821 protein-coding genes, 3 tRNA genes, 1 other RNA gene, 19 pseudogenes, 1 CRISPR repeat array and 1 riboswitch (2 of these 846 running past the window's edge) are annotated in these 915,335 nt (G+C 62.5%); of the genes and pseudogenes, 387 read left to right on the top strand and 457 right to left on the bottom strand.

All coding sequences use genetic code 11. The features are described 5' to 3' along the window. The 4 genes in view from G5V57_RS23095 to G5V57_RS23080 are tightly spaced (at most 60 nt apart) and all read left to right on the top strand, a layout consistent with a single transcriptional unit that may run on beyond the window. On the top strand, positions 1-642 hold the 3' portion of the coding sequence (locus G5V57_RS23095; RefSeq protein WP_165169881.1) for a transporter substrate-binding domain-containing protein. Its footprint begins 210 nt before the window's first position; only the last 642 of its 852 coding nucleotides appear in the window; the start codon falls outside the window, past its left edge; it ends in the stop codon at positions 640-642. 60 nt (positions 643-702) lie between these two features. After that, complete coding sequence (locus G5V57_RS23090) at positions 703-1,362, top strand: amino acid ABC transporter permease (RefSeq protein ID WP_165169880.1); 660 nt, start codon at positions 703-705, stop codon at positions 1,360-1,362. Then, positions 1,359-2,057 carry an amino acid ABC transporter permease gene (locus G5V57_RS23085; protein WP_165169879.1) on the top strand — a complete coding sequence of 233 codons (699 nt, stop codon included), beginning with the start codon at positions 1,359-1,361 and terminating at the stop codon, positions 2,055-2,057. Before G5V57_RS23090 ends, G5V57_RS23085 begins: the two co-directional genes overlap by 4 nt. 12 nt (positions 2,058-2,069) lie before the next feature. After that, the gene (locus G5V57_RS23080; RefSeq protein WP_165169878.1) at positions 2,070-3,017 is read left to right on the top strand and encodes an agmatinase; all 948 of its coding nucleotides are present in this window, start codon (positions 2,070-2,072) and stop codon (positions 3,015-3,017) included. 85 nt (positions 3,018-3,102) lie between these two features. Here G5V57_RS23080 and G5V57_RS23075 read toward each other — a convergent pair whose 3' ends face one another. Further along, complete coding sequence (locus tag G5V57_RS23075) at positions 3,103-3,771, bottom strand: glutathione S-transferase family protein (protein ID WP_165169877.1); 669 nt, start codon at positions 3,769-3,771, stop codon at positions 3,103-3,105. A gap of 199 nt (positions 3,772-3,970) precedes the next feature. Then, a complete protein-coding gene (gene gstA, locus G5V57_RS23070; RefSeq protein WP_165169876.1) occupies positions 3,971-4,585 on the bottom strand; it encodes a glutathione transferase GstA in 615 nt (204 codons plus the stop codon). Positions 4,586-4,691: 106 nt separating this feature from the next. Here gstA and G5V57_RS23065 point away from each other — a divergent pair, with 106 nt between their 5' ends. From G5V57_RS23065 to G5V57_RS23055, 3 genes are all read left to right on the top strand, one after another. Continuing rightward, on the top strand, positions 4,692-5,159 hold the full coding sequence (locus G5V57_RS23065; protein ID WP_165169875.1) for a MarR family winged helix-turn-helix transcriptional regulator: 468 nt from the start codon (positions 4,692-4,694) through the stop codon (positions 5,157-5,159). Between the two features lie 478 nt (positions 5,160-5,637). After that, complete coding sequence (locus G5V57_RS23060) at positions 5,638-6,771, top strand: type III PLP-dependent enzyme (RefSeq protein ID WP_165169874.1); 1,134 nt, start codon at positions 5,638-5,640, stop codon at positions 6,769-6,771. A 79-nt stretch (positions 6,772-6,850) separates the two neighbouring features. Then, positions 6,851-7,393 (top strand): GNAT family N-acetyltransferase, encoded by a 543-nt coding sequence (locus tag G5V57_RS23055; RefSeq protein WP_165169873.1) that lies wholly within the window; start codon positions 6,851-6,853, stop codon positions 7,391-7,393. A gap of 62 nt (positions 7,394-7,455) precedes the next feature. On the opposite strand, the gene G5V57_RS23050 is transcribed toward G5V57_RS23055, so the two are convergent. After that, positions 7,456-12,909, bottom strand: coding sequence for an autotransporter domain-containing protein (locus tag G5V57_RS23050; protein ID WP_165169872.1), 5,454 nt, complete (start codon positions 12,907-12,909; stop codon positions 7,456-7,458). 530 nt (positions 12,910-13,439) lie between these two features. On the opposite strand from G5V57_RS23050, the gene G5V57_RS23045 reads away from it, so the two are divergent. Continuing rightward, positions 13,440-13,586 (top strand): hypothetical protein, encoded by a 147-nt coding sequence (locus G5V57_RS23045; RefSeq protein ID WP_165169871.1) that lies wholly within the window; start codon positions 13,440-13,442, stop codon positions 13,584-13,586. A gap of 123 nt (positions 13,587-13,709) precedes the next feature. On the opposite strand, the gene G5V57_RS23040 is transcribed toward G5V57_RS23045, so the two are convergent. Next, positions 13,710-14,183, bottom strand: coding sequence for a GNAT family N-acetyltransferase (locus G5V57_RS23040; protein ID WP_165169870.1), 474 nt, complete (start codon positions 14,181-14,183; stop codon positions 13,710-13,712). Then, positions 14,180-15,211 carry a histone deacetylase family protein gene (locus tag G5V57_RS23035; protein WP_165169869.1) on the bottom strand — a complete coding sequence of 344 codons (1,032 nt, stop codon included), beginning with the start codon at positions 15,209-15,211 and terminating at the stop codon, positions 14,180-14,182. Before G5V57_RS23035 ends, G5V57_RS23040 begins: the two co-directional genes overlap by 4 nt. Before the next feature lie 69 nt (positions 15,212-15,280). Here G5V57_RS23035 and G5V57_RS23030 point away from each other — a divergent pair, with 69 nt between their 5' ends. Then, positions 15,281-16,621, top strand: a complete 1,341-nt coding sequence (locus G5V57_RS23030) for an aspartate aminotransferase family protein (RefSeq protein ID WP_165169868.1) — start codon at positions 15,281-15,283, stop codon at positions 16,619-16,621. A 67-nt stretch (positions 16,622-16,688) separates the two neighbouring features. Here the strand turns inward: G5V57_RS23030 and G5V57_RS23025 are convergent, their stop codons facing one another. Further along, positions 16,689-17,504: a DUF2066 domain-containing protein gene (locus tag G5V57_RS23025; protein ID WP_165169867.1), complete on the bottom strand. Its 816-nt coding sequence runs from the start codon at positions 17,502-17,504 to the stop codon at positions 16,689-16,691. 10 nt (positions 17,505-17,514) lie between these two features. Next, on the bottom strand, positions 17,515-18,489 hold the full coding sequence (gene epmA, locus G5V57_RS23020) for an EF-P lysine aminoacylase EpmA (protein ID WP_165169866.1): 975 nt from the start codon (positions 18,487-18,489) through the stop codon (positions 17,515-17,517). 156 nt (positions 18,490-18,645) lie between these two features. Between epmA and efp the strand changes: the two genes are divergently transcribed. Next, complete coding sequence (efp, locus tag G5V57_RS23015; RefSeq protein ID WP_246737333.1) at positions 18,646-19,218, top strand: elongation factor P; 573 nt, start codon at positions 18,646-18,648, stop codon at positions 19,216-19,218. An 83-nt stretch (positions 19,219-19,301) separates the two neighbouring features. Here efp and G5V57_RS23010 read toward each other — a convergent pair whose 3' ends face one another. Beyond that, the gene (locus G5V57_RS23010; RefSeq protein ID WP_206530350.1) at positions 19,302-20,501 is read right to left on the bottom strand and encodes a class I SAM-dependent RNA methyltransferase; all 1,200 of its coding nucleotides are present in this window, start codon (positions 20,499-20,501) and stop codon (positions 19,302-19,304) included. Beyond that, positions 20,498-21,133 carry a thiamine diphosphokinase gene (locus tag G5V57_RS23005; protein ID WP_165169864.1) on the bottom strand — a complete coding sequence of 212 codons (636 nt, stop codon included), beginning with the start codon at positions 21,131-21,133 and terminating at the stop codon, positions 20,498-20,500. Before G5V57_RS23005 ends, G5V57_RS23010 begins: the two co-directional genes overlap by 4 nt. Before the next feature lie 57 nt (positions 21,134-21,190). Next, a riboswitch (TPP riboswitch) is annotated at positions 21,191-21,298 on the top strand. Positions 21,299-21,339: 41 nt separating this feature from the next. Between G5V57_RS23005 and thiB the strand changes: the two genes are divergently transcribed. From thiB to thiQ, 4 genes are read left to right on the top strand one after another with little or no spacing between them, the layout of a single operon-like run. Further along, positions 21,340-22,341, top strand: coding sequence for a thiamine ABC transporter substrate binding subunit (gene thiB / locus G5V57_RS23000; protein WP_165169863.1), 1,002 nt, complete (start codon positions 21,340-21,342; stop codon positions 22,339-22,341). Further along, positions 22,338-23,603 (top strand): hypothetical protein, encoded by a 1,266-nt coding sequence (locus G5V57_RS22995; protein WP_246737332.1) that lies wholly within the window; start codon positions 22,338-22,340, stop codon positions 23,601-23,603. The genes thiB and G5V57_RS22995 overlap by 4 nt, the downstream gene beginning before the upstream one ends. Beyond that, positions 23,539-23,895 (top strand): hypothetical protein, encoded by a 357-nt coding sequence (locus tag G5V57_RS34515; RefSeq protein ID WP_246737331.1) that lies wholly within the window; start codon positions 23,539-23,541, stop codon positions 23,893-23,895. The genes G5V57_RS22995 and G5V57_RS34515 overlap by 65 nt, the downstream gene beginning before the upstream one ends. Then, positions 23,877-24,587 carry a thiamine ABC transporter ATP-binding protein gene (thiQ, locus tag G5V57_RS22990; RefSeq protein ID WP_371744595.1) on the top strand — a complete coding sequence of 237 codons (711 nt, stop codon included), beginning with the start codon at positions 23,877-23,879 and terminating at the stop codon, positions 24,585-24,587. The genes G5V57_RS34515 and thiQ overlap by 19 nt, the downstream gene beginning before the upstream one ends. A gap of 88 nt (positions 24,588-24,675) precedes the next feature. Here thiQ and G5V57_RS22985 read toward each other — a convergent pair whose 3' ends face one another. From G5V57_RS22985 to G5V57_RS22965, 5 genes are all read right to left on the bottom strand, one after another. Beyond that, positions 24,676-25,182: a hypothetical protein gene (locus G5V57_RS22985; protein WP_165169861.1), complete on the bottom strand. Its 507-nt coding sequence runs from the start codon at positions 25,180-25,182 to the stop codon at positions 24,676-24,678. Positions 25,183-25,345: 163 nt separating this feature from the next. Continuing rightward, positions 25,346-27,238 carry a DUF2207 domain-containing protein gene (locus G5V57_RS22980; RefSeq protein ID WP_165169860.1) on the bottom strand — a complete coding sequence of 631 codons (1,893 nt, stop codon included), beginning with the start codon at positions 27,236-27,238 and terminating at the stop codon, positions 25,346-25,348. Between the two features lie 223 nt (positions 27,239-27,461). After that, on the bottom strand, positions 27,462-28,025 hold the full coding sequence (locus tag G5V57_RS22975; RefSeq protein WP_165169859.1) for a LemA family protein: 564 nt from the start codon (positions 28,023-28,025) through the stop codon (positions 27,462-27,464). A gap of 114 nt (positions 28,026-28,139) precedes the next feature. Further along, positions 28,140-29,954, bottom strand: coding sequence for an APC family permease (locus G5V57_RS22970; RefSeq protein WP_165169858.1), 1,815 nt, complete (start codon positions 29,952-29,954; stop codon positions 28,140-28,142). Between the two features lie 251 nt (positions 29,955-30,205). Then, complete coding sequence (locus G5V57_RS22965) at positions 30,206-30,691, bottom strand: flavin reductase family protein (RefSeq protein WP_165169857.1); 486 nt, start codon at positions 30,689-30,691, stop codon at positions 30,206-30,208. A gap of 154 nt (positions 30,692-30,845) precedes the next feature. Between G5V57_RS22965 and G5V57_RS22960 the strand changes: the two genes are divergently transcribed. Then, positions 30,846-33,230 carry a DUF1989 domain-containing protein gene (locus tag G5V57_RS22960; RefSeq protein WP_165169856.1) on the top strand — a complete coding sequence of 795 codons (2,385 nt, stop codon included), beginning with the start codon at positions 30,846-30,848 and terminating at the stop codon, positions 33,228-33,230. A gap of 176 nt (positions 33,231-33,406) precedes the next feature. After that, positions 33,407-33,619: a GIY-YIG nuclease family protein gene (locus G5V57_RS22955; RefSeq protein WP_371744592.1), complete on the top strand. Its 213-nt coding sequence runs from the start codon at positions 33,407-33,409 to the stop codon at positions 33,617-33,619. A 259-nt stretch (positions 33,620-33,878) separates the two neighbouring features. Here the strand turns inward: G5V57_RS22955 and G5V57_RS22950 are convergent, their stop codons facing one another. Continuing rightward, on the bottom strand, positions 33,879-34,988 hold the full coding sequence (locus G5V57_RS22950; protein ID WP_165169855.1) for a DUF2332 domain-containing protein: 1,110 nt from the start codon (positions 34,986-34,988) through the stop codon (positions 33,879-33,881). Then, positions 34,951-36,321 carry an NAD(P)-binding domain-containing protein gene (locus G5V57_RS22945; RefSeq protein WP_165169854.1) on the bottom strand — a complete coding sequence of 457 codons (1,371 nt, stop codon included), beginning with the start codon at positions 36,319-36,321 and terminating at the stop codon, positions 34,951-34,953. The genes G5V57_RS22950 and G5V57_RS22945 overlap by 38 nt, the downstream gene beginning before the upstream one ends. Positions 36,322-36,483: 162 nt before the next feature. On the opposite strand from G5V57_RS22945, the gene G5V57_RS22940 reads away from it, so the two are divergent. Continuing rightward, the gene (locus G5V57_RS22940; protein ID WP_165169853.1) at positions 36,484-37,050 is read left to right on the top strand and encodes a hypothetical protein; all 567 of its coding nucleotides are present in this window, start codon (positions 36,484-36,486) and stop codon (positions 37,048-37,050) included. 9 nt (positions 37,051-37,059) lie between these two features. Here G5V57_RS22940 and G5V57_RS22935 read toward each other — a convergent pair whose 3' ends face one another. Genes G5V57_RS22935 through G5V57_RS22925 form a run of 3 tightly spaced genes read right to left on the bottom strand, consistent with a single transcriptional unit; the run spans position 37,060 to position 38,691 of the window. Then, positions 37,060-37,479 (bottom strand): VOC family protein, encoded by a 420-nt coding sequence (locus G5V57_RS22935; protein WP_165169852.1) that lies wholly within the window; start codon positions 37,477-37,479, stop codon positions 37,060-37,062. A 28-nt stretch (positions 37,480-37,507) separates the two neighbouring features. Next, positions 37,508-38,146 carry an NrsF family protein gene (locus G5V57_RS22930; RefSeq protein WP_165169851.1) on the bottom strand — a complete coding sequence of 213 codons (639 nt, stop codon included), beginning with the start codon at positions 38,144-38,146 and terminating at the stop codon, positions 37,508-37,510. Beyond that, positions 38,143-38,691: a sigma-70 family RNA polymerase sigma factor gene (locus tag G5V57_RS22925; RefSeq protein ID WP_165169850.1), complete on the bottom strand. Its 549-nt coding sequence runs from the start codon at positions 38,689-38,691 to the stop codon at positions 38,143-38,145. Before G5V57_RS22925 ends, G5V57_RS22930 begins: the two co-directional genes overlap by 4 nt. Positions 38,692-38,851: 160 nt before the next feature. On the opposite strand from G5V57_RS22925, the gene G5V57_RS22920 reads away from it, so the two are divergent. Genes G5V57_RS22920 through G5V57_RS22900 form a run of 5 tightly spaced genes read left to right on the top strand, consistent with a single transcriptional unit; the run spans position 38,852 to position 41,546 of the window. Further along, positions 38,852-39,121, top strand: a complete 270-nt coding sequence (locus G5V57_RS22920; protein ID WP_165169849.1) for a DUF2282 domain-containing protein — start codon at positions 38,852-38,854, stop codon at positions 39,119-39,121. Continuing rightward, positions 39,121-39,405 carry a DUF2282 domain-containing protein gene (locus G5V57_RS22915; protein WP_165169848.1) on the top strand — a complete coding sequence of 95 codons (285 nt, stop codon included), beginning with the start codon at positions 39,121-39,123 and terminating at the stop codon, positions 39,403-39,405. Before G5V57_RS22920 ends, G5V57_RS22915 begins: the two co-directional genes overlap by 1 nt. Positions 39,406-39,459: 54 nt before the next feature. Further along, the gene (locus tag G5V57_RS22910; protein WP_165169847.1) at positions 39,460-40,314 is read left to right on the top strand and encodes a DUF692 family multinuclear iron-containing protein; all 855 of its coding nucleotides are present in this window, start codon (positions 39,460-39,462) and stop codon (positions 40,312-40,314) included. A gap of 8 nt (positions 40,315-40,322) precedes the next feature. Then, positions 40,323-41,099 (top strand): DNA-binding domain-containing protein, encoded by a 777-nt coding sequence (locus G5V57_RS22905; RefSeq protein ID WP_165169846.1) that lies wholly within the window; start codon positions 40,323-40,325, stop codon positions 41,097-41,099. Continuing rightward, a complete protein-coding gene (locus tag G5V57_RS22900) occupies positions 41,100-41,546 on the top strand; it encodes a DoxX family protein (RefSeq protein ID WP_165169845.1) in 447 nt (148 codons plus the stop codon). A gap of 16 nt (positions 41,547-41,562) precedes the next feature. Here the strand turns inward: G5V57_RS22900 and G5V57_RS22895 are convergent, their stop codons facing one another. Together G5V57_RS22895 and G5V57_RS22890 are read right to left on the bottom strand one after the other, a co-directional pair. Then, positions 41,563-42,390 (bottom strand): SDR family oxidoreductase, encoded by an 828-nt coding sequence (locus G5V57_RS22895; RefSeq protein WP_165169844.1) that lies wholly within the window; start codon positions 42,388-42,390, stop codon positions 41,563-41,565. A 184-nt stretch (positions 42,391-42,574) separates the two neighbouring features. Beyond that, positions 42,575-43,537 (bottom strand): Lpg1974 family pore-forming outer membrane protein, encoded by a 963-nt coding sequence (locus tag G5V57_RS22890; RefSeq protein WP_165169843.1) that lies wholly within the window; start codon positions 43,535-43,537, stop codon positions 42,575-42,577. A 175-nt stretch (positions 43,538-43,712) separates the two neighbouring features. Between G5V57_RS22890 and G5V57_RS22885 the strand changes: the two genes are divergently transcribed. Both G5V57_RS22885 and G5V57_RS22880 read left to right on the top strand, forming a co-directional pair. Then, complete coding sequence (locus tag G5V57_RS22885) at positions 43,713-44,579, top strand: sulfotransferase domain-containing protein (RefSeq protein ID WP_165169842.1); 867 nt, start codon at positions 43,713-43,715, stop codon at positions 44,577-44,579. A 36-nt stretch (positions 44,580-44,615) separates the two neighbouring features. Then, positions 44,616-45,503, top strand: coding sequence for an arginase family protein (locus G5V57_RS22880; protein WP_165169841.1), 888 nt, complete (start codon positions 44,616-44,618; stop codon positions 45,501-45,503). A 184-nt stretch (positions 45,504-45,687) separates the two neighbouring features. Here the strand turns inward: G5V57_RS22880 and G5V57_RS22875 are convergent, their stop codons facing one another. The 8 genes from G5V57_RS22875 to G5V57_RS22840 all read right to left on the bottom strand — a co-directional run bounded on the left by G5V57_RS22875 (position 45,688) and on the right by G5V57_RS22840 (position 53,414). After that, positions 45,688-46,095 carry a GFA family protein gene (locus G5V57_RS22875; protein WP_165169840.1) on the bottom strand — a complete coding sequence of 136 codons (408 nt, stop codon included), beginning with the start codon at positions 46,093-46,095 and terminating at the stop codon, positions 45,688-45,690. Next, a complete protein-coding gene (locus G5V57_RS35355) occupies positions 46,092-46,502 on the bottom strand; it encodes a GFA family protein (protein ID WP_165169839.1) in 411 nt (136 codons plus the stop codon). The genes G5V57_RS22875 and G5V57_RS35355 overlap by 4 nt, the downstream gene beginning before the upstream one ends. Positions 46,503-46,553: 51 nt before the next feature. Beyond that, entirely contained in the window at positions 46,554-46,970 is a 417-nt protein-coding gene (locus G5V57_RS22865; protein WP_165169838.1) for a hypothetical protein, read from the bottom strand. A gap of 75 nt (positions 46,971-47,045) precedes the next feature. Then, positions 47,046-48,332, bottom strand: coding sequence for an FMN-binding glutamate synthase family protein (locus tag G5V57_RS22860; RefSeq protein WP_206530329.1), 1,287 nt, complete (start codon positions 48,330-48,332; stop codon positions 47,046-47,048). 325 nt (positions 48,333-48,657) lie between these two features. Beyond that, the gene (locus G5V57_RS22855; RefSeq protein WP_165169836.1) at positions 48,658-49,515 is read right to left on the bottom strand and encodes a GXGXG motif-containing protein; all 858 of its coding nucleotides are present in this window, start codon (positions 49,513-49,515) and stop codon (positions 48,658-48,660) included. Beyond that, the gene (locus G5V57_RS22850; protein ID WP_165169835.1) at positions 49,503-50,438 is read right to left on the bottom strand and encodes a glutamine amidotransferase; all 936 of its coding nucleotides are present in this window, start codon (positions 50,436-50,438) and stop codon (positions 49,503-49,505) included. Before G5V57_RS22850 ends, G5V57_RS22855 begins: the two co-directional genes overlap by 13 nt. A gap of 59 nt (positions 50,439-50,497) precedes the next feature. After that, positions 50,498-51,970, bottom strand: a complete 1,473-nt coding sequence (locus tag G5V57_RS22845) for a glutamine synthetase family protein (protein ID WP_165169834.1) — start codon at positions 51,968-51,970, stop codon at positions 50,498-50,500. Positions 51,971-52,067: 97 nt separating this feature from the next. Further along, the gene (locus G5V57_RS22840) at positions 52,068-53,414 is read right to left on the bottom strand and encodes an FAD-binding oxidoreductase (RefSeq protein WP_165169833.1); all 1,347 of its coding nucleotides are present in this window, start codon (positions 53,412-53,414) and stop codon (positions 52,068-52,070) included. Between the two features lie 158 nt (positions 53,415-53,572). On the opposite strand from G5V57_RS22840, the gene G5V57_RS22835 reads away from it, so the two are divergent. The 5 genes from G5V57_RS22835 to G5V57_RS22815 all read left to right on the top strand — a co-directional run bounded on the left by G5V57_RS22835 (position 53,573) and on the right by G5V57_RS22815 (position 57,592). After that, on the top strand, positions 53,573-54,328 hold the full coding sequence (locus tag G5V57_RS22835) for a FadR/GntR family transcriptional regulator (RefSeq protein WP_165169832.1): 756 nt from the start codon (positions 53,573-53,575) through the stop codon (positions 54,326-54,328). Positions 54,329-54,363: 35 nt separating this feature from the next. Next, positions 54,364-55,227, top strand: a complete 864-nt coding sequence (locus tag G5V57_RS22830; protein ID WP_165169831.1) for a DMT family transporter — start codon at positions 54,364-54,366, stop codon at positions 55,225-55,227. A gap of 7 nt (positions 55,228-55,234) precedes the next feature. After that, positions 55,235-56,101: a phytanoyl-CoA dioxygenase family protein gene (locus G5V57_RS22825; protein ID WP_165169830.1), complete on the top strand. Its 867-nt coding sequence runs from the start codon at positions 55,235-55,237 to the stop codon at positions 56,099-56,101. A gap of 93 nt (positions 56,102-56,194) precedes the next feature. Then, positions 56,195-56,662: a J domain-containing protein gene (locus G5V57_RS22820; protein ID WP_165169829.1), complete on the top strand. Its 468-nt coding sequence runs from the start codon at positions 56,195-56,197 to the stop codon at positions 56,660-56,662. Positions 56,663-56,686: 24 nt separating this feature from the next. Beyond that, entirely contained in the window at positions 56,687-57,592 is a 906-nt protein-coding gene (locus tag G5V57_RS22815) for an MBL fold metallo-hydrolase (protein WP_165169828.1), read from the top strand. 48 nt (positions 57,593-57,640) lie between these two features. Here G5V57_RS22815 and G5V57_RS22810 read toward each other — a convergent pair whose 3' ends face one another. Continuing rightward, positions 57,641-58,492 (bottom strand): carbon-nitrogen hydrolase family protein, encoded by an 852-nt coding sequence (locus G5V57_RS22810; protein WP_165169827.1) that lies wholly within the window; start codon positions 58,490-58,492, stop codon positions 57,641-57,643. A gap of 395 nt (positions 58,493-58,887) precedes the next feature. Further along, positions 58,888-59,754 (bottom strand): LysR substrate-binding domain-containing protein, encoded by an 867-nt coding sequence (locus G5V57_RS22805; protein ID WP_165169826.1) that lies wholly within the window; start codon positions 59,752-59,754, stop codon positions 58,888-58,890. A 114-nt stretch (positions 59,755-59,868) separates the two neighbouring features. Here G5V57_RS22805 and G5V57_RS22800 point away from each other — a divergent pair, with 114 nt between their 5' ends. From G5V57_RS22800 to G5V57_RS22780, 5 genes are all read left to right on the top strand, one after another. Further along, a complete protein-coding gene (locus G5V57_RS22800) occupies positions 59,869-61,053 on the top strand; it encodes a 2-aminoethylphosphonate--pyruvate transaminase (RefSeq protein WP_246737330.1) in 1,185 nt (394 codons plus the stop codon). 30 nt (positions 61,054-61,083) lie between these two features. Then, positions 61,084-62,349 carry a phosphonoacetate hydrolase gene (gene phnA, locus G5V57_RS22795; protein ID WP_165169825.1) on the top strand — a complete coding sequence of 422 codons (1,266 nt, stop codon included), beginning with the start codon at positions 61,084-61,086 and terminating at the stop codon, positions 62,347-62,349. A 71-nt stretch (positions 62,350-62,420) separates the two neighbouring features. Then, positions 62,421-63,881 carry a phosphonoacetaldehyde dehydrogenase gene (gene phnY, locus G5V57_RS22790; protein ID WP_165169824.1) on the top strand — a complete coding sequence of 487 codons (1,461 nt, stop codon included), beginning with the start codon at positions 62,421-62,423 and terminating at the stop codon, positions 63,879-63,881. Between the two features lie 220 nt (positions 63,882-64,101). Next, positions 64,102-65,778 (top strand): Na/Pi cotransporter family protein, encoded by a 1,677-nt coding sequence (locus G5V57_RS22785; protein WP_165169823.1) that lies wholly within the window; start codon positions 64,102-64,104, stop codon positions 65,776-65,778. 61 nt (positions 65,779-65,839) lie between these two features. After that, positions 65,840-66,592 carry a phosphodiesterase gene (locus G5V57_RS22780; RefSeq protein ID WP_165174228.1) on the top strand — a complete coding sequence of 251 codons (753 nt, stop codon included), beginning with the start codon at positions 65,840-65,842 and terminating at the stop codon, positions 66,590-66,592. Here G5V57_RS22780 and G5V57_RS22775 read toward each other — a convergent pair. Together G5V57_RS22775 and G5V57_RS22770 are read right to left on the bottom strand one after the other, a co-directional pair. Continuing rightward, positions 66,589-67,887, bottom strand: a complete 1,299-nt coding sequence (locus G5V57_RS22775; protein ID WP_165169822.1) for an ATP-binding protein — start codon at positions 67,885-67,887, stop codon at positions 66,589-66,591. The two genes, G5V57_RS22780 and G5V57_RS22775, sit on opposite strands and share 4 nt — an antisense overlap. Beyond that, positions 67,884-68,555, bottom strand: coding sequence for a response regulator transcription factor (locus G5V57_RS22770; protein WP_165169821.1), 672 nt, complete (start codon positions 68,553-68,555; stop codon positions 67,884-67,886). Before G5V57_RS22770 ends, G5V57_RS22775 begins: the two co-directional genes overlap by 4 nt. 160 nt (positions 68,556-68,715) lie before the next feature. On the opposite strand from G5V57_RS22770, the gene G5V57_RS22765 reads away from it, so the two are divergent. Together G5V57_RS22765 and G5V57_RS22760 are read left to right on the top strand one after the other, a co-directional pair. Next, a complete protein-coding gene (locus tag G5V57_RS22765) occupies positions 68,716-68,991 on the top strand; it encodes a PepSY domain-containing protein (protein WP_165169820.1) in 276 nt (91 codons plus the stop codon). A 1-nt stretch (position 68,992) separates the two neighbouring features. Continuing rightward, complete coding sequence (locus G5V57_RS22760; RefSeq protein WP_165169819.1) at positions 68,993-69,535, top strand: cytochrome b/b6 domain-containing protein; 543 nt, start codon at positions 68,993-68,995, stop codon at positions 69,533-69,535. Positions 69,536-69,542: 7 nt separating this feature from the next. Here the strand turns inward: G5V57_RS22760 and G5V57_RS22755 are convergent, their stop codons facing one another. The 6 genes from G5V57_RS22755 to G5V57_RS22730 form a co-directional block, all read right to left on the bottom strand. After that, the gene (locus G5V57_RS22755) at positions 69,543-70,436 is read right to left on the bottom strand and encodes an ABC transporter permease (RefSeq protein ID WP_165169818.1); all 894 of its coding nucleotides are present in this window, start codon (positions 70,434-70,436) and stop codon (positions 69,543-69,545) included. Further along, a complete protein-coding gene (locus G5V57_RS22750; RefSeq protein WP_246737329.1) occupies positions 70,433-71,434 on the bottom strand; it encodes an ABC transporter permease in 1,002 nt (333 codons plus the stop codon). Before G5V57_RS22750 ends, G5V57_RS22755 begins: the two co-directional genes overlap by 4 nt. After that, complete coding sequence (locus G5V57_RS22745) at positions 71,427-72,512, bottom strand: ABC transporter ATP-binding protein (RefSeq protein WP_165169817.1); 1,086 nt, start codon at positions 72,510-72,512, stop codon at positions 71,427-71,429. The genes G5V57_RS22750 and G5V57_RS22745 overlap by 8 nt, the downstream gene beginning before the upstream one ends. A gap of 674 nt (positions 72,513-73,186) precedes the next feature. Continuing rightward, positions 73,187-74,302 (bottom strand): substrate-binding domain-containing protein, encoded by a 1,116-nt coding sequence (locus G5V57_RS22740; protein WP_246737328.1) that lies wholly within the window; start codon positions 74,300-74,302, stop codon positions 73,187-73,189. A gap of 225 nt (positions 74,303-74,527) precedes the next feature. Continuing rightward, positions 74,528-75,295 carry a CDP-diacylglycerol--serine O-phosphatidyltransferase gene (gene pssA / locus G5V57_RS22735; RefSeq protein WP_165169815.1) on the bottom strand — a complete coding sequence of 256 codons (768 nt, stop codon included), beginning with the start codon at positions 75,293-75,295 and terminating at the stop codon, positions 74,528-74,530. Then, entirely contained in the window at positions 75,292-76,995 is a 1,704-nt protein-coding gene (locus G5V57_RS22730; protein ID WP_165169814.1) for a sulfatase-like hydrolase/transferase, read from the bottom strand. The genes pssA and G5V57_RS22730 overlap by 4 nt, the downstream gene beginning before the upstream one ends. A gap of 110 nt (positions 76,996-77,105) precedes the next feature. On the opposite strand from G5V57_RS22730, the gene G5V57_RS22725 reads away from it, so the two are divergent. From G5V57_RS22725 to G5V57_RS22690, 8 genes are all read left to right on the top strand, one after another. After that, on the top strand, positions 77,106-77,594 hold the full coding sequence (locus G5V57_RS22725; protein WP_165169813.1) for a hypothetical protein: 489 nt from the start codon (positions 77,106-77,108) through the stop codon (positions 77,592-77,594). Between the two features lie 123 nt (positions 77,595-77,717). Beyond that, positions 77,718-77,954 (top strand): hypothetical protein, encoded by a 237-nt coding sequence (locus G5V57_RS22720; protein WP_165169812.1) that lies wholly within the window; start codon positions 77,718-77,720, stop codon positions 77,952-77,954. A 59-nt stretch (positions 77,955-78,013) separates the two neighbouring features. Further along, the gene (locus G5V57_RS22715) at positions 78,014-79,237 is read left to right on the top strand and encodes a CaiB/BaiF CoA-transferase family protein (protein WP_165169811.1); all 1,224 of its coding nucleotides are present in this window, start codon (positions 78,014-78,016) and stop codon (positions 79,235-79,237) included. A 51-nt stretch (positions 79,238-79,288) separates the two neighbouring features. Continuing rightward, positions 79,289-79,591 (top strand): virulence factor, encoded by a 303-nt coding sequence (locus G5V57_RS22710; RefSeq protein WP_165169810.1) that lies wholly within the window; start codon positions 79,289-79,291, stop codon positions 79,589-79,591. 23 nt (positions 79,592-79,614) lie between these two features. Then, positions 79,615-80,583 carry a methyltetrahydrofolate cobalamin methyltransferase gene (locus tag G5V57_RS22705; protein WP_165169809.1) on the top strand — a complete coding sequence of 323 codons (969 nt, stop codon included), beginning with the start codon at positions 79,615-79,617 and terminating at the stop codon, positions 80,581-80,583. A gap of 5 nt (positions 80,584-80,588) precedes the next feature. Then, positions 80,589-82,625, top strand: coding sequence for an ASKHA domain-containing protein (locus G5V57_RS22700; RefSeq protein ID WP_165169808.1), 2,037 nt, complete (start codon positions 80,589-80,591; stop codon positions 82,623-82,625). A 417-nt stretch (positions 82,626-83,042) separates the two neighbouring features. After that, positions 83,043-83,321: a hypothetical protein gene (locus G5V57_RS22695; RefSeq protein ID WP_165169807.1), complete on the top strand. Its 279-nt coding sequence runs from the start codon at positions 83,043-83,045 to the stop codon at positions 83,319-83,321. Positions 83,322-83,666: 345 nt separating this feature from the next. Further along, a complete protein-coding gene (locus G5V57_RS22690) occupies positions 83,667-84,857 on the top strand; it encodes a calcium-binding protein (RefSeq protein ID WP_165169806.1) in 1,191 nt (396 codons plus the stop codon). 95 nt (positions 84,858-84,952) lie between these two features. On the opposite strand, the gene G5V57_RS22685 is transcribed toward G5V57_RS22690, so the two are convergent. Continuing rightward, positions 84,953-85,798, bottom strand: coding sequence for an AraC family transcriptional regulator (locus G5V57_RS22685; protein WP_246737327.1), 846 nt, complete (start codon positions 85,796-85,798; stop codon positions 84,953-84,955). 196 nt (positions 85,799-85,994) lie between these two features. On the opposite strand from G5V57_RS22685, the gene G5V57_RS22680 reads away from it, so the two are divergent. From G5V57_RS22680 to G5V57_RS22645, 8 genes are all read left to right on the top strand, one after another. Beyond that, positions 85,995-86,759, top strand: a complete 765-nt coding sequence (locus G5V57_RS22680; RefSeq protein WP_165169804.1) for a phytanoyl-CoA dioxygenase family protein — start codon at positions 85,995-85,997, stop codon at positions 86,757-86,759. Between the two features lie 66 nt (positions 86,760-86,825). Further along, positions 86,826-87,848, top strand: a complete 1,023-nt coding sequence (locus G5V57_RS22675) for an ABC transporter permease (RefSeq protein ID WP_165169803.1) — start codon at positions 86,826-86,828, stop codon at positions 87,846-87,848. 38 nt (positions 87,849-87,886) lie between these two features. Continuing rightward, entirely contained in the window at positions 87,887-88,858 is a 972-nt protein-coding gene (locus G5V57_RS22670; RefSeq protein WP_165169802.1) for a substrate-binding domain-containing protein, read from the top strand. Between the two features lie 73 nt (positions 88,859-88,931). Continuing rightward, the gene (locus tag G5V57_RS22665) at positions 88,932-90,398 is read left to right on the top strand and encodes a sugar ABC transporter ATP-binding protein (protein WP_246737326.1); all 1,467 of its coding nucleotides are present in this window, start codon (positions 88,932-88,934) and stop codon (positions 90,396-90,398) included. 47 nt (positions 90,399-90,445) lie between these two features. Then, positions 90,446-91,402 carry a ribokinase gene (locus G5V57_RS22660; protein ID WP_165169800.1) on the top strand — a complete coding sequence of 319 codons (957 nt, stop codon included), beginning with the start codon at positions 90,446-90,448 and terminating at the stop codon, positions 91,400-91,402. Further along, complete coding sequence (gene rbsD, locus G5V57_RS22655) at positions 91,399-91,860, top strand: D-ribose pyranase (protein ID WP_165169799.1); 462 nt, start codon at positions 91,399-91,401, stop codon at positions 91,858-91,860. Before G5V57_RS22660 ends, rbsD begins: the two co-directional genes overlap by 4 nt. Position 91,861: 1 nt before the next feature. Continuing rightward, complete coding sequence (locus G5V57_RS22650) at positions 91,862-92,626, top strand: 3-methyl-2-oxobutanoate hydroxymethyltransferase (protein WP_246737325.1); 765 nt, start codon at positions 91,862-91,864, stop codon at positions 92,624-92,626. 78 nt (positions 92,627-92,704) lie between these two features. Continuing rightward, complete coding sequence (locus tag G5V57_RS22645) at positions 92,705-94,759, top strand: CHAT domain-containing protein (RefSeq protein WP_165169798.1); 2,055 nt, start codon at positions 92,705-92,707, stop codon at positions 94,757-94,759. Here the strand turns inward: G5V57_RS22645 and G5V57_RS22640 are convergent. Next, on the bottom strand, positions 94,723-95,667 hold the full coding sequence (locus G5V57_RS22640) for a LysR family transcriptional regulator (RefSeq protein WP_165169797.1): 945 nt from the start codon (positions 95,665-95,667) through the stop codon (positions 94,723-94,725). The two genes, G5V57_RS22645 and G5V57_RS22640, sit on opposite strands and share 37 nt — an antisense overlap. 69 nt (positions 95,668-95,736) lie before the next feature. Between G5V57_RS22640 and G5V57_RS22635 the strand changes: the two genes are divergently transcribed. The 4 genes from G5V57_RS22635 to G5V57_RS22620 all read left to right on the top strand — a co-directional run bounded on the left by G5V57_RS22635 (position 95,737) and on the right by G5V57_RS22620 (position 98,730). After that, on the top strand, positions 95,737-96,537 hold the full coding sequence (locus G5V57_RS22635; RefSeq protein ID WP_165169796.1) for a phytanoyl-CoA dioxygenase family protein: 801 nt from the start codon (positions 95,737-95,739) through the stop codon (positions 96,535-96,537). 152 nt (positions 96,538-96,689) lie between these two features. Further along, positions 96,690-97,517, top strand: a complete 828-nt coding sequence (locus G5V57_RS22630; RefSeq protein ID WP_165169795.1) for a helix-turn-helix domain-containing protein — start codon at positions 96,690-96,692, stop codon at positions 97,515-97,517. Between the two features lie 7 nt (positions 97,518-97,524). Then, a complete protein-coding gene (locus G5V57_RS22625) occupies positions 97,525-98,253 on the top strand; it encodes an alpha/beta hydrolase (RefSeq protein WP_165169794.1) in 729 nt (242 codons plus the stop codon). A 192-nt stretch (positions 98,254-98,445) separates the two neighbouring features. After that, entirely contained in the window at positions 98,446-98,730 is a 285-nt protein-coding gene (locus tag G5V57_RS22620; protein ID WP_165169793.1) for an adenylate cyclase, read from the top strand. 74 nt (positions 98,731-98,804) lie between these two features. Here G5V57_RS22620 and G5V57_RS22615 read toward each other — a convergent pair whose 3' ends face one another. After that, complete coding sequence (locus G5V57_RS22615) at positions 98,805-100,205, bottom strand: aspartate aminotransferase family protein (RefSeq protein WP_165169792.1); 1,401 nt, start codon at positions 100,203-100,205, stop codon at positions 98,805-98,807. 219 nt (positions 100,206-100,424) lie between these two features. Here G5V57_RS22615 and G5V57_RS22610 point away from each other — a divergent pair, with 219 nt between their 5' ends. After that, positions 100,425-100,892, top strand: a complete 468-nt coding sequence (locus tag G5V57_RS22610; protein WP_165169791.1) for an Lrp/AsnC family transcriptional regulator — start codon at positions 100,425-100,427, stop codon at positions 100,890-100,892. 76 nt (positions 100,893-100,968) lie between these two features. Here the strand turns inward: G5V57_RS22610 and G5V57_RS22605 are convergent, their stop codons facing one another. The 3 genes from G5V57_RS22605 to G5V57_RS22595 are packed head-to-tail and all read right to left on the bottom strand — an operon-like array spanning position 100,969 to position 103,816. Beyond that, positions 100,969-102,519: a trimethylamine methyltransferase family protein gene (locus G5V57_RS22605; RefSeq protein WP_165169790.1), complete on the bottom strand. Its 1,551-nt coding sequence runs from the start codon at positions 102,517-102,519 to the stop codon at positions 100,969-100,971. Beyond that, positions 102,516-103,433, bottom strand: coding sequence for a pseudouridine-5'-phosphate glycosidase (locus G5V57_RS22600; protein ID WP_165169789.1), 918 nt, complete (start codon positions 103,431-103,433; stop codon positions 102,516-102,518). Before G5V57_RS22600 ends, G5V57_RS22605 begins: the two co-directional genes overlap by 4 nt. Further along, a complete protein-coding gene (locus tag G5V57_RS22595; RefSeq protein ID WP_165169788.1) occupies positions 103,430-103,816 on the bottom strand; it encodes a helix-turn-helix domain-containing protein in 387 nt (128 codons plus the stop codon). The genes G5V57_RS22600 and G5V57_RS22595 overlap by 4 nt, the downstream gene beginning before the upstream one ends. A 107-nt stretch (positions 103,817-103,923) precedes the next feature. On the opposite strand from G5V57_RS22595, the gene G5V57_RS22590 reads away from it, so the two are divergent. Continuing rightward, positions 103,924-104,511 (top strand): NADPH-dependent FMN reductase, encoded by a 588-nt coding sequence (locus G5V57_RS22590; RefSeq protein ID WP_165169787.1) that lies wholly within the window; start codon positions 103,924-103,926, stop codon positions 104,509-104,511. A 2-nt stretch (positions 104,512-104,513) separates the two neighbouring features. On the opposite strand, the gene G5V57_RS22585 is transcribed toward G5V57_RS22590, so the two are convergent. Together G5V57_RS22585 and gcvA are read right to left on the bottom strand one after the other, a co-directional pair. After that, a complete protein-coding gene (locus G5V57_RS22585) occupies positions 104,514-106,079 on the bottom strand; it encodes a trimethylamine methyltransferase family protein (RefSeq protein ID WP_206530090.1) in 1,566 nt (521 codons plus the stop codon). Between the two features lie 19 nt (positions 106,080-106,098). After that, on the bottom strand, positions 106,099-107,013 hold the full coding sequence (gene gcvA, locus G5V57_RS22580; RefSeq protein WP_165169785.1) for a transcriptional regulator GcvA: 915 nt from the start codon (positions 107,011-107,013) through the stop codon (positions 106,099-106,101). 185 nt (positions 107,014-107,198) lie between these two features. Here gcvA and G5V57_RS22575 point away from each other — a divergent pair. The 4 genes and pseudogenes from G5V57_RS22575 to G5V57_RS22560 all read left to right on the top strand — a co-directional run bounded on the left by G5V57_RS22575 (position 107,199) and on the right by G5V57_RS22560 (position 110,958). Beyond that, positions 107,199-108,780 (top strand): annotated as a pseudogene (locus tag G5V57_RS22575) (trimethylamine methyltransferase family protein). Between the two features lie 179 nt (positions 108,781-108,959). Beyond that, positions 108,960-109,625: a hypothetical protein gene (locus G5V57_RS22570; RefSeq protein ID WP_165169784.1), complete on the top strand. Its 666-nt coding sequence runs from the start codon at positions 108,960-108,962 to the stop codon at positions 109,623-109,625. Further along, a complete protein-coding gene (locus G5V57_RS22565; RefSeq protein WP_165169783.1) occupies positions 109,622-110,539 on the top strand; it encodes a homocysteine S-methyltransferase family protein in 918 nt (305 codons plus the stop codon). Before G5V57_RS22570 ends, G5V57_RS22565 begins: the two co-directional genes overlap by 4 nt. After that, positions 110,536-110,958, top strand: coding sequence for a GFA family protein (locus tag G5V57_RS22560; protein ID WP_165169782.1), 423 nt, complete (start codon positions 110,536-110,538; stop codon positions 110,956-110,958). The genes G5V57_RS22565 and G5V57_RS22560 overlap by 4 nt, the downstream gene beginning before the upstream one ends. On the opposite strand, the gene G5V57_RS22555 is transcribed toward G5V57_RS22560, so the two are convergent. Then, a complete protein-coding gene (locus tag G5V57_RS22555) occupies positions 110,959-111,864 on the bottom strand; it encodes a LysR family transcriptional regulator (RefSeq protein ID WP_165169781.1) in 906 nt (301 codons plus the stop codon). Positions 111,865-111,985: 121 nt separating this feature from the next. Here G5V57_RS22555 and G5V57_RS22550 point away from each other — a divergent pair, with 121 nt between their 5' ends. The 6 genes and pseudogenes from G5V57_RS22550 (at position 111,986) to G5V57_RS22525 (ending at position 118,220) form a co-directional block, all read left to right on the top strand. Continuing rightward, positions 111,986-113,017 (top strand): agmatine/peptidylarginine deiminase, encoded by a 1,032-nt coding sequence (locus G5V57_RS22550; protein ID WP_165169780.1) that lies wholly within the window; start codon positions 111,986-111,988, stop codon positions 113,015-113,017. Positions 113,018-113,038: 21 nt separating this feature from the next. Further along, a complete protein-coding gene (locus G5V57_RS22545; protein ID WP_165169779.1) occupies positions 113,039-114,124 on the top strand; it encodes an extracellular solute-binding protein in 1,086 nt (361 codons plus the stop codon). Between the two features lie 12 nt (positions 114,125-114,136). Continuing rightward, positions 114,137-115,006 (top strand): annotated as a pseudogene (locus G5V57_RS22540) (ABC transporter permease subunit); the annotation flags it as partial. A 36-nt stretch (positions 115,007-115,042) separates the two neighbouring features. Beyond that, positions 115,043-115,871 (top strand): annotated as a pseudogene (locus G5V57_RS35350) (ABC transporter permease). Between the two features lie 9 nt (positions 115,872-115,880). Then, positions 115,881-116,888, top strand: a complete 1,008-nt coding sequence (locus G5V57_RS22530; protein WP_165169778.1) for a dimethylarginine dimethylaminohydrolase family protein — start codon at positions 115,881-115,883, stop codon at positions 116,886-116,888. A gap of 417 nt (positions 116,889-117,305) precedes the next feature. After that, positions 117,306-118,220 (top strand): sugar phosphate isomerase/epimerase, encoded by a 915-nt coding sequence (locus G5V57_RS22525; protein ID WP_165169777.1) that lies wholly within the window; start codon positions 117,306-117,308, stop codon positions 118,218-118,220. A 2-nt stretch (positions 118,221-118,222) separates the two neighbouring features. On the opposite strand, the gene G5V57_RS22520 is transcribed toward G5V57_RS22525, so the two are convergent. Beyond that, on the bottom strand, positions 118,223-118,897 hold the full coding sequence (locus G5V57_RS22520; protein ID WP_165169776.1) for a FadR/GntR family transcriptional regulator: 675 nt from the start codon (positions 118,895-118,897) through the stop codon (positions 118,223-118,225). A gap of 100 nt (positions 118,898-118,997) precedes the next feature. Between G5V57_RS22520 and G5V57_RS22515 the strand changes: the two genes are divergently transcribed. From G5V57_RS22515 to fhmpcd1, 9 genes are all read left to right on the top strand, one after another. Then, complete coding sequence (locus G5V57_RS22515) at positions 118,998-120,575, top strand: GMC family oxidoreductase (protein ID WP_165169775.1); 1,578 nt, start codon at positions 118,998-119,000, stop codon at positions 120,573-120,575. Positions 120,576-120,651: 76 nt separating this feature from the next. Next, the gene (locus G5V57_RS22510) at positions 120,652-121,800 is read left to right on the top strand and encodes a cupin domain-containing protein (RefSeq protein ID WP_165169774.1); all 1,149 of its coding nucleotides are present in this window, start codon (positions 120,652-120,654) and stop codon (positions 121,798-121,800) included. A gap of 96 nt (positions 121,801-121,896) precedes the next feature. Further along, positions 121,897-123,024, top strand: a complete 1,128-nt coding sequence (locus tag G5V57_RS22505) for an LVIVD repeat-containing protein (protein ID WP_165169773.1) — start codon at positions 121,897-121,899, stop codon at positions 123,022-123,024. Positions 123,025-123,034: 10 nt separating this feature from the next. Then, positions 123,035-123,433: a RidA family protein gene (locus tag G5V57_RS22500; RefSeq protein ID WP_165169772.1), complete on the top strand. Its 399-nt coding sequence runs from the start codon at positions 123,035-123,037 to the stop codon at positions 123,431-123,433. A gap of 1 nt (position 123,434) precedes the next feature. Next, positions 123,435-124,286, top strand: coding sequence for an ABC transporter ATP-binding protein (locus G5V57_RS22495; RefSeq protein ID WP_165169771.1), 852 nt, complete (start codon positions 123,435-123,437; stop codon positions 124,284-124,286). A 1-nt stretch (position 124,287) separates the two neighbouring features. Beyond that, positions 124,288-125,091: an ABC transporter permease gene (locus G5V57_RS22490; protein WP_165169770.1), complete on the top strand. Its 804-nt coding sequence runs from the start codon at positions 124,288-124,290 to the stop codon at positions 125,089-125,091. Positions 125,092-125,105: 14 nt separating this feature from the next. Next, a complete protein-coding gene (locus tag G5V57_RS22485) occupies positions 125,106-126,119 on the top strand; it encodes an ABC transporter substrate-binding protein (RefSeq protein WP_165169769.1) in 1,014 nt (337 codons plus the stop codon). A 39-nt stretch (positions 126,120-126,158) separates the two neighbouring features. Continuing rightward, on the top strand, positions 126,159-126,779 hold the full coding sequence (locus G5V57_RS22480; RefSeq protein ID WP_165169768.1) for a glutathione S-transferase family protein: 621 nt from the start codon (positions 126,159-126,161) through the stop codon (positions 126,777-126,779). Next, complete coding sequence (fhmpcd1, locus tag G5V57_RS22475) at positions 126,779-127,705, top strand: 5-formyl-3-hydroxy-2-methylpyridine 4-carboxylate 5-dehydrogenase (RefSeq protein WP_246737324.1); 927 nt, start codon at positions 126,779-126,781, stop codon at positions 127,703-127,705. The genes G5V57_RS22480 and fhmpcd1 overlap by 1 nt, the downstream gene beginning before the upstream one ends. Before the next feature lie 4 nt (positions 127,706-127,709). Here the strand turns inward: fhmpcd1 and G5V57_RS22470 are convergent, their stop codons facing one another. Then, complete coding sequence (locus tag G5V57_RS22470; RefSeq protein WP_165169767.1) at positions 127,710-128,117, bottom strand: hypothetical protein; 408 nt, start codon at positions 128,115-128,117, stop codon at positions 127,710-127,712. Between the two features lie 96 nt (positions 128,118-128,213). Between G5V57_RS22470 and G5V57_RS22465 the strand changes: the two genes are divergently transcribed. From G5V57_RS22465 to G5V57_RS22435, 7 genes are all read left to right on the top strand, one after another. Next, positions 128,214-129,239 carry a BMP family protein gene (locus tag G5V57_RS22465; RefSeq protein ID WP_165169766.1) on the top strand — a complete coding sequence of 342 codons (1,026 nt, stop codon included), beginning with the start codon at positions 128,214-128,216 and terminating at the stop codon, positions 129,237-129,239. A gap of 46 nt (positions 129,240-129,285) precedes the next feature. Then, complete coding sequence (locus G5V57_RS22460; RefSeq protein ID WP_246737323.1) at positions 129,286-130,875, top strand: ABC transporter ATP-binding protein; 1,590 nt, start codon at positions 129,286-129,288, stop codon at positions 130,873-130,875. After that, on the top strand, positions 130,872-131,960 hold the full coding sequence (locus G5V57_RS22455) for an ABC transporter permease (protein WP_165169765.1): 1,089 nt from the start codon (positions 130,872-130,874) through the stop codon (positions 131,958-131,960). The genes G5V57_RS22460 and G5V57_RS22455 overlap by 4 nt, the downstream gene beginning before the upstream one ends. Then, the gene (locus tag G5V57_RS22450) at positions 131,960-132,895 is read left to right on the top strand and encodes an ABC transporter permease (RefSeq protein WP_165169764.1); all 936 of its coding nucleotides are present in this window, start codon (positions 131,960-131,962) and stop codon (positions 132,893-132,895) included. The genes G5V57_RS22455 and G5V57_RS22450 overlap by 1 nt, the downstream gene beginning before the upstream one ends. Positions 132,896-133,010: 115 nt before the next feature. Next, positions 133,011-133,817: an N-acyl homoserine lactonase family protein gene (locus tag G5V57_RS22445; protein ID WP_165169763.1), complete on the top strand. Its 807-nt coding sequence runs from the start codon at positions 133,011-133,013 to the stop codon at positions 133,815-133,817. A 207-nt stretch (positions 133,818-134,024) separates the two neighbouring features. Then, the gene (gene ppaT / locus G5V57_RS22440; protein ID WP_165169762.1) at positions 134,025-135,200 is read left to right on the top strand and encodes a pyridoxamine--pyruvate transaminase; all 1,176 of its coding nucleotides are present in this window, start codon (positions 134,025-134,027) and stop codon (positions 135,198-135,200) included. An 11-nt stretch (positions 135,201-135,211) separates the two neighbouring features. Beyond that, the gene (locus tag G5V57_RS22435) at positions 135,212-135,958 is read left to right on the top strand and encodes an SDR family NAD(P)-dependent oxidoreductase (protein WP_165169761.1); all 747 of its coding nucleotides are present in this window, start codon (positions 135,212-135,214) and stop codon (positions 135,956-135,958) included. 94 nt (positions 135,959-136,052) lie between these two features. Here G5V57_RS22435 and G5V57_RS22430 read toward each other — a convergent pair whose 3' ends face one another. Together G5V57_RS22430 and G5V57_RS22425 are read right to left on the bottom strand one after the other, a co-directional pair. After that, a complete protein-coding gene (locus G5V57_RS22430; RefSeq protein ID WP_165169760.1) occupies positions 136,053-136,688 on the bottom strand; it encodes a DUF1638 domain-containing protein in 636 nt (211 codons plus the stop codon). A 151-nt stretch (positions 136,689-136,839) separates the two neighbouring features. Continuing rightward, complete coding sequence (locus G5V57_RS22425; RefSeq protein WP_165169759.1) at positions 136,840-137,544, bottom strand: B12-binding domain-containing protein; 705 nt, start codon at positions 137,542-137,544, stop codon at positions 136,840-136,842. A gap of 232 nt (positions 137,545-137,776) precedes the next feature. On the opposite strand from G5V57_RS22425, the gene G5V57_RS22420 reads away from it, so the two are divergent. Then, positions 137,777-139,051 (top strand): cysteine desulfurase-like protein, encoded by a 1,275-nt coding sequence (locus G5V57_RS22420; RefSeq protein ID WP_165169758.1) that lies wholly within the window; start codon positions 137,777-137,779, stop codon positions 139,049-139,051. 19 nt (positions 139,052-139,070) lie between these two features. Here the strand turns inward: G5V57_RS22420 and G5V57_RS22415 are convergent, their stop codons facing one another. The 6 genes from G5V57_RS22415 to G5V57_RS22390 all read right to left on the bottom strand — a co-directional run bounded on the left by G5V57_RS22415 (position 139,071) and on the right by G5V57_RS22390 (position 145,869). After that, the gene (locus G5V57_RS22415) at positions 139,071-140,201 is read right to left on the bottom strand and encodes a PQQ-dependent sugar dehydrogenase (RefSeq protein WP_165169757.1); all 1,131 of its coding nucleotides are present in this window, start codon (positions 140,199-140,201) and stop codon (positions 139,071-139,073) included. Between the two features lie 77 nt (positions 140,202-140,278). Then, positions 140,279-141,661 (bottom strand): aminotransferase, encoded by a 1,383-nt coding sequence (locus G5V57_RS22410; protein ID WP_165169756.1) that lies wholly within the window; start codon positions 141,659-141,661, stop codon positions 140,279-140,281. Positions 141,662-141,683: 22 nt separating this feature from the next. Continuing rightward, complete coding sequence (locus G5V57_RS22405) at positions 141,684-142,742, bottom strand: ABC transporter ATP-binding protein (protein WP_165169755.1); 1,059 nt, start codon at positions 142,740-142,742, stop codon at positions 141,684-141,686. 7 nt (positions 142,743-142,749) lie between these two features. After that, positions 142,750-143,598 carry a carbohydrate ABC transporter permease gene (locus G5V57_RS22400; protein WP_165169754.1) on the bottom strand — a complete coding sequence of 283 codons (849 nt, stop codon included), beginning with the start codon at positions 143,596-143,598 and terminating at the stop codon, positions 142,750-142,752. Beyond that, on the bottom strand, positions 143,595-144,497 hold the full coding sequence (locus tag G5V57_RS22395) for a carbohydrate ABC transporter permease (RefSeq protein WP_165169753.1): 903 nt from the start codon (positions 144,495-144,497) through the stop codon (positions 143,595-143,597). The genes G5V57_RS22400 and G5V57_RS22395 overlap by 4 nt, the downstream gene beginning before the upstream one ends. 85 nt (positions 144,498-144,582) lie before the next feature. Continuing rightward, entirely contained in the window at positions 144,583-145,869 is a 1,287-nt protein-coding gene (locus G5V57_RS22390) for a sugar ABC transporter substrate-binding protein (RefSeq protein ID WP_165169752.1), read from the bottom strand. A gap of 133 nt (positions 145,870-146,002) precedes the next feature. On the opposite strand from G5V57_RS22390, the gene G5V57_RS22385 reads away from it, so the two are divergent. Together G5V57_RS22385 and G5V57_RS22380 are read left to right on the top strand one after the other, a co-directional pair. After that, entirely contained in the window at positions 146,003-147,184 is a 1,182-nt protein-coding gene (locus G5V57_RS22385) for an ROK family transcriptional regulator (RefSeq protein WP_165169751.1), read from the top strand. Between the two features lie 394 nt (positions 147,185-147,578). Then, entirely contained in the window at positions 147,579-148,952 is a 1,374-nt protein-coding gene (locus tag G5V57_RS22380; protein ID WP_165169750.1) for a sugar-transfer associated ATP-grasp domain-containing protein, read from the top strand. On the opposite strand, the gene G5V57_RS22375 is transcribed toward G5V57_RS22380, so the two are convergent. The 6 genes from G5V57_RS22375 to G5V57_RS22350 all read right to left on the bottom strand — a co-directional run bounded on the left by G5V57_RS22375 (position 148,891) and on the right by G5V57_RS22350 (position 156,325). Continuing rightward, positions 148,891-149,817 carry a glycosyltransferase gene (locus tag G5V57_RS22375; protein WP_165169749.1) on the bottom strand — a complete coding sequence of 309 codons (927 nt, stop codon included), beginning with the start codon at positions 149,815-149,817 and terminating at the stop codon, positions 148,891-148,893. The two genes, G5V57_RS22380 and G5V57_RS22375, sit on opposite strands and share 62 nt — an antisense overlap. Positions 149,818-149,878: 61 nt before the next feature. Continuing rightward, positions 149,879-150,898 (bottom strand): betaine--homocysteine S-methyltransferase, encoded by a 1,020-nt coding sequence (bmt, locus tag G5V57_RS22370; RefSeq protein WP_165169748.1) that lies wholly within the window; start codon positions 150,896-150,898, stop codon positions 149,879-149,881. 68 nt (positions 150,899-150,966) lie between these two features. Further along, positions 150,967-151,794, bottom strand: a complete 828-nt coding sequence (locus tag G5V57_RS22365) for an MBL fold metallo-hydrolase (RefSeq protein ID WP_165169747.1) — start codon at positions 151,792-151,794, stop codon at positions 150,967-150,969. Continuing rightward, the gene (locus G5V57_RS22360) at positions 151,791-152,741 is read right to left on the bottom strand and encodes a DmsC/YnfH family molybdoenzyme membrane anchor subunit (RefSeq protein WP_246737322.1); all 951 of its coding nucleotides are present in this window, start codon (positions 152,739-152,741) and stop codon (positions 151,791-151,793) included. Before G5V57_RS22360 ends, G5V57_RS22365 begins: the two co-directional genes overlap by 4 nt. Positions 152,742-152,744: 3 nt before the next feature. Beyond that, complete coding sequence (locus G5V57_RS22355; RefSeq protein ID WP_165169746.1) at positions 152,745-153,503, bottom strand: 4Fe-4S dicluster domain-containing protein; 759 nt, start codon at positions 153,501-153,503, stop codon at positions 152,745-152,747. After that, positions 153,500-156,325, bottom strand: coding sequence for a molybdopterin oxidoreductase family protein (locus tag G5V57_RS22350; RefSeq protein WP_246737321.1), 2,826 nt, complete (start codon positions 156,323-156,325; stop codon positions 153,500-153,502). The genes G5V57_RS22355 and G5V57_RS22350 overlap by 4 nt, the downstream gene beginning before the upstream one ends. Before the next feature lie 163 nt (positions 156,326-156,488). Between G5V57_RS22350 and G5V57_RS22345 the strand changes: the two genes are divergently transcribed. Beyond that, entirely contained in the window at positions 156,489-157,973 is a 1,485-nt protein-coding gene (locus tag G5V57_RS22345) for a PLP-dependent aminotransferase family protein (protein ID WP_165169744.1), read from the top strand. A 32-nt stretch (positions 157,974-158,005) separates the two neighbouring features. Here G5V57_RS22345 and G5V57_RS22340 read toward each other — a convergent pair whose 3' ends face one another. Then, positions 158,006-158,827, bottom strand: a complete 822-nt coding sequence (locus G5V57_RS22340; RefSeq protein WP_165169743.1) for an alpha/beta fold hydrolase — start codon at positions 158,825-158,827, stop codon at positions 158,006-158,008. A gap of 193 nt (positions 158,828-159,020) precedes the next feature. Between G5V57_RS22340 and G5V57_RS22335 the strand changes: the two genes are divergently transcribed. Further along, a complete protein-coding gene (locus G5V57_RS22335; RefSeq protein WP_165169742.1) occupies positions 159,021-160,016 on the top strand; it encodes an AraC family transcriptional regulator in 996 nt (331 codons plus the stop codon). 12 nt (positions 160,017-160,028) lie between these two features. Here the strand turns inward: G5V57_RS22335 and G5V57_RS22330 are convergent, their stop codons facing one another. From G5V57_RS22330 to G5V57_RS22320, 3 genes are all read right to left on the bottom strand, one after another. Next, positions 160,029-160,655, bottom strand: a complete 627-nt coding sequence (locus G5V57_RS22330; protein ID WP_165169741.1) for a hypothetical protein — start codon at positions 160,653-160,655, stop codon at positions 160,029-160,031. Between the two features lie 159 nt (positions 160,656-160,814). After that, on the bottom strand, positions 160,815-162,209 hold the full coding sequence (locus G5V57_RS22325; RefSeq protein ID WP_246737320.1) for a selenium-binding family protein: 1,395 nt from the start codon (positions 162,207-162,209) through the stop codon (positions 160,815-160,817). A 175-nt stretch (positions 162,210-162,384) separates the two neighbouring features. Then, positions 162,385-163,263 (bottom strand): extensin family protein, encoded by an 879-nt coding sequence (locus G5V57_RS22320; protein WP_165169740.1) that lies wholly within the window; start codon positions 163,261-163,263, stop codon positions 162,385-162,387. A 63-nt stretch (positions 163,264-163,326) separates the two neighbouring features. Between G5V57_RS22320 and G5V57_RS22315 the strand changes: the two genes are divergently transcribed. Then, complete coding sequence (locus G5V57_RS22315) at positions 163,327-164,286, top strand: DMT family transporter (RefSeq protein WP_165169739.1); 960 nt, start codon at positions 163,327-163,329, stop codon at positions 164,284-164,286. Between the two features lie 459 nt (positions 164,287-164,745). After that, the gene (gene ald, locus G5V57_RS22310) at positions 164,746-165,864 is read left to right on the top strand and encodes an alanine dehydrogenase (RefSeq protein WP_165169738.1); all 1,119 of its coding nucleotides are present in this window, start codon (positions 164,746-164,748) and stop codon (positions 165,862-165,864) included. Between the two features lie 68 nt (positions 165,865-165,932). Here ald and G5V57_RS22305 read toward each other — a convergent pair whose 3' ends face one another. Together G5V57_RS22305 and G5V57_RS22300 are read right to left on the bottom strand one after the other, a co-directional pair. After that, positions 165,933-167,366 carry an autotransporter outer membrane beta-barrel domain-containing protein gene (locus G5V57_RS22305; RefSeq protein ID WP_165169737.1) on the bottom strand — a complete coding sequence of 478 codons (1,434 nt, stop codon included), beginning with the start codon at positions 167,364-167,366 and terminating at the stop codon, positions 165,933-165,935. After that, positions 167,342-174,109 (bottom strand): Calx-beta domain-containing protein, encoded by a 6,768-nt coding sequence (locus G5V57_RS22300; protein WP_165169736.1) that lies wholly within the window; start codon positions 174,107-174,109, stop codon positions 167,342-167,344. The genes G5V57_RS22305 and G5V57_RS22300 overlap by 25 nt, the downstream gene beginning before the upstream one ends. Positions 174,110-174,531: 422 nt before the next feature. Between G5V57_RS22300 and G5V57_RS22295 the strand changes: the two genes are divergently transcribed. The 10 genes from G5V57_RS22295 (at position 174,532) to G5V57_RS22250 (ending at position 185,098) form a co-directional block, all read left to right on the top strand. Next, positions 174,532-175,611, top strand: coding sequence for a flavodoxin family protein (locus G5V57_RS22295; protein ID WP_165169735.1), 1,080 nt, complete (start codon positions 174,532-174,534; stop codon positions 175,609-175,611). A 90-nt stretch (positions 175,612-175,701) separates the two neighbouring features. Next, positions 175,702-176,085, top strand: a complete 384-nt coding sequence (locus G5V57_RS22290; RefSeq protein WP_165169734.1) for a CidA/LrgA family protein — start codon at positions 175,702-175,704, stop codon at positions 176,083-176,085. Further along, entirely contained in the window at positions 176,082-176,801 is a 720-nt protein-coding gene (locus G5V57_RS22285) for an LrgB family protein (protein ID WP_165169733.1), read from the top strand. The genes G5V57_RS22290 and G5V57_RS22285 overlap by 4 nt, the downstream gene beginning before the upstream one ends. Before the next feature lie 14 nt (positions 176,802-176,815). Beyond that, positions 176,816-177,097, top strand: coding sequence for a cupin domain-containing protein (locus G5V57_RS22280; RefSeq protein ID WP_137858669.1), 282 nt, complete (start codon positions 176,816-176,818; stop codon positions 177,095-177,097). A gap of 1 nt (position 177,098) precedes the next feature. Further along, entirely contained in the window at positions 177,099-177,863 is a 765-nt protein-coding gene (locus G5V57_RS22275) for a Stf0 family sulfotransferase (RefSeq protein ID WP_165169732.1), read from the top strand. A gap of 263 nt (positions 177,864-178,126) precedes the next feature. Beyond that, a complete protein-coding gene (gene xsc, locus G5V57_RS22270) occupies positions 178,127-179,887 on the top strand; it encodes a sulfoacetaldehyde acetyltransferase (protein WP_165169731.1) in 1,761 nt (586 codons plus the stop codon). Between the two features lie 23 nt (positions 179,888-179,910). Beyond that, positions 179,911-181,395, top strand: coding sequence for an MDR family MFS transporter (locus tag G5V57_RS22265; protein ID WP_165169730.1), 1,485 nt, complete (start codon positions 179,911-179,913; stop codon positions 181,393-181,395). After that, positions 181,392-182,423: an acetate/propionate family kinase gene (locus tag G5V57_RS22260; protein WP_165169729.1), complete on the top strand. Its 1,032-nt coding sequence runs from the start codon at positions 181,392-181,394 to the stop codon at positions 182,421-182,423. The genes G5V57_RS22265 and G5V57_RS22260 overlap by 4 nt, the downstream gene beginning before the upstream one ends. 130 nt (positions 182,424-182,553) lie before the next feature. After that, positions 182,554-183,657, top strand: a complete 1,104-nt coding sequence (locus G5V57_RS22255; protein ID WP_165169728.1) for a TAXI family TRAP transporter solute-binding subunit — start codon at positions 182,554-182,556, stop codon at positions 183,655-183,657. A gap of 4 nt (positions 183,658-183,661) precedes the next feature. Next, positions 183,662-185,098 (top strand): hypothetical protein, encoded by a 1,437-nt coding sequence (locus G5V57_RS22250; protein ID WP_165169727.1) that lies wholly within the window; start codon positions 183,662-183,664, stop codon positions 185,096-185,098. A gap of 201 nt (positions 185,099-185,299) precedes the next feature. Here G5V57_RS22250 and G5V57_RS22245 read toward each other — a convergent pair whose 3' ends face one another. After that, positions 185,300-186,931: a murein L,D-transpeptidase gene (locus tag G5V57_RS22245; protein WP_165169726.1), complete on the bottom strand. Its 1,632-nt coding sequence runs from the start codon at positions 186,929-186,931 to the stop codon at positions 185,300-185,302. Between the two features lie 287 nt (positions 186,932-187,218). Further along, positions 187,219-188,568, bottom strand: a complete 1,350-nt coding sequence (locus G5V57_RS22240; protein WP_165169725.1) for a glutamine synthetase family protein — start codon at positions 188,566-188,568, stop codon at positions 187,219-187,221. A gap of 82 nt (positions 188,569-188,650) precedes the next feature. On the opposite strand from G5V57_RS22240, the gene G5V57_RS22235 reads away from it, so the two are divergent. Continuing rightward, a complete protein-coding gene (locus G5V57_RS22235) occupies positions 188,651-189,928 on the top strand; it encodes an FAD-binding oxidoreductase (RefSeq protein ID WP_165169724.1) in 1,278 nt (425 codons plus the stop codon). Here G5V57_RS22235 and G5V57_RS22230 read toward each other — a convergent pair. The 7 genes from G5V57_RS22230 to G5V57_RS22200 are packed head-to-tail and all read right to left on the bottom strand — an operon-like array spanning position 189,901 to position 197,496. Beyond that, positions 189,901-190,674 carry an aspartate/glutamate racemase family protein gene (locus G5V57_RS22230; protein ID WP_165169723.1) on the bottom strand — a complete coding sequence of 258 codons (774 nt, stop codon included), beginning with the start codon at positions 190,672-190,674 and terminating at the stop codon, positions 189,901-189,903. The genes G5V57_RS22235 and G5V57_RS22230 overlap by 28 nt on opposite strands. A gap of 22 nt (positions 190,675-190,696) precedes the next feature. Then, entirely contained in the window at positions 190,697-191,677 is a 981-nt protein-coding gene (locus G5V57_RS22225; RefSeq protein ID WP_165169722.1) for an ABC transporter ATP-binding protein, read from the bottom strand. Continuing rightward, positions 191,667-192,692: an ABC transporter ATP-binding protein gene (locus G5V57_RS22220; RefSeq protein WP_371744586.1), complete on the bottom strand. Its 1,026-nt coding sequence runs from the start codon at positions 192,690-192,692 to the stop codon at positions 191,667-191,669. The genes G5V57_RS22225 and G5V57_RS22220 overlap by 11 nt, the downstream gene beginning before the upstream one ends. Positions 192,693-192,695: 3 nt before the next feature. Then, positions 192,696-193,892 carry an amidohydrolase family protein gene (locus G5V57_RS22215; protein ID WP_165169721.1) on the bottom strand — a complete coding sequence of 399 codons (1,197 nt, stop codon included), beginning with the start codon at positions 193,890-193,892 and terminating at the stop codon, positions 192,696-192,698. A gap of 21 nt (positions 193,893-193,913) precedes the next feature. Continuing rightward, on the bottom strand, positions 193,914-194,870 hold the full coding sequence (locus G5V57_RS22210; protein WP_165169720.1) for an ABC transporter permease: 957 nt from the start codon (positions 194,868-194,870) through the stop codon (positions 193,914-193,916). Next, a complete protein-coding gene (locus tag G5V57_RS22205) occupies positions 194,860-195,852 on the bottom strand; it encodes an ABC transporter permease (RefSeq protein WP_165169719.1) in 993 nt (330 codons plus the stop codon). The genes G5V57_RS22210 and G5V57_RS22205 overlap by 11 nt, the downstream gene beginning before the upstream one ends. Before the next feature lie 60 nt (positions 195,853-195,912). Beyond that, a complete protein-coding gene (locus G5V57_RS22200) occupies positions 195,913-197,496 on the bottom strand; it encodes an ABC transporter substrate-binding protein (RefSeq protein WP_165169718.1) in 1,584 nt (527 codons plus the stop codon). 226 nt (positions 197,497-197,722) lie between these two features. On the opposite strand from G5V57_RS22200, the gene G5V57_RS22195 reads away from it, so the two are divergent. From G5V57_RS22195 to G5V57_RS22185, 3 genes are all read left to right on the top strand, one after another. Then, complete coding sequence (locus G5V57_RS22195; protein WP_165169717.1) at positions 197,723-198,481, top strand: GntR family transcriptional regulator; 759 nt, start codon at positions 197,723-197,725, stop codon at positions 198,479-198,481. 67 nt (positions 198,482-198,548) lie between these two features. Beyond that, a complete protein-coding gene (locus tag G5V57_RS22190) occupies positions 198,549-199,220 on the top strand; it encodes a flavin reductase family protein (RefSeq protein ID WP_165169716.1) in 672 nt (223 codons plus the stop codon). 43 nt (positions 199,221-199,263) lie between these two features. Further along, positions 199,264-200,721: an amidohydrolase family protein gene (locus G5V57_RS22185; RefSeq protein ID WP_246737319.1), complete on the top strand. Its 1,458-nt coding sequence runs from the start codon at positions 199,264-199,266 to the stop codon at positions 200,719-200,721. Between the two features lie 2 nt (positions 200,722-200,723). Here the strand turns inward: G5V57_RS22185 and G5V57_RS22180 are convergent, their stop codons facing one another. The 7 genes from G5V57_RS22180 to G5V57_RS22150 form a co-directional block, all read right to left on the bottom strand. Then, a complete protein-coding gene (locus tag G5V57_RS22180; RefSeq protein WP_165169714.1) occupies positions 200,724-200,909 on the bottom strand; it encodes a DUF3008 family protein in 186 nt (61 codons plus the stop codon). 60 nt (positions 200,910-200,969) lie between these two features. Beyond that, entirely contained in the window at positions 200,970-201,965 is a 996-nt protein-coding gene (speB, locus tag G5V57_RS22175; protein ID WP_246737318.1) for an agmatinase, read from the bottom strand. Between the two features lie 4 nt (positions 201,966-201,969). After that, positions 201,970-203,004, bottom strand: coding sequence for an ABC transporter ATP-binding protein (locus tag G5V57_RS22170; RefSeq protein WP_246737317.1), 1,035 nt, complete (start codon positions 203,002-203,004; stop codon positions 201,970-201,972). Positions 203,005-203,061: 57 nt separating this feature from the next. Further along, complete coding sequence (locus G5V57_RS22165) at positions 203,062-203,910, bottom strand: ABC transporter permease (RefSeq protein WP_165169713.1); 849 nt, start codon at positions 203,908-203,910, stop codon at positions 203,062-203,064. Continuing rightward, entirely contained in the window at positions 203,910-204,764 is an 855-nt protein-coding gene (locus tag G5V57_RS22160) for an ABC transporter permease (RefSeq protein ID WP_165169712.1), read from the bottom strand. The genes G5V57_RS22165 and G5V57_RS22160 overlap by 1 nt, the downstream gene beginning before the upstream one ends. Positions 204,765-204,914: 150 nt before the next feature. Continuing rightward, a complete protein-coding gene (locus G5V57_RS22155) occupies positions 204,915-205,994 on the bottom strand; it encodes a PotD/PotF family extracellular solute-binding protein (protein WP_165169711.1) in 1,080 nt (359 codons plus the stop codon). Between the two features lie 119 nt (positions 205,995-206,113). Continuing rightward, on the bottom strand, positions 206,114-207,499 hold the full coding sequence (locus G5V57_RS22150) for an aspartate aminotransferase family protein (RefSeq protein ID WP_165169710.1): 1,386 nt from the start codon (positions 207,497-207,499) through the stop codon (positions 206,114-206,116). A gap of 294 nt (positions 207,500-207,793) precedes the next feature. On the opposite strand from G5V57_RS22150, the gene G5V57_RS22145 reads away from it, so the two are divergent. The 4 genes from G5V57_RS22145 to G5V57_RS22130 are packed head-to-tail and all read left to right on the top strand — an operon-like array spanning position 207,794 to position 211,716. Beyond that, complete coding sequence (locus G5V57_RS22145) at positions 207,794-209,209, top strand: circularly permuted type 2 ATP-grasp protein (RefSeq protein WP_246737316.1); 1,416 nt, start codon at positions 207,794-207,796, stop codon at positions 209,207-209,209. Continuing rightward, complete coding sequence (locus G5V57_RS22140; RefSeq protein ID WP_165169709.1) at positions 209,209-210,156, top strand: alpha-E domain-containing protein; 948 nt, start codon at positions 209,209-209,211, stop codon at positions 210,154-210,156. The genes G5V57_RS22145 and G5V57_RS22140 overlap by 1 nt, the downstream gene beginning before the upstream one ends. Beyond that, complete coding sequence (locus G5V57_RS22135) at positions 210,153-210,962, top strand: transglutaminase family protein (RefSeq protein ID WP_165169708.1); 810 nt, start codon at positions 210,153-210,155, stop codon at positions 210,960-210,962. Before G5V57_RS22140 ends, G5V57_RS22135 begins: the two co-directional genes overlap by 4 nt. 16 nt (positions 210,963-210,978) lie before the next feature. Further along, positions 210,979-211,716, top strand: coding sequence for a peptidase (locus G5V57_RS22130; protein WP_165169707.1), 738 nt, complete (start codon positions 210,979-210,981; stop codon positions 211,714-211,716). Positions 211,717-211,719: 3 nt separating this feature from the next. On the opposite strand, the gene G5V57_RS22125 is transcribed toward G5V57_RS22130, so the two are convergent. Next, positions 211,720-212,967: a M20/M25/M40 family metallo-hydrolase gene (locus G5V57_RS22125; protein ID WP_165169706.1), complete on the bottom strand. Its 1,248-nt coding sequence runs from the start codon at positions 212,965-212,967 to the stop codon at positions 211,720-211,722. Between the two features lie 11 nt (positions 212,968-212,978). Continuing rightward, complete coding sequence (locus G5V57_RS22120; protein WP_165169705.1) at positions 212,979-213,767, bottom strand: transporter substrate-binding domain-containing protein; 789 nt, start codon at positions 213,765-213,767, stop codon at positions 212,979-212,981. A gap of 318 nt (positions 213,768-214,085) precedes the next feature. Between G5V57_RS22120 and G5V57_RS22115 the strand changes: the two genes are divergently transcribed. Further along, positions 214,086-214,706 (top strand): TetR/AcrR family transcriptional regulator, encoded by a 621-nt coding sequence (locus G5V57_RS22115; RefSeq protein ID WP_165169704.1) that lies wholly within the window; start codon positions 214,086-214,088, stop codon positions 214,704-214,706. Between the two features lie 18 nt (positions 214,707-214,724). On the opposite strand, the gene G5V57_RS22110 is transcribed toward G5V57_RS22115, so the two are convergent. From G5V57_RS22110 to G5V57_RS22095, 4 genes are all read right to left on the bottom strand, one after another. After that, positions 214,725-216,341, bottom strand: a complete 1,617-nt coding sequence (locus G5V57_RS22110; RefSeq protein ID WP_165169703.1) for an ABC transporter ATP-binding protein — start codon at positions 216,339-216,341, stop codon at positions 214,725-214,727. 4 nt (positions 216,342-216,345) lie between these two features. Then, on the bottom strand, positions 216,346-217,467 hold the full coding sequence (locus G5V57_RS22105) for an ABC transporter permease (RefSeq protein ID WP_165169702.1): 1,122 nt from the start codon (positions 217,465-217,467) through the stop codon (positions 216,346-216,348). After that, entirely contained in the window at positions 217,460-218,383 is a 924-nt protein-coding gene (locus tag G5V57_RS22100; RefSeq protein WP_165169701.1) for an ABC transporter permease subunit, read from the bottom strand. The genes G5V57_RS22105 and G5V57_RS22100 overlap by 8 nt, the downstream gene beginning before the upstream one ends. A 69-nt stretch (positions 218,384-218,452) precedes the next feature. Next, entirely contained in the window at positions 218,453-220,033 is a 1,581-nt protein-coding gene (locus G5V57_RS22095) for a peptide ABC transporter substrate-binding protein (protein WP_165169700.1), read from the bottom strand. A gap of 187 nt (positions 220,034-220,220) precedes the next feature. Here G5V57_RS22095 and dxs point away from each other — a divergent pair, with 187 nt between their 5' ends. Together dxs and G5V57_RS22085 are read left to right on the top strand one after the other, a co-directional pair. After that, positions 220,221-222,149: a 1-deoxy-D-xylulose-5-phosphate synthase gene (dxs, locus tag G5V57_RS22090; protein ID WP_165169699.1), complete on the top strand. Its 1,929-nt coding sequence runs from the start codon at positions 220,221-220,223 to the stop codon at positions 222,147-222,149. A gap of 156 nt (positions 222,150-222,305) precedes the next feature. Next, positions 222,306-222,884, top strand: a complete 579-nt coding sequence (locus G5V57_RS22085; protein ID WP_371744585.1) for a tyrosine phosphatase family protein — start codon at positions 222,306-222,308, stop codon at positions 222,882-222,884. On the opposite strand, the gene G5V57_RS22080 is transcribed toward G5V57_RS22085, so the two are convergent. Continuing rightward, a complete protein-coding gene (locus tag G5V57_RS22080) occupies positions 222,885-225,563 on the bottom strand; it encodes a hypothetical protein (RefSeq protein ID WP_165169697.1) in 2,679 nt (892 codons plus the stop codon). 102 nt (positions 225,564-225,665) lie between these two features. On the opposite strand from G5V57_RS22080, the gene G5V57_RS22075 reads away from it, so the two are divergent. The 7 genes from G5V57_RS22075 (at position 225,666) to G5V57_RS22045 (ending at position 233,949) form a co-directional block, all read left to right on the top strand. Continuing rightward, positions 225,666-226,871 (top strand): PLP-dependent aspartate aminotransferase family protein, encoded by a 1,206-nt coding sequence (locus G5V57_RS22075; protein ID WP_165169696.1) that lies wholly within the window; start codon positions 225,666-225,668, stop codon positions 226,869-226,871. 132 nt (positions 226,872-227,003) lie between these two features. Further along, the gene (locus G5V57_RS22070) at positions 227,004-227,951 is read left to right on the top strand and encodes a pyridoxal-phosphate dependent enzyme (protein WP_165169695.1); all 948 of its coding nucleotides are present in this window, start codon (positions 227,004-227,006) and stop codon (positions 227,949-227,951) included. A 17-nt stretch (positions 227,952-227,968) separates the two neighbouring features. Further along, positions 227,969-229,546, top strand: a complete 1,578-nt coding sequence (locus tag G5V57_RS22065; protein WP_165169694.1) for a D-aminopeptidase — start codon at positions 227,969-227,971, stop codon at positions 229,544-229,546. A 101-nt stretch (positions 229,547-229,647) separates the two neighbouring features. Further along, a complete protein-coding gene (locus G5V57_RS22060) occupies positions 229,648-229,992 on the top strand; it encodes a hypothetical protein (protein ID WP_165169693.1) in 345 nt (114 codons plus the stop codon). Positions 229,993-230,398: 406 nt separating this feature from the next. Beyond that, on the top strand, positions 230,399-231,913 hold the full coding sequence (locus tag G5V57_RS22055) for a sugar ABC transporter ATP-binding protein (RefSeq protein WP_165169692.1): 1,515 nt from the start codon (positions 230,399-230,401) through the stop codon (positions 231,911-231,913). Positions 231,914-231,922: 9 nt separating this feature from the next. Continuing rightward, positions 231,923-232,876, top strand: coding sequence for an ABC transporter permease (locus tag G5V57_RS22050; protein WP_165169691.1), 954 nt, complete (start codon positions 231,923-231,925; stop codon positions 232,874-232,876). A gap of 119 nt (positions 232,877-232,995) precedes the next feature. After that, complete coding sequence (locus G5V57_RS22045) at positions 232,996-233,949, top strand: substrate-binding domain-containing protein (protein WP_165169690.1); 954 nt, start codon at positions 232,996-232,998, stop codon at positions 233,947-233,949. Between the two features lie 63 nt (positions 233,950-234,012). Here the strand turns inward: G5V57_RS22045 and G5V57_RS22040 are convergent, their stop codons facing one another. Genes G5V57_RS22040 through G5V57_RS22025 form a run of 4 tightly spaced genes read right to left on the bottom strand, consistent with a single transcriptional unit; the run spans position 234,013 to position 239,228 of the window. Continuing rightward, positions 234,013-234,849, bottom strand: a complete 837-nt coding sequence (locus G5V57_RS22040; protein WP_165169689.1) for a phosphatidylcholine/phosphatidylserine synthase — start codon at positions 234,847-234,849, stop codon at positions 234,013-234,015. Between the two features lie 10 nt (positions 234,850-234,859). After that, the gene (locus tag G5V57_RS22035) at positions 234,860-235,564 is read right to left on the bottom strand and encodes a phosphatidylserine decarboxylase (RefSeq protein WP_165169688.1); all 705 of its coding nucleotides are present in this window, start codon (positions 235,562-235,564) and stop codon (positions 234,860-234,862) included. Positions 235,565-235,611: 47 nt separating this feature from the next. After that, positions 235,612-237,525 carry an ABC transporter ATP-binding protein/permease gene (locus G5V57_RS22030; protein ID WP_165169687.1) on the bottom strand — a complete coding sequence of 638 codons (1,914 nt, stop codon included), beginning with the start codon at positions 237,523-237,525 and terminating at the stop codon, positions 235,612-235,614. Then, positions 237,522-239,228 carry a LysM peptidoglycan-binding domain-containing protein gene (locus tag G5V57_RS22025; protein WP_165169686.1) on the bottom strand — a complete coding sequence of 569 codons (1,707 nt, stop codon included), beginning with the start codon at positions 239,226-239,228 and terminating at the stop codon, positions 237,522-237,524. Before G5V57_RS22025 ends, G5V57_RS22030 begins: the two co-directional genes overlap by 4 nt. Before the next feature lie 229 nt (positions 239,229-239,457). Between G5V57_RS22025 and G5V57_RS22020 the strand changes: the two genes are divergently transcribed. Continuing rightward, on the top strand, positions 239,458-240,048 hold the full coding sequence (locus G5V57_RS22020) for a TIGR00730 family Rossman fold protein (protein WP_165169685.1): 591 nt from the start codon (positions 239,458-239,460) through the stop codon (positions 240,046-240,048). A 43-nt stretch (positions 240,049-240,091) separates the two neighbouring features. On the opposite strand, the gene G5V57_RS22015 is transcribed toward G5V57_RS22020, so the two are convergent. Next, positions 240,092-241,033: a homocysteine S-methyltransferase family protein gene (locus G5V57_RS22015; protein WP_165169684.1), complete on the bottom strand. Its 942-nt coding sequence runs from the start codon at positions 241,031-241,033 to the stop codon at positions 240,092-240,094. A 112-nt stretch (positions 241,034-241,145) separates the two neighbouring features. Here G5V57_RS22015 and G5V57_RS22010 point away from each other — a divergent pair, with 112 nt between their 5' ends. The 7 genes from G5V57_RS22010 to G5V57_RS21980 all read left to right on the top strand — a co-directional run bounded on the left by G5V57_RS22010 (position 241,146) and on the right by G5V57_RS21980 (position 249,212). Continuing rightward, positions 241,146-242,174: a GlxA family transcriptional regulator gene (locus G5V57_RS22010; protein ID WP_165169683.1), complete on the top strand. Its 1,029-nt coding sequence runs from the start codon at positions 241,146-241,148 to the stop codon at positions 242,172-242,174. Between the two features lie 449 nt (positions 242,175-242,623). Then, positions 242,624-244,024, top strand: coding sequence for an aspartate aminotransferase family protein (locus tag G5V57_RS22005; protein ID WP_371744834.1), 1,401 nt, complete (start codon positions 242,624-242,626; stop codon positions 244,022-244,024). Further along, on the top strand, positions 244,021-245,616 hold the full coding sequence (locus G5V57_RS22000; protein ID WP_165169681.1) for a glycosyltransferase family 39 protein: 1,596 nt from the start codon (positions 244,021-244,023) through the stop codon (positions 245,614-245,616). Before G5V57_RS22005 ends, G5V57_RS22000 begins: the two co-directional genes overlap by 4 nt. Continuing rightward, a complete protein-coding gene (locus tag G5V57_RS21995) occupies positions 245,573-246,655 on the top strand; it encodes a UbiA family prenyltransferase (RefSeq protein ID WP_371744583.1) in 1,083 nt (360 codons plus the stop codon). Before G5V57_RS22000 ends, G5V57_RS21995 begins: the two co-directional genes overlap by 44 nt. Beyond that, entirely contained in the window at positions 246,652-247,374 is a 723-nt protein-coding gene (locus G5V57_RS21990) for an HAD family hydrolase (RefSeq protein WP_165169680.1), read from the top strand. The genes G5V57_RS21995 and G5V57_RS21990 overlap by 4 nt, the downstream gene beginning before the upstream one ends. Next, positions 247,364-247,768, top strand: a complete 405-nt coding sequence (locus tag G5V57_RS21985; protein WP_165169679.1) for a hypothetical protein — start codon at positions 247,364-247,366, stop codon at positions 247,766-247,768. The genes G5V57_RS21990 and G5V57_RS21985 overlap by 11 nt, the downstream gene beginning before the upstream one ends. Before the next feature lie 16 nt (positions 247,769-247,784). Beyond that, positions 247,785-249,212, top strand: a complete 1,428-nt coding sequence (locus tag G5V57_RS21980; protein WP_165169678.1) for a GMC family oxidoreductase — start codon at positions 247,785-247,787, stop codon at positions 249,210-249,212. 5 nt (positions 249,213-249,217) lie between these two features. Here G5V57_RS21980 and G5V57_RS21975 read toward each other — a convergent pair whose 3' ends face one another. Then, positions 249,218-250,225: a lysylphosphatidylglycerol synthase transmembrane domain-containing protein gene (locus G5V57_RS21975; protein WP_165169677.1), complete on the bottom strand. Its 1,008-nt coding sequence runs from the start codon at positions 250,223-250,225 to the stop codon at positions 249,218-249,220. 236 nt (positions 250,226-250,461) lie between these two features. After that, a complete protein-coding gene (gene rarD / locus G5V57_RS21970) occupies positions 250,462-251,400 on the bottom strand; it encodes an EamA family transporter RarD (RefSeq protein ID WP_165169676.1) in 939 nt (312 codons plus the stop codon). Positions 251,401-251,753: 353 nt separating this feature from the next. Between rarD and G5V57_RS21965 the strand changes: the two genes are divergently transcribed. Both G5V57_RS21965 and G5V57_RS21960 read left to right on the top strand, forming a co-directional pair. Then, on the top strand, positions 251,754-253,622 hold the full coding sequence (locus G5V57_RS21965; protein WP_165169675.1) for a tetratricopeptide repeat protein: 1,869 nt from the start codon (positions 251,754-251,756) through the stop codon (positions 253,620-253,622). A 219-nt stretch (positions 253,623-253,841) separates the two neighbouring features. After that, complete coding sequence (locus tag G5V57_RS21960; RefSeq protein ID WP_165169674.1) at positions 253,842-255,623, top strand: adenylate/guanylate cyclase domain-containing protein; 1,782 nt, start codon at positions 253,842-253,844, stop codon at positions 255,621-255,623. A 31-nt stretch (positions 255,624-255,654) separates the two neighbouring features. On the opposite strand, the gene cimA is transcribed toward G5V57_RS21960, so the two are convergent. Next, complete coding sequence (gene cimA, locus G5V57_RS21955; protein WP_165169673.1) at positions 255,655-257,253, bottom strand: citramalate synthase; 1,599 nt, start codon at positions 257,251-257,253, stop codon at positions 255,655-255,657. Further along, positions 257,250-258,578: a cysteine--tRNA ligase gene (cysS, locus tag G5V57_RS21950; RefSeq protein WP_165169672.1), complete on the bottom strand. Its 1,329-nt coding sequence runs from the start codon at positions 258,576-258,578 to the stop codon at positions 257,250-257,252. The genes cimA and cysS overlap by 4 nt, the downstream gene beginning before the upstream one ends. A gap of 287 nt (positions 258,579-258,865) precedes the next feature. On the opposite strand from cysS, the gene G5V57_RS21945 reads away from it, so the two are divergent. Then, complete coding sequence (locus G5V57_RS21945) at positions 258,866-260,659, top strand: hypothetical protein (protein ID WP_165169671.1); 1,794 nt, start codon at positions 258,866-258,868, stop codon at positions 260,657-260,659. A gap of 14 nt (positions 260,660-260,673) precedes the next feature. On the opposite strand, the gene G5V57_RS21940 is transcribed toward G5V57_RS21945, so the two are convergent. Then, positions 260,674-261,492, bottom strand: a complete 819-nt coding sequence (locus G5V57_RS21940) for an ABC transporter permease (protein WP_165169670.1) — start codon at positions 261,490-261,492, stop codon at positions 260,674-260,676. After that, the gene (locus G5V57_RS21935) at positions 261,489-262,502 is read right to left on the bottom strand and encodes an ATP-binding cassette domain-containing protein (protein ID WP_165169669.1); all 1,014 of its coding nucleotides are present in this window, start codon (positions 262,500-262,502) and stop codon (positions 261,489-261,491) included. Before G5V57_RS21935 ends, G5V57_RS21940 begins: the two co-directional genes overlap by 4 nt. 283 nt (positions 262,503-262,785) lie before the next feature. Between G5V57_RS21935 and G5V57_RS21930 the strand changes: the two genes are divergently transcribed. From G5V57_RS21930 to G5V57_RS21920, 3 genes are all read left to right on the top strand, one after another. Next, positions 262,786-263,643 carry a DMT family transporter gene (locus tag G5V57_RS21930; protein WP_246737313.1) on the top strand — a complete coding sequence of 286 codons (858 nt, stop codon included), beginning with the start codon at positions 262,786-262,788 and terminating at the stop codon, positions 263,641-263,643. Then, a complete protein-coding gene (locus G5V57_RS21925; protein ID WP_165169668.1) occupies positions 263,640-264,527 on the top strand; it encodes a DMT family transporter in 888 nt (295 codons plus the stop codon). Before G5V57_RS21930 ends, G5V57_RS21925 begins: the two co-directional genes overlap by 4 nt. A 63-nt stretch (positions 264,528-264,590) precedes the next feature. Continuing rightward, positions 264,591-265,469, top strand: a complete 879-nt coding sequence (locus G5V57_RS21920; protein WP_165169667.1) for a DMT family transporter — start codon at positions 264,591-264,593, stop codon at positions 265,467-265,469. A gap of 152 nt (positions 265,470-265,621) precedes the next feature. Then, a CRISPR array of direct repeats spans positions 265,622-268,501; the repeat unit is 29 nt; unit sequence CGGTTCATCCCCGCGTGTGCGGGGAACGC. Positions 268,502-268,595: 94 nt separating this feature from the next. Here G5V57_RS21920 and cas6e read toward each other — a convergent pair. From cas6e to cas3, 6 genes are all read right to left on the bottom strand, one after another. Continuing rightward, complete coding sequence (gene cas6e / locus G5V57_RS21915; protein ID WP_165169666.1) at positions 268,596-269,321, bottom strand: type I-E CRISPR-associated protein Cas6/Cse3/CasE; 726 nt, start codon at positions 269,319-269,321, stop codon at positions 268,596-268,598. Beyond that, the gene (cas5e, locus tag G5V57_RS21910; RefSeq protein ID WP_165169665.1) at positions 269,318-270,061 is read right to left on the bottom strand and encodes a type I-E CRISPR-associated protein Cas5/CasD; all 744 of its coding nucleotides are present in this window, start codon (positions 270,059-270,061) and stop codon (positions 269,318-269,320) included. The genes cas6e and cas5e overlap by 4 nt, the downstream gene beginning before the upstream one ends. Continuing rightward, on the bottom strand, positions 270,061-271,119 hold the full coding sequence (cas7e, locus tag G5V57_RS21905; RefSeq protein WP_165169664.1) for a type I-E CRISPR-associated protein Cas7/Cse4/CasC: 1,059 nt from the start codon (positions 271,117-271,119) through the stop codon (positions 270,061-270,063). Before cas7e ends, cas5e begins: the two co-directional genes overlap by 1 nt. Positions 271,120-271,144: 25 nt before the next feature. Further along, positions 271,145-271,699 (bottom strand): type I-E CRISPR-associated protein Cse2/CasB, encoded by a 555-nt coding sequence (gene casB / locus G5V57_RS21900; RefSeq protein WP_165169663.1) that lies wholly within the window; start codon positions 271,697-271,699, stop codon positions 271,145-271,147. After that, on the bottom strand, positions 271,696-273,348 hold the full coding sequence (gene casA / locus G5V57_RS21895) for a type I-E CRISPR-associated protein Cse1/CasA (RefSeq protein WP_165169662.1): 1,653 nt from the start codon (positions 273,346-273,348) through the stop codon (positions 271,696-271,698). The genes casB and casA overlap by 4 nt, the downstream gene beginning before the upstream one ends. A gap of 234 nt (positions 273,349-273,582) precedes the next feature. Beyond that, complete coding sequence (cas3, locus tag G5V57_RS21890; protein WP_165169661.1) at positions 273,583-276,237, bottom strand: CRISPR-associated helicase Cas3'; 2,655 nt, start codon at positions 276,235-276,237, stop codon at positions 273,583-273,585. A 436-nt stretch (positions 276,238-276,673) separates the two neighbouring features. Here cas3 and G5V57_RS21885 point away from each other — a divergent pair, with 436 nt between their 5' ends. Then, positions 276,674-276,979 carry an alkylphosphonate utilization protein gene (locus G5V57_RS21885; RefSeq protein ID WP_206530089.1) on the top strand — a complete coding sequence of 102 codons (306 nt, stop codon included), beginning with the start codon at positions 276,674-276,676 and terminating at the stop codon, positions 276,977-276,979. A gap of 79 nt (positions 276,980-277,058) precedes the next feature. Here G5V57_RS21885 and G5V57_RS21880 read toward each other — a convergent pair whose 3' ends face one another. Then, the gene (locus G5V57_RS21880) at positions 277,059-278,456 is read right to left on the bottom strand and encodes a class II 3-deoxy-7-phosphoheptulonate synthase (RefSeq protein WP_165169660.1); all 1,398 of its coding nucleotides are present in this window, start codon (positions 278,454-278,456) and stop codon (positions 277,059-277,061) included. Between the two features lie 211 nt (positions 278,457-278,667). On the opposite strand from G5V57_RS21880, the gene G5V57_RS21875 reads away from it, so the two are divergent. Then, positions 278,668-278,931 carry a hypothetical protein gene (locus G5V57_RS21875; protein ID WP_165169659.1) on the top strand — a complete coding sequence of 88 codons (264 nt, stop codon included), beginning with the start codon at positions 278,668-278,670 and terminating at the stop codon, positions 278,929-278,931. On the opposite strand, the gene G5V57_RS21870 is transcribed toward G5V57_RS21875, so the two are convergent. The 3 genes from G5V57_RS21870 to G5V57_RS21860 form a co-directional block, all read right to left on the bottom strand. Beyond that, positions 278,924-279,145 carry a DUF2093 domain-containing protein gene (locus tag G5V57_RS21870; protein WP_165169658.1) on the bottom strand — a complete coding sequence of 74 codons (222 nt, stop codon included), beginning with the start codon at positions 279,143-279,145 and terminating at the stop codon, positions 278,924-278,926. The genes G5V57_RS21875 and G5V57_RS21870 overlap by 8 nt on opposite strands. A gap of 27 nt (positions 279,146-279,172) precedes the next feature. Then, positions 279,173-280,600 carry an exodeoxyribonuclease VII large subunit gene (gene xseA, locus G5V57_RS21865; protein ID WP_165169657.1) on the bottom strand — a complete coding sequence of 476 codons (1,428 nt, stop codon included), beginning with the start codon at positions 280,598-280,600 and terminating at the stop codon, positions 279,173-279,175. Between the two features lie 69 nt (positions 280,601-280,669). Beyond that, positions 280,670-281,119, bottom strand: a complete 450-nt coding sequence (locus G5V57_RS21860) for a BA14K family protein (RefSeq protein ID WP_165169656.1) — start codon at positions 281,117-281,119, stop codon at positions 280,670-280,672. Between the two features lie 124 nt (positions 281,120-281,243). On the opposite strand from G5V57_RS21860, the gene purD reads away from it, so the two are divergent. From purD to G5V57_RS21835, 5 genes are all read left to right on the top strand, one after another. After that, entirely contained in the window at positions 281,244-282,518 is a 1,275-nt protein-coding gene (gene purD / locus G5V57_RS21855) for a phosphoribosylamine--glycine ligase (protein WP_165169655.1), read from the top strand. Continuing rightward, positions 282,515-283,684, top strand: coding sequence for an adenylate/guanylate cyclase domain-containing protein (locus G5V57_RS21850; protein WP_165169654.1), 1,170 nt, complete (start codon positions 282,515-282,517; stop codon positions 283,682-283,684). Before purD ends, G5V57_RS21850 begins: the two co-directional genes overlap by 4 nt. A 70-nt stretch (positions 283,685-283,754) precedes the next feature. After that, positions 283,755-284,660, top strand: a complete 906-nt coding sequence (locus G5V57_RS21845) for an alpha/beta fold hydrolase (protein ID WP_165169653.1) — start codon at positions 283,755-283,757, stop codon at positions 284,658-284,660. Continuing rightward, a complete protein-coding gene (locus G5V57_RS21840; RefSeq protein WP_165169652.1) occupies positions 284,660-285,736 on the top strand; it encodes a phosphotransferase family protein in 1,077 nt (358 codons plus the stop codon). Before G5V57_RS21845 ends, G5V57_RS21840 begins: the two co-directional genes overlap by 1 nt. 3 nt (positions 285,737-285,739) lie before the next feature. Continuing rightward, the gene (locus tag G5V57_RS21835; protein ID WP_165169651.1) at positions 285,740-286,576 is read left to right on the top strand and encodes a patatin-like phospholipase family protein; all 837 of its coding nucleotides are present in this window, start codon (positions 285,740-285,742) and stop codon (positions 286,574-286,576) included. 23 nt (positions 286,577-286,599) lie between these two features. Here the strand turns inward: G5V57_RS21835 and G5V57_RS21830 are convergent, their stop codons facing one another. Together G5V57_RS21830 and G5V57_RS21825 are read right to left on the bottom strand one after the other, a co-directional pair. Then, on the bottom strand, positions 286,600-287,982 hold the full coding sequence (locus G5V57_RS21830) for an FAD-binding oxidoreductase (protein WP_165169650.1): 1,383 nt from the start codon (positions 287,980-287,982) through the stop codon (positions 286,600-286,602). 28 nt (positions 287,983-288,010) lie between these two features. Next, a pseudogene (locus G5V57_RS21825) lies at positions 288,011-288,410 on the bottom strand (cytochrome c). On the opposite strand from G5V57_RS21825, the gene G5V57_RS34505 reads away from it, so the two are divergent. Both G5V57_RS34505 and G5V57_RS21820 read left to right on the top strand, forming a co-directional pair. Beyond that, positions 288,294-288,599 (top strand): hypothetical protein, encoded by a 306-nt coding sequence (locus G5V57_RS34505; RefSeq protein ID WP_246737773.1) that lies wholly within the window; start codon positions 288,294-288,296, stop codon positions 288,597-288,599. The pseudogene G5V57_RS21825 and the gene G5V57_RS34505 overlap by 117 nt on opposite strands. A 128-nt stretch (positions 288,600-288,727) precedes the next feature. Continuing rightward, a complete protein-coding gene (locus G5V57_RS21820) occupies positions 288,728-289,642 on the top strand; it encodes a LysR family transcriptional regulator (RefSeq protein ID WP_165169649.1) in 915 nt (304 codons plus the stop codon). 52 nt (positions 289,643-289,694) lie between these two features. On the opposite strand, the gene G5V57_RS21815 is transcribed toward G5V57_RS21820, so the two are convergent. After that, complete coding sequence (locus tag G5V57_RS21815; RefSeq protein ID WP_165169648.1) at positions 289,695-290,168, bottom strand: nucleoside deaminase; 474 nt, start codon at positions 290,166-290,168, stop codon at positions 289,695-289,697. Between the two features lie 30 nt (positions 290,169-290,198). On the opposite strand from G5V57_RS21815, the gene G5V57_RS21810 reads away from it, so the two are divergent. The 3 genes from G5V57_RS21810 to rsmD all read left to right on the top strand — a co-directional run bounded on the left by G5V57_RS21810 (position 290,199) and on the right by rsmD (position 292,471). Continuing rightward, positions 290,199-291,029: a pseudouridine synthase gene (locus tag G5V57_RS21810; protein WP_165169647.1), complete on the top strand. Its 831-nt coding sequence runs from the start codon at positions 290,199-290,201 to the stop codon at positions 291,027-291,029. A gap of 216 nt (positions 291,030-291,245) precedes the next feature. Next, a complete protein-coding gene (locus tag G5V57_RS21805; RefSeq protein ID WP_165169646.1) occupies positions 291,246-291,878 on the top strand; it encodes a LysE family translocator in 633 nt (210 codons plus the stop codon). A 35-nt stretch (positions 291,879-291,913) separates the two neighbouring features. Further along, the gene (gene rsmD / locus G5V57_RS21800) at positions 291,914-292,471 is read left to right on the top strand and encodes a 16S rRNA (guanine(966)-N(2))-methyltransferase RsmD (RefSeq protein WP_165169645.1); all 558 of its coding nucleotides are present in this window, start codon (positions 291,914-291,916) and stop codon (positions 292,469-292,471) included. Here rsmD and mutL read toward each other — a convergent pair whose 3' ends face one another. Genes mutL through G5V57_RS21785 form a run of 3 tightly spaced genes read right to left on the bottom strand, consistent with a single transcriptional unit; the run spans position 292,472 to position 297,088 of the window. Beyond that, entirely contained in the window at positions 292,472-294,259 is a 1,788-nt protein-coding gene (gene mutL, locus G5V57_RS21795; RefSeq protein WP_165169644.1) for a DNA mismatch repair endonuclease MutL, read from the bottom strand. Positions 294,260-294,302: 43 nt separating this feature from the next. Continuing rightward, positions 294,303-295,415, bottom strand: a complete 1,113-nt coding sequence (locus G5V57_RS21790) for a pyridoxal phosphate-dependent aminotransferase family protein (protein WP_246737312.1) — start codon at positions 295,413-295,415, stop codon at positions 294,303-294,305. Next, positions 295,412-297,088, bottom strand: coding sequence for a serine hydrolase (locus G5V57_RS21785; RefSeq protein ID WP_165169643.1), 1,677 nt, complete (start codon positions 297,086-297,088; stop codon positions 295,412-295,414). The genes G5V57_RS21790 and G5V57_RS21785 overlap by 4 nt, the downstream gene beginning before the upstream one ends. A gap of 270 nt (positions 297,089-297,358) precedes the next feature. Here G5V57_RS21785 and G5V57_RS21780 point away from each other — a divergent pair, with 270 nt between their 5' ends. Continuing rightward, positions 297,359-297,841, top strand: coding sequence for a GNAT family N-acetyltransferase (locus G5V57_RS21780; protein ID WP_165169642.1), 483 nt, complete (start codon positions 297,359-297,361; stop codon positions 297,839-297,841). Between the two features lie 76 nt (positions 297,842-297,917). Here the strand turns inward: G5V57_RS21780 and G5V57_RS21775 are convergent, their stop codons facing one another. Then, positions 297,918-298,805, bottom strand: a complete 888-nt coding sequence (locus tag G5V57_RS21775; protein WP_165169641.1) for a LysR family transcriptional regulator — start codon at positions 298,803-298,805, stop codon at positions 297,918-297,920. 77 nt (positions 298,806-298,882) lie between these two features. Between G5V57_RS21775 and G5V57_RS21770 the strand changes: the two genes are divergently transcribed. Together G5V57_RS21770 and G5V57_RS21765 are read left to right on the top strand one after the other, a co-directional pair. Further along, positions 298,883-299,494 carry a pyridoxamine 5'-phosphate oxidase family protein gene (locus tag G5V57_RS21770; RefSeq protein WP_165169640.1) on the top strand — a complete coding sequence of 204 codons (612 nt, stop codon included), beginning with the start codon at positions 298,883-298,885 and terminating at the stop codon, positions 299,492-299,494. 80 nt (positions 299,495-299,574) lie between these two features. Beyond that, positions 299,575-300,090 carry a hypothetical protein gene (locus G5V57_RS21765; RefSeq protein ID WP_165169639.1) on the top strand — a complete coding sequence of 172 codons (516 nt, stop codon included), beginning with the start codon at positions 299,575-299,577 and terminating at the stop codon, positions 300,088-300,090. 273 nt (positions 300,091-300,363) lie between these two features. Here the strand turns inward: G5V57_RS21765 and G5V57_RS21760 are convergent, their stop codons facing one another. From G5V57_RS21760 to G5V57_RS21710, 11 genes are all read right to left on the bottom strand, one after another. Continuing rightward, positions 300,364-301,689, bottom strand: a complete 1,326-nt coding sequence (locus tag G5V57_RS21760; protein WP_165169638.1) for a pitrilysin family protein — start codon at positions 301,687-301,689, stop codon at positions 300,364-300,366. A 15-nt stretch (positions 301,690-301,704) separates the two neighbouring features. Then, a complete protein-coding gene (locus G5V57_RS21755) occupies positions 301,705-303,117 on the bottom strand; it encodes a pitrilysin family protein (RefSeq protein WP_165169637.1) in 1,413 nt (470 codons plus the stop codon). 51 nt (positions 303,118-303,168) lie between these two features. Beyond that, the gene (locus tag G5V57_RS21750) at positions 303,169-303,678 is read right to left on the bottom strand and encodes a hypothetical protein (protein ID WP_165169636.1); all 510 of its coding nucleotides are present in this window, start codon (positions 303,676-303,678) and stop codon (positions 303,169-303,171) included. 87 nt (positions 303,679-303,765) lie between these two features. Continuing rightward, positions 303,766-304,245 (bottom strand): signal peptidase II, encoded by a 480-nt coding sequence (gene lspA, locus G5V57_RS21745; RefSeq protein ID WP_246737311.1) that lies wholly within the window; start codon positions 304,243-304,245, stop codon positions 303,766-303,768. Further along, a complete protein-coding gene (ileS, locus tag G5V57_RS21740) occupies positions 304,242-307,175 on the bottom strand; it encodes an isoleucine--tRNA ligase (protein WP_165169634.1) in 2,934 nt (977 codons plus the stop codon). Before ileS ends, lspA begins: the two co-directional genes overlap by 4 nt. A gap of 357 nt (positions 307,176-307,532) precedes the next feature. Then, positions 307,533-308,291, bottom strand: coding sequence for an anti-sigma factor (locus tag G5V57_RS21735; protein WP_165169633.1), 759 nt, complete (start codon positions 308,289-308,291; stop codon positions 307,533-307,535). Further along, a complete protein-coding gene (locus tag G5V57_RS21730; protein ID WP_165169632.1) occupies positions 308,288-308,797 on the bottom strand; it encodes a sigma-70 family RNA polymerase sigma factor in 510 nt (169 codons plus the stop codon). Before G5V57_RS21730 ends, G5V57_RS21735 begins: the two co-directional genes overlap by 4 nt. Before the next feature lie 39 nt (positions 308,798-308,836). Then, complete coding sequence (locus tag G5V57_RS21725; protein WP_165169631.1) at positions 308,837-310,123, bottom strand: DUF3422 family protein; 1,287 nt, start codon at positions 310,121-310,123, stop codon at positions 308,837-308,839. A gap of 323 nt (positions 310,124-310,446) precedes the next feature. Continuing rightward, positions 310,447-311,808 (bottom strand): glutathione-disulfide reductase, encoded by a 1,362-nt coding sequence (gor, locus tag G5V57_RS21720; protein WP_165169630.1) that lies wholly within the window; start codon positions 311,806-311,808, stop codon positions 310,447-310,449. After that, positions 311,805-312,497, bottom strand: a complete 693-nt coding sequence (gene rpiA, locus G5V57_RS21715; RefSeq protein WP_165169629.1) for a ribose-5-phosphate isomerase RpiA — start codon at positions 312,495-312,497, stop codon at positions 311,805-311,807. The genes gor and rpiA overlap by 4 nt, the downstream gene beginning before the upstream one ends. Before the next feature lie 192 nt (positions 312,498-312,689). Next, positions 312,690-314,165 (bottom strand): NAD-dependent succinate-semialdehyde dehydrogenase, encoded by a 1,476-nt coding sequence (locus tag G5V57_RS21710; protein ID WP_165169628.1) that lies wholly within the window; start codon positions 314,163-314,165, stop codon positions 312,690-312,692. Positions 314,166-314,372: 207 nt separating this feature from the next. On the opposite strand from G5V57_RS21710, the gene gph reads away from it, so the two are divergent. The 3 genes from gph to G5V57_RS21695 all read left to right on the top strand — a co-directional run bounded on the left by gph (position 314,373) and on the right by G5V57_RS21695 (position 315,992). Further along, positions 314,373-315,044 carry a phosphoglycolate phosphatase gene (gene gph, locus G5V57_RS21705; RefSeq protein WP_165169627.1) on the top strand — a complete coding sequence of 224 codons (672 nt, stop codon included), beginning with the start codon at positions 314,373-314,375 and terminating at the stop codon, positions 315,042-315,044. Positions 315,045-315,116: 72 nt separating this feature from the next. Beyond that, a tRNA-Val gene (locus G5V57_RS21700) sits at positions 315,117-315,192 on the top strand. A 251-nt stretch (positions 315,193-315,443) separates the two neighbouring features. Beyond that, positions 315,444-315,992 carry a recombinase family protein gene (locus G5V57_RS21695; RefSeq protein WP_165169626.1) on the top strand — a complete coding sequence of 183 codons (549 nt, stop codon included), beginning with the start codon at positions 315,444-315,446 and terminating at the stop codon, positions 315,990-315,992. Between the two features lie 60 nt (positions 315,993-316,052). Here G5V57_RS21695 and G5V57_RS21690 read toward each other — a convergent pair whose 3' ends face one another. Then, positions 316,053-316,298 (bottom strand): hypothetical protein, encoded by a 246-nt coding sequence (locus G5V57_RS21690; protein ID WP_165169625.1) that lies wholly within the window; start codon positions 316,296-316,298, stop codon positions 316,053-316,055. 233 nt (positions 316,299-316,531) lie between these two features. Between G5V57_RS21690 and G5V57_RS21685 the strand changes: the two genes are divergently transcribed. Then, positions 316,532-316,789 carry a hypothetical protein gene (locus G5V57_RS21685; RefSeq protein ID WP_165169624.1) on the top strand — a complete coding sequence of 86 codons (258 nt, stop codon included), beginning with the start codon at positions 316,532-316,534 and terminating at the stop codon, positions 316,787-316,789. 545 nt (positions 316,790-317,334) lie between these two features. Here G5V57_RS21685 and G5V57_RS21680 read toward each other — a convergent pair. Genes G5V57_RS21680 through G5V57_RS21670 form a run of 3 tightly spaced genes read right to left on the bottom strand, consistent with a single transcriptional unit; the run spans position 317,335 to position 318,963 of the window. Beyond that, a complete protein-coding gene (locus tag G5V57_RS21680) occupies positions 317,335-318,135 on the bottom strand; it encodes a serine protease (RefSeq protein ID WP_165169623.1) in 801 nt (266 codons plus the stop codon). A gap of 28 nt (positions 318,136-318,163) precedes the next feature. Further along, on the bottom strand, positions 318,164-318,412 hold the full coding sequence (locus G5V57_RS21675) for a hypothetical protein (protein WP_165169622.1): 249 nt from the start codon (positions 318,410-318,412) through the stop codon (positions 318,164-318,166). A 14-nt stretch (positions 318,413-318,426) separates the two neighbouring features. After that, entirely contained in the window at positions 318,427-318,963 is a 537-nt protein-coding gene (locus G5V57_RS21670) for a hypothetical protein (protein WP_165169621.1), read from the bottom strand. Positions 318,964-319,636: 673 nt separating this feature from the next. Here G5V57_RS21670 and G5V57_RS21665 point away from each other — a divergent pair. The 9 genes from G5V57_RS21665 to G5V57_RS21625 all read left to right on the top strand — a co-directional run bounded on the left by G5V57_RS21665 (position 319,637) and on the right by G5V57_RS21625 (position 325,731). Further along, a tRNA-Val gene (locus G5V57_RS21665) sits at positions 319,637-319,712 on the top strand. A 9-nt stretch (positions 319,713-319,721) separates the two neighbouring features. Further along, a complete protein-coding gene (locus G5V57_RS21660) occupies positions 319,722-319,865 on the top strand; it encodes a hypothetical protein (RefSeq protein WP_165169620.1) in 144 nt (47 codons plus the stop codon). Between the two features lie 573 nt (positions 319,866-320,438). Then, positions 320,439-320,747: a hypothetical protein gene (locus G5V57_RS21655; protein ID WP_165169619.1), complete on the top strand. Its 309-nt coding sequence runs from the start codon at positions 320,439-320,441 to the stop codon at positions 320,745-320,747. A 3-nt stretch (positions 320,748-320,750) separates the two neighbouring features. Beyond that, a complete protein-coding gene (locus G5V57_RS21650; protein WP_165169618.1) occupies positions 320,751-321,158 on the top strand; it encodes a hypothetical protein in 408 nt (135 codons plus the stop codon). A 446-nt stretch (positions 321,159-321,604) separates the two neighbouring features. Continuing rightward, positions 321,605-322,390: a DUF2092 domain-containing protein gene (locus tag G5V57_RS21645; RefSeq protein ID WP_246737715.1), complete on the top strand. Its 786-nt coding sequence runs from the start codon at positions 321,605-321,607 to the stop codon at positions 322,388-322,390. 13 nt (positions 322,391-322,403) lie between these two features. Beyond that, on the top strand, positions 322,404-322,604 hold the full coding sequence (locus G5V57_RS21640) for a hypothetical protein (protein ID WP_165169617.1): 201 nt from the start codon (positions 322,404-322,406) through the stop codon (positions 322,602-322,604). Positions 322,605-322,689: 85 nt separating this feature from the next. Beyond that, positions 322,690-323,040, top strand: a complete 351-nt coding sequence (locus G5V57_RS21635) for a hypothetical protein (RefSeq protein ID WP_165169616.1) — start codon at positions 322,690-322,692, stop codon at positions 323,038-323,040. A 185-nt stretch (positions 323,041-323,225) separates the two neighbouring features. Then, complete coding sequence (locus G5V57_RS21630; protein WP_165169615.1) at positions 323,226-324,053, top strand: bifunctional allantoicase/(S)-ureidoglycine aminohydrolase; 828 nt, start codon at positions 323,226-323,228, stop codon at positions 324,051-324,053. A gap of 319 nt (positions 324,054-324,372) precedes the next feature. Further along, positions 324,373-325,731 (top strand): porin, encoded by a 1,359-nt coding sequence (locus tag G5V57_RS21625; protein ID WP_165169614.1) that lies wholly within the window; start codon positions 324,373-324,375, stop codon positions 325,729-325,731. Between the two features lie 58 nt (positions 325,732-325,789). Here G5V57_RS21625 and G5V57_RS21620 read toward each other — a convergent pair whose 3' ends face one another. The 4 genes from G5V57_RS21620 to G5V57_RS21605 all read right to left on the bottom strand — a co-directional run bounded on the left by G5V57_RS21620 (position 325,790) and on the right by G5V57_RS21605 (position 328,940). Next, complete coding sequence (locus tag G5V57_RS21620) at positions 325,790-326,131, bottom strand: hypothetical protein (protein ID WP_165169613.1); 342 nt, start codon at positions 326,129-326,131, stop codon at positions 325,790-325,792. A 34-nt stretch (positions 326,132-326,165) separates the two neighbouring features. Further along, on the bottom strand, positions 326,166-327,719 hold the full coding sequence (locus tag G5V57_RS21615) for a sulfotransferase (RefSeq protein ID WP_165169612.1): 1,554 nt from the start codon (positions 327,717-327,719) through the stop codon (positions 326,166-326,168). Between the two features lie 166 nt (positions 327,720-327,885). Then, positions 327,886-328,311 carry a hypothetical protein gene (locus G5V57_RS21610; RefSeq protein WP_165169611.1) on the bottom strand — a complete coding sequence of 142 codons (426 nt, stop codon included), beginning with the start codon at positions 328,309-328,311 and terminating at the stop codon, positions 327,886-327,888. Then, the gene (locus G5V57_RS21605) at positions 328,311-328,940 is read right to left on the bottom strand and encodes a L,D-transpeptidase (protein ID WP_246737310.1); all 630 of its coding nucleotides are present in this window, start codon (positions 328,938-328,940) and stop codon (positions 328,311-328,313) included. The genes G5V57_RS21610 and G5V57_RS21605 overlap by 1 nt, the downstream gene beginning before the upstream one ends. A 586-nt stretch (positions 328,941-329,526) precedes the next feature. On the opposite strand from G5V57_RS21605, the gene G5V57_RS21600 reads away from it, so the two are divergent. Together G5V57_RS21600 and G5V57_RS21595 are read left to right on the top strand one after the other, a co-directional pair. Then, the gene (locus G5V57_RS21600; RefSeq protein ID WP_165169610.1) at positions 329,527-330,963 is read left to right on the top strand and encodes an undecaprenyl-phosphate glucose phosphotransferase; all 1,437 of its coding nucleotides are present in this window, start codon (positions 329,527-329,529) and stop codon (positions 330,961-330,963) included. Between the two features lie 115 nt (positions 330,964-331,078). Continuing rightward, positions 331,079-331,357: a hypothetical protein gene (locus G5V57_RS21595; protein ID WP_165169609.1), complete on the top strand. Its 279-nt coding sequence runs from the start codon at positions 331,079-331,081 to the stop codon at positions 331,355-331,357. 77 nt (positions 331,358-331,434) lie between these two features. Here the strand turns inward: G5V57_RS21595 and G5V57_RS21590 are convergent, their stop codons facing one another. Both G5V57_RS21590 and G5V57_RS21585 read right to left on the bottom strand, forming a co-directional pair. Further along, positions 331,435-332,415: a neutral zinc metallopeptidase gene (locus tag G5V57_RS21590; RefSeq protein ID WP_165169608.1), complete on the bottom strand. Its 981-nt coding sequence runs from the start codon at positions 332,413-332,415 to the stop codon at positions 331,435-331,437. A 38-nt stretch (positions 332,416-332,453) separates the two neighbouring features. Further along, positions 332,454-333,425: a 2-dehydropantoate 2-reductase gene (locus G5V57_RS21585; protein ID WP_165169607.1), complete on the bottom strand. Its 972-nt coding sequence runs from the start codon at positions 333,423-333,425 to the stop codon at positions 332,454-332,456. Between the two features lie 77 nt (positions 333,426-333,502). On the opposite strand from G5V57_RS21585, the gene G5V57_RS21580 reads away from it, so the two are divergent. The 3 genes from G5V57_RS21580 (at position 333,503) to G5V57_RS21570 (ending at position 337,181) form a co-directional block, all read left to right on the top strand. Then, entirely contained in the window at positions 333,503-335,161 is a 1,659-nt protein-coding gene (locus tag G5V57_RS21580) for an NAD+ synthase (protein ID WP_165169606.1), read from the top strand. A gap of 1 nt (position 335,162) precedes the next feature. After that, a complete protein-coding gene (gltX, locus tag G5V57_RS21575; protein WP_165169605.1) occupies positions 335,163-336,485 on the top strand; it encodes a glutamate--tRNA ligase in 1,323 nt (440 codons plus the stop codon). A gap of 66 nt (positions 336,486-336,551) precedes the next feature. Then, positions 336,552-337,181, top strand: coding sequence for a glutathione S-transferase family protein (locus G5V57_RS21570; RefSeq protein WP_165169604.1), 630 nt, complete (start codon positions 336,552-336,554; stop codon positions 337,179-337,181). 11 nt (positions 337,182-337,192) lie between these two features. Here G5V57_RS21570 and G5V57_RS21565 read toward each other — a convergent pair whose 3' ends face one another. The 8 genes from G5V57_RS21565 to G5V57_RS21530 all read right to left on the bottom strand — a co-directional run bounded on the left by G5V57_RS21565 (position 337,193) and on the right by G5V57_RS21530 (position 343,784). After that, positions 337,193-337,921 (bottom strand): cytochrome c3 family protein, encoded by a 729-nt coding sequence (locus tag G5V57_RS21565; RefSeq protein ID WP_165169603.1) that lies wholly within the window; start codon positions 337,919-337,921, stop codon positions 337,193-337,195. Between the two features lie 8 nt (positions 337,922-337,929). Then, positions 337,930-338,433 carry a nitrate reductase cytochrome c-type subunit gene (locus G5V57_RS21560; protein WP_371744580.1) on the bottom strand — a complete coding sequence of 168 codons (504 nt, stop codon included), beginning with the start codon at positions 338,431-338,433 and terminating at the stop codon, positions 337,930-337,932. Beyond that, positions 338,406-340,901 (bottom strand): periplasmic nitrate reductase subunit alpha, encoded by a 2,496-nt coding sequence (napA, locus tag G5V57_RS21555; RefSeq protein ID WP_165169601.1) that lies wholly within the window; start codon positions 340,899-340,901, stop codon positions 338,406-338,408. Before napA ends, G5V57_RS21560 begins: the two co-directional genes overlap by 28 nt. Before the next feature lie 4 nt (positions 340,902-340,905). Beyond that, positions 340,906-341,214, bottom strand: coding sequence for a chaperone NapD (locus G5V57_RS21550; protein ID WP_165169600.1), 309 nt, complete (start codon positions 341,212-341,214; stop codon positions 340,906-340,908). Between the two features lie 8 nt (positions 341,215-341,222). Beyond that, entirely contained in the window at positions 341,223-341,408 is a 186-nt protein-coding gene (napE, locus tag G5V57_RS21545; RefSeq protein ID WP_165169599.1) for a periplasmic nitrate reductase, NapE protein, read from the bottom strand. Positions 341,409-341,545: 137 nt separating this feature from the next. Further along, a complete protein-coding gene (locus tag G5V57_RS21540) occupies positions 341,546-342,175 on the bottom strand; it encodes a glutathione S-transferase family protein (RefSeq protein WP_165169598.1) in 630 nt (209 codons plus the stop codon). Then, positions 342,172-342,942, bottom strand: a complete 771-nt coding sequence (locus tag G5V57_RS21535) for a phosphate/phosphite/phosphonate ABC transporter substrate-binding protein (RefSeq protein ID WP_165169597.1) — start codon at positions 342,940-342,942, stop codon at positions 342,172-342,174. Before G5V57_RS21535 ends, G5V57_RS21540 begins: the two co-directional genes overlap by 4 nt. Next, positions 342,939-343,784 (bottom strand): helix-turn-helix domain-containing protein, encoded by an 846-nt coding sequence (locus tag G5V57_RS21530; RefSeq protein WP_165169596.1) that lies wholly within the window; start codon positions 343,782-343,784, stop codon positions 342,939-342,941. The genes G5V57_RS21535 and G5V57_RS21530 overlap by 4 nt, the downstream gene beginning before the upstream one ends. A 103-nt stretch (positions 343,785-343,887) precedes the next feature. On the opposite strand from G5V57_RS21530, the gene G5V57_RS21525 reads away from it, so the two are divergent. The 8 genes and pseudogenes from G5V57_RS21525 (at position 343,888) to G5V57_RS21490 (ending at position 354,241) form a co-directional block, all read left to right on the top strand. Next, complete coding sequence (locus G5V57_RS21525) at positions 343,888-344,805, top strand: fatty acid desaturase (protein ID WP_165169595.1); 918 nt, start codon at positions 343,888-343,890, stop codon at positions 344,803-344,805. Positions 344,806-344,835: 30 nt separating this feature from the next. Then, positions 344,836-346,185 (top strand): FAD-binding oxidoreductase, encoded by a 1,350-nt coding sequence (locus G5V57_RS21520; protein WP_165169594.1) that lies wholly within the window; start codon positions 344,836-344,838, stop codon positions 346,183-346,185. Positions 346,186-346,460: 275 nt separating this feature from the next. After that, positions 346,461-346,760: an HU family DNA-binding protein gene (locus tag G5V57_RS21515; RefSeq protein WP_137855750.1), complete on the top strand. Its 300-nt coding sequence runs from the start codon at positions 346,461-346,463 to the stop codon at positions 346,758-346,760. 193 nt (positions 346,761-346,953) lie between these two features. Further along, entirely contained in the window at positions 346,954-347,841 is an 888-nt protein-coding gene (locus tag G5V57_RS21510; protein WP_206530088.1) for an ABC transporter permease, read from the top strand. 11 nt (positions 347,842-347,852) lie between these two features. Next, positions 347,853-348,809, top strand: coding sequence for an ABC transporter permease (locus G5V57_RS21505; RefSeq protein WP_165169592.1), 957 nt, complete (start codon positions 347,853-347,855; stop codon positions 348,807-348,809). 13 nt (positions 348,810-348,822) lie between these two features. After that, positions 348,823-350,932, top strand: a pseudogene (locus tag G5V57_RS21500) (dipeptide ABC transporter ATP-binding protein). An 8-nt stretch (positions 350,933-350,940) separates the two neighbouring features. Then, positions 350,941-352,398, top strand: a complete 1,458-nt coding sequence (locus tag G5V57_RS21495) for an amidase (RefSeq protein ID WP_165169591.1) — start codon at positions 350,941-350,943, stop codon at positions 352,396-352,398. Between the two features lie 169 nt (positions 352,399-352,567). After that, a complete protein-coding gene (locus G5V57_RS21490) occupies positions 352,568-354,241 on the top strand; it encodes an ABC transporter substrate-binding protein (RefSeq protein ID WP_165169590.1) in 1,674 nt (557 codons plus the stop codon). Positions 354,242-354,401: 160 nt separating this feature from the next. Here the strand turns inward: G5V57_RS21490 and G5V57_RS21485 are convergent, their stop codons facing one another. From G5V57_RS21485 to G5V57_RS21450, 8 genes are all read right to left on the bottom strand, one after another. Continuing rightward, positions 354,402-355,220: an alpha/beta hydrolase gene (locus G5V57_RS21485; protein ID WP_165169589.1), complete on the bottom strand. Its 819-nt coding sequence runs from the start codon at positions 355,218-355,220 to the stop codon at positions 354,402-354,404. 2 nt (positions 355,221-355,222) lie between these two features. After that, positions 355,223-355,840 carry a dimethylsulfonioproprionate lyase family protein gene (locus G5V57_RS21480; RefSeq protein ID WP_165169588.1) on the bottom strand — a complete coding sequence of 206 codons (618 nt, stop codon included), beginning with the start codon at positions 355,838-355,840 and terminating at the stop codon, positions 355,223-355,225. Then, positions 355,837-356,478, bottom strand: coding sequence for a dimethylsulfonioproprionate lyase family protein (locus tag G5V57_RS21475; protein ID WP_165169587.1), 642 nt, complete (start codon positions 356,476-356,478; stop codon positions 355,837-355,839). The genes G5V57_RS21480 and G5V57_RS21475 overlap by 4 nt, the downstream gene beginning before the upstream one ends. 13 nt (positions 356,479-356,491) lie before the next feature. After that, entirely contained in the window at positions 356,492-357,637 is a 1,146-nt protein-coding gene (locus G5V57_RS21470) for an iron-containing alcohol dehydrogenase (RefSeq protein WP_165169586.1), read from the bottom strand. Between the two features lie 68 nt (positions 357,638-357,705). Next, positions 357,706-359,691: an FAD-dependent oxidoreductase gene (locus G5V57_RS21465; RefSeq protein ID WP_165169585.1), complete on the bottom strand. Its 1,986-nt coding sequence runs from the start codon at positions 359,689-359,691 to the stop codon at positions 357,706-357,708. Positions 359,692-359,744: 53 nt separating this feature from the next. Further along, positions 359,745-361,007 (bottom strand): Xaa-Pro peptidase family protein, encoded by a 1,263-nt coding sequence (locus G5V57_RS21460; protein WP_165169584.1) that lies wholly within the window; start codon positions 361,005-361,007, stop codon positions 359,745-359,747. A 9-nt stretch (positions 361,008-361,016) separates the two neighbouring features. After that, positions 361,017-361,934: a Gfo/Idh/MocA family oxidoreductase gene (locus G5V57_RS21455; protein ID WP_165169583.1), complete on the bottom strand. Its 918-nt coding sequence runs from the start codon at positions 361,932-361,934 to the stop codon at positions 361,017-361,019. Further along, on the bottom strand, positions 361,934-362,641 hold the full coding sequence (locus G5V57_RS21450) for a DUF1194 domain-containing protein (protein ID WP_165169582.1): 708 nt from the start codon (positions 362,639-362,641) through the stop codon (positions 361,934-361,936). The genes G5V57_RS21455 and G5V57_RS21450 overlap by 1 nt, the downstream gene beginning before the upstream one ends. A gap of 256 nt (positions 362,642-362,897) precedes the next feature. Here G5V57_RS21450 and moaA point away from each other — a divergent pair, with 256 nt between their 5' ends. Further along, positions 362,898-363,929: a GTP 3',8-cyclase MoaA gene (gene moaA / locus G5V57_RS21445; protein ID WP_165169581.1), complete on the top strand. Its 1,032-nt coding sequence runs from the start codon at positions 362,898-362,900 to the stop codon at positions 363,927-363,929. Positions 363,930-363,958: 29 nt separating this feature from the next. On the opposite strand, the gene G5V57_RS21440 is transcribed toward moaA, so the two are convergent. Beyond that, on the bottom strand, positions 363,959-364,720 hold the full coding sequence (locus tag G5V57_RS21440) for a hypothetical protein (RefSeq protein ID WP_165169580.1): 762 nt from the start codon (positions 364,718-364,720) through the stop codon (positions 363,959-363,961). An 819-nt stretch (positions 364,721-365,539) separates the two neighbouring features. Between G5V57_RS21440 and G5V57_RS21435 the strand changes: the two genes are divergently transcribed. Further along, complete coding sequence (locus G5V57_RS21435) at positions 365,540-367,855, top strand: penicillin acylase family protein (RefSeq protein WP_246737308.1); 2,316 nt, start codon at positions 365,540-365,542, stop codon at positions 367,853-367,855. Next, positions 367,852-368,742, top strand: coding sequence for a DMT family transporter (locus G5V57_RS21430; protein WP_165169579.1), 891 nt, complete (start codon positions 367,852-367,854; stop codon positions 368,740-368,742). The genes G5V57_RS21435 and G5V57_RS21430 overlap by 4 nt, the downstream gene beginning before the upstream one ends. Here G5V57_RS21430 and G5V57_RS21425 read toward each other — a convergent pair. Further along, the gene (locus G5V57_RS21425) at positions 368,705-369,466 is read right to left on the bottom strand and encodes a sulfite exporter TauE/SafE family protein (RefSeq protein WP_165169578.1); all 762 of its coding nucleotides are present in this window, start codon (positions 369,464-369,466) and stop codon (positions 368,705-368,707) included. The two genes, G5V57_RS21430 and G5V57_RS21425, sit on opposite strands and share 38 nt — an antisense overlap. 161 nt (positions 369,467-369,627) lie before the next feature. On the opposite strand from G5V57_RS21425, the gene G5V57_RS21420 reads away from it, so the two are divergent. The 3 genes from G5V57_RS21420 to G5V57_RS21410 all read left to right on the top strand — a co-directional run bounded on the left by G5V57_RS21420 (position 369,628) and on the right by G5V57_RS21410 (position 371,738). After that, on the top strand, positions 369,628-370,668 hold the full coding sequence (locus G5V57_RS21420) for a type III polyketide synthase (protein WP_165169577.1): 1,041 nt from the start codon (positions 369,628-369,630) through the stop codon (positions 370,666-370,668). Between the two features lie 4 nt (positions 370,669-370,672). After that, a complete protein-coding gene (locus G5V57_RS21415) occupies positions 370,673-371,179 on the top strand; it encodes an isoprenylcysteine carboxyl methyltransferase family protein (RefSeq protein WP_206530087.1) in 507 nt (168 codons plus the stop codon). A gap of 61 nt (positions 371,180-371,240) precedes the next feature. Next, positions 371,241-371,738 carry a cyclic nucleotide-binding domain-containing protein gene (locus tag G5V57_RS21410; RefSeq protein WP_165169576.1) on the top strand — a complete coding sequence of 166 codons (498 nt, stop codon included), beginning with the start codon at positions 371,241-371,243 and terminating at the stop codon, positions 371,736-371,738. A 132-nt stretch (positions 371,739-371,870) separates the two neighbouring features. On the opposite strand, the gene recR is transcribed toward G5V57_RS21410, so the two are convergent. From recR to ffs, 4 genes are all read right to left on the bottom strand, one after another. Next, positions 371,871-372,473: a recombination mediator RecR gene (gene recR, locus G5V57_RS21405; RefSeq protein ID WP_165169575.1), complete on the bottom strand. Its 603-nt coding sequence runs from the start codon at positions 372,471-372,473 to the stop codon at positions 371,871-371,873. Between the two features lie 7 nt (positions 372,474-372,480). Continuing rightward, on the bottom strand, positions 372,481-372,804 hold the full coding sequence (locus G5V57_RS21400; RefSeq protein WP_165169574.1) for a YbaB/EbfC family nucleoid-associated protein: 324 nt from the start codon (positions 372,802-372,804) through the stop codon (positions 372,481-372,483). Beyond that, a complete protein-coding gene (locus tag G5V57_RS21395) occupies positions 372,801-374,513 on the bottom strand; it encodes a DNA polymerase III subunit gamma/tau (protein WP_165169573.1) in 1,713 nt (570 codons plus the stop codon). The genes G5V57_RS21400 and G5V57_RS21395 overlap by 4 nt, the downstream gene beginning before the upstream one ends. 63 nt (positions 374,514-374,576) lie before the next feature. Further along, an RNA gene (ffs, locus tag G5V57_RS21390) (signal recognition particle sRNA small type) lies at positions 374,577-374,673 on the bottom strand. A gap of 130 nt (positions 374,674-374,803) precedes the next feature. Between ffs and G5V57_RS21385 the strand changes: the two genes are divergently transcribed. The 3 genes from G5V57_RS21385 (at position 374,804) to fmt (ending at position 376,658) form a co-directional block, all read left to right on the top strand. Further along, a complete protein-coding gene (locus tag G5V57_RS21385; protein WP_165169572.1) occupies positions 374,804-375,097 on the top strand; it encodes a hypothetical protein in 294 nt (97 codons plus the stop codon). A 108-nt stretch (positions 375,098-375,205) separates the two neighbouring features. Beyond that, on the top strand, positions 375,206-375,727 hold the full coding sequence (gene def / locus G5V57_RS21380) for a peptide deformylase (RefSeq protein WP_165169571.1): 522 nt from the start codon (positions 375,206-375,208) through the stop codon (positions 375,725-375,727). 19 nt (positions 375,728-375,746) lie between these two features. Further along, complete coding sequence (gene fmt, locus G5V57_RS21375; RefSeq protein WP_165174212.1) at positions 375,747-376,658, top strand: methionyl-tRNA formyltransferase; 912 nt, start codon at positions 375,747-375,749, stop codon at positions 376,656-376,658. A gap of 95 nt (positions 376,659-376,753) precedes the next feature. Here fmt and G5V57_RS21370 read toward each other — a convergent pair whose 3' ends face one another. From G5V57_RS21370 to G5V57_RS21360, 3 genes are all read right to left on the bottom strand, one after another. Then, complete coding sequence (locus G5V57_RS21370) at positions 376,754-377,221, bottom strand: copper chaperone PCu(A)C (protein WP_165169570.1); 468 nt, start codon at positions 377,219-377,221, stop codon at positions 376,754-376,756. A gap of 101 nt (positions 377,222-377,322) precedes the next feature. After that, positions 377,323-378,918: an amidohydrolase gene (locus G5V57_RS21365; protein ID WP_165169569.1), complete on the bottom strand. Its 1,596-nt coding sequence runs from the start codon at positions 378,916-378,918 to the stop codon at positions 377,323-377,325. 14 nt (positions 378,919-378,932) lie between these two features. After that, positions 378,933-380,375 (bottom strand): PLP-dependent aminotransferase family protein, encoded by a 1,443-nt coding sequence (locus G5V57_RS21360; RefSeq protein ID WP_165169568.1) that lies wholly within the window; start codon positions 380,373-380,375, stop codon positions 378,933-378,935. A gap of 59 nt (positions 380,376-380,434) precedes the next feature. On the opposite strand from G5V57_RS21360, the gene G5V57_RS21355 reads away from it, so the two are divergent. Together G5V57_RS21355 and G5V57_RS21350 are read left to right on the top strand one after the other, a co-directional pair. Then, a complete protein-coding gene (locus tag G5V57_RS21355) occupies positions 380,435-380,881 on the top strand; it encodes a pyridoxamine 5'-phosphate oxidase family protein (RefSeq protein ID WP_165169567.1) in 447 nt (148 codons plus the stop codon). Positions 380,882-380,947: 66 nt separating this feature from the next. After that, the gene (locus G5V57_RS21350; RefSeq protein WP_165169566.1) at positions 380,948-381,934 is read left to right on the top strand and encodes a glycerophosphodiester phosphodiesterase family protein; all 987 of its coding nucleotides are present in this window, start codon (positions 380,948-380,950) and stop codon (positions 381,932-381,934) included. A gap of 22 nt (positions 381,935-381,956) precedes the next feature. Here the strand turns inward: G5V57_RS21350 and G5V57_RS21345 are convergent, their stop codons facing one another. From G5V57_RS21345 to G5V57_RS21335, 3 genes are read right to left on the bottom strand one after another with little or no spacing between them, the layout of a single operon-like run. Further along, complete coding sequence (locus G5V57_RS21345) at positions 381,957-382,685, bottom strand: type 1 glutamine amidotransferase (protein ID WP_165169565.1); 729 nt, start codon at positions 382,683-382,685, stop codon at positions 381,957-381,959. 32 nt (positions 382,686-382,717) lie between these two features. Further along, positions 382,718-383,518 carry a class GN sortase gene (locus G5V57_RS21340; RefSeq protein ID WP_371744578.1) on the bottom strand — a complete coding sequence of 267 codons (801 nt, stop codon included), beginning with the start codon at positions 383,516-383,518 and terminating at the stop codon, positions 382,718-382,720. Beyond that, a complete protein-coding gene (locus G5V57_RS21335; protein ID WP_165169564.1) occupies positions 383,515-385,656 on the bottom strand; it encodes a marine proteobacterial sortase target protein in 2,142 nt (713 codons plus the stop codon). Before G5V57_RS21335 ends, G5V57_RS21340 begins: the two co-directional genes overlap by 4 nt. 213 nt (positions 385,657-385,869) lie before the next feature. Between G5V57_RS21335 and G5V57_RS21330 the strand changes: the two genes are divergently transcribed. Then, the gene (locus G5V57_RS21330; protein WP_165169563.1) at positions 385,870-386,631 is read left to right on the top strand and encodes a helix-turn-helix transcriptional regulator; all 762 of its coding nucleotides are present in this window, start codon (positions 385,870-385,872) and stop codon (positions 386,629-386,631) included. 34 nt (positions 386,632-386,665) lie between these two features. On the opposite strand, the gene G5V57_RS21325 is transcribed toward G5V57_RS21330, so the two are convergent. From G5V57_RS21325 to G5V57_RS21295, 7 genes are all read right to left on the bottom strand, one after another. Next, positions 386,666-387,784: an inorganic phosphate transporter gene (locus G5V57_RS21325; protein WP_165169562.1), complete on the bottom strand. Its 1,119-nt coding sequence runs from the start codon at positions 387,782-387,784 to the stop codon at positions 386,666-386,668. A 161-nt stretch (positions 387,785-387,945) separates the two neighbouring features. Then, complete coding sequence (locus G5V57_RS21320; protein ID WP_165169561.1) at positions 387,946-388,572, bottom strand: DUF47 domain-containing protein; 627 nt, start codon at positions 388,570-388,572, stop codon at positions 387,946-387,948. Between the two features lie 45 nt (positions 388,573-388,617). Next, positions 388,618-389,562 (bottom strand): esterase-like activity of phytase family protein, encoded by a 945-nt coding sequence (locus G5V57_RS21315; RefSeq protein ID WP_165169560.1) that lies wholly within the window; start codon positions 389,560-389,562, stop codon positions 388,618-388,620. Next, positions 389,559-390,386 (bottom strand): polyphosphate polymerase domain-containing protein, encoded by an 828-nt coding sequence (locus tag G5V57_RS21310; RefSeq protein WP_165169559.1) that lies wholly within the window; start codon positions 390,384-390,386, stop codon positions 389,559-389,561. Before G5V57_RS21310 ends, G5V57_RS21315 begins: the two co-directional genes overlap by 4 nt. After that, positions 390,364-390,960 carry a DUF4956 domain-containing protein gene (locus G5V57_RS21305; protein WP_206530086.1) on the bottom strand — a complete coding sequence of 199 codons (597 nt, stop codon included), beginning with the start codon at positions 390,958-390,960 and terminating at the stop codon, positions 390,364-390,366. Before G5V57_RS21305 ends, G5V57_RS21310 begins: the two co-directional genes overlap by 23 nt. A 258-nt stretch (positions 390,961-391,218) precedes the next feature. Further along, complete coding sequence (locus G5V57_RS21300; protein WP_165169558.1) at positions 391,219-392,616, bottom strand: dipeptidase; 1,398 nt, start codon at positions 392,614-392,616, stop codon at positions 391,219-391,221. Next, positions 392,613-394,031, bottom strand: coding sequence for a M20/M25/M40 family metallo-hydrolase (locus tag G5V57_RS21295; protein ID WP_165169557.1), 1,419 nt, complete (start codon positions 394,029-394,031; stop codon positions 392,613-392,615). Before G5V57_RS21295 ends, G5V57_RS21300 begins: the two co-directional genes overlap by 4 nt. A gap of 83 nt (positions 394,032-394,114) precedes the next feature. On the opposite strand from G5V57_RS21295, the gene G5V57_RS21290 reads away from it, so the two are divergent. Genes G5V57_RS21290 through G5V57_RS21280 form a run of 3 tightly spaced genes read left to right on the top strand, consistent with a single transcriptional unit; the run spans position 394,115 to position 397,333 of the window. Next, complete coding sequence (locus G5V57_RS21290) at positions 394,115-395,665, top strand: DASS family sodium-coupled anion symporter (RefSeq protein ID WP_165169556.1); 1,551 nt, start codon at positions 394,115-394,117, stop codon at positions 395,663-395,665. Between the two features lie 23 nt (positions 395,666-395,688). Next, positions 395,689-396,696 (top strand): universal stress protein, encoded by a 1,008-nt coding sequence (locus tag G5V57_RS21285; protein WP_165169555.1) that lies wholly within the window; start codon positions 395,689-395,691, stop codon positions 396,694-396,696. A gap of 7 nt (positions 396,697-396,703) precedes the next feature. After that, positions 396,704-397,333 carry a glutathione S-transferase family protein gene (locus tag G5V57_RS21280; protein WP_165169554.1) on the top strand — a complete coding sequence of 210 codons (630 nt, stop codon included), beginning with the start codon at positions 396,704-396,706 and terminating at the stop codon, positions 397,331-397,333. A 19-nt stretch (positions 397,334-397,352) separates the two neighbouring features. Here the strand turns inward: G5V57_RS21280 and G5V57_RS21275 are convergent, their stop codons facing one another. The 3 genes from G5V57_RS21275 to G5V57_RS21265 all read right to left on the bottom strand — a co-directional run bounded on the left by G5V57_RS21275 (position 397,353) and on the right by G5V57_RS21265 (position 399,908). Then, a complete protein-coding gene (locus G5V57_RS21275; RefSeq protein ID WP_165169553.1) occupies positions 397,353-398,078 on the bottom strand; it encodes a hypothetical protein in 726 nt (241 codons plus the stop codon). A 103-nt stretch (positions 398,079-398,181) separates the two neighbouring features. Continuing rightward, positions 398,182-399,273 (bottom strand): Mrp/NBP35 family ATP-binding protein, encoded by a 1,092-nt coding sequence (locus tag G5V57_RS21270; protein WP_165169552.1) that lies wholly within the window; start codon positions 399,271-399,273, stop codon positions 398,182-398,184. A gap of 41 nt (positions 399,274-399,314) precedes the next feature. Continuing rightward, positions 399,315-399,908: a uracil-DNA glycosylase family protein gene (locus G5V57_RS21265; protein WP_371744577.1), complete on the bottom strand. Its 594-nt coding sequence runs from the start codon at positions 399,906-399,908 to the stop codon at positions 399,315-399,317. 189 nt (positions 399,909-400,097) lie between these two features. On the opposite strand from G5V57_RS21265, the gene G5V57_RS21260 reads away from it, so the two are divergent. Further along, positions 400,098-401,588 carry a sensor histidine kinase KdpD gene (locus tag G5V57_RS21260; RefSeq protein WP_165169550.1) on the top strand — a complete coding sequence of 497 codons (1,491 nt, stop codon included), beginning with the start codon at positions 400,098-400,100 and terminating at the stop codon, positions 401,586-401,588. 78 nt (positions 401,589-401,666) lie between these two features. Here G5V57_RS21260 and cobT read toward each other — a convergent pair whose 3' ends face one another. Next, positions 401,667-402,692, bottom strand: coding sequence for a nicotinate-nucleotide--dimethylbenzimidazole phosphoribosyltransferase (gene cobT / locus G5V57_RS21255; protein WP_165169549.1), 1,026 nt, complete (start codon positions 402,690-402,692; stop codon positions 401,667-401,669). A 58-nt stretch (positions 402,693-402,750) separates the two neighbouring features. Between cobT and cobS the strand changes: the two genes are divergently transcribed. The 4 genes from cobS to G5V57_RS21235 all read left to right on the top strand — a co-directional run bounded on the left by cobS (position 402,751) and on the right by G5V57_RS21235 (position 404,810). Further along, on the top strand, positions 402,751-403,548 hold the full coding sequence (cobS, locus tag G5V57_RS21250; protein ID WP_165169548.1) for an adenosylcobinamide-GDP ribazoletransferase: 798 nt from the start codon (positions 402,751-402,753) through the stop codon (positions 403,546-403,548). A 92-nt stretch (positions 403,549-403,640) separates the two neighbouring features. Beyond that, a complete protein-coding gene (locus tag G5V57_RS21245) occupies positions 403,641-404,192 on the top strand; it encodes a TIGR02281 family clan AA aspartic protease (RefSeq protein ID WP_165169547.1) in 552 nt (183 codons plus the stop codon). 93 nt (positions 404,193-404,285) lie between these two features. Further along, positions 404,286-404,522 (top strand): DUF1289 domain-containing protein, encoded by a 237-nt coding sequence (locus tag G5V57_RS21240; RefSeq protein ID WP_165169546.1) that lies wholly within the window; start codon positions 404,286-404,288, stop codon positions 404,520-404,522. 78 nt (positions 404,523-404,600) lie between these two features. Continuing rightward, the gene (locus G5V57_RS21235; protein WP_119273608.1) at positions 404,601-404,810 is read left to right on the top strand and encodes a cold-shock protein; all 210 of its coding nucleotides are present in this window, start codon (positions 404,601-404,603) and stop codon (positions 404,808-404,810) included. An 88-nt stretch (positions 404,811-404,898) separates the two neighbouring features. On the opposite strand, the gene G5V57_RS21230 is transcribed toward G5V57_RS21235, so the two are convergent. From G5V57_RS21230 to G5V57_RS21220, 3 genes are all read right to left on the bottom strand, one after another. Beyond that, the gene (locus tag G5V57_RS21230; RefSeq protein WP_165169545.1) at positions 404,899-405,963 is read right to left on the bottom strand and encodes a hypothetical protein; all 1,065 of its coding nucleotides are present in this window, start codon (positions 405,961-405,963) and stop codon (positions 404,899-404,901) included. Between the two features lie 188 nt (positions 405,964-406,151). Beyond that, positions 406,152-406,367, bottom strand: coding sequence for a bacterioferritin-associated ferredoxin (locus tag G5V57_RS21225; protein ID WP_165169544.1), 216 nt, complete (start codon positions 406,365-406,367; stop codon positions 406,152-406,154). A 17-nt stretch (positions 406,368-406,384) separates the two neighbouring features. After that, positions 406,385-407,335: an MBL fold metallo-hydrolase gene (locus G5V57_RS21220; RefSeq protein WP_165169543.1), complete on the bottom strand. Its 951-nt coding sequence runs from the start codon at positions 407,333-407,335 to the stop codon at positions 406,385-406,387. A gap of 435 nt (positions 407,336-407,770) precedes the next feature. Between G5V57_RS21220 and G5V57_RS21215 the strand changes: the two genes are divergently transcribed. The 4 genes from G5V57_RS21215 to G5V57_RS21200 are packed head-to-tail and all read left to right on the top strand — an operon-like array spanning position 407,771 to position 412,287. Further along, complete coding sequence (locus tag G5V57_RS21215; protein ID WP_165169542.1) at positions 407,771-410,572, top strand: MASE1 domain-containing protein; 2,802 nt, start codon at positions 407,771-407,773, stop codon at positions 410,570-410,572. Next, complete coding sequence (locus G5V57_RS21210) at positions 410,569-411,216, top strand: response regulator transcription factor (protein WP_165169541.1); 648 nt, start codon at positions 410,569-410,571, stop codon at positions 411,214-411,216. Before G5V57_RS21215 ends, G5V57_RS21210 begins: the two co-directional genes overlap by 4 nt. Beyond that, positions 411,213-411,602, top strand: coding sequence for a response regulator (locus tag G5V57_RS21205; RefSeq protein ID WP_165169540.1), 390 nt, complete (start codon positions 411,213-411,215; stop codon positions 411,600-411,602). Before G5V57_RS21210 ends, G5V57_RS21205 begins: the two co-directional genes overlap by 4 nt. Beyond that, positions 411,592-412,287: a response regulator transcription factor gene (locus tag G5V57_RS21200; RefSeq protein ID WP_165169539.1), complete on the top strand. Its 696-nt coding sequence runs from the start codon at positions 411,592-411,594 to the stop codon at positions 412,285-412,287. Before G5V57_RS21205 ends, G5V57_RS21200 begins: the two co-directional genes overlap by 11 nt. Before the next feature lie 107 nt (positions 412,288-412,394). Here the strand turns inward: G5V57_RS21200 and G5V57_RS21195 are convergent, their stop codons facing one another. Then, positions 412,395-413,423, bottom strand: coding sequence for an alpha/beta hydrolase (locus G5V57_RS21195; protein WP_165169538.1), 1,029 nt, complete (start codon positions 413,421-413,423; stop codon positions 412,395-412,397). Positions 413,424-413,815: 392 nt separating this feature from the next. Between G5V57_RS21195 and G5V57_RS21190 the strand changes: the two genes are divergently transcribed. The 4 genes from G5V57_RS21190 (at position 413,816) to G5V57_RS21175 (ending at position 416,112) form a co-directional block, all read left to right on the top strand. Further along, positions 413,816-414,571, top strand: coding sequence for an SDR family oxidoreductase (locus tag G5V57_RS21190; protein WP_165169537.1), 756 nt, complete (start codon positions 413,816-413,818; stop codon positions 414,569-414,571). A 57-nt stretch (positions 414,572-414,628) separates the two neighbouring features. Beyond that, complete coding sequence (locus G5V57_RS21185) at positions 414,629-415,030, top strand: cupin domain-containing protein (RefSeq protein WP_165169536.1); 402 nt, start codon at positions 414,629-414,631, stop codon at positions 415,028-415,030. A 34-nt stretch (positions 415,031-415,064) separates the two neighbouring features. Continuing rightward, positions 415,065-415,586 carry a carboxymuconolactone decarboxylase family protein gene (locus tag G5V57_RS21180; RefSeq protein WP_165169535.1) on the top strand — a complete coding sequence of 174 codons (522 nt, stop codon included), beginning with the start codon at positions 415,065-415,067 and terminating at the stop codon, positions 415,584-415,586. A gap of 88 nt (positions 415,587-415,674) precedes the next feature. Continuing rightward, entirely contained in the window at positions 415,675-416,112 is a 438-nt protein-coding gene (locus G5V57_RS21175; protein ID WP_165169534.1) for a CBS domain-containing protein, read from the top strand. 19 nt (positions 416,113-416,131) lie between these two features. Here the strand turns inward: G5V57_RS21175 and dusA are convergent. The 3 pseudogenes from dusA to G5V57_RS21160 all read right to left on the bottom strand — a co-directional run. Then, positions 416,132-417,095 (bottom strand): annotated as a pseudogene (dusA, locus tag G5V57_RS21170) (tRNA dihydrouridine(20/20a) synthase DusA). Between the two features lie 592 nt (positions 417,096-417,687). Continuing rightward, positions 417,688-417,891: pseudogene (locus G5V57_RS21165) on the bottom strand (FAD-dependent monooxygenase); the annotation flags it as partial. Positions 417,892-417,910: 19 nt separating this feature from the next. After that, positions 417,911-418,132: pseudogene (locus G5V57_RS21160) on the bottom strand (tRNA-dihydrouridine synthase); the annotation flags it as partial. 196 nt (positions 418,133-418,328) lie between these two features. Here G5V57_RS21160 and G5V57_RS21155 point away from each other — a divergent pair. From G5V57_RS21155 to G5V57_RS21145, 3 genes are read left to right on the top strand one after another with little or no spacing between them, the layout of a single operon-like run. Next, entirely contained in the window at positions 418,329-419,684 is a 1,356-nt protein-coding gene (locus G5V57_RS21155; RefSeq protein WP_165169533.1) for a selenium-binding family protein, read from the top strand. Next, on the top strand, positions 419,681-420,052 hold the full coding sequence (locus G5V57_RS21150; protein WP_246737307.1) for a 2Fe-2S iron-sulfur cluster-binding protein: 372 nt from the start codon (positions 419,681-419,683) through the stop codon (positions 420,050-420,052). Before G5V57_RS21155 ends, G5V57_RS21150 begins: the two co-directional genes overlap by 4 nt. A gap of 5 nt (positions 420,053-420,057) precedes the next feature. Then, complete coding sequence (locus tag G5V57_RS21145) at positions 420,058-420,507, top strand: CoA-binding protein (RefSeq protein WP_206530324.1); 450 nt, start codon at positions 420,058-420,060, stop codon at positions 420,505-420,507. A gap of 64 nt (positions 420,508-420,571) precedes the next feature. Here the strand turns inward: G5V57_RS21145 and G5V57_RS21140 are convergent, their stop codons facing one another. Next, a complete protein-coding gene (locus G5V57_RS21140; RefSeq protein WP_256378594.1) occupies positions 420,572-421,822 on the bottom strand; it encodes an NAD(P)-binding domain-containing protein in 1,251 nt (416 codons plus the stop codon). Positions 421,823-421,847: 25 nt separating this feature from the next. Continuing rightward, on the bottom strand, positions 421,848-422,405 hold the full coding sequence (locus G5V57_RS21135; protein WP_165169530.1) for an OsmC family protein: 558 nt from the start codon (positions 422,403-422,405) through the stop codon (positions 421,848-421,850). 342 nt (positions 422,406-422,747) lie between these two features. On the opposite strand from G5V57_RS21135, the gene G5V57_RS21130 reads away from it, so the two are divergent. Further along, positions 422,748-422,954 (top strand): hypothetical protein, encoded by a 207-nt coding sequence (locus G5V57_RS21130; RefSeq protein WP_165165509.1) that lies wholly within the window; start codon positions 422,748-422,750, stop codon positions 422,952-422,954. Between the two features lie 541 nt (positions 422,955-423,495). Here G5V57_RS21130 and G5V57_RS21125 read toward each other — a convergent pair. The 6 genes from G5V57_RS21125 to G5V57_RS21100 all read right to left on the bottom strand — a co-directional run bounded on the left by G5V57_RS21125 (position 423,496) and on the right by G5V57_RS21100 (position 429,523). Beyond that, on the bottom strand, positions 423,496-424,011 hold the full coding sequence (locus G5V57_RS21125) for a L,D-transpeptidase (protein ID WP_165169529.1): 516 nt from the start codon (positions 424,009-424,011) through the stop codon (positions 423,496-423,498). A gap of 14 nt (positions 424,012-424,025) precedes the next feature. Further along, positions 424,026-424,997, bottom strand: coding sequence for an ABC transporter ATP-binding protein (locus G5V57_RS21120; RefSeq protein ID WP_165169528.1), 972 nt, complete (start codon positions 424,995-424,997; stop codon positions 424,026-424,028). Continuing rightward, positions 424,994-426,010 (bottom strand): ABC transporter ATP-binding protein, encoded by a 1,017-nt coding sequence (locus G5V57_RS21115; RefSeq protein ID WP_165169527.1) that lies wholly within the window; start codon positions 426,008-426,010, stop codon positions 424,994-424,996. The genes G5V57_RS21120 and G5V57_RS21115 overlap by 4 nt, the downstream gene beginning before the upstream one ends. 3 nt (positions 426,011-426,013) lie before the next feature. Beyond that, positions 426,014-426,904 (bottom strand): ABC transporter permease, encoded by an 891-nt coding sequence (locus G5V57_RS21110; RefSeq protein ID WP_246737306.1) that lies wholly within the window; start codon positions 426,902-426,904, stop codon positions 426,014-426,016. Then, positions 426,901-427,839: an ABC transporter permease gene (locus tag G5V57_RS21105; protein ID WP_165169526.1), complete on the bottom strand. Its 939-nt coding sequence runs from the start codon at positions 427,837-427,839 to the stop codon at positions 426,901-426,903. The genes G5V57_RS21110 and G5V57_RS21105 overlap by 4 nt, the downstream gene beginning before the upstream one ends. A gap of 100 nt (positions 427,840-427,939) precedes the next feature. Next, positions 427,940-429,523 (bottom strand): ABC transporter substrate-binding protein, encoded by a 1,584-nt coding sequence (locus G5V57_RS21100; RefSeq protein ID WP_165169525.1) that lies wholly within the window; start codon positions 429,521-429,523, stop codon positions 427,940-427,942. 301 nt (positions 429,524-429,824) lie between these two features. Here G5V57_RS21100 and G5V57_RS21095 point away from each other — a divergent pair, with 301 nt between their 5' ends. From G5V57_RS21095 to G5V57_RS21085, 3 genes are all read left to right on the top strand, one after another. Next, entirely contained in the window at positions 429,825-430,760 is a 936-nt protein-coding gene (locus G5V57_RS21095; protein ID WP_165169524.1) for a LysR family transcriptional regulator, read from the top strand. A 447-nt stretch (positions 430,761-431,207) separates the two neighbouring features. Next, on the top strand, positions 431,208-431,957 hold the full coding sequence (locus tag G5V57_RS21090; RefSeq protein WP_165169523.1) for an SDR family NAD(P)-dependent oxidoreductase: 750 nt from the start codon (positions 431,208-431,210) through the stop codon (positions 431,955-431,957). 21 nt (positions 431,958-431,978) lie between these two features. Then, a complete protein-coding gene (locus G5V57_RS21085) occupies positions 431,979-432,527 on the top strand; it encodes a hypothetical protein (RefSeq protein WP_165169522.1) in 549 nt (182 codons plus the stop codon). Here G5V57_RS21085 and G5V57_RS21080 read toward each other — a convergent pair. The 8 genes from G5V57_RS21080 to G5V57_RS21045 all read right to left on the bottom strand — a co-directional run bounded on the left by G5V57_RS21080 (position 432,522) and on the right by G5V57_RS21045 (position 440,740). After that, positions 432,522-433,286, bottom strand: coding sequence for an SDR family NAD(P)-dependent oxidoreductase (locus G5V57_RS21080; RefSeq protein WP_165169521.1), 765 nt, complete (start codon positions 433,284-433,286; stop codon positions 432,522-432,524). The genes G5V57_RS21085 and G5V57_RS21080 overlap by 6 nt on opposite strands. Before the next feature lie 21 nt (positions 433,287-433,307). Further along, positions 433,308-434,267 carry a cyclase family protein gene (locus G5V57_RS21075; protein WP_206530085.1) on the bottom strand — a complete coding sequence of 320 codons (960 nt, stop codon included), beginning with the start codon at positions 434,265-434,267 and terminating at the stop codon, positions 433,308-433,310. Between the two features lie 81 nt (positions 434,268-434,348). Then, positions 434,349-434,522: a hypothetical protein gene (locus G5V57_RS21070; RefSeq protein ID WP_165169520.1), complete on the bottom strand. Its 174-nt coding sequence runs from the start codon at positions 434,520-434,522 to the stop codon at positions 434,349-434,351. Continuing rightward, positions 434,479-436,335, bottom strand: a complete 1,857-nt coding sequence (locus tag G5V57_RS21065; protein ID WP_165169519.1) for a substrate-binding domain-containing protein — start codon at positions 436,333-436,335, stop codon at positions 434,479-434,481. Before G5V57_RS21065 ends, G5V57_RS21070 begins: the two co-directional genes overlap by 44 nt. 87 nt (positions 436,336-436,422) lie before the next feature. Continuing rightward, positions 436,423-437,325, bottom strand: coding sequence for an ABC transporter permease (locus G5V57_RS21060; protein WP_165169518.1), 903 nt, complete (start codon positions 437,323-437,325; stop codon positions 436,423-436,425). A gap of 89 nt (positions 437,326-437,414) precedes the next feature. Beyond that, positions 437,415-438,920 carry a sugar ABC transporter ATP-binding protein gene (locus tag G5V57_RS21055; protein WP_246737305.1) on the bottom strand — a complete coding sequence of 502 codons (1,506 nt, stop codon included), beginning with the start codon at positions 438,918-438,920 and terminating at the stop codon, positions 437,415-437,417. Positions 438,921-439,214: 294 nt separating this feature from the next. Beyond that, the gene (locus G5V57_RS21050) at positions 439,215-439,634 is read right to left on the bottom strand and encodes a RidA family protein (protein ID WP_165169516.1); all 420 of its coding nucleotides are present in this window, start codon (positions 439,632-439,634) and stop codon (positions 439,215-439,217) included. A gap of 11 nt (positions 439,635-439,645) precedes the next feature. Further along, positions 439,646-440,740, bottom strand: a complete 1,095-nt coding sequence (locus G5V57_RS21045) for a DSD1 family PLP-dependent enzyme (RefSeq protein WP_165169515.1) — start codon at positions 440,738-440,740, stop codon at positions 439,646-439,648. Positions 440,741-440,896: 156 nt separating this feature from the next. Here G5V57_RS21045 and G5V57_RS21040 point away from each other — a divergent pair, with 156 nt between their 5' ends. The 12 genes from G5V57_RS21040 to G5V57_RS20985 all read left to right on the top strand — a co-directional run bounded on the left by G5V57_RS21040 (position 440,897) and on the right by G5V57_RS20985 (position 451,458). Beyond that, on the top strand, positions 440,897-441,745 hold the full coding sequence (locus G5V57_RS21040; protein ID WP_165169514.1) for an FCD domain-containing protein: 849 nt from the start codon (positions 440,897-440,899) through the stop codon (positions 441,743-441,745). Next, entirely contained in the window at positions 441,742-443,013 is a 1,272-nt protein-coding gene (locus tag G5V57_RS21035; RefSeq protein WP_165169513.1) for a D-amino acid dehydrogenase, read from the top strand. Before G5V57_RS21040 ends, G5V57_RS21035 begins: the two co-directional genes overlap by 4 nt. 36 nt (positions 443,014-443,049) lie before the next feature. Further along, positions 443,050-444,474: a sugar ABC transporter substrate-binding protein gene (locus tag G5V57_RS21030; protein WP_165169512.1), complete on the top strand. Its 1,425-nt coding sequence runs from the start codon at positions 443,050-443,052 to the stop codon at positions 444,472-444,474. Then, positions 444,471-445,382: a carbohydrate ABC transporter permease gene (locus G5V57_RS21025; protein ID WP_165169511.1), complete on the top strand. Its 912-nt coding sequence runs from the start codon at positions 444,471-444,473 to the stop codon at positions 445,380-445,382. Before G5V57_RS21030 ends, G5V57_RS21025 begins: the two co-directional genes overlap by 4 nt. After that, positions 445,379-446,203, top strand: a complete 825-nt coding sequence (locus tag G5V57_RS21020; protein WP_165169510.1) for a carbohydrate ABC transporter permease — start codon at positions 445,379-445,381, stop codon at positions 446,201-446,203. Before G5V57_RS21025 ends, G5V57_RS21020 begins: the two co-directional genes overlap by 4 nt. A 4-nt stretch (positions 446,204-446,207) precedes the next feature. Continuing rightward, positions 446,208-447,314: an ABC transporter ATP-binding protein gene (locus G5V57_RS21015; protein WP_165169509.1), complete on the top strand. Its 1,107-nt coding sequence runs from the start codon at positions 446,208-446,210 to the stop codon at positions 447,312-447,314. Between the two features lie 167 nt (positions 447,315-447,481). Then, the gene (gene pobA, locus G5V57_RS21010; protein WP_165169508.1) at positions 447,482-448,660 is read left to right on the top strand and encodes a 4-hydroxybenzoate 3-monooxygenase; all 1,179 of its coding nucleotides are present in this window, start codon (positions 447,482-447,484) and stop codon (positions 448,658-448,660) included. A 90-nt stretch (positions 448,661-448,750) separates the two neighbouring features. Continuing rightward, a complete protein-coding gene (pcaD, locus tag G5V57_RS21005; RefSeq protein WP_165169507.1) occupies positions 448,751-449,545 on the top strand; it encodes a 3-oxoadipate enol-lactonase in 795 nt (264 codons plus the stop codon). Next, entirely contained in the window at positions 449,538-449,939 is a 402-nt protein-coding gene (gene pcaC / locus G5V57_RS21000) for a 4-carboxymuconolactone decarboxylase (RefSeq protein WP_206530084.1), read from the top strand. Before pcaD ends, pcaC begins: the two co-directional genes overlap by 8 nt. Continuing rightward, entirely contained in the window at positions 449,936-450,661 is a 726-nt protein-coding gene (gene pcaH / locus G5V57_RS20995) for a protocatechuate 3,4-dioxygenase subunit beta (protein ID WP_165169506.1), read from the top strand. Before pcaC ends, pcaH begins: the two co-directional genes overlap by 4 nt. A 1-nt stretch (position 450,662) precedes the next feature. Beyond that, positions 450,663-451,292, top strand: coding sequence for a protocatechuate 3,4-dioxygenase subunit alpha (pcaG, locus tag G5V57_RS20990; protein ID WP_165169505.1), 630 nt, complete (start codon positions 450,663-450,665; stop codon positions 451,290-451,292). Continuing rightward, a complete protein-coding gene (locus G5V57_RS20985; protein ID WP_371744575.1) occupies positions 451,207-451,458 on the top strand; it encodes a hypothetical protein in 252 nt (83 codons plus the stop codon). Before pcaG ends, G5V57_RS20985 begins: the two co-directional genes overlap by 86 nt. 15 nt (positions 451,459-451,473) lie before the next feature. Here the strand turns inward: G5V57_RS20985 and G5V57_RS34500 are convergent. Then, positions 451,474-451,681, bottom strand: a pseudogene (locus G5V57_RS34500) (alpha/beta hydrolase); the annotation flags it as partial. A 586-nt stretch (positions 451,682-452,267) separates the two neighbouring features. On the opposite strand from G5V57_RS34500, the gene G5V57_RS20975 reads away from it, so the two are divergent. Both G5V57_RS20975 and G5V57_RS20970 read left to right on the top strand, forming a co-directional pair. After that, the gene (locus G5V57_RS20975) at positions 452,268-454,361 is read left to right on the top strand and encodes a DUF294 nucleotidyltransferase-like domain-containing protein (protein ID WP_165169503.1); all 2,094 of its coding nucleotides are present in this window, start codon (positions 452,268-452,270) and stop codon (positions 454,359-454,361) included. 151 nt (positions 454,362-454,512) lie between these two features. Beyond that, on the top strand, positions 454,513-455,382 hold the full coding sequence (locus tag G5V57_RS20970; protein ID WP_165169502.1) for a DUF4118 domain-containing protein: 870 nt from the start codon (positions 454,513-454,515) through the stop codon (positions 455,380-455,382). 83 nt (positions 455,383-455,465) lie between these two features. Here the strand turns inward: G5V57_RS20970 and mepA are convergent, their stop codons facing one another. Continuing rightward, positions 455,466-456,407 carry a penicillin-insensitive murein endopeptidase gene (gene mepA / locus G5V57_RS20965; protein ID WP_371744574.1) on the bottom strand — a complete coding sequence of 314 codons (942 nt, stop codon included), beginning with the start codon at positions 456,405-456,407 and terminating at the stop codon, positions 455,466-455,468. A gap of 260 nt (positions 456,408-456,667) precedes the next feature. Beyond that, a complete protein-coding gene (locus tag G5V57_RS20960; protein WP_165169501.1) occupies positions 456,668-457,123 on the bottom strand; it encodes a hypothetical protein in 456 nt (151 codons plus the stop codon). 349 nt (positions 457,124-457,472) lie between these two features. Between G5V57_RS20960 and G5V57_RS20955 the strand changes: the two genes are divergently transcribed. Then, entirely contained in the window at positions 457,473-457,838 is a 366-nt protein-coding gene (locus G5V57_RS20955; protein ID WP_165169500.1) for a putative quinol monooxygenase, read from the top strand. A gap of 889 nt (positions 457,839-458,727) precedes the next feature. On the opposite strand, the gene G5V57_RS20950 is transcribed toward G5V57_RS20955, so the two are convergent. From G5V57_RS20950 to G5V57_RS20930, 5 genes are all read right to left on the bottom strand, one after another. Further along, positions 458,728-460,176 carry a mannose-1-phosphate guanylyltransferase/mannose-6-phosphate isomerase gene (locus G5V57_RS20950; RefSeq protein ID WP_165169499.1) on the bottom strand — a complete coding sequence of 483 codons (1,449 nt, stop codon included), beginning with the start codon at positions 460,174-460,176 and terminating at the stop codon, positions 458,728-458,730. A gap of 55 nt (positions 460,177-460,231) precedes the next feature. Then, positions 460,232-461,767 carry a phosphomannomutase/phosphoglucomutase gene (locus G5V57_RS20945; protein WP_165169498.1) on the bottom strand — a complete coding sequence of 512 codons (1,536 nt, stop codon included), beginning with the start codon at positions 461,765-461,767 and terminating at the stop codon, positions 460,232-460,234. A 5-nt stretch (positions 461,768-461,772) separates the two neighbouring features. Then, entirely contained in the window at positions 461,773-463,059 is a 1,287-nt protein-coding gene (locus G5V57_RS20940; RefSeq protein WP_165169497.1) for a glycoside hydrolase family 130 protein, read from the bottom strand. A gap of 49 nt (positions 463,060-463,108) precedes the next feature. Then, complete coding sequence (locus tag G5V57_RS20935; protein WP_165169496.1) at positions 463,109-465,415, bottom strand: glycosyltransferase family 4 protein; 2,307 nt, start codon at positions 465,413-465,415, stop codon at positions 463,109-463,111. 131 nt (positions 465,416-465,546) lie between these two features. Next, positions 465,547-465,762 (bottom strand): hypothetical protein, encoded by a 216-nt coding sequence (locus G5V57_RS20930; protein WP_165169495.1) that lies wholly within the window; start codon positions 465,760-465,762, stop codon positions 465,547-465,549. Positions 465,763-466,802: 1,040 nt separating this feature from the next. Here G5V57_RS20930 and G5V57_RS20925 point away from each other — a divergent pair. From G5V57_RS20925 to G5V57_RS20910, 4 genes are all read left to right on the top strand, one after another. Continuing rightward, the gene (locus G5V57_RS20925; protein ID WP_165169494.1) at positions 466,803-467,114 is read left to right on the top strand and encodes a co-chaperone GroES; all 312 of its coding nucleotides are present in this window, start codon (positions 466,803-466,805) and stop codon (positions 467,112-467,114) included. 29 nt (positions 467,115-467,143) lie between these two features. Beyond that, positions 467,144-468,778: a chaperonin GroEL gene (groL, locus tag G5V57_RS20920; protein WP_165169493.1), complete on the top strand. Its 1,635-nt coding sequence runs from the start codon at positions 467,144-467,146 to the stop codon at positions 468,776-468,778. Positions 468,779-468,819: 41 nt separating this feature from the next. Beyond that, on the top strand, positions 468,820-469,044 hold the full coding sequence (locus tag G5V57_RS20915; protein ID WP_165169492.1) for a hypothetical protein: 225 nt from the start codon (positions 468,820-468,822) through the stop codon (positions 469,042-469,044). Positions 469,045-469,413: 369 nt separating this feature from the next. After that, a complete protein-coding gene (locus tag G5V57_RS20910; RefSeq protein ID WP_165169491.1) occupies positions 469,414-469,842 on the top strand; it encodes an RNA polymerase sigma factor region1.1 domain-containing protein in 429 nt (142 codons plus the stop codon). 16 nt (positions 469,843-469,858) lie between these two features. Here G5V57_RS20910 and G5V57_RS20905 read toward each other — a convergent pair whose 3' ends face one another. Next, complete coding sequence (locus G5V57_RS20905; RefSeq protein ID WP_165169490.1) at positions 469,859-470,224, bottom strand: hypothetical protein; 366 nt, start codon at positions 470,222-470,224, stop codon at positions 469,859-469,861. Positions 470,225-470,953: 729 nt separating this feature from the next. Here G5V57_RS20905 and G5V57_RS20900 point away from each other — a divergent pair. Then, positions 470,954-471,565, top strand: a complete 612-nt coding sequence (locus tag G5V57_RS20900) for a hypothetical protein (RefSeq protein WP_165169489.1) — start codon at positions 470,954-470,956, stop codon at positions 471,563-471,565. Between the two features lie 121 nt (positions 471,566-471,686). Here the strand turns inward: G5V57_RS20900 and G5V57_RS20895 are convergent. The 8 genes and pseudogenes from G5V57_RS20895 to fdnG all read right to left on the bottom strand — a co-directional run bounded on the left by G5V57_RS20895 (position 471,687) and on the right by fdnG (position 481,892). Beyond that, a tRNA-Sec gene (locus tag G5V57_RS20895) sits at positions 471,687-471,782 on the bottom strand. 123 nt (positions 471,783-471,905) lie between these two features. Further along, positions 471,906-473,738 (bottom strand): annotated as a pseudogene (gene selB, locus G5V57_RS20890) (selenocysteine-specific translation elongation factor); the annotation flags it as partial. Next, entirely contained in the window at positions 473,735-474,523 is a 789-nt protein-coding gene (locus tag G5V57_RS20885) for a tetratricopeptide repeat protein (protein ID WP_165169488.1), read from the bottom strand. The pseudogene selB and the gene G5V57_RS20885, both read right to left, overlap by 4 nt. Continuing rightward, positions 474,510-475,928 carry an L-seryl-tRNA(Sec) selenium transferase gene (gene selA / locus G5V57_RS20880; protein ID WP_165169487.1) on the bottom strand — a complete coding sequence of 473 codons (1,419 nt, stop codon included), beginning with the start codon at positions 475,926-475,928 and terminating at the stop codon, positions 474,510-474,512. Before selA ends, G5V57_RS20885 begins: the two co-directional genes overlap by 14 nt. A 7-nt stretch (positions 475,929-475,935) precedes the next feature. Next, positions 475,936-476,853, bottom strand: a complete 918-nt coding sequence (gene fdhE, locus G5V57_RS20875; protein ID WP_165169486.1) for a formate dehydrogenase accessory protein FdhE — start codon at positions 476,851-476,853, stop codon at positions 475,936-475,938. Positions 476,854-477,148: 295 nt separating this feature from the next. Beyond that, positions 477,149-477,859, bottom strand: coding sequence for a formate dehydrogenase subunit gamma (locus tag G5V57_RS20870; protein WP_165169485.1), 711 nt, complete (start codon positions 477,857-477,859; stop codon positions 477,149-477,151). After that, entirely contained in the window at positions 477,846-478,796 is a 951-nt protein-coding gene (gene fdxH, locus G5V57_RS20865) for a formate dehydrogenase subunit beta (RefSeq protein WP_165169484.1), read from the bottom strand. The genes G5V57_RS20870 and fdxH overlap by 14 nt, the downstream gene beginning before the upstream one ends. 10 nt (positions 478,797-478,806) lie before the next feature. Further along, positions 478,807-481,892, bottom strand: a pseudogene (fdnG, locus tag G5V57_RS20860) (formate dehydrogenase-N subunit alpha). 291 nt (positions 481,893-482,183) lie between these two features. Here fdnG and selD point away from each other — a divergent pair. Beyond that, the gene (selD, locus tag G5V57_RS20855) at positions 482,184-483,257 is read left to right on the top strand and encodes a selenide, water dikinase SelD (protein ID WP_165169483.1); all 1,074 of its coding nucleotides are present in this window, start codon (positions 482,184-482,186) and stop codon (positions 483,255-483,257) included. A gap of 11 nt (positions 483,258-483,268) precedes the next feature. Here selD and G5V57_RS20850 read toward each other — a convergent pair whose 3' ends face one another. The 7 genes from G5V57_RS20850 to G5V57_RS20820 form a co-directional block, all read right to left on the bottom strand. Then, positions 483,269-484,693: a hypothetical protein gene (locus G5V57_RS20850; protein WP_165169482.1), complete on the bottom strand. Its 1,425-nt coding sequence runs from the start codon at positions 484,691-484,693 to the stop codon at positions 483,269-483,271. 247 nt (positions 484,694-484,940) lie between these two features. Beyond that, positions 484,941-485,273: a DHCW motif cupin fold protein gene (locus G5V57_RS20845; RefSeq protein WP_165174204.1), complete on the bottom strand. Its 333-nt coding sequence runs from the start codon at positions 485,271-485,273 to the stop codon at positions 484,941-484,943. A 76-nt stretch (positions 485,274-485,349) separates the two neighbouring features. Then, complete coding sequence (locus tag G5V57_RS20840; RefSeq protein WP_165169481.1) at positions 485,350-487,221, bottom strand: hypothetical protein; 1,872 nt, start codon at positions 487,219-487,221, stop codon at positions 485,350-485,352. Then, complete coding sequence (locus G5V57_RS20835; RefSeq protein WP_165169480.1) at positions 487,214-492,742, bottom strand: hypothetical protein; 5,529 nt, start codon at positions 492,740-492,742, stop codon at positions 487,214-487,216. The genes G5V57_RS20840 and G5V57_RS20835 overlap by 8 nt, the downstream gene beginning before the upstream one ends. 7 nt (positions 492,743-492,749) lie before the next feature. Next, positions 492,750-496,076, bottom strand: coding sequence for a hypothetical protein (locus G5V57_RS20830; RefSeq protein WP_165169479.1), 3,327 nt, complete (start codon positions 496,074-496,076; stop codon positions 492,750-492,752). Further along, positions 496,073-499,558 carry a DUF6603 domain-containing protein gene (locus G5V57_RS20825; RefSeq protein ID WP_165169478.1) on the bottom strand — a complete coding sequence of 1,162 codons (3,486 nt, stop codon included), beginning with the start codon at positions 499,556-499,558 and terminating at the stop codon, positions 496,073-496,075. The genes G5V57_RS20830 and G5V57_RS20825 overlap by 4 nt, the downstream gene beginning before the upstream one ends. A 13-nt stretch (positions 499,559-499,571) precedes the next feature. Next, complete coding sequence (locus G5V57_RS20820; RefSeq protein WP_165169477.1) at positions 499,572-501,254, bottom strand: hypothetical protein; 1,683 nt, start codon at positions 501,252-501,254, stop codon at positions 499,572-499,574. Between the two features lie 266 nt (positions 501,255-501,520). Here G5V57_RS20820 and G5V57_RS20815 point away from each other — a divergent pair, with 266 nt between their 5' ends. Both G5V57_RS20815 and G5V57_RS20810 read left to right on the top strand, forming a co-directional pair. Next, positions 501,521-501,862: a nuclear transport factor 2 family protein gene (locus tag G5V57_RS20815; protein ID WP_165169476.1), complete on the top strand. Its 342-nt coding sequence runs from the start codon at positions 501,521-501,523 to the stop codon at positions 501,860-501,862. Positions 501,863-502,023: 161 nt separating this feature from the next. Beyond that, positions 502,024-503,955 (top strand): CHASE2 domain-containing protein, encoded by a 1,932-nt coding sequence (locus G5V57_RS20810; RefSeq protein ID WP_371744573.1) that lies wholly within the window; start codon positions 502,024-502,026, stop codon positions 503,953-503,955. Between the two features lie 75 nt (positions 503,956-504,030). Here G5V57_RS20810 and G5V57_RS20805 read toward each other — a convergent pair whose 3' ends face one another. Continuing rightward, complete coding sequence (locus G5V57_RS20805) at positions 504,031-504,657, bottom strand: FecR domain-containing protein (protein ID WP_165169474.1); 627 nt, start codon at positions 504,655-504,657, stop codon at positions 504,031-504,033. A gap of 330 nt (positions 504,658-504,987) precedes the next feature. After that, entirely contained in the window at positions 504,988-505,410 is a 423-nt protein-coding gene (locus G5V57_RS20800) for a hypothetical protein (protein WP_165169473.1), read from the bottom strand. An 867-nt stretch (positions 505,411-506,277) separates the two neighbouring features. On the opposite strand from G5V57_RS20800, the gene G5V57_RS20795 reads away from it, so the two are divergent. The 4 genes from G5V57_RS20795 (at position 506,278) to G5V57_RS20780 (ending at position 511,215) form a co-directional block, all read left to right on the top strand. Next, a complete protein-coding gene (locus G5V57_RS20795; protein ID WP_246737303.1) occupies positions 506,278-508,269 on the top strand; it encodes a nucleoside-diphosphate sugar epimerase/dehydratase in 1,992 nt (663 codons plus the stop codon). A 246-nt stretch (positions 508,270-508,515) separates the two neighbouring features. Then, positions 508,516-509,505, top strand: a complete 990-nt coding sequence (locus tag G5V57_RS20790) for an ATP-grasp domain-containing protein (protein WP_165174203.1) — start codon at positions 508,516-508,518, stop codon at positions 509,503-509,505. Between the two features lie 26 nt (positions 509,506-509,531). Next, positions 509,532-510,422: an NAD(P)-dependent oxidoreductase gene (locus G5V57_RS20785; RefSeq protein WP_165169471.1), complete on the top strand. Its 891-nt coding sequence runs from the start codon at positions 509,532-509,534 to the stop codon at positions 510,420-510,422. A gap of 4 nt (positions 510,423-510,426) precedes the next feature. Continuing rightward, positions 510,427-511,215, top strand: a complete 789-nt coding sequence (locus G5V57_RS20780; protein WP_165169470.1) for a metallophosphoesterase — start codon at positions 510,427-510,429, stop codon at positions 511,213-511,215. Positions 511,216-511,337: 122 nt separating this feature from the next. On the opposite strand, the gene G5V57_RS20775 is transcribed toward G5V57_RS20780, so the two are convergent. From G5V57_RS20775 to G5V57_RS20765, 3 genes are read right to left on the bottom strand one after another with little or no spacing between them, the layout of a single operon-like run. Beyond that, positions 511,338-512,525 (bottom strand): DegT/DnrJ/EryC1/StrS family aminotransferase, encoded by a 1,188-nt coding sequence (locus G5V57_RS20775; protein ID WP_165169468.1) that lies wholly within the window; start codon positions 512,523-512,525, stop codon positions 511,338-511,340. Positions 512,526-512,571: 46 nt separating this feature from the next. Beyond that, a complete protein-coding gene (locus G5V57_RS20770; RefSeq protein ID WP_165169466.1) occupies positions 512,572-513,261 on the bottom strand; it encodes a sugar transferase in 690 nt (229 codons plus the stop codon). A gap of 7 nt (positions 513,262-513,268) precedes the next feature. Then, positions 513,269-514,588 (bottom strand): polysaccharide biosynthesis/export family protein, encoded by a 1,320-nt coding sequence (locus G5V57_RS20765; RefSeq protein ID WP_165169464.1) that lies wholly within the window; start codon positions 514,586-514,588, stop codon positions 513,269-513,271. Between the two features lie 304 nt (positions 514,589-514,892). Here G5V57_RS20765 and G5V57_RS20760 point away from each other — a divergent pair, with 304 nt between their 5' ends. The 3 genes from G5V57_RS20760 to G5V57_RS20750 all read left to right on the top strand — a co-directional run bounded on the left by G5V57_RS20760 (position 514,893) and on the right by G5V57_RS20750 (position 518,074). Beyond that, positions 514,893-515,975 carry a glycosyltransferase gene (locus tag G5V57_RS20760; RefSeq protein WP_165169462.1) on the top strand — a complete coding sequence of 361 codons (1,083 nt, stop codon included), beginning with the start codon at positions 514,893-514,895 and terminating at the stop codon, positions 515,973-515,975. 86 nt (positions 515,976-516,061) lie between these two features. Next, positions 516,062-516,925: an ATP-binding protein gene (locus G5V57_RS34495; protein ID WP_165169460.1), complete on the top strand. Its 864-nt coding sequence runs from the start codon at positions 516,062-516,064 to the stop codon at positions 516,923-516,925. A 24-nt stretch (positions 516,926-516,949) separates the two neighbouring features. Continuing rightward, positions 516,950-518,074: a glycosyltransferase family 4 protein gene (locus G5V57_RS20750; RefSeq protein WP_165169458.1), complete on the top strand. Its 1,125-nt coding sequence runs from the start codon at positions 516,950-516,952 to the stop codon at positions 518,072-518,074. Between the two features lie 6 nt (positions 518,075-518,080). Here the strand turns inward: G5V57_RS20750 and G5V57_RS20745 are convergent, their stop codons facing one another. Beyond that, on the bottom strand, positions 518,081-519,916 hold the full coding sequence (locus G5V57_RS20745) for a tyrosine-protein kinase domain-containing protein (RefSeq protein ID WP_165169456.1): 1,836 nt from the start codon (positions 519,914-519,916) through the stop codon (positions 518,081-518,083). A 518-nt stretch (positions 519,917-520,434) separates the two neighbouring features. Between G5V57_RS20745 and G5V57_RS20740 the strand changes: the two genes are divergently transcribed. Beyond that, the gene (locus G5V57_RS20740) at positions 520,435-521,136 is read left to right on the top strand and encodes a formyltransferase family protein (RefSeq protein WP_165169454.1); all 702 of its coding nucleotides are present in this window, start codon (positions 520,435-520,437) and stop codon (positions 521,134-521,136) included. Positions 521,137-521,232: 96 nt separating this feature from the next. On the opposite strand, the gene G5V57_RS20735 is transcribed toward G5V57_RS20740, so the two are convergent. Then, positions 521,233-522,081, bottom strand: coding sequence for a sulfotransferase (locus G5V57_RS20735; protein WP_165169452.1), 849 nt, complete (start codon positions 522,079-522,081; stop codon positions 521,233-521,235). A gap of 158 nt (positions 522,082-522,239) precedes the next feature. On the opposite strand from G5V57_RS20735, the gene G5V57_RS20730 reads away from it, so the two are divergent. Beyond that, the gene (locus tag G5V57_RS20730) at positions 522,240-523,406 is read left to right on the top strand and encodes a glycosyltransferase family 4 protein (RefSeq protein WP_165169450.1); all 1,167 of its coding nucleotides are present in this window, start codon (positions 522,240-522,242) and stop codon (positions 523,404-523,406) included. Between the two features lie 70 nt (positions 523,407-523,476). Then, positions 523,477-524,820, top strand: coding sequence for an O-antigen ligase (locus tag G5V57_RS20725; RefSeq protein ID WP_165169448.1), 1,344 nt, complete (start codon positions 523,477-523,479; stop codon positions 524,818-524,820). On the opposite strand, the gene G5V57_RS20720 is transcribed toward G5V57_RS20725, so the two are convergent. From G5V57_RS20720 to G5V57_RS20710, 3 genes are read right to left on the bottom strand one after another with little or no spacing between them, the layout of a single operon-like run. Further along, positions 524,774-525,718, bottom strand: coding sequence for a sulfotransferase (locus G5V57_RS20720; RefSeq protein WP_165169447.1), 945 nt, complete (start codon positions 525,716-525,718; stop codon positions 524,774-524,776). The two genes, G5V57_RS20725 and G5V57_RS20720, sit on opposite strands and share 47 nt — an antisense overlap. A gap of 53 nt (positions 525,719-525,771) precedes the next feature. Beyond that, positions 525,772-527,169 carry a pectate lyase gene (locus G5V57_RS20715; RefSeq protein ID WP_246737302.1) on the bottom strand — a complete coding sequence of 466 codons (1,398 nt, stop codon included), beginning with the start codon at positions 527,167-527,169 and terminating at the stop codon, positions 525,772-525,774. A gap of 48 nt (positions 527,170-527,217) precedes the next feature. Then, the gene (locus G5V57_RS20710) at positions 527,218-528,597 is read right to left on the bottom strand and encodes an oligosaccharide flippase family protein (protein ID WP_165169445.1); all 1,380 of its coding nucleotides are present in this window, start codon (positions 528,595-528,597) and stop codon (positions 527,218-527,220) included. A gap of 340 nt (positions 528,598-528,937) precedes the next feature. Between G5V57_RS20710 and G5V57_RS20705 the strand changes: the two genes are divergently transcribed. Further along, the gene (locus G5V57_RS20705; RefSeq protein ID WP_165169443.1) at positions 528,938-530,071 is read left to right on the top strand and encodes a glycosyltransferase family 4 protein; all 1,134 of its coding nucleotides are present in this window, start codon (positions 528,938-528,940) and stop codon (positions 530,069-530,071) included. Further along, on the top strand, positions 530,068-530,913 hold the full coding sequence (locus G5V57_RS20700; protein WP_165169442.1) for a sulfotransferase domain-containing protein: 846 nt from the start codon (positions 530,068-530,070) through the stop codon (positions 530,911-530,913). The genes G5V57_RS20705 and G5V57_RS20700 overlap by 4 nt, the downstream gene beginning before the upstream one ends. 223 nt (positions 530,914-531,136) lie before the next feature. Here the strand turns inward: G5V57_RS20700 and cysN are convergent, their stop codons facing one another. The 6 genes from cysN to G5V57_RS20670 form a co-directional block, all read right to left on the bottom strand. Continuing rightward, entirely contained in the window at positions 531,137-533,071 is a 1,935-nt protein-coding gene (gene cysN, locus G5V57_RS20695; protein ID WP_165169441.1) for a sulfate adenylyltransferase subunit CysN, read from the bottom strand. Continuing rightward, positions 533,071-533,403, bottom strand: coding sequence for a hypothetical protein (locus tag G5V57_RS20690; RefSeq protein WP_165166853.1), 333 nt, complete (start codon positions 533,401-533,403; stop codon positions 533,071-533,073). The genes cysN and G5V57_RS20690 overlap by 1 nt, the downstream gene beginning before the upstream one ends. After that, positions 533,403-534,323: a sulfate adenylyltransferase subunit CysD gene (gene cysD / locus G5V57_RS20685; protein ID WP_206530323.1), complete on the bottom strand. Its 921-nt coding sequence runs from the start codon at positions 534,321-534,323 to the stop codon at positions 533,403-533,405. Before cysD ends, G5V57_RS20690 begins: the two co-directional genes overlap by 1 nt. A 160-nt stretch (positions 534,324-534,483) precedes the next feature. Beyond that, on the bottom strand, positions 534,484-535,818 hold the full coding sequence (locus tag G5V57_RS20680) for a UDP-glucose/GDP-mannose dehydrogenase family protein (RefSeq protein WP_165169440.1): 1,335 nt from the start codon (positions 535,816-535,818) through the stop codon (positions 534,484-534,486). Between the two features lie 451 nt (positions 535,819-536,269). Next, on the bottom strand, positions 536,270-536,467 hold the full coding sequence (locus tag G5V57_RS20675) for a hypothetical protein (protein ID WP_165169439.1): 198 nt from the start codon (positions 536,465-536,467) through the stop codon (positions 536,270-536,272). 303 nt (positions 536,468-536,770) lie between these two features. Then, the gene (locus G5V57_RS20670; protein ID WP_165169438.1) at positions 536,771-537,067 is read right to left on the bottom strand and encodes a hypothetical protein; all 297 of its coding nucleotides are present in this window, start codon (positions 537,065-537,067) and stop codon (positions 536,771-536,773) included. A gap of 451 nt (positions 537,068-537,518) precedes the next feature. Between G5V57_RS20670 and G5V57_RS20665 the strand changes: the two genes are divergently transcribed. The 3 genes from G5V57_RS20665 (at position 537,519) to G5V57_RS20655 (ending at position 541,770) form a co-directional block, all read left to right on the top strand. Next, positions 537,519-539,267, top strand: a complete 1,749-nt coding sequence (locus tag G5V57_RS20665) for a type I secretion system permease/ATPase (RefSeq protein WP_165169437.1) — start codon at positions 537,519-537,521, stop codon at positions 539,265-539,267. After that, the gene (locus G5V57_RS20660) at positions 539,267-540,592 is read left to right on the top strand and encodes an HlyD family type I secretion periplasmic adaptor subunit (RefSeq protein ID WP_371744570.1); all 1,326 of its coding nucleotides are present in this window, start codon (positions 539,267-539,269) and stop codon (positions 540,590-540,592) included. The genes G5V57_RS20665 and G5V57_RS20660 overlap by 1 nt, the downstream gene beginning before the upstream one ends. Before the next feature lie 227 nt (positions 540,593-540,819). Continuing rightward, complete coding sequence (locus tag G5V57_RS20655) at positions 540,820-541,770, top strand: class I SAM-dependent methyltransferase (protein WP_165169435.1); 951 nt, start codon at positions 540,820-540,822, stop codon at positions 541,768-541,770. Between the two features lie 18 nt (positions 541,771-541,788). On the opposite strand, the gene G5V57_RS20650 is transcribed toward G5V57_RS20655, so the two are convergent. The 5 genes from G5V57_RS20650 to G5V57_RS20630 form a co-directional block, all read right to left on the bottom strand. After that, positions 541,789-542,979, bottom strand: coding sequence for a calcium-binding protein (locus G5V57_RS20650; RefSeq protein ID WP_165169434.1), 1,191 nt, complete (start codon positions 542,977-542,979; stop codon positions 541,789-541,791). 156 nt (positions 542,980-543,135) lie between these two features. Further along, on the bottom strand, positions 543,136-546,930 hold the full coding sequence (locus G5V57_RS20645; RefSeq protein WP_165169433.1) for a cadherin domain-containing protein: 3,795 nt from the start codon (positions 546,928-546,930) through the stop codon (positions 543,136-543,138). Positions 546,931-547,010: 80 nt separating this feature from the next. Further along, on the bottom strand, positions 547,011-547,994 hold the full coding sequence (locus G5V57_RS34905; protein WP_256378692.1) for a carbamoyltransferase C-terminal domain-containing protein: 984 nt from the start codon (positions 547,992-547,994) through the stop codon (positions 547,011-547,013). Further along, positions 547,975-548,742, bottom strand: a complete 768-nt coding sequence (locus tag G5V57_RS20635; RefSeq protein WP_165169432.1) for a carbamoyltransferase N-terminal domain-containing protein — start codon at positions 548,740-548,742, stop codon at positions 547,975-547,977. Before G5V57_RS20635 ends, G5V57_RS34905 begins: the two co-directional genes overlap by 20 nt. Positions 548,743-548,827: 85 nt before the next feature. Then, the gene (locus G5V57_RS20630) at positions 548,828-549,514 is read right to left on the bottom strand and encodes a PIG-L deacetylase family protein (protein ID WP_165169431.1); all 687 of its coding nucleotides are present in this window, start codon (positions 549,512-549,514) and stop codon (positions 548,828-548,830) included. 383 nt (positions 549,515-549,897) lie between these two features. Between G5V57_RS20630 and G5V57_RS20625 the strand changes: the two genes are divergently transcribed. Together G5V57_RS20625 and G5V57_RS20620 are read left to right on the top strand one after the other, a co-directional pair. Continuing rightward, a complete protein-coding gene (locus G5V57_RS20625) occupies positions 549,898-551,607 on the top strand; it encodes a sensor histidine kinase (protein ID WP_165169430.1) in 1,710 nt (569 codons plus the stop codon). Between the two features lie 26 nt (positions 551,608-551,633). Continuing rightward, positions 551,634-552,257, top strand: coding sequence for a response regulator transcription factor (locus G5V57_RS20620; protein WP_246737301.1), 624 nt, complete (start codon positions 551,634-551,636; stop codon positions 552,255-552,257). 470 nt (positions 552,258-552,727) lie between these two features. Here G5V57_RS20620 and G5V57_RS20615 read toward each other — a convergent pair whose 3' ends face one another. Next, the gene (locus tag G5V57_RS20615; RefSeq protein ID WP_165169429.1) at positions 552,728-553,033 is read right to left on the bottom strand and encodes a hypothetical protein; all 306 of its coding nucleotides are present in this window, start codon (positions 553,031-553,033) and stop codon (positions 552,728-552,730) included. 27 nt (positions 553,034-553,060) lie between these two features. On the opposite strand from G5V57_RS20615, the gene G5V57_RS20610 reads away from it, so the two are divergent. From G5V57_RS20610 to G5V57_RS20600, 3 genes are all read left to right on the top strand, one after another. Continuing rightward, entirely contained in the window at positions 553,061-554,287 is a 1,227-nt protein-coding gene (locus G5V57_RS20610) for a multidrug effflux MFS transporter (RefSeq protein WP_256378593.1), read from the top strand. Positions 554,288-554,468: 181 nt separating this feature from the next. Continuing rightward, positions 554,469-555,752, top strand: coding sequence for a nucleotide sugar dehydrogenase (locus G5V57_RS20605; RefSeq protein WP_165169427.1), 1,284 nt, complete (start codon positions 554,469-554,471; stop codon positions 555,750-555,752). A 2-nt stretch (positions 555,753-555,754) separates the two neighbouring features. Continuing rightward, positions 555,755-556,774 (top strand): NAD-dependent epimerase, encoded by a 1,020-nt coding sequence (locus tag G5V57_RS20600; protein ID WP_165169426.1) that lies wholly within the window; start codon positions 555,755-555,757, stop codon positions 556,772-556,774. A gap of 32 nt (positions 556,775-556,806) precedes the next feature. Here the strand turns inward: G5V57_RS20600 and G5V57_RS20595 are convergent, their stop codons facing one another. The 38 genes and pseudogenes from G5V57_RS20595 to motA form a co-directional block, all read right to left on the bottom strand. After that, positions 556,807-557,304 (bottom strand): hypothetical protein, encoded by a 498-nt coding sequence (locus G5V57_RS20595; RefSeq protein WP_165169425.1) that lies wholly within the window; start codon positions 557,302-557,304, stop codon positions 556,807-556,809. Continuing rightward, positions 557,298-557,672 carry a flagellar protein FlgN gene (locus G5V57_RS20590; protein ID WP_165169424.1) on the bottom strand — a complete coding sequence of 125 codons (375 nt, stop codon included), beginning with the start codon at positions 557,670-557,672 and terminating at the stop codon, positions 557,298-557,300. Before G5V57_RS20590 ends, G5V57_RS20595 begins: the two co-directional genes overlap by 7 nt. An 8-nt stretch (positions 557,673-557,680) precedes the next feature. Then, entirely contained in the window at positions 557,681-558,277 is a 597-nt protein-coding gene (locus G5V57_RS20585) for a rod-binding protein (RefSeq protein ID WP_165169423.1), read from the bottom strand. Between the two features lie 44 nt (positions 558,278-558,321). Further along, positions 558,322-558,720, bottom strand: coding sequence for a hypothetical protein (locus G5V57_RS20580; protein ID WP_165169422.1), 399 nt, complete (start codon positions 558,718-558,720; stop codon positions 558,322-558,324). A gap of 4 nt (positions 558,721-558,724) precedes the next feature. Then, positions 558,725-559,404, bottom strand: a pseudogene (locus tag G5V57_RS20575) (flagellar biosynthetic protein FliR). 71 nt (positions 559,405-559,475) lie between these two features. Beyond that, entirely contained in the window at positions 559,476-561,566 is a 2,091-nt protein-coding gene (flhA, locus tag G5V57_RS20570) for a flagellar biosynthesis protein FlhA (protein WP_165169421.1), read from the bottom strand. Between the two features lie 186 nt (positions 561,567-561,752). Beyond that, entirely contained in the window at positions 561,753-562,019 is a 267-nt protein-coding gene (fliQ, locus tag G5V57_RS20565; RefSeq protein WP_165169420.1) for a flagellar biosynthesis protein FliQ, read from the bottom strand. Next, positions 562,016-562,423: a flagellar hook assembly protein FlgD gene (gene flgD, locus G5V57_RS20560; RefSeq protein ID WP_165169419.1), complete on the bottom strand. Its 408-nt coding sequence runs from the start codon at positions 562,421-562,423 to the stop codon at positions 562,016-562,018. The genes fliQ and flgD overlap by 4 nt, the downstream gene beginning before the upstream one ends. Further along, the gene (gene flbT / locus G5V57_RS20555) at positions 562,414-562,863 is read right to left on the bottom strand and encodes a flagellar biosynthesis repressor FlbT (RefSeq protein ID WP_165169418.1); all 450 of its coding nucleotides are present in this window, start codon (positions 562,861-562,863) and stop codon (positions 562,414-562,416) included. The genes flgD and flbT overlap by 10 nt, the downstream gene beginning before the upstream one ends. Further along, a complete protein-coding gene (gene flaF, locus G5V57_RS20550; protein ID WP_165169417.1) occupies positions 562,860-563,207 on the bottom strand; it encodes a flagellar biosynthesis regulator FlaF in 348 nt (115 codons plus the stop codon). Before flaF ends, flbT begins: the two co-directional genes overlap by 4 nt. A gap of 22 nt (positions 563,208-563,229) precedes the next feature. After that, positions 563,230-564,279 carry a flagellar hook-associated family protein gene (locus G5V57_RS20545; protein WP_165169416.1) on the bottom strand — a complete coding sequence of 350 codons (1,050 nt, stop codon included), beginning with the start codon at positions 564,277-564,279 and terminating at the stop codon, positions 563,230-563,232. 4 nt (positions 564,280-564,283) lie between these two features. Beyond that, positions 564,284-565,759: a flagellar hook-associated protein FlgK gene (flgK, locus tag G5V57_RS20540; protein WP_165169415.1), complete on the bottom strand. Its 1,476-nt coding sequence runs from the start codon at positions 565,757-565,759 to the stop codon at positions 564,284-564,286. 39 nt (positions 565,760-565,798) lie between these two features. Beyond that, positions 565,799-567,055, bottom strand: a complete 1,257-nt coding sequence (locus tag G5V57_RS20535) for a flagellar hook protein FlgE (protein ID WP_165169414.1) — start codon at positions 567,053-567,055, stop codon at positions 565,799-565,801. Positions 567,056-567,268: 213 nt separating this feature from the next. Next, positions 567,269-567,922, bottom strand: a pseudogene (locus tag G5V57_RS20530) (response regulator transcription factor); the annotation flags it as partial. A 123-nt stretch (positions 567,923-568,045) separates the two neighbouring features. Continuing rightward, complete coding sequence (locus G5V57_RS20525; protein WP_165169412.1) at positions 568,046-568,573, bottom strand: transglycosylase SLT domain-containing protein; 528 nt, start codon at positions 568,571-568,573, stop codon at positions 568,046-568,048. After that, the gene (locus tag G5V57_RS20520; RefSeq protein WP_165169411.1) at positions 568,557-569,831 is read right to left on the bottom strand and encodes a flagellar hook-length control protein FliK; all 1,275 of its coding nucleotides are present in this window, start codon (positions 569,829-569,831) and stop codon (positions 568,557-568,559) included. The genes G5V57_RS20525 and G5V57_RS20520 overlap by 17 nt, the downstream gene beginning before the upstream one ends. Beyond that, positions 569,828-571,012 (bottom strand): chemotaxis protein, encoded by a 1,185-nt coding sequence (locus G5V57_RS20515; RefSeq protein WP_165169410.1) that lies wholly within the window; start codon positions 571,010-571,012, stop codon positions 569,828-569,830. The genes G5V57_RS20520 and G5V57_RS20515 overlap by 4 nt, the downstream gene beginning before the upstream one ends. Then, positions 571,009-572,316, bottom strand: coding sequence for a MotB family protein (locus G5V57_RS20510; RefSeq protein ID WP_165169409.1), 1,308 nt, complete (start codon positions 572,314-572,316; stop codon positions 571,009-571,011). Before G5V57_RS20510 ends, G5V57_RS20515 begins: the two co-directional genes overlap by 4 nt. Further along, the gene (locus G5V57_RS20505; protein WP_165169408.1) at positions 572,313-572,909 is read right to left on the bottom strand and encodes a hypothetical protein; all 597 of its coding nucleotides are present in this window, start codon (positions 572,907-572,909) and stop codon (positions 572,313-572,315) included. The genes G5V57_RS20510 and G5V57_RS20505 overlap by 4 nt, the downstream gene beginning before the upstream one ends. Continuing rightward, positions 572,906-574,534 carry a flagellar basal-body MS-ring/collar protein FliF gene (gene fliF, locus G5V57_RS20500; protein ID WP_165169407.1) on the bottom strand — a complete coding sequence of 543 codons (1,629 nt, stop codon included), beginning with the start codon at positions 574,532-574,534 and terminating at the stop codon, positions 572,906-572,908. Before fliF ends, G5V57_RS20505 begins: the two co-directional genes overlap by 4 nt. A 244-nt stretch (positions 574,535-574,778) precedes the next feature. Then, positions 574,779-575,705, bottom strand: a complete 927-nt coding sequence (locus tag G5V57_RS20495) for a flagellin (protein ID WP_165169406.1) — start codon at positions 575,703-575,705, stop codon at positions 574,779-574,781. Positions 575,706-575,858: 153 nt separating this feature from the next. Continuing rightward, positions 575,859-576,596, bottom strand: a complete 738-nt coding sequence (gene fliP / locus G5V57_RS20490) for a flagellar type III secretion system pore protein FliP (RefSeq protein ID WP_165169405.1) — start codon at positions 576,594-576,596, stop codon at positions 575,859-575,861. After that, complete coding sequence (locus G5V57_RS20485) at positions 576,593-577,105, bottom strand: flagellar basal body-associated FliL family protein (protein ID WP_165169404.1); 513 nt, start codon at positions 577,103-577,105, stop codon at positions 576,593-576,595. Before G5V57_RS20485 ends, fliP begins: the two co-directional genes overlap by 4 nt. A gap of 6 nt (positions 577,106-577,111) precedes the next feature. Continuing rightward, positions 577,112-577,816 carry a flagellar basal body L-ring protein FlgH gene (locus G5V57_RS20480; RefSeq protein WP_165169403.1) on the bottom strand — a complete coding sequence of 235 codons (705 nt, stop codon included), beginning with the start codon at positions 577,814-577,816 and terminating at the stop codon, positions 577,112-577,114. Continuing rightward, on the bottom strand, positions 577,813-578,355 hold the full coding sequence (locus G5V57_RS20475; protein WP_165169402.1) for a MotE family protein: 543 nt from the start codon (positions 578,353-578,355) through the stop codon (positions 577,813-577,815). Before G5V57_RS20475 ends, G5V57_RS20480 begins: the two co-directional genes overlap by 4 nt. Further along, positions 578,352-579,419, bottom strand: a complete 1,068-nt coding sequence (gene flgI / locus G5V57_RS20470; RefSeq protein ID WP_246737300.1) for a flagellar basal body P-ring protein FlgI — start codon at positions 579,417-579,419, stop codon at positions 578,352-578,354. The genes G5V57_RS20475 and flgI overlap by 4 nt, the downstream gene beginning before the upstream one ends. Before the next feature lie 116 nt (positions 579,420-579,535). Then, a complete protein-coding gene (gene flgA, locus G5V57_RS20465; RefSeq protein WP_165169400.1) occupies positions 579,536-579,997 on the bottom strand; it encodes a flagellar basal body P-ring formation chaperone FlgA in 462 nt (153 codons plus the stop codon). Positions 579,998-580,011: 14 nt separating this feature from the next. Continuing rightward, entirely contained in the window at positions 580,012-580,800 is a 789-nt protein-coding gene (gene flgG / locus G5V57_RS20460) for a flagellar basal-body rod protein FlgG (RefSeq protein WP_165169399.1), read from the bottom strand. Positions 580,801-580,809: 9 nt separating this feature from the next. Next, entirely contained in the window at positions 580,810-581,121 is a 312-nt protein-coding gene (locus tag G5V57_RS20455) for a flagellar hook-basal body complex protein FliE (protein ID WP_165169398.1), read from the bottom strand. Next, positions 581,121-581,540, bottom strand: a complete 420-nt coding sequence (gene flgC, locus G5V57_RS20450) for a flagellar basal body rod protein FlgC (protein WP_165169397.1) — start codon at positions 581,538-581,540, stop codon at positions 581,121-581,123. Before flgC ends, G5V57_RS20455 begins: the two co-directional genes overlap by 1 nt. A 3-nt stretch (positions 581,541-581,543) precedes the next feature. Further along, positions 581,544-581,921: a flagellar basal body rod protein FlgB gene (gene flgB / locus G5V57_RS20445; protein WP_165169396.1), complete on the bottom strand. Its 378-nt coding sequence runs from the start codon at positions 581,919-581,921 to the stop codon at positions 581,544-581,546. Positions 581,922-581,976: 55 nt separating this feature from the next. Next, entirely contained in the window at positions 581,977-582,354 is a 378-nt protein-coding gene (locus tag G5V57_RS20440) for a hypothetical protein (RefSeq protein ID WP_246737299.1), read from the bottom strand. A gap of 68 nt (positions 582,355-582,422) precedes the next feature. After that, positions 582,423-583,505 (bottom strand): flagellar biosynthesis protein FlhB, encoded by a 1,083-nt coding sequence (gene flhB / locus G5V57_RS20435; protein ID WP_165169394.1) that lies wholly within the window; start codon positions 583,503-583,505, stop codon positions 582,423-582,425. 9 nt (positions 583,506-583,514) lie between these two features. After that, positions 583,515-584,534 carry a FliG C-terminal domain-containing protein gene (locus G5V57_RS20430; protein WP_165169393.1) on the bottom strand — a complete coding sequence of 340 codons (1,020 nt, stop codon included), beginning with the start codon at positions 584,532-584,534 and terminating at the stop codon, positions 583,515-583,517. A gap of 8 nt (positions 584,535-584,542) precedes the next feature. Further along, positions 584,543-584,923, bottom strand: coding sequence for a flagellar motor switch protein FliN (gene fliN, locus G5V57_RS20425; RefSeq protein WP_165169392.1), 381 nt, complete (start codon positions 584,921-584,923; stop codon positions 584,543-584,545). A 34-nt stretch (positions 584,924-584,957) separates the two neighbouring features. After that, a complete protein-coding gene (locus G5V57_RS20420; RefSeq protein ID WP_165169391.1) occupies positions 584,958-585,494 on the bottom strand; it encodes a hypothetical protein in 537 nt (178 codons plus the stop codon). Between the two features lie 32 nt (positions 585,495-585,526). After that, a complete protein-coding gene (locus G5V57_RS20415; RefSeq protein ID WP_165169390.1) occupies positions 585,527-586,414 on the bottom strand; it encodes a FliM/FliN family flagellar motor switch protein in 888 nt (295 codons plus the stop codon). A gap of 4 nt (positions 586,415-586,418) precedes the next feature. Beyond that, positions 586,419-587,312 carry a flagellar motor stator protein MotA gene (motA, locus tag G5V57_RS20410; protein WP_165169389.1) on the bottom strand — a complete coding sequence of 298 codons (894 nt, stop codon included), beginning with the start codon at positions 587,310-587,312 and terminating at the stop codon, positions 586,419-586,421. A 338-nt stretch (positions 587,313-587,650) separates the two neighbouring features. Here motA and G5V57_RS20405 point away from each other — a divergent pair, with 338 nt between their 5' ends. The 3 genes from G5V57_RS20405 to fliI are packed head-to-tail and all read left to right on the top strand — an operon-like array spanning position 587,651 to position 590,511. Beyond that, positions 587,651-588,433 (top strand): DUF1217 domain-containing protein, encoded by a 783-nt coding sequence (locus G5V57_RS20405; protein WP_165169388.1) that lies wholly within the window; start codon positions 587,651-587,653, stop codon positions 588,431-588,433. Between the two features lie 3 nt (positions 588,434-588,436). Next, positions 588,437-589,162 carry a flagellar basal-body rod protein FlgF gene (gene flgF / locus G5V57_RS20400; protein ID WP_165169387.1) on the top strand — a complete coding sequence of 242 codons (726 nt, stop codon included), beginning with the start codon at positions 588,437-588,439 and terminating at the stop codon, positions 589,160-589,162. After that, on the top strand, positions 589,159-590,511 hold the full coding sequence (fliI, locus tag G5V57_RS20395) for a flagellar protein export ATPase FliI (protein ID WP_371744566.1): 1,353 nt from the start codon (positions 589,159-589,161) through the stop codon (positions 590,509-590,511). The genes flgF and fliI overlap by 4 nt, the downstream gene beginning before the upstream one ends. Positions 590,512-590,790: 279 nt before the next feature. On the opposite strand, the gene G5V57_RS20390 is transcribed toward fliI, so the two are convergent. Beyond that, entirely contained in the window at positions 590,791-591,051 is a 261-nt protein-coding gene (locus G5V57_RS20390; protein ID WP_165169386.1) for a hypothetical protein, read from the bottom strand. On the opposite strand from G5V57_RS20390, the gene G5V57_RS20385 reads away from it, so the two are divergent. Continuing rightward, the gene (locus G5V57_RS20385; protein WP_165169385.1) at positions 591,046-592,170 is read left to right on the top strand and encodes an ATP-binding protein; all 1,125 of its coding nucleotides are present in this window, start codon (positions 591,046-591,048) and stop codon (positions 592,168-592,170) included. The genes G5V57_RS20390 and G5V57_RS20385 overlap by 6 nt on opposite strands. After that, positions 592,160-592,792 (top strand): response regulator FixJ, encoded by a 633-nt coding sequence (fixJ, locus tag G5V57_RS20380; RefSeq protein WP_165169384.1) that lies wholly within the window; start codon positions 592,160-592,162, stop codon positions 592,790-592,792. The genes G5V57_RS20385 and fixJ overlap by 11 nt, the downstream gene beginning before the upstream one ends. A gap of 1 nt (position 592,793) precedes the next feature. Here the strand turns inward: fixJ and G5V57_RS20375 are convergent, their stop codons facing one another. Next, complete coding sequence (locus tag G5V57_RS20375) at positions 592,794-593,690, bottom strand: dihydrodipicolinate synthase family protein (protein ID WP_165169383.1); 897 nt, start codon at positions 593,688-593,690, stop codon at positions 592,794-592,796. Positions 593,691-593,838: 148 nt separating this feature from the next. On the opposite strand from G5V57_RS20375, the gene G5V57_RS20370 reads away from it, so the two are divergent. Both G5V57_RS20370 and G5V57_RS20365 read left to right on the top strand, forming a co-directional pair. Beyond that, positions 593,839-594,477: a GntR family transcriptional regulator gene (locus tag G5V57_RS20370; RefSeq protein WP_165169382.1), complete on the top strand. Its 639-nt coding sequence runs from the start codon at positions 593,839-593,841 to the stop codon at positions 594,475-594,477. Positions 594,478-594,724: 247 nt separating this feature from the next. Continuing rightward, positions 594,725-595,681 (top strand): arginase family protein, encoded by a 957-nt coding sequence (locus G5V57_RS20365; RefSeq protein WP_165169381.1) that lies wholly within the window; start codon positions 594,725-594,727, stop codon positions 595,679-595,681. An 18-nt stretch (positions 595,682-595,699) separates the two neighbouring features. Here the strand turns inward: G5V57_RS20365 and ctlX are convergent, their stop codons facing one another. Further along, positions 595,700-596,623 carry a citrulline utilization hydrolase CtlX gene (ctlX, locus tag G5V57_RS20360; RefSeq protein WP_165169380.1) on the bottom strand — a complete coding sequence of 308 codons (924 nt, stop codon included), beginning with the start codon at positions 596,621-596,623 and terminating at the stop codon, positions 595,700-595,702. Positions 596,624-596,627: 4 nt separating this feature from the next. Then, a complete protein-coding gene (locus G5V57_RS20355) occupies positions 596,628-597,686 on the bottom strand; it encodes an ornithine cyclodeaminase (RefSeq protein WP_165169379.1) in 1,059 nt (352 codons plus the stop codon). 126 nt (positions 597,687-597,812) lie between these two features. On the opposite strand from G5V57_RS20355, the gene G5V57_RS20350 reads away from it, so the two are divergent. Beyond that, positions 597,813-598,271: an Lrp/AsnC family transcriptional regulator gene (locus G5V57_RS20350; protein WP_165169378.1), complete on the top strand. Its 459-nt coding sequence runs from the start codon at positions 597,813-597,815 to the stop codon at positions 598,269-598,271. 15 nt (positions 598,272-598,286) lie between these two features. Here the strand turns inward: G5V57_RS20350 and xylB are convergent, their stop codons facing one another. The 3 genes from xylB to G5V57_RS20335 are packed head-to-tail and all read right to left on the bottom strand — an operon-like array spanning position 598,287 to position 602,860. Continuing rightward, a complete protein-coding gene (gene xylB, locus G5V57_RS20345; protein ID WP_165169377.1) occupies positions 598,287-599,759 on the bottom strand; it encodes a xylulokinase in 1,473 nt (490 codons plus the stop codon). A gap of 18 nt (positions 599,760-599,777) precedes the next feature. Continuing rightward, entirely contained in the window at positions 599,778-601,769 is a 1,992-nt protein-coding gene (tkt, locus tag G5V57_RS20340) for a transketolase (RefSeq protein ID WP_165169376.1), read from the bottom strand. A gap of 26 nt (positions 601,770-601,795) precedes the next feature. Beyond that, positions 601,796-602,860 (bottom strand): ABC transporter ATP-binding protein, encoded by a 1,065-nt coding sequence (locus G5V57_RS20335; protein ID WP_165169375.1) that lies wholly within the window; start codon positions 602,858-602,860, stop codon positions 601,796-601,798. Positions 602,861-603,130: 270 nt separating this feature from the next. Here G5V57_RS20335 and G5V57_RS20330 point away from each other — a divergent pair, with 270 nt between their 5' ends. The 4 genes from G5V57_RS20330 (at position 603,131) to G5V57_RS20315 (ending at position 608,184) form a co-directional block, all read left to right on the top strand. Next, a complete protein-coding gene (locus G5V57_RS20330) occupies positions 603,131-604,780 on the top strand; it encodes an extracellular solute-binding protein (protein ID WP_165169374.1) in 1,650 nt (549 codons plus the stop codon). A gap of 63 nt (positions 604,781-604,843) precedes the next feature. Next, positions 604,844-605,791 carry a carbohydrate ABC transporter permease gene (locus G5V57_RS20325; RefSeq protein WP_206530082.1) on the top strand — a complete coding sequence of 316 codons (948 nt, stop codon included), beginning with the start codon at positions 604,844-604,846 and terminating at the stop codon, positions 605,789-605,791. Beyond that, on the top strand, positions 605,784-606,644 hold the full coding sequence (locus tag G5V57_RS20320; protein WP_165169373.1) for a carbohydrate ABC transporter permease: 861 nt from the start codon (positions 605,784-605,786) through the stop codon (positions 606,642-606,644). Before G5V57_RS20325 ends, G5V57_RS20320 begins: the two co-directional genes overlap by 8 nt. Before the next feature lie 4 nt (positions 606,645-606,648). Then, entirely contained in the window at positions 606,649-608,184 is a 1,536-nt protein-coding gene (locus G5V57_RS20315; RefSeq protein WP_165169372.1) for an L-fuculokinase, read from the top strand. Positions 608,185-608,243: 59 nt separating this feature from the next. Here the strand turns inward: G5V57_RS20315 and G5V57_RS20310 are convergent, their stop codons facing one another. Continuing rightward, positions 608,244-609,287 carry a hypothetical protein gene (locus G5V57_RS20310; protein WP_165169371.1) on the bottom strand — a complete coding sequence of 348 codons (1,044 nt, stop codon included), beginning with the start codon at positions 609,285-609,287 and terminating at the stop codon, positions 608,244-608,246. A 205-nt stretch (positions 609,288-609,492) separates the two neighbouring features. On the opposite strand from G5V57_RS20310, the gene G5V57_RS20305 reads away from it, so the two are divergent. Continuing rightward, entirely contained in the window at positions 609,493-610,755 is a 1,263-nt protein-coding gene (locus tag G5V57_RS20305) for an ADP-dependent glucokinase/phosphofructokinase (protein WP_165169370.1), read from the top strand. After that, entirely contained in the window at positions 610,730-611,530 is an 801-nt protein-coding gene (locus tag G5V57_RS20300) for a DeoR/GlpR family DNA-binding transcription regulator (RefSeq protein WP_165169369.1), read from the top strand. The genes G5V57_RS20305 and G5V57_RS20300 overlap by 26 nt, the downstream gene beginning before the upstream one ends. Before the next feature lie 622 nt (positions 611,531-612,152). Here G5V57_RS20300 and G5V57_RS20295 read toward each other — a convergent pair. From G5V57_RS20295 to G5V57_RS20195, 21 genes are all read right to left on the bottom strand, one after another. Continuing rightward, complete coding sequence (locus G5V57_RS20295) at positions 612,153-613,001, bottom strand: neuromedin U (RefSeq protein ID WP_165169368.1); 849 nt, start codon at positions 612,999-613,001, stop codon at positions 612,153-612,155. Positions 613,002-613,230: 229 nt separating this feature from the next. After that, a complete protein-coding gene (locus G5V57_RS20290; RefSeq protein WP_165169367.1) occupies positions 613,231-613,560 on the bottom strand; it encodes a hypothetical protein in 330 nt (109 codons plus the stop codon). Positions 613,561-613,576: 16 nt separating this feature from the next. Beyond that, complete coding sequence (locus tag G5V57_RS20285; RefSeq protein WP_165169366.1) at positions 613,577-616,828, bottom strand: DUF6519 domain-containing protein; 3,252 nt, start codon at positions 616,826-616,828, stop codon at positions 613,577-613,579. Positions 616,829-616,971: 143 nt separating this feature from the next. Further along, entirely contained in the window at positions 616,972-619,227 is a 2,256-nt protein-coding gene (locus G5V57_RS20280; protein WP_165169365.1) for a hypothetical protein, read from the bottom strand. Beyond that, positions 619,227-622,703 carry a hypothetical protein gene (locus G5V57_RS20275; protein WP_165169364.1) on the bottom strand — a complete coding sequence of 1,159 codons (3,477 nt, stop codon included), beginning with the start codon at positions 622,701-622,703 and terminating at the stop codon, positions 619,227-619,229. Before G5V57_RS20275 ends, G5V57_RS20280 begins: the two co-directional genes overlap by 1 nt. Before the next feature lie 2 nt (positions 622,704-622,705). Next, positions 622,706-625,186, bottom strand: a complete 2,481-nt coding sequence (locus G5V57_RS20270) for a putative baseplate assembly protein (RefSeq protein WP_165169363.1) — start codon at positions 625,184-625,186, stop codon at positions 622,706-622,708. A 9-nt stretch (positions 625,187-625,195) separates the two neighbouring features. Then, positions 625,196-625,573, bottom strand: a complete 378-nt coding sequence (locus G5V57_RS20265) for a GPW/gp25 family protein (RefSeq protein ID WP_165169362.1) — start codon at positions 625,571-625,573, stop codon at positions 625,196-625,198. Next, entirely contained in the window at positions 625,573-625,848 is a 276-nt protein-coding gene (locus G5V57_RS20260; protein ID WP_165169361.1) for a hypothetical protein, read from the bottom strand. The genes G5V57_RS20265 and G5V57_RS20260 overlap by 1 nt, the downstream gene beginning before the upstream one ends. 10 nt (positions 625,849-625,858) lie before the next feature. Next, entirely contained in the window at positions 625,859-626,566 is a 708-nt protein-coding gene (locus G5V57_RS20255) for a phage baseplate assembly protein V (protein WP_165169360.1), read from the bottom strand. Between the two features lie 13 nt (positions 626,567-626,579). Continuing rightward, complete coding sequence (locus G5V57_RS20250) at positions 626,580-627,713, bottom strand: hypothetical protein (protein ID WP_165169359.1); 1,134 nt, start codon at positions 627,711-627,713, stop codon at positions 626,580-626,582. Position 627,714: 1 nt separating this feature from the next. Continuing rightward, positions 627,715-628,008 carry a hypothetical protein gene (locus G5V57_RS20245; protein ID WP_165169358.1) on the bottom strand — a complete coding sequence of 98 codons (294 nt, stop codon included), beginning with the start codon at positions 628,006-628,008 and terminating at the stop codon, positions 627,715-627,717. A gap of 9 nt (positions 628,009-628,017) precedes the next feature. Then, a complete protein-coding gene (locus tag G5V57_RS20240; RefSeq protein WP_165169357.1) occupies positions 628,018-628,674 on the bottom strand; it encodes a hypothetical protein in 657 nt (218 codons plus the stop codon). A gap of 33 nt (positions 628,675-628,707) precedes the next feature. Then, on the bottom strand, positions 628,708-630,258 hold the full coding sequence (locus tag G5V57_RS20235; protein WP_206530081.1) for a DUF4157 domain-containing protein: 1,551 nt from the start codon (positions 630,256-630,258) through the stop codon (positions 628,708-628,710). 155 nt (positions 630,259-630,413) lie between these two features. Continuing rightward, entirely contained in the window at positions 630,414-633,779 is a 3,366-nt protein-coding gene (locus tag G5V57_RS20230) for a DUF4157 domain-containing protein (RefSeq protein WP_165169355.1), read from the bottom strand. Continuing rightward, on the bottom strand, positions 633,776-633,994 hold the full coding sequence (locus tag G5V57_RS20225) for a hypothetical protein (protein ID WP_165169354.1): 219 nt from the start codon (positions 633,992-633,994) through the stop codon (positions 633,776-633,778). Before G5V57_RS20225 ends, G5V57_RS20230 begins: the two co-directional genes overlap by 4 nt. Then, positions 633,991-635,898 carry an ATP-binding protein gene (locus tag G5V57_RS20220; protein ID WP_165169353.1) on the bottom strand — a complete coding sequence of 636 codons (1,908 nt, stop codon included), beginning with the start codon at positions 635,896-635,898 and terminating at the stop codon, positions 633,991-633,993. The genes G5V57_RS20225 and G5V57_RS20220 overlap by 4 nt, the downstream gene beginning before the upstream one ends. A 1-nt stretch (position 635,899) precedes the next feature. Then, on the bottom strand, positions 635,900-637,222 hold the full coding sequence (locus G5V57_RS20215; protein ID WP_165169352.1) for a DUF4255 domain-containing protein: 1,323 nt from the start codon (positions 637,220-637,222) through the stop codon (positions 635,900-635,902). An 8-nt stretch (positions 637,223-637,230) separates the two neighbouring features. After that, positions 637,231-637,872 (bottom strand): hypothetical protein, encoded by a 642-nt coding sequence (locus G5V57_RS20210; RefSeq protein WP_165169351.1) that lies wholly within the window; start codon positions 637,870-637,872, stop codon positions 637,231-637,233. Further along, positions 637,869-638,699, bottom strand: a complete 831-nt coding sequence (locus tag G5V57_RS20205; protein WP_165169350.1) for a hypothetical protein — start codon at positions 638,697-638,699, stop codon at positions 637,869-637,871. The genes G5V57_RS20210 and G5V57_RS20205 overlap by 4 nt, the downstream gene beginning before the upstream one ends. Positions 638,700-638,741: 42 nt before the next feature. Next, entirely contained in the window at positions 638,742-639,266 is a 525-nt protein-coding gene (locus G5V57_RS20200) for a phage tail protein (RefSeq protein ID WP_165169349.1), read from the bottom strand. 10 nt (positions 639,267-639,276) lie between these two features. Then, positions 639,277-641,229 carry a phage tail sheath C-terminal domain-containing protein gene (locus G5V57_RS20195; RefSeq protein WP_246737297.1) on the bottom strand — a complete coding sequence of 651 codons (1,953 nt, stop codon included), beginning with the start codon at positions 641,227-641,229 and terminating at the stop codon, positions 639,277-639,279. A 463-nt stretch (positions 641,230-641,692) separates the two neighbouring features. Between G5V57_RS20195 and G5V57_RS20190 the strand changes: the two genes are divergently transcribed. The 12 genes and pseudogenes from G5V57_RS20190 to G5V57_RS20140 all read left to right on the top strand — a co-directional run bounded on the left by G5V57_RS20190 (position 641,693) and on the right by G5V57_RS20140 (position 653,224). Beyond that, entirely contained in the window at positions 641,693-642,217 is a 525-nt protein-coding gene (locus tag G5V57_RS20190) for a Dps family protein (RefSeq protein ID WP_165169347.1), read from the top strand. Between the two features lie 133 nt (positions 642,218-642,350). Further along, positions 642,351-643,088, top strand: a pseudogene (locus tag G5V57_RS34485) (SulP family inorganic anion transporter); the annotation flags it as partial. Beyond that, complete coding sequence (locus G5V57_RS34900; protein WP_256378592.1) at positions 643,069-643,905, top strand: STAS domain-containing protein; 837 nt, start codon at positions 643,069-643,071, stop codon at positions 643,903-643,905. The pseudogene G5V57_RS34485 and the gene G5V57_RS34900, both read left to right, overlap by 20 nt. Positions 643,906-643,910: 5 nt before the next feature. Beyond that, a complete protein-coding gene (locus G5V57_RS20180; RefSeq protein ID WP_165169346.1) occupies positions 643,911-644,537 on the top strand; it encodes a ParB-like protein in 627 nt (208 codons plus the stop codon). Positions 644,538-644,689: 152 nt separating this feature from the next. Next, complete coding sequence (locus tag G5V57_RS20175; protein WP_165169345.1) at positions 644,690-645,421, top strand: GntR family transcriptional regulator; 732 nt, start codon at positions 644,690-644,692, stop codon at positions 645,419-645,421. A gap of 45 nt (positions 645,422-645,466) precedes the next feature. Further along, on the top strand, positions 645,467-646,603 hold the full coding sequence (locus G5V57_RS20170) for a mandelate racemase/muconate lactonizing enzyme family protein (protein ID WP_165169344.1): 1,137 nt from the start codon (positions 645,467-645,469) through the stop codon (positions 646,601-646,603). 88 nt (positions 646,604-646,691) lie between these two features. Then, complete coding sequence (locus G5V57_RS20165; RefSeq protein WP_165169343.1) at positions 646,692-647,735, top strand: succinylglutamate desuccinylase/aspartoacylase family protein; 1,044 nt, start codon at positions 646,692-646,694, stop codon at positions 647,733-647,735. Between the two features lie 21 nt (positions 647,736-647,756). Continuing rightward, positions 647,757-648,779, top strand: coding sequence for an ABC transporter ATP-binding protein (locus tag G5V57_RS20160; RefSeq protein ID WP_165169342.1), 1,023 nt, complete (start codon positions 647,757-647,759; stop codon positions 648,777-648,779). After that, positions 648,776-649,780, top strand: a complete 1,005-nt coding sequence (locus G5V57_RS20155; protein ID WP_165169341.1) for an ABC transporter ATP-binding protein — start codon at positions 648,776-648,778, stop codon at positions 649,778-649,780. Before G5V57_RS20160 ends, G5V57_RS20155 begins: the two co-directional genes overlap by 4 nt. A 2-nt stretch (positions 649,781-649,782) precedes the next feature. Then, positions 649,783-651,345, top strand: a complete 1,563-nt coding sequence (locus G5V57_RS20150; protein WP_165169340.1) for an ABC transporter substrate-binding protein — start codon at positions 649,783-649,785, stop codon at positions 651,343-651,345. 62 nt (positions 651,346-651,407) lie between these two features. Then, a complete protein-coding gene (locus G5V57_RS20145; RefSeq protein ID WP_165169339.1) occupies positions 651,408-652,352 on the top strand; it encodes an ABC transporter permease in 945 nt (314 codons plus the stop codon). Next, positions 652,349-653,224: an ABC transporter permease gene (locus tag G5V57_RS20140; RefSeq protein WP_165169338.1), complete on the top strand. Its 876-nt coding sequence runs from the start codon at positions 652,349-652,351 to the stop codon at positions 653,222-653,224. Before G5V57_RS20145 ends, G5V57_RS20140 begins: the two co-directional genes overlap by 4 nt. 6 nt (positions 653,225-653,230) lie before the next feature. Here the strand turns inward: G5V57_RS20140 and G5V57_RS20135 are convergent, their stop codons facing one another. The 5 genes from G5V57_RS20135 to G5V57_RS20115 form a co-directional block, all read right to left on the bottom strand. Continuing rightward, positions 653,231-654,304, bottom strand: a complete 1,074-nt coding sequence (locus G5V57_RS20135; RefSeq protein ID WP_165169337.1) for a C45 family peptidase — start codon at positions 654,302-654,304, stop codon at positions 653,231-653,233. A gap of 228 nt (positions 654,305-654,532) precedes the next feature. Beyond that, positions 654,533-655,375, bottom strand: a complete 843-nt coding sequence (locus tag G5V57_RS20130; protein WP_165169336.1) for an ABC transporter permease — start codon at positions 655,373-655,375, stop codon at positions 654,533-654,535. After that, positions 655,368-656,231 (bottom strand): ABC transporter permease, encoded by an 864-nt coding sequence (locus tag G5V57_RS20125; RefSeq protein ID WP_165169335.1) that lies wholly within the window; start codon positions 656,229-656,231, stop codon positions 655,368-655,370. The genes G5V57_RS20130 and G5V57_RS20125 overlap by 8 nt, the downstream gene beginning before the upstream one ends. A gap of 211 nt (positions 656,232-656,442) precedes the next feature. Then, positions 656,443-657,492 carry an ABC transporter ATP-binding protein gene (locus G5V57_RS20120; protein WP_165169334.1) on the bottom strand — a complete coding sequence of 350 codons (1,050 nt, stop codon included), beginning with the start codon at positions 657,490-657,492 and terminating at the stop codon, positions 656,443-656,445. Between the two features lie 95 nt (positions 657,493-657,587). After that, positions 657,588-660,041 (bottom strand): FAD-dependent oxidoreductase, encoded by a 2,454-nt coding sequence (locus tag G5V57_RS20115; protein WP_165169333.1) that lies wholly within the window; start codon positions 660,039-660,041, stop codon positions 657,588-657,590. A 134-nt stretch (positions 660,042-660,175) separates the two neighbouring features. Here G5V57_RS20115 and G5V57_RS20110 point away from each other — a divergent pair, with 134 nt between their 5' ends. Beyond that, positions 660,176-660,784 carry a helix-turn-helix domain-containing protein gene (locus G5V57_RS20110; protein WP_246737296.1) on the top strand — a complete coding sequence of 203 codons (609 nt, stop codon included), beginning with the start codon at positions 660,176-660,178 and terminating at the stop codon, positions 660,782-660,784. 3 nt (positions 660,785-660,787) lie between these two features. On the opposite strand, the gene G5V57_RS20105 is transcribed toward G5V57_RS20110, so the two are convergent. After that, complete coding sequence (locus G5V57_RS20105) at positions 660,788-664,402, bottom strand: hydantoinase B/oxoprolinase family protein (RefSeq protein ID WP_165169332.1); 3,615 nt, start codon at positions 664,400-664,402, stop codon at positions 660,788-660,790. 102 nt (positions 664,403-664,504) lie between these two features. On the opposite strand from G5V57_RS20105, the gene G5V57_RS20100 reads away from it, so the two are divergent. The 8 genes from G5V57_RS20100 to G5V57_RS20065 all read left to right on the top strand — a co-directional run bounded on the left by G5V57_RS20100 (position 664,505) and on the right by G5V57_RS20065 (position 672,860). Beyond that, a complete protein-coding gene (locus G5V57_RS20100) occupies positions 664,505-665,029 on the top strand; it encodes a winged helix DNA-binding protein (protein ID WP_165169331.1) in 525 nt (174 codons plus the stop codon). A gap of 207 nt (positions 665,030-665,236) precedes the next feature. After that, a complete protein-coding gene (locus tag G5V57_RS20095) occupies positions 665,237-666,820 on the top strand; it encodes an ABC transporter substrate-binding protein (protein ID WP_165169330.1) in 1,584 nt (527 codons plus the stop codon). A gap of 45 nt (positions 666,821-666,865) precedes the next feature. Further along, positions 666,866-667,816 (top strand): ABC transporter permease, encoded by a 951-nt coding sequence (locus G5V57_RS20090; protein ID WP_165169329.1) that lies wholly within the window; start codon positions 666,866-666,868, stop codon positions 667,814-667,816. Between the two features lie 5 nt (positions 667,817-667,821). Then, positions 667,822-668,718, top strand: coding sequence for an ABC transporter permease (locus G5V57_RS20085; protein WP_165169328.1), 897 nt, complete (start codon positions 667,822-667,824; stop codon positions 668,716-668,718). Next, entirely contained in the window at positions 668,715-669,707 is a 993-nt protein-coding gene (locus G5V57_RS20080; protein ID WP_165169327.1) for an ABC transporter ATP-binding protein, read from the top strand. Before G5V57_RS20085 ends, G5V57_RS20080 begins: the two co-directional genes overlap by 4 nt. Continuing rightward, positions 669,700-670,686 carry an ABC transporter ATP-binding protein gene (locus G5V57_RS20075; RefSeq protein ID WP_165169326.1) on the top strand — a complete coding sequence of 329 codons (987 nt, stop codon included), beginning with the start codon at positions 669,700-669,702 and terminating at the stop codon, positions 670,684-670,686. The genes G5V57_RS20080 and G5V57_RS20075 overlap by 8 nt, the downstream gene beginning before the upstream one ends. Beyond that, positions 670,683-671,342, top strand: coding sequence for a pyroglutamyl-peptidase I (locus G5V57_RS20070; protein ID WP_165169325.1), 660 nt, complete (start codon positions 670,683-670,685; stop codon positions 671,340-671,342). The genes G5V57_RS20075 and G5V57_RS20070 overlap by 4 nt, the downstream gene beginning before the upstream one ends. 30 nt (positions 671,343-671,372) lie before the next feature. Further along, complete coding sequence (locus G5V57_RS20065; protein ID WP_165169324.1) at positions 671,373-672,860, top strand: M81 family metallopeptidase; 1,488 nt, start codon at positions 671,373-671,375, stop codon at positions 672,858-672,860. Positions 672,861-672,864: 4 nt separating this feature from the next. Here G5V57_RS20065 and G5V57_RS34475 read toward each other — a convergent pair whose 3' ends face one another. Both G5V57_RS34475 and G5V57_RS20055 read right to left on the bottom strand, forming a co-directional pair. Next, positions 672,865-672,966, bottom strand: a complete 102-nt coding sequence (locus G5V57_RS34475; protein WP_371744560.1) for a hypothetical protein — start codon at positions 672,964-672,966, stop codon at positions 672,865-672,867. Positions 672,967-673,015: 49 nt separating this feature from the next. Continuing rightward, a complete protein-coding gene (locus G5V57_RS20055; RefSeq protein ID WP_165169323.1) occupies positions 673,016-673,609 on the bottom strand; it encodes a TetR/AcrR family transcriptional regulator in 594 nt (197 codons plus the stop codon). A gap of 102 nt (positions 673,610-673,711) precedes the next feature. Here G5V57_RS20055 and G5V57_RS20050 point away from each other — a divergent pair, with 102 nt between their 5' ends. The 10 genes from G5V57_RS20050 (at position 673,712) to G5V57_RS20005 (ending at position 682,966) form a co-directional block, all read left to right on the top strand. After that, positions 673,712-674,152, top strand: a complete 441-nt coding sequence (locus G5V57_RS20050) for an abscisic acid-deficient protein Aba4 family protein (protein ID WP_165169322.1) — start codon at positions 673,712-673,714, stop codon at positions 674,150-674,152. Between the two features lie 11 nt (positions 674,153-674,163). Beyond that, the gene (locus G5V57_RS20045) at positions 674,164-674,991 is read left to right on the top strand and encodes a hypothetical protein (RefSeq protein ID WP_165169321.1); all 828 of its coding nucleotides are present in this window, start codon (positions 674,164-674,166) and stop codon (positions 674,989-674,991) included. A gap of 156 nt (positions 674,992-675,147) precedes the next feature. Then, positions 675,148-676,182, top strand: coding sequence for a LacI family DNA-binding transcriptional regulator (locus tag G5V57_RS20040; RefSeq protein WP_165169320.1), 1,035 nt, complete (start codon positions 675,148-675,150; stop codon positions 676,180-676,182). A 63-nt stretch (positions 676,183-676,245) separates the two neighbouring features. Further along, entirely contained in the window at positions 676,246-677,190 is a 945-nt protein-coding gene (locus G5V57_RS20035; RefSeq protein WP_246737294.1) for a substrate-binding domain-containing protein, read from the top strand. Then, the gene (locus G5V57_RS20030; protein ID WP_165169319.1) at positions 677,187-677,972 is read left to right on the top strand and encodes an ATP-binding cassette domain-containing protein; all 786 of its coding nucleotides are present in this window, start codon (positions 677,187-677,189) and stop codon (positions 677,970-677,972) included. Before G5V57_RS20035 ends, G5V57_RS20030 begins: the two co-directional genes overlap by 4 nt. Next, positions 677,969-678,973, top strand: coding sequence for an ABC transporter permease (locus G5V57_RS20025; RefSeq protein WP_165169318.1), 1,005 nt, complete (start codon positions 677,969-677,971; stop codon positions 678,971-678,973). Before G5V57_RS20030 ends, G5V57_RS20025 begins: the two co-directional genes overlap by 4 nt. Positions 678,974-678,983: 10 nt before the next feature. Then, positions 678,984-680,045, top strand: a complete 1,062-nt coding sequence (locus G5V57_RS20020) for a phosphotriesterase (protein WP_165169317.1) — start codon at positions 678,984-678,986, stop codon at positions 680,043-680,045. A gap of 12 nt (positions 680,046-680,057) precedes the next feature. Then, positions 680,058-680,822, top strand: a complete 765-nt coding sequence (locus G5V57_RS20015) for a glutamine amidotransferase (RefSeq protein WP_165169316.1) — start codon at positions 680,058-680,060, stop codon at positions 680,820-680,822. Between the two features lie 11 nt (positions 680,823-680,833). Then, the gene (locus G5V57_RS20010) at positions 680,834-681,727 is read left to right on the top strand and encodes a PfkB family carbohydrate kinase (RefSeq protein ID WP_165169315.1); all 894 of its coding nucleotides are present in this window, start codon (positions 680,834-680,836) and stop codon (positions 681,725-681,727) included. Positions 681,728-681,739: 12 nt separating this feature from the next. Next, complete coding sequence (locus tag G5V57_RS20005; RefSeq protein ID WP_165169314.1) at positions 681,740-682,966, top strand: DUF1688 family protein; 1,227 nt, start codon at positions 681,740-681,742, stop codon at positions 682,964-682,966. Positions 682,967-682,975: 9 nt separating this feature from the next. Here G5V57_RS20005 and G5V57_RS20000 read toward each other — a convergent pair whose 3' ends face one another. The 4 genes from G5V57_RS20000 to G5V57_RS19985 form a co-directional block, all read right to left on the bottom strand. Then, positions 682,976-683,581 carry an urea carboxylase-associated family protein gene (locus G5V57_RS20000; RefSeq protein ID WP_165169313.1) on the bottom strand — a complete coding sequence of 202 codons (606 nt, stop codon included), beginning with the start codon at positions 683,579-683,581 and terminating at the stop codon, positions 682,976-682,978. A 31-nt stretch (positions 683,582-683,612) separates the two neighbouring features. Further along, positions 683,613-683,975: a nitrilase-related carbon-nitrogen hydrolase gene (locus G5V57_RS19995; RefSeq protein WP_165169312.1), complete on the bottom strand. Its 363-nt coding sequence runs from the start codon at positions 683,973-683,975 to the stop codon at positions 683,613-683,615. A gap of 65 nt (positions 683,976-684,040) precedes the next feature. Next, on the bottom strand, positions 684,041-685,348 hold the full coding sequence (locus G5V57_RS19990) for an AAA-associated domain-containing protein (protein WP_165169311.1): 1,308 nt from the start codon (positions 685,346-685,348) through the stop codon (positions 684,041-684,043). 42 nt (positions 685,349-685,390) lie between these two features. After that, the gene (locus tag G5V57_RS19985; RefSeq protein WP_165169310.1) at positions 685,391-687,151 is read right to left on the bottom strand and encodes an ABC transporter permease subunit; all 1,761 of its coding nucleotides are present in this window, start codon (positions 687,149-687,151) and stop codon (positions 685,391-685,393) included. A gap of 191 nt (positions 687,152-687,342) precedes the next feature. Here G5V57_RS19985 and G5V57_RS19980 point away from each other — a divergent pair, with 191 nt between their 5' ends. Then, positions 687,343-688,335 carry a succinylglutamate desuccinylase/aspartoacylase family protein gene (locus tag G5V57_RS19980; protein WP_165169309.1) on the top strand — a complete coding sequence of 331 codons (993 nt, stop codon included), beginning with the start codon at positions 687,343-687,345 and terminating at the stop codon, positions 688,333-688,335. Here G5V57_RS19980 and G5V57_RS19975 read toward each other — a convergent pair. The 6 genes from G5V57_RS19975 to G5V57_RS19950 form a co-directional block, all read right to left on the bottom strand. Next, on the bottom strand, positions 688,316-689,020 hold the full coding sequence (locus G5V57_RS19975) for an HpcH/HpaI aldolase/citrate lyase family protein (protein WP_165169308.1): 705 nt from the start codon (positions 689,018-689,020) through the stop codon (positions 688,316-688,318). The two genes, G5V57_RS19980 and G5V57_RS19975, sit on opposite strands and share 20 nt — an antisense overlap. After that, positions 689,017-689,391, bottom strand: coding sequence for a RidA family protein (locus tag G5V57_RS19970; protein ID WP_165169307.1), 375 nt, complete (start codon positions 689,389-689,391; stop codon positions 689,017-689,019). The genes G5V57_RS19975 and G5V57_RS19970 overlap by 4 nt, the downstream gene beginning before the upstream one ends. Positions 689,392-689,393: 2 nt before the next feature. After that, positions 689,394-690,104, bottom strand: coding sequence for an ABC transporter permease (locus G5V57_RS19965; protein ID WP_165169306.1), 711 nt, complete (start codon positions 690,102-690,104; stop codon positions 689,394-689,396). Further along, positions 690,101-690,817, bottom strand: a complete 717-nt coding sequence (locus tag G5V57_RS19960) for an ABC transporter permease (protein WP_165169305.1) — start codon at positions 690,815-690,817, stop codon at positions 690,101-690,103. Before G5V57_RS19960 ends, G5V57_RS19965 begins: the two co-directional genes overlap by 4 nt. A gap of 31 nt (positions 690,818-690,848) precedes the next feature. Then, positions 690,849-691,631: a transporter substrate-binding domain-containing protein gene (locus tag G5V57_RS19955; RefSeq protein WP_165169304.1), complete on the bottom strand. Its 783-nt coding sequence runs from the start codon at positions 691,629-691,631 to the stop codon at positions 690,849-690,851. A 129-nt stretch (positions 691,632-691,760) separates the two neighbouring features. Beyond that, complete coding sequence (locus tag G5V57_RS19950) at positions 691,761-692,678, bottom strand: LysR family transcriptional regulator (protein ID WP_165169303.1); 918 nt, start codon at positions 692,676-692,678, stop codon at positions 691,761-691,763. A gap of 104 nt (positions 692,679-692,782) precedes the next feature. Here G5V57_RS19950 and G5V57_RS19945 point away from each other — a divergent pair, with 104 nt between their 5' ends. Next, positions 692,783-693,940 carry an aminotransferase class V-fold PLP-dependent enzyme gene (locus tag G5V57_RS19945; RefSeq protein WP_165169302.1) on the top strand — a complete coding sequence of 386 codons (1,158 nt, stop codon included), beginning with the start codon at positions 692,783-692,785 and terminating at the stop codon, positions 693,938-693,940. Between the two features lie 182 nt (positions 693,941-694,122). Here G5V57_RS19945 and G5V57_RS19940 read toward each other — a convergent pair whose 3' ends face one another. From G5V57_RS19940 to G5V57_RS19925, 4 genes are all read right to left on the bottom strand, one after another. After that, a complete protein-coding gene (locus G5V57_RS19940; protein WP_165169301.1) occupies positions 694,123-695,313 on the bottom strand; it encodes a M20 family metallopeptidase in 1,191 nt (396 codons plus the stop codon). A gap of 84 nt (positions 695,314-695,397) precedes the next feature. Further along, positions 695,398-696,177 carry an SDR family NAD(P)-dependent oxidoreductase gene (locus tag G5V57_RS19935; protein WP_165169300.1) on the bottom strand — a complete coding sequence of 260 codons (780 nt, stop codon included), beginning with the start codon at positions 696,175-696,177 and terminating at the stop codon, positions 695,398-695,400. A gap of 13 nt (positions 696,178-696,190) precedes the next feature. Next, positions 696,191-697,918 carry an IlvD/Edd family dehydratase gene (locus G5V57_RS19930; protein WP_165169299.1) on the bottom strand — a complete coding sequence of 576 codons (1,728 nt, stop codon included), beginning with the start codon at positions 697,916-697,918 and terminating at the stop codon, positions 696,191-696,193. A 4-nt stretch (positions 697,919-697,922) separates the two neighbouring features. Beyond that, positions 697,923-698,735 (bottom strand): FadR/GntR family transcriptional regulator, encoded by an 813-nt coding sequence (locus tag G5V57_RS19925; RefSeq protein WP_206530080.1) that lies wholly within the window; start codon positions 698,733-698,735, stop codon positions 697,923-697,925. Between the two features lie 111 nt (positions 698,736-698,846). Between G5V57_RS19925 and G5V57_RS19920 the strand changes: the two genes are divergently transcribed. From G5V57_RS19920 to G5V57_RS19905, 4 genes are all read left to right on the top strand, one after another. Continuing rightward, complete coding sequence (locus G5V57_RS19920; RefSeq protein WP_246737293.1) at positions 698,847-699,881, top strand: ABC transporter substrate-binding protein; 1,035 nt, start codon at positions 698,847-698,849, stop codon at positions 699,879-699,881. A 180-nt stretch (positions 699,882-700,061) separates the two neighbouring features. Next, positions 700,062-700,916, top strand: coding sequence for an ABC transporter permease (locus G5V57_RS19915; RefSeq protein ID WP_165169298.1), 855 nt, complete (start codon positions 700,062-700,064; stop codon positions 700,914-700,916). Continuing rightward, positions 700,913-701,710: an ABC transporter permease gene (locus tag G5V57_RS19910; protein ID WP_165169297.1), complete on the top strand. Its 798-nt coding sequence runs from the start codon at positions 700,913-700,915 to the stop codon at positions 701,708-701,710. The genes G5V57_RS19915 and G5V57_RS19910 overlap by 4 nt, the downstream gene beginning before the upstream one ends. A 1-nt stretch (position 701,711) precedes the next feature. Next, positions 701,712-701,885 carry a hypothetical protein gene (locus G5V57_RS19905; RefSeq protein ID WP_165169296.1) on the top strand — a complete coding sequence of 58 codons (174 nt, stop codon included), beginning with the start codon at positions 701,712-701,714 and terminating at the stop codon, positions 701,883-701,885. A gap of 442 nt (positions 701,886-702,327) precedes the next feature. Here the strand turns inward: G5V57_RS19905 and G5V57_RS19900 are convergent, their stop codons facing one another. From G5V57_RS19900 to G5V57_RS19885, 4 genes are all read right to left on the bottom strand, one after another. Then, positions 702,328-703,302, bottom strand: coding sequence for an ABC transporter permease (locus tag G5V57_RS19900; RefSeq protein ID WP_165169295.1), 975 nt, complete (start codon positions 703,300-703,302; stop codon positions 702,328-702,330). Next, positions 703,299-704,261 carry an ABC transporter permease gene (locus tag G5V57_RS19895; RefSeq protein ID WP_246737709.1) on the bottom strand — a complete coding sequence of 321 codons (963 nt, stop codon included), beginning with the start codon at positions 704,259-704,261 and terminating at the stop codon, positions 703,299-703,301. The genes G5V57_RS19900 and G5V57_RS19895 overlap by 4 nt, the downstream gene beginning before the upstream one ends. Positions 704,262-704,266: 5 nt before the next feature. Continuing rightward, a complete protein-coding gene (locus G5V57_RS19890; protein WP_165169293.1) occupies positions 704,267-705,772 on the bottom strand; it encodes a sugar ABC transporter ATP-binding protein in 1,506 nt (501 codons plus the stop codon). A gap of 167 nt (positions 705,773-705,939) precedes the next feature. Then, positions 705,940-706,977, bottom strand: coding sequence for an ABC transporter substrate-binding protein (locus G5V57_RS19885; RefSeq protein ID WP_371744831.1), 1,038 nt, complete (start codon positions 706,975-706,977; stop codon positions 705,940-705,942). A 139-nt stretch (positions 706,978-707,116) separates the two neighbouring features. Between G5V57_RS19885 and G5V57_RS19880 the strand changes: the two genes are divergently transcribed. Further along, positions 707,117-707,923 (top strand): IclR family transcriptional regulator, encoded by an 807-nt coding sequence (locus tag G5V57_RS19880; RefSeq protein WP_165174191.1) that lies wholly within the window; start codon positions 707,117-707,119, stop codon positions 707,921-707,923. Positions 707,924-707,937: 14 nt separating this feature from the next. Here the strand turns inward: G5V57_RS19880 and G5V57_RS19875 are convergent, their stop codons facing one another. The 5 genes from G5V57_RS19875 to G5V57_RS19855 form a co-directional block, all read right to left on the bottom strand. Then, positions 707,938-708,873, bottom strand: coding sequence for a transposase (locus G5V57_RS19875; RefSeq protein WP_165169104.1), 936 nt, complete (start codon positions 708,871-708,873; stop codon positions 707,938-707,940). A gap of 300 nt (positions 708,874-709,173) precedes the next feature. Next, the gene (locus G5V57_RS19870) at positions 709,174-709,998 is read right to left on the bottom strand and encodes an FTR1 family protein (RefSeq protein WP_165169291.1); all 825 of its coding nucleotides are present in this window, start codon (positions 709,996-709,998) and stop codon (positions 709,174-709,176) included. Between the two features lie 9 nt (positions 709,999-710,007). Further along, the gene (locus G5V57_RS19865) at positions 710,008-710,364 is read right to left on the bottom strand and encodes a cupredoxin domain-containing protein (protein WP_165169290.1); all 357 of its coding nucleotides are present in this window, start codon (positions 710,362-710,364) and stop codon (positions 710,008-710,010) included. Positions 710,365-710,524: 160 nt separating this feature from the next. Further along, on the bottom strand, positions 710,525-711,748 hold the full coding sequence (locus G5V57_RS19860; RefSeq protein ID WP_165169289.1) for a M20 family metallo-hydrolase: 1,224 nt from the start codon (positions 711,746-711,748) through the stop codon (positions 710,525-710,527). A 23-nt stretch (positions 711,749-711,771) separates the two neighbouring features. Continuing rightward, a complete protein-coding gene (locus tag G5V57_RS19855) occupies positions 711,772-712,146 on the bottom strand; it encodes a RidA family protein (protein ID WP_165169288.1) in 375 nt (124 codons plus the stop codon). A 148-nt stretch (positions 712,147-712,294) separates the two neighbouring features. Here G5V57_RS19855 and G5V57_RS19850 point away from each other — a divergent pair, with 148 nt between their 5' ends. Genes G5V57_RS19850 through G5V57_RS19825 form a run of 7 tightly spaced genes read left to right on the top strand, consistent with a single transcriptional unit; the run spans position 712,295 to position 717,545 of the window. Beyond that, complete coding sequence (locus G5V57_RS19850) at positions 712,295-713,104, top strand: ABC transporter ATP-binding protein (RefSeq protein WP_165169287.1); 810 nt, start codon at positions 712,295-712,297, stop codon at positions 713,102-713,104. A gap of 29 nt (positions 713,105-713,133) precedes the next feature. Further along, on the top strand, positions 713,134-713,748 hold the full coding sequence (locus G5V57_RS19845) for a transporter substrate-binding domain-containing protein (protein ID WP_246737292.1): 615 nt from the start codon (positions 713,134-713,136) through the stop codon (positions 713,746-713,748). Next, the gene (locus G5V57_RS34470) at positions 713,720-713,905 is read left to right on the top strand and encodes a transporter substrate-binding domain-containing protein (protein ID WP_371744558.1); all 186 of its coding nucleotides are present in this window, start codon (positions 713,720-713,722) and stop codon (positions 713,903-713,905) included. The genes G5V57_RS19845 and G5V57_RS34470 overlap by 29 nt, the downstream gene beginning before the upstream one ends. A 21-nt stretch (positions 713,906-713,926) precedes the next feature. After that, positions 713,927-714,625, top strand: coding sequence for an ABC transporter permease (locus tag G5V57_RS19840; protein WP_165169286.1), 699 nt, complete (start codon positions 713,927-713,929; stop codon positions 714,623-714,625). Continuing rightward, positions 714,622-715,374: an ABC transporter permease gene (locus G5V57_RS19835; RefSeq protein WP_206530079.1), complete on the top strand. Its 753-nt coding sequence runs from the start codon at positions 714,622-714,624 to the stop codon at positions 715,372-715,374. Before G5V57_RS19840 ends, G5V57_RS19835 begins: the two co-directional genes overlap by 4 nt. Before the next feature lie 27 nt (positions 715,375-715,401). Next, positions 715,402-716,538 carry an aminotransferase class V-fold PLP-dependent enzyme gene (locus tag G5V57_RS19830; protein ID WP_165169285.1) on the top strand — a complete coding sequence of 379 codons (1,137 nt, stop codon included), beginning with the start codon at positions 715,402-715,404 and terminating at the stop codon, positions 716,536-716,538. Positions 716,539-716,543: 5 nt separating this feature from the next. Next, a complete protein-coding gene (locus G5V57_RS19825) occupies positions 716,544-717,545 on the top strand; it encodes a succinylglutamate desuccinylase/aspartoacylase family protein (protein ID WP_165169284.1) in 1,002 nt (333 codons plus the stop codon). Here G5V57_RS19825 and G5V57_RS19820 read toward each other — a convergent pair. Beyond that, positions 717,517-718,470: a LysR family transcriptional regulator gene (locus G5V57_RS19820; RefSeq protein ID WP_165169283.1), complete on the bottom strand. Its 954-nt coding sequence runs from the start codon at positions 718,468-718,470 to the stop codon at positions 717,517-717,519. The two genes, G5V57_RS19825 and G5V57_RS19820, sit on opposite strands and share 29 nt — an antisense overlap. A 173-nt stretch (positions 718,471-718,643) precedes the next feature. Between G5V57_RS19820 and G5V57_RS34895 the strand changes: the two genes are divergently transcribed. After that, positions 718,644-718,772 (top strand): hypothetical protein, encoded by a 129-nt coding sequence (locus G5V57_RS34895; RefSeq protein ID WP_256378591.1) that lies wholly within the window; start codon positions 718,644-718,646, stop codon positions 718,770-718,772. Between the two features lie 84 nt (positions 718,773-718,856). Here G5V57_RS34895 and G5V57_RS19815 read toward each other — a convergent pair whose 3' ends face one another. Next, complete coding sequence (locus G5V57_RS19815; protein WP_165169282.1) at positions 718,857-719,912, bottom strand: LacI family DNA-binding transcriptional regulator; 1,056 nt, start codon at positions 719,910-719,912, stop codon at positions 718,857-718,859. Positions 719,913-720,111: 199 nt separating this feature from the next. Between G5V57_RS19815 and G5V57_RS19810 the strand changes: the two genes are divergently transcribed. From G5V57_RS19810 to G5V57_RS19730, 17 genes and pseudogenes are all read left to right on the top strand, one after another. Continuing rightward, a complete protein-coding gene (locus tag G5V57_RS19810) occupies positions 720,112-721,248 on the top strand; it encodes a sugar ABC transporter substrate-binding protein (protein ID WP_165169281.1) in 1,137 nt (378 codons plus the stop codon). A gap of 63 nt (positions 721,249-721,311) precedes the next feature. Then, positions 721,312-722,865: a sugar ABC transporter ATP-binding protein gene (locus G5V57_RS19805; protein WP_165169280.1), complete on the top strand. Its 1,554-nt coding sequence runs from the start codon at positions 721,312-721,314 to the stop codon at positions 722,863-722,865. Then, positions 722,862-723,842 carry an ABC transporter permease gene (locus tag G5V57_RS19800; protein WP_165169279.1) on the top strand — a complete coding sequence of 327 codons (981 nt, stop codon included), beginning with the start codon at positions 722,862-722,864 and terminating at the stop codon, positions 723,840-723,842. Before G5V57_RS19805 ends, G5V57_RS19800 begins: the two co-directional genes overlap by 4 nt. Further along, positions 723,839-724,827, top strand: a pseudogene (locus G5V57_RS19795) (ABC transporter permease). The gene G5V57_RS19800 and the pseudogene G5V57_RS19795 overlap by 4 nt, the downstream one beginning before the upstream one ends. 102 nt (positions 724,828-724,929) lie before the next feature. Next, entirely contained in the window at positions 724,930-725,658 is a 729-nt protein-coding gene (locus G5V57_RS19790) for a FadR/GntR family transcriptional regulator (RefSeq protein ID WP_165169278.1), read from the top strand. A 31-nt stretch (positions 725,659-725,689) separates the two neighbouring features. Continuing rightward, entirely contained in the window at positions 725,690-726,844 is a 1,155-nt protein-coding gene (locus G5V57_RS19785; RefSeq protein ID WP_256378691.1) for a PLP-dependent transferase, read from the top strand. Positions 726,845-726,869: 25 nt separating this feature from the next. Then, positions 726,870-728,147 (top strand): sugar ABC transporter substrate-binding protein, encoded by a 1,278-nt coding sequence (locus G5V57_RS19780; protein ID WP_165169277.1) that lies wholly within the window; start codon positions 726,870-726,872, stop codon positions 728,145-728,147. A 242-nt stretch (positions 728,148-728,389) separates the two neighbouring features. Then, the gene (locus G5V57_RS19775; RefSeq protein ID WP_165169276.1) at positions 728,390-729,304 is read left to right on the top strand and encodes a carbohydrate ABC transporter permease; all 915 of its coding nucleotides are present in this window, start codon (positions 728,390-728,392) and stop codon (positions 729,302-729,304) included. Between the two features lies 1 nt (position 729,305). Beyond that, positions 729,306-730,151, top strand: a complete 846-nt coding sequence (locus G5V57_RS19770) for a carbohydrate ABC transporter permease (protein WP_165169275.1) — start codon at positions 729,306-729,308, stop codon at positions 730,149-730,151. Positions 730,152-730,154: 3 nt separating this feature from the next. Continuing rightward, positions 730,155-731,210 (top strand): ABC transporter ATP-binding protein, encoded by a 1,056-nt coding sequence (locus tag G5V57_RS19765; protein ID WP_165169274.1) that lies wholly within the window; start codon positions 730,155-730,157, stop codon positions 731,208-731,210. A gap of 223 nt (positions 731,211-731,433) precedes the next feature. Beyond that, positions 731,434-732,387, top strand: a complete 954-nt coding sequence (locus tag G5V57_RS19760) for a sugar-binding transcriptional regulator (protein WP_165169273.1) — start codon at positions 731,434-731,436, stop codon at positions 732,385-732,387. Between the two features lie 169 nt (positions 732,388-732,556). Next, positions 732,557-733,873 (top strand): sugar ABC transporter substrate-binding protein, encoded by a 1,317-nt coding sequence (locus G5V57_RS19755; RefSeq protein ID WP_165169272.1) that lies wholly within the window; start codon positions 732,557-732,559, stop codon positions 733,871-733,873. Between the two features lie 329 nt (positions 733,874-734,202). Next, positions 734,203-735,066 (top strand): carbohydrate ABC transporter permease, encoded by an 864-nt coding sequence (locus G5V57_RS19750; protein WP_165169271.1) that lies wholly within the window; start codon positions 734,203-734,205, stop codon positions 735,064-735,066. Between the two features lie 3 nt (positions 735,067-735,069). Then, the gene (locus tag G5V57_RS19745) at positions 735,070-735,900 is read left to right on the top strand and encodes a carbohydrate ABC transporter permease (protein WP_165169270.1); all 831 of its coding nucleotides are present in this window, start codon (positions 735,070-735,072) and stop codon (positions 735,898-735,900) included. Then, positions 735,900-736,910: an ABC transporter ATP-binding protein gene (locus G5V57_RS19740; protein ID WP_165169269.1), complete on the top strand. Its 1,011-nt coding sequence runs from the start codon at positions 735,900-735,902 to the stop codon at positions 736,908-736,910. The genes G5V57_RS19745 and G5V57_RS19740 overlap by 1 nt, the downstream gene beginning before the upstream one ends. Next, positions 736,900-737,670 carry an L-iditol 2-dehydrogenase gene (locus G5V57_RS19735; RefSeq protein WP_165169268.1) on the top strand — a complete coding sequence of 257 codons (771 nt, stop codon included), beginning with the start codon at positions 736,900-736,902 and terminating at the stop codon, positions 737,668-737,670. Before G5V57_RS19740 ends, G5V57_RS19735 begins: the two co-directional genes overlap by 11 nt. Positions 737,671-737,683: 13 nt before the next feature. Then, positions 737,684-738,460 (top strand): SDR family NAD(P)-dependent oxidoreductase, encoded by a 777-nt coding sequence (locus tag G5V57_RS19730; RefSeq protein ID WP_165169267.1) that lies wholly within the window; start codon positions 737,684-737,686, stop codon positions 738,458-738,460. A gap of 4 nt (positions 738,461-738,464) precedes the next feature. On the opposite strand, the gene G5V57_RS19725 is transcribed toward G5V57_RS19730, so the two are convergent. The 19 genes and pseudogenes from G5V57_RS19725 to G5V57_RS19635 all read right to left on the bottom strand — a co-directional run bounded on the left by G5V57_RS19725 (position 738,465) and on the right by G5V57_RS19635 (position 756,891). Next, positions 738,465-739,376, bottom strand: coding sequence for a TonB family protein (locus tag G5V57_RS19725; RefSeq protein WP_165169266.1), 912 nt, complete (start codon positions 739,374-739,376; stop codon positions 738,465-738,467). After that, on the bottom strand, positions 739,373-739,834 hold the full coding sequence (locus G5V57_RS19720) for a biopolymer transporter ExbD (protein WP_165169265.1): 462 nt from the start codon (positions 739,832-739,834) through the stop codon (positions 739,373-739,375). Before G5V57_RS19720 ends, G5V57_RS19725 begins: the two co-directional genes overlap by 4 nt. Then, a complete protein-coding gene (locus tag G5V57_RS19715) occupies positions 739,831-740,481 on the bottom strand; it encodes a MotA/TolQ/ExbB proton channel family protein (RefSeq protein ID WP_165169264.1) in 651 nt (216 codons plus the stop codon). Before G5V57_RS19715 ends, G5V57_RS19720 begins: the two co-directional genes overlap by 4 nt. A gap of 9 nt (positions 740,482-740,490) precedes the next feature. Further along, positions 740,491-740,880, bottom strand: coding sequence for a Tat pathway signal sequence domain protein (locus G5V57_RS19710; protein ID WP_165169263.1), 390 nt, complete (start codon positions 740,878-740,880; stop codon positions 740,491-740,493). 168 nt (positions 740,881-741,048) lie between these two features. Then, positions 741,049-741,807: a precorrin-6A synthase (deacetylating) gene (gene cobF, locus G5V57_RS19705; protein WP_165169262.1), complete on the bottom strand. Its 759-nt coding sequence runs from the start codon at positions 741,805-741,807 to the stop codon at positions 741,049-741,051. A gap of 67 nt (positions 741,808-741,874) precedes the next feature. Further along, on the bottom strand, positions 741,875-744,139 hold the full coding sequence (locus G5V57_RS19700) for a polysaccharide biosynthesis tyrosine autokinase (protein ID WP_165169261.1): 2,265 nt from the start codon (positions 744,137-744,139) through the stop codon (positions 741,875-741,877). Positions 744,140-744,148: 9 nt separating this feature from the next. Beyond that, positions 744,149-745,240, bottom strand: a complete 1,092-nt coding sequence (locus G5V57_RS19695; RefSeq protein WP_165169260.1) for an endo-1,4-beta-xylanase — start codon at positions 745,238-745,240, stop codon at positions 744,149-744,151. Continuing rightward, positions 745,240-746,085, bottom strand: coding sequence for a beta-1,6-N-acetylglucosaminyltransferase (locus tag G5V57_RS19690; RefSeq protein ID WP_165169259.1), 846 nt, complete (start codon positions 746,083-746,085; stop codon positions 745,240-745,242). Before G5V57_RS19690 ends, G5V57_RS19695 begins: the two co-directional genes overlap by 1 nt. Next, positions 746,082-747,551: an oligosaccharide flippase family protein gene (locus G5V57_RS19685; protein ID WP_165169258.1), complete on the bottom strand. Its 1,470-nt coding sequence runs from the start codon at positions 747,549-747,551 to the stop codon at positions 746,082-746,084. Before G5V57_RS19685 ends, G5V57_RS19690 begins: the two co-directional genes overlap by 4 nt. Further along, positions 747,548-748,789, bottom strand: coding sequence for an O-antigen ligase (locus G5V57_RS19680; protein ID WP_165169257.1), 1,242 nt, complete (start codon positions 748,787-748,789; stop codon positions 747,548-747,550). The genes G5V57_RS19685 and G5V57_RS19680 overlap by 4 nt, the downstream gene beginning before the upstream one ends. A gap of 38 nt (positions 748,790-748,827) precedes the next feature. After that, complete coding sequence (locus tag G5V57_RS19675) at positions 748,828-749,700, bottom strand: glycosyltransferase family A protein (RefSeq protein WP_165169256.1); 873 nt, start codon at positions 749,698-749,700, stop codon at positions 748,828-748,830. A 5-nt stretch (positions 749,701-749,705) separates the two neighbouring features. Continuing rightward, positions 749,706-750,356 carry an SGNH/GDSL hydrolase family protein gene (locus tag G5V57_RS19670; RefSeq protein ID WP_165169255.1) on the bottom strand — a complete coding sequence of 217 codons (651 nt, stop codon included), beginning with the start codon at positions 750,354-750,356 and terminating at the stop codon, positions 749,706-749,708. After that, positions 750,353-750,856: a DapH/DapD/GlmU-related protein gene (locus tag G5V57_RS19665; RefSeq protein WP_165169254.1), complete on the bottom strand. Its 504-nt coding sequence runs from the start codon at positions 750,854-750,856 to the stop codon at positions 750,353-750,355. The genes G5V57_RS19670 and G5V57_RS19665 overlap by 4 nt, the downstream gene beginning before the upstream one ends. Further along, positions 750,856-751,731: a glycosyltransferase family 2 protein gene (locus tag G5V57_RS19660; RefSeq protein WP_165169253.1), complete on the bottom strand. Its 876-nt coding sequence runs from the start codon at positions 751,729-751,731 to the stop codon at positions 750,856-750,858. The genes G5V57_RS19665 and G5V57_RS19660 overlap by 1 nt, the downstream gene beginning before the upstream one ends. Then, entirely contained in the window at positions 751,721-752,800 is a 1,080-nt protein-coding gene (locus tag G5V57_RS19655) for a polysaccharide pyruvyl transferase family protein (RefSeq protein ID WP_165169252.1), read from the bottom strand. The genes G5V57_RS19660 and G5V57_RS19655 overlap by 11 nt, the downstream gene beginning before the upstream one ends. Positions 752,801-752,805: 5 nt before the next feature. Beyond that, positions 752,806-753,552, bottom strand: a complete 747-nt coding sequence (locus G5V57_RS19650; protein WP_165169251.1) for a polysaccharide deacetylase family protein — start codon at positions 753,550-753,552, stop codon at positions 752,806-752,808. Further along, a complete protein-coding gene (locus G5V57_RS19645) occupies positions 753,549-754,781 on the bottom strand; it encodes a glycosyltransferase family 4 protein (RefSeq protein WP_165169250.1) in 1,233 nt (410 codons plus the stop codon). The genes G5V57_RS19650 and G5V57_RS19645 overlap by 4 nt, the downstream gene beginning before the upstream one ends. A gap of 19 nt (positions 754,782-754,800) precedes the next feature. Further along, positions 754,801-756,145, bottom strand: a pseudogene (locus G5V57_RS19640) (UDP-glucose/GDP-mannose dehydrogenase family protein). An 89-nt stretch (positions 756,146-756,234) separates the two neighbouring features. Next, entirely contained in the window at positions 756,235-756,891 is a 657-nt protein-coding gene (locus tag G5V57_RS19635) for a sugar transferase (protein WP_246737291.1), read from the bottom strand. 394 nt (positions 756,892-757,285) lie between these two features. Between G5V57_RS19635 and G5V57_RS19630 the strand changes: the two genes are divergently transcribed. Continuing rightward, complete coding sequence (locus G5V57_RS19630; protein WP_165169249.1) at positions 757,286-757,447, top strand: hypothetical protein; 162 nt, start codon at positions 757,286-757,288, stop codon at positions 757,445-757,447. Between the two features lie 25 nt (positions 757,448-757,472). Here the strand turns inward: G5V57_RS19630 and G5V57_RS19625 are convergent, their stop codons facing one another. The 4 genes from G5V57_RS19625 to G5V57_RS19610 all read right to left on the bottom strand — a co-directional run bounded on the left by G5V57_RS19625 (position 757,473) and on the right by G5V57_RS19610 (position 761,748). Next, positions 757,473-758,582 carry an ABC transporter ATP-binding protein gene (locus G5V57_RS19625; protein ID WP_165169248.1) on the bottom strand — a complete coding sequence of 370 codons (1,110 nt, stop codon included), beginning with the start codon at positions 758,580-758,582 and terminating at the stop codon, positions 757,473-757,475. A 12-nt stretch (positions 758,583-758,594) separates the two neighbouring features. Continuing rightward, positions 758,595-759,518, bottom strand: coding sequence for a carbohydrate ABC transporter permease (locus G5V57_RS19620; RefSeq protein ID WP_206530078.1), 924 nt, complete (start codon positions 759,516-759,518; stop codon positions 758,595-758,597). 99 nt (positions 759,519-759,617) lie between these two features. Continuing rightward, positions 759,618-760,895, bottom strand: coding sequence for a sugar ABC transporter substrate-binding protein (locus G5V57_RS19615; protein ID WP_206530077.1), 1,278 nt, complete (start codon positions 760,893-760,895; stop codon positions 759,618-759,620). A 40-nt stretch (positions 760,896-760,935) separates the two neighbouring features. Beyond that, the gene (locus G5V57_RS19610) at positions 760,936-761,748 is read right to left on the bottom strand and encodes a carbohydrate ABC transporter permease (protein WP_165169247.1); all 813 of its coding nucleotides are present in this window, start codon (positions 761,746-761,748) and stop codon (positions 760,936-760,938) included. Between the two features lie 153 nt (positions 761,749-761,901). On the opposite strand from G5V57_RS19610, the gene G5V57_RS19605 reads away from it, so the two are divergent. Beyond that, a complete protein-coding gene (locus G5V57_RS19605) occupies positions 761,902-762,699 on the top strand; it encodes a DeoR/GlpR family DNA-binding transcription regulator (protein ID WP_165169246.1) in 798 nt (265 codons plus the stop codon). 6 nt (positions 762,700-762,705) lie between these two features. Here G5V57_RS19605 and G5V57_RS19600 read toward each other — a convergent pair whose 3' ends face one another. Continuing rightward, positions 762,706-763,710, bottom strand: a complete 1,005-nt coding sequence (locus G5V57_RS19600; RefSeq protein WP_165169245.1) for a serine hydrolase — start codon at positions 763,708-763,710, stop codon at positions 762,706-762,708. Positions 763,711-763,837: 127 nt separating this feature from the next. Between G5V57_RS19600 and G5V57_RS19595 the strand changes: the two genes are divergently transcribed. The 3 genes and pseudogenes from G5V57_RS19595 to G5V57_RS34890 all read left to right on the top strand — a co-directional run bounded on the left by G5V57_RS19595 (position 763,838) and on the right by G5V57_RS34890 (position 765,616). Further along, positions 763,838-765,121 (top strand): cystathionine gamma-synthase family protein, encoded by a 1,284-nt coding sequence (locus G5V57_RS19595; RefSeq protein ID WP_165169244.1) that lies wholly within the window; start codon positions 763,838-763,840, stop codon positions 765,119-765,121. Beyond that, positions 765,118-765,276 (top strand): annotated as a pseudogene (locus G5V57_RS35345) (SRPBCC domain-containing protein); the annotation flags it as partial. The gene G5V57_RS19595 and the pseudogene G5V57_RS35345, both read left to right, overlap by 4 nt. A 67-nt stretch (positions 765,277-765,343) precedes the next feature. Then, positions 765,344-765,616, top strand: a complete 273-nt coding sequence (locus G5V57_RS34890; protein WP_256378590.1) for an SRPBCC domain-containing protein — start codon at positions 765,344-765,346, stop codon at positions 765,614-765,616. A 65-nt stretch (positions 765,617-765,681) separates the two neighbouring features. On the opposite strand, the gene G5V57_RS19585 is transcribed toward G5V57_RS34890, so the two are convergent. After that, the gene (locus G5V57_RS19585) at positions 765,682-766,119 is read right to left on the bottom strand and encodes a YidB family protein (RefSeq protein WP_165169243.1); all 438 of its coding nucleotides are present in this window, start codon (positions 766,117-766,119) and stop codon (positions 765,682-765,684) included. Between the two features lie 90 nt (positions 766,120-766,209). Between G5V57_RS19585 and G5V57_RS19580 the strand changes: the two genes are divergently transcribed. From G5V57_RS19580 to G5V57_RS19565, 4 genes and pseudogenes are all read left to right on the top strand, one after another. Continuing rightward, positions 766,210-766,467 (top strand): GlsB/YeaQ/YmgE family stress response membrane protein, encoded by a 258-nt coding sequence (locus G5V57_RS19580; protein WP_165169242.1) that lies wholly within the window; start codon positions 766,210-766,212, stop codon positions 766,465-766,467. A 303-nt stretch (positions 766,468-766,770) separates the two neighbouring features. Beyond that, positions 766,771-767,961, top strand: coding sequence for a PLP-dependent cysteine synthase family protein (locus tag G5V57_RS19575; RefSeq protein ID WP_165169241.1), 1,191 nt, complete (start codon positions 766,771-766,773; stop codon positions 767,959-767,961). Further along, positions 767,961-768,125, top strand: a pseudogene (locus tag G5V57_RS19570) (transposase); the annotation flags it as partial. The gene G5V57_RS19575 and the pseudogene G5V57_RS19570, both read left to right, overlap by 1 nt. 134 nt (positions 768,126-768,259) lie before the next feature. Then, positions 768,260-769,225: a sulfotransferase domain-containing protein gene (locus G5V57_RS19565; protein ID WP_165169239.1), complete on the top strand. Its 966-nt coding sequence runs from the start codon at positions 768,260-768,262 to the stop codon at positions 769,223-769,225. 112 nt (positions 769,226-769,337) lie between these two features. Here the strand turns inward: G5V57_RS19565 and G5V57_RS19560 are convergent, their stop codons facing one another. Beyond that, on the bottom strand, positions 769,338-769,967 hold the full coding sequence (locus tag G5V57_RS19560; protein ID WP_165169238.1) for a TetR family transcriptional regulator: 630 nt from the start codon (positions 769,965-769,967) through the stop codon (positions 769,338-769,340). A gap of 146 nt (positions 769,968-770,113) precedes the next feature. Between G5V57_RS19560 and hlyD the strand changes: the two genes are divergently transcribed. The 4 genes from hlyD (at position 770,114) to G5V57_RS19540 (ending at position 775,287) form a co-directional block, all read left to right on the top strand. Continuing rightward, positions 770,114-771,118 (top strand): secretion protein HlyD, encoded by a 1,005-nt coding sequence (gene hlyD / locus G5V57_RS19555; protein ID WP_165169237.1) that lies wholly within the window; start codon positions 770,114-770,116, stop codon positions 771,116-771,118. A gap of 6 nt (positions 771,119-771,124) precedes the next feature. Further along, entirely contained in the window at positions 771,125-772,840 is a 1,716-nt protein-coding gene (locus G5V57_RS19550) for an ATP-binding cassette domain-containing protein (protein WP_165169236.1), read from the top strand. 196 nt (positions 772,841-773,036) lie between these two features. Next, a complete protein-coding gene (locus tag G5V57_RS19545) occupies positions 773,037-774,179 on the top strand; it encodes an ABC transporter permease (protein ID WP_165169235.1) in 1,143 nt (380 codons plus the stop codon). Between the two features lies 1 nt (position 774,180). Further along, positions 774,181-775,287, top strand: coding sequence for an ABC transporter permease (locus tag G5V57_RS19540; protein WP_165169234.1), 1,107 nt, complete (start codon positions 774,181-774,183; stop codon positions 775,285-775,287). 132 nt (positions 775,288-775,419) lie between these two features. On the opposite strand, the gene G5V57_RS19535 is transcribed toward G5V57_RS19540, so the two are convergent. Genes G5V57_RS19535 through G5V57_RS19525 form a run of 3 tightly spaced genes read right to left on the bottom strand, consistent with a single transcriptional unit; the run spans position 775,420 to position 779,167 of the window. After that, complete coding sequence (locus G5V57_RS19535) at positions 775,420-776,124, bottom strand: glutathione binding-like protein (protein ID WP_165169233.1); 705 nt, start codon at positions 776,122-776,124, stop codon at positions 775,420-775,422. Positions 776,125-776,136: 12 nt separating this feature from the next. Continuing rightward, complete coding sequence (gene glpD / locus G5V57_RS19530; protein WP_246737290.1) at positions 776,137-777,669, bottom strand: glycerol-3-phosphate dehydrogenase; 1,533 nt, start codon at positions 777,667-777,669, stop codon at positions 776,137-776,139. Position 777,670: 1 nt separating this feature from the next. After that, positions 777,671-779,167, bottom strand: coding sequence for a glycerol kinase (locus G5V57_RS19525; RefSeq protein ID WP_165169231.1), 1,497 nt, complete (start codon positions 779,165-779,167; stop codon positions 777,671-777,673). 175 nt (positions 779,168-779,342) lie between these two features. Between G5V57_RS19525 and G5V57_RS19520 the strand changes: the two genes are divergently transcribed. Continuing rightward, on the top strand, positions 779,343-780,341 hold the full coding sequence (locus G5V57_RS19520; RefSeq protein WP_165169230.1) for an LLM class flavin-dependent oxidoreductase: 999 nt from the start codon (positions 779,343-779,345) through the stop codon (positions 780,339-780,341). Between the two features lie 7 nt (positions 780,342-780,348). On the opposite strand, the gene G5V57_RS19515 is transcribed toward G5V57_RS19520, so the two are convergent. Then, a complete protein-coding gene (locus tag G5V57_RS19515; RefSeq protein WP_165169229.1) occupies positions 780,349-780,813 on the bottom strand; it encodes a hypothetical protein in 465 nt (154 codons plus the stop codon). Next, entirely contained in the window at positions 780,810-782,420 is a 1,611-nt protein-coding gene (locus G5V57_RS19510) for a GMC family oxidoreductase (protein WP_165169228.1), read from the bottom strand. Before G5V57_RS19510 ends, G5V57_RS19515 begins: the two co-directional genes overlap by 4 nt. 497 nt (positions 782,421-782,917) lie before the next feature. On the opposite strand from G5V57_RS19510, the gene G5V57_RS19505 reads away from it, so the two are divergent. Beyond that, positions 782,918-783,661, top strand: a complete 744-nt coding sequence (locus tag G5V57_RS19505) for an SDR family NAD(P)-dependent oxidoreductase (RefSeq protein ID WP_165169227.1) — start codon at positions 782,918-782,920, stop codon at positions 783,659-783,661. Between the two features lie 92 nt (positions 783,662-783,753). Here the strand turns inward: G5V57_RS19505 and G5V57_RS19500 are convergent, their stop codons facing one another. The 5 genes from G5V57_RS19500 to G5V57_RS19480 form a co-directional block, all read right to left on the bottom strand. Then, positions 783,754-785,055, bottom strand: coding sequence for an aspartate aminotransferase family protein (locus G5V57_RS19500; RefSeq protein WP_206530319.1), 1,302 nt, complete (start codon positions 785,053-785,055; stop codon positions 783,754-783,756). Positions 785,056-785,057: 2 nt separating this feature from the next. Beyond that, on the bottom strand, positions 785,058-785,945 hold the full coding sequence (locus G5V57_RS19495; protein WP_165169225.1) for a branched-chain amino acid ABC transporter permease: 888 nt from the start codon (positions 785,943-785,945) through the stop codon (positions 785,058-785,060). Between the two features lie 185 nt (positions 785,946-786,130). Then, on the bottom strand, positions 786,131-786,832 hold the full coding sequence (locus tag G5V57_RS19490; RefSeq protein WP_165169224.1) for an ABC transporter ATP-binding protein: 702 nt from the start codon (positions 786,830-786,832) through the stop codon (positions 786,131-786,133). A gap of 10 nt (positions 786,833-786,842) precedes the next feature. Then, complete coding sequence (locus G5V57_RS19485; protein ID WP_165169223.1) at positions 786,843-787,994, bottom strand: ABC transporter substrate-binding protein; 1,152 nt, start codon at positions 787,992-787,994, stop codon at positions 786,843-786,845. Beyond that, positions 787,969-789,780: an ATP-binding cassette domain-containing protein gene (locus G5V57_RS19480; protein ID WP_165169222.1), complete on the bottom strand. Its 1,812-nt coding sequence runs from the start codon at positions 789,778-789,780 to the stop codon at positions 787,969-787,971. Before G5V57_RS19480 ends, G5V57_RS19485 begins: the two co-directional genes overlap by 26 nt. A 171-nt stretch (positions 789,781-789,951) precedes the next feature. Here G5V57_RS19480 and G5V57_RS19475 point away from each other — a divergent pair, with 171 nt between their 5' ends. The 4 genes from G5V57_RS19475 (at position 789,952) to G5V57_RS19460 (ending at position 793,721) form a co-directional block, all read left to right on the top strand. Continuing rightward, positions 789,952-790,854: a MurR/RpiR family transcriptional regulator gene (locus G5V57_RS19475; protein WP_165169221.1), complete on the top strand. Its 903-nt coding sequence runs from the start codon at positions 789,952-789,954 to the stop codon at positions 790,852-790,854. Continuing rightward, positions 790,851-791,489 carry a cysteine hydrolase family protein gene (locus tag G5V57_RS19470; RefSeq protein WP_165169220.1) on the top strand — a complete coding sequence of 213 codons (639 nt, stop codon included), beginning with the start codon at positions 790,851-790,853 and terminating at the stop codon, positions 791,487-791,489. Before G5V57_RS19475 ends, G5V57_RS19470 begins: the two co-directional genes overlap by 4 nt. 133 nt (positions 791,490-791,622) lie before the next feature. Beyond that, a complete protein-coding gene (locus tag G5V57_RS19465) occupies positions 791,623-792,963 on the top strand; it encodes a glutamine synthetase family protein (RefSeq protein ID WP_165169219.1) in 1,341 nt (446 codons plus the stop codon). Further along, positions 792,963-793,721, top strand: a complete 759-nt coding sequence (locus G5V57_RS19460; protein ID WP_165169218.1) for an N-formylglutamate amidohydrolase — start codon at positions 792,963-792,965, stop codon at positions 793,719-793,721. Before G5V57_RS19465 ends, G5V57_RS19460 begins: the two co-directional genes overlap by 1 nt. Here the strand turns inward: G5V57_RS19460 and G5V57_RS19455 are convergent. Then, positions 793,688-796,735, bottom strand: a complete 3,048-nt coding sequence (locus G5V57_RS19455; protein ID WP_165169217.1) for an aminotransferase class III-fold pyridoxal phosphate-dependent enzyme — start codon at positions 796,733-796,735, stop codon at positions 793,688-793,690. The two genes, G5V57_RS19460 and G5V57_RS19455, sit on opposite strands and share 34 nt — an antisense overlap. Before the next feature lie 113 nt (positions 796,736-796,848). On the opposite strand from G5V57_RS19455, the gene G5V57_RS19450 reads away from it, so the two are divergent. Beyond that, on the top strand, positions 796,849-797,268 hold the full coding sequence (locus tag G5V57_RS19450) for an Lrp/AsnC family transcriptional regulator (protein WP_165169216.1): 420 nt from the start codon (positions 796,849-796,851) through the stop codon (positions 797,266-797,268). A gap of 677 nt (positions 797,269-797,945) precedes the next feature. Here G5V57_RS19450 and G5V57_RS19445 read toward each other — a convergent pair. The 5 genes from G5V57_RS19445 to G5V57_RS19425 form a co-directional block, all read right to left on the bottom strand. After that, positions 797,946-798,884, bottom strand: coding sequence for an ABC transporter permease (locus tag G5V57_RS19445; protein WP_165169215.1), 939 nt, complete (start codon positions 798,882-798,884; stop codon positions 797,946-797,948). Further along, on the bottom strand, positions 798,881-799,957 hold the full coding sequence (locus tag G5V57_RS19440) for an ABC transporter permease (RefSeq protein ID WP_165169214.1): 1,077 nt from the start codon (positions 799,955-799,957) through the stop codon (positions 798,881-798,883). Before G5V57_RS19440 ends, G5V57_RS19445 begins: the two co-directional genes overlap by 4 nt. Next, positions 799,954-801,474, bottom strand: coding sequence for an ABC transporter ATP-binding protein (locus G5V57_RS19435; RefSeq protein WP_165169213.1), 1,521 nt, complete (start codon positions 801,472-801,474; stop codon positions 799,954-799,956). Before G5V57_RS19435 ends, G5V57_RS19440 begins: the two co-directional genes overlap by 4 nt. A 181-nt stretch (positions 801,475-801,655) precedes the next feature. Continuing rightward, complete coding sequence (locus tag G5V57_RS19430) at positions 801,656-802,669, bottom strand: BMP family ABC transporter substrate-binding protein (protein WP_165169212.1); 1,014 nt, start codon at positions 802,667-802,669, stop codon at positions 801,656-801,658. Between the two features lie 212 nt (positions 802,670-802,881). Further along, entirely contained in the window at positions 802,882-804,651 is a 1,770-nt protein-coding gene (locus G5V57_RS19425) for an adenine deaminase (RefSeq protein ID WP_165169211.1), read from the bottom strand. A gap of 112 nt (positions 804,652-804,763) precedes the next feature. On the opposite strand from G5V57_RS19425, the gene G5V57_RS19420 reads away from it, so the two are divergent. Both G5V57_RS19420 and ade read left to right on the top strand, forming a co-directional pair. Further along, positions 804,764-805,732: a LysR family transcriptional regulator gene (locus tag G5V57_RS19420; protein ID WP_165169210.1), complete on the top strand. Its 969-nt coding sequence runs from the start codon at positions 804,764-804,766 to the stop codon at positions 805,730-805,732. 13 nt (positions 805,733-805,745) lie between these two features. Further along, on the top strand, positions 805,746-807,533 hold the full coding sequence (gene ade / locus G5V57_RS19415; protein WP_165169209.1) for an adenine deaminase: 1,788 nt from the start codon (positions 805,746-805,748) through the stop codon (positions 807,531-807,533). A gap of 214 nt (positions 807,534-807,747) precedes the next feature. Here the strand turns inward: ade and G5V57_RS19410 are convergent, their stop codons facing one another. The 6 genes from G5V57_RS19410 to G5V57_RS19385 all read right to left on the bottom strand — a co-directional run bounded on the left by G5V57_RS19410 (position 807,748) and on the right by G5V57_RS19385 (position 816,133). Then, positions 807,748-809,664, bottom strand: a complete 1,917-nt coding sequence (locus G5V57_RS19410) for an autotransporter outer membrane beta-barrel domain-containing protein (RefSeq protein WP_246737706.1) — start codon at positions 809,662-809,664, stop codon at positions 807,748-807,750. 16 nt (positions 809,665-809,680) lie between these two features. Continuing rightward, on the bottom strand, positions 809,681-811,015 hold the full coding sequence (locus G5V57_RS19405) for a hypothetical protein (protein ID WP_165169207.1): 1,335 nt from the start codon (positions 811,013-811,015) through the stop codon (positions 809,681-809,683). Between the two features lie 115 nt (positions 811,016-811,130). Then, positions 811,131-811,763 carry a GNAT family N-acetyltransferase gene (locus G5V57_RS19400; protein WP_165169206.1) on the bottom strand — a complete coding sequence of 211 codons (633 nt, stop codon included), beginning with the start codon at positions 811,761-811,763 and terminating at the stop codon, positions 811,131-811,133. A 37-nt stretch (positions 811,764-811,800) separates the two neighbouring features. Next, positions 811,801-812,877: an ABC transporter ATP-binding protein gene (locus G5V57_RS19395; protein WP_165169205.1), complete on the bottom strand. Its 1,077-nt coding sequence runs from the start codon at positions 812,875-812,877 to the stop codon at positions 811,801-811,803. After that, positions 812,874-815,048: an iron ABC transporter permease gene (locus G5V57_RS19390; RefSeq protein ID WP_165169204.1), complete on the bottom strand. Its 2,175-nt coding sequence runs from the start codon at positions 815,046-815,048 to the stop codon at positions 812,874-812,876. The genes G5V57_RS19395 and G5V57_RS19390 overlap by 4 nt, the downstream gene beginning before the upstream one ends. Before the next feature lie 53 nt (positions 815,049-815,101). Continuing rightward, entirely contained in the window at positions 815,102-816,133 is a 1,032-nt protein-coding gene (locus tag G5V57_RS19385; protein WP_165169203.1) for an ABC transporter substrate-binding protein, read from the bottom strand. A gap of 236 nt (positions 816,134-816,369) precedes the next feature. Here G5V57_RS19385 and G5V57_RS19380 point away from each other — a divergent pair, with 236 nt between their 5' ends. Then, complete coding sequence (locus G5V57_RS19380; protein WP_165169202.1) at positions 816,370-817,161, top strand: inositol monophosphatase family protein; 792 nt, start codon at positions 816,370-816,372, stop codon at positions 817,159-817,161. Here the strand turns inward: G5V57_RS19380 and G5V57_RS19375 are convergent, their stop codons facing one another. Further along, positions 817,162-818,310, bottom strand: coding sequence for a polysaccharide biosynthesis/export family protein (locus G5V57_RS19375; RefSeq protein ID WP_165169201.1), 1,149 nt, complete (start codon positions 818,308-818,310; stop codon positions 817,162-817,164). Positions 818,311-818,664: 354 nt separating this feature from the next. Between G5V57_RS19375 and G5V57_RS19370 the strand changes: the two genes are divergently transcribed. Further along, positions 818,665-819,159, top strand: a complete 495-nt coding sequence (locus tag G5V57_RS19370; RefSeq protein ID WP_206530075.1) for an ureidoglycolate lyase — start codon at positions 818,665-818,667, stop codon at positions 819,157-819,159. A gap of 6 nt (positions 819,160-819,165) precedes the next feature. Here G5V57_RS19370 and G5V57_RS19365 read toward each other — a convergent pair whose 3' ends face one another. The 14 genes from G5V57_RS19365 to uraH form a co-directional block, all read right to left on the bottom strand. Further along, complete coding sequence (locus G5V57_RS19365; protein WP_165169200.1) at positions 819,166-819,738, bottom strand: transposase; 573 nt, start codon at positions 819,736-819,738, stop codon at positions 819,166-819,168. A 13-nt stretch (positions 819,739-819,751) separates the two neighbouring features. Continuing rightward, the gene (puuE, locus tag G5V57_RS19360) at positions 819,752-820,666 is read right to left on the bottom strand and encodes an allantoinase PuuE (protein WP_165169199.1); all 915 of its coding nucleotides are present in this window, start codon (positions 820,664-820,666) and stop codon (positions 819,752-819,754) included. Beyond that, positions 820,663-821,955, bottom strand: coding sequence for a guanine deaminase (gene guaD / locus G5V57_RS19355; RefSeq protein WP_165169198.1), 1,293 nt, complete (start codon positions 821,953-821,955; stop codon positions 820,663-820,665). Before guaD ends, puuE begins: the two co-directional genes overlap by 4 nt. Continuing rightward, positions 821,952-822,449, bottom strand: a complete 498-nt coding sequence (gene uraD / locus G5V57_RS19350; protein ID WP_165169197.1) for a 2-oxo-4-hydroxy-4-carboxy-5-ureidoimidazoline decarboxylase — start codon at positions 822,447-822,449, stop codon at positions 821,952-821,954. Before uraD ends, guaD begins: the two co-directional genes overlap by 4 nt. Then, complete coding sequence (locus G5V57_RS19345; RefSeq protein WP_165169196.1) at positions 822,446-823,627, bottom strand: urate hydroxylase PuuD; 1,182 nt, start codon at positions 823,625-823,627, stop codon at positions 822,446-822,448. Before G5V57_RS19345 ends, uraD begins: the two co-directional genes overlap by 4 nt. Positions 823,628-823,852: 225 nt before the next feature. Then, positions 823,853-824,923, bottom strand: coding sequence for a BMP family ABC transporter substrate-binding protein (locus G5V57_RS19340; RefSeq protein ID WP_165169195.1), 1,071 nt, complete (start codon positions 824,921-824,923; stop codon positions 823,853-823,855). A gap of 33 nt (positions 824,924-824,956) precedes the next feature. Next, positions 824,957-825,832 carry an ABC transporter permease gene (locus tag G5V57_RS19335; RefSeq protein WP_165169194.1) on the bottom strand — a complete coding sequence of 292 codons (876 nt, stop codon included), beginning with the start codon at positions 825,830-825,832 and terminating at the stop codon, positions 824,957-824,959. Between the two features lie 5 nt (positions 825,833-825,837). Then, positions 825,838-826,923 carry an ABC transporter permease gene (locus tag G5V57_RS19330; RefSeq protein ID WP_165169193.1) on the bottom strand — a complete coding sequence of 362 codons (1,086 nt, stop codon included), beginning with the start codon at positions 826,921-826,923 and terminating at the stop codon, positions 825,838-825,840. Continuing rightward, the gene (locus tag G5V57_RS19325; protein ID WP_165169192.1) at positions 826,907-828,460 is read right to left on the bottom strand and encodes an ABC transporter ATP-binding protein; all 1,554 of its coding nucleotides are present in this window, start codon (positions 828,458-828,460) and stop codon (positions 826,907-826,909) included. The genes G5V57_RS19330 and G5V57_RS19325 overlap by 17 nt, the downstream gene beginning before the upstream one ends. Further along, positions 828,457-829,434: a xanthine dehydrogenase accessory protein XdhC gene (gene xdhC / locus G5V57_RS19320; RefSeq protein ID WP_165169191.1), complete on the bottom strand. Its 978-nt coding sequence runs from the start codon at positions 829,432-829,434 to the stop codon at positions 828,457-828,459. Before xdhC ends, G5V57_RS19325 begins: the two co-directional genes overlap by 4 nt. Next, complete coding sequence (gene xdhB, locus G5V57_RS19315) at positions 829,431-831,743, bottom strand: xanthine dehydrogenase molybdopterin binding subunit (protein ID WP_165169190.1); 2,313 nt, start codon at positions 831,741-831,743, stop codon at positions 829,431-829,433. The genes xdhC and xdhB overlap by 4 nt, the downstream gene beginning before the upstream one ends. Then, positions 831,733-833,211 carry a xanthine dehydrogenase small subunit gene (gene xdhA, locus G5V57_RS19310; protein ID WP_165169189.1) on the bottom strand — a complete coding sequence of 493 codons (1,479 nt, stop codon included), beginning with the start codon at positions 833,209-833,211 and terminating at the stop codon, positions 831,733-831,735. Before xdhA ends, xdhB begins: the two co-directional genes overlap by 11 nt. Positions 833,212-833,341: 130 nt before the next feature. Next, complete coding sequence (locus G5V57_RS19305) at positions 833,342-834,265, bottom strand: LysR family transcriptional regulator (protein WP_165169188.1); 924 nt, start codon at positions 834,263-834,265, stop codon at positions 833,342-833,344. A gap of 12 nt (positions 834,266-834,277) precedes the next feature. Further along, positions 834,278-834,628 carry a hydroxyisourate hydrolase gene (gene uraH / locus G5V57_RS19300; RefSeq protein WP_165169187.1) on the bottom strand — a complete coding sequence of 117 codons (351 nt, stop codon included), beginning with the start codon at positions 834,626-834,628 and terminating at the stop codon, positions 834,278-834,280. 207 nt (positions 834,629-834,835) lie between these two features. Here uraH and G5V57_RS19295 point away from each other — a divergent pair, with 207 nt between their 5' ends. Continuing rightward, on the top strand, positions 834,836-836,086 hold the full coding sequence (locus G5V57_RS19295) for an FAD-binding oxidoreductase (protein ID WP_165169186.1): 1,251 nt from the start codon (positions 834,836-834,838) through the stop codon (positions 836,084-836,086). Positions 836,087-836,114: 28 nt separating this feature from the next. On the opposite strand, the gene G5V57_RS19290 is transcribed toward G5V57_RS19295, so the two are convergent. Together G5V57_RS19290 and G5V57_RS19285 are read right to left on the bottom strand one after the other, a co-directional pair. Next, entirely contained in the window at positions 836,115-837,830 is a 1,716-nt protein-coding gene (locus G5V57_RS19290; protein WP_165169185.1) for a bifunctional 2-polyprenyl-6-hydroxyphenol methylase/3-demethylubiquinol 3-O-methyltransferase UbiG, read from the bottom strand. Positions 837,831-837,946: 116 nt separating this feature from the next. Then, complete coding sequence (locus G5V57_RS19285; protein ID WP_165169184.1) at positions 837,947-838,426, bottom strand: GreA/GreB family elongation factor; 480 nt, start codon at positions 838,424-838,426, stop codon at positions 837,947-837,949. Between the two features lie 41 nt (positions 838,427-838,467). On the opposite strand from G5V57_RS19285, the gene pepN reads away from it, so the two are divergent. The 3 genes from pepN (at position 838,468) to G5V57_RS19270 (ending at position 844,482) form a co-directional block, all read left to right on the top strand. Further along, positions 838,468-841,224, top strand: a complete 2,757-nt coding sequence (gene pepN / locus G5V57_RS19280; RefSeq protein ID WP_165169183.1) for an aminopeptidase N — start codon at positions 838,468-838,470, stop codon at positions 841,222-841,224. Between the two features lie 348 nt (positions 841,225-841,572). Continuing rightward, positions 841,573-843,885, top strand: a complete 2,313-nt coding sequence (locus G5V57_RS19275) for a PAS domain-containing sensor histidine kinase (RefSeq protein WP_165169182.1) — start codon at positions 841,573-841,575, stop codon at positions 843,883-843,885. 33 nt (positions 843,886-843,918) lie between these two features. Beyond that, a complete protein-coding gene (locus G5V57_RS19270) occupies positions 843,919-844,482 on the top strand; it encodes a nucleotidyltransferase family protein (RefSeq protein ID WP_165169181.1) in 564 nt (187 codons plus the stop codon). Between the two features lie 152 nt (positions 844,483-844,634). Here G5V57_RS19270 and G5V57_RS19265 read toward each other — a convergent pair whose 3' ends face one another. The 15 genes and pseudogenes from G5V57_RS19265 to ccmI form a co-directional block, all read right to left on the bottom strand. Next, positions 844,635-845,219 carry a DUF1062 domain-containing protein gene (locus G5V57_RS19265; RefSeq protein ID WP_165169180.1) on the bottom strand — a complete coding sequence of 195 codons (585 nt, stop codon included), beginning with the start codon at positions 845,217-845,219 and terminating at the stop codon, positions 844,635-844,637. Positions 845,220-845,590: 371 nt separating this feature from the next. Continuing rightward, positions 845,591-845,938, bottom strand: coding sequence for a transcriptional regulator (locus G5V57_RS19260; protein WP_165169179.1), 348 nt, complete (start codon positions 845,936-845,938; stop codon positions 845,591-845,593). 266 nt (positions 845,939-846,204) lie between these two features. Continuing rightward, the gene (locus G5V57_RS19255) at positions 846,205-846,774 is read right to left on the bottom strand and encodes a periplasmic heavy metal sensor (protein WP_165169178.1); all 570 of its coding nucleotides are present in this window, start codon (positions 846,772-846,774) and stop codon (positions 846,205-846,207) included. Continuing rightward, positions 846,774-847,229: a hypothetical protein gene (locus G5V57_RS19250; RefSeq protein ID WP_165169177.1), complete on the bottom strand. Its 456-nt coding sequence runs from the start codon at positions 847,227-847,229 to the stop codon at positions 846,774-846,776. The genes G5V57_RS19255 and G5V57_RS19250 overlap by 1 nt, the downstream gene beginning before the upstream one ends. Before the next feature lie 10 nt (positions 847,230-847,239). Then, complete coding sequence (locus G5V57_RS19245) at positions 847,240-847,839, bottom strand: sigma-70 family RNA polymerase sigma factor (protein WP_165169176.1); 600 nt, start codon at positions 847,837-847,839, stop codon at positions 847,240-847,242. 58 nt (positions 847,840-847,897) lie between these two features. Beyond that, positions 847,898-848,347 (bottom strand): hypothetical protein, encoded by a 450-nt coding sequence (locus G5V57_RS19240; RefSeq protein WP_165169175.1) that lies wholly within the window; start codon positions 848,345-848,347, stop codon positions 847,898-847,900. A gap of 88 nt (positions 848,348-848,435) precedes the next feature. Then, complete coding sequence (locus tag G5V57_RS19235) at positions 848,436-851,312, bottom strand: bifunctional [glutamine synthetase] adenylyltransferase/[glutamine synthetase]-adenylyl-L-tyrosine phosphorylase (RefSeq protein ID WP_165169174.1); 2,877 nt, start codon at positions 851,310-851,312, stop codon at positions 848,436-848,438. A 64-nt stretch (positions 851,313-851,376) separates the two neighbouring features. Beyond that, positions 851,377-852,170 (bottom strand): annotated as a pseudogene (locus G5V57_RS19230) (class I SAM-dependent methyltransferase). A gap of 310 nt (positions 852,171-852,480) precedes the next feature. Continuing rightward, entirely contained in the window at positions 852,481-853,899 is a 1,419-nt protein-coding gene (locus G5V57_RS19225) for a HAMP domain-containing sensor histidine kinase (protein ID WP_165169173.1), read from the bottom strand. A gap of 33 nt (positions 853,900-853,932) precedes the next feature. Next, the gene (locus G5V57_RS19220) at positions 853,933-854,607 is read right to left on the bottom strand and encodes a response regulator transcription factor (protein WP_165174184.1); all 675 of its coding nucleotides are present in this window, start codon (positions 854,605-854,607) and stop codon (positions 853,933-853,935) included. A 212-nt stretch (positions 854,608-854,819) separates the two neighbouring features. Beyond that, positions 854,820-856,307, bottom strand: a complete 1,488-nt coding sequence (locus G5V57_RS19215) for a Do family serine endopeptidase (protein WP_165169172.1) — start codon at positions 856,305-856,307, stop codon at positions 854,820-854,822. Between the two features lie 249 nt (positions 856,308-856,556). Then, on the bottom strand, positions 856,557-857,015 hold the full coding sequence (locus G5V57_RS19210) for a cytochrome c-type biogenesis protein (RefSeq protein WP_165169171.1): 459 nt from the start codon (positions 857,013-857,015) through the stop codon (positions 856,557-856,559). Positions 857,016-857,019: 4 nt separating this feature from the next. Further along, positions 857,020-858,999, bottom strand: a complete 1,980-nt coding sequence (locus G5V57_RS19205) for a heme lyase CcmF/NrfE family subunit (RefSeq protein WP_165169170.1) — start codon at positions 858,997-858,999, stop codon at positions 857,020-857,022. Further along, positions 858,996-859,457 (bottom strand): cytochrome c maturation protein CcmE, encoded by a 462-nt coding sequence (gene ccmE / locus G5V57_RS19200; RefSeq protein ID WP_165169169.1) that lies wholly within the window; start codon positions 859,455-859,457, stop codon positions 858,996-858,998. Before ccmE ends, G5V57_RS19205 begins: the two co-directional genes overlap by 4 nt. A gap of 14 nt (positions 859,458-859,471) precedes the next feature. After that, on the bottom strand, positions 859,472-860,566 hold the full coding sequence (gene ccmI, locus G5V57_RS19195) for a c-type cytochrome biogenesis protein CcmI (RefSeq protein ID WP_165169168.1): 1,095 nt from the start codon (positions 860,564-860,566) through the stop codon (positions 859,472-859,474). 164 nt (positions 860,567-860,730) lie between these two features. Here ccmI and G5V57_RS19190 point away from each other — a divergent pair, with 164 nt between their 5' ends. From G5V57_RS19190 to G5V57_RS19160, 7 genes are all read left to right on the top strand, one after another. Beyond that, positions 860,731-861,984: a sarcosine oxidase subunit beta family protein gene (locus tag G5V57_RS19190; protein ID WP_165169167.1), complete on the top strand. Its 1,254-nt coding sequence runs from the start codon at positions 860,731-860,733 to the stop codon at positions 861,982-861,984. Positions 861,985-862,025: 41 nt separating this feature from the next. Further along, entirely contained in the window at positions 862,026-862,379 is a 354-nt protein-coding gene (locus tag G5V57_RS19185) for a sarcosine oxidase subunit delta (RefSeq protein WP_165169166.1), read from the top strand. After that, entirely contained in the window at positions 862,376-865,390 is a 3,015-nt protein-coding gene (locus tag G5V57_RS19180; protein WP_165169165.1) for a sarcosine oxidase subunit alpha family protein, read from the top strand. Before G5V57_RS19185 ends, G5V57_RS19180 begins: the two co-directional genes overlap by 4 nt. Further along, a complete protein-coding gene (locus G5V57_RS19175) occupies positions 865,383-865,994 on the top strand; it encodes a sarcosine oxidase subunit gamma (RefSeq protein WP_165169164.1) in 612 nt (203 codons plus the stop codon). The genes G5V57_RS19180 and G5V57_RS19175 overlap by 8 nt, the downstream gene beginning before the upstream one ends. A gap of 301 nt (positions 865,995-866,295) precedes the next feature. Continuing rightward, on the top strand, positions 866,296-867,612 hold the full coding sequence (locus tag G5V57_RS19170) for an ABC transporter substrate-binding protein (protein WP_165169163.1): 1,317 nt from the start codon (positions 866,296-866,298) through the stop codon (positions 867,610-867,612). Beyond that, on the top strand, positions 867,609-868,322 hold the full coding sequence (locus tag G5V57_RS19165; protein ID WP_165169162.1) for a hypothetical protein: 714 nt from the start codon (positions 867,609-867,611) through the stop codon (positions 868,320-868,322). The genes G5V57_RS19170 and G5V57_RS19165 overlap by 4 nt, the downstream gene beginning before the upstream one ends. A 2-nt stretch (positions 868,323-868,324) precedes the next feature. Next, positions 868,325-869,695, top strand: coding sequence for an OFA family MFS transporter (locus G5V57_RS19160; RefSeq protein WP_165169161.1), 1,371 nt, complete (start codon positions 868,325-868,327; stop codon positions 869,693-869,695). A gap of 159 nt (positions 869,696-869,854) precedes the next feature. Here the strand turns inward: G5V57_RS19160 and G5V57_RS19155 are convergent, their stop codons facing one another. After that, on the bottom strand, positions 869,855-870,748 hold the full coding sequence (locus G5V57_RS19155; RefSeq protein ID WP_165169160.1) for a methylenetetrahydrofolate reductase: 894 nt from the start codon (positions 870,746-870,748) through the stop codon (positions 869,855-869,857). 202 nt (positions 870,749-870,950) lie between these two features. Between G5V57_RS19155 and G5V57_RS19150 the strand changes: the two genes are divergently transcribed. Then, entirely contained in the window at positions 870,951-871,940 is a 990-nt protein-coding gene (locus G5V57_RS19150) for a GlxA family transcriptional regulator (RefSeq protein ID WP_165169159.1), read from the top strand. A gap of 34 nt (positions 871,941-871,974) precedes the next feature. On the opposite strand, the gene argE is transcribed toward G5V57_RS19150, so the two are convergent. The 7 genes from argE to G5V57_RS19115 all read right to left on the bottom strand — a co-directional run bounded on the left by argE (position 871,975) and on the right by G5V57_RS19115 (position 879,003). Then, a complete protein-coding gene (argE, locus tag G5V57_RS19145) occupies positions 871,975-873,132 on the bottom strand; it encodes an acetylornithine deacetylase (protein WP_165169158.1) in 1,158 nt (385 codons plus the stop codon). A gap of 2 nt (positions 873,133-873,134) precedes the next feature. After that, positions 873,135-873,872: a DUF1028 domain-containing protein gene (locus G5V57_RS19140; RefSeq protein WP_165169157.1), complete on the bottom strand. Its 738-nt coding sequence runs from the start codon at positions 873,870-873,872 to the stop codon at positions 873,135-873,137. 18 nt (positions 873,873-873,890) lie between these two features. Continuing rightward, positions 873,891-874,691 carry an ATP-binding cassette domain-containing protein gene (locus G5V57_RS19135; RefSeq protein ID WP_165169156.1) on the bottom strand — a complete coding sequence of 267 codons (801 nt, stop codon included), beginning with the start codon at positions 874,689-874,691 and terminating at the stop codon, positions 873,891-873,893. Continuing rightward, positions 874,688-875,527, bottom strand: coding sequence for an ABC transporter ATP-binding protein (locus G5V57_RS19130; protein WP_165169155.1), 840 nt, complete (start codon positions 875,525-875,527; stop codon positions 874,688-874,690). The genes G5V57_RS19135 and G5V57_RS19130 overlap by 4 nt, the downstream gene beginning before the upstream one ends. Next, positions 875,524-876,366 (bottom strand): ABC transporter permease, encoded by an 843-nt coding sequence (locus G5V57_RS19125; protein ID WP_165169154.1) that lies wholly within the window; start codon positions 876,364-876,366, stop codon positions 875,524-875,526. Before G5V57_RS19125 ends, G5V57_RS19130 begins: the two co-directional genes overlap by 4 nt. After that, positions 876,363-877,313, bottom strand: a complete 951-nt coding sequence (locus tag G5V57_RS19120; RefSeq protein WP_165169153.1) for an ABC transporter permease — start codon at positions 877,311-877,313, stop codon at positions 876,363-876,365. The genes G5V57_RS19125 and G5V57_RS19120 overlap by 4 nt, the downstream gene beginning before the upstream one ends. A gap of 121 nt (positions 877,314-877,434) precedes the next feature. Then, on the bottom strand, positions 877,435-879,003 hold the full coding sequence (locus G5V57_RS19115; RefSeq protein ID WP_165169152.1) for an ABC transporter substrate-binding protein: 1,569 nt from the start codon (positions 879,001-879,003) through the stop codon (positions 877,435-877,437). 139 nt (positions 879,004-879,142) lie between these two features. Here G5V57_RS19115 and G5V57_RS19110 point away from each other — a divergent pair, with 139 nt between their 5' ends. After that, on the top strand, positions 879,143-879,745 hold the full coding sequence (locus tag G5V57_RS19110; protein ID WP_165169151.1) for a helix-turn-helix domain-containing protein: 603 nt from the start codon (positions 879,143-879,145) through the stop codon (positions 879,743-879,745). A gap of 365 nt (positions 879,746-880,110) precedes the next feature. Here the strand turns inward: G5V57_RS19110 and G5V57_RS19105 are convergent, their stop codons facing one another. From G5V57_RS19105 to G5V57_RS19095, 3 genes are read right to left on the bottom strand one after another with little or no spacing between them, the layout of a single operon-like run. Then, positions 880,111-881,490 (bottom strand): sensor histidine kinase, encoded by a 1,380-nt coding sequence (locus G5V57_RS19105; RefSeq protein ID WP_165169150.1) that lies wholly within the window; start codon positions 881,488-881,490, stop codon positions 880,111-880,113. Beyond that, positions 881,477-882,148 (bottom strand): response regulator transcription factor, encoded by a 672-nt coding sequence (locus G5V57_RS19100; protein WP_165169149.1) that lies wholly within the window; start codon positions 882,146-882,148, stop codon positions 881,477-881,479. The genes G5V57_RS19105 and G5V57_RS19100 overlap by 14 nt, the downstream gene beginning before the upstream one ends. Positions 882,149-882,180: 32 nt before the next feature. Continuing rightward, on the bottom strand, positions 882,181-882,483 hold the full coding sequence (locus tag G5V57_RS19095) for a hypothetical protein (protein WP_165169148.1): 303 nt from the start codon (positions 882,481-882,483) through the stop codon (positions 882,181-882,183). A 97-nt stretch (positions 882,484-882,580) separates the two neighbouring features. On the opposite strand from G5V57_RS19095, the gene G5V57_RS19090 reads away from it, so the two are divergent. Continuing rightward, positions 882,581-883,093 carry a GNAT family N-acetyltransferase gene (locus G5V57_RS19090; protein ID WP_165169147.1) on the top strand — a complete coding sequence of 171 codons (513 nt, stop codon included), beginning with the start codon at positions 882,581-882,583 and terminating at the stop codon, positions 883,091-883,093. A 128-nt stretch (positions 883,094-883,221) separates the two neighbouring features. On the opposite strand, the gene G5V57_RS19085 is transcribed toward G5V57_RS19090, so the two are convergent. From G5V57_RS19085 to G5V57_RS19070, 4 genes are read right to left on the bottom strand one after another with little or no spacing between them, the layout of a single operon-like run. Further along, positions 883,222-884,163 (bottom strand): hypothetical protein, encoded by a 942-nt coding sequence (locus G5V57_RS19085; protein ID WP_165169146.1) that lies wholly within the window; start codon positions 884,161-884,163, stop codon positions 883,222-883,224. A gap of 12 nt (positions 884,164-884,175) precedes the next feature. Then, complete coding sequence (locus G5V57_RS19080) at positions 884,176-884,982, bottom strand: MerR family transcriptional regulator (RefSeq protein ID WP_165169145.1); 807 nt, start codon at positions 884,980-884,982, stop codon at positions 884,176-884,178. 35 nt (positions 884,983-885,017) lie between these two features. Continuing rightward, entirely contained in the window at positions 885,018-885,479 is a 462-nt protein-coding gene (locus G5V57_RS19075) for a YcgN family cysteine cluster protein (RefSeq protein WP_165169144.1), read from the bottom strand. Next, complete coding sequence (locus G5V57_RS19070) at positions 885,479-886,612, bottom strand: gluconeogenesis factor YvcK family protein (RefSeq protein ID WP_165169143.1); 1,134 nt, start codon at positions 886,610-886,612, stop codon at positions 885,479-885,481. The genes G5V57_RS19075 and G5V57_RS19070 overlap by 1 nt, the downstream gene beginning before the upstream one ends. A 170-nt stretch (positions 886,613-886,782) precedes the next feature. Here G5V57_RS19070 and G5V57_RS19065 point away from each other — a divergent pair, with 170 nt between their 5' ends. The 4 genes from G5V57_RS19065 (at position 886,783) to G5V57_RS19050 (ending at position 891,213) form a co-directional block, all read left to right on the top strand. Then, entirely contained in the window at positions 886,783-889,134 is a 2,352-nt protein-coding gene (locus G5V57_RS19065; RefSeq protein WP_165169142.1) for a transglycosylase domain-containing protein, read from the top strand. 36 nt (positions 889,135-889,170) lie between these two features. Beyond that, positions 889,171-889,737, top strand: coding sequence for a DUF1214 domain-containing protein (locus G5V57_RS19060; protein ID WP_165169141.1), 567 nt, complete (start codon positions 889,171-889,173; stop codon positions 889,735-889,737). Continuing rightward, positions 889,734-890,294, top strand: a complete 561-nt coding sequence (locus tag G5V57_RS19055) for a hypothetical protein (protein WP_165169140.1) — start codon at positions 889,734-889,736, stop codon at positions 890,292-890,294. Before G5V57_RS19060 ends, G5V57_RS19055 begins: the two co-directional genes overlap by 4 nt. 196 nt (positions 890,295-890,490) lie before the next feature. Beyond that, a complete protein-coding gene (locus G5V57_RS19050) occupies positions 890,491-891,213 on the top strand; it encodes an SDR family oxidoreductase (protein WP_165169139.1) in 723 nt (240 codons plus the stop codon). A 74-nt stretch (positions 891,214-891,287) separates the two neighbouring features. On the opposite strand, the gene G5V57_RS19045 is transcribed toward G5V57_RS19050, so the two are convergent. From G5V57_RS19045 to G5V57_RS19035, 3 genes are all read right to left on the bottom strand, one after another. Next, complete coding sequence (locus G5V57_RS19045) at positions 891,288-891,566, bottom strand: hypothetical protein (protein ID WP_165169138.1); 279 nt, start codon at positions 891,564-891,566, stop codon at positions 891,288-891,290. A gap of 68 nt (positions 891,567-891,634) precedes the next feature. Continuing rightward, a complete protein-coding gene (locus G5V57_RS19040; RefSeq protein ID WP_165169137.1) occupies positions 891,635-891,976 on the bottom strand; it encodes a DUF1491 family protein in 342 nt (113 codons plus the stop codon). Positions 891,977-891,992: 16 nt separating this feature from the next. Next, entirely contained in the window at positions 891,993-892,676 is a 684-nt protein-coding gene (locus G5V57_RS19035; RefSeq protein WP_165169136.1) for a peptidoglycan-binding protein, read from the bottom strand. 245 nt (positions 892,677-892,921) lie between these two features. Between G5V57_RS19035 and G5V57_RS19030 the strand changes: the two genes are divergently transcribed. The 3 genes from G5V57_RS19030 to G5V57_RS19020 all read left to right on the top strand — a co-directional run bounded on the left by G5V57_RS19030 (position 892,922) and on the right by G5V57_RS19020 (position 894,584). After that, a complete protein-coding gene (locus G5V57_RS19030; protein WP_165169135.1) occupies positions 892,922-893,329 on the top strand; it encodes a DUF5330 domain-containing protein in 408 nt (135 codons plus the stop codon). A 42-nt stretch (positions 893,330-893,371) separates the two neighbouring features. After that, the gene (locus G5V57_RS19025; protein WP_165169134.1) at positions 893,372-893,998 is read left to right on the top strand and encodes a DUF488 family protein; all 627 of its coding nucleotides are present in this window, start codon (positions 893,372-893,374) and stop codon (positions 893,996-893,998) included. 121 nt (positions 893,999-894,119) lie between these two features. Next, positions 894,120-894,584 (top strand): SufE family protein, encoded by a 465-nt coding sequence (locus G5V57_RS19020; RefSeq protein WP_165169133.1) that lies wholly within the window; start codon positions 894,120-894,122, stop codon positions 894,582-894,584. A gap of 67 nt (positions 894,585-894,651) precedes the next feature. Here the strand turns inward: G5V57_RS19020 and G5V57_RS19015 are convergent, their stop codons facing one another. From G5V57_RS19015 to G5V57_RS19000, 4 genes are all read right to left on the bottom strand, one after another. Beyond that, positions 894,652-895,131 carry a BA14K family protein gene (locus tag G5V57_RS19015; RefSeq protein ID WP_165169132.1) on the bottom strand — a complete coding sequence of 160 codons (480 nt, stop codon included), beginning with the start codon at positions 895,129-895,131 and terminating at the stop codon, positions 894,652-894,654. Positions 895,132-895,141: 10 nt separating this feature from the next. Then, positions 895,142-895,654, bottom strand: coding sequence for a PAS domain-containing protein (locus G5V57_RS19010; protein WP_165169131.1), 513 nt, complete (start codon positions 895,652-895,654; stop codon positions 895,142-895,144). A gap of 140 nt (positions 895,655-895,794) precedes the next feature. After that, positions 895,795-896,211, bottom strand: a complete 417-nt coding sequence (locus G5V57_RS19005; protein ID WP_165169130.1) for a MucR family transcriptional regulator — start codon at positions 896,209-896,211, stop codon at positions 895,795-895,797. A gap of 165 nt (positions 896,212-896,376) precedes the next feature. Next, positions 896,377-897,861 (bottom strand): DUF2336 domain-containing protein, encoded by a 1,485-nt coding sequence (locus G5V57_RS19000; RefSeq protein ID WP_165169129.1) that lies wholly within the window; start codon positions 897,859-897,861, stop codon positions 896,377-896,379. A gap of 487 nt (positions 897,862-898,348) precedes the next feature. Here G5V57_RS19000 and G5V57_RS18995 point away from each other — a divergent pair, with 487 nt between their 5' ends. After that, on the top strand, positions 898,349-900,442 hold the full coding sequence (locus G5V57_RS18995; RefSeq protein ID WP_165169128.1) for a S9 family peptidase: 2,094 nt from the start codon (positions 898,349-898,351) through the stop codon (positions 900,440-900,442). A 182-nt stretch (positions 900,443-900,624) separates the two neighbouring features. On the opposite strand, the gene G5V57_RS18990 is transcribed toward G5V57_RS18995, so the two are convergent. The 3 genes from G5V57_RS18990 to otsB are packed head-to-tail and all read right to left on the bottom strand — an operon-like array spanning position 900,625 to position 904,525. Further along, positions 900,625-901,989, bottom strand: a complete 1,365-nt coding sequence (locus G5V57_RS18990) for a trehalose-6-phosphate synthase (protein WP_165169127.1) — start codon at positions 901,987-901,989, stop codon at positions 900,625-900,627. After that, on the bottom strand, positions 901,974-903,764 hold the full coding sequence (locus tag G5V57_RS18985) for a glycoside hydrolase family 15 protein (protein WP_165169126.1): 1,791 nt from the start codon (positions 903,762-903,764) through the stop codon (positions 901,974-901,976). Before G5V57_RS18985 ends, G5V57_RS18990 begins: the two co-directional genes overlap by 16 nt. Then, on the bottom strand, positions 903,761-904,525 hold the full coding sequence (gene otsB, locus G5V57_RS18980) for a trehalose-phosphatase (RefSeq protein ID WP_165169125.1): 765 nt from the start codon (positions 904,523-904,525) through the stop codon (positions 903,761-903,763). Before otsB ends, G5V57_RS18985 begins: the two co-directional genes overlap by 4 nt. 80 nt (positions 904,526-904,605) lie before the next feature. On the opposite strand from otsB, the gene G5V57_RS18975 reads away from it, so the two are divergent. From G5V57_RS18975 to G5V57_RS18940, 8 genes are all read left to right on the top strand, one after another. After that, complete coding sequence (locus G5V57_RS18975) at positions 904,606-905,820, top strand: acyl-CoA dehydrogenase (RefSeq protein ID WP_165169124.1); 1,215 nt, start codon at positions 904,606-904,608, stop codon at positions 905,818-905,820. Then, on the top strand, positions 905,817-906,281 hold the full coding sequence (locus tag G5V57_RS18970) for a GNAT family N-acetyltransferase (protein WP_165169123.1): 465 nt from the start codon (positions 905,817-905,819) through the stop codon (positions 906,279-906,281). The genes G5V57_RS18975 and G5V57_RS18970 overlap by 4 nt, the downstream gene beginning before the upstream one ends. After that, a complete protein-coding gene (locus G5V57_RS18965) occupies positions 906,278-907,378 on the top strand; it encodes an FAD-dependent oxidoreductase (RefSeq protein WP_165169122.1) in 1,101 nt (366 codons plus the stop codon). Before G5V57_RS18970 ends, G5V57_RS18965 begins: the two co-directional genes overlap by 4 nt. Before the next feature lie 198 nt (positions 907,379-907,576). Further along, a complete protein-coding gene (locus tag G5V57_RS18960; protein WP_165169121.1) occupies positions 907,577-908,176 on the top strand; it encodes a superoxide dismutase in 600 nt (199 codons plus the stop codon). 71 nt (positions 908,177-908,247) lie between these two features. Continuing rightward, positions 908,248-908,967, top strand: coding sequence for a class I SAM-dependent methyltransferase (locus tag G5V57_RS18955; RefSeq protein WP_165169120.1), 720 nt, complete (start codon positions 908,248-908,250; stop codon positions 908,965-908,967). Positions 908,968-909,105: 138 nt separating this feature from the next. After that, the gene (ribB, locus tag G5V57_RS18950) at positions 909,106-910,416 is read left to right on the top strand and encodes a 3,4-dihydroxy-2-butanone-4-phosphate synthase (protein WP_165169119.1); all 1,311 of its coding nucleotides are present in this window, start codon (positions 909,106-909,108) and stop codon (positions 910,414-910,416) included. A 4-nt stretch (positions 910,417-910,420) separates the two neighbouring features. Further along, entirely contained in the window at positions 910,421-910,792 is a 372-nt protein-coding gene (locus tag G5V57_RS18945) for a VOC family protein (protein ID WP_165169118.1), read from the top strand. 13 nt (positions 910,793-910,805) lie between these two features. Continuing rightward, the gene (locus G5V57_RS18940; protein ID WP_165169117.1) at positions 910,806-911,291 is read left to right on the top strand and encodes an L-2-amino-thiazoline-4-carboxylic acid hydrolase; all 486 of its coding nucleotides are present in this window, start codon (positions 910,806-910,808) and stop codon (positions 911,289-911,291) included. Here the strand turns inward: G5V57_RS18940 and G5V57_RS18935 are convergent. Further along, positions 911,280-911,756, bottom strand: coding sequence for a VOC family protein (locus G5V57_RS18935; RefSeq protein ID WP_165169116.1), 477 nt, complete (start codon positions 911,754-911,756; stop codon positions 911,280-911,282). The genes G5V57_RS18940 and G5V57_RS18935 overlap by 12 nt on opposite strands. Before the next feature lie 106 nt (positions 911,757-911,862). Between G5V57_RS18935 and G5V57_RS18930 the strand changes: the two genes are divergently transcribed. Genes G5V57_RS18930 through G5V57_RS18920 form a run of 3 tightly spaced genes read left to right on the top strand, consistent with a single transcriptional unit; the run spans position 911,863 to position 914,281 of the window. Continuing rightward, positions 911,863-912,342, top strand: a complete 480-nt coding sequence (locus G5V57_RS18930; protein ID WP_165169115.1) for a RimK/LysX family protein — start codon at positions 911,863-911,865, stop codon at positions 912,340-912,342. Then, entirely contained in the window at positions 912,339-913,244 is a 906-nt protein-coding gene (gene rimK, locus G5V57_RS18925) for a 30S ribosomal protein S6--L-glutamate ligase (protein ID WP_165169114.1), read from the top strand. The genes G5V57_RS18930 and rimK overlap by 4 nt, the downstream gene beginning before the upstream one ends. Further along, positions 913,241-914,281 carry a succinylglutamate desuccinylase/aspartoacylase family protein gene (locus G5V57_RS18920; RefSeq protein WP_165169113.1) on the top strand — a complete coding sequence of 347 codons (1,041 nt, stop codon included), beginning with the start codon at positions 913,241-913,243 and terminating at the stop codon, positions 914,279-914,281. Before rimK ends, G5V57_RS18920 begins: the two co-directional genes overlap by 4 nt. Here G5V57_RS18920 and G5V57_RS18915 read toward each other — a convergent pair. After that, positions 914,274-915,170 (bottom strand): LysR substrate-binding domain-containing protein, encoded by an 897-nt coding sequence (locus G5V57_RS18915; protein ID WP_206530073.1) that lies wholly within the window; start codon positions 915,168-915,170, stop codon positions 914,274-914,276. The genes G5V57_RS18920 and G5V57_RS18915 overlap by 8 nt on opposite strands. A gap of 96 nt (positions 915,171-915,266) precedes the next feature. On the opposite strand from G5V57_RS18915, the gene G5V57_RS18910 reads away from it, so the two are divergent. Next, positions 915,267-915,335 carry the 5' end (the start) of a glutathione S-transferase family protein gene (locus tag G5V57_RS18910; RefSeq protein WP_165169112.1) on the top strand. It continues 630 nt past the right edge of the window, so 69 of the gene's 699 nt are visible here — the first part of the coding sequence; its start codon is at positions 915,267-915,269; the stop codon falls past the right edge of the window.

The following is a 915,335-nucleotide window of genomic DNA, read 5'->3' as shown; positions in this document are numbered from 1 at the left end:
TATGTCGTCGAAGGCCTCGGTGTGCCGATGGAGCAGCTCAACCTGCCCTATCAAGGCATCCTTCCGGGTCTTCTCGCCAAGAAGTTCGATTTCGTCGCCACCTCCAACGGCATCAACGAGGAGCGCATCAAGAAATACGCCTATACGCGCCCGACCGGCTCCTATCAGACGGTTATCGTGGTGCGCCATGACGACGACCGGGTGAAGACCCTCGACGACCTCAACGGCCTCGTGGTAGCGAGCCAGCTCGCCTCCTCGGTGCAGCCGATCCTCGAAGCGCATAATGCCGAGCTCAAGGCCAAGGGTGGCGCCGGCTATGCCGAGATCAAACTCTTCACCGCCTTCCCCGAGGTTCATATGGCGCTCGCCTCGGGCCAGGTCGATGCGATCGCCATCGCCTCGCCGTCGGCCGCCGTGCTCATGAAGAACGTGCCCGACACCTACAAGGTCGCGACCCAGATCGGCCAATCCGACTATCTGTGCTGGCTGACGCGCCCCGAGGATATCGATCTGCGCGACTTCATCAATGCCAAGATTGACGAGCTCAATGACAGCGGCAAGCTCAAGGAACTGCAGATGAAGTGGTTCGGCTTCGAGATGAAGACGCCGAAGGATGGCTATCTGCCGGCCGGCGCTTTCTAAACAACTTCAACTGTCCTTCAGAGTCCGGGCCGCGAGGTCCGGACTCATCCTGCCCTGACCATGCTCAATTTCAGCAAAACCCTGGCGCAATTCGACCAGTTCCTGTGGGGAGCCGGCGTGACGCTGTTCGTGTCGCTGTTGGGCGCGCTGTTCGGCCTGGCGGTGGGGCTTGCCCTGTTCTTCATGCGCGACGCCAAATGGCGGCCGCTGCGCTTCCTGGCGCATCTCTATATCAGCTTCGTGCGCGGCACGCCGCTGCTCGTCCAGATATTCCTCGTCTATTACGCGCTGCCGGGCCTCACCGGCATCGACCTCGCCCCCTTCACCGCGGGCGTCCTGGCCCTCAGCCTCAACAGTGGCGCCTTCGCCTCGGAAATCTTCCGTGCCGGCCTGTCGCAGATCCCGCATGGCCAATATGAGGCGGCCGATGCGCTGGGCCTGCCACGCTTCGTCACCTGGCCCAAGATCATCCTACCGCAGGTCTTCCGTATCGTCCTGCCGCCGCTCGTCAACGAATTCACGCTCCTGGTGAAGGCCTCGACGCTGCTTTCGGTGATCACCGTCGTCGACCTGACGCGCACGGCGCAGAACATCATGAACGTCACCTACCGGCCGGTCGAAGCCTTCCTGATGGCGGCCGCGTTCTATTTCGTCATTCTCTTCGCGCTGAGCTCGCTGACCCGTGTTCTCGAGAAGCGCATGCAGGTGCAGCGGCGATGAGCTTCGACATCAATGTCATCTTCGATAACTGGCAGTATTTCGCGATCGGACTCGGCAAGACCATCCTGATCTGCTTCATCTCGCTGCCGATCGGCTTTGCACTGGGGGCACTTCTGGCGCTCATCCGGCTCAGAGGCGGGCGCGTCCTCAACGGCGTGGCGCTGGCCTATATCGAGCTCATCCGCAATATCCCCTTCCTGGTGCAGGTCTTCCTGCTCTTCTTCGCGCTGCCCTTCGCCGGCATCAGGCTGTCACCGATGACCGCCGGCGTCATCGCTCTCTCCTCTTACGCGGCCGCCTATTTCTCCGAGATCGTGCGCGGCGGCATCGTCTCGATCCCGCCCGGTCAGGCGGAGGCCGCGCGGGCCCTTGGCCTCACCTATGCGCAGACTTTCTGGAAAGTGCTGTTCCCGCAGATCGTCGGCTATGTGATGCCGGCCAGCACCAATCTCACCATCACGCTGATCAAGGAATCGGCGGCACTGTCGATCATCACGGTCGGCGAGCTCACCTACATGGCGCAGGATGTGATCGGGCGCACCTATGCGCCGGCCGAGGTCTTCGCCATCCTCGCCCTTCTGTATTGGGGCCTCACCGCCGCGCTCGCCGCGCTCGCCGGCCAGCTCGAGAAATATCTGCAGCCCTATCGCGGGCTCACGAGGACACCCGACCCGCAACTCGCCCGTCAACAATAACAGGAGAAAACCATGTCACGACCGACCGTTCCGCCGCGGGGCGTCTACACGACCTTCATGAACTTCCCGTATGCCGCGGATCTCGACAAGCTCGACGCGCATTTCGCCATCATCGGCATGCCCTATGGCGATCCCTATGCGATGGACGAGACGATCAACGACCAGACCAATGCGCCGACCGCGGTGCGCCGTGCCTCGTCCCGCATCAGCCTCGGTCTCGAGCGCTGGGACTTCGACATCGGCGGGCCCGTCTTCGACGGCAAGGACATCAAGGTGGTGGATGTGGGTGACGTGCCGGGCGACCCGCGCGATCTCGGCAAGCACTACAAGCTCGCCGAGGAAGCCATCCGCAAGATCCTGAAGGCGGGCGCCATGCCGATCTCGATCGGCGGCGACCACGGCATTCCGATCCCGATTTTCCGGGCGCTTGACGGCGAAGGCCCGATCACCCTCGTCCATCTCGACGCCCATCTTGACTGGCGCGACGAGGTGAATGGCGCGCGTGAAGGTTATTCCAGCACGATCCGGCGCGCTTCCGAGATGAAGCATGTCGACAAGATCTTCCAGATCGGCATCCGCGGCCAGGGCAGTGCCCGCACGGAGGAAGTCGAGGCGGCGCGCAAATATGGCGCCAATATCATCACCGTCTACGAGCTGCACAAGCGCGGCATGGACGCCATTCTCGCGCAGATTCCGGATGGCGGACGTTATTATCTCTCGATCGACGCCGACGGGCTCGATCCCTCGGTCATGCCGGCGGTGAACGGCCCGCAGCCGGGCGGCGTCACCTATGCCGAGACGATCGACCTCATCAAGGGTCTGACCCGCAAGGGCCGCCTGGTCGGCATGGACCTGGTCGAGATCACGCCCTCGCGCGACGTGAACGAGATCACCTCGATCACTGCCGGACACATCATTCTCAATGTGATCGGCGCGGCGGTGCGAGCTTATATCAAGTAAGCTCAACACCTGGATGGCCGCCTCAAGGGCGGCCATGACGAATTGGGGAACGGCCGCCATTTGCATGGCGGCCGTTTTGTTTGGATCAGGCGGTCTGAAGCAGAAGGCCCGCCATATGCGACTTGCGGGCGACGATGAAATCACGCAGCTTCCTGCCATAGTCCGGGGCCACGGCGGTGGCGACCGAAGGCCGATCGGCCAGGGCCTTGCGCCAGCGCGCGACCTTGGGCTTGTCGGCGAGGATGCCGAAATCGGCAACCGTGTCGAAGACCTCGAAATAGCGCAGAGCGGGCGCGAAGGCGGCGTCGGCCAGCGAGAAGCGCTCGCCGTCGAACCACGGCCCGTCGCCGAGCCGCGCCTCGATGCGCTCAAAACGCTGGACGAGATCGCGGCGCTTGCGCTCAAAGGCCTCTTCCGTCGTCGCCGTGTAGAACTCCCAGATATCAGCCAGGGTGGCGGACGCCACCTCGATCCAGGCGCGGTGCTCGGCGCGGCGTACCGGATCGGCCGGATGCAAAGCCGGCTCAATGGTGTCCTCCAGGAACTCGGCGATCACCGCGGATTCGAAGATCACGTCGTCACCGACCTTCAGCACCGGCACCTTGCCGAGCGGAGAGATCGCAAGAAACCAGTCCGGCTTCCTTGCGAGATCGATATCGATACGCTCGAAATCGACACCCTTCTCCTTCAGCGCGATCACCGCCCGCTGCACATAGGGGCAGAGCACATGGCTGATGAGGGTTAGCTTCTTCATTGCAACCTCACTTTAAATTCCGTGAAATGCTTCTTTCCCTCCCCTTTGCGGGGAGGGATGGCCCGAAGGGCCAGGGTGGGGGTCGGGTGGTGAATCGACAAATCAATAATTGCATTCACTACCCGACCCCCATCCGACTCACCCGGCCGAAGCCGGGTGAGCCACCTTCCCCGCAAGGGGGAAGGATGAAGAGCTCGGCTTACGCCGCGAGGAGGCCTTCGGACTTGAGCGTCTCCTGCACCTTCGGGCGCGCCGCGACACGGTCCATATAGGCCTGGAGGCTCGGGAAGCTCTTCAAATTCATGCCGAGGAAATTCACCCAGTTGATGATGGTGAAGGCATAAGCGTCGGCGGCGGAGAAATTCTTGCCGAGCAGATAATCGTTGCTCTTGAGATGGGCGTCGAGTTCGGCGAAGCGCTTTTCGAGCTTCGCCTTGACGGCGGCCTTCGTCTCGTCGGAGGTGTCCTTCTGCCAGAGCCAGGAGAAATTCTTGTGCAGCTCCGTCGCGATGAAGGCCAGCCACTGCTGGGCGCGGTAGCGCTCAGGCGTGCCCGCCTTCGGCATCAAGCCCGATTCCGGCTTCTGGTCGGCGATAAACTGCACCACCACATTGGCTTCCGTCAGCACCGGCTCTCCGTCCTTGATCCGGACGGCCGGCACATAGCCGCGCGGATTGACATCATAATAATTGGAGCCGTCGGCGAGCGTGTGGGTCGAAAGATCGACCTTCTCGAGCTCGAGCGGGACGCCCGCTTCGGATGCGACGATGTGGGGAGCGAGCGAGCAAGCGCCGGGTGAGTAATAGAGCTTCATGGGAGCCTCCTTCACGACTTAGTTTCATGCAAGTACATTGACTTTAATGCAGGTGCATCTATATTGTCAAGCTTGATGCAACTGCATGAATCATGAATATTTGGTCATGGCCGACGAAAAGCGAATCGACAAGGTTCTCCATGTCTGGGTGCGGCTCATCCGCGCCCAGGACAGTGTCGTGCGCAAAGTCGAGGCCGCGGTGAAGGCCAAGGGCCTGCCCCCTATCGCCTGGTATGATGTGCTGCTCGAGCTTTCGCGCGAGGGCGGGCGCAAGCTCAGGCCGGTGGAACTCGAGAAGGAACTTCTCGTCGCCCAGTATAATCTGTCCCGCCTCCTCGACCGGATGGAAGCGGCCGGCCTCATCGAGCGCGTCGCCTGCCCGGGCGACGGGCGCGGCCAGATGATCCAGGCAACGTCAGAGGGTCGCGCCATGCAGAAGCGGATCTGGCCGGCCTATCGCGACGCGATCGCCGAGCATGTGGCGCCCGATCTGTCGGAGAAGGATCTCGAGCAGTTGGCAAAGCACCTCGGCGCCATCGGCGGCTATTTGCGCCCCGGCGGCTGCGGAAATTAAGATTCCATAAAGAAGCCCTTGAAGGCCCACGCAATTTTCTGGGGTGCGGTGCAATATTTTTCTTGAATGCGACGGGAGAATCCATCATATCCCGAGTTGCCCAAAGTCGCACGTGCCTGTGGGCGTCCCCCGGATCCTCAAGAAGGTCTCCGGGATGGTACATACGGACATGATCCGTATGCGGTCGAAGACCGCGGACGCCTTGAAGCAACGACGGTGCGGGCTTTTTTGGTCTCGTGTCTGGCTGGTCCAACAGTCGGCGTTACTGAAGAGGCACCACTTTCCTTGCCAAAAGTGCGGATGGGGACTCCCTCCAATCCAAGGCAGACAAACCGCGGTGAATGCGAGGCGCTTTTGCGCCCGGACAATCATCGCACTCGACGGCCCGAAAGGTGGCCGGCCCGTCCCGTCTCCATCGCGGGGCGCGCGCCTTGCCATCTCGACGGCCATCCACTGCGCCCTGACGGGAGTTACGCCTATGGCTACGCAACGCATGATCGACTTCCTCACCGACCGACGACCGGAAGGCCCCTGCCTCGTCGTCGATCTCGAGGTCATCCAGGACAATTATCTCCGCTTCGCGCGCGCGATGCCGGCCACCCGCATCTTCTATGCGGTGAAGGCCAATCCGGCGCCGGAAGTGCTCTCGCTCCTGGCGAGCCTCGGCTCGTGCTTCGACACGGCGTCGGTCCCTGAGATCGAGATGGCGCTCGCCGCCGGCGCCACGCCCGACCGCATCTCCTTCGGCAACACCATCAAGAAGGAGCGCGATGTCGCGCGCGCCCATCAGCTCGGCGTGTCGCTCTATGCCGTCGATTCCGTCGAGGAAGTCGAGAAGGTGGCGCGCGCCGCCCCCGGCGCGCGCGTCTTCTGCCGCATCCTGACCGATGGCGACGGCGCCGACTGGCCCTTGTCGCGCAAATTCGGCTGCGACGCCGAGATGGCGATCGACGTGCTCGATCGCGCGCACAAGCTCGGTCTCCATGCCTATGGCGTCTCCTTCCATGTCGGCTCGCAGCAGACGAAGACCGACGGCTGGGATTCGGCCTTGGCGCAGTCGGCCGAAATCTTCCGCGCGCTCGCCGATCGCGGCATCACGCTGTCGATGGTCAATCTCGGCGGCGGCTTCCCGACCCGCTACCTCAAGCAGGTTCCGGGCGTGCCTGCCTATGCCCAGGGCATCGAGCAGTCGCTCGCCAAGCATTTCGGCAATGCCATCCCGGAAACGATCATCGAGCCGGGCCGCGGCATGGTCGGCAATGCCGGCGTGATCAAAGCCGAAGTCGTGCTGGTGTCGAAGAAGCATGCCGATGACAAGGCCCGCTGGGTCTATCTCGACATCGGCAAGTTCGGCGGCCTCGCCGAGACGATGGAGGAAGCGATCCGCTATCCGATCCTCTCGGCGCGCGACGATGACCTGACGGGTCCGTGCGTCATCGCCGGGCCGACCTGCGACAGCGCCGACGTGCTCTATGAGAAGACGCCCTATGATCTGCCGCTTTCGCTCACGGTCGGTGACGAGGTGCTGATCGACAATACGGGCGCCTATACGACGACCTATTCGACGGTCGCCTTCAACGGCTTCCCGCCGTTGCAGACCTACATCATCTAACCCATTCCCCTTATTTGACCCGAGGTGCCCGCCTTGAGCTTTGAGCTCAGGGCGGCCCGGAGGCGCAATGGAGGCCACAATGGTCACCATCACGCCCGAAGTCGCGGCCGATTTTTCGGTCCGCGAAGCCCTGCTCGACCGCGCCTTCGGCAAAGCGGCGCGCCGGCGCAAGACATCTGAACGGCTGCGCGAGAACCGCCTGCCATCGGAAGGACTCGCCTTTGCGGCACGCAACCGTCGGGGCCGCCTCGTCGGCACACTGCGCCTGTGGGATATCACCGCTGGTTCGGCCGGCCCGGCGCTGCTGCTCGGCCCGCTCGCCGTCGACTGCGCCTATCAGAAGCGCGGCATTGGCAGCCAGTTGATGCGCCATGCTCTGGCGCAAGCAAGAAAACTCGGCCACAGAGCGGTGCTGCTCGTCGGCGATGCGCCCTACTACAGCCGCTTCGGTTTCACGCGCGACGGTGTCGAGGAACTGAGCCTGCCGGGCCCGGTGGACCTCGACCGCTTCCTCGGCCTCGAGCTCGAAGCGGGTGCGCTTCAGGACGCACAGGGTGTCATCGTGGCCAGCGGGCGGATGATTCCTGTGCCTGCGGAAGAAGCAGCCCGGCAGACGGCGTGAGCAACAACCCTCGCCCCCCGTCGAACCGCGCATCCCGTACCTTGCCGTCAAACTCGCGGAGCTCAGAAGTCCCGCGAGATTTCCAGCCGCAGCCCCATTGACCGGCTGTTACCCGACAGGTCGCCGGTGACATCGCCTCCCATCTGCCAGCCCATCGGGAGCGCGGCACCGATGCCGACCTCCACCGTCACCTCGCTGCGCGACCAGCCGTCGGCATCGATCAGGTAAGACGGCCCGGTCAGCCAGTCGCTGAACCGCACGCGCTGCCCCTCGGCCTGTTCGAAAGCATAGCGATATTCGAACCGGCCGCGCGGGGTCAGGACGGTGTGGCCCGACAGGAAGCTGTATTCGAAGCGTCCGCCCAGGAGGCCGTTGATCGAATCCATCTCCCGCTCGTCATAGGTGAGGGAGTAGCTCTCTGGCCCGTCCTCGACATAGGAGTCGAAGTTGGTACGCGACGCCTCGATCCCGCCGAACAGCGACCAGCGCAGGGGCCCGTCATTGCGGTCGATGCCGGCGCGGACCGATCCGAACAGCAGGTCGGTATCGCGCTGCGCCGTGGCGAAGCCGCCGGTGTCGGTCACGTAGCGCGTGAGATCGAAGTCGATCCCGCCGACGCCGGCCAAGACGTCGATGAACGCGTCCTCGACGGGCCGGAAGCTGCCATAGGCGCCGACGGCCCAGGAGCTTGCCTGGACCTCCGACCCATTGTCGCCGACATCGGTCTGGTCACGGCCGACGCCGACGCCGACGCCGAAGGTGACGCCGGGGGCCAGGACGATGTCCGCGCCAGCGGTAAGGCCGGAGGTCGAGAAGTCGAACCGATCCACACCGCTGGTCGCATCGCGGCTGCCGATCGTCACGGTGCCGTTGGTCCACAGCTCGATATTGCCCGGATCGCGCAGGTCACAGTTGACGGCCGGGTCCTGACTGTCCGCGCCGGCCATTGCGGGCGTGCTGTCGCTCGCCGTTCCGCCGGCGGAGCCGATACGCTCAGGCTGGGTCGGGTCGTCATCGACCTGCTGCTGCGGCGCCGCGTTGTCCGACATCGGGACGCCAAGGCTGAGGCTCGCGCCCATGCCCTGCGTACAGCGACCGTCGTGCAACTGCTCCATGCGGCGGCCGAAATTGCGGATCTGCGTCTCGGCCGCACGGCGGGCAGCGCCCGTCTCGGCAGCCTCGAGCCCGCGCACTTCGGGGTCGTCCGACGGATCGGTCCGCGCGCCGACCTGGAAGGTCAAAGTGAGCGGCGCCGACGTGCGGCCGGCATTGCTCAGGGTGTAGAGCACGGTCACCGCCTGCTCCGTTTTGGTGCGGGAGGTGAATTGCAGGCTGTAGGTGCGGTTCGCCGCCGTCCCGCCCTCGATGAGTTGCACGTCGGCGGTATCGGCCGGGGTGATCGACACGATCGCGCCGCCGGTGAACGGTCCTCCGGCCGCGCCGCCCGTGAGATCGACGGTGACCATGCGACCGGACAGCGCGTTGATCGTGAGCGGCTCCGCAGTCGGAACCGCAACGCTCACCTGGATCGAGACGGTGCCGGGGTTGGACGTGCCTCCGGCACCGGTCGCCGTATAGGTGAAGCTGTCAGGCCCGGCATAGCCGGTGGCCGGGGTGTAGGTCACGACATCGCCGGCGATCGACGTCGTGCCGTGGGCCGCAGCCGTGCCGATCGCGATGCTGCTGTGCGGGCCACCGGAGATGGAGCCCGACAGGTCGATCGCCGTGCCGGGGCTGTTGAAGGCGACGACCACGCCGGGCCTGTCCGCCGCGACCGGCTTGTCGATGAAAGTGAAGGTCGCGGAGCCGGTGCTGGTCTGGCCGTTGGCGGTGACCGTAACGGTCGCCGGACCCGATCCGGTGGCAGGCGCGGTGACGGTGAGCGAGGTCGCGCTCGCCGCGGTCACGTTGCCGGCCACGGTGCCGAACATCACGATATTGTTGCCCGGCGTCGTGCTGAAGCCGGTGCCGGAGACCGTCACCACCTGGCTGACGGGTCCCGAAGGCGGCGACACGCCGGTCACCGTCGGCACCACCGCGAAGGCGTTGCCGGCGGTCGCGGATGTGGTCGGGTAGCCACCCGGGGTGAAGGCGCCGAGGGTGAAGCCCGAGGTCGAGCCGGCGGTGGCGCCGGTATAACTGAGCGTGATGGTGCAGCTGCCCGGCGCCACGACGATGTCGCCGAACTGGACGGTCGTCGCGGTCGGGACCGAGGCCGAGCCGAGCGAGCAGGTGCCACCCGGGTCGCCGGCCACCCGCTCGGTGAGCGACGGAGAGGTGAGCAGCGCGTTGAAAGCCGGGCTGTTGGACGCATTGGTGTTGGTGAAGGTGATCGTGACCACCCCGGTCTCGCCAGCGCCCATAGTGGCCGGCGCAAAGGTGACCGACGCGGTGATTGCCGCGGCCGGCCCGACCGTGAAGCTCTGCTGGACCTGCGGCGCCGCGTTCCAGTTCGTATCGCCCGGCTGGTTGCCGTTGATCTGGCAGGTGCCGGTGCTGGTGAAGGTGACCGAGTTGCCCGACAATGCGCAGCCGGTGCTGGCGCCGTCGAGCGAGAAGACCACCCCAAGCCCGGACGTCGCCGTCGCGGTCACGGTGTAGGCGGCACCGCCCACGGCCGCGCCGCTGGGCGCGGTCGACGTGAAGCTGGCCGTCTGGTCGCCCTTGGCGATCGTCGTCGTGGTGATCGAGCCGATGGCGGTGACGGGCGTGCCTTGGCTGTCGGTCACCCTGACAAGGTAGCTGAAGGTGCCGGCAATGATCGGCGTGCCCGACACCAGGCCGGTGTCCTGATCGAGGCTGGTGCCCGGCACGAAAGCCCCGGCGTCAAGCGCATATGCATAAGGCGCGATGCCGCCCGAGGCCGTGTTGGACTGGCTGTAACTGGCGCCCACCTGGTTGCCCGACACGCCGCCCGTGCTGAGCACCAGATTGGCCGGGGTCACGGTGAAGCTCTGCACGACGTCGCTCGCCGCATTCCAGTCAGTGTCGCCCGCCTGGCTGGCGGTGATCGAGCAGGTGCCTGTCTGGAGCAGGGTGAGCGTGACGCCCGAGACCGTGCAGATGCTCGTGGTCGTCGAGGAGAAGCCGACCGCCAGGCCCGACGACGCCGTTGCCGACAAGGTCAGTGGCGAGGCCGAAAGCGAGGCATTGGGCAGCGCGCCGAAGCTGATCGTCTGGCCGCCCTGGACCATGGTGATGCTGTAGGACTGCACCCTGGTGTACGGCCCGCCGCTGCCCGCGCTCGAACTGTCGGTTGCCGTGATATCGAAATTGAAGGTACCGGTTGCGGTCGGCGTTCCCGACAGCGTGCCGCCGGTCAGGGTGAGGCCCGTTGGCAAGTCCCCCAACGTCTGCGCATAGTTGTAGGAGGAGGTGCCGCCCCCCGCCGTGAAGCTCTGCGAATAGGCGGTGCCGACCGAGCCACCGGGCAGCGCGCCTGCAGCCGGCGACAGCGTGATCGTCGGCGCGGAGATGGTCAGCACAAGCGGACCAGTTGCCTGGGTGAAGGGGCCGGTGCCGAGCGAGCTGTCGGTCACACTGGCGGTGAAGGTAAAGGTGCCGCTTGCCGCCGGCGTGCCGGTGATCGTGCAATCACTGTTGAGCTGCGTGCCGGCAGGCAGAGCGCCCGTGTTCAGCGTGGTCGCGCAGCTGTGCGGCGACCTGCCGCCGGTGGTGTTGATCTGCACGCCCGAAAGCGCAATGCCGCGCTGGCCGCCGCCGACAGGGAAGACGGACACCAGCACCGGGTTGCTGATCGGCACGGTGACCGTCGCCGGGCTGGAGGTGCCGCCCAGATTGGTCGCGGTGAAAGTGAAGCTGTCATTGCCACGGAAGCCGACCGGCGCGCTGTAGGTGACGAGGCCGGCCGCATCGACCGATACCAAACCGCCCTGGGCTGTGGTCGCCGAGCCCACCGCATAGCTGGTCGGGCTGTTCGTCGCATGGGCAGCGATGCTGAAGTTCGTGCCGCTGACATCATAAGCGAGCGCCGAAGCGGTGAACGAACTGGCGACCGGTGCCGCGACATAGGTGAACTGGTCGGCGGCGCTCGTTGTGCTGGTGCCGCCCGGCGCGGTGACAGTGACATCGACCACGCCTGCGCCACCAGCCGGCGCAACTGCCGTGATCTGCGTATCGCCGTCGACCGTGTAGCTCGTCGCATTGGTTCCGCCGAAGCGCACGCCGCCCGGACCCGTCGTGCCGGTAAAATCGGTGCCCCTGACGATGACGGTTGTCCCGCCGGCGGTTGGGCCGGATGTCGGCGCCACGGACGTCACCGTTGGCGCGGGCGCTGTGACGGTGAGCGGGGTCGGCGTCGTTGCTGTGCTACCCGACACGGGGGCTGGGCCGGAGGCCGAGACCGTGCCGCTCGTATAGCTGTAATTGCCCGGCGTGGCGGACGAGGCGGTGATCGACACCGTGCACGAAGTGCTCGCATTCAGCGTCGCGCCGGACAGGCTCAGCGTGTCGCCGGCCAGTGTGACGGCGCCGCTGGTGCAGGTCGTCATCGGGTTCGATCCGGTGAGGCCGGCGGGCAGCGCCGATGCCGACACCGCTACGCCGGTCAGCTGCATCCCGGCATTCGGATTGCTGATCGTCACGGTCAGGGTCGAGGACCCGCCTCTGACGATGGAGGTCGGGCTGAAGGCTGCAACGATCGTCGGCGCTGACGCATTGACCGCAAGCTGGAAAGTCTGGGACGCGGAACCCGTTCCCTGGTGCGTCACGGTGACGGTGAAGGTGGTGGCGGCGAGCGCAGCGGTCGGCGTGCCGGTGATGGCCCCGGTGCCGGTGTTGAACGAAAGGCCGGCGGGCAGCGTGCCGCCGCTCAGCGCATAGCTGTACGTTCCGCGGCCGAAAGAGGCTGTGACCGGCGTGAAGCTCATAGCCGCGCCCACCGTGCCCGTGGTCGAAGCGATGACCTGGGCCGCGCGGACGCCACAATAGATCGTCCAGGTCACCGTGCCGGAGCCGCTGACCGGCACATAGCCCGAAGCCGCCATGGAACGCGTGTCCACCGGCAAGGTAATGGAGCCGCTGCTGCTGGTGCTCGTATCGACGAAGACGGTGGCGACGCCAGCAAGAGGCGCGCGGTTCAGCCTGGCATTCACTGCAGAATTGGAAACCGTATATTCGTAATAGACTACGGTTCCCGCCGCGAAGTTGACGATGCCGGTCTGCGGTCCGAACGGCGCCTGATTGATGATGGTGGCTGGGCCGGTGCTGCTGACGTTGTAGTTTGCGTTGTCGTAGAAGGCGGGATTGTTCCTGAAATAGTTGCAGCCGTCGCCATCGGCGGCCCTGGCAGCGATCGGCGAGAGAAGGATCAGGATCGCCGGCAGCGCGAGCACCAGGGCGGGCGCCTTGCGCCGGACGTTGTTGGACAGCGAAGCGAGATCGGGAAGCCGCTCCGCTAGCGCGGCGAGGAGAGACCGCTTCGAGGATCGCGGCTCTGCGCGCCCGCCGATCCGGTTGCGGTTGTTCGACCTGCTTACCGCCGACGGTAGAGACAAGGCACCGAGGATTACGAACAGGCGCTCGAGCCCCCGCCAGACCCCTGTATTTCTACGGCAACAAGCTTGAAACAGCGCGCAGATGTTCCACGCAGCCTTGAGCCCCCGGACCATATTCAGACTATTCCCCGCCCCTGTAAGAACCGCACTCCATCGGCAAGCGCCGCAGGCCCGGTGCAACTCCATGTTGCAACTCTGCTGACGCCTTGCTGAATCAGCCTAGTCTCGAATCCCCCTCTTCAATCTTAGAGAAGAATTGATTTCACTCAAGCGAGTAATCCTACGTAACTAAGAAAAATAGCTTCTTTGAAACGAACTGGTGCCCATCCGCAACAGGTCGGTGAAGGTCGCGCTGCTCCCAACCCTCACCCATTCAGATCTCCTGGCCTCATTCGACGCCCGACCCGCGTCTTTTGCTTTCAAGATGTTGGCAGGGGGAAGGTCGTTGCAACGCAACAAGAGTTTTCGGACGCTTCGTACGGTTATCTCGATCGGCGGCACCAAGGGCCGATCCGGCTTATGCGCAGTGCGTGACGTCCAAGGCCGCCTCAACCAGAACCATCACCTTCGGCCCGACAGTCGCGACCGAGATCGTCAACACCAACGATGACAATTCATCGACGTCGGCCTATCTGCAGCGCTTCGCCAACACCATCGAACTGACTATTAATGCGTGATGGCTTTAGGACGAGTCGCCATCACGCTTTATCTTCTTGTTTGCGCATGATCTTTTCGGAAAACCGCTTCGCACTTTTCAGGGTTCGAACAGTGCCCTTGCCCTTGACTGGCGGGGCGAGGAATTATTCCCGCTCCTCCAGAAACGCCGTCACCTGCTCGTCCTCAAGAACGAACAGACGATCCTCGTCATGGCGCGCGAAGCCGAGCCGCTCATAGAAGCGGGCGGCGCCATCATTGGTGGTAAGGACTTCCAGCTTGATGAAGCGGGCGCCCCTGGCACGGCCGCGGCGCGCTGCCTCGCGCAGAAGCTTCAGGCCGATGCCGCGGTTGCGCGCTTTGCCATCGATGAACAGATCGACGACATAGAGGCCCTTGAGGCCGCGCCAGGTCGAGAAGGTCAGCAGCGTCAGGCAGGCGCCGAGAATGCCGCTTGCATCCTCGGCGACGGTGACCTGGATGAGATCGTCATTGTCCACGAGACTCTCAGCCGTCAGCTTCGGCGTGACGTCCGGCGCCGTGTCGCGCGCCAGGCCATGGACCATCGCTACGACGCCCGGCGCATCCTCGGCGCGCATTGGCCGGATCATCAAGGTCATGCCCGCAAGCCCTCCAGCAATGAAGCGAGATTGGCGCCGAGGCTTGGCGAGGGATAGCCGCCCTCCTGCACCACCAAGAGCGGCAGCTTCAGATCGGCGATATCGCGGCCGATGACAGCGAAGTCCTTGGTCTCGATGGCGAAGCCCTGGAAGGGATCATCGATGGAGATATCGAGTCCCGCCGCCACGACCAGAATCTCCGGGCCGAACTCACCAACGCGCCGCAGGGCCTGGGCAAGTGCGGTGCGATAGGCATCGATCCGTGTGCCGCGCGGCAGCGGCAGGTTGAGGTTGAAGCCCTCCCCCTCGCCTCTCCCGGTCTCTTCCGCATAGCCCCAGAAGAAAGGATAGAAGCGCCTCGGATCGGCATGGATCGATACGGTGAGGACATCGGCGCGGTCGTAGAAGATCGCCTCGGTGCCATTGCCATGATGGACGTCAATGTCGAGGATGGCAACACGCCGGCCGGCCCGGTTCAGGACTTCGGCGGCGAGCGCCGAATTGTTGATATAGCAGAAGCCTGCCGCGACATCGGACGCCGCATGATGGCCGGGCGGCCGACACAGCGCATAGACGAAACGCTCGCCGTCGCGGATCAGGCGCGCCGCATGGACGGCGCTTGCCGCACTCGCCTTCGCCGCGTCCCAAGTCTTGTCCATGAAGGGACATGAGCCATCGCCCAGATGGTAGCCGCATTGCCCGACGACCGAGTCCGGATAGCCGACGGGCGCCAGGCTGGGCCGGCCGAGCGCATGGATATTGGGGGCGGGATATTCCGCCGCATTCGGCTGGCGATGCCAGCGCTGCCACAGGCCGTCCATGAAAGCGAGATAGCGTGTATCATGGACGAGCGACAACGTCTCATTGCCGACGGATTTCGGCGCAACGACCACGCCGCCTGAGCTTTTCACCCCTTCGAGCAGTATGTCGATGCGCTCGGGCCTCTCTGGGATGGGCTGAGCTTTTCCGGCCACGATGAAGCTCGGCGGATTGTGCAGACGTTGTATGTCGTCGAAGACGGTGATCATGATTTGCCTGTCCGTTACGGCATCTGCTACTAGCTGAGCTTCGCTTGTCCCGCCAGATCAGGAATCCGCATGACCAAGCAGCCTCTCCCTCAGAGCATCACCACGGCCGGGGCCAACTTGCCCAAGGCTAAATGGGCCAAGGGCTCCTATATCCATGCCGCCGACGGCCGGACTTACATAGATGGATCGAGCGGGCCGGCGGTCTATTGCATCGGCCATGGCAATGAAGAGGTGAATGCGGCCATCGCCGACCAGCTGTCGCGCATCGCCCATGGCTATCGCTACAACTTCACCACCGACGCGCTCGAGGAACTGACCGAGATCGTCGCGCAGAAATGCGGCGGCAGCCTCAAGCACATGGTGTTCGTGACCGGCGGCTCGGAAGCGGTCGAGAGCTGCCTCAAGCTCGCTCTGCAATATCACGCGGCCAGGGGCGAAATGAGCCGGCGGCGTTTCATCGCGCGTGAGCGCTCCTGGCACGGCAATACGATCGGCGCGCTGTCGGTCTCGGGCTTCCTCGAGCGGCGCGCCGCCTTCGAAGGGGCGCTCGTGCCCGCCTCGCTGCTCTCCCCCGCCAATGTCTATCGTCCGCCCTTGGGCGCCACAGCCGAAACCACGGCGGAGGCCTGCGCCAAGGAGCTCGAGGACGAGATCCTGCGTGTCGGACCTGAGAATGTCGCGGCCTTCATCTTCGAGCCGGTGGTCGGCGCGGCCGGCGGATGCGTGCCGGCACCTCCGGGCTATGCCAAAAGGGTGCGCGAGATCTGCGACCGGCATGGCATCCTGCTCATCGCGGATGAGGTCATGTCGGGGGCCGGGCGCTGCGGCCCGTGGCGGGCGCTCGCCCATGACGGGGTCGAGCCCGACATTATGTCGGTCGCCAAGGGCCTCGCCGCCGGCTATCTGCCGCTCGGCGCCGCCGTCTATTCGACCAAACTTGCGGACGCCTTCGCGCCCGTCCATGGCGGGCCGCAGACCGGTCACACCTTCACCGGCCACACCGCCTGCTGCGCCGCCGGCGTCGCCGTCCAGAAGATCGTCACCCGCGAGAAGCTTGTCGAGCGGGTCATGGAATGGGGGCCGAAGCTCGCCACTATGATGCGCGACGCGACCTCCGACATAGAGGCGGTGGGCGACATCCGCGGCCGCGGATTCTTCCAGGCGCTCGAGCTGGTGAGGGACCGCAAGACCAAGGCGCCGTTCCCGGCCGAGCTCAAGCTCTACTTGCGCATTCGCCAGCAAGCCCTTGAAAACGGACTCATTTGCTACCCCGTCGGCGGCAATGTCGACGGCGTCGCCGGCGACTGCGTTATCGTGGCACCGCCCTATAATGCGAGCCCGGACGAACTCGGCGAGATCGTCGACAAGATGGCAAAATCGATCCGCCAGGTGCTGACCGGGGTGCGGTAATAAGCCAGAGTCTTTTCTCACTTCGTCGCCCCGGCTTTTCGCCGGGATGACGGAGTGATGGAGCAAGTCACTGCGGCCTGCCGCCGCCGGACAAAATCAACGCCGAGCCCCGCAGCGCGTCGCGAAAGGCGTCGTCGAAATTGACGTCCTTGATCTCCCAGATCTGAACGCCCCGGTCATCGAAGAGCCGCCATCTGGCCTCCCAGCCGAGCCTTCCCTTGCTCCAGATAAGGCTGCCCTCGAGCGCCAGATCGGCGCCCATGCCCCGTGCCACGGCTTCGAGCCTCGCTGGCGGCGCGGTGGGAAGGCTGCGGATGGTCAAGCCGTTGCGGGACAATTCATCCTCGCTCGGCAGGAGCACCGGCAAGCCGATCTGCCAGGAAGCGCCGCTGAGCGACTCCCGCTGGTCGCGGCCGTGGACTCCGTCGCGCGCCAGCATATAGACGGTGGATCCGTTGGTAACCGCCAGGAAGAGACCGAGGCGTGGCCGCTCGGTGAGCCAGGGCTTGCGGTCCAGTGTGAGCAAAGCGGCATCGACCTTGGCCGGATCGAAGGTCACGGTGAGATCGTAGGGCCGGTCGCGCGAGCCCTGCTCGTCATGGATCGGAATGCCTTCGAGGCGGTCCTTGTAGGTGAAGGCCGTGACCATATCGGCGGCCTTGTCGGCGATCTCAAGGGCAAGCGGATCGCTCAGCAGTCGCGCATCGCCCGAAAGCTTGGCCAGGACATCGAGCAGGCAGGTGGCGAAGCCGGGGATGCGGGTCTCCTCGCGCATGCCGGTCACCAGTGTCCGGCCACGATAGAGATCCTCCTCGGTGCCCCCGGCCCATGCGGCGCCATTCACGGAGAGAATGAGAAGCAGCACATAGCCGATGAGGCGCATCGCAAATCTCCTAGCTGAAAGGCGTCCAGATTACCTGATCGATACGGGTGGCGCCGGTCGCCAGCAAAACCAGCCGGTCGAGGCCCAGCGCCACGCCGGAAGCTTCCGGCATATGCCGCAAGGCTTCAAGGAAACTTTCGTCGATCGGATAACGCTCGCCATAGAGCTTCTGCTTCAGCGCCATGTCGGCCTCGAAGCGGCGGCGCTGCTCGACCGGATCGGTCAGTTCACCGAAACCATTGGCGAGTTCCACGCCCGCCGCATAAAGTTCGAAGCGCTCGGCGATGCGCGGATCGCGCGGGCTGACCCGCGCCAGGGCCGCCTCGACGGCCGGATATTCGAAAAGCACGGTCGGGCGCCCCTGCCCCAGATGTGGCTCGACGCGCTCGACCAGAATGCGGCTGAAGATGTCGGACCAGGAATCGGCGGCGGCGAAGCTGACGCCCTGCGAACGCGCCTGGGCGCCAAGTGCTGCGGCATCGGCTCCCCCGGCACTGAGAGTGGCAAGCAGGTCGATGCCGGCATAACGCGCGAAAGCATCCGCCACGCTTAGATATTCGGCCTCCTGCAAGGCGTCCGCAGCCTTGCCGCGCCAGGTGAGCTGATTGCCCGTCTCCAATGCCGCTAGTCTCAGCATCTCGACCGTGTCGGCGATGATGCGCTCATAGGGCTCGCCCGCCCGGTACCATTCGAGCATGGTGAATTCGGGCGCATGGAGCGGCGTGCGCTCGCGGTTCCGGAAGCAATGGACCATGCTGAAGATGCGCTTTTCGCCGGCGGCGAGGAGCTTCTTGCAGGCAAATTCGGGCGAGGTATGGAGGTAGCGGACCTCGCTCGAGCCGTCCGGATTGATGAGCGAGGCCGTGAAGGCGTGCAGATGGGCCTCATTGCCAGGCGAGACCTGCAGCGCCCCGCAATCGACCTCGATAAAGCCCTGCTCGGCGAACCAGGCGCGTATCCGGCCCAGGATCCGGCCCCGAACCATCAGGAAAGGCCGACGGTCGGCATGGATATCGGCGCGCCACCAGGGCGGGTTGGGGGGTCAAAAGGGGGAACTCCGGCAGGGCTTGGCTTCTGGCATGGCGGCTGCTAATACCCGCCCGACAAAATCCATCAATAGCTTTATTTATAGAGAGATTTCGTGGCCAAGATCATCGCAAGCGCCGTGCGTAAAGGCAATGTCATCGAGCATGAGGACGGGAAGCTCTATGTCGTCCTGAAAGCCGAGAGCTTCCACCCTGGCAAGGGCACTCCCACCACCTCGATCGATATGCGCCGCATCTCGGACGGCGTCAAAACCGTGGTGCGCTACAAGACCACAGACCAGATGGAGCGGGCCTTCGTCGAGACCCTGCCGTTCAACTATCTCTATCAGGACGGCGACCAATATGTGTTCATGAATCCGGAGAGCTTCGAGCAGATCCACCTGCCGGCCGACCTCATCGGCGACGGTGCGGCGTATCTCCAGGAAAACATGGAATGCATGATCGCGCTGTTCAACGGCGTGCCGATCACGATCGAGCTGCCGCAGCGTGTCACGCTCGAGATCGTCGAGACCGAGCCCGTCATCAAGAACCAGACGGCGGCCTCCTCCTTCAAGCCGGCGGTCCTGTCGAACGGCGTACGCACCGCAGTGCCGCCCCATATCGCCACCGGCACCCGCGTTGTGATCGCGACCGAGGACGGCTCCTATGTGGAGCGTGCGAAGGACTGAGCTTGGCTCAACTTTGAGTTTCGGAAGGCCGTCTCATGGGCGGCCTTTTCATTTGGCACCCCAACATGAGGGGTTTCTGAAAATCAGCGCCGGAAGAGCGCTACCGTCTCGACATGCGCCGTGAAGGCGAATTGATCGACTGGCGTCACGCGCGTCAGACGATAGCCGCCTTCGATCAGGATGCGCGCATCGCGGGCGAAGCTCGCCGGATCGCAGGAGACGGCGACGACGGTCTTCACCGTCGACTTTGCCAGCTGCCGCGCCTGCGCCTCGGCGCCGGCGCGCGGCGGGTCAAAGATTACCGCGTCGAAAGCTTTGAGCTCGTGTGAAACCAGAGGTTCGCGGAAGAGATCGCGCGCTTTCGCCTCGACCGGCTTGAGGCCAGACGCCTTACGAGTGGCCTCGTCCAAAGCGGCGATGGCGCCGCGGTCGCTGTCAGCGGCGAATATCCTGGCCTTGCCGGCCAGGCGCAAAGCGAAGACGCCGACGCCGCAGAAGAGATCAGCGACGGCCTTCGCCTTGCCGATGTTCTCGATGACCAGCATCGCCAAGGCCGCCTCGCCGGCGCGCGTCGCCTGCAGGAACGTGCCTGCCGGCAGACGTATCCGCGCAGTGCCGGCGGTGATCTCGGGCGCGATGCGCGTCACCAAAGGCTCGCGGTTGCGCGAAAGCCTCGCCAGTTTCGCAGCCTCGACGAGCGCCGCCAAGGACGGCGTCGCCTTCTTCTTCGTGGTCACATCGACATCGATGCCGGTCTCGCTCGCGGTGAAGGCGACATCGCAGTCGCCGAGGAGCGCGCCGATATGCCGCGCGATCTCGGGCGCCGAAGCCAGCGCCGGCACGAGAATGGGGCAAAAATCGATCGGATGGATGTCATGGCTGCGCGCGGCATTGAAGCCGGCGATCACGCCCGCCGCGGTTTTATTCACATGCAAGGTGGCGCGCCGCCGTCCCTCGCCTTGCGCGTCGATCAGCGGCTCGACTTCGACCGCGATGCCCTGATGCTTGAGCGCGGTGACGATAAGGCCGCGCTTCCACAGGCGATAGGCGTCGGATTGCCAATGCTGGATCTGGCAACCGCCGCATTGCGTGAAATGCGGGCAGAAGGCGGCGATGCGCTCGGGACTGGGGACGACTATCTCGCGCAATTGCGCGTGGGTCCCTGCGATCTCTGCCTCCACGACTTCGCCCGGCAGCGCATAGGGCACATAGACCGGACGGCCTTCCTTTTCGCCGATGGCCTCGCCATGGCGGCCAATTTCGGTCAGTGTCAGTCTGGTCACGCAGCACTCTCGGGATAAGCGAGGGCCACCGCGTAGCCCTGGTTCAGCCGCACGGTCACCGGCCCCAGCGCGACATTCGACACGGTGAGGCTCGAGCCCAAAGGCACGGAGCGGTTGGTCAGCGGCCATTTCACCCCTTCGAGATCGAGGCCGGCCAGATCGGTGAAGGGAACGACGCTGAAGCGGCTGCCGGGCGGCAGGTCGAAATGATGGGTGCCGTTGAGGACGGGATAGGCCTCCTCCGCGCCGCTGGTGAGGAAGGCATGGACTCGCCTGCGTCCCAGTTTCAGGATCAGACCCAGATGCGAGGCCGCGTGGTCGGCCTGGCCGCCGAGGCCGCCCACCATGACGATCTCGCGGGCGCCCAGCTTGAGCGCCTCGTCCACCGCGATCTCGCCGTCGGACTTGTCTTTGTCGGCGGGAAATTCATGGCGCGCGACGTCCTTATGGAGTTCGGCCAGACTTTCGGAAGTCGAATCGAAGTCGCCGACCCATAATTCGGGTGTCAGGCCGAGCGTGTCGGCATGCGCCATGCCGCCATCGGCCGCGATGATACGCGCATTTTGAATCTGGGACCTCAGACGCCTGGTTGCCGTCAGGTCTCCGCTGAGAAGCACAACGAAACGGGTCATCGCCCAGGAATAACAGAAGCCGCTTGCCAGCGCACCCCTCAATGCCTATGTTCCCCCTCGCTCTCAACGGGGTGCTCGTGTTTCAGAGCTGAGAGGCCCTCAAAAGGCTAACCCGCTGAACCTGATCCGGCTCATACCGGCGGAGGGATTGCGAGCGGGCTGCCACGAGCCCCTTCCTCCTTCACCCGGTGAATAGGAGGACCTAGATGAAAAAACTTCTCTTCACCCTGATGGCGTTCTGCGCATTGCCCGGCATGGCAAACGCGGCGGAAACGCTAACCGTCTACACCTATGAAAGCTTCACCGCCGAATGGGGTCCCGGCCCCAAGGTCAAACAGGCCTTCGAGAAGGAATGCGGCTGCACGCTGAATTTCGTCTCGGTCACCGACGGTGTCGCGATGCTGAACCGCCTGAAGCTCGAAGGCTCGGGCACCCAGGCCGATGTCGTGCTGGGGCTCGACACCAATCTGACGGCGGAAGCCAAGGCGACCGGCCTGTTCGGGCCGCATGGCCAGGACGCGTCCAAGCTGACGCTACCCATTACCTGGACCGACGACACGTTCCTTCCCTATGACTATGCGCATTTCGCGGTGATCTACGACACCGAGAAGATCAAGCCGGCGGATGCCTATACGAGTCTCAAGGATCTCGTCGAGGGAAGCCCCGAACAGAAGATCATCCTGCAGGACCCGCGCAGCTCGACGCCGGGCTTAGGCTTCCTTCTGTGGGTCAAGTCCGTCTATGGCGACAAGGCGGCGGAGGCCTGGACCAAGCTCAAGCCCCGCATCCTCACCACGACGCCCGGCTGGTCGGAGGCCTATGGCCTCTTCACCAAGGGCGAGGCGCCGATGGTGCTCTCCTACACGACCTCACCGGCCTATCATATCATCGCCGAGAAGACGGAGCGCTATCAGGCGATGAAATTCTCCGAAGGCCATTATCTGCAGGTCGAGGTCGCGGGACTGATCGCCAACTCGCCCGAGAGGAAGCTCGCCGAGCGTTTCCTCGCCTTCATGGAGAGCCCGGGCTTCCAGGACGCAATCCCTGAAAACAACTGGATGTTCCCGGCGGGCAAGACATCGGCGCCGCTCAACGCCACCTTCGACAGCCTCGTGAAGCCGGACAAGACTTTCCTGTTCGAGCCTGAGGAAGTGGCCGATCATCGCCGTGCCTGGATCGACGAGTGGCTCAATGCGATGAGTAAATGACGACCTCCTCCAAGGGAGCGCTTCTGGCCGCGAGCCCCGCGCTCGCGGCCATTCTCGTCGCGATCGCCGTAGGTCTCTTGCCGGTCGCCACAATCGGCATCGGCGAGGGCCTCCTCACCGGCCATATCGTCGATGCCTATGTACTGCGCATATTGTGGTTCACGCTGCTGCAGGCCGGCCTCTCGACACTTCTTTCGATCGCTTTCGCCCTGCCCGTGGCGCTCGCTCTGGCGCGGCTCGATTTCCCCGGCCGCAATTTTCTGCTCCGCCTTTTCGCCTTGCCGTTGGCATTGCCCGCCATCGTCGTCATCCTCGGCATCGTCGCCGTCTATGGCCGCACCGGCTGGATCGCGACGCTCACCGGCAGTCCGATCAATATCTACGGGCTGGCCGGCATCCTGCTGGCGCATGTGTTCTTCAACCTGCCGCTTGCCACTCGCCTCCTCCTGCAGCAACTGGAGGGTATCGCGCCAGAAAGCTGGCGTCTGGCGGCCCAGCTCGACTTCACAGAAGGCGCCCGCTTCCGCCTGATCGAATGGCCGCAGCTGCGCGCCAGCCTGCCGGGCATTGCGAGCCTCATCTTCCTGCTCTGCGCAGCGAGCTTCGCCGTCGTGCTGACCCTTGGCGGCGGACCGTCCGCCACCACCCTCGAAGTCGGTATCTATCAGGCGCTGCGCTTCGACTACGATCCGGCCCGCGCCACCGTGCTGTCGCTGGTGCAGCTCGTGCTCTGCGGACTGTTCGTGCTGCTCGCCGGCCAGTATGCGCAAGCGGTGCAGAACTGGCCGTCGCTCAGAGGCATCAGCGCGCGTTACGAAACACGCTCGCCGGCAAGCGCCTTCGCGCTGGCCCTCATCATCGCGGCGGCGGCTCTGTTCGTCGGCATCCCGATCCTGGCGATCGTGATCTCAGGCCTCGCGGCCGATTTCAACTGGCCGGCGCTGTCGCGCGCGATCCTGACCAGTCTCCTCATCGCCTTGCCCGCGGCGCTGCTCCAGTCTCCTCCTCGCCTGGCCCCTGGCGCGGGCCAGCGCCAAGGCGACGAGCGCGACGGGCCGTTCGCTCCTCAATCTCTCGGCACTGCTCACTTTGATCGTGCCGCCGGCGGTGCTGGCGACGGGATGGTTCATCGCGGCGAGCCGGGCCGGGCTCGCTCTGTCAGCCGCCCCCTATCTCGTCATCGCCATGAATGCGCTGATGGCGCTGCCTTTCGCGCTTGGTTCGCTGGCACCCGCCATGCAGCAGTCGATGGCCCAGCATGACCGGCTCTGCGCCAGCCTCGGCATCAAGGGCGTGAGACGCCTCCTCCTCATCGACCTGCCGGTGCTGCGCCGTCCCCTTGGACTTGCCGCCGCCATGGCTTTCGTGCTCTCGCTCGGCGATCTCACCGCCATCACCTTGTTCGGCTCGCAGGATCTCATGACGCTTCCCGCCCTCATCTATGCGCAAATGGGCAGCTATCGCATCGATGCGGCAGCAGGCTCGGCGCTCGTCCTCGCCCTGTTCTCGATGGCCGTCATCACCCTCCTCGACAAATGGAGTGCTGCGGCATGATCAGGCTCGAGGACATCCGGTTCCGCTATGAGGACTTCACCGCCGAGTTCGATTTCGAGATCGCGCGTGGTGAGTTCGTCGCCGTCATCGGGCCAAGCGGCGGCGGCAAGTCGACGCTTCTGTCCCTCATCGCCGGATTCGACCGGGCGCAATCGGGCAAGATCGTGCTCGACGGCCGCGACATGACCCATGCGCTTCCCTCCGCGCGCCCGGTGACCATGGTGTTCCAGGACCACAATACATTCGCGCATCTCGATCTGTGGACGAATGTGGCGCTCGGCCTGTCGCCGGCGCTGAAGCTCAGCGAGGCCGAGAAGCGTTCCGTCGATGACGCCCTGGCGCGCACCGGCCTCAAGGCGCTCGCCCGGCGCAAGCCTGGCGAGGTGTCGGGCGGCGAACGCCAGCGCGTCGCCATCGCCCGCGCGCTGCTACGCGACGAGCCCATCCTGCTCCTCGACGAGCCCTTCGCGGCCTTGGGACCGGCGCTCCGGCGCGAGATGATCGATCTCGTCAAGGCGCTGCAGCAGGAGAAGCACTACACGGTCATGCTGGTCTCGCATCACCCGGAAGATGCGCGTTATGCGGCGAGCCGCACCGCCTTTCTGAGCGACGGCCGCATCCTCGCCTTCGAGCCGACCGAGCGTCTCTTCACGCGGCGCGATCTGCCGGAGCTCGCCGACTACATCGGATAGACCGCTCGGCGTTCGGTCAGATGGTTCAGCTCTTTGTCTTTTCGCATCGGCTTACCCGAAAACCGCACGCACTTTTCGGGCCGATGCTCTACCCGTGCGCCTTCAGGCGCGTATTGCAGGCGCTCCAGAAATCCGGCCATTTCTCGCCAGCGGGCAATGTGCCCTTGGCCTTGTCCTGCTGCCATTCGTTGCCGCATTCCTTGATCCGCTGACGGAAAGCGATTTCTCCGGCGCTCAAGGGCTTGCCCTTAGCATCGGTCGTGGCGACCGCCGTCTGATCGGTGGCTGTCGGCTCTTTCGGCACGAAGCTGCGCGTGTCCTTCTTGGCCGACGTCACGGCGGCAGCCTTCTTCTTCATGGTCGTCGTGGCGGCAGACGCGCCCTTCTTCATGCCGGCGGCGCAGTCGCTGTAGTATTTCGACCAGGTTTCACCTTGCGGGACCTTGCCCGCCTTCTTGTCCGCCTGCCACTGCTGCGAACACGCGGTCATGGTGGCATTGCTGGCGGCACCCGCCGGCCCGGCGGCGCCGAGAAACGCCGTGCCCGCCAGGAGAAACAGGGCAAGCGCGGCGGGCGTGACGATGCGAAAAGTCATGTTTGGTCTCCTCGATGATGCTATGACCTCGATCATGAGGACCGGCAAGACACGCGCTTCGTCATGAGAGCTCGCCTGCAGTGCCGGCACTCACATGACATCTTTGTCGTCCTGGAAACCTTACCGCGCCGTGGCCGCGCAATTAAGGCTCGGTAAGGGAGCTCTACCAGCCCGATCCGCCACCACCGCCACCGCCGCCGCCTGATGATCCGCCGCCGAAGGAACCGGAGTTGCTGCCGGGGGCCACCGACGACGACGAGGTAGCGCTCGACAGGCTCTTCCCGAGGCTGCCGGTGAAGTCATCCATGCGGGTGGGATTCCAGTTGTCGCCGGAATACCAGATGGGCGATGCCGCGGCGCCGGCAGCGGCCGCAGCGGCCAGGACTGCGGCGAATTTCGCATTCCACTCATTCTCGCAATCGAGCGCCAGCGCGAAAGGCAGATAGCGCTCGAACAATTCCGGCGTCTTCTCCGGCGGATGCAGCACCTTGAGGCGCTCCTCCTCCGCGGTCTTCAGATACATGCGGAAGCCCTCGACCTGGTCGAGGCGCTTGCGGCCCATGATTGTCGGCGCGCGCAGCAACCAATGAAAGACGAAGCCCATGGCCACGAGCGCCACAGCGCCGGCAGCGAAGCCATAGAGGGCTGGCGATTGCGCGGAGAAGAAGACGGCTGCCGGCACGCCGCCGCCCGCCAGGAAGAAAGGCACGAGAAAGCCCAGCGCAAAAAAGGACTTGATCTTGGCGAAGACGCCTCGCGTCTCGAAGATGCCCTTGACCAACGACCAGCTGATCACCAGCAGGATGCCCCACCAGAAAGTCGACCAGGCCGAGATGAAGAGGCCGACAAACGCATCATCGCCCGGCAGCAAGGCGGCTCCCGCCAGGAGGGCTATGACCGAGATGGCGATCCCGCCCCAGAACCATTTCAGATTGCGCACGAAGGTGACGCCCTCATGCTCCTTCTCGAGCGTGTCCTCGATGGCGCTCTTCATGGCGCGCACCGCCGAATGGTTACTCTGCTCGAGCTCGGTGGTGCCGCGCGGGATCGCCCGGTAGAGCGCCGCTTCAGCTTGCATCAGAGGCTGGCTCTGGTCGTCCTTGCGCTGGATCGAGAAGCCGCCGTCCTTCTCGATGATCTTGAGACGCCCCTTGACCGCGAGGCCGACCAGCGACGCGGCGAAAGACTTGTCGTCGAACCCTTGCTTCCAGACATAACGCATTCCGGCCGGGCCCAGCCCCGCAGGCGGCGTGAAGAGCGGAATGATGACGCCTTTCGGCGGATCGCGCCCGACGCGGAACCAGGCAAAGAGATAATAGACGAAAGCGAGGAGCACACCTGCCGCCACCGCGAAGAAACCGAGATTGTCCCTGATCGCGTCCTTGGCCTTGTCGATCTCGGTCGGCGCGGTGACGAAGCCCTTTGGCCATCCGACCGCGACGGTGAAGCCCTCGTCGGGCGCCAGCGTGCGCGTGGTGCGCGCCCGATAGCGGTCGCCGGTCGATTGCAGCACTTCCGCATTGCTGCCCCGTTCGCCTTGCCGGCCGGTATATTCCGCATGCTGGCGAATGGTAGCGCCCGGCGGCAGGCGGATGATCGTCTCGGCTCTTTCTATCGGGAAGGTCCAGGAATTGCCGGTGACGTTCCAATATAGCTCGTCGTAATCGCCGAAATAACCGAGCTGGCGTGTCGTCCGGTAAGTGATCTCATAGATATGCTGGCCGTTGTTCAGGAACACATCGGCGCTGCCGATGCGGATGCGTTCGCCATTCGCGATCGACATCAGCGTGTAGGGCTCATCCCGGCCGTCGCGCTTGACGCCCAGGACCTCGAAGCCCACCACATAGGAGAGGCCCTTGCTGTCCCTGTAGCGGGTCGGGAAATCGCGGTTGATGCCGCGCTTGATCTCATCGCCCTCAGAAACGATGGCGATCGTCTCGGTCACGGTGAGCGCCGAATCTGCACCGATCGTCACGTCGCTGAGGAAGGAGGTTATGCGCTCGGCCGCGACGGCTTGTCCGGCGACAGCGAAAAAGAGGGCAAGGGAAATGAGCATCGCCCTGATCGGCTTCCCCTTCTCCCGATTGCGGGAGAAGGTGCCCGAAGGGCGGATGAGGGTGTCCTTTCGATGCTGGCAATCCCGCGCTGTCGAAGGCTGAAATATCATCATCACTCTGTCGCCAAGTGGTATGTGAGATTGACTGCCCGACACCCTCATCCGGCCTTCGGGCACCTTCTCCCGCAAGCGGGAGAAGCGGCAGGTTTGAAAGCCCGGTGATCTAGGACGCCTTGTTGAATTCCACCTTGGGCACCTGGCGGGCTGCCTGATCGCCGATCTCGAAGAACTCGGCCTTGATGAAACGGAAGAAGCCCGCGATCAGATTGGAGGGGAAGGATTCGATCATGGTATTGAAGTTGCGCACGGCGCCATTGTAGTAGCGCCGCGACAGTTGAATCTCGTCCTCGACGCCGGCGAGCTTTTCCTGAAGATCGCGAAAATTCGCATCCGCCTTGAGCTCAGGATAGGCCTCGGCGACGGCAAAGAGCCGGCCCAGCATGCCGGTGATGGCCTGGCTCACTTGCGATTGCTCGGTGACGGTACCGCCCGAAATGCTCTTGGCACGCAGGTCGGCGATGTCGCGGAACAACTTGTCCTCATGCGCCGCATAGCCCTTCACGGTCTCGACGAGATTGGGGATGAGGTCGGCCCTCCGACGCAGCTGCACATCGATGCCGCTCCAGCCTTCCGCGACAAGATTCTTATTCTTGACCAGCGCGTTATAGGCATAGACCAGATAGAAGCCGGCGATGACCAGGATCGCCAGAAGAATGTAGCCCAGCATCGAATCCTCCCCAGTTGAGCTGCGGGAGTATCGGCGGGGCGCGATGAGCGATCAAGGCAAATAAGAGGGCGGCCGTTTCCAGCCGCCCCCGCTCGATCATCGTGATCTTCGTGCTTATCCCGGCAGGACGAAGACCCAGTTCGCGACCAGCACGACAACCAGACCGGCCGCCAGCGTGATGTAGGGCCACATTCCGGCCTTGCGTTCACCGAGATCACCTTCCTTGAGTCCGAGATCCGACAAAGCCTCGGGCGGGAACCGGCCGCCATCCTGCACGTAATGGCGATAGGCGAAGACCGGTATGATCAAGGCGGCCAGCACGAAGCCGACCCACAGCGCCGTCGAATAGCCCCAGACCTTGGCGCCGGCGCCGAGGAACAACGCATTCACGAAGGCGAGCACGGTGTTGAGCCCGATCAACCACGTTGGCGCCTTCCATGGCCGCGCGATGTGGCCCGAGTCGACGCGATGAATCCAACCGGCATTCAGGTTGAGGAAGTTGAAGATCATGTAGCCGACATTGGAGAGCGCCAGCACCCAGAAATAGCCGACGAGGTCGGAGGCGATGGCGAGCAGGAACAGGTTCAGACCGAAATCCGTCCACATCGCCCTGGTCGGCGCGCCATGCTCGTTCACATGGCTGAGGTAACGCGGCAGCCAGCCATCCTTCGAACCCTGATAGAGGGTGCGCGAGGATCCGGCCATCGCTGTCATGATGGCGAGGAAGAGCGCCAGGATCATCAGGATGACGAGGATCTGAGTTACCACCTTGCCGCCATGCACCATTCCCGCCAGCGCCTCGCCGATGCCGGTGCCATCGACAATGCCGGGCGCCAGCATGCCGGCATGGCCCAGCACACCCTGGAAGGTAAAGGGGATGACGAAGTAGAAGAACATGCACAACAGGCCGGAATAGAAGATCGCCCGGAAAGTGTCGGTCTTCGGATTGCGCAGCTCGCGTGTGTAGCAGATCGACGTCTCGAAGGCGTAAGTGGACCAGGCAGCGATGAAGAGGCCGCCGAGGAACAAGGTCCAGCCGCCGTTATTCCAGGTCCCGTCGACACCCGAATAAGCCGCGGTCGGCGGCACGAGCGCCGTCACATTGGCCGAGTCGATATTGCCCATGAAGATCGGCAGCAGACCGATGATGGCGAGCGGGACCAGCACAATGATCGCCAGCCATTTCTGGGCGCTCGCGGTCGAGGCAATGCCGCGATGCTGGATCGCGAAGATGATCAGCATCAGGATGGCGCCGATGAAGAAGGTGGCGTTGAGATTGGCCTGCGCCAGCCCCGGTATCGGGAAGGAAAGCAAGGCCCAGCTGCGAATTCCGGGCGTTAGCGCTGCGACCGCATCCTGGGTGAGCAGCGCCGTCATTGCATCCTGCGCCGTCTTGCCGGCATTGGCGGCGAGCCATTCCAGCACGCGGGGCGAATCCGCCGCGAGCGAAGCCGCATTGGCGCTCACCCAATCGAGGACCGCTTGCGAGTCGGCAGCCGGAACGGGCCAGAGCGCGTTCAATATATAGCCTGCCGCGATGGCGCAGCCGAGCGAGAGCACCGGGGTCCAGGCGAGCCAGTTGCACCACACCGACAGTGGAGCGATGAATTTCGAATAGCGCAGCCACGCGGTCGCGCCATATACCGAGGCGCCGCCCGACTTGTTACCGAACATGCCGGCGATCTCGGCATAGGTGAAGGACTGGATGAAGCCCATCACCATCGAGATCATCCACACCAGAAAAGCGAGCTTGCCGGTCGTTCCCGCAATGCCGCCGATCGAGAAGAGCACAAGCGGCGGAACGCCCGCCGCCACCCAGAAAGCACCACGCCAGTCGATGGCCCTATGCAGCTCGCCGGCTTGGGTCGTGACCAAACCAGGCGAAACCGTCGTGCTGGCTGCCCCGCCAGAGCCCTGTTTCGTCGTCATGAGCGACTTCTCCCAAAGTTGAAGCGACCACGGCCGTCAGGCGCCAAGGCGCCCCGGTGGAACGGCTGTGATCAATGCAAAAGATGAGAGGTCCAAGAAGCGTATGAGCGCTTCCCCTCCTGTGCGAACACGCTCCGCCGGATCTGTGCCCGGTTGTCAGCATGACCGATTCCCCACCAGATGAACCGCCGCAGCGGCTCAGGTGGATGCTAAAATGGTATGGTTTTGGTTACAAGCGGTTTTAATTGGCCCTATTTGGTCACGGCGTGGTAGCCGCCGTGCCAGAAGACCAGAGGCTTGCCGTTGCGGTCATGGTCGAAATTGAGGACCTCACCGACAAAGATGACATGATCGCCGCCCTGGTAAGTATAAGCGGTCTTGCATTCGAAAACGGCCAGCGCGTTGGGCAGGATCGGACAGCCGGTGTCCCAGGTCTCGTAGTCGAGGCCGGTCCATTTATCGTCGAGCGAGCGGGAAAAACGGCGCGACAATTCTTCCTGGCCCTCGCGGAGTACATTCACCGCGAAATGGTCGGCCGAAAGATATGTCTTGAAACTATAGGCGCGCTTGCCGAGGCTCCACAGAACGAGCGGCGGATCGAGGGACACGGCGTTGAAGGAGTTGACGGTGTTTCCGATCGGCTCGCCAGTGGGACCGCGCGTGGTGACGATGGTCACGCCGGTGGCGAAAGCCCCCAAGGCGGTACGAAAGGCGCGGCTGTCAATAGGCACGTTCATTCCGGTCTCCAAGAAAGATGGGCTGTATCTGGCATGCGAGGCTTCCGGACCGCAACTCCTCCGACTGGACCAACCACCCCCTACCAGACAAGACCAATCACGCCCAATTTCATACCATTGTGCTCTCCCCCTAATTGAGCTAGCCTTACGTGCCATGAACAGGTTCGAGAAGAGCTTCCAGAACCGCGTGGTTGCCGGGCACGCGCCACGTCCGAGCCTCATCTACACGCCGGGCCTGCCGGCGCTGCCGCGCGGCACCGAACTCTACAAGATCGCGGGCGGCGGCACGCTGATCCTCGATATCAGGGCCGGCGACCGGCTCACCGTCACCGATCTCGAAGGCGGTCAGGCGGGCGAGATCGTCGCGGCCGGCGGCGACGGCCGATGCGATCCCGCGCTGCTGGGCGTAACCGAAGCCGGCGATGCCAAGGGCATCAGGGCCTCGCTTGCCAGCGACGACGTAACGGCGGCGCGCAGCCGCATGGCGCTCGCCCGGCGCAAGATCGATCTCGGCGGCGCCAAGGCCATCCGGCTTTTCGGCGCCCTGTCTCCCGCCGGCAGCAAACAGGACTTCAGGGCGCGGCGCGATGGCGTCGTGATCATCGGCGCGCCCGGCGGCAAGATGGATCTCGAGGCGCAGGACACGGCGACGCCCTTACAAGTGAAGGTCGAGCGCGCCACGCCGCCCCGCGAGAACGAACCTGTCCCCCTGCCCGATCCCCTCGCCGATCCCATCCAGGACATCCGCGTCGATCGGGCGACCGCCCGCGCCTATACGGTGCGCGCCGGCGAATTCATCCAGATCATTGATGTCGCCGGCCGGCAGATGACCGACTTCCAGTGCTTCTCCCGGCGCAAGCTCGACAAGGGGATCGAAAACGCGCTCGACGGCACGATCACGCGCACCATGACCGGGCGCGCTTATCCGACACCCGGGCTGCTGTCGAAGATGTTCGGCTTGGACTTCGAGCCGCTGGTCGAGATCGTCCAGGACACGGTCGGCCGGCACGATTTCTTCGCCACCGCCTGCAGCAGCCGCTACTACGACGATGTCGGCTATCCAGGACATGTGAACTGCACGGAGAACTTCAACCGCGCGCTCAAGCCCTATGGCGTGACGGAGCGTCCGGGCTGGGAGGCGATCAATTATTTCTACAATACCCGCGTCGACGACCAGAACCAGATCTACTACGACGAGGCGTGGTCGCGTCCCGGCGACTATGTGCTGATGCGCGCACTCACCGATCTCGTCTGCGTTTCGTCGGCCTGTCCCGATGACATCAATGTCGGCAATGGCTGGAACCCGACCGACATCCATGTCCGCACCTATTCCGGCAAAGAAAAATTCTCGAGAGCGGTGGCCTATCGCATGACTCCTGACGCCGACCCCCAGATGACGCGCGAAACCGCGTTCCATGCGCGCTTTTCGGCGCTGACCCGCAATTATACCGAATATCGCGGCTACTGGCTGCCGCAGCGCTTTAACAATGACGGACCGGTCGAGGAATATTGGGCCTGCCGCGAACGCGTGGCGGTGATGGACCTCTCGCCCTTGCGCAAATTCGAGGTGACCGGTCCCGATGCCGAGGCGCTCATGCAATATTGCGTGACGCGCGACATGCGCAAGCTGTCACCGGGCCAAGTCGTCTACACCGCGATGTGCTACGAGCATGGCGGCATGATCGACGACGGCACGGTATTCCGCCTGGCCCAAAACAATTTCCGCTGGATCGGCGGCGACGACTATAGCGGCATCTGGCTGCGCGAGCAGGCCGAGAAGATGGGCTTCAAGGCCTGGGTGCGCTCATCGACCGATCAGCTCCACAATATCGCGGTGCAGGGCCCGAAATCGCGCGACCTCCTCAAGGAGATCGTATGGACGCCGCCGGCACAGCCCCAGATCGGCGAGCTCGAATGGTTCCGCTTCACGGTCGGCCGCATCGGCGGCTTCGAGGGCGTGCCGCTCGTCGTGTCGCGCACCGGCTATACGGGCGAGCTCGGCTACGAGATCTTCTGCCATCCCAAGGACGCGCTCGCCGTCTTCGACGCCGTCTGGGAGGCGGGCCGGAAATACGGGCTCGCTCCGCTCGGTCTCGAGGCGCTCGATATGCTGCGCATCGAGGCTGGACTCATCTTCGCGCATTACGAATTCTCCGATCAGACCGATCCCTTCGAGGCCGGCATCGGCTTCACCGTGCCGCTCAAGACCAAGACCGACGACTTCATCGGCAAGGCGGCGCTGCTCGAGCGCAAGGAACATCCGCGCCACAAGCTGGTCGGACTCGATATCGATTCCAATGTCGCGGTCGGCCATGGCGACTGCGTCCATATCGGGCGCGCCCAGATCGGCGTCGTCACCAGCGGCACGCGCTCGCCGGTGCTGAAGAAAAACATCGCGCTCGCAAGGGTCGACGTCACTCATTCGGTGATCGGCACCGAAGTCGAGATCGGCAAGCTCGACGGCCACCAGAAGCGGCTCCCGGCCCGCATCGTGCGCTTCGCGCATTACGATCCGGACAAGACGAAGCCGCGGTCGTAGAGCGACTTTTCCCTCAATCCCTCACCCTGAGGAGCAACGCCGAAGGCGTTGCCTCGAAGGGTCCTTCAGGCGAGACAAGAATGGCTTGGGTTTACATCCTGCATTGCGCGGACGGCAGCTACTATACCGGCCTGACGCGTGCTGAAGAGCCCGATTAACGTCTGTCTGAACATCTCATGAAGCTCTCGCCAGGTGCCTATACCGCGTCACGACTTCCCGTCCGGCTCGTTTATGCGGAGTACTTCGATCTTGTCGTCGATGCAATTGCCGCAGAGCGCAAGATCAAAGGATGGTCTCGGTCCAAGAAGGAAGCGCTAATCAGCGGAGACTGGAAGCTGATTCAGTCTCTGGCGAAACGGCGCGGCGGCAAGCCTCTCGCCTCATCCTGATGGACCCTTCGAGGCAACGCCTTCGGCGTTGCACCTCAGGGTGAGGATTTGAGAGAGAATTTCAGCTCAAGGCCGGGGTCGCACCTCAGGCTGAGGGTTGGAGAGAGAAATAAACCCAGGCCATTCTGGTCTTTCCTGATGGACCCTTCGAGGCAACGCCTTCGGCGTTGCACCTCAGGGTGAGGATTTGAGAGAGAATTTCAGCTCAAGGCCGGGGTCGCACCTCAGGGTGAGGATTGGAGAAACAACACTCCCCGCATCACCCCGCCATCCACTTCACCCAGCGGCCATGCGCGTCGCCCAAGGCGAGGAGATGATCCTCTCCCGGCCAGACGCGCACCCGCAGGGAGAAGGCCTTGTCGAGCTCGGGATCAGCCTCGAAGCGCATCCACGCGAGGGGCGCATCGCGCGTGGCCGAGGCGCCGGTCTTCTCCATGTGCACGGCTATGCGCTCCTGACTCGCTGTGGGGAAATACTGGAAAGCGATCGAATGGAACAGGATCTGCATCTCGCCCCAGGCGGGTGTCGCACCGATGTGGCTTTCGACCCAGGCCGCCGCATCGCGGCGCTCGACATGCACGGGATGATGCTGGGCGATGGCGAAAGCGGCGTTCAGACGCTTCACGCGCGGGGCCTGATCGGGCCACACATAGGCCAGCAGCCGCTCGCGGTCGCGCGGCAACGCGGCATCGAGCGGCGCCACATCGCAGCCCGACCGCGCGATCACTCGCGGCGTCATATTGGGCGGCGCCTCACCCTCCCATTCGGGGGTGAGGAAAAGCGCAGAGCCGGCGGCGCCGAATGTGTCCTCGCCGAAGCGATAGGCGTAGCGATCGAGATTGAGATTGAGGCCGGCGCTGGCGCCGACTTCATAGAGGCGCATCGGCAAGGGATAATGGGCCCAGAGCCAGCACAGACCGGCATAGAGGATGGAGGAGCGGCCGACCTCGTTCGTCTGCGGCGCCAGATCGAGCCAGGGCTCGATCTCGGGTCCGGCGGTAGTGAGCGCCCCGGCGACCGCGGCCCACAAGGCCTCGCCGTCCGGCAGCAGATTGGGCGGATAGAAACGCGCCAGCTCCGGCAGGCGGCCCTTGCGCACCAGACCGTTGAGCGCGCCGACGAAACGCAAAGGCACAGAATCCGCCTTCGCATCGGGATCGCCTTCCCAGGACAGGATCGTCTCGCCGACCAATGTCGACCGGTCGAGGTTTTCGGCCGCGAGCGCGCAAAGAAGCGACGTGAAGGGAGAGCCCAGATTGCGGCACCATTCCGCCTGAAGGCGGAAGGCGTCGCGGACTCTCGCTTCGTTGTCGGCCGGCGATGCGGTCGCTTTACTCGGCCGCTTCCCGTCGTGATCCTGTTTTGCCATTGCCCAGATATGACTCCATGGAATCATCCATGGCGTCAACCCACGGGGTGTGATGGGCGGGAGACATGGTGCCGGTCATCAGAGAACGATAGGCCTTGTTGCGGAACCCCATAATGTCGTCCACCTTGTGGTGCTCCCACTCCATGAAAGTATGGTTGGTCGCCTCGATGTCGAACTTCGGGTAATCGGTGGCCTCCAAGAGCTCCTTCACATAGTCGCCCTGGAACCAGATCATCTGCTCGGCATTCTCGAGCTTCTCCTCGCGCTTGCGCCAGGCCTTGCTGTGCTTGGCCATCTTGTCCTTGGAGGGAAGCTTGATGCGGCCCATCATGACGTCGCGGGCATACCAAGCCTGGGCGTCGAACATGTTGAACGTATAGAACTGGTCCTGCATGCCGATGTAGAAGAGCCGCGGATTGTCCTCCCACGCGATACCCTTATAGAGGCCCAGCGGCCACAAACGGTTCGTCGTCTTGAGCCGCAGATCGTCGGTGAGGAAGGGAAAGTGATGCAGATAACCGGTGCACAGGATGATCGCGTCGACTTCCTTGGATGAGCCGTCCTTGAAGTGAGCGGTCTTGTTCACGAGTTTCTGGAGCAGCGGACGCTCGGTGAAATTGTCCGGCCAGTTGAAGCCCATCGGCTTCGAGCGGTAGCTCGCGGTGACCGATTTCGCCCCGTATTTCCAGCATTGCGAGCCGATATCCTCGGCCGAGTAGCTGCGGCCGACGATGAGGACATCCTTGCCCTTGAATTCGAGCGCGTCGCGGAAATCATGAGCGTGCATCACACGGCCGTTGAAAGCCGCGAGGCCGTCGAAATAGGGAACATGCGGCGTCGAGAAATGGCCGGTGGCCACCACGACATAGTCGAACTCCTCCGCATACATCCTGTCCTTCTTGCGGTCATGCGCGGTGACGGTGAATTTCTTCGTCTTCTTGCTGTAGGTCACCATGCGTACGGGTGTGCAGAAGCGCACCCATTTGCGCACGCCGGCCTTCTGCACGCGGCCCTTGATATAGTCCCACAGCACGGCGCGCGGCGGATAGGACGCAATCGGCTTGCCGAAATGCTCCTCGAAGGTGTAGTCGGCGAATTCCAGGCACTCCTTGGGGCCATTGGACCACAGATAACGATACATGCTGCCATGCACCGGCTCGCCGTGCTCGTCGAGGCCGGTGCGCCAAGTGTAGTTCCACAGGCCACCCCAATCCTCCTGCTTCTCGAAGCAGACCACTTCGGGGATCTTGGCCCCCTTCTTCCGGGCCGACTGGAAGGCCCGCAATTGCGCCAATCCGGATGGTCCCGCGCCAATCACCGCAACTCTCGTCATTTCCCAGGCTCTCCTCTTTCGCCGGCCCTGCCCCATGGCGGGCGGACGTTATATTTTTGACTTGCCGACCAATTCCAACCACTATTAGGCCAATTCTGAACCAATATTGCAATCGGAAAGAGTATATTGCAGTGCGGCATTGGTCAGGCTCAGAGTGAATTAATGAAACGACTCTCCAACAGCGAACTCAAGAGCAATTTTATTGCCTGGCAGTGCCGGCTCCGACAGATGGCTATGCGCGATCATGGCGGGACACCCATGCCGGGCTTCCGACCCCAGGTCGCGAGCCTCATGGGCGAGATCATCATTCCAGAAATGACAATTCTGCTGGTGCCGAACAATCCCGAGGAGAGTACCGCCTTCTTCAAGTTCCAGCTTCAGAAGACGAATGACCACCGTCAGGCTTTCGAGGCAGGCCTTAAATATCTGGCGGCGGATTTCTACCAGTTGCCTGAGCTCTTCTCCGACGAGATCACCGCCGTCTTCGCCAAGGGCTCGGCCACCGCCGCGCGCCTGGTCAAGTTCAAGACGGTGCTGCTCGATTTCGAGCAATATGCGCAGCGCTACCGGTTGTCCTGCGCCGTCAAGCGGCTGGCGCCGCGCGATATCTCGCGCGAGGCGAGCCTGTGGCACAACAGGCTGTTCAATCCCAATCTCGGCAATGACGCCGAGGTCCTGAGCTTCAGGCCGAATTGGAAGAATGCCATGGCCGAACCCTGGCCTGGCTGAGTCCCAACTCTAGAACGTGATCTTCACCGAAGGGGCGCTGCGTGTGGCCTCGCCGTGATAGACGGCCTCGATATTGTTGCCATCCGGATCGAGCAGGAAGGCCGCATAGTAGCCTGGATGATAGGAACGCTCGCCTGGCCCGCCGTTGTCTCTCCCACCCTCGGCAAGCCCGGCTTTGTGAAAGGCATCGACCATCGCGCGGTCCTTAGCCTGGAAGGCCAGATGATGGCGTCCGGTCAACCGCCCTTGCGCCGCCGCGCTTGCGGCGGTTGAGACGAACAGCTCGTCAGCCCAGAAATAGCTGTCTTCGGAACTGCCAATCGGAATCTGCAGCGCGCCCAGAACCGCTTCGTAGAAGCGGCGGCTGGCGTCGAGATCCTTGACGACAAGCTGTATGTGATCGATCAGGCGACCGCGATGAAGTTCCATGGCATTCCCCGTCTTTCGCGACGCGCGCCTACCAGGCAAGCCAGCGCCGGCCGGCAAGATAGCCGAGCAAGGTCACGAGACCAATGGCGATCGAATACCAGGTCATGACGAAAAGCGGACTGTCATCGATGCAGTGGCTGGCATAGAGGGTCGCGCCAATGGCGCCGGCGGAGAGACCCGCCAGCGCGCCTGCAAGACCCGGACTGGCCGGCGCGGCCCGTTTCAAGGCGGCGACGAACGCCACCAGGGGAACGATCGAGAGCACTGGGATCACTGTCAGGCAGAACCACCAATTGGTGCCGATAAGGCGTGGCAGCCAGTTCGCGGACGGGATGACGAGAAGCTCCGCGATCACCGCCAGGATCAGCAGGACGGGTGCGGAGGCGAGCGCCAGCAGCCGGAGGCCCGGCACGGCCTCCGGCCGGATGATCGTAAAAACCAGCCAGATCGCTGTCGCGGCGAGGGTCAAGGTGAAAACGAACTTGAACAGGAATCGATAGGTCTCCGCCGCCGCGGCGATATCGGGGCGATAGCCGATCACGCTCATGAACAGGACAGCGGCGATGAGCGCCCCGCCCAGTATGGCGCAGCCCAGCACGACACGCGGCTTGGGCGCCGCATGAGGGCGATCCTTGGCGAGCGCCTCGATGAGATCGTCGGTTCTCATGTGCCGCGCTCCCGATAGATCGCGGCGAGCGCCTTCACCGCGCGATGCAAGGTCACCCGGATGGCGCCTTCGGTCATCTTCAGACGCTCGGCCGTCTGACGCACCGAGGCTCCCTCGACGGCCAGAGAGCGCACCACATCACGCTGCTTCTCATTCAGGTTCTCCAGCATGCGTCCGACATCGTAGCCGTCGAGCGCCGGCTGCTCTTCGGCCGCCAGACTCTCCGCCACCGTCTCGATCGGCACCTGGGTGCGGTGGCCGCGCCGGCGCATCTGGTCAATGAACTTGTTACGGGCGATAGCGGAGATCCACGGCCCGATGGGACGTTCGCTGTCCCAGGTCTGGCGCTTCAGATGAATAGCGAGCAGCGTATCCTGCACCACATCCTCGGCGTCGCCAGCCGAGAGTCCGTAACGCGCCAGGTTGCGGCGAGCGGCGGCGCGGATAGCCGGCGTCACCGCTTTCAGGAACTTCCTGTAAGCGGCCTCATCGCCAGCCATCGCGGCGCGCATCAACACAGCCCATTGCTCCTCGTCAGCGCTCATATGCCCGCTTGATCCTTCTTCGCCGGCCATGGTCACTTCGTTACAGGCTCTCATCCGACGCTTGCGCCGGAAAATTCCCGTACCGAGTGTAATGCCTCCGAGCCTCCTTGCGAATACGTCGATATGGGCCTGCGAGGCTCATGTTGACAAGGAGGAGATTATGAATCGCCGTTCCCTCAATCTCGCATTGGCGGGCTCGCTCGCTTCCGCCATGGCTCTGCTCGCCCTTCCGGCCCAGGCCCAGGAGACAGAGCAATGCTATGGCGTAGCCATGAAAGGCCAGAATGACTGCAAGGCCGGCATGCATGACTGCAAGGGCATGTCGACGACCGACTATGATGGTGAATCCTTCAAGCTGGTCCCGAAAGGCACCTGCACGTCCATGGTGACGCCCAAGGGCAAAGGCTCGCTGGAGCCGATGAAGTCATAATGACTACGATCCTCTCAAAGGCCGTGCTCGCCGCCTCGCTCGCCACCGCCGTGACTCTCCTCAGCATCCCGCAGGCATCCGCCGACGGCGAGAAAGAGAAATGCTACGGCGTGGCGCTGAAAGGCCAGAATGACTGCGCCGCCGGACCCGGCACCACCTGCGCCGGAACGTCCAAGGTGGATTATCAGGGCAATTCCTGGAAGCTCGTTCCCAAGGGCACCTGTGCCACGATCAGCACGCCCTTCGGTCCAGGCTCCCTCGCGCCCCTCACGCGGCCATCCTGACAAAAAGCGCGCGGCGGGGTGTCCCGCCGCGCTCTCCAGAAACGGAGATCCAACATGGAACACACCAAGCTGCCGCGCACCGCCGGCGTCGGATTCAAGCCCGAACATTTTGGCGAAATCGTATCAGGCCATCAGCCGATCGGCTTCTTCGAGGTTCATGCCGAGAACTATATGGGCGACGGCGGTCCGCCGCATGCGCAGCTTACTTACATCAGAGAGAACTACGCGCTGTCGCTGCATGGCGTCGGCCTGTCGATCGGCTCGATGCAGGATCTCGATCGCGCGCATCTCGCGAGACTGAAGAGACTCTGCGAGCGCTATCAGCCCGAGAGCTTCTCCGAGCATCTCGCCTGGTCGAGTCATGACACAGTATTCCTCAACGATCTGCTGCCGCTTCCCTATACAAACGAAACTCTGCGGCGCATCAGCGCCCATGTCGATCAGGTCCAGGATACGCTGGGCCGGCGGATGCTGCTCGAGAATCCCGCGACTTATCTGCTCTTCGCCGAGAGCACCATTCCCGAAACCGACTTCCTCGCGGAGATCTCGCGCCGCACCGGCTGCGGGCTGCTGCTCGACATCAATAATGTCTTCGTATCGGCGACCAATCACGGAACGGAGGCCGCCGCTTATCTCGCCGCTTTCCCGCTCACGGCCGTCGGCGAGATTCATCTGAGCGGCCATGCCGCGACCGAGGACGAGGCCGGCGCCCCCCTTCTCATCGACACGCATGACTGCGCAGTCGCCGATCCGGTCTGGGCCCTCTATGAAAGAGTCATTGCCCAAACGGGTCCGATCGCCAGCCTTATCGAATGGGACGACAAGATTCCCGCCTGGCCGACATTGCGCGGGGAAGCGCTGGCGGCGCAGGCGATCCTCGACCGGGCCCGGCGCGCGGCCGCGGCGTGAGGTGTACCATGCCCCATGATACGCAGACACGATTTGCCGACGCCCTGTTGGACCGGACCCGTCCTCTGCCGGCCGGTCTCGCTTCCTGGACCGGGGCCGCGCCCGTCAAGCGTTATGGCGTCTATCGAAACAACGTGGCGACGGGCCTGGCGCGCGCCCTCGCGGCGCGCTTCCCGGTCACCGAGAAGATCGTCGGTGAGGAGTTCTTCACCGCCATGGCGCGCGACTATGTCACCGCTCATCCGCCCGCCTCTCCGGTGCTGCTCGGCTATGGCCATGACTTCGCCGAGTTCGTTGCGGGCTTCGCACCGGTGGCAGGCCTCCCCTATCTCGCCGACATCGTGCGGCTCGAGGACGCGCAAGTACGTGCCTATCACGCCCGCGACATGGTGCCGATCGCGCCGCAGATCCTGGCCCGCATGGCGCCCGAACGGATGAGCGGCTTGACCTTTCGCTTCCACCCCGCCGCGCGTGTCGTCCGCTCGGCCTTTCCGATCGTTACCATCTGGTCGATGAATGTAGGACTTTCACCGCTCGAGCCGGTCACATGCTGGCAGGCGGAGGACGCGCTCGTTACCCGGCCGCAATTGTCTGTCATCACGCGCCAGATCGGGGCCGGCAGCGCCGTGTTCCTGCTCGCCTTGATCGCTGGCGCCGCGCTCGGCGAGACATATGAGGAAGCGGTCGTAACCGATCCGGATTTCGATCTCGGACAGAATCTCGCCGACCTCATGCGCTCCGGCGCCGTTGCCGACATCGTTGCCGTACCATCGCTGGAGGCGTGAATGATACGCGCCGAAAAAGTCAGCGCCCTCTTCGAGCGTATCCCATATGCGCTGATCGCGCTCGTCGCCCGGGTGGCACCTGCCGCCGTCTTCTGGCAATCGGGACAGACCAAGCTCGACGGCTGGCGCGTCTCCGAAAACGCCATCTATCTGTTCCGCGAGGAATACCGCCTGCCGCTGATCGATCCCGTGATCGCGGCGCATCTCGCCGCCTTCGCCGAGCATTTCTTTCCGATCATCCTGGTGCTGGGGCTCGGCACACGCTTCGCCGCACTGGCGCTCCTCGCCATGACGCTCGTCATCGAGGTCTTCGTCTATCCCGATGCCTGGCCGACGCACGGCACCTGGGCCGCCTGCTTCCTGCTCCTGATGGCGCAAGGCGGCGGCGCCTGGTCGCTCGATCACTTGGTCAAAAAGAACCGCGCCACTTATTCAGCCTCGCTTTGAGGCGCGACCGGATATTCTACAAGGGCGGCGGCTGCGGTGCTGCGTCGGCGCAGCCCGCCACCTGCTGGTCGAAATCGATGATCGAGCCGGTCATCATGCCGGACTCCTCGCTCGCCAGATACGCGATGGCGCGCGCCACCTCGTCCGTCTTGAGCAGGCGGCCGAAGGGCAATTTCTTCTCCGCCTCCGCGAGCCAGCCGTCTTCCGCATTATGATAGGACTTCATGATGCGGTCCTCGCCCGGCGTGTCCATCCAGCCGATGCACAGGCCGTTGACCCTGATGCGATGACGCATGAGGCTGAAGGCGACATTTTTGGTGAGGGTGATGAGCGCGCCCTTGGAGGCGCAATAGGCGGTGATGAAGGTCTGGCCGCCATGGCCCGACATCGAGATGATATTGACCATGGTGCCGCCCGACTTCTCTCGCCGCATCAGTTTGGCGGCGTCCTGCATGAGGAAGAAGGGCGCCCTGACATTGACGGCGAACATCTGGTCAAAGAGCTCCGGGCTCGTATCCCAGATGCTGCCGCGATCGGTGATGCCGGCGACATTGACGAGGATGTCGGCGCGGCCGAAGGCTTTGTCGGCCGCGGCGACGACCGCGCGGCTGTCCTCGACCCGGCCAAGATCCGCCTTCACGAAGACCGTCTTGGCGCCCTTCTTCTCGAGCGCCGCCTTGACCTTCTCGCCATTCTTCTCATTGCGGCCGCAGATCACCAAACCCTTGGCGCCGCGATCGGCGAAGAGATGAGCGGTCGCTTCGCCCAGGCCCTGCGTGCCGCCCGTCACGATGGCGACTTTTCCGTCGAGTGAAGCAAGCTGGTAGGCGCCGGCACTGGTCATGATGCGGGATCCTCGCTTTGAGACTGGAGAACGTCTTTCTAGCGGATTTCACCTACCCTTCGCCATTGCCTCCATTCCAGCAGCCGACGGCCGGGCCGGTGCGGCTCAGAACCACAAAACGCCGAGCGCCCTTGTTCAACGAGCGCCCGGCATTCGCTCTGTGAGCGAGAAAACGTGATTCCGGTCAGCCACCATCACCGATAGAGACTTTAACAAACGGGCCGTGAATGATCCGGTCGCCCTTGTCGCGCTCATCGAATGGCGCGGCCGTATCGTAGAGGCCGAAATAGGAATCGACCCTGTAGCCCAAAGAGAACTTGGCATTCTCGGTAACGAGCCAGGACAGGGCCGCACTTGCCTCCAGATTGGGCACGACGACTGATTTGGACCTGCTTATATCTGGCTCGAAGGCTGTTCCGCTTGATGTCACCGAACCCGACAGTTTATGCTTCTGCTTACCGAACAGCAAAGCGCCCGCCGCGGCAACATCGAGCGCAAACTGATCTGCCAAGTGCATCATCGCGCCGAAACCGATGCGCGGACCGATTCCGCTGAATGTCCGCTTGTAGTCGAGATCACCGGTTTCATAGCCGCTGTAGTAACCTGACGAAGAGAAGTTCGACGACACGGCCCCCTTGCCTTTAAACTGAGCATAGCGCAGGCCAGCAAAAAGCCGGATGTTGGAGCCATCGCCAAGCGTTCCCAACCCCACATCGCGTCCGATCTCCAGATCGGCCATGTAATGCCGCTCGCGATGATCGACGCTGGCCTGTCCACCCGCTATGAATGGAGGCTCATCGCTCTCCATATAGAAGCTGCTTTCGCCGTCCTCCTTGTTGCTTTCGCCATAGCGCAAGCGGGCCAGGAACGACCACGGGCTGCCGGCCGGCTGGAATCCGACCTCACCACCGACGCCCCAGCCCTCTTTGGGTTCCAGCGAGATGCCAATCGGATCATTCTCGAAAAGTCCGTAGAGCGCCGAATCGCCGTCAAAGAATAGATACTGGCCTTCCACCGCGGCCCACCAGCGGTCCTGTCCCGGCGCGACCACATCGGCGGCGAGCGCACCCCGCTCTACCGTGACGAACAGCGCGGTGGCGGAAACAGTAGCGAGTACTGTCGATCTAAATGTCCTCAATCTCAGCATGGCCCCCTCAAATCATCTCATGTGCATGGCGCCACCTAGAATTTTCGAGCCCTGATTTGTCAATGAACCTAACGTTTACTCACCCCACGATCCCAATCGGAGGTCATATTGAAAGACCACCGGTGGGCCGGTACGCCTGAACGCAGATGTGCAGCTTCGCCGAAAGGAATCGATCTTGACCGCAGACCCAGCAGCAAACGACGTCCGCAAGGGCATCGTCTGGATCGCGTCTTACCCAAAGTCAGGCAACACCTGGACGCGCGCCTTCCTGCACAACCTCATCAAGATCGTCACTGGCGACGGCGACGGCGCGCAGAAGATCAACGAGATGAACGAGTATTCGACCTGGGACATCTCGGCCGAGATCTACCAGGAGTTCCTCGACAAGGACCCGCGCGAGGCGGACCGCGCCGAGATCGCCCAAGTTCAGGAGAAGATCGCCGAGCAAACCGACGGACTGAGCTTCGTCAAGACGCACAACGCCCTGACGATGGACCGCGGCTTCCCGACGATCAACTCGGCGGTCACGTCGGGCGCCATCTATATCGTGCGCAACCCGCTCGATGTCGCGATCTCCTATGCCCATCACATGGGCCGCTCCATCGATCACGCCATCGAATTCATGGCGAAGCCGAGCCTCGAGACGAGCGTGACCGAGAAATCGGTCTATGAGGTCTATGGATCATGGAGCGAACATGTCCTGAGCTGGACGCGCAAACCCAACCGCGCCGTCCATGTCATGCGCTATGAAGACATGATCGCCGATCCCTCGGCGACCTTCGGCAAGCTCGCCCGTCATCTGCTGATGGTGCCCACGGCGGCGCAATTGGCGGAGGCCACCGATCGCTCCTCATTCGACCGCCTGCAGAAGCAGGAAGCCGAGGAAGGTTTCACCGAACGACCCAAGGTCTCCAAGCAGTTCTTCCGGGAAGGCAAGACCGGCCAATGGAAGACCGCGCTGACTCCCCGCCAGGTCCGCCGCATCGTCACCGCGCATGAGGCGCAGATGGCGCGCTTCGGGTATCTGCCCGAACAAGCCTGACCTCCGGGGCGCCGGCATGCTAGGTTCGCGTCCAGGATGCCACGCTACCAGATCATCGAAGCCCCCTCCGTGCTCGGCCTGTGGCCGTCCGGCGTGCAGGATGCGCCCCGCGTTCTCCTGGAAATGGGCCTCGGCACGGGATTGGGCATCGAGAAGACCACGCGGCTCGAGGCGCCGCCCTACGATCCGCGGCGCGATCCGGCGACGAGGATGCTCAACCCGGCCGGCCTCCTCTCCTATACGCAGCTTCTCGCGCGCGAAGTGTGGAACATGCTGGAGGATGGCGACGTCCCCATCGTGCTCGGTGGCGATTGCAGTATCCTGCTCGGCCCGGCCCTGGCATTGCGCGAGCGCGGTCGCCATGGCCTGCTCTTCGTCGACGGCCATATGGATTACTGGGACGCGGCGGTCGAGCCCTATGGCGAGGCGGCCTCCATGGACCTCGCGCTGGTGACGGGGCACGGACCGGCCCTCCTCGCCAATATCGACGGGCTCGGCCCCTATTTCCGGCCCGAGGACTGCGTCGCCTATGGCACACGCGACCATTTCTACAGCTCGGACTACATCGAGACACCCTGTCCGGCCGAGATCATGCGCCTCGATGTCAAGGAGGCGCATGCGCTGGCTGAGGCCGGTGTCGACCAGGCCCTGGCGCGTTTGACCGATGGCCGGCTCGAGGGATTCTGGATCCATTTCGATGTCGATGTGCTCGACGACGAAACCATGCCGGCGGTCGACTACCGGATGCGGGACGGGCTGTCCTTCACGGAGCTGAAGCGCCTGCTCGGCGCCGCCTTCGACACCGGCAAGGTCAAGGGCATGACGCTCACCATCTACAATCCCAATCTCGACCCGCAGCGCACGATCGCCCGCAATCTGGTCGCGGCGCTGCTCGAGATCCTGAACCGTGATGAGATCATATAAGTTCTCGCAACGAAAAAGCTCCGATGCTATCCGCCTCCGGCGACTGTCAGCTTGATGAACGGGCCGTGGATGATCCGATCGCCCTCATCGCGATTGTCGAATGGGCCGCTCATGTATGCGAGGACTGAACTTTCTCGAATTCAGTTTAACGAATGAGGATGAACTGTCCCCAAGCGACTGTCACTCAAACGGGCTCTTGTGGAAACTGAACCACACCTTCCGGAATAGTCATCCCGGGCAGCTTGCGCGATGTCCAGATGTGGATGGCCCGCGCCATGTCGACCGGCTCATCGAGCGATCCGGCTTTGATGGTCACAGCTTCCGAGACGCCTTCGCGCTCATGCCAAAGGCGCGATCCGCAATTCGGGCAAAAGAAGCAGTGCACGTGCCGGCCGCTGTCGGCGCGGCGTGTCCACACTGTGGTCTTGCCTTTCGTGAGGCGGAAGCCAGCGCGCGGAACGACGAACGACATGCCGAAGGCCGAGGCCGACTGCCTGCGGCATTCGATGCAGTGACAGGCATAAAGCGCCAGCGGCTCGCCGGCGAATTCATAACGCACCGCACCGCATTGGCATCCGCCGGTCCACGTCATCCTGTCGGTTCCTTGGCAAACTGCCTCGCGTCCCCCGGTATGATCACTCCCGGGAGCCTGCTCGCCGTCCAGATATGAATGGCCCTCGCGATGTCGGGTGGGTTGTCGAGCGATCCACCCTTGATGACGACGATATCGGGTGCGTCCTGCGGCTCGTCCCACAGCCTGCTTCCGCAGCCGGGACAAAAGGCGCAGCGAATTTCAATGCCACTGCCACTCCGTCGCGACCAGAAATTTGGCGCGCCTTGGGTCAGGCGGAAACCGGTGCAGGGGAGAGGTAGCGAAATGCCGAAAGCCGACGCCGACTGCTTGCGGCATTCGGTGCAATGACAGACAAACAGCGCAAGGGGCTCGCCTGCGATTTCATAGCGCACAGCGCCGCACTGGCATCCGCCGGCTCGTGTCATGCCCCACTTTATGGCAGGGATTGCGGGTGATCAATGTTCACCCGCCAAAGATCACCCGACTTTGCGATAGGCCTTGTTCAGCTGCACCATCGGGTGATTGGGCGACATCTGGAACTTGATCAGCAATTCGCGCGCCATCATGTCGCGATCCTGCTGATTGTCCGGCAGTTTCACCTTCTTCGGGATGCGCACCCAGCCATTGCAGTTGCGATCGAAGATGGCAGGCTCGCCCTCCTCGTAGCCCATGTGAACATCCTCGAGCCAGTTGAGGTCGTCCCAGCCCATGAATTCCATATAGCCTTTGAGGAAAGGCGTGATGCGCTTGTAGTCGGGGATCAGGTTCACGTCATAGCGGTAGCCGATATGCTGGCCGATCTCCTTTTCGCGCGACGAGGAAAGGCCGGCCTTGTCCTTGATGAACTGGTCGACCGACTTGATTTCCGAGCCCTTGTAGCTTGTGCCTGCCATTGTTTTCTCCTTCGGAGACGCCCCCCACCCCTGCCCCCTCCCCGCAAGGGGGAGGGGAACAGGGCGAGAAGTCGGTCAATATTTGTGATAGTTCCCGCCTTCCATGCCGACCGTGTAGTTGGTGCCGGCGAGCGGCACCTTGCACATGGCGGAGGCCTCCATGGTGAGGGCGGCCAGATCCTCGGGCTCGAGCGAGTGGATGTTCGTCTTGCCGCAGGCACGCGCCAGCAATTGCGCTTCCATGGTGAGCGTATGGAGGAAATTGTAGACGCGCTCGGCCGCCTTGTCGGGATCGAGGCGCTGGCGCAGCACCGGATCCTGGGTGGCGACGCCGACCGGGCAGCGGCCGGTATGGCAGTGATAGCAGAAGCCGGCATCGACGCCGATCTCGGCCGGATAGTCGGTCACGCCGTCTATGTGCTTATTGCAGTTGAGCGCCATCAGCACCGAATGGCCGATCGCGATCGCATCGGCGCCGAGCGCCAGGGCCTTGGCGACATCGCCGCCATTGCGGATGCCGCCGGCATAAACGAGCGAGATCTCGCCCTTCTTGCCGAGCTCGTCGATGGCGCGGCGCGCCTCGCGGATCGCGGCGATGCCGGGAACGCCCGTATCCTCGGTCGCGATATGCGGGCCGGCACCGGTGCCGCCCTCCATCGCGTCGATATAAATCGAGTCCGGATCGCATTTCACCGCCATGCGCACGTCGTCATAGACGCGCGCCGCGCCGAGCTTGAGCTGGATGGGGATCTCCCAGTTGGTCGCCTCGCGGATCTCCTGGATCTTGAGTGCCAGATCGTCAGGGCCCAGCCAGTCGGGATGGCGCGCCGGCGAGCGCTGGTCGATGCCGGCCGGCAGCGAGCGCATCTCGGCGACCTGGTCGGTCACCTTCTGACCCATCAGATGGCCGCCGAGGCCGACCTTGCAGCCCTGGCCGATGAAGAACTCGCAGGCATCCGCCAGCCTCAGATGATGCGGGTTGAAGCCGTAGCGCGACTGGATACACTGATAGAACCACTTCATCGAATAGCGCCGCTCGTCGGGGATCATGCCGCCCTCGCCCGAGCAGGTGGCCGAGCCCGCCATGGTCGAGCCGCGGGCGAGCGCGATCTTGGCCTCATAGGACAAGGCGCCGAAGGACATGCCGGTCACATAGACGGGGATGTCGAGCACCATCGGGCGCTTGGCGCGCGGGCCGATGATCGTCTTGGTGTCACATTTCTCGCGATAGCCTTCGATCACGAAGCGCGTCAGCGTGCCGGGCAGGAAGGTGAGGTCGTCCCAATGCGGGATCTTCTTGAACAGCGAGAAGCCGCGCATGCGGTAGCGGCCGAGTTCCGACTTGATGTGGATGTCGTTCATGACCTCCGGGGTGAAGATCTTGGACGAGCCCAAGAGATATTTCTTGCTCTCGGCGGGCGCGCGCGACAGCGCGGCAAGGCCGGTGGCGGTACGCTTGACGGCGCTCTTGCCGTTGGTCTTGGCGAGCGCCCTGGCGGCGGGCTTCGCCTTCGCCTTTTCCTGTTTCTTGTTGGCTACTTTCTTCACTGGTTTTTTGGCCATGGCAGATCCTCACCTGATTTCGTCATCCCGGCGAAAGCCGGGATCCATTAAATTCTCACCACGCGAACAGCGCTTCCCGGATTGTCCCTGTTCAGTAGATCCCGGCTTTCACCGGGTTGACAGCCTAGAGCACCAGCTTCTTCTCGCCGGGCTCGAGATTGTCGTAGTTCCACAACTGCTTGCCGGCGACGATCTTCTTGAAATGGCCGATGCCCTTGGCGGGATACATGCCGTACATCTTAAGCTTGCGGGTCAGCCATTCGCGGTCGAGCGCGGTCATCTCGCCCGGCACCGCGTCGACGCCGAGGCTCCTCGCCTCGCCGCCCAGATAGATGGTGCCGTCATACATGGAGTCGCCCAGGTTCTTGCCGGCATTGCCGCAGATCACCATGCGGCCGCGCTGCATCATGAAACCCGAGAACGAGCCCGTGTCGCCGCCGACGATGATATTGCCGCCCTTCTGGTCGATGCCGGTGCGCGCACCAACCGAGCCTTTGCAGACTATGTCACCGCCGCGCAGCGCCGCGCCGAACTGCGAGCCGGCGTTCTTCTCGATGAGAATGGTGCCGGACAGCATGTTCTCGCCGCAGGCCCAGCCGACACGCCCCTTGATCTTCACATTCGGCCCGTCGAGCAGGCCGCAGGCGAAGTAGCCGCAAGAGCCCTCGATATAGAGATTGAGCCGGTTGAGGATGCCGACGGCGAGGGAATGCTTGGAGCCCGGGTTCTGCAGCACGATCGTGCCATAACCGCGCTTCATCAGGTCGCGCAGCTGCGCATTGATCTGCTTGGTGTCGAGCTTCTCGCAGTCGAGTTCGGCGCGCTTGTTGAAATCGACATCGAGAGCATCCGGATAGCCGTAGCCGCCACCCTCCTCCGTCACATCGAAGAAACGCTGCTGCGTCTTGCCGCGCAAGGCCTCGGTGTGCATGCCCATGTCATGCGAGACATGGGCCTGTTTCGTGGTGGTCAAGCCCGCCATACGCGAACCTCCTCATCATAGGGATCCCAGGTGTCGATCTCGTGCGGAATGACGGCGCGGATGGCGACCTCCTCGGAGGCGAGCGCAACGAGGTCGTCGCTTTCGTAGAGAACCATGGGCTTGGCCGCCATGGTGTCCTTGGCCATGCCGAGCGCGTCCTTGGTCGAGACGAGATAGGTGAAGACGCCGTCGATGTCCTGGATCGACTGGCGCAGCGACTCCTCGAGTGTCGCGCCATGCTCGAGATTGTAGGCGGTGTAGACCGCGAGCAGCTCGGAGTCGCAATTCGACATGAAACGATGGCCGCGCCGCTCGAATTCGCGCCGCATCATCCAATAGTTGGTGAGCTGGCCATTATGAACGACGGCGATGTCGTTATAGGGATAGGCCCAGTACGGATGGGCGGAGCGGATGTCGACATCGGACTCGGTCGCCATGCGCGTGTGGCCGATGCCGTGCGTGCCCTTGAACTTGCGCAAATCATACTGCTCGGCGACGCGCGCCGCATCGCCCAGATCCTTGATGAGCTCGAGCGCATTGCCCATCGACAGGATCTCGGTGCCGTCGACATCCTCGACATAGTCGGCGAGCTTCTTCATGTCGCCGTCATACTGGATGCGATAGCGATAGGCGTAATCGGTGGCCTCGTCCTTGTCGATGATCTGCACGCCAAGCGCCGCCAGGCGCTCCTCGACCTTGGCGCGGCGGCGCTTGACTTCGTCATGAATGTCGAAGCCCTTCGCCATGTCCTCCTGCTCGGCCACCTTGAAGCGCATGACATATTCGTTGCGCCCGGGCGTGCCGTAGATGGCGTAGCCCGTCGAGTCGGGCCCGCGATGCTTGAGCGACTGGAGCATCTGGGTCATTTCCTGACCGATGTTCCCCGATCCCTTGCGGTGGATGAGCCCTGCTATACCGCACATGATTTGACTCCTTCCGTTTCAGTTCCCGCGCCCCTCGCGGGAGCGCGGGACGATCTCATTCATGGCAAGCAATTGAGATAGGTATCGAGATCCCATTGGGTCGACGTATGGAGGAAACGCTCCCATTCATCGCGCTTGTATTCATCGTAGAGGCGGTGCATCTCGCCGGGCATCGCCGACTTGATGACGTCGTCCTTCTTCAAGGCTTCGAGCGCGTCGCCGAGCGTCATCGGCAGCTTGCGCACCTGCTTGCCGGCTTCCATGGCGGCATAGATGTTGCGCTCTTCCGGCTTGCCGGGGTCGATCTTGTTGCGGATGCCGTCATCGGCGGCGCGCAGGATAGCGCCCGCCATCAGATAGGGATTCACCATCGAGTCGACGGCTCGGTATTCGAAGCGCCCCGGTGCGGAGATGCGCAGGCCCGTGGTGCGGTTCTGGAATCCCCAGTCGGCGAAGACCGGCGCCCAGAAGCCCGTATCCCACAGCCGGCGATAGGAGTTGACCGTCGAGCAGCCGATGGCGGTGAGCGCGCTCAGATGCTTGACGATGCCGCCGATCGTATAGAGGCCGAGCTTGCCCGGCATCTGCCTGTCCTTCGTGTCGGGCAAAAAGGTGTTCTCGCCGCCGCGGCGATACATGTAATTGTGCTCGAAGCCCGGCAGGGCCTTGGGATCGTTGCCGAGCGCCTTGAACTCGTCCTTGCCACCCTTCCACAGCGAAACATTGTGGTGGCAGCCATTGGCCGACACGCCCATGAAGGGCTTGCACATGAAGCAGGCGATGATGTTGAACTCGCGCGCGACCTGGGCGCAGATCTGGCGATAGGTGGTGAGGCGGTCGGCAGTGCGCAGCGCGTCGTCATAGTTGAAGTTGAGCTCGAGCTGGCCGGGCGCGTCCTCGTGGTCGCCCTGGATCATGTCGAGGCCCATCTTCCGGCCATATTCGATCACCCGCATATAGACGGGGCGCAGGCTCTCGAACTGGTCGATATGATAGCAGTAGGGATTGGAATAGCCGCCATTCGGGTTGCCGTTGTCGTCCTTCCTGAGCCACATCATCTCGGGCTCGGTGCCGTGGCGCATGCGCAGGCCATGATCCTTCTCGAACTGGTCATGGATGCGGCGCAGATTGCCGCGGCAGTCGGAGGTCAGATAGGCGCCCGGATTCTCCTTCTCCTCGCGATTGCGGAAGAGCGTGCAGAACATGCGCGCGACGCGCTTGTCCCAGGGCAGCTGCATGAAGGTCTCGGGCTCGGGCACTCCGACGAGCTCGGCCGCTTCCGGCCCATAACCCAGATACTCGCCGCGCCGGTTCATGAACAGATTGACGGTCGCGCCATAGACGAGCTGGAAGCCGCCATTGGCGATGTTCTCCCAGTGATCGGCCGGGATGCCTTTGCCCATGATGCGGCCGGTCACGGAGACGAATTGCAGGTAGAGATATTCAATGCCAAGCTGATCGATCTTTTTTCGCACCTGCTTGATCAGCTCGGCGCGACCATCGCTTTTGATGAATTTCTCATAATCAGTCATGTGGCGTTTCCTCTTGTTTGTCCGGTTCTTGATGGCGCGGCTAGCGAAGCCCTTTGCGGCAGAACCGGTTGGGTCGGGTTAAGGCACTGTCAGTCGATCAACTCCACGGGAAGGGGCTGTTGGAGACGGGATGGAGTTTGCCCTCGGCGTAGCGAGAGAAGCGGAACGGCTCGAGCAGGCGCGATTTCTCGCCGCAGATCTCCTGCGCGGCGAGCTTGCCGACGCCGATCATCTTGTAGCCGTGGTTCGAATCCGCGATGACGAAGACATTGTCGCGGAACACGTCGAAGACCGGGAAATTGTCGGGCGTGAAGCAGCCGAGACCACCCGATTTCTCGTCCTTCTTGTAGATGGAGATCTTCCCCTCGAAGCGCTTCTGGCAGTGGGCCAGCATCGAGCACCATGTCTCAATGAAATCGTCGCCGACGATGAAATCGGGCGAATCCGGTCCATAGGGGTCGATGGCGATCTTGTCGGGCTCGCCCTCGACCTTGTAGGGCGAGGCGCCGCCCTGCACGCCGCCGAAGTTGAAATCTGGCTTGTAATAGAGGCCCCACAGCTTGTCGGTGAGAAGCCTTCCGTCGACATCGGAATGAAGCGGCGCGTCGGTGTCGACATGGATGACGGGCGGCATCCTGCCGTCATTGGTCTTGTGCATGTTGGGGTCGACGCCGAGGGTGCCCTCTTCCAGGCACCAGTATTTCCACATGCGCACATTGTCGTGCATCTTGCCGTCGCGGCCCTTGATCGAAATGCTGCGCGGCAGGTCCAGCATGTTCCAGACCTGGTTGACCCACGGCCCCACGCCGACCACGACATAGTCGCAGGCGATGCGGCCCTTGCTGGTGTTGACGGCGGTCACGGCCTGCGAATTGCTGCCGAACTCGAAGCCGTTGACCGTGACGCCGGTCATGATGCGCACGCCCTCGGCCTCGGCCTTGGAGGCAAGCCCGTAGATCGAGGCGGTATTGTTGGCGTAGCCGCCCTTCTTCTCGTGCAGGACGGAAGTGATGCCCTTGGCCTGCCAGTCGTCGAACAGACCCTTCATATAGGTCATCGAATCCTTCTCGCCTTCGATGAAAGTCGAGGTATAGCCGATGGCCTTCTGCTGCTCGTAGATGGTGCCGACCTGCTGGTGCATGAGCTCCGGCGAGATCTGCATATAGCCGACGGCGTGATAGGAATAGGCCTTGGGATCGCTCTCCCAGACCGACACCGAATGCGCCATGAGCTCGCGCATGGCCGGCTGATAGTAATTGTTGCGCACCACCCCGCAGGCGATGCCGGATGCACCGGCGGCGATCGACGTCTTGTCGAGGACGAGGACGTCCTTGCCCGAGCCCTTGCCGGTCTCTTTCAGTTTCAATGCCAGATGATAGGCGGTGGAGAGACCGTGAATGCCGGCCCCGATGATCACATATTTCACACCGGACGGAACTGCCATGACGCGCGCTCTTTCCTCCTGCGAAACCCAGTCCGGGCGGATTGGGCTGAACCGGTTTGATTGCTTTTCTCGGGACAAAACCCGCGGTTCTGGCATAATGATCCACAAATTCAGACCGATTGCAAACCAATTTTTGCCAATTACAACCAATTGAGACCATGATCCCTGACCAGCAAGACGAGCTCCTTAAGACCCGCACCCCCCTCGAAACGGAGGGGGAAGATCCGCAGCTTGTCGCCACCAGGGGTGCCAATTCGATCACGTCGCGGCTCAAACGGGCGATTGAGAGCGGCGTTTACAGCGACGGCGACCAGTTGCCGCCCGAGCGCCAGCTCGCCGTCGCCTTCGGCACGGCCCGCTCCACTATCCGCAAGGCGCTGGACCAGCTCGAGCTGAAGGGCCTGGTGGTCCGGCGCGTCGGCTCCGGCACCTTCGTGAGCTATCAGGGCCCGGTGCAGGATACGATGTCGGACGTCACCGATCTCATCTCGCCTCTGCAACTCATCGAGGCGCGAATCGCCATCGAGCCGTCGATGGCGCGGCTCGCCGCGCTGCACGCCTCGGCGCGCGATCTCGACGCGATCGAGAGCATCCTGCTGCGCATCGAGGCGACCAATGGCGATCAGGACCTTTTCACCAAGCTCGATTCCGAGCTGCATCTGGCGATCGCCCGGTGCTCGCGCAATCCCCTGCTCTATCGCCTCTATCAGCACATCAACACGGTCAGGAACCATGCGCAGTGGGAACAGATGAAGCAGATCATCCTGGTGAAGGAGAAGATCGACATCTACAACCAGCAGCATCGCGCCATCTTCGAGGCACTGAAGATGCGCGATCACGCCACGGCCGCCGATCTCATCGCGCGGCATCTGGAGACGGCACGCCAGGATCTGGTCGGCGCCGACAGCATTTAGGACGAGCATAAGCCGATGGTCGGCGGGGGCGTGACATGAATCCGGTGCTCCTCGGCACGCTGGCGGCCTTGTGCTGGGGAATGCTCGATTTCATGGCGAGCAAGATCGGCCGGCGCATCGGGCCGCTGCCGGTCGCCGCGGCAGTCACGCTGTTCGGCCTCATCCTCATCACTGTCTGGCTTCTGGCCTTTCACGAGCTTCCCGTCCTCAGCCGGAGCGACATAGGCTGGCCCATCGGCGCCGGCGTCGCCGTGGCGCTTGCCACCTGGTGGCTCTTCACGGCTATCGCGTCAGGCCCGGTCTCGCTCGCCGTGCCGGTGACCATGTCCTATCCGGCAACCAGCGTCCTGCTCGGCGCCCTTCTCGGCAGCGTCCCCAGCCAGACCCAGCTCGCTTTCGTCGCCCTCATCCTGTTCGGTGCGTTCCTCGTCGCCTGGGGCGAAGCCGAAAGCGAGGCGCGACAGGATGAAAGCCCGCGCCGATGGCGGCGCACCGTCATCTTCGCGATCCTCGCCCATCTCGCCTTCGTCTTCGGCGTTTTCGCGGGACAGAAATCAGCGCTCCTCTTCGACGAGATCCAGACAGTCTGGATCTCGCGCCTTGCCGGGTCGGCGATCATGCTGCCGCTGCTCCTCGCGAGGCCCGCCTCGGCCGGATCGCGACTATCCAGCCTCCCGGCACTCGTCGCCATGGGCCTTCTCGATGTCGTGGGCATCACCTTGCTTTTCGCTGCCGGCAAGACCGATCAGCCCGAGCTCGCGACCGTATGCGCCACGGCATCGGGCGCCATCACGATCGTACTCGCCAGGATATTCCTGAAGGAGAAGATCGCCTATCTTCGCTGGCTTGGAATTGTCGCCACCTTCTCCGGAATCGCCGCCCTCTCCGCAATGAAGTGAGGTTCGAATGATCGCCATCACGCAGAAGCATCTCGACGATTTCGCCCGTGACGGCTTCGTCGCCGTCGAAGGCGCGCTCACCCCGGAGGAAATCGCCCGGGCGCAAGCGCGCTTCGAGCCGCTGTTCTCCGGCACGTTCGAGACCGGGCTTTATCCCGATGAATGGAACTGGCGGCTGGGCCGCGACCGCGAGGACCTGACAAGGCAGATCTGCAACGGCTGGAAGTCGGATCTCACCATCGCCTCCATCGTGCTGCGCGCCGATGTCGGCGAGGCCTGCGCCAGATTGCGCGGCTGGCCGGGGGCGCGCATCGGGCAGGACAATGTCATCTGGAAGCCACCGGGCGGCAAGCCGCTCGGCTTTCATCAGGACGATTCCTACAATCGCTGGATCCAGCCCAGCGAAATGATGACCTGCTGGATAACGCTCGACGATACGAAGGCCTTCCAGGGCACGATCGAGCATGTGCGCGGCTCGCATCTGTGGCCGGTGTCACCGCCGATCAAGCAGTTCCACGCGCCCGACGACGCGCTCGCCGATCTCAAGCCGGCTGCGGAAGCGGCGGGCGCCAAAGACTACGAGATCGTGCCGGTCGAGGTGCCGGCAGGCACGGCGGTGTTCCACCACGGACGCACCTGGCACGGCTCGCGCGACAACAAGGGCAGCAATCCGCGCCGCTCGGTCATCGCCCATTGCATCTCCTCCACAGCGAAATTTCATCCGCGCGAAGTGAGCTATATTTACTCGCGCTACAAGAAGGCCCACTCGACCGAGATGGACGAAAGCTATTTTCCCGTGCTCTGGCAAGGCGATGGCTATCGCACTCAATGGCTCGACGACTATATGAGGCGGGGGCGCGCCGCTGCGGCGTAAACCAAACCGATTAAATTTTAACGACAATTATAATAGTTCGATAGGCGCTGATCGGGCAATCTCCCGGAATAGAAAGTATCCGGGGAATCGCCGATGTTTGGATCAAGCGAAGCAGAACGCCAGCGCGTCGCGGTAACGTTGACGCTCGCTACGGGCGAGGTGCTCAACGGCCATGTCTTCCTGGCAACAGCGCAGAAGCTGCGCGACCTTCTCAACAATCCCGATCAGTTCATTGATTTCGAGAAGCGCGACAACACCGTGGCGATGATCGGCAAGCGCTCCATTGCGATGATCGCGGCTCTCGACATGCCGCGCACCGATCATCTCTATCGCCGCACCGTCAGCCCCGCCGCATTCGACCCCTATCACACGCTGGGCATCGACCGCGGCGCCAATGCCGGCGAAGTGCGCGCCGCCTATCTCGCCAAGGCACGGCTCTATCATCCCGACAAGCTCGCCAGCAAGGATGTGCCGAAGGAAGTCGGCGACTACATGAACGCCATGTTCATCCGCATCCAAAAGGCCTATGACGAACTGGAAACGACCAAGACCCTCGCCTGATAATTCCAGAGCTCGCAAGGCCACATGATCGCAGAGAACACGATCGCGCACCTGCGCGTATTGAAGCCACTCCCCTTCGTCTACGCATTCTATGACGGACGCGTCCCCGATGTCCGGCTCCATTCGGAAGCGGAGAACTGGCTCGACGACGGCGGTTTCGCGCTCGGCATCGCCAGCTACGCGCTTGTCGATGAGGACGATGCGCTCGTCTACGACACGCATCTGTCGCCCGCTCATGCGCGCAAGATCAGGACGTTCCTCGATCGCATGGGCACGAAGCGCATCCGCGTCGTGCTAAGCCACCATCATCTTGATCATGTGGCCGGCAACGAAGCCTTCGCCGATTGCGAGATCATCGCGCACGCGCTCACCTTGCAGCATCTCGAGCGCAACCGCGCCGCGATCGAGGCCGGCGTCTGTGACGGGCCGCCGGCTATCGCGCCCCTTTTTCTGCCCCAGACCGTCTATGAGGACCATCTGCGACTCGAGGTGGGGCGACTGGACGTGAATCTGCGCCACGCCAATATCCACAGCGACGATGCCACGCTTCTCCATATCGAGGAACTGGGCCTGCTGTTCGCCGGCGACACGCTCGAAGACACCGTAACCTATGTGTCGGAGCCGCGCGCCCTCGATGCGCACCTGGCCGAGCTCGATCGTTTGTGGAGCTGGAACATCGCGCGCATCCTGCCCAATCACGGCGACCCGCTCGTCATCTCGGCGGGCGGCTACGAGAAGCCTCTCATCCGCGCGACCCAACAATATATCCGCATGCTCAAGCGCTGCGTCGGAGAGCCGGAGCTGCGCGCGGCCGATCTCGCGACGCTCATCGCCGGCCCCTTGCAGGCGAAATGGGTGAACTACTTCGCGCCCTATGAGGCAGTGCACCGCAACAATGTCACGGCGGTGGTGGCCGCTCACAGCAATTGATTACCGGTTCATTCAAATGAAGGGCCGCGTCGCCTCAGGCCGACGCTCCTACTCCGCAGCCACCGCCGGCACGACCATCTCGATCGTGAAGGGCCGGTCATGGGCAAGCGAGGGGATGCGGCCGCGCGTCTTGGCTACTTCGGCGAGATCGATCTCGGCGGTGATCACCCCTTCGCTCTCGCCCCCATCAGCCAGCACCCGGCCCCAGGGGTCGATGATCAAGGAGTGACCGTAGCATTCGGAGCCGCCGGCGAGCGTTCCATACTGGCACGGCGAGATCACATATGCACCGTTCTCGATGGCGCGCGCACGGTTGAGGATATGCCAATGGGCATTCCCGGTGATGCGGGTGAACGCCGCCGGCACCGCCAGCATCTGGGCACCTGCCTTCGCCAGCGTGCGATAGAGCGACGCGAAGCGCAGATCATAGCAGATCGACAGGCCGATCGGCCCGCCGATGCAGGGCGAGAGCACCGCTTCCGTGCCGGGCACGATGGTGGCGGACTCCCGGTAGCTATGGCCGTCACCGAGATCGACATCGAACATATGGATCTTGTCATAGCGCGCCGCGATCACGCCGTCGGGCGCCAGCATATAGCCGCGATTGTAGATCCGGCCGTCGGCAGCCTTTACGCCGATCGAGCCGACAAGAATCCAGGCCTTATAGGCTCTGGCGAGCTGGGCCATGGCCGGCAGCACCGGATGATCGCTCTCCGGCACGGCGAAGGGGTGCAGCGTGCCGTCCCTGGCATCGAGGCCCGCGCAATATTCGGGAAGGGCGATCAGGGACGCCCCTTGAGCGCCTGCTTTATCGACCAGCTTCGCCAGAATGGCGATGTCGGCCTCGACATCCGGCGTTGCGCAGTTCTGAACGCAAGCGGCGATGAATTTCTGAGCCATGGCGTTCACTCTATACCAATTCTGCTCGAAGTCACTTCTCAACTTGGTGAGAATTGACGGTTAGGCAGGCATCACCTCGACACGTGTCAGACATGCCCGGGATGCGTATGCGCAACCAATGAGACAGCGCTCGCCGTCGGGCGAGATCGCGCGCTCAGTTCGCTGACTTCGTAACTTAAACGACTCAATTTTGACGCGATCTGCGATAGCGCGAGACGCGTCATTCGCATGAATCCTGCGGCTAGCGCGCCGGACGCTCTCGTAGAATCGGCTCGGCGCTCTAACTCTTTGATTTGCGCATCGGATTATCCGAAAACCGCTTCGCATGGTCAGGTCAAGCCCGACCACAAGCCTATCCGATCACGTTTATGAGTTTTGATTGCCTCAATCCAAACTCACCGTGATCTGCGCCGCAGAAGCCCCAGTACAGCGCGGATGATCTGAAGATCGGCACGCGCGGCAAGACAGACGAGCCATTCGCTCATGGTCGCCTGCCAGTCGCTGAAGCGCAGCATGTGGAGCCGGGCATCCGGCACGATCTCGGCACTCGAAATGATGCCGACCCCCATGCCGCCCGCCACCGCCTCGCGCGCCGCCTCGCGGCTTTCGATCTCCATGACATTGGCAAGCGCAAGCGAGCGCCGTGCGATTTCGGTGAGGAGCAGGCCGCGGGTGGCTGAGCCTACCTCGCGCAGGACGACCGGCTGTTGGGCGAACTCGGCGAGCGAAATCTCGGCTCGCCTGGCGAAAGGATGGGTCGCCGCGGTGAAGGCTTTGATCTCGTCGTCGCGCAGCAGCTCCGTGTGATAGGTCGGCTGCGGCGGCATCTCGGCGATGACGGCGAAGTCGATCTCGAAACGGTGGAGCCGCTCGAGGAGCTGGGCCGAATTGCCGGCCACGAGCCGAACCTGGATCTTTGGATAGCGCTCCAGGAATCGGCGGACGAGCGGCAGCACATGCGTGGCCGCGTCGGCGCCAATGCTCAGGGTCCCCTCTTCAATCCCCTTGGCGCGCGACAAAAGCTCCAGCGCCTCGGCTTCCGCCTCGAACATACGCTCGGTCACCGCGAAAAGCTTGCGCGCGAAAGCGGTGAGCTCGACGCCGCCCCGACGGCGCAGGAAAAGTTCCGCCCCATAGGCTTCCTCAAGCTTACGGATGTGATCGGAGATAGCCGGCTGGGTGAGCGCCAGCCTCCCGGCGGCTTTGGAGAAACCGCCGTTCACTGCAACCGCGTGAAAGGCCTTCAGCTGGGCATAGCGCATGTCCGCAAACTTACATAAGTCAGACTTATATTCAATATATGTTCTTACGATTTGACTTATGTATAGCGCCGGCGCGAGATGACCGCACAGGCAATTACCCGAGGCTCTCCCCGCATGACCCCCGCCACCGCTCTTTCCGCGTCGTTCATTCCCACCTTCAACGGCCCCGAGGGCCAGGAGGACATGCCCTATCTCCTGACGCCCGGGCCGCTGACCACCTCGCGCGGGGTGAAGATCGCGATGCTCGCCGATTACGGATCGCGCGACGTCGAATTCCGCGAGATCGTCAAGGGGATACGCGTCTCCCTGCTCGATCTCGCGCATTGCGGACCGAACTATGAGTGCGTGATCATGCAAGGCTCCGGCACCTTCGCCATCGAGGCGGCGCTCGGCAGCTTCTGCCCGACCAAGCGCTACAAGACGCTGGTCGTGTGCAACGGCGCCTATGGCGAGCGAGCCGCCAAGATCCTCAACCGCCTCGGCCGGCCCGTGGTGACACTTGACAAGGGCGACAGCGAGGCGCCTACCCCTGAGGACGTCGTCGCCGCTCTGAATGCCGACCGCACCATCAGCCATCTCTGGCTCGTCCATTGCGAGACGACGTCCGGCATCATCAATCCCATCGAGGCGATCTGCAAAGCCGTCCAGGGCCGGGCGCTGACCATCATGGTCGATGCCATGTCCTCCTTCGGCGCCATTCCCATCGACATGACCGGCTGGAACATCGACGTGATGGTCTCGTCCTCCAACAAATGCATCGAGGGCGTGCCGGGCTTCGCCTATGTGCTGGTCAAGCGCACGGTCCTGGAGGAGAGTGAAGGCCACTGCCATTCGACGGTGCTCGATCTCTATGAGCAGTGGACGGTGCTTCAGCGCACCGGCCAGTTCCGCTTCACGCCGCCTACCCATGCGCTCGTCGCCTTCCAGAAGGCCCTGCAGGAATACGCCCATGCCGGCGGTCTCCCGGCCCGGTCCGCCCGCTACAAGCACAATGCCGAGCTGCTGGTGAAGGGCATGCGCGACATGGGGATCGAGACGCTGCTCAGCGACGACGAGGCCGGCCCGATCATCCAGACCTTCCTCACCCCGCGCGATCCCAATTTCCATTTCGAGACGTTCTACGAGGCTCTGCGCCAGCGCGGCTATGCGATCTATCCAGGCAAGCTCACCAAGCGGCCGAGCTTCCGCATCGGCACGATCGGACAGATCGACGAGGCGGTGATCCGCGGCGCGCTGGCCGCCATCCGCGACGTCCTGGCCGAGATGAAGGTCGCCGACATGCATCCGTTAGAATCTTAAGAGATAGAGTCCGGAAAACGAGCCAACCTCATGATCCAGAATCGAAAATCCGTAACGGTCAACGGCCGGACCTATGCCTGGCCGGAAACCCCGCTGGTGGTTGTCTGCTGCGACGGCAGCGAAGCGGCCTATATGGAGCGCGCGCGCCGGCAAGGCCTCATGCCGCATCTCGATGCGATGACGGCCAAGGGCGAGAGCCGCCTCGGCCTTTCCGCCATGCCGAGCTTCACCAATCCCAACAACCTGTCGATCGTCACCGGGCGCCCGCCCGCCGTTCACGGCATTTGCGGCAACTACCTCATCGATCCAGAAACGGGACGCGAGGTGATGATGAACGACCCCAGATGGCTCAGGGCGCCGACGATCTTCGCGGCTTTCCAGAAGGCCGGCGCCAAGGTCGCGGTGGTCACGGCCAAGGACAAGCTGCGTCTCCTGCTCGGCAAGGGTCTCGTTTTCGACGGCAGCGCCGTCTGCTTCTCTTCCGAGAAGGCCGACAAGGCGACGCTCGCCGACAATGGCATCGAGGACGCGCGCCGGCTCACCGGGCTGCCGGTGCCGGATGTCTATTCGGCCGAACTCTCCGAATTCGTGTTCGCGGCGGGCGTCGAGCTGCTGAAGTCGATGAAGCCCGATCTCATGTATCTGTCGACCACCGACTATATCCAGCACAAGCACGCGCCGGGCACGCCCAGGGCCAACGACTTCTACGCCATGATGGACCGCTATCTGGGCGCGCTCGACGCGCTCGGCGCCATCGTGGTGATCGTCGCCGACCATGGCATGAAGGACAAGCATCTGGCCAATGGCGAGCCCGATGTGATCTTCCTCCAGGACGTGCTGGACACTCGGTTCGGAGCCGGCAAGACCAAGGTGATCCTGCCGATCACCGATCCTTACGTCGTTCACCACGGGGCGCTCGGCTCCTTCGCCACCGTCTATCTCTATGGCCCCGAAGCCAGCGACGTCCTCGCCTTCATCGCCAGCCAGCCCGGCATCGACGTGGTGCTCGGCCGCCAGGAGGGCTCAGCCCGCTTCGAGCTGCCGGAAGACCGTATGGGCGATCTCATCGTCGTCTCGGGCGGCAAGACCCACAGCAAGGTGATCGGCACCAGCCGCGACAAGCATGATCTGTCGGGCCTCACCGAGCCGCTGCGCTCGCATGGCGGGCTCAGCGAGCAGGAAATCCCGATCATCGTCAACCGCAAGACCCAGGGCCTCGCCGGCACGCTGCGCAATTTCGACGCCTTCGCCATCGGCTGCAATCACATCGCCGCCGGTCGAGAGAAAGCGGCCTGACGGCGCCGACCGCCCCCCACCCCCAACCCCTCCCCGCAAGGGGGAGGGGAAATGCAGTGAGACCAACACCCATGAACAAGATCACGCCCACGCGCAAAGTCATCACGGAATCCATGCGGATCGGCGGCAAGCGGATCGAGACGGAAGACGTGGTTCCGGTTCACTATCCCTATACCGGCGAGATCATCGGCACGGTGCCGGCGGGACGGCCGGAGCACGCCGCCTGCGCCTTCTCCATCGCCCGGAACTTCACCCCGAAGCTCACCCGCTATGAGCGCCAGCAGATCCTGTTCCGCACCGCCGAGCTCATCCGCGACCGGCGCGACCAGCTCTCCGACCTCATCACCCTCGAGCTTGGGCTGTCGAAGAAGGATTCGCTCTATGAATGCGGCCGGGCCTATGACGTCTATTCGCTCGCCGGCCAGCTCGCCATTCTCGATGACGGGCAGATCTTCTCCTGCGACCTCACCCCGCAAGGCAAGGCGCGCAAGATCTTCACCAAGCGCGAGCCCATAGGCGTGATCTCGGCGATCACGCCCTTCAACCATCCGCTCAACATGGTGTCCCACAAGGTGGCGCCGGCCATCGCCACCAACAACTGCGTCGTGTGCAAGCCGACCGAGCTGACCCCTCTCACGGCCATCGCGTTGGCCGACATCCTCTATGAAGCGGGATTGCCGCCCGAAATGTTCCAGGTCGTCACCGGCTGGCCGCAGGACATCGGCGAAGAGATGGTGACCAATGGCGACATCGATATCATCACCTTCACCGGCGGCGTCAGGGTCGGCAAGATCATCGCCGAAAAGGCCGGCTACCGGCGCGCTGCGCTCGAGCTCGGCGGCAATGATCCGCTGATCGTGCTCGACGACCTCTCGGACAGCGACCTCGACAAGGCCGCCGAGCTGGCCGTTCAGGGCGCCACACGCAATTCCGGCCAGCGCTGCACCGCGGTGAAGCGCATATTGGTGCAGGAGCGTATCGCCGACAGGTTCGTGCCCCTGGTGCTGGAGAAGGCGAAGAAGATCAAATTTGGCGACCCCATGGCGCCCGAGACCGATCTCGGCACCGTCGTGCATGAAGAGGCGGCGGCTCTGTTCGAGAAGCGCGTCCACCTCGCCGCCGAACAGGGCGCCAAGGTACTCTATCATCCCGGCCGCCAGGGAGCGCTGCTGCCCCCGATCACGGTCGACCATGTGCCGCATGAATCCGAGCTCGTCTTCGAGGAGACCTTCGGCCCGATCATCCCGATCGTGCGCGTGCCCAATGACGACGAGGCGGTGATGCGGATCTCCAATTCGACACCCTTCGGGCTTTCCTCCGGCGTGTGCACCAACCGGCTTGACCGCATCACCCGATTCATTGAAGGACTAAGGGTCGGCACCGTGAATATCTGGGAAGTGCCTGGCTACCGGATCGAGATGTCTCCCTTCGGGGGTATCAAGGACTCCGGAAACGGCGTCAAAGAAGGCGTCCTGGAGGCGATGAAATTCTACACGAATGTGAAAACCTGGTCGCTGCCCTGGCCGAATTGAGGGTCATTTCCCGTTCCTCCCTCCGCCGCCGAAGGCGGGGAGGGTGGCGCGCGGAACGCGCGACGGGTGGGGTGTCCGCGCAAGGGAAATCTCTCAAGCATGACTCCTGCACGCTGATCAAAACAATGGTTGAACGCCTGACGGTGGAGACACCCCACCCGTCCGCCCTGCGGGCGTCCACCCTCCCCGCGCTTCGCGCGGCGGAGGGAGATTGAACCAGATGACAGCCGGGACGACAGTCATCATTGAGCTTCTCGGCGGCGTTGCTATTCTGCTGTGGGGGGTGCGCATGGTGCGCACCGGCATCATGCGCGGCTGGGGCGACCGGCTCAAGCACTTCATCCAGCAGCGGCTCGGCAATGGCGCGTCGGCCTTCCTGGCCGGCGGCATGGCAACGGCGGCCCTGGGCAGCGCCACCGCGATGGCCCTCATCGTCGCCGGCCTCGCCGCCTCGGGCGCCATCGGTACCTCGATCGGCCTCGCCGTGCTGCTCGGCGCCGATGTCGGATCGGCGCTCGTCTCCGCCGTCTTCGCCTCCAGCAGCTCTTATGCCTTGTGGGTGTCGCCGCTGCTTCTCTTCGCCGGCTATGTCACCTTCACCGCCTCCAACGAGTTCCGCCCCCATAATCTCGGCCGCATCCTCATCGGCTTCGGCCTCATGTTCCTGTCGCTCAAGCTCATCGTCGGGGCCACCGCGCCTCTACGCGAGGCGACGCTCTTCCATGAGGCGCTCACCGCCATCGGCCGCGAGCCGCTCCTCGCGTTCCTGGTGGGCGCCCTCCTCGCCTGGCTCTGCCATTCGACGCTCGCCGTCATCCTGCTCATCGCCTCCTTCCTCGCCAATGGCAGCCTCGACATCACCGGCGCCTTGAGTTTCATCCTGGGCGTCAATTTCGGCGGCGGCCTGCCGGCCGTCACCGCCACCCTCCAGATGCCGCCGGAAGGCCGGCGCTTGCCGCTCGCCAATCTCTTCTGCCGCGGCACCGTCTCGGTGGTCCTGCTCGCCTTTGTCGGCCGCATCGCCCCCTATGTGATGGAGCTGCCGTTCGGCGTCATCGAGAAGGCGGTCGCCTTCCATGCCGGCTTCAACCTCCTCGCCGCCCTGATCTATCTGCCTTTCACGCGGCAGGTCTCGCGCCTCATGGCCAGGATCGTGCCCGACCAGAAGCAGGCTCCCGACAATCTGAGCCAGCCGCGCTATCTCGACCAGATGGCGCTCTCGACGCCTAGCGTCGCCCTCTCCAATGCGGCGATCGAGACCGTGCGCATGAGCGAATTGCTCGACCGCATGTTCGACACGGCCATCGTCGCGCTCCGCAGCAGCAGTCTGGAGAAGCTTAAAGAGCTCAAGGCTCTCGACGAGCGGCTCAACCGCTATCAGAGCTCAGTGCATGGCTACCTGTCCGACCTGACCCAGGCGGAGCTCGAAAAGGCCGACACGAAGCGGGCGCTCGAGATCATGCTCTATGCGAGCAATCTCGAGCATGCGGGCGATGTCATCCATCTCAACCTGGCGGACCGGATCAAGGCGAAGGCCAAGCTCGCGATCACCTTCACCGTCAAGCAGCATGCCTCGCTCGACGACCTCTGCCTCATCATCAGCCAATCGCTGCGGCTTGCCACCGGCGTGCTCACCTCGAGCGACGTCGAAGGCGCCAAGCGGCTGATCGAGCAGAAGGACACTTTCCGCTCCCTCGAGAACAAAATCATCGACGAGCATTTCCGCGAAAGCGGCAAGGCCAAGGGCGCCTCACTGCGCAAGAGCGCGCTCTTCGTCGACATCATCCGCGATCTGCACCGCATCAATTCGCATATCGTCTCGGCCGCTTATCCGATCATCGAGGCGGCCGGACTCCTTCGCGATTCCCGTATAAAGCCGGAGAAGAAAGCCAAGTGACAGCCCCTGTGAAATTCATCCATGTGAGTGACCTGCATCTCGTGCCAAAGGGCGACAAGCTCTGGGGCTCGATCCCTTTGCCCGTTTCGAGGCCTGCCTCGACGACATCGTCCGGTTCCACCGCGACGCGGCCTTCGTGGTGATCAGCGGCGACCTTGCCGAGCGCGGCGAGTTGTTGGCCTATCGCCAGCTGAAGGCGCGCCTCGCCGATTTCCCGATCGCGACGCATCTGCTGCTCGGCAATCACGACGATCGCAGCCAATTCCTCTCGGTCTTCCCGGAAGGTCCGCGCGATGAGGCAGGCTTCGTGCAGAGCGCCTTCGCGCATGACGACGCCGTGTTCCTGATGCTCGACACGCTGAAGGGGCCGCCCTCCTCCGCCGGGCTCTATTGCGATCAGCGCAAGGCCTGGCTCAAGACGGAGCTGGCGCGGGCCGGCAATCGACCGGTCTATGTCTTCATGCATCATCCGCCCTTCTCCATCGCCCATGATCTCATGGATCTGATCATGCTCGACGACGCGGAGGACTTTCTCGCTCTCCTGCCCTCAGGCCAGGTGCGGCACATCTTCTTCGGCCATGCCCATCGCCCGATCAGCGGCCAGTTCCACGGCATGAGTTTTTCGGCGCCGCCGAGCCTCGTACATCAGCTGCCGCTGGTCGGCGGCTCGGTGCCGACGATCTACAGCGACGAGCCGCCGATGTATGCTGTGGTGCATGCCGGCCCCGATAAGGTGCTCGTGCATATGGACGCATTCCTCAACCGCCGTCCCGCCGACATGGCGCCCGAGGCCGAACGCGGGACCTGGCACTAGAGATTCTTACCAACGATGAGCCGGGCCTCGAATCCATCGCGGCGTCCGCTGGCGGGCGACAGCAGCTCGAGGCGCCAGCCCATCTGCCGAACGAGCATCTCGGCGATCGCGAGGCCAAGGCCGCTTCCATCGCCGGTAGTCTCGCCACGCTTGAAGCGTTGCCTCAAGCCCTGAAGCTTGTGCGCGGGGACGATCTTGCCGCCATTGACGACTGAAATCGTGCCGGGCGGCGCAAACGATATGCGCACTTCACCGCCATCGCCGTGAAGCAGAGCATTTTCGATGAGATTCCGCAGCGCCATGGCGAAGGCATCGACATCGACCCGGCAGATGAGTTCGGCGCCGCCGGAATCAGCCAGATGAAGGCGCCCCGACGACGGTTGCGACCGTTGAAAGTCGCTGACGACGAGCCTGACGACGGGCAGGAGATCGACCTCGTCCGCGGATGAGCCGATGCCGGCCTCGGCGCGCGCCAATTGGAGGAGTTTCTCGGCAAGCCGCCCGAGCGCGCTGAGGGAGGCTTCGATCTGAAACGCCCGTTTACGGGCGGAACCCTCAGGGAGCTCCGCCAGCAGGCGCTGCGTCTGGGCCAGCGCCCCGGCGATGGGGGTTCTCAGTTCGTGAGCACTGTTGGCGGCAAACTCGCGTTCGGCGGCGAGCGCGGCCCGCAGCCGCTCCAGCAGACGGTCGACGGATGCGACAATCCCTTTGAGCTCCGGCGGTATCTTGCCGGGCGCCAAGGCTGCGAGATTCGTACCGTCGCGCCGTCCGATCTCGTCGCGCAACACCGCGATCGGCGCCAAGGCACGCCATACGATGAACCAGATCGCGATGATGCTGAGCGGCGCCAGCAGGAGCATCGGGAGGATCAGCGTGAAAGATCCTTCCGCCGCCGCCTCGCGGCGATGATCGAGCGGATCCGCCACTTGCAGGAATAGCCCCTGCGCGGTGTCGGCTTCGGTGTAGATGCGGTAATTCGGCGTGTCGTGGAAACCGGGCTCCAACGGGGCGGTGAAGGCTGCCGCCGGCGCGTCGTGGGAGCGCAGCAGCACCCGGCCGTCGCCGGTACGGAGCTGGTAAGTGAGATATTCCTCGCGATGGGGCAGGTTCAACGAGTCGTCGCGTTCGACATTCGCCGTGTTCAGGAGTGGCAGCAGACGCTGCGCGGTCTCCTGAAGTGTGGTGTCGAAGACCTCGTCGAACTCACCGCGCATCACATGAACGCCGAATCCCGCTGCGGCGAGCCAATAGAGAATGGTCGCCGCTGTGAGCCAAAGGATCAGCCGCCGAGTCATGGAGTCCCGTCCTGAGGCGCCAGCCGATAACCGACACCGCGGGCGGTGACGATGAGGCCATGCCCGATCTTCTTGCGCAACCGGCTCACATAGACCTCGACCGTGTTGCTTTCGACTTCGGCGCCAAAGGCGTACAGCGCCTCCTCGATCTGCACCTTGGACACGATCGCCTTCGGACGCAGCAGAAGCCGGTCGAGAACCGCCCATTCGCGGGCCGTCAGTTCGACGGCCTTCCCATCCCGGACGATCCGGCGCTCGGCCGGGGTGATCACGACGCCATCCCAGGTGAAGACGGGCGCGGTCGCCTGCCCATAGCGACGGGCCACGGCATGGATCCTGGCCGAAAGCTCGCCGAGGTCGAACGGCTTGACGAGATAGTCGTCGGCTCCCTTGTTCAATCCGGCGATGCGATCGGATATCTGGTCGCGCGCCGTGAGGATGATGACCGGCGTCAGGTCCTTTCGCGCCCGCAATGCCTCCAGGAAGGCTCTGCCACTGCCGTCGGGCAGGCTGAGGTCGAGCAGCACAAGCCCGAAGTCGGCGACGTCCTTGCAGGCCCAGGCTTCGGCGAGGCTTGTCGCCCAATCCACGGCGTGGCCGTCTGCTACGGCGTGATCGCGTATCCCGCCGCCGATCGCCTTGTCATCCTCGATGAGCAGGATTCTCACGGACTTCCCCGATTGGCCGAGAGCGAAACCTGCCGATCGAAGCTGACAGCAAGCTGAACCGGACCCGGCCGATTGCCGGACAAAAATACCGATCTTTCAGGTCGCTGTCAGGTTGGCGCGTCAGAAGGACGCTGTTCGCAATAACCATCGGAGACTTATCGTGAGACTCAAGATCCTTACCGCTCTCATCGGCACATTGACTCTCGCCGGCATCGCCCATGCCGGGGAGAAATGCGATGTGCCCGACGCTGAATGGCAGCCGCGCGAAGCGCTCGCCGGCAAGCTCAAGGCCATGGGCTGGGACGTCAGATCGCTCAAGACGGAGGACGGCTGCTACGAAGTCTATGCGGTTGATGCCAAGGGCTCGAAGATCGAGGCCCATTTCAACCCGAAGACTCTCGAGCCGGTCGGTTCCGACAAGGAAGACGAGGGCTGAGATGACAAACGCCACCGTCAAAGTCTGGGATCCGCTGCTTCGCCTTTTTCACTGGAGCCTCGTCACCAGCTTCGCGGTGGCGTGGCTCACCGGCGACGACGTGAAGGATCTTCACGAATGGGCGGGCTATGCGGCCGCCGCACTCGTCGCTTTCCGCGTATTCTATGGACTGGTCGGGCCGCGCTACGCCCGCTTCGGCCAGTTCCTTCGCGGCCCGCTCGCAACGGCCGCCTATGCGCGAGATGCCATCTCCGGTCGCGAGAGACGCTATCTCGGCCACAATCCCATGGGCGCCGTCATGGTGATCGCGCTACTTGCCATGATGGCGGCGCTGGCCCTGACGGGTTGGCTCATGACCACAGACACTTACTGGGGAGTCGAATGGCTGAAAGAATTGCATGAGACGCTCGCCAATGTACTGCTGGGACTGGTGGGCCTGCATGTTGCAGGCGTCGTGCTGGCGAGTTTCCGGCATCGGGAGAATCTCGTCCGGGCCATGATCACCGGATACAAGCGCAGCCCGCTTCCAGACGACATTGCTTGAATAGGCCTTACGCCGGCGCCGGCGCGGCATCTCCGGGCGCCAGCTCGCCGCGCTCGGCGAGCTTGGCCCGTTCGGCGATCCGGGCGCTCTGGCGCTCCTCCCGCCGCTTCATCACTTCATAGGCGATGGCGCCCAACAGCGAAATCGTGATGATGATGACGGCCAGCGCCGACAGAGCCGGCGTCGTACCCTGCCGCACCTCGCCCGCCAGCACCGTCACCAGCGTCTTGTCGGCGAGGATGGCGAAGGTCGTCGTGTTGTAGTTCTCGAAGGACGACAGGAAGGCGATGACGGCGGCCGAGATCAGCGCCGGCCGCAGGAACGGCAGCAATATATGCCAGAAGACCTGCGGATAGCTGGCGCCGAGATCGAGAGCGGCCTCCTCCTGGGCGCGGTCGAAACGCTGGAGCCTGGCCATGATGATCAGCAGGCAATAGGCGGCGATGAAACTCGCCTGGCCGAATATCGACAGCACGATGCCCTTGTAGAGCAGCGGGCGCGTGCCGGTCAGTTCCGAGAAGTCGCGCCAGAAGATCACCGTCGAGATGCCGATGATGACGCCCGGGGTGAGCACGGGCGACACCGTCACCAGATAATAGAGCGAGCGCGCACGGTAGTAGATCTGGTTCATCACAATCGCCGCGGCGAGCCCGACCGGCACCGACACGCAGATGACGCCGATGCCAATGATGACCGAATTCACCAGGCCCTCCATCATGGCCCGGTGGTTCCACAGTTTGACGAACCAGTCGAGCGTGAAGCCCTCGAAGGGATAGGCGCTCGGATAAGAAGGCGTGTTAAAGGCGGTGATGCTCATGACCAGGAGCGGCCCGAACAGATAGGCGAAGAACAGGACGACGTAGAACCCGATCATCACCTTGATGATGGCGCGCGAACTCATCTTATCGTCTCCCCGAGGCTGACCTTGAAGAGACGCAGCATCAGCATCACCAGCGCGATACAGCCGGCGAGCAGCAGGAAGGCGTAGGCGGCGCCGCGCGGCCAGTTGAAAGCCTGGAAGAAGAAGTCATAGACGATCGAGGTGAACCACAAGGTCTTCGGTCCGCCGAGGAACTGGGGTGCGGCCAGCGATCCCGCCGAGAGCATGAAGACCATGGTGCAGCCGGAGGCGATGCCGGGCTTGGCATAGGGGATGACCACATCCTTGTGGATGCGCCACCAGGGGGCACCCAGGTCGCGCGCCGCCTCGATCTGGTTCTTGTCGAGACTCTCCACCGCGTTATAGAGCGGGAACATCATCACCAGCAGATAAGCATAGGACAGGCCGACATAGAGGCCGACATTGCTGCCGAGAAAATCGACGGGCGCATCGGTGATGCCGAGCCCCATCAGCGCCTGGTTGATCAGACCCTTGCTGGCGAGCAGCAGGCGCAGCGAGAAGGCGCGCAGGATCTCGTTCACCCAATAGGGCACAATCAGCGCCAGCATCAGGAGGCGGACCTTCTGAACGCTGCCGGCCTGCGCCATGTAATAGGCGAGCGGATAACAGATGGCGAAGTTCAGGACCGTCACGGCGGCGGAGACCGCGAGCGAGAAGAAGAACGCCCAGAGATGGGTAGTGTTGACCTCCCCGTCGGTCGGCTGGATGAAGAAGGAGCGATATTGCTCGAGCGTCAGCATGTCCTTGGGACCGCCACGCTCGGCGGCAACGAGCTTGGGATGGAAGCTCTCCTGCACCATGTAGAGATAGGGCAGCACGACCAGGAAGAGCATCCAGAAGGCGACCAGCGCGATGAAGACGATACCGAGCACGGTGCCGTTGCGCTCGAAGAACCCCCGATGCGTGGGGTCGTGCGCGAGGCGCTTCTCGAAATGCGCCATCAGCATGAAGACGACGATGACGAGCAGCGGGATCAGATAGACCAGCAGCCTACTCACGGGCCAATTTCCCTTCCGGAAGCACCAGCCCCAGATCAGGATCATAGGTGACCGATGCTTCGACGCCCTGCTCGGGTATCTCGACCCGCTCGAGACGCCCGACGGTCAAGGTGATGTCCTTCTTGTCCGCCCCCTTCAGGAAAATGTGGGTCGCATTGCCTTCGAAGGCGACATTGCGCACTGTCGAGGTGATGGTCGCATCCCTGGCGCCCTGGCCAAGCCGCAGCGCTTCGGGCCTGACAAAGAGAATGGCCTTGTCGCCCTCCCTGACGCCGGCGGGATTGCGGCCGCGCAGCGGGCCGAAAGGCGTCTCGACGACGGCGCCAGTTTTATCGGCCTTGGTCACGCGCCCGGCGAAGGGATTGTTCTCTCCCACGAAGGAGGCGACGAAAGATGTTCCGGGCGAGTCATATACGGCCTTGCCGTCACCCACCTGCTCGATCACGCCGTTGTTCATGACCGCGATGCGGTCCGACATGGTCAGCGCCTCACCCTGGTCATGGGTGATGTAGATGAAAGTGATGCCGACACGCTGCTGGATGGCGCGCAACTCGTTGCGCATATGCTGGCGCAGCTTGAGGTCGAGCGCCGACAGGGGCTCGTCGAGCAGCAGCACCTTGGGCTCGACCGCCAGTGCGCGCGCAATGGCGACGCGCTGCTTCTGGCCGCCCGACAACTCGCTCACCAGCTTGTCGCCCTGTCCTGACAAAGCGATGAGATTGAGCAGCTCATCGGCGCGACGGCGGCGGTCGGGCTTGTTCATGCCGCGCACGCGCAGGCCATAGGTGATGTTCTCGGCGACCGTCATCAGGGGGAAGAGCGCGAGGTTCTGGAAGATCAGCGCGGTCGGGCGCTTGTTCGCGCCGATCCCGCTCATATCCTGTCCGGCAATGCGGACCGCGCCCTCGGAAGGATCGAGGAAGCCGGAAACGGTTCTCAGGATCGTCGTCTTGCCGCAGCCCGAGGGCCCGAGAAAGGAGAAGAACTCGCCGCCCGCAATCTTGAGCGACGCCTCCTTGACGGCGGTAAACTGACCAAATCTGACGGTAACGCGATCGAGTTCGACGTCGGCGCTCATCCCCTGCCCTATCCTGCAAGCCCTACCCAAACGCTTCTTTTCGAAGTCTGTTCTGGCGCCAGTAAAAACCGTTCCGGCGTAACGGTCCAGAACAATTCGTCATCTGGACCATGGGATCATAGTCTATGGCACCTACTCGTCATGGCCGGGCCCCGACCCGGCCATCCAGCCTCGACACCAAGCAACTGCTACGTGGTTGGGCTGGATGGCCGCCTTGAGGGCGGCCATGACGAATGCGGTAAACAGCTCCGGCCCCGACATGATTTGAATCAGGTCAGATGGGCTCACGTCTATCGGGAGGCGCGAGCTACACTCCCCCATTTCGTCATGGCCGGGCCCCGACCCGGCCATCCAGCCTCGACACCACGCAGCTGACGCGTGGATGGGCTGGATGGCCGCCTTGAGGGCGGCCATGACGAATGCGGTAAACAGCTCCGGCCCCGACATGATTTGAATCAGGTCAGATGGGCTCACGTCTATCGGGAGGCGCGAGCGACACTCCCCCATTTCGTCATGGCCGGGCCCCGACCCGGCCATCCAGCCTCGACACCAAGCAACTGCTACGTGGATGGGCTGGATGGCCGCCTCGAGGGCGGCCATGACGAATGGAGTAAACAGCTCCGGCCCCGACATGTATCGACGGGGCCGGCATTCGGTTGCTTGTATCAGACCGTTCAGGCGGCCTTGAACTTGTCCGCATACTGGCTGCGGATTTCGGCATACCAGGTCGGCTCAACCGGCCAGGGCCAGAGATTCTTGAGCGCATCGCCCGGGAAGGCTTCCTGGAAGATCTTCTTGGCCGCATCCGACAGCTTGGCATCGGCGCCGGTGATGACCGGGTTGTATCCCGACCCTTCCGCCAGCTTGGCCGAATAATCCGGGGTCTGCAGGAAGTTGATGAACTCATAGGCCTGATCGACATTCTTGGCCGACTTCATCAATGACAGGCCGTCGACCCACGCGATGGCGCCTTCCTTGGGCGCCGTGTAGTTGACCGGCTTGCCTTCCTTCTTCAGCGAAATCGGCGGGCCGTCCCAGGTGAGGCCGATCCACACATCGTTTTCCATCAGACCCGACTTGGTGTTGTCGGCCGAATCCCAGAACTGCTTGACGAAGGCCTTGTTCTCGATGGCGAAGGCCAGGATGGGATCCCACAGCTTCTTGAAGCTGTCGACATCCTTGTAGCCGTCGCGCATGCGATTGGACGGCATCTTGCCGTTCCCGTCCCACCACAGGCCGATGCTGAGCAGATAGGAATGCGGACGGCCCTGCACATGGCCCTTGACGCCTTCATCCCACAGCGAGCCGTAGGAGATCTGCGCCGGGTCGCCTTTCCAGAGATCGGTGCGATAGGAGATCGCTTCCGAACCCCATACATGCGGCAGCCAGTAGAGACCGCCTTCCCATTCCCACAGCTCCTTGGCACTGCCGAGCATCGAGGGAATGACATTGCCGACGTTCTTCAGCTTGTTGGCGTCATAAGGCGCCAGCACCGCGAGGTCCTTGTATTGCGGGGCGCGGTTCATCGTCGGCTGACAGAGGTCGAAGCCTTCGCCGCCGGTCGCCTGCAGCTTGTTGATCTGCTCCTCGTTCTGAGAGAACGGCGTCGACGAAACCTTGATGCCGGTCGCCTTCTCAAACTCCGGGATCACCGGATCGGGGAATTCGTCGGGCCAGTTGAGGATCGACAGTTCACCCGATGAGGACCATGCATGCTTGAGATAAAGGGGGCTGGTCAGTCCGACCGCGCCGACAGCGAGGCTTGCCTTGAGCAAGCTACGGCGGCTCATCTGTGCGGCTCGCACCAGATCCAAAGTCGCCTTTTTAGGATCGTATATCGTCATCTGCTTCCTCCGAGGAGCCGCGGGACCATTCCCACGGCCCGTTTAAACGCCCATCATTATTGGCCGGCAGTTCCGGCTTCTTCCTTGATTTCAGCGTAGTATGACGGGCTGATGACTATCGGGCAATGGGGTTCGCGGGGCTGGCTCCATGCCAGCCCGGAGGCTGGACCTTCAAGTCAACGCGCGCGCCCGGAGCACGCCATGGCGCCACTTCGACAGCGGCAGCGTCGCGGCATAGAGAACGGCGATCGCCAGCATCGTTGCCCAGGGCCAGTAAAGCAGGCCCGCGACCGCGAGGCCGGCCAGAGCCACCGGTGGCAAGAGCATGAGACGCGACACCTTGCGGCCAAGCGACTTGCCCGAGAAGGTCGGCCAGGTGCTGATCATCAGGAAGGCCACGGCCGAGGTGACGAAGAGTGCCAGCAGCGATGCCTCGGCATTGCCGAGGAAACCGGCGAATTCGGCCAGCATGGGGCTCAAGGCCAGGAGGGCGCCACCAGGTGCCGGAACGCCGGTGAAGTAATTCGCCATCCAGGCCGGCGCCGAGGCGTCCTGCGCGGCCACATTGAAGCGGGCGAGACGCAAGGCGCAGCAGGTTGCAAGCGCCAGAGAGGGCAGCCATCCTGCCATGCCGAACTGTCCGAGCCCCCAGGAATAGAGAATGAAGGCGGGGGCGGCGCCGAAACTCACCACATCGGCAAGTGAATCGAGCTCGGCGCCGAAACGCGACGTGGTGCCGGTGAGGCGCGCGACGCGGCCATCGCAGGCATCGAGGAGTGCGGCGAGGATGACGGACAGGACAGCCAGTTCCGGCAGCCCTTCGGCGGCAAGAACGAGTGCGGTCATGCCGGCGCACAGGGCGGCGGCGGTGAACAGATTGGGCAGGATGAAGCGCAGCTCGAGTTCCACCTTGCCGGGCTTGCGGGAAATGACTTTCATTGGCTGACACTCATGGATGCGGCGGAGGAACGGGGACGCAAAGCCAGGGATTCGGGCTCGCGATAATCACGGGTGAGATCGATCGGGTGCCAGAGCACCTGTTTCGAGAACATGCCGAAGATATCGCCGCTGGTGAAAGCGGGATCGCCCTTGGGCGCGGTGAGCATCGACTCACTGTAATATTGCGCGACATCGCTGCCGCGATAGCCCATCATTTCGAGAACGGCCGGAACGATGGTGAAATGGCTGGCGCGCTGATATCCGGCCCTGGCTCCAACTTCCAGCCTCTCGCGCAAATCGGGATCGCTCGCAAATGCGAGCAGCGGCACCAGCCCCTGGCGCGGGTCGGGATTCTCGATGGCGCAATGGGTGAGCGCTCCCTTCTCCAGCGCCTGGCCGTGATCGGCCGTATAGACCAGCGCCAGATTGCTGAGATCGAGATCCTTGAAGAAGCTGACGAAGAACTGATCCACCGACCAGGCGATGGAATTGCGATAGGATGCCATCCGGTGGATCGTGTCCTCGCTTCCGCTTTCGGTCATGGTCGGACCGAACTTCGCCTGGTCCTTCGGATAGCTGGCGTCATAGGGAAAATGCGCGCCGTTCTTGTTGGCATAGATGAAGACCGGCTGATCGCCTTTGGTCTCCTCGGCGATGAGCTTGAGCAGCTCGAAATCGGCCTGCTCAGGATCCCCATAGTTCAGCGACACGTAGCGATCGATATCGCGCGTCTCGGCGACGGTCATGAAATTGGTGAGGCGGCCTGGATTCTTGACGATGGCGCCCTGGGCGTCGACGAAGATGGTGCGGTATCCGGCCTTCTTCGCATAGGTCCAGATATACGGGCTCTCATTAACGCTGACGGTGAGGTCGTCGCGCCTTGCGCCGCTGCGAAGGATGACGTTGGAATAGTGGCTGCAATTGCCGCCAGACGCCGCCGGACCGAAATCGACGAAATTCGTCTTGAGCTTCGCCAGATTCGGCGTGAAGGGGTTGCCGGCGGTGAAGTCGAGATAGTCGGCGCGGATGCTCTCATCGACCAGGAAGAGAATGTTCTTCACCCGCTTCTGCGGATCGGGCGTCCAGGCGACCTGGTTGCGGACATAGTTTTCCTGGGTGGCGATCCGGCTCGCCGCCACAGCCGCGACAGAGAGCGGCGTGAACTGTTTCGGCAGGGCCTGCTGACCGCCGCCGGCCTTCATGGCGACGATGACGGCGATGGCCAGGAAAGGCAGAACGGGCAGAAGCGCCAGGCGGTTCAGCCAGCGCCGGGCGCCGGCCGAGCGCAATGGTGCGGGGAAACCGATCGCCAGCAGGCCGGCGACGAAGACCAGCCCGGCCGAAAGGAACAGCTGGTGTCCGTAGAAATCCGCCGCCCGTCCAGCTTCATGGCGGGCGTTCCATAATGAGACAAAGTCGAATACCGTGAAATCCGATCCGCTGATGGCAAAGTAGCCCACACCACCGGCGGTCGTCGCCGCGAGGATCAGAGCCCAGCCCATCCGCCAGAACCAGCGGGGCTGGAAGGCCGCGACCAGGATTGCCGCCAAGGCCAGCACCCAGACCAGGAGAAAGCCGGCGATCGTGCCGAGGCGACCCTGCGCGACGAGCAATGCGATGCGGTCGATGAAACCGTAATTGGTAAACAGGACAAAGGCTGAAACCAGCACTATCTTGAGCCAGTTCCGATAGTTGTACATCGCGTTCTCCCGCATGCGTGCCTCGTCGCCAGGTAGCAGGTTTTGAGACAATATGCCTGTCCTAACTGCAAAGTTGAGGCCAAGCCGGAATTTCATGCTAGAGCCCCGTTATGACCATTAAGATTTCCTTCGACGATGTTGCGGCCTCGGCGGCCCGCGTCCTCCGCCACAATGGCGAAGCGGACATCGCGGACGAGATGGGCTGGGCGTGCGCCTGGCTGGAAGCCTGCTCCTATCCGGGGCTCACCCTCCTGTTCGAGGCGCTCGACACGACGCCTGCCGAAGCGCGCCATCCCGTCCTCGAGCCCGATGTGCTCGGTCTCGATCTCCGCGACATCTCCTGCGTATTCCTGGCACCGCGGATCGCGCGACTGGTCGAAGAACGCGGCCGGCTGTTCCTGCGGAATGTCCGCCACGGGCTCTATCTCGTGCCCTTCTCGATAAAGGCGAATATCGGGATCGGCTGCCCGGTCGACCCGTCCTTTGCGCTGGGCGGCGAGCGCACGAAGAATCCATATGAGGAGAAGCTCGCACTGGCGCGCACGGACGGCATCGCTATCGCCGAGCCGCTGTGGGCCCGGGCGACGGCCCAACATTAAATCCCTGGAAACCCATCTCCCGGTCGATTGAAAGGGGATTGTCCGAGCGCCATATCGCGTTAGCATATGTCAGGAGTCGGCGACGGACGGCCGGCCGGCTCGAGAGTCCGCATGGAGCGTCTCATGCCCGATAAATCCGTCGACCGGTTCTCACCCGCCTTCGACCGCCATCGCCGTGTCGCCCTCGGTATAACCGAGGGGCAACTCGCCAGCGAGGCCGGCATCAGTGTCGAAGAATTGCGCGCCTATGAAGGCCGCCCACCCGACAGCTACGACACCGCCCTTCATCTCAGGGTCAGTGAGGTTCTCGACCGGTTCGAGCGCCGGCAGAAGGGCCAGGCGAGCTACGGGCTCATCTAGTTTGCAAGGGCTTGAGCCAGAGGCTAGAAGCGGGCTCCTTTCTTCTTTGGAGTCGCTAAATGGCCGGGCCTTTACAGAATATCCGCGTTCTCGATCTCACCCGGGTACTGGCCGGCCCCTGGGCCACCCAGATTCTCGCCGATTTCGGCGCCGAGGTGATCAAAGTCGAGAAACCCGGCGAAGGCGACGACACCCGTGGCTGGGGCCCGCCCTTCCTCACCAAACCTGACGGATCGCATGGCGACGCCGCTTATTACCTTTCCGCCAATCGCGGCAAGCAGTCGGTCGCCATCGACATGGCGAAGCCCGAGGGTCAGAAGCTCCTGCAGGAGCTTGCGCGCAACTCCGACATCGTCATGGAGAATTTCAAGGTCGGCGGCCTCAAGAAATACGGGCTCGACTATGAGAGCCTGAAGGCGATCAACCCCAGGCTCATCTATTGCTCGATCACCGGCTTCGGCCAGACCGGGCCCTATGCCCAACGCGCCGGCTATGACTTCATGATCCAGGGCATGGGCGGCATCATGTCGATCACCGGCCAGCCCGACGGCACGCCCGGTGCCGAACCGGTCAAGACCGGCGTCGCCTTCGCCGACGTGTTCACCGGCCTTTACGCGACGATCGGCGTGCTGGCTGCCCTCCATCACCGCGACAAGACCGGCGAGGGCCAGTATCTCGACCTCGCTTTGCTCGACACGCAAGTGGCGGTGCTCGCCAATCAGGCGCTCAACTTCCTCGTCGGCGGCACGGCGCCTAAGCGCCTCGGCAATGCGCATCCCAATATCGTGCCCTATCAGACCTTCGCGACCGCGGATGGCTTCATCATTATCGCCGTCGGCAATGACCGGCAGTTCCGCGAATATACGAAAATCGCCCGCGTGCCGGAGGTTGCCGACGATCCCCGCTTCCTCACCAATCGCGACCGGGTCGGCAACCGCGAAGCCCTGATCGCCTTGCTGGTCGAGCCGATGAAGCGGCGCAAGACGGCGGAATGGATCCAGGCCCTCGAGGCCGCCGCGGTGCCCTGCGGCCCGATCAACACTATCGACCAGGTCTTCGCCGATCCCCAGGTCCAGGCGCGCGGCCTCAATGTCACGCTTAGCCGAGATGACGGCACGAAGACGCCGGGTGTGGCCAATCCGGTGCGCTTCTCAGGCACCCCGGTCGAATATTCGCGGGCCGCGCCGACGCTGGGCCAGGGCACCGACGATGTCTTACGCCGCGTTCTGGGGCTTGCTCCCGACGCCATCGCCAAGCTTCGGGATTCGGCCTCCATCGGGTAAATGTCGTTTTCGGACGGACTCCCACTTTAAGGACAGCGCATAGACCACCCCATGGCGAATCTCATCATTACCTATTGGCGCGATATCCCCTCCGCCGTCTCGGTCAAGGCCGGGCGCAAGGAGGAGAAGCGCATGCTGACCGACCGCTTCCAGGAAGCCATCGACATGGCCGCCATGCGCGGCGGCGCCTCCGATACCGACTCCTATCTGGCCGACTGGCGGCGCGCCGAACCGGTACCCGTGGGCGATGATCTCGCCGCCGAGGCCGACAAAGCCAAGGCCGATATCGAGCACAGCTATGACAAAGAACGGCTCAAGGCCCTGATCGCCAATGGCGGCGCGGCGAAATCCTGATTTTTTGCTCTACGAGGACCTCAATGACACAGACCCTCATCGCTTCTGAAAAAAAGCAATTCCTGATCGGCTTCGACCGGCCCTTCTGCGTCATCGGCGAGCGCATCAATCCCACCGGGCGCAAGAAGCTCGCGGCCGAGATGCAGGCCGGCAATTTCGAGACGGTCATCAGGGACGCCTTGGCGCAGGTGGAAGCCGGCGCCAATGTGCTCGACGTCAATGCCGGCGTCACCGCCGTCAATCCCAATGAAACCGAGCCGCCGCTGCTCAAGCAAACGATCGAGATCGTCCAGTCGGTCACCGACGTGCCGCTCTGCATCGACTCATCGGTGACGGCGGCGCTCAAAGTGGCTCTCGAGACCGCCAAGGGCCGCCCGCTCGTCAATTCGGTGACCGGCGAGGAAGAGAAGCTCGAAGCCATCCTCCCCCTCGTCGCCAAATACAACGTGCCGGTGGTCGCCATCTCCAATGACGAGAGCGGCATTTCGGAAGATCCCGATGTGCGCTTCGAGGTGGCGAAGAAGATCGTGCAGCGCGCCGCCGATCACGGCATCAAGCCGGAAGACGTCGTCGTCGATCCGCTCGTCATGCCGATCGGCGCCATGGGTACCGCCGGCCAGCAGGTGTTCCGCCTGGTCAGGCGCCTGCGCGAGGAGCTCAAGGTCAACACAACCTGCGGCGCTTCCAACATCGCTTTCGGCATGCCGAACCGGCGCGTGCTCACCGGCTATTTCCTCGCCATGGCGGCGTCGCATGGAATGACCTCGGCGATCATGAATCCCCTGCATGACGAAGACATGCATGCGATCCTCGCTGCCAATGTGCTCAACGGCACCGACCGGAACTGCAGGGTGTGGACGAACAAGTTCCGCGAGATGTCGACGCCGTCGGCGGTTTCGCAGTCCGCCGGCGACGGCTCGACCGGCGCCTCCGGTGAAGATGTCGAGGCCCGCCGCCGCGCCCGCGAGGAGCGCCGGCGCCGGCGCGGATAAGCGACATGGCAGATACGACGCCCGACGATGCATTGATCGTCTTCACGCCGTCCGGCAAGCGCGGACGCTTTCCGCTGGGCACGCCGGTGCTGCAGGCAGCGCGCTCACTCGGCGTCGATATCGATTCTGTCTGCGGGGGGCGCGCCATTTGCGGGCGCTGCCAGATCACCATCGGCGAAGGCGAATTCGCCAAGCATGGGATCAGGTCGAGTGCTGCGCATCTCTCCGAATTCTCGGCCGTCGAGAAGCGCTATGACGACAAGCGCGGGCTCATCGCCGGGCGCAGGCTTTCCTGCCAGACCAAACTATTGGGCGATGCCGTCATCGACGTGCCGCCCGAGAGCCAGGTGCACAAGCAGGTGGTGCGCAAACGGGCCGAGACGCGCGCCATCGACATGAATCCGGCGACCCGCCTCTATTTTATCGAGGTCGAAGAGCCCGACATGCACAAGCCCTCCTCCGATCTCGAGCGCGTCTATCGCGCTCTGGAGGAGCAATGGAACGTGACCGGCGTGTCGTGCAACCTCGCCATCATGCAGAACCTGCAGAAGGTGCTGCGCCAGGGCGAGTGGAAGATCACCGTCGCGGTGTTCTCGCGCCCCGCCAGCGGCGGCAACATGCTGACCGCGATCTGGCCGGGCTTCCACGACAAGGCCTTCGGGCTCGCCGTCGATGTCGGCTCCACGACCATCGCGGCACATCTGTGCAGTCTGTCGACCGGTGAGGTCGTCGCCTCCTCGGGCCTGATGAATCCGCAGATTCGCTTCGGCGAGGACCTGATGAGCCGCGTCTCCTATGTGATGATGAATCCGGGCGGCGAGAAGGAAATGACTCACGCCGTGCGCGAGGCGCTGAACACGCTCGCGGGCCAGGTCGCGAGCGATGCCCAGATCGACAAGACCGACATTCTCGAAGCGGTGCTGGTCGGCAATCCGGTCATGCATCATCTCTTCCTCGGCATCGATCCGACCGAGCTCGGCGGCGCGCCTTTCGCGCTCGCCACCGGACTTGCGGTGACGCGGCCCGCCAAGGAGCTCGACCTCCAGCTCAATCCGGGCGCTTATGTCTATGTGCTGCCCTGCATCGCCGGCCATGTCGGCGCCGACACGGCGGGCGTGGTGCTGTCGGAATCGCCGCAGTACTCAGAAGACAACATGCTCATCGTCGATGTCGGCACCAATGCCGAGATCGTGCTGGGGTCGAAACACCGGCTGCTTGCCTGCTCGTCGCCGACGGGGCCTGCTTTCGAAGGCGCCCAGATCACTTGCGGGCAGCGCGCCGCGCCCGGCGCGATAGAGCGTATCCGCATCGATCCGGTCACGCTCGAGCCGCGCTATCGCGTAATCGGCTCCGATCTGTGGTCGGACGAGCCGGGCTTCGAGGAAGCCGTCGCCTCGACCGGCGTTACCGGCATCTGCGGCTCCGGCATCATAGAGGTGATCGCCGAAATGTATCTCGCCGGCATCATCAATCAGGATGGTCTGGTCGATGGCGGCATGGCGGAGAAATCTCCCCGCATCCGCCCGCATAAGCGCACCTTCACCTATGTGGTGCGCGAGGGCGAGCCTTTCATCTCCATCACCCAGAACGACGTGCGCGCCATCCAGCTCGCCAAGGCGGCGCTTTATGCCGGCACGCGGCTGCTCATGGATAAGCTCGGCATCGACCATGTCGACCGCATCCGTCTCGCCGGCGCCTTCGGCAGCCATATCGATGTCAAATTCGCGATGATCCTCGGCCTCATCCCCGATTGCCCCCTCGACAAGGTGCAGTCGGCCGGCAATGCGGCGGGCACGGGGGCGCGCATAGCCCTCCTCAATTCGAAGGCGCGCGAGGAGATCGAGCAGGTGGTGCGCCGCATCGAGAAGATTGAGACGGCGGTCGAGCCCCTGTTCCAGCAGCACTTCGTCGAAGCGATGGCCATCCCGCACAAGACGGCTTATTTCGCCAATCTCGCCCAGGAAGTGAAATTCCCGGAGCCGAAGACCATCATCCCGCTTGAAACGGATGGCAGCGAAAGGCGCAAGCGCCGGCGGGGTTAGGGTCCGTCATCCGGGCGTGGCGAAAATCCAGGGTAGATACAGGGTAGAAGGCGAAAAACGCCTTCCCGCACCTCGGTCTTCATGAAGATTTGCTCGAGCTTGAAGGACTTGTGTGGCGCAAACCCGGTTTCTTGAGCAGGGAAGATAGAATTCCCCAGGCAGGGAAGCGGGAGTAAACCAGACGACGCCTGCGGATGTGGGTGCCGGCGGGGGCGACGTTTGATGCGGATCATTCACCCTCGGCAAGACGCGCAAGCAGTGCGTCCATTTAGTCGCACCTCGCACCGACTCGCGCGCCTCCGCTTCAAGGCAGCAACTTCATGTGAACCGGGGACGGCTCTCAAGGAGGGTGTTGCCTAGAACCCATCCGACTGCCTATGCTCTCCAAAGGCGTCCCCTGAGGGACGCTTTTGTTATTTGACGCGATTAGCCTCCGCCGCCTCCGCTGCCTCCGCCATCACCGCCGCTGCTGCCGGAATCCTGGCCGCCACCGCTGCCGTCTGGGGCCCCGCCGTTGTTGCCGTTGCCGCCGCCATCGCCGCCGCCGCCGCTGCCTCCGCCGTCACCGAGTGGTGTTGGTGTCGGCCCACCGCCGTCACCGCCGCCACTGCCGCTGTCACCGCCAGGCCCACGACCATCGGGATCGCCGCCATTGTTGATGCCACTGTCACCACCAGGCCCACGGCCATCAGCTAGAACGACTTGACTCGCTGCCAACAATGCCAATAGGGCCGCACCGGCGAGAATCGTCTTTTTCATGAGCCTCTCCTCTGTCAGTTGATTTTCTGACTAAGCGAGCCGTCCACAACCACAAGTGTGCCCAACAATCGAGCGCAATTACAAGTTAAAACCAGTCGTTGAGATTCACAGAAAATACAACGCAAATATCAAACAACAATCACCCCTTTTCTTGCCGTTAGGTACGAATGGCCAATGTGATAAGGTGTATAAGTCGCTCACAGGCGACGCTCACGAAGGATGGCGCCCGTTGCGTGTTTTCCACATTGTGATTGCAGACCATATCCATTCCTGGAGGCAACGATGAATATAAACGGGACGGCCCTGGCGGACCGGCTCTTTGGAACCGACACCGCGGATAATATCTATGGATTTGACGGCGACGACTTGATCTGGGGCTATGCCGGCAATGACTATATCGAAGGCGGGCTCGGCAATGACACGCTGCTTGGCGGAGCGGGAGACGATTTCCTCAAGGGCGGCGATGGCAACGACTACATGGAGGGGGGAGACGGCAACGATAGCCTGGATGGCGGTGCGGGCGACGACACCATGCATGGCAATCTCGGGAATGACATTTTCGACGGCAAGGAAGGCGATGACACGATCTATGGCGGCGAAGGTCATGACAGCATCATCGGCGGACTCGGCAATGACGTGATCTATGGCGGCGCCGGGGAGGAATATATCGACGCCGGTGCGGGCGATGATGTGATCTATGCCGGCGCGGGCAACGATGGGTTCGTCAACCGGATCAATCCGGCGACAGGCAAGCTGACGCAGCAGGCGGTGGGCGGCGGCGCCGGCAACGATACGATCTATGGTGAGGTTGGCGACGACGCGCTCAAAGGCCAGGCCGGCGATGATCGCGTCTATGGCGGAAACGGCAATGACTTGGTCGATGGCGGAGATGGCAACAACTATCTCGACGGCGGCGATGGAAACGATGTCATAGATTCCGAAGGTGGCAATGATGAAGCGCATGGCGGCAATGGCGACGACAATATGGAGCTCGGCGGTGGCAGCGATCTGGCTTTTGGCGACGCGGGCGCCGACATAATCAGCGGAGAGGCGGGTGCCGATCAGCTCAGCGGTGGCGACGACAACGATGTGCTCTATGGCGGAGATGGCAATGACGTGCTCCGCGGTGACGCTGGCGCGGATACGCTTTTCGGTGATGGGGGTGCTGATATCCTGTGGGGCGGCGCCGGCGCCGACAAATTTGTCTTCAAGGGGGCCGTCGCTACGTCCGGGCAAGATGTGATCATGGACTTCGAGGATCGAACTGATCGCATCGTCCTCGAGAAGCTCGGTATAAAGAGCTACAACAGCTCAGGCGCACCGGGATCTATCTACGCCTACAATACGCCGGATGGGGACGTCCTCATCAAAGGCTTCGACTCGGCCGGGCACGCGATCTCGATCCTCATCGACGATCCGACGCAGAGCCTCTCGGCTTCGAATTTCACAAGCGCCGATTTCGTTTTCGCGTGACCGATCCCATGAAATCTATCAATTCGAGCGGCGTTTCACATTTTGCACGATTTAATGGGTCCCAGCTTTCGCCCGGATGACAATTTGGGAAGTTCTTACAAAGTTTGCGTACCGAGTTCGCTCCTGCGCCACGAGGACGGCGCCACACCGGTCGAGCGCTTGAATTCGCGGCTGAAGTGGTAGACGTCGCAGAAGCCACACATCTCCGCCACCTGTGCAAGGCTCCGGCCTGAGACGAGCAGTGACTGCGCCTGCATCAACCGCTCACGAATGAGCCACTGCCTGGGGCTGGTGCGCAGATGCTTGCGGAACAAACGCCGGATCTGCGACGGGCCCAGGCCTGAGACGGCGCTCAGATCGTCCGCTTCCCAGGCAAGCCCTAGATTGCCGCGCATCGCGTTCACCGCCGCCGTCAGAGAGGGCGGCAATTCGCGCTCACCGCTGCCGGCAAGGCCGCGATCGATCATGGCCAGGAAATCGGCGACCAGCTGATTGAGTCTGAGATCGAGTCCCGGCTCGCGTCGCCGCATAGTGGTGAACAGGCGGTCGAACCACGGGACGAGATTGACATTCCCGGCGAGCGTCGCGCGTGGAAATCTGTCGCCAAAGAGCTTGCGGCGCAGCGCCGGGAGATTGGGCCCGTCAAGCCTGAACCACAGCAAGGTCCAAGGGACTTTCCGGTCGGCGAAGTGGCCGTGGCGTAACTCATTGGCGATCCAGACGAGCTGACCGGGGCGGATGTGGGCGCGCTCGCCCAGCGTTTCCACGACGCCGCCACCGGACAGACAATAAAGAATGTCCTGCCCGGGATGCGCGGCCCGGACGATCCGATAGTCGGGCGCCGCCATCACCTTCCCGGCACGCAGAACGCTTGCCGCAGCGAGCGTCCAACCAGGCTCGGGCACATAATGCAGGTTTTCCAGAAAGGCCGTTTCGGACATGCGCGTTTTATACAAAGAATGGACTCCTTTGTCCATTTTCAGCCGGCAAAAGCGTGCATAGGATCGCGCTCAACAGCTCACAGAGTCACAGTTAATCGCGACCGAAACTTGGCTTTTGGCGGCGGCCTTCGCCCTCATCGAAGGCAAGGCCCGCGCCCCGATACAAGCCTGTTTCGTCCATGCAGGGAGACAAAGAATGTTGGGATTGACCGCGCAAGAGACCAAGGACTACGCGCGCGACGGCTATATCATCCGCAAGGGCCTGCTGAGCCAGGAGGAAGTCGCCGACTTCCGCGACCATGCGCGCAAGCAGCTCGAGGCCGAGCAGGCTTCTGGCGCCATCATGGCCAAGGGCGACAAGGAAGGCAAAACCACCCTCCTCAAGATGTGGACCAAGGCCGAGGACGACAAATACGGACTTCTGGCGCGCGATGAACGCATGGTCGGCCTCGCCGAGGGCGCCGTCGGCAAACCGATCTATCTCTACAGCCACAAGATGACGATGAAGCAGCCGCATGAAGGCGGCGCCTGGGAATGGCACCAGGATTTCGGCTACTGGTACAATTACGGCTGTCTCGCCCCCGATATGATGAGCATCTATATCGCGCTCGACAAGGCGACGCGCGAGAATGGCTGCCTGCAGGTGCTCAAGGCCACGCACAAGCTCGGCCGCCTCAATCACATCCGCGAGAACGACCAGACTAATGTCGAGCAGGAGCATCTCGAGGCGGCGCTCAAGCGCTTCGAGCATGTCTATGTCGAGATGGAAGCGGGTGACGCTTTGGTGTTCGACGGCAACCTGTTGCATCGCTCGGACGCCAACCGCTCCGACACCTATCGCTGGGGCTATATCTGCTCCTACAACGCCGTCGAGAACGCACCGTTCAAGAAGGTGCGCGAATATGGCAACTACGACGAAATGAAGAAGGTGCCGGCGGGTTCGTTCCGCAAGGCATCTTGACGATCTGAGCCGGGCCCCAAGGCCCGGCTTTTTGACTAGGCCCGACGGGGCCAATGGGAGGACAGAATGACCGATACGGTCGGGACCGGTGCGCGCGCACCTGCCATGGACCGCTTTTCATTGCCGGGACTCTTGCGCGCACGCGAAACAGGCGTGTTTCTTGCGCTTGTCGTCCTATGCCTGTTCCTCACCTTCGCCACTGACGGCTTTCTGACCTCAGTCAATCTGCTCAATGTCGGCCGCCAGGTCTCGCTCCTCGGCATCATGGCCATCGGCATGACCTTCGTGCTGATCTCCGGCGAAGTCGACCTTTCGGTCGGATCGAACTACGCATTGTCCGGCCTCGCCACCGGAATGCTGATCATTGCCGGCTGGGGCCTCTTGCCGGCGCTCGCCGTCGGTATCCTCACCGGCATGACGATCGGCCTCATCAATGGCGTGCTCTCGACCTATGGCCGCCTCCCCTCGCTGATCGCGACGCTCGGCATGCTGTCTGTGGTGCGCGGCTCCGCCCTCATCCTCACCAACGGCCAGCCCGTCACCGTCAATGTCCGCAATGGCGCCGATCCAAGCGTGCTCGAGATCTTCAGCTTCATCGGCCAGGGCTATCTCTTCGGCACCGTGCCGATGCAACTCGTCTTCTTCATCCTGATCGCGGCGATCGCCTGGGTGGTGCTTTCCTGCACCAATTTCGGTTTCCGCGTCTTCGCCGTCGGCGGCAGCGCCAAGGCGGCACGCGTCTCCGGGATATCGATCAACAGCGTGAAGATCTCGGCCTTCGTGCTGATGGGGGCACTTGCCGCCTTTGCCGGCATATTGAGTCTCGCCTTCCTGCCCAGCGGCCAGGCGGGGCGCACCGGCCTCGGCCTCGAGCTCGACGTCATCGCCGCCACCATCGTCGGCGGCTCGTCGCTGTCGGGCGGCGAAGGAACCATTCTCGGCACCATCCTCGGTGTGCTCATCATCGGCGTCATGCGCAACGGCCTCGTGCTGATGGGGGTCTCCCCCTTTGTGCAGGAGCTGATGATCGGTCTCGTCATCATCATTGCCGTCGGTATCGACAAGTGGTCGACCCGCCGGCGCGCCTGAGACTCCAGAACTGAAAATCCAACGGGAGGACTATCCAGATGAAACTCAAACACATCCTTCTCGCCACGGCGCTCTGCCTGGTGCCCGTGCAGCAGGCGGCGGCCGAATCGAAGCTCGCCGACTTCCCGCTGGCCGAACGCATCAAGGCCAAGGTCGACGCCGGCCAGCCGCTCGACATCTATGTCTCCTATCACGACGTCTCCAATGAATTCGCGCCGTTCATGAAGGCGGGCGTCGCGCGCGCCGCCACCGAGGGCAAGGTCAATGCCAATTTCATCGGCCCCGTGGGCGCCGACGCAGACGGCCAGATCAGCGAGATCGAGACGCTGATGGGCAAGATGGACGGTCTCGCCATATCCTCGGTGTCGACCGACGCGCTGGCGCCGCTGATCGACCGCGTGCTCGCCGCCGGCATTCCGGTCGTGACCTTCAATACCGATAATCCGGACAGCAAGCGCCTCGCTTTCGCTGGCCAGGATCTCGTCCAGTCCGGCCGCGAGGCCGGCGCGCTCATGGCGAAGGTCCTAAACGGCAAGGGCAAGGTCATCATCACCACCATCGACGCCGCCGCGCAGTGGTCGGTCGACCGTGAAAAGGGCGCGCGCGAGGCATTGCAGAAGGAAAGCGGCATCGAGGTCGTGCAGACCCTCAACACCGGCACCGATCCGCAGAAGATCTATTCGGCAATCGAGAATGCCATGCTCGCCAAACCCGACATCGACGGCATCCTCTCCCTCGAATGCTGCTCGACGCCGGCGGCCGGCACCCGGGTCGAGCGCAACAAGGCCGCCGACAAGGTCAAGGTGGTCGGCTTCGATCTCCTCGACCAGACAGTGCAGCTCGTCGAGAGCGGCAATATCCAGGCGACGATCGACCAGGCGCCCGAGCGTCAGGGCTTCGAAGCAGTCAATCTCATCGTCAAATTCGTGAAGGGCGAGACGATCGACAATCTCGACACCGGCGTCGGCGTCTACACGAAGGAGAATATTGGCGAGGTGACGAAGAAGTAACGCGGCTCGCGCTGCCTCAGCCTTCCGCATGAGCGAGAACAGTCAACGAGAACCGATCGTCAGGATCGCCGGGGTGACCAAGAGGTTCCCCGGCGTCCTGGCGCTCGACCGCATCGAGATCGCCTTCCAGCCCGGCGAAGTGCATGCCGTGATCGGCGAGAACGGTGCCGGCAAATCGACGCTGATGAATATCCTGGCCGGCGATCTGCAGCCCAATGACGGCCAGATCTTCATCGACGGCAAGCCGCAGATCATCTCTACGCCGCTGGTGAGCCGGGCGCAGGGAATCACCGTCGTCTATCAGGAGCTGGCGCTCTGCCCGACGCTCAGCATCGCCGAAAACATCATGATGCCGGACATGGCGGCGCGCTCCGTCGCCACGATCGTGCCGCGCGACCTGATGCGGCGTGAGGCGCGCTCCGCCCTCGCCCGGCTCGGCATGGCCGATCTCGACCCCGACACCAAGGTCGGCCGCTTGAGCGTCGCCGAGGCGCAACTCGTCGAAATCGCCCGCGCCATCCGCCAGAAGGCACGCCTCCTGGTGCTGGATGAGCCCAACTCGGCCCTTTCCACCCGCGAAAGCGAAAGGCTGTTCGAAATCGTGCGGCAGTTGCGCGCCGAGGGCGTCGGGGTCATCTATGTCTCGCATCACCTCGACGAGGTGCTCGATCTCGCCGACCGTATCACCGTGATGCGCGACGGACGCACCATCGAGACGATGGCCAATGACAATGTCTCACAAGCCCGGCTGATCCGCGCCATGGTCGGGCGCGATCTGGGCGCGGCCCAGCCCTGGGCCCTGCAACACTCTTCCGGCGCGGCTCCCGTCGTGCTGTCGGTCGCCGATCTGTCGGCGCCCGGCCTCGACCGCATCAGCTTCACGGTGCGCGCCGGCGAGATCCTCGGCATCGGCGGCCTGCCCGATTCCGGCAAGGACCGTCTCGGAGACGTTCTCTTCGGCCTCATTCCCCGCAACGGCAAGGTCGCGATCGACGGCAAAGACCTGCCGGCGGCCGATCCATCAGCCTCGATCCGCCGAGGTATGGCCTATGTGCCAGCCGATCGACGCGGCTCGGGCGCCCTTCTCAGCATGAGTGTCGCCGAGAATGTCGTCTCCGCCTCGCTCAAGAAGTTCTCGCTCTCGGGTTTCCTGCGCCGGGCAAAGATCAAGCGCGAGGCGCGCGCCGAGGTGGCGCGGCTCGATGCCCGCATCTCCCATCTCGGCCAGAAGCTCGCCACACTCTCCGGCGGCAATCAGCAGAAGATCATCCTCGGCCGCAGCCTTGTCACCCATCCGCGCCTGCTCGTGCTGCATGAGCCGACACGCGGCATCGATGTCGGGGCCAAGACCGAGATCTATTCGATCCTGCGCCAGATCGCCGGCGAAGGCGTCGCCATCATCATGATCTCGTCGGAAATGCCGGAGCTGGTCATGAATGCCGAGCGCGTGCTGGTGCTGCGGGGAGGCCGGCTCAGCGAGGAATTACGGGGAACCGACGTCAATGAAGAAGCCATCCTGGCGCGTGCGATGGCGCCGTGAGGACGGAATAGAACCAAGATGACGATATCGGGAGTACGGACACCAGGATGACCAAACAGAAACCCAAGATCACGATCGTCGGCAGCTTCGCGGTGGGCCTCACCATGCGCGCGCCGAAGCTGCCGATCTTCGGCGAGACCATGCTCGGAACCGATTTCGACATGGGGCCCGGCGGCAAGGGCTCGAACCAGGCGGTCGCCACCGCGAGGCTCGGTGCCCGCTCCAGCCTGCGCGCCATTCTCGGCACCGACAAGCTCGCCGGCATCGCCACCGATCTCTATGTCGCCGAAGGCGTCGACACGGAACTCGTGACCTCACAGAGCGAGCGCGCCACCGGCGTCGGCTTCATCATCCTCAACGACAAGGGCGAGAATTTCATCATCCTCGACATGGGCGCCAATGAGCTCATGGATGCGACGTCGGTCGATCTGGCGGAAGCCAGGATCGCCGAAAGCGATGTCGTGATGACGGTCCTCGAAGTGCCGACGGAAGCGGCGCGGCGCGCCATGGAGCTCGGCCGCAAACATGGCACCCGCACCATCCTCAATCCGGCCCCGGCGCGCGCTCTGCCGCCCGAGATCTTCGCCTCGGTCGATTATCTGACGCCCAATGAAAGCGAGTTGCGCATCCTGCTGGGCTTGCCGGCGAATGACCCGCGCTCGTCGCGCGAGCTCGCCTTGGAATTGCGCCGGAAGGGCGTCCGCAATGTCGTGGTGACACTCGGCCGCCAGGGCGCCCTCATCCTCACCGATGAGCTCGATGTCATGGTGCCTGCCATTCCGGTCGATGTCGTCGACACTACGGGTGCCGGCGATGCCTTCAATTCCGGTTTCGCGGTGGCCCTCGCCGAAGGCCGCGACATCGTGGACGCGGTGCGCTTCGGCGTCGTTTGCGGGGCGCTCGCCTGCACCAAGCTCGGCGTCATCCCGAGCCTTGCCAGCCGCGCCGAGGCCGACGCCATGCATGAAAAAGCCCGTAACAGCCTATGGAAGGACAGCCTGTGAACCGCAACCGACTGCTCAATGCCGAACTCAGCCACGCCATTGCGATGATGGGACATGGCGATCTGATGATCGTCTGCGATGCGGGCTTCCCGATCCCCTCCTCGGCCTGGCGCATCGATCTCGCGATAGCGCCGGATCTGCCCGATCTCGAAACCGTACTGACGCCGATCGCCGCCAATCTCATCTGCGAGCGCGTGGGTTACGCCGATACTCTGGCGAAGCACAATCCGCGCCTGCTTGAAAAGGTGCGGCGCATCTTCAAAGGCGCCGACTTCGAGACCGCCAAGCATGAGACGATCCTCACCGAGATGGCGGCCAAGGCGAAGGTCATCGTGCGCACCGGCGCCTTTGATCCCTGGGGCAATATCCTGCTCTATTCCGGCGTCGATGTGCCGGCCTGGTTCTCCAAGGACGGCACCGTGCCGCCCGACTACTACGCCAAGAAGATGAAGGGCTGAGATGCCGCGCATTTTCGATTTCGGCGGCCGTGAGGTGGAACGCAGTCTGACGGTCGCCGGTCTGCGCCAGCTCAAAGGCAGCGGCAGGCATGTCGCGCAAGTGACCGCCGAGACAGCGGAAGAAGCCGCCGCGGCCGAGGCCGCCGGGATCGAGATGGTGGTCTGCCGGGGCAGCAATGTCGTGCGCGTGCGCGAAGGCTCGCGACGAGTCTTTGTGACCGCCGCGATCGGCTTCGCCGAGGCGATCACCGGCGATGAGATCTTGCGCGCGGGCTTCGCCGCGGTCACTGCCGGCGCCGATGCGGTGATCACCGGTCGCAGCCCGGACATGGTGCGCCTTCTCGCCAAAGAGCAGGTTCCCGTGATGGGCCATCTGGGTCTCGTGCCGCGCAAATCGACCTGGGTCGGCGGCATGCGCGCGGTCGGCAAGACCGCCGAGGAAGCGATGGAGCTGTGGGACCGTTTCCGGCAGCTCGAAGACGCCGGCGCCTTCGCGGTCGAATGCGAGGTCATCGCCGCCCCGGTGATGGCCGAGATCAATCGGCGCACCTCGCTCGTCACGGTGTCGCTGGGCTCAGTCTCCGACGCGGATGTGATCTTCCTCTTCACGTCCGATATTTGCGGCGAGAGCGCCAGGCTTCCCCCGTCATGCGCGGGCCTGGGGCGATCTCAGACACCTGCAGGCTCAGATCCGGCAGGAACGGATCGGCGCTCTGGGGCAGTTCCGCCAGGCTGTCGCGACGGGCGGTTTTCCGGCGCAACATGAAACCGCCTCGATTCCGGACGACGAATTGGCTAGATTCAGCGATAAGCTAGATATCCACATAAAGGCACGCCTGCGGTCATGAGCTTAAGCTGCACTCGCCTGATCGCGGTCATCACAATCGCTTTCATGCTGGTGCAGCCCTGCGACGCGCAAGAGACCCCGGCCGTTCTCATCCAGCCGCAAGGCAGCGTGCTCATCCGCAACGATCCAGAAGTCCGGGCCCTCCTCGATAAGGCGCTCGACGCCGCCGAACAGGGCGACAGCGCGGAAATCAAGACGCTCATCGGCAAGGCCGAGGCAATCATCAACCGGACAATAGGGCCATCGGGGCGCCACATGACCGCCCTTCACCAGGAAGCGGCGGCGGATTTCGTGATATCCGGCGAGCCCCAGGAGGCGCTGGCCCATGGCCTCAAAGCGGTGGCGCTCGGGCGCAAACTGGCCGCGAGCTATATATTCTACCGCGGCATGAGCCTCGGCATGCCGGTGTTCGAGCAGACCGAGCCTTTCCGTGATTTCCTGTCAACGGCCTATGTGATGATGGACGGCGCCGACGCGGACCTGTCCCGGCGCCTGACCGCCGAGGCCTTCAAGGTCGCGCAGCTGGCGCAGATGACGAAGGCCGGCCTTGCGGTGCTGCGCCATCAGGCGACCCAGGCGGCGCTGGCCGGACGACGCAGCGATGAAGTGAAGCTCGTCCAGATGGTGGCCGACACGATCGGCCCCACTCTGCAGACGGGGCGCGAGATCGCGGCCGGTCTCCACGGCGAGGCCGGCAGCCCCGGGCGCACCGAAATGGAGGCGCTGAATGCCGGCCAGCAGGAGAACCTGCAAGAGGCGATCGCGCTCATCGCCAAGGAGAAGATCGACATTGCCGACATTCTCCTGCCACGCCCGCTGGAGGTAGACGCCGTGGCCCGGCTCCTCGAACCCGACGAGGCACTGGTCTTCTTCGTCGAGGGCAATATGGCGGAGCTGCACGGCTTCGTCGTCACCCGCGAGTCCGTCCGCTGGCGCGAGATCGCGCTGAAGCTGCCGGATATCGAGGCGCTCGTCGCCCGCTTCCGGGCCGGGATCGGCGCGCCCCTGGGACGCAGCGCCACAGTCATTACGGAGGAGCCGGCGCCTGATGAGGATGACACTCTGGCGCCGGCCTGGCAGCTCTATCAGGCGTTGCTCGGTCCGTTCGAGGCCCAACTGCAAGGCAAGACGCATCTTCTGGTCGCGGTCGATGGCGCGCTGGCGAAGCTACCCTTCGAATCGCTCCTTACCGCGCCGCCGCCAGCCGCCTCGACCGACGCGCGCGTCTTGCCGTGGCTGGTGCACGATCATGCCGTCACCGTACTTCCAGTGTTATCGGCCATTGCCGGGCGGGACCGGCAAGCCGCGGTGCGCGATGGTGCAAGCGAGGCCGTGCTGGGCATCGGCAATCCCCACTATGCCGCGCTCGCCGGCAAGCCCGGCCTCATCGGCGCCGTTCAGTCACTCGAAAAACTCACGCCCCTGCCCGAATCCGACGGCGAGGTCCGGCGCATCGCCGAAATGCTCGGATCGTCGGGGCAGGACCTGCTCACCGGGAGGGACGCATCGGAGGAAAAACTCTATGCGCTGTCCGGCACGGGAATGCTGGCACAGTACCGCATGCTGATCTTCGCCACGCATGGATTGCTGCCTGGCGAAATCGACGGCCTTTATGAAGGCGCTCTGGCCTTGACGCCGTCCGAGAAGGAGGCGCGCCAGTTGATCGCGCCCTCGGCCATGGGGCTCATCACCAGCGCCGACGGGCTGTTGACGACCTCGGAAATCCCGCAGCTCAAGCTCAAGGCCGACATCGTCGTGCTCTCCGCCTGCAATACCGGGGCCGACAGCAACATCGATCTCGAAGCCTATTCAGGCCTCGCCGCGGCCTTTCTCCAGGCCGGCGCACGGTCCGTCATGGTCTCGCATTGGCCGGTGAATTCGGATGCCGCGGTCGCGATCACGACGGGTACGATCAGGCACTGGCAATCGCGCAAGCCCGGCCGCGACTTCGTTTTCGCCTTCCGGCAAGCGTTGCTCGAAGTGATCGAGACGAGCCCGGAAACCGGCAAGCCCTCTTATTGGGCGCCTTTCTCGCTCTTCGGTGAGCCCTGATCCGCAAAGCGTGACCTGATGAAGTCGCGCAAGGCGCTGGCGGCGGGCGTCAGCGCCGGCGACTTTGCCCAGGCGAGCAGGATACGCTGCGCTGGCAGCTTGTCCGCGATCGGCCGTGCCGCGAGCTTCCTGCCGTCATAGCTCTGATCCGCCTTGGGACGCGTATAGGCAACCGCAACGCCCAGCCCGTTCGCCACCATGCTCCTCTGCAGTTCGAAGGAGGAGGCGCGCGCCGCCACTTCGACCTCGATCCCCTCGGCGTTGAAGAGCGCCACGATATGTTGCCAGCTCAAGGCCTGGTCGGTGAGGATCAGCGGAAATTTCGCCAGATCGGCGAGCGCCACGGCGGATCGGCGCGCCAGCGTATGATGCGCCGGCAGCATCGCATAGGGGTGGAGCTCAACCAGCGTCTCGCGCGCGATATCGGGGCCGAGGCCCAGATCATAGGTGAGCGCCAGATCGATCGAGCCCTTGCTCAGCCGGCTCGCCAGCTCGTCGAAGCCGGCATCGCGGAAATCGACGCGCACCGAAGGCATGGCCTTGCGGAACTGACCCAGCAGGCGCGGCACGTAATAGGGGGCGAGATCGGTGAAGCAGCCGAGCATGGCCTCGCCCGAGATCATCTCCTCGGCGTTGCCGAGGCGGCTCAAGGTCGCAGCCTGGTCGAGCACCAGGTGCGCCTGGCGGATGAAGCTCATGCCGAAGGAGGTCGGTTCGACACCCTCGCCCTTGCGCCTGACGAAAAGCCTGCGGCCCAAATGCGCCTCGATCTGTGCGATGGCGACCGAGACCGAGGGCTGCGAGACGTGGAGCGCGTCAGCCGCCGCCGTGACATTGCGGGCATCGGCGGCCGCCACCGCATAGCGCAGCTGCTTGAGCGTCAAAGATAGTTTTTCTTTATGTTCCATATTATCAATCATTATTTTACTTGATGTTCGCCGCCGTGCAACAGTCTTCCTGAGGATCAGGAGGAACCGATGAGCAAATATGTGAGCGCCGGAGACATCGCCGATTACCAGCGCGACGGCGTCGTCTGCATCAAGGGGCTGTTCAAGGACTGGGTGCCGGTCATCAGTGAAGGCATCGAGCGCAATATGCGCGAGCCCAGCCAATATGCCGCCGAAAACCTGAAACCCGGCGAAGGCGGCCGCTTCTTCGACGATTACTGCAACTGGGAGCGCATCCCGGAATTCACCGAGGTGATCCGCAAGTCGCCCGCCGCCCAGGCCGCCGCCGAGCTGATGCAGTCGAATTCGGCGCAGATCTTTCACGACCATGTTCTGGTCAAGGAGCCCGGCACCTCGAAGCCAACGCCCTGGCATCAGGACGCACCCTATTATTTCGTCGACGGCGAGCAGACGGTGAGCTTCTGGGTGCCGGTGGAGCCGGTCAAGGAAGCGGCCCTGCGCTGCATCGCGGGCTCGCATAAATGGCCCAAGATGGTGCTGCCGGTGCGCTGGCTCTCGGAGCAGAATTTCTATGCCGGAGAGCACGACTATATCCCGGTGCCCGATCCCGATGCCGAGCCCGGCAAATACAAGGTGGTGGAATGGCAGATGGAACCGGGCGATGCCGTCGCCTTCCACTACAAGACCGTGCATGGCGCGCGCGGCAACAATTCAGACCGCCGCCGGCGCGCTTTCTCGATGCGCTGGGTGGGCGATGACGCTCACTATGTCAGCCGGCCGGGGCGCACCTCGCCGCCCTATCCGGGCCACGACATGAAAGACGGCCAGCGCCTGCGCGCGGACTGGTTCCCGGTCATCTGGCAGCAATAGCTTCTATTTGGCGCATCAGCTTGTCCGAAAAGTCTGCAATGGCCGGGTCAAGCCCAGCCACAAGCTTTTCGGGCTGATGCGGCTGAATCGCAATTTCGGTCACACCCCTCCCCCCGTTCCATGGCATAATTGGAGCGGGGAGGAGCGGTCCGTTGCGTGCAGCCACTTTCACCGACCATCGCCGGCGCATCGGGCGCGCCGTCCGGCATGTCGACTGGCATCTCGACGAGGATATCGACATCAGGCGGCTTGCCGACACGGCCTGTTTCTCGCCCTATCATTTCCTGCGCGTCTTCCAGGAGCTGACCCGCGAGACGCCGCTGTCGATGGTGCGGCGCCTGCGCCTCGAACGCGCCCGCCAGCGGCTCGCCGCCGGAATATCCGTCACCGAAGCCGCCCAGGAAGCCTGTTTCGAAAGCTCGCAGGCCTTCGCCCGCGCCTTCCGCGCACTGTTCAACCGCACGCCGAGCAGCATCGAGCCGGACGAGATCAGGCTCGATCCGGACTGTCCGCCGCCGGAGATCGTGACGCTGCGGGAGCGGCGCGCCATCGCCCTCGATTTCCAGGGCACGCATATCGAACTCACCGACGCCTTCGGCCATCTGCTCGGCCTCGCCAGGCCGTTGATCAAGCGCCACGGCGCCACTGTCGCCTCGCTCAGCGAGGAATATCCCTTTCCCGATGCCGAGAGGCCCTATAGCTGCCAGATGCTGGTGCTGATGCCGGAGGCAGGCTTGCGCGAGACCAAACTGCCGGTGATCCCGCTCGCGGGCGGGCTTTACGCACTGTGGCGGCTCTCCGGCTCCCTGCTCGATTGGCGCGCCGACTATGCGCGGCTTCTCGACCTTACCTTGCCGGCGCTCGGCTATCGCAAGACCGAGGGACCAATCATCCGCCTCTTCTATAATGACCCGGCCTTGGTGCCGCGCGGCAACCGCAAATGGTCGCTGCTCATCCCGATCGTCTCTTTCGGCGCCTGAGGTTTCGATGAAACTTCTTTCCTTCGCGGTTTTCAGCTTGCTTCTCCTCGGCGCGACCACGTCGAGGGCGCAGGAACCGGTCGCGTTCAAGACCGCCGACGGCATCACCGTCTATGGTGACTACTATGCCGGGGCGGATCCGACGCGGCCGGTCATCCTCGCTTTCCATCAGGCCGACTTCAACCGGCTCGAATATCGCGAAATCGCGCCGCGCCTTGTGAAGGAAGGCTTTTCCGTCCTCGCGATCGATCAGCGTTCCGGCGGCGACTATGGCGGGGTCGAGAACCAGACGGCGAAGGAAGCGAAAGGCTTCTGGGTCTATACCGACGCCCTGCCCGATCTCGAAGCCGCCGCGAAATGGGCGCGCGAAAAACATCCGAACTCCAAACTCATCGCCTGGGGTTCGAGCTATTCGGCCTCGCTCGCCATCATCCTCGCCGCCAAGGACAAGGACATTGCCGGCGTCCTCGCTTTCTCGCCCGGCGAATATTTCGACGGCAAGCCGTCGGTCCGCGAAGCCGCGAAAAGCGTCACCGTGCCGGTCTTCATCACGTCCCGCGGCGACAAGGAAAAAGTCATCGCCAAGCTCATCCTCGAAGCCGTCGCTTCAAAGGACAAGACGCAGTTCATACCCGCAGGCACGGGCGTCCATGGCTCGAGCGCATTGCTCCAGCCGCAAGGCAAGGCGGAGGAATACTGGAAGGCGGTCGACGCCTTTCTCGCCAAGTTCAAGTAATCGGTCGCCTATGCAGGGATTTGACAAGGGCCCGGATGCGGCCAGCAGCTACCCCACAGTTCATTACTGAGAGTTCATGGAATACCGCGGAGAACGTGACCATAGCAGACTCCAGCTATCATATTCATTCCGGCATGCCGTGAGGGCGAGCCGAGGCAACACGCATCCATGGCCATGCCCAAGGAGGCGCTCATGTTGAAATATGTTCTTCCTGTCGCTACCGCTGCGATCCTGTTTTCAATACCGGCCTTTGCCACAAATCCACATTCCGGTGGCACAAAGGGCCAGCCGAATTGCAGCTGTCAATCGACTCCCTCGACTCCCGGTAATGCCGCCCAGGCGCCCGGGTCGGCCTTCAACCCAAACGGCAATGCCGGGACACATTACGCCGGCACACAGCCGCAGAACTCGAAAAATCCAAAGAGTGTCGCGCAATACGACGTGGCCTGCTTCCAGCAGTCGCAGCATATCAAATGACGGCGAGCTGAGGCCGTTCTAACCGGCTGACGGCGCTCCATCCCCGGCCATGGAAGCAGACCTGGATGATGCGCTCAGACAGCCTTTTCGCGCGCCAGCTCATCCATAACCTGGCGCACCGCGGCTTCAGCGATACCGACGATCTCGTCGACTTCGGCCTTCGTCGTGACGAGCGGCGGGGCGAAGCCCAATATGTCGCCATGCGGCATGGCGCGGGCGATGAGGCCCCGGTCGCGTGCCGCCTTGGAGATGCGAGCACCCACTTTCAGGCCGGCATCGAAGCGCGTCTTCTTCTCGCGGTCGGCGACGAATTCGACTGCGCCGAGCATACCTTCACCGCGCACCTCGCCGACGATCGGCAATTGCGCGAAGGCCGCCTTCAGGCGCTGCTGGAAGTGGCCGCCGACCTCCTTCGCCTTGCCGGGAAGATCCTCCTTCTCGACAATGTCGAGCACCGCATTGGCGGCAGCCGCGCCGATCGGATGGCCGGAATAAGTGAAGCCATGCGAGAAGCTGCCGATGCGGTCGGCCGCCTCCTCGATCACCTGATAGACCTTCTCGCCGACAATGGCGCCCGAGAGCGGGAAATAGGCGGAGGTGAGTCCCTTGGCGACGGTGATGAGATCGGGCTCGATGTCGTAATGATGCGAGCCGAACATTGATCCCAGACGACCGAAGCCGGTGATGACCTCATCGGCGATCAGCAGCACATCGTGCTTCTTGAGCACCGCCTGGATCGCCGCCCAATAGCCCTCGGGCGGTGGCGTGATGCCGCCGGTGCCGAGAACCGGCTCGCCGATGAAGGCGCCAACCGTGTCGGGCCCCTCGCGCTGGATCAGCTCATCGAGCTCACGCGCCCGGCGGGCGGAGAAATCGCGCTCGGTCTCGCCGGGCTCGGCGCCCCAATAATGATGCGGCACGCCGGTATGGAGGATGCCGGGCAGCGGCAGGTCCATGTGGTCGTGATAGAAGGACATGCCGGTCATCGATCCCGCGACGACGCTGCAGCCGTGATAGCCGCGCTGGCGCGAGATGATCTTCTTCTTCTTCGGCAGCCCGCGCAGATTGTTGTAGTACCAGACCAGCTTGGCCTGCGTCTCATTCGCATCCGAGCCCGACATGCCGTAGAAGACCTTGCTCATCCTTCCGGGCGCCATCTTGACGAGGCGCGCCGAGAGGGTCGCCAGCTCGTCGGTCGTGTGGGCGGCATAGGAATGGTAATAAGCGAGACGATAGGCTTGGCGCGAAATCGCTTCCGCCACCTCGGTGCGGCCATAGCCGATATTCACGCAATAGAGCCCGGCGAAGCCGTCGATATATTCGCGCCCCGTCGCGTCCTTGATGCGGATGCCCTTGCCGGTCTCAACGATCGTCGGATCGCCCGCTTTGCCGGTGGCGAAATCCTTGAGCTGAGTGAAGGGATGGAGAACGCTGGCACGATCGAGCGCGCTGATGTCCTTGATATTGATCGTCATAATCTTCTCCCCGTCAGACAGCCACTTGGCGGCAACTAGAGCGCCGGGCGTTCTCCCTCGGCGTTCTAACTCTTTGATTTGCGCATCGGATTCTCCGAAAACCGCTTCGCGCTTTTCGGTCCGATGCTATAGCTGCGGCATCCCGGTGATTGACTGCGTTTATGAGTTCACTAGTCTCGAAAAAATGCAAAACGTGAGCCTTCTGCGCAGGAAATATGCATGACCGAGCTCGATCGCATCGATATGGCCATTCTGGAGGCGGTGCAGGCCAATAACCGGATCACCTCCGAGGAGCTGGGCGAGCGCGTGGGCCTGTCGCCCACCGCGTGCCAGCGCCGGCTCAAGCGCCTGCGTGCCGACGGCGTCATCGAAGCCGATATTTCGGTCGTCTCGCCCAAAGCGGTCGGGCGGCCGATCTCGATGCTGGTGCTGGTTTCGCTCGAGCGCGAGCGCGTCGATATCGTCGACCGGTTCAAGGCCTCGATCCGCGCCACGGCGGAAGTAATGGTCGGCTTCTATGTCACAGGGGATGCGGATTTCGTCCTCCTCATCACGGCGAAAAGTATGGAGGACTACGAGCAGTTCACCCGCCGCTTCTTCTACGAGAATCACGACATCAAGGGCTTCAAGACGCTGGTGGTGATGGACCGCGTGAAAGCGAGCTTCGCGCTGCCCATCGAGCTATAGCGCGCCTACATTCATATCCGTCACCACCTCAGCGTGAAGTCGTTGGGATGTGGATCATCCGAAATGCATCAAGCGCTCAGAAATCCGTCTTCTCGCCACCTTCCTTTTCGCGCCTCGCCACGAAGGCGTCGATCTCTTCGGCGATAGCGGGGTCGAGCGGCGGCTCGACATATTCGGCGAGCGCGCGCTTCCACACTTCGTTCGCCTTCTGCCAGGCCTGCGGACTGCCGGAAGCCTGCCACTGGCTGTAATTGCGCCAGTCGGAGATGATCGGCGCATAGAAGGCCGACAGATAGCGCCGCTGCGTATGCTCGGCGCCGAAGAAATGCCCGCCGGGGCCCACTTCGCGCATCGCGTCGAGCCCCAGCGCGTCTTCCGAGAAATCGAGGGGTTTGAGGAACTCCATCACCATCTGCAGGAGATCGGCATCGAGGGCGAATTTCTCATATGAGGCGACGAGGCCGCCTTCCAGCCAGCCGGCGGCATGCTGGATCAGATTGCCGCCGCCCATAATGGCACCCCAGAGCGAGAAGACGCTCTCATAGGCCGCCTGCGCGTCGACCATATTGGCGGCATTGGTGTTGGAGGTGCGATAGGGAAGCCTGTAGCGGCGCGCCAGTTGCCCGCCGATGATGCAGGCCTTCATATATTCGGGCGTGCCGAAAGCCGGCGCCCCCGACTTCATGTCGACATTCGACGTGAAGCCGCCATAGACGAAGGGCGCGCCCGGATTGGCGAGCTGCGACAGAGCGAGCCCCGCCAGCGCCTCGGCATTCTGCTCGACAATGGCGCCGGCGATCGTCACCGGCGCCATGGCGCCCGCCAGCGTGAAAGGCGTGCAGACGACGACCTGGTTGTGGCGCGCCATCTCGATGATGCCCATGCCCATCGGATCGTCGAGCTTGAGCGGCGAATTGGTGTTGATGACGGTGTAGCAGGACGGTTCCTTCAGGAACTGTTCCGGCGTAAGTCCCCGCGCTATGCGGGCGATCTCCATGCCGTCGAAGAGCCGGGCGCGTCCGGTCGAGATCGTATAGAGGATCTTGTCGGAGAGCCTGACCTTGTTGCGCATGATATGGAGATGGCGCACCGAGGCATGCACATCGAGCGCGTCGACCGAGCCGCCGCCTGCCGTGTGGATGCAATTGAAGAACTGCGACAGGCGGATGAAATTGGCATTGTCCTCGAGCGTGCCGGGACGCCGGCCCCGGTCCATGTCGGAGCAGTTGGGCGGGCCGCCGACGGGCGCAAAGGCGATCCACTTGCCGCCGATCCGGATGTTGTGCGCCGGATTGCGTGCATGGAAGGTGAATTCGGCAGGCGGGGTCTTCAGCGCTTCCTCGACGATGTCGCGGCCGATGCGGACACGCTCGCCTTCGACCTTCGCTCCGGCCTTGGCGTAGATCGAGATCGCCTCCTTGTTGAGGACATCCATGCCAATCTCCTCCAGCACGTCCAAGGAGCGGTGATGGATGGTCTCGAGCTGGTCGTCGGAAAGGATGCGCGAGGGCTCGAGCGTCAATTGTGGCTGCGCGAAGGGCAGCTGCGGTATCTTCTGGTTCTTGGCATCGGGCCTGCGGCCGCGGCCGCGCGAATGGTGCCGGGCTTCGTTGTCGATAAGCGTCATGGCAATCCCCAATAGACTTTGGCAATCCGGGCGGCGACAGTGGCGTTGTTCTTGACGAGCTCGATATTGGCGGCGAGCGAACGGCCGGCCGTGGCGCGGGCAAGCCTCGACAGCAGGAACGGCGTCACGGCCCGGCCTTCGATATTCTCCTCGCGGGCCTCGGCGACCGCTTTCTCGATGAGTGGCGTGATCTCGGCCGCGGGAATCTCAAATTCGGCCGGAATGGGGTTGGCGATCACGACGCCTCCGGCAAGCCCCAACTCCCATTTGGCCTTCATCAGCTTCGCCATGTCCTCAGGCCCGTCGATGCGCAGCGGGCATTTGAGACCGCTCTGGCGCGAATAGAAGGCAGGAAAATCATCAGTGCCGTAGCCGACCACGGGAACACCCAGGGTCTCGAGCTTCTCGATGGTCAAAGCGAGATCGAGGATGGCCTTGGCGCCGGCGGTGACGACGGCGACATTGCTGTGGGCCATCTCACCCAGATCGGCCGAAATGTCGAAGGTCTCAGGGGCGCCGCGGTGGACGCCGCCAATGCCGCCTGTTGCAAAGACGCGGATGCCGGCAAGCGCGGCGATGCGCATGGTCGAGGCGACCGTCGTCGCCCCGTCGCGGCCGAGCGCCACGGCATGCGGCAGGTCCCTGGTCGAAAGCTTGGCGATGGATGGGCCGTTGCGCGCCAGCGTCTCGATCTCGGTGGCGGACAGTCCGACTTTCAGCTTGCCGGCCCTCACCGCGATGGTGGCCGGGACAGCCCCTTCGTCGCGGATGATCTTCTCCACCGCATGCGCCGTCTCGGCATTCTGCGGGAAAGCCATGCCATGCGCGATGATGGTCGATTCGAGCGCTACCACGGGACGCTTTTCCTCAATCGCCGCAACAACTTCGGGGGCGACATTGAGAAATTGATTCATCTGGCAGTGACCTTCCTGCGTGGCGCCGGACGCAGTGCAGTCTGGCGCTTCATATGCTGATGGCCCCAGCCGGCGAGCGTGCGGATGACGCTCTTCAAGCTCTCGCCATGCTCGGTCAAGGCATATTCAACCCGGGGCGGCACCTCGGGAAAAACCGTCCGCGTGATGATCCCGTGGCGCTCCAGATCGCGCAGTTGCGTGGTGAGCATATGCTGGCTGACACCTTTGATCGCCCGGCGCAGTTCGTTGAAGCGGCATTCCCTCCGCATCAGCTGCCAGAGAATGAGGATCTTCCATTTGCCGGCGAGGACCGCGAGCGTCGCCTCGATCTCGGGCGGCGGCTCGGTCAACTTCTCATGGACCTTGCAAAGTTCCTCAGTCATTTTTTCCATACTATACAAGAAAATCCTTCCTACTTGAAAGATAGCTCCTGGGGCTCGATTGTCCATCCTCCATGAAACTGCTGCCCCTGCGATGGAGAAACTACACTATGTCCAAGCCTAAGATCGCCGTCATCATCGGCTCGACGCGCGATACCCGCTTCGCCCTCAAGCCGGCCGACTGGATATTCAATCTCGCGAGGCAGCATCCGGAACTCGATGTCGAACTGGTCGATCTCAAGGATTTCGACCTGCCCTTCTTCAATGAACCAGCCTCCAATCTGTGGATGCCGAGCAAGGACCCCAAAACCGTCGCTTGGCAGGAGAAGATCGGCACTTTCGACGGCTATATCTTCGTCGTTGCCGAATATAACCGGTCGATCACCGGCGCCCTCAAGAACGCGCTCGACCAGGCCTACAAGGAATGGGGCCGCAAGCCCGCGGCCTATGTCGGCTATGGCAGCGTCGGCGCGGCGCGCGCGGTCGAGCATCTGCGTCTCATCAATGTCGAGCTGCAGATGGTGCCGACACGTTCCGGTGTCCATATTGGCGGCTCCGACTTCTACAAAATTCACCCCATGGCGGGCAATCAACCCATAGCGGCCATCGAGGAAACCATTGCTCCGTCCGCCAAGTCGATGCTCGATGAGCTCGCTTGGTGGGCGAAGGCCACGAAGACGGCGCGCGCCGCCGCCTAAAGCTAGAAATCCGTCGGAGCGCCGCCTTCGCGCTTGCGGCGCTCCACGAAATCATCGAGCTCGGCACGGATGGCGGCATCCATGCCGGGCTCCTTGTATTCGGCGAGCGCCTGCTTGTAGAGCCGGTTCGCCTTCTGCCAGGCCTCGGGCTTGCCGGCGGCGAGCCATTGCTGATTGTTGCGCCAGTCCGAGATCATCGGCGCGTAGAAGGCCGTCTCATAACGCGCCAGCGTGTGGGCGGCGCCGAAGAAATGTCCGCCCGGCCCCACTTCGCGCATCGCCTCGATGCCGAGCGCGTCGCTGTCCGTCGCCAGGGGCTCGAGGAATTCCATCACCATCTGGATCAGATCGCAATCGAGCACGAATTTCTCGAAGCTCGCGACGAGGCCGCCTTCCAGCCAGCCGGCGCCATGCATGACGAGATTGCCGCCGCCCATGGTGACGCCCCAGAGCGAGAAGACGCTTTCATAGGCGGCCTGGGCGTCGACCGCATTGGCGGCACAGGTGTTGGAGGTGCGGTACGGCACCTTGTAGCGACGCGCCATCTGGCCACCGACGATGCAGGCCTTCATATATTCGGGCGTCCCGAAAGCCGGCGCTCCCGACTTCATGTCGACATTCGAGGTGAAGCCGCCATAGATGAAGGGCGAACCCTTGCGCACCAATTGCGTGAAGGCCATTCCCGCGAGCGCCTCGGCATTCTGCTCGACAATGGCGCCCGCCACCGTGACCGGCGCCATGGCACCGGCCAGCGTGAAAGGCGTGACGCAGACGATCTGGTTCTGCGCCGACATTTCCATGATGCCGCGCAGCATCGGCGCGTCGAGCTTCAAGGGCGAGTTGGTGTTGATGATGGTGAAAAGCGAAGGCTCGCGCTCGAGCTGCTCGGCCGAAATGCCGCGCGCGATGCGGGCGATCTCGATGCCGTCACGGATGCGCTCCTGGCCCAGCGAATAAGCATGAAAGGGCTTGTCGGTCAGCACCGCCATGTCGCGCAGCGCCTCCAGATGGCGGATCGAGGCATGCAGGTCGATCGGCTCGACCGGATAGCCGGAGACGAAGCCGATGCAGTTGAAATACTGCGCGAGCTTCAGGAAGTTCCGGTAGTCGGCGTGATTGCCGGCGCGCCGGCCATTGTCGATATCGGCACTGTTGGGGGGGCTTCCCACCGTTCCGAAGGACATCGCGGTCCCGCCGATCTTGAAGCTGTTTTCAGGATTGCGGGCATGGAAGGTGAAGTCCTGCGGCGCCGTGCCGATCAGTTCCTCGACCATGCCGGGATCGAAACGCACCCGTTCGCCCTCGATCTTCGCGCCGGCCTTTTGAAGAAGGTCGCGCGCTTCCGGCAGCATAAAATCCATGCCGATCTCGGCGAGCACGGTGAGGGACGCCTTGTGGATCGCCTCGACCTCGTCGGCGGAGATGATCTCCATCGCTGTGAAGCGGCGCTTCACCTTGCGGCGGGGCAATTGCGCGATGCCTCTCGCCTGCGCGGCGGCATCGCCGGCCCTGCGGCCCTCGCGGCGGCGACGATGATGTCCTGTGGTTTCGATCGACGTTTCGTTCATTGGGTGTTCCGCCATGGGCCTACCGGTAGGCGGCCAGATTGGGATCGGCAGCGACCTGCTTCACCAGCCAGTCCTCGAACCGCTTGATCTTGGGTTTAAGCTTGTCCTCGGGCTTGCAGGCGAACTGCCAGCGATGGCGATGTGGCACCAAGAGCGGGAAAGGCTGGACGAGCCTGCCCATGCGGATCTCGTCGGTGGCGAAGGGACCGATGGTCATGGCGAGGCCGCGCCCGTCGATCGCGGCTTCCTGCGCCAATATATAGCTGTCGAAAGCCAGCCGGTCGGAGAGCTCGATATTCTTCACCCCCGCCCCTTCCAGCCACAGCCGCCAGTCCTCCTCGGCGGTATAGACATAAAGAAGCTTGTGCTTCTTGAGGTCGGCCGGACTCTTCAGCGCATTGGGCCCTTTCAGGAGATCGGGCGAGCAGACGGGGGTCAGCATCGAGCGGAAAAGCGGGCGGTAATTGTGGCTGGGCGATTTGTTGCGCGCCAACACGATGCCGCAATCGACATTGGTCTCGTCGAATTCCCAGTCGAAATAGGCGGTCGACAACCTGACCTTCATGTCGGGATAGCGGCGCTCGAAATCATGCAGCCTGGGGATCAGCCATTTGAGCGCCACCGTCACATAGACCTGAATGGTCAGCTCATTGTCGGCGACGGCGGGGCGGAGATTGCGGGTCTGCGCCTCGATCTGATCAAAGGCGTCGCGCACCGGAGGGAAATAGGCATGTCCAGCCGCGGTTAGCTCAGCCCGCCGCGCATCGCGCTTGAAGAGCTGGAGGCCCAGTTGCTGCTCCAGCGCCTTCACCTGGTGGCTGACGGCGGAACGGGTGATTCCCAGCTCGCCGGCTGCCAGCCGGAAGGAGCCCAGGCGGGCGGCAGCCTCGAAAGCGGTCAAGGCGCGCAAGGGAGGTAGATCGCGGCGGGGCAAGTCAGTTCACCAGAGAATTGTCGCCCGCCTCTATAACACCTTGAAAATATAGGTGTTAAGTGGGGTCAAACGGAAACAACGTCACTTTCATGGTGAATTTTTTTCACGCGCCTGCCAACAATATTGAGGCTTTCGGTTTTTCCGCGCCCGGCGCACATTCCGGCCGATCTTAGCAGGAGATATCGATGAGTGTCGTCGAGGATATTTCACGCCGGCGCGGCGGACGCGAGGCTCGCAAGGCGCTCAGGGCCCGGCCCATCCCGCGCGAGGAAGCCGCCGTCCGTCCCGGCATGGAAGGCGGCCAGTACCGACCCTTGAGCCAGCGCGACATGGAGCGCATTCACGAAACAGCGCTCAAGCTCCTCGAAACCGTCGGCCTCGGCCAGGCGATCCCCCTCCTGCATCGAGGCGCTCACCGCCAAGGGCGCCTTCATGAACGAGCATGGAAGGCTCTGCCTGCCCAAGGCGCTGATCGAGGACACGCTCGCCAATTGCGCCCGCGACTTCGTGCTCTATGGCCGCGACCCCAAGCATGACATGGAGCCGTGGGGCAACAAGGTCTATTTCGGCACCGCCGGTGCCGCCGTCCATATCGTCGATGTCGCGACGCGCACCTATCGCGATTCCGTCCTGGTCGATCTCTATGACTGCGCACGCATCGTCGACCAATGCGAGCATATCCATTTCTACCAGCGCCCGATCACGGCGCGCGACATGCTGACCGGCCACGATCTCGATATAAACACCATGTATGCGTGCATGGCGGGCACCTCGAAACATGTCGGCACCAGCATGGTGGCGCCCGAGCATGTCGCCGAATGCCTGGAGATTCTTCATTATGTCGCGGGCGGCGAGGAGAAATGGCGCGCCCGGCCCTTCATCTCGCAATCGAACTGTTTCGTCGTGCCGCCGATGAAATTCGCCGAGGATGCCTGCCGCTGCCTCGAAGTCGCGGTCCGGGGCGGCATGCCGGTGCTGCTGCTCTCGGCCGGCCAGGCCGGCGCCACGGCGCCCGCGGCGTTGGCCGGGACGGTGGCGCAAGCGGTCGCAGAATGCCTTGCGGGCCTCGCCTATGTGAATGCGATCCAGCAGGGCGCCGTCGCCATCTGGGGACCCTGGCCCTTCGTCTCCGATCTCAGGACCGGCGCCATGTCGGGCGGCTCGGGCGAGCAGGCGCTCATCACTTCGGCCTGCGCGCAAATGGGCCATTTCTACCGTCTCACCGTGGGCTCGGCCGCCGGCATGTGCGACTCGAAGCTCCCCGATGTGCAGGCGGGTTATGAGAAGGGCGTCACCGCCTCGCTCTCGGCCATGACCGGCATCAATCTTCTTTATGAAAGCGCCGGCATGCATGCCTCGCTCCTGGGCTTCTGCCTCGAGAGCCTGCTGATCGACAATGACATGCTGGGTTCGATCAACCGCAATGTGCGCGGCATCGAGGTGAATGACGAGAGCTTGTCATTCGACGTCATCGCCAATGTCTGCATCGAGGGCCCTGGCCATTATCTCGGCCACGACCAGACGCTCACCCTCATGCAGAAGGAATATATCTATCCGGCGCTCGGCAACCGCATGAGCCCCAAGGAATGGAACGAGGCGGGGCGGCCCGACATCGTCGAGCGGGCCAGCGCGCGCAAGATGGAAATCCTCACCAGCTACTATCCAGAATACATACCGAAAGCGATCGACGACCTCATCCGCGCCAGGCACGACATCAAGCTGCCGCGCGAGGTCATGCTGCCGGGCGATCCGAGGTGGTTCACGTAAGGCGGATGTCGCTTGCGGCCGCGGGCCCGCCGCTCGCATCCGTTGGCGAACCAGTTCGCAAGGTTTAGAGCGCCGGACGCTCTCGTAGAATCGGTCCGGCGCTCTAACTCTTTGATTTGCGCATCGGATTATCCGAAAACCGCTTCGCACTTTTCGGTCCGATGCTCTAGTCTGAGCGGATGGATCATCCCATCCTGCAAGCGATCGCGCGAGAGAGCTTCACGCCGCTCGGCTGGTTTTCACCGGTCGCGGAAGACCGCGTGCCGCACGGCACGCGCTTCGTCATCCTCATCGGCAATGCCGGGCCGCAGATGTTTCGCCGTTTCGCGCGCGAACGCGATCCCGTCCACGATCCCATGGACGATTGGTGCCGCGAGGTGATCGGCCGGCTCGCCCGCGATCTCGACGCCCGCGCCGTCTATCCTTTCGACAAGCCGCCGCTACCCTTCCTGAGCTGGGCCAGGCGCGCCAAGGCCGGCCATGTCTCGCCGCTCGGTCTCAATATCCATTCCACCTACGGGCTCTGGCACGCCTTCCGGGCCGCCCTGCTCTTTCCGGTCGAATTCGACCTGCCGTCTTTGTCACCGGGCGCGCACCCTTGCGAAAGCTGCCAAGGCAAGCCCTGTCTCAGCGCCTGTCCGGTCGCGGCCTTCACCGGCACGAACTATGACGTGCCGCGCTGCATCGACCATATCGCCTCACCCGCCGGAGAGGACTGCATGGCGAATGGCTGCCTGGCGCGCCGCGCTTGTCCGGTCGGGCGCGCTTTCGCCTATGGTCCCCCGCAGGCGCAGTTCCATATGCGCGCCTTTCTCAAAGCCCATCAGAGCGGACATCCGACATGAGCTATTCCCGCATCGCCCGCAAGCTGGCGCAAGGCCAGACCATCATTCTCGATGGCGGCACCGGCACCGACATCCAGGCGCGCGGTGTGCCGATGGCCGGCGAGACGTGGTGCGCCGAGGCCAACCTCAGCCATCCGCATGTCGTGCGCTCGGTGCATGAGGACTATATCGCGGCCGGCGCCGAGATCATCACCGCCAATACCTATCCGACGAGCCCTCTCCTCTTCAACGCGCTGGGGCGTGACGACGACATGGTCCGCATCGACAGGGAAGCGGTCCGGATCGCGCGCGAGGCCTCCGATGGGCGCGTGCCGGTGGCCGGTTCCTTCTCGGTCATGCGGCCGATGGAGCAAGGCGTCGACCGAGTGAAGACCTATCGCGAATGGCCGGAAAGGCAAGCGCGCGCGCTGATGCGGCGCAAGGCCGAGAGCATGGCGGACGCCGGCTGCGACCTCATCATGATGGAGATGATGCGCGACGCCGACTATTCGCTGTGGGCCACAGAGGCGGCGGTCGAGACCGGCCTGCCGGTGTGGATCGGAATCTCGACCGAGCCCGGCGAGGACGGCACGCTCACCGGCTTTGCCCGTCCCGATCAGCCGCTGGCGGAGATCGTGCCGGCGCTCGCCGGAACCGGCGGCGATGTCATCTCGATCATGCACACATTGCCCAACCACACGGGGGATGCGCTGAAAATCGTGCGCCAGGCCTGGCAGGGCCCGCTCGGCGCCTATCCCGAAAGCGGCTTCTTCAAGATGCCCGACTGGCAGTTCGTCGACATCATCGAGCCAGAAGCTCTCGTCACCTATGCACGCCAATGGAAAGCTTCTGGCGCTTCCATCTTCGGCGGCTGCTGCGGCACCAACCCTCAACACATCAAGGCATTGGCTCACGCCTTTGGGAGAGCACCATGAGCGATCACAGAACCGGGTCCTGTCTGTGCGGGGCGGTGAAATTCGCCGTGACGGGACCCTTGCGCCCGGTCATCGCCTGCCACTGCCAGCAATGCCGCAAGCAGACCGGCAACTACATGTCGGCGACCGGCACCAAGGACGAGTATCTGCACCTGACCGAAACGCGCGGCCTCAAATGGTACCGCTCGAGCGAGAAAGCCCGGCGCGGCTTCTGCAGCGAATGCGGCTCGACCCTGTTCTGGAAAGGCGATGGGCGCGACTATACCGCGATCGCCGCCGGCGCCTTTGACGGACCGACCGGTCTCAAGCTCGCGGGCCATATCTTCTGCGACGATGCCGGCGACTATTACGAGATCAGCGGCGGCGACTACAGGGAGGGTCAATGGGCAGCCAATCCCGAGGCGCCGAGGAAGGACTGATCAAGTGACGGCGGTTGCCACGGCAGAGGACGTCTGAGCGATCAGCCAGTTCCAGACCTCCTTGGTCACGGGATCGGCCAGCTCGATAGCATTTGTCATGGCGAACCAGGCATGCTCCGTCTTCAACGCTCCTTGCAGAGGACGGACGAGCCTACCCTGCTCGATTGCCGGTGCGGCCAGCGGCAGACTTGCCAAAGCGACGCCGTGCCCTAGCTCTGCCGCCGTCAGCGCGAAATCGCTGTCGCTGAAATCGAAGCCAGCCGAGATATTGCCCGGCTTCACTTTCGCATAGGCGAACCAGTCGGCCCAGTTCTCCGCCCGCTCGTCATGCAGAAGCGTGTGCTTCAGAAGATCCTGCGACGAAGCCATGGGCGCTGCCGCGAGCTCCGGCGCCATCACGGGTGCCAGAACATCTCCCATCAGCCTGTGACTCAGAGTAGCCGGATCGGGCTCGCGCAGGCGTTGAATGGCAATGCTGATCTCCATGGTCCTGAAGTCGACCGCGACGCCCGACGTGTCGAGCCAGGGATCGCATTTCGGCACCGCCCGGCGCAAATGATGCAAGCGCGGCATTAGCCAACGCGCCGCGAAGTCACGTGGCGCATAGATGACGACACTGCCGGGCTTCCTGAACGAGTCCAGCCTGCGATAGCCCTCCTCCAGCTGCTTGAGTGACCTAGCGACGGTGCGCTGATAATCGCGCCCGGCATCGGTCAAGCGCACGCTGCGGCCGTGGCGCAGGAACAGCGGCTGGCCGAGGCGCTCTTCCAGCAGACGCATCTGATGGCTGATCGCCGACTGGGTGAGGCCGAGTTCCTCGGCGGCGCGGCCGAAACTGCCGAGGCGCGCGGCGGCTTCGAAGCCCAGGAGATACTGCAAGGGCGGTATGCTGCGGAACTGTCTCATATGAATTCTGCTCAACAATAGAGAGAACGCTTCTCAATTGTTGTCAAGCCATCCTGCCCATAAACTCCATTAAACAGGCCAAAATTGAAAGATTTCAGGGGGCCTTGCTTCAGGGAAATAAATGAACTTTGCTCATGTTAATTCGACTTATCGCAAGCCCGCCGAATTCGAGCCGCATGCCCGCAGCTGGATGATCTGGCCTCATCGGCCTGATCTCTATGGCGGCCGGCTTGCGGCCATGCAGCACGAATTCATCGCCGTCGTCCGCGCCATTGCCCAGTTCGAGCCGGTGACCGTAGTCGCCCATCCCAACTACTCGGACATCGCACGCCAGGCGCTGAGAGGGATCGTCACCATCACATCGCTGCCGGTCGATGATTTCTGGATGCGTGATTGCGGCCCCAGTTTCTTGTCAGGCAGCGACGGCGGTCTCGCCGGCGTTTCCTGGCGCTTCAACGCCTGGGGCGAAAAACATGCGCCTTGGGATCAGGATGACGCGTTGGCGCGGCAGGTCATCGAAATGGAAGGCGGCAAGGTTCGCGAATCCTGGCTCTGCTGCGAAGGTGGCTCATTCGCGCTCGATGGCGAGGGCACGCTGATCGTCACCGAGACGAGCATTCTCAATCCCAATCGCAATCCCGGTGTCAACAAGGCGCTCGCCGAGAGCGAGCTCAAGGCCATGCTCGGCGTCGAGAAGGTGATCTGGCTTCCGGGTGATCCGATGGACATCGAGACCGATGGCCATATCGACGGCCTGTGCGCCTTCGTGAAGCCCGGTGCTGTGCTCTTCGGCGCCAACCCCGATCCCTCCGATCCGCATACCCGCATCCTCAATGAGAACATCGCCTGCCTGCGCAAGCAGACGGATGCACGCGGGCGGAGCTTCGAGATCCTGCCGCTGGACGAAGCTGTCGATGTCGAGGCCGACAGCGAGATCTTCTGCAGCTCCTACATCAATTTCTATCTCGTCAATGGCGGCGTCATCGTGCCGGGCTACGGGACGCGAGCCGATGAGGCCGCCGCGCGGACCATCGCCGCCGCCTTCCCCGAGCGCAAGACGGTTCAGGTGCAGGTGAGAGCCATCGCGGCCGGCGGCGGCGCGATCCACTGCATCACTCAGGAACAGCCTACAACGATATCGCAACAAGCATAACAAGCAAGACAGGAGGAAACGATGAAACGTCTCGCGACCATGACAGCATGCTGGCTCGTATTGGCGATAGGCAGCGCCACGGCGGGAGAAATGCGGCTCTACTCTTGGGAAGCCTATTTCTCAGCCGATACGATCAAGACATTCGAGACCGAAAGCGGCAACAAGGTCACCTATGATGTGTTCGATTCGAATGACGTGGTGGAGACGAAGATCCTCGCCGGCGATTCCGGCTATGACGTGGTAACGCCCAATCTCTCCCCGCATTTCGCCCGGCAGCTGCCGCTTGGGGTCTGGAGCGAACTCGACAAGGCCCAGCTCGGCAATATCGGCAACATGGACCCGGGACTGATGGCGAAGCTTGCCGAAGTCGACCCGGACAACCGCCACGCGGTACCCTGGATGTGGGGAACGACGGGCCTCGGGCACAATGTCGATATGATCAAGAAGATCATGCCGGACGCACCGGTCGATTCCTGGCGACTGGTCTTCGATCCCAAGATCGCCGCCAAGTTCAAGGACTGCGGCATCGCCCTTCTCGATGACGCCGAACAGGGGCTGGGCAGCGCCCTCATCTATCTGGGGCTCGATCCCGATACGGAGAACGCGGAAGAGCTCGAAAACGCAGTGGGAGTGATCGCCAGGATCAGGCCCTTTGTGCGCCAATTCCACGGGTCCAGCTATGTTGCCGGCCTCGCCGCCGGCGATCTCTGCATCGCCATGGGATATTCCGGCGACATGGTGGTGGCGACCAACCGCTCCAAGGAAGCCGGCAAGACCTTCACCATCGAATATCGCCTGCCCAAGGAAGGCAATCTGGTCTGGTTCGACACCCTGGCCATCCCGACCGATGCCCCGAACAAGGCAGCGGCGCTTGCCTTCATCAATTTCCTGATGCGGCCCGAGATCGCCGCGGCAGCCGCCAATGAGCTGGGCTTCTCCACGGCAAACAAAGCGGCACTACCCCTGGTGACCGAAGCCCTCCGCGCCAATGTGAATTTCTATCCGACCGAGGCGGAGCAAAAGAAATTCCACCTGCCGAGGGTCAAGAGCGAGAAGCAGGACAAGGTCTGGCAGCGCGCCTGGAACCGGGCCAAGGGTCTCGAATAGCCGCTCTTCCAGATGCAGATGACCCGCAGCGCCGAAGGCAGCCGGTGGAGAGTCGCGATCGTTGCCATTCCGTATCTATGGCTCATCGCCTTTCTCCTGGTTCCCTTCGGCCTGATCCTCAAGATCAGCCTTTCGGATCAGGCCCGTGCCAGACCACCTTATCTGCCGCAATTCGACTGGAACGATGGCTTCGCCGGTCTGGGGACTTTCCTGCGCGGGCTCGATCTCGAGAATTTCATCACGCTGGGGAGCGACCTCCTCTACGGCCGGTCCTATCTGCAATCCGTCCAGATCGCCGCGATCGGCACGGTTCTGGTCCTCCTCGTGGCTTATCCGCTGGCCTATGGCCTCACCCGCGCGCCGATACGATGGCGCGGCTTTCTGTTCACGCTCGTCATCCTGCCCTTCTGGACGAGCTTCCTGGTGCGCATCTATGCCTGGATGACCATTCTCAAGCCGAATGGCTTCCTCGACATGGGCGGGCAACTCGTCGGCCTGTCGCCCGGCACACTGGCGCTGCTCAATACCAATTGGGCCGTCCTCATCGGGATCGTCTACTCCTATCTGCCCTTCATGGTTCTGCCGCTCTACACCACGCTGGACAAGATCGACGACAGTTTCTCCGAAGCCGCGCGCGATCTCGGCGCATCGACGGCGAAGTGCTTCACCTCGATCACCATCCCCTTGTCGCTCCCGGGCGTGATGGCCGGCTCGCTTCTTGTCTTCATTCCCATGGTCGGAGAATTCGTGATCCCCGAGCTTCTTGGCGGCACGGGTTCGGCGATGATCGGCAAGACCCTGTGGACGGAATTCTTCAACAATCAGGACTGGCCGCTCTCCGCGGCCATCGCCATCGGCATGCTGGTGATCCTGTTCATCCCGATCGTTCTGCTGCGGCGCGTCCAGGTTGCGGCGGCGATGAGCGAAGCCGGCAGCGGCGGTGCCGGACAACGGCATTTCTCCTGGGTCAGCAGGATTTCCGTCAGCCTCGGACTGCTGTTCATTTATGTGCCCATCCTGCTGGTGATCGCCTTCAGCTTCAACAACAGCCGGCTCGTCACCTTGTGGGGAGGCTTCTCCTTCAAATGGTACGGAACGCTGTTCCAGAACGTCCAGCTCCTCGACAGCGCCTGGCTCTCCTTCAAGCTTGCCTGCCTGTCCGCCACCATTGCGACCGTCCTCGGCGTGCTCGCCGCTCTGGCCCTCGTCCGCATCAGAATGTTCTTCGGCAAGGACCTGTTCCACTTCCTCGTCATGGTCCCCATCATCATGCCGGGCATGATCATCGGCCTCGCCTTTCTCCTCTTCTTCGTGGCGATCGGCGTGCCGCGCGGCTTCTATACGCTCCTGCTTTCGCACGCGACCTTCGGCATGTGCTTCGTGGCGGTGATCGTGCAGGCAAGGCTCGTCAGTTTCGACCGTTCGCTCGAGGAAGCGGCCTGCGATCTCGGCAGCAGCAGCCTGCAGACTTTCCGTTTTGTGACCTTGCCCTTGATCTTTCCTTCTGTACTCTCCGGCTGGGCACTGGCTTTCGTGCTGTCGCTCGACGATCTCATCATCTCGAGGTCTGACGACCGGACCTAATGCAACGACCTTGCCGATGCGCATCTTCAGTCAGGTGCGCCTCGGCGTCACCCCGGAGATCAATGCCGCGAGCACACTTATGATTCTGACAGTCGTCATCTGCCTGGGTCTCGGCATGCTGGCACAGTCGCGCCGACGGTCGGCTTCCCCTTCATCATCCTGAGGAGACACCATGAGCAGCAGCACACCGCCCGGCTGGGTCTATAATGAAACCGTGAAGATGTTCGCGACGCCCGGCCATCCGCCGGTCGAGGATACGGGCGAGCTCGAGCGCTATTGGGGCCAGGCCTGGTGCGTCACCAACGATATCGGCACGATCAGAGCCATTCTCATGCACCGGCCCGGCGACGAGATGAGCGTGATCGATCCCAAAAAGCGGATCGAAAGCATCGGCTCCTTCGGCGACATCGAAACCGGCTGGTACTTCCAGAGCGACCGGTTGCCCGAGATCGCCGAGATGCAGGCCCAGCACGACGCCTTGACGGCGATGCTGGAGGCGAAAGGCATCGAGATCCACCATGTCGACGGCGTGGCGGACGGACGGCTCAAATCCTGCTATACGCGCGACCCGCTGATCATGTGCAAGGGCGGCGCCATCGTCTGCCGCATGGGCACGCGCATCCGCCGTGGCGAGGAACTCGCCATCACCCGCACGCTGGCGCGTCTCGGCATTCCCATCCTGCGCACATTGTCGGGTGGCGCCCTGATGGAGGGCGGCAGCTTCGCCTGGATCAATGAGCGCACCGCCGTCATCGGCTGCGGCATCAGGGTCAATCGCGAGGGAGCCCATCAGATCGGCGAGGTACTGAAGCGGCAAGGCGTCGATCTCATAGTCATCGATCTTGTAGGCTACGACATCCATATCGACGGATCGTTCCTGATGGTCGACAGGGACCTGGCCCTGGTCGATCCCTCGGGCCTGCCCTATTCCTTCCTGGAACAGCTCAAGGAGCTGAAGGTCCGTACTGTCGAGATCTCGCCGGATGACGACAAATGGATCGTGAACTCGCTGGCCATCGCGCCGGGCGAGTTGATCATGCCTCGGGGCGCGTCCAACCGGACGCTCGACAGGCTCGCCGGTCATGGCGTCCGCTGGACCATTCTCCCCTATGACAAGATGCAACTGAATGGCGGCGGCATCCATTGCTCGACCACACCCTTGATCCGCGACGCGGTGTAGCGCCCAGTCACCACCATCCTGGTTTCATCAGGCCGGTGCAACCTGGATGAATCGCAAACGCGGAAAAATTCTGATGGGTGCTGTCTGGCGGGAAGGATGTGCCCTTACCCTCGCCCCGCTTTAGCGGGGAGAGGGAGGGGCCCATTGCGTAGCAATGGGAGGGTGAGGGGCCTTTGCGAGATTGAGTTCGGCCCCAGACAACCGAACGCTCTCGCAACAAGCATGCCCTCACTGCGTCGGTGGCCGTGCCCCTCACCCTTCCCGCCGCTGCGCGTCGGGCCCCTTCCCTCTCCCCGCTGCGCTTCGCTTGCAGGGCGAGGGTAAAGCAGCAGACCGATCATCAGATGTGTGAATCCGATAGAGACTTGCGCCAAGATGGCGACTGGGGGAGTGTGCGGAAAAAGCGAGGGAGAATCCATGAAGCTCGGTCTGTTGACGGCGCCTTTTCCGGACACACCGCTCGAAGAGGTCGCCCAATGGGCCGCCGCCTCGGGCTTTGCCGCGCTCGAGATCGCCTGCTGGCCGAAGGCGTCAGGCCCGACGCGGCGCTATGCCGGCACGTGCCATATCGATGTCGCCGGCATATCGGCCGGCGAGGCCCGGGAGATCGCCACCCGGCTCGCCGAGACGGGACTCGCGATCTCGGCGCTCGGCTATTATCCGAACCCGCTTCATCCGGACCCCGAACATCGCCACGCCGTCATCGATCATCTGAAGAAGGTCATCGTCGCGGCCGGCCGGATGGGCGTGTCGCTGGTCAATACATTCTGCGGCGGCGATGCCGCGCGACATGTCGATGACAACTGGCACGAGGCGCTCAAGGTCTGGCCGGATGTCATCGCATTTGCGCAGGACAATGGCGTCAGGCTCACCTTCGAGAACTGTCCGATGATCTTCAGCTATGACGAGTGGCCGGGCGGGCACAATATCGCCTATTCGCCGCGCATCTGGCGGCGCATCCTCGAAACATGGGAGGGTGCTGTGGGCATGAACTTCGATCCCTCGCATCTGGTGCTGCAGATGATCGACCAGGCGCGGTTTGTGCGCGAGTTCGCTCCCCATATGCTGCATGTCCATGCCAAGGACCTGATGATCGACCAGGACGGGCTCTATGAGCGCGGCATTCTCTCGGCCGGCATGGGCTGGCAGGTTCCGCGCATGCCGGGTCTCGGCGACGTCGACTGGCGCGCCATATTCTCGGGTCTCCACCGCGCTGGCTATGGCGGGCCGGTGATCATCGAACATGAGGACCGGGCCTTCGAAGGGAGCGACGAGCTCGTCAAGCGCGGCTTCCTGCTGGCGCGCGACGTGCTCAGGCCCTTCGTGAAATAGGATTAGACCTTAAGGCGGTCCATGACCTGCGCCTGCACATTGGCGAGATGGCGGCGCATCTCGCGCTCGGCCGTCTCGGGATCGCGCGCGGCGATGGCATTGGCGATGGCGCGGTGCTCGGCATCGCGCTCGGCCCGCCGCTTCGGGCACACATCCGACGGCAGGCCGAGCCGCAAGCGCGAATCAGTGCCGACGGCACGCAGAAGGCGATAGAACTCACTGGCCAACCCATTGCGCGCGCCATCGGCGACCGCCTTATGGAAGCGCAGATCGGCGCCGCCATAGTCGCTCTCATCGGCGTCCTCGACGGCGGCGATGATCTGGTCGACCTGCAAGGGCGAGGCACGCAGCGCGGCCAGCCGGGCCAGAGCCGGCTCGAGAACGGAGCGCAGCTCGATGACCTCAAGGGGATTGGTGGCATGGGCGAGCTCGTGCCAGGGCGCGGTCTCGGCCCTGCCGGCATGCGGCTCGATCTCCCCCGTCTCCCGCATCACTTTCAGCGCCTTGCGCAACTGATGGCGCTTGACGCCGAGGCCGGCGGCGAGATCGCGCTCGGGCGGCACGGCGCCGGCAGCTCTGATCGCGCCCCGCACCGACTCGATGAGGGAAGAAAGCTCAGCCTCCGTCTTGCGCGGAACACGCCGCGCCGCAGGCGCACTGATAGAGGTGTCAGTCATGCGCCCGGTCTAGCAGAAGCTTCAACCAACCTCAACCACAACTTTGAAATCACCAGTCGCTTGACGAGATGGTTGAGTAATGGTTGACTTCCCGGGAACCATGACAGAGTTCGATTATATCATCATCGGCGCCGGTTCGGCAGGCTGCGTGCTCGCCAACCGGCTGAGCGCCGATCCCGATGTTTCCGTCCTCCTCATCGAGGCCGGCGGCTGGGACCGCGATCCGTGGATCCACATCCCGCTTGGCTGGGGCAAGATCCTGCAGCAGCGCCGGCATGACTGGATGTATTTCTGCGAGCCCGAAGCCAATGTGAACAACCGCAAGGTCGAATGCGCGCGCGGCAAGGTGATCGGCGGCTCGTCCTCGACCAACGCCATGGCCTATGTGCGCGGCAACCGCGCCGATTACGACGCCTGGGCCGAGATGAGCGGGCAACCGGGCTGGTCCTATGCCAAGCTCCTTCCCTATTTCAAACGCCAGGAAAGCTGGGAGGGCGGTGACAGCGCCTATCGCGGCGGCGAAGGCCCGGTCAGCACGCAATTCTGCAAATTCGCCGATCCTCTCGTCGATGCGTTCGGCGAGGCCGGCAAGAGCGCCGGCTTCGGCTGGACCGATGACTACAATAGCGAAAGGCAGGAAGGCTTCGGCCGCCTGCAGATGACGATCGGCAAAGGCCGGCGCAGTTCCTCCGCTACCGCCTATCTGCGCCCCGCCCTCAAGCGGCCCAATCTCACAGTAATGACCCAGACGCTCGTCACCCGGCTCCTCATCGACAAGGGCCGCGCCTCGGGCGTCGAGGTCGCCGACGCGCATGGGCGGCGCGAGGTCCGGGCGACGCGCGAAACCCTGCTGGCCGGCGGCGTCGTCAATTCACCGCAACTCCTCATGCTGTCGGGCATCGGCGATCCCGAGCAACTCGGCCAACATGGCATCAAGACGCAGGTGGCCCTCCCCGATGTCGGGCGGCACATGCAGGACCACGTCTCGGTGATCCTGATGTACAAGCGCAAGACGCCGGGTCCCTTCCACCGAATGATGCGTTATGACCGCATCGGCCTGGCGCTGGCGCAGGCGCATCTCTTCGGCACCGGCTTCGCCGCCGACGTGCCGGGCGGCATCACCGCCTTCCTCAACAGCGGGCAGAGCGCGGTGCCCGACGTGCAGTTCCTGTTCACCGCCGCGACGCTGGCCGCGTGGCCCTATTTTCCCCCCTTCAAGCAGCCCTTTCAGGACGGCTTCGCGACCCGCATCGTTCTGGTCAGGCCGGAAAGCCGCGGCGAGATTCGCCTCGCTTCCGGCGACGCGACGGCGGCGCCACGCATCCATCAGAATTTCCTCGCCACCGACAAAGACTGGAAAGGGCTCAAGGCGGGCGTCGAGATGGCACGTCAGGTGGCGTCCCAGCCAATGATGCAAGGCTTCATCGCCGCCGAGCTGACCAAAACCGATATCGAGGAGCATATCCGCGCCACCTCGATTACCGTTCATCATCCGATGGGCACCTGCCGGATGGGTTCGGTTGTCGACAGTGAACTCAGGGTGAAAGGCATCGACGCGCTGCGTGTCATCGACGCCAGCGTGTTTCCTGGCGGTATCTCCGGCAATATCAACGCTGCCGTCCTGGCTGTCGCCGAACGCGGCGCAGATCTTGTGCTTGGTCGCAACCAACAAGCTTGACGGTCGAACCTGGTTGGAATACGGTTTCAACCAGGCGATACCCAATCAGAAGAATTCGCAAACCAAGGAGGAATGAATGTCAGGCGCAAAATCAGCTGCACTTCCCAATCGCGACGCGGCCTTGCGCGGCCTCTATGACGACGTTGCCCGCGGCAACATGTTTCCCTTCTGGGCAACGTCGAGCGATGTCGAGAATGACGAGATCAAACAGCTCATGGGCACCAAGAAGGCGGTGCCCCATATGTGGCGCTACAGCGAGGACATCGAGCCGCTGCTCCACCGCGCCGCCGAACTCATCAAGATGGACGATTCCGAGCGCCGCTCGCTGATCCTGATCAATCCGGGCCTGGCGCCCAAGCGCGCCACGGTTTCGACCATGTACACGGCCTATCGCCTCAACGACCCCGACGAGATCATGCCGCCGCACAAGCACTCGCCGAGCGCCATCCGCTTCGGCCTCACCGGCAAGGGCAATTTCACCGGCGTCGAGGGCGAGAACATCACTTTCGGCCCGGGCGACATGGTGCTCACCCCCAATGACACCTGGCATAATCACGGCACGGTTGGCGGCGAGCCCGCGGTAAATCTCTCAGTGCTCGATCTTCCGCTCGTCGAAACGCTCAACGCCATCCATTTCGACCACAACTATGCCGAGCTCGAAGACGGCAAGATGGTGAAGAAGAAGGAGCAGACGGCGCGTTATTCCCCCGACTATTCCCAGCGCATCTATGGCGAAGGCGGGATACTGCCGCGCTTCGCCGACCACAAGCGCGGCTCCGGCCTCTCCTCCCCCATGTATGTCTATCGCTGGGAGCGTATGGAGGAACTGCTCGACCGCCACAAGGACTGGGACGGCGATCCCTATGAGGCGCTGCTGGCCGAATATGTCGATCCGACGACCGGCCAGCCGGTGTTCCGGACCATCACCTTCTTCGCCCAGATGCTCAGGCCCGGCGAGAAAACCCTGCCGTTGCGCCAGACGGCGAGTCTCCTCGTCGCGCCCTTCCGCGGCAAGGGATATTCCATCGTCGACGGCCAGCGCTTCGACTGGAAGGAGTTCGACACGCTCGCAGTTCCGGGTGGCGCCTGGTGCGAACATGTGAACACCTCGGACAAGGATCCCGTCTTTCTGTTTGTCGCCAGCGACGAACCGACGCTCAAGGCCCTCGCTCTCTACAAAAAATGGGGACGGGACAAGGCCGGCGACATGGTGCGACTCGTCTGACGCGGCCGTCGAGGTGAGACGGAGCAGCCGGATTTAGAACGCTGTGCCCGTCTCGCCGACCGGTTTCCTACAGAAATCTCCAGCAGGGATCCCTCCGTGCAGAGTTCACACAAAACCACGCAGATAGCACATATCGAGTGTCCTGGCGGCGGCCAGGTCTGGGTCGACGGCACGACGCTTTACATCGGCCATATGCGGGCACCCAGCGGCACGACCATCGTCGACATCGCCGATCCGCGCAATCCCAAGGTGCTCGCCGTCGTCGAGGTGCCATCGGGCTGGCATTCGCACAAGGTGCGCGCGCAGAACGGCATCATGATCGTCAATCACGAAAAGCTCGGGCAGGACGGGGCCTGGGAATTCGGCGGCGGGCTCGGCATCTATGACGTGTCGAAGCCGGCCAATCCGAAGCAGATCGGCAAATGGGTCACCGGTGGGCGCGGCGTACATCGCTACGATTTCGACGGTCGCTACGCCTATATCTCGCCGACCGTCGAGGGCTATGTCGGCAATATTGCCATGATCCTCGACCTCATCGATCCCACCAAGCCGGTCGAGGTGGGCCGGTGGTGGATCCCCGGGCAATGGCAGGCCGGCGGCGAGGAATATCCCTGGGCCAACTGGACCCAGCCGCGCTGTCATCATCCGCTGCGCATGGGGAACCGGCTCTATGTGAGCTATTGGCATCATGGACTCTTCATTCTCGATATCTCCGACCTGTCGAAGCCGGTCGCCATCGCGCATATGAATACGAGCCCTGCCTTCCCGCATCCGACCCATACCTGCCTGCCGATGCCGATGCCGCTCAAAGGGCGCAACATCATGGTGGTGGCCGACGAGGATGTCGCCAAGCTGCGCCCTTCGGCGCCCGCTTTCACCTGGATCTACGACATCACCGAGGAACGCTGCCCGGTCCCGATCGCGACATTCCAGGTGCCGGGCCTCGACAAGGATGGCGCGCCGCAGCCACCGATGATGGGCTGCCACCAGCCTTCCGAGCGCTTCAAGGGTACCGTCATCCCATTCGCCTGGTTCGCGCAAGGCCTGCGCCTCGTCGATATCGCCGATCCTTTCGCGCCGAAGGAAGTGGGCCATTACATGCCCGACATACCTAAGGGCGCGGAGATGGCGTCCTCCAACGATGTCACCATCGACGACCGCGGCCTCGTCTATCTGATCGACCGCATTCGCGGTGTCGACATCATCGAAACCAGCGTCATGTGACGGAGAAACGATGAGCAAGAGCACAGCCAAGCGCTACCCGATCGGCACCAAGAATCCCAATTTGCCCTTCCATCCGGGCGTGAGGGTGGGCGATCTCATCTTCGTGTCGGGTCAAGTGGCGAAAGATGCCGACGGCAATATGATCCACGGGACCATCGAAGAGGAAACCCGCGCGACCATCCTCGCCATCGAACGGGTCCTCAAGGCCGACGGCGCCAGCCTCGACGATGTCGTGCGGGTCTGCACCTATCTCGAGGACACGAGAGATTTCGGGCGCTACAACAAAGTGTTTGGCGAGTACTTCAAAAATCCGGCGGGCCTCGCCCGCACGACGGTCGAAGCGCGCGCCGTCATCAGCACCAAGATCGAGATGGACGCCATCGCCTATTGTCCGAAAGAAGACAAATAGCATGGCACACGCCCGCCCCGTCCTCAGAGCCGCCCCGGTTTCGTCGCCCGCCGCGACGCGCCAGCAGGCACCGGCCCATCTGATCGCGGAAGGTGTGGCGGTCGACTTCGATCTGGGCGGGCGCAGCCAGCGCGTCCTCAACGACATCCATCTCGGGATCGGCAAGGGCCAGCTCGTTTCGCTGGTCGGACCTTCCGGTTGCGGCAAGAGCACCCTGCTCAGACTGTTTGCCGGGCTGATGAAACCGAGCCTTGGCAAGATGGAAGTCGCAGGCATGGCCCCCGCGCAAGCGGCACGCCGCAAGCTCATCGGTGTCGCCTTTCAGGATGCGACGCTGCTGCCGTGGAAAACCGCGCTCGACAATGCTGCCTTCCTGCTCGAGACCGCCGATCCGTCACTGCCGCGCGCCGAAGTGCGTCAGCGTGCTCGGCACAATCTTCATCTCGTCGGCCTCGCCGGGGCTGAGGCCAAACGTCCCTCGCAGCTGTCGGGAGGCATGCGCCAGCGCGTCGCCATCGCCCGCGCACTGACCCTCGATCCCGAAGTGCTCCTGCTCGATGAGCCTTTCGGCGCCCTCGACGCCATTACGAGAGAAGAGATGGGCGCTCTCCTTCTCGACATCTGGCAGCGCACCCAGAAGACTGTCCTACTCGTCACTCACGCCTTTGACGAGGCCGTTTTCCTGTCAAGCGAGATCCATGTGATGGGAACCGGCCCCGCCCGCATCATCGAGACGATCGTCAACGACCTTCCCTATCCGCGCGATGCCCAGATCTATCGCGATCCGCGCTTTGCCGCCCTCGAGGCGCGACTGCGCGAGTTGCTGGTCAAGAGCCATAAGGGGAGCACCTGACATGATCACGCAAGCTCTTCCCGCTCCGCGACTCTCGCGTGCCGTCATCGACATAACGCCGGCGTTGCTGCTCGGGTTGGCCTGCCTAGTTGTGTGGGAAGCCGCCATCTGGCTGTTCAAGGTCGAGCCCTATGTGCTTCCCGCCCCCTCGGCGATCGCCGCGGTAATGGTCGAGCAGTTTCCGGCGCTTGCCGTGGCGGCCCTCGTCACCGCCGAGGAAATCCTGATCGGCTTTGTACTCTCGGCCATCACCGGCGTCGCCGTCGCCATCGTCATCGTCCGCTTCGAGACTTTCGGCCGGGCGCTTTATCCGCTGATCGTACTGTTCCAGAACGTGCCGAAAGTGGCGCTCGCCCCGATCTTCATCCTGTGGTTCGGGTATGATCTCGCGCCCAAGGTGTTGCTCATCGTCGTCATCGCCTTCTTTCCGGTGGCGATCGGCATGCTGTCGGGACTGCAATCGGTCGACCCTTCGCTCGTCTCCCTCATGCGTTCGGTCGGGGCCAGGCCCGGCACTATCTTGAAACGCGTGCGCCTGCCGCATGCTTTGCCGCAGCTGATGGCCGGCCTCAAGGTCGCGGTAACGCTGTCCGTCATCGGCGCGATTGTCGGTGAGTTCGCGGGCGCCTCGGCCGGACTCGGCTATCTCATCCAATTCGCTTCGACCCAGCTCGAGACGGCGCTCGTTTTTGCGGCGATCCTGGTGGTCTCGGTCCTGGGTCTCGTCTTCTATTATGTGGTGGAGGTGGCAGAACGTATCCTGATCCCGTGGGCGCCGAAATTCGCCGACGTGGACAACAGGTAGATCGGGGGTAGATTATGAAAACGAGACTGAGACTGGCCGCCGCAACGCTCCTCCTCCTCGCCGCGACGGCGGCGGCGAAAGCCGCCGATGAGGTGAGCGTGCAGCTAGACTGGGTGGTTCGCGGCAATCACGCGATGTTCTTCGTCGCGCGCGACAAGGGCTACTTCAAGGACAATGACATCGAGGTGACAGCCATCCGCAAGGGTACCGGCTCGGTCGATGCGCTACGCCTCGTCGGTGCCGGCAATGCCGAATTCGGTTTCGGTGATCTGCCGACGCTGGCTGTCGCCCGCTCGCAGGCGGTGCCGGTCGTGGCGCTCGCGGCGGTCAATCAACGCAGCCCCATGGGCATGATCGCGCTCGCCAAGACCAAGACACTCTCGAAGCCCGAGGATCTCAAGGGCCTCAATGTCGGCGTGCATACCGCAGGCTCGACCTATGTGTTCCTGCGCGCCTTTCTCGCCGCCAATGGCATGAGCGAGGCGGACATCACGAAGAATACCGTCTCGCCCCCTTACGAGAACTACCTGCTTCTCGGCCGCGTCGCGGCGGTGCCCGGCTATATCGACGCCGAAGTGCCGGAGTTGGAGGCCAAGGCCGGCGGGCCAGGCTCGCTCTCGATCATCATGGGCGCCGACTGGGGTTACAATGTCTATGGCTCGGGCCTCTTCACCTCAGAAGCGGTGATCAAGGAGAAACCCGAACTGGTCGGGCGCTTCACTGCCGCCTATCTCAAGGCCTTCGCCGACGTCATCGCCAACCCGGGCGAAGCTGCCGACATCATCATCAAGGCCAATCCCGAATATGCAGGCAAGCGCAACATCCTGATCAAGCAGCTCGAGGCCGATATCAAGTCGACCTTCTTCAGCGCCGAGACGGCGAAGGACGGGATCGGTGCGATGACGCTCGACGCCTGGAAAACAACCGCCCAGACGCTGCGCGAGCAAGGTGTCATGAAAAAGGATATCGATCTCGAGGCCGTCTTCACCAACCGTTTCGTCCTCGCCGCCGACCCCTTGAAAAAATGACGGCGGACACCGCAACGCAACCAACGAATGAGGCATCACATGATCAAACTTCTCGGCCGCCAGACATCGGGTAATGTGCAGAAGGTCATCTTCATGCTCGAAGAGATCGGCAAGCCCTATGAGCGCGAGGATTACGGTCGTCAGTTCAACAATACCCAGACGCCCGAATACAAGGCGCTCAACCCGACGAGCAAAGTGCCTACCCTGGTCGACGGCAAGACGGTGATCTGGGAATCGAACTCGATCCTGCGTTATCTCGCCGCCGCCTATGCCCCGGCTCTGACAGGTGCCACGCCGGCGGAGCGCACCGAAGTGGAACGCTGGATGGACTGGCTTCTCGCCGCCGTCAATCCGGCCTATCTCACCGCCTTCAAGGACTCGAAGAAGCCGGCCAATGAGCGCGCGCCCGATTACGACTCGCAGATCAAGGAGTTGCTCGCCCAAATGGCGATCCTCGATGCGCATCTCAAAGGCAAGTCATTCGCGGCGCTGGAGAAACTCACCATCGCCGATATCGCGCTGGCCCCGATCATGAAGCGCTGCCTCGACTTCCCGCTTGAACGTCCGGCCTTCGCCGAGCTCGACCGCTGGATCAAGGCCATCGGCGAGCGCGCCGCCTTCCAGATCGCGATCGGCGCCAAAGAGAAGAAGGCCGCCTGATGAAGCGCGTCGCCGTCATCGGCCTGGGAACCATGGGACCGGGCATCGCCCAGCGCCTGGCGCGGGGCGGGCTCGTGGTTACCGCCTTCGACACGCAAGACGACCAGATCGAGAAGGCGAAGGCGATGCTTCCCTTGATCGCCGGCGCGCTCGACCGGCTCGGTATCACGCCGCAGCCCGGCGGCGAGGTGCGTTTCACTGCCTCGCTCGCCGATGCCGTCAAGGACGCCGACCTCGTCATCGAAAACGTGCCGGAGAAGATCGAGATCAAGGCGGAAGTCTATCGCGCCTTGGATGGGCTTATCGGCCCGAACACACTGGTCGTCTCCGATACGTCGGGCATCCCTATCAGCACGCTACAGGAGCATATCTCGCATCCCGAGCGCTTCTGCGGCATGCATTGGTCGAACCCGCCCCATATCATCCCGATGATCGAGGTCATATCGGGGGCGAAGACCGCGCCCGAAACGGCGGAAGCCATCGTGGCGCTGATCGAAGAGCTGGGCCTGCTGCCGGTCGTCATCAACAAGGACGTGCCGGGCTTCGTCGAGAACCGCATCCTCTACGCCCTGCTGCGCGAGGCGATCGATCTCGTCGAGGAAGGCGTCATCGCGCCGGAAGCGCTCGACACCTGCGTCTCCTGGGGCATCGGCTACAAGCTCAGCGTCATCGGGCCGATGGCGTTGCTCGATGTGGCGGGTCTCGACATCTATCATTCGGTGGCGAGCTTCCTCAATCGGGAGCTGTCCGCCCGCGCCGATATCGCCCCCTTCATCACCAAACGGGTCGACGAGAAGCGCCTTGGACTCAAGACCGGCGGCGGTGTCTATGCCTATACGCCCGAGCGCGCCAAGGAACTCATCGCTGAACGGGCGCGCAAACTCGTCGCGGTGCGCCGGGCGCTGGAGGAGAGGGACCCGTCATGACGCATCAGCGGCAGACGAGCCGGTCCGTTGCGCTCACGCAAGTGAGATCGGCCGCCTTGCCTTGCGCCAGGGTCACGACGCTGCGGCTCTCCCAGCTATTCCCGGCGAAGCCGCACCAGGTCATCTGCACGGCCATGCGGTCGCCAGCTTCGTTGAGGAGATACAACGCGCCACTCGCAGGGTCGCGCCAGAAGCTCACGGCGATCCTGGCGCCGGGCGCCGCCCTGCCGAGCTCGGCGGAATACCAATGGGCGAGCGACACCGAGCAGCTGATCTCGCGCGTGGCGGTGTTGCGCGCGACGAACGGCGTCTCGATGAGGCCTGCCGAGCCACGCTCGACGGCGCCGGCATCGGGGACCGTGAGAGTGAAAGCGAGAATGAGAGCGAGGAGAAGTTTGGATTTTGCAGTCATGGCGAGCTTCGCTAGAAATGCGACACTCTAACATGGCTGCCGCCTGGAAGTGAATGGACGACAAGTAAAACCGATAAGACAAATGGAGGAAACATCATGCGTGCATATTGGAGGAAGTCGTTCGGCGCCTTGACGATGCTGGCTCTGCTCGGCACGGCGAGCCTCGCCGCCGAGGTGAAGACCATCGCCATCCTCACCCCCGAACAGGGCAATGACTATGGCTGGAACCAGCAAGGCATCGACGCCGCCAAGGCGGCGGGCGAGAAGGCCGGCGTCAAGGTGCTGGTCGCCGAGGGGCTGGGCTACGGTGATGTGCGCCCCAGCCTGCGCGAGCTCGCGGGTGAAGGCGCCAATCTGCTGATCGCCCATGCGAGCGGCTATAACACCGCCGCTCCCGAGATCGGCACCGAGCTCAATGTGCCGGTGGCGATCGTCGACATGCCCGATGCGATGAAAGCGGGCAAGGTTGCCGACTACACGTTGAGCGGCCATGAAGGCGCCTATCTCGCCGGCCGTCTCGCCGCCAAGATGAGCCGCAGCGGCACCCTCGGCATCGTCGTCTCGGGCGAGCCGCCGGCCTGGAACGCGCAAACGGCAGCTTTCGCACAAGGGGCGAAGGCCGAGAAGGAGGGCATCAAGATCCTCTATGCGGTGATCGGACCTGCCGCCTATGGCGATGCCGCCGGCGGCAAACGGGTGACCGAAACCGTGATCGCGGCCGGCGCCGACATCATCTTCGGCCAGGGCAACGGCTCGAGCTTCGGCATGCTGCAGGCGGTCGAAACTACGAAGGCCGGCGATGGCGGCAAGGTCTATTTCATCGACGTGATCGGCGACAAGACACCGATCAACAAGGGCTTCCTCCTGTCGTCGGTGCTGTGGAATCTCGAGCCTGTCTATGAGGCGATGATCGCCGATCTCAAGGCCGACAAATTCGGCACGAAGAACTATTCGATCGGGCTCGCCGACAATTCGGTGAAGCTGCTCAGGACTCCTGATATCTCCGACCAGGTGTGGGGCGAGATCGAAGCGGTGCGCGGCGACATCGTGGCCGGCAAGATCAAGGTCGAGCCGGTCTGGGATGCGACGAAGCTCCGCGAACTCGTGACCGCCGTTCAGTAAGCCATGCGCGCCGGCCTGCACTCACAGGCCGGCGCCCTTCATCATCGTGACGGTAAACACCATATCGACGTCCCTTCCCGCGGCCAAAGATCCCGCGGCGGAGAAGCCCGTCGTCGAACTCGTCGGAATTTCGAAGCGTTTTCCCGGCGTCGTCGCCAATGACAATGTCAATCTGGCGCTGTGGCCAGGTGAGGTGCATGTGCTCCTGGGCGAGAACGGCGCCGGCAAATCGACGCTCATCGCCATCCTGTCGGGCCTGCAGCAGCCGGATGACGGCCATATCCTGATCGCCGGCGAGCGCCGCCAGATCACCTCGCCGCGCGCCGCCCTCGGCCTCGGTATCGGCACGGTGTTCCAGCACAATATGCTGGTGCCGAGCCTCACGGTCGGTGAAAACCTGCTGCTCGGCGGCGCCTGGTGGAAGAAACCCGGGCTGGCGGGTCTTGCCCGGCAGCTCGCCGATCTCAAGGCGGATTTCGGCCTCGACGTGGCGCTCGATGCGCGCGCCGGCGACCTTTCGCTGGGCGAGCAGCAGCAGGTCGAGATCGCCCGCGCCCTCCTGCACAAGAGCCGGGTCCTCATCCTCGACGAAGCGACCTCGATGATGACACCCGACGGCATCGAACTTCTCGGCGCCTTGATGCGCAAGCTCGTCGCCTCGGGACTGGCGATCGTCTTCATCACCCACAAGCTGGACGAGGCGCTGCGCTTCGGCGACCGCATCTCGATCCTGCGGCGCGGCCGCAAGATCGCCAGTCTCGCGCCAGAGCGACTCGCGGTCCTCGACCGGGCACAGGCACGGCAAGAGATCATTGCGGCCATGTTCGCCAACCAGGGCGAGAAGACCGACAGACCGGCCCCGGCACCGCGCGCCGCGGTCGGCGCCGAGACCCTGCTCGAGGTGCAAGGCCTGGCCATCGATCCCGAAGCGGGCCTGCCGGGCCTCCACGACATCGATCTCGCCATCCGTGCGGGCGAGATCCTGGGCATCGCCGGCATCGACGGCAATGGCCAGAAGCAACTGGCAGAAGCGATCGCCGGCCAGCGCCCGATCGCTGGCGGCTCCATCCGGCTCGCGGGCGACCCCGTCGGTCATCTGCCGGCAGGCGCGCGCCATCGCCTGGGTTTGCGTTACCTCACCGACGACCGACTGTCGGAAGCGACCGTCGCGTCCTTCCCGCTGAGCCTCAATCTGCTGCTCAAGACCATCGGCCAGGAGCCCTTCTGGCGACGCGGCGTCGAGCAGCCCGACACGATCGCCGCCTATGCCGAAGAACAAGTGGAACGCTACGACATCCGCACCCCCAGCATCCAGACGCCGATCGGCAAATTGTCGGGCGGCAACATCCAGAAAGCGCTGCTGGCGCGCGAGCTCGCCGGCGAGGCGCGGGTCATGATCTTCAACAAGCCGACCTACGGCCTCGATTTCCAGAACATCGCGCTGTCGCGCGCGCGCATCCGCGAGACCGCGGCCAAGGGGCTTGCCGTGCTTCTGATCTCGACCGAACTCGACGAGTTGCTCGAACTCTGTGACCGCATCGCCGTGATGACGCAGGGGCGGATCGCCGGCATCGTCACGAATGGCCCGGAGGCGCGCTGGGAGATCGGCAATCTCATGGTGGGCAAGGCGGTATGACCGACGACATGCAGGCACTGCGCACCACACGACTTGCGAAACCGCGCTTCGGCCTCGACGCCTGGACCAGCCTTGCGGTGGTCACGCTCGGCCCGATCCTCGCCGCCTTCCTCCTCTGCGCTCTGGCCCTCCTCATCGCCGGCCACGATCCCCTGGCCTATTATCTCTATGTCGCCGAGCGCGGTGTGTTCTCCGCCCAGGGCCTGCAGCAGACGCTCACGCGCATGGCGCCGCTCCTGCTCCATGCCGCGAGCCTCATCATCGCCTTCAGGGCCGGCATCTGGAATCTGGGCGGCGACGGGCAATTCCTGCTCGGCGCCGTGATGGCCGCGGCGCTGGCGCCGGCGCTCATCACCGTAATGCCCGACTGGGTCACGCTCATCGCCTGCATGGTGCTCGCCATGCTGGTGGGCGCCTTGTGGGCGCTCGTCCCGGCCCTGCTGCGCGCCTATCAGGGCGTCAACGAGATCATCACGACCTTGATGATGACTTTCCTCGGCACCTCGCTCGCCAATGTCCTGGTCAAGCTCGCTTTCCTCGATCCCGCCACCACTGTGCCGCAGACGCGCACCTTGCCCGTCGAAGACCGCCTGCCCTGGATCTCTGGCACCACGATCACGAGCGGCCTTCTCATCGGCCTTGCGGCGGTGATCGCAGTTCATGTCGTCATGACGCGCACCGCTTTTGGCCTCAGGCTGCGCGTGGTGGGTGCCAATCCCAAGGCGGCACTGCATGCCGGCCTGCCGGTGCCGCTGCTGACCGTCGCCGTGTTCTGCCTCTCGGGGGCGCTGGCCGGGCTCGGCGGCGCGGTCGACATTGTCGGCGTCTTCGGCAATGTGCGCGCCGACTGGAATCCAGCCTATGCGCTGGCCGTCGTGCCGCTCGTGTTCCTCGCCCGCTTCAACGGCTACGCGGCCATCGCCTTTGTGTTCTTCTACGCCGTGCTCGAGATCGGCGGCGAGAGCGCGGCACGGCGCATCGGCGTGCCGCAGCATTTCACGCTGATCCTCGTCGCCACGATGTTCATCCTGCTGGCGCTCGCCGAATGGCTCGACCAGCGGCGGCGCGCCCGGGAGAAAAGCTGATGGACGCCCTCCTCACCACTGCCTTCCTCACCGCGCTCATCAGCGGGGCGGTCACCGCCGGCATCCCCCTGCTCCTCGCCGGGCTCGGCGAGCAGATGTCGGAAAAGGCCGGCGTCCTCAATGTCGGCATCGAAGGCATGATGCTCACCGGCGCCTTTACCGGCTTCTTCGTGGCCTATGCAAGCGAGTCGATCGCCTGGGGTTTCGTCGCGGGCGCACTCGGCGGCCTCGGCGTCGCGCTGCTTATGGCGCTTCTTTGCGTGCGGCTTGGCCTCAATCAGATCGTCATCGGCATCGGCCTGACCCTCGGCTTCGAGGGCATCACGGCGCTTCTCCACTACAATCTCTTCGGCCGCACATATCCGCGCCTGCCGGCAGTCGAGACATTGCGCATTCCGGGCCTTGCTGACATTCCTGTCATCGGTCCCGCCTTCTTCGACCGGCCGGTCATCGTCTATCTGGCCGTTCTGCTGGTGCTGGTGATGAGCTTCGCCTATCGCCGCACCAATCTCGGGCTCTATCTGCAAGCGGCCGGCGACAAGCCCGCGGCGCTCGACGTCACCGGCGTCGACGTCACGCGCATTCGCACCGCCGCGGTCCTGACGGCGGGCGCGCTGGCGGGGCTCGGCGGCGCCTTCCTCGCCCAGGTGGGCGCCGGTCTGTTCGTGCCTTTCATGACCAATGGCGCCGGCTTCATCAGCATCGTGCTCGCCATGCTGGCGCGCGGGCGGCCCTTCTGGGTGCTCGGCGGAGCGGCGATCTTCGGCGCCTGTCTGTCGCTCACCACCGCACTTCAGGTCGCGGGCGTCAATGTGCCGACCGATGTCATCCAGATGATCCCCTTCGCAGCGGTGATGGCGGTGCTCATCATCTTCGGCCGCAACGCCCATCTGCCGGCGGCGCTCGGCATTCCCTATGTGCGGGGCGCGCGGTGAGCATCGGACCGAAAAGTGCGAAGCGGTTTTCGGATGATCCGATGCGGAGAAATGAGACTTGGAGGGCCGGCGAAGCCGCCGGCACTCAACACAAAATAAAAGTGGAGGAAACACAATGACCGATACCAAAGTCTATCTGCTGGATGGCGGCTCGCTCGTTCTGGACGGCTTTCATGTCTACTGGAACAAGGGGCCGGGCGGCGAGATCCGCTTCCCCGTCTATTCGATCCTCGTCGAGCACAAGGATGGCCGCTTCCTGATCGACACCGGCTATGACTACGACCATGTTCAGAAGGTCCTGCCTTTCGAGAAGCCCATCCAGTCGAAGGACCAGACGATCCCCGGCGCCTTGAAGCTCATCGGCCTCGAACCCAAGGATATCGGCGTCGTGGTCAATTCGCATTTCCATTTCGATCATGTCGGCGGCAACAAATACTTCCCGCATGCCAAGAAGATCTGCCACAAGGCGGAAATCCAGCAGGCGATGACGCCCGAACCCTTCGAGGTGCTGGGCTATTCGGATCTGAGCTTCTCGGCCGCCGCCGCCGAGGCGCGCAAGACCACGGCTCAGCTGCTTGCCGGCACGACCGTCGCCAATTCGACCTTCGAAGGCGTGGAGGGCGATGTCGAGCTCGCCAAGGGCGTAAAGCTCATCTTCACGCCCGGCCATGCGATCGGCCACTACAGCCTGCTGGTCGAATTCGGCAGCCGTAAGCCGATCCTGTTCACCATCGACGCCTCCTACACGAAGAAGAGCCTCGAAATTCTTTGCCAGGCGTCCTTCCATATCGATCCGAAGGCCGGCGTCGCCTCGATGCGCCGACTGAAGCAGCTCGCCGCCGATCGCGAGGCCGAGCTCATGTATTCGCACGATATGGGCGAGTTCCAGACCTATCAGACCGGCACGAAGTTCTACGGCTAGATGGCAATGAAGCACTTCTCCCAACATCCTCATGCTGAGGTGCCCGGCGCAGCCGGGCCTCGAAGCATCAATGAGGAAAGAGCGACGAGGTTGAAGCACACCCTTCGAGGCTCCCCCGGCTCAAGGCCGGGGTCGCACCTCAGGGTGAGAGTTTGGGATCAAGTTGCCCCCCGTTGCGCACTAGCGCTCAGCTCAGAGGAAACAACCATGGCAGAGAAACTGAACTGGCCCGTCTTCACCCTGACCTCGGGGCCGGTCGATGCTTACCCCGCGGTGCTGCGCGGCCTGGCGCGCACCGTGTCCTATGATTTCGATCCGGCGTTCCAGCAATTCTATGAAAACGTGGCGCAAAAGGCGAAGAAGGCGATGGGGCTCAAGAATGCTCCAGTGATCCTGCATGGCGAGCCGGTGCTCGGGCTCGAAGCCGCCGCCGCCTCGCTCATCGCCAAGGACGACGTGGTGCTCAATCTCGCTTCCGGCGTCTATGGCAAGGGCTTCGGCTACTGGGCCAAACGTTATTGCGCCGACCTTCACGAAGTGGAAGTCCCCTATAACGAGGCGATCGATCCTGCCGATGTCGCAAAGGCGCTGAAGAAGCGGCCCGAGACGCGCATCGTCAGCCTCTGCCATCACGACACGCCTTCCGGCACCATCAATCCGGCGGAAGAGATCGGCGCCATCGTCGCCAAGCATGGCGCCTATCTCATCACCGACGCCGTGTCGTCTTTCGGCGGCATGAAGATCGATCCGATCTCGTCGCACTCCGATATCTTCGTTACCGGCCCCAATAAGTGCCTGGGCGGCGTTCCGGGCCTGACACTTTTGGGTGTGAGCGAGCGCGCCTGGACCAAGATGAAGAAGAACGCGCAAGCACCCCGTGCCTCGATGCTCTCGATCCTCGATTGGGAGGACGCGCACCGCCATGACCGTCCCTTCCCCTTCACGCCGTCGGTCTCGGAGATCAACGGGCTCGACGCGGCGCTCGATGTCTATCTGGAAGAGGGTCCGAAGACGGTGTGGAAACGCCATGCCTTGACCGCCAAGGCCTGTCGCGCCGGCGTCAAGGCCATGGGGCTCGAGCTGTGGGCGGCGCGGGAGGAGATCGCCTCCCCCACGACGACGGCGGTGAAGACGCCGCAAGGTGTCGATGAGGCGAAACTGCGCGCCGCGGCGAGGAGCCTTTATGGCGTCACCTTCTCGTCGGGGCGCGGCGAGACCTTAGGCAAGCTCACCCGCATCGGCCATATGGGCCCCACGGCCCATCCCATCTATTCGGTCGTCGCCATCTCCGCCTTGGGCGGCGCCCTCAATGCGCTCGGCCACAAGACCAATACGGGTGCTGGCGTCGAGGCGGTGCTCGCCACCATCGGCAAGAAAATTTAGGGAGAACACGCATGAGCAAGATTCATTCGGGCAAGACCGCGATCGTCACCGGCGCGGCGCAGGGCATCGGCGAAGCGATCGCGCGACGCCTCGCCGAGGACGGCGCCCGCGTCGTGGTGAGTGACGTCAATGCGGCAGGCGCCGAGAAGGTCGCCAAGTCGCTGCCCCATGACGCCTTCGCCGTCACCTGCGACGTCTCCGATCCCGACCAGGTCACAAGATTGCATGCCGAGGTCGAGAAAAAAGCCAAGGGCGTCGACATTCTCGTCAACAACGCCGCCATCGTGCCCTTCATCGCCTGGGACGATGTCGATCTCGCCCATTGGCGCAAGCTCATCGACGTCAATCTGACCGGCGTGTTCCTGATGTGCCGGGCGGCCTCCGACCAGATGCGCAAGCTCGGCCGCAAAGGCAGGATCATCAATATCGCCTCCAACACCTTCTTCGCCGGCACGCCGAATATGGCGGCCTATGTGGCGGCGAAAGGCGGCGTCATCGGATTCACCCGGGCGCTCGCCACCGAGCTCGGCAAGCACGGCATCAATGTCAACGCCATCTCGCCCGGCCTCATGGAATCGGACGGGGTCAAAGCGAGCCCGCACAACAATGCCTTCGAGTTCGTCGGGATGCTGCAGGCCTTGCCGGGCAAGGGCCAGCCGGTCGAAATCGCCGGCGTCGCCTCCTTCCTCGCCTCCGACGACGCAAAATGGATCACCGGCCAGACGATCAATGTCGATGCCGGCATGGTGAGGTGGTGAGGGAGCTCATACGAATTTTCCCCTTCTCCCGCTTGCGGGAGAAGGAGGCTTCGCTCACAGTCTTGCACTTCGCTTGAACGGTTAGGGATATGACCTACGCCCGCTGCTTCATCTCATCGGCCAGTTCGCCATAGCCGACATAGCGATATTCGTAGTCGAGACCGAGGCGCTTGGCGGCCGCCATGGCGCGGCGCGCCAGGTCCTCGTCGCGCGTCTGGGCGATATAGACGATCTTCTTGTAGTTGCCGAAATACATGGGCAGCAGTTCTGGATGCCGGTCGAGGCCCATGCCGCTCCAGATCAGCTTGTCGAAATGGCGCGCCAGATAATCAGTGAGGAAGAAGGAGGTGATGTCCTCATCCTCTTTCGCCTTGAAGGCTTCGTTGCCGGAAAAGAAGGCATAGCAATGCGGTCCCGGAATGCGTTCGACGCCCTCCTCCGCCAGCATCTTGTCGAGCATGCCGCCGGTGCCGCAGTCGCCATAGAGGACGAAAATGGACTTGTAGTGCTCCTTGCTCGCCTGGATCTTCTCCCGGACGCCCGGCACGATGAATTGCGGTGTATTGTGCCACTTGGCCGGCAGGCAGGCGACGTCGAAGGCCTTCCAGCGATTGACCTCGATCAGGTCGACGATCTCGCGCGCCAAAGCCCCGCAGGCGATCAGAAGCACATGGCCCTGACCGTTCAGGAACTCGAACTCCTCGGAAGGTTTGACATTGACGAGTGTCATGGACAGATCCTTGCCCCGGCCTCCCCGGAGCATCCAGCGCGGGATGCGAAAAAGTGGGCACCGGTTTTTCGCAAGAATCCCGCGCTAACTATAGAGCGGTCACGTTTATGAGTTTGGATTGTTACAATTCAAACTCATCGTGATCTAGCGATCACGCCGACGCCGCTACCACATTGTGCTTGCGCTTCATGAATTCCTTCGCCGTCTCCACCGCCACCGCTGCGTCGCGGCAATAGGCATCGGCGCCGACGGCCTTGGCGAACTCCTCGTTCAGGGGCGCCCCCCCGACAAGCACGATATAGTCGTCGCGCATGCCTTTTTCCTTCAGCGTGTCGATGACCACCTTCATATAGGGCATGGTGGTGGTGAGCAGCGCCGACATGCCGAGGATATCGGGCTGATGCTCGGCGATCGCATCGAGATATTTCTCGACCGGGTTGTTGATGCCGATATTGATCACCTCGAAACCCGCGCCTTCCATCATCATGGCGACGAGGTTCTTGCCGATGTCGTGGATGTCGCCCTTGACGGTGCCGATCACCATCTTGCCGAGCCGCGGTGCGCCGGTCTCGGCGAGCAGCGGGCGCAGGATGAACATGCCAGCCTTCATCGAATTGGCGGCGAGAAGCACTTCCGGAACGAACAGAATTCCGTCGCGGAAATCGATGCCGACAATGCGCATGCCCTCGACCAGGGCCTCGGTCAGGACCTTGTACGGGGTCCAGCCGCGCTCCAGCAGGATATTCACGCCCTCTTCGACCTCTTCCTTAAGGCCGTCATAGAGGTCGTCATGGATCTGTTGGGTCAGTTCCTCGTCATTCAAGGATCTGAGGTCAAGTTCGCCTTCGTCGCTCATTCTCAATCTCCCGGCAAGGACGTACCTGAAGCGCTTGCCTGCCGCCAAAGTCGAGCAACTTTGACCGGAAGCGCTCCAGCCGCTCTTCTGACGGCTAAATTAGCGCGGCGCAAGGGTTATTCCCCGTCAGGTGCGACGGGAGGAGGACGGAAACCGACCACTCTCCGTGATCTATGGAACAAGCCGCCGGGCGGTGCTATGCGAGGGGCCCCTCCCAGCCCAGGCCCTCACCATGACCACACCTGCCTTCTCCCTCGACACGCTGCGCGCGCAGTTTCCTTCCCTGTCGCTCACGGATGGCGACAAGCCACGCGTCTATTTCGACAATCCCGCCGGCACCCAGGTGCCGCAGCAGGTGATCGACCGCACGCTCGAGGCGATGGTGAACAAAAACGCCAATCTCGGCGGCTATTTCACCACCACGGTCGCTGCCGACGAATTGGTGAACGAGGCTCATCAGGCCATGGCCGATTTTTACCACGCCAATTCGGCGCGCGAGATCGTCTTCGGCCAGAATATGACGACATTGACGCTGCATATGTCGCGCTGCCTGGGCAAGCGTTTCAGCACCGGTGACGAAATCGTCCTGTCACGCATGGACCACGACGCCAATGTGGCGCCATGGCTGCTGCTGGCCGAGGACCGCGGCCTCACCGTGCGCTGGATGGATTTCGATCCCGAAACCTACGAATTCGCCGACGACGCCCTCACCAAGGTGCTGAGTCCAAAAACAAAACTCGTCGCCATGGGGTTCGCGTCGAACTGCACCGGCACGATCAACGATGTGAAGCACTTCGCCAAGCAGGCGCGCGAGGCGGGCGCCCTTTTCTATGTCGATGCGGTGCAGCTGGCCCCCCATTGCGGCATCGACGTGCGCGATCTCGGCTGCGACTTCCTGGTCTCCTCGGCCTACAAATTCTTCGGCCCGCATCAGGGCATCCTGTGGGGCCGCGAGGCACTGCTGGATGAGACCTTCAGCTACAAGGTCCGCCCGGCCGGCAACGACCTGCCGCATAAATTCGAGACCGGCACGCTCAGCCATGAAGGCATGGCCGGCACGTTCGGCTCCATCGAATATCTCGCGAGCCATGGCGGCAGCCCCGGTGCCTCAGGCAAGACCTATGCCCATATGTCGGAGCGGGGTGCCGCCATCCACCGCGCCTTCGACGTCTTCACCGACTGGGAGCATCAATTGTGCAACCGGCTCATCGCCGGAATTTCACGGGTCAAAGGCCTCGAGATCCGCGGCATCACCTCTCCCAATGCCGTGCATCGCCGCGTGCCGACGGTCTCCTTCACCCTCGAAGGCCATACGCCGCAGTCGCTCGCCAAGGCTTTCGCCGCCCGCAATATCTTTGTCTGGTCGGGTCACAATTACGCCGTCGAGCCCGTCACCCGCATGGGCCTCATGGACAAGGGCGGCGTGCTGCGTGTCGGACTCGCCCATTACAACACGGTGGCGGAAGTGGACGGCTTCATCGCCGCGCTCGATCAAATCAAGGGCTGAAAGTCGGGCGTGCCGATGATCAAGGTTCCGCAGGAGAAAGCCTGAGGATCTGGCCGTCGTTCTCGTCGGTCACGACATAAAGCGCGCCGTCGGGCCCTTGCGCCACATCGCGGATGCGCAACCCCACCTCGCGCAGAAGCCGCTCCTCATGCGTGACCTTGGCACCATCGAGCTCGAGCCTGACCAGGGCCCGCGCCCTGAGGCCCCCGACGAACAGATTGCCTTTCCAGGCGGGAAAGAGGTCGCCCGTGTAGAAGGTCATGCCCGAGGGCGCGATGACCGGCGTCCATTGATAGATGGGGTTCTCCATGCCGGGCATCTCGCGCTTGCCGCCGCCGACCGGCTTGCCGGAATAATTCACGCCATAGGAGACGATCGGCCAGCCGTAGTTCCTGGCCGGCTCGGGCACGTTGATCTCATCGCCGCCACGGGGTCCATGCTCGATCTCCCACAAAGCACCGGTCGCCGGATTGATGGCGGCGGCCTGCGCATTGCGATGGCCATAGGACCAGATCTCGGGCAGTGCCCCTTCCTTGCCGACGAAGGGATTGTCCTTCGGCACCGAGCCGTCTTCCATCAGGCGGACGATCTTGCCCACATGCGAGCCCAGATCCTGCGCCTGGCCGCGGAATTTCTCGGCCGACCGATCGCCCAGCGTCACGAAAAGATGGCCCTTGCCGTCGAAGACGAGACGGCTGCCGAAATGAAGATTGCTGCGCACTTTCGGCTGCTGCGAGAAGATCACCTTCACGCCATCGAGCGCCGTCCCGTCCGCGTTCAATCTGCCGCGCGCCACGGCGGTCGAATTGCCACTCTTGCCGGCTTCAGAGAAGCTCCAATAGATGAGCCTGTTCCGCGCGAAGTCCGGATGCACTGCGACATCGAGCAGGCCCCCCTGCCCGCCGACATCGACGCCGGGAACGCCCTTGATCGCGCCGCTCTTTTTGCCATCGGCCGTGACGAGCCGCATGCGGCCGCCACGCTCGGTAATGATCATCCGCCCGTCGGGCAGGAAGTCGATGGCCCAGGGCCGAACCAGCCTGTCGGCAATGACATCGACGGCAATATCGCCCTTCTCTGTGCCGAATGTCGCCGCGACGGCAGGTCCGGCACTCAGCAAGCCCAATATTAACGCAACGACAAGACGCATTCCCATCTCTCCGCAAGATTCGCTTTTCGAAAAGATATGAGACGCGGCAGAAGTTCCCAACTCACCGAACTGTGAGTCTATTTCCGCGTGAGCCTGCCTTCGAGCACCTTGAGACTCGTCTCGCAGCGCTCGGCGATCTGATCGACATCCTTCTCGGTGACGATCAAAGGCGGCGAGAAGCCGAGCGTGTCGCCCATGCAGCGGCCGATCAGTCCATGCTCATAGGCGATCTGGTCGAAGGTGAGGCCCACCTGCAGCGCGGGATCGAATGGTGTGCGCGTCGCACGATCGGCGACGAGCTCGATGCCGAGCATGAGGCCAGAGCCGCGGACATCGCCGATCATCGCGTAGCGCTGCGCCATCGCTTCGAAATGGCCTTTCAGTCGCGCGCCCATCTTGCGCACATGCTCGACGACATTCATCTCCTCATAGATCTTGATCGTCTCGAGCGCCACGGCGACGCCGACCGGATGGCCAGAATTGGTGAAGCCATGGCCGAAGGAGCCGCCCTGTTTGTTGAAGCTGTTGACCGCATCATAGATCTCGGGCGCGAGCACGACGGCCGAGATCGGGAAATAGGAGGACGACAGCCCCTTGGCGAGCGCCATCATGTGCGGACGCATGCCGACCGTCTCCTTGCCGAACCAGTTACCGGTGCGGCCGAAGCCGCAGACGATCTCGTCGTCGAGGCAGAGGACGCCGTATTTGTCGAGCACCGCCTGGACCTTGGCGAAATAGGATGAAGGCGGCACGATGATGCCGCCACCGGCATTGATCGGCTCGGCGATGAAGGCGGCGACCGTGTCGGGGCCTTCGCGCAAGATCAGTCTCTCGAGCTCGAGCGCCAGCCGGTCGGCGAACTGCTCCTCGTTCTCGCCCGCCAGCATGCCACGATAGGGATCGGGACAGAGCGTATGCAGAAAGCCCGGAATAGGCAGCCCGAACTCGCGATGCATGAAAGTGAGCCCGCACATCGAGGCCGCCGCGATGGTAGAGCCATGGAAGGCGCGATCACGGGCGATCACCTTGCGTTTGGTCGGCTTGCCGCGCACCGTGTGATAGACCCAGGCGAGCTTCACCATGGTCTCATTGGCCTCCGAGCCCGAGGTCGCGAAATAGGCCTTGCCGCCCTTCATGCCGGTGAGAGCGACCAGCGTCTCGGCGAGATTGGTCGCCGGCTCGTGGGTGCGGTTGAAGAAGGTGTGATAGAAGCCGAGCTCGGCATATTGCCGGTTGGCCGCCGCCGCGAGGCGCGCATTGTTGAAGCCGAGAGAGGCGCACCACAGGCCCGCCATGGCGTCGATATAGGACTTGCCGGCATCGTCGAAGACATGAATGCCCTCGCCGCGCGTCACGATCAGCGGACCCTGCTCCTCGAAGCGCTTGGGGTTGGTCTGCGAATGAAGATGGGTGGCGACATCGCGCCCGGCGACGGAGTTGGGCTTGAAATGCTGGGTCATGGCTTTTGCCTTTCCTTGAAATCTACTGCGAGAGACGCTCGCCGCTCTGGCGGTCGAAAACGAGAAGATGGCGGCTGTCGATCAGGGCCTTGACCGGCATGCCGGGACTGAGCCGCACGAATCCCGGAAGGCTCGCGAGCAGCGTTCCCCCTTCCCAGTCGAGCGTCACATGGGTAGTGGGACCAACCGGCTGCACCAGCCGCACGGTGGCGGGAATGCCCTCCTCGCCCAGCCTCACATGTTCGGGCCGCACGCCGAAGTCGACGGGTAAGCCCGGCCCCAGCTTGCCTCCCGCCGCGAGCGGAATGGCGGCCGATCCGACCCTGATGGTGCCGTCCGCACCGGTCTCTCCCGCCGCCAGTTCGAGGCGGGGACTGCCGATGAATGTCGCCACATAACGCGTCGCGGGGCGCGCATAGATCTCCTCCGGCGTGCCAAGCTGCTCGATGCGCCCGCCATTCATCACCGCGATACGGTCCGAGATCGACATCGCCTCCTCCTGGTCGTGGGTGACGAAGATCGAGGTCACGCCGAGGCGCTGATGCAGCTCCTTCACCTCGGCGCGCATCTTCAGGCGCAAATTGGCGTCGAGATTGGAGAATGGCTCATCGAACAGGAAGTATCTGGGCTCGCGCACCAGCGCCCGGCCGATGGCGACACGCTGCTGCTGGCCGCCCGACAATTGCGCCGGCAGGCGGTCGAGCATGGTGGACAGCTCGAGTGCCGAGGCGACTTTCTCCACGCGCGCCTTTATCTCGGCCGGCGGAAGTCCGCGCATCTTCAAGGTGAAGCCGATATTGCGGGCGACCGTCATATGCGGATAGAGCGCGTAGTTCTGGAACACCATGGCGACGTCACGCTCGACCGGCGATAGATCATTGACACGCCGGCCGTTCATCAGGATGTCGCCCGAGCTCGCATCATCGAGCCCCGCAACCATGTTCAGCGTCGTCGTCTTGCCGCAACCCGAAGCACCGAGCAGTGTCACGAATTCGCCCTCCCTGATGGAGAGGTTGACATCCCGGCAGGCGGTGTAGGCGCCGAAGACCTTAGAGACATTCCGCAGTTCAATGGCGGCCATTCGGATCTCACCCTTTCATCATGCCGTCCGCGAAGCCGCGGATGATCTGGTTGCGGAACAGGATGGCCAGCAGGATGACCGGCGCCACGCTGATGACGGCGGCGGCCATCATCTGCCCGAAGACGGTCTGATACTGTCCGGCGAATTGCGCGATCACCAGAGGCACAGTCTGGGCCTGCTGGCGCGTCAGGATCAGCGCGAAGAAGAATTCGTTCCAGGCCTCGACAAAGGCGAAGACAGCGGCAGCACTCAAGGGCGGCAGCGAGATCGGCAGCACGACGTACCAGAAAGTAGCGAAGGTGCCGGCGCCGTCGATCGCCGCCGCCTTCTCGATACCGGCAGGGATGCCGAGGAAGAAGCCGCGCAGGATCCAGATCACGATCGGCAGGTTGAAGGAGAGATAGACGATACCGAGCGACAGGACATTGTCGATGAGGCCCAATTTGCTGATCACGATAAAAAGCGGGATGGCGATGGCGATGCCGGGCAGCATCTGGGTGGCGAGGATGAGAAAGGCTAATCCGTTGGCGCGTGGCACCGGCAATCGTGCCAGCGCATAGGCGGCCGGCGCGCCGAGGATCAGGGCCAAAGCGGTCGAGAAGAGCGAGACGATCAGCGAATTGAGGATGCCGCGCCCGAGAGAGGCCGCCGCGGCGAGAACGGTCGAAAAATTCTCGAAGGTGAAACTCCCGGGCGACAGATCGGGCGGCTGGGCTATCAGCGCCTTCTGCTCGAGCAGGCTCGACAGGATCAACCACAGGATCGGACCCACCGACCACGTGGTGAAGAGAAGCAGTCCGAGCACGACGATCGCCTGCCGCGCCGGGCCACCCGCCTGATGCCTGGCGAAACTCATCTGGCACCTTTGGGTTCGCGCGGCCACAAAAGCCATACATAGGCGGCGGCGAGCAGGAAGGTCAGCGCGAAGATCACATTGGCGATGGCCGCGCCATAGCCCAGATCGAGGAAATTGAAAGTGACGCGATAGGCGAGGAAGTTGAGCAGCACAGTCGCGTCCGCCGGCCCGCCGCGTGTCAGCACGAAGACGAGATCGAAGACGCGCAAGGACCAGATGGTCTGTAATACGATGGCAATGGCGATGACGCCGCGCATGGTCGGCAGCGTCACATGCAGGAAGCTGCTCCACGGGCCGGCGCCATCCACATAGGCGGCGCGGTAGAGCGATTGTGGCACGCGCTGGAGGCCCGCCAGCATCAGGAGCGCCACAAAGGGTACCGATTTCCAGACATCGACGATGAGCAGGAAATTCATCGCCGAGAATGGGGTCCCGAGCCAGACTTGGTTGCTGTCGATCACGCCCAGCACCTTGAGGATGCCGTTCAGCACGCCGTAATTGGCATGGAGGATCCATTTCCACAGGACCGCATTGGCGACGGGCGCGATCGCCCAGGGCACGATCAGAAGAATGCGGAAGAAGCCCGATCGCCCCTTAGGATGGTTGAGTAGCAATGCCACGCCGAGGCTGATGAATGTCACCAGCACGACTTCCATGACGGAGAAATAGGCGGTGTTGCGGGCCGCTTTCCAGAAGACGGGATCGGCGAATAGGCGCTCGAAATTGCTCAAGCCGATCCATTCCTGCGTCACCGCGCCGCCCGCCAATTGCACGCGCTGCAACGCCAGCAGGATCGAATCGACGATCGGATAGAGGAGGATCGCGGCCAGCACGACCAGCGCCGGAGCGACGAAGAACAGACCTGTCCTTCGCCGCCTCTGCTCGAAAGTGCTCACCATCGCGTGCCCCGTCGCGCTGTGTTTATTGATCCGCGCATCGGATTGATCCGAAAACCGCTACGCACTTTTCGGTCCGATGCTCTTCTCAGCCGCGCCGCTTGACGATGGCGGTCACCGCGTCTTGGGCGTCGGAGATCGCCTGTGCGGCGGTCTTGGTTCCCTGCAAGGCCTGCTGCACCTCGGTGCCGACGGCGACCGTCACCTGGTTGTAGTCGGCGGTGACGAAGCTGTCATAGGGATGCTTCGCCTGCTCCAGTACCACGGCGGCATTGGGGGCCTTGGCCTGGACTTCCGGATCGGCGAGCACCGACAAGCGGATCGGCAGCCAGCCGGTGTCGAGAACCTGGCGCTTCTGCACCTCGGCATCGAGATAGAATTCGATGAGCTTCTGCGCCTTTTCCTGGTTCTTGCTCGACTTGACGATGGTCCAGGCATCGGTGCCGTCAATGGACGCGCTGCCCTTGGGTCCGGCCGGCAGCACCGCGCTCGTCATCTTGCCAACAATCTGCGACTGCTTGGGATCGTTGCCGGCGTTCCACATGAAGGGCCAGTTCATCATCATGCCGGCGCGGCCGGCGAGCAGCACATTGGTCGCGTCGTTGATGCCGGCATAGGAAATGGAGCCCGGATCGGTCGAGGGCATGAGGTCGACCATCATCTGAAGGGCGGCAACACCTTCATCGGTCTTGAAGGCGGGCATGCCGTCCTCGCCATAGACCTTGCCGCCGGCCTGCTGGAGGAACACCATCCAATAGCTTGCCGTGCCACCGATGCCGGCGGGATCGCCGTAATTCAGGACGAAGCCGAAGCGCCCGTCGCGGGTCATTTCCTTGGCGCAGGCTTTCATCTCGTCCCAGGTCTTGGGCGCTTCCTTGAAGCCTGCCTGCTCCATGAGCTCCTTGTTGTAGAACAGAGTGAGGAGCGCCAAGGTGAAGACGGTGCCATAGCGCTTGCCTCCGACGGTGGTGGTGGCGAAGCTCGTGGCCGGCAGGTCATCGACCAGCGCCTTCGGCAGGTTGTCGGCATAGGGCGTCAGGAAGGATTCGAATTCCGGCACCCAGCCGCAATTATAGGTGATGTCCCACGGGGCGGCGCCGGAGGCGAAAGCGGTCGCCATGCGGTCATGGAGCTGCGGCCAGGCCAGCATCTCATAGGCGACCTTGGCACCATTATCGGCCTGCCATTTGGCGAAGGCGTCTTCGGAGAATTTGGCGGCACCCGGGGGAGCCGGATCCGGTGGCAACGGAGAAAACACACTGAGCGCCGCCTCTTGCGCCCCGGCAGTCCGGCTCAGGAAGTCCGGTAGCGCGGTGACGGCGCCGGCAGCGGCGCCGGTTTTAAGGAAATTGCGGCGGCTAAAACTGTGGAACATGTTTCAATCCTCCCTCTTCTTTTTTCGCTCTTTGGGAGCGTGCGGTAGAGATTGATGCTAGACAGAATGGCTGTCAATAATTATTCAGTCATTCTGACTTATTAATACCAAATGATTGTTCAGGAAAGATTTTATGCTTCTCAGCGCCACCAATGCCGTGAAGGCCAAGCTCATCAATCTCTGGGTGGTGTTCGACGCGATCCGCATGAATGGGGGCATCTCGCGGTCCGGCATCGCAGATGAGACGGGGCTTTCCAAACAGGCAAGCTCGGATCTCGTCGATGAGCTCATCGCCATGCAGTTCGTCCGTGAAACAAAGCCGTCGGGGCGGCGCGTCGGCAAGCCCCCGACCCCACTCGCCATCGATCCCGACGGTGCCTTCTCGCTCGGCTTCCATGTCGATGTCGGGCAGATGTCGGCCATCGCCGTCAATCTCGCGGGCGATGTTCTCCATCGCGAGGATCACGCGCTCAACGATCTCGAGCCGCATCACGCCGTCATTCAGCTCGAGCTGGCGGCCAGGCGGCTGCTCGCTTCGGCACGGATCCCCGATGAGCGCTTCCTCGGCATCGGCCTGGCGACGCCCGGCCCCTTCGCTGTCAAGGGCCTGAGCCCGCCACGCCTGCCCGGCTGGGACGGCATCGCTCTGCGTGATCTGTTGCGCGAGGCCACCGGCTACAATGTGTCGCTTGCCAATGACGGCCAGTGCGCCATCATCGCCGAATGGCGCTTCGGGGCTTCGGCTCGACGGCTCACCAATTTCGTCTATGTCTATTTCGGCATCGGCGTCGGCAGCGGCGTCATGGTGCACAGCGCGGCCTTCGGCGGTGCCAGCGGCAATGCCGGTGAACTTGGCCATCTCACCGTCGTGCCGGGCGGGCATGACTGCATCTGCGGCAAGAGCGGCTGCCTCGAAACCTATGTGTCGGTCGACAGCGCCATGCGGCATCTCTCTACCCGGGGCATCGAGGTCCAGACGATGGCGGAATTCGCCGAACACGTCGGCCCGGCCGATCCCGTCATCGCGGACTGGATCACGCAAGGCGTCGAGCCTTTGCGCAACGGCCTCAACGCGGTCGAGAATCTCTTCGATCCGCAATCGATCATGATCGGCGGCAATGCACCGGACTGGCTGATCGACACCTTCATGGAGCGGGTCGAACCGTTGCTGCCATCGGTCGGGCGCGTCGAGCGCACGTTACCGCGTCTCATGAAGAGCGAGCTTGGCGCCGATGCGGTGGCGCGTGGCGCGGCGGTTCTGCCGCTTCTCGCCACGCTCAATCCGCTCTACCGCGAGCTCAATCCGTATGTGTGAGGGGGATCAGAGCAACTCGGCAATCTTTATCCGAAAGCATGCCCGGACCCCGCCGTTCTCGATCTCCGGCATCGTCGATTGCGAATGCGCCAGCCGGTCGAGCCAATGGCGCCGATCGAACAAGGTAGACGACTCGATCTTAGCAAGCTCATGATCGCTGACCGGCCCGACAGCCTGTCGTCGCCAGGAAAGACCAGCAATCGAGGAAATCCGGTAGTGAGTATTCCTGTTACGAGGTGTCAGAAAACTTGCCGATGCGCCGTGGCACGGAAGCCGGAAGGTGCGGTGAGCGCTGCTCATTTGCTACGACGGATTTACAAATCCGTATATCCAGCGCCACCGCGGCGCCGCCCGACCACCGCATCATCCCGCTCCTGTCACATGGAGGAGCTCGATGGTGGCCAGATCGCTGCCGACAAATCAGACCCACCGATCAAAGCGCGGCACCGTTCTGAGCGTAATGGAAGCGCAGGCACTGACCGCGCTACACGCATTTCCGTTGCTCTATTGCCGATCTGGCTGTGCGCCTGCCGGGAGCACGTCGGCCCTGCTGCACGATATCTATCGCGAGGAGATCCTCGCCCGCCTCAAGGACATGTCTTTCTTCAAGCGCAAGCTCGTCGTTTTCGTCTGGCCGCCGGCCATGGTGCTATGGGGGCTGGGCCTTACCCTTGCCAATGGCGCCTATGTCGCACGCCGCTTCGGGCGCGGCATGATCGGGCAATTCGCCGATCAGATGCGGCTTGCCTTCACGCAAGGCATCCCAGTCAATTTCTTCTACACCTACGAACTGCACGACCGGCAGAACTGGTCGCGCGCGCAGGAATATGTCCTGCGGGGTCACATCAAAGGCGGCTGCCAGCTCTATAAGCGCCTCTATCGTGACGACCCGGTGCGGCGCGAAAGCGCCAGGATCCTCAACGACAAGCTTTCCTTCCATCAGTTCTGCGCCGCCCGCGATCTGCCGACGGCGCATCTTTTCGCCGTCATATCGAACGGCGCCTTCGCCTGGACGGATCCGGGGCAGACCACGCTGCCCAAGATCGATCTCTTCCTCAAACCGCGCAAGGAGAATGGCGGCAGCGGCGCCGAACGATGGGCGCATGCTGACGGACGCTATCACCGGCACGGCCACAGCAGCGTGCTCGATGCGAAGCAGCTGACGGAGAGACTAGCCAAGCTCTCACAGAAGCAGGCCTATCTCGTCTATGAGTGCCTCGCCAATCATCCGGAAATAGGCGACCTGTCGGCCGGCGCCCTGTGCACCTTCCGACTGCATACGATGCTGAACGAGGCGGGCAAAGTCGAGCATCTGTTCACGATGTTCCGCATGTCGCAATTTCGCCGGCGCGTCGTCGAAACGCAGGACGGCATCGCCGCCGCGGTCGATCCGGTTACCGGTGTGCTCGGCCCCGCGTCGAATTCATCGCCTATCGCGCGCTGGCTCGATCATCATCCCGTGACCGGCGCCCGGATCACCGACCGCAAGGTCCCCTTCTGGCCCGAGGCCTTGGCGCTGGCGCTCTCCACGCATGCGCAATTGGGCTCGCCCATAAACGTCGGCTGGGACATCGCGGTCACCGCGCGCGGGCCCATCATTCTCGAGGCCAACAAATCACCCGATGTGGAGATCGAGCAACGGCTCAATGGTCCCTGGGGCAATGGCCGCTTCGGTAAGCTTCTGGCGCATCACTTGATGCGCGAGATCACGCAGACCAACCATCCGCGAATGTCTGCGTCCGCAGAAATGCAAGCAGCCGCTCTCTGAAATCGTGATTGACCGGCGTGTGATGATCCGCAGGCCGGACATCGGGGAAATCCGGCCAGGGCGATGCCGCGAACCATTCCTTGTACGCGCGCGCGAAGCGAGGATTCCCGGTCCAGCCACCCTGCCAGGGCTTCGGCCGGTTGACGAAGTGATAGACATTGGGCCGGATCTCGCTTTCGAGATCGAGGCGCAGAAAATCGCCCATGAAATTAAAGCGCGGCGACAGCCTGGCAACATCGCCCTTCAACAGCGCATTGAGCGCGCTCTGCTCGAAGCGCAGACACAGAAGCGGATTGTCGGAAATGAAACGCAAGGTGCGCTCGCCGAGCTCGGCGTCCCGCCAGGCGGCGCGGTCGATCACGGTGAGGCCGTTGTTGAAATAGAGCGTGTCAGCCGCCATGCCGAGGCCTGAGCGATAGGCCTTGAACTCATCGACCAGATGGCCGCCCCAATCCATGTAGGAGATCATATCGGTGGCTGCCGCCATGACCTTACCGCCGAGATCGAGGCCGATGAGCGGCGCCAGCCCCTCATTGACGACCATTATGTCGGAATCGACCGGAATGATGCGGTCATAACGCTCAGGCAATACGCGATCGAGAAACAGCCGCCTGGTGATCGCATGCTCGCCATTGCTGTTGGTCGGCAGGTCGCGCGTCACGTCGTGAAAGGAGGTCACCAGAAGCTGCAGCCGGCTCTTCAGCGGCTCATCGATCATGTCGACGCGCGGCCACACATCGCCCTCCTCGCAGACAAGAAAGATATCCGCATCCGGCGGCAGCCCGCAGGCGATGATCTGCGCGGCGACACAGAGTGCCGGTCCGAAAAAACGCCGGTCGGGCGTGAGGCAGATGGCGGTGGGCACGGGCCTCTCTTTATTGCGTCGCCTTATTCGATATCCGCGCGCATCTTTACAGGCCGATGCTTTAGTCGCGGCCGCGGCGGCGTTCGCGCCGCGCCGCTCCCGCGGCGGCAGTGTCGAAGCCTTTGGCGAGCTCGGATACGGGGCCGAGGCGTTGCTCAACCGTCTCGATCGAGGGACGCGCGCCTTTGGTATAGCTCTCCAGCGACTTGCGCATCGACGCCAGATGATCCGGACTGGTGCCACAGCAGCCGCCGATGATGCGGGCACCGGAATCGAGAGCGATCCGGGCGTAGTCCGCCATCAATTCAGGGGTGCCGGTATAATGGATATGGCCGTCGACATATTGCGGGATGCCGCAATTGCCCTTGGCGACGACATGCGCGTCGGGCCTCGCCGCAGTGATCCCGAGAACCGTCGCGACCAGCTCGGAGGCGCCGACGCCGCAATTGGCGCCGATCGCCACGGGCTGGGTGCTGAGGCTCGCAGCGAGCGCGCCGAAAGCCTGCGGCGTGATGCCCATCATGGTGCGGCCATTGGTGTCGAAGCTCATGGTGGTGACGATGGGCAGACCGGCTTGCGCCGCGCCTTCGACGGCGGCGCGCAATTCCTCTTCCGACGACATGGTCTCGATCCAGAGCACGTCGACGCCGCCTTCCTTCAGAGCCTTGGCCTGCTCGGCGAAGGCCGCCACACCTTCGGCATGCGACAGCGAGCCGATCGGCTCGAAGATCTCGCCCGTCGGTCCGATCGAGCCAGCGACATAGACAGGCCGCGTGACGGCGTCAGCCTCGGCGCGGGCATTCTTCGCGGCGGCGATATTGATTTCGCGCACCTGGTCTTGCGCATTGTGGAGCTTCAGGCGATGGCGATTACCGCCGAATGTGTTGGTGAGGATGATGTCGGCGCCCGCCTCGATGAAACGGCGGTGCAGCGAGCGGACCCGGTCCGGGAACTCGAAATTCCAGATCTCGGGGGCATCGCCCGACACCAGGCCCATCTGGAAATAATTGGTGCCGGTGGCACCGTCGGCGAGCAGCCAGGGCCTGGAATTCAGAGCTTCAACGAAAGTCGGACGCGTCATCGAATGGGTTCCCAGAAGTATATGATCATATAAACATATCTTTATATGAATTTCAACCGCCCTCGCGGTCAGCGCCACATATCATATGATGCCGGGCCTGCCAGCAGGGCAATACGGTCATTAATGCGATAGCGGTCGGGATTCTGGCTCAAGGGCGGCAATTCTCCGTCGCGAATGGCGTTAAGCCCCGTCATCAGATCCTCAAGATCGCGGCGAGCGAGCCTCGGCGCCACATGGGTGCCGTCCGGAAGCGGCTTGCCGTGGGCGCCCAGAATCAAGGCATCGTCGGGAAGGAGGGAATCGAGGGCCTCGGCCGCAGCTAAGTAGTCGGGCAGGCTGGCGCCCGGTATCTGACCATAGAGATTGCCGAGATAGAGGAAATCGGCGGCCAGAAGGATGCCCTGCTCGCGATCGAACAGGGAGATCGATTCAGGCGAATGACCGGGAGTGGCGACGATCTCAAGCTCCTTTCCGCCGAGATCGACGCGCTGGCCGATCGACCACCATTGGCCGATCGCCATCGGCGTCCAACTCACGCCATCGCGCGCGCCCAGGAACATCTCTTCCGGCGCATGAAACAGGCCATCCCGCATCGAGTCGCGCAGGATCGGCAGATCGGCGAGCGCCGTGTCGGCGAAGCGGTGAAAATTGCCGGTATGGTCGAAATGAAGATGCGACAGGAGCGCCGTGACCGGCCGGTCGGTGAGGCTCTGGACCACGGGTGTGATATCGCGCACGCCCGGCCCCGTATCGAAAACCAGAGCCCGCTCGTCGCCGACGATGAGATAATTCCAGTTGATCTGATAATATTTGGGCTCGCCGATCCCATAGAGGCCGGGAGCGATTTCGTCGACGACATACCAGTCGTCGAACCAACGGATATTCGGTTTGGTCATGAATTAAGCCCGTTCGGCGCCGTAGTAGAGCGAGACGACATGCTGGGCTTCGGCAAAAAGAGCCAGCGCTCAACGGCGGCGGCGGCGGCGGCGAGCAGGAAAGCGACCAGCGACAGCGGGACCACGAGAGCTGATACGAGGACAGTCAAAACAGTCGCCAGCGCTGCGGCGAGGAGGAGGATCATAACGATGCGGCGCAACTTCTCCGCATGCTTGCGCGCCACCACATAGCCCATCTCCTTCATGATGAAATTTTCGGCGGTGTGCGGCACTTCCCACTGCCGCACCTTCTCCCCTGTCCGCGCCAGTCCTGTCGCCGCCTCGATGGTGCGGTCGCGCGGCTCAGCGTCGATCTGGCGCCAATAGAGATATTTGAGCACCAGCGTGAGGAGAAGCGTGACCATGGCGAGGCCCGCCTGGAAGGTCTGATAGCGCCCGAAGACCGAAGCAATCGCCATCAAAAGGACGGCGCCGGTGGAGAGCGCGAAAGCGAGATAGACCGGCACGGTCAGCTTCTGGTGCCATTGCCGGATGGTGGTGAGCGTCGAATAGATCTTGGCGGTGCAGAAGACGGTCACTGCGCACATCGCCGCCGTGACCAGCCCGGCGAGGCCGATCCATTGCGGCCCGTCGATGAAACCCAGCCATAAGGCGCCGAAGAGCAGCGCCGGCGCGAAGGTTATGACCGAGGCGATGCCCTCGCGCGACAGCCACGAGGAGCGCCATTGCGAGAAGGCGCGCCAGGCGCGCTCAGGCCGGCCCAGATGGAATGTCGATGACAGAAGTCCGAGCGAGATGAGGCAAAGGGCGATGACCAGCGCCGCCAGCCCGAACCACAGGCTCGAGGCCGGTCCATGGTTGAAGCCGACGAGCCCGAGCAGTGCCAGAAGCCCATAGCCGGCGCCCGAAGCGGTGGTGAACAGAATGACGGAATAAGCGGGATGCATGAACTATCGGCTCAGGAGGCGGTCGGCCCAGCGGAAGAAATCCTCGATGCGCGATTTGCCGTCGCTCTTCGTCTCTGATGGAGTTGGCGCGACCGTAAACTTCTCGCTGCTGCGTGGGCGCGGCGGCAGATATTTGTTGACCGGCTTATAGCCCATCTCAGGGAGAAGATCATAACCCTGACGCTCGGCGACAAGACGCGAGACCTTGCTTTCGGCGTCGCCCAGATCGCCGAAATGACGCGCGCCCGTCGGGCAGGCCTTCACACAAGCGGGAACGCGGTCTTCCTCGGCGAAGTTCTCATTATAAATGCGGTCGACGCAGAGCGTGCATTTCTTCATCACGCCATGGTCATAGTCATATTCGCGCGCGCCATAGGGACAGGCCCAGGAGCAGAGCTTGCAGCCGATGCAGGTTTCGGGATTGACCAGCACGATGCCGTCCTCGGCGCGCTTGTAGGAAGCGCCGGTGGGGCACACGGTCACGCAGGCCGGTTCCTCGCAATGGAGACAGGAACGCGGGAAATGCACGATGCGCGACTGCTCGTCCTCCGCCCCCTTCACCTCATAGCCATGGATGCGGTTGAGCCATGTGCCTTCAGGCGAAGTACCATAGGCGTCTCTGTCGTTGAGCGGCGCCGAATAGCCTTGCGTGTTCCATTCCTTGCACGACGTGGCGCAGGCCTGGCAGCCGACGCAGATATCGAGATCGATGACGAGGCCGAGCTTCTTCTGGCCGGACACTTGTGCCGGAAGCGAAGTCATGCGCGCCTCCGTCCAGCGATACCCTTGAATCCCTTCAGCACGGGGAATTGCGGCGCGCTCATTTCGGTTTCGTCCTCGGCCTTCTCTATGCGCACTTTCAGGTCATACCAGGCGGCCTGGCCGGTGACCGGATCGGAATTGGAATAGCGATAGCCGCCGTCGCGCTGGGGCAACAACTCGGCGATCAGATGATTGAGCAGGAAGCCCTTCTTCGCTTCCGGCGCATCGGGCGCCAGAGCCCAGGCGCCGGAGCGCTTGCCGATCGCGTTCCAGGTCCACACCGTGTGCGGATTGACGCCATCCATCAGCTTCACTTGCACCTTGATGCGGCTCGTCGCCGAGATCACCTGCACCCAGTCGCCGTCCTCTAGACCCATTTCCTCGCCGCGCGAACGGGCGAGATAAAGCCAGTTGCGGCCGAGGATCTGGCGCAGCCAGGCATTCTGCGAGCCCCAGGAGTGGTACATCGCCATCGGCCGCTGGGTGATGGCATGCAGCGGATATTCGCCTTTGTCGCGCAGGCTCTCCTCGATCGGCTCATACCAGCCAGGCAAGGGATCGAAATACCGCAGGATGCGGCCGCGATGCGCTTCCGGCGGCGTGACCGCGCCGTGACCTAGGGCAGCAAGACGGAATTTCTGCAAGGGCTCAAGATAGAGCTGGAAGACAATCGGATCCGGCTTGCCGATGAAACCGAAAGACGTCGCCCATTCGAGATAGTCGCGATTGGCGTGGCGATAGTACTTCACATGATCCGGCAGCTCGTAGAACCAGTGGCAGCCATTCTCGATATAACGTTCGAGCTGCTTCGGATTGGGCTCGCCGCGCCCGTGGAAGACGCCTTCCTTGCCACGCCAGCCGGCGAGTGGGCCGATGCCGGGACTTCTCTCGTGATTGACCATGTAGTCGGCATAGCCGCCCGGATAACGCGGCGTGCCATCCTCATTGGTCATGCCGGTGAGGCCTAATCTGGCGCCGAGATCGAGCAGCACAGTCTGGAAGGGCCTGACATCGCGGTCGGGCTCGGTGATCGGCTGGCGGATGGCGTCGGCCGGGCCATCGGCTTCCGAGATCGGCCGGTCGAGGAGCGAGATGCAGTCAAAGCGCTCGAGATAAGTCGTGTCCGGCAGGATCAGATCGGCGTAATGCACCATCTCCGACGCATAGGCGTCGGAATAGATGATATGCGGGATGATATAGTCGCCGGTCTTCTCGTCTTTGGCGGTGAGATGTCCGGTCGTCTCGGCGACATTCATCGCCGAGTTCCAGCTCATATTCGCCATATAAAGAAAGAGCACGTCGATTCCGTACGGATCGCGCTTGGCCGCATTGGCGATCACCGTGTGCATGAGGCCATGGGCGGCGAACGGCGCCTCCCAGGAATAGGCCTTGTCGATGCGCTGCGGGGTGCCCTCGTCGTCGATGAGGAGATCCTCAGGGGCGGTGACAAAACCGAGCGGCGGTCCGGGCAAAGCGGTATTGGGCTTCACCTGGCCCGGCTTGCCGGCGGGCTTGATGCCGGGGGGCGCCGGCTTGGGGAAAGGCGGGCGATAGCGGAAGCCGCCCGGCACATCGATCGTGCCAAGAATGATCTGCAGGAGATGCAGCGTGCGGCAGGTCTGGAAACCGTTCGAATGGGCGGAGATGCCGCGCATGGCATACATGGAGACCGGACGGCCGATCATCTTGTCGTGGATGCGCCCGGCCCAGTCGCGCCAGCCGATATTGAGGCAGATCTCCTCATCGAACGCGGTCCGCGCCAGCTCCGCGGCGATGCGACGGATCGTGTCCGCCGAAATGCCACAGGCTTCGGCAACCCTGGCCGGCGAATACTCGTCCGATAGGAAACGCTCGGCCACGAGCATGAAGGACGGAACGGCGCGGCGGCCGTCGACCAGGGTGACCTCGCCGACAAGCTTCGGAGACGTATCGGCGCGATGGGCCGATAGGGTCCGCCCGATCACCGCGTCATAGATCAAGGGCTCGCCATTGGCGTTGCGCGCGAAGGTGCCGTCATCGGCGCCGCCCGGATTGCGGATGACGAGCCAGGCGGCATTCGTGTAACGCGCCAGGTAATCAAGATCGATCTTCTGATTGTGCAGCAATTCGTGGATGAGGGCGCCGGCGAAAAGACCGTCCGTGCCCGGACGAATGCCGATCCACTCGTCGGCGATGGCCGAATAGCCGGTGCGCACCGGATTGATCGAGACGATCTTGACGCCGCGCGCCTTCAGCTTGCCGAGGCCGATCTTGATCGGATTGGAGGCGTGGTCCTCGGCGACGCCGAAGAGCAGGAAATACTTCGTGTGCTTCCAGTCGGGCTCGCCGAACTCCCAGAAGGAGCCGCCGAACGTATAGAGGCCGGCGGCCGCCATATTCACCGAGCAGAAGCCGCCGTGAGCGGCATAATTGGGCGTGCCGAACTGCGTCGCCCACCAGCCGGTCAAGCCCTGCGACTGGTCACGGCCGGTGAAGAAGGCGAGACGCTTCGGATCCTCGGCCCGCACCTTGGATAGCCAGGAGGTGGCGAGGCTCAGCGCCTCCTCCCATTCGATCTCGCGGAACTCACCCGAGCCCCGCTCGCCGACCCTCAGCATCGGCTTCGAGAGCCTCGCCGGCGAGTAATGCTGCATGATGCCGGACGCGCCCTTGCCGCAGATCACTCCCTTGTTCACCGGGTGGTCGCGGTTGCCTTCGATATATTTGACCGTGCCATCCTTGAGATACACCTTGATGCCGCAGCGGCAGGCGCACATGTAGCATGTGGTCGTCTTGATCTCGTCCCAGGTCTTGGGCGAGGTATCGATCTTGGGTTGGGTCATGGAGGGCATGGCATCAAATTGGCCCGCCAACCTACATGATGGGACCAGCCTGGACCATAGGGACAGACACCTGTGACAATAGGAACCAGCCCGCCTGCATCGCCATAAATCATTGACATTGTTGTTGGGATTTTTGGCCCTATGATGGGTCCAGAGGTGCCCGTTGCGCGATTGGCTTGTGCATATCCGCCGCCACAACCACTCGAGTCTGCAGACGCAGATTCGCGAGGCCCTTGTCGCCGCCATTCTTGACGGACAGCTCACGCGCGACGAACCCATCCCCTCCACCCGCAAGATGGCCAAGAGCCTCGGCGTCTCGCGCAACACGGTGGTCCTTGCCTATCAGGGCCTGCTTGATGACAGCTATCTGATCGCGCGCGAGAGGTCTGGCTACTTTGTCGCCGACAAGGCGCTCGAGACCGCGATACGCCCGGCCAAGGCGCCGCCGGGTCCGCCGGCTGAGACTGGCACCGACCCGCAATGGAAGGCGCGCCTTCTCAAGCATCCGGCCGCCCAGGCCAACATCTTCAAGCCGCTCGACTGGCAAAGCTACACCTACCCCTTCATCTATGGGCAGGTTGACCACAATCTCTTTCCGCTCGCCGAATGGCGAGACTGCGCGCGCCAGGCGCTCGGCAAGAAGTGGCTCGGCACCTGGACCAACGACACCTGGGCCTTCGACGACCCCCTCCTCGTCGAACAGATACGCCGCCGCATCCTGCCGCGCCGCGGCATCATGGCGAGCGACGACGAGATCCTCATCACGCTCGGGGCCCAGAACGCGCTCTATCTCATCACCAGCCTGCTCATCGACGAGAAGAGCCGCGTGGCCATGGAGGAGCCCGGCTTTCCCGACATGCGCAACATCTTCCGGCTCAAGACCAGCAAGGTGGCATTGGTGCCGGTCGATGAAGCCGGCCTCGTGCTGAACGAAGATGTGGCCGCCTCAGATCTCGTCTTCGTGACGCCCAGCCATCAGTTCCCGACCACCGCGACCATGCCGCTGACCCGCCGGCTCGATCTCCTCAAACTGGCCTCCAAGCATAATTTCGTGATCATTGAGGACGATTACGAATTCGAGACGAATTACGTGAACGAGCCCTGCCCCGCGCTCAAATCACTCGATGACGAAGGCCGTGTCATCTATGTCGGCTCGCTGTCGAAGACGCTGTTCCCGGGCCTGCGTCTCGGATTCCTGGTCGGGCCCAAGGAATTTGTCGAGGAAGCGCGTGCGTTGCGCCGGCTGATGGTGCGCCATGCGCCCAACAACAACCAGCGCACCGCCGCGCTTTTTCTCTCGCTCGGCCATCACGACACACTGATCCGCCGCCTGCACAAAGCGTATCGCAACCGCTGGGAAATCATGGGCGCGGCGCTGCAGACCTATCTGCCGGATTCGGCTCGCATCCCCTCTTTCGGCGGGACCAGCTTCTGGGTCGAAGGTCCGCGTGGGCTCGACAGCGAGCTGCTGGCGCGCGAGGCAGCGGCGCGCAGCCTCGTCATCGAGCCGGGACGCATTCATTTCGGCGCCGAGAACGCACCCGACAATTTCTTCCGGCTCGCCTTCTCATCCATCGACGAAAAGAAGATCGAGCCAGGCATCAAGCTCCTCGCCGACACCATCGCCGACGCGGCGCGCCAGGCCTGAATGGTTGTGCCAGCTTGATTCATGGACAGTGCTCAGACCGTCTCGCGCAGGGTGTCGCCATGCAGGGCAATAATCTCAGCGGCGATCGGCTTGGGATTCTCCCAATGCGGACCGTGTCCGGCACCTTCGTAAACTGACAGGCGGGCCCGGGGGATACCACGCAGTAGAAGATCCTGGTGTTCCCGGCTGCATATATTGTCCCGGTCACCCCACACGATCAGGGTCGGCGCCACGATGCGGTGCAGTCTGTCGCTGCGATCCTCACTGAGCATCGAGCGCAGAGCGCCCCGCCAGACCCGGGCGGGCACTTTGGCGCTTTCGAACAGGATGCCATCGAAGAAAGTACCCGGTACTGGCTGCGCCAGGGTGCTCTCCTGAAAGCTGCGAACGAACTCGGGATCGACTGGATCCTCCAGTCCGGCGACGGAGTCGCGCCACATTTCTTCAACGCCGGGATGATCCGCGACGGTGGGCAAGCTGCCGATAAGGACGAGACCGGTGACGCGTTCGGGATGATCCATGGCAATACACTGAGCAACGAGGCTGCCCATCGAATGGCCGACGATCACAGCCCGTTCTATTGCGAGCCTGTCCATGGCGCCGACAATGTCGCCGGTAAACTCCGCCATGTCATAGCGGGACTCGGGCTTTGACGAGTCCCCATGACCGCGCAGGGAAATTGCGACGGCTCTGATGGTGGGCGGAAGCTCCTCGATGACCGGCCGGTAGGATCGCCATGAATCGCCATAGCCATGGACGAGAATAAGGGGCGGTCCATCGGGACTGCCGCGCTCCGCGCAGGACAGTCCATTGCCATCGCCAAGATCGACGAAATATTCGCGATATCCGTTCACGCTTGTCATCTCCCTGTACGATGCCGTGGTTCTCGGGCGCTGCAGAAATGCGCGCACTCTCGATAGCGACCGGCATACTTCGCCTTCACTTCATGCTAGCCTGCCCCCCGGCAGGGCCGCGGAACGCGCCACAGCCATGCATATTGACTAGTGCACTCGGACAGATGAGCAAATGATCAGGCCGCCGGATCAGATGACTTTTCGTCCAAATCGGGCTGCGCCCCAAAGGGCGGACCCGCTCGCTGAGATCCTGCGCTCGGTCCGTCTGACCGGTGGCGTATTTCTCGATGCCCGGTTCAGCGCCCCCTGGTGCATCACCTCCAAGGTCACGGCGGAAGACTGCCGGCCGTACCTCCCGACACCCCGCCAGGTCATCGCCTATCACTTCATCATCGCCGGCAGGCTACTCCTCTCGCTCGATGACGAGCCGCCCGTGGAGATCCGCGCCGGTGAGATTGTGCTGCTTCCGCGCAACGACGGTCACATGCTTGCCAGCGGCCCGGGATTGCAGCCCGTCAGCATGGATGATCTGATCCAGCCATCCGCGGAAGGCAAGCTCGCCGGCGTAGTTCATGGTGGGGGTGGAGAGCTGACGCACCTGGTCTGCGGGTTCCTGGGTAGCGAGGAACTCTACAATCCACTGATCGCCAATCTGCCAAAGATGCTTAAGCTTGATATGCGTCAGGGCACTTCACATGACTGGGTGGAGGCTTCCGTGAGGTTTGCGGCAAGCGAGCTTGCCGCTGGGCGGTTCGCGTCATCGGATGTCATGTCGCGCCTCTCGGAGCTTCTGTTCGTCGAGGCGGTCCGGGTTTTCTCATCAGAGTTGCCTGAGCAGGAGAGCGGCTGGCTCAGAGGCCTGAAGGATCCCTATGTCGGCCGCGCCTTGTCCCTTATTCACCACAACAGTGATGCTCCGTGGACGGCCGTATCTCTCGCAAAGGAACTGGCGCTGTCGCGGAGCGCATTTGTCGACCGCTTCTCCGCCCTGGTGGGCATGGGGCCGATCCGGTATCTTACGATCTGGCGACTTCGAACGGCGCGGCAACAGCTTCGCGAGACACGTCGGACCATCGCGCAGATCGCGCATGCGGCCGGCTATGAGTCGGATGAGGCCTTCAGCCGTGCCTTCAAACGCGAGTTCGGCCTGTCGCCGGCAAGATGGCGAGACCAGCAACGTGACGGCTGAAGGCAATAACGCTCATGTCACCAGCAGGACGATGCCGGTGACGAGAAGGGCCACGATCCAGAGCGCATCGATGTTGAACCAGGCGTCGCGCAGGATGGCGAGACCCAGCCAGCCATAGACGACGGTCGCCATGATCGCGGTAACGGTCAGCATCGCCAGGGTATGCAGCGAGACGCCGGCGAGTGCAGCCATGAATGGCTGAAGCACACCTGTGCCGACCTCCCCTGACGGAAAACACAGCGGCCCCAGCGCCGGCCACAGCATGAGGCCGGCGCCATGCGCCGTCGCCATCAGGAACGACCACAGAGCGAGGCCGGCGAAACCCGCCTGCATGCCGATGCGTGCCCGATGACGATGGCCGAAGCGCCAGTGATAGATCGCCCAGCCGATCAGAAGCGCGCTGCAGACGATGCGCACCAGGCGGGGATCGATCAGCACGCCCGCCCCCGCCATCAGGAACGCCACCATCGCGACGGCGAGCGTATGGCCCACCGCGATCGGAATGAGCGAGAGGAGAACGGTGGCGAAACTCCCGCGATGCATCCCTAGCGCCACCGCAAACAGCCAGCCCATAGCCGGGTTCAGTCCATGCAGTGCGCCGAGACCCGCGAGCACCAGCCACGGCCAGGCTTCACTCATCAGAGCACAATGTGTTCGACTACCCTCACCCTGGGGCGCTACCCCGGCCTTGCGCCGGGAGAGCCTCGAAGGGTGTGCTTCGAGGGCCGCTTCGCGGCCACCTCAGCATAAGGGTACATTGACAGACGATTTCTTCCAAAGCCATTGCGGTCCAGAGCATCACGGATAGCAGTAGGAATCCGACGAGCAGTCGCCGCCCTCGAGCCTGACCTGATGCGGCCGATGCGGAGCCGGCCATTGCACGAAGAATTTCGGATCGAAGGCGATGCCGCCCTCAGGCACCGCATCGAGCTTCACCATCCAGCCCTCCATGCCCTCCGGATAGAACTGCGGGTCGATGGCGCCATAGAGCGAGTTGGTAAAATAGACCCGCTTTCCGTCCCGGCTGATCTCGACCATTTGCGGGCCACCGCTCAAGGGGCCGCTATGGGCGGGATGGCCGGCGCGCGCGACAATGCCGCCGATGCGCACCTTGCCGGTGAGCTTGGGCTTGAAGGGATCCGACACGTCATATTGGTGCAGATCACCGGTTCCCCAGCAGGACACATAAAGGAAGCGGTCATCCATCGACAGGTCAATGTCGGTGACCAGCGGCGGCACGGCGCCGAACCCCTTGAGCATCGGCGGCAACTTCTCGGGATCGGCCGGTTCGGCGGGAATGTCGATCACCTTGGTGACCGCCCATTTGTCGCCGTCGCGGTGCCAGACCCAGATCGACGAGGAGAGATCCTTGAGCGAGACGACGCAATTGACGAAGCCATAGGCCTTGGTCGGATCATGCGCCGGGCGCAATTCGAAGACGAGTTGGTACTCCTCGCCGAAATCGATGGTCTGCAGATGCTTGCGCTTGTGCAGATCCCAGAAATGCAAGCGCCGGCCATATTTCGCGCCGAGCAGGATTTCGGGGATCAGGCCGTCCTCGAACATGTCGGGCGTGCCCCACTCGCTGGTGACCATCGTGTCGTGTCCGAGATGCCACCATGCGTCATAGGCCAATTGCTGCGGCCCGCGATCTACTTCCCAGCGTCCTCGTATGGCGAAGGTTTCGTGATCCATGAGGAAGATGCCGCCGGGTGCCTTGCCTTCCTCATTGCCGAGCGCGGCGACATAGATGCCGTCCGGACCGCAATGGATCGTATGGGGACGCGTATAGCCGGCGCGTTCGGCGACCTCCCCAGGCTCGATCACCTTGACGATCTTCGGCTTCTTGCGATTGGGCTTGGTGTCGAGAATATGGATACGCGATGAGCGCAGGCCCGGCACCACGAGATAGCGCCGTTCACTATGGGGATGGGGCGCATTGGGGCAGAGACAGGACGAGCAGGCATTCCAGCCGAAATGATGCAGCTCGTCGCCCACATTCGGCATCGCCACCGACCCGACGATCTTCGAATAGCTTTTGGATTTCGGATCGACATCGACAACCGCCAGCGCATCGGGCACCTTGCGGTTGGGATCGAAGGCGACGACATAGGCCAGGCTCTCGGGTGCTGCCTTCATCGCCATGCGGGGCGACGGATAGAAACTGGGATCCGGCTTCATCAGGCTGGCCATGGGCGTCTCCTTCCGTGATCGGTTGAGCAGTTCCCGGGGGATTCTCTATGTGATCATCCGTAGCGCCGTACAGGAAACGCTACCTGAAATTGTCCCTGCCTTCAATCAGAGCGGCGGGTACGGCTCAGGCCAATTTCCATTTCGCTCAGAGCGAAGTGCAGAACGCGCCCGCGCCCTATTCGCAGATCCGGTAGCTGCCGGTCTTGCCGTGCAGGCCGAGATCGAAATGATAATGCTCGGCATGCGCCTCGTTCGAGCCCGGCCCGAGCACCGTCGTGAAATAGCCACAGGCCGAGATGCGCAAGGCCATCAGCCAGCGACTTTCCGCGCTCCCCGTCTTCGTGACATTGGAGACGGCGAGATTCTTCTTGCCCGGCAGATTGAAGGACGCGATGTCGACCGCATTGCCGAAAGCATGCTCGCTGATCTTGCCCGTCGAATCGCCATTGCGGTTGCGGCATTCGTAGCCGGGCCCGGTCGAGATTGCCGCCAGTGCTCCTCCCGTATGCGCCTGAACGACGGGTGCGGCGATATCGGCGACCCAGGACGTGAACTGCTTGGCGAAAACGCAATTCAGGGTTGGCGCGCCCGGAAAGCTCACTGTGCCGACCGGTGTTGCAATCGCGCTGATCTGCACCGGATTGACGACCTTGCACTGCCCTTCGGCCGCCGGCATGTCGGGCACGGTGAATTTGGCGCCGAGCCTGCCCAGCTCTTCACGGCAGGCCGCCATCTCCGCGCCGGGCTCAGGTTTGGCCGGCTCTTCCGGCTTGGCTTCCGTGGGCGGGGCCTCCGCGGGCTTGGCCCCGGTTTGCGGCTCAAACGGATTCTCCGTCGCGGGTTGTTGGCCCCGAACGGGCTTTTCGCGGGGAAGAACTGGCGCGGAACCAGCCTTTCCTGTAACAGACGGAGCGTCCGGTTGAATCTCTTGCGCGGGAGGTGAGGCGGTCTCACCGGGCTTGGGCTTAGGCAACGGTGGCTTCACCTTCTCGGCGGCCTGCGCCACGGCGAGCGCAAGCGGAATCATCAGGCCAAGCATTGCTATGCGTCTCACGCCGTGCCTCCCCTCCTGCCGCCCGAGTTCCCATCGATCGCGAACTGGGATATGGGCAGGAGCATGACCTCCCCCGCCTCGGCTGACAACAAACTTCTTGCGGTGCTCTATGTCTGCGCCGCCGTCGGTATCTCCTCGGCGGGCGACACCGTCGTCAAATGGCTGAGCGACATTTATGCGGTGCATCAGATCCTCGTCGTGCGCTGCCTGATCGGCATACCCATTCTCGGCCTCATTGTTCACAAGCACGCATCGCTCGCGAGCCTCGTTTCTCCCGGCATGGGATTGAGCCTGTTGCGCGGCCTCATCATGAGTTCCGCCTACCTCGCCTTCATCCTGTCCATCGCCGCGATGCCGATGGCCGACTCCGTCGCCATCTATTTCGCCATGCCGCTGTTCGTCGCCGTCATCGCCGGTCCGATGCTGGGCGAGCATGTGGCGCTGCATCGTTGGATCGCCATCATCGGCGGCCTCGTCGGCGTCATCATCATGATCAATCCGGGCAGCGGCGTCTTCGAGCCGGCCGCCCTCCTCTCGCTCTATTCCGCCTTCGGCTATGCGGTCAGCCAGACGCTGGCGCGCCGCGTCGTGCGCCGGGTCCCCCCAGCCGCGATGGCCTTCCACACCAACGCCGTCTATCTCACGCTCGCGCTCATACTGGCTCTCATCTTCACCCAGCTCGACCTGGGGTCGGTCCACCATAAGAGCCTCGTCTTTCTGGCCCGGCCGTGGCACTGGCCGGCGCCGATCGACTTCGGCGCTATGGTGCTGCTGGGCTCTACTGTGGCGATCGCTATGGTCATGTTCGCCATGGCCTATAAGAATGCGGAGTCGAGCTTCGTGGCGCCCTTCGAATATTCGGCCATGTTCTGGGCGGCCGCCTTCGGCTTCTTTATCTTCGGCGATATACCGGGGGTGCGCACTCTGTGGGGCGGCGCCATCGTCCTGCTGGCCGGTCTCTTCATGCTATGGGCCGACCGCCGTCTCGACCGGGTTACGGCCCAGCGGCGCCAGAACGCCTGATTTCGCCGACAGTGCCGCCATCTACGCAGGAAACCTGCTTTTCTGGCCAGGGAACGGGGGTTGTCGGCCTGTCATCTCCGGGAGTATAAGCGCGCGCGCATAAGGGCCGGCGCAGAACTGGCCCGAAGCGGCCAGGTGAACTGGTTCTGGCGCGCCTCCCGGCGACGTGGAATGACTCCGCCGACCAGGATACGCGCAAGTATGAAAAGATTGAGCACGTCCTTGTTGCCGGGTCTCCGGCCCTGGCGGTTTTGCTCAAGCGCGGGATGCGAAAAGTGGATACCGGTTTTTCGCATAAATCCCGCGCTAACATATGAGAACCGATCACGTTTATGAGTTTGGATTGAATCAATCCAAACTCATCGTGATCTAAGGGGCAACTGGCGAATTGTTTGATTCCGACAACCATTAATCTGGATCGCGGCATCAAGAACCGCATCCCTTGGGAGTTCTTCCATCATGCTGATTGGCGTTCCGAAAGAGATCAAGAATCACGAATACCGGGTAGGCATGACGCCACTCTCGGTTCGTGAGGCCGTACGCCACGGTCACAAGCTGTGGGTCCAGAGCGGTGCTGGCCTCGGCATCGGAGCGTCGGACGAGGACTACAAGGCGGCGGGCGCGCAGATCATCCCGACCGCCGAAGAAATCTTTGCCAAGGCCGAGATGATCGTGAAGGTGAAGGAACCGCAGGCTGGCGAACGCAAGATGCTGCGCGATGGCCAGATTCTCTACACCTATCTGCATCTGGCTCCAGATCCGGAACAGACAAAAGACCTCATCGCCTCGGGCGCCGTGTGCATCGCCTATGAGACGGTCACCAATTCGCGCGGCGGCCTGCCGCTGCTTGCGCCGATGTCGCAAGTGGCCGGTCGCATGTCGATCCAGTCGGGCGCCCATTGCCTGGAAAAGGCGCAGGGCGGCTCGGGCATCCTGCTCGGCGGCGTGCCGGGCGTGGCGCCAGCCAAGGTCGTGATCCTCGGCGGCGGCGTCGTCGGCACCAATGCCGCGGCGATGGCGCTGGGCCTCGGCGCCGATGTCACCGTGCTCGAGAAGAGCACCGACCGCATGGAAGAGCTCGTCGCCCGCTTCGGGACGCAGCTCAAGACGCTCTATTCGACGCAAGGCGCGATCGAGGATGAATGCGCCACCGCCGATCTCATCGTCGGCGGCGTGCTGATCCCGGGGGCGGCGGCGCCGAAGCTCGTCACCCGCAAGATGCTGAAGAACTGGAAGAACGGCTCGGTTCTCGTCGATGTCGCCATCGACCAGGGCGGTTGCGCCGAGACCTCGAAACCGACGACGCATGCCGATCCGACCTATGTCGTCGACGGTGTCATCCATTATTGCGTCGCCAACATGCCGGGCGGCGTCGCGCGCACCTCGACCTATGCGCTCAACAACGTCACCCTGCCCTTCGGCCTCGCCATCGCCAACAAGGGCTACAAGCAGGCGTTGCTCGAAGACCACCATCTGCGCGCCGGCCTCAATGTCTGCAAGGGCAAGGTCACCTACAAAGCCGTCGCCGACGATCTCGGCTATGAATATGTCCCGGCCGAGAAAGCACTCGCAGCCTAATCTATAGCCTACCATTCATCCAAGGCGTCATTGCCCCGGGCAATGGCGCCTTTTTTCATGAGACCGGTTTAGAAGCGATGTCCGATGGCCAGCCGGCCGCCGATCGACTCGTAGTCGTCGGTGAACAGCCCATCATACGTAACTTCGATGTTGATCTGCGTGTCTTGCGTGCCGGCGTCGACGCCGAGCGAGACGGCCGCGCGGACCTCATCCGCAGATACCGTGCCGCCATCGATTTCCAGCGTGCCCGGGTTGTCGAAGTCCCAGAACAGTCGGCCTCGGAGATATGGCCAGATCTCCGTTCCGTCGGCGTCCATCTTCGGCGCCACCTTGAGGCCGGATGAGAGTTGCCCCAGCCTGACGAGTTGCCCGTCCACATCGACCACATCGACGCCGTCCGACACGGAATAGTCCTGCTGCTCGTCCCAGATATAGATGAACTGCAGATCAGGTGTCAGGACCGTGCTTCCGTAGTCGAAACGCCCGGACAGCACAATCTCCATGAGCAGCCGCTCGGTGTCAAAGTCGCCCTTGTATTCGACGTCCATTATGTTCTGGGTCGAGCTATTGATGCTTCGCCCGTACATGCCGCGCAGATCGAGAAACAGGTTCGGCGCGAGTTCGGCCGACAGATACGGCCCGATCATCCATCCATCTCCGTCGGTCCTGCCCGTATCGCTGCCTTCACCAAGCCAATCGAGCTGGCCCATGATGCCAATGACCACGCCGTCATGGACCCTGACGTCGACGCCCGCATAGCCGACGAAATAGTTGCCTTCGGGATTGCCCTCGTCATCGTCGCCGGAATTGTAGTAGGCGAACTGGCCTTCCATCCAGGCATTGACCGGGCCGCTCGCCTCGACCACGTCCGATGTCGGCGTTACGTTCAGGAAGTCGCCCGCGATGATCCGCTGCATGGCGCCGCTGTTGAGCGCGAAATCGCCCACCAGATTTCCGTTCTCGCCATGGATGTTGAAGCCATTGCTGCCCGTCTCGAACGCCCCCTGGGCGCGATTCGCCATTCGGTGCGTGCGCGGGCCGAGGCGCGCGAGGAGCTGCATGCGAGCGGCCATGAAATCGCGAGTTTGGCTTTCGAAGGTCCTGCGGACCACGGCCTCGTCCGGCGCCGTGTCACCGTCATTGTCCGTCACGCTGACCGTCACGTCGGCAACCGCGAGCCCGTCGAAATTGGGGTCGGCCGAGCTCGCGGCGCCGGTGGTGATCGCGCAGCTATGCGCTCCTTCGTCCGCCGTGTCGTCGACCGCCGTCACCGTCACGCTTTGCGGCGTGCTCCAATTGGCGGCGGTGAAGTTGAGACCGCTGGTCGAGAGCGTGCACTGAGCATCAGGACCGAGCAGGATAGCCACAGCCGCCGCCGGCTGCGCCATCAGGACCATCGTGAATGATCCGGTTGCCCCGCCTTCAGCGACGGCCACAGGCGAGCCTTCAACCATCACACCCGCCGTGTCGTCGTCGGTCACCGTGGCAGTGACATCGGCCACCGTGACGCCGGTAAAGCCCTCCCCACCGCGTCCCCGGTGGTGATCGCGCAGCTATGCGTTCCCTCTGCCACCGTGTCATTCACCGCGGTCACGGTGACGCTCTGCGCCGCACTCCAATTGGACGGCGTAAAGGTCAGGCTGCCGGCTGAGAGCGTGCATTGACTGTCCGGGCTCAGCGAGATCGTCACGTCCGCCGTCGGCTGGGCCGTCAACGCGATCGCAAAGCTGCCGCTCGCCCCGCCCTCGGTGACTGCCACGGGCGATCCCGCAACAATCACGCCCGCTGTGTCGTTGTCGGTCACATTGGCGGTCACGTCATCGACCACCACGCCCGTATAGCCATCGCCCGCCGCATCGCCGGTGGTAATCGCGCAGCTATGGGGTCCCTCGGCTATGGTATCATCCACCGCCGTCACGGTGACGCTCTGCGCCGCGCTCCAGTTCGCCGGGGTGAAGGTCAAGCTACTATCCGAGAGCGTGCATTTCGCATCCGCGCTCAGCGATATCGTCACATCCGCCGTCGGCTGCGCCGTCAGCGCGAGCGTGAAGTTGCCACCCGATCCGCCTTCAGTAATTGGGACCGGCGATCCCGCGACCGTCACGGCCGCAATATCATTGTCTGTCACATTGGCGGTCACGTCATCGACCGCCACGCCTGTATAACCATCGCCCGCGGCATCACCGGTGGTGATCGCGCAGCTATGGGCGCCCTCGACGGTCGGATCATCCACTGCCGTCACGGTCACGCTTTGCGTCACGTTCCAGCTGACCGGGGTAAAGGTCACGCTTCCGGCCGAGAGCGTACATTGCGCATCCGGGCTCAGCGAGATCGTCACATCGGCCGTCGGCTGCGCCGTCAGCGTGACCGTGAAGCTGCTGCCCGGCCCGCCTTCGGTGATCGAGACCGGTGATCCCGCGACCGTCACGCCCGCCACGTCATTATCGGCCACATTTGCGGTCACGTCATCGACCGCCACGCCCGTATAACCGTCACCCGTCGCATCGCCGGTGGTGATCGCACAGCTGTGCGCTCCCTCGACCGTCGGATCATCCACTGCCGTCACGGTCACGCTTTGCGTCACGTTCCAGCTGACCGGGGTAAAGGTCACGCTTCCGGCCGAGAGCGTACATTGCACATCCGGGTTCAGCGAGATCGTCACATCGGCCGTTGGCTGTGCGTCGAGGACCATGTTGAAAGAACCCGTGACGCCCCCCTCCGCGATCGCCACTGGCGATCCCGCGATCGTCACGCCCGCCACGTCATTGTCGGCCACATTTGCGGTCACGTCATCGACCGCCACGCCCGTATAGCCGTCACCCGCCGCATCGCCGGTGGTGATCGCGCAGCTATGGGCGCCCTCGACCGTCGGGTCATCCACCGCCGTCACGGTGACGCTCTGCCCCACATTCCAGCTGATCGGGGTAAAGGTCACGCTTCCGGCCGAGAGCGCACATTGCGCATCCGGGCTCAGCGAGATCGTCACATCGGCCGTCGGCTGCGCCGTCAACACCACCGTAAAGCTGCCGCTCGGCCCGCCTTCGGTAATCGAAACTGGCGATCCCGCGATCGTCACACCCGCAATGTCATTGTCGGTCACGCTGGCGGTCACGTCATCGACCGTCACGCCTGTATAGCCGTCGCCCGCCGCATCGCCGGTGGTGATCGCGCAGCTATGCGCTCCCTCGACCGTCGGATCATCCACGGCCGTCACGGTCACGCTCTGCGCTACGTTCCAGCTGACTGGGGTAAAAGTCACGCTTCCGGTCGAGAGCGTGCATTGCGCATCCGCGCTCAGCGAAATCGTCACGTCCGCCGTCGGCTGCGCGTCCAGGACGATGGTGAAGCTGTCGATAATTCCGCCTTCGCCGACGCTTGTCGAACCGCCGCTCTCTGTCACCGTCACTGCGGCATTGTCGTCATCAAGCATATCGAGAGTGGCCGAACCGGCGGCGCCGATGGACGGATTCGACGTCCCGTTTAAGCTGATAGCGACCGTCTCGCTGCCTTCGACAGTCACATCGTCCAGTACCGCGACTTGTATAGAAGCCGTCGTGCTGCCCGCCGGCACGGCCACCGATCCGGGAAGCGACGTGTAATCGCTGCCGGCAGCCGCCGCGCCGCCCGCGGAATAGTCGACCGTCGTGTCGGTCGAGCTCGGCGCCGACAGAAATAGAGTAAACTCGCCGTCATCACCGGGTTCCGCCGCATCCCCATTCGTCGACTTGGCTATGCTCGCCGTCGCCGTGTCGTCATCGGTAATATCAAGCGTGGCCGAGCCCGAGGCCTGGATGGACGGGTTCGAGGTTCCGGTGAGGCTCACTATCACCGTCTCCGTGCCTTCGACGATCACATCGTCGACCACATTGACCGGCACGATAGCCGTCATGCTCCCCGCCGGCACCGTTACCGATCCGGCAAGCGCCGCATAATCGCCGCCGGCACTCGCGGTGCCGCCCACCAAGTAGGTGATCGTCGTATCGGTCGAGCTCGGCGCCGACAGCACCACGGTGATCTCTCCATCGTCGCCAGGCTCGGCGCCATCGTCGCCCGCCGTTCTGGTGAAGCTCGCGGTCGCCGAGTCGTCATCGGCAAGATCGAGTGCGGCCGAGCCCGAGGCCTGGATAACAGGATTTGACGTTCCGGTCAGATCGATAGTCACCGTCTCGGTGCCTTCGACGACCGCATCGTCGATCACTTCCACCGGGATGACAGCCGTCGTGCTGCCCGCCGGAACAGTCATGGATCCGGAGAGCCCCGTATAATCGCTGCCGGCGTTTGCCGTGCCGCTCACCAAGTAGCTGACCGTCGTGTCGCTCGAGCTCGGCGCCGACAGCGTGAGAGTGAACTCGCCATCATCGCCGGGTTCGGCACCGTCACCGCCCGCCGGCTTTGTGATACTCGCCGCCGCCGTGTCATCATCGGCAATATCAAGCGTGGCCGAGCCCGAGGCCTGGATGGACGGATTCGACGTCCCAGTCAGATCGATGGTCACCGTTTCCACGCCTTCGACCACCGCATCGTCGATTACATCCAGCGGTATGACAGCCGTCGTGCTGCCCGCCGGAACCGTCACCGATCCTGCAAGCCCCGTATAGTCACTGCCGGCGTTTGCCGTGCCGCTCACCAAGTAGCTGACCGTCGTGTCGCTCGAGCTCGGCGCCGACAGCGTGAGGGTGAACTCGCCATCATCGCCGGGTTCGGCACCGTCACCGCCCGCCGGCTTGGTGATACTCGCCGCCGCCGTGTCATCATCGGCAATTTCAAGCGTGGCCGAGCCCGATGCCTGGATCGACGGATTGGACGTTCCAGTCAGTTCAAGGGTCACCGTCTCGGTGCCTTCGACCACCGCATCGTCGACCACAGCCACCGGAATGGCGGCTGTCGTGCTGCCAGCCGGAATCGTGACCGATCCGGCGAGCGGCGTGTAATCACTGCCGGCTTGCGCGCTGCCGGTCACAGAATAGCTCGCGACGGTGTCAGTCGCGCTTGGCGCCGAGAGTGTCACGGTGAACTCACCATCATCATCGGGCTCGGCGCCATCGCCATCCGTCGGTTTGGCAATACTCGCCGTCGCCCTGTCATCATCGGCAATATCGAGCGTGGCCGTGCCCAAGGCCTGGATAACGGGATTGGATGTTCCGGTCAGATTAATGGTTACTGTCTTCGTTCCTTCGACCACCGCATCGTCGGCCACCTCTACCGGGATGACAGCCGTCGTGCTGCCAGCCGGAACCGTCACCGAGCCGGCGAGCGTCGTGTAATCGCTGCCGGCACTCGCCGTCCCACCGACCGTGTAGCTGACCGTCGTGTCGGTCGAGCTCGGCGCAGACAGCATCACGGTGAACTCGCCGGCGTCGCCAGGCTCGGCGCCATCGCCGCCCGTCGACTTGGCGATGCTTGCTGTCGCGGAGTCATCGTCGGCGATATTGAGGGAAGCCGAGCCCGAGGCCGAGATCAGCGGATTCGAGGTGCCGGTCAGGCTCACGCTCACCATCTCGGTGCCTTCGACCAGCCCATCGTCGAGCAAAGTCACCGGAATGACAGCCGTCGTGCTGCCGGCCAGAACCGTCACCGATCCGGCGAGTGTCGTGTAGTCGCTGCCGGCCTGCGCACTGCCGCCTACCGAATAACTTACTACGGTGTTCGCCGCGCTCGGCGCCGACAGCGTCACTGTGAACTCGCCCGCGTCGCCAGGCTCGGCGCCGTCGCCGTCCGTCGCCTTGGTGATACTCGCCGTCGCCGTATCATTGTCGGTGATATTGGCGGTCACGTCGGCGACGACGAAACCGGCATAATCACCGCCAGCGGCATCGTCCGTCGTCACGGAGCAGATATGCGCGCCTTCGACCACGTTGTCGTTGACCGCCGTCACCGTCACCGTTTGCACCGAGTTCCAGTTCACCGTTGTGAAGGTCAGGCTGGCAGCCGAAATCGTGCACTGGGCGTCGGACGTGAGCGATATCGTCACATTCGCGGTTGGCTGCGAGGTGAGCACCACCGTGAAGCTGCCGGTGGCGCCGCCTTCCGTTGCCGACACCGTGGTGGGAGACACCGTCACGCCACGTGTATCGTCATCTACCGTGGTGGCGCTTACATTCGTGTTCGCCAGGGCGCTAAAGATCGCATCCGTGCTCGCGGAATCGAGCATGACGGCATAGGAGATATCGCCGTCATCAAGATTATCATTGACGGCCCGCAGCGTGACATTCTGCGCGGTGTTCCAGTTGACGGTGGTGAAGGTCAGGGACGCCGAGCTGGTGATCGTACCCTCGGTCGTATCGCCGGAGGTGACCGCGACCGTCACACTGGCGGTCGGCTGCGACGACAGCCTCACGGTCAAGGTGTCGCTGGTCGTGCCCGCTTCGTTGACGGACAAGGTCGACTTGCTCAGCGTCAGGCCCGCCGTGTCGTCATCGATCGTCGCCGCGCTCACATTCGTGTTCGCCATAGCACTGTAAATGGCGTCCGAGCTCGCGGGATTGAGCACGACAAAATAGGAAATGTCGCCGTCATCCAGGCTGTCATTGACGGCCCGCAGCGTGACATTCTGCGCGGTGCTCCAATTGGCGGCGGTGAAGGTCAAGGACGCCGCGCTGGTGATCGTGCCTTCCGTCGTATCGCCAGACGACACCGCGACCGTCACAGTGGCGGTCGGCTGTGACGACAATCGGACGGTCAAAGTATCGGAGGTCGTGCCGCTCTCATTGACGGACAAGGTCGACTTGCTGAGTGTCAATCCCGCGGTGTCGTCATCGACCGTCGTGGCGCTCACATTTGTGTTCGCGAGCGCATTATAGACCCCGTCCCCACCGGGATTGAGCACGACATTGTAGGCGATGTCGCCGTCATCAAGACCATCATTCACCGCCTGCAGTGTGACATTCTGCGGGGTGCTCCAGTTGGCGATGGTGAAGGTCAGCGGCGTCGCGGTGGTGATCGTGCCTTCCGTGGTGTCGCTGGAGGTAAGCGCCACAGTGATGTTGGCGGTCGGCTGCGACGCCAGCCTCACGGTCAAGGTATCGCTGGTCGCGCCCGCTTCGTTCACCGACAAGAACGTCTTGCTGAGGGTCAGGCCCGCCGTGTCGTCGTCGACCGTCGTGGCGCTCGCGGTCGAATTCGCCAGCGCATTGTAGACCGTGTCCGAGCTCGCGGGATTGAGCACGACATTGTAGGTGATATTGCCGTCATCGATATCGTCATTGACCGCCTGCAGCGTGATATTCTGCGGGGTATTCCAGTTGGCGGTGGTGAAGGTCAGGGTCGTCGGGGTGGTGATCGCGCCTTCCGTGACATCGCTCGCGGAAACCGTCACGGTGACGTCGGCGGTGGGTTGCGACGACAGCCTGACCGTCAAAGTGTCGCTGGTCGTGCCGGTTTCATTCACCGACAAAGTCGTCTTGCTGAGCGTCAGTCCCGCCGTGTCGTCATCGACCGTCGTCGCGCTCGCGGTTGTGTTCGCGATCAAATTGTAGACCGGGTCCGAGCCTCCGGGATCGAGCACGACGTTATAAGCGATATTGCCGTCATCAACGTCGTCATTGACGGCCTGCAGTGTCACATTCTGCGGCGTGTTCCAGTTGACGGTGGTGAAGGTCAGCGATGTCGGGGTGGTGATCGCGCCTTCTGTGGCATCGCTCGCGGAAACCGCCACGGTCACATTCGCGGTCGGCTGCGACGACAGCCGCACCGTCAAGGTATCGCTGGTCGCGTCGGCTTCATTCACCGACAGGGTCGTCTTACTGAGAGTCAGTCCCGCCAGGGAGGGCGCGCAGCTGACACTATATTCCGGAACCGGGCCGCTGACCGCGTTGCTCGTGCCCACCCGGAGCTGCAGGGTGCCGGTGCCGCTCACATATGAAAAGGTCGTGGAGCCGGCCGCATTGTTGCCCAATGCTTGGGTGGCACTGGTCGGGGTGATGGCCGGTCCCGCAATTCTCGTCACGGTGGCGGTGTAGCTGCTGCTGCCGTCATTGTTGCGATAGCCCACCGTCACCGTCGCCCCCGCGGTGAAGCCCGAGAGGAATATGTCGTCGGAAGTCCCTTGAATGCTTTGAAAGGTCCCCGGGGCCGGGAGGGAGCTGCATGCCGCGGGCGAGCCGCTGCTGCCTGTGTTGGCGGCGCTGGCGGGCGATGATAGAAGCGCGGCGGCGAGCGAGGCCAGCATGGTCGCCAAAATAGAAAACGAACCCAGCTGGCGCGCGGCCAGCCAACGGCGGTCCGTTGCACCCGGCTTTTTTGTCATGCCGTCCCATGTCCTGTCGGTCCGGGGCATCTCCGCCTGGAGATGTCTTCCGGGATCACTTAGTCAGGCTCGAAACCACGCGGAGTAAGCCTACAGACCAGTGAACAATACCGACGGGCTCAACAATCTTAAGTTGCTTAAGGGCGAGAAATAAAATTACCCAGGGTATGATTCGCAACTGCAATAATAGGTTGTCTTTTTCTGGAAGCAAAATCTAAGAGCGTTACAAACATTCTTAAATTGAATTTTTACCCACTTCTGCAACCATTTTGATGAATATCCTCCGTCAGCCTGTTGTCAGTCGATCCGACCGAAGACTACCCTTGCGTGCATTGTCTTGGTCAGATCAGCCCCCGCGAGCGAGTATTCCCACCGGGAACAGCTTCCATCGCGGCGCGTTGCCCTGCGAGGGAGGCACGCCCATGAGGAAGGTCAAAGTCCGCAAAGGCATGCCCAATGTGGCTTTGAGCAAGGCGCAATTCGCCGAGCGCTTCAAGGCGCGGTTCTACGATCCGATCTTTGCCGGGAATGAGAAAGAGATCGACGAGCTGCTTTCAACCGCCTGGATCTCCTATGACGACAATCACAAGAGTCCGCGCACACGGAAAGCCGGAAAGGGTTTTGCCGATCCGTCCTACGATCTTTCGGTCGACTGGTATGCGGCACACAAGGCCATAAGAACCGCTGAGCGCGAACACCGCAATCAGCGGAGCCCATCGCGCATCCTGATCATCAACGGCTCGATGCGCAGCGACCAGAGCTGCCCTGGTGAGATGTCGAAGAGCTGGCGGCTGGTGGAACTGGCACGTAAGACTGTCATGGCGAAACGCGGCTTCGAAGTCGACGTGCTCGATCTCAGCCGCCTCGCCTCGGAATATGGCCGCGTCATCCATCCGTGCAAGGCTTGCGTCTCGACCGCAATGCCGCTCTGTCACTGGCCGTGTTCATGCTATCCCAATCACGCGCTCGGCCAGGTAAATGACTGGATGAACGAGATCTATCCGATGTGGGTCAAGGCCCACGGGATCATGATCGTGACGCCGGTGAACTGGTATCAGGCGCCGGCCGGGCTCAAGGCAATGATCGACCGGCTCGTCTGCGCCGATGGCGGAAATCCCGATCCGACCTCGACTCACGGCAAGAATGCGCAAGCCGCGAAAGCGCTAGAGCTCAAGGGCTGGCCCTATCCGCGCCATCTTGCCGGCCGTCTTTTCTCGATCGTCGTGCATGGCGATGCGTCAGGCGCCGAAAATCTCCGGCGCATCCTGACCGACTGGCTCACCGATATGGGGCTAATCCCGGCGGGCCACAAAGCACTCATCGATCGTTATATAGGCTATTATCGCGACTACGCGACAAGCCATGATGATCTCGACGCCGATCGAGACCTTCAAGAGGAAGTGCGCAATGCGGCGCGGGCGCTCGTCAACGCGATAATGCTTCACCGCAAGGGCCGGCTCAAGCAGCCCGACGTCGAACTCAAGGATCCGCGACCGAAGTAAAGTCGCACCTGGAGATTGCAGCCCTCTTATGCGCCTCGAATTGCCCGAAACCCCTTCGCACTTTCAGGTTCAATGCTGTAGCTTGCCCTGATGATCGAGGCCTTTGCTCTGCTTCTTCTCTGCCAGCTTGCCGGTGAGATTCTCTCGCATGGCTTCGGCTTGCCTATGCCCGGACCAGTGGTTGGGCTCCTGCTGCTCTTCGCCGGCCTTCTCATCGCGCAGAGATTCGCTGCCTTCGACGCCCACACGATCAACGACACGGCGCTTGGTCGCGCAACCGGTGGACTATTGCAGCATCTCTCCTTGCTCTTCGTGCCGGCGGGCGTCGGCGTGATCAATCATCTGGGCCTCATCAACTCCTATGGACCCGTCCTCTTCCTGGCGCTGCTCGTCTCGACGGCGCTGTCTTTGGCCGTCACTGCCCTGGTCTTCACCTGGATGAAGCGCTGGCAATCGGCCCGGCCCGCATCATGACGCCGGCCTTCGATCTCTGGGTCTATCTGTCCTCGACGCCACTGTTGTGGCTGACGGTGACGCTGCTCGTCTGGATCGCCGCCGACCGCATCGCGCGCCTCTCGGGCCGGCATCCGGCGGTCAATCCGGTGCTGATCTCTATAATCGCCCTGGGCGCCATCCTCATTATTACCGGCACATCATTCGCCACCTATTTCCAGGGTGCGCAGTTCGTCCATTTCCTGCTCGGGCCCGCCATCGTCGCCATCGCCGTGCCGCTCTATCGCAATCTCGACAAGGTGAAGGCGAATATCCTGCCGATGGCGGCAGCGCTCGTCGCAGGCTCGGTGACGGCGGCGGTTTCGGCGCTCGCCGTCGCGGCACTCTTCGGCGTTCCCGACCCGGTGCTTGTCTCGCTCGCGCCCAAATCGGTTACAGCGGGCGTCGCCATGGGCATATCGGAGCAATTTGGCGGGCAGCCGGCGCTCACCGCCGTGCTCGTCGTCACTACCGGCCTCCTCGGCGCCATCATCGTGACGCCGCTCATGAACGTGCTCGGCCTCAAGGATTATGCGGCGCGCGGCTTCGCCGCCGGACTCGCCGCCCATGGCATCGGCACGGCGCGCGCCTTCGTCGTCGATGAAGTGGCGGGCACATTCGCCGGCATCGCCATGGCGCTCAACTTGGTCATGACCGCGCTCATATTACCCCTCATCCTCTACTGGTTCTTGAAATAGAAAAGGAGACATCCATGTCCGGTACCGCAAAAGCCATCAAGCACATCGAGAACGACAAGGTGATCGTCACCGAATACCGCTTCGCGCCCGGCGCCAATACCGGCTGGCACCGCCACGGCCATGACTATGTCGTGGTGCCCTTGATGGACGGCAAAGTGAAGCTCCTGACCAAGGATGGCGAGAGCTTTGCCGACATGAAGAAGGCCGTGCCCTATTTCCGCAGCGAAGGTGTCGAGCACGATGTGATCAACGCCAATGACACTGAATATGCCTTCATCGAGATCGAGCTCAAATAGAATGTTCGACGCCTACATCATCTGCGGCACGCCGCGCACTGGCAGCACGCTGCTGTGTGATCTTCTCGCCTCGACAAAACGGGCCGGCAATCCCGATTCCTTCTATGGGCGCAAGTTCCTCGCCTGGTGGGCCGGGGAATGGAATCTGCCGAGCCCGGACACGATGAGTGAGCACGACTACAATCTCGTATATCTGAATGCAGCCATCAAAGTCGGCAAGGGCGGCACGGATATCTCCGGCCTTCGCCTGATGTGGGAGAATCTGGGCGAGCTTTCGGCCATCCTGGATCAGATCCATCCCGGCCTGCCGTCAGACCGAGCGCGGCTCGAGAAGGCGTTCGGCAAAATCCTCTATCTGCATCTCTCACGTGAGAACAAGCTCGCCCAGGCTGTTTCGCTGATCAAAGCGGAGCAGACCGGCCTCTGGCATGTCGCACCTGACGGCACGGAGATCGAGAGGCTGTCGCCGCCGAAAGACCCCGAATATGACTTCGAGCGGATCAGGCGGGAGCTCGCCGAGCTCGAAGATTATGATGTGGCCTGGAACAGCTGGTTCGCGGAGCAGGACATCACGCCGCTGCGCATCGGCTATGAAACCCTGTCGGCCGATCCCGCCGCCACACTGACACGCATCTGCGCAGCACTCGGCATTTCGGCGCCCGATGCCGACAAGGTGAAGCCCGGTGTGGCGAAGCTCTCCGACGAGACGAGCCTCGACTGGATGCGCCGCTATCGCATGGATGTTGAGCGTAGCCTCGCGTCGTGAATCCTGCTTGGAGCGCTGGGGCCTTTCCTCCTCTTCAGTCCACAGGATAGGAGAGGTGCTCGAAGGCCGGGTAATCTGGAGCGTGACCTTCTGCAGCGATCCGCGCAGTTCTTCCATGCAAGGCATCGCACGGCGGGTCGAGGATACAGCTTTCTTTGGGTTGCGGGCCCTCTGGACCTGAGCGCAGCCCAGAACTGGCGCTTTCATGGGTCCAGACGCCGGAATAGGGAAAGGCACGATCTTTCCCCGCCCAGGAGCCTCTCATGCCCAAAATGTCCGCTTCCGAAGCCTTCGTCGAAACCCTCGTCGCCTATGGCGTCAAGGACGTATTCGGGATCGTCGGCTCCGCCTATATGGACGCGCTCGACCTGTTCCCGACCGCCGGCATCCGCTTCATCCCGACGGCGCATGAGCAAGGGGCCGGCCACATGGCCGACGGCTATTCGCGCGTCTCCGGCCGCCATGGCGTGTGCATCGCCCAGAACGGCCCCGGCATCACCAACTTCGTGACCTCGACGGCGGCCGCCTACTGGGCCCATTCGCCGGTCGTCGTCGTCACCCCCGAGACCGGCTCCGCCACCATGGGCCTCGGCGGCTTCCAGGAGACCGAGCAGCTGCCGATCTTCTCCAAGATCACCAAATACCAGGCGCATGTCTCAAAGCATCCGCGCATGGCGGAACTGACGGCGCGCTGCTTCGACATGGCGATGTCGGAACGCGGCCCCACCCAGCTCAACATTCCGCGCGATAATTTCTACGGCGAGGCGGACTACGAGATTGCCAAGCCGCGCAAGATCGCGCGCGGGCCCGGTGCCGATGCCGATCTCGACGAAGCGGCCGACCTTCTCGCGAAAGCGAAGTTCCCGGTCATCGTGTCGGGCGGCGGCGTCATCTTCTCGGATGGCGTGAAGGAATGCGTGGCGCTCGCCGAGCAGCTCTCCGCTCCCGTCGTCAATTCCTATCTCCACAATGACAGCTTCCCGGCAAAGCATCCGCTGTGGTGCGGCCCGCTCGGCTATCAGGGCTCGAAGGCCGGCATGAAGCTGATCGCCGAGGCCGATGTGGTGCTGGCGCTCGGCACGCGTCTTGGCCCCTTTGGCACGCTGCCCCAGCACGGGCTCGATTACTGGCCGAAGAATGCCAAGATCATTCAGGTCGACAGCGATCATCGTATGCTCGGCCTCGTCAAGCAGATATCGGTCGGCATCGTCGGCGACGCCAAGGAAGCGGCGAAGGCGCTCGCCTACCGGCTCGCCAACCGCAAGCTCGCGGCCGCCGCTAATGCCGATGAGCGCAAGAAGAAGATCAAGGCCGAGAAGGATGCCTGGGAGAAGGAGCTCGACAGCTGGACGCATGAGAAGGACGGCTGGTCGCTCGATATCGCCAAGGGCTCGCCCTACATGCATCCGCGCCAGATGCTGCGCGAGCTCGAAAAGGCGATGCCGGCCAACGCCATGGTATCGACCGACATCGGCAATATCTGCTCGGTCTCCAACTCATATTTGCGCTTCAACCAGCCCAACTCGATGTTTGCGGCGATGAGCTTCGGCAATTGCGGCTATGCGCTGCCAGCCGTCATCGGCGCCAAGGTGGCGGCCTCCGACCGGCCGGCCATCGCCTATGTCGGCGACGGCGCCTGGGGCATGAGCTTCGCCGAGATCCTCACCTGCGTGCGCGAAGACATCCCGGTGACCGCCGTCGTCTTCCACAACAAGCAGTGGGGTGCCGAGAAGAAGAACCAGGTCGATTTCTATGACACCCGCTTCCTCGGCGTTAACCTGAAAAATCCGAGCTGGGCCGAAGTCGCCCGCTCGCTCGGCGCCGAAGGTGTCACGATCGACAAGCTCGGCGATGTCGGCGAGGCGCTGGACAAGGCTTGCGATGCTCAGAAGAAGGGTAAGACCACCGTCGTCGAGGTAATGGTCACGCAGGAACTCGGCGATCCCTTCCGCCGCGACGCCCTCAAATATCCGAAGCGTGTGCTCGACAAGTACAAGCACACGGATGTAAAGGCTCCTGCCTGAGGTCACAGCAACCGCCAGCAGGAATGCCCCAATCGGAGAGGACCAGCCCGGCACTGACTCCGCATGAGGTGCGCTCGATCATCTTCGGCGTGCTGGTGGCGATGTTTCTGGCCGCGCTCGACCAGACCATCGTCGCCACCGCCATGCCGACGATCGGCCGGCTGCTCGGCGATTTCGAGAACCTGCCCTGGGTCGTCACCACCTATCTCCTGACCTCGACGGCGGTGACGCCGCTCTACGGCAAGATCTCCGACATCATCGGCCGGCGGGTGACGCTGCTGGCAGCGATCGGCATCTTCATGCTGGGCTCGATCCTGTGCGCGCTGGCACCCACCATGCTGGCACTCATCCTGGCGCGGGCGCTCCAGGGTCTTGGCGGCGGCGGGCTGATCTCGCTGGCGCAGACCATCATCGCCGACATCGTGTCGCCCAAGGAACGGCCGCGCTATCAAGGCTATATCGCCAGCGTCTTCGCCACATCGAGCATCGCCGGACCAGCGCTGGGCGGCTTCATGGCCGAGAAGCTGCATTGGTCGGCGATCTTCTGGATCAATCTGCCGCTCGGCCTCCTGGCGTTCTGGATGACGAATGCGCTGCTCAAGAAGCTGCCGCGCCATGAGAAACCGCACCAGTTGGACTTCATCGGCGCCGGACTGATGATCATCTCGACAACTGCCCTTCTCCTGGCGCTGAGCCTCGGCGGTCCTCACTATGCCTGGACGTCGTTGACGATCCTCGGGCTTATCGGCGTCTTTCTCGTCTTCGCCGTCGCCTTCGTGGTCCGGCTCAAAACAGCGCCCGAACCCTTGATCCCTATCGAGATCCTGGCGAATCCGGTGGTGGCGATGGCGATCATCGCCGCCTGCTCCGGCGTCGGCGTCTTCATCGGCCTCACCATCTACACGCCCATCTTCCTCGAAGGCATGTATGGGCTGACCGCCAGCCAATCCGGTTTCACCTTGATCCCGCTGATGTTCGGCACCGTCATCGGCGCCTCATTCACGGGCCAAGTGATGGCGCGCTTCACGCATTACAAGCGCCCGACGCTGATCGGACTCATCGTTGCCGCCATTGGCCTCGCCGTGGTCGCCATCAATCCCCAAAGCCTGCCGCTTGCCGGATTGGTGCTGATCCTCGCCGTGGCATCCATCGGCCTCGGCACGATCTTCCCGCTCACCCTGGTGGCGCTTCAGAACGCCGTGCCGCCGCATCAGATGGGCACCGCCACTGGCACCTTGAACTTCTTCCGCTCGCTTGGCGGCGCGCTGATCGTGGCCGCCTTCGGCGCGATCGTGATCGGGAGCCTGCCGGCCGACCTCGCGGCGCATGTCACCATAGAGACGCTCGCCAGCAGCTTCGCCGCCGCCGGGCGCGATATCGGCTCGGTATACCGCTGGGTTTTTCTCGCCGCGGCCGCCGGCATTCTGGTGTCGTTCGCCAGCCTCTATGTGATGGAGGAGAGGCCGCTGCGCACTCATGTTCGGCCAGAAGCTGGAGCTGCGGAATGACCATTCTCGTCGTCAATGCCGGGTCGTCGACCCTCAAATTTGCGACCTTCGAGCGGGCGGCGGGGGCCCTCAAGCTGCGCTTCAAGGACCAGGTCGAGGGGACCGGCGACGACGCTCTCCAAGCCCTGTTTGTCCGCCTGGCCCAGAAAGGCATAGAAGTCGGGCAGCTTACCGGCGCCGGGCACCGCATCGTCCATGGCGGCACCGAGTTTTCGCAGCCGGTGATCGTCGACGACACGATCGAGGCGAAGCTCAATGCTTTGCGCCCCCTGGCGCCGCTGCATCAGCCCTATGGCCTCGACGCGCTGCGGGCCATGCGCGAGCGAGCCCCCAACGTCCCGCAAGTCGCCTGCTTCGATACCGCCTTCCACGCGACCCAGCCGGAGATCGCGACGCGCTTCCCGCTGCCGCGTTCCTATTTCGAGCGTGGCTACCGGCGCTATGGATTCCATGGTCTCAATTACGAGCATGTGGTGCGGGCACTGCCCCTGGAGACCGGCCAGCCCCTTCCCCGCCGCCTCCTCATCGCCCATCTCGGCAATGGCGCCAGCCTGTGCGCCGTCCTGGACGGCCGCAGCATCGCCACCAGCATGGGCTACTCGACCCTTGACGGGCTGGTGATGGGGACGAGGCCCGGAGCCCTCGATCCCGGTCTCATCCTGGCGATCATGAAGGACGACCGGCTGAGCCCAGAGCAGATGGAGCAGGTTCTTTACAAGGAAAGCGGCCTCCTTGCCCTGAGCGGCCTCACCAGCGATGTGCGCAGCCTGCTCGAAAGCCCCATGCCCGAGGCCCGGGCCGCCATCGAGGCCTACTGCTATTGGGCCGCCCGCCAGGCGGCCTCCCTCATTGCCGCCATGGGCGGAATTGACGCCATGGTCTTCACGGGCGGCGTCGGGGAGAATGCCGAGCCGGTCCGCGCTCGGGTGATTAACCATCTTTCATGGATAAAAGCCTTCTCCATGCATATTGTGCTAGCGAACGAGGAGCTGATCATAGCCCAGCATACGTCAGCATTGCTTACCTAAACAAAAAGTAAATAATAACGCTTATTGCCGGACCGCCGCCACAATCTGGGGCTTGACTGGTGGTCGGACCAGAGGTGGGCACAATCGCCCGGTCCTACTATGGGACGGCATGCAGACGGGGAGACAAGGCATGAGTAGCGCCTTGAGAGTTGTGTGCGCTTTCGCGGCTCTTGTTACGGGCTCCGACGCGCTCCTGGCTGACGACAGCAAAGACATCGCCCGCATGAATGCTGGCGCCATCACGCTTATCACCGACGGCGCCAACAGCCAGTCGTCGCGCTATGCCGCCGATCTCGCCGTGCTGATGGAAGCCGAGCGCGACCTGCGCATCCTGCCGGTCATGGGCCACGGCCCGGTCGAAGCGGTGCGCGACCTCCTCTACCTGCGCGGCATCGACGCCAGCATCATTCCCGCAGATACGGTCGCCTATATGCGCAAGCAGGAGCTGATCGAGGATATCGACAAGAAGGTTACCTATGTGGCGCGGCTGGGCTCGGCCCAGGTCCATGTCATTGCCCGCGCGGACATCGCTTCCCTCGCCGATCTCGCCGGCAAGAACGTCAATATCGGTACCGCCAGCGAGCCGCGTTTCGTGACGTCAAACCTGCTCTTCGATTCGCTTGGCATCACGGTCAATCCGATCGAGGGCTCGGAGGCCGAAGCGGCTAACCTGCTCAAGAGCGGAAAGGCGGATGCGATCGTCATCGTGGCGCCGCAACCCTCGGCAATCGCCGAAGATCTGGCCCGCAGCGGCGGCTACCGGCTTCTCAACGTCACCGGAAATGACGAGCTCAACGAAATCTATTCGCCGGCGATGCTCAACGCCAAGACCTATGAAGGTCTTGCCCGCGAAGGAGGCATGACCGAGACTCTGAGCGTCAGCTATGCGGTCGCGGTGTTCAACTGGAAGAAGGGCACCGACCGCTATTACAAGCTTCGCAAATTCGCCGATGTCCTCTATTCCGGGATCGGTGATCTGCAGACCGGAAAGTGGCATGCCGCGTGGAACGATGTTAATCTCTCCGCCGACCTTCCCGGATGGACACGCTACGTCACGGCCGACGAGTGGCTCGCCGACCACAAGCGCAGCCAGGCCGATGCCGACAGCAAGGAAGAGGCCGCACTCAAGGCCGAATTCCAGTCCTATCTGGAACGCACGACGCTCGGCGTCGCGCCCGCGGGCGTGGCAAGACTGAAATCGAGCGCGCTCGAAGAGCGCGCTGGTGAGGAGTGACGCAATGAAGTCGAATCAGCAGCGCAAGACCGCTGCGCAGAAAGCTGAGCAACAGGATTCCGAGGCCGGACGCCCGATCTGGTTCCTCGGCAAGGAGATAAAGGTTCACCCCGCCAAGGACGGCAAGAAAGAGGTTCCTGCGGCCGAAGCGAAGACGGAAGAAGCTGGCGCCAGGAAACCGGAGAAGACGGCGACAGTGGACGAGCCGGAACAGGAGTCCACCGAGCGCGGCCCGAGCCAGCTCGAAGCCTATATGCGCTATGCCAAGATGCGCCAGCCTGTCTCCGACGAAGAGGAAACACTGGCCCCGGTGCGCACCAGGCGCTTTCCGACGAGCCGCTATGCCGCCAGCAATGAGAATGAGCATGGATGGAACGGCGAGGCGCCGCAGCCCCGCCGGCCGCGCCAGGCCCATCCGGGCTTTCGGATGCGCGATGCCGCCCTTGCCGGCCTCGCCTCCATAGCGATCGGCGCGCTTGCCGGCGCCGTCGTCTATGACCGAGCCAATAATGGTGAGCTGAGCTCCGCGGTGTTCGATTCACTCGGCGGCTTCATGACCGGCTTCGGCGACCGCGACAAGGTCATCGCCGACGCCGGGAAAGCGGGCGTGAGCGTCGTGGAAGAGCAGCATGCCGTGGCAGCCTCCAAGAAGTCGGTGACGACGGCAAGACTGGACGTGTCCGACGCCAAGGGCGACGTGAACTCGCCGATCCCGCTCAATATCAGCGCCGAGCCGGCGCTGCCGAACCAGGACATCGCCTTCCGTCTGAGCGGCCTTCCGGCGGATGCCTATCTCAGCGCCGGCACCAAGCTTGCCGACAACGCCTGGATGCTGAAGCCGGGTGAGGAACATGGCGTGAAGCTCATGGTGCCGAGCGTCCCGGCAGCGCCCCTCCTGATCGCCGTCGAGGCGATCGAGCCTGGCACCGGCGATCTCGCCGCACCCGCGGAGGAAATGAAAGTGGCGCTCGCCACGCCCGCCCCCACCTCTTCCCCGGCCCCAGCCGCGACCCAGTCGCCGCCGCCGGCCGTGCAACCGGCCTCGGCGCCTCCCACCGATGTGAGGCGGAATTTCAATCTGCCCTCGACCACGAAGCACGACACCCCGGCCGCGCAGCCCATACCGGAGCCGCTCGAGAACAACGGCAACACCGCGGGCGGCGACAGCGACTCGCTGATGCGCAATGGCGACAAGCTTCTGGGTCTCGGCGACTTCACCGCGGCGCGGGCGTTCTTCAGCAAGGCGCGCGAGCTCGGCAATCGTGAAGCGTCGTTGCGGCTCGGCCAGACCTATGATCCCCTCGTCTTCCGGGAGAAGAATGTGCAAGGGCTCAAGGCTGATCCCGCCATGGCGCTCAAATACTATCTCGAGGCGCGCACCGCCGGCATCGCCGATGCCGAAACCGCCATCGCCGGACTCGAGACCTGGATGAAGCAGTAGAGCGCGCCCTCATCGCCAGTCGACCGAAGGCCGGGCCATCGCTGCCCCGGCGTGAATTGATTGAAGTCGGCGTTCAAGTATCCTCATGCTGAGGTGCGAGCGAAGCGAGCCTCGAAGCATCCACCAGGATAGAGTGAGAGTGCTGCAAGACACCCTTCGAGGCCCAGCTTCGCCGGGCGCCTCAGGGTGAGGGTGGTAAATTCACGACGTCGGCCTGCCGAACAGCGCGTTGTAAAGCTTGAGGTCGCGGCCATAGACATCGGGCCGGAACTCGACCATGCCGGCATCACCCCTGAAGGCGGTGCCATAGATCAGATGCACCGGTATATGATCGACGATCATCGCGCGCGTCGTCTTGCCGCCGGCCCAGGTGGCGTCCATGCGCTCCTTCGACCAGTCCTTGAGATCGGGCACCAGCGCATAAGCGAGATCGATCGGACGGGATAGTCTGATGCATCCGTGACTGAAGGCGCGCGCCGTCTGCAGGAACTTGTCCTTCGCGGGCGTGTCATGCAGATAGATATTGTGCTTGTTGGGCATCATGAACTTGACCTTGCCCAAGGCATTCTTCGGTCCCGGCTTCTGGCGGAAAGTGAAGGGGAAATTGCCCGGCCCATAGGAATACCAGTTGATGCTTCCCCAAGAGGCAAGCTTGCCGCCGACAAAGACCTCGAAATCGCCCGCATAGGCGTAAGGATTGGCGCGCAGGCGCGGCAGCATCTCCTTGGTGGCGATGCTGTAAGGCACCGTCCAGGTCGGATTGAACTCGATATACTCGAGCTCGTCGGAGAATTCCGGCGTCTGGGTGGCGGGCGCCCCCACCACCGTGTTCATGCGGTCGATGATCGTGTTCGACTGGATACGCTGCAGCTCGAAGGACGCGATATTGACGAGAAAGTGGTATTCGCCCAGATCCTCCGGCATCCAGCGCCAACGCTCCATATTGAGCATGATCTGGCGCACGCGCTCCTCGACCGGCACATTCATGGCGATGATCGTCTGCTTGCCGATCAGCCCCTTGGCCTCGAGGCCGTGGCGTGACTGGAAGCGCTTCACCGCGATGGCGAGCTGCTCGTCATAAAAAGCGGGATCGCCGGCGGGCTGCCATTCATAGTCGCCGGTGGCGGCCAGCAGCTTGCGCACCTCGGGAAGGCGCGGGTCGGTCATGCCGGGCTTCAAGCTGACACCCGGCTCGACGCTGCCCCAGCCGCCATCAGCCGCCAACGCCCGATACTGCAGCAGCATCTTCTTCAGCGCCTGATATTGCGGGTTCTTCGGCTCGAACACGTCGAGATAGCGCGTCGGCTCGCGGTATTTGTTCAAGTCGGTCAAAATACGCAGCACATCGACCGTCTTGCGGTTACGGAAGAGCCGCGGATCGACCTTCTGCGGAATTACGCGCCCGGTCTTGAGGTCGGCCGCATAGGCGACGAAGAAGGCCGAGTAATAGAGCTCGGCCCGCGCCGCGCTCATAGGGTCATTCGCGTCCATCGTGTCGCGCAGGTCGATCAGCGTGTCGATCGGATAGTCATCCGGATTGAGCCCGTCATCGGCGGCATCGAGCAGCCGCTGGATGAACGGCGTCATGCGGCCGGTGCCGATCCAGTAGATGGTGCCGGCATTGTCGACATAATGCGCCTTCAGCGCGGGCCTGATGCGTTCGAGCGGCAATTCGAGCCGGTCCGGACTGTCGAGCAGAATGGCAATCGACGAGGTGACGTCGCCATAGGCCGGTACCGCCGCGCGGTCGCCCTTGCCGGCGAGCGCCGGCGCCGCCCAGACGAACATCAGCACGACGGCCAGAAGGCCGAGATGACGGCGCAGCAAGATCATTAGCGGGCCTCCGGACCTCATCCTCTCGCGTCATCTTCGGCAATCTTGCCGCTTCTAGCGCGCATCCCGGCGAAGTGGGATCACTTCGCCGAAAAGGATTCGCGCCAGATCAATAACTTGGAGCAAATCCTTTTCGCCAAAGTCTTCAACTTTGGCGGGATTTGCTCAAGATCACGATGAGTTTGGATTGAAGTCAATCCAAACTCATAAACGTGATCGATTTTTATATGTCAGCGCGGGATTTTTGCGAAAACCGGTATCCACTTTTCCGCATCCCGCGCTAGTAATCACACATTCAGGAGGAGATATTCCCGCTCCCACGAACTGATGACGCGGCGATAATGCTGCATCTCCTCGTGCTTGACGTCCTGGAATGCCTCGACGAATTTCTCGCCCATCACCTGCTTGAACGACTTGGTGTAATTCAGCTTGTCGAGCGCCTCATCGAGGCTGATCGGCAGCGTGTGGGCATAGCGGTAGGCCGAGCCCTCGACCGGGTCGGACGGCTTGAGCCGCTCGATCATGCCGAGATAACCGCAAGCGAGCGACGCCGCGAAGGCGAGATAGGGATTGGCGTCGGCTCCCGGCACGCGGTTCTCGACCCGGAGATTGGCAGGATCGGAGGACGGGACGCGCAGCGACACGGTGCGGTTGTCGATCGCCCAATGGACATTGGTCGGCGCATCCGATTCAGGCACCAGTCGCCGGTAGGAATTGACATTGGGCGCGGCGAGCGGAAGGGCGGCGGCGAGATAGCGCTGCAGCCCGGCAATATGGCTCAGGAACAGCTTCGACGGCGTGCCGTCCTTGCCGGCGAAGACATTCTTGCCGGTCCTCACATCCATCACCGACTGATGGATATGCATCGACGAGCCCGGCTCGTTCTCATGCGGCTTCGCCATGAAGGTCGCGAACATGTCATGCTTGAGCGCGGCCTGGCGCACCGTGCGCTTGAACAGGAAGACCTGGTCGGCGAGCTCCAGCGGATCGCCATGGTTGAAGTTGATCTCGAGCTGGGCAGGGCCACTTTCATGGCTCAGCGTGTCGACATCGAGCTCTTGCGCTTCGCAGAAATCATAGATGTCCTCGACGATCGGATCGAAATCGTTGGCGGCGTCGATGCCATAGGCCTGGCCGCCAGCCTCCTTGCGGCCGGAGCGGCCGACCGCCGCCTCGAGCGGATAATCGGGATCGATATTGCGCTTGACGAGATAGAATTCGAGCTCAGGCGCAATGACCGGCCGCCAGCCCTTCTCCTTGTAGAGCTGGAGTATGCGCTTCAGCACATGGCGCGGTGAGATATCAACCGGATCGTCATTGAGGTGGAAGGCGTCGCAGATGACCTGGGCGGTCGGCTCCTTATACCAGGGCACCAGGCGGATGGTGTCATAATCCGGCTGCAGATAGATATCTATGGCCGCATCGCTCACCGCCGAGGTTTCCCAGACATAGCGGCCATTGATGGTGAGGGTGAAGACTTCCTCCGGGATGCGCAGCCCGCGTGACTTGTTGCCCTTCAGAAATTTCGACGGGGGGAGAATTTTCCCCCGGGCCGTTCCGGACATATCGGCCACCAGGCATTCCACTTCACTGATCCGGCGTTCGGTAATCCATTCCTCAAATTTCGCTTGCGACATGATACCCTGTTATCGTTATGACGGGCCTACCTTACCCGGCCTCCTTGACGGAGGAAACAGGGCTTGGCATTGGTCAGTGACCATGCCGGCTTCCCTTGACGCGCAATCTTATTACCAGGCTTCCGCCCATCCTTTCCCCCCGAAACCCCGCCTCAACGGTGACGTTACGGCCGATATCTGCGTCGTCGGCGCCGGTTTTACGGGCCTTTCCGCCGCGCTGGAGCTGGCCGAGGCCGGCCTGAAGGTTGTGGTCCTGGAGGCCCGCCAGGTGGGCTATGGGGCATCCGGGCGCAATGGCGGGCAGATCTGCACCGGATTCTCCCCCAGGCAGCAACGCATCGAGGCGCAACTTGGCAAGGCGGACGCCCGCAAGTGCTTCGATATCGCCGAGGAAGCCAAGCGGCTCATCGTGGATCGCATCGCCAGGTACAAGATCGATTGCGACCTGAAATGGGGCTATCTGCATGCCATTCCCAAGCCGTCGCAGTTCGACGGGCTGAAAGAGTGGAAAGAGGAATGGGACACGCTCGGTTACACCGACACCCAGATCCTCGACAAGGCCGAACTCGAGGAGCGGCTCGCCACCAAAATCTATCACGGGGCGCTGCGCGAAGGCGGCGCCGGTCATTTCCATCCGCTCAATTACTGTCTGGGGCTCGCCAAGGCCGCAATCGCCGCCGGGGCGCAGATCTTCGAGAATTCGGCCGTCGTCAATGTCGAGCCGGGGACGACCGCCACCGTGCGCACGGCCAATGGTACGGTCAACGCCAAATTCGTGATCCTCGGCTGCAACGCCTATATCGGCCGCATGATGCCGGAGCTCTATGGCCGCATCATGCCGGTCACCAGCTACATCATCGCCACCGAGCCTCTGGGCGAAAACCGGGCGCGCGCACTCATCCGCGACAATGACGCGGTGGCGAACACGAATTTCATCGTCGACTATTTCCGTCTCACCAAGGACACGCGCCTCCTCTTCGGCGGCCGCGCCAGCTATTCGACATTGGAGCCGCCCAATCTCGGCGCCTATATGCGCCCGCGCATGCTCTCGGTGTTCCCCGAGCTCAAGGATGTGAAGGTCGATCATGCCTGGGGCGGCTATATCGCCATCACCTCGAACCGTATTCCCGACTGCGGCCGCCTCGGTGCCAACATCTATTATGCGCATGGCTATTCCGGCCAGGGCGTGGCGCTTGCCGGCATGTATGGAAAGCTGATGGCGGAAGCCATCAAGGGCCAGGCCGGCCGCTTCGACCTTCTGGCGCGCGTCAAGCACCTGCCCTTCCCCGGCGGCCCGATCCGCACGCCGCTCCTCGTGGCCGCGATGCTGTTCTATCGGATCCGCGACGCGCTGAGCTGAACGGCTCCATCACCTTCACCCTGGGGCGCATAGCCGGCAGTGATGCCGCGATAAATCTTGGGCAGTGGGAAAGCGAGATCACCGCGCTTGCTTGTCTTGAGCCCCAGCCCCACCAATGCCTCCGCGAATTTCACCGCCGCGGCGACACCGTCGATGACCGGAATCTGCAAGCGGTCCTCGATATACTTGGTGAGATCGGCCATTCCGGCGCAGCCCAGAACAATCGCGCCCGACTTGTCTTCGGCGATCGCCGCCTCGCATTCTGTCAGAATGCGCGCCCGCGCCATCGAGGACGGATCATCGAGTGCCAGGACCGGTATATCCACCGCCCGCACGCGGCGGCAATGCTGCGCCATCCCATAGTTGCGTACCAGATGCTCGGCGATGACGCGCGTGCGCTCGAGAGTTGTAACGACAGAGAATCCGGTGGCGACGAAGCTCGCCGCGTGCATCGCGGCTTCCGCGATGCCGAGCACGGGCGCCGCGGTGAATTCGCGCGCCGCCAGTAGGCCCGGATCGCCGAAGCAGGCGATTACATAGGCATCGGCAGCAGGCTCCTCGCGGATCGCCTCAATCAGACCGACGACGCTCATCGCCTCGTCATAATGACCCTCGATCGAGGCGGCGCCCGACTTCGATGTCGCGGCCGATATCTCCGTCCCGGCCGCGGCGACGAGGCGCGCCGCCTCGGCGATCGTGTTGGTCATCGTCTCGGTCGTGTTCGGATTGATCAGATGGATGCGCATGCTGGAGGCTGTTCTATTCGGATCAGGAAAGGTGGGCTTCGGCGGCGCGATGGCAGCGAATCTCGGTCGTGCCGATCAGAGACGGCTGCGGCGCCGTCGTCTTGCACTGGTCGGACGCCCAGGGACAGCGCGGATGATAGGTGCAGCCGGACGGCGGGCTGACCGGGCTCGGCAGATCGACGGCGACGGGGACGCGGTCGCGATTGGGATGCAGAAGATCCGGCACCGATCCCAGCAGAAATTTCGTGTAGGGATGCCGGGGATGGTCGAAGATCTCGTCGGCCGAGGCCTCCTCAACGATGCGGCCGAGATACATGACGGCCACGCGGTCGGACACGTGGCGCACCGCCGACAGATTGTGACTGATGAAGAGATAAGTCAGGCCGAGATCGCTCTGCAGGTCGGCGAGCAGATTGAGGATCTGCGCCTGCACCGATACGTCGAGCGCCGAGGTCGGCTCGTCGCAGACGAGAAATTCCGGCTCGGCCGCAAGGGCGCGCGCGATCGAAATGCGTTGGCGCTGGCCGCCAGAGAATTCATGCGGATAGCGTCCGGCATCGCGGCTACTGAGCCCCACGGTGTCGAGCAGCCCGTGCATGCGGCGCTCGGTGGCCTTGGCGCCGTCGCACAGCCCGAGCTCGCGGATCGGCTCGGCGACGATGTCGCCGACCCGCCAGCGCGGATTGAGGCTGGCAAAGGGATCCTGGAAGATCATCTGCGTGCGCAGACGGCCTTTGCGGCCGCGTCCCGGGGCAAAATCGAAGGTCCCGCGCGTCGCCGGCTGCAGACCCACCACCATGCGCGCGACGGTGGATTTGCCGCATCCGGATTCGCCCACGATGGAGAAGGTGGTGCCGCGCGGAATCTTGAAGGAAATGCCGTCGACGGCCTTCACCATCCGCGCCGGCTTTCCGAGCACGGTGCGGTCGAGCCAGGAATGCGGCAGGTTGAACCAGCAGGCGATGTCGGTGGCCGCGAGTGCCGGCTGCTCACTAGGCGACATGGCTCACCTCCAGGTCGAAATGCCAGCAGGCGGCTTCACTCGCGCCCGCCGTCCGCAAGGGCGGTCTCTCGGCGCGGCATTGCGCGCTCGCATGGCGGCAGCGCGGATTGAAGGCGCAGCCAGCCGGCATCGCATTCAGGCGCGGCATGGCGCCGTCGATCTGGACCAGGCGCTCGCAGCGCGCGGTGAGGCTCGGGATCGAGCCGATGAGGCCCTTGGTGTAGGGATGGCGCGGCGCGCGGATGATGGCGGCGACCGGCCCGATCTCGACGATGCGGCCGGCATACATGACGGCGACGCGATCGGCCGTTTCGGCGATAACGCCCATGTCATGCGTGATCAACATCATGGCGGTGCCGCGCTCGCGGCAGACGCGCTTCAGAAGCGCGGTGATCTGCGCCTGGATCGAGACGTCGAGGGCGGTCGTCGGCTCGTCGGCGATTACAAGCTCAGGCTCGGCGCACAGAGCCAGCGCAATGACCACGCGCTGACGCATGCCGCCTGAGAACTGATGCGGATACTGGCCGATGCGGAGCTCAGGCGAGGGAATACCGACTTCCTGCAGCAGCTTGATCGCACGTTCCGCGGCTTGCGCGCGCGACAGGGGCAGATGCACCCGGATGGTCTCGACGAGCTGATCGCCGACCGTCAGCAGCGGATTGAGGGAGGTGAGCGGGTCCTGGAAGATCGCGCCGATGGTGCGCCCGCGTAGTTTCTGCATCTCGCGCACGGGGAGTTGGTCGATCCGCTGCCCGCCGACATGAATCTCGCCGCCGGCGACCCGGCCTGAGGATTCGAGGAGGCCGATGACCGCAGCACCTGTCAAGGATTTTCCGGCGCCGGATTCACCGACGACGCCCAATATCTCGCCCCGCCCGATGGCGAGATCAATGCCGCGGATCGCGGTGAGCACGCCGCGCCGCGTCGGGAATTCGACGACGAGGTTGCGAATATCGAGGACCGGCGTGGCGGGCTTCGTCACATGCGGCGAGATATGAACGGGCGCGGCGGTCACTTGTCAGGCCACTTCGAAGGGGTGGGCGCCGTCCTCAGAGACGACGCGGCCACGCTTCATCACCAGACGGCGCGGCCGGCAGGAGGCCACCGCCTCGGCCAGCGCCTCGCCGTCGACGAGCATGAGATCGGCGATATTGCCGGCGGCGAGGCCGTAGTCGGCGATGTTCATCACCTTGGCGCCGCCGAGCGTCACCACATCGTAGACGCGTCTGATATCGCGGTCACGGCTGAGATAGTTGCGTTCGCCCAGATACATCACGCGCTCCAGCATGTCGCCGCTGCCCCAGGGATGCCAGCAGTCGCGAATACCGTCCGATCCCGAGCAGACGGTGATGCCGGCATCGAGGGTGCGGATCAGCGGCGGGCACGGCCAGCCCGAGGGCCCGGTCGTCATCACGGCGATATCGTTTCTGGCGAGATCCTCCAGCATGCGCCCGACGACGAGATAGTCGTTATGGCCGAGGCAGAAGGCATGGCTGATGGTGACTTTGCCGTTGAGTCCTTGCGCCTTGGTGCGCTCGACGATCATGCCCATGGTGAAAAGCCCGAGCTCACCCGGCTCGTGCAGATGGATGTCGAGCGGCTTGCCGTGCTTGGCGGCGAGCCCGAATATCGTGTCGAGATGCCCCTTCGGGTCCTTGTCCATCGAGGACGGATCGAGGCCGCCGACGACCTCGGCGCCCATGGCCAACGCCTCATCCATGAGTTCCACCGTGCCCGGCCTGATCATCATGCCGGACTGCGGGAAGGCGACGATCTCGATGTCGATGAAGTCCTTATACTTCTCGCGCGTCGCCATGACGCCTTCAACGCCCTTCAACCCATGCACCGTGTCGATGTCGACATGGCTGCGGATGTGGGTGGTGCCGCGCGCGACCGAGATCGCTACCTGGCGGGCCGACTGGCGCGCCGGATCGAGGCCAAGCTTCGATTTCATCTCGCGCTCATTGGTGATCTTGTCGATGAGCGTGTAGCCCACGTCATTGACGTTCCACTTCATGCCGAACAGCGTCTTGTCGAGATGGGTGTGGGCTTCGATCAGGCCGGGCAGCAGGATGGCGCCGGCGCCGTCGATTACTGCCGCTCCCGCGTGAGGCCCGGCGGCGCCGATCGCGGCAATCCGGTCGCCGCTGATGGTGATGTCGGTCGCAGCCTCGCCCCAGGGACGGACATTCTTGATGATGGTCTTATTCGTCACGGATGCACCTTCTTTGCGAAATCACTGAAGCTTCGGGTTGAGAGCGTCGCGCAGCCAGTCGCCGAGCAGATTGACCGCAAGTATGATGAGGCCGAGCTGGAAGGCCGGGAACAGCACCACCCACCAGCTGCCGGAGAAGAAATACTGATTGCCGATGCGGATCAACGTGCCGAGCGAAGGCTGGGTGACCGGCATGCCGACGCCGAGAAACGAAAGAGTCGCCTCGGCCAGAACGGCGAGACCGAGATTGAGTGTCGCTGTCACCAGGACCGCCGTCATCACATTCGGCAGGATATGGGTCAGGAGAATGCGGGTGGTCCTGACCTCGAGGATCTTGGCGGCCAGCACATACTCCTTGCGCGCCTCGACCATGGCGGAGGCTCTCACGATGCGCGCATACTGCACCCATGACGTGATGGCGATCGAGGTCATCAGGATGAGCGGGGCGAAGGTGTCGCGCAGATTGACCGGCAGCATCTCGCGGAACAGCGCGCTGACCAGGATCGCCACCAGAAGCGTCGGGATCGACAGGACGAAATCGCCGACCCGCATCAGGATATTATCGATGATGCCGCCGGCGAAGCCGCAGATCAGCCCGATGGTGACACCGATCGCCATGGAGGCGAGAACGCTGGCGAAGCCGATCAGCAGCGAGATGCGCGAGCCGTAGAGAATCGCGGACAATACGTCCCTGCCCTGCACATCCGTGCCGAGCAGATAGGGCGCTTCGCCGCCTTCGCTCCAGACCGGCGGCAGCTCTGCCTTGTCGAGGAAGAGCTGGGTCAGGTCATAGGGATTCTGCACCGCGATCAGGGGAGCGAGAAAGGCCGTCAGCGCCACGATCAGGAGGATCAAGGCCGAGATCATCGCCATCGGCGAGCCGCGGAAGCTATAAGCGAGATCACTGTCCCAGGCCTCGCTCAGCCGTTGGCGCCAGTGCGCCAGGCGGCCCGTCTGGCCCGCTTCATCAATGTGCATGGTAACCTCGCGCCACGCCGGCCTGGCGCAATCTCGGATCGACCCACAGATAGATCAGATCGACGATGGTGTTGATGGTGACGAAGATCGCCGACACGATCATCAGATAGGCGGCCATCACCGGCATATCGATGAACATCACCGCCTGCACGAAGAGCTGACCCATGCCCGGCCACTGAAACACCGTCTCGGTGACGAGCGCGAAGGCGATCAGGTCGCCGATCATCATGCCGGTCATGGTGACGACCGGCATCAGGCAGTTCCTAAGCGCGTGCCGGAAATGAACGAGGCGGTTGGGAAGACCGCGGGCGCGCGCGAATTTGACATAGTCGGTGCGCAGCACCTCGAGCATCTCGGCGGTCACCAGACGCATGATGAAGGAGATCTGGAACATGGCGAGCGACAGCGCCGGCATGATGAGCGCGCTGCGGCCGGAGGGCGTCAGGAGACCTGTCGACCAGCTGCCGAAGTGCACAACCTCGCCGCGTCCGAAGGCCGGCAGCCAGTTGAGCTGGACCGCGAAGACCACGATCAGGAGAATGCCGATGACGAAGGACGGGATGGACACGCCGATCATCGAGAAGATGGTGAGCAGACGGGCGACGGGACTGCCCTTGCGGATCGCGGCATAGACGCCGAGCGGGATGCCGACGCTCAAGGCGACTATGGTGGAGACGAGGACCAGCTCCAGCGTCGCCGGGAAACGTTCGGCGATCAGCGACATGACCTCCTGCTGATTGCGGTAGGAGATGCCGAAATCGCCCTGCACGGCGCGCGTGATGAAGGTCACGAACTGCATGACGAAGCTCTGGTCGAGGCCGAGGCGGATCCTGAGCGCGTCACGCTCGGCCTGGCTCGCCTGCTCGTTCAGCATTAGCTGGACCGGATCGCCCAGGAACTGGAAGATCATGAAGGCGACAAAGGCCACGGCGATCATCACCGCCACCGCATTGCCGATCCGCTTGAGTACCATCGAGATCATGGGTTTGATCCTTTTGGGAAGCCGGGAGCCCGCATCAAATCGGCTCCCGGCGATCCGGCGTCACTTATTGAGGACGGTCAGCCAGTGGCGCGACTTGTTGTCAGAGAGCTGCACCACGCTCTTGACCTTGGGACCCAGGGCCCAGGCCATAGGTTGCTGATGAAGCGGCAGGAAGTCCACATTCTGCTTGAGCTTCAGGAGTGCTTTCGATTGCAGCGCCAGTCGCTTCTCGCGGTCGAGCTCCTTGCCGGCAGCATCGATCAGCGCGTCGACCTCAGCGTCCTTCCAGCCGCCCCAGTTGAACACGCCCGACGTGCCGGTCTTGGAGTGGGCCACCTGCACGAGGATCGAGTAGCTGTCGATCATCGGCTCATTGGCCCAGCCGAGAATGCCGACATCGAACTTGCCGCTCTCGAACTTGACCGTCTGGATGCTGGTCGGCGCGGTATCGAGATTGGGCTTGAGGCCGATGCGCGCCCACATGGAGGACACCGCCTGGCAGATCTCCTCTTCGTTCACATAGACATTGTTATCGCAGACGAAGTTGAAACCGAAGCCGTCGGCATAACCCGCTTCGGCGAGCAGCGCCTTGGCCTTCTCGGGATCGTAGGCCTGACGCTCATCGAGCTCCGGCACGTAGCCCGGGATCGCCGGCGCCACCATAGAGCCGGTCGTGCGCGACAGGCCGCGCATCACTTTCTTCTGCAGCACGTCGATGTCGATGGCGCGGTACAGCGCCTCGCGCACTTTGGCGTCGTTGAACGGATTCTTGGCGTCCGACGCCTGGAGCTTGTCGGCTCGGTTGAAGAGGAAGAAGACGGTGCGCAGCTCGTTGCTGGACAGCACCTGGATGCCGGGCGATTGCTTAAGGCGTGGAATGTCCTGTAGCGGCGCCTTCTCCATGTAGTCGATCTGGCCCGACAGCAGGGCCGCGACGGCGGTCGCGGGCGAGGAGATCGGCGTGAAGACCATCCGGTCGATATTGTGGCGCGGCTTGTCCCACCAGTCCTTGTTGGCTTCGAAGACCGTCTCGGCGTCCGGCTTGCGCGAGACGACCTTGAAGGGACCCGTGCCATTGGCATGGGTCGTCGCATAGCCCTCGATGCCGGCGCCGACATCTGTCGGGGCCGTGGCGTTATTGGCGACGAGCCATTCCTTGTCGAAGATGAGGATATTGGTCAGGTCGTTGAGGATGAGCGGGTAATTCTCGGTGACCTTGATATCGACGGTGTAGTCGTCGATTTTCTCCGCTCCCTGATAGGCCGGCAGGTTGCCGCGCAGCGGGGATTTCGGGTCGCTCACCCTTGTGAGCGAGGCAAGGACGTCGTCTGCCGTGAAGGGCGCGCCGTCATGGAACTTCACGCCCTTGCGCAAATGAAAGCGCCGGACCGTCGGCGAGATATCCTCCCACGAGGTCGCGAGCGCTGGCTCGATCTTCAGCTGATCGTCATAGCGAACCAGCCCTTCATAGACATGGTTCAGCGTCGAGATTGTAAAGGTGCTGCCATAGGAATAGGGGTCGAGCGAGTCGATGTCGCGCGACGCGCCCCAGCGCAGCTCCGCCGCGGTGGCCGAAGCCGCCAAGGGCAGTATCAGCGCCGCCGCAAGGCCCAGGCCAGGTAGTAGCTTGGTGAGTGATTTCATGAGCTCCTCCTCTCAGGTCGTTTCCATCCGGCAGCGGCCTGTGACTGGCCGACATCAGCGGCCATGCCTGCCCTGCCCGTCGCGACGTTCTGTGCGCCGCTTGATCCGCCTCCTTTGTGAGGCAGGCGTATCGCATACACTATCTTATCAAAACTGTATACATTATTTTTGAGATAGTGTAGACAATAGCTATGCAGGGGGCGAGGCAGTATCGTGATTGGCAGCCATGATTCGCCGAAAAACGGACCATACGGGCACAGCCGCCAGGCCGGGGCCGAAGGGAAAACGTGCAAGTCGCGCGGGCAATCTCGCCGAGCATGTTTACACGTCGCTGCGCCGCGCCATCATCGAGCAGGCGCTGGCACCAGGCACGAAACTGCCCGAGGATTCGGTCGGCACAAGTTTCGGCGTCAGCCGCACGGTGGTGCGCAGCGCCATCGTCCGACTGGTCGCCGAGGGACTGGTGGTCCAGCAGCCCAATATGCGGGCCACCGTGGCCTCGCCCAGCCTCGAGGAAGCGCGGGCGATCTTCCGCGTCCGACGCGGTCTCGAACGCATGGTCCTGGAAGAGCTCGTCTCCCGGCTGGAGCCGGCGCATTTCACAAAATTGCGCGCCCATGTGGCGAGCGAGGAGGAAGCCAAGCGGCATGCCGAACCCGAATCGATCCGGTTGTCGGGCGAATTCCATCTGCTTCTGGCGCAGTTCACCGGCAACGAGTTGTTGATCCGCTTCGTCAGCGAAGTGGTTTCGCGCGGGTCGCTGATCCTTGCCCTTTATGGCCGGCCGCATTCATCGGAATGCGCGGTGAACGAGCATCTGGCGCTGATCGAAGCACTCGAGGCAGGCGACGTCGAGAAAGCGATCCGCCTGATGGACGAACATCTCGTCGCGGTGGCGACGCGCGGCCTCCTCGATACCGACGTCAAGCGCGAACGCAGCCTGCAGGACATCCTCTCGGCCTATCGCCCGGCCGGCGAAGCGTAGAGCGCTTCTCGCTTCAGTATCCGATCGCCCTCCCCCATCCTTCCACCAGATCAGGGATGCAATACCCATGAGCGGGAATACCAGCTTCGATTTCAGCGCCCTTACGGAAAGACAGAAATACAAGCTCCTGATCGGCGCCGTGGTGCCGCGCCCGATCGCGCTGGTCACAACCGTCGACAGCCAGGGCCGGGTCAATGCGGCGCCCTTCAGCTTCTTCAATTGCCTCTCGGCCGAACCCGCCATCCTGGCCTTGGGCGTCGAGAACCGCCATCAGGACCTCGCCTTCAAGGACACCGCCCGCAACATCCGCATCACCGGCGTCTTTACCGTCAATATCGTCTCCGACAGCATCCTCGCGGCGATGAATGTCTGCGCCGTCCCCTTCGCGCCCGGCATCGACGAATTGCAGGAAGCCGGCCTCACCGCGGCTGCGGGCGACAAGGTGGCCTGCCCGCGCATCGCGGAATCGCCCGTCGCCTTCGAATGCAAGCAGCATGTGACGCTCGAGATCGGTGCCTCGCGCCAGATCGTGCTCGGCGAAGTGCTGGCAGCCCATATCCACTCAGGCCTGGTCAATGACCGGCTTCACATCGATCCCTATGGCCTCGACGCGATCGGGCGCATGGGCGGACATGGCTATGCGCGCACGCGCGACTATTTCGATCTCCCGACCATGACCATCTCCGAATGGGAGGATCTCAAGCGGGGCCCGTCGGCACGGAAGTCGTCTTCAATCTGAATAGTCCAGGAAACACAGCATGCGCGAGAGTGGAAGAACCCTCATGACCGCCGACTGGGTGGTGGGTAATGTCGACGGCCGTCATGTCCTCTATCGACGTGGCGAAGTGGTCTTCGAGGCAGGCGAGATCATCTTCGTGGGCCACGGCTTTCCCGGAGAAATCGCCCGCCGGCGCGATTGCGGCCGCGCCCTAATCGCACCCGGCTTCATCGACCTCGACGCGCTGTCCGATCTCGACACGACGATACTCGCCTTCGACAATCATCCCTCCTGGCGCAAGGGTCGGACCTGGCCCAAGAGCTACATGGAAGCCGGTCCTTATGAGATGTATGCGCCCGAAGAGCTCGTCTTCCAGAAGCGGCATGCCTTTGCCCGCCTCATCCGCAATGGCATCACCACCGCGCTGCCGATCGCGTCCCTCTATTACCGCGAATGGGGCGAGACCACGCACGAATTCGCCGGCGCCGCGCAGGCTGCCGAGGAACTGGGGCTCAGGGTCTATCTCGGTCCCGCTTATCGCACCGGCAATCCCTATGTGGTGAGCCCTGAGCATTTCGAGCTTCATTTCGACGAAGAGCGCGGCCTCAAGGGCCTCGATGAGGCGATCAGTTTCTGCAGGACCTTCGAGGGAAAGGCGCAGGGCCTGATCCGCACCATGCTGGCGCCCGACCGGATCGAGACCTGCACGGCGCGGCTGCTCCAGCGCACGGCCGCGGCCGGCGCCGATCTTGACGTACCAGTCCGGCTCCATTGCGCGCAAGGTGAGTTCGAGCGCGATACGGTCCGCCGCCTTCATGACAAGACATCAATCGAATGGTTGGCGAGCCTGAACTTCATGTCGGAGCACACCTTGCTGCCGCATGGCATTTTCGTCAGTCCGTCGCGCCACATTGCAGGGCCCGGACGCGACCTGGATCTGGTGCGCGAGGCGGGCGCCGCCCTCGTCCATTGCCCGCTGGTCTCGGCGCGGTTCGGCGACGGCCTCGAGAGCTTCACCCGCTATCGGGCGCTCGGTCTCAGAATGGGGCTCGGCACCGACACGTCCCCGCCCGACATGCTGCTCAACCTGCAGGTCGGCCTCATCGTCTGCCGGCTCATGGACCAAAGCGCCACCACCTGCCGTGCCGAACATTATTTCGACGCCGCGACGCTCGGTGGCGCCGAGGCGCTGAACAGGCCCGATCTCGGACGCCTGGCGCTTGGCTGCCGGGCCGATATCGTCGTGTGGGATCTGGCGAGCCCCGATATGGGCCAAGTGATCGACCCGATCCAGACTCTGCTCATCAGCGCCACGGGACGCGATGTGCGCAATGTCGTCATCGACGGACGCTTTGTGATGGAAGATCGCCAGATTCCCGGCATGGACTTTGCCGCCGAGGCGGCGCGCGCGCAGAAGCAGTTCGACGGCCTCATCGCGCGCTATCCCGACCGGACCTACGGCCACCCACCGGTCTCTGAGATTTTCTCCTCAGCCTATCCGGTTATTGCTGCGCTCGAATAAAGCTACTCGTGCTTATGTTCCGGCAGGCCCTTGCGCTTTGTCTCGGCGAATTCCTCCAGCTGCTTCTCGCTCATCGAATCGTACATCTCGCGCGAAGCACCTTTCAGCTCGCTTTTCTTGGCATCGCCGCGCTTGGCGGCAAGGGCGGCGCCCGCCGCTTTCTGCTGGGCTTTCGATTTCGCAGGCATGATGGTTCCTCACAGTTCTAAGGACTGTGAGGAAAACGATCCCGGACGCGAAGGGTTCCGCTATTCCGGCAGTGGCGCGCCCCTGGCACCCTTCTGCCAGGCCCTGAGACAGAGATAATCCAGCACGATCGTGGCGCCCGCCAGGGCGGTGATCTCGGCATGGTCATAGGGCGGCGAGACCTCGACAAGGTCCATGCCGACGAAATTCACCTCGGTGAGCTTGCGGATGATCGACAGCGCCTGGTGTGAGGACAGTCCGCCCGGAACCGGGGTGCCGGTGCCCGGCGCGAAAGCGGGATCGAGGCAGTCGATATCGAAGGTGAGATAGGCTTTCTGCTTGCCCACCGTCTTGGTGATCTCGGCCGCGACTTCCGCCGGGCTCATTTCATGAACCTGGTCGGAATAGAGGATCTTGAAGCCGAAGGTCTGCTCGCCATGGAAGGTGGTGCGGATGCCGATCTGGACCGAGCGCCTGGGATCGATAATGCCTTCCCTAACGGCGTAGTTGAACATCGTGCCGTGATCGATGCGATCGCCGTCATCGGGCTCGACGTCGCGATGGGCATCGAAATGGACGAGCGCGAGCGGCCCATGCACCTTGGCATGCGCCTTGAGCAAGGGATAGGTGACGAAGTGATCGCCGCCCAGGGAGACGAGTTCGCTCCCCGTCTCGATCACCGACAGCGCATGCTGAGTGATCGCGTCTGGGGCCAGGTCCTTGCGGCCCCAGTCGAAGAAACAGTCGCCGTAGTCGACTACCGCCAGCGTGTCGAAGGGGTCGAACATCCACGGCCAATAGGGACCCCAGGCATGCTCCACGGACGCCTTGCGGATCGCCTCCGGCCCGAAGCGCGTGCCGGGCCGGTTGCTGACCGCCTGGTCGAAGGGAATGCCGGTGATCGCGATGTCGACGCCCTGAAGCTCGCGGCTGTATTTGCGCCGCATATAGGAGAGAGCGCCGGCATAGGTCGCCTCGAGCTCGGTGCCTTTGAGGTTCTTGCGGCGAAAGGCGCTGTCCCCCGGTATCGAGGTCAGCTTCGAGATTTCAAGTGTCAAACGTCTACTCCGTCAATACGAGCGTGTCTTCCGGCGCCCAGTGGATCCACACCTGCTGCCCGCGTTCGACGCCCGCGCCTCCGGCGCGTTTGTCGTTCTGCACATTGACGGCGAGCTCGAGGTCGTCCTTGCAGCGTACCACCACATGGCTGGTATCGCCATAATAGGCGACATCGCGCACCTTGCCCTCGGTTTTGATGGCATGCGCCGCATTTGGCTGAGCTTCGGAAATCTTGAGCTTTTCGGGGCGCACTGCAATGGCGATCTCGCCCGCCGCCTTGCCGTCATGCGGCACCTCGATCTGGCCCAGTCCTCTGGCGTCGCAGACGAGTTTCCTGGCGCTCGAGGAGACGACCCTGGCGTTGATGAGGTTCACCTTGCCGATAAAGTCGGCGATGAACCGGCTGCTCGGATGCTCATAAAGCTCGGCCGGCGTCGCGATCTGCTGGACGGCGCCCTTGTCCATGACGGCGATGCGGCTCGCCATGGAGAGGGCCTCGTCCTGGTCGTGAGTGACGATGATGAAGGTGATGCCGACATTCTCCTGGAGCCGGGTCAGCTCGAGGCGCATCTCGTCGCGCAGCTTGGCGTCGAGCGCCGAGAGCGGCTCATCGAGAAGCAGCACCTTGGGCCGCTTCACCAGGGCGCGGGCGAGCGCCACGCGCTGGCGTTGGCCGCCCGACATCTGGTCGGGCTTGCGGGCGGCAAGATGGGTGAGCTTCACCATGTCGAGCGCCTCGCCGACGCGCCGCTTCGTCTCGTCCGCCGGAACGCCGGTGACTTTCAGGCCATAGGCGACATTCTCGGCCACCGTCATATGCGGAAAGACGGCATAGGACTGGAACACCATGTTGGTCGGGCGCTTGTTGGGCGGCGTCAGCGCCATGTCCTCGCCGCCGATGATGATCTGGCCCGCAGTCGGCGTCTCGAGGCCGGAAATCATGCGTAGAAGCGTGGTCTTGCCGCAGCCTGAGGGCCCGAGAAGCGCGAAGAACTCGTTCTGGGCGATGTCGAAGGAGACATCGTCGACAGCCTTCACTCCCCCGGGAACATCTTGGTCACATTGCGAAGCGAAACGATAGCGTCGGCCATGGTCCTAACCCTTGCCCGATTTGTCGGGCGCTTGCAGCTTCATTGCGATGATGGTGGCGATGACCGTGATCACGATGAGGACGGTCGAGGCGGCGTTGATCTCCGGTGACACGCCGCGGCGCACCAGCGAATAGACCTTGACCGGAAAGGTTACGGTCTCGGGCCCGGAGGTGAAATAGGTGATGACGAAGTCGTCGAGCGACAGCGTGAAGGCGAGCAGTGCGCCGGCGACAAGGCCCGGCATCATGAAAGGCACGATGACGTTCCAGAAGGTCTGCCATTCGCTCGCCCCCAGATCCTTCGACGCCTCCTCGAGCTGGCGGTTGAAGCCGACGAGCCTGGAGCGCACCACGATCGCCACGAAGGGAAAGCAGAAGGCGACATGGGCGATGATGATGTTGATCAGGTTGAACGGCCAGATCAGGCTCACCGACCACGACATCATGCCGGCATTGGTGAAGAAGAGCAGCAGCGACACGCCCATGCAGATCTCGGGGATGACGATCGGGAGCGACATCACGCCTTCATAGGCGGCCTTGAAAGGGAAGCGGAAGCGCCAGAGCACCAGCGCCACCATGGAGCCGATGATGGTCGAGATGATGGTCGAGATCAGCGCGATGGTGAGAGAATTGAGCATCGCCTCCTGGAGATCGGCGTTGTTCCAGGCCTTGACGTAATTATCGAGCGTGAAGCCGCGCCAGATGACGCCGCGCTTGTCGGTATTGAAGGAAAAGGCGATCAGCGTGAAGATCGGCGCATAGAGCGCGAAGAAGATCGCCGCGAACAGGACCTTGAGCCACGTGCGGCTGCCGTAGTCGAGCGGGCCCGAGCCGGGCTTGAGCGCTTGCGTCATCAGACGTCGACCCCCTTGCTGCGCGCGGCGAGGAAGGCGCGCAAGGCAAGCGCCCCGAAGGTCACATACATCAGGAGGAAGGACAAGGCCGAGCCGAAGGGCCAGTCATTGGCCGCCTTGAACTGGTCCTCGATGACATTGCCGATCATGATGGCATTGGCGCCGCCCAGCATCGCGGGCGTCAGGAAGGAGCCGAGGCACGGGATGAAGACAAGGATGATGCCGGTGACGATTCCGGGCATGGTCAAGGGCAAGGTTACCTTGAAGAAAGTCTGGAACTGCGAGCCGCCGAGATCGAGGCTCGCCTCGAGATAGGAGCGGTCGAGCCTTTCGATCGTCGCATAGAGCGGCAGCACCATGAAGGGCATATAGACATAGACGAGCCCGACGATCACGGCGCCGTCATTATAGAGCATGTCGAAGGGCCCGAGCCCGACCCAGCCGAGGACGAGATTGAGGTAGCCCTGGCTGCGGAAGACGGCGATCAGCGCATAAGTGCGGATCAGCAGGTTGATCCAGAAGGGCAGGATCACCAGCAGCAGCAGCAGCGGCTTCCATCTGGCCGGCGCGAAGCAGATGCCGAAAGCGATCGGATAGGCGATGAGCAGGCAGAGCGCGGTCGCCACCACGCTGATCCACACCGATTTCCAGATGATCGTCAGATAGACGGCTTCGAAGGCGCGAATGTAGTTGGCGAGCGTTCCGGTGAATTGCGTCTCGGTGATCGAGATCTTGTCGCTGAACGAATCGTGGAAGAGCCAACCGAGCGGGATCAGGAAGAAAAGCAGAAGCCAGAAGGTGCCGGGTGAGAAAAGTGTCCAGAAAACCCGTGGGTTGACCCTCCAACTATCCACGATGTAACGCCTCCCGCCCCTAAACTTGTCCCCGCGATGCTAGAACAAGTCGACCGGAGACGGCAACATGCCATCCCCGGCCGATCACGTATTTTGTCGCGAATCCCTTCCGGCGATCCGATTTCGCATCGCCGGGACGCGCGCCCGGCCTCAAGCGGCCTGGACTCTCGTCCAGATATCGCTGCGCAGCTTGGTCGCGTCCTCGCCCAGATAAAGGGCGGGCTCGCACTTGGCGATCACTTCGGCCGGCGGGAAGATCGCCGGGTTCTCGGTATAGGACTTGTCCATCAGTTTCTTCGCCGCAGCATTGGGCGTGCCGTACTGGACGAAGCCGGCAAGTGCCGCCTCGACCTGCGGATCCATGATGAAATTGAGGAAAGCATGGGCGTTTTCGGGTCGCGGCGCTCCCGTCGGGATAGCCAGGCAGTCCTGCCACATCTCGGCCCCTTCGGTGGGCACCGCAAAGGTGATGTCGTCGTCCTCCTGCATCACCTGGAGGATATCGCCATTGTACTCCATGGTCAGGTCGACGTCGCCCGCCGCCAGCAGGTCCTGGCCGTTGTCATCGGCATAGACCTTGACGTTCTTCTTGCCGGCGATGAGCAGCTCTTCCACCTTCTGGAGGATCGCCGGATCGGTCGTGTTGAGCGAATGGCCGAGATATTTTAAGGCCGAACCGATCACCAGCTTGGCATCGCCCAGGAGCGCTATGCGGCCGGCATATTTCGGCTCCTCGAACAGCACTTTCCAGCTGTCGACGGTGCCTTCGACCTTGCTCTTGCGATAGCCGACGCCGACCGTGCCCCACAGATAGGTGATCGAGTGTTTGCGGCCCGGATCAAAGGCGGCGTCCTGGAAGATCGGGTCCATGTTGGAGAAGTTCGGCAGCTTCGAATGATCGAGCGGGATCACCATGTTCGCCTTGATCATGCGCTCGAGATTGTCGTTGGTCGGGCAGATCACGTCATAACCCGGATTGCCGGCCTTCAGCTTGGCGAAGAGCTCGTCATTGTCGGCGAAGAGATCCATCTTCACCTCGATGCCGGTCGCCTTCTCGAAATCGGCCAGCGTCGTCTCGCCGATATACGTGTCCCAGTTGTAGAAGTTCAGCTTCTTCTCTTCCGCCGACAGGGAATTGCGCGGCAGGAAGGTGAGGCCTAGTCCGAGCGCGCCAAGTCCTTTGAGAACCGAACGGCGACGTGCGGAAAAGCGCGGTCTATGAGCAGTCATGATTACTCCCTTGCGGTTAAGGCAACCAGCCTCTCCATGGTGCCGGTTTGCCAACAAGACTGCCCCGAGCCTATGCCCGAGGCCAGCCCCATTTCAACATTAATTCGCGTTCAGAAGCTTCAGGTCATCTCCGCCCTGACGTCCTGATAAGTCTTGTCCAACGCGACGCGCGCCAGGCGGACCATCTCGTCGATCTCCTTCTTCGAGATCACCAGGGGCGGCGCCAGGACCATGGTGTCCCAGCAGGCCCGCATGATCAGCCCGTTGTTGAAGCAGTGGTCGCGGCAGATGGTGCCGACGCGGCCGGGCTTGTCGAAGCGCGCGCGCGACTTCTTGTCCTTGGCAATCTCGATGGCGCCGATCAGGCCGACGGAGCGGGTCTCGCCGACGATCGGGTGATCGTTGAGGCTCGCTAACCCTTCAGCGAAATAGCCGCCGAGCTCGCGCGCGCGCTCGACCAGTTTCTCCGCTTCGATGATCTCGATGTTCTTCAGCGCAACAGCCGCCGCCACCGGATGGCCGGCATAGGTCATGCCGTGATAAAATTCCTCGCCCTTGTCGAAGAAGTCCTTGATGAGCCTGTCGGAGAAGGCAATGGCGCCGATCGGCTGATAGCCGGAGGACAGGCCCTTGGCCATCGGCACGATGTCGGGCTCGAAGCCCAGCGTCTCGAAACCCCACCAGTTGCCGGTGCGGCCGAAGCCCGAGATGACCTCGTCGGCGATGAGGATAATGCCGTATTTGCGGCAGATCTTCTGCACCTCGGGCCAGTAGGTCTTGGGCGGGATGAGCACGCCGGCAGCACCCTGGATGGGCTCGCCGATGAAGGCCGCGACATTGTCGGGCCCGAGCTCCAGGATCTTCTTCTCGAGATCGGCGGCGGCCTCGAGGCCGAATTGCTCCGGCGTCAGATCGCGACCGAAATCATACCAGTAAGGCTGCTGGACATGATGGAAGCCCGGCAGCGGCAGGCCGCCCTGCCCGTGCATGCCCTCCATGCCGCCCATGCTGGCGGCGATCATGGTCGAGCCATGATAGCCGCGCCGGCGGCCGATGATCTGGGTGCGATAGGGCTTGCCCATCAGCTTCCAGTAATGGCGCACGAAGCGCACGATCGTGTCATTGGCCTCGGAGCCCGAATTCACAAAGAAAATGTGCTTGAAGCGCTCCGGCATATGGGAGGAAATCTTCGCCGCGAGTTCGGTGGTCGGCACCGTCGTCGTCTTGAAGAAGGTGTTGTAGTAGGGAAGATCGAGCATCTGCCGATAGGCGACCTCGGCCAGCTCCTTGCGGCCATAGCCGACATTCACGCACCACAGTCCGGCCATGCCGTCGAGCAGCTTGTTGCCATTGGCGTCCCAGATCCACACGCCGTCGGCCTGGGTGATGACCCGGGCGCCGCCTTCGGCATGGAAGGCCTTATGGTCGGTGAACGGGTGGAAGTGATGCGCGGTGTCGCGCGCAACGAGTTCGGCGATATTCAGGTTCTTGGCATGGATCGACATTGGTCATCTCCAGAATAGCTTGCGGGCGGCACGAGGCCGTTGGTGGAGGCGGGAAATGACGCGTGCTTACGGCTTATACCCGATGCGGGCACAATGCAGCATGACCTCTTCCTTCAGGGTGCGCGACCCCGCCGGGAGACATTCGCCGGTGTCTGTGATGCGGAAACACATAAAAAGACTATGCCACAAAGCCCGCCAGATAAGCAAATGCGGCATGAATCTGTTTGCATGACGCCTGTTTTCACCCCAATATTGCGGTGCAATAACTCTGCGGGAAGCTCTCCAAGGAGCGGCATGGGGAATATCTTCAACGAAATGTTGAACCCGGACGACTCGGTCCGTGGCCCCTATTCACAAATCCATGACTGGGTCGGCTCGCTCAGTAAGGCCAATGTCGAGCGGGCGCTGAAGGAAGCGGAAGGCATCTTCCGGCGCCTCGGCATTACTTTCGCTGTCTACGGATCGACAGAGGCCTCCGAGCGGCTCATCCCCTTCGACATCATCCCGCGCGTCTTCTCGGCCACCGAGTGGCGCCGGCTCAGCATCGGCATCGAGCAGCGGGTCCGGGCGCTCAACGCCTTCCTGCACGACCTCTATCACCGCCAGGAGATTCTGCGCGCCGGGCGAATTCCCAAGGACCTCATCCTGCAGAACTCCGCCTTCGTGCCGCAGATGGTCGGGCTGAACCCGCCGCGCGGTGTTTATGCCCATATCATCGGCGTCGACATCGTCAGGGTGAGAGAGAACGAGTTCTACGTGCTCGAGGATAATTGCCGCACGCCCTCCGGCGTCTCCTACATGCTGGAGAACCGGGAAGCGATGATGTTCCTCTTTCCCGATCTGTTCAAACGCCACCGCGTCGCGCCCGTCGAGAATTATCCGGCGATGCTGCGCCGGACGCTCGACAGCATAGCGCCACCGGGCGCCGGCAATGAGCCGACCGCCGTGCTGCTCACCCCCGGTATCCACAACTCGGCCTTCTTCGAACATGCCTTCCTCGCCGATGAGATGGGTATCGAATTGTGCGAGGGTTCCGATCTCTTTGTCGAAGGCGACTGTCTCTATATGCGCACGACGCAGGCGCCGAAGCGGGTCGATGTCGTCTATCGCCGGATCGACGATGACTATCTCGATCCCCTCACCTTCCGGCCCGACTCGGCGCTCGGCGTGCCCGGCCTCTTCGATCTCTATCGCGCCGGGCGCGTCACGCTCGTCAATGCGCCGGGCACCGGCATCGCCGACGACAAGTCGATCTATACCTATATTCCCGAAGTCATCGAGTTCTATACGGGCGAGAAGCCGCTGCTCAGGAACGTGCCGACCTGGCGCTGCGGCGAGGCGCAGGACCTCGGCTATGTGCTCGATCACCTGGCCGAGCTGGTGGTCAAGGAAGTGCATGGCTCCGGCGGCTACGGCATGCTGGTGGGCCCGACGGCATCACGCCTTGAAATCGAGGAGTTCCGCGCCCGGCTCAAGGCCAATCCGAAGAACTACATCGCCCAGCCTACCCTCGCTCTGTCCGCCTCGCCCACCTTCACAGAGACCGGCGTCGCGCCCCGCCATATCGACCTCAGGCCCTTCGTCCTCACCGGCGACCAGGTCCGCATCACCCCTGGCGGCCTTACCCGCGTGGCGTTGAAGGAGGGATCCCTGGTGGTCAATTCGAGCCAGGGCGGCGGCACGAAGGACACCTGGGTGCTGGAGGACTGATGCTGGGCCGCACCGCCGCTTCGCTGTTCTGGATGTCGCGCTATATCGAGCGCGCCGAGAACATGGCGCGCCTCCTCGAAGTCGGTTACCGCATCTCGCTAATGCCGCGCGCCATCGAGGGTCACCGCGACGAGTGGCGCTCGACCCTCACCAGTGCCGCCTCGGAAGCGAGCTATTTCGCCAAGCACAAGGACATCACCACCGCCGAGGTCATCGATCACCTGCTGTTCGACGAGGACAATCCGTCGAGCGTGCGGACATGTCTCAAGACCGCGCGCAACAATGGGCGCGCCGTGCGCACCGCCTTGACGCGCGATGTGTGGGAAAGTCTCAACGGCACCTGGAACGAGTTCTCCCAGATCCAGCCCGACTCGATCACCACCGACCGGCTGCCCGGCTTCCTCGACTGGATCAAGCAGCGCGCCATGCTGTTCCGCGGCGCGCTGCTCGGCACCATGCTCCGGCATGACACCTACTTCTTCAGCCAGCTCGGCACCTTCGTCGAGCGCGCCGACAACACCGCGCGCATCCTCGACGTCAAATATTACATCCTGCTGCCGAAGCCGAGCGACGTCGGCTCCGACGTCGACATCCAGCAATGGGCGACGGTCCTGCGCTCGGTCTCGGCGCACCGCGCCTATCGCTGGTTCTATCGCGACAGCACCTACCGGCCGTGGCTGGTCGCCGAATTCATGATCCTGCGCGAGGAGATGCCACGCTCGCTCACCTTCTGCTATCAATGGATCACCCGCTCGCTCGACGGGCTGGCCGAGCATTACGGCCAGCGTTACGACATCCATCGCGCCGCGGCTGAGATCTACAACCGCCTGGAAACGGGCAAGATGGACGACATCTTCCAGAGCGGCCTGCATGAGTTCCTGCAGGATTTCGTCAAAGCCAACAACCAGCTCGCCGCCGATATCGCGCACACCTATAACTTCCCATGAAACTCCATATCCGCCATGAGACCCGGTATGATTACGAGACGAGCGTGCGCTCGTCGATCCAGAGGCTTCATCTGACCCCGTCCGCCTTCGCGACCCAGAAGCTCCTGTCGTGGAACATCGAGGCGCCAGGGATCGACAAAGCGCTGATATACCGCGACGGCTTCGGCAACCAGGTGCACGTGATCACTTCGCAAGGCGCCCATGACCATGTGATGGTCGTCGCCCAGGGCGTGGTCGAGGTGGAAGATGCTGCCGGCCTGGTGCGCGGCCTCGTTTGTCCGGCTCCGGACAATGTCTTCTTGCGCCAGACCACAGCCACGGAACCAAGCCCAGCGCTCGTCGAGCTCGCCCGCTCGGCAGCGGCTCGGCAGCAGAAGCCGCTCGACCTCGCTCATGAGCTCATGCGCGAAATCCACGGCCGCATCGTTTATCAGATCGGCGTGACCCATTCCCATACGACGGCGGCGGAAGCGCTGGCCGACGGCAAAGGTGTGTGCCAGGACCACGCCCATGCGATGCTGTCGGCGCTCCGCTTTCTCGGTGTTCCGGGCCGGTACGTCACCGGCTATCTCGTCACCGAAGGCATGCTTCCCGCAACGGCAAGCCATGCCTGGGCCGAGGCGCTCATTCCGCAGCTCGGCTGGGTGGGGTTCGACGCGGCGAACTGCAAATGCCCCACCGCCGATTATGTGCGGGTGGCGACAGGCCTTGACGCACCGGGCGTAGTGCCTGTACGCGGCAGCCGGCGTGGCGGGGAGAGTGAGAACATGACCGTCTCGGTTCTGGTCCAGCCGGCCGAGCAGTAGTATTCAGGAGTTCTGAATGACTTATTGCGTGGGATTGCTGATGAAGGACGGCTTCGTCCTGGCAGCTGACACGCGTACCAATGCGGGTCTCGACAATATCGCGACCTTCCGCAAGTTGCATAGCTGGGCACAGCCCGGCAAGCGAGTCTTCGCGCTCGCGACCTCGGGCAACCTCGCCACCACCCAGGCTGTGGTCAGCCTCCTGACCGAGGGAACTCTGTCGCTGCGCAAGCGCGGCGCGGTCGACAATCTGTTCAACGCCAAGACGATGTTCCAGGCCGCCCAGATCGTCGGGCGCGCGGCGCGTGACGTGCAGCGCAGCGACGAAGGCCAGCTGTTCCAGTCCGAGGACACCTTTTCGGCGAGCTTCCTATTCGCCGGCCAGATCGGCGCGGAGCCGCCGCGGCTCTTCCAGATCTACTCGGCCGGCAATTTCATCGAGGCGGCGGCGGACACGCCGTTCCTGCAGATCGGCGAGCACAAATACGGCAAGCCGATCCTCGACCGGGTCAGCGACCAGACCATGCGGCTTGGCGAAGCGGCCAAGCTCGTCCTGCTCTCTTTTGATTCCACCATTCGCTCCAACCTGAGCGTCGGCCTGCCGATCGACCTGCTCGTCTATGAAAAGGACGCGCTCAAACTCGACCGCATCAGGCGCATCGAGCGTGACGATCCCTATTTCCGGAAGCTCTCTGACGAATGGGGCAAAGCGCTGCGCCACGCTTTCAGCGCGATCGAAGAGTTCGATATCTGACCCTCAGGTCTCACTGAGATAGTCAAAGGCCGCGAGGACATGCGTCTTGAGGATATCGAGATACTCGCTGATCTTCACCGCCTCGTCGGGAGCGCCCATGGTGTCCGGTGAAGGGCCATAGGAATAGCCGGGAATGCCGATCTGCCGCCAGAACCGGGCATCGGAGGCGCCAAGCGACATGACAGGGACGACAGTACGGTTGCTGAAGCGCTCCGCGTTGTGTGACAGATGCCCAACCATGGGATGACGAGCGTCGGACCAGCTCGGCTCCATGATGGTGATCACCTCCATCGACGCGCCTTCATATTTGGCCAGCACGTCCTTCACTGAGGCGAGGATCGTCGCGCTGGTCATTCCCGCCGGCATGCGGATATCGACTTCGAGCACGCAATCGGGCGCCAGCACATTTGCGCTGCTGCCTCCCTTGATCGCGCCGTAATTCACGGTGACGACATCTATGATGTCACCGCCGCCCTTGCCCACCAGCCGGTCGATAACGGCACGACACTCCGTGATGATGGGAGCGAGATCCGCAGGAGTCTCATAACGTACGCCGTGCAGCCTGTTGAGATCGCGCTGGAGCTCTCCCATGAGACGGATCGCATTGGGGCTCTGATGCGTATAGGCGCCATGGCCGCCGGCGGTGCGAATGCTGATGCGCAGATGGACAGCGCCTTTCTCGCCCACTTCGATCGCCCCCACGGAACTCGGCTCGGCATTCACATAGCAATCTCCGACCACGAGCTCGGAATGTTCCTTCAGCAGGAACTCGGCGCCATAACGCCCGCCAGTCTCCTCATCGGAGACTAGCGCCAGAGTAAGGCGGCCGCCGAGGCTATCGCGATGCTCATGCAAATAGGCGAAGGCCAGCACGAGCGCAGCCGTCCCGGCCTTCATGTCCACGGCGCCCCGGCCGTGGACATAGCCGTCCTGCACCAGGCCGCTCCAGGGCGACCGCGACCAGCCCGCCTCGTCGCCAGCTGGAAATACGTCGACATGCCCGTTGAGCACGAGATGCGGTCCAGGACGAGCTCCCCTGAAGTCCGCCACCAGATTCGGCATTTCGTCCTTGGCGAACAAGAGCCGGCTGGGAATGTCGAAGCGGCGAAGCTCCTCCTCGACGACACTCATCGCCTCCCGGGTGTCACCGGGCGGATTGGGGCTTGGAGCGCGAACAAAACGCGCCAGGAAATCGATGATGCGCGCTTCATCACGCGCAATGGCGGATAGTATCAGCTCGTTCGGACTCACCCTTCATCCTCTCAGGGCTTGGGGGTTTTGATGGTACCTTTGAGCTCGGGATGGTTGGCGGTGATCCGATCCAACTCGCCGGACTTGGCAAGCGCCGCGATGGCCGCATCGAGCTTGGCCTTGAGCGCCGTGTCGCCTTTGCGTATGCCGGCGCCCATGCCTTCTCCGACTATCTTGGGATCGTCGACATCCGCTTTATGCTCGCAGCAGGCGCTGCCCTCCGCCGTCACGAGAAGCCTCTGCATTGCCGCTGCGCCCCCGACCGTGTAGTCGATGCGGCCGGAAACCAGATCCGCGCTGGTCTCGTCCTGGGTCGGATAGGTTTTGATCTGGGTGCCGGCCGGCGCGTAAATGACGGTTGCGTATTTTTCCTCAGGCCCGCCACCTGGAACGCCGATGACCTTGCCGGCAAGATGCTCGGGGCTGATGTCGAGATCCCCGTTCTTCGGACCGACAATGAACATCACGCTGCTGTAGTAGGGAACGGAAAAATCTATGACCTCAAGGCGATCGGCCGTGATCGACAAGGAGCTCCAGATGACGTCGATCGTTCGTGAATTAAGGCTGGGGATGAGGCCGTCCCAGGCTATTTCGACATACTCGCACTTCTCATTCATCGCCTTGCAGGCGGCCTCGAGGACGTCAATCTCCCAGCCGACCCATTTGCCCGACGCGTCCTTCGAGGTGAAGGGCGGATAAGGCTCCGCCACCAAGCCGATCTTGATGTCGGCATGGGCAAGTCCCACCTGGAGCACCACAAGACCAGCCGCTAGGACGAGCCTCTCAAACACTTTTCTCACCACTTCCTCCCACAATAGATTTCTGTTCGTCTGCACGCCCATCGGATGAAGGCGACCTGTCGGCGCGCCCCACACAAAACGCTGTCACTCCTGTCAACGAATCCTGGCCTTGATGTCCCTGTTCCACGGGTAGCGGACAATCTCGATGCCGGGCATCTCAGTGAAGGATTGGGGGTAAATCGATCAATGCGCCCCCCTTTGTCCCCTATAAATCCACGTCGATCCTCTTATTGGCCATGCGGCCAACAACGTATCAGCGGATAATGCTACGATCAAGATGGATTCGTACGCGGCTCAACAGCATCGCAACGGGCAAGGATGATGGTCAGGCGCAGAAAGATACCCGAGGAACGCCGCCGCGAAATCGTGACAGCAGCCGCTCGGCTGGCCGGCAAAGCAGGGTTGGGCAGCATCAGCTTGCGCAGTGTCGCCCAGGAAGCCGGTGTCGCGCCCGGCCTGGTCAACCATTATTTTCCCGCTGTCGAACAGCTCGTCGCCGAGGCCTTTGCACAGGTCGGAGCGGAAGATCTAAAGGATCAATTCGCAACCATCCGCAAAGAAAGCGCTCCTGTTCAACAGATGCGCCTGTATTTGAAATCGGCTCTTGCCGATCAGCCAGACTCCATGCGGCTTCTGGCGATCGAAGCCTGCTATCTTGCGCGTTACCAACCCCTGCTCAGCGACGTGCTCACCGTGCTCTTCGATGCATGGGACATGGAGATGTCGCGATTGATCGACGAGGGAACGAGAAGCGGCGCTTTTCAATCGGATGATCCGCTGAAGTCGGCCATCCATATCTTCGCCTTGATTGATGGTTTCGCGCTGCAGGCAGTGGCGCTATCGCGTGCGCGTCTCGGTATTGTCAGGGAAATGACCATTCACGCGACAGAACGGGAACTGGGACTTGCCACAGGCTCGCTGCAGTTCAATTCCGCATGACAATGGGCGAACGAGAACTTACATGCCCGCCACGACGTGATCGGCGAAAGCGGCTTCCATCAGCCGCTTGGTATAGTCCTCATGCGGATGATCGAAGATCTGATCAGGTGACCCCTGCTCCACCATGCGGCCGTCCTTCATGACCATGATGTGGTCGGCCATTGCGCGCACCACCGCCAGATCGTGGCTTATGAACAGATAGGACAGGTTGTTCACCTTCTGCAGGTCACGCAGCAATTCGACGATCTGCTTCTGCACCTGGCGGTCGAGCGCCGAGGTAGGCTCGTCCAGCACCACCACCTTGGGCTTCAGGATGATAGCGCGGGCGATCGCGATGCGCTGGCGCTGGCCGCCGGAGAATTCATGCGGATAGCGGTTGCGGTTGGCAGGCTCGAGCCCCACTTCCGCAAAGGCCTGCGCCGCGCGCCGGTCGCGCTCCTTCCCCGTGATCGAGGGCTCGTGCACGAGCAGGCCCTCGGTCACGATCTGGCCGGCGGTGAGGCGCGGGCTCAGCGAGCCGAAAGGATCCTGGAAGACGATCTGCAGCTGCTTGCGCAAGGGGCGCATCTGCTGCGGATCGAATTTCTCGATATTGCGGCCGTCGAAATGGATGGCGCCTTCGCTCGGCACCATCTTCAGGAGTGCGCGCGCGAGCGTCGACTTGCCCGATCCGGATTCGCCGACGATCCCGATGGTCTGGCCGCGCCTCAGAGTGACCGAGACGCGATCGACCGCCTTGAGATAGACGGGCGGGCCCGCCATGAAGCCGCCGCCGATCTTGAAGGTAACGCGCATGTCGGTGCCATCGAGCACGGTCGGCGCCGACTTCGGCACCGGTTCCTTGTGGCCGGTCGGCTCGGCGGCGAGCAGCGCCTTGGTGTAGGGATGCTTCGGATTGGCGAAGATGGCGCGGGTGTCGCCCTCCTCGACGACTTCGCCAAGCCGCATCACATAGACGCGATCGGCGATGCGCCGCACGATGTTGAGATCATGCGTGATGAAGATCATGCTCATGCCGAGGCGCTTACGCAGATCGGCCATGAGGTTGAGGATCTCGGCCTGGATCGTGACATCGAGCGCGGTGGTCGGCTCGTCGGCGATCAGGAGATCGGGATCATTGGCGATCGCCATGGCGATCATCACGCGCTGGCGCTGGCCGCCGGACATCTCGTAAGGATAGGACTTCATCCGCCGCTCGGGCTCGGGGATGCGCACCAGCTTCAGCATCTTCACCGCTTCCTTGCGCGCCTCCTCGGCACCGATCTTGCGGTGGCGCATGATCGGCTCCATCAGCTGATTGCCGATGGTGTAGAGCGGATCGAGCGAGGTCATCGGCTCCTGGAAGATCATGGTGATCTTGCGGCCGCGCACCTGGTTGAGCTCGGACTTGTTGAGGGTGAGCAGATTGGCGCCGCGATAGGCGATGGTGCCGGCGGCCTCGCCGTTGGAGGAGAGGAGCCGCATCGCCGCCATCATGGTCTGGCTCTTGCCGGAGCCCGACTCGCCCACGACGGCGACCGTCTCGCCGGCCTTGACGTGCATGTTGATGCCTTTGACCGCATCGACCATGCCGTCGAGGGTATGGAAGCGCACTTTCAGGTTTTCGACGGAGAGAATGGTTTCGTTGCTGGCCATGGCGTCACCGATCCTTCGGGTCGAGCGCGTCGCGCAGACCATCGCCGATGAAATTGAGGGCGAAGAGCGTCGAGACCAGGAAGAAGGCCGGGAACAGCAGGAGCCAGTTGGCCGAGCCGATATTCTTGGCCCCTTGCGAGATCAGCACGCCCCAGCTCGTCATCGGCTCCTGGACGCCAAGACCTAAGAAGGACAGGAAGCTCTCGAGGATGATCACCTGCGGCACCAGCAAGGTCATGTAGATGACCACCGGGCCTAGGAGATTGGGCACGATATGGCGCAGCAATATGCCACCGCTCGACACCCCCAGAGCTTCCGCCGCCTGGACATATTCCTGGCGCCTGATCGACAGGCCCTGGCCGCGCACGATGCGCGCCATGTCGAGCCACAGGACGGCGCCGACCGCCAGGAACATCAGCACGAAATTGCGGCCGAAGAACACCACCAGCATAATGACGAAGAAAATGAAGGGCAGTGAATAGAGAATGTCGACGATGCGCATCATCACCTCGTCGGTTTTGCCGCCCATGAAGCCGGCGGTGGCGCCATAGAGCACGCCGATCACCACGGCGACGAAACCGGCGAGGAGCCCGATGGCGAGCGAGACGCGCCCGCCCATCAGCACGCGCGACAGCAGGTCCCGGCCGGTATTGTCGGTGCCGAAATAAAAATACTCCTTCTCGACCGTCGCGCTCATGGTGAGCTTGAGACCGTCGGGTGACTTGCTTTCGATGCGCGTATTGTCGAACGTGTCGGAGCGGTCGAGATAGCGGGTGACCCGCTCGTCAATGGCCTTCGGCGAGGAGACCGTCACGAAAACGCGCTCATCCTGCTCGTGCCACTCCTCGAGATCGACCCGCATACGGCGCACCGCGTCCTGCAGCGCCGTCTCTATCATGTCGGCCTGCGGATAGGCCGAAAGACTGGGCGGCGTGCGGACATAGTCGGGATAGATGGTCGTATAGGGATGCGACACGAAATAGGGCCCGAAGACGCAGGCGATGGCCATCAGCGCCAGATAGAAGAGGCTGAACATCGCCGCCTTGTTGGCCTTGAGACGGGCCAGCGCGTCGGCCCAGAGAGAGCGTCCGACGAAGGGGGCTGGCGCCGAGGTGATGTCAGTCATAGCGCACCCTCGGATCGACCGCGGCATAGAGAATGTCGACGATGAGGTTGAAGATGATGGTGAAGAGGGCGATCACCACGACGGTACCCATCACCAGCGTATAATCACGGTTGAGCGCCGCCTCGACGAAATAGCGCCCTACCCCCGGGATCTGGAAGATCGTCTCGACGATGATCGAGCCGGTCAGCAAGGCCGCCGCGGCCGGTCCCGAATAGGAGACGATCGGGAGCAACGCGCCACGCAAGGCATGCTTGACGATGATGCTCCAGTCGGAGAGGCCCAAGGCTCTCGCGGTGCGGATATGGTGCGAGCGCAACGCCTCGATCATCGAGCCGCGCATCAGGCGCGCCACGATGGCGATCTGCGGCAAGGCCAGGGTGACGATCGGGCCGATCTTGTTGACGAACGCCCCGCCGCCCCAGGTCGCCACCGGCACCAGGGCCAGCGTAGTGGCGAAGATGAGTTGATAGATAGGCGCGATCACGAAGGTCGGGATGGTGCTGCCCGCCGTCGCGGTGGCGATCACGGCGTAGTCGGCGCCTTTGTTCTGCTTGAGCGCCGCGATGATGCCGAGAATGGTGCCGATGACGAGCGCCAGGATCAGCGCCGACGCGCCAACCTGGATCGAGACCGGCAGACCGACCCGGAACAGTTCGCCGACGGTGAAGTCCGGCAGATTGTAGCTCGGGCCGAAATTGCCGTGGAGCAAATTATTGAGATAATGCAGATACTGCATCCATAAAGGCTGATCGAGACCGAACTGGCGCTCGAGATTGCCCTTGATCACGGGGTTGAGCCCGCGTTCCTGGTTGAACGGGCCGCCGGGGGCCACGCGGATCAGGAAAAACGAAATCGTGACGATCACAAAGAGCGTCGGAATGGCGGTCAACAACCGCCGGAAGACATAGCGCAGCATGCGCGCCCCCCTATCTTTGCAAGGCGCAACCGCCGCTCCCCGCGGGAGCGACGGTTGCAGGGACCCCAGTTATTCCTTGCTGATAAAGCGCGTCGGATGCACGTCCATGACGTTGTCCTCGAAGCCCTTGAGCTTCGGCGACACGAGATTGTGGTAGCTGTAGTAGAGCAACGGCATGTTGCCGAGATCATCGACCAGCACGCGCTCGGCCTCAGAGAGGAGCTTCGAACGTTCGGCCGGATCACCGCCGGCGGCGGCCGCCTTGTCCATCAGCTCTTCAAACTTCGGGCTGTTGTAATTCGAGTAGTTGTTGCCGGAGGCCTTGCGCGAGATGCCGAGGAAGGTCTCCGGATCCTTGTAGTCGGCGATCCAGCCAGCGCGGGCATAGTCATAGTCGCCCTTCTGCTCGAGGAAGCCGTAATGGGTCTTGGTGTCGGTGTTGACCATCGTCACCTCGATGCCGAGCGGCTTGAGCTGCTCCTGGATGGCGACCGCCGTGTTCTTGTGATTCTCCGACGTGTTGTAGCGGATCTCGAGCTTGAGCGGCTTGTCGGGGCCGTAGCCGAGCTCGGTGAGAATCTTCTTGGCTTCGTCCTCGCGGTCGATCTGCGACATTTCGGCATAATCCGCGATAGCCGGCTCATAGCCCGCGATGCCCGGAGGCACCATGGAGTAGCCGGGGATCATGCTGTTCTTCCACACCTTCTCGGCGAGGAAGTCGCGGTCGATCGCCATGGAGATGGCGCGGCGCAGCTTCGGATTGGTCCACGGCTCCTTGTCGGTCTTCACGGCATAATAATAGGTGCCGAGATAAGGCCCGATGTGGATCTGGTCGCCGAACTTCTTCTTCATCTCGTCGAGCTGCTCGAGCGGCATGTCGTCGTTCGAATCGAGCTCGCCCGCCTCGAAGCGCTTCAGCGCCGTCGAGCGATCCTCGGTCGGGAAGTAGTTGACTGTGTCGATCTTGACCTGATCGGCTTCATAGAACTTCGGATTCTTGACCAGCTTGATGTGATCGTTCGGTACGAATTCCGCGAGCGTATAGGCGCCGTTGGAAACGAGATTGCCAGGCTTGATCCAGTCGGCGCCGAGCTTATCGATCGAGGCCTTGTGCACCGGATAGTTGGCCTGGTGCGTCAGCATCTCGAGGAAGTACGGCGTCGGCGATTTGAGCGTGACTTCGAAGGTATTGGCGTCGACCGCCTTCACCGCCAGCTCTTCCGGCTTCATCTTGCCTTCATTCACTTCCTGGCCGTTCTTGATGACATACATCATCGAGGCGTATTCGGCCGCGGTGGCCGGATCCTCGAGTCGGCGGAAGGAATAGACGAAATCATCGGCGGTGACGGGGTCGCCGTTCGACCACGTGGCGCCTTTGCGCAAGTTGAACGTGTAGACAGTGCCGTCATCCGAGACCTTCCAGCTTTCGGCGGCGCCCGGAATGACATTGGCCTTCGCGTCCTGCATCACGAGGCCAGAGAAGAGATCGCGCAGAATATGCGCTTCGTAGACGGTCGAGGTCTTATGCGGATCGAGGGTCTCGGGGTCGGCCGAGTTTCCTCTGTTGTAGATGACTTCGGCGAAGGCCGCCGAATAGCCTATTGTTACAAGTGCCGTAGCGAGAAGCAGTGATCGCAGGCTTTTCTTCATTTAGTTCCTCCCATGTTGACGGCTTCGTTAAGGGCAGAATTGCCAAAAGCCGCCGGTCCAAACGGGCGCACTATAGCATCGCCCACAGCTTTGTCCCAAGTCATGTGAAACTGGTCGAAAGTCCAATATCGGCGCGTCAAATAAAGGAATTGCGCGCCCCGCACCCCCCGCTTATGTAGTCCAGGAAATGACCAGGACAGATCATACCCCTTTGCTCGACAGCGTTGGCGATCCGGCGGCGCTGCGTAAACTCGGCCCCCAGGAACTGCGCCAGCTTGCCGAGGAACTAAGAGCCGAGACCATCGACGCGGCCGCCAAGACCGGCGGCCATTTCGGTGCCGGCCTCGGCGTCATCGAGCTCACCGTCGCCTTGCATTATGTCTTCAACACGCCGACCGACCGGCTGATCTGGGACGTCAGCCATCAGTGCTATCCGCATAAAATCTTGACCGGCCGGCGCGACCGTATCCGCCAGATTCGCCAGCGCGACGGGCTCTATGGCTTCACCAAGCGGGCCGAGAGCGAATACGATCCCTTCGGCGCCGCGCACAGCTCGACCTCGATCTCCGCCGGCCTCGGCATGGCGGTGGCGCGCGACCTCAAGCACCAGGACAATCACGTCGTCTGCGTCATCGGCGACGGCGCCATGAGCGCCGGCATGGCCTATGAGGCGATGAACAATGCGGGCGCCCTCGACACCCGCCTCATCGTCGTCCTCAACGACAATGGCATGTCGATCGCGCCGGCAGTGGGGGCGCTGACCAACTACCTCTCATGGCTGGTCTCATCCAGGTCGTTTCTGTCCCTGCGCGATATCGCCAAGCAGCTTGCCATGAAGTTCCCGCGCACCTTGCGGACCGCCGCTCAGCGGGCGGACGAGTATGCGCGCGGCATGCTGACCGGCGGCACGTTGTTCGAGGAGCTTGGCTTCTATTATGTCGGTCCGATCGACGGGCACGACATGGATACGCTGGTGCCCATCCTGCAGAATGTGCGCGACGCCAAGCAGCTGGGGCCGGTCCTGGTCCATGTGGTGACGGAAAAGGGCAAGGGCCATCCCTTCGCCAAGCCCGACCGCGAGAAATACCACGCCATCTCGAAATTCAATCGTGCCACCGGCGAAATAGCGACGAGTTCCTCCAACGCTCCCACTTACACGTCGGTCTTCGCCAAGGCGCTGGTCGCCGAGGGCGAGAAGGACGAGAAGATCGTCGGCATCACCGCCGCCATGCCGTCCGGCACCGGCCTCGACAAGTTTGCCCAGCGCTTCCCCGAGCGCATGTTCGATGTCGGCATCGCCGAGCAGCATGCCGTCACTTTCGCCGCCGGCCTCGCGGTCGAGGGCTTCAAGCCGTTCTGCGCCATCTATTCCACCTTCCTGCAGCGCGCCTATGACCAGATCGTGCATGACGTGGCGCTGCAACGCCTGCCGGTGCGCTTCGCCATCGACCGCGCCGGGCTCGTCGGCCAGGACGGGCCGACGCATGCCGGCAGCTTCGACATCACCTATCTCGCCTGCCTGCCGGATTTCGTGGTCATGGCGGCGGCGGACGAAGCCGATCTCGTCCATATGGTGGCGACCGCCGCCGCGATCGACGACCGGCCCTCGGCCTTCCGCTATCCGCGCGGCGAGGGTATCGGCGTCGACCTGCCCGAGCATGGCGTGCCACTCGAGATCGGGCGCGGCCGCGTGATGCGGGAAGGTGGCAAGATCGCGCTTCTCTCCTTCGGAGCGAGGCTCCAGGAATGCCTCAAGGCGGCCGATGAGCTGGCGAGCCTCGGCCTGCCGACCACGGTGGCCGATGCGCGCTTCGCCAAGCCGCTGGACGAGGATCTCATTCGCCGGCTGGTGCATGGCCACGAAGTTCTGGTGACCATTGAGGAAGGCGCCATCGGCGGCTTCGGCACCCAGGTCCTGCACTATCTGGCGCGCGCCAATCTGTTCAATAGCGGCTGCCATATCAGGACAATGTATCTGCCCGACCGCTTTGTCTCGCATGCGGCGCCCAAGGAGCAGTATGAGGATGCCGGCCTGACCGAAAAAGCGATCGTCGCCGAGGTGCTGGGCGCGCTCGGTGACACGGCACGGACGCTAGATCTCAAGACATTGGCCTGACGCCCCTGAGCCAAGCAGCGCTCTGTAGCATTCCTCGTGCGGCGCTACCGGCCATCTCGGCGGGCGTCGTCCGCCGCGATGCAATCAAAGAGCACATGTGATGAGCCAGGTTGCGCGAATCTCACGTCCGGTTTTCAATGGGCCAAGGTGATGGCGATGAATTTTTCTATCCTGACTGTCTGTGGGATTGACGAGCTTCCCGCGCATAGTGACAGCGCGGTGACGCATGTCCTCTCGATACTTGATCCCGATCACCCCGAGATCGATGCCTTCGGTGCCTTTCCGGCGCATCGCCGGACGACCTTGCGCTTCCACGACATCATCGCGCCGGCGCCGAACAAGATCCTGCCGCAAGCCGAACATGTCGGCGAGATCATTCGCTTTGGAAAGAACCTGCCGGCGCGATCGACGGAAGCGGCGGACGGGCATTTGCTGGCTCATTGCCACAAAGGCGTGTCACGCTCGGCGGCGGCCATGATCACCTTGATGGCGACGGGCAATCCGCGGGAAGATTCGGAAAGCCTGTTCCTGCGGCTGGCCGAGATCCGACCGAAGGCCTGGCCGAGCTCGCTGATGATCCGCCATGCCGATGAGCAACTTGGCCGCGACGGCAGCCTCGTCGCGGCTCTGCGCCGCTATTACGGGCGTCAGATCGCGGCAAGGCCCCATTATGCCGATTGGATGGCCGGCATCGGCCGCCAAGCCGAAGTCGACATGGCGGAACTGGCCGTCTGATTATTCCTCGTCGTCGTCTCGCCGCCGGCGCCGGGGCGCCGTCCAGACCCGCAATTGCGGCAGGAGCACGAACAGCCCGACCAGGCTCAACCCCATCGCGACAAGGAGCAGGATGCCGAACTGCTCCACCGCCGGCAATGGCGAGAGCATCAGCGGTGCGAGGGCGGCGAGCACCAGGAATGCCGACAGCAGAAGTGCCCGCGGGCGCGAGGAGGCCTGCGGCCATTGGCCGTTCGGCTGCGCACCATACCACGCCTCGGCCAGAATGGCGGCGCCGAGCGTAAAGGACATCAGAAGCGCGAAGACGGCGATGCTTTCCGGATTGAGGCTGGCGCCCATCATCGCGGTGGCCCCGAGCGCCAGCAGCGTCGCGGTGGCGACCGGCAGCAGGATGCGCATCGCCTTGCGCAGGTTGAGGAACAGGATGAGGGGCAGGAAGACGATAAGCAACGCCCAGGCGCCCACATAGACAGGCACCGCGGCGCGCATGGTGGCGAGGCGGTCGGCCGCGACTAAAGCGGCGCCGGCAGCCGATGGCGCCACGCTGCGCACAGCGGAAGCGAACGAGGCGATCTCGTCGGGGCGGCGCGGCTGCACCTCGATGCGCCACAGGCCGCTGCGCGAGACGAACTGGCGATGGATCGCCGGGTCGAGCCGGTCTACCGTCAAGGGATCGAGATGGGAGAGTCGGTCGATGCGATCGAGCAGCAGTTGCAGCCTTGTGAAGAAGGTGCGCTCGAGCTGGCGCAGCGCGTCGGGCGGCGCCACGCCGTTGTTCTCGAGGAGCAGCAGGCTGCGGCGCAGCTCATTGGCGGCGCCCGCCAACTCCGGTGTCGCCTTTGGCTCGGCGGCAATGCGCTGCAGCGCGTCCAGCAGTTTCACGAATTCGGCGCGCAGCGGATCATCCGCCACGTCCGGCACCGCCGTCGTATTGCGCGGGAAGACGCCCTGGAGCCGGGCCAGGATGGCCCGCTTCTCGGCCTCCCCGGGCGGTAGGAAGGATTCGACCCAGCGAACCCCCTCCACCTCGGGAAGTATCGCCAGACGGCGTACCAGAAGCCGGGCCGGATCGCCGGGCTCCGCCAGGATCTGGCCGGAGGCGAGCAGCGACGGTTCGCGCGCCGACAATTCGCGGAACAGCCTTTCGGCGGCACTATCGCCGCCCGGCGCCATCGTCACCGGGCTTTCGAAATGCAGCGACGGCACCAGCAGGCCACACAGGACCGCGACCGCGATCAGCGTCGCCGCCAGTCCGCGGCGCAGCGACCACCAGCCATAGGAGGCAGGTCTCGCCATCACCTTGTCGAGCCAATGGAGCTGGTCGTCCTCATCGACATCCGCGAGGAAGTGGGGTCTGAGCAGCGACAGAAAGGCGGGCAGCAGCGTCATGGCCGCGGCACCGATGACGGCGCTCATGATGGCGAGAACGACGGCGAGCTTCTGCAGCCCCAGGAAAGGGCTGCCGATCACGGCGAGGCCCGTGGCCGAGATGCCGGCGAGCCAGACAAGCAGCGGCAATCCCAGGGCCTGCGCCGTCAGCATCGCCGCGGCGAGCCGGCCAAGGCCGCTCTGTTCGGCTTCTTCCGCGCGCAGCAGCCAACAGATCACGGCGACGCCGATCAGCCCCGCAAACAGCACCGGATAGGTGAGGCTCACCCGGTCGAAGGCGCCCAGAGCAACAAGCGCCAGCGCCGTGGTCATGATGAAGGTGATCGCCACCGTCGCGAGCACGATCATCACCGAGCCGAAGCGGGAAAGGCCGAAGGCCAGGATCACGAGGATCACGATGCCCGACAGGAGCGACGGCAGCAGCAAAGCGCGGATGTCGGGGGGCGGCGCCAGTGCGCGCAGCACCGGCCGCCCGGTCAGCTGAATCGCGATGCGGCCGCCGAATTCCGTCTCGGTAAGATCGGCGAGGCGGCGCGCTTCCTCCACCGCGCGGCGCGCCGGATCGCTGCTGCCGTTCGCCAGCGGATAGGCCAGCACATACCAGCGCGGGCTCTCGATGGTGACGCCATGCTCGACGAGCGCCAGCCAGTCGAGGTCGCGCCGCTGGCCGGCGATCTGCGCCTGGACGGATTTGGCCGCGTCGCTGAGGAGCGCCGTCACCACTTCTGGCGAACGGCCTTCCGCGACCACCCTGGCGACTTGGTCGGCGAGCACCGCGATGCCGGTGAGATTGGGCGAAATGGATAGCGCCTGGAACAAGGGGCCGGAGCGCTCGATGCGCGCCACCATATTGGCCACCCCTTCCTCGTTCAGATAGAGCACACCGCTGTCGTCGAAGAAACGGCCGGTGCCGGGCGCGAATATATTGCGGAACACATTGGTCTGCTCGCCCATGCGGGCGGCCATGCGCTCGGCGCCGCTGCGCGCCAGTTTCGGGTCCTTGCTGTCGATGACGGCGACGATGCTCTCGCTGGGCTCGGGGAACTCCGCCTCGAGCCGGCTTTGCTCCTCGGCAATGGCGCTGTCGGCGGCGACGAGGACGGCTTCCCGCAACTGGACCTTCATTGCCGTTACGGTAAAGACGAGAGCCGGGATGGCGAGCGCCACCCAGATGGCGATGACGATCAGGCCATGGCGGAAGCAGAAGCGCGCCAGCCGGGCAAAGACATTCGGCCGCAGAAGCGGCTTCGGTCCCGGAGCCGGCTCACGGTGACGATCCTGCCAGGTCATCGGCCGCGGCGCCTTTCCGGGCGCGATAGGCGAATCCCCATAAACGAGTCACATTTCCCCATCGGGTCCTGTTACAGCTTGTGCAATTCAAGGGCAAATTCCATGGCGAAGACGACCAACCGGCAAAGGGGGGTGCGAACCACCGCCATCCATGCGGGCGAAGGCATTGACCCGACGACGCGGGCCTCCTCGCCCAATCTGGTGATGTCGTCCACTTTCGCGCCGAGCGAGGTCGCGGGCTTCTCGGCCCGTAACCGCGACAATTATGACGGCTATGTCTACGCGCGGGTATCAAATCCGACCGTCAGGCAGCTCGAGGACAAGCTGGCGGCTCTCGAGGGCGCCCAATCCTGCCAATGCTATGCGTCCGGCATGGCGGCCTCCAGCGCGCTCCTGCTGGGGCGGCTCAGCCAGGGCGATCATCTCGTCATCTCCGACACCAACTATGTCGGCACCGCCGAGCTGGTGCGCGACAGCCTGCCCCGCTTCGGCATCGAGGTCACGCCTGTCGACATGTCCGATCTCGACATGGTCGAACGCGCGGTGACGCCGCGTACCCGCATGCTGTGGGTCGAGACGCCGGCCAATCCGATCATGCGGCTCGCCGATATCGCCGCCTTGAGCCGGCTCGCCCGCGCCAAGGGCGTGCGCGACGTGGCGGTCGATTCCACCTTCGCCTCGCCGATCGCCACCCGCCCGCTCGACTTCGGCGCCGATTTCGTCGTGCACTCGCTGACCAAATATATTGGCGGTCATGGCGATGCGATGGGCGGCGCCGTGCTCGGCCGCAAGGACGATCTCGACGCGCTCAATCTCGAGGCGACGGTCCACTATGGCGGCGTGCTGTCGCCCTTCAATGCCTGGCTGATCCTGCGCGGGGCGGCGACCTTGCCGATCCGCATGCGCGCCCATGAGGAGACGGCGCTTGCGGTGGCGAAGTTCCTGGAAGGCCACGGCAAGGTGAAGCGCGTCTTCTATCCGGGGCTGGCGTCGCATCCCCAGCATGAGCTGGCGCGCCGCCAGATGAAGAACTTCTCCGGCATGATGACCTTCCAGGTCGAGGACGGCCCGGCGCTCGCGAGGCGCATGGTCGACCGGCTGGAGATCGTCCATTATGCCGTGTCGCTCGGCCATCACCGGAGCCTCGTCTACTGCATCCCGACGGATGCCCTCATGCGCTCGACGTTCCGGCACCAGGGCGAGCTGCTCGAACGCTATCGCAACTTCGCCGGTGACGGTGTCTTCCGCTTCTCGGTCGGCATCGAGGACGCCGAGGACATCTGCGCCGATCTCGACGAGGTGCTCTAGGTCGAATCTCACCTCCTCACGCGCAGCGTGGGGAGGGCGGCGCGCAGCGCCGGGTGGAGTGTCGCCAACCCTTGACAGCCCCCACCGCGCGCGACAACAAGACCGGGAAATTCGGGATCAGGGGAACAGCCAATGGAAAACATCGTGCTTGAGCAGGCGGCGTTGGCGGTCAAGGCCCGGCGGCGCATTCGCGATTTTGTCTACGAGACCCCGCTCCTGCCGGCGCGCTCGGACACCTCGCTCTTCTTCAAGGCCGAGAACTTCCAGCATACGGGCTCCTTCAAGTTCCGCGGCGCCGCGAGCAAGATGACGGCGATCGAGAAGGGACAGGGCCTCATCACCGCCTCCTCGGGCAATCACGGCATCGCCAGCGCCAAGGCCGCCTCCCTCACCGGCAACAAGCTCACCGTGGTGCTGCCGAAGACGGTGACGCAAGCGAAGCTCGCGCGCATCGAGGCCTATGGCGTTGAGATCCTGCTCGAGGGTGATGAATCGGGCCAGGCCGAAACGCATGCCCAGGCGGCGGCGCGCCGGCGCGGCCTTGTTTATGTCTCGCCCTATAACGATCCTGACATCGTCGCCGGGCAAGGCACCATCGGGCTCGAGCTTCTCGATCAGCATGAGCAAATCGACACGGTCTTCATCGCCATGGGCGGCGGCGGCCTCATCTCAGGCATCGCCGCGGTGCTCAAGAGCTTCTCGCCCGAAACGCGGATCATCGGCGTCGCGGCGGAGAATTCGGCGGCGCTGGCGGCTGCCATTCGCGCCGGACGCGTCGTCGAGGTCGAGCATCATCCCACCCTCGCCGACGGCGTCGCCGGCGGCATGGACGAGGACAGCATGACCCTGCCCTTGGCCATGGCGACAGTCGATGAGATCGTCCAATGCGATGAGGCCGAGATCGCGGCCGCCCTCAAGGACCTCGTACTGAAGGAAAATCTGATCGTCGAAGGTGCGGCGGCGCTGGCCTATGCCGGCTTCCTCAAACGGCGCCCCTCGGCGGAGGAAACCGCCAATGTCGTCGTGCTGTGCGGCGCCAATGTCGATCCTCGCACAATCCTGTCGCTTGCCCGAAACTGAAGAGAAGATACCGTTCCATGACCAAGACCGCTCTGCCGGACATCGACCGCGCCATCGCCGACCTGCCTCAGCAGTTCAAGGGACCGGGCGGCGCCGTCGCCGTCGTCAAGGACGGCGCCGTGATCGCGCGCCATGCCTGGGGCTTCGCCGATCTCGAGCGCCGCGTGCCCTTCTCGCCCGAAACACTGTTTCCGATCTGCTCGATCAGCAAGCAGTTCACCTGCGCGCTGCTGCTCGACCGTTTCGCCGATCCGGACCAGCTCGACGACGCTCTGCGCGCCCGCATGCCCAAATTGCGGGACAAGCCGCCGCGCATCGTCGATCTCTGCCACAATCAATCGGGCCTGCGCGACTACTGGGCGCTCACCGTGCTCTCAGGGGCGAAGCCCGAAGGGCAATTCCGCCCGGCCGATGCCGAGGCGTTGATCGGCCAGACCGAGACGCTGCATTTCCCCGCCGGCAGCCAGTATTCCTATTCGAACGGCAATTTCCGCCTTGTCTCCGATATGATCGAGACCGCGGCGAAGGAGGATTTCGGCAAGCTTCTGCTGGAGAGGATTCTGGGCCCCGCCGGCATGGCGACGGCCCGGCTCCATCCCGAGACCGGCACGCTGCCGGGCGGTGTTGTCGGCTATGAAGGAAACGAAGCCTTCGGCTTCATTCCGGCAGTCAACAACATCCATTGGACCGGCGATGCGGGCATCGTCGCCTCCCTCGACGACATGATCGCCTGGGAGCATTTCATCGACCGCACCCGCGACGACGCCAACGGACTTTATCGGCGTCTGTCGGCGCGGCCCGTTTTCGCCGATGGGCGGCCGGCCTACTACGGCTTCGGCCTCGCGTTTATGTACAGCAACGGCTTGGCGCTCACCGGCCATGGCGGCGCGCTGCGTGGATTCCGCTGCCACCGAGTGCATGCGGCGGCGGAGCGCCTCTCGGTTGTCGTCCTTTTCAATCACCAGTCGAGCGCACGCGAAGCGTCGATGCGTGTGCTGCGCGCAAGCCTCGGCCAGGCCGAGCCCGCCTGCAAAGCCATCGCCTATGACCCGCAATGGACCGGCGCCTATTTCGATCCGGCGACCGGCCTTTTGCTCGATATCAGCGAAGGCGCCAAGGACGGACAGGTCTCGGCCCGCTTCACCACCGACGCCGAAATGCTCGACCTCACAAGCGCCCATCAGGCGGCATCGCCGGCGATGACCCTCAAGCGCGACGGCGACATCATCCAGCTGACGCGGGCGGCCGACAATCTCAATGGCACGCTCAGCCGCCTCGACGGTGAGGCCCAAACCGACATAGCGGGCCGCTTCCACAGTGCCGAGCTCGACGCCGTTTTCGAGATCACCGAGAGGGGCGGCGCCTTCTACGGCGCCTTCGAGGGCCCCCTCGGCAAGGGCGCGATGCAGCCCCTCTATCCGGCCGGCCCCGACATCTGGCGCCTGCTATGCCAGCGCTCCATGGATGCGCCGGCGCCCGGCATCTGGACGCTCACCTTCGAGCGCGATAGCGGCGGGCGGATCACGAGCGTCAGCGTAGGCTGTTGGCTGGCGCGCAAGGTGCGGTTCGAGAGGCGGGATAGGCAGGGCTTCTGAGGCTGAGGGCTTGTCAATACGGGCATCAAGCTATACCGAAAACTCGCCAGCAAGTCTCTTGAGGACGCCGCGGCTCAAGCCCCAAGGGATAGAGAGAGACGATGAACGAGAATGAGCCGAGCGAAGATGATGAGACCGGCTACTGGAATTATCGGGTCATGCGCCGCGTCCATGTGATTTCGAATGTGACCTCTGTTGAATACGGCATAGTCGAAGCCTTCTATCAAACTAATTGTGACAAGCTGCCTTACAACTGGACCGAAGACTTCATGCGGCCCCGCGGCGAGACCATGGAAGAACTGATCAATGACTTGGCGTGGATGACGGAGGCGCTCAGCCTGCCTGTCCTCGATCACAACGGCTTGGAATGCGAGCCGGCCGCCGCGCTCACTGCTGATCTGAAGCAATGGTTTGCCGCTATGCGAGACGTCAGAGGGGGCGCCTGATCACCTCCAGCCCTCTCCCCGAATTATGGTAACAGTGCTGGACTGCGATCCAGCGTCGAGTTTTGACCTGACATCGTCGCCGAAAAATGATGGATGAGCCGAAGGCGACCATCGCGCAACAGCGAGCTCGCCAGAGGCAGCAGCTTGTGGCTGGGCCGGTAGTTCTTCGATCATGGGCAGCGGATGAAATATCCGGCATCGAGCAGTGTCATCAACACTGGCGCCGATGTTCGAGTTGGCTGGCCCGCCATAGAGCAATATCCGTTGACGCTGTTTTGCTGTTGACCTAACGTTTCCTGCCTGAACGCCACCGTCATAGAGTGTCGATCTCCGAGCCCCTCGGGAGGATTTGCGCCATGCCGCCGCAACATGACGTGCCCTGCCTATTTGGCGAGGGGCTCCGCTTATGACGGAGAAACTCAGCGTCCGTGGCGTGAGCAAGAGCTTCGACGGCACACATGCGCTGAGGGATGTTTCGTTTTCGGCTAAACGCGGAGAGGTGCTGGCGGTCTGCGGGGAGAATGGCGCCGGCAAATCGACACTCATGAAGATCCTGTCCGGCGCGATCCTGCCCGACAGCGGCCGAATCGCTCTCGATGGGGCGGAGGTCGAAATCACGTCCCCATCGCAGGCGATGACGCTCGGAATCCGCACCGTCTATCAGGAGCTGAGCCTGCTGCCGCATCTGAGTGTGGCGGAAAACCTGCTTCTGGGGCGGATGCCCCACCGCGGCCCCTCCTGGCGGATCGACTGGCCGGCAACCAAGACGCTTGCCCGGCAAGCCTTGAGCGCGCTTGGTTTCAAGAATATCGATGTCGATGCGCGCACCTCCGATCTCAGCGTCTCCCTCCAACAGATGGTCGAGATCGCCAAGGCTCTGATCGATGAGCCGGGCATTCTCATACTGGATGAGCCGACGGCGGTGCTGTCGGCGCGCGAAGCCGAACTCCTCTTCGAAAAGATCAGGCATCTGACGTCGCTCGGAACGACGGTGCTCTATATCTCTCACCGTATCGAAGAGATCTTCGAGATCTCCGACCACACCCTCGTGCTCAAGGATGGCGCGGCGGTGCTCAGCGCCGAAACCCGAAGCATCACCCGCGATGAGCTCATTCGCGCTTTGGTCGGCCGCTCGCTCGAAGCCATCTACCCGCAACGTGACACTCGGTTGGGCAATACCGTGCTCGAATGCGAAGGACTTTCGCGCGAGGGCATCTTCACGGATGTTTCCTTCCAGATCCGCGCCGGCGAGATCGTCGGCATGTTCGGCCTTGTCGGAAGCGGCCGCACCGATGTCGCCAAGGCGATCTTCGGCGCGAGCCCTGCCACGGCGGGTGAGATCCGTATCGACGGCCACAAGGCGGCGATCACCGATCCCCGCTCGGCAATCGGCCGTGGCATCGTGATGGTTACCGAGGATCGCAAGACTGATGGCCTCGCTCTTGAGCTCAGCGCCATCGAGAATGGCGGACTGGCCTCGATGGAAGCAATTTCGCGTCACGGCGTCCTCAATATTCCCCTGCAATCGAAGAGGGTGGGCGCAAAGCTGGACCAGCTCGCGATCAGGCCGCGCGCGCCGCACAGGCCGGCGCGGCAGTTCAGCGGCGGCAACCAGCAGAAGATCGTGCTGGCCAAATGGCTGCTTGTCGACAAGGTCCGACTTTTCATCTTCGATGAACCGACGCGCGGCGTCGACATCGCCACCAAAGTCGAGATCTACAGAATGATCGCCGACCTGGCGGATCAGGGCCTGGCGATCCTGCTCATCTCGTCGGAGATGCCCGAGATACTGGGGATGAGCGATCGCGTCGTCATCATGCGCAACGGGCGCATCGCGGGCGAACTCGAGCGGAAGGATTTCTCGATGGAAATGGTGTTCTCATTCGCGGCCGGTGTCGAGCACAGCCGCCTCAGCGCGTAAAGGGTTCCGATGCTTGCCCAGGCGACAGAAAAGCTCCGCAGCCGTTATGGCGCAACGGCTCTGACCAACGCGGCCTTCGCGCTCGCCGTACTGGTCCTGATCATTGCCGCAAGCCTTGCCTCGGAGGTCTTTCTCACCGATCGCAATCTCACCAGCATTTCGCGCCAGATCGTCACCAACGGCCTGCTGAGCCTCGGTATGCTGCTGGTCATCCTGACCGGCGGGATCGATCTTTCGGTCGGCTCGGTGCTGGCCTTCGCCGGTCTGCTCGCCACCGGCCTGCAGGCGCATATGCCTTTTCCGCTGGCGATCGCCATAGCACTTGCCATGGGGCTCGCGGTCGGCTTCTTCAACGGTTTTGTGATCGCCCGCTTCAAGCTCCAGCCTTTCATCGTCACCCTGGCGATGATGGGCAGCCTGCGCGGCCTTCTCTATATGTATTCCGATACGCCGCAATATCCGGTCGATCCCCTGTTTCGCAGCCTGCTCGGCGGTGGCTTCATCGGCCCCATGCCGGTGCCGACGCTCATCTTCCTGCTCGCGCTGCCGGTGGTCTGGTTCTATCTCTCGCACACAGTATCCGGGCGGGCTGTCTATGCGATCGGCGTGAACGAAGAGGCGGTTCGGCTCGCCGGCATCAATGTCCGCAAGCATATCATTGCCGCTTATATGGCATCCGGCTTCCTGGCCAGCCTGGCCGGAGTGCTGCTCGCCTCGAGGCTTGGCATCGCGCAGCCAAGCGTCGGTGTCGGCTATGAACTCGACGCGATCGCGGCCGTCGTCATCGGCGGCGGCATTCTCGGCGGTGGCGGCGGACGCGTATCCGGTGTGTTTGGCGGCGTCATTGCTCTCGCTTTGGTCGACAACGTCCTCAATCTCTTCAATGTCGAGTCCTATTACCAGCAGTTCCTGAAAGGCATCATCATCCTGATCGCGGTACTGGCCAGGCGAAAACCGGCCTGAGGAAGCTCGGCCCGAAAAGTCGCAGACTTTTCGGACGAGCCGATGCGCAAATTAGAGCCTTGAAGCCTCGGACCTTCGCCATCGTGGAATGGCGGGGTCCACATCAAAGGGAGTGAAGCATGAAACATCTCGGCAAGCTCTTTTTACTTGGCGCATTCGCACTGATGACAGTAGCGACGGCGCACCTGCCCGCCGCCGCCAAGGACCTCAAGATCGGCGTCGTCAACCTTTCCCTGTGCTGCTCCTATTTCGTCGGCATGGATCAGGCGATCAAGGATGAGGCGAAGGTCTTCCCGAATGTCACGGTGCTGTCCACCGACGCCAAGGGCGACGCCGCCAAGCTCACCTCCAATGTCGAGGATCTGCTGAGCCAGAAGGTCGACGGGCTGATCGTCAGCGCCGCCTGGATCGAGGCGGCACCCGAAGCGCTCGATGCGATCAAGGCGGCGGGCGTCCCGGTCGTGCTGGTCGATCGCATGCTGAAAGGCGGCGACTTCACCAGCTGGATCGGCCCCGACAACTACGCGATCGGCGTCGGCATCGGGCAATATATCGTCAAGCGGCTGAACGGCCAGGGCCTGGTGGTGGTCCTGCGCGGCGGTCCGGCCGACAATTCCATCGGGCTCGCGCGAACCGACGGCATGTTGTCGGAAGTCGAGAAGGCCGGGATCAAGGTCGAGGCAGCGCCCGATTTCGGCGGCTGGAGCGTCGATGGCGGCTTCAAGCTGATGGAGGACATGCTGACCAAGCACCCGCAGATATCGGCCGTCTTCTGCGAGAACGATTCCATGTGCCAGGGCGCTCAGAAGGCGATCAAGGATGCCGGCCGCAGCGGCGACATTTTCCTCGCTTCGGTCGATGGCGAAAAGGGCACATTGAAGGAGATTATGACGGAGGGCACCAACTATGCCGCGACCGGTCTCAATAATTCCGATCAGATCGGGCGCGCCGGCTTCCACCGGCTGATGGCCATCCTGGCGGGTGCGCAAGCGCCGAAGGAGACCGTGCTGCCCTCCCCCATCATCACCAAGGACAATGCGGAGAAATTCTACAATCCCGACAGCGTTTTTTAATTGCGTTCAGCTGGCGGAGGCTGGGCCGTCGCGCACAGCCTCCGCGGACTAAACATTCCGCCCCTACTCCGCAGCCGTCTCCGCCTTGCGCTGTTCATACTCCGCCTTGTGGCGGCGATAGGAGCGCACGCCGACAGGGAGCAGCGCGATATAGAGCAGCGACATCGCAGTCAGCATTTCCCAGGTGAAGGTGATCAGGCTGACGACGACGAGCGCTGCGACGCCGAGCAGCGGCAATACGAGGTCGCGGCTGATGCGCGAGCCCAGGGTCTTGCCCGAATAGGTCGGCACCCGGCTCACCATCAGAAGCGCCACGGCGGCGGTGTAGGGAAGCACCAGCCAGGCCACCTCATGGCCGTCGGGAATGAGGCCGAGGAAGCCCAGATACATCGGCGCCATGGCGAGGCCGGCGCCCGCCGGTGCCGGCGCGCCGGTGAAGAAGTTCATCATCCAGGCGGGCTTGTCCGGATCGTCGATGGCGACATTGAAACGCGCGAGCCTCAGAGCGCAACAGATGGCCAGGCACAAGGCGACCACCCAGCCGAGACTCTTCAGCGAATTGAGCGACCACAGATAGATCAGAATGGCCGGCGCCACGCCGAAATTGACGAAGTCGGCGAGCGAATCGAGTTCGGCGCCGAAACGCGACGTGCCCTTCAGGAACCTGGCGAGGCGCCCGTCGATGGCATCGAGAACGATGGCCAGGATGACGGCGCCGACGGCGAGCTCGTAGCGCCCTTCCATGCCGAGGCGGATGGCAGTGACGCCGCTGCACAGGGCCAGCAGCGTGATGAGATTGGGCACCAGGATGCGGATCGGCACCTGCTTGAAGCGGCGCAGACGCTGCTCGCGCTGGCTCTTGTCGATCGTTTCGTCTTCGGAACCGGGGAGAGTCGTCATCGCCTTCTCCTCAATTGCGCCGGCCGGCACGCTCGGACTCCTGCGAGGTGAAATCGGCGAGGACGGTTTCACCCGCCACCGCGCGCTGCCCGACGACCACCAGGGCGCTGACGCCCTTCGGCAGATATACATCGACGCGGCTGCCGAAGCGAATGAGGCCGAAACGCTCCCCGGCCTTCAGCATGTCGCCGTCCTCGACGAATTTCACGATGCGCCGGGCCACGAGGCCAGCGATCTGCACGACGCCGAGCTTGCGCCCGTCATCCAACTCGAGGGTGAGCGCCTGGCGCTCATTGTCCTCGCTCGCCTTGTCGAGCTCGGCATTGAGGAACTTCCCCGGCACATAGGCGATATGGGCGATGCGCGCATCGACCGGCGAGCGGTTGATATGCACGTCGAAGACATTCATGAAAACCGAGATGCGGGTGAAGGGCTCGCGCGGCAGGTCGAGCTCGGGCGGCGGCACCACACTCTCGATGGCGCTGACCCGCCCGTCGGCCGGCGAGATGACGAGGCCCGCCCGCACCGGCGTCACCCGCTCGGGATCGCGGAAGAAATAGGCGCACCACAAAGTGAGCACCAGCGCCAGGAGCGCCAGCAGATCGAGATCGAGCCAATAGAGGATCAGGGTGACGGCGGCGGCAATGGCGACGAAGCGCCACCCCTCACGGTGGATGGGCACGAAGACCGAGGTGATGGTGTTGGCAAGTGACATGACGGCTGCGGAACCTATCTCAAAATACTAACAAAAGACAGAAAATGTCAGATCGGGGCGCCAGCCGCGACGCCGCTCTCCCCTGAGGCCTCGTCCTCGGCCGCCGCCTCCTCTTCCTCATGTTCGATATCGGCCAAGCGCCGGCGCGCCTCGTCGGCCTCGCGCTGCCTGTTCCACATGGCGGCATAGAGGCCGCGCTTCTTCAGAAGCTCGCCATGGGTGCCGCGCTCGGCAATCGCACCATGCTCCAGCACGATGATCTCGTCGGCCTCGACGACGGTGGTCAGGCGATGCGCGATCACCAGCGTGGTGCGGTTGCGCGACACCTGGCGCAGCGCCGTCTGGATCTCGCGCTCGGTCATCGAATCGAGCGCCGAAGTCGCCTCGTCGAGAATGAGGATGGGCGGCGATTTGAGGATGGTGCGGGCGATCGACACGCGCTGCTTCTCGCCGCCCGACAGCTTCAGGCCACGCTCGCCGACCAGCGACTCGTACCCCTTGGGCAGCGTCATCACGAAGCCGTGAACCTGGGCGAGGCGCGCGGCGTCCTCCACCTCCTCGTCGCTCGCATCAGGACGGCCATAGCGGATATTGTAGCGCACCGTGTCGTTGAACAGCACCGTGTCCTGCGGCACCATGCCGATCGCGGCGCGCAGGGACTTCTGATTCACACCGGCAATGTCCTGGCCGTCGACGAGAATGCGGCCGGAGGCGACGTCGTAGAAGCGGAACAGGAGGCGCGAGATGGTCGACTTGCCGGCGCCCGAGGGACCGACGATCGCCACCGTCTTGCCACTCGGTACGCGAAAGGAGAGATCGCGCAGGATCGGCCTCTCTTTGTCATAGGCGAAATTGACATGGTCGAAGACGATCTCGCCCTTGCCGGGGCGCAAAGGCACGGCGCCGGGACGGTCCTTGATATCGGCCTCGACCTCGAGAAGCGAGAACATCTCCTCGACATCGATGAGGCCCTGCTTGATGTCGCGATAGACCGAGCCGATGAAATTGAGCGGCATATAGAGCTGGATCATCAGCGCGTTGATCATGACGAAATCGCCGAGCGTCATGGTGCCCGCCTGGACCGCATAGCCGCTCATCAGCATCGCGACGGTGAGGCCGACGGCGAAGATCAGCGCCTGGCCGGCGTTGAGGATGGCGAGCGAGATCCAGGTCTTGATCGACGCCTTCTCGTAGCGCTCCATCGCCACGTCGTAGCGGCGCGCCTCATGCTCCTCATTGCCGAAATACTTGACCGTCTCGAAATTGAGCAGGCTGTCGATCGCTTTCGTCGAGGCGTCGGTATCGGCGTCATTGGCGGCGCGGCGGATGTTGATGCGCCACTCGGTGGCGACATAGGTGAAGGCGACATAAGCGGCAACGGTGGCCGCCACCACCAGTGCATAAAGCCAGCCATAGGAATGGGCGAGGATCCCGCAGATGAACAAAAGCTCGAGCGCGGTCGGCAGCGTGTTGAACAGCGAATAGCGCAGTATGGTGTCGATGCCGTTGGTGCCGCGCGAGATGATGCGCGACAGGCCGCCCGTGCGCCGCTCGAGATGGAATTTGAGAGAGAGCGCATGCAGATGGCGGAAGGTGCGCATCGCGAGCTCGCGCACTGCGCGCTGGCCGACCTTGGCGAAGATCGCGTCGCGCAATTGCGCGAAGGCCACCATCAGCACCCGGCCGACGCCATAGACCAGGATCATGAAGGCCGGCACGACGATGAGGGCCGGCACGCCGCCCTTCGCGGTCAAGGCATCGACGGCGTATTTATAGGTGAAGGGGGTCAGGACCGTGACCACCTTGGCGAGGACCAGCGCCACAATGGCGAGAACGACACGGATCTTCAGATCCATGCGACCTTCCGGCCACAAGAGCGGCATGATGTCCTTGAGCGTCAGCCAGTGGCTGCCGTCTCCCCGTCGCAGCGCCGACTGATGCGGCGTCAAGCCGCGTTTCATTGCGCGGCGCCACCCTCGGCGCTGGTCAGCGGGTCGCGGCGCTTGGGGTCGATCTGCTCAGGCGGATTGGCATTGGGAATGGCGAAGATCTGGCCGGGATAGATCAGGTCCGGGTCGCGGATCTGCTCCTTGTTGGCGTCGTAGATCACTGTGAAGTTGACGCCGCGACCATAGATCACGCGCGACAGCTTCCACAGATTGTTGCCGGGCTGGATGACGACCTTGCCGGAGCGCGGCTGGTCGGGCTCGGCCGTGGACGCGGCGGCCGTAGTCTGCTGACCCTCGGTCTCAGTGCCCTGCGGCGTCGTCGGCTCACCGGTCACGGGTGCCGCGGTCGCAGGGGCCGTGGCTTCCGGCTCGGCCTTGGCGACTTCCGTCGTCTGCGGGGCGGGCTGCGCCTCGGGCGAAGTTTCGGTGGCCTGAGGCTGCGGCTCGGGCTCTGCCGGGGCGTTGAGCGCGGCGACGGCCGCCGCATCCTCGCGCTGGAACGGCAGCTCGATACGGGCAACGACTTTGCCGGTGCCCTCGATCTCATCGGCCCGCAGAGAATGAGTGCCCGGCGCTATGATGTCGCTGCCGGCGAAGGACCAGTTGCCCTGGGAATCGACCACGGCGTCGCCGACAGGGCGATTGTCGACATAGAGGCGGATGACGGTGCCGGGCTTGCCGCGCCCGGAAAAGATGATGTCGCCCTTGTCGTTGTAGTCGACGGCGGCGAGCCTGAGCGCGAGATCGGCCGCCTTGGCCGGGCTTTTCTCAGACTTGGGTGCAGCGGTTTCCGCTGGGGCGGTCGCGGCTTCGGACTGCGGCTGCTCGACAGCGACGGTCTCCTGCGATGGCGCTGCGCTTTCGGCGGGGGCCGTTCCCTCGCCTGCCGCCGGCGTCTCGGTCTTCTGAGCCGGCTCGCCGGTTGGCTGGGCTTCCGCCGTCTGCTGGGCTGCCTGGCCCGCGGGCTGTTCGCCTGCCTGCGGTGCTGCGGTCTCGGCCGCCGGCGCAGTGGCTGCCGGGGCTTGTGCGGTCGCCGCGGGAGCCTGTTCCGGTGTCGGCTGGGCAGGCTGGACCTCGGCCGTCTGCTGGGCGGGCTCGGCGGGCTTCTCGGCCTGAGGCTGTGCCGCCGGCTGTTCCGGGGCACCGCCGGCTTGCAGAACCTTGGTGGCGGCCCCTGGCTCGGTCAGGGCGACCATGGCCTGCTCACCGGGCTTCTCGGGCACCGCGACGGCGATGGACTTGTCGGACGTGCTGGTGGTGCCGTCGATGGCCTTCTGCTCGACGGTGATCTCATGCGCCCCCTTGGGCAGCGGATTGTCGGGCACCACGACCCAGGCGCCCTCGGCATTGGCGACCCCTTTGCCCAGGGTTTCGGCGCCGAGCTTCAGAGAGACTTCCGACCCGGGCTGGGCGCGGCCCGCCACGATCGCCTGGCCGTCGGCCTCGACACGTACAGTGTCGAGCTCGGGCTTGGCGGGGCCGGCGGCCGCCGGCGTCTCGGCCTTGGGTGTTTCGGTAGGTTGGATGGCCGCGACTTCCGCCGGCTTTTCAGCAGCCTTTTCCGTTGGGGCACCGCTGCCGGCCGTATCGCCTCCAGCCTGGGTCGCCGTCTGGGCCTCGGGCACGCCCGCCGGCCAATCGGTCATTTTGAGGCCCGCCAGCGCGGCTACGGTGGCAAGGGCTGCCCCGGTAAAGACTACAAGCGGTTTTTTCATTGTCGCGGTTCCATGTTTCCGCCTGTAAATAGTGAGTTACTGGCGAGTCTGCAAAGCTTATGCGGCATTCGGGTCAACGCGCATCCCGGCGAAGCGAATTCGCTTCGCCGAAAGGATTCGCGTAAAGTCAATGTTCTGGCGCAAATCCTGATCGCCAAACCTCTTCGACTTTGGCGGGATTTGCTCTTAACGGACGGCCATCACGCGACCAGGGAAATGTAGGAGAATCATGCGGCATCTTTGTGTTTATTGCGGATCGGGACCCGGTCGGAATCCCGCCTATATCGAGGCGGCCCGGACGCTGGGCGCCGTCATGGCCGATCGGGGCATCGGCCTCGTCTATGGCGGCGGCGGCCTCGGCCTCATGGGCGAAGTCGCCCGCGCGGTCATCGCCGGCGGCGGCCATGTGGTCGGCATCATCCCGGAGTTCCTGGTCAACAAGGAGCGCATGCTGACGGATGTGAACGAGCTCATCGTCACCGCCAGCATGCATGAGCGCAAGATGACCATGTTCGAGCGCTCCGACGGTTTCGTCGCCTTGCCGGGCGGCCTCGGCACCCTCGAGGAACTTGTCGAGATCTCGACCTGGGCGCAGCTCGGCCGTCACGCCAAGCCGATCATTATCTGCGACATCGACAATTACTGGGCCCCGCTCCTCACCCTCATCAACCACATGCGGCAGGAGAAGTTCATCCGCGAGGGCATCGACCTCCGGCTCGAGGTGGTGAAGAAGCCCGCCGATGTCGTCTCCGTCTTTGAGGACCGGCTGCAGCACTCGACTGCCAATGTGCCCGCCGATCCGATCCGCAAGACATTATGAAGGGAACGGGTGCGCGTCTAGCGCACCCATTCCCTTGTTGCATTCACGCAGCAAGACAGGCGTCCGAGATCGCCGCCAGATGGCGATGATCGGTGCCGCAGCAGCCGCCCAGGACCTGGAGATTACGCAGCTTGCCGCGTAATGCACCGTAGCGGGCGCCGAGATTGACCGGATCGCCGATATCGATCTCGGTCGCCGCGTCGAGCTCGGCATGGCTCTTGGTCGATGAGTTCGCCCGTACACCACGGATGCGGCCGAGCCAGGCGCCCTGCTCCAGCACGTCTTCGAAATGCTCCGGATGCGCGCAGTTGATCATGAAATACTGCGGATAGTTTCCGGTCACCCGGTCGACGGTCTCGATCGCCTCGCGCAAGACCTCGCCGGAAGGCAGTCTGCCATCGGTCTCGACCGTGAAGGAGATCGCCACCGGCATATCGCAATCCTGCGCGGCCCGCACGATGCCCACCGCCTCGTCGACATAGTTGAGGGTCACGGCCGAAACCATATCTGCCTCTGACCTCGCGAAGGCACGCATCTGCAAGCCGTGATAGTGGCGGGCCTCGGCGACCGTCATCCGCCCCTCGACACGGTAGCCGTCGCCCCGGGGGCCGATGGCGCCGTTGATCACCATCGGCTCGACCTTGCCGGCATAGGCGTCGCGCAGTTCCACCAGGAATTCGACCGAGAGCCGGTTGGCGGTCTCGATCATGGCGGGCGAGAAGCCGAGCTTCTCGCCCCAGTCGGGGCTGGCGCGCCAGGTCGGCGTATCGAGGATGAAACCCACCCGCTTGCGGCTGGCGAGCTCCAGATAGGGCGTGAAATAGGCGTTCAGCTGCGCGCGACCGGCCTCGCTGGTGATGAGCGGGAAGGCGGCGAAGAAGGGCAATTCCACCCCTTGATGAAAGACCAGAGTAGTTTCCAGGCCACCATCGGTCAGGAAGACGCCCCCGTTCAGCAGGGGCAGCGCTTTGCGGTATTTGGACATGACAGGTCTCCAACTTTGTTGAACCGGCAGGGTCCGGCGAAGGCGCATCGACCTAGCGTAATCTCGACACTCGCATTAAGGTTGTTCCAGCAAGGAAACGGTCATTTCGGCCATGAAGCGGAACAACCGCCCCCTCAATGTCGCCCTCCTGGCGGTGCCCCAGGTCACCGGCTCGACCTTGCACGGCATGTTCGACCTCTTCGCATCCGCCGGACGGGATTGGACTTTTCTCACCCACGGACGGGTCGATACGGGCGCGGCCACCACCTATATCGTGGCCCGTGAGCTTCGTCCGGTTCCCGCCTTCAACGGCATCACCATCACGCCCCACCACACGCTGGCGGACGGGCCGCCGCCCGATATTCTTTGCATCTCGGATTTTTTCATCGCCCCCGGCGAGAGCTGCGCCGGGCTCTTCGAGGCCGAGATCGCCTGGATCCGCCGGCATTATCAGTCGGGTGCCGTGGTCGCGGCCGCCTGCTCGGGCTCGCTCCTCCTCGCCGAGGCCGGCATTCTCGATGGCCACGACGCCACCACGCACTGGGGCTATTGCAAGGCGATGGCGGAAGCCTATCCCAAGGTGCGGGTGCATTGCAGCCGCACCCTCGTGGTCAGCGGCGATGAACAGCGCATCATCATGGGCGGCGGCGGCACGAGCTGGCAGGATCTGACCTTGTTCCTGATCGCGCGCTTCGTCGGCATCGAGGCGGCGATCGAGCTCGCCAAGGTCTATCTCCTCGACTGGCATCATGCGGGGGCGCTGCCCTATGCCTCGCTCGTGACCGCGAAGCAGGCGAAGGACGCCCAGATCACGCACTGCCAGGAATGGCTTGCCGACAACTATAAGCAGGCGACGCCGGTCGCGGCGATGGTCGAGATGAGCGGCCTGCCGGAGCGCTCCTTCAACCGACGTTTCTTCCATGCCACCGGCCTGTCGCCGCTCGACTACGTGCAGTCGCTGCGCCTCGAGGAAGCCAAGCAGATGCTCGAAACGACGACGCTTCCGGTCGAGGCGATCGCCCAGGAGGTCGGCTATGGCGATACGAGCTTCTTCGGCCGGCTGTTCCGGCGCAAGATCGGCGTCACCCCGGCGCAGTACCGCAAGCGTTTCTCGGCCCTGCGCCAGGCGCTCAGCGCGTGATGCGAAAAAGTAAGCACCGGTTTCTCGCAGAACTCACGCGCCAGAATATATGCACGTAAAGGCGACGCGTTAACCCTGCACGGGCTCCAGGGCTTGGCCCATCCTCCAGCCATCACTGGGGGGCGGCATAGTGTAGATTGCGCAGGCGTCAACCAGCCCGTCGTCATCGACTGCACGCGCGACATTGAACAGCGATGACGCGAGGGCAATCACCGCCCTTTCTCACCAATTCAAACCGCCGATCCCGATACTCCCTGTTCAGACTATCTTACATTTAATGAAGCGACGGGAACTATATCCTCCGTTAGATTCCGCCCGACGCGACCGTCTGGTATCAAGCAACCGTCCTTCTATGTTGCGGGATACCATTCGTGTCCGACGCTGTTGAGACTTCTGTAGGTTACAGAGGCAAAGCGCTCCCATTGCTCTCGCTCGATCAGAGCCTCGATATGAATTCCGCCGACGCGAATGCCTTGTATTCGCGGCATCTGAACAAATACATGCTGCAGATATTCGACATTCTCGGCCTCAAGGACATGGACATAAGAGGGGCCGAGGGGCTGGAGATCTGGCTGAACGATGGCCGAACCCTTCTCGACTTCTCGGGCGGCCTTGGGGTCGTGGGACTCGGACACAACCACCCCCGCATCATTGAAGCCGAACGCAAGTGCCACGAGCGCAAGGTCATCGATTCGATCAAGATCGCGCCGCACAAGCTTCAAGGCGCGCTCGCCCACAATCTGTCTCTGTTCCTGCCGCCGCCGCTGACGGTATCGTTTTTTGCCGTCTCCGGCGCGGAGGCGAACGAGGCCGCCATGAAACTCAGCGAGCGGGTACAGACGCCGAAGGGCAAGACCAAGTTTCTGTGCATGCGCGGCGCATTCCACGGCAAAACGCACGGCCCCCTATCATTGACCACTGCGACGGATGTTCAATCCGGATTCCTGCTGGGCGTGCCGAAGGAGAATGTCGTCTACGTCCCGTATGGCGACATCAACGCTATGAGCGCTGCCATCAAGGCTGAAACGGATGCCAGCGGCCGCAACCCGATCATCGCCGCGATTATCGAAACAATCAACGGCACGACCTGCGAAGTTCCAAAGGCAGGCTATCTGAGTCAGTTCGTGGCGCTCTGCAGAAAAAGCGACATCATTTCGATCTTCGATGAGGTGAAGGTCGGAATGGGACGCAGTGGCCGCTTCTGCGCCTTCCAATATGAAGATGTCGTTCCCGATATCGTGACGCTCGCGAAGACGTTGGGAGGCGGCAAGCGGGAAGTCGCGGCCATGGTTACATCGCAAGCGCTCTTCGACCGGGCCTACGGCAATAAAAACGACTGCACCCTGCATAGCTCGACCTTCAGCGGCCTCGGCGCAAGCTGCGCCGTCGCAATTGAGACGCTCAACATTCTTCAAGATGAAGGATTGATCGAGAATGCCGAGCGCATCGGCCAATACCTCTCGACGCGCCTCCACGACCTGAAGGCGAAATATCCCCGGCAGATTGTCGATGTTCGCGGCAGGGGTCTGTTCCAGGCGATCCGCCTGAACTTTCACCAGGACCTGGCGTCCAAACTCATCGATGTTTCAAAGAACCCCTTGTTTCAAACCTACCAGACCGTCCTGATCGGCGCGGTGACCCGACAACTGTTCGAGCGCCACAATATCCTGGTGCATTTCCAGCCCGGTGCGCGGGACCTCCTGCATTTCCTGCCTCCCTTCGTCGCGCAGCAGCGGCACATCGACAAGCTCATTGCGGCTCTGGACGATACTTTGTCGAACGGAATCGCGGACGCGACGCTCCGCTTCGTGACACAGAACATAAAGCGCGTCTTCCGGGATCTGACATGACGGTGGCAGGCATGTCGCGGCCATGCGGTTCGATCATGCCTTGTGATGGTGCCGCCACATCCGACAGCCAGCCGGCGGTTCGAATGGACCGACGGTATTGGACTGTCGGCACCAGCTTGATGCTTCTCTCCCTCGCTGTGTTCCTCGTCAACACCCGGCACGGCATCGGAATTCTCCCCGACACCACCCGCTACATGGGCATCAACGACCTTCCTTACGACGCCCCCGTCTATGCGTGGCTCGTGAGACTGCCGGCGCTCATGGGCATAGACATGGATGCCGGAGCCAAAGCACTCGGACTGATCTTCGCTTGCGCCAATACCTTCCTTGTTTGGCACCTGCTGTTTCGCGCCACAGGCAAATACCGCTATGCCATCGTCGGCACCGCGCTCATTGTATTGGCGCCGCAATACGTAGCCGTGCACGCATCGGCGATGTCGGAACCGCCGTTTCTTTTTTTCCTGCTTCTCACCCTGCTGACCATCCTGCGTTACTTCAAGACTGAGAAAAGAGGCTGGCTCGTCGCCAGCGCGGTGGTTCTGGCGGTGGCCTCCCTCACCCGATTTGCCGGGCCGACACTAGGCGGGGCGATCGCCCTGAGCCTCCTTCTCAATCCGCGGCACGACCGCCGCCGACGCATTGCCGATGCGGTCCTCTTCGGGCTCGTGAGCGCCGGCATATTCGTATTCTGGGTGGCGCTCAGCCAAATCCGGCATGGTCACTCCCTCGGCCGCGAGCTCTGGTTCTATGGCAATATGGGGCCGGAAGAGTGGCGGCGTAGCTTCGGATCGTTGATGGCCTGGCTTCTGCCTGACGACGTGCCGAACTCGCTGCGAGCGATCGTTTTCCTGATCTTCGCCCTGGCCGCGGTCGGCTTGATCACTGCGCATTCGCGCCGAGCCCTCGAGCGCGCTCGGACGACGATCGTCGTCCACGACTTTCTGCCCCTGATCCTCGGCCTGTTTACCGTCTGCTACATGGCTTTCATGGCTCTCGCCGCCACGATCGAGGCGAACCTGCTCCTGAACAGTAGATACGCTTTGCCGCCATATGTCATGACCGTCATGGCGGTGACAATCGCTCTTGCCGGATCGAGTGGCTTGGCAGGCGCTTCGAGAATGATTCACGACAGCTTGGTCGTCCTTGCCATCATTGTTTTGTCCACCCATTCGGCGCGCACAGTCGTCAGGTCCCTGGATGCCTATCATTCCGGAATTGGCTATGCCGGCCTCGAATGGAAACAATCCCCGACGATGCTTGCGATCCGAGACCTGCCCGGTAATGCGCTCGTCTACAGCAACGGGCCAGATGCAATCGCGTATGTCCTGAAGCGTCCGGCGTCCTTCATTCCCGCGCGATTTCAGTTGCGTACGGGGGTCGAGGACCCGTCAAACACATACGAACAGCAATTGTCCCGCCTGCAGCACGCTGCGGAAACTCAGCGCACATTTATTGTCATGCTCGACAAAGTCGACTGGCGTTTCTACCGGGCCAGCGAAGCCGATCTCATGAAACACCTTTCCCTCGTCAACGTCGCCACGAAACCTGATGGCCGTATCTACGAAGTGCTGCCCGCTGTCACCAAGGAGTGAGGCCGTGCCGCGACATCGCGAAGGGTCGGAGAACAACAATATGGATGTCGATACTCTGCCGCTTGTCAACACTCCGAAATCTGGAAGGGCACCGTTCGGCAGCTACGTCGCGCTCGCCAGGTTCGATCATGCCAGCAAACATGTCTTCATCATACCTGGTCTCATTCTCGCCTATGCCCTGCGCGAACCCTCTCTCGATAACGTGGTTGTATCGGTCCTTCTCGGCTTTGTGAGCGCAGTCGCCATCGCTTCGGCGAATTACGTGCTCAACGAATGGCTCGACCGGGATTTCGACGCGCACCATCCCTCCAAACAAGCGCGGCCCGCCGTTCAGTGGTCGCTTTCCCCCTTCATCGTCTACCTCGAATATGCGACCTTTGCCGCGGTCGGTTTGATCCTTGCGTGGCAGATCAATACCCCCTTCTTCTGGACATCCGTCGTTTTTCTGGTCTCCGGTCTCATCTACAATGTGCCGCCGGTCCGGACGAAAGACCTGCCTTATGTCGACGTCATTTCAGAAGCGATGAACAATCCGATCCGACTGACGCTCGGCTGGACGTTGATCGATCCTTCCACGCTACCTCCAAGCAGCATTATCATCGCCTACTGGTCGGCCGGCGCCTTTCTGATGGGCGCGAAGAGACTCTCCGAATATCGGGACATTATCGGCGCCGGCGGCGCAGAGCGCCTTCACCGCTATCGCCGATCCTACCGCTATTACAACGCCGAGAGCCTGACGGTTTCCTGCTTTCTCTACGCGATGATATCGGCGTTCTTCATTTCTGCGTTTCTGGTCAAATACCGGCTGGAATATATCGTGGCTATGCCATTCATCGCCGTCTTGTTTTCTTCCTATCTTTGGCTTGCCCTCCGGAGGGATTCGATCGCACAACGGCCAGAGCGAATGTTTCACTCAAGGCGGTTGGTTGCATCGCTCGGCATCGCGGTAATCGCGCTGCTTATCACTTCCTTTGTCGACATGCCGTTTCTCTACGACCTCTCGAAGGCGAGCTTCATCCCGGTTGACAGGTTGAAATGAAGCATAGCGCTCCGTCGATCTGGGATGGCCGCGATCTTGTGGTATTCGATGTTGACGGCACGCTCTACAATCAGGCTCGACTGAGAAAGCGCATGCTCCTCGGCCTGCTTCTTGACGCGATGCGGTCGTGCAGCTTCAATACCATGAAGATCCTGCGGGACTTTCGCGCCTGCAGAGAGTCTTTGGCCCGCACTTCGCCCGATGATTTCATGGAGCGGCAGTTTGCGGAGACAGCCGCTCTCAACGGGCGCCCGGTCGAAGAGGTAAAGGCGATCGTGAGGGAATGGATCGACCGCACACCGCTCCCTTACCTTCCCGCCTGTCGCTACCCGGGCATCGGAGCGCTGTTCGAAGGCTTGCGTCAGTCGGGTCGGCTCATCGCTATCCTTTCGGACTATCCTGCAGTTGAGAAGCTCGCCGCGCTTGCCCTGGAAGCCGACCTCGTCGTCAGCGCGACCGACGTCGACGTGAAGAGTCTGAAGCCTGACCCGGCCGGTCTGGTCAAAATACTCCGCACGACCGGCATTCCGGCGGAGCGGGCCTTGATGGTGGGTGACCGCTTCGACCGGGACTGGGCCATCGCCGAGAGAGTGGGCATGGACGCCTTGATCCGCTCAGATCACAAAGACCCTCGCTGCATGACATTCCGGTCCTATCACGACGCCGTTTTCGCGCCGCTGCTTCAGTCGAGGACATTGGAACGAGATCATGAAGCCTGACTCGGCCCCCAAGTTCCCCAGCGTGGATAGTTGTGTAAGCGCCCTGACGGACACGCTGGTCAGGATCGACAGGCCGAATTCCAGCGAACAGGTGAATCTGGCGCCGATTGTCGCCTTTCTGCAGGCAACGCTGGCGAGAATGCCGGACTATCTGCGTCTTGTATTCCGAATACTCACGCTGGTCTTCGATGCCTGGCCCCTCATCGTCAGTGGAAGACCGTTTCATCGTCTCGATCTCGCGCGCCGTATCGACCAGGTCGAGCGTTGGCAGCGATCACGCCTGACGTTTCGCCAAGCGTTGATCGCATTCTACCGTTCCTTCGTGATCTTCGCCCTGTATTCCGAACTGAACAAGGAGGAAACCGCCTCTGACTTTTGCACGAAACAGGACTGAGCGCCTCCGGGAGCAGATGACGGCGGACATCGTCGTCATAGGCTCCGGCCCCGGTGGGGCGGTCACGGCAACGCTCTGTGCCGAGGCGGGCAGATCCGTGCTTCTCATCGAAGAGGGGCAGAAACTTCCCGTCCATTGGCCGGCACATTTTTCCCGCGATGAGATTCTCCAGAAATACCGCAATGCCGGGATAAGTGTCGCGCTCGGTTCCACGCCCATCGCCTATGTCGAGGGACGCTGCGTCGGCGGTGGTAGCGAAGTCAATCGCGGCCTGTACCATCGCACGCCCGCCTATGTTCTCGATTGGTGGCGCGCCGATTATGACGTCCAGCATCTCTCGCTCGATGAGTTGACGCCGCATTTCGCGGCCTGTGAAGAAATCGCGCGTGTCGAACATCTGCCGGGCGAGGCATCTCCGATCTCCAAACGCCTGCGGGATGGGGCAAAGGCTCTCGGCTGGAAGGTGATCGAGGCGCCGCGCCTTTACCGTTACGCCGGTCGAGATGCCGGCAAGCAGTCGATGTCGGCGACTTTCGTTTCGCGCTTTCTCGAAGCTGGGGGTCGGCTGATGGCCGATACCGCTGTTCGCCGGCTTTCGCGAAGGGGAGGCAAGTGGCATCTGGACGCGACGCATGCGCCATCGAATGGCACTCGCCAGGCCGTCACTATTTCCGCCGACAGGGTCTTCATCGCATGCGGTGCCGTTCAGACGCCCGCCCTCCTGCGACGTAGCGGCATAAAGTGGAACATTGGAGATTCCCTGCGCTTTCACCCGATGCTGAAGGTTGTCGCGGAGTTCGCGGACGAGGTGAATGTTTCCGGCGATTACGATCCCGTCCATCAAATCAAGGAGTTCGAACCCCTATTCGGCATGGGCTGTTCTGTCAGCAGCCAGCCATTGCTCGCACTGGCCATGGCGAATAGAGCCGGCTTTACGCCGCAACTCCAGGATCGCTGGCGTCGAATGGGCATCTACTATGTGCAGACGACCGGTGGATGCGCAACGGTGCGCAATCTGCCGTTCTTCCGCGATCCGTTGGTACGGGTTCGCCATAGCGACTGGGACCTCAGCCAATATGCCGATGGATTGAGACGATTGGCGCAGGCGCTGCTCGCTGCCGGCGCCGTCGCCGTCTATCCCGCCGCGCCCCAATATCCTGTACTCCGTTCGAGCGCTGATCTTCGGAAACTGCCGGAGAGCCTGCCCAAGGGGTCCGGCAACAATCTGACATCGGTTCACGTCTTCTCGTCATGCCCGATGGGCGAGAACCTGGCGCGTTGCGCGACGGACTCGTTCGGTCGCGTGCGTGAAGCAGACGGTCTCTATATCGCCGATGCATCGCTGCTTTGCGGTCCGACCGTCGTGAACCCGCAAGGGACGGTCATGGCGATCGCGCACCGCAATGCAACTCACGCCATAGACAATAACTTTGCCTTGCGGTGATTGTCTCAGGTCGATCGCGGCGCCTTCTCGGCTGAGGCGAAAAGCAGCCAGCAGACCCCGAAAATTGCCGTCGGCGCCCATAGGATGAGATGAGCAAGGAGCACCACAGCAATAGCGACCGACGCGTCGACCCCGACAAGAGCGAAAGCCTGGACTCCGAAGAACTCGAAGGCGCCAAAGTGTCCTGGAAGACTGGGTACAAGAGTTCCGAGTGTGCTGAAGGCAAATGCCAGGAAGGGCTTCAGCCAATCGCCCGCCGCTCCGCCCAGGCTCAGCCAGGCGCCAACGAGCACCAGACTTTCGAGAATCCACAAGGCCAGGGACATCCCCGTGAACATAGCGATTCTCTGCCAGGATCCGACCTGAAGCACGGCTGCCGATGTGGCCCGCAAGCCTGAGATCAGCATCGCAACGACAGACAGCTCGACGCCCCGCAACAACCTCTCGAACATTCGAGTAAGAAGGGCCGGCGCAAACAGCATGCCGAGTCCTCCAAGAAGAGCCACGGCGAGGGCGACCTGGAAGTGCCATACCAATCCAGGCTGTGCCGAGACATCGACCAGCGCGAGGGCGAGCGCTCCCAGGATGACGATCGTCACCAGATCGAGAATTCGCTCAACGATCATCGTGCCGATCACGGTGCCCGCGGAGATGCCAAACTGCCGGCTGAACCATACCACGCGAAAGGCGTCGCCGACCCGCAGCGGCAGGAAATCGCTCATGCCGAAACTGGCGATGAACGGGCCCACGGTCGGTGCCAAAGGGATGTCGCGACGGCTTGTTTGTCGAAGCATCATCCAGAAGCGCACGGCCCGCAGCAGGAAATCCGTGACAAAGGCAAAAATCGCGATGAGTAGCGGGCTCACCCTGGCGCGCTGAAGCAAGGCGCCGACTTCCGCCAAACGCACATCACGTACGACCAGTATGACGAACGCGACCCCGGCCGCGAGTCCGAGGCCGATACGAAGCGCCGTTGCGATGCGGCTTCGCGGTACCCGGCTGGCGTCACGCATCGCGTGCAGTCCTATACTGCGGATGGCGCGCCGCGAGCGTTGTCCGATCGATCATCTTGAACTTGCAAAGGAGTTTACAGAGATGAATTCGTATCGCTCCCTCGGGGGCGACGGTCCTATGGGGTTGGCCCGACTAGCGGAGTCTCATCCGCTAGGGCCAAAATGTCAACAAAACTCCATCTGCAAACCGTGGAGGCAAGGGACCTGACTTGTCCCGTCCCGATCTTCGAATGGCGTCACCCCTGCGCCGGCTCCAGCGCTTCCTGCATCCTCCGGCCCTCGCGCAACGCGGCATAGGTGTAGATGGCGAGCGCGCCCCACAGAAGCACGAAGGACAGCCAGCGCCAGCCATCCATCGGCTCGCCGAAGACGAAGACGGCGGTGAGGAAGACGAGCGACGGCGAGATATACTGCATGATGCCGGCGGTCGAATAGCGGATGCGCCGGACCGCGACGGAAAAGAACAGCAGCGCCGTCGCGGTGAGGACACCGCAGCCGATCAGCATCCACGTATAGAAAGGCGTCGTCAGGAAGAGCGCCTCGCCCGTCTCGCCCATCCATACCGCAATGGCGAATGCGGGCAGGAAAATGATCAGCACTTCGATGAAGAAGCCCTGCGTCGCGCCGACGGCAACGGTCTTGCGGATCAGGCCATAGAGGCAGAAGCTCGCGCCCAGCATGAGCCCGAGCCAGGGCACGACGCCCGCCGCGATGGTCTGGATCAGCACCGCGATCACCGCCAGCGCGATGGCGGTCAGCTGCAGACGGGTGAAGCGCTCGCCGAGGAAGATGGCGCCCGCCAGAACATTGAGGAGCGGGTTGATGAAATAACCGAGGCTCGCCTCGATGGTGCGGCCATGCTGGATGGCCCAGACATAGAAACCCCAGTTGAAGGCGATGAGCAGGCTGGTGAACAGCAGGGTCAGCACGATACGGGGGCTGGCCAGCGCCCTCCTCACGTCGTCGAACTGGCCCAGCAGCCAAATGACGATGGCGGCGACGGCGAGCGACCAGAGGCCGCGATGGACCGCGATCTCGACCGGCGAGGCGGCATCGAGGAGCTTGAAATAATAGGCCATCACGCCCCAGACGAGATGGGCCGCAATGCCGAAGGCGACACCCTTCTTGGCCTCGGCCAGATGGGCGGCGGAAACAGGAGTATCGATGGCGGACATCGCCGGGGGTTTAGCCGAGCCCTATAGGTTCAGCCACCCGGCCCGCAAGCATAGGTCGCATGCCCGAGGCGCACGCGTGAGGTCCCCGGATGGTTCCTCAATCTCCCCTTCTCCCCCTTGCGGGGCGAGAGGCGGTACTGCGGACCTTTTTAAGCATCGAGCGCCGGAGCGCAAGCGGAGGCCGGGCAAGGTGCTGGCGCAAGCGGTCTTCCGCCAGGTCTGCCTCTGACGGTCGAGTCAGTCACGGAAGACGTTCATTTCGGTCACCTTATGCACTTCAACCATGCTGCCACGTTGGCATTAGATAATCCTCGCTAAGGCGAGTAGAATTTTCGCAGTCAGGAGATCGGGATATGGGCGCGCGGCAGGTTGAGCGTCGGCTTGCGGCCATTCTGGCGGCGGACGTCGTGGGGTACAGCCGCCTCATGGGCGCCAACGAGGTCGGCACGCTGGAGGCATTAAAAGCGCATCGCAGTGAATTGCTCGACAGGAAGATCGCCGATTATCAAGGCCGCATCGCCAAGCTCACCGGCGACGGCATGCTGGTCGAATTCCCAAGCGTGGTGAATGCGGTCGAATGCGCCTTAGAAATCCAGCGCGAGATGCGCATTCGTAACAGCGATGTCCCGCAGGACCGTCGGATCGAATTTCGCATCGGCATTAATCTGAGCGACATCATCATCGAGGACAACGATCTCTATGGCGAAGGGGTCAACATTGCTGCACGCATCGAGGCTATCGCCAGGCCGGGCGGTATCTCGGTGTCAGCCGTGGTTCGCGAAAATGTCGGCAACCGGCTCGAACTTACCTTCGAGGACACCGGTGAGCATGTACTCAAGAATATCGAGCGGCCGGTGCGCGTCTTCGACGTTTATCCCGGTTCACCGCTACCCGGATCCGCGGCCGTGACGCCAGCCTCGGTAAAGCCTGCCGTTACGGATAGGCCATCAATCGCTGTCCTGCCCTTCGCCAATGTGAGCGGCGATCCGGAGCAGGAATATTTCTCCGACGGCATTACCGACGATATCATCACCGACTTGTCCCAGATTTCAGGCTTGTTCGTGGTGAGCCGGAACTCGTCGTTCCTCTACAAGGGCAAGGCGGTGAATATGCAGCAGGCTGCCACTGAGCTCGGCGTGAAGTTCCTGCTCGAAGGCAGTGTATGCAAAGCGGGCCAGCGGGTACGCATCACCAGCCAGCTCATCGACGGCGCCAGCGGCGGCCATCTGTGGGCCGCCCGCTACGACCGCGACCTGACTGACATCTTCGCCGTGCAGGACGAGATCACCCACATGATCGTCGATCAGCTCAAGATCAGACTGCTGGTGGAGGAGAGGACGGCGATCGCCCGGACGCCAACCGCGAATGTTCACGCCTATACCGACTATCTGAGAGGACGTCAGCTCCTCAAAATGAGGACAAGATCGTCCCTGACATTGGGCCGAAGCTTGTTTGCCAGGGCGGCGGAACTCGATCCACTCTATGCGCGCGCTTATGCAGGTATGGCCAATTGCGAGTCCTATCTGAAATCTTCGGAGGGGGTCGCGGTCGCCGTCGAAACAATTCTCGCAACCGCCGGCAAGGCGCTGTCGATCGATCCCGGTCTAGCCGAGGCCCATGCGGCCCGCGGGATGGCGTTGAACATCGCCGGCCGCTCAGCCGAGGCGACTTCAGCCTTCGAGACGGCGCTCTCGCTCGACCCCAACAACTATGAGGCGAATCTCTTTTACGGTGAATTTTGCCTCAACCAAGGCGATTTTGATCTCGCAGCGAGACATTTCGTTCGCGCCCTGGAAGTCGAGCCCGATGATTACCGTTCGCCACTCCTCCTCACTGCTGCCTTGCGTTCCCTTGGACGCTACGATGAAGTGGAAGGCTACGCGAGGCTTGGATGGAAAAGAGCCGAGGAAGCGCATCGGCTGCATCCGGACATTTCCGACCCCATCCAACTGGGCGCGTGCGCGCTAGCCGTGCTCGGCGAACGGGATCGGGCAAAAGAGTGGGTGGCGCGTGCCTTGGCGATCGATCCGGAGGACAGCAACGCACGATACAACGCCGCCGTTGTATATTCGGTGCTCGGCGAGCTGGACCGGGCTATCGATCTACTGGAGATATTGTTTCAAGGCCAAACCGACTCAAAAATCTGGGTCGCGCACGATTCGTATTTCGATCCAATCCGCAGTCATCCGCGCTATAAAAAGCTGATTGGATCCGTCGAATAGCCTCCAATTCTGACATTGAAGAGCACCGATTACCGACTGCCTCCTGGCGGGGGAATCGCGGGAGTCCTCCTGCCGCGAGCGAGTTTATGCTACGCTTGGCGTTAGAGCATCGGACCGAAAAGTGCGCAGCGGTTTTCGGATAATCCGATGCGCAAATCTAAGGGTTAGAGCGCCGGACCGATTCTATGTGAGCGTCCGGCGCTCTAGCGGAGCATCGCGATGGCAGAGCAAAGGAAACTTGCCGCTATCTTGGCGGCGGACGTAGTCGGCTTCAGCCGTCTCACTGGAGCCGATGAGGAAGGCACGCTTGCCCGGCTGCGAGCGCTGCGCAGCGATGTCATCGATCCAACCATCACCGTATACAATGGGCGCGTGGTCAAGCGCACCGGCGATGGTGCGCTCGTCGAGTTCCGCAGTGTCGTCGACGCCGTGCGCTGCGCCATAGAGGTGCAGAACGCCATGCTTGAGCGCAATGCCGGGCTGCCGCCCGAGCGCCGCATCGAGTTCCGCATAGGCATCCATCTGGGAGACGTCGTCGAGGAAAGCGACGGCGATCTCATGGGTGACGGCGTCAATATCGCAGCGCGGCTCGAAGGCGTCGCTCAGCCGGGCGCGATATGCCTCTCCGACGATGCTTACCGGCAGGTGCGATCTCGGCTGGATCTCGTCATCACCGATCTGGGCGAGACGAAGCTGAAGAACATCGCCGAACCGATGCGCATCTACGCACTTCAGGCCGGCAACGCCGCACAAGCGCGGCCGCGGCTAGCCGCGCGCGCAGACCAGTCGGCGCGACTGGCGCTGCCCGACAAGCCTTCGATTGCAGTTCTGCCGTTTACCAACATGTCCGGCGATCCTGATCAGGAGTATTTTGTCGACGGGATCTCCGAGGATTTGATCACCGCGCTGTCGCGAATAAGATGGTTCTTCGTGATCGCCCGCAATTCCTGCTTCGCGTATAAGGGGCAATCGCCTGACGTCCGCGAAGTTGCCCGTGTGCTGGGCGTGGCCTATGTGCTCGAAGGCAGTGTTCGTAAGGTTGGCAATCGCGTTCGTGTCACGGCGCAGCTGATTGATGGCCTGTCCGGAAAACACGTTTGGGCACAACGCTACGACCGCGACCTGGAAGATATTTTCGCCGTTCAGGACGAGATCACGGCGACGCTGGTGGGCGCGATCGAGCCTGAGCTCGGTAAGGCCGAACGCGAGCGGGCGCGGGCGAACCGGCCCGACGATCTGCACGCCTGGGACCTCTACCGGCGAGGCCTTTGGCACACCTACAAGCGGACGCGGGAGGATCTTGCCGAGGCACATCAGTTGTTCCGCCAGGCGATCGCGATCGATCCGCGGATGGCACGTGCCTATGCCGCAACCGAGGAAGCATTTTTCTTCCAGTTTGTGGGCGGTTACGTCGACACCGGGGCTGCCGCGAAGGCCGATGCTCTGAGGTTCGCGGAGAAGGCCGTGGAGCTCGACGGGCAGGACGCATTCAACCACTACGCTCTCGGGCGGGCCCTCACGCTGGTGCGCCGGCATGATTCAGCCGTGTTTGAGCTTCGCAAGGCAGTCGAGCTCAATCCAAGCTTTGCTCAGGCCCACTACGCCCTCGGTATGACGCTTGCCACCGGCGGGCAACCGGAGGCCTCTCTGCCGCACATTGATTTGGCAATGCGTCTCAGCCCGCAGGATCCCTATTTTGGACAATTCCTGGTTCGCAAGGCCGAGGCGTGCCTCTTCTTGGGACGGCTGCAGGAAGCGATAGAGGCGGCCGAGCGGTCGCTGCGCGAACCAAACATCCAGTGGTCCCGCTGGGCGATACTGGCCGCCGCGCACGCGCATCTCGGGCGGATGGAGGACGCGAAGCGCAGCGTCGAGGGGCTGCACGCCTTTCGCCCCGATATCGATCTTGCGTTCATTCGTGACTACTGGCCGATCGCAGACGCTGCCGCGCTCAACTGTCTTGTGGAGGGACTGCGAAAAGCCGGACTATCTGAAGCCTGATGATAGCGACTCCTCCTAGAGGCATCACGCTTTAGGCGGCCGCCACCTCTTCGCGCAGCAGCTTGAAGACGATCGAATCCGACAAGGCCTGGAAGGACGCATCGACGATATTGGGCGACACGCCGACGGTGAACCAGCGATTGCCCTTGCCGTCGCGGCTTTCGACCAGAACGCGGGTAGTGGCTCCCGTTCCGCCATTGAGGATACGGACCTTGTAGTCGGCAAGCTCGAGATCGTCGATGAAGCGCTGGAACTTGCCGAGATCCTTGCGGAGCGCCACGTCGAGCGCGTTCACCGGGCCGTTGCCTTCGCCGGCATTGAGGAAAACTTCGTCGTCGACCTTCACCTTGACCACGGCCTCCGACATGGTGACGAGCTCGCCCGACGCGTTGTGGCGCTGCTCGACAATGACGCGGAAGGACTGGACGTCGAAATATTCGGGCACCGTGCCGAGCATGCGGCGCGCCAGGAGCTCAAAAGAGGCATCCGCTCCGTCATAGGCATAGCCCTGCGACTCCCGCTCCTTCACCTCGCGCAGCAGCGCATCGAGGCGCGTGTCGGTCTTGTCGACACTGAGCCCGATGCGGGCGAGCTCGGACAGCAGGTTGGACTTGCCGGCCTGGTCGGAGACCAGCATGCGGCGGCGGTTGCCGATGCTCTCGGGCGGCACATGCTCGTAGGTCTCGGGCTCCTTGACGATCGCCGAGGCATGGATGCCGGCCTTGGTGGCGAAGGCGCTCCTGCCCACATAGGGCGCCTGTGCATTGGGGCTGCGGTTCAGAAGCTCGTCGAAGGCGCGCGACACATGGGTCAGCGTCGCCAGCTTCTGTTCCGTCACGCCGGTCTCGAACCGCGCGGCGTATTCCGGCTTGAGCACCAAAGTCGGGATGATCGAGACGAGATTGGCGTTGCCGCAGCGCTCGCCGATGCCGTTGAGCGTGCCCTGGATCTGGCGCGCGCCGGCCAGGACCGCGGCCAGCGAATTGGCCACCGCCTGTTCGGTGTCGTTATGGGCATGGATGCCGAGATGGCTGCCCGGCACCGTCTTCGTCACGGCACGGACGATCTCGGAGATCTCTTGCGGCAAGGTTCCGCCATTGGTATCGCACAGCACCACCCAGCGCGCGCCTGCCGCGTAGGCGGTCTTGGCGACCTCGAGCGCATAGGCCGGATTGGCCTTGAAGCCGTCAAAGAAATGCTCGCAATCGAGCAGCACCTCGCGCCCAAGCGCCCTGGCATTTTCGATGGATTCCCGGATAGTTAGGAGATTCTCCTCATTCGTCGTCTGAAGGGCGACGCGAACATGGTAGTCCCAGGATTTGGCAACGAAGCAGATGGCCTTGGCCTCGGCGCGCAGAATATCCTGCAGGCCCGGATCGTTGGACGCGGAGCGCCCTGCCCGCTTCACCATGCCGAAAGCGGTGAAGGTCGCCTTGGTGCCGCGCGGCGCGCCGAAGAGCGCCGTGTCGGTCGGGTTGGCGCCCGGATAGCCGCCCTCGATATAATCGAGGCCGAGCTCATCCAGCATCTCCATGACGACGAGCTTGTCGTCGAGCGAGAAGTCGACGCCCGGCGTCTGCTGGCCGTCGCGCAAAGTGGTGTCGAAGAGATAGAGGCGCTCGCGCGTCATGGCTTCACCTCCCAGCTCGTCGTACCGTCCTTGTTGTCCTTGACCACGACGCCGAGTGCATCAATCTCACCGCGCAGGCGGTCGCTCTCGGCCCAGTTCTTGGCGGCGCGGGCGGCGAGCCTCGCCTTGATCAGCTCATTGACCTTGTGCTCGTCGATCTTCGCCGCCTTCTCCTCGACATGCTTGCCGGTGAAGCCCAGCTCATTGAGGGTGGCGCCGAGCTCGACCTGGAAATTCGGCCGGTCGAGCGCGTGCAGTTCGGCGATGGCGCGCGGCGTGTTGAGGTCGTCGCACAGGGCTTCGAGCACCGGCGCTGCAATGCGCTCCTCCTCGGTCAGGCGCGCGGCGGCCGAATTGTAGAAGCCGTCGAGGATGCGGGTGCTTTCCTCGAGCCCCTTCACCGTCCAGTCGATCGGCTGGCGGTAGTGGGTGCGCAGCATGTTGAAGCGCACGACCTCGCCCGGCCAGTCCTTCAGGACCTCGTTGATGGTGACGAAGTTGCCGAGGCTCTTCGACATCTTCTGGCCGTCGATCTGGAGGAAGCCGTTATGCATCCACACATTCGCCATCACGGGCAAACCGAAGGCGCAGCGCGACTGCGCCACCTCGTTCTCGTGATGCGGGAAGATGAGGTCGATGCCGCCGCCATGGATGTCGAATGTCTCGCCCAGATGTTTCCATGACATGGCCGAGCATTCGATATGCCAGCCCGGCCGGCCCCTGCCCCACGGGCTGTCCCAGCCGGGCAGATCCGGGCTCGACGGCTTCCACAGGACGAAGTCCATCTCGCCCCTCTTATAGGGGGCCACGTCGACGCGGGCGCCGGCGATCATGTCGTCGAGCGGCCGGCGCGACAGCCTGCCGTAGTCCTTCATCGAGGGCACGTCGAAGAGCACATGGCCCTCCGCCGCATAGGCATGGCCCTTGGCGATCAGCATCTCGATGAGGGCGATGATCTCGGGGATGCTGCCGGTGGCGCGCGGCTCAAAGGTGGGCTGCAGCACGTTAAGCGCCTGGATGTCGGCGTGGAACTGGGCCGTCGTGCGGCCGGTGAGGTCGCCGATGGCGACGCCCTCTTCCTTCGCCCTGGCATTGATCTTGTCGTCGATGTCGGTGATGTTGCGCACGTAAACGACGTGCTCAGGCCCATAAAGATGGCGCAGCAGCCGGAAGAGGACGTCGAAGACGATGATCGGCCGGGCATTGCCGATATGGGCATAGTCATAGACCGTCGGGCCGCAGACATAGAGGCGCACCGCCTGGGGATCGATCGGCGCGAAGACGTCCTTGGCTCGGGTCAGGGTATTGTAAAGTCTTAAAGTCATAGGGGTACTCGGGCTTGCCGGCCCGGAGCTCGCTTCGACTTGAATTTAGGTAAAGCGACCGCCTGCCAGCGTTTAAACGCTAGATGCAGATAATAATCATGCCGCACATCGGGACGGCATAATGGGGGGCGGTCGTCATGGGCCGGCAAAATGACGGAACTGCCCCCTCCCGTCAAGTGGTCGGATGGGGACGGGTACTGCCTGGCCAGCCCGGGCTTGCGTCGGGGGTAGACCATATTAAAGTTGCATACTCAGCGGCCGGGACGTTCTTCAAGCGAGGGCGTTCGATGACTGAGCAAATATTCCTAAGCTATAGCCACAAGGATACAGAGAGCAGAAAAGGCCAGCCCGCTCGCGATTGGCCAGAGATCTTCAAGAACCTGCTCGGTGGTTTCTTCAACGCGCAGCTGAGCGTGTGGTCCGACCGGGACATTATTGCCTCGACGAAATGGCAAGAAAGCATCAACCGCGCAATTATCAAGTCAAGCATCGCCCTTCTTCTCGTAGGAAGGAACTTTCTGACTTCGGATTTCATTGCAAAGAAAGAGTTTCCGGCAATTCTCCGGCGACATACAGCCGGAGGCCTCAACATCGTGTGGGTGCCAATTGACAAGATTTCCGCTGACGAGCGAAGGCGAATTCCTGTTCTCAATTCTCTCCAGGCGGCAGGAGGCGCGAAGAAGCCGCTCAGGCAGCTGAGTGACCAAGAGCTTGATGAGGCGCTGGGGGTTATTCGAGAGACTTTAGCCAAGATCATCGACCTGCAACGAGATACGTCCGACAGTTTTCGGGCTGTTCTCAAATCAAGAGTCGCCGAATCGGTCTCGTCACTCGGCATCAGTCTTGGACCCGATTTCGCCGCAGGCGACTACTCGATTTTCTACAAGGCCAATCAGTACGACAGGATCCTCGCCGTAAAGGCCCTGGTTCCCGCACCGGGGCGGGAGTCGATTGCCAAGGATTTTGTGAACCGGGCCAGGGTCGTCGAAAAGATCAATGATCCCTCGGCGATCTCGATCCGGAATATTGTTCCGGAGAACGATCCCGTTGTGCCATGGGTCGTCATGGATTTCATCGAGGACACTACCCTCGCCGAACTCTTGAAATCCGGTCAGAGGCTGCCGGAGAAAATGGTGGCAAAGGTCATCGCGCAACTCGCGGGTGTCGCGGCGCAGCTGCATGCGGACAGCCAGCACATTATGGGTCCTGTGCAACCGAGCAATGTGCATTTCGATGGAGACAGGGCCTGCGTATCATTGCTCTCGATTGCCAACGAAGCGCTTGAATCCTGCCGCGTCTCGCCGACCAAGCTCTTTAGTGTGAACGAACTGCCGTATTTGAGCCCTGAGCGCTATTATGGTGAGCCAATCGATGGACGAGCCGACCAATATCATCTGGGCTTGCTGGCGTTGGAAGTGCTGACCGGCACTCACCCGATTTCGATCAAGGCGTTCAGCGACCTCAAGAACAGCGTGGCCTTCTTCGAATCACCGCGATCCAGTTTTCCGGCAGAGCTCCGTCACAAAGAACCTGCGCTTTCCTTCATCATCGCCAGGATGCTGGCGCGCGATCCGGCGAGACGCTGGGCTTCCATCAACGACTTGATCAAGGCCTTGACCCAGGTTGCGGAAGGCGAAGTGCCGGACGAGATCATAAGATATGTCAGAGACCGATTTCGAGCGAAGCTCAGCAAGGATCCGGCGTTCTTCAGATCATTTTACCAAAAGCTATTCGAGCGAGCCGATATCAAGAAGCTGTTTGAGGATCGCGGAGTGAACGAGGAGAGGCAGGCAGAGAACCTTCGCAAGACCATTTTGAGCATTCTAAATCCCACCGTTGGCATCACTTTCGCGGCACAGATCGAGAAGCACAGTGAGTTTGAAATCAAGGATGAATATTATGGTATGTTCCGCGACGCGTTCCTTGTGGCGCTCCTGGACGCGGACAAAGACCTGGACGAGGAGGCTCGGGAAGAGTCACAGGACGCATGGCGGGCGGTTCTCGACCCGGCGCTGGGCTATATGAGGGAGCAGATTGCGATCATGCGCAGCGCAGCTCCTTCGCCGAACGCATTGACTTGATGATCGAACAATTCTTACCGGTCACGCCGCCGGTAAAGCCAGAGCGTCACGGGAGCGAGCAGCAGAGTGAGCGCCGCCGGGCCCGCCAGCGCCAGGAGGACCTCGTGGAGGCTCGCCTGGCCCGCCATCAGCCCGCGAATGGCTGTGGTCATCAGTGACACCGGATTCACCTCGACGAAGGCCCTGAGCCAGCCCGGCATGGTCGCCGGCTGCACCATGATGTTGGAGGCGAAAACCAGGGGAAAGAGGAAGGTGAAACCCACGGTCATCACCGTCATCGGCGTGCGGACCAGGAGGCCCAGCACGATGAAGATCCAGCCCATGCCGAAACCGACGGCGATCAGCAGCGCGAATGCGGCGATGACGCCCAAGACCCCGCCTTCGGCCCGGTAGCCCAAAATGAGGCCGATGATCAGGATGAGCCCGCCGGCGATCAGGTGGCGCAATATGTCGCCCACCATCAGCCCGGCAAAAGGCGCCAGCGACCAGATCGGCAGCGAGCGGAAGCGGTCGAACAGGCCCTTGCTGAGGTCGGTCGAGAGGCCCATGCCGGAATAGACGGCGTTGAACACGATGGTCTGGACCAGGATGCCGGGCAGGAAGAACTGCAGATAGGCGCCGGTCGACCCCGCCAGCGCGCCCCCGAAGACGAAGGTGAAGAGCAGCGTGAACATGATCGGCGTCATCACCAGATCGAAGAGCTGCTCCGGCACATGCTTGAATTTGAGGATGGCCCGCCAGCCGAAGACGAGCGCGTTGGAAAAGGCCGACGGCGGCCGGGGCGGCGGCCGGTCGAGTCTCAGCGCCGGCAGGGATGAGCTCACATCGGTCATTGGTCGCTACCTTCCGTTTTTCCCAGTCTGCCGCTGCCGTCCGTCAGCGCGAAGAAGACCTCTTCCAGGCTGGGCGAGCCCATCGAAAAATCGGCAAGCTCGATCCTGGCGGCGATGAGGGCGGCGATCGCCTGGCTGGCCGCCTCGGGCGTGCCCGCCATGACGGAAAGCTGGGCGCCTTCGGGATTGCGCTGGACCTGGGTTCCCAGATGCGTCTCGAGAAGCGCGCGGGCGTCATCGAGCCTTGCCGGATCGACCAACGCCACATGGAGGAAGCCTGAGCCGGTAGCGGCTTTCAGCTCGCGGCTCGTGCCTTCGGCGATCTTTTTGCCCTTGTCGATGACGGCGATGCGGGCCGCCAGCTGATCGGCCTCCTCGAGATATTGCGTGGTGAGTAGGATGGTGACGCCCGAGCCCGCAAGCGCGCGGATCATCCGCCACACGCCTTGGCGCGCATTGGGATCGAGCCCCGTCGTCGGCTCGTCGAGGAACAGCACACCCGGCGTCACGATAAGGGAGGCGGCGATATCGAGCTTGCGCCGCATCCCGCCCGAATAGGCCTTCACCTGCTTATGGGCGGCCTCGGCCAGATCGAAGGCGGCGAGCAGCTCATCGGCGCGCTCTTTGGCGTTGCGGCCACGATACCCCCAGAGACGGGCCAGCATCAGGAGATTTTCTCTGCCTGTCAGATCCTCGTCGAGCGAGGCGAACTGGCCGGTCATGGCGATGCTGGCGCGCACCTTCTGGGGTGCCGCGATCAGATCATGGCCCATGACGCTGGCCGTGCCGGTATCTGGCGAGGCGAGCGTCGCCAGCATGCGCATCAGCGTGGTCTTGCCGGCGCCATTGGGGCCCAGAATGGCGAAGATCATGCCGCGCGGGACCTCGAGATCGATGCCGTCCACGGCGCGGACGTCGCCAAAATGCTTGACCAGCCCGCGCACCGCAATGGCTGGCTCAGGGCGGCCTTCGACAGACGACGAATTGTTCATACGCATGGCATCGTTCATGACGCGTCCGTGAAACCTGTGAAATGACCTGGGCAGCGTGCTGCCGCATCGCGCATAATCGAAGGCTGTTCGAGCCCCTCTGGTGAGCCCTCGGTTGCGCCAGGCGAACCTCGCATGACCGGCCGGCCCTTGTCCAGATGACACCGCATAAAGCCCCATCAGACCAAAGACTGTCAGGAGCGCAAGCCCGGCCGCATCCGCAGGGTTGATATGATCATTCTAGCCTAGCTGGCATCCCGCCCTCCTCCTAAGGTTGGCAAACGCTCTGGGGAGAGAATCGCGCTTGCCGCATCAATCGACGACACAGGCGGCCATCTGGATGGCGGGATGGCTTCTCTGCACGCTTGCCCTCACCGTCTCGGGGCGCGAGCTCGGCCATGACGTGCCGGTCTTCGTCATCATGGTCCTGCGCAGCCTGGTCGCCATGGCGGTGCTCACCCCGCTCGTGATCTATGAGGGGAATATCGCCGCCCGCCTCACCCAGCTGCCGCTTCACGTGGTGCGCAACATCATCCATTACGGCGCCCAATATTCGTGGTTCACGGCGCTCACCTTGATCCCGCTCGCCCAGGTCGTGTCGATCGAATTCACCATGCCGATCTGGGGTGCCCTCATCGCCGTCACGTTTCTCGGCGAGAGGCTGACCCGCTACCGGATCACGGCCATCGTACTGGGCTTCCTCGGCATATTGCTGATCGTGCGGCCCGGCACCGCTGAAGTCGATGCGGGCCATGTGGTGGCGCTCGTCGCCGCCTTGGGCTTCGCCGTCTCGGTCGCCCTCACCAAGGTGCTGACGAGGAAGGACTCGGCGCTCACCGTCATCTTCCTGATGTTCGCCATCCAGACGGTGATCGGTGCGGTGCCGGCCTGGCTCACCTGGAAATGGCCGGAGCCCGGGAACTGGATCTGGGTGGCCGTCGTCGGCCTTGCCGGCACTTTCTCGCATTATTGCCTGTCCAAGGCGGTATCGCTCGCCGACATGACGGTCGTGACGCCGATGGACTTCCTGCGCGTGCCCTTGACCGTGCTCGCCGGCTACTGGCTCTATAGCGAGGGCTTCGATCTCGTCTCGATCCTGGGCGCGGTCCTCATCCTCGGCGCCAATTTGCTCAATCTTCTGAAAGCCAAACCAGCACTATGAACGCCGATGCCTCGTCACAGCACCGTCTCGGCCTCCTTCTGGTGGCGACGGCGGCGCTTTTCTGGTCTACCTCCGGCATCTTCGTGCGCCTCATCGGCGCCGACCTGATGACCATGCTGTTCTGGCGCGGCGTCTTTTCGGGCTCCGCGGTGATGCTGGTCTATCTCCTGATGGAAGGCAAAGCCGGCCTCCTGCGCCTGCGCAACCTACCGCTCCCGGTCTTCGCCGTCGCCGCATTGTCGGCCATGGGCATGATCACCGGCATCGGTTCGATGCGCTACACGACAGTGGCCGAGGCTCTCATCATCTATGCGACCGTGCCTTTCGTCACCGCCGGTTTCGCCTGGGCCTTCATCGGCGAGAAGCCCAGTACCCGCACCATGGCGGCGAGCCTCGTTGCGCTCTGCGGCGTCGCCTTCATGCTGAAGGACGCGTCCCTGGACGGGAGCCTTTTCGGGAAGGGCCTTGCCGTGCTGATGACGCTCAGCATGGCCGGCATGACCACCATCATGCGGAGACACCAGGACGTGCCGATGCTGCCGGCCATGGCGCTCTCCGCCTGGCTCTGTTCCTTCGTGACCTTCTGGTTCGCCGCTCCGCTGTCGGTCAGCACTCAGGATTTCCTGCTCATCGCGCTCTTCGGCATCGTGCAGAACGCGTCGGGCCTCGTCCTCTATGCGATCTGGTCGCGGAAGATCCCCGCCGCCGAGGCGACGCTGATCGCCGCCCTCGAAGTGCCCTTCACACCGCTCTGGGTCTGGCTGTTCCTCGGCGAGACGCCGGCGGGTGCGGTGCTCATCGGCGGCGCTATCGTCATGCTGGCGCTGTTCGGCCATATCCTGACCGAGATCCGACCAAGGCGGGCGCTGCCGCCGCCGGTTTAGACTGCTGACAGAAGCTGACAAAACAATCAGCGAGACTGCAGACGGGGAAAAAGGGGAAGCGGCATGAACGGCGGCGACGGTCAGCGTTATCTCGGCTGGATCCTGGTCAGCCTGTCGGCGGTCGCCTGGTCGACGGCCGGCTTCTTCACCCGTCTCATCGGGGAAGATGTCTGGACCATGCTGTTCTGGCGTGGCTTCTTCGGCGGCTGCGCCTTTGCCGTCATGGTGGCGGTGCACCATCGCGGGAAGTCGCTGGAAGCTTATTGGAAGCTGGGCCCGATGGGGCTCCTGCTCGCCGTCATCTGCGGGCTCGGCATGATCACCTTCATCGGCTCCCTGATGCTGACGACGGTCGCCGATGTCTATGTGATCTATGCCACCGTGCCGTTCATCACCGCCGGCGTCGCCTGGCTTATTCTCAAAGAGCGCGCCTCCTGGAGCGTGCTCGCGGCAAGCGCGCTGGCACTTGCCGGCGTCGTGGTGATGCTAACCGGTGCGGTCTATGGCGGCATCCTGTTCGGCCAGTTCGTCGCCCTCCTGATGACTCTTTCCATGGCCCTGATGGCGGTCATCCTGCGCTGGAAGCGCGACATCGCGATCCTGCCGGTGCTCGGGCTGTCCTCCTGGACCGCAGCCTTCGTCGCCTTCTGGTTCTGCGATCCTCTCGACGTCTCCTCTTTCGATCTCATCATGCTGGCGCTGTTCGGCGTGACGCAGAGCGCCCTCGGCCTCTTGCTGTTCAGCCTCGGCTCGCGCATGATCCCGGCCGCTGAGGCGACACTTCTCACCGCGCTCGATGTCCCCCTCGCCCCTTTATGGGTGTGGCTCGCCTTCGGCGAGGTGCCGAGTGTTTACACACTCGCCGGCGGCCTCATCGTGCTCACCGCCGTCGCCGGCCATATCTGGTTCGAGATGCGCAAGCCGCAGGCGATGCCGGCTTAGGCGCATGGGAGCTGCTCCAGTCGCCTCACCTCCCCTTCTACCGCTTGCGGGAGAAGGTGCGCGAAGCGCGGATGAGGGTGTTGGTTCCGTAGGCGACAATCTAGTCAGTGCGGGGAACGCAAAGCTCGGTTGGCAAGGGTTTCATCCTCCGCCGGTTCATCCCCGCGTGTGCGGGGAGCGCTCTTCCTTCTGCTTCACCGTGTCATGGCAGGTCGGTTCATCCCCGCGTGTGCGGGGAACGCATTGCCACGTATTCCTTGTCGTGCACCTTCATCGGTTCATCCCCGCGTGTGCGGGGAATGCCGTACTCGGTAACTCGCAAATACCTGTCTACGCGGTTCATCCCCGCGTGTGCGGGGAACGCTAACGGTCATGCGGCCGCGCGGGGTTGTGCTTCGGTTCATCCCCGCGTGTGCGGGGAACGCCTTCATCGCGAGACTTCAGGCCGGCCGCTGAACGGTTGATCCCCGCGCGCGCGGGAAACGCCAGAAAGCAACAAGCGAAGATATTCCCGATATCGGTTCATCCCCGCGTGTGCGGGGAACGCTCGCCGGTCTTCGCGGTCTGGTAAGCGGTTTCCGGTTCATCTCCGCCTGTACGGAGAACGCTTTATTTCCTGGCCCGTGAAGATGTCGAAAATTGGTTCATCCCCGCGTGTGCGGGGAACGCCTCTTGATCGCGCGGACGAACCGCCGTCCAGCCGGTTCATCCCCGCGTGTGCGGGGAACGCGCAGAGAGGCAGGCGGCGGCGTCCAACCGGTACGGTTCATCCCCGCGTGTGCGGGGAACGCCGAACCCTCGCTTCACTGCTCTTGGTCAAGTACGGTGCATCCCCGCGTGTGCGGAGAACGCAAGTTCGCTCAGGTGCAGCGCATCGCCGACATCGGTTCATCCCTGCGTGTGCGGGGAACACGAAGACCTGGCTGGGCTGCACAAGCGCTTCACCGATTCATCCCCGCGTGTGCCGGGAACGCTGGCGCAGGTATTCGACGAATTGCCGTTGCACCGGTTCATCCCCGCGTGTGCGGGGAACGCTTTTAGGATGCAAGGCGGATGACAGGTAGAACCGGTTCATCCCCGCGTGTGCGGGGAACGCCCAGAGAGCTTTGCGCCGACGCCGATCGAGGTCGGTTCATCTCCGCGTATGCGGGGAACGCATCAACGATGAAAACGAGCTGGGCAAGCTCGGCGGTTCATCCCCGAGAGTGCGGAGAACGCTTACCCAGCCTGTCCAGGCCACTATCCAGCGTCGATTCATCACCGCGTGTGCAGGGAACGCTCAGCGATCCAAAGCTAGCCCTCGCATTGGGTCGGTTCATCCCGCGTGTGCGGGGAACGCATATCACTCCATGAGCGCTTAGGCTGTTCTGCCGGTTCATCCCCGCGTGTGCGGGGAACGCCCCCGATCTGGTGTCAAAGACCATTACCGGCTCGGTTCATCCCCGCGTGTGCGGGGAACGCTGGGAGGAGGATCGGGTCTACGTCTTCCTCGCCGGTTCATCCCCGCGCGTGCGGAGAACGCTCCTGAGCGTAAATATGGTGTCGATCCTACCGCGGTTCATCCCCGCGTGTGCGGGGTACGCGCAGGCAATTGTTCCTGGGCAAGGAGCAAACCTCGGTTCATTCCCGCGTGTACGGGGAACGTAAATTTCAACGTCACTATAGACATGGATTGTCAGGTTCATCCCCGCGTGTGCGGGGAACGCAAGTGTTCCAGGTCCATGGAATCGCCCATGACCGGTTCATCCCCGCATGTGCGGGGAACGCTCGTTCTCGTGGAGGCGAGGAGCGGGGGACATCGGTTCATCCCCGCGTGTGCGGGGAACGCATGGCAAGGCCCACAATCCCAAGGATGCGTTCCGGTTTATCCCCGCGTGCGCGGGAAACGCGCTTAGGCGTAAGACGACGCTTGCCGCTTTTTCGGTTCATCCTCGCGTGTACGGAGAACGCCTCCCTGTGAAGGACTTGATCCTGCGCACCTCCGGTTTATCTCCGCGTGTGCGGAGAACGTGGGATCCCACGTGCGGCGCTGGCCTGTGACGACGGTTCATCCTCGCGCGTGCGGAGAACGCATCATTTTATGAAACGGCCTCGGCCCAACAGGCGGTTCATCCCCGCGCATGCGGAGAAAGCGACGATCGTCAGAGCGGGCCGGTTCATCCCCGCGTGTGTGGGGAACGCCTTGGCACAGAGGATTACATCGCCATGCTTCGCGGGTCATCCCCCTGCATGCGGAGAACACTGATCCTCGAAAACGAAATGACTATGGTGAACCGGTTCATCCCCGCGTGTGCGGAGAACGCCACCAGGCATCGGTGGCGTTGTGCTGTGCGTACGGTTCATCTCCGCGTGTGCGGAGTACGCGCTCGCCTCCATGAAAATGATCTCGGCGATGACGGTTCATCCCCGCATGTGCGGGGAACGCGTCTGAACGCTGTCGATCGGCGCGCGATTGACCGGTTCATCCCGCGTGTGCGGGGAACGCGCCTACGAGCAGCGTATGACGGACCTCGAAGACGGTTCATCCCCGCGTGTGCGGGGAACGCCTTCCAGCCGGGCAGCAAGCCCACCGGACTGTCGGTTCATCCCCGCGTTTGAGGGGAACGCGAGCGTTATTCGATGCAGACCGACATCGAGCACGGTTCATCCCAGCGTGTGCGGGAAACGCACGGACAGCGACAACGACGGTATGAGCGATGCCGGTTCATCCCCGCGTGTGCGGGGAACGCTATTTGCGAGTTACCGAGTACTGCTTCCGGCTCGGTTCATCCCCGCGTGTGCGAGGAACGCGGCGTCAACAGCGTAACGAAGAAGTGGGAGCGCGGTTCATCCCCGCGTGTGCGGAGAACGCGCCAGCTCGCGGACATTGAAGGATTTGAGCATCGGCTCATCCCCGCATGAGCGGGGAACGCATGGTCATGGAGGCTCGGGCCGAGATCAACGACGGTTCATCCCCGCGTGCGTGTAGAAGCGCAAGCGCGGCAGGACCTTCACTTGGAACACCGATTCTTTCCAGCGTGTGTGGAAAGCGCTCTTACTAGAATCAATTGATCTATTTACTAGTCAAAGAGCGTACCGAAAGTTCCGCAGTTCGTTCCGGAAGGGACAATCAAGTGACAGGACGCCTCACGCCCTACGGATCAGCATCAGGCCGCAGCCGAAGGCGCGCGCGCGGCCGAAGCCTTTCGCCAGCCTGTCGAGGAAAGCCGCGGGATCGACCACGCGCAACTGGCCTTCAAAGGACAGTAGTGAAATGCGGATCTGACCTTTGCGGCTCTTGCCCGCAGGGGACGTGATGACCTTCTGGTCATAGCCGTCAATCGTCAACGCGGCCGAATCCAGGACAAAACCCGAGGCGGCCCCCTGGCGTTCCAGCCATCCCCGTCCCGCACTTTCAATGATTGAGCGGCGAGCCTCGGCCCGCGACCCCGGTAGAATTTTCGACAGCTCGGCCATGACGACGTCGTGGCGCCGCCCGCGTGGCTTGCGGCCATCTTCTCGGGGCCGGCTTTGGCTCACGGTAGGGTTCGCCAGCAAGGAGAAGAGCAGTATGTCCCCCTCTGTGAGATGGGGCTCGAAGGGCTTGGTTTCGACATCGAAGAGAACGGAATTCTGCGCCGGCGGACGATGCGACAGGATGTAGAATTTGGGCGATTTGGGCGACTGCGGGTCGCGGCGATAGAGAAAATCCCGTTGCGCGTCAGCATCATCGGCAAACAATGACCACATGAGGCGGTGATCGGCGTCGAGCCGGAGATCCTCGGCGTCGGGCAACAGCAGCCCGCCGAGCGCCGCGATAGACGGATCGGCCTTCAACGTGGCGCGGGAAAGGAACAGGGATGGTGCTGTCATGGCGAGACTCCGGTGCGCGGCAGGGGCGTCTCCAGTTCGTCACGAAGATCAAAACGCCAGGCCGCGCGGCTGGTGACCTGGTCGCGGCGTGATTGCCTTCGCGTGATCTCCGCCTCGCTGACGAGGCCTTGTGTAACGAAGATGGGGTCGAGGATCAGCCTCTCGCCGATGAAGAGCGGCCTCTCCGCGCGCGCGGCGTCATAGGCGGTGAAGCCGTCGGCCAGCGTGCCACAGTCGATGATGCGAGGATCGGGCGGCGCGCCGAGCGGGCAGGACTTGCGGCCGAGATAGAGTGTGAACAGAGGCTGACGCAGATTTTGAGCAATGGCGGCAAGCGAGGATGCCGGCACCGAAACGTCGCGTTCAGTGGCCGCGACGGTGAAGCGGCAGTCACTGCGATAGTCGCGCCGCGACAGGATCGTTTTTCTCTCTCCGGAAAGCTCATCGCGCCGGCTATGCCAGCCCCTGCCCTTGTCCCTGCCGGTGCGGGAGGGAGGTGTCTGCGCGGTGTGGTAGTCGGCAGTGGGGGCTCCTACCTTGTCGGTACGAATGGCAAAAGCCAGATTGGCCGCGAAAGCCTCAATCTCCGGGGCGCTGCGCTCCATGCCGAGCGCCGCGGCGAGAAGACCCGCCAGCGCCGAATGGGCCGGATGGAGGGCCGTCTCGCGCCGCTCGCCCACGGCAATGGCGCCGAAGGAGGCGAACGGAGCCAAGAGCTGGAAGAACAGGACTTCCGCCATCAGAGCCCCGTGACGGCGAAGGCGACGATATCCTTGAGGCTGCCCTCCCCCTTGGCGATATCCATGGTGCGGCAGTCGGTATCCTCGCCATAAGCCTTGGCAAATCTCTCGCGCAGCGTTTCAAGCGCCTTGATCGACCCCGCAATATGGCCCTGGGCGCCGCGGACCGGCGCTTCAAAGGCGGCGGCGAGGGTGCGCGGAGCGACATTACCCGCCTCGGCGATGATGAAGTGGGTGCGCGCGAAGCTTGCAAAGCGGGCCGACATGCCGCGCGGGCCGACGGTAGCGGCGGCTTCCACAAGCGCTTCCACCGCCTTGCGGGCCACATCCTTGTCGCCGCCAAGATTCTTCACAAGCAAAGCGCGGTCGATATTGATGTAGAGGTAGTAAACGCCGGAACCGAAGCCGGTTTCGCCGATGAAGCCGGCGCCGGCATCTTCTTCCTTCTTCTTCAAGTCGTCGCTGGCGGTGTAGTAATCGTCATCGACGGTGACCTGATGAGTTGTGAAGGCATGCGCCACCTGCACGGCGGCTTCACGGTTGAAGTCCGGCGAGTCGGCGAGCATGCGCCCGAACATGGCAATATCGGCAGCGGTGTCGATCTTGCGCAGCAGCAAGTCAGCGAGATCGGAGCTTTCTGCGGCCTTCTCTCCGGCGGCGCGCTTCTCGGCATAGGCAAGCGCGGCGGCGCGCTCCTCGCGTGAAATGAAGGCGAGCTGTTCGGTGTAAGCGGGATTCTTGTCGGTCTCCGCCTTGACCTTGCCGAAGGCGCCGGCGATTTCGCGGGCGATTTCCAGCGCCTTGTCGGCGGCGAGGCCTTTGCCTTTCAGATGATCCACGATCACGGCGCCAAGCCGCTGAGTCCGGTCGCCGCGATGATCCTCGAGCTTGCTCTGGAAAATTTCCGATGTGCGCCACGCCCGCTTCAGCGATTGGCTGGACTGGCGCAGCCGGCTGGCGCCGCCGATGATGGCGCTCTTGGGCTGACCGGTGTCGTCCCGATTGAGGTTGGAGGGCGGATAGAAGGTCAGAAGATGCAGTTGCAGGAAGCGTTTCATGTCGGACTCTCTGTTTTGATGGAGATCATGCGACGGGCGGCGTGGCGGGAGCGGGATCATCCGGCTCGCCGCCTGTTGCGTAGTAGTCGAAGATCAATCGACGCCGGACCTTGTCGGCGCCAAAATTGAGGATGATCGCCGAAAGGTCCGCCACATTGGCCTCGCCACCCAAAAGTCCGACGGCGCGGCGAAATGATGTCGCGATCTCTTCATCCGACGACGCGGCGAGGAGACGCCGAAAACGCAGGGGCTTCAGCTTGGCTGTCGATTCATCGTCGCTGAATTTGGCGCGGCCGATCTGGCGGCCGAACCGATATGGGTTGTCCCGGCGCACATGGGCGAGGATGCAGGCCAGAGCCGCCACGCGCTGAAGCTCGGCAGGATCGCTGCAGCCCAGCCGGCGGAATAGCCGCAAGACCGGCTCCTCGGCCATTGCCGCTATGACGCCCGAACGGCGCAGACGGGCGAGTCCCGCCCGGTCGGAGGGCCTGGATTTGCCGTCGGAATGGTCCTTCGCGCCGGTCATGCTGCGCCACCATTCGCGCGCGCGCAGGTGCCGGCTTTCGCTTTCGACAGTCATTTCTTGTCTCCAGAGGGCTTGCGGGTGGACCTGGCAGGCTTCGGCGATTTTGGTCTGGATTCTGGCGGTGGCAATCCGAGGTATGTGTAGAATGATCCGCCCACTTTGCCGAACCCTGCCAGAGCAGCGGTGAGACCGGCGCGAGCCTTCACGCTACGATCGATGAGTTTGTCCGGCAGATTTTCGAGCGGAACTTTTTCATCGAAGAGGCGAAGGGCCGTGCCGCGCAAGATCCGCAGCCACGCCGCACCGTCGAATGCAGCGCTCTCCTCGATCTGCCTCAGCGTCCCATAAAACTCATTTTCGGTTTCGGCATAGAAGCGTTCACGCAGCCCTTCATAGGGTGTGCTCTTGGCGTCGCCATGATCTCCCTCGAAGGCATGGCGGACTGAAGACGCGGTAAGTCTGGCCACCAGCTCGGCGCTGGCGACGAGGTTAGCGGCGGCTTGATAGAACTGCTGTTGCCACTCCGGTTTGGGAAGGAAGATCGGCATGCGCGCTTCGACAAAACCACGGGCCTTCATGTTGTCCATGTCGTATCCGGTGGCGGCCAGACGGGGATGGCGGCTGCCGAATCCGGGCAGAGACGGCAATCGTCCCGCGACAGCGATCGCAACGCATGAGGCGGGCCGGGCCATAGATGTGCCGAGACTCGCGAGCTTCGGCCAATCGCGATAGGCAATACCGCCCGGCTGCGGATGAACCGGCAGCCAGGAGGTATCATTGGCCTTCGCTTTGTAATAGGGCGACAGCCAATGCTCAAAGGCCGTATACATCACGCCATAAGGCCTGGTTCGATAGCTGGCCACCATACGTGGACTGGGCTTGCCGGTGAGCGGACAAGGCGGGCTCTTGCTGTCTTCCGCGAAGTCCAGGCGAATGCGGCGCGGCATGCCCCAGAAGGATTGCAGCTCATGCGAGTTTTCCGGCGAAACCTGGCGCGGCGGCTTGCCGTCTGAGGTGACGGTAGGCGCAAGCCATGGAAACACCAGCGGCAAAGCCTTTTCGGGCTTTCTCCACTTGCGTTTCGGCACATTGAGCCAGAGCTTCTGCCACAAAGTGGCGGTGGGATCGGCGGGCTCCACCAATGTGGTGAGAGGGCCGCCGCCGCGCAGCGATGTCCGATGGCCTGCCCCGCCCGACGGCGCATAAGTCTGCAAGGTGTAAAGTGCAATGGCGGCCGCCGGCAGCCCCAGATACGGAACCCGGCCGCGCTTCTGGAACAGGTCCTTGTTTTCCTTGAGGGTGTTGGCGCCGGGCGCTTCGATCAGCAAGGCCGATACGGGCGAAGCCTCGGCATCCTCCAGCACATCGAGATCCTGCAGGAAACGGGGGCCGTCGCCATCGAGATTGAAGCCGAACGCGAAGGGGGCGAAGGCGCGGTCGAGCTGGACAGTGTCGGGTGGGCTTTCCCACATCGCGTCGAATACATCGTCACTCTCGGGCGCCAGAGCCGTGGCCAGAAGTCCGATGAGGAATTCGCGTGAAGCGGCATCGAAATCGGGACGTCCCCAGGCAAAATCCGCGACCGGGTCTTCGGGGGCAGCGGTAATCTCGGCGGGCCTGATCCAAACGACGGTCCCGCCGGAGCGCCGACGAACGGGAAGCCACGGCTCGTGAAGGAGATTGTAGGAGGCGGACAACGACATTGTCTGTTCCTGTTTTGCCACACATTCGAACAGCCGATGAGCAAGATTGACAGTGCCAAAGATGGCTTACCCACAGGATTATGTCAGCGCGTCCAGAGGCGCAGGCGGAATCGGCGACGCGAACCTCGGGTTGCATGCGCAAGGCCCCGTTGCCGTTCACACGTCACGCGGGCTGGTGCAAGGCCTGGGAGGCCAAGACATAAGTGGATACTCCCTGCCTGGTAGGTCAGACGCTCAGCCAGGACCTTCCCATGCAAGACCGCATTGCGACGCATAAGAAGCGCCACGCGTCTGATTGCGATCATCGAGGAGGGATAGCCTCGAGTCGATGATCGGCAGGACGACCGCGGCATCGCCCTGTTCGCGCCACAGTCGCTCGATCGCGAGCGCCGCCTGTTCCACGCTTGTCGGGACAGCGCCACGGCCCGTGGCGCGCCTGCGCGCGATACTCATCTCAGACAGTGCCCAAGCCAGCATGGAATTGCCGGATGCTCCCGCTGTTGCATACGGAATGAGGGCACCATCTTGCCAGTGGGCGAGGCGAAACAGCGTCTGCGGTTCCCCCAACCGCGTTGGTATGGCGATATCGCTATTCCATGCTGCATTCCTTGAACCTGCATAGCCGTCCTCCAACGGCAGGACATTCTGCTTCGCCTGAGAAGTCTCCGCGCTTTCCCTGCCTTCGCTGAAGTCGGCGTTGTCGGTCAGCGCGGCAGGAATCTCGACATCGAATGCTCCGTAAACGGACTCGATCAGATCCCGAAGATTATCCGGCGACCTGATCGTGCCAGCCTCGAATAGTACCTTCGCGCTTTTCCACAACACGGCGTGATTCCTGTAGACATAGGCGCCACGAGGAAAGGCCGCCGCTGCCCAGGTCTTATGGATGTCGATCAAGGGCTCCGGCGAGACAACCAAGAGTTCAGGACCAGGAACTGGACGATCGCCACGCGAGTGACGCCACAGCCTGCCAGCCCGCTGGATAAGCAGATCGATGGGAGCGAGATCGCTCGCCATCACATCGAAATCGAGATCCAGCGATTGCTCCACCACCTGGGTGGCGACCAAGATCCTCCCGCGTCGCTGGTCCCGCGTCGAGTGCTTGCCGAATACGCGCAGCACTTCGCGCTCGACGGCCAACCGGTCCGCCATGACGAAGCGGGCATGGAACAAGAGAGGCTCCAACCCCTCGTCCTTCAAACCCTGCCAGGCCTCGATGGCATCATCGACACTATTGCGGATATAGACCGCGCAGGCTCCTGCCCTGGTCGCGGCGGCGATCCGCGACAACGCTTCATCGCGGTTTTCAAGGCGGGTGGCTTTCACACTGCGGCTCGTGCCTACGTGTGGCGCTACAGGATTCGAAACGGGCTCGCGGTTCGCGGAGACGGTCGTGAACAAGGGATAGGATAAAGTATCGAGACTGACCGTGTCGTCATGGCCAAGATTGCGGAAGGCACGGGCATATTTCTCTTTCATGCCGCGTGGCAGGGTGGCCGAAAGAACGATGGCCGAGCCACCGGCGGCGGCATGGAAGGCGAGAAGCGTCTCGACTTCCTTTTGCATATAGGCGTCATAGGCATGCGCCTCGTCGATGATCAGAATCTTGCTCGCGATGCCGGCAAGTCGCAAAGTGGCATATCGGCTGGGAAGAACGGCCAGCAACGCCTGATCGACCGTGCCCACCCCCACTTCGGCAAGAAACACCTTGCGGCGGTCATCGGCGAAGAAGGCCGCGCAGATCACGCCGACGGATTCCTCATCGTGGATCTCCGCGACATCCCCATCGGGCAGGATCGAGTCGCAGAAAAGTGGGTTCAGTCTTCGCCGGCCATGTGCCAGCGCCAGAGACGGCAAGGCGCCAGTCGCGAACAGCCGGCGATACTGCTCCGCCATACGCGAATACATGGCATCCGCCGTGGCTGTGGTGGGGAGCGCGATGAAGATACCGGCGCCTTTGGCCTGCTGCATCATACGGCGGGCAAGCACAAGGGCGGCTTCGGTCTTGCCGGAACCGGTCGTGTCTTCGATCATCACCAGTAACGGGCCGTCAGGTAATGGAAGTCCGACGGCCATATGTTGGGCAGGCGTCGCCTGCCAACCGTCCTCCAGCAGTCCAGTGCTGCCCGGTTCGATACTTGGCTGCGCCGGCTCAAGCCGGAGCCTCGCAATGGCAGCGAGCGCCGTGGGCCGCGCTACGTTCAACCAGTATTCCCGAGGCGAAAGCTCCGGTAGGCGAAACGCGAAGTCCCGGCCAGAGCCGATCCAATCGGCCAGCGAGACCAGACCTGACAAGAGCCAGCTCAGCGTCCTGGCGCTGCGACCGTCGATGCTTGGCAAAGGCGGCGACGGGTCGAAAGCAGCCAGGATAGAGGTTGCAACAAGCGCAGCGTCACCCGCGCGCACAAATTTTGGAACGGACATTGGCGTTCCATTCGCGATCCGGTCCATCGGTTTCCCGTGATGATAGGCGATGGCAAGCAGCAGGCTGTGCACTGCTCTGCGATTCGACGCGCCTTTGATGCCATCGAGGAAAGTGGCGTGGCCATCCTCAACCAGGAGTCTGGCGCTTCCTTCGGCATGGTCGTATCTGTTCTGCCGCCCTGGCCAAGCGCCCAGCAGCGCCGCAGGCCAGGCCTGCTCGACCTTTGCCTGAAATCCCACCGCCACTTTCCCAAGATCATGAAGCGCCACCAGTGCCGTGAGCGCCGGAGCAATCGCGGCAATAGGCGCGCCGAAACTTCTCTCGAAAACGCGCCAGTAACCGAAGCGGTCCGACAACAGCAGTTCGAACATCGCCGCCACATCCAGGCTGTGATAGACCAGCGGATGGCTGCGCACCTCGCCGTCCGGCCGGGTCTTGGACCAGAAATGCAACGATTCTTCCATCGGTGCCGAGCATAAGTGAGCTTTTGCGTTCAGCCAATTGGCTCGTCGCCACCTCCTCCCAAAGGCGGGAGAAGGGAAATATCCGGTGGGGCCTTCAAGTCCATTGCCGGCCCCCTTTCCTTCTCCCGCAAGCAAGCGGGAGAAGGTGCGCGAAGCGCGGATGAGGGGGTTAGCTCCGCTGGCGACAGCCTGCCAAAAAAGGCGGTAGTGGATTGTTGTGCTAACCAAACATGAGACGAAAAGAAGTATCCGGATGGAAAGGGACACCCTCATCCGGCCTTTGGCCACCTTCTCCCGCAAGCGGGAGAAGGGGAAAATCCGGAAGCGCCGATCTTTTCGCTCGACCGCGACATGAAACTGCGAAAGCAGTCTCTTTGCTCTCGCAGCCCCTCATAGGCTATACGCGTCTCATCGTTGAGGATTGAAAGAGCGTAAGATGACCATTGCGGATGACGACTATGTCTATGACGATGAAACCGGCGAGTGGATCACTGCCGCCGAAGCGGCGGCAAAGCGCGCCCCGGACACGGTCGAGGTCCGCGACGCCGTCGGCAATCTGCTCGCCGATGGCGACAGCGTCGTTCTCACCAAAGACCTGAAGGTCAAGGGGGCCGGCCAGACGCTGCGGCGCGGCACGGTCATCAAATCCATCCGCCTGACCGGGGACGCGCAGGAGATCGATTGCCGTCACGAGAGCATCAAGGGCCTCGTGCTACGCGCCGAATTCGTCCGCAAGCGTTAGAGCGGCGGACCGCGACGTGAGGGCAATGGAAAAATCACGGCCACCTCAGCGCATGAGGTGACCGTGATCAATGATGAGATCACTCGGCGGCTTCGGCCGACTCGTCGTCATCGGTGTGCGGACGCAGCGCCTGCTCCTTCTTGAGCTCCTCGGCGACCAGGAAAGACAGTTCCAGCGCCTGCGCCGCATTGAGGCGCGGGTCGCAGAACGTGTGGTAGCGGTCGTTCAGATCCTCGTCGGAAAGTGCGCGCACGCCACCGGTGCATTCGGTGACGTCCTTGCCGGTCATCTCGACATGGATGCCGCCGGCATGGGTGCCTTCCGCCTGATGCACCGCCATGAAACGGCGCAGTTCCGCCAGCACCTGGTCGAAGGGCCGCGTCTTGTAGCCCGAGCGCGACTTGATGGTGTTGCCATGCATCGGGTCGCAGGACCACACGACGATGCGGCCCTCGCGCTTCACCGCGCGGATGAGCTCGGGCAGATGCTTGTCCACCTTGTCGGCGCCGAAGCGGGTGATCAGCGTCATCCGGCCCGGCTCGTTGTCCGGGTTGAGGATGTCGATCAGCCGGATCAGCTCGGCGGGGCTCAGCGAGGGGCCGCATTTGAGGCCGATCGGATTCTTCACGCCGCGGCAGAACTCAACATGGGCATGGTCGGGCTGACGGGTGCGGTCGCCGATCCACATCATGTGGCCGGAGGTCGCGTACCAGTCGCCGCTGGTCGAATCGACGCGGGTCAGCGCCTGCTCATAGCCCAGCAGCAGCGCCTCATGGCTGGTGAAGAATTCGGTCGAGCGCAGCTGCGGCGCCGTGTCGGGATTGACGCCGCAGGCGCGCATGAAGCCCAGGGCCTCGGTGATGCGGTCGGCCAGCGCCTGATAGCGCTCCCAGGCCGGCCCGTCCTTGAGGAAACCCAGCGTCCATTTGTGGACATGCTCCAGATTGGCGTAGCCGCCCTGGGCGAAAGCCCTGAGCAAATTGAGGGTCGCCGCCGACTGCCGGTAGGCCATGATCTGGCGCTCGGGATCGGGGCGGCGCGCCGCCGCCGTGGCGGCATAGTCATTGACGATGTCGCCCCGATAGATCGGCAGTTCCTCGCCATTGACCGTCTCGGTCGGAGACGAGCGCGGCTTGGCGAACTGGCCGGCAATGCGGCCGACCTTCACGACGGGCTGGCTGCCGGCGAAAGTCAGGACCACCGCCATCTGCAGGAAAACGCGGAAGAAATCGCGGATATTGTCGGCCGAATGCTCGGCGAAGCTCTCGGCGCAGTCGCCGCCCTGGAGCAGGAAACCCTTGCCTTCGGAAACCTTGGCGAGCTTGCGCTTGAGCTTGCGGGCCTCGCCTGCAAAAACCAGCGGCGGATACCCTGCCAGCTGCTTCTCGACGTCCGCGAGCTTCGCGGCATCGTCATAAGCAGGCAGCTGCATGACCGGAAGGTTGCGCCATGAGCCGGGTGTCCAGGCCTTCGCCATTGTTCTCACTCCACATTCGTCTATGTGCTTCCATCGCCGCAGGCGGACAACCTCGGCGGGAAGCGTTGATTTACCAAGGTATTCTTCCCAGGGGTCCGGGGCTTATACACAGCTCGGGGAATGAGCGCCAGTTTGGCCTTCCCGGGCTTGCGAATGGATCCTTAAGCCCTGTCGGGCATCATCCCTATACAGGCTCGAACGGGATCCCGCCATGCAAGAAATTTTCGTCCAATCCCAATGGGATACGCTGCTCGCCTTCCTGAAGGAAGGCCGCCCGCCGACCTGGCTTCTCCTGGCGCTGGTCAATGGCGGCATCCTGGCGATCTGGCTCTATTCGCGCTTCAAGGGCAGAAACCGGCTCAACCCGGTGACCGTCAATCTGATGCGGTTCCTGTTCATCGCCCTCAATACGGCGGCGATATTCCGCGAGGAAACGCTCAGGCTGGCGCGGCCGTTCCTGAAGTATTTTATTTGAGATCGGTTTCGAGGAGGCGCCGGAAGGCGGCCTCGGCGGAACTATAGGCTTCCTGGCGCGCGACGCTCCAATAGGTCAATTGCTCGATCTTGATCGGCAGGCCGGTCACCGCGCACAAGACATGATCGCCCTCGCTCAACACCTGGAAATCGGCGTCGAGATAGCGGATCTTTGCCTCGCGACCGCGCGGCAGAAAGGGTTCATGCCTGTTCATGACCCGTCAAATAGCGCCTCTGGCGCGCTAGAACAATGACCCTTGTCCGCCTTCACGCGGTTTTGCGGTCCGCCCGGGCTGCGATGAGTGACCATGAGCCTGCGCCTCGATCTCGCCGTCATGGAACTCGATGCGCAGCTCCTGGCCTGGCTTCACTTGCGCCGCGGCGCTCAGGGGCTCCCGCTCGGCGCTGCGCACCAGCGCATAGCCCCTCTGCAGGACGGATTTGTAGGAGAGCGAGGTCAGAAGCTTGCCGCTCGCCGTCAAGCGCGTGCCGCGCAGCTCGATGACGCGCCGGATATCGCGGCGCAGCGTCGCGCCATGACGGGTGAGCAGCCGTGTCTGCTCGGCGAGATTGCGCCGCAACGACACCGGCGTCAGCCGGGCCGCCGCATTCTCGAAATCGCGGCGATGCAGCAAGGTATTCTTGACCAGCGCCGAGCGCAAGCGGCCCGACACGGAATCGAAACGCTGGCGCGCCAGCGCCAATATGTCGTCGGGGCGCGGCAAAGCGCGCGCGGCGGCGCGGATGCGGGTCCGCCGTTCCGTCATCAGGCGCTTCAGGCCACGCTCATGGCGGGCGGCGAGGGAAGCGACCTGCGCTAGCAGGTCGGCGCGCACCGGCACGGCGCGCTCGGCCGCCGCCGTCGGCGTCGGGGCCCGCTCATCCGCCACATGATCGATGAGGGTCCAGTCGGTCTCGTGGCCGACCGCCGCGATCAGCGGGATCGTGCTCGCCGCCACCGCACGCACAACGATCTCCTCGTTGAAACCCCAGAGATCCTCGAGACTGCCGCCGCCCCTGGCGACGATGAGCAGATCGGGCATTCTCGCCATGGCGTTGAAGCCACGTATAGCGTTGGCCACTTCGGCGGCCGAGGTCTCGCCCTGGACGCGCACCGGCCACACCATCACATGGCGGGGAAAGCGGTCGTTGAGGCGATGCAGGATGTCGCGGATCACCGCCCCTGTCGGTGAGGTCACGACCCCGATGACGCGCGGCAGAAACGGAATGGGCTTCTTGCGCGCCGCATCGAACAGGCCTTCAGCGGCCAGCTTGCGCTTGCGCTCCTCGAGCAGCGCCATGAGGGCGCCCGCCCCCGCCGGCTCCACCGCCTCGATGACGATCTGGTAGGACGACTTGCCGGGATAGGAGGTGAGCTTGCCAGTGGCGACGACCTCGAGGCCTTCCTGCAGCTTGGACTTCAGCCGCGAGAAGGTGCCGCGCCAGACCACCGCGTCGATGCGCGCCGTCTGGTCCTTCAGGCTGAAATAGCAATGGCCGGAGGAATGCGGCCCACGAAAGCCCGAAATCTCGCCGCGCACCCGCACATGTCCGAAAGTGTCCTCGAGCGTGCGCTTGAGCGCGAAGGAAATCTCGGAAACGGTGAACTCCGCGACATTGGGCTTGGCCGCCTCGCGAAGTTCACCGGTCTCTGGGTCATGATCGATCATGCCCGACACTTGCCATGTCGGGACGCCATGTCAATCGTCAGCTTTTATTTAGCGCCTGGCGTGGATGTGCTAGCGGCAGGGCAGGGTTTCACCCGAATAGGTCACATAGGTGCCGGTATCGGGATCGAAGGAGCGGTATTTGGCCGAGCAATAGCTCAACCATTCGTCGCTGCCGACTTCCGCCCGCGCGGACGGCCGCACCGTCACGGTGACGCGCTCGTCGCTTCTCGGCACGACATAGGCCATGCGGTCGGTGCGCATGCAGTCTCGATACGCACGGTCATAGGCGTCGCTATAACGTTCCTCGGCGCCGGCGCCGCCGGTGATGACCGTGTCGAGGGTTCCGATCACCACGCCGTCGATAATGCCGCGGCGCGGCGCTTCGGCAGCCGCGACGTCACGCGCATAAGCGGCACAGGATGCCGGACCAGCGGTCGCGGCGGTAGAAGTGAAACCGACGGCCAGTGCCGCAAGTGCCGCGGCTCCAAGCATAGGTTTGACCAGAGGTCGCATAAACATATCTTCCTCCTATTGCGGATCACCGCCCTCGCACGCTAACGGCTCGCCCCGCACTCCAGTTCCGAAAAAATGGACTTTTCGCCGGCCCTGAATCTCGCCATAGGACGCCCATAAGGATGCCTCAATGACGCCACTCAATGTTCTCCTCATCGGTTCCGGCGGGCGCGAGCACGCCTTGGCCTGGGCGATTTCCGCCAGCCCCCTCCTCGGCAAGCTCTTCTGCGCGCCCGGCAATCCCGGCATCGCGCGGCATGCGAGCTGCGTCGCGATCGACATTGCGGATCATGCGGCCGTCGTCGCCTTCTGCCGCGACAACGCGATCGGCTTTGTCGTCGTCGGTCCCGAGGCGCCGCTCGTGGCGGGTATCGCCGATGATCTGAGAGCCGCCGGCATCAAGGTGTTCGGCCCTTCCAAGGCAGCGGCCCAGCTCGAAGGCTCGAAAGGTTTCACCAAGGATTTCTGTGCCGAGTTCGCCATACCGACCGGCGCCTATGGTCGTTTCACCGACAAGGCCGCGGCGCTTAGCTATGCACGCGCCAAAGGCGCCCCCATCGTGATCAAGGCCGACGGGCTCGCCGCCGGCAAGGGCGTCACCGTCGCCATGACGCTCGACGAAGCGATCGCTGCGATCGACGACATCTTCGCCGGGCAGTTCGGCGCGGCGGAATGCGTGATCGAGGAATTCCTCGACGGGGAGGAGGCGAGCTTCTTCGCTCTATGCGACGGTGAACATGCCGTGGCGCTGACGGCCGCCCAGGACCACAAGCGCGTCGGCGACGGCGACACCGGACCCAATACCGGCGGCATGGGCGCCTATTCGCCGGCGCCGATCGTGACCGACGCCGTCGCGGAGCGCGTGATGGCCGAGATCATCCGCCCCACCGTCGCCGGCATGGCCAAACGCGGAACGCCGTTCAAGGGCGTGCTGTTCGCCGGCCTCATGATTGGCAGGAACGGCCCTAAGCTCATCGAATACAATGTCCGTTTCGGCGATCCCGAATGCCAGGTGATGATGCTGCGCCTCAAGGACGATATCCTTACCTTGCTGCTCGCCTCCGCCGACGGCACGCTCGATCGGGTTTCGGTGCGCTGGCGCAACGACACGGCACTTTCGGTCGTCATGGCGACCAAGGGCTATCCGGGCTCATACGGAAAAGGCAGCGAGATCCGCAATCTCGAGGCGGCCGGCGCAGGCGACGACATCGAGATCTTCCATGCGGGCACGGCGCTCAAGGACGGCAAGCTTGTCGCCAATGGTGGGCGCGTGCTCAATGTCGCGGCGCTGGGCAAGGATGCGGCGCAGGCGCAGCGGCGCGCCTATGAGGCGGTCGACCGCATCGACTGGCCGGACGGCTTCTGCCGCCGTGACATCGGCTGGCGGGCAATCCAGGGCAGATGAACGATCCCCTCACCCTGATGACCGATTTCACCCGCTGGCTGGTCGAGACAGCAGCGGAAACCCGCGACATGCGGGCCGGCGAGTTGCACCGGCTGCTCTGCGATAAGCTGGTCGCGCTCGGGATTCCCCTGTGGCGCTCCTCGCTCGGCCTCGAACTGCTCAATCCCGAGTTCGAGGGCGTCCAGCTGCGCTGGGTCGCCCATGAGGCAAGCATCGACACACTGCCGCGCGGCGGCGACTGGTCGGATTACGAGAACAGTCCGGCGCAGATCGTCGACAATACGGGCAAGCCTTATCGCCGCAAGCTCGATGCGCCGGTCACCGACCTGGCGCTGCTCGAGGATCTGCGGCGCGACGGCGCCACGGATTATCTCATCGTGCCCCTGCCTTTCCTCGACCAGCAGAGGACGGCGCATATCTCCTTCGCCAGCCAGAAGCCCGGCGGCTTCTCGGATCGCGAGATTGCCGCGCTCAGCGATGCCGCCTTGCTGCTCACGCCCTATGCCGAGCGTTTCATGTGGAGGCGCAGCAGCGACACGCTGCTCACCACCTATGTCGGGCGCCGCAGCGCCGCCAAGGTCTTCGGCGGCGCCCTCGACCGCGGCAAGGCGGAAATAATCACCGCCACCATCCTGATCGCCGACATGCGCGGCTTCACGCAATATTCCGACACGCGCCCGATCGGCAATGTGCTGTCGACGCTGAACGACTTCTTCGATGCGCTGGTGGCGGCGATCGAGGCGCAAGGCGGCGAGGTGCTGAAATTCATCGGCGACGCGCTGCTCGCGATCTTTCCGGCGAATGACGGACAGCCGGTGCCGACCGCCCCCGCCATCGCCGCCGCCCTCGACATCAGACACAGGATCGCGGCGCTCAATGTGGAACGGACGACAGCCAGCCGCACCCAAATACGCTTCGGCCTGGCGCTCGACGCCGGCGAGATCGCCTATGGCAATATCGGCAGCCGGACACGGCTCGATTTCACCGCCATCGGCCCGGCGATCAACCGGGCGAGCCGCCTGATCGAGCTCGCCAAGCGGCTCGACCGCGACATCGTCGTCTCCGAAAGCTTCGCCGGCGCGGCGCAAGGTTTCGACTTCCAGAATCTCGGCCATCATCGCGTGCGCGACATCGCCGAAACCCAACCTGTCTTCGCCATCGCCTGACCGCGATCTAGAGGCTTGAGCCCAGGCCCGCATTTGGCGAGAATACCTCGCATCTGTCCGGGAGCGCGCCATGTCGGATCTCTTTCCAAATACGCGGGAATATCGCCACCGAAGCGGGGAGGCGGAGATCTTCGCGCGCATCGGCGGCGAAGGCCCGCCTTTGCTGCTTCTGCACGGCTATCCGCAGACCCATGCAATGTGGCACGCGGTGGCGCCCACCCTCATGGCGCAATTCACCTGCATTATGCCCGATCTGCGCGGCTACGGCCTCTCCTCCTGCCCCGCCAATGCGCCCGGCAACCGCCCCTACTCCAAACGCGTGATGGCGGACGACATGCTGGCGCTGATGCGCGATCTCGGCCATGAACGCTTCGCCGTCGTCGCTCATGACCGCGGCGCCCGTGTCGGCTACCGCCTGGCCCTCGATCATGCCGCGCCCGTCAAAAGCCTCAGCCTTCTCGACATCATGTCGACCTATGACATGTGGCACGGCTTCTCCGTGCCGCTCGCCATGAAGGCCTATCACTGGCTGTTCCTGGCGCAGCCGCATCCGCTCCCTGAGATGCTGATCGAGACGGCGCCCATCGCCTTCCTCGACTACACGCTGGCGCGCTGGACCAAGGCCAAGGATCTATCCGCCTTCGCGCCTGCGGCACTCGCCGAATACCGGCTGCATTTCTCGACGCCCGAGCATATCCATGCCACTTGCAACGACTATCGCGCCGGCCAGAGCATCGATCTGGCCGATGACGAGGCGGACGCGGCAGCGGGCCGCAAGATGTCCTGCCCGCTTCAGGTCCTGTGGGGCGACAGCGGCATTCCGGGCGACATGAACGATCCCTCCGCGTCATGGCGGCGCTGGGCAGACCGGATCGAAACAGGGATCGTCGCTTCAGGCCACTTCCTGCCCGAAGAGAACCCGCAAGCGACGCTCGACCATCTGCTGCCATTCCTCACCCGGACGGCCCGCTTGTGATGGCGCGGGAGCTCGACCGCCAGTCGGCCTTTTCGGGCACGCGCCCGGCGACTGACGAGATCGACGGGGACAGGCTTGCCCGCTATCTGGCCGATCATGTCGCTGGCTTTCGCGGCCCTCTCGGCCTCGCCCGCTTCAAAGGCGGGCAATCCAATCCGACCTATCTGCTGACAGCGGAAAGCGGGCGCTATGTGCTCAGACGCAAGCCGGCGGGCAAACTTCTGCCGTCGGCCCATGCGATCGAGCGCGAATACCGCGTCACCACAGCTCTTGCGACAGAGGATTTCCCGGTAGCGCTTCCACTACATTATTGTGCCGATCCCGGCGTCATCGGCACTGAATTCTATGTCATGGCTCATGTGGCGGGCCGGGTCTTCTGGGAGCCCTGGGCGCCGGGCCTCGCCGGCAGCGAGCGGGCACAGCTGTTCTCGACGCTCAACCGGACGATCGCGCGTCTCCACAGTGTCGACCCCAATTCGCTCGGCCTCGCCGATTTCGGCAAGGGCGAAGGTTATGTGACACGCCAGATCAAGCGCTGGTCGGAACAATATCGGACCTCGCAGAGCGAACCCATCGAAGAGATGGACCGGCTCACCGCCTGGCTTCCCCAGGCCTGTCCGGCGCAGTCCACCACGTCTATCGTCCATGGCGACTTCCGCCTCGACAATTGCATCATCGCTCCCGATGGGCCGCGCATGGCCGCGGTGCTCGACTGGGAGCTGGCGACGCTGGGCGATCCCCTCGCCGACTACACCTACCATCTTATGATGTGGTGGATGCCGCGCTCCGAGCGTGGCGCCGGCGTCGGCTCGCTCTTGGGCCACGAGCAGGAGCCTGGAATTCCGGCGATCGACGCCTATATCCAGGAGTACTGCGCAATGACCGGACGCGACGGTATTCCCCATATCGATGTCTATCTCTCCTATAATTTCTTCCGCATCGCCGCCATCCTGCAGGGCATTGTCGGGCGGGTGCGCGACGGCACCGCGGCGAACCGGAATGCCGCCCTTATGGCGAGCGAAATCCGCCCCTTGGCCCAGACGGCCTGGCGTTTCGCCGAGCAGGCGGGCGCCTGAGCGATGAGCACGCCCCGCATAGGCCTGGCTTTGGGCGGTGGTGCCGCGCGGGGCCTCGCCCATATCCCCATGCTCGAAGTCTTCGACGAAATGGGGCTCAGACCTTCGATCATCGCCGGCTCCAGTTTCGGCGCGCTGATCGGGGCCGCCTATGCCTCAGGCATTCCCGCCAAGGAGATCGGCGATCATGCCCGCCAGATCCTCGTCAACCGGGTGCAGGCGGCCAAATATCTGTTCGGCGTCAGAGGCGCGAGGCTCAGCGATCTGCTCAAGCGCCGCAGCTTCACCTCGCTCCTGATCGACGGCGAGCAATTGGCGAGCTTCATCTTTCCCGATGGCGTGGCCCAGCGGGTCGAGGATACGCAGATTCCGCTGCGCATCGTCACCACCGATTTCAACGAGCGCCGCGAACATGTGATTTCATCAGGCCCGCTCTGTCAGGCGGTCGCGGCGTCGATCGCCATACCGGGCCTCATCTCCGCTCCCCTCATCAATGGGCGACTTTTTGTCGATGGCGGCATCACCAATCCGGTGCCCTTCGACCATGTGCGGGAAGGCAGCGACATCACCGTCGCCATCGACGTCACGGGCAAGATGCGCGAGCCCCGGCGTGGCCATCACACCAACATGGAGCTCGCCATCGGCTCCATGCTCATCATGTTCCACCAGATCGCGACCCTGCGCCGCCAGCAGAACCCGCCCGACATCTACATCACGCCGCCGATCGAGCGCTATGTCGCCAACGACTTCTTCCGCATCACCGAGATGATCAAGGAGGCCTCGAAGGCCAAGGACGAGCTCAAGCGCGCGCTGGAAATGCGAATCGAAAGAATCACTTGAGCCCGATTTGTTGAGACGTTGATTCAGCCGGCCTTCAGAAGTGGTTGAGTTGCAAGGCCGGGGTGATGGAAGAGACAGGCCGGATCGAACTTGCGCCGCAATCCCTTGAGCCGCTCGCAGGCCGCGGGCGAGAAGGAGCCGTGCGCTCTCTCGGGCCGCTCGAGATCCGCTTCGCCGACATAGTGGCCGAGCGACACCGGCGCCAGGCGGTCGCTCGTATTGCGCAGCCAGGCGACGTTCTCCGCATCGGCACCGGGGTCGCGCCAGATCGCATAGGCGCAGCTGAAAGCCGGGCCGACCCGCGAAAACGCGCCGTCGGGCATGATGTCGGGGCTGAACGGCGGCAGTACCACCGCCAGAGCGAAGGATTCCGGCGACGGGGCGATCGCCACCGCCTCGGCCATCCGCTTCATGAGCATGGCCGGATCGTCCGACCAATTGGTGTCGGCGACAAAGCGCGCACCTTCGGGAAAGAACTGCCCGATGATCCGATAGAGCACATCGAAGGGGGTTTCGAGCGCCAGCTTAATGTCGAGCGGATCTTCCGGCGCGCCGGTCTCGATGATCGCCAAAGTCTCGCCGGCCTCCTCCTCCGTTTCAGCGAAGATCGTCGCCACGGCGGTCAGCACCTTTTCCGAGCGGCCGGCCAAGGGCGGCGGTGCTGAGGACATGACGGCGGTGAACTCGACGTTACGCGGCACGCGCCGCATCGTCCGGCTCATCCACTCCTCGACCTCTTCGACCCGATCCGGCCGGTAGGTCCACACGCTGGTGCGGATCGCCTTCGGCAGGCTGTAGAGGCGCAGCCGATATTCCGTCACCACACCGAAGAACGCCGGCCCCGCGCCCCGCGCGGCCCAGAAGATGTCGGCATTCTCTGAAGCACTTGCCGTGATCAGCGAGCCGTTGGCGAGCACCACATCCACGCTCTCGACATTGTGACAGGCGATGCCCCAGGCGCCGGTATTCCAGCCGAAGCCACCACCCAGCAGATAGCCGGATAGCGGCACGCTGGCGCAATGGCCGGCAGGAAAGGCGAGGCCGTACTCGGCCAGCGCCGCGGCCAGCCGGCCATTGGTCACCGTCGGCTGCGCCCGGGCGATCCGGGCCTCGGGGTCGATGCTCAGCGCGTTCATGTCGGCGAGGTCGAGCACGACACCCTCCTGCAGCGCGATGCCGGACCAGTGATGGCCGCCGCCGCGCACAGAAATGCGCTTGCCGTTTGCGGCGGCGAATCTGACGGCCGCCTGTACATCGGCCGCGTCTTTCACCTTTACGACGATCTCGGGAAAGCGATCGGGCTTGCGGCCGTTCCACAGAAGTCCGGCGCGGAGGGTCTCGTAATGGGCATCGTCACGGGTAACGACAGTCCCCCGGATCGCCAGTCGCAAAGCACGGATATCCATCTTCGTGTCCTCCGAAGGTTGTCGGCGGTTATTCAGGCGAGGCGGGCGGCACGATCTTCATCACGAAGGAGGTCGGCTTCTCGCTGGGGCCGAAGGGGCCCGGCACCTTGTTGCTCACCGGCGGCAGGCTCTTTAGGAAAACCGCGATCGCCTGCGCGTCCTCTGGCGTGAGTGTTGCAAATGCGTGCCAGGGCATCACGGGTGCGAGGATGCGGCCATCGGGCCGGCGGCCCGTCGTAATGGCGGTCACGATGTCGTCCGTCGACCATGTGCCGAGGCCGGTCGCCGCGTCGGGGGGTGAGATTGGGGCCATGGAAAACCCCGAGCTCGGGGATTTCGAAGCCCACCTCGGAGCCGCCGAGGAAGCGCGCCATGTCGGGCTTGCCGAAGAAATAGCCGGGTGTGTGGCAGTCGTTGCAGCCGCCCAGCCCGACGAGATATTTGCCGCGCGCGAGCTGCGTTTCCTCGGCCCTGAGGCCGCCGGAAACCGGCATCAGGGAGGCGACGGCCAGCAGCGCGGCGAGGGCGCAGCGACGGGTGGCGGTCGAAGAGGGAGCGAGGCTGGTCTTCATCGGGCAATTCCTCCGGGGCGCCGCGACATCATCGCGGCGGCATAACCTGTTGATTTTATGAGCCGTTTGGTATCCGGGCCGGTATCGTCGGCGGGTCGCGGAATTACATTGCGGCAAGCGCGGACGCAATCAGCACTCTTGCCAAGTCATTCTGCGTTTTCGCAGAATGGCGCATGATCGACTGGGGAGACCTCCGCTTCGTCCTGGCCATCGCCCGCTCGGGCTCGGCGCTGCGCGCCGCCCAGACGCTCGGCGTCAACCAGACCACGGTCACGCGGCGGATGGCCGATCTCGAGGCCCAGGTCGGCGCCGAACTCTTCGAGCGCAAGCAGAGCGGATATCACCTGACGCCGCTCGGCCGGAAGATCGCCGCTGCGGCCGAGCGGATCGAGGAAGAAGTCAACGCGCTCGAAAGCACGATCGGCGCCGATCAGCGCCTGCTGGCCGGAAGTGTACGGGTCACGACGCCTGAAATGCTCGCCAATATCCTGATCACGCCGTGGCTCAGGACATTCCGCAAGGAGAATCCCGGCATTCTGGTCGAGCTGATGGCGCAGGACCGCCGCCTTGACATCGCGCGCGGCGAGGCCGACGTCGCGTTGCGCGCGGCCATCCGGCAGGCCGAGCCGCTGCAGGGTGCGGGCATCGTGGCGCGGAATTTGTCACGAGTCGGATGGAGCGTCTATTGCAGCCGCGCCTATGCCGAGGAGAACGGCAAACCGGGAACGCTTGACGCTCTCGACGGTCATGCCGTCGTCGCCCTCGACGGCAGCATGGATCAGCTGCCCGGGCCGCGACTGCTGACCCGGCTCACCCCCCATTCGCGGATCAGCGCGCGCAGCAACAGCCTTACCAATCTGGTCATGACGCTCAAGGCCGGCCTCGGCATCGCGATGCTGCCCTGCCTTGCCGGCGATGCCGATCCGGACCTGGTGCGCTGCCTGCCGCCGATCCCCGAACTGGAGGGCGACCTGCTTCTCGTGGTGCGCGAGGAGATCAGGTCGTCGCCCCATGTGCGCGCCTTCACCGAGTCGCTCGCGGCCCATATCAAAGGCTATCGCGCGCAGCTCGCGGGCGATTCGCCTTAAGCAGAAAAACGAGTCGAAAGAAACACTTGAAGGGGCGAGCTGAGAAGGAGATTCAACCGCGCCGCTCGCGGAAGAACTGCCGGAGCAGCGCCTGGCCCTTCGCCTCGGCCATGCCGCCATAGACCTCGGGCCGGTGATGGCAGGTCTCCTGGTTGAAGAAGCGGGGGCCGTGCTCGACGCCGCCCATCTTGATATCGTCCGTCGCGAAATAGAGCCGCCGCAATCGCGCGAAGGAGATCGCCGCCGCGCACATGGCGCAGGGCTCGAGCGTCACATAGATGTCGAGGCCCACCAGCCTTTCGCTGCCGAGCCTGGCGGCCGCCTCCCTGATGGCGAGAAGCTCGGCATGCGCCGTCGGGTCTTTGAGCTCCAGCGTGCGGTTGCCGGCCTTTGCCACGACATTGCCCGACTGATCGACGATGACACAGCCTATCGGCACCTCGCCGCGCCCACCGGCCGATTCGGCCTCGGCGAAAGCGAGCGACAGGGGATCTGTTGTTGGCTCCGGCGGCAGGGTGTGCTTCATGCTCGTTCACATGAACGCGAAAGGAACGGGATGGTCAAGGATAGTCCAAAGGAAAGCGCCTTCGAGGGCGAGCGCATCGCCAAGGCGATCGCCCGCGCCGGCCTGTGCTCCCGGCGCGACGCCGAGCGGCTGATCGCCGACGGCCGCGTCAAGCTCAATGGCAAGGTGCTCAGCTCCCCCGCCATCAATGTGAAGCCGTCCGACGATGTGCGCGTCGACGGTCAGCCGCTGCCGCAGAAGGAGGAAAGCCGGCTGTGGCGCTATCACAAGCCGGCCGGGCTCGTCACCAGCCACAAGGACCCGGAAGGCCGGCGCACCGTCTTCGACGCCCTGCGCGAGCAGCTGCCGCGGGTGATCTCGATCGGCAGGCTCGATATCAATACCGAGGGCCTGCTGCTCCTCACCAATGACGGCGAGCTGGCGCGGCTCTTGGAACTCCCCGCCACCGGCTGGGTCCGGCGCTACCGGGTGCGCGCCTATGGCAAGCCCGATCCGGCGGCGCTCGCCAGGCTCGCCGGCGGCGTCACCCTCGAGGGCATCCATTACGGCCCGATCGAGGCGACCCTCGACAAGGCGCAGGGCGACAATGCTTGGCTCAATATCGCCATCCGCGAGGGCAAGAACCGCGAGGTGAAAAAGATCTGCGAGCATCTGGGCCTTACGGTGAACCGCCTCATCCGCATCGCTTTCGGGCCGTTCCAGCTCGGTGATCTCGAGCGTGGCGGCATCTCCGAAGTGCCGGCCAAGGTGCTGGCCGAGCAGCTCGGGCGCAAGGTGACGGTGCCGGAGCGCGGGCCGGCGCATCGCCGGAACAAGCCCGATCAGCGCGGGCAAAAGCCGCAAAGGAAGGCGAGGGCTTGATCGCCCACCCCACCTTGCGCTATCGAGGCGCCCCATGACGCGCAAAACGACCATCACGCAACAAACGACCCGGCAGCAACCGGCGTGCGATCTGTTGCGCGTGATGGCGAGACCTGGCGTCTAAGTCCTCTTCCATCCTGCAGCAGTTCCCGCCCAGCAAACCCGGCGGGGCCCCTCGATTGACGAACTCCCCGCATCTCACGCAAGGAGAGTTCCATGACCAGTCTCACCAGCCTTCTGCCGATCTTCATTACCGCCATGGGCTTCGGCCTCGCGGTGGCCGCCCCCGTCGGACCGATGAGCATCCTCTGCATGCGGCGCAGCCTGGCCGAGGGCTGGCGCCCCGGCCTCGCCACCGGCGTCGGTATCGCCACCGGCGATGGGATCTATGCCGCCGTGGCGGCCTTGGGCCTCACCGGCATCTCCGAATTCATGCTGGCCTATGACCGCCCGCTCCATCTCGCCGCCGGCCTGTTCCTGCTCTATCTGGGGCTCAAGACATTCTGGCGCCGTCCAGTCGAGAACGGCACGCTGCCGGCACCCTCGGTCGTCTCGACATTCCGGGCCTTCTGGGGCTCGCTGCTCCTCACCCTCACCAACCCGCCGACCATCATCATGTTCGCCGCCATTTTCGCGGCCCTAGCCCCCAAGGGTGGCTTCGAGCCGGCGACCGCGCTCGCGACCGTCTCTGGCGTGACGCTCGGATCGCTGCTGTGGTGGATTTTCATTGTCGGCGGCGTCACGGTCTTCCGCCATGCGCTCGGCCAGCGCGTGCGCCTGTGGATCGACCGCCTCGCCGGCAGCTTCCTCGTCTTTTTCGGTGTTTCCGAAATCCGCCGCGGCCTGTAAAGGTCGCGGCGATTGAGGGGGCAGCGGCCAGCAGCATGCGCATCATCGGCGGAAAATTCAAAGGGCACGGCCTCGCAGGGCCCAAGGGACAGGCGACGCGGCCGACCTCGGACCGGGTGCGTGAATCGATCTTTAACATCCTGGCGCATGGGGTGGAGGGCTTCGCGCTCGAGGGTGCGCGCGTCCTCGATCTCTTCGCCGGCACCGGCGCCATGGGGCTCGAGGCCCTGTCGCGCGGCGCCCGCTTCTGCCAGTTCGTCGACGAGTCGGCGGAAGCGCGCGGCGTCATCCGCCGCAATGCCGACGCGCTGGGCCTCATCGGGCAATGCAAGATCTGGCGGCGCGACGCGACGAGGCTCGGCCCTGCCGCGCCGCAGCCGGGCTTCGATCTCGTCTTCGCCGATCCGCCCTACAACAAGGACCTCGGCAGCAAGGCGCTCGCCGCGCTGGTGGCGGGCGGATGGCTCAATCCGCAAGCCGTCGTCGTGGTGGAAGAAGCCGAGAAGGCCACGCTCGCCTGCCCGCCCGAGCTCAGCGAGCTCGACCGGCGCGTCTATGGCGACACGCAGGTCCTCATCGCACGGGCGGCCTGATCAGCTCCTGCCGAACAGCCGCTCGATGTCACTGAGCTTCAACTCGATATAGGTCGGACGGCCGTGATTGCACTGGCCGGAGTTCGGCGTCACTTCCATCTGGCGCAGGAGCGCGTTCATTTCCTCCGGCCGCAGCTGGCGGCCGGAGCGCACCGAATGATGGCAGGCCATGGTGGCGAGCAGATGATTGACGCGCTCCTCGACGGTTGCTGAAGACTCCTCGCCGAGATCATCGGCGACGTCGCGCACCAGTCTCGCGATATTGCCGCCCGACAAAGCGGCCGGCACTTCGCGCACCACGATCGATCCTTCACCGAAGGGCTCGAGCACGAGGCCGAGCTCGGCCAGGAGTTCCTGCGCGGTGGCGAGACGCTCGACCGACACTGCATCGAGATCGACGACATCGGGAATGAGCAGCGGCTGCGTGGCGATGCGCCGGCCCGCCCGCTCGGCCTTCAGCCTTTCATAGACGAGGCGCTCATGGGCGGCATGCTGATCGACGATGACGATGCCTTGCTCGGTCTGCGCCAGGATGTAGTTCTCATGGAACTGGGCGCGCGCGGCACCTAAGGGATGCGCCGGTTCGACAATCGGCTCGACTTCCGCGACCCGGGCCGAGGCGACATTGTCCATCGCGAAAAACGCCTGTTCTTCCGCCATGCCGTCGCGCTGCGGCGCCGGCGCGAAGCCTGCGAAAGCGCGCTCGATCGCGCCGCCGGGGCGTGGCGGCGGCGGCGCCAGAGGACGGAGCGCGCCGAGCGTCGCCGAGGACAGGCCCACCGCCGTCTTGCGGCTCGATTGTCCGAGCGCGTCGCGGATCGCCGACACGATGGCGCCGCGCACCAGGCCTGAATCGCGGAAGCGCACCTCGGCCTTGGCCGGATGGACATTCACGTCGACGAAGGCGCTCGGGCAGTCGATGAAGAGGCAGACGGCGGGAAAGCGTCCGCGCATCAGAAGATCGGCATAGGCACCGCGAATGGCGCCGGCGAGAAGCTTGTCGCGCACCGGCCGGCCATTGACGAAGAAGAACTGCAGGCCTCCCTGCGCGCGGTGATAGGTCGGAAGGCTCGCGAGGCCCCAGATGCGGAACGGCTCCTTGCCGCCCTCGAAATCGACCATGTTGGCGAAGACCTCTTCACCCATCACACGCTGGATGCGCCGGCGCCTGCCCTTCTCGTCGGCCGTCTCGGGCGGAAGATCGATGAGGACACGCTCTTCGGAGGTGAAGCTCCAGCCGACATGGGGCACGGCGAGCGCCAGGCGGCGCACCACATCGGCGGCCTCCGCCGTCTCGGCGCGCGGCGATTTTAGGAATTTGAGCCGCGCCGGCACGGCGAAGAAGAGATCGCGGACCTCGACGACGCTGCCGTCGATGCGCGCCGATGGCATCGGCTCCGCCTTGCGGCCGCCCGCCACGTCGATCTTCCAGGTGTCGCTCATCGAACGCGCGCGCGAGGTGAGCGTCAGGCGGCTCACCGCGCCGATGGAGGGCAGCGCCTCGCCGCGGAAGCCCAGCGTTTTGATCTCGATGAGATCGTCGTCGGCGAGCTTGGAGGTGGCATGGCGCTCGACGGCAAGATCGAGCTCGTCGCGGTCCATGCCCTCGCCGTCGTCGGAGACGCGGATCAGGCTGCGGCCGCCGTCGCGGAAGGCGATATCGATCTGGCGCGCGCCGGCATCGACGGCGTTCTCCGCCAGTTCCTTGACGACGCTCGCCGGGCGCTCGATCACCTCGCCGGCCGCGATGCGGTTGGCGATGCCTTCCGGTAGTCTACGAATCTTCATCCGGCGAGTTTAGTGCCCTGTGGGGCAGGACGCCAATCCGTCCTTAGAGCAGCTCGGCCATGACGGCCAGCAGCCGATTGATCTGCGCCGGGCTGTGCTCGGAGAAGACCGCGATGCGCAGGGTCGCGACATCGGCCGCATCCGAATAGCCCCGCGCCGGCGTCAGCTTCACGATGATATCGCGCTCGGCAAGACGGTCGCGCAACCCCTCCAGATCGACCTCGCCCGCGATGGTCACGATCGGCACCGGCGTATCGGCCACATCGAAGCCCAGCTTTCTCAGACCATCGCGGATATGCTTGACGTTGCTGCGCAGACTGGAGCGCATCTCCGGCCTCGACTGAAGTATGCGCAACGATGTCGCCGCCGCCGCGGCCAGACCCGGCGGCGCCGGCGAGGCGCCGCGCAGGATCATCGCCTTGCGCGCGATCTTCTCGGCCAGCGCCGCATCGGCGGGCACGACGCCGCCCAGCGCGCCAAAGGCCTTGCTCAGCGTGCCGGCAAGATAGTTGCCCGCTCCTTCCAGGCCGGCATGCTGCAGCGAGCCGCGTCCGCTTTCCCCGAGGACGCCGACACCGTGCGAATCATCGATGCATAGCAGCGCCCCTTCATAGGGCGCCATGACTTCGCGATAGTCGGCCAGAGGGGCCAGCCTGCCGGAAGACGGAAAGACACCGTCGGTCACGATCACCGGCCGCTGCCCTGGCCGCAGGTGACGCGCGAGTTCCTCGGCGAGGCTGTCGGGATCGGCATGGCGGAACGGGTGGACCGGCTTGCCGAGTGTCGGCACCGCGTCCAACGCGCTGTAATGGGTGGCGGCGTCGATGAACACCACATCGAAATCGTCCTGCAGGCCCTGCAGCAATGCCATCGGACTGGAGTAGCCCGAAATCATGTAGACGACCTCGTCGGCGGCGAACCACTGCCGCAGGCGCTGCTGCAGATCGGCATAGACCTGCATCCTTGCCAGCGTGCCGGGCCCCATGCCGAAGGTCCTGGTCGCGGCGCAGGCCGCATCGATCACTTCCGGATGGCCGTGCAGGCAGAAATAGCTGGTGCCGCAGTAATAGTCGACCTCGCGCCCGTCAATGAGCATGCGCGCGCCGAGCGGCGATTCCATCGTAATCGGCGTGACCATGGACGGCTGATTGCTCATGCGGCCGATGCCCGGGAGCGGCCGCGTTGCGCCAGGAACATGGGACCGACGCGAATGCCGCGGCGGCCGTTCTCGTCCACGGCATCGAGCTCGAGGAGCTCATCCTCGTAGAGACGGCCATGCATCCGATAGCGGCCGTCCTCGAGCGGCTCGCAGGAATGAGTGAAGAAATACTCGATCAGGCATTTGAGCCCGCTTTGGCTATAGAACAGATAGGTGATGTTGAAGTCGGGTCCATATTCACCGAGATGGGGCTCGATATTCCGGGGCGGCTCCGCATCGGACATTGTCTCGACGCGTGTCCAGGTTGCCCCCTTCCACACCAGCTCGTCCTCTCGCGGAAAGCTCAGATCGAGATGCGGATAATCGGCGCCGCGGCCATAGATACGCCCGTCGATCACGAAATCGTCGCCGGCGACAGGACGGATCTCGAGCGGCACGCCCTCGCCCATGAGATAGAGCTTGCCCGGCTTCGCCTTGACCTCGACCACCTCCCCGCTCGCCTGGTCGCGATAGTGACCCGGCAGCCGCGCGAATTGCTCATCGGTGATCGCCGGCGGCCGCTGCGTCCGTTCAAGCCGCGCGCCCATATTGCGTTCGGCAAGAACGATACGCAGCCCGTCCACCCCCAGCCGCGAGGCGATCTGATTGGCGAAATCGAGCGTCGCGAAGATCAGCACGCCGATACCGGCGGCGGGCAGCAGCAGCATCTGGGACGCATAACCGTAGATCGCTCCGCCATGGCCGACCGACGTCCAGCCGTCGACATCGCCGACGCCGAAACACATGCCATAGTCCGCCAACGCTTTGTCGTGGCCGGCAGGACGCTTGCCGAAAGGCGCCCACATATCACGCAGCGAGGCCGGCGAAATGATCGCCCGCCCGTCGGGCGCGAAGCCGCCGCGCAGGAGGCATTGCGCATAGCGCGCCATATCGCCCGTCGTGGAGAGGATGCTCCCCGCCGGCGAGCCGCCGAGGTTGAACACAGGGGCCGGCATATCGCCCTCCAGCGTCCACATGTCGGCCGGCGCCAGCCTCGCGCCGATATCGGGCGGCACCTCGCAATGAGAATGGCCCATGCGGAGCGGCTTCAGCACATTCGCGGTGAGGTAATCACAATAGCTTTGCCCGGTCACCGTCTCGATCACCCTGCCGACGACGGCAATGCCGGCATTGGAGTAATGCATGACGCCGCTGCTCGGATCCTGCTTGAGGGTCGATCCGGCGAGCTCGGCCACGGTATCCGCCAGCGGCGGGCGCGTCGCGTCGAGATAGTGGCCGCTCTTCGGCTCGCGCACCATCCCCGCCGTGTGGCTCATCAGCTTGCGCAGGCTGACATGCCCGCCATAAGGCCCCGTTTCGGCGCCGGCAAACGGGTTGACCGGGTGAAATCCGGGCAGATATCGGGACACGTCCGCCTCGATGTCGACGAGCCCCCTCTCGGCAAGCTGCATCAGCGCCACGGCAGTGAAGCTCTTGGTGATCGACCCGATGCGGAAGCAGGTATCGGCGCGCATGTCGAAATGGCGATCATGGCGCTGGATGTGCCCTTCGGCGAGGAGCCCGTCACGGTCCACCAGGGCATAGGAGATCGAGGGTATCGCCTTGTCTTCGACTTCGTGGCGGATCAGATCCTCGAACAGCGCGATGGCGGCGGCCGACAATTCAGGCATGTAGTTTCCTTCTCATCAATGGGAGTGACGCGGGTCGAGCACGTCCCGCAGCGCATCGCCGACAAGGTTCCAGGACAGCACGAAGAGGAAGACCGCCGCACCCGGGAAGGCCAGCGTATACCAATATTGAAGCGGATTGCCAGAATGGCGTAGGGAGATCCCTGATCTGTTCGCCCGTAGATCTGGAGCATGCAGTTCATTCACGATTGAGGCTTCTGCAGAAGAATCCCGAACGCGTTCGAGCGTTCTTTCGAGCGGAGAGCACTCGATATGCCGCAGCGGCATGAGATTGTTATTCGGGAATATCAGCGATCCGCCGATCTGGAGCGGATCTTGGAAATCGCCACCGCCCTTCCCGCCTGGTTTACTCGATCGGGGATTCGCTCCATGCAGGCGGATCTTCGTTATCAGTGCGGGTTTGTGGCGGAGGACGGCAATAAGGAGGTGGTCGGCTTCATTTCGTTTTTCGTGAATCAGGGCAAGGCCGAGATTGGCTGGATGGGAATTCGCCCCGACCTTCACCGCCAGGGAGTGGGTCGTAGCCTTCTCCATCGATTGCTCAGGGAGCTTGAGTCTACGCAGGTGGGCGAGCTGTATGTCCACACCCTAGGAGACACCGTGGACTACGAGCCGTACCAAAGAACGCGCAAGTTTTATCGGCAGATGGGATTTCAGGATTTCAAGCGAATCGCGAATCCAGAAAACCCGGAGTGCGAGGAAGAACTAATCCTTCTTTTGAAGCTACCCGTCTAGATACTTCTGAACTGGCAAATATATGAATCGATCACGTATATGAGTTTGGATTGTTTCAATCCAAACTCATCGTGATCTATTCGCTCAGGCGCCAATCCGCCGCCTCGACGATTAGATCGAGAAAAGCGCGCACCTTGCCGGGCAGCAGACGCGCCGTGGGATAGACCGCATGGATGGGCATGGGCTCCGGCGCGAAGCCCTGAAGCACTTCGACGAGCCGGCCGTCTTTGATCGCATCGCGCACCTGATAATAGAACACGCGGGCGATACCGGCGCCGCCCAGCGCCCACGAAATGGCGGCATCGCCGTTGTTGACCATGAGACGCGGCTCGACACGGACTTCGAGGTCTTTTGCGAATGACCAGTGATGCGGCGGGGCCGCGGGCGCGAAGGAAATAATGCTGAACTTCACCAGGTCATCCGGATGGAGCGGGATGCCGGCCCTGGCCAGATAGACGGGACTCGCGACAAGGGCTCGCCGCGTCTCGCCGAGACGGCGGGCGATCAGTTGCGAATCCGGCAGATGGCCGATCCGGACCGCCAGATCGAGCCCCTCCTCGACGAGATTGACGAAACGGTCGGAGAGAGTGAGGTCGATGGTGACCTGTGGGTAGCGCTCGACAAAACCGGCGAGCAGCGGCGCCACATGCAGGCGGCCGAAGATCACCGGCGCCGTCACGGAGAGCCTGCCGCGCGGCCCGGCCTTTTCGTCCTGCGCCGCGGCTTCCGCCTCTTCGAGATCGGAAAGGATGCGCCGGGCGCGGGCGAGAAACCGGCCGCCGGCATCGGTGAGGCTGATCGAGCGGGTGGTGCGGTGGAAGAGCCTGGTGCCGAGACGGGCTTCCAGGGCGGCGATGTGGCGCGACATGACCGAGGGCGAAAGCCCCAGTTTCCTGGCCGCGCCGGTCAGGCTTCCGGCATCGCATACGGACACGAAGGCCGTGATGGTCTCGAAGCGGTCCATGATTATTGCAAAACTAGCAATAATCTTTTGTCATCGCCATTTATTATCATTCCCTGCAGAAGAATTATTTTGGAGGCATGAGCACTCCTTCCAGCGACATCGCCTTCACACCCCGCGTCAAAGCCATCCAGGCCGAGCGCGGCTCGCGGACCGGCTATGAGAAAATGGAGGAGCGCGGTGGTTTCCGAACCGAACTGACGGAGGATCTCGCCCAGTTCCTCGCCGGCATCGACACCGCCTTCCTGGCGACCGTCAATGCGGCCGGACAGCCCTACGCCCAGCATCGGGGCGGCCCCAAGGGTTTCATCAAGATCGTGGGCCCCAAAACGCTGGGTTTCGCCGATTACAAGGGCAACCGGCAATACATCACCACCGGCAACCTCGCCGAGAATGACCGCGCCTTCCTGTTCCTCATGGATTATTCGCATCGCCGGCGGGTGAAGCTCTGGGGGCGCGCCCGCGTGGTGGCCGACGACGACGCGCTCATCCAGCGCCTGATGCCCGAGGACTATGCTGCCAGGCCCGAACAGGCCATCCTGTTCGAGGTCGAGGCCTGGGACATTAACTGCCCGCAGCACATCCCGCAGAAGATCGATGGCGCCGATGTGGCGCGCGTGCTCGAAGAGCTGCAGGCTCGCGTTGCGTCACTCGAGGCCGAGAACGCCGCCTTGCGGGCGAGCCTTCCCTGAACATTCGGGAACTTTTTGCCGGACTGGAACTTATCTCTAAGCGGGGTTTGCCGGCAGCTCGAATTCGTCAGGAGGTCCGAATGAATGGTCGTGCCATATTCGTCTCTTTGTTTCTTCTCTGCGGGGCGGCTCAGGCCTACAGCGCCACCAAGGACGACTCGGTTCTTATCGGACCGTGGAAGATCGAGGCGAGCTTCACCAAGGAGCAGAAATTCGACCGCTGCATGATGAGCCGCATGGTGGACAACGGAGTCGAGGCGAGCTTCGCGCGCGATAGCGCCGGCACATCGCTCACCATGACGTCGGAGCGCTGGAAGCTCGACAGCGGCAAGGCCTATCCGGTCGCATTCGTGGCGGGAAAAACCAGTTGGAAAACGGATGTCACGGCGACCGCCGACACGGTGCGGGTAGCCTTGACCGATGAGCGTTTCAACAAGGCGTTGCGCAACGCCAACCGGCTTGAGGTGCGCGGCGCCGGTTCGACCATCACGATCCCGCTCGACAAGAGCGCCGCCGCGCTGGAGCGGCTCGATCGCTGCTACCAAAACAACCGCAATGCCGGCGAGACCAATCCTTTCGAAGCGCCGAAGCCATAACGTCCTGACGAACGTCGAGTCCATTCAATAAACGCAAGCGGGCGGCGCCTGCTGCATTGACGAAAATTTAATGGATCCCGGCTTTCGCGGGGATGAGGACGGGCGGATGGCTCCCCCGCACCCTCACGCTGAGGTGGCCGCGAAGCGGCACTCAAAGCGTCCATCAGGATAGAACGAAATAGCGAAACACACTTTTCGAGGGCCCTCCGGCATTCGCCGGGGTCGCGCCTCAGGGTGAGGGCAGACTTCTTACCAGACTCATTGCCAGCCCTCTCACGGCGCCGTCGGCGTGATCCCCACCGGCTTGCCGACCACCGTCACGATGAGCTTGTCCGTGTCGGAGATGCTCTTGGCCTGCGCCTTCGCCTCCTCGAGCGTCACCGCATTGACCATCTCGTTGCGTCGGTTGATATAGTCGATGCCGAGATTGTCCTGCTGGATGGCGAGAAGCTGGCTGGCGATCTTCGAGTTGGAATCGAAGCGCAAGTCATAAGATCCAGTGAGATAAGTCTTGGTCTCGGCGAGTTCCTCGGCGGTCGGCCCCTCCTCGGCGAACTTCTTCATCGTCTCCTTGACGACGGTGAGCGCCTCGCCCGCCTTGTCGTTGCGCGTGCCGAGCTGCCCGAAAACGAGGCCGGCACGGTCGAAGGGATAGAGGCTGAGCGAGACGCCATAGGTGAGGCCGCGCTTCTCGCGCACTTCGTCGGTGAGGCGCGAGCCGAAGCCGCCGCCGCCGAGGATGAAGCTCGTGACATAGGCCGGGATGAAATTCGGATCGGCGCGCAGGATGCCGTCATGCCCGAAGGTGATGATGCTCTGCGGGATGTCGCGGTCGATCACCTCGATCGAGGCCTTGTCGGCGGCATGGACCATCGCCGGGGGCTTAGGCGGCTCGCTGTCGGGAAGATCGCCGAAGGTGTCGTCGAGCAGCTTGGCCAGATCCTCCGCTTTGATATCGCCGACGACGGCCACTTTCAGCCCTTTGCGGGAGAAGAGCTGCTTGTGCATGGCGCGCAGGTCGTCCTGGGTGATGGTCGCCAATGACGTGACGGTGCCTTCCGATTCCCGTGCATAGGGATGATCGCCAAAAGCCTTCACCATCCAGGCGCTGGACGAGATGCTCTCCGGCTCCTCGGCGTTCTGGCGCGCGCCGATCAGGAGCTGGTCGCGCACCCGGTCCATCGGGTCCTTGTCGAAGCGAGGCTTCGTCATCGCCAGCTTCAACAGCGCGAGAGACTCGTCGCGCTTGGCGGAGAGCGTCTGGAACGAGCCCTGGAACTGGTCGAAATTCGCATCGAAGGACATCTTCATGGCGAGATCGTCGCGCTTGGCCTGGAAGGCCTCCGAATCGAGGTCACCGGCCCCCTCGTCCATCATCGCGGTGATGAAATGGGCCGTGCCTTCCTTGCCCTTGGGATCGTTCGCGGCTCCGCCCTGGAACGAGAACTGCATGGCGATGAGAGGATTGGTGTGGTCCTCGACCAGCCATGCGGTGATGCCCCCCTTGCTCTTCACCTCCTTGATCTCGACCGCCTCGGCGGGGACGACATAAATCGCGACAACGGCGAATACCGCAAGCAGCGGGCGGAGCGGGCGCATCACGGGCCTCATGGGTTATTGTTCGGGAGAATTCGACATGGACGGCATGGCGGGTTCACCGCCGCCCGCCGGCGCGCCAGGCGCCGGCAGCAGGACGCCGGTCGCCGACCGTCTGATATCGAGGGTCTTGGCGGCCGCCGCCTTTACATCCTCGAGCGTCACGGCCTCGATGCGGGCGGGCCAGTCGAGCACATCCTGAACGGTTGTGCCGGTCGTGAGCGCCGAGCCGAAGCTGCGCGCCAGGCGGCCCTGATTGTCGCGGGCATAGATGGTGTCGGCGATGAGTGTCGCCTTGGTGCGCTTGAGCTCGTCCTCGGTGAGGCCGTTCGCCTTCACCTCCTCGAGAACGGCATCGATCTCGGCCTCGACCGGTTCGACCTTGCCGCCTGGGACCGGCGAGCCATAGACGCCGAAGCTCCCCGAATCCAGGCCGTCGCCCGAATACCAGGCGCCGGCATAGGAGGCGAGGCGCTTCTCGACGACGAGCTTCTTGTAGAGGCGGCTGGTGGCCCCGCCGCCCAGCGCTTCGGCCAGGACATCGAGCGCCTCCGCCTCGCTTTTCGCGGCCGTTGCGTAGGAAACACTGAGATAGGAGCGCTGGATGAGCGGCGACGCGGCGCGGGCATCGGTCAAGGTGACGCGGCGCGGGGCGATCGGATCGGGCTCCTGCGTACGCACCCTGGGCTGCACGTCGAATGTGTTGGCGAGCTTGCCGTAATGCTCCTCGGCGAGCTTCTTCACCTCGTCCTTCGTCACATCGCCAGCGACGACCAGGACCGCATTGGCCGGCGTGTAATGCTGCTTGTAAAAGGCGATCGCATCCTCGCGGGTGAGCTTGTTGACTTCGGACATCCAGCCGATCACCGGCTTGCGATAGGGATGGGCGAGATAGAGAATGGCGTCGAGCTGCTCGCCGAGCAGGCTCGAGGGATCATTGTCGGTGCGCTCGCGGCGCTCTTCCTCGACGACCTTGCGCTCGGGCAGGACATTCTCGTCCTTGAGGACGAGATTCTGCATGCGGTCGGCCTCGAGATCCATGACGAGGCCGAGACGATCCTTGGCGATGCGCTGGAAATAGGCGGTGTAGTCCTTGGAGGTGAAGGCGTTGTCCTCCCCGCCATTCTCGCGGATGATGCGGCTGAAGGCGCCCGGCGGAAATCTGGTGGTGCCCTTGAACATCAGATGCTCGAGGAAATGAGCGATGCCGGATTTGCCCTGCGGCTCGTCGGCGGACCCTACGCGGTACCAGACCATATGGGTGACGACGGGCGCGCGATGATCGGGGATGACCACCACCTGCATGCCGTTGCCGAGCATGAAGGTCTCGGCGTAGGGCTGCTGGGCCGAGGCGGGAAGCGGCGGGGCAGAAACCGCAAGCAGACATAGTCCCGCCAATGCGGCGATAAACCCGCGGCGATTGAAACTCATGAAATCACCCTTGTGATTGGATGGTATGTCGTGAAACGCGCGACTGGCGTGCTATTCGTCCTTGAACACGTTGCCCATGTTCCAGATGGTGCCGTAATTCGGATTGGCCTTGCGCTTCTCGGCCAGCTGCGCCTCATGGAGCTCCTTATAGAGCTGGTTCTCCGATTTCGGCTTGCCGTCCGGTCCGGTTTTCGAGATGCCGTATTTCTCATAGACATCCTGCTTGGGCGGCTCGGCGCCTTGCGCCGTCGGCGGAGTGGCGGCCGCCGTCTTGACGGGTTCGGGTGCGGGCTCAGGCGTGGGCTGCGCCTTGTCCATGGCAGGCTCGGCCGGCGGCGCCGCCGCCACCGTGTTGAGCTGGCCATCCTCGGCGACTTCGCCGGAAGGCGGACGCAGATTGAGGTCCGGCGGCATCGCCAGATTGCGATTGGTGCGCACCTGAGTCTCGTCGGGGACCGCGGATTTCCCGGAACCCAGCAGGTCCTGCATCTTGGTCTCGGAGCAGCCTGCTACGGCAAGTGCCGCCGCAATGCTGAGGACGAGTCCAAAGGCCGTTTTCATAATGTCGAGTATCCCTTCAGACAAAAGCCGTGTCGTGCGGCCTGCGGGCGCGAAATTGCTCCGGCAATCGGGCATTTCCGTGACCGGCTATCTAGCCCGACCCTCGGTAAAGGATTCATAAACCAAGAGCCCTACCCCGGCAACGATAGCCACGTCGGCCAGGTTGAAGATGTACCAGCTGAAACTGCCGATATGGAAGGAGAAAAAGTCGGCCACCGCGCCATAGACGGCGCGGTCCAAGGCATTGCCGAGCGCTCCCCCGATAATGAGGCCGATCGCCGCCGCGGTCATGGGATGCGTTGCCTTGGCGAGCCAAATCCACAGGCCGGCGGCGATGGCGAGCGACATGGCGATCAGCAAGTCCTGCGAGGCGTCGCCCGACAGCCAGCCATAGGAAACGCCCTTGTTCCAGGCCAGCACGAGATCGAAGACCGGCAGCAGTGCCACCGGCTGGCGGGCCTCGATGTCGAAGACATGCAGCATCCACCATTTGAAGGTCTGGTCGATGCCGAAGGCAAGCGCGGCGTAGACCAGCCCCAGGACCGAGAGCCCGCCCCAGAGCTTCACGCGAAAAGCTTCTTCTGATGCCGCTTCTGCCATTCACGCACCGCGTCCGCATCCCGGGGCGTGATGTCGGGGAATTCCTTGTCGCTGCCGACCTCGGGCGTGATCTTCCAGGAACGCGCGCATTTGCGGCCCTGGGCCGGCTTGAAGACGACGGCGACCCCCTTCACGTCGTCGAGACGGAAGGCCTCCGCCGGCCCCTCATCCTCGACCAGCAGGGCATCCGATGTGATCGCCATTTCGGCGATGTCGAGCCCCTTCAACACCTTGAGGGCGTCGGCGTCGGTGACGTGAATCTCGGGCGCCGCCTCGAGCGAGGAGCCGATCGTCTTCTTCACCTGACGCTCGATCTCGAGCGCGCCGGTGATCACACGACGGACGTCGCGGATTTTCTCCCATTTCTCGGCCAGATCGGCATCCACCCATTCCGCCGGCGGGATTGCGAACTGCATCAGATGCACGGAGCTCTTCTCACCGGCAAAACGCGACAGCCACACTTCCTCGGCGGTGAAGCAGAGGATGGGGGCGAGCCACGTCGACAGGCAATGGAAGAGCTGGTCCATCACGGTACGACAGGCGCGCCGGCGCAACGACGACGGCGCATCACAATAAAGTGCGTCCTTGCGGATATCGAGATAGAAGGCCGAAAGGTCGACATTCATGAAGTTGAGCAGCGTGGCGACGACCTGCTTGAAGTCGTAGGCACGGTAGCCCGCCAGCACGCTCGCATGAACATCGGCGAGCTTGTGGAGGACATAGCGCTCGAGCTCGGGCATGTCCTGGCGATGGAGGCGCTCGGCCTCATCCCAGCCGTCGAGCGCACCCAGCAGGTAACGCAGCGTGTTGCGCAGCTTGCGATAGGCTTCGACATTGCTCTTGAGGATCTCGGGACCGATGCGCTGGTCGTCGACATAGTCGGTCGAGGCCACCCACAGACGGAGAATATCGGCGCCCGATTGCTTGATCACGTCCTGCGGAAAGACCTGGTTGCCGAGCGACTTCGACATCTTGCGGCCGTCCTCGGCCATGGTGAAGCCATGGGTGATGACGGTCTTATAGGGCGCCCTGCCCCTTGTGCCGCAGCTCTCGAGCAGCGAGGAATGGAACCAGCCGCGATGCTGGTCCGAGCCCTCCAGATAGACATCGGCCGGCCAGCGCAGATCGGGCCGCTTCTCCAGCACGAAAGCGTGGGTCGAGCCCGAATCGAACCAGACGTCGAGAATATCGTTCACCTTCTCCCATTCATGCGGGTCGGTGACACGGTCTTTCAGGAAGCGCTCATGCGCGCCCTCGGCGAACCAGGCATCCGCGCCTTCGGCCTCGAAGGCGGCGGCGATGCGCTCGTTCACTTCCGGATCATCGAGCACGAGGCCGGTGGCCTTGTTGACGAAGACGCAGATCGGCACGCCCCAGGCGCGCTGGCGCGAGATCACCCAATCGGGGCGCGCCTCGATCATGCCGCGTAGACGGTTCTGGCCGGCGGGCGGCACGAAATGCGTCTCGTCGATCGCCTTCAGAGCCTTGGCCCTGAGGCCGTCCCTCTCGCCATCGCCCATGGAGATGAACCATTGCGGCGTATTGCGGAAGATGATCGGCTTCTTGGAGCGCCAGCTGTGCGGATACTGATGCTTGAGGCGGCCGCGTGCGATGAGCGCCTGGGCGGCGATCAGCGCCTGGATGACGGCCTCGTTGGCGTCGCCCTTCTCGCCCTTGTCGGTCAAGACGCGCTTGCCGGTGAAGCCCGGCGCCTCGCTGGTGAAGGTGCCGTCGCCATCGACGGTGAAGGGGATGTCGGTCTTGATGCCCATCGCCTTGAGCTTGCCGATATGAGCTTCCCACACTTCGAAGTCGTCGGCGCCATGGCTCGGCGCGGTGTGGACGAAGCCCGTGCCGGCATCGTCGGTGACGTGGTCACCGGCGAGCAGCGGCACGCGGAACTCATAGCCGAGGCCTGAGAGCGGGTGTGCGCAGGTGGCAATCGAGGCGATATCGACATCGCCCACGCGCCGGAATTCCTCGACGCGGCTCGCCTTGAAGACATCCTCCGCAAGCTTGTCGGCAAGGATCAGCCGGTCGCCGGTCCTGGCCCAGTTGTCGGCGGCGGCCTTGCTGACCTCGTAGAGGCCATAGGCGATCTTCGGCGAATAGCTGATGGCGCGGTTGCCGGGAATGGTCCAGGGCGTCGTCGTCCAGATCACCACGCTGGCCTTGGCGAGATCACCCTTGGGCGCGGTGCCGTCGGCCATGAAGGTGACCGGGAATTTCACATGGATCGTGTCGCTGGTGTAATCCTGATACTCGACTTCGGCCTCGGCGAGCGCGGTCTTCTCCACCACCGACCACATGACCGGCTTGGAGCCGCGGTACAATTGTCCGCTCGTCGAGAATTTCATGAGCTCGCGGGCGATCTGCGCTTCCGCCGCGAAGCTCATCGTCGTGTAAGGATCCTTCCAGTTGCCGACGACGCCCAGGCGCTGGAACTCCTCCGATTGGATGGCCATCCAGTGCTCGGCGAAAGCGCGGCATTCTTTCCGGAACTCGTTGATCGGCACCGCGTCCTTGTTGCGGCCTTTGGCACGGTACTGCTCCTCGATCTTCCATTCGATGGGAAGGCCGTGACAGTCCCAGCCCGGGACGTAATTGGCGTCCTTGCCCGACATCTGCTGCGAGCGGACCACGAGGTCCTTCAGGATCTTATTGAGCGCGGTACCGATATGGATGTTGCCATTGGCATAGGGCGGGCCGTCATGGAGGATGAACGGTTCCTTGCCCTTGGCCGATTCCCTGAGCCGGTCGAACAGGCCCAGAGCCTGCCAGCGCTTGAGAATCTCCGGCTCCTTCTGCGGCAGGCCGGCCTTCATCGGAAAGGCGGTCTTGGGCAGGAAGAGGGTCTCGCGGTAATCGCGCGCCGGATTTTCGGTCTTGTCGTTCATGTCGGTAAATCAGGATTTTGAGGTGATCGGTCGGGCGCGCTTGTAACAGCGAAAGTCGCTAGGGGAAAGGGCGGCGTTTTCCATCATTGCAAGCCCGCGCCGAAGCATGAGAGGTTGGGAAATTCCAATTTGCGGCTAGTGTCCCGAATCCGAAGTTCGCCACAGCCCGCGGAACCTTCCGAGCCGCCTGATATCAGGAACTTCGCGTTCAGCACACTAGCGTCCGAATTTCACTGCACCAGGCAAGTCCGGCCGCCTAACCCCTTGATTTTTCTGGATTGCCTCCGCGATTCTCGAAAATTCCCTGCAAATCCCTGCAAATCCCTGCTTTTTCCGTTCTGACCCGGGGTGATGACGTCAGCTCTCGAAGGACTGATAGACCATGTGGGCGAGCGCGACGATTTCGTCGCGGCTCGCCTCGCCGGTAATGACGAAGCCCAGCGGGCCGTCGAGCCAGTAGCAGGCCGTCACATTGTCCTTCTCGGTCATCAGGAACGTTGTTTCCTTGTTGGACTGATTGGCGGCGACGAAAACGGTGATGCGGCGCTTGGCCTGATCCTCATACATCAGCTGGGCCGCCGGCTGCGCTCCCGCCGCCAGAAGGCGGCCGCCCAGGAAGGTGTATCCCTTGGCACTCAGATCGGGCACGACGAGTTGCTGGCCGATGCGTTTTGACAGCCAGGCCGTCAGATGATCGCCCTCGCTGGCGGCGACCTCGACCGCATGACGGTTCTCATGAGTGTAGATCTCATGCGCCTCGATGGCGAGATCGGCGAACTGCCTGGCCTGCGGCGCGCTCATCTGGATATTGGCGAACCAGCCCCCGGCACCGCCGAGGATCAAGAGGGCCAGGGCGGCGGCGATGGCGTAGGGCGACAGGGTGAAGCCACGGCGCTGGCGCAGGGCGGCCTTGATCGGGCCCGGCACCGTCTCGTCCAGCACCGGGTCGAACGCTTCCTTGAGCCAGGCCTTCTGGCGCCGCCAGGCCTCCACCTTGGCGCGCGCCGCGGGGTCATTGGCAAGGCGCTCATCCAGCGCCCGGCTTTCCTGTCCGGCGATCTCGCCATCGGCATAGGCATGCAATGACCAGTCTTCGCTATGGTTCGGCTCTGTCATTTCACCCGTCTCAAGGAGGGTTTCGCCCCCTCGCCTATCAGTTCGCGCAAGGCGCTGCGCGCCCGCGACAGACGCGACATCACGGTTCCCACCGGCACCCCGATGATCTCGGCGACATCGCGATAGCTCATGTCCTCCACCGCCACGAGGATCATCACCTCGCGTTGCTGATCGGGCAGCCGGTCGAGCGCGCTCGCCACCTGCAGCAGCAATGTCTCGCCCTCCTGGGTCGGCTTCAGCATGACCTCCGGATCGGAAAGGTCATCCACCGTCTTGACGATCCCCGCCCGCCGCTCGCGCCGCAGCCCGCTGACATGGATATTGCGCAGGACGGCATACAGCCACGCCCGGAGCGGCCGCGTCGGATCGTAGAGATGAGCCTTCACCAGCGCCCGCTCGATGCAATCCTGGACAAGATCGTCCGCCAGCGCCGGATCGCCGGTCAATGCCCGGGCGAAGCGGCGCAGGTAGGGTATCTCGGCTGTCAGATCCGCGCGGAAATTCATCAGCGACCTTTATTCCCGGATACAGTGCACGCCTGCAGTTTATTCCATCCGCCCCGCCGGTACCTGCTCGGAGTGCCGCCGCCTTATACTCAGTACGATTAAGGTGATGACGGCGACGATCGCCACGATCATCGCCGCCTTGACGTATTTGACGCCGACCGGCAGCGCGTCCTCAGGCAGGATCTCGAGCACGTAACCCAGAAGTCCCGCCACATAATAGCTGATGGCGGCGATGGACAGGCCCTCGACCGTCTGCTGCAGGCGCAGCTGCATACGGGCGCTCTCACTCATGCCCTTCAACAGATCGCCATTCAGCTCCTCGACATCGATGTCGACGCGGGTGCGCAGCAGATTGGCGGCATGCATCAGCTTGGCGGAGAGATCGGCCTGGCGGTCCTGCATGCTGAAGCAGGTGCGGATCGCCGGCATCAGGCGGCGATCCATGAAGCCCGCAATGGTCTGATGGTCGCCGATCGGCGTCTCGCGCAGCGAGGCAAGTCTCGCCCGCACGATCTCGGCATAGGCCCGCGTGGCGCCGAAGCGGAACCGCGACTGGCTGGCGCCCGCCTCGAGCTCACCCGCCACCGCCATCAGGCGCTGCAGCAACGCCTTGTTGGCGGTGAGACCTTCGGTCTTCGTCATCTCGGCGGTGATCTCGCCCAGCGACTGCTCGATGCGGCGCACCACCGGCTGCAGCCTCTGCGCCTCCGGCAGACCGAGCAGGCAGAAGGTGCGGTAGGTTTCGAGCTCGAGAAGCTGCTGCACGAAGATGCCGGCGCGCAATGGCGACATGCCGCGATCGAGCACCAGAAGACGCACGAAGCCGTCGCTCGCCGCCAGGAAATCGGTGGCGGCGCGCGCATCGCCCGACTCGGTCTCGAAGGCAACGAGGCTGGTCGGGTCGAACAGCTTCTGCCAGTCGCCGCCATCGGCTTCGGAGAGGAGATGCAGGTCGGCCGCCACGAGCAAAGGTCCAGGCTGTGGCAGCTGCTGCATGAGCTTCTGCAACTCTCCGGTGGGACGGGCGAAGGGGGCGCGGTCGTGATTGGCGAATTCCCAAGTGTAGGTCGTGAACTCGGCATGCTGCTCCCAGCGCAGAGCGGAGTCGGGAAAGGCGATGCGATAATGCCGGGAGGCGGCATCGGGCCCGCGATGGCCGCGCGCGGCGACGAATTCACCGAAAGCCTGACGATCGCGAGCGGCGAGATCGGCATCGGTCATGAAGGCGAAATGCAGGATGCGCAAGGGCGGCGAGATCGCCGCGAAGGGGCGCGCATGCACCTCGCCCAAAACGGCGCCGCGCAACGGATGCGGCTCGAGATTCATCGCCTGACCTCCCAAAAACGGAAGCGGCGAAGCATAGTCGGATCGTTGCGCTACGGCATGTGTCGCCGGGTCGCAGTGTTACCCCTCGCCCCTCGAAGAGGGGAGAGGGAGGGGCCCATTGCGAAGCAATGGGAGGGTGAGGGGCATCGGCGTGTTTGGTCTCGAAATTCCAAGCCGGGCTTGCTGGCAGGGCATGACCATTTTCGACGAGACATGCTGTCGATGCCCCAGCCCCTCACCCTTCCCGCCGCTTTGCGGCGGGCCCTTCCCTCTCCCCGCTGCGCTTCGCTTGCGGGGCGAGGGTAAAAGCGCCGATGCGCCCCTCAACCGGTCCATTTCTGGCGCATGGTCACCAGTTCCTCGGCGGCGGTGGGATGGAGCGCCATGGTGGCGTCGAAATCGGCCTTGGTCGCGCCCATCCTGACGGCGATGGCGAGAAGCTGCGCCATCTCGCCCGCATCCGGCCCGACGATATGACAGCCGAGCACCTTGTCGCTTGTCCCATCGACGACCAGCTTCATCAGCATGCGCTCGTCGCGCCCCGACAGAGTGTGGCGCATCGGGCGGAAGGACGTCTTGTAGATATCGATCTTCGGCGAGAATTCGCGCGCCTGGGCCTCGGTCATGCCGACGGTGCCGATCTCGGGCTGCGAGAAGACGGCGGTCGGCACCTTGCTGTGATCGACCGCGATGTTGCGGCCGCCGAACACGGTGTCGGCGAAGGCGTGACCCTCGCGGATGGCGACGGGTGTCAGATTGAGGCGGTTGGTGACGTCGCCCACCGCATAGATGTTGTCGACGCTGGAGCGCGAATACTCATCGACCTTCACCGCATAATGCGGCGTCAGCTCGACACCGGCCTTGTCGAGCCCGAGCCCCATCACTTTCGGAATACGTCCGGTCGCATACATGATATGGCTGGCGCCGAATACCGCATCGTCGGTGCAGGTGACGCGCACGCCGCCACCCGAACTTTCGACCTTCGCTACGTCGCAACGGGTGCGGAATTCGATACCCTTCTTGTGCATCTCCGCGGTCAGATGATCGCGCAGATCCTCGTCGAAGCCGCGCAGGATTTTCTCGCCGCGATAGATCAGAACCGTCTCGACGCCGAGATTGTTGAAGATGCCGGCGAATTCGACCGCTATATAGCCGCCGCCGACGATGCAGATGCGGCGTGGCAGCTGCTCGAGATGAAAAGCCTCGTTGGAGGTGATGGCGAGCTCGCGCCCAGGCAGATGCGACGGCACGAAAGGCGTGGCGCCGGTTGCGATGAGGATATATCTGGCGGTGACCTTGCGGCCGTCGGACAGCGCCACGGTGTGGCGGTCCTCTAAGGCGGCGCGCGCCATGATGAGCTCGGCGCCGGCGCTTTCGAGATTGCGGATATAGGCCTTGTTGAGCCGGTCGATCTCCTTGTCCTTGTTGGCGACGAGGGTCGCCCAGTCGAACGAGACTTTTTCGGTCGTCCAACCGAAGCCGACCGCATCCTCGAAGGCTTCGGCATACTGGCTCGCATATACGAAGAGCTTCTTCGGCACGCAGCCGCGGATCACGCAGGTGCCGCCGACACGATACTCCTCCGCGACCGCGACCTTGGCGCCGTGCTGGGCTGCGATGCGCGCCGCCCGGACACCGCCCGACCCGGCGCCGATGACGAAGAGATCGTAGTCGTGCTTGGTCATTTTTCGAGAGTTTCGACGCCGTTCTCGGTGGCGATGATGGCAAGGCTCGCCATGCCGATGAAGAGGCCGTGATCGACGACACCTGGAATGGAGGAAAGGGCCGCGGCGAGCTTCTCCGGGCTCTCGATGCGCCCGAGCGCGCAGTCGAGGATGACATTGCCATTGTCGGTGACGAAGGGCTTGCCGTCGCGCACACGCAGCGTGAGCGCGCCCTTGTTGCCCGACCAGGCGAGCGCCTTGTCGATCTTGATGCCGGTCGCCTTGAGGCCGAAAGGCACGACCTCGACCGGCAAGGGGAACTTGCCGAGCGTCGCGACCTTCTTGCTGTCATCGGCGATGACGATCATCTTGCGCGACGACGAGGCGACGATTTTTTCGCGCAGAAGCGCGCCGCCGCCGCCCTTGATGAGGCGCAATTCGCCATCGAGCTCGTCGGCGCCGTCGACGGTCACGTCGAGCACCGGTGTCTCGTCGAGCGTGGTGAGCCGGATCCCGAGGCTTTCGGCCTGCTTGCGCGTCGCTTCCGAGGTCGGCACGCAGAGAAGATCCCAGCCCTGCTTCACCTTCTCGCCCACCGCATCGACGAAATGCTTGGCGGTCGAGCCGGTGCCGAGGCCCAGCTTCATGCCCGAGGATATATGGGCGACAGCGGCCAGCGCCGCCGCCTTCTTGCGATCGTCAGGCGTCATGGAACCTCGGTGTTGGAGTACGCAAATCTATACCCTCGCCCCCATCGGGGGAGAGGAAGGGACCCAATGCAACGCATTGGGAGGGTGAGGGGGAACTGACAGTGATTTTGCTCTTCATCTCAGAGAAACTTCCACGTCGGTTCCCCCTCACCCTAGCCCTCTACCCCCGCGGGGGAAGAGGCGATTTTCGGTTTACGATCCGAGACCGCCCATGAGCATGTACTTGATCTCGGTGAATTCCTCGACGCCGTGGCGCGAGCCTTCGCGGCCGATGCCCGACTCCTTGACACCGCCGAACGGCGCCACCTCGGTCGAGATGATGCCTTCATTGATGCCGACGATGCCGTATTCGAGGCCTTCGGCGACGCGCCAGACGCGGCCGATGTCGCGCGTGTAGAAATAGCAGGCGAGGCCGAATTCGGTGTCGTTGGCCATGCGGATAGCTTCTTCTTCCGTCGAGAAGCGGAAGAGCGGCGCTACCGGACCGAAGGTCTCCTCGCGCGCCACCGCCATCTTCGTGGTGACGTCGCGCAGGATCGTCGGCTCGAAGAAATTGCCGCCGAGCTCATTGCCGCCGACCACGATCTGGGCGCCTTTGCTCACCGCGTCATCGATATGCTCGCGCACCTTCTTGACCGCCGCCACGTTGATCAGCGGGCCGGTGGTGACGCCCTGCTCGACGCCATTGCCGACTTTGAGCTTATTCACCGCCTCGGCGAATTTGGCGGCGAAGGCGTCATAGACCTTGTCCTGGACCAGGATGCGGTTGGCGCAGACGCAGGTCTGGCCGGCATTGCGGTATTTCGACGCCATGGCGCCCTGCACCGCGGCATCGAGATCGGCATCGTCGAAGACGATGAAGGGCGCGTTGCCGCCCAGCTCGAGCCCGACCTTCTTCACCGTCGAGGCGCATTGCTGCATGAGCAGCTTGCCGATCTCGGTGGAGCCGGTGAAGGTGAGAATGCGGACCAGCGGGTTCGAGGTGAGCTCGCCGCCAATGGGCTTCGCCTTGCCGGTGAGGACGTTGAAGACGCCGGCCGGAATGCCGGCGCGCTCGGCGAGCTCGCACAGCGCCAAAGCGGAAAGCGGCGTCTCGCTCGCCGGCTTGCAGACGAAGGTGCAGCCGGCGGCCAGTGCCGGGCCGGCCTTGCGGGTGATCATCGCATTGGGAAAATTCCACGGCGTGATGGCGCCGACGACGCCGATCGGCTGGCGGATGGTGACGATGCGCGCATTGGGCCAGGGCGAGGGAATCGTCTCGCCATAGATGCGCTTGGCCTCCTCGGCGAAGAATTCGACGAAGGCGGCGCCATAGGCGATCTCGCCGCGCGATTCGGCGAGCGGCTTGCCCTGCTCGGCCGTCATGATCTGGGCGAGGTCTTCCTGGTTCTCCATCATCAGGTTGAACCATTTGCGCAGGATCTGGGCGCGCTCCTTCGCAGGCTTGGCGCCCCAGGCCTTCTGGGCCTTGGCCGCCGCCTCGATGGCCGCCTTGGTCTCGGCCTGGCCCAGATCCGGTACCGCGCCGATCACGTCCTCATTCACCGGGTTGGTGACGTCGATCGCCGTCTTGCCCGAGACCCACTTGCCGTCGATGTAGCATTTGTCCTTGAGCAGCGATTTGTCCTTCAGGATGTCGCTGAGCGCCTGGGTCTTGCGGATATCCATGATTCCGTCTCCTTGTCCGATGGGCCGTCGATCCCGCGGGGATGAGGGCCCGATACTGAATATAGGGGGCGCCGGCCAGAGGCCTCACGCCTTCGCGGCGGCGTCTTAGCACAGGGGCAGCTCGAACCGCAAAACCCTTGATCTCATGCCTGCCCAGCGGCCGGCACAGCTTGCAAATCCCGCCCGCTTTGCCGATAAGCCGCCATCATGACCCAAAGAGCCGTTATCTTCGATCTCGACGGGACCCTCGTCGACACCGCTCCCGATCTGTGGCGCGCCACCAATCATGTTCTTTCCCATTGCGGCCGCCGCGAGGTGAGCCTGGATGAGGTACGCGCCTTTGTCGGGCACGGCGCGCGCAAACTCATCCAGCGCGGACTGGCGGCGACCGGCGAGGCCTATGACGCCCCGGCAATCGAGCCCCTCTATGAGAAATTCGTCGCCTTCTACAGCGACAATATCGCCGTCGGCAGCGTACCATTTCCGGGCTGCCTGGCGCTCCTCGACAAGCTCAGGGCGGAAGGCATCAGCATCGGCGTGTGCACCAACAAGCAGGAAGGGCTATCGGTCAAGCTCATCGACACGCTGGGGATGCGCCACTATTTCGGGGCCATCATCGGTGCCGATACGATCGGGGTCGCCAAGCCCGATCCAGCTCCCTATCGCGAGACCCTAAAGCGCATGGACCGGACCGATTCGCCTTCGCTCCTCATCGGCGACAGCGAGACCGACGTGCTGACCGCCCGGGCCGCGGGCGTGCCGATCGTCGGCGTGACCTTCGGCTACACGCCGCGGCCGATCGCGGAATTCTGCCCGGATATCCTGGTCAGCCGCTTCGACGAAGCGTTCGAGCCGATCATGGGGCTGCTTGACGGCTGAATCGGGGAAAGAATGCGGTTCCATTCTTGACTTTCCCCAGCCGGCGACCCTATATCGCGGCACCCTTGGTACGGGCGATTAGCTCAGTTGGTAGAGCACTGTGTTCACATCGCAGGGGTCACTGGTTCGAGTCCAGTATCGCCCACCATGATTTGGCCTTGTAATCAATAAGTTGGCCACCGGGGTTAGCAAGCGAAAAGCCGGTTAGATCAACGCTGTCACACTGGTGTCACAGCGAGGAAAAGACGCATGGCTACGTTCAGGTTCTGGGGTAACCGCTGGCAGGTTCAGGTTCGCCGCAAAGGCCACCCAACCGTCTCCAAATCTTTCCTGATCAAACGCGATGCCGTGACATGGGCAAGGTAGACTGAAGCTGCACTTGAGCGGGGCGAGCTGCCGGTGAAACCTGTTTCGGCTTCCAAACAAACGGCCCTCTCGGAGCTGGTGATCCGCTACCGGGATACCGTCAGCAGCTGCAAGAAAGGGCACCAAGTCGAGCGTATCGTCCTGAACGCCTTCCTTCGCGATCCAATCTGTCGCAAGTGGGCTGACGCAATCACCCCAGCCGACTTCGCCGCCTATCGGGACCAGCGCCTGCTTAAGGTCTGCAGCAATACGCTCCGCAGGGAGTTTTCGACGCTTCACAACCTTTTTCAGGTGGCTCGCCGCGAATGGGGCATCGCGATCTCCAGCAATCCGCTCACCGGCCTGCGTCTGGTCGCTCAATTCGAGCGAGACATTATGCTTGCTCGGCAGCGTGAGGGGATTGCGAAGGCAAAGAAGGAAGGCCGGTACAAGGGTAGAGCACCCACAGCTTGGGCCAAGGCCGATCAGATTTTGGCGCTGGCAAGTGCAGGCATGAAGAAAGTTGAGATCGCCAGGCAATTGGACCTCAGTTTGCGTTCCGTTTTTCGCGTGCTCGGCAGCCCGTCGCTACATAGCGGCTGATTAGGCTCGGATACTCGCCTGGTCATCCGGAGCGTTTGAAATTTGACCAGGTAAGGCGTGCTATGCAGGCAACGGCACAATGATATCTATAATCAAAGCTGGCGGATCAAATTCAATTACCTGGATGCCGCCTCGTCCGGCCAGCATAGCGGCAACGATATGTTCCAATGCCACGTTCTCATCCGGCAAAGCCATTTGAATTTGCGCGGCAGACTCATATACATCCAAGAAGCCGCCATTGACTTCGATGTCGTCCAACACTTTTCGGACAGCGGCTCTCACACAATCTGACAGGGCGATAGTCATGTGATCGGCCTCCTTTGGGGAGACCGTAGGACGGTTCAGTACAATAGCAATCCCCCAGCTACTCTCCTTCCTTAAGCGGAGGAAAAACCCTTAACTGCTTGAAATCAGACAAGTACTCGTTTTCAGAACGATTACAAATATGAGCAAACAACGCCTCTTGCTAAGTACAAGACAGCGGAGCTATAAGCACAAAATCGTGCATATGAGTAAGTTAATCAATCTGGGAGACGGCTATGGCAGCTGATCGGATCGAACGCCTGCAAATCATGCTGGATGCCAAAGAGCTAAAGGCTCTTGATGATTGGCGCTTCAAAAAGCGGATGCCCAGCCGTGCCGCAGCGGTGCGCGAGATAATCCGCAGAGGACTTCAAGCAGAAGGTTTTGACTACGCGGCACCCGGGCAGAGCTCATCTTCTTTTGGGATTATGAACAGTGATGGCGCTGAGGCCAGCCAGGGAAATGGATCAGGCGCGGATCGCACAGAAAAGTAACGCGGCGGACACTGTGGGAGCCTATAAAGCGGCCAAGCCTTAATCTGGACCGATGAAGATGGCGAGGAGGCAATCTTCGTTGCAGTTGATCGATCCCTTGAGGGTGTCGCTGCGAAGAGGTTGGAAGAGACGCCAGCGCTTAAGGCAGCGCGGAACCAATGGATGCAAAACGGGTCCCTTATTCGAGCCTTGCCCGCCCCCATTCGTTTCGGAGGATTTCAAAAAACCGCTAAAGCCTCAAGCTGTTGTTGTTAGCGCAGCGGGAGATTATGCATCAGAGCCTGGCATAGATTTCGCGACGGCCTGTCGACGCACCTACGGATTGCCGCCACGCTGCCGGATGACACCGCTCTCCAATGTCCGTTATGTAGTGAATCGCGGACTCCAGTCGGACATCCCGCCACTTCTGAAAAGGACAAACCAGCGTCGCAGACGCTCGCGGTCGGGTCCGTGCCAAAAGCAAACCATAAACGCACGTGCGGAGAATATGACTCCGACAACTATTGCCTTACCAGATCACCGAGCTGGTTAGGATGAGTTCCAAATCAGGGACATTCCGCACTGAGTGGAATGGCGGGCCATCTATCCAAAGGCACTGCAATCGTGACACTTTTCTCAAGAAAGCCTACTGAGACGGCTGCGAGCTTCTTTGACCCGCTCTCTTCGATTAGGATTGGGCCACCCGAACTTCCCGTTCGCGTATCGCAGTTCGTTGCCACAACGTCGGCATCCTGCCAAATCGCTTTGCAAGTCGTATCGCCAGTCAACTGGTAACGTCGGTCAATTGGATAGGATGCATGGACCAATGACGCGCCAATCTTCAGCATGTCATGGTCAAGTAGTTTTATCACACCAGCCTCAGAGATGTCATCGGCGAGCACAATCAGCGCCAGGTCGAGCTTGAAGGACCCAAAAGCAACAGGCTGGGCGGGCAAAGTTGGAAATAACCTCTGAGGACCAGAGTAATGGAAGCCATCAGGAAACTTCAAGCATCGCGCAACCGAGTGGCCGATGAATTTGTCCCTCGAGACACCAGCAATAAAATGTATATCCTTGGCCGGGAATGGTGCCTTCTTGACCGGGTCGATAACGCAATGAGCCGCCGTTAAAACGACCCTTGGAGCGACCAGAGTTCCCGTACAAAAAGATAGCATACGATAGCCGTGAACATTCACTTGTCCTATCGCGGTCCACGGTGGATTGCTGTTGTCTATCGGCGTTCGGTTGTCTTCGCCGATTATACCGGGCGTGAGATCGGACTGCGCATAGGCACGGTCATGCGACGTCGCTGTAATTACAAGAAGAAGTGCACAAGAAATGATCGGCAACCGATCCAGTTTAGCCATAGCCTGACCTCGATCACTCGATTCCCACTCAGACGAAGGTGCCGAACAAGAAGTCGTCGGCGGTGAGATTGGCGGTCTGGACCCCGATCAGCTGATCTGGTCGGCCGTGCCGTTCAGATGCACGACCGCGTTGCCATTTGCGTCGTCGCTGAAGTACGATCAATCCATAGAAAAAGAGGATAACGACAATCGCGGCAGCAATCAGGGTAATCCGTCTAACCCGATCACCGCCACCAGATTTCACGGTTTCAATCGTGGAATCCTCTGCGTCCTGCATGATCCTCGTCGTCCCTAGGTGGGTCCTGTAGTCGTTGTGCTATCGGTCGCAATTACGACTCTTGCATCGTAGCTGAAGAGCGCCATTACTTTGTTCCAAAATTCACCGCCAAGCGTGAAGAAGCTCACGATGATGCCTACATCACCGACGATACTCCACAAGACTGGGTTGGATTTCCAGTCCACGAAGATACCAGGGAAATATGGAACCAGTAGATCGAATATGATCGATAGCGCGAACAAGGCAATCCCGAATCGGTAGCGGGTTCGGCTCACTCGATCTGGCCAAATACGGCCGAAGGATCTGGCCACATGTTGCTTGACCAGATTGAAACCCGGTTTGCCCATCACCGCTACCGCGGCAATTTTCGAAAGAAACGGCGTGATCGCGAAAAGTCCGGAAAGCGCTGTCTTGATGCCCAAGTGCAAATTGGAATTGGTCACGACTGGAATCAGCGCCAGTGGAACGTAGCCACCAATTATCAGGGCTACGCCAATGCCGAAGGGCCAGCTAAGTTGTGCGGTATCAGTTTCTAATGTCGTGTTGTTCACGAAGCTCATCCCGCTACTTGATCGCGGATGGCAGTGCGCCAGAGTCAAACTGATGACATTGATTGACCTGACGCATAACGCACGTTCATGTTACAAGTGCTTACCACCGGGAATACACCTATACAAGTACACCGGCGTCGTCAGCGACTAGCCCAGAGTGCACCTCAGCTATGGCCAAAGGCGAAAAGTGGTTCGCCACCGTCCGCGCCCGCCAGCGAACCCGACTAAATGAGGGAAATCGACTAAATTAGAAAAGCCAGCACTGAAGATTTCGCTGGCCTTTCCCGTCTCGCTCGAAGGTGAAGTTTGTCGAGCCGGACCCTTCCTGGCGTAATTTGGTTCCGTAACGCGCCTTCTAGCCGGAGGGTCGGTCTGCGCAAGTGAATTAAAGGTAAGACCTGCGAGTTGACGGAAGGCATATCGCGCTTCCACGCGTTGCAGCCTGGCGAATCCGCCAGAATACCGACACTGTCTGCGCAACCGCGTGAATGGCCTTGCACGCGCGTGGAGGGTACAAGTCGAGTTCTCCATGCGCCCTGCGTTCTTGTCACAACTGTGTCACAACGACTTACTTTCAGACCTCAGATTATCGACCTCTCGACAGTTACGCACAGATACGATACTCATCGAAAAGCGTTGATTTGACTGGATTTACTCGCGGCACCCTTGGTACGGGCGATTAGCTCAGTTGGTAGAGCGCTGTGTTCACATCGCAGGTGTCACTGGTTCGAGTCCAGCATCGCCCACCAGACAATTCTATGAAAAAACCGACACAAACCGAAGCGGTCTCGGACTTGCTGACCCGCACCAAGGGCTGGCTCCAGGATCGCGCTGGCGATCTATCCATTCGCCCCTTTCCCGCAGCTCAGGACTTTTTCTTGGGTTTTGATTTTGTGGACTGAACAGGCGTCTGAGACTGTGTGCGGCCTTTGATGCATGACGCTCTATCAGAATAAAACTTGTATGGCTCCCGGCACTCATTGAAGCAGTATGCCTCTACGAGAGAGCACTTCCACTGGCTACCGACATGACAGCCACAAAACTTCGCGCTTGCGGGATTGACTCCCCACAATACCGAAATCGAGAGGACAACGACCAATAGGCCAAGCCCAAACAAGCCCGCACAGGCTTTCATTGTGTCTCTCCCAGGCCGGACAACTCTAGCTTGTTGGGTCTGATGTGTGAAGGCATTCCAATAAGAAGCAATTACGTACCGGCTTGCCAACGAGCTCATCGGCTGCAATTGGCAACTTTACGACCTGACCCAGGCCTGCCACCATCCGCGGCACCCTCGCGATAATTTCTACGTCCTATTTCAGTTGCAGGCCGGATATTTGTAGCGGTCGGCCTCCTTTTCCGCGACAGCAATCCATGAGAAACTTCACCGGTACTGTCGGAAGTCTCACACAGCCCTGAGCTGACTTGAGCAGAGGAGATGATCATGGTTCGTTTGAACTTGACCGTTTCTGCCGGGAATGACCGTTCTGGCCTTAGGACTTTCCGCTCCTGCCGGGGCCGTCGATCAGACCCATGTCGTGAAGTTCAAGGCCGGCGCGACCTCGGCCACTCTCAAGGGCGCGATCAAGGGCCATGATGGCATCAAGTACATCCTCGGCGCATCGCAGGGTCAGGCGATGTCGGTGCAGTTCAGCCCCGACAATCGTAGCTGCTATTTCAACGTGCTGCCGCCCGGTTCCGCCGAAGCCATCTTCATCGGTTCGGTCAGCGGCAATGAATTCACCGGCAACCTCGCAGCTTCCGGCGATCATGCGGTTCAGATCTAACTGATGCGCAACGCGGCGCGGCGAAACGAACTCTGCAACTACAGTCTCACTGTCGAGATCTCGGGATCGGCCGGCGTTCCGGCGGGGAGCGAGAGCGGCGACGCACTGGTGCCCGGAACCGGATTCAACGCGACGGGCGAAATTCCCTGTGCCCGAGTCTCGGGGCAGCCCATGACGAATTGCAAATTCGGTGTGGTGCGCCAAGGCGAAGGCACGGCCCAGGTGACGGTCTTCTGGCCGGACGGCGGCAATCGCGTGGCGTTCTTCGAGAAGGGCGCGCTCGTCAATGCCGATATCAGCCAGGCGGATGGCGATGCGAAGCTCACGAGCGAGCGCCAGGGCGACCTGACCATTGCCCGTATCGGCGATCAACGCTTCGAGATTCCCGATGTGGTGGTGTATGGGGACTAGGCATTATGCCGCCCGGACAATCCGCGATGCTTCCGCCTTCGTGATTGCCGCGAAAAAAGGGAAGTGTAGCTGCCACAAACTGTACCGGAACGGACCGAAGGCTTTCATTGAAGATCGGATTAGCCGAGATGCGGCTCCGAAGGCATGTGGTTTCCGTCCCGGTTTCGTGCGATCATGAACGAACGTCAAGCTCGTTCCATTCCTAGCCAAGGCGCTGAGGACTAGAGATACGGCGCTCCCGCCTGAAGGTGAAAGGAGCCAGATAAATGAGCGAATTTGGCCCAAACGACACGTCACTGTTGATCAATATTGCGAAAAAACTACGCCTTCTCCGGCATTGGCAGTGCGGGAGGACGTCTTCGGTCTGGTCGGCGGCATATCTGGACCCCGACCCAGGCCGAGCAGCGCAATTCGGCGCTCAGGGAGGACACATGACCTACTCGTTCATGAAATGGGCAAGAGGTGTCGGGTTCGTTTTTGCCGCACTCTTGACGGTGGCCACAGGCTCCATGACTCCTGCCAGCGCCGACGAAGCCGATGCCAAGCGACTGCTCAAGGCGATGTCGGATTATCTGGCTGCTCAGAATGCCATCTCATTCGAATACGATACGAGCCTGGAAGTCGTCACCCGAAAGAAACAGAAGCTCGCGCTGGCGAGTTCGGGGACTGTAACCCTCAACCGGCCCGACAAGCTGCGCGTCACGCGTACCGGCGGTTTCGCGAATGTCGAGCTGGTTTTTGACGGCAAGCGCCTGTCGATCCTAGGCAAGGACAGAAATCTCTATGTCCAGGCCGAGGTGCCGGGAACGGTCGATCATCTGGTCGACGTCTTGCGCGACAAGTTCAAAAGGCCGCTGCCAGCGGCCGACCTGTTGATGTCGGATCCGTACAAAGCCCTCATGTCCGCGGTGGTGGATGTCAAGGATCTGGGTAGCGGCGTGATCCGGGGAGTCGAATGCGACTATCTGGCGTTCCGTACGAAGAACGGTGTCGATCTGCAGATCTGGATTGCCCAGGGAGACCGCCCCTATCCATGCCGCTATGTGGTGACCAGTACCGAGGTAAGGGGATGGCCGTCCTATACGATCGATGTGCGATCCTGGAAGACAGGCAGCGAAGTCGCGGCCGATGATTTCGCCTTCAAGATTCCGGAAGGCGCAAAGGAAGTGACGAAGGTCGGCGACATTCCTGATCTAGACGAATTGCCCGACCATTTCCGCCCCTCAAAGTGAAGGGAGAGGATCGATGACACTCAAGAACATCGCAATTTCGATAGGCTTAGCGATCATCGCGGCCTTCTGTCTCGAGATCACAGGAGGTCCGGTAAATCTCGGTGTTGTCTCCAGCGCCGAGGCCAGGGTTGGCCGCCCGCTGACGCCGGTGAGCGTCGCGGGTGTCGGACGACGAACCGCCAGGCGATGTGCCGCGGGCGTCTACAACTGCTAGCGCGAGCTCAAACCGGTGGCGTGGCGGCGTCGTCGGTAGCGCGGAGACTGCCATGCATTCCGCCAAACGGTAAGGGAGTAAGACCATGTACACTCGCAGAATGATACTCGCCGGAGTTGCGGCGGTACTGGCCGGCTCGGTTGTCACGACAGAAGTGTCGGCCGGCGGACTTGTGGAGAACCCTCAGACGATCTTTGCGAAGGGCATGAAATGGAGCGAGAGAAACGGCCAAAACAAGGGTGCGCTCCTACTGAGACCCGGTGGCAGCGCACTCATCAATTGGAACGGCACCACCTACAGCGGAAAATGGGAAAAGGTTGATGAATACCGGGTCAGGACGACATGGGAGAGCGGCGGACCTCCTGGCAACACATGGTCAATTCGCCAAACCGGCAACCCGACGGTTCCCTATATCGCGAGCCGGGGCCAGCCGTAGTACCTCTTTTGCGACGCCGTCATCCCAGGACTAGGCGTCTCATCGCATTCGGAAGGCACGGAGGCCTTCGTGACAGCGCCAGCGTGCCGACCTGGGCAACAGCCCAGGCGGTGCTCAGTGCTCGACTTTGAGTCCCGGCTCACCTAGTTTTTCCTGCGAAAACTCCTGACAGGTGACGCCAGCCCATGACTTCCTCTTATTTCTCCGCCCTCGGCGGCCATCCGCCACAAAGCGATATCCTTACCGGGCGGGCCGTTTTCACCGAAGCCTATGCCGTCATTCCCAAGGGCGTCATGCGCGACATCGTCACCAGCTACCTGCCTTTCTGGGAAAAGACCCGGGTCTGGGTCATCGCCCGCCCGCTCTCGGGTTTTGCCGAGACTTTCTCGCAGTACATCATGGAAGTCGGTCCGGGCGGCGGGAGCACGCAGCCTGAGCCTGACGACAAGGCCGAGGGTGTCCTGTTCATCGTCGAGGGCCGGCTGAAACTCACCGTGGCCGGCAAGAGCCACGACATGGAGCCGGGGGGCTATGCCTTTATTCCGCCGGCGGCGGCCTGGGCGGTGCGCAATGACGGCGCCATGGCCGTCAAGTTCCACTGGATCCGCAAATCATATGAGGCGGTCCAGGGCCTCGAGCCTCCTCCCGCTTTCGTCACCAATGAGAAGGACATAGCCCCTGCCCCGATGCCGGGCACCGAGGGCCGCTGGGCGACCACCCGCTTCGTCGACCTCGCCGACCTGCGCCATGACATGCATGTCACGATTGTAACTCTGGCCCCGGGGGCGGTGATTCCCTTCGCCGAAACACACGTCATGGAGCATGGGCTCTATGTGCTGGAGGGTAAGGCGGTGTACCGGCTGAATCAGGACTGGGTCGAAGTGGAAGCCGGCGACTTCATGTGGCTCCGGGCCTTCTGCCCGCAGGCCTGCTACGCCGGCGGACCAGGGAACTTCCGTTACCTCCTCTACAAGGACGTCAACCGGCACATGCGCCTGCCGAGCTTCAGATAGCGCCAGCCCGGTCGATGCGACGTATTTATCAGGTTAATCAGGGTTTATGGACTTCTCCGCCCCGCACACAACTTAAAGTTGTGGGCGCTTTGAGGCCTTCCGTATCGTCGCTCATGGGCGAAACCTGCCCGACCGTGATTGTGGCATATAGGCAACACTCGTCAGGATTCTGCCACGGTGATGGCCAGGTTACTTGACGCTGGAACCCGCGGGGAAGAAGGTACGCTCATGCGCGATTCAGGTCGTGCAGCCTTCCAGACCGGTTTTGTAGGGGATCGGGGGGGCCACTTTAAAACTCCAAGAAGTGGGAGAGACATAAATGAAAACGATGAAGTGGGCGCTTCTGGGCGGTGCGGCTCTTGCCGTAACGGCCACCGCTGCCCGAGCCGACGATCTCAGCGCTCTCAAGGCGCAGATCGAGGCTCTGCAGACGCGGGTGTCGCAGCTTGAGGCTCAGCCGCAGGCCTCGATGCCTTCAGGCTACAGCCTTCTGACGTTCCGCGACGGCCAGGGCACCTATGAGGGCGTCCTGCCGGAGCGTAACGCAGACCAGGTTCGTGACGATTCGGGCTTCACGCTGTCGGTCCTTCCGACGGCTGACGTAGCTCCGGCCGCCGAAGTGTCGGTGTCGGGTGAAATCCGCACCGCGATAATCTATACGGACATCAATACTCCGGACTTCGACGACAATGCGGACCTCGCCGTCCGTGGCCGTATCTTCATCAAGGGCAAGGCAGACACGGCGGTCGGCGAAGTCGGCGGCTATTTCCGTCTGGAAGCCTCCGGTGGCGGCAACTTCAATGATTATTCCGAAAACACCAAGATGAACAAGGCCTATGGCTGGTGGAAATTCGCTCCGGACTGGGAGCTGATGGCCGGCTATAACGACAACACCGGCGCGTTGCAGGTGGGTTGGGACTGGGTCGCGGCTACCGGCCCGGTGCGGTCCTTCGGCCCGTCGAACCCCAATAACGAGCAGATGCGCCTGACCTATGCCTCCGGCCCGCTGTCCTTCGCGATCTCGGTTGAGGACTCGGACGCTGGCACGACCTTCGACGTTACGACGGCCGCGGTGGTTGTCCCGGGGACCGGCGGGCCGACCACCGCCATTGTTACTAATCTCGTCTCCACACGGCAGGCTGACCGCAGCGACATTCCCGCCGTCGAAGGCTATGTGATGTATTCGTCGGATGCCTTCACCGGCCAGATCGTCGGCATGTATCAGCAGGATGATATGGGTGATAGTGATGACTGGGCGGTCGGTGGCGGCGCTACCATTGGCCTCGGCGAGATGTTCCAGCTGACGGCCGGTGGTGTCGTTGGCCAGGGCACCAATCAGTACGCCAACAACATCTCCCCGCTCACGGTCGACGAAGACTTCTGGGCTGCCTCGCTCGGCTTGCTGGCCAACATCACGGAAGACACCCGCATCGAACTGGGTGTCGGTTATGAAGACTATGACGAAGCCGGCACGGCTCTCGGCGTCGGCGGCGGCATCTACTGGGATCCGGTCAGCCAGGTCACTTTGGGTGTCGGTGCGACCTATGTCGACTTCCAGGACGTAGAGAACGTGGTTGTAGGGACTCGAAACAACGGCCAGGCCGCTGCGGTCTTCGTCGACGAACAAGATGCGGACAGCCTCCAAGTCTTCTTCGGCACCTGGCTCCGCTTCCCGTAATTACACATAGAGTAGCTTGGTGGGGATCGCTCCCGCTTCCTGACACCAAGCCGATTTCCTACAGAGCCCCGTCGCAGCGATGCGGCGGGGTTTCTGATTCATAGATCACGATGAGGTTCGATTGAATCAATCCAAGCTCATAAACGTGCTTCCATTCTTCTATGCTAGCGCGGGATTCTTGCGAAAAACCGGTGCCGCTTTTTTGCGTCCCGCGCCAGAAGCTTATCCGCTCAGAGGAAGTGCCGCGCCTGCATTCGGGGAGAAATGCGACTTCCTCTTCAGTCTGGCTGGTGCGGGAAAGCTCAGAAGGGCAAGTGCAGCGCCAGAGCGCCGGATGCTCACCTAATTCTTTGATTTGCGCATCGGTTTGTCTGAAAACCACTTCGCATGGTCGGGTCAAGCCCGACCACAAGCTTTTCGGTCCGATGCTCTATCTAGTGAACGAGATCCCCCAGGGCCGACACCAAGGGCTGCAATTCGTTCTCGTATCGCCGCCAGCGCTCGACCGAACTCTTATAGACGGGATTCCTGACCTGGCGGCGACTGAACGTCTGAACGGTCGAGCCGCTTTCATGGAAGTTGAGGCACGCCTCGTCCCAGGACAGGCCCAGAAAATCAATCATCTTGCGCGCCTCAGCCTCGAAGTCTGCTGTGAACTTCTCGTAGTTGAGCTCGTAGATCTGGTGCGGCATCAGCTGCTTCCAGTGATCCATGAGACGCGAATATTCGCGATAATACAGGCCGAGAGAGACCAGATCACGACTGTAGGGATGCGCATCGTTGAGCGGGTTCTGGAAGCAGGACCAGCATGTGTCGACCGGGTTGCGTTTGCAGTGGACGATACGGGCACTCGGCCACAGCATCGCGACCACCCCGAGATTGATAAAATTGTGCGGCATCTTGTCGACGACCCGTAGCGCCTTTGGACCATGAAACTCCAGAAGCTTCACGTAATTGTCCGCGAATTCACGCAGCGACGGGGGCGGCATCGTCTCCAAGGTCGCGAATAACCTGTCTACCGGTCGGCCAGATGCGAATTGGAGAGATCTGGCCAACTGATTGATTCGTTGCAATTCACCAGCGCCCGCGGCCTGACCGTGACTTGCGATCACTTGTTCGGTCAGGGTCGTGCCGGAACGGGGCATGCCGACCACAAGCACCGGAATCTCGCTCGGGCTGCCCTTATGCGCGTGGGCGCGCAAGGTTTCTGGCGTAAAGGCGGCGATGACGCTATCCACCCATTTCCGGAAAATTTCTATGCCGGCATCCATTTTCCCCAGGCGATTGGCCTCTTCAAAATGCCTGAACGCCAATGGATATCGCCCGGCCTTTTCATGGATGAACCCCAAGGAAGTATGCAGCATGCTCGCCTCCTTGTCGTCCTGCTCGGCTCCTTCCAGAAGCTTCTGGGCCTCACTCATGACTAGGCCATGAAGTTCCGTGGGTTGGTTCATTGCCAAACGGTAGAGAGACATTGCGAGGTACCGGCGGTCGCCCCGCAACTCTTCATAGAGTCGGTTGGATTCGTCCAGCCTTCCCACGACATCAAAGCTTTCGGCGATCGCCATTTTCACTCTATTGTCGTCCGGGCTCAGCCCGCGGGCGCGCTCGAGATAGGGCAAGGCGAGAGCGGCCTTGCCGACCTGCCGGTAATATTCACCGATTGCCAGCAGCGTCTCCGTCTGCTTCGGATTGATGAGCAAGGCGTTGTGGAGGAAAGGCAGAGCCAGCTCGATCGCCCTGGAATCGAGATAGAATCGGCCGACATTGTTCAGATAAATGGGATTCCGCGGCTCGGCCTTGGCCGCAAATTCAAGATGCTTCAGGGCCGGACCACGCTTGTTCTGCTGCTTGTAGATGATGCCCAGAATGTTATGGACATCCGGCCTGTTCGGATGGTCCTGCAAAAGCTTCAGGGCATCGGCCTCGGCAGTGGCCCACTCCTTCTTATGCACCAAAGTTCCGATTTTCTTGATGGCCTCGAGCACCCGGTCAGGCTGCCTGAAGAGCGGTGCGGCAGGAGCTGCCTTCGGACGGAATTTCTTCATTTACGGATACTAAACCACAGGTTACGAGGCGGCTGCAAGGCTACCCTCCGAGCGCGCCTCATGCGAAGGCATAAGCGTCAGACGGTAGGGTCCAAACCGATCCCGCCTACATCGCCTCGAACATGGCGCTGCCGGCCGCATAAGTGCCCTGTGACGTCTGCTTGAACGGGGAACACTCTGTCCGCGTGCCTCTGGGAAGGAAGCTCGTCGGGTTGAAGGCCTCGCAGAGCGAGCCGTCGCTCGCCTGCCAGATGCCGGTGCCCTCGCCCTTGCCGTTTTCCTGGTAGCTGAAGGTGCCGTCGCTGTTGAAGGTCGTGGTGCCGGTGCGGTTCCCAGCGCGCGTGAAGCGGAAACTGTTGCCCGACAGGATTTTCATGATCTCACCCGCCTTCATCGGGCCGGTCGGAACCGTGGGCGGCGGCGGCACGCTGACGCCCGTATCATCGACGCGTGTCGAACTCGAGCTGCAGGCACCCAGGAGAAGGGCAACAAAAGCGATAACCGTGCAAACCTTGATACGGGAGGCTCGCATCAAATGCCCTCCGCCATGACGACGACCCGCGAACCGACGGGCGTGCGGCGATAGAGTTCGATGACATCTTGATTGATCATGCGGATGCAGCCGGAAGATGCATTCTTGCCGATCGACATCGGCTCGTTGGTGCCGTGGATGCGATAAAGCGTGTCGCCGCCATTTTGGAACAAATAGAGTGCCCGCGCCCCCAGAGGGTTCTGAGGCCCTCCCGGCATCCCGTCCTTCCATTTCGCCTTTTCGGGGCTGCGCTCGATCATGTCCTTGGGCGGCGTCCAGCGCGGCCACATCACCTTGCGGCCCACATCGGCAAGCCCGGCCCAGCGGAAGCCGTCGCGGCCGACGGCGCAGCCGAAACGTATCGCCTGCTGGTTCTCGAGGACCAGAAACAGCTGACGCGAGCCTGTGTTGATGATGATGGTGCCGGGCCAATGGCGCGTCGGATACTCAACCACCGTACGGCGGAAGTCCTTCGGCAGCTTCTTCTCGTCGAAAGGCGGAAGCGCGAACGGATCGTCGGGGTCCTGATCGGCCCAGGCGGGCGTCGTCATAAGGCCAACCGGCAGGGGCGAGGCGCAGGCCAGGGCTCCCGCAATGAAGTTTCGACGCGTCAAAACTGGTCCGGACACTGCACTTCCTCCACAGCCCTTATTGATTAACTACATGCACAGATGGCAAGACTGCGGCATCCATCCGCACCCGGCCGGGAAAATGGGCACTGGTTTCCCCTAACCTGCGCAAAACGCGACTTATCTTGTGTACTCGATGTCTGAGAGACAGTCCTGTGGTCTAGAACCTTTTCCAATCGCCTTCAATTGGCCGGAAGGGCACGCTTCTTTCATTAAAATCGCACGGAATGCCTTAACAAGTCATCAGGCTTAACCGCTGATTAACGTGAATCAGGCGGCCCGAAATGATACGGTGCTCATGACACGAGACGGCTTCGCCCGAATTTGTTCCCGTCTCCTGACAGCACCCGACCCCTTCAAACCCCGCATCTCGTGCGGGGTTTATTTTTGGCGGGACCGCCGGCCAGTCCAGATACTTTACCACTGCTTATACGCCCCCATGTTAAGGGCCTCGCGAATCGGGAGCACGTGCAGTCAAATCGCTCGACTTCGAGGTGCGTAAGCTCCAAATGGATTGATAACGATTTCGACTCCTCGGATTTGAATTGAATTCGAGGCGACGAGGCAGGTGGGCGGGGGACCTGGAATGGTCGAGAGGCGGACTGAGGGGCGCAAGTCCTATATCGATGTGGAAGTATTCCAGCGTCTGCTCAAGGGGCTCGACTTCGTCTTCCTCTGCTTTGGCGGGCTCGTCCTTACGCTCGGCTTCGCGAACCTCCCCGGCACTGGTGACAATAACGCCCTCATCGGCTTTTTCGTCCTCGAGCTGGTGCTGCTTGCCATGGTCGCGATGCGCAGCTTCGGTCTCTACGACATCACCTCGCTGCGTCACGGCTTCCGGTCCATCCTGTTTTCCATCCTGACCTGTCTCGCGGCGGGTGCCTTCAACTTTCTCCTGGCCTGGCTCGGCCTCATTGCTCTTCCCTTGTTGTGGCTCGACAGCTGGGCACTCCTCGTAGCGGCCTATCTGATCGTGACGCGCGGTGCCGTCGCTTTGTGGGTCAGACCTCTCGACCGTGCCGGCCGATTCACCAAGCGCATCGCCATCGTCGGCGGCGGCAAGGCGGCCGAGGAAGCCATCGAGTCGCTCGAATCTTCCCCCGGCCTCGACATCGATATTGTCGGCCTGTTCGACGACCGCTTCGACGACAGGAGCCCGGAAGCGGTCCGCACCCATAAGAAGCTCGGCAAGATCAGCGCGCTTGCCGGTTTCGCGCGTGAGAATCGGGTCGATCTCATCATCGTCGCGATACCGCTATCCGCCGAAGCGCGGCTACTGCAGATCCTGAAGCGGCTTTGGGAACTGCCTGTGGACATCCGAATCAGTGGCCAGGCCTCCAAGCTCAAATTGAGCCCGCGCGCCTATACACATCTTGGCAACCTGCCGCTGCTCGCCGTCTTCGACCGCCCGCTGACCGGCTGGTCGTCCTTCCTCAAGGCGGCGATGGATCGGACTCTGGCGCTCCTGTTCATCGTCCTGCTGTGGCCTGTCCTTGCCGCGACCGCGCTCGCGGTTCGCCTCGACAGCAAGGGACCCATCCTGTTCAAACAGCGCCGCTACGGCTTCAACAACGAGCTCATCGAGATCTACAAATTCCGCTCGATGCATGTCGCTCTGGCCGACGCCGACGCAACACGCCTGGTAAGCAAGGGTGACCCGCGCGTGACTCTCGTCGGGCGTTTCATCCGCAAGACCTCGCTCGATGAATTACCCCAGCTTTTCAATGTGTTGAAAGGTGACCTTTCTCTTGTCGGACCACGCCCGCACGCCACCCAGGCAAAGGCGCAGGAAGCGCTCTACGAACAAGTCGTCGACGGATATTTCGCCCGCCACCGGGTGAGACCGGGGATCACCGGGTGGGCCCAGATCAATGGCTGGCGCGGCGAGACCGACACCAAGGAGAAGATCGAGCAGCGTGTCCTTTACGACCTCGACTACATCGATCGGTGGTCGCTCGGCTTCGATCTCTACATCCTCGCGCGAACTCCCTTGGCGCTGCTCAAAACCCAGAATGCCTATTGACTCTGAACCAGTCTATGCACAGCGCCGATAATCGCTCTTTACGCTGGTCGGTGGAGGTATAGACTCCCAGAAGCTGCAGAAATGCAGCTTTGGGCAACCATAGAGGGGTTAAGTCATGGATTTCATCATTCAGCTAGTCCTCGGCGCGCTGGGCGGCAACGGGGCCGGCGCTGCGGTCAAGAATGCCAGCCTCGGCACAGTCGGCAATTCTATCGTCGGCGCAGTTGGCGGCCTCATCCTCGGCCAGATTCTCCAGCACTACATGGGCATGTCGGCGGCCGACGCCTCCGCCACGTCGAGCAATATCATCCAGAGCGTGATCGGTGGCGCGGGCGGCGGCGCGATCCTCACGGTCATCGCCGGTCTCATCAAGAATGCGATGAGCAAGGGCTGACAGATCCTTACACGAATGCGAACGGGCGCCCCGGCAATCGGAGCGCCCGCTTTTGTTTCAGAACCCCACACTACCGATCAGATCTGATCGGTCGCGAAGGTATCACAGGATTTCATGTCGCCCGTCTCGAGGCCGCGCTTGAACCAGCGCACGCGCTGCTCGGACGTGCCATGGGTGAAGGATTCCGGAACGACATAGCCTTGCGACCGGCGCTGCAGGCGGTCGTCGCCAATAGCCGATGCTGCATTCAGGCCTTCCTCGACATCGCCTTCCTCGAGAATTTTATTCTTGTCATTGGCGGTCTTGGCCCAAATGCCGGCGAAGCAATCGGCCTGCAGCTCCATGCGGACCGACAGGGCATTGGCCTCGGCTTCCGAAGCCTGCATGCGCGCCTCGGTGACCTTGGCGGCGATGCCGAGCTGGTTCTGGACGTGGTGGCCTACCTCGTGCGCGATTACATAGGCCTGGGCGAAATCACCGGGCGCGCCGAGCTTGTTCTTCATGTCCTGATAGAAGGAGAGGTCGATATAGACCTTGTTGTCGCCCGGGCAATAGAACGGCCCCATGGCCGACTGCGCCATGCCGCAAGCCGACTGCACGAAGCCGTTGAACAGGACGAGGGTCGGCTTCTGATATTGACGGCCGATCTCCTGGAACTTCTGGGTCCAGACGCGTTCGGTCGAGCCGAGGACGCGAGCAACGAAATCCTTGCCGGCGTCACCCGTCACGTCGACCTGGGCCTGGCCGGAAGACTGCTGCTGCTGGGTCTGACTGGTGGATTGTCCGCCGGAGGGCTGCTGCGTCTCGCTCTGCTGCTGGCCAGGCGGCTGCACCTGGTCTCCCCCGGTGAACATCTGGAGGAGATCCACGCCGAAGACGAATTTCGCGATCAGATAGACTGCCACCAGCAATATGATGGTCTGGAGGCTGAGGCCGCGTCCGCCGCCGCCCATCGGTATCTGGAAGCCGCCGCCACCGCCACGCGGGAAGCCGAAGCCGCCGCCTTGGCCGCGGCGATCCTCGATATTGTCGCTGGGCCGTTCATTGTCGAGTCTCATGTCGTCACTGCCTCCTGTGCCTCTCCGATGATCCCGCGCTATGCCACCTGGACGCGGAACCGTGCAAGATCATACACCAGTTTCAGTGCTGGAGTCGCAATGCCTGTCATTTGCGCCAATTCGATGACTGCCCCCAGCAGGGCGTCGAGTTCGGTCGGCCGGCCGGCCTCGACATCCTGCAACATGGAGCTGCGATGCGCGCCTACCTTGGCGGCCATGTCGAGGCGCTCCTCGACGCTTACGGAAAATTTGACGCCCAGGGCTTCGCCCACCGTGCGCGCCTCTTCCATCATGGCGGCGAGCACGGCACGTGTGCCGGAGTCGCGCGCCAGCCCCTCAAGAGTGCCACCGGTCAGCACGCTCACCGGATTGAAGCTCAGGTTGCCCCATAGCTTGAGCCATATCTCGCTGCGCAGATTGGGCCTGATCGGACTCTCGACGCCGGCTTGTCCCAGGATCGCGCTCAAGGCCTGCGCCCTGGCGCTGACTTCGCCGGAAGGCTCGCCGATCGCCAAGCGATTGCCGAAGCCGTGGATGACATGGCCAGGACGCCCCAGCACGGCCGCCTGCCAGATCACCGCGCCCAGCGCCCGTTCGGGATCGAGTTTTCTCCACAAAGTCCCGCCCGGATCGACGCTTTCGAGGACGCGGCCGTCGAAGCGACCGCCATGTTTGTAGAAATACCACCAAGGCAGGCCATTCTGGCCGAAGAGCAATACCGTGTCGGTGCCGATGAGCGGCGCAAGAGTGTCGGCGATTACCGGCAGGGCGTGGCTCTTGAGGGTCATGATGATGAAATCCTGCCGCCCCAGACCGCGCGGGTCGTCCGTCACTTTAGGGTGGACCGTATAGGTCTCGCCAGCCTGCGTGACGCTCAAGCCCTTTGCCCGCATCGCCTCCAGATGGGTACCGCGCGCCACCAGGGAGACGTCCGCCACGCCGGCCTTGGCGAGCCTTGCCCCGACATAGCCGCCGATCGCACCGGCGCCGAAAACGCAAATCCTCGTCATATCCGTACTTTAAGCCCAACACTGATGTGCAGCCAGAGCATTTGATGGAAATGCCGGCGTAAGCTAATAGCCTTCGCATGACCGACCATCTCGTCATCGCCCTCGCCCAGCTCAACCCGACCGTCGGCGCGGTCACCGAGAATCTCGCCAAGGCGCGGGACGCCGTTGCCGCCGCCCGCAAGGCGGGGGCCGATCTTATTCTGTTTCCGGAGCTCTATATTTGCGGCTATCCGCCGGAAGATCTGGTCCTGCGCCCCTCTTTCGTCTCGGCTTGCCGCGCCGCTGCAGAGGACTTGGCCCACGACACAGCAGGTGGGCCGGCCGTGCTGATGGGCCTGCCCTGGCGCGATGGCGAGAAACTCCACAATGCCGTGGCGCTCCTGAATAACGGCAAGATCGAAACCTTGCGCTTCAAGCATGATCTGCCGAATTATGGCGTCTTCGACGAGAAGCGGGTCTTCGACGCGGGCCCAGCACCCGGCCCGATCAGCTTCAAGGGCGTGCGCCTCGGCGTGCCGATCTGCGAGGATATCTGGACCGAGGAATCCTGCGAGACCCTGGCCGAGACGGGCGCCGAAATCCTGCTCGTCCCCAATGGCTCGCCCTTCGAGCAGAACAAGGACGACACGCGGCTCAACCTCGTTGTGGCGCGTATCACCGAGACCGGTCTGCCGCTTGCCTATCTCAACCAGGTCGGGGGACAGGACGAGCTCGTCTTCGACGGCGCTTCCTTCGTCCTCAATGCCGATCGCAGCCTCGCACTGCAGATGCCGATGTTCGAGGAAGCCGTCGCCATCACCGAATGGGTGCGCGGCGATGCCGGCTGGCACATGAAGAAAAGCGACATCGCCCGCCTCCCGGAAAAGGAAGAAGAGACCTGGCTCGCCTGCGTCCTCGGTCTCAGGGACTATGTCGAGAAGAACCGCTTTCCCGGCGTGGTGCTGGGACTTTCCGGCGGCATCGATTCAGCCGTGGTCGCCGCGATGGCGGTCGACGCGCTGGGGCCCGAACGCGTCCATTGCGTGATGTTGCCTTACGCCTATACGAGCCGCGACAGTCTCACCGATGCGGAAGCCTGCGCCAAGGCGCTCGGCGTGCGCTACGACGTCGTGCCGATCAAGGAGCCGGTCGAGGGCTTCCTTTCGGCGCTCAAACCGATGTTCAACGGCAAGAACATCGACACGACGGAGGAGAACATCCAGTCGCGCAGCCGCGGGGTGATCCTGATGGCGATCTCCAACAAGTTCGGCGCCATGGTGCTGACCACCGGCAACAAGTCGGAAATGTCGGTCGGCTACGCGACACTCTATGGCGACATGAATGGCGGCTTCAACCCAATCAAGGACGTCTACAAGACCCAGGTCTATCGGCTCGCACGTTGGCGCAACGAGAACCGGCCCAAGGGCCTCAAGGGGCCGGACGGCCTGGTCATTCCCGAACGCATCATCAGCAAGGCGCCGACGGCCGAATTGCGCGAGAACCAGACCGATCAGGACACGCTGCCGCCCTATGACGCGCTCGACGACATACTTTCCGGTCTGGTCGAAGAGGAAATGCCGGTCGCCGATATCGTCAAGCGCGGCCATGCAGAAGCCTTGGTGAAGCGGATCCAGCACATGCTCTATGTGGCGGAATACAAACGCCGGCAGGCGGCACCCGGCGTCAAGATCACCCGGCGCAATTTCGGCCGCGACCGGCGCTATCCAATCGTTAATGGTTTCAGAGACAGAAGCTGACATGGCCCCAATTTTACGCTTCGCGCCTTCGCCCACCGGCCGCATCCATATCGGCAATGCGCGAACGGCTATTCTCAACTGGCTGTTTTCACGCAAATCGGACGGCAGCTTCGTGCTGCGCTATGACGACACCGATCTGGAGCGCTCGACGGCGGAATTCGCGGAAGGCATTGCGCGCGATCTCGACTGGCTAGGCATCGTGCCGGACCGGGTCGAGTATCAGTCGAAGCGCTTCGACCGCTACCGCGCCGCGGCCGAGAAACTCAAAGCGGCAGACCGTCTCTATCCCTGCTACGAGACGCCGGACGAGCTCGAAAGACGGCGCAAGCGCCAACTCGCGCGGCATCAGCCGCCGGTCTATGACCGGGCCGCCTTGAATCTCACTGAGGAGGAGCGCCAGGCGCTCGAGGCGCAAGGCCGCAAGCCGCATTGGCGCTTCAAGCTCGACAATCGCACCGTCGAATGGGTCGACCTTATCCGCGGGCCGCAGCATATCGACACCACCAACCTCTCCGATCCGGTGCTGGTGCGCGAGGACGGTACTTATCTCTATACGCTGCCCTCGGTCGTAGACGACATCGACTTCGGCATCACCCATGTGATCCGCGGCGAGGACCATGTCGTCAATGCCGCTGTGCAGATCGAGATCTTCGAGGCGCTCGGCGGCAAGGTTCCGCACTTCGCCCACCACAGCCTGCTCACGGGCGCCGACGGCCAGGGGCTGTCGAAGCGGCTCGGCTCCCTGTCGATCGCCTCCTTGCGCGAGGAAGGGCTCGAAGCCATGGCGGTGGTGAGCCATGCGGCGTTGCTCGGCACCTCGGACTCGATCCATCCCTGCATCGATTATCGCGAACTCGTCGACGGTTTCGATCTCGCCAAGCTGTCGCGGGCGCCGGCCCGTTTCGACGACAACGAGTTGCGCGGCCTCAATGCCAGGCTTCTGCATATGCTGCCTTACGCGTCCGTGAAGTCGCGGCTCGAACATGGCGATGAGGCCTTCTGGCTCGCGGTGCGCGGCAATCTCACGGTGTTCGCCGATGTGAATCACTGGCGGGCAATTGTCGCCGGCGAGGTCACCCCTCAGATCGCCCCTGAGGACCGCGATTTCATCAAGGTTGCGGCAAGCCTTCTGCCGAGCGCTCCCTGGACCGGCGACACCTGGAAGAATTGGACGGAGACCGTCAAATCCGCTACCGGCCGCAAGGGCAAGGCTTTGTTCATGCCGCTGCGCCTGGCGCTGACTGGCCTCGATCATGGGCCGGAACTTGCTCTCCTTTTGCCACTCATCGGGCGCGACAAAGCCGCCATGCGATTGGCGGGATAGACTGATCGGCATTGATCGCCGATGCAAAAGCCTTAATGTTCCGAGGTTCGAGATTAGGGCACGCCTATGATCCTCGTCGGTCAGTATGATTCCCCGTTCGTGCGCCGCGTCGCGGTGACGCTGCATCATTATCACCTGCGCTTCGAGCGCAACCGATTGTCGGTCTTCCATCCTGGAATGGTCGAGATCAATCCCCTGATGCGTATCCCCTCGCTGATCATCGACGGCGGCGAGACGCTGCATGACAGCGGCGCCATCATCGACTATCTCGACGAGATGGTGGGGCCGAAAAAGGCGCTCACTCCGCCGAGCGGCGAGGAGCGCCGCCGCGTGCTGCAGATCGTGGCGCTCGCCACGGGCGCCATCGAGAAGACGCTCGCGGTCGTCTATGAGCGGCATTTCCACGTCCCGCAAGGCATCGCCCATGAATGGACGGTGCGTTGCATGGCGCAGCTTTCCGGCGCCCTTGTCCATCTCGACGCGCATGCCGGCGAACCCTGGTATTCCGGCAGAAAGTTCACTCAGGCCGATGTGACGTTGGGCTGCCTGATCGGCTATCTGAATTTGCGCCTGCCGGAAGCCTTCCCGACCGGGCGCTATCCGCGCCTTGAAAAACTGGCTGAGCGTTGCGAGGCGCTCGATGCGTTCGACAAGGCGAAGCCGGCGCCCGACGAAGTGATGCCGACGAGGGTCTGATCCGGACGCTATCAGGGGTCAGTCCCGGGGGCGCCGGACGTCGCTTCGACATACATGCGAAGCGCGCGCGCTGCACCGTGCCAGGACATATCCCCGCTGCCCTGCAGTTCCGGCGGCACCTTCCAACCCGGATCGACGCCGGTCATGTCAGGCAGGAGATGCGCGATCCCCTTGTGGCAATCGATGCACGTCCGTTCGCCCGTCACCAGGAAGCGGCTATGGATCTCAGCGGCGCGCCGGGTCTGCCGGGTGAAGTCCATGGCGACCGCTGAATGGCAATTTCGGCATTCGAGCGAGTCATTCGCCTTGAGGCGCGCCCATTCATGCTCGGCCAGCTCACGTCGCATTTCGAGGAATTTCTGCCGGGTCGCGATCGTGCCGAAAATCTTGCCCCAGACCTCCTTCGAGGCCTGCATCTTGCGGGCGATTTTGCGGGTCCACTCATGCGGCACATGACAATCCGGACAGGTCGCACGCACGCCTGAGCGGTTGGAGAAATGCACCGTCTGCGTCAGCTCCTGATAGACATTGTCACGCATCTCATGGCATGAAATGCAGAATTTCTCGGTATTGGTGACTTCGAGCGCCGTATTGAATCCGCCCCAGAAGATCACGCCGCAGATGAAGCCGCCCAGCGTGAGAAAGCCCAGGCTGAAATAGGCGCTCGGACGACTGATGATCCTCCAGTAACGCAGAAGGATATCCCAAATCGGACGAAACACATTGCCAAGCTTCGCCATATCCCGCCCTATTGCTGAGTTGCGCCGATATCCTTCGCATCACGGAACATATTCGGCACCAGGGGGCGAGCGTCAGTCTGCTGCACATGGCAAGCCGTACAGAAATAGCGGCGCGGCGTCACGTCGGAGAGAACCTGACCGTCACGATCCATGAAGTGCGTGATGCTGATCATCGGCGCGCCTGAGCCTTCGGTGAATTCGCGCTTATGACAGGAAAGACAGCGGTTCGTTCCCAGCGTCAGCTGATAGCCGTCGATCGAATGGGGAATGACCGGCGGCTGCTCGGGATAGTTCCGCATTCGCCTGACGTCGTCGGTTACGGGACGATCGAGGGGTGGTGCCTTGATGTCGCCCATCGGGTCGTCGGCGCCGGTCAGGCGCGGGATGATGTCGGGGGCGCCGCCGCCGGCCGAAAACGCGGCCGCCGTGAGGACGAAGAGTCCACACAGAACCAGGCCGGCGACGGCCATCGATCTCCGGCTCATCATATCCGTACGACCTTGACGGCGCATTTCTTGAAATCGGTCTGTTTCGAAATCGGGTCGGTCGCGTCGAGCGTCACCTTGTTGATGAGCTGGCTCGCATCGAACCACGGAACGAACACCACACCGGGCGGCATGCGGTTGCGGCCGCGCATCTCTACCCGGGTCCGGATATCGCCGCGCCGCGAAACGATCCTAACCTCCGCCCCCTGATTGAGGCCGAGCTTTCGCGCATCGTCGGGATTGATGAAGCAGCGCGCGCCCGGAAATGCCCGGTAGAGCTCGGGCACACGCATGGTCATGGAGCCCGAATGCCAGTGTTCGAGCACACGACCGGTCACCAGCCAGAAGTCGTATTCCGCATCGGGCATCTCGGCCGGCGGCTCGTAGGGCGCCGCCACAATATTCGCGCGTCCATCCTTGTTGCCATAGAACTCGACGCCCCTGCCCGGCTTGACATAGGGATCGCGGCCCTCGCGATAGCGCCAGAGCGTCTCCTTGCCATCGACGACCGGCCAGCGCAGGCCGCGCACTTCGTGATAGGTGGCGAAGGGTGCCAGGTCGTGACCATGGCCGCGGCCGAAGGTGGCATATTCCTCGAACAGGCCCTTCTGCACATAGAAGCCAAAGTCCCTGGACTCGTGATTCTCATAGCCGGCGTCGATCTCGGTCGTCGGAAACCGGTCGACATTGCCGTTCTTGAACAACACCTCGAACAGAGTCTTGCCGCGCCGGTCCGGATTGGCGGCGAGAATGTCGGCGGGCCAGACCTCATCGGTGGTAAAGCGCTTCGAGAACTCCATCAGCTGCCACAGGTCGGAGCGCGCCTCACCGGGAGCCGTTACGAGCTCATGCCAGAAATGGGTGCGCCGTTCGGCATTGCCATAGGCGCCTTCCTTCTCCACCCACATCGCGGTGGGCAGGATCAGATCGGCGGCAAGCCCCGTGACCGTCGGATAGGCGTCCGATACGACGATGAAATTCTCAGGATTTCGATAGCCAGGATAGGTCTCGTTCGAGCTGTTGGGCGCGGCCTGCAGATTGTTGTTGACCTGTATCCAGTAGAAATTGAGCTTTCCGTCGCGCAGCATCCGATCCTGCTCGACCGCGTGATAGCCGGGCTTCTCGGGGATCACGCCATGCGGGATCCGCCAGATTTCCTCCGCATGCCGGCGGTGCTCGGGATTGACCACGGTCATGTCCGCCGGCAGACGGTGGGCGAATGTGCCGACCTCGCGCGCCGTGCCGCAGGCCGATGGCTGACCGGTGAGAGAGAACGGGCTGTTGCCCGGTTCAGAGATCTTGCCGGTAAGAAGATGCAGATTGTAGACGAGGTGGTTCGCCCAGACGCCACGGACATGCTGGTTGAAACCCATTGTCCACAACGACACCACCTTGCGACCAGGATCGGCATAAAGCTCGGCGAGTGCCTCGAGAAAACCCGGCTCCACGCCCGAAAGCTCTGACACCATCTTGAGATCATATGACTTGACGAAGGCGGCATAGGCTTCGAAATCCATGGGCTCGGTGCGCGTGACATCCTCGGCCTTCCGCGCCGCCAGCTCGCGCGGGTCGTCGGGTCTGAGCCCATAGCCAATATCGGTCGCGGCGCGGGCGAACTTGGTATGCTTGTCGACAAACTCGCGGTTAACTCTCCCGGTCGTGATGATGTGGTTGGCAATGTAATTGAGGATCGCGAGATCGGTGCCGGGCTTGAAGACGATCGGGATGTCGGCCAGATCGGCGCTGCGATTAGTGAAGGTCGACAGCACGGCGACCTTCACATGGGGGGCACCGAGCCTGCGGTCGGCAACGCGCGTCCAAAGTATCGGATGCATCTCGGCCATATTCGAGCCCCACAGCACGAAGGCGTCGGCGACTTCGAAGTCGTCGTAGCAGCCCATTGGCTCATCCGAGCCGAAAGTGCGTATGAAGGCGTAGGCGGCGGATGCCATGCAATGGCGCGCGTTGGGGTCGAGATTGTTGGAGCGGAAGCCGGCGCGCATCAGCTTCGTCGCGGCATAGCCCTCCCAGATCGTCCATTGGCCCGATCCAAACATGCCGATCGCGGTCGGTCCCTTCGCCGCCAGGACCTGCTTCGCCTTCGCCGCCATTACGTCGAAGGCTTCCTCCCAGCTGACCGGCGTGAAGTCGCCGTCCTTGGCGAAGACACCGTCCTTCTTGCGCAACAAGGGCTGAGTCAGCCTGTCCTCGCCATACATGATCTTCGAGAGAAAATACCCCTTGACGCAGTTGAGGCCGCGATTGACCTCGGCCCTGGTGTCGCCATGGGTCGCGATGACGCGACCTTCCTTCACCCCCACCATGACACCGCAACCGGTGCCGCAAAAGCGGCAGGGCGCCTTCGACCATTTTATCTCCAGCGCCTCTACCCCGCCTTCGACCGGTTGCGCTTCCGCCGGATGGCCCATATTCGCCGCCATCACCGCGAGGCTGGCAGCCTGCGCTTTCAGCATATCGCGGCGGGACAGTTTCATGCCGTCATCCCTCCGCTTCCGTTTCGCAATACTGTTCAAACACGAGATTCGCGGCGAGCACGCCGTCCATCAGAGATATGGCCGTCAATCGCTCGCCGATCTCACCGACATCGGCGCCCTCCAGCACGACCACGATCTTGCCGTTCACGATGCCATGCACTTCGGTGTCGGGCAGACGCGCGATCCGCTCGGCAATGTCGGCGTGCCGATCCGAGAAGGCCAGCACCAGCGCGCTCGAAATGTGGCTTGGCCGACCGGATCTCGCGGCGACCTGACCGGCCAGGAATTGGCGTCTGTCGATCGGTTTGCGCATCTCGCACCTCAATGCGGCGGCCCGGGTGGACCGGCGATCAGCTGATACATCCAGATCAGGAAGCCATAGCCGCCGACAATCCCGACCGCGAGGATCGGCCAGATGAGAACAGCCAGCACAATGAACGCGAAGAGTTCCTCCCGACGCGTCGGTGGAGTCTGTGATCTATCTCTCGCAACAGGGCTCGATGTCACGAGTTCCTCCCTGCCTCAGCCATTGGCGGCGCACAGGATGTTCTTCCAAACGGCTGCGTGAGTCAATCGAACCGGCCCGCACCGTCGCGGCAAAGCGACGCGCGACTACTACCCTGCCATAGAGGATTTAGCAGGTCTCACGGCGATGGGATCTCCGCCGACGCGTCCGGCACTTTGTAGCCTTTGATCACCGCCGGACGGGCGGCAAGACTGCGATACCAGCGCCGCACATTGGGGAAGTCCGTCAGATCGATTTTCTGCCAGCCGAAGCGGGCGATCCAGGGGAAGGTCGCGATATCGACGATCGAGTAATCGCCGCACATGAACTCCTGCCCTTCGAGCAGGCGGTCGAGCACACCATAGAGCCGCTTGGCTTCCGCCGCGAACCAGGCGTCGGCGAAAGGCGCCTTGCCTTCGTTGAAATGCAGGAAGTAGTGGGCGCGGCCGAGAAAGGGACCGACCGCCGACATCTGCCACATCAGCCATTCATGGATGCGGATTCGCGTCTTGGCATCGCTCGGATAGAGCTTGCCGGTCTTGTCACCGAGATACATGAGGATGGCGCCGGATTCAAAAATACTCTGGCCGTTGTCGCGGTCGATGATGGCCGGAATCTTGTTGTTGGGCGATATCTTCAGGAAGGCGGGCGCGAATTGCTCGTCCTTGCCGATATTGATGGGATGGGTCTCGTAGCCAAGTCCCATCTCCTCGAGCGCGATCGAGACCTTGCGCCCATTGGGCGTGCTCCAGGTATAGAGATCAATCATAAGAGCTTCAGTCCTCCAGCCTGTTCCATGTGCCGCTCAAGCGCCAGGATACGGTCATAAGCGCACTCCGCAAGGACGGAATGCCCGTCGAGAAGCAAGGCCTGCCGGGTGGGTGCCAGATCGGGGTCGGCGAAGGCCTTGGCTAGCGCGCGGCGAAAAGCCATGGGATCGCGATCCAGGGCCGTCACATAAGGAAGGCACGGCACCATAGGCGAGCGCGCGACCTCGACCAGGCCGCTCAAATAGTCTGGCCGGTAGCGCTGCGCCAGCGCGACACAGACGGAATCGATGGCGCAGATATCGGCCGCGCCGTCACGCACCGCGATCATCGACTTGATGTGCCCGCCGGTTTCGACGATCGAAGAGAAGAACTCGCCGCTCTTCGCCTCGGGCACGAAGACAAGCTTCAGCGCCAGCATGCCCGACATGGAATCGGGATTGTTCACCGCCGCACGACTGCCCTTGAACGCGGCCAGCGGGCTTTTCTCGCGGGCGAAGATGAAGCTGCAATAGTCAGCCCCCTCGCATCCCGGTGCTGTGTAATGCGGCGTGGCGAGATAGGCGAGCTTGCCGCGAAACTCATGGGTGAAGGGGTAGCCGCAGGTCTGGCTGAAAAACAGATCGCGCCGGCGCCAGCCCGAGAAATAATCGGGATTACGGTCGAGCCGGCAACCCGCGCGTCCCATGTGCCTCAGGACGCCCGCCGCCCAGTCGTCTGTCGCCTGGCACACTTCCGGCCAGTCATACATGGGAAGCGAAATCGTCATTGGAGGTCCTTCATCAGGGAACGAATGTAGTTGCCAGTCTCATTGGGCTGGATGCGGGCATGGCGGATGAGATTGTCGAAATGGCGAGAAAGCTCGCGAATATGCTCCGTCGAGGTGAAGACGAAATACATGTCGCCGACATATATTGCGGCGCGCATGGGGCCGAAGACCGTGTACGGCACCGAGAAGCGCTCACGGTTGTCGAAGAGGAACCAACGATAGGCGGGATAGAGCTCCTCGACGAGCTTTGCCGCCTGGTCGAGTTGCTCCAGGCGCTCGGGCGCTTCGAGACCACGCCAGATGCCTTCGCCCCGGGCGAAGCCCTCGAGCCCCTGAAGCGTCGAGCATACCTCGATCTCATGCTCGGTGCGCTTGGCGTGGATGATCCGGGCGCGCGCGATGCCGGCCCAGGCCTTGGCGGCGGTCGTCTCGAGCCTTCCCGTCTCATGGGCGATGACCGCCTCGGTCTTCACCTGATCGGGCAGTGTCGCCGGGACATAGCGCACCTTGTAGCCGCGGGCTTCCTCATGCCAGCTCAGGAGCCGCTCATCGGCCGGGCTGCCGGCGTCGGGCTCGATTGCCATCTGCGAGACGATGTCGGCCGCGACCTGATCCTGCTGCGAGAGGCCGAGCAGCCAGTCGATCGAGACCGTATGACGGGCGGCTATCCGAGCAATGGTTTCAGTACGCGGCAATCTGACGTTTACGTCAGATAATAGTTGCGAAAGTGTGGATCGGTCCAGCCCTGCTCGGGCGGCGAACTGCGATCGCGAAAGTCCGGAACGTTCGATCAGCGCCAGAAGCCGTTGGCGAAATATATCGGATGTGTCCCGCTTCTGCATTGTTTACAAATATCACCAATTGGCGCGGATGCGTATCAGAATAAACAAATCATGCGCATCGTAGCATCGCGGGTAAAGCCCGTTGCCCCTATACATTTGAGACATGTTGCTTACCCGCGAAATCGAGACCGCCAAGCCGCTCACGATCGAATGGCCGACGGTTGCTCTTATTGCCGCCATGTACAGTCTGCTCGCGCTTGTGATGTGGTTCTTCCATACGCTGCCATGGTGGGGGGTGGCGCCTATCGCCGCCTATCTGGTTGCGCTGCATGGCTCTCTCCAGCACGAGGTGTTGCATGGCCACCCCACCCGCAACCGCCTCGTTAACGAGCTTCTGGTATCGGTCAATCCGAGCCTCTGGTTCCCCTACCGACGCTATCGCAAGCTGCATCTTACCCATCACAATGACGCGCATCTGACGGATCCGCTGCTCGATCCCGAATCCTATTATCTGCTGCCCGATCGCTGGGCGCGCCTTCCGGCCCCCATGAAGCAGCTCTACACCCTCAACAACACGCTCGCTGGCCGCATGATCCTGGGCCCGATCATCGCCGCCATCCGTTTCTGGTCTTGCGACCTCATGGCCATCGTCAAAGGCGATCGCGACGCCCTCAGCGCCTGGCTTCTCCACATCCCGGCCTGCGCCGTTACCCTGTTCTATGCGCTTTGGGTGTGCGGCATCCCCTTCTGGCAGTATGTCCTGCTCTTTGCCTATCCGGGCGTCGCGCTCATGCTGGTGCGTTCCTTCTGCGAGCATCAGGCGGCGGAGGATGAAGGTGAACGCACCATCATCGTCGAGGCGTCGCCCTTCTGGGCGCTGCTTTTCCTCAACAACAACCTGCATGTCGCCCATCACACGCGGCCGCGACTCGCCTGGTATGAATTGCCCGCTTATTACCGCGCCGAGCGCGACGCGCTGGTCGCCAAGAACAACGGCTATCGCATGAACGGCTATGGCGAGATATTCCGGCGCTATTTCCTCAGGCCGAAAGAGCCTGTCGCCCACCCGCTCATCAAGTAACCAGTCAATCAGTCTACGGAGAAAACACGCATGACCACAGCGCATCTACCCAAATCAGCCGCCTATGTCGTCGTCGGCATGGGCATGCACGGCATGTCGACGGCCTGGCATCTGGCCATGGAGCTCGAGCGCTCCGGCAAGGGCAAGGGCTCGGATGTCGTGCTCATCGACAAGACAGGGCCGGGTGCGGGCGCCACCGGCATCGCCTGCGGCTGCGTGCGCAACCTCTACATGACCTCGCCGATCCACAATATCCTGCGCCATTCGGTCGATGTGTGGGAATCGGACCCGGTCAATTTCGGCTTCCAGCAGGTGGGCTATGTGTCGGTCGGCGAAGGCAACCAGCAGGCCGACTACGAGAAGATGCACAAGAGCCAGAACGCCGCCGGTTACAAGTCGGACATGTATGTCGGCAAGGAGGCAAAGAGCTTCCTCAAGAAGATCTGGCCGGACTTCAATGTCGACAAGGCCGATGTCGTTCTGCACGAGATCCCGTCGGGCTATGCCGGCACCCATACCGCGGTCAGGGCGCTCAAGGAGAAGTGCGACCAGTGGGGCGTGCGCTCTTTCACCGGCATCACGGTCGAAGGCTACGACATGCATAATGGCCGCATCACCGGCGTCCTCACCTCGGACGGCACGATCAAAGCCGATGCGGTGGTGATCTGCGCCGGCGCCTGGATCACCAAGCACTGGGACTGGCTGGGCCTGCCCAACAAGCTCGACATGCGCTATCCGGACGGCGGCGTCGTCAAGGATGCCGACATGTGGACCTATTGGCGCCTCCTCGAAGGCGAGGTGCTCCTCAAGGATGGCCACAAATACCGCACCGGCGACGACAAGGACCCGCCGGTTCTCCATGTCGAGCTGATGAACACGCCGGTCATCACCGAGGACGGCCACAAATTCCCGGATCAGCACTTCTATATGTATGTGCGCTATGCGGCCGAGCGCGCCGGGGCTCCGGGCGTACAGGGCGGCACCATCCCGATCAAGATGGGCCCCAAGGCGGTACTCGATCCCTATGGCCACGCCAACGATCTCTATCAGGCCGATGCGTGGTTCAAGGACTACTACATGGCGACGCTCGCCTATCTGTTCGACCAATTCAAGAACTATGGCAGCCAGTTCAAGCAGCGCCGCAATGGCGGCATCGGCGCCTTCACGCCGGACTCGGTGCCGATCTTCGACTGGGTGGCCGACAATGGCTACATGATCGCCGACTCGAACCACGGCTATAAGATGATCGGCGTCGGCAAGCTCGTCGCCCGCCATTTGGTCTCGGGCGAACCGGTGCCGGAGCTTTCTCCCTTCGCCTTCACCCGCTTCGCCCAGGGAAGGACTTTCGGCGACCGCAACTCCAATTGTCCCTGGGTGTAGGCGTCCCTAACCCACCATAAAGTGTTACAGCAGGATGGTGGACCACCTCTATCCTGCTGTTTTTTTGCCTGATTTCCCTGCTTCTTGCACGCCCGGGGTCCAGAACGCGGGGCCGGCAGGCGCCGGTCTCCTCAGGAGGAGGGAGTGGATTCGACCCGCCAAATGGGCGTTTTTCGGCGTGTGCGGCGCAAAAACCCATGAAAATAAGGGTTTTCACGAATCAACGCATGCGCTAGGGCTCGATTCACAGAATTCAGCAAGCAAGGAGCAAATAGATGGCTGATGATAAAGTGAAAGTGGTGACGATTCCCCTGTCGAAAGTGGCAGCGGAACTTGCCGAGAAGCATGAGATGTCGAAGAAGGCCTCCACGGAATTCCTCGGCGCTTTCGTCGACCTCGTCGTCAAGCACCTGAAGAAAGGCAACAAGGTGCGCGTGACCGGCCTTGGCATCCTGCAGGTCCGCAAGCGTCCGGCGCGCATGGGCCGCAACCCCGCCACCGGCGAAGCCATCAAGATCAAGGCCTCGAAGAAGGTTGCCTTCCGCGCCGCCAAGGAACTCAAGGAAGCTATCTGAAGCTTTCGCAGTCCGACGTCATGACGGCCTCGCTCATCGCGGGGCCGTTTCGTTTTAAGGCTGTTGAGCGACGCAAATGCTTGCTTAGCTTGTTTGATTGATCCTATGATCCTCGCCAACAAAAATACAAAAACAGGCAGGGTGAGGGATGCTGTTACTAGCTGGCCGGCGCCTCGCGTCGATGATCTTGATCATGATCGTGATCTCGATTCTGCTTTTCCTGATCTTCGAGGGAGACAAGCTGGCGCTCGCCGCGCGCGTGCTCGGTCCCTACTCGCCGATGGAAGGCCGCCTCCACTGGCTGGAGGAGAATGGTTACAACCGTCCCCTCATCGTGCGCTATTTCAGCTGGCTTTACGGCTTCATCACAGGCGACTGGAAGGTGTCGGCGCAATTCAACCGCCCAGTGCTGGAATTCCTGGCGCCGCGCCTCGCCAATACCGCCATACTCGGCCTATGCGTCTTCCTTATCACCGCGATCATCTCGCTGATCCTCGGCGTGCTGTCCGGCATCAATGAGGGCGGTCCGCGCGATCGCATCATTACCGTCGCCTCGGTGCTCACCACCTCGATTCCCGAATTCGCATCCGCAACTTTCCTGGTCGCCATCTTCGTCTACTGGCTCGACTGGCTGCCCGGCTCCTCTTCCTTCTCCACCGGCTTCAGATGGATTGAGCTTGTATTGCCCGTGATGGTGCTCGTCATTTATAATTTCGGCTACTACACACGTATGACACGGGCCTCGATGGCCGAAGTCATGACATCGCAATATGTGCGCACCGCCGTCCTGAAAGGACTACCTTACCGGCAAGTGGTGGTTAAGCATGCGCTACGCAATGCGCTGATCGCGCCATTCACCGTCATGATCCTGCAACTCAATTATCTGCTTTCCGGCATCATCGTGACTGAAGTGTTCTTTGCCTATGATGGTTTCGGCAAAGCGATCTATGACGCCGCCCTCTTCGGCGACATCTATATCGTGCAGGCCGGCGCAATGGTTGCCGTCTTCGTCGCCGTCCTGTCGCAATTTATTTCCGATGTCGGTTACACCTATCTCAATCCGCGCATCCGCTTCGCATAAGGATCTGGCCCATGACCGCAACGAGTGCACCGGCGAGCGAGATGCCCAAGCGACGTCACCCGCTTGTCCGGTTCGTCAAGTCGCTGGCGCTGTTGCGCGAATCCTATATCGGAATGTTCGGCGCCTTCCTGGTGCTGTTCTGGATCGCCATGGCGCTTGGCGCCGACCTCATGCCGCTGCGCGACCCCCTGGCGCAATCGGCACCCGATCTACTGAAGCCAGCTCTTTCGCCTTCGCCAGATGGCGGCCTCTATTGGCTGGGCACTGATGACAAAGGCCGCGATATTCTTTCGCGCCTCATCTATGGATCGCGCCTCGTGCTGTTCTGGTCGATCCTTGCCACCATCGTCGCCTATTCCGTCGGCATGCTGCTTGGCGTGATGGCCGGCTATCGCGGCGGCTGGTGGGATGAAATCATCTCGTTCTTCGGCAATGTCCTGCTCTCCTTCCCGCAAATGGTGCTTTATCTTGTCATTCTCACGAATTTTGGACCGAATTCTGATGTCGGCAGATACCTCGGAAAATCATTGGGGATGAGTGGCGTCGTCGTCTCGGGCATCATCATCATCTTTGCGATCACCTTCAGCGTCGCACCGCAAGTGGCCCGCATCGTGCGGGGCCTCGTCCTTGACCTCAAAACCCGCGATTACATTGCCGCCGCCGAAGTACGCGGCGAGAGACCACTCTACATCATGCTGGTTGAGCTGCTTCCGAATGCCCGCGGACCGCTCATCGTCGATTCCTGCCTGCGGCTTGGCTATGTGATCATCGCCATTGCTGTTCTCGGCTTCCTGAGCCTCGGCCTGCCGCCACCCGATCCGGACTGGGGCAAGATGATCGCCGAGGTGCGTGGTTTCGGCTCTATCGCGGCCAATGCCATGATATGGCCGGCGCTCGCCATATCCTCTTTGGTGCTTGGCCTCAATCTACTCGCCGACGGCCTGCGCGAAATCTCACTGCGTGACTGAGGGAGCTAGAACGATGAACGCCGCCCAGACACCAGTGCTCGAATGCAAGGACGTCTCGATCTCCTACTACACGCGCGCCGGCGCGGTGCCGGCCGTCTATGACTTCAATCTCTCCGTCATGCCCGGCGAAGCGGTCGGCATCGTGGGCGAGTCGGGTTGCGGCAAGTCCACCGTGGCGCTCGCTATCATGCAGTATATGGGCCGCAACGGCGCCATCACCGGCGGCGAGATCAAGTTCATGGGCCGCGACATGCGCACTATGTCGCAAGAAGAACTGCGCAAGATCCGCGGCTCGCAGATATCGATGGTCTATCAGGAGCCGATGGCGTCGCTCAATCCCTCCCTGCTCGTCCGCACGCAGCTCACTGAAGTGCTGGTGACCCACGAAGGTATCAGCGAATTGGCCGCCTATGAGCGCGCTGCCGAGGTGCTGGACGCGGTCAGGCTGCCCGATCCGCGTCGCATCATGAACTCCTATCCGCATCAGCTTTCGGGCGGGCAGCAGCAACGCGTCGTCATCGCCATGGCGCTCCTGTCCAATCCGAAGCTCTTGCTGCTTGATGAGCCCACCACGGCGCTCGATGTCACGGTCGAGGCGGGTGTCGTCGAATTGATCAAGGACATCTCGACGCGTTTCGGCACGTCGATGATCTATATCTCGCATAATCTCGGACTCATCCTCGAGACCTGCGACCGCATCTGCGTCATGTATTCGGGACAAGCGGTCGAGACGGGTGATGTCAAGCAGGTCTTCGACCACATGCGCCATCCCTATACACGCGGGTTGTTCTCCTCGATCCCGTTGCCGGGTGCTGATCGCTACGCCCATCCGCTGGTGCCCATTCGCGGGCAATTGCCGCTGCCGCGTGACCGGCCATTGGGCTGCACTTTCGGTCCGCGCTGCGATTTCTTCCAGGCTGGGCGCTGCGACAAGCCGATACCGATGCTCGATATCAAGAACGACCCCGGTCATGAGGCGCGCTGCGTGCGCTATGATGAGATCGACTGGAGGAAATACCGGCCCAAGGGGGTCGAGACTGAGCCGATCCAGTCCGGACCACCGGTGCTGCAGATCAGGAACATGAAGAAGTACTATGAGATCCGCGACAACTCGATCGCCGCGCTGATCTCGGGCACCAAATCGCGTTTCGTCAAGGCCAATGAGAAGCTCGACTTCGAAGCACGCGAAGGGGGAAACAGTCGCCATCGTTGGCGAATCCGGCTGCGGCAAGAGCACGCTCGCCAAGGTCCTCATGGGGCTTGAGGAATCGACCGGCGGCGAGGTTCTGGTCAACGGGCTTGAGGTCGGCAATATGCCGGTCCGGCAGAGACCGCCGGGCCTCATATCCAGCTTGCAAATTGTGTTTCAGAATCCATTCGAGACGCTCAATCCCAGCCACTCGGTCGGCTCCCAGATTGCCCGCGTCCTGCGCAAATTCGGTGTCGCGAAAACCCGCGACGAGGCCGAGCGCAAGACCTATGAGCTTCTCGATATGGTCAAGTTGCCGCGCGAGTTCGCCGACCGCAAGCCGCGCCAACTTTCGGGCGGCCAGAAACAGCGCATCGGCATTGCGCGCGCCTTCGGCGGCGAAGCGGCGGTTGTGGTCGCCGATGAACCCGTCTCGGCGCTCGATGTGTCGGTGCAGGCGGCGGTGACCGGTCTTCTGACCGATATCCAGCGCAAGAAGCGCACGACCCTCGTTTTCATCAGCCACGACCTTTCGGTGGTGCGCTATCTCGCCGATCGCATAGTGGTGATGTATCTCGGTTACATCATGGAACAGGGCACGACCGACGAAGTCTTCTCGCCGCCCTATCATCCCTATACGGAAGCGCTCCTGTCTGCTGTACCGATCGCCGATACGTCGGTCACCAAGAAGCATATCGTGCTGAAGGGTGAGTTGCCCTCGCCGATGAATCCACCGTCCGGATGCCCATTCCAGACACGCTGCCATCGCAAAATCGGCGCGATCTGCGAAACACAAATGCCGCCGGTCAAGGACATGGGCAATGGCCATATGATCTTGTGCCACTTGCCGGACGACGTGCTGCGCGCGATGGAACCGGTGATCAAGATCGGGCGTCACGAAACAGAAGAAGATTCCACCATAGCGAAGCATTAGCCCAAATCATGCCCCTGTCCTTACATCTCAGATCAGCCATCGACCAGGCGCGCCTCCTGCGCAGCGGCAAGATCAGCGCGCGCGAGCTTCTCGATCTCGCCTGGACGCAAATCGAAAAACATAATTCGTCGCTCAATGCGGTGATCGTCAGCGACATCGCACGGGCCCGCAAGGCTGCTGTGGCGTCCGACAGGCGTCTGAAGGCGGGCACGCCCAAGGGCATCTTCGACGGTGTGCCGATGACCATCAAGGAGAGCTTCGACTGGACCGGGACGCCAACGACCTGGGGCGACCCGCGCTTTGCCGGAAACATCGCGGGATCGGACGCCGTCGCCCTTACCCGCCTCACCGATGCGGGCGCCATCATACTCGGCAAGACCAATGTGCCCTTGATGCTCTCCGACTGGCAGAGCTTCAATGCCATCTATGGCACGACCAACAATCCATGGGACAAAGCGCGCTCACCCGGCGGATCATCGGGGGGATCTGCGGTGGCGCTCGCCACCGGCATGAGCGCGCTCGAGGTCGGCTCCGACATCGGCGCCTCGATCCGCAATCCTGCGCATTACTGCGGCGTCTACGGCCATAAGCCGACCTATGGCATCGTGCCGATGCGCGGCCAGTTCCTGCCCGGCATCGTCAGTCCCAGCGACATCTCCGTCGCCGGTCCCATGGCGCGCAGCGCCCGGGATCTCACCGCGATGCTGAAGCTTCTGGCCGGGCCTGACGGCGTCGAGGCACGGGCCTTGCGCCTCAATCTGCCGTCCGCCTCGCAGACTTCATTGAAGGACTTCCGCGTCGCGGTGATGCTGAACGATCCGGTGAGTGAAGTCGATCAGCCGGTGCAGGACCTCATCGGCAAGCTCGCCCAGTTTCTGGCGAAGCGGGTGAAGCGCCTCTCCATGACGGCCAGGCCGCAATTCTCGACGCGCGAGGCGATGGACATCTATATCCGGCTCCTGCGCTCAGCGACGAGCCGGCGGCTGAACGACCAGGATTTCGCCGCCAACCGCAAACTGGCGGAAGACTTCGCGGCCGAGGACAACAGCTATTTCGCCCAGATGACCCGGGCCAATGTGCTGCCGCACCGGTCCTGGCTCCTGGCGAATGAGCGGCGCCATCAAATGCGCCTGCTGTGGGATCAGTTCTTCGCCGATTGGGACGTGCTCATCTGTCCGGCGGCGGCCTCAGCCGCCTTCCCGCATGACCAGAAGGGCGAACGCCACGAGCGGACGATCACAGTCAATGGGCGGCAGGTGCCGACGACCGACCAGCTCTTCTGGGCCGGCTATTCCGGCGGCTTCTACTTGCCCTCCACCGTCGCCCCCATGGGGCTGACACCCGAGGGCCTGCCGGCCGGGATCCAGATCATTACAAAGCAGTATGGAGATCTGACGACACTGCGCTTTGCCGAACTTCTGGAACGGGAGTATCATGGTTTCGTGCCGCCGCCCGGCTCTTTCTAGCCGGCGGCTTGTTGGTAAGGCGTAAGTTCCTTTCACCATTTGCCTAATCCGGCGAGGGTGATAGGCTTCGTACGAGCGCGCAATGCGCAAAGAAAAAAGCGTCCGACACAACGGCGCGACATTCATCTCTTGTGGAAGAAGAACCCCAATGGGAGGGAGGATAAGGACTATGTCAGACAAAGAGCATATCTGGATTCCGCGGCTCAAACAGCAGCTCGCGGACAAGAAAATAGACCGGCGCGAATTCGTTCGCTATGCGAGCCTGCTCGGCATGTCGTCGGGCGCGGCCTATATGTGGGCCGGCAAGATCACCGGCGAGCCTCTGGCGCCGCCAGCCATGGCTCAGGACATGCCAAAGGGTGGCACGCTCAAGATCGCCCAGCGCATTCCGAAAGTCGATAATCCGCATACCTTCTCGTGGGTCTATGACTCCAATGTGGTGCGTCAGGTCTGCGGCTATCTCACCCGGACCGGTGTCGACAATGTAACACGCCCGCATCTGTGCGAAAAATGGGAGGCCTCGGAAGACCTCAAGACCTGGACCCTGCACATCAAGAAGGACGCCAAATGGCGCAAGGGCGAGGATTTCACCGCCGACCAGGCGGCCTGGAACATCAAGCACTGCCTCGATCCGAAAGTCGGTTCCTCGGTCGTCGGCCTCATGAAGGGCTATATGCTCAAGGAGATCGATACCGGCACGAAGGACGACAAGGGCAATCCGGTGATGACCACCGAATTGTGGGACGCCAATGCGATCGAGGTCAAGGACCCGAAGACACTCGTCCTCAATCTCGCGCAGCCCCAGGTCGCGGTGCCTGAACATCTCTTCCACTATCCCTTCCTGATGCTCGATCCGGCCGAGAACGGCGTCTTCGCCATCGGCTCGAATGGCACCGAAGCCTTCGACCTCGTCGAACTTGAAGTCGGCCGCAAGGCCGTGTTCAAGCGCCGTCCCGACGCGGCAGGCTATCTCGATGAGCTGCAGTTCATCGATCTCGGCGACAATCCGGCGGCGGTCGCGGCAGCTCTCGCCTCGAAGCAGGTCGAGGGCATCTATCAGGGCAATATCGAGCAGTTCGATCTCTATAAGGGCATGCCGCATGTGAACATCCATCAGGTGGTGACCGCGCAGACCGCGGTCGCGCGCATGCAGATGACCCAGAAGCCGTTCGACGATCCGAAAGTGCGCAAGGCGATCCGTTACGCCACCGATCCGGAGAAGTGCCTGCAGATCGCTCATAAAGGCGTCGGCCAGGCGGCGGAGCATCACCATGTCTGCACGGTGCATCCCGACTACAAGAAAATCGAACCGCTCGGCTACAAGCCCGACGAGGCGAAGAAGCTTCTGGCGGAGGCCGGCTACCCGGATGGCATCGACATAGAAATCAACTGCAAGCCCGACCCGTCCTGGGAGCAGGCGGCGGTCGAGGCGATGGCGGAACAGTGGAAGGCCGGCAATATCCGCGCCAAGATCAACGTCCTGCCCTCGGCGAAGTTCTGGGAAGTGTGGACGGAAGTGCCCTTCGGCTTCACCGAATGGACCCACCGCCCGCTCGGCTTCATGGTGCTGGCGCTCGCCTATCGCACCGGCGTGCCGTGGAACGAGTCGCGCTATTCGAACAAACAGTTCGATGAATTGCTCGGCAAGGCTGAAGGCACTCTCGATGTCGACAAACGGCGCGAGATATTGGGCGAGCTCGAGGCAATCATGCTCGAAGACGGGCCGATCACCCAGCCGCTGTGGCGCTCGGTGTACGCCGCTTATGACAAGCGGGTGCAAGGCTTCGAGATCCACCCGACGCTCTACATCTTTGGCGATCAGCTGGCGATCTCGCCGGCGTGATCGCTAGCGCGTGATGCGAAAAAGTGGATATCGGTTTTTTGCGAAAATCACGCGCTAACATATAAGAATCGATCACGTCTATAAGTTTGGAGCAATACGATCCAAACTCATCGTGATCTACCCGATCGAAACCGAACCCGCGAGCATCGCTCGCGGGTTCTCAAGGTTTCGAATACTGCGCGAAGAACTGCATCTCGCTCATCCAGGTGTCGGGTGAGAAGATCGTGCCATGCGTTCCGCCCGGGACGACAGTCATCTGCTTGGGCTCATTGGCGCTGGCGAAGAGCTTCCGGCCTTCGCCCAGCGGAATGATCTCGTCCTGGTCGCCATGGATGATCAGCAGCGGCGCATGGACCTTGCCGATATGGAGGAATGAATCGAACTTGTCCTTCATCAGCAGGCGCACCGGCAGCCACCAATAGATCGAGGCGGCGATATCGGCGGCCGAATAGAACGGCGCCTCGAGCGCCACGGCGCCCACGGTGCGCTCGGCGGCGAGCTGAACGGCAACCCCGCTGCCCAGCGATTCACCCACCAGCATGATCGCCTCCCGCCTTACCCCCTGGGCGATAAGCCAGTCATAAGCGGCGCGCGCGTCTCTCACCAGCCCGATCTCGCTCGGACTTCCCGTGCTTGCGCCATAGCCCCGGTAGCTCACGAAAAGCACGCCGAAGCCTTGCGCCTGATAGACGGCGAAACGCTCGCCCCGATCGGAGATCTCGCCACCATTACCGTGCAGATAGAGGATGGTCGGCTTTCCCGGCCGCGCCGCGGTGTACCAAACCTGCAGCCTTTCTCCGTCTTCGGTCACGAGCTTCAGGTCCGCAACCCCGGAGAGCCCGACGGCCGCGGCGCCCATACCCCGATGGCTCGGGAAATACTGATAGCTCCGCTGGCTTAGATACATGAAAAGAGCCGCGAGCAGGTAGAAGGAGACAAAGATGATGGCCGCCAGGCGCAGAGCCGAAACGAGCCCCATGCTCACGCCTCCTCCACAAGCCGTGCCGGGACGCCGACATGGCGCGTCCAGGCCCAAATGGCAAGCAGCGGGCTGTCGCCGGTGCGGGTTGCATGGCTCATGCGCGGCGGATGCCAGATCGTTTCCCCGGCGGCGCGGCTCCTGAATTCGCTCTTGTCCTGGCGCCAATCGCTCGGGCCGGTTAGAAGCCAATAGAGCTCAGGCGCCGGATGATAGTGGTCGGGGTATAGTCGGCGGGGGCCCAGGAGCATGAAACCAAGCAGGAAGTCATCGCCCGGGAAGAAACCGTCCGGCCCGATGATCTCGGCATAGGCGTAATTCTCCATATAGCCCTCGCCCATCACTGCGTCGGAGTAATTCGGATTCTGCTTCCAATGCAGAAACTCCTCGATCTCCGCCAGGGCGGCGGCGACATCATGAGCCAGGAACATACAGGCGGCAACGCACTCGGCGAAAAAGCGCGTGGCGGGGAGCCGGCGCGCGCCCGGATCGACGGCCGCGCCCGGCGAGAGATTCTGGACGGCGAGGCGCGCTTTGACGTCTGCGGCGCCTTCGCCTTTTAGCGACGTGCGGATCGCTTCGATGACCCACATCGCGGGCGCGTAGATATTGTCGTTCAAAGGCGTGCCTCTATTTCCGCCCAATCCGGCGCGGCGACGACAGCGGAACCGGCCTTGACATCCTTCGTCCAGGCAAAGAGCGCCAGGAAGGGTATATCACGCACCAGGGTCGCGTGAATCCTCATCGACTCGTTCCAGATCGGCATGTGAGCCGCGTACTCTGACCAGCTTTCATCCGTTCCGAAACGCCATTCATGCGGACCGGTTAACGGGACATAGAGTTCCGGCGCCTTGTGGCGGTGATCGCGATAGAGAGTCCGGGGCGCGATGATGAACAAGCCAAGCTCGAAATCCTCCACCGCGATAAGCCCCGATTCGCCGATCAGGCTCACAAAGGCATGCGCCACCGGGAAGCGATCGCCTATCATCGCGCGCGGATAGACGTCATAGGTCACCCAGGCCAGGTCCGGCAGCGTCGCCGCGATCGCATCGCGCAATTCATCGGCTCCCGCGATGGCCGACATCGCATCCGCGAGATCGCCGTGACGCGGCGGGGTCGGCAGAATCGTCTCCCGCACCGGTCCGGGTGCGAACCGCGCAATGGCGGCACGCACCTCGGCGATGCCGGGTCCCTCCAAGCGCGCAAGATAACGGTCGATCTCGGCGATCAGTCGCCTGACGGCTGGCGGATTGTGCATTTTGATTCCCCCCTCAGGCGAGGCCATAGACGCATTTCGCCAAGCTGAGAAGATCGGCGTCACTTACATCGCGCATCGTGTTCCGACGCATCGGCGCATGGGCGGCAGACGCCATGCGCTCGGCAAGCAGCTCCGGCCGCGCGAGATCCAGCCCGTCGCCGGCGAAGTTCACCTTGATATGCGAGCGCCGCACCAGATCGTCGAAAGCCGCCGCCACATTCCCCTGCCCGCCCATCGCCTCGGCCACCTTGGCGAAGGCGCCAGGATTGCCGTCCTTTACCCAGTCGATGGTGGCCAACATTGCGAGGCCCGTCGCCCGGCCATGCGGAACCGGCGCCAGCTCGGCCATGGCATGGGATATGTTATGCGCCAGCGCCGTGCCGCAATTGTCGATGCCGATGCCGGCATAGCAGCTGCCGAGCAACAGCGCGCCGCGAGCCTCAAGATCGCCCGGGACCGTCACCGCCTGTTCCAGAGCGCCCGAGATGAGCCTGATCGCCTGGTGACAGTAGAGATCATTGGCGTGATGGCGGTTGCGGTTGGTGCACGCCTCGATGGCATGCACGAGCGCATCGAGGCCGGTGGCCGCCGTGACCGCGGCCGGGACGCCTACGGTCAACTCGGGATCGAGCAGCGCCAGGACGGGTTTGAGCTCTGAGCCCCAGGCCCAGACCTTCTGCCCTTCCTTGTTGGTGAAAATGCAGGTGCGCGTCACTTCGGCGCCGGTGCCGGCGGTGGTCGGCACCGCGATGAGCGGCAGAGGATCGGCAGGCAGTGCCGCCTCGCAGAATTGATAGGACTGCGCATCAAGGCCCGAGACCGCGCAGGCAGCCACCATCTTCGCAGTATCGAGCGCCGTGCCGCCGCCGAGACCGATCACCGCCTTTGCCCGGGCATCGCGCGCCAGGCCGGCGGCGCGATCGATGTCGCTGTATTTGGGCTCGCCCCGGAAGCCATCATAAAAGCTGGCCGCATGGCCGGCATCGGCCAAAAGCTTCATGAGGCGCGCCGCCACACCCGATGCAGTCATCGCGGGATCGGCAACGATCATGACGCCGGCACCGGCGCCAGCGAGGCCTGCGATGCGGCCGGGCAGCTCGGCCAAGCGGCCATGGCCAAAGACGATTTCCGGGACGGGTGCGAGGGAAAAGCTCTCCATGCTCATGCCTCTAGATAGGCCGCCAGGCGCGATCAAGCGTCAAGGCGGTTCACCTCCCTTAACCCCGCCTATACCGCCATGCCGGCCTTGCGGCCCTCATAGATCGCCATGACCGCGCTGCGCGCCGCGACCACATCGCCAATGTCGCGATGACCGACCGCCAGATCATCGAGCCCGGAGGGCACCAGGAGGTCCGGTGTGTTGGTGGCGGCAATCACGAGCGAATTCGCGACGATGCGCTCATCGGGGCCGCCGAAAGTCGCGACGGTGGCACCGTCGCCATGCCATTCGCGCAGACCCGCATCGGTGATGAGCCTCGCCCCTAAGTCGCGCAGCCGCTGGCGCAAAGGCATATCGGCGCTGGTCCGCGCCATCTCGAACATCACCGAGGCTGCCGGCGTCACCACAATCACCGCATGACCGGCTTCGGCAAGATGGAGCGCCGTGCCGCCGCCCTTCCAGTTAGCCGTCTCGTCCAGCACGATCACCCGATTGCCGAGGCGCGCCTGGCGGCCCATCACCTCTTCCGCCGACCAGACATTGCCCCGGTCGATGCCGGGCAGCGCATCGCGCTCGGGGAAGAAGCGCTGAAAGCCCCGGGCGTCCGGCTGCGAGCCGGTGGCCACGATCACCTCATCGGCGCCAAGGGCCTGGATGTCCGCGGCCTCCAGCAGCGTGTTGTAGAGCACCTTCACCTGCAGCTTCTGCAACTGCCGCTCATACCAGTCGAGGAAATCGATGATCTGCTGGCGCCGCGGCTGCATTCCGGCGAGCCGGAACTGGCCGCCCAGCCTGTCGGACGCCTCGGCCAGCGTCACCCGGTGGCCGCGCTCGGCGGCAACACGCGCCGCTTCAAGACCGGCGACACCGCCCCCCACCACCAGAACGGTCTTCGGGGATGATGAGGGGGTGAAGCGGTCGCCGCCCCATTGGAATTCGCGCCCTGCGGAAGGGTTGATGAGACAGGAAATCCAATAATCGCGATAGCGCCTGCCCCAGCACATCTGATTGCAGGAAAGGCACGGTCGCACATCCTCGGGGCGCCCCTCTTTCGCCTTGTTGGCAAGATGCGGATCGGCGATCTGGCCGCGCACGATCGACACCATGTCGGCCTGCCCGGAGGCCACGACATAATTGGCGTTCTCAGGCGTGCGCACATGACTTTCGCACTGGACGCGGGCGTTCTTCACCACGGCCTTCAGCGCTTCGGCATAAGGCGCGCCAAGCTTGTCGGCATAGAAGGACGTCGGAATCAGATCATAGAAGGAGAAATAGCTTCCCGTACCGCAAGTGACATAGTCCATCAGATTGCGGTCGTCGTGCCAGGCGATGATCTCCTGCGTCGCCTCGATGGATAGGTTCGGCTTGACATGCGGCTGCATGCTGATCGCCATGCCGATGATGAAATCCTCGCCCGCCATCTTGCGGATGCGGCGCATGATCTCCGAGGAGAAGCGCGTGCGGTTTTCGAGTGACCCATTTCCCCATTTGTCGTCGCGCCGGTTGTTGAAGGGCGTCCAGAACTGATCGATGATGGCGTTGTAGGCGGCGAAAAGCTCGATACCATCGAAGCCCGCCAGCCTGGCGCGGCGCGCCGCCGCCACAAAGCTCTCGATGATCTCCTCGATCTCGGCCTCGTTCATCGCATGGCTGCCGTCCGAATCATGGAAGGACGGCAGGCCGGAGGGCGACCAGTTCGGTTCATAGGAATTGTCGAAATCGCCATGCTGGCCGACATGATAGAGCTGATGACAGATCACCGCTCCATGCGCATGGACGGCGTCAGTCACTTTGCGGAAATGCGGGATGACCTCGTCGCTCGAATGGCGGAAATTGCCACGCGTCAGCACGCCGGTACGATGTACCGGCATCGGTTCGACGACGATCATCGCGGCTCCGCCTCTGGCACGCTCCTCGTAATAGCCGCGATGACGCTCCCCCGGCAGCCCGTCCTCCGCCATGTTGGCGGTATGCGAACCAAAGACGATGCGGTTGCGCAAGGTCTTGTGACGCAACTTGAGCGGCTGGAAGAGCGCGGGAAAGAGCTGGGACATCGGCTGATCCTATTCCACGAGACCCCTCACCCAGGGGAGAGGGGAAAGAGCTGTCACACCCAATCCTCGAAGGGGAAGCTGTCCAACCGCTCGGTGCCGGTCTCGGTGACGACGACCTGGATTTCGAGCTTCACGGTCTCGCCGGCCCGCTTCGAGCCGGTGCAGCTTTCGACGCACAGGCACATTCCGGGCTCGAACACGCCGTCATAGCCCTTGCCCTGGTCCATATCGACATGAGTGGGAACGGAAGGATATTCATCACACAGACCGACACCGTGCAGCGCCACGCCATAGCGGTTGTCCTGATATTCCCCGGGAATGCGCAGCGACTTGTCGTTGAACTCCCTGAAGCTCATACCCGGCTTGATCAGCGACTTGTTGTGCATGATCTGCTCGAGCGCATAGGCATAAAGCTCTTTCTGCGTCGGCTTCGGCTTGACCAGGCCAACAGTCCAGGAGCGGGAAAGATCGGCGCAATAGCCATAGGGTCCGATAAGATCGGTGTCGAAGGAGAGCATATCGCCCTCCTTGCCGCTATGGGCCGAGCATTCCTTGAACCAGGGATAGGTGCGCTCGCCGATCGCCAGCAGCCGGGTCTCGATCCATTCGCCGCCATTGCGGATATTCTCGTAATGGAGCTCGGCCCAGATCTCGTTCTCGGTCTTGCCAGGCAGCGAGTTCTCGCGCATCCGCCACATGCCCGCCTCGCAGACCTTGATCGTCCAGCCCATCAGTTCGAGCTCATCGGGCGACTTGATCATGCGGGCCGTCTCGGTCAGCTCCTGCCCCTCGACCAATGTAAGGCCGCGGCCCCGCAGGAGGTCGACGCCGAGCGGCTCCATCTTGTCGACGGCAAGACGCCTGCTGCCGCCGCCATGCTGACGCATGAGCGCGGTGATCTCGTCCGCCCATCTGCCGGCGCTTTCGGCGAGCCTAGGTCCGCTCGCGAAGTAGAACCAGCTGATGCAGGGGCGGACCTCGTCCACCATCGGCAGTCCCTCCGCCAGATGCAGGGCCTGCGCATATTCGAAGCAGATGGTGGGACCGTCGGCGAAGATCAGCGCATAGCGCGACGGATTATGCATGGTCCAGACCTGCATGTCGGAGCAGTCGGTCGCATAACGGATATTGAGGGGATCATAGACGAGGAGTGCCGCGCAATCATGCTGGACGAGCTTTTCCTTGATGCGGCCATGGCGATAGGCCCTGACGCGAGCCAGGGTCTCAGGCCTGATCGGGTCCTTCAGCGGCCTGCTGCCGGCTTCGAAATTGAGATAGGCCGGTTTGCGCGGATCGCTGAAGACTTTCACATCCATGGGTTCCTCTCAGCTCAGGTTGCGCCAGATGAACAAAGCCGTGAACAGATCGAGATGCGCGCCGCCGCCATTCTTGAACAGCGTGATGTCATCCGGTTGGCGCTTGACGTCATATCCATCGCGGCAAAGCTCGAAGAGATCGGCTTCGATATCATCGCGCGCAATCACGCCGCGACGCAAGGGATCACCCAGGTCACCAGGCTGATCGACGGCGAACCAGTGGCTATCGACGAAGAGGCGGGCGCGGCGCACCGCCTCGTCATCGCATTCGCGCATATCGGGCGTGAAGCCACCGACGAGATCGAGATGGGCGCCGGGCTTCAGCCATTGGCCTTTGATCACCGGCGTCGTCGCCGATGTGGCGCAGCTGATGATGTCGGCCTCGCCTGCCACGTCCTCCAGATCATCCACGACCCGCGCCCCTATCTGCTGCGCCAGCCTTTCGGCCTTGGCACGGTCGCGGTTCCACACATAGACCTTCTCGATCGCCGGACGCACCGCGCGATGTGCCTCGATGAGGTGAGGCGCCAGCCCGCCGGCGCCGACCATGAGCAGGTTTCGCGCCTCAGGAGAGGAAAGAAGCCGCGAGCCCAAGGCGGAATCGGCGGCGGTCTTGCGATAGGTGAGCGCGGTTCCATCCAGCACCGCGAGCGGTGCGCCGGTCGCCCCGTCGAACAAGGGATAGAGCGCCTGCACCGCCGGAAGGTCGCGATTGCCGGGAAACACCGTCACCACCTTGGTCCCCATGGCGACACCCGGCTGCCAGGCCGGCAGGTTGAAATAGGTCTCCCGGTTGCCGTCCCGCATCGCATGGATCTCGGACCGGTCGACTTTCGGCTCGGGGCCTCTATGAGCCTCCACGAGCGCGTCGCAGAGCCTCGTCCAGACGCAGATGCGGTGGACGTCTTCAGAAGAAACAAAAAGCATCAGGAGATTCCGGGACCGGTTATTTCGCGCAGGAGTTTCTTATAGATCGCTTCCGTGTAGGCAGCATAGTCATCCGCCGGAATGACGAAATTACCTTGCCCGCCCACAACATTCTCCTCGAAATATTTGTCGAGCGTCGGCCATTCGTTGAGGATGGTCAGCGCGTTGATGGTGATGCCCATCCTGACCACCTTGTTGCGCGAGAGAGCGACCGGAGGGCCGATATTGTTGCGCCCGTCGGAGGAAATATCGATCACATGGCGCAGGCTGGGCGGCGCCTGTGGGAACAGGTTGGCGGCATATTCGATCGCCATCGAAATCGACGTGCCGCCTTCGGCCAGACGTCGCGGAATCTCGACGAGCGAGGCGCCCAGCCGATCCGCGTCCTTGTCGCTGGCAATGATCATCCAGGGGATGATCACCATCTGATTGGCCTCATCCGACCATTGCATCGCAAGGACGGCAATGCGCCCATTCGGCCCCTTGGTGATCGCCTCCTTGACGTCGGGGCGCATAAAGGCTTCGCCGAGCCCCTGCATCTGCAGGCGGAACTCATTGGCGTCGACACTGAAGGAGCAGTCGATGGCGAGGATGAGCGCCAGATCGACCTCAGGTTGCTGGGCAAAAAGCGGGGTACGGCCGGGACCGGTTACCCAGGTGAGGCCAAGCAGCAGGCAAATGAGCGCCAGCAAGCGACGTGCGGGCATCAGAACCTCGATTCGGCCAATGCCTTCGGACAACCGATCTTATGGCCAGGTTTGCGACCGGGTAAAGGCGCAAAGCGCTCACCCCTTCAGGCTCCTGACAAGGTCTTGTTCGGACGGCGGAAATCTTCCTGTGCGAGAGTTCCATCGACCGATAGCTGGTCTCACCCCCCTCCCCGCCGCGATCACCCTTGGACGAATCGAGGGTGCGGTAGGAGGCGGGCTTGACGACGGCCGGCTAAAGCCCGACATCTTAGGCATGAATACGCCCGTCACACATCCGATCGCGTCCGGGCCGGCTTTGGTTGACCCTTTTGGCCGGCATGTAACCTATCTGCGGGTGTCGGTGACCGACCGTTGCGATTTCCGCTGTGTCTATTGCATGGCGGAGGACATGACCTTCCTGCCCAAGAAGGACCTGCTCACGCTCGAGGAACTGGAGCGGGTTTGCGCCGCCTTCATCGGGCGCGGCGTGCGCAAGATCAGGCTGACCGGGGGCGAGCCCCTGGTGCGACGCAATGTCATGTCGCTCATCGAAAATCTGGGCCGGCACGTGAAATCGGGCGCGCTCGAGGAACTGACGCTGACCACCAATGGCAGCCAGCTCGCCCGCTTTGCCGGGGAACTCGCCGAACATGGCGTCCGGCGCATCAATGTCTCGGTCGACACGCTGGACGAACAGAAGTTTCGCGCCATCACCCGCTGGGGCGATCTCAAGAAGGTGAAAGAAGGCATCGCTGCGGCCCAACGGGCCGGGCTCGCCCTCAAGATCAACGCCGTGGCCCTCAAGGGCGTCAATGACGACGAAATCCCGGAGATGATCCGCTGGGCGCATGGCGAGGGCATGGACCTCACCTTGATCGAAACGATGCCGCTCGGCGAGATCGATGGCGACCGCACCGATCAATATCTGCCCCTGTCGGTGCTGCGTGCTCAGCTGATGGATCAGTTCACCTTCGCGGACATTCCTTACAAGACCGGCGGGCCGGCGCGTTATGTCGAGGTCAAGGAGACCGGCGGCCGGCTGGGATTCATCACGCCCCTCACGCATAATTTCTGCGAGAGCTGCAACCGTGTGCGCCTCACCTGCACCGGCACGCTCTTCATGTGCCTCGGGCAGGAGGATGCTGCCGATCTCAGAGCCGCCTTGCGCGCTTCCGACGACAACAACCTCCTTGATGCCGCGATCGACGAAGCGATCTCGCGCAAGCCCAAGGGCCATGATTTCATCATCGACCGCCGCCACAACAAGCCGGCCTTGTCGCGCCATATGAGCGTGACGGGCGGCTGAATCGCATCAGGGCAGCCGCCCGGTTTCACTCATGTCAACGAAGGCCAGCCGCGCCACAGCTCAGGGTTAGCTTCGACGCGGGGTGCAAGCTGGGAAACGAAATCCTTCGTTGCCTCCAATATCGCGGAATGGCGGTCCGCACTCTTCATCGTCAACGGCCTGCCGATGCTTACCGTGAAACTTGGTGCCGCCGGGGACGGCCACGCATATTCGCGGACATAGCGGTCGCCCGCCTTCCTGTGTACGGGGTTGAGGTATTTCAGACCGACTTGAGTTGATGAAAAGCCGTGCTCCGGGCGGATCATATGCGTGAGAGGATGCCCCAGCACGTGAAACGCCTGGCGGACGACCTCGCTGGCGAATACGAAGTCAGCTATCCATATGACGGCCCCTCGCCCCCCGGCGAGCGCTTCGTCGACATGCTCTCTGCCCTCCACAATAATCTCATAGGGGGACTTGGCGACAAGCTGCTTGATAAAGAAGGCAAGCGAAGTCAGCCTGTGTTCGAGCTGGCGGCGGCGGAGCGCGACGGCCTCTCCAGGTGAGAACCCGCCCAACGCAACAAAGGTCTCCAATCTCGCTTCTTGACGAAAGCCGGCCGGCAGCAGTCTTGCCGCCCGTGCCGCCATGGCACGAAGCTGGCTGGAGGACGAGACAGACGCGACAGGCGTCCCCGCGAGAAGCACGCCCAAGGCCATAATGTCGGCGAGGCCGACCGCTCGGCGATCAGCCGTCGGCATGGCGCGTGTGACGATCCGTGCCGCTTCGGAATCAGGCAGTTTGCCGGTCATGCGCCTTCCCCTGCCGTCCCGGGAACAAGTGGTGCCGCGCCGCCCGGGCAAAGCGGTGCGCGCTCAGTTGCTGTAAAATCTGACATGATAAATCCTCTCAAGACATAGCGATCCCGCGCGCAACGAAACGCCGCGCGCCTCGACGGCTATGCGTTGCGTGGAGGTTCCTCGAGAGGCGTCTGATCGAACGGATTTTGGGGGCGAGGCGGCGGGTCGCGGTAAGAGCCCGTGACCGGCAAGCGGGACAGGACAGCGGCGGTTGGCGTCATACCCGGGCCGGAGCACGTGGCGGAGGGACAGCAGGACGTGTCCATGTCTCCCCTGCCTTCGTCCTCGCCCTCGCTGTCACAGGTCTCGGCGCCTTGCGCAGGGACAAGCGCGGGCTGCGTCTGCGAGGCGACATGATACCCGGCCTGCTGGATCGACAAGCCCGAGGACACTTGCGATCTTGGGAATGCCGAGTGTTCCGTGCTGAAAAGGAAGATCAGAACGATGGCCACGAGAACACCGCCAAGCCAGGACAGGCCCATATGCAGGCCCGCCGGCGTATTACCCGGGCGATGATTATTCGATGTTCCCAACGGCATTCAGTAAACTCTGTCCTCGCGGACACATTCCGATCCAATGTACCAATATGGTCTACTGGCTTCCAGGCACGCACTAAACATGCCGCCGCAATCGCGATCAATCGCTGTCGCCATATGCCACCCGCTATCACCGGTTGCAAATCGAACAAAACGGTCGATTTTCATCGATTGAGAATGTCCTTTACCGGGAACTTCCGGCAGATTGTCGAAAAATCCGCGACGGTGACCGAACGTGACAACGAAGACAATGCGCTTTCAGCTCAAGGGCCTTCAAGAGCCAGCGCGCATCCTCATCGACCGCTGGGGCATTCCCCATATCAAGGCCGGCCGCAAGGCTGATCTATTCTTCGCGCAAGGCTTCAATGTGGCGCGTGACCGGCTGTGGCAGATCGATCTGTGGCGCAAACGCGGGCTCGGCATTCTGGCCGCCGATTTCGGACCGGGATATCTGGCACAGGACCAGGCGGCGCGGCTCTTCGTCTTTCGCGGCGATATGGCGGCCGAATGGCGCTCCTATGCCGAAGATGCGCAGGAGATATGCACCGCCTTCGTGGGCGGCATCAATGCCTTCATCGGCACCATCGAACGCGGTGAATCGCTATTGCCGCCCGAATTCACCCTCATGGGCACCCGCCCTCATCGCTGGGCGCCCGAAGACGTGGCGCGCATCAGAAGCCACGGCATCACCGCGAATGCGCAGTCGGAGGTCGCCCGTGCCGTTCTGCTGTCGGCGGGGCAGGATGCGGCCGACCGTTTGCGCCAGGAGCGCCTGCCCGATCTCGCCCCTGACAATCCGGGCGGGCTCGATCTGGCGCAGATACCCGGCCAGATCATCGATCTCCTTCGGCTTGCCAGCGCGCCGGTCACCTTCGCGCGCGAGCGGCTCGCGGCGCGGCTCGAAGAGGCCTGGCGCTGGTCCTGCTTCGATGATTTCGGAGTCACACGCGACAATCGCCCGGAAGGCTCGAACAGCTGGGCCGTCCACGGCAAACGGACGGCGACTGGCCGGGCGATCCTCGCCAGCGATCCGCATCGCGTCCTGAGCCTTCCTTCGATCCGCTATCTCGCCCATCTGTCCTGCCCCGGCATCGAAGCGATCGGTGCCGGCGAGCCGTGCCTCCCCGGCATCTCGATCGGTCACAATGAACGGATCGCGTTCGGTCTCACCATCTTCGATGCCGACCAGGAAGATCTCTATGTCTGCGAGACTGACGCCCATGATCCGCGGCGCTATCGCGCAGGCGCGGGCTTCGAGCGGATGATGGAACGGGTCGAGCGCTTCGAGGTGAAGAACGCGCCTGCACAAGAGCAGACGCACTACTTCACCCGGCATGGGCCGGTCGTCTTCACCGATGCGATCCGGAACATCGCCATCGCGCTGCGCTCGGTCTGGGCCGAGCCAGGTGCTGCCCCCTATCTCGCCAGCCTCTCCACCATGCGGGCCGGTAATTTCGCCGAGTTCGATCAGGCGCTGGCGCGCTGGAAAACACCTTCGGTCAACAAGACCTATGCTGATGTGGACGGCCATATCGCCTGGACGCCCGCCGGTTATGTGCCGCGCCGAAAGGGCTGGTCGGGCATGCTGCCGGTGCCGGGCGCCGGCGGCTTCGACTGGAACGGCCATCTCGGCCGCGAGGAGATGCCGAGGCTGATCGACCCAGATGAAGGCTTCGTCGCCACCGCAAATGAATTCAACCTGCCGCCGGATTGGGATCATGCCGGCAAGCCCGTCGGCTTCGAATGGACCGAGGGCGCGCGGGCGGAGCGCATTCGCGACGTTCTCGGCCAGACCATCACCCACGGCCTTGCGGACTCGCAGAAGCTGCAGACCGACATCCGCTCCCTGGCGGCCCTGAGACTCCAGCGCGCGCTGGCGCCGCTTCAGCCTCACGAAGAGGAAGCCCGGCAGGCGCGCCTTCTCCTCCTCGACTGGAACGCAGAGATGCAGGCCGACGGCGCCGCCGCCGGTCTGTTCGGCCTGTGGTGGCTCAAGCATCTGAGGCCCGCCGTGATCCAAGCGAGCGCGCCCGGGCTCGGCGGCCACCGCGATCTGGTCGGCAACGGCCACGCCGATGCGATCCTTAGCGTGCTGGAGAGCGCGCCGGACAGGATGACGGCTGTCCTGGAGGCTTCTCTCTTGTCGGCCTGGCGCGAGGCCCTGAGTCTTCTCGGGCCGGAACCGGCGCAATGGCGCTGGGGACGGATCCATCAGATGCTCTTCCGCCATCCCGTCGCCGCCATCGCCGAAGAAGGCTTCTCCGTCGGCCCCTACGAGATGGGCGGCGACGGCTCGACGCCGATGCATACGAGCCCGCGCATCGCCGACTGGCGGGTCACCGCCGGGGCCTCCGTGCGTCTGGTGATGGATGTCGGCGACTGGGACAACAGTCTCTGCATCAACACGCCCGGCCAGTCCGGCGATCCCGCCTCGCCGCATTTCGCCGATCTGGCGACGACCTGGGCCAAGGGCGATTACGTGCCTCTGCTCTTCAGCCCGGCAGCGGTCGAGGCGGCCGCAGAGACGCTGATCGAGCTTGATCCCGAGTGAGCGAACCTGCCTCCAAGGCCGGCCTCTTTATGATCCTGGCCATGGCCAGCTTCACCGCCGGCGATACGATGACCAAGCTCCTGGCGGGCCAGCTGCCGGTGGGCGAGATCATCCTCATCCGCGGCATCGTGGCCACGACGATCATCGTCGCCGTCTGTCTCAAACAGGGCGTCCTCATTCATGCCGCCCAGGCATTCAAGCGCACCATCCTGGCCCGCAGTCTCAGTGACATGGCCGGCACATTGTTCTTCATCACCGCCCTCATGCATATGCCGATCGCCAATCTCACCGCCATCATGCAGGCGGTTCCGCTTCTGGTGATCGCCTTCGCCGCCCTCTTCCTCGGCGAGAAGGCGGGTTTGCGCCGCACGCTCGCCATTCTCGTCGGCCTCACGGGCGTGCTCTTCATCGTGAAGCCGTCTCCGTCGAGCTTCACCTTCTATGATGGCCTCTCGCTCGGCCTCATCGTCGCCGTGGCGCTGCGCGACATCATCACCCGCAAGCTCACCATCGACGTGCCGACGATGATCGTGGCGCTCGGCAATTCGGTCATCGTGATGTTGAGCGGGCTGGCGCTCTATCCTTTCGAGGAGTGGATCGTGCCGACCCCGCACCATCTCCTCATCCTCTTCTGCGGCGGTATTTTCCTGACCATCGGCTATGTTTCGATGGTGCTCACCATCCGCATGGGCGACATCGCGTCGACCGCCATCTACCGCTATTCAGTGGTGCTCTTCGCTCTCATCTCCGGCGTTTTCGTCTTCGGCGAGATGCCCGACCGTTGGGTCTTCCTCGGTATCGCCCTCATCGTCGCCTCCGGCATCTACGCGCTGCTGCGCGAGATGAAAATTAGCCGTAACGCCAGAATGCAATCGCCGTCAGGCTGACACTCCAGGCGAGAATACCCCAGCGCACCCAATGCTGCGGCACGCTGCGCGCGACCTTGATCATGAAATAGCCGCCGAGGAACGCTCCCATCATCATGATAAGCGAGGGCAGCCAGCGGATGACGCCGGCATGGGCGAAGAGCGCGATGCCGATCAGGGTGATGAGGGTGATGGTGGCGTTGCGGATGGAATTCGCCTCATGGATGTCCTCATGACCGAACATCGAATAAAGGGCGAGCAGGACGACGCCCATGCCGAGGCCGAAATAGCCGCCATAAACATAGACGATGAATTCGAGGACGAAGGACAGCCAGATCCAGTTCTTGCCATCGAAGTCATGTCGCCGCTCGAGCCAGCGCTTGATCGTGGGCGCCAGCGCGAAAGACACGGTCGAAAAGGCGAGCAGCCAGGGGATCGCCGTTCGGAAGGACGCCTCGCCCAGTCCCAGAAGGGCCAGCGAGCCCGTGGCGCCGCCGATGCCCGCGAGGGCCAATCTGGGTCTCAGGCGCAGAGTCGGGCGGCGCAACTCATGGCGATAGCCGTAGAGGCTCGCCACATTGGCGGGCAGCAGCGCCACGAAGTTCGAGGCATTGGCTTCGATCTCCGACATGCCGGCCGCAACCAGAAGGGGAAAAGTCATGAAACCCGCCCCGCCGGCGAGCACGTTGATGCAGCCGGCCACCACGCCGCCCGCGAACAATAGCGCTATTTCCTCCCAGCCCATCGGGTTTACCCTGATTTTCCAAATGCTTCCTGTCAAAGTTAAACTTTGACAAATAGCGCAAGAAGCCATGCTCCCCAGGCGTATGAGGAATGTGGCGTCAACAAAACTTTCCGCTAGAGTATGACGGAATCGCTGACCCACCTGTGGAGAGAGAGGCATATATGCGCAGCCAGCTGATGGCCGTTGCGACCGCAAGTCCCCCCTTCGAATTGCGTACCGAGGACGTTATCGAGGAAGCGACGCGAATTTTCGCCGGACGGCACCGGGATTTCGAGCGCATGATGCCCGTCTTCGCCAATACCGGGATCAGGCGACGGCAGTCGGTCAGACCCTATAGCTGGTTCCGCAGCGAACAGGGTTGGCCCGAGCGCACCGACGCCTTCATCGATGGCGCCAGCGAGCTCTTCCGCAAGGCCGCCGGCGAAGCCCTGGCGCAAGCCGGCATGGAACCCGGCGAAATCGATACGATCGTGACGGTGAGCTCCACCGGCATCGCCACGCCCTCGATCGAGGCGCGGGTGATGCATGGCATGGGCTTCCACAAGAATGTCAGTCGCATCCCGGTCTTCGGGCTGGGTTGCGCTGGTGGCACCACCGGGCTCTCGCTCGCCGCCCGCCTCGCCCAGACGCCGGCCTCGAATGTGCTGCTGGTGGTCATCGAGCTCTGCACGCTCGCCTTCCGGCCCGACGAGATGACGAAGTCCAACATCATCGCGACGGCGCTGTTCGGCGACGGGGCGGCGGCCTGCGTGCTCTCGGGCAGGAAGAAGGACGGGCTCGGCGCCATCGAATACTCGGGCGAGCACAGCTGGCCCGACACGCTCGACATCATGGGCTGGCGCATGGATCCGCAAGGCTTCGGCGCCATCTTCTCGCAGCGCATCCCCGATTTCGTCACCCAGGAACTGCGCGCGGCGGCCGACGGCTTCCTCGGGCGCAACGGTTTGAGCGTCGACGACATCGGCCAGTACGTCTTCCATCCGGGCGGCGCCAAGGTGATCGCGGCACTCGAGCAGGTCTTCCATCTCGATCAGGGCACGCTCGAGATCGAGCGCCAGGTGCTCGCCGATCACGGCAATATGTCGGCGCCGACCGTGCTGTTCGTGCTGAAGGAGGCTCTGAAGAAGCCCTTCACCGGCCGCCGGTTCCTGAGCGCGCTCGGACCCGGCTTCACGTCGAGCTTCGCCACGATGGTGAGCTGAACTCGTGATCTGGCTCAATATCGCTATACTGACGCTCGTCACCGTGCAGCGCCTGGTCGAGCTCAATATCGCCCAGCGCAACACCAAGCGGCTCCTGGCGCGCGGCGCCTATGAAGCGGGCAGCGGTCACTACTGGGTGATCGTCGTATTCCATGCCGCCTGGCTCATCGGCCTGTGGGTCCTGGCGCGCGACAACCCCGTCAACTGGGTCTGGCTCTTCATCTTCCTCGCCATCGAGGCGATGCGCGGCTGGGTGGTGGCGGCATTGGGCGAACGGTGGACGACGCGCATCATCGTGCTGCCGGGCGAGCCGCTCGTGGCGCGCGGCCCCTACCGCTATCTGCGCCATCCCAACTATATCGTGGTGGCCCTGGAAATCTTCGTGCTGCCCATGGTGTTCGGCATGCTCTGGTACGCGCTTGCCGGCACTCTCATCAATGCCGCGATACTCTATTGGCGCATACGGGTGGAAGAAGAAACCTTCAGGGAAGCGGCGCCGCCGTCCGGTTGAACCGGGACAACGCGCAGACTGCCTATCAGCGCTTCGGGCGTGATGACGAGAGGACCATAAGATGGCGTTTATTCCGGATCTGGCGGCGTTCAAGAAAAGTCTTGGTTCACTTCCTGTTTCGATCTTTGAACCGGGTGATTCAGTGCTGGCAGCCGGATCCACGACCGGCCAATTGTTCATCCTCAGACAGGGTGCCGTTGAGGTCGTCAGGGATGGCCAGCAGATCGCTACCATTACTGAGCCCGGCGCGATATTCGGCGAGCTCGGTCTCATCCTCGACAAGCCTCACACGGCGGATGTGCGCGCGATCGAGCGTTCCGAATTCCACGTTGCCAAGGCATCCTCACTGCTCAAAGAGGACGCGGCGGCTTTGCTCTATGTCTGCGCGCTGCTTGCGCGCCGACTCGACGCCGCCAATGAGGTCATTGTCGAGATGAAACGCGAGCTCGATCCCGACGAACCGCCGAGCGCGATCACCAGGGCGCTGGAAAAGCTCGAGAATCTCTTGAGCCCCGCCGGCGCCAATTCGGCAGCCTTCACCTATTATCCTATCCTTTGAGTTCTCCAGTATCGGGAGATTTCCCAACTCGTCATGGCCGCCCTTGAGGCGGCCATCCAGTATTTGGATTGAAACAGATGAGAGACATCAAGGCTGGATGGCCGGGTCAAGTCTGGCCAAGACGAAACGGGGTTAGAACGGCCGTCTGGCCCGCATCGCCTGGGTCAGCGTGCCTTCGTCGAGATAATCGAGCTCGCCGCCGACCGGCACGCCATGGGCGAGCCTGGATGTGGCGATGTTCAGATCCTTCAGCCGGTCGATGATGTAATGCGCCGTCGTCTGGCCCTCGACGGTGGCATTGACCGCGAGCACCACTTCCTTGACACCCTCAAGACCCGCCCGCTCGACAAGGCGGGCGATGGAGAGGTCTTCAGGACGAATGCCTTCGACCGCGGACAAGGTGCCGCCCAGAACATGATAGAGACCGCTCCAGGCGCCGGCACGTTCGAGCGCCCATAGGTCTCCCACTTCCTCGACGACGCAGATCACGCTGCGGTCGCGGCGCGGATCGCGGCACAATGTGCAGGGATCGCTGGTGTCGACATTGCCGCAGTCGGAACAGACCGTCACTTTGTCGCGCGCCTCTTCCATCGCCGTGGTCAGCGGCACCAGGAGCTTCTCGCGGTTCTTGATCAGATGCAAAGCGGCGCGCCGGGCCGAGCGCGGTCCCAGCCCCGGCAACTTGGCCAGGACCTGGATAAGGCGTTCGATCTCGGGGCCGGTGGTGCGCCGCATGAACAGATCAGAAGGGAAGCTGGAAACCGGGCGGCAGCGGCAGGCCGCCGGTGATCGACTTCATCTCCTCTGCGACCATCTGCTCGACCCTGTTCTTGGCGTCGGCATGCGCGGCTACGATCAGATCCTCGAGGATTTCCTTTTCTTCGGGCTTGAGCAGGCTCGGATCGATGTCGGCGCCGGTAAGCACGCCCTTGCCGTTGAGCGTCACTTTGACCAGGCCACCGCCCGACTGGCCGGTCACCGCCAGCTGACCGAGCTTGGTCTGCATATCCTGCATGCGGCTCTGCATCTCCTGCACCTGCTTCATCATGGCGCTGAGGTTCTTCATCGGTCGTCCAAGTCCTTTTCCGTTTGCATGTCGTCCACCGGGGTCGCGGCGCTGTCGAAGTCGCGCACATCGACGATTTCGGCGCCGGGGAATCGCTGGAGGATCGCCTGGACATCGGGATGCTCGCGCGTTTCGCGATAGATCGTGTCCTTCTTGTCCCGGCGCTGCTCTGCGAGCGGCTTCTCTCCGCCGTCGCGCGCCACCAGCACCATCCAGCGCTGCCCCGTCCATTCGTTGAGCTTGCGGCCAAGCTCATTGACGAGCCCAGGCGGCGCCGAAGCTTCGAGCGCCACCTCGATCTGGCCCGGGCTCACGCGGATATGCCGCATGAGATTCTCGATCTGGTTCTTGAGCCTGATGTCGCGCTTCTCGCCGACATAGGCCGCGATATCGCTTAGATGCGCGAAGGGCCTCGTCTCGACACTACGCTCCTGCGGGCGCTCATTGGCGGGGTCGGAGGCGACCGCAAGTTGGCCGTTCTCGACCGGCGGCGGCCCATCCTCGCGCTCCTGGCGCGGGCTTGAGCGCTGCTCGCGCGGTGCAGGCGATCCTTCGCGCGCGAGTTTCACCAGGTCCTCGCCGGTGGGCAGGCTCGCGGCATAGGCCAGCCGGATCAACACCATCTCCGCCGCCATCAGCTGGTCGGAGTGAAGCTCGATCTCTTTCAGGCCCTTGAGGAGCATCTGCCAGGCGCGCGTCAGATGCGGCATGGAAATCTTGGCCGCATGCTCCTGGCCGCGCTGGCGCTCGGTCTCGCTGCGCGAGACATCACCTGCCGCCTTCGGTGCGACTTTCAGGCGCGTCACCCAGTGCACATAGTCGGCGAGGTCGCTCAATATCGTGTGGGGGTCCCCACCCGCCTGGTGCTGTGTCTCGATCTCCTTGATCGCGGTGGCCGCATCACCGGCCATGACGGCGTCGAACAGCTCGATGACGCGGGTGCGGTCGATGAGGCCCAGCATGGCACCGACTTCGGCCGCCTTTACGGTCTCGCTGCCATAGGCGATGGCCTGGTCGAGCAGCGACAGGCCATCGCGCGCCGAGCCCTCGGCGGCGCGCGCGATCATGCGCAGGGCATCGTCCTCGATGGTCACGGCTTCCGCCTTGGCCACCTTGCCGAAGAGCTGCATCAGCACCTCGGCATCCATGCGGCGCAAATCGAAGCGCTGGCAGCGCGACAGGATGGTGACCGGGACTTTGCGGATCTCGGTCGTGGCGAAGATGAACTTCACATGCGGCGGCGGTTCCTCCAGCGTCTTCAGCAACGCGTTGAAGGCGTTCTTCGACAGCATGTGGACTTCGTCGATGATATAGACCTTGTAACGCGCCTGGATCGGGGCATAGCGCACGCCCTCGATGATCTCGCGCACGTCGTCAACACCGGTATTGGAGGCGGCGTCCATCTCGATCACGTCGATATGGCGCGATTCGAGAATCGCCTCGCAATCGGGCGTCACCTCCGGCATGTCGACCGAAGGGCCGCCGGGATAGTTGAGGGCACGGGCGATGAGGCGCGCCGTGGTCGTCTTGCCGACGCCGCGCACGCCGGTCAGCATATAGGCCTGGGCGATACGGCCGGTGGCGAAGGCGTTGGAGAGAGTGCGCACGACCGCCTCCTGGCCGATCAGATCGGCGAAGGTCCGCGGTCGGTATTTACGGGCGAGAACGCGATAACCGTGGGCGCTCGCGCCGCTTGCTTCTTCGGTCACTGGCGAGCCTGCCGGTCTGTTCCAAGGGCGTATATGTCTCAAGCGCTACAGAAAGCGCCTGAGGCGGGAGGCTGGACGGGCAACCCGTACCAAACTCGTTAGGGCTGCTTCCTTCCGGACCTGACCCGGTTGGCGAGCGACACGTCCGCCGCCAACCTCCCGCCGCCTATATCGGGCCTGATCGAGCAAAAGGCAAGTCTGTCAGAATCTCCGTTGACTCCAGGTCATATGCCCCTGCTATCCTGGTGTCAGTGCGGCCGCGTAAAGAGCCAATCAACAGGAGAAAAGCCATGAAGCTCTCCCTTCTCGGAATTTTTGCCGCCGGAGCGGCAGCCATCCTGCTGCAGACCGGTGTAATAGCCCAGTCCTCCAAGGCGGTGGCGGCTGAAGGCTGCATCGTCACCGATGTGACGTTGCATGTGAAGCGCTGCCCGGCCGGCGTCACCTTTGCCAGCGGGGCGGCGGCGGCCAAGCCGACCGTCACACCGACGGCGGCCGAGCCCGAGGTCACGCCGACGGCGAGTGCGCCCGCCGGCTGCATCAAGACCGATGTCATGCTGCATGTGAAGCGCTGCCCGGCCTAAAGGTAGACCAGCTATATTTGAGAGCCCTTCCCGGCCCGCCGGGAAGGGTCTCGACGGGTCTGGAACCGGCGCATTGACCCCTCCGCGGCCATCGCCTATCTGAACGGCATGGCCAAGCGCGACCTTATCATTCTGCCCGATCCCCTGCTCCGGACCGTCTCGAAGCCGGTAAAGACCGTCGATACGGCGACGCGTAAGCTCATGGATGACATGCTGGAGACCATGTATGAGGCGCCCGGCATCGGCCTTGCGGCAGTCCAGATCGGCGTGCCCCAGCGCGTGGTGGTGATCGACGTCTCGAAGGAAGGCGAGGAGAGGCAGCCGCTGTTCCTGGTCAATCCCGAGATCAGCTGGTCGAGCGACGAAGAGTCGGACTATGAGGAAGGCTGCCTGTCCATCCCGGAGTTCTACGACATGGTGACGCGGCCCAAGGAGGTCACGGTGCGCTATCTCGACCGCCAGGGCGAGGCCAGGGAAATGCAGTGCGGCGGCGTGCTCGCCACCTGCGTGCAGCATGAGGTCGATCATCTGAACGGCGTTCTGTTCATAGACTACATCTCCAAGCTGAAGCGCGACCGGGTGGTAAGGAAGTTCGCCAAGGCGCAGAAGCTTGCGCGCAGCGGAGCCTGACCCTTTGCGGCTCGTCTTCATGGGCACGCCGGATTTCGCGGTGCCCACGCTCGCCGCCCTCCTCGAAGCCGGCCACGAAATCGTCGCGGTCTATTCGCAGCCGCCCCGCCCGGCCGGCCGCGGCATGACGGACCGCCTGACGCCGGTGCATCATTTCGCCCTCACACACGACCTCGAGGTTCATACCCCCTCAAGCCTGAAAAGCGAGGACGAGCAGAAGCGATTCCGCGCCCACGAGCCCGATGCGGCGATCGTCGTCGCCTACGGTCTGCTGCTGCCCAAGCCCATCCTGGAGGCGCCGCGCCTCGGTTGCTTCAACGTCCATGCCTCGCTCCTGCCGCGCTGGCGCGGCGCGGCACCCATCCAGCGCGCCATCATGGCGGGCGACGCGGAGACGGGCGTCACCATCATGCGCATGGCTGAAGGGCTCGACACCGGGCCCATGTGTCTCGCCGGCCGCGGCCCCATCACAGTCAGCGCGACTGCCGGCAGTCTGCATGACAGCCTCATGCATATGGGAGCCAGCCTGATGGTAAAGACGCTCGAAGAGCTCGAAGCCGGCAGGCTCGACTGCCGGCCGCAGCCTGACGAAGGCGTCACATACGCGAAGAAGATCGACAAGGCGGAAAGCGAGATCGATTTCTCAAAACCGGCCAGCCAGGTGCGCAACCACATCCACGGCCTGTCGCCCTTTCCCGGCGCCTGGTTCCTGCTCGATCAGGAAGGTCGGACCTTCCGCATCAAAGTGCATCTGTGCGAAGTAGTGGACGGTAACGGTCTACCCGGCGAGGTGATCGACGACAAGCTCACCATCGCCTGTGGCGAAGGCGCGATACGTCTTGTGAGTCTTCAGCGCGAAGGCAAGAGCGCCATGGGAATCCAGGAATTCCTGCGTGGCCTTTCGGTGCCCAAGGGCGCGATGGTCGGGTAGACCGGGCGTTCCAACGGCTGCAGCGCTCGATCGCTTAAGTTTGCGCGTCGGGCTATCCGAAAATCGCCTCGCACTTTTCGGTCCGATGCTCTTGGTTATTCCGGTCCGTCGGCGGCCACACCACCCACGGGAACGTCTACAAGGATCGTGCCGGCTTTCTCGAAGGTGAGCGTCAGGGTGAGGCGCTCTCCCTTCTTCAGCGGGGCTTTCAGGCCCGTTAGCATCACATGCGTCTTCCTGGGGCCGAGCGCGACGGTTTCCTTGGGCGCGATGGTGATCGCTTCCAGATGGCGCATGCTCACCACACCATTCTCTTCCACATTCTCATGCAGCATCGCCATCTGCGCAGCGTCGGTCTGAACCGCGGTGAGCTTGTCCGCGACATCGCCGTCATTGCGGATGGTGAAGTAGACCGCTCCGGCCTTGGCGGCCGGCGTAGCGGACGCCCGCGCAAAGGCGCCCGTTACCATCATGCCGTTCGCCTGCGCGGCCGTCACGAAGGAGACGGCGGCGGCGACGGTCAGGCTGATGGCGGCGGCAAGCTCTAAGACTAGTCTGCGCATGGAGCACCTCATGCCCCGAATATGGCCCCCTGATATGGGCACGAATATGGATTGCGCCAGCGGCTAACGGTCGCGGAATTTCTCGGAGGATATGCGCGTCCTCAGCCGCGAGATGTTCGCTCCAGCCTGCGGTCTTCTTCCGTCGCCGGTATCCACCATTCGCGTCCCCGCGGCGTTTCGACATATTCGGGCCAGGGGAAATCGACCGGCGGCGCATAGTCGCACCACGGCTTGACGTCGCCCGCTTGGGCGAGACGGTCGGCATGCTCGGCCTTGGCGCGCTCGAGCGCCGCCTTGTCCATCATCAATTCGAGGATTGTGCCGGCAATGGTTTTCGCCGCCACCTTTACCGTCGGATCGATGGTGGCGGGAATGCCGCCCAACGCATTCATGACCCAGTCGGGATAGGCGAAACCCGGCGGCGCCTTGAGCGTCGCTCGGCCGACATAGAAGCGCACCGCCGGCGCATGCCAGGTCATGTCGGTGTAGTCGTCCGAGGTGTAGTGCGTCTGCCAGGTGGGGATCGTCTGGCGGATCTTGCGCTCAGCCTCCTCGGGCGGGATGAGTTGCTCGATCTCGGCGATGAAAGGCCGCGCCATGGGCTCGAGCTTGAGTTCCCTCTGGATCGCCTGCGCCGTCTCGATCGCGTCTTCGCCAAAATGCGGCGCGCCGGCCAGCTCCATGTTGCGATAGGTGATCTCGGCCATGGCGTGATTGGCGAGGCCGGGGCGCGACTTCGATACCCAGTGCTTGCGCACCGTGCAATGGGTAGCGAGCGCGGCACTCTCCGCATTCCGATCGAGCACCGCGAAGATGTTTTCCAGCATGGCGCGGTCGGGGGTGCGTGCCGCGAACAATATCTGCGCCATCTGGGCGGCGAGATTATCGGCCGTCGCCTGGCCGCTCGCCAGGATCGTCTCATTGAGCGCCCAGGTGCCGGTATGGGGCAGCATGTGGTCGCGCATCATCTTGGAGAGCGTGTACATGGCGACGACGGCGTCGTTGGCGCCGGGGGCGCGGGCCGATGTATGCGCCGCCGGGATCGGCCCCTTCACGGCATCGGCGAGCCATGTCTCCGGCCTTTCGCACAGGAACTCGTAGATTGCCGCATAATATGGCCCGCAATGCGTGTCCCACCGGCAAGTGTTGCAATAAGGCAGCATATAAAATGGATGGAAGGAAATGAGCGCATCGAGCCCGTCATAATAGCCCTTGGCCGCGTGGATGGGCTTCGATCCCCTCACCTTCTCGGCGGGCTCGCCCATGAAGCGGATGGTGCCGGTGACACCATGTTTCTTCATCGCCGCCTTGGCCGCGAGCGCGCCGACGAAGGCCCCCATGCCCAGCGCGGAATGCGGATCAGTATGGCCGCCGGCGAAACGCGACAGGCCCTTGCGCGGCGCGCGATAGGTATCGGCGATCTGACAGTTGCCCGGCACCGCGTCATATTCGGCATAGGCCATGACGGTCGGCCCTTTGCCGTTCGACCAGGTGGCGGAAAAAGCGGTCGGCATGCCGCCCGAGCCCGCTTCGACGCTAAAACCCTCGGCCTTTAGCTTCGCCACATACCATTCGGCCGAGCGGTATTCGCGCCACGCCGTCTCGGCGAGCGACCAGATATGATGGTTCCAGCCCGACCAGTCACGCTGCTGCTCGTCGACAAAGGCAAAAGCGGTGCGGGTTTCGGGGGAGGTCAATCTCTGTCTTCCTTTCAGCGCAGTGCGTCGGCGAGCTTCCTGATCGAGGCGTCGATCACCGCCTCGTCGAACCCCGCATAGCCGAGAACCAATCCGTGCCGGAAGGGCTTGCCGGCGAAATAATCGGAGAGCGCGGGCGCCAGGAGCCCTACCGCGGCGGCACGTCTCGATGCCTCGCGGTCGTCCATGCCGTTCTCGAGTGTGCAGATGAGATGCATGCCGGCGGGCTCGGGTGTTGTGGCGAGCACGCCTTGCGCATAACGCTGTACCGCCTCGCGCAACGCCGTCTGCCGTTTCGTGTAGAGGCGGCGCATGCGCCTGATATGAATGGCGTAGTGGCCGAGGCGCATGAAATCGGCGAGCACCGGTTGCAGGAAAAGCGACACGCGGGCGCCGCGCTCGCGCATCACCGCCGACATGTCGTTGATGAGAGTTGGCGGCACCACGAGATAACCGATGCGCAGGCCGGGCAGCATGGTCTTGGAGAAGGAGCCCAACGAGATCACGACGCCTGAATCATCGACGCCCATCAGGGCCGGCAGCGGCTTGCCGTGATAGCGGTATTCGCTGTCGTAATCATCCTCGATAATCCATGTCTTGTGTTGCCTGGCCCAGTCGAGAAGCGCCAGGCGGCGGGAGAGCGGCATGGTCATGCCGAGCGGATAATGGCGCGCCGGCGTTACTACCGCGGCACGCGCGTCCTTCGGCCCCCTGGCGATGTCGAGACCATCCGCATCGACGGGGATCGGCGCCGTCCGGAAGCCGAGTTCCGTGAAGGTGCGGCGGATCAGGACATAGCCCGGCTCCTCGATGATGATCTTGTCGCCGCGCGCGAGGATGCTCTGCCCGAGGAGCTCGAGCGCCTCGCCGGCGCCGCTGGTGATCACCACCTGCTCGGGCGCGCAGCGCATGCCGCGAAAGGCGCGCAGATGATCCGCAATCGCCAGACGCAAGGGCGCCCAGCCCAAAGGATCGGGCGAGGCCAGAAGCTCGCGGATCGGATTGCGCCAAGTCTTGAGCATGAGCTTGGCCCAGATCTCATGCGGGAAGAGCGCGAGTTCGGGCGCCGCCGGCTGGAAGGGGCGCACATCGTCAGGGCGCGGCAGCGCGGTTTCCCTTACCGGCGCCAGCTGTTGCGCCGCCCGCAGCACATGATCGGGGAGATCGGGCGCCACGAAGACACCCGAGCCATGCCGGCCCTCGGCATAGCCCTCGGCGACCAGCTCGTCGATCGCCGCCACCACAGTCGCGCGCGACACGCCGAGCTCCTCGGCATAGATACGGCTCGACGGCAGGCGGGCACCGGGGGCGATGGTCTGCGCCAGGATCAGGCGTTTGAGCTCGGCGGCGAGTTGCCGGTGCAGCGGCTCGCGATCGGCACGGTCGAGACTGATGCTCGCGAGAGCGGCTTCGCCAAAAGTGGTCTGCCGCTCTCTTCTTGATGTGGCCCTTTTCATCAGTCCACTTCTGCCACAAGCATCAGTCTCTGGATAGGCCTTATCGGCAAGGACGAACAATGCTGACCGAAGAAATGAAAGCCATCATCGCGACCTACCCTTTGGGCTTCGTCGCCAGCGTCAATCGGGACGGCACACCCAATCTCTCGCCCAAAGGCACCTTCGTCATGCTCAATGAGCGGCAGCTGGTTTTCGGCCATATCCGCTCACCCGGCACCATCGGCAATATCGCCGAGCGCCCGGTGATCGAGATCAACTTCATCGACGTCCTGGCGCGCAAGGCGGTCCGCCTGCGCGGCCGCGCCGTGATGTTCTCGCGCAGCGCCCCCGAATTCGCCGAGCTCTTCGCCGCCTTGTCCGGCTGGAAAGGCTATACCGAAATGATGAAGGCGGTCGTGCGTGTCGATATCGACACAGCCAGCCTCATCCTTTCACCGGCCTATGATCTCGGCCACACGGAAGCCCAATTGCGCGAACAGTACAGAGCGAAGTTCACGTCGCTTTAGCGCCTCCGCCCCAAAATTGCTCAACTTCGGCGATCAGAAAGCGCTCAAGACTATGAGGGTCAGGATTTGCGCAAGTTCCTACGCTGGGCGTCGATCGCCGTTTTCGGGCTCGCCCTATTCATATTTCTCAACAACACCAATCTCATGACGCCCGCCGATGACGGCAAGCCGGAACTCCTGGCTCACCGCGGCGTCGCCCAGCGCTATACGCCGGAAGGCATAGACAACGAAACCTGCACAGCAACACGTATCGTCGCCCCCAAGCACGATTATCTGGAGAACACCATCGCCTCGATGAAAGCGGCTTATGAGGCCGGCGCCGACATGGTGGAATTCGACATCCATCCGACGACCGACGGGCAATTCGCCGTTTTCCATGACTGGACTCTCGACTGCCGCACCAATGGCACGGGGGTCACGCGCGAGCACAGCATGGCCGAACTCAAGGCGCTCGATATCGGCTATGGCTACACCGCCGACGGCGGCAAGACCTTTCCCCTCCGCGGCAAAGGAGTTGGCCTCATGCCGACGCTCGAAGAGGTGCTATCGACCTTTTCCGACCGGCAATTGATGATCAATGTGAAGAGCAATGATCCAAAGGAAGGAGAGCTCCTCGCCGATGTGCTGATGAAGCTCTCGCCCGAGCGGCGCAAGGCCCTCATCGTCTATGGCGGCGACCGGCCGATCACCGCTCTGAAACAACGCCTTCCCGACATCGCGGTGTTCTCGAAAGAATCGCTGAAAGCCTGCCTCTATCCCTATATCGCCTATGGCTGGAGCGGCCTCATGCCCAGTGCCTGCAGCGACACGGCTTTGCTGGTGCCGATCAATATCGCGCCCTGGCTGTGGGGCTGGCCCAATCGGTTCCTCGGCCGGATGGAAGATGCCGGCACGCGCGTTTTCGCTCTCGGTCCGATGCGCAAGGGCGATGGCACGGCCGGCATCGATTCGCTCGAAGAGCTCGATCAGCTGCCCAAGGATTATACCGGCGGCATTTGGACCAATGAAATCGGCCTGATTGCCGACAAATTGCGGGCCGAGGGACGGCTCTGAGCCGGGGTGACAGTCATGACGGCTACTTTGCTATCGCAGGGGCTGCCACATCCATGAAGCTGCGATAGAGCGTGCTGGCATTGGCGATGAAGCCGGGCATCAGCGGCTCGGCCTCGCGGGCGAGCGCTTCGAGCGCACCGGATCCGCGCACCTTGGCGAGCGCTGCCTCATAGGCCGGCACCTTGCCCCAGTCGGGAATGGTCGAGGGCTCGAGCTCGACATGATATTGCATCGAATAAGCGTGGCGGCCGATGCGCATCGCCTGGATCGCGCACACATCAGAGCGCGCCAGGACGAGAGCGTCTTCGGGCGCCTGGGCCACCTTCACACTATGCCACTGCAGGGCTTTCATCTTGTGCGGCAGGCCCGAGAAAACGGGATCGCTCTTGCCGGCCTCGGTGAGCTCGATATCGAGAATGCCCACCTCCGGCGGGCGCTGCGGACCACAGGTGCCTCCCAGGGCATCGGCAAGGAGCTGATGGCCGAGGCACACACCGAGGAAGGGCCGCTTCAGGTCGCGCACCCATGTGCGGATGGCGCGCTTCTCGGGGATGAGCCAGGGATGCTCCTCGACGTCCCACACATCCATCGGCCCGCCCATGACCCAGAGCATGTCATAGGCCTCGAGCGGCGGGATGACGCCGCCTTCGTCGAGCTCGACAGCGTCCCAGACGATGCCGTCCTCCTTCAGGAATTCGCGCAGGACGGCGGGGTGTTCGACAGCGAGATGCTGGAAGACGAGGAGTTTCATTGCGCCAATCTAACTTGGAAAAGCCCGCCGGTTCAATAGAGCCCAGCCCGGGCAATGTGCCGGCTACCGCCGAACATGGATGTCGGTTTCAATCTTGCATGCACGACATAACGCAAGGGGCCGGCGAGCGTGCCGTCCAGAGGCCAGCAGGTAGCGAGCGCCAGATTATAGCCCGCGGCACCGGCGTCGATCTCCGACTGGTCCCAGCGCACGATATCGGCGCCCGTCATCTCATAGGTGAAGGTGATGCCGTCATCGCGGGTGATCCTGATCTCGTCACCCACCTTGAGATCGCCGAGGAAGCGGAAATGCGTGTCGCGATGCGCGGCGAACACCGATGTGCCGCGCTCGCCTGGCCTCGGAGTCTGCGCAAGGTGGCCTGGACCGAAAGCCAGCGCCTGGCCGCTGCCGCCGGCGAGCGCAATCGCGGAGGCCTGCAGTCGCGGCACAGAGATGCGCGCCACCGGCCAGGTATCGGCCCAGCTCCAGGGCTTGACCGGCTTGCCGGTGGCGATGCTCGCGGCGAAGGCGCGGTCGAGCAGGATCTGCGCCAGACCCGCCTTGGCCTTGATCCACAGGCCTTCGCCGAGGAGCCCCATACCCAGGGCGGCGCAGAGGAGCGAGGCGATGAAGAACAGCGCCGGACAGGTTTTGCGTCGTTCGGCTCCATTCGACTCGCTACGTTCGCCAGTCGCCGCGCGTGAAGCGTCGGGTGGGACGACAGCAACGTCTCCCATCACACCCATGCGCTCCCGCAGTTCCCGCAGCGCCTTGCGGGCGCGGCGCGAGCGCCGCATCCAGAAGGCCGGCATCTCGTCGATACCGGCACTCATGCGAGCCTCGCGCGGCGGGCGAGGAATGCAAAGACCAGCGCCAGGATCGACAGCAGCGCGCCCAGGAGCATCAGCAGCTCCGCCGGCGTCGCCGTCTGCGGCAGGTCGACGGTCTTCATCGCATTCGCCTGCCGGCTCTCCGGCGACTTGCGCATCGCGATCAGCGTGACGTCGAGCTTCGCATCGCGTTCGAGCACGTCCGGGTTGTCCTCTTTGCCGAAGACCTTGTCATAGTCCCAGCCGACTGGAAGGTTGAGCGGTATGTCGGCGCGGCTGAGCTTCTCGCCGGGCTGGCGCGACGGCGTCTTGTCGACCGCCACGAGGCTCGATACGCTGCTGACCAGATGATGCTCGAGGGCGAGCGCCAGGATGCGCCTGTCCGCCTCTTCGGGCGTGATGGCGCCGACCGTCCGCGCCACTTCGGCATCGTCGATCATGCGCCGGGCCCAGAGCTTGGCAATGCCTGAGCCCGGTTTCGCATCAGCGAGCGGTACACTCACCTGCCAGTCGCGTCCGGCGATCCTGGCGGACAGCGTCACGGCGCCCTTGCGCTCCGGCATCTTCATGAGGAAAAGCGCCGGCTCACCCTGATAGATGTCAGGTAACAGGGACGGCGTCACGTCCGCCGAAGCCTGATCGAAGGTCGCTTTGAGATGTGTGACCGCTGGGTTTTCAAGCTTGGCGAAGAGCTCGCGCATGCGGTCCTCGACCTGGCCACCCTCGCCGATCATCGCATAGCTGCCGCGGCCGAGCTCGGCGGCGCGCGTCATCAGATAGGAGTTCGGCGCCGAGCCGATCCCCACCATGAAGACGCGCGAGCGGCCGCGCATCGCGCTCAGGACGTCGAACATCTCCTGCTCATTGGCGATGGCGCCATCGGTGATGAACACGACCTGGCGGAGCGTGCTTTCATCATCAGGTCTCGCGTCGCGCAGGGCGGCGCGCAGAGGCGCTATCATCTCGGTGCCGCCCGAGGCTTCGAGCCGGCCGACGAATTTCTTCGCCGTCTCGACATTGTCGTGGTTGGCCATCACCGTGTCGGTGAAAAGTATATCCATCGTGTCGTCGAAACGGATGACATTGAAGCGGTCGGCCGGGTCGAGCCGGCCCAGCGCATAGAGGAGGCTCGCTTTCGCCTGCGACATCGACGGGCCGCCCATCGAGCCCGAATTGTCGATGACGAAGACCACGTCGCGCGGGACACGTTTTTCGGGCGCCGACGCGGCGGGCGGCATCACATAGGCCAGCGCATAATCGGCACCGTCCACTTTTTCGCTGAACAGGCCGATCTCGGGGGCAGCCCCTTGTGCCGGTTTCCAGGTGAGCTCGAAGTCGCGATCGGCGAATTCGGCGCGCGCCAGGGTGATCGTCTTGCCGCCCCCGGGCAAGGCTTCGGCGATCACGTCATGGAAGGAGCTCGCGACCTCGCCCAGCGCAAAGCCAGGATTGAGACGGACGGTAAGAGTCAGGGGATTGACCGGCGCGTTCCCGCGCGGATCGAGCACCGGCGGCGTGACGCGGTCGCGGTCCGGAATGCTGTCCTTTACGGTGTAGAACTGCCCGTTTTCTGACACCGTCAGTGTGGGATCGGGCACGTAGCGCGGCGCCACGACGGTCGGGATCCTCAGCGAGAAGAGGCCGCCCGACTGGGCCACCGGTTCCTGATATTCGATCTGGATGACGACGGTCTCGCGAGGCCCGATATTGGCGACCTGGCTGGTGAAGACATTGGCGCGCTCCTGGTCGAGCAGTGCCGCCTTCTGCCCCTTGGCCTTGGCCTCCTCATAGATCTGCTTGGCTTCCTGCCGTTCCTTGATCTCACCGACGACGATGCGATCGCCGATCACCATGCTGAGGCTGTCGACGGCCGCCTTCTCTGATAAGGGAAATACATAAGTGCCTTCGATCCAGCCATCGGTCGGGTTCTTGAACTGCTGCGTGACTCGCGTCCGGGCTATGGGACCGGTCACGGTGATGTCGAGATCAGTGGCGACCCGAGGCGCCTCGACAAATTTCCCGGGCTCGTTGGTGTCGAGCAGCAAAGCGCCCGTGCCCATTTGCGCGGGCGTGACGAGGCCGGCGCCGGCGCTGAGCGTCATGGCGATGACGCCCAGCAGGGTCAGCAATAATCGATACATGATGAGTTCCGCTCCATAACGGCGCGCCCGCAATCGGGGTGCCGTGGCTTCATCATGTGGCGCGTGTCGCAGTTGCGCCGCGAGCGGGCAAACCGCCATTCTTTGGCCGGGCGTTGCCGCTATACAGCAGGACTTGCCTTGTTTTAGACAGGCCATTGTGGAAATGTACGGGTTTGTACGGCTCCCATCCCCCACCGAGGTTTCTTCCTCCCCATGACCGACCAGACCCTCTCGGCTGAAGAGAACGATGCCGTGGCGGACATGGTGCGTGAGGCGCTCGCCCGCCGCCGCATCACCAGGCAATATCTCGCCGATCAGGCAAAGATCAGCCTCTCGACGCTTGAAAAGGCGCTATCCGGCCAACGCCCCTTCACGCTCGCCAGTATAGTACGGCTCGAAGCGGCGCTCGGCCTCACGCTCAGGCGGCCGACGCCCACCAAGCGCGCCGCCGCCTCGCGCCACACCGGCATCGCGCCCGAGGAGCTCGGTTCCTATGCGAGGCCCGCCGTGTCATGGATCGAGGGCGACTATCTGACGATCAGGCCGTCCTTCTCCAATCCCGATGCCGTCTATGCCTATCTGACCTGTATCTCCTGGAACGAGGAAAAGTCGCATCTGACTTTCAGGGAGAGCGAGCGGGTCGACGCCGCCTTCACGCAGGACGGCCATGTGTCGATCCCGCATCAGTCGGGCTATATCTATCTCATCACCAACAAGTCCGGACAATACCGCTTCGTCATCGTCTCGCGTCCGACCATCGCGGGCGAGATGTTCGGCATATTGACGACGCTGCAGTCCGGCCGCGGGATGAATCTGATGCCGGTGTCGACACCCATCATCTTCGTTCCGGCGAAATCCCTGGGCGGCGGCCCGGCCTATGGCCGCATCGAGAAAGGTCATGCGGCCTACACGAAATACAAGGCCTACGTGACACGCGCCTTGGAGGAGCCTTTCGCGTTGCTGATCGCGAAGTGATCCGCCCGACGCGGGGCGCCGGGCGGATCCGCTGTCAGTTCCACCCCACCAGCTCGAGCAGCCAGTGCAGGCCATAGGCCAGGCCGCCGGCGGCGGGGAAGGTCAGTATCCAGGCCCAGACGATGCGCTCGATCACCGTCCATTTGAGGGCGCGCGAGGACTTGGCGAAACCGACACCCATGATCGCCGTCGATATGCTGTGGGTGGTCGAGACCGGCATGCCGAAATGCGCGGCGACCGTGAGGATCGTCGCCGAACTCGTCTCGGCGGCGAAGCCATGGATCGGATGCAGCTTCACCATCTTATGGCCGAGCGTCTTGATGATGCGCCAGCCGCCCGCCGCCGTGCCCGCCGCCATGACGAGCGCGCAAGAGACGATGATCCAGCTGTCGATGCCGTCGCTGCCGGCATCGGGCTCGAGAAAGCGCGCCCATTCCGGCAAGCCCTGGAGCGCGCCGGCGCTCTCCGCGCCCAATAGAGCGAGCGCGATGATGCCCATGGTCTTCTGCGCGTCATTGCGGCCATGCGCGAGCCCCATATAGGCGGCGGAAGCGAGCTGCGCCTTGCCGAAGATGGCATTGACCCAGAGGGGACGGGCGAGACGTGCAAGCGGCCCGCCGGCCTTCGCCAGCCCCGAAATCAGCGCCCACAATGCCACCATCATGATGATGCCCAAGGTGAAGCCCGCCACCGGCGAAGTCACCATCGGCAGCAGCACCTTCCACAGAAGACCCTGATTCTTGGTCCAGTCGCCGACGGACTCCGACCAGATGAGAGCACTCCAGTTGTTGTCGGCAGCGGCAAGCGCGGCGCCGCAAAGACCCCCGATCAAGGCGTGCGAGGATGAGGATGGCAGGCCACGCCACCAGGTGAAGAGATTCCAGATGATGCCACCGAGCAGCGCGCACAGGATCACTTGCAGCGTGACATTGACCACGCCTGTGTCGACCAGCCCCGAGGAGATGGTCTTCGCCACAGCGGTGCCCCAGAAAGCGCCGATCAGATTGGTGACGGCGGCCAGCATGATGGCCTGAGCCGGCGACAAGACCTTGGTGGCGACCACGGTGGCAATGGAGTTCGCCGTGTCGTGGAAGCCGTTGATGAACTCGAAGACGAGCGCCATCAGCACAACGGTCAGGACAAGGATCAGCATGGGTTAATGACCGCCCTCATTAATACGCGCGCTCTCCCACCTCGTCATCCCGGCGAAAGCCGGGATCCATTGAGTAAGTGCAAGTCGGCCAGCGCTCATCGTTCGGAGAGATTTTTGGGGAAATTGGGTTGAGTTGAGACTTCGCATGGAACAGTCACTCGTCAGCTGTTCTTCAGCGCAACTTGATAGACGATGGCGCCCGCGTCGCGGCAGCGGTCGATCGCCTTTTCCAGGATCTCGAAGAACTCCTTGAGCAGAAACATGCGGGCGCCGTCGAGATCGCCGGAATAGAGTTCTCGATAGAGCTCGAGCAACAGGCGGTCGGCCTCCGTCTCGATCGCATGGAGGCGGTCATCGAGCGACTTGATCGTCTCGAGCTTGAGACGCGGGAGTTCGCGCACCATGTCGAGAACGATCTGGGTGGCCTTTTCCAGCATGGCGGCGCGCGGCGCGAAATCGACACCCTCAAGCCGGTGGGCGGCGAATGTATAGCGGTCGGCGAAGCGCTCGACCTGTTTGGATATCTTATAGAGCGCCACACGCAGCTCCTCGATATCCTCGCGCTCGATGGGAGTGATGAAGATATCGACCAGCGCCTGGCTGATCCTGTTCGTCGCCTCTCTCTGGCGCTGCCTGGCGAGCTTGATCTCTTCCAGGCCCTTGTCGTTCGAAGCCGGGTCCAGCATCCTGTGCAGGGCCTTGGCGCTGTCATGGGCCGACACGGCGGCGGCGTCGAGGAGCTCGTAGAACTGCTTGCCCGAGCCGAATATCGTCTGAAGGGAGAACATTTCGGGATCCTTAGCGGGAATGGAAGGTCGCGGTCATCGCCGTCATTACTTCGCGTTGGTCAGCTTGAACAGCACGAAGCTCGTCGGTTCCACGTCTTTCTTTGTCCGGTCGGTGACGATGAGGAAGAGTCTCTCGGACAGGCGGGTCAGGCCTTCGAAATTGTCCACCAGCAGCGGGTCGGGCGTGGCCGAGAGGTCGGGCGCGACACATTGTCCGTCCGCCGGGCAGGACGCGATATCGAGGTGGCGCAGATGCGCCGTCCGGGGGCCGCCCTTCTCCTCGGCCGTGCGCTCGAGCACCAGCAGGCTGCCATCGGCCATCGTCTCGATCGCCTTGAGACGGCCATCGGGCTGCGCGGCATCGAATGCCCAGGTCGCGCCATTTCCGGCATAGACCTTGTGCGCCGTATCCGGTTCGCCGCGCAGGGGCCGTTCCGGGGCCGTCAGAATGCCATGGACCTTGTCGAACGCGACCGCCTCCAGGCGACTGTTCTTCTTGGCATAGCTCGTCGCGTCGGCCAGGGGAGCCGGCAATGCGACATCGGCTATCCATTGGCCCTTCGGCGTGAAGCGGGCGATGCCGGGCCCATCTTCGAAGGCGATCAGGAGCTCGCTGTTGCCGGGCGTGCCGTCATCGCTATTGACGGCGGAAAGTCCTTCGGCGTTGGTTGCCGACACATTGCCGATAGGAGCCGAGATCGGCGCCGCGAAGACATGCTCGATCCCGGCGATCCTGTCGCCGTCCAGCTGAAGGCGGAAATGATGCAGGACGCCGCCATCCGAGACGGCATAGAGAAGCTTCTCATCCGCATCCCACGCCAGGCCGGAAAGCTCGTCGACCCGTACGCCATCCTTGCCGGTGGCGGGGATCTCCGTCTTCCCCAGGGCTTCGAGCTTCGGCTCGGCGGAGGCACCCGGCAGAGCGGCGGTCCCTAGCAGGAGCGCGGCCACGGCCAGCCCGCCGATGAGATTTCCAGTCTTGAGTGTCATTGCAGCGCCTCCATTTCGGGCCGGGCGGCCGGTTTCAGGGATGACAGATCCGGACTTGCGAGCTTGCGCAAGGCCGGCAGGAATCGATTGTGCCTGGTGCCGCGATTGAGAAGCGCGATCGCGGTGCAGTATTTCGAGCAATGCTTGGTCGGGCGCTGATGCAGGGCGCGCAGCAGACGGTCGGCGATGCCATTGCCGCGGGCCGACTTGGTCTCCAGGATGAAGTGATCGTCATCGACGGCATGGTAGGCGGCCATATCGTAGAAGCGCAGAGAGCTGTCGATCGTCATGCGCTCGCCGCCCTCCTTCGCCACCAGCGTCATGCGGACATAGCGCATGTCGATGACCCGCTGCAGCTCATGGGGGAACACGGCGCCATATTGATCGTAATAGGCACGGTGAACGAAAGTGAGCGCTTCATCATCCAGCCTGCCGAATTTCTCTGGCGCATAGCCAAACCGCCTCTTCACCGTCACGCCGCGCTTGTCCTTGAGTTTCACCTCGACGAAGCACAGCGCCGCATCGAGATATTTGCGGATGCGCACCTTGGCGCGCCGGCGCCGACCCTGATGGTGGTCGAAATAGCTGCGCCGGTCCTGGTTGTCGAAGTAACACGTCTCGTAGGTGAAGGCGCGGCGGCCCGAGATCTCGAGCACATCAAAATGGCGGGCAAGTTCGGCGGCGGCCGCCTGCAGAACGGGCCTGCGCACCACGTATTTGTTGTCGAGCCGCTCCAGCATCTCCGCCCGGGCGTTGAGCGTGGCAAGGCCGATCGGATCGAAGCCCTGCTCCAGCCATTGGTCAGCGCGTGCGATAGTAGACATTGAGCCTCGCCATTTCCGTGATGTAATCGAGTTGAAGCACTTGATAGGAGAGAACCGCGACGCCGAGACGGTCCGACAATTCGGCGCGCATGGAAACGGGGTCCGCCAGCAGATCGGTATTGATCTTGTCGAGCGTCACCTTGGCGCCGGAGACCGATTGCAGGATGCGCGGATGGTCGATGACGAAAGCGCCGGCGAGGACGAAGCCCACCGCCATGACGGCGAAAGGAACCGTCGTTCCATGCACCGAGGTGATGACCGCGATGGCGACACTGCCGAAGAAATAGGTCATCTCGGTCTTGCTCAGCGGCTCCGAGCGCAGCGTGAACAGCGCCAGTATGGCGAACAGGCCGAAGCCCGCGGCCACGCTGAAATTCACCGAGGACAGAATGGTCAGGACCGCGAAGATGAATATGTTGAACAGCGCCGCGGCGGTGACCAGTTCCTTGTCGCGGTAGCGGCGGTAATAGAGGCCGAAGACGAGCGCGCTCATCCCGACGAGATTCAAACCTATCCTGACCGCTTGCGAGAGTGTCGGGTCCTCAAGGACCTGTTGAAGCGAGGATATCAACATTCAAACTCCTGTTCTTTTCTCGCGCGTTCAAGCAGCGCGAAGAGAAGAACGGAGCGATCCGGGTTCTATTCCCGGCATTTCTCAAATTATGACGACCGGATGACATTTCTCTAAAAACACATGTCCCGGGAGGACTTGGGTTTTTTCGCATATGGGCAAATTGACCCTGGATCAGCCGCGGCCGAGAAAAAACCAACCCATTGATATCGCATATGTTTCCGGCCGTTTCTCCATTGAAACGGCCGGAGTCGTCCCGTCTCAGCGTCCGACGGCCGCGAGGATGCGCACCCAGCTTCTGATGCCGCGATGGAAGCTGGCGAGATTGTATTTTTCATTCGGGCTGTGCAGTGCGTCGTCATTGAGACCGAAGCCGACCAGCACACTGTCCATGCCGAGGATGTCCTTGAAGCAGCGCACGATCGGGATCGAGCCGCCTGACCCGATGAGCGCCGTCTCGCGGCCCCACTCGTCCTTCAGCGCCTGCGCACTCTTGCGGATCAAATGCGAGGTTTCGGCGATCTCGGTCGCCGGGCTTCCCGCCCCGTAGGAAGCGAAAGTGACCTTGCAGTCCTTCGGCACCTCGGCCTTGGCGAAGGCGCGGAACGCCTTGAGGATCTTTTGCGGATTTTGCTTGCCGACCAGACGGAAGGTCAGCTTGGCGTGGGCCTCGGACGGGATGACGGTCTTGGTGCCGGCCCCCGTATAGCCGCCCCATATGCCGTTCACCTCGGCGGTCGGGCGCGCCCAGACCTGCTCGAGCACGCTCTTTCCCTTCTCGCCCGCCGGCACCGACAGGCCGACCTCCTTCAAAAACTTCTTGTCGGAAAATTTGAGCCTGCTCCATTGCGCCTTCATCTCCTTGGGGAGATCGCTGACGCCGTCATAGAAGCCCGGAATGGTGACCTTGCCATTCTTGTCGTGGAGCTTCGAGAGGAGCTTCGAAAGAATGCGCAGCGGATTGGCGGCGGGCCCGCCATAGGCGCCGGAATGGAGATCGATGCGCGGCCCCGTGATGGTGATCTCATCCTTCACTATGCCGCGCAGCCTGGTGGTGATGGCCGGAGTCTTGGCGTCCCACATATTCGTGTCGCAGACGAAGGCGGCGTCGCAGGCGAGTTCTTCCTTGTTCTCTTTGAGGAAGGGAATGAGGCTCGGCGAACCCGACTCCTCCTCGCCCTCGATCAGCAGCGTGGCCTTGATCGGCAGCGAGCCGGTCTCGGTGATCCAGGCGCGCATCGCCTCGATGAAGGTCTGGAGCTGGCCCTTGTCGTCGGCGGTGCCGCGGCCATAGAGGCGCACGACGCCATCCTTGCCGGTGCGCTTCTGAGGCTCGAAGGGCGGCGTCATCCATTTGTCGAGCGGATCGGGCGGCTGCACGTCATAGTGGCCGTAAAACAGGAAATGCGGGACCTTGCCCTCGGTATCCTTCGGCGCGAAATGGGCGACCACCATCGGATGGCCGGCCGTCTCGCGCAAAGAGGCATCGAAGCCCAGCGCGGCAAGGTCGGCGACGATGCGCTCGCCGGCGCGCCGGCAATCCGCCTTGTAGGCGGGATCGGTCGAGATCGATGGAATGCGGATGAGGTCGAACAGGCGCCCGAGGCTCTGGTCGAGCGCCTTGTCGGCGGCGCCGAGAACGGCGTTGATGTCGGTCATGATTTGCGGCGCTCCTGTTGTTCGGCAATGCCGGCGATGATGCGGGCCCAGCTTCTGGTGCCTTTCCGGAAACTCGTCAGATTGTACTTTTCGTTCGGGCTGTGGGCGCCGTCATCTTCAAGACCGAATCCGACCAGCAGGCTGTCGACCTTGAGCGATGACTTGAAGGTGCCGACCACCGGGATCGAGGCGCCTTCCGCCATCAGCACCGGTTCGCGGCCCCATTCGGCCGTGAGAGCCTCTTGCGCCAGGCGCACCCAGGGGCTCGTCTCGGCCACCGTGGCCGCCATCGAATCGCCTCCTTCAGATTTGTAACGCACCCGGCAATCGGCCGGGAGCCTGGCCTTGACGAAGGCGCGCAGCCCTTTGCGGATCTGCGCCGGCGTCTGGCGCCCGACCAGGCGGAAAGTGAGCTTGGCCATGGCCTCGGCCGGCAACACCGTCTTGGAGCCCGCCCCCGTATAGCCCGAATAGATGCCGTTGATCTCGGCGGTGGGCCTGCTCCAGATCTGTTCATAGACCGGATAGCCCTTTTCGCCCGCCGGCACCGAAAGTCCGACGGCCTTGAGATACTTCTTCTCCGGAAAGTTGAGGGATTTCCATTGCCGGCGGGTCGAGGCCGGCACCGGGTCGACACCATCATAGAAGCCGGGCAGCGTCACCCGGCCATTGCGGTCATGCAACTCGCCCAGGATCTTTGTCAGGACGCGAATGGGGTTGCGGGCAGCACCGCCGTAATAGCCCGAATGCAAATCCTTGGAGGGCCCCGAAATGACGATCTCCTCGGCGATGCAGCCGCGCAGCCGCGTGGTGATGGCGGGCGTCCTGGCGTCCCACATGCCGGTATCGCAGATGAAGACGATATCGGGCTTGAGCCGCGCGCGGTTCTTCGCGACATAACGATCGAGATGAGTAGAATCACCCTCCTCGTCGCCTTCGAGAAGTACGGTGAGGTGGAAAGGCAGGCCGCCTTTGGCCTTGATCCAGGCGCGGCTGGCCTCCAGGAAGGTCATGAGTTGGCCCTTGTCGTCACAGGCACCGCGGGCAAAGATGCGCGCTTCACCATCCGCACCCTTGCGCAGCTGGGGCTCGAAAGGCGGGCTTTCCCACAAGTCCAGCGGGTCGGGTGGCTGAACATCGTAATGGCCGTAGAACAGGATGCGAGGCGCATGGGACGGCACGCCCTTGGGCGCATATTCAGCCACAACGACCGGCTGGCCGGTGGTCTCGTCCATGCGCGTCTGGAATCCCATGCCGCTGAGCAGGCGCACGAGCCATGCCGCTGCGTCACGGCAGGCGCCGTGAAAAGCCGGATCGGTGCCGACCGAGGGAAATCTGAGCAGCTCGAAAAGGCGCGCGATACTTTCGTCCAGGGCGCCATCGATACCCTGCAAAACATCGTCAATATTTTTCATCTACAAGACCTGAAAGACAATTTCCCGAAGCGGGACCTGATGCAGTCTCTCATGCGCCACAATCATTCGGCAAGGGCTGCGGAATGACGCAAGCGGCTGCCAGTTTCTCACTCCCACGCGACAGCCTGCAGGCGCATGAACCGAGCCAGCGGCTGACGCGCTTCCAGCGCCGCGGCTACCAGCGCTATCTGCTGGTGCGTCAGAATATCGACCTGAATTTCTTCTGGACCCGGCGCTGGTTCTTCATCGCCTTGCTGGTCGGCTTCCTCCTGATGATCGCCCCAACGCCTTCGGGCCTCACCGAGGAAGGCCAGATCGTGCTCGCGATGTCGGTCGTTGCGACCATCCTGTTCGTGACGGAAGCGGTGCCGCTGCCCACCGTGCCGCTTCTCATCATCATCGGCCAGGTGGTGCTGCTCAAAGTCGACCCCACCAAGGTGGCGCAGAGCCTGATGACCGATTCGGTGCTGTTCATCATGGGCTCGCTGATGCTGGCGGTCGCGATCGTGAAGCAACGCCTCGACAAGCGCATAGCCTGGGCGATCGTGCAGATGACCGGCACCAACGTCTATTGGATCAGCTTCGGCATCACCGCGGTCTGCGGCGCCATCGCCGCCTTCATCGGCGAGCACACGGTCGCCGCCATGATGCTGCCGGTGGGTGTTACGCTCATCACCCTGACCTCGCAGGACCCCAAGAAGGTGCGCAATCTCGCCGCCGTCATCCTGTTCTCGATCGCCTATGGCTGCTCGATCGCCGGCGTCGCCACGCCCTCGGGCGGCGCCCGCAACGCTATCATCATCTCCTACTGGAAGGACCTGTTCTACGACCCCTTGGACCCCGAGACCCGCCGCTATCTGATGGATTACCTGACCTGGTCGATCTACGCCTTCCCGATGTTCCTGATCCGGCTGCCGATCGTGGCGGCGCTCCTGGTCTACACTTTCAAGCCGGAGACGACCGACATGTCGCGCGCCGTCTCCAGGCTCAGGACCCAGGTCATTATGGACGGTCCTCTCAAACCCTCGGGCTGGCTCACCATCCTGATCTTCTGCCTGACCATCTTCGGCTGGATCTTCCTGTCGGAGCAACTCGGGCTTGGCGTCATCGCTCTGCTCGGCGTGTCCGCCTTCCTGGTCTTGGGCCTGGTGCGCTGGGAAGACATCAATGCGGGCGTCAACTGGGGCGTCGTCCTGCTGTATGCGGCGGCGATTTCGCTCGGCGTCGAGATGACGGATACGGGGGCCGCCGACTGGGTGGCCAAGAGCTTCCTTGACGTTCTGCAGAATGTCGGCGCCGGCAGCGGCCTTGGCTTCAACACCGCCATCTCGCTCCTCACCATTGGCGTGTCGAACACGATGACGGCCGGCGCCGCCGTCGCGGTCCTGGGTCCCATCGTGCTCAATACCGCCCATGTGGCGGGGCAGGATCCGATCATCGTCGGATTCATCACCGCCATCTCCTCGGCCTTCGGTTATCTGACGCCCGCGGCGCAACCCGCCTTCACCATCATCTACGCTTCCGGCTATCTCAAGGGGCGCGACTTCTTCACCATCGGCTCGCGCATGATGATCGTCTCGGTCATTATCCTGCTCGCCCTCGCAAGCCTTTATTGGCCTTTCATCGCGCGTTAGAGTAGGTCCAGCGAGAGGATTCGATGCTGTTCACGCGCACCAAGCTCAGCGACCGGCAGGAACGCGCGGTCCAGAAGACGTTGCACAATCTGCGCCAGCAGCGGCGCAACCGTTTCCGCATCCTCGCCTGCATCGACGGCACCGAGGAATCCTTCATCACCGTCACCTTCGCCGCCCGCCTCGCCGTCAATGACGAATGCGATATCATCGTCCTTTATGTGCGCCCGATCGACCAGGCCTTGTGGTCGGGCGGCCTGCAACTACGAATTGCGCGACAGAACATGATGGAATCGGGCTTCGAGCTCCCGGGGGTGCGCGATCTCAAGCGCTCGCTCGAAATCCTCAAGGAAGAAGGCATCGACGTCGAAAGCTGGCCGCAGGAAGCGAGCCATCAGGACGCCTGGGGCGACCCGGCCGGCGACACCAAAGTGGAATACCGGAGCCCCAAGGGGAGAAGCGTCGTGCTCAAGCTCAAGACGGCGCCCGATGCCGCCCATGGGATCCTCGATCAATATGAGCTCGGGCCTTATAATTTGATGGTCCTCGGCGAACCGTCGCGCTGGCGCAGCGAGTTCAAGGCCTGGTTCGGCACCGGCGTCGTCCAGGAAGTGGTCACGCATGCCTCCTGCTCCGTGCTGGTGGCGCGCCCCAGCCTCGACAAGGAAGGTTTCTTCATCTGCACCGACGGTTCGTCGCGCTCCATGCAGGCGGTGCGCCGCGCCGCCGTGCTCGCCCATATGCAGGGCGCCTCGATCACACTCTTCTCGGTGGCACCCGACGAGGCGTCACGCCCGGCGGCGGAGGAAGCCGTCGCCAATGCCAAGGCCCTGCTCAAAGCGATGAAGATCACCGTCACCGACACGCGCACCGCGGTCGGCGACACGGTGGATGAGATCATCGAGACGGGGTCGAGCTACCGCATCATCGTGGTCACCGATGAGGGGCGCTCGCGGCTTCAGCGCATCTTCAAGGGGTCGAAAGCCAGCGATGTGGTGCGCGGCGCGCGCACCAGCGTGCTCGATGTGAGGTAGGGGGAGAATGGCCGAATACACACTTCACTGCTTCGGGGAGTCGGGCAACGCCTATAAGGCGGCACTCATGCTGGAGCTTTCGCGCAGCGACTGGGCGCCCATCTGGGTCGACTATTTCAATGGCGAGACGCGCCGGGCGGAATTCCGCGCCGGTGCCAATGAAATGGGCGAAGTCCCCATCCTCGGCCACAAGGGGCTCAAGCTCACGCAGTCAGGCGTCATCCTCGATTATCTTGCCGAGCAGACGCGTAAGTTCGGAGCCAAGAGCGAGGACGAGCGGCGCGAGATCTGGCGCTGGATCCTGTTCGATAACCACAAGTTCACGAGCTATCTGGCGACGCTCAGATTCCACATCAGTTTCGCCAAGACCGGCGAAACGCCGGTGACCGAGTTCCTGAGACCGAGAGCGGTCTCGGCGCTCAAGATTCTCGACCAGCATCTGGCGAACCAGCCCTTCATCGTCGGCAAGCGCGCCACCATCGCCGACCTCTCCTTGTGCGGATATCTGTTCTATGGCGAGGAACTGCCGGTGCCGCTCGAAGAGAATATCAACGTCATGAAATGGCTCGACCGCATCAGGGCGCTGCCCGGCTGGAAACCGCCCTATGAGCTGATGCCGCGCGGCACCGCGGTGTAAAAGGCTTTTTGGCCTTGAACTAAGCCTGCCCGGGCGACATGGCGTCGAGATATTCCTCGAGATGCTCGAGATTTTCGAACCGCATCCAGCCGTCGTCGGTTTCCGCCTCGACAGTACCGTCGGAGAGAACGCGCGCCGGGCGGCCCCTGATCAGGCGCTCCTCGACGACGAAGAGCTGCGTATCCTCGGCCTCCTCCGTCGCTTCGACGACCGGGGCCTCAGGTGCGGGGGCAGCTTCCGGTTCAGGTTCGGGCTCGGATACACTGCCGAGCGCCTGCTTCAGCTCGCTGTTCGCCTTGTCGATGGCGGCGATCGTCTCCCGCGTTTCGGCTACAGCGCGATCGGTGCCGAGGCGCGATTCCTGAACCATCGCCTCGAGCTTGCTCACCGACGAGGGCGGCTCGACGACGGGCGTCGGCACCGTGAAGGTCGGTGGCGTTATCGTTTCAACAGCGAGTTCCGACGCGGCGGTGGTCGCTGCGGCAGCCGTCACCACGGCAACCTGTCCGTTGTCCTGGCCGGCCAGCCAGGCGCGCAGATCGCGCGTGGCGACCGTCGTCTTCTCCATGGCGGCAATGACGCCGCCGAGGCCGACGAGGCCCAGGCCGCCGACAAGCAGAATCGCGGCGACATCGAAGGTCAGCCCGCGAACCTGCATCTCGCCCGGCGAAACATAGATCAACGCTCCCAACACCGCGCCCGCTGCGGCGACGATGATGCCCAGGATGATCATCAGTTTCGACATTGTTGGCCCCTTCACGACTACTCGATTCGCCCAATTAAAGCGAACATATGGTAAATCTTGCGTTACCAGCAGCTAAGATCAAGCTTTATCAAGGAAAGTCCGACTAATCCTCGATGACGATACGCGGGGCTTTTCGGCTGGTTCCGGCCTCGATCTGGGACCAGACTTCCTCGGCAATCTTCTTGAAGATCGCCGCATGCGGGCCATCCGGCATGGTCGCCACGATGGGTTCGCCGGCGTCCGAGCGGGCGCGCACCTCCATGTCGAGGGGCACCTCGCCCAGAAACGACACGCCAAGCCTGCGGGCCTCCGCGCGCGCCCCGCCGTGACCGAAAATCTCATGGCGCTCGCCGCATTTCCCGCAGATGAAGTAGCTCATATTCTCGATGATCCCGAGCACCGGCACATTCACCTTACGGAACATGTTGAGCCCCTTGCGGGCATCGAGAAGCGCCAGGTCCTGCGGCGTCGAGACGATCACGGCGCCGGAAAGCGGGGTCTGCTGCGCCAAGGTCAGCTGGGCATCGCCGGTACCGGGCGGCATGTCGACGATCATGACGTCGATCTCGCCCCAGGTCACATCGCGCAGCATCTGCATCAAGGCGGACATCACCATCGGCCCGCGCCAGATCATCGGCGTGTCTTCAGGCACGAGGAAGCCCATCGACATGACCTTCAGCCCATAGGCCTCCATCGGCTGCATGAGCTTGCCCTGCATGTCCGCCGCCTTGGGCTTGCCCATGATGCCAAGGAGCTTTGGCAGCGATGGTCCATAGACATCGGCATCGAGAACCGCCACCCGCAGGCCATTGGCCTTGAGGGCGACCGCCAGATTGACCGCCATGGTCGACTTGCCGACGCCGCCCTTGCCGGATGACACCGCCACGATATGGCGCAAGCCCGGAATACCGGCCTTCAGATTGGCGGTCTTGGGCGGCGCCTGCTTGCGCTCGGCGGTCAACGCCACCATGGCCTTCTCGACGCCCGGCAGAGCCGCGACGATACGCTCGGCCTCGCGGCGCAACGGCTCCATCGCGGGCATATTGGCCTGATCCGCCGTGATCGCGAACATCACCCGGTTATTGGCGATGACGATGTCGCTGATCAGCCCCGCCTCGACAAGGCTCTGTCCGCTACCGGGCACAGCAAGCCTGCCGAGAGCCGTCAATATCTGTTCGCGTGTGATCTTTTCCATGACTTCTCCATGACTTCGGCTTAGCGCATGAAAGGCCAAAGTCAAACCACCCCATGCGCCGGGAAAAGGTCTGCTACGTCATGGCGCAGGACCGGCAGCAGCTCCTCGGCGAACCAGGGGTTCTTCCTGAGCCAGCCATTGTTGCGCCAGGAAGGATGAGGCAGAGGCAGGATGCGCGGCGTCTGTGCATAGGCCTCACGCCAGTTCCTGACCGCCGATGTCAAGTCGCTGCCAGCGAGAGCGCCCAGATGCCAGAGCTGCGCCGGGCGGCCGAGACATATGATGAGCTCGATCGCCTTGAGATGCGCGAGCAGCTTCGCTCGCCAGGCGGGCGCGCATTCCGGGCGCGGCGGCAGGTCGCCCCCCTTGGCATCCTGGCCGGGAAAGCAGAAGCCCATGGGGATCACCGCAACATGGCGTTCATCATAAAAGAGGGTTTCATCGATGCCGAGCCACTGCCTGAGCCTGACGCCGGAAGGGTCCGTGAAAGGACGGCCTGAGGCATGCACCCGGGTTCCCGGCGCCTGCCCCGCGATCAGGAGCTTCGCCGTTGAACTGGCTTGAAAAACCGGGCGGGGCGCGTGCGGCAAGGGACGCCCTTTGGGCGTCTCGACGCAGATTCGGCAGGCCCTCATTCGTGCGCTCAGGCTCTCAAAGCTTTCCGGCATGGTAAATACATAAGCGCATTTTTAGCGTTTTCGCGAAGGCGGCTTTAAGCCGCTTTCCCTATCCTGCGACACGGGACGACGTAAGCGCCGCCCGGCAAGGCCGGGAAGTGCTCCACAGGGTGATATCCGTAGGCCGCCATGCTGAAACCGGACGCAATGACTGCTCCTGCCGCCGCAGCCGATGGCCTTGTCATCGGTGATGGCGAGACCCTTCCGTGGGAACGCGATCTCCTGACGCTCTATGTGCGCAACCAGATCAGGGTCGTGCTGGCCCTGCCCTGCTTCGCCGCCCTCTTCGCGCTGATGACGCTTCTGTGGACGCCGTGGCGGCAGTCGATCGCCTGGCTCGGCGCGGCGCTGGGCTGCCAGATCATCCAGTTCGTCCTGTGCCGCATCTATCTCAGGGCCAAACCGAAGAAGTCCCAGTTCACCGAATGGCTGGGAATTTTGACGGCGTCGGAGTTCTTCACCGCCGCCGCCTGGTCGCTGCCGCTCTTCCTGCTGTGGGACAATGCCAGCGATCTCGAGCACATCTACATCATCGCCAGCCTCATGGCGGTCATCGCGGTGCGCATCATGATCTCGGCGAACTTCATGCCGATCATCATCGCCGGCACCGGCCTCATGACCTTCGCGCTGGCGCTGCGCTGCCTCACCGAACCCGGCTATCTGTATGCGGGCCTGGGCGCCTTGGCGATCGGATGCCAGGTCTTCTTCGTCGTCGTGGCGCGCAAGCTGCAGGACACGGCGCGCGACATGCTGATATTCAAGGCGCAGAAGGAGGAACTCGTCGCCAAGCTCATGGTCGAGCGCGACAAGTCCGACATCGCGAGGGCTGAAGCGCTGCGCGAGAAGCTGCGCGCCGAAGAAGCGAGCACGGCCAAGTCGCAATTCCTCGCTACCATGAGCCATGAATTGCGCACGCCGCTCAACGCCATTCTCGGCTTCTCGGAGATCATCGGCCGCGAGATGTTCGGCCGCCACGAGGTCGCCGCTTACAGAACCTATGCCAACGACATCCACGACTCGGGAAGCTATCTCCTGAGCCTCGTCAACGACATCCTCGATCTGACCCGCATCGAAGCCGGACGGCGCGACATGAATGCCGAGCCGCTGCTCATTTCCGAGACGCTCGAGGACGTGCGAAACTTCGTCTCCTACAAGCTCACCGAGAAAGCGCAGACGCTCGACTTCGACATACCCGCCCATCTGCCGAAGATCATGGCCGATCGCCGCTCGGTGCGGCAGATCTGGATCAATCTCCTGTCGAATGCCGCGAAATTCTCGCCCGATGGCGGCCACATCACCGTTATTGCCCGTCATCACGAGAGCGGCGAAATCGCGGTCAGCATCGTCGACAACGGCCCCGGCATGCCGGAAGCGGAAATCGCGACGGCGATGGAGGCCTTCTCGCGCGGATCGCTTGCGGTGAAGAAAGCGGTAGACGGCGCCGGCCTCGGCCTGCCCATCGTCAAGGGCCTCATGACCATGCATGGCGGCTCGCTCACGCTGCGCAGCAAGCCGGGACTGGGGACAGAGGCGACCGTCATCTTCCCGGTGACGCGGGTCTTGAGCGGGCCGCGCCCCGGCTTCACCCAATCCGCCGCCTCGCCCAGTCAGCGCAAGCTCATCGCCATCACGAGCTAGGTTATCTTCCGCATCGGCTTGCTCGCAAATGGATGGCCGCCTCATTGGGCGGCCATGAACTTTTCGAGCCGATGCGTCTCAAGCTTCCTTGTCGCTGACGCCGGCGCTTTCGAAGGTCGCCATGCCATTGTGAAGATCGGCCGCGGCCTTGACCAGGGCGGCGGCCAGCGCCGCGCCTGAGCCTTCCCCCAGACGCATGCCGAGGTCGAGCAAGGGGGCCTGGCCGAGACGCCGCAAGAGCTCGCGATGCGCGGGCTCCGCCGAGCAATGGGCGGCAAGGCAATGATCGAGGGCCGCGGGGTCGAGCGCATGCAGGGTAGCCGCGGCGGCGCTCGCCACATAGCCGTCGATCAGGACCGGCACCTTGGAATGGCGCGCCGCCAGGATTGCGCCCGCCATGGCGGCGAGCTCGCGCCCACCGAGGCGGCGCAGCACCTCCAGCGGATCCTTGAGATGACCGGCATGGAAGGCGACGGCGCGGCGCACCGCATCCGCCTTGCGCTTGAGGCCCGCCTGATCGACGCCGGTGCCCGGCCCCACCCAGTCCTCCGCCTCGCCGCCATAGAGCGCATGGCAAATGGCGGCCGCAATGGTGGTGTTGCCGATGCCCATCTCGCCGATGCAAAGGAGATCGGCCCCGCCGGCCACCGCCTCCATGCCGTAAGCCATGGTCGCGGCGCATTCGGCCTCCTCCATCGCCGCCGCCTCGGTGATGTCCTGGGTCGGCGTCTCGAGGGCGAGCTCGAAGACCTTGAGGCCGAGTTCGAAGCTCTTGCAGATCTGGTTCACCGCCGCCCCGCCGGCCTGGAAATTGGCCACCATCTGACTGGTCACCGCCTGGGGATAGGCCGCCACCCCCTGCTTCACCACACCATGATTGCCGGCGAAGACGGCGACCACCGGGCGCTCCACCCGGGGAGCATGGCGGCCTTGCCAGCGGGCCAGCCACTCGGCGATCCCTTCCATCCGCCCGAGCGATCCTGGCGGTTTGGTGAGCCGCCCGTCCCGGGCCCTGACGGCCGCGGCCGCTTCCTCATCAGGGGCCGGCATGTCCTTGAGCAGGCGGCGGATGTCGTCAAAGGGGAGGCCGGTCGTCGTGTTCATCTTTTTCCCTGTCGTCGAGCTGTTGCGAAGCTCATAGCCGCCGCATAATGACTACGCCATGACTTCCCGTAGTTCCGGAACCGACATTGTGAGGGGCTGGGCCGCCGATCTCGGCGCCTGCCTCGGCTTCCTGACCCGCCTGCCGATGCCTTCCGGCCTGCCTTTCGTGTCGCTTGCCGACGCGATGCGGGCATTTCCGCTGGCGGGCGCCCTGATCGGGGCCGTGGCGGGGCTTTTGCTTGCAGGCCTCGCCGCCCTGGGGCTTCCCGATTTGGCCGCTGCTGGCCTTATGCTGGCGATTATGGCCCTGCTTACGGGCGGGCTTCATGAAGACGGTCTGGCCGACACCGCAGACGGCTTCGGCGGCGGCCGCGATCTCGAGCGCAAGCTGGCCATCATGCGCGACAGTCATATCGGGACCTATGGCGTCCTGGCGCTGGTCCTGGGCCTTCTGGTCAAGTCGGCGAGCCTCGCCGCCCTCGCCCCGGGCCCCGCCCTCCATATCGTGGCGCTGCTTATCGCGACGGGCGCGTTGTCCCGAGCGATCATCGTCTGGTTCATGGCCTCGACGCCGCCCGCCCGCCGGGACGGGGTCGCCCATGCGGTCGGCCAGCCCTCCGATTTCACCGCCAGAAGCGCCCTGCTGTGGGGGGGACTGCTCGCCTTTGTCGTCCTCCTGGCAAGCCTGGGTCTTGTTCCAGCCCTGCTCATCATCGGCGCCGGCGCCGCCGCCGCCTCGCTTTTCCGGCTCCTCAGCCTGCGCCAGATCGGCGGCCATAGCGGCGATGCCTGCGGGGCCATCCAGTTTGTGAGCGAGACGGCGATGATCTTGACGGCTGCGGCAAGTTTCTCTTAACCACGAACTCCAGCGGCGCATTCGCTTTTACCGCTCGTTGATCACCGACTAGGCAAGACTGACTGAACAGTCTCAACAGGCGTCGAGGAACGATGATCTGGATCACCGGTTTCGCCTTACTGGCGGCCCTGCTGTTCGCCACGCGCCTGATCAGCCGGCTCAGTGTCGCATTGCCGATCATTGCCGTGATCGCGGCCGCCGCGGCCCACGAAGTCTACAAGGACCAGCGTTCGGTAAGCGCCCTCAGGCCGACGATCGACATGCCGCAGCTTCTCGCCGCCACCGAGCTCAAGGCCGACCGCAATGGCCACTATGTCGCCGAGGCCGAGATCAACGGCGCGACGATCCTGGTCATGGTCGATACGGGCGCCACGGGCGTGGCCCTCTCCTATGAGGATGCCGACAAAGCGGGGCTGAGGCCGCGCGGGCTCGATTTCGACATCCCGGTCAACACCGCCAATGGCGTGGTGAAAGCCGCCCGTGTCACGCTGCGCCGCGTCGAGGTGGACAATGTCCGCGTGCGTGACGTCGACGGGCTGGTGTTGCCTGAAGGCGCCATGCGGGGATCGCTTCTGGGCATGAGCTTCCTCGGCCGCCTGTCCAGCTTCAGGATCGAAAACGGCGTCCTTTATCTGCGGGATTAGCGCGGAATAGCTGTTGCGGTGCAGGGCGTTTTCCATCACAACGATGCCGCTTTCCACGCCTGAAATGTCCCTAGACAAGCTTATCTTGCCCCCATGAACGCGCTGACTTCGCAAGAGATCGAGACACCCTGCATCAAAGTGTGCGTGATCGACCCGGACACCGGGTTTTGCGTCGGCTGCGGCAGGACGCGTGGGGAAATCGGAGGCTGGCTCGGCATGACTTCCGCCGAACGGCGCGAGATAATGACGAACTTGCCGGAGCGGGTCAGCACGCTCACATTGCGCAAACGCCGGAAGGGCGGGCGACGGGGACGACTGGGGTTTGAATAGTATCAAGTTGCACTGTTCGAAAATTCCCTTATCTTACGCCGTCGCAGCCCATTGGCTGTGAAGGAGTGGAGGACGAATATGCCGGTTGGCACGGTTAAATGGTTCAACACCACCAAGGGCTTCGGTTTTATACAGCCGGAGAGTGGGGGCGCTGACGTGTTTGTACATATTTCGGCAGTGCAGCGCTCGGGTTTGACCGGGCTGAATGAAGGCCAAAAGATTTCCTTCGAGCTGCAACAGGATCCTAAGCGGGGCAAGAGCTCTGCCGTCAATCTCAAGCCGCTTTAAGTACCGACTTAGACTTGGACGGCAAAGTTCTCGCACTTTGCCGGATTTCTTTTAGCGCCATCTTGGCGTCAATCGCATAGCGAGACCGCTATCCAACCCGAAAGCCTGGCTTCTGCGGCAATGATGGCTTGCGTCTCATAGCAGTCTGCCGGCTTGCCGCCCGGGCTCGCCAGTACAGTTTCAGGACGTCGTTGTCCCTGGACAGGAACGAAGATTGCCTCCGCTTCGCCGGGCCGCGCTGTGCGCCCCCTGCCGGCGCGAAGGCCGACACGGTCTCCCCCACGGCCTTGCAATCATAGCGTCCGCGCGATCCCATCAGCCGGATGACATCACCGCTATCGGAGGCAAGGACGTCGATGATGCGCAGATCGACATCCTCCTCACGCCCTTTGTCCAGACAGGCACGAAAGCTCGGCGCGTAATCGGCGACGCGTTCCGACCAGTGCGGCTTGCGCCCCAGGAGCCGCGCCAATGTCGCCAGTTGTTTCCAGGTGAGCTCGACCTGGCAGGCAATCACGCCACCCGCATCGCCGCGGTCCACCATCGGGCTCTGGCCCAGCGCCGTGCATTCGGCGGTGCGCCAGGCGCGGAACGCGTCTTCGGCGGTCAAGGCCTGGCTGCCGCCATCGGGAGATGTGGGCGTCTGGATATTGACGGCGGCAAGCGAGGTCTCGAAAGCACGCGCGGTGATCGCATAGACGGTGTCGGCGCCGGCGAAGAGCGTCTCGTAGCACGCGCCGGAAGCTTGGCCGCGGGCGGTGCAGGCCTTGACCGCATCGCCAGGCAGATGCGGACCGGCGAACAGCCGGTTCAGCAGGCCCAGCATGGCGATGCGCTGGGTGAGCCGCTTCTTATAACAGGCCACGGCGTTGCTCGCCGAAGTGCAATCATCGAGGTCCGCCTCCCATTCCGCATTGGCCGCCTCGAGTTCGCTGCGAAAGGCCTGATGCATCGGCGCCCGGGCCAGCAGGGCCTCGCGCGCCGCCAGATCCTCATTGAGGGCCAGCAAGGCGGGATCGCTGCACACAAGGCTCGTCCCGATATCGCAGGATACGGCCGCGGCGGCCGGCCCGGCGAAAAGGCCGGCGGCCAGGAGTGCGGCGGCGAAGATCATAGGTCGAGAACCGGATGGGGAGTATGGCTTCGCCGGCATGGCTCTCGCTTTTATCGACCATGAGACCCGCCGTTTCATTCTCTGCGACCCTGTTCCTGTTGCTGGCGTTGAGTGCCCGTATGGCGCACACGCTTTCACGGAGGAGTGCACACGAATGACGGTCATCGTCAAGCAGGCCTGCCGATAAGCGCTCAGTACTCGAGGAAGGCCGGCCGGCAGCGGGCGAGTCAGGGTTCTGAGGACCGCGCACGTCCATTGCAGGACGCCGCATGGGCGCTGCCGAGCGCCTCGTCCATGATGCGGCGGACGGTGCGCGCGCAGCGGCCGCACTGAGCGCTGCAGCCGAGACAGCCATAGACCCGGCTGGTCGAGCGCGTCTGCTCCGCCTCGACGGCGGAGCGGACATCGTGATCGCTCAACACATTGCACGAACAGACGATCATGGCGCGATGGTTCTCGCTCAGTACTCCCAGGGACCCGGCACCCAACGAAAGGCATCGCCGGCGACCGCCACATGGCAGACGGACGGGAATGACAGGTGAGTGGCCACCAGCGACTCGCGGTTCGCCGCCAGCTCCCGCAAAAGTTTGACCCGGACGCGGGCCGCCTCCTCGGGATCGTGCTCGAAGCCGTTGTACCAGTCGGGATGATCGAACCCGACCTGGAATACGGCGTCGCCGGCGAATGTCAGCCGGTCGCCGCCGGACGCCAGGCGAACAACGCTGTGGCCGGGCGTGTGGCCACCGGTGCGCTGGACATGCACGCCAGGCGCCACCTCGTACTCGTTCTCGAACGTCCGCAGCTGGCTGCCGTACTCTTTCAAGAAATGCGTGCCCGTCCGCCTGAGTGCGTCCGGGAATCCCGGCGGCATGGAGACGCGGGAGAAATCGGGCGCCTCCCAGAACTTGGCCTCGGCGGCCGCCACGTGGATCCGCAGGTCCGGACGCAGCCGCTCCCTCACCCCATCGACGAGCAGCCCCCCAACATGGTCCATATGCATATGGGTCAGCACCACGTCGGTCACGGCTGCGAGATCGATGCCGGCGTCCTTCAGTCGATGGATCAACTGCCCGGCCCGTTTCAAGTCCGGGAACTCCATCCCCATCCCAGCGTCGATGAGTATGGTCCGGCCTCCGCTACGCACCACGACCACGTTCAGTGCCCATTCGAGCACGTCCGGCGGCAGGAACATGTCCTCCAGCCAGGCCGCCCGGACGGCGGGGTCGGCGTTGTGGCCCAGCATCGCGCTTGGCAGCGATAGCACCCCATCGCTGACCACCATTACGTCAATCTCGCCGACCCGGTGCACGTAGCGCGACGGAACCAACTCGGGCCCTGGTCTATCGCCAGTGTACTTCGCGTTCACGACGCTGGCGCAGTGCTTGACTGAGGGCTGTGAGGTATTGTCCATGTTTGTCTCCTGCTGACCGCCTAACCAACGGCCGTATTGGCCACCTCCGCCGCTGCCCCCTGGATTGGCACCCGCCTCCATGGTCGGCCAGCCGGCGTGTGCGGAGGAGGTTGCGCCGTCCCGGCCTGCGCCTCTACCGAACGGAAGCGTCGGTCATGCAATGCGAAGGTCTATGGTAGCCCTGTCGCGAGCATAGATGATCGTGCTCGAACACGGATGATCGCGCGCAAACGTTGGTGGGAGGCGGCATCCGGACGCCCTTCACATTGAAAGCGAACCAGGCATCGGCACGATCGTGCGCAATACATGGCTTTCCATGAGATGCGCATGGCGCATGGCGGGGCTAGGGTGGTCCTCAGTTCGCCAATCCGGCCAGTGAGGACATGTGATACACGAGGCGCCGATCCTAGACTTCATTTCCGGTAGGAGCAGCCGATGATATGGATCTGGTCGCACCGTCCCCAATTCCTGCACCTTAGCCTTTTTATCGTAGCCTATGTGCTGGCTTGCGGCTTCGCTCAGTTACTCGCCATTGTACCCGGAACAGGCATTTCCATCTGGCCGCCGAGCGGACTTTTCATGGCAACGCTCATCCTCGCCTCCAGGCGCAGCTGGCCCTGGTGGGTTTTGGGCGCCCTCCTGGCCGAACTGTTCGCCAATATCCTGTGGTTCCACAATCCGTTGCCTGTTGCCGTCCTCCTCAATATCGGCAATGCGCTTGAAGCGGCGGCCGGGGCATGGCTCGTGAATCGGGCCTGCCGGCAGCCGGTACGGCTTGAAACTTTGCAGGACATTCTTGCACTGGTCGTACTGGGCGCCGGAATCGCGCCGCTTATAAGCGCAACGGTGGGAAGCGCTACCCTTGCGTGGTTTGGCATGCAATCCTTCGCGGCGGCTTGGCCTCTCTGGTGGATCGGTGACGCCACCGGAGTCCTGATCGTAGCGCCGTTGGCATTGGTCGTGTTTCAAAACTGGCATGGCGAAGCTCACCTCTCGGCCACGCGGTGGATCGAAGCTTGTGTCCTGGGGCTCATCTTTCTTGCAGTCGCCGCCCTTTCCTTGAGCGGCTACTTGCCTTTCGCCTACATCATCATGCCGCCTCTTCTTTGGGCAGCGGTGCGCTTTGAGTTCAAAGGCGCCGCCGTCACCCTGATCCTCCTCGCTCTTATCACGGCAGCGTTTACGCTTTCCGGCGCCAGCCAATTTGCCGGCGACCCCGAGTCCCAGAAGCACAATCAGATCATGCTGCAGCTCTTCTTGGCCATCTCGGCCGCTTCGGCGCTTATCGTGGCCGCAATTTCCCGGCAGCACCACCTGGCGGTGGCTTCGCTACGAGAACGGGAACGGGAGCTCTCGCAACTCGTGGACATGGTTCCGAGCCATCTTTGGCGGCTGACACCGGACGGCGAGCCGATTTTCTTCAACAAGCGCATGGTCGATTTCCTCGGTCTGGATGTAACAGATATGGAGAAGGCGGGTATGAGCCGGCTGGAGGCGGTTATCAGCACCGTCATACATCCGGACGACGCTGCGAAGGTCAAGGACACGCTAAGTCGCTGCCTTGCCACCGGCGCACCCTTTTCCATGAGGTATCGCCTGCGCCGCGCCGACAGCGCCTATCACTGGATGTCGAGCCGCGCGGAACCGATGCGGGATCAGAATGGAAGCGTCATCCAGTGGTACGGCCTCTGCCACGACATAGACGATCAGGTGCACGCTGAAGAGGCCTTGCGCGAGCGCGAGCGGGAGCTTTCGCTGCTCGTAAATATGGTGCCCAGCAATCTATGGCGCCTGACACCTGACGGCGAAACGACGCTCGCCAATAAGCACATGGCGGATTTCCTCGGCCTGGACCTGTCCGACAAACGTCAGATGGAAGCGGTATTCGAGACTGCCTTTCATCCGGATGATGTCCAGTCGGTGTCAGATTCGCTTACCCACTCGCTCAAGACTGGCGAGACCTTTGCCATGCGATATCGCATGCGCCGTTGGGATGGCGCTTACCGCTGGATGTCGGGCCGCGCCGAGCCTCTGCGTGACCAGGACGGGCGTGTTGTTCAATGGTTCGGCCTCTGCCATGACATAGACGATCAGATGCATGCCGAACAGGCGCTTCGCCAGAGCGAGCGCCGACTCCAACAGATGATCGATGCCGTGCCGGTCCGCATCTGGAGCATGACTCCCAAGGGCGGACCGATCTATTTCAACAAACGCTACCAGGACTACTTTCGCACTGTCCTCAAGGACTTTGACCCCCTGGAGGAGCCGCGTGTCGAGAAATTCGTACAAGCACTCATTCATTCCGAGGACGCTGCGACAGTGCTGCGCACGCTGCAGAATTGCTTTGAAACCGGCATCGGATCGGTCATGCGGTTTCGCTGGCGCGAGACGGACAACATCTATCGGTGGGCCGAGTGCAGGATTGAACCTCGGCGCGATGAGGATGGAGAAATCGCGCAATGGTACGGGGTCTCCACCGACATCGACGACGAGGTGCGTGCTCAGGAGGCGTTGCGGCGCGCATCCGACAAGCTCGCACGGGCCACTCAGGCCGCCAGTCTCGCCGAGCTTTCGGCCTCGATCGCGCACGAAGTGAATCAGCCGCTGGCGGCGATTGTTGCCAATTCCCACGCCTGCCAGCGGTGGCTTTCCGCCGAACCGCCGAACGTCGATCGCGCAAAGGTCACGGCCGAGCGGATCACGCGTGATGCCAACGCGGCCGCGGACGTCGTCAACCGCATACGCGCGCTTTTCCGGAGCACGCCCCATGCGAGGTCGCCCGAAGACGTCAATCGCCTGATTGGTGAAGTCTGTCGACTGATAGCTGACGAGGCGGCCGCGAGAAATATCCGCATCAGGGTAAATCTGGCGCCGGATTTGCCGTCGATAGCGCTCGATCGCGTCCAGGTTCAGCAGGTGATCGTCAACCTAATCCGCAATGGTATCGAAGCGATGGACACTATGGTGAATGGCGCCGGTGTGCTGCAGATAAGCACATGCCGCGACGGGCCTGATGCAATCCGCGTGCAGGTCCGTGATGCCGGAAGGGGCTTCACGGATGCCGAGCGCGTCTTCGAACCGTTCTTCACGACGAAAGAGCACGGAATGGGCATGGGGCTCGCCATCTGCCGCTCGATCGTCGAGTCGCATGGCGGGCGCTTATGGGCCGAAAGGAACGAACCACAGGGCGCGACGTTCATCTTTACATTGCCTGCTGAAGTGAATATGGCGTTATGACAACTTACGATTATATGGTCTACATCGTTGACGACGATGAACGCATCCGCGAGGCGCTTGGTGAGCTCTTGGCCTCGCACGGCATACGCACAATCGGGTTCGGATCGGCACGGGGATTTGTCGACGCGGACAAGCCGGACGTCCCCGCCTGCCTCATCCTCGACATCGAACTGCCGGATATCAACGGCCTCGAACTGCAGAAAGAGATCGCTGACGACGATCATCCGCCGATAGTATTCATAACCGGTCATGGCGACATCCCCTCTTCGGTACGCGCGATGAAGCGAGGTGCCGTGGATTTCCTCACCAAGCCTTTTAGTGACGCGGACCTCATGTCGGCAGTCCACGCGGCGATCGCCCGCGATCGGCAACAGAAGTCGGAACGCGCCGACCTTGACGTGTTGAGGCAGCGCTATATTGGCCTGACACCCCGCGAACGCGAGGTGCTGCCGCTTGTGGTGAGCGGCCTCCTCAACAAGCAGGCTGCCGCTGAACTAGGTATCAGCGAGGTGACGCTCGAGATTCATAGAAGGAACATTATGCAAAAGATGGTAGCGGCCTCGCTCGCCGATCTCGTGCGCATCGCAGAGAGACTGGAAGTACCGATCACCCACTCCCGCCGGACGGGAGGGCACCGAACATGAGCAAGCGAAGATCTATCGTGGCGATTGTTGATGACGATCCAAGACTGCTCGAGTCGCTGGAGGATCTCCTGGAATCCGCCGGCTATGCCGCCCACTGCTTTTCATCGGCGAGAGCGCTGCTCCTCCGGGGCCTGGCGGGGGTTGACTTGCTCATCACCGACATTGGGATGCCTGGCGCGAACGGCTTTGAGCTGCGTGACCTGGTGAACAAGACGCATCCGGAGCTGCCAGTATTCCTGATCACCGGCCGCCACGAGATTGCCGATCAGAACAGAGCCCAGGGTATTAGCGGATTTTTTCGCAAGCCCTTCGATGCAAAGGTTCTGCTTGCGGCCATCAAGGATGCTTTAAGCGATAAGCAAAAGGAGGACGAACATGATAGTTGATCAGCCGCCGATGCGGAAATCGGCGCCGTCGTCACTGGACCGGAGGACAAGCGAAACGCAGGAGCCGCTCATCATCATTGTAGACGACGATGCGGCCGTTCGGGAGGCTCTGTCCGAGTTGATTCTGTCGGCTGGATTCGAACCGGCTGCTTTCGGATCGACCCGAGAATTCCTGGATGCCGATATACCGGACGGGCCCGGTTGCCTGATCCTCGATGTGCGGATGCCGGGCGCGAGCGGTCTCGATCTGCAGCATCATCTGGCCCGGCACGGCAACCCCAAACCCATCATCTTTTTGACCGGACATGGCGACATTCCGATGACCGTTCAGGCCATGAAGGCCGGTGCCGTGGACTTTCTCACAAAGCCGGTACGCGACCAGACATTGCTCGACGCGATTGCAGCCGGTGTCGAGCGCGACATCCAGCAGCGGGCGCGTTTACAGGTTGTGAACGAGCATCTGAGCAAGCTCGCGCTCCTTACACCGCGCGAACGCCAGGTTCTGCGCGAGGTCGCGGCCGGACGCCTCAACAAGCAGATCGCCTTCGAGCTCGGCATCAGCGAGATCACCGTCAAGCTTCACCGTGGCAATCTCATGCGCAAGATGCAGCTGACATCCGTCGGCGAGCTTGTTCGCGCCTGGGAGGCACTGCCGGCCGATGTGCGCGAGAGGGTCGCGGCCTAAGTTTCTATGCGCCTTCTCATGCCAGAGCGTCCACAGGCGGCACATGCATCGCAGAAACACCGTCGACCGGCGACGACTTCTGTCATCGCCGGCCGGAGCCGCCCGGATCAGCGGGCGGCAAAGACATGCCGCAGATAGCCATTTGCCTGTCCAACCGCAGCGCGCACGGCCGGCGTGGTCGCAATCGGGTTCAGCATCATGAAGTCGTGGATCGTACCATTGTATCTGAGCGAGGTGACGGCAACGCCAGCCTGCGCGAGTTTTCGCCCATAGGCCTCACCTTCATCGCGCAAAACATCGTTCTCATCGACAATGAGGAGTGTCTGGGGGAGCCCGTGAAGCTGCTCAGTTGACGCGTTTAACGGCGAGGCCTGGATCTCGCCGCGCCGTGCGGTATCCGGCAGATACTGGTCCCAGAACCAGGACATGGCCTTCTTCGTGAGCCATGGCCCCTCAGCGAATTCGGTATAGGACGCGGTCGACATTGAGGCATCCGTAACCGGGTAGAAGAGAAGTTGCGCAATGAATTGCGGCCCTTTGCGCTCCTTGGCCAGCAGCGCAACGACAGCCGTCATATTGCCGCCGACACTGTCTCCGGCAATGGCCATGCGGCTGACATCAGCATCGAATTCATCCGCATGATTCGCGACATACTTGGCAACGGCGTAGCTCTGCTCGATCGCGGTCGGATAGCGGCTTTCGGGGGAACGGTCATAGTCGACGAAAACGATGATGGCATGGGCGCCGACGGCGAGTTCGCGGATCAACCGGTCATGCGTCTCCTTGTCACCCAGTACCCAGCCGCCGCCATGGATGTAGATGACGACCGGCAATGTGCCTGTGGCGCCCGTGGGACGCACCACGCGGATATTCGTGCGTCCGTCTGGCCCCACCTTCAGCACGCGATCCTGACTGACGACGTCGAGCAACGGGACCTGTACCGATTTCTGCGCGGCAGTCATGACGGCGCGCGCGCCGTCGGGCGTAAGCCGGTAGAGCGGCTCGGCCCCCTTGAGACTGTCGATGAATGCCTGGGTCGAAGGTTCGAGTTGCTGCGCCGCGGCCGGAACGACGGCCATAACGGTGGCCGATGCCAGCATGGCGGCCGCCACCGGGTTATTGAGGTTACGGGTCATGTTTACTGTCCTTTACAGGGGTGGTCATTGGCTAGAGAGCGTCTTGTCTCGCTCCGGCTTTCATCTGGCCACGTCCAGCAGCCCTCGACTATCTGCACCGACGGCGGATTCCACCTCTGCCTTGGATTGCAGTGTTTGGGTTTTCTCGATCAGGCGTGTTCGTCACCCGGCGGATCCACCCTGTACTTTGGCATTGCATGACCAATGCCACCGTTGGATAGGCGGCGGCCGCGCACCGGCGCATTCTTCCTCACGTCAAGGATTATGGTGGCGGCCCCGACGCGCATCATGGCGGAACATGCGCTTGCCGTGAATGCCCGGAGCCGCGGCGGAGCGATGAGACGATCGGCATTCGACCAACGACCCAACGCGCGGAAAGAGGAGACTTGCACATGAAAATCGTCGTCATTGGCGGCACGGGCCTCATCGGATCAAAGACGGTGGAGAGGCTACGAAAAAGGGGGCACGACGTGTTGGCGGCGGCCCCGAATACGGGCGTCAACACCATCACCGGTGAAGGCCTGACGGAAGCAGTCGCCGGTGCCAGCGTCGTGATCGATCTCGCCAACTCACCCTCGTTCGAAGACGACGCGGCTCTGGAGTTCTTCCGCACCGCCGGCCGCAACCTGCTTGCGGCCGAGAGCCAGGCCGGCGTGAAGCATCACATCGCGCTCTCCGTCGTGGGCACGGAGCGCCTTCAGGACAGCGGATATTTCCGTGCCAAGCATGCCCAGGAGGAGCTGATCAGGAGCTCCGGCATTCCCTACACGATCGTGCACTCGACGCAGTTCTACGAATTCATGGGGGCCATCGCCCAGTCGGGCGCCGAGGGTCAGAGCGTGCGTCTGCCGCCTGCCCTCTTTCAGCCTATCGCGTCGGACGACGTTGCCGACATCATGGCCGACGTCGCTCTTAGCTCGCCGATGAACCGCATGATCGAGATCGCAGGTCCCGATCGGGTGCGCATGAGCGACGCCGTGGCGCAGTTCCTGAAAGCGACCGATGATCCCCGCACCCCGATAGCCGATCCCCACGCGCTTTATTTCGGCATCGAGCTCGACGACAGCACGCTTGTCCCCGGCGCCAATCCGCGCATTGGCCGGATGCACTACGACGATTGGCTCAAGCATTCGGCGCGGAAGAACTGAAAGTCGAATTTCGCGAGCCATGAGGCACGCGTCTTCCCCCTCAACAGGAGAAATCAAATGATCAGGACACTAATTTGCGCCGCGGCGATGACTCTCATCTCGATGACCGGCGCCTGGGCCGGAGAGGCAAAGATAACGGTTGTCTTCGACCAGAAGCTTCCCAACGTGCCCGGAAAGAGCATGAGGGGGGTTCTGGTCGAATATGCGCCGGGCGGCATGTCGCCCGCTCATATACATCCGAAATCCGCCTTCATCTATGCGACGGTTCTCGAAGGGGCGATCAAAAGCCAGGTCAATGATGGGCCGGTGAAGACTTATCGCGCCGGCGAGAATTGGTCGGAAATTCCGGGCGATCATCACAAGGTCAGCGCCAACGCCAGCGAGACGGAGCCCGCTCGCCTGCTCGCGGTGTTCGTCGTCGACACAAACGAGACCGAGCTTTTGACCTTCGACAAATGACAGCATCAACCTCAGTCAACTCGAGGAGAAGACGATGAATATCCACACTGGGGCCCCGACAAAAATCTCGCAGGCCGCCGGGCCACGCGTGAATTACTTCGAAAAGTCGCCCGAGTCGGTAAAGAAGCTGACCGAGCTTCAGGTCACGACACGAACGGGCACCATCGAAGAGCCGATCCGCGATCTCGTCGCTATCAGAGCTTCGCAGATCAACGGTTGCGCCTTCTGTGTCGACATGCACGTCAAGCAGGCCAAGATCCATGGCGAGCGCGAGCTGCGGCTTTACCATCTCGCCTCCTGGCAGGATTCGACGTTGTTTGCTCCCCGGGAGCGCGCGGCGCTGGCCTGGACGGAAGTCCTGACCAGGCTGCCCGAAGGGGGCATTCCCGACGAGATTTATGATCGCGTCCGTACGCAACTCTCCGAGAAGGAGATATCCGACCTGACTTTCGTCATCGTCGCGATCAATTCCTGGAACCGCCTCAATATCGGTTTCAAGCCGGTTCCCGGCTCGCTCGATGCCAAGTTCGGGCTCGACAAGGCGGCACTCAGCTGATGCCGCGACGGCGGTCGAGGTGGTGCTCCTCCCCGGTTCCACCTCGACCGGTCTACCCAGTCGCACCCTTTATCCGAAGATGGCTATCATGCGCGTTGGACAGCTCAGCTCCGTGACATTACCCCGTCTTTTGGTGATCGGTACGGAAGGTACGTTACAGGCAGCAGCTCGTTTGCTGTCCAATCCTGGGGTAGGATTGGTCGTTGTCTGTGATTCACGCGGGAGAGCAGCGGGCGTGCTCAGCAAGTCAGATCTCATCCGCTATCTTGCGTATAAGCGATCCAGCCAGGCGTCGGTCGCGACGCTCATGAGCCGGGGTATCATCGCCTGCACGCCCGACGAAGAGGTTTACGCCGTCTGCCAGACAATGGCCGCGCAGCGCTTACACAAGATTCCGGTCCTCGACGCGGATTCAGTACCTCTCGGCATTCTCGATGCCCGCGACGCGATGAGAGCGCTTATTGAGCAGGAACAGTTCGAAGAGAGGATGTTATCGAACTATATCTCGGGGATTGGTTATCAATAGAGTCGTCCGCAAGTCACGATCATTCCGCCGCCATGAGGCGATGGGCCTGCGCTTCCACCGCCGCCAGGGCCGCGTCGAGCACTTCGAGGCCGGCGCCGCGGCGATGCGCATTTTCGGAAAGTACCCTGCGCCAGGCGCGACCGCCCGGCTCGCCATGGAAGAGCCCTAGAATATGCCGGGTGATACGGGCAAGTCCCGGCTGCTTCGCGAGTTCCCCCGCAATATAGGGTTTCATGCGCTCGACGACATCGGCGCGCGTGAGCGCTGACGGTACCGCGCCGAACAGGCGATGATCCACGTCGGCCAGAATCCAGGGCGTGTGATAGGCGGCGCGGCCCAGCATGACACCGTCGACAAAAGCGAGATGGGCCTCGGCTTCCGCGAGTGTCAGAATGCCGCCATTGATCACGATGACATGGTCCGGATAGGCTCGCTTGATGCGATAGACGCGCTCGTAATTGAGCGGCGGAACCTCGCGGTTCTCTTTCGGTGACAATCCTGCGAGCCAGGCCTTGCGGGCATGGATGACGAAGGTGGAGCAGCCTGTCGCCGAAACGGTACGGATGAAACGGTCGAGATCCTCGTCCTCGTCCTGGTCGTCGATGCCGATGCGACATTTCACGGTGACAGGAATCTGGACGGCCTGGCGCATCGCCGCCACGCAGTCGGCGACGAGTTGCGGCTCGGCCATGAGGCAGGCGCCGAAACGGCCCTCCTGCACCCGGTCCGAGGGACAGCCGACATTGAGATTGATCTCGCAATAGCCAAAATCCTCGCCCCAGCGGGCGGCCTCCGCCAGGAGCTTCGGATCACTGCCGCCGACCTGCAGGGCGACCGGCTGCTCGCGCGGATCGAGATCCGATCAGGCGCTCGCGATCGCCGTAACGGATCGCCTGCGCCGTCACCATCTCGGTATAGAGCAAGGCATGGCGCGACATCAGACGGTGGAAAAACCGGCAATGCCGATCACTCCAGTCCATCATGGGGGCGACGGAAAATTTCCACTGTGCGATCAAAGGCTTAGCCTGCGGACAAGTCCGATGTGTACACTTTTGTGATACCGATATCGGAATTAGCAAAAAAATGCCAGCGGCTTCAATGTGTTGCAAGCCGCCGTTAGGGAAACACCCGCTTTATGTGAAGAGATAGAAAGTCCCGGCCAGCACGGCCGGTGTGGCCCCGATCTGTAGGCTTTCTTCACATGCCGCCCGATACGTTCGTTGATCCAAAGCCCTTCAATTGGGCAATGGTTCCGGATCTCGCACCAACTTCTGCGCCTGTGAACGCTCAGCGAAAGATATGACCGACGATGTCTCATCCATCCAACAGCGTTAGCCTCCATCCGTACTTCAAGGCGCATCCCGACAATTTAGAGACGATGAAGCTTCTCTGCCTGCGTTTATCTCCAGAACTGTGACTGAGAGAAAAACCTCTATTACGACTTCACTTTAAATGGTGAAAACCTGTTCTGCCGCGAAGCCTACGTGGACGCACAGGGGCTGTTGGAGCATCTCACGAACGTTGGGCCAATGATGCAGGGACTGCTGACAATTGCCGACTTGACTCGATTGGAGGTTCACGGCCCCACCCCTCCGGGTGCTCTGAAGCATCGCATTGCAAGTAATAGCGGCTACGCTGCGCGTGCGCATCGAGCAGAGCGCGAAACCGCGCTCGTGATTGACACAGATGAGTTCATCCGATACCGGCGGAACATCGGCCGGCCGAGCCAGCCGAAGGGTAAACCGGCTCGAAAACTGAAATAGCGTCTTGGGGCACGCTCGTTGGGCCAAGCATCTCGCTCCCGGGCGCGAGCAGGGATGGAAACAGCGTCGCGCATTGCCGCAACTCCTTCGGCGACGAGATCGGGCTTGGCCATGAGACAGACGCCGAAGCGGCCTTCCTGTACGCGATCGGACGGGCAGCCGACATTGAGCTTGACCGCGCAATAGCCGAAATCCTCGCCCCATCTGGCGACCTCGGCGAGAAGCCTCGGATCGCTGTCGCCCCGATATGCGCATATAGGTGTTTGGTTATACCGACTTGACGAGACTGGCCGTGGGTATGAAGCTCATGTGGCGGGGCGACTTCATAGAGGCAAGTGCGCGCTGGTTGGCAATGGGCATTTCAAGCATTTATGACGTCGGTGCGCCCGGTGAGGGACTGGCGGTGATTGTCGATACAGGCCGGAACTTGATATTCAGTATGGGGAAGTACCTATGACCAAACAGTGTTGTGGGCCGGGCTATGCTTCTCCCATCGAGGCAATGGAGGCACCGCGCGAAAAGTTGCTCTATACGATTGCCATCTATACCGGGACGGGCATCCAGAAGCCGGACTATTTGTGCACCATAGATGCGGCCCCCGAGAGTCCGACCTACAGCCAGGTGATTTCGCGTATGCAGGTGCCGGGCATTGGCGATGAGCTTCACCACATGGGCTGGAATGTCTGCTCGTCCTGCCATGGCGATCCGGGCATGGAGCGCAAATATCTGATTGTGCCTGGCGTACGCTCGTCAAATCTGCATATCGTCGACTGCGGTACCGATCCGCGCAATCCGACGCTGTTCAAGGTCATCGAAGGCGCGGAGATCAAAGCCAAGACTAACCTTTCGGCACCGCACACAGTGCATTGCCTTGGCTCCGAAATCATTATTTCCATGCTTGGCGACGCTCAAGGAAATGCGCCGGGCGGCTATCTGCATCTCAACAAAGATTTTGAGATCGTCGGCCGCTGGGAAAACTCCATGGGCAATATCAAGTTCAGCTATGACTTCTGGTATCAACCGCGCCACAACGTGATGGTTAGCTCAGAATGGGCCGCGCCCAATACCTTCATGCCGGGCTTTGACCTCGAAGAGGTGGGCCACCTCAAATACGGCCGGGAAATCCATTTCTGGGACTTTGAAAAGAAAGAACCAAAGCAGACTTTCTATCTCGGTGAGGATGGCTTGATCCCGCTGGAAGTGCGATTCCACCATAATCCCGACAGCAGCCACGGCTTTGTTGGAGCCGCCCTTTCGGCCAATATCATTCATTGGTGGAAGGACGCGGCGGGTGAATGGCATTGGGAAAAAATCGTGGATGTTGAAAATGAGCCGCATCCGGAGTGGCCCATTCCGGTACCGGGCGTAATCTCGGTCATCCTGCTCAGCATGGACGACAAATACCTGTACCTCTGTAACTGGTTGCACGGCGATATCCGTCAGTACGATATCTCTGACCCCCACAACCCCAAGCTGACCGGACAGGTGTGGATGGGTGGCCTTCTCGGCCGTGCGCCCGAAGTCAATGGAGTGAAAGTCACTGGCGGCCCTCAGATGATACAGCTCAGCCTCGACGGTAAGCGTCTCTATGTGACGACCTCCCTGTTCTCAACCTGGGACAATCAGTTCTATCCGGAGATCCGCACCAATGGCGGATGTATGCTGATGGTAAATTGCGATACGAATCACGGCGGCATGGAAATCGATCCGCGATTTGTCGTTGATTTTGGCAGGGAGCCAAACGGACCAAGCCGCTGCCACGAAACCCGTTATCCCGGCGGCGATTGCACAAGTGATATCTGGGTTTGACCATCCACACCATCACTCTCGCCAATCGTGGCGGCGCGACCTATGAGGTCGATCACCGCAAGCCACTCTTGCTGAGCTTGCGCGAGCAGGGCGTCGACCTGCCCTATGGCTGCATGTATGGCGGCTGCATAACCTGTGCGGCCAAACTGATCAGCGGCAAAATCAATCAGAAGACGCAGGTGGCGCTGAACAACCGCCAAATCAACAATGGTTATGTCATTATGTGCGTTGCCCGCCCAATGAGCGACTGCACCCTTGAGGTCGGCGTCGAGAGTCACGACAAACTTTACCGCAACCCCTTCCTTGATCCACTGGCCGCGCATGAACTGAAGGCCGATATTGCTATTCCGTTGGAAAAACCGAAATGAAATACATGAATCATGATGAGCCCTATTCGGACGCTTATCTGCAAGGCATTCTGAAATCGGTCAAAACTATTGCGATGGTGGGGGCCAGCCCCGACAAAACCAAGTTCTCCTATGGAGTGCTTAGGGTGTTGCACGAAACTGGCTTTGATATGATTCCAGTCAACCCTACCCCGGGTCTGGAGGAAATTCGCGGGCTTAGGGTATATCCTTCACTTGCTTCTATCGACCGACCTGTGGATATGGTTGAGGTCTTTCGCCGCTCCGAGGATCTGATGGAAGTTGCACAGGAGGCTATCGCCACTGGTGCGAAGGTCCTCTGGGGCCAGATTGGCGTGCGCGATGACGCTGCGGCCCGGTTGGCAGAGGAAGCGGGCCTGAAGGTGGTGATGAACCGTTGTCCCAAGATCGAGCTCTTCCGTCCGTTCTGGAAACCGAAACTGCACTTGGGAATATGATTACAAGAGCGCGGAGAACTTGCCCCCTGGCGGTCGTTGGCAAATCGGAGCTTTAAGATCGGCATCACGACGAAGATTGCCTGAGGTACGATGCCAGATGGTCGCTGAGATCACGCGCGTCGTCGCCGGCGCCGTCGATCAGGGCAGACTTGCGGCGGCGCAGAAACTGCATCCCCATCAGATACATGCCTGGATATTCGGTCACACCACCGTCGTGACGGACCTGGCCTTTGCGATCGAGAACCGGCACATCGAGCCAGGAATAATCCGGGCGGTATCCGGTCGCCCAAACAATCGTTCTGATCTTGCCGGATCCGAGATCCATGCCAATAGGCGGCGTGGTCTCGACCTCGGTGGGAGCAAGGCGGTGCGGCGCATCGACCTCACCGTCGAGCCCATTCCTGGTCACCCATTCATCGATTGTGCTCAGCAGCCGGTTCATCTTGAGATCGGCCATCGCGCAATTATTGTGCAACGAACCAGAGAACTGCGCCTTTCCCTCGACGATGCCCGCGATCCGGCCAACGAGCTTGACGCCGATGCCGGTTAGCGCGTTGAGGTCCAGGGTTCTGCGCTCGGGCGAGCCGGCCAACTGAAGCGATGGCACCCGCCGCGCCCGGTCGATGTCATCGACCTCATCATAGCGCTCGTCGTGAACGCCGGCGACATCCATCCACCACTCGATATCCTTGCCCCGGTAGACCCGTGGCGCCCGCACATGCTCTCCAACGGCCAGGGTAACCGGACGGCCCGAGCGATGAATCTCGTCGGCAAGCTGAGTTCCAGTCGCGGACGCACCGACGACCAGCACACCGCCATCGTCGAGTTGACTGGGATTGCGGTAATCCATCGAGGTGACGGTCGCAATCCTGGACGGAACCGCCCCGGCGACCGCAGGAACCCGTGCAACGTTGCAGGCTCCTGTTGCAAGCACAACTGTTCGACAGCGCCAGACGCCCCTGTCTGTGACGACAACGAAGCCGCTATCCGTGCTGGACAGCGATGTCACACAAGTATTGGTCTGTACTGGTGCCGAAATCGCGCCTGCGTAACGGACGAGGAAATCAATGACCTCGGGCATGGTGCGGTAACCGTCAGGATCGTCGCCATCATAGCCAAAGCCCGGCAGGCGGCTTTGCCAGTTGGGTGTCAGCAGGCGAAGTGAGTCCCAGCGTTCAGTGCGCCACGAATTGGCCACCTCACCACGCTCTATCACGACATGGTCGACAGAGCGTTCAGTGAGGCAACGGCTCATTGCCAGCCCAGCATGACCGGCACCGATTACAACAGCTTCTATGTTGCGAACGCTATCCAACTCCTTGATCGCGCAAATGCGCCGATCAATTCACACTGACAGTGACATTGGTTGGGTTGGTCACGATATCATAGACTGCCGAGCGTTTCTGCGATTGCGCCACCAGCGCCTTGATATCATCCTCGCTCGCGTCAGCATCGATCTTGAAGTCAACCTTGATGCCGTCAAAACCGTTCCGCACATCCTTGTCAATGCCAAGGATGCCATAGAGGTTCATGCCACCTTCCAGAGACGCTGTGACCGATCGCAACTGGATTCCCCTGTTCTGGGCCACCGCAGCAACGCCGGCTGTCAGGCAACTGGCGAGGCCGACGAGCACCATCTCAACTGGTGTAGCGCCATTGTCTTGCGAGGCAAAAACCTCGGGGTGATCGGCATCGAAAGTGAAGGTGGTCCTGTGCTTCTGCTCTCCGCCAAGGCCGTAGAAGCCCTCGACGGTCGAATGGCTGTGCGTGCCATTCTTCCAGGTGCAGGTCGCCCGCCACTTAAAATTGGCAGCCTCGGGGGCATCCTTCAGCGCCTCACGGGCTTCGAGCAGTGCAGCAACGTTAACGCCATTATCGGCTTGAACTTCGGAAGCCATATGTATTCTCCCTGTCTTGCGCTGGGCGTTTCGGAGAAAAATCCGGCTGGTAGCCGCCGCTACCCTAAGCAGATCTCCCCACGACATGGTATGAGCACGCAGGCATTACTTCAAGATAATTTACGTTGAGGCATATCCTATTGTACAAACGACTCGTGAGGCCCTCGACCGCCCTAGGGAATACCTAAGAAAGCCATGCTCGAAGCCGGTTCCTTCGGACTGGTGCAGAAAATGACGATTTTGTTGCCGAGAGGGTCGAGCGGAGCCTTTGGCCTTGATCTGGTGCTTATTGCGGATGAGATTTGGTACTGGAGCCTGGGTCACGCTGCGAGGATGAACTAAGTGGAAGAGACAACGATCGACCGTGCAGCAATGGGACGCCTGGCTAAAGCTTTGGCCTTCATCTGCGGCGCGGATCATTCTACCACGGTTGCCTTGAGGGTGGCCGCCGAGAGCGGTTCCGAGCGAGATATCAAGAAAGCCCGCGCGTTATTTCTTCAATTGAAGCCCGGAGACCGGAAGGCCGCATTAGCGATGATTGGTGATTGATCCCCCCGGAGGTCGGCTGGTCTTCGATAGGTCGATAGCTCGCAGCCTCGCCGCCTGAACTGCGCCGTGAATTTTAACCTAACCCTATCTCGAGAGAGACGACCCGCTCCGGTTTTATTTTTGTTAGGCAGTCATAATGAGATAAGCATCTTATCCGAAAGCAAATTATGAGCGCGAACACGGCGATAGTGACAGGCCGGCATCGGCGCGGCAACGGCTGAGCGGCTGGCGGGATTAAGCTCGAACGTGGCGCTGGTCGGCCGGCGGCGCGACAAGCGAGCCTCAATGGCTCACGCATTTCGACATAACGGATAACATCGATGCTTGACCAAGAAGCAGCTTTTCCTTGGCGAGATAGTTTGCAGCCGCAACTCTAGCGGACTCCCAGTTTTCATCGGCCCCCACCGCTTCCTGTGTGAAGGTCGTCAACAATCCTCCAATTTTCCTCTCCAGGGATTGGAAGCTCTGCCTCAAGGCGCTGCCACTCGGAGACCGGGGAACCATCAGCGTCCAAGAGGTTGGGGAACCGGGATGCATCTTCTCAGCCGACGTCCTCAAAGCAGAGACAGGCCCCGGGTTTCGCCATGGCCAGAAACTCCAGCAGATCGTCACGCGTCAGCGAAGCGCAGCCGGCGGTGGGACCGTAACCGGCGCTTGCGACATGGAGGAAGACCGCGCTGCCCGCGTAGGGAACGACCGGGTCGTCGTTATGTCCGAGCACGACGACGATGTCATAGAGATCGTCCTTACGCCACATCTCCTCATGGCTCGCCGCGAAAGGAAGGCGAACCTGGCGGTTGTAGTCGGGATGGTCGGGCGCATCGCACCAGCCATCCATGGGATCGATGGCGGCGGTTTCGAAAACCGAAATCGGCGCCGCGGCAAGCTTGTCGGGGCGATACAACACCTTGCGGATAGGCCAGCAGCCGACTGGGCTAACGCCATCTCCTTCCCTCTTCGGCCGCCGGATGCCGCTGCGGCCCACCGCCGCCCGCCATGCCTTGTCGCCATAGCCGGCCTGCCAGCCGTCGCCGGCGCGTTTCACGATCAAGTTCAAGTTCCTCTCCTTCATCATTCAAGCGGAAAGTGGCAACTCACGACCCGGTCACCAACGTTCTGCGGCGCCGGCTCCTCGACCCGGCAGATGTCCTTGGCGAAAGGACAGCGGGTGTGGAACCGGCACCCCGAAGGTAGATTCATCGGGCTCGGAATGTCCCCCTTCAGGATCGGGCGCTCGCGGCCGCGCTGACGCGGATCAGCGCGTGGAACGGCCGAGATCAGGAACATGGTGTACGGATGCAGCGGATGGTCGAATATTTCTTCCGTCAGCCCAACCTCGACCAGACGGCCAAGGAACATCACGCCGACGCGGTCCGCGAACTGGCGCACCACGCTCAGGTCGTGCGTGATGAAGAAATAAGTCAGCTTCAATTCGGCCTGCAGATCGGAGAGCAGATTCAGAACCTGCGCCTGGATCGAGACGTCCAGCGCCGAAACGGATTCGTCGCAGACGACGAAGTCCGGCTTGTTCGCCAGAGCCCGGGCGATGCCGATGCGCTGGCGCTGGCCGCCGGAGAATTGGTGCGGATAGTTACGCAGATACCGGCGGCTAAGGCCAACCATGTCCAAAAGCTCCGCGCAGCGCTCGCGGATCGCCTCGGCAGACCCAAAACCGTGTGTGCGCAACGGTTCCGCCAGGATCTCCTCGATCCGCATGCGCGGATTGAGCGAGGCATAAGGGTCCTGAAAGACGATCTGCAGCTTCTTGCGCAGCTCGCGCATGGCCTTCTCGTCCAGCCGGGACAAGTCCTGCCCGCGATACAGGATCGTCCCGGAAGTGGGTTCGTGCAGCCGCAGCATCACGCGCCCGAGCGTGGTCTTGCCGCAGCCGGACTCGCCGACCAGTGCAAAGGTCTCGCGCTCGTAGATGTCGAGCGAGACGCCGTCGACGGCGCGCACCACCTGGCGCCCCCGGCCGAACAAACCGCCGCCCAGCGGATAGTGCTTCGTCAGATCGCGGGTGGAAAGAACGATCTCGCTCATGAGGCGTCCCTCCCCCGAACCGCGGCCTCTTGCGGAGCGTGTACCCAGCACCGCGCGACGTGGCCTTCGCCAAGACCGGCGAGCGCCGGTCCTTCCCGCCGGCAGACGGGCACAACGTCGCCGCACCGCGGATTGAACCGGCAGCCTTCCGGCAATCTCGCCAGATCGGGCACCCGGCCGGGGATGCTCGGCATGCGGCGCCCGATGCGCTTCTCGGTCGCCCTGGGAACGGAGGCGAGCAGCCCGCGCGTATAGGGATGGGTGGGGCGTTCGAACAGCTCGAAGACATTGGCCTGCTCGACGATCTGGCCGGCATACATCACATTCACCTCATCGCACATCTCGGCGATGATGCCGAGATCATGGGTGATCATGATGATCGATGTCCCGATGCGGTCGCGCAGATCGAGCATCAGATGCAGGATCTGCGCCTGGGTCGTGACGTCCAGCGCCGTGGTCGGCTCGTCGGCGATCAGCAGCTTCGGCTCGCAGATCAGCCCCATTGCGATCATCGCGCGTTGGCGCAGGCCGCCCGAAAGCTCATGCGGATAGGCGTCGAGGCGCGCCTTTGGCTCCGGAATGCCCACCAGTTCGAACATCTCGAGCACACGCGCCCGGATCTGCCGACGGGAAAGCCCCTTGTGAACCGCCAGCGGCTCTCCGACCTGATCACCAACCTTTCGCACCGGATTGAGCGAGGTCATCGGCTCCTGGAACACCATGGCCATATCGCGGCCTCTCATCCGCCGCAGGCCGTCGCTGCCGAGACCCGTCAGTTCGACACCGTCGAGTTCGATGCTCCGGGCGCTGACATGGCTCTGCGGCTTCGGCGTCAGGCCCATGAGCGACAGCGCCGTCATGCTCTTTCCGGACCCCGACTCCCCGACCAGACCGACGATGCGCCCGCGCCGGACATCAAAAGAGACATTGTCGAGGACGCAGACATGACCCCGGTCGCCACGGAATACCGTGCGCAGCTCGCGAACCCTCAGAACAGTATCACCGTTCGGCATGGGTCAATCCTTCATCGAAGGATCGAGGGCGTCGCGCAGCCCGTCACCGATAAAATTGAAGGCCAGCACTGTCAGCAGGATCGCCACGCCCGGCGCGATCGCGACCAGCGGCGCCTGGAAGAGATACTCCTTGCCCTTTGCCACCAGGAGGCCCCAGCTCGCTCCGGGCGGCTGCACGCCGACGCCCAGGAAGCTGAGGCTCGATTCCCACATGATCGCGTCGGGAATGGATAGCGAGAAGAGGACGATCAGCGTCGGGACGACATTGGGAAAGACGTGCCGGAACATGATGGTCGTGCGCGAGGCGCCATTGGCGCGGGCGGCCTCGATGAACTCCTTGCCCTTCAAGGCGAGCGTCTGTGAGCGCACCACGCGGGCCACGCTGGCCCATCCGACCAGCGCAAGGGCTATGAAGATGTTCAAAAGATTGGCACCCAGCGTGTACATGACTACCATGGCGAGCAGCAGCGATGGGAATGATATCATCATGTCGGCAAGCCGCATCACGACGAAATCGGTCCTGCCGCCCAGATAGCCGCTGAGGATGCCCATGACCGTTCCGATTATCAACGCGATCAGGCTGGGCACGGTGCCGACGACCAGGGAGACTCGCGCGCCATAAAGAATACGCGTCAGGATATCGCGGCCAAAGTTGTCGGTGCCCAGCCAATAGGTCGTAGACGCCGGCAGCAATTGCTCGTCGAGCGCCACCCGATACGGGTCGTGCGGGCTTATCCAGGGCGCAAAGACCGCGGCCAGGATAAGGGTCACGACGAAGAACAGCCCCACCATCGCCATGCGGTTCTTGCGGAAAGCATGAACGGCGTCGCGCAGGAAGCTGGTCTCCTCGATCACATCCGGCGCCGGCGCCGTCATTTCGCTGGTCAGGCTCATGTCGCCGCCTTTGTCATCTGGGAACGAATACGCGGATCGAGGACCGAATAGAGCATATCGGCGATCAGGTTGCCGAGGATGACAAGGGCCGTGGCGAAGAGGACCGAGCCCTGCAGCAGCGGCATGTCGCGCGATTGGATGGCGTTGACCGAAATGCGCCCGACGCCGGGAATGCCGAAGATCGCTTCGGTGATGACGGCCCCGGACAGCAGCGTCGCGACCTGGATCGCCATGATCGTCACCACCGGAATGAGGGCGTTCTTCAGCGCATGGCGCGAGATCACACCGACCTCGCGCAGGCCCTTGGCGCGAGCGGTGCGGATATAGTCATGACGCATGACCTCAAGCAGGCTCGAGCGCGTCAGGCGCGCGATGACCCCGGCCGAGCTCCAGCCGAGCACGAGGGCCGGCAGGATCAGGTACTTCCAGCCGTAAAAGCCGGAAACCGGCAACCATCTGAGCTGCATGGCGAAGACATACTGGAACAACAGGGCCGACCAGAAGATCGGCATGGAGACGCCCAGCAAGGAAAAGCCCATGAAGGCGTGATCGAGGAAGCTGTCTCGCCGGACGGCCGACAGGATTCCGACGGGAATGCCGATTATCCAGGACACGCAGGCAGCACTGGCGGCGAGCATCATCGTGTTCGGAAAGGCGTTCATGATCAGGCTCGTGACGCTGCGGTTGAGCTTGATCGAGACGCCGAGATCACCCTGAACTGCACCCCAGAGAAAACGGAAGTAGCGGATGATCATGGGGTCATCGAGATGCATCTGCGCGCGGACGCGCGCGATCACCTCAGGGCTGGCGTGCTCCTTCATCATAAGGGCGATCGGATCGCCCGGAACCACATTGAGCATGACGAACAGGATCGCCGTGATCCCGATAAGCACAGGAATAGAGATGACGATCCGCCTGATCGCAAACATCAACATCGAGGACATGCTCCGTCAGCGGCGAGAGCTTGGCGCAGGGATTGGAAATACTGGAGGCGGAGCGCCATTTCAGCGCCCCGCCCCAGTCAAATCCTGAACCTTACTCGACCTCGACCTTGTAGTAGCTCATGTCGCTCCAGCCGTTCCACGGCACGACGAAGTTCTTGACGCGCGGCTGCACGACATAGCTGTGGTCGAGGCTGAACAGCGGGACCCACGCCGCATCCTTGTCGACGATGCGCGCCGCGAGCTCCTGGTAGACTTTGCAGCGCTCCTCGGGATTGGTCAGGCTGCGCGCCTTCTCCACGCCCGCAAAGACCTCAGGGTCATTGTTGTTGTAGGCGCGCACCTTGGAGCCGGACTCGGAGAAGAATGTGTAGAAGAAATTGTCCGGATCATTGAAGTCCGCCGACCAGACCTGCGTGTAGGCATCGGTTTCGCCGACCTTGCGAGCGGCGAGGAACGCGGCCTCGTCCGTCGTCACGATATTGGCCTTGAATCCGGCCGCCGCCACCTGCGCCTGGATGATCTGGTTCATGTCGGCCCATTTCGGGGACCAGCTTGAAACCTGCTGCAGATTGATGTCGACGCCGTCCGGATAGCCGGCCTCGGCGAGAAGGGCCTTGGCCTTCGCGGGGTCATACACGATGGGAGCCGCCGGCGCGTAGCAGGCCACGCCGCGCGGCAGGACGCCGTCTTCGAGCTTGCCCTTGCCGTAGAAGTTCTTGTCGAGAATGGTCTGGCGGTCGATGGCCATCTGGAAGGCCTTGCGCACGCGCGCATCATCGAACGGCTTCTTCGCCTGATTGATGTTGTAATAATAGATGCCGACGCGCGGCCCCGATCGCACCAGGTCCTTCCACTTGTCGTTGCCGTAGAAATAGGGCGTCTGGGTCGGCGCATAATCGAGGTCGAACACGTCGATCTCGTCGGTTTCGAAGAGCAAGCGCAACGTCTCCGAATCCGCAACCACCCGCACCTGGAGCCGGTCGAGCTTCGGGCGGCCGCGGAAGTAGTTGTCATTGGCCTCGAGCATCTGGCTCTCGTTCAGCGTATATTCGCGCAGGATGAACGGGCCGGTGCCGTTGGTCGTTTCCGGCGTGAGGCCAAACTGGTCACCCGCCTTCTCGGTGAAGGCGCGGTTGTAAATCGAGGCCTGGGGGCTCGCCAGAAGCGCCAGGAAGGCCGCATAAGGCTGGCCCAGCTTGATCTCGACCGTATATTTGTCGATCGCCTTGAGGCCGGAAACGCTTTCGGCCTTGCCGTCGAGACGCTCCTGCGCGCCTTCGACGAAAGTCAGAATATCGGTGCCGAGCGCCTTGGTCTTGGGATTCAGCATGCGATCGAAGGTGTAGACCACGTCATCGGCGGTCAGTTCGGCACCGTCGTGAAACTTGACGCCCTGACGCAGATGGAATGTGTAGGTCTTGCCGTCGCCCGATACCTCCCACTTCTCGGCAAGGCCGGGCACAAGAGCCGACTGGCCAGGACTGGTGGTCTCGGATTCGATCAACCGGTCAAAGACGTTGAGCGGAAGGGTGTAGGAATCCGACGTCATCTGCGCATCGGCGGTTTTCGGATCCTCCGGGTAGGAGATCCTGAGCATGTTCTCCGCGAACGCTGGGGAAATCAGGATCAGGCTGGTAACCGCGGTGGCCAGCAGAAGTCTTATTTTGTTTGTCACGTTAGCCTCAATGGTTGTTCTTCTGTTCGACAAGCGACATTGAATTCATTCCTCCCAGGGCGGTCGCAATTCCCCGAAGATCTCTTCACCTCGTCGCAATACCGGTCATTCGCCGGCTGGCCCCGTCCGTTCCAAATTCGGGAACCAGTCATGGAATAACAACAGGAATGCGCGCCCGCGGCAGCGCTTCAGGATATTGCCGCAGCCTCATACACTCCCAGATTGTACTATATTTGTAAAATGCATCGTTTCCCCTTCTTATTCATTCTGGATATGATAGGGAGCGAAGGAGGGAGGCCGCTTGAACCTGAAGCAGCGGCAAATCGATGTCTTCAACGCGGTGATGGTCAACAAGAGCATTACGGCCGCAGCAGCGCGGCTTGGCAGCTCGCAACCCACGCTCAGCCGAGAGATCCGCGAGATCGAGCAACTCATCGGTTTTGACCTGTTTCTGCGCTTCGGCAAAAGGCTCACCCCGACGGCCCAGGCCATACTGCTGCACGAAGTGGTACTGCGCTCCTTCGTCGGCCTCGACGAGATCAACCGCGCCGCCGCAGCCATACGAACCAATAACGCGGCAAATTTTCGGATTGCCAGTATCCCCGCCTATGCGGAATCGATTATTCCGCGGGCGATCCAGCATTTTCTGGGGACCCAACCTGCCGTCCACTTCTCGATCCATTCGCATGAAGAACCCTCGCTGCGCCACGAGATGACCATGCAGGTCTTTGACCTTGGACTCGCTGAAACTCTGTTCGGACATGAAGGCGCGACGACGGAGACGATTCTGATCGGCGATATGGTCTGCGTGTTGCCCCACGATCATCCGCTCGTCGGGCGGAAGACACTGGCGCCCCTGGACTTCGGCGGGCAGCCATTCATCTTTTTCGGCCAGAACGACCCTTACCGGCACAAGCTGGATGACGTCTTCGCCGCCGCCGGCGTCACCCGAAACTACGCGGCGGAGACCACAACCGCCGCAAGTGTCTGCGCGATGGTAGCAGCGGGCGTCGGCATGTCGGTGATCAATCCCCTCACGGCCGCGAGCTATGGCGGGCATAGCGTGACCTTCCGACCCCTGACGGTCTCGGTGCCATATTTGCTGTCAATCTGGCGCCCGACCCACAGCACGAGGTCCGTCCAAGCCGGGCTGTTCATCTCGGCCCTGCGTCACGTGGCAAAGGATATGGCAGAGGGGCTGAAGCGCGCCTTAAACCAAGCCCAGCCAAAGCCCTAGAGCGCTTCCCGCCAAAGTTGCTCGACTTTGGCGATAAGGAAGCGCTCCAGATTATATGTTTTTCGAGCCCTTTTACCCGTTTTGATCGAATCGGAACGATTCGATCAAAACGGGAAGGGCTTTAAGGCGTGAGGACTTCGGGTTCTCGTATCGGCGACTCCGGGCAACGCTTGAAGATCGCCCGAAGAATATCGCCGGTTATCTGTCAGTTTTCATAAACATGACCGCGCGAAGGGCATGTTCGCTCCTCGTCACGCGAACTACAGTCTATTGCTGTACACGAAGCGCACACGTCGTTTGGCAGAGCCAACGGAATGGCGTTGCATTCCCATTGCGCCTGAGCCTATCGTATGAGCGGATCGAGGTCCTTAACCACCAATCCGGATTGTGGCCGAGGACTAGGCAACAATACCAACGGCAAGATAAGCTCTTAGCCGAAAGTAAACTATGAGCGCGAACACTGCGATAGTGACAGGAGCCGGTACCGGCATCGGCGCGGCAACGGCTGAGCGGTTGGCGGGATTGGGCTGGAATGTGGCGCTGGTCGGCCGGCGGCGCGACAAGCTGGAAACGGTGGCAGCAAGCGGTTCGGGAAGTCCCGGCCAAACCCTGGTAATTGCCGAGGATCTTGCCGATCCCGCAGCGGCCAGGCGCGTCATTGAGAATACCCGCGCCACCTTCGGCCGCATCGATGCGCTGGTCAACAATGCCGCTACCATCAAGGTGATGCCTATCGAGGACTATCCACTGGACGTCATAGACCTCCATTGGGCGGTTAATGTGCGCGCACCGTTCCTCCTGATCCAAGCCGCGCTTCCGGCCCTGCGCGAACGCGGCGGCGCCATCGTCAACATCTCGTCGTCCTCGGGCACGATCCTGCGGCCCGGCCAATCGCTCTACGGCATAACCAAATCGGCCCTCGAATATCTGACGCGCTCGCTGGCCGGCGAACTGGCGCCGAGCAGGATTCGGGTCAACGCGCTGGCGCTTGGTCCGGTCGACACGCCCATTCACGAAACCTGGGCCACCAATCTGACGGAGGCCTATGAGTGGCTGGCAGGCCAGGTGCCGCTCGGCCGGATCGCCAAGGCCGAAGAGGTGGCACGCTGGATCGAGCTGCTGGTTTCGCCGGACTCGGCATGGATGACCGGCGCCTGTATTCCGTTTGACGGCGGTCAAACACTCGACATTTCGTGAGCGGTCACGGAGTTCGCGACGATGAAACACTATCTCCGGCTCGAGGGTCTTCGCCTGATCTGCATCTCTTTGGCGGCCTTGCTTTTCGCCGCAGTAGCGATTTCCGCCGGCCGTCATTCGGATCCCGAACTCGAGGCCCTCTTGCCGCAGACGCTGGGCGGCATTGCGCTCACCATTGAAAGCCAGGCTGGCCCCGAGCTTGCCACCAACAGCGCCGCCTTCGACGCATTCCTGAAAACGCTCGGCAAATCGCGCGACGATTTCACCCTCGCCAGTGCCTATGCCGCAGGCGGGCTCAAGGCGGCGGTGGGGGCTTGGCGGGTGAAGGGCGCCGACCCTGCGCTGCTGCTGCCCGGCTTCAAGGCAGCGCTGCAGGCGTCAAGCACGACGGGGCTGACTAACACCGAGGAAACCTTGGCCAAACGCACGGTGACACGCATCGGCGACCCGGGCCAACTCGCGCAAGGGCCGCTTTACGTCTTCGTGCGCGGCAACACGCTGCTCTTTGTGCAGACGCCCGACCGGACCCTCGCCGAAGAGGCTTTGAGCAAGCTGCCGCCGCCGCTATAGCTCCGCGTTGACGATGAAGCCGGCATCCACAAGCAGCGTTGCAGACGTCACATAGCTCGAATCATCCGATAGAAGGAACGCAACGGCGCTCGCCAGTTCTGAAGGTTCGGCGATGCGGTGCAGAGCGATACGGTCGAGATAGTATTTCATGACATCGGGCATCTCGAGCATCGGCGCGCTCATATTGGTCCTGACCGCGCCCGGTTCCACCACGTTCACACGTATGCCGTTGTTCCCCAGTACCGAGCCCAATGCCTTGCCCAACATGCTGATGGCGCCTTTAGTGCCGCAATAGGCCACTTGGGTGGGAGCACCGACATGGGCGGAGATCGAACTCACCATGACGATGGCACCGCCATGGCCTTCGGCAATCATCTGCTTGGCCGCCTCGGTGCATACCACCCAGGTGCCGCGGACATTGGTTTCGAAGAGGTTGTCGAAATCCTCGATCGACGTCGCATCCCAGGGCATGAATGGATTGATGGCAGCATTCGAAACGACATAGTCGAGGCGGCCGCCGCGTTTCGCCACTTCCTTCACCATGGCCGTGACCGCCGTCGGATCGCGCATGTCGGCAATGACCCGAAAGGCCTCCCCGCCTCCTTCCTTGATCAATCTCAGCGTCTCGCTCGCATCGCCGGAAGGCTTCTGGTTAATGCCAACCAGCGCGCCCTCTGAGGCAAGCCGCACCGCCGTTGCCTGGCCAATGCCCGTGGTCGCGCCGGTGACCAGGGCTACCTTTCCCGCGAAACGCGCCATGCAAATCCTCCTCGCCGAGTTCTAGAAAATGGCTATTGGGTTCCAGGGTGTGCCCGTGGCGCCCGGGAGCCGCAATGGCAGGCCGACCACCATGAACTCGAACCGACCTTCCTGCTCGCACGCCACGGCCAATTCCTCAAGCTGCTGGCTGTCGGAGATACACATGCCCATGGCGGTGAGCTGCAAAGCATGGATAGGATAAGGCATACCCTCAACATTGCTGGGGACGGTTTCGCCGTCGCCGTCGGGTAGGAAGGCGGCTATCCGCCGCTCGTGCATCCACGGCACGGTGTCGATGTGGAGGCCGGCCTTGCCCTCGCCCGCCGGTGGGTATTCGTTGCTCCAGGCGCCGAGTTTTAAACGCCTGGCGTGATGGCCGGTGCGGAATACCAGAATGTCACCCTCGCCGAGCCGAACCCCTTGCGCTTTCTCGATTTCCTCGAGCTCGCTTCGTGTCACCGCCTCGCCGGGTTCCAGCCACTCGACGCCGCGATGGCGTGCCGCGTCGAGCATCACCCCGCGGCCGACGAGGCCGGCGGAATAAGCCGTGATGCTTCCCCAGTCCGAGCCACGTGAGGTGAGAGTGGATACAGGTTTGCCGTTGTAGAGCTTGCCCTTATAGCCGACATGGTTAAGCGCATCGACATGCGTGTAGGCATCTCCGTGGCTGGCCATGCCGAGGTAGCACATTCCGAAGGACAAGCCGCTCTTGCTCACCGGCAGATCATGCAGGAGCGACATCAAATGCACGGCCGGGTTCGGATTGTCGGGTCCAGATGTCTTGCTGATCGGGATGGCCATGGAGACCTGGCGGCCGCTGCGGACAAGCCTGGCGGCGGCGGTCACTTTGTCAGGCGTCAGGTAGTTCAGCGTGCCGCGCTCGTCATCAGGACCCCAGCGTCCCCAGTTTCTTACCTTCTCGAACAGGGCGTCGAATTCCTTGAGCGACACCGGCGCGGGTGGTGTCAGTGTTCGCGTCATCCGTCTGATCCTCCGCGGATTGCGTTAGATGCGATATCAGATACGGGAGCGTCGGACGCTCCCGTATCAAGGGCCGCGTCGCTATTGAGCACCGGCCGTTGCCGCCAGGATAGTATCGACGTTGTCCTTGGTGACGAAGATGAGACCGGAGTCGCCAATCGCCGGCAGTGGGTTCTGCAGCCATTGGTCCATGCCCAGGCTGCGGATGATGTCATTGTGGAAAGTGTAGAGATAGGCGACGGCGAAGAAGTCCATCGTCTCGTACTTTTCCATATTGATCATCTTCACCGCGCCGTCCTTGATCGAATTCAGGAAGTCGCGGCCAGCCTCGTTCGAAGTGACGATGATCTTGCCCGCCTTGCCCGACTCCGTCACTGCCCGCACGATCCCCGGTCCTGCCTCCGAATCGAGATCCCACCATGCCGGTGAGGTTGGGATGACCCTGGATGATCGCTGCGGTATTGGCGGCCACCTGTTCCACATTGGTGCCAGATTCCTCGTCCGCCACCACCTTGATATCCGGACACTCCTTGGCGAGCGCATCGCGCAGGCCCTGGCGGGCGGCAATGAAGTTGCTCGCGGCAAGGAATGAAATCGTGCCGATCTCACCCGCCTTTAACCCGGCTTCGGCATGATAACGGCACTGGTACTGCCCGTGCTGATAGCCGAGATTGTACCAGTTGGTGCCAAGATAGGTGAGGCGCTTCGACATCGGCAGGTCGCCGTCGGTGACCACGGTGGGAACCTTCTTGTCGATGCACTTGTCGACCTCAGAAGCGAGTGCATCGTCCCAGCCTCCCACCACGATCACGCCCGCCGGGTTCTTGGTGCACTCGGCATCGACCGTGGTGATGAAGGCGGCGAGATCGACAGAGGTCGGTCCGGCGATGCGCACCTTCACATTGAGCGCCTTGCGCGCCGACTCAAGACCCGGATAAACCCGTTCCACAAACAGCGGCAGATTCGACGCATTGCTGATCCAGACATATTCCTGATCGCTGCGGCTCGTGTCGCCGATCGGAACATTCAGGCCCGTGGGTGTTGTCGATGCCCCCGTTGCAGCCGGATCGGTTGCCGCCAGGATAGTATCGACATTATCCTTGGTGACGAAGATGAGACCGGAGTCGCCAATCGCCGGCAGTGGGTTCTGCAGCCATTGGTCCATGCCCAGGTTGCGGATGATGTCATTGTGGAAGGTGTAGAGATAGAGGACGGCGAAGAAGTCCATCGTCTCGTACTTTTCCATATTGATCATCTTCACCGTGCCGTCCTTGATCGAATTCAGGAAGTCGCGGCCAGCCTCGTTCGAAGTGACGATGATCTTGCCCGCCTTGCCCGACTCCGTCACCGCCCGCACGATTCCCGGTCCTGCCTCCGAATCGAATCCCACCATGCCGGTGAGGTTGGGATGGCCCTGGATGATCGCTGCGGTATTGGCGGCCACCTGTTCCACATTGGTGCCAGATTCCTCGTCCGCCACCACCTTGATATCCGGACACTCCTTGGCGAGCGCATCGCGCAGGCCCTGGCGCGCGGCAATGAAGTTGCTCGCGGCGAGGAATGAAATCGTGCCGATCTCACCCGCCTTTAACCCGGCTTCGGCATGATAACGGCACTGGTACTGCCCGTGCTGGTAGCCGAGATTGTACCAGTTGGTGCCAAGATAGGTGAGGCGCTTCGACATCGGCAGGTCGCCGTCGGTGACCACGGTGGGAACCTTCTTGTCGATGCACTTGTCGACCTCAGAAGCGAGTGCATCGTCCCAGCCTCCCACCACGATCACGCCCGCCGGGTTCTTGGTGCACTCGGCATCGACCGTTGTGATGAAGGCGGCAAGATCGACAGAGGTCGGTCCGGCGATGCGCACCTTCACATTGAGCGCCTTGCGCGCCGACTCAAGACCCGGATAAACCCGTTCCACAAACAACGGCAGATTCGACGCATTGCTGATCCAGACATATTCCTGATCGCTGCGGCTCGTGTCGCCGATCGGAACATTCAGCCCCGTGGGTTTTTCGGCCAGGACCGGGGCGGCGCTCACCAATGCGAGGCCGGCGATCAGGGCCACTGTGCAGACTGCCAAGCGGTTCATCTCGTCCTCCTTATGATCCATGTACTACGCCCCATGTCCTCCGGGGCTTTCATGCGAACGTCCTCACGTGCGGTGATGAAGTCGCGCGAATTGATCGAGCCCGACGCTGATCAAGAGCACGATGCCCACCACGATGAGCTGCCAGAACGGACTGATGCCGGCGATGATCATGGCATTCTGCAACAGCGCCATCAGGAGCACGCCGAGAAAGGCTCCGAGAATAGTGCCCGCGCCGCCGGCAAGGCTGGCGCCGCCCAGCACCACTGCGGTGATCACCTTGAGCTCAACGCCCTGGCCTGCCAGCACCACAGCCGTGTTGAGCCGCGAGGCGAGCAGCGCCCCGGCGAGGCCCGCCAGCAAACCCATGATGACGAAGAAACTGAACACCGTGCGGTCAACATTGATACCGGAAAGCTTCGCCGCGCGGGGATTGCCACCGATATAGTAGGCTTGGCGAAAATATCGGGTACGACCGACGAGAAATCCGAAAAGCACAACGATCACGGCCATAAACCAGAAGGGCGAGTAGATACCCAAGAGTTGGGTCTGGCCGAACACCGTATAGCCGTTGCCAATGTTGGTGACGCCGGCGCCGGAGACGAGTTGCAATCCGCCGCGATAGATCGATAGCGTGGCAAGCGTCGCGATAAGGGCGTTAATCTTGAACCGGGTGACCAGTGCGCCATTGATGGTGCCGAGCAGCGCCCCCCATATGCAGCCGGCAAGGAAGGCCGGCAGGGGCGGCCAGCCCAGCTGCTTGACGGTGAGCCCAGCGATAATACCGGAAAAGGCAAGGATTCCGCCGATCGAGAGATCAAACATACCGCTGATCATCAACACCATCATGCCGCAGGCAAGAATGCCGGTTTGCGCCGTATCGAGCAGCACCACGGCGGCATTCCCGGTGCTAAGAAAGGTTGAAGGCCGCAAGACCGCCATCACGACGATGAGGGCGATGATCAGCATGATGAGCAGCAATGGCCGGTCCGTGGCGATCCGGGAGAGAAAAGCGCGGCCGGCGGAAAAGCCTTGGCTGCGTGTTGCCGTCTCACTGCTCATGCGGCTTCCCCTGTTATGCCAGACCTCGGCGCGGCGAGTTCGAGAATGGCGATTTCGGTCGCAGCCGCGGCGTCAAGCTCACCGGCAACGCGGCCCTCGGACATCACGATGATGCGGTGGGCGAGCGCCAATACTTCGGGAAGATCGGAGGACACGACAAGCAGAGCCATGCCGCCCGCCGCGAGATCGCGAAGGATCCGATAAATGTCGGCCTTGGAACCCACATCAACGCCACGCGTCGGCTCATCAACGATGAGAATGCGCGGCTCACGCACCAGCCACTTGGCAAGCAGCACTTTTTGCTGGTTGCCGCCGGAAAGATAACGCACCTCACGGTCTATGCCCGGTGTGGCGATACGCAACGCGTCCACGTATTTTTGGCTGATCTGCCGCATTTGGGCCTTCGAAAGCAGCCCGGAGCGGGTATAGGCCCCGAGGTTGGCGGCGACCATGTTCGCTTCGATGGTGAATTCCATGAAGAGCCCGCTATCTTTACGATCCTCGGGCAGCATGGATATGCCGGCGGCCATCGAATCGTTCGGGCTTCTCGGGCGCAACTCCCTGCCTTCCACGAGGAGGCGGCCCGACTGGATGGGCCTCGCTCCGAAAATCGCCTCGCAGACTTCAGTGCGCCCGGCGCCGAGCAGACCCGCAAGGCAGAGAATTTCGCCGAAACGCAACGAAAAGGAGGTGGAGACGACCGGAGCGGCCGACAGGTCGCGGAGTTCGAGGGCAACACCTGCATCCTGCCCAGCGCGACGCGGGTCGGGCTCGAAGGAAAGCTCGCGCCCCACCATCAACGAAATGAGTTCCTTGTGAGTTGCCTTTGCTGTTTCTCTGACACCCGTGACACGGCCATCCTTCAGCACCGTCACGCGATCGGAAATCTCGAATACCTCGCTCATGCGATGAGAAACGTAGACGATCGCGATACCCTGCGCCGCCAGCCGCCGGATGACGCGAAAGAGGTGACGGCCCTCGTTGATGGTGAGCGAGGATGTCGGCTCATCGAGGATAATGAGCTTCAACTGATGCGACAGGCCTTTGGCGATTTCGACCATTTGCTGCTGTCCCGGTGAGAGGCGAGACACAGTCGTATGCGGATCGATGTCGACCTCCAAGTCCTTCAGGATGCGCCCCGCGCCGTCATACATGGGCGCTTGGCGGATGATGCCCAGCGCGTTGGAAGGTTGGCGGCCCGCATAGATGTTTTCGGCCACGCTCAGCGAGCCGACGAGGCTACGTTCCTGGTAGACCATGGCAATGCCGGCATCGGCGGCTGCCTGCTCGTTCATCCCGGCAAGCGAATGACCGTCAAGCTCGATAGTACCGCTGTCCGGCTGATAGACACCGGCAACAAGATGCATGAGCGTCGACTTTCCGGCGCCATTCTCGCCGATGAGCGCATGGATTTCACCGCGCTCCACCTCGAATGAGACGTCGTCAACCGCACGCACTCCGGGGAAAGTCTTGACGACATTGCGGACGGCAAGGCGCGGCATCACTCTCCCCAACCGGAACGAGCCCCGACCGACGATGCTGCACCTCATGATCAAATGTCAATTGGTTTCTCGGTTCTGACCCTGTTGACATTCGTGAGCGCCTCCCACCTCCGGCAACTCAAGGAGGGCCGTCGACGTCACACCAGACATCGCCGCCGCGTTTGGCGAGATGCCGGCTATGGATGGACGACCTGAGCGGAGCAGATCCGCCGTGGTCAGCACGAATGCCGGATGCCACGCAAAGCATGCCTGGCGAAGGTCACGACGTGTTGCAATTCAACCCGTACTTGGCAGCTACTCCTTCAACGGTTTGTAGGCAATGACCTGCATCTCCACCTTGCAAGTGAACATGAAACGCATCGGAAAGACCGAGCGCACCGGCGGATCCTTGCTGAAGTAGGTCATGTAGATAGCGTTGAAGGCGCGAAAATCCCGTGGATCGGTTAGCCAGCATTCGCATTTGACAACGTCGGCGAGCGTGCAGTTTTCGAGCGTTAACGCGTCTTTGATGAACCCAAACGTCCTGTGAACCTGCTCTTCGAAGGGCATCTCCAGGTTTCCCGTGCCATCATCGAGCATGTTCCCGACTTCATCGAACACCACCTTCTCGGGGTCGAAAATCCATGGTCCATACGCAGAAGTGAAGATGAAATCGCCGGCTCGAATTGTCTTCGAGATCGGTACGGCCGGATGGGCGGGATAGGCACGCTTCATCGGATTTTTCCTCAATAGCGAGCACGGATTGGCCACAAATCGACAACCTCTTCACCACGCACGACATGAAAGGCGGGGTGGAGATTGACGGTCGGGTCGCAATGGGAGGTCAGGAATTCAATCGTGTCGCCAAGGGCCGGTCCATCGCCTTCGAAGTCGACCGCGCCGTGTTCGTCACCCATGAAGCGGTAGCTGGCGCCCGGAGGAGTGCCGCGCCAGGGCTGGGGCTTGCCGCTATCGGTGGCAAAGGCCTTCCATCCGGCATTTACGATCACGCAGCCTGGACGGTTAGCCGATACCACCGAGGCCGCCACGAACAGCGACGGCAGGAACGGGTTCTCGCTGTCGTTGGTGACAATCGAGCCGTAGCAGGAGTCCATGAACAGGAACGACCCCGGCTGCAATTCGGTGAAGAGTCCGGTGCCGCCATCAATGACATGGGTCCCGGTTCCGGCGCCTGAGACAATCTCCGGCGCAAGTCCTGCACTTTTAAGCGCCGCAGACAGCGAACGAACCCGATCCTGCTGGATACTCGCGAGGCGCACGCGTTCGCTCAAGGGCATCACCTGCTGCAGATTGCCCCAATACGCTTGAATGCCGCGGTAGTGGAGTGACGGAAGCGCGTCGATGCGCTGGGCAAGCGCCACCGCGTCCTGCATTTCGACGCAGCCCGTACGCCCCAGGCCGAAATCGAAGTCGACAAGCACGTCAAGCCTGCGCCCTGTCGCCGTACCGATGTCCGCATAGGCCTGCGCATTGGCCGGATGATCAGCGACAATACTTATGTCGGCCCCCCGAAGCAGGAGGCGGCGCAACCGCTCAAGCTGGTGCGACGTGACCATCGGCGAGGTGATGAGAATGCCGCCGATGCCGCCAAGCGCCATGCCTTCCGCTTCTCCTATGGTAGCGCAGGAGGCCCCCACGGCGCCGGAGCGAGCGAGCCGCTGAGCGATCTCCACGCATTTATGCGCTTTCGCATGAGGCCGAAGCTTGACACCCATGGCTTTCGCACGAGCCGTCATGGTGGCGATATTTCGATCGAGAAGATCAACATCGATGACGAGCGCCGGAGTCGGCAAGTGCTTGCGTGCTGTCTTGGCTGCCATGGCGTCCACCCAACCTCCAACAAACATACTCACCGCTATACTGAGGGGTCAAATGATCATAGGTCAATATGCTATTGACAATTCACTCATTCCAGCCTGAGTTTCAAAGCTTGGCGTGCTTGGCGCGCGAGCGCTCTTTTCAGGACTGGCAGATCGATGAACATACCCCGCATTCAGGCAGGCCGTCGCAAGCGTTCGCACGAAATCGCCGAGCTCATCGAAGCCGCCATCGCCTCCGGCGAGTTCGAAGTGGGAACCAAGCTGCCGTCGGAAAAGGAACTGGCAGAGCGCTATGGTGTCGGCCGGCCGTCGGTGCGGGAGGCACTGTTCCTCTTGCAGCAGCAGGGTTTCGTCGATGTTACGAGTGGCGCACGTGCCCAGGTCACTGCTCCCAACGCCAAATTCCTCTCCGACCAACTCGCCGCTCTCGTCAAGCGCACCGCCGCGCGCGACCAGGGTCAGAATTATATGGAACAGACACGCCTGCTCTTCGAAGCCGGTGTTGCCTGGCAGGCGGCGCAGTGTGCCACAGGTGAAGATATCGAACGCCTCAAGCGGGCACTCGACGCCAACACCGCCGCCATGGGCGATACGGCAGAATTCATTCGCACTGACGTGGCTTTCCATTATGAGCTCACGGTCATTACTCGCAATCCCGTGTTCTCTGCAGTGCATGACATTCTGGTGCAGTGGTTGATCGATCAGCGCACCACGACGATCCATATGCCGGATGCCGACCGGCTCTCAGTGCGCGATCACACGGCGATCTATGAGGCGGTTGCGGCACATGATCCAATGCGCGCCTTCCACGAGATGACGAGCCACTTGAGGCTCATCAGCCAACTCTATACCGAATCCAAGCGGCTGCATCACGAGATCATGCGAAATGTGGCACGCGACGTCGCCGCGCGTATCGACCGGGAGAAGGAGGCCATGTGGTCGGGTCTAAGAGGTCCGGCCGAGCCGGCCGGGAAGAGACTCAGAAAGCGGAGGGCTAGGCCATGACAATCCTGGTTTTGGGCTCCGGGGCCGTGGGAGTGGCAACCGCCTGGTACTTGAACAAGGCCGGCCAGGACGTCGAGGTCGTCGAACGTCAGCCGGAAGCGGCGCTCGAGACTAGCTGGGGAAATGGTGGCGTCATCCACGCAAGCGAAGTGGAGCCGTGGTCGCAGCCGGGCATGCCCCGGAAGATCATCGGTTGGCTCGGCAAGGAGAGTGCGCCGCTTCTGTTGCGCTACGGTGCCATACCGCATATGTGGCGCTGGGGCCTCGATTTTTCACGCAACTGCACTCCTGAGAAATTTCGCACCAATGCTGCGGCGAATCTCAATCTGGCGCTGCATTCGCTAAAGTCGTTGCAGGAAATAGCTTCTGAGGCCGGCATCACGTATGACCGCGCAACGCGCGGCGTATTGAAGATCTACCGTTCTATCGCCTCTCTGGATAGCGCACAGCGTTCCAGCGACTTCCTGGCGCAGCATGGCCTCCTTTATGAGCGCGTCGATGTTGAACGCTGCGTAGCGCTGGAACCGGCCCTGCGGGAGACCCAGGCGACGCTTGCCGGTGCGCTCTACTTCGCCCGGGACGAAGTGGGTGACTGCCACAAATTCACACAAGGTCTCGCTACGGCTTGCGCCAAGCGAGGAGTGCGCTTCCGCTATGGCGAGACAGTTCAATCGGTCGAGACGGCGGGCGGACATGTCGTCGGCGTCGTCACGGACAAGGGTCGACTTTCGGCCGATACGGTGGTCGTCGCGATGGGGAGTTTCACCTCGCCGCTCCTGGCCAAGCTCGGCATCCGAATTCCGATCTATCCGGTGAAAGGCATTTCGATCACTTTTCCACGCGGCGCCTGGAACAGCGCGCCTCAGATGCCGGTTATCGACGACAGTAAACTTTTTGGCCTCGTTCCCATCGGCGATCGCATGCGGATTTCAGGCTCGGCCGAGATCAGCGGCTACGACACAATTCCCGCAACATCGCGCGCCGCGGCGATTGTAGAGAATGCAAGCTTCACTTTCCCGGAAATGAAACGGCATCTCGATCTTTCCAAGGCGCGCGTCTGGGCCGGCCTGCGTCCCGTGAGTCCGGCCGGCACACCGATCATCGGGCGCACCCGCGTGCGGGGCCTCTGGGTCAATGCGGGCCACGGGCATCTCGGCTGGACGCTCGCTTGCGGTTCGGGCAGAGTCGCGGCCGACCTCATCACCGGCCGCAATCCGGGTATTCAAGTTCCGGCGCCGCAAGGCGCCGTAATTGCCACGGCGGCATGAGACCGCCTTTGCCATAACGCAACGGAGGACGTCACCATGAGGAAGTTGTTACTGACTGCCGCGGTTCTGGGCCTCACTGCAACGGCGCCGGCCCTTGCCGAGGAGGATGCAGCCGCCAAGGCTGTCGAAGCGGCGAAACAGTTCGGCGGCTCGACCATCACGGTGGTCGCCGAAGCCGGTCTCCAGGCATTGCTCGATACCCAGCATACCGGCCCCGAATGGGAAAAACTTACGGGCATCAAAGTGAAGGTAGTTGAGCTGCCTTTCGAAGAGATCTACCCCAAAACCATCCTTGAAAAGCAGGCGGGCACCGGCGGTTATGATGTCTTGCTCATCTCGCCTGCCTGGCTTGCCGACATGGTGGCAAACGGCGCCGCCGAACCACTCGACCCCTATATCGAAAAGTATGGAGTGAAGAGCGAATTCGACGACATCAATCCCGCCTTCAAGGACTGGATGTCCTACAACGGCAAGATCTATGGCCTCGTCGTCGATGGCGACGTACTGGTTACCTACTACCGAAAGGATCTCTTCGCTGATCAGCAGAACCAGAAGGCCTTCAAGGAGAAATATGGCTACGACCTGGCGGTACCGAAGAGCTATAAGGAGTTCGGTGACATCGCCTGTTTCCTTACCGAAAAGTACAAGCCGGACATGTATGGCGCAGGCGTCATCAACACCGGCTATACGCACTTCTTCTTCTCGGAACGATTCCGCAACTATGGCGGCCGCTTTTTCGACCCCGAGACGATGAAGGCGACCGTCAACAGCGAGGCGGGATTGAAGGCGCTCACCGAAATGGTCGAACAGAACAAGTGCATGTCTCCCGGTATCGAGACCTGGGGCTTTGCAGAAAACCTGTCGGCGATGAATGCAGGCGAGATCGCCATGACAATCTCCTGGCCACCGGTCGGACGCTGGGCGCAGGGCATAAACATCGACGATAAAGCACTCTCCTGGGTGCCGAAGACCACTGTGGCCGACAAAGTTGGCTATGCCATCAATCCCGGCGGCCATCCGCAGTTGGCCTCGGGTTTCCTCTCGGGCGTCTCGCCCGACAGCAAGAACAAGGACGCCGCTTATCTTTATGCGCAGTGGATGCACTCGAAATCGCAGAGCCTGAACAACGTCATGCTCCCGGTAGGCCTGCGCGATCCCTACCGCATTTCGCACTACGAGTCGGCGCAATATCAGAATCTCTGGCCAGGCGCGAAGGATTATCTGAAAGTACTGAAGGACGGCGCGGCATCGGGCTATGCGGATATTTCGGTGATCGAAACCTTCAAATATCAGGATGCCATTTCGCGCGCGGTTAACGCGGCGATCGGCGGGGAGGAGCCGCAGGCGGCCCTCGACGCTTTGGCAGCGGAGTTCGACCAGATCACCGAAGCGATCGGGGTCGACAAGCAGCGCGAGGCCTACAAGGTCTGGGCTGCGAAGCCTTCAGCCTATCGCGAATGAGCGCTGCCGCAGCCACGCAGACGAAGGCCGGCCGGCCCTTCTGGGCCGGCCGGCGCGGCGCAGGCCTGCTGTTCGTCGGACCCGCCGTCTTTGTCATGCTCCTTGTCGGGTTATTCCCGTTTCTGTGGTCGGTTGTCGTCAGCTTCCAGGATATCACCGGCTCAAACCCAAACGGCGACTGGGTTGGCCTCGCGAATTACAAGAAGCTGGTAGCCGATACGCGCGTCTGGGCCGCCCTCGGCCGCACGCTCCTGCTCCTTGCCGTGGCCCTGCCCCTCGAATTGATACTCGGCATGCTGCTTGCGCTCCATTTTCAGGCCGAGCGCCCTTTCAAACGCCTCTTCGTGGCGCTTCTGGTGCTCCCCGCCGTCGTCTCGCCCATGGTAGCGGGCTCGATGTGGCGGCTCATGTTCGACCACAAGTTCGGTCCCTTCAACCAGATCATCGGCTGGATCGCCGGGGAACCGATAGTGCTCCTATGGACGGTGAAGCCGCATCTCGCATACTGGGCAATCCTCATTGCCGAGGTCTGGCAATGGACGCCCTTCATGTTCATCATTCTTCTGGCGGCCCTCGCCAATGTCGAACGCGAGCAGCTTGAGGCTGCCGAAATCGATGGCGCCGGCCGCTTCCGCGTGTTTTTCCGCATCGTGCTCCCGGCGATCATGCCGGTCTTGAGCATCGCCGTGCTCCTGCGCGCGCTCGACCTCTTCCGAATCTTCGATGCGGTCTGGCAACTCACCCGCGGCGGGCCCGGCACTAAGACAGAGACGCTTTCGATATTCATGTTTATCCGTGGATTTCAGAGTTTCGAGACAAGCTACACCGCAGCCCTCGTCGTCGTCCTGCTCATCCTGCTGTCGGCCACCGTCGTGTTCGCCTTGAAACGCATGGAGATCGCGCGGTGAAGAAGCGTGCAACCCGCGAGGGCATTGTCTGGTACGCCATTTCGATTCTCATCCTCGTCGTGATGCTGTTCCCTATCTACTGGATGTTCATGGTGTCGCTCAAACTGCCGGAGGAGATTTTCAAGTCGCCACCGGTGTGGTTTCCGAGCAAACCGCAATTCGGTAACTTCGCCGTACTTTTCACCGAGGGCGATGTATGGTCACTCTGGAACAGCCTCGTCATAGCGGGGGTATCCACGCTCATCGCCATGGCAGTCGGCACGCTCTGCGCCTATGCAATGGTCCGCTTCAAGACCGGGGGCGACAATCTGGCGATCTGGATCCTCTCTCAGCGCATGCTGCCGCCGATCGCGGTCGTCTTCCCCATCTTCCTCGCTTACGCCGTCTTTGGCCTTTCTGACAGCTATCCCGGCCTGATTTTGCTCTATACCGCCTTCGCGCTTCCCTATGTCGTGTGGATGATGCGCGGTTATCTCGAGGACGTGCCCGTGGAACTGGAAGAGGCAGCCCTGGTCGACGGCTACTCGCATCTGAGCGTGCTTTGGAGGGTGACCGTGCCGATGGCTCGCAATGGGATCATCGCCACCGCGATATTCGCCTTCGTCTTCTCCTGGAACGAGTTTCTCTTCGCACTTGTGCTCACCCGCACCGAGGTCATTACCTTCACGGTACAAATCAGCCAGTATTTCGGGTCACAGTCTACTTTCTGGGCCAAGATCGCCGCCATGTCGGTGCTCGGGACGCTTCCCGTTTTCATCGCTGTCACGCTGCTTCAACGCTATGTCGTACGTGGCATTTCGCTCGGCGCCGTCAAGGGATAAGGCGATGTCGGATCTCAAGATCACCGGCCTTCACAAACACTACGGATCGGTTCATGCGGTCAAGGGCATCGATCTTGAAGTCCCCTCTGGCGAACTTACCGTGCTTGTCGGACCTTCCGGCTGCGGCAAGTCCACGCTGCTACGCTGCATCGCCGGGTTGGAAGAGGTGGATAATGGCGCAATCGAAATCGGCAACAAGGACGTCACCTGGGCACGACCGCGCGACCGCGACATCGCAATGGTGTTCCAGAGCTACGCGCTCTATCCCTACATGAGCGTCTACGAGAATATCGCCTTCGGCCTGCGCGCCCGTAGCGCGGCGACGGCCGATATTGACCGACGGGTGAAGCGGGCCGCGGAGATGCTGGGCATCGGCGCACTGATGCAGCGCCGCCCGCGCGAGCTATCGGGTGGCCAGCGCCAGCGTGTCGCCATCGGCCGGGCCATCGTGCGTGACGCAAGGCTGTTCCTTTTCGATGAGCCCCTCTCCAATCTCGACGCGCAGCTGCGTGACGAGATGCGAGCCGAGATCAAGCGCCTTCATCAGGAACTGAAGCACACGATGATCTATGTCACCCACGACCAGGTCGAGGCGATGACGCTGGCCGACCGAATTGTGCTCCTCCGCGACGGCGTGATCGAACAGCAGGGTTCACCCCTCGACCTTTTCGAACGCCCGACCAATCGTTTCACCGCGGGTTTCCTCGGAAGCCCCAAAATGAACTTTCTCAATGCAACGCTATCAGACCGACAAGCGAAACTGGAAGACGGTACGTCCCTTCCCCTTCCAGATCTGCCCGAGGCGCCTGATGGCGCTGCCATCGTCCTCGGAATCCGCCCTCAACACATTGCCCGTGCCGGTATTTCCGACGTCGCCGGACAAGCTCAAATACCTGTCGTGATCGAACTCGTTCAGGTTACCGGAACCCGCGCGCTCATTACATTCTCGCTCGGTCACCGCATCATGGTCGCCGATCTTGAACTGGGTGGCGACTGCAAGCCAGGAAAGAGGATTAATATCAATCTCGACATGAACCGCGTAATCATTCTCGATCCCCGGACCGAGCGTACCATTTATCCAACTGCACGATCCCAAGGAGTAGCAGGCTGATCGTACCGAGCTCGTTCCTAAAACCCGAACTGATCTTCACTCGCCTACAAGCAATGCGCTCTGTCTTACTGCACGCCTAGCACCCATGAACTTCGCCAAACAGGATTGCCGGGTGCGGGCACCTCAGCGACAATCGACGAGGTCACAGCAAAGAGCCGGGCATCAAGATGGGCAAGAGAACACAGGTGGCAATCATCGGCTCCGGACCAGCGGGGCTGTTGCTGGGGCAGCTGCTTCATCGTGCCGGGATCGACACGATCATCGTCGAGCGCCGTAGCCGCGATTACATCCTGGGCCGTATCCGCGCCGGTGTTCTCGAACAGGGAACGGTGGCGCTGATCGATGAGGCAGGTTGTGGTGAGCGGTTGCATCGCGAGGGATTGATCCACACCGGCATCGACCTTGCTTTCGCGGGCGAACGTCATCGCATCGACTTCGCAAACCTGACCGGCGGCAAGGGTGTCACTATCTATGGGCAGACCGAGGTGACTCGCGACCTGATGGATGCGCGGCTCGCCGCCGATGCGCCCACCATCTACGAGGCAGAGAGAGTCTGGCCGGCAGATTTCGATTGTAGCAAGCCGGTCTTGCATTATCTGCACGAGGGCACCGAACGGCGCATTGCGTGCGACTTCATCGCCGGTTGCGACGGCTTTCATGGTGTCAGCCGGGCGAGCGTGTCTGAGGATAAAATCACCGTCTTCGAACGGGCCTACCCCTTCGGTTGGCTGGGCCTTCTGGCCGACGTCCCGCCGGTGTCGGACGAGCTCGTCTATGTCAATCACGAGCGCGGCTTTGCGCTCTGTTCCATGCGCTCGCGCACGCGCAGCCGCTACTATTTGCAATGCCATGCCTCAGAGCGTCCAGAGGACTGGCCGGATGAGACATTCTGGGCCGAGCTGCGGCGGAGACTGGACGAAGCGACCGCGGCGCGATTGACGACCGGAGCCGCGATTGAAAAGAGTGTCGCACCCTTGCGCAGCTTCGTCGCCGAGCCCATGCGCTTTGGCCGCCTGCTGCTCGCCGGCGATGCCGCTCATATCGTGCCACCGACGGGCGCGAAGGGTCTCAATCTCGCCGCCAGCGACGTACATTATCTGTCGCAGGCACTGATCGACCACTACCGAACAGGTTCCGAGAAGGGCCTCGAAACATATTCGGCAAGGGCGTTGGCGCGCGTCTGGAAAGCGGAACGCTTCTCCTGGTGGATGACTTCGTTGCTTCACCGCTTCCCGGATACAGGCCCCTTCGGCCGCAGGATGCAGCTGGCGGAACTCGACTATCTTGTCGGCTCCCGTGCTGCCATGACCGCTTTGGCCGAGAACTATGTCGGACTGCCCTATTAGAGCGCATAGCTCATATATTTGGCACAAATCGTCATTGTACAAGACGACTGGTGCGTCCACACTTGCGAATAGGGATTTGAGGAGCCGCTGATGCCGTTTGGCTGGTTCAACGACCTGGTCTTGCATTTCGAGGACGAAGGCCCTGCCAACGCTCCCGCTCTCGTTTTCGTCAATTCGCTGGGAACCGACTTACGAATCTGGGACAAAATAGCGGCGCAGCTTCGCGTCGAATGGCGCATCCTGCGCTACGACCTGCGCGGCCACGGCTTGTCAGACACACCATCAGCGCCCTATGCGATTGACGATCATATCGGCGACCTTGCGGCGCTCATGGATGCTCGGGGGGTAAAAGCTGCTCTCGTCGTTGGGCTGTCGGTCGGCGGGCTGATCGCCCTGGCGCTGGCAAGCAGGCGCCCTGATCTGGCGCGGGCCCTCGTGCTGAGCGACACGGCGCACAAGATCGGCACAGGGGAGATGTGGGATGCACGCATCTTGGCGGTCCGGCAGGGCGGCATGGCCGCCATTGCCCAGTCAATCTTGGTGCGCTGGTTTGCGGTGGAATACCCTGTGAACAGGCCGGCTGATTTCGCCGGCTATCGCAACATGCTGATCCGCACGCCGGTCGAGGGCTATATCGGCACCTGCGCGACTTTGCGCGATGCGGACTTGACTGCCGTCGCGAGCGAGCTTGCTCTGCCGGCGCTCTGTCTGGCCGGGGCCGAGGATGGCGCCACACCGCCCGATCTGGTGCGATCCCTCGCCGCACTTTTGCCGGGAGCGCGCTTCGAAATGATTCCAGGCGCCGGTCATCTGCCTTGTGTGGAGCAACCTGAGATCATGGCCAAACACATTTCGGCATTTGCCAGGGAGGCGGTCTTTGCCTGACCAGACGAAACGACCGGACCGGTTTGCCCGCGGCATGAAAACGCGCCGCGCGGTCCTGGGTGATGCGCATGTCGATGGCGCCGAGGCGAAGCAGACCGATTTCGACGCCCCCTTCCAGGCCCTGATCACCGAGGGCGCCTGGGGATCGGTCTGGTCGCGCCCTGACTGGGACAAGCGGCAGCGCTCGATCGTGACCATCGCGCTGCTCGCCGCTCTCGGCCATGACGAGGAGCTCGCCATGCATGTGCGCGCGACGCGCAACACCGGTGCCACCAAGGAGGACCTGCGCGAAGCCATGATGCATGTCGCGATCTATGCCGGCGTTCCGGCGGCGAACCGCGCCATCAAGATCATCAAGGCGTGCTTTGCGGAGCAACGGAACATGCGGAAATGATCGAGCTCGTCGAATTCATCAGGCGCGATCGCGCCTGGCACCCACCTGCCGACACGCCCCGCTACAATTCGACGTCGCTGCGCGCGCCACATCGCAAGCTGCTTTCGTTGCCGCAGTCCATCGGGGAGTTGAGCGGCCCGGTGTTCGGACACGACAAGCTCGACCCGCTCGATGCCGACTTGATCCGCAACTACGCGAGCGACGGCGAGGCGATCGGCGAGCGCATCCTTGTCCATGGCAAGGTCATGGACGAGACAGGTCGGCCGGTGCCCCATACCCTGATCGAGATCTGGCAAGCCAATGCCGGCGGCCGCTACCGCCATGTGCGCGACAACTACATGGCGGCCCTCGATCGCAATTTCGGCGGCTGCGGCCGTTGCCTCACTGATGCGGAGGGTCATTATTCTTTCCGCACCATCAAGCCGGGGCCCTATCCGTGGCGCAACAACGGTTCCGACTGGCGGCCGGCCCATATCCACCTTTCCCTGTTTGGCCATGCCTTCGTGCAGCGGCTCGTGACCCAGCTCTATTTCGAAGGCGACCCGCTCATTCAGCGCTGCGCGATCGTCAACACGATCCGTGATCCCGCAGCCATCGACCAGCTCACCGCCAAGCTTGACATGGACAACATGGTGCCCTTCGACAGTCTGGTTTACCGTTTCGATATCGTGCTGCGTGGCCGACAGGCGACCTACTTCGAGAACCGGCCGGAGGGCAGCTGACATGTCGCGCCCTCATCTGAAGGAAACGCCGTCACAGACCGCGGGTCCTTTCGTCCATATCGGAACCGTTCCGGCTTCGGCCGGTCTCAAGACCCGCAGCAATGAACATTCGAATATTCTGGCCGGGGCCGAGACACCTGGCGAACGCATCATCATCGAAGGCCTCATCCGTGATGGCGCCGGCGCGCCGGTCACCGATGCCATGATCGAGATCTGGCAGGCCGATCGCGAAGGCCGCTATGGATCCCCTACTTTCTCCGGCTGGGGACGCGCTGTTGCCGATTTCGAGACCGGCCTCTTTCGTTTCGAAACCATCAAGCCGGGAGTCGTGCCGTTCCGCGACGGCCGTCCTCAGGCACCGCATGTCGCTTTCTCGATCTTCGCGCGCGGCATCAACATTCATTTGCAAACCCGCATGTATTTCCCCGAGGAAACGGTGGCGAATGCAGCTGATCCGGCGCTCGAGGCCGTAGGCCAGTCCGCTTTGATCGAGACCCTGATCGCCCGCAGAGAGGAGAGAGGAAACGAGATGGTCTATCGCAATTATGCCTGTCAGTGGCAAGAGCCGGGTCAGGCTCCATTCCATCGGAGAGCCGGCTGTCATTGGGGGAATTACTGTCCAGCACGGTGATATGATCATCGGCGACGCGACCGGCATCGTCGCGATTCCACAAGCCGCCCTTTCCGATGTCACGACCAGAGCTGAAGCCCTGCACGCGCTGGACGGCAAAATAGAGTCCGCGCTCAGGAACGGCAAGACACTGGGTGAGGCGGTGAAGCTGACCGGGTATGTTTGACGCCATTATTCCCGATTAGCTCCAGGCATCGACGTCGATCATAGCTTCAGCAAATCCCTCCGGCGCTTCTTGCGGCAGATTATGACTGATGCCGCCCGAAACGAGGCGGTGCGCATATTGCCGGAGAACTTCTTCGCATAGGCACTCGGCTCTGGATGGGCGCGCCACTGGCATCGCCTTCGAGCGTGATCGTCGGGACAGCGATGACACGGCGCTGGGCGACGAGCTTTACAGACGTTTCCTCCTGCGCAAATCCGACGAGCTCCGTCGCCGCCGCAGCTTGAAAGGCAACGATGCATCCCTCCCCTACCCGGTCGGCATGGGCAAACCCTTGGTTAAACCTGATCAGCCCGGCCTGAGGAGGATCGCCTAAAACACGGGCGCGATCGGAAGGAACCTCGCAGGAAGTGCTTGCAATCGCGGACGAAGCCGTGAGAGTTTGAAAATATCAGTCTGGGAATATCGTCTGGAGCACCGGACCGAAAAGCTTGTGGTCGGGCTTGCCCCGACCATGCGAAGCGGTTTTCAGAGAATCTGATGCGTAAATCAAAGAGTTGCAGCGCCGAGGTGATTCCATAAGAACGCCCGGCGCTCTAACGGCGGTTTCTTGAAAATTCCCTGTATTCACCGCTACCCCCTCGCCATTTCTTCGTCGCGAGGATCCGCCGACGGAGGATTGACGGCACCGCGCTTGTGACACTTGTCTCGCTTTGCTGCGATCCGAGCAGATTGTCCGTATTGCCAGCATCCGGCGGAAGTGTCAGACGGAGTCTTGGGCACGGTCCGCGCAGTAACCGAAGAGATCGCGGGTGAATACCAGCTTTACCCCATTGATGTCCCTGACCGCGGTTGCACTAGACATCGAGGCGACAGGCCTCGATGCGGCGACAGCGCGGGTCATCGAAGTCTCGGCCATCCGCCTGGACGGCCAGGAGGTGAATTCGAGCAAAACGTTCCATCAGTTCATCAATCCGGGCGTGCCGATACCGGAGAGGGCGAGCCTGGTTCACGGCTTGACCGCGCGCGATCTTCGCGGCGCCCCGGCCTTTGCACACGTGACCGAGGCGCTCGACGCATTCGTCGGATCCTCCGTCGTGATCGGCCACAATATCGGCTACGATCTCGCTGTCATCGATCATGAGTTCAGGCGTCTTGATCGCAGCTGGAAGATTCCCGCCTGTCTCGATGTCCGTGTGCTCGCGCGTCTCGTGGCGCCAAACCTCGCCGGCTATTCCCTGGAAACCCTATGTGACTGGCTCGGGGTCGACATCCTGCGCCGCCACCGCGCATTCCCCGATGCGCTGGCCGCCGCCCAGGTCTTTGTCAGGCTCGTGCCGCTCTTGCGTGATGCCGGTGTCAGGACCTTAGCCGAAGCCGAGGCCGCAAGCAGCAATCTGCCGGGCGAGGAACGCCTCCATCGCGTCGCGGGCTGGATATCCCCGGACCGCACGATCGCAAGCGGCAACAGGCCTGCGGCCGCGATGGTGGAGACCTATCCGTTCCGCCATCGCGTGCGCGACGCCGTGCGCCACAGTCCCGTCTTCGTCCAACCGTCGGAGGCGGTCGAGCGCATGGCCGAGCTCATCCTCGAACCGTCAGCGGGCGGTGTTCTTGTCGTGCGATCGGACAAGAAAGAAACCCGCCTCATCACACAGAGCGATCTCCTGCGTGTCATGTCGATGCCGGCGGCCGAACGCCCGCGCGCCATCGCCGGGATGAAGCTCGCGCCCTGCTCGCGCGTGACGGATGATGATTTCCTGTATCGGGCGCTGGCGCGCATGCAGCGACTGGGAACAGATTACCTGTGTGTGGAGAACCGGCGAGGCGAAATCGTCGGGGTGCTTTCCGCCGCCGATCTTCTATCCCATCGCGCCACGGCGGCGCTCGCTTTGGGCGACGAAATAGAAAGCGCAGAAAGCGTGGCCGAGCTCGGCCGGGCCTGGGCGCGCCTGCCTTCGGTCGTGGAAAGCCTGTTGCGCGAAATGGTCAATCCGGAAGATGTCGCCGGCATAATCTCAGCCGAAATCCGCGCGCTCACGGCGCGGGCGGCGCATATCGCCGAAGCCCGCATGGTGAAGGAGGGTCGAGGCCCAGCGCCGGTTCCCTATGCCGTCCTGGTATTGGGTTCGGCGGGCCGCGGCGACAGCCTGATGAATGCCGATCAGGACAATGCCTATGTCTATTCAGCCGGCGAGCCCGATGGACCGGAAGACCATTGGTTTGCAGCAGCCGGCGCCTATTTGACCGGCGTCCTGCATGAGGTCGGCATCCGCTATTGCGAGGGCGGTGTGATGGCCAGCAGTCCATCCTGCCGCCTGAGCACCGGCAACTGGAAAGAGGCCATTGCCGGCTGGATCGGCAATCCGGGCCCCGAGGCCGCCCTGGCCAGCGACATCTTCTTCGATGGCGTGCCCGTCCATGGCGACTTCGCCCTTGCCGGCGAAGTAATGGATTTCGCTTATGGTCGCGCGGCCGGGGCGCCTCAGTTCATAGCCTCGCTCGCCGCGATGGCGCGGCAATGGCAGCCGCCCGTCAAACTGTTCGGCCGACTCCAGGTCGACGGGGATGGACGCCTCGACCTCAAGCGCAACGGGCTTCTGCCGATCACGACGCTGGCGCGCGCCCTTGCTCTCAAGCATGGCATTCGGGCGCGCTCGACAATCTCGCGGCTCACTGAAGTCAAGGCGCGCGGCCTCGCCGAAGCCGAACTCATGGACAAGGGCATTGCCGGATTCCGCGCCCTGATGAAGGCGGTACTCGACCAACAAATCGCCGACAGCCGCGCCGGCGTGCCGATATCGAGCCGCGTCGAAATCGCACCAAAGGGCGTACGCCAGAAGGCTGCTCTGGTGGAGGCCATCAAGGCAACGGGCAGCCTGATCGCAGCGACATACGAGCGCTAGACTAGACCGGGTCAGAGAGACCCACACAAGGCCGCCTTCGGGAGACGTGTCTGACGGGACTGGTGTATACTGGGGTTGCTCTAGCCTTTTATTGGCACGCCCTTCCGCTAACGGGTTGATGGCGCGAGACCGCGCAGCAGGAGTCGAACCGATGGCTAATCTTGAATCGAAAGTACGACGCTACATCACACCGGTGCTGGACGCCGATCCACTCTTGGTCTCGGCAGCGTCCGGGGCTACGCCGGCGGTGGGCTATCTTGCTTCGTTTGCCCTGACCGCAGTCGCGACTGCCGTAGCCGTCGGTGTCAACAGCGGTGTCACGATTCCGAACATCTCGCTCCTGTTCGTCGTGCCGGTGGTAATCGCGGGCGTCAGCTTCGGCCTGGGGCCTTCCCTCTTCTCGGCCGTACTCGGCGCTTTCGCCTATAATTTCTTCCTGACTGAGCCTCTTTACTCACTGGCCGTCGACGACCCGGCATATATCTGGGCGATCGCACTGCTTTGTGTGGTCGGATTCATTGTAAGTGGCGTTGCCTTCACATCGAGGCTGAGAGCGAGCGATGCGGTGCTCCTGAGACGACAGCTGACCCTCGTGCAGGATTATGGCCGCGCCGTCCTGGCGGCAGACGGCAAGGAGGCCATCGTCTCTGCCACTTCCAAGACCCTGGCAATGCTGTTCCAGAACCCGGTCGTCGTGATGCTTTATTCGGAAGGCAAGGCGGTTTCCGTCAGCACGGTCGGCGGCGTGGAGCCGCGCGAGGCTGACTTCGAGGCGGCGCGAGCATCGCTGGAGACGGGAACCGTCGCCCGCGCCGGTATCTATCCTTCCGTGGCCTCGCGCTTCGACTTTTGGCCAGCGACGGCAGCGGGGGGACCCCCGGCAGTTCTCGGACTTGCATTCGATCCCGGCGAACGGCCTCCAGCAGCAGACACGCTGGTCGTTATCGTTGGAAGTGTCCTGGCGCTGGCGCTTGGCAGTCGACATTTTCCGATTGGTGGGAACGCTCGCTCCGCGGATTGAGAAAGCCCGCCTCACACTGCCGCCACGTAAACAAAGGCCGTTCGCCAGATCACCAGTAAGAAATCGCGGATGGGATGCCTCGCTCACCGCGTGAGCGCGATGCGCCGGCATTCGGCCGGCAGGCTCGAGAGTGGCGGTGGCGGCGGTGGATGCGGGTTCTGCAATTTCGGATGCTCTATCCAATACCAGGGCTTGTCGCCCATCCAGTAGGCGAGTTCCTGACCACAGCCGGTCCCGTCCTTGGGCACCGCAGGTGACTGGTTCTTGCAATCGGGCGAGTCCTTCGGACAGACGATGCGGACATGGAAATGAAAAGTGTGCCCGTACCAGGGACGCACCTTGGCCAGCCACGACCTGTCGCCCGTCGCCCATTTGCAGAGCTCCGCCTTGATCGGCGGGTTCACGAAGATGCGCGCGACTTGCGGATAAGACGCGGCGCGCTTGATGAGGCGGGCCTGCGCTTCGGTCCAGGCCGACCTGTCGAGCGTATGGCGGTCCTTCACCATCTCGCGCGGCACCATGTCTTCCCGCTCTTCGGTGGTGAGCGTGTAGCCGGGCATTGGCGTGAGCCAGATGTCGGCATCGAGCCCCATCTGGTGGCTGGCATGGCCATCGCGCATGGGCCCTCCGCGCGGCTGGGCGACGTCGCCGACCAGGAGACCGTTCCAGCCGTCATATTTCTTGGCGTCGGAAGCGAGCTTTTCGATTAGCGAGATCATCGCCGGGTGGGCCCAGTTGCGGTTGCGGGATGTGCGCATCACTTGCCACGCTGCGCCATCGACGGGGAGCGCCTGAGCGCCCGCAAGACAGCCGCGCGCATAGGTCCCGATCGCCCGCGCCTTCATGCTGATCGGCGCCTTGATGGCGCCAAATACCTGCTTGGCCGGCTTCTTCAGCAAGGCACTGGTGGTGCTCGCCACCCGTTCAGGCTGGCTCAGCGCTGCCGCAGGACACATCACTAGGGCCAGGAGAATCGAACCCGCGAGAGCGACGGTGGGAAATTGTTTCGACGTGCTCAACGTCATATGCCGCAAAACGAGGGTCCCCAGCGAATCAACAGGCCGACGAAAAATGACACTCATGCACGAGGCTCGAAGCGCTTACTCCGATCAATGCCGCTCACCAAGGATGTCATCATTAAAGTGTTGTCATCTGGTATAGCGGCTATGGACTGTGGTGATATCTTTGCTCCCGCGCGGATCAGCGGCTCATCGAACAGCGAAAGAGCGGACGGCTATCATCTGAACTTCAAGAAATGCGAGCCTTGATGCTTGCCATATTGTTCTCAGAAATCGACCTCGTCGTCGAAACCGGCACCGTAGTCGCCACTACCGAAACCATCAGCGCTGTAACCGTAGCCACGATCACTATAGTCATCCTCGCCGTTGTAGTTGCCATCCCAGCCATAACGGTCCCAGCTGCGGATACGGTCAACACCCTCAATGCGGCCGCTGCTCGATCGTAGCGTGATCTTGTACAGGCCGTCGTCGCGGATTCCGCGATAAATATATTCACTGCCGTGGCAGTCGAGGGGTTTCACGCTGTGAAAGCCGCCCGAAGCCACGATACGCCGGCCTTCACCGCAGCTTACTCCGCTACGAGCTGGCCAGTAGTATGGGCCTTGATCATTTGCGGCGCCAAGACCGATGCCGACAAGCGTGTCAGCGTGGGCCGCTCCCACAGGACCAGTAACCACAAGGATAACACCCAGGCCCACCGTCACCATCAGCGCTTTTAGCATGCCCCGCCTCCTGTGCCCCAGATGCCCTCAAGCTGCGCGGGAATCATGAAAAAAATGGGGCGGCTTCTGCACTATTCTCCAAAGACACCCGGAATTGCCGTTCACTAAGGCTGTCAACATTAAAGAGCTGTCATGTGGCGCAGCACCTATGGACTGTCACGGCACCTGACGGCACTCTCAAACTCAACCGGTCAAGACTGCGATGCCGCAAGCAGAAACGCGACGGAGTTGGGTCCGGGGGTTGTGACACGGTCGCGGGATCGTCCCTCCCTCGGCCGAACATGGGACTGCGCGTAGAGATCTCCTGCCGACTTCCGCGCCTGTAAACGCTCAGCCAAGGATATAAGCGATGACATCTCATCCATCCAATAGCGTAAGCCTTCATCCATACTTCAACGCGCATCCCGGCAAGCTCGAGGCGGTGAAAGCGTCTCTCCCCGCGTTCATCTCCAAAACCGCGACCGAGAGAAAAAATCTCTACTACGACTTCACTATAAATGGCGACAACCTGTTCTGCCGCGAAGCCTATGTGGACGCCGAAGGGCTATTGGAGCATCTCACCAACGTTGGCCCAATGTTGCAGGAACTGCTGACCATCGCCGACTTGACCAGATTGGAGGTTCACGGCCCCGCAACTGAATTGGACAAACTCCGAGACGCGCTTGCGCCGTTCAATCCTGTTTGGTTCGTTTACCAGAGTGGTGTTGAGCGCTGACATGCGGATCGAGTTACCGCCGGATGGCTTGGGTCGGCCGCCTTCGCTAGCGCGCCAGGACTAGCCTCGGTTGCGATCGCAGGCCACTCCTATGGCGGTGCCGTCAGCTTAGCCGCGGCGGCAAGGCATCCCGAGCTCGATGACCACCTCGACTTACTATCTGATTTCCTTGGATTGTCGGTCCAATCCATCATGGCAGGTGAGCCCCGCAGTATAATTCCTCGACCTGGGGCCCGAAATGGGCGCATGGTCAGTTTTGGAATCAAGATGAAAGGCTAACTGGATGTCGGATGGCGTAAAATATGCGAGTTCAATCAATCCAGGCCGCGCTGGAGGGTTTGATTGGACCATTCGGAGCGGCGTCGTAATAGTCAAAAGCGGTACCGACAGGACACTGGCCGCCGCCCAAAGCAATTCGCGGGATGCAATCGAAGTCCTTTGCCAAGCGGCTCCGCCCAGCAAGCGGTCCAAGAAACGTGTCTGATACCGGGCTTTCCGCGGCAACCGGAAGTCAAAGCCATTCGATATAGCGTCCACCGCAATGTGGGCAAGCAACTGTGCCCGGCGACGCGAGGGCGGGCATGAGAGGCATGTGCCTGCCCTCGAGCATCCAGCAATATGGACAATCGGGATGTATTGCCATGTGAGGCTTGTAAGCCGCCAGGCGCGCTGGTCCGTTAAGGCCGGCGTGCTCCTCCTTCGTTAGAAGGGCCAAACGTTCGGCATGCCAGGATTGTTGCTGCGATCGCTCCAAGCGTCGTTTCTCGTCCACGACACCAGGCAAGTGCTTCTTCAGAGTTGCGGCCATCTGGCCCGCTTCACTTCGCAAAAGATCTGCAAGAGTCATGATCCGAACCTCGGAAAAGCGGCCAGCAGCGCAACGCGCCGATCACCGAACCAGAGCCGTGACGGCGCGTAGGTTACGGCTCCTATCGACGGCTTCTGCAGCCTGATGCATGTCATCTCCGCCGGAAGTGCTCCCCCTACCCGTCCTGACTTCGATGATCTCGAGCGGGACGTTGCTGAAATTCGAGAGCTCGCACATCGCTGCGCCAGGAACATGGAGTGATCCGCCCTCTCGGACAGTCCGCTCGACACCTCCAACAATCGTGCTGGCGGTTCCCTTTATAACGATCCAATGCGCGGAATGACGCATTTGACGACGTGAGCCGACCACTCCTTCGGGATCGACCACAATCCGTTTCACTCCCTCTCCAGCGCTCTCGATGTAACCCCAGGACTGAACGTCCCGCCTATGCATACTCGCTTCCCTTGTGTTCTCACCCTGAAGCCTTTCGACAACCCCCTTTATCTCCTGGATCCGCTCGCGCGGGCACACCAGGACGGCGTCAGCAGTAGCAACAACCACGAGATCCGCGCCGCCAATAACGGTCGTGAGAATCCCTTCGGAATGAACGAGACAATTGCGGCTTTGTATCGCCATGCCCCGGCCCAATGCCGCGTTGCCACACTCGTCATGCGGCAATATTTCCCAGATCGCATCCCAGCTGCCTATATCCGACCAACGAAAGCGTCCGGCAACGACGGCAGCATTGCCGGTCTTTTGCATCACGGCATAATCGATCGATATCTTTGGAGACGCTGAAAAGGCCGGTTCATCGAGCCGCATGATGCCTCGCCCGGATTGCGCGGCCGCGATTGAGCGGCGCGCCGCCATAAGCACGTCGGGCGCGTATCTGGCGAACTCCTCAATCATCACATCGGAGCGGAACAGGAAATTACCGGAATTCCAGAGATAACCCTCGTTGAGATAGGTAACTGCATTTTCACGAGTCGGCTTCTCGAAGAATGCCTCGACCAGGCTGACATCGTCATTTTCTCCAGCCGGCGCGCCTCGCCGTATATAGCCGAAGTTCGTCTTGGGCGCCGTGGGCGGAAGACCGAAGACGACAATCTTCCCATCATCAGCCGCTTCAAGTCCAGAGCGGACCGCCTCGAGAAAAAGGGAGTCATCAAGAATGACGTGATCAGCGGCGAGCACGAGCACGGGTGATCCCGAACGCCGATGCTCCACCAGCAAAGCCGCTACGGCAACGGCTGCCGCTGAATCGCGCCGGCAGGGTTCGAGGATGAGCGAGACCGGCCGGTCCACGATGCCGGCCTGCCGGCTGGCGAAGGATTTGAATGCCTCGCTCGTGATGACTATCGGGTCTTCGAACAAATCCGGATCGGAGACCCTTTGAAGCGTCTGTTGAAAGGTCGAGAGCGAACCGACCAGTGGCTGAAACTGCTTCGGCAATGAATCGCGCGAGACTGGCCACAGCCGCGAGCCGCCGCCGCCGGCGAGGAGAACGGGGACTATCCTGGCAGTTGCCATCGCTTTTCCTATCTTTTTGGCCGGCGTGATTTGCCGGGTTAAAAGCGCCGAAACCTCAGGATGGCGGCGCTTGAAGCGTCTGATTGTAAGCGCCGACGTCCGGATTCTCGCGCAGCACGGCATCGACGGCGTGAAACATCTCATGCAGTCGCGCTTCAGATGTCGGGCTCTCGACCACGACGACCAGTTCCGGCTTGTTGGAGGAAGCCCGCACCAGTCCCCAAGTGCCGTCATCCGTCACCACGCGGATGCCGTTCACGGTCGAGAGACTCTTGATATGCGCACCGGCAATCGGTTCATCAGCCTGCTGCATCAGTTCAAATCGGTTAACGACCCGATCGACAACGCCATATTTCAGTTCGTCGGCGCAAAGGGCTGACATGGTCGGAGAACCCCAGGTCTTGGGCAACTCGCGATAGAGATCGGCCATCGATTTTTCCGGATTGCGGTCGAGCATGTCGAGAACGGCGATCGCCGTCACCATGCCGTCGTCATATCCCCTGCCAATTGGTGCGTTGAAGAAGAAATGACCTGACTTCTCGAACCCCGCCAAAGCGGAGAGATCCTTTACGCGACGCTTGATATAGGAATGTCCCGTCTTGAAATAGTCGGTCCTGGCGCCTTGGGCAATCAACACCGGATCCGTGGCAAAGAGACCGGTCGATTTGACGTCCACCACGAATTGCGCGCCGGGATGGAGCCTCGACAGATCGCGGGCGAGCATGACGCCGATCTTATCAGCAAAGATCTCCTGGCCTTCATCGTCGACGATGCCGCAGCGGTCGCCGTCGCCGTCAAAACCCAAAGCAATGTCAGCGCCACATTCCTTCACCTTCATCGCCATGGCATGAAGCATCTTCATGTCTTCCGGATTCGGGTTGTAATGCGGGAAGTTGTAATCCAGCTCGGTATCGAGCGTGATGACCTCGACACCCAGAGCCTCGAGAATTCGGGGAGCAAAGGCTCCTGCTGTACCATTGCCGCAAGCCACTACCGCCTTGGTCCGGCGCTTGAATGGAGGACACCGGGTCAGGTCGGCGACATAGGTGTCGGCAAAGTTCTCTACGAAACGATATGCGCCGCCTTTGCGCGACTTGTAGCTGCCCGATAAAACGATGTCGCGCAGCCGGGCCATTTCATCGGGCCCGAAAGTGACCGGACGCTCGGCACCCATTTTCACGCCGGTCCAGCCATTGTCGTTGTGAGACGCCGTCACCATGGCGACCACCGGGATATCAAGGGCGAATTGGGCGAAATAGGCCATTGGCGACATTGCGAGGCCGATATCGTGCACGGTACATCCGGCCGCCATCAGACCCTGGGTGAGCGCAATCTTGATCGCCATGGAATAAGCGCGGAAATCATGGCCTGTCACGACATGCGGCTGCACGCCAAATTCATGGACCAGAGTCCCCAGTCCCATGCCCAGCGCCTGCACGCCCATAAGATTGATCTCGGGCGGCTCAGCGGAACCCGGATGGCCGAACCACCAGCGCGCATCATATTCCCGGAATCCCGTCGGCTTGACGAGCGGCATCATTTCGAAAGCCAGAGTGTTGGGGATGAGATTGGCGTATGGTTTGGGCAGCATCGCCGTCATCCACTCAACGTCTGCAGGAGCGCGGTAATCTTGATCGTCGCGAAATTGGAGAAAGTATCCGATACCGCATAGGGCAGGATGATCTGATCGCCGTGGCGAAGCGCGCCGCAACTATAAACGACATTGGGCACATAGCCTTCGCGCTCGGCGGGCTCAGGGCGAAGAAGCGGCTCGGCGGTTCTGGCGAGAATCCGGGTCGGATCCTGTTTGTCCAGAAGAACCGCGCCGATCGAATATTTCCGGATGGGACCGACGCCATGAGTCAAGAGAAGCCAGCCTTCTTCGAGCTCGATCGGCGATCCACAATTGCCCAGTTGTACGAATTCCCAAGGGTATTCAGGCTTCAGGATGACCCGGCCACTTTCCCAGGTGTAGAGATCATCGGAGTAGAGCAAATAGAGATTCTCGTTGTCCTGCCGGCCGATCATCGCGTAATGGCCGTCGATTTTACGCGGGAAGAGTGCCATTCCCTTGTTCCGTGCCGCCAGACCGCCAAGAGGCGTCAGGCGGAAGGAAATGAAGTCGACGGTCTCGATCAGCTCGGACCGGATGGCTCTGCCGCTATAGGCGGTATAAGTCGCGTAGAAAATCTTACCTTCGCCGGTGTCGAATTCAACAAACCGAGCATCCTCGATGCCATTTGACTGGGACAGAGTGATTGGAAAAATAACGCGCTCGCTCAAATGCCCATCGAGCTTGAATATGACCTCGACATCCTCGCCGTCGAGCCTGGCGGAACGGTTTTGAACCTTGGGGATGGACGCAAGACGTGCGGTCGGATCAATGGAGACGTCGCCCTGCGCCGAGATCGATCCAGAGCGGAAGGTCAGTGACGAAATGTGACCTTCGCCAACGGCACGAAGGCTCAGGATGAAGCGGCACCCGCCCTCAGGCGCCCCTGTCTGGTCGGGATTTCGGACAATACTGGGATTGAACAAGGCAGCCGCCTCAAAAGAATATTCATGAAGAAAATAGGCGCCGACAAGCTGGCGCTGGATCTTGCTGAAAGCAATATGAGGTGCCAAGGCATCCTCCATTTCGGCGGCACGCTCTTCGAATGTCTCCAGCAGGTTCCGGTGCCGGCCATTGAAATTTTCCAGCACGTCCGCCAGTTGCACTGATGCCGCGTCAGGATCGAGCCCGATCACCCGATCGACGATATGGTTGGCGCGCGTCTTGTCCGTCGGATTGAGGTCGCGCGGCTCGATCGCCGGCTTGAACGGGCGCACGACGACCCTTGAAGGATCCGGGCGCAGATAAAGCGCCTGTCGGTTCAGGAACATAGGCGTGAACGAAGCTCCTTGCTGTCATTCGCGTGGCAATTGGGAGCGATCAGGCGCTTAGCGCCAGTCGCGATGATGCTTGTTCGGTGCGATCCGGCGCGGCGTCGGCGCGCATGAAGCGTCGGATTTCAGTCAGCCCGAGAAGATATGAGAGAACCGATTCCGCCCCCTTGTTCTCGCTCGGCCGGTCTGGATGAAGCCCATCCGAACAACTGCCGATGGCCAGATCTACCAGGGGACATGCGAGGTCGTTGTCTCCCAGAAACCAGCTGAAGGCGCGCATGGCACCGACTTCCCACTCACCGGTGCTGTTTGCCCGCCATGCCGTGAGACAGGCCGAGATCGTTGCCGCTGCCTCGACCGGCTGCTGGTCGAACCGTTTGGGCGACTGCCAGGGTATACCGAAGCTTTCCGTCCCAACCGGTCGGAAATGCCCGGTAGGCGCGGTCTGCTGTGTCATGAGCCAGCGCAAGGTCCGCAGGCCGGCATCGACATAAGCGGGCGTCTTTGTCGCCAGTCCGGTCAGAAGCAGGGCCTCGGGCAGGCGCGCATTGTCATAGGCAAGCAGGTTTTCGAACCATACCCAGTCCGCCGTTTCGACCGAGGCCAATGACGACATCAGCCTGGCGGCAAGAGTTTCACGACATGTGGTGACGGCTTGATCCGCCGCATTGGCTGCGCAATAGGCGTCCAGTCCGAGAAGCGCGAAGGCCCAAGCGCGCGGAGACTGAAACGTCTCAACCGCCGGAAGGGCAGTGCGGAAGAGCGCCGCCGCCCACTGCCGACGTGAAGCAGCCGTGTCGCTCCTTGCACATTCACCGAGCGCCCACAGCGTGCGCCCGTGGCTATCTTCCGAGCCAATATCCTCAAGCCAGCGCCGGTCATAGCTCATGAAATTCCGAAACCTGCCACTATCCGGGTTCCAGGCATGTTGGATGAAGGCGGCAAAGCGCGCGATTACCCTTTCGGACAAGTGACTTTCGCCAAGGCTACCAAGCCGCGATGCAAAAATCAGGGCGCGCGCATTGTCGTCGACGCAATAGCCGTGAGAGCGGTCAGGCACGGAATGAACGGCATGCTGCAACAGGCCCGTGCTATCGCACATGGACAGGAAGTATCTGAGCGATATTTCAGGAACGGGATATCCGGCGCGCCAAAGCGTTTCCTGCTCGATACGCGTCGATCTGGCCGGTGGACCAATCGTGCGCGCTTCGTCGAGAACCATGCGGTAGCGCTTCGCGGTCTGCGCCCATGTCATCAACCGACTCGTCGCATAAGCCCGCTTGCGCATGGCGTGCCGGCGAACGTCGTTGGTAAGCAGCCCGGCCACCGCCGCGCCAATGGCCTTAGCATCAGAGAACGGGACGAGGATGCCCCTCCCTTCGGCCAGCAGTTCCTGGGCGTGCCAGTAAGGTGTCGAGACGACGGCCTTGCCCGAGCCAAAACTATAAGCAAGCGTGCCCGACGTCATCTGGGCTTCGTTGAGATAGGGCGTGACATAGACGTCAGACATCGAGATGTATTCCAGAAGCGTCGGCTGGTCGACGAACTGGTCAACGAACACGACATGACCATCGACGCCGAGGTCTCTTGCCCGTGTCACCAGCCCCTCGCGATAGGCTTCTCCCTGCTGCTGCACCAGATTGGGATGCGTCGCGCCGAGCACCACATAGACGGCGTCTGAGCACGATTCGAGGATCGACGGCATCGCGTCGATCATGACTTCGATGCCTTTGTTCGGAGAAAGGAGACCAAATGTCAGGATGACGGGCTTACCGCTGAAGCCGAGCTTTGCCTTGGCAAAATGTGTATCGAGGAAGGCGACATCGGGAATTCCGTGCGGAATTACCTCTATCCGATCCGACGACATGCCGTAGACACTGCGAAGAAGCTCGCGCCCCTTCTCCGCCATGACGACCACCTTTGCGGAAGCATCGATGATGCCACGCATGACGTCGCGCTGAACCAAAGTGGGCGCCGAGAGAACCGTATGAAACGTGGTGACGACCGGCATGTGAAGTCGAGAGAGAAGCTCAATGATATGACCGCCGGCTTCGCCTCCGAATATTCCGAATTCATGCTGCAGAGACACCGCATCGAACCGCGCCTGATTCAGGAACTCGGCAGCCCGCACATACTCATCCACCACCTGGTCCTGAATCTGAAATCGAACTGCCGGGGGATAGTCGTAGGCTCGCCCCTGATCGGTCATGGCGACCACATAGGCCTCGATATCGGGTTTCGACATCGAGAGCGCACGATGAAGATCGTGGGTAAATGTCGCGATCCCACAACGGCGGGGAAGATAATTGCCGATGAGCGCTATTCTGGTATGTGATGTCGGTTGTGCGTCCATTCAAACGTCCTTCAAAGTGAGAGGCCTGATAATTCGACTCCGGCCGACATTTTCATGCGTTCCTACGCGGCGACCCTTGAGGGACGGCACCATTCGTAATGCGTGGCTGTCGGATCTTGCGATCCGCACGCCTATCTACCTCTCAGCGTCTCTATGAAACCGCCTAAGGCGTCGCGGCTCCCGGCCCATAGTCCACGGGTCTTGCGGACCAGCTCAGGGGTCTCAAGGACCAGCCCAGGGATCCTGCGGACCGATTCCCTTCGGGTCTCGGCAGTCACCCTGCCGGCCGTCTCCTTGACGGCGTCGTTGGCGTACTCCGCCGATACCACTGTTTGAATTTTGTTCATCAATCATCTCCTTCGGAAAGGGGAAGGAAGCGGCTCAATGGTCGGGCACAAATCCCATGCCAAGCTTGAGATGTAACTCTGTGCTTATGGCGGGCGAGTGCCGGCGCGGCAAATCTTCAAGCCGGATAGCTTCCAATGCCTTCGAGGCGGGAGCTGCTATCTCTCTGTCACCAGTATTGCCCAGAGATAAATGCTGATGATGATGATCATATGGGCTCTGGCGCGCCGAATACCTAATCAATTCTTTCGATAGCGCCAGGACGACGACAATGAATTAATTACTTCTGACGCTTTCCGTACTGGACAGCCTTCGGTCGCGCCGGCGGGCTTGCGAATACCGAGGATACAGAGAGCGTCGGCACGATTTCCGCCTTCTGCTTCTTGGGCTTCTTGTGTTCTCTGTTGCGTCTCATCTGGCTTTTGGCCATCGTGTCCTCCATGATTCAACGTATGCGGCGATCGGTCGAGTCAAAGAAGACTCAATACTGATAGCAAGGCAGTATCGATGCCGTAGGATGCTGGGAGCCAGACGACCAATGACGATTGCGCCAAGGCGGTCCTGCTATGACACATTTACGAAGCGCCTGACCATTCTGGATCGCAGGGAACAAGCTTTGACATCCGGCTGCGAAGAACGAACAAACGATCGAAATACTCGGGATCAGTATCAAGGATAACCTCCAGGGCCTGAAAGGCGGGAGCTGCTATCTCTCTGTCATCAGTATTGCCCAGGGGTCGAAGCTGACGATACATCGTCATATGCGCTCTCATGCCCAGATTACCTAAGCAATTCTTTTCGATCACAGCTCGTTCCAGCGCCAGAACCGGATCCTTCCAATTGCGCCAATGCGAAAGAATTCCGCCCCTCCCATATGATATCGCTTGCCGATCGAAGGGCGTGACACCATGTTGGAGAATAGGCTGGCACTCTCCTATTCAAAGCGCCAGCCCACCCTTCACACAAAACATGTTGCGCGCAAGCGCTTCTTGACCGCGAAAGCTCGGCTTTCGCGGAACCTGCCCTTTGCAAGGAGAACCTTATGAAGTTCCGCCCCCTCCACGATCGTGTCGTCGTCCGCCGGCTCAAACAAGACACCCAGAGCAAAGGTGGCATCATCATACCTGAAACCGCCAGGGAGAAGCCGGTGCAGGGCGAAGTGGTCGCCGTCGGCCCCGGTCGCAGGGACGAGGCGGGTAAACTCATTCCCATCGATGTGAAGGCAGGCGAGATTATCCTGTTCGGCAAGTGGTCGGGAACCGAAGTCAAGATCGACAGCGAGGAATTCCTGATCATCCAAGAAAATGATATTATGGGCGTGATCGTCACGCCAGCGGTCGCAAAAGCCGCCTGAATTCGGCAATACATCCAAGGAATAAGCCCATGGCCGCCAAAGACGTCAGATTCTCCACCGATGCCCGCGAGCTCATGCTGCGTGGCGTCGACATCCTCGCCAACGCCGTCAAAATAACGCTCGGCCCGAAAGGCCGCAATGTCGTGATCGACAAAGCCTACGGCGCACCGCGCACCACCAAGGACGGCGTCACCGTCGCCAAGGAAATTGAACTCGAAGACAAGTTCGAGAATATGGGCGCCCAGATGCTGCGTGAAGTCGCGTCCAAGACGAGCGACATGGCTGGAGATGGCACCACAACAGCAACGGTCCTGGCCCAGGCAATCGTTCGCGAAGGGGCGAAAGCGGTCGCCGCCGGCATGAACCCGATGGACCTCAAGCGCGGTGTCGAAATGGCCGTTGCGGCAGCCGTCGAGGATCTGAAGAAGCGATCGAAGAAGATCGGATCATCCGATGAAATCGCCCAGGTCGGCACCATTTCGGCCAATGGCGAGATCGAGATTGGCCGTATGATCGCCACGGCGATGGAGAGAGTCGGCAAGGATGGTGTCATCACCGTCGAGGAAGCCAAGGGCATGGACACCGAACTCGAAATTGTCGAGGGCATGCAGTTCGATCGCGGCTACCTGTCGCCCTACTTCATCACCAATGTCGACAAAATGTCCGTCGAATTCGAAGATCCCCATATTCTCCTGCACGAAAAGAAGCTCTCCAGCCTGCAACCCCTGCTGCCGATCCTGGAAGCGGTGGTGCAATCCAGCCGCCCGCTCCTCATCATCTCCGAGGATGTCGAAGGCGAGGCCCTTGCCACACTCGTTGTCAACAAATTGCGCGGCGGGCTGAAGGTCGCGGCCGTAAAGGCGCCAGGCTTCGGCGATCGACGCAAGGCCATGCTGGAAGATATAGCCACCCTCACCGGCGGCCAGTTGATCTCGGAAGATCTCGGCATCAAGCTCGAGAATGTGACAATCGATATGCTCGGCCGGGCAAAGCGCGTTCAAATCGATAAGGAAAATACGACCATAATCGATGGCAGCGGAGAGAAAAGTGCTATCCAGGCTCGTATCGGCCAGATCAAGGCACAGATCGAGGAAACCTCCTCGGACTATGACCGCGAGAAGCTGCAGGAGCGCCTCGCCAAGCTGGCCGGCGGCGTTGCCGTTATCAAAGTGGGCGGCTCGACCGAGATCGAGGTGAAGGAGCGCAAGGATCGCGTCGATGACGCGCTCAACGCGACGCGCGCGGCAGTCGAGGAAGGCATCGTGCCGGGCGGTGGCGTTGCGCTTCTGCGAGCGAAAAAGGTCGTCGAAGCACTGACATCCCCCAATGCCGATATTACCGCCGGCATCAAGATCGTCGCCAAGGCGCTTGAGACCCCTCTGCGCCAGATCGCCGAAAATTCAGGCGCCGAAGGCTCGATCGTGGCCGGCAAGGTGTTGGAGAAGACCGGAAACTTCGGCTTCGATGCGCAGAACGAAACCTATGTGGACATGGTCGCGGCCGGCATCATCGATCCGACCAAGGTGGTGCGTGTGGCCCTTCAGGATGCCGCCTCCGTCGCGGCGCTTCTGATCACCACCGAAGCCATGATCGCCGAACGCCCAAAGTCGACCGCGGCACCTCAAATGCCCGCAGGCGGTGGCATGGGAGGAATGGATTTCTGACGGCACATTGTCCGGCCGTCGCTGCCATAAGGACGCAAGTCATGAGAGAAACCGAGTTCAATATCTCCCCGCCCGGGCTGCGTGGTCTCAATCGCCTGGCGACGAAACTGAACGCCCTTATGACAGGCAAGCAAATTGCCGACTGGCATCTCGGACGCTGGAATGACGGAGTCCAGTCGAAGCACGGTATCCTGTTCGACAATGATGACGATGCCGCCGTGGCGAAAGTCAATTGCGACGGTGCGAAGGGAGACTTGGCAGATTGAAAAGCGCCGCTCACTTTACCATCGGACGGGTGAGACACGTCCGAGGAGCGGCCAGATAGGAAGCCAGGACATGGAGTTTCACCATTTCGCACTGGGGCAGGTCGTGAGGCTCATGACTCGAGAGCGCACTGCTTCCGATAAGCTGGCGAAATACCGTGTCACGAGACTACTGCCTTCCGATGGCGCGGAATTCCGATACTGCCTTGAGCATGAAGAGTTCCTCTTCAGCCGGCTGGCGTGGGAACGCGACCTGATTGGCGTCATTCTTCCAGGATGGCGGGTTGAAAGCCCCTCCAACACCCCATAATCTGGCTGGAGATGTGATGCCTGGAAAACGTCTTTGATTGATTGCGGTCCGGAATTCTCGAAATGCCCCTCGGCGACGCGACCCTGCTCGAACTGATAAGGCTGGCACGCCAGCGCGGTGGCATCTCGATGGAAGATCTTCAAAAAGCGTTGCCGCTCGAAAGCATGTCCGTCGAAGAGATCTCGCATATCGTCAATCGCCTGGACGAGGCCGGTTTCGATCTCGAACTAGATCCGAACCTGCTCTCCCCTAAGCGCAAATCGGCTCCGCAGGACATAGCGACGGTCGCGAAACCCGAACAGACCGTTCCGCCGGAGATGGCGCCTGAAAGACGAACACAGTCAACAATCATTCCGACTGCAGCAGATAAGCCAATCCGGAAGAACCAGGACATACCGCGCTCCGGCTCTCCCGTGCCGGCGCACATGCTTCCGTGGGTAGCGGCCTTCGCAATTGTGGTGCTCGCGGTCTTTTTCGCTTTCGCATTTTGATCTCGATCGCATCTCCTCAAAAATCGACACGCGGTGTGTCGGGTATCTGCTGCTCAAACAGATTCCAGAATGACGAGCCGCGGGCTTCGGCGTACCAGCTTTCAAAATCGGCAAGCGCCTTGTGGGCGAGGCCCACAATTTCGCCTTCAGACGAGGCTTGAGCCCGAAACAGCGCCAGCGCCACTGGACCGAAGTGCGTCATCACCTCCGCTTGCGCCTCGCCGTCCGAATTCCAGCCGAGACGCGCGCGTAACGCTGCAAAGGCGGTCGCGACCGCGATCTCCTCGTCTTCGGCTGTTTCCATCGAGCTGGCGATCGCCTGCATCAGATTGTATCGCCGGAAAGCAAAGGCACGCTCCTCCTCAAGCGCCTGGATGCGCAAAGTGGCCTCACGCCGAAAGCATCCCTCAGCGCTTTTGGCGACTTCGGCTGCTGTCTTCAGGTCGAGAAGAAAGGAGGATGGCCTTGTCACTCACATAATCCCCTATCTATCCAAATGCCGTCTCGCGGCCCCTCCTGGGTTTGAAGTCTAGACGCCCCACCGGGGACGATGCTCCTTCAGAGACTTCTGCGTTCGGCATCGGCAAGGCGAAGGAGCGCGACCGCCGACCAACTCAATAGACCTCCCCCTTCTTTAGCAGACGAACGCCAATCTTTTTAGTCCGAAGTCGCTATGATCCATAGCTCCGATGAGGGACGCCCGATTGTCGTCGCCTCGCGGAAAGGCCTCAGGGGTTCCGGGCCGATCGGCAGGATTGGGGAATATCAAGATTTGAATACGCTCGGACTTTAAATGGCCGTCTTGGATGGCCGGGCTTATTCGGATTAAAACCGGCCTCCGACCTTCCACCCAGTTCTAACGACTCCCGGGGCGTTTCATTTCGTTTCTGAATAGAAACCACAACACAGGCAATTTGATCATGATCGAGAGCAGTGTTATAAGAACTACAGCTATAATCCGGGAGCTTTGCGCAGATGCTTCAAGCGCGCCAATATAATTCGTGACCTGTGCCTGAGAGGCGAAAGAGAAACATCGCCTTGGAATGATTTCGATGAAGATGGTGTAAGGCCCCCCAGGCCGCGCAAAGGGCGGAAGAGGAAGTAGCAATCAGTGAAACTTTTCGATCTCACCCCTCTGCTAAAGCAAGTAGAGCCTCATAGAAACGAGGTGGTGGAGATCAATGGCGTATCCATGCCGAAGAGCGCGGCCATGCTGATGTCCGTTTTCGCAACTCAAACCGACTATTTTGCGCGTGCAGAACTATCTATGTGCGCAATCTCTGAATGTACATTAGCGAACAATACCGCAGCTGCCGTCAAATTGGCACAGGCGCATCATCAGGAGTTCCGCAATGACACATCGCTGATGATTCTATCCGAAGCATTGATTGAGAATAATGAGCTGGAGGCGGGATTTTTGCACGCCAAGAAAGCTCTCGAATTGGCGATCCGGAAGCAAAGTTATGTGAATTATGCGGCGGGAAACTTGGTTCGGCTGTCCGTCAAGACAGGCTCAGTCGAGACGGTGAACGAGGCGATGGAGGCGCTCATCGACTCTACACAGCTGCCGTGCAACAGAGACTGCGTATTGGAATCCGACTGGTGTGATAAGGCAGAAGCTCTTGGCGCCGATATGGAGTCGATATCCTGGATCAGGTCGGTCGCCGCAAAGCAAATGAAGCACTTGAAACGCTACAGGCGGAGGCTTGCGCGCAAGTCGTAAGCCAATACGGAGATTTGGCAATATCAGATCGGATGATGTGTACTCGGGCGATTGCTGCCGGGCTTTGCAGTTGGGCCTCCATATCGGACAGCCGATGGAACTCGCATCAAAGGGGTTCGGCTGGCGGAAGAGAGTGGGAGTCGAACCCACCAAGGACCGTCTCGCGGCCCCTCCCGGGTTTGAAGTCCGGACGCCCCACCGGGGACGATGCTCCTCCAGAGACTTCTGCATTCGGCATTTCATTATCATCCGCAAGCCGGAACAGGTCCAGACGAGCGCGGTTGATACGGCGCCAATCACCGCGCCTCAGCGTCACACCGTGGCGATCGAGAAATTCGAGAATGTGGATCGCCAGCTTGCGCCCGCTGCCGACACGATCACGAAACTGGGCGGCGCTGAATTGCGCATCGGGAACCGAGATTGCCAGATCGCGGGTGATGTCGACGATCTCGGCCAAGGCGCCGCGCAGGAAGAAGTGGTCATGCGCCACCTCATGCGTCTTTCCCATGCGGGAGGTGAGCTTCAAGAGCCTGCGAATCTCGGCTTCGGGCCTGGGCAATGTCCCGGCGATGTCACGCACCCGTGGCGGGTGGAAGCGCGCTGGGCCACCGAGAAGCGGCTCAATCTCAAGCCAGAGAGCTTCGTCCTTCGACGCAAGCCGTACCTCATGGCTCGGCAGCCTGACCCAGGCGCCGTCAAGAGCGAGCTCATGGGCGCAGGCGAGCTCACGCAGGACCGCGATGAAAGCGGGGGCGGGAAGGCGCGGTGCGACCGCAAGCCTCAGCCTTTCCATCCCGATGCCCGGCAGGTTCGGGTTGTCGGCATGGAATGAACTCAATGTCAGGGCCAAAGCGCGCTTTAGTTCCGTCCAATGAGCGGCCGAGAAGACGAGACTCATCTCCGCAAGGGGGATATGCGCAAGCCTGAGGCGAGCGATCACGCTTTCAGCCTCAGCACGGCTCAGCGCTCGATCGCGCGCGAAGGCGGCGAGGTCGAGATAAAACGGTGGCATCGACAGGAGTGCCGCGACCGCCTGCTCAGGATCCCGTATGGCGTGCGCATCGAGCCGCGCCAGCCGTTCGGGTGCACGACGTTTGCGCGCGAGCGCCCTCAGATCGAGGAAGCTTCCACCACCAATGGTGCGCTGTGCGGACGTATCCCTCACGACGTAGCGATCGCCGGCGGCGGCGGCAATCGGTGTGTCGAGCACGAGTTGAACCATGGCTTTGCCGTCGGGCCGCACCGGTTCGTCGCTGAGCAGCACGATCCGCGCACCGACCTCGGCTGAGGCATGGTGCAATCGCACCGGAAACCATTGGCCGACCGGCCTGGGCTCGCCGGACAGAATACGCAAACCGGCGTCGATGCGATCGGTCGGCGCGTGAAGTTCGGGATCGAGGATCACATCGCCGCGGTGGATCGCTTCCTTGGCGATGCTTTCGCCATCCAAGTTGAGGGCGCAGCGATCTCCGGCCCTGCCCCGCTCGGCCTCGCGGTTCTGCGCATGGATGGAACGGATCCGTGCCGCCAGTCCCGATGGCGAAACCACGACATGGTCGCCGATGCCGACCGCGCCCGACAACACGGTGCCGGTCACGACGGTACCAATACCCTTCAGCGTGAAAGAGCGGTCTACCGCTAGCCTGAAGCGGCCGGAAGCCTCATGATCGACGGCGTGTGACGCCTCGAAGAGAAGACTCTTGAGCTTGTCGACGCCCTCGCCGGTGACCGACGAGACGGAAATCACTTCCGCTTGAGCGAGACCCGTTTGGGAAATCGCCGTCCTGATTTCCGCCGTGACCGCAACACGACGCTCAGGCGTCGCCAGATCGGTCTTGCTGAGGACCACGGCGCCCTGTTTGATGCCGAGGAGATCGATGATGGCAAGATGCTCCAGCGTCTGCGGCATGAGGCCGTCATCGGCGGCCACGACCAGGAGTACGAAGTCGATGCCGCTCGCCCCTGCCAGCATCGTGTGCACGAAACGCTCGTGGCCTGGCACATCCACGAAACCGATGATATTTCCATCGGGTGCGGGCAAATAGGCGAAGCCCAGATCGATGGTCATGCCGCGGGCCTTCTCTTCCTGCAGGCGGTCGGTATCGACGCCGGTCAGCGCCTGCACCAGCGCGGTCTTGCCATGATCGACATGTCCCGCTGTGCCGATGATCATGGTGTGACCTCCGGCAGTGGCTGGGCGGCCCGATGCACTGCTTCGGCGACCTCGTCAGCGCTAAGCGCTGCGCGAGCCGCCGCCATATAGCGTGTCGCGAGACTGCTGCCCCGGGCCTCGGCGCGCAGCAGCCAGGCGAGCGCCGTGACCGCATCCGCCTCTACGCCGGCGCCCAAATGGCAGGCGGCGCCCAGCATCGCCTGGCCGTCCGCATCTCCCAGAAACGCCGCACGGCGCCACCACCGGGCGGCTTCGGCGGGATCGCGCGCAACGCCCAGCGCATTGTGGTGTAGCATGCCGAGCCGGGTCATCGCCGATGCGATCCCCTGCCCCGCGGCGGCCAGCGCCCAGCGCTGTGCTTCGGCGACGTCAGGTTCGATGACTTCACCTTCGAGCAGCATCCAGCTCAGCATGTCCTGGGCCGGGCCGTCGCCCTGTTCGGAAGCCAAACGATAAAGTTCGGCGGCACGCCGATAATCCTGTGCGACACCGAGCCCGCGAAAGTAGAGCGCCGCTAGATTCCTCTGCCCGACAGGGTCATTGCCTTCCGCGGCAAGCGTCAGCCAGCGGAAGGCAAGTTCGGGATTGTGTTCGACACCGCGTCCTTCCGCCAGGCAGGCGCCAATATTGTTCTGGGCACGCGCCACACCCATTTGCGCGAGCGGCTCCCAGATGGCGAGAGCTGACGCATGGTCGCCGCGCTGCACGGCGTTGAACGCGGCAGCCATTTTTTTGGCCACTGGCGCTTCGGCCGGTTTGCGAACCAGGCGGTCAAGCCATCGCATCGGCCTCTCCTCTCGCGAGACCGGCGAAATTGGCGATGAAGCCTGCCTCATCTTCAAGGCAGCGCAAGTCGAGAACCAGCGCCTGGTTCTCGATCCTGCCGATGACGGGAACGCTGAGCCGCCGTAGCGCCTGGGCCAGGGCTGCCAGCGCGTGACCGCCGCCCGAGCGCGCGCGCAAAGCAAGGCCGGCACTCGGCAACGTCTCGAGCGGCAAAGCGCCCGATCCGATCTGGCTCGGGCAATCGATGATATCGACCGAGAATGCGTCGCCCAGCACATCGGCCAGCACGGGGCGAAGACGCGCCGCTTGTCGCGCGATGTCGGCCTCAGGGCGCGCCAGCAATCGAAGCGTCGGCAAGCGCTCGACGAGGCGGTCGGGGTCGCGATAGAGCTTCAGCGTTGCTTCGAGCGCCGCCAGCCGCAGCTTGTCCACCCGCAGCGCCCGTTTCATCGGATTGCGGCCGAGGGCGGCGATCATATCCTTGCGCCCGACGATGAATCCCGCCTGCGGACCGCCCAAGAGCTTGTCGCCCGAGAAGGTGACGAGATCGGCGCCGTCAGCGACCGCCTCGCGGACCGTCGGCTCGTGGCTCAGACCGAAGCGCCCAAGATCGACGAGCGTGCCCGACCCCAGATCATGGACCAGCGCTACGCTCTGCGCTTTGGCGATTGCGGCCAGCTCGCGCGCCGGGACTTCCGCGGTAAAGCCTTCGACGCGGTAGTTCGATGTGTGCACCTTGAGGACGAGCCCCGTTTCGGGCCCGATCGCCGCCACGTAGTCTTTCGCATGCGTGCGGTTGGTGGTGCCGACTTCGACGAGCCTGGCACCCGCACGGGTCATGATATCCGGCATGCGGAACGAGCCGCCGATCTCGATCAGCTCGCCACGCGAAACGATCGCCTCGCGTCCCAGCGCAAAGGTGTTGAGGACCAGGAGAACCGCCGCCGCGTTGTTGTTGACGACCGTCGCGTCCTCCGCACCGGTCATCTCACAGATGAGCGAGCGCAGATGATCGTCGCGTTCACCGCGCTCACCTTTCTCGATGTCGAATTCGAGAGAAACGGACTTGCGCGTGACACTGCTTATGGCCTCAATAACCTCGTCCGCCAGCAGCGCCCGACCCAGATTGGTGTGCAGCACGGTGCCGGTAAGGTTGTAGACCGGACGCAAGGAAGATCGTTCCGCGGATTTGAGCTGTTCCAGGGCATCCGCCGCGACATCGTCCGCTTCCGAACTCCGGCCTTCCGCCAAGCCGGATGCACGCGCTCTTGCGAGCACGGCGCGAATGGCGTCCGTGGTGGCCTGCCGGCCGAACCGCTCCTTTGCCGTTTGCGCGAGCGGTGTCTTCAGCACCTGATCGACCGAGGGAAGCGCACGCAAGCTGTTCGCGGACAGTCCGGTCATGGCCTCCTCAATAGCCGATCAGGAACGGGTTGAACGATCCACGGCGATAAGGACCGTCACGCATCAAGAGATCGAGCGCCAATGTCGCCACGTCATCGGTGGTCGGATCGAGGGCCGGGTCCTTGTGCTGATGAAAAATCTTCACATAGCCGCGACAAGAATCGCAGGTCTCGGCTTTGACGGTTCCGGGACCACCGTCGATTTCCTGGTAGCCGATCCCCTTGGTCGAACCGCACAAGGAGCATTTGATGCGCACATAGTTCCACAGCGTGGCACAGAGCGAGCAGGCACAGAAGCGCGCGCCATGGGCGCCATGCCAGCCGACGATCACTGAAGATACCGGAGGACCGCCGCAGGCCGGACAGGCGCCATCGCCGACGGGAACCAGTGCGCCGGCCTCGAGGCGCGAGGCCAGGCGAGCGAAATGCACCTGCAATGCCGCCGCGACATAGACATGCTGCGCCAGATCCTCGATCGGGATCGCATCGGCGAGCACATTGCGCATGCGATGCTCTTGTTCCAAAGACCCGGCCCCGATCAGCCGGTCGAGAGCTTCCGCAGCGGGCTTCGGCTTGTCGATTGCCGAGGCAGCAGAGAGCAGCTTCTCGAGCGTTGCTAAGGCCGCCACGTGAGAGAATTTGGCGCGATCGAGCGGCGGCATGCCATAATCGCGCGCCCGCTTGAGTGTTTCCGGATCGGGCAGCTCGGGCTCAGGCAAGTCATCCTGGATCTCGTGCTGAGCCCCCGCGAGAGCGGCGAGGAAATTCAGATAGGGACCGAGCTGATGACCAAGCGCCAAGGCCGCGAACCTTTGGGCGCGACTTGCGAACAGGACTGTCGGGTCCGGCAGACGGGCGAAAGGCGGCACTGAAATTTCACCGATAGCGGTAGGATCGGAACCGGCTGGAATGATCTGTTTGGTCATCCATACCTCACGAACCGCACGGGCCATGTGGCTGCCTCAGCACTTCGTGATCCTACAGGTTTTTCCGCTCTCATCCAACTAGTGTGCTGAACGCGAAGTTCCTGTTATCAGACGGCTCGCACCGACAGGAACTTCGCGTTCAAAAGCACACTAGACTCATTGAGTTTTCTAGTGTCCTTCCGAATCCGAAGTTCGCTCAGGAGGTCCCGCTGGCTGTGGCGAACTTCGGATTCGGGACACTAGCGGCGGCGTTCGTCCTTCCGCCGCTGACCTGCTCAAACTGCTGTGGAAAGCCCTATCGCCTGCTCTTCTTTGCCGGCTTCGATGCTGACGCCTCAGCCGGCCTCAGCGTCACGAGCTCGCGCAGCCATTTGCGGTGGTGCCGCCAGGCCCAGCCGCCGGTCACCGAACCGCGGGTCATCGCGTTGATGGTCCCCCTCACCCAGATCGCAGCATAGACATGAATGATCCACACACCGATGATCACTACCGCGGCGATTGTATGGATGATGAGGGCCAATCGCTGCTGCGGTATGGTCGAATAGGTGGAGAAATACCGCTCCCAGATGAGGAGACCACTCAGGATCAGAATGATGATCAGGATAGACATGGCCCAGAACACGAATTTCTGGCCGGCATTGTACTTGCCGACCTCGGGCAGGTTCTCTTCATGCGCGGCAAGCACGTCGCGCACACGCGCAAGCCAGGTGCCGTCCTCGCGCTTCCAAAGATTGGCCTTCCAGAAACGCAGGAAGAGCCCGAGGAAGCTGAAGAAGAGCACGACGCCGATCCACGGATGGATAATGCGCACCCAGGCGCCGCCGCCGAACAGGCTCGTGAGGAAGTACAGGCGCGGATGGAACAATGAGAGGCCGGACAGAGCGAGAAGCACGAGGCTCGCCGCCGTAATCCAGTGATTGATCCTGGCGCCGAGTGTGTAACGATCGACGGTCACGGGCCTGCCGGGATGAACCCGGTCGCCCGGCTGTATGTCATACGCGGCCATGGCGGTCACCTTCCGTCAGCTCTTCGGCACGCTCCTCGTCCCTTTCCGTGACCTTGTTCGGCCCCACGATCATGTGGTGGAGGAAGCCGAGCGCCGCCGCGACACCGATCACGGTGAGGCCGGCATATTTGGTGACCCCCTTCCACGCTTCTATCACCGGGCTGATCCGGGGATCCCTGGGCAGGCCTGAATATAATTCCGGCTCATCGGCATGATGCAATACATACATGACATGCGTGCCACCGACGCCCGGTGGATCGTAGAGGCCGGCATTGGCGAAGCCCCGCGACTTCAGGTCGGCGATACGGCCCTCGGCATGCTGTTTCATTTCATCCTTGGTGCCGAAGACGATTGCCTGGGTCGGACATGCCTTGGCGCAGGCGGGTCCCTGCCCGACCGCGACGCGATCGGAGCAGAGCGTGCACTTATAGGCGGTATTGTCGACGCGCGAGATGCGCGGAATGTCGAACGGACAGCCCTTGACGCAGTAGCCGCAGCCAATGCAGTTCTCGTGGACGAAGTCGACGATACCGTTCGAATACTGAACGATCGCGCCCGGCGCCGGGCAGGCCTTGAGGCAGCCGGGATCGGCGCAATGCATGCAGCCGTCCTTGCGGATCAGCCATTCGAGATTATCGGTCTCGGGATTTTCCCACTCGGTATAGCGCATGAGCGTGAACATCTCCGGCGTCAGGTCGGGCGGGTTCTCGAAGACGCCGGCAAAGACGCCGACTTCCGGCTTCGTGTCGTTCCACTCGATGCAGGCCGTCTGGCAGGCCTTGCAGCCGATGCATTTGGAGACATCGATGAGCTTGGCGACCTCGGTCTGCATCTGCGCAGGCTGCGGTACCGTCGAGGCGGAGCGGCGGATCAGATCCAACTCGGAGAAACGCGCCGGCGTGTAGGTGACGGGGGGATTGGGAATGGGAGGAAACATGTGCCGCCTCCTATGCCGTCGGACCGGGAATGGACTCGATATTGACCAGAAACGCCTTGTATTCCGGCGTCTCGATATTGGCGTCACCGACAAAAGGCGTCAGCATATTCGGGCCGAAGCCTTTCTTCGCCAGTCCGGTGAAGCCCCAATGCAGCGGTATGCCGATGATATGAACGGTCGTGCCATCGCAGACGAGCGGCTTGATCCGCTTGGTCACCATGGCCTTCGCGGTGACCGAGCCGCGCTTCGACCACACCCTTACCCAACCACCCTTGGTGATCCCCTTTTCCGCCGCCAGCTGTTCCGAAATCTCGACGAAGAATTCGGGCTGTATCACGGCATTGGCGAGCACGTGCTTGGTCCAATAGTGAAAATGCTCGGTCAGACGGTAGGACGTCGCCGCATAAGGAAATTCCTTGGAAGCCGCTTCGGCGAATTGGGCCAGATCGCCCTCGAACACCCGGGCGACGGGATTGCCGCGCACCTTGGGGGCGATCGGATTCACGATCGGCGATTCAAACGGCTCGTAATGTGCCGGGAACGGTCCGTCGCGCATCATGCCCCGCGTGAAGAGACGCGAGACGCCTTCCGGATTCATGATGAACGGGCCGACTTCTCCAGGCTTCGCCGTCGGCGCGATGTCCGGGACGTCGTAGCCCGACCATTTCGTGCCATCCCATTCGATCAGCTTGCGGGTTGGATCCCAGGCCTTCCCGTTGAGATCGGCGGAAGCGCGATTGTAGAGAATGCGGCGATTGGCCGGCCACGAGAATGTCCATTTCAGATAAGCGCCGGTCTCATCGGGATCGCTCGTGTCCCGCCTTGCCATGTTGTTGCCGTTCTCATTGTAGCAGCCGGAATAGATCCAGCATCCAGAAGCGGTGGAACCGTCGTCGCGCAGCGCGGCAAAGCCCGGTACCAGCTTCCCGGCCTCGACCAGCACCTTCGTCGGATCGGCCGTATCCATCACTGGCGCCAGCGCCCGGCCATTGATCTCCTGCGCGATCTCCTCGGCTTTCGGAGCTCCCGGATCGGCGTAGGGCCATTGGAGGTTGAGGATGGGATCGGCAAACGCGCCGCCCTCCTTGCGGTAGAGGTCCTTCAGCCGCAGATGGATCTGCGCCATGATCCAGGTGTCATGCTTCGCCTCGCCCGGGGGTGTGCCGCCGGCCCAATGCCACTGCAACCAACGTCCCGAATTGGTGAGCGAGCCGTCATCCTCGGCGAAGCAAGTCGAGGGCAGTTCGATCACCTCGGTCTGGATCGCCGCTGTATCGACGTCATTATAGGCGCCGTGGTTCTCCCAGAACCGCGACGTCTCCGTCGCCAGGGGATCCATCACGACGAGGAACTTCAGCTTGGAGAGAGCGGCGGTGATCTTCTTCCGGTTCGGAAACGCCTGCATCGGGTTGAAGCCCTGGCAGAAATAGCCGTTGAGCTTGCCCTGATTCATCATGTCGAAAGCGCGCAATATGTCATAGCCCGGCAGATCGAGCTTAGGCAGGTAGTTGTAGGCGAAGTCGTTGGCGACGGTCGCTGCCGGGCCCCACATCGATTTCTGGAAGCTGACAAAAAACTTCTTGTAGTTCTGCCAGTAGCTCATCTGGTTCGGCCGCAGCGGCTTGAAGCCGCGAGTCGACATGTAGGTGGCGAGGTCCGGCTCCTTCTGCGTCGGCAAAGTGAGATAGCCCGGCAGCAAGTTGGACATCAGCCCGACATCGGTAAGCCCCTGGATGTTGGAGTGGCCGCGAAGCGCGTTCATGCCACCACCGCGAATGCCGATATTGCCCAGAATGAGCTGCAGCATCGCCATGCCGCGGATGTTCTGCGAGCCCTTCGAGTGCTGCGTCCAGCCGAGCGCGTACATCGAGGTCATCGCCTTTTGCGGCGATGAGCATTCGGCGATCATCCCGGCCACTTTCAGGAATTTCTCCTTGGGCGTACCGCAGATGCGCTCGACCATCTCGGGCGTATAGACCGCGACATGGTTCTTGAGCAGGTTCCAGACGCAGCGCGGGTTTTGCAAGGTGTCGTCGACAACGGCAAAACCGTCCGCGCCGATCTCGTAGTCCCAGGTGGATTTGTCGTAATCGCGCCTGGTCTCGTCATATCCGGAGAAGAGACCGTCCTGGTAAGTGAAGCCCTGTTTGACGATATAAGCGGCGTTGGTGAACGCCTTGACATAGTCCCACTGGACCTTGTCGTTGCTGATGCAGTAATTGATCAGCCCGAGCAGGAATGCGATGTCGCTGCCCTGGCGGATCGGCGCATAGACGTCCGATACCGAGGCCGAGCGCGTGAAGCGCGGGTCGATGACGATGAGCTTGGCGCCGCGATTGGCTTTCGCCTCGGTAACCCATTTGAATCCGCAGGGATGCGCTTCAGCGGCATTTCCCCCATGATGACGACAAGATCCGTGTTCCTGATGTCGGTCCAGGAATTCGTCATTGCTCCGCGGCCGAATGTTGGGGCGAGACTCGCCACCGTCGGTCCGTGTCAGACACGTGCCTGGTTATCGAACACCAGCATTCCAGCGCTGCGCACCACCTTGTAGGTCGCGAACGCTGTTTCATTGGTCGTTGCCGAGGCGGCGAGGAAACCGGTGGTCAGCCAGCGGTTGACCGTCACGCCATCATTGTTCGTCGCAACGAAGTTCTTGTCGCGATCGTCCTTCATCAGGCGGGCGATGCGGTCGAGTGCCGCTTCCCAGGTTACGGGTTCGAACTTGTCCGAGCCGGGCTTGCGGACCATCGGATGCTGCAAGCGCGTCGGCGCCTTGACGAAGCCGAGCAGAGCCGACCCCTTCGGGCACAAGGTGCCGCGGTTGGTCGGATGGTCGGTGTCGCCCTCGATATGGATGATCTCGGCCTGTTCGCCCTTGCGAAGATCGCCCTTCGAATAGAGGATGACGCCGCATGCCACCGAGCAATAGGGGCAGGTGTTGCGGGTCTCAGTCGTGTTGACGAGTTTGAACGGCCGTATGGCCGCCGCTTGCGCGGCCTCGATTTCGCCGAAGCCCATGGCTCCAAGCGAAGTACAGGCAAGACCCGCGCCTGCCGTCTGCAGAAACGCGCGCCGCGAGAGTTCGACATTCATCGGAACTTCCTCCCGTAGTTGACGCCCCGCAAGGCGTCCCAAACCAAGGGTACGAAGCCTATCTTGAACCGATTCAAACCAATGTCAAACGTACGAGAATGGCCAACGCCCAACTGAATGTTGACGCCGGTCCGGGGAAAACCCTACTGTCGGGTGTGGTGTCGGAACGGGCTCCCGCGTGCCGGGGCGCTACTCGGACAACGGCCTGCAGCGGTGACAACAAGCACCCTGGCGCGCGATTTGCGCCCCTCCCTGGCCACCAATCCCAGCGCAATTTGAGGAGGCCTCGCCATGGCAGCACCGTTTACGGCTGAACTCGCGCCTGCTCCCTTCCGCCTGACCAGCCTCGCTCATGGCGGCGGCTGCGGCTGTAAGCTGTCGCCTTCCGTCCTGCAGCAGCTTCTTGCCGATGAGGTCAAGATCAATCCCTTCCGGCAGCTCCTGGTCGGTACCGAGACTGGCGATGATGCCGCCGTCTGGCAGATCGACGATGAAACCTGCGTCATCGCGACCACCGATTTCTTCATGCCGATGGTGGACGATCCTTATGATTTCGGCCGCATCGCGGCGACCAATGCCATTTCCGATGTCTACGCGATGGGCGGCCGGCCGATCATGGCGCTGGCGATCCTCGGCATGCCGCTCGACAAGATACCGACGCCCATGGTCCGTGAAATCCTGAAAGGAGGCAGAGACGTCTGCGGCGCAGCGGGAATCCCGGTCGCGGGCGGCCATTCGATCGATTCACCCGAGCCCATTTATGGTCTCGCCGTGATCGGCACATGCCGGCCGGAGGATGTCAGGCGCAACTCGAACGCAAAGCCGGGAGATGCCTTGATCCTGACCAAAGCGATCGGCGTCGGCATCTATTCCGCCGCCATCAAGAAAGAGAGGCTCGCTCCGAGCGGCTATGCCGAAATGATCCAATCGACCACCCTTCTCAACCGGATCGGTGCTGAGCTGGCGCAGGACCCGAATGTCCATGCGATCACCGACGTGACCGGTTTCGGGCTGCTTGGACATGCGCTCGAAATGGCGCGCGGCTCCAGTTGCGCTCTCGTCATCCGGGCCGGCGATATTCCGCTCTTTTCTGAAGCGGCATCGCTTGCCCGTGACGGCTATGTCACCGGCGCGTCACGGCGCAACTGGGCAAGCTATGGCGAAGCGGTGATGCTGCCTGAGGATATGCCGGAATGGTGCCGCCATCTTCTCACCGATCCGCAGACTTCAGGCGGGTTGCTGATCGCCTGCCAAGGCGACGGCGCAGCGGCACTGGTGGAAAAGATCATCACGGCAGGCAATCCGTCGGCCCGGCTGGTGGGCCATGTGGAACAAGGGCCGTCTTCCGTATCAGTCCAGGCGTGAGGCTGCAGCCATCACGGCGGCGTAATCGCCTGATGGCGTTCGTCGAGATAGCGCTCAAGCCACGTATAGCCGGCGTAGGTGCCCGATGGGACGATGTTGTTCCGATCGGCTGCGTTGTTCGGGTTGAGACCGTTTGCCTGCTCGAAGCTTTTCGGCATGCCGTCATTGTCGCTATCAACCGGCGCTGGCGGCCCGGTAATCGTGGGGAAGGAAGCCGATGTCGTATAAGGCGGGTTGGTGGCAGGGGCCATCGACACGTTATTGACAAAGCCGATCCACTTCGCGTCCAGACTGTCGCGCGGGAAGGCCCCAACTTGTTGCATCAGGTGGTTCTTGAGCGTCGCCGTGCCCATTATCGGGGCACTCAACGCCCCGATAGGCGCGGTCTGGCTTGCCTCGGTGCATGGAGTCGGCGGGCCCAGCTTCGTGATCCTGCACTGCGGGATGGCCGGCGAGCCCAGGAGCAGGTTGTCGTTGGCGCTCCCCGTCCCAACCGGCGCATACCACCTGTTCGTGGCAGCGGTGTCATTGCCTTGATTGATGAGCGCGATCGGGTCCGTCGATTTCGGCCCGCGCTCCATGATGCTGGCCACGACATTCGCGCAGGTGCCGATGTTGCTTGCGTCCGGATGATCGTCGGCGACCATGATACCGAACTGACCCGGGTTCGAGATCAGGGTGTTGATGACGTCATGCACCCTTTCGTTATGGGCGCCACATCCCACCGACTTCAAGGCCGGATTGCGCCACCGATATGAGCTGATGATGTCGCGCCAGAGAGTGGTCTTGCCGCAGTCTCCCCGGTGCTGGTCCGAGCAGAAGATGGGGCCGTAATCGTGATCCAATGGTGAAAGCGGATAGGCGAACAGGCTGTATGCGACCGTGATGTTTTTACCGCTCTGAAATGAGTACATCGCCTGGTCGGATCCATATCCGACAGACATGTGATCGAGGTAAATGTCCTGTGGATCGACGGCGCCTAGTTTCTCGATACCGATGCCACTCCGATTGCCCCGTGTGCGATCCCAGGCGGGTTCATTGCCCGGGCGCACGCGAAGGTGCCTCAGAAACACGTTGCTGGCCACGATGCGAATGGGAGTTGCGGCGTCAATATCCGCAATGCCGGGCTTCAGGCGAATCTGAACGCCGCCGGGGCTTGTCTGACCCGCCACCGTCAAGGCGCCGCTGCTCACAACAATCTGGGTCGCAAGCTGGATCGTGCCGCTCGTTCTGAATACGCAGGTGCGTGGCCCAGTCGACTCCATGCAGGCCCGGAGGCTGCCCTGGCCGCTGTCCGCCGTATTCGTAACAATGAAGACGGCGCCCCCGCGCCCTCCAGTCGTAGCCCGGCCAGCGCCGGAAGCGCCGGGAAACGTGTCAAGCGCCCGCGCGGATTGCGCGGTCGCCAAGGCAAGTGCGATGAGAGTGGCGGTCACCTTGCCGCAAGATGAGGTCGAAGGAGAAGCAAAGTCAGAGTGACGACAAACACGCAACCCTAGACCCCGGGCGCCTGACAGAATAGGCGCTACAAAATTCCCAATCCAGGGCATGTGGCACCTCGAGCTGCGCCTGAGCGGTCGCAGGTAACGCAAGCCAACGCGTGAAAGTTACCATATTTTGGACAGCGGTTCCACGGCCTCCTGACAGATGCGGCGCGGGGTCGGGCCGATCGAACCGCCGTAATCAGTCGACGATGAACAGTTTAGCGCCCTTGGCCGTTGAGGACCTGTGCGACGCGTCGCCATGATCGGAGACCTGGTAGCTCATGCCCGCCGTCAGCGTAAAGCGCCGGCCGTCCTTCAGTTCCGTATTCAGTTCACCCTCAAGCACATAGAGGATGTGGCCGCGGTCGCACCAATGATCTGCCAGATAGCCGGGACTGTACTCCACCACCCTTATGCGTATGTCGCCGATATTCAGTGTGCGCCAGAAGGCCGTACCGCTCTCGCCCGGGTGCTCGGTGGGCACGATTGCCGACCAATCGGTCGTAGAAAAGGCATGCTCAGGCAACTTCATCATGGTCATCCATCAAGATTCAGTGCGGCCGGCTCTTCGGCGGTCCGCTCGTGGTTTCGATGCGCCCCATCGGACGTCACGGCCGAAGCGGCTTCACATCCACCAACCGGTCGAAGGCGAGCCCGCTCGAACCCTCGCCACGGCCGGTGATTTTCCGAGCGCCGCTCCAGACGAACACACTGCCGTCCAGCCAGCGGGTGCGCTGGTAGCCGAGCGACACGATCGCGCCGGCGCGCGGCACTTCCTCTTCCGGCACGAAGAAGGGCTGCGGCGAGGATTGATCCAACCCAACCCGCAGGAGAGAGGTCCGCGGCCTCACACGCACGGGAGGTGCGGTGTCACCCTCGATGATGCGCGGCAGGGCCGCGCGCTGCAGCTCGATGGCGCGGCCGCCGCCATCTGCCCGCACTGGAATGAGCGGGATCCAGTTCTCCGGCACGCTGCTCATGATGTCGTAGCGGATTTTCGCCTCGTTCTCATGGATCAATGCCGGCCCAACGGACCCTGCCGCCGCCACCAGCCGTTCCAGATAGGCGCGTGTGGCGCGCGCACTCGAAGCACCCGAGCGGCCATCACCGTCTGGTGCGGGAATCGTCTTCTCGATGGCCCAGACCATGTTCGCCATCTCGTCCCGCATGAGAACGACCTGCTCGAGCGGCCTGCCTTCCTGAACTTTCGGCACGGTCGGAAGGAGCAGCAGATCGGTGTCCGCATTGCGTCCTTTCCCGCGCGTCGAGTGAGTATACATCGACCAACGCTGCCAGTCCTCATCCTGCCCGCTTCCCGCGGCCGTCACCCAGATACGTTCTCCGAACACGGTAGTCACCATGAGACCGCGAAGGCTGACGAGCGTTCCGCTCTCGAGCGTCAGCGGGATGATGAACCAGTCGTTCGAGTAGACGAGCCCGAATTCGATGAACAAGAGCTTTGCAAGGTCCGTGGTGTCAGGCGTGATCTCGCCGAAGTTCGTGCGGCGGTCCTCAATGCCCCACCAACGGGGCTGGGGCATGCCCGCATAGGTCAGCGGCACCGGGATCATCGTGCGCGTGACCGATTTCCGCGGATCCGCCGCGCCGGCACCGGCATCCGGGGGCTCAAGCGAAGGGAGCGACGGGTCGACATCAAGACTATGCCAGTCGAGGGTGCCGTGATGGTATTCATCGGCGACATACACCTTCTCGCCGCTAGCCACCGGCGCTGAGCACGCGAACCGATATTCGAACCGAGAGGCCCGCCATGCCGGATTATCGGGAGCAGAAGGACGCGAGATCAATCGATCCACCCAGCTGACGAATGACCTGCTCGCGTCATCGAGCGCGGGCTTATGGATGTCGAGCACGGCCAGGCCGTCATAGGCGTGCCGACCGCTGCCGCCCTTGAGGTATTCATATAACGAGATCCCATCGACGGCTCGCCCCGCTACGGCCGCAAAACCCTGCCACACTTCGGGATCGGCGCAGACCGCGGCATCCGACGCCTGTGTGGGATCAGGCAGATCGAATTTGTACTTCCCCGCGAAGAGCGCGCCATAATTTCCGATTCCGGCCAAATGCCTAAGCCAGCGCCGCCCAGCCATCAGGCGCAGGTCGAGCGACACCTTGTCCCGACCGATACGGGTTCGCCACGGCAGCTGCTCCACCTGCGTTTCCAGGGGAATATCGTCTCTGAAATCCACCGCCGGGCCAGCGCCGGCACGAAATCGCGTCAGCTTCGATGTGGCGACATGCACCTTGGCGAAGACAGGCGAACCGGCATCCTCACCACTGAACTCGCCGACCTGCCACTGACGCGTCAGCATCCAAAGCGCGTCACGTATTTCGGTACGGAGAGCGCGCGTGAAATTGACGGTTCGCGGCCGCCCCTCCAGCCGATTCCACGTCGTTACCGTCGGAAAGCGTCGTGCCCCGAGCGCCTCCGGCATGTCGGTGATGTTGAAGCGGTCAGTCATCTGCCCCTCCCGGTATTCGCGCCACCACCTTGTTCACGCTGGAGTAATTGGCGGCGATGGAGATGCCGTGCAACGTCACCGCACTCGTCGTTGCCGGCAGGAAGCGCGCATAGGCTGTGGTGTCGACCTGTGCGGGCTCGACCGCGCGCAATCGCGCCAGCGACAGCGCTTCATCGAGCGCGCCGATCAGATCATCCCACTGCCAGCTTCCCTTCATCTGCGCGGGTGTCGCGAGCAACCAGGCCTGTGGCGCCTCACAGCCAGGCCGATCGTAGTGGAAGGCGGCGCCGACCGTCTCGCTGCGCACAGGGAGAACTTCCGTCCATTCGTCCAACAGCAGCCCGCACACTCTGTCCGAGAAATCCGGGACGCCTGCGAAATGAGCGGTATAGAGAAGCCGTTCGCCTTCGATGGCCTCGCCAGGGTCGAGTTCCATGGCGAGCCACGTGTCGTCCGCGCGATATGGGAGCTGCAATGGCACCAGTTCGCATTCGGATGCACCCATTGTGGCCGCCAGCGCATTCGCCTGTTCCCATGCGTGCAGCTTCTCGCGGACGCGCGTCGCGCCATGCAGCCAGTCGTCCACCGGAAATTCCCGGTCGTGATCCGTGCGAAGATGCTGAGTTAGAGTACCGTTCGCCCCGGCGGTGAATGCGTTCGACAGTTCGGCCGCCTGAGTGGCATTCAGGGTGAACTCCGGAATTAGCCGCAGATCTTCTCCCAATAAGGCGCGGCCGCCAGCCTGAAGCGCGTCAATGCGGGTTTTTGGATCGGCTGCCGCATCGTGAGCCGAGAGTGCGGCATCCGCGGCGACAATCCTCCGCCCGATCTCGGCATCGAGCGCCGCGCGGCGGCGCTGCAGATCCGCTAGGAACGCGTCCATGTCCGCCATGACGTCGTCGAGTGTGAAGGATTCTTGGTCGAAGTCGGTAAGCGGCAACACCGCTTGTATATCCGTCAGCAGCTTGGAAAGGCGCGGATCATTCGTGCCCAGCAATGTCCGCAATTGAAGACGCTTGGCATTCAGCGCGTCCCGCCGGGCCGGCAAGGCGTTGCGGTAGGCGAGCGGAGTCGCCGGCCGGGGTGATACCGGCACGCGGGCAAGCAGCAGATCCAGCTGGCCAAGCGCCAGGTATCGCTGTTCGTCGCTCGTGGCGGCAGGCAGCGCATTATACGCCGCGAGGCCAGCCTGGAAGCGGGCGAGCCGATCGTCCCACCGGGCGATCACTACATTAATGCGATCCAGCAGACCCGCATAGACACGGCGCCGCCAGAGATACATGAATCCCCAGCCCACCTGCTGAATACCGAATCGCGCCGCCCGTTGGAAAAGCCCCGCCGCCGCCGCTATGGCCGAATCGACGGGCGCCGCAAAGACCGCATTGGCGACGTCCTGTCGCAACGCAGCGAGAGCGTCGCGCACGCCCGCCACGCGACTGCGCTCGATGACCTGCGTCGCATCCTGCTGGCGTACGGCCTCGCCGCTCAGCGAAATGTCCGTTGGCGCAAGTGGGCGTGAGGCGAGCAACAGCGCGCGCAGATGCCGGATCAGCGATGCGACCTCGAAAAAGCTCTTCAACGGCTCCGGCAGCCGAGCCGTGTGGCGAATCGTGATCAGGGCATCAGAGCGCGGTGCGTGCGTCGCGACCACGGACCTCAGAATGCGGTCATCGATTTCGCCGAGCGCCGCCTCCCCATCGAGTGTCGCCAGATAGAGCAGATCGATGGGCTGCAGGTCGATATCGGTCTGCGTGACCGTCACCTCGCGGAGAATGTTGGCAACCGGATCGAACCATTCAACCTTGCACCCTACCTCGTCAGGCTCGGGGAGCAGGTCACGCAACCACACATTCAACATGGGCTGCGCGCGCGACCTTGGCGAGACGCCAATGCCGGGCAGCGGCGATACTTCTCCATTGGCGCCCGGCGCCAGATTCAATCCGACCCGATGCGTGAGCGTGAGGCCGCTCCTCGGCGTTCGCACCACCTCCGGCTCCGGTGCGAAGCCGCCCTTTGAATAAGCGTCAAGCGTCGCCGCGACGCGATCGTAGTTGCCAAGCACTGCCTGGTGGACGCCTTCAGCGACTGCCAGATCCGCGACCGCATCATGCGCGTCGAACAATGCGTCGATTTCCGCATCGATCGCGGTGCCCTCCGCCTGGCTCGCCGCCGGCAACGCCAGGCCGAACGGATAGGAGCGTTGGCCCGAAGTGGTGATATGCTCGATCAGCTTGAGCCCGTCGATCACATTGTTGGCCTCGACGGCTTCGATCGGAATGTCCGTGCCTGTTTGCGTCGAGACCATCTGGTCCGCCACGAGCGGAAACAGCTTGCGCAGGGGATAGATGAAGCGATCGAGCTCCAGCGCTCCATGACCTTCATGCAGGCCGCGCTGCAGACGATAGCCGAGCAGCGCGCCCAGCGGCTGGCCGTTGCGGATCCCTTCGATGAGCCCCAGAGCAACGCGCACGCGCGCCGAAGAGAGGTTCACCGCCAAAGCGCCCGGGTTGCCCCTTGAGGCATTGGCGAGGTACCCTGCGCGCAGGATCGCCGCGGTCGTCGCCTGATGGATCGATGGCGCCAGGATGTAGCCGCCATTGTCGGGATCGCGCAGCGGTGGCGCCTTCCCTTCCGGATCGAATAGCTGAGCGAGCTCGTCATCGAGCTTCGCTGGCTGCAAGGACGCGGTCTTGCGTTGCAGATTCTCAAGGACACCATAAGCGCCCAGGTGAATTCCCCGGCGTATGGGTACCGAATTTCCGGCGGAATCGCTCCCTTTGCGATAGCGAAGCGCCGAGAGCTGGTAGTGCACGAGACCGAGCAGCCATGCATCCAGCCTGAAGCTGGCTATATCGATGTGCTCGGCGAGACAGCGCTCCAGGCGTGCCGTCGGAACATCTTTCAGCAGATCCAGAGCGGCAAGCTGATCATCCAGCCACTCCGTAGCGGCCGTGCCGAGGCTCCTGGCGATATGCTCAGCCGCATTGAGGTCAGTGCCCGCGACGCGCGCATCTTGCGTGTAAAGATATACGTAGCGGCTTTCGGAGCCGGTCTTCTCGCCGGCAATATGCATGAACGCAGGCTCGTGCCGCGCGCCGGCGACTTCCTCCGCGGTCATGGCCTCCGTCTCCAGATGCAGCCGCAGGCTGCTGTCCCAATAGCCGAGCAGCAGGGCATGCCTCAGCATGACGTAGAGCAGCGCATCCGGCGCTTCGCCGCCCTTGAAGCCCCGCTCCTGGCGCAGATCCTCAAAGGCGCCGCGCGCGGCATCGAACAGCCAGGTGATGTAGTTGCGGTTATCGACCGTGTAGGCGCGAATGGCAGCCTGTTCGGACAAAGGGCGATCGTCGATGACCGGCCCATTCAGCCGGTTCGCGCGCGTGAAAAAGAACCGGCTGAGGCCGTCCGGCTCGATCGCGCCCGTATAGCCGAGCCTGCGCAACAGCGCGAGCGCGGCGGCTTGCGACTGGTTTCTCTCGAGCGCTGTGACGATCTGCGCGCCCGCATCCTGCAGCCTTGCGCGATTGAAGAGGTGCTCGAGGCCCTGGGAATAACGCTGGTGGAATTCGACGGAACCCGGATGCAATCCGATGATGTCGAGCAGGAGCTGGTGGGGATCACCTCGCTTGCCCACAAAACTCGCCGCCTGCGAGAGTTGAGCCCAGTCGCCGCGCATGGCGGCAAGCAGCTTCGCCAGCCCTTGGCGATAGGCGATGAAATTCGTCGGAATCCGCAAGCCGTCGATGCCATAGACGCGATCGTCATCCAGCCACTTCCACCGCGAAATCGCGCTTACCGGCAGTATACCATAGGGCTGATCGCCAATGCGCAAGGCCGGCAACATGCCACGGCCGGTGACGAAGTGCGTCTGAAACCAGCGCGTGGCCTCGATCTCAGCGGCGTCGAACACCGGATTCAGCATCGTTTCCATCGTGTAGCCGAATGTGGCGGGCCATAGCGCACGGTTCATGGCGCGCGCCTCGGCGAAATCCATCCCGCCGGCCTGAGGGAGGCGATCCAATGTCCGCGCATCAACGCCAAGCGCGTCGGCCAGCCAATCGCCATCGCGTCGCTGCCACCAATCGCTTCCAGGTGGCAGCTTGTCGCGCTCACCGAACAGGGCGTCGTATGCCGCATTGGCGTCGTCGCTGCGATCGTAGCCGGCACCCTTGTCATCGGTGTTGTTGGTGGGAGTTCCCTGGCGGACCAGTGCCAATCCCGCCCGGCCATAGCGGTGATGGCTGATCAACTCCTCCACGCGCTCCTGGCCGCCCTCGGCGTCCTCGGAGAGACGCAGGCCAATGGCGACCACGCGCTCAAGAGGTCGCGTCAAGTCGATACGCGCGGGGTCGAGCGGCACTTTGACGCCCATCCCCACCTTCACCGCGGCGCCGAAGTCCACCATCCAGCGCATCTCGTCCGGCACGCGCAGATTGCCATCGACGTCAGGCGCCAGCTGGTCATCCGCGGGTGCTGCAGGGTCCGGACCGGCAATGAGCGGCGACGGGATAGCCGCCCCCTGGGCTTCGAATACGAGATTACCGTCCTGGTAGCCCAGGATCACAAAGTGATCCGGCATCACTTCCACGCGGGCGGGTGATGTCCACGATCGGGACCGTGGGTCCCCCGCCGCAGGCAATGTCAGCCAGGAGAGCTCGAGCACGGCCAGATCCCGGGTGGTGGAGGCCGGCGGCGCGACATTCAGGTTGTCCGGCACATATCGCTCGATCAGCGGCGCGGGATCGCTTACGCCCGGACTTCCGGCGAGTGTCTGAAGCGCCGTCGCGATGCGCGCCTGATCTCCCGCGGCGCGCCAGACGGATTTCCAGTAGGCCGCGAGGGCCGCCTGTTCGTCGGCGCTCGGCGGTGTCTCGGTGGCAATCACCAGCAGCAGATCTTCCGGATTCCCCTTCTCGGGCGGGATATCCGGGGGGACGTAATTGCGCACGATCCACGCCGCGCGGCCGGAGCCGTGACTCGCCACCAGATTGCGCCACGCGGCGCGCCGCTGCGGCTCGTCCCCACCCGCGGCCCAGGTCTCGATCCAATAACGCCGGCCATTGGCCAACTCGGTTTCCGACAACTTGGGCTCGAAGGTGTCGATGGCACATGTATCAGGGTAAATACGCACCCACAGCTCCTCGCGCGTCGCGTCCTCGTCTGTGACGGTTTTGAAGCGCGTCTCAAGGCGAACGGGCAGCAGGAGAATGGGTATCTCGTCGCTCCACTGGGCGATCTCTCTGCGCGGGTCCGCGAACTTCGCAAATTCGGCAGCCCGCTTGGCTGCGGCGGCCGCGGCGCGCTTCACACGCACACGTGCCGCGGATTCCTCCTTGCGTGCCCGCTTGAGTTCCTTCGCGAGCTCGCCGTCACCCGCTCGCCGCTGCGTCCGCGCCAATTTGGCATGTTGTCCGGCGAGTCGCTCCACCTGGCGCCGGGAAGCGGCCAGTGCATCTCCCGCCTCTCGCGCCTCCCTGCGAGCCTGTTCGAGTGCCGAGCGTGCGCTGGTGAAGTCCGCCATGGTGTTCTCATCCCGCCGGAAGTGCTTCGGCAGCGTGCACGGCGACCATGACGGGCGCCTGATACATGATGTAAGCGAGTTCCGCGGCGCTGACGCCACCATCCCAGCGCACGTTCTGGTCCTCAGCGCGCTGCTCCTCTTTTTCAGCCTGATCCGCCGGCGAACTTGCGGGGATGGTCGGCGGGTTGGCACCCAGGGGCTGTATGAACTGCCCGTTCATCGGCACGCGATCCCAACCAAGATCGTTATAGACCACGATCTGGGGATCGGAGGTTTCATCGAATCCGAAGCGCGGCTCGCCGGGGCGTTCCTTGATGACGAAGAACCATCCTGCCGGATCGCCCTGATTCTCGCCGCTGCCGCCGCGCGCCGCCGCGACCGTGAGGTCAAAGCCAAAGAAATAGATATCGGGCTCGATCTTCGCCTGGTAGAGCGGCGTGCGCAGCTTCTCACGCGGAGGGTCCGCCTCTTCAGCGGCAGTGAGCTCCACCAGCGAGCGCTCCTTGGCGCGATCGATATCTCCGTTCGGCTTGCGCGCCCAGTCCGCGGCTTGCGCATAGATCACGGCAGTCGGGTAACGCTTGAGCAGTTCGCCGCGGATGACCAGCACGACTTCTTCCTCATTGTCCCCGGTGCGCTCGCGCGCGTCATGATCGCCGAGCTTCGAGGCGCGGGACCAAAGATGCAAGGGAGGGATGTCGCGCAGCTTCTCCCTTAGGGTTGCGTCGTCCGCTCCAGCCGCGGACAGGAAACTCGACACATCCCAGAACTGGCGAAAGCAGCTGCCGCGCTGGTCAGTCGGATATTCGCGCCATAGCAATTCGCGTGCGAATTCATGATTGAGGCCGACCATGTAGGCCTCGATGAATTTCTGGTTCGTTTCCAGAAGAGTGATCGTGTTGTTGCCGATGAAATTCACGTTGGGGATCAGGAGCTCGGCGGAGATATCCCTCAGGGGCGCGTACATCGGCAGGTCAAACACCGGATATGCCATCGCCTCCACGAATTCCTCCGGACGCTCGGCGCGGATACGAGGAGGTACGCGGATCTGCGCGCGAGCGAGCCGCGGTATGGTCAGCGCCGGATCAATAGCCGCCAGCGTTTGTCGCGCGACCCGTGGCAGGTCGAGACGCGGCCTTGCCGGCCCGTTCTCGCCAACCGTATCCGCGTCGGTGCTGGCGCGCAGGAGCCGGTTGAGATCCTTGAGCGCGGTCTTGAACCGGGCGCCCTCAGCACTGTCCGTGCCGCCCTCCTGGAGCGTCACGGGATTAACTGTAGTGCCCGGCACTGCCAGCGTGAAGTCAGGGCTTGCCGGCAGCGCATCGACGGAGGCAGGCGTCTGGCCGAACTCCTTCAAGCTGTCAGTCGCGCGAAGCGTGCGCAATGCCCGGTACAAGGCGTAGGCAGCGGCGGCGCCGACGACGACAAGCACCATCGCCACCAGAGGAAAGCCGAGGAACCACAGCAAGACCACAAGCACAATTGCGACTATCAGCGGCAGTGCCACGGCCCATGGTGAGTTGCGAAGGAGCCCGGCGAGCCAGCCGGGCAGCATACTCGGCAGCGCCGCATCGACCACCTGGTCAACGGTGACGACGCCGGGCGGCACGAACTTGGGTGGCGCAGCAAGCACCTGCCCACTATTCACGCGCAGGATCAGATCCTGCCGACGGATGCTTTCACTGAAGGGCAATGCCCGCATCAGATGCGCGCCCGACCGCGTCATTCGTCGCATGGTGGGCGCCAAAAGCGCCGGCGGCACCGCACTCGCGGCGATGACGGATCGCATCGTCACCCCGCCGGCGATCACGCGGGCCTGGACTGGCTCCGTCAGCGCAATCGCCTGCGCGGGATCATTGGCGCTGATCGCCCCCAGATGCGTCTTGTGCCATACGAAGGCGGCGCGTTGGGAGAACTTCAGGCGCCGCAGTCGCTGATTTGCCTCGAGCACGTCTCCTACCTGCTCCCACGCGGCGGCCATGAGATCTTCCTGCTTGTCCTGCACGACGCGAGTGCCAAATCCCGCGGGCACGCGGAAGCGCGGATCGAGGTTCAGCTCGTGCACCCAGTTCTGGGGATTGGGTACAGACTGTCCGGTCCGCTCCTTGAGGAGCCGCTGTGTGAGCGCATGCCAACGGCCATATAGAGGCGGCGTGATCAACGGGTCAGGGTCCTGCGTGATACCGCTGACATCCGGCACCGCATTCGCCTGCGCTGCGCTCGAATGCTGGTAGTCATCCGCCAGGTTAATCAAGGCCGCGAGCTTGCTCTGGAAGGGATGTGGCGTTGGTTGCGCCCAGTTTTCCTGCGCCAGGACCGCGTCGTGCTCCTCCTGACTCAGGCTGGAGCGCGGCACCCTCAGAGCGCCCCCGAGCTGGAGGACACCATGCAGTCTCGCATCGTCGATGCCGGGCAGGTTTGCACCGGGGCGTTGCACATCCATGTCCCGCACGCCCACGCGTCTGTCGACAGGACGCGGCTGCAGAAGCCTCACAAGCGCTTCGAAGTCACCGAGCGCGCCGGTGCGGAACTGCCAGCGATAGTAGACAGGAAAGACGTTCTTGTCCTGGCCGTTGCTCTTCCAGGCGGAAGCGGTGGCGTTCGGCGCCGCGCCCGGATCGAGCCCGAGACCCGCGAGCCGGCCAGACTCGAAAACCGGGAGCACAAAGGCGTGATAGGTCTTGTTCGCCAGCAGCCGCCGAGGCGAAACGATACGGGAATAGGCAATGTCCGCATCACCTCGCACGGCCGCATCGAGGCGCGCGGCGACCGCATCTCGATCCGCCGCGACAATCTCCGTATCGCTCGCGGTGATACCGCGGTTCACATGGATATGCGCCCAAGCCCACAATGTATCCGGATCGGGCATGGCATTGGCGAGAGCATCGTCGGTCAGGGTGATGACCGGCAACGGGCGCGTCTGCGCGTCCGACGTCTCTCCAAATTCGTCCTCCGCGAGCACGATGAGCATCATCCAAGGCCGTAGCCTCACGCCTGCGGCATCCGGCGCCGCCGGCGTGTAGCGCCAGGGAAGAGTTTCGTCGTAGAACTCGATCGCGGCGACATAATTGGGTTCGAAGTTGGTGATCCAGTCGCGTGGTTCCGTGCGCACCACTGTGCGCGCGTCGAGCCCCAGAATGTCCCCTGGCCCGTATAGCTGGACCGCGCGCGAGACCGGGTGGGGCGTGTCGCTGCCGTCCAGACCATGCGAAGTAAGCGTCAGCGCGACGTCGATCTCGGCGCGTGTCTGCGCGGCTGGATTCGGATCGGGCGCGGTGATGCGATTGGCGAGGCCCTCACGCGCCCAGGACAGGAAAGTATAGTCTGCTTTCATGCCGCCTCGCTCATCTCATGGGCCGGAATCACATGAAGGCTGATGTTCGGATCAGCCTCCGCCGCGTCATGCATCCACTCCCGCGCCTCGCTCTCGGTCGCAAAGCCAGCGCTGGCGGCCGAGGCCGCGCGGTTGTCCGTCGTGAACACGACCGCATACTCACCCTGGCTGACCCGGATGCTGTCGTCGAAGGGTTGAATGCCCTTGCGCCGACCTTGCGAGAAGGCATTTTTCGAAACAGCACCACCTTTGAGGAAGTGCGCAAACAGGGCGAGACCCAGCACCCTAAAACGACGTGTGAAGCGCCGATAGTAAGTGTCAATGGTCGTGATTTCGTATCTTAGCGAGCGCTTGACCGCTCGGCCGGCGCGAAAATCACTGCCCACCACGCCGAGCTCGACACCGCTGACTTCGTTCTGGAATGCCGGCGCCGCGAGCTTCTGCGCATCGTTGAGATCGCGGAACTGCGCCGGCGCGAAGCCACGCCGCGCATCACGACGCTTCGCAAGGCCAGGGGACGCTACGCTCAACGTGAAGCGATCCGCATCCGCCGGCTTCTGCGCGCCGACCTTTTCAAGCGTGAGCCCGAGGGGAATAGCGCTTTGATTGATCTCCAGCGTGCCGATCGGGTGCAGTACAAGCGCGTCCCCGGGAAGGTCCAGCTTGCGCAGCGAAACGAGGAGATTCGTCGCCGGCGGCGGCAGCGCACGCCAGTTCTCGGCCTTGGCGAACTCGGCAAGCAGCAGGTCCACAATATATATTGGCGGCAAGGTAGTGTCGCGTGCTTCGCCCCAGGTCTCATCGAAGTCCGCCGAGATCGAAATGAACAACAGGCTGACGGAGCCGCGGCCGCGCACCCTCCAAGGTGTAGGCCCTTCCAGCGTGAACTGCAGATCAAGACTGAACACACCGACGCCGAATGCCTTGAGGGATGCTCCGGCGCTGATTTCGACGATCAGGTAGAAGGGTGAGAAGCGCACCAGGGCATCGAACGCCATGTGCCCTTCGATGGCTATGGAATCGTAGCCGAAGAACAGCTCCGCGCGCATGCCCGCCTGCACGCTGTTGGTGGTGATGGCGAAGTAGGTTTCCGCGCGGATGCGGGCGACCGGCGTGTTGATGATGTCGAGCGAGATGCGCTTCGGGCTTGGGAAGGGCAGCGGCGGGGGCGAGAAACGCGGGTGAAAGCCGCCCACCGAAAGCACGAAATTCGCATCGTCACCCACGGCGATGAGCATCCCCATCTCGCCTTCGAGCGTGATGAAGACCACCCGCGAATCGAACAGCGCCGCGAAGAACCAGCCGCGCTTCTTGTCGAACTCGATGGCGCCCACGAAATTGACCTGAAGCTTCAGGACCTCCGCTTCCTCGTCGGGCAGGATCGCCTTCAGCACACCCAGGATCGCCAGATTGCCGGGAATTTCGATGATGATGCCGAGCGAGAGGCTGATCAGCGTCGGCGTGCCCCAGCCCAGCTTCGCCATGGGGCCGATGAGGAAGCGGTTGAGATAGGGTGGGAAGATCGTGCGCAGATCGCTGATGATGCGCGGCGCATTCGCCACCGGATCGGTGGGAAACAGGATTCCATCGACGGCGCCCGTGCGCACGCCGAGGGCCAGCGCCTCGAGGACGACGGTACGATTGAGGCCCAGGAGACCGCCGACACCGATCAGCTTGAAGCCATAGCCGAGCTGAAAGCCTGGACTGAACTCCGCCGTGATGATGATCAGCATCGAGAAGCCGCGGCTGCCATCGGGCAGGCGCGTGGTGATGAGGCCAATGGCTTTCAAGCTCAGAAAGTCCGCAATGGTCAGCTCCATGGCACCGGCATATTCGCCATTGTCGAAATCGAAGAAGAGGTAACCCCCTCCCTTCACGACGCCGGCATCGATGGAGAGACCCACGCCCTTCGGCGGCTTGAAGCCGAAGGACACGTCAAGCGGCCCAAGATTGCCGGAGCGATCGCCTTTGATCACGAACGTGGCCTGCACGCCGATGTCCTCCACCACGGCGGCAAGGGGCCCCAGCTTAGCGGAGATGCCCGTCGCGGCCGTCACCGGGATCTTTGCCGCGTCGAATTTCGCGCCGAGTGTCAGATAATCGATCTCGATCGGCCCCAGCTGCAGATGCAGCGGAAGACGGATCTCCAGGCCCGAGCTGCCGATGAAATAGAAGCCAGCGTCGTTCGCGATGCCGAAACCGAGCTCGAAATCGGTGGTAATCCCCTCCTCAGGCAGCAGCTTGGCGATAAACCCGTCGGCATCGTCGGATTTGAGGACGAGCCGGCCTTTTCGCAGCTCGGTCTCCGCGAAAAGGCGGATCGAGGCCTGCTTCTCGACGCCGAGCGCCAGCGTGCCGGAACCGATCTCGAAATGGATGCCACCGGGAGCGCCAAGCGATACGAGCTTGCTTTCGGCCACCGCCTCCTCGCTCGGCTCCAGTGCGATGCGGGCGCCGAGTTGTACGGAGTCCGCGAATTGCGCCGCATTTCCGGTGAACAGGCTGCCCGTGAACCGCAGCTCACCCGAACGGGAAAGCGTGACGCCGAGTCCGTCCGCGACATTGGCGCTGAACTTCAGCAGCATGTGCAAGCGCTCGCCCAGCGGAATGTCGATGGTGCTGCCGAAGCTCAGCGCCGAGCCGATGCCTGTATACTTGCCGGTGTTGAAATTTCGGATGGGGTAGAGTTCCAACGCCAGATCCGCAGCCGGTTCATCCGCGATCAGCGGAACGCGCAATGTCGTCAACTCGTCGGAGTCGTCCTGCGACAGCAGGTCCGCGTTGTCGTTGAAGCGCCGGAGAATGGCCGCATCGGGGGATTGAAAGCCAGTCTGGAGGCCGAGCGACAGACCGAGGTCGCCGACGAACTGCAGGATGCGGAAAACATACACTTCGTCATTGCTGGTGAGATTCGTCAGCACCATGCCGATCGGATCCGTGAAGAGATCCGGCAGCTTGTCCCAGTTGACGGTGCGTTTGAGATAGGCAGTCTCGAATTGAGTGGGTGCGGACGTCACTTCCTCGGTTTCGACGAGCCCAAGCAGCCCCAAGGCCGAACCGAGCGTCCTGTAGTGATCCTCGAGCAGACGCAGGATGAGATAGTCAAGGAGCTTGCGGCCGATGGACCCCACGATGTCCGTCTGGTTGAGGATATCCGAGCCCGCGAAGTTGGCCTGGATGCTGGAGGCGAACTGATTCAGCGAAACGATAATTGCGGCGACCGCCGGCAGGGTCCGCAACGCGGCCTCGCCGATGGCCTCCGCATCCGGGTCCTCGGGCAATTCCTCGATCGCCGCGACGAGCGCATCGACCGCCGTTATGGCCGTGCTCAGATCCTGGAAGGCAGTGACGGCCGCCGGCGGCTGGTAACCGAGTTGAACAAGAAGAGCAGCAGCCTCGTCCTGCGAGCCTGTCGCCTTGACGAGCGGCCCCGAGAAGCGCTGGACCAGATCGCGTAGGAAGATGAGATCGCTGACTTCCATGATACGCCAGAGCTCAGGGCGGCAACGCGCCGGAAGACTTAAGGAAACTCACATACGTGGCTGAGGCATCCGACGTCGGGCGCGTCGTCAGAGCGCCCGTGTCCGTCGCCGTGAGGCGCCCAAACTTGAACTTCGGCATCTCCTGGCGACTCAACAGCTTAAGACTTCCTCCCTCACCCCCGAAAACCGGGAAGGTCTTCTCCGTTCCGCTATCGGGATCGAGAAAAGGAATTTCCCAGAGCCGCCGGTCGTAGATGCTGCCGCCAGCCGTGGGCGTGCCAGTGCGTTGGATGACCGTGGCCTTATCCAATCCTAAGTTCCTTTGATCGCCAATCGTGTCAACTCCGCGAGGCGAGATCGAGAACGCCTTCAAGTCAGGCACTTCAAACACGATGAATCCGGGTTCCGACAGCTGGGGCTGTTTTGCTCCCCGCACCTTCGGGGCTTTGTAGTTTCCGTATTTGAACTCGACGTCGATTACGAACCAGAAGACGGTAACGTCATTGTTGTTCTTGTCCTTTGTCGTGTCCGTCAGCGTCTGTACCTTTGTTGTCGGAATGGACGTATTGTTGCTGCGCCGATAGTCCAGAAAGATACGGCCGATCGAATAAGCTCGATGTATCGCGGTCTGCAGGTCCTTGATCAGGTCATCGTGCAGCGACTCGACAGTTTCCGGCTCGTCCAGCCCATGCCCGCTGAAGAGGAAACCCTTGCGGTCGGCGAATTTCCGATTACCGCAGTTGACGACGATGGAGTGCTCGCCGCTCCAGAAACCCAGCGGCATCACTTGCGGATAGATGCCGTGATTGAAGATGTACACGTGATCACCGACCTGGAAGTCGGCCGGCACAACCTGCTCCTTGGAAAATACTTTCTTCGCTTCGGTCGGCTTCTCCCAGAGATAATGCGTTTCCGGGAAGAGGGTGGGATGGATGATAGCCAAATGGTTTGGACCACGCGCGTGAATCGCCTTCAGGAACTGATCCACCCTGTCCGCCTCGAACAGTGAATCCATCAGCACGCAGGAGACCCCGTGGGCGCAGTCGAAGAGATTCGAATCGCACGGGTCGTTTTTCGCCTTCCAGAGCGTCTCCGCAGCCTTCTTCGGATCCGGCGTGGTGTTAGGCGGGACACGAACTCGCAGTGGAACCATGCCGGCAGTAAAACGCTCCCATAGATCCTTGGAATCGAAATTCACGCGCCAGGCCGGACGCGCGGCGGTCGGCACGAATGTGGTGCACTCGCCTGGATACACGAATATTCCGTTTTCGTTCGGATTGACGTCATAGACCATGCGCAGTGCCGTGCGATAACGGCGCCGTATGATGAATTCGAACAATGCATCCTGTGAGGATTCGGCGAGTGCGAGATTGCCTGCGATGGCGCCATAGATGATCTCGACGCGCCGCGCCGTGTCCTTGCGCTCAAACATTTCGATTGCGGCGTCGAGCGCGAGGCGCAGCTTGAAGTCACGGCCGGCCGTGGCGCCCGTATTGGTGGGCGGATTGACGCGCGCATTGGCCTTGTTCACGATGTCGCGCGCCTTGGCTTCGAGACCGGAGTCGGAGGTCGTGGCAGCCAGCGCATCAAGCACCGCGCCAACGAACCACTCGCGGTTCTTGACCGAGTACGTGCTGTCGAACTTCTTGTCCACACTGAGCTTGGCGACCAATGTCGCTCTGAGCTTCTTATCCATGCAGGGTGCACCTCTATGGCGACTCGAGCCGGAATCGACCCGGCGGGTCCTACAGAGACAGACGTAGCGAAGTTGGATCCAGCACGCCCCAAGCTAGTTCTGGATCGGGGATGATCATAGCAGGTGTTCGGGTTTCCCGGAAGGCACGGACTGGCACAAGCGCGCTCGCTGCCTTCGTGTCGTTTTGAACCACATCCCATTCCGATCTGGCATCACTCCTCATCAATCGGATACGGTCGTCCTGCGACCCTAGTGAGAACCGCAAAATGAGCGACGACGTACAGGCGCTGATAGAACTGAACCTTAAGATCGCCGACGCCGAGAACCGGGGCGACCGCGAATGGCTTGCCTCGATCCTCGCCCCTCGGCTTGCGTTCCAGCGTGCCGACGAGGCCCGGACCGTCGACGACCGGATCGCGTATCTGGAGAAAGTAGCGCCAGGGGGCACACGGGTGACCCGCATCGTCGAGCCCATCGAGATCCATGGGAGTCGGGCAGTCGTGAAATGCATCGTAACTGCCGGCGTCCGGGAGTTCCACAACCTGCGCCTCTTCGTTCGGCGCGACGGTCAATGGCAGTTGCTCGGCTGGGCCAACGAACCGGTGTGAGCGCGCAAGTGAAATGCGGCTTCATCCAAGTCCCCGATCGAGGCGATAGTCGAAGGGTATGCAAGTATTTCTCCACTACGTGATCGACTGTCGCGGACTATGTTGAACTGGAATAAAGTCGCAATACCGGGCGACGATGCCACCTGAGGCGGCGCCTGGGCATGACTTTGTCTTGCGAGGTGAGGCATCGCCGCATGAGACCGATTAAAGCAGGCGCTCGGCTCGTCCCCTTGGTCGGGGGCCTCTGTCTGCTCGCGGCTCTCGCTGCGGCTCTGCTAGACCCCGGCAATGTGGTGCGAAATCTGCGCGAGAATGTTTTCGACCGCATGCTCATCTGGTCCCCCCGGCCGAATGCCACGAGCCCCGTGATCGTCGTGGAAATCGGCAGAGATGCGCTGGCAGAGTTTGGACCATGGCCCTGGCCGCGAAGTCGTCTGGCCGAACTGGTCGACAGAATCGCGCACGGGCAGCCCAAATCCGTTGCTATCAACATCGTGCTCTCCCCGCGGGAGACGACGGAGGCCGATCCGGCGGACGAGAAACTCGCGCAAGCCATAGCGCGCGTGCCCACAGTCCTAGCGATGCTGCTCGACCCCGCGCCGAGTTCGGCACTCTCCCTGCCCTCGTCGACACCCATTGCCACACAGGGTGTGGTGGAGGTACCGGACCTCCTACAGATGCCCGGAGTCGTGCTGCCCGCACCTGCCTTCGTGGCCAACGCCCGGGGTCTCGGTGTGACTTCGCTGCCGGCGGAGGAGGGTCAGCCTGTGCGTTCTGTGTACCTGCTGGCGGCAGGCGCAGACACGCTCTTTGCCGGCTTTGCCGTCGAAACCGTCAAGGCGGCGGAAGGCAGCAGCAATCTGATTGCCTCCGCCCCGCCGCAGGCGCTTCGCGTCGGAAGATACACCATCCCCCTGCCGCACGACGGCACGATGCGGCTTCATTTCGCGACAAGGGCAGATCGGAGCAGGTTAACCATCCCAGCCGAGGCGCTTCTGTCCGGCCGCATCGCACCGCAAGTACTTGCAGGTAAGATCGTAATGCTCGGCGCCAGCGCGCCGGAAGCCGGCGGATTGCGGCTGACGCCGGCGGATCCATTCATGCCGTCGGTCGAGATCGAGGCGGAAGCCGTCGAACAGGTGATCAGCGGACATATTCCGACGCGCCCGGAGGCCATGGCCTGGATAGAGATCGCGATCGGTGGCCTGATCGGCGTGCTCGGCATTCTGTCGGTGATCTATCTCTCGCCGGCGCGCGCGCTCGTGGCCGTGGCCGCCCTCTCCGCGGCCTGGATAGCCATAGCGCTCATGCTCAGTACGAGGTCCCTGCTCCTGACAGATCCTCTCATCCCGGTGCTCATCGCATTGATCGCCGTCCAGGGCGCTGGCCTTACTCAGTTCGCCAGGACCTATCGCCAGCGAGTAGCGATAGAAAGACGCTTCGCCCTCCACCTTCCGCCAGAAATCATCCGGCGCATCGTCGAGAATCCGAAGGAGATCGGCTTTGCGGGCGAGACGCGCATGATCACGGCGCTCATCACCGATATCGAAGGCTTCACCGCGCTGACGGAGCGGATCGGCCCGGAGGCCACTATTTCCCTGCTTGACCGCTATATCGAAACTGTGGCGGGCATCATCGTGAGTCATGGCGGCATGGTGGACAAGATTGTGGGCGATGCATTTCATGCTTTCTTCAACGCACCACTCGACCTGCCGGATCACGCCGAGAAAGCCGTAACGTGCGCCTGTGCCATCGTCGAGGCGACGGAACGCCTCCGGCAGGACGGGAATCCGGTCGCGGCACAACTAGGGCGAACACGCATCGGCATAGAAACCGGCCTGGCCGTTCTGGGCGACGTTGGAAGAGGATCCAGGCGCGATTATACGGCCTATGGGCGGGCGGTGAATCTCGCGTCCCGGCTCGAAGGCGCGAACAAGCGCCTGGGCACATCGGTTCTGCTCGGACCGGGCACGGTCGCCGAACTTCGCGGCCGCATTTCCTTGCGCAACCATGGCATGATCGAGATCAGTGGCTTGGACGAGAAGATCCAAGTGTTCGAACCTGAATCCGTGTCATCGCCCCAGATCTCGTAGAATCAGTCTGGCGTTCGATCTCGTTATTTTTGCGCACGTGCTTGCACGGATCGGCGCGGTTTACGCAATGGCGTCCTAATTAACCAGAGCCATCGCCTTCGCGATTTTGGGCTTGCCCCAGACTTTGATGGGTCCGGGGGCGGCGCCTGGGCTAGCAATGTCTGTGCCTTCGCCCGCGTTAAGACGGACCGTGCTGCCACCACCCGTCACATCAACTGCGCCTCTCACGACAAACACGCCGAATATGCCATCGATGGGTCCCGCGAAGAACCGCGTTCCCCGCACAGCGATAAGCGCGAAGGGGCTTTGGACTTCGAGACTCTTCAGAAGTCTGCCTCTCGTATCGATGAGAAGCGCGCCCTTATCCAAAACGAGTTCACCGCCGCTGTCGACGATGAAACGATCAATCCTGACGGAGGTCTCGGCCCCAAGGCGTAAGCGCGTTCTGCGCGCAAGCAGGGCCCCGAGCCGCGAATCGGCCGCAGTTCTGAGCGTGTCTTTGAGAAAAATCGATGATCTCCGCGTCAGCTTGCGACGTTTGTCATTGAGCTCGCCAAAAGCATAGCCGGTGATTTCTGATACCGCGCCGACAGCCGTTTCGGCGGAGATGGCGGGCAGCGCCACACAATATGCTGCTGCGGCTGCAATTGCCTGCAAGGCTCGCCGACGGTCGAGGGCGTGCAAAAAGCCTAGTCGCCTCATGAACACTCCTTCCACGGCGCGTTCGGACTTCTCTTATTATACAACGTCACCATGCCTGCGCGGTGAAGGATCAGGTTACAGTCGCCAGGACAATACGCAATACCGAAATAAGGCCTTACCCCCCCGCCAGCTAAAGAACTGGAAAGTACCTGCCTCTCAAGATGAGGTTCGGGCGCCGAAAATCCACATGGTTTCAGATCGGGCGCCGAAAATCCACATGGTTTCAGAAGGCACCCAGCGCGCAAAACATTATCCACGCCGCTTGCCGGCCGACAGCCCACGGACCCTTAGCTAAAGAAATGAGAAAGGCCTCCCCTAAGGGAGGCCTTGTTACATGTAGCGCTTAGCCGCCGCTGCCGCCGCCATCAGTGCCGCCGCCGCCGCCATCACCGGGTACCGGTGTCGGTGTTCCACCGTCACCGCCGCCGCCGCTGCCGCCGTCACCGCCGCCACCGCTGCCGCCGCCGTCACCGCCGCCGCCGCTGCCGCCGCCGTCACCGCCGCCGCCGCTGCCGCCGCCATCACCGCCGCCGCCACCGCCGCCGCCATCATGGCCGCCGACGCCGCCACCTTCACCGCCACCGCCGCCGCCTTCACCGCCGCCGCCGCCTTCGCCGCCGCCGCCGCCATCGTGGCCGCCGACACCGCCGCCGCCGTCACCGCCGCCGCCGCTGCCGCCGCCGTCACCGCCGCTGCCGCCGCTGTCACCGCCACCGCCGCCGCCGTCAGTGCCGCCGCCGCTGCCGCCGCCATCGCCGCCGCCGGTACCGCTATCGGCGAGAATCATTGGCTTTGCTGGTGTCTGATTCGCAAATGCATGGCTCGTTGCCGTTAAAGCCAATAGTGCCACACCGGCGAGAATCGTCGCTTTCCTCATTACTCTCTCCTCTGTCAGATTATGCTCTGACTCAGCGAGCCGTCCCCTGCATTAACCACTCTGACCAACAATCGGACAAAATTACGACAAGTAAAATTTTTTTTGGCGTCCGCAGAAAAAATCGCCAATACATAAAAGTTGAAATATTTCCAGATCTTGCCGTTACGTACGGAAACTCAACTGACGAACCTCAGGCCGCGTCCGCTTAATAGCTGATCGAGCTTGATTAACGAATACCCCCTTGCAACGTTAGGTAGCAACGCTCGAATCTGCGATGTCTGTCAGACTCGACCACAAGTCTGCGGCACGCTGTCCACGCGTTGACAAGGGGGGTCGGCCGGCGCCACCCGTGGCAAGCTTGAAACCAAACAGGATTCTAACAAACAGGATTCTAATTTGGCCGTTAGGCTACACTGCCTGAGACAAGAAAATGTTCCCGATCGCGCAGATCTCGCTACGTTATCGGATACAATTTTTCACGAGCCCGGCCCTTAAATCAGTTGTCAACTATAAGCGAATTAGCGTAAGGTCAGAAACGAGAAGAAGGGCGTTTTTGGGTTCCACTATTTGATGTAGCTGGCTTGTTGGATTGAAAAACCCAATAGGTGGCACCGTGAGGAGTCATGAGTCAACGGCCCTTCCCGCCTTGGCAGAAGTACCCTGCAGCGCTTTTATACCGAGCCAGTTTTCTAAGATCGAGCCCCAGCAAGCTGGCCCAGCTTGTCAAAGCTAGACTATTGGCGATGGTGAAAGCACCATCACGGTATCTGACGCTCTATCTCACCGATCTGTCCTTGTGTGTATTGGCGCTCGTGCTCGCCATGATCTTCCGGTTCAGCCTCGATGCGCCCTTCTCCGTGCATCAGGAGTTCAACCGGTTGCCGGCGGCAGTCCTCATGCTGGTGGTCATCTGCGCCGTCATTTTCCCTGCTACCGGGCTTTACGACCGCAATTGGCGGTTCGCATCGATCTCCGATCTGATGAGCATCGTCAATGCCGGGATATTCTCTTCCCTGACATTCGTCTTCGCCTTGTTCCTGTTCAACCGGGTCGAATCAATTCCGAGATCCGTCGTCGCGATCGAGATGCTTCTGCTCATTCCGCTCTTGGCATTCGTGAGACTGAGATTCAGGCTTGACGAATTGCGGCCGCTTGGACCCTATTATTCCGGCACAGACGTCCGCAAAGAGGCGGTTCCCATTCTCCTCGTCGGCGCCGGGCATGCCGCGGATCTCTATCTCCGCGCGCTGCGCCACGATCCGAATGCGAGATATCGGCCGGTCGGATTCATCGAAGATATGCCGACCCAGCAGGGTCTGATGCTCCGTGGCATCCCCGTTCTCGGGACTCTTGGCGAGTTTGATCGCGTGCTCGAGCTGTTGAGTGCTCGCGGCCAGCGGCCGCGCCACGTGATCTTCACCGAGCCGCTTTCCGCATTCACCGAAGGCAGTGCGCAGGCACTGGTGGATCGCGCGGAGAAGCTTGGAATTGCCTATTCCCGATTGAATCCGGTAACCGAACTCAGGAATCCGCGATCGCAGGATCGCTTCGAGGTCCGTCCCATTGAAATGACGGATCTCCTCGAACGGCCACAGGCGGCGCTCGACAAGGAGGCCGTGCACAGGCTGATATCTGGCCGCAAGGTGCTGATCACCGGCGCCGGCGGATCCATCGGAAGTGAACTCACTCAGCAGATTGCGGCGCTGCGCCCAGCGGAGCTCATTCTCATCGAGAACTGCGAGTACAATCTGTACGCCATCGACATGGCGCTTGCGGAGGCGCACGGCTCGATAAAGCGCACCGCCCATATGTGCGACGTACGCGATGCGTCCCGGCTGGAGAAGATATTCTCTCTCCATCAGCCCGAACTGGTATTCCACGCCGCAGCGCTCAAGCATGTCCCCATGGTGGAACTCAACCCTTGTGAGGGAATGCTGACGAATGTCATCGGCTCGATGAATGTCGCGAATATGGCTAAGCGCGTCGGAGCACTGGCCATGGTGCAGGTATCTACCGACAAGGTGGTGAACTCGACCAGCGTCATGGGCATCTCGAAGAGGCTTGCCGAGCTCTTTTGCCAGGCCCTCGATCTCGATGGCCTCGCGGCGAATACGAGTCCCCGCTTCATGACCGTGCGTTTCGGCAATGTGCTGGGATCGAGCGGCTCGCTGATCCCTCTGTTCAAGCGGCAGATCGCGCGCGGCGGGCCCCTCACCGTCACCCATCCGGACATGACCCGCTACTTCATGACCATTCGCGAAGCCGTGGAACTCACGTTGCAGGCCTCGGCCTATGGTCTCGAGCGCAAGCTCGGCCAAGGCGAGGTCTTTGTCCTGGACATGGGCGAGCCGGTAAAGATCATCGACATCGCCCGCCGCATGATCAGACTTGCCGGCTACACGCCGGACAAGGATATCAGGATCGAGTTCGTCGGATGCAGGCCAGGAGAAAAGCTGTTCGAAGAATTGTTCGACGATTCGGAGAAGCGCGTCGCCTCTCCCGTCCCGGGCGTTCTTGGCGCCATTCCAAACCCGGTTCCCTCGCAGCTCCTGCGCGAGAACTTTTCCCGCCTCGCGGCCTGTGCGCAACGAGGCGACGTCGATGGTATGTTCGAGATCATCGGGGAAGTGCTCCCCAACAACGCCCGCGTGGCCAGCGCGACATCGCGCAAGGCAGGCATTTCCGAAAGCAACGCCGGCTTCAATCTGGGCGGCCCCTGTGCGGCCACACGTTGAGGGGCTAGATTGAGGTCGGAGCCTGCGCTTCGGTCGGCGCACCCCTGTGCGGGATAGCCTGGTCCTGAAGATTCCGTTCACCGGCTGGCAGGTGGTCAGACGCGCCGGCATTGGAGCGCTGGGCGCCCTGCCGATATCAGGTCACCATGCCCGATTTCGCCGGCTCCCGCCCTCCCCCCAAAAACCACTCGTCTTTGAACAAACTGATCTGAGGATCGCGTCGTGAAAGCTCCATCGACAGCGTCGATCAAGATTGCGGTTACCGGCGGCGGCGCCTTGCTGGGCCAGGGCATTCTGCGCGCGCTGCGGCGCAGCAGCCTGCAATTACATACCGTTGCGCTCGATGTGAGTCCGCTGTCTGCAGGCTTGTATTGGGCCGACGAAGCCTATCTGGTCCCCTTGGCGAATGCGCCAGATTATCTGGACGCCATACGCCGCATGCTGGCGAAAGTGCGGCCGGATGTCATGCTGGTTGGAACTGATGTGGAGTTGGTGCCGCTGGCGGCGCAGCGCGCGGAGTTGGAGCGCGAGTTCAATGTGCAAATCCTGGTCAGCTCCCCGGAGGTCGTGGCGATTGCGGACGACAAATACCAAACCGCCCGTTTTTTCAAGCAGCATGATTTTGCAGCGCCGGCTTCGGCATTGGCGCATGACAAGCCCGGCATTGCCGCGGTGATTGCGGAATGCGGCTTCCCGCTCATCGTCAAGCCATGCATAGGTGCGCGCTCCTATGGCGTGAGCAGGGCCGACAATGAGGAGCAGCTGCAATGGGCGCTCGCGCATACGAAGAATGCGGTGGTGCAGGAATGCATCAGCGATGCGGACGGCGAATTTACGGCCAGCGGCTTGTATTTCGATGGCCACTGTCATGCTGTCATCGTTATGCGCCGCGACCTGCGTGACGGCAACACTTACCGCGCATTTACGGTGTTCGATGCGGTGTTGGAAGCACAAGTCAAAGCCTGGACCGAAGCGCTCAAGCCCCATGGGCCGGCGAATTTTCAGTTCCGTATCGACGCCCGCGGACGGCCCAAAGTCTTCGAGATCAATGGACGCTTTTCTGGTACAACACCACTGCGGGCGCATGCCGGGTTCAATGAAGTGGAGATGTGTGTAAGGAAGCTGCTGTGGGATGAGCCTATCGTCCAGCCCGAGGTCAAGCCTATCACTATCCTGCGTCACTGGTCGGAAACCGTCATTGAGCCGCAACAAGTGGATGCAGTGAAGCGGATTTAGTCGAGCAGCCCATGGATCACATTTAGATGACAATAGCGGTCACCGGCGCTGGTGGACTTCTGGGGCGGGCGATCGTGGATCATCTGCGGCGGGCTGGTTTTCCGGTGCTGGTTTTGTCGGGCAGCCTGGCCAGCAGTGCTGACTATGAGGTACGGCGCTGGCGTGCCGATTGCTCCTGGGAACAAAGCGCCGAAATGCTGCGTGGCGCCACGGCGCTGGTACACGCCGCAGCACACATCCCGCGCAATCAAAAGGATCCTGATGAGGCACGGGCCTGTGCGGAAGTGAACGCGTTGGGCACCTTGCAGTTGCTGCGCGCCAGCGAGGCTGCCGGGCTCACCCGGTTCATTTTTATTTCCGGCGCCAACATCCTGCGCTTGCAGGAACGGCCGGTGCATGAGGATGACGCTATAGGCTGCGAACATGCGCCTTATTATCTGGGTAGCAAGGTGCTCGGCGAGATTTATGTGCGTTCCTGGTCGAGCCAGGCGTTGCGCACGCTGACTCTGCGTCCGAGCGCGATCTATGGGCCGGGCATGGTCAGCGGCGTCTTTCCACTGTTCATCGAGCAATTGCGATCCGGCAAACCCATCGTGTTGAAGAATGGTGGCAGCTATCGCGCGGATTTCATCTGGCGTGATGATGTGGCTAGTCTGGTCGCGCAAGCGCTTCAAGGCGCGCAGGTCGGGGAGGTAAACCTCGGTTCAGGCCAGGCGCATTCCTTGTTGGAGGTAGCGCAGCTGCTATGCGAGGTACTGAATGCGGATCCGCGATTGATCACCGTAGAGCCCGCCACCGACAGCGCGGGGTCTGCGGGTTTTTCTGCCGTCGATATCAGCCGGGCGCAGCGCTTGTTTGGTTTCCGACCAGTGTCTCTCAAGCAGGGCCTTGAGTTGTGGCTGGCAAGACGGAGCTAGGCTGATGCGGTTGGCAATCGTGGGGGATATTCACGCCAACGCGGGAGCCTTGCGCGGCGCCCTGGCGCAGATTGATCGGCAGGGATGCGATCAACTGATCCTTATCGGCGATCTATTGACTTATGGCGTCGATGTCGAGGAAACCCTCGAACTGGTTGCAACCCGCATCTCGCGGGGACGGGCGATGTTGCTGCGCGGCAATCATGATGCGCTGTATGACGATTTGTTGGCCGGGCAAAAGACCGGCTACTTCAGCCGGCTGCCTGATTGGATACGCGATTCCGTCGAGTGGACGCAGGCGCGGCTTTCTCCGGCGCTATGGTCCCAGTTGAGATTTCACGATGAAGTGGTGCAGCAGAATCTGCTGCTCAGCCACGCCAATCCTTTCGGAGCGGGACGCTGGGATTATCTCAATACCGAGGAGGAGCATCTTGCCGCCGTCGCCGCCTTGCAGGAGCGTGGCTTTCAGGCGGGGGTTTTCGGCCACACACATCGGGTCAAATGTTTTCAGTACATCAGGGATCAGAGCGGGTTTTTCACCGCCGCGAGCGGCGATCTCGACCCTAAGAAGCATTATGTGTTCAACGCCGGATCGATTGGCCAGCCACGCGATCGCGCTGACCCGAATCCCTATGTGCTGTGGTTCACTGACACCGCCACACCTGGTGGGTGGCAGTTCAGCTATCAACGCTATTCCTATGACGTAGACGCCTATCTTGCCGGTATCCGCGGCAGCGGTCTCGCACCCGGATCAAAAGATAAGATCTGCGATTTCATTCTGTCGCCAAGCTAGAGCGCCGGATGCTCACATAGAATCGGCGCGGCGCTCTAACTCATTGATTTGCGCATCGGATTGTCCGAAAACCGCTTCGCACTTTTCGGTCCGATGCTCTAGCGCATCCGATCCTTGCGCGATCAACCGGTTTGTTGAACGACGCTCGCCTCGAGGCTCGCCATCTCGACCACTTCCCGAATGGCATCCGCATGCTTCGCGATGGTTCTTGAGTCGATCGACGGGTCGATGAGGAAGGCAAGGCTGGTTTCACCCAGCTCACGGGCATTCGACAATCGTTCCGCCGGTCCGAGCCCCCGCGATGTGAAGGCCTTTTCCAGATACATCTCCGAGCAGCTTCCTGAGAAACAAGGGACGCCGCGGGCCTGAATCTCACTCATGATCCGATCCCGGTTCCAGCCGTTCTTCAGCTCGTGGGGCCGAACAAAGGCGTAGAAGCGATACCATGCGTGACGTATCGAATTTGGCGGCCGTGGGACGCGCAGCGCCGAACAGTGTCCTATGCCCGCCCGCAGGATTTCCGCGTTCCGGCTACGCTGTTCGTGCCACATCGGCAGCCGCTCGAGCTGCCTCAGGCCCAGTACCGCCTGGATCGATGTCATTCGCATGTTCGTGCCGATGCTCTCATGCAGCCATCGGAAGCCCGGCGGATGCGCGGCAGCGAAGACGGTATCGTAGGATTTTCCGTGGTCCTTGAAGCTCCAGCATTTCTTCCAGAGCTCGTCGTCGTCCATCGCGACGAGCCCGCCTTCTCCACCGGTCGTTATGATCTTGTCCTGACAGAAGGAGAAGGCCGCGATATCGCCGAAGGAACCGACTGGACGTCCCTCGTATTCCGCGCCATGCGCCTGCGCGCAGTCTTCGATGAGCCAGATGCCGTAGCGGCGCGTAAGCTCGAGGATCGAAGACATGTCGCACGGCCATCCCGCCAGATGCACGACGATCACGGCCTTGGTCCGCCGGGTTATCTGTTCCTCGATCGTCGCGGCCGTCAAATTCTGGCTGTTTCGGTCAACATCGGCGAATACCGGAATTCCGCCGGCAAGCGGCACACAGGACGCCGACGCGATGAAGCTTCTCGGCGTGACGATGACCTCGTCGCCTTCCTCGAGGCCAATGGCGTGAAGCGCCAGGTCAAGCGCCAGCGTCCCATTCGCCAGAGCGACCGCATGCTTTCGACCTACATGCGCCTCATAGGCGCGCTCGAAGTTGCCGACATGCGGTCCTGTCCAGGCATTTACCTTGCCCGACCGCAAGACCGACACCACATCGGCAATCTGCTCTTCGTCATATACTGGCCATGAACTCATCAAAGACCTACCTGCGCTGGAGCCCCCATGCAAAACGGCACGAAATCTAATCCAGATTTGCCAGATCAGCGACGTGAGCCGCGTGAACCTTGGCAAGATGGGACATGGCAATCGCCAGCCTTTGCTTGTTGATCCGCTCGCCCACCAGCAGCGTCTTCAGTGTCAGCAGGAGAACGAATAAATCAAGCGAAACACTACGATGATCGACGTACCAGATGTCGAGCGCCAGCTTCTGCGTGTTGTTCAGTCGCTGGCCACCGTTGACTTGCCCCCATCCCGTCAATCCCGGACGGACCGAGCAGCGATGGCCGCCGAGCCATCCCATCTGCTCGATGGTCTCGAGCAACAGCGGACGTGGGCCGACGATGGCCATGTCTCCGCGCCAGATCATGATCAGCTGTGGCAGCTCGTCCAAGCGAAACCGTCTCAGGAATTTGGTGATCGGCGTCTGACGGTCCGCGTCAGGCAATAGCGCGCCCTTGGAATCACGATAGTCATGCATTGTCCGGAACTTGCTTATCCTGAACAGCTGCATGCCCTGGCCGACGCGATTCTGCGTGAACAGCAAGGGTTTGCCGAGCACGAAGTATATGACCAAAGCCGTAACCGCCAGTGGAAGAGCCGCCACGATAAGCGCGATGAGCACACATACTTTCTCGCCAAAGCGCTGAATCAGAAGGCTATCGACCGGCAATGCCTCAACACGACGCTCGTTCTTCACGACCGGCTCGCTCATAGGACCGTCATTGCATGACAGATGTGCTGCTACCCGTAGACTGCGACATGGACGCATCGGGAGGGTACTGGACTCTCTCAACGCTGACCAAGACGACATCGCCCGGCGTGAGGTATGTGACGCCGGTGGCCGGCACTTCCTCTGTATTGCCGTTTGACGTGTGACGGATCTTGTACTGCATCTTGAATTTCGGCGCGCTCTTTGAATCTTCCGAGATCAAGTTCGAAACAAGCAACAGCTGCTCCTCTGTTGTGCTCCGATTGGCAAGGAGCTTCTCGATCGCGACCTGGCGCTCCTGCAACTGGCTGAGAGCTTCCTTCGTTCGCGCTGATTCAAACTGCGATAGTTCCCGCTTCAGAGCGGTACCCTGTCTACGCGCATCGGACATGTCGGAGTAAATCTGCAGAAGCCGACCTTCATCCGCCGTCAACTGGCGTTGAATTCTCGACACTTCGACCACGGTCTTGATGCCGCCTTCCAGAAGCTTGTTCGACCGGTCAAGCTCATCCTGGCTGAATTTGATTGTTTCTTTCTGATTGGCAGCGAGCTTTTCGAGAATTTCTATCCGACTGTCGATCTCATTGATCGACTCTTTCATCAGTTTGGTCTGGTCCGCATATTGGTCGGCGTCATTCCTCAGTATCTTATCCTCGCCTTGCCGCAACGACGCGAGCAACTGTTTGTCCAAGAAGGGACGAGTGGCTTTTGGCGTATCGTCATCCTCTATCTCGGTGCGACCATCAAGCTGCGCCACGAGGCGTGCAGCCCAGATCGCCTCGCGCGTCAGATCCGACTCGTAACTCTGCAACTCGCCGCGCACTCGAACGCGGGTCAATACGCGGTCCTCCGTGTTCGATACGCCGGTATTCGGGCCGCCTGCCAGGCCGACAGCCTTCTCTACGGTCAGCTGGGTTGTAAACGGATATGAACCTGGCGACTTCACGTCGCCCAAGACAAAGATCGGGCGATAGGTCACAATGTTCAGCCCAATCTGGGGATCGACGAACACCTGGCGATCAATGAACTTCTGTCGCACTTGATTGCGCGCTTCCGACAGCGTCATATTCGCCACACTGACCGCTCCCAGGAGTGGCACGTCGATACGACCGTCGTTCCCGATGGTCAGCTGCCTTGGAGGATCAGCATCATCGAGTATGTCGAACTCCAGCACGTCACCCTCGGTGAGCGTGTAACTGGCGACATCGGCCTTCGCCGTCTTTAGCGACATCGGCGGGCCCAGAACACCCAGAGCAAGGATGGTGGCGAAGAACGAGGCTTTAATCAGAGGTAGAAAGGGAACAATAGACGAACGCAGGCACTGGTGCATCTGAACCTTACCCTTACCGAGCCATTTTTCAGCTAACCAAGAGGTCAATTATAGCATAAGATCAGGGAAAATGAGGCATTGAAAATAATGGAAATCATTAAGGATCTTCCAGTTTATGCCATCTAAAGTTGCGAACGAGATTCACTTTGAAAAGAGTCAAGCTCGATTGATCTGATCAGGAAAGTCGAACGGATGACACCTCACGCCCCTCCCGAGAGTTAGGTTTAAAAAGCTAGCTTCGCGCCGGACATGGCGCGGAGCTCCTCTGCGTGCCTGGGGTTCGCGCCTGCTGAGTTGATCCTCCATGATTATGCACATCATCACAAATTTCACGAACACAGCCGGTGCTGAATCGATGCTGGCGCGGCTGCTTAATGTCAGCCGGGACGAGCGCACGGTCGTCGTCTCGCTGATCGACGTATCCGACCGCAACCGGGCTCGAGCAGCCAATCCGCAAGTGTCCTATATTTCCCTCGGCATACGTTCCCTTGCTGGAATGGTGGGCGCCCCGTTCGAACTCCGAAAGATAATAGAAAGGGAGAAGCCGTCGGTAATACTCTGCTGGATGTATCACGCCGCCGTCGTGGGCGCGCTCGCGCGGTCCTTCGGCAGATATCAAGCGCCTGTCTACTGGAATGTCCGGCAGTCTCTCGATGACACCGCCGCATTCTCAACAAGCGTCAAGATCGCCGTCGCGGCTGGGAAACTCCTATCGGGTTTGCCACAGGGCATCATCTACAATTCGGAAAGAGCGCGCAGACTGCATGGCGAGCGCGGCTTCAAGGACCGCAACAGCATCGTCATCCCCAACGGCTTTGATATGCCACCGCCGGTCGCCACGACTCCGAAGGTTCCGTCCGTATTCGGCATTGCCGCGCGCCTCCACCCGCAAAAGGATCACGCAACCTTCTTCCATGCCGCAGCACTCGTGCATCAGACGCATCCACAGGCCCGCTTTCGGGTCGCCGGAGTGGGACTTACGTCGGACAACCCCATCGTGACGAGCCTTCTGGCAGAGACGCGCCTGCCTTCCACATCCGTGGATCTTTGTGGAGACGTCAGTGACATGGCATCTTTCTATCAGAGCATCGATGCACTCGTGCTTTCCTCCCGAACCGAAGGTTTTCCCAATGTCGTCGCGGAAGCGATGAGTCACGGAAAGCCGGCGGTGACGACCGACGTCGGCGACGCGGCCACGATTGTCGGCGACACAGGTTGGGTGGTTCCCGCACGCGATCCCCCCGCCATGGCGAGCGCCATGAGAACCGTTCTCGGTCTTTCACCGGAAGAATATGGCCGTATGGCGCGAGCCGCCCGAGAACGCGTGCAGAGGGACTATGAGCTGCATGCGATCGACAGAAAATACCGCAGCTTCCTGCAGGTTTGACGCTCGTGACCTGCCCCTCCCCGACAAGACGCGCCAGCTCTGACGAAACACGAAAGAGTAACCCTTCAACTCGACGGATCGCCCCTGTGACCATAACCGCGACTGAGTTCTTCAACACAAGCAATATTGCCGTCGACCCGAAGGTCGAGGCGGGGTTCTATGGCACGCTCAAGATGCGAAACGGCACTTTCAAGCTCACGCGCGCGTCGCGATTCGACGAGATCGAAAAAGTGATGGGAAGCGCGCTCGCCGAACGGGCCGCGCGTTTCCGGAATATTCTCGATATCGGCGTGTCCACGGGTATCACGACCGCCGAGTTCGCGGACTTCCTTTCGTCGACAGGAGCAGCGGCGGACTTTGTGGCGACAGACCTCTATATCGACGCCTATATCGTAGAGCCGCTGCCTGGCGTTCGCATACTCACCGACCACGACGGTTGGCCCATGCAATATGACATACGCGGCAAGGTAATCCGGCCATGGATTCGCCGGCTCGACTACATCACCCTGGCGTTCATCCCCAGGACATTGGCCAGAATGTACTTCCAGAAGCAGGCCGCGGACTTGATCAGTCGGGGAAAGCACAGGGCCGTCCGCCTGATCAGCCCCCGCCTGGCCAAGAGAACCGACATCAGGATGATAGAGGACGACATTCTGGTCCGGTCTCCCGCCTTCGCGCGGAGCTTTGATCTTGTCCGCGCGGCGAATATCCTGAACCGCGACTATTTCTCCGAATCATCGCTTGGTCGCGCCATCAGCAACATTCACTCCTATCTGCGAGGGCCAGGTGCGATGTTTCTCATCACCCGGACCGACTCATCATCGAACAATGCCGGCACGCTGTTCGAGCTGAACGACCAGCTCATGTTTCAGGTCGTCGAGCGGGTCGGGAGCGGCTCCGAGATAGAAAAATGGATCGTCGAGCGCAGCTGGAATGACAAAGTTCAATGAGCGCCTCAACCCGGGTCAACACAAATGCGCATCGCCGTAATCGCTAGCTTTACATATTCGCTGACCAATTTCCGTTTGCAGCTGCTACGCGAAATGGTCAAGGCCGGCCACGAGGTTATCGCCTTCGCGCCGGATCCGGACCCCGTGGTGGCAAAGGCGCTTGAAGATGAGAATATCCGGTTTGTTCAGATTCCGATGGCGCGCACGGGGCTCAACCCGCTTCAGGACTTGCACACACTGGTCACCCTATGGCGTCAGTTCCGACAGCTGAAGCCCGACATCGTTCTTCCTTACACGATGAAGCCGGTTATCTATGCCTGCCTCGCCGCTCGCGCGGCGGGCGTCTCCCGCCGCTTCGCCCTCATCACGGGGCTTGGCCAAGTATTTGCCACGGAGAACCCGAAGGGCCGCCAAGCCGTCCTGCAGCGTTTGAGCGTCGCACTCTATCGAGTGGCATTGCGCGGAGTCGATCGGGTATTCGTCTACAACGACGCCGATGACCGGGATATTCGCAAGCACAAATTGATCGACAACTATTCGCTGATTTCCCTGATCCCGGGATCCGGTGTCGATCTTTCCCACTATACGATGACCACTCCCCCGACGAGTCCACCCGTCTTTCTGCTGATTGCGAGACTATTGCGGGAAAAGGGCATATGCGAGTTTGTCGAAGCTGTCCGTCACCTGCGCCAGCGCTTCCCCGACATTCGCGCGCAACTGCTGGGCCCATTTGAACCAAATGCGGCAGGGATCAGCCAAGCCGACATCGACAAATGGACGGCTGAAGGGCTCGTCGAGTATCTCGGTGAAACGCGCGACGTGCGCCCCTACTTCGCGAATTGCAGCGTCTTCGTGTTGCCGTCCTATTACCGGGAAGGCATACCACGCAGCATTCTGGAAGCGATGGCATCGGGTCGGGCGATTGTAACGACGGATTTGCCCGGGTGCCGGGATACCGTCGTTGAAGGACAAAACGGCTACTTGGTGCCGCCGCGAGATCCCCTCGCGCTGGCAAAGGCGATGGAGTCCTTCATCGCCACGCCATCCGCAACTATCGAGATGGGACGCCGCTCAAATCAAATTGCGCGTGAACGCTTCAACGTCCATGCCGTCAATCGTCTATTGCTGACCCAAATGGGGCTGTCTTAGACGACTTCACGCAATCCCATTTGACGTTCCCTTCCGGCGCTTTGCCCTGGTCACGACGTTGTTCAAGACTGTGCCAAGGAGAGGAGCCTGCGTCATTCGCAACCGGGTGGCCGCCTTCGCCAGCACGTCTTCGGTAGTGCTGGCCCAGGAAACGACCAGGATCACCGCATCCGCAAGTGGTGAAACCCAGTTTGCGTCCTCGACAGACAGGATCGGAGGGGTATCAACGATAATGATGTCATAGTGCGGCCGCACCGCCTGAAACAGCTCGCGGAACCGGCTGGAATTCAGCAAAATGCCGGGTTCTTTCTGCCGCTGCGACGGCGCGATGACATCCAGGCCGTGCCAGTTCGGGACCTTGTGCAGGACCTCCGACACGCTGCATTCGCCCTGCAGGTAACGGTCCAGCGAGAGATCGTTCACCTCGAGCTTGAGCGCCTTTGCGACCTCACAGTGATGAAGGTCCAGATCCACGAGAAGCGTGCGCTGGCCGTCCGCGACGGCGCTGAGCGCCAGGCCGAGGGCGCAGGTGGTCGTTCCCTCGCCGGGCAGACTGGACGTAAAGGAGATCACTTTATGCAGGCGATCCGTGCCCGGTATGCGGCATGCCACATAGATCGACCTCATCGCCTCGGCAAAGGGCGACTGCGGGCGGCGCATCAAGTATTCAGGGATATTCAGATTGTTCTTTATATCCTTGGCTGCGACCGTCGGGACGGATGCCAGATTGGGAGTCCGCAGGATTCTTCTAATTTGTCCACTGTCACGAATTCTCGTATCCGCGGCTTCCAGCATTATCATCAGAAGTGCCGCCAGCACGCTGGAGCCGACAAACCCTCCCGCGATGATGAGGCTGGGCACGGGGAAATATGGCGCTGTCGGCACCTCGGCCAGTGACACCACACGCGCGCTGGGCTTGGCCGCCTCATTCTCCAGATCAAGCAGAATTCGCTGAATCTCCGTTCCGATCATTCTCTGAACGCTGGCGAGTTCGGCCTCCACGTTCAGCATTTTCGGATGGTTCTTGCCCAAGCTCGGCGCGAGTTCCGCGCGCTCGCGGAGCAGTTGCGCCTCTTCGCCGCGCAGCGTTACGAGCAGCGGCTGCGTCACCCGCTCGCGCAGGAACGCGACGGCGCCGCCGGTAGCGACAGCGCGCGCGCTGTCGGCCACCCTGTCGTCACGCTTGAATTCCAGGGAGGCTTCCACATAGAGACTGGCTATGGCATTCGCGATGGCGGCCGCCAGATCGGGGTCATCATGCGTAACCGTGACGGTGACGGCGAGACTCTCGCCGGTGCGCGCTACAGCGATCTTCGAGAAGACTTTCGTAATTGCGCGATCGCGCTGCTTCGACACGGGCGGCAGCGGGCCCTGGTCGCTCGCGAAGAGCGACTTCACCTTGGCCACGATGTTGGAAAAGAAGTTGCCGGATGCTCCGGATGCTCCAGATGCTCCGGATGCTCCGGATGCTCCGGATGCCTTGTCGTTGGCGTTCGTGTCGGGATCAAGATACGTATTGAATTCGGGGTCGTTAATGAGGTCCAGCTTATCGACGACGCGGCCCAGGAAGATGCGCGACGTCAGCACGTCGAGCTCGGTGTCGGCGGCTGAGCGGTCGCGTTCCAATGATTTCAAGTCGGGTTCAGAGGCAAACGGCCGCGTGTCGGTTCTTTCGAGAACCACCATGGAAATCGCCCTGTATGACTTGGGCGCGTAGTGCGCATAGGCGGCGGCGAGAGCAGTTCCAAGCACGACAACGGAAATGAGGAGAACGAGTCGTCGCCTCACGAGATCAAGAATCTCTCTCAATCCCACCATGCGATGCTGTTCATCGACCGGCATGAATTGGTTTGGATCAGGAATTCGAGGAGCGAGAGGGAGTTCTCTTCTAATCGATGCAGCCGTCATTTTTCGACCGGGGTTACAACTGATGCACTAAGCCGACGATGAGATCGTACGACCTTCCCTGCTGCCCTCTCGACGAGGAAATTAGCACAAGATTGGGCGACGCACTCATTAAATTGAATCAGGCTTACAACTTTAAATTGCACGCAGGATATGGAGATATCTCGCCGTCGCCTGCCTACAACTTGTGCGGCGTGCAAAAATCCTGCCACTCCAGTCGATTGCCACGTCCGCACAACGGCCCGAAGAGCGCGTTGTTCATAGGCGACGCAATCACCCGCTTGTGATTTTGTGAGTCAGCAATATTAACTAAAATTTAGAATTAACGCGGAGGCAACTGTGACTAAAGTCTTATTCATGGGACGGAACATGTTGCCGCGACTGCTCTACAATGGCTTGTCGACAATGGTCAGGAAATAGTCGGCGTCGTTACGGATGCGCATCTGCCCGTTTCCGTGACAGGCGATCTGGCAAAGAAGCTGCACCTCCCCCTGTATTCCAGGCACGAGATCGAGAATATGGTGCGACTGGGGACAGTGGATTTTGATCTGGGCGTGTCCGTATTGTACTGGCAGAAGATAAGGGAGCCCGTCCTTTCTGCGGCCCGAAAGGGCGTCATCAATTTCCATCCTGCGCCATTGCCGCTTTACAAGGGAACAGCCGGATACAACCTCGCCATCCTGGAAGGGTTGGACAAATGGGCAGTATCAGCGCACTACGCTGACGCGAACATCGATACCGGACCGATCATTGATGTGTCCTGGTTCGAGATAGAAAGCGGGAGGATCACCGCCCGGGATCTGGAGCGTCAGACGCAATCCCAATTATTGAACCAGATCAAGACCATCCTCCATAAAGCCATCGCAAGCACGCAGATGTTGTCGACGTTTCCCAACGAAGGTGGTCGGTATGTCAGTCGACTGGAAATGGAAGAAATGAAGGCAATTGCGCCGGGTGACGACATAGACCGGAAGATTCGGGCATTCTGGTTCCCTCCCTACAATGGAGCCCACATCACGTTGGAGGGAAAAACGTATACGCTCATTGAGGGAACCATACTCAGCTCGCTGGCGGATCCCACAATCAGCAGCTTGTTCACCCCTGCGAATAGCAATGACGCCTTGGGAAGGAAACCGTCCTCAGACCGCGGCGAATGAATTCTTAGGCCAGGATCAGCGCTCTCGGCGCCTTCGCATTGCCAGAGTGTTGCTCACGGGCGCGCTCGGTCAGTCAGACGGATTGTGCTCCTGTAGCTACCTTGGCGAGGCATCCCGTGACACGTTTCCAAGCCAGCCTGACAGATCCCGACCGATGATCTTGCCCAGTTTCTCGGTGTCATCCGAATAGTAGTCGACAAGGCGGGCCCGCAGCTCGGTGCCAAGCGGACTGTATTCAACCGGCTGCGAGAAAAACTGCTTCGCTGCCTTGTAGGCCCTGGTCGATCGAAAAGGAGACGCCATCGGCTTCAGCCACTTCAAATAACCGCTATGCCCGCCGCCGACGATCGGCATATTCTTGTCCTTGATGCGGCCCGACACCGGAGACGCGTAGCTGTCGTTGAGCGCCCCGAGATAGTGTCTTACTTTCCGCAATTGCGCATCGGGTTGAACGAGCAGGTCTTCATAGAAGATCACAAACAGTTGGCTGGATGGAAACAGGTCATAATATCGCTCAAGTTGCCTGTGATATCGCCCGCCACCGAGGAAGCGATTATCCGCGGCGGTGCGCGGGTCGAGATACTGGCCGATATCGCCATTCACCTCTCCGCGCCGAAAGAGCATGCAGTAGTCCGAATAGGCACGGTCAATCGGATTGCGTAACTGAGCAAGTAGTTTCACATTGCCCAACGAGGCGTGTATGCGCGATGCGGCCAGGGGTTCCTCGAGGTAGGAGTTTGATTTCTCGCCCACGAAGGGTTGACCGCTGTATTCCGGGAATTGAGCCAGATACCAATCCTGCCCACGATGAAACTCCCGACTGAAATAGTGCAGTTCCGGATCGGGCATGAGTATGTCCGGATCGTTCTGCAAGGACCGCTGCAGCCAGGTCGTGGCACTCTTCGTGGCGCCTATGATCAGAAAGTTCACATCCGTGATTTTCATTTTGAATTCAACCAACCTATGCACCGGAAAAGGGTCAAGCGGTGATCATTGCTGGATCGTCAGATCATCGGCGAACCGGCGCCCGCGAGTGCCGGTTGGCTTTAAAGCCACAAATCCTCTATAATGCCCTAGCGATACATTCCACTAGAAAATGAAAAATGGAAGACATTTCACACCCTAAGGCTGTCGTCTGCTTTCCCTTTGTCGGCGATGTCCTCGCCGGAAGCCATATCTCGGCGCTGGGACTGGTGAAGAATCTGGCGCCCACCGGGTTCCAACCCCTTGTCGTTCTTCACAAACCCGAAGGTCCGCTGGCCGAACTGTTGACGCGGGAGAATGTGACCTTCGTGCCGGCGCCCATGGCCGACACGCCAGAGCGCATGTCGCCACGGAACGGAGCGGCGGTCGCAAGCGTCCTGCGGCTGCTGCCTTCTCTCGTTCGCTTCCTGCGCAACAACAAGGTGGCCGTCGTCCATACCAATGACGGGAGAGCCCATATCATCTGGGGGCTCGCCGCCAAGCTGGCCGGCGCAAAGCTGCTCTGGCATCATCGCGGAGATCCCGACTCCTTCGGGCTTCGCTATCTCGCTCCCTGGCTCGCCGACAGCGTCGTGTCCGTCTCCAAGTTTGCGTCGCCGCGGCCCGGCCTGTTGTCGGCGGCCCGCAAATGCACCGTCATTCACAGTCCTTTCGACCTGCAGATGCCGGATCAGTTCGATAGAGCCGCCTGCCGGGAGCGCGTTTTGGCCGAGCTCCAGTGCCCTCCAGATACGAAGCTGCTGGGATATGTCGGCAGTCTGGTGGAGCGGAAGAGACCCCTGCTCTTTGTCGATACCCTCGCAGCCCTGTCGAAACACTCTCCAAACGAGAAATTCATCGGCCTCCTTCTGGGAAATTCCTTCAACGGACTGGATGAGCTCTGCAGGGCTCGTGCCGAGAGCCTGGGCGTGTCAGACAAGATCAGGCTGCTGGGCTTTCGGTACCCGGGCGAGCCTTGGATGGCCGCGCTCGACGCCCTTCTCGTGCCGGCGGTCAATGAGCCGTTGGGTCGGACGCTCGTCGAGGCGATGCTGCTCGGCACCCCGGTGATCGCCACCCGCTCGGGCGGAAATCCGGAAGCGATCCGGCATAATGAAACGGGCGTCCTGGTCGAGCCCGAGGATCCGGTTGCCTTTGCTCGCGCGATAGCGGAGCTGTTTCAGCATCCGGACCGGGTCACGTCAATGGTCGGTCGCGCCCGGGCCGATGCGCATGAGCGCTTTGGGGCGGCGCGGCATGTGACCTCCGTGACGCAGACTTATGACAACCTCTTGCGCCCGCAATGACAGACAGACCAAACACCAGACACCCATGTCCTCTTGACCAGGCACCGGGTCTCAGCCGGGTATTTTCGCCATGTCACTGACCCCCGCCGCCGCTTGGAACGAAAGCTACTCGAGCTCCAAGCACCCGACCATGATACGGCTGGAGACGATCTCGACATATCTCGCCGTGTTTCTCTCGCCTTTCGCGACGTTCAGGTTCTTCGGGCTCAACTTCACGATCAGCGACCTGTTTTATTGTGCAAGCTTTGGCGTGCTGATCCTCGCCGGACTCATCCCGCGTTCTCCCCTGCGGTCCGCGATGTGGTACTGGATGTTCGGCTCAGCTCTGCTTCTTCTCGGCCTGCTTGGAGCGAGTCTCATTAACGGCGATGCGGCTCGCGGTCTTCTTGTCTGCGTGCAGTATCTCTTCGCCTATGTCCTGCTGGTCCCCCTCGTCATTCGCGGCGACATCGACAGGATGCAAAAGCTCGCCATGCTTTTCCTGGCAGGTGTGATCGTCATCGACATTCACGGTATCCTGTCGTTCTATCTTGTCGGATACGTTCCCACCCTCCCTGGCGAGGGCAAGGGAATCGTCACAGGCGCGCGTCGTCTGGCGACCATCCTGGGAAACCCCAATCTTGCCGGCGCCATCAACGCCCTGGTAATTCCAAGCTTGCTGTATCTGTGGTTCGCCGGCCGACTTCCGCGTTGGCTCGCGTCCACGCTTCTCGCGATCATCGTCGTGACCGTCGTCCTCACAAGCTCCAACAGCGGCCTTGCCGCCATGACCCTCAGCCTGCTGATCTTTATCGGCCTCGTGGCAAATGTCAGGCTCCTGGTGCGGCTTTCCATCCTCGCGCTGATATTAGCGGTCATTCTGTATGTAGGCGGCTTAGACCTCTTGCCGTCAGCTTTTCAGAAGCGCGTCCTCGGGGCACTTACCACAGGGGACATTGACGAAGCAGGTTCATTCGTTTCGCGGACACAATTGATGCTCGAAGCGCTCAGCGTCATTTCGGCAAAACAGATTCTGCTGCTTGGCATAGGCGCCGACCAGTTTCGCACGATCAGCGTGCAGAACGCCCCCGTCCACAATATCTATCTGCTTCTCTGGGTGGAAGGAGGCCTGGTGGCCCTTTTCGGCTGGCTGTTCTACGCCGGCGTAGGCATCACTCTCGCCTATTCGGCGTGGCGCCTTCGTCTTGAACGCCATGTAGCGGCAAGCACGCTAGCAACCTGCGGCGTGTTTCTTCTTATTGCCTTCTCGAATCCGCACATGTACGGCCGCTACTGGACAACGCCGGTCCTGATCAGTATCGGCATTGTGGCGGTGCATCTACGCGCATGGGCGATTGAGCAGCGCAAGAAGGAAACCTACGTGACGATCAAAGATATCCGTAGCGCCGCAGCAGCCAGGCACAGAGCCAGGTGAACAGGGCCTGCTTGCGGCCGGGCATCTGCGACTTCCATTTGACATCGGGCGAGAGCTCTATGGTGGCATTCATTCTAAGACGATTGCCGGCCATCTGATGCCCCGGCTCCAACGGCATCCCCGCATTGATCTGATCGCCCAAGTCGCCGAAATCCGCGCCGATCAAGTCACCGATCTTCTTCAAACACTCCTTTGGATCACGCGTGAAGTCTTCGTAGCGGATCCGCACAAATCGCCGAGGGCCGAGCCTGCGCGCCAGACTTTCAGTCGCCAGATTTACGGTCGCCCATCGAAAGGCGGTGCGCATGACAGGCTTTGCTTCAATATCCTTCTGCAATCCGATCCGTTTGTCCCGTTGATAGGCTTTGAGGAGCGACCATGCCACGCCGCGGCCGTCGCGGACCAGGTGAATGACGTATAAATCAAGTCCGGGAATAAGGGCCAGCGCCGCCGCCCGGCCTGGATGCTTGGACGAATCGACGACGAGTCCTCTGCTGGAGCGCTTCGAAACCACTTCCAGCAGCCTCAGTGTGTGGCGGGAGTATGTATTGAAACTCTCCCGTCTCAAAGTCTTCCGTAGCATCCTGGAAATGCTGATCAACGACTCGAACTGGTCCTGGAGCTTCCCATAGTCGCTCACCAGCGACGGGCTCTCCTCTTTTCCCCAAAGAGCCACCGTTTCACGCCAGAATTCACAATCGTGAATAGGACTGCCACACGAGCAGTACTCGTTGTTCTCCCACACGTGATGCCCCAGAGTGATGATCTCGCCGCACCCGAATATCTCCTTATGCTGTCCGAGCGCGATGCTCAGGACGGTGCTGCCGCTGCGGCCGTAGCCGGCGATATACACCAGCTTCGGCAATCCACTTGCCACTTCAGATTTGAGAGCTTCCATCAGGCCTCATCATCGCGTTTTCACTGTCGAGCACATAGTTCAGCCCGCTTGCGCTACTGCGGATCACCGGCGAGATTGTGCAGAAATTCCTCAAGATTCGTCCAGCCATCGCCATTCCTGTCCAACTGTGCGTCCGAGCCGTCGTTCGGATTCAGTCCATGTGCCTCTTCCCATTGGTCCGAAATGCCGTCTTTATCACTGTCTGCATATGGCGTGCCAGATTCCAGCTGCGGCCAGCCTCCGACCTTTTCCGGATCCGATTTCAGCAGCTTGCCGCGGCGGTTCTTGACATCCTCGATCAGCCTCGCGTCGACCGCATCGCGCACCGGTCTGGTCGCGCCGGCATTGGCGAGCACGTCATCATAAGCCTGCTGCGGAGAGGTCGTTCTGACTTCCGGCGCCGGGTTTCTAGTCGTCACGATATATTTCCGCTGTTCTGGGGCCATGACCAGATCCTCCGGCCCCGCAGCATCCGGGCGATATGAGCCGTCGAAATTGCCTTGAAGAAATATCGAAAACCCTAGCCCACTTTCTTCGAACACAGCCACCAGGTGATCATTTTTCTCATTCACACCCGCGAGCTTGTAATTTCCCACCACGTTGGCACGCATGTGAACCCACTCATCGCCAAAGCTCACGACATACTGCCATTCGGGCGAGTACATTACGTTATTGACGACGTCGGCGACGGAGTCCGGAAGCTTCATCTTGACCTGGGGATTCCTGAACTTCCCCGTGGTGAAAAGCGTGTGGTGTATGGTCAGATTGCCGCCCTTGGTAAAGAGCATGTTGCGTGCGCGATTCTTCTTGCCCGGCCCGCCATTCAACAGCGGCTCGCCCACCAGTCCCCACTGAAACGTGAAGTTCGACGCGTCTTCCGAATCGATGGTCTCGTCCGACCCCCAGCTTGCGGAAATGTGATCGAGCATGATATTGCGCGCGGCGGGCGTATACATGCCCAACGCCCCGGAGCAACACGCCTTGACCGTATGGGGCCCCGGGCGAAGGCGCAGATGTCGGATGATGACGTCGTTCGTCTTGATCTCTATCGATGGCCTGATTTGAGTGCTGCCATTGCGAATGGCTATTCCACCGCCCGGAGCCGTTTCCCCCGCAATGGTGATGAATGGGTTACGGATGACCAGCGAGCCTTTGTCCAGTTGAATGGTTCCCCCAACCCGAAAGATGCAGGTACGAGGCCCGGTTGCTTCGATACACTCCCTCAGAGAACCCGGTCCCGCCTCGTCGGTGTTGGTGACATAGATGACGGCGCCGCCACGGCCTCCTTTGGCGGCAGCTCCGAACCCTTCAGCGGTAGGAAATGCCCGCTGGCTACCGTCGGGGAGCTGCGGCGAGAGTGCCTTGACCGGTTCGGCCTGTGCAGACAGGTTGACTTCAGTCACCGCCGTGATGAGCACGGGCAGCGTTAGCAGAAGAACACGGATATTCATGGGTATCTCCGTAAGCCGTTCGCCCAGCCCTGGGAAAGCGAAGCTTTTTCATATTTCGCCGTCATCGACGATCATGGCGCCCTTCGGCACTTCCTCGATCTTGTCTGTCGACCGGCGTCCCCGATGAAATGCAATCCCCAGCCCGACGACCCAGATGAGGCCAAGAACAATATGGGCAATGTTCGCTCCCATTGCGCCGATTTGCGGGATGAGCAGGATCGCGGTGGCATGGAACGCCACCGTGGCGACCAGGACGATCTTCAGGACTATCCGGTGCTGTCCCATCGCCAGCAATGCCGAACGCATGGCGCTGCCAGACAGTATGAGGACCATCGCCACGGCCTGGACAATGAGCAACTGGGAGGCCGCCGCAAATTCGGGACCGGCCGCAATGCGCAGGAGGGGCTCCCCAAGGAAATAGAACAACACAAAGATCGCGATGCCGGTGACGGTGAGAAGGACCTCGATCTGCATGACGGCGCGATAGAATTCTTCAACGGCGCGCTGGGCCCAAAGCCTGGCCAAGTCCGGATACAAGACCGCCTGTACCTGTGTTCCGACTTGCTGGCCCATTCGCCCGATGCGTTTCGCGATGTTGTAGAGGCCGGCTGATGCCGGATCAGCCAAGGCTCCTACAAGGAGCGTGTCAAGTTCCTGGGCGCTCGAGCGGATGGTCAGCGACAAGTTGCTTGACCAGGCAAAGTTCCAGATACCCGGGAACTGGTGAAGAGTGCCCCGGAGTGGAGCAAACAATACGCGCTTGGCGCCACGCAGGTGAAGCTGGCGAAACGCGAAGACGACTGTAACCACGGAACTGACGATCTGCGAGAACAGCCAGGCGAACGCGAAATACACGATGCCGCCGCCAGCCAGAATTCCGATGACGCAGAGGATCAGCTTGAACGTGACGCCACCCAGTTGTCCATAGGCTATGGTGCGAAAGCGGCCGTAGATCCGCAACACCGCCGTGGGCATGCCGGTCAGCCGGAACAACAGAACCGTAGAGTAGATCAGGACCAGATTGACCGTCTGATCGCTCCAGCCGAAGAGCGGCGCGGCAATGAGCACAAGCCCGATCGCCACGATCCAGGATATCACCGCGCCTGTTACATCAAGCACAAGACCGAACTTGATCAGCGAGCTGAATTTCGCCTGGTCCTTGTCCTCGCTCAGGGAACTTCCGTATTTGATGAGCGGTTGCCAGGATTGAAAGCTCACGATCCTCTCGATCGCCCTTGTATAAGAGTAGACGAGCGCCAGCATGCCGTAGTCATTCGGCCCGAGGGCGCGCGCCGTGAGTGCGAATGTGAGAAGGGAAACCAACGACGTGAAGAGGTTTCCCGTCAGCAGATGTGCGACGTTCAAGATGCGCTTGCCAAGCGCTTCCTTAGCCTGAAAGAGGTGCGCGAGGCTCTTCGCGATGTTCATTGGCGCTCGCGTCGACTCGAAATAAGCCAATCGACGGCTCGCACACAGAGCCAAGCTCTATTCTGCTTCATCCGACAGCGCATGGCGCAAATCAGCTCCGGATCGGTCCAGAAAATGGGGATACTATGCAAAGCTTCGAAAAGGGCGTCGACCGTTGCCTTTCTGGGTCCATGCCAGTCTCAAAAGGACTCCTACCAAAAGAAGCGGACGAATGCTATTTTATCGAATGGGTGATTGACAGCACATCGGTCAACCTGCTTTGCGGCCATTCTTCCTAGCAAAGGAAAAAGATGCCGCAAGTTCCCCATGTGCTTTCGAAAGTGCGCGGATGTAGCCTGGCATGGACGCACGAGATCCCGAAAAGAGCAGAACCGTCACCATTGTCATACCCGGCCTCAGCGCCGGGGGAACCGAACGGATAGTGAGCCTGATATCGGAACATTGGGCGAAGCGGGGTTGGCGCGTGTCAATCCTCACCTTCGAGGCGCCGGGAACGGCGGCATACTACCCCATTAACCCGGCTATCACGGTGCAGCAGCTGGGCTCTGCAGCCTCCCAACCCTCGAAGCTCGGCACCGTGCGCGCTGCGACGCACCGCGCTTTGGCGCTCAGACGGGCATTTCGCAAGTCGCTGCCCGACGTGATCGTGTCGTTTCTCACGCGGACGAATGTCCTCACCCTGCTGTCGACACGGGGACTGCCGGTGCCTGTCGTCGTGTCGGAGCGCAATAATCCGGCGCTTCAGCCATTTGGCGCTCCCTGGCATTGGCTTAGGGCCCTGACCTACCCCCGGGCATTTGGGTTGGTGACGATGACAAAGGGCGCGCTGGAATACTTTCCAAAGAAGATGCGCCGCCGCGAATGGGTCATTCCTAACCCGGTCGAATTGCCGCAGGCCTGGCAGGAGCGGCGCGGAAATCACACTCTAGTCGCCGTCGGGCGACTCGTGCCGCAAAAGGGTTTCGATCTGCTGCTCCAGGCCTTTGCGCGGGCGGCGGCGGCGGCGCCGGAATGGTCGCTGACGATCTGGGGCGAAGGTCCGGACCGGGCGAAGCTCGAACGTCAGCGTGACGAGCTCGGCCTGAATGGCCGGGTGCATTTCCCCGGTGTAACCGAGCGCCCTGGCATCTGGATCGAGACCGCCGACGCCTTCGTCCTGTCATCGCGCTACGAAGGTTGGGGGATTGTTCTGCTGGAGGCGATGGCGGCGGGATTGCCCGTCGTCTCCTTCGATTGTGAATGGGGCCCGCGTGAAATGATCAATGATGGCGTAGATGGATTGCTTGTTCCGGCCGAAGACGTGGCGTCGCTTTCCGGCGCTCTGGTTAAAATAATGAAGGACGACACACTGCGCCGGCAACTGGGCACGACAGCCGCCGAAGCTGTAAAGCGCTATTCGCGGGAGCGGGTAATGGCCGAATGGGACAACGTCGTCCGCGATGCATTGCAGACGAAGCATAAGCTTCCATCATGACCAATCTGGCATTGCGACTGCTCCGCAAGGCAAGGAACCGCACCCGTCTCGTGGCAGACGCCGCCGCCGCCACGAGCTTCCTGACATCCTATCCCAAGTCCGGCCGCACCTGGTTCCGGTTCATTCTCTCAAACTATTTCAATACGACGGCGGATCTCAAGGTCGGCGTCGACCTTCACAGCACATTCTCCATCGTACCCAACTTCGATTGCGACCCTGTTCGGGGGATCCCGGCCTTTCGGCAAGCGCGGTTCCAATCGCGGATTCCCCTGATTGTCGTCACGCACCATGGTTATCGCCGCTCCATATTCCTCAATAGGCCGGTCATCTTCATGGTGCGCGATCCTCGCGACGTGCTGGTATCCGCATATTTTCATGCGACCCGGCACAAGCACCGATTCAACGGCGGCATGTCGGAATTTCTTGCCCATCCCGACCAAGGCCTGACGCCGCTCATCGCCTATTTGAACGGCTGGGGGGACGGTCTCCAGCGCCATCCGCATTATGTTCTGAGCTACGAGGCTCTCAGCGCCGATCCTGTTGCCGCGACGACGAAAGTCTTGTCCTTCCTCAACTATGCGGTTGATCGTGAAGCAGTGAAGATGGCGGTCGATGCATCCCAGTTTGAGGCTATGCGCGACCGCGAGAGAAGCGAGGGCATTCCGGCCCATAATTACGATCTGACAGACAATGAAAGTTTGCGCATGCGCAAGGGCAAGGTGGGCGGTTTCTCAGATTACCTGAACAGCGATCAGGCCGAGCTCATAGAAGCGCGCTGCGCCAGGGAACTGTCGGCCCGGGCAAAGGAGCTCATCGCCACGACTGGCTGGCATATCGCGTGAATGGCCTCATTAGAGCAAATCCCGCCAAAGTTGAAGACTTTGGCGATAAGGATTTGCGCCAACATATTGATTTGGCGCGAATCCTTTTCGGCGAAGTGATTCCACTTCGCCGGGATGCGCGCTAGAGCATCGGACCGAAAAGTGCGAAGCGGTTTTCGGATAATCCGATGCGCAAATCAAAGAGTTAGAGCGCCGGCCCGATTCTATGTGAGCGTCCGGCGCTCTAGAAATCCGGCGCTCCGTTGACGGAGCTGTCGGGTGAGAGGCGGCCGGCGCCGGTGAGATGGCTGATGATCTGCTGGGCCGCCTGTTCGGAGGAGAGCGTCGTCGTGTCGAGACGCAGCTCAGGTCTCTGCGGCACCTCATAGTCGGAATCGATGCCGGTGAAGTTCTTGATCTCGCCCCGCCTTGCCTTGGCATAGAGGCCCTTCACGTCGCGGCTTTCGGCGACGGCGAGCGGCGTGTCGACGAAGATCTCGACGAACTCGCCTTCGCCCACCAGCTCGCGCGCCATCAGACGCTCGGAGCGGAACGGCGAGATGAAGGAGACCAGCACGATGAGGCCGGCATCGACCATTAGCCTCGCCACTTCGGCGACGCGGCGGATGTTCTCGACGCGGTCGGCATCGGTGAAGCCGAGATCCTTGTTGAGGCCGTGGCGCACATTGTCGCCGTCGAGCAGGTAGGTTATGTGGCCCATGGCATGCAGGCGCTTCTCGACCAGATTGGCGATGGTCGACTTGCCCGAGCCCGACAGGCCGGTGAACCACAGGATGGTCGGTTTCTGGCCGGCCTTGGCGGCGCGGGAAGCTTTATTCACATCCAGCGCCTGCCAGTGGATGTTGGAGGCGCGGCGCAGCGCGAAGTTGATCAGCCCCATGCCGACGGTGTTGTTGGAGAAGCGGTCGATGACGACGAAGCTGCCGAGATGGCGGTTCTCATCATAGGGCGCGAAGGGGATGGCGCGGTCGAGATCGATATTGACGACGCCGATCTCGTTGAGGCCGAGGGTCTTGGCCGCCACATGCTCGAGGGTGTTGACATTGACCTTGTGCTTGGGGTGCTCGAAGGTGACGGGTATGGTGAGGGGACCGGCCTTGATCAGATAGGGGCGGCCCGGCAGCATCTCCTCATCGTCCATCCACAGGATGCGGGTCTCGAACTTGTCGGCGACGGCAAGCGGCGAGGCCGCCGCACAGATCACATCGCCGCGGCTGATATCGATCTCGTCTTCGAGCGTCACCGTCACCGCCTGGCCGGCGGTCGCCTCAGCGAGATCGCCGTCATAGGTGACGATGCGCTCGACCTTCGAGGTGCGCCCCGAGGGTACGGCGCGGATCTCATCGCCGGGCTTCACCATGCCCGCCACGACATTGCCGGAAAAGCCGCGAAACGCCTGGTTCGGCCGGTTCACCCATTGCACCGGCAGACGCAAGGCGCCGTCGCTCGGGCCATCGCCGATGGCCACGCTCTCGAGATGCGCCATCAGGGTCGGCCCGTGATACCAGGCCATCGCCTCGGACGGCTCGATCACATTGTCGCCCTTCAAGGCCGAGAGCGGGATGCAGGTGAAGTCCTCGAGCCCGAGGTTCTTGGCGAAGGCGCGGTAATCCGCCTCGATCGCCTCGAACACGTCGCGGCGATAATCCATCAGGTCCATCTTGTTGACGGCGACCACGATGTTCCTGATGCCGAGCAAGGTGGCGATGAAGGAATGCCGGCGCGTCTGGGTGAGCACGCCCTTCCTGGCATCGATCAGGATGATGGCGAGATCGGCGGTCGAGGCGCCGGTCGCCATGTTGCGGGTATATTGCTCATGGCCGGGCGTATCGGCGACGATGAACTTGCGCTTGTCGGTGGTGAAGGCGCGATAGGCGACGTCGATGGTGATGCCCTGCTCGCGCTCGGCGGCGAGGCCGTCGACGAGCAGCGCGAAATCCAGCGCCCCGCCCTGGGTGCCGACCCGCTTCGAATCCGCCTCCAAAGCGGAGAGCTGGTCCTCGAACAGCATCTTGGCCTCGTAGAGAAGCCGGCCGATCAGGGTGGACTTGCCGTCATCGACGCTGCCGCAGGTGATGAAGCGCAAGAGGTCCCTCTCCTCCTGCGAGCGCAGATAGGCCTCGACATCGCCGCCCTGGAACTCGATGAAGCGTGACATCAGCGGTAAATCTCTCTCTCAGTGCTCTTATGTACCTTTGCCCAACTCGTCATGGCCGCCCTTGAGGCGGCCATCCAGCCCATCCCCACGGCAGCTCTCTGGCGTCCCGTCTGGATGGCCGGGTCAAGCCCGGCCATGACGAGCGTGGGGAATGGCGTCTCGGCGCCAGGTAGCCGTCTTACCTCATTCGTCATGGCCGCCCTCGAGGCGGCCATCCAGCCCATCCCCACGGCAGCTCCATGGCGTCCCGTCTGGATGGCCGGGTCAAGCCCGGCCATGACGAGTAGGGGGAACGGCGCCTCGGCGCAAGGATGGGGGAGTGCAACGCGCATCAGAAATATCCCTCCTGCTTCTTCTTCTCCATCGAGGCGGCCTGGTCCTTGTCGATCACCCGGCCCTGGCGCTCGGACGAGGTCGTCACCAGCATCTCCTGGATGATGTCGAGCAGGCTCGCGGCGGTGGATTCGATGGCCCCGGTCAGGGGGTAGCAGCCCAGCGTGCGGAAGCGGATCAGCTTCATCTCAGGGCTCTCTCCCACATGCAGCGGCATGCGCTCGTCGTCGACCATGATGATCTGGCCGTCGCGCATGACGACCGGGCGCTCCTTGGCGAAATACAAGGGCACGATCGGGATGTTCTCGAGGAAGATATATTGCCAGATGTCGAGCTCGGTCCAGTTCGACAGCGGGAAGACGCGGATCGACTCGCCCTTGTTCTTGCGGGCATTGTAGATGTTCCACAGCTCCGGGCGCTGGTTCTTGGGGTCCCAGCGGTGACGTGAGTCGCGGAAGGAGAAGATGCGCTCCTTGGCGCGCGACTTCTCCTCATCGCGCCTGGCCCCGCCAAAGGCGGCGTCGAAGCCATATTTGTCGAGCGCCTGCTTGAGCGCGTCGGTCTTCATGATCTGGGTGTGCAGCGCCGAGCCGTGATCGAAGGGATTGACCTTCTTGGCGAGGCCGTCCGGGTTGGTATGGACGATGAGGTCGAGGCCGAGCTTGGCCACCGTCTGGTCGCGAAAGGCGATCATGTCGCGGAACTTCCAGGTCGTATCGACATGCATCAAGGGAAACGGCGGCTTCGAGGGATAAAACGCCTTCATCGCCAGATGCAGCATCACCGCCGAATCCTTGCCGATCGAATACAGCATCACCGGATGCTCGCATTCAGCCGCAACCTCGCGGATGATGTGGATGCTCTCGGCTTCCAGTCGTTCAAGATGGGTCAGCTTGCTGCAAGCTAAAGGCAAGGTCATCTCTAATCCTTCCAGGCGCACCAGGGCGCCGGGCCAATTACGCGCCAAAACCAGCATCCGACCACGCTCCTCACGTCAGGCGGAATTCTTCCTGAAGTGATCGGGATATACGGAGGTGCCAGATAACTCGTCAATTTAAAGCGAGCAAATTGCAGTTGTCTTATTGGGAAATGTCGGTTTTCGGTGTTGCCGGGGGACGGCCTATGCTGAAGTACGAGAAGCCGCGTCGCGCCACCTCGTCAGGCCGGTAGACATTGCGCAGGTCGACTATCGTCGAACCACTCATGACGGCTTTGAGCTTGTCGAGATCAAGAGCGCGGAACTGCTCCCATTCGGTAGCAATAACCAGCGCTTCGGCTCCCTCCGCGCATTCATAGGGTCCGTCGCGATAGTTAACATCCGAGATCACATCCTTGGCATGCTCCATCCCTTCCGGATCGAACACATTCACTTTGGCTCCGAGGTCCTGCAGGGCGGTTATCAGCGGTATAGCCGGGCTTTCCCGAATATCGTCGGTATTCGGCTTGAACGTAAGGCCGAGCACCGCGATGGTCTTTCCGCGGATCTTTCCGCCAAGAGCCTGGTAAACTTTCCGCCCCATGGCGCGCATCCGGTTCTCGTTCACCGCGACAACGCTTTCCACGATGCGCAGCGGCGCCTCATTGTCGAAGCCCATCTTGATCAGGGCGACGGTATCCTTCGGAAAACACGATCCGCCATAGCCAGGGCCAGCATGCAGGAATTTGGAGCCGATGCGGTTATCGAGTCCTATCGCCCTCGCGACCTGCTGAACGTCGGCGCCGACTTTTTCTGATAAATCGGCAATTTCATTGATAAACGTGATTTTTGTAGCGAGAAAGGCATTCGCCGCATATTTGATCAGTTCGGCCGTGCGACGGTCGGTGTAGACCATGGGTGCCGCGTTCAGATAAAGCGGCCGATAGACCTCCGCCATGGCCGCTCTCGCCCGATCATCCGCCACTCCGACAACAATGCGGTCGGGATGCTTGAAGTCCTGAATTGCCGAACCTTCCCGCAGGAACTCCGGGTTTGACGCAACCGAGAAATCCGCGTCCGGCCGGGCATCGCGAATGATGCGCTCGACCTCGTCGCCAGTTCCGACCGGCACGGTCGATTTGGTCGCCACGACGGTGAAGCCGTCCAGTGCCTTGGCGATCTCGCGAGCCGCATCCCGAACATAGGTGAGATCGGCGTGTCCGTCGCCCCGGCGCGACGGTGTGCCCACCGCGATAAAGACCACCTCGGCGGCGGCGACGGCGGAAGCCAGATCGGTCTGGAACCTGAGCCGACCGCCGCTGATATTGTGCTCGATCAGCGCGTCGAGGCCGGGCTCAAAGATTGGAATTTTGCCGGAGTTGAGTTTGTCGATTCTGGCCCGGTCCTTGTCGACACAGGTAACGTCGTGGCCGAAATCCGCGAAGCTTGCACTGGACACAAGTCCCACATACCCCGCGCCGATCATGGTAATCTTCATGCCTACTCCAAGACAACAGTCCGGCCAATCAAGAACCGCCGGCGAAACTACTGGGCCGAACTCAATCTGGCAGTCGACGAAAAGTCAACGATCGGAACTAGATTAATATTATGGAACATACACTTAGACTGCCCCCTGCATTCTAGACTTACGCACCGTAACAGCCTCTGACGATACCATGGCTTATCCGTCTTGCACAACGGCAATGATCGGCCGGGGCAGAATCCTCAAACACGAAATCCGGGCGGCAAGCAACTGCATAGGATCAAATTCTGACACTTCAGCGGGGCGCCTCCGGCCCTGCCACGCGCACTTCATCAGCATACAGATCAATGTCATGCGGCCGCGCGCGATCGGATTGACGACCCGCTGGCGGAGAAACTTCGGAAGTTGGTTGGAAGACGGCCTGCGACCGATCGCCCGGAGCGCCGCGGCGGAGCCTCGCCCAGAATCAGGCGGAGTGGTCGCCATCCTTGAGATAGATCGCCTTGGCGGAGCGCTCAGACATGGCCGCATAGACGACCTGGCAAACGAACCAAAGAACACCGGTCACGAGGAACGAAACAAATGCGAATTGAAAAAATCCGACCGCATTGGGGAGGTCAAACAGGAGCGCCGCGATTCCCACACACAGAGCGGCAAATGCCATGACATAAGCCGTCACTGCGCGCGCGGTAAGCGCACCCGTAACCGTAGTTTTGCGAGCGGTCCCCACTGCATTCCCCTGATTCGGATCTCGTGACAGATTGCGGTTACCCGGAATGTGACGCTATCTGATCACCAAATCCCTAATAGTACACCGAAAATAAACTTGAAACTTTGCGAAGAAAAATTCAAGTCCCGATTGTTCGAATGGGCCATGACCCAAGGACAATTTCTGGTGGTATGAAAATGGGTTAGCGGAGAGCGCGCGGCTCGCTCCGCGGCTCTCCGCTTCAGGTCAGCCGGTCGTCTATTTTCCGGCCTTGGGTTTCACTGTTTCGCCAGCGCCACCAGCCTTGCCGCCGCGTTCGCCAGCGCCACCGGCCTTGCCGCCGGTCTCGCGGGCGCCGCCCGACTTGCCGCCGGTTTCGCCAGCACCGCCGGCCTTACCGCCGCTTTCACCGGCGCCGCCCGACTTGCCGCCACTTTCGCCCGCGCCACCGGCCTTGCCGCCATCAGCGGCCCAGGCGCTGGTCGCCGCAACGGGAGTGACAGTGATGATCGCTCCAAGAAGGAGCGTGCGGATGAAGTTCAGTTTGTATGACATATTCCCTCTCGACTTGCAGTTGCAATACTGCCTCAGTAGTTGAGTCGTTCTTTCTACGCAACGTAATCTAGAAAAAACAGTTCATGAGAATCTAATCCGGCCGGAAAAACTAAACTAAATCTCAACTGTTCTTTCGCCAGATCGCCGAATCCAAATTCCTCTTGATAGATATTATATCCTATACACTTCGTTGTAGCCGGTGAGCTACCTGGCCTAAAGACGACTGCCGCCAGGCATGTGGCGTCCCATTTTCAAGCACAATGCCGGCACGGCCCGAACGAAACAGCCATTGCACGCGAGCCTGCCGCATGTTCTGCTACCGATCAGCAGGTGCGTCTGGACTCCGGCCTCTGGGACATGAATTCTTAATGTTTTTGACGATCTCGCCCACGTGGATGCGCCTTGCCATTCCCCCGCGCCCGCGCGAACATCAGCCCCAGGGAGGCGGAGAATGAGCATGCCAGGCTCGACCCGGCATTCTGCCGATAGCTTCGCTGGGCTGTTCGAAAGATCCGTCAGGGATTGCAAACGCGATCTTCTGGGGGTGGGAGCCTTCTCGCTGGTGATGAGCCTCCTGCTGCTCACGGTCCCCATCTACATGGTCCAGGTGTATGATCGGGTACTCGGCAGCGGAAGCCTCGAGACCCTCCTGATGCTGACCATCATCACGGTCGGCGCATTGGCGCTGCTGGCCATTCTCGATGGCCTCCGGCAAGCCATACTCGTGCGGATCGGCATGAGATTCGAAGCCTCCGTCGCTGCCCCCCTGCTCGCCGCCTCCATAAAGGCGTCGGCGCGCGAGGGCTCCTATGGCATCGATATGCTGCGCGAGGCGGCGCAAGTTCGCAGTTTCCTGGCGACGGGCGGCGTCACGGCCCTCTTCGACATGCCGTTCGCCCTGATCTTCATTGTCGTTGTCTTTCTCATTCACCCTCTTCTCGGTTTTGTGTGCACTCTCGGGGCCGTCATCTTGATCAGCCTGACCGCCCTTACCGGTTGGGCGGTAAGACGGCCGTTCAAAGATGCCTCGCAGAACTCTCTCGCCGCCCTCGAACAGGCCCAGGCCTTTATCCGGCAGGCGGATCTCGTGCATGCCATGGGCATCTATCCCGAAGCGATAGCGCATTGGGGGGCCAAGCACCTGGCCTCGCTGCGCGGCTGGCTCACCGTCGCCACCCGCAATAATATTCTCGCTTCGGTCTCGAAATTCGTGCGGTTGCTGATCCAGATCGCCATTCTTGGCCTTGGGGGGTATCTGACCCTGAAGCATGAGATCACCGGCGGCATGATATTCGCCGCCTCGCTCATAACCTCACGCGCTTTGCAGCCCGTCGAGAGCATCATCGCCGGCTGGAAGAACATCGCGCAAACACGGCTGAACCTCGCTCGGATCCGTTCGGCTCTCGCCGACGAAAGCCTCGCCCGCAGGCGGCTGGTCCCGCCCGCTCCGGAAGGAGCTATCTCGGTTGAAAAACTGGTCTATCAACCGGCGCCAAATCGCCGGCCCGTATTAAGGGGGGTGTCATTCGAGCTCGGAGTCGGCGAATCATTGGGCATCGTCGGCCCGGCGGGCGCCGGCAAATCCACCCTGGCGCGCATCCTCGTCGGCACGATCGAGCCAACATCCGGAAAGGTACGCCTGGACGGCTCCGAAATCAGTCACTGGCCGCGAGAGGCTCTCGGCCAGCATATGGGTTATCTGCCGCAGCAGCCGGAGTTCTTCCCCGGCACTATTGCCGAAAACATCGCCCGTATGCAGCAGAATCCGCCCGATGCGGCCGTGCTTCAGGCGGCGCGTATCTCGGGAGCAAACGAGGTGATCGTGCATATGCAAGATGGCTATGCCACTGAAATCGGACACACCTCGTTCGAACTATCGGGGGGACAGAAACAGCGCATCGGCCTGGCGCGCGCCTTCTATGGCGCCCCCCGCGTTCTGGTTCTTGACGAGCCGAACGCCAATCTCGACGTCCAGGGGGATGAGGCCTTGACCAAGGCGCTTCTCGCGGCCCAAGCCGACAAGGTGACGATCATCATCGTCGCGCAGCGGCCATCGGCCATCAGATTTGTGGACAAGCTGCTGGTCCTGATGGATGGACAGGTCGAGGCTTTCGGCGCCCGCGACGAGATTCTGCCCCGCATCACATCACGGCAGGTGTCCTCGAACGTCACCAGACTGGTGCCGAAAGGTCCGAGCTGATGTCAAGGATACTCGAGGCCTACTCCGCCTGGCACCGTCCGCTCAATCTCGACATCAGCCGACCGATGGTGGCTGGCCTGATGGCGATCGCGCTGTTTATTGGCGGTGGCGGAATATGGGCAGCGACCGCACCTCTTTCGGGCGCCGTCATCGCGCCGGGGGTCATCATCGCGAGCGGTGAAAACAACACCGTCGCCCATCTGGAGGGCGGCATCATTGATCAGCTGCTCGTACACGAAGGCGATATCGTCACCCAGGGCCAGGTCTTGATCCGACTGTCGCTGACCGCCGCTCAGGCCAATCTCGACCGGCTCGTGGATCAATACAACACATTGCGAGCCATGCTGACGAGACTGGAAGCCGAGCGCGACGGCCTGGAGGCCGTCACCTTCCCGGCCGATCTGTCGACAAGCGATAATCCCCGGACCCAGAGCATACTCAAGGGCCAGGTTGCCGAGTTCAATGCACGTCGGGACTCGCTCGCTTCCGAACTGGCCATCTATCAGAAGCAGATTGAGTCCACGAAGGAACAGATCGTCGGGTTCAAGGCCCAGAAGCAGTCGGCCGATCAGCAGTTGGAGTTGATCCAGACAGAGACGGCCGACGTGCAGCGGCTTTTCGACCAAGGGCTGGCACCGAAGACCCGCTTGCTGGCGCTGAAACGGACCGCCGCGCAACTCATCGGCGTGCAAGGCGACATCACGGCCAAGATGGCCGAGGCCGACCAACAGATCGCGGAGACCGAAAGCCGGATTTTGAATGCCCACAAGGACTGGATGGAAAAGACGGTCACTCAACTACGCGGTGTCGAAGTCGAGGCCGGTGACTTCGGCGAACGTGTCAAGGCGGCACGTGATATTGCCGATCGCATCGAGATTAAGGCGCCGGTGCGCGGTGTCATCGTCAAGCTCTTCTACAATACCCCCGGAGGGGTCATCGCACCCGGCCAGCCCGTACTCGAACTGCTGCCGATCGACAAGGCGCTTCAGGTGGAAGCCCGGCTCAATCCAGACGACATCAACATTGTGGCGCCCGGCGGAAAGGCACAACTCCGCTTCCCCTCCCTGCGCAAGCGCGTGATCCCCACGGTATCCGGCGAGATCGTCTATGTGTCGGCTGACCGGCTGATCGACAGGGCGACCCAGCTGCCCTATTACACGGTGCGGGTGAAACCAGCCGAGGAGCTGCCGCCGGAATTCGACCAGATCCGGCTGCTACCTGGAATGCCGGTCGAAGTCTTCGTCGAAACCGGAGAGCGGACTTTCCTCAACTATCTCGTCGGCCCGATCACGGAGACCTTTGCGCGCGCATTTCGCGAAAGATGAACTGACAAGTGGCGCCAGGAGGGAACATGCTTAGGCGGGTGAGTAAGAGGTGAAAGTTCCAGCGACCGGGAACCTGCTCGGCGTGTTCCACGATGTTGAGCTTCGTCACCTTGACCCTTCACGGCTTCGTGATGTAGTCTAACGATTACGGCTTTCTCCATAAGTGTCGGCCTCGGAGGGCGGGCCCTGGGTCTCGGCTCGCAACTAATCACGTGAGTGGTGCCGCCATGTTAGTCAATATTGATGAGTGCATGCCCATTTTGCGATGCCCGAGAACAGGAGAAGTTCTCTCGCGAACGGGAGACGTGCTCGTCTCCCAACACAATGGAACCAAATTCGAATATCCGATCCTGGACGGCACTCCGGTACTGATCGACTTCGACCACTCCGTCCTCGAGGAAGACAGGACCATTCAACAATCGGCCAGCAGCGTCATTGAACGGAAGAGCTATCGTGGTCCGTTGCTCTTCATCAAACACCTGCTGTCGCCGAGAAAGCAGAGCACGCGAGGCAATGTGGGAAAACTCGTCGAGCTCTTGCGAGACGTCAGCAAGCCCGCGCGTGTCTTGATCGTCGGCGGCGGCAGCATCGGCCAGGGAATGGACCCGCTCTATGCCGACCCGTCGATCCATCTTTACAGCTTCGATATCTATGCTTCCCCCTATGTTCAGTTTATCGCCGACGCGCACCAGATCCCTTTGCCCGACGAGTATTTCGATGCGATCGTGGTGCAGGCGGTTCTCGAGCATGTCCTTCAGCCCGCCGAAGTCGTGGCCGAAATCTGGCGCGTATTGAAGTTCGACGGACTGGTCTACGCCGAAACACCTTTCATGCAGCAGGTCCATGAAGGGGCATTCGACTTCACGCGCTATACGGATAGCGGGCACCGATATCTGTTCCGACAATTTGATCTGATCAAATCCGGTGCCAGCGGGGGCCCCGGACTGCAGTTCATGTGGTCGGTCGACTACCTCGCGCGCGGCGTTTTCCGCTCCCGGCGGGCCGGCAGCCTGGCGAAACTGGCTTTCTTCTGGACCCAATATCTCGACAGGTTCATTCCGGACGAGTATCAGGTCGATGGCGCAAGTGGCGTGTACTTTCTGGGCAGAAAGTCACGCGAAACTGTGCCCCCGCAGGCGATGGCCAGATACTACAAGGGCGCCCAGGCTCACCATTGACTGGAGCGGGCCCTCCAGTCAGGCGAAAACGAAATCGGCGCTCGTGATATTCGCGGCCGACAGGCTGTGTGTCGGATCGTCGAGGAGTATCGAGACCAGGTTTCCCGATGCGTCAAAGCCCTTGATGAGCACATCCCCACCCGCCACATCATACGCATATACAGTGCCTGGGGCTCCCGAACTGTTGTAGCTCTTTATGCCGAGCTTCTCCAGGACGATGCGATCGACCCCGTCTTCAAAGTCCATGATCACATCCTGACCGATTGTCGCGCCGGCTCCCTTGAAGACAAATTTGTCGGCATCCGCGCCACCCCACAGTATATCGACGCCGGCATCTCCCGAGAGAGTATCCGCGCCGGCGTCACCGTGCAGCTCATCATTGCCATCCCCGCCGAAGATGAGATCGTTCCCGTTCCCGCCATAGAGCTTATCGGCCCCGGCCTCGCCATCGATTGTGTCGGCTCCTGCGTCGCCAAAGGCCAGATCATTGCCGGCGCCGAGCTCTATTCTGTCATTGCCATTCCCGCCATGCGCTTCATCAGTGCCGCCTTCCGCATCGATGATATCGTTTCCGTCACCGCCGTCGAGATAGTTGTTGCCATCCCCGCCATCGACGAAGTCATTGCCGTCGCCGCCATAAACCCGATCGTCTCCGGCCTGCCCCTTAAGCGCGTCATCGCCGCCTTCCCCATAAATCGTATCGTTGCCGGCGCCACCACCCACCGCTTGCTGCGTCACCAAGCCTGTCGCCGGATCGATCCGATTGATGAACCCATCGTTTCCCGGGCCGGCATAGATAATGTCATCGCCCGGGCCGGCGTCGATATATTCCTCTCCGGCGCCGCCATAGATGGTATCGTCGCCCAGACCGCCGATGATGTGATCATGACCATCACCGCCATCGATGGTGTCATTGCCCTCCTTACCATCGAAACTATCGTTCCCCAGACCACCGATCATCATGTCGGCGCCGTCGCCCCCATCCAGGCGGTCATTGCCATCATTGCCCTCCAGATAGTCATCGCCGTCACCGCCTTGGATGTAATCGTTTCCAAGACCGCCATACAGCGAATCCCTGCCATTCCCGCCTTCGATGAAGTCGTTGCCGCCATTGCCCCAGATGAAGTCGTTGCCATCATACCCGTAGAGATTGTCGGCAGCTTCGGTTCCGTAAAGCTTATCGGCCAGGGGAGTTCCCTTAATATTCATCTTAGTCTCCCTGAGTGGGTGCGTGCCGCCACAAGCACATAGACGCGACTCAACGGCGTCTCGCTCGCCGAAATGTCGCCTAACCGCGATTCGGAACTTTTAGCACATTGGCCTGAACGCTTCCACGCACCTCGCTTGAGCCGCGCTTCAGCGGCCTCACGTAATGTCGAGATAGTCGAATTTTGCCGTAGAATTCAGCCCCTGCAGGAGGGTGGCCTGATCGAGTATCGAGTCGTTGTTCGTGTCGGAGAACAGCCAGCCGTCGGTTGTGCCCGCGACAAACACGGCGACCGTGCCGCTCGCCATCAGAGAGTTCGCGGTCGCCAGCGCGGTGGTGTAATTATTCGTCGTGATGGACCCTTCGGCATAGGCCGAAGACGCCAATGGGCTGCTGACAAAAGAGAAATCTATCTTATCCACTCCGGTCTCGAAGTCGGTTATCCGATCATAATTGGCGCTGTTGAGGGAAGAGTCTCCGGGATTGAAGACGAATGTGTCGGCTTCAGTGCCGCCCGTCATTGTGTCCTTTCCGGTCCCCCCGATCAACCGGTCGGATCCAGCCTGGCCCATCAGGGTGTCGGTTCCGGCTCCTCCATCCAGCAGATCCGCGCCGGCGCCCCCTTGGAGAGTGTCACTTCCTGCCTGGCCAAAGAGAAAGTCGTCGTCATTCCCGCCGAACAGCGAATCATTCCCGTCACCTCCGTTCAGCGTATCCGAGCCGGAATTGCCGTTGAGGGTATCGTTGCCCAGATCTCCAGACAGAATGTTGTTGGCCGAGTTGCCGTTGATCGTATTGTCGAGTGTATTTCCCGTCCCATTAATGGCGGCCGTTCCCGTCAAGGTGAGCGTTTCCACTTCCGCCGCCAGTATGTAGCTCACGGACGCGTTCACGACGTCGTTGCCGCCGCCCGCCAGCTCGGTTACGATGTCGTCATTCGAGCTGTTGCCGTCATCGGAGAAGGTGTCGACGGTATATGTGTCATCATCCGCGCCGCCCTCCATGATGTCGGCGCCGGTTCCGCCATCCAGCTTGTCCGCTCCCACGCCACCGCGAAGAGTATCCGCATCGGCGCCACCGGAAAGGGTGTCGTTACCATCTCCACCATCGAGCACGTCAGCGCCGGCATTGCCGGTCAGCGTATCATTGCCGAGCCCGCCCGATAGGAGGTTGTTGCCCGAGTTTCCAATGATGATGTTGTTGAGCTCATTGCCCGTACCATTGATATTATCGGTGCCAATAAGTGTCAGATTTTCCACTTCCGTCGGGAGACGGTAGCTGACCAGCGCATTGACCAGGTCGGTTCCCGCCCCGGCGACCTCGATGACCAGGTCATCATTGCCGTCGAAGCCGTCGTCCGAATAGGTATCGACCGTATATGTATCGTTGCCGACTCCTCCTTCCATGTGATCCGCGCCACCACCACCGTCGATGATGTCATTGCCCGCCAGCGCGAATATCGTGTCGTTGAGCGCCGTGGTCTGAAGCGCGAGATTGGCCGTTGTTGGCGTGATCGTATTGTTGCCGGAGGTGCCGGTGATCGTCCTGCCGACCTCACTCACATCCGTGACAGTGATCGCGAGCGCCTGGGTCGCCGTGAATGTGCCATCGGTCGCACCGATAATGACATTGTATGTGCCGTCGTTTCCGGCATCCAGCGGATGCTCGAAATCAGGCGGCGCAATGAACTGCAGAGCGCCGGTCGTTGCGTTGATGCTGAACAAGGCCGCGTCCGCGCCCCCGGTGATGACGTAAGTCGGGACTGTCCCATCGGCGTCGCTGGCGGCAACCGTCGTCACCGCCGAGGTATTCTCCGCGATGCTCAGTGTCGCCGTCGCGCCGCCGCCATTCGAACTTATGACCGGCGTGTTGTCATTGGCATTCGTGACTGTCACATTGAGTGTCTGCATAACGGTGTTGAGGCCATCGGTCGCCGAAACGATAACCTCGTAGGTTCCGTCAGTACCGGCATCACCGGGGTTCTCGAAGTCCGGAGCGGTCAGGAATTGCAGCTCTCCCGTGGCGGCATCAATTCCGAAGAGCGCCGCGTCGGCGCCACCTGCTATGGCATAACTGGGCGTTGTTCCATCAGCGTCCGTTGCCGCCACCGTCGTCACCGCGGTCGCATTCTCGGCGATGCTCAGTGATGCAACGGCGCCACCGCCATTGGAAGTGATGACAGGTGCATTGTCATTCACGTTGGTAACAGTCACAGAAAGCGCCTGTGTGTCGGTATTTGCCCCATCCGTTGCACCGACAATCACTTCATAGGTGCCGTCATGCCCGACATCCAGCGGATTTTCGGCATCAGGCGCCGAGACGAAACTCAGCGCTCCGGTGGCCGGGTCTATGGCGAACAGCGCCGCGTCCGCTCCGCCCAGGATGACGTAGCTCGGCGTCGGACCGTCGGCATCCGTCGCCACCACCGTCGTCACCGCCGTCGTATTCTCGGCAATGCTGATCGAGGCCGTGGCACCACCGCCATCCGAACTGATGACCGGAGCAGCGCCGTCGGCCACATCTGAAACAGTCACTGAAATGACCTGCGTATCAACGCCGCCATTTCCGTCAGAAGCCCGCACGATGACGTTGTAGATGTTGTTCCCGTCCGAATCCGTCGGATTCTCGAAATCCGGGGCGCTCGCAAAGGAAAGCGCACCCGTCGATGTATCAATCGTGAACAACGCCCCATCGTCGCCACCGGCTATCGAATAGGTCACGGTCTGGCCGGCGTCCACGTCGCTCGCCACAACCGTCGTGACTGAAGTCGAGTTCTCCGCGATCGTCAGCGCGGCCGTGTCGCCACCGCCGTCGGATGTGATTACCGGAGGATGATTGAGAAGATTTGCCGGAATGGTTCCATCGGCAAACTGGAAGAACTCCACATTCTTCACGAGATCGACTCCGTCCGGCGAGGACGGGCGCAGGTCCGTGATGGTGAATGACACCCCGTCCGCATTCAATACGATCGAATAGTCATCTCTATTGCCGGAGTATATGGCTGTATCTATATCGGCTGCGCCGTCGATCGTATCGTTGCCGGCACCTCCCTGCAGCAAGTCATCCCCGGCATCGCCGCGCATGAAATCGTTTCCGGCCTCACCGTACATGGTATCGTTGCCCGTGCCGCCGTACGTTTCGTCGTCACCAGCGCCGGCAAAAATCGTATCGTTGCCAGATCCGCCGTCCAGCTTGTCGTTGCCGCTGGTGCCGGGATCGTCGCCATAGAGCGTATCATCGCCGGCTTCACCAAAGAGGGTATCGCCCCCGCGCCCGCCATAGAGCACGTCATTGTCGTCGCCGCCCTCGAGACGGTCGGTTCCGGCGCCACCATAGAGCGTGTCATTCCCGGCACCGCCCTGGAGCAGATCGTTGCCTGAGATTCCATTGAAGCCGAGGTCGTCGCCATAAATCGTATCGTTGCCGACGCCGCCTCTTATCGTATCTGAGCCGCGATAGCCGAATATGAGGTCATTGCCCGCATCGCCATCGATAATATCCTTGCCGGCGCCGCCAATGACGATGTCATCGCCGTCACCCGCGTTGATGGTCACATCCTTCGCATAGTCCACCCCGCCGGCACCGTGGCCCGTCAGGTCCAGGAAATCGTTGCCGCCGCCCAGGAAAAACTGCTCGATTGAATCGAAGCCACCGACACCACTGCCGAACGTGCCGTTATTGTAAAGGATCGCGTCACTGAGATTCGAGCCAAAGAGAACGTCAGACGCGTTTCCACCCTGAATAAGATCGGTGGAAACCTGGACATTGGTCATGTTGACCACATAAGCGGAGCCGTCGGCGTTCTTGATGGCCGTGGCCCAGTTCAGGGAGGGCAGCGTCGCGTCCGGCCGTATATGGTCAAGATCGGTGTCGCGGGTAAAGGCAAAGAACATATCCTGCAGAGCCGTTCCGACGACTGTGAAACTTCCCAATGTATTGAAGAAATTTGCCATGACACTGCTCCTTACGCCGGTCAGCGTCCAGTCTGGAACCTCCACGAATTTTTATTCGCCAACCCTGCCAGGGGCGCGGCTCACTTGCGAACCAGGAAGCTGCCTAGCGCAAGTACATCCATTCCGGTTCCATGGAATGTACGAATGGCGTCGATCGACGTGCAGACGATCGGTTCGCCCTTGACATTGAACGACGTATTGAGGAGGACCGGTACTCCTGTGCGCTGCTCAAATGCTTTGATAAGCCGGTGATACAGAGGATCGACATCGGCATGAACGAGTTGGACGCGGACCGTTCCGTCAACATGCACAATCGCCGGCGCGTCGTTCTTCAACCGATCCGTAGCCCGGAACGCGATGATCATGAACGGCGCGTCGTCCCATCCATCGAGATATCGATCGGCGGCTTCGGCCGCCATGGATGGGCAGAAGGGACGCCAGGGCTCGCGGTATTTTATGACGGCATTGACGCGGTCGCGGGATTCGATATTGCGCGGATCGGCCAGGATGCTGCGGTGACCGAGGGCTCGAGGGCCCGCCTCCATCCTTCCTTGGAACCAGCCACAGACGCGCCCATTCGCAAGTTCCTCCGCCACCGTTGCCGCGATGTCGGCGGGCCGCTCATACTGAATACCGCAGCGCCGTAGTGTCGTTTCGATCTGCTCGTCGCTTTCCTCATAGCCGAGGTCCAGAGACTTGAGCTTCTCGGGCCGCCTTCCTGTGAGCTGCCAGCACGCGGCCAGAGCTGCCCCGGCCGCCGCCCCGCTGTCGCTGCAAAGCGGATGCGGGAAAATTCTCCGAATACCGTCGACATCGAACAGCTGTGTGTTCATCTTGACATTGAGGCCGACGCCGCCGCTTATGCACAGATTGGTATGTTGCGTGGTTGCGGCCCCCCAGGTAACCAGGCGCATCGCGGCAATTTCAAGGGCCTCTTGCGCCGCATAGGCGAAGTCGAAATGCCACTCCTCGATGGTCTCCTTATGTCCACGGGGGCGCCGCCCGAACAGCTCTGGAAGATCATCCGTGAAGCGGTCTGACCAGCTATGATTCCCATAGTGGATAAAGGCGGGATTGATCCTGTAGCCGATGCCGTCGGGGGGCCGGATAGACGATTTTGCTCATCGCGTCGCGGATGGCGGCCTGAGGCTTGCCATACGCCGCCAGCCCCATGACCTTGTATTCACCGTCATAAGCATCGAAGCCGAGATACTCCGTGCAGGCCGCATAAAACCAGCCGAGCGAATGGGGTATCGTTATTTCATAGATCGGCTTGATTTCGTCGCCACGGCAGGACCACAGAACGGTGCAATGCTGGTCACCCGAACCATCCACGGTAAGGCACAGCGCCTCATCAAACGGCGACTGAAGAAACGCCTGGACAGCATGGACATAGTGATGCGGCAAGGGGTAAATGCGCAGCCGATGATCACGGCCGAAGGCACGACGCCACGCGGCGCTGTGACGGTGCAGAACGGCGTCCTGATTGTAGTAGGAAAGAACAGTGTTCTGCCATCCTAGGGTCCTGGCGTCGACGTCCCACTCGCCTCGCAAGCCCTTGAAAAATTGCGCCATCTTCCCATCGGTATAGGATGGCACATCCCAGTTGATTCCTATGGCGGCAATGTCGCCAGGCCCGACTTTGGCGCTATCCAGACAGAATTCCAGCGCGTTGGTGGGGTACCAGCCCTTCGCATGCTTGTTGCGCAGGAATCTTTCTTCCTCCGCAAAGGCGAGCAGTTTGCCGCCGCGCACAATGCCCACCGCGGGGTCATAGCCGCCTTCAAAGATTCCAAGAAATACTTCTTCCATCTTATGATTCAATGCCCATCACAGCCAACACAACCACCTCAACCCTCATACGAGAGCAAGATCCGCGCCACCATAAACGACCGTTTCACAATACTTGTCGTATCAAAACGAATGCCTCAGCGGCAGAACGATGAACAGCCGTACCACGCGTGACGGCCAAAGCCCGCAGAGAATCGAGAGATCGTTGGTGCGGAAAGTCGCGCAATTGAGACTTGTAGGCCTGCATCGCCTCCAGCTTTCGCGGCAGCGTCGCCTCGATGTCAATGAACACATTCGGCACGAAGCCCGGCGTCACATAGGGTGCATTCCAATGCGTCTCGGATACCGTCTCATAGGCCAAAATCGTCCTTGGATATTCCGACTGATGCGGGCGCGCCGCCACCATTGCGGATAGAGCCGCGAGTTGATGATCCAGGTGAATATCGCCCACAAAGGGTAGAAGCAAGGCGGTAGGGGCCAGTTCGGCCACGACCTGACGCAAGGCCTCATTGAGGGTCCGGTGCGGGACCTCGGCCAGCTGCGCCGCAGGCTGGTTGAGCCATAAGACCTTCTTGACGCCCAGCAGCTCATTGGCTCGGCTTGCCTCGCTTTGTGTGCGGGCAAAGTATTCTTCAGTATAGGCCGGCGGGACGGCTTTTGTGACTATAGCGACCGTGACCTCCTTGCCGGCGGCCGATAGGCGCGCCATCGTGCCCCCTGCTCCCAGGACTTCGTCATCCGGATGGGGAGCGATGACAAGCGTGCGTGCAAACGCCTCGAGAGATTCAATCATCGCTCGTCTTGGACATTTGCTGCGTGCTTTCGGACGACCGGTATCGCCGAGGCCGATCAGGCGAGAGTGATGTCGCGCCTTGACGACAGAGCCGGAAAGGCGACGGCACACTATCAGTCCGCATTTGTGCCATGGATCGGGTCATTTCAGGGTTTATTGGTCGAATCCGTTCAGAACTACTACCGAGCCCAACACTAGAGCGCACCCTCACGCGCGGAAATATATCTTTAGATAGAGCCTCATGGCGGTCTCTAACTCGCATTTCCGTGGTACATCATAGCGTTGGGCACCTCTCCAGCGTCGCCGCCCGACCACAATTCTGAAGTCTCGTTCTGGGGCAGATAACCCGCTATAATGTTCCTCGGTAGACGTTGAGGGCGGATATGGATCGCCTGAACTACGCTAGGAAGCAATTCGCAAGTTTTCTAGATGGGCGCCCATTGCTCTGGCGCAAGGACCTGGGCGACTTCCTGTTCGCGATGGAGCCGGAACGGCTGATCAGCCTGTGCAGGCTGGTCTTCGCCGGCTTCGCATTTCTCGCCGTTTACCTCGATCCGACCAAGCCGGCGCGCAATGTCGATGAAACCTACTTCGTTCTGATCGGCTATCTCGCCTATTCGCTCCTGTTGTCCGTGACTTCCTTGCGGCTGCTGGCCTGGGACCCGCGCGGCCTGCTGATCCACGCCACGGATATCCTCACCGTCGGCATTCTGGTTCACCTCACGGGAGGCCCTGACAGCCCCTTCTTCGCGTTCTGGACCTTTACCCTGCTGACGGCGACGATACGCTGGAGCTGGCGCGGGTCGCTGATTACTGCCGCCATTCTGACTCTGCAGTTGATCGTGGTGAGCTGGGATGACGTTGAAATGTGGCTCAGCCAGGATTCCGAACTGAACCGCCTGATTCTCAGGGTCGGCTATATCCTGGTGGCGGCGGCGATGCTCGGATATTTCGGCGCGTACAGAGAACGCACGCGCAGCCGTCTCTCCAGACTGGCGACGTGGCCGCCCGAGGCCATCGCCCATGAGGATGACCCGCCTCTGGCAAATTCGCTGCAGCATGCGGCCGAGGTATTGGGCGCCGGCCGGGTGCTGGCGCTGATGCAAGAACATGACGAACAAGGTGGCCGCCTGGCCTACTGGATAGACACATCCTGGGGCTTCGTGGACATCCCCGACATGAGCGTCTGGCCGCTGGACTTGGCGCAGCGCGAGCGGGCCTTCTTCACCATGGTCGATCCCAAGAAGGCCAAGTCGTTGGCGCAGTCTTTGGAAGCGCTCCTTCCTCCGCTGGCAGCCACCTCCGACCCGATAGCCTCGCGGGAATTCGCCAGCTACTGCACGGCCCCCTTCAGGAGCCTTCACTATCATGGCAGCGTGTTCGTCCTCGACCCACGCTATCGCAATGAAGACATTCTCTCGCTCACACAGATCGTCGCCGCACGCATCGCGTCGGATCTGGAGAGATTCTCGTTGATCGGCGATCTGGCCGCCGCGGTGATCGCGCGCGAGCGCATCCGTCTCTCGCGCGACATGCATGACAGCGTGCTCCAGGATCTGGCTGCTGCCAATCTGCAGATCCAGGCGGTCGCGCACCTTCTGCCGCTGGATACGCGCCAGCAGCTGAACGAGGTAAGCTGGCTTCTGCAGAATCAACAGCGAAGAATCCGGAGCTTCATCGAGAGCGCCAGGCCAAATCGCGTCGTTACGCGGCACAAGCTGGAAGACCACCTGCAAGAATTCCTGAAGACGCTTGGACGGCAATGGAAATGCGGCCTGGAGCTCGACCTGAAACCGGCCGATCTCGAGGTGGAGAGCAGCGTCTCGGCCGACATCTGCCAGATTATTTCCGAAGCCACGGCAAATGCCGTCCGGCACGGCAACGCCAATCGGATCGCCGTGGAAGTCCGGCGGCTTGATGACAAGGTCCAAATGCGGGTGCGCGACAACGGAAATGGCTTTGAAACAAACAAGCAGCTGGAGATAGAGTCCGAACCCTACTCGCTCAAGGAGCGGGTCAAGGCGCTGGGCGGGCGAATGTCGTTGGTGAGTTCCAACCGGGGGATCGACCTTTCGATTGAATTTCCGCTGTGACCGATCCCGCAATCAAAAGAACGTCCGTGCTCGTTGCCGACGACCATCCGCTCGTCCTCAGGGCATTGAATGAGCTCATCGCCGGCCAACCGGATTTCGAAGTTGTTGCAACCGTCGCGGACGGAACGTCGGCCCTTGCCAGGGCACGAGAAATCCTGCCGAATCTCGCAGTGCTCGACCTGTCAATGCCGGGCATCGGCGGTCTCGAGCTGCTCAACATCATCATGATGGAGAGCCTGCCCATACGGGTGATCTTTCTGACCGCGTCAATTCCGGACGACGAAATCGTCTACGCGATCGAGGCCGGAGTATACGGCATTCTGCTCAAGGAAAGCGCGCCGGAAGCGCTTCTTTCCTGCATGCGGCAGGTCGCACTTGGCAAAAAATGGCTTCCGCCCGATCTCGTGGATCCGGCACTCGAGCGTCAGACCTCGCGCCCGAGACGACCGGGCTCCGAGAGCGACCTGCTGACGATTAGAGAGGCGGATGTCGTTCGACTGGTTTGCGAGGGACTGTCGAACAAGAGTATCGGCCGCAAACTCAACCTCTCGGAAGGCACAGTGAAGATCCATCTTCACAACGTCTACAGAAAGCTGGAAGTCAATAATCGGACCACATTGGCAAAGGTGGCACTGGGGTGGCGCCGATAGAGCCCGACGCGGCGGTGGGCGCTTGACATCGTGGGCCAGACGGTAGGATTTTGGAAATATCAAGTTCAGGAGTTGCGTTCGGACGTCAACTCCTGAGTCTGACCGAACAGGCTTTAGTCTCCATCCGAACTCCGATAAAAGGATCAACCGAATGGCTCTCGGCCTCCGAATAATCCGTGAAATCGTGCAAGCTTTGCTGCGCGCATGGAACAAGAAGGATGAGGGTAATAGCCTCGAGAATGCCGCACAAACCAGCACGGCCTCTGGCGATGGAGCTGCAAGTCAATCGACCGGGACTCCATCACGGCTGGCGAATGTACGGACCGTCCATGGCCGGCCATTGAATGCGGCCAGATTGCGTGCCGTAGAGCATCGATGCCTTATTCCGACGGTCATGGGGCATTGCGGAACTGCAAGGACCACCCCGCCCGGACAGGGCGCAGCCATTCGCTGCAAAAGGTCCAGCGAAGTTAATTGGCAAAGTCGGCCAGCAACAAGTCCGCTGGCAGGTGTCGCCACGTAAACTTGGTAAGGCGGCCAGGTAATCCGGATGCGAAAAAGCAGATACCGGCTTTCGCAAGAATCCCGCACCACGGATCGATCACGTCTAAGAACTTGGATTGATTCAACCCAATTTCTTCCTGCTCTAGACGGCTTCCGCGATCCGCATAAATCTTGCCCTGACGGACACTCCGCCTATAGGTTGCGCGTGTCGATCCGGCGATCGATTCGCCATCACAAACGAGACCGAACGCCCCATCGCAGAGTTCCTTCACCTTATCCTCCCCCGAAAGCTCCTCACTTTGGCCATCGACAATCACCGACGCCCCATAGGGACGCGCGAGTTCATCGCCCTCATGGCGATGTTATCGGCGCTCGATGCGCTGTCGATCGATGCGATGCTTCCCGCCTTGCAGGATATCGGGCGTGAATTCGCCGTCGTCCGGGAGAACGACACGCAGCTCGTCGTGTCGATGGTGTTCCTCGGCTTTGCGATCGGACAAGTTTTTGCTGGACCGCTCTCCGACAGTTTCGGCCGCAAGAAAATCGCCTATCTCGGACTTTCGATCTATCTCGTGGGTTCCCTCTGCGCCATGCTGGCACTGAGCTTTCCGATGCTGCTCGGGGCACGCGTGCTGCAGGGCGTCGGTGCCTCGATGCCCTATGTTCTCTGCACCGCGATCGTGCGGGATCAATATGCCGGGCGCGCGATGGCGCGAATCATGTCTTTCATCACGATGATCTTCATTCTTGTTCCGATGATCGCTCCGGCGATGGGACAAGCAGTGCTGCTCTTCTTCGACTGGCGCGCGATCTTCGCCTGCTATCTGGGCCTCGGTGCTCTCACGCTGGCATGGTTTGCCCTGCGCCAGCCCGAAACGCTGGCGCCCGCGGATCGACATCCGTTTTCAATCCGAAGGATCGTCGTGACGGCGATCGCGATCTGCGCCACTCGGGTCACGCGCGGCTATATCCTGGCGCAAGGTTTCATCATCGGCGCCTTCATCGGATATCTCTCGACGGCGCAGCAGATATTCCAAGGTCAGTACGGTCTGGGACCTCTATTTCCGCTGTACTTCGCGACGCTGGCGGCCTCGCTCGGGCTAGCCTCATTCCTGAACGGCAAGCTCGTCATCCGCCATGGCATGCTTCGTCTCTCCAAATCCGCGTTGACGGTGATGATCATGACGTCGGCGGGCTTTGCATTGGTGGCTTTCGCTCTCAACGGTCATCCGCCTCTCTGGGCGCTGATGATCTATCTGGCGGTGACCTTCTCGTGCGTCGGTATCCTGTTCGGCAATCTCTATGCGGCAGCCATGGAGCCTCTCGGGCATATTGCCGGCATAGGCGCCTCCGTGGTCGGCTCGCTCGCGACGCTGATCTCGCTGCCGCTGGCGACGCTTGTCGGCCAATCCTATGATGGATCGGTCCTCCCCTTGATCCTGGGCTTCGCCATCCTCGGCAGCTCTGCCGCCCTGGCCATCTGGTGGGGAAGGTTACGGGTGCCTCAGGAAGCCCGGCAAGGCTGATTGAAGAGCGGATATGGGGTCGCCCCTGCCCCTTTGCGCCGAAGTTGGAAATCTGTTACTTCCCGACGTGGGATGCGCGATATCGACCGCCAATTGTCCTCAAATTCAATGAACCTGCCAGTTTCCATCATGTGCTCTCCCCGACTGCTTTCCCATTCAACGTCCAGCCAGCGTTTTCACCATGCCGGTTGACGGCGAGCACGAGCGGATCGGCATCATCGGACTTGGATATGTCGGCCTTCCCCTCGCGGTGGAGTTCGGCAAGAAGCGGCCGACACTGGGCTTCGACATTCGCCCGGCGCGCATCGACGAGCTGCGCTCGGGACGCGACAGCACCAAGGAAGTCGATCCGGCCGAATTGACCGACGCCCGGCATCTGAGCTTCACCTGTGAGCCAGCCGAACTCGCGCAATGCCGTTATTTCATCGTCGCGGTGCCGACGCCCGTGGATCTCGCGAACCGGCCGGACCTGCGTTTATTGCACGAGGCTTCCAAGACTGTCGGTCAGGTCATGGGCAAGGGCGCGATCGTGGTGTATGAATCCACGGTCTATCCCGGCTGCACGCGCGATTACTGCGTGCCCATTCTGGAACAGTATTCCGGCCTCAAGATGAACGAAGACTTCTTCGTCGGCTACAGCCCGGAGCGTATCAATCCCGGCGATCGCCTTCACCGGTTGACGACAATCACCAAGGTCACCAGCGGATCGACCCCGGAAGCCGCACAGATGGTGGATGCGCTCTATGCATCGATCGTGACCGCGGGCACTCACAAGGCGCCCTCGATCGAAGTCGCCGAAGCCGCGAAAGTCATCGAGAACACGCAGCGCGATCTCAATATCGCCCTGATGAACGAGCTGGCCATCATCTTCAACAAGCTCGACATCGACACCGGCGACGTGCTGGCCGCGGCATCCTCCAAGTGGAACTTCCTACCCTTTCGGCCCGGCCTGGTCGGCGGACACTGCATCAGCGTCGATCCCTATTATCTGACGCATCGCGCCCAGGAGGTCGGCTACCATCCCGAAGTGATCCTGGCCGGCCGGCGCATCAACGACCAGATGGGCCCCTATGTCGCCAACCGGGTCGCGCGGATGATGATGACCCGCAGCTTTCCAGTGGTCGGGTCGCGCATTCTGGTGCTCGGGCTCGCCTTCAAGGAGAATTGTCCGGATCTGCGCAATTCGAAGGTCATGGATGTGATCGCGACCTTGCGCGAGTACAATGCCGAGGTCGAAGCCTGGGATCCGCAGATCGACACCGGCGCGGCGAAAGCCGAGCTGGACTTCGCCATTCTCGAGGACCCGCCACCGGCCGCTCGTTATGACGCCGTCATTCTCGCGGTCGGACACCGGGAGTTCGCCGAGCTCGGGGCGGAGAAGATACGTGCCTTCGGCCGTCCCGGAGCGGTCTTCTTCGATGTCAAAGGTCTATTCGCCAAACATGAAAGCGATGGTCGGCTATAACCATGAGAGTACTGGTCACAGGTGCTGCGGGTTTCATCGGCTTCCAAACCGCCCGACGGCTCATCGAGCGTGGTGACGAGGTCGTCGGCTTCGACGTGGTCAACGACTATTATGACCCGGCGCTGAAAGAGGCCCGTCTGTCACTACTCGCCAAATCGGCGACCACCGCGCAGGGAAGCTGGCGCTTCATTCGCGCCGACCTTGCCGACCGGGACGCCGTCAATGAAGCCTTCAGCGTCGGCGTCGACCGGGTGATCCATCTCGCGGCCCAGGCCGGCGTGCGGCACAGCCTCGCCCATCCGCACGACTACATCCATTCGAACATTCTCGGCTTCCTCAATATTCTAGAGGCGTGCCGGAACAATGGCGCGCCGCATTTGACCTACGCCTCGACATCCAGCGTCTACGGCGCCAACCGCAGGATGCCTTTCTCGGAGCATGAGGGGGTCGATCATCCGTTGCAGCTCTATGCCGCGACAAAGCGGTCGAACGAGCTCATGGCGCATTCCTACAGCCATCTCTTCCGGATACCAACGACGGGATTGCGCTTCTTCACGGTTTACGGTCCCTGGGGCCGGCCCGACATGGCGCTCTTCCTGTTCACGAAGTCCATTCTGGCGGGTGAACCGATCAACGTGTTCAATCACGGCAAACATACACGTGACTTCACCTATGTTGACGACATCGCCGAAGGCGTCATTCGCGCCTCCGATCAGATCGCCGAACCCAATCCAGCCTGGGACGCGATGCGGCCGGATCCCGCGACATCCGACGCGCCGTTCCGGGTATTCAACATCGGCAACAATAGTCCGGTCGCGCTGATGGAATATATCAATGCGATCGAGGAAGCCCTCGGCAAGAAGGCGATAATCAACTTGCAGCCGCTGCAGCCGGGCGACGTGCCCGATACCTTCGCGGATGTGTCATCCCTCGTTCAGGCGGTAGGCTACAAGCCCGCCACGCCAGTCCGCGAAGGCGTGCGGAAGTTCGTGGAGTGGTATCGCGACTATTACCGCGCATAGCCCACTTCGTGCCGGCGCGACGCCGTGAATAATCAATTCGCGCTTGCCGCACCTTCGTTCTTCTGGACCATCGAATTGAACCGGACCTCGCCCTTGGCGAGATAGTTCAGCTGCTCGACCAGGACATCCTTGACCAGATCGGTCTTGAAGCGCTCATTCACCTTGGCCGCCATCTGCTTCGTCAGCTCATCGACATTGTATTTGTCGAGCCGTTTGAAATCGATCTTCTCGCCACTGGCGAAGATCGTGCGGTAGGCCTCGTCGACCAGAAAGACATCGGGCGGTACCGAGAGCTTGCGCAATGTGGCGCCGTCGACGGTGAAGACGAACTGGGCAATGACATAGCCCTTGATCTCGCCATCAGAGAGCATGGGCACACTGATCGAGCTGGTTTTGACGTAATCGAGCCCACCGAAGAACTCGTCCGCCTTGCCATCAACCGGCGCATCGGCCTGCCACAACACCGTGGCATAGCTCGCCGCGAGTGTGACGAGGCAGGCCCATATGCCGACCAGAAGGAGTTTCACCACGGGCTTTTGTCCCGCGCCGACAGGCTATTGGAGTAGGTTCCATCTGACTCGCCGTCCCTGATCGTCTGGGCGACGAGCGTGGTAATCTCCCGGGCGGCGGCGAGGTGCACGGAAAGGGCAGCCTGATTGGCCGCGAGCTTGGTGCGCAACGCCTCCAGGCGCACCGCCGTCCCTGCGTCCGGACGCCCGCCGTCGAGCGCACGGACGGCGCGCATCAGATCGAGAAGGCCCCGGCTCTTGCGGTTGTTGAATTCCTGCAGATCGACGACCCGCCGCTCCCGCAGCGCCTCGGTCTCGGCTTCGATGATCGCTCCAATACGCTCCACCACTTCATTGAGGGCGCCGGATAGCGGGGAAACGGAAGGCATCAATGGCATCATCCTTCATTACGCAGGTCTGCGACATCGCCCGGCTCATCGGGCAATTGCTGGTCGGCCCTGGCAAGTTGCCCCTCGAGGAAAGGCAGATAGCTCGCCCAGCCGGAGAAAGGGACGGCGCGCGAAATCGACTCGGACAGCGAGAAGCCGGCTTGCGATCCCTCTTCCTGGGCGCCCGCGGCCTTCCTGGCTTCGTCCGCCAGAAGGCGGTCGGCAATGCCGATGCCGCCACTCTCCGCGATCTCGGTACCCATCTTTTCCGCCAGCTGCGACCGCCAGACCTCGCCCGCGGTGCCGCTGCCGAAATTCGCTTCCGAGCCTTTCGGCAGCATGCTCTCGACGAAGCTCTGGATGAAGAAGGCCTCGAACGACCGGTAGGCGTCCGGCACGTCCTGCCCCCCCGGACGCGCCATCGTCTGGCCGCATGCGGCAGGTTGCGCGGCAGGCCTCACATCGCCGACAAAGCTCGCGAACTCGTGGCGGGTCGAGTCCGTCGCCGGCCGGCCGGTGAGCTTTTCGATGGCCGCCTGCCGGCGCGCCGGATCGGCGGCCCTGACGACATCGAGCACGATATCCGAAGGCGGTTTGATCGCCATGGGCAGAATTCTCCCGATTGGGCCTCGATTCTGCCAGTTGAACCTTACCGGAGGCTGGTCTTCGGCGGCAGCGCCGCCCGGTCGATCAGGTCGACGAGTTCACGCCTCTCCTGCTCCCTCTCCCAGCTCCCGCTCATCCCGGCATGCAGGCGTTCCGTGCGCTTTCTCTGCTTCGCCCGCTCGAGGAGCCTCTTCGAAACCCTGTCCTGCTCGGATCTCAAATTGGCCTCCTCCTCGTCGATGGCGCGCAGCCGCTTCGCCATCGGGTAGATAAAGGCGGCATATAGCGTGTCATGCCGGTCGAGAGCGTCCAGAAGCTCGCCCCTCTCCCGTCCCAACGCCGCCTCGCGCTGCTTCAGCACTCCGAGCTTGCATTCCTCGATGCGATGGAGCTCGGCCTGGACTTCAAGGATGCGGGAGAGAGAGCGCAGGCGCTTTTGCATCGGATCACTGCATCCTGAGCCAGTCGGCAAGGGAGGTGATGTAGATGGTCAGGAAATCCCCGAGCGTGAAATACAGCAGGATCAGCCCGGCCATCGTGATGAAGGGCAGAGAAACGAAGTATACGGGAATCTGCGGGGTGAGCTTGTTGATGAGCCCGATGGCCAGATTGAAGATGATGCCGAAGACCAGGAAGGGACCGCTCATGCGCAGCGCCAGCAGGAAGGTCTCCTGCATGCGATCGGCGATCTGGATGAGCCCGCCCTGAACGCTGAATGCCGTCCCCACCGGCCATGTGGCGTACGAAGCCACCAGCACGCCCAGAACCTCCCAATGGAGGTCGGTAATGAAAAAGAGGACCGTCGCAATCATGGTGACCAGCGAAACCAAGGACGGCATCGGCTCGGCCTCATCGATGGGAACGCCCGGCAGCGCGCTGAAGCCGACATAGCTGGTCATGGCCATGACCATGAATTGCAGGGCAAGAAAAAGATCCGGCCGAGAAGGCCGATGAGCGAGCCGGTAAAGGTCTCGGTCCCTATCAGATAAAGCAGAGAAGCGGGTGATGCGCCCTCGACCACCGGCCGAACCGACTCGAGCAGAAGCGGGCTCAGGGCCAGGGAAACCGCGAAGGAGATGAAAAGCCGGACCTGGGTGGGCACACGCGGGCTCGAAAAGCCCACCATGAGCATGAGACAGCCTCCGATCCGGCAAAAGATCGCAAATACGGCGAGGACCGTCGAAGGTCCAAGCTCGGTCACGACAGCGCGCCCAACGACTCGATCTGCACGCCCCGCGCGATTTCGACATGGGAGAGAACGGGAAGCGTCGGGAACAAGCGTTCGACGATCATGCGGACATAGGGTCTGGCATCGGGCGCGGTGACGAGGACGAAACGCTCCCCCTTGTCGAGGTGTTTGCGAATAACCGCCGAGGCATCGGTGCCGAACTGCTCGATCATGCGCGGATCGATGTCGAACTCGATTACCTCTCCCTTGACGTCGCGTTTGAGGCTCTGGTGGAAAGCGAGCTCCCAGCGATTCCCCAGCCGCAAGACCTTGAGCACGCTATTCTCCACCAGATCACCCCATATCTGCGGTGCGATACGCATGCGGACATGCTCGGCGATCTGCTCGGGGCGACGCGCATGCGGCGCGATCTCGGCAACGGCTTCGAGAATGAGATTGAGATTGCGCACCGATACCCGCTCGGCAAGGAGGAGTTTGAGAACGGCCTGCAGGCCCGAATGGGAGATCTGCGACGGGCTTATCTCCTCGATGAGGCGCTTGTATTCGGGCTCCAGCCGGTCGAGAAGCGCGCGCAGATCGCGGTAGGACAAGAGCTGCGCCAGATTACTGCGGATAACCTCGCTCATATGCGTGAGGAGAACGGAAATGTTGTCGATCGCCACGAAGCCGTCGCGCTTCACCTCACTGGCAAACAGTTCCGGGATCCACATGGCCTTCATTCCGAAGGACGGCTCGCGGATCTCGTCACCCGGCACGTCGGGCTTGCGCTGATCGCCGGTCAGCACCAGCACCTCGCCGATGCGCAGGTCATAGGTCGCGCAGACCGTGCCGTGGATCTTGATCTGGTAGCGCTTGGGCGGCGAGGTCAGGTCGTCCGACAGCTTGATGTCCGGCACCACGAAACCATATTGGCTCGCGAATTTCCGCCGCATTTTCTTCACACGGCTGGCGAGCTCGCCATGCGCGGCGAGGAACTGTGTCGCCAGTTGCTTGCCGAGGCATAGCTCGATCTCGACGATCTTGAGCGATTCCCTGACCGACTGGCGCGCCTCCTCCTCGGCATGCCGTTCCGCCGCCTTTACCTTCGCCTCCTCGGCTGCCAGGCTCTGTGCGCGCCGGCGCGGAATGGCGAAGCCGATCGAGGCCATGGTGGCGCCGAGCAGCGCGAAAGGCAGGAAGGGCAGACCAGGCGTCAGAGCCAGCACCGCCATGAGCAGTGCCGCGACCATGAGGGCACGCGGATAGTTGCCGAGCTGGCCGAAGACGGCCTTGTCGGCTGAGCCGTGATTGCCTCCCTTGGACACGAGAAGGCCGGCGGCGAGCGAGACGATGAGGGCGGGCACCTGGGTCACCAGGCCGTCGCCGACCGATAGCTTGGTATAAACGTCGGAGGCATCCGCGAGCGTCATGCCATGACGCGTCACACCAATGACGATGCCGCCGAAGATGTTCACCGCCGTGATGATGAGGCCGGCAATGGCGTCGCCGCGCACGAATTTGGAGGCGCCGTCCATGGAACCGAAAAAGGCGCTCTCCTGCTCGAGCTCGCGCCGCCGTCGCTGGGCTTCCTTGTCGTCGATGAGTCCGGCCGAGAGATCCGCATCGATCGCCATCTGCTTGCCGGGTATGGCGTCCAAGGTGAAGCGGGCGCCGACCTCGGCGATACGTGTGGCGCCTTTCGTGATCACCAGGAAATTGACGGTGATGAGGATGACAAAGACGATGACGCCGATGACGAAGTCGCTGCTCATCACGAGCTGCGAGAAACCGCCGATGACGTGGCCGGCAGCGGTCGTGCCCTCCGAGCCATGGGTGAGGATGAGGCGGGTCGTCGCGATATTGAGCGACAGACGCAGCATCGTCGCAATGAGCAGCACGGTCGGAAAGGCGGAGAAATCAAGGGGGCGCTGAATCCAGAGCGCCACCATCAGGATGAGGACGGAAAGAGCGATCGAGAAAGCCAGCCCGATGTCGATAATGATGGCGGGGATAGGAAGGAAGAGCACCGTCAGGATGAAGATGATGCCGACGGCGAAGCCGATATCCCGCCCATTTCCCTTGACGGGCGCGGCGTAGCTGGAGACTGCCAGATCACTCATAGATCATATTCCATAGTCGGAAGACGATCTTGGCGGGTGAACCTTGCGCGGAGGTGTCTCCGCCCGCTAGCGCGCATCCCGGCGAAGTGGAATCACTTCGCCGAGAAGGATTCGCGCCACATAAATCTCTTGGAGCAAATCCTGATCGCCAAAGTCTTCAACTTTGGCGGGATTGCTCCATGGGGATCAGAAGCCAGTCTCTATGCGAGCATAGATCATTTCGGTGAAGGTAAAGAGCTGCGCCCCGATGAAGGGCGCCGTCAGGGCGATCATGACGAAGATGATGAGGATCTTCGGGACGAAGGTCAGCGTCATCTCCTGGATCTGGGTCAGCGCCTGGAACAAGGCGATCACGATGCCAATCGCCATCGCCGCCGCAATGGCAGGACCCGAAGCGATGATCACCGTCCAGATCGCTGCCTGGACGATGTCGAGCGCGTCAGCCTCATTCATGAGCCGGAGACGACCACACCCGGACCGATGGGAAGCTGCTTGTCGCCTTCCAGAATGGCGACGGCGCCGCCCGAGATGATCTTGATGGCCGTGACCTTGCCGCTGATGGCACCGTCAGCCGAGGTAATCGTGCGTCCGATCAGGCTCTCGGCCTGACCGAGAGCCGATGTCGTCAGCAAGGCATCGAGCTTGTTGTTCGTCTTGATCGCCTGCTCGACATTCGAGAACGAGGCGAGCTGCGCCATGTATTGCGTGGCGTCATTGGGCTTGGTCGGGTCCTGGTTCTTCATTTCGGCGACGAGGAGGCGCAGGAAAGCATTGTAGTCCAGCGAGGCCGCAGCAGCTGAGCCGGGAGCCGGAGCCGTGTTCGCGCCCGTTGCGGAATTCGTGCCATTCACTTGCATGCCAGTGCCTCCTGCTCCTGTTTGGACCGTGTAAATTCGGGCGAAAGTTTCGTGGCCAGAATCTCGCTTTCGCGCGGGAACAAGGCGCGCAACGCCTTCAATGCCTCGAAAGTTCTGCCGTTTGTCACCAGACCATCGATGAACTTGAGCTCCGCCAGAATGGCGGCATTCTCGAAGGCCGCGAGCGATGCGGCATGAAACTCCCTGTACAACGAAAGTGACTGCGGCGCGGTCGCCGGATCCATCAAGATCGTCTGCACCACGAAATAGAGCTGTTTGAGCGGCGTGGTGGCATCCTCGGCCTGCAGCACGTGGTTCTCGAGAAGGAAGGTTGCGGCATTGAGGAATTCGAGCGACACGCGGCGATCAACCCTGAGCGCCGCGCCATTGATGAATATCCGCTCGCCCGGTTGAAGCGATATGCGGATCGACGTGCTCACTTGAGACCATCCCGGATGATCGATGAGATATCGATCAGTCCCTTGAAGCTGCGCGCCTTGTCCTCACGGGTGATATCGGCTTCCTTGAGTATCCAGAAGCCAATGGAGATCAGGTCGGCGCGCAGCTTTTCGGGCAGATCATTGCCGGGCCTGGCGAGGTCCTCCAGCAGCAGAGACCACAGACGCTGCACATAGAGCAAGGCCTCCAGGGCCACTCTCGACTCGCCGCCCTGCTGATCGGCCTCGCGCAGGAGCTCGATTGACCGGTCGAGCGCCAGCCGCTCGCGGTCTCGCGACGTGGAACCGGCGTCATTGATGATCTCGCCGTAAGAGAAATGATACATTACGCACCCATTTTTCGGTTCACTAGAGATAGTTCAGCAAAGAGAGCTTCTGGATCCGCCCGGTCAGTGCATAGGCGGTTTCAATCTGCGACATCAGCGTATTGACCCGGGTTGCTGCCTCATAGGGATCCACGGCCTCGAGCGCGTTGATCTCCTTGTTCAGGATATCGGCCTGCAGCGACATACGCTCATTGGCTTTCTCGAGCATCTCCTGCGCGGTCCCGAGGTTCCCCTGGGCCGAAGCCATCTCCCCCATAGCCTCTCCCAGAACCTTCATCGCGGTGTCGACGATCGCGCGGCCAGCCTCCTTGTTGAGGTTCTTGATCCCCAGATCGGCCACCATGGTGATGGCTTCCGCCAGCTTACGGATCCCCGGCGCGTTGGCGTTCTCGCCTGTGGCGATCGTCTCCGTCCCCGAAATGCGACTCTTGGCGTTTTCGCTCGAGGCCTCGGACCAGTTGGCCGTCCAGGCCGCCTGGTCGAACAAGGCGGCGAACTCGTTGTCGAGAAAGTCCTGCATATCAGCGGCGGTAATATTTGCCGCCGCCGGCGCCGATTGGGAGACGCCGAAGCGGGTCATGAAGGCGTCGGCGACAGCCTGGCGCGCCGCCGATTGCGGCGTGTCATAGTAATCGGCGACCGGCTTCACCTGATTATTGATGCCAGCAAAGATATACTCACCATTGACCGTGGTATTGAGGCCGGAAATCAGGGCATTCATCGCCGCCTCGGCCTTTCCCTGAGCAATGCTCGGATCCGATGTTCCGCTATGCGCGACGGACAGGGAGTTGAGCAGTTCCTGTCCGTTGGTACGCAGGCTGCTCATTATGTTCTGGGTCATGTCGAGCCGGGTCTTGACCAGCCCGTTGGCGTCGATGTTGCCTTTGAGCCTCGCGAAATCATGCCGGAAGCTGAGCGTCTGCGCGGTGCGGTGGCCAAGTTCCAGGCCGATATCGGCGTGCCGACGCGTGCCGAGTTCCTTCTGCGCCTTGAGGAGCTGCGTCTGCAACTCGGCGATGGAGCGGCGCGGCATATCGGTGAGCGAAAGCGTGGAGATATAGGATGTCTTCATGTCGTCAGACCGCCGCCAACAAGGTGTCAAACATCGAATCGATCGTGGAGACAAGCTTTGCCGATGCCTGATATGAACGCTCGAGCTCCAGCATGATCGTCATCTCCTCGTCGAGATTGACGCCAGTTACATTGGAAAGCGCGGAACCGGCCCGGTTGAGCAGCGTCGCACTATAATCGGCATCGCTGGTGGCGGACCTGCGCGCTTCCTCGAGCCAACCGGCCGAGGCGCCGGCAAATTTGACCAGGGTGACATTCGTCCCAAGGCCGGCCTGCGTGTCGAAACCTTGCGGCGTCGACATGATATCGAGCAGCTCGCGCAGACGGTCGCTGAAGCCCGCTGCTCCTGAATCATTATATACATAGGCCGGGTTCGCGGGATTGGAGATGCCGCCGTCACGCAGGAGATTGACATTGCCGCCCACGGCGGGATTGACATTGGCGTTCACCTTGATCGACCCGGCAATTCCCGGAACGATCGCGCCGCCCGGCGTGGCCGGGGCGCCGGACCAGGTGAAGAGGCCAGGCACATCGGGCAGCGCCGGCGCTGCGCTCTGGTCACTTTCACGGAAAGCCACGATCAGGCCACGCGCGACTTCGTCTAATTGGCTTTGATAGGCAGGAGCCAGCGTGTCGCGAACCGCGGCATAGCCGGCCAGGCGGCCGGAATGGGTCTTCATGCCGGCCGTATCTCCGGTAACCGGCACGCCATCGACATAGACGGCATTGCCTTCGATTCCCGCCGTGAACGCCCCGGTCGACTGGAAAGTGACGGCTCGCGCCCTGCTCTCGAACAAGGTAACGCCGCCATCCGTATAGACTACAAGATCGTTTCTGCCGCGCGACACGGTCTTGATCCCGATCTCCTCGGAGAGCTCGGAGATGATCTTTTCGCGTTGGTCGAGATAGTCGTTGAGATCGCCGGCCGTCTCGGATTGGCTGACAATGATGGCATTCACATCCTCGAGCCTGGACAGTAGCGAATTGATCCGATCGACGGAGCTTGCCATGTCGGCATCGGCCTGTGCCCGCACGCCCTGAACCGTCGAGGTCGCATCATTCAGCGCATTCGCCAGATTGGCGGCGGCGGCCACCGCCGACGACGCTGCCGTCACATCATGCGGCGCATTGGCGTAAAGCTGAAGCGCGTCGTTGAACTTACCGATCAGGGCGGAGGGCGACCGGCCCAGATTGGGATCGTTGATCGTATTCTCCAAGGCGTCGAGGCTGGCGGCGATCTCCTCATGCATCATCGCGCGCGAGGCGGCATCGAGCTTTGTCGTAAAGAGCACCTTGTCGGTCGACCGGGTGATGGATGAGATTTCTACGCCGCCGCCGCTGACGAGGGAGGCGACATTGGCGGTGCGGCGGGCGTAATGGGGGTCGTTCAGGGCGGAGATATTGCGCGATATCACCGCCGTCTGGCCCGAGACAGCGGCAAGAGCCGAGCGTGCGATATTCAATCCCGCGGACAAACTCATATTTGCCGGCTCCTCCGCTCCTATCGATACTTCGCCTTATCAGCGCTTGAGATTGACCAGAACATCCATCAGCTCGGCGCCGGTCTGGAAAACCTTGGAATTGGCGGTATAGCCGCGCTGGGCGTCGATCATTGTGGTGAGCTCCGTGGCCATGTCGACGGTCGACTGTTCGAGCGTGTTGGAAAGGATTGAACCGCGCCCGTCGGCACCCGGGAAGCCAATCTGTACATCGCCCGAATCCGGCGACGTCGAGAAGACATTCCCGGTGAGCTGGTTGAGATTGTCGGGGCTCGTGACATTGGCGAGCGGGATCTTGAAAACCGGCACCTTGTTGCCGTTCTCATAGGTCGCATAGACAACGCCATCGGAGCCGAAGTTCACCTTCTCGATCGAGACGGGCGCGTTGCCGTTCACGATGGCATCGACGACCGTGTAATCACCAGCGAGCTGGGAGGTCCCGCCAATGTCGAGCGTCATAGTCTGGCCGTTGGGAACGGGAATTGACAGCGACGGCGGATTGGGCGCGGTCAATTGGCCGGTCGTGGTGTTGAAGGTGAGGTTGGCGGTGGTCAACGGACCGCTCGTATAGGGGAAGCCGTTCGGGCCGGCGGCCGACTTGTCGAAGACAGCCATTTGCCAGGTTCCGTTACCCGTCTTGGTCAAATAGACGTCGAGGATGACTTCATTGCCGAGATTGTCATAGGTCACGAGCGACGTCTTGGCAGTGTAGGTGGCGGAGGCCTGATTGGCGGACGGCAGATTGGGCGGAGCGACAGCCGTAGCACCATCCGGCAGCTTCACGCGGAACTCTCCCTGGGTGGTCGGATTGGACCGCATGGCGAAGTCGTCCACATTGACGATCTCGAGGCCGGAATAACCGTTGGCGACGACATTGACCTGGCCATTGATGATCGGATAGCCCATCAGATTGAAGCCCGCGGCATTGACCAAGTTGCCCTCGCTGTCGGGAACGAAGGAGCCGGCACGCGTCAGATACGGCGTGCCGTCACTGTCAGACACCACGAAGAAGCCATTGCCCCTGACGGCCAGGTCGGTCGTGGAGGTCGTGCCCAGCAGATTGCCTTGCTGGCTGATCGCGGTGCGCACCACCGTCGAGACGCTTCCGGGCGTATAGGAGCTCGCATTTGCGTCGATGATCAGCGATGAAAATTCGGTGAATGAGCGCTTGTAGCCCGTGGTGTTCGAATTGGCGATGTTGTCGGCGACGGCGCTCAACCGATTGGCCTGCGCCGTCATCCCGGACGTGCTGGTCCGCATCACACCATACAGGCTCATGGCCAACTCCCTCGATTGACTGATCTCATCTCCCGACAGTAGACGCGATCAGACTTGCGTGAAGCTGGCTGCGCTCCCTCAGCAGGCCATCTCGTCCGCAAGTGCGGCCCGCGCAACGACGGAGGCCCCTTCATAGGCGACGACCGCTGCCGGCTCATCGTCATCGAGGTGCTCGGCCGACAAGGAGTCGGTTACCGGATCGGCGATCAGCCGATAGCCCAGATAGCGCTTCGATTCGATGGGATCGAACCCAAGGCGATTGCGCAGCTTCTTGCGCAGCTTGCTGATATGGCTTTCGATCACGTTCTCCTGGACGTCCTCGTCGAAGATTCCATAGATCGAGCTGAAGATCTGAGCCTTGCTGACAAGGCGGCCGTGGCGGCTGACGAGATATTCGAGGATGCGGCGCTCGCGGCGTGGCAGGAGCAGCACTTCACCCTTCACGATCGGATCGCAGCCATTCGAGAAGACGCGGATATCGCCGACGTCGGTATAGCCGGCCGCGTCCTCGCGGCGACGGCGAATGGCTTCGATGCGCGCCATGATCTCGCGCACATGCACGGGCTTGCGGACGACATCGTCGGCGCCAGCGGCGAAAATCTTGAGCGTGTGCTCGAGGCCGGGATTCTCGTTGAGGGCGATAACCGGCGCGCGCGACCGGTTGCGGATCTGCCGCGGATAGTCCTCGAGTTCAGCGCAATCGCCGAGGATGAACGCCTCCACCGCTTCAAGGTCGGGAGCGGCGGCACTCCCCACCCAGTGGTTGAAGTCGGCTGGTCCAAAGCCCATCGAGGCGATCCCCTCCCGGCCGAAACTCGATTCATAGGCCTGCGTGACCATCTGACGTTCATCGACAATAATAATCACGCGCCCAGCCCTTCCGAATCGTTAACCATCTTTTCGTAGTTGATCGCGAGTCCAGGGGTCAAATACGTGAAAATACTGAGGGATTCCGGATCGGTGACTTAATGGTTTATTAACCATGCGTGCTCAGCGGCAGAATTTGCGCGCGTTCTGCGTCCACACGCCGAAGCCGGTCGCCACCATGTTGGCGATCACGCGGCACACATAGCGCTTCTGCGCCGGGTCGTTGTTGGGACCGGCATGGTAGCGCGCCACGGCCAGCGTCCAGCTGCCTTCGCGCTGGCGCAATTCCTTCAGAAAACGGGCCGCATATTCGACATTCTCACGCGGCGCCAGCATGTCTGCGAGGCTGCGGAATTCCCGGCCATGATAATAGTGATTGATCTGCATGCAGCCGAGATCGATGAGCTTGGCGCCCGCGGCGCGCGCCGTCTGGAATTTTCGAATCGCCTCAGCCGCGCTCGCCGAGTAAAGCGCCCTGCCCTCGACATTGAGCACGAATGGTTGCAGCGATCCCTTGCGACCGGTCTCGGTCAGGCCCACCGCATAGAGAACGCCGAGCGGGACCTGATGCTGCTCGGAGGCGCGAAGCATCTCTCTTTCGCAGACCGTGAGCGGTGATGCCGCAAGCGCGACCTCACAGGAAGACGTCATGGCTATTGCGAATACCGCCCATGCTCTTGGCTTGATCATTGCCGTCCTGCTCCGCGCGATGGTCGTCATCGGGAATATGCCGGGATTGCCTCGAGGATCCTTCGGCGCCGAAGCCCGAGGCATTCGGGTCTCGTTGCTGGCCTTGCCCATCCTGCCCGGCGGCGCCGTGCTGCATCTGCTGGCCGCTGCCTGTCTGGGCGCCGGCATCAACCTGATGCATCTTCTGCACGGTCACCCCATCCACGGAGAAGCCCAAAGACTGCAGCGTTTCGGTAAGCCGACCGGCATTTTCCCGCAGGCTCGTGACCGCCTCATCGCGCATTGCCCCGACCCGCAGATCGAGCGCCTTGTCCTTGAGCGCCATGGTGGCATTGATCAGGCCGAGCTCATGCGAGCCGAGTTGGACCGTCAGTGTCTTGAGGGGACCGCTCGGCGCCTTGAGCGCGACCGGCGATTGCGGCTGCGCCCCGCTCGGTTCGTCAGGACCGGAGGTCGGATGCATGCTCGAAGCACCTGTCTTGATATCGTCAAACAGGAAAACAGGCGTCGGGGCGAAATGGGTCTCCTGGCCGGCGACCCGGATCAACGTGACAGGCGCGCATGCCGGACTCGCCCCCATGTCCTTCGATGACGTGGCCTCGCCGATCGCCTGTGACTTCCTCTCCACCGATAGCGCGACGCCGTCCCGCGCAGGTGCCCGGTCATTCTCCGATGCCGGAAGCTCCGGCGTCAGATCGGCCACCGCCTCGGTATCTGCAAGTTCGATGTGTGCCGGTACTGGCGCACTCGGCCCGACGGCAGGCTTGTCGATTGCCGGCTGGCGTCCTTCATTCACCGCAATACGCGCCGGCGGATCAAGCACTTGCGATTGCGCCAGCACCGGAATCGGCTCCGGCATTGTCGTTACCCCCTGTGTCGCGCTGTCGTCTGATGCGGTAGCTGAAACGTCACCGCCGCTGTCCGATACCCCAGGCTGCTCGGGTACTCCCTGCTTCGCCGGAAACTCCCGTCCACCGGTAAGGGCAAGGAACAAGACTTCCGGAGAGGCGAGCGCCTGCTGCGCAGGCGGGCCGTCGGAAGATGCCTGCTCCCTGTTCTCCGGCGGCATGTCGGAAATCATCGACTGCTTAGCCAGCAGTTCGTCGAAATCCGCCATCAGCTGGTCCGTTCCGGTGCGGGCACGGGGAGCCTGCCTGGCGCCGGTTTGCCCCGGCATCCCCTGTATCTGCGCCGGCTGCTCGGCTGCCGCTTTCATCATTGCGTTTGCCTTTTCAAGAACTCATCCGTGCGCGCGATGGCCTCTCGCACCCGCTTGGTCAGTTCCGCGATGTGCTGCGTCTCGCTATCGAGCTCGCGCGCCTCGCGGTCCTCGCGCTGAGCCTCCGGGAAAGACGCCGGATGCGGCCATTCCCGCAGGCGGGTAGCGACGGAGAGGGCGCTTTGGAGCAGCTGCGAATCCTCAGCCGTGAGCTTCGACTTGTCGATTGCCTTGAGCTTCTCCAGCGCGGCGTCGAAATCCTCAGTCACGACGAGGGCCGCGGCGGCATAGAGCTCGGCACGAGCGTCATCCGCGGCGGCGCCGGCGGCGAGTTCCGCCGCTCGATCGGCGGCAAATCGTGCCATCTCGGTGTTGCCCGCCGTCACAGCGCGTTGCGCTATGAGGAGATAGATCTCGCGCCGATCAGAGATCGGAAGCGCATCCAATATTTCCGCTATGACCTGCAGCCGGCCCGACTTGGCGTTGTAATCGAGCTTGATCAAGGCATCGGTAAACTGCCCGCGAAAGGCAGTGGCGTAGAGCGACTGGCGGAATCGCGTGAGCTGTTGACGCGCCAGGCGCTCGAATTTCTCGATGTCGCCGTCCTGGACGATCGCGGTGACTTCGCGCCGCAACGAGGCTTCCTCGACAAGCGTGCCCGGCATCAGAAGGCGCGCGATATCGAGCAGCTGCCCGGCCCGCTTGGGATCGACATCGGCGACCAGCGCCGACTGGGTGAGGGCTACATAGCCGCCCAATGCCGGCTCCAGCGAGCGGACATCGATGGACAGGAGCAGCTCTGCGGCGTCCTTGGACCGCCCCTCCGCATAGGCAAGCGTTCCTTCTGCCAAAGGCAGATCGTCGCCGGCGATCGCCTTTTGGCTGATCAAACCGCGCAGGACGACTGGATCACCCCCACTCAACGCATGGATGATCGCCGCGGCGAAGTTCTTCCGGTCCCGCCAGACCGGCATGTCGGCCGATTGAAAGCGTTCGGTCATCTGCACGAGATACTTCTGCTGCGCCTCCTGCGCGGCGCGGCTGCCGAGCGTGATATTCTCCTGGAGAAACTGTAGCGAGCGCACCATCTCGTAGGGCTGGGGTAAAGACTCGCCACGTGCGGCCGGCGCCAACCAGAGGCCTGCAAGCAAGGCGACGGCAAGCGGGAGCGCGACCTTCACGACTCTCCCTCTTCCAGCAGGATCTCTATGCGGCGGTTCTCCGCCGCTTCCGGATCGTTCGCAATCTTCAGCTCGCGATCGGCATAACCCTCGATACGCTCCACCCTCTTCTCATCGATCCCGCCGCGAACCAGCATGTAATAAGCCATATGCGCCCGGGCTGTGGACAATCGCCAGTTGTCGTAGACGTCGGACCGGAACGGCCGTCCATCGGTGTGTCCGCGGATGATGATCTTGCCGGGACGCTCATTCAGGATCTTGCCGATCTTCTCCAGGTAGCTCACCAGGACCGCCTGCGGTTCAGCCGAAGCAATGGCAAACATGCCGAATGTCGCGTCATCGGTAAGACTGATGAGAACGCCATTGGCGGTACTGCGCACTTCGAGCTTGGGCGACGCACCGGGCGATTTGACACCCAGGGCGTTCTTGATCTCCTTCTCGATCAGTTTGGCGTCCTGCTCGGGATTCGGCGCATGCGCCTCCTGTTTCGCGACGCGCGGTTTGACGGCGTCCTTGTCGTCGCGCGCCGCCGTCGACGGATCGGACTTCGGTTCATGCGGTGATGCCGACGGCATCGCCACCTCCGAAGGCTTTGGGTCGGATTTTGCCGCCGGCGCCGGCTGCGCCGGAGGCGGCTTCTCCATCTCCGCCTCGGCCGGCTTCTCCGCCTGCTTGCCTGGCGGATCTTCGGCCGGCCTTTCAAGCTTAGCCTGGTCATGCAGCGCGGGCGTACCGGGCCTTTCGGCCACAGTCTCACCCTTCGCCTCGACACGCTGCCACGTCTGTGGATCGAAAGGATCGAGATAGGCCTTACCGCCGAGCCTGCCGGGACGGCCCGCTTCTTCCGGAAGCGCCCCAACCTTTCTCTCCTCTGCCTTGCCGCTCTCGTCGGCAGGACCGGCAATCTGCTCGAGGGCGGCGAAGGGCTGGCGCAGAAGCATTTCCTCGGTGATCTTCTTCTCAGCTGCCTCCGATTTGCCGCTTTGGTCCGTCTTGGTGCGGTTTACCACCGGTTCGCGCGTGATGATGCCGTCGGCCCCGGCATCGAGATCCTGCAGCCCCTTGGTGCTGGTGCGCGAATCGACCAACTTGACCGGATTGAAATAGCTCGCCACCTGCGCGCGCGTCTCTTCATTGGCCGCATTGATGAGCCACATCACCAGGAAGAAGGCCATCATCGCCGTCATGAAATCGGCATAGGCGATCTTCCAGACGCCGCCATGATGCGCCTCACCTTCCGCATGAGGGCGCCTGCGGATGATCACCAGTTCCCGATTGGCCGGATCGGCCTCTTGCTGGTTCATCTCATTGCCTCTCTTAGACGGGCGGCCCATGGCTCAAGGCGCGTTTCGATGACCGTGTTGGCGGACTCGACACGAATATCCGGATCGGCGCTCGTCACGTAGACAATGTTCTTTCCACCGTGGGCGAGACTGTCGCGCATAGCGGCCAGAATATCTTCCGGCCCCGAGACATGGATCGTCGCGACCTCGGGCTTCGTCAGCATTTCGCTGAGCATTTCCTTCAACTCGGCAAGGGTGGTCCGGCGCGCTTCGGCGACGATCAGAGGCTCGAGGAGCCGCGCCGTCACATCGGCAATCGCCGCCTCAACCCGCGCCAAGCCTTCGTCGATCGCCTTGGCAAGCTCCTGGCCCTGAGTCTCGCTCCAGACCCGCCGCTCCTCAGCCAGGCGCGTATCGAAGCCCTGCCGCTCATTCTGCAGCACCTCCTCATGCGCAAGCCGTGACGCTTCGCGGCCCAGCCGCTCGCCTTCGCGACGGGCCTCGGCGATTTCCTCCTCACGGGTCGCTTGCGGCACGGCCGAGATCAGCGCCGGCACGTCTGCCGCCCCGGCGCTTGCTCGATCGAGATATGCGGCGAGCGGGATCACCCTCATGCGGGCTTCGCCTCCAATATCCATTGCTTCAGGATGGCGGCCGCCTGTTCATCGTCATATTCCACCATTTGCTCGAGCCGCTTCTGTGGCGTGCGCCGCATCCGGCTGGTCACGTCCTCGATGAGATTGGGCTCGTCCCCGCTCATTATTCCGAGCGCGCCGTCCTGCGCGGCGGCGGACGCGCCCGGCAACAGGCCGGGAGGCATGGATTGCGGCAGCGCCTCAGGCTGCATGATCGTACGCAGAGCGGGCTTAAGACCAAACCAGATCAGCAGCGCGGCCACGGCGAGCACGGTCACGGCATTGATCAACGTGCCCGACTGGCGCAGCAGTTGGTCGCCGATGCCGTCGCCCGCCACCGGCTCCGTCGCGGCGCCATTCTGGAAAAACTGCACGGCCGTTATCTTCACCTTGTCGCCGCGCGCCTCGTCGAGCCCGGCCGCCGAGGCGACGAGCTGTTCGATCTCGCGGGTCTGCGCCTGCATATCCTCCGGCTTAGCGTCCTTGCCGAGGAGCTCGACGATGCGATCGCGGTTCACCACCACGGCGACGGAGAGATTTTCGATGCGGTAACCGTCGCTCACCGTCGAAATCGTCTTCGAGTTGATTTCGAAATTGGTGAGCTCTTCGCGTCTTTCGGATTCCTGCGTCGAGTTGTCCGCGCTCGGCGCTTCCTGCTGGCCCTCCGGCAGATTCTGCGTCACGCTGACGGACGACTTGCCGCTGGTATTCTGGGTCGTCCCGCTTTCCTTGACCACCCGGACCGACCGCTCGGCGCGTGACTCGGGATCGAAGATGGTTTCATTGGTCTGCTTCTTGTCGGTGTTCAGCCGCGCGGCGACGCTGACCTGGAAATTCTCGAGACCCAGATAGGGCACCAGGGTTTTCGCGATATTGTCCTGGACCTCCTGCCCGACCGTCCTTTCGAGGCCGGCAAGCTTGCCCGGGGCGGCATCAGCCAGGTCGCCGCCCGAGGCGAGGAGCACGCCACTGGTATTCAGGACCGTTACCTGATCGACGGCCAGGCCCGGAACGGCGGCGGCGACCATGTGACGGATCGCCTGGGCGGAGCCGAATTCGTCGCTCGTATCGGTGCGGATCACTACCGAGGCGGTCGGCTGCTGCTGGGTCCGGCGGAAGGAGCCTCCATCGGGCATGACAATATGAACGCGAGCCGCCTTGATGCCCTTCATGGACTGAATGGTACGGGCGATCTCGCCCTCGAGCACGCGCACCCGGGTCACCTGTTGCATGAAGGAGGTGAGGCCCAGCGAGCCCATATTGTCGAAGAGCTCGTAGCCGGCGGTTTCGCTGCGCGGCAGGCCCTTCTCGGCGAGCAGCATGCGGGCCTTCGCGGTCTGACCGTAACGCACCATGATGGCGGTGCCCTCCGCATTCACGTCGAAGGGAATGCCCGCTTCGGTCAGCGCGGCGCCGACACGGGTGACATCCTGAGCGTCGAGCCCGGTATAGAGGATTTCATTGCTTGGCCGGCTGAGAAAATACGCAGCGAGCCCGACAACGGCGAGGACGCTGAGGCCGATAACGGCAAGCGCCATGATACGGCGCGCGCCCAGGCCAACTATGCTGCCCCATAGACGCTCTGCATGTTCCAGATAGGCCATTCCCCGTCCCTCGACTCTACGGCACTCAACTCCGTGATTCTCGGCGCGGAAGCTTGCGCGGGCATGACTCCATGAGAAAGGCCGCGCCCGCAAAGCCGGCGCGGCCTCAACTCAGATCGGAAGTCTCGTTTGCTGAGCAAAGCCCGCCAAAGTTGAAGACTTTGGCGACAAGGATTTGCTCCAAGTTATTGAGCTGGCGCGAGATCCTATTCGGCGAAGTGATTCCACTTCGCCGGGATGCGCGCTAGCGGAACAACGAGAGGATGTTCTGGCTGTTCTGGTTGGCGATCGAGAGCGCCTGGATGCCGAGCTGCTGCTGGACCTGCAGGGCGGCGAGGCGGGTCGATTCCTCATTCATGTCGGCATCAACAAGCTGGCCGACACCGCGGTCGATCGCATCCATGAGATTGGAGACGAAGTCCTGCTGCAATCCGACGCGCTTCTTGGCGGCACCGAGGTCGGCGGCTGAGGTCGCCATCGACTTGAGGGCGCCGTCGACCGTGCCGATGATCTGCTCAAGGTCTTCCAGGTCGTCGGCCTCGTCGGTGAGCGCCGCGATGTTCAGCGTGGACACCGAGTAATCGACAGTGCCGTTGGTGGTGGTGCTCTCCGCATCGAGAATGCCGTCCGCCGTGGTGCTGGCATCGAACAGCTTGCTGGAGGTAACACTGATCGAGATCGTGCCGATCGACACAGTGGCGCCGGTGCGCGTGAACGACGCGACAATTGTCTTGGTGGAATTGTAGTTGGCAGCGCTCGAGTCGACCGACAGCCAGTTCTCGCCGCTGAAGGATGCGGCAGCCGCCATGCCGACGAGCTGGCTCTGCAGCTGGGTGATTTCGGTCTGGATCTTGCCGCGGTCAACGCCGGCCTGACGGGCGGCAACGAGCTTGCTCTTGATCTCGTCGACAACCTTGATGGCTTTGTCCGTCGCGGTATAGGCGACGTCAACCTGGGCGGCGCCGAGGCCTAGGGCGTCCTGCACGGTCGAAAGAGCGGCGTTGTCGGAGCGCATCGAGGTTGCGATCGACCAATAGGCGGCATTGTCGGAAGCAGTCGAGACGCGCAGGCCGGTCGATATGCGGGTCTGGGTCTGGTCGAGCGACTTGTTGGTGGCGTTGAGCGACTGAAGCGCCGTCATGGCCGAGGTGTTGGTCATAATGCTAGACATGGATGATGCCCTGTTTGAACAGTTTTGTTTGCGGGAATACCGGATTTTCACCGGCATAGCAGAGCGGCATCATGCTCTCGGGGCCGATAAGTCGGGGCCCTAATCTGCCATGCTCATATTCTTAGAGGTGATTCGTTACCCGGCCCTTAACGGTCAGGAAAAAGATCTGATCAGGCTTCCGACCAGAAGATTCCAGCCGTCTATCAGGACGAAGAAGAGGATCTTGAAAGGCAACGATATCGCGGTCGGCGGGAGCATCATCATGCCCATCGACATGGTGAGCGTCGCGACGATCAGATCGATGACGAGGAACGGCAGCGCAATAAGGAAACCGATCTCGAAGCCGCGCCTGAGCTCGGAGATCATGAAGGCCGGGATAAGGACGCGCAGGTCGATCTCGGCGCCCTCTTCGCGCTTGGGGAAGTTCTGCGCCGCCATGTCCTCGAACATGCGCAGGTCCTTGTCGCGCACATGCGCCGTCATGAACTCGCGGAACGGATCGGTGATCTGCTTGTAGGCCGCTGCCTCGCTGATCTGATTGTCCATGAAGGGCTTGAGGCCGGTGCTCCAGGCCCGGTCAAAGGTCGGCGCCATGACATAGAAGGTCATGAATAGAGCCAGAGTGATGAGGATGATATTGGCCGGCGTGCTTTGCAGACCGAGGCCCGAACGCAGGAACGAGAGCGCCACCACGAAACGGGTGAAGCTCGTGACCATGATCAGCAGTCCGGGCGCCACCGACAGCACGGTCAGCAGCACGATGAACTGGATGATGCGCCCGGCGGCAGTCGGATCGTCCTTCGGCAGGATCGCCCCTATGTCCGGAACCTGCGCCGAGACCGTACCTGCGAGCAGAAGTAGAAAGACAATGGTGAGCGCGGTCCTCTTCATTCCACCGCCAGCCCCTGGATGACGAACTCACGCACCCGCCCTTCCGAGCGGATCCTGGCCCGCTCGGTCAGATCCTCGCGCAAATGCAGTAGTCCCGAGGCTCCTTCGATCTGGCGCAGAGATACGGTGCGCAGATAGGCCATGGCATCGCCGGATATCTGTGTCGCGAGCGCCTCGGCATCGTCGGGTGCGGCGCCCTCGAAGATGAGCGACGCTTCGATCCGGAGCAGAACATTGGACGGGCTGGCGAGATTGGTGAGCACCGGCGGCACTGTCTTCACGCTCAGATTGCCGGCATATTCGGAGGCGGGCTTTTCCTCCTTGGCCGTCGCCTTCTCCTTGGCGACGCTCTCGATTTTGGAATAGAGGTATATGCCGACGAGCCCGCCACCGCCGGCGGCAAGCAAAGTCACAACGACCACCGCCACGATCAGCGAAATGATCGACGTGCCGGCGATCGGCTTAGGCGCCGCATCTCTCTCCTCGGTCTTGTCCACGTCGTCAGCCATTGCCGCCTAGAAGGGTGTGAAGATGTCGAAGAGCTGCTGACCCCAGCCCGGCTGCTGCACTTCCGACAATCGCCCGCGGCCGCCGTAGGAGACACGCGCTTCCGCGATCTTGTCATAAGGAATGGTATTCTCGCGCGAGATGTCCTGCGGCCTGACCACGCCGGCAATACTGAGCACGCGGACTTCGAAGTTCACGCGCACTTCCTGCGATCCGCTGATGACCATGTTGCCATTGGGCAGAATGTTGGTGACGACGGCCGTGACCGAAAAATTGATCTTTTCGGATCTGTCGATCTCACCTTTGCCCTTGGAGGAGGAGCTCGAATCGACAGTGCCGCTGCCCGCGGTCGGATATTCGGTCGGCATGAAATCGAGGCCGATGGCGAAACTTGCATCGACCTCCGATTCGCGTGACCGTCTCGAGTTGTTGTCGAGTGTCGCCTTGTCGTTGATGAAGATGTTGACGGTCACGATGTCGCCGACGCGCCTCGCTCGCGGATCACGGAAGAGGTCGACGCTGGTGCCTTCCCAGGCCAGCGGGTTCATGTCGTCGCCGATGCCCTGATACGAGCCCGGCCCGGCGCCGGTGCTGATCGGCTGGATGCCGGATCCGACCGGAGTCAGATGTGGTTGCACATTGAAGTCCTGCGGATCCACCGCGCATCCGGCGAGGAACAGAAGGCAAGGCAACAAGAAAAATTTACTGTTCATGATTTCTTTCCGGGGGGCGCGCCGCGCGCGGCGTCGACCATCGCTCTGGTCAGTTGCGCGGCCCGGCCCGGCTCCATCTCGTTCAGGATGGCGCTGGCGGTCCGCGCATTGAGCTTGACGAGAACTGCCGAAGCGATCTGGTCGTCGAGCACGGCGAGCTGAAGGGCGGCCGCATCGGCGCGCATCTTGGCATAGATGGAGACGATATGGTCGGACGCCTTGGCGAGACTCTCCTCGCGCTGCCTCGACCATTCCTGGTACTCGGCACGCTTGGCTTCGAGCTCGGCCAGCCGTTTGTCGATTTCCTGCTCGAGCTCGTTGATCGTCTTGGCTTGCCAGGCAAAGCGGGCATCCGCCGCCTGATCGGCAATGTTCACACAATATTGCTGCGACGACGTCTGCGGCTCTGCCGGCGTGGTGGAGCCGGTTATGAGGCCGTAATCGGCCTTGAAGATCCCCGGCGCCACATCCTGTCCCACGGCGGCTGACGGCTGGAAAAGAAGGAGCAGCCCGGCGGCGATCAGGCATCTTGCGTTCATTGGACGACGAGCTCCGCCTGCAGGGCGCCGGCCGACTTTATCGCCTGCAGGATGGCGATGATGCCCATCGGCTTGAGACCCATCTGGTTCAATCCTTCGACAAGGGTGTTGAGGTCGGCCCCGTCGACGATGCGCAGCTGTCCGTGCTGCTCATCCGCGGAAATCGTCGTCCGCGGCTCCACCGCGGTCACGCCGCGCGCAAAGGGCTCGGGCTGCACAACCGTCGGCTCCTCGGTGACGCGCACTGTCAAGCTGCCATGGGTGACGGCGACCGTGGAAATGGTCACGTCCTGGCCAATGACGATGGTACCCGAGCGTTCGTCGATGACGACGCGGGCGGTCGTGGCGGGCATGACCGGAAGCTCGCCGATCTCGGCGATGAAGCGGGCCGCGCCGATCTGATCGGGCTTTTCGAGCTTGATTGTGCGCAGATCGCGCTCCTCGGCGACCGCGCGACCATAGCGCTGGATGGCATAGGCGTTGATGGCGTCCGTCACATTTACCGCGGTACCGAAGTCGGGATTGCGCAGCTCGAGCACAAGGTCGCTGATATCGGAGAACTGGCCGCGCGTCTGGCGCTCCACCAGGGCGCCATTGGCGATTCGCCCGGTCGTCGGCACGCCTTGCGTGAGATTTTCCGCATCGCCGGAGGAGGAGAAGCCCGAGACGGCGAGTGGGCCCTGAGCAACCGCATAGATCCGTCCGTCGGCGCCGGTCAGCGGCGTGAAGACGAGCGTTCCGCCGGCAAGCGACGTGGCGTCGCCCAACGAGGAGACGGTAACATCAATGCGCGATCCCTTGCCGGCAAAGGGCGGCAGATTGGCGGTCACGATGACGGCCGCGACATTGCGGGCTCGCAACTGCGAGCCCCGGATGTTGACGCCGAGCCGGTCGAGCATCGAGCGCACCGACTGTTCGGTGAAAGGCGAATTACGCAGGCTGTCACCCGACCCCTGAAGACCGATGACCAGGCCATAGCCGATGAGCTGGTTGTCGCGGACATTCTGCAGCATCGCAATATCCTTCACGCGGGCATATCCGCCAGACATCGGTGGCGAGGGCATAACGTCGCCTCCGCGGCCGGAGCGACCTTGCGTGCCGGGCGATTGCAGGAGATCAACCGCGTGGGCGGTGTGGGACAAGCTAAGCAAGGCCAGGAGGCAGACAAGCAGCATAGGCCTCATCGCACTATGCCCACGCGCAATGTCCCGTCGGCCTGAACCACGCCCCTGATGATCTGCCCGCTGTCGGTGTTTCGGGCTTCGATGACGTCGCCGACCTGGCCTGAGCGCAGCGGCGTGACAGTCGAGGTTATGGTGAGGCCGCCAACCTTGAACATGGCGATGACAGCGCCGCCGCGCAAAATGACATCGGGATCCTTTACCCCGTACTGGGGGATGGGCTTGCCCGGCAGGAGCGTGCGCCGCGCGATCTTCCCGACGACCAGCGCGCGCTGCCCGACGACCGGGAGCTTGCCGGTGGTGCCCGGCGCGAAGGCACGTTCGACGATCTGCGCGTCGGTGATCACATCTCCGGGGTAGATGGTGACATTGGGCACCGCGAGCATGGTGTCTTCGGCCTGCGACAGCTCAGCCGCGCCCGAGAGAGCGGTGAGCACGAGAAGCCAGCGGAGAACCTTCATCGACGCAAATCCGCCTATCTGATGCCTTTGGTGACGACGCTCGACATGTCGTCAGCGGCCTGAATGACCTTGGAGTTCATCTCATAGGCGCGCTGAGCCTGGATCAGCTCGGTGATCTCGCGCACCGGATCGACATTCGAGCTCTCTAGGTAGAACTGGCGCAGGGACCCATAGCCCGGATCGCCGGCATTTCCGATCACAGGCGCCCCGGAAGCGCCCGTCTCGCGATAGAGGTTGCCGCCCAAAGGATCGAGCCCCGCCTCATTGGCGAAGGTCGCCAGGGTAAGCTGGCCGATCTGCTGAATCTGCGCCTGGCCACCGGTTCGGACGAACACCTGGCCCGTCTCGGTGATGCTGATGTCGACGACATCGGGCGGCAGGGTGATGGCGGGCTCCACCGCATAACCGTCGACGGTGACAAGTTGACCGGTCGCATTGGTGTTGAAGGCACCGGCGCGCGTATAGAGGATCTCGCCATCCGTTCCCGTGACCTGGAACCAGCCATTGCCGGCAATGGCGACATCGAGCTTGTTATTAGTATTGGCGAGCGTGCCCTGGATATGCAGGTTGCGAATGGCGGCGGTGCGGACGCCAAGCCCCAGTTGCGCGCCTTCGGGCACGACATTCTCATTGCCGCGGGTGGGGACGCCCTGCAGCCTTTCGGTCTGGTAGAGGAGATCAGTAAACTCGGCACGCGCCCGCTTGAAGCCCGTCGTGTTGATGTTCGCGATGTTGTTCGCGATCACCTCGACGTTCAGTTGCTGGGCGGACATTCCGGTTGCGGCGATGGCGAGCGCTCTCATGAGTGGTCCTCAAATGGCCATGCGGGTGAGTTCGAGATAGGCATTCACGACCTTGTCGCGAATGGCGATCGCCGATTGCAGGTTCTGCTCGGCGGCCATTACCGCCTCGACGACCTTCTGCGCCGATGCCCGGCCTTCCATCCCGGCGATCGACACAGCCTCCGCCGTCTTCAGGCTTTGCGCGGCATCAGCTGCGGCCTGCGACAGCGCCGTCCCGAAGTCGGCACCCGAGGCGCCATAGGCCTTGGCGCCGGCGCGCGCCGGGCCATCCACCGTACCGGACGAGAGTTTCGACGCAAAGGACGAGATCGGATCAATCATCACTGGCTCCTCAAGAGATCAATGGTCATCGATAGAAGCTCGCGTGTACGCTTGATGATCTGAAGATTGGCCTCGTAGGACCGGTTCGCCTCACGCATGTCGGCAAGTTCCGTCGCCATGTTCACATTGGGCAGCTTGACGAAGCCGCGCTCATCCGCGGCGGGATGCCCAGGGCGGTATTCGAGCTGAAATGGCGTCTGATCGACGCCGATATCGTTCACCTGGACAATGGACGCCTCGCTTGCCCGGTCGAGGACATTGGCGAAGCTCACCGTCTTGCGCTGATAGGGATCGGCGTCCGGGGTCGATCCCGTCGATTGCGCATTGGCGAGATTCTCGGCGACGACACGCAGACGGGTCGATTGCGCCTTGAGGCCGGATGCCGCCACGCGCAGCGAGATCTGCAGAGGATCGGACATGGTCTATTTCACGCTCATCAACAGCATCTTATGGAATGTCTTGACGACATTGGTATTGAGGGCATAGGCGCGATTGACCTCGTCGGCCTTGATCAGCTCGCGCTCGACGCTCACGGAATTGCCCGAAGCGGAAACCTTGATGTCCTTGTCGCGCTCGGCGACCGGCGGCCGTATGCCGCTCATGCCGGTAGCCATATGGCCCGGGGTGGTGAGGCTCAAGTCGAGCCCGGCCTTCTGGAGCACGGTATCGAAGGGCTCGACATCGACCGACCGGTAGCCGGGGGTGCTGGCATTGGCGACATTCTCCGCGATCGCCGTCTGACGAACCGACAGCCACTGCGCCTGCTGAAACGCCACCCCGAAAAGACCGATCCCACTCATGACAAGGACACCCTGAATGCCTCTCAGGGTTTAAACGTGCAAGCTTGTCTGGAGCTTATGCGGGACGATAGGCGGTGAGCCGCGCATCGGCGATGGCGGTGATCAGACGAGCAGTGTTCCGGAGCGGATCGCCGAGCTTATCATTGAGATTGGTGTAGTTTATCTCGACACCGGCCCTGAGGCTTTCGAGCAGAAGCGAAAAATAGACGCTCACTTCCTGATTATGGAATTCCATATCGATCTTGATGGCCGGCTCCGATCCCCAGGAGAGGTCGATATCCGCCGCCTTGCCATAACGCAGCGTGTCGGGCTTGAAGAAGCGCTCTATCGACGAACTCACCAGATCGCCGAGATTGGCGAGTTGCTCGCTGCGGATATAGGCGATGAGGTCGGCGACATCGACCAGCCTGAGCTCGGTCGCAACTTCGCTCAACCCGTCTCCCAACGCCCGCTCGCGAATGAGGTCATGATCACTATCGTATCGACGCATAGTCTATTGCCTTATCTTCTCGACGAATATCGGTGTTTATGAGTGGAGATGAAATGAATGAGCTGCGCGACCGCCTGGTAGAACTCCGCCGGAATCATCATGTTGACTTCCACACTCTTGCACAGGGCCCTTGCCAGAGGCTTGTCTTCGATGACCGGAATGCCGTGATGCTCGGCGATCTCCCTGATCTTCAGCGCGATCAGATCCTGTCCCTTCGCCACCACGACGGGAGCGCCTCCCTCCTCACGCTCATAGCGCAGCGCCACCGCGTAGTGCGTGGGATTGGCGATGACGAGTGTCGCGCGCGGCACTGATGCCATCATCCGCTTTCTCAGACGATCGCGCGCCAGCGACCTCTGCCGCGCTTTCACGATCGGATCGCCGTCCGATTGCTTGTACTCGTCCTTGACCTCCTGACGGGTCATGCGCAATTCCCGCAGCCAGGACAACCGCGACCAGACGAGATCCACGGCCATCAGAACGACGGTGGCGACACATGCCGCCGCCAGCAGGCGCAACGAGATTGCCAGCACGAGTTCCGGAAGCGAGCCGGGCTCGACCAGCATGGCATTAAGAATGCGGCCTTGCTCGGAGCTGACGACGATGAAAGTGATCGTCGCGATGGCCGCAAACTTGAACAAGCTCTTAAGGAATTCCACCTGGCCGTGCAGGCCAAAAACACGCTTCCAGCCCTTGCCAACAGAGAGCCGCGACGTCTGCGGCCTGATGCGCTCGCCGACGAATTGCACCGGATTCTGCACCAGGGAGGCTACGAGACCGGCGATCATCAGAACGGCGACCGGCGGAAGAAGAAAAATCGCGAGGTCGCGCACGACAGCCCCGAAGAGAAGCGCCACATCGCTATTGCTCTCCAGCGACCAGCCGGCGGGATTTTCGATGAACTGCTCGAGCGCCAGCACCAGCCGCGCGCCGCTTTCGCGCATCAGGAACCAGGACGCCGCTAGCATCCCCAGAAGCGAGGCGAATATAGGGGCCTCGCGCGAGAAAGGGACCTGGCCCTTGCGGATCGACTCTTCGATCTTCCGAGGGGTTGCCTCTTCCGTTTTGCTGTCTTGGTCGACTGTTTCCGACATGGCCGGGACTTATGCGACCTGCGACACGCTTTCAGCGTCGGAGGAATTGAGGTCGATTTCACCGCGACCCGCCATCGCCAAGGCGAGATCGGCGATACCCCGTTGAGCCGAGCGGATGTCGCGCGGTGACGGATTCTGCCCGCCTTTCAGTTCGGCCTCGACCATGCGGCGGGTACGGGCGGTGAGCGAGGAGAGCGCCAGTTCCTGGAGACCGGGGTCCGCGCTCGTCAGCGCGAAGACGAGGCGGTCAGTCGGCACCTTGTCGAACAGCAAGGTCCGGGCGGCCTTGCTCAACTTGGCGATGTCGGTGAAGGAGAATAGCATGCCGCGCAGCGCATCCGCATCTTCGGGCCGGGTCTGCGCCAGATTGCTCAGCGCGTCCGCGACCTGTTCCTCGTCCAGCCGGTTGATGATATCGGCCACACGGCTGCGGGTCTCCGATTGCTGGCCGCGCACCGGGCCGGCCAGCAGATCCTCGCCGAGCGCGCGCTCCAGGATGACCACCGCCTCATCATGCAGACCGGCGAGACTGAGCATCCGCCCCATGACATCGCGGCGCAGGCCGGCATTGAGAAGGCCCAGAACTTTCGCCGCCAGTTCGGATGGCATCCGACTGAGGATAACGGTGGCAATCTGAGGATGCTCCAGCGCGACATAGGATGCGAGCACTTGCTCGTTCAGGGTCGAAAGCCGGCCCCAGACCGGCTCGCGGGCCTCGGCCACGGGCTCGGACTTCATCTGCGCGATCTGCTCGGGCGTCAGGACGCCGGAGATCAGGTCTTCGACCTCCTGGCTGGTGCCCAGGAACTTCATCCCGTCTGCGAATTCCCGACCGAATTCCTCGACGAGCCCCTCGATCTCGACGCCCGAAATGCGCTCGACATCCGGCCCGAAGCGCGGGATGAGGCGCAGCTCCTCGGCGGTGAAATGCCTGAGCACCTGGGCCGCATGCGCCTTGCCCATGGAGAGAAGAAGCAGGGCAGCCTTCTTGGCGCCCCCATAGGATTCGATCTTGCGTGCAGGACTCATCGGAGCCGCTATCTGGTCCGCGACGCCGCCGCGGCACCTGCGGGCGCACCGACAATTTCGGTGAGGGAAACGCCCAGGCGGGAAGTCTGCTCCTCCACCACGACCACTTCGCCGCGCGCGACAACCCGGCCGTTCACCAGCACTTCGACGGGCTCGCCGACGCCCCGGTCGAGCATCACGACCGAGCCGCGCCCCAGTTGCATGAGCTCGGCGACGGTCATCGTTGCCGAGCCGAGCACCACCTGGACCGAAACCGGGATGCGCTTGATGAGATCGAGGCCGGGGCCCTCGGCGCTCGACGCATATGCTTCCCTCGCCGGCGGTTCAGACGGGCGCGGCGCGTCGTTGCTCAGGGCCGCGCTGATGGAGGTGTCGCCATAACGGTTCATCGCAGATATTCCTTGCAGGTCTCAGTATCCCAATTCACGACCAGCGCCGCGCCGTGCTTGCGGCTTTCCAGCTCTGCGGCTCCTCGGAGCTGCGCCACTGGCTGAAGCGGTCGCCCAATGACGGCCATTGCACCGGCCTTTCGGCGTGCCGCGCGGCACGCACGGGAGCGGGCTGATGATAGTCGTTCAGCCCCTCGTCCTCTTCCATCCGCTCATGTGCGATTGGCCGCCCGCGCCGCGGTTCGGCGAAGCGCACGACATTGCTCGCCGCCTCGCGTTGCGCCTCGAAATGATCAGCAATCGCCTCCATGCGCTCGTCGATCTCGCCGATGAGCTTGTGGGCCTCGTCGATGCGCTGGCCGAGCGACAGGAGGATCTGGGCGCCATGAGCGTTGATATCGCGCACGGCATTGTCGATCGCGCCGACGGCATAGCCGGTCTCGGTGAAGACGCGCTGATATTGCTTGTGATAGGTGCGCAGCCGCCGCAATTGCCGATACAGGAGAGCAATGCCGATGCCGGCCGCAACGACGGCGACGAGAAGCACGCCGTCAATGAGATAGGATATCATCCAGGAACTCCTGTTCGTGATTGATGGCTTCTTCAACGTTGAGGGAATAGACCCCGCTGGCCTGCGCGAGCTTGCACCAGTAGAGTTGCTGGCCATTGCAATCGAGGCTTATGCGATGGCCGGAAACCGAGGTCGATCTCGATGATCTGCCCGATCTGAAGATCGGCGATCTCGCCAAGCGTCATCTGCTTGGAGCCGAGTACCGCGGTCACCGACACGTCGGCGCCATAAAGGCGGTTGCCGAGCAGGTTCCGCCATTGCGGGTCCATCACCGGCGCGGGGGCAGGCGCCTTGCGGGGCGGCAGCGGGCGCAGGAAGACGAATGCGGATTGGGGCAGCGCGACGAACATCCGGCCGCCGCCGCCAGCGCTGGCGAGTTCGATCGTCGCCACCGCGATCATGCTGCTCGGCCGTCCGATGCAGTCATAGGAAGGCGGGCTGTCGGTGCGCTCCAGGCTGAAGGCCGCGGGTCCCGTCTGGCCGAAGCTTCGTTCCAAAGCGAGCGCCACCTGCCGGAACACGACCTTGACGATCTCCGCTTCGATCTTGGTCAGGTTGCGGTCCGGCCGGAACGGCGCGTCGCCTCCCTGGCCGCCAAAGAGCACGTCGATCAGGGAGTAGATGAAGTCGCGGTCGAAGCCCGCCAGTAGCGATGCATCCCAGGAGTCAGCTCGGAGCGCGGCGCTGGCGATGCTTTCAGAGTGGCCGGCCAGCACGTCTCCGGCCTTGCCGAAATCGATCGCGCCGAGTTGGAGCTCGAGTTTCGTCTCGCCGCCCGGGGCCAGCAAACGTGTCAGGCCCTGGCAAACGTCGGCAAGGACCTGCCGGAGTATCGCCAGCTTGCCCGCGGCACTCGCGGGTCCGGTCAGGATTCCGGTTCCCGACACCGGCCGTTCCATATGGCTTTCGTAGTTCTGCATCGCCTCAGGCCGCCGCCTTGACCGCGGGCTCGGCACCGGCCGGCCGGCCGGCCGACATGGTCTCCTGCTCGACATCGTCGATGGAGGGCCGCTCATATGCCGAAATCGTCTTGCGGCCATGCTCCAGTGCCACTTGCGGTATGGCGCCGTTCATGAAGGCAAGCAGTGTCTGTTTCACAATTATGTAGAGCCTGATCTTCTTCTCACGGACGATCTTGATGTTGGTGGCGAGCGGGGAAACGACGCCATACGAAAAGAACACGCCGGCAAAGGTGCCGACAAGTGCCGCGCCGATGAGCTGACCGAGGAGTTCGGGCGACTGGTCGAGCGCGCCCATGGCCTTGATGACGCCCAGCACGGCTGCGACGATGCCGAGAGCCGGCAACGCCTCGGATACCGCCGTTAGCGCGGCATAGGGCTTGAGCTTGTCGCGGGTGATGGTCTGGATCTCCTCGTCCATCAGCGACTCGATCTCATGGGTGCGGGCATTCCCGATGAGGATCAGCCGGGCGTAATCGCAGATGAAATGCGTCAGATTCTCGTTGCCGAGCACGCTCTGGAAGTTGGTGAAAATGGGAGAGGACTCTGGATTGTCGATCTGGCTTTCGACCTCGTTGCGCGGCTTGCTGCGCAATTCGCGCATGAGCGAGTAGAGCACGCCGAGCAGGTCGAGATAGTCGCGCGACTTGGGCGCGGCGTGCTTGAGCGCTTCGACGATCGCCCGGCCGGAATCCTTGATTGTGCGCATGGGATTGGCAACGACGAAGGTGCCGAGTGCGGAGCCGCAGATGATGACATATTCCCAGGGCTGCCAGATGACGCCGATATGTCCGCCCATGGCGACAAAGCCACCCAGAAGACAGGCTACTGTGATCACAAAGCCGATGACGATCGTCAACGCACTACCCCATTGCAGCGAACCGACTGATGATAGGGGGACTTGGCTTGCGCGAAACTGTACTAGAGCGCTTCCCGCGAAAGTTGCTCGACTTTCGCGACAAGGAAGCGCTCCAGATATATGTAATCGAGCCTTTTTATCCCGTTTTGATCGAATCGATTGATTCGATCAAAACGGGAAAGGCTCTAGTGTCCCGAATCCGAAGTTCGCCACAGCCGGCGGGACCTTCCGAGCGAACTTCGGATATCAGGAACTTCGCGTTCAGCACACTAACCCGATCCTTCGGGCGTCAGCCTCGCATAAGGCGATGCCCGCAGAGTAGGCTCAGGAGAGACCCCGTGCTGACCACGTACGCAAGCTATCGCCTCATCACCAGCGACATGACACGCTCGCTCGAACGGGTCGCCGCCCAGCCGACCATTTCCCGCGACGCGGCCTATTATCTGAAGAACATCGAAGACGTGAAGTCGATCGACGAGTTCCTGGAGAACGACCGGCTCTATTCGTTTGCCATGAAGGCATTTGGGCTCAGCGATATGACCTATGCCAAGGCGCTGATCCGCAAGGCGCTGACCGAGGGCGTCGACAGCAGAGATGCCTTCGTCAACAAGCTCACGGATCCGCGCTACAAGGATTTCGTCTCCACCTTCAATTTCGAGCGCTATGGCGAGACGACGACGATCTTCGCCAGCACCAGGCAGGGCGTCGTCGACAAATTCATGCGCCAGACCCTCGAGGAGCAGGCCGGCGCGAGCAACGAGGGTGTTCGTCTGGCCCTATATTTCGAGCGCAAGGCGGCCGGCGTCGGCAGCGTCTATGGACTGCTCGGCGACAAAGCGATGCTCCAGGTCGTGCAGACCGCGCTCGGCATCCCTCCCGCCGCCGGGCGCGCCAATATCGATGCCCAGGCGAGGATGATCTCCGAGCGTCTCGACATCAACGATCTGAAGGATCCGGCCAAGCTCAAGGACTTCCTCACCCGCTTCACGAGTCTGTGGGAGGCCAGCAACCCCTCGAGCCCGGCGCCCTCGCCCGCCCTGCTCATCGGCAAGCCGGTGGAAAATGGCATCAGTACGAACCTGCTGATGGGCCTGCAGAAGCTCAGGCTCGGCGGAGGCTGAGCGATGCAGACCGGGCTCTATGTCGCGCTCTCGGCCCAGCTCGCGTTGCAGAAACGGCTCGACACGGTCGCCGGGAATGTCGCCAACACCGGAACCGCGGGATTCCGGGCGGAGGAGGTAAGATTCGAGACGCTGCTGATGCAGGCGGGGAGCGATCAGATCGCCTTTACATCGCCGGGACAGACCTATCTGTCGCGGCGCGCCGGCGAACTCGTGCAGACCGGCAATCCGCTCGATACTGCCGTCAAGGGCGACGGCTGGATGGCCATCGCCACGCCCTCCGGCACTGCCTATACCCGCGACGGACGGATGCGGATGCTGGAGAGCGGTGAGCTCCAGACGCTCAGCGGTCACCCAATCCTGGATGCCGGCGGCGCGCCCCTCCTCCTCGATCCCATTGCCGGTCCGCCAAAGATCGCCGCCGACGGGATGATCAGCCAGGGCTCGCGGCTAATGGGCGCCATCGGACTCTTCCGCATCCCCGAAAGCGCTAAGCTCCTGCGCGCGGGAGAATCCGCTGTGATCCCCGACAGGCCGGCTGAGCCGGTGCTCGATTTCGTGAAGGACGGTGTTGTGCAGGGCTTCATGGAGCGCTCCAACGTCAATCCCGTCCTTGAAATGGCGCGGCTCATCCAGCTCACACGCGCCTTCGAAAGCGTCGCGTCGGTCCTGAACGAATCCGAGTCGTCGCTGCAAAGCGCCATCAAGAATCTCGGAACCGGATCGTGAGTGGCGCACATGCGCTTCTGCGTCTCGAAAATGCGCTGGCCACGGCCAGAGCATACCAGAAACTCCGGATCGGCGGCCGCATAAAGGAAGTCACGCCCGCGCATTACCGGGTCTGCGGGCTTGCCGGACATCTGATGCTGGGCGAGCAGGTCTGCCTCGAGAGAGAGGACGGTCCGGTCATCGGCGAGGTCGTCCGTCTCGATGAGACGGGGGCCACCATCAAATCCTACGACAAGATCACCGATGCCGGGCTCGGCGAAGTGGCCTGGCGGCTCAGCCGCCTGACGATCAGTCCCAGCCATAGCTGGAAGGGGCGGATCATCAACGCCCTGGGCGAGCCGGTCGACGGACGCGGGTCCATCGTCGCAGGCGAACTCGCGATCTCCACCGACAGGTTGCCGCCGCAGGCGACGAAGAGGCGGATCGCCAAGACGCCGCTCGCGACCACCATCAGGGTGGTCGATCTGTTCACCCCGCTCTGCGCCGGGCAACGGATCGGCGTCTTTGCCGGCTCCGGCATCGGCAAGACGACACTTCTGTCGATGTTCGCGCGCGCCCAGGGGTTCGACACGGTCGTCGTGGCGTTGGTCGGAGAGCGAGGCCGCGAGGTCAGGGAGTTCGCCGAGGTCACGCTGAAGGACAGCCTGGAGCGCGCCGTCGTCGTCGTCGCCACCAGCGACGAAAGCGCCATGCTGCGCCGGCAGGCGCCGCAGACGGCCATGGCGGTCGCCGAGTATTTCCGCGACCGCGGCGAGTCCGTTCTGCTGATCGTCGACTCGGTGACGCGTTATGCGCATGCCTGCCGCGAGATCGCGCTTGCGGCGGGCGAGCCGCCGGTGGCGCGCGGCTATGCGCCCAGCGTCTTCGGAGACATACCGAGACTGCTGGAGCGGGCGGGACCGGGCGAGGACGGGAGCGGTGCCATCACCGGCATCTTCTCCGTCCTGGTCGATGGCGACGATCACAACGAGCCGATCGCAGACACGGTGCGTGGAATTCTCGATGGCCATATCGTGCTTGACCGTGCCATCGCCGAGCAAGGCCGCTTTCCCGCCGTCAATGTGCTGACATCAGTCTCCCGTCTGGCTCATCACGCATGGACAACCGAACAGCGAGGACTGATCAGTAAATTGCGCGCTCTGATTGCGCGCTTCGAGGATACACGCGACCTCCGATTGTTGGGCGGGTATCAACCGGGTTCCGACACGGAACTCGATCAAGCAGTGCAACTGGTTCCGATCATTTACGAAGCGGTGAAACAAGGACCGGATTCGCCCTATGGCGCCTCGGCCTTTCGCGATCTGGCCGATGCTCTGGCGGCGCAGACTGTTGCAGCCCCGCAATCCTAACGAAAATGTACACCCTGAGGATGCGTGTATGGTCTTCACGAATCAGGGTTGCCCGTATATGGCTGAAATAAGGCAAAGAAAATAACTGATTGTGTCAGCCCCGGCGGCAGGGGGATGACGGGACGGCAGATGCAGTCTTCATACGCTACCCGGACGGGTACGGTACGACATATTCTTGCCAATTGGGAAACTGTTGGCAATCGATGGCGTGCTTGGCGGCAGTCGAGCGCGGCCGGATCTTCGCTTGGCCTCATTGGGTATGGCGCGATCATCCTTGCCCTATCGCTCACCGCAATCCTGCAGGTTCTCACCTCCCGGTTCCTTGGCGAACACATCCAGTTCCTGATCTTCATACCCGCAGTGCTGACGGCGGCCTTTCTCGGCGGCTTTCGCTTTGGCGCCCTGGTCACGACGACCAGCCTCGCCCTCACGCTGCACGCCGTCGGTGAAACAGGAGGTGACGACCTTCACCTTCTCCTCAACAGCGCGGCTTTTGGCGTCATCGCGATCGGCCTGTCCATCTTCGGCGATACCATGCATCGCACCCGCTGCGAGGCCGGCAAGAGCAACCGAGACCTGACCGCTATTCTTGAGACGATGCCCGGCGCCATGCTGGTACTCGATGAAGCGGGCACGCTCCAGAAATTCAATGGCGCCGCGGTGCAGCTTTTCGGCTACGCCGCCGGCGAGGTAGTCGGAAAGAGAGCCGAATTATTGATGGAGGACTGGCAGGCGCGCTCCTGCCCGGCATCCGCCGACCGGCAAGCAGGCGCTTTCAAATATTGCGGCGTCGGCCTGCGCAAGGACGGATCGCGGTTTCCCATGGAACTCGTGCTCGCAGAATGGCGCTCGGGCCTCAGGCCCTATTTCGTCGGGCTGGCAATCGATCTCACCGAAAAGCAGCACGCGGACGCAAGGTTGCAAGCACTTCAGAGGGAGATGATTCACGCGTCCCGCGTGAGCCTGATGGGCACCATGGCCTCCGCGATGGCGCATGAGCTGAATCAGCCGCTTTGTGCGATCACGAATTATCTCAAGGGCCTCAAATACGCCGCCTCCCGGCATGCAGAGGAAAGGCAGCCCGATTTCACGACCATTCTCGACAAGACCGCCGACCAGGCCCTGAGGGCCGGCCTGATCATTGGCCGGCTCAGGGATCTGGTCGCACACGGCGAATCCGAACGCACATTTGAGAACATTGACAGGCTGATTGAGGATACGAGCGCCCTCGCTTTTCCCGATGCCCGTGACCACGGTGTTCACGTCACGGTCAACCATGAGCTGAGAGGTGAACTCGTATTGGTCGACCGCGTTCAGATTCAGCAGGTGATCCTCAATCTGATCCGCAATGCCACCGAGGCTGTGGCCGATGCTGGTAGGCGCGAGATCACGATCTCCACTGCGGTAGCTGACGAGTCGATGTTGAGCGTCATGGTCGCGGATACCGGTCCAGGCGTGGCGAGCCACCGCGTCCCCAGGCTCTTCGAGCCCTTCGCCACGACGAAGCGGGACGGCATGGGCATCGGCCTATTCATCTCGCGCGTGATCATCGAATCCCACGGCGGCAAGATCTGGCACGAAGCCAGCCCCGGAGGCGGTGCCGCCTTCTGTTTCACCCTCCCGCGCATAGCCCAAGACGAACTAGACCATGCCGCCTGAAATCGTTCATGTCGTCGATGACGACGAAGCCGCACGCGATTCCCTCGCATTCCTACTTCAAAGTGTCGGATATTCCGTCAAGACATATGGCTCCGCGGCCGCTTTGCTCGCCGAGCCTGCGGCGCTCGCGGCGGGCTGTGTCATAACCGATCTGCGCATGCCGGAGATCGACGGCCTGCAGCTGTTGCGCGAGTTGAAGAAACGGCCTGTCGAGATGCCCGTTCTGATCATCACCGGTCACGGGGATATTCCCCTCGCCGTCGAAGCGATGCGCGCCGGCGCCGTCAATTTCCTTCAGAAGCCTTTCGACGATGAGACCCTGCTGGCGGCGGTGAGCTCGGCGTTCAAAAGCCAGCAGGAGCAAAGCCGGCAAACCGGCCAGCGATCGGAAATCGCGGCACGGCTGGACCAGCTCTCGGTGCGCGAGCGCCAGGTTCTCGAGGGCCTCATCGCCGGACGGCCCAACAAGGTGATTGCCTTCGACCTCGGCATCAGCATCCGTACGATCGAAATCTACCGCGCCAATGTCATGACGAAAATGCGCGCCGGCAGCCTGTCCGATCTCATCCGCATGACCATGATGGTGCCTCTGCCGCCGCATCCGCAAGCCGCGGCCGAATAGTTCAGGCCACCTTTCGCGCGAGAGCGGTAATCGCATCCTGGATGATCGCTGTCGCCTCGCGGCGATCGGCATCGGTGAGCGGCAAACGTGGACGACGCACCGCGTCGGGCGCGCCATAGACCAGATGTTCGGCAAGCTTGATGTACTGGACCAGCTTGACGCTCGTATCGAGGTGGAAAGACGGCGTCAGGATACGATAGAGCTCGCGCGCTTCGGTGAAGGCGCCGTCACGACAGAGATTGAAAAGTCGCACGCACTCCTCGGGCCAGGCATTGGTCATACCCGAAACCCAGCCCGTGGCGCCAAGAGCTACGCTTTCGAGAATCAGATCGTCCACGCCGCAGAAAACCGCATAGCGATCCCCGACCCGATTGTAGATATCGGTGATGCGGCGGATGTCGCCGCTCTCTTCTTTGATGCAGACGATGCTCGGCATGTCGGCTAGTTGCTCGAGTTCCTGAGGACCGACATCGACCCTGTAGGCGAGCGGATTGTTGTAGATCATGATGGGGAGACCGGAGGCGCCGCCGACGGCGCGATACCAGGCGACCGTCTCGCGTGAATCGGTCCGATAGGCGAGGCTCGGAAACACCATCAGCCCCTCGGCGCCCAGTTTCTCGTAATTGCGGGCCGCAGCGACCGCATCTTCCTCGGAGAGTTCCGCGAGGCCGGACAGCAGTGGCACGCGCCCGGCCACGACTTCCTTCGCGGCCCGCACCACCATGTCGCGCTCGGCCTGCCGCAGGGAAGCATTCTCGCCCAGCATCGGCAGGACGATTACGCCCGATACGCCGTTGGCGATCAGACGGTCGAGACTGGCCTGCGTTGCCTTGATGTCGATCTCGCCGTCTGGCCGCATCTTCGTGGTCACGGCAGGAAATACGCCAGTCCAGGGCATGTCTCGGATCTCCATCGGGGGGCTCCCTACAAGCAGGGAGCACGAAATGTGAAATGTATACATTTCAGTCGAATCGCTTGCAAGGCATTTGGCTAGAAGCTAGAAAACAAGGAGATTTCAGGCGTAAAAATCCGAGTCGTCAGCAAAAATGAATGCAAAAATAAGTGATGTGGGCACAGCGGCGACCCAAGCAGCGCGCGAAATCCGGCGCCGGATCATCGCTGGCACATATCCAAGCGGCATGCGGCTGCATCAGGAGAACATCGCCGCCGAACTCGGCGTCAGCCGCAGCCCCGTACGCGAAGCCTTTCGCCAGCTCGAGGCGGAAGGGCTGGTCATCCTCACGTCGCAAAAGGGTGGCAAAGTCGCGCCGATCCGGGCCGAGGAAGTCGCCGAACTCTTCGAGCTCAGACTCCTGATCGAGCCGCATCTGCTGGCGCTGGCCGTGCCCAACTTCACCGAGACCGACGCGGCCGCGGCCGAACAGCTGATCCTCGAAATGGATGGCATCGACGTGGCCCAATGGGCGGAGGCGAATTGGCATCTCCATGTCGCCTTTTACGAGCCGGCCAAGCGACCGACCATCATGCGCCAGCTCGAACGGATCCACTCCGGCATCGACCGCTATCTGCGCATGCAGATCACGCTGACGGCCGGGCGAGACCGCGCCCATGCCGACCACAAGGCCATCCTTTCGGCCTGCCGAAGCCACGACACCGAGCTGGCGGTGGCCCTGCTCAGGAGCCACATTCTCGCCGCCGCCCGTTCTTTCGCTCCCGCTGGTTGAAGACGGTACTCTGCCGACCTCGCCGCTCACCAACACTGTTTTGCCTGCCAGCGCATGCATCGTTATTCCGCAAAGTAAGCATCAACGCTTTCCACATGATTCGGACATTGACGGCTGCGCCCCCACGCATAGCTGCGACAACGTATGCTTGCCTGGCGTAGCGGACGCCGCCAAGGAGAGAGGCTATCGGATGGTGAGAAACTCACCGCCAGACGCGGCATCGATTTGTGATCAGAAAGGACCTTCCATGACAGACCAGCCAGGCCTCGGCGCCCTGTTCGGCGCCGCCGACACCACCACGACATTTCTCGGCCTGCCCGCCTGCACCGACCTCGATGCGCTGACGGCACCAATCGCGCTGCTCGGCGCTCCCTGCGCAACGCCCTATGCGAGCGTCGGCGCCTATTGCCGCAACGCACCACGGGCGCTGCGCCAGGCTGTAGCTTCGCTTGCCGCCAATCTCCATCATCATGATTTCGACAATGATGGTCCAATCTTTCCCGACGATAGCCTCAAGGCCGCCGATTGCGGCGATCTCGCCTTCGACGAAAGCGACGCGGCGGGAAATCGCGACCTCATCCGCAAGACGGTCAAGCGAATCATCGCCCGAGGCGCCGTCCCCATCCTCCTTGGCGGCGACGATTCGATACCAATTCCCATGCTCGAAGCCTTCGCCGGCGCGCAGAAATACACGATCCTGCAGATCGATGCGCATATCGACTGGCGCGATCTTCATATGGGCGAGACCATGGGGCTTTCCTCGACCATGCGGCGCGCCTCGGAGATGGCGCATGTCGAGCGGATCATCCAGGTCGGCGCGCGCGGCATCGGCTCGGCCCGCCCGCAGGATTATCGCGACGCGCTGGACTGGGGCGTCAAGTTCGTCACCGGCCGCGAGGTCCACCGCTCCGGCGTCGGCGCGGTGCTCGATCTGGTCCCTAAGGGCTCGCAGGTCATCGTCTGCATCGATGCCGATGCGCTCGATCCCGCGATCATCCCCGGCGTCATCGGCCGCACCCCCGGCGGGCTCAGCTACTATCAATGCGCCGACATCATCCAGGGCGTGGCGCGCAAGGCGCGCATCAGAGCAATGGACTTCGTCGAATATATGCCGGAACGCGACGTCGACGGCCTGGGCGCCCTCAATTTCGGACGCCTCGTCATCACCGCCATGGGTGCCATCGCCAAGCAGATCGCGAAATGACGCTGCCTGGCGCCCAGCTTAATCGCGGGGCGCCAGATGCACTCCCGCCATGGTGCAGCGTACCGAGCCGCCGGCCAGCTCGATCGTCCCGATGTCGAGGGCGGCGATGCGCGCATGTGCCTCGATACGCGCGATCTGCTCGGGCCTCAGCGCATCGTATGCCGTGCGCGAAAGTGCGAGGACCCGCCCCTTGTCACCCTGGAGCTCGATTGCATTGCCGGCAAAGCGCGCGATCTGATCACGATCGAGCGCGATGACGTCGCGGCCCGACTGTTCGAGGCGCGGCACCACCTTCCGCCAGCCTTCGGATCCGACCATCAGTTCCGCGCCGATCAAAGCGAAGTCGGTCGCCACGCACATCAGCACATTGGTGTGATAGATCGGCACGCCATTGCCGTCCTCGGCCGGAAAGACGATCGGCTCGAAATTGAAATGGGTGCAGAAGCGCTCGAGCGCCACGGGATTGGTGCGGTCGGAATTCACCGCATAGGCAACCCGGTCGATATGGTCGAGCACCATCGATCCCGTACCTTCGAGGAAGAGCCCGTCCGGCTCCAGTCCGGAATAGTCGATCACGTCCTGGACGCGATATTCGCGTTTCAGAAATTCGATCACATCGGCGCGTCGCTCCTTGCGCCGGTTTGGCGCCTTCATCGGATAGATGGCGATATGACCGCCAGAATGGGTCGAGAACCAGTTATTCGGGAAGACCGCATCGGGGGTCTCGGTGCCCTCGTCTTCGAAAAGGTGGATGCCTACGCCCAGCTTTCGCAGGACATCGACGGCTCTGGTGATTTCCTCATAGGCGCGTCGCGAATGACTGGAACTGTCGAGGACGTCGCGCTGAAAGGCATTGTCGGCAGCCGTCTGGGTGTTCACAGTGAAATGATGCGGGCGCACCATCACCACCGCGGCGGGCGCCTGGGGCGAATAGACCGGCATGGCGTCAGTTCCCTTGCACCGGCCGTGCCCGCTGCAGCATGCCGAAGAGATCGCGCGGATCGTCCGGATCGGCGATCATGTCGAGAAGCTCGGCGCAATCGGTTCCCTCCAGCCGGTCGCGCACATAGCGCAAGGCGGAGAAATCCTCGATGGCAAAGCCGACGCCGTCGAACAAAGTCAGCTGATGCTGCGAGACCCGTCCCTTCGCCTTGCCGACAATGACCTCCCAGATCTCGGTGACCGGAAAATCGGCCGGCATCTGCTGGATGTCTCCCTCGATGCGCGTCTGCTGCGGATATTCGACGAAGACGTCGGCGCGCTTCAGAATGTCCGGATGAATTTCGGTCTTGCCGGGACAATCCCCGCCAATCGCGTTGATATGCACTCCCGCCCCGATCATGTTGTCGGTGAGAATCGTCGCATATTGCTTGTCGGCCGTGCAGGTGGTGATGATGCCGGCGCCTTCGATCGCCTCCTCGGCCGAGCGGCAAGCCGTGATCGCGAGCCCGAGCGGCGCCAAGTTGCGCTCGGCCTTGCGCGTCGCGGCGGGGTCGATGTCATAATGACGAACCACCTCGATGCCGCAGATCGCCCGCATGGCGATGGCTTGGAATTCCGCCTGGGCGCCCTTGCCGATCAGCGCCATAGTCCGGGTCTCCTCGGGCGCCAGATGGCGCGCCACCATGGCGGAGGTCGCCGCGGTGCGCAGAGCCGTTAGCAGCGTCATTTCGGTGAGCAACACGGGATAGCCGGTCGCGACTTCCGCCAGAAGTCCAAGCGCCGTCACCGTCTGGAGGCCTTCCTTTGCATTCTTGGGGTGGCCGTTCACATATTTGAAGCCATAGACCTCGCCGTCCGATGTCGGCATCAGTTCGATCACCCCGTCGCGCGAATGGCTGGCCACCCGCGGCGTCTTGTCGAAAAGCTCCCAGCGCCGGAAATCTTCCTCGATATAGAAGGCGAGCTCCTTGAGCACCGTCTCGACGCCAATCTGATGCACCAGCCGCATCATGTTCTCGACGCTCACAAAGGGAACGAAAGCCTGCGCGGAAGGTTGGAGCATGTCGTCAATCACCATTAGTTCATTCAGCCAAAAAGAACCCTAGTTTGAACGAATTTCGATCGAAACGGCGATTACTTGTAATATTGCACATCAGACTGATAAAAGTGCTCAAGAAGACTGAGCAGAATGACAAAGCAGACGGCCAAGAAAGAAATCGCCAAATACGCGTTCGACGATCTCGACCGCCGCCTCATCGCGCAATTGCGCGGCGACGGACGCGCGCCCCTGTCGAAGCTGGCGCACGTGCTGCGCGTGTCGCGCGGCACCGTGCAGAACCGGCTGGATCGCCTTCTCGAGACGGGCGCCGTCGCCGGTTTCACCATCCGGGTGCGCGAAGACTATGAGACCGATATCGTCCGTGCGGTGATGCTGATCGAGGTCGTGGGCAAATCGACCACGCAGGTCATCAAGAAATTGCGCGGCCTGCCCGAGATGCAGGCCCTGCATACGACCAACGGAAAGTGGGATCTCGTCGCTGAGATCCGCGCTTCGAGCCTCGCCGAGTTCGACCGCGTGCTGCGCGAAGTGCGCATGATCGAGGGCATCTCGAACAGCGAGACGAGCCTCTTGTTGAGCTCGGTGTGAGCGCCGCCCGGCCGTTCAGCCCGCCACCGCCGGCCAGACCGGCACCAGCGCCTTGTAGAGCATGCGGAAAGCCTGCAGGCGCGGCTGATAGGCCTCGTACAGCGATTTATCCGGTTCGATCACGTCGTGTATCCGCGGCGGCACCACGACCGTCCTGGCATCCTCTTTCGTCACCGCGAGGCGGGCGAGCCTAGCGGCGCCGAAAGCAGGACCGCGATCGGAGGCCTCGTAACGCACCAGGCGCAGATCGAGAGCCGATGCGATGAGCTTCGCCCAGAAGGATGAGCGCGCGCCGCCGCCGATCAGCGCAAGGCTTTCCGGTCGCGGCTTGTCGCCGATCAGGGCATCGAGGCCATCGCACAGCGAGAAGGCGATGCCTTCGAGCACCGCCTGGATCAGGTCGGCGCGCGTGGTCGAATGGGTCATGCCAACGATCGCGGCGCGTGCCAAAGGGTCATTATGCGGCGTGCGCTCGCCAAAGAGATAGGGCAGCGCCAGCAAATAGGACGGCCCGCGGAAATTCGCTTCAGCTTCGGCAAGAAGTGCGGCAATGTCACCGTCTCCGGTCCAGCGCGCGAAGGCGGACAGCGGGCCTGCGCCATTCAGCAAGGCGGCCATCCTGTACCATCGGTCAGGCAGAGCGTGGCAATAGGCGTGAACCAGGCGGCCGGGATCGGGATGATGCGCCGTGTCAGCGAGGAAGATCTGCGCCGAGGTGCCGAGCGAAATGAAGCCGTCGCCTGGATTGATGGCGCCGACACCGATGCCGCCCGCCGGGACATCGCCAGCCCCGGCGGCGATGACCACGTCAGACGGCAATCCCCAGCGTGCTGCAAGATCGCGCTTCAGGACGGCGCTCGCCTCTTGCGACTCCATCAAAGCGGGCAAAAGAGACCGATCGATTCCGCAAGCCGACAAGGCCGCGTCCGACCACTGACGTTTCGCCTCATCGATAAGCCAGGCTCCTGCCGCATCCGTAACATCGGTGACCTTCTCGCCCGACAACTTCAAGCGCACGAAGTCCTTGGCGAGAAGCAAGGAGCGCGTGCGCCGAACGGCATCGGGCTCGTTGCGCTTGAGCCAGAGGAATTTCGGTCCGGTGAAGCTCGGCATGGGCAGTATGCCCATTTCGCGCTGGAGCCCCGTACCCAGTTGCGCAAGCTCGGCGGCCTCGCCGGCGGAGCGGCCGTCATTCCAGAGAATAGCCGGCCGCACCGGGAGATCCGCGTCATCGAGGAGAACGGCGGCATGCATCTGGCCCGAGAGACCGATGGCGCGCACGCCTGACATGGCCTTGGGGTGATCGCGCGCCAGGAGGTCGAGACCATCGGCCACCGCCTGCCACCAATTCTCGGGATCGTCCTCCGACCACAAAGGCTTTGGCTGGACCGGATGCAAAGGCCGTTCGATATTCGCCACCAGGCTCTGCGCGTCATCGACGAGAAGAAATTTGACGGCCGAGGTGCCGATGTCGATTCCGATCTGCATTTGCGCTTGCCCCGAGGCCTAGAGGTTGTCGGCAACCCTTTGCGCGATTTTGGCGGCCGTCAAGCCAAACTCTTCATAGACCTGCGCACCCGGCCCCGAGAGGCCGAACCGGTCAATGCCGATAATCCGCCGATCCTCCCCGACATAACGATGCCAGCCGAAGGGCGAGGCCGCCTCGACGGCAAAGGTCGGCGCCTCGCCCAGCACCTGGCGGCGATACTGCGCCGACTGCAACTCGAAAGTCTGCCAGCATGGCATCGAGACGACCGCGGCCTCGAGGCCCTTGCCGGCCAGCAGTTTCTGGGCCGCAATGGCAAGGCTGACCTCGGATCCGGTGGCCAGCAACGTCAGATCGCGCGCGCCGGCGGCATCGGCAATCACATAGGCGCCCTGGCGGGCCGGCATGTCGCTACGCGGTTCAACACGCAGCTGGGGCACTTTCTGGCGGGCGACGACCATGACGCTGGGGCCTTTGCCGGCGATGGCGTCATACCAGCATTCGAGCGCTTCGACCTGATCGGCCGGACGATAGACGCGAAGCCCTGGCATGGCGCGCAACGAGGCGAGGTGTTCGACCGGCTGGTGGGTGGGGCCGTCCTCGCCGACACCGATGGAATCGTGGCTGAAGAGAAAGATCACCTTGATGCCCATCAAGGCGGCAAGGCGTATCGCCGGCCGACAATAGTCGCTGAATGTCAGATAGGTGCCGCCATAAGGCAGGAAGCCGCCATGCAGCGCCAGACCATTGAGCGCCGCTGCCATGCCATGCTCGCGCACGCCATAGGCAATATGGCTGCCCATGAAGCTCTGCCGGTCGAGAATAGCCATGTCGGCGGGCTTGCTCAGCACGCTCCCGGTGAGATCGGCCGAGCCGCCGACCAACTCCGGCAGATGCTTCGCCAGAACGCCAACCGCCTTCTGGCTGCCCTGGCGGATGGGGATCGCCTCAGGATGTTCCGTGAACGACGCGATAGCCTCCGTCACCGCGGCTTCGAGACCGGCCGGCAAATTGCCCGCCAGACGGCGATCGAAGTCATCCCGCCGCTCCTCGGCCAAGGCCATATGGCGCGTCTCCCAGAGCTGGCGGGCCGCCGCCCCCTGGCGGCCCGCCTCGCGCCACGCCGCCAGAAGTTCTGGCGGGATCGCGAAGGCGGCATGCGGCCAACCAAGCTTCTCGCGCATGGCGGCGAGCTCGGCGGCGCCCAGAGGCGCGCCATGAACGATGGACTTGCCTTGCTTGGTCGGGGCGCCAAAGCCGATCTGCGTCCGAGCGGCGATAAAAGTCGGGCGGTCGGCGACGCGCGCCCCGGCAAGCGCCCTGTCGATCGCCAGCGGGTCGTGTCCGTCGATGGCGATCGTGGCCCAGTTCGAGGCTTCGAAGCGTTTCCGCTGATCGTCGGAAGTGGCGATAGAAGTCGGGCCGTCGATCGTCGTGCCATTATCGTCGAAGATGACGGTGAGGCGCGCCAGGTTCAGATGGCCGGCGAGCGAGATCGCCTCCTGGCTGATGCCCTCCATCAGGCAGCCATCGCCGCAGAATACCCAGGTGTGGTGATCGACGAGGCCGTCACCGAATTCGGCATTGAGCAGGCGCTCGGCCAGCGCCATGCCGACCGCCGTCGCGATCCCCTGTCCGAGCGGCCCGGTGGTCGTCTCGATGCCCGGCATATAGCCATATTCGGGATGACCGGCGGCGCGCGAATGGGCCTGTCGGAAGCGCTTCAACTCATCGAGGGTAGCCGTCTCGTAGCCCGTCAGATGCAGGAGACCATAGAGCAGCATGGAGCCGTGACCGTTGGAGAGGACGAAGCGGTCGCGGTCGGGCCAATTGGGCGCGCCTGCATCATATTTCAGATGGCGGGTGAAGAGCACGGACGCGATATCGGCCATGCCGAGCGGCATTCCGGGGTGACCCGACTGAGCCTTCTCGACTGCGTCTGCGGCGAGGAAGCGCAGCGCATTGGCCATCTGCGGCAAGAGAGGATGAAGGGAGGACACACGCGAATCCATTCGGACTGCCCCTGATCAGTGGCGGGCTAGTTCAGACGTTTGCCGGTTCCTTCATCGAAGAGATGCACCGCGTCGAGATTGGGCGTGATTGGCAGCGCCTCTCCGGGTTTGGCGGCGACACGCTCGCGGAACACGCCGACAATCTTCTGGCCGCCGAGTCTGGCAAAGACTTGGGTCTCCGATCCCGTCGGCTCGACGACGGTCACTTCAGCCTTGAGCTCATGGCCTCCCAGCGTCAGATGCTCCGGCCTGATGCCATAGATGACCGGCCTTCCATCGGCTCCCGATGGCGCGGACGTCAAGGGAAGCGCCGTGCCATCGTCCATCACGAAAGTCGGCCCGCCGTTGATGCGGATCTTGCCTTTAAGCAAATTCATCGACGGAGAGCCGATGAAGCCGGCGACGAAGACATTCTCCGGCCGGTCATAGAGCTCGAGCGGCGAACCGGTCTGCTCGACCACACCGTCATGCATCACCACGATGCGATCGGCCATGGTCATGGCCTCGACCTGGTCATGCGTCACATAAATGGTGGTTGTCCTCAGGCGCTGATGCAACTCCTTGATCTCGGCCCGCATCTGCACGCGCAATTTGGCGTCGAGGTTGGACAAGGGCTCATCGAAAAGGAAGACCGCCGGATCGCGCACGATGGCGCGCCCCATGGCGACGCGCTGGCGCTGGCCGCCCGAAAGCTGGCGCGGATAGCGCTCCAGATAGGGCACGAGACCGAGGATTTCCGCCGCGCGCTTCACGCGCGTCTCGATCTCTTCCTTCGGCGCACGGCGAAGCTTGAGCGCGAAGCCCATATTCTCCGCCACCGTCTTATGCGGATACAGCGCATAATTCTGGAACACCATCGCGATGTCGCGGTCCTTGGGCGGCAGGTCGTTGACTACTTTTTGGGCAATCCGGATATCGCCTTTGGTGATCGCCTCGAGCCCGGCGACCATGCGAAGCAATGTCGACTTTCCGCAGCCCGACGGCCCCACCAGGATGACGAACTCGCCATCCTCGATACCGATCGAGACGCCATGAATGACCTCATGTACGCCGTAGGCCTTGCGCACATCGACAACATCAACCGAAGCCATGGATATCCCCCAAGCCAGCGTTCCTTGCACGGAGCGACCCTATTGCATGATCCGACCTTGGTCGAGGTGCAATCTCATGATGATTAGGAATGATCACACTATCACGTTGTAAATGATCGAAATTCGCCGCCGGCCTTCGCTGCAGTGCACAGCGAATTCGTCATACAAAACCAAATCGGACGGTTGTGCTTTCCCTTCAAGAATGTATGCTCGCTTCGTCAGATCAAGCCAGAGTGCGCCCGCACAACTGGTTAAAATGGGAGGAGTAAAATGGTGCATCCACTCAAGTGGCCGCTCTTTGCTTTGCCTGCCTTGACGTTGCTCGCAGCCCCCGCCCTCGCCGGCCAGTATGTCGAATGGAAGGATGACGGAACTGTCCTCCTCAAGCTCGGCGAGGCCTACAATAATCAAGTTATCACTACGAGCCGAGAGGAGCTCGGGAGCGAATTCGGCCCCGACAAGCAGCCCTTCAAGGACGTCACGATCACGGTAACCGTCAATGGCGCCGGCCCGAAAGGCGGCATCAGCGGGCCGCTCTATCAATTCCGCCCGATCTGGGAGGAGCTGTCGGGTGGCAAGGTCAATATCGTCGAGTTGCCCTTCGCCGAACACTATACAAAGATGATGCTCGACCTGCGTAACGGCACCGGACAATACGATGCCTTCATGGTCGGCGCCTTCTGGTATGGCGATATCGTGCCGGCTGGCTATGGCTACGCCATAGATGATCTGCAGAAATCGGGCAAATATCCGAAATGGACCTATGATGACATGCCGCCATCGCTCAAGGCGCTGTACCAATGGAAAGGTGTCGGCTATGGCGTGCTGAACGATGCTGACGGTCAGGTCCTCTATTACCGCTCGGACGTGCTCGGTAATCCCGAACATCAGGCTGCGTTCAAGAAGGAATATGGCTACGACCTGCCGAACCCGCCGCAGACCTGGCAACAGCTGCTCGACATCTCGAAGTACTTCAACGGCAAGAACTGGGACGCGGACGATCCCGATCCGGACAGCGGCACGGTTCTTCATTTGAAGGTCGGCGAGCAGGGCCACTATCACTTCCAGTCGCTCTCTTCTTCCTTCGTGATCAATCCAGGCGACAAGGTCACGCGCACGCAGAATGTCTACTGGTTCGATCCGGAAGACATGAAGCCTCTGATCAACAGCCCCGGCCATGTAAAGGCGCTGGAGTTCCTGCAGGAGTTGCATAAGACCGGCCCCTCCGCGCAGGTCGGCTGGTCGCTTGGCGAGGCCTGGGATTACTTCCTGCGCGGCAAGGCGGTGTTCGCGTTCAGCTGGGGCGATGTCGGCGCCCTGTGCCAGGATGAAAGCCGCTCGAAGATCAAAGGCAAATGTTCCGCGGCGATGATGCCTTCGTCGAACGAATATTATGACTTCGAAAAGAAGGCTTTCGTGAAGCTCGACAAGCCGCGTCTCGTCGGCAATACCGTCGGCGGCTCATGGCATGGCGTTATTTCGAACTTCTCGGCCAATCCGGAGGCGACATATTCCTTCCTGTCGCTGATGGCGATCCGGCCGGTCTCCAAGCTGATGGCGACCGTCGGCTGGGATGGCGTCGATCCGGGCTACTCCTACCAGTTCCTGGAGGAAGACGGTGGCACCGCCAAGATCGAGGACTATGTAAAGGCCGGCTGGGACGCCAATGACGCAAAGGCCTATACGCATGCCTATCACGAAGTCTTCTACGCCCCGACGATGCTCACCTATCTGCGCATCCCCGGTACCTTCGAGTATTGGGACATTCTCGACAAGAACCTGTCGGCGGCGATGAGCGGCTCCAAGAACGCCCAGCAGGCGCTCGACGATACGGCGAAGGCCTGGGAAGGCGTTACTGACCGTATCGGCCGCGACAAGCAGAAGGCCGACTATCAGGCAGCAATCGGCTACACGCCGTAAGAACTGACAACGCACCGGGGCGGCCAGCGCCGCCCCGGCTCTTTTCGAACTGAAGGGGGATCGATGCGTTGGACTGGAAAGATCCGCTTCCTGCTGCTGGCGCCGGCCGTCATCTGGGTGCTTGCCTTCACCGTTTTCCCGCTCGGCTACTCGCTCTATCTGGCCTTCTACAAGATCGAGCAGAAGGTCGAGGTGAAGCGCGAGAAGCAGCCCATGCTCGACGCGGCCGGCAAGCCCGTGCTCGATGACGCCGGACAGCCACGCACCAAGAATGTCGTCATCAAGGACCAGGTGAACATCGCCACCTTCATCGGGATCGACAACTTCAAGCGCATGTTCAGCGATCCTCAGGTGGGTGAAGCGATCCGCGTCACGCTGCTGTTCGTGCTGATCGCGGTGCCGCTCGAACTCGCCCTAGGCTTCCTGCTCGCTGTCCTGTTCAATCAGCATATTTTTGGAAGACCCGTGCTCAGGGCGGTGATGATTCTGCCGATTTTTGCGACGCCGCTGGCTGTCGGCTATACGTTCTTCACCATCTTCTATGAAGTCGGCGGCCCGCTCGCATGGACTGGCATTCCCTTCCTGTCCAGCCCGACCTGGGCCCTGATCTCGGTCATTCTCGTCGATATCTGGCAGTGGACGCCATTCTGCTTCCTCGTCTTCCTGGCGGCGCTCCAGGGCGTGCCCGACGAGCTCTACGAGGCGGCACGCGTCGACGGCGCGAGCGCACTCGACATGTTGCGCGAGGTCATGCTGCCGCTCCTCATACCGACGATCATTCTCGTGCTGCTGCTACGCATGGCGGAATCGCTCAAACTCTTCGACATCCCTTTCTCGATGACGGGCGGCGGTCCTGGCGTTGCGACGCAGCCCTTCTCGCTCTTGGCTTTCCGCACCGGCCTGCGCTTCTTCGATCTGGGCTATGCCAGCGCCATGGCCTATGCGCTGCTCATCGTGGTCATGATCGTCGTCACATTATTCTTCAAACGTCTGAGAGTAAGCTATGGCTGACCGGGCACCGGGCTTGAAGAACGGGTGGAGCGAGGTCATTGCCTCCCTGATCGCCGTTACGGTGGCGTTGCTCTTCGCCTTTCCGATCTATTGGGCGTTCTCACAATCGCTGCGCAACCCAATCGACACCTATACGGTCGCCGGTCTCGGCTTGCCGTGGATCAATTTCACACCGACGCTCAACAACTGGATCGACCAGCTCAGCACGCCGGAAACCGGGCAGGCGCTCTATAACAGCACGGTTATCGCGGTGAGCGCCGCCCTTCTTGCACTGGCGCTCGGCACGCCGGCAGCCTATGCCATCGCCCGCTTTCGTTTCGAACGTTGGAAGAACCGCGACATTACCGTCTGGTTCCTGTCGCAGCGCGTTCTGCCTCCGGTCGCCACCGTGATTCCGTTTTACCTCACCATGCGCTATCTGGGCCTGCTCGATACAAAATTCGCCCTCGTCCTGATCAATGCGACGTTCGTACTGCCCTATGTCGTGGTGATCCTGCGCCAGACCTTTCTCGACCTGCCGGTCGAGCTCGAGGAAGCCGCGCTCATCGACGGCGCCGGCCACTGGGGCGCCTTCTGGAGAATAGCGCTCCCTCTCGCGGCGCCCTCCATGGCGGCTGCGGGTCTGATCATTTTCGCCTTCACCTGGAACGAGTTTCTCTTCGCCGTTTCGATTGGAAGCAGCACCGCGATCACCGTTCCCGTCCATATCGCCGGAGCCATCGATACGCGCGGCGTGCAGTTCTGGTTCATGGGCGTGCGTGCCATGACGGCGATCATTCCACCGGTCATTATCGCGCTCATCGCGCAACGCTATATCGTGCGCGGCCTGACGCTGGGCGCGGTGAGAGGCTAGAACCTTGGCCTCCCAGTTGCTTGCGAGCCTCGATCTCGGCACCGGACGCGTGCGCGCGGTGGCGGTCGACCTCAAGGGCCGCATCGTGGCGGAAGCCGCCGAGCCGACGCCGACGCATTTCCCGCAATCCGGCTGGGCCGAATATCACCCGCAGGAGCTATGGCAGGTCGTCAGCCGGGTCCTGACGCAGCTCACCCAGGCGACGAAACCGCATGGCCTTGTCCAGGGCTTCGCCACCGGCAGCATGGGCGAGGCCGGTGTCCTGGTGGACGAGCAAGGTCGCGAGCTAGGGCCCATCATCGCCTGGTATTGCGGACGCACCGTTATCGATGGCAATAGGATGCGCGGCCAGCTCGGCGATGATTACGTCTTCAGGACCAGCGGGGTCACCGCTTCACCGAGCTTCAGCCTGGCCAAGATCCTATGGTGGCGGCGCTGCCATCCCGAGGTCTTCGGCAAGGCCCGGCGCTGGCTCAATATGGCGGACTGGGTCGCCTTCCGCCTGACCGGCGAGGCGCGCACGGACTTCTCCCTCGCCTCGCGCACCAACGCCCTCGATCTCGGCAAGCTCGCCTGGTCCGGCGAAATCCTGGGCAAACTCGATCTCGATCCCACCCTCTTCGCGCCGTTGATCGCGAGCGGCGCCGTGGTGGGCCGGGTCCATGCGAAGGGCGCGGAAGATACCGGACTCCCGCCGGGCCTCCCCATCTCCGGTGGCGGGCATGATCATGTCATCAGCACGGTTGCGGCCGACACCACCGCGCCCGGCATCCTGCTCGACAGCATGGGCACGGCCGAGGGCCTGATCCTCGCGAACGACCGTCCGATCTTCGAAGAAGCGCTGCGCCTGGGCGGCAATCAGCAAAGCGTGCTCAGCCTAGACAAGCCGCGTTACAAACTCATGTGCGGGCTCACCACATCGGGCGGCGCCATCGAGTGGTTCCGCCGCCAGACCGGCGGGGCGAGCTATGTAAGCCTGATCGCCGAGGCGGATAAGCTGCCGCCCGGCAGCAATGGCCTGTGCTTCCTGCCGCAATTGCGCGGCGGCGACCAGCCCTACCCCAATCCGCATGCGCGCGGCGCCTTCATCGGCATCACCGGCGACGCCACGCCCGGCGCCTTGTTCCGCAGCGTGCTCGAGGGCCTCTGCCTCTCCACGCGTCTCGGTCTCGACCATCTGAGCTCGATCAAGGGTGTCACGCCGATCAGCCGCATCCGCATCATCGGCGGCGGCACGCGCAACGATCTCCTGATGAAGATCAAGGCCAGCGTCTATGGCCGGCCGATCGAAGTGACTCCCTTAAGCGAAGCCACCTGCCTCAGCGCCGCGATCCTGGGCGGGCTGGGCGCCGGTCTGTTCGGCTCCGTCGCCGAAGCGCAAAGCCGCATGGCGGAAGGCCTCGGCCAGGTGCGCGTCGTCGAGCCGGATCCCCATTGGACGGCGCGCTATGAAGAGCTCTATCGCACCGTCTATGCGCAGTTGCCGGTGGCCCTTGGACCAACCCACGACGCGCTCGCCGCCTTCCGCGACCGCACATAAAGAAGCGCCGGACCTTGCGGCCCGGCGTAGTCCAGGGAGTAACAGTTAGCGGCTCTTGTTCAGGCCGCCTTGAGCGTCGCCCTCTTAAGCGGTTCTTCGGTGATGACGCGGTCTTCGTCCAGCGAACGGAAGGGCTTGAGGCCGAGCTTCTGCAGCTCGCCGTGATAAGCGCGCACGGCCTCGTCCGGCGCGAGCGTGCCGTCGGTCACCTGGCGCATGATGCTCAGAAGTGCCAGCGGCGCCTCGGCCTGGTTGATCTTGCGGCCGAACAGCGCCACGCGGGCGCCGTAACGCTCAGCCTGATGCAGGAGCTCGAAAGTGTCGCGCGTGGTGCCGGTTCCGCCGCCCAGAATGCCGATGACGAGGCTCGGATCATAGGTGGCAAGCTCTTCCAGCGCTTTCGGGCCGTTATAAACGATCTTGAGGAACTGCGGCCGGTCTGCCTTCATCACGCCGGCGAGGCAGCGCAGGAGGCTGTCGTTGATAAATTCACCGAGATGCTCGCGCTCCATATTGTGCGGCACATTCGGGTTAAAGACTTCGAGGAAGTATTTGAAGCCGTTGGCCGCCGCATCCTCTCGGAAGGCGCGGAAGGCTTCCATGGTGCGCAAATCGGCGTCGAGATCGTTCATCATGGTGATGGAGTAGAGGCCGAGATCGGTGCCGTAGATCTTCCTCGCGCCCTTCCCCGGCGACGCCGCATTATACATCACACGCGGCAGGCTCGCGGTGCGGAATGGCCGCGAGGCGAGTTTTGGATAGACACCGTGGCGCACCAGACCCCAGCAGTCCGTGGTGTCATTGGCGCGGATCACCGGCTTGACCTTGCTCTTCTTGAAGACGCCCCGCTCATGCAGCAATTCGAGATTGGACGCCGAAACCAGCATGACGTCGACAACGCCCTGCTTCACCACCGCTTCGATATCGTCGAGATATTCGGCGCGAGTCTTGCCGCGCAGCCGGGTGCCATCAGGCGCCCGCTTCGGCGCGGCGCCCAGTACGCCCGCTCCCATATCGCCATCCTTGGCATCGGCAATGATGAAGTCAGTGCGCTTGTATTTTCCGGCCCGAATTCTCGCCAACTTCTCGTCCAACTTCGTCATGCCCTGTCTCCCTGGTGACGGTGCTTTCTACCACTTACGCCAAAACTGAGCAATAACTATCAATATTTGCCAACATAGATTTAGAATTTAACCTCAACTTACTGATTTATCACTGAATCTTTGAAATCGAAACATTCCAAATCCTTCCAAAACCGATTGACAGAGAGCGACATCTGGCTCCTTATGCCTCTCATTGAGAGGAATCATGTCGCCGCATTTGGATTGGGCCGGCCTTTATCGCGATCTCATTGCCGACATTCCGCGCATCGCCCGGGAAGCGCCGCTGATGCTGTTCGGCCTGAGCGCCTGTGTCGACGCGCGCATCTTCGCTCATGATCTCATTCCGCTCTTCGAAGCCGACGCGCCTGAGCCGGCGCGCGCCTTCGGCAAGATGGTCAAGGAGCGCGCGGTTGCCAGCATTGGCGGTGAAGTGAGAATCGACTGGCCGGAAGGGCCAGGCTGGCTCGCCGCTCACGTGCCGATCAGCTATGCGCTGGGCGGCACCGGTCCCCAGGCCGCCTGGTCGCTCGCGGCGATCGGTGCTCCCGCTCTGATCGCGCTTGAAGACCGTAGCGCCCACAAGCTCGCGCAAATCCACCCCGATATCCTCATCGCCGAGAACGGCAAAGCGGTCCGCGCCGCCGACGTCGTCGCGCGTGGACCAAGGCAGCCCGAGATCTTCATCATCGAATATACGGCCGGCCGGGCGATCGACGGCGCGGCGCCCAGGCGCTCGTCGCGCATCATCGTGCGCTTCCATGATCCCGGTCTCGAACACGATGCGCAGTTCGAGACCTTGAGCGCGGCGCTTGCGCACGAGGCCGGCGCCGGTCTCATCTCCGGGTTCAACAGCATCCCCTATGAGCTGATCGATTCCGAGGTCGCGCAGGTCACAGGCATGATCCAGAAGTGGCGGGCGGCCGGGCTCGGCACCGTGCATCTCGAGCTTGCCGGCTACGACACACCCCGGCATCGCGATCGGACGGTCGAGAGACTGACCGGCTTCATCACCTCCATCGGCATGAGTCATTCCGAATTCCTCGCGCTCGCTCCCGGCAACGCTGATCTCGCCAGCGACATGTGCGCATTGGGCGACCGTCTCGGGCTCGACCGTGTCTGCGTCCATGCCGATCACTGGGCGGCCGCGGCGACGCGCGGCGACCCCCAAGCGGAGCGGCAGGCCCTGATGATGGGCTGCCTTCTCGCCGGCACACGCGCCGCTCACGGCGTTCCGGCCTATCCGCGGAGCATCGATACGCGCGCGACCTTCGCCACGCCGCCGCTTCCACCTCTGTCGCGGCACGGCGACTGGTCGCTCGTCGCCTGCGCCTCGCCCTATCTCGACCATCCGGCCGCCACCGTGGGCCTCGGCGACAGCTTCACCGGCGGCTGCCTGTTGGTTCTCGGGTCGGCCAATTCCAGAAATTCAGCAAGGACGCGCCATGGAGAGCCAGTCAAAGCGGGTTGAGATCATGCCGGCCAAGCGCCGGGCGATGATCCTCGAGCGCCTGCGCAAGGATGGGGCGGCAACGATCCTCGATCTCGCCGATGAGATCGGGGCGTCCGCCTCGACCATTCGCCGCGATCTCGAGCAGCTCACCGAAGGCGGCTATCTCGAGCGCACCCATGGCGGCGCGCTGCTGCTGCCGCCGCTGCAGGCGACCTTCGAGCATGAAGCCTCCCTCAATGCCGAACTGCAGCATCCGCAAAAGCGCGCCATCGGCATGCTTGCCGCCCAGCGCATCAATCCGCGCGAAAGCGTCATCTTCGATACGGGCTCGACCGTTCTCGAGGCGGTAAGGGCGGCGGCCGAGCGCCAGATCCCTCTGACCGCGGTGACCAACAGCCTGGAGACGGCGAGTCTGTGCGCCGCCTGCCCGAGCTGGCGGGTGATCGTGCCCGGCGGCACGGTTCGCACCGGCTCGCAAATGATGGTGGGTGAGCCAGGCAAGGAGTTCCTCGCCACCATCCATGCCGATCTCTGCCTGGTCGGCGCCTATGCGGTGACCGGGCGGCTTTTGACCGACGCCTCGCTCGAAGTCGCTTCGCTCAAGCGGGCGATGATCCAGGCGGCCAGGCGCATCATCCTCCTGGTCGACTCGACGAAATTCACGGCGCCGTCCTTCTCCACCTTCTGCGACATTTCGGCGATCTCGGAAGTCATCACCGATGACGGGATCAGCGCCGAGCACCTGGCCCAGCTGCGCTCCTTCGACGTCAAGGTGACGATCGCCAGCACGTGATTTTGGTTCTTCCGCAATTTACGTGGCGACATCTGCCGGCGGACTTGGTCTGGCCGCCCTTGCCAATTGACTTCGCTGGACCTTCTGCAGCGAGCTTCCGGCCACTCCTTCTCCTGGTGCGGAGCTTTCTTGGCCATATCGATGTGAACTCCGGGATCAAAGACCAATTGTGTTGTGCGCTCAACAGCACGCAATCCGGTCGCATTCAATGGCCGGCCATGGATGGCCTGTACATTCACCAGCCGTGATGGAGTCCCGGGCGATTGACTCGCTGCTCCATCGCCTGCAAGCGCGCTTCCATCGCCAGAGGCCGTGCTGGTTTGTGCGGCATTCTCGAGGACATTACGCTCATCCTTCTTGATCCACACGCGTAGCAAAGCTTGCAGGATTTCACGGATTATTCGGAGGCCGAGAGCCATTCGCTTGATCCTATCGGAGGTCGGATAGAGGAGCCTGTTCGGTCGGACTCAGGAGTTGACGTCCGAACGCAACTCCTCAACTTGATATTTCCAAATCCTCCCATCTGGCCCACGATGTCAAGCGCCCATCGCCGCGTTGGAAGGTGATGAAGACACTTCGAGTGGCGTGTACGAATGGGCAACCTATTGAATAGCCTTGCCGATCAGCGTTCTGGAAAAAGAAATGTCCACTGGGCACGCAACTGCCAGTCGGCTCCAGTGGTATCGGGGGTGACGACATTGTAGTAGGCGGCTAGATTTGCATTGATCGGCTGATCGCCAATTTTGAATATTCGCCCAAAGCCCCCGCCAATGGGCACGGTCCAGCGCTCATCTTCATCAACCTCCCAGTTGGCCGTCATGAGGGGGCTCGATGTCAGATACCAGCCCTCAGGCAGGTTATAGTTGAGGAACGGCTGCAACGTCATAGCATCGACATCAGCACGGTCGTCATCGCCTGCGAAGGACCATATGTTGAAGATCAAGAAGCCTGTCGTTATGTGGAGCGGCTTGGCATCCAGGAATACAACAAAGGCCGGTCCGGCAGACCACTTCCCCGTCCCAAGAAGATCATTCGTTGCCGTCGGAGATTGAAGGACCGGCCCAACGCCCCAAACCAAGCCGACTCCCGGAGCCAATTCTGTCGGCTCGCGCGGCGAAAAGAAATTCTCCCAGGTAAGGTCCCCGAGGCCGAACAGGTTGCGGCCGGCATCATCGCCGAGTATTTCTTCGGCTTCCTCGAGCTCCTCGCCAGCGAAGAAGGGCTCCTGATAAATCACCGGAAGGATTGGTCGGGTGATCAGGTTCCAACTGTCACTAAGATGAATCGGATAGACCGGCTGAATATTGAGGACGTTCTGAACATTGTCCGTGTCACCCAGGCCGAAGTTGAGATTGTCCTGAAAGGGCAAGCTGATCAAATTGCCGATGGGATTCTGCGCCGCCGCGCGCAAATCTTCCTGGGCATAGGCAGCCGGTATCGCCATCAAAAGCCCGACGGTCAGAGCCGCCACTCGTATCAATGCATTTTGGTACCGCATTCGTTCGAGTGCCCCCCATGCATCCATGCAAGTTAACATTCCGCAGTAAAATCCCCCTCGACATGGTCGCTTAAAGTCTACCTGGAATGGCTAGGCGTCAATTCCACGAGCTGTCCTTCATTACCTTTCACCTGCACTGTGACCTTTTGGCAACATTTAGGTTGCAATGCCTGACCTTCGTGGTCGCGGCCGCTCGCTGGCGTCACCGCTTCTTCTTAGGTTTGGGCTTGGGCGTCGCCTTCGCCGCTGCGCGCCTGGTCGAGACGGCGCCCACGGGCGGTGCCGGCGGGCTGGCGGATGCGAGGCGATCCCGCTCGGCTTTGTCCCCGGCAATGGCCGCGTCAAAGGCGGCAATCGCGGTGTCACGGCGGGCGATGAGCGCCGCGATGCGTGCATCGAGGTCGGCGATGCGCTGCTTGAGTTGTGTCTCGGCCATGGCCAGAGCGGCGGGGTCGACCCTGGCGAGCACCGGCTGCTTCAAAATCTCATCGAGCCTTGCGGCGCTCTCTTTCAAAAGCTTGTCGAGTGCCATCGGATGGGCCTTTCGTTCAATTGGCGATCAGGTTGAAATTAGCGACGGGGGATGGAAGATCTACATGGTTGATCGTGTCGCCGGCGGTGACATTGCCCATATAGGGCCCTGGCATGTTGTTGAAATTCACCGAGGTGAAGAAGCGCACCGTGGATTTGATATGATTGCCCATGACGGTGGCGGCGCGGCCCACGAGCCAGACGGTCGCCATCTTGCCATGCTCGAAATTCGGCGTGGACATGTGCCAACAGTGATTATTGCTGAAGGCGACCCGCTCGAAGCGGGAAAAGGTCTGATCGTTGATCTGCGTCTGGCGCAATTCCACCAGCGCCGTGCGTCCGGTGCCAATGAAGCGATTGCCGAGAATGAGGGCCGCGAAACCCAGAGATATGGAATCGGGTGACGGCGAGAATTCCAGGGCGCCCCGCATGACCAGCGCGCGATCCTCGCGGTTGGGATCGCGGGCGCCGGCATTGCCATAGGTGACCTGATTGCCCTCGATCCGCGCTTCGAGAACCAGATCTCCCAGAATGCCATAGTCGGCCTTGGATGTTGCCTGTGGGCTGCCGTCGCTGCCCGTATTGAACACCTCGTTCTCCGAGATGTTGGCTTCTCCCATGACGGAATAGCAGGCAATCGCATAAGCGAGGTTGGGCATCGCGCTGGCGCAGCGCGCCAGCCGGTTCTCTGTGATATCGAGACGTTCGGATATGCCGTAGGCATAGATGCCCCAGAAATCGATCGGATCCAGCCGATTGCCGGTAATCTGCGGCGCGGTTTCGCCGGTGAGGGTGATGCCGAAGCCGCCGGCGCGGCAGTCATTGCCGGCGAGCCGGTTACGTCGGCCATTGCTCAAGTAGATTGCCGCAAAGGCGCCGTTGATCCGGTTGCCGGTTATTTCCGCTCCATCGATGCGGGTGGCGGTGATGCCGAAACCCAGCCGGCCCGCCACGAGCGCCTCGATCACATTGCCGGCAATGACAAGACGCGATGCGTCGACACAGGCGATGCCGTGCTGCAAACCGGCAAGCGTATTGTTCGCAACAATGCCTCCCAGGATCGTCTTCGGCGCAAAAGCTCCCATGCCGCCAATCTGCACAGCGGTCGGTCCCTGGTCATCGCGCTCCTTGAGGCGCGCGATCACGGTATTTCCGCTCACCTCGCAGAGCGAACCACCGATGCGGATACCGATATAGGACGGGTCGGCATATTGAATGCGATTGCCCGATATCCGGCAGCCGTCGGCCGCGACATCGATCGCCACCGAGCGGAAATTGGCGGGCCCCTCCGGATTGGACGGGCAGATGACGAAATTGTCTGTCACCAGGGAGAGGTCGGCCAGCGACTGCGCATCGTCAAAAGGCCTGTCATTGACGATGATGCCGAAGGAAGCGCCCGATACGACGTTGCGTGTGATGCGGCACGAAAAAGCCGATTCCATATAGGCGATGCCGAACACCGAGATCTCGCGCTCCCGGGTCTCGAAAATGTTCTCGTCGGCCTCGAAGTCCTCGCAGCGCTGGCGCACCAGCATGCCGCCGGCAAGATCGGCAAAGCGCGAAGAAAGGACGCTGAGATGATCGCTTTCCTGGGCCACAAGTCCGATGAAAGCGCGGTTCTCCTTGGCGCCCACTCCGCAATGCGAGATGCGCACCCGCGACGCCTGGATCACCGTGATGACGCCGACGCCATCCGCTCCGGCGGATCCGGCCATGAAATCGATACCCAGAACATCGACGCCTTCGATGCGCACTTGAGCGCCGCCAATGATGAGAACCGGTCCGTCTCCCACGGACTGGACAACGGTTCCCGGACTTTCGGCCTTGAGCACGATGCTTCCGCGCGCGATGCGCAAAGGTGCGCGGACGACATGCTGTCCGGTCTTGAGGCAGACACAACCGCCTTGTGCCGGCAGGGCGTCGATACCGGCCTGGATGTCCTCGCCGGGGCGCACGATGATCGTGCAGCAGCAGTCGCCGGCCTGCTGCTGCGGCGGTGGCGGGCGGCAATCGGTGACGACGGGCGCCGGGCCCCCCAGTCCGTTGATGGCGGCAAGCTGCGCATAATGGTGGCGAATGCCGCGTGGCGGTGCCGCGACGAGTTCTTCGATCGTCGCGGTCGCGGTGCGGGCCCAGAAGACCCAGTAGTCGCCGGTGCGGAAAGAGCCGCCGGCCGGATCAGCCGAGAACTCCATCTCGATTCCGTCTTCGATGGCGATCGGTCCGGCGGCCGTTCCGATGAGGCCATCGGCGTCGATCGTGTTCGTCGCGGCGGTCTGATCCCAGCGTTGAATTCTGGTATGGCGCGCCGCTATCTCGGCGGTCGTGGCGCCGAAAGGCCGTGTCGCGGGCCGCGGCAACGCGCGGTCAAGAACGATCCGGCGATTGGTCTCGTCGATGTCGATAATGAGAGCCATGTCGGCGCTTTCGCCGGCAAGCTCGCGGTGATCGTCGGTCACGCTCACCCAGTCGCCGGCGCGGAAGCGCAGGAAAGCATCGCGGCCGATGCGGTTGACAATCAACGTGGTCTGCGATCCGCTCACCGCGATATCGCGCACGGCGGAAACGATGGAGCCATTGTCGCGCGACCACTTGAACAGCGCTGTGCCCAGCGGCCCGCCTTGATGGATCTCGACGCGATAGAACCGGTTTTCGAGACCACGATAGCCAGAGGCAGGCGGCAGGATGCACGGGTCGTCGGGTGCCGGCGGCGCGATGGCGCGGCTGGTCAGGCGTCCCGCCGACGGAGGATCGCCGACCGGCATGCCGCAGGCGGCCCCCTGAACAGAATCGACGCGCAATTGCCACACCGTCTGTCGGCGCGTCGTGGTGTCCGCGCCGCCGAGCGCCGGATCGAGCAATTCGCTATCTTCGATATAAGTGACCTCGCGTTCCCACACGTCGAGATAGGCGACCGCGTCGCCGGAGGCCGGCAGCGTCAAGGGTGGATGAAACGGCTGGTTCTGATAAGTGGCGCCATCCTCGGGGAAACATTCGACCTGGATTCCGTCGACATAGAGCCTACCGGGCGTGATCGACAGATCCGCCGGCGGACCCGCCATGAAGACGATCTTGAAGGCGTCCGGACTGACCTCGTAGGGAACGCCGAGCGGTCCCAGCGTATCGAGCGCCGTGGTGCGCAAACGGCGGCGCAATATGGCGACCTCCTCGTTCCAGTCGGAATCGAGCTGGACGCGTCCCTGCTGCATGAGCACGCCCGAAAAGCGCTTGTGTGGATCGAAAGTGAATCTCGTATAGTCACCACTCATCGTCGCGCTCCTTTGAACTCTTAGAGCCTTTCCCGTTTTGATCGAATCAATGGATCCGATCAAAACGGGACAAAATGGCTCGATTGCATTCATCTGGAGCGCTTCCTTGTCGCGAAAGTCGAGCAACTTTCGCGGGAAGCGCTCTAGGTCACATAGACCAGGCCATAATCGAGGCCGAAAGGCAGATACTCCTTGAGGCGGACATGCAGGTTCGCCTCACGCTGCGGCTGTTTGAGATGACAATAGGTGCCCATTTCCGACCCGTCGGCCGCGCCCTTGGCGATCTCCTCCGGCGCCTTCAGCGACAATTGCAGATAGGCCGGCTGGCCATAGGCCTCGGACGTATATTCGGGCTTGACGCGCAGCCACACGCGATTGCGCATCGCCTGCTTTTCGGCAGGCGTGAGCGGCCCTTGTTGCGCTTCCGCCTCCTCGATCGCCTTACGGGTGGTGAGATCGGGCTGACAGCGATAGCGTCGCGGCGTGCGCGACGTCGCCGGTGCATAGGAAAAGCGCACGCATCCCTTCTGCACGCGCGCCGCCTCGACATGGCCGTCGAAGATTGTCTCGGTGGCGAGATCGATCTCACGCACAAGGGTGCGGCCGCGGATCGTAACGCGCTCGCTGCGCAAAGCCGGCCCCGGCTGGTTCGCCGCCTCGATGCCGGCAATCGCGTCCTGCCCTGTTCCATCGACGATGCTGTCGAGGAGGGTCAACCCCTCGGCATGCACCGGCAGCCGGATCGCGCCCAGGATGGAGAAAGCGATCTCGACGGCGAGCTCCTGATTGGCCGGGCCTCCGCTCGCCAGACTGGCAACGGCGGCAAGGCTGGGCTCCGTCTGGGGCGGCGGCGGTGGTTCCGTCTCGGCGATCGAGCCTGCCGGCACCAAGGTTGAATGAAGAAGGCGCAAACGATGCAGCGAGCCTTCGATGACGACCCGCCCCTCGATCAGGAGGCCACTCAGCGTCACCGCGAAATCGGGACGATCACCCGCGATCCGCAAGGGCGCGGCCAGGCGCAGATGCGGCCGGAACCCATCGGCGGCCTCAAGGGCAAACGTATTCCCGCTCGCGCTGGTCACATCGAGGACGATCGTCTCGTCATAGGTGCGACTGTCCTGAATGCTGATGACCGCATTGTGCTGTCCGTTGTTCACCCAATCGGTCAATGCGGCGGCGACGGACGGATGGCCGGTCGCGCCGCCGACTACGATCACCTGCACGTCGGGGGCGAAATTGCGCCGGATGAGCCAGGACCGGCGGCGATATGGTCCACCGCCAAGATCGGCCGGGAAGCCATAGTGGTACGAGACTTCGACTTTGTCGGCCGGGACGAGCGCCGGTCCAAGAGACATACGGCCGCTAACAACGTCGATGGCGATGCGATCGCCGGCCGGCTGCGACCAGGAGGAAAGATTGCGGCATATGACCTGCGAGACAGGTATTTCGGTTCCATCCACATGGACCGTCAGGCTCGGGGAATCGGCCAGCGCGCCGTAGAAATCCCCGATACCGGCGTAGAAGCGGGCGGGGCGGATGGGCTGCGGCACATGCAACTCGGTCGCAAGGCCGGACTCGTCGCCTTCTCGTCGAACGCGGCTGAACAGCGGCGCCGATTGGCCGAGTGGACTGAAGAAGTAACGGAAATCACCCGCTCCACCGACGCTGCGCGCTGTCGTTCGCTCCAGCGCATAGGCCGCAAGCCGCCAGAGATGAAAGCCGATATTGCGGATATTGTACCAGCCCTCATCCTGTGTCAGGGGACGCACATCCACGCTATGCTGGATCTCATCAAAGGCGCCGCCCAGGCGGTCCATGCGTTCGATCGAGCGTATGTCCGGGGTGCGCAACGCATGCGGGCGCAGATGATTGCGCAGATACTGCGTCCAGCCGAGCAGCTCGAAATACTCGACCGCATGGGCGGGCCAGCCGGTGACGTCGCGCGCCAGCTCCTCGAGCATCGGCAGAGTGCCTTTGCGGCGTCGGTAATAGATCGTCTTCGCGACGTCGGCGCGTGAGCGCAAGGCGACCAGGGGCCTGAGCCCCCTGCCCGGCAGGCTGCGCTCGGCGCGGCCATGCAGCGCCTTGATGCGACGATCTTCGGCGCCTTCAAGATCGCGGAACAGTTCGACCGCGGTGTCGCCGTCCTTGATGCGGCTCTCGTCGAAGAGCGGCGAGGTGCCGACCAGGTCGCCGATATAGGCGACGGCCCAGGGCTCGCAGGTCTCGATGAAGGCGTTTTCCTGGAGCTGGCCGATATCCTCCTCGATGAGGTCCGCCTGGCTGTCGATGATATCGAGAAGAGCCCGCAGCGCTTCGCCGCTTTCCTGATCGCGCGAGCGGACGAACGCGGGAAGAAGATCATAGAGACGATCGCGCTCGGCGTTGGAGAAGGCCATCAGAGCGCCTCCACGGCTGTCAGGATGAGATCGGTGGCAGGATCCGCGATGAAGGCCTGCTCGGCGGCCAGCACCGGCGGCGGCGCGCCGGTGAACCCCGCCCGGGCGAAGCGGTCGATGAGCGCCAATGGCGGCGCCGGCCGCGCCGGGAAGATGCGGATATGCGGCTGGCGCGGCGCAAGGTCAACCGCACGGGCAGCCTGCTCGATAAGTGTCAGCTCGTCGTAATGCTTGAGCTGGAATACATCCACGTCGGCAGCCACGACACCTTTGGCCGATTGCAGCTCGGCATAAATCTGGCTGGCAAAGACGGCTTCGCCGAGCGGCATCGCATCGAAGGCGAAAAACGCCAGTAGCCGGGCGCGCGCATCTTCCAGCATCGCATCGGCCTCGTAGGCAGGGTTGCGCAGCAGCCTGGCGGTCACCACGATCGGAACGCGCACGAAATTGGCGAGAAACAGCGGCCGGTTCGGATCGCGCACCGAATCCAGCGCGCCGCGCAACCGCGCCAATGAGGCCGCCGACAGAGCGACGCCCTGCGGTCCCGCGACTGTCACATGCACGGCGCGCTCGGTCTCGCTCCAGGTCCAGGTGACCGATGCACGCGCCGCGAGGCCGGATGCCGTGGCGATCGCCTCGAAATCAGCAAGCGACACGGCCCGGCCGAAGGTGCGGACCGATCGGGGCGCACCGCTGCGCGCTTCATCGAGCGTTTCGGGATCGGCAGCGCCGTCGGCCGGCAGCGGATTGGTGACTTCTCGGAAGCCGACCGGCCGCTCGAGCGGTATCGACAGCTGATCAGCCTTCATCCGCCCCGAAAGCCCCAAACCGGTGCGGTAGACCGCGGAAATGTTCATGGCGCCCGACGGCAATCTGGCCCCCGTGGCGCCGTCGCCGAACATGATCCGCGTCTCGCCGCCATCGTTCTGCCGCGCGGTATAGACGCGCTCGGTGGACTTGCGGCCGAAGAAGCTCGACGTTTCCTGCCATTGTTCGCCGTTGACGCGAATTTCGAGCGCGGCGCTGCCCTCGAGCGCCGTCGCCGATTGCAGATAGGTCAGGTTGGGCCGCGAGAGCTTGAAGGCCTGGAAGCCCTTGGCGCCCTCGCCATGCCCCAGTGCCTCGATCGGCTGGGTTTCGCCATGGCTGGCCGCCGCGACATTGCCGAGGAGCGTTACATCGTTCAGCTGCGTCTCGGGGCCGGGCGTAAAATCAACAAAGAGATGGTCGTCGAGTTCACCTGCGACCGCGGCAAAGGGCGTGGCCGCGATCACGCTCACCGGATAGAGCCCTGAAGACGAGCGCAGCAGGACGTGTCTTCCCTTGGTGATATTTCCCACCGTCCGGGCGCCCGGCCGCATCCGCAACGCAAGGCGTCCCTGCCTGATCCTGGCCGGATAGTCATAGTTGCGGAAGATGATGTCCTCGGCGCCAAGCCGGTAGATCGCCGTCTTGCGCCGGTCGGGAATGGCGCCGATGCCATTGCCGTGGCTTGCCCAAGCGGTCCAACTGCCCCCGATGAAAGAGCGCGAGGCGATGCTGCCGTCGCCGCCCCGCGCATAAACATGCAGGCCAAGCACGTCGCGCACGGCGGCCGGGGAAGAGGTGAGGCGACCACCGAGCGAGTGCCATTCGCCCCAAGTCTCGCCATTGCGCGCATTCGTCCACAGCACCCCGTCCTTGTCGCGGACAAAGACATCAATGCGGTCGGGAGATCCGGCCACGAGGGTGACATCGCCCGTGAAAGTGCCGCCGAGCGTGCGCCATTCGCTCCAGGCGGTGCCGTCCCATTTGCGATGGATGACACCGCCTGCATCGTCGAGGGCGGCGACGTCGATCCGCCCACCCCCGGTCGAGGCGGCATCCGGTCCGCTTGCCAGGAGACCTTTCAGCGACTCCCATTCCGTCCAGACAGCACCATCCCACAGACGGTACCATAGTGCTCGGTCGGTGCCGCGCACGAAGACGGCAAGACTTCCAGGCTTATGGGATACCGGGGCCGGCGGCGATGTGAGAACGCCGCCAAGGCCGATCCAGCTCCCCGGCGCGCCCGAAGTCACATCGATGGCCCACAGGCCGAGATCGGTTCCCCGCACGAAGACGAAGACCCCGCCACCCTGCCGCACCACCGGCCGCGGCTCCGTCGTGAGAATGCCGCCATGATCCACCCAGGCCCCCCAGGCATCCGCCAGAAGCAGGCGCTGGCGCATGCGCAGGGCGCTGTCACGGACAAAGATGTCCTGCCGCGTGAGTGCGACCGTGACGGCGTGAACATCGGATGAAGCGTCCGGGAGGCCGAGATAATTCCAGCGCCGAAGGGCGGCGGGCGGATCGAGCGCCATGACGCTGCCACTACCCGAGCGCGCATAGGCGGCATGAAGCCCCGCGGGGCTTGGAGCCAGACCGGGGCGCCCGCGCAAGGTCTGGCGCAACTCCAGATGCGTCACCGTCTCGGTCAGTTGGTCAATCGTCCCCAATCGGGCTGGCCGGTCTTCCGTCCCGACAATCGTCGCGGTCCGCAAGCGTGGTACGGCGTCAGGCCCGGCATCGACGAGCAGTTGCGCCCCGGTGGCGATGTCGGCGAGGCGCGCGTCGAGCGGATAGAGCACGGTATCCGCGCCCAGCGAGGCATCGACGGTCTGCGTCTCCCATTTGGGCCATGTCGTCGGTGTGGGAGCCGGCACATAGACATTCACGTTTTCGGGCGCGGCACTCCCGAAGAAGCGCAATCGTCCATCGAGCCTTGCGATACGCGCGACATCGCCGACCCAACCGGACTCAGCGACCGCCGGCTCGAAAGCGATCAACTCGCCGTCTGCCCGGCTCGTCAGCGCCGTGACCAACTTCTCCTCTATGCCGCCAAGGCCGAAGAAGATGAGCTTCGCCCCCGGCGCCAGCTTTTCCGGCCGTGCCACGATCGGGCCGCCAGTCGAGCCGAGCGCGAAGCCGTTGAAAGGAACGGGCGGCGCAAAGGCGGCCGCCTCGTTGAGATCGCCATGCGCCGCAAGCGCTTCGATGGTCTCGAAGATCTGCGCCTTCTCGTCCTGCCCCGGGACGCTCATTACCTTGAAGCCTTTGCGGATGCGGGTCTCGGCCCCCGCGTCGAGCGCGAAGCTCAGCAATGTCTCGGCCGCGAGGCCCGGGCGCAGGCGATAGCCAAGCAGCCCCGTCAGGCGCAGAAGCGAATCACGCTCGCGTGCCGTACGAAGGTATAGCTCATTGGCGATCCGCTCATTATAGAAGCTCAGCACATCGGCGAGGGCGGCGAAAAGCTCGAGGATGGTGATGGCGTAGTCATCGCTTTCACGCGAGGTGAGATGCGCCAACGCCGCTTCCTGCGAGATCGAGAGCAGCATCGCCTCGCGGAAGCTGGCAAAGGTGCCAACGCGATAGGCGATCTCAGAAAGGCCGGGCCGATTGTAGATGACGAGCGGGCGCGCAGTGTCCGAGCAACCGCAGAAGGCGTCCTGGGTCATGACTACAACCCTCCCACGGCGGTGAGGCGCAGCACGCCGTTCTCGGCAAGATTGCGGTCATTGTCGAGGCGCGGGATCTCGAAGGGCGTCATGGCGATGGCGCCTTTGTCGATCTCGCCGCGCGGCGGATCCCAATAGCGTTTGAAGGTCGTCACCTCAGCCGAATTGACGCCCTCGACCGCGATCACCACGGCGTAGAGCTGCGAGAGATAGACCGCCGTGCCGAAGCCGAAGCGCAAGGGGAAGAAGAAGCCGACCGTGCCGTCGCCATAGGCGCGGTTGGACAGAACGCGCGTGACCTCGGCCAGAACGTCGCCACGGAAATGACCGTCACCCACGCACAGGCGGATATCGATCTCGAGCGGGACGTAGATGGCGGCACGGATATCGAGGTCATAGCCGGCAAGCTTGAAGCGGGTGAGATGCGCCTTGATGTTCTGGGCAAAGAGAGGCTGCAGTTCGACACCTCCACCCGGCAGGCGTTTCAGGTTGGCGGGATCCTCTGGATGAATCGCTATGAAGACAGTGTGCCAGGAGCCGGTCCAGCGGAAGCTCGCTTTCGCCGCCGCGACATCGGGATGGCGCAACGCCATTTCCTCCCAGTCGCGCTCGGTCACCGCGCGGAACTGGATGGCGCGGAAGGCCTCCGGCGCAATCTGGCGGACCTGCTCGATCGTTTCGGGCGTCTCACCGCCCGACGCCGGCAGCGGCTGCCAGATGCGGGATAGCGGCGGAATGGCGACGGTTCCGGGATCGACCAGATGCACGAGCGTGCCCCAGCCGGCATTTCCCGCGCGCCCATTGCCAATCCTGTAACGCGCGACGACGCGTTCCGCGTCATAGGGCCGCCTGCCATACTGATCATCGCCGAAACGAAGCGACGTGGCGCCCTGATTGTCGGTCTCGACAGTGAAATGCTGGTCGAAAGCCTGGCTATCGAGCAGGTTCGGCACCGGCGTCCATCTTTCGGCAACGGTCTCGCCGGGAAAGCTGATGTCGAGCGCGATGGCGGGTTCGGGCAGATGGGTGAGCGGCGCATCCGGAATCCGGAGATCCGGAATGGGCCAGCGGCCGGCACCCATGTCGGGAAGCCCGATCTTCCCTTGCAGGCTGTCTTTCACGATGCTGCGACCATGATCGACAGCGGCAATGTTGCCGCGCGCGACGGTGATGGGCTCGATCTCCAGATGGTCGACGGTCTCGGCCGAGATGCGCGGCGCGAAGCTGAGCGCTTCGTCGCGGGTGAGCGAGATGCGTTGCAGCGGCAAGGCCGGATCGGCGGGATTGGTGCGCGGCGTCAGCAGGCCGGCTGTCAAGGTGGCCGTGAAGGCCGCATCCTCGGTCGCCTCGACCTTGTCGATGAGCAGAACCTGCCGCCGGGCGGGATCGGCATCGGCCGGCAATCCGGTCACGGCGCTCAGCACTTCCTCGATCAGCACATATTCGCCGGCTTTGAGATCGGGGCGCTCCACCGTGCCGGCATTATCGCGATAGAGGTAGATGTCGCGTGCATCTTTTGCCAGGCAGCACAGGCTGTCGCCCCAGGTATGGATGCGCAGCTCGTTATGCGCCTCGATTACCCGCGTTTCGGCCTTTGTCTCGAAGACGAGAGTCTCGGTCAGCGCCGGGTCGCCATCGAAATCAGCGGCGGCGGGAATGATCGTGCCGGGCGGTGCGGGTGCTCCCACGAGCGGTGTCGAGACGAGGCTCGTCACCTTGACGCCAGCCGGGATGACACCGTTAGCGCCGGAACCACCTTCGAAATGCACGAAGGACCGGGCGGCCTGCCCCTGCCCCATCGCGTAATCGATGAGGCGCGCGTGGCGGGCGGCCGAGACGCGGTGGCGGCAGGTGTCGAGATAGCTCTCGGTGCCGGGCCCCGCATCCTGATAGTAGCTCAGATAGTCGGCGCCATAGGCCAAAAGCTCGACCAGCGTCATGCCGAGATCGGCCGGCAGGCGTTCCTGCCAGGATGGGTTGCGCTCGGCAATCAGGTCGACCATCAGTCGGCGGAAGCTCTGATAATCCTTCGCCAGATAATCGAGCGCGGGCTCGACGCGGGGAGGAAGTCCGCAATCGGACGTCGTCCGGCAGTCGAATTCGCTTGGGCACGCCGCCTTGAAGCTGAAAACAGCCTGGTTGCGCTCGAGATCCATGGCCGGATGATCGACGCTCAGGACATAGGGCGAGAAATCCCCTTCGCGATCAACGAGCACGCGCAATTTCAGAGGCTCGCCTGTCACGGTCTCGACCGCGGTCACGACGATATCGACGATGCGGATACCGCCGGTCACCGCGAAATTCTCGACGCCCAGGACCGGCGGCGCCTTCAGGAAGGTGACATCGAGGATGAAACGGGTCGCCGGCTCGCGCCGGAACTCGACGAAATCGATGCCGTTCAGCGGATGCGCCGGATCAAGCAGGATCCCGGAGCGCCGTTCATCCCCGCATTGCAATGTGCCGTCAGCCGACAGGATCGTCATGGATCGACCTCACACCGGAACCGGATGCCGGAAAACCTCGACGCGTTGCTCGCCCGTCTCCCGGCGCACATAGGAAATCCTGATCTCGAGCGTCGCATCGTCCGCCGTCGTCTCGACCTTTTCGAGCGAGATCACCGGGTCGAGCCAGCGGATGAGGGCGCCATGGATGAGTTGCTCGGTCGCCGCCGCCAGCGCGTCGGAGAGCGGGGCAAAGACGAGCTGCTTCACGCCGCAGCCGAATTCCGGCCGATTGGCGCGCTCGCCCGGCGACGTAAACAGGACGAGCGCGATCATGTCGCGGATATGATCGTCGCTGCCGGTGGCGGCGCTGCGGCCCTGTTCGTCCAGCGTGAACGGGAAATCGAGATATGACCGGAGCGTGTCCATCAGGAGAAATCCACATCGACGACGGTCACAGGCTTGGTTTGGTTATGCTCGCAGAAGACCTTGATCGCGGCCTTGCGCTGTTCGATATGGCGGACGACACCACGCGCGATGGCGATGAAGAAGCGTCGGCGGTCGCGCACGCTCTGCTCTGAATCGTCCATGCTCATCGGCGGAAGTCCGTCGGCGGTCATCATCGCATCGAGCTCGCTTTCGATCTCGGCCGCCATCGAATTGGCGAAATTGGCGAGCGATCCAGGCTTGAGTTCTACGGCCATTTGACTGATCTCACTCCAGCACCACCTTGTTTGACAGAAGAGCGCGCGTGGGCGGCGCCATCGGCTTTACCGGCGGCGCCGGCACCACCGGCAGGATGCCGAGTGCCAGCTGGCCCGGATGAACATGCGCGTTGAACGCGCCCACGAGGTCCGTCAGATATTTGAAGAGTCGATCACCGAGCACGGCCGATTCCTCGGCGCTGTCGCTGCCATGCCTGACGAGCGGCGCACTCGAGACAATTTCCATAGCTCCCTTCACCGTCACCGTGCCGTTTGCGACATTCACCTCGACCGAGTTGAGCGCCGCGCCATCCGTCAAGGTGAGCGTCTGGGCCTTATCGTCCATAACGACGGTAAGGCCGGTTTCGGTGCGCCAGATCCGGGTTGTCGGCAGGCTCGTCTCGCCCGGCGGCTTCTTGGGCAGTTCGCCCCTGCCCCAGTAGCATCCGGTCCAGATCGGCTGCGACGTGTCGCCATCCTCGAATTCGATCCACACGCCGGCGCCCGGCGGCGGCACCGAGAAGAAACCCGATGTCGGTCCGCCATAGGGAACACAGGGCCAGGCCCAGCCGCTCGGAACTCCCTTCAGCACGCGCGGGACAAACGCCTGAATGCGGCCGTAGCCTTCGGGGTCGAGATTGCTGGCTACCGTGCCCTTGTGCTTGCCAAAGACTTTTGTGCCGGATCTCGACGTCTCGGGTCGTGCAGCGCTCAGCATGTCTTTCCTCCTCTCAGGCAACCGCGGCCAACGGGTCGATGAAGACTTCCGCACCGGTCAGGAGCGCGGCGTTGCGCCAGACGGTGAAACTCTGCCGGTAATCGTCCCGCGAGATGTGATGCGAGACCTGGTCCACATAATAGAGGCCGCTGTTTTTCCGGCCGGCACCGCGCACCAGCACCGGCAAACCGACCCGCAAGGGCCGGGCGAGTTTGATGCCGTCGACTTCGCCGTGCGCCCGGATCGCCCGGCTTGTTGCCGAGGCGCGCGCCATGGCGCGCAACTGCGCTTCGGTCGGATTGGCGGCGCCGTCGTCGAATTGCTGCGCCATCGGCAGCGGGACAATGCGGAACAAGGCGGGCTCCATGCCCATCGGCAGCTCGCTCGAAGCCAGGCCAAAGGATGGCCTTGGCGCCCTTGTCACCGGATCGACCATAAGACCGACCACGGCGGTTGGTCCCAGCATGTCATCGGCCACCTTGAACTGGGTGAGATTCGACAGGATGCCAAAATCGAGCGAGAGCACGCCCTGATGCGGCACGAAAGTGAAGGGGCGATGCAAATGCCCGACGTCGCGGCCGGTAATTGGGTCGGGCTGGATGAAGAGCTCGAGATTGTTCGCATAGGCGAGCTCGAATAGGAATGCCGCGTCATAGATGCGCTGTGTCGTGGTCGTGTCCATGACGGTGCGGGTCGGCGGCATAGGGTCGACGAGTGACGCCATTGCGTATTTTCCGAAGATCGTCGCGGCGATCTCGCTTTCGGAGAGATTGGGCCAGGGAAACGGCTCCTGGTTGTTGGCCATCAGAGTGCCGAGCGCATCCATACCCACGACTTCAAGGCGCGAGGTTCCCGGCGACGCGCCGGCGCTCAGATGCGTATCCTTGATATAGCCGTTGATCAGGACTTGAGGGACCGGGAGGCCGGCGGCGATGCTGATCGTGACCGGCATCATCGGCCTGAAGATATCGATCGCCAGAGCGTCGTAGTCGCCCACGAGATTGCGCGAGAGATCGAAATGCATGCGGAAGATCGAAGCCTGACCGACTGAGGTCTCGATGTCGATCTCCCGCAAGGCCTGGAAGAACGGCATGGGCATCGGCGCGAAGGCCACCTGGATCGTGAACCAAGAGGGCAGCAGACCCATTTCAGCTCCCTCCCTCAGGTGATGGAACCGCGACGGGCGCGCCGGCTTCGGCCGTCAGATCGACCGGGCGCCGCACCAGGTTGAGATCACACAGCCGCCAGAACTGCTCGGGATCGCCGATTGCGCGGTAAGCCAGGAGATCCGGCCTCTCGCCTTGCTCGACCGCGGTGAAGAGGCGCGGCGGCGAGGCGCTCTGCGGGACGAAACGCATCCGCTTGTAGCGGATCGTGCGCCCGTCCTCGGTGGTCAAGGTTGCTTCGGCGATGGTTTCATAACGACTGCCGCGGAAGAACATGGCTTCCTCCTAGAGACGGCCGAGCGCCGCGATGGCGCTGGCCGCGCTGAATTTGCCTAGGGTGGAGATCACCTCCTTCTGCGTGAAGGCGGCGAGATAGACCCAGTAGCCCGGATTGGTGACGTCGAGATCGCGATAGGTCAGGACCCGGACGGACAGATCGGCCTTGGCGCGGATCGGATTGAGCTTCTGATCGAAGGCCTCCTCCTTGATCGACAGGCTCTGGATCTGAACCGGCAGAACCCGCCGCGGTCCCCAGACGAGAAGCGTCAGGGGTGCCGTCTCGTTGAGGATGAAGGCGGTGCCGGCGAGCGCCAGAGCCTCATTGGCGATGACCAGCGGATAGGAGGGATAGATGAGCCGCTCGATTGCCGCGATAACGGGGTGGAGGCCGTTCTCGACCACGGTTGCGTTCTCGCCCGGCTTCTCGAGCTGATCGGCGGCGTCGATCTCGATCGAAAAGGTCAGTGTCTCCTGCGGCGGTCCGTTCACGCGATTGGTCTCGCCGCGCCCGCCGCCAGGACCGGCCGCCTGGCTCTGCAAGGAGCGCGAGACTTCATCGGGATTGTATTGGAACGCGATCACCGAGGGCGACGTGCTGGGGAGGCGGTAGGCCACCAGGCCCCCCTTCATGACGCGGGGGCTGCGCGGAAATTCAGATGCCATGTTTCGCTCCCTTGGTCATGCGGCCTTCTTTCATCACAGAGGTATCTCGAGTGCGTATTTGGAGGAGGCTTCGTCGACGAGCTTGAAGCCGCGTTTGAGCAGGCTGTCGATCAGGCCTTCGGTATTGACGACGACATCCGCTTCCAGTCGTAAAGTCTTGGCGCCAAGACTCTTGGCCATCTCTGTCGCCGATCTGCGGAAGGTGAGATACGCCTTGATCATGCTGGACGGATCGCCTTTCGAGGCCGCGGACAGAACGCCGGCCACGAGCGTGTCGCCTTCCTTGATGAAGTAAGGCGTGAACTCGATGCCGCCGCGCTCGATCTGGCCGAATACCTTCTGGCCAAGGGCAAATTGGCCGATATCGTGCTCGGTGACGCCCAGCGTCTTCAGCGTTGTATTGACTTCGGCCGGGACGGCCTTGGCGACCGTCGAACTGACGATCCGCCGAGCCGTCGTCGTGCCGAGGCCGACGCCGACATTCTTCGGCAGACCGCCGGCGCCGGCATAGCCGCCAATGGCCGCCGTGCCGCCAATGCCGATCTTGACGGCCATATCGACCTGCTCTTCATAACGTTCGAGCGAACTCTGCAGCACGCCGCACAGGGTCGGCGCCGTCAACATGTTGATATGCGACGGCACGATGCGTCCGGTGCCCTGTTCGACGTAGAATTTGACCTCCGAAGAGTATTTCGTCCGGATCTCGTCGAAGGTGGCGGTGCGCGGGGTCTTGTCGCCCTCGCGGAAGAAGCGCGCCTCATTCTTCGCCGAAGAGAAGGGATGGAGTAGATGGCGTGGAGTGGTGTAGTCGACCTCGACGACGGGCGGCTTCATCCATTGCGCGGTGAGGCCGAGCTCAAATTTGGTGCCGTCCTTGTAATGGATGATGGCGAGTTCGGCGGTGAAATATTCGACCTTGGTGATCTCATTGTCGATATAGGACGGGAAATTCTTGAAGCGATCGAAGCCCGTCGCCATCGGGTCGGCAGCTGGCGTCTTCTTCTCCTCGGCCCCCATATCGATTTCTTCGCGGGTGACTTCGATGAGCGCCGGCTTCACCTCGGCGACATAGGCGTCATAGGCCTTGCCGTCGAAGAAGCGCATCTTCGCATTGATCTCGGCCCGATCGTCCGTCGAGAGGGTTCCCGCCTTGCGCAATCGCCTGGCGTCGGCCTTGCCTTGGGAGCGCGCATAGCGGATGTCGGTGGCGCGCTTGGGGTCACCGGCAAAGGCCCATTCCATCGGCATTTCGATCTCGCCCTTGTCATCGGGCTGGCGCTGGATCGTCGGGCTGCCGCCGCGCTGCTGCACGACATGGGTCAGCTCATGGGCGAGAAGCCGCGTGTCATACCCGCCTCTCGCGAAAGCGATATCGCGGCCATATGTGAAGGCGCGGGCTTCTATTCCACGCGCCGCCCGGCCGGCTTCGGCATGGGTATGGAGCCGAACGTCGGAGAAGTCATGCCGGAAACGTGGCTCGAAATAGGCGCGCTGTTCGCGCGAGAGCGGCATGCCACCTTGCGAGAAGGCTGTCGCCGCCATCGAGCTGCCGTTGCCTATGCCGGCCGTAGTCTTAGCAACCAAGTCTACAGCATGGGTCGACATCACGGCATTAGCGGTGCGATCGGCTTCACGCTCCAGAGAGGCGTTTTCCCGCAACACAGACGCCTTCGCCCGTGAGCGCTCGCCACTGGCGAGGTCTGCCTGGAACCCATGAGCTTGGGGCGCGTGCTGCATGACTAGAACGCGTACCTCCCGCCGTTTTGAATGGTCAGTTCGAGGTAATATTGGCCATTGAATGCGTTGGTATAGGGAAACTTCCCGCCCACATTGCCGTAGAAATAGACGAGCTCATGGGTCACTTCGGAAAGCAGCCGCTGGTTCGAATTGAAAGCGGCCTCCTCGATCTGGAGTATCCGCTGCCCCGGCACGGCGCGCACACTTGCGAAGTTCTTCGGATCCTTGGTCGCCCGCCGCACGACCTCATCGGCGACGACCTCATAAGCGAGCCTGTCCTCCTCGAAGGCGCGGTTCAGGACTTTCAGCAATTCGGCGCGCTGCGCCTCGCCCGTCAATCTCTGTGCATTGGCGAGCTGACCGAGTATGGGTTTCTCGCGCATGACAGCCTCGACAAAGGTCCGCATCTCGGCCGGCGAGATCTCACCACGCGCCACGAGTTGACGAATGAGCTGACGGTCGGGAGTACCCGTCGCCGCCATCATGGTGAGCTTATCGCCGTATTTGGCCTTGGCGGCTTCGGTGCGCTTGCGTGCTTCAGGGAGATAATCCGTCCAGTCCGCCTTCGGCGGCTCGAGATTTGCCGCCGGGACCTTCGGCTCTGTACGCGGCTGGAACACCGGAAGCTGGACCTTCTTGCCCTCATGCGGCGGAATCACGTCGGGCTTAATGGGAAAACCCGCCTGCTCGGCGAACTTGCCTCCGGCGGGCCGGTAGGTTCCGGATTCCGGGCTCCACCGCTTGAGCACGCCGTCTTCGACTTTCATCTGGCCGGCATAGCCTACCTTCTGGCCCATCGACGCCTCGGCATGACCGTAGCGCGATCCCCATAGGGAACCATCGGGCATGCGCGCGAAAGCGTAGTCGCCGGAAGCCGGCGTCAGCGCACCGGTTTCGAAATCGAGCTCGAAATACTTGCCATCCTGCTCGATGATCCGGACACGCTCTCCACCCCTCGGGACGCGGCCCGGCAGATTGCTATAGGTCGGCACACCGAGATCGGGTTTCGCCGTCGGTGCGTGTGTTCCAGAGCCCGTCGGCGGATCCGGCACCTTCGCTCCGCCGGCCACATCGCCGGCGAGCCCTTGCGGCGCGCCATGCTCGGCCGTCGATGCCGTGCGCGAGGCGACACCGGCGACGTCATCGGCGCTGCGCGCGGCACCACGTTCGAGATTGAGCGTGAGGCGTTCGGTCTTTGCGACCGCCGGAACATCGGGAATGACCTGGATGGCGGCCTCGAACAACGCATCGGCGACCTCGCCCGACCCGACGGATTTGGCGCTGAGATTGCCGCCATAGAGATCCCGGCGCATCCCGATATCGGTAAACCGCTTGTCGATGTTGATCGCCGCCACACCGATCCGCAGGCCCCAGCCGATCGGCCCCGGCACGAACATCGAGACGAACTCCACCACTTTCAGGATATCGTCCCAGATGGATGTCTGCGACTTGCGATATTTGGCCAGATCGTCGATCACCCGGCTGATCTCCGACGACTTCGCCCCCAAAGCCGCCTTGAGACGATCTTTCTCCATGTCGATGATCTTGTCGGCGGCATAGATGACTTTACGCTTGTTGATGTGGCTGCGCGCCCGGGTAATCTGCTTGCGGCCTTCGAAGAGGAAATTGGAGAGCCTGCTCCGGGCGTCGCGGGCATTCTCGGCCGACAGGATGTCCTGAGCGCTGAAGCCTTGGGTGACCTTGAGATTGGACTGCTCGGCGACGGTCTGGTTGAACGCCTGCTCCTGCTGCTCCATCTGTTTCTCGCGCTGCTCGGTCCGCTGCGAATAGCTGGGCTCACCCGACAGGACGTCGCCGATGACCCCAAAGGGATTGATCGCCCGCTGAATGTTGTCCGCCTGCTGCTCGGTGTCCAATACCCGCTTGACCTTGGCGCGCTCGTGGGCGGCAGTTGCCACTTTCTCATTGCGGTTGATCCGCTGGACCTCGTTCCAGAAGTAGTCCGGCGACCATTTCTTGTCCTGCCACATGCCGACATATTGCTGGTCCATTCTAAGGATGCTCGCTTCGGCATTATCGAGGGCGGCTACCGCTAGGTTGGTGAGATCGGCCACGAGTGCCGTCTCGAAATGGCCGATCAGCGCCCGGAACTCGTCCAGGAGACGCGCTCCCGTGCTGAAGAATTCCTGTCTGCTCGTGGGCACGATCTTGTTGAACTTTACGAGATTCCAATAATTGACCCGGGCCAGTTCGTCGCTCCCCTCTTCGAGGATGCTGCTGACGCCGCCGTGATGGAGGAGATGAACAGGCGCATCGGACATGATCTTGGCGAGTTCGACCAGCGCGTCCCAGTTGCTCCCCTCATCCAGCTTCTTCTTCTGCCGTTTCTGAATGTAGTCGAACGCCCAATCCGTTTGCGTGCCGAATTCGCCGGATGCGATGCCCATCTCCCGCTCGTGACGCCGGCTCTCCTGGACCAGGATCAGCTCGTCCGCCGTGACGCCGGCTTCTTTGAGGATCTGGCCGGCATAGGCGGCGTCGCGATATTCGTCGGCCGTGCCGGGACGCGCCCGGTCCGAGGTCACGAAATCACGGATCTCGGTCGGCAACTGCCTGACCTCCGCTGTCGGCGCGGGGCGAATGTGAATCTCGGTCCTAGAGGAGAGGCCGTTGATCGGCTCTTCCGTATAGGGGTCGACCGGATAGCGATAAATGAACTTGCCCGGAATGCCTTCGGCGGTCGGGTTGCGGACGCGGCCGACGGGTGATGTCACGTAGTCGCCGGGCGGCAGCCTGTTGATGAGGAGCTCCACGCCGGCCGAACTGCCGTCCGACAGGACGACATCGGCTGTCCGGGCGCCCTGCTCAGCTGTCACCGAAACCACACCTGGCTTGCCTCTGTCTTCCTCGTCAGCCCCCCGTCGCGGCTTGCGCTGGACGGACGCCACGCCATTGCGCTGCTGCAGCGTATGGCTGATCTCATGCGCCAAGAGCCGCCGGCCGGCCATTTCACCCAGTCTCACGGTGTCGCCGCCCAGGACGACATGGTTCTTGTAGGCGTAGGCTTGCGCATCGAGTGCGGCGGCGGAGTTTGTCGCCGCCCTATCGCAATGAAGGCGAATGCCGCTCAGGTCGCGGCCGAATCTCGGCTCGAAATAGGCGAGCTCGGCTCTCCCGAGCGGCTGGCCGGCTTGCGTCAGAACATGACCAACCGACAGCGGATGCCGCGCGGCGCCTTCGCCATGGCCGGAAGACGGGCTGATATGCGGGATCTTGTCCGGGAAGCGGCCTCTGACGACCGTATCGGCGGCCTTGTCTGCTTCGCGCTCGAGGGCGTCGTCCCTGCGCTTGCCGCGCGCGGCGGGCGCCTGCTCAACGGCCCTCACGGATTGCGGAGCGGCCCTCATCTGCGACGCTCCTTGTCCAGCGCGGCACGGATGGCCTGTTCGAGCGCCGCCGGTGCCGAATTCGCCGGAAGCCGGATGCGCAAAGTGTCGATGTGCAATTGCTCGGGCCTTGCCGCAACCGCGCTCGCGACGCCCTTGCTCACGGCCAGGCCAATCGCCGCGGCCTCGCGCCGCGAGCCCGCGCCCGAAACCTTGATGGTCGGATTGTCCGTCATGGCGACGCCGCTCCGAACAGATTGGACCTGAATTCGCGGTCGAGCTTGTGATATTCGGCGCGCGCCGCGCGCGCGATATGCTGCATGCCGAGCGGCGTACCATCGGCCGCCGCCAGGAAGGCCGCGTTGATGGCAATGACCGAAATATTACCGCCGGCGATGTCGAGTCTCGCCAGCATGTCGAAATCGAGCGCGGCGCAAGGAAGTTCGGGCGGGAAGGCCTTCCGCCATATTTTTCGCCGCGCCTCGGCATCCGGGAACGGAATGTCGATCACATAGCGGATCCGGCGCATAAAGGACGGATCGAAATAGTTCTTCATATTGGTGGCGAGGATTGCCAGGCCGCTGTAGCTCTCCATGCGCTGCAGCAGATAACTCACTTCTATGTTGGCGTAGCGGTCATGGCTGTCCTTGACCTCGCTGCGCTTGCCGAACAGCGCGTCGGCCTCGTCGAAAAAGAGCACCGCTCCGCTCGTCTCCGCCGCGTCAAAGACGGCGCGCAGGTTCTTCTCCGTCTCGCCGATATATTTCGACACGATGCGCGACAGGTCGACCCGGAAAAGGTCGAGATCGAGATCACGGGCGACGACTTCGGCGGCCATGGTCTTGCCGGTGCCGCTGGGCCCCGAAAGAAGCACCGAGACGCCGCGGCCGCGCGGATATTTGCGCGCCATGCCATGGTCGCCATAGACCCTGGCAGAGTGACGGATCTGGGCGACGGCGGCTTTCAGGTCGTGAATGACTTCCGGCGGCAGGACGATGTCGTCCCAGCCGAAATTCGGAATGATGCGATCGGCCAGTTCATCGAGCTCGCGGCTCGCTTTCTCGCGGCAGGCCCGCCAGAGATCGCCGCCTTCCCTGGCAACCGTTCCGATAAGCCGCGGGCCAAACCTGAAATGCTGGGCGATGAGCTCCATGGTCGCACGGGCCTCCGGCGAATGTGGGCCAGAGGCTTCGTGCCAGAGCTCGAGACGGTCCTGATCCGACAACGGATCGAGCCGCAGCATCGGCACGGCGAATGAAAACTCCCGTCGCCCATCAGCGATGGCGATGGTCAAGGCGGTGAAGCCGTCGAAGCGCTCCTCGATGAGCCGCTGTCCATCCGGCTGGGCGATGTCGATGAGAAGCGCCAGCCGGCCGAGGATGGCTTCGCGCGCCAGGATCGGCATGAGCTCGGGCGCCGCATCGAGCAGTCTCGGTTTCACTTCGACCAAAGTGAGGCCGAAGCCACGCGCCAGCGCCATTGCCGCGGCGCGGCGCCCGCTCTCCTTAGGTCCCGTGATCATCGCCAGGGGGCGCGACGCCTGGTGCAGCCTTTCGGCAAGAGCGCCGATCAAGGGCCGATGCCTCTTGAGCAGCGGCCCGCCCTCGACGGGGATGAGCAGCGGGGATATGCGCCGGTCGAGCGTATCGTCGCCCATAAGATAGCGTCCGACGCGTTCATCGATCAGCAAGGGCGTCGCCGCGGTGATGGTGTGATCCGGGCCATCGATGAGCCGGAAGCGCCGCAAGGGGGCGGAAGGCGCGAGACGATCCCACGCTCTGGTGGCCAGTTCGAAGCCGCCGATGCCAAGCAGAGCCTGTGCTGCCTGAACCGTCATCGGGCGGGGCTCGCCCTCAAGTTGGGCATGATGGCAAAGCAGCAGGAGGTCCTCATCGAAAGGAGTAAGGTCGAAGAGCGCCGACAGACGGTCGATACTGGGTGGGTTCTCCTCCTCGCGCAGGCGATGGCGGGCGTCCTGATAGGCGGCGGCCATGCGCGCCGTTTCCTCACCGCCTGTTCCGGAAAGTCTGGCGCTTATCCAGGCAAGGCCAAGATGCATGATCTCATCATTGCGCTCCCGCCATGACCGCGTATCCGCCGTCTTGGCCTGTTGCCGGGACATGGTCTTGCCGCGCGCCATGCTAGGGCCCCAAGGTGAAGGTTACGCCGACATCGCGGCTGCGGGCGCCGTCGACCTGGGCGGCGACCGGATAGGGTGTCGCCGAGACATCGAGAATATCGGTCGCCACAACGATCGGCACTTCTACCGCCGTCGGCGTCGGCGCGGCCCAGGGATCGCCCGGCTCAGGCATCCTCACCGGGATCGCCGCGTCGCCCACGATTACCTCCGCCCCGCGCGCAGCGGGATGCCACAGGCGTTCGCCCGTGACGCGCAGCAGCGAGGCGGCGTTGCCCACCGGCGGTATGGCGTCGACGACGGTCGGGACCAGTTGCATGAGCCGGATATCGGAGGCGTAGCGGCGTGACGTGGCTATGGCGCTTCCCGGACCAAGCCCGCCTTCCACGCCTTCGCCTGGATGAAAGGCGATGAGCTGCACCTCGAGCGGACCCGGCTGCAGTTGCTGGATCGGCGGAATCGGCCGTGTCGTCGGATTGTCGCCATCGATCGGATATGACGCGTCGGGCAGCGTGATACGGATGCGACCGTCGCCCGGCAGTGCAACGCGGATCGGATCGAGGGAGCCCAGGCGGACATAGAGACGATCGGCGGCCACGCGCTCCGCGACGATGGTGATCTCCTCTCCGATGCGCGCCCGCATTTCACCGAGAGGATCACCGGGATTGACGGGAGAGACGTAGAGGTCGGTGATGACCGGACGCCGTCGCAAAGACATATGCACGCGGCGGATCTCGACCGGCTTCGGACTGACCCGCGGCAAGGGCGTCTCGATCTGGACGACCTTGATCTCATAGACGACCGAGCGGCGGAAGTTGGTGCCCGAAACGGCGGACCAGACTTTGGTTATGTCATCGAGGGTCGCCGGGTGCAGCACGAAGCGCAGACGCTCGAACTCGTTTGTGAGATCGGGATCGAGAATGGGATCGCCCGGGGTACCCGCCACCGGATTGACGATCAACAGGCGGTCTATGCCATTGGCGAAGTCGTTCATGACGCGCATCGCGTCGCCCAGGAGAGTCTGCGCATTGAGATCGGCGTCGCGCTGGTTCTCGACGGCGCTGTGGGTCGTCATCAGATAACGCAGGTCGAGCGACAAAGGTGGATGACCATAGGCAGCGGGATGCCCGGCTCCGGGGATCTCCTGGTTCTTGAGCGCCGCATTCTCGATGACCTGCATCAGATAGAGATTGACGCGCGCGCCCGAGACACCCGCCAGCTCGACATCCGGCGGCGCCAGCGTGATCTCGGCGCCGGTGACCATGCGGTCGCGCAGCAGGGTGCGGAGCGTACGGCTGACGGCAGCGATGGCGGCGTGCGATGCCATGCGCCCCCCTAACGTGGCATGCCGCGCCTGGCGCGCGCATAGGCCTCGAAGCCGCGTGTCCGCTGCGCTTCAGACCGCGCCGGTGCCACTGGACGCTCCTGCGGCAGGAACTGGACGTCGATCCGGCCAATCGAGATCGTGGGGGGCGGCGGCGCCCGCTCGATCTGCGGGATGGCCCCCATAATCGCGGCGCGCGGCTCTTCGAAGAACAAGGGCGGCAGCTCGACTGCTTCGTCGTCCATCGGCTTCTGTCGAACCGAGTCGGGCTCGGATTTTTTAGCTGATCCCTGGTCGGGGCTCTCGGTTGCGGGTGGTGGGGGCGGTTGAACACGAGAGACCGCCATGGCCGTGTGGGGCAGCTGCGGCGCAGAGGAGACTGGCCGAGCCTTGCTTGTCTCCAATTCGGCTTCGCGCTCGATTGACTTGCCAGGTCCCTCCTGAGCCTCCCTTGTGGGAGGCGCGGCAGCGAGAGCGCGATCTGCCGTCGCAGCCGGATGCGGCTCTTCGCTCGGCCGTTCGGCAGGGACCTCCGTATCGACCGGTGTGGTCATCTCGCGTTCGAAGCGCGCCGCGGGCCTCGGTGTGAGCAGCGGCAGTCCGGTCGGCCGGCCGGCAGCGCGCGCCACCCATCGCTCGGCGAATCCGCTCATGTGTCCGCCTCCGCCGCCATGGCAATGGCGAGATAGCGCGCGCGTTTCGCCAGCGGCAGCGCCAGAATATCCGCCTCGCTCCAGTGATAGGCACGCGCCATGCGATAGACATCGCCATAGAGCGCCTCGGCGCCGCCGAAGGCCGTCCTCAGAAGCGCGAAGCCATCGAGCAGCGTGTCGAAGTGCTGCGTGCAATGCGGGCATTCGACGCCGATACGGCATTCAGCCAGGGGATCGAGCGCCAGAAGTTTCTCGGCGAGTTCAGCCTCGCATTCCTGTGGCAGGGCATCGCGCGAAACAGCTTGTCCCCGCGCGTCAAAGAGCGCCATGAGGCCGCTTTCGAGCAGCCGGCGCGCCGCTTCCGACCCCGCCTTCATGGCCCGGTCGAGATCCATGCCGGTCGGCGGTGTCAGCTCGGCGCTCCACTCTCCGTCACCGGCCACAAGCGAGCAGCGGATTGCCGCGCGGGCCGGCCGCGCCGAAATGAGATCACTGAAACGAATAGGCACCTCGACCAGCGCGCGGCAAGCCGGACATGTGACGGCAAGATCGGCTTGGGCGCCCAGGAGATGCGAGCAGACCGCGAGAAGGAGCCGCTCGCGATCGCCCAAAGTGAGCTTCGCAAGCTGGTCAGGCGTCGGTCTGGCGTTGCCGAGCCGGAGCAGGAGATTGGCGATGAGCGCGCTTGTCGAGCGCGCCGGGAGTGCCCTGTCCATCTCCGCGAGCAACGCCTGATCTTCTCCCGTGGGTTCGCGCAATTCGGCAAGGCGGTCCATCCTGTCCGCCCCGCCCAGGCCATGCAGCAACTCCACTTGAAATGAATGCATCGAAGATCGAGCTCCCACACGCCGCGATTGTCGCCTTCAGACTCAAGCCGGGACCGTGAAACTCGGCTCGACCGGCTCGGTCACCGCGACATCGCGCAGCCAGCCTTCGTTCTCGAGCTTCAGGGTCTGGATCGCGATCGCGTTGGCATTGGCGTCGAGATCAGGCAGCGCCTGGAAGTCCGACACCCAGCAGCGGAACAGCTGATAGGAGAGCACCTTCTGGCCGGCCTCGTTGAAGACATCGAGGATCACATCCTTGCGAAAATCGGCGAGCGAGACCTCAGAGCCGGGGCCGGCGCCGAAATTCCAGACCTTGTTGGCCCAGCGCTCGAATTCAAGATCATGGGTGACGCCGCGCTCCAATGTGACCGCCTCGAATTTGGTGCGGCCGGGCGATTTGCGCGAGGTCGACGGGTCGCCGCCCTCGCGGTGCTCGATCACCTCGGTGCTGTGCTTGAGCGCGCCGACCTTGCTGATGCCGGCGACATAACGGCCATCCCATTTCACCCGGAACTTGAAGTTCTTGTAGGGATCGAAGCGGCGGGCATTGACGGTAAAGGGCGCCATGGTTCTCTCCCTACTCGGCCGTCGCGCGGGCGATCTGCTGGATCTTGATGATGACGAACTCGGCCGGCTTCAGCGGCGCGAAACCCACCTCGATATTGACGATGCCCTTATCGATATCGCTCTGGATGGTCGTCTCGCCGTCACATTTGACAAAATAGGCTTCGCTCGGGGTCGAGCCCTGGAAGGCACCCTGCCGGAACAGATCCTGCATGAAGGCCCCGAGATTGAGCCGGATCTGAGACCAGAGCGGCTCGTCATTGGGCTCGAACACGACCCATTTGGTGCCGCGATAGAGGCTCTCTTCGAGGAACAGCGTCGTGCGGCGCACGGGGATATATTTCCAGTCAGAGGCGAGCACGTCGGCGCCATCGAGAGTACGGGCCCCCCAGCAGATATTGCTGTAGATCGGGAAGTTGCGCAGGCAATTGACGCCCAGCGGGTTGAGCGTGCCATTCTCGAGGTCGGTCATCACGTAGGTGAGGCTCTCGACATTGCGCAGTCTGGCGTCGGTGCCGGCGGGCGCCTTCCATACGCCACGCGCCGTGTCCGTCCTGGCCCACAGGCCGGCGATCGTGCCGCTCGCCGCCAGTGATCGCTGGCGGTTCTGGTTAAGCGGATCGGGCACGAAGGTACGCGGATAATATACGGCGGAATTCGGATGCCGGAGCGATTCATTAACGCCAAGCCAGGTCTGCATCTGGTCGATCGAAACAACCGCCTCGGGAATGTCGATGATGATCATCGAGCGCCGGCTTTCGGCATAGGTGATCGCCTCGGCATAGACCGATAACGCACTCGCTTGACCGAGACGCGGCACATCCGGCATCGCGATGATGTTCACGAGATCCATGTCGTCGATGGCGTAGAGCCCGGTCTTGAGGCCGGCATTGCCGCGGAAGGAGGCGGCAGGCACCAGGTACGTGCCACTCGCCGGATCGATGATCGTGCCGTCGGCGCCGCTGCCGGCGGTCGGGAGAAATTGCTGGGCGCGCGCCGACAGAGGCGCCGAGAGACCGTAACTGGCCGCGTCGGGTCCGGTAAAGGTGAAGATGGCGCCCGGGTCGAAAGGCTGCGAGCCCTTGCCGGCCCGAATGACGAAGCGGCGCGGATTGGTCGCCGACCCATTGCCGATGATATCGACCGTGGCGCCGGTGAAATAGGCGCGCAGCTCCGCCGGGATCGAGGCGGCCGCACCGGCATCGCGCAAGGCGGCCTGGAAGCCCGCGGCCCATTCGACAAAGCCGCTTGCCGCCGAGGCGGGAATGCTAAGCGGCACAGAGCCCGCCGCCACGCTGAGGATCGCGGAAATGTCCTTGATGTCGCCAATGGGCGGCACCGCCGCCGCCAGGTCCTTGCCTACCGTGCCGTTGGCGGCGGGCGGTGTTGCGTTGTTCAAGGCCGACGCGCGCGTAAGCTGAATGAGGCGCGATCCCTGATTGACCACATCGACCGCATAGTTCGGCGTGTCGGGCTTCATCGTAAGATTGAGGAAGCTTTCGGTCTGCAGCACCGTGGTACGGTTGCCTGAAATCGCCACTTCGCTGACGAAAAGATTGAACAGCGTGTCGGCGGCTGAACTCGCATGCTCGACCTCGAGCCTGAGAAAATTACCCCAGTCGCCCGGATTCTCGGCCGACTCGCCGCGGATGCGGCGGCCGGCCGTAAATTTCACGATCGCCGCCCCGCCGAAACTGTTGAGCGTGCCATTCGCCGCAGACGTGACGGCGGTAATCGGTCCGGCCACCGGTCCCGGCTGGCCGATGCGGATCACCCAAGCCTCGGTGCCGCCATTGAGGAAAAACTGCTGCACCGCATAGGATGCCTCGCTCGACCGCTCCAATCCGCCATATTCGCGCTCGAAATCGGCGACGCTCAGCAGCCGTACCGCCTCGTCGACGAGGCCCTTTCGAAAGGTTCCGATGAACGCGCCTGTCGACGTCGCGACCCCGGCTACGGAGCGCACTCCACTTGATATTTCTTCGACATAGACACCGGGATATGTAGGGCGAACGGGCACGAGCGCACCTCCCTCTGGCCAGCACATGTCTGTGCTCGCACAGCTAAAACCTAACCACGCCTTCTCTCAATGCGTAGGCTCAGTTCCGCCCTCATGTGGAGTATACAAGAGCAAAGGTCGGAGTCGAGTCATGATTGCACACCTGCGGCGTCTCGTTGTGTGAGAAACACCACAAGAGTGCAATAAAACTCGCGACGGCCGCTTCCAACGTGCTTACTGTATTGAAATGAGACGAGCAGGGAACCAGTCGAGCGTTCCGACATTATATAATGCGATGCAGCGTTCTCAGCGCCGCATTTTGTGAATTTGCCGTAACCTTTCCGCCGATCAATTGTTCGCTCCAGGACAAGATGTTATTCAGCATGCGACGCAGTGATCGGCCCAATCTCACGCAGAAAGAGGACCGAAGATGAACCCTCGCGATTCCAAGGCTTTGCGTACCGCCAAGCTTGCCACACCGAGCGATCTCAAATCCAATGCGGTGCGTGACATCGCCGGCGCGCTCACGATGCTGCTGGCGGATGCCTTCGCCCTCTATCTAAAGACCAAGAATTTCCATTGGCATGTCTCGGGGCCGCATTTCCGCGATTACCATCTGCTTCTCGACGAACAGGCGGCGCAGATCTACGCCGCCACCGACGACATGGCGGAGCGCGCCCGCAAGATCGGCGGCACGACCTTGCGCTCGGTCGGCCATATCGCCCGGCTGCAGCGCATCAAGGACAATGACGCGGATTATGTGACGCCACTCGACATGCTGGCGGAACTGCGCGAGGACAATCAGCAGATGCTGACCAGCCTGCGCGAGGTCCACGATCTGTGCGACGAACATAACGATGTCGCCACCGCCAGCCTGATCGAGAACTGGATCGACGAAACGGAACGGCGCATCTGGTTCCTGTTCGAGACGACACGAGCGGGCGAAAGCGCGTGAGGTTCATGGCGATGCCGTGAATGACCTTTCTTCCCTGCGCCTGTTCACCTCCCTCCGGGGTTCGAGCCTCGCGCGAGCGGGCCACGACCTCCAGGTCGGGCTGACGCTCGCCGCCATCACCATCCCCGAGCAGATGGCGACCGCCCGGCTCGGCGGCTTCGAGCCCCAGATCGGCTTCTACGCCTTCATCGGCGCCACGCTTGGTTTCGCGGCCCTGGGCGCGAGCCGGGTGCTGACGGCGGGTGCGGATTCAACAATAACGCCGATCTTCGCGGGAGCCCTCGCGGCGCTCGCAGCCACCGGCACGACATCGCTTGCGGCATCGGCGATGGCCCTCGCTCTCCTGGTGGGTTTGATGCTCATCCTCGCCGGCAGCCTCAAGCTCGGCTGGGTGGCACATCTCCTGTCGACACCGATCATCACCGGATTCCTCGCCGGCATCGCTGTCCATATTGTCGTCTCGCAGCTGCCAGCGCTCTTTGGCGTCACAACGGCAGGCGACAATTTGCCGGCGCGCGCGCTGGCGATCATTCAACAATTTGGTACGATCAATCCCTACACCGCGACGATCGGGCTCGGCGTGTGCCTGATCATCCTCGCCGCCGAACGCATCGATATGCGCATTCCCGGCGCCCTGCTCGCCCTGATCCTGGCCACTCTGGCGGTTATCACATTCGATCTCGAGACCAAGGGCGTCGCCGTGCTCGGCGTTCTGCCGGGTGGCCTGCCGCAGCCGATCCTGCCTGATCTCGACGACTTGCGCCAATTGCTGCCTCTGGCCTTGATTCTGACGCTCATCATCATGATGCAGACCGCCGCGGTCATCCATTCTTTCCCGGGGCCAGAGCGGCATGCACTGGGCACCAATCGCGACTTCATCGGGATCGGAGCCGGCAATCTCCTCTCCGCGCTCGGCGGCGCATTCCCCCATCAATGCCAGCCCGCCACGCACCGCGGTTGTGGCGGAAGCCGGCGGCGCCTCGCAGCTCGCCGCGCTGGCCGCCGCCTTCATCGTGCTCGCTCTGGCCCTGTGGGGCGGCGCTCTCCTTGCCCACGTGCCGCAGGCCGCCCTCGCCGGTGTTCTCCTCTTTGTCGCTCAGCGCATATTCCGCCTTGGCGACATGGCCCGGATCGCCCGCGAGGCGCCGCTCGAATTCGTGCTGGTGGCGCTCACCGCCATCGCCATCGTCCTGCTGCCGATCCAGGCGGGTGTGGCGATCGGCATCGGCCTATCGCTGCTCCATGGCGTGTGGATGACGACCCATACGCATCCGCTCGAGCTCCATCGGATCCCGGGCACGACCGTGTGGTGGCCGGCGGGAGCATCGCCGCATGAGGAAACACAGGAAGATGTAGCGGTCATCGGCTTCCAGGCGCCGCTGCTCTTCGCCAATGCCGAGACATTCAAGACCGGCATGATCGCAGCCATCGACGCCCGAAGGCCGCAGCCGCAGCTGGTCGTGCTCGAAGCGAGCGGCATCGCCGATATCGACTTCACGGCCGCGCAGGCGCTGATCGATGTCATCAACCATTGCAAGGCGGCAAAGATCCGCTTCGCCATCGCCCGGCTCGAATCGGTCCGCGCGCAATCGGCGCTCGAGCGCTTCGGCATTCTCGCCGAGCTCGGATCCGGCCATCTCCTGCATAGTGTCGATGAGGCCGTGAGGGCGCTCTCGTCCAAAGGATGACAGCCATGCAAAGCCATAGCCGCGATCCCTTTGTCAAACCGACCCGGATCCTCGATCTGCGCCCGACACAGATCACCGTCGGCATGCGCGAGGTCGCCGACAAGCGCCGGCGCTGGCGCCGCGAGCATGGCAAGCACGCAGCGACGTTCCTCGGCCGCCATATGATCCCGATCGTCATGGGGCCGAAACAGCGGCCCTATGTGATCGATCACCATCACCTGGCGCTGGCGCTCCACCAGGAAGGTGTCGAGCATGTGCTGACCACCGTGTTTGCCGATTTCGGCCATTTGCAGAAGGATGCATTCTGGACGGTGCTGGGCCAGCGCGGCCTGGCGCACCCCTTCGACGCAACCGGAAAACTCCGCGCTTTTGCGGATATCCCCGTTTCCCTGGTCGACCTCGTCGATGATCCCTATCGCTCGCTTGCCGGGGCCCTGCGCCGCGCCGGCGGCTATGCCAAGGACGCCCTGCCCTTCAGCGAGTTCATGTGGGCGGATTTCCTGCGCCGACGCATCAAGCTGGCGGTGGTGGACGAGAATTTCGAACGCGCTCTCAAGCAGGCCCTCACCCTCGCCCGCAAGCCGGAGGCGAATTACCTGCCCGGCTGGTGCGGCCCGATCAACGAGGATTGAACTAAATTTTTCATTGAAGAACGGATCGCGCAGCAATCTTCGCGATTTCGCTGGGTATCCGAACGATACAATTGACTATAGTATACCGTATGCTAGAGGGTAACTTTGACGAGTGGTGACATGTCAGGTCGCCCAGAAGAGCACGCAGAAGCATGGTCACATATTCCAAGGCGCGCCCGCGCAAAAGCCCGGTCAAAGGCTGGTCCCCTGGCGCGTCGGCCTCGCCGCTTTCTCCCATCGAACGCAGTAAGACGACGGCGGACGAGGTCGAGGAACGCCTTATCATGGCCATTGCCATGGGCGACAAGGCGGCCGGCGAGCGCATCACCGAGGCCGAACTCGCCCAGGCCCTCAGTGTCAGCCGCGTTCCCGCCCGCGAGGCGATGCAGAAGCTCCTGCTGCGCGGCATTCTGGTGGAAAGCGAACAGCGGGGCCTGCGCGTCACCGACTATGGTCCCGAGCGGATCAATGAGCTGTTCGAGCTGCGCTTCGCGATCGAGAAGATCATCTTCCAGCATGTGATGCGGTCGGGCAGGAGCCGGGCGCCGCTCATCGGCGAGCTCGAGGCCATCGTCGGCCAGATGCGCAAGCTTTCGGGCTCCGGCGATCCGGTGATCCTGGGCTCGATCGACCTCGATTTCCACCGCGCGGTCGCGCGCCACTCCGGCAATGTGCTCGCCGCCAAGATCTGGGAAGGTCTCGCCCAGCACATGCTGATCATCTTCTGCCGCGACTGGATCAACACCAAGGACCGGACCGGCGAAGTCAAGCTCCACGAGCAACTCGTCGAATTCGTCCGCAACGGCTCGGTGAAAGACATAGACGATGTGCTGAAGAAGCACTTCTCCGATCCCGCTAGCCGGACCCGTTCGCACAAGAGCTGATCGCTCCGGATCGCTTTCACGGAACACAACAAGCAGGACGCCTCCATGAAGATCCAATCCGTCGACTGTCTCGGCCTTTTCGGCAAATCGCCCAAAGGTGGATGGAGCAATGAGATCCGGCCTGAGGATTCTGTGCATGCGCTGGTGGTCATCAAGACCGACGAAGGCCATGTCGGCATCGGCAGCGTCTTCACCGATGCGCGCCTTGTCGAAGCGGCGCTCGGCGTGCTGCGCCCGCTCCTCATCGGCGAGAGCGTCGAGCCGATGCGGGTCGCTGAGAAACTGCATCAGAATACCTTCTGGATGGGCCGCGGCGGCAGCCTCACCCATGCGATTTCAGGCATCGACATCGCGCTCTGGGACATTTTCGGCAAGGTGACGGGCCAGCCGATCGGCCGCCTGCTCGGCGGACGCTATCGCGACAAAGTGAAGGCCTATGCCTCGATCCTCATGGAAATGCCCGATCTGATGCGAGAGCGCACCGCTTTCTATCGCGCGCAGGGTTTCCGCGCGATCAAGATCGGCTGGGGTCCGTTCGGCCGCCGCGAAAGCCGCAAGCTCGACGAAGAGATCGTGCGCGCGGCGCGCGAAGGTGCGGGCGATGACTGTCTGCTGATGGTCGATGCGGGAGCGAGCGACGCCTTCTGGCCCAATGGGCTCAACTGGGCCGTCAACACGGCCCAGATGCTCAAGGACTACGATGTGCGCTGGTTCGAGGAGGCGCTGGTACCGGACGCGCTCGAAGACTTCAAGCAGCTGCGCCAGAGGAGCCCGGTGCCGATCGCGACCGGCGAATGCATCACCCGAAGGCAAAACTACCTGCCCTGGTTCGAAAGCCGCGCCCTCGACATCGTGCAGCCGGACGTCACCAAGGTCGGCGGCATATCGGAGCAGATCCAGATCGCCCGCTTGGCCAATGAATTCGGCATCCAATATATCGGCCACGGCTGGAACACCGCGGTCGGCCTCGCCGCCGACCTGCAGATCGCGGCCGCCATCCCGACGGCGGAGCTCGTCGAATATATCGGCGGCTCTCCCTATGTCGATGACATCACCGAAGGGGGTTGGCGGCTCGATGAGGACGGCATGCTGGCCATTCCCGATGCGCCAGGCCTTGGCATCAAGCTTGATCACGGCGCCCTGCGCGAGCTTACCCGCAATGCCGACGCGGTCCTCGGATGAGGGATCCTCGCCCTCAAGGGGAGAGTGTCTTGACATTCAGTATACCGTATGCGGAAACTGGAGATAAAGGCTCCTGGGAGGATATATAATGAGTGACGTGAAGCCGGAGCGGTCGCGGGTCACCAATCCGATCGACTTCGACAAGGCCGGCCGCCAGGCGGGCGTGCTCAGGGCGCCTTTGTCGCGCAACAATTCGGGCTGGGGCGTCGTCGAAATTCCCATCTACTCCTTCAAGAATGGCTCAGGCCCGACGATCCTCCTCACTGGCGGTATCCATGGCGATGAGTATGAAGGGCCGATCGCCATATCGCGTCTCGCCCACACGCTCGATCCCGCCCGCATTCAGGGCCGGGTGATCATGATTCCGGCTTTCAATATTCCCGCTGTCCTCAATGATACGCGGCTCAGCCCGGTCGATGAGCGAGACATGAATCGCTGTTTTCCCGGCAATCCGCGCGGCACATTCTCGGAGATGCTGGCGCATTTCCTCGACAGCCATGTTTTGCCCTTCGCCGATGTGTCGCTCGACATGCACACGGCTGGACACTCCTTCGACTCGGCTCTGTCGACCAACATGCATTACCTCGCCGATCCCGAAAGGCGGAAGCAGACCATGGCCGCGGCGGCGGCCTTCGGCGCGCCCTACAATGTCGTGTTCTGGGGTGTCGATGAGGGCGCCACCTTCACCTCCTGCGTCGAGCGCCGCCAGATCATCTCGCTCGGCACCGAGCTCGGCGGCTGGGGCCGGGTCAATGTCGAGGGCGTGCGCATCGCAAGGCGCGGCATCGACAATGTCCTCAAGCATTTCAACGTCCTCGAAGGCAAGCCGGACACGCGTCAGCGCGACGGCTCGGAAGCGACCCGCCATATGATGGTGCGCGATCAGACCTGCTATGCCTTTTCGCCTGCCGGCGCCCTGTTCGAGCCCGGCAATGTGGTGGGCGATGCCGTGAAGGCCGGTGAGCCTGCGGGCTGGCTGCATTTCGTCGAGGATGCCGATCGACCATCGATAGAGGTGCGTTATCCGCGCGACGGAGTAGTCTGGATGGCGGCCGGACCCGGGCGCATCAAGCGCGGCGATCCGGTCGCGGTCATCATGACCGATTACGACGACAGACTGGCCGCCGGCTAATCAAGGGAAGCTCCTCGCATCATGTCTGAGGCGCTCATCGACATCCGCAACCTCACCGTCCGTCTCGCGGGCGGGCGTGACGCCGTGCTGGTCGACGACGTGTCATTCTCGGTGGCGAAGGGTGAAGTGCTCTGCATCGTGGGGGAATCGGGCTGCGGCAAGACCGTGACGGCCCGCTCGATCATCGGCCTTACCCGGCAGGACCCACGCTTCGATGTATCCGGCGCAATCCGATTCGACGGGCGCGACCTTGTGCAGCTCGCGCCCCATGAGCTGCGGCAAGTGCAAGGCGCCGGCATCGCGATGATCTTCCAGGACCCCATGACCTCGCTCAACCCGCTGCACCGCATCGGGCGGCAGATCGGCGAGGTCATGTCCCTGCATACGAAGCAGTCGCCGCCGGAGATCCGACGCCGCACGCTCGAATTGCTGCGGCAGGTCGGGATCCCCAACCCCGAAGCACGGATCGACGACTATCCGCATCAATTCTCAGGCGGCATGCGCCAGCGCGCCATGATTGCCATGGCGCTCGCCTGCTCGCCCTCCCTCCTCATCGCCGACGAACCGACAACAGCGCTCGACGTCACCACGCAAAAGCAGATCCTGGCGCTGATCATGCAGCTCAAGGCCGAATACGGGATGGGCTTGATCCTCATCACCCATGATCTGGGCATCGTGGCCGAGATCGCCGACCGGGTGATGGTGATGTATGCCGGGCGCTGCGTCGAGATCGGCGCGGTTCGCGCGCTGTTCCATGCCCCCCAGCATCCCTATACCGCCGGGCTTCTCGCCTCGATGCCCGCCGCCAATCGGGCGCGCGGCGTGCGTCTGCCCTCGATCAGAGGTGTGCCGCCGATCCTCAGCGAAGGCCGGCCGCAAGGCTGCGCTTTCCTGCCGCGCTGCGACTTCGCTCTCGGACAATGTCGCAGCCTTCCCCCGCTCACGGCATCGGGAACCGATAGGGGGCATCTCGATCGCTGCTGGCTTACACCTGAGGTGAAGCGTGAGACCCTGGGCCGCCTCCGCGAGGAGGCCCGGCGATGAGCGATACGCCCCTCGTCCGCATCACCGGCTTGCGCAAATATTTCGCCGTCAAGGGTGGCTGGCTCGGTGGCCGGCGCGGCCAGGTCCATGCGGTGGACGATGTTTCCTTCGACGTCGCGCAAGGCGAGACACTGGGTCTGGTCGGTGAATCCGGCTGCGGCAAGTCCACGCTGGCGCGTTGCATCGTCCGCCTCGTCGAGCCGGATCAGGGCAAGCTCGAATTCGCCGGCGAGGACATTACCCATCGCTCGCCCAAGGCGCTCAAGCCGCTGCGGCGGCAGCTACAGCTCATCTTCCAGGATCCCTATGCCAGCCTCAATCCGCGCAAGCGGATCGGCCAGATACTCGACGCGGCGCTCGATCTGCGCGCTGGCGGCACCAGCCGAAGCGAACGACGGGCCGAGATCGCGCGGCTTCTCGAGCGTGTCGGCCTCGCCCCGCAATTCATGGACCGGCGCCCGCGCGAGTTGTCGGGTGGACAGCGCCAGCGCGTCGGCATCGCCAGAGCCCTCGCCGTCGGCCCCCGGCTGATCGTCGCCGACGAACCCGTCTCCGCCCTCGACGTCTCGGTTCAGGCCGACATCCTCAATCTGCTCAAGGATCTGCAGGCGGAGCTGGGGCTCACCGTCATCTTCATCTCGCATGATCTGGGTGTCATCCGGCATGTCTCGGATCGCGTCGGTGTCATGTATCTCGGCCGTCTCGTCGAGCTGGCACCCGCCGATCAATTCTATGCGGCGCCGTTGCATCCTTATTCGGAAGCGCTGCTGTCGGCGATTCCGATGCCCGATCCCGATGCGCATCTGACGCGCAAGGAGATCGTGCTTGAAGGTGATATTCCGAGCCCGCTCGCCCCGCCCAGAGGCTGCCGCTTCCATACGCGCTGTCCTTATGCGCAGGCCCTTTGCGCCACGAGCGAACCCACACTTTTAACTCAGGCCGGCGGCCGTCTGGTCGCCTGTCATTTTCCACTCGCAAAGCAAGAGAGCATAGGGAGGTAGACGTGACTAAAACAACAAAGACAGGACTATCCGGAGCCGCGGTGATGAACCGCGCGCAGTTCCTCAAGCTCCTCGGCGGATCGGCCTTCGCCGCCATGGCGGGAAGCTTCGGCTTCGCCACGACGGCGCTTGCCGAAGGCGGAGACCTGGTGGTGGGCATCTCGAGCGACATCAAGACGCTCGATCCGCAGATGTCGCCGCTCGACGTGTTCCGCCACACCATACGCTCGACGGTCTTCGAGGCGCTCGTCTTCATCAATCCGGAGACTCTCGCGGCCGATCCGATGCTGGCGGAGAGCTGGCAGAAGTCAGACGACGGCCTCACCTGGACTTTCGCTCTGAAGTCCGGCGTCACCTGGCACAATGGCTCGCCCTTCACCGCCGCCGATGTCGTCTATTCGATCAAGCGCGTGCAGGATCCCAAGGTGGGCAGCCCCTTCGCGCCGCAACTCACCGCCATCTCCAATGTAGAGGCCAAGGACGACAAGACCGTCGTCCTGACGCTCGCCCACACGGTGCCTGGCCTTCTCGCCAATCTGGCGGTGATCCAGATCGTCAATGAGGCGAGCATCGGCACGATCACCACCGCCCCCGTCGGCACCGGCCCATTCAAATTCGCCAACTGGGCGCCGGGCGACCGCATCCGGGTGGAGAAATATGACGGCCATCGCGAGGCGCCCAAGGTCGCGGCCATCGAATGGCGCATCGTGCCGGATTCACAGGCACGCCTCGCCGGCCTCCAGGATGGCAGCCTGCAGATGGTGGCGCTTGTCGAAGGCAAGGACGTCATCCAGGCGCAGTCCATGGCCGGCATCGCGATCATCCAGACCAAGCCCTATGTGCTCTACGAGAATTTCAACATCAACACCAAGCGCGCGCCCTTCGACGATAAGCGCGTGCGCCAGGCATTGGCCTTCGCCTTCGACCGTGCGGCCTATACCAAGTCGATCTGGTTCGGCTTCGCGCGCCCGACCATCAATCCGGTACCGCCCGAAATGGCGACCTATCTGCCGGATTCGGCCGAGCAATATCCATTCGATCTCGAGAAGGCGGCGGCGCTCCTCGCGGAAGCGGGCTTCAGCAAGGACAAGCCGCTGACGATGGAGATCCTCACGCCCACCGGCTTCGACTCGCTCAAGTCGATGGCGCTCATCCTGCAGGACAACCTCAACCGCATCGGCCACAAGGTGACCGTGCGCGATCTCGAGATCACTGTGTGGATCGATCGCATCCTGACCAAGCCCGACTACGACCTCACCACCAACAACTACAATACGGGCCCTGAGGATCCGGCGAGCATGTTCAACTCGCCCAATCTCGCTCCCACCGCCAATGTCTCCTTGTGGAACCCGCCCGGCTATGCCGATCTCGTCGCCAAGGCGGCGGCCGAGATCGAGCCCAAGAAGCAGGTCGAGCTCTATCAGGAGCTGCAGAAGCTGCTGCTCGAGGAAATGCCGCAGATCACCATCGATCATCTGCCGCTGTTCTTCCTCGGCAGCGAGGCGTCCAAGTCACTCGTCATCGGGCCGAGCGGCATCGACGACTACAAGAAGATCGCGCTCTAACGTAAACTCCTACGAACAGAGGCGCCGACTTCCAAGGTCGGCGCCGCGTTCGGGAAAAGTGCATGGCAATCTATCTCCTGGTGCGCATTCTCGGCGGTGTGGTGACGCTTTTTTGCGTCAGCGCCCTCGCTTTCTTCGCCACCGCTTTGGCGCCCGGTAATCCGGCCGCGGTGCTGCTCGGCAATCTGGCGACGCCGGAACGTATCGCCGCCGTCACCGAGCAGATGGGCCTCGATAAGCCGCTGCCCATCCGCTACGCCATCTGGCTCAAGGAGATGCTGCAGGGAAATCTCGGCACATCCAATCTCAGCTTCAAGCCCGTCAACGACCTGGTTCTCGCCGCTCTGCCGCCGACACTCGAGCTCGCGGCTCTGAGCCTTGCGCTCGCCGTCGTCATCGCCATTCCCATGGGCCTGATCCTGGCCCAGAACCGCGACCGCTGGTGGACGCGGCCGCTGTCGGGCCTCGTCACGCTCGGCATCTCGGTGCCGGGCTTCTGGGTCGGCCTCCTGCTCATCGTGCTGTTCTCGATGACCTTCAGGCTGCTGCCATCGGGCGGCTACGTACCAATGTCGCGCAGCGTTTCCGGTAATCTTCGCGCCATGGTCCTGCCTGTGCTGACGCTTGCCATCTATCTCGTTCCCTCGCTGGTACGCTTCGTGCGCGTGACCGCGGCAGGGGTCCTACGCGAGGATTATATCGACACGGTGCGCGCCAAGGGTGCGGGGCCATGGCGCATCCTGCTCCAGCATGTGGCGCCCAATACACTCATTCCCACCGTCACCTATATCGGCCTGCAGCTCGGCGTGCTGATCTCCGGCGCCATTGTGATCGAGATCATCTTCTCGATCCCCGGCCTCGGGCGCCTCGGCATGAACGCCGTGCTCAACCGCGACTATCCGGTGATCCAGGGCGTCGTGCTGATCGCCGCCACCGGCTATGTCGTCGTCAATCTTCTCATCGATCTTGCTTATACGCTGATCGATCCCCGGATCCGCACCAGATGACCAACCTCTCCACGCAACAAGACGCCCCCGCGGCGCCGATTACTCGCCCGCAAAAAGGCTCCCTGGCCTACATCCTGCGGCGGTCGCCGGTGGCGGTGCTTCTCGTGGCGTTGTTCCTAGTCGCCGCCCTATTCGGTCCATGGCTGGCGCCCCACTCCATGACCGACACCAATCTCACCCAGGCGCTGCAGCCGCCCAACGCGATCTATTGGCTGGGCACCGACGCGCTCGGCCGCGACGTGCTGAGCCGGCTGCTCGGGTCTGCCGGCGTCGCGGCCCAGGCCTTTCTTATCGTCGTCCTCATCGGCGGCGTGTTCGGCACGCTGTTCGGGCTTTTCGCCGGCGGCATCGGCGGCTTGACCGATCTCGTGCTGTCGCGTGTCATCGAGATCCTGCAGGGCTTTCCGACCGTCCTCGTCGCCATCGTCATCGTGGCGTTGCTCAACCCTTCGCTCACCAATGCGATGATCGCGGTCGGCCTTGCCGCCGTGCCCGATTTCGCCCGGGTGGCGCGGGGTGTCGCCATACAACTGCGCGAGCGGGAATTCATCCAGGCGGCGCGCGGGCTGGGACTGAGCGAAACCCGCATTCTGCTCAGTGAAGTGCTGCCGAACATGGTCGGGCCCCTCATCATCATCGCGAGCTTCGACGGCGCCCAGGCGATCATGTGGGAAGCGGCGCTTTCCTTCCTGGGCCTCGGCGTGCAGCCGCCCTACCCGTCCTTCGGATCGATGCTGCGCGAGGCGCAGAACTTCCTCGCCATCCAGCCCTCGCTCGCGGTCACCGTCGGCCTCACCGTGTCGGCCATCATCCTCGGTCTCAACCTGCTCGGCGACGGCCTCAGCGATTACTATGAAAGCGGCGATAAGTGAGTATCGTCACGCCGTCCAGTGGACCTCATGCCACGCTCCGGTGTCGGGAGCGCCAAGGCAGAACTGCGCCTTAGTCGTTTCGGACAGTGAAAAGACAACCGACCCGAAGGTCGATCCCGGCCGCTCCTGCATCGGCAGTATGCAGATCGGTGTCGTCCGATCGGACAGAATGTGCTTTGCCTCCTCCACCGACATGGCCGGCGCCATCCGACCGTCGACAAAGCCCAGACGCCGACGCGACTCGGCCACGCGACCGTGTGCTTCGAGGATCGCCAGCGAGGCCGGCGCGATATCGGTGCTCGTCAGCGGATGGTTCGTATGCGCGAGCGCGGCCGCCGCCCCGCGGGCGGCGCTGACCGCCGAGCCCCGCGCTGAGCATTCAAGTCCGGTAACGCCGTCCTTGTCGGCAACCGCATAATGCTGTCCGCTGGCATGGGGAACCGACCGCACGAAGCGGACCGCCTCCTCAGCACTCGCCTGCGCCAGCGCTCCCCGGAAAACCGCCGCGACCGGCAGTCCGGCCTTGTTGTGATTGAGCATCAGTAGCGTGTTCACGCAGATGCCGAAGCCGGCATGGCTGACACCGGTGAGGCCGATGAGACCGGCCGAGCTCAGGACCAGCGCTTCCGGCGCATCCGCCGGCCTGATACGCAGGACGACCTGCGAGCCATCCATGAAGGAGGGCAGGTCCATGTTCTGGGCCAGCAGCCTCCCTTCATTGCGCTGCGCCGTCGACAGCACGCTGCAGCCGGGCTCGACGTGCGGCGGGTTCTCGAGATCGTACCACCACTGCTCGTCCATCAGATTATAGGCCGCGATGATGTCGAACGGCACATCGGCCCCTTCCGCGATGCCGCGGATCTCTTCCATCAGATCGGGGACCTCGCTTTCGATGCGTTGAATGAGCGCCGTGCCCGCCAGGAAGCCGGCCACGTAGCCCTTGAGGGCGGCGGCGCCGGCCCCTTCCCCAAGCGTCGCCTCGTGCCAGCGCGCCAGCGCCGCTTGCACGAGGTCGCGCGCCGATTCGCCATGGGCTCGGCCCCGCTCCCGACCGGTTCCGCGACAATCGATGACAATCATGTTCTAACGAGTCCCCATTCCAGAATGCGCGCCGAGATCCGGCGTCTTGCTCAAAAGTGTGCGTACATAGTCATCGGACGGCACGGTCGGAATGTCCAGAGTCCGGCTGTGTACGGACCGGAGAGGTCTCCTGCCAGGATGGGCTCAAGTACTGAAGAAGGCAGAGAGGAGCGTGCTCCATTCGCCATGCGCAACTTGCCGGCGAGGTCTTCGCGCGAATATAGGCGGCTAGCCCCTGCTCACCTTGCGCAGCTGGCGCACATACCAGACCATGATGAAGGCGAGACAGGCGAAAACGGTCAGCGCCAGGATGACGGAGGCCACCGCGAGCCTTGGCGTGCCGGCGGAGCGCAGGCTCAGCCACATCAGAACCGGCATGGTCTGGGTATCGCGGTCGGTGAGGAACAGCGCCATCACGAATTCGTTGAGCGAGATCACGAAGGCGAAGAGCGCCGAGGAGATGACGCCGGTCGACACCATCGGTACGACGATCTCGAAGAAGGTGCGCAAGGGGCTGGCGCCGAGATCGTAGGACGCCTCGACCACCCGGTAATCGACGGTGCGGAAGGTCGCTTCCATCAGCATGAAGACCAGCGGCATGGCCCAAAGCGAATGAGCCACCATCACCAGCGCGCGCGAGCCGTAGACATTGAAACCCGCGATCTGGACGCCGCCGAACGTCATGGCGATGCCGAGACCCAGCACCACGCCCGGCATAAAAAGCGGCAGCATGATCAGAATATAGAGCGCGTTCTTGAAGGGGATGGGGAAGCGCTCGAAGGCCCAGGCCGCCAATATGCCGGAGGTGGTGGATATGACGGCCGTGCCGACAGCAATGATCACGCTGCTCTTCAGCGCATCGTTCCATTGCGGGCTGGCGAAGAAGTCCTGATACCACTTGAGCGACCAGGCACTGATCGGGAAGCGGATCATCGAGGCGTCGTTGAACGACATGACCAGCGTGACCAGAACCGGGATCAGGATATAGGCGACAATAAAGACGATGAAGGCGGCGCCTAGCGCCTTCAGCATGACGGGCTCGAAGCCGCGACGGCGCGCGATCTCAGACATGATAAGAGGCCCGTTTCGGCATGAGCATGCGGGTCAGCACGATGACCGCAGCCACACCCAGAACCAGAACCATGGAAAAGGCCGCGGCCAGCGGCCAGTTGTGCTTGCCGAGCATCTGCTCCTGGATCAGATAGCCGACCGTCCACAGCGTGTCGGGACCGAGCGCCGACGGCGTCGCATAGGTGCCCATGGTCCAGATGAAGGATTGCGAGAAGGCGACCAGAAGCCCGGTCCAGGTCAAGGGCAGCAGGACTTCCCGGAAGGTGGTCAAAGGCGGGGCGCCGAGATCGGCGCTCGCCTCGATCATACGCTTGTCGACGCCGTCGAAGATCGACAGCAGGATGAAGAAGCAATAGGGCAGCGTCACATAGATGAGGCCGACAAAGGCGGCAAACTCGGTGTACATCAGGCTGACCTTGTCGGTGACGAGACCGAGCGAGACGAGCGCGTAGCTTAAGAGGCCGTTCTTGGGGAAGAACATCCACCAACCGAAGATGATGGCGATCTCGGAGATGAGCAGCGGACACAGCGCCAGGCCGATGAGCAGCAGGCGCCAGCGCGGCGGCTTCAGCCACACAAGCAGCGCGAAGGCGTAGCCGATTGCCACCGTGGCGAAGGTCGCCATCAGAGCGAGCTTCACCGTGGTCCAGATGGCGTTGGTGAAAACCCGGTTGGAGATCAGTTGGACATAGTGATCGAAAGTGAAGCCCGGCACATAGAGGCGCTGATCGGGATGGAGATTGAAGCTCATCCGCGCCATGAAGAGCGTCGGCAGACCGAAGAGGATCAGCACGATCACCAGCGCCGGCAGCAGAAGCAGCAGAGCCGTGCGCTGCTTTTTGCCTCGGGAAGTCATGAAGTAACTTCCTCCTTCTCCCGCTTGCGGGAGAAGGTGCCCGAAGGGCAGATGAGGGTGTCCTTGGAGAATTGTCGACCTGACCGATGAAACTCGAGTTCAAGTCCGGTTATTGCGGGCTGCGCGCGTGATTGACCGCCCAACACCCTCATCCGGCCTATCGGCCACCTTCTCCCGCAAGCGGGAGAAGGGGAAACGCGGAGAGAGCTCCTCATCGAAAGACCTTCATGTCTTCGCTGCGCCAGCCGACCTCCACCAGATCCCCGACCGCGTGGCCGATCGTTCCCGCATGATCGGCGAAGACCTCGAGCGCGCCGGCCTTCAGATGATAGCGGTGCACGTCGCCGAGAAATTCGATGAAGTGGATGGTCGCCTTGAGCCGGTTGGGCAGGCCCGCGGCCTCACTTGCGAGCTTGAGCCGGGACGGTCTTATATAGAGCCGCGCCTCGCCTTGCGGCAGGTTGTCCTTTAGTGTGAGCGCCACGGCATGTCCCTGCCGGTCGGTGACCTCGCCGCCGGCCCGGCGCACCGGAAAACAACAGCTCTCCCCGATGAAGGTAAAGACGAATTCATTGGCGGGGTCGTGGAAGATCGTCTCCGGCCGGTCGATCTGCTCGATGCCGCCCTTGTTCATGACCGCGACACGGCTCGACATGGCCATCGCCTCGCCCTGGTCATGGGTGACATAAATGGCGCTGAATTCGAGCTCGTCATGCAGCCGCTTGATCTCGCCGCGCAGCTGCAGGCGCAACGACAGATCGAGCGCCGATAAAGGCTCGTCGAAGAGCAGGATGGCGGGCCTGACCACCAGCGAGCGGGCAAGGGCCACGCGCTGCTTCTGACCGCCCGACAGCTGGCTCGGATAGCGATGCTCGTAGCCCTGCAAACGCACGATATCGAGGGCCTGGCGGATGCGCTGGTCGCGCTCCGGCCGATCGACCTTGCGCATACGAAGCCCATAGGCGACGTTCTCGGCCACCGTCTTATGGGGAAAGAGCGCTCCCGACTGGAAGATGGTTGCAGTGTCGCGCCGGTAGGGCGGCAAATGGTCGACACGCTCGCCCTTGATGCGGATGGCGCCGGCGTCGAGCTCTTCGAAGCCGCCGATGAGCCGCAAGGTCGAGGTCTTGCCCGAGCCTGAGGGCCCGAGCAAAGTCACGAATTCGCCGGGCGCCACCGCGAGCGATACATTGTCGACCGCCACGACCGAGCCGAAGCAGCGCCGCACAGTCTCCAATTCGAGCGCCGTCCGCTTTGTCACCCGAGTCCATCCCCTTCATGGTGCTGGATTTTGGATAGCCGGGGAAATGCGCCGGCGCAACCATGACGGGCCGGGCATCCCCTATGTCCCTCGTGTCAGGCCTTGATGCGGGCGCCTTGCGGGTCGTACCAGGGCTTCAACTGCGTCTTCACCTTGTAGCGCTTCCAGGCCACCTCCACCTCAAGAGCAGCTTCGGCAAGTGATGCCTCGCTGACCCCCTGCGGCAGGCTCAGATATCCCATGCCGAGGGAAGCGCCGATGCGATGGCCATAGGCTCCCGAAGTGACGGAGCCGACGATCTCGCCGTTCCAGCGCAGCGGCTCATGATGATAGAGCAGCGGCGCGTCCTTCTCGGGCAGCATCAATTGCACCAGCTTTCGGCGCGGACCGCCCTCCTCCTTCTGCTTGAGCAGCGCCTCACGGCCGATGAAACCGCCCGGCTTGTCATAGGCGACCGCGAAGCCAAGACCGCCTTCGAGCGGTGTATCTTCCTCGCCGATGTCATGGCTCCAATGGCGATACCCCTTTTCCATGCGTAGCGAGTTGATGGCGAAGTAGCCGCCTTGCTTCAGCCCCAGAGGTGCCCCCGCCTCGACCAGGCTATCATAGACATGGGTGGCGAACTCAGTCGGCATGTAGATCTCCCAGCCGAGCTCGCCGACAAAGGTGACGCGGCTGGCGCGCACTCGGGCATAGCCGAGATCGATCTCGCGGCTGGTGCCGAAGGGAAACGCTTCATTGGAGAAGTCGGCCGGCGACAGAGCCTTGAGTAGCTCACGCGATTTCGGCCCCATCAGCGCCAGCATCGGCATGCCCGAGGTCACATCCTTCACGAAGACATGGGCATCGTCCGGAATGTGGCGGCGCAGCCAGGCGAAATCGCGCCTTTGCGAAACCGCAATGGTGACGATCAGGAAGGAGGTCTCCGACAGGCGCGTGACGGTGACGTCGGCCTCGATGCCACCCTGCTCGTTCAGCCACTGTGTATAGACGATGCGGCCCACCGCCACGTCGATATTGTTGGCGCAGATGCGGTTCAGCACCCGGCAGGCATCGCGGCCCTCGACCTCGAACTTCACGAAGCAGCTGTGGTCGAAAAGCGTGACATTCTCGCCCGTGTTGCGGCATTCGGCGCCACAGAGATGGAACCAGTTCTGCCGTCCATAGGAGTAATGGATCTCCGGCGTCTTGCCCGGACCTGCGAAGAAGCCCGGCCGTTCATAACCCGCCGCCTCGGTCATGAAGGCGCCTTCGGCGAGCAGCCGGTCATGGAAGGGGCTGCGTCTCACATCGCGCGCGGTGGCGAACTGGCGATAAGGCCAGTGCATATCGAACAGCAGCCCCAGCGTCTCGGTCGTGCGGTCGAAGAGATATTTCTTGTTGGTCTGGAAGGACTGCATACGCCGGACATCGACATCCGCCAGCTCCATGGGAGGGCGGCCGTCGCGGATCCACTCGGCCAGCGCCTTGCCGACGCCGCCCGAAGACAGGATGCCGATGGAGTTGAAGCCGCAGGCGCAGAAGAGGCCGTCGACTTCTGGCACTTCGCCGAGAAGATAACGGTCGTCGGGTGTGAAGCTTTCCGGCCCGTTGAAGAAGAGCTGGATGCCGGTATTGGCGATCAGCGGCACGCGCTTGGTCGCCATTTCGAGGATCGGTTCGAAATGATCGAAGTCCTCGGGCAGCGAATCGAAGCAGAAATCCTCCGGGATGCCGTCATGGCCCCAAGGCTTGGCCTTGGGCTCGAAACAGCCGAGCAGGAGTTTGCCGGCATCTTCCTTGTAGTAGGCGCATTCATCGCCGAGGAAGAGCACCGGCAGCTTCTTCGGCAGATCGGGAATGGGCTCAGTGACGATGTAGAAATGCTCGGCGGCATGAAGCGGCAACGCGACACCGATCTCGGCGGCGAGATCGCGCGACCACATGCCGCCGCAGATCACCACATGCTTGGCGCGGATCTGGCCCTTGTCGGTCTCGACGCCGGCGATGCGGCCGCCTTCGACCAGGATGCGCTTGACCCGCGTATGCTCGAGAATGCGGGCGCCGCCCATGCGCGCACCCTTGGCATAGGCCATGGTTACGTCGGCCGTATTGACCTGGCCGTCATTGGGAAACCAGTAGCCGCCGACAACGCCCTCGGTATTGATCGGCTCCCACATCTTCTTGATGTCGTCGGGAGTCACCTGCTCGACCGCGAGGCCGAAATTGCGACCCATCGAGGCACCACGGCTCAACTCCTCGAAACGCGCTTCGGTGTTTGCCACGCGCAGCGAGCCATGTTTCTTGAAGCCGGTCGCCTGGCCGGTCTCGGCCTCGAGCGTCTGGAAGAGCTCGCCCGTATATTTGGCCAACTCGGTCATGCGGCGCGTGGCACGCAACTGCGTGACGAGACCAGCGGCATGCCAGGTGGTGCCGCAGGTCAGCTGCTTGCGCTCGCATAGAACGACATCGGTGATGCCGAGCTTGGTCAGGTGATAAGCGACCGAACAGCCGGCGATACCGCCGCCCACAATAATCACATCCGCTCTGTCGGGCTGTCCTGTCGTCACGAATTACTCTCCTCTATAAGTAACTTTGGGGAGATTGCGACAAGCATCAAAAAATCGCAACTGTGAAATTTTGGCTTGATAATTTCACATAAGTGAACAATTATGGCGTTACACCAGTCAGCAGGGAGTATCATGTGCTGAAGGAAAGCCATGGCCAGAATGGCGGAGCGGCCAGCTCCAATACATCTCCCGATCAGGCTGGGCGCGAGATCCGCGATCTGCGCAAGGCCCGGCGCATCACCATCAAAGCCTTGTCCGAACGCACCGGCCTTTCCGTCGGTTATCTGAGCGAGATCGAACGCGGTCTCGCCTTCCCCAATATCAAAGCGCTGCATGACATCGCCACGGCGCTCGGCGTCACGATCAGCTGGTTCTTCCACAAAGACGGGGCTAAGGAGCCGGAAGAGCACGCTCTGCTCGTGCGCGCCGCGAACCGGCGGCGCGTCTCCTTTTCCAGCGGCATCACCGACGAGCTCCTGTCGCCGCACCTGCGCGGCCAACTCGAGCTTCTGCTCTCGCGCTTTCCGCCGGGATCGGCAAGCGGTGCCGAGCCTTACAGCCACCAGGGCGAGGAAGCCGGCATCGTGTTGTCCGGCATGCTCGAACTCTGGGTGGGTGACAAGCACCTCGTCCTGCAGGAAGGCGACAGTTTCGGCTTCGACAGCACCAAGCCGCACCGCTACCGCAATCCCGGTGAGCGGGAAGCGGTGGTAATCTGGGCGATCACGCCGCCCAGCTATTAGCGGCTAGGCCCGCTCCGACGGATCGCCATAGCCGCCACCCGTCGGGGTGCGTAGGATGATCGCGTCCCCCGCTTCAAGGCTGACCTGGCAGCAGCCGGACTGGATTTCATGAGAGCCGTCGCGGCGGCGCACCATGTTCACGCCAAGCTGGCCAGGCTCGCCCCCCTTCAATCCGAAAGGCCGCACACGCCGATGGCCGGAGAGAATGGCGCATTCCATCGCCTCCAGGAATCTGATCGTGCGCTCGGTACCGTCGCCGGCAGACCAGCGCCCTTTGCCGCCCGAGTTCTCGCGGATGTGGAAATCCTCCAGCAACACCGGATAGCGCAGCTCGAGGATCTCAGGGTCGGTGAGACGCGAATTGGTCATGTGGGTATGAACGCCGTCGGCGCCGTCGAAGCCGGGTCCGGCCGGCGCGCCGGAGCAGATCGTCTCGTAATATTGATATTTGGCATTGCCGAAAGTGAGATTGTTCATGGTCCCCTGCGCGGCCGCCATGATGCCGAGCGCGCCGAACAGGCAGTTGGTTACCGCCTGGCTCACCTCGACATTGCCGGCGACGACGGCGGCCGGATAAACGGGCGACAACATCGTGCCCTCCGGAATCACCATCTTCACCGGCCGCAGGCAGCCGGCATTCATCGGGATGGCGGCATTGACCAGCACCCGGAAGACATAAAGCACGGCGGCGCGCGCGACCGGGGTCGGCGCGTTGAAATTGTCGTCGCGCTGCGCCGATGTCCCGGTGAAGTCGACCGTCACCTCGCGCGCTGCCCGGTCGACGCAGATGCGGACACGGATCACGCTACCCTGATCGATCTCGTAGGTGAACTCACCGTCGGACAGGCCGACAATGGCGCGCGCCACGCTCTCGGCCGTATTGTCCTGCACATGTTTCATATAGGCATGAACCACGTCGAGGCCGAAATGGTTGACCATCTTGCGCAATTCGGCGGCGCCGCGCTCGTTGGCGGCAATCTGCGCCTTCAGGTCGTTGACATTCTGCACCACATTGCGGACCGGATAACGACCGCTCGTCAGCAGGCGCTCGAGCTCGCTTTGACGGAAGCGGCCGCGGTCCACCAGCTTGAAATTGTCGATATAGACGCCCTCTTCCTCGATGGTCCTGGCGCGCGGCGACATGGAGCCAGGTGCCGTGCCGCCGATGTCGGCATGATGGCCGCGCGAGGCGACGAAAAACAGGATGCTGCCATCCTCGGCGAAGACGGGCGTCACCACGGTGATATCGGGGAGATGCGTTCCGCCATTATAGGGCGCGTTCAGCGCGAAAACATCGCCGGGCGCGATCGCGTCGCCAAAGGCCTGAATGACGCTGCGCACCGACATGTCCATCGAGCCCAGATGCACCGGCACATGCGGCGCATTGGCGACGAGCGCCGCCTCGTGGTCGAAGACGGCACAGGAAAAATCGAGCCGCTCCTTGATGTTCACGGAATAGGCAGTGTTCTGCAGCGTCAATCCCATCTGCTCGGCGATCGACATGAAGAGATTGTTGAAGACTTCCAGGAGAACGGGATCGGCGGTCGTGCCGGTCGGCGCGGCGCGGCGCATGGGTATCGCGCGCTGCATGAGGACATGGTCGCGGCCGGTGATGCAAGCGCGCCATCCCGCTTCCACGACGATGGTCTGATGCGGCTCGATCAGCAGTGCCGGTCCGGCGATGATGTGGCCGGGCTTCAAATCGGCGCGAAAATAGACGCCCGCCTGATGCCCCTCGCCTTGCGAATAGAATTGCGTCGCCTGAGACGGCTTTGCTTCGGCGGCAGGCGCGGCCGCCTCCGCCTCGGCGATCGTGCGTCCGCCGCCGATCGCCTCGGCGAACAGGGCATCGAAGGCAATCTCGTTGGTCTCATCGATGAAGCCGAAGCGGGTGCGGTGGGCGGTCTCGAAGGCGGCCACCATTTCAGTCAGCGGGCCGAAGGGAACGGCGAGCGCCGTGTCGGTTCCGGCATAGCGCAGATGCGCCTGCCGGCTGACCGTGATGTCCACTTCGGCGACGCCCTGGGCCAGGACCTCGGCAATCGCCTCGCCGGCGAGGCCATCGAGCACGACTGCTGCCTCGGCGAGGCCTTCCTGTGCGAAGGGCGCATGCAAGGTGCGCTGGCGAACGGCGCGAATATCGGCCAGGCCCATGCCATAGGCCGAGAGAACGCCGGACATGGGATGCACGAGCACGGTCTCGATGCCAAGGGCATCGGCGACCAGGCAGGCATGCTGGCCACCCGCGCCGCCGAAACATTGCAGCGCATAGCGGGTGACGTCATAGCCGCGCTGGACGGAGATCTTCTTCACCGCCGCCGCCATGTTCTCCACCGCGATGCGAATGAACCCGTCCGCCACCTGCTCGGCGCTCATGCCGGTTCCAACGTCGCAGGCGAGCGCGGCAAATTGCGCGCGCACGCCCTCGCGGTCGAGCGGCTGGTCGCGCCCGGCGCCGAAAATCGCCGGGAACAATTCGGGCTGCAGCTTGCCCAGCATGACATTGGCGTCGGTCACGGTCAGCGGGCCGCCGCGGCGATAGGCGGCGGGCCCCGGATTGGCGCCGGCCGAATCCGGCCCCACCGTGAAGCGGGAACCGTCGAAATGCAGGATCGAACCGCCGCCGGCGGCAACGGTGTGGATCAGCATCATCGGCGCCCTGACCCGCGTGCCGGCCACCTCGGTCTCGAATGTGCGTTCGTACTCGCCGGCGAAATGCGACACGTCGGTCGAGGTGCCGCCCATGTCGAAGCCGATCACCTGATCGATGCCGGCCCGGCGCGCCGTCTCGATGCAGCCGACGACGCCGCCGGCGGGGCCTGAGAGAATGGCATCGCGGCCCTGGAAAAGTCCGGCCGCGGTGAGGCCGCCCGATGACGTCATGAACATCAGGCGGCAGCCGCTCTCGGCACCACCGAGCTCGGCGGCGACGCGGTCGACATAACGCAGGAGGATCGGGGACAGATAGGCGTCGACCACCGTCGTGTCACCCCGCCCGACCAGCTTGACCATCGGGCTCACGAGATGAGAGGCGGAAACTTGCGTGAAGCCCACTTGGCGCGCGAGGTCCGCTACCTGCTTCTCGTGGTCGGGATAGCGATAGCCGTGCATGAAGACGATCGCGCAGGCGCGGATTCCCGCGGCAAAGGCCGCTTCCAGGTCACGGCGCGCACCGGCGAGACCGAGAGGCGTTTCGACGGTCCCGTCGGCCCGCACGCGTTCGGCGACCTCGCTAACCCTTTCATAGAGTTGCTCGGGCTTGACGATCGCCTGCGCGAAAATATCGGGGCGGGCCTGATAGCCGATGCTCAGCGCATCGCGAAAGCCGCGGGTGATGAGAAGAAGGGTGCGATCACCCTTGCGCTCAAGAAGCGCATTGGTGGCCACAGTGGTGCCCATCTTCACCGTCGCGATCTTCCCGGCCGGGATAGGATCGACGGTCGCGACTCCGAGAAACTCCCGGATCCCCTGCAATGCGGCATCGGGATACGCCTCTGGATTGTCGGACAGAAGCTTCCTGACATGGAGCCCGCCTTGCGGATCTTGCGCCACCACATCAGTGAAAGTTCCACCACGATCGATCCAGAATTCCCACTTACCCAAGTCTGTCTCCTTCATTCTCTGACATTATAAGCACGATATATCGATAAAATGTCAATATGGACGGCCAATAGTTTCGCACGTAGAGATAGAGTTATTGCTCAGCGCGAGGATTCTCCCATGGTCGACCCCACCAACGAGTTCAATGTCCCGATCGTCTCGTCGGCCCATCTCGCCGCCGGTGCCATGCCGGCACTGTCTGAATTCGAGTTCGGCTCGATCATCGTGGCGCATGCCTTCGACCGCTGGATGGTGCGCTGCATGGCCGCCGCCGGGGTGCCCGATATGTCGCCAATCGACGTCCTCGTCCTGCATTCGGTCTATCACCGCAACAAGCCGAAGCGGATGGCGGATATCTGCCTGGTGCTCAACATCGAGGATACCCATGTCGTCAGCTACGCCATCAAGAAGCTGGCACGCCTCAAGCTGGTGGCGAGCCACAAGCAGGGCAAGGAGAAGCTCGTCTCGGTGACGGCGACCGGGGCGCGCGCCTGCCAGCGCTATCACGAGATCCGCGAGGCGCTGCTGGTCCGCTCGGTCGGCACGATCGGGCTCGATCAGCAAAGCCTGTCGCGGATCGCGGCGCAGATGCGGGCTCTGTCCGGACACTACGACCAGGCCGCGCGCGCCGCCGCCTCGCTCTGACGCGACATCTGCCGCTCACCTCGCCGTGAAGTCGGCGGAGGCCGTTGCGAAAGCCGCTTGACTCCCCTCTGACGATTTGACAACGTTTCGTCGATAAAAATTAAAAAACCTGCTTATGGGATGGTTCAGCGCCGGACGAGTTGGGTAAAAGTCCTGCGGATTCCCTCGCCATGGGTCGACAAAAACAACAATTACAGGAGGGTCGCCTTGTCTTATCATCAGACATTTCGCCGTTTCGCCCTAGCCCTCGCCTTCTCGGCGGGCACTTTGGCGCTCACGCCGCTCACCACACTCGCGCAAAGCGGCGGTACACTGATCTGGGGCATGCCGGCCGAGACCGATACGCTCGATCCGCACGCAACAGGCGGATGGAGCACCTATCAGGTCACCTATCAGATCTTCGAGGGGCTGGTTAAGGAGGATCTCACCAAGGCGGACGTGCCGACGCCTGAACTCGTGCCGGGACTCGCCAAATCCTGGACCATCTCGGATGACGGCCTCCAATACACATTCCATCTGCGCGAGGGCGTCAAGTTCCATGACGGCACGCCCTTCGATGCCGAAGCGGTGAAATTCAATTTCGAGCGGTTCTGGGATGAGAGCTCGCCGAATTTCTACAAGAAGGCTAAGGCCTTCGTCATCGCCTATACGAAATGGATCAAGAGCGTCGAGGTCATCGATCCGATGACAGTGCGCGTCACCCTCAAGGCACCCAACTATCAGTGGTTGCGCCAGGGCCTGCAGAGCTACGGCCAGCCCCTGATGATCAGTCCGACGGCAGTCAAGAAATACGGCAATGAAGGCATTGTCGCGCATCCGATCGGCACTGGCCCCTTCAAATTCGTCGAGCGCGACCAGGGCGTGAAAACAGTGCTCGAGCGTAATGATGACTATTGGGGCAACAAGGCCAAGCTCGCCAAGGTGATCTTCCGGCCTCTGCAGGATCCCGCCACGCGCATTAACGCGCTGGAAAACGGCGAGATCCACATGATTACCACCCCGCCCTGGGACGAGATCGAGCGCCTGGCCGCGGCCGGCTTCCAGGTTTCAACCAACAAGAATGTTCCCTATATCAACTTCATCCATCTCAACTTCAAAAATCCGGCGCTGAAAGATATCCGGGTGCGCAAGGCCATCAATATGGCCATCGACCGGGAAGGCATAGCGAAGGAGATCTATCGCGGCACGGGCCGTGCCGAATATGGCATGCTGTCGCCCGGCACCGATGCTTATGATCCCAACTTCAAGAGCTTTTCCTATGATCCGGAAGGCGCCAAGAAGCTCCTCGCGGAGGCCGGGGTGAAAGATCTCAAGCTCATATTCGAGGTGCCGCAATATGGCACCGGCGAGGTCGTCGAGACCTGGATCCAGCGCGATCTCAAGAAGGTCGGTATCGACGTCGAACTGCGCAAGTATGAATGGGTGACCTATCTCGGCAAATGGGCCGGCGGCATGCCCGAGGACGTCGCCATGAACGAGATTGGCTGGGGTATGTCGACGCCATCCTGGATCGACATTGTGTCGCGCTGCGACTCGGCCCCGCCCGGCGGCATCAATTCCGGCTACTACTGCAATCCGGAGGTCGACAAGCTGCTTGACCAGGCGATCCTCGAGCGCGATCCGGTCAAGGCCAAGGAGATCTACCAGAAAGCAAACCGCATCATCATGGACGACGCGGCCTTCGTTCCGCTGGTCGATGACCTGCAGCCGATCATCACGGCGCCCAGCGTCAAAGGCTTCGTCAACCCGCCGGAAGACTGGTACGATCTCTCCATCGTGTCGGTGGAATAGCGGAAGGCCGGCCGCCCAAAAGGCGGCCGATCTGCAAGGGCGCATATGGGATCGTTCATCGCCAGACGTCTTCTCGGCATCGTCCCGGTGATATTCGGCGTGTCGATTGTGATCTTTCTTCTGGTCCAATTGACACCCGGCGATTCCGCCACAGCACTTCTCGGGCCACAGGCCACGGAAGAGGCCAAGCAGGAACTCAGGCAAACGCTCGGCCTCGACCGCCCCATACCCATCCAGTATGCGGCGTGGCTCAAGCGCACGCTGGGCGGCGATTTCGGCACATCGATCGCCACTCAGATTCCGGTGACCAAGCTCGTCCTGCCGCGCTTCGTGAATACGCTGATCCTCACCAGCGCCGCGCTCCTCCTCGCCATGATCATCGGCTATTCGATCGGCATGTTCGCGGCGCTCAGAGCCAACTCCCCCTTCGATCGGACCGCCATGTCGGTGAGCCTGCTCGCCGGCAGCGCACCCGAATTCTGGCTCGGGCTGATGCTGGTGCTGCTCTTCGCCATCAAGCTCAAATGGCTGCCGGTCTCCGGCATGGAGGACATGGCGGGCGATGGCGGCCTCGTCGATCTCCTCGAGCATCTGATCCTGCCGGCGATCACAGCGGCACTCGGTCCGGCTGCAATCATCACCCGCATCGCGCGCGCCAGCCTCATCGAGACACTTCGCCGCCCGCATGTCCGGGTGGCGCGCGCCAAAGGCATAAGGCGGGCATCACTGCTGCGCCGCCATGTCATCCTCAACGCGCTGCCTTCGATCACCACCATCACCGGTCTGCAGCTCGGCTATCTCCTCGGCGGCGCGCTCCTCACCGAAGTCGTCTTCGCCTGGCCGGGCCTGGGTTCGCTGCTCTATGACTCGATCACCGCCCGCGATATCCCGGTGCTGCAGGCAACGACCCTGCTGATCGCCCTCACCTTCGTTCTCACCAATATCGTGGTCGATGTCATCAATGCGATGATCGATCCCCGGCTGCGCGAGGCGTGACGGCGATGACGAGCCCCAGTCTCGATGAAGCAAGACCTCTGCAGGCGCCGGCCAAATCGGCGCGGCGCTTCTGGCGCCTCAAGGCCTTCTGCCGCAACTGGACAGCGGTGATCGCCGCGACATTTTTGATCATCGTCCTTCTCGCGACGCTCTTCGCCCCCCTGATCAGCGTGCACGGGCCCTATGACGCCGACAATCTCTCCCGCTATGTTCCGATCGGCACCGAAGGCTATCTGCTCGGCACGGACCAGCAGGGGCGCGACATGGTTGCCCGTCTCCTCTATGGCGGTCGCATCTCGCTGCTCGTCGGCATCATCCCGACGCTGACCGCGAGCGCCATCGGCCTGGCGCTCGGCCTCATGGCGGGTTACACGCGCGGCCTCACCGACCACGCGATCATGCGTTGTCTCGATGTGGTCTTCGCCTTTCCGATGGTGCTGCTCGCCATCGCCATCGCCGGCGCCATGCAGCCCGGCGCCTCGACCGAGATCATCTCGATCACCGTGATCCTGATCCCCTATTTCGCCCGGCTCGCCCGCACTGCTACACAGGAGGTCGCGGCGATGCCCTATATCGAGGCGGCCCGCGCCGCCGGTGGCTCGCCGGCCAGCATCATGTTGCGCTATCTCCTGCCCAATGTGTTCAGCCCCGTCATCGTCTATGCGACGACGCTGATGGGCCTGATGATCGTCGTCGGTTCGGGCTTGAGCTTCCTCGGCCTCGGCGTTCAGCCGCCGACGGCGGATTGGGGCGCCATGGTCGCCGAAGGCCGCGTTGTGCTGCGCCGGGCGCCGCATGTCACTGTCCTGCCCGGCCTCCTCATCCTCCTCGTCTCGCTCGCCTTCAACTTCCTGGGCGACGGAATCCGCGACGCGCTTGATCCGAGGTCGATCCGGCGATGAGCGGTGCCAGCGACATCACCCTCGAGGTGAATGATCTCACGACGCGCTTCGGCGACGCGCGCACCGGCGTGACTGTCGTCGATGGGGTGAGCTTCAATCTCCGCCGCGGGCGCACCACAGCCCTGGTGGGTGAATCGGGCTGCGGCAAGTCGGCCACCGCTCTGTCGCTCATGCAGCTGCTCGAGCCGCCCGGTGAGGTGATCGGCGGGGAGGTCAAGCTCGCCGGTGTGGATCTAACCCACCTCAGCGAGACGGAGATGGCCGATGTGCGTGGGCGCCGCATCGGCATGGTGTTCCAGGACCCGATGACGTCGCTCAATCCCCTGCTGCCGATCGGCACCCAGATCGCCGAGACGCTGCTCGCCCATACCGATCTCTCGCGCTCGCAAGCCGAGCAGCGCGCCATTGATCTTTTGACCCGTGTCGGCGTTTCCGACGCGGCCCGGCGCGTCCACGATTATCCCCATCATTTCAGCGGCGGCATGCGCCAGCGCGCGCTGATCGCCGCCGCGATCAGCTGTTCACCTGAAATCATCATCGCCGATGAACCCACGACGGCGCTGGACGTCACGGTCCAGGCCAAAATCCTGCGCCTTCTCTACGATCTGCAGCAGGCCATGCATGCCTCGCTGCTGCTGATCACGCATGATCTCGGCGTCGTCGCCGCCATGGCCGACGATGCCATCGTCATGTATGCCGGCCGGATCGTCGAACGCGCCGATGTCGACACGCTGTTTCATGCGCCGCGCCATCCCTATACCAAGGCGCTGCTCGCCTGCGTCGAAGGCATGAATGACCGCCAGGCGCCGCTCGAGCCGATCCAGGGCATGGCGCCCGATCTGAAGGAACCGCAACCGGGTTGCCGCTTCGCGCCGCGCTGCCCGATGGTGCGCGCTGAATGCCGACGCCGGGATCCGGAGCTTCGGGCGGTATCCGCCGCCCACGATGTCGCCTGCCTGCTCGTTCGGGAGGAGGCAGTCCATGGCTGAGATGCTTCTCGAAGTCGCCCGCCTCATCAAGAGCTTTCCCGCCCGTGGCAAAGCGCGAAGTGTGCAGGCGGTGGCTGATGCGAGCCTCACTCTGGCGCGCGGCGAGACGCTGGGTCTCGTCGGAGAAAGCGGCTGTGGAAAGTCTACTCTGTCGCGCCTCATCCTGTCACTCATCGAGGCCGACCAGGGTGTGGTGAAGATTGCCGGCGAGGATTTCCTCCAGGCGTCGCGCGAGCGGCAGCGGGTTATGCGGCGGCGCATCCAGATTGTCTTCCAGGATGCGCTGTCGTCGCTCAATCCGCGCATGACGGTCGGCGTGAACATCGCCGAGCCGATGCGCCTGCAAGGGCTGGGCACGAAGCAGTCGCGGCGCGACGAGGCGCGGCAATTACTGGAGCTGGTGGGGTTGCGCGCGGCGGATGAAGACCGCTATCCGCATGAATTCTCCGGCGGGCAATGCCAGCGCATCGCCATCGCCCGGGCGCTGATCCTCAAACCCGAAATCGTCATCTTCGACGAAGCGGTCTCGGCGCTCGACGTCTCCATCCGGGCCCAGATCCTGCGCCTCATTCTCGATCTGCAGCAGAAGTTCGGCCTCTCCTACATCTTCATCTCGCACGATCTGAGCGTGGTCAAACGCATCTGTGACCGTATCGCGGTCATGTATCTCGGCCGCATCGTGGAGATCGGTCCCTCCCAGACCGTATGCGACCGGCCGCGCCATCCCTATACGAAGGCGCTGCTCAGCGCCATTCCGGTCGCCGATCCGCGCCAGATGCGGGTCAAGAATCTGGGGCTGATCGAAGGGGACAGTGTCACGGCGGTGGTCTCGGGTGGGTGCGCTTTCGAGGCGCGCTGCCCCTATCGTTTCGAGCCCTGCGGCCGGCAGGTGCCGCTCCTGATCGACCTCGAAGGCGGACAGCGCGCCGCCTGCTTCCTGAACGAGCCAGACCGTCAGCAAGGAGATCCAAGACCATGACCGCCAAGATCGTCGTAACCGGCTTCGAGCCCTGGGAGCATGGCATCGAGAATCCTACCCTTCAGGTGCTCGATCAATTGCACGCCGCAAATGACATCGACGGCGAGCTTACGCTGGTTCGGCTGCCGGTCGAATCCGACAGGATCGCCGATATCACCTCGAAGACGCTCGACGAGGTGAAACCCGATCTATGGATCAGCCTGGGTCTGGCGGCGGGGCTCTCCGTCATCGCAGTCGAGCGCATCGCCGCCAATGTGATGGACTTTCCCGTCCCCGATAATGTCGGTGTCCAGCATGGCGGCGTACCCGTCTTCACCGAGGGGCCTGCCGCCCACATGGCGACGTTGCCGGTCAAGCTGATCGCCGAGCAACTGCGCGAAGGCGGTATCCCGGCGAAGATCTCGAACTCGCCTTCGACCTATCTGTGCAATCAGATGATGTATACGGTGCTGCATCTCATAGAGAAGAAGGGCATGAAGACGCGCGCGGGCTTTATTCACGTGCCGGCCCATCCGCGCCTTGCCGCTCTACAGCGCTACCCCCTGACCGAGATGCCGTCGATGAGCATCGAGCTGATGGCCGAGGCTGTGAAGAGCGCCATCAGCATATCGATCCGCACGACCCAGGATAGCCAGGCACCGGTCCTCAACTATTGAGCTGTGCTGTCCAGATCATTCGGAATTAGAATGAGAGCGCCGCGCATCCTCCTCGCCGGTCTCTTCCATGAGACGCACAGCTTCACCGAAGACGTGACCCGAATGGCCGACTTCGCCATCCGCCGGGGCGATGACGTTCTGGCGCGGCGCGGCGACGGATCGACCGTCGACGGTTTTCTCGAGGTGGCCGAGGCGCAAGGATGGGACGTCGTCCCGGCCTCGGATTATACCGCCCTTCCCTCCGGCATCGTGGCTCATGACGTGTTCGAGAGCTTCTGGGCGGATCTCGCGCGGACGCTCAAGCCTGCCCTCGCCCAGGGACTCGACGGGATCTGGCTGGCCCTGCATGGCGCCATGGTCACGACCGATTGCCTCGATCCCGAAGGCGAGCTTCTGGCGCGCTTGCGCGCCGTCGCCGGCGCCGAGCATCTGCCGATCTTCGCCGTCTTCGATCTCCATGCGAATTTCACCGCCGCCATGGCGCGCCATGCCAATGGCCTCGTCGCCTATCGCGAGAACCCACATGTCGATGCGCGCGATGCCGCGGTGCTCTCAGCGAAACTCCTGGCGCGCTCTCTCGTCGAGAAGACCCGGCCCTATATGCTGGCGCGCAATGTGCCGATCGTCTGGGCGCCGACGGGTACCGGCACAGCGGACGTGCCGATGCGCGATCTCGAATCTCTAGCGCGCCGGATCGAAGCTGAAGACCCGAAGATATGGGCCGCGAATGTGATCGGCGGCTATTCTTTTTCCGATGTGCCGGAAGCGGGTGTCGCCTTTTCGGTGGTCACCACGGGACCGGCGGCCAAAGCCGAAGCGACGCTCGACCGGCTGGAGCAACTCGCGGTATCCCTTCGCGAATTTGGGCAGCCGCGGGAATGGAACCTCGACGCGGCGCTGAGCGAGATCAAGGGCAGATCCGGCGGGCCTTATCTCGTGATCGAGCCCGCCGACAATATCGGCGGTGGCGCGCCAGGCGACGACACCGCGGTGCTGCGCGGCTTTCTCAAACATGGCTTCAAGAATGCGGCGGTGGCGATCGCCGACGCGGCAGCCGTGGCGGCGCTCGATGGGGCGAGGCCCGGCGACACGCGCCGCCTGAGCATCGGCGGCAAAGGCAGCCGGCTCGGCGCCGGTCCTATTGATGCGGATGCGGTCTTCGTCAGTCGCAGCGACGGCAATTTCACGCTCGAGGACCGCAACAGCCATCTCGCCGCCTCGCAGGGGATCCATTTTAGCATGGGTCCTTCGGCCGTGGTGCGCATTGACGGCGTCACCGTTCTCCTCACCAGCCGCAGGACACCGCCTTTCGATCTCGGGCAGTTGCGCTCGCAAGGCATTATCCCGGAGAAGCTCACGGCAATAGGCGTCAAGGCGGCGGTGGCGCATCGGCGCGCCTACGATCCGATCGCCAGGGGCAGCTACACGGTGGCGACGCCGGGCCCATGCAGCAGCGCGCTCGCGAACATTCCCTATCGCCGATTGCGCCGGCCGATCTTTCCGCTCGACGATGCCTGAGCCGTCAGGCCGGCGGCGACCAGCTGTTCTGGATCGCCAATATGCCGCCATCGATGACAAGCATGTGGCCGGTGATGTAGCGCGCGTCGTCGGAAGCGAGGAACACGGCGGCCTCGCCCACATCGGCGGGAAGCGCGACCCAGCTGGCGCAAGCCTCACGACGAACGCAAGAGACCCGATATCGATGACGGAATCTGCGCCGGCGAATTCATGACCGGCGGCAGTTTGCAATCGAGCATGAGGGTGGCCGTCCCATGGACCAGCGCCCAGACGGCGGCCGCCTTGGCGACGACCTCATCCTGACGGCGAGGTCCGAGCGCCGCCGCGACGGCATCGCATAATTGTTGCCAGGCTGCCGTCGAAGCGGATTTGAGATGCGGCGATTGCAGGGAGCCGGCGCTCCCCCGGAACATGAGGCCATATATAGCGGGATTGGCGAGCGCGAAAGCGACATAGGCCTGGCCCATCGCGGCAAGCCGCGTCACAGGCGTTGCATTTTCCGCGTCCGCCGCCTCGCCGAGTGCGGCGACGAAGCGCTCGAAACCACGCGCGGCGATCTCGGCCAGGAGATCGGCCGCAGTGGCGAAATGATGGGCGGGTGCGGCATGCGACACGCCGGCACGACGGGCGCATTCGCGCAGAGTGAAGCTCGCCAGCCCCTTCTCTTCCAGAAGCGCGATGGCGGCCACGACCAGGGCCTCGCGCAGATCGCCATGGTGATAGGACTTGGGTCGTTTGCGTGTCGGCATGCGTCCCTACCTATCCATGAACCCAGCCCCTGTCAAAATCAGTCTTGACAGTGACAAGATTCTGCCACCTATATCTTGTCATTGTCAAGATGGGAGCCGGATATGACACCCGAAACCATGTTCACGCTGGCGGGTTTTGCCGCGATGGCGGGATGGGCCGCCCTGGCGGCCGGCGTCGCCTTCAACAATGCGTTGCTGCGCGACCTCATTGCCGGGCGGGTCGCTCCCGCCCTTCTCGCCTTGGCCTATGCCGGACTCATCGCCCTCTTCTGGGCAGGCTCCGACGGCGGCTATGACAGCCTCGACAATGTCGCCCGGCTGTTCGCCAATCCCTGGCTGCTGCTCGCCGGCTGGATGCACTATCTCGCCTTCGATCTCGCGATCGGCGCCATCATCGCACGCCGGACCTTTGACGAAGGCCTGCCACGCCTCGCCCTCATTCCTATCCTGCCGCTGACCTTCCTGTTCGGGCCCATCGGCTGGCTGGCCTTTGAAGCAGTGCGCGTCCTCGGGCCGAGACTCCAATCCAAGGCGGCTGCTTAGGGAGTATGTCGATGGCTACCTCCGGATTGACCACTGCCCGGATCGTGCTGCCGCGGATCACGCGCCACGGCAGCGCCGGGTCGCCGTTCCTGTGGCATGCGGCGGTCGCCTTCCTCACACTATTCGTCCTCCTCTATGCCGGCACCTTCTTCGATGACCGCCTCTTCAACGGCGTCAGCGTCTGGGAGAAGCCGGCCAAGTTCTTTCTGTCGCTCAGCCTTCACATGGCGACACTCGCCTGGGGCCTGGCCTTGCTTCCGGCGCAGGAGCGGCAGACGCCTGCCATCCGGATGACAAGCATCATCGTCGTCGCCGCGGCAATCGGCGAGGTGATCTACATCACGTTCAGGGCGGCGCGCGGGGAGGCTTCGCACTTCAATGAGACGACGGTAATCGCATCGGCTTTCTACATGTTGATGGGCGTGGGCGCCGTGACACTTTCGGTCACGACCAGTTTCCTCGGCTGGCGCATCCTCAGGCGCGCACCAGACTCTTCGCTCGCTTTCGCGACGGGACTGGGTTTCATGCTGTCCGGCGTGCTCGCCACCCTCTCCGGCGCCTATATGAGCGAGCAGGGGGCACGCTGGGTCGGCGGAGATCTCACCGATGCAACAGGGCTTCCCTTCTTCCACTGGTCGACCACCGGCGGTGATCTGCGAGTCGCGCATTTCTTCGGACTTCACATCATGCAGGCGCTGCCGGTTCTCGGCTTCCTGTTTCGCGACTTCACCCGTCTGCAAGCGCGCGGCCTGATCGCGCTGGGCGCCATACTCTGGACCGGGCTGACCGTCTTGACCTTTTTCCAGGCGATCGCCGGCAGGCCATTCATCGCGCCGTGATCGGACGACATCTGCACTTCGGGCTAACTACCTGATTTTCCTCTCCTTTGAGGATCGCGGGAGATGATTGTCCACGGCTAAAGTGGACTCCCCTCTTGACGGCCCACCGGTTTTGTAACACGCTTTACTAAAGCGCTTTACAAAGAGCTCCGCCAGATGACCAGGAAGGCCACGATCGGGGATGTCGCAAAGCGGGCGAAAGTCTCGCCCACCGCCGTATCACGCTGGCTGAATGGCGGGCTCGAGCTACCGGAAGTCACCGGCGAGCGCATCCGAGCCGCCGTGCGCGAGCTCGATTACCAGCCGCATGCCCAGGCGCGCCGCCTGTCCAAAGGCAAGGCCGAGGCCATCGGCATCGTGGTGCCCGACATCTCCAACGCCTTCTTCGCGCTGCTTGCCGGCGAGGCCGAGCGCGTCGCCGTCGCTTCCGGCCATGATGTGATGATCTGGTCGTCGCGCAACCGAATCGAACGCGAACTCGCCTGCTTCGATCGTCTGCGGGCGGGCTATATCGACGGGCTCCTGCTCATCACCAACCACGAGGATGACGGCCGCCTTGCCGAGCGCATCCGCGCCATGCCGGGCCGTGTCGTCATCATCGACGAGGATGTGGCGGGCGGCGACAACGCGCCGCGTTTCTTCGTCGAAAACGAGGCAGGCGGCTATGCCGCGACCCGTCACCTTCTCGACCATGGCCATCGCCGCATCGCCCATATCGGCGGGCCTAAGGGCGTGATGAGCGCCGCCGAACGCGCCCAAGGCTGGCGCCGGGCGCTCATCGAAGCGGGCGTCACGCCCGATCCGAGCTGGCATATCCGCACCGAATATGAAGTCGAGCCCGCGACCCGTGACGCCGAGCGGCTTTTCGCGCTCGATCCCCTGCCCACCGCCATCTTCGCCGGGAGCGACGCGGTTGCGCTCGGCGTGATGACCACGGCGCGGCAAATGGGCATCGCCATTCCACGCGACGTCTCGCTCGTCGGCTTCGACGGCATGCCGATCAACGATCTGCTCGGGCCACCGCTCACGTCGATCGCGCAGCCGATCGACGATCTCGGCCGCCTCGGCGCCGAACGCCTCATCGCCATGATCAATGGCGAGAAGTTCGACGGCGCGCCGACCAGGCTGCCGGTGCGGCTGGTGGCGCGCGGCTCGGTCGCCGCACCCGTCAAGGAGAATGTCTCGGGCTAGCGCCCGCACCACCATCGGTGAGCATGGGCCGTCGCCCATGCCGCGATCACAGGGAGAGTAAGTATGATGAGCATAAGTCGCAGAAATATCATGCTGTCCGCCGCCGGCGCCGCTTTGGCACTGTCGCTCGGCACCGCCCAGGCGCAGGAGAAGACCATCGCACTGGTACAGATCAACCAGCAGGCGCTGTTCTTCACGCAGATGAACGAAGGCGCCCAGAAAGCGGCCGACGCGGCCGGCGTCAAACTGGTGATCTTCAACGCCAACAATGACCCGGCGGCGCAGAACAACGCGATCGAGACCTATATCCAAGAGAAGGTCGCCGGCATCGTCGTCGTCGCCATCGATACCAACGGCATCATGCCGGCGGTCAATGCCGCGGCGGCCGCTGGCATTCCCGTCACCGCGGTCGATGCGGTACTGCCCGCCGGTCCGCAGAAGGCCCAGATCGGCGTCGACAATGCGGGCGCCGGCAAAGCGATGGGCGAGTTCTTCAACAAGTATGTCGCCGACAACATGGGCGGCAAAGCGAAGCTCGGCATCGTCGGCGCGCTCAACTCGACCATCCAGAACATCCGCCAGAAGGGCTTCGAGGATGTGGTGAAGACGAATGCCGGCGTCACGACGGCCGGCGTGGTCGACGGCCGCAACGTGCAGGACTCCGCCCTTTCCGCCGCCGAAAGCCTGATCACCGCCAATCCCGATCTCAACGCCATCTATGCCACGGGCGAGCCGGCCTTGCTCGGCGCCGTCGCCGCGGTCGAGAGCCAGGGCAAGCAGGGCCAGATCAAGGTCTTCGGCTGGGACCTGACCGCGCAGGCGATCAAGGGCATCGATGCCGGCTATGTGGTCGGCGTGGTGCAGCAGGATCCGGCCGGCATGGGTGCCGCCGCCGTCGACGCGCTGGTCAAGATCACCAAGGGCGAGACGGTGCCGGCCACCATTCCGGTGCCGATCACCATCGTCACCAAGGATAATGTCGAACCCTTCCGCGCCATTTTCAAATGAACGCCAAACACTCCCAGGGGGCGGCGGCAGCCGCCCCCATTCCCCGCATCGCGCTCAGCGGCATCAAGAAACGTTTCGGCAGCGTCGAGGCGATCCGTGGCGTCGATCTCGCCCTCTATCCGGGTGAATGCGTCGGTCTCGTCGGCGACAATGCCGCCGGCAAATCGACGCTCACCAAGATCATCTCCGGCACCTACGTGCCCGACGAAGGCACGATCGCCATCAACGGCACGCCGGTGCGCTTCGCCACGCCGGCGGATGCGCGCAAGCACCATATCGAGATGGTCTATCAGGACCTCTCGCTCTGCGACACGATCGATGTCGCGGGCAATCTGTTTCTCGGCCGCGAACCGATGAACGGCCTGTTCCTCAACCGCAAGGCGATGCGCGAGGGCGCGCGCGCCATGCTGGAACGGCTCGAAATCAAGATCCCCAATCTCGACGCCCTTGTCGCCCAGTTGTCGGGCGGCCAGCGCCAGTCGATCGCCATCGCGCGCGCCGCCGCCTTCGACCCGCAAGTCCTCATCATGGACGAGCCGACATCGGCGCTTGCGGTAAAGGAAGTCGAAGCGGTGCTCGACCTCATCAACCGCGTCAAGGCCAAGGGCGTCACCGTGGTGCTGATCACCCACCGCCTGCAGGACCTGTTCAAGGTCTGCGACCGCATCACCGTCATGTATGAAGGATTGAAAGTGGCCGAGCGCAAGATCGCCGAGACCGACCTCACCGACCTCGTCAGCCTGATTGTCGGCAAGGGCCATGGCCTGGGAGCCGCGGCATGACCAGCACCTATTCCTCGCGTCCACAAGGCTCGCGCCTCGCCGACCTGCTCGCCGCCCACGCGCAGCTTCTCTCCATCGCCGGCTTCTTCCTCATCATGGTGGTGATCTTCTCGATCGCGAGCCCGGTCTTCCTGTCGACCGGCAACATCCTCAATCTGGTGCGCCAGACCGCACCGATCCTGATCGTCGCGCTCGCCATGACCTTCGTGATCACGACCGGCGGCATCGACCTCTCGGTCGGCTCGGTGGTGGCGCTCATCAATGCCTCCTGCGCCATCATCCTGCAGATGGGCCTGCCCTGGCCGCTGGCGGTAATCGGGCTCCTGATGCTCGGCGCCGCCATCGGCGCGATGCAGGGCTGGTTCATCGCCTATCAGGGCATCCAGGCCTTTATCGTGACACTGGCCGGGCTTTCCGCTCTGCGCGGCATCGCGCTGCTCATGACCGAAGGCTTCTCGATTCCGATCTCCACAGATCTCGGCTTCGTCAATATCGGCCGCGGCTGGTTCCTCGGCGTACCGGCGCCGGCCTGGATCGCTTTTATTGTCGTCGCGGCCGGATTCATTACCTTCTGGGGCACGCGCTTCGGGCGCTATGTCACCGCCATCGGCGCCAATCAGGAAGCGGCCCGGCGCTCCGGCATCTCGACCAAGCGCATCGTTCTCTGGGTCTATGTGCTGACCGGCGTCGCCGCAGCACTTGCCGGCATCATCATCGCAGCGCGGCTCGGCTCCGGCAGCTCCAATGCCGCAGTGGGCTTCGAGCTCGAAGTCATCGCCGCCGTGGTGCTGGGCGGCACGTCGCTGATGGGTGGGCGTGGCTCGATCGCCGGCACGGTGCTCGGGGCGCTTACCATCGGCGTGATCGGCAATGGGCTGATCCTCTCGCATGTCTCGCCCTTCTTCACCCAGATCGTGACCGGCTCGATCATCCTGCTCGCCGTGTGGCTCAATGCGCGGGTGTTCTCGCGCCTCGCCAGCGGCTCGCGGCGCAAAAACTGAGGCCATTGCCATGACAGAACTCTCGCAAGCCCATACCGGCTCCGGCCTGGTGATGACGGTGAACGGGCCGATCAAGGCGGCGGAGATGGGCGTGACGCTGATGCATGAGCATCTCCTCAACGACTGTCGCTGCTGGTGGAACCCGCCCAAGGAGCCGGAACGCGCGCATCTCGCGACCGCGCCCGTCCATGCCGGAATCCTCGGCGAGCTGCACATGGATCCCTTCGTCAATCTGCATAATTGCGGGCTCGACGACCATCGCCTCGCCATTGCCGAGCTGGCGCCCTTCAGGAAGGCCGGCGGACGCACGGTGGTCGATCCGACCTGCCGCGGCATCGGCCGCAATCCGCAGAAGCTGCGCGAAATCTCGGCCGGCTCGGACCTCCATATCGTGATGGGCTCGGGCTACTATCTGCAGGCCTCGCATCCGCCGGCACTCAAGACGATGAGCAAGAAGGATGTGGCGGACGAGATCGTGCGCGACGCGCTCGACGGCGTCGATGGCACCGATGCGAAGATCGGCCTCATCGGCGAGATCGGCGTCTCCGGCGATTTCACGGCGGATGAAGAGAAGTCGCTGCGCGGCGCGGCGCAGGCCCAGGCGCGCACGAAGCTGCCGATCATGGTGCATCTGCCGGCCTGGTACCGCCATGGCGGCCGCGTGCTCGACATCGTCGCGGAGGAAGGCGGCGACCTCGATCACACGGTCCTTTGCCATATGAATCCCTCGGGCGAGGATGTGGATTATCAGGTGGCCTGCGCCAAGCGCGGCGCCTTTATCGAATATGACATGATCGGCATGGACTACTGGTATGCCGACCAGCAGGTGCAATGCCCGTCGGACGAGGACAATGCGCGCGCCATCAAGCGGCTGATCGATCTGGGCTTCCTCGAAAAGATCCTGCTGTCGCAGGACGTGTTCCTGAAGATGATGCTCAGCCACTATGGTGGCTTCGGCTACGCTTATGTCGTGACCCATTTCGCCGAGCGGCTGAAGCGGCACGGCGTCAGCAACGAACAGATCACCACCATGCTTGTCGACAATCCCCGGCGCGTTTTCGCCGCCGCATAAAAGGAGACCGCAATGACCAAGAAGAATGTGCTGCTCGTCGGCGAAAGCTGGGTGAGTTCGGCGAACCACTATAAGGGCTGGGATACGTTTTCGAGCGTGACCTTCCATCTGGGCGCCGAACCGCTGGTCAACGCGCTGAAGGACAGCGACTTTGCCCTCACCTACATGCCGGCGCATGAGGCGGCGGAAGGCCTGCCCTTCGCCATGCACGGGCTCGCCAAATATGACGCCATCATCATCTCGGATGTCGGCGCCAATACGCTGCTGCTGCCGCCCGATGTGTGGCTGCATGGCAAGACGGTGCCGAACCGTCTGAAGCTCATCCGCGATTGGACCCGGCAGGGCGGCGGCCTGATGATGATCGGCGGCTATTTCTCCTTCCAGGGCATCGACGGCCGCGCCCGCTGGCGGCGCACGCCGGTGGAAGAGGCGCTGCCCGTGACCTGCCTGCCCTATGACGACCGCGTCGAGGCGCCGGAAGGCATCATCGCCGAAGTGCTGAAGCCCGATCATCCGATCGTCGCCGGACTGAAGGGACCATGGCCGGCGCTGCTCGGCGTCAACGAGGTCGAGGTCCGGGACGGGGCCGAGGTCATCGCCCGCCTGCCCGAAGATCAGGGCGGCCATCCGCTCCTTGTCACAGGCAGCTACGGCAAGGGCCGCACCATGGCCTGGACCTCCGATATCGGCCCGCACTGGCTGCCGACCAGCTTCGTCAACTGGCCGGGCTATGCCAAATTGTGGCGCCAGTCGCTCGCCTGGCTCACCGGCAAATAAGGTCGTCGCCCGTGACCAGCGAGCGCCCCCGGCTTGTTGTGATCGGCAATGCCTGTCTCGATGTGACCTATCATCTGGACAGGCTGCCGAAAGCCGGCGAGACGCTCAACGCGACGCGGGTCATCACCGATCTCGGCGGCAAGGGCCTTAACCAGGCAGTTGCCGCCGAACGCGCCGGCGCCAGTGTGCATCTGATCGCCGCCGTCGGAAACGATCAGACTTCCGAGAAGATCCGAGCCGCCTTGCATGCCGAAGGCATGACGGATCAGGGCCTCATCGCGCGCGAGGGAGCAAGCGACGACTCAATCCTCCTGCTCGACATCCGGGGTGAGAATGTCATCGTCAGCAATACGCTCCAGGCCCAATCCCTCAAACCGGCGGAAGCCGAGGCTGGCCTCCCGCCCGTCCTCAAGGACGCGGCACTCCTGCTGCTGCAGGGCAATCTGAGCTTCGAGACGACGCTTCACGCCATGAAGCTCGCGCGCCAGGCGGGCGTCGCCATCGCTTTCAACCCCTCGCCGCTGCAGCCTTGGTTCGACCATCTGCCCGAAGCCGATCTGGTCATCGCCAATGAGATCGAGGCGGAAGCGCTCGGCAGCCGAACCGGGCGAAAACTCACCGTCATCACGCTCGGCGCCAAAGGCTGCCGGATCGCGCGCCCGGGACAGGCCGATGTGGCGGTAATCGCGCCCACGGTCGAGGCCATCGCGGCCGGCGGCGCGGGCGATGTCTTCGCCGGCACCTTCGTCGCCGAATGGCTCGCCCAAGGCGATGCCGAGAAGGCCGCCCGCCTTGGTGTCAGCGCCGCCAGCGACAAGGCGACCCGGCATGGCACGCTCTCCGCCTTTCCGACACGCGCCACGCTCGCGCAATTGCGCCGCGCTCTTCTTTCCCTCCCAGCTTGAAAGACTTGAATCATGACTGACGCTTCTCCCCTTCTCACTCCCATCGCCGTGCGCGAGGCCGCTGAGCACATGCTGACGGACGGGCTGTCGGACAAGCTCCATCACTGGTCTGTCGATCTCGACCAGCTGCCGAAGGTCGCCCGTTTCGTTGCGCAGGTGACGCGCGGCAATTATCCGTCGCTGAGGGTGCCCTTCCATTCGCGCTGGCGGCATTTCGAGGCCGGCGGCATCGCGCGCTGGCAGAAGGCGCAGACGCAACGCAACTGGCCCACCAAGGAAGCGCAAGCGCGCGCCGCCTTGGATCTCGCCATCGTCTCGGTGCTGCTCGATGCCGGCAGTGGCGGTCGCTGGCACTATGCCGAGCCCGGTACTGACAAGCGTTTCGCGTCGTCGGAAGGCTTAGGCGTCGCGAGCTTCCATCTCATGGCCAGCGGCGTTTTATCGAACGATCGGTCCGATCCATGGCGCGCCGATGCGGAGCGTCTCATGCGTTTCACCAAGGCCGATCTCGAAAGGGCGTTTCAGGTCAGCCCCGACAATCCGCTGGCGGGTGTCGACGGCCGCGTCGCCCTTCTCAACCGATTAGGCGAAGCCTGTTACGCCCAGGCTTCCCATTTCGCCATCAGCGATGCGCCGCGACCGGGCGGGCTCGCCGACAGTCTTGCCGGCGAGGCGACGGCAGGGCGGATCGAAGCGGCACAGATCCTGCGCCGCCTCCTCGACACGCTGGGCACGATCTGGCCGAGCCGGCTCACCATCGGCACAACGCCACTCGGAGACACCTGGCTCTATGAGCGCTGGCGGACGACGGGCGATCCCCTTTCGGGCCTCGTACCCTTCCACAAGCTGTCGCAATGGATCACCTACTCACTCATCGAGCCGTTGATCGCGCGCGGCCTCGAGATCGATGCCATGGACGGGCTGACCGGCCTTGCCGAATACCGCAATGGCGGCCTCTTCATCGACATGGACGTGCTGCGTCTCAAGGACAAGGCCGCGGCGGCCAAGCCACATGAGGTCAATTCGCCGCTGATCGTCGAATGGCGGGCGCTGACCATCGCTCTTCTCGACCGGCTGCTGGAGCCGGTGCGGCAAGAGCTCGGCGTCAGTGCCGACCATTTCCCGATCGCCTCGATGCTCGAGGGCGGGACTTGGGCGGCGGGACGGCGCATCGCTCGCGAGAAGCGCGCCGACGGCTCGCCGCCACTCAATATCGTGAGCGACGGCACCACGTTCTGACGTTCGGATTTACTGCCTGATCTCGATGACGAAATCGCGCGGGCTGCCGTCGCCACCATTGGTCGGATAGCAATCGTCCGGGCAGGCTGAGACGATGATGGTAGCGTCCGTTCGCATTCTCAATGTGACGCGGCCATCGGGAAGGAAGGGCGGGCGCGCATAGTCGATGGTGCCGTCGGGCTTGACCGTGGCGCGCATGAACAGATTCCAGGGCGACGGCACGAAGGGGATGACAAGTCCCGCTTCCTGCACCGCCGCCCGGAAATTGCCGGCGCAGCTCGGATGGCCGTCGGGGCGGCCGAATTTCCGGTACATGTCAGGATTGCAGGGCGCGATCAGCGTGTCATGCAGCCCGCCCGCCGTATCCGCGACATAGTCGAGGACGGGCTCATAACGGTCGGAGACCAGCACGTCGCCCGGCGCAAAGTAGATCTTGCCCAGCACCTCGCGGCAGTGTTCGAGCGAGAGATATTGCTGCGGTGAGGACTTCGCCAGGCACCAGAAATCAACAACCTGCGTGCCGCTCACATTGACGACGGTGACTTCATTGCCGGCGCGGACAGGTACAAACGCCCCCTTTCCCGCCGACACGGTGATTTTCCCCAGCTTGCTCATGCGCGCTCTTCTACACGGCCGGCTCCGGCCTTCACAAGCCGGTCGCCCTGCGGATGGTGCGGTGCATGGCGAGCGGAATCAGATTGCGCGCCCGCTCGATGGCCTCGGGCTCGAGCATCGCCTCGATCAGACCGTCGCCGATGCCACGCCGCGCCAACACCGTGCCCCAGGGCTCGACGATGAGCGAATGGCCGTAATTGTGATAGGTCTTGCCGTCCTCGACATAGGCGCCCTCCTGGCCAGGGGCCAAAACATAGCACTGGGTCTCGATGGCGCGGGCACGCAGCAACGCCTCCCAGTGCTCTTTGCCGGTCTGAAGCGTGAAGGCGGCGGGCGCCGCGATCACCTTGGCGCCCTTGTCAACGAGCGCCCGGAACCGCGACCGCCCGGGCATTCGATGATGATGCGGATGTCGTTTTAGTCGCGGTCGGAGCCACCATTTACCGCCGGACGGTCCCGTCAGCTCGGATTTTCCAGCGAGAACGTGTCCGACTGCTCATCATAGGCGAAATACTCGGCATAACGGGCCCAGTTGGTGACGGTCTGCAAGGTCTCGGCCGCATCCATCTCCGACATGTGGTCCTCGAGCTCATCGCGGAAGCGCCTGGCCGGCGCCATATGGGCCGGCCGTTCACCGAGGATAAGGTGGATATGGGCGGCCAGCGGCACATAGGCCTGAAGCTGCTGGGCGAAAATGCGCTTCCTTTCATCGACACCGCCTTCGGCGAAGTGCTTGCCCGTCTGGGTCAACTGGATGTCGCCGCCCGCCAGCTCGGCGAAGCGCAGGAGCTGCAGGGTCTCGGCGACCGGAAAGAGATCGTCGATCTCATGCTGAAGGCTCGAGGCCAGAGGCGGCAGGTCGGCGCGGCCGTTATAGGGCGGGGCCGCGACCGCCTCGATGAGTCCCGACAAAAGGTTGGTCGACACCCGGCGCAAGACCAGAGTAATGCCGGTGCCGGGAAATATGCCGCTTTGCTCACGTACCTCATCGCGCATCGTCATCTTCACATAGATCTTCTCGACCAGCTCGCGGAAGGCCGGGTCGAGACGGTTGCGCGGCTGCGAGAGAGCGACGGGGATTTCGGCGATGACCCGGCCCGGATTCGAGCCGAAGATGAGGATGCGGTCGCACATCAACACCGCTTCCTCGATATTGTGCGTGACCATCAGGATCGACTCGATCGGCATGCGGCCCTCGCACCACAGATCGAGCAGATCGGTGCGCAAGGTCTCGGCGGTGAGCACGTCGAGCGCGGAGAAGGGCTCATCCATGAGCAGCACCTTCGGATGGACGACCAAGGCGCGGGCGAGGCCGACGCGCTGGCGCATGCCGCCCGACAATTCTTTCGGGTAAGCGCTTTCGAACCCGTCGAGACCGATGAGATCGATGGCACCGAGTGCACGCTTGCGCCGTTCCGCCGGCGCCACGCCGCGCGCCTCGAGACCGAGTTCCACATTCTGCAGGACGGTGAGCCACGGAAACAGTGCGAAGCTCTGGAACACGACGGCGATCGCCGGCGACGGGCCGGTCAATTCACGGCCCTCGCAGGTGATGGTGCCGCTCGACGGCTTGATGAGCCCGGCAATGGCGCGCAGCAAGGTAGACTTGCCCGAGCCCGAGCGGCCGAGCAGACCGACGATCTCGTTGCGTTCGAGCCTCACATTGACATTGTCGAGGACGACCAGCGTACCCGAAGCGGGCTTGTCATAGAATTGGCACACATCCTTTGCAGTGACGAGTGCCTCACTCGCGATGGCGTCGTTCATGGCTTTTCTCCCAGGCCTTCCTGGTCACGGTCAGGAACAAGATCAATCAAGGCGCAGGCGGCGCTCGGCGAAGACAAAGAGCGGGCGCCACAACGCGCGGTTAATAAGCGTGACGAAGATCGACATGACAGCGATCCCCAGGAGCACGCGCGGAAAGTCGCCGGCGACGCTTGCATTGGCGATATAGGAACCAAGCCCGTAGGCTTCGAGCCTCGTATCGCCCCAGCTCGCCACCTCCGCGACGATACTGGCGTTCCACGACCCACCGGACGCGGTGATGGCGCCTGTAACATAAAAGGGAAATATGGCGGGCAAGGCGACATAGCGCCACCAGGGCCAGGACTTTATCTGATAGACGGCGGCAGCTTCGCGCAGATCGGTCGGGATCGCGCTGGCGCCGGCGATCACGTTGAAGAGGACGTACCATTGCGTACCCAGGATCATCAGCGGCGACAACCATATGTTGGGATCGGCGCCGGCCGCGACGATGGCCAGGACCGCGATGGGAAAGAGCACATTGGCGGGAAAGGCGGCCATGAACTGGGCCAAGGGTTGGACCCGCCCGGCAACCTTGGGACGCAGGCCAATCCACACCCCGATCGGGACCCAGACGAGGCTCGCCAGCGCGACGAGGACGGTGACGCGCAGGAGCGTCGCGAGGCCCCGGCCCAACGCAGCCAGGAGATCGGTGTAACCCAAAGTCGTCTTGAGATAGTTCACGACGAGCACCGCTCCCCAGGCCGCCAAAGCCAGGATCAGCGCCATCCAGATATAATCAGTGAGCCGGAAGCCCTTGCCCTGGCCGCCGGCCGGAACAATGAACCTGGGTCCGGAGCCGCCGAGGCGGAGGAGCAGCAGACGCTGCCAGGTCCAAGAGACGGGCGCCAAGACGGTCTTCATCAACCGGGTGCGGCGAGCGAGCTCATAGACCCATGAGCGCGGCTTCTCCTGGCTCGCCACCTGCTCGGCGCGAAAACGGTCGGCCCAGGCGACAATGGGCCGGAACAGCAACTGATCGTAAAGCGCGATGACGATGGCCATGGCGAGCACGGCCCAGCCGACGGCGGCGAAATTGCGCTCGGTGATGGCGGTCGCTAGCCAGGAACCGATGCCCGGCAGGTCGACCGTCGTATCGCCGACAGTGATCGCCTCCGAGGCCACGACGAAGAACCAGCCGCCCGACATCGACATCATCATGTTCCAGATCAGGCCGGGCGTGGCAAAGGGAGCGTCCAGGCGCCAGAAGTGCTGCCAGGCGGAGAGGCCGAAGCCGCGACTCACCTCGTCGAGATCGCGCGGCACGGTCTTCAGCGACTGATAGAAGGAGAAGGCCATGTTCCACGCCTGGGCCGTGAAAATGGCGAAGATCGCGGCGCATTCCGCGCCAAGCTGCCGGCCGGGAAGCAGGCCGGTAAAGAACGTGACAGTGAAGGTGAGAAAGCCGAGGACCGGCACCGACTGGAGGATGTCGAGAGCCGGGATGATGAACATCTCGGCGCGTCGACTCTTGGCGGCGAGCGTCGCCACGATGAAGGTGAAAACCAGCGACGCGAGCATCGCCGCGAACATGCGCAAGGTGGTGCGCAGCGCATATTCGGGAAGTCGCGCCGGATCGAGCTCGATCGGCTGGCGGGCGAGTTGATCGAGCGGCGCGCGCATCTCGACCGCGCCATGGGCGATCAGCACGATGCCGGACATGACCAGGATGAAGGCGACAATATCGTAGCCGTTCGGCAGAACCCGAACATGGCTCAGCACCGCAAGACCGCTGCGGCGGGTGCGATCGTTGAAGAAGAGGCTCATCGCAGACCTCAACGGTGGAGGTTCCCAGACTATGCCAGCAACATGGCGCCCCTATGCCCAGGTGGATCGCCGAAACGGTCCCGACCCAAGGAATATGGGCCTTGCTCGCAAGACGGGTGAGAACATGACCTGATGTTCACTTTAAAAATCCTCCATGTTCGACAAACAGCCAATTCTCTAGCCAGGAGCCCATGGATATTTCCCCGTATCAGCTCGATCTCACTCAAGCCGGCACGCGGCGGCTCGATATCCGTCTCGCGCAAGACCTGACGCTGCCGCTGACCGTTGTCCGGCGCGGCGACGGCCCCGCCGTACTCGCGGTGGGCGGCACTCATGGCGATGAGTTCGAAGGCCAGATCGCCGTGACCCGCCTCGCCCGTACGATCGATGCCGGTGAGATCCAGGGCACGCTCATCCTCATGCCCTTCCACAATGTCCTTGCCTGCCGGGCCGGCACGCGGCTCACCCCTGGCGACAGCAGCGATCTCAACCGTCTCTATGGTCGGCCGAAGGGCTCAGGGCCCGCGCAGAGCATCGCCGGTTTCGTCGAAGAGATGCTCCTCCCCCACGTCGACTGGGTGATCGACCTCCATTCGGGCGGCGACGCACATGAATTCGTGCTGAGCTCCAATGTGCAGGCGCGCTTCCCCTCGCCCGAATACAACGCCATGCTGGCGCCGCTCCTCGCCTTCGACGCACCCTATGCAATCGTATTCGACGAGGTCCCCTCCTCGCCTCATATGCCGCATGGCGGCACGTTGGAGGGTGCGGCGCGGGCACTCGGCAAAAAGGCGATTTCCTCCGAGCTCGGCGGAGCGGGCCGCGTAAGCGCGCAATCGCTCGCCGTCGCCGAGCGCGGCTTGCGCAATCTCCTGAGCTTCATCGGCGTCGTCCCTGGCGACCAGGCGACACCTCCCGCGCAGAGCCGGTCACAGCTGCTTTTCCTCGGCCGGCCGGAACATCATGTGACAATCAGGACCAGCGGCTGCTTCGCGCCTATGGTCGATCTCGGCACGGAGGTCCGGCAAGGCGATCTCCTCGGTCACATAGAAGGCCGTAACGACGCCGAACCGATCCACGCGCCGACCTTCGGCGTGGTCGTCGCGGTGGCGAGCCAGGGCCGGCAGCAGGCCGGCAATGCGGTGTTCTATCTGGCCGACAATATCAACTCAGCAAGGACTTGAAGCCGATCATCATGGCGGTCAGCTCATCGCCCTCGGTGACGAAGCTGGCGCCGAGACCGGCCGCCAGCTTGGAATAGTTCCGGGTCGGCCCCGCGGCGGCGAAGAGCTTCCCCGCCTTGCGCGCGGTCTCCGCCACTTGCTTCAGGTCGGCCGCGTCCGCCGCCGTATCTGCGAAAAGGCCGCGGCCGCGGGTCAGCGACAGGTCGCCGGGGCCGATGAAAAGCCCGTCGACGCAAGGCAAGGCGGCGATCTCTTCCATGGCGGCGAATGCACCCGGCGTCTCGATCATCGCATAGCACAGGCGTCTGGCGTTCTCGGCCGTAATGTAATCGGGGCCGACGCCGTCGTAGTTCATGGTCCGGCTATAGCCGATGCCACGCGAGCCGAGCGGGGGATATTTGGCGAAAGCGGTGACACGCGCCGCGTGATCGAGGCCCTCGATCTGCGGAAGGATGACGCCCACGGCGCCCATATCGAGCGCCGCCTGGATCTGCGGCCGGCTGGCCTCGCCGACCCGCACGAAGGGCTCGAGGCCGATCCCGGCGCAGAACGGCACCAGCCGGTCGAGGGCTGCCACATCGAAGACGCCATGCTCGCCATCGAACACCACCATGTCGTAGCCGGCGAGACGCGCGATCTCGCAAGCCTGCTGATTGTTGGTCTGCAGCCAGAAGGCGCGCTTCATGAACTCACTCCCGCAATGACGTCGACCTCGAGCCTGGCCTCGATGGTGAGGCCCGCCACCATGGAAATACGCGCCGGCGGGGATTTCGGGAAGAGCGCGCGATAGGCAACATTGAAGGCGTCGAAGTCCTCGGCATGGGTGAGGATGATATTGACCTTGAGCACATCGGCCAGCGAGGCGCCGGCCTTCTCGAGGACGCGTTCGATATTCCTGAAGGTCTGGCGGGTCTCGGCGGCGATGCCGCCTTTGACGATTTTCCCCTTGTCGTCGAAGGCGACCATGCCGGAAACGAAGATGATGTCGCCGAAGCGCACCGCATCCGAGAGCGGCAGGCCCTCCGCATTGTCCAAGGTGAATGTCTGGCGCTTCATGATCACGTTTCCTTCAGTTTTGTCTCGATAAATAGCCATGGCGAGAGACGGCGCTCCATCCCGCGTATACAAGTGACGATGAGGAGTGCAAAGACGAGATAGATCGCGCCCGCGACGAGAAGCGGCGTGATGGGATCGAAAGTGTTGAAATAGATCTGATTGGCGGCGCCGATGAGGTCGGTGATGGTGATGAAATTGACCGCGGCCGTGCCTTTGAGGACGAAGACCAACTCATTGCCATAGGCGCGGATGCAGAGCCGCGCCGCCCCCGGCAATGCGAAGCGGAAGAAGGTCTGCACCCGGCCGAATCCGAAGGCGCGCGCCGCCTCGATGTCGCCCACCGCCACATTGCGCAAGGCGATGGCGAAGATCTCGGCCAGGAAGCCGGCGGAATTGAGCGACAGCGCCAGGACGGCGATCGGCATCGGTCGCGCGATCAGGTGCCATAGGATGCTCTCCTTGATGCCGGGTATCTGCGGCAGTCCGTAATAAAGGAGGAAGAGCACCGCCAGGATGGGCGCGCCGCGAAAGAAGAAGATGAAGCTCTGGGCGAATGCTCTCGCCGCCCGCGATGCCGAATTGCGGGCGAGCGCCACCGGCAGCGCGATGAGGAAGCCGAACAAGGCGACCAGCATAGTGAGCTCGATCGTCGTCACCGCGCCTTGGATCAGCAAGGGCACATAAGTGACGAAGGTTTCCCAGTCGAGCATCATGACGACGATCCGCGCCGCAGATGGGCATAGAGCGAGGTCTCGGCCTTCACCTGGACGATCTGCATCAGCGCGGCGATGATCAGGTAAATCGCCAGCGAGGCGATGAAGAACTGGAAATAGAGCTTGGTGTTCTGGCCGGCATCGCCGGCGGCACGGATGAGATCCTGGAGCCCGATGGCGGAGACAAACGGCGTGTTCTTGAAGGTCGTCATCAAGAGATTGGCGAGAGCGGCGAGCGACAGACGGAAGGCCACCGGCCATTTGATACGCCGGAACACCAGAAAGCGGCTCATGCCGAAAGCCTGGCCGGCTTCGATCTGGCCCTTGGGGATCGCCTGGAAGGCGCCACGGAACACTTCGCTCGCATAGGCCGCGTGGATGAGGCTGAGGGCCAGCGTGCCCGCCCAGAAGGGGCTCACCTCGATGAAGCTCGTGATGCCGAAGGGCCGCAGCAGCGCCATAAGGAGGAAGGCAAGGCCATAATAGAGCAGCAGGATGACCAGGAGCTCCGGCACGCTGCGCATCACGACATTATAGGCGGTGAGAGCACGCGCGAGGACGCGGAAGCGGGAGAGTTCCCCCAGTGCCGCGACAAGGCCGAGAAAAGTACCAAGCAGGACCGAGGTCAGGCCGAGCCTGAGCGTCAGCCACAGGCCGGCGAGGAGTTCATCTCCCCAGCCCGTGGCTCCCGGCAGAAACAGAGACCAGTCCATGCTCTACTGACAGCGCTCCCCCAGATCCGCATTACCGCCAGAGCTTGTCGGCGCGGATATCGGCGCCGGGGACCCATTTCTGCTCGATCTTGTCGAATGTGCCATCGGCATAGATCGCGCGGATCGCCTCGTCGACCTTCGCCTTCAAGGGATCGCCCTTGGCGAACATCGCGCCGACGCCGCGGCCCAGCACTTCCGGATTATCGATGATCGGTCCCGCCACCTCGAAATCCTGGCCCTGCGGCGAGGCAAGAAACTCGTTGGCCGGCAATTGCTCGCCGAAAGCGAGATCGATGCGGCCATTCACGAGATCCGCATGGATCTGGTCGGCATTCTCATAACCCACCGGCTCGAGCTCGCCGGCATGGAACTTGCGGACATACTGATCCTGTGTGGCGCCGGCATAGACCCCGACCCGCTTGCCCTTGATATCGGCGGCGAAGTCCTTGAAGGCGCCCTTCTTGCCGTAGAAGACGAATTTGGTGGCGTAATAGGGAATGGAGAAATCGGCGACCTTCTCGCGCTCCGGCTTGATCGACATGGAGGAGAAGACCATGTTGAATTTACGGGCGAGCAGTGCCGCGATCATGCCGTCGAAATCCTGCTTGACCCATTCGCAATCGAGCCCGGCCCGCTTGCAGACCTCATTGCCGAGGTCGATCTCGAAGCCCGAATAGGTTCCATCGGCTTCCGTCTTGGAGAAGGGCGGGAAGGAGGCTTCCGTCGCCACCGTGATTTTCTCCTGCGCCAGCGCCTGGAGCGAGGTGGCCGCCAGAAGTACCGCTGCCAAAGCGAGATGTTTCATTCCCGGCATATCTTGTCTCCCCATTGCTTGATCTTCTTGTCGATACACCCGAACGAAACCAGATGACCGGTCCTGGTTAATATGAGCAGTTGCGGAAGTTTGGTTCGACGCCCGTCGAAGCAAGCGCGGGCGATCAGTCTATTTGCCTTTCTTCATTTCGGCCGAAGCGGCCCGCAGATCGCCTTGGAAAGTCTTGGCGGCAAGGCTCAGTTCGGCACCCTTGCGCGTGACGGTGAAGAAGTCCGGCGAATAGGCCAGGATATCGGGGCGCAGCGGCCTCATCTCGCCGGCGGCCACCCAGCGCTGGGCATAATAGGACGGCAGGAAGCCGCCGAAACGGCCAGACAGGATCAGGAGCGCCGAGGCCTCCATGCTGTAAACGGTGGCGTGATGCGGCGCATCCTTGAAGAAGCGCTGATCGAAATTGGAGAGATAGCCGCGGCTGATGAGCCCGGCGCCGGCGATTTCCGCCAGTGATGGTTTGCGGCTGGTCTGGGTGAAGAGCGGGTGCTTGCGGCCGCAATAGAAGTAATTGATCTCGGACAGAAGCTTCTCATAGCGCAATCCCGCCACCCGCTGATGGCGCGGCGCGATGGCCAGATGCAATTTTCCATCGAGAACGCCGCGCTCGAGATCACGCGGGGTCAGGACTTCCACCGTCACATGCACCGCATTCTCACGGCCATAAAAGCGGTCGAGGGCAGCGGAGAGCGGGAACTCCGGATGGGTGATGATATTGTCCGGCATGCCGATGACCAGTGGCCCGTTCAACTGCCGCTTGCGCGTGGCGATCTTGGTCTGAAAGCGGTCGAGCGAGGCGAAGAGCTCGCCGGCGGCGCGGGAGACCGCCTCGCCATCCTCGGTCAGCCGGAAGCCGCCGCGCCCGCGCTGACACAGGCGCAGACCCAGGCGTGTCTCGAGATCATGCATATGGGTGCTGATGGTGGATTCGGAAACATTCAGCAGCGCCTGGGCTGCGGCAAACCCGCCGCATTCGACCACCGCGGCGAAGACCCGCAACAGACGCAAATCGGCGTCGCTCACCCGTCCCAGCATCTTCCCTCTCCGATCGCACGAGGTTTACCTCGGCAGTTTTCGATGTTTGATCCGCGGCAAAACCACATTCTGCCGGCTCTACGTCAACTACTATGAGATCGGCCATGCCAACAACCCGGAAGACCGGAAGTGACTTTTTCGACCGCCTCGCCATCAGGCCGGTGATCAATGCCTGCGGTATTTATACCGATCTCGGCGGGTCACGGCTCAGCCCCGGCGTATGGGCGGCGGCGGAAACGTTCAACGGACAGTTCGTGCGCATGACGGAGCTTCTCGACAAGACCGGTGAGCGCATCGCCGATCTCCTCGGCGTCGAGGCGGCGCGCATCACGCCGGGTGCCGCTGCCGCGATCTTCCTCGGCGCCGCCGCCTGCCTCGCCGGCACGGACGGCGAGAAATCGCAGCAGCTTCCCGACACGGCCGGCATGAAGAGCGAAGTCCTGATCCAGGCCGGCCATCGCTACAAATACGACCGCCAGGTCGGCATGACCGGCGCGAGGCTCATTGAAGTGGGCTCGAAGAACGGTACACGCGCCGATCAGCTCGAAGCGGCGATCGGCAAGGATACCGCCGCCATCCTCCACCCCGCCCATCTCGACGGCAAGCCCGGCACGCTCGCTCTCGAGGAGGTCGTCCGGATCGCCAAGGCGCGCGGCGTTCCGGTGATCGTCGATGCCGCCTATCTCAACTATCCGACCCAGGTCATGGGCGACTTCATGCGCCGCGGCGCCGATCTCGTCTGCATCAGCGCAAAATATTTCGGCGGTCCCAATGCCGGCGGCTTCATATTGGGCCGGCGAGACCTTATCGAGGCGGTGAGCAACGTGCATTTCACCCGCTATGAATCCGGCAGGTATCTGAAGCTCGGCCGCCCCCTCAAGATGGACCGGCAGACAGTGATCGCGGTTCTGGTGGCGCTGGAGGAATGGCTGTCAATGGATCACGCGGCGCGCTTCGCGCACTATGAGCAGCAAGTCGCGATGCTGAAGGAACAGCTCTCCAGCCTCAAAGGTCTCAAGCTCGAGCCCAAATGCTTCACCATGGACGAGCGCTTCATCGACGCGCCGGTCAATTGCCTGCTGGTGACCTTCGAGAAAGCGGCGGTGAAGTCCGCCGGCGAGATCTCGCGCGCGCTCGAAGAGGAGAACCCCTCAATCCTCGCCATACAGGAGGGCGACAAAATCGGCTTCGTCATGGATGTGCTCGCCGATGACGAGGTCGCTCATATCGGCGCGCGGGTGCGGGCCCTATTGTCCCTCTAGAACTGTCCCCAATATTTCCCCCTCTCCCGTTGCGGAGCAATGGGAGAGGGTGGCCGAAGGCCGGGTGAGGGCTCTAAGAACGTTCCGCCGCTCTCACTAGAGAGCCCTCATCCGCCCTATCGGGCACCTTCTCCCACGCTGCGCGCGGGAGAAGGGGAAAGTACGGGTGGATGATGTAATGATCAGACCTGAACCGATCGAGCCACTGCTACGAGCATGCTCGCCGACTTGGTCACATGGGCGATCTCGACATATTCGTTGAGCGAATGCGCCTGGACGATATTGCCCGGACCGAAGACGATGGTCGGGATGCCGCCCATCACCATTTTGGTCGAATCCGAGCCATAGGGCACGCCTTCCGGCTCGGGATCGATGCCATATTGGGCGCAGACCCGCGACATGAGACCGACGATGGTCTCCTCCGCCGCGACATCCATCGCCGCCGAGTCGATGAAGGGATCATGCGTCTCGACGCGGAGGCCGGAGATTGCGGCGGCGAGACTATCGGCAATTGCCTTGAAGCTCTTCCAGACTTCGGCGCCCCTCTCGCTCGGCAGATAGCGGTAGTCGAAGCGCAGACGGGTGCGCGAGGGCACCGTGTTGGGTCCCTCGCCCGCCTCGAACTGCGTGCAGGTCAAAGTCGCCGGACCGAGCCGCGGATGGTTCTCGGTGCGCCCCTTCATCTCTTCCTCGAAGAGATCGAGAAGCTTGCGCGCCGCCTTCACCGCATCGACACCTTCATGCGGCTTGGCGGTATGGGCGGCACGGCCCAGCACATCAACATGCCAGCGCACGCAGCCTTTGCAGGCCCGGACCACGCGCAGCTCGGTCGGCTCCCCGGCAATGCCCATGTCATAGCGCTCGGGACGCTGCATGTGATGGGTGATGCCGGTGAAGCCGAATTCCTCATCCGAGGCCGCGAGGAAAGTCACATCGCCGGGCGGCGGGTCACGGGCGAGATCGCGCAGCGCCAGCATGAAGGCAACGAGGCAGGCCTTGTCGTCGACGGCGCCGCGGCCATAAAGCCGCCCGTTCTCGACGCGCGGCGTGAAGGGTTGGGCCATGCCGGTCACCTGCACCGTGTCGAGATGGCCTTCCCAGAGCATGCTGGGCGCTCCCTTGCTGCCCTTGACGCGGGCGATGACATTCGGCCGTTCGGGCGCCACCATGTCGATCTCGACGTCGATGCCCTCGGCGCGCAGCCAGTCGGCGATGGCGGCGCCGACGCGTGCCTCATGGAACCATTCATCCGGGTCGCCCGACTGGCGGAAGGCGATATTGACGCTCGGCACCGCCACAAGTTGCGACAGGAGCTTCGCCACTTCGGCATCATCGATGCCCGCGGCTTTGGCATACTCGGACAGGTCATTCATCGGCTTGCTCGATTCCTAGTGGATCCCCCCAGAAATAGCAGAAGCGGGCAGATGAAGAGAATGTCCTAATTGGACGAGGCCGTCTCAGACCCATCCGCCATCGACGATGAAGTTCTGCGACGAACACATGCGGCTGTCATCGGCGGCGAGGAACAAGGCCATGCGCGCGATGTCGGGCGGATAGAGGCGGTCCGGCAGGCATTGGCGCTCGGCGATCTGGCGTTCGCCTTCGGGCGTCAGCCACAGGCGCATCTGGCGCTCGGTCATGACCCAGCCGGGCAGCATGCAGTTGACTCGGATGCGATCGGGGCCGAATTCCCGGGCCAGCGCCCGCGTCATGCCGGTGATCGCCGCCTTGGCGGTGACATAGCCCGGGCAATCGCCATCACCGACCAGCCAGGTGATGGAGCCGAAATTGATGATCGAGCCGCCGCCGGCTTTCTTCATTTGCGGCCGCACCGCCTGGGCGGCAAAGAACTGGTGCCGGACATTCACCGCCATGCGGTCGTCCCAATAGTCGACGGTCACATCCTCGCTCTTATGCCGATCGTCATTGCCGGCATTGTTGCACAGGACCTTGACCGGGCCGTTGCGATCCGCCGCCTCGGCGATCGCGGCGCGCAGGCGTTCGATGTCGCGCAAGTCTCCTTGCATGAAATGCGGGGCGGGATCGCCCTTGGCGGCGATTCGAGCGACCAGGCGTCGCGAGGCATCCTCGGCCAGATCGATAAAGGCGACACGGCTTCCTTGCTCGCAGAAATGCTCGACCAGGCTTTCGCCGATGCCGCTGCCGCCGCCGGTGATGAAAACGCTGCGCTCCTTCAGGCTCGGATAGACGGCACCGTTTTCGATGTCACCGGACATAGCCTCACCCTCTTCAATGCGAATGGCGCGGAACGCCGGCATCGCGCCGGCCGACCAGGAAGTCGAAATCGCAGCCCTGATCGGCCTGCAGCACGCGTTCGACATAAAGGCTCTGATAACCGCCACCTGACGGCGGCTCAGGTGGCGTCCACGCCTTGCGGCGCGAAGCGAGCTCCGGCTCATCTACGAAAAGCTCGAGCCGCCTGCCGGCCACGTCGAGCTCAATCAGATCGCCATCCTGCACCAAAGCCAGCGTGCCGCCGCTCGCCGCTTCCGGCGCCGTGTGGAGGACGACGGTGCCATAGGCCGTGCCGCTCATGCGGGCGTCGGATATACGCACCATGTCCGAAACCCCCTGCTTCAGGAGCTTCGCCGGCAGCGGCATGTTGCCGACCTCGGCCATGCCGGGATAGCCGCGCGGCCCGCAATTCTTCAAAACCATCACCGAATTCACATCGATATCGAGCGCCGGATCGTCAATGCGCGCATGATAATGCTCGATACTCTCGAAGACGACGGCGCGGCCCTTGTGCTGCATCAAGGCCGGCGTCGCGGCCGACGGCTTGATGACGGCACCCTGGGGCGCCAGATTGCCGCGCAGAATGGCGATGCCGCCCTGCTTGGTCAGCGGCTTGTCGAAGGGACGGATCACCTCCGCATTGTAGTTCGGCGCGTCCCTGACGATCTCGCCGATGGTCTTGCCGAAGATGGTCACGACATCGCCATGAAGGAGCCCGGCTTCCGCCAGAGCCCGCATGACGGCGCTCAGGCCACCGGCATAATAGAAGTCCTCCATCAGGAAGCGGCCCGAAGGCATGAGATCGACGATGGTCGGCACGTCGCGGCCGAGCCGGTCCCAATCGTCCAGGCTGAGATCGACGCCGATGCGGCGGGCGATGGCGATCAGATGCAGGACCGCATTGGTCGATCCGCCGATCGCGCCATTCACCCGGATGGCATTCTCGAAGGCGGCGCGGGTCAGGATGTCCGACATGATGATGTCGTCATTGACGAGTTCGACGATGCGGCGGCCGGCGAGATGGGCGAGCACGCCGCGGCGCGCATCGACGGCGGGAATGGCGGCATTGTCGGGCATGCCGATGCCGAGCGCCTCGACCATGCTGGCCATGGTGGAGGCGGTGCCCATCGTCATGCAGCTTCCGGCCGACCGGCTCTGGCCCTGCTCGGCGGCGAGGAAGTCGTTGAGCGGCATACGGCCGGCCTTCACATCCTCGTAGAATTTCCACACATGCGTGCCGGAGCCGATGGTCTGGCCACGGAAATTACCGTTGAGCATCGGCCCGCCCGACACCGCGATAGTCGGCAAATTGCAGCTCGCCGCTCCCATCAGCAGAGCCGGCGTGGTCTTGTCGCAGCCGACCAGCAGGATCACGCCGTCGATCGGATTGCCGCGGATCGATTCCTCGACATCCATGCTGGCGAGATTGCGGAACAGCATGGCGGTCGGGCGCAGATTGGATTCGCCGAGCGACATCACCGGGAATTCGACCGGCATGCCGCCCGCCTCATAGACGCCGCGCTTCACATGCTCGGCGATGCCGCGCAAATGGGCATTGCAGGGGGTGAGCTCCGACCAGGTGTTGCAGATGCCGATCACCGGCCGGCCGTCGAACAGATGGTCGGGCAGGCCCTGGTTCTTCATCCAGCTTCTGTGCATGAAGGCATTCTTGCCGGCGCCGCCGAACCAGGCAGCCGACCGCAACTTACGCCGCTCCGTCATTTTTTTATTCTCCGTTGGCTTGACGTCTCTGCCGGGACGCGAGGATGCGCCGGACATCGTCCTCGGCCTGGTCGATCAAGGTGAGCATGGCCCGGCGCGCGCCTTCCGTATCGCGCGCCGCGATCTTGTGGACGACCTCGCGATGGAGCGGCACCGACGGGCGCTGTCCGCCGGGCAGATCATTGGTCAGGCGGAAGCTTGTCACCAGGGCCGTCTCGATCAAGGCGGCGAGCGAACCGATGAGCTCGTTGCCGGTCATGCGCAGGATCGATTGATGGTAGACGAGATCGGGCTCGGCGAAGCGCTCGCTGTCGTCGGCCGCGTCCTCCATCTCGGCGAGCACCGTCTCGAGCTCGGCCACCTGCTCAGGACTGGCGCGCTCGGCGGCAAGTGCCGCCGCCATGGGCTCGATGGCGCGGCGCAGTTCGAAGAGGCTGCGCACATCCTCGCCCGAGCCCGCGGCGGCATAGCGCCAGGCGAGCACATCGGGATCGAGGAAATTCCAACGCGAACGCGGGCGCACCCGCGTGCCGGTCTTGGGCCGCGACTCGATGAGGCCCTTGCCGGCGAGAACCTTGATCACCTCGCGCAGAACCGTGCGGCTCACGCCGTGGGCGGCGCTCCAGTCATCGGCATTGGGCAACGGATCGCCCGGCACGAAGTCGCCGCGCACGATGCGCTGCCCGATCTGGTTGAGGACCGTCGAATGAAGGCCGCCGGATGCCAGTCCCGTTGCTCTTACCGGCTTCCGGCCGATGAGATTCGCAAAAGAATTCCGAGGTTTAGCGCGGCTCGTTGCATTCTTCATATTATTCATATAATAGCTTTTAATTAGACGGTGAAGGGCCGTCAATACGCGGCGGGACAAACTCGCCCCTTCGCGGTCCGAAGCCCTCCCGTCGAAAAAATATTCTGGGAGAAACGCATCATGACGATCAAACTCAACCGCCGCGCGGTGATCGCGATGGGCGTCGCCGCGCCCGCTTTGCTCAGGGCGACATGGGCGCGCGCCGCCAGCGAGCTTCGGGTGATGGCCTGGCAGGGTTATGCGGATGACGACTGGATCAAGGAATTCCAGGAGCAGACCGGTATCAGCCCCAAGGTCGTGTTCATCGGCACCGATGACGAGATCTGGGCCAAGATCAAGGGCAGCGAAGGCAAGGACTTCGACGTCTTCGCCGTCAACACGGCACAGCTGCAGCGCTATATCGATGCCGGCCTCACCACGCCGCATGATCTCGCCAAGCTGCCGAACCAGAAGAAGGTCCTGCCGCGCTTCCAGGATCTCGCCCAGATCAGGGGCATCATGCGCGACGGCAAGGTGCATGCCATCCCGTTCTGCTTCGACTCGATCGGCATCATCTATGACAAGGCCAAGGTGTCGCCGGCGCCCGACTCCTTCACCATCCTTTGGGACCCGAAATACAAGGGCAAGGTGCTCGCCTATGACAATGGCGAGCACAATTTCTCCTTCACGGCACTCACTCTGGGTTTCCCCGATCCGTTCCATCTGACGCCGGAGCAGATGGACCAGATCAAGGCCAAGCTTTCCGAGCTCAAGCAGAATGTGCTCAGCTTCTACACGACCCCCGACGAGGCGCTGCAGCTCTACAAGAGCAACGACGTGGCGCTCATCTGGGCCAATTACGGCCAGCAGCAGGTCAAGGCGATGAAGGATGCCGGCGCCGATATCGGCTATGTCAACCCGAAGGAAGGCGCGCTTGCCTGGCTCGACACCTGGGCGATGACCAATGGCGTCCAGGACAAGGATGCGGCGGAAGCCTGGGTCAATTTCCTGCTGCAGAAGAAGATCGGCGAGCAGCTCTCCGAGCGCACCGGCTTCGGCAATACGGTCGTCGAGACCGGCAGCGCCAATCCGAACGACAAGCTGGTCTGGCTCGAATTCGTCGAGGATCCGACCAAACGCTCTGACCTCTGGAACGAAGTCAAGGCGCAGCCCTAATATCGCAAGATCGGGCGGCGGCTCGTGTCCTGACGCCGGGCACAGCCGCCGCTGTCACCGATCTTGCGAGTACCGTCCATGCGAAACCTTCGCCCCTCCTCCCGCCCGTCATCCCGGCGCAAGCCGGGATCCACAAAAACCAATCCTGGTCCCGGCTTTCGCCGGGATGACGGCTAGCGCATGTTGTTCGTCGGAGACCGGCAGGCGCAGGGCTGGCGTTTCGCCCTCTCGGTCATCGCCTATGGGCTTCCCCTCCTCTTCATCGTGGCGCCCCTGGTGAGCTTCCTGACCTACAGCTTCTTCTGGGTCGAGGGCGGCCAGATGCATTACGATCTCACCTTGCGCAATTACAGCCGGTTCTTCACCGATGCGATCTTCGTGCCCGTGCTGTGGCAGACCTGCCTCCTCTGCCTCGCCGTCGCGGTCCTGGCCGCCCTCATCGGCTACCCGGTCGCCTTCCGCCTCGCGACCCTGTCGGGGCGGCGCAAATACATCCTGCTGATGCTGGTGCTGGTGCCGCTCCTGATGAGCTACATCATCAAGATCTATGCGATCCGCAGCATCCTCGGCGGCAATGGCTTCCTCAACCGCTTCCTTGTCTGGGCCCAACTCGTCGACCAACCGCTCACCCTTTTCGTCTTCAACCTCAATGCGGTGCTGCTCACCCTCACGGTGCTGCTCATCCCCTTCGCCATCCTGCCGATCTTCCTGTCGCTCGAGCGCATCCCCAAGCCGCTCATCGAGGCCTCGACCGATCTCGGCGCGTCCAACTGGCAGACCTTCTGCCGGATCATCCTGCCTCTGAGCCTGCCCGGCGTGGTGACGGCGGCGAGCTTCGTCTTCGTGCTCGCCATCGGCGACTTCCTCACGCCACAGATGGTCGGCGGTCCCAACGGCTTCACTTTCGGGCGCATCATCTACAGCCAGTTCGGCGCCGCCTTCAACTGGCCGTTCGGGGCAGCGCTCTCCGTCATCCTCTCCGCTGTGATGGTCGTGGTGATTGCCCTCGGCCGGCGCTTCGAGCGGCACACATGATGCGGCTTTCGCGCCTCGCCTCGCTCGGCCTCTCGGTCCTGACGGCCCTCGTCTTCGTTCTGCTCTACGGGCCGCTGCTCGTCCCCATCGTGTCGTCCTTCTTCGAGATCGCGCGCGGCGACGTGCAGTGGACGAGCCCATCGCTCTCCTCCTATGCCGCGCTCACCCGGAACGAGGGCATCATCACCGCCTTCCTCAACACCCTGATCGTCGGCTTTTCGGCGACTTTCCTCGCGCTGCTGCTCGGCCTCGCCTTCGCCATCCATTACCGCAATGGCGCCACGCTCGGCCGCGACCTCATGCAGTTCGTGATCTTCCTGCCGTTCCTGATGCCGCCGATCATGATCGGCCTGTCGCTCCTGATCTTCTTCCGCGAGACGGACATTCCACGCTCGCTCGTCACGGTGATCATCGGCCACACGATCTTCGTGCTGGCGCTCGCCTATCGCACCATCGTCGTCAGGCTGCAGTCGCTGAGCGTCAGCCTGCTCGAAGCCTCCTACGACCTCGGCGCTTCGAGCTGGCAGACCTTCTTCTATATCGTGCTGCCCAATCTCAAGAGCGCCCTCATCGGCGCCGCGGTCCTGTGCTTCGCGCTCTCCTTCGACGAAACGCTGATCACCATACTGGTGACTGGGACCGACAATACGCTGCCGATCCGGCTCTGGGCGATGATGCGGCTCGGCTTCACGCCCGACATCAACGCGCTGGTGGCGCTCATCCTCGCTTTCACCACCCTGATGTGCGTGCTCGCGGTACGCTATCTGCTACCGAAGGAAGCCATCGGGGACTAGTGTGCTGAACGCGAAGTTCCTGAAATCAGCCCTGCCCGCTTCCGCAATTTACGTGGCGACACCTGACAGCGGACTTGGTCTGGCCGCCCTTGCCAATGACTTCGCTGGACCTTCTGCAGCGAAGTTCCGGCAACTGCTTCTCCTGGTGCGGAGCTTTCTTGCCATATCGATGTGAACTCCGGGATCACTTAATCCCTTGTTTGTATTCTCGGGGCGCTGATGTGTCCCTGCTCCGCCAAAGACCAATTGTGTTGCGAGCTCAACGGCGCGCGATCCGGCCGCATTCAATGGCCGGCCATGGATGGCCCGTATCTTCGCCGGCCGTGATGGAGTCCCCGGCGATTGACTCGCAGCTCCATCGCCAGAGGCCGTGCTGGTTTGTGCGGCATTCCCGAGGAGATTACCCTCATCCTTCTTGGTCCCCACGCGTAGCAAAGCTTGCACGATTTCACAGATTATTCGGAGGCCGAGAGCCATTTGGTTGATCCTATCGGAGTTCGGATAGAGGCTACTGTTGAAGTCCGAACGCAACTCCTAACTTGATATTTCCAATCCTGCCGTCTGGCCCACGATGTCAAGCGCCCACCGCCGCGTCGGGAAGATGATCAGGCGGCTTGCTAGCGTCGCTGTGACTCCCGGCCCGACAGCAGGAGCAGCAACAGGACGAGCGAGCCGAAGAGAATGCTGCGCCAGCCGGCCGAGGCGTTGACGACGGTGATCAGCGCGGTGATGGTGACGAGGAGCACGGCGCCCGGAATGGTGCCGGCATAGGAGCCCGATCCGCCGAGAATCGAGGTGCCGCCCAGGACAACCGCCGCGATCGAGGCGAGCAGATAGGGATCGCCGATCCCAACATAACCCTGGCCGTTCATGCCGAGAATGAGCACGCCGGCAAGCCCGGCGGTGAGACCGCTCACCGCATAGACCGCCATGGTCGTCGCCTGGACATTGATGCCCGACAGCGCGCTTGCCAGCGGGTTGGCGCCGAGCGCGAACAGGCGCGCGCCGAAAGGCGTCGCATGGAGGACGGCGAGTGCTGCCGCTGAGACCACGGCCCAAAGCAGAACGCCGGCCGGAATGCCGAGCACTCTGGCATTGCCGAGCCAGGCGAGCACCGGATTCTGCGCCGAAATGGCGGTGCCGCCGGCGATGAGAATGAGAACGCCTTGCAGGAAAGTCGCCATGGCGAGCGTCATGATCATCGGGTGGATGCGCAGATAGGCGACACCAAGACCATTGAGGAAGCCGATCGAGGTGGCCGCGGCGAGAATGATGAGGACAGCCAAGACGCCGCTGCTGTCACCCGACAGCGCCACCAGCGGAACGCCCACCGCGCTCACCGTGACGATGGCGCCAACCGAGAGATCGATGCCGCCGGCGATCACCACATAGGTCTGGCCGATGGCGACGAGGCCGATCACGGCGGCGAGCTCGAGCAGATAGCGCAGATGGCCATAGGAGCCGAAGCCCGGCTTGGCGAAGCCGGCGACGATCCATACCAGCGCCACGATGAGCACCGTGAGGAAGGCGCGGTTGCGCAGGAGCGATCTCGGGCTCCAGGCCGGAAAGCGGGAACTCTGCGGCTCGCTCATCGCGTCCTCCGGAAACGGGCGGTGATCTGCGGCAAGGCCACCGCCCCGATGATGATCAGGCCTTGCGCCACATACTGCGCGACCGGCGAGAACCCTAGGAAGAACATGACATTGATCATGACACTCAGCAGCAGGCTGCCGGCGATAGCGCCGCGCATCGTGCCGCGCCCGCCGAGAAAGCCGACGCCGCCCAGAACGGCGGCAGCGATCGAATTGAGGGTGAAGGCTTGGCCGATGACCGGATCGCCGGACCCGGTCTGGGCGGCAATGAAGAGGCCGGCCAGCGTCGAGAGCAGCCCACTGATCGCATAGGCAGCGATCCGCGCCGCATCGACCGGCACGCCGGCGCGGTAGGCGCCGACCGGATTTTCGCCCGCCGCATAGAGGCTCAAGCCCAACGGCGTGGCGAGATAGAGCTTCCACAGAAGGGCGATGAAAATAAGGATGAACAGGGCCGCCGGCGTGTTGCCGGCGAGAAGATCGGAGAACCAGCCCGGTATGGCGCCGCCCGGGCGCGGCAGGATGAGGAGCGCCAAGCCGGCGATGATGAAGGCGGCGGCGAGCGTCACGATGATGGCGGGCAGCCGCAGCCGGATGGCAATGACGCCGCAGAGAGCACCGATGGCGAGGCCCGCGGCCGACACCGCCACGACGCCGCCGGCGACGCCAAGATAGCCGGTCATGGTGGTCGCCGCGATCACGGCGCCTAGGCTGACGGTGGCGCCGATCGCCAGGCTGATGCCGCCGGTCAGCATCAGAATGGCCTGCGCCATGGCGACGAGCGCCAAAGGCAGCCAGCTTTGCGCGAATTTGGATATGCCGGCGACGGTCAGAAGCCCAGGGAACAGATAGGCATAGAGCGCCAGGAAGGCGGCGACCACGGCGAACAGGCCGAGAAGCCCGCGATTGCGCTCGCGCTGCGCCCGCCAGTAAAGCGCGGTATCGCCGCTGCGGATCATCGCATTCATGCGGCATTCCTCGCGGCTTCCGCTCCCATGGCGGCGGCGACAATGGTTTCCTCGCTCACCTCATCGCGCTCCAGGAGCGCGGCGATGCCGCCTTCGCGCATCACCGCGACACGATCGCAAAGATGCACGAGCTCGGGCGTGTCGGAGCTCGACAGAACGATGGCTCTGCCCTCGGCGGCGAAGCGGCGGAGCAGGACATAGATCTCGCGCTTGGTCTCGACATCGACCCCGCGCGTCGGATCGTTGAGCAGCAGGATCGGCGGATCGGCCGGCATCCATTTGGCGAGCCCGACTTTCTGCTGATTGCCGCCAGACAAGGCCTGGACCTGGCGGGTGAGATCACCCTTGATGCTGAGGCGGTCGGCGAGCTCGGTCGCGAGCTTGCGCTCGGCGGCCCGGTCGCGCCGGCTCAAGACGCGCGCCTTGCCGAAGCCCGGCAGCATCATGTTCCAGCCGATGCTGTGAATGAGATGCAGGCCCTCGCGCTTGCGGTCGGCCGGCACATAGACAGCACCCAGCGCGTTGGCGCGCGATACCGATGACGGCAAGCTTCCAGTTCCGTTGAAGACGGCGCGGCGCGCCGCGGCCGGCGAGGCACCGTAGAGACCGAGGAGGAGATCCTCCTGGCCCTGGCCGACAAGACCGCCGATGCCGAGAATTTCGCCGCGCTTTATCTCCAGATCGATGTCGCGCAGGAGACCTGAGGAGAAGCCCGCGACCTCGACGATGGTCTGGCGATCCTTGCTTGGCGTCCAGCGTGGGAAGAGGTCGCCCGGATCGCGCCCGACCATGAGGCGAACCAGGCCCGCCGCGTCGACGCCCTCCAGCGAGCGGTCGGCGGTCACCTTGCCGTCCTTGAGCACGGTGACATGCTCGCACAGCCGCATCACCTCATTGAGGCGGTGCGAAATATAGAGAATGGCGGTTCCCTCGTCGCGCAGCCGCTGCAAAAGGCGCGTCAAGGTCTGCGCCTCATGGGCAGAGAGCGACGATGTCGGCTCGTCGAGCACCAGGATGCGGGGCGTGCGGAACAGCGCCTTGGCGATCTCGACCATCTGACGGCGGCCGAGCGGCAGATCGCCGACCGGCGTCGCCAGGTTCTCCTCCAGTCCCACCAGATCGCAGACCGCGCGTGCCTTTTGTGTCAGGGCCTTGTAATCGATCAGGCCGAAGCGGCGCGGATAGGCACCGAGCCCGATATTCTCGGCAATCGACAGATCACTGGTCAGACTCAGTTCCTGCTGCACCACCGCGATGCCGGCGCGCCGCGCCTCGGACGGGGTAAGCCGGTGAAACGCGCGTCCGTCGATCTCGATCTCTCCACCATCCGGCGTGAGCGCCCCCGACAGCAGATTGATCAGCGTGGATTTACCGGCGCCGTTCTCGCCCAGCAACGCGTGGATGCGTCCGGGCGCCAAAGCGATGGACACATTCTGGAGAACGGGATTGCCGAAGAACGACTTCGACAATCCGTGCGCCTTGATGATGGCTTGCGACGACATACCCGACCTAAAGCTTACCCTCTATCCTCACCCTGAGGTGCGACCCCGGTCTTAAGCCGGGGGAGCCTCGAAGGGTGTGCTTCAGCATTCGCGCCCAATCCTGGCGGACGCTTCGAGGCCCGGCTACGCCGGGCACCTCAGCGTGAGGATATCAAGACAATGACCGATCACTTCGCGGCGAGCAACTCGTCGAAAAGCTTCTGATCATAGGGCGAGTAGATATAGCCATCCGCCGGGAAGTCCTTGGCGCGGGCGAGATAGCTGTCGATGGTGCTGTTGTCGATGATCGGCAGCGGCACCTTGACGAAGGCCGGCACGTCCTTGCCCTCGAGCGCCTGCACGGCGGTGTAAGTAGCGAGCGCGCCGAGCCAGTTCGGCTGCATAGTCGCCCAGGATTTCAGATCCTTGTCCTTCCACAGTTCGAGGAACTGGCGGGCATTCTCGCCGGTGATCGGCACCATGGGCCGGCCCTGCTTGTCCATGGCGAGAATGGCACCCGCCGACAGTGCGCCACCGAGCGACAGGATGCCGTCGATCTGCGGATGGGCGAAGAGCAGGCTCGTCACCGCTTCCTGCGCCGGGGCGACATTATAGGCGGTGTTGGTTTCGGCCAGAATCTCGATGCCGGGATTGGCGGCAAGCGCGGCATTGGCGCCCTTGCGGCGGTCATCGCTCACTGAAATGCCGGCTGGACCGTTGAGGACGAGGATCTTGCCTTTGCCGCCCAGCTGATCGATCAGCCATTTTGCGGCGGTGTCGCCCCATTCATTGGAATCCGTGTTGATCTTGGCGGTCACTTCATCGGTATCAACGAGGCTGTCGAAATTGATGACCGCGATGCCCTTGGCGCAGGCATCGGCGACGACGCGGGCGGGTGCCGTGGAGGAGCCCGCGATCAATATGATAGCGTCGACATCGGCGTCGATCATCGACTGGATCTGCTGGATCTGGACATTGGCATCACCCTGCGCGTCGGTGATGACGAGCTTGTCGACGAGCCCCTTCTTCTTCAGCTCCTCGACCTCGGCGGCGATGGTGCCTTCAGTCTGCTTCATCCAGGTCGGCACCGAATAGATGTTCGCCCAGCCGATGGTATAAGGCGCCTTGCGATCGCCCTTGATGCATTTGGCGGCGGCGCTCGCCTCGCTGACCAGCCCTATGCAGGTGAACAGGCCAATGCAGAGCGCACTGACCGCCGCTTTCATCATTGACTTCCTCATTGTCTTCCTCCCAGGGATTATTCCATTATAGTGGAATAGCTATCGCTATAATGGAAGGGCGATGCTATCGCCGTCCTAGTGGGCCGGCAATAGGACCTTAATAGGGGTGGAGAACGCCATGACCGTGGAGACGGTGAGGGACATCGAAAATGGCCGGCGGATGCGCGGGCTCGACCGCGCCGTCGAAATCCTCGATTACCTGCGCAAGCGGCGGCGACCGGCGCGGCCGAATGAGATCGCCGTCGACATCGCGGCGCCGAAATCGACGACCTATGAGCTTGTCGATCTCCTGGTGAATTCCGGCATGCTCGAATATGCCGACAAGGAAGGCCGCGTGTTTCTCGGCCGCAAGCTCTATTTTCTCGGCCTCGCCTATCAAACGCAGTTCGATCTCACGCGCGAATGCAAGGCCTATCTCGACCATCTGGCGCAGCTGACGCATGAGACGTCACAGCTCTGCATGCTCGACGGCAACAAATATACCGTCGCCATGATGTGCGAGGGGATGCGCCCCTTCCGCATCAGCTCCGATGTCGGCGAGCGCACACCCATTCCCTGGACCGCTTCCGGCCGCCTGCTCGTCGCGCATATGAGCGATGAGGAAATCCTCAATTTCATTCCGCCGCAGGATTTCATCCTGCCAAACAAGTCCCGGCTCGCGCCGGAGACGTTCCTCGCCGATGTCGCCGAGGCGCGCGCGTCGCAGTTCTTCTCCTTCGACTCGGTCGCCGACAACTTCACCCACTGCTTCGCCGCCCCGATCCACCAGCGCGGAAGCGTCTGCGTCGCCACTTTGTGCCTGATCGCGCCGCGTGGCGATGCCACCCGCAATTACGAGCGCTATCGCGATACACTGACCACCTCGGCGCGCGAGCTTTCGGACAAGCTGGGCACGGCGCCGATCCGGATCGGCAAGGCCGGCATGGCCTAAAGTATCCGTTTTGGTCAAGCAGGCTTAGAGGTCCATTTTCGGTTGGCTTTGAGCAGAGCGTTGGCGAGGACGATGAGTTTCCGCATGAGCGCGGTTAGGGCGACTTTTGGTGGTTTCCCGGCGGTTAGTAGTTGTTGGTATTTGGCGCTGAGATCGGGATTGAAGCGGCTTGCGACGAGGGCCGGCATGTAGAGGGCCTGACGGAGATTGGCGCGTCCGCCGCGAATGGAGGCGCGGCCGCGCCACGTGCCGGATTGGCGTGTGATGGGGGCGAGGCCTGCAAGGGCGGCAGCTTCTGTGGCTTCGAGCCGACCGAGTTCGGGCATGTCAATAATCAGGAGGAAGGCGGTGATATCCGAGACCCCCGGGATTGAGGTGAGAATGGCGAAGCTGCGCGCCAGATCAGGGTCGGCCTTGATGCGGTGCATGATTTCAGCTTCGATGGCCTCCATCTGCCGCTCGATCTGCGTGAGGCGCTCGCCATTGTGGCGCTTGAGCAAAGGCATGGAAAGGCTCTTGGCTCTATTCTTCGCGGCGGTCCTGTCCTTCACCAAGGCCGTTCGGGCCATGTGGAGATCCTTAAGTTCGTGGAGCAGCGGGCTGCGCGCCAGGCGCGGTGCGATCGCCAGCAGCGATCCCATTGTGGCCAACATAGCGGCGTCCAGCCGGTCAGTTTTGGCGAGCTGGCCGGCGCCCTCGAAGAAGCGGCGCGCCTGGCGCGGATTGACCTTCACGAGCGGCAGATCAGCCGCCGCCAGAGCCTGTTCCAACTTGCGGTGATAGGGGCCGGTCGGCTCATAGACGATGCGCACGGCATCACAGCCGATCCAGGCGATGAGGGCTTTGTGACCGCTCCTGTCGTTGACGAAACGGCGGCTTTTGCCGTCGATCAACCGGTGAGCGTCGAGATGGTCTTTCGAGATGTCGATGCCGATGGTATGGTCTGTCATCTTTTCCGTGCCTCTGCTTGTCATGCGCAGCTTCACTGCGCGTATCCGTTCAGGCCAATGGAAAAGACGAGGGCCGATCAAACTTTAACTCGACCCGTCGAACGGTCTGCGTGATGACGATCCGACCCTCGCCGCTGAGGAGGGAGCGTTACCTCCCTCCCAGCGGTTCCTTTGTCGCCCATCGGGCACAGAAAGTCATAAGACAAGCGTGATGGCTAGTGCGATTCGCCATCACGCTTTGCCTTCTTGTTTGGGCATGATCTTTTCGGAAAACCGCTTCGCACTTTTCCGGATCATGCTTTAATTCGACCTCGCCATCTGTGTCCGCTGCGAGGGGGAGAAAGCCCGGGTGAGCAGATAAATCGCCAACAATGTGCCGAGATAGACGAGAAGCTGCAGAAGGCTCGGCTGGTCGCTATAGCCGATGAGCGTGTGCAGGACACGGCCCAGGAGGCTCTTCTCCGAGAGTATGGCCGATGTATCCCAGACCGCATCTCCCAGAAATTCGACGAGGCCGGCCTGCTCGAGGAAGAAGGTGGCCTGCGCCGCAAGGCCTGCGGCCAGGAAGGCGATCATCACGCTCGTGAACAGATGGCGCGCCGGTATGCGCAAGAGGCCCAGATAGGTCACAGCCGAGAGGCCGACACCGAGGGCAAGTCCCGCAAAGCCGCCCAGTAAGAGCGCGATGCCGGAGCCGCCATCGGTGATGACAACGCCATAGAGGAAGAGAACGATCTCGGCCCCCTCACGCAGTACCGCAATCCCGACCACCAGCGCCAAGGCGAGGAGCGATTTCCGCCCGCGCGCCACGGCCTCGCCTGCCGCCCTGAGCTCGTTCGCCAGATCGCGGCCGTGGCTCGCCATCCATACATTGTGCCAGGTGAGCATAACGACCGCGACACTCAAGATCGCGGCATTGAAGAGTTCCTGGCCAGCACCGGAAAAAGCATTGGCGATGGCACCGGCAAATATGGCAACGAGGCAGCTGCCCAGCACACCGCCGGCGACGCCAAATGCCGTCCACAGTCTACTGCCGCCGACCGATCGGGTGGCGGCGAGAACGATGCCGACGACGAGGCCCGCTTCGACGACCTCGCGGAACACGATGATGAGTGCAGCGAGCATAAATCTGTTCTATTCGGCGGTGATGATGCCACGCGTCTCATCGGCATGATAATCATCGAAGAACACATAGGTGCCGGGTTTCAGCGCCTTCACGCGGGCCAGGATATCCGAGTGGCCGGTCACGATCTTCTCGATCTTGAGATCCTTCGATTCGAATTCGGCGGGCGCATCATTCTCATTCTTGATCCTGATGAAGAAGGTCTTGCCGGCATGAACCTTGAGCTGGTCCGGTGAGAACGCCTTGCCTTTGAGGATGATCTCATAAGGATCATCCGCACGCACGGATGGAGAAGCCAGAGGGGCGATCGAGAGAACGAGCATCGAAAGAGGGAGCGCGCGCCAAAGGGCACGGCGAAGATACGGCATCGTCGGATTTCCTTCCACCATTCCCCGATGGGGCGCGAGAACGACTCCCGCTCGAGATGTCCGAGCACGCTACTCGGCTATTCGGCGCAGGTCGAGAAGCAGTCGGCTCCATGACTGAAATTTAATCCGTATACGTCTGTAAATTCGAATTGGAATAATTCTATTCCGAGGTGAGCGCTCTCAGTGCATCGCAGAGCACCGTTACGGCAGTTCGGATCGCTTCCGGCGACGACATTTCTTCCGGACAATGGCTGCGGCCGTCGATACTTGGTACAAACAGCATACCCGTGGGGCAAATCGACGCAAAGAGCTGCGCGTCATGTCCGGCGCCCGATGGCATGTCGAGGAACCTCACGCCGCGCGCCGCCGCTGAATGCCTCAGCAGTGCCCTCATGCTCGCATCCAGAATCGCAGGCTCGTCGCGCGCGAGCACCCGCAACTGCGCCGTCGCATTTGAGTTCTGAGCCGCCTCGGCGGCGATGCGCTCCGCCGTTACGACGAACTCCGTCAATGCAGCCGCGTCGGGATGCCGGATCTCCTGCCTGAATCTCACGCGCTCGGCCACCACATTCAGCGCCTGCGGTGTCATCGACCAGTCGTCGAAGTTGAGTCGCAAAGCCTCATCCTTGTCGGCCTCATCGTAGCAGCGCTGGCAATAGGCGACGGCCGCCCGCATGGCATCCTTGCGCTTGCGCATCGGCGTGGTGCCGGAATGATCGGGCCTTCCGTTGAATGTTACTTCAAGCGTCTCGATGCCGACGATATTCTCGACGATGCCGAGATCGAAGCCACGTTCTTCGAGAACCGGCCCCTGCTCGATGTGAAGCTCGAGATAGGCGTGGAAGTCCGACGCGGGGCGGCGCGCGGCGCTGATCTTGGCAGCATCGAGGCCGCCTTCGCGCATCGCGTCCGCCATGAATATCCCCCGCGTGCCGCACGCGGCTGCGACCTCCTGGGCATGGACCAGCCCCAGCATGGCGCGCGAGCCGAAGAGACTGAAATACTCGCCCTCCTCGTCGGCGAAGGCGATGATCTCCAGCGCGCGGGCGAATGAGTGCCCTTCGGTCTTGAGCGCGCGGAATGCGGCGAGACCCGAGAGAACGCCCAAGGCGCCATCGAAACGGCCGCCATGTGGGACGCTGTCGATATGGGAGGCGCAGATAATGGCGGGTCCCGGCGGCCCGTAGCGGCCGATGAGATTGCCGGCCGCGTCGATGTGTACTTGGAGTCCGGCCTCGGTCATCCTGACGGCCAGCCAGACTTGCGCCTCATTGAACGACTTTGAGAAAGCGGTGCGGCTGACCCCGCCTCCCGTTTCGCCGCCATAGGTGGCGAGGCTGCGCAAATCGGCGAACAGATCCGCAAAAGCCGTCTCATCCCGCATGATCGCGCCGCCTTTTTCCTCCATTATTTTCCAGTATAGGCGACGAAATCCATTTCCACACGCGCATCGATGGTGAGGTCGGCCACCAGGCTGACACGCGCCGGCGGATCCTTGCGGAAGTACCTGGCGTATGCTTCGTTGAAGGCGGCGAAGTCATTGGCGTCCGTCAGGCAGATGCTTACCTTGACAATGTCGGCCAGCGAAGCGCCGGCACGTTTCAGGAGATCAGCGGCATCGGCCATGATGCGGTCGGTCTCGGCGGCGACACCGCCCTCGACGATCCGGCCATCTGGACCAAAGCCGACCATGCCGGAGATGAAGATGAAATCGCCGGCGCGGACCGCTTCCGATAGAGGCAGCCCCTCCATGCCCGGACCCGAAATGACGTGCTTGACCATGATCGCTCCTCTTCGCGTGATTGATGGCCGCACAGTCTCTCAGGCCGGTCCCCGGAAAGCTCTCATTTGAGGAAACTTCAGTTGACGGTTTTGCGAACGACCGGCGCCCCGTCCCGGCCGAGCATACTCCCGACTTTACGTGGAAGGCATGCGGGACGTGTTCGATCACAACCAGACGGAACCGGGGCAAGGTCGGGCCAAACTCGAGATCCGAGACCTGCACAAATCCTTCGGAGCGCTTGAGGTCCTCAAGGGCGTCTCGCTCGATGCCCATCAGCACGACGTCATCGCCATTCTGGGCGCCAGCGGCTCGGGCAAGAGCACCTTCCTGCGCTGCATCAACTTCCTCGAAACGCCAAGCCAGGGCACCATCGCCCTCAACGGCGAGACGATCCGGACAAGGGCGTCATCCACTGGCCAGCAGGAGCCGGCGGACCGCAGGCAGATCGAAGCGATGCGCGCCCGACTGGCCATGGTCTTCCAGAGCTTCAACCTGTGGTCCCATATGACACTGCTCGAGAATGTCATCGAGGGGCCCATCCATGTCCTGGGCCTCGGCCGCAAGGAAGCCATCGAACGGGCCGAGGCGCTTCTCGCCAAGGTCGGGCTCAATGACCGCAAGACCTATTATCCGGCTTTCCTGTCGGGCGGACAGCAGCAACGCGGCGCCATTGCCCGCGCGCTCGCCATGGAGCCCGAGATCATGCTGTTCGACGAGCCGACCTCGGCGCTCGATCCAGAGCTCGTCGGCGAGGTCCTGAACATCATCCGGGCGCTCGCCGAAGAAGGCCGCACGATGATCGTCGTCACGCATGAGATCGCTTTCGCCCGGGAGGCGTCCAACCGAGTCGTCTTCCTGCGCGAAGGTGAGATCGAGGAGCAAGGCACTCCCGAAAGCGTGATGACAAATCCCACCTCGCCCCATTTCGAGCGCTTCCTGGCGCGGGCGCGGCATTGAAGCTGAACTAATAACGGAGGAGACGGACGATGAAGAAACACATGCTCATGCTGGCGAGCGCCATCATGCTGATGGCGGGCGTAAGCTCCGTGCAAGCGGATGAAACTATTCGCTTTGCCACCGAAGGCGCCTATCCGCCCTTTAATGAGCGCGCTGCGGACGGGTCGCTCGTGGGCTTCGAGATCGATCTCGGCATGGCGCTGTGTGCGAAGATCAAGCGCACATGCGAGTTCCAGGCGCAGGATTGGGACGGCATGATCCCCGGTCTGCTCGCCAACAAATTTGATGGCATCTTCGCGTCGATGGCGATCACCGAAGAAAGAAAGAAGAAGATCGATTTCACCAACAAATATTACCACACCGGCGGCGTCTTCGTGTCGCGCAAGGGCACCAAGCTCGACACCGCCGACAAGGCGCTCGGCGGTAAGGTGATCGGCACCATTCCGGGCGTCACCCAATGCTATCTCGAAAAGGCATTCCCCCAGGCAACGGTGCGCGTCTATGAGACGGCGGACTCGCTCTATCTCGACCTCGAGGTCGGGCCGCGTCGACGCCATCCTCTCCGACTCCATTGGGGTCGATTTCGGCCTGCTCAAGACCGAACGCGGCAAGGACATGGAATTCGTTTCCGAGATATTCACTGACCGCGAATGCTTCGGCGAAGGCGTCGGCATCGGCATGCGCAAGGAAGACTCGGCGCTGCGCGACGAGTTCAACAAGGCGATCGCCGAGCTCCGTGCCGACGGCACCTATGACGCGATCATGAAGAAGTACTTCCAGTACGATATCTACGGCGAATAAGTCCTGCGACGATCTCGATCCATGGATGCCGTGGTCACATATTCGCCTTTCGTCCTCTCCGGCATCCGGATTACGGTGGCCCTCAGCCTTCTGTCGCTGTCGGTCGCCGTCATCCTCGGACTGCTCGGCGCCTGGGCCAAACTCTCAGGCTCGCGCGCGGCGCGCCGGATTGCCGGACTCTATACGACCCTCATCCGCGGCGTGCCCGACCTCGTCTTGATGCTGCTGCTCTATTTCGGCGGCCAGATGGCGCTCAACAAGCTGGGCGCCATCACCGGCCTCTGGCGTCACATCGAGCTCGATGCGTTTACCGCCGGCGTGCTCGCCATCGGCTTCATCTTCGGCTCCTATATGACCGAGACGTTCAGAGGCGCCGCGCTCGCCATTCCGCGCGGCCAAGTGGAAGCCGGCCTCGCCAGTGGCATGAGCCGGTTCACCTTGTTCCACCGGATCATCTGGCCGCAGCTGGTACGCCACGCACTGCCGAGTTTCACCAATATCTGGCTCACCCTAATGAAGACGACGGCGCTTGTCTCAGTAATCGGCCTCGAAGACCTCGTCTATAATGGCTATGCCGCCGGCAAGGCGACGCGCATGCCCTTCACCTTCATGTTCGTCGTACTTCTGACCTATCTGATCATGACGGCGATTTCCGATCTGGGTCTTCGCTGGCTCGACCGGCGCTATAGCGCGCATGTCCGAGCGGAGCGGCAGGCATGAGCGGCCAGAACCTCTTGAATATCCTGACCGAGTTCAGCGAGACCTATTCGCCGGTCGATTTCATGCTGGCGGCCCAGCATGCGGACCTGTTCCTGCTTGGCGTACGCAATACGCTCATCCTGCTGGCGGGGCCTCTGGCGCTTGCCTGCCTCTTCGCCGTCCCGCTCGCCATCGCCCGGGCCAGCCGCGTGGCGGTCGTGAACCCGGTTCTCTTCGCTTACACCTATCTGTTCCGTGGCACGCCGCTGCTGGTGCAGCTCTATCTTCTTTATTATGGCGCCGCGCAATTTTCCTTCATCAGGGACTCCTTCCTCTGGAACATCCTGCGCGAGGCCTGGTGGTGCGCCTTCATCTCCTTCACGCTCTGCTCTACCGCCTACATTACCGAGATCCTGCGCGGTGCCATCGAGACTGTCCCCAAGGGCGAGATCGAGGCGGCCAAGGCCTGCGGCATGAGTCCCGTAATCCTCTATCGACGCATCATCCTGCCCAATGCATTCCGCCGTGCCCTACCCGCTTTCTCGAATGAAGTGATCTTCACGCTGCATGCGACCGTCATCGCCAGCACCGTCACCATCATCGACATTCTCGGCGCCGCGCGCCTCTTCAACAACAAGTACTATCTGGCCTTCGACGGCTTCATCGTCGCCGCCCTGCTCTACATGGCGCTCGTCTACGCCATCAATCGCGGCTTCAAATTCTGGGAAAGCAAATGGCATCGTCATCTGCCCCAGCAGCGGACCACCTGATCCCCATCATCACCGAGAGAGGTCACTATGCAACGCCTTGGCACCATCGATGTCTTTCCGCCCGCCGAGAACTTCGTCTATATGGACGCGGCTTCCGTCGGCCTCACCCATAAGGGTGCGGCGGCCGCGATCAACCGCTGGCAACAGGCGCTCGCCGACGAAGGCACAATCGCCTTCGACGAGCAGGACGAGGTCGAGTGCCTCGACAATCTGAACGACGCGGCGGCCCGCCTCTTCAATGCGCAAGTCCGCGATATCGCGACCGCGTCCAGCGAGACGGTACTGATGCAGTCGCTCGCCTGGGCGGTCATGCCGCCCAAGGGCACGACTATCGTCGCGACAGACACGACGCATCCGAGCACCGTCTATCCCTGGATGCGGGTCGCCGAGACGACCGGCGCAGAGATGCGCTGGGCGCGTGCCGACAATCTTTACATCGATCCCGACCATCTCGAGAGCCTGATCGACGACAGCACGTCTGTCGTCTGCCTCTCGCATGTGGAATATGGCACGGGGCAAACCTTTGACCTCGCGCGTTTCGCGGCCAAGGCTCACATGCACGGCGCCATCTGCGTCGTCGACGTGACCCAGTCGGCCGGTCAAGTACCGATCGACGTGGCCGCGACCGGCATCGACGCCGCGGCGGCCTCGACCTACAAATGGCTATGCGGCCCCTTCGGCACCGGCATCATGTATGTCTCACAAGCGCTCCAGAAGCTCAGGCCTGGCATTGTCGGCTGGCGCAGCCACAAGAATATGTGGGACTTCCAGGCCGACCGCCTGGAGCTGCCCGACACGGCGAAGCGCTATGAATTCGGTACCATGGCCTATGGCACTGCATATGGTGCCACCGAAGCGATGAACTACCTGCTCGGGCATTCGATCGAAAAGATCCACGCTCATAACCGTGTGATCGCCGATCGGCTGATGACGGGACTGCAGGCGCTCGGCGCCGAAGTCCTCTCGCCCAGGAAGGCGGCGGAGCGCTCGGCCACCATCGCGGCGCGCTTTCCCGGCAAGAACAGCCGTGATTTCGCCCGCACCCTCAAGGAGAACAATGTCATAGCCTCTCTGCGCCGCGACTTCATCCGCTTCTCACCGCATCTCTATAACAATGCGGATGATATCGATCGCGGCCTCGCCTCGATCAAGGCGGCACTCTGATCCCGATGCGCGCGTCCATCGACATCGATCTCGATGCGCCTGGCAGGCAATCGGGCCGGGTGAGCCTTCCGGCTCTCCTGGCCAATGGCGAGGAGCGTCTCATCACCACGCCGATCTACTGCCTGGCGCAAGGCGAGGGCCCGACCCTGGTTCTCACCGCGGGTGTTCATGGCGATGAATATGAAGGCCAGATCGCGTTGTCGGAGCTGGCGCGAAGCCTAGACATCGGGAGCCTCAGGGGCCGGGTCATCATCCTCCCGCGGGTGAATGGCCCCGCCTGTGAAGCAGGTGTGCGAAGTACCCCCATCGACGGGCTCAATCTCAACCGCGCCTTTCCCGGGCGAGCCGACGGTTCCTTCACCAGCCGGCTCGCTTTCTTCGTTGAGTCCGAACTCTATGGCCGCGCCGACTATGCCGCCGATTTCCATTGCGGCGGGGCCATATTGCATTTCCTGCCGTCGACGCTGTTCGTCGTGACCGGTGAAGTCGAAGAGGACCGGTGCCGGCTCGACCTGGCGCGGGCCTTCGGGGCGCGCCATTGCATGCTGTTCGGCGCCAAGACCATGGGCGTCGAGGTGGGCATTGATGCGGCGATGCTGCGTCGGAAGGTCATCGGCATCAGCGGGGAATATGGCGGATCGGCGGAAGTCACGCCGGTTGCTTTGGACCTGTGCCGGACGGGGCTCACGCGCCTCCTCGATCATCTCGGCATTACACCGTCAGCTTCGCCATTCAAAGTCGTCGAGCCCGAACTCATCGATGTCCGGCTTGATGATTGCTATGTGATCGCCCAAACGGAGGGACTATTCGAGCCACTGGCGCTGCTCGGCACGCGGATCGAAGCGGGTGCCCCGGTCGGGCGTCTTCATCGTCCGGACCGGCCGGGCGACGATCCCGTGCTTCTTCATAGCCGGTCTGGCGGCGTGGTGATGGCGTGCCGGTCCTTGGCGCGCTCGGCCGCCGGCGACTGGCTCTATATCATCGGCCGGCCGGTGGCCGGGCTTTAGCTTCCGGCTTGCTCGCCTTCACCATCGACAGGAAGCTGCGCACCATCGGATTGGCGAGGGAGGCACGATGCGCCTTGACGACGATCTTCGTTTCCTTGGCGATCTCTGCCGGACGGATGGGACGGATCATTCCGCGTGCTTCCCAGGCGCCGGCATAATGTGTCGGCAGGAACCCCAGATGGGTGCCGGCGAGCACCAGGAAGAGCACGCCCTCGGTCTGATGCGATGTGGCGGCGGATTTGAGCCCCATTTCCTCGAAGGCGCGGTTCTCGGCCAGCGAATAGCCGTGCTGGACCAGCTTGTACTGCGCGAGGCGCTCATCGGTCAGGTCGGCGTCGGAAAGGGCGAAAGCCTCATGGCCTGCGCCGCAATAGAGCAGGCTGCGTTCCACCGCCAAGGGCGTGATGAGCGCCCCTGACGGCCGCTCGTCGGCTACCGAGACGCCGATATGAAGCCGCCGCTCATCGACGGCGCGGTCGATCTCGCTTGCCGAGCCGATCATCATGTTGAGACGCACCGCCGGATTGGCCTTGGAATAATCGGACAGGATCTCACGCAGTGGCGCCGTCTCATTGGTGACCAGCGTGTCGATGAAGCCGATGTAGAATTCACCGATCAGTTCGGAATGGAAGGCGTTGATGCGCGAGCGGAATTCCTCAAGCGATACGAGAAGCTGCGAAATCGCTTCATAGACGACTTTGCCCTCCTCGGTCAGGGCGAAGCCGCTGCGGCCGCGCTCGCACAGCCTGACACCGAGACGAATCTCGAGATCGCTCACATGCTTGCTGATCGCCGATTTGGTGAGGCCGATCTCGGCTTCGGCCGCCGAGAAGCCACCGCAATCGGCGACGGCGCGGAAGACGCGCAGGAGCTTCAGCTCGAAATCGGTGAATTGTCCGGCAAAGATACGGTGCGGCCAGCTCATCTCAATGTCCGCTCACACTTCCTGCTCGATGCTCGCCGCTTCAAAATCGCCCTCCATTTCCGACATCCTCGACGTATCAAACCTATCTACACCACATCGATATTTGTTGAAGCCAGTAAACATGGAAGTCTCCGGTCGCGCCAAAACACAGAACGGCGCCCAGAACCAAGGAGATGAGCACGCAGACCGGCATTCTCGCGACGGCGAAAGGAGCTACGCCGGAAAAGGGCGAGATCCAGTTCAAGGAGTATGTGGCCGACATCAGCGCCGCGACGCGCGAAGCCTTCGGCCTTGGCGCGTGATCAGAAGAAGTGGATACCGGTTTCTGGCGTTTCAATGCAATCATGTGCTGCAACACGAGCGACGCCCGGCCCGCGCGGATCGACTCACCATAAGTGAGATTGCACAGCGGCTGCCGCGGCCATGGTCGAACCGCGCAAAGCAAGCTTGAAGCCGAGGTCGATGCGTGTCTTTTTCGGCCGCATACCCGAGCCGCGCGTGATCTCCAGCACGATCTCGGCGCTGAGACGCCCCATCTCGTGGCGCGGCACGGCGATCGTCGTCAAAGCGGGACAGGAGCTGGCCGCGAATTCGAGATCGTTGAAGCCGACGACCGACATCTCCTCCGGCACCTTGACACCACGGCGCGCGCATTCGAACAGCGCCCCCAGCGCCAGATCGTCATTGGCGCAGAACACAGCCTCGAGATCGGGACGGCGGGCAAGCAGGACGGAAAAGAGCTCGCCGCCCTGGCGCACCGTGGAGGGCCGCGGGCTCAGCTCCAGCAGGGTCTCATCAAAATATCCCGCCGCCTTCATTGCATCGGTATAGCCGGCGACGCGGTTGCGCGTACGTGAATCGAGACGCGCCGCGAGTGTGCCGATGCGGCGATGACCCAGGTCAATGAGATGCCGGGTCGCGAGACCGCCGGCCTCATACTGCGATATGCCGATATTGATATCGATAGGCGTGTCGGTAAGCCCCATGGTCTGGACGATCGGGATGCCGGCATGCTCGAGCAGCTCGCGCGCGTAGGGTGTCTGGTCGACATCGGCGAGGATCAGCGCCTCGGGCCGCTGGCCCAGCAAAGTCACGATCGCTTTTTCTTCCTCAAGCGGCGAATACCGGCTGTTCAGCACCATGACCTGGAAGCCCGCCGGCTGGAACATATCGTGCAGCGCCCGCAGATAATCGGCGAAGACGCCGTTGGTGAGGGATGAAACCACGACGCCGATGACATTTGACCGCGAGGACGCCAGTATGCTGGCGGCGCGATTGGGAATATAGGCCAGATCCCTGATCGCCGCATCGATACGCTCGCGCAACTGCGGTGAGACCATTTCCGGCCGGCGCAATGCGCGCGACACCGTCACCGCGCTCACCCCGGCACGCGCGGCGACATCCGACAATTTACTACGCGGCCGGCGCTGTTTACGCGGCATATCCGTCCTCCCTTCAACTATATTATTAACCTAGCGTAGCTTCATTTGACAGCGCTTTCATCATATAATACTCTCAACCTGCTTCATCGGATGGAATAGCCTTTTCGGCTTATTCTTCAAGTGCTTCGCTGAAAATGGCGACCTCCTCCGGCATGCATCGATCAGCCAACTCAAAAATGGCGTATGGGAGGACTCATCCATGAACTCGCTAGTGAAACGGGCGTGCCTTGTTTCCGTTGCCGGGGCATTCTCTCTCGGCTTGAGCTTCAGCAGCACCAGTTGGGCGCAAGAGGTCGTCGCCGGTCCAAGCGCGGATGCCAATTGCTTCGTACCCTGGACGGCCGAAACCAAGTTCTTCAAATATCCGAAGAAGGAAGGGCCCTACCGCATCGCGCTGGCCAACGGCTATATCGCCAATACCTGGCGCATCCAGATGATCCAGACCGCTAAAGCCTATGCGGCGCAGCCCGATGTCGCCGCCAAGCTGAAGGAATTCAAGGTCGTTTCGACCGGCGAGGACGTGCCGGCACAGATCTCGGCGATCAACAACTTCATCGACTCGGGCTATGACGCGATCGTCGTCAACGCCCAGAACCCAACCGCCTTCGCTCCCGTCATCAAGCGCGCCAAGGATGCCGGCGTCATCCTCGTCGCCTTCGACAACATCCTCGACACCCAGGATGCGATCAATGTGAATGTCGATCAGAAGGGCCTGGGCGTCCTGTGGGCGAACTGGCTCGCCAAGCATCTGCCCGATGGCGGCAAGGTCCTTGAAGTGCGCGGCGTCGCCGGCACCTCGGTCGACACCGACCGCCACAACGGCATCCATGAGACGCTCGATGCCACCGGCAAGAAGTGGGAAGTCGTCGAAGTGCTTGGCAAATGGGACGACCCGACCGCCCAGAAGGCGACTGCCGACGCGATCGCCGTGCACAAGAAGTTCGACGGCATCACCGCGCAGGGCGGCGACACCGGCGTCGTGCAGGCGATGATCGACGCCAAGCATCCCTTCGTGCCCTTCGGCGGCGAGACCGAGAACGGCTTCCGCAAATTCTGCGCCAAATTCGCCGGCGAAGGCCTGAAATGCTCGTCCGCCGGCACGGGCCCTGCCCAGGTGGCGGTGGCGATCAAGACGGCCATCGCCGCACTTGAAGGCGAGGTCGTGCCGCAGTCGGTCAAGCTGCCGCTCGCCATCGTCGAGGATCCGAACTTCAAGGAAGGCCAGGACTTCTTCCCGGACCAGTCGGATAACTTCTTCGTCGGCAATTCCTTCCCCACCTGCGGGATCAATTTCTCCGCCCAGGAAATCATGGGACAGACGAAAGAGAATCAGTAAAGCTCGTCTCTGCGCCGCGGCTTTGCATGCCGCGGCGCAGGATTCCGATTGCTGGAAGGTCCCATGACCAGTCAGGAAACCGCGACGGCGCCCCCGCTGTTCAGCATGTCGGGGATCTCCAAATATTATGGCGGCGTGCGTGCGCTTGAAAAAGCCGAGCTCACCGTCATGCCCGGCCGCATCCACGGCATTCTCGGGGAGAATGGCGCCGGCAAATCGACGCTTATCAAGATCATGGCCGGCGTCGTGGCGTCCGATGAAGGCCGCCTCCTACTCGAGGGCCGCGAGGTGAGTTTCGCGTCACCCGCCGACGCCGCCTCTTCCGGCATCGCCTGTGTTTTCCAGGAGCTGTCGCTGATCCCGGATCTCAGCGTCGCCGACAATATCTGCATCTCCAATCCGCCGCGCCGTTTCGGCATGATCGACCGCCAGGCGCAGCGCGTCATCGCCGGCGACGCGCTGGCGCGTGCCGGCGCCGATGATATCCATCCGCGCACCCTGGTGAAGGATCTGCCGCTGTCGCGCCGCCAGATGGTGGAGATCGCCAAGGCCCTCGCCCGGAAGCCCCGCATTCTGATCCTCGACGAGGCGACCTCGGCCTTGACGGCCGGCGACGTCGCCAAGATCTTCGCCGTCCTGAAGAGATTCCGCTCGGAGGGCATGGCGCTCCTCTATATCTCGCATCGCATGCATGAGATCGCCGAGCTCGCCGATGAATGCACAGTCTTCCGCAACGGCCGCAATGTCGCGACTTACAAGGCCGGCACCCGCAGCGAGACCGAAGTGGTCGAGATGATGATCGGACGCGAATACAAGAATGTCTTTCCCCCGAAGCCCGTGCATGTTTCCCGTCCTGAACCGCCGGTGCTCGAATGCCGCGATCTCGGTTGGGATGATCGCCTGCGCAACATCTCGCTGACTGTCGGCGAAGGCGAGGTCGTCGGCCTGGGCGGTCTCGACGGCCAGGGCCAGCGCGATCTGCTGCTCGCTCTGTTCGGCGTTCTGCGTGGCACCACGGGAGAGATCCTCATCGATGGCAAGCCCAAATCCATCGCCAGTCCCTCCAAAGCCTGCGACCGGAGTATCGGCATGGCGCTCATTCCGGAGGACCGCAAGACCGAGGGTCTCATGCTGCCGATGACGGTGCGCGAGAACCTCTCCTTCGCCGCGCTCGATCGCGTGGCGCGCCGCGGCATCATCGACCGCGACAAGGAGGAGGAGCTCATCGACGAGATGGTGCGCCTGCTCACCATCAAGACCGCCGGACTCGACATCCCGGTCGGCGCGCTGTCGGGCGGCAATCAGCAGAAGGTCGTCATCGCCAAATGGCTGATGCGCAGTCCGCGCCTGATCCTGCTCAACGATCCCACCCGCGGCATCGACGTCGGCACCAAGCAGGAGCTCTATGCGCTGCTGCGCCGGCTCGCCGATCAAGGCGCGGCTATCCTGTTCTATTCGACCGACTATGACGAGTTGATCGGCTGCTGCGACCGCGTGCTCGTCCTCTACGATGGCAGCATCATCAACGAGCTCTCGGGCGACAGGCTCACTGAGCGTGCTTTGGTCGCCAGCGCCCTCAATGTCGATCAGGCGCGGATGAAGGAGGTCCGCACATGAAGGAATGGCGTTTCTGGCTGGCCGAGCAGCGCCAGACCTTGATGGCAATCGGCATCTTCGCCGTCATGTTTGCTATCTATGTCTCCAATCATCCGGCGGGCTTCACTGCCAATGTGGTGCAGACCGCCGCCAATAAGAGCGTGCTCCTCGCCTTCGTCGCGATGGCGCAGACGCTGGTGGTGATCACCGCCGGCATCGATCTCTCCGTCGGCATGATCTTCATCCTCACCAACTGCCTCGCCTCCTGGCTTGTCGTCGGCGGTGCCGGCGCAACCACGCTGGGCGTGATCGCGGTGCTGGGCTCTGGCCTCGCCTGCGGCATCCTCAACGGGCTGATCGTGATTTATGGCCGGCTGCAGCCGATCGTCGCCACCATCGCCACCGGGGCCGCCTATTTCGGGATCGCTCTGCTGCTGCGGCCCTATCCAGGCGGCTCGGTGAATGAGGTTCTGGCCGATGCCTTGACCGGCAAGTTGTTTGGCGTTGTGCCTGCGAGCCTCGTGGCTCTCGCTGCCGTGGTGCTGGTGGTCTGGGTGCCGTTCAGCCGTTCGGTGCTGGGCCGCGCCGCCTATGCCGCAGGCTCGTCCGAACCCGCGGCCTATATGTCCGGCATGCCGATACGCCGGGCGAAATTCCTGGCCTATGCGCTCGCCGGCCTGCTCGCCTCGATCGGCGGCCTTTTTCTCACCTTCTTCACCTATACGGGCGAGGCCGCTTATGCGAGCGGCAATGCCTATACGCTCTTCTCCATCGCCGCCGTGGTGCTGGGCGGCGTATCGCTCTTCGGCGGCAAGGGCAGCGTCATCGGCGCGATCTTCGGCGCTTTCGCCTTCCGCACCATCGGCGATCTCCTCTTCGTCTTCGATTTCGACCCCCTATGGCAGCCGCTGTTCCAGGGCGTAGTATTGCTGATCGCCGTCAGCCTCGGCGCCTTCGGCCTGTTCCGTGTCCGCAATCGGCTGGAGTGGTTCGGATGAGCGATATCACTGGAGAACGCGGGATGGAGCGCCGCCTGCCGAAATTCATTCGCCGCATCGATCCGGCGGTCGCCACCGCTTTCGGCTGTATCCTGCTGCTGCTCGCCGTGGGCAGCATCTATTCGACGAGCTTCCTGTCGGTCGAATACCTTCTGCAGCAATTGAAGGTGGCCTCGTTTCTGGGCGTCATCGCCACCGGCATGATGATCGTCATCCTGCTCGGCCAGATCGACCTGTCGGTGCCCTGGTCGGTGGCCGTCGGCGGCATGATGGCCTGTGCCGCCGCCGCTTTCGGGCATGTCGGCGAGGCGCTCGCCATTCCCTTCGGCATCCTGTGCGGCATGGCGATCGGCCTGACCAATGGCGTCGGCGTCGCCTATCTGCGTATCCCATCGATGATCATCACGCTCGCCACCAACGCGGTCGCGCAAGGGCTGATGGTCGTCTATACCGGCGGCTTCTCGCCCCAGGATTCAGCTACAACTGCGATGCGCTACATCGCGACGGGCTTCCTCGTGCCGGGCGTGCCCAATGCGGTGATCATCTGGGCGCTGATCGGCGCCGCGGCGGTCTTCGCCTTGACCCGCACGACCTTCGGCCGCAGCGTCTACGCGATCGGCAACCGCGAGCGCGCCGCCTATCTGTCGGGCGTCGACACGCGCCGCGTCGTGTTAATCGCCTTCGTCGTCTCGGGGGCTTGAGCGCCTTTGGCGGCGTGCTGCTGGCGGGCTATGCATCCAAGGCGGCGCAGTCGATGGGCGACACCTATCTCCTGCCTTCGATCGCCGCCGTGGTGCTGGGCGGCACCTCGATCCTCGGCGGACGCGGCTCCTATCTGGGCACCGTCGCCGGCGTCATCCTGATCACGCTGCTGCAGTCCATCCTGTCGGTCATGCAGATGCCGGAAGCCGGGCGGCAGATCATCTATGGCGTGGTCATCGTCGCCATGCTGCTGCTCTACGGACGAACACCGGCGAACCAATGAGGCGCTCTCCATGTGATAGGGGTTGACTCCTTCCGCAACCCAGGCTTGACTGAACTGGTCTGACAGCCTGACCGCTTAGACGTCGGGATTCAGGGAGGATCCGTGAAATCAAAGCCGTCAAATTCCGGCCTTCTCAGCCCGGTCAAGAGCCAAACCCTTGATTCCGCTGTGATCGATGCCCTTGCCGCCTATGTGGAGGAGGCCCGGATCGAGCCCGGCGACAAGCTCCCTTCCGAACGGATGCTGTGCGAGCGGCTGCAGGTCAGCCGCCCCACCGTGCGCGAGGCGCTCAAACGCTGGGAAGCGCTCGGCATTGTCGAAATGCGCAAAGGCTCGGGCGTTTATCTGCGCAAGGCGGTCGGCCGCAATATCGTGCATGTGCCGCTGGTGCTCAGCCGTTCGTCCAATGTGAAGGACCTGCTGCATGGCCTTCAGGTGCGCCGCGCGCTCGAAGGCGAGGCTGCCGCGATCTGCGCGGCTTCCGCTTCAGCCGACCGCATCGCGACAATCGAGAAGGCGCTCGACCGCATGGAAGCCGCCCACGCCGTCGGCAATTCATCGGAAGAGGACTGGGAATATCACCAGTCGATCATCGAGGCGACGGGCAATCCTCTCTTCACCCAGATCGTCCAGTCGATGCGCGACCTCGTGCATCAGTTCTGGGAGAACCCGCTGCAGATCCCGAATTTCGCGGAAGCGTCCTTTCCCTTCCACCGCACCATGTTCGACGCCATCGCCCGGCGCGATCCCGCCACCGCGCGCGCCGAAGCGCTGAAGATCATCGACAGCGTCGGCAGTGAAATCCGTGAGGCCTATCCCGGTGAAGCATGAAACCCGGATCACGGATGCCGCCAGGGCCGCCATCGAAGCGGCGTCGCTGATCCTCACCGACGACGCGCCGCATGTCCATGATCCGGTGGTCGGCCCGATCTACCAGACCTCGCTCTTCACCTTCAAGGACTTCGCCGAAATGCAGAAGACCTTCGCCGGCGAAGGGCAAGGCTATATCTACAGCCGCGTCGGCAATCCGACGGTTCATGATTTCGAGCGGCGCATCGCCGAGCTCGAAGGCGCCGAAGCGGCGCGCGGCTTCTCCTCCGGGATGGCGGCGATCAGCGCCACCGTCCTGTCGATCGTCGGCGCCGGCGACCGCATCGTGGCGGTGCGTCATTGCTATGGCGATGCCTATCGCTTCTTCGAAAAGCTGCTGCCGCGCCTCGGCGTAAGGGTCGACTATGTCGACGGCTCGGATGCCGAAGCGGTCGAGGCGGCGCTGCCAGGTGCGAAGCTTCTCTATCTCGAAAGTCCGTCTTCCATGGTCTTCGAGCTCCAGGACATAACGCGCCTCGCCAAGGCGGCCCGCGCCCAAGGCATCACCACGGTCATCGACAATTCCTGGGCGACACCCATCTTCCAGAAGCCGATCACCCATGGCGTTGATCTCGTGCTGCACTCGGCCTCGAAATATATCGGCGGCCACAGCGACACGGTGGCGGGTGTCGTAGCGGGCTCCAAGGCGCTTATCGCGCGCATCAACGAGCTCACCCATCCTTTCCTTGGCGCCAAGCTCTCCCCACTCGAAGCCTTCCTCCTGGTCCGGGGCCTGCGCACCTTGCCCTTCCGGCTCAAGCGCCACATGGACAGCACGCTCCTCATCGCCGAGCGCCTGCGCGCACACGCCCATGTCACAAAGATCCATCACCCGGTCTATTCCAACCATCCCGGCCGGGCCACGCTCTCGGGCTTCACAGGCCTCTTCACTTTCGAGGTCGATGAGGCGATCGATATTCCGCGCTTCGCCGATCTGCTCAAGTTCTTCCGCCTGGGCGTGAGCTGGGGCGGGCATGAAAGCCTCATCGTGCCGGTGGCGGCCTCGCTCGCCCAGACACCCGGCGTCAATTCATTCGACCGCTTCAAGGTCAGCCCGCGCGCCATAAGGCTGCATGTCGGATTGGAAGATCCCGACATGCTGTGGGCCGATCTGGAGAATGCCCTGGCAAAAAGCATCAAGACTTGAACCACGTCGACAAGGGAGGAGAAGCATGAAGAAATACCTGCAAGGCATTCTGCTCGGCGCCGCCATCGCGGCCTTGAGCAGCGCGGCTTCAGCCGAGACCAAGGTGCAGCTGGTGGAAGTGATCACCAGCCCGCAACGCACCGAATTCCTGCGCAAGGAGCTCGACGAATTCGAGAAGGCCAACCCCGATATCAAGGTCGAGATCGTATCGCTCCCCTGGGGCCAGGCCTTCGAGAAATTCCTGAGCATGGTGCAGGCGGGCGAGACGCCGGATATCGTCGAGATGCCGGAACGCTGGATGGGTCTCTACGGCAATAACGGCCAGCTCGAGGATCTTGGCCCCTATATGAAGGACTGGGCCGAGTTGTCGACATTGGGCGACCGCGCCAAGCAGTTCGGCTCCACGGTCAAGAACACGCAATATATGATTCCCTACGGCTATTACGCCCGCGCGATGTTCTGGAATAAGAAGCTGTTCGCCGAAGCGGGTCTCACCGAAGCGCCGAAGACGATCGACGAGTTCACCGCGGCGGCGCAGAAGATCGCGGCCCTCGGTAACGGCAAATACGGCTATTGCCTGAGAGGCGGCCCCGGCGCCTTCGGCGGCATCCAGATGTTCATGAACATCATGGACGGCAAGCCCGGCTTCTTCAACGAAGACGGCACCTCGACCTTCAACGAGGAAGGCTCGGTCAAGGGACTGCAGATGCTGCAGGATATGTACAAGAACGGCTGGGTGCCGAAGGACAGCGTCAGCTGGGGCTTCAATGAAATCGTCACCGGCTTCTACACCGGCACCTGCGCCATGCTCGACCAGGATCCGGATGCGTTGATCGGCATCGCCGAGAAGATGAAGGCGGATGATTTCGCCGTCGCGCCGATGCCGACCGGACCCAATGGCAAGTCCTATCCGACGCTGGGCTATGCCGGCTGGTCAATGTTCGCCGACAGCCCGGTCAAGAAGGACGCCTGGAAAGTCATCGAGTTCCTGTCCAACAACAAGCAGAATCTCGAATGGGCCAAGGTGGTGGGCGTGCTGCCGATCCACAATGGCGCCGACCAGGACGCGCATTTCAAGACCGAGCAGTTCAAGGGCTGGTTCGAGGAGCTGTCGAACCCGGACAAATATGTCTTCGTGACGCCACCGACACATCTCGAGAATCTGGGCGTGTTCTATGATTCCATGGTGCCGACCGGCTTCCAGGAAATCCTGCTCGCCAAGCGCTCGCCGAAGGAAGTCGCCGACGAATGGGCGACGTTCCTCACCGGCGAGCAGAAGAAGTGGATGGAGAAGAACAAGTAGTCTCTCGCCCTCTCCCCGCTTCAGCGGGGAGAGGGAGGGCCCCATTGCGAAGCAATGGGAGGGTGAGGGGCATCGGCGTGATTTTCATCGATGTCAAAGATTGAAGATTCGGAACAAGGAAGAGCGAGAATGCGTGACGAGGATAATCGTCGACGCCCATGCCCCTCACCCTTCCCGCCGCTTCGCGTCGGGCCCCTCCCCTCTCCCCGCTGCGCTTCGCTTGCAGGGCGAGGGTAAAATCAATGACCGCCATCGCCGCAGACAATCTGGCCTTGCAACGCGAAGCGGACAGGCGCCGCTGGCTGGAGCCCTGGCTCTATCTCAGCCCGGCGCTAATCCTGATCTTCACCGTTCTCATCGTGCCGCTGATCATCGGCATCAGCTATTCCTTCCGCAAATTCTCCGCCTTCCGCTCGGAATTCGTCGGCCTCGATCAGTATCGGGCCATGCTGGTCGATCCGGTGCTGCATGGCGCGCTCGTCAATACGCTGTGGTGGACGGTGGCGAGCCTCGTCCTGCAGTTCTTCCTGGGCCTTGGCCTCGCGCTGCTCCTCAACCAGCCCTTCCACGGCCGCCGCCTCGTCCAGGGTCTCGTCTTCCTGCCCTGGGCGGTGCCGATCTTTCTCACCGGCCTCACCTGGGCATGGCTGTTCAATCCGATGATCGGGCCCTTGCCGCATATATTCCACGCCATCGGCCTCCAGTCGGAGCCCGTCACCATCCTCGCCGATCCGGCGACCGCCATGTGGGGGCCGATCATCGCCAATGTGTGGTTCGGCATCCCCTTCTTCGCGATCACGCTGCTCGCAGCACGCAAATCGATCCCCGCCGAGCTCTATGAGGCGGCGGCCATCGACGGCGCCACCGCCTGGCAGCAATTCACCAAGGTGACGCTGCCCTTCCTCGCGCCCACCATCGCCATCACGGTCATGCTGCGCACCGTGTGGATCGCCACCTTTGCCGATCTCATCTATGTCATGACAGCGGGCGGACCGGCCGGTTCCACCAACACCATCGCCACCTATATCTATGTCTCGGCCTTCAAGTCGCTCGACAAGGGCTATGCCTCGGCGATCGCCGTGCTCCTGCTCGTCCTCCTCATCGTCTATGCGCTGATCGTCATCCAGATACGGCGCGTTCTGTTGAGGGATGTCTGACATGCCCGGACAATCCCTTCTCCAGCGCGTATTCGGACAGATCGGCCTTTATGGCGCCGTCGCCTGCTATGTCGTCTTCGCGCTGCTTCCGATCTACTGGACGATCAAGATTTCGGTCACGCCGCAGGACCTACTCTACAGCGAAGGTATCCGGCTATGGCCGAGCCGCATGACCCTCGCCAATTACACAAGCGTGCTCAAGGCGAGCGACTTCCCACGTTATTTCCTCAACAGCATTCTGGTCTCGGTGACGACGGCCATCATCGTCACCGCGGTCGCCTCCTTCGCCGGCTATGCATTGTCGCGCTTCCGCTTCCGCGGCAAGGCGCTGGTGAGCCTCATCCTGCTCCTCACCCAGACCTTCCCGCTGGTGATGGTCATTCCGCCGATCTACCGGATCATGGGCCAGCTCGGCCTCACCGATAACCTCTATGGCCTGATCATCATCTACACCGCCTTCAACATCGCCTTCGCCACCTTCCTGATGCAGTCCTTCCTCGACGGCGTGCCGAAAGACCTCGAAGAGGCGGCGATGATCGACGGCTGCACGCGCTTCGAGGCGCTGAGAAGGGTGATCCTGCCCCTGACGCTGCCCGGCATGGGCGCCACCGTCGCCTTCGTCTTCACCGCTGCGTGGAGCGAGCTGCTCTTCGCGCTGATGCTGATCAACAGCGAGAGCCAGAAGACATTCTCGGTCGGGCTTCTCACCTTTGTCGGCAAGTTCGCCGTCGACTGGGGGCAGATGATGGCGGCCTCGGTGCTGGCCCTCATCCCGGTCTGCCTGTTCTTCTTCTTCCTGCAACGCTATCTGGTCACCGGCCTCACCGCCGGCGCCGTCAAGGGATAGATCATGGCCTCGGTCTCGCTGCGCAATATTCACAAGAGTTTCGGGCCGGTCACGGTGCTGGAGGGGATCGATCTCGACATCGCCGACGGCGAGTTCGTCGTCCTCGTCGGCCCTTCGGGCTGCGGCAAGTCCACGCTTCTGCGCAGCATTGCCGGGCTCGAGACGATCAATGGCGGCGACATCCATATCGGCGAGCGGACGGTGACCCATCTGGCGCCCAAGGACCGCGACATCGCCATGGTGTTCCAGTCCTATGCGCTCTATCCGCATATGGACGTGCGGCGCAACATGGCCTTCAGCCTCAACTTGCGCAAAAGTCCGGCGACGATGATCGGCGAGCGCGTCGCTGAGGCTTCGGCCAAGCTTGGCCTCAACGCTTTGCTCGACCGCCTGCCGAAGCAGCTGTCGGGCGGCCAACGCCAGCGCGTCGCCATGGGCCGCGCCATCGTGCGCAACCCCAAAGTGTTCCTCTTCGACGAGCCGCTGTCCAATCTCGACGCCAAGCTGCGCGCCAGCATGCGTACCGAGATCAAGGCGCTGCACCAGTCGCTCAAGACGACGGCGATCTATGTCACCCATGATCAGGTCGAGGCGATGACCATGGCCAACCGCATCGTGGTGATGAATGACGGCATTATCCAGCAGGTGGGGCCACCGCTCGAGCTTTATGACCACCCCGCCAATATCTTCGTCGCCGGCTTCATCGGCTCGCCGACGATGAACTTCTTCGATGCCGTCGCGACGCAAGGTTCGGCACGTCTCGCCGATGGAACGGTCCTCGCCCTCGCCGCGCTCGCGACGCTGAAGGAAGGACAGGAGATCACTGTCGGCATCCGTCCAGAGCATTTGCATTTCGCCGATCAAGGACTTCCCGCCACGGTCAGCGTTGTCGAGCCCCTCGGCATGAGCACGCAAGTGACGCTCGACGCCGCTGATGAACGCGTGACGCTCCTGGCGCTCGAACGCCCCCAACTCGCCCCTGGAGATCGCAAATTCCTGATCGCCAAGCCGCAGGACATTCATGTCTTCGACCGGTCAAGCGGCCTCAGGGTGATTTGACCCAATAGTTCGTCATCCCGGTTCTCGCCGCTGGCGTATTCACACATCGTATTGAGACGGCTATTGAGCGATCCCCTCTCCCCCGGTGGGGGAGAGGGTATAAGCGCACCCGACACAAGATGTGTGAATCCGATAGCGGCTTACGCCGGGATGACGGGTTGGCAGAGGGTTCCCATTTTCGCGCCGATATGCAAATGCTCATCGACAACAAAGGACAGGACGCTTGGCGCGTAAACCGGATTCAGAGGCGGACAGGCTCGACGAGGCAGCCCGGGCGGGCTGGCTCTATTACATCGCCGGCAATACCCAGGACGAGATCGCCCGCAAGCTTGGCGTATCCCGGCAGACGGCGCAAAGGCTGGTCTCGCTCGCCGTCAGCGAGAAGCTGATCAAGGTCCGGCTCGATCATCCGATCGGCCATTGCCTCGAATTGTCGGAACAGCTGAAGCAGGCCTATGCGATCGATTTCTGCGAGGTCGTGCCGAGCGATCCCGAATCCGCCTCGACGACGCTCGGCGTGGCGGAAGCGGCCGCCGCCGAGCTCGAGCGCTATCTCGTCTCGCAGCATCCGGTGATCGTCGCCATGGGAACGGGACGCATGCTGCGCGCCATGGTCGAGCAGCTCACCCCCATGGACTGCCCGCAGCACAAGGTCGTGTCGCTCGTCGGCAATATCGCGCCCGACGGCTCGGCGACGCTGTTCGATGTGGTCAGCCGCATCGGCGACCGGGCCAAGGCGCCGCATTATCCCATGCCGCTGCCGGTGATCGCCACCACCGTGCACGAGAAATCACTGCTGCTGGCGCAAAAGCCCTTGCGCAATGTGACGGAACTGGCGCGCCAGGCGGACGTCACCTTTGTCGGCATCGGCACCATCGATGATGATGCCGCATTGCTGCGCGACGGTTTCGTCAAGGCCGACGAGATCCGCGCGCTCATCCGCGCAGGCGCCGTCGGCGAGATCATCGGCTGGGCCTATGACGCCAATGGCAAGCTCATCGACGGGCTCACCAATGACCGCGTGCTTAGCGTGCCGCTCGAACAGCCGGCGACGCGCCGGATGATCGGCGTCGGCATGGCCATCCCGCGACTCAAGGCGATCAAAGGCGCGCTGCGTGGGAAATTGATCAACGGTCTTATAACCAACGAGAAAATGGCCGAGCTTTTGCTGGAATAAATAGCAAACGCTCAATTTTTCTTTTCCAGCAAAACCAAACTGTTATCGCAGATGTTGCAGTGTTTTTGTGCAATGCAACAGGAATTCGGCTTGACTTCGCCCTCATCCAATTTGAGATTATGCTCAATTCAGAAGCAAATGCTCAATTCAGTTCCTTGGGAGGACATCAATGAAAGCCATCTTCACCGGCCTTCTCGGCGCCTTCGCAGCCGCAGCGCTCGCCAGCACGGCGCTGGCCGAAACCAAGCTCACCATTGCCACCGTCAATAATGGCGACATGATCCGCATGCAGGGGATGACCGAGGATTTCACCAAGGCCAATCCCGACATCTCGCTCGAATGGGTGACGCTCGAGGAGAATGTGCTGCGCCAGAAAGTGACCACCGACATCGCCACCAAAGGTGGCCAGTTCGACGTTTTGACCATCGGCACATATGAGGTTCCGATCTGGGCGAAGAAAGGCTGGCTCGTCCCGCTCGACAATCTCGGAGCCGACTACGATGTCGACGACCTCCTGCCGCCGATCCGCGGCGGCCTGTCGCTCGACGGCAAGCTCTATGCGGCGCCCTTCTACGGCGAGAGCTCGATGGTGATGTACCGCACCGATCTCATGGACAAGGCCGGGCTCAAGATGCCGGACGCGCCGACCTGGGAATTCATCGCCGATGCGGCGCGCAAGATGACCGACAAGGCGAATGAAACCTATGGCATTTGCCTGCGCGGCAAGGCCGGCTGGGGCGAGAACATGGCCTTCCTGTCGGCAACCGCCAATTCCTTCGGCGCGCGCTGGTTCGACGAGAGCTGGAAGCCGCAATTCGACCAGCCGGAATGGAAGAACACCCTCACCTTCTATCTCGACCTGATGAAGGACGCCGGGCCTCCGGGCGCTTCTTCCAACGGCTTCAACGAGAATCTCGCGCTCTTCAACGCCGGTAAATGCGCCATGTGGATCGATGCCACGGTCGCCGCTTCCTTCGTGACCAATCCGAAGGACTCGAAGGTCGCCGACAAGGTCGGCTTCGCGCTCGCTCCCGATAACGGCCTCGGCAAGCGCGGCAACTGGCTGTGGGCTTGGTCGCTCGCGGTGCCGGCCGGCTCGCAAAAGGCCGAGGCGGCGCAGAAATTCGTCGCCTGGGCCACGGGCAAGCACTATATCGACCTCGTTGCTGCAAAAGAGGGCTGGGCCAATGTGCCGCCCGGCACGCGCACCTCGCTCTACAAGAACCCGGACTATCTCAAGGCGGCGCCCTTCGCCCAGATGACGCTGGACTCGATCAACTCGGCCGATCCCACCAAGCCGACGGTCAAGCCCGTGCCTTATGTCGGCGTGCAGTTCGTCGCCATCCCCGAATTCCAGGGCATCGGCACGACTGTGGGCCAGATCTTCTCGGCAGCACTTGCCGGTGAGAAGAGTGCCGACGATGCGCTCGCCGAAGCGCAGACCGCGACGACGCGCGAAATGACCAAAGCCGGCTACATCAAATAGGCGGGACGGCTCCTCCCGAAACTCGGCTGCCCGGCCCCGCCGGGCGGTCATTTTCTCTCACGATAGCGCATGTTGCCCATCGATAAGACCTCGCACTCCCAGATTTCCCCCACTCCCGCCCTGCGGGAGAGGGTGGCCGAGGGCCGGGTGAGGGTCTGGCTCGGAGCTTGACGAATAATGTCGTAGTCTTGGATGAGTTGAGGAAGAGGACCCGAACATAGTCGGGCTGTGGCTTGGGTGAACCAACACCCTCATCCGCCCTTCGGGCACCTTCTCCCGCAGGCGGGAGAAGGGAAACAGGAGAAGAGACCCGCACCGGGAGATAACGCATGGCGACGCAGCAAACCAGAGTGCTCGGGAAACTGGCCGTGGCGCCTTCCGTCATCGTGCTGTTCCTGTGGATGATCGTGCCGCTGGGCCTCACCATCTGGTTCTCGCTGTTGCGCTATAATCTGCTCGATCCCGGCAATGAGAGCTTCGTCGGCCTCTTAAACTACCACTACTTTCTGACCGATCCCGCCTTCTTCGCGGCGATCGGGAATTCACTGAAGCTTGTCTTCGCGGTGCTGGCGATCAGCATTATCGGCGGCACGCTCCTGGCTCTCCTCCTCGACCAGGCGATCGTCGGGCGCAACATCGTGCGGCTGATGGTGATCGCGCCGTTCTTCGTCATGCCGACGGTGAGCGCGCTCGTCTGGAAGAACATGTTCATGCATCCGGTGTCGGGGCTTCTCGCCTGGCTCATGAAGTGGGTCGGGCTCGAGCCCATCGACTGGTTCGCGCAGGCGCCCTTGACCGCCGTCATCATCATGGTGGCCTGGCAATGGCTGCCCTTCGCCACCCTCATCCTCCTCACCGCGATCCAGTCGCTCGACGAGGAGCAGAAGGAAGCGGCCGAGATGGATGGCGCGCCGCCTTTGTCCTATTTCTTCTACATTGTACTGCCGCATCTGGCCCGCCCGATCACGGTCGTCATCCTGATCGAGACGATCTTCCTGCTCAATGTGTTCGCCGAAATCTATGTCACCGGCTCCGGCGGACCGGCCGGCAACCTGCCCTATCTCGTCTACTTTCAGGGCCTGCTCAATTTCGATGTCGGCGGCGCCTCGGCGGGCGGCATCGTCGCGGTGGTGCTTGCCAATATCGTGGCCTTCTTCCTGATCAGGATGATCGGCCGGAACCTGGAGGGTTGACCTATGGCTCGCGCGGTATCGCTTCGCAGGCGCACGATCACCACGGCCCTGGCCTGGGCCATCGGCTTCCTCATCTTCTTCCCGATCCTGTGGACGATCATAACGAGCTTCAAGACCGAGCTCGAGGCGTTCTCGACACCGCCCAAATTCCTGTTCTTCCATTGGACGACCGAGAACTACGGCATCGTCCAGGAGCGCTCGAACTATCTGCGCTTCGTCACCAACTCGCTGATCCTGTCCATCGGCTCGACACTCGTCGCACTCCTCTTCGCGATCCCCGCCGCCTGGGCCATGGCCTTCGCGCCGGGCAAGCGCACCAAGGACCTGCTGATGTGGATGCTGTCGACCAAGATGATGCCGCCGGTCGGCGCGCTCATCCCGGTCTATCTCATCTTCCGCGACATGGGACTGCTCGATTCGCGCGGCGGTCTCATCGCGGTGCTGTTCCTGCTCAACCTGCCGATCATCGTGTGGATGCTCTATACCTACTTCAAGGAGATCCCGCCTGAGATCCTCGAGGCGGCGCGTATGGATGGCGCCTCCTTGTGGAAGGAACTCGTCTATGTGCTGGCGCCCATGGCGGTGCCGGGCATCGCCTCCACACTCCTTCTCAATATCATCCTGGCCTGGAACGAGGCCTTCTGGACGCTCAATCTCACCACCTCTCAGGCAGCACCCCTGACCGCCTTCATCGCGTCCTATTCGAGCCCCGAGGGTCTGTTCTGGGCGAAACTCTCGGCCGCCTCGACCATGGCGATCGCCCCCATTCTGGTGCTGGGCTGGTTCGCCCAGAAGCAACTTGTCCGCGGCCTCACCTTCGGAGCTGTCAAATAATGGGCACCATCGTTCTGAAAGACGTGCAGAAGCGCTTCGGCGACGTCGTCATCATCCCCGGTGCCAACCTCGCCATCGAGAACGGCGAGTTCGTCGTCTTTGTCGGCCCTTCCGGCTGCGGCAAATCCACCTTGCTGCGCCTGATCGCCGGGCTCGAGGATGTGACGGCCGGCGAGATCATCATCGACGGCAGCAATGCCGCGCAGCTGGCGCCCGCCAAGCGCGGCCTCTCGATGGTTTTCCAATCCTATGCGCTCTATCCGCATATGAGTGTGCGTAACAACATCGCCTTCGGGCTCAAGATGGCGGGTATGCCCAAGTCGGAAATCGACGCCAAGGTCGCCAAGGCGGCACAGGTCCTCAATCTCACCGACTATCTCGACCGCAAGCCGCGCCAGCTTTCCGGCGGCCAGCGTCAGCGCGTCGCCATCGGCCGCGCCATCGTGCGCCAGCCCAAGGCCTTCCTGTTCGACGAGCCCCTGTCCAATCTTGACGCGGCGCTGCGTGTGCAGATGCGCATCGAGATCATGCAGCTCCATCAGGCGCTCGGCGCCACCATGATCTATGTGACGCATGACCAGGTGGAAGCCATGACCATGGCCGACCGCATCGTTGTGCTCAACAAGGGCAATATCGAGCAAGTTGGCTCACCGCTGGAACTCTATAACAAGCCGGATTCACTGTTCGTCGCCGGCTTCATCGGAAGCCCCAAGATGAACTTCATCTCGGGCGATATCGCCGGCCGGCTGGGAGCGCAAACGATCGGCATCAGGCCCGAGCACATCACGCTGTCCGACAAATCCGGCGCCTGGGAAGGCACGATCGCCCTTGCCGAGCATCTCGGCGCCGATACTTTCCTGCATGTCGATGGCGCGCATGGCGGCCGGATGACGGTGCGCGCCGCCGGCGAATATGGCCTGGGCCCCGGCGCCAAGGTGTGGCTTACGCCTGAAATGAACCGTATCCATCGTTTCGATCAGAACGGGAGAACGATCAGGGATGCGGCTTGAACACAAAACAGCGATCGTCACCGGCGGCGCCCGCGGCATCGGGCGCGCCATCGCGGAAGGCTTTGCGCGCGAGGGCGCCAGGGTCTGCATCGCCGACATCGATGAAGACGCGGCGCGCGCGACCGCGCGCGATACCGGTGGCGGCGCTTTCGCCGCACATCTCGACGTCACGAGAGTCGAATCGATCAACCGGATGATCGAAGACGTCGAAGCCAGGGCGGGCGGCATCGATATCCTCGTCAACAACGCCGCGATCTTCGACCTGGCGCCGATCGAGGAGATCACCGAGAAGAGCTATGACCGCATCTTCGCCGTGAATGTGAAGGGGCTGCTGTTCACACTCCAGGCAGCGGCCAAGGCCATGATCCGGCGCGGCAAGGGCGGCAAGATCATCAATATGGCTTCGCAGGCCGGACGGCGTGGCGAGGCACTCGTCGCCGTCTATTGCGCCTCCAAGGCGGCGGTCATCAGCCTCACGCAATCGGCGGGTCTTGGTCTCATCAAGCACAGGATCAATGTCAACGGCATCGCCCCCGGTGTGGTCGACACGCCGATGTGGGACGAGGTCGACGCGCTGTTCGCGAAATATGAAGGCCGGCCGCCGGGCGAAAAGAAGCGGCTGGTCGGCGAAGGCGTGCCCTATGGGCGCATGGGCAAGCCCGAGGATCACGTCGGCTGCGCCATTTTCCTCGCTTGCACGGAAAGCGACTATGTCGTGGCGCAGACCTTCAATGTGGATGGCGGACAATGGATGAGTTGAAAGGACAAGCACCGTGTATCTGGAAAAACTGAAGCTCGACGGCAAGGTGGCGGTGGTGACGGGCGCCGGCCAGGGGATTGGCGCCGCCTGCGCCCGGGCGCTTGGCGAAGCGGGCGCCACCTTAATCGTCGCCGACATGATGGCCGACCGGGTCGAGGCCAGCGTCGGCGAGTTGAAGAAGCTCGGCCTCAAGGCGCATGGCGCGACACTCGATGTCACGAAGTCGAAGGACGTCGACCGCGTAGCCGCTGACATCATCAAGCAGCATGGCCGCGTCGATATCCTGGTGAACAATGCCGGCGTCGCCCGGAGCGACGTCAAGGCCGAGGAAACGAGCGACGAGCATTGGCGCTTCCACATGGACGTCAATCTCGACGGCCTGTTCTGGTGCTGCCGCGCCTTCGGCCGCCAGATGCTGAAGCAGAAGTCGGGTTCCATCGTGAATATCGGCTCGATGTCGGGCTTCATCGTCAACAAGCCGCAGCCGCAATCCTTCTACAACGCGTCCAAGGCCGCGGTGCATCACCTGACGCGTTCGCTCGCCGCCGAATGGGCGAAGAGCGGTGTGCGCGTGAATGCGGTGGCCCCCACCTATATCGAGACGCCGCTCACCTCCTTCGGCATCAAGGAAGATCCGGAGATGTACGAGACCTGGCTCGAAATGACGCCGATGGGGCGCGTCGGACAGCCCGATGAGATCGCCTCCGTCGTGCATTTCCTCGCTTCCGACGCGGCGAGCCTGATGACGGGATCGATCGTTCTCGCCGATGGCGGCTATTGCTGCTGGTAGATCGCTATCGGCTTTCCAGCTTTATGGGGACGGTCCAATGAGTCTGGGCGCCGGACGGCGGCGGCGGAAAGTCGATCGAAGCGACAATCGCTCTGACATCGGAGTCCAATGCAGGATCTCCCGATGACCTCGCCACTGAGGTTGCGCGCACCGCGCCATTCGGCGCGATCGTAAAACGGATGGAGACGATGTGGGTCCGCTTGCTACGGATCTTGGACGTCATGGCGGAACGCCGAGCAACGATGCGCCCGTACACAATCGACTTATAATTGGAACTCGCCTGTGAGCCCCCGGAGCGCTGCGCCTGCGATGCTCCTTTGCGCGTGGCCTGCGTCGTCAGTGTCGCGCCAGCGACCGCGCCGCGGCGCTGCTGCGCCTTGACCTTCTTCACCTTCTTCGCGGCCGGCTTTGGCTTCTGCGTCAAAGCGGGCGCTTCCGGGGCCTCGACGACCGGCTTCTCGAGCTCGACCGGCACGTCGACGGCCGTGACCTCGGTCGGCTCGAGCGCGGCGACCGTCACCGGCTCCTCGGTCGGCTTGGCTTCCGGTGTTTCCACCGCCTCGGGCTGATGGTCCGGCTTCTCGGCCTCTTCCGCCTGCTCAGGCGTCACTTCCGTTTTTTCGATATTCAGAGGCGCCACACTATTCACCAGCTGGCCGATCGCCGATTTGGCCTCGCCCGGCTGGGTCTCCGCCGCCGCTTCGGCCACGACTGACTCAGCCGCCACCGCCGGCATAACATCGGCGGCAGCCTCGCTGGTGATTTCGGCCAGCATTTCGATCTCGACGCCCGGCGCCGGTGGCGGCGGCTCGGCCGCGGGCGCCAATATGAAAGCGGCAGCGGCGGCGGCATGGACGCCGAGCGCCAGGGTGATGCAGACGAACCGTGCGCTCTGGGTGAGTCCGGCCCCCTTCATGGCACCACGACCTCGGGCGCGGGGGCTATGGCCTCAGGCGCCTTGTCCTTGTTGGCGATGAGCGAAAGCTTGGTGATGCCGTTGAGCGCCAGCTCATCCAGCACCGCGACGATATCGCCATAGGAGGCGGTGCGGTCGCCGCGCACATGGACGATGCGGTCTTCCTGACCCATCATCGCCTTGATGCGCGCAACGAGCTCACCGCGCACGATCTCGTCGGGACCCAGAGTGATCTTGCTGTCGGCGCCTATGGTCAGCACGATCGGATTCTGCGGATCGGACGGCTGAGCGGATTTGGCCTGCGGCAGATCTACCTTCATGCCGGAGCTCAGCATCGGCGCCGCCACCATGAAAATGATGAGCAGCACCAGCATGACATCGACCATCGGCGTGACATTGATCTCGGCGAGCGGGGCCAGATCATCACTGTCGTGATCGGCGGACAGATTGAAGCTCATGCGATCTTCTTCCGTAGCGGAGCGACGGGACCGTTCTCGCGGGCAAGCCTGGTGCCGTAGTCCTCGATCACCCGGTTGAGCGAACGCGCCGTGAGACCGAAAGCGGCCGCCAGCCGGTTATAGGCGAAGGCCGCCGGGATGGCGGCGGCAAGGCCGATCGCCGTGGCGGCGAGAGCCTCGGCAATGCCGGGCGCCACGACGGCCAGGCTCGTATCCTTGGCGGCGGCAATGCCGGCGAAGCTCGTCATGATGCCCCAGACCGTGCCGAAGAGTCCGACAAAGGGCGCGACCGAGGCGATGACCGCGAGATTGGGCAGGCCCCGCTGGCTGGTTTCGATAAGTTCCTGCGCTTGCCGCTTCATCGCCGCGGTAATGGCGCTGCGGCGATCGGATTCGGCGGGCGAGGCCTGCGCCTCGAAGGCTTCCTCGCGCCCGGCGGCGAAGATCCGGCCGATCACCTCGCCCATCCGCCCCTTGGCCTTGCCCTCGCTTCTGATGGCGCGGCGCAGGCGGGCGAGCGTCCACAGCGCCTCGAAGATGATGATCCAGCACCACAGCGACGAGGCGATCAACATCACGATGACGGCTTTGACGACAGGACCCGCCTGCAGGAAGAGCTCGACCGGAGATATTTCTCCACCTTGCATGTCAGGCACTCACTTGTAGAAACGGATGTCGAGGCGCGACGACAGAGAAAGCCGGTCGAGGCAGGCTTCGGGTGCCGCATCGGGGGCGCAGCTCGCGACGTCATTCAGCAGCACGCCGGCGATGTCAGCGCAGGCGACGTCGATGGCGAAGATCTTGACGCTGGTCTTGTTCATGCGGACCGGGCCCAGCTCGGCGATCAGCCGCTTGGCGATGCCGCCATCCTTGCCGAAGATGATGAGATCGGCCTTCAGCGACTGGAGCGGCTTGCCGGCTTTCTCATTGATGAGGAAATAGGCTTGGCACGCGGCGCCCGCCGTCTCGAGCTTGTTGAGCTCGAGTCCGAGATCGCCCTTGGCCAGCGCACCGGTCGGCGCCACCAGCGCGAAACCGGCCAGCAACAGACTTGAGCTAAGTGTAAGAATGCGCGCTAAATACATGCAGGCCCACGGGAAACAGTTCTTGCATCGCGCTGGGTTGAGGGCCTGGCTGGCCGGATAATAGATATCCGACTTACGGAGTCAAGTATTCTGGAAACATCGCGAAACTCTACTTAAAATAGTGCCCAGCTACTTCTGCGGGAATCTCAGAAGGTAGGTGTCCATGATCCAACCCTTCTTGGCACGCGCCTTGGCTCGGGCCGCCTCGATAATTTCCGCGACCTCGCCGACCTTGCCGGAAATCAGGATCTCACTCGCCGTACCAATATAGGCGCCCCAATAGATCTCGGCCTCGGGGTCGACGGTGCGATAGGCATTCTGGCTGTCGAGCATGACCACCACATTGGCGATGCCCGGCGGCAATCCCTCGGCGAGCTTGCGGCCAGTCGTGACATGGATCGCTTCGCCGATGCGGTTGATCGGCAGTCTGTGCCGGGCGACCAGAGCCTGAACGCTGCTGATGCCCGGTATGACCTCATAGTCGAAGGCGACGCGCTTTCCGGCCTTGATCAGCTCGATGATGCGGATGGTGCTGTCATAGAGCGTCGGATCGCCCCAGACGAGGAAGCCGCCGCGGCCATCCTCGTCGAGTTCCTCGGCGATCATGCGCTCGAAGATCCGGGCGCGCTTCTCATACCAGTCCTCGACCGCCGAGGCATAGGCGGCGGCGGTGCGGTCGCGCTCGGGATCACGGGCCTCGACAATGCGGTAGGCCGGGTTCTGGATATGGCGGCGGCACAGTTCCTTGCGCAGCGCCACGAGATCGTCCTTCTCCTCGCCCTTGTCGATGACGAAAAAGACATCGACCTCGTTCAGCGCCTTGATGGCTTGAACGGTGATGTAGTCGGGATCACCGGCGCCGACGCCGATAATGTAGAGTTTCCGCATGCGTTGATGCCCTGCAAGGCTGGGATCGGTCCTCTTTGCAGGCAACGGAGGCCTTGCGTCAACCTAATCAGGCGGGTGCCGCGAGCTTCGCGGCCTTGAGCCCCTGCCCCGGCGCCTCGGCAGGCGCCGCCTCGCGGAAGTAGGCGGAGTAGCGCGGATCGCCATAGCTCATGCCCTCCGTGCCATAGAGCTTCATCTTGTCCATGTTTGCCTTGTTCAAGATGATGCCGAGGCATTTCTTAGCGAGCGCCGGATCGGCCTCGAGCTTCATCTGCACCACGGCGCGCGGCGTCTGGCCCCATTCGACCACGCAGGTGAAGCCGTCGACATGGGGCGTCACGGCGCGGACATCGACCACCGGCGCCAGCGGCGGCAGATCGAGGATGACATAGTCGAAGGACGCCTTGGCTTCCTCGAGCAGCTCCGCCATTTCGCGCGACGCCAGCAGTTCCGATGTCAAAGGCACGTCGCGGCGCAGCACCGCCGGCAGCATGGCGAGACGGGTGCGCTCCTCGAACAACAGCAGATCCGCAAGCGGGATTTTGTCGATGACGATTTCGGCAAGGCCGGCTGCCGCATTGGGCGCCACGGCGCGGGTCAGCGTGGGATTGCGCAGATCAGCGTCGATGATCAGGGTGCGCGCCTTCTGGCTGGCGAGGAGACGCGCGAAATTGATGGCGACCGTCGACTTGCCTTCGCCCGGCAAAACCGAGGTGACGCCGATCACCTTCGGCTTTTCGCGGCCGAGCGAGAGGTCGGCGGAGATCTTGGCACTGCGCAAAGTCTCGGCGAAATGCGACAAAGGATGGTCGACGGCATAGGAGGTGACCGCCTTGCCTTCCGGAACCAGAGGCACGAGGCCGAGGAACGGCATGCCGGTCTCTTCCGCCACCTGCTCACCGGTGCGGAAGAAGCGGTCGCGATATTCCTGCAGCGTGCCGAGCCCGGTGCCGAGCGCCAGCCCCAGAAAGATGGACAATGCAAGCACCAGCGACTTCTTGGGCCCGCTGGTTTCCTGCGGCACGGCGGCTTCGGAAATGATGCGCGCCTCGGTGACCGGGAAGGATTCCTGCTGTACCGACTCCTGATAGCGCTGCAGGAACTTCTGATAGAGGTCCCTGTAGGCCTCCGCCTCGCGCTCGAGCTCGCGCAGCTGCACCAGCGTCTCATTGGCGTCGGCGCTGATACCGGTCGCGTCGGTCACGATGCTGCGCAAGGCATCCTCGCGCGACTTCGCCACCTGATACTCGCTGCTGTAGCTCTTGGCGATACGGCCGAGCTCGTCGAAGATCAGCTTGCGGTACTCATCCATCGAATTGCGCAGGCGCTTGACCTGGACATGGTCAGGACCGGTCTTTTCGGCGATCTCCGCGGCAAGCCGCGAGGCTTCGAGATATTTGGCGCGAAGGTCGTTGACGATGGCGCTGTCGAGCGTGCCGGCGACAATGGCATCCGGCTGGCCGCCGTCGATGATCGACTGCAGGCGCTGGTATTTGGCCTCTGCTGCCGCCGTCTCGGTGCGCGCCAGGATGAGCTGGCTGTTGAGCTCGGACAATTGCTGCTCGCTCACGAGCTTGCCGCTTGCCGCGATCAACCCGTGATCGGCGCGGAATTTCTGGACCGCAAGATCGGATTTGAGCGCTTCCCGCTGAAGATCCTTCATGCGCTCCTGAGCCCAGCCGCCGGCGAGCCGGGTGGCCTCGAATTTCGCGTTGAGCTGATCGGCGAGATAGGCTTCGGCGACGCCCTTGGCGACCTTGGCCGCCAGCACCGGGTCCGACCAGGTGAAGCGGACATTGAGCACATAGCTGCGGTTGAGCCGCTCGACTGAGAGATTGCGCTGCAGATTCTGCAAGGCGGCGCGCCGTTGCAGGTTCTCCTCCGAGGCCGGTCCCGGCGATGAGAACAGTGACGTCACGGCGCGCAGCATGGAGCGCATCATTTGCAATGGCCCCATCGGCGCGGACATGAACTTCGGATCCTTGTCGAGCGCGAGCTTGTCGACCACCGCGAGCCCGACCTTGTCGGAAACCAGGACCTCGACCTGGCTCAATATGCGCGCTTCGTCCTCGACGGTGCGCTCGAGCGCCGAGCCCTGATAGAGGATGCGGCTGCTGTCCTGATCGATGAGAATATCGGTGGAGGCCGTGTATTTGGCCGTAGCGAACAGCAGATAGAGGATGCCGAGCAGCAGGCAGACGCCGACGCTCAGCGCCGCGATGCGCCATTGCCGGCGCACGATGGCGAGCAGCTTATAGAGATCGATCGGCGGCGCGGACGACGACTCGCGGCGGTGCAAGGGACCTGGATTGGGGAAGGTTTCGCGGATCATGGCTTCCTCCTATCGCCGGGGTGCCCGGTTGAACGCATCGGCCAATGCGAACCAGAAGGGCTTCCGGTCGAATTTCTCGTCATAAGGCAGGCAGCGATTCATCGTTCCGTCGGTGCGTGTCTGGTTCGTGGTCGAATTCAGCCAGGAATATTTGTCCGACAGGCCCCAGGTGAGCAGACCCTCGACGGCGCGCTCATCGAGGGCGACAGTCAGGAACTGCGTGGCCATCTCGGCGACGAGCCGGTCACGCTCACTGATCGTCTGGGTGAGACGGCGATCGTCGATATCGAGCTCGGTGATCATGATCTTGAGCCCCAGCGCGGCCACTTCGCGCAGGAAGGATGCGAAGGTCGAAGGATTGAACGGGCGGCCTACGGTCAGATGGCCCTGGATGCCGAGTCCGTAGATGGGCGCGCCCTGGCTCTTGAGCTTCGCCAGCAGCTTGAGAACCGCGGCGCGGCGCGCCGTGTCGGGCGCGTCGTTGTGATATAGGCCGTATTCATTATAGAAGGCCTGAATGCCCGGATCCGCTTGCGCTGCGATCTCGAAGCAGCGCGCGATGTAGTCGGGTCCGAGATGGCGCAGAAAGACCGAATTGCGCAACGAATCCGGTTGGCCGTCCTTGGGCTCGATCGCCTCATTGACGATGTCCCAGCTGGTGATCTTTCCCTTATAGTGGGTCAGGAGATCGCGGATATGCTCCACGATGACGGTCTCGCCTTCCGTCTTCAGGGCTCCGTCCACCCAGCGCGGCAGATTGCGATGCCAGATCGCCGGGTGACCTCTTACCGCCAGTCGATGCGACGAGGCGAAGGACACGATCCGATCGGGAGCGCTATAGTTGCGCTGGCCGCGCGTGCCCTCGATGATGCCCCATTTCATCTCCCATTCCGGCACGACGGCGGCGCATTGGCGCGAGAAGGTGCGGCGCAGAAGCGCATCACGATCGCTCTGCCAGTTCGCGACGGCGGCGCCATAGAGCAGTCCCTTAGCGGAGGCGAGGCCCTTCAGGGTGCGCTCCACGGTCTGGGCTTCAGCCACCAATGGCAGGGCGGTCATGGCGGCGCCCGGCAGGGCGGCGAGGAGTTGGCGTCGATTCATCAATGAGCATCCAGCAGAGAACGGACCAGATCGCGATCATGGTCCCAGTCGAATTTCCGGGCGAAGTATTGACCCGATGCCGCGATGCGCGGCAGATCCTGGCGCGACAGGATCCTGGGATGGCTGCCCCCCTTGTCCCAGTCGACGTAAGTGAGTGATTCACGCACTTTGTGAGCGAAGGGCGAGAGCGACACCAAAGTCTGGAAATAGGATTCATCCGGCGTCTCGCTGTGCCGGAAGCGCTTGTCGTATTGTGGACGGGTGGCGCGGAAGCGCATCGCCCAGTCGAGACAAGGCCTCGACAGGCACCACCACATCGAGCCGAAATGCGGTTCGCCGAACTCCGCTTCGAAATCGGGACGCATCCAGAAATGGCGCGACAGGCGGTTGACGGCGCCAAGAGACAGACGCGGCAGGCTCTTGCTGTAGAAGCGGTAAAAGGCAAGCCGCGACTTGCGGTCGAGCGCCAGTGCTTCGGCTTCAGGCATCATGTCGATATACTCGCCACGCTCATCCGCCAGCCGGTCGTTGAGTCCGGTCAGATCGGCGACCGGCAGGCAGGCGCCGCTCAGCAGCATGAGATAGTCGGCCGAACCCTTGGCGAGCGCCGTCTCGATCAGCTCGAGTGTCGCCTCGACGACCGAGAAGCCGCCCCAGCTCACCGAATGGCGCCGCGCCGGTAAAGTCGCGCAGCGGGCGAGCTCCTCCCAGTGGCCCTCGAAGCCCTGCGCGTCGCGATCGACATGGAGATAGGTCTCGCCGTGAGCCTTGAGCTTCGCCAGCAAGGCGACGAGATCAGCGGGAGCGCGATGGGCGAGGACGAGATAGGCGATGCGCATGGTCATTGTTCCTCGCTGGCGGCAACAGCACGCCGATTAAGAAAGCCAGAGAGGGTTTGCTTCACCAGAGCTGGCTTCAGCGGCTCGATGAAGACATGCGCCATGAGCGCGTAGAAGATCAGGCCAGCGGCAGCGAGGGCGCCGCCGAGAAGCAGCCAGTCGATAAGCGGCAGCGCCGGGAAAGCGAGGCTGACGGCGATCGCGACGCAGATGGCGGCCATGGGTCCGAGCAGCGCCATGGTCACCTGGCCCGCCGAGTAGCCGAGTGTCCTCACTGAGATCATGGCGATACGCAGGACTGCCAGCACCTCCGCCATGGTGAGGGCGAGAACGAAGACTTCGATCGATGGCTCGATGAGCGCCGCGGCGGCGCCGACCCCCAGGGCCAGGATCGAAAAGACGGTGCAGGTGAGCATCAGCTTGCTGCGCCCCTGGGCCAGCGCCACCGGGCTTGGCAGCTGATAGAGGAACTTCACGAACAGGTTGAGCCCGATCAGCGACATCAGGTAGGACGAGGCGGCATAGGCCTTACCGAACAACAAGGGCAGCAGCGGCGTGCCGGCGAAGATGAAGCCCATGGCATACAGGAAGGCGACGCAGGAGAGAACCAGCGTCCAGCGCGCGCAGTTCTTCCTGACCGAGGGATGGTCCGGCGGCCGGTTGACGAAAGCCGACACGAAGAGATTGGTGAGAAAGCGCAGAATGGCGCCACGCGGCAAGGTCGCGGTCCCGAAGATGACGCTGTAGAAGGCGAGCGCCTGGGTGCCGAGCGCCCAGCCGATGAAGACGCGATCGCCGAGCGACAGGCCGGCATTGACGATTCCGGTCGGCACCAGCGGCTTGCCGAAGGCTGTCGCCTCATCCGCAATGGCCTTGTCCCAGCCAAGCCGCCAGGGAAAGCGTGACAGCAGATGCGAGGTAACGCCGGAGGCCATGACACTCGCGGCGAGGCCCCAGGCCATCACGGTATAGTCCGGCGAAACCAGGGCCGCGATGATGACGGCCACGGTCCAGGCGAGCTGGGTCATGATGATGGTGACGGCATTGCGCCAATACTGGTAGTCGCGCATCGCCTGCTTGACGCCGAGATTGCCGAAGCCGCGCAGGATGGCGCAGGCACCGACCGCGACATAGGCATAGGTCGCCTCGGGCGAGCTGAAAATGGTCGCGAGAAGCGGCGCCATGACCATGACCAGGACGCCCACCAGCGCGGCGCGCGACAATTGCAGCGTATGCAACGTCGCCAATGCGCGCCTCGGATCATCGGTTGCGGTATAGCGCACCGCCGAGACCGGGACGCCGAAATCGAAGCCGATCTCGACCAGGGCACTGATCATGGCGAGAGAGATCGCCACGCCGAAATCATGCGGCGAGAGCAACCGCGCCAGCAGGATATTGCGGATGAAGGGGAAGGCCATCTCCGCAAGATTGGCGATCGCCAGCACCGAGCCCGATTTGAGCGATCGTTTCATGGCAAGGCCTCCGCCGGATGGTTGATGCGGAAAGCTTGGCGTACGGGCACGACGGCGAATTGCGCTGCCGCCACGGCGAGCGCCAATATGGGGATCATGTTGTCGGCATATTGGAAGAAGCCGGCGGATTCGGTCATCGAGAAGGAAAGATAGAAGGCGAGAAAGGCCGCGATGCGCGGGTCGCGCGCGACGACGGCGATGCGCAGGATCGAAGCGATCAGCAGCGTGAAGAGCGCCAGCGCGATCACCCCGCCATAGAGCAGGAGCTGCAGGAAGAGATTGTGCGAATGCGGGAAAATGTAGATGCCAACGTCGCCCGCCAGCAGATAGGCTTCTTCCATGAAGATGCTGTAGGTCGAGTTGAAGCCATAGCCGAACACCGGCGCCCGCTGGATGAGGCTCCAGGACAGTTCCCAGATGAAGCTGCGGCCGGTGCCGGTGAGCAACTCATCGGCATCGCCTGAGCGGGCGAACATTGCGAGGATCTGGCTGTCGAGGCTGATGACGAGCGCCGCTGCGGCCAGCAGGCAGAGAAGAATGGGGATGAGCGCCGCGTTCCAGCGGTTTTTGAGCAGGAAGAAGGTGGCGCAGCCGACCCCCGCCGCGATCAGAGATGTGCGGCTTTGGGTGAGCACCAGCGCGGCGAGCGCCACGAGCACGGCGAACACCTTGAACAGGCGCGAGAAATTGCCGCTGTCGCAGCGCGCATAGAGCGCCACGAGGATGAAGCTCGCCAGCACGCCGGTCTGATTGGGATGGCCGCCAAGCCCGGTCATGCGGCTGCCGACGGAGCCGTCCCAGGCCAGCATGCGGGACACCGATGGCACGGCGAAGAACAGGAGGATCGACAGTGCCAGGAAGACGGTCTGAATCTGGATCAGCCGGTCGAACAGCACGGGCAGCCCACGCGCTTCGGCATAAGCGAAAAAGACGAAGAAGACCGAGAGCAGGCTCGCGGCCATGATCAGCGACTTGAAGGGTTCGGGCGAATAAAGCGCGGTAACGAAAATCCACGCGAAGAAGATAAGCACATAGCGCATGGGCGGGCGCAGCAGCCAGCCGGCATGCCGGCGCAGCAGCCAGGCGGCGAAGAGAAGCCCGAAGACCCACAGACCGATCTTGGTGATGTTCGACAGATCGAGCTTCGCCGGATCGGTCGCGAGCTTCTCGCTGCCGGTCAGGCGGCGGATGCTGAGCTGCGTCACGAAGACATAAGCAATCAGCAGCAGGTCGAGCATGCCGAAATTGGACCACCATGGCTGTCGAGGCGCCCTCCTCAAAGGCGCGCTCCATGCACGGTCATCAGGCCCATGAGGTGAAGGGCGCGGCGCATGACCTCGCCGGAGGGCTGGCGCAGCAGCGCCGATTTGATCAGCCACATGGCTTTCATCGCTTCGCCGGTCACTCTGATGTGAAGCTCGGCGCGCTTGAGATCATGCAGCGCCGACAGACGTCCCGAGCCGCATTCCGCCGCGATCCGGGCGAAGACCAGCTCATGCCCGCGCAAAAGCCTCACCACATCACGCGACAGCTTGTTGGTCGCCTCGAATGTATATTCGACGAGCGGCGCCTGGACGACGGGCAGCGGGCCGAGCTTCGCCAGCTTCAACCACAAATCCCAATCCTCGCAATTGGGAAGTCCCGCATCGAAGCCCTGGACCTCCTCGAACCTGCTCCGGCGTACGAAGGCAGCCGAGGTCGAGGCGAGGACGTTGGAGACGGCGAGATCGGCATGGCTGACGATGGGCTTGGGAATGCCGATGCGAGCCTTGCGCATCTCGTAGGCATAGCGGATGCCGCAGAATATCGCCGGCGCCTGCGGAATCTGCCGCGCCAAAGCCAGCTGGCTTTCGAGCTTATCGGTATGCCAGCGGTCGTCCGAATCGAGGAAAGCAAGCCAGCTTGCGGAGGCATGGGCGGCGCCCTCGTTGCGGGCCGCGGCGGCGCCACCGCTCGATGAACGACGGACGAGCTTGATGCGGCTTTCCTTCCGCGCCAAATCGGCCACGATCTCGGGCGTCGCATCGTCCGAGCCGTCGTCCACGACGATGATCTCGTCCGGCGCACGGCTTTGCGCCAGGCAGCTCCCGATCGCCTGGACGATCAGCGCGGGCCGGTTTTTGACGGGAATGACGGCGGCAATGCTCATGTCCATCACTCCGTTCTCGCGGCCTGGCAATCTGATCCGGCCAAGGCGCGCATCAGCCCCGGCAGCATCACGCGGCCCGCCGTCTCGGGATCGGGATGGACGCCGTCCGCGATCGCGGTCGCGATCTCGTCAGTGGAAAGCGCTGCCCAGGCCGGACGGTGATCGATGAATCCGAAATCCACCCGGCGCGCGATCTCGGCATGCAGCTCTTCATAGTCAGCAAGGAAGGGGCGGGTCATGCCGCGCAGGCCGGAAACCGGCGACATCGCCATCACATAGACGGCGGGTCGGCTCTCGCCCGCTTTCAGGCGCGTCACGATGGCCTCCATATTGGCGCCGCTCTCGCTCAGCGAGACAAACCGGTTGAGCGCCGCATCATTGACGGCGAATTCGACCAGCACGACATCGGGACGCTCGGCCAGGATCTTGTCCACTTGAGTCAGGCCCCAATCGGATGCCATGCCGCTCTTCGCCAGATTGACGATGGTCACCTCGCCGTCCCGGCAGGCGCTCAAGCTGCGGCGCAGCGGCTCCTGCCAGCCACCCCGCGCCGTGAGGCTGGTGCCGAATGTCACGATCTTCATGGCTTCTCCCTGCCGCGCCGTCGCGGGCACGGTCATCAGAACCACCAGCAGGATCGTGGCGATATGCTTCATGACAGCCCCTCCGCCTCGCGCGCCGCGAGATCGAGCTCGCGCTCGGGGCGGACGACATGCGTCCCGGCGCGATCGGCGCTACGCAAGCGCCCGAACCTGCCTGTCTCGATACCCTGGCGGATGATGCGCGCCGGATTGCCGGCCACGATGCAGGCGGGTGGCACGTCCTTGGTGACGACACTGCCGGAGCCGACGATCGATCCGTCGCCGATGCGCACCCCCGGCAGGATGATGCTGCGCGCCCCGATGAAGCAGCGCGCCCCTATGTGGGTATCGAGATAAAGGCCGCGCGACATGTCATGGGCGAGCACCGCCACGTCGAAAGCGAGATAACTGTCGGGGCCGATATGCACTCCCTTGGGATAGGTCTTGTCGAGCCTGACACTCAGCGACATGACCGTGCTCGGATGGATGTCCATTCCCCAGAATTTCGTAAAATAGGCCCATCTGAGCTTCACCAGCGCGCGCTGGAGCCACAAAAGCTGATTGAGGCTGCGCATCAGGCGGTCTCCCTTTTCGAGCGGCGTGGTGCCATGGACCAGCCGGTCTTGGAGGAGAAGGCGACCCGCAACGCGCTGACAAAATCCTGCGACGACATGCGCCGTGTCGCCACCAGCACGCCGCCCACCATGAGCTTGCGGCCGAGCAGCGCGAGACTCGTCGGGCGCTGCGCGGCATGACGGGCGATGGCGATCAGGCTGCCGCGGAAATAATGCGACCTGAGTGTCGGATCGTGGTCACGATGTCCGATCAGCGGCTGGTCCACGAAACGGCATTTGCGCGCGGACAAGAAGGCGCGCAGCGCATAGTCCGTGTCCTCGCCGCCATTGTTGCTCGTGCCGACCCCCAGCTCCTCGTCGAACCCGCCGATCTTCTCGGCGACGCGGCTGCGCAGGAAGATGGTGTTGGACGAGGCCTTGGCCGCAACCATAAAGACCGAAGGCTGCTTCATATCCATCGACAAGGCACGCAGCGGCGACGCCGGCGCCGACGCATAGCCGCAGAACCAGAAATCGAGCGCCCGGTCGATGCGGAAGAGATTGAGCACCCGCTCGAGCGATCCCTCCGGATACCAGCAGTCATCGTCGGGGAAAGCGACAAGCGGTATACGGGCAAACCATCCCTGCTCGCGCGCCTTGCCGAGCAGAAGATTGCGCGCCTGCGAAAGCGATACGCGATGCGGCATGGTCTCGATCTGCACATTGTCGGGGAGACCCAGCGGGACGGCACCCGGCATGCAGCGCTGGACGAGCAGCAGCATGCGCCAGCCGCGCGTGCCCATTGCCGCGGTGATCGACGCCATTAGTCGGTGGAGATCGGCGGTTCGGCCGCCGGCCGCATCCGTCGTCGTGATGAACAGGATTTCAGACCCCATATTCCCTCAAAGCTCCCATTTCTGATTCCGGCGATCTCGATACTGACGGTGCCGGCGGCGTCTTACGCTGCTCACGATGTTCGATGCGGTCGGATGCCTTGAACCATTCCGAATAATAGCGGCCGAGCTTGCCGTAGCTGTTGTCCTCACAGATGACGGGCATATCGAGCAGCGCGCCGAGGATCATGCCGTGCAGCCTGTCGGTGACGAGACGGCAATATTGCCCGACGCGGGCAACCGAGCGGCGCAACAGGCGGTCACGATAGCTGTTCCACAGCACATGGTTCGCCACCACATGCCTGGTGGGGAGATCGAGCGACTGCATCTTGCGCAGGAGACGGATCATGCCGCGATCGACGGCGGAGGTCACATCATCCCAATCGAAGCTCTCCACCGGCTCCTCGGCATTGAGCTTCGCCTCCTTGTCGCGCCGGCGGAAATGCAGTGTGCCGGTCTTGCTGCCGTCCTGGCGCGGCAGGCTGCCCCACAGAGCATGCGCCATGTCGGGCATGAGGGAGGCGGGATTGCCGCACTCCTCACGCAGATAGCCCAGAGACTCCCGGTCGCGGGCGAAAACATAAAGCTGGCGATGGGCGGCGAAGATCCTGGCCGTCGCGGCGCGGCTCTCCGGCGCCTGGAAATGGATGGATTGCGGCAGGATCACGATCGGCGTCTCGGGATAACGGGCGATGACCAGTTCGCGGAACATCTGGTGATCGCGGTAGAGGTCGCCGAGATTGCCGCCTCCCTGGAATACGATGGTGACACCCCTCCTCACCAGAGCATCGAGACGCCGCACCGACTCCTTGAAATAAGCGATCGGCCGGTCGGGGCGATGAGTCAGACAGAATTCATGGATGCTGAAGCGGCCGATCACCTCATAGCCATTCACCGCGAAGAACCGATCGGTGCCGGCATGGATCAGGAGATCCCCGACATTGCCATGCATGGGATAGTCGAGAAAGACGACCGGGCGGCTCAGCGGGATGACGTCACGGATGAGATCGAGCTTATGCTTGAGCTCGTCCATGACGGCGGCGTGGGGAATCTTCGAAGCGCTTTCGGTCAAACAGCCTACTCCACCAAATGAACGATCTTGGCATTGCGCGACTTGAGCTCGTCGATCACCATGGGCAGCAGCGGCACAGTGTTGGTCTGGATGTCATGCATGACGATGACGCCGCGATCATTGGCGTTGAGCCGCTGACGCAACCGTCGCATGGTCTCTGCCGGCGGGTGATTGCGCCAATCCTCGGGGCTGATGTCGTAGCTCGCCACGATCATGTCGAGCCGGGCGGCCGTTTCGAGCAGGTCGGGCGTTCCGGCATTCTCGGGGAAGCGGAAAAGCCGGACGGGTGTCATGCGGTTGCCGTAGACCGCCCATTCGATCGCTTTGGCTCCCCTCTTCATCTCTTCCGTCGCCTCGGCGAGCGGCAGCTGATTCAACTTGCGGTGCGAATAGGTATGATTGCCGATGGAGTGGCCCCTGGCTTTGACCAGGCGCGCTATGAAGGGTTGCTGCAATGCCCGCTGGCCCACCATGAAGAAGGTTGCATGCAGGCAGGCGGCGCGGAGCTCCTCGAGGATTCTGGGCGTTGTCTTGTAGCTCGGACCATCATCGAAAGTGAGCACATATTCGCCGGCCTCGAGCGGCAAGGGCGGCAGCTTCTGCAAGGTGCCGAAGCTGGTGATCTTGGCCTCCGACAGAGAGAGAACGCGCTCAGGCAGGGCACCCTGGCAGTTCTGCGCGGCCTGTCCCGAAGCGGTCCAGGAGCCCAGAAACACGGCCGACAAGACGGCGATCAGACTAACCCGCCTCATGCATAGGCCCTCTCTGGAACCAGATCCGCGTAGGCGGCGACATATTTCTCCGCTTCACTCGTCCAGTTGAACTTCGCTTCCGCGAGCTTGCCGGCTTCGCTGCCAAGGTGGCGGCGGCGCTCCTTGTCGTCGATCAAGGGCAAGGCCGCCTCGGCGAGGCCGCGCGGCGTCGCGTCCTTGGCGAAACTCCCCGCCGCGCCCAGGAGCCGGCGCGTCTCGCTCAGATCGTAGGAAACCGACGGGATGCCGAGGGCGGAATACTCGAACACCTTGTTCATGCTGATCTTGTCATTGTACTCGTTCACCGGGTCGGGAATGATGCCGATATCGAAGGTGCTGAGCGCCGCGAGCAGCGCTTCGCCGCGCAGATAGCCGGTGAAGACCACATGTTCGGCCACATCGAGCGAGGTGGCGAGTTCCCTCACCGATGCAAGCGCCGGACCGTCGCCAACAACGACGGCCCGCACGCCATGCCTGCCACCTTCACAAACGATGTGATGCATCATGCGGACGAGATGGTCGACGCCATCCTGATCGGCGATGATGCCGACATAGCCGAGGATCACCCCGGCGCCTGCGCGCAGTTGCGCATCGGGCGCGACACGGCGCAGTTTCTGGCGGTCGGGAACGCTGTAGACCGTGGTGACGCGCTCAGGAGCCTTGCCTCCGCGCTCTATCGCGATGTCGCGATAGGTTTCGTTGGCCGAGATCACACGGTCGGCGAATTTGAAGGTGCATTTCTCCGCCAGGAGCAGCAGCCGATGAAAGAAGCCATGGCGTCCGTATTTCGCCGCATAAAGCTCGGGGCAGAGATCGTGATGATCGAAGACATATTTCTTGCCGAATAGCTTGTAAGGGGCGGCGACGAGAAAAATGAGGTCGGGCGGATTGCACCCTTGCACCACGTCGAAGCCGCGCGTCAGCGCGATCTTGAGCAGAAGTCGCGTCTCGTGGAACAAGGCGCAGCCATATTCGAGCAGGAAGCCCAGCTTGCCGCGGGCTTCGACCGGCAGGCTGTGCCGGTGAATAGCGATGCCGTCGATTTTCTCATAGCTTTGCGGGTGCTGCGCGTTCCTCGGGCAGATGACGGAAACCTCCCATCCCGCCTCTTTGAGCGCATTAGCTTCCTGCCAGACGCGGCGGTCGAAGGGCACCGGCAGATTCTCCACGATGATCACGCAATGCGGTGGCCTGTCCTTGCGAGCCGGCAGCGGAAGTGTGAGCGACATGTGCGTTCTCCTCCCCGGCCTATTCCGCCGCTTCTGCGAGGTGCAGCGGGATGTCGTGATCGGGTCGGCCAACGCTGAAATAACGGAAGCCGTGACGGGCCATGTCCTCGCGGCGGTAGACATTGCGCAAATCGACAAGGCAGGGCGACTTCATGACCTGCTTCAGCCTCTTGAAGTCGAGGGCACGGAATTCCTCCCATTCGGTTACGATCACCAGCACATCGGCGCCTTCGGCGATTTCGTAGGGGCTCGCGCCAAACTCGACACCGTCGATCTCGCCGCGCGCCGCCTCCATGCCGACGGGGTCATAGAGACGTATCGCCGCCCCCCCCATCCTGCAGCGCCTGGACGATCGCCAAAGAGGGTGCTTCCCTGATGTCGTCGGTATTGGGCTTGAAGGTGACGCCGAGCAGCGCAACAGTCCTACCTTTCAGATCGCCGCCCACGGCGAAGGCGATCTTGCGGGCCATGGCGCGGCGGCGCGTGTCGTTGATCGCCACCGTGGTTTCGATCAGGCGCACGGGCGATTCGAAATCCTGGGCGATACGGATGAGCGCGGACGTGTCCTTGGGAAAGCAAGAACCGCCGTAACCTGGGCCGGCATGAAGGAATTTCGCCCCGATGCGGTTATCGAGTCCAATGCCGCGCGCCACATCCTGCACGTCGGCGCCGGCCCTTTCGCACAGATCGGCGATCTCGTTGATGAAAGTCACCTTCATCGCCAGGAAGGCATTGGCGGCATACTTGGTGAGCTCGGCGGTCCGGCGCGAGGTGAACAACAAGGGTGAGCGGTTGAGATAGAGCGGACGATAGACCTCGTCGAGTGCCATGCGTCCACGTTCGTCATTGACGCCGACGATGATGCGGTCCGGACGCTTGAAGTCCGCAATCGCCGAGCCCTCGCGCAGAAATTCAGGGTTGGAGGCGACGGAGACATCGAGCCCCGGATTGACGCTCCGCAGAATATGCTCGACCTTGTCCGACGTTCCGACCGGCACCGTCGATTTGATGACGATGACCGATCCCGGCCGGATCGTGCTCGCCAATTCGCGCGCCGCGGCCTCGACGAAGCTCAGATCGGCGTGTCCGTCACCGCGCCGTGACGGTGTGCCGACGGCGAGGAAGACGACGTCCGCTTCGGCAACGCCTTCCTTCAGGTCGCGCGTGAAGGACAAGCGCCCCGCTTTGACATTGTCGGCGACGACCTGATCGAGACCCGGCTCGTAGATCGGTATGCGACCCTGGCGCAGGGCGTCGATCTTTGCCGCGTCCTTATCGACGCAGACGACCTTGTGACCGAAGTCGGCAAGACAGGCACCGGAAACGAGCCCAACATAGCTCGATCCGATCATAGCGATATTCATCCGGAATCCTTTCGCGTCTTGTCGACTTTCACCGACAGTTCAGTTTCGGTTTTCGATTTATCCGCCTCGCCGTGACGGGAGATTTGGGTCTAAACGGCGTTGGGTCCGGTCAGAGCAAAGAAGGTGCGGACCAGGATCTTCATGTCGAGAAGAACCGACCACTTGCTGATGTAGAGACGGTCGTGATGCACTCTATATTGGATGTGTTCCAGGGCCTCGGTAGGCCCGCGAAAGCCTGATACCTGCGCCAGGCCGGTCAAACCGGGGCGCACCAGATGGCGATCGTTGAAGTTGCTGATCACCTCGGCGAATGCGTCGTCCATCGCGATCGCATGCGGGCGCGGCCCCACCAGGGACATCTCGCCGCGCAGCACATTGTAGAGCTGCGGCAGTTCGTCGAGACTGGTGCTGCGCAGGAATTTTCCTACGCGCGTGACGCGCGTGTCATTGCGGCTCGCCTGCGTGAAGTCGCCTTTCGATTCGGCGACCGTCATGCTGCGAAACTTGCAGATATAGAAGGAAGAGCGATTCCTTCCGTATCGCTGCTGCCAGAAGAGAATCGGTCCCGGCGACTCGATCTTGATCGCGAGCGCGACGAGGAGTCCGACAGGCAGCAGAACTATAATCGCGAGCGAAGCGATCAGCACATCGATCCATCGCTTGACGACAGATCCGTTGATCACATTCGACTTGCTCAGCAGTGTAGTGTCGAAGCCTGAGGATGCGGACGCCGACTCGGCGTTCACAAACATTCCGCCGCGAGCGGCTGAATTTGGCCTCACACGAAAGTCCATGGAGTCCTCCATTCGCTTTCATTGGGTTGCCGCCCACGAGGATTAATGCCGAGCTTGACTGATTTTGCAAGCGCGAAGACACATAAGCAGCAGAAAAAGTTCAGCGCTGCCCAAGGGTTGGACTTGTCGCTCAAGAAGGTGGCAACAATTAGCTCGCAGTAGAGCTTTTTTGGCGTAAAATGTTGACGGGGTGTCAGTTCGAACACTGAGTAACTATAAACTCTTTGTATCATTGCGAGACCGGATTCATCTTTAGGCGACTTAACGACGGCGACATCACATGCGACAGGATACGGAACAGAAAGACGATGCGACCACGCGCGCATCACCAACCGATGACAAACCGATGAAGGATAAACGCGAGAAAGCACGGCGCATGGCAGAGCAGCTCATCTCCGAGGAGAAGAGCCGCGGCAAGCCGCGCTCGATGCTAACGACTTATCTGATCGCGGTGATCGTTGGTCTCGCGATCTGGGCCGCGCTCTATTATCTGTGGCTTGCGTTCTGAGGAGCCAGCCTGCAACAGATCCGTTTCAAATCTGGACGGGACGCTTGAGCGCGTATGTTGTCTCTGGGTCAAAGAGCTGAAGCTGAGACACATCATAATGGAAGGTCACAGCTTCGCCCGGGGCGGCGCGGAAGTCGCGCGGGCAGCGAATATGGATCTCTATCCCCGGTGCTCCGCTGACACTGGCCACGAGAATGACCTCGGGGCCCAGCACTTCCGTTGCGACGGCGTTAACCTCGATCGGTCTCGTCAGCGGCGCCGCATCGGCCTTCAGATGCAGATCCTCGGGCCGCAATCCGACGATGACCTCTCGTCCCGAATGACCGGCAAAGGCCTGGACGAGCGGGGGCGGCAGAGTTAGCACAGCATTACCAAGCGACAGATCGGCCGATGCGAGCCTTCCGCGCAAGAGATTCATCGGCGGGCTCGCCAGGAAGCCGGCGACGAAGGTATTGACCGGATTGCGATAGACCTCCATGGGCGCGCCGACCTGCACGATGACGCCGTCCTTCATGATGCAGATGCGCTCGCCCATGGTCATGGCCTCGACCTGGTCATGAGTCACATGGACGATCGTTGTGCCCAGCGCGCGGTGCAGCTTGATGAGCTCCGTGCGCATGGCGCTGCGCAGCTTGGCGTCGAGGTTGGAAAGCGGCTCGTCGAGCAGGAAGGCCTTGGGCTCGCGCACCAAAGCGCGGCCGAGCGCCACACGCTGGCGCTGGCCTCCCGACAATTGCGCGGGCTTGCGCGCCAGGAGCTCGGCGATGCCCAGCATATCGGCGATATTGGCGACGCGCCGGTCGATGACGGCGCGCTCGACGCCGCGCAGCCGCAAGCCGAAGGAGAGATTGTCGATCACCGTCATATGCGGATAGAGCGCATAGTTCTGGAAGACGATGGCAATGTCGCGGTCGGCCGGATCGATATCGTTCATGCGCGCGCCGCCGATATGGAGATCACCCGCCGAAATCGTCTCGAGCCCCGCGATCATGCGCAGGGTCGTCGACTTGCCGCAGCCCGACGGTCCGAGCAGGATCATGAACTCGCCGTCCCTGATGTCGAGCGAGACGTCGCGGACCGCGGCATAGCCGTTGGGATAGAACTTGTGGACGTTTGTGAGCGAAATCGATGCCATAAATCTTTATCTTCAGGTCAAGGAGCGCATATAGCGGTGGAGCCAGGCAGTCAGCGCCAGGATCACGGCGAGCAGTATCGCGGACATGGCCGAGGCCTCGCCGATATTGAGGCCGACGAAAGCGGTGCGATAGATGAAGTAGCTGACGAGATCGGTCGCCACACCTGGACCGCCGCGCGTCATGATATAGACGAGGTCATAGGTCTTGACCGCGAAGATGAGCCGGATCAGCAGGGTCACGGCGATGACCGGCAGCATCAGCGGCAAGGTGATGTGCCAGAATGAGCGCAGCGCCGAGGCGCCATCGACCCGCGCCGCCTCATAGGGCTCGCGCGGCAAGGCGGACAGGCCGGCCAGCAGCAGCACGATCATGAAGGAGACCTGGTGCCAGATGTCCACCATGATGATCGTCCACAGCGCGACCTTGGTGCTACCGAGCCAGTTCACCGGATCAATGCCGACGAGGCTCAAGAGATAGTTCACGATGCCCAAGGTGGGATGCAGGAACATGCGCCAGATGAGGCCGACGATCACCGGGTTCATCAGGAGCGGACAGAGGAGAATAGCGTAATAGACGGATTTAAAGCGCTCGACCGTGTTCAGCATCAAGGCGATGAGGAAGCCGAGCGCGAATTCCAGCAGCACGACGGCGGCGACGAAAAAAGCCGTCAACCAAAGCGTATGGCGGAATTCGGGATCGCCAAGCGCCTTCACATAGTTGTCCAGGCCGTTGAAGGTGTCGAAATTTGGCGCGATCAGCGTGTAGTCGTGCACGCTGGTATATAGCGCCCATAAGACCGGGAAGAGTATGACCAGGAGCAGCAGACCGAGGCTCGGCGACGCGATGAGCCAGCCGAACATGCGGTCGCGCCGCTCAACCGCCGTCTGTGCCGCGCGCATGTCGTTCAATCGTCTGTCGTCCGCGGCCAGGGTCATGGAAATGAAGAAAGTCCTCGAGGATCGGGGGAAGGCTCCCCTCCGCCCGCGCGGTGAGCACGAGGGAGGGGAAGTCAACTAGGCCAGTTTCTAGTTATATTACTTGAGCTTGCCGTCCTTCTTGGCGAGCTCTGCCATTTCCGCCTCGATCGCGGTGAGCGCGTCGGCCGGCTTCTTCTCGCCCGCCACCGCGAGGCTCAGCTCGCGGCCCAGCACCTCGACGAGCTGCGGCGTGTAGGTGAAGACGGGGAAATTGTGGCTGGTCAGCAGCATCTCCTTCAGGGCCTTGGCATAGGGATATTTGGCGTTGACCTCGGCATCGTCGAAGACGTCGGTGCGGGTTGGCGAACCGCCCTGCAGCGCGCGCTTCTTGGCGATCGCCGGGCTTTCTACCCATTGGAGGAACTTCCAGGCCGCGTCCGCATTGGGACTCGATTTCGGAATGGCCCAGCCCCAGGCGCCGTTCAGGCTGCCGCCTTTGCCCGCCTCCGGCCCCGGCACCGGCATGATCTCGACCTTGCCCACGACAGCGGATTTCGTCGGATCATCGGTCGCGGCGCGGAAGAAATTGTAGGTGATGTAGCTATAGGCCTTGCCCTGCGCCATCACGTTGAAGGCTTCATCGAAGGAGAAGCTCGCCGAACCTATAGGCCCGAATTTGTTGACATTGGTCGCATATTGCTCGACCGCCTTGACGCCCGCTTCCGTTTTGAGCGTCGGTTTCCAGTTGGCATCGTGATATTCGCCGCCATTGGCGAAGAGATAATTCGACCATTCCATGGCGATCGGATCAGGCCTGAGGCCCTGATTAACCACGCCGTTGATACCGTCCTTGGTGAAGAACTCCACCTGCTTGAGATACTCGTCCCAGGTCTTCGGCACGTCGAGATCAAATCCGTATTTCGCCTTGAAATCCGTATTGTTCTTCTCGTCCGCCAGGAGATCCTTGCGATAGAGAAGACCCATCGCATAATTGTAGAAAGGCAGCATGTAGGTCGTGCCGTCGACTTGGCCTACGAGATCCATGAGCTTCGGCACATAGACGGAGGTGTCGAATTTATCGGCCTTGATGCGCTCATCGAGCGGCTGCAGCCAGCCGGCCTTGGTGAACTCGCCGACCCAGTAGAAATCGACCACGATGGCGGAATAGCTGCCGGTGGGAGCGACGAGCTGCGGAACCAGCTTGGTATGCATCTCGGCGTAATTGACGACTTCCAGATTGACGTCGATGCCCGTTTCCTTCTTGAACTCGGGCAGGAGCGTCTTCACATATTCGGTATCCGGGACGCCCTCCATCAGGATGTTCACGGTTTCGGCAAAAGCCGGACCCGAAAGTCCCGTCGCCAGTGCCGCGGCCAAGAGCCAATTCTTCAACATGTTGCAACCTCCCTGGTCAGCCCGTTGTGTCGTGTTCGTTTCACTTGAGGGCTCCAAGTGAAAGACCTTTGATGAGATGCTTGCGCAGGAACGGCAGGAGCGCGAAGACCGGCATCAGCGACACGACGGTGGCGGCTGCGAGAGGTGCTATCTCGACACCGGCATGGGTCTCGAGTGCTGCGAGCCCGACCGGCAGCGTCTGGCTGTTGGGCCCGGAAAGCACAAGCGCGAAGAGGAACTCGTTCCAGCTCAGAATGAATCCCAGAAGGCCGGCCGCCAATATGCCGGGGGCGGCGACAGGCACGGCTATATAGCGGAATGCCTGCCAGCGTGTGGCGCCATCGACACGCGCTGCCTCTTCGAGCCTCGCGACGTCGCCTTCGAAGAAGGAGACCAGCATCCAGGACAGGAAGGGCAGTGAAATGGTGAGATGGGCGATGACGAGGCCGGTGCGGCTCTGCATGAGACCGGCCAGTAGGAACATGCCGAAGAGCGGCAGGACCAGGATGATCGGCGGCAGCATCTGGCTGGCGAGCACGCCCAGGCGCAGGAAGGTGCCGCCGGTATTGAAGCGCGCGAAGGCATAAGCGAGCGCCGTGGCGAGCGGCAGGGCAACGGCGGTAGCGCCCAGCGCGATGAGCAGGCTGTTGAGGAACCAGCCGGCAAAGGGATAGCGCGCGAAGATTTCGACATAGTTCATGAGACCGACGGTGCCGATCTCGGGCGGAATCTTGTAGGCGGTGAGCCGGTCGGTGAAGCTCACCCGCAGGATCCACAGCAACGGCATCAGGATCATGAGGGAGAAGGCACATAGAATAATGTGCGGCAGAACCCTCGCGACGACCCTCTTCATCCCCGACGCCCACTCCCTGAAATTTCTTTTGATCGTTTTCGATCATTATAGTGGCGGAACTATCAGAAACAAGACATTATGCTGTGAATTTCCCGCTCTTTTCATGAGCGAATTTGAACGCTTTCGATCATCTCTCACCCACATTGAACGATCATGCCGCAGCGCGATCCGATTGCCCGCCAAACGCGCCTGGTTGAAAGCCTTGCCCGTCGCGGTTTTATGAGTGTTGCCGATATCGCCGAAGAGACCGGCGTTTCGGAGATCACCATCAGACGCGATCTGACCGAACTCGAGCGCAGCGGGACGATCCGGCGCACCCATGGCGGAGCGCTCATCGCGCGCAACGGCGCCGCCAAAATCTATGACATCAGGGAGCCGACCTTCGAGGCGCGGCGCCGGCGCAACAGCGACGCCAAGATCCGCATCGCCCAAGCGGCTGCGCATTTCGCCAGGCCCGGCCATACGATCGCGCTCGACACCGGCTCGACGACGCTCGAGCTCACCCGCTTCCTCGCCGATGTCGCCGACCTGCGGATCATCACCAACAATACACGCGCAGCGGGCCTCCTCGCCGAGGCCCCCCACCCTGTCTATCTGCCGGGCGGCCGGGTGCGCGGGCGCGAATTGTCGATCTATGGCTCGAGTGCGGCGAGCTTCGTCGCCTCCTACCATTATGACATCCTGTACCTTGGGCTCTCGGGAATAGACGAGACCGGTCTGTTCGACTATTCGCCGGAGGACTGCGAGATCAAGCGCGCCTTCATCCAACGCTCGGACCAGGTGGTGGCGCTGTGCGACGCGAGCAAGTTCAACCGCCAGGCCATGGCGCGCATCGCCGGGCTTGGTGAGATCCACGTCATCATCGTCGATGCACCGCCGCCGGAGGAGCTGCGCCGGGCGATCGAAAGCACCGGCGCGAAGATCGTCGTGGCGCCTCCCTCGTCGGGTTGACCCGATTCACTCCGGGAGCGCCGCGGCGATCTCTTTCATCAGTTCGATGACGGCGGATGTGCGAATGCCCTTGGGATTGGCGCGCAGGTCGACGGTCTGCACAAGAACCAGCTTCTTCGCCGGGAGAAAGGCGATGATCTGGCCGCCGAAGCCCGCGGCATAGGCTCCGCCCCTGCCCCACGGCTCCGAAGAAAGCTCCCACCACATGTAGCCGTAGCCGCGGTTGCCGCGATTAGTGCGCGCATGCGCCCACGTGGATTCGCGCACCCAGGCGGCAGGAATGACCTGCCTGCCGTTCCAGCGCCCCCCATTGGCGAAGAGCAGGCCGAAGCGGGCGGCATCTCGCGCTGTGAGCTGAAACGGATAGGCCGGATACACCGATACCTTTTCAAAGGCATATCGCCCGTCGCGCTTGGAGAAATCCTCCATGCCGATCGGGCGGGCGATGCGCGTGGCGAAGCTCGCGAAGATGTCCTCACCCGTTTCCTTACGGTATATCGCGCCGAGGGCATTGAAATCCCAGTTGTTGTAGAACCAGTACGTGCCAGGGGCGTGGCTGCCGCGGGCAGGGCGATTTGATTTGATCTCGCGGGTCTCATGGGCGGCCAGGTGATAAATGCCCGAGCGGGATGTCAGGAGATCGCGCACCGTAGCCTGCTTCTCTGCCTCATTCAGAGACGGTTTCTTGTCGTCGATGCGCAAATCGGCGAGCGTGCTCGTCAGGCTGATGCGATGTTCGGCAATGGCGATGCCATAAAGCGCGCTCAACAGGCTCTTGCGGACCGAAGCCACGTTGATCTTGCGATCGAGCGCACCCCAGCTGGCGATGATCTTGTCGCCCTCCACGACCATGAGGGCGGTCGGCTTTTCCCGGATGGAGTAAACCTGGACTAGGCCGGATATCGTCCGCGTCATGGCCGTCTCATCGGCCTTAAGCCATTGTTCCGCCGGTTCGGCGCCCGCCTGGGCGGCGGCCACGAGACTCAAAACCAGACAGAGAATCAAACGCATCGCTTCTTCCCTTTCGGCACGACGGTCTTGCCTCGGCATCATGCCGAAAATGCGTCAAGACTCGCGATTGGGTCCGCCACAATGCTGATCTACACTGCTCCTTCGGCATACCGCCAGGAGGACCACCATGACCGCACCCAGGCCATACAAAACTCACATCGGCAATCACCGTCTCCATCCCGAAACACTGATGCTGAGCTATGGGTTCGATCCGCAGCTGTCGGAAGGAGCCGTCAAGCCGCCGGTTTTCCTGACCTCGACCTTCGTCTTCAAGAACGCCGAAGAGGGCCGCGACTTCTTCGACTACGTGTCCGGCCGGCGCGAGCCGCCCAAGGGCACCGGCGCCGGCCTCGTCTATTCACGCTTCAATCATCCCAACAGCGAGATCGTCGAAGACCGCCTCGCCGTCTTCGAGGGCGCCGAAGCCTGCACGCTCTTTTCCTCGGGCATGTCGGCTATCGCCACCACGCTGCTGGCTTTCGCGCGGCCGGGCGATGCCATTCTCCATTCGCAGCCGCTTTATGGCGGTACCGAGACCCTGCTGGCCCGCACATTTCAGACACTCGGCATTTCGTCCGCGGGCTTCTCCGACGGCGTGAATGAGGCGGCGGTGCGCGCCGCGGCCGATGAGGCCCGCAAGAAGGGGCGGGTCTCCGTCATCCTCATCGAGACGCCGTCAAATCCACTCAATACGCTGGTCGATATCGAACTCATGCAGCGCATCGCCGATGAGATCGGCAAGACGCAGGACCTGCAGCCGGTCGTCGTCTGCGACAACACGCTTCTGGGTCCCGTCTTCCAGCGACCGCTCGATCACGGCGCCGACATTTCGCTCTACTCCCTCACCAAATATGTCGGTGGCCACTCCGATCTCATCGCCGGCGCGGCGCTCGGATCGCGCGCGGTCATCAAGCCGGTCAAGGCGCTGCGCGGCGCCATCGGCACGCAGCTCGATCCGCATTCCTGCTGGATGCTCGGACGGTCGCTCGAAACACTCGCTCTACGCATGGAGAGAGCCGACGACAATGCAAGGGCGGTGGCGCAGTTTCTGCAGGAGCATCCGAAGGTCGCCAGGCTGCATTATCTGCCTTTCCTCGACGCGGCTGATCCTGCCGCGCATGTCTTCAAGGGCCAGTGCACCGGTGCCGGCTCGACCTTCTCCTTCGATATCAAAGGCGGCCAGGCCGCCGCCTTCGCCTTCCTGAACGCGCTGCAGATCTTCAAGCTCGCGGTCAGCCTCGGCGGCACCGAGTCGCTCGCCAGCCATCCCGCCGCCATGACGCATTCCGGTGTGGCGAAGGAGGTGCGCGACCGCATCGGCATCCTTGATTCCACCATTCGCCTGTCGATCGGCGTCGAGCACCCCGACGATCTTATCGCCGATATCGCCCAGGCGCTGGCCCTCGCATGACCAGCACCGCGACACGCACCTCCAGAGTCATCAAGGCCGCGCCCGAGAAAGTCTATGCGGCGTTCATGGATCCCGACGCCCTCCTCGCCTGGTTGCCGCCTGGCGGGATGACCGGCCGGATGCATGACTTCGACGGACGAGAAGGCGGCGGTTACCGGATGTCGCTGTTCTATCCGGACAGCGAGTCATCGATGCACGGCAAGACTGCGGAAGGGGGAGGACATGGCAAGCGTGCGCTCCATCGAATTGCGGCCGGCGCGGCGGATCGTCGAAGCTGTCACCTTCCACAGCGCCGATCCGGCCTTTGCCGGCGAAATGCGGGTCGAGATCCGCTTCGACGATGTTCCCGGCGGAACGGAAGTGACATTCATAAGCTCGGACATTCCAGCGGGCATCAGGCCGGAAGATAATGACGAAGGCACCCGCCTGTCGCTCGAGCAACTGGCACGTTATGTCGAGATATCATCATCGTCGGACAGAGGTTCCGCAAAATAGCGCTGGATGGTGGCGCCGATGCGGCGGCCACAGAGCTTCAGGCCGTCACTCAGACGCAGCATATGTCATTGCGGCAAAAGTCCTTCAGGCGTCATCTTGTCGACGACATCGGGAAGCACTGACGCCAAGCGCGAAAGCAGGTCCGCGCGGCTCAAGCCGGTTTGCTTGGCGAGACTGTCGATGAGGTCTGGCCCTAACGCGCGTTCCACTTCCGAATCATTGATCGGCTTGTTGGCTCCGGTTGCCACCCATGAATCCGCGGTCGCACCCTGGCCGTTCTGCCGGAGGCGGTCGACCAGCTCACCAAGACCACTATTCATATCGGCGCCTGTCGCGCCGCCACCAAGAGATTTCCGTGCGCTTTCCAAAATTCCGCCGAGGGGGGTGTTGGGATCAGACGCTCCGAGACCTTTGACAAATTCTCCAATCTTATCGCGATTTTGATATCCCGCGATGGCGATCAGTCCCAACAGAGCACCGAGCGAAGGCATTCCTCTAGCCATTTTCATTCTCCTGTTTTTCGGAGTAGCATCAGGTGCCAATATAGCACTTTCGAAGTGCTGCAGGATGAATGCGACACAGAGGAGCGCCTCATGAGCTTTATCTGGACGATCATTATTGGATTCATTGCAGGGGTAATTGCCAAATTCCTGATGCCTGGCCCCAATGAACCCTCCGGGTTCATACTGACGGCAATCCTGGGTATCGTCGGGGCGTTTGTTGCTAGCTATATGGGCCAGGTTATAGGAATTTATGGCCCCGGCGAAGGCGCTGGCCTTATTGGAGCAGTCATCGGAGCTGTAATCGTGCTCGCTGTCTGGGCGATGATTGCGAAGAACAAGGCGGTCTGAGAGGCCGACCGATATTTGCCTGTCATTGCATCGACTGTTTCCGGCCTTGATCAGGTAATCGACCGGCTGCAGCGCGCTGGAAGAGTGCCCGCGTTTCCTGAAATGATGGTACACCTCGATAGCAGGAGATCGCCGGCGCTGGGGATTCCAATCCCCTCAATGTCGGCTTGGGGTCATTCGCTACCGGGTCGAGTCAGCGGCAGTCCGGCCATGTCCGCAATGCCTTGAAAGCGTTTCTGGCGTTTCTAGAAGGCGCTAAAATTCATGACTGATCACACAACAGTGCTCGGAGTGGAGGTTTGAATGCCCAATTCCTTGCCCGACCCGTCAAGCCTACTGGCGCCTGCGCTACCAGCCCGAGACGACAGGAACTGGGCGCGCAGGGCGATCAACATCCTTGAAGGAGATGGAATTCGGTCGGCCGACACACACTTGATCAATCCTGCCTTCAGGGGTCTGCGCGGTGTTTCCTTTTATCTAAAGGATGAATCCACTCATCCGACCGGAAGCCTGAAGCACCGATTGGCGCGCTCTTTATTTCTGTACGGCATCTGCAACGGCAAGATATTACAGGGCACGACTCTGGTTGAGGCTTCCTCGGGTTCAACGGCGGTAAGTGAAGCCTATTTCGCGCATCTCCTCGAACTGCCGTTCATTGCTGTCATGCCGCGATCTACGAGCCGGCAGAAGGTTGAGGCGATCGAGCGGTTCGGCGGACTCTGCCGTTTCGTCGACAGCCCGACCGCCGTCTACGATATTGCCGCGCGGCTGGCCGAACAGGCTGGAGGTTACTACCTTGATCAGTTTACCTACGCCGAACGCGCGACTGATTGGCGCGGCAACAACAATATCGCCCAGAGCATCTTTGATCAGATGAGGGCCGAGCAGCACCCTGAACCCGCATGGGTGGTTATGAGCGCAGGCACGGGTGGGACCTCGGCTACGATCGGACGTTATATCCGATACCGAAACTTCAGCACGCGGCTTTGCGTCGTCGATGTCGAGCATTCGGCTTTTTACGAATGTTTCTTGAGCGGCAATCGTCAGGCGACTTGCTCGCGGCCGTCTCGTATTGAAGGTGTTGGACGGCCGCGTGTCGAGCCGTCTTTTGTACCTAGCGTCGTCGACCATATGATCAAGATACCGGACGCTGCGTCGATCGCAGCCATGCATGTGCTCTCGGACCGACTGTTTCGGCGTGTCGGCGGATCAACCGGCACCAACTTTTTCGGGCTATGCTGGATTGCTGCAAACATGATGGCGGAAGGCAGGGAGGGATCGCTGGTATCTCTTATCTGTGACAGTGGCGACCGATACGCTTCCACCTACTACAATCCCGACTGGTTGAAAGAAAACCAGATTGAGGTCGAGCCGTATCGGGAGCTGCTGGAGAGCTTTCTGGAGTCCGGAAATTTCAGAGCATTGCAGTTTGACCTGCCACTGAAGGCTCCTCCAGAAGGAGCTAGAGTCCGGCTCCATCAGAGGGATGGGTGATGAAGAGGAAGCGGTTTTCGGATGAACAGATCATCGGGATTCTGCGCGATCATGAGGCAGGCGCGAAGGCGGGTGATGTTACCCGTAAGCACGGCATCTCAGAAGCCGCGCTTTATATCTGGAAGGCGAAGTTCGGGGGCATAGATGCTTCCGATGCGCGTCGGCCCGGCCATGTCTGCTATGCCCCAAAAAACGATTAAATTCTGCAGCGCAGCAAAACGAATCGAAGTGCTAATACCGGAAGTGAGTAGCTGCCCTAGGTCGATGATAATTGGTAATTTACTCGCGGACTGGAGACATGGCGATGCTGGTCAGACCTGCGCTTCGGGAATATCGAACCTGGAATACAGACAGTCGGCGTTGGGCAGCGTACCAACCACGAGCGGGCGACATTATTGTTGCGACATATCCAAAATGCGGCACGACTTGGATACAACGGATAGTTGATCTTCTGGTTTTCCAAACCACTGAGCCTCGCCCACTTGATAAGACCTCACCTTGGATCGAGCGACGCATACCGATGAGTCCAGAAGAGGTCATGGCCTCGATTGATGCGCAAACCCACAGGCGCGCTTTAAAAACCCACCTGCCGCTTGACGGATTACCGCTTTACGACGATGTCCAATATATCCATGTCGGTCGTGACGGTCGCGATGCGGTCCTGTCCTTTCATAATCATCTTAGTGGCGTTAAGGATCAAATCCTCGTTGCAAACGACGCGCTAGGCCTCGCTGACGAAACGATTGCCCGATCATACCCACGTGTACCAGCCGATCCCGCCGAATATTTCCACAAATGGCTGTGCATGGGTGCTATCGCCGGGCAGACGGACGGATATCAGTTTCTTTCGTATTTCGAGCTTGAGAAAAGCTATTGGAGCGAGCGCCACCGCGATAACATCCATTTCGTGCACTATAAAGATCTTAAGGCGGACCTGGAATCCGAAATGCGCCTCCTCGCTGCGTTCCTACGCATAAAGGTTGCGGAACAGATTTGGCCTTCACTCATTCACGCGGCCGAGTTCAACGCGATGAAGGAACAGGGCGCTGAATTGATGCCTGGGGTCGTTGGCATGTTCAATGATGGCAAGGATCGGTTTTTCAATAAGGGTCTTGATGGCCGATGGCGGGATATTTTTGATCCCGCTGATCTCGCCACATACACATCGAAACTTGCGGCAACTCTTCCGCCAGGCTGTGTCCGATGGCTTGAAGGTGGAAGGCGAATGGCCAGCCCGCGGGATTTTGCGGCTGATGGCTCATAAATTGGCAGCAGTCTTGCTCGCACACCCGGACTTTCGGATCGGGCCTTTCGCGACCGGGTCGAGTCGAAAAGAAGTCCAATCATTAAGCGCGGCGGATACCGAAGAGCTGACTCTATTCAATGGACCCGGGCTTGCGCCAGCCTGACGGTTGATCGGAGATGTCCTGATCCGCAACCAGCGGCTCGGTCAGATAGCGCTGGATGGTGGCGCCGATGCGGCGCACGATCGCCTGGCGCGGCATCGCGAGGAGCGGCGGCAGCTTGAGAATGTAGCGCGCATAAGCGAGGCCGATCATTTGCGTGCCGATGAGTGCTGCCACCTCGCCCGCCTCGGCATCACCGCGCAAGCGGGCGACCGTTGTGACGATCTGCTCGCGGAATATGGCGCGGGCGCGCTCGGCCGCGTCTTCGTTGCTCGCCGTTGAGCGCAGCAGGAGTTGCAGCGAGTCGTCCTCGGATTCCTCCCAGCGCTTGAGGAAATGCGAAACCAGCGCCTCGCCTAGCTTGTCGCGCGGGTGGCCGCTCAGATCGGGAATGCGCAACTCCACTGTCATCGCCGCGGCGAACAGGCCGCGCTTGCTTTCGAAATAGCGCATCACCATCGAGGGATCGATGCCGGCGTCGCCCGCCACCTTGCGGATGGTCGTGCGCTCGAAGCCTTCCTTGCGGAACCGCTCGCGCGCCGCCTCGATGATGCGCGCGCGCGTCGCGTCGGATTTCCGTATCTTGCCAGACTTGTTCATTTCTCTTGGTAATTCAGTCGTTTATCTTGACCTTACATAATCGAAATGGTGGCCCATGTTGACAAAGGAGCCGCAATGACGATATGCCAACAGTTGTTGGCTTTTTAGTCGATGTCAAGGCCCATGCAAGGATCGGACTCCCGGACATGAAACGCTTGGTGCCTATACTGGCCGTACTCCTGCTCGGCGGACTTGCCGCCTGGTGGTTCGATCTGCCGGCCCGTTTCGGCTTCGCCGAAGCCCGGAACGGCCCGATCAGGCTCTATGGCAATGTCGATATCCGCCAGGTGGAGCTCGGCTTCCGCGTCGGCGGGCGGATCAGCGCGATGGAGTTCGATGAGGGGGACAGCGTCAAGGCTGGCGATCTGCTCGCCCGCCTCGATACCAAGCCCTATGAGGACGCGCTCGCCGCCGCTGAGGCACAGGCCGGTGCTCTCAGGGCCCAGCTCGACAAGCTGGTGGCCGGGCCGCGCATCGCCGAGATCAGCCAGGCGCGCGCCCAGCTCGACGAGCAGACCGCCAATTACGAGAATGCCAAGCTGACTTACGAGCGCGCCGCGCAACTGCGTCCCGGCGGCACGGTCTCGCAATCGGTCCTTGACAGCAACAAGGCGGCGCGCGATGCGGCGCTTGCCCGCGTCGTCTCGGCCCAACAGGCGCTCGATCTCCTGCTCGAAGGCTCGCGCAAGGAGGATATCGCGGCGGCGCGCGCCAGCCTGCAAGGCGCGGAAGCAAATATCGCTGCGGCCCAGACAGCGCTCGACGACGCGCAATTGAAAGCGCCGGCTTCCGGCACCATTCTGTCGCGCCTGCGTGAACCGGGCGCCATCATCGCCACCAGCGACATCGTCTATGTGCTCTCGCTCGACCGGCCGGTCTGGGTGCGCGGCTATGTCTCCGAACCCCTGCTCGGCAAGATCCATCCCGGTCTCGAGGTGACGGTCACGACGGATTCGGCGCCGGACCGTCCCTATCGCGGCAAGGTCGGCTTCATCTCGCCGGTCGCCGAGTTCACGCCGAAATCGGTCGAGACGCCGGAGCTGCGCACCGATCTCGTCTATCGTCTCAGGGTCGTCATCGACGCGCCCGATCAGGGCCTGCGCCAGGGCATGCCGGTGACGGTGCATATCCCCGAGCCAAGCGGGCCATGATCTGCCATGAGCGAAGACTTTGTCCGGATCGACGCGGTCAGCAAGACATTCGGCACAGCCTCCCCGGCGCTCGACGGGATTTCGGCCGCGATCAAGGGCGGTGAGATCACCGGTCTCGTCGGACCCGACGGCGCCGGCAAGACGACCCTGATCCGGCTGATGACGGGGCTGTTGCTGCCCGATGCCGGCACCCTCACCGTGCTCGGCTTCGACACCTGGCGCGAGGCGGCGAAGATCCAGGCGGCGATCGGCTATATGCCGCAGCGCTTCGGGCTCTATGAGGATCTGAGCGTCCAGGAGAATCTCGATCTTTATGCCGATCTGCGCGGGCTGCCCAAGGCTGAGCGCGCCGCCGTCTATGATGAGCTTCTGACCTTCACCGATCTCAAGCGCTTCACGGCAAGGCTCGCCGGCAAATTGTCGGGCGGCATGAAGCAGAAGCTCGGCCTTGCCTGCGCGCTCCTCAAGAAGCCGCGCCTGCTTCTCCTCGACGAGCCGGGCGTCGGCGTCGACCCCATCTCGCGGCGCGAATTATGGAAGATGGTGGAGCATCTCACGCGCGAAGGGATCGGGGTCGTGTGGTCGACCGCCTATCTCGACGAAGCGGAGGCCTGCACGCGCGTGGTGCTGCTCAATCAAGGCAAGCTCCTGTTCGCCGGCCCGCCCGCCGAGCTCACCCGGCGCGTCGACGGGCGGGTTTTCAAGCTCACCGGCAGCGCTGAGCGCCGGCGCCCGCTGCTCGCCAGCCTGCTCGGGCGGCCGGGCATCATTGACGGGGTGATCCAGGGCGAGGCCATACGCATCGTCACCGGCGCCGAGGCGGGTCGCGGTGCCCTGCCGGAGAGCGAGGCGGCGCGGGCCGCCGCCACGGCGCCCCGCTTCGAGGACGCCTTCGTCGATATGCTGGGCGGTGGTCCCGGCGGCCACTCGCTTCTGGCGGACGCGACGGAGCCCCGCGCCGGCTCCGATGCCTATGTGATCGAGGCACGCGGACTGACCAAGCGCTTCGGCGACTTCACCGCCGCCCAGGACATCACTTTCAACATCAAGCGCGGCGAGATCTTCGGCCTGCTCGGGCCCAACGGCGCCGGAAAATCGACCACCTTCAAGATGCTGTGCGGCCTCCTCAAGCCGAGTGCGGGCGAAGGCCGCGTCGCCGGCTTCGATCTCAGGCGCGACACCGCCGAGGCGCGCAACCGGCTGGGCTACATGGCGCAGAAATTCTCGCTCTATGGCGATCTGAGCGTCGCCCAGAATCTCAATTTTTTCGCCGGCGTCTATGGCCTCAGGGGAGCGCGCAAGCGCGAGCGGATCAAGCTCGTCACCGACATCTTCGACTTCCGCCGCCATGCGCATCAGTCGGCCAAGGACCTGCCGCTCGGCCACAAGCAGCGCTTGGCGCTTGCCTGCGCCGTCATGCATGAGCCGGAGGCGCTGTTTCTCGACGAGCCGACATCGGGCGTCGATCCGATCACGCGGCGCGAATTCTGGACGCATATCAACGGCCTCGTGGAGAAGGGCGTCACCATCCTCGTCACCACCCATTTCATGGACGAAGCCGAGTATTGCGACCGCATCTCGCTGATCTTCCGCGGCAAGTCGATCGCGCTGGGCTCCCCCGATGACTTGAAACGCCGCGTCACCTCGCCTGAGAATCCCGACCCCACTATGGAGGATGCCTTCATCGCGTTGGTCGAAGGTTCGGAAAGGGAGGCGGCATGAGCGGGCGCGGACATTCCCCCTCCATCATCTCCCCTTCTCCCGCTTGCGGGAGAAGGTGGCGCGAAGCGCCGGATGAGGGTGTTCTTCCTGCAAAGAGCAAGGAGTCCTCCAAAGAGCGCGATGACGGAGCCAACACCCTCACCCGCCCTGTCGGGCACCCTCTCCCGCAAGCGGGAGAGGGGGAAAGCAGCAGCGCATGAGCACGCTGCCGGAAGATAGGGGCTCAAGCTCTCTCCGCCGCCTCGCCGCGCTCGTGCGCAAGGAGACCTATCAGATCCTGCGCGATCCGAGCAGCATCCTCATCGCTTTCGTCCTGCCGCTGATCCTGCTCTTCCTCTTCGGCTACGGCGTGTCGCTCGATGCGACACGCACCCGCATCGGCGTCGTCGTCGAGACGATGTCGCCGCTCACCCAGGGTCTGGCGGCAAGCTTCCAGGCGTCGCGATATTTCGACGTGAAGCTGGGCCGCGACCGGCGCGACTTCGAGGAAGCCCTCGTCGTCGGCGAGGTGCGCGGCATCGTCGTGATCCCGGCGAGCTTCGCGAGCGACTTCACCGCCCGCACCTATCCGCAGATCCAGGTCATCGTCGACGGCACCGATCCCAACACCGCAAGCTTCGTGCAGAACTATGTGCAGGGCGTCGTCGCCACCTGGATGCGGCTCAGGACCAGCGAAACTCAAGTCGATCCTCCGGGCATCAATGTCGAGCAGCGCTTCTGGTTCAATCCGGAGCTCACCAGCCGCAACTTCCTTGTGCCCGGCTCGATCGCCATCGTGATGACGCTGATCGGCACCTTGCTGACGGCGCTGGTGGTCGCGCGCGAATGGGAGCGCGGCACGATGGAGGCGATGATGGCGACGCCGGTCACCGCCGCCGAGCTGCTCGCCGGCAAGATCCTGCCCTATTTCATCCTCGCCATGGCGTCGATGACACTGTGCGTGCTCGTCGCGGTCGTGCTGTTCGGCATTCCGTTCCGCGGCTCGCTTCTCGCCCTCTATGCCATATCTGCCGCCTTCCTGCTGCCGGCGCTCGGCCAGGGCCTGCTCATCTCGGCGGCGACGCGCAACCAGTTTCTCGCTTCGCAACTCGCACTTCTCTCGGCCTTCCTGCCCGCCTTCCTGCTCTCCGGCTTCCTGTTCGAGATCAGCTCGATGCCGACGATCATTCAATGGATCAGCGCCATCGTGCCGGCGCGCTATCTGATCCCCAGCTTGCAGACGGTGTTCCTCGCTGGCGATATCTGGCCGCTCTTCCTGCGCAACATCACCATTCTACTGCTCGCTGGAGCTGTTTTTCTCGGCCTCGCCGCCCGCAGTACCGCTAAGAGGCTCGGCTGACATGTGGGGCCGCATCCTCGCCTTGATCATCAAGGAGTTCCTCGCGATCCTGCGCGATCCGCGTGGCCGCCTGGTGATCGTCGTGCCGCCGATCCTGCAGCTCTTCGTCTTCTCCTATGCCGCGACCCTCGAAGTGACGAATGTCGATATTGTGATCCTCAACCGCGACAGCGGCAAATGGGGCCATGAGCTGATCCAGCGTATTGAGGGCACCCCGTACTTCCGCCGCCTGGTCCGCACCGATGATGAAAAGGTGCTGCATGATCTCGTTGACCGTCAGGAGGTGATCGCGGCCCTTCAGATCGGTCCCGACTTCTCGCGCGCCATTGGTGCTGGCAAGGCCGGCGATGTGCAGATCATCCTCGATGGGCGGCGCTCCAATGCGTCCCAGATCGTCGCCGGCTATCTCAACCAGATCATCGCCGGGCTCGCCGCCGACCTCGCCTCGCCGCGCCAGCGCGCAGCGAGCGTCACCATCGTGCCGCGCAACTGGTTCAATCCGAATCTCACCTATATCTGGTTCACGGTGCCGAGCCTCGTCGCTATCATCGCGCTGCTGATCGGCCTCATCGTGACGGCGCTGTCGGTGGCGCGCGAGCGCGAGCTCGGAACCTTTGACCAGCTGATGGTTTCGCCGCTCAGGACGCACGAGATCCTCATCGGCAAGCTGACGCCGCCCATGTTGATCGGACTGTTCCACATCACCATCTATGTCCTGATGGCGGTGTTCTACTTCGAGATCCCGTTGCGCGGCTCGCTGTTCCTGCTTTATGGCAGTGCGCTCTTCTATCTTGCCTCGGTGGTCGGCATCGGCCTCTTCATCTCATCGCTGTCGATGACGCAGCAACAGGCCATACTCGGCGCCTTCGTCTTCATGGTGCCGGCGGTCCTGCTCTCGGGCTTCGCCACGCCGATCGAAAACATGCCGGGCTGGCTGCAGCCCGTGACCTATGTCAATCCGCTGCGCTATTTCCTGGTGGTGGTGAAGGGCGTGTTCCTGAAAGACATCCCTTTGAGCGAAGTCATCCACAACACCGCGCCGTTGGCACTAATCGCCGCCTTCACGCTGAGCGCCGCTGCCTGGCTGTTCCGCAGCAGATTGGAGTGATCAGGATTTGATGTTCCCTCAAGTCGTCATCCCGGCGAAAGCCGGGATCCATTGGATAAGAGCAAGTGGGCAGTACTGTGCATTTGGAAAGTATTTAGTGGATCCCGGCTTTCGCCGGGATGACGACATTCACTACCGCACCACCGCCGCGGTCTGGCCGAAGAGGATCTTCTTCTCCTCTTCCGTCATCGGCTTGCCGGCCGTCGGATTGACCGTCTTCACCAGATCATAGGCGGCGATCGTCGCGGGCCTGGCGCGAATGGTTTCGAACCAGCGCTTCAGATGCGGGAAGTCGGCTAGGTCCTGGCCCTGGCGCTCATAGGGCACGACCCAGGGATAGGACGCCATGTCGGCGATCGAATAATCCGCGCCGGCCACGAAGGCGCGATCGGCGAGACGCTTGTTCAACACGCCGTAGAGACGGTTCGTCTCCTTGGTGTAACGCTCGATCGCGTAGTCGATCTTCTCGTTGGAGTAGTTGCGGAAATGATGGTTCTGGCCGGCCATGGGCCCTAAGCCCCCCATCTGCCAGAACAGCCACTGCAGCACGTCGGCGCGCCCGGCAAGATCGTCGGGGATGAACTTGCCCGTCTTCTCGGCGAGATAAAGCAGGATGGCGCCCGACTCGAACAGGGAGATCGGCTTTTTGCCCTTGGCCGGCTTGGTGTCGACGATGGCCGGGATGCGATTATTGGGCGCGACGGCGAGGAATTCCGGCTTGAACTGCTCGCCCTTGCCGATGTCGATGGGAATGAGCCGGTAGGGAAGCCCCGCCTCTTCCAGGAACATCGTGATCTTATGGCCGTTGGGCGTCGTCCAATAATAGAGATCAATCATGGCTGGCTCGCTTCAGGAAGATTGAGGAAGGGTGGGTCTGTCCTTCAGGTAGGCGGCAAGCCGGCCGATCTCAACCGGAGAAAGACGAAGTCCCAGCTTGCTGCGTCGCCAGATGATGTCCTCGACGGTGCGGGCCCATTCGGTGTCCATGAGGTAATCGACCTCTCTCTGGTGGAGATCGGCGCCGATCAGCGGGCCCAGATCCGCGAGATTGCCCGCCCCATTCAGCATCTCCTCGGCGCGGGCTCCGAACTGCTGAACATAGCGATCCGCCTGCGTTTCCGGGAGCCAAGGGAAGCGCTGTTTGAAGCTATTGCGATAGGCCTCGATTCCGGCCGGGCCGACATCGCCGCCCGGCAATATGTCGGTTCGTGAGGGACTGTTGGCAGGCCACGGCATCACGGCGCAGAGCTTCTGCATTGCATGTTCCGCAAGGCGGCGATGCGTGGTGAGCTTGCCTCCGAAGACGGTGAGGACCGGCGCCTGGCCTTGGCCATGATCGATCTCGAAGGAGTAGTCACGCGTCAAGGTCGAGAGATCGCCGTCACGGCCGCCGCCCGTCTCGAAGAGCGGCCGCACTCCCGAATAGCTCCACACGATGTCGGCGCGCGTAACCGGCTTCCTCAGGAAGCCGTTTACCTCGGCCAGCATGTAGTCGATTTCCTGGTCGGAGATCGCCACCTTTTCGGGCGCGTCCTCCCAGGGCTCGTCGGTCGTGCCGATGGAGGTAAAATCGCGCTCATAGGGAAAGGCCTCCATAAGACGGCCGTCCTGCGTCTGCAGGAAATAGCCGTGCTCGCCCTCCCATTGCCGCGGCACGACGATGTGGCTGCCGCGCACCAGCCGCAGCTTGCGGCCAACCGGCACCTTCATCCTGCCCGCGACATCGACGACCCAGGGGCCCGCCGCATTCACCAGGGCACGACTTTGCAGCGTGACCTGCCCGCCATCACTCACCTTCTCGAGCGTGATGCGCCACAGCTCGCCGTCGCGCGCCGCGGTCACGAAACGATGACGCGCCCAGATATCGGCGCCGCCGCGCTTCGCACCCAAGAGATTGGCGATGACCAGGCGCGCATCATCGCCCCGACAATCTGAATAGGCGAAGGCATGACGGTAATCGTTCTTCAACGCGCCGCCCGCCGGATGCTTGTGCAGATCGATCGCTTCCGAGCGCTTCAGCACTTTGCGATGTGCGAGATAGTCGTAGAAGAGGAGACCGAGGCGGATCATCCAGCGCGGCCGCTGGCTCGCCACATAGGGGAGCACCAGGCGTAGCGGCCAGACGAGATGCGGCGTGCGACGCATGAGGATCTCGCGCTCAATGAGCGCATCACGCACCAGCTTGAAGTCATAGGTCTCGAGATAGCGCAGGCCGCCATGGATGAGCTTGGAGGAGCGCGACGACGTTCCCTCCGCGAAATCCTGCATCTCGGACAGGCCGACGCGCAGGCCGCGCGCGGCCGCATCGCAGGCGATCGCCGCCCCATTTATGCCGCCGCCGATCACGAAGAGGTCGTAGGTTTTCTGCTGGTCCTCGCTCACGTCACATTCCCTTGCGGCCATAACCCGCGATCAGCAGGCCGACCGCCTTGCTCCATTCCTCATAAGCACTCTCATAAGATGCGGTGGGCGCAACCATCTCGCCGGCGCGCGGCAGCTTGCGCAGCTCATCGAGCGATGCCCAGCAGCCCGCGCCCAGGCCCGCCATCAAGGCGGATCCGAAGGGCGTCATCGCATCGGAGGCCGACACGAAAAGCGGGGCGCCCAGTACGTTCGCCTGCAACTTTGTGAAATAGGCCGAGCGCGTCATGCTGCCATCGGCCTTGACCATCGGAAGCGTCTCCCCGCCGCTGATACCGTCAAGCACGGCGCGGATCTGATAGCAGACGGCCTCGAGACCAGCATGGGCGATTTGGCCCTTGCTCGTCGCCTCACCGAGTCCCAGAAGCGCAGCCCGCAGATCGGGCTGCCACCAGGGCGAGGCGAGGCCCTGAAAGGCCGGCACCAAGAGCACGTCGGCGCTCGTTCCGGCTTTCTCAGCCTCGGCCGCCACGGCCGCACCGCGGCCCTCAATCGACAGGCGCTCGCTCAGCCAGTCGAGGATCTTGCCGGCATACATCACGAAGCCTTCATAGGCGTAGCATGGCCGGTCGATCTGCCAGGCGATGGTGCGGATGATGCCCTCGCCCGAAGCCTTGGGCGGCGTCGATCCGGCATTCATCCAGAGAAAGGCGCCGGTGCCATAAGTCACCTTGAGCTCGCGCGCGTCATAGCAACCATGGCCGAACAAGGCCGCCTGCTGATCGCCCAGCACGCCACGGACCGGGATCGCCGCGCCGAGCAGCGCTGCTCTGGTCGTGCCGAAATCGCCGTTGGAGCGGCGCACCTCCGGGAAGGCGGCAAGGTCGAGCCCGAAGAGATCCAAGAGCTCCTCGTCCCAGGCCAGCCGCTCGATGTCGAACAGCATGGTGCGCGAGGCATTGCCGGGCTCGGTCGCATAAGTACCGCCATCGGTCAGCGCCGCCATGAGCCAGCTGTCGACCGTTCCCCAGCGCAGCCGCCCATCGCGCAGTCCCGCCCAGAGAGAAGGACGGTGGCGCTTGAGCCAATGCAGTTTTCCCGCCGTGAAGGTCGGGTCGAGATCGAGGCCGGTGCGCGCTCGGATGAGACGCAAGCTGTCATCGCTTCTGAGCTTCTCCAGCTCCTCGGCGCCGCGCCGGCATTGCCAGACGATGGCCGGCATTACCGGTTCCCCGGTATTCGTATCCCAGACCACCAAAGTCTCGGTCTGGTTGGCGATGCCGATCGCCAGAACCTGCGATGGCTTCAGTGCCAGCCTGGCGAGCAATTCCTGGATGCAGGCGAGCACATTGGCAACCATCGCGCTCGCATCCTGCTCGACGAAGCCGGGCTCGGGCGCCGTCGTGACGATCGGGCGCACAGCATCGGCGAGTATTATCCCCTTCGTGTCGAGCGCCACCACCTTGGTGTTGGTCGTGCCCTGATCGATGCCGAGGATGATCTCTTGCGGGCGCGACATGGGCGTTTCGGGGCGGTCCTTAGGGAAGCTGGGGCCGGCACATTGCCACGCGGCGGGCAAAAGCAAAACCGGAATGTACAAAGCCGAGATATACGAGCCATGTTATGGCGGCATTGCAGATTACCAGCCCAGTCCCCATGTTTCGCATTCCCTCCCCGCGACCCGCAGGTACTCCATGATCGCCTATTCCGTTCTCGATCTCTCGCCGATTGCCGAAGGAGCGAAAGCCGCCGATGCGTTGCAGCATTCGCTGGACCTCGCGCGCCATGCCGAGAATTGGGGCTACAAGCGTTTCTGGCTCGCCGAGCACCACAATATGAGCGGCATCGCAAGTGCTGCGACCTCAGTGGTGATCGGCTATGTGGCGGGCGGCACCAAGACGATCCGCGTCGGCGCCGCCGGCATCATGCTTCCCAATCATGCGCCTTTGGTTATCGCCGAGCAGTTCGGCACGCTCGAATCACTCTATCCCGGCCGCATCGATCTGGGTCTCGGCCGTGCTCCCGGCACCGACATGCTGACGGCGCGCGCCTTGCGCCGCGATCTCGCCGCGGCCGCCGACCAGTTTCCGCAGGATGTGGTCGAGCTGCAGATCTATTTCGATGACCCGGATCCCGATCAGAAGATCCGCGCGGTGCCGGGCGCCGGACTGAAAGTGCCGCTCTGGATTTTGGGCTCGAGCCTGTTCGGGGCCCAGCTTGCCGCGCATCTGGGATTGCCCTTCGCCTTCGCCTCGCATTTCGCGCCCGACTCCCTCATGCAGGCGATCGCTATCTATCGCGAGCGCTTCCAGCCGTCGCGCCAACTCGACAAGCCCTATGTGGCGGCTGCCGCCAATGTCATCGCCGCCGACAGCGACGAGGCGGCGCGTCGCCTCTTCACCTCGCAGCAGCAGGCCTTCATCCGCTTACGGCGCGGACAGCCCGGGCAGTTGCCGCCGCCGGTCGACGATATCGACTGCTTCGCCAATCCGCTGGAGAAGGCCGGCGTCGATCATTCCCTCGTCTATTCCTTCGTCGGCGCGCGCGACAAGGTGAAGAGCGGCATCGAAGGTTTTCTCGATCTCACAGGGGTCGACGAGCTCATCGTCACCGGGCACATCTTCGATCATAAGGCGCGTCTGCGCTCCTTCGAGATCGCTGCCGGAATCCTCAAGGACCTCGTCAAACTCTAGGTCACCTTCAATTCTGGTCGATTCGAATTGATAAAAGTTTATCCGGGTCTCTGTAGCGGGGTGGACTTTCCATCATTTCCATCAATAGTTCCTCTGCGCCAAAGCCCGATCTCGGCAAGGACAATGCCCGCTGGCCGTCATATCCCAGCAAGCTGCGTACATGGGTATCCATGTAATAAGCACCCGCCACGACCTGCATCAATACTTCGAAGGCTTGTGGCTCATCACGCGCCAGTGACGGCACGTTCGTTTCGATGGCATCGTTACTTAACGAATCGAGTGATTGGCAAAGGGGCTCCAGCAAGTCCGGCCGAGCGCGCAGGACCTTGTCGAGAGGAGCATTTGCGAGGTCGATGTCGCTGGCAGAAGGCATCCCCTCAGCTCGCGGGAGAATGACGTCGGCGACGGCGGCCAGGCGCCCGCGACGGTGCGAATTCAGCGACTGCTGCGGTTGCATCATTTGTTCGGTCAAGCAGCCCCCCTTATTTCTCTTCGATTGTTCAAAAGATTCTCAGCCGCTCGCAAGGAGAGCGCAGCAATCGTGGCGGCAGGATTCACCGACGAGCCGGTAACGAAGATGCTGCCATCGACGATGAAGAGATTCTCAACATCATGGACTGCGCCAAAGGAGTCGACAACGGAATCGTCTGTGCTGCGGCCCATACGACACGTTCCCAGTGGGTGCCAGCCATACTCCGGCATCAATTCGTGACTCAGTGTTTTGTACGCCCCGGACGCTTCCAGCGATTCAGTTGCCCTCGCTCTGTTGAAACGCAGCATTGCTCTCGAATTGTCAGAGAGGCGATAACTCAAATTGGGTGCCGGGTTTCCGTCAGAATCACAAAGTTTGTGGTCCAGCGAAACATGGTTGTTCAGCTCTGGCAGGTCGTCACATGAGATACCCCAGATGGCGGTGTGGCCCAGCCATTCCTGCACCTGCCTATGCAGGTCGGCTCCCCAACTCAGCTTTCCATCTGCAGAAGACATCGCCGCATGGAGGGGGCCTCCAGACGGTCCCAGATTCCATTTCGCGCCTCGTATGAAGCCGAGATCAGGGCGTGTTTCCGCGAACTCCAGGGAATAGAGACTTTGACCCCAATGACCTTGCCAGCTTTCCATGGGTTGATCGAAGAAGCCGACGACACGGGTAAAGGGGTGCATCATCAGCCGCCGCCCTACCAGTCCGGAACCGTTGGTAAGTCCGTTTGGATACCTGGACGACTGGGACATCAACAATAGCCGTGGAGTTCCGATCGCGTTGGCGGCAAGAATGACGACACTGGCTGATACTTGGTGTTCGTCGCCATCCCGGTCGCGATAGATCGCACCGGTCGCTCGTCCCTGTTGATCATGAGTTATGCGGCTTACGCGTGCACCAGTAATGAGTTGCGCGCCGAGTGCCTTGGCTGCGGGCCAGTGGGTCAAGTCCACTGAGGCCTTCGCGCCCTCGTTGCAGCCGTAGCCACATGTGCTTCGCTGAACGCAAGGATAGCGTCCATCATAGGGCCGCGAAGCAATCGCATTCGATCCGGGCCACCAATGCCATCCCAGTCTGCTGTGGCCGGCAGCAACCTTTTCTCCCCAAATATTGATCGGCAAAGGCGGCATCGGATAATCCGGATAGGTCGGATAAGCAGGATCGCCTGCGACGCCGGACACTCCAAAGTCTATGTCGGTCTGATTGTAGAATGGCTCAAGGTCGCGATAGGAGATGGGCCAGTCGTCTGCCGCACCATCCAAGGTCCTCACCCTGAAATCGGAGGGCAGAAACCTCATCCAATGGCCCCCATAGAGGATCGTGCTTCCGCCAACTCCGTTGAACATCAGCGGCTTCATGTCGGATTGATCGTCGTTGACAGGATAATCGACAGGATTGCGCCGCACATTCGGACTGGCGTGCCAAGGGCCGAGCGCAGATATTTCCCAATCGGCGTGCCGCCCCCGATAGTCCTCTCTATTTTGTTGAAAACCTTGCTCCAGGCAAATGACCGAAACGCCGCCCTGTGCGAGCCGTCTTGCCATGACCGCACCAGACAAACCTGCTCCAATAATCAGCGCATCAGCGGAAATATGTGTCATTCACCATCACCAACATGCTGGAGCTGAATCTGCCACGGGCAAACAAGCAAAATCGCGGAGCCGCCGTCGCATCGCGCACTATTCCAAGCCCCGGAGCCCGCCCCCAATGCCGCCAAATTGAGGCCTCGGCGTCCGTTACGGATCATTGGTTCCTCCCGTTCCACTTGTTGCTGTATCTGAAAGCCACTCTAGGAATCGACTGGCGCTCAATTTTTGCAAAAACGGCCCGTCAGGTTACAAATTTAGGCGTCAAAGGCCGATATACGGCAAAACGCATTGCGTCGATCGAGGTTTACTGTTCCTTGCCGCAGAAAAGCTAATTCCGAGAAGCTGCGCCTCAGAGGAGAGATTGTGACATCAGCGCAAGAACTCATAGGATTGGCACTTGTCCGGCGTAACGACCATGTCTGCGAGACTGACAAGTATGATTGCGCTACCGTCTATATGGTCCCCACTGGGGAGCTCTGTCGTTACAATGGAAATGCGCATGAGGCCACATGGCCGTCGCTCTAATCGCCGGTGGCTCTTCGGGAATCGGGCTTGCCGTACTGCAGGCCTTTCGCAAGCGAGGGGACAATGTCTTTCTGGCCGACATAGATGAAAGGCGCTCGCTGGAGGCTATAAGTGAAGCAGCGGCCGGCGAAGCCCGATCGCTGGTATGCGATCTTTCCACACGCGACGGGCCACGTGCGGCGGTTGCCGCGGCATTGGCTGCGTTTGGTAAGATCGACTGCATCTTCGCCAATGCCGCGATCCTCGAATCGGCGCCTCTTCAGGAATGGTCACCCGAGCGTTGGGAAAAATCGCTCGCTCTGAACCTGTCCATGCCGTTCTACCTTGCCCAGGCGGCCGCGCCTGTGTTGGCCGGCTCGGACAATGCGAGCGTTATCTTCACAGCGTCAACGGGCGCGCTTCGTGGCCACGCCGGGATGCCCGCATACCACGCCACGAAATCCGGGCTGCTTGGCCTTTGCCGCGCGCTTGCAGATGAACTGGCGCCTCAAGGCACCCGCGTCAACTGCCTGTTGCCGGGCTGGATAAACACACCGTTCAACGATAGATTCTGGAAATTCCAGGCCGATCGCGAGGAGGCTGAGCGCGCGCTGCTGCGCCAGATACCGATGGGACGGCAAGGCGAGCCCGCGGATGTCGCCGGTGCGGCACTTTTCCTTGCATCACCCGCCGCGCGTTACATTACGGGCACTTCGTTGGTTGTGGATGGCGGATATACCGCCGTCTAGCACGCGCGAACGTGGAGGCCGGTTTTTCGCAAGCCCGCGTGCGCACATGGATGAGTTTGGATCGTCCAGATCCAAACTCAAACTGATCTCGTTTACCAGCCGGCGAAGGGTGCTATCACCTCATCGCTCACCATGCCTGCTTCGACATCGGCGAGGCTGCGGTCGAGAATGGTGAGCGCTTCATCGACATCCGCCCGGGTGAGGATGAGCGGCGGAGTGAGCTCCAGCACATTGGACTCGAGGCCGACATAATAGAGAACGAGGCCGAGCTCGAAGGCGCGATAGACGGTCTTCGCCGCATAGCGCCTGGCGCGGTCGGGATCGAGCTCGATGCCGATGGCGAGACCGCGGCCGCGCACCTCGCGGATCATCGCATGGCGCTGTTGCAGCCTTGCGAGCCCGTCGAGGAAATGAGAGCCGACGGCAGCGGCATTGTCCGCCAGCCCGTCGCGTTTGATCGTGTCGAGCACCGCAATGCCGGCCGCCGCCGATATCGGATTGCCATGCAAGGTCTGCATCGCGAAAGAGGAGGCGAAATCGAGAATGCGCGCCGGCGCCACCGCGGCGGCGAGCGGCAAACCGCCACCCAGGCCTTTGCCGAAGCAGACGATGTCGGGAACAAAGCCGTCAAACGCGAAGGCATGCAGTCTGCCGGTGCGAGCGAGGCCGACCTTCACCTCGTCGCTGACGATCAGGATGCCGTAGCGGCGGCAGAGCGCCACCAGTTGCCGGAGGAAGCCGGGCGGCGGCACGATCATGCCGCCATCGGACTGGATGGGCTCGATGAAGAGTGCCGCCACCTGGTCGCCCGGGCATGTGGTCTTGAGCAGATGCTCGACGAGATCGAGCACGCGCTCGCCCGACGAGTCGCCCATGAAGGGCCGGGACGCGGCGGGATAGGGAATGAGGGTGAGGCCCGCATGGCGCGCCGCATTGGTCTGCACGCTGTGGCCCGATATCGCCATCGAGGCGGCGGTGCCGCCATGATAGGCGCCGGCGAAAGCGATGATGCGCGAGCGGCCGGTCGCCGCCGTCACCGCCCGGAACATCGCCTCATTGGCGTCCGATCCCGAATGGCCGAACCAGACCTTGGCGCCTTCGATCTCAGGGACTGTGGCGAGCAAGCCCTCGGCCAGCTCGACCGCCGGGAGATTGGCGGATGAGAGCACACTGGCGCCCGCCGGATTGGCGAGTGCGCGCGTCACCGCCCCGATAAGAGCGGGATGGCCATAGCCGAGGCTCGCCGCTCCCCAGGCGGCGGCGAGATCGAGCAGCGATCGGCCGGACTGGTCGGTGACCCTCGCCCCACTGCCGCCGGTCAAGGCGGAGGGGAAGAAGCGCAGTTTCTGGAGACTGCCGATCGCCGCGCTGTCGCGGGCATAGAGATCATTCACGGTCATGAGCGCTTGCCGGTCTGGGCCGGGATGAGGCCTTCCGGCCTCAGCACCAATATCAGGATGACGATGCCGAGCACGAAGGCGTCGCGATAGGGCAGGATCGAGGCTGGCAGGAAGGCCTGGAAGGCGACTTCGAGCGTCCCCAGCACGAAGCCGCCAGCGACCGCACCGGCAAGGCCGCCCAGGCCGCCGATGATCGAGGCGATAAAGGCCTTGAGCACCGGCACGAAACCCATCAGCGGATCGACCGAGCCCCTCTGGGCCACCCAGAGAAAAGCGGCGACGCCGGCGAGAACGCCCGACACCGCGAAAGCGACAGCCACGACGCGATTGGCCGGAATGCCCATGAGCCGGACCACGGCGAAATCCTGGGCGGCGGCACGCATGGCGGTGCCGACCACCGTATGCTTGAGGAAGAGCAGCAAGGCCGCGAGCGATACGGTGGTCGCCGCGATCGACAGAAGTGGGATGACGCCGATATGGGCGAAGCCGAGATCGATGCTGCCGGCAAGGGCCGAGGGCATCGGCACCGGCATGCCGCGGGCGCTGATGCCGTTCTGGAACAGGACGCGCAGGATCACGCTGACGGCGAAACTGGTCAGAAGCAGGCCCGTCACATCGGCACGGCGCATCGGCCGGAAGGCGACGCGCTCGATGACGAGCGCCATGGCGACGGCGCCGAAGATGGCGAGTACGATGGCGAGCGGCAGGCCGAGCGACACGCCGATGGCGAAGAAGAGGCCGTAGCCCGCCACCGTCATCAGCTCGCCATGGGCGAAATTGATGAGGCCGACGATCGAGAAAACCACCGCGAGGCCGAGCGCCAGAAGCGCATAGATGCCGCCGAGGCTGATGGCATTGACGAGCTGCTGAATGAAGAATTCCATGGCCTGCCGCCTTAGTTTCCCCTTCTCCCGCTTGCGGGAGAAGGTGGCGCGAAGCGCCGGATGAGGGTGTCCTTGGAGTGTGCGCGTCCTGAGCCAACACCCTCACCCGCCCTGTCGGGCACCCTCTCCCGCAGGCGGGAGAGGGGGGAATGCTGGAGAGAGCTCGCTTGGTTCATTCTCCCCTCTCATGCCGCCAGATACGCGGCGCGCACTTCATCGGATTGTGCCAGGTCGCGGCCCTTGCCCTGAAGCGTGATGCGGCCGTTCACCAGCACATAGCCGCGATCGGCGATGGCGAGGGCGCGCACCGCATTCTGCTCGACGAGCAGAATGGTGATGCCCTTGCCGCGCAAACCGGCGATGAGCCGGAAGACTTCGTCGACGATCTTGGGCGCAAGCCCCAGCGACGGCTCGTCGAGGAGCAGGAGCCGCGGCTGCGACATCAAGGAGCGGGCGATGGCGAGCATCTGCTGCTCGCCGCCCGACAGAAGCCCGGCGCGCTGGCGGTAACGCTCGCGGAGAATCGGGAAAAGCGCCAGCATCTCTTCGCGTGTCGCATCGAGGCTCGCCCCCTTGTGATGCATGGCGCCGCCGAGCAGCAGATTCTCGGCGACGGTGAGTGCCGGAAAGACGCGCCGTCCCTCCGGCGTCAAAGCAATGCCCCGCTTCGAGATATCCTCAGGTCTGAGGCCGACGATATTGTTGCTCTCGAAGCGGATGACGCCCGTTGCGGGAGCCATCCCCACGATAGCGGCCAGCGTCGAGGTCTTGCCGGCGCCATTGGCGCCGAGCAAGGTCACGATCTCACCCTGGGCCACGGAGAAATCGATGCCCTTCACGGCTTCGATCTGCCCGTAGCGTACCTTGAGGCCCTCGACGCTTAGCATCTTCTTCGCCTCAGGGTGCCGGAACGTCGGCCGGATTCGGCGTCACGGTCTTGACCAGCGAGCGGCCGCCGCCCTTCATCTCGACCAGAGCGATGTCGCGCGACGGCATGCGGTCGGTGCCGGCATAGGTGATCTTGCCGGTAACGCCCTCGACGTCCTTCAGATTGGCGACCGCATCGCGCAAACCTTGCGGATCGAGCGAGCCCGCCGCCTTCACCGCCGCGTCGATGATGAGGCCGATCTCATAGCCATTGGCGATATAGACGGTATCGAAAGGCTTGCCGGTCTTCTCGGTGAACTTCTTGGCGAAGGCGTCGAGAGGCGTTCCAGCGGAAGGAAGCCCCGCCGAGGAATGGACGACGCCGTCGACCACGTCGCCGAGGCCGGCGACGGTCGGCGTGTCGATGCCGTCCGAGCCCAGCACCGGCGCGGTGACGCCCGCGGCGCGCAGCTGCTTGATGAAGGCCGGGAAGTCGGGCTCATAGGCCGATGTCATGACGACGTCGGGCTGCGGGCTCAGGCTCTTGATCTTGGTGACCTCGGCGGCGAAGTCCTGCTGGCCCATCGAATAGGTGCCCTCACCGGCGATGGTGCCGCCCTTCTTGGTGAAGACCTGCTGGAAATATTCCGGCAGCTTCAGCGTATAGGCCGAGTCCGGGGACTTCAGGATATAAGCGGACTTGTAGCCTTTCTCCTGCGCGTAATCGGCGAGCACCGTCGCCTGCGCGTTGTCGGCCGGATAGGTGCCGAACATGAAGTCGCCGACGGCGCTGGTGATGGTGGGCGTCGTGCCGCAGAAGGTGAAGGTCACGATCTTGGCCGGCTGGCTGATCTGGCCGGCCGCGATCGAGGGATCGGCGTCGCAGGGCGTGATCAGGATATTGATGCCGGAGGCGACGAGTTCCTGGGCCGCCTGCACCGTTGCCGCCGTATCGGAGCGCGTGTCCTTCACATCGAGCACGGCCTTGTACTTGCCGCCGAAGCCGCCCGCTGAATTGATCTCGTCGACCGCCATCTGGAGGCCGGCGAGCGAGGGCTGGTCGCCGAAGGCGAGCGTGCCGGTCTGCGCCGAAGCGAGGCCGATCTTCAGCTCCTCGGCCTGGGCGGCGAAGGTCAGCGCGCTGAGCGCCGTAAGGCTAAGCAGTGCTAATCGCAGTTTCATTTTGTACTCCTCCCGTTGATGGTGTGGATGCCGTGATTTCCGTCTCGGGCGCCGCTCCGATATAGGCTTCGATGACTTTGGGATCGCTGCGGATGGCGGCGGGCGCGCCCTCGGCGATCTTCTGGCCCTTGTTGATCACCACGATAAAATCGCAGAGCCGCATGATGAGATGCATGTCATGCTCGATCACCAGGAGGCCCAGATCGAAATCATGGCGGATGCGGTCGAGCATGGTTTTCAGCGCCTCGGTCTCGACCGGATTCATGCCGGCGGCCGGCTCGTCGAGCAGCAGATAGCGCGGCCGCAAGGCCAGAGCGCGGGCGATCTCGAGACGCCGGCGCTCGCCATAGGCCAGCGTGCCGGCAAGCCTGTGCGCGTCCTTGGCGAGTTCGAGGCGCGCCAGGAGCGTCTCGGCCGCTATGCGAGCTTTGCCCAGGTCGGGCTCGATGGTGAGAGCCGCGACTGTCACATTCTCGAGCACCGTCATGCGGTCGAAAAGCCTGATCGCCTGGAAGGTGCGGCCGAGGCCGGCCGTGGCGATGAGATGCGGAGCGCGGCTGGTGACGTCCTCGCCGTCGATTACGACCGTGCCGCGATCGGGCTTGAGCTGACCGCAGATCAGGTTGATCAGGGTCGTCTTGCCGGCGCCATTGGGGCCGATGAGACCGGTGACCTTGCCCCGCTCGATGGTGAAGGTGAGGTCGTCGCAAGCCTGGAGACCACCGAAGCGTTTGGAGAGGCCTGAGACCGTCAGGCTCTTGCCGGCTGATGAGGGATTGGCGGCCGGGGCTTCGCCGGCGGCGGGCTGAACCAGCGCATTGGCGCGCAGCCCCAATTCCTGCAAGCCGACAATGCCGAGCGGCCGGCGCCAGATGGTCAGAAGCAAGGCAACGCCCAGGCCCAGTTGCGTAAGGCCGAATATCACCGGAATCTGAACAAAGCCCAGATCGATGCCGCCTTCGGCGAGCCGCAGGATCTGGATCACCGCGGTGATGAGCGCGGTGCCGACAATGGCGCCGGTCACGGTCAGCATGCCGCCGACGATCAGCATAGCGATGAGCAGAAAGGTCAGATCGAAATAGAAATCCTTGGGCGAGAAGGCGCCGAGGAAATGTCCGTAAAGCGCGCCCGCCAAGGTGGCGAGCACCGCGCTCAGGATCCAGCCGATATAGCGCACCTGAAACAAGGAGACGCCGCAGGCCTGGGCCGCCACATCATTCTCGCGGCTGGCGCGCAGGCGCAGGCCCGGCCCCGTGTCGCGGAACAGGCGTGCAATGAGGATGAAGGCGAGCGCGAAGATGAGCGCTGTGGCCAAGGTGGTCAGGCGCGGCACGCCATAGAAGGTCTGGCTGCCGCGGGTGATCTCGCGCGCGCCATTGAGGATCACATGGATGATGATGAGCAGTGCCAGCGTCGCTATCGCAGCGGAGGAGCCGCCGAGACGGGCGATCGGAATTCCTGTGATGAGTCCGGCGATCAGGCCGGCGGCCGCGACGGCCAGGATCGCTGCGACGATCCCCGCTTCATGGCCGGCGAGGAAAGTCGGCAGTTGCGGCAAAGCCGACACCTGCAGCGCCTTCGGCATGGTGAGGATGCCCGACACATAGGCGCCGATGCCCATGAAGGCGGCGTGGCCGAATGAGGTGATGCCGGCGCCGCCGGTGAAGACCGAAATCGACAGGACGGCGCAGAGATAGATGAGGAAGAGCGTCGCGATGCGCTCGCCATTGGCACCGAAGGCGAAGCCGGTGACGAGGGCGCCGACGGCAACGAGCGCGGCGAGCATCAGCCCGCTACCCAAAGATTCCCGCGATACGCTCAGCCCGCCCAATGTTTCCTGCCCTGCCCTGTTTTTTCTCAGGCTAGCAAACCGGCGACGGACGTCAAATAAATTTTACAGATTGCTTAAACAATCATCATTCTGTATTTTTTTCTTCAGACCTGTTCGGCAACCAGCATGGCGCTCAAAGACAAGCTCATCGACAGCGAGGCGGATTACACACCGGCGGAGCGCAAGGTGATCCGGGTTCTGCTCGCCAATTATCCGGTCGCGGGACTTGCCACGGCCTCCAGGCTCGCCCAGCAGGCGGAGGTGAGCGACCCGACCGTCATCCGGCTCGCCACCAAGCTCGGCTTTTCCGGCTTCATCGAAATGCAGCAGGCGCTGCTCGCCGAGCTCGAAGCGCATATGAACTCCGCCCTCACCATGCTGGAGAGCCGCAAGCCGACGGTCAGCGCCGAAGGTCTCTATCAATCCTATGCCGAAGCGACCATCGCGGCGCTCAAGAACAGTCAGTCCGAAATCCTGCCGGCCGATTTCAACGAGGCGGCCGATCTCCTGATCAAGGCCAGGAAACGCATCTTCTGCATCGGTGGCCGCTTCACCGGCTTCCTCGCCGCCATCCTGCACCGACATCTGGTGCAGCTCCGCCCCGGCGCTATCTGGGTCAACGGATCGCTCGCCGATCTCGCCGAATATGTCGCCGACATCGGCAAGCAGGATCTCGTCGTCGCCTTCGACTTGCGACGCTATCAGCAGGATGTCGTGCAATTCGCCCGCCAGGCGCATGAGCGCGGGGCGCGCATCATCCTCCTCACCGACAAATGGAAGTCGCCGATCGCTTCCTTCGCCACGGTGACGCTCACCGGACCGGTCGACACGATCTCGCCCTTCGACACGATGGTGCCGACCATGGTGCAGCTCGAAGCGCTCGTCACCGCCTTCACCGGCAAGCTCGACAAAGAGGTACGGCCGAGGCTCGAGGAGATCGAACATTACCGGCGCCTCAACAATGTCGTGCTCGACACGCCGGCCAACGCCCCATCCAAACCCCGCAAGAAGCAGAGAGCAAAAACATGAAGCCTGCCGCCGTCACGCGCGATGCGCCTTACAAGCGCGAGGAAACCGCCCTACTCTTCGTCGACCTGCAGACCATCTTCTGCACGCCAGGGCTCGATCCCCAGCATCCCGAGCTCAATGCCGAGCATTATTATTTCAAGCGGCTCAGGGCCACGACCGTTCCCAATGCGCAGAAACTGATCGAGGCGGCGCGCGCCTCGGGTGTCCAGGTGCTGCACACGATCATCGAGGCGCTCACCAAGGACGGCCGCGACATTTCACTCGACCATCGCCTCTCCAACATCTTCGTGCCGAAGGGATTGCCGGAAGGCCAGCCGATCAAGGAGCTGACCCCCATCGACAACGAGATCGTGCTGCCTAAATCATCCTCGGGCGTCTTCAATTCCACCAATATCGACTATGTGCTGAAGAATCTCGGCATCCGCTATCTCATCATCTCGGGCGTGGTGACCGATCAATGCGTCGACATGGCGGTGCGCGATGCCTCCGATCGCGGCTATCTGGTAACGCTCGCCGAGGACGCCTGCGCCACCTACACCCAGGCCCGCCACGACAACGCGCTCAAGGCCTTCGGCGGCTATTGCTGGGTCACGAATACGGAGACAGTGCTCCAGCGGCTGAAGGATCTCGCGTGATGCATGCCAATCCCTGTCATCGCGGCGAAAGCCGGGACCCATTAAATTGGTTCAAAGCGGGTAGTTCTGCTCGCGCGGAAAGGCTTTTGTGGATCCCGGCTTTCGCCGGGATGACGGATGGAGGGAGACGCTAGTGGCTAAGACACCCTTCACCCCCGGCCTCACCGAGCTCACCACCTTCGTCACAACCGACTACGCCGCGATCACCCGCGGCCGCTCGCTGCCGCGCCGCGACTACGAGAAATCCAAAGGCAACAAGACTTGCGGATGGGTGCCGGCCAATATGTCGCTCACCCCCTTCGACCTCATCGCCGATCCCAATCCCTGGGGCTCGGCGGGCGATCTGCGACTCCTACCTGATCCGAAGGCGCGCTACCGTACGCATCCCAGAGGTGCGGCGACGGCGCTCGATTTCGTCATGAGCGACATCGTCGAGCTCGATGGCAAGGCCTGGTCCTGCTGTCCGCGCGCCTTTCTCAAGAAAGCGCTCGCCGATTTCGAGAAGGTGACCGGCTGCCGCCTCATCGCTTCCTTCGAGCAAGAATTCCAGATCCGCAATGCTGGCTGGTCGAGCGAGCCGGCCTTCGCGCTCTCGGCCCTTCGCCACGCCGATCCCTTCGGGCCTGAGCTTATCGGCGCGCTTGATGAAGCCGGCTGCGAGCCTGAAAATTTCATCGCCGAATATGGCCGCGACCAGTTCGAGATCACCACGTCACCCGCTCCTGGCCTCATTGCCGCCGACCGCTGCGTGGCGATCCGCGAGATCACCCGTGAAGTGGCGCGCCTCAAGGGCTGGCGCGCCTCTTTCGCGCCCAAGACGGCCGTCGCCGGCGTCGGCAATGGCGTGCATGTGCATCTGAGCTTCCTCACCAAGCAGGGCAAGCCCGCCGCCTTTGATGCGAAGGCCCCTGGCCGCGTATCGGCGCTGGCCGGCGCCTTCTCCGCCGGCATCATCCGCCATCTGCCGGCGCTGGTGGCGCTGACCGCGCCGAGCCCAATCTCCTATCTGCGGCTCCAGCCGCATCACTGGAGCTCGGCCTATACCTGGTTCGGCGAACGCGACCGCGAATCCTCGCTGCGCATCTGCCCGACGGTGACCATCGGGGCTAAGGACCCGGCGCGGCAGTTCAATCTCGAATATCGCGCGGCCGATGCCACCGCCTGCCCGCATCTGGTGCTGGGCGCCGTCATCCGTGCCGGGCTCGAAGGCATTCGCGCCAAACTCGCAACCCCGCCGATCTTCAGCGGCGATCCGGAAACGCTAAGCAACGCCGAGAAGGACAGACTCGGCATCAAACGGCTGCCCAGATCCTTGAGCGCCGCCCTCGACGCGCTCAAGGCCGACGATACCGTGTCGGGCTGGTTCGCGCCGGTGGCGATGGAAACCTATCACGGCATGAAGCGGATGGAGATGAAGCTCGTCGATGGACTCGAAGGCGATGCGCTGTGCCAGCGCTATGCGGAGATCTATTGATGCGGGCGAAGATTGATCCGCCGGCAGCCGAGACGGTCAATCCGGACGGCAAGTCGCCTTATGTGCTGTTGTGCGAGCATGCGTCGAACTACATTCCGGCCCGCTATCGGGGGCTCGGCCTCGACAAGTCGGAGCTCGAGCGTCATATCGCCTGGGATATCGGCGTGGCGCCGATCGCGCGTGATCTGTCGAAAGCGCTCGATGCGCCGCTGGTGCTCTCCGGCTATTCGCGTCTCCTGATCGACTGCAACCGGCCGGTCGGGGTCGCGACCGCGATCCCTGAGATCAGTGAGTCGACGCGTATTCCCGGCAACACCGGCCTCAGCGCCGAGGAACGCCAGCTGCGCGCCGACGCCTTCTACTGGCCGTTCCAGCGGGCGGTCGCCCGCATCCTCGACCGGCGCCAGGCGGCGAAGATGCAAACCATCGTCTTCGGCGTGCACAGCTTCACGCCCGTCTTCAAGGGCGTCGAGCGGCCCTGGCATGCCGGCATCCTGTTCCGCAAGGCGCAAGCCTTCGGCCAGGCGCTCGTCGCCGCATTGCAGGAGCCCGGGCTCAACGTCGTCGCCAACGAACCCTATCGTATCGAGGATGACGGCGATCAGACGGTGCCGGTGCATGGCGAGGCGCGCGGCCTCGATGCGGTGCTCATCGAGATCCGCCAGGACCTGATCGGCCATCGCGACGGCCAGATCGCCTGGGCGAAAAGGCTGGCGCCGGCGCTTCAGGCGGCGGCGGACGCTCGCGCGAAAGCCTGATCGAGCACGTCGCAGAGCAGATCCGCCTCGCGCCTGGTGAAGATCATCGCCGGGCGCATCTTGACGACATTGTCGTAAGGCCCGTCGGTGCCGATCAGCACGCCGTCCTCGCGCGCCAGATTGACGACGCGGTTGGCGAAGTCGGTGGCGTAGGCTTTCGATTTGCGGTCGGTCACCAGATCAAGTCCCAGGAACAATCCCATGCCGCGCACATCGCCGATCATCTCATAACGCTTCTGCATGTCGCGCAAGCGCGTCATCAGATAGTCCCCGATCGTTTTGGCATTGTGGCGCAAACGGTCGCGCTCGATAATCTCCAGTACCTTGAGCCCGATGGCGCAGGACACCGGATTGCCGCCGAAGGTGTTGAAGTACTCCATGCCGTTGTTGAAGGCCTGGGCGATCTCCGGCGTGGTGACGAGGGCGGCGAGCGGGTGGCCGTTGCCGATCGGCTTGCCCATGGTGACGAAGTCGGGAACGACGCCTTGCGTCTCGAACGCCCACATATGGCTGCCGACGCGGCCGAAGCCCACTTGCACCTCATCGGCGACACACAGGCCGCCGGCCTCGCGGATGATGCGATAGGCTTCCTCCAGATAATGCGGGGGAAAGAAAATCTGGCCGGCACAGCTTGGAATGGATTCGGCAATGAAGGCCGCCGGCTTCCGGCCCGCCTTGCGGATCGCCTCGACCTGGCGGGCGATGCTTTCGGCGAAGCGCTTGCCATGTTCCTCGGCCGGCCAGTCCTCGGGCGCCCTGTAGCTGTCCGGCAATTGCGCTTCCCAGACATGGGGCTGGCGCCCCGCGCCGCCGGCGCGCTTGTATTTATACGGACTGATGTCGATCAGCTCGGCGAGATGGCCGTGATAGGCCCAGTCGACGACGACCATGTCCTTTGCGCCAGTCCTGGCGCGGGCCATGCGCAGCATAAGGTCATTGGCCTCGCTGCCGGTGCAGACGAAGCTCGCGACTTTCAGATCGCCCGGCAATGTGGCGCCGAGCTTCTCGGCATAGTCCACCATATTATCGTGCAGATAACGCGTATTGGTGTTGAGGCGCGAAGCTTCGCGCGCCAGCACCTCGACGATTTCAGGATGGCCGTGACCCAGATGCGCGACATTGTTGAAGCAGTCGAGATAGGCGCGGCCGTCATCGGCGATGAGCCACACGCCCTCGCCCCTCACCATCTTCAAGGGCTTGCGGAAAGAGATGCTCAAATTCGGCAGCAGCGTCTTCTTGCGCAAGGCGACGATCTCATCGCCGGGCTTGCCTTCGCGGTGGAAGGTCTCCGGCGTGAGCCCGGCGAAATCATAAGCGGGCGGATAGAGCTTCGACCAGATATCGAGATAGGCTTCCTCACCGACGCCCGGAATGGGGCCGATATCGTCGGTCGAATAGGCGACGAGCTGCAGATGCAGATGCGGCATCCAGCCGCCGTTTTCCTCTGCAGCGCCCAAGGTGCCGATCTTCTCACCGGCGGCGAGCGTTTGGCCCTTCTTCAGATGTTTCGCCGTCTCATGCGAGAGGTGCCCCCACAGGCTCGAGAAACGCACACCCGGCTCCGGCTCGTGCTCGATGAGGACAACGCAGCCATAGCCCAAAGGCTCGCGCTCGATCTCGACCGAAGCCACGCGGCCGGCCAAGGGAGCGAAGATCGCGGTGCCGGCATCGGCGAAGATATCGAGCCCCAGATGGCGGGTGCGCCGGACATCCTTGATGAGCCTGGACTGGAACATCTGGCCGGCATAGACGGCACGCTTCTCGCCCCAGGGCCCGATGCCGAGTTCGGCGTTCTCCGCCTTGCGCAAGACCTGCCATTCGCGCTCGCAAGCCGCGACATCCATAGCGGCGGCGGCTTTGACCAAGGGGCGCATCGCATCGCCGAAGGGCACCTGCAGGATGCGGTGATTGGACAGCGGCCGTCCCCAGATGGGGCTCAAGCTCCTGCAATTACCGGCGAGCCATTGCGCGGCCTTCCCGGCGCCCGGCGCCACGTCGAAGCCGCAGGCCTGGCGCAGGATGGCGCGGGCGATGAAGGGATCGATGCGGCGCAGGCGGCGCAGCATGTCCCAGGCCGGCCGCTCGCTGATATTGAGATAGGGATTATCCGCCACACGCGGGGCGCGTTCGGCCGAAATGGTGACGCTGGTGACGAGCCGCATGGCGACGAGATCGAAGAGGAGATCGACTTCCTCCGCCAGCAGCGGCATTTCGCGGTGATAGGCGGCAAGCATATATGAGAGCGCGCCCAGCGGATCGTCGGCATCAAGAATGGCATAGGCGGCGGCTACCGCCATTTCGCAGATAAGCGCGCTATGGAGCGCGTCGCCGAAATCGATGAGGCCGGAAATGGCCGTGCCGTCGGCCGAGACAAGCACATTCCAGTCATTGGCGTCGTTGTGGATGACGAAAGCCCTGAGCTTCATCAGGCTCGGCTCGACTTCGGTCTCGAAGCGGGTGATGAAGTAATCGCAGATCTCGCGCTCTTCAAGATTCTGGAGGGCGGAGAGCCTCGCGCGCGTGCGGCCGGCCTTGCGCAGGTCCCAGTCGAGATCGCGATGGGCGCCGACATGACCGAAGCTCTGCAGCGCCCGGTCGAGACGGCCGAGGAAGCCGCCGAAGCTCGCCAGGAGCTCGGGCGTCTTGCGGCTTTCGGCCAGAGGCGTTCCTTCCAGATAGTCGACGGCGCGGATCAGATGGCGGCCGCCCTTGCCGTCGTCGATGACCGGAAGCTCCTCACCCGACCTCGAGAGGCGCACCAGCGGCACGGCGAGGCCGGGATCGGTCGCCTTGATATGGCGGATCATTGCCACCTGGAAGCGGATCGCCTCATCGGGCTCGGCGGCATTGACGATCTTGAGCACCGCGCTCTGGCCGTTCCCGCCAAAATGGAAATTCTGGTCGCGTTCGCTGGCGAGCCGGCCTTTCAGGCCCTTCAGGCCGAAATGGCGCTCGGCGATCTCCGAGGCCTGGGTTTCGCTGATCTCGGGGCCGGGATGGTTGATGATCGACAAGGCAGTCTCCGGATGGTTGCGTGCAAGCTCGCCGAAGATGTGCCAATCATCGCCTTAACTCAACCGTCACTTCGCCTTGCTTGTCCGCCCTTTTGACCGGTATGACCGCCATTATGACGCCAGATGAGAAAGACCGCGAAATCCTGACCATCCTGCGCGAGGATGCCCGCATCAGCGCCAAGGCGCTCGCCGCCAGGGTCGGCCTCGCCAGATCGAGCCTCAGGGACCGGATCGCCCGGCTCGAGAAGTCGGGAATCATCCGCGGCTACCGGGCCGACATCGCCGATGCGTCGAACGCCGCTGTCGCCTGCCTGCTGGTGAAACTGAAACAGACGCCCTCCCCGCAAGTGATCAAGCGTCTCGAACGCCTGCCCGAGGTCAAGCGCTGCCTGTCGCTCGCCGGCGAAATCGATCTCCTGATCGACATCGCGGCGGAGTCCCTCGCCCGCCTCAACCAGATCCGCGACGAGATCTCGCATTTCCCGGAAGTGGCCGAGACCACCACGGCGGTAGTGTTGCGGCAGGAGATCTGAAAATCCCCTCGCCCCGCGCGGGCGCGGAAGTGCGAAGCCTGACGAAAATCTATTTCTCGAAACTTCACGAGTTGCGTTGCAGCGACGTTGGAAGTGCATCCTGAGTTTCTCGCCTATGCGCTGACCAAGGCCTGATGCCTCGCGCAATTGCAGCGCAGGCGAGATCGGCTGTAACCGGGATCCTCGTTTTCCCTATCTCATAGTTTCGGATCGTCGCCGTGGAGGTGTCGAGCGCCCTTGCGGCCTGCTTCCGACCTCCATAGCCGTCCCACCCCATGTGCCGGAGCCAAGCGTTGAAGTCTTGAGGTTTCATCGTCTTTCTACCTATCCTTAAGAGGGAGGAGTGCGGTGCTGCTTCACGGGCTAGGACCGCACCTCCACCGTTAGGATGACCCTGATTGTGACGAACAGATCACAACGGAGGCGTCAATGATCGAGGAGATCATTTTCGTTCTCCCTTGCGTAGATTTGAGGTTCATGGCGGTATGACGCCGCCCTCTGTCATATCCCCTTCTCCCGCTTGCGGGAGAAGGTGGCGGGAAGCGCCGGATGAGGGTGTCCTTCGTGCAAGGAGCTAGAAGCCCCATAGAGTGCGCGATAGCGGAGCCAACACCCTCACCCGCCCTGTCAGGCCCCCTCTCCCGCAAGCGGGAGAGGGGGAGACGAGGAGAGTTACGTTACTTCCGCCAGTATGGAATCCCCAGCATCGCCGGCGCACCCGAATGCGAGCGGCGGATGGCGAGCGCCAGGATGGCGCAGATATAGGGCATGGCCAACAGCAGCTGATACGGAATGGCGACGCCGATGCCCTGGATCTGCAATTGAAGCGCATCGAGGAACGAAAAGGCGATCGTCGCCAGCAGCACCGGCACCGGGCGCCACATGCCGGCGATGACGATGACGATGGCGAGCCAGCCGCGGCCATTGGTCATTTCTGGCACGAAGCGCGCCGCCGAGCCGACGGTCAGGAAGGCACCGCCCAGGCCCGCCATCAGCCCGCCGAAGACCACCGCGGCATATTGGCGGGCGGCGACATTCAGCCCCTTGATGTCGAGCGCCTTGGGATTTTCGCCGACGCAGCGCAGTTCGAGCCCATAGCGGGTGCGGAAGAGGAAATACCAGGCGGCCGGCACCATGAGGAAAGCGAGATAGGTGAGAAGCTTCTGGTCGAAGAGGATCGGTCCGAGGAAAGGGATATCGGACAGAAGCGGCAGCGGCACGGTATCGAAGAAAGGAATGGTCGGCGTCTGGCCGGCATTGGCGAAAGCGGCGCGCAGCCAGAAGATCGACAGGCCCGAGCCCAGGAGATTGAGCGCCAGACCGGTGACGATCTGCTCGACCTTCAGCGTGATGACCATGAAGGCGAAGATCAGGCTCATCAGCCCGCCGGTGATCATCGCGATCACAACACCGAGCCACAATGAGCCTGTGTAATAGGCGCCGATATAGGCGGTGAAGGCGCTCATCAGCATGGTGCCCTCGAGGCCCATATTATAGACGCCGCTGCGCTCGGCGATCATTTCGCCTAGAGCGGCGAGCAGGATCGGCGTGGCGATACGCACCGTCGCCGCCAGCACGCTGATGATGATCGAGGTTTCGAGGAGTTCGGCGATCATGGCTTGATCCGCTTCAGCTTGAACGAGGATGCCGCCCAGCCGGCGAGATAGAACAGCAGCAGAATGGCCTCGATCGCATAGATGAGCGCCGAAGGCACGCCGGTCTTGATCTGCATGAAGGTCGCGCCATTGACGAGGGCGCCGAACAGGATGGCGGCGATGACGACGCCCCAGGGATTGAGCAGTCCCAATATGGCGACGATGATGCCGGTATAGCCATAGGAGGTGAGCGCGCCTGCCTTGAGGCGATAATGCACGCCATAGACCTCGCTCATGCCGGCAAGGCCCGCCAGCGCGCCCGAGATGAACATCACCATCAGGACAACGCGGCGGGAATTGGTGCCCTGCACTTCGAGGGCTCTCAGATTGGAGCCGGCGGCGCGGATCTCATAGCCGACCGGGCTGCGTTTGATCATCAGATAGACGAGCGCCGCGGCGATGAGCGCCAGCAGGAAGCCCAGATGCAGGCGCGTCTTGTCGAAGAGGATCGGCAGGATGGCGCCGGCGTCGACCTTGGCGGTCTGCTCGAAGAAGCCGCCCGCCTCGCTCCACGGACCTTTGAGCAGCAGCAGCGAGAGCATATAGACGATGATGTAATTGAGCATCACCGTCGAGATCACCTCATCGACCCGGAAGCGGGTCTTGAGCAGGCCGGCAACCCCGGCATAAAGTCCGCCGCCCACCATGGCGCCGAGGACGATTACCGGCAATTGGATCCACGGCGATGTCCCGGCGATCGCGCTCTGGCACCAGTAAGCGAACATGGCGCCGGCGAAGACCTGGCCCTCGACCCCGATATTCCACAGCCTGGCGCGGAAGGCGACAGCCGTGGCGAGGCCGGTGAAGATCAAAGGCGTTGCCTTGACGAGCGTCTCCGTCGCGGCACGCCAGGTGCCGAAGGCGCCCTGCACGAGGGACTGGAAGGCGGTGACCGGGCTGACGCCGACGGCCAGGAACAACAGGCCACAGAGAACGAGAGACGCGGCAAGCGCGCCTGAGACCGCCACGGCGCGGGCGGGGCCTGAGGTCTCGGCGCGCGGTTCGATGCGATAGCCTAGTTTTTCCAGCGTCATGCCGCCGCCCCGTGGGCGTGCCCGGCCATCAACGGGCCGATCACGGCGATGTCGGCCTTATAGCGCGGGAAGATGCCCATGATCTCGCCACGGAACATCACGGCAATGCGGTCGCTGAGCGCGAAGATATCCTCGAGCTCCTCGCTGACGAGGAGAATGGCGCAGCCCTCCTCCCGCTTGCGCAGGAGCTCGCCATGCACGAATTCGATGACGCCGATATCGACGCCGCGCGTCGGCTGGTTGCACAAAAGCAGATGCCGCGCTTTGGCGAATTCGCGCGCCAGGATGACCTTCTGAGCATTGCCGCCGGACAATCGTCCGCAGAGCATATCCGGGCCGCTCGCCATGACCGAATAGGAGGCGATGGCGTCTTCGGCGCTCTTGCGCGTCGCGCGCTCGTCAAGGAACGGACCCGAGCGCCAGCGCTCGTCCCAGTGCTGGCCGAGGATCAGATTCTCGGAAATGCTGAAATCGGAGACGAGGCCGTCGCGGAAGCGATCGCTCGGCACATAGCCGACACCGCGCCGCGCTATGTCATGCACGCTGAGCGGCTTGATGTCTTCGCCCCGCAAAAGGATGCGGCCGCTGTCGGGCCGCGCCAGCCCCGCCACCGCCTCCAGCAATTCATCCTGGCCGTTGCCGGCCACGCCGGCGATGCCCACGATCTCGCCCGCCGCGATATCGAGATCGACGGCCTTGAGATAGGTCCGCCCACCCTTCGCCAGCGTGACGCCTGCGAGGCTGAGGGCCGTTTCACCGGCATGGGGTCTGGCGCGGGCATGGACCTGAGTGACGGGACGGCCGACCATCATCATGGTGAGCTCATCGCGCGTGACGTCCCTGGTCGTGACCGTTCCGATGAGCTTGCCCTTGCGCAGGACGCTGACGCGGTCGGAACGCATCACCTCGTTCATCTTGTGCGTGATGAGGATCACCGCAATACCGGCGGCCTGGAGCTGCTTGATGATGGCGAAAAGCCGCTCGGATTCCTGCGGCGTCAGCACGGCGGTGGGCTCGTCGAGAATGAGAAGCCTGGCGCCGAGATAGAGCGCCTTGACGATCTCGACCCACTGTTTCTCTCCGACCGACAGATCGGCGACCAGGCGGTCGGGCGCCAGATCAAGGCCGAAGCCGCGGCTCAATTCCAGGATGCGGCTGCGCGCCGCGGCCATATCGAGCCGGAAGCCCGCGCCGGTGCCGACGACGATATTCTCGAGCACGGTAAAGCTCGGCACCAGGACGAAGTGCTGATGCACCATGCCGATGCCGGACGCGATCGCCTTGGCGGGGGTGGTGAGGTCGACCTTGATACCGTCGATCTCGATCTCGCCCGCATCGGGCTGGAGAAGACCATAGAGACAGGCGGAAAAAGTGGATTTGCCGGCGCCGTTCTCGCCGAGGAGGCAATGCAGCTCCCCGGCGGCGATGTCGAGCGAGACATCGTCATTGGCGGTGAGCGCGCCGAACCGCTTGGTGAGATGGCGGACGGCGAGACGCGGTGTGGCGGGAAAGTTCATGATCTTATCCCCTCGCCCCCTGCGGGGAGAGGGAGGGACCCAATGCGAAGCATTGGGAGGGTGAGGGGGAATGGGCGATAACGTTGCTGCTCATTCTATGGAATCTTTCCGCCGGTTCCCCCTCACCCTAGCCCTCTCCCCCGCAGGGGGAGAGGGGATAAAGGGGATAGCGGAAGCTATCTCAATCCGACTTCACTTCGTTCAAATTGAGCTCGATGGTCTTGCCGCCGCTCTTGATGGCGGCGGCCGTGTCGTCGGCGAGCGTCTTGACATCAGCCGGTATCTTCTCAGCCCAGGCCGGGTTCAGCGCGACGTCGCCGGAGCCTTCCTTCCAAGTGAACCACTTCGGCTCCTTGGGCGCATCGAACTTGCCGCCTTCGGCTTTCACCTTCCACCATTCGTTGATGATCCAGTTGATCTGCGGATCCCACTTCACGATGACCGAAGCGACGATCGATTTCGGCGCATAGGGCGACATGTCGACATAATTGCCGAAGCAGCCGATCTCCTTCTGCTCGCAGACCTCGAAGGCGCCCGACATCTGATAGATCATGTCGGCGCCGGCGGCGATCTGCGCCGAGGTGGCTTCGTTGGATTTGGTCGGATCGTACCAGGACTGGATGTAGGTGATCTTCTGCTTGACCGCCGGATTGGCTTCCTTGGCGCCGGCAAAGAAGGCGTTGATCTGATCGTTGGTATCCTCGGCCGGGAAGGTCGAGACCGCGCCGACGACATTGGACTTTGAGAGCTTGCCGGCAAGCTGGCCCATGACGAAGGCCGGCTCATGCGCATGCACGAAGACCCAATAGGCATTGCCGCCCATGCCGCGATTGCCGGAGCCCGACATCACGAACATGATATTGGGGAATTCGTCCTTCAGCTTCTCGATGGCGTCGGCATAGGCCGTGTCGCCGAAAAGAATGTCGTATTCGCCGGTCTCGGCATAGGTGCGGAAGACCTGCTCGGCATTGTCATAGACATTCTCGGTGTAATTCACCTCGATCTCGAGACCATGCGGCTTGGCGGCGATGATCCGGTCCATCGAGGAGACGAAGGACGTCTCCCACGGCGCTTCCTTGCCGGCCGACAAGATGCCGGCGATCTTGAGCTTGGTCGGGTTTTCCGCGAGTGCCCCGGAAACCATCACGCTGGCGGCGAGCGCGACGCCCGTCAATGCCGCCCATAGTCTTTTCATCTGTTTGCTCCTCCCTTGTTGTCCACTGATGACTTTAGAAAGAATCGGCCGTTCAAAATACCCTCATGCTGAGGTGCTCCCCTGGCCCTGAGCCGGGGGAGCCTCGAAGCATGATCCAGGCACAAGGAGCCTGCCGCTTGCCACCCTTCGAGGCCCGCCTTTGGCGGGCGCCTCAGGGTGAGGGTGATGAGACCACTTGAACTCATCGTCTTCTAGAACGGCGCCAGAACCGGATCGACCACCTTCAGGTCGATACAGTCGATGGCGCCCAGATCGGTGATCGCATAGTCCGGAATCGCGGTGATCTGCAGCACGAACATATACATGAAAGGCCAGGGCAACTTGCACCCCAAAGCGCGCGCCGCGTCATCGAGGGCGTCCTCGCGCTCGGCCATTTCCGCGGGCTCCAGATCGGAGACGATGCCGCCAATCGGCAAAGGCAGGAAGGCCGTGACCTTGCCGTCCTTCACGACCGCCTGGCCGCCATTATGGGCGATGATATGGTTGATGGCGACCGCCATGTCTTCCGGGTTCGTTCCGACGCAGACGATATTATTGTCGTCGGGCGCAGTCGAGGTGGCAAGCGCCCCGGTTTCGAGGCCGAAACCGGCGACGAAGGCGACGGGACGGTTGCGGGTGCGGCCGTAACGCTCGACCACCGTGACATACTGCACGTCCAAAGCGGGATCGGCGAGAATGATGCCGTCCTTCGCCTTCAGCGTCACGTCACGACGCTTGCGCACGAAGATTTGATCCGGCGTAACCGCCATGGCGAGGACCTTGGCCTTCTCGCCCGAGCCCTTGCCGCGCACCACGAGTTCCTCCGGCTTCACCGGATCGACCTTGAAGGTGCGCATCAGCGTATCGCTGCGCTGAGGTGCTGCGAGCTTGGCCGTCATGCGGCCCTTCTCGGCCACGAGCCTGCCCTTGGCGACGACGCGGTCGACGCGGAAATCCGCGATATCCTTGACGAAGAGAATGTCGGCGCTGCGGCCGGGGGCGATCAGGCCGACCTTGTGGTCGATGCGCAGGGCCTCGGCGCCGTTTATGGTCGCCATCTGTATGGCGGTCAGTGGTTGAATGCCCATGGCGATCGCCATGCGCACCATATTGTCGAGATGACCGCGCTTGAGGATGTCGCTCGCCACCACGTCGTCTGTGCAGAAGGAGATGCGGCGCGTCGCCTTGATGCCCATTTCGGTGACGATGCGCAGATTCTCAGTGAGGAAATGCGAGATGGACGATTCGCGAATGACGACATGCATGCCGTTGCGGAGCTTCTCCAGCATCTCGTCGGCGGTGTAGCTCTCGTGATCGGCACGGACACCGCTCTGCAGGTAGGAATTGAGCTTCTGCCCCCGCGCCATGGGCGAGCAGCCGAGCACCGGCAGGCGGCTCTTCTCGGCGATCTCGAGCGCTTTGAGAACCTTGTCGTCCATCTCCTGGATGAATTCGCGCACCGTTTCCCAGATGCCGACGCATTCCGGCCAGTTGTGGGTGGCGAGATGATCCTCGGGGCCAAAATAGTGGCCGACATTCGAAACGGGCAGCGTATAGGGCGTCTTGCAGGGCGCGCCCCAGAAGACCTTGAGCGGCCCTTGCGCCGCTTCGTCGAGGAATTCGCGCGCCCCAGCCACGCCCGCCGAGACCAGGATCTGGTCGAGGCCCGAGACGATCGAGGTCGTGCCCAGCGGCACCACCGCCTTGGCGAAGCTGGTGATCGACATCTTCGAGCATTCGACATGGAGATGGCCGTCGATCATGCCGGGGCAGAGATGGTACCCCGTGGCGTCGATGATCTCGGTGTCCTTGCCCTCGTAGACCTTCACATCGCCCAAGGCGACGATGCGGTCGTGATAGATCGCGATATCGGCGGGATAGATCTCGTCGGAGGCCACATTGACCAGATTGCCGCCCCTGATGATCAGGGTGGCCTTCACCTCGGCGCGGCCGGCACGGATATAATCGCGAATATCGGGCAAAATGCTCTCCTTCTCCTCTTGTTGCGGACGACTTTCCCGTATTATGCTCGTCCATGCAATTGGCGAATTACACGATTAATTTGGACAATTCATCCAATTTTTTGGACGATCCATGGACCTCGAGGCCATCGACTTTTTCATCAAGGTCGCCGACGCGCGGTCGCTGTCGAGCGCTGCCAAGCTGCATCGGCTGCCGAAATCGACGCTGAGCCACAAGATCCGCCAGCTCGAGGACCAGTTGGGGGTGGCGCTCTTCGTGCGCGAGGGGCGTGACATGTTCCTCACCGACGCCGGGGCCGAATTCCTCGACCATGCCTATCGCATCCAGGCGAGCTGCGACGGGGCGTCGGCGGCGATCGCCGCCATGCGCCAGGAGGTCGCCGGCACCCTCACCATCGGCTCGACCGGCGAGTTCGGCACGTCCTTCACCTCGGAACTGCTCTTCGCCTTCCGGCAGCGCTTCCCTCAGGTGAAGATCGACGTGATCTTCCTCTCGTCCGGCTATCTCTTCGCGCCCGAGCGCCAGCAGGCCTTCGACGGCATCTTCTATTGGGGCGAGCCGTCGAATGTCGATTATATCGCGCGCCGTCTCACGGGCGCGGCCTTCGGCCTCTATGCGAGTCCTGCTTATATCGAGAAGCATGGCCGGCCCGAAAATCCGGGCGAATTGCACGATCACCGCGGCGTCGCCTTCCGCTTTCCGACGGGGCTGCAATCCTGGCATCTGAAGCGGGGCGAAGAGACGCTCGATGTGCTGCCGCCGGCCAGCTGCATCGCCAATGACTATTGGATGATCAAATATTTCGCGGTTGCCGGAGAGGGTCTCGCTTATCTCCCCGCTTTCTTCACCGAGATCGAATGCGCCACCGGCCATCTGGTGCCGGTGATGCCGCAATGGCGTTCGCCTGAGGTTTCGGTCAACCTGCTCTATCCGCGCCGGCGCTATGTGTCGCGCAAATTTGCCGCCTTCCAGTCCTTCTGCGTCGACTTCTACAAGCAGCGGTCTGAACATTATGTCCCGCGCTATTGCGTCGAAGTGGTGAGCTCGCTCACCGTGCCGCCGCTGCGCCAGTCTCAATAGGAGAATTCCGCTCATGCCGAAAACCTGGTTCGACACGGCCCCCAAGCTCATCGACGTCGCCATGGGGAGAAGCCCCGCCGACACCGTTGTCCGCAAGGGCCGCTGGGTGAACGTGCATTCGGGCGAGATCATTCCCGACACCGATATCGCGATCGTCGACGGGCGCTTCGCCTATGTCGGACCCGACGCGTCGCATGCGATCGGGCCCGGCACGAAAATCATCGAGGCCAATGGCCGGTATCTGGTGCCGGGGCTGTGCGACGGTCACATGCATGTCGAGAGCGGCATGGTGACGGTGACCGAATTCGCCCGCGCGGTGATCCCGCATGGCACGACGACGATGTTCATCGATCCGCATGAGATCGCCAATGTGCTCGGGCTTCCGGGCGTCAAGCTCATGCATGACGAAGCCGCCGGCCTGCCGATCAAAGTCCTCGTCCAGATGCCGAGCTGCGTGCCGAGCGCGCCCGGGCTGGAGAATGCCGGCGCCAGCTTAGGCGTCGCGGAAGTCCGTGAAGCCATGGCCTGGCCCAATATCATCGGCCTCGGCGAGATGATGAATTTTCCTGGCGTCACCTTCAAGGACGAGAAGATGCTGCACGAGATCGCCGCGACCCAGGCGGCGCACAAGACGGTCGGCGGCCACTATGCGTCGCCCGATCTGGGACTTCCCTTCCACGGCTATGTGGCGGGCGGCCCCGCCGATGACCATGAAGGCACGCGGGTCGAGGATGCGATCGCCCGTGTCCGGCAAGGCATGCGCGCGATGCTGAGACTGGGCTCGGCCTGGTACGATGTGGCCGCGCAGATCAAAGCGGTGACCGAACGCGGCATCGATCCGCGCAATTTCGTGCTGTGCACGGATGACAGCCATTCCGGCACGCTCGTGCATGACGGCCATATGAACCGCGTGGTGCGCCACGCCATCGCGCAAGGCCTGAAGCCGATCACCGCCATCCAGATGGCGACGCTGAACACCGCGCAGCATTTCGGCCTCGAGCGTGAATTGGGCTCGATCACGCCGGGACGGCGCGCCGATCTCATCCTCACCTCCGATCTCGCGGCATTGCCCATCGAGATGGTGATCGCCCATGGCAAGGTGCTGGCCGAAAACGGCAAGCTCACCGCCGACATCCCCGCTTATGCCTATCCGGCCTCGGCGCGCGACACGGTGAAGATGGGCCGCAAGCTCGTGGCCAAGGATTTCGACATCGAGGCTCCCAAGGGCGCCAATCAGGTGAAGGCGCGCGTCATCGGCGTCATCGAAAACCAGGCGCCGACCAAGGCGCTCGAGCGTTCGCTCAAAGTCAGCCAGGGCCTGGTCGACATGGACCGGGCACAGGATGTCTGCCAAATCGCGCTGGTCGAGCGTCACCGCGCGACCGGCCAGGTGACCAACGGCTTCGTCTCAGGCTTCGGCTACAATACGGACTGCGCCGTGGCGAGCACGGTCGCGCATGACAGCCATCACATGATCGTCGTCGGCACCAGCAAGGACGACATGGCGATCGCCGCCAACAAGCTCGGCGAAGTGGGCGGCGGCATCGTGGTGGTGAGCAAGGGCAAGGTCCTGGCGCTGGTCGAACTGCCGATCGCCGGCCTCATGTCGGACGAGCGCGCCGAGCTCATCGCCGAGAAAGCCGGCCGGATGGTCGAGGCGATGGCGCAATGCGGCTGCAGCCTCAACAACGCCTATATGCAGCACTCGCTGCTGGCGCTGGTGGTGATCCCGGAACTGCGCATCTCCGACATCGGCCTTATCGACGTGACCCGCTTCGCCAAGACCGAGCTGTTCGCGTAATGACTCCCCCTCGCCCCGCATTAGCGGGGAGAGGGAGGGGACCCATTGCGCAGCAATGGGGAGGGTGAGGGGCGCTGTTGCAATTTGTCTTCGCTAGTGGACGGCGAGGTCATTAATTCGGAAGGCCATGCCCCTCACCCTTCCCGCCGCTGCGCGGCGGGCCCCTCCCTCTCCCCGCTGCGCTCCGCTTGCGGGGCGAGGGTAAGACCATCACCTACCAAGCGTAGCGCACGCCAGCATTGGCGCTCAACGCGTCGAAGTCCTCGGCGAACTGCCAGCTGCCGCGCACGAAACTCGACCAGCCCTCCGGGCTCGCGACACTGAAGCCCACCGACACATCGCCGAAGGTCCCGATCGTATCGTCAGATATCCCTGTCGCGGTGAAGTCGGGGGCGAGGATCGTCGCGCCGTTGCTGCCGTTGAATTCTTGCCAGATGCTCGCCGTCACGTCGGATGAATAGATGCGCGCGTCGCTGTCGGTGAATTCATGTCCAAGCCTGGCGCCAAGCCGGCCGCGCACACTCGTCTCATTGTCGAAATCGACCGCGCCGCCCAATATGTCGTCGACATCGTCGATCTCGGTATGGAGCAGCGCCAGGGAGGCCTGCGGCTCGACGAAGAGGTCGTGATCGAGGCCGATCCGGTAGCCGGTGTCGATCTGGCCGCCGATATTGAAGCCATTGGCGTCGGCCTTGCCTGAACCCGGGGCGAGATCATCGGCATCGATATCGATCGAAAGGAAATCCGCCTTGACGGTCAGATCGGCATAAAAGGCCTGGTTCAGATAGGTCGCATAGGCGCCGAGGCTCGGGCCATCATAGTCCCACTTCGTGCTGGTCGATTTGAATTTGAGCTCGGACGCGAGATAGCCGCCGAAGATGCCGAACAGCATTGTCTCGCCGGGACCAGCGAGATCCATGCCGACATCGAGGCCGGCGAGACCGCCAAAGACGGTCTGGCGACGGTCGAGCGTGATCCCGTTCTCCTCGACGTCACGCTCAAGATAGGCGCCGAGCGCCTTGAACCAAAAGCCCGGCAGCGCTCTACCGAGGGCCGTCGGCGCCACCGGATCGACGAAATCGGCGACCGGCGTCACCTGCGTTGCCGCGATGGTCGCGCGCAGATCGGCTTGGCGCTGCAGCAGCGTGCCGACCGACTGGAACCAGATGTCCTGCGTGGCGGTGATGCCGCCGGCGAATTCATAGGCCCCGACGCCGAGGCCGGTGCTATAGAGCTCGAACAGATCGCTGTCCTCAACATCGCGCCGCATGTCCCAGGCGAAAAAGCCCATATTGCGCGAGCCTTCGTCCAGCGTGAAATCGCCATCGGTCGAATCGCCGTTCACCTCGACCACGGTGATGCCTTCGCTGTTCGCGCCGATGGCGCCGACCGCCTTGACGGAGACCTTCGTCACCCCGCTGGCCGTGCCATTGACGATCAACCTGTCCGCGCTGCCGCCCTCGGCAAGCGCGGCATCGACCTCGAGCCTGCCGCCCGTGCCGTTGAACCGCACATCGCCGGTGATCTCGAGCACGTCGCCGGACTGACCATCCGAGAGGGAGATTGCACCGGCATTGTTGAAAGTCTCGAGCGCGTTGATCGTGGTAGTCTCGTCACTGTCTACTTTAGAGGCGGCGATCAATATGCCGCGATTGTTCAGCGTGTCCTCACCGGCGCCGAATGTGGTGCTCTCCTCATCATCATCATTAGGATCCTCTATCTCTGAGCCGACAGTCCAGGTCCCGGCATTGTTGAGCAGATCGTCATATTCATCCAAGGTAATCCGGCCGATGAGCTTTCCGTTGTTGTCGATCCTGGCGGCGCCATCCTTGACTTCGACGGCGAGATCATCCGTCTTGCGGGAGAGATTGCGCACTTGGCCATTGTTGGTGATGACTACCTCCCGCCCCTCCATTGAGGAGGCATAGACACCAGAAACGCCGCCCTGCGCGAGGCCGGTCGCACCGATCTTGATGAAAGTGTCCACGCCCTGGTAGCTGGACGTGTATATGCCGCGACCATATTCTCCTGTGACTTCGCCATAGACCGTGACCTCGAGATCGCCCGTCCCATAGTTCTTCGCCATAATGCCGCGATACCAGCCGTTGATGACACTGCCGGTCCCGGTCACGATATTCAAGTTAACGCTATGGTCCCCCCCTGTTGCGAGCAACCACGGCGTTGTTCGGTGAGTTGACCTCGCCGAGCACGGTGATCTCCAGATTGCCTCTGCCGTAGTTGCCGGCATTGATGCCGAAGAAGTCACCGTTCACAGTGCTTTCGGTACCAACAGTGATCTTCAGATCGCCGCCATTCTCCGAGTTATAAGCGTATATGCCATGATAATGCTCGCTCGTGACATCGCCATTGACCGTGATGTCGAGATTGCCGCGGCCATAGCTCGAAGCCGAAATCCCATTACCCCCGTTATAGTCTTCGTCCATCTTCGCGACGATCTCACTCCCCACGGCCGTGACGATCGTCAGATTGTTGCTATTCTCAGAGTTTACGGCACGAACGGCGGTGCCGGTGTCTGCCGTGACGCGGCCGGCGATCGTGATCAGGAGATCGCCACTGCCATTATTTTCGGCCCTGATACCACGATTGGTTCCAGCGATCTCGCTATCCGCGCCCATGGCGATCGTCAGATTCCGGCTGAACTGTGAATTGACGGCAAACACGCCATCCTTTCCGGTGACCATGCCATCGACTGTGATTCCAAGATCGCTGCCGCGACCAAAATTATTGGCTTCGATGCCGCGGTCGCCACCACTGACCTCGCTTCCCGCGCCCGTTGTGATGGTCAGATTGCCGCCCTCGGGCGTATTATGCGCGACGATGCCGTCGCCAAGGGTCCCGGTGACCTTGCCATTGGCGATGATCTCCGTATCGCCGCTGCCGAAATCGCGAACGTCGATACCGTCTTTCTTGCCGCTGACGTCGCTCCCCACGCCGGTGGTGACGATCACCCGCCCGTTGGTGCCAGCGTTATAGGCATAGATGCCGTCGCCATCGGTCGCCGCGACCTTGCCATCGGCGGTGATTGTGATATCGCCGCCGCCATAATTCATGGCCTTGATGCCGTTCCGCCCTCCGGTGACATCACCGTTGGTCGAGATCGTGATCGCCGCCGGATCTGCCCCCGCAGCACCATTCGAACGAGCATATATGCCGGAGGCGCTAGCCCCGCCCTTGATGATCGAGGCATTGTCGTCAGTGAACCGGATATGGCCGTTGCCGCTCACGAATACGCCATTTCCAGCCGCATCGACGCTGAAGCCCGGCGCCGTCGAGACATTGGCGTTGTCGACATTGATGACGCCGACGGTCGCCAGGTTGGCGCCGCTGCACAGGATCGTCGAAGAACCGGGCGCGACCGGATCGCAGGCGGCATGGGCCTGGCGGCCATAACCGAAGAAAGGCGCAGCGGTGAGGATGGTCGTCAAAGCCAGATGACGGCGGAAAAGGCTCTTCGATTTCATTGTATTCGCCCAGCGATGCCCCGAATGATCTCCAGGGATATCCGCGGTATAAACGCCGGGTCAACGGATAATCAGGTCAGGCGTTTTAATACAACCACACCACGAAAATCACCCGCTATCCTGGATTGCGGGAACCTAGCCCGCGCATCATCCATTGGGTTCGCCCTTCCCGTGCATCGACCGGCGTAACGGGCAGAAAAACGTGCTTGCGCCAGAAGCGAACAGCTTCGGAATTCTCGCGATTCACGGCGATATGCAGCGCTTCCGCGCCTCTATTGCGGGCGAGATCAAACCAGGCAGCGAACAATAGCGAGCCAATGCCGCGTCCTTGCAGGCCAGGCGCCAGGTTCAGATGCAGATGCGCCGGATAGGCTCCTTTGATCGACGCCGGGGCGAGCGTCGGATGATGGATCATGAAAGCGCGCTTCTGGTCAAAACTACGCAGCTGAGGCTCTATGTCGATGGGATCGGGATACAGCTTACGCAATTTCGGCCACCATTCCCGCTCCAGCCGGTTCTCCCAAGCCGTAGTATCGAGCACGCCGACGGCAAATCCACCTACCTCGCCTTCATCTTCCACGACGAGCGCGAGGCAAGGCTGGAGCAACGCGTAGGGCGCGGCATAAATATGCCCCATCATCCGGGGATCTTCATAAAGATGCGCGGCATCCCTTCCCAGATGCCCGGTCGCGAGCGAAATGGCGTAGAGGGCGTCAATGTCACGCGGCTCGAAGAGACGGATTATCACGGCCGCAGATTACCAACGCATGGCCTGGACCGCCAGACTACGAACGCTCGACCAAAGCCAATTGTCCGGGATCAAGCTTCATAAAAACATGATCGCCGGCGGCAAAGCGCTTGCCGACCGGCTGCATCACGAAGATCGACTGGCCGGCGGCGTCGACCGTATATTCCCAGTGCGAGCCCAGATAGGTGGCGCGTTCGACTTTTGCCGGCAGGCTTCCGGTCTTGCCGGGCTTGCTCTCGAGGGCCACGCCGCTCGGCCGGATGACCAGAAACACCTTGTCGCCGACAATGCCTGAGTCGCGCAGGACGAGTTTCGCCTCGCCGAGCGCCACCGTCACGCTTTTCCGACGCTTGTCGCGCGCCAGGATCTCGGCCGGCACCAGATTGGCGCTGCCGATGAAATCGGCGACGAAGGCGTCGGCGGGGCGTTCATAGAGATCGGCGGGCGTTCCCGTCTGGGCGATGCGGCCCTTGTTCATCACCACGATCTTGTCGGAGACGGCGAGGGCTTCCTCCTGGTCATGGGTCACATAGACGGCGGTGAGTCCCAGCTTGAGCTGGATCTCGCGGATGTCCTCGCGCATCTTGCGGCGGAGCTTCGCATCGAGATTGGACAAGGGCTCGTCGAACAGGAGGACCTGAGGCTCGAGCACCAGAGCGCGTGCCACGGCGACGCGCTGCTGCTGGCCGCCCGACAGTTCCGACGGCAGGCGCGCGTCATAGCCGGTGAGCCCAACGAGAGCGAGGCCATCCTTGGCCTTCGCGGCTTGCTCCGTGCGCGAGAGGCCGGATACCCGCAAGCCATAGGAGACATTCTCCATGACCGTCATATGCGGAAAGAGCGCATAGGACTGGAACACCATGCTGACATCGCGCTCATTCGGCGGCAGCAAGGTAACGTCCCGCCCGCCGATCACGACGCGACCCGCGCTTGGCGCCTCGAGACCCGCGATCATGCGCAAGGTCGTCGTCTTGCCGCAGCCCGAGGGGCCCAGCAGGGTCACCAACGTGCCGGGTTCGATCAGGAGGTCGATAGTGTCGACCGCCGCCACGGCGCCGAACTTCTTGGTGACGCCCTCGAGTTTGACCGCCGCCGAGCGGCTCTCGATACTCATGTCGTGCCCCCACCCATCCCTAAAGCCGCCGGCGCCCCGCGGCGCGCGGCCCGGCGGCCCACGCCCAGCTGGATCAGCCCGATCGTCGCCAGCATGAACAGGATCAGGACCGAGCTGTAGGCGATGGCGACGCCGAAATCCGAGACCTCGACGCGCCCGACAATATAGGCGGTCGCGAGATTATACTGCGCGCTGACCAGGAAGATGACGGCGCTCACCGAGGTGATGGCGCGCACGAAGGCATAGACGAGCGAGGCCATGATGGCGGGCCTGAGCAGCGGCAGGATCACGCGCCTGATCGTGGCGAAGCTGCCGTGCCGCAGCACCAAAGAGCATTCATCGAGGCTCTTGTCGATCTGCGCCAAGGTGGCGAGACCGGCCCGGATCGAGACCGGCATGTTGCGGAACACGAAGCAGATGACGAGGATGAGGCCGGTGCCGGTCAATTCGATCGGCGGCACGTTGAAGGCCAGGATGTAGCTGACGCCGATCACCGTGCCCGGAATGGCGAAGCTCAGCATGGTGATGAACTCGAAAGCCGACTGGCCGATGAAGCGCTGGCGGTTCAGGAGATAGGCGGTGAGGAGCCCGATAATCGCGGTCAGAGGGGCCGCGATGGCGGCGAGTTCGATCGTGGTGAAGAAGGACGGCCAGGCGCGGCCGCTCCACAACAGACCATGCTCGGTCCAGTCGATGCCGAAAGCGGTGATGTAATGCTGAAGCGTCGGCGTGTTGTCGATGCCGAGCGACTTCAGGAAGCCGCCGATCAGGATGATGCCGTAGAGCAGGATGGTGAAGGCGAACCAGGGCATCGTCGTCCAGTAGACGAGCCGCCGCACGCCATCCGGCAAGGGAGCCGGCAGGCCGGCATCCCCCTTGCCCGCAATGGTCGTATAGACTTTCCTGCCGATCCATTGCCGCTGCAGGACGAAGGCGGAGAGCGTCAGGAACAGCAACGCGATCGACAGCGCCGAAGCACGCCCCGGATCGTTCTGGCTGCCTACAATGGCGAAGAAGATGTCAGTCGCCAGCACGTCATAGTTGCCGCCCAACACGAGAGGGTTGCCGAAATCGGCGAGGCTTTCGACGAAGCCGATGAGAAAGGCATTGGCGAGACCCGGCCGCATCAGCGGCCAGGTCACGGTCCTGAAGGTGCGCCAGCGGTCGGCGCGCAAGGTGCGCGCCGCCTCTTCCATCGACGGGCTGATGCCGTCGACGACGCCGATCAGCACCAGATAGGCGATCGGCGTGAAGGCGAGCGTCTGCACCAGCACGAGGCCGAAGAAGCCATAGATCCAGCGGCTCGGCGGAATGCCGAGAAACTCGGCCATTATCCAGGTGGCGATGCCGTTGCGCCCGAAGAGCAGAATGATGCCGAGGCCGATGACGAAGGGCGGCGTGATGATGGGCAAGATGGCCAGCAGCCGGAGCAGCCCCTTGGCGCGGAAATCGGTGCGCTTGTGGAGGAGCGCGAAGCCCAGGCCCAGCAAGGTGGTGAGGAGACCAACCACGATGGCGAGGATCAGGCTGTTCCAGGTGACGGCCCAGAGATCGGCGGAGTAGAACCGCGCCACCAAGGCCCCCAAAGCATAGCCGCCTTCGGGCCTTTGCGCGGCTTCGATGAGAATGAGCGCCACGGGAAAGAAGACGAAGAGGCCGATCGAGGCGACGACGGCGGCGATGGACGAGACGAGGAAGACATCGCCGCGCATGAAGCCTTTGAGCGCGAGGCCGGCGGAGAGCAGCAGCAAAAAAGCCGTGCCGACGACGAAGGCGCCGCCGCCGAAACCGATCTGCGGCGCGACCGGCCCGAGGAGGCTTTCGAGTGAAGCGAATGTCCAGCCCTTGAGCCCGATGGCGAGACCCTGCAGCAGAAGATAGCCGAGACCGAGGCCCCCCAACCAGGTGATCACGCCCGCGCGCGGCCCGTCACGGCGGAGCGTCTCGATCAAAGCGACGATAAGCAGGAGGGGCAAGGGCCAGAGCCAGAAGCGCCCATGCAGCAGCGCCTGGACGAGGCCTGAGCCGTTGGCGGGATCAATCGGATCGGCGAGCCAGGAAAAGGACCAGAAGCCGTGCGCGACGCCATACCAGGGCAACGCCACAAGGCCGAACCAGGCCCCGAGAACGACGAGGAGGATATAACGCGATTGCCGTGTGAGCGTGGGCATGGCGATATGCGACAGGGCCGGCGACCGAAAGGCCGCCAGACCCAAGCCGTCAGTTATTTCGCGCCGATCTCCGTGTCCCAGCGGCTCAGCAGACGCTTGCGTTCGGCGGATGAGCCGAATTTCGCGAAGTCGTAATCGATGAGCTTGATGTCGGCCATCTTGGGCGCCTGCTCAGGGATCGGCGCCGCCTTGTTGGACGGGTTCTGGTAGGAATTGGCCTGGGCGGCGAGCTTCTGCGCCTCAGGCGTCAACGCCCAGTCATACCATTTCTTGGCATTCTCCAAGTTGGGAGCGCCCTTGATGATGCTCATCGAGCCGATCTCGAATCCGGTCCCCTCGCAGGGCGACACGTTCTTGATCGGCGCATTGGAGGTGATGGTCGGTGTCACGATATCGTGCTGGAAGGCGATGCCGATCAGGGTCTCGCCACGTGCCGCAGCTTGCGCCGGGGCGGCGCCCGATTTCGTATACTGGTTGATGTTCTCGGCCAGCGCCTTCAGATATTTGAAGGCCTCGTCCTCGCCCATGATCTGGACCAGGGTGGCGACGAAAGTATAGGCGGTGCCGGAGGAATTGGGATTGGCGACCTGCACCTCGCCCTTGAATTCAGGCTTGATCAGATCGGCCCAGCATTTGGGCGCCGCGAGCTTCTTCTGCTCGAGAAGCTCGGTGTTGTAGCCAAAGCCGAGCGCGCCCAGATAGATTCCGACGGTGCGTTTCTGCGCCGTCTCATGCTGCTTGACGGCCCAGTCATGGAGCTCGGCCATTTTCGGCGAGTCATAGGCCTCGGTCAGCCCTTCCTCGGCCGCCTGAAGATGCGGATCGCCGGTGCCACCCCACCAGATGTCGCCCTTGGGGTTGGCGGCTTCCGCCTTCACCTGGGCGAATGTCTCGCCCGAACTCTTGCGCGTCATGGCGACGGTGATGCCGGTCGCCTTCTGGAATTCGTTCACCATCAGCTGGCACCATTCCTCCTGGACCGAGCAGTAGACGGTGAGATTGCCCTCGGCGCGCGCCGTCGTGGCGAAGGCCAAGGCGGCGATGGCGGCTAAAGACGCAACAAGACTTCCGGCTGATAACCTCATACATTCCTCCCCAGTTGCCATTGCTCCAGTTCGTGGAGTCGGCTGCCTTTGACGAAATATGACAGTTGTGTGACAGCTTGGACCAAGGGAAAAGCCTTGGCAAGCGCGCGATCAGGAAAAGTGGATTCCGGTTTTCCGTCCGATCGCGCGCTAAACTTAAGAATCTCGATCACGTTCATCAATTCAGGTCGAGCCGACCTGAATTGATCGTGATCTAGCTAATTTAAGGAGGACACGTGGATACGAGCGAGATCGAGATCAGATATTGGGCGGCGCTGGGTGTGGCGCGCGAGGCCGGCCGCCTCGCCGCCGAGGCCTACCACCGGCGGGGTGAACTCGATATCGAGCGCAAGGGAACCCAGGACCTGGTGAGCGAGGCCGACCGGGCCTGCGAGGACAAAATCGTCGGCGCCTTGCAACAACTCTTTCCCGAGGACGGCTTCCTGGGCGAGGAGCGCGGCGCCAAGAACCCCGGCGCGAAGGCGATTTGGATCATCGACCCGATCGACGGCACCGCCAATTTCCTGCGCGGCATCCCGCTCTGGTGCGTTTCCCTGGGGCTTCTCGCCGACGGCGAATTCGTGATCGGCGTGATCTACAATCCGGTCACCGAGGAACTCTATGCGGCGCGGCGCGGCAAAGGTGCGACCCTCAATGGCAGGAAAATCGAGGTCAGCAAGACCAGGTCGCTGGAAGAAGCGCGGCTCTGCATCGGCTTCAGCTATCGCCGCCCGGCGGCGCCGCATGCCGAGGCGGTCAAGGCTCTGCTCGAAGCGCATTGCGAATATAGCCGTCTCGGCTCAGGGGCGCTCGGTCTCGCCTTCACCGCCGACGGAAGGCTCGACGGCTATTGGGAGGCGCATATCAACGCCTGGGACGTCGCCGCCGGCCTCTGCATCGTCAAGGAAGCCGGCGGACGCATGAACGATTTTCTCAGCGGGGACGGCCTCAACAAGGGCAATGAAGTCCTGGTCAGCAATCCTCATCTCTATGCGCCGCTCAGCGCCCTTGTGAAGATCAAATCCTGATCACAAGGCATTCACCGTCGTCACGGTGCGCACCGCCGCACCTGGCGGCGACAGAGCCGAGCCCAGCAGGCCCAGGAACTTCTGCAGCGACACTGTCGAGGCGTCGGCCACATAGATCACATCGCGGTCACGCATGGCGATCGACTGGGCGAAGAAATACTGGCTCGGATCCTTGAGATCGAGTCTGTAGATCACCGGCACCTCCTTGCCAGAGACCGTCACCGGCTCGCTGGCGAAGCGCTCGGCAACCTGGCGCTTCTCGTAGCGGAACAGGAAGACACCCGAGGCATCGGCACGGATGTCGGACAGACCCGAGGCTTTGCCGACCGCCTCGAGTAGATTGAGATTGCTGGCGCCGAATTCGAGATTGCCCTTGCGCTCCACCGCGCCGAAGGCGGTATAGGTTCTGGGCTTGCGCTCGATGCTGATCTGATCGCCCGGGCGCAAATAGATATTGTCGGCCGGCGTCTCGATAACGTGATCGAGATAGGATGTCGCGATCTCACCGCGCCGCGTGATGTTCACCACCGTCTCATAGGGCGGATAGGAGGAGCCGCCGGAACCGGCAATGACATCGAGCAGCGAATCGCCGCGCAGGCTCAGCGGGTAGAGGCCGGATTTGCCGACGCCGCCTGTCACGGTGACGATGGAAGCCACCTTCTCCTTGCGCGCGACGTGCACTTGCGGCTCGACCGCCTTGGCTTCGAGCGCCTTGGTGATGGCTTGGCCCAGGCCCTGCGGCGTGCGGCCGGCCGCCTTGATGGTGCCGGCATAGGGAATGCTGATGGTTCCCGCGCTGCTCACCTCGATATCGGGAATGGTGCCGCGATCGGCGGTGTTGGTGCTGGCGAAGACGCCGGTCTGATCGGCTTCCCAGATCGTGACGGTCAGAACGTCACCGGGCCCGATCGTCTCGGCGCGCATCGGCTTGCCCTTGCCGAAACGGTCGCCGAAGCTCTGGCCTTTGTAGCGGGACAGATAATCAGCGACGGGCCGGTTGACATTGACCAGAGAGAAACCGGCGGTGTTCTTCTCGAGATAGGCTTTCTCGATCTGCTTGCTTTGCGGCCCTTCACTCGGGAGCGCCGCGCAGCCGGTCAAAGCAACAGAAAGTATGGCCGGCAAGACCACAGATTTTTTTGCACGCATTACTCAGGCTTCCCCTCGAATTGGTGAACCATGACATAACAGCGCCGTCCCTCAGGGCGCCATTCGGTTCCCCAACCCTTTGACTTGATAACATTACAAGCCTGCCACAACTAACGACATTTTCATGGCGCGCGTAACGTCAGCTTGTCACAATCTCACCACATGGTGGAGCCCGTTCAGCAATTTCAATCACTTGCTCGTGCACCCGTGGACGTGACGCATTTTCAGGCAGCATAAGTTTTTGTGGAAAGGAGCGATGTTCGTTGCATGTCGGCCACAGTCGATGCCGGCTCTGCCCTTGCGAGAGGCGCGTATGAGCCTGTGGTCATCAACGGCGTTAGTTGTTAGTTTACCATGATGACGACTCTCAGGATTGCCCCCCTCACCCGCGCCGCTTTCGCGCCCTTCGGCGACGTCATCGAGATGGCGGATGCCCATCATTATCCGATCAATCAGGGCTTCACCGAGCGCTTCCACGATCTGGCGCGGATAGATACCGGTACGGAAGGCGGCGAGACGATTGTCAGCCTGTTCCGCAGCCAGCCACGTGCCTTTCCCTTCGAGATCACGTTCGTCGAGCGCCATCCGCTCGGCAGCCAGGCCTTCTACCCTCTCCAGAATCGCGACTGGCTCGTCGTCGTCGCGGAAGCGCAAGCTCGGCCCACCGCCGGCACGCTCAGGGCCTTCCGCGCCAGCGGCCGGCAAGGCGTCAACTACGCGCGCAATGTCTGGCACTTCCCGCTGCTGGCACTCGAGGCCGACAGCGATTTCCTGATCATCGACCGCAAGGGACCCGGCAGCAATCTCGAGGAAGTGACGCTGCTGGAGCCGGCGATCCTGAAAATCTGAGGCTCGCTACCACCGCGCCTTGCGGCCGCGCTTCCTGGGTCGCAGTGAACGTCCGAGCTCATATTCGATGCGGGCATAGAACTCGGCATCGCCGGCGGGCCTTCCGGTGCGCGTCGCGGCGCGGATGGTCTGAATATGCTTGTCATCGGCGGGGCCTTCGAAATCCCGCTCGCCCAACAGCCATTTCCAGTCCGAGGGATGCGACACGAGGCCGGCGCGCACAGGATTGAAGCTCAAATAGGCGAGTGCGGCCTTGGCATGCGCGGCATCGAGCGGACAGGACAGATATCTCCCGCGCCACAGGCCTTGCGGGCCCAGTCCCTTGTAGCGGGCATAGAGTCGGCGCGTCTCGCCCAGCATGCGAGCGAGCCCGTCGCTGGTCGAGGGGATCGCGATCAGATGCACATGGTCGGGCATAAGACAGGCCGAGACGAGGCACGCGCCGCGCAAGTTGCGCTCGAGAATGTCCCGGTATTCGGCATAGTCGCTATCATCGGTGAAGAGCTTGAGGCCGGGGCGCGCCCGCTGCACCACATGATGCGGCACATCCGGGATGACGATGCGGGCGAGCCTGGCCATGTTCCTCAGCCGGTCACGATGGCGGGAAGTACTTGTGCCAGTGCCGCGCAATGTCGATCCGGCGCGGCACCCACACCTTGTCGTGGCTCTGCACATAATCGAGGAAGCGCTCGAGCGCCAAGGCGCGGCCGGGCCGGCCGATGAGACGGCAATGCAGGCCAACCGACATCATCTTGGGCGAGCCGCGGCGGCCCTCCTCATAGAGGCAGTCGAAACTGTCCTTCAGATAGGCGTAGAACTGGTCGCCGCTGTTGAAGCCCTGCGGCGTGGCGAAGCGCATGTCGTTGGCATCGAGCGTATAGGGAATGATGAGATGCTCGCCGCCCTGCGGCCGCTCGACCCAATAGGGCAGATCGTCGGCATAGGCATCGGACGAGTAGAGGAAGCCGCCCTCCTCCATCACCAGCTTCGTCGTATTGACCGAGCAGCGCCCCGTATACCAGCCGAGCGGGCGCTCGCCGGTGATCTCGGTATGGACGCGGATCGCCTCGAGCAGATGGGCGCGCTCATCGGCCTTCGGGAAGTCCTTGTATTCGATCCATTTGAGACCGTGGCTGGCGATCTCCCAGTCCGCCTCCTTCATCGCCTGGGTCTGCTCGGGCGAGCGCTGGAGCGCTGAGGCGACACCATAGATGGTGAGAGGGATCCTGCGTCCGGTGAACATGCGCCACAGCCGCCAGAAGCCGGCGCGCGCGCCATATTCATAGATCGATTCCATGTTCCAATGGCGCATGCCGGGCCAGGCCTGGGCGCCGACGATCTCGGACAGGAAGGCCTCCGAGGCGGCATCGCCATGGAGGATGCAGTTCTCGCCGCCCTCCTCGTAATTGAGCACGAACTGCACGGCCACATGGGCGCCGCCGGGCCATTGGGGATCGGGGATGGCGCGGCCATAACCCTTCATGTCGCGGGGATAGAGATCGGTCATGTCACTCGTCTTTCATGAATCTTGCGCCCGGCCACATAGGTTGCGCGAATGGCGCGGTCGTCTCCCAGTATCGCCAAAGCGAACAACATGTCCTCGAGCGATTGCGACAATTCCTGGCGGCTCGCCAGAACATCCGTCGCCTTGGGATCGATGACCACGATATCCGCCCATTTGCCGCTGTCGAGCGATCCCACCTCGTCGGCGAGGCGGAGAACTTCGGCATTGCGTCGCGTCGCCATATGGAACAATTCGAGAGCGGTCGGCCGGTAGCCCGTCAGCATCTGCACCTTGTAGGCCGCACCCATGGTCGCCAGCATCGAATAGCTGGTGCCGCCGCCGACATCGGTGCCGAGCCCCAGCCCGACGGGACGCGGCGGCTTGCCGAGATGAGCCATGCTCATGAGGCCAGAGCCCAAGAACATGTTCGAGGTCGGACAATGCGCGACGCTTGAGCCCGTCTCCGACAGCCGCTTGCATTCGCGCTCGGACAGATGAATGCCATGAGCGAACACGCTGCGCTCGCCGAGGAGGCCAAAACGGTCATAGACATCGGTATAGTCCGTGTCGTTCGGATAAAGCTCGCGGATGCGTGCCAGTTCACCCTGACTCTCGGACAGATGCGTCTGCATCAGGGCATCGGGCAGCGCCTGCATCAGCTCAGCCGAGACGCGCAGCTGCGCTTCGCTCGACGTCACGGCGAAGCGCGGCGAGACTACGTAGCGCAAGCGGTCGCGGCGATGCCATGTCTGATACAGCACCTCGCTGTCGCGCCCGCCAGCCTCGGCCGTGTCGCGCACGGCTTGCGGCACGTCGCGGTCCATCATGGTCTTGCCGGTCAATATCGCCATGCGCCGCTTCAGGGCAGCGGCGAACAGCGCCCCGGCGCATTGGTTGTGCACCGAGGAGAAGACCATGGCCGACGTGGTGCCGTTGACGATAAGACGGTCGAGGAATTTTTCCGCCGCCGCCTCGGCATAGGACACATCGCCGTAACGCGCTTCCTCCGGAAAGGTGAAGCGACTCAGCCAGTCGAGCAGATCCTTTCCCGGTGCCGCGAGCATGCGGTATTGTGGAAAATGGATATGGACGTCGATGAAACCCGGCAGGATCAGGCAGTCGCCATGATCGTCCACGGGTGCCGCGCGCCAGGCCTCCGGCAGCGCTTGGCGCGCACCACGCCACAGGATGCGGCCATCATCGCCGATGACGACGGCGCCCTGCGGCTCATGCAGATAGTCCGCCGCGGAAGCGCCGAAGGTCAGAAGCATGCCGGTGACGATGCGGGTCATGCCGATATCCTGTCCTCGAGGCGGAAGCGGAAGATACGGGCGATCTGCGTCATCGCTGTCTCGAACTCCGCCTCGGGGCTGTTTTCGATGCGCGCCGCGAAGGCCGCGAGGATCTGTTCCTTGGTCGCCCCCTTCACCGCGAAGATGAAGGGAAAGCCGAAGCGCGCCTTGTAGGTGTCGTTGAGCGCCGTGAAGCGGGCGAATTCGTCCGGCGACAGCCGGTCGAGCCCGGCGCCCGCCTGCTCGCTGGTCGAATCCTGGGTGAGCCTCGCTTTGGTGGCGAGATCGGGATGGGCGCGGATGAGCGCCAGCTTCGCCGCGTCTGGAGCGGCCCGCATCGCCCTCTCGAACGCGGCGACGACATCCTCCCGGCTCGCGAAGGGACGCTTCCGCCAAGCCGCTTCCGCCACCCAGGGCGAATTTTCCGCCACATCGCTGAAGGCGGCGATGAAATCGGCACCGGTCATGGCGTTGATGTCCGCAAGCGTGATCATTGCGCGGCAATCCAGGCGCCGAGCTTGGCGCGGTCCTCATCCGTCATGGCGGTCTCGTTGCCGAGCGGCATGGATTTGTTGCGCACCGCCTGGGTCTCAATCTGGGTGGCATAGCGGCGCAATTCGTCGAGCGTCTCAAGCGCCACGCCCTTTGGCGCTTCCTTGAAACCCGCATGGACAGGCTTGACCGCATGGCACATGACACAATGTTTGACGGTGATCGCCTGAACCTCCGCATCGGAAACGACGAGACCTTCGCCGATCCTCTGCGCCGGCTCGGTCAACCACAAGGCGGCGGCAAGCGCGCCGAAGATGACCGGCAATGTCCAGGAAATCTCCTCGAGACCGTCGCCCACTTCGTGGCGCACCAGGAAGTGGCGCAAGGACGCGCCGCCGATGACGATCAGCCCGATCAGGATCCAGGCCTGCGGATGATTGGTGATCATCGGATAGTGGTTGCTGATCATCATCAGGAGGACCGGCAAGGTCAGATAGGTATTGTGCAGCGAGCGCTGCTTGCCGGTGATGCCGAATTTCGGATCGGGCGCCTCGCCGCGCAGAAGGGCGGCGGTGATCTTCCTCTGATTGGGGATGATGACGGCGAAGACATTGGCCGCCATCATCGTGCCGATGAAAGCGCCGACATGGATGAGGGCGCCGCGTCCGGAAAAGACATGGGTGAAGCCATAGGCGGCGATCAGGATCAGCACGAAGACGGCGAGCGCCAGAAGGCCCGGGCGATGTACCAGGGGCGAGCGGCAGAGCCCGTCATAGATGAACCAGCCGGCGGCGAGGCCGGCAAGCGAGATGCCGATCGCCTGCCAGGGCGTCAGTGGCAAAATCGAGGGGTCTATCAGGAAGGTCGTCGCGTTGAAATAAAACTGGACGATGAGCAGCAGAAAGCCCGTCACCCAGGTGAGATAGGCTTCCCATTTGAACCAGATGAGGTCGGGCGGGAGGTCGGTGGGCGCCACCGAATATTTCTGCACATGATAGAAGCCGCCGCCATGGACTTCCCAGGCCTCGCCATAGACCCCGGCCGGCAGGCCGGCACGGCGCTTCAGCGAGAAGTCGAGCGCCACGAAATAGAAGGACGTGCCGATCCAGGCGATGCCGGCGATCATATGCGCCCAGCGCAGCAGGAGATTGAGCCAGTCGGCAATGAAGGGATCGAGCATTACAAAATTCTTCGCCTAAGCAAATCCACTACCCTCACCCTGAGGTGCGACCCCGGCCTTGAGCCGGGGGAGCCTCGAAGGGTGTCTTGCAGCATCTGCGCATTGTCCTGATGGACGCTTCGAGGGCCGCTTCGCGGCCACCTCAGCGTGAGGGTAATGAGAGAGCTTCAAATCCGGACATCGGGCTGACCCGATGTCCGGCCATGTTGGTGAAAGACGGGCCAATTACTGCGGCAGCTTGTCGTCCACGCCCTTGACGAACCAGTTCATGCCGAGGATGTCGCCATCGGCGAGCGGCTTGCCGGCCTCGCCGACGACCGTGCCGTCCTGCTTGGTGATCGGGCCGGTGAAGGGATGAAGCTTGCCGCTCTTGATCGCGTCCTCGGTCTCGGTCGCCGACTTCACGACATCGTCCGGCAGGTTGGTAAGCGGCGCCATATGGACCGTGCCTTCGGCCATGCCGTCCCAGGAGGATTGCGACTTCCAGGTGCCGTCCAGCACGTCCTTGACGCGGCGGATATAATAGGGCGCCCAGTTGTCGACGATCGCGGTGAATTGCGCCTTGGGCGCGAATTTGATCATGTCGGACGCCTGGCCGAAGCCATGCTTGCCCTGCTCCTCGGCGACCTGAAGCGGTGCCGTCGAGTCGGTGTGCTGGACGATGATGTCGGCACCCTGGCTGAACAGGACCTTGGCGGCGTCGGCCTCCTTGCCCGGATCATACCAGGAGTTGATCCAGACGATCTTCACCTTGAAGTCGGGATTGACACTTTGCGCGCCGAGCATGAAAGCGTTGATGCCGGCGATGACTTCCGGGATCGGCACCGAGACGATGTAGCCGGCGGTGCCGGTCTTCGACATCTTCGCGGCGATCTGGCCGATCACATAACGGCCCTCATGGAACTTGGCATTGTAGGTCGTGACATTCGGCGCGGTCTTGAAGCCGGTCGCATGCTCGAACTTCACATCGGGAAATTTCTTCGCGACCTTGAGCGTCGGCTCCATGAAGCCGAAGGACGTGGTGAAGACGATGGCGCAGCCCTCGCGCGCCAGGCGCTCGATGGCGCGTTCCGAATCCGCTTCGGCAACATTCTCGACGAAGATCGTCTGGACCTTGTCGTCGAGTTCCTTCTCGACCGCCAGCCGGCCTTGATTGTGCTGAAAGGTCCAGCCGAAATCGCCGATCGCGCCGACATAGAGCCAGCAGGCCTTGAGCTTCTCCTGCGCCGAAGCGGACGCCGCCGATATGCCCAAAGCAAGGACAATAGCGCCCGCGCATGTCAAAAACTTCTTCATTTGGTTCTCCTTACTCCCTGTATCATTTGTTTATCATCGATCAGGCACGAATGGCTGCCCGAGACAGGCCGGCGCATTGCTGCGCGTCAGCCGGCGGCTGGCCGAAATGAAGACGAGCGCCAATATGGTCGCAATATAGGGCAGGCTCGACAAGAGCTGCGAGGGAATGCCCATGGCGAAGGTCTGTACCGTGTAAGAGAGGATGGAGATGGCGCCGAAAAGATAGGCGCCCACCACCACCCGCCAGGGCAGCCATGACGAAAAGACAACCAAGGCGAGCGCGATCCAGCCGCGCCCGGCCGTCATGTTCTCGACCCATTGCGGCGTGTAGACGAGCGAAAGATAGCCGCCGGCAAGCCCGGCGCAGGCGCCGCCGAAGAGCACGCAGGCATAGCGCACCAGAATGACGCGATAGCCGAGAGCGTGCGCCGAACTGTGGCTGTCGCCGACGGCACGAATGACGAGGCCAGCCTTGGTCCGGAACAGCACATAGGAAACGGCCGCCGTCAGGATGAAAGAGACCGGGATCAATATGTCGATGCCGAGCCATTTGGGCAGGCGCACGCCCGGCTCGCCGACGAAGGATTCGCCCAGAAGCCCGGACAGGCCGAGGCCGAGCAATGTCAGGGACAGTCCGGTTGCCACCTGGTTGGTCACCAGCGTCAAGGTCAGGAAGCCGAACAGCAGCGCCATGGCCATGCCGGCCAGGATTGCCGCGAGCACCCCCAGATAGGGGTTGCCGGTCAGCAAGGCGGCGCCGAAACCTGAAACGGCGCCCATCACCATCATGCCCTCGACGCCGAGATTGAGCACGCCTGAACGCTCGGACACCAACTCGCCCAGCGCCGCCAGCAACAAAGGCGTCGCAGCGGTGACGATAGTGAGGAGAACGGCGGTGCTTGCATCCATGTCCGTCACTCCGCCGGCTGGGCCGCGGCCGGGACATGCGTCTTCAGCCAGCGGAAGCGATAGAGGATGAGCGTGTCGCAGGCCAGGATGTAGAACAGCAGGATGCCCTGGAATACTTTGGCGATACGGTCGGAAAGGCCGAGCGAGACTTGCGCCGCCTCGCCGCCCAGATAGCTCAAGGCCAGCATGAGGCCGGCGAAGATCGCGCCGATCGGATTGAGTCGTCCCAGAAAGGCGACGATGATGGCGGTGAAGCCATAGCCCGGCGAGATCTGCGGCTGCAACTGCGCCACGACGCTCGCCACTTCGGTGATGCCGGCGAGGCCGGCCAGACCGCCGGACAGAAGGAAGCAGAAGAGAATGGTGCGCGGGCGCGAGAAGCCGGCGAAGCGGCCGGCGCGCGGGGCATTGCCGCTGACGCGGATCTCGAAGCCCTTGAGCATCCGCCCCATCACGAAAGCGAGGATAAGGGCGGCGGCCAGCGCGAAAAGCGCGCCCAGATGTACCGAGCCGAAGAGCATCGGCAGCAGCTGCCAGCCGTCGAAAGTGATCGTCTTCGGAAAGTTGAACCCTTGCGGGTCACGCCAGGGGCCGCGCACCAGCCAGTCGAGCAGCAATTGCGCGACATAGACGAGCATGAGAGAGGTCAAAATCTCATTGGCGTTGAAGCGCGTCTTGAGCAGCGCCGGGATCGCCGCATAGGCCATCCCGCCCAGAATGCCGAACAGCAGCATGGTGATCAGCGTCAGCGGCGACTGCCAGGCCGGGAGCAGAACCGGGATCATGCCGCCCAATATGGCGCCGATGGTGAACTGGCCCTCGGCGCCGATATTCCACACATTGGCGGTGTAGCAGATGGCGAGGCCGACGCCGATCAGCACGAGGGGCGTCGCCTTGACGATCAGTTGCTCGATCGACCAGAGCTGCGTCAGCGGCTCGACGAAATAGACGTAGAGGCCGTGCAGGGGATCGATGCCGCGTAAGGAGAAGAGAATTGCGCCGGTGATCAAGGTCAGCAGGATGGCGAGAACCGGCGACAGAAGCGCCATGCGGGTGGAGCGCTCGGCGCGTTTCTCAAGCACGAGCGACATGGCGTTCCTCACTTACCTCATGCTCGCCCGCCATCAGGAGGCCGATCTTTTCCGCCGTGAGCTCGGAAGCGGGATAGGCTTCGGAGAGCTGGCCGCGCGAGATCACGGCGATCCGGTCGGCGATCTCGAAGATCTCATCGAGATCCTGACTGATGACAAGCACCGCCGAGCCGGCACGCGCCAGATCGACCAGCGCCTGGCGGATGGTGGCCGCCGCTCCTGCATCGACGCCCCAGGTCGGCTGGTTGACGACGAGCACCGCCGGGTTGCGGTCGAGCTCGCGGCCGACGACGAATTTCTGCAGGTTCCCGCCGGACAGCGCGCGGGCCTCGGGATCAGGCTTGCCCTTGCGCACATCGTAGGACTTGATGACGCGCTCGCTCACATTGAGCGCCGCGTCACGCCCTATCGTGCCGGACCTGGTCAGGTTCTTGTCGGAGGCGTAACGCGTGAGGATGACATTCTCGGACAGGCGGAAGGCCGGCACGGCGCCGTGGCCCAGCCGCTCCTCCGGCACGAAAGCGGCACCCATCCGGCGGCGCTGGGTGATGCCGCGCCGGCCGCAGGGCTTACCGTCGATAAGAAGCGCCTCGTCACGCAGCAGCGGCTTCTCGCCCGAGATCGCATCGAAGAGCTCGGACTGGCCGTTGCCGGCCACACCAGCGATCGCCACCACTTCGCCGCCGGCGACGGAGAGCGAGACATTGCTCAAGCTGACGCCGAAGGGACCGTCCTGCTTCCGGCTGAGCTTGTCGAGAAAAAGCCGCGGCTTGCCGGCTTGCGGTCTCGCCTTGGCGCGCACGACATGGATGTCGCCGCCGACCATGAGACGCGCGAGGCTCGCGGCTGTCTCCTGACGCGGATCGACACAGGCGACGACCTTGCCCTGGCGCAGGATGGTGGCCGACTGGCACAGGCGCTTCACCTCTTCCAAGCGGTGCGAGATATAAAGGATGGAGCAGCCTTCCTTCGCCAGCCTTTCGAGAACCAGAAAGAGCTGGTCGGCTTCCTGCGGGGTAAGCACGGCGGTCGGCTCGTCCATGATCAGGAGCTTCGGCTCCTGCAGCAGACAACGGATGATCTCGATGCGTTGGCGTTCGCCGACGGACAGTTCGCCGACCATGGCGGAAGGCTCGAGCGGCAGGCCATATTCCCTGGAGATACCTGCGATCTTTTTCGACAGGGCTGCGATGTCGAAGGCGCCCGGCAAGGCCAGGGCGATGTTCTCGGCGACGGTGAGGGCCTCGAAAAGCGAGAAATGCTGGAACACCATGCCGATGCCGAGCTTGCGCGCGGCGGCAGGGGAAGCGATGGTGACCGGCTCGCCTTGCCAACGCAACTCGCCCGCGTTCGGCTGCAGGGCGCCATAGATGATCTTGACCAGTGTCGACTTGCCGGCGCCATTCTCGCCCAGAAGCGCATGGATCTCGCAGGGGCGCACGAAGAGCGACACATCGTCATTGGCGCGCAGAGACCCGAAGGTCTTCACAATGTGAAGCGCCTCAAGAAGATGGTTCTTGCTGTCGTGTCCCGTCACCCGCCCTGGCCCTTTTTTGCAGGCATTCTAGAGGGTGTTTGGGCTTCAGCGCCAGGAATTCGCCCGGTTCTCAACATCTCATCCCGTTCGAGTAGCTCGGCGACGGTGGCCGCCGCGATGATGGCCGGCTCCTTGGAGGTGATGCCGGCCAGGCCGATCGGGCATTTGAAGGCGCGAAAGTGGTCGTCGGCAATTCCCGCCTGGCGCAATCGGCTGAGGAATCGGGCTCTTTTGCTGGCGCTGCCGATCAGGCCGACATGGGGGAAGCGGCCGTCCCGCAGCGCCGCCTCGACAATGGCGAGATCGAGGGCGTGGCTGTGGGTCATGACCAAAAGGAAAGTGCCGGGCGCCGCATTTTGGAGCTCGGCGACGGGATTGCCGGCCAGTACAGGGGTGACATTGGCCGGCATGGCGGCCGGGAACGAATCGGGACGCGAATCGATCCAGCGTATGGCGAAGGGAAGCGGCGCCAGAGCCAGGACCAGGGCGCGCCCGACATGGCCGGCGCCGAAGAGGTAAAGCGGCCGCGTCGCCTCGCCGAAAAACTCGACCAGCGCGCCGTCAGATGTCTGTTCGACAATGCGGCGCTCGACGCGATCCTCAGCCAGCCGGACCGTGGTCATGAAAGCCCCTGCCGCCTCGGCCCCTGCCAGCCGCCGCACCTCGTCGAGCGCCGTCCTGTCGAAGACTTCCGTCAGCAGTTCGACCTGGCCGCCGCAGCATTGACCGAGTTCGGGGCCGAGCGCATGGCGGCTGACCGATAGCCCGCGCCCGGCTTTCATCCTCTTCTGGGCTTCGGCGAGGGCGCGCCATTCGAGCGCGCCGCCGCCGATCGTGCCGTGGAAGCCGCGCGGTGTGAGCACCAGCCGCGCGCCCCTCTCACGCGGGGCCGAACCTTCGACGCGGAAGACCGACACCATGGCGCAGGGCTCACCCGCTTCAAGCGCTTTCGCTATGTGAGCCCAGACCTTCATGCCGACATCGCCTTAACCGCCTTCATGATCGCCTCCGGTGTCGCCGGCGCATCGAGCGGTGGTGCGGTGCCCGGCTTCAGCGCGGCGATCGCATCGGTGATCGCCGAGAAGACCGACAGCGCCAGCATCAGCGGCGGTTCGCCCACCGCCTTCGAGCGGTAGATCGTGTTGGCTTGATTGCCGGGCGAGGCGAAGAGCTTCACGCGGAAATCGGCCGGCACGTCGGACGCGCAAGGTATCTTATAGGTCGAAGGGGCATGGGTGCGCAAACGGCCTTCGGCGTCGAAGACCAGTTCCTCGGTGGTGAGCCAGCCCATGCCTTGGACGAAGCCGCCTTCGATCTGGCCGAGATCGATGGCCGGATTGAGCGAGCGGCCGACATCGTGAAGGATGTCGACGCGGTCGACCCGCATTTCGCCGGTGAGCGTGTCGATGGTCACTTCCGAGCAGGACGCGCCATAGGCGAAATAGTAGAAAGGCTTGCCCTCCACCTTGTCGCGGTTCCAGGTGATGCCGGGCGTCGCATAGAAGCCGGTAGACGACAACTGGATACGCGCCTGATGCGCTCGCTTGGCGAGCTCGCCCAGGCTCATGCTCTGATTGCCGATGATCACCCGGCCTTTCTCGAAGCGGATCTGATCCGCCGCGACATGCCATTCGCGCGCCGCGAAATCGATGAGACGCTTCCTGATCCGGGAGGCGGCATCCCTCGCCGCCATGCCGTTGAGGTCGGAGCCGGCGGAGGCGGCGGTCGGCGAGGTGTTGGGCACTTTGCCGGTCGTCGTCGCGGTGATCTTCACGCGCCCAGGCTCGATGCCGAACTCCTCGGCAACCACCTGCGCCACCTTGATATAGAGGCCCTGGCCCATTTCCGTGCCGCCGTGATTGAGATGCACCGAGCCGTCGGTATAGAGATGGACGAGCGCCCCCGCCTGATTGAGATGGATGAGGGTGAAGGAGATGCCGAATTTGACCGGCGTCAGCGCCAGGCCTTTCTTCAGGATGCGGTTCTCCGCATTGAAGGCCTTGATCGCTTCCCGGCGGGCGCGATAGTCGCTCGTCTTCTCGAGCTCGCTGACGATCTCGGCGATGATATTGTCCGCCACCTTCATGCCATAGGGTGTCCGGTCGCGCCGGGGGCCGTAGAAATTGCGCTTCCTCACATCGAGCGGATCGGCCCCTAAGCGATGCGCGATGTTGTCCATCATACGCTCGGCCAGCATCATGCCCTGCGGGCCGCCGAAACCGCGAAAAGCGGTGTTCGACACGGTATTGGTGCGCAGGCGTCGCGATTTGATGCTCACCACGGGATAGTAATAGGCGTTGTCGGCATGGAACATCGCACGGTCATTGACGCCGAGCGAGAGGTCGGCCGAGTAGCCGCAGCGCGACAAGAGGCTCGCATCGACCGCCGTCAGCCGGCCGGTCCTGTCATGCGCGGCGCGGTAATCGATGCGCATGTCGTGGCGCTTGCCGGTCATGATCATGTCGTCGTCGCGGTCGAGACGGCATTTGACGGGGCGCCCGGTCACATGGGCGCCGAGCGCCGCAAGGGCCGCCCATTGCGCCGCCTGGCTTTCCTTTCCGCCGAAGCCGCCGCCCATGCGCCGGCATTCGCAGGTGACGAAGGCATCGGCCACCGCCAACATCTTGGCGACGCAATGCTGCACCTCGCTCGGATGCTGGGTCGACGAATAGACGGTCATGCCGCCCGCTTCCTCCGGCATGGCAAAGGCCACCTGGCCTTCGAGATAGAAATGCTCCTGGCCGCCGACATGGAAACTCTCCGCGACGCTGATCCTCGCGCCGGCGATCAGCTTCTCCGGATCGCCACGGCGGAATTCATAGGGCGGGAGAACATCCGGCGTCCCCTGCTCCAGCGCGTCCTCGACCGTGATGGCGGCACGCTGCCTGGCGATCTCGACCTTGGCGAGCTTCGCGGCGCGGCGCGCCTGATCGCGCGTCTCGGCCACCACGGCGAAGACGACCTGGCCATGGAAGAGGATTTCGCCATCGGCGAGGATCGGGTCGTCGCCCATGGCCGGGCTGCAATCATTGACGCCCGGTATGTCCTTCGCGGTGAGCACCGCGACGACGCCCGGAAAGGCGCGCACCGCGTCGAGGTCGCACCGTTCGATACGGCCCTTGGCGCCGTCCGGCACATAGCCCGGCGCCACATGCAGCGTGCCTTCGGGCTCGCGCATGTCGTCTATGTAGATGGCGCTGCCCTGGACATGCAGCCCGGCGCTGTCATGGGCGAGCGCCAGGCCGACCGTCTCGGTCGCCATTCTTTTCACTTCAGCCGGCATCGACAAGCTCCCGGAACCCGGTGACGCGGGTGGCGCGGGTCGGCATGCCTGAGATCTCCGTCAGCGCCTTGATGAAGAGCGCGCGCGCCGTTTCGGCACGATAGCCGGCGCTGGCGCGATGATCGCCGATCGGCTGGAAGTCCTGCGCCAGGCAGTCGGCTGCGGCCTCCCATCCCGCCGGATCATCGAGCGACAGGGAGTGCGCGGCGGTCTCCGTCTTAAGGGCCCGTTTCGGCGTCGCCGCCATGCCGCCATAAGCGATGCGGGCGCCGGTGACGCGCCTGGCGGCGATGGTGAATTTGAACGCGCCCAGCACCGAGGAGATGTCCTGGTCGAAGCGCTTGGTAATCTTGTAGCAGCGGAAGGCTTCGTCGCGCCTGAGCCTGGGGATGCTGACCGAGGCGACGATCTCGTCCGGGGCGCGGTCCTGCTTGCCATAAGCGATGAAGAAGTCCTCGAGCGCGATGCGGCGCATCGTAGCCCCCTTGCGCAATTCGAGCTCGGCGCCGAGCGCGATCAGGGCCGGGGGCGTATCGCCGATCGGCGAGCCGTTGGCAATATTGCCGCCGATGGTGCCGGACGCGCGCACCTGCTTCGATCCGAGGCGGCGCAGAAGCTCGGTGAGATCCGGATCGATGTCGCCCAAGGCGCGTTCGGCCTCGGCATAGGTTACGGCGGCGCCCAGGCGCACCGCGTCGATCGTGTCCTCGACCCGGCGCAGCGAACTGAGGCGGCCGAGATGGATGATCTTGCCGATGTCGCGCAATTGCTTGGTGATCCACAGGCCGACATCGGTGGCGCCCGCGAGCAGCACCGCATCGGGATGTTGCGCCGTCAATTGCGCCAGGGCTGCATCGCTGGCCGGTGCCGCGAAGAACGCCGTCTCATCACCGATGAAGATATCGCTGCCGTCATCGAGACGCGCCAGCGCCTGCGCGGTCTCGGCGCGCGCCCGCGACCAGGCATCATCCGGGCTGCCGGTACAGGCCGCGAGCGCAGCCTCGATGATCGGGCGATAGCCGGTGCAGCGGCAGAGATTGCCGGCCACCTGATCGACAACCGTTTGGCGGTCCGCCGCCACGTCCGACTGGTAGAGCGCGAATAGGCTCATCACGAAGCCCGGCGTGCAGAAGCCGCATTGCGAGCCGTGCGTTTCGACCATCGCCTGCTGGATCGGATGCAGCTTGCCGCCGCGCGACAGATCATCGACGGTCACCACGTCCTTGCCGTCGACCTGACCCAGAAGCAGGATGCAGGCATTGACCGGCTCATAGACGAGACGGCCGTCCTTCAGCGAGCCGAGGCTCACCGTGCAGGCGCCGCAATCGCCCTCGCCGCACCCTTCCTTGGTGCCGCGCGAAGCCTCTCCCAGACGCAGATAATCGAGTAAAGTACGCATGGGCGCCAATTGGGCGAGTTCGACGACCTCGCCGCGGCGCAGAAATTTGATCCTGTTTCGCCCCGTCATTTCCTTACCCTTTGCAGACGAAGCTCTCCGCCGGATTGAAACAATCCGGGCGGCAGGCTCAGCCTGTCCCCGATTAAGCTATCACCCGTCTCTTGTACGAAAAAGGATAATAAACATCACAGGCTGTGCGCTATTTTCGTACTCTTCCGCCGCCGGCGAAATGGCGCACCGCGAGATCGAGAAAGGCGCTCGCCGCGAGCCCGCCGCCGCTTCCCGGCCGGTGCACGATGGTGAGGCGGTCCGGCGGGATGCGTCGATTGGCGAGCGGCACGAAGACAAGGCTGCCTTCGGCGATTTCCTGCTCGATACCGATCGGCGTCTGGAAGGCGATGCAGCGGCCACGCCGTGCCAGCGCCGCCATGAGCCGCAGCGAGTTGCACTCGACCGCATTGGCGGGCGGCTTCTTCGCCGCACCCAGCATCTTGTCGAGAATGGCCCTGAGGCTCAAGCCCTTGGCGGGCCACGCCACCGGATAATCGAGGCAATGGGCGAAGAGCAATTTGCGTTCGCGCGCGAGCGGATGGTCGCGCCGCATCACGGCACCGAGCGGCATGTCGCGCGTCAGGCGCACATCGAGCCCTTCGAGCGTCGCCGGATTGAAGGTGAAGCCGATATCGGCATCGTGGCCGCGCACCAGATCGGTCACCGCATCGGAGCCGGCGACGGTCACCGTGATCTCGACGCCCGGATGATCGGCGGCGAAACGCGCCAGGAGATCGGGCAAGGCCGAGACCGATATGCTTTCGACGGTGGCGATGCGGATGCGCCCGCGCTTCAACCCGCGCAGGGCATCGAGATGGTCGAGCGTCGTCTCATGGCCCAGCATCGCCGCCTTGAGGCCGGCGAGGAGAAGCTCGCCGGCCGCCGACAGCTTGAGGCTGCGGCCACGCCGCTCGAACAGCGCGATATTGAACTGCCGCTCGAGCAGGATGACCTGACGACTGACGGCGGAAGCCGCGACATTCAAGGCGAGCGAGGCACCGCGCACCGACCCCGCCTCCGCCACCGCGACGAAATAGCGGTAGCCGGTGGTGAGCAGCGAGTCGGAACGCATCAGCGCGCAGCCTCAGCTGCCGCGATAGGTCGAATAGCCATAGGGCGAAAGCAGCAGCGGCACATGATAGTGCTCGGCCTTGTTGGCGATGCCGAAGCGCAGGGGAATGACGTCCAGGAACGGCGGCTCGCTCAAGGACGCCCCCGTCGACTTGAGATAGGCGCCGGCATGGAAGCGCAGTTCATACTGGCCGACCTTGAACTCCTCGCCATCGAGCAGCGGAGCATCGACGCGGCCGTCATGGTTGGTCACCACTGTCTTGATGTGTGACGGGTTCTCCTCGAGCGACCACAGCTCGATCTTCAAGCCCCCGGCCGGCCGGCCGAGAGCGGTATCCAATATATGCGTCGTCAAACGCCCCATGCCTGTCTCCCATGAACTCCTCTGCCTTCCCCTTCTCCCGCTTGCGGGAGAAGGGGCCCGAAGGGCGGATGAGGGTGTCGGTCAATCTTGCGACAGCTTATCCGAAAGCGCCAGAGGACGATGAATTTAAGAATGCAGCCTTCTCGCTCCTTGACGCGGCGGCGAAATGGCTGGAAGAAATGGCCCCCGCCCACGAGTGTCCTATCCATGGTCCCTTCCCGTATCACCGTCATCGGCGCCGGCATCATCGGCATGTCCACCGCCGCCTTCCTGCAACGCGCCGGGCACAAGGTCACCGTCATTGACCGGGTGGCGCCGGGGGATGGCTGCTCCTTCGGCAATGCTGGCGGCGTCGCCTTCGCCGAGGTGACGCCCACCATCCATCCGCGCATCCTGCTCAAGATACCGGGCTGGTTGATGGATCCGCTCGGCCCTCTCACCATCCGCTGGTCCTACCTTCCCAAGGCGCTGCCCTGGTTCCTCGCCGCCGGGCGCAACGCGCTGCCCGACCGGGTGCGCAAGATCACCGCGGCGCGCGCCGCGCTCGGTCTGCGCGCGGTCAGTGACTTCGAGACTCTGCTGCAGGCGGCCAAAGCGAGCGAGCTATTGGTCAGGCAGGATACAATCCGCCTCTATGACACCGAGGCGCAATATCAGGCAGAAGAGCCGGACCGGCGCGCCAAGCGCGAATATGGCTACGAGACGAAGAAGCTCACGCCCGGAGAGATCGCCGAGATCGAGCCTGACCTGGCGCGGGATTTCGCCTGCGGCGCCTTCCATGGCGGCTGGTATCATGTGCGCAATCCCAAGAGCGTCGTCACGGCAATCGCCCAGGAATTCACCCGCAATGGCGGCGAGATCATCCTCGATGACGTGATCGAGGTAACGCAGGAAGCCGCGCGCGCGGCGAAGATCCGGCTGAAGACCGGCGGCGAGCGTCCGCTCGACCGACTGGTGATCTGTGCCGGCGCCTATTCGAATTTCTTCGCCAGGCAGTTCGGCGACAAGGTTCTGCTCGAGGCCGAGCGCGGCTATCATCTGGTGATGCCGGATCCCGGCATCACGCTGGGCCGCTCCTTCAGCTATGTGCGCACACCCATGGTCGTGACGCCCATGGATGTGGGCCTGCGTTTCGCCGGCACCGATGAGTTCGCCGGCCTCGATGCCCCGCCCAATTGGAAGCGCGCCGATGTCCTGTGGCATTCCGCCAAGCGCTGCCTGCCGAAGCTCAGGCCGATCGATGAGAATGTGTCGCGCTGGATGGGGCGCCGGCCCGGCACGCCCGACGGCCTGCCGGTGATCGGCCCGTCGCGCAAGCTCGGCAATGTCTGGTACGGCTTCGGCCACAGCCATATGGGGCTGACCTGGGGACCGACCACGGGGCGCCTGTTGAGCGAGATGCTGAGCGGCACGCCTGGCAATACCGATCTGTCAGCCTTCCGCGTCGATCGGTTTTAGAGCATCGGAGCGTGCCGACGGAGCACGTCTACGGCCTTTGACACCAAAAAGTATAGTTGCCGAACAGATTGGGATGACTTGCCTCGATCGCCTCCCAGTTTGAAAGGCTGCTCAGTGTCCTCTCGTCTGGATAGGCCTTGCGATAACGCTGTTCTGCTTCGCTTTCTCCAAACATGCTCATCACCTGGCTGGACGCGAACTCGAATCCTATGAACCTCATATCTGCCGCCTCGATCATCCGTCGCAGACGATTGATCGTGAACGTGCTTTCCTGGACGTGCAGGATGAGGTCGCGAAATCCGCTAGTCGAGTGGAAATCAGGCCGTCGCGCGAGCCCGTTGAAAGCGGTGAGATCCCCATCGTCGCGAAGAATGCGAGCCCGAATCCGCCGGATTTCGTCGAAAGACATATTCGTATGAGAAAGGCCCAACCGGGTCCGCAGCCGCCAGATGTCTCTGCGAGCGGCTTCGGCGTAGAGCATAATCTGAATGACACCGCCCTGCTTGAGGCAGGAAACCAACCTTTCAAAACCGGCTTCAGGATTTTCAAGATGGTGCAGCACGCCGATGCATTCTATTCGCTCATATTGCCCCTCAAGGGTGAGCAGGTCGCCTTGCCGGAAGTCGATGTTGCTGATGCCGTAGCTCTCCGCCATGTACTTCCCGTAGGCGAGACTTTGGATACTGAGATCGACGGCGGTTATCTGGACGTGGTGGTATCTCTGTGCGGCCCAGACGGCGAGCCGGCCCGTACCAATCCCCGGCATGAGGATTTGCATAGGGCCTTCGCTTTTTGGAAGCGGGCCAAGATGCGGGTATTGGGCAATTAGCCTGTAACTTGCATCTACCTGTCGCAGCGCCGGAGTCACGTGAAGCCATCTTGGATACGGGTTGGCTTCATACATCTGGCGAACCGACCCCGAGGTGGGATTTTCAGCGGCGCTCAATCTCGGTATGGAGGGCACAAGCTGGATCTGTCTGGCGCGCTTCCCGATTGTGCGATCGACCGCAAAGCGCAACGCAGGCGACCAGCGATCAGCGGACCGCTCCCGAAGGCGTTGGCGGAGTTTCGATAGCTCCCAGGGGTCACGATACATCGCAAAAACGAGAAACAATGTCGCGGTGGCTTCGGTGATCTCGCCTTCCAATCGCTCGAGCTGCTCAGCGGTAGCGTCTAGCCACTCACGCTCGCTCTCCGAAATATCCCAAATATACTCATTATTGTGTGCCTGTACCGCGAGTGCTGCTATCAGGCCCTGCCACTCTCCGCTGAGGCGACCTTGTGTGAACCTGTGCCATATCTCCGTCCGGACTGACTGGAGAAAACTTTCGAGCGTCAGGTTGCGGTTGATTGTCGTAACCAGGTAGGTGATGAGCAACCCGTCCTTGCGCAGACCCTCAAGACCGCTTTCGGTACGAACAGAATTCGTCAAGCGGGATTGGCTGTCCGGCAGTCCATATTTCAGCTGCAGCAAATGCCCGGCCGGATTTGTCAATGCCTCCGGATTGCCATGGGGGGATTGCAGGCAGTGCAAAATCAATCGGTCAAAATGTTTGGAGTATTTTGTGACGGTCAAGCGTTCGGCGATCATTGTGATCCCGATTATCGCGCGGGCGCAATCTCTATCTGCCTCGAGAGCCTGATCGAGCGCCTTGAGGGCTTCCACCGGCTTGTTTTGCCTCAGGAGATCATCTGCTTCGGAACATCGCTGGGCGGCGACATCTGCCGGACGTGAATCGTTCATGGCCAGACCAGAACAGTTTCGTGCATATTTATTATGGGAGCGGTAGCCCGGTGACAAGATCGGCCACAAAAGAGCATGGCGCGCGTGCGTCTCGAGCCTTTCCCGGTTTGGTCAAATCAAACCGAGTAAGGCTCCAGAGCCACCACTTCGGCATGGCCGCCCGGCAAGTCGGCGTCGTCGCCGACTTCCAGGCCGAGCAAGGCGCGTGCCATCGGCACCGTATAGGCGATCAAGCCCTTTTCGAGATCGGCCTCGTCCTCGCCGACGATCGAAAAAACCTGCTGGCGGCCGTCGTCTCGCTTGACGGTGACCCTGGTTCCGAAGGCGACCTTCTTCGGCGCCTTGGGAGGGTCGACCGGTTGCGCCGTGGCGCGGCGCTGCGTCCAGTAACGCAGGTCGCGCGAGGCGCGCACGATGCCGACGCGATCGGTCTCATGCTGGGCATGAGCCAACAGCTTGCGCGCCGTCTCGATTTCTTCATCGATCAAGGCAAGTCCGCGCGGCGTCACAAAATTGGGATTGGTACTGACCGGACGTTCCGGCAGTTCCTCAGGGGTTTCCTGTCCGTCTTGCTCTTTTACAAAAGCCCGGCTCATATGGGTCGACTCTTCTTCTCACCCCCGGATCACTATAGCACATGAATGACGCAAGCCCGCAGACCGTTTATTTGCAGAATTACCGGCCCGTTCCCTATCTGATCGACGAGGTCTTTCTCAAGTTTGTCCTGGCGCCCGAGGCGACGCAAGTCACCTCCCGGCTGAGTTTTCGCCCCAATGCGGCAGCGCAGCAGAAGGGCGGACCCCTAGATCACGATGAGTTTGGATTGAATCAATCCAAACTCATAAACGTGATCGATTCTAATAATTTGGCGCGGGATTCTCGCGAAAAACCGGTGTCCGCTTTTTCGCATCCCGCGCTAATTCTTGATGGGGAAAAGCTGGAACTCAGGTCGGTAAGTCTCGATGGCGAGACGCTCGAGCCTTCCCGCTATGACCTCACCGCCACGAATCTCACTATTCGTGAGGTGCCGCAGCGCCCTTTCACCCTGGAGATCGTGACGCTCTGCAATCCGAAAGCCAATAGCGAGCTGTCCGGCCTCTATGTCTCCAACAATGTGTTCTGCACCCAGTGCGAGGCGGAAGGCTTCCGGCGCATCACCTATTTTTATGACCGCCCTGATGTCATGGCGCGCTACAAGGTGCGCATCGAGGCCCCCCTCGCCTCATGCCCGGTCCTGCTCGCCAACGGCAATCCCGGCCAAAGCGGCACGATCGCCGGCGGCGACCTGCATTTCGCCGAATGGGAGGATCCTCATCCCAAACCGTCTTATCTCTTCGCGCTTGTCGCCGGCGACCTCGCTTTGGTCAGCGACACCTATGTCACGCGCTCGGGGCGAAAGGTGGATCTGCGCATCTATGTCGAGAAGGGCAAGGAGGATCGCTGCGCCTTCGCGATGGAAGCGCTCAAGACCTCGATGCGCTGGGACGAGGAGCGCTTCGGCCTCGAATATGATCTCGACATCTTCATGATCGTCGCCGTCTCCGACTTCAACATGGGCGCCATGGAGAACAAGGGGCTCAATATCTTCAACGACAAATACATACTGGCGCTGCCCGAGACGGCGACGGATATCGACTACATCAATATCGAGAGCATCATCGCGCATGAATATTTCCATAACTGGACGGGCAACCGCGTCACCTGCCGCGACTGGTTCCAGCTCTGCCTGAAGGAAGGTCTGACCGTCTTCCGCGACCAGGAATTCACCGCCGACATCCGCTCGCGCGCCGTGAAACGCATCGTCGACGTGAAGCGGCTGCGCGCCGACCAGTTTCCCGAAGACGGTGGGCCCCTCGCCCATCCGGTCAGGCCTTCCTCCTATATCGAGATCAACAACTTCTACACAGCCACCGTCTATGAGAAGGGCGCCGAGCTCTGCCGCATGCTGCAGACGCTGATCGGGCGCGAGGCTTTCCGCAAGGCGATGGATCTCTATTTCGAGCGCCATGACGGCGAGGCGGCGACGACCGAAGATTTCGTGCGCTGCATGGCAGATGCCTCGGGACGCAATCTCGATCAGTTCTTTACCTGGTACGAGCAGGCCGGCACGCCGGAGGTCACCGTCTCCGAGAGCTACGATGCGAAGACGAAGACCTATGACCTCTCCCTCGAGCAGGTGACGGCGCCGACGCCCGGGCAATCCGACAAGCGGCCGGTACCGATACCGCTCGGCATCGGGCTCGTCGGGCCGGACGGCCGCGACATGCCACTCGATCTCGAAAATGTTGGCGTGCTCAATGCGCCATTGATCGAGCTCAACGAGACGAAGAAGACATTCCGCTTCCGCAATGTGGCGCGGAAGCCCGTTCTGTCGCTCAATCGTGGCTTCTCCGCTCCTATCCGCATCAGGAGCAACTCCGGCATCCCCGAGCAGCTCTTCCTGATGAAGAATGACGGCGACACGTTCAACCGCTGGGAGGCCTCGCAGAGGGCGGCGTTTGCCCTCATCCGGGACCGCCTCGCCGGAAAGACATCCGCGGCGGACACCCAGTCCTTCATTACCGCCCTCGGCGCGGTACTGGAGGACGGCCATCTCGATGACGCCTTCAAGGCGTTGATGCTGGGGCTTCCGGGCGAGCAGGAGATCGCCACGCTGATCGCCCGCGATGTCGATCCGGGCGCCATTCACCAGGCGCGCGAGGCCCTGCGCGCCGAGACAGGTATGGGTCTCAAGGACGTGCTGGTCGAACTGTGGCGGAAGACGGAAAGCCATGGCGCCTACCGGCCCGATCCGGAAGAGACCGGTCGGCGGTCGCTGCGCTATGCGGTGCTGCAGGCCCTCGCCGGCGGCGATCCGGCGCTTGCGACGAGGCTCGCCGGCGAGCAGCTTTCCCGCATCACCAACATGACCGACGAGATCGGCGCCCTTTCGACAATCACCACCCTCGACGTGCCGGAACGCGAGCAGGCGCTCGCCGATTTCCATACGCGCCACCGCGGCGACAATCTGCTGATCGACAAGTGGTTCGCGCTGCAGGCCTCGGCCCCGCTCAGCACCACGCCGGGACGGGTGCTTGAACTGATGGCGCATCCCGACTTCACGCTCACCAACCCCAACCGGGTGCGCAGCCTGGTCGGCGCCTTCGCCATGGCCAACCCCTTCGCCTTCCATGCCGAGAGCGGCGAAGGTTATGTCATTCTCGCCGACACGATCCTGGCGCTCGATCCGAAGAACCCGCAAGTAGCGGCGCGCATGGCGACCGCCTTGCGCAGCTGGGCAACGCTCGAGGAAAAACGCCGCGGCCTCGCCAAGGCGCAGCTCGAACGGATACTCGGAACGAGTGGCCTGTCGCGCGATCTTTACGAGATTGTTTCGAAGTCGCTGGGGCGGTGAGCCGACGCTCGGCGCGAGCGCAGAGATTTCCCCTCTCCGTTGCCAATCAATGGGAGAGGGGGAAATGTTGAAGGACGACAGCAGGCTCGATCCCTTAAGTACCCGCAACGGTTGACATTCCGATTCGGATCGGCATGCCCAAATCACGCCGAGCCGACTCCCTGTCAGCCCCCGGATAGCTCGAAAACCGCCCTAAAAACGCTCCTTCCGGGCGCTCCATAGTTAGGCCGGTTTCCAGCTGGACAAATCACTGCACATACGAATCAATAGGCCATGATTCGTGAGGTCGTTGGTTGTTTAGGGGGTGCTGGGATTCCCGGTGAATGAGCGCCACGCAGGGGGCGAAAGTTGAGCAGCAGAGCACAATTGGGCGGACTTTTCTTCAAGGAGCGGGTGCTCCGCCTGCCCTTGCCCGGCTGGGCCCGAATTACCATAGGTGAGCGCAGCTTACGCATTCTCATCACCGTCCTCGTCTCGCTCTTCCTCGTCACCCTGGCGCTGGCCCTGTTCCTCCAGCTGGCGCAAAGCCGGATGACGCATCTCGCCGAGCAGAACCGCCAGACCCTCCTCTATGCCACCGCCGCCGCCCAGCACATCAAGCAGGCGGCGCGCACCCAGCTCCAGTCCGGTTACACGCCGAAGCCCTTCACCCAGGAAGATCTCGACGCAGCACTTCTTCCCGAGGCGCAGCGCGAGGGCCGCATCTTCGCCTATGTCAATGCCGGCGGCATGATCACGGTCGCCTCGAAGGCGGACGGCACAATCGCCGGCCAGACGATCGGCGATGTGCTGTCCAATCGCTTCATCACCGAAATCAACATCAACGACACCGAAATGGCGCGCATCCAGCTCGCCTCGGGCGAGGAAGCCTATGTCGGCATGAGCGACCTGGCGCCCTTGCCAGGCAGCCTGCTCGTCATCCAGAAACGCGCCGACGTCATGCGCGCCTGGAAGGATAGCGTCATGCAGGTGAGCATCCTGTTCGCCGTCACCTTCCTCGTCCTCATGATGCTGGGCGGCGCCTTCCACTGGCAGGCGGCGAAGGCGTCGGAAGCCGACCGCACCTTGACGGTCGCCACCGAGCGCCTCGACAAGGCGCTCGACCGCGGCCATTGCGGCCTGTGGGACTGGGACATAGCGCGCGGCCGGATCTTCTGGTCGAAATCCATGTACGACATCCTCGGCCTCGAGGAGACCGGCGAATTCCTCAATTTCGGCGACGTCGCCGACCGCATCCACCCGGACGACGCGCAACTCGAGGAAGTGGTCGAGGCCCTGCTCACCGGCCAGAAGACGGTCTTCGACCACGAGTTCCGCATGCGCCATGTCGACGGCAACTGGGTGTGGCTCAGGGCCCGCGCCGAGCTCTCGCACGCGCCGGAAGAGGTGGAGCCGCATCTCGTCGGCATCGTCATCGACATCACCGCGCAGAAGCTCGCCGACCGCCTCAACCAGGAAGCCGAGCTGCGCCTCAAGGACGCGATCGAGAACATCTCGGAAGCTTTCGTGCTGTGGGACTCAGATAACCGCCTCGTGCTCTGCAACACCAAGTACCAGCAGTTCCATTCGCTGCCCGCCAGCGTGTGCACGCCCGGCACGCCCTATGAATTCGTGGCCAAGACCGCCAAGGAGCCGGCGGTGCGCCAGCGCATGCCGATCCACAGCCGCGACACCAGCGAAGGCAATACCTTCGAGGTGCAATTGGGCGACGGGCGCTGGCTGCAGATCAACGAAAGGCGCACCAAGGATGGCGGCTTCGTCTCGGTCGGCACCGACATCACGCCCTTGAAGCAGCAGGAAGAGCGCCTCCTCCTCTCCGAACGCGAACTGATGATGACGGTGCGCGACCTGCAGAAGGAGCGTCTCCTGGCCGAACAGCAGTCGCAGCGCCTCGCCGACCTCGCCGACAAATATTCGCGCGAAAAGACCAGGGCGGAGGCCGCCAGCCGCTCGAAATCGGAATTCCTGGCCAATATGAGCCACGAGCTCAGGACGCCGCTCAATGCCATCATCGGCTTCAGCCAGGTGATGGAGAACCAGATGTTCGGCCCGATCGGCGCCGGCAAGTACATCGAATATGCGCGCGACATCCACAAGAGCGGCCAATTCCTGCTCGACGTGATCAGCGACATCCTCGACATGTCGAAGATCGAGGCCGGCCGTCTCAAGCTCGAGCTGCAGAAGGCGGACCTCTCCGAGATCGTCCACGAGGCCTTGCGCCTCGTCGAAGCACGGGCCCACGAAAGCAAGGTCGAGCTCCTGTGCAAGGCGCCGAAGAAGCTCAAGGTCGATATGGATACCCGCGCCGTCAAGCAGGTCCTCATCAACCTCACTTCCAATGCGGTGAAGTTCACGCCGGAAGGCGGGCGCGTGATGCTCACCGCCAGGCTCGAAGGCGAGCAGGCGGTGATCTCCATCGCCGATACCGGCATCGGCATACCGCCCAAGGACATCGAGAAGCTCGGCCGCCCCTTCGAGCAGGTCGAGAACCAGTTCACCAAGACAAAGGGCGGCTCAGGCCTTGGCCTCGCCATCTCGAAGTCGCTGGTCGAGCTGCATGGCGGCTCGCTCACCATCGACAGCGAGATCGGCAAGGGCACCATCGTTACGGTGAAGCTGCCGGTGGCCCAGGCCAAGCCCGCCCATTCGGCGGCGGCCTAAGCCAGGCCGCACCGCCAAGCAAGGCCGCTTCTCATGCATGACAGTGATCTCGGGCAGCGTCTGGAAGCGATCCTCAGACTGGCGCCGCTCCGCCTCACGTCCCTGGAGATCGTGCGCTCCCTGGCCCTGCCGGACTGGGCCATAGGTGCCGGCTTTATCCGGGCCGCGGTATGGGACGAACTTTCGGGCTTCACCGCCGCTACCGCCGTCGACGACATCGATGTCCTGTATTTCGATCCCGAGAACCGCGATAGCGAGCACGATGCGGCCCTCGAAAAGCGGCTGCGGGAAATCGAGCCCGCTTTGCCCTGGAGCGTGCGCAACCAGGCGCGCATGCATGTCCGCAACGGCGACGCCCCCTATGGCTCGACGGCCGACGCGCTGCGCTTCTGGCTCGATACGCCGACTTGCGTCGCCGTCAGGCTCGACGCGCAAGACCGACTCGAGATCCTCGCGCCCTATGGGCTTGAGGATCTGTTCTCGATGTCCATCCGGCCGACGCCGCGCGGGCGGACTCGAAAGTCGACCTACACGGCGCGCATCGCGGAAAAGAAATGGCACCAGCGCTGGCCCAACGTCACGGTCGAGTTGCCTTAGCTCCCCGCTCCCATTCGTCATGGCCGCCCGGATGGCCGGGTTTAACCCGGCCATGGAGGCGGCCATCCAGTCCATCCGTGCAACAGCTGTACAGCGGGGAGGCTGGATGGCCGGCTCGGGGCCCGGCCATGATGAGTGGAGATATCGAGCCCTCAGGATGTCCGCATCAGCATCACCCGAGTTCCGCTCCTGACCCGCCGACGCAGGACATCCTTGCGAGCGGGCTCGATACGCAATCCTCCCTCGGCTTGGAGCGTCTGAAGTCTCGTTCGCGAAAGGCCCAGCTCCGCGCTCAACAGACGATCAAGCCTGAGGCATGTCGGCAACGCGACCTCCAGTTCGATGACGGTCACGGTCGGATGCCCGGTGTCGCTCAGGATCTCCTTGCGGATTTCAACCTCAGCGCATTCGTCGATGCGCTGCGCCTTGCGGCGCAGATCCTCGATGTCGAATTCCCGCGCCCGCACCCAGTCGGGAGCGCTGAAATGCAGGGCTTCCAACGTGGCGGGGTCGATATCCTTCAAGGCGCGGCGCTCGAACAGCGGGCGGTTCCAGGTCCGCGCGCAAACGAGGCATTTATAGATCAGCCAGGCATCGAGCCTCCTGCCATTGGCGTTCAGCCTGATCCTGCCGCTGGGCTCGAAGGGTTTGAGGCCACCGCAGCCGCCGCAGGCGATCCAGGGTCTCGGCGCAATCAACGGGATAATGGTCCAACGGACCAGAGTAGCTTTGCACATGTCGTCTTGGACTTCCGAAAGGAAGTTCACCAGGACGGCGGCGAGAGAAGCCCTTCACGGGTACGGTTTGGCGGTTGCTACGGATGATGGAGAGCTTGAGACAGCACAAGGCTGCGCACGGCGCATTCTGACAAAGCCAGACCGGTCTCAAGTCCGCCACCGCGTGAACGAAAGCAGCCAGGGAAAGCGTTCGCTATCCCTGGTGCAGGTGGAACTGGATGAGACCGGTCCTTACGACGGCAAAATGAAACCTCGATGCGCAATGCTCTCCGCGAGGCGCGCTTAACAGTTTACGTGGAGACAGGCAAGCAATTCCTAGGCAGCCAACTGATAGTTGGCCGGATCACAGCCATCAATTGCAATCGACTTCTTTAGGCCTGCGAAATCGCCCAGCCGCTGATTTCGCTCACACCTTCGTCGCCAGGCAGTTTCAGCCACTCGACGCCGTGCAGACGCACGACGATTTCGCTCTCGCCTCGTTCCCACCTGCAGATGGTGAGCGGGTCGCAATGAATCATCCTCGCCAGGTCAGCCTGCGTCGTGCCTATATCGAAGCGCAGAACTCTCACCACCCGCCCACCGATCAGTGCCTTGAGCATTACGATGCCCAGCGCGATAACGCGATGAAGACCGTTGATGATCGGATCGACCAGAAATCTGGCAGCGGCAATTATGACACTGTCCAGCCCGCTCTCCGTAAACCGATACACTTTCATCATATTATCCATTCATCGACCACAGAAGTTGCTCGACTTTCGCGACAAGGAAGCGCTGCGGATATTTCCCTGGGCGAAGAACGAACCCAGTGAAAACAAAGATCTTATCAATGTAGTTTGTCCCGCATCACAATCGGTGTGCAAGACGCACGCACCGCTCTTCAGACGCGCGCCCGGGAGGATTGCATTTCCAAACTCCCCCATTCCGCTCCACGAAGTCAAGAGACCGCGGCGGTTATCGGTACCTCAGCACGCCGTGCGCATACCGCTCAGCCGCGGTCCTTGTGGTTGTCCGTCTGCCACTTCTTGCGGCGCTGCTGAATGCGCTCGAGCCGGTCGCGGACCGCCGCGGCGAGCTTGCTGCGTTCCACAGGCGTGAGCTTCTGGATGATCTGCCGGGTCATCAGCGTGCCGCTGTCGACCATGTCGTTGCTGAGCCTGGTGAAATCGTCGATCGCCGCATTGACCTGGGCCTCGTCATAAGGATTGCGCTCGAGCGCGTCGGCGAAGCGCTGCGCCGCCGCGGTCATATCCTGGCGCGACTCGCGGAAGGCATCGCGCCGGCTCTTGAGCAGATCGAGGAATTCGCGGCGCCGTTCATCCGGCAGCTCGGTGAGGAAACTGCGCGGCAGAAGCTGGGTGAAGCTCGCCCCGCTCCAGCGCTCGATCCGCTCGGGCGCGAAATAGCTCATGCCGGCGGCGCCTGCGATCAGCAGATTGACCGCCAGGGAGGCGACCAGCAGCAGCTTTGTCCAATGCGGCCACGAGGCGAAGGGACCCTGCGGCGACGTATCGCGCGGCAGCGTATCGACAGGCGACGTATCGGCAGGCGACGTCATCAGCCTCCACCTTCCAAGAGATCGGGCGCGTCGTCGATGCCGGTCAGCACGATCGGGTCGTCGATCTCGACCACATCGTTGTCGCCGCGAAGATTGACGAAGTTCGTATTGCCGCCGAGGAAAATGCCGAAAGCGAAGGAGGCGGCCAGCGCCGCCGCCGTGCCCCAGGACCAGATCGAAGGCCGGGGCCTCACCCGGCCATGGTCGAGAGGGGTGACATTGACCTTCTGCGGCTCACGCGCGGCGCGCGCCAGGAGCTGGGCCCTGGCGCCGGCCGGCGGCGTCGGTCTTGCGGCCCGCGCCAGGATCCGGTCGACCTGCCGGGCCTCGGCCAGGAGCGCCGGCTGCGCACGGACCAGGACCTCGAGGCCTTCCCGCTCGGATGCGGGCCAGCGCGCCGGGTCCGCGCCATAGGCGGCCAGAACTTCTGCCAGTCTCGTCCTCGTCGCGTCCATCAGAGCCTCCTCATTGGCTCATCTCGCCGATATCGGCAAGGAGGTCGCGCCAGCGGTCCCTGAGATCGGCCTTGAGGGCCCGCCGGCCCCGGGCCAACAGGCTTTCAATAGCATCGACGCTGATCTCCATGGCGGCGGCGGCCTCGATATTACTCATATTCTCGTAATAGACGAGCGAGAGGGCCAAACGCTGTCGCTCCGGCAGCCGCGCCAGAGCAGATTCTATTTCACGGGCCGAGCTGTCGCCCAGGACCTGGTCCAGGGCGTCCGGCCCCGCGGCGGCGATTTCGGGCTGGTCGTCGATATTGGAGCCCTGCTTGCGCCGGGCCCGGTCGATGGCGAGATTGGTCGCCACCCGGATCAACCAGCCGCGCAAGGCGCCCCCCTGGCGCACCTGCCCCGGATTGTTCCACAGCCTGAGGAAGGCTTCCTGGACGATATCGGCGGTATCCGCGTGGCCCGACGTTACCCGCCAGACCACGCGGTAGACTAGCTCGTAATGCCGATCGACGAGGCCGGCGAACGCCTTCTCATCGCCCAGCGCCGCAGCCGCGAGGAGCCCACTGTCCGGGTCGCCGGCCAGGCCATTCTCGGTGTTGCGTGCCGACACGTCTTCCGGTCGCTTCCTTTCGCAGGCTCCGCAAATTTTGTGCGGCGCTGGCTCATGATCAGTTGCCCGTGGCGCCGCGTTGCCCGGTACGCCGCGGGGAGGTCTCGCGAATCTCCGCCAGCGTCAGGCCGCCGTCCTTGTCGCCATCGGCGCCATTGAACAGAGCATCGATATAGGCGTCAACCTCATCGCGTGTCACGCTGCCATCCTTGTTCTGGTCGAGGCGGGTGAGCATGCGATCCTTGCGCTTTTCGATACCGCGTTTCAGCCAGCCGTCGATCTCGGCCGTGGTCACGGTGCCGTTCTTGTCGTCATCGAGACGCAGGAAGCGCTTGACCGCCTTGGGTTTCAGCTCATTCACGCTCACCTTGCCGTCGCTGTCGGCATCGAGGCGCCCGAAGGAGCGCTCGCTGCGCGGCAAAGTGGGCTCGGTGGCGAAAGCCGCGCCTGCGGCTCCCATCAGGATGAGCGCGGTCATCGCCGCAACGGACGTTGCGTTCGTCTTCATTTCAGTCTCCCTATTTTTCCTGGGAATCAGCTCCCGAAACAAAGACGGAACGCTCCGTCAGTTTCCGTCGCGATAAATTTGCCCGATCTCACAGCGGCCCGACCAGGCGGGCAAACTGATCGGCGATCTGCGCCTGCGTCTCGGCGATGAGCGCCTCGGCGGAGGCAATATCCGGCATGGCCGAGGCCGAGGCGACGATCCGGTTGAGGCCCGCCGGCACCTCCTTGGGGTTATAGGGACCGGAAACGCACAGGCGCAGGACCTGGGTGAGGCGCTGATAGACCAGACAGGCCGCCTTGAGGCGGCTGCCCTCGGCCTCGGCGATAAGGCCTGCCTGGATCAGCCGCTCCAGCGCCCGCAAGGTGGTGACGGCGAGAATGCGCGGCGCCTCGTGGGCATGGATGATCTGAAGATACTGGGCAATGAACTCGATATCGACGAGCCCGCCTTGCGCCCGTTTGATATCCCACACGCCATAGGGGGCGTTCTCCTTCAGCATCATCCGGCGCATGTCGACCACGTCCTGCGTGACCTTGGCCTTGTCGCGGGGCCGGCACAGCGCCTCGGCGATCACGGCCCTGAGCTCCTCCATCAGGCCGGAATCGCCCGCCACGACGCGCGCCCGGGTCAGAGCGAGGGCTTCCCAGGTCCAGGCCTGGTGGAGGTGATAGTCGGTGAAGCTCGCGAGGCTCGTCGCCACGGGCCCCTTATTGCCGGACGGGCGCAGGCGCATATCCACCTCGTAGAGAACGCCTTCGGCGGTCGGCGCGGTGACCGCCGAGATGAAGCGCTGGGTAAGACGGGCGAAATATTGCCCTGCCGAGAGCGGCCGGGCGCCGTCTGAAGCTTCCGCTTCCTTGTCGTGATCGAAGATCAAGATGAGATCGAGATCGGACCCCGCCGTCATCTCACGACCACCAAGCTTGCCCATCGCGATGAGCGCGCTGCGCCCGCCCGGCACGTTGCCGTGGCGCTCCGCCATGTCGGCGATCACCGCCTCATGCAGCCGCTCCAGCACGACGTCGGCCAGATCGGAAAACGCGCCGCCCGCTTCCGCCGCACTCACCGTTTCCGACAGGATGCGCACGCCGATGCGGAAGGCCTGTTCCTTGGCGACGACGCGCACCCGGTCGATCGCCTCATCGATCGGGGTTCCGGGCGGTGTCGCCGCCGCGACCAGGCCCGCAAGTTCCGCCGCCTTGGGGAGCGCCCCGAAGAAGCCCGGATCGAGCACCGCATCGAGCACCTTCGGACGGTGGCTCAATTCCTGGGCCAGACGCGGCGCCGTGCCGAGAATGATGCCGATGAGATCGAGGAGTCCCGGATTGGATTTGAGCAGTGAGAAGAGCTGCACGCCGGTGGGCAGGCCCGCAAGGAAACGGTCGAAAGCGATAAAGGCCTGATCCGCATCACCGCTTCTCGCCAGCGAGGTGAGCAGTGCCGGCATGAGCTCGGTCAGACGCTCGCGGGCCCTGGCGCTGCGCGTCGCCGAATAGCGGCCGAAATGCCAGCTCCTGATCATCGCGGCGATCTCGCTCGCCCGCTTGAAGCCCATGCCGGTCAAGGTCTCGAGCGTCTCGGGGTCGTCCTCACCGCCGGTGAAAACCAGGCTTCCCGCCTCGGTGCCCAGATCCTCGGCATCCTTGAAGAGGGCGGCGTAATGGCCCTGCACCAGCTCGAAAGTGGCGCGCAGCTTCGCTGCGAAGTCGGCCGTCTCGGCGAAGCCCGCAAAGCGCGCCAGGCGCGCGAAGGCCGCCTCATCGTCCGGAAGCGTGTGGGTCTGCTCGTCCGCCACCATCTGGATGCGGTGCTCGATGGTGCGCAGGAAGCGATAGGCCTCACTCAACTCCCGCGCCGCCTCGGGTGAGATCCATTTCGCCTCGGCCAGGGCCGCGAGCATATCGACGGTGCGCTTTCCGCGCAGCTTCGGATTGCGCCCACCGGCAATGAGCTGCTGGGTCTGTACGAAGAACTCGATCTCGCGGATGCCGCCGCGGCCGAGCTTGATGTTGTGGCCGAGCACGGCGATCGTGCCATGACCCTTGACCGCGTGGATCTGGCGCTTGAGCGACTGCACATCGGCGATCGCCGCGAAGTCGAGATATTTGCGCCAGATATAAGGAACGAGCCGGTCGAGGAACTCCGCCCCGAGGGCCTGGTCGCCGGCCACCGGCCGCGCCTTGATCATCGCGGCGCGCTCCCAGTTCTGGCCCATATTTTCGTAATAGATCGCCGCCGCCTCGATCGAAATGGCGATCTGCGTGGCGCGCGGATCGGGCCGCAGCCTCAGATCGACGCGGAAGGCATAACCGTCCTCGGTCACGTCCTGCAGCAGCACCACCAGGCGCTTGGTGAGGCGGACGAAAAAGGTCGAGGGATCGACGCCCTGGCCAAGCTTCGCCGCGTGCGGATCGTAGAGAACGATGAGATCGATATCGCTCGAATAATTGAGTTCATGGGCGCCGAACTTGCCCATGCCGAGAATGGTGTAGCCCGCCTCCTCGTCCTTGGCCGACAGAAGCTTGCCGGTGCGCCGCGCCTCCTCCAGGAGCCAGGCGAGCGCCGCATTGAGCGCGGCTTCGGCGAAGCGGGTAAGCGCCTCGGTCACCTGATCGAGCGACCAGGCGCCGCTCAGATCGGCGAGTGCTATGGCGAGCGCGGCCTGGCCCCGGCTCTTGCGCAGGAGACGGCGCATCTCCGGCTCATCTTCCGCCTCGGCCGTGAGCCCCTCGATGATCCCGGCCAGCACCTGGTCCGGATCGGTTGCAAGGACGCGCCGGGCGAAGTCGGGATCGCGCAGAATGAGATCGCGCAGAAAAGGCGAGCCGCCGAAGACCGCGTCGAGAAGCGAGCGCTTTGCCTCGAAAGGTCCCAACACGGTCCCTTCCCCTCGCAGATCCGTCCAGGCACGGGCGGCACTATCCTGATCGTGGGGCGGGGGAAGATCGCTGAGGGCTTCGGTCATGCAGGGTTTCTAGCGCGCATCCAGGCGAAGTGGAATCACTTCGCCGAAAAGGATTCGCGCCAGATTATGAATCTGGTTTCCGCGCCCGGAAATGCAGGAAGATCGGGGCGATGCGGGTGTCGGCCACGGTGGGGTGGGCGGCCGCCGTTTCGGGGTCGGCGCGTGGCTCGCCCAGTTCATCGATCACCAGACCGGACGTGCAGATGAAATTCACCCACTGGCTCAAAGTGCGATGAAAGCGGGGTACACCGAAGGGTGCCACCTTTTCGCGCTCCGCCTTGGGAAGCGTGGAGAACCACCAGCGTTCCACCTCGCCGTCCATAGCGTCGAAATAGCCGGCAACCTCGATCGCCCGCACGGTTCCATCCGGCTCTCGCAGGTTCTTGCGATGCGGGGGCACGAAACAGGGATGCAGAATGGAGAACTGCAGGAAGCCGCCGGGGCGCAACACGCGGGCGATCTCCGCGAGCACCCTGCCCTGATCCGGCATGTCCATCAGCGCCATGAGCGAGGTGACGAAATCGAAGCTCTCATCGGCGAACGGAATGTCCATGCCGTCGCCATACTGGAAGACGATGCCGAGCGGGTCCTTCGCCTCCTGCTCCTGGGCATGACGGATGAAGGTCGGCGCGATGTCGATCGCCTGCATAAGCGCGCCGCGCCTGGCGAGCTCGCGCGTATTGGAGCCTTCGCCGCAAGCGACGTCGAGTCCCTTGCGGCCCCTGATTTCCGGGAGCATGGCCAGGAAGGCCGGCGTGTTCAGGACATCGCGATAGACGTCGTAGCCGGCGCGCGCGCATGGAGGGTCCAGGTTTCGGCATTGGCTTCCCAATGTTTCGCAACGTCGTGGCGGTCCATCTGCGCGTCCTCCTTTCGCGGCTGTCGTATTCACACATCGTATTGGGACCGGCTATTGAGCGATCCCCTCTCCCCCTGCGGGGGAGAGGGTTAGGGTGAGGGGGAACCAGCGGCATAATCCGGATGCAATGCCAGAACAATTGCCGTCAGTTCCCCCTCACCCTCCCGATGCTTCGCATCGGGTCCCTCCCTCTCCCCCGTTGGGGGCGAGGGTATAAACGCACCCGACACGAGATGTGTGAATCCGATGTCCTTTTGCGGGGAGGCGCTATGTAGAGAGTTTCTCGTGAAAGTAAAGCAGCCGGGCCCGTCAGGCCGGCTGAAGCTGCGGCAATACGAGCTTCACTCTCAGACCGGGCTCGTTATCTTCCAGCACAATGCGGCCATCATGCAGCTTCATCACGCCGGCGACGAGGCTCAGGCCCAATCCGTTGCCGGGCTTGGAGCGGCTTTCATCCAGGCGCACGAAGCGCTCGAGCACGTGGAGGCGATCTTCCGGCGCCACGCCTCGGCCGCGGTCGCTGACGGTGATCACCGCGTCGTCGCCCTCTAATCCGCCGGTGACGCGGATCTCAGGAACCCCGGTCTCGGGCGACTCGCCGTATTTCAGCGCATTGTCGACGAGATTGCTGATCGCCTGGGCGAGCAGCTGCCGGTTGGCACGCACATCGAGCGCCTCCGCAATCTCGGTCGTCAGGTTGCCGCCCTGGTCCTCCGCGAAGGGCTCATATAGCTCCGCCACTTCATGGAGAATCACCGCGGCGTCGACGGGCTGCAGGCCCTCACGGGACTGGCCCGATTCCGCCTTGGCGATCGACAACAGCGCGGCGAAGGTCTGCAGCAGGCGGTCGGATTCATCGATCGTCTGCTCGAGCGCCGCCTTGAAATCGCCTTCGGCGCCGGACCGCAAGGCCGATTCGGCCCGTGCTTTGATCCGCGTCAGTGGCGTTCTCAGATCATGCGCCACATTGCTCGACACCTCCTGCATGCCGCGCATCAGCCGCTCGATCTGATCGAGCATGCGGTTGAGAGACTCCGCCAGGCGGTCGAGTTCGTCGCCGGTGCCCTGTACCGGCATACGGCCGGCCAGGTCGCCCTGCATGATCGAACGGCTGGCATCGGTAATGGCATCGACGCGGCGCAGGAAGTTGCGGCTGGTGAGCAGGCCGCCGCCGATGCCGAGGGCGACGGCGATCAGTGTGCCGGTGATCAGCGTGTTGCGGATAATGGTCGCGAATTGCCGCATGTCCTCGATATCGCGGCCGACGACCAGGACGTTCTCGCCGGGGAGCTCGGTGTAATATACCCGTGCGCGATGCGGTTCCATCCCCGTGCTGGTTTTCACATTGAAGGGGAACTCGGTCCAGCCCGAATCCTCGATGGCGATCTCGTCCGGTACCGAGATCAGGTTGCCCGCCATGCGCACGCCTTCCGGCGTTGTCAGCAGATAGATCGAGCCCGAATCATCGCTCGAGCGGCGGCGCACCGTGTCGAGAACACCGTCCAGTCCGCGGATGCGGTATTGATCCGCCAGGCCCTGCACCTCGGCCCTGATCGTCTCGTCCGTCTGGCGCTCCAGAAGACCCGCCGTGTTCCAGTAGATGTAAGCGAGGATCGCGCCCACTGATACGATGAAGACGATCAGATAGACGGCCGACAGCCTGAATGTCGAAGTATGGAAGAGCTTCCAGTAGCTCGAGTGATTTGAAGTCTGGCTTGACGGGCTCATATGGTCATGTTGGCGCGCTGGGTCCTCTGCAAACTAGGCCGAACGGATCATATAGCCGGCACCCCGGACCGTCTGCAGAATGGGCTCGTCGAAGCCCTTGTCGATCTTGGCGCGCAGCCGCGAAACATGGACGTCTATGACATTGGTCTGAGGGTCGAAATGATAATCCCAGACATTCTCCAGGAGCATGGTGCGCGTCACCACATGGCCGGCATTGCGCATGAGATATTCGAGCAGCTTGAATTCGCGCGGCTGGAGGATGATCGGACGGCCCGACCGCGTCACGGTACGCGTCAGAAGGTCCATTTCGAGATCGGCGGCCTTGAGCCGGGTCTGCTGCGGCCCCTGGTGGCGGCGGCGCGACAGGCCCTCGATGCGGGCCAGAAGCTCGGAAAAGGCATAAGGCTTGGCGAGATAGTCGTCGCCACCGGCCCTGAGCCCCTTGACCCGCTCGTCGACGTCGCCGAGCGCGCTCAGGATCAGCACTGGGGCGGTGACGCCTTCAGCGCGCAACGTCTGGATGATGGTAAGACCGTCGAGCTTGGGCAACATGCGGTCGACGATCAGCACGTCATGAACCCGCTCGCGCGCCAGCGCCAGGCCCTCCTCGCCGTCGGCAGCGAGATCGGCGACATGACCGCTCTCGGCCAGCCCCTTCAGGAGCCAGGTAGCGGCTTCTCGATCATCCTCGATCACCAGGATGCGCATGATTTCCGGGTCATTTGCGGCTGCGGTTGGCTTGATGTTGCTGTTGGTCATAAGTTGCATGACTTCTTCCTCAGGAAAAGCCCCTCTCTGCTTCATTCCTTCGACCTGATCAGGCTGCGGAGACAGGGGGTCGCCCTGTCTCCGCCACCTGGAATGTCACACGGGAGCGGGGGAGAGTTGTGTGACACTCAAGCGTCGCACGAGACGCTAACTCACCCTTGGCCGCCGCCCGGCAGGGCGATGAAATGCTGGCTGTCTCCCGAGCGGACCAGCATGACGACCCGCTTGCCCGAGCCCTTGGCCGCGGTCAGCGCTGCCTTGACGTCAGAGGGCTCATGGACTTCCTTGCCTGCCACTTCGAGGATCACGTCACCCGCGCGGATGCCGCGGTCGTCGGCGGCGCTGCCAGGCTTCACGTCGATCACCTTGACGCCGGCACCGTCCTCGGCGGGAGCGAGGCGCACGCCGAGCTCGGCCATGCCGTCCTCGTGCCCCGCCGGCTTGGCGCTGGCAAGCTCCTCCTTCTCACCCGGCATCTTGCCGAGCTCGACCGGGACGACCATGCTCTTGCCGTCGCGGATGATGGTGACGTCCACCGACTTGCCGGGGGAATAGCGGGCCACCTTCTTGGCGAGGTCGCGCGGGTCGGTGATCTCGTCATTGCCGACCTTCACTATCGTATCGCCCGTCTTGATGCCGGCGGCGAGGGCGGGAGACTTCTCCGTGACATCGGCGACGAGCGCGCCCTTCTTGTCCTTGAGGTTCAGTCCTTCGGCGATGTCATCGGTCACCGGCTGGATCTGCACGCCGAGCCAGCCGCGGGTCACCTTGCCGCTGTCCTTGAGGCTGACGATCACATCCTGGGCGGTCGCGGCCGGGATGGCGAAACCGATACCCACGCTGCCGCCCGAGGGCGAGTAGATGGCGGTGTTGATGCCGACCACGTCGCCATCGAGATTGAAGGCGGGTCCACCGGAGTTGCCCTTGTTGATCGGGGCGTCGATCTGCAGGAAGTCGTCATAGGGACCCGAGCCGATATCACGGCCGCGGGCCGAGATGATACCGGTGGTCACGGTGCCGCCGAGACCGAAGGGGTTGCCCACCGCCATCACCCAGTCGCCGACGCGCGGTTCCTTGCCGGAGAATTTCACGAAGGCGAAGTTCTTGCCACCCTCGATCTTGATCAGAGCGAGATCGGTCTTGGGATCGGTGCCAATCACCTTGGCGTCATACTGCTGACCGTCGCTGAACTTCACCGACACCTTGTCGGCATTGCCAACGACGTGATTGTTGGTAACGGCGTAACCGTCGGCCGAGATCACGAAGCCCGAGCCCTGCGCGATGCCGCCACGCGGCTGGCGCGGCGCCTGCGGGAACTGGTCACGGAACTGCGGGAACTGATTGAAGAAGTCGCGGAAGGGACTGTCCTGCGGCAGGTTCGGCACGCCCGGGCCGTCCTGGCCGTCATCGCTGCCGTCGTCGGCGGCGTTGGCGATATTGACCTCAACGGAGATGACCGCCGGCATCACTTTCTCAGCCAGATCGGCAAAGCCCGCCTGCGGCGCCACCTGCTGCGCCGTTTCGGCCAGCGCGGGTACGGATGGGGCGATCATAAAGTTTGCGGACAATGCCGTCGCGGCCAGAAGGCCGAAGGCCATTGCGCCTATTACGCGATTGCGCACCTTGGTGCTTGTAGTCATGGAAGGGTCTCCTGTGTCCCATGCATTCATGTGACAGTAAACGTAGGTATCGGCGAATTACGGAGACCTTTCTACAATGTGAATCTTCTGTAATCCGGGCCGTCTAACCCCTTGTCACGGCTTCACTTTGATGTGATAGCGATGTGACTGGAAATTCCACGCACATGACCAGGAAAAGCCGGCACAGGCTTTCCGTCCGATCACGCGCCAACTCAAAATGTCGATCACATCTACTGAAGTGATCGTGGTCTAGCGGCGGTCCAGCAGGCGCTCCAAGTCGGCCTGCTCCTGCGGATCGAGCGAACGCTCGACCGCGTCTTCCTTGTTGTTGCGCCGGCGCATGAGAAGAAATGTTCCACCTACCAGCAGCAGCACGAACGGACCGATCCACAGAATCCATGTCTCGGCGGTGAAGCGCGGGCGCAACAAAACAAAGTCGCCGTAACGCGCCACGATATAGTCGACCGCCTGCTGGTCGTTGTCGCCGGCCGTCAGGCGCTCGCGCAGAAGAATGCGCAGGTCGCGAGCGAGGGGCGCATTCGAATCATCGATCGACTGGTTCTGGCAGACCAGGCAGCGCAGTCCCATCGACAGCGCGCGCGCGCGGGCTTCAAGCGCCGGATCAGCCAGTATCTCGTCGGGCTCGACCGCCCCCAGCGGAGCGATCCAGAGCAGAAAGAGAAGAAGCGCCGTACCGACCCGCTTCATCGCTTCACTCCGCCGGAACGGGCTGCAATTGGCGCGCGGTCTTGGGCGCCCCCACCCGGAAGCGCCGGTCGGTGAGCGAGATGCAGCCGCCGAGGAACATGACGAAGGCGCCGAGCCAGATCAACGAGATGAGCGGGTTGAAATAGATGCGGATGGCGCGGGCGCCATCGGACATGCGATCGCCCATCACCGCGTAGAGATCGCCAGACCAGGCCTGCAGGAGGCCGACTTCCGTCGTCTCCTGATTGCTCGGCCGGAAGCGGCGCCGTTCCGAAACCAGGGTAGCCACTTCGCGATTGCCGTCCATCACGCGGAAGCGTCCGCCGTCACCGGTGTAATTCGGCCCGGTCATCGGCGCTTCGCCGAGATAGGTCACCTCATATCCGGCGACATTGAGCTTCTCGCCGGGCTTCATCGCCAGGATATGCTCCTGGCGCCAGGTCGTGACCGAGAAGATGCCGATGATCGCGATCCCCACGCCCGCATGGGCTAGCGTCATGCCGAGCGCGGAGCGCGGCAAACCCTTGAATCGCGACCAGGCGACCGCCCAGGGCGAGCGGAGCAAGGCGACGCGCTCGGAAAGCTCGACCAGGGCGCCCAATACCAGCCACAGGCCGAGGCCGACGCCGAGAGGGGCCAGCCACGGTCCACGCCGGAACACGACAAGGAGAAGCATGACCGCGGCGAAGGCCACCAGGGCGGCAACCCACAGGCGCTGGATCACCGGCCACGCTTCGGCCCGCTTCCAGGTGAGCAGCGGCCCGGCCGGCACGAGCAGCAGGAGCGGCAGCATGATCAGGCCGAAGGTGACATTGAAATAAGGCGGACCGACCGAGATCTTGTCGCCGGTGAACATTTCCAGCGCCAGGGGATAGAGCGTGCCGATGAAGACCGCCGCGCAGGCGGTGCAGAGCAGAAGATTGTTCACCACGAGGCCACCCTCGCGGCTCAAGGGCGCGAAGAGCCCGCCCGCCTTCAGCGCCGGCGCGCGCCAGGCGAACAGCGCCAGCGCGCCGCCGATGAAGATGCACAGGATCAGGAGAATGAATACGCCACGCTCCGGATCGACCGCGAAGGCATGAACCGAGGTCAGGACGCCGGAGCGCACCAGGAAGGCGCCGATCAGCGACAGCGAGAACGCCAGGATGGCGAGAAGTATGGTCCAGATCTTCAGCGCGTTGCGCTTCTCGACGACGATCGCGGAATGAAGGAGCGCCGCGGAGATGAGCCAGGGCATGAAGGAGGCGTTTTCGACCGGGTCCCAGAACCAGAAACCGCCCCAGCCCAGTTCGTAATAGGCCCACCAGGATCCCATGGCGATGCCCAGCGTCAGGAAGACCCAGGCGGCGAGCGTCCACGGCCTGACCCAGCGCGCCCAGGCGGCATCGACCTTGCCGTCGATCAGGGCGGCGATGGCGAAGGAGAAGGAGACCGACAGACCGACATAACCGGCATAGAGGAACGGCGGATGGAAGGCGAGCGCCGGATCCTGCAGCAGCGGATTGATGCCGTTGCCTTCGACGGGCGCCGGATCGAGACGCAGGAAAGGATTGGAGGTGAGCAGAATGAAGAGCAGGAAGGCGATGCCGATCGAGCCCTGGATGGCGAGCACCCGCGATTTGAGCTCGAGCGGCAGGTTGCCGCCGAACAGCGCGACACCGGCGCCGAACAGCGACAGGATCAACACCCACAGCATCATCGAGCCTTCATGATTGGCCCAGACGCCGGTGATCTTGTAGAGGAGCGGCTTCGCCGAATGGGAATTCTCCCACACATTGACGACCGAAAAATCCGACGTCACATAGGCATTCATCAGCGCCAGGAAGGCGATGGCGATCAGCGTGAATTGCGCCAGCGCGGCGGGCGCGGCGACATTCATGAGGGCGCGGTCGCCGCGATGGGCGCCGTAGAGCGGCACGGCGCACTGCGCCAGGGCCGTGACGAAGGCCAGGATGAGCGTGAAATGTCCGGTTTCGGCAATCATGATCCGGCCCCCTTGCCTTCCTTCCACACGCCCTTTTCCTTCAGGCGGTCGGCGACGTCCTTCGGCATATAGTTTTCATCATGCTTGGCGAGCACCGTGTCGGCGACGAAGTTGCCCGACGCGTCGAGCTTGCCTTCGGTAACGACGCCCTGGCCCTCGCGGAAGAGATCGGGCAGCTGGCCCTTATATTCGACCGTGACCGACTTGATGGTGTCGGTGACCGCGAAGCGCACGGTCATGCCGTCGCCCTTGACGACGCTGCCCGCCTCAACGAGACCGCCCAGGCGGAAACGCTGGCCGGTCTGGACGTTCTTTTCGGCGATCTCGCTCGGCGTATAGAAGAAGACGATCGTGTCCTTGAGCGCATAAAGCACAATGCCGGCGGCAATGGCGAGGACGGCGAGGCCCGCCAGGATCACCGCGGCGCGCTTCTGCTTCCGGGAACTACGGGGCGTCATCGTCATCATTGCCATTATTCGATACCCAGCTGCTTCGCCGACTGAGCCAATGCGGACATCGCCTGGCTGTCATCCTTGAATTGCGCCTGCGCGGAAGTATACGCCGCGCGCGCCTTGTCCATCTCACCCAAAACGGCGCGCGCCCTAATAAGGCGCTGCCAGCCGTCGAGATCGGCAGGGGCCGATTTAAGGCGCTCCTCCAGGCCGTCAACCATGCCTCGGATCATTTTTTCGCGATCTTCAGGGCTCATATTCTCGGTCGCCGCCACCTGCTCGTCGGAGAGCTGAGGCGCGCCCGGCGACAGGGACGCGATCTGCGCCTCGAGGGCATTTTTCCAGCTGTCTGTCGGCTTCGTATCGGCGAGCAGCCCCTGCCAGACCGCCAGGGCCTCACCCGCCTTGCCGTCCTGCTTCAAGGCCAGGCCGGCATAAAAGCGGGCCTTGGGCAACTTAACGTCAAGCTTCAGGGCCTCGGCGAAAGCCGCCGCCGCCTCCTTGGGGACAAGGCCGGCATTGGCGAAAACCAGCATCTCGCCATAGTCGGCATAGGTTTCGGCATTCGCTCCCTTGAGACGCAGAATGTTCCCGAATGCCTTCGCCGCGTCCTCATAGCGCTCAGTGCCGCGATAGAGAGGTGCGAGAACCTCCCAGCCGCGCAGATCGTCCGGCTGCTCGGCCAGATGCGCCTCGGCCTTTGCCATCAGCGCCCGGACGTCGTTATTGGCGATCGCATTGTCGAGACGCTGCTTGAGCGGCAGATCGGGTCTGCCCGGGGCGCCAAGCGCCATATAGAGACCAAGTGCTGCCACAGGGACGGTCACAGCCACCGCCAAAACCGGCCATCTGCCCACACCCTGGGGGCTGGCCTGGGGCGCCTGCCGGCCAGCGGCGATCAGGCGGCGCGCGATCTCATTGCGGGCGGCCCCGGCTTCGGCAGTACCGATCAGGCCCCTGGCCTTGTCACGCTCGAGCTCGGCGAGCTGGTCGCGGAAGACGGCCTCGTCATAGTCGGCGCGCGCCGGCCCGGCGACGCGCCCCTTCAGGACGGGCCAGCACAGGGCGATCACGACGGCTGCCGCAAGTACCGCAAATACAAGGAAATTCAGCATGCTCTCAAGAGGTTCCGGGGGCTCGTCCCAATGTAATGCGCCCAGCTCTTAAAAGGGTCCGTCGCATTGTCGCATGGCAGCAATGGGGCGTCGGAAACCGGTGGAGGCTGCACCCCCCTTTTGATAAACAGCGCGTTCAGCACACTGGTTTACCAGAGGGCCGCATGAAATCCCGCTACTCGATCTTTTCCCTCGCGCGCAACGCGATGAACTACCACAAGGACTGGGAACGCGCCTGGCGCAGCCCCACGCCCAAGTCGGAATATGACGCGGTGATCGTCGGCGCCGGCGGCCATGGCCTCGCCACCGCCTATTACCTGGCCAAGAATCACAAACTCACAAATATCGCGGTGGTCGAAAAAGGCTGGCTGGGCGGCGGCAATACCGGGCGCAATACCACCATTATCCGCTCGAACTATCTGCAGGACCCCTCGATCGCCATTTATGAGCTCGCCCGCGGGCTCTATGAGGAGCTTTCGCACGACCTCAATTTCAACGTGATGTTCTCGCCGCGCGGCGTGATGATGCTGTGCCAGACCGAGCACGAGTTCCGCGCCTTCAAGCGCACCGCCCATGCCAACCGGCTCGCCGGCCTGGACTGCCGGATGATCACGCCGGAAGAGGTGAAGAAGATCGCCCCCATCATCAATGACGATCCCAATTGCCGCTACCCCATTCTCGGCGCCTATTACCAGCCGCGCGGCGGCACCGGGCGTCATGACGCGGTGGCCTGGGGCTATGCCCGGGGCGCCGACAGCCTCGGCGTCGACATCATCCAGAATTGCGAAGTGCTTTCGATCCGTCGCGACGGGGCCAAGGTGGCCGGGATCGAGACCTCCAAGGGCTTCATCAAGACCAAGAAGGTCGGCGTCGTCACCGCCGGCCATGTCTCGACCCTCGTGCAGACGGCGGGCCTGCGCCTGCCGATCGAGAGCCTGTGTCTGCAGGCGCTGGTCTCGGAACCGATCAAGCCGGTGCTCGATTGCGTCATCATGGCGAATACCGTGCATGGTTACCTGAGCCAGTCCGACAAGGGCGAGCTGGTGGTGGGCGGCGGCACCGATCCCTACAACAATTATTCGCAGCGCGGCTCCTTCCCGGCGCTCGAGCACACGGTGACGGCGCTGGTCGAGACCTTCCCGATCATCTCGCGCTTGCGCATGCTGCGCATGTGGGGCGGCATCGTCGACATGACGGGCGACCGCTCGCCGATCATCAGCAAGACCGATGTGGAAGGCCTCTATGTCAATTGCGGCTGGGGCACCGGCGGCTTCAAGGCGATCCCGGGCTCGGGCTTCGTCTTCGCCGACACGATGTTCAACGACCGGCCACATCCGATCGCCGAGCCTTTCGGTCTCAACCGCTTCCTCGAAGGCCGACTGATCGACGAAAGCGTCGCCGCCGCGGTGGCGCATTAAGGTGGCGCATTAATGTGCAAGGCATTCAGGAGCTCGCATTCATGCTGATCGTTCATTGCCCGGTCTGCGGTGCCGAAGGCGACGAGACGGATTTTCACTATGGCGGGGAGGCTCATGTGGCGAGACCCGCCACGCGCGATCCCGCTGATGTCAGCGATGCCCAGCAGCGCGACTACCTGTTCATGCGGCATAATCCCAAGGGACTGCATTTCGAACGCTGGCGCTGCGACCGCGGCTGCGGCAAGTGGTTCCACGCGGCGCGCGACACGATGACCATGGAATTCAAGGCGACCTACGGGATCGGCGAATTGCCGCCGCGCGAGTTGATGAAAGCCGCGACCGGCGAGTGGGCCGAATTCTTCAAGGACAAGCTGGCAAAGGGACGTAAAGCATGACCGGCAAGCCCTATCGCCTGCCCAAGGGCGGCCGCCTGATCAATCGCGCCATGAAGGTGAGCTTCACCTTCGACGGTCTGACCATGACCGGCTATCAGGGCGACACGCTCGCGGCTGCCGTTCTCGCCAACGGCCAGCGCGTCTTCGGCCGGAGCTTCAAATATCATCGCCCGCGCGGCGTCGTAGGCCTGGGCTCCGAAGAGATGAATGCGCTGGTGGGCGTGGGCGAAGGATCGCGCCACGAGCCCAATCTGCGCGCCACCCAGGTCGAGCTCCATGACGGCCTCGTCGCGGTCAGTCAGAACCGCTGGCCGTCGCTCAAGTTCGACATCGGCGCCCTCAACAGCAGAATCTCCCGCTTCATCCCGGGCGGCTTCTACTACAAGACCTTCATGTGGCCGCAGGCCTTCTGGAAGCATGTCTATGAGCCGATGATCCGGCGCGCCGCCGGCCTCGGCAAGGCGCCGGAAGGCCGCGACCCGGATACCTACGAGCATATGCATGCCCATTGCGACGTGCTGGTGATCGGCGCCGGCGTGGCCGGTCTCGCGGCGGCCGAAGCGGCGCAAGCGTCCGGCGCCCGGGTCATCATCTGCGACGAAAGTACGCGTTTCGGCGGCATGGCCGACCTTTCCACCGGCATGATCGACGGCGCGCCGCAGCTCGACTGGGTCAGAAGCCGCGCCGAACTCCTCGCCAATGCAGACAATGTCCAGGTGATGACGCGAACCACGGCGGTCGGCCACTGGCATCACAATCATGTCATGCTGTTCGAGCGCGTCGCCGATCACGATCCCGCACTTCTCGCCAAGGGCACGCCGCGCCATCGCCTGTGGAAGGTGCGCGCCAAGGAGGTGATCCTGGCGACCGGCGCGCTCGAGCGTCCCATCGCTTTCGCCAACAACGACCGGCCGGGCATCATGCTCGCCACCGCGGCGCGCGGCCTCGTCGAACGCTACGGCGTGTCGCCCGGCATGAAGGGGGTCGTCTTCACCAACAACGACGATGCCTATCTGACCGCGCTTTCGCTGAAGCGCGCCGGCTCGAATGTCGCCGCGATCATCGATGTACGCCAGGGCACCGACAGTGCCGGGGCGCGCGACGCGCGCAATGCCGGCATCGAAATCATTCCGGGACATGCGATTGCCGGTGTCGAGAGCGGCTATGGCGGCTTGGGCCTCAACGGCGTCAAGATCGCGCCGTGGCGCAAGGGCCAGGGCCGCGTCGTCAATGAAAGCCGCATCGCTTGCGATTTCGTCGCCATGTCGGGCGGATTCAATCCGGTGGTCAATCTGTGGTGCCACAATGGCGGCAAGCTCACTTTCGACAGCGGGCTGCAGAGCTTCAGGCCCGGCAAGCATCATGACCGCATCCAGGCGGTTGGCGCGGCCAACGGCACGATGGATTTGTCCGTGGCGCTCGCCGAAGGCTATGCCGCCGGCGAAACGGCAGTGAAGGCGGCCGCGCCCACGGCAGCCCGGCCCAAGGCCGAGTCCGCTCCGCAGAAGCCTCTCGAGCCGATCTGGTTCTCGCCTGCCACGGGCAAATACAATGAAGGCAACAAGCACTTCATCGATTTCCAGAACGATGTGACCGCCGCCGATCTCGAGCTCGCCCAGCGCGAAGGCTATGAATCGGTCGAGCATACCAAGCGCTATACGACCTTCGGCATGGCGACCGACCAAGGCAAGACGTCCAACCTGAACGGGCTCGGCGTGCTCGCCGAGGCGACCGGCAGGAAGATTCCCGAGATCGGCATCACCACGTTCCGCCCGCCCTATACGCCCTTTTCCTTCGGCGCGATCGCGGGCGCGCTCACAAAGAAGCTGTTCCTCCCCATAAGGCGCACACCGATCTACCGCTGGCATCAGGCGCAGAACGCGCATTTCGAGCCGGTCGGGCAATGGCGGCGCGCCTATACCTATCCGCGCGCCGGCGAGGACAAGCACGCCGCGATCAACCGCGAGATTCTGGCCGTGCGCCGCAAGGTCGGCCTGCTCGACGCATCGACGCTCGGCAAGATCGAGATCAAGGGGCCGGACGCCGCCGAGTTCCTCGACCGCATCTATACGAACATGTTCTCGACCTTGAAGGTCGGGCGTTGCCGCTATGGGCTCATGATGAACGAGCTCGGTTTCCTCATCGATGACGGCGTCTCGGTACGCCTCGCCGACGACCATTTCCTGATGCACACGACCTCGGGCGGCGCCGACCGCATCGCCGCCTGGCTCGAGGAATGGCTGCAGACGGAATGGACGCACTACCGGGTCTTCGTCACGCCGGTCACCGAGCAATGGGCGCAGTTCGCCATCGCCGGGCCCAAGGCGCGCGAAGTGCTCTCGAAGCTCGGTCCCGATTTCGACATCTCGGCCGAGGGCTTCCCGCATATGGCCATGAAGGAAGGCAGGCTCGGCGCCTATCCGGTGCGCCTCTATCGCATAAGCTTCTCGGGCGAGCTTTCCTATGAGGTGGCCACGCCCGCTCATTTCGGCCGCGGCCTGTGGGACACCATCCTTGCCGCCGGCGCCGAATTCGGCATCGAGGCCTATGGCACGGAAGCGCTGCATGTGCTGCGCGCCGAGAAGGGCTACATCGTCGTCGGCGACGAGACCGACGGCACGGTGACGCCTTTCGATGTCGGCCTCGACGGGCTGGTTTCCAAGAAGAAGGCGGATTTCATCGGCAAGCGCTCGCTCGACCAGTCCTTCCTCAGAAGCGCCGGGCGCAAGCAGCTGGTCGGCCTCCTGACCGAGGATCCGAAGGACGTCCTGCCCGACGGCGCCTATGCGGTCAGGGCCGTCAAGGACAAGCCGCCGATGGACATGATCGGCCAGGTCACCTCGACCTATTATTCACCCACCCTCGACCGCTCGATCGCCATGGCGCTGATCGAGAATGGCCGCAGCCGGATGGGCGAGACACTGTCCTTCCCGCTCGAAGGCAAGGTGGTGAAAGCGAAGATCACCGATCCGGTCTTCTACGACAAGGAAGGGAGCCGCCAGAATGTCTGACGCCCAGTTCGAAAGCGCGCTGCAATCGCGCGAGAAGCCGACCGGTCTGAGCGTCGAGCTGCGCGAGAGAACCAGCCGCGGCATGATCGATCTCAGAGGGCTGCCGGACGATCCGCAATTCATGGCGGCCGTCAAGCAGACACTGACCCTCGATCTGCCGACGGCGCCGCGGACGAGCACCGCCTGGGGCGACATTCAGGCGCTTTGGCTCTCAACCGACCAGTGGCTCATCCTGTGCCCGAGAGCCAGGACGGAGGAACTTCTGTCCGCCCTGCGCCAGGCGCTTCAGGGCATCCACTCCTTCGCCGTCGATGTATCCGACATGCGCACGATCATCCGGCTCGAGGGCGATCAGGCGCGCCCCCTTCTCCTCAAGGGCTCGTCGCTCGATCTGCTGTCGGCCGATTACGAGGCCGGAACAGTCCGCCGCCTGCGTTTCGCCGAGATCGCCGCCCTGCTCCATATTGTGAGCCAGAAACCGGATGTGATCGACCTCTATGTCTTCCGCTCCTACGCCGACTATGCGTGGGACTGGCTTCTCGCCAATGGCCGGGTGGTCGCGGAAGTGCGCCAATTCGGGAAACAGGCTTCCCCGGCGGTGTGAGACGCGAGATCCCCGGAGTTCGAGGCCGTGGGACCGGTAAAACGGTGCTCGCGATGGTGGCGTGTCGTTGAAGGTCCCCATTGGGTCTGGTAGAAAGGTCATCGCCGTTGGCGCGGGGCGAATAAAGACGCAGAGCCAGTCTTGCTGGTCTCTTTGCCGCCCGATAAAGCGTAATGGCTTTAGAACGAGTCGCCATCACGCTTTATCTTCTTGTTTGCATATGATCCTCTCGGAAAACCGCTTCGCACTTTTCCGGATCATGCTCTAGGGGGAGGAGAGGAACCTGCAGTTCAAGCTCAGTTTGAGACCGATCCTCGCGCTGAGCCTCCTGGCTCTTGTCGTGTTTCTCCACAATCCTGCCTTCGCGCAGCAAGGATCGACGGCGGCTCCTGAAGGTGGCCAGCCGGGTGACGGCCAAAGTGAAATCCGCCTCGGCATGTCGGCAGATTTTTCGGCGAGTGCGCGGGCGCTCAGCATCGAGCTCTATCGCGGCGCCATGGCCTATCTGACCCAGGTCAACGAGGCTGGCGGCGTCCAAGGCCGGCGCGTCGTGATCACGGCCTATGACGACAAATACCAGCCCGATCTCGCGATCCGCAACACGCTGAGGTTGATGAAGGAAAACGTCTTCGCGCTGTTCTCCTATGTCGGCACGCCGACCATGATCCGCACCCTGCCGCTTCTGCGGATGCGCCAGGGCGAGCATTTCCTGCTGTTCTTCCCCTTCACCGGGGCCGATGCGAGCCGAGTTCCGCCCTATGACATGTTCAGCTTCAATCTGCGCGCTTCATACGACCAGGAGACCAAGGGGCTCGTCGATCACTTCGTCGCCGCAGGCCGGACCCGCATCGCGGTGTTTTATCAGGCGGACGCCTATGGCCGCACGGGATGGGCCGGCGTGCGCAAGGCTTTGGCCGGGCACGGCCTCGAGATCGCCGGCGAAGCCACTTACCGGCGTGGCTCGCCCTATGATCAGAGCTACGATGGCCAGGTGGCGGTGATGGAGCGCCTCAAGCCCGACGCCATCATCTGTATCGGCACTTATCCAGCCTGCGCCGGGTTCGTCCGCAACATGCGCGACAGAGATGTCGATGCTCCGGTTGCGACGATCTCGTTCGTCGGCAGCGACGCCATGCTCAGGCTCCTGTCCGATGCCGAGCAGAAATCCGGCAAGGACTATACTTCCCGGCTGGTGAGCTCCCAGGTCGTGCCGAGCTATCAGGACGACGCGATGCCGGTCGTGCGTGAATACCGCGCGGCGATGGACCGCTATGGCGATGCCATCATGCCACCCGACTCCCTGCTCTATCCAGGGGGAAAGACCCCGGAATCGGAATATGCGCCCCTTCCGTACAGCTTCGTCAGCTTCGAGGGCTATCTGAACGCCAGGATGTTCGTCGCGATCCTGCAGCGGATGTGCGCCAACCCAAAGCGCTCCGATCTGGCGCAAGCCGCGCTGAGCATGGGCGAATTCGATCCGGGCCTTGGACAGAAGCTTTTCTTCGGCGCCGCCGCGGACCGGCGCCAGGCCTCGGACCAAGTCTACTATACCGTTGTCCGGGGCGGCCAGTTCGTGCCTTTGCGGGTGGATGAATGGGAGGCTTGGCTGAAACGATGAGGATCGCCCGGTTTTATCAGAAGACCCTGTTTGGCGTGTTCGCGCTCATGGGGCTCATCCTGGTGTCGACCTCCGTCATCTATGTGCACACGGTGGACCGGCAGCTCACCGACTATTTCCTGAACAGCAGCCGGGCAATCGCGCGCGCCATCGCCAATTCCGACAGCGACCTGATCGTCAACCAGAATTATCCGGCGCTTCAGTCTGTCATCGACCAGTATATCGAGACCCCGGGCATCTCCTATGTCTTCGTCGTGGACGGCGAAGGAACGATCGTCGCCCACACCTTCGTGCCCGGCGTGCCGGACGAGATCGTCGCCGACTCCAAAAGCGGGAAGGACACCTATGATCGCACTCTCGCCGGGATGGGCAGCTATTCGGAGGTGACGGCAGGCATCATCGGCGGCCAGGCCGGCCGGGTGCATGTCGGCATGGACAAAGGCTACTTCGCTCTGCAAGTCCAGACCGCCATCGGCAAGGTCGTCTATCTTCTCGCCATCATCTTCGTGGTCAGCGTGCTGGTGACCTACGGGCTGATGTATCAGGTATCGCGGCCGCTGCATCTCCTCGGCAACTATGCCTGGCATTCCCTGTCCGACGAGAAGCACTCGCCTCCGGCCCCCAACCAGCTCAAGCCCCTGCTCGATCGCGTCGACGAAGTGGGCGAGCTCGGCAGATTGATCCGCAAGGCTTCCGGCGGGGGAGCGTAATCATGGGCACGCGCATGCCGGAACGCGCGCCCAACCGGTGGCTGGTCGCCACCGCCTGCACGATTCTGCAGCTCTGTCTCGGCACCGTCCATGCCTGGAGCTATTTCCAGCCCCTCCTGGTGGAACAGTTTCGCTGGAGCAATACCGCTACCGCCTGGGCCTTCAGCCTGAATATCTGCTGCCTCGGACTATCCGCGGCCTGGGGCGGGATCAATCTTGCCAGGATCGGGCCCCGCAAGCTGGCGGTTGCCGGCGGCATTCTCTTCGCGGCGGGCTACGCGATCGCGGCGCTTGCACTGGCGGTCGAGAGTCTCCCGCTTTTCTATCTGGGCTATGGCGCCATCAGTGGCATCGGTATCGGCCTTGGCTATGTGACGCCGATGACGACCGTCATCAAATGGTTTCCCGACAGGCGAGGACAACTGACCGGCATTGTCGCCATGGGATTCGGGCTGGTCGCGTTCGTCCTCAGTGTCATACTGGCGCCGATCCTGATGCACCTCGTCTCCGGGAACCTGACTTTGGTCTTTGCGGCGCTCGGCGCCATTCTCGGCTCGGTCGCCATCGGCTCCGCGGCGATGATGAAGAACCCTCCGGATGGCTATCTCCCCTCGGGGCTGGTGCCGGCCGCGCAAAAGGAAACCCAGAGTGAAGGTCCCTATGCGCGGGCGGAGCAGGAAGCCGACCTGCCGCTCAGCGAATATCTGCTGGCCGGCCAATATGCGATCATGTGGTTCGTCTTCTTCCTCAACATAATGGCCGGCATCTCGATCATCAGCTTTCTCTCGCCGTTGTACCAGGATATCTGGCGGCTCGATCACCCGGGCCTGGAACGGACCGTCCTCGCCGGCTATGGCGCCACGCTGATCGCCGTCAGTTCTCTCTTCAACGGCGTCGGGCGCATCGCCTGGGGCGCCCTCTCGGAACGGCTCGGCCGCCTCAACACCTTTCGTGTCCTGTTCGCCACGCAGCTGATCGTGTTCGGCCTCCTGATGACGGAGCACAATCCGTGGGTCTTCGCCGTTCTCGTATGCTATGTGCTGAGCTGCTTCGGCGGCGGCTTCGCGATCATGCCGTCGATGGTCTCCGATGTTTACGGAACCAAGCGCATGTCGCGGCTCTACGGCGTCATCCTCACCGCCTGGTCGGCCGCCGGCGTGGCCGGTCCTCTGATGGTCGCCAGCATCAAGGACAGCTATCCGGATCGCGCCGTCATCTATGCGTTCCTGCTCAACATCGTGGTGCTCGGTGTCGCCTTCACCTTCAGTTTTCTGCTGAATGACGAACGATTCGTACCACGGCGTATCCTGTTTCAGGTCTTCGCCGCAGCGAAGCCTGTGGCGGGCAAGGGCGAAGGACCCGCGAGGGATTAGTAGACTCAAGCACATCCAGAAGTTAAGCATCGCTTGAGACGATACAACCGAAGCCGTAGAAGTGTAATCACTTCGCCGAAAAGGATTCGCGCCAAATCAATATGTTGGAGCAAATCCTTATCGCCAAAGTCTTCAACTTTGGCGGGAATTGCTCTAAGTTCACGGCGTCCGGGAAGACACCCAGTCTAGCAGCTTGTCGAAGCCGCCGAAGGGGTAGAGATGCGGTCCTGAAATGCCGAGCTCCGGCTTCTCGAAATGGAGCTTGGCCAGGTTCTCGACAAAGGCGTCGGGGCTCGACACGGTCAACAGCTTGGTGACGTTCAGCGCCTGTTTGCGGATGAAGCGGGCGGAATTGCCGACGCCGCATACGGCGGCATATTTGACGAGCGTCTTGATCGTCGCCGGACCCGGCACGCCGACGTGGATCGGCAGTGTAACCCCCGCTTCGCGCAAAGTGCTTGCCCAATAGGCGACCGGTGCGGCCTCGAAGAGGAACTGGGTGGCGATATAGCCTTCGATGTCGTGGGCGGATAGATAGGCCTGCTTCTCGCGCAAGGCGCTGACCAGGGCTTCCTCGCCGCGGGCCTTGGCGATGTCGGGATTGCCTTCCGGATGGCCGGCGACGCCGATCTTGGCGATGCCGTGCTTCTGGAAGAGACCGGTTTCGAGGAGCTGAATCGCCGCGTCATAGCTGCCCAATGGGTGCGGCGCGCCGCCGCCGAGCACAAGCGCCTGGCGCACCTGTCCGCGCTCGGCGAAGGCCTCGAGGCGGTGGTCGAGATCGGCCTGGTCGCGCACGAAACGGGCCGGGACATGCGGCACGGGCTCGAGCCCGGCAGCCCTTATGGTGGCGACGGCGTCGATCTGGTGGGGAAGATCCGCCGGGTCGATCAAGGCCACATAGACGCGGGTGCCCTGCGGCAGCCGCTCCTTCAGCAGGCCGACCTTCTCGATCTGTTTGGGCGTGATCTCGATCGAAAGTCGCGTTAGGAAGGCGGCAACCAGGGCCGGCATGTCGCCGGCTTCGACCTTGAGCCTCGAGAACATATTCACTGCCTTGACTCCGGATGGCGGATGGATTGGCGCCCAGCATTATCCGGCCCTATAGCGGTTGCATGAGGATTTGCGACACGGGTAGTTCCGGTTGCGACGGCCCCCTATCCTTCCTGTCGTATTCGTACCTCTCCATGACGCAGATGGACAAAGCGCGGGATTGGTATTATCTGGCGCTGGGACAACCCCTACGGAACCCCCCATGTTCGGCGACAAGCCCCAGGAATGGCCGCAGAAATTCTCTTTCATCATGGTCCCCGAATTCACCATGATGCCGGCCACCGCGGCCATCGAGCCTTTGCGGCTCGCCAATCGCTGCGCCGAGAAGCCGCTTTACAAATGGGCCATGCATTCGGTCGACGGCAAGCCGGTGGCCGCCTCGAACGGTATCCTCGCCATGGTCGACGGCGATCTCGAGCAGATCGGCGAGCATGACACGGTCATTGTCTGCGGCGGGCTCAACATCCAGCACCATGTCGACAAGCGGCTGGTGAACTGGCTGCGCAAGGCGGCCCGGCGGGGCCTCGATATCGGCGCGGTCTGCACCGGCGCCCATGTGCTCGCCGAGGCCCATATTCTCGACGGCTACCGCTGCACCATCCACTGGGAGAATCTGCCGGGCTTCTCGGAAGCCTTCCCGGAAATCGAGGCGACCGGCGGACTGTTCGAGATCGATCGCGACCGCTTCACCAGCGCCGGCGGCACGTCGGCACTCGACATGATGCTGGCCCTGATCGCCAGCCAGCATGGGCCCGATCTCGCCGCCAATGTCGCCGAGCTCGTGCTGCATTCGCCGATCCGCCATCACAGCGAGCACCAGCGCATGTCGCTGCCCGCCCGCATCGGGGCGCGCCACCCCAAGCTCGTCGGCATCATCGAGGAGATGGAGAACAATCTCGAGGAACCCTTGTCGCCCAGCGTGCTGGCGCGCCAGGCCGGGCTTTCGGCCCGCCAGCTCGAGCGCCTGTTCCGGCGCTATCTCGACCGCTCGCCCAAGCGCTATTATCTGGAACTGCGGCTCAAGAAGGCGCGCTCGCTGCTGCTCCAGACCGACCTGTCGGTGATCAATGTGGCGCTTGCCTGCGGCTTTTCCTCGCCGTCGCATTTCTCGAAATGCTACCGCGCCTTCTATGGCCGCACACCCTACCGCGAGCGCGGCGTGCCGGTGCTCGACGCGGCGGGTGGGGGTTAACTATCGCGGCTTGAATAGTGGCCTGCTCGACCGCTCAGCCTGCGCCGCAAAGCCGTTTCAGCAGATCCTCACAGCGGCGCAGCTGATCGAGCGTCACGAACTCATCCGGCTTGTGCGCCACCGCGATGTCGCCCGGACCGCAGATCACGGTCGGCACACCGAGGCCGTTCTGCAGATGACCCGCCTCGGTCCCGTAGGCGACCTTGGCGAGGCGGTTCGAACCCGACAGCGCGATCATGCGTTGCACCGCCGGCGTGTCGCTGGCGATGAAATGGCCCGGATAATCATAAATCTGCTCGAAGACGATGTCGGCACCGGGATGGATCGCCCGCATCAGGGGCAGCAAGGCGTCGGCCATCGCCTTCACCCGGTTGAAAACTTCATCGGGATCCTGTCCGGCGAGCAGCCGGTATTCGAAAGTGAAGCTGCAGTGATGCGGCACGATATTGATGCCAGTGCCGCCCTCGATCAGGCCGGTATTGATCGTCGCATGCGGCAGATCGAAATCGTCATCGCGTATGCCGCGCGCGAACTCCCTGGCGATCTCGCTGATGCCGGCGATGAGACGCGCGGCGATCTCGATCGCATTGACGGCGCGCGGCGCCAGGCTCGAATGCGCCTCGAGTCCGGTGACCAGGCAGCGATAGGCCCGTCCGCTCTTATGCCCGATGACGAGTTCCATGCCGGTCGGCTCGCCGACCAGACACATGTCAGCCTGAAATCCGCGTGCGTTCAAATCGTCCACGAGCTCAAGCACGCCGGTGCAGCCGACCTCCTCGTCATAGGAGAACGCGATATGGATGGGCTTCGCCCGGGGATTCGCGACCAGCTCCGGCACAACCGCGAGCACGCAGGCAAGAAAGCCCTTCATGTCGGCACTGCCGCGGCCGAAAAGCCGGCCCTCGCGCTCGGTCAGCACGAAGGGATCGCTCGACCAGTCCTGATCGTCGACCGGCACGCAGTCGGTGTGGCCGGAGAGAATGAGGCCACCCGGCGCATCGGGCCCGATGGTGGCGAAGAGATTGGTCTTGCGCTCGTCCGCCGAACCGACGCGGCGCGATCGCACGCCATGACGCGCAAGATAGCTCTCGACATATTCGATGAGCGGGAGATTGGAATTGCGGCTGGTCGTGTCGAATGAAACGAGGCGCTCGAGGATGGCACGGCTCTGCGGAGGCACGGAGGTCGACATGATCATTCGCCATCCACGCGCTGCGGCCGGTCCTGGGGCGGCGTCATCAACATGGAAGTGGTCTCCGCCGAAAGATGGCCGACGCTATTCTGGCGCGTCGACAGGCCGGTGACGAAAGGCAGGCATTGGGCGCGCGCCACTTCATAGACGCGGCGCAGCTCCGTCACCGGAGTTGAGTGATCATCAACGCCGATCATGAGATAAGGATACTCCTCGGCATCATGCACCTTCATATAAGCCGACTGCTTGCCGCGCTTGTCGCCGCCGGCCTTCTGGCCGGCTTCCAGCACGCGCATCAGGCGCTCGGGCAAGGCAAGCGCCGCGCCGTCGCTGGCGGCCTTGGCCATCGCCGACACGGTCTCGCCGCTCACCAGCATATTGCCCTGAACGGTGAAGCCCTCACCCACTTCATGCCCGCACCAGGCCGTGCACTCCTTGCCGGTGAAGGCGGCGACATTGCCCTGCGCATCGACGATGCCGAGCTGACGGACCTCACGGCCCGGATCCTCGGCAATGAGCTTGTCGAGCGCCGCCTTGGCCGACATGCCGCCCTTCAGCAAGGAAAGCCCGTCAATGCCGAGATAGGGATTGACCCAGGATTGCGTCGCAACGGCGCCGATGCGCGGGCCTACGAACGCACACAGCCCACCGATGGCCGGCACCGCGGTCGAGACGGCGACGCCCAGCATGCCGGTGCGCGGGCAGCGCGCGGCGATGGAGAAAGTGGCCAGCTGGATCATGAGGTATCTCCTTTCGGTTCAGGCTTGCCGCATGAAAGCGGATGTCGGCACGGCGGCCAGGAGCTCGCGCGTATAGTCATGTTGCGGATCTTCGAAGATGCGATCGACTTCGCCCTGCTCGACAATCTCGCCGCGGCGCATGACGGCGACTTCGTCGCTGACCTCGCGGATGACCGCCAGATTATGGCTGACGAAGATCGTGGTGAGGCCGAAATCATACTTGATGTCGGAGAAGAGCTTCAGCACCTGGGCCTGGACGGAGACATCGAGCGCCGATGTGGGCTCATCCGCCAGCACGACGCTGGGCCCCAGTATCACGGCGCGGGCAATGGCGATGCGCTGCTTCTGGCCGCCCGACAATTGATGCGGCAGGCGGGTCTCGATCGACGGGTCGAGACCGACACGGCGGAGCAGAGTGCTTATGCGCTCGCGCCGCTCCGCAGGCGTGCCGATGCCATGCACTTCGAGGGGCGCCGACAGGATGGCACGGATAGTCTGGCGAGGATTGAAGGACGAGGCCGGATTCTGAAAGATCGGCTGCAGCTGACGGCGCATCGACTTGAGCTCGGCGCCGCGCAGGGCCCAGATTTCGGAGCCGTTGACGAGAATGCGCCCTTCGCTGGGTTCGATGAGGCGCAGCACCATGCGCAGAAGCGTGGACTTGCCGGAGCCCGATTCGCCTACGATGCCAAGCGTGCGGTTTCTCGCCACCGACAGGGAGACATTCGATACGGCCTTGAAACCGGGCGCGCGATTGAACAGGCCGCCTGGCCTGAACACTTTCGATACATTCTCGACGCGCACTACCGGCTCACTCATCGTCTCGCCTCCTTGCGGCGGTGAATGCTGGGCGTCGCCTCGAGAAGCATGCGGGTGTAGTCGGCACGGGGCGCGGTGAAGATGCGGGCGACCGGACCGTCCTCGACGACCTTTCCGTCCTTCATCACATAGACCCAATCACACAGCTCGGCGACGATGCCGAGTTCGTGGGTGATGAAGAGGATGGCGGAGCCGCGATCGTCGCGGATATCGCGAAGCAGCTTGAGAATTCGCGCCTGCACCGTGACGTCGAGCGCCGTCGTCGGTTCATCCGCGATAATCAGTTCGGGATCGAGCGCCAGACCGGTGGCGATCATGGCGCGCTGCTGCATGCCGCCCGAGAATTGATGCGGATATTCGCGCACCCTGACTTCAGGATCGGGGATCTTCACCGCGCGCAACAATTCGACAACCTTGGCCCAGATGGCGCGATAAGGTTGCTTGCGGTGGAACTCATAGGGCTCGCCCACCTGACGGCCTATCCGCATTGTCGGGTTCAAGGCCTGCATCGCATCCTGCGGGATGAGAGCGATGCGGTCGCCGCGCAAGGCGCGCATTTCGGGTTCGCTGAGATTGACGATGTCGCGTCCGCCCAGCTCGATCGATCCACCGATCTGGGCGCCATAGGGCAGTAGCCGCATGGCGGACAAAGCCGTCATGGTCTTGCCCGAACCCGATTCGCCAATGACGCCAACGATCTCCTTCGGCCACACGTCCAGGCTGACATTGTCGACGGTGCGCAGGAGTCCGCTGCGGCGCTTGAAGTCGACGGTCAGATCGCGGATCGCCAGAGCCGGACGCGGCGCTCCTTGTGCATGGGGGCGAAGCTCGCTCATTCGTCCCTCAGCTGCGGGTCGAAGGCATCGCGCAGGCCGTCACCCAGCATGTTGAAGCCGAGCACGGTGAGGAAGATCGCGGCCCCCGGCACGATGCTGAGCCACGGCGCCGCGGCCATGAAGCCGCGACCGGTATTGAGCATATTGCCCCAGGAGGGATCGGGCGGCTGAGCCCCCAATCCCAGGAAAGACAAAGCGCTTTCGAGCAGCACCGCGTACGAAAAAGCGACCGCGGCCTCGACAAGGAGCGGCGCCACGATATTGGGCAGGATCTCGCGGGTCAGGATGCGCGCATGGCTCATGCCGATGGCGCGGGCCTGCTCGACATATTGCTGGCGCAGAACGCCTTCCGCCGTCGCCCGCGCCAGGCGGGCGAAGCCCGGGATGAAGATGATTCCGATGGCGATCATGGCGTTGAAGATGCTGGTGCCCAGGCTCGCCATCAGCACGATGGCGAGCAGGATCGCCGGGAAGGAGAACAGGATCTCCATCAGCCGCATCAGAACCAGATCGACCACACCGCCGAAATAGGCAGCAAGGGTGCCGATGATGGTACCGAAGACGAGGCCGACCAGCGAGGCCAGGACGGCGACCATCATCGAGAGCCGCGCGGCGTGGATGACGCGCGAAAGCACGTCGCGGCCAAGCTCGTCGGTGCCCAGGAGATGCGCGGCGGAAGGCCCCTTCAGCATCTGGGCGACGTCGAGATCGAAAGGCGAATAGGGCGCGATCCAGGGCGCGAAGATCGCCACAAGCAGCAAGGTGCCGACAATGCCGCCGCCGGTGACGACGAGACGCCAGCGCCGCCAGTTGAAGGGTTTACGGATTGCGGCGGTCATTTGTGCCTCGTCACGCGGCGCGGATCGAGCAGGCCGACCACGATATCGACGATGAGATTGATGATGAGCACGACGAGCGTGATGGTGAGGGCGCTCGCCAGCAGCACCGGATAGTCGCGGTTGATGATGCCGACGAGGACGAAGGAGCCGACTCCCGGCAGGAGGAAGATGTCCTCGATCACCACCACCGAGCCGAAGAGAAAGCCGAATTCAACTGCGGCGACGTTGACATAGGGGGTCATCGCGTTGCGGATGGCGTGGCGCATCACGACGACGCCTTCCTTCGCGCCCTTGGCGCGCGCCGTGCGGATATAATCGGAGGACAGAACCTCGATCATGGCGGTCCGCATGATACGGATGAGCAGCGCCGATGATACGATTCCGAGCGACAGAGCCGGCATGATCATCTGCTTCAGGTTCATCACGGGGTCGACGGAAAACGGCGTGTAGCCGCCAGGCGGCAGCAGCCTGAGATTGAGCGTCAGCACCATGACGAGAAGTGTCGCCAGCCAGAAATTGGGCACGGCACCGAGAAGGCTCGCCAGCAGCGAGATGCTCTTGTCGGCGGCGCGCTGATGACGCATTGCGGCCAAGGCGCCGAGCGGCAAGGCGATCAGATTGGCGATGATGAAGGCGAGTACGGCGAGTTCCAGCGTAATCGGAATACGGCGCAGGAGTTCAGGCCCGACATCGACGCCGTTCTGGAAGCTCTTGCCGAAATCGCCGGAGAAGGTCTTGCCCAGCCAGTCGACATATTGAACGACGAGCGGCCGGTCGAGTCCATGCTGGGCCTCGAAGCGAGCGAGAGCCTGTGGCGTCGCGTCGATGCCGAGCGCCGAGCGGGCGGCCGAACCCGGCACCACATTGACGGCAACGAACAGGATACTCGACGCGACGATGAGCGTCAGCGCGAAAGCGGCTAGGCGCGAGAGTATCAAGCTACGCAAACTAGAGCCCCGAACTCGGAATGTCGCATGAGCAGTGCCGGTACATCAGATTTCTCTGCGCATTTACCCTCTCCCGTCCTTTGGACGGGAGAGGGTAAATTTCGAGACAGCTCCCCGCAAATCACGGCTCGAGCCAGGCGTCCTTGATCGTCTTGAGGAAGCCGGTGCGCATCGGCTTGTAGTTCTTGAGCTTATCCGTATGGGCGGTGAGTATGAGCGAATTGACCAGCGGCACGATCGGCATCTCCTCGAGCGACAGCTTCTGCTGCGCGGCATAGGCGGCCTTGCGTTCGTCCTGGCTGGCGCCCGATTTGGCCTTGGCGAGCGCTTCGTCCATCGCCTTGCTGCAGCTCTTCTGGACATTGATGGCCATGCCGCAGGCATAGTTGTTGGTGACGAAATCATCCGGATCGGCCAAAGGCGACACCCAGTACATCGCCGTCATGTCGAATTTCGAGGGGCCCCAGACCTCGTCCCAGTAGCGTGGGATCTCCATGGTCTTGATCTCGGCCTTTATGCCGACTGCCGCCAGATTGGCCTGGATGATCGGCGCCATCGCGACCATGGCTGGGAAGGAAGAGGCCATGGTGAGCGAGGTCGCAAAGCCGTCGGCATGGCCCGCTTCTGCCAGCAGCGCCTTGGCCTTCTCCGGATTGGCGCCCGGCGTGAAATAGTCGATGTCGGCATAACCCCAGCTCCATTCGGGGATAACGCCGCCCTTGAACGGAATCGCCTGGCCGAAAAACACGCCAGCCACGATGGCGCTGCGGTCGATCGCATGGGCGATGGCCTGGCGGACTTTGGGATTGTCGAGCGGCGCCACGGTGTTGTTCATCAAGAGCCAGTAATAGCGGCTGCCCTCCAACGTCGCGCCGACAAGCCCCGGCGTCGCGGTCACCGTCTGCCAGTCCTTGGGTGGAATTTCGTTGGAGAAATTGATGTTCCCGGAGATCACCGCATTGGTGAGGGCAGTGATGTCGGCGATGAGATGGAACTCGAGCGCGTCCACATAGGGCTTGCCCGCTTCATAGAAGTTCTCGTTGCGGGCGAACTTCACCATCGAGCGTGGCTCGTAGGAGACGAATTTGAAAGGTCCGCTTCCGACCGGTTTGGAGTTGAGGTCGTGACCACCTTCGACGAGCTTCTTCGGCACGATCGAGGAGCCGGGGAAGGCCATATAGACGAGGAAGGGACCGGTGGTTTCGGTCAACTTGAAGGTGACGGTGTGCGGGTCGACGACCACCACTTCCTTGATCGTCTCGACCTGTGATCCGTAGGAATAGCCCGTGTCCTTGGCGCGCAAGCGGTCGAAAGTGAATTTCACGTCTTCGGCGGTGAGGTCCGATCCGTCGTGGAATTTCACGCCCTTGCGCAGAACGAACGTATATTCGAGGCCGTCGGCGGACTGGTCGTATTTCTCGGCGAGATCGGGATAGGGCGCAGCGTCCGGATCGAGCGACATAAGGGTCGAATAGACCTGCTCGATCACCACATGCGACATTCCGGAAGGGCCACGCGCCGGATCGAAGCCGGCCGGATCGGCGGAAAAGCCGAGCTTCAGGGTGCCACCCCGCACCGGCTCTTCGGCGTGGGCCGGCAGAATCAGGCTCGGCGCCAAAGCCGCGAGCGCCAATGTGGCCGCGCCCGATTTCAAGAATCCACGACGGCCAATCTTCATTTCACGTGTCATTCCGAAGCCTCCCCAAATCTTGAACAGACTTGAATGAACGGAAAATTCGTAGGGCTGTCAATCAAAAAGGCGATTGCAGCCAGCGTGGCATTCGGCCATCCTGCCCGGCATTATCCGCGTCGTCCTATCCGGGGAAGGAATGCTGGCCAGCGACAACAAAAGAGACCGCATCGAAGAGCTTGGCGCACGCATCCGGCATGCACGCAAGCTCAAGAAGCTGACGCTCAAGCAGCTCGGCGATAAGGTCGGCTGTTCGGAAAGCCTGCTCTCGAAGATCGAGCGCAATCACATCACCCCATCGCTTTCGGTTCTGCTCGGCATTGCGGATGCGTTGGGAACGAATTACGCCGGCCTGTTCGGCGGCAAGAGCCTCGAGCCGGTCACCCTCTATAACATCGGCGAGCGACCGGTGCTGTCACTTGGCGCCGGCGCCGGCAAAACGCCGGATGTGATGCTGGAACGCATGGTGCCCGCCTCGGAAAGCCGTACGATCGATGCCAATGTGCATGTCATCCCGCCGGGTGGCGGCTCGTCGGGGAGCTATTCGCATTCGGGAGAGGAAGTGGGCTACGTTGTGTCAGGCTATGTCGAACTCACCGTCGATGGCCGCGTGCATCTCTTAGGCCCGGGCGGCTCGTTCTTCTTCAATTCAAGTCTGCCGCACAGCTATAGGAATGTGGGCACGGCCGAAGCCCGCGTCGTTTGGATGAACTCACATAAGACCAGATTGGCCGGCAAATGACGACGTCACTCTGCCGGCGCCGTCAAATTATGACCGGTCATGCCAAACTGAAAAGGGAGCGGGCCCAGAAGACCCGCTCCCCCGATAGGAGTGCGCCCGCGACCGGGGGCAATTTGCAGACAGCACCCTACCGAACTCGCCACGTATCACCAAAAAGTTGAAACGGCTTCCCCCTCCACAATTTCATGCAGGCGCTGCTCTTGGATCGGGGCCCGATGAAAATAGAATACATGTGCCGAAAATCAAATAACTTTCGGTCCGTTGGCCAGACCTTGACAATCGAGACGAGCAGCACTCAGAAATTTCGTCCCAGCAATTCAAATACTTACCGTGACGCGAGGAGATGTGTGGACTTTGGTCGCAAGCTAGGCCACAGCCGGAAGTCGCAGCCTGACGGCGAGACCACCCAGTTTGGATTGCTCAAGACTTAGGCTGCCGCCATACATTGCAGCCGTTTCCGTTACGATCGAAAGACCAAGACCCGAACCTGGTTTCGTCTCATCGAGGCGGCGGCCGCGCTTCGGCGGTTCCTTGAGCTTGTCCGGCGGCAAGCCCGGCCCATCGTCGCTCACCACAAGGTCGATCCACAGGCGCCCATCCGCCGCCGCGCCGGCGCTCGAGCTGACGGTAACGTTCACTTTGCGCGCCGCCCATTTGCACGCATTGTCGAGCAGGTTGCCGGCCATCTCCTCGAGATCCTGCTTTTCACCGCGGAACTTACTGCCGCGCGGACAATCGATGCCGATCTCCACACCCTTATCGAGGTGGATGCGCTCGAGGGTGCGGGCGAGTGCGGCAAGCGCCGGCTCGATTTCTGTTATGGAGCCTACCGTCTGCGCGCGGGCGGCGCGGCGCGCCCGGTCGAGATAGAGATTGACCTGGTCGCGCATCACATGCATCTGCTCCGCCACCTTGTCGGCCAGGGGACCGGGCTGCAGCTTCGCTTCATTATTGAGGACGCTCAGCGGCGTCTTCAGCGCGTGGGCGAGGTTGCCCACCTGGGTGCGGGCACGCTCGACGATCTCGGAATTCGACTGGATGAGGAGATTGAGCTCGTCGGCGACGGGCTGGATTTCGTCAGGATAAGCGCCTTCGAGCCGCTCCGCCTTGCCCTCGCGGATCGCCGTCAGCCTGGCCTGCAATGCGCGCAAGGGCCTGAGGCCGAAGCGAACCTGAACGAGAATGGCGAATAGAAGGCCCAGCCCCAGAAGCGTCAGCATGAAAACGAGCGTCTGACGGAAGCCGGTGGCCTCCGCTTTCAGCTCGTCGAAATTTCCCGCCACCAGGAAGGAGTATTCGTCGGCCTTGTCATAGAGCTTGTAGCGCTGCTCAATGGCGCGCAGCCGCGTTCCATTGGTGTCATTAAGATAGAAATGCGCCAACCCCTCCTCGTCACGGTCGGCAAGATCGGCCGCCGGAGGCAGGAGCCGCTTTTCGAGAAGCGACGGCGAAGCGAGGTCGGCCACTCCCTGTCGAGGGGGTGTCACCTGCCAGTACCACCCGGACAAAGGCAGCGTGAAGCGCGTGTCGGCGAGCTCGCTCTCGATACCGGGCGAGCCATCGGCATTCACCTCGACATTGGCGAGAAGGCCATCCATGACGGCGCGCAAGCGCGCATCGAAATTGCGCTCGAGCGCCGCTTGAAACAGGCTCGTCAGTAACACCGCGGCGCTGAAGAGCAGGACGATGGCGACGATGGCGGAAGAGACGACGAGCCGGAGAGCGAGTGATCTACGCCGCATCATCCGGCTCGGACACGCAATAGCCCATGCCACGAATGGTTTTCAGAACATCCACGCCGAGCTTCTTGCGCAAGCGGCCGACGAAGACCTCGATGGTGTTCGAATCGCGATCGAAATCCTGATCATATAGGTGCTCGACCAGTTCGGTGCGCGAGACCACCTTGCCCTTGTGATGCATGAGATAGGCAAGCAGGCGAAATTCGAGCGAGGTGAGCTTGATCGCATGGCCATCGACCGTGACCCGGGCGCTCTTGGTGTCGAGCTGCAAGGGGCCGCAGTCGAGCTCGCTCGTCGCATGACCGGCCGAGCGCCGCAACAGCGCGCGCACGCGGGCCAGCACCTCCTCCATATGGAAGGGCTTGGCGACATAATCGTCGGCGCCGGCATCGAAGCCCTGAACCTTGTCGCTCCAGCGGTCGCGCGCGGTCAGGATGAGCACCGGCATCTTCTTGTCGGCGCGCCGCCATTTCTCGAGCACACTGACGCCGTCGAGGATGGGCAGGCCAAGGTCGAGGATGACGGCGTCATAGGGCTCGGTCTCGCCCAGATAGTGCCCCTCCTCGCCGTCCTTGGCGGTATCGACGGCATAGCCCGCATCGGTAAGTGCCGACACAAGCTGACGGTTCAGATCTGGATCGTCCTCAACGACGAGTAGTCTCATGAATCTCCCCTGGTTCGGCCAATGAAGCGGGCTCAGTTCTGCACCGCGCCCGTCTGGCCATTGACCCGAACCTTTTTGACTTGGTTCTCAATCTTGATGGTGGCAACAATGTCCCCGCTAGGCAAGGGGCCGATCTTCAGCACCCTGGCGGTCGGCATGACGGTCTGAATATTCTTCGTTGCCTGCGACAAAGTAATCATCGGCGGCCGGGCCGGCGCCTTCGGCTGAATCTGCAGCTTCGGCTGCGGTTGCATAGTGGGCGACTGCGCATAAGCAGGCCCTCCGGCAGTCAACAGCGATGCTGCAAGCGCAGCTATGGTGAGTATCCGACGCATTTCACAGGCCAAGCTAAGCTTCGTTAGATGAACCTCGCATGAATAGTGCGGAGCTTGGCACGATCCTTGCCAAAGCGTCGCGGATATGGGGTTTCCGATGACTATTCGACTGCGGCCGATCACGCCTGAGGCCTCAGGATTCGCCGTCCTGGAAGCTGAAAGCTTGCGCCACGGCTTCAAAATGCTGGAGAGGCTCGCGCGCGACTGGAACAGCGGCAAGCATCGCTTCGATCAGCCTGGCGAGATGCTCGCCGGCGCCTTCGCCGACGGACGCTTAGTCGGCATCGGCGGACGCAGCATCGATCCCTATGAGAATGATCCCCGGATCGGCCGGGTGCGCCATGTCTATGTGACGGAAGATCTGCGCGGTTCAGGAATCGGCCGGCTGCTGGTCGAGAACATCACTCGCGATACCGCATGCCATTTCACCCGCCTTAATCTCCGCGCACAATCGGCTGTTTTCGGCTTCTACGAACGTCTGGGATTCGAGCGCATCGAGGGGCGACAGACTGTCACCCATCATCTCACTCTCAAGAAAAAGGCGACCGTTTCCGGTCGCCTTCAGTCCCCTGCTTTATTCCCTCGAAAAGCGAGTCGAGATGAAGGTTAAGTCATAAAATCGCGTCCGGCCAGAAGTCCTGACAAGAACGGCATCTTGCTTCATGACGATACATTTTCGCTCAATCTTTTGATTTTTAATAACTTTTTCAACTCAGTCCAAAGAGTGTACTGTGACATTCATGACACAGCGGCGGAAAAACTCGCAAGCGCGGTGAGTAATTCCACATAGGTCGACGCCAGCCCCCGCAAGGCTGCCGCAGCGTCACGGCGATCTCCGGCCGCCAACGGGTGCTGCATGGATCCTATGAGCCGCGCCTGCCGGTCAGCGATGCGGGAGGCTTCAGTCAAGCCGATGCGCGCGAGGCAAGTGGCGGCATCGGCGGCGCGGCGCGCACCGACGCGAATGGCGAAATGGATCAGATGACTGCGCAGTTCCTCATCGGGACCTGCATCGACCATGGCCGCCAAAGCGAGCGCGGCCTCGCCATTGCCGAGACTGCCGGGCGGCATGCCGTCGCCTCGCTGCATCGCCAGCCATTCCAAATTGGCGGGAATGGATGCCTGGATGACCTCTTCCTCGGAAACTCGCCGCTCCCGCACGAAACCAGAGCGCAGCGTGTAAGGTGAGCCGTAAGAGACCGTCTCGGCACGCCAAGCGGTCATGAAGTCGGCGAGCGGCAACGACGCATAGGGATATCCTTGCGGGTCGTGCATCACAACCTGCCTGTCGTCGGCCTCCAGCACCACGACATAGTGATCGGCACCAATAGGCCCGGTCATCTTCGGCTGATGACGAAGATGGCCCATTTCCACAGGGCCGATCCAGACCGGTCCTTGCGCCAACGCGCACCGCAGGCGCGCCAGCGCCTCCGCTTCCGTGCCGCCGCTGCTCACTTGTGAGCGCCAGCCCATAGCAGCGAGTGCCTCATCGAAACCCGCTTCGGGCGTCCAGCCATAGGGATCGAAGAAGGGCAGCGTGCCGCCGATCAGGTGCACGCCGAACGGACTGTCGGTGGCGAATTCGATCACGGCGGGCGAAGGCGCGCCGGCGCCGAACATCATGGCGAAGGAATTGGCATAGCAATAGGGGCCGGAGCCGATATAGGCGACATGCGACATGGAGAAAGACCCTTAGAGATTGATGGGATAGGCGACGTCGAAGCGCGCACCACTGGAACCGGGATAGACCTCGCAGGGGCTGCCGAGGATCGCGAGATCGGCTCGTTGCGCCAACCAGGCTTCGAGCGCGTCATAGATGCGGATCACCAGCGGGAACTCCGCATTGGCCGCCGGCACCGACAGATAGGCTTCGCGATGCGCCTCGGCGTGGCGCAGGCGCAGGTCGCCTTTTGGCTCCAGGATGCCCTCATAGCAGATGGCGGCTTCGACAAGCCCCTCCCCGTCACGGCTCACTTCTTCGTGGAAATAGAGGCGCAAGGGCGACGCGGTGCGACGGCCGCCATCACGCATATGCGCGCGGATGTCGGCGTCGGCGCGCACCAGAAATTCGTCGAGACCATCGACGGTGACCGCCTGCTGGCGATAGACGATCTTGCTCGCAGAGACGGTGCGCAGGCGAATTTCTGCCATGAGTTCAGGCTCGCCGCCTTTAGCCTGGCGCGCCAGGGCCTCGACGAGTTCCGTCCGGTCGGCAAGGCACGCGGACTCGTCCCTGAGCCAAGCGCGCAACTCGATGAGACGCGCCTCGGGGTCGAGATCGACCAGCGTGGCGATGCGCGCGAGCGGCAGGCCGAGCTGACGCAGCCTCGCGATGAGCCGGGCGCGCGGTATCTGGCCCGCCGCGTAATAGCGATAGCCGGTGGCTTTATCGACAAAGGCCGGCACGAGCAGACCCTGCCGCGCATAAAGCCGCAAGGCCTTGGGTGAAAGCCTGACCGCGGCGCCGAAGCGCCCGGCGAGAAGGTGAAGGTTGGTCATGGGACAGCTCTCTGGAGCCTGCCCCTTGGGCGAGGTCAAGAGGCGACAGGGCGTTTGGCGCGCGGCAATTTCCAGAGATGGTCTTCGAGGTCCTCCTCGGCGACACCTTCTTCCGAGCGTATCCGGCCGCTGACCGATATCCCGGCCTCCATTACGGTCGCCTTGCGGCCCGAAACCAGGGGATGCCACCAAGCGAGCGGCTGGCCTTTCGCCAGGCGCCGATAGGCGCAGCTATCGGGTAGCCAGTTGAGCGTGCCGACATTCTCCGGGGTGAGCCGCACGCAGTCCGGCACCCGCGCGCTGCGATTGGTGTAGTCGCTGCAGCGACAGCTCTTGCGGTCGAGCAATTTGCAGGCAAGGTTGGTGAAGTGGATCTTGCCGGTGTCCTCGTCTTCTAGCTTGACCAGGCAGCAGCGGCCGCAGCCGTCGCACAGGCTCTCCCACTCCTCTGGAGTCATTTCGGCTAAAGTCTTGGTCTTCCAAAAAGGCTCGCTCATCAAAGCTGTCTTACGCCTTCCGCGGCCAGTTGCAAAATCAGCGACGCGACCAGACCGGCATCATGCTGGCCGCGATGCCAGGGATCCTCGAAATCGCGCTCGATGACCACCGGGCCGGTCATCGGGCGGGCGGCGCGCGCCACGAAACGCGACGCGCCGATGACGCGCTCTACCGGAACCGCGCCTTCATGCGCGAGGACGTGGGTCAGAACGGATTGCCCCGCCCCGGCCTGGCGCAAGCCCTCGGCCATCTCGTCCAGGCTCACGGCCCGGGTCTCGCGGTCTTCCAGCATATTGCCGATAAGGATCTTGTTCGCCCTGGCGCCGGCAATGGCTTCGGCGACGCCGGCGACCAGGAGATGCGGCAAGACGCTGGTATAAAAGCTTCCCGGCCCGTAAACGATGGCGTCGGCGGTGCCGATCGCGGCAAGCGCCGGCGGATTGGCGCTCGCCATCTCCAGAGAGACGGCCGCGATGCCGACCGCCGCATCCGCTTCACTCAACGCGGTGATCCGATGCTGGCCTTCAACGCGCCGGCCGTCCTTGAGCCTTGCCACGAGCGTGAGATCACGCGCCTGTGATATCGGCCAGACATTGCCGGCAATCGAGCACAACGACTTGAAGGCAAGAATGGCGGCGTTGATGTCGCCCTCTTCGGCAAGCAGCGCGCCCGTCAAGATGAAGTTCCCGACGCTGCCGCGCCGCCAGTCGAAGGCCGGCCCGACAGCGGCGATGAATATTCCGAGATAACGCAGGATCGCCTGGGCGATCTCCGGTTTCATGGTCTTGAGCACCGGGTGGGCGCCCTGCGCGTAATAAGCAAGCTCGCGGGCGAGGGCCGCCGCGTTGCCGACTTCCGACAGCCGGGCGTTGAAGACGCGCACCACATCGCCGGCATGGCCTTCGGCATAGGCCATGGTCATCAGGGCCTGGCGAATGTCGCCGACGGGAAGAATATGCAGGGCCTCACGGATGGCTTTGGAGGAGCCGCCTGAATCCCAGGCCGGGACCAACCGCGTAACCCGGACGCCTTGCCGGATCAGCGTGATGGTCAGGTTGCGCGACGCGGTACCGCCAGCCAGGATGACGATGTGAGGCCGCGCGGGCTCGGCCCTTTGTGGAATCTCGTGCATTATGGCGCTTTTGCCAAAATCCTGGCCCAGGGTCACGCCTATTTGCGGCCCCTTTCCGTCATAATCTTCAAGTAAGTGGAAACCGCCCGCCAACCAGTGGTAAAAGGCTCGGCACATGATAACGGACGCCGCTCTTGGCCAAATTGCCAAAAAACTCAAGCTACCAGACGATGATGTGGCTCGACTCCTATGTGAGTGCGGGCGTCTATGAGTTTTTCGACGCGTTCCGGCGCGGAGCCTCAGCCTATTCCTCTTTCGTCCATCGCTTCCGCCTGTCGGGGTTGAAACGCGTCATTGTCGACCTCCTGGACGACATGGCGACCTTCGGCACCGTCGCGGCCTTCGGGCTTCTGGCGTTCGCGCTGCCGCCTTTCTCCGGCACCGGCGATGTGTGGAACAAGGGACGCGATTATGCGATCACCTTCACCGACGATACTGGCGAAATCATAGGGCGACGCGGCATCCGCCAGGACGACGCCATTCCACTCGAGGACATCCCGCCGCATGTGATCAAGGCGGTGCTCGCCACCGAAGACGCCCGCTTCTACCAGCATTTCGGCGTCGACGTGTTCGGCACTTTCCGCGCCATCATCCAGAATGCCCGCGCCAATGACGTGGTGCAGGGCGGCTCGTCGATCACGCAGCAGGTGGCGAAGAACCTCTTTCTGAGCCCCGAGCGTACCATCAGACGCAAGATCCATGAAGCGTTCCTGAGCGTATGGATCGAGGCGCGGCTGTCGAAGGACGAGATTCTCAAGCTTTATCTCGACCGCTCGTATCTGGGCGGCGGCAATTACGGCGTCGAGGCCGCGGCACAGTATTATTTCGGCAAGTCGATCCGCGATGTGAACCTGTCCGAGGCGGCGATGCTCGCCGGCCTGTTCAAGGCGCCGTCCAAATATGCGCCGCATGTGAGCATGCAGCAGGCGCGTGCCCGCGCCAATGTCGTGCTCTACCGAATGCTCGATTCCGGGTTCATCACCCAGGGCCAACTGGTGCAGGCGAGGCGCGAACCCGCCGATCTCGTCAATTCGCCTGCCGTCGCCAGCCCCGACTGGTTCCTCGACAAGGCCTATGCCGACACGCTCGCCCTAATCGATGCCAAGCAGATCACCGGCGACTATGTGATCGAGGTGAAGACGACGATCAACGCCAAGCTGCAGGAAGCGGCCCAGCGGATCATCAACAAGTCGCTCGACACCGAAGGTCCGCAATATCACGCGACCCAGGCGGCGGTGGTGACCATGACGCCGGAGGGCGCCGTCAAGGCGATCGTCGGCGGGCGCGATTACGAGAACAGCCAGTTCAACCGTGCCACCGACGCGATGCGCCAACCGGGCTCGGCCTTCAAGCCTTTCGTCTATCTGGCGGCCCTGCTCAACGGCTACACGCCGGAATCCGCCGTCGTCGACGGCCCCGTCTCCGTCGGCGGCTGGTCACCGCGCAATTACACGAACAAATATGGCGGGCGCGTCTCCCTGACCACGGCGCTGGCGAAATCCTACAATTCGGTTCCGGTCCGGCTGTCGATCGATTTCGGCCGCCCGGCCATCATCGAGGCGGCGCACCGGGTCGGCCTCAAGGCCGAGCTCGAAACCTGGCCGCCGATGGTGCTCGGCACCAGCGCCATGACCCTGTTCGACATCACCACCGCCTACGGTACCTTCGCGCAAGGCGGCGTGGTGACTGAGCCCTATACGGTGCTGGAGATCCGGCGCCCCAATGGCGATGTGATCTACAGCCGTGCCAAGGACCCGCAGGAGCACGTCCAAGGGGTGCCGGAAGAGACGATCGCCGAACTCAACCATATGATGAACGCCGTCGTCGAAAGTGGCACCGGCAGGCGTGCCTTCCTCGGCTTCACGCCGCAGGCCGGCAAGACCGGCACCAATCAGAGCTATCGCGACGCCTGGTTCATCGGCTACACCGCGCATTACGTGACCGGCGTGTGGTTCGGTAATGACGATTTCACGCCGATGAACAACGTGACCGGCGGCCTGCTGCCGGCCGCGGCCTGGAAGGAAGTCATGCTGTGGGCCGAACAGCCTCAGATCGGTACCGCGCTGCCGGGCGTGCCGATGGAAGAGCGCTACATCCAATATGCCATGGAGAACCCGGCGCCGATCCTCGAAGACGTGCCCGACATGAGCGCAGACGACGTGCTGGCCGATGCCGGCACGGAGGCACAAGCCGACCAGACGCCCTCGGCGAACACGCCCGACGCCGCCAAGTCAGCCACGGCCAAGACGGCCGTCGGCGATCCGACGGCGAAGGTATCAAAACCCAGGCGGCCAAGAGTAGCGTCGGTGCCCGAAGAGGACGTCGCCATCGTCAGGCCACGCGAATCCGATGACCCCGTACTCAATGTGCTGCGCGATGTATTCAGTATCTTCGGGGGCAACGACAACCAGAAGACAAAGCGCAAGCGGAAGGACTCCGTCCTGGTGCTGCCCGACGCCAATACCAACAAGAAACGCAATTCGAATGTCAAATATATGCGCATCAAGCCGCGTGACCGCTGAGAGGGACGCGAACATGACGGCAGGGCTTTCCACTCCATGAGGCTGGGCTCGCTGGTCAAAGCCGTCAGCATCCTGTTCTTCGGCGGCGTCATCGGGATCGTAACCGCGCAGTGGTCGATCGAAAGATCGGCGACTGCCATGACGGGCGGCGGCGGCCCGTGGAAATCCTGGTTCTCCGGCACCGCCTCTATCCGCAATCCCTATGTCAACGCGCACTATCTGATGTTCGGCCGGCTACCGCCGGCGCTTGGCCAGGAACTGCTGTTCGAAGCCAGGCGCGACGACGACGGCTCGGCGCTCGATGCGGATTGCGACTATGTCATCCAGGGACCGCGTCTGTCGGCGCGCTGGTGGCAATTGGCGCTGGCCGACGACGACGCCACACAGCCCTCCGCAATCACCTTCACCTCGCAGCGCCTCATCTCCGAGACGGACGGCTCGTTGCGCATCACGATATCGCGCACGCCCAAGGCGGGAAACTGGATCAATCCCGGTGATTTGTCGAGCTTCGCGCTGGTGCTGAAGCTCAGGCCCGGTTCGGGCCTCAACAATCCCGCGTCGGTGGTGATGCTGCCGCGCATCAAGCGCGAGGCCTGCTCATGAGAGCCGCCCTGTTCTGGATCGCCGTCGCGCTCGTCATCGGCGCCGTAGCGCATCTGAGCTATGTGCTGATCGCACCGAGCTTCGCCATGCAACGGCTCATGGGCGGCAATCCCCAAAGCGGAGAGGCCAATCGCTTCACGCTTCTCGATGCGACGGAACAGATGCGGCTGCTGGGCGAGACTGAAAGCGAAGCGGTCGCCGGCAAATGCCTCTTCGACATCAGCAAGGGCGAATTGTCGGTCGCGGCCGAGATGCCCGACGCCTTCTGGTCGCTGACCATCTATTCCGACAAGGGCGCCGATCTTTATACGATCAACGATCGCCAAGCTGGCATAGACAAGTTCAAGCTCACCGTGAAGCGGGCGCCCAGCGTCATGGAACTTCTGACGAGCGACCAGGCGGAGAAGACGCGCGCGCTCGGTGACGGCTGGTCAGTCGAGGTTCCCGAGACCTACGGGATTGCCGTGTTCTGGGTGGCGCTCGACTATCCCGAGCAGCGCAAGCTCTTCACCGATATCCTGTCGCGCTCGTCCTGCGCGCTCGAACCGGCGGCGTAGAGCCGACTCCGATCTAACGCGTAATGGCTTTAGGACGAGTCGCTATCACGCTTTATCTTCTTGTTTGCGCATGATCTTTTTGGAAAGCCGCTTCGCGCTTCTCCGGATCATGTTCTAGCACTTTGATCGCAATTGACAGGCCTGCGCGCTTCACGTTCTAACGACTCCAGCAGCAACGAATGCGACGGGGGAAACGATGAACGACAAGCCGCTGGTCATGATAACAGGCGCGGGCTCCGGTATCGGCCGGGCAACGGCGCAGGCCTTTGCGCAGGCCGGCTATCCGCTTCTGCTAACGGGGCGGCGCATTGGGCCGCTGCGTGATCTAGGACTCGCCAATACCGTCTGTGTCGCCGCCGATGTGCGCGACCGCGACGGCATCATCGCCGCCATCGCCGAAGCTGAGGCGCAATATGGGCCGGTGGACTGCCTCGTCAACAATGCCGGCATCGCGCCTCTCGCCAAACTCGAAGACCAGGATCCATCGGAGTGGCGCGACCTGATCGACATCAATTGCACAGGCGTGCTCAATTGCATGCATGCCGTCATGCCGGCGATGAAGGCGCGCCGGCATGGAACGATCATCAACATTTCCTCGATCGCCGGGCGCAAGTCCTATCCCAGCCACGACGTCTATTGCGGCACCAAGTTCTTCGTCCATGCGGTGAGCGAGGGGGCGAGGCGCAATATGGCGTCTTATGACGTGCGAGTGATTGTCGTTTCGCCTGGCCTTACCGACACGGATATCCCGAATTCGATGCGGAATCAGGCGGCCAAGGAGTTCTGGACGAAGGGAAGGGATCAGGTGGGGCCGATCACGCCGGAGGATGTGGCAAGAACGATCCTGTTTGCCTATCAGATGCCACAGAATGTGATCCTGCAGGAACTGACGATCACGCCGACAAGACAGGAATATTGAACTCAGGAAACAGGATGGTCGACTATAGCGCGAGAGGCGAAGAAGCGGGCATCACTTGTCGCGAGTATCCCGCGCTAAACATTGGAATCGATCACGTTTATGAGTTTGGATTGTTTCAATCCAAACTCATCGTGATCTAGCGCCTGCATGCGCGACGGCCGGCCACGCCGGCGCGGCGGCGGAAGACGGTCGGCCAGGCTGAAGTCATAGCGTTCGATCCGCACGCCCGGGAAGATCAAGATCTCCGCCGGCCCCTCATGCGCCGCGCGTGCCGGTTGCGGCACACGATCGCGCGGAAAAGTCAGTATCGTCCCCATCACCCTCACCATCGAGATCCGGTGCGCCAGGCGCAAACCGGCTATGCCGACATTAACGCCTCAGTGTGGTTAATAAAGCTCTAACCGATTGCAACGGTTGGCCGTCACGTGCCGGGCAGAACGGTCAGGCCGGCGGTCCCGGTCCGGTCCTCGATCTCGACCACCCAGATGTCGGGATCGAACCGCACAAGCCTGTCGATGAAGGGCTGAACTTCCGCGGCCGATGTCACCGGCGGAATCACCTCGCTCCATATCCTGTCGCCCATTTCGTCGATCGACGATCCGGGCGGCGGACCCAATAGCTTCACGGTGCCATCGAGGCGGTTGATGACAACATAGATGGAACCCGCCTCCTCCGCGCCCTTGCGCAGGACGGCACCGAAAAGGCCTTGCGCGAAACAGCGGCGCAAGAGCGCATGTACCCAGATCTCGGATTTAAGCCGCATGGAATGTAGCCCGATCTCAGTTGGCGCTGCGGGCGCTCATCTTATCCAGTTCGGCGATCAGCGTGGCACTGATATCGCCGGTTGGCGCAATTCCGCGGTCACGCTCGAATTTGAGAATGGCGTTGCGGGTCTGCTGGCCAAGCTGGCCGTTGATGGCGCCCGGCTCGTAGCCGAGTTCGGCGAGGCCGACTTGGACGCGGGTCACGGTGTCGACAGGCTTCGCCGGCGCCGCAGTGCGCGGCACGACCGCGCCCATGTCCGTCATATTCACCGCCTCGTTGATCTGGCGGGTATAGCGGATGTGCTCGATGAGGTCGGCGGTCGCCTGCCCCGTTTCGTCAAGACCATTGGCACGCTGATAGGCAACGATGGCGAGCTTGGTGCGCCGGCCGAACACGCCGTCGACCTGGCCACTATAGAGTCCGGAGGCCGCGAGCTCGCGCTGGGCGCTTTCGACCGTGGCGTCATAGCGCAAGGTCACCGTGCCGGTCCCGCTATCGCCGTCGGCATCGACGGTCACCCGGGTCGAGCCGGTGATCGGATCGGAATCGGAAACGCCGGATTGCGCGACCGTCGCAGACGGCGCCGATTGAGTCAGCGTGTTGTAGGCTATGGCAACGGAGAGCACCGCCACCGTCAGTGCGACGACAATGGTCGAAACGCCCAAACGCGGCGCGTCATCCTCTTCATAGTCACTCATTCGACGCCGGACCCAACTCAAACTTGCTCATACCGGCTCTGACGCCAGTCCCCTTGATCCCCATCATGCATCCGCGATGCTTAATGCCGGGTTGTCGCGGGGCCCCAGGGGTAAGGTGTCATGATTTCCGAATGGTTAATGAAATACTTAAAACTTGCCAAAACTTTGACTCGAATTGCCACGCCGTCATTCAACCGCACGAAATCCCCGGGCGCTATGACTGAAGCCGGACAAGGGGAATAGATATGCGCATCATCAGGACACTCGTCTTGCTCACCGCGGCGGTGGTCTTCCTGCCCTCACCGCCCGAAGAGCGCATGAACGCCGCGGCCGACGTCGACCCGCCGGCGACGCACTTTATTGCTGCCGCCATGTCGGCGGTCGCCGACATGCGCGACTTCTGCAGCCGCCAGGCTACTGTCTGCGACACCGCGCATTACGTTGCCGTAAAGCTCGAGGGCAAGGCTAAATACGGCGTCGAGCTCCTCTATGAATGGGCGAGCGAGCCGAACGGCACCTCGCCGTCGCTTGCGGCCGAGCCGGGCGAAAGCGGCGTCACCACCGCGTCAGGCGACCGCGCGAGGCCCGGCCAGAATACGCTCGAGCTCGAGGATCTGATCCCTGAATGGCGGCCCCCTGCCACGCAAGGTTGATCGGCGCTGGCGGCCCACTCCGCCACTCCCTATGCTGGGGCCATGATGGACAAGACGGTGGAAGTGCTGACGATCGGCCACTCCACGCAATCGGTCGAGAGCTTCATTCAGCTTCTGCGCCAGGCGGGCGTTACGGCTATGGCCGATGTGCGCAGCGTTCCCTTCTCCAGACATGTTCCCCAATTCAACCGTGAGGCGCTGAAGCAGGCGCTCGCCGCCGAGAAAATCGCCTATGTCTATCTCGGTGACGAGCTTGGCGGCCGCCCTAAAACGCCCGAGCTCTTCAGCGATGGTGTGGCCGACTACGAGAAGATGGCGCAGATCGAAAGCTTCACCCATGGCCTCGATCGTGTCATCGAGGGCTCCCGCACCCATCGAATTGCCCTGATGTGCGCCGAGCGCGATCCGCTCGATTGCCATCGCTGCCTGTTGATCGGGCGTGCGCTGAAGGAAAAAGGCGTCAGCGTCAGGCACATACTGGGTTCGGGTGAGACTATCGGACAGGACGATATCGAGCAGTTGCTGCTTGCCATGGCTCACCGATCCCACAGGGATCTGTTCACAGCGTACGAGGACCGTATCGCCCAGGCGTATCGCGACAAAGCGCGAAGGGCCGCCTTCTCAGAGAGGCCCGCTCAGGCCGGCAAGAACGATCAGTTCCGAGCTTGACGCTCCGACGGGCGAGCGGTCCCGGTCGCCGTAGCCAGGTCGACCTGCCGGCGACTTTGTCACCACCGCTTGAGATCGCTCCGCCAAACGCCTATCTGAAGCGGGGTCAAGGCAGAGATTCATGCAGGAAACGATAGAAGCCCTAAAGGAAGATTTTTCTCTCATCGATGAGTGGGAAGACCGCTATCGTTATGTAATCGAACTCGGCCGCGCGCTGCCGACGCTCGCCGAGACGGATCGCATCCCGGCCAACAAGGTGCAGGGCTGCGCCAGTCAGGTATGGATCGCGGCACATGAAGAGACGAACGGCAGCGAGCCGCGCCTGTCCTTCACCGGCGACAGCGACGCCCTGATCGTCAAGGGCCTCATCGCCATCATCTTCCGCCTGTTCTCGGATCGGCCCGCCTCCGAGATCCTCGCCAATGACGCGGGCACCCTCCTCGACGAACTCGATCTGCGCGAGCATCTGACGCCGCAGCGCTCGAATGGGGTGGCTTCGATGGTGGCGCGCATCAAGTCGGACGCCCAGGCGGCATTAGAGCGCCAGACGCTCACATCGAATCGGTCCGGCGCTCTAACTCTTTGATTTGCGCATCGGAGTATCCGAAAACCGCTTCGCACTTTTCGGTTCGATGCTCCAGCGCGCGCGCTGATCAGTCGTAAGGACTGTTGCAAAAGAGGGTGCGCCCGTCAAAGGTCGTGTAGGTGTCCGAGGCGCCGACATAAGAGCGGTAATGCTGCCGACACCAGCGCATATGTTCGTTGCGGGCCTGCGGATCGTTGGTCCTGAAAGGGTCGGTCTTGTTGCCCTTCGCCAGCGGCCTCGTCGGATCGATCGGCGAGCCCATGTCGAAAGGCTCGGCCTTCACGCCCGGCTTGAAGCGCGGCTGGTTGCGCTGATTGTAGATGTCGTTCCAGCTGCGACCGCCACGATTGCCGGGGTCGTTGTTATAGAGTGGCCTAGTGCCAAACATGCGCTCTTGCGCGCCACAAGTGGTAAAACGGCAGGAATCGGCTTGCGCAGCCGCTGTGCCGGCGAAGAAACCGACTAAGAAACCGGCGACAAGCAGCGGCAGAGCCAGGAATGACGGGGCATATCGCATGGTCCGATCCAGCGCCGTGATCTTGTTCATATTGAGGAGATCAGCGCGCCGCGGCCAGCTTCTCTTCTATCGTCTCGATGACTTCCGATCCCGGCAGGAAAGCGTCGTAGCACAGGATCATGCCGACCCGATCGCCCCCATGCGTCAAGGGCAATTTGAGCCAGAACTGGACGAGATGCTCCTTCTGGGTCCGTGGCCCACGGACGACGCCCTGCGCCGGCTTTCCTTCCTCGGCGATGCGATGATAGGCGGCGAGCCAATAATCCCGCTTGTCGCCCCAATCGAGTTCGTCGAGATAGAGACCGGTGGTTTCGCAATCATGCACGTCGCGCAGCCTGGTTCCGGCGAGGCGGACACGGTAGCGCTCGCCCGGCATCTCCACCTCGATCAGGCTGATATTGGGCAAAAGCCGCGGAATGTGAGCGGGACTGATATCGCGCTTGTCGGGCATCGGGCGGCCTGCCGCCTTCAAGAGCCAATATTCATAGAGCTGGCGATGTTCGGGGATGATCAACTGCGCCTTGAAGGCCGCATTTCCCTGTCCCTTCACCATATCCTCGAATCCATTGCCCCGAATCGCCCTCGCGGCGCCCCTTGACTTATGAATCCACAGGGGTTGCGCCGCAAGAGTCCAAATGCGGAACCCGACCCAAATGTGCCGTGTGAAACGCCCCTAAGGCTCAATCCCCTCGGTCAGCGCCGATCGGTGCGGTTCTGTCCAAGTCCGATCTTCTTGGCGAGGCTCGAACGCGCTTCGGCATAGTTCGGCGCCACCATCGGATAGTCGGCCGGCAGCCCCCATTTCTCGCGGTATTGCTCGGGAGACAGATCGTAGTGCGTCCGCAAATGTCGTTTGAGCGACTTGAATTTCTTTCCGTCCTCAAGGCAAATGACGTAGTCCGGCGTGATCGACTTGCGCACGGGAACGGCGGGCTTCAATTCGGCCGCCTGGGCGGGCTTCGGCTCCGCTGCCCCATTCGTGGCAGCGGCGAGGGATTGATAGACGCTCGAAATGAGCTTCGGCAGATCGTCCAGGGCCACAGTGTTGTTGCCGACGTAAGCCGCCACGATGTCGGCCGTCAGTTCAACAAGATTGGCATTTTCCTGCATGGATGGCCGATGCCCCCTTGGTTAAGGACCGGGCTTTATTTCATCTATCATAGGGCGAATCAATAGACCGGCAGCGTGAGTTTTTCACGCCTCTCGGTGATTTGATCCCCTGCGCCGTGCCTGATTCTTCGGCGCTGACCAGTTCCATCGGCGCCGCATTCTCGTTCACGCGGCGGCGATGCGCGCATAGGGACCGGTGCGCCGCGCGGCCCAGTCCCAGTAGGTGAGGAGCACGCGCGCCTTGTTGAAGGAAAGCGTATCGAAAATCGCCTTCAGCGCCTCGGCGTCGGCGCGCTTGTCGGCGATGGCGCCGAACTGCGCGCGGGTCAGTCCGGCGGCCTTCAGCGCCACAGTGAGGGCCTCGCCGCCCTGGTCCTCGGCGATCCGGTCACCGGTCTCCCGGCCGACATGGGCGAGCTCGGCATAGATCGCGCCGGCCTCGCCGGGAGCGGTCACCTCGAGCTCGGAAAGCAGCGAATGGTCGGCATGTTTGCGCGGCGCGCCGTCGCTTTCGGCATTCATGGTGAGTATCTTGGAGATTGTCTCCGAATCGGTGAGGAAGCGCGACAGCACGTAGCGGCGCAACTCCGAAGGCAGCTGCCAGAACAGCTGGAAGGCGATGGGCGACGGCGTGTCGTGGCGCGTCACCAAAGGCGCCTGCAGCACCGGATGACCGGCGGCGATGCGGGTCAGCCGCCACATGGATTCAATCGAGAAAGCCGCCCCCGGATTGCGGAGGAGATTGAGCAGCGTCTCAACATGGTTCGAGCGGATCAGCGCCTCCGACAAAGCCGGCGAAATGATCCGCCGGCGCGCCATGAGCTTGAGCTTGGCGGGGTTGTTGCTGGCGGCGACGGCGATCAAATCGCTGTCATCGACCGTCATGGCCTGCTCGAGGAGAGGACCCGACACCTCGATGCGAGAGTCATTGATGAGCCGGCGGACCAGCAACTGAGAGGGCGATTCCATCACACATACGCGCTCAGCCAGATGACGCAGGCTTTTGAGTGGCATACGCGGTATGAGGCGAAGCAGCGTATCGTTGGCCAGCGCGCGCTCTTGCGGCAACGAGCCTACTGTCGGCATGGCCATGATGTCGAGCAGCGCGTGGGCGCGCTTGCCAGCTTCCGGATCTTCGGGCTGCGGCCGCTCCACGACACGGCGCTCGATGAAACCGGCAGAAGGGGAACTTGCCGCAGTGGTACCAGCATTCGGCACGCTGCTCTGCGCCTCGACACGCGGCGGTTCGGGCGCGACGACCGGCGCGGTTTCGGGCACAGGCTCAGGAGCGGGCTCGGGCCGAGCGGCTTCGGCAGGCGGCTCAGCCTCGGCGGGCTCCGCCGCCTCAGGCATGGCCGCAACCGCATTCTCCACGATCAACTCGGCCGGCGGCTCTTCTTCAGGCACATCCAGCGGGGCCGGCGGCTCATGGGCGACAGTCTCAGGTTCCGCAGGTGGTTCAACCGGAACCGCCAGAACAGGCCTCTCTTGCGGCAGGACTTGGGGTGCTGGAGGCTGAGGCAATGACACCGGATCGGCCGGCGCGGCGGCCGGCCGGGCACCGGAAAGCTTGAATTTGAGCGCGCGGAAGGAATCCGCAGTAATGACGCGGCGCACAGGCAGTCCATCTTCAGGCTGCGCGCTCGACATGTCCGGCCCAACTCTCCTCATAGATCACGATGAGTTAGGATTTAGACGATCCATACTCACAAACGTGATCGATTCTTATATGTTAGCGCGGGATTCTCGCGAAAAACCGGTGCTCACTTCGCATTCCGCGCTAGCTAAATTTCATTAAACACCCACAAGCCTCTAAAACTGCTTAAACCCTTGTCAAAGCCGATACAGAAACCATTTACCATTGGTATTATGCTTAAGGGACGGTTAACGGCCGGCCAGGAGCGGCCGATTTGCGGCTGCATGCTTGTCCGTCTATCCTCTCCCAGACAGCCCATCGAAAGTATGAACGTGCCCGACACCCCGAAAGCCATCAAATCCGACGCCGCGAGCATCACGATGTCTCGCATGGGATGCGCTACGCCAAATGCGAGGCCCATCTCGGCGATGTGTTCCCCGGGCCTGCGCTATCGCATGAATGGAACGGCGCTCCATCTCGACCCACAGAAGACGAAGTAAAATGACGAAGCACGAACTGATAAATCCGCCGCGTGCGGAAAAGCGCCCACATGCCGATACGCATCATGGCGTCACCCGGCATGACGACTATGCCTGGCTCAAGGCCGAGAACTGGCAGACGGTCATGCAGGACCCTTCCGCGCTGTCGGCGGATATCCGTGCCTATCTCGACGCCGAGAACGCCTACACCGAACGCGCCATGGCCGGCACCAAGGCGCTGCAGGATCTGCTCTTTGCCGAAATGAAGGGCCGCATCAAGGAGGACGATTCGAGTGTTCCCGCGCCCGACGGGCCTTTCGCTTATTATTCCAGCTACGTGATCGGCGCCGAGCATCCGCGCTATTGTCGCAAGACCCGCGACCTCAGCGGAACGGAGCAGATTCTGATCGACGGTACGATCGAGGCAGGCTCGAAGCCCTTCTTCGATTTCGGCGGCTTTGCCATCTCTCCCGGCCACCGGCTTCTGGCGTGGTCGGCCGATGACAAGGGCTCGGAGTTCTTCCGCATCCGCATCCGCGATCTCGTCACCGGCAAGGACCTCGCGGATGAGATCGACAACACCGCAGGCGGAATGAGCTGGGCCGCCGACGGCCGAAGCTTCCTCTACACGCAGCAGGACGAGAATCATCGCCCGCTCAAGGTTTTCCGTCATGTGCTGGGCACCAAAGCCGATGCCGACAGCCTCATCTATGAGGAAAAAGATACCGGCTTCTTCGTGGGCGCCGGTAAGACGCAGTCCGACCGTTTCTTCCTCGTCGACACGCATGACCATGAGACATCGGAAGTCTATCTGATCGACACGACGACGCCCGACGCGCCACCACGGCTCATCGCCGCGCGCCAGAGCGGCGTCGAGTATGACGTCGAGCATTGGGAGGATCAGCTCATCATCCGCACCAATGCCGATGGCGCGGAAGACTTCAAGATCGTCACCGCGCCGGTCACCGCACCGGGCCGCGAGAACTGGCACGATCTTATCACGCATCGCCCCGGCACACTGGTTCTCGGCATCATCGCGCTCAAATCCTGGCTCATCCGTCTCGAACGCGTGAACGGCCTGCCGCGCATCGTTGTGCGCGACATGAAAAGCGGCGCCGAGCACGAGATCGCTTTTGCCGAAGAAGCCTACTCGCTGGGTTTCGGCCAGATGCTCGAATATGACACCGACATATTGCGCTTCAGCTATTCGTCGATGACGACGCCGGCCGAGATCTATGATTATGACATGCGGAACCGCACGCGCGTGATGCGCAAGCGCCAGGAAGTGCCGTCCGGCCATGATCCGGCGCAGTATGTCACCCGCCGTATCCAGGCCCCGGCGCATGACGGCGAGACCGTGCCGGTCACGCTTCTCTATCGCAAGGACACGCCGCTCGATGGATCAGCCCCGCTCTGGCTCTATGGCTATGGCTCCTACGGCATCACCATCCCGGCCAGCTTCAACACCAATATCCTCTCCCTCGTCGATCGCGGCTTTGTCTATGCCATTGCGCATATTCGCGGCGGACAGGAGAAGGGCTATCGCTGGTACACGCAAGGCAAGCGCGAGAAGAAGCAGAACACTTTCCACGACTTCATCTCGGCGGCGCGGCATCTGATCGCGGCGGGCTTCACCCGTGAGAGGCAGATCGTGGCGCAAGGCGGCTCGGCCGGCGGCATGCTGATGGGCGCCGTCGCTAATATGGCGCCCGAGCTCTTCAAGGCGGTCGTCGCCGAGGTGCCCTTCGTCGACGTGCTCACTACCATGCTCGACGACACGCTGCCGCTGACGCCGCCCGAATGGACCGAATGGGGCAATCCCATCGCCAGCAAGGAATTCTACGATATCATCGCCGCCTATTCGCCCTATGACAATGTTGCGGCGAAGGACTATCCCAATATCTTGGCGGTGGGCGGGCTCACCGATCCGCGCGTCACTTACTGGGAGCCGGCGAAATGGGTGGCGCGCCTGCGCGACCGCAAGACCGACCAGAATCTGCTGCTGCTCAAGACGCAGATGGAGGCAGGGCACGGCGGCGCGCCCGGACGCTTCGACCGGCTCAAGGAAGTGGCGCTCGTCTATGCCTTCAGATTGATGATGAGCGGAAAAGCCTGACTAGTTAGACCACGATGAGTTTGGATTGAGTCAATCCAAACTCATCAACGTGATCGTCAGCGGGGCTCAGAGCCTTTCAGAGCGCCGGATGCTCACATAGGATCGGTCCGGCTCTCTAACTCTTTGATTTGCGCATCGGATTATCCGAAAACCGCTTCGCACTTTTCGGTCCGATGCGCTGGTCAAGACGCGGCGCGCAGCTTCGTATCGGTGAGGCGCGCCAGGAAGCGCCGGCACCAAGAGGCGGCGCTGTCCTGTTCGATCCTGTCCATCAAGTTCAGCCAGCGAGTGCGGCGCTCCTCCCTTGGCATCATGAGGCCTTGATGGATCGCCTCGGCGACAGCACTGGTATCGAACGGATTGACGATCAGCGCGGCATCAAGGCTCGCCGCCGCACCGGCAAAGCGCGACAGGACCAATACGCCCGGGTCGTCTTCATCCTGGGCGGCGACATATTCCATCGCCACCAGGTTCATCCCATCGCGCAATGGCGTAACGAGGCCGATCGCGGCCATGCGGAAGAATCCGGCCAGCAGCTTGCGCGACAGGCCGTGGGTCATATAGCGCAGCGGCACCCAGTCGAATTCCGCATATTTGCCGTTTATCCTGCCGGTGAGCCGGTCGAGACCGCGCTTCAGATCGCGATATTCGGTCACCTCCTCGCGCGAGCGCGGCGCGATCTGCAGGAAGCTGATCTTCTCGCGATAATCGGCATGGGTTTCGAGCAGTTCGGAGTAGGCCTCGAAGCGCTGCGGCAGTCCCTTGGAATAATCAAGCCGGTCGGCGCCTATGATGAGCCTGCGGCCAACGAGGCTGTGCTTCAGCCGGTGAGATTCCGCGTTCATGCGCGATGTCTCCGCCATCCGGGCAAAGGCCTTGCCGTCAATGCCGACAGGGATGGCCACGGATGCGGTCAGCGCCTGGGCTCGCTGATTGCCGTCCAGGAGACTCCTGGCACAGCCCTGGAAATTGTCGCGGTCCTCATTGGTCTGGAAGCCCACGACATCGTAGGTGGCAAGGTCGACGATGAGTTCCCTGGCCGGCGGCAGAATGTCGAAGACCGAGAGCGGAGGAAACGGTATATGCAGGAAGAAGCCGATCCTCTGGCGGCAGCCCTGTTCGCGCAAAGAATGGCCAAGCGGGATCAGGTGATAGTCGTGGATCCAGACAATGTCATCCGGCCGCAGGAGCGGCATGAGCGCTTCGGCGAATTTCCGGTTGGTGGCGCGATAGCCCTTATATTCCTCGCGCGAGAATGCGACGAGACCGGTGCGATAATGCAGCAGCGGCCACAGGCTGCGATTGGCGAAGCCGGCATAGTAGCTTTGATAGTCGCTTTCGCTCAGATCGATGGTGGCGAATGTGATCGTGCCGCGGGTGGCTGAGGATGGCTTTGACGAGGCCTCCGGTACGCGGCGGCCCGACCAGCCGAACCACAGCACGTCGCCCTTCAGCGCTTCCTCGAGCACGACAGCAAGACCTCCCGCCGTCTGGTCGCGTCTGGCGGGCGCCGGCACGCGGTTGGAGACGATCACGAGACGAGCCATAGGCCCTCCTCCCAGGTGCGGCTTAGCTTGCGGGCGCAATGGATGATGCCCACCATCGAATAGGTCTGCGGGAAATTTCCCCACAGCTCTCCCGTCGTGGGGACGGCATCCTCGGACAGGATGCCGACATGGTTGCGCAGCGCGAGGACGCGCTCGAACAGTGCCAAGGCCTCGTCGCGCCGGCCGCAATTGGCGAGTGCCTCGATGTACCAGAAGGTGCAAACGAGAAAGGCGGTCTCGGGCTTGCCGAAATCGTCCTCCTCGGCATAGCGCATCATCAGCCCGTCGACGAGCAGACGCTGCTCGATCGCCGCCAGCGTCTTCTGGAAGCGCGGATCGTCATAGCCGATGATGCCTATCTCCGGCATCAGAAGCAGCGCCGCGTCGAGCTCGCTGCCGCCCAGGCTGCCGCCGAAATGTCCGGCCGTCTCATTCCAGGCGCCTTCAAGCAACTTTTGCTTGAGATCGGCGGCGGCCTGATACCACTCGCCGGCGTCGGCGCTCTCCCCGACATGACGGGCGATGCGGCCCAGGGTTTCGAGCGCCGCCCAGCACATGGCCGCCGAGAATGTGTGGGCGCGGGTGCGGCCGCGATATTCCCATATGCCGGCATCGGCCTCAAGCGAAGTGGCCTTTGCCATAAGTCCGATGGGTTTCAATTGATGATAAAGTGCCCGATCACCCGGGCGCGGCAGGCGCATGTCCCAGAACATCTGGGAGGCGGCGAGAATGACCGAGCCATAGATGTCGTTCTGGCGCTGGATCGAAGCGCCATTGCCGACGCGCACCGGTCCCATGCCGCGAAAGCCTTTCAACGCCTCAGCCTCATATTCCTCAAGCGGCGAACCCGGCACGATCGGATAGAGCGGCGCCAGGAACTGCACATTCGAAGAGATCACCGAATTGATCAGATAGGTGATGAAATTCTCCATCGTCGTCGTGGCGCCGAGGCGATTCAGCGACATCACCGTGAAGTAGGCGTCGCGCGGCCAGCAATAGCGGTAGTCCCAGTTGCGACCGCTATTGGCGGCCTCCGGGATCGAGGTGGTCAAGGCGGCGAGGATGGCGCCCGTGTCCTCGAAGCTGCACAGCTTCAAGGTGATGGCGGAACGTATGACGACTTCCTGCCAATCGAAGGGCACGGCCAGATCGCGGACCCAGTCATTCCAATAGCCCGTCGTCTCCTCGAGATAATCGCGCGCAATGCGGTCGACACGGGACGGGAGCGCCTCGTCGCTGCCGATGAAGATATGCACCGGGCGGTCGAGAAGGAAAAAGGCCTCGTCGCGCAAATAAGCGACCGGCATGTCGGTGGTAAGACGGATGACCGAATTGCCTCCGGCATAGCGCAGATAGTTGCTGCCGACCGAGATCACCGGCTGTGTCGCGCCGTATTCGAATGTCGGCCGGGCACGTATCTTTACATGGCAGCGCCCCTCGAGCGGTTCGATGCGGCGGATGATGATGGGCGGGCGGAAGAGCTCGCCCTGCTGCTTATAGCGCGGCGCCCAGTCGAGCACACGGAGCGACCCGCTCTCGCAGGTCAGGATGGTTTCGAGAATGGCGGTGTTGCGCAAATAAATCTGCCGGGTCTTCTGCTGGTCGCGCAGCACGATGTCCATGAATCCGTTCTGGGGATCGGTACCATTCACCAGCGCATTGAACAGCGGATCTCCGTCGAGGCGCGGGAAGCAGAACCACACGTGACGCGCGTGCGAATCGACGAGACTCGCGACCGTGCAGTTGCCGATCACGCCCATTTCCATCTGCTTCATGCGGCCGCTTCTCCTTTAATTCCGATCTCCCGGGCGAGCCAGGCGCGAACGAGACGCGGCTCGCCGCCGAATGCCCTGTCGACGGGAAGCGCCACGCCATTCATGGCCCGGACCGCGGCAAACCCCGGCTCATCCGTCACATCGTCGCCTGCGAATACAGGGATGCGGCGGCGATAAGGCTCCACTTTCATCAGGTCGATGATCGCCTGGCCCTTGTTGACGGGACTGAGCTTGAGCTCGAAGGCCATCTTGGCCGGCAATATCTCGGCGCCCGCGGGGGCCTCGCTCACCAAATCTTTCAAGAGGCGCGAGGCTGCATCGGCGGCGTCCGGCTCCCGGCGAAAATGCAGGGCGATGCTGGATGTCTTGTATTCGATCTCGGCGGCGGGGTGATCGTCAAGGAAGCTCTGCAGCCGGCTCTGCCAGGATTCGGGCCAGATGGCCTCAGGCGCCGGCGCCGGCTTGCCGCGTCGTTTCACCACGGCACCATGCTCGGCGATGATATCCAGGTCGGCGGGCGCAAGATAGACGAGGAGATCGCCGAGCGGCCGGCCGCTGACGATCGCCACGGCGCCGCCCAGGAATATTTGCAGCCGCATGAGCAGCGCCGGCAGGTCGCGCGGGACGACGATGGCGGAGGGCCGCTCAGCGATATCGATAAGCGTCCCGTCGAGATCCAGGAAAAGCGCATGGCGTAACGTCAGACGAGGCGGTTTGAGAAGCGTCTGGGATGGTTGATCGGCTGGAGATTGGGTCACCATTGGGCAGGATTTGACATTTTGGGGCGATTGGCGTTGTTAACGTGCTCGGTAGCAACTTTCGAAGCGATGAAAAGTTCCACATGACCCAAGCCGCCCGCAAAGCCCATGGCCCTACCTCGCTTGCCGAGTTCAACTGGGAAGATCCACTCGATCTCGAAAGCCAGCTGAACGAAGACGAGCGCATGATCCGCGACACTGCGCGCGCCTTTTGCGCCGACAAGCTCCTGCCGCGCGTCCAGAAGGCTTTCCGCGAGGAACGCTTCGATCGCGAAATCATGAATGAGCTCGGCGAAGTCGGCTTCCTCGGCATGATGAATTCGGAAGCCTATGGCGGATCGGGCCTCGGCTATGTCGCCTACGGCCTCGTGGCACGCGAAGTGGAGCGCGTCGATTCGGGCTACCGCTCGGCGATGAGCGTGCAGAATTCGCTCGTCATGCACCCGATCGAAACTTACGGATCGGAAGCCCAGCGCAAGAAGTACCTGCCCAAGCTTGCCACCGGCGAATGGGTCGGCTGCTTCGGCCTGACCGAGCCCGATGCGGGCTCGGATCCCGGCGGCATGAAGACCAGGGCCAAGCGCGTCAATGGCGGTTTCGTGCTCAACGGCACGAAAATGTGGATCACCAATTCGCCGATCGCCGATGTGGCGGTTGTGTGGGGCAAGCTCGAGGATGAAGGCATTCACGGCTTCCTCGTCGAGCGCGGCACGAAAGGCTTCTCCACGCCCACGATCGAAGGCAAGGTGTCGTTGCGCGCCTCCGTGACCGGCGAGATCGTTCTCGACAATGTCGAAATCCCCGAAGAGAACATCTTCCCGAATGCGCGCGGCCTGTCCGGCCCGTTCGGCTGTCTCAACAAGGCGCGCTACGGCATCGCCTGGGGCGCCATGGGTGCGGCGGAAGACTGCTGGCACCGGGCACGCCAGTATACGCTGGACCGCAAGCAGTTCGGCCGGCCGCTCGCCGCCAATCAGCTGGTGCAGAAGAAGCTCGCCGACATGCAGACCGAGATCGCGCTCGGGCTGCAGGGGGCGCTTGCTCTGGGTCGCGCACTCGAGCGCGGCAACGCGGCGCCGCCCGCCATCTCGCTCATGAAGCGCAACAACTGCGGCAAGGCGCTCGCCATCGCGCGTGACGCCCGCGACATGCATGGCGGCAACGGCATATCGGACGAATTCCACGTCATCCGTCACATGGTCAATCTCGAGACCGTCAACACCTATGAAGGCACGCATGATGTGCATGCGCTGATCCTCGGACGCGCGCAGACGGGACTGCAGGCCTTCCAGCCATGAGCGAGATCGAGATCCGGCGTGAGGACCCGCGCATAGCGGATGTGACGCAACTCATCCGCGATCTCGATGACATGTTCCACCGGCTCTATCCGGCCGAAAGCAATCATCTCGTCGATATCGAGACGCTTGCCGCGCCGGATATCCATTTTTTCGTGGCCCGGCGCAACGGCGAAGCGCTGGGCTGCGGCGCGCTCTGGCATCGCGACCACGCTTATGGCGAGATCAAGCGCATCTATGTAAGGCCCGAGGCGCGCGGGCTCAAATTGTCGAAGCTGATCCTCGCCAGGCTCGAGGAGAATGCGCGCGAGCACGGGCTCAAGGCGATGAAACTTGAAACCGGCACGCTGCAGCCGGAAGCACTCGGTCTTTTCGCCAAGTGCGGATTCACGCTTTGCGGACCCTATGCCGACTATCCCACTGACGACCCCTTTTCCGTCTTCATGGAAAAGCAGGTGGTATGAAGGTCTGCATTGCGGGCGGCGGCATAGCCGGTCTTGCCGCCGCGTGGGCGCTGACCAAGCGCGGCCACCAGGTGACGCTCGTCGAACAAGGCAGCATCCCCAATCCGCTGGCCGCCTCGGGCGATGAACACCGCATGATCAGACGCGGCTTTGGCTCGGCCGACGGCTATGCGCGCACCATCTCGGAAGCCTTCACCGCCTGGGACGAGTTGTGGCGCGATCTCGGCCGCTCGCATTTGTCGCATCGCGGCGTGCTGGCCATGTCGCAATTCGAAGGCGATGACGGCGAGAATTTCCGTCTGGGTTATGACCGGATGGGCGAGGCCTATGAGCTCTACGAGCCGAAGGAAGCGGCCCGGCGCTATCCCTTTCTCGATCCGGCCACCATCCGCTACGCCTATTTCACCAGAGCCGGCGGTGCGCTTCTCTGTCAGCGCATCGCGTCCGATCTGGCCCGCTGGCTGACGGATAATGGCGCGACGCTGCGGCTTAACAGCCGTGTCGACGCGATCGACGCCGACAAAGGGACGGTCGGCTTGGGCGATGGCGACCTGATTGCGGCCGACCAGATCGTCGTCACGGCCGGCGCCTGGGTCCTGCAACTGGTGCCGGAGCTCAGCCGGCATCTCACGCTATACCGGACGTTCGTCGCCTATCTGACGCCTCCCGATGATCTCGCAAGTGCGTGGGCGGACGCGCCGGCCATCCTGGATATCGGCGGTGAGACCGGTGCCTATATGCTGCCACCTGTCGCCGGCACCGGGCTCAAGGCCGGAGCGAGCCTGGTCAAGCGTCCGGCGTGCGATCCCGATGCCGACCGGGTGGAGAGCCACGGCGAAGGCGAACGCTTGCGCGACCTGCTCTCTCCGCCTCTGGCGCGCATTCGCGAATATGCAGTGGCGCGTGTACGGACCTGTGCCTACACCTTCACCGCCGATGACAAATTCCTGTCGTATCGCAGAGGCAAGGCTTTGATCGTCTCGGCCTGTTCCGGTCATGGCTACAAATTCGGCGCCGCGGTCGGGCGCCGGCTGGCGGAAGCGGTCGAATCCGGCGATGACTCGTCGCTTTTGCGGTGGCTGAGAGCCGAGGCTTGATCTTTGACAGACGGAACCCAAACGCCTATTTCAGTGTTGGGTTTTGATGAGGTCGAGGAGATCTGCTTGATTACCCGTCGCCAGTTTCAAACGCTTGCCGCCCCGTTTCTCATCGCGGCAGGCGCTTCTTCGTTGCCAGGAGCCGGGACAGTTTTCGCAAATTCTGCGGAAACGTCTCACAAAAAAGGAGATGACACCATGGCCCTTGAACTTCCCGCTCTGCCTTATGCCTATGACGCGCTTCAGCCCTACATGTCGAAGGAAACGCTGGAATATCATCACGACAAGCATCATCAGGCTTATGTGACGAACGGCAACAACCTGCTCAAGGACTCTCCCCTCGCCGGCCAGTCGCTGACCAAGATCGTCAAGGCCGCCTATAAGGAGAAGAACCAGGGCCTCATCAACAATGTCGGCCAGCACTACAATCACCTGCATTTCTGGCAGTGGATGAAGAAAGACGGCGGCGGCAAGAAGCTGCCTGCCAAGCTGCAGAAGGCGATCGATTCGGATCTCGGCGGGTATGACAAGATGCGCGCCGATTTCATCAATGCCGGCACCACGCAGTTCGGCTCCGGCTGGGCCTGGATCGCGGTGAAAAACGGCAAGCTCGAAATCCAGAAGACGCCGAATGGCGAGAACCCGCTGATGCATGGCGCCCAGCCGATCCTCGGCGTCGATGTGTGGGAACACAGCTACTACATCGACTATCGCAACGCGCGGCCGAAGTACCTCGAAGCCTTCATCGACAATCTCGTCAATTGGGAGCATGTCGAGCAGATGTTCTCGGAAGCCTGAGCTTCCCAAGTTACACGAAATGTCACGCCCTCTCCGCAAGGAGAGGGCTTTTTCGTCCCAAGGGGCATGCGATGACAGTTGAGAAAACCGATCAGGCGCATTGGGCCGAGGTCGCCGAGGAATGGATCGCCTGGGCGCGTGCGCCCGACCATGACGCGTTCTGGAAGTATGGCAGCGCGTTTCGGGATTTCGTCGGCAATGGCAAGGGTGAGGCACTCGATGTCGGCTGCGGCGAGGGCCGGGTCTCGCGCTTGCTCAAAGAGCTGGGTTATCACGTCACCGCCGCCGATCCGGTCGCGCGATTTGTCGAAGCCGCACAGGAGATGGATTCGGCCCATCACTATGAAGTGGCCGCAGCAGCGGCCCTGCCTTTCGAGGATGAAAGTTTCGATATCGTCCTGGCCTTCAATGTGCTCATGGATATCGAAGACGTGCCGGCGGCGGTCAAGGAGATGCGGCGCGTCCTGAAGCCCTCCGGATCTCTCATCGTGTCGATCGTGCATCCCTTCGCCGATCGCGGGCATTTCTCCGGCCCGGAGCCTGACGCCCCTTTCGTCGTGCCCGGCAGCTATTTCCGGCGCGAGCGCTTCGAAGGCGCCGAGGAAAAGAACGGACTCAAGATGCACTTTGCCGGCTGGTCGCAACCGCTCCAGGACTATATGGCAGCGTTTACACAGGCGGGCTTCGCCATCACCGCGCTCAAGGAGCCCGCTCCGCAGGACCCGTCTCGCTGGACCCGAATTCCCTTGTTCCTATGGCTCAAGGCGCGCCCATTTCCATCTGATCGCTGACAGCGAGCCCGCAACAGCGACCACCGAGCCGTCGCGCGCCCTGAACGGCTGGCGCGCCTGCGGCATGACGCGATGGGAATATTTAGGTATGCTAATAATTTTCTTTTCTTACTATATTAGCACTGTTAAATATTCGCTATGAAGCTCCCTGATTGGCTGGACAAGACCGGCACCTCGCAATCCGCCCTCGCCAAGGCCCTTGGCGTTTCGCAGGGCCGCGTCTCGCAACTTATCGCCGGGGCGTCGCCCTCCCTCGACCTCGCCCTCAAGATCGCGAGCTTCACCAATAACGCCGTTCGCCCAGAAGATTTCTCCGGACCCGCCGCCATGGATACCGCCACCCCATCAGCCCCTGCCTCCGCCTCCGAACTCGACCGCGTCGAGGACGCCATCGCGGCCATCGCCCGCGGTGAGATGGTCGTTGTCGTTGACGATGATGATCGCGAAAACGAAGGCGATCTCGTCGCCGCCGCCTGCAAGATCACGACGGAGCAGATGGCATTCATGATCCGCTATTGCTGCGGCATTGTCTGCGCGCCGATCACGCCCGAGGATGCCCGCCGCCTCAAGCTCGACCCGATGGTGGCGCTCAACGACGCCCCGCTCGGCACCGCCTTCACCGTCTCGATCGACTATCGGGAAGGCCTCACCACCGGCATCTCGGCCAAGGAACGCGCCGCCACCGTGCATGCGCTCGCCAATGGCAATGTGCAGGCGAACGACTTCGTGCGCCCCGGCCATATCTTCCCGCTCGTCGCCAAGTCGGGCGGCGTGCTCATGCGCTCCGGCCACACCGAAGCGTCCGTCGATCTCGTGCGGCTGGCCGGACTCCATCCGGCGGGCGTCATCTGCGAGCTCGTCAATGACGACGGCACGGTGAAGCGCGGGCCCCAGGTCAGCGCCTTTGCGCGCGAGCACAATCTCAAGATCATTTCGGTCGCCGATCTCATCGCCTATCGTCAGGCGCGCGAACGTCTCGTCAATCAGGAAAGCCAGTTCGACATCGCGACCCCGATCGGCAAGCTGCGCGGCTTCGCCTATTCGACGCCCTTCGACAGTGTGCAGCATCTGGCTCTCGTCTACGGTGACATCAGCGGCGGCAAAAGCGTCCCGGTCAGGTTGCACCGCGAGGATATCGTCGCCGACATCTTCGGCGCCCCGCATGTGCTCAACTCGGTCTATGACATTTTCAAGCGCGAGGGTCGCGGCGTGCTGGTCTATCTGCGCGAGGGCACCGCAGGCGTGCCCGCGGGCCAGAAAATGGGCTCTGAGAAGACGGGCAGCGCGGCCATCCGCGAGCAGGTCTGGCGCGATGTCGGCCTCGGCGCGCAGATCCTGCGCGATCTCAACGTACATTCGATACGCCTCATCACCTCGAGCACGCGTCACTATGTGGGCCTGTCCGGCTTTGGTATAGATATCGCGGAGACCATCAAGATCGAAGGGTGACGCCATGGCGACGGTCCGCTACATGGTCAAGGACGTCGAAACGTCCATCGCCTTCTACACGCATCATCTGGGCTTCGCGCTGAAGCAGCAATTCGGCCCGAACATGGCTATTCTCGACAAAGACGGCTTGACGCTCTGGCTGGCTGGGCCCAATGCCTCGGCCGCGAGGCCGATGCCGGACGGGCGCGTTCCCGGGCCCGGCGGCTGGAACCGCTTCGTGATCGAGGTCAAGAATCTCTCCGATGTCGTCGCGCGGCTGCGCGAGAACGGCGCCAATTTCCGCAATGATGTCGTCGAGGGACCGGGCGGTCGGCAGATCCTCGCCGAAGACCCGTCCGGCAATGTGATCGAGCTGTTCGAGCCGCGCGCGCAGTAACGGAGCTTCTCCCATGAGCGAATTGCCCACCCTCACCAAGCGCCGCCTGCAGGCGCAGGTCATCGGTCCGATCTTCGCCGAAATGGCCGCCGAACTCGGCGAAGAGAAGGCCGCCGAAATCCTTGACCGCGCCATCCGCAAAGCGGCCATCGCAGAAGGCCGGGAATTCGCCAAGAAGGCGCCAGACGGCCAAACCTCGATGGCCGACTTCATCAAGCTCTATGACTTCTGGACCGCCGACGGCGCTCTCGAAATGAAGGTGCTGGAAGCCAGCGACGAACGCTTCGATTTCGACATCACGCGCTGCCGCTATGCCGAGACCTACAAGGAGATGGGTCTCGGCAAGATCGGCCATCTCTTGTCCTGCAATCGCGACGGTACCTTCTGCGAAGGCTACGACCCGAATATCACGCTGGAGCGCAAGCAGACGATCATGCAGGGAGCGCCCTGCTGCACCTTCCGCTATACGTATCGCAAGGCAGAGGACTCATCCCGCTGACGGATAGCGCCATTCGGTCTCACGGATACGGCCTCCATTGCCGAGCTCGATGATGTAGCCGAAGTCCTTCTCGGTATCGAGATAGTAGTGTTCGTCCGCGTCGAACTTGCCGCTCTGGATGACCGGATAGCCGCGGCGCGCATAATCGGCGACTGCCTTGGCGCAATCAGCATAATAGAGCTTGGTATGGTGCAGGCCCTCGCCCCGGCTTTCGAGGAACTCGTCATAGATCGAGTAGCCGCTGACCGGCTGGATCAGCTCATGCTGGATGCCGGGGCTCTTGGTGACGGCGATCAGCACTTCATGGGTGGCTGGCTTGCCGCGGTAAAGATAGTCGCGTACCTCCGGCGCCGAGAAGCGATAGACATGCCACGGGCCGATGCCGCAATGATCCCAGTGGCGCCGCATGGCTACCTCGATATCGCGCACGAGATAGGCCACCTGCATCAGCTCTCCATCCCTCATGATATCCTCCATTCCCGGCCCCGGCCGATGGTACCGCAATTCACCAATGGCCAAAGGCCGATTTCCCCTTTTCCGGATCGTACTTTATGGTTAGACCGGTGAGGCCATGGCGGATGATGACATAGACGAGCAGGATGGCCCGGCCGTGGTCGGCTGGCAGGAATCGGTCCGCCTTCCCGAACTCGGCGCCGGACCGATCGTCGCCAAGATCGACACCGGCGCCCGCTCGGCGGCGCTGCATGCCGACGACATACGTATTTCCGGACGCGGCAAGCGCATGAAAGTGCGCTTCAAGCTGCAGCGCCGCGGCGGCTCGCTGAGGCGGATCGAGTGCGAGATGCCGCTGCATGATCTGCGCCGGATCAAGAGCTCGAACGGTCATATCGAGCTGCGCGCCGTGATCGCCACACCGATCGAGATCGGCAAACATCTGCTCGACGCCGAAATCACCCTTACCCAGCGTGCCGATATGGGAGCCGCGATGCTGATCGGCCGCAGCTCCATCAAGGGCACTTTTCTGGTCGATCCGAGCCGCACCTTCCTCAAAAGCAAGCGCCCAAAAAAGACGAAGTCCAAGACCCAATGAAGATCGCGCTTCTCACCCGAAATCCAAAACTCTACTCGCATCAGCGCATTGCTGAGGCGGCGCAAGAGCGCGGTCATGAGATCGTGCCCGTCGACTATCTGCGCTGCTATATGAACATCACCTCGCGCAAGCCGGAACTGCGCTACATGGGCGAAAAGCTGGAAGGCTTCGACGCCGTCATTCCGCGCATCGCCGCATCCCATACTTTCTACGGCCTGGCGGTGCTGCGCCAGTTCGAGATGATGGGCGTGTTCCCGCTGAACGAATCCGTCGCCATCGGCCGCTCGCGCGACAAATTGCGCTCGCTGCAGATCCTGGCGCGCGACGGGGTCGGCCTGCCGATCACCGCCTTCGCCAATGACACGACGCGCACCGACGACGTCATCGAGATCGTCGGCGGAGCGCCGACCGTCATAAAACTCCTCGAAGGCACACAAGGTATCGGGGTGGTCTTGAGCGAGACACATAAGTCGGCGAAGTCGGTCATCGAGGCGTTTCACGGCGCCGATATCGCCATTCTCGTGCAGGAGTTCATCAAAGAGGCGGAGGGCCGCGACATTCGCGTCTTCGTCATCGACGGCAAGCCGGTCGCCGCCATACGGCGTTCCGGTGCCAAGGGCGACTTCCGCTCCAATCTGCATCGTGGCGGCCAGGCCGAGAAGATCGCCATCTCCCGCCAGGAGAGAGCGGCGGCGGTGAAGGCGGCGCGCTCAATGGGCCTGAATGTCTGCGGCGTCGATATGCTGCAATCGAGCCGCGGCCCTCTGGTTATGGAGGTCAATTCCTCGCCGGGGCTCGAAGGCATCGAGAAAGCCACCGGCGTCGATGTCGCCACCGCGATCATCCAGTTCCTCGAGGCGGAAGCGCGGCCGGGGCGCACCAAGACCAAGGGCAAGGGATGAGCGCCAAGCCGTTTCGTCTCGGCTCCACGACACTCGCTCCGGGCGAGCGCAAGACCGTCGACCTGCCGGTGAGCGCGCTTTCCAACCACACACCACTGACGCTCCCGGTCCATGTCGTTCACGGCGAGAAAGCCGGGCCGGCTCTGTTTCTCTCCGCCGTCGTCCATGGCGACGAGATTCTGGGGGCGGAGATCGTACGGCGGGTGATCCGCCACCGCACGGTGCATAATCTCGCCGGCACGCTGCTGGCGGTGCCGGTGGTCAATGCCTTCGGTCTCATCAGCCATTCGCGCTATATGCCTGACCGGCGCGACCTCAACCGCTCCTTCCCCGGCTCGGACCACGGCTCACTCGCCTCCATCGTCGCCGATCTGTTCATGCGCGAAGTGGTGCTGCGAAGCGACTACGGCATCGACCTCCATACCGCCGCGCAGCATCGCACCAACCTGCCGCAGATCCGGATCGCGCCCGACGAGCCCGATCTGCTGCAGATGGCGGAAGCGTTCGGACCGCCGGTGATCCTCATCTCCAAATTGCGTGAGGGGACGCTCAGGCAATGCGCGCGCGACAATGGCGTGAAGATGCTGCTCTACGAAGGCGGCGAGGCGCTGCGCTTCGACGAGATCGCCATCCGCGCCGGCGTCATCGGCATATTGCGGGTAATGAAATGGCTCAACATGATCGCGCCCACCAATATCGCGCGCAGCAAGGTGCCGCCGGCGATCTCGACGTCGAGCGCCTGGCTCAGGGCCCCGGAAGGCGGCCTGCTGCGCGCGGTGCCCATCACCGGCGATCAGGTGGTCAAGGGCGCTGTGATCGGCGAGATCTCGGATCCCTTCGGCGAACGCCCAGTGCAGGTCATCTCGCCCGAGAACGGCATCATTATTGGTCGCACCAATCTGCCGATCGTCAATCGCGGCGACGCCCTCTTCCACATCGCCCGGATGAAAGATCCCGAAACATCGCGTGCTCGCATCGGCCGCATCGGCGGAGAACTGGCGCAAGCGCCGCTCTTCGATGAAGACGAGATCATCTGATCTGTTCGGCTTGCGAGAGAAAGTCGATTACGGCTCGGACGGAGGGAAGTTGACCGCGACGATGCGGCGTGAGCAACGTCGTGGTGACGCCGCCGGCTGTCCAGTCCGGCAATATGCGCTTGAGCGTCCCTTGCTTCAGCGCTTCGGCGACGATGCTCTCCGGCAGGCAGACTATGCCCAGGCCGGCGATCGCCGATTTCATGAGGACGACCGATTCATCAGCGGTGAGGCGCGGCTTGGGCTCGACCTCGATCTTGGCGCCGCTTTGACTGTTAAGGCGCCAGCTGCGCACCGCGGATGAAACGATGAGGCCGTCATGCTCATTGAGCGCGGCCGGCTCGACAGGCTCGCCACGGGCGTCGAGGTAATCCGGGGCCGCCACCAGGATGATCGGCTCGGTGGCGATGCGGCGCTGCATCAAGCCCGAATCCGGCAGGGGTGCGAAATGGCTGCGCAGCGCAATGTCATAGCCTTCCTGGGCCAGATCGACGAAGCGGTCGGTGACATGGAGCTCGAGGCTGAGCTTGGGGAAGGCGCGCGCCAGCTCATGCAGCCGGTCGGCGAGGTGGAACTGGGCAGTCGGCACCGAGGTGGTGATCCTGACCGTGCCCGAGGGCTCGGCCTGGCGGCGTCGGACGACGGTTTCGGCGGCTTCCGCCTCGATCACCGCGGCGCGGGCGTGGTCATACACATCGCGGCCGAGCTCGGTCAGGGCGAAATGCCGGGAGGTGCGGTGAATGAGGCGCACGCCCAAGGCGGCCTCGAGCTCAGCCACCCGCTTGCTCACCGTCGATTTGGGCTGCCCGAGCCTGCGACCCGCAGCGGCGAAACCGCCGGTCTCCACCGCGTGCACGAAGCAGATGAGGTCGTTGAGGTTATACATAGCCATTAGTCTATGAATGTAGACTTTAAAACGCAATTGGAGTGTCTACAGGCCGCAAGTCCACGAATCTATACCTTCGGTGTCAACACAGGAGACCACCACATGACACCGATCCTCTTCTACGGCATTCCCTCCGGCTGCTCTTTCGGCTCGATCGTGGCCCTCGAATGG

This window comes from Nordella sp. HKS 07, assembly GCF_011046735.1.
GTDB lineage: Bacteria > Pseudomonadota > Alphaproteobacteria > Rhizobiales > Aestuariivirgaceae > Taklimakanibacter.
This window is presented reverse-complemented; position numbering and strand designations above follow the sequence as displayed.

Excerpts from the sequence above, each read along its gene's own strand:
- G5V57_RS20815 (WP_165169476.1), top strand. The coding sequence starts at position 501,521 with ATGAGCGACGACGTACAGGCGCTGATAGAACTGAACCTTAAGATCGCC.
- G5V57_RS19620 (WP_206530078.1), bottom strand. The coding sequence starts at position 759,518 with ATGACCCTGGCCGCGGACGACAGACGATTGAACGACATGCGCGCGGCA.
- G5V57_RS23075 (WP_165169877.1), bottom strand. The coding sequence starts at position 3,771 with ATGAAGAAGCTAACCCTCATCAGCCATGTGCTCTGCCCCTATGTGCAG.
- G5V57_RS19270 (WP_165169181.1), top strand. The coding sequence starts at position 843,919 with ATGCATGACAGTGATCTCGGGCAGCGTCTGGAAGCGATCCTCAGACTG.
- G5V57_RS19240 (WP_165169175.1), bottom strand. The coding sequence starts at position 848,347 with ATGAAGACGAACGCAACGTCCGTTGCGGCGATGACCGCGCTCATCCTG.
- G5V57_RS19440 (WP_165169214.1), bottom strand. The coding sequence starts at position 799,957 with ATGACGCTGGAAAAACTAGGCTATCGCATCGAACCGCGCGCCGAGACC.
- G5V57_RS22210 (WP_165169720.1), bottom strand. The coding sequence starts at position 194,870 with ATGCACATTGATGAAGCGGGCCAGACGGGCCGCCTGGCGCACTGGCGC.
- G5V57_RS22625 (WP_165169794.1), top strand. The coding sequence starts at position 97,525 with ATGAAACTTCTTTCCTTCGCGGTTTTCAGCTTGCTTCTCCTCGGCGCG.
- G5V57_RS21815 (WP_165169648.1), bottom strand. The coding sequence starts at position 290,168 with ATGAAGCACACCCTGCCGCCGGAGCCAACAACAGATCCCCTGTCGCTC.
- G5V57_RS34515 (WP_246737331.1), top strand. The coding sequence starts at position 23,539 with ATGGCGCTGCCTTTCGCGCTTGGTTCGCTGGCACCCGCCATGCAGCAG.
- G5V57_RS23065 (WP_165169875.1), top strand. The coding sequence starts at position 4,692 with ATGGCCGACGAAAAGCGAATCGACAAGGTTCTCCATGTCTGGGTGCGG.
- G5V57_RS21145 (WP_206530324.1), top strand. The coding sequence starts at position 420,058 with ATGAATCATGATGAGCCCTATTCGGACGCTTATCTGCAAGGCATTCTG.
- G5V57_RS21240 (WP_165169546.1), top strand. The coding sequence starts at position 404,286 with ATGAACGCGCTGACTTCGCAAGAGATCGAGACACCCTGCATCAAAGTG.
- G5V57_RS19890 (WP_165169293.1), bottom strand. The coding sequence starts at position 705,772 with ATGTCGTCGCAAGCCATCATCAAGGCGCACGGATTGTCGAAGTCGTTC.
- G5V57_RS21885 (WP_206530089.1), top strand. The coding sequence starts at position 276,674 with ATGACCATTGCGGATGACGACTATGTCTATGACGATGAAACCGGCGAG.
- G5V57_RS21315 (WP_165169560.1), bottom strand. The coding sequence starts at position 389,562 with ATGACACTCAAGACTGGAAATCTCATCGGCGGGCTGGCCGTGGCCGCG.
- G5V57_RS22815 (WP_165169828.1), top strand. The coding sequence starts at position 56,687 with ATGATCGCAGAGAACACGATCGCGCACCTGCGCGTATTGAAGCCACTC.
- rimK (WP_165169114.1), top strand. The coding sequence starts at position 912,339 with ATGAAGATCGCGCTTCTCACCCGAAATCCAAAACTCTACTCGCATCAG.
- G5V57_RS19975 (WP_165169308.1), bottom strand. The coding sequence starts at position 689,020 with ATGAAGCGCGCCTTCTGGCTGCAGACCAACAATCAGCAGGCTTGCGAG.
- G5V57_RS20475 (WP_165169402.1), bottom strand. The coding sequence starts at position 578,355 with ATGAACGCAAGATGCCTGATCGCCGCCGGGCTGCTCCTTCTTTTCCAG.
- G5V57_RS21195 (WP_165169538.1), bottom strand. The coding sequence starts at position 413,423 with ATGACCCGTAACCTCAATAACCCGGTGGCGGCCGCCATGCTGGCATCG.
- G5V57_RS19940 (WP_165169301.1), bottom strand. The coding sequence starts at position 695,313 with ATGAATGACCTGTCCGAGTATGCCAAAGCCGCGGGCATCGATGATGCC.
- G5V57_RS20885 (WP_165169488.1), bottom strand. The coding sequence starts at position 474,523 with ATGCGATGGCTTGACCGCCTGGTTCGCAAACCGGCCGAAGCGCCAGTG.
- pcaH (WP_165169506.1), top strand. The coding sequence starts at position 449,936 with ATGATCGAGCTCGTCGAATTCATCAGGCGCGATCGCGCCTGGCACCCA.
- G5V57_RS19090 (WP_165169147.1), top strand. The coding sequence starts at position 882,581 with ATGACTATTCGACTGCGGCCGATCACGCCTGAGGCCTCAGGATTCGCC.
- G5V57_RS19005 (WP_165169130.1), bottom strand. The coding sequence starts at position 896,211 with ATGCAGGAAAATGCCAATCTTGTTGAACTGACGGCCGACATCGTGGCG.
- G5V57_RS22820 (WP_165169829.1), top strand. The coding sequence starts at position 56,195 with ATGTTTGGATCAAGCGAAGCAGAACGCCAGCGCGTCGCGGTAACGTTG.
- G5V57_RS18930 (WP_165169115.1), top strand. The coding sequence starts at position 911,863 with ATGGCGGATGATGACATAGACGAGCAGGATGGCCCGGCCGTGGTCGGC.
- casB (WP_165169663.1), bottom strand. The coding sequence starts at position 271,699 with ATGACTGTCGAAAGCGAAAGCCGGCACCTGCGCGCGCGCGAATGGTGG.
- G5V57_RS21210 (WP_165169541.1), top strand. The coding sequence starts at position 410,569 with ATGACAACTTACGATTATATGGTCTACATCGTTGACGACGATGAACGC.
- flgC (WP_165169397.1), bottom strand. The coding sequence starts at position 581,540 with ATGTCCGATCCTCTGCAGATCTCGCTGCGCGTGGCGGCATCCGGCCTC.
- G5V57_RS20835 (WP_165169480.1), bottom strand. The coding sequence starts at position 492,742 with ATGGCGGACTTCACCAGCGCACGCTCGGCACTCGAACAGGCTCGCAGG.
- G5V57_RS22195 (WP_165169717.1), top strand. The coding sequence starts at position 197,723 with ATGATTCGCCGAAAAACGGACCATACGGGCACAGCCGCCAGGCCGGGG.
- G5V57_RS20080 (WP_165169327.1), top strand. The coding sequence starts at position 668,715 with ATGAGCGGTGCCAGCGACATCACCCTCGAGGTGAATGATCTCACGACG.
- G5V57_RS21560 (WP_371744580.1), bottom strand. The coding sequence starts at position 338,433 with ATGCGCCGTCAAGGTCGTACGGATATGATGAGCCGGAGATCGATGGCC.
- G5V57_RS19930 (WP_165169299.1), bottom strand. The coding sequence starts at position 697,918 with ATGACGGAGCGGCGTAAGTTGCGGTCGGCTGCCTGGTTCGGCGGCGCC.
- G5V57_RS19820 (WP_165169283.1), bottom strand. The coding sequence starts at position 718,470 with ATGAGCTGGCCGCACCGTATCTTTGCCGGACAATTCACCGATTTCGAG.
- G5V57_RS22335 (WP_165169742.1), top strand. The coding sequence starts at position 159,021 with ATGACTTTTCGTCCAAATCGGGCTGCGCCCCAAAGGGCGGACCCGCTC.
- G5V57_RS19835 (WP_206530079.1), top strand. The coding sequence starts at position 714,622 with ATGAGCGGCCAGAACCTCTTGAATATCCTGACCGAGTTCAGCGAGACC.
- G5V57_RS19780 (WP_165169277.1), top strand. The coding sequence starts at position 726,870 with ATGAAGAAATACCTGCAAGGCATTCTGCTCGGCGCCGCCATCGCGGCC.
- G5V57_RS20945 (WP_165169498.1), bottom strand. The coding sequence starts at position 461,767 with ATGCTGCCCAAACCATACGCCAATCTCATCCCCAACACTCTGGCTTTC.
- G5V57_RS21345 (WP_165169565.1), bottom strand. The coding sequence starts at position 382,685 with ATGAAACTCCTCGTCTTCCAGCATCTCGCTGTCGAACACCCCGCCGTC.
- G5V57_RS21820 (WP_165169649.1), top strand. The coding sequence starts at position 288,728 with ATGATCGACTGGGGAGACCTCCGCTTCGTCCTGGCCATCGCCCGCTCG.
- G5V57_RS21830 (WP_165169650.1), bottom strand. The coding sequence starts at position 287,982 with ATGGATATCCGTGCTTTGCGACTGGCGATCCGGGGGACTGTCGTTACC.
- G5V57_RS20600 (WP_165169426.1), top strand. The coding sequence starts at position 555,755 with ATGAGAGTACTGGTCACAGGTGCTGCGGGTTTCATCGGCTTCCAAACC.
- G5V57_RS20000 (WP_165169313.1), bottom strand. The coding sequence starts at position 683,581 with ATGAGCAAGCTGGGGAAAATCACCGTGTCGGCGGGAAAGGGGGCGTTT.
- G5V57_RS23090 (WP_165169880.1), top strand. The coding sequence starts at position 703 with ATGCTCAATTTCAGCAAAACCCTGGCGCAATTCGACCAGTTCCTGTGG.
- G5V57_RS22905 (WP_165169846.1), top strand. The coding sequence starts at position 40,323 with ATGCCCCATGATACGCAGACACGATTTGCCGACGCCCTGTTGGACCGG.
- G5V57_RS22525 (WP_165169777.1), top strand. The coding sequence starts at position 117,306 with ATGAAGCTCGGTCTGTTGACGGCGCCTTTTCCGGACACACCGCTCGAA.
- G5V57_RS22610 (WP_165169791.1), top strand. The coding sequence starts at position 100,425 with ATGACCGAGCTCGATCGCATCGATATGGCCATTCTGGAGGCGGTGCAG.
- G5V57_RS20725 (WP_165169448.1), top strand. The coding sequence starts at position 523,477 with ATGTCACTGACCCCCGCCGCCGCTTGGAACGAAAGCTACTCGAGCTCC.
- G5V57_RS20840 (WP_165169481.1), bottom strand. The coding sequence starts at position 487,221 with ATGACTGACCGCTTCAACATCACCGACATGCCGGAGGCGCTCGGGGCA.
- G5V57_RS21585 (WP_165169607.1), bottom strand. The coding sequence starts at position 333,425 with ATGACGAGGATTTGCGTTTTCGGCGCCGGTGCGATCGGCGGCTATGTC.
- G5V57_RS22235 (WP_165169724.1), top strand. The coding sequence starts at position 188,651 with ATGCCGGCTTCCCTTGACGCGCAATCTTATTACCAGGCTTCCGCCCAT.
- fdhE (WP_165169486.1), bottom strand. The coding sequence starts at position 476,853 with ATGACCAAACAGATCATTCCAGCCGGTTCCGATCCTACCGCTATCGGT.
- flgF (WP_165169387.1), top strand. The coding sequence starts at position 588,437 with ATGCAGACCGGGCTCTATGTCGCGCTCTCGGCCCAGCTCGCGTTGCAG.
- G5V57_RS20955 (WP_165169500.1), top strand. The coding sequence starts at position 457,473 with ATGACATCTCATCCATCCAATAGCGTAAGCCTTCATCCATACTTCAAC.
- G5V57_RS23030 (WP_165169868.1), top strand. The coding sequence starts at position 15,281 with ATGACCAAGCAGCCTCTCCCTCAGAGCATCACCACGGCCGGGGCCAAC.
- G5V57_RS21025 (WP_165169511.1), top strand. The coding sequence starts at position 444,471 with ATGAGCGCTGCCGCAGCCACGCAGACGAAGGCCGGCCGGCCCTTCTGG.
- ribB (WP_165169119.1), top strand. The coding sequence starts at position 909,106 with ATGAAGCTCCCTGATTGGCTGGACAAGACCGGCACCTCGCAATCCGCC.
- G5V57_RS22565 (WP_165169783.1), top strand. The coding sequence starts at position 109,622 with ATGAGCTATTCCCGCATCGCCCGCAAGCTGGCGCAAGGCCAGACCATC.
- G5V57_RS20765 (WP_165169464.1), bottom strand. The coding sequence starts at position 514,588 with ATGCACCAGTGCCTGCGTTCGTCTATTGTTCCCTTTCTACCTCTGATT.
- G5V57_RS20825 (WP_165169478.1), bottom strand. The coding sequence starts at position 499,558 with ATGGAAGTCAGCGATCTCATCTTCCTACGCGATCTGGTCCAGCGCTTC.
- G5V57_RS19375 (WP_165169201.1), bottom strand. The coding sequence starts at position 818,310 with ATGCGTGCAAAAAAATCTGTGGTCTTGCCGGCCATACTTTCTGTTGCT.
- G5V57_RS22955 (WP_371744592.1), top strand. The coding sequence starts at position 33,407 with ATGAAGCTCTCGCCAGGTGCCTATACCGCGTCACGACTTCCCGTCCGG.
- xdhA (WP_165169189.1), bottom strand. The coding sequence starts at position 833,211 with ATGACGGGGCGAAACAGGATCAAATTTCTGCGCCGCGGCGAGGTCGTC.
- G5V57_RS21325 (WP_165169562.1), bottom strand. The coding sequence starts at position 387,784 with ATGCTGATCCTTGTCCTGACCGTTGTGCTGATGGCGCTCGTCTTCGAG.
- G5V57_RS23060 (WP_165169874.1), top strand. The coding sequence starts at position 5,638 with ATGGCTACGCAACGCATGATCGACTTCCTCACCGACCGACGACCGGAA.
- G5V57_RS22600 (WP_165169789.1), bottom strand. The coding sequence starts at position 103,433 with ATGAATCAATTTCTCAATGTCGCCCCCGAAGTTGTTGCGGCGATTGAG.
- G5V57_RS22710 (WP_165169810.1), top strand. The coding sequence starts at position 79,289 with ATGGCGAATCTCATCATTACCTATTGGCGCGATATCCCCTCCGCCGTC.
- G5V57_RS19055 (WP_165169140.1), top strand. The coding sequence starts at position 889,734 with ATGAGAGCCGCCCTGTTCTGGATCGCCGTCGCGCTCGTCATCGGCGCC.
- G5V57_RS20730 (WP_165169450.1), top strand. The coding sequence starts at position 522,240 with ATGGAAGACATTTCACACCCTAAGGCTGTCGTCTGCTTTCCCTTTGTC.
- G5V57_RS34890 (WP_256378590.1), top strand. The coding sequence starts at position 765,344 with ATGGCAAGCGTGCGCTCCATCGAATTGCGGCCGGCGCGGCGGATCGTC.
- G5V57_RS20090 (WP_165169329.1), top strand. The coding sequence starts at position 666,866 with ATGGGATCGTTCATCGCCAGACGTCTTCTCGGCATCGTCCCGGTGATA.
- G5V57_RS19405 (WP_165169207.1), bottom strand. The coding sequence starts at position 811,015 with ATGAAATCGAAGAGCCTTTTCCGCCGTCATCTGGCTTTGACGACCATC.
- G5V57_RS22585 (WP_206530090.1), bottom strand. The coding sequence starts at position 106,079 with ATGAACGAAACGTCGATCGAAACCACAGGACATCATCGTCGCCGCCGC.
- G5V57_RS20680 (WP_165169440.1), bottom strand. The coding sequence starts at position 535,818 with ATGAAGATTACCATGATCGGCGCGGGGTATGTGGGACTTGTGTCCAGT.
- G5V57_RS21880 (WP_165169660.1), bottom strand. The coding sequence starts at position 278,456 with ATGGCGAAGGCCTGGACACCCGGCTCATGGCGCAACCTTCCGGTCATG.
- G5V57_RS19210 (WP_165169171.1), bottom strand. The coding sequence starts at position 857,015 with ATGAAGCGGGTCGGTACGGCGCTTCTTCTCTTTCTGCTCTGGATCGCT.
- G5V57_RS22725 (WP_165169813.1), top strand. The coding sequence starts at position 77,106 with ATGACCATTAAGATTTCCTTCGACGATGTTGCGGCCTCGGCGGCCCGC.
- G5V57_RS21110 (WP_246737306.1), bottom strand. The coding sequence starts at position 426,904 with ATGAGCCTGACCAGCGAAATGACGGCGCCGGCGCCGGATGTGATCGAG.
- G5V57_RS34895 (WP_256378591.1), top strand. The coding sequence starts at position 718,644 with ATGAGCACGCAGACCGGCATTCTCGCGACGGCGAAAGGAGCTACGCCG.
- G5V57_RS21060 (WP_165169518.1), bottom strand. The coding sequence starts at position 437,325 with ATGCTGATCATCGCCCTCATCGTCGTGATGGCGGTCTTGCGGCCTTCA.
- G5V57_RS21235 (WP_119273608.1), top strand. The coding sequence starts at position 404,601 with ATGCCGGTTGGCACGGTTAAATGGTTCAACACCACCAAGGGCTTCGGT.
- G5V57_RS34505 (WP_246737773.1), top strand. The coding sequence starts at position 288,294 with ATGGAAAACCCCGAGCTCGGGGATTTCGAAGCCCACCTCGGAGCCGCC.
- G5V57_RS19610 (WP_165169247.1), bottom strand. The coding sequence starts at position 761,748 with ATGAAGAGGGTCGTCGCGAGGGTTCTGCCGCACATTATTCTATGTGCC.
- G5V57_RS20525 (WP_165169412.1), bottom strand. The coding sequence starts at position 568,573 with ATGACGTCTTCCTGTGAGGTCGCGCTTGCGGCATCACCGCTCACGGTC.
- G5V57_RS19565 (WP_165169239.1), top strand. The coding sequence starts at position 768,260 with ATGGCGATGCTGGTCAGACCTGCGCTTCGGGAATATCGAACCTGGAAT.
- cas3 (WP_165169661.1), bottom strand. The coding sequence starts at position 276,237 with ATGGAAGAATCGTTGCATTTCTGGTCCAAGACCCGGCCGGACGGCGAG.
- G5V57_RS19775 (WP_165169276.1), top strand. The coding sequence starts at position 728,390 with ATGACCGCCATCGCCGCAGACAATCTGGCCTTGCAACGCGAAGCGGAC.
- G5V57_RS20225 (WP_165169354.1), bottom strand. The coding sequence starts at position 633,994 with ATGACGGACAATCCGACCATCAAGGTTTCGGGCGCGGGCTCGCGGCGC.
- G5V57_RS19540 (WP_165169234.1), top strand. The coding sequence starts at position 774,181 with ATGTGGGGCCGCATCCTCGCCTTGATCATCAAGGAGTTCCTCGCGATC.
- G5V57_RS19505 (WP_165169227.1), top strand. The coding sequence starts at position 782,918 with ATGGCCGTCGCTCTAATCGCCGGTGGCTCTTCGGGAATCGGGCTTGCC.
- G5V57_RS19290 (WP_165169185.1), bottom strand. The coding sequence starts at position 837,830 with ATGAACGATTCACGTCCGGCAGATGTCGCCGCCCAGCGATGTTCCGAA.
- G5V57_RS20510 (WP_165169409.1), bottom strand. The coding sequence starts at position 572,316 with ATGAACCAGCAAGAGGCCGATCCGGCCAATCGGGAACTGGTGATCATC.
- G5V57_RS21175 (WP_165169534.1), top strand. The coding sequence starts at position 415,675 with ATGCGCGTTGGACAGCTCAGCTCCGTGACATTACCCCGTCTTTTGGTG.
- G5V57_RS22515 (WP_165169775.1), top strand. The coding sequence starts at position 118,998 with ATGACAGAGTTCGATTATATCATCATCGGCGCCGGTTCGGCAGGCTGC.
- G5V57_RS21220 (WP_165169543.1), bottom strand. The coding sequence starts at position 407,335 with ATGGACAATACCTCACAGCCCTCAGTCAAGCACTGCGCCAGCGTCGTG.
- epmA (WP_165169866.1), bottom strand. The coding sequence starts at position 18,489 with ATGGTTCGGGGCCGGATCCTGGGCCGGATACGCGCCTGGTTCGCCGAG.
- G5V57_RS18955 (WP_165169120.1), top strand. The coding sequence starts at position 908,248 with ATGACAGTTGAGAAAACCGATCAGGCGCATTGGGCCGAGGTCGCCGAG.
- G5V57_RS20705 (WP_165169443.1), top strand. The coding sequence starts at position 528,938 with ATGGACGCACGAGATCCCGAAAAGAGCAGAACCGTCACCATTGTCATA.
- G5V57_RS19580 (WP_165169242.1), top strand. The coding sequence starts at position 766,210 with ATGAGCTTTATCTGGACGATCATTATTGGATTCATTGCAGGGGTAATT.
- G5V57_RS22660 (WP_165169800.1), top strand. The coding sequence starts at position 90,446 with ATGACCAAACAGAAACCCAAGATCACGATCGTCGGCAGCTTCGCGGTG.
- G5V57_RS21790 (WP_246737312.1), bottom strand. The coding sequence starts at position 295,415 with ATGAGCAATCAGCCGTCCATGGTCACGCCGATTACGATGGAATCGCCG.
- G5V57_RS20140 (WP_165169338.1), top strand. The coding sequence starts at position 652,349 with ATGACCAACCTCTCCACGCAACAAGACGCCCCCGCGGCGCCGATTACT.
- G5V57_RS23035 (WP_165169869.1), bottom strand. The coding sequence starts at position 15,211 with ATGATCACCGTCTTCGACGACATACAACGTCTGCACAATCCGCCGAGC.
- G5V57_RS19480 (WP_165169222.1), bottom strand. The coding sequence starts at position 789,780 with ATGCTCGCCGCGCTCGTTGCCGTCGGCGCCCTCGTCACCGGCTTCGCC.
- G5V57_RS22360 (WP_246737322.1), bottom strand. The coding sequence starts at position 152,741 with ATGCATCCCGCTTATTCCGTCATTCTGTTCACCACCGCTTCGGGCGCC.
- G5V57_RS20065 (WP_165169324.1), top strand. The coding sequence starts at position 671,373 with ATGAGAGCGCCGCGCATCCTCCTCGCCGGTCTCTTCCATGAGACGCAC.
- G5V57_RS21280 (WP_165169554.1), top strand. The coding sequence starts at position 396,704 with ATGGCCGAATACACACTTCACTGCTTCGGGGAGTCGGGCAACGCCTAT.
- cas5e (WP_165169665.1), bottom strand. The coding sequence starts at position 270,061 with ATGGCGGAAGTCCTGTTCTTCCAGCTCTTGGCTCCGTTCGCCTCCTTC.
- G5V57_RS22965 (WP_165169857.1), bottom strand. The coding sequence starts at position 30,691 with ATGAACGTGCCTATTGACAGCCGCGCCTTTCGTACCGCCTTGGGGGCT.
- G5V57_RS19100 (WP_165169149.1), bottom strand. The coding sequence starts at position 882,148 with ATGAGACTACTCGTCGTTGAGGACGATCCAGATCTGAACCGTCAGCTT.
- G5V57_RS21370 (WP_165169570.1), bottom strand. The coding sequence starts at position 377,221 with ATGCGCAGACTAGTCTTAGAGCTTGCCGCCGCCATCAGCCTGACCGTC.
- G5V57_RS20160 (WP_165169342.1), top strand. The coding sequence starts at position 647,757 with ATGTCTGAGGCGCTCATCGACATCCGCAACCTCACCGTCCGTCTCGCG.
- fliN (WP_165169392.1), bottom strand. The coding sequence starts at position 584,923 with ATGAACCGTTATGGCGACACCTCCATCAGCGCGGCCCTGAGCAACGAC.
- G5V57_RS22260 (WP_165169729.1), top strand. The coding sequence starts at position 181,392 with ATGACCATTCTCGTCGTCAATGCCGGGTCGTCGACCCTCAAATTTGCG.
- G5V57_RS21120 (WP_165169528.1), bottom strand. The coding sequence starts at position 424,997 with ATGAGCGAGATCGTTCTTTCCACCCGCGATCTGACGAAGCACTATCCG.
- G5V57_RS21385 (WP_165169572.1), top strand. The coding sequence starts at position 374,804 with ATGAAGCTCTCCCTTCTCGGAATTTTTGCCGCCGGAGCGGCAGCCATC.
- G5V57_RS21595 (WP_165169609.1), top strand. The coding sequence starts at position 331,079 with ATGGATTTCATCATTCAGCTAGTCCTCGGCGCGCTGGGCGGCAACGGG.
- G5V57_RS21205 (WP_165169540.1), top strand. The coding sequence starts at position 411,213 with ATGAGCAAGCGAAGATCTATCGTGGCGATTGTTGATGACGATCCAAGA.
- cobF (WP_165169262.1), bottom strand. The coding sequence starts at position 741,807 with ATGCGGAAACTCTACATTATCGGCGTCGGCGCCGGTGATCCCGACTAC.
- G5V57_RS21525 (WP_165169595.1), top strand. The coding sequence starts at position 343,888 with ATGTTGCTTACCCGCGAAATCGAGACCGCCAAGCCGCTCACGATCGAA.
- G5V57_RS19715 (WP_165169264.1), bottom strand. The coding sequence starts at position 740,481 with ATGCAAGGTGGAGAAATATCTCCGGTCGAGCTCTTCCTGCAGGCGGGT.
- G5V57_RS21550 (WP_165169600.1), bottom strand. The coding sequence starts at position 341,214 with ATGCGCAAACCGATCGACAGACGCCAATTCCTGGCCGGTCAGGTCGCC.
- G5V57_RS19070 (WP_165169143.1), bottom strand. The coding sequence starts at position 886,612 with ATGCACGAGATTCCACAAAGGGCCGAGCCCGCGCGGCCTCACATCGTC.
- G5V57_RS21105 (WP_165169526.1), bottom strand. The coding sequence starts at position 427,839 with ATGTTGATGTTTGCGATCAGGCGGATCGTCATCTCTATTCCTGTGCTT.
- fliF (WP_165169407.1), bottom strand. The coding sequence starts at position 574,534 with ATGGCCTATCTGGAACATGCAGAGCGTCTATGGGGCAGCATAGTTGGC.
- G5V57_RS22480 (WP_165169768.1), top strand. The coding sequence starts at position 126,159 with ATGATCAAACTTCTCGGCCGCCAGACATCGGGTAATGTGCAGAAGGTC.
- G5V57_RS22365 (WP_165169747.1), bottom strand. The coding sequence starts at position 151,794 with ATGACCAAACCGAATATCCGTTGGTTCGACGACTGGTATGTCGTCGAC.
- G5V57_RS22670 (WP_165169802.1), top strand. The coding sequence starts at position 87,887 with ATGAAACTCAAACACATCCTTCTCGCCACGGCGCTCTGCCTGGTGCCC.
- rarD (WP_165169676.1), bottom strand. The coding sequence starts at position 251,400 with ATGTCCGCCATCGATACTCCTGTTTCCGCCGCCCATCTGGCCGAGGCC.
- G5V57_RS19065 (WP_165169142.1), top strand. The coding sequence starts at position 886,783 with ATGATGTGGCTCGACTCCTATGTGAGTGCGGGCGTCTATGAGTTTTTC.
- G5V57_RS19085 (WP_165169146.1), bottom strand. The coding sequence starts at position 884,163 with ATGTCGCATGTCGCCTATATCGGCTCCGGCCCCTATTGCTATGCCAAT.
- G5V57_RS19645 (WP_165169250.1), bottom strand. The coding sequence starts at position 754,781 with ATGTCGCTCACACTTCCGCTGCCGGCTCGCAAGGACAGGCCACCGCAT.
- G5V57_RS21770 (WP_165169640.1), top strand. The coding sequence starts at position 298,883 with ATGAGCACTCCTTCCAGCGACATCGCCTTCACACCCCGCGTCAAAGCC.
- G5V57_RS19990 (WP_165169311.1), bottom strand. The coding sequence starts at position 685,348 with ATGAACGACGCCATCGCGAGTGAGGCACTCGTCACTGCAAAGGATGTG.
- G5V57_RS21780 (WP_165169642.1), top strand. The coding sequence starts at position 297,359 with ATGCCGCAGCGGCATGAGATTGTTATTCGGGAATATCAGCGATCCGCC.
- G5V57_RS22385 (WP_165169751.1), top strand. The coding sequence starts at position 146,003 with ATGCTTCTCAGCGCCACCAATGCCGTGAAGGCCAAGCTCATCAATCTC.
- G5V57_RS22325 (WP_246737320.1), bottom strand. The coding sequence starts at position 162,209 with ATGGCCAGCCTGATGAAGCCGGATCCCAGTTTCTATCCGTCGCCCCGC.
- G5V57_RS21775 (WP_165169641.1), bottom strand. The coding sequence starts at position 298,805 with ATGGACCGCTTCGAGACCATCACGGCCTTCGTGTCCGTATGCGATGCC.
- G5V57_RS20635 (WP_165169432.1), bottom strand. The coding sequence starts at position 548,742 with ATGGAAGAAGTATTTCTTGGAATCTTTGAAGGCGGCTATGACCCCGCG.
- G5V57_RS19180 (WP_165169165.1), top strand. The coding sequence starts at position 862,376 with ATGACCGGCAAGCCCTATCGCCTGCCCAAGGGCGGCCGCCTGATCAAT.
- G5V57_RS20155 (WP_165169341.1), top strand. The coding sequence starts at position 648,776 with ATGAGCGATACGCCCCTCGTCCGCATCACCGGCTTGCGCAAATATTTC.
- G5V57_RS21975 (WP_165169677.1), bottom strand. The coding sequence starts at position 250,225 with ATGCGTGACGCCAGCCGGGTACCGCGAAGCCGCATCGCAACGGCGCTT.
- G5V57_RS21860 (WP_165169656.1), bottom strand. The coding sequence starts at position 281,119 with ATGTTTATGCGACCTCTGGTCAAACCTATGCTTGGAGCCGCGGCACTT.
- G5V57_RS19575 (WP_165169241.1), top strand. The coding sequence starts at position 766,771 with ATGCCCAATTCCTTGCCCGACCCGTCAAGCCTACTGGCGCCTGCGCTA.
- G5V57_RS19735 (WP_165169268.1), top strand. The coding sequence starts at position 736,900 with ATGCGGCTTGAACACAAAACAGCGATCGTCACCGGCGGCGCCCGCGGC.
- moaA (WP_165169581.1), top strand. The coding sequence starts at position 362,898 with ATGAATACGCCCGTCACACATCCGATCGCGTCCGGGCCGGCTTTGGTT.
- G5V57_RS20625 (WP_165169430.1), top strand. The coding sequence starts at position 549,898 with ATGGATCGCCTGAACTACGCTAGGAAGCAATTCGCAAGTTTTCTAGAT.
- G5V57_RS22110 (WP_165169703.1), bottom strand. The coding sequence starts at position 216,341 with ATGGCCAGCAACGAAACCATTCTCTCCGTCGAAAACCTGAAAGTGCGC.
- G5V57_RS22550 (WP_165169780.1), top strand. The coding sequence starts at position 111,986 with ATGAACTTTGCTCATGTTAATTCGACTTATCGCAAGCCCGCCGAATTC.
- G5V57_RS22330 (WP_165169741.1), bottom strand. The coding sequence starts at position 160,655 with ATGAGTGAAGCCTGGCCGTGGCTGGTGCTCGCGGGTCTCGGCGCACTG.
- G5V57_RS20375 (WP_165169383.1), bottom strand. The coding sequence starts at position 593,690 with ATGCCCTGGACTGGCGTATTTCCTGCCGTGACCACGAAGATGCGGCCA.
- G5V57_RS20780 (WP_165169470.1), top strand. The coding sequence starts at position 510,427 with ATGCGGTTGGCAATCGTGGGGGATATTCACGCCAACGCGGGAGCCTTG.
- G5V57_RS22315 (WP_165169739.1), top strand. The coding sequence starts at position 163,327 with ATGACCTCCCCCGCCTCGGCTGACAACAAACTTCTTGCGGTGCTCTAT.
- G5V57_RS21650 (WP_165169618.1), top strand. The coding sequence starts at position 320,751 with ATGCGCAACGCGGCGCGGCGAAACGAACTCTGCAACTACAGTCTCACT.
- fliP (WP_165169405.1), bottom strand. The coding sequence starts at position 576,596 with ATGAAGAGGACCGCGCTCACCATTGTCTTTCTACTTCTGCTCGCAGGT.
- G5V57_RS19955 (WP_165169304.1), bottom strand. The coding sequence starts at position 691,631 with ATGCCGGGAATGAAACATCTCGCTTTGGCAGCGGTACTTCTGGCGGCC.
- G5V57_RS19670 (WP_165169255.1), bottom strand. The coding sequence starts at position 750,356 with ATGAAGCATATCGCCACGATCCTGCTGGTGGTTCTGATGACCGTGCCC.
- G5V57_RS18985 (WP_165169126.1), bottom strand. The coding sequence starts at position 903,764 with ATGAAGCAGATGGAAATGGGCGTGATCGGCAACTGCACGGTCGCGAGT.
- G5V57_RS21960 (WP_165169674.1), top strand. The coding sequence starts at position 253,842 with ATGGCAGAGCAAAGGAAACTTGCCGCTATCTTGGCGGCGGACGTAGTC.
- G5V57_RS22895 (WP_165169844.1), bottom strand. The coding sequence starts at position 42,390 with ATGACCAGTGCCGGCGCCTACCAGCTTGCTTCACTCGACGGAAAAGTC.
- G5V57_RS22925 (WP_165169850.1), bottom strand. The coding sequence starts at position 38,691 with ATGAGCGCTGACGAGGAGCAATGGGCTGTGTTGATGCGCGCCGCGATG.
- G5V57_RS21875 (WP_165169659.1), top strand. The coding sequence starts at position 278,668 with ATGCAAGAAATTTTCGTCCAATCCCAATGGGATACGCTGCTCGCCTTC.
- G5V57_RS20170 (WP_165169344.1), top strand. The coding sequence starts at position 645,467 with ATGAAGATCCAATCCGTCGACTGTCTCGGCCTTTTCGGCAAATCGCCC.
- G5V57_RS19690 (WP_165169259.1), bottom strand. The coding sequence starts at position 746,085 with ATGACCATGCGCATCGCCTATCTCGTCCTCGCCCATCGCGCTCCCGCT.
- G5V57_RS21765 (WP_165169639.1), top strand. The coding sequence starts at position 299,575 with ATGAATGGTCGTGCCATATTCGTCTCTTTGTTTCTTCTCTGCGGGGCG.
- G5V57_RS22645 (WP_165169798.1), top strand. The coding sequence starts at position 92,705 with ATGAGCTTAAGCTGCACTCGCCTGATCGCGGTCATCACAATCGCTTTC.
- G5V57_RS22285 (WP_165169733.1), top strand. The coding sequence starts at position 176,082 with ATGACGCCGGCCTTCGATCTCTGGGTCTATCTGTCCTCGACGCCACTG.
- G5V57_RS21090 (WP_165169523.1), top strand. The coding sequence starts at position 431,208 with ATGAGCGCGAACACTGCGATAGTGACAGGAGCCGGTACCGGCATCGGC.
- G5V57_RS21870 (WP_165169658.1), bottom strand. The coding sequence starts at position 279,145 with ATGAACAGGCATGAACCCTTTCTGCCGCGCGGTCGCGAGGCAAAGATC.
- G5V57_RS20590 (WP_165169424.1), bottom strand. The coding sequence starts at position 557,672 with ATGCCTTCCGTTTCCCCGCTATCCGGCGCCCTCAATGAAGTGGTGGAG.
- G5V57_RS22715 (WP_165169811.1), top strand. The coding sequence starts at position 78,014 with ATGGCCGGGCCTTTACAGAATATCCGCGTTCTCGATCTCACCCGGGTA.
- G5V57_RS21945 (WP_165169671.1), top strand. The coding sequence starts at position 258,866 with ATGACTGAGCAAATATTCCTAAGCTATAGCCACAAGGATACAGAGAGC.
- G5V57_RS22865 (WP_165169838.1), bottom strand. The coding sequence starts at position 46,970 with ATGGCAGGCACAAGCTACAAGGGCTCGGAAATCAAGTCGGTCGACCAG.
- flgD (WP_165169419.1), bottom strand. The coding sequence starts at position 562,423 with ATGCAAGTGAATGGCACGAATTCCGCAACGGGCGCGAACACGGCTCCG.
- G5V57_RS21225 (WP_165169544.1), bottom strand. The coding sequence starts at position 406,367 with ATGATCGTCTGTTCGTGCAATGTGTTGAGCGATCACGATGTCCGCTCC.
- G5V57_RS19885 (WP_371744831.1), bottom strand. The coding sequence starts at position 706,977 with ATGAAAGCGGCGGTCAGTGCGCTCTGCATTGGCCTGTTCACCTGCATA.
- G5V57_RS21920 (WP_165169667.1), top strand. The coding sequence starts at position 264,591 with ATGAACGGCGGCGACGGTCAGCGTTATCTCGGCTGGATCCTGGTCAGC.
- G5V57_RS19205 (WP_165169170.1), bottom strand. The coding sequence starts at position 858,999 with ATGATTGCCGAAACCGGACATTTCACGCTCATCCTGGCCTTCGTCACG.
- G5V57_RS20750 (WP_165169458.1), top strand. The coding sequence starts at position 516,950 with ATGCGCATCGCCGTAATCGCTAGCTTTACATATTCGCTGACCAATTTC.
- G5V57_RS18970 (WP_165169123.1), top strand. The coding sequence starts at position 905,817 with ATGAGCGAGATCGAGATCCGGCGTGAGGACCCGCGCATAGCGGATGTG.
- G5V57_RS22020 (WP_165169685.1), top strand. The coding sequence starts at position 239,458 with ATGCGGCATCTTTGTGTTTATTGCGGATCGGGACCCGGTCGGAATCCC.
- G5V57_RS20415 (WP_165169390.1), bottom strand. The coding sequence starts at position 586,414 with ATGCAGAACTACGAAAGCCATATGGAACGGCCGGTGTCGGGAACCGGA.
- G5V57_RS20290 (WP_165169367.1), bottom strand. The coding sequence starts at position 613,560 with ATGGCACTCGACAAGCTTTTGAAAGAGAGCGCCGCAAGGCTCGATGAG.
- G5V57_RS20030 (WP_165169319.1), top strand. The coding sequence starts at position 677,187 with ATGAACGCCAAACACTCCCAGGGGGCGGCGGCAGCCGCCCCCATTCCC.
- gstA (WP_165169876.1), bottom strand. The coding sequence starts at position 4,585 with ATGAAGCTCTATTACTCACCCGGCGCTTGCTCGCTCGCTCCCCACATC.
- G5V57_RS19740 (WP_165169269.1), top strand. The coding sequence starts at position 735,900 with ATGGGCACCATCGTTCTGAAAGACGTGCAGAAGCGCTTCGGCGACGTC.
- G5V57_RS20260 (WP_165169361.1), bottom strand. The coding sequence starts at position 625,848 with ATGGCCGTAGAACTCAAGCCTGGATCGCTCGCCAATTTCGCCAATTCG.
- G5V57_RS22880 (WP_165169841.1), top strand. The coding sequence starts at position 44,616 with ATGCCACGCTACCAGATCATCGAAGCCCCCTCCGTGCTCGGCCTGTGG.
- G5V57_RS20485 (WP_165169404.1), bottom strand. The coding sequence starts at position 577,105 with ATGGCTGACGACGTGGACAAGACCGAGGAGAGAGATGCGGCGCCTAAG.
- pepN (WP_165169183.1), top strand. The coding sequence starts at position 838,468 with ATGAATGACGCAAGCCCGCAGACCGTTTATTTGCAGAATTACCGGCCC.
- G5V57_RS21285 (WP_165169555.1), top strand. The coding sequence starts at position 395,689 with ATGCTGTTCACGCGCACCAAGCTCAGCGACCGGCAGGAACGCGCGGTC.
- G5V57_RS21925 (WP_165169668.1), top strand. The coding sequence starts at position 263,640 with ATGAACGCCGATGCCTCGTCACAGCACCGTCTCGGCCTCCTTCTGGTG.
- G5V57_RS21465 (WP_165169585.1), bottom strand. The coding sequence starts at position 359,691 with ATGTCCCAGCTCTTTCCCGCGCTCTTCCAGCCGCTCAAGTTGCGTCAC.
- def (WP_165169571.1), top strand. The coding sequence starts at position 375,206 with ATGGCCAAGCGCGACCTTATCATTCTGCCCGATCCCCTGCTCCGGACC.
- G5V57_RS22530 (WP_165169778.1), top strand. The coding sequence starts at position 115,881 with ATGAGCAGCAGCACACCGCCCGGCTGGGTCTATAATGAAACCGTGAAG.
- G5V57_RS19110 (WP_165169151.1), top strand. The coding sequence starts at position 879,143 with ATGCTGGCCAGCGACAACAAAAGAGACCGCATCGAAGAGCTTGGCGCA.
- G5V57_RS21400 (WP_165169574.1), bottom strand. The coding sequence starts at position 372,804 with ATGAAGAACCTCAGCGCCATGATGAAGCAGGTGCAGGAGATGCAGAGC.
- G5V57_RS22875 (WP_165169840.1), bottom strand. The coding sequence starts at position 46,095 with ATGACGTGGACCGGCGGATGCCAATGCGGTGCGGTGCGTTATGAATTC.
- G5V57_RS21985 (WP_165169679.1), top strand. The coding sequence starts at position 247,364 with ATGAAGCCTGACTCGGCCCCCAAGTTCCCCAGCGTGGATAGTTGTGTA.
- G5V57_RS20015 (WP_165169316.1), top strand. The coding sequence starts at position 680,058 with ATGACCAAGAAGAATGTGCTGCTCGTCGGCGAAAGCTGGGTGAGTTCG.
- G5V57_RS18965 (WP_165169122.1), top strand. The coding sequence starts at position 906,278 with ATGAAGGTCTGCATTGCGGGCGGCGGCATAGCCGGTCTTGCCGCCGCG.
- G5V57_RS19960 (WP_165169305.1), bottom strand. The coding sequence starts at position 690,817 with ATGGACTGGTCTCTGTTTCTGCCGGGAGCCACGGGCTGGGGAGATGAA.
- G5V57_RS20270 (WP_165169363.1), bottom strand. The coding sequence starts at position 625,186 with ATGACGATCCTGTCGGCTGACGGCACATTGCAATGCGGGGATGAACGG.
- G5V57_RS22860 (WP_206530329.1), bottom strand. The coding sequence starts at position 48,332 with ATGAACGACATCCACATCAAGTCGGAACTCGGCCGCTACCGCATGCGC.
- G5V57_RS19105 (WP_165169150.1), bottom strand. The coding sequence starts at position 881,490 with ATGATGCGGCGTAGATCACTCGCTCTCCGGCTCGTCGTCTCTTCCGCC.
- ppaT (WP_165169762.1), top strand. The coding sequence starts at position 134,025 with ATGGCAGAGAAACTGAACTGGCCCGTCTTCACCCTGACCTCGGGGCCG.
- G5V57_RS21520 (WP_165169594.1), top strand. The coding sequence starts at position 344,836 with ATGACCACAGCGCATCTACCCAAATCAGCCGCCTATGTCGTCGTCGGC.
- G5V57_RS22635 (WP_165169796.1), top strand. The coding sequence starts at position 95,737 with ATGAGCAAATATGTGAGCGCCGGAGACATCGCCGATTACCAGCGCGAC.
- G5V57_RS23055 (WP_165169873.1), top strand. The coding sequence starts at position 6,851 with ATGGTCACCATCACGCCCGAAGTCGCGGCCGATTTTTCGGTCCGCGAA.
- G5V57_RS22800 (WP_246737330.1), top strand. The coding sequence starts at position 59,869 with ATGACCCCCGCCACCGCTCTTTCCGCGTCGTTCATTCCCACCTTCAAC.
- G5V57_RS20240 (WP_165169357.1), bottom strand. The coding sequence starts at position 628,674 with ATGGCATCTGAATTTCCGCGCAGCCCCCGCGTCATGAAGGGGGGCCTG.
- G5V57_RS20935 (WP_165169496.1), bottom strand. The coding sequence starts at position 465,415 with ATGGACGCACAACCGACATCACATACCAGAATAGCGCTCATCGGCAAT.
- G5V57_RS21935 (WP_165169669.1), bottom strand. The coding sequence starts at position 262,502 with ATGAACGATGCCATGCGTATGAACAATTCGTCGTCTGTCGAAGGCCGC.
- G5V57_RS23085 (WP_165169879.1), top strand. The coding sequence starts at position 1,359 with ATGAGCTTCGACATCAATGTCATCTTCGATAACTGGCAGTATTTCGCG.
- G5V57_RS22950 (WP_165169855.1), bottom strand. The coding sequence starts at position 34,988 with ATGGCAAAACAGGATCACGACGGGAAGCGGCCGAGTAAAGCGACCGCA.
- G5V57_RS19255 (WP_165169178.1), bottom strand. The coding sequence starts at position 846,774 with ATGACGTCGCCTGCCGATACGTCGCCTGTCGATACGCTGCCGCGCGAT.
- G5V57_RS21850 (WP_165169654.1), top strand. The coding sequence starts at position 282,515 with ATGAACGATCCCCTCACCCTGATGACCGATTTCACCCGCTGGCTGGTC.
- G5V57_RS20180 (WP_165169346.1), top strand. The coding sequence starts at position 643,911 with ATGCAAAGCCATAGCCGCGATCCCTTTGTCAAACCGACCCGGATCCTC.
- G5V57_RS19605 (WP_165169246.1), top strand. The coding sequence starts at position 761,902 with ATGCCGCAGCGCGATCCGATTGCCCGCCAAACGCGCCTGGTTGAAAGC.
- G5V57_RS19460 (WP_165169218.1), top strand. The coding sequence starts at position 792,963 with ATGCGGGCGAAGATTGATCCGCCGGCAGCCGAGACGGTCAATCCGGAC.
- G5V57_RS19985 (WP_165169310.1), bottom strand. The coding sequence starts at position 687,151 with ATGAGCCTCTTCTTCAACGATCGCACCCGCCGCAGCGGTCTTGCGGTG.
- G5V57_RS21600 (WP_165169610.1), top strand. The coding sequence starts at position 329,527 with ATGGTCGAGAGGCGGACTGAGGGGCGCAAGTCCTATATCGATGTGGAA.
- G5V57_RS22045 (WP_165169690.1), top strand. The coding sequence starts at position 232,996 with ATGAAACATCTCGGCAAGCTCTTTTTACTTGGCGCATTCGCACTGATG.
- G5V57_RS22245 (WP_165169726.1), bottom strand. The coding sequence starts at position 186,931 with ATGATCTTGCTGCGCCGTCATCTCGGCCTTCTGGCCGTCGTGCTGATG.
- G5V57_RS20605 (WP_165169427.1), top strand. The coding sequence starts at position 554,469 with ATGCCGGTTGACGGCGAGCACGAGCGGATCGGCATCATCGGACTTGGA.
- G5V57_RS22060 (WP_165169693.1), top strand. The coding sequence starts at position 229,648 with ATGAACGAGAATGAGCCGAGCGAAGATGATGAGACCGGCTACTGGAAT.
- xdhB (WP_165169190.1), bottom strand. The coding sequence starts at position 831,743 with ATGCCGGCTGAAGTGAAAAGAATGGCGACCGAGACGGTCGGCCTGGCG.
- ccmI (WP_165169168.1), bottom strand. The coding sequence starts at position 860,566 with ATGCTGAATTTCCTTGTATTTGCGGTACTTGCGGCAGCCGTCGTGATC.
- G5V57_RS19625 (WP_165169248.1), bottom strand. The coding sequence starts at position 758,582 with ATGGCATCGATTTCGCTCACAAACGTCCACAAGTTCTATCCCAACGGC.
- G5V57_RS22455 (WP_165169765.1), top strand. The coding sequence starts at position 130,872 with ATGACCGACGACATGCAGGCACTGCGCACCACACGACTTGCGAAACCG.
- G5V57_RS19845 (WP_246737292.1), top strand. The coding sequence starts at position 713,134 with ATGAAGAAACACATGCTCATGCTGGCGAGCGCCATCATGCTGATGGCG.
- G5V57_RS19520 (WP_165169230.1), top strand. The coding sequence starts at position 779,343 with ATGATCGCCTATTCCGTTCTCGATCTCTCGCCGATTGCCGAAGGAGCG.
- xseA (WP_165169657.1), bottom strand. The coding sequence starts at position 280,600 with ATGATCGATCATGACCCAGAGACCGGTGAACTTCGCGAGGCGGCCAAG.
- G5V57_RS21655 (WP_165169619.1), top strand. The coding sequence starts at position 320,439 with ATGACCGTTCTGGCCTTAGGACTTTCCGCTCCTGCCGGGGCCGTCGAT.
- G5V57_RS19665 (WP_165169254.1), bottom strand. The coding sequence starts at position 750,856 with ATGCGCAGCCTCAATCAGCTTTTGTGGCTCCAGCGCGCGCTGGTGAAG.
- G5V57_RS20655 (WP_165169435.1), top strand. The coding sequence starts at position 540,820 with ATGTTAGTCAATATTGATGAGTGCATGCCCATTTTGCGATGCCCGAGA.
- pssA (WP_165169815.1), bottom strand. The coding sequence starts at position 75,295 with ATGAAAGTCATTTCCCGCAAGCCCGGCAAGGTGGAACTCGAGCTGCGC.
- G5V57_RS19015 (WP_165169132.1), bottom strand. The coding sequence starts at position 895,131 with ATGAACAAGATCACGGCGCTGGATCGGACCATGCGATATGCCCCGTCA.
- G5V57_RS20020 (WP_165169317.1), top strand. The coding sequence starts at position 678,984 with ATGACAGAACTCTCGCAAGCCCATACCGGCTCCGGCCTGGTGATGACG.
- G5V57_RS20355 (WP_165169379.1), bottom strand. The coding sequence starts at position 597,686 with ATGCTCCAACCTTCCGCGCAGGCTTTCGTTCCCTTTGTGAGCGTCGAG.
- G5V57_RS23005 (WP_165169864.1), bottom strand. The coding sequence starts at position 21,133 with ATGACCCGTTTCGTTGTGCTTCTCAGCGGAGACCTGACGGCAACCAGG.
- pobA (WP_165169508.1), top strand. The coding sequence starts at position 447,482 with ATGGGCAAGAGAACACAGGTGGCAATCATCGGCTCCGGACCAGCGGGG.
- flgB (WP_165169396.1), bottom strand. The coding sequence starts at position 581,921 with ATGAGTGGGATCGGTCTTTTCGGGGTGGCGTTTCAGCAGGCGCAGTGG.
- fmt (WP_165174212.1), top strand. The coding sequence starts at position 375,747 with ATGGGCACGCCGGATTTCGCGGTGCCCACGCTCGCCGCCCTCCTCGAA.
- G5V57_RS22250 (WP_165169727.1), top strand. The coding sequence starts at position 183,662 with ATGAAGTCGAATCAGCAGCGCAAGACCGCTGCGCAGAAAGCTGAGCAA.
- G5V57_RS19370 (WP_206530075.1), top strand. The coding sequence starts at position 818,665 with ATGATGACGACTCTCAGGATTGCCCCCCTCACCCGCGCCGCTTTCGCG.
- G5V57_RS22430 (WP_165169760.1), bottom strand. The coding sequence starts at position 136,688 with ATGACACTCGTCAATGTCAAACCTTCCGAGGAGTTCGAGTTCCTGAAC.
- G5V57_RS22940 (WP_165169853.1), top strand. The coding sequence starts at position 36,484 with ATGAAACGACTCTCCAACAGCGAACTCAAGAGCAATTTTATTGCCTGG.
- G5V57_RS22850 (WP_165169835.1), bottom strand. The coding sequence starts at position 50,438 with ATGTGCGGTATAGCAGGGCTCATCCACCGCAAGGGATCGGGGAACATC.
- G5V57_RS22465 (WP_165169766.1), top strand. The coding sequence starts at position 128,214 with ATGCGTGCATATTGGAGGAAGTCGTTCGGCGCCTTGACGATGCTGGCT.
- recR (WP_165169575.1), bottom strand. The coding sequence starts at position 372,473 with ATGCGGCGCACCACCGGCCCCGAGATCGAACGCCTTATCCAGGTCCTG.
- G5V57_RS22075 (WP_165169696.1), top strand. The coding sequence starts at position 225,666 with ATGGCGAAGACGACCAACCGGCAAAGGGGGGTGCGAACCACCGCCATC.
- G5V57_RS22005 (WP_371744834.1), top strand. The coding sequence starts at position 242,624 with ATGAATTCCGCCGACGCGAATGCCTTGTATTCGCGGCATCTGAACAAA.
- G5V57_RS20390 (WP_165169386.1), bottom strand. The coding sequence starts at position 591,051 with ATGCATGGTATCGCCGAAGATGGACAGGCCGATCGCGATGACGCCAAA.
- G5V57_RS20930 (WP_165169495.1), bottom strand. The coding sequence starts at position 465,762 with ATGAACAAAATTCAAACAGTGGTATCGGCGGAGTACGCCAACGACGCC.
- G5V57_RS20810 (WP_371744573.1), top strand. The coding sequence starts at position 502,024 with ATGACTTTGTCTTGCGAGGTGAGGCATCGCCGCATGAGACCGATTAAA.
- G5V57_RS22280 (WP_137858669.1), top strand. The coding sequence starts at position 176,816 with ATGTCCGGTACCGCAAAAGCCATCAAGCACATCGAGAACGACAAGGTG.
- G5V57_RS19980 (WP_165169309.1), top strand. The coding sequence starts at position 687,343 with ATGGATATTTCCCCGTATCAGCTCGATCTCACTCAAGCCGGCACGCGG.
- G5V57_RS20075 (WP_165169326.1), top strand. The coding sequence starts at position 669,700 with ATGGCTGAGATGCTTCTCGAAGTCGCCCGCCTCATCAAGAGCTTTCCC.
- G5V57_RS20535 (WP_165169414.1), bottom strand. The coding sequence starts at position 567,055 with ATGAGCCTGTATGGTGTGATGCGGACCAGCACGTCCGGGATGACGGCG.
- G5V57_RS20220 (WP_165169353.1), bottom strand. The coding sequence starts at position 635,898 with ATGGCGCGCGGCAAGACCATGTCCCGGCAACAGGCCAAGACGGCGGAT.
- G5V57_RS21675 (WP_165169622.1), bottom strand. The coding sequence starts at position 318,412 with ATGCAGGACGCAGAGGATTCCACGATTGAAACCGTGAAATCTGGTGGC.
- cobS (WP_165169548.1), top strand. The coding sequence starts at position 402,751 with ATGACTTCCCGTAGTTCCGGAACCGACATTGTGAGGGGCTGGGCCGCC.
- G5V57_RS20280 (WP_165169365.1), bottom strand. The coding sequence starts at position 619,227 with ATGGCCTTCTCCAACGCCGAGCGCGATCGTCTCTATGATCTTCTTCCC.
- G5V57_RS22255 (WP_165169728.1), top strand. The coding sequence starts at position 182,554 with ATGAGTAGCGCCTTGAGAGTTGTGTGCGCTTTCGCGGCTCTTGTTACG.
- G5V57_RS22030 (WP_165169687.1), bottom strand. The coding sequence starts at position 237,525 with ATGAAACGCGGCTTGACGCCGCATCAGTCGGCGCTGCGACGGGGAGAC.
- G5V57_RS19445 (WP_165169215.1), bottom strand. The coding sequence starts at position 798,884 with ATGATCGCCGAACTCCTCGAAACCTCGATCATCATCAGCGTGCTGGCG.
- G5V57_RS22100 (WP_165169701.1), bottom strand. The coding sequence starts at position 218,383 with ATGCTGCGCTATGTCTTCCGGCGGTTGTTGACCGCCATTCCGACGCTC.
- G5V57_RS22290 (WP_165169734.1), top strand. The coding sequence starts at position 175,702 with ATGATCGAGGCCTTTGCTCTGCTTCTTCTCTGCCAGCTTGCCGGTGAG.
- G5V57_RS19060 (WP_165169141.1), top strand. The coding sequence starts at position 889,171 with ATGAGGCTGGGCTCGCTGGTCAAAGCCGTCAGCATCCTGTTCTTCGGC.
- G5V57_RS20720 (WP_165169447.1), bottom strand. The coding sequence starts at position 525,718 with ATGGAAGCTCTCAAATCTGAAGTGGCAAGTGGATTGCCGAAGCTGGTG.
- G5V57_RS21305 (WP_206530086.1), bottom strand. The coding sequence starts at position 390,960 with ATGTTGATATCCTCGCTTCAACAGGTCCTTGAGGACCCGACACTCTCG.
- G5V57_RS21750 (WP_165169636.1), bottom strand. The coding sequence starts at position 303,678 with ATGAAAACGGCCTTTGGACTCGTCCTCAGCATTGCGGCGGCACTTGCC.
- G5V57_RS20135 (WP_165169337.1), bottom strand. The coding sequence starts at position 654,304 with ATGATTGTCATCGATTGTCGCGGAACCGGTCGGGAGCGGGGCCGAGCC.
- G5V57_RS21085 (WP_165169522.1), top strand. The coding sequence starts at position 431,979 with ATGAAACACTATCTCCGGCTCGAGGGTCTTCGCCTGATCTGCATCTCT.
- G5V57_RS22680 (WP_165169804.1), top strand. The coding sequence starts at position 85,995 with ATGTTGGGATTGACCGCGCAAGAGACCAAGGACTACGCGCGCGACGGC.
- G5V57_RS20265 (WP_165169362.1), bottom strand. The coding sequence starts at position 625,573 with ATGGACACGCTCCGGTCATATCTCGATTTCCCGTTCACGCTGGACGAA.
- G5V57_RS19345 (WP_165169196.1), bottom strand. The coding sequence starts at position 823,627 with ATGCTCGATCCCTTCATTGCCGACTGGCTCAATCTCCTGCTGCGCTGG.
- G5V57_RS22155 (WP_165169711.1), bottom strand. The coding sequence starts at position 205,994 with ATGACTGCTCATAGACCGCGCTTTTCCGCACGTCGCCGTTCGGTTCTC.
- G5V57_RS19095 (WP_165169148.1), bottom strand. The coding sequence starts at position 882,483 with ATGCGTCGGATACTCACCATAGCTGCGCTTGCAGCATCGCTGTTGACT.
- G5V57_RS22445 (WP_165169763.1), top strand. The coding sequence starts at position 133,011 with ATGACCGATACCAAAGTCTATCTGCTGGATGGCGGCTCGCTCGTTCTG.
- G5V57_RS19810 (WP_165169281.1), top strand. The coding sequence starts at position 720,112 with ATGAACTCGCTAGTGAAACGGGCGTGCCTTGTTTCCGTTGCCGGGGCA.
- G5V57_RS19840 (WP_165169286.1), top strand. The coding sequence starts at position 713,927 with ATGGATGCCGTGGTCACATATTCGCCTTTCGTCCTCTCCGGCATCCGG.
- G5V57_RS22380 (WP_165169750.1), top strand. The coding sequence starts at position 147,579 with ATGGTGGCCAGATCGCTGCCGACAAATCAGACCCACCGATCAAAGCGC.
- G5V57_RS20055 (WP_165169323.1), bottom strand. The coding sequence starts at position 673,609 with ATGCCGACACGCAAACGACCCAAGTCCTATCACCATGGCGATCTGCGC.
- flgA (WP_165169400.1), bottom strand. The coding sequence starts at position 579,997 with ATGAAGGTTCTCCGCTGGCTTCTCGTGCTCACCGCTCTCTCGGGCGCG.
- G5V57_RS21320 (WP_165169561.1), bottom strand. The coding sequence starts at position 388,572 with ATGTTCTCCCTTCAGACGATATTCGGCTCGGGCAAGCAGTTCTACGAG.
- G5V57_RS21340 (WP_371744578.1), bottom strand. The coding sequence starts at position 383,518 with ATGAGTGCCGGTATCGACGAGATGCCGGCCTTCTGGATGCGGCGCTCG.
- G5V57_RS21785 (WP_165169643.1), bottom strand. The coding sequence starts at position 297,088 with ATGCCTGAATTGTCGGCCGCCGCCATCGCGCTGTTCGAGGATCTGATC.
- G5V57_RS22945 (WP_165169854.1), bottom strand. The coding sequence starts at position 36,321 with ATGACGAGAGTTGCGGTGATTGGCGCGGGACCATCCGGATTGGCGCAA.
- G5V57_RS21035 (WP_165169513.1), top strand. The coding sequence starts at position 441,742 with ATGACAATCCTGGTTTTGGGCTCCGGGGCCGTGGGAGTGGCAACCGCC.
- G5V57_RS19385 (WP_165169203.1), bottom strand. The coding sequence starts at position 816,133 with ATGAGGTTATCAGCCGGAAGTCTTGTTGCGTCTTTAGCCGCCATCGCC.
- G5V57_RS19150 (WP_165169159.1), top strand. The coding sequence starts at position 870,951 with ATGTTCGGCGACAAGCCCCAGGAATGGCCGCAGAAATTCTCTTTCATC.
- G5V57_RS22560 (WP_165169782.1), top strand. The coding sequence starts at position 110,536 with ATGAGCGATCACAGAACCGGGTCCTGTCTGTGCGGGGCGGTGAAATTC.
- G5V57_RS22960 (WP_165169856.1), top strand. The coding sequence starts at position 30,846 with ATGAACAGGTTCGAGAAGAGCTTCCAGAACCGCGTGGTTGCCGGGCAC.
- G5V57_RS19040 (WP_165169137.1), bottom strand. The coding sequence starts at position 891,976 with ATGCGGCTTAAATCCGAGATCTGGGTACATGCGCTCTTGCGCCGCTGT.
- G5V57_RS21835 (WP_165169651.1), top strand. The coding sequence starts at position 285,740 with ATGAGCACGCCCCGCATAGGCCTGGCTTTGGGCGGTGGTGCCGCGCGG.
- G5V57_RS21845 (WP_165169653.1), top strand. The coding sequence starts at position 283,755 with ATGTCGGATCTCTTTCCAAATACGCGGGAATATCGCCACCGAAGCGGG.
- G5V57_RS19490 (WP_165169224.1), bottom strand. The coding sequence starts at position 786,832 with ATGCTAAGCGTCGAGGGCCTCAAGGTACGCTACGGGCAGATCGAAGCC.
- G5V57_RS19330 (WP_165169193.1), bottom strand. The coding sequence starts at position 826,923 with ATGTCGCTCGTGCTTGAGAAACGCGCCGAGCGCTCCACCCGCATGGCG.
- G5V57_RS19805 (WP_165169280.1), top strand. The coding sequence starts at position 721,312 with ATGACCAGTCAGGAAACCGCGACGGCGCCCCCGCTGTTCAGCATGTCG.
- G5V57_RS19510 (WP_165169228.1), bottom strand. The coding sequence starts at position 782,420 with ATGACACATATTTCCGCTGATGCGCTGATTATTGGAGCAGGTTTGTCT.
- G5V57_RS19340 (WP_165169195.1), bottom strand. The coding sequence starts at position 824,923 with ATGAAGAAGTTTTTGACATGCGCGGGCGCTATTGTCCTTGCTTTGGGC.
- G5V57_RS22605 (WP_165169790.1), bottom strand. The coding sequence starts at position 102,519 with ATGACGCTTATCGACAACGAAGCCCGGCACCATTCGCGCGGCCGCGGC.
- cobT (WP_165169549.1), bottom strand. The coding sequence starts at position 402,692 with ATGAACACGACGACCGGCCTCCCCTTTGACGACATCCGCCGCCTGCTC.
- ctlX (WP_165169380.1), bottom strand. The coding sequence starts at position 596,623 with ATGCCGGTCTATTCGCCCCAGGCGCCCGCCGCGGTGGTGATGGTGCGC.
- G5V57_RS22265 (WP_165169730.1), top strand. The coding sequence starts at position 179,911 with ATGCCCCAATCGGAGAGGACCAGCCCGGCACTGACTCCGCATGAGGTG.
- G5V57_RS20255 (WP_165169360.1), bottom strand. The coding sequence starts at position 626,566 with ATGCTGAGCGCTGCACGACCCGAGACGTCGAGATCCGGCACAAAAGTC.
- G5V57_RS21535 (WP_165169597.1), bottom strand. The coding sequence starts at position 342,942 with ATGACGATTTCGCTTCCCATGTATGACTGGCCGGAAGTGTGCCAGGCG.
- G5V57_RS20125 (WP_165169335.1), bottom strand. The coding sequence starts at position 656,231 with ATGACTTCCCGAGGCAAAAAGCAGCGCACGGCTCTGCTGCTTCTGCTG.
- G5V57_RS22390 (WP_165169752.1), bottom strand. The coding sequence starts at position 145,869 with ATGTTCCACAGTTTTAGCCGCCGCAATTTCCTTAAAACCGGCGCCGCT.
- G5V57_RS21805 (WP_165169646.1), top strand. The coding sequence starts at position 291,246 with ATGACCAGTCTCACCAGCCTTCTGCCGATCTTCATTACCGCCATGGGC.
- guaD (WP_165169198.1), bottom strand. The coding sequence starts at position 821,955 with ATGACCCGCATCGTCACCGGCATGCTTCTGACCTTCGGCGCTTCCGCG.
- G5V57_RS21245 (WP_165169547.1), top strand. The coding sequence starts at position 403,641 with ATGATCTGGATCACCGGTTTCGCCTTACTGGCGGCCCTGCTGTTCGCC.
- G5V57_RS22500 (WP_165169772.1), top strand. The coding sequence starts at position 123,035 with ATGAGCAAGAGCACAGCCAAGCGCTACCCGATCGGCACCAAGAATCCC.
- G5V57_RS22805 (WP_165169826.1), bottom strand. The coding sequence starts at position 59,754 with ATGCGCTATGCCCAGCTGAAGGCCTTTCACGCGGTTGCAGTGAACGGC.
- G5V57_RS19030 (WP_165169135.1), top strand. The coding sequence starts at position 892,922 with ATGCGCATCATCAGGACACTCGTCTTGCTCACCGCGGCGGTGGTCTTC.
- ald (WP_165169738.1), top strand. The coding sequence starts at position 164,746 with ATGCTGATTGGCGTTCCGAAAGAGATCAAGAATCACGAATACCGGGTA.
- G5V57_RS22080 (WP_165169697.1), bottom strand. The coding sequence starts at position 225,563 with ATGACCTGGCAGGATCGTCACCGTGAGCCGGCTCCGGGACCGAAGCCG.
- G5V57_RS20215 (WP_165169352.1), bottom strand. The coding sequence starts at position 637,222 with ATGGCATCGCACGCCGCCATCGCTGCCGTCAGCCGTACGCTCCGCACC.
- G5V57_RS20210 (WP_165169351.1), bottom strand. The coding sequence starts at position 637,872 with ATGAGCGGATTCGCCGAGCGATGGGTGGCGCGCGCTGCCGGCCGGCCG.
- dxs (WP_165169699.1), top strand. The coding sequence starts at position 220,221 with ATGACCAGGACAGATCATACCCCTTTGCTCGACAGCGTTGGCGATCCG.
- G5V57_RS19765 (WP_165169274.1), top strand. The coding sequence starts at position 730,155 with ATGGCCTCGGTCTCGCTGCGCAATATTCACAAGAGTTTCGGGCCGGTC.
- G5V57_RS20805 (WP_165169474.1), bottom strand. The coding sequence starts at position 504,657 with ATGAGGCGACTAGGCTTTTTGCACGCCCTCGACCGTCGGCGAGCCTTG.
- G5V57_RS21475 (WP_165169587.1), bottom strand. The coding sequence starts at position 356,478 with ATGCACAATCCGCCAGCCGTCAGGCGACTGATCGCCGAGATCGACCGT.
- G5V57_RS21230 (WP_165169545.1), bottom strand. The coding sequence starts at position 405,963 with ATGCCGGCGAAGCCATACTCCCCATCCGGTTCTCGACCTATGATCTTC.
- G5V57_RS19285 (WP_165169184.1), bottom strand. The coding sequence starts at position 838,426 with ATGAGCCGGGCTTTTGTAAAAGAGCAAGACGGACAGGAAACCCCTGAG.
- G5V57_RS20105 (WP_165169332.1), bottom strand. The coding sequence starts at position 664,402 with ATGAAGGAGACAGACTTGGGTAAGTGGGAATTCTGGATCGATCGTGGT.
- G5V57_RS22810 (WP_165169827.1), bottom strand. The coding sequence starts at position 58,492 with ATGGCTCAGAAATTCATCGCCGCTTGCGTTCAGAACTGCGCAACGCCG.
- G5V57_RS22200 (WP_165169718.1), bottom strand. The coding sequence starts at position 197,496 with ATGAAATCACTCACCAAGCTACTACCTGGCCTGGGCCTTGCGGCGGCG.
- G5V57_RS19115 (WP_165169152.1), bottom strand. The coding sequence starts at position 879,003 with ATGACACGTGAAATGAAGATTGGCCGTCGTGGATTCTTGAAATCGGGC.
- G5V57_RS20760 (WP_165169462.1), top strand. The coding sequence starts at position 514,893 with ATGATTATGCACATCATCACAAATTTCACGAACACAGCCGGTGCTGAA.
- G5V57_RS20455 (WP_165169398.1), bottom strand. The coding sequence starts at position 581,121 with ATGATTGATCCGATCTCGTCCTTTGCGTCGAAACTCTCGTCCGGTACG.
- G5V57_RS21485 (WP_165169589.1), bottom strand. The coding sequence starts at position 355,220 with ATGGGGCTCGTTTCGGCTCTGCGCCTGGCGGCCATCATCTTTGTCTCC.
- G5V57_RS19550 (WP_165169236.1), top strand. The coding sequence starts at position 771,125 with ATGAGCGAAGACTTTGTCCGGATCGACGCGGTCAGCAAGACATTCGGC.
- G5V57_RS19585 (WP_165169243.1), bottom strand. The coding sequence starts at position 766,119 with ATGGCTAGAGGAATGCCTTCGCTCGGTGCTCTGTTGGGACTGATCGCC.
- G5V57_RS19965 (WP_165169306.1), bottom strand. The coding sequence starts at position 690,104 with ATGATGCTCGACTGGGAAACCTTCGTCACTTATGTGCCCTTGCTGATC.
- G5V57_RS19720 (WP_165169265.1), bottom strand. The coding sequence starts at position 739,834 with ATGAGCTTCAATCTGTCCGCCGATCACGACAGTGATGATCTGGCCCCG.
- G5V57_RS22935 (WP_165169852.1), bottom strand. The coding sequence starts at position 37,479 with ATGGAACTTCATCGCGGTCGCCTGATCGATCACATACAGCTTGTCGTC.
- napA (WP_165169601.1), bottom strand. The coding sequence starts at position 340,901 with ATGAAACTGTCCCGCCGCGATATGCTGAAAGCGCAGGCTGCCAGCCTC.
- G5V57_RS22435 (WP_165169761.1), top strand. The coding sequence starts at position 135,212 with ATGAGCAAGATTCATTCGGGCAAGACCGCGATCGTCACCGGCGCGGCG.
- G5V57_RS19525 (WP_165169231.1), bottom strand. The coding sequence starts at position 779,167 with ATGTCGCGCCCGCAAGAGATCATCCTCGGCATCGATCAGGGCACGACC.
- gor (WP_165169630.1), bottom strand. The coding sequence starts at position 311,808 with ATGACCAAGCACGACTACGATCTCTTCGTCATCGGCGCCGGGTCGGGC.
- G5V57_RS20925 (WP_165169494.1), top strand. The coding sequence starts at position 466,803 with ATGAAGTTCCGCCCCCTCCACGATCGTGTCGTCGTCCGCCGGCTCAAA.
- G5V57_RS22745 (WP_165169817.1), bottom strand. The coding sequence starts at position 72,512 with ATGAGCGCCGACGTCGAACTCGATCGCGTTACCGTCAGATTTGGTCAG.
- G5V57_RS20480 (WP_165169403.1), bottom strand. The coding sequence starts at position 577,816 with ATGAACAGTAAATTTTTCTTGTTGCCTTGCCTTCTGTTCCTCGCCGGA.
- G5V57_RS22140 (WP_165169709.1), top strand. The coding sequence starts at position 209,209 with ATGCTGGGCCGCACCGCCGCTTCGCTGTTCTGGATGTCGCGCTATATC.
- G5V57_RS20985 (WP_371744575.1), top strand. The coding sequence starts at position 451,207 with ATGCCTGTCAGTGGCAAGAGCCGGGTCAGGCTCCATTCCATCGGAGAG.
- G5V57_RS21290 (WP_165169556.1), top strand. The coding sequence starts at position 394,115 with ATGACGCAAGCGGCTGCCAGTTTCTCACTCCCACGCGACAGCCTGCAG.
- phnA (WP_165169825.1), top strand. The coding sequence starts at position 61,084 with ATGATCCAGAATCGAAAATCCGTAACGGTCAACGGCCGGACCTATGCC.
- G5V57_RS20310 (WP_165169371.1), bottom strand. The coding sequence starts at position 609,287 with ATGACGAAGTTGGACGAGAAGTTGGCGAGAATTCGGGCCGGAAAATAC.
- G5V57_RS21645 (WP_246737715.1), top strand. The coding sequence starts at position 321,605 with ATGAAATGGGCAAGAGGTGTCGGGTTCGTTTTTGCCGCACTCTTGACG.
- G5V57_RS20385 (WP_165169385.1), top strand. The coding sequence starts at position 591,046 with ATGCATCGCACCCGCTGCGAGGCCGGCAAGAGCAACCGAGACCTGACC.
- G5V57_RS19800 (WP_165169279.1), top strand. The coding sequence starts at position 722,862 with ATGAAGGAATGGCGTTTCTGGCTGGCCGAGCAGCGCCAGACCTTGATG.
- G5V57_RS22085 (WP_371744585.1), top strand. The coding sequence starts at position 222,306 with ATGAATTTTTCTATCCTGACTGTCTGTGGGATTGACGAGCTTCCCGCG.
- fdxH (WP_165169484.1), bottom strand. The coding sequence starts at position 478,796 with ATGTTTCCTCCCATTCCCAATCCCCCCGTCACCTACACGCCGGCGCGT.
- G5V57_RS21995 (WP_371744583.1), top strand. The coding sequence starts at position 245,573 with ATGGCCGTATCTACGAAGTGCTGCCCGCTGTCACCAAGGAGTGAGGCC.
- G5V57_RS19950 (WP_165169303.1), bottom strand. The coding sequence starts at position 692,678 with ATGCTGGGACGGGTGAGCGACGCCGATTTGCGTCTGTTGCGGGTCTTC.
- G5V57_RS21410 (WP_165169576.1), top strand. The coding sequence starts at position 371,241 with ATGGCGTTTATTCCGGATCTGGCGGCGTTCAAGAAAAGTCTTGGTTCA.
- G5V57_RS20660 (WP_371744570.1), top strand. The coding sequence starts at position 539,267 with ATGTCAAGGATACTCGAGGCCTACTCCGCCTGGCACCGTCCGCTCAAT.
- argE (WP_165169158.1), bottom strand. The coding sequence starts at position 873,132 with ATGTCGACCTCCGTGCCTCCGCAGAGCCGTGCCATCCTCGAGCGCCTC.
- G5V57_RS22095 (WP_165169700.1), bottom strand. The coding sequence starts at position 220,033 with ATGAAGAAAAGCCTGCGATCACTGCTTCTCGCTACGGCACTTGTAACA.
- G5V57_RS19560 (WP_165169238.1), bottom strand. The coding sequence starts at position 769,967 with ATGAACAAGTCTGGCAAGATACGGAAATCCGACGCGACGCGCGCGCGC.
- G5V57_RS19630 (WP_165169249.1), top strand. The coding sequence starts at position 757,286 with ATGAAGGATAAACGCGAGAAAGCACGGCGCATGGCAGAGCAGCTCATC.
- G5V57_RS19160 (WP_165169161.1), top strand. The coding sequence starts at position 868,325 with ATGGGCACGCGCATGCCGGAACGCGCGCCCAACCGGTGGCTGGTCGCC.
- flgG (WP_165169399.1), bottom strand. The coding sequence starts at position 580,800 with ATGAGAGCGCTCGCCATCGCCGCAACCGGAATGTCCGCCCAGCAACTG.
- G5V57_RS23040 (WP_165169870.1), bottom strand. The coding sequence starts at position 14,183 with ATGACCTTGATGATCCGGCCAATGCGCGCCGAGGATGCGCCGGGCGTC.
- ccmE (WP_165169169.1), bottom strand. The coding sequence starts at position 859,457 with ATGACGCCCCGTAGTTCCCGGAAGCAGAAGCGCGCCGCGGTGATCCTG.
- G5V57_RS22225 (WP_165169722.1), bottom strand. The coding sequence starts at position 191,677 with ATGTCGCCTAGTGAGCAGCCGGCACTCGCGGCCACCGACATCGCCTGC.
- G5V57_RS18945 (WP_165169118.1), top strand. The coding sequence starts at position 910,421 with ATGGCGACGGTCCGCTACATGGTCAAGGACGTCGAAACGTCCATCGCC.
- xylB (WP_165169377.1), bottom strand. The coding sequence starts at position 599,759 with ATGCAGATCGGAATCGACATCGGCACCTCGGCCGTCAAATTTCTTCTC.
- G5V57_RS20950 (WP_165169499.1), bottom strand. The coding sequence starts at position 460,176 with ATGGCAACTGCCAGGATAGTCCCCGTTCTCCTCGCCGGCGGCGGCGGC.
- G5V57_RS21940 (WP_165169670.1), bottom strand. The coding sequence starts at position 261,492 with ATGACCGATGTGAGCTCATCCCTGCCGGCGCTGAGACTCGACCGGCCG.
- G5V57_RS19395 (WP_165169205.1), bottom strand. The coding sequence starts at position 812,877 with ATGAGTATCGAGAGCCGCTCGGCGGCGGTCAAACTCGAGGGCGTCACC.
- G5V57_RS20495 (WP_165169406.1), bottom strand. The coding sequence starts at position 575,705 with ATGTCTAGCATTATGACCAACACCTCGGCCATGACGGCGCTTCAGTCG.
- G5V57_RS19650 (WP_165169251.1), bottom strand. The coding sequence starts at position 753,552 with ATGAGGCGGGTTAGTCTGATCGCCGTCTTGTCGGCCGTGTTTCTGGGC.
- G5V57_RS21755 (WP_165169637.1), bottom strand. The coding sequence starts at position 303,117 with ATGAGTTTCAATCGCCGCGGGTTTATCGCCGCATTGGCGGGACTATGT.
- G5V57_RS22180 (WP_165169714.1), bottom strand. The coding sequence starts at position 200,909 with ATGCCTGCGAAATCGAAAGCCCAGCAGAAAGCGGCGGGCGCCGCCCTT.
- G5V57_RS20800 (WP_165169473.1), bottom strand. The coding sequence starts at position 505,410 with ATGGCGGCGGCAGCGGCGGCGGCACTGACGGCGGCGGCGGTGGCGGTG.
- G5V57_RS22590 (WP_165169787.1), top strand. The coding sequence starts at position 103,924 with ATGTCCAAGCCTAAGATCGCCGTCATCATCGGCTCGACGCGCGATACC.
- G5V57_RS22355 (WP_165169746.1), bottom strand. The coding sequence starts at position 153,503 with ATGACTTCGCTTCCGGCACAAGTGTCCGGCCAGAAGAAGCTCGGCCTC.
- G5V57_RS22495 (WP_165169771.1), top strand. The coding sequence starts at position 123,435 with ATGGCACACGCCCGCCCCGTCCTCAGAGCCGCCCCGGTTTCGTCGCCC.
- G5V57_RS20330 (WP_165169374.1), top strand. The coding sequence starts at position 603,131 with ATGGTGCATCCACTCAAGTGGCCGCTCTTTGCTTTGCCTGCCTTGACG.
- G5V57_RS22050 (WP_165169691.1), top strand. The coding sequence starts at position 231,923 with ATGCTTGCCCAGGCGACAGAAAAGCTCCGCAGCCGTTATGGCGCAACG.
- G5V57_RS20200 (WP_165169349.1), bottom strand. The coding sequence starts at position 639,266 with ATGGCGCCCTTTACCGTCAATGCCCGCCGCTTCGATCCCTACAAGAAC.
- G5V57_RS21685 (WP_165169624.1), top strand. The coding sequence starts at position 316,532 with ATGGCAGCTGATCGGATCGAACGCCTGCAAATCATGCTGGATGCCAAA.
- uraH (WP_165169187.1), bottom strand. The coding sequence starts at position 834,628 with ATGGGGCGTTTGACGACGCATATATTGGATACCGCTCTCGGCCGGCCG.
- G5V57_RS21710 (WP_165169628.1), bottom strand. The coding sequence starts at position 314,165 with ATGGATATCCGCAAGACCCAGGCGCTCAGCGACATCCTGAAGGACAAA.
- G5V57_RS20785 (WP_165169471.1), top strand. The coding sequence starts at position 509,532 with ATGACAATAGCGGTCACCGGCGCTGGTGGACTTCTGGGGCGGGCGATC.
- G5V57_RS19925 (WP_206530080.1), bottom strand. The coding sequence starts at position 698,735 with ATGAATAATATGAAGAATGCAACGAGCCGCGCTAAACCTCGGAATTCT.
- G5V57_RS22230 (WP_165169723.1), bottom strand. The coding sequence starts at position 190,674 with ATGCGCATCCATCTGATCAATCCGAACACGACCGAGACGATGACCAAC.
- G5V57_RS21590 (WP_165169608.1), bottom strand. The coding sequence starts at position 332,415 with ATGAGACTCGACAATGAACGGCCCAGCGACAATATCGAGGATCGCCGC.
- G5V57_RS20325 (WP_206530082.1), top strand. The coding sequence starts at position 604,844 with ATGCGTTGGACTGGAAAGATCCGCTTCCTGCTGCTGGCGCCGGCCGTC.
- G5V57_RS22785 (WP_165169823.1), top strand. The coding sequence starts at position 64,102 with ATGACAGCCGGGACGACAGTCATCATTGAGCTTCTCGGCGGCGTTGCT.
- G5V57_RS21070 (WP_165169520.1), bottom strand. The coding sequence starts at position 434,522 with ATGGACTTCTTCGCCGTCGCCTATCTCTACACTTTCCACAATGACATC.
- G5V57_RS22685 (WP_246737327.1), bottom strand. The coding sequence starts at position 85,798 with ATGTCCGAAACGGCCTTTCTGGAAAACCTGCATTATGTGCCCGAGCCT.
- puuE (WP_165169199.1), bottom strand. The coding sequence starts at position 820,666 with ATGACCGATCTCTATCCCCGCGACATGAAGGGTTATGGCCGCGCCATC.
- hlyD (WP_165169237.1), top strand. The coding sequence starts at position 770,114 with ATGAAACGCTTGGTGCCTATACTGGCCGTACTCCTGCTCGGCGGACTT.
- G5V57_RS20305 (WP_165169370.1), top strand. The coding sequence starts at position 609,493 with ATGTCGCCGCATTTGGATTGGGCCGGCCTTTATCGCGATCTCATTGCC.
- G5V57_RS19945 (WP_165169302.1), top strand. The coding sequence starts at position 692,783 with ATGCCAACAACCCGGAAGACCGGAAGTGACTTTTTCGACCGCCTCGCC.
- G5V57_RS19125 (WP_165169154.1), bottom strand. The coding sequence starts at position 876,366 with ATGACCGCCGCAATCCGTAAACCCTTCAACTGGCGGCGCTGGCGTCTC.
- G5V57_RS19420 (WP_165169210.1), top strand. The coding sequence starts at position 804,764 with ATGGACCTCGAGGCCATCGACTTTTTCATCAAGGTCGCCGACGCGCGG.
- G5V57_RS20250 (WP_165169359.1), bottom strand. The coding sequence starts at position 627,713 with ATGGGTCTGCTGCCCTCTTGGTTCACGATCCAGGTGGCCTTCGCGCCG.
- G5V57_RS21690 (WP_165169625.1), bottom strand. The coding sequence starts at position 316,298 with ATGACTATCGCCCTGTCAGATTGTGTGAGAGCCGCTGTCCGAAAAGTG.
- G5V57_RS22350 (WP_246737321.1), bottom strand. The coding sequence starts at position 156,325 with ATGACCCAACCCAAGATCGATACCTCGCCCAAGACCTGGGACGAGATC.
- G5V57_RS21540 (WP_165169598.1), bottom strand. The coding sequence starts at position 342,175 with ATGATTGATCTCTATACCTGGAGCACGCCCAATGGGCGCAAGGTCTCG.
- G5V57_RS22150 (WP_165169710.1), bottom strand. The coding sequence starts at position 207,499 with ATGTCGATCCATGCCAAGAACCTGAATATCGCCGAACTCGTTGCGCGC.
- G5V57_RS19305 (WP_165169188.1), bottom strand. The coding sequence starts at position 834,265 with ATGCGTTCCGACTCGCTGCTCACCACCGGCTACCGCTATTTCGTCGCG.
- G5V57_RS20735 (WP_165169452.1), bottom strand. The coding sequence starts at position 522,081 with ATGAAAATCACGGATGTGAACTTTCTGATCATAGGCGCCACGAAGAGT.
- purD (WP_165169655.1), top strand. The coding sequence starts at position 281,244 with ATGACGCCACTCAATGTTCTCCTCATCGGTTCCGGCGGGCGCGAGCAC.
- G5V57_RS20070 (WP_165169325.1), top strand. The coding sequence starts at position 670,683 with ATGACCGCCAAGATCGTCGTAACCGGCTTCGAGCCCTGGGAGCATGGC.
- G5V57_RS21215 (WP_165169542.1), top strand. The coding sequence starts at position 407,771 with ATGATATGGATCTGGTCGCACCGTCCCCAATTCCTGCACCTTAGCCTT.
- G5V57_RS19020 (WP_165169133.1), top strand. The coding sequence starts at position 894,120 with ATGCAGGAAACGATAGAAGCCCTAAAGGAAGATTTTTCTCTCATCGAT.
- G5V57_RS22975 (WP_165169859.1), bottom strand. The coding sequence starts at position 28,025 with ATGCTGGGCTACATTCTTCTGGCGATCCTGGTCATCGCCGGCTTCTAT.
- G5V57_RS20320 (WP_165169373.1), top strand. The coding sequence starts at position 605,784 with ATGGCTGACCGGGCACCGGGCTTGAAGAACGGGTGGAGCGAGGTCATT.
- bmt (WP_165169748.1), bottom strand. The coding sequence starts at position 150,898 with ATGACGCGTCCGACTTTCGTTGAAGCTCTGAATTCCAGGCCCTGGCTG.
- G5V57_RS22485 (WP_165169769.1), top strand. The coding sequence starts at position 125,106 with ATGAAAACGAGACTGAGACTGGCCGCCGCAACGCTCCTCCTCCTCGCC.
- G5V57_RS19675 (WP_165169256.1), bottom strand. The coding sequence starts at position 749,700 with ATGAGCATTGCCGCCGTCATTCCCGTCAAAAACCGGCCCGCGCTGATC.
- mutL (WP_165169644.1), bottom strand. The coding sequence starts at position 294,259 with ATGAAGATTCGTAGACTACCGGAAGGCATCGCCAACCGCATCGCGGCC.
- G5V57_RS22830 (WP_165169831.1), top strand. The coding sequence starts at position 54,364 with ATGAATCCGGTGCTCCTCGGCACGCTGGCGGCCTTGTGCTGGGGAATG.
- G5V57_RS18940 (WP_165169117.1), top strand. The coding sequence starts at position 910,806 with ATGAGCGAATTGCCCACCCTCACCAAGCGCCGCCTGCAGGCGCAGGTC.
- G5V57_RS20675 (WP_165169439.1), bottom strand. The coding sequence starts at position 536,467 with ATGGCATTTGCCGCTCTGTGTGTGGGAATCGCGGCGCTCCTGTTTGAC.
- G5V57_RS22980 (WP_165169860.1), bottom strand. The coding sequence starts at position 27,238 with ATGCTCATTTCCCTTGCCCTCTTTTTCGCTGTCGCCGGACAAGCCGTC.
- G5V57_RS22760 (WP_165169819.1), top strand. The coding sequence starts at position 68,993 with ATGACAAACGCCACCGTCAAAGTCTGGGATCCGCTGCTTCGCCTTTTT.
- G5V57_RS21200 (WP_165169539.1), top strand. The coding sequence starts at position 411,592 with ATGATAGTTGATCAGCCGCCGATGCGGAAATCGGCGCCGTCGTCACTG.
- G5V57_RS22490 (WP_165169770.1), top strand. The coding sequence starts at position 124,288 with ATGATCACGCAAGCTCTTCCCGCTCCGCGACTCTCGCGTGCCGTCATC.
- G5V57_RS20050 (WP_165169322.1), top strand. The coding sequence starts at position 673,712 with ATGACACCCGAAACCATGTTCACGCTGGCGGGTTTTGCCGCGATGGCG.
- G5V57_RS22130 (WP_165169707.1), top strand. The coding sequence starts at position 210,979 with ATGACTTATTGCGTGGGATTGCTGATGAAGGACGGCTTCGTCCTGGCA.
- G5V57_RS22700 (WP_165169808.1), top strand. The coding sequence starts at position 80,589 with ATGGCAGATACGACGCCCGACGATGCATTGATCGTCTTCACGCCGTCC.
- G5V57_RS19220 (WP_165174184.1), bottom strand. The coding sequence starts at position 854,607 with ATGCGCATCCTGGTGATCGAGGATGATCGAGAAGCCGCTACCTGGCTC.
- pcaD (WP_165169507.1), top strand. The coding sequence starts at position 448,751 with ATGCCGTTTGGCTGGTTCAACGACCTGGTCTTGCATTTCGAGGACGAA.
- G5V57_RS19225 (WP_165169173.1), bottom strand. The coding sequence starts at position 853,899 with ATGAGCCCGTCAAGCCAGACTTCAAATCACTCGAGCTACTGGAAGCTC.
- G5V57_RS22855 (WP_165169836.1), bottom strand. The coding sequence starts at position 49,515 with ATGGCGGGCTTGACCACCACGAAACAGGCCCATGTCTCGCATGACATG.
- G5V57_RS19660 (WP_165169253.1), bottom strand. The coding sequence starts at position 751,731 with ATGGGGTCTGAAATCCTGTTCATCACGACGACGGATGCGGCCGGCGGC.
- G5V57_RS19470 (WP_165169220.1), top strand. The coding sequence starts at position 790,851 with ATGAAGCCTGCCGCCGTCACGCGCGATGCGCCTTACAAGCGCGAGGAA.
- G5V57_RS20665 (WP_165169437.1), top strand. The coding sequence starts at position 537,519 with ATGAGCATGCCAGGCTCGACCCGGCATTCTGCCGATAGCTTCGCTGGG.
- G5V57_RS20365 (WP_165169381.1), top strand. The coding sequence starts at position 594,725 with ATGACAGACCAGCCAGGCCTCGGCGCCCTGTTCGGCGCCGCCGACACC.
- G5V57_RS18960 (WP_165169121.1), top strand. The coding sequence starts at position 907,577 with ATGGCCCTTGAACTTCCCGCTCTGCCTTATGCCTATGACGCGCTTCAG.
- G5V57_RS21580 (WP_165169606.1), top strand. The coding sequence starts at position 333,503 with ATGACCGACCATCTCGTCATCGCCCTCGCCCAGCTCAACCCGACCGTC.
- G5V57_RS20650 (WP_165169434.1), bottom strand. The coding sequence starts at position 542,979 with ATGAATATTAAGGGAACTCCCCTGGCCGATAAGCTTTACGGAACCGAA.
- G5V57_RS22995 (WP_246737332.1), top strand. The coding sequence starts at position 22,338 with ATGACGACCTCCTCCAAGGGAGCGCTTCTGGCCGCGAGCCCCGCGCTC.
- G5V57_RS19050 (WP_165169139.1), top strand. The coding sequence starts at position 890,491 with ATGAACGACAAGCCGCTGGTCATGATAACAGGCGCGGGCTCCGGTATC.
- G5V57_RS19750 (WP_165169271.1), top strand. The coding sequence starts at position 734,203 with ATGGCGACGCAGCAAACCAGAGTGCTCGGGAAACTGGCCGTGGCGCCT.
- G5V57_RS21965 (WP_165169675.1), top strand. The coding sequence starts at position 251,754 with ATGGGCGCGCGGCAGGTTGAGCGTCGGCTTGCGGCCATTCTGGCGGCG.
- G5V57_RS20350 (WP_165169378.1), top strand. The coding sequence starts at position 597,813 with ATGACAAAGCAGACGGCCAAGAAAGAAATCGCCAAATACGCGTTCGAC.
- G5V57_RS20130 (WP_165169336.1), bottom strand. The coding sequence starts at position 655,375 with ATGTCTGAGATCGCGCGCCGTCGCGGCTTCGAGCCCGTCATGCTGAAG.
- G5V57_RS20420 (WP_165169391.1), bottom strand. The coding sequence starts at position 585,494 with ATGATATCCTATCTCATTGACGGCGTGCTTCTCGTCGCCGTCGTTGCG.
- G5V57_RS22920 (WP_165169849.1), top strand. The coding sequence starts at position 38,852 with ATGAATCGCCGTTCCCTCAATCTCGCATTGGCGGGCTCGCTCGCTTCC.
- G5V57_RS22395 (WP_165169753.1), bottom strand. The coding sequence starts at position 144,497 with ATGGTGAGCACTTTCGAGCAGAGGCGGCGAAGGACAGGTCTGTTCTTC.
- G5V57_RS19010 (WP_165169131.1), bottom strand. The coding sequence starts at position 895,654 with ATGGTGAAGGGACAGGGAAATGCGGCCTTCAAGGCGCAGTTGATCATC.
- G5V57_RS22985 (WP_165169861.1), bottom strand. The coding sequence starts at position 25,182 with ATGACTTTTCGCATCGTCACGCCCGCCGCGCTTGCCCTGTTTCTCCTG.
- G5V57_RS19485 (WP_165169223.1), bottom strand. The coding sequence starts at position 787,994 with ATGAAACTGCGATTAGCACTGCTTAGCCTTACGGCGCTCAGCGCGCTG.
- G5V57_RS21640 (WP_165169617.1), top strand. The coding sequence starts at position 322,404 with ATGACACTCAAGAACATCGCAATTTCGATAGGCTTAGCGATCATCGCG.
- G5V57_RS19295 (WP_165169186.1), top strand. The coding sequence starts at position 834,836 with ATGGTCCCTTCCCGTATCACCGTCATCGGCGCCGGCATCATCGGCATG.
- G5V57_RS21335 (WP_165169564.1), bottom strand. The coding sequence starts at position 385,656 with ATGTATCGATTATTGCTGACCCTGCTGGGCGTCATCGCCATGACGCTC.
- flhA (WP_165169421.1), bottom strand. The coding sequence starts at position 561,566 with ATGAGTGATCTGGCAGTCTCCAGCTACGCCGCGCCCGTCAAGGGAAAT.
- G5V57_RS19215 (WP_165169172.1), bottom strand. The coding sequence starts at position 856,307 with ATGACTACAAGCACCAAGGTGCGCAATCGCGTAATAGGCGCAATGGCC.
- G5V57_RS19770 (WP_165169275.1), top strand. The coding sequence starts at position 729,306 with ATGCCCGGACAATCCCTTCTCCAGCGCGTATTCGGACAGATCGGCCTT.
- G5V57_RS20775 (WP_165169468.1), bottom strand. The coding sequence starts at position 512,525 with ATGAGTTCATGGCCAGTATATGACGAAGAGCAGATTGCCGATGTGGTG.
- G5V57_RS22450 (WP_165169764.1), top strand. The coding sequence starts at position 131,960 with ATGGACGCCCTCCTCACCACTGCCTTCCTCACCGCGCTCATCAGCGGG.
- G5V57_RS22690 (WP_165169806.1), top strand. The coding sequence starts at position 83,667 with ATGAATATAAACGGGACGGCCCTGGCGGACCGGCTCTTTGGAACCGAC.
- G5V57_RS22825 (WP_165169830.1), top strand. The coding sequence starts at position 55,235 with ATGATCGCCATCACGCAGAAGCATCTCGACGATTTCGCCCGTGACGGC.
- G5V57_RS20970 (WP_165169502.1), top strand. The coding sequence starts at position 454,513 with ATGGCTAATCTTGAATCGAAAGTACGACGCTACATCACACCGGTGCTG.
- G5V57_RS20940 (WP_165169497.1), bottom strand. The coding sequence starts at position 463,059 with ATGTTCCTGAACCGACAGGCGCTTTATCTGCGCCCGGATCCTTCAAGG.
- G5V57_RS21045 (WP_165169515.1), bottom strand. The coding sequence starts at position 440,740 with ATGGCAGCCAAGACAGCACGCAAGCACTTGCCGACTCCGGCGCTCGTC.
- selA (WP_165169487.1), bottom strand. The coding sequence starts at position 475,928 with ATGACCGGACTGTCCGCGAACAGCTTGCGTGCGCTTCCCTCGGTCGAT.
- G5V57_RS21185 (WP_165169536.1), top strand. The coding sequence starts at position 414,629 with ATGATCAGGACACTAATTTGCGCCGCGGCGATGACTCTCATCTCGATG.
- G5V57_RS20820 (WP_165169477.1), bottom strand. The coding sequence starts at position 501,254 with ATGGATAAGAAGCTCAGAGCGACATTGGTCGCCAAGCTCAGTGTGGAC.
- xsc (WP_165169731.1), top strand. The coding sequence starts at position 178,127 with ATGCCCAAAATGTCCGCTTCCGAAGCCTTCGTCGAAACCCTCGTCGCC.
- G5V57_RS21725 (WP_165169631.1), bottom strand. The coding sequence starts at position 310,123 with ATGAATCTCGAGCCGCATCCGTTGCGCGGCGCCGTTTTGGGCGAGGTG.
- G5V57_RS19855 (WP_165169288.1), bottom strand. The coding sequence starts at position 712,146 with ATGGTCAAGCACGTCATTTCGGGTCCGGGCATGGAGGGGCTGCCTCTA.
- G5V57_RS22470 (WP_165169767.1), bottom strand. The coding sequence starts at position 128,117 with ATGACTGCAAAATCCAAACTTCTCCTCGCTCTCATTCTCGCTTTCACT.
- G5V57_RS20100 (WP_165169331.1), top strand. The coding sequence starts at position 664,505 with ATGGTCGACCCCACCAACGAGTTCAATGTCCCGATCGTCTCGTCGGCC.
- G5V57_RS21300 (WP_165169558.1), bottom strand. The coding sequence starts at position 392,616 with ATGACCGACATCAACGCCGTTCTCGGCGCCGCCGACAAGGCGCTCGAC.
- G5V57_RS22145 (WP_246737316.1), top strand. The coding sequence starts at position 207,794 with ATGGGGAATATCTTCAACGAAATGTTGAACCCGGACGACTCGGTCCGT.
- G5V57_RS20715 (WP_246737302.1), bottom strand. The coding sequence starts at position 527,169 with ATGAATATCCGTGTTCTTCTGCTAACGCTGCCCGTGCTCATCACGGCG.
- G5V57_RS20585 (WP_165169423.1), bottom strand. The coding sequence starts at position 558,277 with ATGGCGATCAAACCGCCTTCGGATATCGTGCTCGATGTCGTCAGGGCC.
- G5V57_RS20005 (WP_165169314.1), top strand. The coding sequence starts at position 681,740 with ATGACTGACGCTTCTCCCCTTCTCACTCCCATCGCCGTGCGCGAGGCC.
- G5V57_RS20700 (WP_165169442.1), top strand. The coding sequence starts at position 530,068 with ATGACCAATCTGGCATTGCGACTGCTCCGCAAGGCAAGGAACCGCACC.
- G5V57_RS21135 (WP_165169530.1), bottom strand. The coding sequence starts at position 422,405 with ATGGCTTCCGAAGTTCAAGCCGATAATGGCGTTAACGTTGCTGCACTG.
- G5V57_RS21440 (WP_165169580.1), bottom strand. The coding sequence starts at position 364,720 with ATGACCGGCAAACTGCCTGATTCCGAAGCGGCACGGATCGTCACACGC.
- G5V57_RS19815 (WP_165169282.1), bottom strand. The coding sequence starts at position 719,912 with ATGCCGCGTAAACAGCGCCGGCCGCGTAGTAAATTGTCGGATGTCGCC.
- G5V57_RS20960 (WP_165169501.1), bottom strand. The coding sequence starts at position 457,123 with ATGCTAAAAGCGCTGATGGTGACGGTGGGCCTGGGTGTTATCCTTGTG.
- G5V57_RS21990 (WP_165169680.1), top strand. The coding sequence starts at position 246,652 with ATGAAGCATAGCGCTCCGTCGATCTGGGATGGCCGCGATCTTGTGGTA.
- G5V57_RS22040 (WP_165169689.1), bottom strand. The coding sequence starts at position 234,849 with ATGACGACTCTCCCCGGTTCCGAAGACGAAACGATCGACAAGAGCCAG.
- fhmpcd1 (WP_246737324.1), top strand. The coding sequence starts at position 126,779 with ATGAAGCGCGTCGCCGTCATCGGCCTGGGAACCATGGGACCGGGCATC.
- G5V57_RS19190 (WP_165169167.1), top strand. The coding sequence starts at position 860,731 with ATGAAATCCCGCTACTCGATCTTTTCCCTCGCGCGCAACGCGATGAAC.
- G5V57_RS22845 (WP_165169834.1), bottom strand. The coding sequence starts at position 51,970 with ATGACTGATTATGAGAAATTCATCAAAAGCGATGGTCGCGCCGAGCTG.
- G5V57_RS21270 (WP_165169552.1), bottom strand. The coding sequence starts at position 399,273 with ATGGAAAAGATCACACGCGAACAGATATTGACGGCTCTCGGCAGGCTT.
- G5V57_RS20795 (WP_246737303.1), top strand. The coding sequence starts at position 506,278 with ATGGTGAAAGCACCATCACGGTATCTGACGCTCTATCTCACCGATCTG.
- G5V57_RS21495 (WP_165169591.1), top strand. The coding sequence starts at position 350,941 with ATGCCCCTGTCCTTACATCTCAGATCAGCCATCGACCAGGCGCGCCTC.
- G5V57_RS19175 (WP_165169164.1), top strand. The coding sequence starts at position 865,383 with ATGTCTGACGCCCAGTTCGAAAGCGCGCTGCAATCGCGCGAGAAGCCG.
- uraD (WP_165169197.1), bottom strand. The coding sequence starts at position 822,449 with ATGATCACGCTTGCGGACATCAACGCCATGACCGGTGCCGATTTCATC.
- G5V57_RS22425 (WP_165169759.1), bottom strand. The coding sequence starts at position 137,544 with ATGAGCGACGAAGGCGAACTTGACCTCAGATCCTTGAATGACGAGGAA.
- G5V57_RS20505 (WP_165169408.1), bottom strand. The coding sequence starts at position 572,909 with ATGAGGGTGATCCCGCTCGCCGCATATCTCGATCGAGCAAGCGCCGGG.
- G5V57_RS19000 (WP_165169129.1), bottom strand. The coding sequence starts at position 897,861 with ATGTCGAGCGCGCAGCCTGAAGATGGACTGCCTGTGCGCCGCGTCATT.
- G5V57_RS22015 (WP_165169684.1), bottom strand. The coding sequence starts at position 241,033 with ATGTCCAAATACCGCAAAGCGCTGCCCCTGCTGAACGGGGGCGTCTTC.
- G5V57_RS20745 (WP_165169456.1), bottom strand. The coding sequence starts at position 519,916 with ATGCCGGTCGATGAACAGCATCGCATGGTGGGATTGAGAGAGATTCTT.
- G5V57_RS21570 (WP_165169604.1), top strand. The coding sequence starts at position 336,552 with ATGATCCTCGTCGGTCAGTATGATTCCCCGTTCGTGCGCCGCGTCGCG.
- G5V57_RS21810 (WP_165169647.1), top strand. The coding sequence starts at position 290,199 with ATGGTCAAGGATAGTCCAAAGGAAAGCGCCTTCGAGGGCGAGCGCATC.
- G5V57_RS22755 (WP_165169818.1), bottom strand. The coding sequence starts at position 70,436 with ATGAGTTCGCGCGCCATCATCAAGGTGATGATCGGGTTCTACGTCGTC.
- G5V57_RS21630 (WP_165169615.1), top strand. The coding sequence starts at position 323,226 with ATGACTTCCTCTTATTTCTCCGCCCTCGGCGGCCATCCGCCACAAAGC.
- G5V57_RS21515 (WP_137855750.1), top strand. The coding sequence starts at position 346,461 with ATGGCTGATGATAAAGTGAAAGTGGTGACGATTCCCCTGTCGAAAGTG.
- G5V57_RS21530 (WP_165169596.1), bottom strand. The coding sequence starts at position 343,784 with ATGCAGAAGCGGGACACATCCGATATATTTCGCCAACGGCTTCTGGCG.
- G5V57_RS22720 (WP_165169812.1), top strand. The coding sequence starts at position 77,718 with ATGCCCGATAAATCCGTCGACCGGTTCTCACCCGCCTTCGACCGCCAT.
- G5V57_RS21360 (WP_165169568.1), bottom strand. The coding sequence starts at position 380,375 with ATGAAAAGGGCCACATCAAGAAGAGAGCGGCAGACCACTTTTGGCGAA.
- G5V57_RS19080 (WP_165169145.1), bottom strand. The coding sequence starts at position 884,982 with ATGACCAACCTTCACCTTCTCGCCGGGCGCTTCGGCGCCGCGGTCAGG.
- G5V57_RS19865 (WP_165169290.1), bottom strand. The coding sequence starts at position 710,364 with ATGCCGTATCTTCGCCGTGCCCTTTGGCGCGCGCTCCCTCTTTCGATG.
- G5V57_RS19235 (WP_165169174.1), bottom strand. The coding sequence starts at position 851,312 with ATGACCGAAGCCCTCAGCGATCTTCCCCCGCCCCACGATCAGGATAGT.
- G5V57_RS22240 (WP_165169725.1), bottom strand. The coding sequence starts at position 188,568 with ATGTCGCAAGCGAAATTTGAGGAATGGATTACCGAACGCCGGATCAGT.
- G5V57_RS18995 (WP_165169128.1), top strand. The coding sequence starts at position 898,349 with ATGACGAAGCACGAACTGATAAATCCGCCGCGTGCGGAAAAGCGCCCA.
- G5V57_RS22205 (WP_165169719.1), bottom strand. The coding sequence starts at position 195,852 with ATGATCTCGATGGTACTCAAGCGGATCGGCAATGCGGTGGCGGTGATG.
- G5V57_RS19130 (WP_165169155.1), bottom strand. The coding sequence starts at position 875,527 with ATGAGCGAGCTTCGCCCCCATGCACAAGGAGCGCCGCGTCCGGCTCTG.
- G5V57_RS20580 (WP_165169422.1), bottom strand. The coding sequence starts at position 558,720 with ATGCAAAAGCGCCTGCGCTCTCTCTCCCGCATCCTTGAAGTCCAGGCC.
- G5V57_RS19895 (WP_246737709.1), bottom strand. The coding sequence starts at position 704,261 with ATGATCCGCAGCGGCGATACCGCGCTTTACTGGCGGGCGCAGCGCGAG.
- G5V57_RS22400 (WP_165169754.1), bottom strand. The coding sequence starts at position 143,598 with ATGAGTTTCGCCAGGCATCAGGCGGGTGGCCCGGCGCGGCAGGCGATC.
- G5V57_RS18935 (WP_165169116.1), bottom strand. The coding sequence starts at position 911,756 with ATGAGGGATGGAGAGCTGATGCAGGTGGCCTATCTCGTGCGCGATATC.
- G5V57_RS35355 (WP_165169839.1), bottom strand. The coding sequence starts at position 46,502 with ATGACACGAGCCGGCGGATGCCAGTGCGGCGCTGTGCGCTATGAAATC.
- G5V57_RS22840 (WP_165169833.1), bottom strand. The coding sequence starts at position 53,414 with ATGGCAGTTCCGTCCGGTGTGAAATATGTGATCATCGGGGCCGGCATT.
- G5V57_RS21015 (WP_165169509.1), top strand. The coding sequence starts at position 446,208 with ATGTCGGATCTCAAGATCACCGGCCTTCACAAACACTACGGATCGGTT.
- G5V57_RS20145 (WP_165169339.1), top strand. The coding sequence starts at position 651,408 with ATGGCAATCTATCTCCTGGTGCGCATTCTCGGCGGTGTGGTGACGCTT.
- G5V57_RS22705 (WP_165169809.1), top strand. The coding sequence starts at position 79,615 with ATGACACAGACCCTCATCGCTTCTGAAAAAAAGCAATTCCTGATCGGC.
- G5V57_RS19140 (WP_165169157.1), bottom strand. The coding sequence starts at position 873,872 with ATGATCCAGCTGGCCACTTTCTCCATCGCCGCGCGCTGCCCGCGCACC.
- G5V57_RS19900 (WP_165169295.1), bottom strand. The coding sequence starts at position 703,302 with ATGAGCGAGCCGCAGAGTTCCCGCTTTCCGGCCTGGAGCCCGAGATCG.
- G5V57_RS19695 (WP_165169260.1), bottom strand. The coding sequence starts at position 745,240 with ATGAATCGACGCCAACTCCTCGCCGCCCTGCCGGGCGCCGCCATGACC.
- G5V57_RS22410 (WP_165169756.1), bottom strand. The coding sequence starts at position 141,661 with ATGACCCAGCATTTCAAGCCCAACTCCGTCGCCGGGCGCGATGTCGCC.
- flgI (WP_246737300.1), bottom strand. The coding sequence starts at position 579,419 with ATGCCCTCGCCACCGATGTCTGGCGGATATGCCCGCGTGAAGGATATT.
- G5V57_RS22930 (WP_165169851.1), bottom strand. The coding sequence starts at position 38,146 with ATGAGAACCGACGATCTCATCGAGGCGCTCGCCAAGGATCGCCCTCAT.
- G5V57_RS19875 (WP_165169104.1), bottom strand. The coding sequence starts at position 708,873 with ATGACAGACCATACCATCGGCATCGACATCTCGAAAGACCATCTCGAC.
- G5V57_RS21625 (WP_165169614.1), top strand. The coding sequence starts at position 324,373 with ATGAAAACGATGAAGTGGGCGCTTCTGGGCGGTGCGGCTCTTGCCGTA.
- G5V57_RS19680 (WP_165169257.1), bottom strand. The coding sequence starts at position 748,789 with ATGCTCGACCTGCTGCTGATTGCTTATGTCTTCGTGACGCAGCTCAGC.
- G5V57_RS21680 (WP_165169623.1), bottom strand. The coding sequence starts at position 318,135 with ATGGCTAAACTGGATCGGTTGCCGATCATTTCTTGTGCACTTCTTCTT.
- mepA (WP_371744574.1), bottom strand. The coding sequence starts at position 456,407 with ATGACGTTGAGCACGTCGAAACAATTTCCCACCGTCGCTCTCGCGGGT.
- cas7e (WP_165169664.1), bottom strand. The coding sequence starts at position 271,119 with ATGAAACGCTTCCTGCAACTGCATCTTCTGACCTTCTATCCGCCCTCC.
- G5V57_RS20915 (WP_165169492.1), top strand. The coding sequence starts at position 468,820 with ATGAGAGAAACCGAGTTCAATATCTCCCCGCCCGGGCTGCGTGGTCTC.
- G5V57_RS19535 (WP_165169233.1), bottom strand. The coding sequence starts at position 776,124 with ATGATTGATCTCTATTATTGGACGACGCCCAACGGCCATAAGATCACG.
- G5V57_RS21080 (WP_165169521.1), bottom strand. The coding sequence starts at position 433,286 with ATGGCGCGTTTCGCGGGAAAGGTAGCCCTGGTCACCGGCGCGACCACG.
- G5V57_RS23025 (WP_165169867.1), bottom strand. The coding sequence starts at position 17,504 with ATGCGCCTCATCGGCTATGTGCTGCTTCTCATTCTCTCCGTGAATGGC.
- G5V57_RS19595 (WP_165169244.1), top strand. The coding sequence starts at position 763,838 with ATGACCGCACCCAGGCCATACAAAACTCACATCGGCAATCACCGTCTC.
- G5V57_RS19075 (WP_165169144.1), bottom strand. The coding sequence starts at position 885,479 with ATGAGCGAGCCTTTTTGGAAGACCAAGACTTTAGCCGAAATGACTCCA.
- G5V57_RS22070 (WP_165169695.1), top strand. The coding sequence starts at position 227,004 with ATGGAAAACATCGTGCTTGAGCAGGCGGCGTTGGCGGTCAAGGCCCGG.
- G5V57_RS19725 (WP_165169266.1), bottom strand. The coding sequence starts at position 739,376 with ATGAAGGGGGCCGGACTCACCCAGAGCGCACGGTTCGTCTGCATCACC.
- thiB (WP_165169863.1), top strand. The coding sequence starts at position 21,340 with ATGAAAAAACTTCTCTTCACCCTGATGGCGTTCTGCGCATTGCCCGGC.
- G5V57_RS21840 (WP_165169652.1), top strand. The coding sequence starts at position 284,660 with ATGGCGCGGGAGCTCGACCGCCAGTCGGCCTTTTCGGGCACGCGCCCG.
- G5V57_RS19475 (WP_165169221.1), top strand. The coding sequence starts at position 789,952 with ATGGCGCTCAAAGACAAGCTCATCGACAGCGAGGCGGATTACACACCG.
- G5V57_RS19935 (WP_165169300.1), bottom strand. The coding sequence starts at position 696,177 with ATGTCCGGTGACATCGAAAACGGTGCCGTCTATCCGAGCCTGAAGGAG.
- G5V57_RS21275 (WP_165169553.1), bottom strand. The coding sequence starts at position 398,078 with ATGTCGAAACTGATGATCATCCTGGGCATCATCGTCGCCGCAGCGGGC.
- G5V57_RS21040 (WP_165169514.1), top strand. The coding sequence starts at position 440,897 with ATGAACATACCCCGCATTCAGGCAGGCCGTCGCAAGCGTTCGCACGAA.
- G5V57_RS19035 (WP_165169136.1), bottom strand. The coding sequence starts at position 892,676 with ATGAGTGACTATGAAGAGGATGACGCGCCGCGTTTGGGCGTTTCGACC.
- G5V57_RS22775 (WP_165169822.1), bottom strand. The coding sequence starts at position 67,887 with ATGACTCGGCGGCTGATCCTTTGGCTCACAGCGGCGACCATTCTCTAT.
- G5V57_RS22185 (WP_246737319.1), top strand. The coding sequence starts at position 199,264 with ATGACCGCCGACTGGGTGGTGGGTAATGTCGACGGCCGTCATGTCCTC.
- G5V57_RS19185 (WP_165169166.1), top strand. The coding sequence starts at position 862,026 with ATGCTGATCGTTCATTGCCCGGTCTGCGGTGCCGAAGGCGACGAGACG.
- G5V57_RS20430 (WP_165169393.1), bottom strand. The coding sequence starts at position 584,534 with ATGAGTCCTGCACGCAAGATCGAATCCTATGGGGGCGCCAAGAAGGCT.
- casA (WP_165169662.1), bottom strand. The coding sequence starts at position 273,348 with ATGTCGTTGTCCGCCTCCTACAATCTCCTTCACGAGCCGTGGCTTCCC.
- ade (WP_165169209.1), top strand. The coding sequence starts at position 805,746 with ATGCCGAAAACCTGGTTCGACACGGCCCCCAAGCTCATCGACGTCGCC.
- G5V57_RS22910 (WP_165169847.1), top strand. The coding sequence starts at position 39,460 with ATGGAACACACCAAGCTGCCGCGCACCGCCGGCGTCGGATTCAAGCCC.
- G5V57_RS19545 (WP_165169235.1), top strand. The coding sequence starts at position 773,037 with ATGAGCACGCTGCCGGAAGATAGGGGCTCAAGCTCTCTCCGCCGCCTC.
- G5V57_RS19430 (WP_165169212.1), bottom strand. The coding sequence starts at position 802,669 with ATGAAAAGACTATGGGCGGCATTGACGGGCGTCGCGCTCGCCGCCAGC.
- G5V57_RS20245 (WP_165169358.1), bottom strand. The coding sequence starts at position 628,008 with ATGTTCTTCCGCGGCAGTCGTTATGAAACCATCGCCGAAGCAACCTTG.
- G5V57_RS22115 (WP_165169704.1), top strand. The coding sequence starts at position 214,086 with ATGATGGTCAGGCGCAGAAAGATACCCGAGGAACGCCGCCGCGAAATC.
- G5V57_RS22190 (WP_165169716.1), top strand. The coding sequence starts at position 198,549 with ATGAGCGGGAATACCAGCTTCGATTTCAGCGCCCTTACGGAAAGACAG.
- G5V57_RS34900 (WP_256378592.1), top strand. The coding sequence starts at position 643,069 with ATGCACTGGGCACCAATCGCGACTTCATCGGGATCGGAGCCGGCAATC.
- G5V57_RS18975 (WP_165169124.1), top strand. The coding sequence starts at position 904,606 with ATGACCCAAGCCGCCCGCAAAGCCCATGGCCCTACCTCGCTTGCCGAG.
- G5V57_RS19495 (WP_165169225.1), bottom strand. The coding sequence starts at position 785,945 with ATGGAATTCTTCATTCAGCAGCTCGTCAATGCCATCAGCCTCGGCGGC.
- rpiA (WP_165169629.1), bottom strand. The coding sequence starts at position 312,497 with ATGACGCCTGACGATCGCAAGAAGGCGGCGGCGCTGGCCGCTGTCGCC.
- G5V57_RS21265 (WP_371744577.1), bottom strand. The coding sequence starts at position 399,908 with ATGAGGGCCTGCCGAATCTGCGTCGAGACGCCCAAAGGGCGTCCCTTG.
- G5V57_RS20300 (WP_165169369.1), top strand. The coding sequence starts at position 610,730 with ATGGAGAGCCAGTCAAAGCGGGTTGAGATCATGCCGGCCAAGCGCCGG.
- flhB (WP_165169394.1), bottom strand. The coding sequence starts at position 583,505 with ATGTCGGAAACAGTCGACCAAGACAGCAAAACGGAAGAGGCAACCCCT.
- G5V57_RS19755 (WP_165169272.1), top strand. The coding sequence starts at position 732,557 with ATGAAAGCCATCTTCACCGGCCTTCTCGGCGCCTTCGCAGCCGCAGCG.
- G5V57_RS22890 (WP_165169843.1), bottom strand. The coding sequence starts at position 43,537 with ATGCTGAGATTGAGGACATTTAGATCGACAGTACTCGCTACTGTTTCC.
- G5V57_RS22740 (WP_246737328.1), bottom strand. The coding sequence starts at position 74,302 with ATGAGCCGCCGTAGCTTGCTCAAGGCAAGCCTCGCTGTCGGCGCGGTC.
- G5V57_RS21450 (WP_165169582.1), bottom strand. The coding sequence starts at position 362,641 with ATGCCCGCACGTCGCTTGCTGGCGCTCATTTGCCTGCTGCTTGGCCTC.
- pcaG (WP_165169505.1), top strand. The coding sequence starts at position 450,663 with ATGTCGCGCCCTCATCTGAAGGAAACGCCGTCACAGACCGCGGGTCCT.
- G5V57_RS21460 (WP_165169584.1), bottom strand. The coding sequence starts at position 361,007 with ATGGATGTGAAAGTCTTCAGCGATCCGCGCAAACCGGCCTATCTCAAT.
- G5V57_RS20205 (WP_165169350.1), bottom strand. The coding sequence starts at position 638,699 with ATGCATTCATTTCAAGTGGAGTTGCTGCATGGCCTGGGCGGGGCGGAC.
- G5V57_RS22650 (WP_246737325.1), top strand. The coding sequence starts at position 91,862 with ATGCCGCGCATTTTCGATTTCGGCGGCCGTGAGGTGGAACGCAGTCTG.
- tkt (WP_165169376.1), bottom strand. The coding sequence starts at position 601,769 with ATGGATTCGCGTGTGTCCTCCCTTCATCCTCTCTTGCCGCAGATGGCC.
- G5V57_RS20645 (WP_165169433.1), bottom strand. The coding sequence starts at position 546,930 with ATGGCAAATTTCTTCAATACATTGGGAAGTTTCACAGTCGTCGGAACG.
- G5V57_RS20690 (WP_165166853.1), bottom strand. The coding sequence starts at position 533,403 with ATGCGCGTTGCACTCCCCCATCCTTGCGCCGAGGCGCCGTTCCCCCTA.
- G5V57_RS22730 (WP_165169814.1), bottom strand. The coding sequence starts at position 76,995 with ATGTACAACTATCGGAACTGGCTCAAGATAGTGCTGGTTTCAGCCTTT.
- G5V57_RS19685 (WP_165169258.1), bottom strand. The coding sequence starts at position 747,551 with ATGAAACGATCGCTCAAATCGGGCTCGGTGCTGGCGATCGCCAATCTT.
- G5V57_RS21330 (WP_165169563.1), top strand. The coding sequence starts at position 385,870 with ATGACCGACCAGACCCTCTCGGCTGAAGAGAACGATGCCGTGGCGGAC.
- G5V57_RS18915 (WP_206530073.1), bottom strand. The coding sequence starts at position 915,170 with ATGGCTATGTATAACCTCAACGACCTCATCTGCTTCGTGCACGCGGTG.
- G5V57_RS20335 (WP_165169375.1), bottom strand. The coding sequence starts at position 602,860 with ATGGCTTCGGTTGATGTTGTCGATGTGCGCAAGGCCTACGGCGTACAT.
- G5V57_RS21635 (WP_165169616.1), top strand. The coding sequence starts at position 322,690 with ATGTACACTCGCAGAATGATACTCGCCGGAGTTGCGGCGGTACTGGCC.
- G5V57_RS22915 (WP_165169848.1), top strand. The coding sequence starts at position 39,121 with ATGACTACGATCCTCTCAAAGGCCGTGCTCGCCGCCTCGCTCGCCACC.
- G5V57_RS19265 (WP_165169180.1), bottom strand. The coding sequence starts at position 845,219 with ATGTGCAAAGCTACTCTGGTCCGTTGGACCATTATCCCGTTGATTGCG.
- G5V57_RS21190 (WP_165169537.1), top strand. The coding sequence starts at position 413,816 with ATGAAAATCGTCGTCATTGGCGGCACGGGCCTCATCGGATCAAAGACG.
- G5V57_RS20045 (WP_165169321.1), top strand. The coding sequence starts at position 674,164 with ATGGCTACCTCCGGATTGACCACTGCCCGGATCGTGCTGCCGCGGATC.
- G5V57_RS21260 (WP_165169550.1), top strand. The coding sequence starts at position 400,098 with ATGACTGCTCCTGCCGCCGCAGCCGATGGCCTTGTCATCGGTGATGGC.
- G5V57_RS20520 (WP_165169411.1), bottom strand. The coding sequence starts at position 569,831 with ATGATGAAAGCGGCAGCCGAGCAGCCGGCGCAGATACAGGGGATGCCG.
- G5V57_RS22970 (WP_165169858.1), bottom strand. The coding sequence starts at position 29,954 with ATGACGACGAAACAGGGCTCTGGCGGGGCAGCCAGCACGACGGTTTCG.
- G5V57_RS19915 (WP_165169298.1), top strand. The coding sequence starts at position 700,062 with ATGTTGTTCGTCGGAGACCGGCAGGCGCAGGGCTGGCGTTTCGCCCTC.
- G5V57_RS22570 (WP_165169784.1), top strand. The coding sequence starts at position 108,960 with ATGGATCATCCCATCCTGCAAGCGATCGCGCGAGAGAGCTTCACGCCG.
- G5V57_RS20190 (WP_165169347.1), top strand. The coding sequence starts at position 641,693 with ATGAACCCTCGCGATTCCAAGGCTTTGCGTACCGCCAAGCTTGCCACA.
- groL (WP_165169493.1), top strand. The coding sequence starts at position 467,144 with ATGGCCGCCAAAGACGTCAGATTCTCCACCGATGCCCGCGAGCTCATG.
- G5V57_RS22165 (WP_165169713.1), bottom strand. The coding sequence starts at position 203,910 with ATGACGCAAGCGCTCAAGCCCGGCTCGGGCCCGCTCGACTACGGCAGC.
- G5V57_RS20710 (WP_165169445.1), bottom strand. The coding sequence starts at position 528,597 with ATGAACATCGCGAAGAGCCTCGCGCACCTCTTTCAGGCTAAGGAAGCG.
- cysD (WP_206530323.1), bottom strand. The coding sequence starts at position 534,323 with ATGACCTTGCCTTTAGCTTGCAGCAAGCTGACCCATCTTGAACGACTG.
- xdhC (WP_165169191.1), bottom strand. The coding sequence starts at position 829,434 with ATGAAGGTCTGGGCTCACATAGCGAAAGCGCTTGAAGCGGGTGAGCCC.
- G5V57_RS20285 (WP_165169366.1), bottom strand. The coding sequence starts at position 616,828 with ATGAGTGGTGACTATACGAGATTCACTTTCGATCCACACAAGCGCTTT.
- G5V57_RS19390 (WP_165169204.1), bottom strand. The coding sequence starts at position 815,048 with ATGCCCACGCTCACACGGCAATCGCGTTATATCCTCCTCGTCGTTCTC.
- G5V57_RS22520 (WP_165169776.1), bottom strand. The coding sequence starts at position 118,897 with ATGACTGACACCTCTATCAGTGCGCCTGCGGCGCGGCGTGTTCCGCGC.
- G5V57_RS19335 (WP_165169194.1), bottom strand. The coding sequence starts at position 825,832 with ATGGATGCAAGCACCGCCGTTCTCCTCACTATCGTCACCGCTGCGACG.
- flgK (WP_165169415.1), bottom strand. The coding sequence starts at position 565,759 with ATGAGTTTGTCCGCGGGATTGAATATCGCACGCTCGGCTCTTGCCGCT.
- G5V57_RS20670 (WP_165169438.1), bottom strand. The coding sequence starts at position 537,067 with ATGTCATACAAACTGAACTTCATCCGCACGCTCCTTCTTGGAGCGATC.
- G5V57_RS19970 (WP_165169307.1), bottom strand. The coding sequence starts at position 689,391 with ATGAAGCGCCAGACATTCACCTTGGACAATGCGGAGGGCCTGCCGCTC.
- cysS (WP_165169672.1), bottom strand. The coding sequence starts at position 258,578 with ATGACTTTAAGACTTTACAATACCCTGACCCGAGCCAAGGACGTCTTC.
- G5V57_RS21490 (WP_165169590.1), top strand. The coding sequence starts at position 352,568 with ATGTCAGACAAAGAGCATATCTGGATTCCGCGGCTCAAACAGCAGCTC.
- G5V57_RS20025 (WP_165169318.1), top strand. The coding sequence starts at position 677,969 with ATGACCAGCACCTATTCCTCGCGTCCACAAGGCTCGCGCCTCGCCGAC.
- cas6e (WP_165169666.1), bottom strand. The coding sequence starts at position 269,321 with ATGACAGCACCATCCCTGTTCCTTTCCCGCGCCACGTTGAAGGCCGAT.
- G5V57_RS20830 (WP_165169479.1), bottom strand. The coding sequence starts at position 496,076 with ATGAAAGCAGACTATACTTTCCTGTCCTGGGCGCGTGAGGGCCTCGCC.
- G5V57_RS19870 (WP_165169291.1), bottom strand. The coding sequence starts at position 709,998 with ATGCTCGCTGCACTCATCATCGTGTTCCGCGAGGTCGTCGAAGCGGGC.
- G5V57_RS22420 (WP_165169758.1), top strand. The coding sequence starts at position 137,777 with ATGACCACACCTGCCTTCTCCCTCGACACGCTGCGCGCGCAGTTTCCT.
- fixJ (WP_165169384.1), top strand. The coding sequence starts at position 592,160 with ATGCCGCCTGAAATCGTTCATGTCGTCGATGACGACGAAGCCGCACGC.
- G5V57_RS22555 (WP_165169781.1), bottom strand. The coding sequence starts at position 111,864 with ATGAGACAGTTCCGCAGCATACCGCCCTTGCAGTATCTCCTGGGCTTC.
- G5V57_RS21115 (WP_165169527.1), bottom strand. The coding sequence starts at position 426,010 with ATGCCGAACGGTGATACTGTTCTGAGGGTTCGCGAGCTGCGCACGGTA.
- G5V57_RS21355 (WP_165169567.1), top strand. The coding sequence starts at position 380,435 with ATGCTGACCGAAGAAATGAAAGCCATCATCGCGACCTACCCTTTGGGC.
- G5V57_RS21505 (WP_165169592.1), top strand. The coding sequence starts at position 347,853 with ATGACCGCAACGAGTGCACCGGCGAGCGAGATGCCCAAGCGACGTCAC.
- G5V57_RS22415 (WP_165169757.1), bottom strand. The coding sequence starts at position 140,201 with ATGCGTCTTGTCGTTGCGTTAATATTGGGCTTGCTGAGTGCCGGACCT.
- G5V57_RS22065 (WP_165169694.1), top strand. The coding sequence starts at position 227,969 with ATGACCAAGACCGCTCTGCCGGACATCGACCGCGCCATCGCCGACCTG.
- G5V57_RS20770 (WP_165169466.1), bottom strand. The coding sequence starts at position 513,261 with ATGAGCGAGCCGGTCGTGAAGAACGAGCGTCGTGTTGAGGCATTGCCG.
- gltX (WP_165169605.1), top strand. The coding sequence starts at position 335,163 with ATGGCCCCAATTTTACGCTTCGCGCCTTCGCCCACCGGCCGCATCCAT.
- G5V57_RS21510 (WP_206530088.1), top strand. The coding sequence starts at position 346,954 with ATGATCGTGATCTCGATTCTGCTTTTCCTGATCTTCGAGGGAGACAAG.
- G5V57_RS19920 (WP_246737293.1), top strand. The coding sequence starts at position 698,847 with ATGACGATCAAACTCAACCGCCGCGCGGTGATCGCGATGGGCGTCGCC.
- G5V57_RS18920 (WP_165169113.1), top strand. The coding sequence starts at position 913,241 with ATGAGCGCCAAGCCGTTTCGTCTCGGCTCCACGACACTCGCTCCGGGC.
- G5V57_RS34470 (WP_371744558.1), top strand. The coding sequence starts at position 713,720 with ATGGAATTCGTTTCCGAGATATTCACTGACCGCGAATGCTTCGGCGAA.
- G5V57_RS20085 (WP_165169328.1), top strand. The coding sequence starts at position 667,822 with ATGACGAGCCCCAGTCTCGATGAAGCAAGACCTCTGCAGGCGCCGGCC.
- G5V57_RS19250 (WP_165169177.1), bottom strand. The coding sequence starts at position 847,229 with ATGGACGCGACGAGGACGAGACTGGCAGAAGTTCTGGCCGCCTATGGC.
- G5V57_RS21735 (WP_165169633.1), bottom strand. The coding sequence starts at position 308,291 with ATGACAGAGCCGAACCATAGCGAAGACTGGTCATTGCATGCCTATGCC.
- G5V57_RS22675 (WP_165169803.1), top strand. The coding sequence starts at position 86,826 with ATGACCGATACGGTCGGGACCGGTGCGCGCGCACCTGCCATGGACCGC.
- cimA (WP_165169673.1), bottom strand. The coding sequence starts at position 257,253 with ATGACGCGCGAGCGCCTCTATCTCTTCGACACCACTTTGCGCGACGGC.
- G5V57_RS22615 (WP_165169792.1), bottom strand. The coding sequence starts at position 100,205 with ATGACGATCAATATCAAGGACATCAGCGCGCTCGATCGTGCCAGCGTT.
- ileS (WP_165169634.1), bottom strand. The coding sequence starts at position 307,175 with ATGAACGACAAGACCGAAAATCCGGCGCGCGATTACCGCGAGACCCTC.
- G5V57_RS21760 (WP_165169638.1), bottom strand. The coding sequence starts at position 301,689 with ATGCGCCCGCTCCGCCCGCTGCTTGCGGTATTCGCCGTTGTCGCGATT.
- G5V57_RS19450 (WP_165169216.1), top strand. The coding sequence starts at position 796,849 with ATGACGCCAGATGAGAAAGACCGCGAAATCCTGACCATCCTGCGCGAG.
- G5V57_RS19825 (WP_165169284.1), top strand. The coding sequence starts at position 716,544 with ATGCGCGCGTCCATCGACATCGATCTCGATGCGCCTGGCAGGCAATCG.
- G5V57_RS21155 (WP_165169533.1), top strand. The coding sequence starts at position 418,329 with ATGACCAAACAGTGTTGTGGGCCGGGCTATGCTTCTCCCATCGAGGCA.
- G5V57_RS19830 (WP_165169285.1), top strand. The coding sequence starts at position 715,402 with ATGCAACGCCTTGGCACCATCGATGTCTTTCCGCCCGCCGAGAACTTC.
- G5V57_RS21075 (WP_206530085.1), bottom strand. The coding sequence starts at position 434,267 with ATGACGCGAACACTGACACCACCCGCGCCGGTGTCGCTCAAGGAATTC.
- G5V57_RS23080 (WP_165169878.1), top strand. The coding sequence starts at position 2,070 with ATGTCACGACCGACCGTTCCGCCGCGGGGCGTCTACACGACCTTCATG.
- G5V57_RS19615 (WP_206530077.1), bottom strand. The coding sequence starts at position 760,895 with ATGTTGAAGAATTGGCTCTTGGCCGCGGCACTGGCGACGGGACTTTCG.
- G5V57_RS22025 (WP_165169686.1), bottom strand. The coding sequence starts at position 239,228 with ATGAAAAAACCGCTTGTAGTCTTTACCGGGGCAGCCCTTGCCACCGTA.
- G5V57_RS22510 (WP_165169774.1), top strand. The coding sequence starts at position 120,652 with ATGTCAGGCGCAAAATCAGCTGCACTTCCCAATCGCGACGCGGCCTTG.
- G5V57_RS22135 (WP_165169708.1), top strand. The coding sequence starts at position 210,153 with ATGAAACTCCATATCCGCCATGAGACCCGGTATGATTACGAGACGAGC.
- fliQ (WP_165169420.1), bottom strand. The coding sequence starts at position 562,019 with ATGAATGAGGCTGACGCGCTCGACATCGTCCAGGCAGCGATCTGGACG.
- thiQ (WP_371744595.1), top strand. The coding sequence starts at position 23,877 with ATGGAGTGCTGCGGCATGATCAGGCTCGAGGACATCCGGTTCCGCTAT.
- G5V57_RS20545 (WP_165169416.1), bottom strand. The coding sequence starts at position 564,279 with ATGAAGACATCCTATATCTCCACGCTTTCGCTCACCGATATGCCGCGC.
- G5V57_RS21470 (WP_165169586.1), bottom strand. The coding sequence starts at position 357,637 with ATGGAGAGCTTTTCCCTCGCACCCGTCCCGGAAATCGTCTTTGGCCAT.
- G5V57_RS22620 (WP_165169793.1), top strand. The coding sequence starts at position 98,446 with ATGTTGAAATATGTTCTTCCTGTCGCTACCGCTGCGATCCTGTTTTCA.
- G5V57_RS21610 (WP_165169611.1), bottom strand. The coding sequence starts at position 328,311 with ATGCGAGCCTCCCGTATCAAGGTTTGCACGGTTATCGCTTTTGTTGCC.
- G5V57_RS21055 (WP_246737305.1), bottom strand. The coding sequence starts at position 438,920 with ATGCCGCGCCTTGCCGTCCGCAATGTCGTCAAGACTTTCCCCGGAGTG.
- G5V57_RS21030 (WP_165169512.1), top strand. The coding sequence starts at position 443,050 with ATGAGGAAGTTGTTACTGACTGCCGCGGTTCTGGGCCTCACTGCAACG.
- G5V57_RS22055 (WP_165169692.1), top strand. The coding sequence starts at position 230,399 with ATGACGGAGAAACTCAGCGTCCGTGGCGTGAGCAAGAGCTTCGACGGC.
- G5V57_RS19260 (WP_165169179.1), bottom strand. The coding sequence starts at position 845,938 with ATGATGAAAGTGTATCGGTTTACGGAGAGCGGGCTGGACAGTGTCATA.
- rsmD (WP_165169645.1), top strand. The coding sequence starts at position 291,914 with ATGCGCATCATCGGCGGAAAATTCAAAGGGCACGGCCTCGCAGGGCCC.
- G5V57_RS20230 (WP_165169355.1), bottom strand. The coding sequence starts at position 633,779 with ATGAGGGCCGCTCCGCAATCCGTGAGGGCCGTTGAGCAGGCGCCCGCC.
- G5V57_RS20035 (WP_246737294.1), top strand. The coding sequence starts at position 676,246 with ATGATGAGCATAAGTCGCAGAAATATCATGCTGTCCGCCGCCGGCGCC.
- G5V57_RS22295 (WP_165169735.1), top strand. The coding sequence starts at position 174,532 with ATGAGGAAGGTCAAAGTCCGCAAAGGCATGCCCAATGTGGCTTTGAGC.
- G5V57_RS20275 (WP_165169364.1), bottom strand. The coding sequence starts at position 622,703 with ATGACCCAGGACGCCTTCTGCGGTTGCTCGGACACTGCGCGCCCGCTC.
- G5V57_RS22010 (WP_165169683.1), top strand. The coding sequence starts at position 241,146 with ATGAAGCGGAACAACCGCCCCCTCAATGTCGCCCTCCTGGCGGTGCCC.
- G5V57_RS21980 (WP_165169678.1), top strand. The coding sequence starts at position 247,785 with ATGACGGCGGACATCGTCGTCATAGGCTCCGGCCCCGGTGGGGCGGTC.
- G5V57_RS18990 (WP_165169127.1), bottom strand. The coding sequence starts at position 901,989 with ATGGCTCGTCTCGTGATCGTCTCCAACCGCGTGCCGGCGCCCGCCAGA.
- G5V57_RS20630 (WP_165169431.1), bottom strand. The coding sequence starts at position 549,514 with ATGATTGAATCTCTCGAGGCGTTTGCACGCACGCTTGTCATCGCTCCC.
- G5V57_RS22105 (WP_165169702.1), bottom strand. The coding sequence starts at position 217,467 with ATGACTGACATCACCTCGGCGCCAGCCCCCTTCGTCGGACGCTCTCTC.
- gph (WP_165169627.1), top strand. The coding sequence starts at position 314,373 with ATGACCCAAAGAGCCGTTATCTTCGATCTCGACGGGACCCTCGTCGAC.
- G5V57_RS20910 (WP_165169491.1), top strand. The coding sequence starts at position 469,414 with ATGCCCCTCGGCGACGCGACCCTGCTCGAACTGATAAGGCTGGCACGC.
- G5V57_RS19600 (WP_165169245.1), bottom strand. The coding sequence starts at position 763,710 with ATGCGTTTGATTCTCTGTCTGGTTTTGAGTCTCGTGGCCGCCGCCCAG.
- G5V57_RS21420 (WP_165169577.1), top strand. The coding sequence starts at position 369,628 with ATGCGCAGCCAGCTGATGGCCGTTGCGACCGCAAGTCCCCCCTTCGAA.
- G5V57_RS22300 (WP_165169736.1), bottom strand. The coding sequence starts at position 174,109 with ATGACAAAAAAGCCGGGTGCAACGGACCGCCGTTGGCTGGCCGCGCGC.
- G5V57_RS19850 (WP_165169287.1), top strand. The coding sequence starts at position 712,295 with ATGCGGGACGTGTTCGATCACAACCAGACGGAACCGGGGCAAGGTCGG.
- G5V57_RS21180 (WP_165169535.1), top strand. The coding sequence starts at position 415,065 with ATGAATATCCACACTGGGGCCCCGACAAAAATCTCGCAGGCCGCCGGG.
- G5V57_RS20040 (WP_165169320.1), top strand. The coding sequence starts at position 675,148 with ATGACCAGGAAGGCCACGATCGGGGATGTCGCAAAGCGGGCGAAAGTC.
- otsB (WP_165169125.1), bottom strand. The coding sequence starts at position 904,525 with ATGGTGACCCAATCTCCAGCCGATCAACCATCCCAGACGCTTCTCAAA.
- G5V57_RS21295 (WP_165169557.1), bottom strand. The coding sequence starts at position 394,031 with ATGAAAAATATTGACGATGTTTTGCAGGGTATCGATGGCGCCCTGGAC.
- G5V57_RS19910 (WP_165169297.1), top strand. The coding sequence starts at position 700,913 with ATGATGCGGCTTTCGCGCCTCGCCTCGCTCGGCCTCTCGGTCCTGACG.
- selD (WP_165169483.1), top strand. The coding sequence starts at position 482,184 with ATGGCAGCACCGTTTACGGCTGAACTCGCGCCTGCTCCCTTCCGCCTG.
- G5V57_RS21425 (WP_165169578.1), bottom strand. The coding sequence starts at position 369,466 with ATGGGCTGGGAGGAAATAGCGCTATTGTTCGCGGGCGGCGTGGTGGCC.
- G5V57_RS19700 (WP_165169261.1), bottom strand. The coding sequence starts at position 744,139 with ATGATCCGCGAAACCTTCCCCAATCCAGGTCCCTTGCACCGCCGCGAG.
- G5V57_RS19860 (WP_165169289.1), bottom strand. The coding sequence starts at position 711,748 with ATGCGGGATGAGACGGCTTTTGCGGATCTGTTCGCCGATTTGCGCAGC.
- G5V57_RS21660 (WP_165169620.1), top strand. The coding sequence starts at position 319,722 with ATGAAAAAACCGACACAAACCGAAGCGGTCTCGGACTTGCTGACCCGC.
- G5V57_RS20165 (WP_165169343.1), top strand. The coding sequence starts at position 646,692 with ATGAGTGACGTGAAGCCGGAGCGGTCGCGGGTCACCAATCCGATCGAC.
- G5V57_RS22900 (WP_165169845.1), top strand. The coding sequence starts at position 41,100 with ATGATACGCGCCGAAAAAGTCAGCGCCCTCTTCGAGCGTATCCCATAT.
- G5V57_RS19745 (WP_165169270.1), top strand. The coding sequence starts at position 735,070 with ATGGCTCGCGCGGTATCGCTTCGCAGGCGCACGATCACCACGGCCCTG.
- phnY (WP_165169824.1), top strand. The coding sequence starts at position 62,421 with ATGAACAAGATCACGCCCACGCGCAAAGTCATCACGGAATCCATGCGG.
- G5V57_RS21730 (WP_165169632.1), bottom strand. The coding sequence starts at position 308,797 with ATGAATTTCCGCGCGGATCTGACAGCCGAGATACCCTACCTGCGCCGC.
- G5V57_RS20870 (WP_165169485.1), bottom strand. The coding sequence starts at position 477,859 with ATGGCCGCGTATGACATACAGCCGGGCGACCGGGTTCATCCCGGCAGG.
- flaF (WP_165169417.1), bottom strand. The coding sequence starts at position 563,207 with ATGTATCATTTCTCTTACGGCGAGATCATCAATGACGCCGGTTCCACG.
- G5V57_RS19135 (WP_165169156.1), bottom strand. The coding sequence starts at position 874,691 with ATGAGTGAGCCGGTAGTGCGCGTCGAGAATGTATCGAAAGTGTTCAGG.
- G5V57_RS19025 (WP_165169134.1), top strand. The coding sequence starts at position 893,372 with ATGATGGACAAGACGGTGGAAGTGCTGACGATCGGCCACTCCACGCAA.
- G5V57_RS21050 (WP_165169516.1), bottom strand. The coding sequence starts at position 439,634 with ATGAAGCGTGCCTATCCCGCCCATCCGGCCGTACCGATCTCGAAGACA.
- G5V57_RS20175 (WP_165169345.1), top strand. The coding sequence starts at position 644,690 with ATGGTCACATATTCCAAGGCGCGCCCGCGCAAAAGCCCGGTCAAAGGC.
- G5V57_RS22275 (WP_165169732.1), top strand. The coding sequence starts at position 177,099 with ATGTTCGACGCCTACATCATCTGCGGCACGCCGCGCACTGGCAGCACG.
- G5V57_RS21565 (WP_165169603.1), bottom strand. The coding sequence starts at position 337,921 with ATGGCGAAGCTTGGCAATGTGTTTCGTCCGATTTGGGATATCCTTCTG.
- G5V57_RS20845 (WP_165174204.1), bottom strand. The coding sequence starts at position 485,273 with ATGAAGTTGCCTGAGCATGCCTTTTCTACGACCGATTGGTCGGCAATC.
- G5V57_RS19365 (WP_165169200.1), bottom strand. The coding sequence starts at position 819,738 with ATGGCCAGGCTCGCCCGCATCGTCATCCCGGATGTGCCGCATCATGTG.
- G5V57_RS21310 (WP_165169559.1), bottom strand. The coding sequence starts at position 390,386 with ATGTCTACTATCGCACGCGCTGACCAATGGCTGGAGCAGGGCTTCGAT.
- G5V57_RS19165 (WP_165169162.1), top strand. The coding sequence starts at position 867,609 with ATGAGGATCGCCCGGTTTTATCAGAAGACCCTGTTTGGCGTGTTCGCG.
- G5V57_RS22000 (WP_165169681.1), top strand. The coding sequence starts at position 244,021 with ATGACGGTGGCAGGCATGTCGCGGCCATGCGGTTCGATCATGCCTTGT.
- G5V57_RS20370 (WP_165169382.1), top strand. The coding sequence starts at position 593,839 with ATGAATGCAAAAATAAGTGATGTGGGCACAGCGGCGACCCAAGCAGCG.
- G5V57_RS22035 (WP_165169688.1), bottom strand. The coding sequence starts at position 235,564 with ATGTCACTTGCCAACACCATCACCTCGGTCTTCGTGCCCATCCACCGT.
- G5V57_RS19435 (WP_165169213.1), bottom strand. The coding sequence starts at position 801,474 with ATGAACTTTCCCGCCACACCGCGTCTCGCCGTCCGCCATCTCACCAAG.
- G5V57_RS19995 (WP_165169312.1), bottom strand. The coding sequence starts at position 683,975 with ATGCCCGGGCGGTCGCGGTTCCGGGCGCTCGTTGACAAGGGCGCCAAG.
- G5V57_RS22405 (WP_165169755.1), bottom strand. The coding sequence starts at position 142,742 with ATGGCCGCCATTGAACTGCGGAATGTCTCTAAGGTCTTCGGCGCCTAC.
- G5V57_RS22595 (WP_165169788.1), bottom strand. The coding sequence starts at position 103,816 with ATGACTGAGGAACTTTGCAAGGTCCATGAGAAGTTGACCGAGCCGCCG.
- G5V57_RS22640 (WP_165169797.1), bottom strand. The coding sequence starts at position 95,667 with ATGGAACATAAAGAAAAACTATCTTTGACGCTCAAGCAGCTGCGCTAT.
- cysN (WP_165169441.1), bottom strand. The coding sequence starts at position 533,071 with ATGTCACGCTTCATCGAGTTCCAGGGCGGCGATGTCGAGGCCTATCTG.
- G5V57_RS22835 (WP_165169832.1), top strand. The coding sequence starts at position 53,573 with ATGATCCCTGACCAGCAAGACGAGCTCCTTAAGACCCGCACCCCCCTC.
- G5V57_RS22545 (WP_165169779.1), top strand. The coding sequence starts at position 113,039 with ATGAAACGTCTCGCGACCATGACAGCATGCTGGCTCGTATTGGCGATA.
- G5V57_RS21455 (WP_165169583.1), bottom strand. The coding sequence starts at position 361,934 with ATGCTTTTTGTTTCTTCTGAAGACGTCCACCGCATCTGCGTCTGGACG.